The organism is Pseudomonas sp. LBUM1647 (assembly GCF_059716175.1).
Window position 1 is genome coordinate 5,050,437 of the sequence record NZ_CP166809.1, and the last position, 789,564, is coordinate 5,840,000.

Below are 789,564 nucleotides of genomic sequence, written 5' to 3' on the forward strand. Positions count from 1 at the left end.
AAGCGACTGTCATGCCGTGCTGTTTGGCGGAACGCCGCTGGATGGGCCGCGACGGATCAACTGGAACTTCGTGGCGAGCGATCCGGCGTTGATCGATGAGGCGCGGCGACGCTGGGCGGCCGGGGATTGGCCGACGGTGCCGGGGGAAAGCGAAAGGATTGAGTTGCCTTAGGGCAAAAATCAAAAGATCGCAGCCTTCGGCAGCTCCTACACGGACCAATGTAGGAGCTGCCGAAGGCTGCGATCTTTTGATCTTAAGAGCAATCAGCCGCAGAACACTTCATCCAGCAAGTTGTGCATCGACGTAAACGCACGCCCCGCCGTCTTCGCGTCATACATCATCATGCCCGGCACATTGGCATGCGGATCGGTGAAGGAATGCACCGCGCCGCCGTAGCTCAGCAGTTGCCAATCCACGCCCGCCGCATTCATCTCATCTTCAAACGCCGGCAGTTGCTCTTTCGGCACCAGTGGGTCGGATGCACCGTGCAGCACCAACACCGAACCCTTGATGTTCCTGGCATCAGCCGGATTCGGCGAATCCAGTGTTCCGTGGAACGACACCGCCGCTTTCACCGGCGCTCCGGTGCGCGCCAGGTCCAGGGCGCAGCAACCGCCGAAGCAGAAACCGAACGTCGCCAGTTTCGAGCTATCGACAACCGCCTCGCCCTGGCTTTGCAGCTGTTCGAATGCTGCTTGCATGCGTTTGCGCAACAACGGCCGGTCATGCTTGAGCGGCATCATGGCTGCACCCGCCTCGTCGCCGTTCTGCGGACGGACCGATTGGCCGTAGAGGTCCGCGATCAGCACCACATAACCCTTGGACGCCACGGACTTGGCGATCTCCTCGGCACCGGCGCTGACGCCCATCCAGTTCGGCGCCATCAACAGGCCGGGACGTGGGCCTTTATGGTCAGCGTCGAAGGCGAGACGGCTTTCATACGGCTGGCCATCAATCTGATAAGCAACGGAACGAACAGTGATCTGGCTCATGACTAACTCCCAGTAAAAGACACCAGAATAAAAAAACCCGCCGAAGCGGGTTTTTGTACAACGCAGTTAAACCGACAGTTCAACCAGCAGCTTGTTGAGACGGCGCACGTAGGCGGCCGGGTCTTTCAAGCTGTCGCCGGCGGCCAGGGCCGCCTGATCGAAGAGAATGTGCGACAGGTCGCCGAAGCGTTCGTCGCTCTGCTCGTTGTCGAGCTTCTCGATCAGCGGGTGAGCCGGGTTGAATTCGAAGATCGGCTTCGATTCCGGAACCTTCTGACCGCTGGCTTCGAGGATCTGACGCATCTGCATGCCCAGGTCCTGCTCGCCGATGGCCAGAATCGCCGGGGAGTCGGTCAGACGATGGGAAACCCGCACTTCAGCGACGGAATCGCCCAGTGCTGTTTTCAGACGTTCAACCAGACCTTCTTTGGACTTGGCGACTTCTTCCGCAGCTTTCTTGTCTTCTTCCGAATCCAGGTTGCCCAGGTCCAGGTCACCGCGCGCCACGTCGACAAAGCTCTTGCCGTCGAAGTCGCTGAGGTAGCTCATCAGCCACTCGTCGATGCGGTCGGTCAGCAGCAGCACTTCGATGCCTTTCTTGCGGAAGACTTCCAGGTGCGGGCTGTTTTTGACTTGCGCGTAGGTTTCGCCGGTCAGGTAGTAAATCTTGTCCTGACCTTCCTTGGCGCGAGCCAGGTATTCGGCCAGACCCACCACTTGCTCGCCTTCATCACCGCTGGTCGATGCGAAACGCAGCAGGCCAGCGATTTTCTCTTTGTTGGCGAAGTCTTCTGCCGGGCCTTCTTTCATGACCTGGCCAAAGTTTTTCCAGAAGCTCTTGTATTGCTCAGGCTCGTTCTTCGCCAGCTTTTCCAGCATGTCGAGAACGCGCTTGGTCAGCGCCGACTTCATGGAGTCGATGATCGGGTCTTTCTGCAGGATTTCCCGCGACACGTTCAGCGACAGATCGTTGGAATCGACCACGCCTTTGATAAAGCGCAGGTACAGCGGCAGGAACGACTCTGCCTGATCCATCACGAACACGCGCTGCACGTACAGCTTCAGGCCTTTCGGCGCTTCACGCTGGTACAGATCGAATGGAGCACGGGCCGGCACGTAGAGCAGCGAGCTGTATTCGAGCTTGCCTTCGACCTTGTTGTGGCTCCAGCTCAGCGGGTTCTCGAAGTCGTGAGCGACATGCTTGTAGAACTCCTGGTATTCCTCGTCTTTCACTTCAGTGCGAGGGCGAGTCCACAGAGCACTGGCGCGGTTGACGGTTTCCCATTCAACGGCCGGTTGCTCTTCGCCTTCAACGGCTGCCACTTCTTTCGGCAACTCGATCGGCAGAGCGATGTGGTCGGAGTACTTCTTGATGATGTTGCGCAGACGCCAGCCATCGGCGAATTCGTCTTCACCGGATTTCAGGTGCAGGACGATACGGGTGCCGCGCTCGACTTTATCCACGGTGGCAACTTCAAAATCGCCTTCACCCTTGGACGACCAGTGCACGCCTTCGCTGGCAGCAGCCCCGGCACGACGGCTGAACACGTCGACTTTATCGGCGACGATGAATGCAGAGTAGAAACCCACACCGAATTGACCGATCAGGTGCGAGTCTTTTTTCTGATCGCCGGACAGGTGTTTCATGAAATCGGCAGTGCCGGATTTGGCGATGGTACCCAAGTGGGCGATCGCATCTTCACGGCTCATGCCGATGCCGTTGTCTTCGAGGGTGACGGTTTTAGCGTCCTTGTCGAAGCTCACACGGATTTTCAGTTCGGCGCCACCTTCCAGCAATTCAGGCTTGGACAGGGCTTCGAAACGTAATTTGTCGACAGCGTCAGAGGCGTTCGAGATCAATTCGCGAAGGAAAATTTCCTTGTTGGAATACAGCGAATGGATCATGAGGTGCAGCAGTTGCTTCACCTCGGTCTGGAAGCCCAGGGTTTCCTTTTGAGTTTCCACACTCATGGTCATCAAACTCCAATCAGATGGCAGTGGCCGCGACCTGAAGGGTCGGCGGCGGGTTGTCATCAAAGTTGGGGGCTGAGTTCAGGATTTCAAGGGCTCTTCAATTTTGAAATGGGCGCGGGCCGTGGCAATCGGTTCGGCTTCAGTGCTTTGCCAGGCCGTAATCGCAACGTTGGCGACCCGGCGACCCTGCCGGCAAACCTGGCATCTGGCCCAGGTGTCGCGAAACTGCCCGGCGCGCAGATAGTCGAGGGAGAAATCGATGATCTTCGGCACACCCGGCGAACCGGTGAAAATCAGCAGGTGCAGCGCTGCGGACAGCTCCATGAACCCGGCAATCACGCCACCATGAATCGCCGGCAATAAAGGGTTACCAATGTTGTCCTTGTTGGCCGGCAAGCGAAACAGCAGATCATCCCCCACCCGCGAACATTCGATGCCGATCAATTTGGCGTAGGGAATCAGGTGCAGCAGCGAGGCGTAGTCGCCCTGCTCATGTGCCTGCTGAAGTTGTTCCTTGAACGCGTCGGTCATTTCGTACCTCCGGCGATGACGCCGCCAAAGCCTTTGGTGCCCTTGATGGCTTTGCCCATGCGCATGAAGGTGCCCACCGCATGGGCGATGGGCTGCTCGGGGTCGTCCTGGTAGGCGAAGCCGCGAGCAAAGATCACATCCATGGTCACCCGGTAGCACTGGGCAAAACCGTAGACATCTTTATGCGGCTCGGCGGCGTGCATGTAGTCAATGCGCAGGTCGAGGGTCGGACACACTTCGAACTCGGGCAGCACGCAGAGGGTGGACATGCCGCAGGCCGTGTCCATCAGCGAGGTCAGCGCTCCGCCATGAATCACGCCGGTTTGCGGGTTGCCAACAATTTGAGGACTGTATGGCAAGATGACCGTCAGGCCTTCGCTGCTGGCGCTGTGAACCCGCAGCCCAAGTACCTGACAATGTCGCAGCGCCGATAGAAATCGTGTAGCGCGCTCAAAAACGGGGTTTTCGGCCATTTTCATAAACTCTTTTAGTGTTCAGGCAACGCACTAGGCGTTTTTTGTAAAAGTTCCCGTCGGAATAAACTTATATATCTGTATGAATTGAGGAACTTAACGCTATGGGCTGCGCTCGAAAGGCCAGTAGATATATTTTCCATAAGGAGAAACACCCCATGCGTAAGACTTTAGCTATTGCCTTGATGTTGACCGCTTCCCTCGGTCTCGCAGCCTGCGATAAAAAATCCGAGGACAAAGCTCAAGATGCTAACCAACATGCCGAGCAAGCTCAGCAAGACATGAGCAAAGCTCAGGATAAAGTGAACGACGCGGCGAAAGAAAACGCCGAAGCCGCCAAAGCTCAGGCTGAATCGGATGCAGCGGCAGCAAAAGAAGCACCTAAAAACTAAAACAGTTTTTAGCGTGATAAAGAAAACCCGCCAAGTGCGGGTTTTCTTTTGCCTTTTTTTGTTTGCAAAGCAGGCCTTACAGCAAAATAGTTTTAAAAGTCGGACTAATCATCAACAGCAACGAACACACTAGTCCGACGGACCATACCAGGCTCCGCTGCCAGGCCAGATCAACCCAATAGCACAGCAAATAAATGATTCTCGTAATCACGAAGATGATTGCCAGCAAGTCGATCAGCCACCCCGCTGTCTGCGTGGTGTGCGCCATCAACACTCCCACCGCGAACAGAATGAACGCCTCAAAACAGTTTTGATGAGCCGCCAACGCACGCGCACCAAAGCCTGTCAGTTGCGCCTGTTGCTGACGTGGCAGATGGTTGTCATAACCGCCCTGGTCATTCATCGCCTTGGCCACGGGAATTTTTGCCACAAAAATCAGCAAGGCACTGATAAACACACACCAGAACGGAATACTCATCAAACAGCCTCTTTAATCGCCTCGGGCAATGGCGCCTCTGTAGGTGTATAGACCATCACGTCGAGAACGTCGGAATGAAACTCCCGGCGATACAACACCAGCACCACGCCGGCACTCATCAACATGAACAACCACGGGCTGACGAACCAGGCCAGCATGGTCATGCCGAAGTAGTAGGAGCGCAGTCCGAAGTTGAACTGGTTGGCAGCCATGGAAATGACGCGGGCCGCCCGGGCAGCAAAGGCTTTGCGCTCTTGTTCGGAAACGTGACGCTCACCGACCATAGGCGCCGAGCCCACCAGAATGGCCGCAAAGTTGTACTGGCGCATGCACCAGCTGAACGTAAAGAACGCATAGACAAAGACCAGCGCCAGGCACAGCAACTTGATCTCCGACATCCCTTGAGAGGCCTGCTGCACCATCGGGATATCCGCCAATAACGATACTGCCCTTTCGGAGGCTCCGAGCACCGTGAGAATGCCGGCCAGGATAATCAGTGTGCTGGAGGCGAAGAACGAGGCGTTGCGCTCCAGGTTACCGATCACGCTGGCGTCAGCGATGCGGTTGTCGCGCAACAGCATGCGGCGCATCCAGTCTTCGCGATAAAGGTGCAGCACGCTGGCCAGGCACGCGGTGTCGCGGCCCTTCCACGTCGCATACCGGGTGTAACCGCCCCAGCAGATGGCGAACCAGAGCGCGGCGAGGATGTGGATCATGTTGGCGTGGATGAACGACATGCAGGTCCTTGTGATGTAGATGCGGAGTACATAATTCCTGTGGGAGCGAGCCTGCTCGCGATGACGGATTTACATTCAACACATATGTTGACTGATCTACCGCTATCGCGAGCAGGCTCGCTCCCCCATTAGGTCTTGGCACTGCTTCGACGTTAGCTCAAGGAAAAAGACACTGCACCACCTCCAAAAAAAATGCCCCGTATCGATTGATACGGGGCATTTCCATGTGTGTTCACGACCCGCTTGTGACGGGCCATGAAGCGGCTTAAGCCAGTGCTTCTTCGCGTTTGCCCAGCAGGCGATCGCAAACCACCGCGACGACCAGGGTCATGACCGACGGCACCAGCCAGGCCAGGCCTTGCTCGCTCAGCGGCAGGTGGGACAACTGAGTCGGCATCCAGTCTGCCAGACCCGCGCCCTTGAGGGCGTCGATCAAACCGAAGATGAACGACACCAGCATCACCGGACCGACGATTCGGCCCTGCTCATGCCAGAAGTCCTTGCAGAAGCTCAGGGCGACCAGGGCAATGCACGGCGGGTAGATCGCGGTCAGCACCGGGATCGAGAACGCAATCAGCTTGGTGAGGCCCAGGTTGGACACCAGCAGGGAGAATGCGGCCAGGATGATGACCAACGTCTTGTAGGAAAGCGGCAGCACACGGCTGAAGTATTCGGCGCAGGCGCAGGTCAGACCCACCGCCGTCACCAGACAGGCCAGGGAGATCAGCACCGCCAGAAAACCGCTGCCCAGAGAGCCGAAGGTGTGTTGCACGTAAGCGTGCAACACCGCCGCGCCGTTGGTGGCACCCGCGGCCACTTCATGGCTGCCCGAACCGAGCCGGAACAGGCTGACGTAAACCAGCGCCAGACCCACGCCGGCAATCAGCCCGGCGATGATCGCGTAACGGGTAATCAACACCGGCGACTCGACGCCACGGGAGCGGATCGCGTTGACGATGACAATGCCAAACACGAGCGCGCCCAGGGTATCCATGGTCAGGTAACCATTGATGAAGCCTTGGGAGAACGGTGCTGCCACGTATTCCGGGGTGGCAACGCCAACATCACCGGCCGGCAATGCAAACGCTGCGATGCCGAGCGCGGCCAGGGCGATGATCTTCAGCGGTGCAAGGAAACGTCCTACGGTATCCAGCAGCCGGCCCGGATAGAGCGAGATGAAAAACACCAGCAGGAAGTACACCGAGCTGTAGAGGAACAGCGCCAGCGGGCTCTCGCCAGTCAGTGGCGCCAAGCCGACTTCGAATGACACGGTGGCGGTGCGCGGTGTCGCGAACAGCGGGCCGACAGCGAGGTAGCACGCGGCCGCCAGCAGGCCACCGGCGACTTTCCCGATCGGGCTGCTCAAGGCATCCATGGCGCCACCGACCTTGGCCAGGGCGACAACGGTGATCACCGGCAAACCGACCGCGGTGATCAGAAAGCCCAGCGCTGCCATCCAGACGTTTGGACCGGACTGCAAACCGACGATAGGCGGGAAGATGATGTTGCCAGCCCCGACAAACAGGGCAAATGTCATAAAACCAAGTGCCAGGATGTCCTGGCCTTTCAACACTTTCATTAAGGAAATACCACACTACTGAATCGGAATTTAGAGAGGGATTTCCCTGAGGGGTGAGGGAAATGCTGTCGGTCCGTATAGGACTGACCCGTTTAGCGCGTAGCTACCTTGTGGGCCGCGGACGCAAAAATGGCTGCTAGCCTAACGAATTTGCCCGACAAACGCACTGTTAGGGTGCGATCTATCCGATACGCGACATTTCCGTGTCGCGTTTACATATCTAATTTACTTGCACAGAACCCCGTGGTGAGGGGATTTATCCCCGTTGGGTCGCGAAGCGAGCCCCAAATCACATGCAGTACATCAGGGCACACCGCATTGCTGACTTGACGACTGCTACGCAGCCGAACGGGGATAAATCCCCTCACCACAACGACAAAGGCCACCCGAAGGTGGCCTTTGTTTGGTGAAGCGTCAGATAAGCGCGAGGCTTACTTGATCGCCCAACCGGTCAGCTCGGACAAAGCCTTGCCGATGTCTGCCAGCGAACGCACGGTTTTAACGCCTGCGTCTTCCAGGGCAGCAAACTTCTCGTCTGCAGTGCCTTTGCCGCCAGAGATGATTGCGCCAGCATGGCCCATGCGCTTGCCCGCAGGGGCAGTCACACCAGCGATGTAGGAAACAACCGGCTTGGTCACGTGTGCCTTGATGTAGGCAGCCGCTTCTTCTTCAGCCGAACCGCCGATCTCACCGATCATAACGATCGCTTCGGTCTTCGGGTCTTCCTGGAACAGCTTCAGGATGTCGATGAAGTTCGAACCCGGGATCGGGTCACCGCCGATGCCGACGCAAGTCGACTGACCGAAACCGGCGTCAGTAGTCTGCTTAACAGCTTCGTAGGTCAGGGTGCCGGAACGGGAAACGATACCGACCTTGCCTGGCAAGTGAATGTGACCTGGCATGATGCCGATCTTGCATTCGCCTGGAGTGATCACGCCTGGGCAGTTAGGACCGATCAGGACTACGCCCAGCTCGTCGCACTTGACCTTGGCATCCAGCATATCCAGGGTAGGAATGCCTTCAGTGATGCAAACGATCAGCTTGATGCCGCCGAATGCTGCTTCCAGGATGGAGTCCTTGCAGAAAGGAGCTGGAACGTAGATCACGCTGGCGGTGGCGCCAGTGGCAGCTACAGCATCTTTCACGGTGTTGAACACTGGCAGACCCAGGTGCTCGGTGCCGCCTTTACCCGGAGTTACGCCACCGACCATCTTGGTGCCGTACTCGATGGCTTGCTGGGTGTGGAAACTACCTTGCGAACCGGTAATACCCTGGCAGATAACTTTGGTGTCTTTATTGATCAGGACGCTCATTATTTGCCCTCCGCAGCTTTGACAACTTGTTGAGCAGCGTCGGTCAGGCTGGTAGCAGCGATGATGTTCAAACCGCTTTCTGCCAGTACTTTAGCGCCCAGCTCAGCGTTGTTGCCTTCAAGGCGAACAACAACCGGGATTTTCACGCCGACTTCTTTCACAGCGCCGATGATGCCTTCGGCAATCATGTCGCAACGAACGATGCCGCCGAAGATGTTGACCAATACTGCAGCGACGTTAGTGTCGGACAGGATGATCTTGAACGCTTCGGTAACGCGTTCTTTGGTAGCACCGCCGCCCACGTCGAGGAAGTTGGCTGGTTTGCCGCCATGCAGGTTGACGATGTCCATGGTACCCATGGCCAGGCCAGCACCGTTGACCATGCAACCGATGTTGCCTTCCAGCGCTACGTAGTTCAGTTCGAACTTGGCAGCGTGCGCTTCGCGCGGATCGTCTTGCGACGGATCGTGGAAAGTCTTCAGCTTAGGCTGACGGTACATGGCGTTGGCGTCGATGTTGATCTTGGCGTCGAGGCAATGCAGATCGCCGTCAGCCTTGATCACCAGCGGGTTCACTTCCAGCAGAGCCAGGTCGTGATCCTTGAACAGCTTGGCCAGGCCTACGAAGATCTTGGCGAACTGAGCAACTTGCTTGCCTTCCAGACCCAGCTGGAATGCCAGTTCGCGACCCTGGAATGGCTGAGCGCCAACCAGTGGATCGATAGTGGCCTTGAGGATTTTCTCAGGGGTGTCGTGAGCGATTTTCTCGATGTCCACGCCACCTTCGGTGGAAGCCATGAACACGATGCGACGGCTCGAACGGTCAACGACAGCGCCCAGGTACAGCTCTTTAGCGATATCAGTGCACGATTCAACCAGGATCTTGGTGACTGGCTGACCATTGGCATCAGTCTGGTAAGTCACCAGACGCTTGCCCAACCACTGTTGAGCGAATGCTTTGGCGTCTTCTTTGCTGCGAACCAGCTTAACGCCGCCCGCTTTACCGCGACCACCTGCGTGAACCTGGGCTTTGACAACCCATTCGGTCCCGCCGATTTTGTCGCACGCTTCTGCTGCTGCTTCCGGGGTGTCTACGGCGAAACCCTGGGATACTGGCAGGCCGTATTCAGCGAACAGCTGCTTACCCTGATACTCGTGAAGATTCATGCTTATTACCGTCTTCGTTAGGTACTGCGCATTCGGTGCTGCACTTGTTCAAGTGCCGCACCACCTGTGACTGCTGCTTGCGTAGGTGTTCCGGATAACCGGTGAGACTACGCAAGGCTGCGTCCGGCGGACATTCCGCGGTGAGTCTTGCACGCAAGGCTCACGACGGGCCTTCCGCCGTGGTTTCTTATTGTCTTGTCTTAACGCTTCTTGCGGTTGGCAATGTGGATGGCGCCGCCATTCACAGCCAAAGCTGCTTCGTGCAAGGCTTCGGACAGGGTCGGATGGGAGAAAACCATCATGCCCAGGTCTTCAGCGCTGGTGCCGAATTCCATACCGATCGCGCCCTGCTGAACCAGTTCTGCAGCGCTCGGGCCAATCACGTGGACGCCCAATACGCGGTCAGTCTTGGCATCAGCGATGACTTTCACGAAACCGCCGGTATCGTTGGCTGCCATGGCACGGCCACTGGCTGCGAACGGGAAGGTGCCAACGTTAACTTCAACGCCTTCAGCCTTCAAGACCTGCTCGGTTTTGCCGACCCACGCGATTTCCGGGTGAGTATAAATAACAGACGGGATCAGGTCATAGTTGATTTGGGCTTTGTGGCCCTTGATGCGCTCAACCACCATGATGCCTTCTTCGGACGCCTTGTGCGCCAGCATCATGCCGCGAACCACGTCGCCGATCGCGAAAACGCCCGGAACGCTGGTGGCGCACTGGTCGTCAACGAAAACGAAGCCACGTTCGTCGATGTTCACACCGCTGTCAGCTGCCAGCAGCTCGGTGGTCACCGGACGGCGACCAACGGCAACGATCAGCTTGTCGAACGTGATGTTCTGTTCGCCATTGGCATCGGTGTAGTTCACGACAACTTCGTTGCCGTTCACTTTGGAACCGGTGACGCGAGCGCCCAGCTTGATGTCCAGACCTTGTTTGGTCAGGGTTTTGTAGGCTTCTTTGGAAACGGCGTCGTCAGCAGCTGGCAGGAACTTCTCCAGCGCTTCCAGAACAACCACTTCGGAACCCAGACGGGACCAGACCGAACCCAGTTCCAGACCGATCACGCCAGCGCCGATCACGCCCAGACGTTTTGGAACCGATTGGAATTCCAGTGCACCCGTCGAATCGACGATCACGTTCTGGTCAACCGGAGCCGGTGGAATGTCGATCGGACGCGAGCCCGAAGCCAGAATCACGTTCTCGGCTTCGATGATTTCGACGGTGCCGTCTGGCTTGGTCAGCTCGACTTTCTTGCCGGCCAGCAGTTTGCCGTGGCCTTGCAGGGAAGTGACGCCGTTCGCCTTGAACAGGGTGGCAACGCCAGAGGTCAGGCCTTTGACGATGTTGGCTTTACGGCCAACCATTGCGGCCACGTCCATGGTCACGCCAGCGTGATTGATACCGTGGATCGCGAAGCCTTCTTTGGCTTCCTTGTATTTCCAGGAGCTGTCCAGCAGCGCCTTGGATGGAATGCAGCCGACGTTCAGGCAAGTACCGCCGAGGGCCAGTTTGCCTTCCTTGTCGGTGTATTTCTCGATGCAGGCAGTGGAGAGGCCCAGTTGCGCTGCTTTAATGGCAGCCACGTAGCCGCCAGGGCCCGCGCCAATCACTACCACGTCGAATTTCTGAGTCATGTGTCATTCCTTCTCGAATCAAACCGGACGGCCCCTTTTGAGGACCGTCGTGGGACGAAGCTGGTCATTACAGGAGGGCCGTCCATCACTGGACGGCCCGTGCAACGAAATCAGATATCCAGCAGCAAACGAGCCGGGTCTTCCAGCAGGTTCTTGATGGTAACCAGGAAGGTCACAGCTTCTTTGCCATCGATCAGACGGTGATCGTAGGACAGAGCGAGGTACATCATCGGACGGATAACAACCTGACCGTTGATCGCCATAGGACGCTGCAGAATGTTGTGCATGCCCAGGATGGCCGCTTGCGGCGGGTTGACGATCGGCGTCGACATCATCGAACCGAAAGTACCACCGTTGGTGATGGTGAACGTACCGCCGGTCATCTCGTCCATCGACAGTTTGCCGTCACGAGCCTTCTTGCCGAAGGTGGCGATGCCGCCTTCGATTTCAGCCAGGCTCATCAGTTCGGCGTTACGCAGAACCGGAACAACCAGACCGCGGTCGCTGGAAACAGCAACACCGACGTCAGCGTAGCCGTGATAAACGATGTCAGCACCGTCGATCGACGCGTTGACAGCCGGGAAGCGTTTCAGCGCTTCGGTGGCAGCCTTGACGAAGAACGACATGAAGCCCAGGCGCACGCCGTTGTGGGACTTCTCGAACAGGTCCTTGTACTTCGAACGCAGGGCCATGACTTCTGTCATGTCGACTTCGTTGAAAGTGGTCAGCATCGCCATGTTCGATTGAGCTTCAACCAGACGCTTGGCGACGGTGGCCCGCACGCGGGTCATCGGTACGCGCTTCTCGATGCGATCGCCGGCAGCGAACACTGGAGCAGCAGCGGCAGGAGCAGCAGCCTTGGCAGGCGCGGCAGCCGGAGCGGCTTTCTTGGCAGCTACAGCGGCAACAACGTCTTCCTTGGTCACACGACCGCCTTTGCCAGTGCCGGCAACGGAAGCGATGTTGATACCGTTTTCTTCAGCCAGCTTGCGAGCAGCCGGTGCAGCAACAGGATCATCTTCGCCTTCAGCGGCTGGAGCAGCAGCTTGTGCAGCGGCCGGAGCAACGGCAGCAGCTGGAGCGGCAGCAGCGCCGCCCGCTTCGATGGAGCCCAGGACTTCGTCGGACAGAACGGTGTCGCCTTCGTTCTTGACGATAGCGCCCAGCACGCCATCAGCGGTGGCCAACACTTCCAGTACGACTTTGTCAGTTTCGATGTCGACGATCAGGTCATCGCGCTTGACGGCGTCGCCCGGCTTTTTGTGCCAGGTGGCAACGGTGCCATCGGCAACCGATTCCGGGAAAGTGGGGGCTTTGATTTCGATAGCCATTATCTGTGGGTCCTTAAATTCGGTTTCAGGTGCGCGAAGGCGTTAAACAGTAAAGGCGTCTTGCAGCAGTTTTTCCTGCTGCTCAGCGTGCATCGATGCATAACCACAAGCAGGTGCAGCGGAAGCATCACGACCGGCGTACTCGAGAAAGAGTGCTTTGTTGTGATTGCCAACGATGCGGCGCATGTGGTGTTGGCTGCAGTACCAGGCACCCTGGTTCATCGGCTCTTCCTGACACCAAACGATATGTTTGAGGTTGGTGTACGGAGCCAGGACTTCGTTCAAGTCGTCCTCAGGGAATGGATACAGCTGCTCGATACGCACGATGGCGATGTCATCACGACCTTCGGCACGGCGTTTTTCCAGCAGGTCGTAGTAGACCTTGCCGCTACACAGAACAACGCGCTCGACCTTTTTCGGGTCCAGGGTATCGATTTCCGGGATAACGGTCTGGAACGAACCTTCGGCCAGATCTTCCAGGGTCGAGATGGCCAGTTTGTGACGCAACAGCGACTTCGGAGTCAGAACGATCAATGGCTTGCGCAGCGGGCGAATCACCTGACGACGCAGCAAGTGGTAGATCTGAGCCGGCGTAGTCGGTACGGCTACCTGAATGTTGTGCTCGGCGCACAGTTGCAGGTAACGCTCCAGACGAGCCGAAGAGTGCTCCGGACCCTGACCTTCATAACCGTGCGGCAGCAGCATGGTCAGACCGCAGAGACGGCCCCACTTGTGCTCACCACTGGTGATGAACTGGTCGATAACCACCTGGGCACCGTTGGCGAAGTCGCCGAACTGGGCTTCCCAGATCACCAGCGCCTCAGGCGTGGTGGTCGAGTAACCGTATTCGAACGCCAGCACGGCTTCTTCGGACAGGAACGAATCGTACAGGTCGAAACGTGGCTGGCCCTTGTACAGGTTTTGCAGCGGGACGTAGGTGCCCGCGTCTTTCTGGTTGTGCAAGACAGCGTGACGGTGCGAGAACGTACCGCGACCGATGTCCTGACCCGTCATGCGAATCGGGTGACCTTCGAACGCCAGGGTCGCGTACGCCATGGTTTCGGCGTAACCCCAGTTGATCGGCAGGCCGCCGGCTTGCATTTTCTGACGGTCTTCGTAGATTTTCGAGACCTGGCGCTGAACCACGAAGCCTTCCGGAATTTCCAGCAGCTTGGCGGACAGTTCCTGCAAGGTTTTCAGATCGAAGCGAGTGTCGTGACGCGCGGTCCAGGCGTGGCCCAGATACGGACGCCAGTCCACGAACAACTCTTTGTTCGGCTCTTTGACCAGGCTTTTTACAACATGCAGACCGTTGTCCAGCGCATTGCGGTATTCGTCGACTTTCGCCTGAACACGCTCTGCGTCCAGCACACCGCCTTGAGTCAGACGATCGGCATACAGCTCACGGGTGGTGCGCTGTTTGGTGATCTGCTGATACATGATTGGCTGGGTGCCGCTTGGCTCGTCGGCCTCGTTGTGGCCACGACGACGGTAGCAGACCAGGTCGATCACCACGTCACGCTTGAACTGCATGCGGTAGTCGATGGCCAGCTGGGTCACGAACAACACGGCTTCCGGATCATCACCATTCACATGGAGGATCGGCGCCTGGATCATCTTCGCAACGTCGGTCGCGTACTCGGTGGAGCGCGAGTCCAGCGGGTTGCTGATGGTGAAACCGACCTGGTTGTTGATCACGATGTGCACGGTGCCGCCGGTCTTGAAACCGCGGGTCTGCGACATCTGGAAGGTTTCCATGACCACACCTTGACCGGCGAATGCCGCGTCACCGTGGATGGAGATCGGCAGAACCTTCTCGCCGGTAGGGTCGTTACGACGATCCTGACGGGCGCGAACCGAACCCTCGACCACTGGAGATACGATTTCCAGGTGGGACGGGTTGAACGCCATCGCCAGGTGAACTTCACCGCCGGTGGTCATCACGTTGGACGAGAAGCCCTGGTGATACTTAACGTCACCGGAACCCAGCTCGACCTTCTTCTTGCCTTCAAACTCGTCGAACAGCTCGCGCGGGTTCTTGCCGAAGGTGTTGACCAGCACGTTCAGACGACCACGGTGGGCCATGCCGATAACGATTTCCTTGGTGCCGTAGGAACCGGAACGCTGGATCAGCTCGTCGAGCATCGGAATCAGGCTCTCGCCGCCTTCCAGACCGAAACGCTTGGTACCCGGGTATTTGGTGCCCAGGTATTTTTCCAGACCTTCGCCCGCGGTGACACGCTCGAGCAAGTGGCTCTTGATGTCGGCGGAGTACGTCGGACGGCCGCGCACGCTTTCCAGACGCTGCTGGAACCACTGGCGCTGCTCGGAATCGGTGATATGCGTAAATTCAGCGCCGATGGTGCGGCAATATGTCTGCTGCAACGCTTCGTGAATTTCGCGTAGGCTCGCCTCCTCTTTGCCGATGAACAGGTCGCCGGCACGGAAGGTCGTATCAAGATCGGCATTGGTCAAGCCGTAATGATTGATCGACAGGTCTGCAGGTGCAGGACGCTGCCACAGCCCCAGCGGGTCAAGCTGGGCTGCCTGGTGGCCACGCATACGGTAGGCCTGGATCAATCGCAGCACTTCAACTTGCTTCTTCTCGTGCTCACTGCTCACGCTGCCGGCGGAAACCGGTTGGGCGCGGCGCTGGTTCTTTGCCAGCAAGACGAAATGATCGCGAATTGTGGAGTGCGAAACATCGGTGGCAGTGTTGCCGTCAGCAGGCAACTTCTGAAAGTAGGTGCGCCACTCTTCTGGCACAGCGTTAGGGTCGTGCAGGTAGAGCTCATAGAGCTCTTCCACATAGGCAGCGTTACTACCGGATAGGTAGGCGCTGTTCCACATGCGCTGCATCACGCTTTCTTGCATGCTTGGTCACCCTCGGTTAGGGGAACACCACCGGCGTCGACACCGAGCACGCTTGCAGAAGTCCGAATGCAGCGACTAAAACAAGCCACTTAGGATCACGCTGATAGTCCGGGTACCAGCCCGGATGCCCCTGCTTGTCTCATTTCTTCAAAATAAGAGCCGCAGCCTTATAAGCTGCTGCTCAGGTTAAGACTACGGCGCCGGTTGAAGCCTGCGCCGTAGCATCTACGGGTACAGCGGTACTACATTTACAACAGCCGGGTTACAGCAGCTGAATCACACGCCGCTTTGCAGCAGCATGTTACGTACGTGACCGATGGCCTTAGTCGGGTTCAGGCCTTTCGGGCAGACGTTGACGCAGTTCATGATCCCGCGGCAGCGGAATACGCTGAACGGGTCATCCAGCGAAGCCAGACGCTCGGCAGTCTTGGTGTCGCGGCTGTCTGCCAGGAAGCGATACGCTTGCAGCAGAGCAGCTGGACCCAGGAACTTGTCCGGGTTCCACCAGAAGGACGGGCAAGAGGTCGAGCAGCAAGCGCACAGGATGCACTCGTACAGACCGTCGAGCTTTTCACGCTCTTCAGGGGTCTGCAGACGTTCGATGGCCGGAGCCGGCGTGTCGTTCTGCAGGTATGGCTTAACCTTTTCGTATTGCTTGTAGAAGATGCTCATATCGACGACCAGGTCACGGATTACCGGCAAACCTGGCAGAGGACGAACGATCAGCTTGTTACCTTTTACGACAGCGGACAGCGGCGTGACGCACGCCAGACCGTTTTTGCCGTTGATGTTCATGCCGTCGGAACCGCAAACACCTTCACGGCAAGAGCGACGATAGGAGAAACCTTCGTCCTGCTCTTTGATCAGGGCCAGCACGTCCAGCACCATCAGGTCTTTACCACCGGTATCGACCGTAAATTCCTGCATGAACGGCGCAGCGTCCTGATCAGGGTTGTAGCGATAAACACTGACTTGCAACATGGCGGCCACCCTTAATAAGTCCGAATCTTAGGTTCAAAAGTCGGAACAGTCTTCGGCGAGAAGTTCACAGCACGCTTGGTTACGCGCTTGTCACCCGGGAAGTACAGGGTGTGGCACAGCCAGTTTTCGTCGTCGCGATCTTCGTAGTCTTCACGGGCGTGAGCGCCGCGGGACTCTTTGCGGATCTCTGCGGCGATGGCGGTAGCTTCGGCCACTTCCAGCAGGTTCTGCAGTTCCAGAGCTTCGATACGAGCGGTGTTGAACGCCTGGCTCTTGTCGTTGATCTTGACGTTGGCGATACGGCCACGCAGATCAGCCAGCTGGGCAATACCCTTCTGCATGTATTCGCCGGTACGGAATACACCGAAGTAGTTCTGCATGCAGCTTTGCAGCTCTTTACGCAGGGTGGCGACGTCTTCACCTTCGGTACGCGAGTTCAGGCCATCGAGACGTGCCAGGGCAGCGTCGATGTCGGACTGGCGAGCGCGGGTGTAGTCAACGCCTTCTTTCAGGGTCTGCTCCAGGAACAGGCCGGCTGCACGACCGAACACCACCAGGTCCAGCAGCGAGTTGCCGCCCAGACGGTTGGCACCGTGAACCGATACGCAAGCCACTTCGCCTACTGCAAACAGGCCCGGGATGATCTGGTCAACGCCGTCGGCATCCTGAGTGATTGCCTGACCGTGAATGTTGGTCGGCACGCCGCCCATCATATAGTGGCAGGTTGGAACGACTGGAATCGGCGCCACGGCTGGATCGACGTGGGCGAAAGTCTTGGACAGTTCCATGATGCCTGGCAGACGGCTGTGCAGAACTTCTTCACCGAGGTGATCGAGTTTCAGCATTACGTGGTCGCCATCCGGACCGCAACCGTTGCCGGCGATGATTTCTTTAACCATCGAGCGAGCAACAACGTCACGACCAGCAAGGTCTTTGGCGTTCGGAGCATAACGCTCCATGAAACGTTCGCCGTGCTTGTTGATCAGGTAACCGCCTTCACCGCGGCAACCTTCAGTAACCAGTACACCGGCGCCGGCGATGCCGGTCGGGTGGAACTGCCACATTTCAATGTCTTGTACCGGCACGCCAGCACGCAGAGCCATGCCGACGCCGTCACCGGTGTTGATCAGGGCATTGGTGGTGGACGAGTAGATACGACCTGCACCGCCAGTCGCCAGTACAGTGGCGTTAGCGCGGACGTAGGAAGTTTCGCCGGTTTCGATGCAGATGACGATCATGCCGACAAAGGCACCATCTTCGTTCTTCACCAGGTCGACGCCGTAATATTCGTTGAGGAATACGGTGCCGGCCTTGAGGTTGGCCTGGTACAGGGTGTGCAGCAGTGCGTGACCGGTACGGTCGGCAGCGGCGCAAGTACGTGCAGCCTGGCCACCTTTACCGAAGTCTTTCGACTGACCGCCGAACGGACGCTGATAGATGCGACCTTGTTCGGTACGGGAGAACGGCAAGCCCATGTGCTCGAGTTCGAAGACCGCTTCCGGGCCTACGGAACACATGTATTCGATAGCGTCCTGGTCACCGATATAGTCGGAACCCTTGACGGTATCGTACATGTGCCAGCGCCAGTCATCGTTCGGATCTGCCGAAGCGATGGCGCAGGTGATGCCACCCTGGGCGGATACAGTGTGCGAACGAGTCGGGAAAACCTTGGTAACTACGGCAGTCTTGTGACCACCCTGTGCCAGCTGCAGAGCAGCGCGCATACCAGCGCCGCCGCCGCCAATGATGATGGCGTCGAACGAAAGCGTATTAACTGTAGTAGACATGAATCAGATACCCCAAAGAATCTGCACACCCCAGACGAAGTACGCGAACATCGCGACGCCGCATACCGCCTGGAAGAGGAAACGTATTGCAGTCGCGGACTTGCCGAACGCCATTGGCGTCAGGTAGTCGGTCGCGATGGTCCACATGCCGACCCAGGCGTGAGCGCCGAGGGCAACGAGGGCCAGTAGACTGAAAATACGCATCCAGTTGCTTGCGAACAGTTCATGCCATTGGGCGTAGCCGATGCCAGGATGGGCGACGACGTATCCGATCAGGAAAATGAAGTAAGCCGCGAGAACGACCGCAGACACACGTTGTGCCATCCAGTCATAGAGGCCCGAACGCGACAGGTTCGTGACGTTAGTTACCATATCCAAACTCCTGCCAGAACGATTACCACCACGGAAACGGCGATAACGATTTTCGAGCCCAGTTTGCCGCCTTCAAGCGATTCACCGATGCCCATGTCCATCATCAAGTGGCGCACACCGGCAACCAAGTGATACAGCAAGGCGGACAGGATGCCCCATGTCACTAGCTTGGCTAGCGGACTGGTCAGACACGCTTTCACCTGACCGAAGCCTTCTTCCGAGTCGAGCGACTTGTCCAATGCATAAAGCATGATGGCCAGGCTGACAAAGAGGATGATTCCGGAGATTCGGTGAAGAATGGACGTGTAAGCAGTGACTGGGAGTTTGATGGTCCTTAGGTCTAGGTTTACAGGTCGTTGGCTATTCACGGCTTTTTTTCACACTGAAGAGCCCCTAACAATCAGGGCAAAGTTGTTGGGGAGTGCACTGGTCAGGTACCCACCACCCAGGGAGTGCGACCCCCAGTAAAGCAGGCCCAAAAGCCCCTGGCGGTCGGAGGCCGAGTATAGACAGTTAGGCTACTAATGACAACGCAATCGCCTTCCCCTAATAGCTCATTGCACAAGTCGTATAAAAGGCGTAAATGGCAGTCAATTTCGAGGAAAAAGTCCGGTTAAAGCCTTCTGGAGCAAGACTTTAGGCAAATTGACATTCGAATTTATCTCACTATAGTGGTGCGGGCCCTGCGTGGGGGGTCTGTCTGATGATTTCAAGCATAAATAGGAGGCCACATGGCTGACAAAAAAGCGCAGTTGATCATCGAGGGCGCAGCCCCCGTCGAGCTGCCCATTTTAACCGGCACCGTTGGTCCCGATGTTATTGATGTTCGGGGCCTGACGGCCACGGGCCGTTTCACCTTTGACCCTGGTTTCATGTCGACAGCTTCCTGCGAGTCGAAGATCACCTATATCGACGGTGACAACGGCATTCTGCTGCACCGCGGCTACCCGATCGAACAGTTGGCTGAAAAGTCGGACTATCTGGAAACCTGCTATCTGCTGCTCAACGGCGAATTGCCGACCGCAGAACAGAAGGCCCAGTTTGTCAGCACCGTGAAGAACCACACCATGGTTCACGAGCAGCTGAAGACCTTCTTCAACGGTTTCCGTCGCGACGCCCACCCGATGGCCGTCATGTGCGGCGTAGTCGGCGCCCTCTCGGCCTTCTACCACGACTCCCTGGACATCAATAACCCGCAGCATCGCGAAATTTCCGCGATCCGTCTGGTTGCCAAGATGCCGACCCTGGCAGCGATGGTTTACAAGTACTCGATGGGGCAACCCATGATGTACCCGCGCAACGACCTGACGTACGCGGAAAACTTCCTGCACATGATGTTCAACACCCCGTGCGAGATCAAACCGATCAGCCCGGTGCTCGCCAACGCCATGGACAAGATCTTCATCCTCCATGCCGACCACGAGCAGAACGCATCGACGTCCACCGTACGCCTGGCAGGCTCTTCGGGTGCCAACCCGTTCGCCTGTATCGCCGCCGGCATCGCTGCACTGTGGGGCCCTGCCCACGGCGGCGCGAACGAAGCTGTTCTGACCATGCTCGATGAAATTGGCGATGTGTCGAACATCGACAAGTACATCGCCAAGGCCAAGGACAAGAACGATCCGTTCAAACTGATGGGCTTCGGTCACCGGGTTTACAAAAACCGCGACCCACGCGCAACTGTCATGAAGCAGACCTGCGACGAAGTGCTGAAAGAACTGGGCATCACCAACGATCCGCAACTCGAACTGGCCATGCGCCTGGAAGAGATCGCCCTGACCGACCCGTACTTCATCGAACGCTCGCTGTACCCGAACGTCGACTTCTACTCGGGGATCATCCTCAAGGCGATCGGCATTCCAACTAGCATGTTCACCGTGATCTTCGCTTTGGCGCGGACCGTCGGCTGGATCTCCCACTGGAAAGAAATGCTCTCCAGCCCGTACAAGATTGGCCGTCCGCGCCAGCTGTACACCGGCTACGAGTCGCGTGACATCACCAAGCTGGAAGACCGCAAATAAGACCTGTCTTGCGATAACGTCTTGAGTTGCACCGGGAACGGCCTCTATTAAATAGAGGCCGTTTTTGTTTGTGCGATGAACCTGATCGCTCCCACGCTCCGCGCGGGAATGCCGCCGGGGACGCTCCGCGTCCCGCTTCCGCTGCACGACTTAAGTCCTGCGCATTGGTGACGCGGAGCGTCACGGGATGCATTCCTTTGCTGCGCGTGGGAACGATCAGTGAGCGGCGGGCTGTTGATCTGGCTTTAGCTTTTGATGTTGATCCTGCTTTTGATCTTTCGCCCCTTCGGCAGGCCGAGCGTAGGTGTTCATCAGGGGGTCAGGCGCGTAGCGCCGTTCGGCGAAGCCGAACACATCGAGAGGAGGTCGTCGCGAAGCAGACCGTAGGCGATGCCCCCTGATGGACACCGTAGCGAGGGAACACTGAGCTTTAGCGAAGTGCCGTACGCCGGGGCGAAGCCTTTTGCTTACTTTTCGGCGTTTGGAAAAGTGAGTCGCTGTAAGAGCGAAACCATAATCAGCCGTTACCGCAGCAACGGATATGTACACAATCAAACCGCCCAACAAAAAAATGCCCCAATCTCTCGACCGGGGCATTTCTGTTTAACGCAGCTTATATAGCCAAGCCTGAAGCCTTAGTGAGCAACCGCCCCACTCGCCCCCAAACCAGTCTGCGAACGAACAAACTGCGGGAAGAACAGCGCCCGCTCATTGTCAGCCGCGGTCGACTTGTCAGTGATCGAGAAGAACCAGATCCCGATAAACGCAATGGCCATGGAGAACAGCGCCGGGTACTCATACGGGAAGATAGCCTTCTCGTGATGCAGGATCTGCACCCAAATGGTTGGCCCCAGGACCATCAAACCAACGGCACTGATCAGACCCAACCAGCCGCCGATCATCGCACCACGCGTGGTCAGCTTCTTCCAGTACATGGAAAGCAGCAGCACGGGGAAGTTACAGCTCGCCGCGATGGAGAACGCCAAGCCCACCATGAACGCGATGTTCTGGCTTTCGAACAGAATGCCCAGACCGATCGCCAGCACACCCAGGCAGACGGTGGTGATTTTCGAGACACGGATCTCGTCCTTGTCGTTCGCCTTGCCCTTCTTGATCACGCTGGCGTAAAGGTCGTGCGACACCGCCGTAGCGCCGGCCAGAGTCAGACCGGCAACGACTGCCAGAATGGTCGCGAAAGCCACCGCCGAGATGAAGCCCAGGAAAATACTGCCACCCACCGCGTTAGCCAGGTGCACCGCCGCCATGTTGTTGCCGCCCAACAGCGCGCCAGCAGCATCTTTAAAGGCAGGGTTGGTGCTGACCAGCAGGATCGCGCCGAAGCCGATGATGAACGTCAGGATGTAGAAGTAACCAATGAAGCCGGTTGCATACAGCACGCTCTTGCGAGCTTCTTTCGCGTCACTCACGGTGAAGAAGCGCATCAGAATGTGCGGCAGGCCAGCGGTACCGAACATCAGTGCCAGGCCAAGGGAGAATGCCGAGACCGGATCTTTCACCAGACCGCCCGGGCTCATGATCGCTTCACCTTTAGGGTGAACCTTGATCGCCTCGGAAAACAGCAAGCTGAAGTCGAAGTTGACATGCTTCATGACCATCAGTGCCATGAACGTAGCACCGGACAGCAGCAACACTGCCTTGATGATCTGCACCCAAGTGGTCGCCAGCATGCCGCCGAACAACACATACATGCACATCAGGATACCGACCAGGATCACCGCGACGTAGTAGTCGAGACCGAACAGCAGCTGGATCAGCTTGCCGGCACCAACCATTTGCGCGATCAGGTAGAACGCCACCACCACCAGCGAGCCGCAAGCGGACAGCGTGCGGATCTGGGTTTGCCCAAGGCGATAGGACGCCACGTCGGCAAAGGTGTATTTACCCAGGTTACGCAGGCGCTCGGCGATCAGGAACAGAATGATCGGCCAGCCCACCAGGAACCCGATCGAGTAGATCAGGCCGTCGTAGCCAGAGGTGAACACCAGGGCGGAAATACCCAGGAAGGACGCCGCCGACATGTAGTCGCCGGCAATCGCCAGACCGTTCTGGAAGCCGGTGATCTTGCCACCCGCCGCATAGTAGTCGGCTGCCGAATTGTTGCGCTTGGAGGCCCAGTAGGTGATGCACAGCGTCAGACCAACGAACGCGACGAACATCAGGATCGCGGAAACGTTGAGCGGTTGTTTATGCACTTCGCCGGTCAGGGCTTCACCTGCCCAGGCGCCAGGTGCAAAGGCTGCGATGCTCAATAGAGCCATTAGACGCCGGATCATTGCTGAGCCTCCTTGAGAATCGCATTGTTCAGGTCGTCGAATTCGCCATTGGCGCGTCGTACGTAGATTGCAGTCAGGATAAAGGCCGAGAGAATCAGCCCGACACCAATCGGTATCCCCCAGGTAATCGAAGACTCGGGGCTGATTTTCGCCCCCAGAATATGCGGCCCATAAGCAATCAAAAGGATGAATCCGGAGTAAAGCCCAAGCATGATCGCCGAAAGAATCCAGGCGAACCTTTCTCGCTTACTAACCAGCTCCTTGAAGAGCGGGCTGTTTTGAATCGAGAGGTAAATGCTGTCGTTCATTGTTTTTATCCTCGCAGCACAGATGAAGTTGGAACGTTATCCACTCTATGCGGCTACGGAACTGGTTCCAGACGACCTTAGTATTAGAACGACATGACGGTTTTGCCTTTTTACAGCACATAATAATTAGCCTGCTTTGCACCCATCTTCTCTCTACAAGAACGCAGGAACGCAAAAGGCCGCTTGGCAGTGATACCAAGCGGCCCTGTAAGGTGCTGACTAGACGCGTCAGCTCAAATCATTTAGTCCAGTCTGCAACGCGTTCCGGGTGTTTGGCCACCCAATCCTTCGCGGCGGCTTCAGGTTTGGCACCATCCTGAATAGCCAACATGACTTCGCCGATTTCGTCTTTCGACGCCCACTGGAAGTTCTTCATGAACTTGGCAACTTCCGGAGCCTTGGTGGCCAGTTCTTTGCTGCCGATGTTGTTTACAGTTTCAGCCGCGCCATAAACGCCTTTCGGGTCGTCCAGGAAGCGCAGTTTCCACTTGGCGAACATCCAGTGCGGCACCCAACCGGTGACGGCAATGGATTCGTTTTTCTTCTCGGCACGGGTCAACTCGGCAATCATGCCAGCACCGGAACTGGCCTTGAGTTGATAGCCGGTCAGATCGTAGTCCTTGATTGCCTGCTCGGACTTGAGCATTACGCCCGAACCGGCGTCGATGCCGACGATGCGACCTTTGAAGCTGTCGTCGGTTTTCAGATCGGCAATACTTTTAGCTTTGACGTACTCCGGCACGATCAGGCCAATTCTTGCGTCCTTGAAGTTCGGACCGTAATCGACGACTTGATCCTTGTTCTTGGTCCAGTACTCACCATGAGTCACAGGCAGCCACGCAGACATCATGGCATCGAGTTTGCCAGTGGCCACGCCCTGCCACATGATCCCGGTGGCGACTGCTTGCAGTTTCACGTCATAACCGAGTTTCTGCCTGATCACTTCAGCGGCCACGTTAGTCGTGGCAACACTGTCCGACCAGCCGTCGACATAACCGATAGTCACTGCCTTGCCTTCGGCGCTGGCTACAGTAGAACTGATCGCCAGCACCAAAGCGGCACCTGCGCCCAAGAGTCGTCGCATCTTCATCGTTACTTCCCCGAAAGTGCTGCGCTCGACGGATGCCGAGTCGCGTCAACGTATTGTTATGGTGCACAGCGCCCCCATCACGCCCACCGCAAACTCGTCCGAACATCAGCGCGATTTATCTATGAGAGCACTGATGCGTCGATAATCAACCTCAAGACAATGGCGACCTTCTCTGCCAGCGACCTCAAGGCATCGAGAAACGACATCAGAACGCCATTAATCTAGACAACCGGAAGCCCGCCGGCCAATCCGCCCAAACTTTGCATGTCAAAAGTATGCAGGCCACCAAGCACGCGGCAAATGAAGGTAACATGCGCGGCTTTGCTCCCAGACGGCCTGACCATGCCCGCGACATCCCGATTTCCTTTTTTTGCTTATCTATTCGCCTGCCTGTTGGGGCTTTTTGCCCTCGGCGGCTTCTGGTACGGCCTCGGTAAACCGGTGATGCTGCCGGACGTGGCCAGTGCGACGCACAAGCTGCAATGCGCCTCCTACACCCCGTTCGACAAGGACCAATCGCCGTTCGATCAACCGTTCAAACTGCGCCCCGAGCGCATGGACGCCGACCTCGCGCTGCTGGCCAAAAGCTTCGAATGCATCCGCACCTATTCCATGACCGGCCTCGAGGCCCTGCCCGACCTGGCGCGCAAGCATGGGCTGAAGCTGATGATCGGCGCCTGGGTCAATAGCAACCCGGTGGACACCGCCAAGGAAGTCGACCTGCTGATCGCCTCAGCCAACGCCAACGCGGACGTAGTGACCTCGGTGATCGTCGGCAACGAAACCCTGTTACGCAAGGAAGTCACTGGCGCGCAGCTGGCCAAGCTCATTAATAAAGTCAAAAGCCAGGTCAAACAGCCTGTCACTTACGCCGACGTCTGGGAGTTCTGGCTCAAGCACCCGGAAGTCGCCCCGGCGGTGGATTTCCTGACCATCCATTTGTTGCCGTATTGGGAAGATGACCCGTCGAATATCGACGCCGCTCTGCAGCATGTGGCCGAAGTACGTCAGGTATTCGGCAACAAGTTCGCACCCAAGGACGTGATGATTGGCGAAACCGGCTGGCCCAGCGAAGGCCGTCAGCGTGAAACCGCCCTGCCGAGCCGGGTCAATGAAGCCAAGTTCATTCGCGCTTTTGTCATCATGGCGGAGCAGCAAGGTTGGCATTACAACCTGATCGAAGCTTTCGACCAGCCGTGGAAACGCGCCAGCGAAGGTGCAGTCGGTGGTTACTGGGGGCTGTTCGATGCCGATCGCCAGGACAAAGGTGTGCTCGCCGGTCCGGTGTCGAACGTGCCTTACTGGACGCAGTGGCTGGTGGTGGGTGGTTTGATCTTCCTTGGCACGTTGATCCTCGGCGGCCGTGTACGCAGCACTCGCGCAGCGCTGGTTCTACCGCTGCTCGGTGCGCTGGCCGCTTGCTCGATTGGCGCCTGGGGCGACCTGGCCCGTGTCACTACGCGGTTTACCAGTGAATGGTTGTGGGTCGCTTTGCTGACGGCTTTGAATCTGTTGGTGCTGGCCCATGCGGCACTGACCCTGAGCGCTCGCACCGGTTGGCGCGGACGCGCGTTCAACACGCTGGAACGTCGGGCGGGCTGGTTGCTCGCCGCGGCCGGTTTTGCCGCTGCGGTGACGATGCTGGAGCTGGTGTTCGATCCGCGTTATCGCAGCTTCCCGAGTGTCGCATTCATCCTGCCGGCGCTGGTCTATCTGTGTCGCCCAGTGAGCGTGCCGCGTCGGGAGATTGCCCTGCTGACCTTCATCGTCGGTGCTGGCATTGCGCCGCAGCTGTATCGTGAAGGGTTGCAGAATCAACAGGCCTGGGGTTGGGCGCTGGTGAGTGTGTTGATGGTTGCAGCGTTGTGGCGCAGTTTGCGAGTTCGCAAAGGCTGATCATCAAGCAAGATCAACAGATCGCAGCCTGCGGCAGCTCCTACAGGGAAACGCGTATTCCTGTGTAGGAGCTACCGCAGGCTGCGATCTTTCTGTATCAGGCAACGCGGTTTTCCCGGACCAGCCGCAATCCAGCAATCACCACCGCAAAAACAGCCAAAGTCGTGTTGTACAACGCCAACGCCGGAAAACCGAACACCAGCGCCAGCACGGCCAACCACCACCCGGCCCGGCCCGGTAGCACAAAACCGATAACGGCTGCCGCCAATGCCGCGAAGCCCAAGACATTGAAGTGAATCATCAGGCCCAGGCTCGAACGAACCTGGCATTCCCAGCGACTCGCTTCGTCCACGCAGATGCCGACCCACTGAGCATCCTCCATGAAGCCATAACGCGCGCCATAACTGGCGGCCAGCCATAACGGCAGGAGAACGAGCAGCAGAATCACAGGCAGACGGCGGGACATGATGCACTCCAATAAACGAAAACGGCGGCCAGCTTAATCCCCCGCCAGCGGTAAGCAAACGCATGTAAGAGATAATTGGCCACGAAATAGCTGCAAAGTGTATCGTCCAGCTACTATTACTCCGAAATTAGGCCTGATTGGTGCCGATCCATGGCACTTTGGCGCAAACCCCGTGGTCATAGCCTGCGAACTTCATTCGGCACCTTTCTCTAAGGGATCTAGTCATGCTCCGTTCCTTGCGCTTCGCCGCCCTGTTTGGCGGCCTTATTTTGAGTGCGTCCGCACTGGCCGTCGATATCGACGCTGCCAGCTATGGCTACCCCTTGACCAACCCGTTCGAGGCGACCATTGCCACGACACCGCCGGACTTGCGCCCGGAGTTGCCGCTGGATGACGACATCAATCAGGAAACCCGCAGCGTCAGGTTGCGCCCGGAGCGTGAATTCGACCTGCCGGACAACTTTTGGCCGGTGAAGACACTCACCTACCGCATCGCCACCCAGGACAAAGCCGCACCGTTGATCTTCCTGATCTCCGGCACCGGCGCGCGCTATGACAGCAGCCTTAACGAGTACCTGAAAAAGCTCTACTACAAGGCCGGCTACCACGTGGTGCAACTGTCGTCGCCCACCAGCTTCGACTTCATGAGCGCCGCCTCACGCTTCGCTACACCCGGCATCACCAAGGAAGACGCCGAAGACATGTACCGGGTGATGCAGGCTGTGCGGGCACAAAACCCGAAAGTCCCCGTCACTGATTACTACCTGACCGGCTACAGCCTGGGCGCACTGGACGCGGCATTCGTCGCGCACCTGGACGAAACCCGCCGCAGCTTCAACTTCAAGAAAGTCTTGCTGCTCAACCCGCCGGTCAATCTCTACACCTCGATCACCAACCTGGACAAACTCGTCCAGACCGAGGTCAAGGGCATCAACAACACCACCACTTTCTACGAGCTGGTGCTGAACAAACTGACCCGCTACTTCCAGCAGAAAGGCTACATCGACCTCAACGATGCCCTGCTCTACGACTTCCAGCAGTCCAAGCAGCACCTGAGCAACGAACAGATGGCGATGCTGATCGGCACCTCGTTCCGCTTCTCGGCAGCCGACATTGCCTTCACCTCGGACCTGATCAACCGTCGCGGCCTGATCACGCCACCAAAATACCCGATCACCGAAGGCACCAGCCTCACGCCGTTCCTCAAACGCGCGCTGCAGTGCGACTTCGACTGTTACCTCACCGAACAGGTCATCCCGATGTGGCGCGCCCGCACCGACGGCGGCAGCCTGCTGCAACTGATCGACCAGGTCAGTTTGTACGCGCTCAAGGATTACCTGCACGACAGCCCGAAAATCGCCGTCATGCACAACGCCGACGACGTGATTCTCGGCCCTGGCGACCTCGGTTTCCTGCGCAAAACCTTTGGCGATCGTTTGACCGTTTATCCACTGGGCGGCCATTGCGGCAACCTTAATTACCGCGTCAACAGCGACGCCATGCTGGAGTTCTTCCGTGGCTAAATACCTCCTGCTTATCGCAGCGCTACTCTGTGCAGGCGTCGCCAATGCCGACAACAGCAAAGCCAATGCACCGGTTGTGATTGACAGTGACGGCTTCAAGGAGCCGCTGAGCAAACTCAAATTCAACCCGGGGCTGGATCAGCGCGAGTTCGAACGCTCGACGCTTAGCGCGCTGGCCGTCTACGACCCACTGGAAGAATGGAACCGCCGCGTCTACCACTTCAACTACCGTTTCGACCAATGGGTGTTCCTGCCAGTGGTCGATGGCTATCGCTACATCACGCCGAGTTTCCTGCGTACCGGCGTCAGCAACTTCTTCAATAACCTCGGTGACGTGCCGAACCTGTTGAACAGCTTGCTGCAGTTCAAGGGGCAGCGCTCGATGGAAACCACCGCGCGCCTGCTCCTCAACACCACCGTCGGCATCGCCGGCCTGTGGGACCCGGCCACCGCCATGGGTCTGCCGCGCCAGAACGAAGACTTCGGCCAGACGCTGGGCTTCTACGGTGTACCCAGCGGCGCCTACTTCGTGTTGCCGATTCTCGGCCCTTCGAACATCCGCGACACCGGCGGCCTGGTGGTGGACTTCAGCGCAGAGTCGGCGATCAACTTCCTGAACGTCTCCGAGGTCAGCTCCAACCATCCTGAGGTCTGGCTACTGCGTGGCGTCGACAAGCGCTACCAGACCAGCTTCCGCTATGGCCAGCTGAACTCGCCGTTCGAGTACGAGAAAGTGCGCTACGTGTACACCGAGTCGCGCAAGTTGCAGATCGCCGAGTAATTCATCGGCAACAAAAAAGGCCATTCGATGCGGATCGAATGGCCTTTTTTCATTTCGCTGAGGATCAGCTTCTGACGGCTTTCCAGAGTTTGCTGGCAACCATCACACCCGCCAACACCACCGCACCGGCCACAATCCCCGCCACCGCATTCAGCAACGTCGGCACGATAAACCCGGCACCACCCGCACTTGCGCTGACGCTCTCAATCCAGTGATGAACCACCGGCACCCCGTGGGTGAGAATACCGCCACCTACCAGGAACATCGCCGCCGTGCCGATCACCGACAAGCTTTTCATCATGTACGGAGCAGCACGCAGGATCCCGCCGCCAATGCTTTTGGCGATCTGTCCAGGTTTCTGAGTCAGCCACAAGCCGAGGTCGTCGAGTTTGACGATGCCGGCCACCAGGCCATACACGCCAATGGTCATGACGATGGCAATACCCGAGAGGACGATGACTTGCTGGGTCAGCGGAGCATCTGCCACGGTGCCGAGGGTGATGGCGATGATTTCCGCCGAGAGAATGAAGTCGGTACGGATGGCACCCTTGATCTTGTCTTTCTCGAACGCCACCAGATCGACCGCCGGATCAGCCACGGCCTCAACCAGCTCTGCATGCTCGGCCTGGTCTTCAGCCTTGCTGTGCAGGAATTTATGGGCCAGTTTCTCGAAACCTTCGAAACACAGGTAAGCGCCACCGATCATCAACAACGGTGTGACCAGCCACGGGATGAACGCGCTGATGGCCAACGCCGAGGGCACCAGGATCAGCTTGTTGAGAAACGAGCCCTTGGCCACCGCCCATACCACCGGGATTTCCCGCTCGGCACGCACACCGGAAACCTGTTGGGCATTGAGCGCCAGATCGTCACCGAGCACGCCAGCAGTCTTCTTGGCGGCCATTTTGGTCATCAACGCCACATCATCGAGTACCGCGGCGATGTCATCGATCAGCAACAGCAAACTGCTTCCTGCCATGAATCAGGTTTCCTTCTTGAATGAATGCCGCGCAGCATAGCGCGGCCGGGTGCCCCACGGGGCATTCTTGAGCGTCGCGCGAGGCCGGTGCTACCATGCGCAACCGCCAGAACAGGCAAGGAACCCCCTGGTTTATGAGCACCATCCGCGAGCGCAACAAAGAACTGATCCTGCGTGCCGCCAGTGAAGAATTTGCCGACAAGGGCTTCGCTGCGACCAAAACCAGTGACATCGCAGCCAAGGCGGGATTGCCCAAGCCCAACGTCTACTACTACTTCAAATCCAAGGAAAACCTCTACCGCGAGGTCCTGGAAAGCATCATCGAGCCGATCCTGCAGGCCTCGACACCGTTCAATGCCGACGGCGTGCCCAGTGAAGTGCTGAGCGGCTACATCCGCTCGAAGATCCGCATCTCCCGCGACCTGCCCTTCGCCTCCAAGGTGTTCGCCAGCGAAATCATGCACGGCGCGCCGCACCTGAGCGCCGATCTGGTTGAACGGCTCAACGGCCAGGCCAAGCACAACATCGACTGCATCCAGACCTGGATCGACCGCGGCCAGATTGCCCCGATCGACCCCAACCACCTGATGTTCAGCATCTGGGCGGCAACGCAGACTTATGCCGACTTTGATTGGCAGATTTCCGCAGTGACCGGAAAGGCCAAGTTGGATGAGGCCGACTATGAAGCGGCGGCGCAGACCATTATTCGGTTGGTGCTTAAAGGGTGTGAGCCGGATCAGTAGACCGCTTCGCTCCTATCGCCAGCAGGCTGGCGATGGGGGCAACTCGGTTTTGGATCAAACCCAGATAGCATCCCACAGTGGATAGTCGCCAAGCCGCTCGACCAACCCGGCCCGCAACGGGTTAGCCACAACATACCGGGCAACCTTTACTAAGTCCTCTTCGCGACGCAGCGCTCGATCATGAAAACCTCGCTGCCAAAGACTGGCCCTACGGCCGGCAGACAGATTCACTGCCTTGGTACTCAAAGACTTGGTCCTTTGCATCAGTCCGCCCAGCGACCCCTGCTGCAATTCGATCAACCAATGAAAATGATCCGGCATGACGACCCAGGCCAGTGAGTTTGCACAACCTTGGTCCTGCGCAGCGCGAAATTGCGAGACGACTAATCTGCCCAAGGTGAAGTCCTTGAAAACAGGTTCTCGGTCGAGTGTGTTTGTCGTTAAGAGATAGATGCGGTTCTGTTAGGTACAACGGCCGATGCGCAAGCGATTTGAGGCGGGTAGATCAGGCATTCCTTTGCCCCTTGCATGATTAATTCATGAAGAAGGCTAGATCTGATATTACCCAAGGGCGGGGTAGACATTTAGCTGGATGTGTCTGGTAGTCCGTCATCGCCAGCAGGCTGGCTCCCACAGTGGATCTCTGACATTCAGATAATCCACCTGTGGGAACCAGCCTGCTCGCGAAAGCGGGAGATCAGTCACCCAATAATCAAGCAGTCACCCCCGCATCCGCCCGCAACCCCAGCGCCTCGATTGCGTTGATCGCACATTGCTCATCAACATCAGAAAGATCACCGCTGATGCCAACAGCCCCCAGCACATTCCCTTCCTGATCCCGAATCAAAACGCCGCCCGGTGCCGGGACGACGCTGCCCTGTCCCAGACTATTCAAAGCGGCGATAAACGCCGGTCGTTGTTGTGCGTCCAGCGCCAGCAGGCGTGAGCCTTTGCCCAGGGCGATGGCGCCCCAGGCTTTGCCGATGGCGATCTGCGGGCGCAGCAGGCTGGCGCCGTCTTCACGCAGCAGGGTGACCAAGTGTCCACCCGCATCCAGTACTGCGATGGTCAATGGAGCTGCCGAGATTGCACGCCCTGCGGAGATAGCCTGATTGGCCAGGTTAACTGCGACTTTCAAGGTTAAAGCGCTCATGGTGCCGTCCTCATTTTGTTATAGGGAAAGCTGCTGGACTGCTTTTTGTTCAGAAGTCCGATGCAACAAATAGAACACAATGAGTTATTTTTTTGTATACAATAATTCTCGAAAAGCGCCACATGTGACGAAACGCCACAGTAGATCGGGCTTCCGACGAATGAAACGGCCGCTTGAGAAAATGGATTGACCTGCGCCGTCCGCCGTGAATACACTCTGCGCAAAGCCACTTGTATACAATTACAAAACGTAAGAGGCACCAAAACCATGAGCAAAATGAGAGCAATCGAAGCCGCCGTTCTGGTGATGCGCCGTGAAGGGGTTGATACCGCTTTTGGCATCCCGGGCGCCGCGATCAACCCGCTGTACTCCGCCTTGCAGAAGGTCGGTGGCATCGATCACGTCCTCGCTCGCCACGTTGAAGGCGCCTCGCACATGGCCGAGGGCTACACCCGCACCAAGGCCGGCAACATCGGCGTGTGCATCGGCACTTCGGGACCTGCCGGTACTGACATGGTCACCGGGCTCTACAGCGCCTCGGCCGACTCGATTCCAATCCTCTGCATTACCGGCCAGGCCCCCCGCGCCCGTATGCATAAGGAAGACTTCCAGGCTGTCGACATCACCGCGATCGTCAAACCAGTGACCAAGTGGGCAACCACCGTCATGGAACCGGGCCAGGTGCCTTACGCGTTCCAGAAAGCCTTCTACGAAATGCGCTCCGGCCGTCCAGGCCCGGTGCTGATCGACCTGCCGTTTGACGTGCAGATGGCTGAAATCGAATTCGACATCGACGCCTACGAACCACTGCCGCTGGCCAAGCCCACCGCTAACCGCGTGCAAATCGAGAAGGCCCTGGCCATGCTCGATCAGGCCGAGCGTCCGTTGCTGGTGGCCGGTGGCGGCATCATCAATGCCGACGCCAGCGAATTGCTGGTGGAGTTTGCCGAGCTGACCGGTATCCCGGTGATCCCGACCCTGATGGGCTGGGGCACCATTCCGGACGATCACCCGTTGATGGTCGGCATGGTCGGTCTGCAAACCTCGCACCGCTACGGCAACGCCACGATGCTGAAGTCCGACGTGGTATTGGGCGTCGGTAACCGCTGGGCCAACCGTCACACCGGTTCGATCGACGTTTACACCGAAGGCCGCAAGTTCATTCACGTTGATATCGAACCGACCCAGATCGGCCGCGTGTTTACCCCGGACCTGGGCATTGTGTCCGACGCTGCTGCCGCGCTGACCGTGTTCATCGAAGTCGCTCGCGAGTGGCAAGCCGCCGGCAAACTGAAAAACCGCAGCGCCTGGCTGCAAGACTGCCAACAGCGCAAAGCCAGCCTGCACCGCAAGACTCACTTCGACAACGTGCCGGTCAAGCCGCAGCGCGTGTACGAAGAGATGAACCAAGTGTTTGGCAAAGACACGTGCTACGTCAGCACCATCGGCCTGTCGCAGATTGCCGGCGCGCAGTTCCTGCACGTCTACAAACCGCGTCACTGGATCAACTGCGGTCAGGCCGGCCCGTTGGGCTGGACCATTCCGGCAGCGCTGGGCGTGGTCAAGGCTGATCCGACCCGTAAAGTGGTGGCGCTGTCGGGCGACTATGACTTCCAGTTCATGATCGAAGAGTTGGCGGTGGGCGCGCAGTTCAAGCTGCCGTACATCCACGTGGTGGTGAACAACTCGTACCTGGGGCTGATTCGTCAGGCTCAGCGCGGTTTCGACATGGATTACTGCGTGCAGCTGTCCTTCGACAACCTGAATGCTCCGGAACTCAACGGTTACGGTGTCGACCACGTCGCGGTTGCCGAAGGCCTGGGCTGCAAGGCGCTGCGTGTGTTCGAACCGGGTCAGATCCAGCCTGCCCTGCGCAAGGCTCAGGAGCTGATCGAAGAGTTCAAGGTGCCGGTGATCGTCGAGATTATCCTGGAGCGTGTGACCAACATTTCCATGGGCACCGAGATCAACGCCGTCAACGAATTCGAAGACCTGGCGCTGGTCGGCAACGATGCGCCAACGGCGATTTCGTTGCTCGACTGATGATCGTTCCCCCTGTGGGAGCGGGCTTGTGTGGTGAGGGGATTTATCCCCGTTAGGGCGCGAAGCGGCCTCAAAACTGAAAACTGCGGCGTGTCAGGTACACCGCACACAATGGTTTACGACTGCTTCGCAGCCGAACGGGGATAAATCCCCTCGCCACACAAGCCCGCTCCCACAGGGGACCTCACACACATACGGGAGACCACCATGCCGCGTTTCGCAGCCAACCTGTCCATGCTGTTCACCGAGCAGGATTTTCTTGCCCGTTTTGAAGCTGCCGCCAAGGCCGGCTTCAGTGGTGTCGAATACCTGTTCCCTTACGACTTCAGCTCTGCCGAGATCAAGGCCAAGCTCGATGCCAATGGCTTGACCCAAGTGTTGTTCAACCTGCCGGCCGGTGATTGGGCCAAGGGTGAACGCGGTATCGCGTGCCTGCCGGACCGGGTTGAAGAGTTCCGCGCCGGTGTCGACCTGGCGATTGCCTACGCGAAAGTATTGGGCAACACCCAGGTCAACTGCCTGGCCGGTATTCGTCCACAAGGCATCGACGATGCCACCGTGGAAAAAACCTTCGTCAGCAACCTCAAGTACGCGGCCGACAAGCTGCAAGCGGCGGGCATCAAACTGGTGATGGAAGCGATCAACACCCGCGACATCCCGGGTTTCTACCTGAACAACACGGCGCAAGCCCTGTCGATTCGCGAACAGGTCGGCAGCGCCAACCTGTTCCTGCAATACGACATCTACCACATGCAAATCATGGAGGGCGACCTGGCCCGCACCCTGCAATCGCACCTGGGTGAAATCAACCACGTGCAATTGGCGGACAACCCAGGGCGCAACGAACCGGGCACCGGTGAGATCAACTACCGCTTCCTGTTCGAACACCTGGACCGCATCGGTTATCAGGGTTGGGTTGGCTGCGAATACAAGCCGCTGACCACCACTGAAGCAGGTCTGGGCTGGTTGAAAACGCATAACGCGATCTAATCGAACATGACATCCATGTAGGAGCTGCCGAAGGCTGCGATCTTTTGATTTTGCCTTTCAAGATCAAGATCAAAAGATCGCAGCCTTCGGCAGCTCCTACAGGGGAACACATAAATACAAGAGAGGAATTTCTCATGGCTAAAATCGGATTTATCGGCACCGGCATCATGGGCCACCCAATGGCGTTGAACCTGCAGAAAGCCGGTCACAGCCTGTTCCTGTCGGCGCACCACGACGCTGCTCCGGCCGATTTGATCGCCGCTGGCGCCGTCGCGCTGGCGAACCCGAAAGAAGTCGCGCAAGAAGCCGAATTCATCATCGTCATGGTGCCGGATACCCCGCAGGTCGATGACGTGCTGTTCCGCGCCGACGGTGTTGCGGCCGGTGTTGGCAAAGGCAAAGTCGTGATCGACATGAGCTCGATCTCGCCGACGGCCACCAAAGCCTTCGCTGCCAAAATCAACGAAAAAGGCGCTCAGTACCTCGACGCGCCAGTGTCCGGCGGTGAAGTCGGCGCAAAGGCTGCGACCCTGAGCATCATGGTCGGCGGTGATGCCGATGCCTTCGAACGTGTTCTGCCACTGTTCCAGTCCATGGGCAAGAACATCACCCTGGTGGGCGGCAACGGCGACGGTCAAACCGCGAAAGTGGCGAACCAGATCATCGTGGCGCTGAACATCCAGGCTGTGGCCGAAGCGCTGCTGTTTGCGTCGAAAAACGGTGCCGATCCCGCCAAGGTCCGTGAAGCGTTGATGGGCGGTTTCGCGTCCTCGAAGATCCTCGAAGTGCATGGCGAACGCATGATCAAAGGCACCTTCGACCCAGGCTTCCGCATCAGCCTGCACCAGAAGGACCTGAACCTGGCCCTGGCCGGCGCGCGCGAGTTGGGCATCAACCTGCCGAACACCGCCAACACCCAGCAAGTGTTCAGCACCTGCGCAGCGATCGGTGGCAGCAACTGGGACCATTCGGCGCTGATCAAGGGCCTGGAACACATGGCGAATTTCTCGATTCGCAAGTAGGAGCTGCCGAAGGCTCGGGCCGCGTTCGGACGATCTTTTGATCTTGATCTAACGTCCACCCGCACACCGCGTTATCCGCAAAAAGATCGCAGCCTGCGGCAGCTCCTACAAGATCTGGTTCATCCCACCTAAAAGGGGTGAACCTTCCAGAGTTGCCGCAGGCTGCTTTCCTCCAAATAACAAGAAATCCGGGAGCCCGCCATGTCGGTCAATCCGCAACAATTCCTGCGCGAGCTGTTTGCCACAGCCATCGACGCGGCCCATCCGCAGCAAGTCCTCGAAGCCCATTTACCCAAAGACCGCAGTGGTCGGGTGATCGTCATCGGCGCCGGCAAAGCCGCCGCGGCCATGGCTCAAGTGGTCGAGCGTTGCTGGCAGGGTGACGTCTCGGGTCTGGTGGTGACGCGTTACGGTCACGGCGCCCCGTGTGAAAAAATCGAAGTGGTCGAAGCCGCTCACCCGGTGCCCGATGCTGCCGGTCTGGCAGTCGCCAAACGCGTATTGGAACTGGTCAGCAACCTGACTGAAGACGACCGTGTGATCTTCCTGCTCTCGGGCGGTGGCTCTGCCCTGCTCGCTTTGCCCGCGGCCGGCATCACCCTGGCCGACAAGCAGTCGATCAACAAAGCCTTGCTCAAATCCGGCGCCACCATCGGCGAGATGAACTGCGTGCGCAAGCACCTCTCGGCGATCAAGGGCGGCCGCCTCGGCAAAGCCTGCTGGCCCGCCACTGTTTATACCTATGCGATTTCCGATGTACCGGGCGACCTCGCCACGGTCATCGCCTCCGGTCCCACCGTAGCCGACCCGAGCACCTCGGCCGAAGCCCTGGCGATCCTCAAGCGCTACAGCATCGAAGTCCCGACCTCGGTGCGCAACTGGCTGCAAAGTCCAGAATCGGAGACGGTCAAACCCGGCGATCCGAGCCTTGCGCGCAATCATTTCCAGCTGATCGCCCGTCCACAACAGTCGCTTGAAGCCGCGGCGGTGAAGTGCCGTCAGGCCGGTTTCAGTCCGCTGATCCTCGGCGACCTGGAAGGCGAATCCCGCGAAGTGGCCAAGGTCCACGCCGGTATCGCCCGTCAGGTCGTGCTGCACGGCCAGCCATTGTCGGCGCCCTGCGTGATCCTCTCGGGCGGTGAAACCACGGTTACCGTACGCGGCAATGGTCGCGGCGGACGCAACGCCGAATTCCTGCTGAGCCTGACCGACAGCCTCAAAGGCCTGCCCGGCGTCTACGCGCTGGCGGGTGACACCGATGGCATTGACGGTTCCGAAGACAACGCCGGCGCGATCATGACCCCGGACAGCTACGCCCGCGCCGCCGCCCTCGGTCTGAGCGCCAGCGACGAGTTGGACAACAACAATGGCTACGGCTATTTCGAGGCGCTGGACGCACTGATTGTCACCGAGCCGACCCGCACCAACGTCAACGACTTCCGCGCCATCCTGATCCTCGAGAGCACAAAAAATGACGCCTGACAAAAAGGTCAAAATCCTCGCCACCCTCGGCCCGGCCACCGACGGAATCGATGACATCCGTGAGCTGGTGCAGGCTGGGGTCAACATCTTTCGCCTGAACTTCAGCCATGGCGATCACGCCGACCATGCCCAGCGCTATCAGTGGATTCGTGAAGTCGAGCGCCAGCTGAATTATCCATTGGGCATTCTCATGGACCTGCAAGGCCCGAAACTGCGGGTCGGCAAATTCGCCGAGGGCAAGGTGCAACTGCATCGCGGTCAGGCACTGCGCCTGGACCTGGACCCGACACCGGGCGATGAGCGCCGGGTCAACCTGCCTCACCCGGAAATCATCGCGGCGCTGGAGCCGGGCATGGACCTGCTGCTGGACGACGGCAAGCTGCGTCTTCGCGTGGTGACAAAGTACTCCGACGCCATCGACACCACGGTGCTGAATGGCGGCGAACTCTCGGATCGCAAAGGTGTAAACGTGCCACAAGCGGTGCTGGAACTGAGCCCGCTGACCGCCAAGGATCGTCGCGATTTGAGCTTCGGTCTGGAGCTGGGTGTGGACTGGGTGGCGCTGTCGTTTGTGCAGCGTCCGGAAGACATCCGCGAGGCGCGCGAACTGATCGGCGACAAAGCGTTTTTGATGGCCAAGATCGAGAAGCCTTCGGCCGTGACGCAACTGCGCGAGATCGCCGAATTGAGCGATGCGATCATGGTCGCTCGCGGTGACCTGGGCGTGGAAGTGCCGGCCGAAAGCGTGCCGCAGATTCAGAAAAACATCATCACCATCTGCCGTCAGCTCGGCAAACCGGTGGTGGTGGCGACGCAGATGCTGGAGTCGATGCGCTTCTCCCCTGCCCCGACCCGTGCCGAGGTGACCGATGTTGCCAACGCCGTGGCCGAAGGTGCGGATGCGGTGATGCTGTCGGCGGAAACCGCGTCCGGTGAGTACCCGCTGGAAGCCGTGCAGATGATGAGCAAAATCATCCGCCAGGTGGAAAATGGTCCGGACTATCAGGCGCAACTGGATGTGAGCCGGCCTAAGGCTGAGGCGACTGTTTCCGATGCGATCAGCTGCGCGATTCGCCGTATCAGCAATGTGCTGCCGGTGGCGGTACTGGTGAATTACAGCGAGTCCGGCACCTCGAGTTTGCGTGCGGCGCGGGAACGGCCGACGGTGCCGATCCTCAACCTGACGCCGAACCTGCAAACCGCTCGCCGGTTGACGGTGGCGTGGGGCGTGCACTCGGTGGTCAATGATCGGCTGCGGCAGGTGGATGAAGTGTGCTCGACAGCGCTGGAGATTGCCCAGGCGCAGGGCATGGCCAAGCGTGGCGACACGTTGTTGATCACGGCGGGTGTGCCGTTTGGGCAGCCGGGGTCGACTAACTCACTGCGTATCGAAACATTGATTTAAAGACCCCCAGTGGCGAGGGGATTTATCCCCGTTCGGCTGCGAAGCAGTCGTGGACCATTGCACCCGATGTACGTTAGGACCGAGGTGCAGGTTTTGGGGGCGGCTTCGCCACCCAACGGGGATAAATCCCCTCGCCACAAGGTTTTGTACAAGTCCCTGGTATTTACTTTCATGCCTGCCAACCACTTCAACACCCACTGCCCCGACTGGGCGACGGCCCTGCTCAACGGTTTCAGTCAGATCTTTCTCCAGCGTCATCCGCTGTGCGGTCTGCTGTGCCTGCTGGCCATTCTTTTCACCGCGCCCGCCCTGCTCGGCGGTGCACTGCTGGGCGGTGTCGCGGGGCTGCTCACCGCGCAACGACGCGGCTACGCCAAGGCCGATCGACAGGCCGGGCTCTTCAGTTACAACGGTGTTTTGCTCGGCTTGCTGCTGAGCCTGTATTTCCCCTGGTCCGCGCTGTTGCCGCCGCTGATCATTGCCGCTGGCGGACTCAGCGCGATGTTCACGCAGCAATGGCTCAAACGCGTCCGGGTCAGCCAATACCTGCCTGCCTATACGGCACCCTTCGTGGGGCTGGGCTGGTTGCTGCTGTGCTTCGCCACGCCCTCGACAAATGCGCATTTGATCGAAATCAATACGCTGAATATGCTCGCCGCACCACTGAAAGGCCTCGGCCAGGTGATGTTCCTCGGTCATCCGCTGGCCGGTGCGATGATTGCCGTGGGTTTGCTGATCGCTGATCGCCGCGCATTCTGCTGGGCGTTGTTGGCGTCTGTCGCAGGCATGGGCTGGAGCATGCTGCATCACGACTTCTACACCGCATTGATCGGCCTCGGTGGCTATAACGCCGTACTCGCCGCCCTCGCCTTCAGCTCGCAGCGCCAGAAGCCTTGGCTGCCGCTGGTCGGTATTGCATCGGCGCTGTTGCTGACGCCGGTGTTTGCCGCCATCGGTCTGCCAACGCTGACCGCGCCGTTCATCCTCTCCTGCTGGCTGATCCGTACGATTGTTCAAATGCTCGGCAAGACCACTGTCGCCCGTACGCCTTGCACTCTGGAGGAGAATCAACCTAGGCTTCGCTGATTATTGGTTCAGGCGGTATCCATGGACAGCAGCAAAAACTGGCGTGAAGAGCTTTACGTCATGGTTTTCCAGAGCGACACCAAGGCCGGTCGGCGCTTCGACGGCATCCTGTTGTTGATCATCCTCGCCAGCATTGTGATCGTGATGCTCGACAGCATCGATGCGGTTCACCAGAACTACGCCAATGTGCTGGCGTACATCGAGTGGGGCTTCACGATCATCTTCGCCATCGAATACGGCATGCGCCTGTACTGCTCGCCGAAGCCGTTGCGTTACGCATTCAGCTTTTATGGGCTGGTGGATTTGCTGGCGATCGTGCCCGGGATTCTTGCGCTGTATTACGCCGATGCGCAGTACCTGCTGATTATCCGGATCATTCGGATGCTGCGGATTTTCCGCGTGCTCAAGCTCAGTCCGTACCTCAAGCAAGCCAACTATCTGATGTCCGCATTGCGCGGCAGCAAGCAGAAGATCGTGGTGTTTCTGGTCAGCGTCTGCACCTTGGTGACGGTGTTCGGCACGCTGATGTACGTGATCGAAGGCCCGGAGCACGGCTTCACCAGCATTCCCAAAGGCATCTATTGGGCTATCGTCACGCTGACCACCGTGGGCTTCGGCGACATCGTGCCCAGGACGCCGCTGGGTCAGGTGATTTCGTCGCTGGTGATGATCACCGGTTACTCGATCATCGCCGTGCCCACCGGGATTTTCACCGCCGAACTGGCCAACGCCATGCGCGGTGAACAACTGCAACATGACTGCCCGGTGTGCAAGAAAAACAGCCACGAACATGGCGCAGCGTTCTGCTCACGGTGCGGTAATCAGCTATTCAAGAAAATGGAATAAGCAAAGTGCTTTTTAATCTTTAAAGGACTATGCGAGCCCCGCTATAGTCGCTGGCAAAACGGTGGCAACACCGCTTCGATGACTGACAACTAACCCGTAAGAGCTGCCGCAGGCTGCGATCTTTTGATCTTAAGGTCAAAGACAAGATCAAAAGATCGCAGCCTGCGGCAGCTCCTACAAAAAACAAGGAATGCGCAGTGAAAAAACTCTTTGGCGCCTCACTTCTGGCCGCTGGCCTGGCACTGACCAGCATGGCTCAGGCCGCACCGACCCTGCTTAACGTTTCCTACGACGTGATGCGCGATTTCTACAAGGACTACAACACTGCCTTCCAGAAACACTGGCAAGCCGAGCACAACGAAAACATCACCCTGCAGATGTCCTTCGGCGGTTCCAGCAAACAGGCGCGCTCAGTCATCGATGGCCTGCCGGCTGACGTCATCACCATGAACATGGCCACCGACATCAACGCCCTGGCGGACAACGGCAAACTGGTCCCGGATAACTGGGTCACACGCCTGCCGAACAACAGCGCGCCGTTCACTTCGGCCACCGTGTTCATCGTCCGCAAAGGCAACCCGAAAGCCCTGAAAGACTGGCCCGACTTGCTCAAGGACGGTGTGCAGGTGATCGTGCCAAACCCGAAAACGTCGGGTAACGGCCGCTACACCTACCTCTCGGCCTGGGGTTATGTGCTGAAAAACGGTGGCGACGAAAGCGAAGCCAAAGACTTCGTCGGCAAGCTGTTCAAACAAGCGCCGGTGCTCGACACCGGTGGCCGCGCAGCCACCACCACGTTCATGACCAACCAGATTGGTGATGTGCTGGTGACCTTCGAAAACGAAGCGGAAATGATTGCCCGTGAGTTTGGTCGTGATCAGTTTGAGGTCATCTACCCAAGTGTTTCCGCTGAAGCTGAGCCGCCGGTGTCGGTGGTCGATAAAACAGTCGACAAGAAAGGCACTCGCGCAGCAGCTGAGGAATATTTGAAGTACCTGTGGTCGCCGGAAGGCCAGGAAATTGCGGCGGCGAACTACCTGCGTCCGCGTGATCCGGCGGTGCTGGCCAAGTACACCGATCGCTTCCCGAAAGTGGATTTCCTGTCGGTAGAGAAGACCTTTGGTGACTGGCGAACTGTGCAGAAGACCCACTTCAATGATGGTGGGATCTTTGATCAAATCTACAGCGGTCAGTAATTCCTGAGCCCAATGAAAAAGGCGACCTGAGAAGGTCGCCTTTTTTGTGGGAGCGAGCCTGCTCGCGAAAGCGGACTGTCAGTCACATCAATGCTGGCTGTGCTACCGCATTCGCGAGCAGGCTCGCTCCCACAGTGGCTCTGAATGAGCCATCACATCGGTGGTGTCACGCCGTCCTTGCCCGCCGAAATCGACTGAGCCGTCAGCGTCCCGTCGGCACTCTGCGTCACAAACGTCACGATCTTCACCCCCACTTTCAGCAAGCTGCGATCCCCCGGCATCAGATTGACGATCGGCACATCCTCCGGCACCAGAATCTTCTGCTGGCCGCCCTTGTAGTTGACGGTCAACACCCGGCCATTGCTGACGACCAAATCACCGACGCTGCCATTGGTCATGCTGCTGCCCTTGGCCAGGTCAAAGGGCCGATGCCCGTCGCCGCTACCGGCCAGTTCCGGTGGGAAGACGTGGACTTCCAGTGCCTTGAGCGAGCCGTCTTCCTGCGGCACGGCCGCCGAGCCGATGTAGCTACCGGGCTTGATGTCTTCGATATTGGCCAGGGTGACGGCGCGGACTTTGGTGTCCTTGGTCAGGTTGATCACCACGTTTTCACCACTGTTGACGTGGACTTTCAGCACGTCGGGGCTGACCCCGGCGATCTCGCCGCGAACGCCGATGCGCATGCCCGGTGCGTCAGCAGCCTGGACAAGACCTGCCGTGGACAAGCCGATCAAGGTAACAACTGAAGCGCCGCGAATCAGGTGACGAAACATCGCATTCATGAAAGTGCCTTCCGTTTAATGAAACGTGAAGAGAGAACATAAGCACGCTATCGAACAGGATGTAAGTGAATGTATCATCGGACCTCAATGTTTTGACGCAAGGCTCCTCGATGGACATCACACACGTCCGTCACTCATTCCGCAACGGAATGATTGCTATCACTCCAAACCCTCTTCTGCCCATTCCGATAGCCCTTTAGCCTGCGCGCATTCCTTTTTGTTCAGCGAGACCCGTTATGAAGCCAGCGACCCAGGTGCCCCACGGCACCGCGACAATGACCCGAGGCATGGTGCTGCTATTCGCCTTCTGCTGCGGCGCCATCGTTGCCAACATTTACTACGCCCAACCGATCATCGGCCTGATCGCACCCGACATCGGCCTGACCAGCACCATGGCCAGCCTGATCGTTTCACTGACCCAGATCGGTTACGCGCTGGGTCTATTCTTCCTGGTGCCGCTGGGTGATCTGCTGGAAAACCGTCGTTTGATGATCATCACCACGCTGGTGGCTATTGCCAGTCTGTTGGGCGCCGCGTTTACCGATCAGCCAAACGTGTTTTTGCTGATCTCGTTGCTGGTGGGGTTCAGTTCGGTGTCGGTGCAAATCCTGATTCCACTGGCCGCGCATTTGGCACCGGAAGAGTCTCGTGGCCGTGTGGTCGGCGGGATCATGGGCGGCTTGCTGTTGGGAATTCTGTTGGCGCGACCGGTGTCCAGCCTGGTGGCTGACCACTTTGGCTGGCGCGCGATGTTTGTGATTGCAGCGGTGTTGATGGCGGCGATTAGCATCGTGTTAGCGCTGACCATTCCCAAGCGCCAGCCTGATCACAGTGCGTCTTACGGACAGCTGTTGGGGTCGCTGTGGACTCTGTTGCGTCAACAACCGGTGTTGCGTCAGCGCGCGTTTTATCAGGGGTGCATGTTCGCCACCTTCAGCCTGTTCTGGACCGCCGTGCCGCTGGAACTGGCGCGCAATCATGGCTTGTCGCAAACCCAGATCGCGATCTTCGCCCTGGTCGGGGCCATCGGCGCCATCGCCGCCCCCATTGCCGGTCGACTGGCCGATGCCGGCCACACTCGCATTGCATCACTGCTGGCCCTGCTGTTCGCCAGCCTGAGCTTCCTGCCAGCGTTCATCCATCCGGTTTACAGCGTTATCGGCCTCGCGGTCACTGGCGTGGTGCTCGACTTCTGCGTACAGATGAACATGGTCCTCGGCCAACGCGCGGTCTACGCCCTCGACGCCAAAAGCCGCAGCCGCCTGAATGCGCTGTACATGACCAGCATCTTCATCGGCGGCGCATTTGGTTCTTCGGTGGCCAGTGCGGTGTATGAGCATGGTGGCTGGTTGTGGATCGTGATTGTGGGTAGCGCGTTTCCGCTGTTGGCGTTGCTGCGGTTTTTGAGTGTTTCGGAGAAGCGTTCATTGGCGGCGGCATAGTCCACCAATAGCTTCGCGGGCAAGGGGTAAGCGCCCGCGAAGGCGATGGTCTCGATTTCACTCAGTGCCGAACCAACTTCTCCATCGCCGCATCCGCCAGAAAGGAAGAGCGGCTTTTGACATTGTGCTCACGCACATAACGATCGATACGCTGGATCACGTAGCCGGGCAGCGTCACGTTGACCTTCTCGGTTTTGCCCATGTACGGCGCGATGTCCAGCTCCAGCATTCCCCAGCCCATGTCGGCAAAGTCCGGATTCCCACGATGGGCAGCAGCAGATGTAGGCATGGGAATTGATTCCCCGTCAGCCGCAATCTCCTGAAGCATGATGTGGGCAATCTCGACCGCTGCGTTATAGGCATCTTCAAACGTATCCCCGGCCGTTATGGCGCCTGGAATATCGGGGATCTGAATACCGATGGCGGTGTTCTCGTCGCCCCACTCGATACAGATTGGATATTGCATTATGGATCTCCTGCGTAACTGGCTCCCGGGCAATACAGCCCGGCTCGCCTCCTGATGCTTTTGACCGTCCCGATCGGTAAATCCTTTTTCGGATGAGGGACGGGTACCGTGTACGGGTTGTATCGGTGTTTGAAGATGTGATGGCTGCCGGTAATCCGATCCAGTATCCATCCGGCGTCCTCCAATTCCTTGATCAATAGCCTGCTCTGCACCAATAGCCTCCTTGCTCAGGCTCAAACAAAAGTAACCCTAGAGTTATCTTTACTCAAGCACAAAAATCCGGAACGCGACGCTCGGTTGTTTTACAGAGTGTGATTGCGGGCTGCGGCATTCTTCCCAAGAATGAATACTTTCGCTCAGCCTGATCCGTTACGCCGAGGCCAACCCGGATTACACTCAGCGTCCTGAGCCTGACGCGATGCTGGATGCGATTCGCGGCTGAACCGATCAAATGCCGCCTGACACGCGGCATGTTCTTTCAAGGAGTGTGCAATGACCCGACGTACCTTTCTCATCACCGGCGCCAGCAAAGGCATCGGCCGCGCGGTAGCGGAGCATCTGGACCGCGCGGGTCATCGGGTGGTCGGAATCGCCCGATCGCCCGACCTGAGCTTTCCCGGCATCCTGTTTCCGCTGGATCTGAGCGACAGGGCACTGACTCAGGAAGTGCTGGCGGATCTGGCCAGGACTTATGAGTTCGACGGGCTGGTGAACAACGTCGGTCTGGTGCGCCCGCAGGTGCTGGGGGAAATCGACCTCGACACGTTCGACGACGTGATGCGCGTCAACCTGCATTCGGCGTTGCAAGCCACTCAGGCACTGCTGCCGAACATGCGCGCCAAGGCCTGGGGTCGGGTGGTGAACATTTCCAGCCTGACCGTGCTGGGTATCACGCAGCGCACTGCATATGCGGCGGCCAAAGCAGCGTTGATCAGCTTCACTCGATCCTGGGCGCTGGAACTGGCGCAAACCGGCGTGACGGTAAACGCCGTGGCCCCGGGCCCGACCGAAACCGAACTGTTTCGCGCCAACAATCCGCCGGGCAGTGAAGGTGAAGCGCGGTATCTGGCCGGCGTTCCGATGGGGCGGTTGGGGCAGCCGCAGGAGATCGCGGCGGCGATTGCGTTTTTGTTGTCCGAGCAGAGCGGGTTTATCACCGGGCAAACCTTGTTTGTCGACGGCGGCTCTTCAATCGGCAAAGCCGCGTTCTGACTCACGACACAAATCCCTGTGGGAGCGAGCTTGCTCGCGATGACTGACTGTCAGCCACATCAATGTTGGATGTGCCTCCGTCATCGCGAGCAAGCTCGCTCCCACAGGGGTCTCGACAGTATTCAGAATCGCAAAAAGGACTGTAGATGGACCGCCTCGCCGCAATGGAAACCTTCGTCTACGTGGTAGAAACCGGTTCCTTTTCCGCCGCTGCCCGGCGCTTGAATATCGGCCAGCCCGCCGTCTCGAAAGCCATCGCGCATTTGGAGGCGCGTCTCGCGGTCAGGCTGCTGTTGCGCTCGACCCGAGGCCTGACGCCGACCGAGGCGGGCCTGGCCTTTTTCGAACGGTCCAAGCGTGCCATCGAAGAAGCGGACGAGGCTGACAATGCCGCTCGCGGTGCCGCCAGCGGCCTTACCGGTAACCTGCGCATCTGCGCCGCCGTGACCTTCGGCCGACTGCACATCGTTCCGCACCTGGGGCCATTTCTCGATCAGAACCCGGGCCTGAACATCGATTTGATGCTGGACGATCGCAACGTCAATCTGGTGGAAGAAGGCGTCGACATCGCCCTGCGCATGGGCGCCTTGAGCGACTCCGGCCTCACCGCCCGCAAGATCGCCGAGTGTCGGCGCATGGTGTTGGGCACGCCCGCCTATTTTGAAAAACATGGCGACCCCACCTGCCCTGCCGATCTGAGTAAACACCAAGCAGTCGTCTACACCTTGGGCGGTGGTGCCAATTTGCAGTTCCGCAACGGGACAGATGATCAGTCAGTCATCATCAGCGGACGAATCCGCGTCAACGCCGCCGAAGGTCTGCGTGCAGCCGTACTCGCCCATCAAGGGCTGACCATGGCATCCGAATGGATGTTTGCGCCGGAACTGGCCAACGGCGCGGTCAGGGAAGTGATGAAGGATTGGACGTTGCCGAATCAGGACCTTTGGGCGGTGTTTCCCACAGGCAGAATGGCCAGTGCGAAGGCCCGGGCGTTTGTGGAGTATGTGCAGGGGTTGTTGGCGAAAGAGACCTGACGTTTCGATTATTTCGTTTATTGCGATTTTCGATTAATTCGAATAGCCTGCCAACTTCGATTATTCAGAATATTGGAAACCGCCATGTCGCCTGTCATCCACCCGCCGATTACCTTGCCTATGGAGCGCGAAGTACAAGCTGCCATCGAGGGGCAGCGCGCCTTGGCGGCCTATCTTGCGACTCAATTCGAAACTCAGCACATCCAGATTTTCGACGAGCAGAATGAAGCTCACACTGTCGAATTGCCCACCTCAGCCCTCAGGTTGCTGGTCGACATTCTGGCTGAGCTAGCCGCGGGCAACGCCGTCAAAGTGGTCCCGGTTCACGCCGAATTGACCACCCAGGAAGCCGCCGACCTGCTTAACGTCTCACGCCCGCACCTGATCAAACTGCTGGAATCCGGCGAGTTGTCCTACCACAAAACCGGCAAGCACCGACGTGTGCGCTTTGCCGATTTGATGGACTATAAAAACCGGCGCGACACTGCCAGCGAGCAAGCAATGACGCTTCTCGCCGAGCAGGCACAAGCGTTAAGGACAGGATACGAGTGAGGCAATCCTCTTTTACCGCTGTATATGACGCATGTGTTCTATACCCCGCGCCCCTGAGAGATTTTCTGATGTGGCTCGCGCTTTCCGGACGTTTCAGAGCGAAATGGTCCTTGGAGATACACAACGAATGGAAACGAAATCTGCTGAAAAACCGCCCGGATCTAACCGCCGAGCAACTGGATCACACGTCCGAGCTGATGGATCAGGCCTTACCCGACGCTTGTGTCACAGGATACGAAGTCCTGATCGAAGGGCTGACGCTGCCAGATATCGATGATCGACATGTGCTGGCAGCCGCCATTCGCTGCAACGCCAGCGTCATCGTCACGTTCAATCAGAAAGACTTCCCCGGTGAAGCATTGGGCCCTTTCGGTATCGAAGCTCAGCATCCTGACGAGTTCGTCGACAACCTCTTCAACCTCGACCCGGCGGCAGTGGTCGCGGCGGCGCAACGCCAACGCAAGCAACTGAAAAAGCCACCGATGAATGTCAGCAGCTATCTTGATCTTCTATTGCGCCAAGGCATGGTTCAGTCGAGCAAGGCATTGAGCGAATACCGCGCCATTCTCTAAACGACTTTCTCAGACTCTAAAAAGCAAAACGGCGATCCAAGGATCGCCGTTTCTGTTTACTGCCCGAATTGTCGTCCCAACCCGCCCGGCACGCCATGGATGTCTGTCTCCTCCCAAGGCCCGTTCGGGCTGATCGACCGGCTCCAGCCGTTGTTCCAGCGATAGTAGGTGCGCTGGCGGTAGAAGGTGTTGGTCTGATCATCGAGTACGTACACGCCGAGCTTGGCGTCCCAATGGCTGTTGCCACCCGGCGGCGGCGCGAAGCTGGCGGAGGTGCGTGGCAGCGGTTTGGCGGGCTTGGCCGGAATGCTCGGCTTGCCCGGTGTTGGTGTCGGGGACGGCGTCGGACGCGGCTGCGACGGCGGGATCGGTGGCAGCCGTTCAGGCTGCTGCGGTTGGACCACACAAGCGCTTAACCCCAAAACCATACTGAGCAGGGTGATACGAGCGATGGCGGTCATAGTGGCGTTTCCTGTCATTTGTCCGGGCTGTCGATGGTCAGTGTTTGCTGCGTCGTGGTGCTGCTGGCCAGAGGCTGGCTGCGACCGATCCATTCGCCGGCAGTTGGTTGGCCGGCGCGGGAGATGCGCGCAACCAGTTGGACTTCAGGGAAGTTCGACAGTTTCAACTGCGGCATCATTGCATCGGCGTCGCCCAGCTCAACGGTCGCCGGCAAGTCGGCCACGGTCAGGCGCTTGGCGGCCAATGGCGCAGGAGGCCCTGCGGTGGCGCGGGCGAAGATGAATACGCTGTCGCCCGGCTGGACCTTGGCTTTCAGCTCTGGTGCCAGATCCACTCGCACCTTGAGCAGTGCCGCCACCTTGGCGGCAGGCGCCTTGGCCACCTTGCCGCCGCTGGCTTCGAGTTTCTCGGTGGCCCGAGTGATGCCGCCTTGCAGCGCGGCGCGGGAACTGTCCTCCGGTGGCAGTTGCACCAGCAGGCGATTCCAGTAGTCGATGGCGTCCTGATAACGCTGGCTTTCAAAGGCAGCAATACCGAGCAAGCCAAGGCTGGTGACTTCTTTCGGATCGGCTTTGAGGGCTTCGTCGGTCAGGGCCTGAACCTTGTCCGACCACTTCTTGCCGTCGGCGAAGTACTGAGCCTGCGCCCATTGACCCAACAGCTCCGGCTGACGACCGGCCAGGTTCACCGTGCGTTCGAAGATCTTCGCCGCATCGCCTGGGCGATCCTGAGCCATGTAGGTGCGACCGAGGAAATACAGGCCTTCAGCCGAATCCGGCTGAGCCGCGACCGCACGCTCCAGGCGACGGGTCATCTCTTCCATCGACTGCGGCGCCTGGGAGAATTCGCGGGTCAGTTCGACCTTGTCGCTGGCGCCGAAATGCAAGTACAGGCCAAGACCCAGCACCGGCACCAGAATCGCCGCCAGCAAGGGCCACGGTTTGCCCAGGCGGGACACGCGTGGCGCCTCGACGCCTTCAGTGTCGGCGAGCAATTCACGGGCGGCTTCGGCGCGACCGGTGTCCATTTGCGCGACGTCCAGAACGCCCTCTTCCTGCTGAGTCTGCAGCTCAGCGACGCGCTCCTGATACAGCGCGACGTTCAGGGCCGTACGATCCTCTTCAAGCTGGGCGCGACGACCACGCAGAACGGGGATCAGCAGAAAACTCAGGGCAACCAGAAGTAGCAGACCTGCAGCGAGCCAGAAATCAATCATTCTTGGTTTTATCCAACAGGTGGTCGAGGCGCTCACGCTCCTCGGCAGAGAGCTCATCCTTGGTGTCAGCGCGTTGCACGCGACGACGGCGGACGATCACGGCGATGATCACAAAACCACCCAGCAGCAGGCCGGCAGGACCGAACCAGAGCACAGCAGTCTTGGCGTTCAGAGCGGGTTTGTAGCGGACGAAATCACCGTAGCGGTCGACCATGAAGTCGATGATCTGCTGGTTGTCCTTGCCCTCGCCGAGCATGCGAAAAATCTCTTTGCGCAGGTCAGCGGCGATCGGTGCGTTGGAATCGGCAATGTCCTGATTCTGACACTTGGGGCAACGCAGCTCTTTGGTCAGCTCGCGAAAACGCTCGCGGTCACCTTCTTTGGCGAACTCGTAGGTGTCGATGGCCGCGTGCGCCACGCCGGCCATGCTCAAACCCAATACCGCGGCGGCTATCCAGCGCTTCATGGCTTGGCCTCATCAACCAGCGCCTGATACTTGGCCGCCAGTTTTTCGCGCCAGACCTGTTCGTCGATCACGCCAACGAACTTGTCGCGGATGATGCCCTTGGCGTCGATGAAGAAGGTTTCCGGAGCGCCGTACACACCCAGGTTCAAACCCAAAGTGCCTTCATCGTCACGGATGTCCAGCTGGTACGGATTGTGGAATTCCGCCAGCCACTTCAAGGCGTCAGCGTTGACGTCCTTGTAGTTGATGCCGTAGATCACCACGCCCTTCTCGGCCAGTTTATTCAGCACCGGGTGCTCGACCCGGCAAGAAATGCACCAGGTGCCCCAGACGTTGACCAGCGCTGGTTTACCCAGAATGTCCGCCCTGGTCAGGGTCTTGTCGCCCTGCACGGCCGGCAGGGAAAACTCCGGGAACGGCTTGTTGATCATCGCCGAGGGCAACTCGGCCGGGTTCAGGAACAGACCGCGATAAAGGAAAACAGCCACCACCAGAAAAATCACCAAGGGCAACAGCATCAACCAACGTCTCATGCCGTGGCTCCCGTCATGCCCAGTGCTTCACGCACACGGCTATTCACCTTGACCCGGTAACGGCGATCGAATGCCGCCAGCAACCCGCCCAAACCGGTGAGCAGACCACCGAACCAGATCCAGCGCACGAACGGTTTGACATGGACGCGAACGGCCCAGGCGCCATCGCCCAACGGTTCGCCGAGTGCGACGTAGAGGTCGCGGGTGAAACCAGCGTCGATCCCGGCTTCGGTCATTACCGAATTCTGCACGGTGTAGAGGCGTTTTTCCGGGTGCAGCACGCTGACTTCCTTGCCATTGCGGATCACCCGAACGGTGCCCTTGTCGGAGGTGAAGTTCGGGCCTTCGAAGTGCTTGGCGCCTTCGAACACGAACTGGTAACCGCCCAGGTCCATGGACTCGCCCGGCGCCAGACGCAGGTCGCGCTCGGCACTGTTCTGGCTCGACAGCACGACGCCGAGGGCACACACGGCGATGCCGAGGTGCGCGACCTGCATGCCCCAATAACTGCGGGTCAGGGTCGGCAGGCCTTTGATCAGGCCTTTGTGGCGAGTCTTGTCGAAGATGTCACGCACACCGGCCAGCAATACCCAGGCCGCGAGCATGAACGTCGCAATCACTGCCCAATTGAAATCGCCATAAGCGACACCGGCTACCACGGCCAGCGCGGCGCTGCCGAGCAACACCGGGGTCAGCATGCTCAACAGCCATTTGACTGGCGTGTCTTTCCAGCGCACCAACATGCCCACCGCCATCACCATCATCAGCAAGGCCATCAACGGAATGAACAGTGCGTTGAAGTACGGCGGGCCGACCGACAGCTTGGCGCCGGTCATCGCATCGAGGATCAGCGGATATAACGTGCCGAGCAGAATCATCGACGCCGCCACCACCAGCACCAGGTTGTTACCCAGCAGCAGGGTTTCCCGGGACCAGAGGTTGAAGCCCACGTGGCTCTTCACCACGGGAGCGCGCAGGGCGAACAACGTCAGCGAACCACCGACTACAAACAGCAGGAAGATCAGGATGAACACGCCGCGCTCAGGGTCGGACGCAAAGGCGTGAACCGAGGTCAGCACGCCGGAACGCACCAGGAAAGTTCCCAGCAAGCTCAACGAGAAGGCAGCGATGGCCAGCAACACGGTCCAGCTCTTGAACACGCCACGTTTTTCCGTGACCGCCAACGAGTGAATCAGCGCCGTACCCACCAGCCAAGGCATGAAGGACGCGTTTTCCACCGGGTCCCAGAACCACCAGCCGCCCCAGCCGAGTTCGTAGTACGCCCACCACGAACCGAGGGTGATACCGATACCGAGGAAGGCCCAGGCGACGATGGTCCACGGACGGGACCAGCGCGCCCACGCCGCATCAAGACGACCACCCAGCAGTGCAGCGATGGCGAAAGCGAACGCCACGGAGAAACCGACATAGCCCATGTACAGCATCGGCGGATGAACGATCAGGCCGATGTCTTGCAGCAGTGGGTTAAGGTCACGACCGTCCGCAGGAATTTGCGGCAGGATCCGGGCGAATGGGTTAGACGTGAGGATCAAGAACAGCAGAAAACCCGTGCTGATCATGCCCATCACCGCCAGCACGCGAGCCAGCATCACTTGCGGCAACTGCCGGGAGAACACCGACACCGCGAAGGTCCAGCCGCCGAGAATCAACGCCCACAGCAGCAACGAACCTTCGTGCGCGCCCCATACGGCGCTGAACTTGTAGTACCACGGCAAGGCGCTGTTGGAGTTACTGGCGACGTAGGCGACGGAGAAATCGTCGGCCATGAAGGCGTAAGTCAGGCAACCGAAGGAGAACAGCAGAAACGCGAACTGCCCCCAGGCAGCCGGCTGAGCGAGGCTCATCCACAAGCGATCACCGCGCCAGGCACCGAACAACGGCACCACGGCCTGAACCAGCGCGAAACACAGCGCCAGAATCATGGCCAGGTGGCCGAGTTCAGGAATATAGAGTCCAGACGTCATCGATCAACCCTCCTTCGCGGGCGTTGGAGCAAATTGACCACTGTCTTTCAAAGCCTTGGTCACTTCCGGCGGCATGTACTTTTCATCGTGCTTGGCCAGCACTTCGTCGGCCACCACCACGCCGTCGGCGTTGAGCTTGCCCAGGGCAACGATGCCCTGCCCTTCGCGGAACAGGTCCGGAAGGATGCCGCGGTAGCTGATGGTCACGGATTTACTGAAGTCGGTGACGATGAATTTCACGTCCAACGAATCGCCGGAACGTTGCAGCGAACCTTTCTCGACCATGCCGCCAGCGCGGATGCGCGTGTCTTGCGGGGCTTCGCCGTTGGCGATCTGGGTCGGGGTGTAAAACAGATTGATGTTCTGCTGCAGGGCGCTCAGGGCCAGGCCGACAGCAGCGCCGACACCGACCAGGATCGCGAGAATGATGATAAGACGCTTTTTGCGCAGCGGATTCACTTGCCGTTCTCCCGGCGCAGACGACGCGCCTCTTGTTGCAGATACCGCTTGCGGGCCAGGATCGGCGCCGCCACGTTGAGGGCCAGCACCGCCAGGCAGATGCCATAGGCTGACCAGACATACAGCGCATGATGGCCCATGGCGAGGAAGTCGCCGAATGAAGCAAAACTCATCGAGCGGCCTCCAGACTGTTCTGCACTTCGGCCTTGACCCAACTGGCGCGGGCTTCGCGCTTGAGCACTTCAAGGCGCATGCGCAGCAGCAACACCGCGCCGAAGAAACAGTAGAAACCCAGCACCGTCAGCAGCAGTGGCAGCCACATCTCGGCCGGCATCGCCGGTTTTTCGGTAAGGGTGAACGTCGCGCCCTGGTGCAGGGTGTTCCACCACTCCACCGAGTATTTGATGATCGGGATGTTGATCACGCCGACAATCGCCAATACCGCGCAGGCCTTGGCGGCACTGTCACGATTGCTGATCGCATTGCCCAGCGCAATAAGACCGAAGTACAGAAACAGCAGGATAAGCATGGACGTAAGTCGTGCATCCCAGACCCACCACGAACCCCAGGTCGGTTTGCCCCAGATCGCGCCGGTGACCAGCGCCACGGCGGTCATCCAGGCGCCGATGGGCGCGGCGCATTGCAGGGCGACGTCGGCCAGCTTCATCTTCCACACCAGCCCGACGATGCCACAGATCGCCAGCATCACGTAGATGGACTGGGCCAACATGGCGGCCGGAACGTGGATATAAATGATGCGAAAGCTGTTGCCTTGCTGGTAGTCCGGCGGCGCGAAAGCCAAGCCCCAGACCACGCCAACGCTGATCAGCAGCAACGCCGCGACACTCAGCCACGGCAGCAGTTTGCCGCTGATGCCGTAAAACCATTTGGGAGAGCCGAGCTTATGAAACCAGGTCCAGTTCATTACTGTTTCCATCACGGTTGCTGCTCGTCATCACGAGTCAGCCAAGGGTCTTTACTGGTCAAAAAATAACCAGACCTCATTATTCGCCGACGCTGATCTTCAGGCCAGCGGCTATTGCAAAAGGTGTCAGGGTTATCGCCAGGGCGGTCAGGCTACCAAGCCACAAGAGATAACCGGTCGCCGGCATGCCCTGCAATGCCGCCTGCAAGGCGCCACTGCCGAGAATCAACACCGGGATGTACAACGGCAGAATCAGCAGCGCCAGCAACAGGCCGCCGCGCTTCAATCCCACCGTCAGGGCTGCGCCCACCGCACCGAGCAGGCTCAGCACCGGTGTACCCAGCAACAAAGAAAGCAGCAACACCGGCAGACAGGCGGTTGGCAAACCGAGCATCAATGCCAGTAATGGAGCGAGCAAAACCAGTGCCAGGCCAGAGAAGGACCAGTGTGCCAGTACCTTGGCCAAAACCAGAAGAGGCAGGGGGTGCGACGAAAGGACCCACTGTTCGAGCGATCCGTCTTCGAAATCACTGCGGAAAAGCCCGTCCAGCGAGAGCAAGACCGATAAAAGGGCCGCTACCCAGACCAGTCCCGGAGACAAGGTTTGCAACAATTGAGACTCGGGTCCAACCGCCAACGGGAACAGGGAAACGACGATCGCGAAGAATACGAGCGGATTGGCCAACTCCGCCGGACGGCGGAACAACAATCGGGCTTCACGGGCGACCAACAGGCCGAAAACACTCATACGGCCCAGTTCCCCAGATCAATGTCGCGATAGCCGGCCGGCATCCGGGTCAGCGTGTGGTGAGTGGTCAAGACCACCATGCCGCCACGCTCACAGTGTGCGGCCAGGTGTTCTTCGAGTTGCGCCACGCCTTGTTTGTCGAGCGCGGTGAATGGCTCATCGAGGATCCACAGCGGCGGGCTTTCCAGGTACAACCGCGCCAACGCAACCCGGCGTTGCTGCCCGGCAGACAGCGTGTGACAGGGAACATCCTCGAAACCGCGCAGTCCGACGGCCGTCAGCGCTTGCCAGATCGCTTCATGGGAGGCCGGTTGATGCAAGGCGCACAGCCAGCTCAGGTTCTCTTCCGGCGTCAGCAGATCCTTGATCCCGGCGGCATGGCCGATCCACAGCAGGTTGCGCGCCAGCTCAAAGCGTTGCTCGTTCAATGGCTGGCCGTTGAGCAGCACCTGACCGGCAGTCGGCTGCATCAGACCGCAAAGCAGACGTAAAAGGCTGGTCTTGCCACTGCCGTTGGGGCCGCTGATTTGCAACATTTCGCCACTGGCCAGTCTCAATTCGAGATTTTCGAAGAGCAGCCGAAGGTCTCGCTCACAGGCGAGGGCAACGGTTTGCAGGACAGGACTGGTCAAGAGATCACGGGCCTTTTGGGTTCAAGTCGGCAGTGGAGCGGCCGTTAAAGATATGCAGGATAAATGCATTGGCGGCCCGTTCTAAGGAGCTGGATCAAGTATTTGAAATGTTTTCAGCGCCCCGGATACAACGGGGCCGCATTATACATGCCATGCCCTACTCTAAAGAGGGCAATTTCCTCAGGTTGTGACCGCGTATGACAGGCGAAATGAACATTCTTCCGCTACCGCAAACCACGCCCGCGACTTCGCGACCGCTGGTGGTGAGTGGCGACCTGCTGAAGTTACTGACGCCGATGGAGGGCCTGATCACTGCCGGTCAGACCGCCAAGGCCGAAGTGCTGTCGCTCAAGCAGGCGGATCAAACCTTTCAACTGTTGCTCAAGGTCACCCTCGACAGCGGCCGTCAGACCACGGTCCAGGCCACCAGCAGCCAACCGCTGCCTCAGGGCACCAGCTTGGCGATCACCCAGCCGTCAGCGGGTAATCTGGCCGTCACCGTACAGCAGGCCATCGCCTCCAGCGTCGCCACTCTCACTCGTATCGACACGGCGCAACTGCCCGTCGGCACCCTGCTGCAAGGCAAAGTACTGACCTCCCAGGTGTTGCCGCAGGTGTCGGGCCAGCCGACGGTGTTTCGCTCGATGGTGAGCTTGCTCAACACCGCGTTGAGCGGCAGCACCCTGAGCATCGACAGCCCGACGCCGCTGCGCATCGGCACTTTGCTGAGCGCGCTGGTGCAGGACACCCAGACATTGAAGTTCGTGCCATTGAGCAGCCGCCAGGAGCAATTGGCCGTGACCCAACAACTGGTCAGTCAACAGAGCCGCCAGGGTTCGTTGGATGGTCTGCTCAAGCTCCTGCAAAACCTGCCGTCCTCGAATCAGACGTCCAGTGATCTGCGTGCCGCCGTCGACAAGTTGCTCGCCGGCCTGCCCGATGTTCAACAACTCAGCACGCCAAAGGGGCTGGCCCAGGCACTGGCCAATAGCGGGCTGTTCCTTGAAGCCAAACTGCTCAGCGGTCAGAACCCGACACTGGCTCCGGACATGAAAGGCGATCTGCTCAAGCTGATCGCACAACTGACGCCAAGCCTGCCGGCCAACACCAATCTCAACGCGATCATTGCCGCCAACACACTGGCCCAGGCCATGCCGAACTTCGTACGCAGCGCCCTCGGCATGCTCGGTCAAGTCAGCGCCAAACCGCAGCCAACCCGCTTCCCGCTTCCCGAGCGCCTGCTCCAAAGCATGGACGGTGAAGGCGATCTCGAGCACCTGCTGCGTTTGGCAGCAGCGGCTGTTTCACGCCTGCAAAGCCATCAACTGTCGAGCCTGGAGCAGACCGGCGTCACTGACGACGGACGGTTGATGAGCACCTGGCAACTGGAAATCCCGATGCGCAATCTGCAGGACATCGTGCCGTTGCAGGTCAAGTTTCAGCGCGAAGATGCGCCCGAGAAAGAACAGCAAAATGAACGCCGCGACGAGCGCGAACCCAAACAACAACTGTGGCGAGTGGACCTGGCCTTCGACATGGAGCCTTTAGGCCCATTGCAGATTCAGGCACAACTGATCAAAGGCAGCCTGTCCAGCCAGCTGTGGGCCGAACGCCCGTACACCGCCAGCCTGATCGAAAGTCATCTGGCCGAACTGCGCCAGCGTCTGCTGGCGTCCGGCCTGAATGTCGGCGATCTCGATTGCCACCTCGGCACACCGCCACAAGGCCCTCAAACCCGTCTCGAACAACGCTGGGTCGACGAAACCGCATGAAAAACCCCAACACCCCGCGCCAGGCCATCGCCCTCAAGTACGACGGCAGCCACGCCCCTACCCTCACGGCCAAAGGTGACGAAGCACTGGCCGAAGCCATTCTGAAGATTGCCCGCGAATGCGAAGTGCCGATCTACGAGAACCCCGAGCTGGTGAAGCTGCTGGCGCGGATGGAATTGGGGGAGAGTATTCCGGAGGAGTTGTATCGCACGATTGCCGAGATTATTGCGTTTGCGTGGAATTTGAAGGGGAAGTTTCCGCAGGGGCAAGATCCGGATGCGCCGATGGTAGAGAAGGACGTTACCGAGCGCGGGGATGATTATTGATGTGTGTTGAATGCAAAAGATCGCAGCCTCGTTGCACTCAACAGCTCCTACAGGGTGTACGCCATCCCATGTAGGAGCTGTCGAGTGCAACGAGGCTGCGATCTTTTGATCTTCAGTTCTTGTGCAGTTTGCTCATCAACTCCGCCTCAGCCTGGGTCAAGCCGCAGGACTGAGTCAGTTCATCGACGCTCGCTCCCATACCGACCAGTTTTGCCGCCTGGGCAAACGACAGGCTCGACGGATCGCGCTGTTCCAACTGAGCCAGTTTGTCCGGCAACGGGCCAACGACTGCGCGCAGTTCGTGCAGGTCTTCACCCATGCGCACGTTGCCGTTCTGGTAGTCGTCGACGCGCTTGCCCAGGTCCTTGATGCGCTGATCGCGCAGCGCATCGCCCTGGGCCTGTTGCGCGGCGATCAGTCGTTGGCCTCGTATGTACGCCAGAAACATCGCCAGCGTGCCTGCCCAAAAGAGGAACAGGACAATGACCGCTACCTCAAGAATCAATCAGATGTTCTCCAGATCCGACCATTCTTCTTCGCTCATCATCTTGTCCAGCTCGACCAGGATCAGCAGTTCGTTGTTCTTGTTGCACACGCCTTGAATGAACTTGGCGGATTCTTCGTTACCGACGTTCGGCGCGGTCTCGATTTCCGACTGACGCAGATAAACCACTTCGGCGACGCTGTCGACCATGATCCCGACCACTTGCTTGTCGGCTTCAATGATGACGATACGGGTGTTGTCGCTGATCTCGGCATTCATCAGGCCGAAGCGCTGACGGGTGTCGATCACGGTGACCACGTTACCGCGCAGGTTGATGATGCCCAGCACGTAGCTCGGGGCACCCGGGACCGGGGCGATCTCGGTGTAACGCAGGACTTCCTGAACGCGCATCACGTTGATGCCGTAGGTTTCATTGTCCAGTTTGAAGGTTACCCATTGCAGGATCGGATCTTCAGAACCTTTTGCATTCGTCGCTTGACTACTCATACCCTGACCCCTCGAAAAACCGCCCTAGCGGTGTGTGTTCTGTTGGCGGCATTCAACAATGCCGTCGCATACTTGTTATGTCGGCAGCTATGTCGGTTTGTGTAGCGGCTTGCTGCCGCTCATGTGCTTTGCCCCGCCGCTGGCGATCAACTCGGCCAGGGCGGAAACGTCCAGCAGCGCACACATGTGCTCAATCACCGTGCCGGCGAGCCATGGCCGCTGACCTCGATGACTTCTCCATTTGATTTCGTTCGGGTCCAGACGCAACGAGCGGCTGACCTGATGCACCGCCAGCCCCCATTCATAGCCCTGAACCGAAATAACGTATTGCAGGCCCTGACGGAAATCGTCGCGGTAGCGGTCGGGCATGACCCAACGCGCGGTGTCCAATACTTTCAGGTTGCCGGCCTGGCTCGGCAGGATCCCGAGGAACCATTCCGGCTGACCGAACAGCGGTGTCAGCTCGTGACCGGCCAGGGAATAAATCGAGCCCAGACACACCAGCGGCACCGCCAGGGTCAGCCCGGCGACGTCGAACAACAGGCATTCGAAAGGCTCGGCAGCCCAGGACGGGCGACCGTCGGTTTCCACTGGTGGTGGCGTGTTGCTCGGTGGCAGGTGGACTTCGACCACCGGCGGCACCAAGGCTTGCAGCAGCGGGGCGATGGTCGAGACTGGCGCCAGGATCGGTGCCGGGGCTTCGAGCACGGTAACCGGTGCTTTCTCGACGACTGGCGCTGCTGCGGGCGCGGCGACGGCGCCAGGTTTTTGCGCATCCCGGGCCTGTTCTTCGAGCACCGCAGCCTGGAACTCGTCCAGCGCTGCCTCAACCTCGACCGCTTCGACAACCTCGATGACTTCAACCAGTGCTTCGACTTCCAGCGGCAACTCTTCAGTCGCCTCCATCAGCAAACTGTCCAGATAGGACTGGAGCGCCAGCTGCGGACGCGAGGTGACCTTCACCGGCCGGTTCATGCGCGCACCACCGTAGGAGCTGCCGAAGGCTGCGATCTTTTGGCGGATTCGAAGGTGTCACAAAGCAAGATCAACAGATCGCAGCCTGCGGCAGCTCCTACAGGAATTGGGTTCATCAGGCCACCGCCGGGGCGAGTTGTGCGGCCAACAGGTGCTTGAGCAATGCGCGGTAGGCAAGAACGCCACGGCTCTTGCCGTCGAACTGCGAAGGCGTCACGCCGGCACGGCTGGCGTCGCGCAAGCGGGTATCGACCGGGATGTAGCCCTGCCAGATTTCTTCCGGATATTTGTCGCGCAACACCCGCAGCGTGCCGAGGGACGCCTGCGTGCGGCGGTCGAACAGGGTTGGCACGATGCTGAAGGGCAGCGCCTGTTTACGCGAACGGTTGATCATCGCCAGGGTATTGACCATGCGTTCCAGGCCTTTGACCGCCAGGTGTTCGGTCTGCACCGGTATCACCAATTGCTGGCTCGCCGCCAAGGCATTGACCATCAGCACGCCGAGCAACGGCGGGCTGTCGATCACGGCGTAATCGAAGTCCTGCCAAAGTTGCGCCAGGCTCTTGGCAATCACCAGGCCCAAGCCACTCTGCCCCGGTGACTGGCGCTCCAGGGTCGCGAGTGCGGTGCTTGATGGCAGCAGGGAAATACTCTCGTGGCTGGTGGGCAACAGCAACTGACCGGGCAAGCCTTGCGGCACACTGCCCTTGTGCAGGAACAGGTCGTAGCTGCTGTGCTCCAGGCTGTCAGGGTCGTAACCGAAGTAGCTGGTCATGGAGCCGTGGGGGTCGAGATCGACCACGACCACGCGCTTGCCCGCCTCGGCCAGTAAACCGGCTAAAGCGATAGAGGAAGTGGTTTTACCGACACCACCCTTTTGATTGGCGACTGCCCAGACTCTCATTCGGATTGTTCCTCCCGGTCGAAATGGTCGACCGAGAAATAGCTCAACGTATTAATGTGGGTGACGGAGAATTGACGGCACTCTCTCGTCCCGGCGACTTGACCGGGGTCGGTGCAGTTTGTGTGCCAGCACGCTTCAACGCCGCATCCGGATGCGCATTGGCGGTTCCGGTACCCGTGAGGCTGCGGCGTACATCGAGATTTCGTGACACCACCAGCACCACGCGACGGTTACGCGCCCGCCCCTCGGCAGTCGCGTTGTTGGCCACTGGCTGGAACTCGCCGTAACCCACCGACGCCAAGCGACCGGGGTTCACACCCTGCATCGCCAACATGCGCACGATGCTCGCCGAACGGGCCGAGGACAACTCCCAGTTGGTCGGGTATTGCGCGGTGCGGATCGGTTGATCGTCTGTGAAACCTTCGACGTGAATCGGGTTGTCGAACGGCTTCAGAATCGCGGCAACCTTGTCGATGATGTTGAACGCGATGTCGCTGGGCATGGCGTCGCCGCTGCCGAACAACAGGCTGGAATTGAGTTCGATCTCGACCCACAGTTCGTTGCCGCGAATGGTCATCTGGTTGGAGCTGATCAGGTCGCCGAACGCCGCGCTGATATCGTCGGCGATGCTTTTGAGCGGATCGCTGGCACCCGCGATACCGGCGTCGACCTGCTCGGCGTCTTTAACCAGCGGCTTGGCCGGGGTCACGGTCTTCGGTCGCTCGTCGCCGATCGGGATCGGTTTGAGCGCACGATCCGAATCGGTGAACACGCCAATCAACGCTTCCGAGATAACCTTGTACTTGCCTTCGTTGATCGACGAGATCGAGTACATCACCACGAAGAAAGCGAACAACAACGTAATGAAGTCGGCATACGAAACCAGCCAACGCTCATGGTTTACATGTTCTTCAGGTTGCCGACGACGAGCCATAGTCCATTACCCCCATCAATCCATGAAGCCCTGAAGCTTCAACTCTATAGAGCGAGGGTTTTCACCTTCGGCGATCGACAGAATGCCTTCCAACAACATTTCGCGATAACGCGACTGCCGCAAAGCGACAGACTTGAGTTTGGCGGCAATCGGCAGCAGCACCAGGTTGGCACTGGCCACGCCGTAGATGGTCGCGACAAAGGCCACGGCAATGCCGCTACCCAGTTGCGATGGATCGGCCAGGTTGCCCATGACATGGATCAGGCCCATCACCGCACCGATGATGCCGATGGTCGGCGCGTAGCCGCCCATGCTTTCGAAGACTTTGGCGGCTTCGATGTCGCGGCTTTCCTGGGTGTAGAAATCCACTTCCAGAATGCTGCGAATCGCTTCCGGCTCGGCGCCGTCCACCAGCAGTTGCAGGCCTTTGCGCGAGTAGTTGTCCGATTCGGCGTCGGCCACCCCTTCCAGACCGAGCAAGCCTTCCTTGCGTGCGGTCAGGCTCCAGTTGACGACGCGATCGACGCCACCGGCGAGGTCGATGCGTGGAGGGAACAGGATCCAGGCCAGAATCTGCATGGCGCGCTTGAAGGCGCTCATCGGTGACTGCAGCAGCGCCGCACCGACGGTTCCGCCGATAACGATCAACGCCGCCGGGCCGTTGGCCAGGGCGCCGAGGTGGCCGCCTTCAAGGTAGTTGCCGCCAATGATGGCGACAAACGCCATGATGATCCCGATGAGGCTTAAAACATCCATCAGATACAAGCCTCGACCAGATGCTTGCCAATATCGTCCAGGCCGTATACCGCGTCGGCGAGTTCGGCTTTGACGATGGCCATCGGCATGCCGTAGATCACGCAGCTGGCTTCATCCTGAGCCCAGATCGAGCTGCCGCCCTGCTTGAGTAGACGCGCGCCTTCGCGACCATCGGCGCCCATGCCGGTCAATACGACCGCCAGAACTTTGTCACCGTAGGACTTGGCCGCGGAACCGAAAGTGATGTCCACGCACGGCTTGTAGTTCAGACGTTCGTCACCCGGCAGGATTTTCACCGCGCCACGGCCGTCGATCATCATTTGCTTGCCACCCGGCGCCAGCAACGCCAGGCCCGGACGCAGGATGTCGCCATCCTCGGCTTCCTTGACGCTGATGCGGCAGAGCTTGTCCAGACGCTCGGCAAAGGCCTTGGTGAAGGCGGCCGGCATGTGCTGGATCAATACGATCGGTGCGGGGAAATTGGCCGGCAACTGGGTCAAAACCCGCTGCAAAGCAACCGGGCCGCCAGTGGACGTACCGATGGCGACCAGTTTGTAGGCTTTGCGTTTCGGCGTTGCCGACGACGAGGCTGGCGCGTGGGTACGCGCCGGAATCGGAGCCGGTGCCGGACGCGCAGGCGCGCTGCTGCCGTAGCTGCTGACGCTCGAAGGTGCAGGCGTCGGGGCGGGTGCGGCGACAGGTGCCGGAGCGCTGTAGGTGTTGGCGCGACGGTTACTGCGCGAAATACTGAGAATCTTCTCGCACAGCAGTTGCTTGACCTTCTCCGGATTGCGGGAGATGTCTTCGAAATTCTTCGGCAGGAAATCCACCGCGCCAGCGTCCAGCGCGTCGAGGGTTACCCGAGCGCCTTCGTGGGTCAGCGAGGAGAACATCAACACCGGGGTCGGGCAGCGCTGCATGATGTGCCGCACCGCCGTGATGCCATCCATCATCGGCATCTCGTAGTCCATGGTGATCACGTCTGGCTTGAGGGCCAGCGCCTGATCAATCGCCTCTTTTCCGTTGGTCGCCGTGCCGACGACCTGGATATTCGGATCCGCTGAAAGAATTTCCGAGACGCGGCGGCGGAAAAACCCCGAATCGTCCACCACCAGGACTTTAACTGCCATAAACACTCCGTTAGACGGAGCGAGGCTCAGTCGCCCCGCTCCACCAGAATCAAATACGCCGTGCGGCGTAACGCTTGAGCATGCTCGGAACATCGAGAATCAGCGCAATGCGGCCGTCACCGGTGATGGTGGCGCCGGACATGCCCGGGGTTCCCTGGAGCATTTTGCCCAATGGCTTGATGACCACTTCTTCCTGGCCCACCAGTTGATCGACGACGAAGCCGATCCGCTGAGTGCCCACCGAAAGGATCACCACATGGCCTTCGCGCTGCTCTTCATGAGCGGCGGAGCTGACCAGCCAGCGTTTGAGGTAGAACAATGGCAGCGCCTTGTCCCGCACGATCACCACTTCCTGGCCGTCCACCACGTTGGTGCGCGACAGGTCGAGGTGGAAGATCTCGTTGACGTTCACCAGCGGGAACGCAAACGCCTGGTTGCCCAGCATGACCATCAGCGTCGGCATGATCGCCAGGGTCAACGGGACCTTGATGACGATCTTCGAGCCCTTGCCCTTGGTCGAATAGATATTGATGGTGCCGTTGAGCTGGGCGATTTTGGTTTTCACCACGTCCATGCCCACGCCGCGTCCGGAGACATCGGAAATTTCGGTCTTGGTCGAGAAACCCGGCGCGAAGATCAGGTTGAAGCAATCGGATTCGCTGAGGCGATCCGCTGCATCCTTGTCCATCAAGCCTTTCTTCACGGCAATGCCGCGCAGAACATCGGCGTCCATGCCCTTGCCGTCATCGGAGATCGACAGAAGGATGTGGTCGCCTTCCTGTTCAGCGGACAGGATCACCTTGCCGCTGCGAGGCTTGCCCATCGCTTCACGCTCGGCCGGCTCTTCAATACCGTGGTCGACCGAGTTGCGCACCAAGTGGACCAGCGGGTCGGCCAGGGCCTCGACGAGGTTCTTGTCGAGGTCGGTTTCTTCGCCGACCAGTTCCAGGTTTATCTCTTTCTTGAGCTGGCGAGCCAAGTCGCGAACCAGACGCGGGAAACGCCCGAAGACCTTCTTGATCGGTTGCATCCGGGTCTTCATGACCGCGGTTTGCAGGTCGGCCGTGACCACGTCGAGGTTCGACACGGCCTTGGACATGGCTTCGTCGCCGCTGTTGAGGCCGAGACGGACCAAGCGGTTACGCACCAGTACCAACTCACCGACCATGTTCATGATTTCGTCGAGACGCGCGGTATCGACCCGCACGGTGGTCTCGGCTTCGCTGGCCGGTTTTTCCGGTGGCGGCGCGGACGGCGCACGAGCCGGAGCCGGTGCAGCAGCAGCGGCAGGCTTCGGCGCTTCGGCTTTAGGCTCGGGCGCTTTGGCAACGGGTTTCGGTGCAGCAGCCTTGGCAATTGGCGCCGCAACCGAAGCGCTGGCGCCCGACGCGGTACCGACTTCAGTGAACTTGCCTTTGCCGTGCAATTCGTCGAGCAGCGATTCGAACTCGTGATCGGAGATCAGATCGCCGCCAGCCGCTTTAGCGGTTGGTGCAACCGGGGCCGGGACCGCAGCAATCGCCGATTCCAGCGCATCAACGGCAAAGTTACCCTTGCCGTGAAGCTGATCGAGCAGTGCTTCGAACTCGTCGTCGGTGATATCGGAGCTGTCGCCTGCCGCTTTCGGGGCAGCCGGTGCGGCTGGTGCCGGGGCTACCGCATCGACGGCGAACTGGCCTTTACCGTGCAGTTGATCGAGCAACGACTCGAACTCGGCATCGGTGATTTCGTCGCTGGCCGCCGCATTGCTGCTCGGCGTTGGCACAGCTGCCGGGGCTTCTGCCTGAGCCTTGACGGCGTTCAGCGAATCCAGCAGTTGTTCGAATTCGTTATCGGTGATGTCACCCGATTCGCTCTCGGCGGCAGGTTCTTCCACCACCTCGGCGACAGGTGCCGTTTCATCGGCGGTTTGCGGCTCGGCCAGACGGGCCAGCGCTGCAAGCAATTCTGGTGTGGCAGCCGTGATCGGGCTGCGCTCGCGGACTTCGGTAAACATGCCGTTCACCGCATCCAGCGCTTCGAGAACCACGTCCATCAATTCCGAGTCGACGCGACGTTCACCCTTGCGCAGGATGTCGAACACGTTCTCGGCGATGTGACAGCACTCCACCAGCTCGTTGAGCTGGAGGAAGCCGGCGCCTCCTTTTACAGTGTGAAAACCGCGAAAAATTGCATTGAGCAAGTCCGCATCGTCTGGTCGGCTTTCAAGCTCGACCAGCTGTTCGGACAGTTGCTCTAGAATCTCGCCGGCCTCAACCAGGAAATCCTGAAGGATCTCTTCATCGGCGCCGAAGCTCATGTGTAGGGGTGCTCCTAGAATCCAAGGCTGGAAAGCAAATCGTCTACATCGTCCTGACCGGACACAACGTCTTCTCTTTTATCGGCATGAATCTGCGGACCTTCACCCTGAGAGAGATGTTTTTGCGGATCTTTTTCAGCCAGCATCGCTTCACGGTCATGTTCGATGCCCGCAAAGCGGTCCACCTGACTGGCCATAAGCACGAGCTTGAGCAGGTTGCTTTCAACTTCGGTGACCAACTGGGTTACGCGCTTGATCACCTGACCGGTGAGGTCCTGGTAATCCTGAGCGAGCAGAATGTCGTTGAGGTTGCTCGACACAACGCGATTGTCTTCGCTGCTCCGAGTCAGGAAACCGTCGACTCGCCGGGCCAGCTCGCGGAACTCTTCAGCCCCGACTTCGCGACGCATGAACCGTCCCCAGTCGGTGCTCAAGGCCTGGGCCTCGTTGCTCAGGCCGTTGACCAGCGGCGTGGCGTTTTCCACCAGGTCCATGGTGCGGTTGGCCGCGGCCTCGGTCAGCTTGACCACATAGCCCAGTCGCTCGGTGGCATCCGTGATCTGCGAGACTTCCTCGGCTTGCGGCATGTGCGGGTCAATCTGGAAATTGACGATCGCGCTATGCAGCTCGCGAGTGAGCTTGCCCACTTCCTGATACAGGCCACGGTCACGGGTCTGATTGAGCTCATGGATCAGTTGCACAGCGTCGCCGAACCTGCCTTTTTCAAGGCTTTCGACCAGTTCGACCGCGTGTTTTTTCAGAGTCGATTCGAAATCGCCCTGTGAAGACTCGTAATGCTCCATAGCTCCCCCCGTGGCGCAGTGGCTTCGCACATCAACCGATGCGTTCGAAAATCTTCTCGATTTTTTCTTTTAACGCCTGGGCCGTGAAGGGCTTGACCACATAGCCGTTAACACCGGCCTGGGCTGCCTCGATGATCTGCTCGCGCTTGGCTTCAGCGGTCACCATCAGCACCGGCAGGTGCTTGAGCTTTTCATCGGCACGCACGTGGCGCAGCAGGTCGATACCGGTCATGCCAGGCATGTTCCAGTCTGTTACCAGAAAGTCGATGCTGCCGCTGTTGAGGACCGGAATGGCAGTAGTGCCATCGTCGGCCTCGACCGTGTTGGTGAACCCAAGGTCACGCAACAGGTTTTTAATGATCCGCCGCATCGTTGAGAAGTCATCAACGATGAGGATTTTCATGTTCTTGTCCAATTCGACCTCCAAGCAGTCTTAAACGCGCCCAGCACCTGGACGCGCCATTTCAATCAATCCGGCAAAGCACTCAATGACTGTCTGGAGCACAACAGATCGGGACCGGTACGGTTCAACACCCCACCAGCCGCGTTCGCAGTGTCCCCACACTGCCTTCAGCGCGCTCGCCACTCCCCCAAACGCCCCCGCAAACGGGCCGCGCACTGGCTGTGTAACTGGCTGACCCGAGATTCGCTGACCCCCAGGACCTCACCGATTTCCTTGAGATTCAACTCTTCGTCGTAGTACAGCGCCAACACCAGTCGCTCACGCTCCGGCAAATTGGCAATCGCGTCCGCCAGCGCCGCCTGGAAGCGTTCATCTTCCAGATCGCGTGACGGCTCGAGATGAGCACTGGCGCCATCCTCGTGCAGCCCTTCGTGTTCGCCGTCCTGCAACAGATCGTCGAAACTGAATAACCGGCTGCCCAGGGTGTCGTTCAAAATCCCGTAATAATCGTCGAGACTCAATTGGAGTTCGGCCGCAACCTCGTGATCTTTAGCGTCACGGCCGGTTTTAGCTTCAATCGAGCGAATGGCGTCGCTGACCATCCGGGTATTGCGGTGGACCGAACGTGGCGCCCAGTCCCCCTTGCGTACTTCATCGAGCATCGCGCCGCGGATTCGAATGCCCGCGTACGTCTCGAAACTCGCGCCTTTGCTGGCGTCGTATTTGGTCGACACTTCAAGCAAGCCGATCATCCCGGCCTGGATCAGGTCTTCGACCTGGACACTGGCTGGCAGACGCGCCAGCAAGTGGTAGGCAATGCGTTTAACCAGTGGCGCGTAACGCTCGATCAGCTCGTACTGCGCGTCACGTGCCGACTTCTTGTAGAGGTTGTAGCCACTGGCTGTCATAGCACGGGTCCTGCCGTTTGTTGCACGAGGCGCTCGACGAAAAACTCCAGGTGCCCACGCGGGTTGGCAGGCAGCGGCCAGGTATCGACCTTCTGTGCAATGGCCTTGAACGCCAGTGAGCACTTGGACCGCGGGAAGGCTTCGTAAACGGCGCGCTGCTTCTGCACAGCCTTACGCACACTTTCGTCGTAAGGCACCGCGCCGACGTATTGTAAGGCGACGTCAAGGAAGCGATCCGTGACCTTGGTCAACTTGGCGAACAGGTTGCGGCCTTCTTGCGGGCTCTGGGCCATGTTGGCCAGGACGCGGAAGCGGTTCATGCCGTAATCGCGGTTCAGCAATTTGATCAGTGCGTAGGCATCTGTGATCGAGGTCGGTTCGTCGCAGACCACCAGCAAGACTTCTTGCGCTGCGCGAACGAAACTGACGACCGAGTCACCAATGCCCGCAGCGGTGTCGATCACCAGCACGTCGAGGTTGTCGCCGATATCGCTGAACGCCTGGATCAGGCCGGCGTGTTGAGCCGGGCTCAAATGAACCATGCTCTGTGTGCCGGACGCGGCCGGGACGATGCGAATGCCGCCAGGGCCTTGCAACAGTACGTCGCGCAGCTCGCAGCGGCCTTCGATCACGTCGGCCAAAGTACGTTTGGGTGTCAGCCCCAGCAGAACGTCGACGTTCGCCAGCCCCAGATCGGCGTCCAACAGCATGACGCGTCGACCGAGCTCTGCTAGAGCCAGGGACAAGTTCACTGACACGTTAGTCTTCCCGACGCCACCTTTGCCGCCGGTCACCGCGATCACCTGTACGGGATGCATGCTGCCCATGAATTTTCTTTACCTTGTCTTACTTAGACGGAGGCCACATTACTGGCTGCGCGTTCACTAACTGAACAATGCATGGCAGACCATCGATGTAGGTACAAAAACTGTTCATTAATACCTCAGCCGACCTGCTTGGTCGGGCTGTGGTAAATATCAGCGAACATGTCAGCCATGGCTTCTTCGCTGGGTTCTTCTTGCATTTGCACGCTGACGGCGCGACTGACCAACTGATGACGACGCGGTAGATGCAAATCATCCGGAATCCGCGGGCCATCGGTCAGGTAGGCCACCGGCAATTCATGACTGATGGCCAGGCTCAACACCTCGCCCAGACTTGCCGTTTCATCCAGTTTAGTCAGGATGCAGCCAGCGAGCCCACAACGCTTGTAACTGTGATAAGCGGCCGTTAGAACCTGTTTCTGGCTGGTGGTTGCCAGGACCAGGTAATTTTTTGATTTGATGCCACGACCGGCCAGGCTTTCGAGCTGCATGCGCAGTGCCGGATCGCTGGCCTGAAGGCCCGCGGTATCGATCAGCACCACGCGTTTGCGCAGCAAAGGCTCCATCGCCTGCACCAGCGACTGGCCCGGATCGACATGCGTCACCGACACATTGAGGATCCGGCCCAACGTCTTGAGTTGTTCCTGAGCACCAATACGGTAGCTGTCCATGCTGACCAGCGCGATATTCTGCGCGCCGTACTTGAGCACGTAACGGGCCGCGAGTTTGGCCAGGGTGGTGGTCTTGCCCATGCCGGCGGGGCCGACCATGGCAATCACGCCGCCCTCTTCCAGGGGCTCGATTTCCGGTGTGGCGATCATCCGCGCCAGGTGCGCCAGCAACATGCGCCAAGCCTGACGAGGCTCTTCAATATCGGTAATCAGCGCCAGCAAATCGCGCGACAACGGGCCGGACAGACCGATGCGTTGCAGGCGACGCCAAAGATTGGCCTGAGCCGGACGGCTGCCTTGCAGCTGATTCCAGGCCAGGGAGCCGAGTTGCACTTCCATCAGTTCGCGCAAGCTGTTGAGTTCGAAACGCATCGAGTCGAACGCCCGTGGGTCGACGCCACCGGAGACAGGTGCCACAGCCGGCGCAGGACGACGGGGTTCGGTGTAGGTCGGCTCGATCAGCGGCTCGGCGGCGGTCAGTGGCAGGCCGGCGAACAATTGGCGATTGGTGGACTTATCGCTCTCGCCATCGCTGCGCAGGCTCAGTTCGGCCTGGGCGGTGACGATCCGCGATTGGGTCTTGCGCAGCTCGTCTTCGAGTTCCATGTTCGGAACGCGCGGAGCCAGCGCCGACAATTTGTAATCCAGGGCAGCCGTCAGCTCGACACCACCGGCGATCCGGCGGTTGCCAATGATGGCGGCATCAGCGCCCAGCTCATCACGAACCAGCTTCATGGCCTGACGCATATCGGCGGCGAAAAAACGCTTAACTTGCATAAACCACTACCTCAGCCGTTGGGCCCTACTGTCGCAACGATGGTCACTTGCTTGTTGTCAGGAATTTCCTGGTAAGCCAACACATGCAAACCCGGGACTGCCAATCGGCCGAATCGCGACAGCATCGCGCGAACCGGACCGGCTACCAACAGAATCACCGGTTGACCTTGCATTTCCTGACGCTGCGCCGCATCGATCAACGAGCGTTGCAGTTTCTCAGCCATGCTTGGCTCCAGCAGAACGCCCTCTTCCGAGCCTTGTCCTGCCTTCTGAAGACTATTGAGCAATATTTGTTCCAACCTTGGCTCCAGGGTGATCACTGGTAGCTCGGAGTCAGTCCCTACAATGCTTTGGACGATTGCGCGGGATACGCCGACGCGAACCGCGGCCACCAGCGCGGCAGTATCTTGACTCTTGCTGGCATTGTTGGCGATGGCTTCGGCAATGCTGCGAATGTCCCGTACTGGCACCTGTTCGGCCAGCAAAGCCTGCAATACTTTGAGCAGCTGCGACAGAGACACCACGCCAGGCACCAGCTCTTCGGCCAGTTTTGGCGAGCTTTTGGCCAACAATTGCATGAGTTGCTGCACTTCTTCGTGACCGATCAACTCGCTCGAGTGCTTGTACAAAATCTGGTTCAAGTGGGTTGCCACTACCGTACTGGCATCGACCACGGTGTAACCGAGGGATTGCGCCTGGGCGCGCTGGCTGATTTCGATCCAGACCGCCTCCAGACCGAAAGCCGGATCTTTGGCGGTAATGCCGTTGAGCGTGCCGTAGACCTGGCCCGGGTTGATCGCCAGTTCGCGGTCCGGGTAAATCTCCGCTTCGGCCAGGATCACCCCCATCAGGGTCAGGCGATAGGCACTCGGCGCCAGGTCGAGGTTGTCACGGATATGTACGGTCGGCATCAGGAAGCCCAGGTCCTGGGACAGCTTCTTACGCACGCCCTTGATCCGCGCCAGCAACTGACCACCCTGATTGCGGTCCACCAGTGGAATCAGCCGGTAGCCGACTTCCAGGCCGATCATGTCGATCGGGGTGACGTCATCCCAGCCAAGCTCCTTGGTTTCCTGAGCGCGAGCGGGTGATGGTAGCAGTTCCTGTTGACGCTTGACCTCTTGCAGTGCCTGAACCTTGACCACGTTCTGCTTCTTCCAGAACAGGTACGCGCCGCCAGCCGCCAGGGCCGCCATGCTGAGAAAGGAAAAGTGCGGCATACCCGGCACGAGCCCCATCACCGCCATCAAACCGGCCGCCACGGCCAACGCTTTGGGCGAGGCGAACATCTGGCGATTGATCTGCTTGCCCATGTCTTCCGAACCGGAAGCACGGGTCACCATGATCGCTGCAGCTGTAGATAAAAGCAGTGATGGCAATTGCGCCACCAAACCGTCACCGATGGTCAACAAGGCGTACACCCGACCGGCATCGCCGAAGGTCATGCCGTGCTGGAAGATACCGACCGCCATGCCGCCGATCAGGTTGATGAACAGAATCAGCAGGCCGGCAATGGCGTCACCGCGAACGAACTTGCTGGCACCGTCCATGGAACCGTAGAACTCGGCTTCCTGTGCCACTTCCATCCGGCGCAACTTGGCCTGGTTCTGGTCGATCAGGCCGGCGTTCAAGTCAGCGTCGATGGCCATTTGTTTACCGGGCATCGCATCGAGGGTGAAACGCGCACTCACCTCGGAAATCCGCCCGGCACCCTTGGTCACCACGACAAAGTTGATGATCATCAAAATCGCGAAGACGACGATACCAACCACGTAGTTACCGCCGATCACAACCTCGCCGAAGGCCTGGATCACCTTGCCGGCGGCGGCATGGCCGTCCTGACCGTGGAGCATTACCACTCGCGTGGAGGCCACGTTCAGCGCCAGTCGCAACAGGGTCGCCACCAGCAGAATGGTCGGGAACACCGCAAAGTCCAGTGGCCGCAACGCGTAAACACAGACCAGCAAGACGACAATCGACAACGCGATGTTGAACGTGAAGAACACGTCCAGCAGGAACGGCGGCACCGGCAACATCATCATCGCCAGCATGACCAGCAGCAACAGCGGCACACCCAGATTGCCTCGACTTAAGTCGGCAACGTTTGTGCGGGCACTGTTGAGTAACTGAGAGCGATCCACCGGTTTTCCCCGTTCCTTTAAAGCAAACTTTTGACGCCTGAAGCAGACGCAGAGCCGCTATTGCAAGAAGCCTTCCAACTTTTGCGGGGCAGGATGAAATGACTTTGTCGCGGATCTAGCAGTGAGGTGGCCGAGGACTGCACCTCGAACTTCATTGCGATGCAAGTATCTCGGCGCATTTGAGGCACCGTATTATCGCTCCCCGCGTGACAGTAATGCCCGGAAGCGCTCTTGATCCCACCTCTGCTTACCTCAATCGGGCAGCCAGACCTTACGCCACGATACCAGCGCATCATCGTCGAGCATCCAGTCGCGCCGGACCACTTCACGCAAGGCATCGCCAGCACGGGCCGTTGCATCCAGATCAGCCAGATGCATGCGAATGGCCTCGACCCAGTCTTTAAAGCGATTTCTCACTCGAGTGACCGGCAGATCACCCTGGTAGCAAACCAGATCACTGCACACCACCGGGAAACCACACGCCCCATACTCCAGCAAGCGCAGATTGCTTTTGCATTCGTTGAACAGATTCTTTTCCACCGGCGCCAACGCCAGATCCAGATTCAGCTTGGCCAGTGCGGCCGGGTAAAGGCTGATCTCGACCCCACTATAGAACTCCTTCACATAGGGCCGCAGCTTGTCCGGACACATGCCGAAGAAGACCCAGTCCACTTCATGCGCCAACGCCTTGACCACATCGCCAATCAGTTCCAAATCGCCTGTATGGCTACTCCCTCCCGCCCAACCCACCCGCGGTTTGGCGCTGGCTCGACGCTGACTGACCGGTAACTCGCTCCACCAATCTGGGTCAAGGCGGTTTTTCATCACCCTGATATCAGGATGGAAGTCGTTTAATGCCTCGGCTAATGTCTCGGTCGATACTACAAAGCGATCCACATACGACAAGGCGCGACGCAAGGTGCGCACAATATCCTTGGGCATTTGCCCGCGGTAGATGCTTTTTAGCGGTAGGTTAGGCAGGTAATCATCCAGTTCAAAGACCTTGAAGGCTCTGGAAAAGGTCTGCAAGCGACGCATGGTTTTGAGCTGCTCTTCACCGATCTGCCGTTGCAAGATGATTGCATCGGGCGCAAGGCGCTCTACCTCAGTCAGCGGCAACAAAACTCCCGACAGTACTCCGTCGATTAAACCGGCTTTCTTCTGCGCATTGAACGGCTGGATCACCCGATAATGACCACACCCGTAACGATCGGCGGGATGTACCAACACTGTCGGCGAGGGTCGCCAGACTAGCGGACGCCAGCACAGCTGAGGGTCTGCGAACTGGAAGCCACTGCGCTGCATCAATGAAAAATTGAGATTGTAAGCCGGGTCGCGGGCCAGCACGGGGAGCCAACGTTCGTATAAAGCATCCTCGACCGTTTCTCCTATCGGCTCGGCCTGCACGCTATGCATTACTAGCGCGCGAGGCGTCCAGACTGTCAGATAGCCATGCCCACCGAGTCGAAGGCACAAATCAATGTCCGCCCCCGACTCAGGGAACTGCTCCGCATCCAACCCGCCGACGCCATCGAACAGCGCTTTGCGAACCATCAGACAGGCATCGGAAACTGCACTGTAACCCTGATCAACCAGCAAACGGTTCATGTACCCGGCAGAATCGATCTTTTCACCAACAAATGCCGGAGCCGCTGCACCCTGCAAGCCGAGGATTAACCCAGCATGGGTAATCTGACTGTCGCTGGAGACGGTTTTCGCCCCGACAACCCCCACTTCCTGACGCTGCGCATGGTTCAGCAACTCACCAAGCCACTGCCCCTGGAGAATTGCGGTATAGGAACGCAAGAACAGCAGGTATTCGCCTTCGGCATGATGTGCACCGATATTGTTCGCCGTCGACCGGTCCACAGCGTGCGTCAATCTAAGTACGCGGATGCGATTGGCCGAGATCTCTTCGATCGCTTGCAGCCACTGCCGAGCCTCGTCCGTCTGACTGGCATTGTCGACGATCAGTAATTCGTAATGCGGGTAAAGAGTTTGCTCCAGGACACTGAAAATACAACGCTGCACCCCTGCCAACTCGTCGCTCAGCACCAGCACGATCGACACCAACGGCTTGAACTCATGGCCGTAGTCAATCTGGTAGTGACCAGGCCGCGAGCTATTAATCAGCGCCTGTTTATAGCCACGCAGCCGAAGATGCTCGGCAATCGCGCGCCGCTCCCCCTCGTTTTCGCGCAACACTGCCGCCTGACTGATCAACAGCGGCTCGGGTATATGCCCAAAACCCGAGATCCCGCCCTGATTAATCAAACGTAAAATCAGCTCGAGCTCCAGCGCCTGCGTGTAAGCCGCGTCGAAACCACCGGCTTCCAATACCACCCCACGCCTGAATATCCAGTTGTGAGCCATGGCCGTTGGGAAACTAAGTAAATAATCCAGATTAAAATCTGGCCGCAAGGCGATGCCAGTGTCACCATTGCTCTGACGGAGAATTCCATCACAAAAAACCGCACGGCAATCGGGATTCGGCAACAGTTCCAATCCGGCAATCAGCAAACCGCTACGAGTGAATTCATCTCCCGCCTTGACCAAGAGACACCACTCGAACTCCCCTACCCGCAACAATTGATTGATTTGCGCTACGTAGTCCGACTGCAATGGTACGAAATGCAGCATCTCATCTGTGGACGTCTCTGGAGACTCATTAGGCGTCAGCACCAGCACTTTCAGCGCGTCATAAAAATTGTGCTCACCCGCCAGACTCTGCAAGGTGCGCATCAACGCCTGAGGCTCACCCAACAGATCCAACACAATCACCCCAATCAACGGGCCGCCGCCGTTCGCTTGCAGGTAGCTGTCAATCATCTGGTGGTGAATTTGGCTTGGCACCCGTGCAGCAATCCAGCGCCGCTGTTGTTCCGCCAAAACCTCCTTGGCATGGCTCCGTTGCAGCAGCTCCAGGATGTCTACTTTTTCGAATATCCCTTCGCCATTCATTGGCGAAACCGATACCAAACAATTTCCAGGATTTTCCTGACTCCAGCCTAACTCTCTAAGGCTGCGCTTGAAGTCGGCATGACCGTTATTTCCGATTCCGGGCTGATCGCGCCCCAGTTGACTACCCTGCTCGACAGACACACGAAAATCTGACAATGGTTGTTTAAGCAAAGCCAGGTTGCCCTTTTGCAGGAGCTTCACATACATCGCCAGATCGCCAACCCAGTAAATCAAACAACCGTTGAGCGACATTAAATCGTCACCCAAGGCCAATAGATCTTCACGACGACAGAGTACACAACTCGGTTCACCAATGAAGTTGAGGGTATGCTCCCCGAGGAACGACGTCAGCTCCGAGCCATTGATCACTACATCGGTCGAAAAGGGGAACGCTGTAGCAATAATATCCGGCAGATGCGCCCCCTCAGAGTCCACCAGCCGCCGGCGCGACGAAGCGATAGAGATAGAAGGGTCGCCCTCCATGGCGGCGACGAGTTCAGCCACACAATCTGGATGTAGAACATCATCATCATGGAGAAATTTTATGTACTTGCCGCTGGCAATTTTTATACATTCAATCGCGTTAAAAAGTTCCCCGCGCGGCTGTTCGTTAAACTCATAACGAATAGAAACCCCAGTAGACTCTTGATACTGGCGCACCAATGCACTGATTGTGTCGGTGCGCGAGTCATCACAGACTACAATTTCCAAAGGCCCATAGGTTTGCCGACAAGCACTGGCCAGCGCTGCGTCAAAATACATTGTTTTGTAGGCAGGAATAACCACACTAACAAGTGGCTTGTCGTTCATATAAACCTTCTTGATTACTAACGCCAACATGCTGCACTCAGTATTAGCCGCAGCTTACCGCAATAAAGCCTCAAGCATTAGACTGCAGCAAGACAACACTAAAAGCCCCACAGACTAAAAATCTAACTATATTTTTTTAAGATTCTGGCGCCATCAGGCATTAAGCGATCATAAAAAGATTGATCCGGAATTATTTCCGGCAGCTGCCCACCCAATAACCATTCACAATGGTGGCCGATTTTTGTTCCCTCCAGTGCAAAACTTCCAGTGGAAAGCGTAGTGCCTTTTCCAACCACCACCCCCCGCCCCAAAGTCACCCCGGAAAACAGCGTCACGCATGAGCCCAAACGCACCGAACGGTCTATCGTGACCTGGCGATCCAACCAGCAGCCCACACCAACAACACTTTTACCGGCGAGGTTACAGCCAGCCCCAACATAAACATTCCCCATCAGCTGGACACCATCCTCGACAATCGCCTTAGGTGATACCAAATTAAATAATTGATAGCCCGCCAATCGAACTTGCGCAATCAATTTGTGTCGAGAGTAATTTACTGCGCGCTCATCTAACGCGACAAAAACCTGGGTATCGCTCGAAGCATAGCTTGCAAAAAAATCATTAAGCTGAAAGTTATAACGATCCGCTGAAGGCAACTCCAACCTTACGCTGGCCATCCCCAGATCGTCCGCTACTCGGCAGGCGCACTCCAGTGCTTCGCCCTCACCCAATACAACATAGTTCGTCATATCTTCTCCCCTAGTACATGGGTTCGATACCAGAGATGCTGCTGAACTATATGGGCCTCGTATTCTCCATGCATAAATCGACGTGAATGCTCTCCCAACCCATCCTGCAAGCGCTCTAGAATAACAGTATCCTCCGCAATAACCGTCCGCTCCCCACGAATAAGCGCCGACAATAACGCCGTAAAGTCGGTACGCTCATCCTTTCGCGTTGCCGTCATCATCCACAGATGGTAATCGGTGACTCCTGGCGACACCGGATCGTACTGCTGCAGCAAAAAATGCTCACCCTTCACACTACAAAAATTTACATTAGGGTATATAAACCAGTTGTAGTAGGCCTGTTCATCACCGTACTTATTACACAGAGAGGCAAACCAGTTCTCATAAGGCTTAATCGAAGCCTTCGAACTATAACTTAGACACCCAAGCTCTGGAGCCACACCTGAATCTATTAACTGGACCACCTTCGAAGGTTCCTTCGAGTCCACAACAGGAAGCTCTTTCACCATCTGGGCCATCGCAGGCATAAACGTTTTCGAGTGAACGAAAGGCACATGATTATAGTCTTTGACGTTCTCCATATTTAACTTCCAGTTGTATCGCACGCGATGACAACTGTAGATCACCTGAGAATCCAAATAAGACGACACCTCTCTCAACTGCTCAAGAAAATTATCAGAGAACTGTTCCGTCAACGCGATCGGATTTTCCGAAAAATTAATAAAAAGCAACTGCCCTATTTCTGCCACCTGCAGCTTCTTCAGGCAAATTTTCTCTCGCTCTGCCGCATTGAACTGATAAAGCCCATCATTTGGCATACCACGAAACTCACCCTCAGCCCCAAAAGACCACGCGTGATAAGGGCAGACTAATGGGCGCTTGCCGACGCTGCTGGTCTGAATGGGCGACAGTCGATGCGGGCACTCATTGATAAAGGCACGAATACCGGCCTCGGTACGCTGAATAAGAATAGGCGTACCTGCAACCTTTCGAGTGAAGAACTGGTTACGCTCGCGCACCATCGAGCTGAAACCGACAAAGCTCCACAATTTACCAAAAAGCTTCGCGCGCTCAAGCGAGAGCGTTTCCGGACTGGTGTAGTGCATTCCATCCAAAGCATGACGCGGCATAAACTTACCCGTAAAGATTCGTGACCAGCCAACGCCGACCTGAGGCTCTTATAATTTCTTGTTGAATATAACTCGTGCTGGGTTACCGACTACAGTCGCCCCCGCAGGGACATCATTAAAAACCACGGCCCCCATACCAATTACTGCGCCTTCACCCACACTGACGCCACGAGCAAGCATGGCCCCGGAATTGATCACCACTCCATTTTCGATCTTTACATAGCCTGCCAACAAACACCTAGGCGCGATATGAACGTAATCGCCAATAACCACATCGTGACCGATCATGGTTTCCTGATCGATAAAGCCGTAATCGCCTATCTTGCAGTCAACACCACAGCTGGCGTCATAACCAAAAAAAGTCGAGCCCCAAGTACTTCGGGCACCTAATTGGCAGCGAGTACGGATGGCAACAAACTCTGCGCCCTTATCGAGTAGGAGCTTCACCTGCCTTTGGCGGCTTGACGGATCCCCTATGGCGACAACAAACAGGTGCTCTGGTTCGGGCTCAAAGTGCTCGGGATATCCTAACCAAGGGTAGTACAGAGATTCGGAAACTACCTCCGGCCCCCGCTCGTCTACAAAACCGCCAATCACCCAGTCTATACCGTGGGAGTAATCAATCTGTAGCTGAGCCAACACCTGGCGCCCGAGCCCTCCGGCGCCCAAAATGATTATTTTCTTCATGCCCAAGCTCCTTCGGCCCCTAACTGATCGTTAGTCCACCGTCCATCACTAACGTTGTGCCCGTTACCCAACGGCTGGCACTTGAGAGCATGAAGATCGCAGCGTTAGCGACATCCTCAGGTTTGCCAAAGCCCAAAGGATGACGTTCAAGTTGCTGAGTCATAGAGCCCATCATTTTGACCGCCTCATCAAACAGCGGCGTTTCGACCAATGACGGCGACAAGCAGTTGACGCGAATGCGCCGCTTGATGACCTCCAGTGCCAGACACCGTGACATAGCGATCAAGGCCGCTTTGGTTCCGGAGTAAGCCCCAACCCCCGGCACGCCAATGTGGGCAGCGATAGAGGAAATAAACAAAATTGATCCATCTACAGCCATCAGGTTGCGCTTCAATATGCCCTGACTGAGCAACATTGGAGCCTCGACATTGATAGTTTGAAGCTCTCTCAGATGACCCTCGCTCATCATGCGAGTTGGACAAAGCCGAGAAATACCTGCGCTATGCACCAAACCATGGATCTCTGAACCAAGTGCCTCCACTACCGCTTCGCGCCCTGCAGTAAGAGTCAGGTCAGCCTCAATCATTCGATGAGGCAAATCCGAAATACTCAGCAGCTCATCAAAAGTCTTCGTCAAACGACCCTGATCACGGCCCGTGATAATCAGCTCTGCGCCCATCCGGGCGCAGCTCAACGCAATAGCCTGCCCCAAACCGGAACTTGCGCCGGTCACCAACACGCGCTTGCCCGCCAAGCTAAACGGATTAAAACTGGTATCGGCACTCACCACCATATTCTCCAACTAATTTTTTTCAGATACTTATAATCGGATATCAGGACTCGACCAGGTCAGGAAACTTCGCTCCCTGGATGTCGATCAAGCAGGTGCCCCATGACAAGCCGATACCGAATCCCGACATCAAGACGCGTTTAGGCCCATCTTCAAGCTGCTTGTTGATCCGAACGGTCATGGTCAATGGTAAAGAAGCACCACTTGTATTACCGAAGTCACGCAAAGTGGAAGGAACTTTTTCTATAGGAAGAGCCAGCTTTTTCCGGATAGTTTCATTAATCATACGATTGGCCTGATGGAAAATAAAATAATCCACCTCTTCTTTCGAAGTATTCGCGTACTCAAGCAATTTTTCTACCGCAGGAGGAATCCGCTGAGTCGAGAAACTTAATACGGCAGTGCCATCAAGCTGAAGATCGATACCACGCCTCCAGTGATCGTTTTCATCTTCACGAAACGGAATCAAGTGTTGAATGTTGACTGGCTCGCGATGCCCTCCTACGGGTAATATAATTGCTTTGTGGCCGCTACCGTCGCTGTTCAAATCAAAATGCATCGGCGGCGCGTCAACACAAAACTCCAAAGCCGTTGCGGTTCCTGCATCGGAGAAAATCGGGTCGCTCAAACTTGCGCCGCGATCTCCGACCAGCACAAGTCCTTTCTTCACCCCGCCAGCAGCAATCATTGACCCGAGCAGATGCAGGCCAAATGGGTAGCCCGAGCACCCCAGATTGACATCAAAGGCCAGCGTCGAATGAGCCAGACCCAAACGATCCTGAAGAATGATCGCAGTGGCAGGCGCGGGGTAGTCTGGCGACTGGGTCACAACAATAAGCGCATCAATTTCCTCGCGCTTCCACTCCAGACTTTCCAACAACTTTTCGGCCGCATCGAAAGCCAAATCGGAGAAACACTGCCACTCCTGCGATAGTCGCCGAAACTCGATACCGATGTTGCGGACCAACCTCTCGCGCTCCTGACGAAGTTGTGGTTTGCAATCAGTCAGATTGGAAACAATGCGTGTTGGGACGCAGGTTGCCATTCCAGCGAAGCGCACAGATTTCAACGTAGCAAGTGGCATATCAACTAACCTAGCAAGTTATAAAGATCACCGACAGTGATAGCCTTTTCCAGGTCATCCCCAGTGATTACTTTTTGATATTCCATGTCAAACATGACTATAACGCCCAGCGCTGCCAGAGAATCCCATTCAGGCAGGTTCCGCAACTCGGATTCCATACTGATTTCAATCGGAACCTGAAAATCTGTGGCAGAAAGGAAGTTTTCAATAAATTGTTCTTGGTTCATCCCACAACTCCATCAGTTAATAAATTGCAATGCAACATCATTTTACTGCCCGGAAACAGCACCTTCCAATGACTTGCTCCTCTCCAGCACAATAAATATTTAATCACAACCAGCGCGAATAATTGATACGATTTTTTCGACATCCGTCAACTCAAGCCCTGGATAAATCGGTAGGCAAATAACTTTTCTTGCCACCTCCTCAGCATTAGACAGCGGATGCCGGCGCAACTCCGCCATTTCTTTATACACAGCCAACTCGGTAATCAGCGGATAGAAATAGCGGCGCGCAAATATATTGTGTTCTTGCAGTAAATTATAAAGCTGGTCCCGAGTCAATCCATACTCAGCCCCCACCAAAATGGGGAAATAGGCGTAGTTCGAAACTTGCAATGGCGCTGGCGGCTTCAGCTCGATTCCTGGTATAAACCCAAGTTGCGCGCGATAGAAGCTATCGATCTCCTTACGCTGCTGTAAGGCGTGATCAATGTGCTGTAACTGCAAGAGCCCAAACGCTGAGTTAAGTTCACTCATTTTTCCGTTAATACCACAGGTCACTACCGTGACCTCATCGACGAAACCGAAATTTCTTAACTGATCAACATGCAACTTGGTTTCTGCATCAGGACTGATAATTGCCCCACCCTCAAAAGTATTAAATACTTTGGTGGCATGCAGACTCAATACACTGAGGTTGCCATGACGCAGAATACTGCCGCCCTTATCCTGCACACCAAAGGCATGCGCTGCATCATAAATAACCCGCAGACCATGTTTATCGGCAATACGCTGGATCGCCTCAACATCGCAGGAATTACCATAACAATGCACCGGCATAATAGCGGTCGTCTGCGCAGTGATGGCCCGCTCTATTTTCTCCGGATCAATATTGAAGGTCTGCGGATTAATATCAACAAACACCGGAGTCAGTCGATTCCAAACCAACGCATGGGCCGTGGCAACGAAGGAATAAGGAGTGGTAATAACCTCTCCGACCACCTGCAACGCTTGCAGCGCAGTAATCAGCGCCAGCGTACCATTGGTGAATAACGACAAATGCCCTACACCCAAGTAACGAGCTAATGCCTGCTCTAACTCTTGGTGGAAGGGGCCGTTGTTGGTCAGCCGCTTGTTGTGCCATATCTGCTTGAGATAGGGAATAAACTCTTCCAATGGCGGTAAGAGCGGACTGGTAACCGAGATTATTTTTTCCATGCAGTATTATTTCTTGTCGGACCAAGCATCCTAACGGAGGAATTAAATCCCCCCCACCCCATCTCCAGGCCATATCTGGCAGACGCTGCGAAGTCAAAAAAATAGCTATTTCCAGACTCCACTCACAAATAAAGCAATAATCCGGCCAAAATCTAAAGAGATTAAATAGTCAAACCAAAAAGGTTTCGAGCCTCAAGAGTCACGATACAAATCTGGCGGAATCGGCAAGTCGTCCTTGAGCGGATCCGGGCGTTTACCCTTGCCGGCGCGGTGCTGGCGGATCTGGTAGACGTAAGCGAGCACCTGGGCGACGGCAAGGTAGAGCCCGCCGGGGATTTCCTGGTCAAGCTCGGTGGAGTAGTAAATCGAACGCGCCAGTGCTGGCGACTCAAGCAGCAGCACGTCGTTGGCCACAGCGATTTCACGGATTTTCAGGGCCAGGAAGTCGCTGCCCTTGGCGATCAGCATTGGCGCGCCGCCCTTGTCCGGATCGTACTTGAGCGCTACGGCGTAGTGGGTCGGGTTGGTGATGACCACATCGGCGTCGGGGATCGCCGCCATCATCCGGCGCTGGGACATTTCGCGCTGCAATTGGCGAATGCGCTGTTTGACCTCCGGCCGCCCTTCCGCATCTTTATGCTCGTCACGCACTTCCTGCTTGGTCATCAGCAGTTTTTTGTGGCTCTCCCAGAGCTGCACCGGCACGTCCACCGCAGCGATGATGATTAGCCCACAGGACATCCACAACGTACTCCAGCCCACTACCTGCAAGCAGTGAATGACGGCCAGCTCCAACGGTTCGTGGGCGATGCGTATCAGGTCATCGATGTCTGACGACAACACCATCAGCGCCACGGTCAGGACGATCAAAAACTTCGCAAACGCCTTAAGCAACTCCACCACCGCCTTGAACGAAAACATTCGCTTGAGGCCGGCGGCAGGGTTCATCCGACTGAATTTCGGTGCCAGGGAACCCGCAGCGAATAGCCATCCACCAAGGGAGATCGGCCCGATCAACGCTGCCAGCACCAGGGTGATCATGATCGGCTGAATCGCCAGCAAGGCTGTCAGCCCTGAATTCAACAGGTAAGTGCTCATGGAGCGCTGATCGAGAATGACTTCACGGGACAGGGAGAAATTCTGCCGCATCAACTCCATCAAGTCTTGCGCCAGCGCCCCGCCGAAAATCAGCAGCGCGGCGGAACCGGCAATCATGATCGCAAGGGTGTTGAGCTCCTTGGAACGCGCGATCTCGCCCTTCTCGCGAGAGTCCTTCTTGCGCTTCTCCGTGGGGTCTTCTGTTTTGTCCTGACCGCTTTCGCTCTCAGCCATGACTCAGCGTGCCTGTGCCAGTTCGCGTAAAAACTGCAAAGCCTCGGAGGCCAGCGGTTGATACTGATTGAGAATGTCCGCAAGCCCCACCCAGAGGATGTACATCCCGAGCACCAGGGTCAGCGGGAAGCCGATGGAGAAGATGTTCAGCTGTGGCGCCGCCCGGGTCATGATGCCAAACGCAATGTTGACCACCAGCAACGCAGTGATCGCCGGCAGCACCAGCATCAGAGCAGCCCCGAGGACCCAACCGAGTTTGCCGGCCAGCTCCCAGTAATGATTGACCATAAACCCGCTACCGACCGGCAGCGTGGTGAAGCTTTCGGTGAGAACTTCGAACGCCACCAGATGGCCATTCATCGACAGGAACAACAGCGTCACCAGCATGGTGAAGAACTGCCCGATCACCGCCACCGACACGCCGTTGGTGGGGTCGACCATCGAGGCGAAGCCCATGCCCATCTGAATGGCGACAATTTGCCCGGCGACCACGAAGGCCTGAAAGAACAGCTGCAAGGAGAAACCCAGCACTGCACCGACGAGGATCTGCTCGGCAATCAGCAGCAGCCCGCTCAAATCCAGCGCATTGACCGGCGGCATCGGCGGCAACCCCGGGGCAATCACTACCGTGATCGCGAGGGCGAAATAAAGGCGCACTCGCGTAGGCACCAGGGTGGTACCGAAAACCGGCATGACCATCAGCAAGGCACCGATACGAAACAGCGGCAGCATGAACGTCGCCACCCAGGTACTGATCTGGGTATCGGTCAACTGGAGCAGCGACATGGTTTAGCCGATGACCTGAGGAATACTGCCGTACAACTGCAGGATGTATTCCATAAAGGTCTGCACCAGCCACGGACCGGCGACGATCAACGTCACCAGCATCACCAGCAAGCGCGGCAGGAAGCTCAGGGTCTGTTCGTTGATCTGCGTAGCGGCCTGGAACATCGCCACCAACAGGCCCACAAGCAAACTCGGAATCACCAGCACGGCAACCATCATGGTGGTCAGCCACAGCGCTTCCCGGAAGATGTCTACCGCAACTTCTGGCGTCATGGCGATACACCGCCGAAGCTGCTCGCCAGCGTACCGATGATCAACGCCCAGCCATCCACCAGCACGAACAGCATGATCTTGAATGGCAGGGAAATGATCAGCGGCGAGAGCATCATCATACCCATGGCCATCAGCACACTGGCCACGACCAGATCGATGATCAGGAACGGAATGAAGATCATGAAGCCAATCTGGAACGCTGTTTTCAGCTCGGACGTAACGAACGCCGGGACCAGAATCGTCAGCGGCGCCTGATCCGGCGACGCGATATCAGTGCGTTTGGACAAGCGCATGAACAACTCCAGATCGCTGCTGCGAGTCTGGGCGAGCATGAAATCCTTGATCGGCACCTGAGCCTTGGCCACGGCGTCTTGAGCGGTGAGTTTCTCCGCCAGATACGGCTGCAAGGCATCCTGATTAACCCGGTCGAATACCGGCGCCATGATGAACAGGGTAAGGAACAGCGCCATGCCCGTGAGGATCTGGTTCGACGGCGTTTGTTGCAGGCCGAGGGCCTGACGCAGGATCGAGAAGACGATGATGATCCGGGTGAAACTGGTCATCAGCATGACGAACGCCGGGATAAAACTCAGCGCAGTCATGATCAGCAGGATTTGCAGGCTGACCGAATACTCCTGAGCGCCGTCGGCATTGGTACCCAGGGTAATCGCCGGGATCGACAACGGATCGGCGGCGAACACCAGAGGCGCGGCCAGCATCAGGGCCAGCGTCAAGATGATGCGTAGCGCACCCATTACTTCTTATCCTTATGATCCTTGCCCATCAGCTCCATCAGGCGCTGGGCAAACTCGGGGGTCGCTTTTTCAGTACCGCTGGGCACTTGCACCGGCTCCTTGAGCACGTGCAACGCGGTGATGGTGCCGGGGCTCAAGCCAAGCAGAATCTGCTCGTTGCCGACCTGCACCAGCATCAGACGGTCACGCGGGCCCAGCGCGCGGGATCCGATCAGCTCTATCACCTGCCCCTTGCCGGCTGGCCCAGCCTGCTGGACCCGGCGCAGCAACCAGGCGAGGAAGAAGATCAACCCCAGCACCAGCAGCAAACCGAACACCAACTGCGTCAATTGCCCGGCCACACCGCTGCTGACCGCGGGAGCAGCGGCCGCAGTAGCGGTCGCTACCGGCTCGGCAGCCAGAACACTGAACGGCAACGCCAGCACAAACCCCAGAACCTTTTTCACTCAGCGCAACTTCTTGATGCGTTCGCTTGGGCTGATCACGTCAGTCAGGCGGATGCCGAACTTCTCGTTGACCACCACCACTTCACCGTGAGCGATGAGCGTGCCGTTGACCAGCACGTCCAGCGGTTCACCGGCCAGACGATCGAGCTCGATCACCGAACCCTGGTTAAGCTGCAGCAGGTTACGGATGTTGATATCAGTGCTGCCGACTTCCATGGAAATCGACACCGGGATATCGAGAATCACGTCCAGGTTCGGACCGTCGAGGGTGACCGGTTCGTTGTTTTTAGGCACGCTGCCGAACTCTTCCATCGGCAGACGGTTGGACGGCGAACTGGCGGCGTCGGCGGCCAGCAAGGCGTCGATGTCGTCCTGCCCGGCGTCGCCGGTTTCTTCCAGGGCAGCAGCCCATTCATCGGCCAGCGCCTGGTCGTCCTGGGTGTTCATATCGTTAGCCATCAATTTGTCCTCGGCGGGCATCCATTCAATCAGGAGCCGTCAGTTAAAAGCACAGGGGGTTTGGAGCGCCGGTCAGCGGCGCTCGATCGGCTCGATCACTTGCAACGCGAGGTTGCCTTTGTGCGACCCCATCTTGACCTTGAACGCAGGCACGCCGTTGGCGCGCATGATCATTTCGTCCGGCATTTCGACCGGGATAATGTCCCCCGGCTGCATGTGCAGGATGTCCCGCAGGCGCAACTGGCGACGGGCAACCGTGGCACCGATCGGTACGTCAACGTCCAGCACGTCCTGACGCAAGGCGTTGACCCAGCGTTCGTCCTGATCGTCGAGGTCCGACTGGAAGCCGGCGTCGAGCATTTCGCGTACCGGTTCGATCATCGAGTACGGCATGGTCACGTGCAGGTCGCCGCCACCGCCATCGAGTTCGATGTGGAAGGTCGACACCACAATCGCTTCGCTCGGGCCGACGATGTTGGCCATGGCCGGGTTCACTTCCGAGTTGATGTACTCGAAGTTCACTTCCATGATCGCCTGCCAGGCTTCCTTCAAATCGACGAAGGCCTGTTCCAGCACCATGCGCACTACACGCAATTCGGTGGGGGTGAATTCACGCCCCTCGATCTTCGCGTGACGGCCGTCGCCGCCGAAGAAGTTGTCCACCAGTTTGAACACCAGTTTGGCGTCGAGGATGAACAACGCGGTGCCGCGCAACGGTTTGATCTTGACCAGGTTGAGGCTGGTCGGCACGTACAGCGAGTGCACGTATTCGCCGAACTTCATCACCTGCACGCCACCGACGGCAACGTCCGCCGAGCGGCGCAGCATGTTGAACATGCTGATGCGGGTGTAACGGGCGAAACGTTCGTTGATCATTTCCAGGGTCGGCATGCGTCCACGGACGATGCGATCCTGACTGGTCAGGTCGTAGCTTTTGACACTGCCGGGTTCAGCAGCGGTATCGGTCTGCACCAGACCATCGTCGACGCCATGCAACAGCGCATCGATCTCATCCTGGGACAGCAGGTCCTGCACGGCCATGTCGTGTTCCTACTGCAGTACGAAATTAGTGAAAAGCAACTGTTCGATGACCACTTTGCCGAGTTCTTTCTGCGCCACTTCCTGGACGCTGGCCGTGGCTTTCTGACGCAACATTTCCTGCCCAACCGGCGATGCCAGGGTGGCGAAGTCCTGCCCGGAAAACAGCATGACCAGGTTATTGCGGATGACGGGCATGTGGACTTTGAGCGCTTCCAGATCGGCCTGATTGCGACCCTGCATGGTAATGCTCACCTGCATGTAGCGCTGACGGCCGTTCTGGTTGTAGTTGGCCACAAAGGCCGGAGCCATGGGCTCGAAAATCGCTGGCTGCTTGCCGACCGGGGCGGTTTCAGCCGCGGCGGCAGGCTTGCTCTGGGCGCTGTGCATGAAGAACCAGGTCGCCCCCACGGACAAGCCGATCGCCAGCAGCAGGGCCACCACGATCACAATGATCAGCTTGAGTTTGCCTTTGGTTGCGGGGTCTTTTACTGCTGCTTCGCTCTTCGCCATGCCAATAATCCGTCACTATTCGGGTTTTCACAGTCGCACGGCAAGGCAAGAGCAAGTGTTATGCCAGAAATGTCTGTAGGGAGATGGTGACGGCAATCTGAAGAACATCGCAAATCCCCTGTGGGAGCGAGCTTGCTCGCGATGGCGGCGCAACAGTCAACGACGATGTTGAATGTTATGGCCTCATCGCGAGCAAGCTCGCTCCCACAGGGATTGGTGTCGGGCTTGATCAGGCGTAGTAGTCGACGGCGCTGGAGCCAATGACGCTGGTGGTGCTGGCCGCTACTTCGGCAGCTGTTGGCGCAAGCTCGTCATCCATGGAATCGAGACGACCACCGCTGGCGTTGGTGCGTCCACCCTGGCCTTGACCCTGTTGAGCCTGTTCCTGCCCCTGCCAGCCACGTGACTGGTCGGACACATTGACGTCGACCTGGCCCATGCCCTGCTGCGCAAACATGTCACGCAAGCGATGCATCTGCCCGTCCAGCGCTTCGCGAACGCTTGGATGGGCACTCATGAACGTCACTTGGGTCTGCTGGTCCGGAACCATGTTCACCCGAATGTCCAGCCGCCCCAGTTCGGCCGGTTGCAACTGGATGTCTGCGGCCTTGAGATTGGCACTGGACAGGTACATGACCCGGTTCACGACTTCTTCGGTCCAGCCGCTCTGATGCATGGCGATCGGTTGATTCACCGGCAATGCGTTGGCGGTTTTCGGCGTGGCCGCCTGGGTCAGTGCCGCCAGACGGTTGGCGAAATCGTCGACCCGGGTATCGCTACTCGCGGACTTCAGGTCCTTGAGACCGTCATCGATAAGACCACTGAAGGCCTTGTCGCCGCCCTGGCCGGTGCTGTCCTTGTCGGCTTGCACATCAAACATGCTCGCCATGCCGGCGGCGAAGGTCTGCGCCGAGGTGGACTCGCCGTCAGCCTGGGCCTCGGCCGAGGTCGGTGCCGCTTTTGGCTGGGCCTGACTCGCAGCCGAAATATGGCCGCCCTGCTCCATAGCCATGCGCACGGCCGGCAATGCGTCGAGAGGATCGGCTTCGGGATCGAAATCGGTGTCAGTGCTTGCAACGACCGGAGTCGTTGCCGCCGTCACAGCCGCCTCGACCTGCGGTTGTGGGGTGACTACAACGGGCGGAGCTGCCGGTACCGGCGCTGGCACCGCAGGTTGTACCGCCTGCATCAATGCAGGATCCAGCGTCGGGTCAACGGGCGCGGCATCGGCAACCGGCGTCTGCGCAGTATCCGACCCGTCATCGCTGGCGGCCTCGTCGTCAGCCTGCGCCGGCTTATCGGCGGGCAAGGGTTTGCCGCTATCGGCAACCGCAGGTTCCGGGGCGGCAGACTTGTCGTTGCTGACGTCCTTTTTAACGGGGCTGTCCGGCGCTTTATCGCGTATCGGCTTGGCCGATCCATCACCCACCGCGGAGGGTTTGTTCCGGGCTTGATTGGCGTAGACCTGAGCGAAGCTGGATGCCTTGTCCCCAGGCTCAGCGGCCAGCGCCGGTGTATTGGCGGAAGCGGCTTGAGTCTTGGCCTGCGCGGCGGCCTGAAGAAGCATATTGGGGGTAACGGGCATGGAACGGTCTCCGCTGCACTGGGATCGTAGGTACAGTTGACGAAGGTTATTGCAAAGGTCGCGCCAGGTTTGAGTGACAGGTGCTAAAAGCGCCGTACGGTCTCATTGGCAGAGAGGGAACGCTGACGCTCGGCCTCATAAAGCGGCCGGACAAACGCAAATTCGTCATCAATTTCGCCCACCAGTTTTTCAATGCCGGCGAGGCTTTTTTGCTTGGCGCGCTGCTCCAGCTCATGGCACAACTCAGCCAGGCGAATGGCGCCCATGTTGCTGCTGCTGCCCTTGAAGCTATGGGCAGCATTCATGAGTTGCGCGGCATCTTCAGCCTTTCGCAAGATGCGTAAACGCTCTTCGGAATCGGCGAGAAAGGTATCCAGCAACGTCGGATACTCATCCTCCATGACCTCTTGCAACGCGTTCAGCACGTCGCGGTCCAGGTGTGTGTCAGCCACTTGCTCACTCCTTGATCAAGAATGCGTGGATTATGCCAGAGCCTCCCAGAAAAACTCCACGCGGGCACTTCGACCATCGTCGGACCAACTCGCATTGTGGCCCAGCTGACGGATCAGACTGACGCCACGTCCCGACAGACGGACACCATCGACGGGCCGCTCCATCACCCGCGCGACATCGAAACCTTTGCCACTGTCTTCAACCCGAACAGTCAGGCACCCGCCCTCGCCCTTGGGTGTCACCTGCAAATACACCCGCACGAAACCATCCTGCAAAGCGTCCAGGCGCGCATTGCGCTGTTGATAATAGCGGGTGAAACCCGAGGCATCGCGCTTGAGACTCGAATCCAGCCCCAGCACCCCATGCTCCAGGGCATTGGAATACAGTTCGGCCAAAACACTGTAGAGCGCCCCGCTCTGAGCCCGCAGACCGTGGACCTCAAGCAGCAATTGCAGAAGATACGGCAGCGGATTGAAGCGTTTGAGCGTGGCGGCGCGAAATTCGAAACTCACTGACCAGTCCAGCGGGCAGGACTGACCACTGTCGGAATACACCAGCGCCGGCGGGCTCAGTTGTGCGGCCTCCAGCAGACTGACCTCGACCATGCTCACGTCATCACGGGCCTCGCCGCGAAAGTCCCGCAACGCCTGCTCGATCTCTTCGAACAGCTCATCAGGCTGACGATTGGCCGCAAACACCTGCTGCAATCGCTCCACACCAAACAACTGTTCGTTGGCATCGCAGGTATCGATCACCCCGTCGGACAACAGGAAGACCCGATCCCCGACCGCCATCGGAAACACCTCGGTACGGTCATCAAAGGATTGCGGGCTCAGCACGCCGAGCGGCAAATGCCGAGCCGTCAGCGGCGTTCGCTCACCGCTGGCGATGCTGTGCAGGTAACCGTCCGGCATCCCGCCGTTCCAAACCTCCACCGAGCGTCGCTGAAAACTCAGGCACAGCAGCGTTGCACAACAGAACATGTCCACCGGCAGGATGCGCTTGAGCTTGGCATTCATCTCGCGCAGGGTTTCGGACAGGCCGTAACCCTTGGCGGTCATGCCATAGAAGACTTCGGCCAGGGGCATGGCGCCGACCGCGGCCGGCAAACCATGACCGGTAAAATCGCCGAGCAGCACATGCATATCGCCAGCCGGCGTGAACGCGGCCAGCAGCAGATCGCCGTTGAACAACGCATAGGGGGATTGCAGGTAGCGAATATTCGGTGCACTCAGGCAGCCGGAGTGGGCCACCTTGTCGAACACGGCCTTGGCCACGCGCTGCTCGTTGAGCAGGTAGTCGTGGTGCCTGGCGATCTGGTCGCGCTGTTGCAACACTGTGGCCTGCAATCGTCGCAAGCGGTCCATCGCCTTGATCTTGGCGGCGAGGATCACCTGGTTGTAAGGCTTTGCCAGAAAGTCGTCGCCCCCGGCCTCCAGACAGCGGGCCAGCGCTTCGCTTTCGGTCAGCGAGGTGAGGAAGATGATCGGCACCAGGGTTTCCCCTGCCAATACCTTGATCTGCCGCGCCGCCTCAAAACCGTCCATCACCGGCATCATCGCGTCCATGAGCACCAGTTGCGGTCGTTGCTGGCGAAACGCTTCAACGGCTTCGGCACCGTTGGCGGCCGTCAGCACCTCATGCCCCTGGCGACGAACGATGGTCGACAGCAGCATGCGGTCGGCCGCGCTGTCTTCGGCGATCAGGATCGTCAGCGGTTCGAACAAGGACTGCATGGCGGTCACGCCACGTCGAAGATTTGTTCGAAGTTGGAGATGGCGAGGATCTTGCGCACATCTGCGTTAGCGTTGGTCAATTTGATCTCGGCAGTCTCGCCGCCTGCGTGATCACGCAGTAGCAACAGCATGCCGAGCGCTGAGCTGTCGAGGTAGGTGGCGTCTTTCAGATTCACTTCGAAGGACTCGGGTTTTCGATCAAGATTTTCGTAGGACTCGCGAAATTCCTGATGCTTGGCGAAATCGAATCGTCCCTTGATCGATATCGTCAGCTTTTGCCCATCTTGGGATACTTCTGTAACAACTGACATTTAACGGCTTCCTTGTCATGGGTGAACGTACGTGTACAAGGTTTAGCACTTGGCTGGGGCTGGAGCAAGATCAAAAGATCGCAGCCTGCGGCAGCTCCTACAGAACCGAGTTTGCATGCGGTCAATGTAGGAGCTGCCGCAGGCTGCGATCTTTTCGAAGGCACCACTCAATACGGATCCTGACGCGGCAACCGTTGGGACAACTCATCCAGCAGCTTTTGCTCACGCCGGTCTTCCAGCCGCCGCGCCTCATCCATGTAGCGCAACACCAGTTTGCGCAAACCTTCGACCCGTGCAAACGCCTGCTGCCAGGATTCCCGCGCCTTGTTCAGGTTGTTTTGATGCCATACCAGGCTTTGTCGCTGCTGGTCGATGGCGGTACCCAGTTGCGCCAGGAAACCTTGATAACCCAGCAGCCATTGGCCAGACACGCCACTGCTGCCGCGCACGATCCATTGTTCTTGATAGTCGAGACGAAAGGCTTCGAGGTCGGCGAGCTTGCTTTCGGCCAGACGGACTTGCCCCTGAAAGTGGCCCAGACGCAGGACCGCGGTTTTCTCGGCCTTTTCGGCCATTTCGACCACGGGGGCCAGGCGCGAGGCTCGGCTCTGGGCCATGGCCGGTTAGCCGCCGGCCGCGGGGGCGAAGATAGTGCCGAGATAGGCTTCGCTTTCGCCCAGGCTGATGCTGTCGTTCAGGCCCTGGCGCAGGTATTTCACCAGCTGCGGTTGCAGGGAGATCGCCAGGTCGGTTTCCCGATCACCACCCGCGACATAGGCGCCGACGCTGATCAAGTCGCGACTCTGCTGATACCGCGACCACAGTTGCTTGAAATACTGGGCGCGCATCATGTGTTCGGGCGTAACCACCGACGGCATGACCCGGCTGATGGACGCTTCGATATCGATGGCCGGGTAATGACCTTCCTCGGCCAGGCGCCGGGACAGCACGATGTGCCCGTCGAGCACGCCTCGTGCGGCGTCGGCAATCGGGTCCTGCTGGTCATCGCCTTCGGACAGTACGGTGTAGAACGCGGTGATTGAACCGCCGCCCTTCTCCGCGTTACCGGCCCGCTCCACCAGCTTCGGCAGTTTGGCGAACACCGATGGCGGATAACCCTTGGTCGCCGGAGGCTCGCCGATGGCCAGGGCGATTTCCCGCTGGGCCTGGGCGAAACGGGTCAGGGAGTCCATCAGCAACAGGACGTTCTTGCCCTTGTCGCGGAAATACTCGGCGATTCGCGTGCAGTACATCGCAGCGCGCAGACGCATCAGCGGCGCATCGTCCGCCGGGGACGCCACCACGACCGAACGCTTGAGCCCTTCTTCACCGAGGATGTGCTCGATGAATTCTTTAACTTCACGACCCCGCTCACCGATCAGCCCGACGACGATGATGTCGGCCTCGGTGAAGCGGGTCATCATGCCCAGCAGCACACTCTTGCCCACACCAGTACCGGCGAACAGGCCAAGACGCTGACCGCGACCGACCGTCAACAAACCGTTGATGCTGCGAATGCCCACATCCAGCGGCTCGCTGATCGGTTCGCGCTTGAGCGGGTTGATGGTCGGGCCGTCCATCGGCACCCAGTCTTCGGCCTTCATCCCGCCCTTGCCGTCCAGCGCGCGACCGGCGCCATCGAGCACCCGCCCGAGCATGCTCATGCCCATTGGCAGACGACCGGTATCAGCCAGAGGCACCACACGGGCACCGGGAGCGATGCCGGCAACGCTCCCGACCGGCATCAGAAACACCTTGCTGCCGGAGAAGCCCATGACTTCAGCTTCGACCTGCACCGGGTGATAACTGTCGTCGTTGATCACCATGCAGCGGCTGCCCATGGCGGCGCGCAAGCCCTCGGCTTCGAGGGTCAGGCCGACCATGCGCAGCAAGCGGCCTTCAAGGATCGGCGCGCCTTCCAGCGCCGTGGCCTCGGCGTAGCTGCCGAGGCGCTTGGCGAAGCTGGTGCGATCAAGGCGCATCGGGAACGTCCGGTTCAGGTTCGACCGGCACGACCGCTGGCTTGTCGCTGATCGGCAGTTCCAGGCTCAGATCCGGCTCGGCCGGGTGCAAGGCCTGTTCGTGCAACTGATCGAAGAGCTTGTCCATGACCCGCGCAACGCGGGTTTCGACCGTGGCATCGATGCGACTGTGTTCAGTCTCGACCCGGCAACCGCCGGGCAACAATGCCTCGTCCTCGACGATGCGCCAGGTTTCTTCATGGCGTTCGCGCAGGGCTTTGACCTGTTCGAAATCTTGCGGATTGATGTACAGCCGAACATTGCCCACGCCCAGCGGCAAGAGCTTGAGGGCCTCGCGCATGACGTGTTCGATCTGCGTCGAGTCGATGGCCAGTTCGCGCTGAATCACCTGTTTGGTGATGTGCTGCACCAGGTCGACCAGGGACTTTTCGATCAAGGTGTCCTGCTCGGCAATAGGCTCGAACAAATGCCCCATCAATTGCTCCAGAGCGGAAATCTTGGCGGCCAGGGCCACCTCGGCTTCCTGGCGGACTTTGAGCGTGGTGCTGTGGAAACCTTCTTTTTCGCCCGTGGCGAAGCCCTCGTTGTAGGCCTCCTGACGAATGCTTTCGAGCTCTTCGAGGGTCAGTGGCTGGACTTCATCCAGTGGCACTTCTTCCATCTCCGGCGGCTCGGGCTCGGGTGCCGGCTCGGGTTCCGGCACGAACGGATCGAAACTGGGCAGCGACCAGACATCGAAACCACCGACGTCCTTGCCACGGATCAGGTCGGTGTTGGACTCATCATGTTTGGACGACATAGTGACCTTAGATCATCTCTTCGCCGCCCTTCCCGCCGAGAACGATTTCTCCGGCTTCGGCCATACGGCGGGCAATGGTGAGGATTTCTTTCTGCGCGGTTTCCACGTCGCTGACGCGCACCGGGCCTTTGGCCTCGAGGTCGTCGCGCAACAGTTCGGCCGCCCGTTTGGACATGTTCTTGAAGATCTTCTCTTTGACGCCTTCGTCCGAACCCTTGAGGGCCAGCACCAGTACGTCGGAAGACACTTCGCGCAGCAGCGCTTGAATACCGCGATCGTCGACATCGGACAGGTTGTTGAACACGAACATGAGGTCTTCGATCTGACCGGACAGGTCTTCGTCGACTTCGCGGATCGAGTCCATCAGCTGACCTTCGATCGAGCTGTCGAGGAAGTTCATGATATCCGCCGCGCGCTTGATGCCACCCAGGGTGGTGCGCGAGGCATTCGAGTTGCCGGAGAACTGCTTCTCGAGAATCTGGTTGAGTTCTTTCAGGGCCGCAGGCTGCACAGTGTTCAGCGAGGAGACCCGCAGAATGATGTCCAGACGCACCTTGTGGTCGAAGTTGCCCAGCACTTCGCCCGCCTGGTCCGGATCGAGATACGCCACGACGATCGCCTGGATCTGCGGGTGCTCGTAACGGATCACGTCGGCGACGGCGCGCGGCTCCATCCACTTCAGGCTGTCGAGGCCACTGGTGTTGCCGCCCAGCAGGATCCGGTCGATCAGGCCGTTGGCCTTGTCTTCGCCCAGGGCCTGGGTGAGCATTTTGCGCACGTAGTCGTCGGAACCGACGCCGAGGCTGGTCTGGTCGCCGACGATGTCGACGAACTCGCTCATCACCTGCTCGACCTGCTCGCGGTGCACGTTACCCATTTGGGCCATGGCCACACCCACACGCTGGACCTCTTTGGGCCCCATGTGGCGCAGCACTTGGGCGGCGTCGGTCGAACCCAGGGACAGCAGCAGAATCGCGGCTTTGTCGACCTTGGACAGTTTGGCGGCAACGGCTCGGTTATCACTCATCTGCGTTAATCCACTCTTTCACGACCTGGGCCACGCGACCCGGATCTTCTGCCACCAGACTCTTGATTGCATTCAACTGTGCGTCATAGCCTTCACTCGGGCTCGGCAGCAGAATGCTGGTCGGGCCGCCGAGACTGACGCGGTCGTTGGCCAGTTCGCCGTCCAGGCCGCCCATGCCACCCAACTCGACGTCGCTACCCAAGCCTGCAAACTGCTTGCCTTTGCCGCCACCGGTGATGTTGTTGAGCACCGGACGCAGCACACCGAACACCAGCACCAGGATGAACAAGACACCCAGCACTTGCTTGACGATGTCCCAGAACCAAGGCTGGGAGTAGAACGGAATTTCGGCAATCACTTCACCGCGCTCGGCGGAGAACGGCATGTTGATCACGCTGACACTGTCGCCACGGCTGGCGTCGAAGCCGACGGCGTCCTGTACCAGGCGAGTGAAGCGCGCCAATTCATCGGCGGTCCACGGCGCACGGGTGGTTTCACCGTTGGCCGCGTTGATCTTGACCTGGTCATCCACCACCACCGACACCGAGAGGCGATTCAATCGGCCCTGCTGTTGTTTGGTGTGGCTGATGGAACGGTCGAGTTCGAAGTTCTTGGTGGACTGTTGACGCTTGTCCGCCGGGTACGGTGCAAGCATAGGCTGGCCGGTGGCCGGGTCCATGATTTGCTGACCGTTGGCATCCAGCAGTGGCTGGCCTGGCTGCACCATGCCGGCCGACGCGGTAGCGCCACCGGTGGTTTGCGGTGCGGAGGCAGGCGACGGCGGCTGGTTGCTCAGGGCACCCGGTACACCTTGTGGGCCATTGCTGGCGGTACGTTGTTCGTTGACCGACTGCTCGCTGCGCAGCGCCGGTTGGTCCGGGTTGAATTGCTCGGAGGTCGACTCGACGGCACTGAAATCCACATCGGCCGAGACTTCGGCTTTATAGCGATCGTTACCCAGCACCGGTTGCAGAATGTTGTGCACGCGCTGAGTCAGCATGCTTTCCATGCGACGGCTGTAATCGAATTGCTTGCCGGCCATGGTCAGTTCGGAGTTCTCCGCCTGATCCGACAGCAGGTTGCCCTTCTGGTCGACGACAGTGATCTGGGATTTGCTGAGTTCGGGAACGCTGGTGGCCACTAGGTTGATGATCGCCAGCACTTGACCAGGCTCCAGCGAGCGGCCGGAGTACAGTTCCACCAGAATCGAAGCGCTCGGCTTGCGCTCGTCGCGCACGAACACCGAACTTTTTGGAATCGCCAGGTGCACGCGGGCACCCTTGACGTTGTTCAGGCTGGAGATGGTGCGAGCCAGTTCGCCTTCGAGACCGCGGCGATAACGGGTCGCTTCCATGAACTGACTGGTGCCCAGGCCCTGGTCCTTGTCGAGAATTTCAAAACCGATGTTGCCGTCGCTGGGAGTGACACCAGCGCCCGCGAGTTTGATTCGCGCACGGGACAGATCATCGGCCTTGACCAGCAAGGCACCGGAGTTCGGTTCAACGGTATAGGGAATGTCGGCTGCGGCCAGGGTATCCATGACCTGTTTGGCGTCCATACCGGCAAGACTGCCGTACAGAGGCCGGTAGTCCGGCTGCTGGGACCACAACACCACGGCAAAGCCAATCGCCACGCTCGCAGCCAGGCCGACCAACAGGCCTACCTGACGCAACATGGTCATCTCGGAGAGGTTTTCCAGGAAGGACAACCCGAACAGCGGCGGCTTGCCGTCTATTGGAGTGGCCTTGGCCGGAACATTATCGGCGACTGCTTCTGCCATGACTCAATTCGTCCTTAAACCGGCATCTGCATGATGTCTTGGTATGCCTGAACCAGCTTGTTGCGTACTTGGGTCAACGCTTGAAAAGACACGCTGGCCTTCTGCGAGGAAATCATCACGTCCGTCAGGTCGACGCCACTCTTGCCGATCTCGAAGGCACTGGCCAACTGACTGGACGCCTGCTGCGTCTCGTTCACTTTGTTGACGGCCTGACCGAGCATGTCGGAAAAGCTGCTGCCACCCATTTCAGGAACAGCGGCAGTCGATTTCGACGCAGACATGGCATCCATTTGCATGGAACGCATGTCCAGCATCAATCGATTGAATTCAATACCTTGGCTCATGGTCTCTCTCTTTGACGAGCTACGTCTTTGGCGACCCGCAATTTTTTGACACTCACTCGGCGGGTAGTGAGGTGTTAGCAACAAGGGTGCCAGCTCCGTGGCCGCTCTAAACAAAAGCCGTCCAGGCTTTGCATTGCTAACGAATCAGGTGGCGAACAAATAAGCTTCCACGTCCATTCCGGCATCACGCATCTGCGCCAGCTTGTAACGCAGGGTGCGCGGGCTAATGCCCAAGCGCTCGGCGGCCTCTTTGCGACGGCCGCGTTCGGAGCGCAAGGTGTCGATGATCATCTGGAACTCACGGCGACGCAGATCATCGCCGAGGGCGCCCGCCGATTCGGCGTCGACTTCTACTGCGCGCACAGTCGTCGGCGCCAATGCCGGCAACGGCGCACACGCCACAGGCCCAGCCAGGCAGAAATCCTGCGGCTGGATCAAACCGCCCTGCTGCAGAATCAAGGCACGCTGGATCGCGTTATCCAGTTCACGCACGTTGCCCGGCCACGGATAACCGATCAGGCACGCCTGCGCCTCAGGCGAGAGCTTTGCCGCGGCATGCTTCATTTTATTGACGTACTTGGCCAGCAGTCGCTCGGCCAATGGCAGGATGTCGGCGGTACGTTCGCGCAACGGACGCCAGGCCAGCGGAAACACCGACAGGCGATAGTAAAGGTCTTCGCGAAAACGCCCCGCCGCCACTTCACCCGCCAGGTCACGGTTGGTGGTGGCGACCACTCGAATGTCCAGCGTGATCGGCTTGCGTGCGCCGACTCGTTCAACTTCGCGCTCCTGCAAAACTCGCAGCAACTTGGCCTGGAGCCCCAGGGGCATTTCGGAGATTTCATCGAGCAGGATCGTGCCGCCATCAGCTTGTTCGAACTTGCCGGCCTGCGCTGCGATGGCGCCAGTGAACGAACCCTTTTCGTGACCGAACAAGGTGGCTTCGAGCATATTGTCCGGGATCGCTGCACAGTTGATCGCAATGAACGGCTGACTGGCGCGGTGAGAGTGCTGATGAATGTAACGCGCCAGCACTTCCTTGCCGGTCCCGGACTCACCGGAGATCAACACCGTGGAATCACTGCGCGCCACCCGTGCGGCCAATTCCAGCAATTGCGCACTGGCCGGCTCGAACGCTACAGGCCCCTCGCCCTCGGTCGCGCCGAGACTGCCCAGGGCATGACGCGCCACCAGATCGAGCAAGGCTTTGGGCTCGAATGGCTTGACCAGATAATCCGCTGCGCCCTGACGCATCGCATCGACCGCCCGCTCGACAGCTCCGTGAGCGGTCATCAGCAACACCGGCAGCTGCGGCTGACGAGTACGCAGCAATCCGAGCAGTTGATGGCCGTCCATGCCCGGCATGTTGACGTCACTCAGCACCAGGTTGAACGCCTCGGCACCAACCGCTGCCAGCGCTTCTTCCGCCGAACCGACGGCTTTGAAATCGTGCCCGGCGAGCAACAGCGTATCGGCCAATGCTTCGCGTAACGCGCGGTCATCCTCGACCAGTAAAACCTTGATTGCCATGTCCTTCACTCCGCTCCCTGAGCGCTGGGCTTTTCACCGGAAAAAAGCGGCAGGATGACCTGCGCGCAAGTGCCGCGCCCCAGCCGCGAGCGCAGCTGCAATTCTCCCTGATGGGCACGTGCCACTGCCTTGACCACGGTCAGGCCAAGGCCGGTCCCGGTGGTTTTAGTGGTAAAAAACGGCTCGCCGAGTCGTGCCAGCACTTTCGTGTCGATACCACTGCCGCAGTCACTGACAGATACGCGCAAATTGTCGTCACGGGTATAGAGGTGGACCTTCAAACGGACGTCACCGGCGCTGGCCTGGATGGCGTTCTCGATCAGGTTCAGGATCGCCCCGACCAGCGTGTCGCGATTGCACAGCAACTCGCCGGAATGACTGTCGCATTGCCAACGAATTGGCAGGTCCTGCACATGGGTCAGTGCTGCCGCCTGCAGTGACTGCATCAGCACTTTGGGTGTGACGCGATCGGTCAGCGGCAGCTCGCCACGCGCAAACACCAGCATGTCGCGAACCTGATGCTCCAACTCATGCAGACGCTCTTTCAGCCGCCCGGCAAAACGCTGCTGGGTCTCGACCGGCAACGCTTGCTCAGTCAAATGACTGGCGTAGAGCAAGGCGGCGGACAAGGGGGTACGAATCTGATGAGCCAGCGAAGCGACCATTCGGCCGAGGGATGACAACCGTTCGTGGCGGGCCAACTGATCTTGCAGATGACGGGTTTCAGTCAGGTCGTTGAGCAACACCAACTGACCAGGCTCGGCATCCAACGAGCGAGTGGAGATCGACAAGCGCCGACCGTCCTTGAGCGAGATTTCGTGACCGTCGTCTTCACGGGGCGCAAAGCAGCGGGCAATGACATGACGCCACAGCTCGCCTTCGAGGGGCAGACCGAGCAGTTCGCAGGCAGCGGGGTTGGCTTCGCGCACGATGCCTTGGGCGTCGATGACGATGACGCCGCCGGGCAACAGATCGAGGAGGTTTTGCAGCCGGTTGGCCAGGCGTTCTTTTTCCGCCAATTCCTGCATGCGCTGAGCGCTGACTACTGCCAGCTCACCCTTGAGCTCGGTGACCCGGGCCTCGAGCATGCTGTAGGAATCGGTCAATTGACTCGACATCTGGTTGAACAGTGCAAACGCCTGCTCAAGGCCAAGCCGGCTCGCCTGCTCTACGGACGACGGTTGTCCCGAAGCGTCAGGGACAGGAGACATCTGGGCGGCTTGGGGCATCGTGCTCTCTCGCTTGGCTGACCGTCAGTTAAACGGAACGTTGCGAGGGATGTAGCAATACCCGTGCCTAAAAAAAACTGCCTACAAATGAAGGACTTGAAAAACAGGCGTCAATCATCCGCCTGTTCATCACCATCACGACGGCTCATGCCGTACTTGCGCATCTTTTCCACCAGCGTGGTGCGACGAATACGCAGCCGCTCTGCCGCGCGCGCCACGATGCCATTGGCATCATCCAGCGCCTGTTGAATCAGCCCTTGTTCCAGACCTCCGAGGTAGTCTTTCAGGTCCAGGCCTTCCGGTGGCAGCAGGGCGCCGGCCGAGAAGTCCGGAGCGTGACCGTTGATGGCCACCCGCTCTTCAAGATCGCTGCGCAGACTGTCGACCAGTTGCTCGTCCTCGTCGTCGACGTAGCGGAATTTCTTCGGCAATTCGACCACGCCGATCACCCCGTACGGATGCATAATCGCCATGCGTTCCACCAGGTTGGCGAGTTCGCGGACGTTGCCCGGCCAGCCGTGGCGGCACAGCGACATGATCGCCGCCGAGTTGAAACGGATCGAACCACGCTTCTCGTGCTCCATGCGCGAGATCAACTCGTTCATCAGCAGCGGAATGTCTTCGACACGCTCACGCAGTGGCGCCATTTCGATCGGGAACACGTTCAGGCGGTAGTACAAGTCTTCGCGGAAGGTACCGATCTCGATCATGCTTTCGAGATTCTTGTGGGTCGCCGCGATGATCCGCACATCGACGCTCTGGGTCTTGTTGCTGCCCACGCGCTCGAAGGTGCGCTCCTGCAATACGCGCAGCAGCTTGACCTGCATCGGCAGCGGCATGTCGCCGATCTCATCGAGGAACAGCGTGCCGCCATTGGCCAGTTCGAAACGCCCGGCGCGGCTGGTGATTGCCCCGGTGAAGGCGCCCTTCTCGTGGCCAAACAGTTCGCTTTCCAGCAACTCGGCCGGGATCGCCCCGCAGTTGACCGGTACGAACGGCGCGTCACGACGCTTGGAGTGATAGTGCAGGTTGCGAGCGACCACTTCCTTGCCGGTACCCGACTCACCGAGGATCAGCACACTGGCGTCGGTGTCGGCGACTTGCTGCATCATCTGACGGACGTGTTGAATCGCCCGGCTGGTGCCGACAAGACTGCGGAAAAGATTGGGTTCGCGATGACGACCGCGCTCGCGGGCCTGGTCGTACATCTCGCGATAGACCTGGGCACGGTGCAGGGAGTCGAGCAATTTGCTGTAGCTGGGTGGCATTTCGAGGGTCGAAAGCACTCGGCGACGCTGATCTTCTGGCAGGTCAATGGAAGAATTATCGCCCATTAACAAAACCGGAAGGAACTCATCCCAGGTTGAGAGTGTCTTTAACAAGCCCACAAGTGCACCAGGAGCATTGACCGTCCCGATGAGGACGCAGATTACTTCACGACTTGATGACAATGAGCCGACAGCCTGCTGCCAGTCATGGCTGCCGCAGGGTAAATTTTCTTCGCCAAGAAAATTTAAAATCACCGCCAAGTCGCGGCGACGGACGCTATCGTCATCAATCAGCAGAATTTTGGTTTCACGCCACATGCAATAGCAACTTCCCTAGTCAACTCAATGCCCAAATGCTGGGGCAAGCTAGACGCTTGCAGACACGTTATGCCTGTAGACGCCTGAAATCTGGAATCAGCCACTAGTTAAGTCAAAAAACCGTGCACAGTCAAATTTATGGCGCACTATGTTTGGATTAACCGGGGATTAATTAACCGAACAGATGGTAAACCTTTGCCGCGCTCTGTGCTTGGTGGATCTGCGACATCTCATCGACTATCGCTTGCCGCTCCCCTGTCGCCGCCTCAAGAAGCTGCTTATACACCCCCAGCAACACCTCAAGGTTGTCGCGCAACGCGGCCTCGTCCACCGAAGCTTCACTCAAGACGTCTTCCATGCAGGAACGGCAAGCCAGGTCCAACTCACCAATGGCTTCCCAGTTACGCTCAGCCAAAGCACCGACCAGGCCTTCACGGGTTTGTTCGATTCGCTGCAATACAAGACTCATAGTGATCTCCTTAAAACTGCGGACCCGGCGCGGCGATAGCATCCCAGCCGTCTTTGACGGTGCGAAGCAAATCAGCGACTTCGTCGAGAATCTTTGGATCGGTTTTGACGTTGGCTTCCGTCAGGCGCTTCATCATGTAGGTGTAGAGGTTATCCAGCTCCCCCACCGACTCGGCCTGGTTTTCCAGATCCAGACCTTCACGCAGACCACCGACAATGCCGATGGCCTTGCCGATCAGAACGCCTTTATTAGCAATGTCCTTGCGCTCCATCGCGCCTTTGGCCTGCGCAATACGATCCAGGCCACCTTCCATCAGCATCTGCACCAGACGATGAGGGCTAGCCTCGGAAGTCTGCGCCTGAGCGCCAATCTTCTGGTATTGGCGAAGGGCTAACATTGGATTCATGCTGTACCTCATCAAAAAATCTGTGGTTCGTATAACCAGTGTATCGACGACGCGTCAAAAAACTTTAGTCGCAAAACACAAAAGCCCGGAGCGTTTAACGACGCTGCCGGGCTTTTGGCGCTACTAGACTATCAGCTGTTCTTCTGCTGCGCGGTCATTGCTTCGAACATCGAGGTGATGTTGCTGGCGGTTGCCTTGAGCTGCCCCACCAGGAGATCCATAGCGTTGTATTTTTTGGTCAGAACCGCTGTGAGCGTCTCGATACGACGATCAAGGGCGTCCTGATCGTCGCTCAACCTGTCTTTCTGCTTGTTCAGGTTAGTCGTCTTGCTCGCGAGAATACCGTCGGTAGCAGTATAAGGATTGATGGCCTTGCCCATCCGCGCCAATAGGCCAGTATCACCAAGGAACAGGCCCTGGATTTCGCCACCGAGCTTTTTATCATTCAAGGCGGCGGTGAACTTGGTGCTATCAAACGCCAGCGTACCGTCCCGCTGGGTCCCAATACCCAATTGGGACAACACGGTCAATTGCCCCCCCGAAGCTGAAGTCGTCAGCTCGGCACGCACGGCAGCCAAAATCGCCCGAGGAGTTGTATCACCGGTCAACGCAGCCGAGACCGTAAGTTGCCCATCGGCGTCCGCCGTGGCCTTGGTCAAATTGCCAACCGTTTTGACCAAAGTATTGAAGGCATCAACGAATGATTGCAGCGAACTCTTCAAACCATCGGTATTTGTGGCAACAGTCACTGTCGATTTGCCCACACCCACCAAATCAAAGCTCAACCCGGAAATGGCCGTGGTGACCGAGTTCTTGGCGCTGGTCAATTTCAAGCCATCGACGGTGAACTCCGCATCAGCCGCCAGCGCCGAAATCGCGCCTGCCCCTGGCACAAAGACCCCATTGGGGCCATTGGCACCGGTATCCGACATCAGCTTGGTGCCGTCGATATTCAGAAATTCCAGGCCGGGACTACCGCTGACAGAGATATCCGATTGGGCACCAGTAACCGTGGAGCCGAAAACCAGGCGCGAGCCATTGGTATCATTGACGATGTTGGCGGAAATGCCATTCGACTGGAGCTTGGTATTGATCGCATCACGCACTTCTTGCAGCGTTGACGTTGCACTGATGTCAACGGTGTATGTAGTGTTATTTTGAGTGATTTCCAGACTACCACTCGGAATAGCACTAGCCTGCGTGGAATCCATAGCCGCGGTTGCCACCTTCGAAGAGGTCGCGAGGCTTTTCACGTCAATCGCATAGGTGCCATTGACTGCAGAGTTGGTCGCGGTCGCCTTGACGAAAGTCTCGGCAGAAGAGGTTGCCGCAAACCCCTTGAACGCCGGAGCCGTTGCGCTGTTGAGCTTGTCCATGGCCGCCTGATAAGCCGCCAGAGCGCTTTTCAACTGACCGACACCTGACAGAGCAGAAGTGGTGAGCTTGGTTTGCTTGTCGATCTGGCCCTGCTTGGCCGCTTTGTCAGCGTTGACCAGTGCCTTTACGATAGCACCGGTATCAAGGCCTGAGCCTAAACCCGTGCCCGGTAGAATTGGACTTGCCATGTGGAACTCCCTTCAGTGTCTCGCCGGTCTTTTGACCACTACAACGCCCAAAAGAACATAGCAACAATTTTCATGCCAGCTGTCAGACTTTAGCGCTGAACAACAGACTACTCGCATCATTCAAGCTATTGGCCAGCTTCAGGACTTCTTCGTTAGGGATCTGTCGGACCACCTCACCCGAGTCACTGGCAATCACCTTGACGACTACTTTGCCGGAAGCCTCATCGATCGAGAACTCCAGGTTGCGCTTGACCGACTGAACGAACTTCTCAATTTCCTGAACGGCCATTTTGAGTTGGTCCTTCTCGGTTTCCTTGCCTTTGCTCTCGTCCCTGACAGCAGCGACTGCAGCACTTTCCGATTGAGGCTTCTGCGCTGACTTTTCAGCGACAGTCGCCACCGGCCTGGCAGCTGGATAAGACAAGTTCAGCTTCACGCTCATATCCATGTCCATCACCTCTTGAAGTAAAAAAGCGAGAGAGCACGACTAGCGCACTCCCTCGCCAACACTCAACCAGCTATTACTGAAGCAGTTTCAGTACAGCGGATGGCAGTTGGTTGGCCTGGGCCAGAATTGCGGTGGAGGCTTGTTGCAGAGTTTGTTGCTTGGTCAACTGTGCAGTTTCAGCAGCGAAGTCGGTATCTTGTACGCGACCCAGTGCAGCAGAGGCGTTTTCGTTAACGTTCTGCAGGTTGGAGATGGTACTGGTGAAACGGTTTTGCGCAGCACCCAGCTCGGCACGGGACGCGGTAATAGTCCCCAAAGCAGTATCAATCTTGCCAATTGCAGCATCGATAGCGGTGTGAGCAAGAGCGTTCGTAGTACCCGAGATGGAGATGCCGCCAGCACCACTAGCAACACCCAAGGTGGTAGCGTCGAAGTTCTGTGTCAGGCTCAACTTGATATGGTCATCGACGGTGGTATTGGAACCGACCTGGAACTCCATGGAGCCGGCAGTGCCATCCAGCAGATTCTTGCCATTCAAGTTGGTGCTTTTCGAGATACGCGACAACTCGTCGCTCATCTGGTTGAACTCTTTGTCCAGAGCGGTACGGTCAACTGAGCCGTTGCTGTCGTTACGAGACTGAACAGCCAACTCACGCATACGCTGCAGAATGTTGGTGGACTCCTGCAGAGCACCTTCAGCGGTCTGGGCAATCGAAATACCGTCGTTGGCGTTTTTGATTGCCATGGTCTGACCACGGATCTGACTGGTCATGCGGGTAGCAATTTGCAGGCCAGCGGCGTCGTCTTTGGCGCTGTTGATTTTCAGGCCGGAGGACAGACGGGTCATCGAAGTCGACAGGGCATCGGAAGCCTTGTTCAGGTTTTTCTGAACGTTCAACGATGTGACGTTAGTGTTTACGGTTAAAGCCATGACGAATTCCTCGTTGGTTGGGTACTGCGGCTTCCGGCCCTGGCAACCGCCGGGTGTGGCCTAGAGAACCTTCGTAATAGTTATCGTCGCGAATGCAGGTTGCTTTAGGAGATTTTGAAAAATATTTGCCATCACACTGCCACCCCTCAGGAAACAAGGGCTTGGCGGCAGTTCGATTCAAAAAAATGACGTCGGGGAAATGCCGGTCACGGGACAGCGAGGACTCGCCTGTACCGGCACCTTTCAAAAAGCGTTAAACGGCGGTTGCCGCCTTCAGCAATTCCGGCAGCTCATAGTCAAGATGATCCGCCAGCGCCAGCCAGTCCTGCGCCTCCTGACGGACCAGCATGTCAGTGAGCAACGCTGCCCAGAGGGATTGAACCTCGACACTCGCTCGCCCCATCACAAGTTGAACATCGCTGCACACCTGAATCATCAACAGCGCCGCTTCGACATCTCGCCCCAAACGGAACAAACCGGAACACTGCTGCGCCTGGGCAGCCAGCAAGCGTTGAGTCATCGCGTGAACTCCGGGTGAAACGTCGTGCCGACGATCATCGCCCCTGCCCGACTGCTGTTATAGAAACCCACCCCAGGATGCCCCGCGATGTACCGTTCCAGCTCGCACAAGTAACTGCGGAAATTGAGCTGCGTCTTCACCCGCTGACTGTGGCCGTCGAGTACCCAATGTCTGGCTGCGCCCACTTGCGGCCCAAGATCACCGTCATTCCAACCGGCGTGGGTCTTGTTGTTCGGGAAAGCAAAGTCGGCGCCGAACAGAGTGATCTGGCTGGCGCCCATTTTTACCGCGAGGTCCACAGCCGGATGGATCACACTGCCACCGACATAGAGCTGGGCCCTGGGTAGTCGCTCGCGCAGCTCTCTATACATCGGACTGGCGGAATAGGCCACGTAACGCTTGCCCTGCCAGGCTCTCAAAACCACTGGATCGACCATAGGCATGTAGACCAGCGTGATATCGCTCGTGGCATCGGACGGCAAATGTCGCGTCGAGATGCGCTGATCAATCGTGACCACCACATCCGGTTTGATCCCATGTTCGATTAGCGGTCGGTAGGCGGTATCGACGCAAATGAACAGCGGGCGCCGAGCCTGTTCGCGAACCGTACGCAGTGTGTCGAAGTGCTGTTCCAGGCTCGGCCCGGTGGCAATGACAAACACCTCCCAGCCGGGACAGGTGGCAAACAGCTCGGCCGCATCGGCATCGGCGCGAACACGCTCGACACACGCCTGCAAACGCTCGGCAATTTCCGGATTGTCGGCAGCGAATTCGCGATTATTGAAGGTCAGGTGGGTTTCGCTGATCAGCCGGTCGCGGATCTTGGCGTTGAAGTCGTCCGCCAGCACCAGCTCCGAAGGCAGCGCGAAGTACGGCAACTGGATTTCCGACAGATCGCCGGCATACAACAGCTCTACTCGCGAATCGCCGAGCCACGGCTGTTGATCGAGCAGTTGCAGCACCAGGGCAAACACCGCGCCGTTCAAAATATGCACGTATAACCGTTCAAGCCCGGCACGCTCCAGCAGTTGCAGCTGCAAATCACCCAGCCCGGTGCCATAGACATGCACCACCGGACTGTCGACCGGCAGGCTGTCGGCCTGAAGCAACGCTTCGCGAGTGCGGTCATGGCGACTGGTCAACTGAATGCCATTGATGCTCAACGTCGAGCCCAGGCCTTCCACCAGATCAGCTTGCAAGGCGGCGCTGTTCTCAACCGACAGTCGATCCCAGACCTTGGGCCAGCGCCGCTGTATCAACTCACCGTTGCGCTCAAAGAACTCGCTCATGGAGCCTCGCTTTTCATTCGGGCAAAAAAATAGCGCTCAAGGTTACACCTTGAACGCTTTTTTTGTGCCTGGCTTTTGATAGATCAAGGGCGATAGATAATCGCCGAGCCCCACGACAAACCAACGCCGAAACCGCTCAACGCCACGCGCTTCCAGGTGGAGTCCAGCACATGTTTTTCCAGCAGCAACGGAATGCTCGACGACACCGTGTTGCCAGTCTCGACCATGTCCTTGATGAACTTCTCCGGCTCGCCTTCGAAGCGTCGCGCCACGGCATCGACAATCGCTGCACTGCCCTGATGGATGCAAAAGGCATCGATATCGTCAGCGGTCAGTTGCGAATCGGCCAGCAATTCGTGCAAATGCGCCGGGACTTTAAGCAGCGCAAAATTGAACACCTGACGGCCGTTCATGAAGAACACCCCGTCGGTCACCTTCAGGTGCGGCGCACCGGAACCGTCGGTGCCGAACTTGGCCTTGCCCAATTGCCATGGCGCGTTTTCACCCATCCAGGTCGCGGTGGCGGCATCACCAAACAGCATAGTGGTGTTGCGGTCTTCCGGGTCGACGATCTTGGAGTACGGATCAGCGGTGATCAGCAGGCCATTCTTCAAGCCTGCGGCTTCCATGAAACCCTTGATGGCGTAGATGCCGTAGACGTAGCCGGAGCAGCCCAGGGAAATATCGAACGCGGCGACGGTGGTCGGCAGGCCCAGTTTGTCTTGAACGATAGCTGCGGTGTGCGGCAGGCCTTCTTCGTCACCGTTCTGGGTGACAACGATCAGTACGTCGATGTCTTCACGTTTCAAGTCGGGATTGTTGGCGAACAGCGCATTGGCTGCTTCGACACACAGGTCAGAGGTTTCCTGCCCGGCGTCTTTACGCGGCAGGAAGGCCGAACCGATTTTGCCCAGGATGAATTCTTCATCCTTTTCGAATTTTGCACCTTGTGCGTAATTGTCCACGCCGGCTACAGGAACGTAGCTCGCAATGCTCTTTATGCCAATCATTACGGCTTCCCAATAATAAACAGCCCAATACCACCGCTCGTAATGATTCGAGGGGCGCCGACAAACAGAGAAAAATGTCGCCCCGAGGGAGCGACAGACGGGAAGAATAAAAGGCTATCACTGGGCCAAACAGACACCAGGCGCCACCTCCCCGATTAATACAATACAGTGAAGATGCGCGTTATGACTCGCAGGTCACGCTATTTTGCCGAATCAGCGCCACAAGAGGCTTTCGACCAACGGGCGCAGCAGCCTGAAAGTGCGCGACCAGGACCCCGGGGAGTGCGTCAAGGTCCGGGATGGATATTTGCGCATCGTAGCCCGGCAGCGCCACGACGTTGCGATGTCCACCGGTCCGCACCCGAACGGTCAATGCACCCAGAGGGTTGAGATTGACGAAATCCTTGGAGGGGTTGTCACCGACGTACACCATGTCGGCCCAGCGACAGCCTTCTGCCTGGCGAATACGCTCGAAGCAGTGAAGGGACGGCTTTGCATGGCGGATACCAAAACGATGAGTGATCAGGACCCGTCGAAACGTTGAAAACAGCCCCAGTGCATCGACTTTGTTCCTCTGCACGATCTTGTGCCCGTCAGTGACGAGATAGAGCGGCACTTGCCCACGGTACCGGTCAAGCACGACGCGGGCAGCGGGAAACAATTCGAGACTCGGGCGATGATGCCGATAAACGTTCACGCACTCGCTCACGCGCGCCTTCGACAACTGTCCATGCGACTCAAGCCATCGGTCGAAAACCCGCCCTCGCCCCTCGCGCTCCAGCACGTCCAGCATCAAACCCAACGAACGTTCAGCGTTCCAGCCGAAGACATCCTCGCCGTGACGGGCCACGGCGCTCAGCCCGCTGATGACGAAGCTGCTCTCGTCATAGAGTGTATCGTCAAGATCAAAAATCAGGATCATGCAGCACCAGATCGGCGGGCAGACGAATCTGTCTGACCTCGCCGGCAATACGTTTGAAAACAGGTGGCAGCCCCACCCCGAAAGCCTCGCCAAGGCTCCAGTAAAGGACGTCCAGCCCAGCCGCAATGGCGGTGGTGGAGGCACCGCCAAAACGAGGATTGCATTCAATGATGCGCAGCGTGTCGTCGATGACGATGGCTTGCATCACCACGGGACCGCGCAAGTCCAGCGCCTCCAGGGCACGAACCGCTTCACGCTCAAGCACTTCACTGCGAAAAGTGGTCGTTATCTGCGATTCGCCAGCGATCACACGGTCGCGTCGGCGCAGCACCACGCCCACCACCGAACCATCACGATCAAGCCAACCGTCGATACTGATTTCCGGTCCTAGCACAAATGGCTGATAGATCGGTGCCTCCAGGTTTTGCGCGTGATGGCGAGCGGCATCGATCGGCAAATCAAGCCCTATCGCCCGGGACCCCGCACCGTAACGCTCTTTGACCACATAAGGTCCTGCTCCGACGGCCTCGGGTGTCATTGACGCCTCTATGATCGGCAGGCCGACCGCTTGGCCGAAGCGAGCAAAGGCAAGTTTATCGAGACAACGCTCAACGGCCTCGGGGTTGGAGACGACGACTGAGATGCCCGCTTCGGATAGCATTGCGCTGTGGCGCGCCCAAAAGGGCAACTCGCCATCGCGGGTCGGAAAAACCACCGCGATCCTTCGCTCGTGACACCCTTGAATCAGCGCCGGCAGCTCAGCGTCGGTCACGGGTGGCATCTGCCAGAACCCGTCAGCCACATAGCGCGCTGGCGCTTCAGGATCAAGATCGCCAGCAATCACACCAGCCTCGGGATGTATCCGCCGGACAGCGTCCTGCATCGCGCGCACCAGCGGAGCCTTACGCGAAGCCGACGTGACGAGCACATGGCGAGCCGTGCCTTTCAAGGGAGTCTGACTGTCGCTCACTGACCATTTTTCCATTCGAAGGCAAGCAAACCGTGGGCAAACGAGTCCGTGGGTTTGCCGTCAATCAGCACGTGCTCGCGCAAGCGTCCCTCACAACGAAACCCCGAAGCCTCGAGGGTTGCGATATGGCGAGTGCGGTGCGCAAATGTTTCGGTGCTGAGGCGTCGCAGTCCGAGATCGTCAAAGGCCAGTTGTTTCATCAAATCCAGAAAACGTGAAAACAGGGCGATGAGCTCGTCTGAGTTTTTTTCGAGTTCCGGGGTGAGCAAAAATGAAACCTCGGCCCGGCGGTTTGCCCAGGAAATGTGGACCAGCCCACCGTACCCGATCAAGACACCTGCACGTTCCAGCGCGACCAAAACCTGCGAGGGCTCCAGGCTTTCGGTCTGCGGCCAGACATGCTCGGCAAAATAATGCGCCTGCTGTTCAGGCGATATCGGAGCCGTTTGGCGCAGCACGTCCATCTGGGCATTTCGCCATTGCCGGATTGCTTCGATGTCGGCCGGTTGTACCGCTCGTACCGCAAGCACCCCGTCCGACAGCTTCGGGGTCGGCATCACCCGGTATCGAACGGCCTTCGCACTCATTCGATCACCAGATAAGAGGTGAGCGGATTGGAAGGGTCTCGCCGTATGGCGTAACGAGACAACCCCAGCACTTCGCGCACAGCGATGGTTTCGCCCGGAAACTCCGGTGTATTGAGTTCATCGAACGCCAGAATGCTGCCCTTGGTCAGGTACGGCAGGATCGCCTCAAGGCAGTCATGGGTCGGTTTGTAGATATCGAAGTCAAAATAGGCCAGCGCCACGATGGTTTCGGGATGAGCCTTGAGATACCCGGGAAGCGACATCGTGGCATCACCCGTAATCAGTTCGTGCTTTTTCTTGTGCGGAATCGGCGCGTTTTGCGCGTGAAAGTCGAGGATTCCCTCGAGTTCTTCCTTCCAGTTCTCCACGACGCCGTAGTCACCCGGCTGTACGCCGCCACCATCCTCCGGCGCGACCGCAGGAAAACCCTCGAAGGTATCGAAGCCGATGATCTTGCGGTTGTAGTTGAAGGGTTCGTGTATGCCCCGCAACGTGGAGAACAACGCCATGTTCTGCCCCCACCGTACACCAAACTCCATGATGACCCCGTGCACGGGCACGATCATCTGGTAGAGCATCTGCATGAAGTTGATCCGCGACAGCGTCTGTCGCGTGAGGTAGAGGCCGATGTTGTCCAACAGCTCGCGGTCGGGAATCCGTGAGGCGCGAAGTCGATCGACAAGCATCTGCTTGCGCTCAGTCTCGGACTGCGTCGAGCCCACCAGTGTTCGAATGGTTTGATCTGTCATGTAGTGACTCCTCAGGGTTTCGGTCTAAAGAACGCGGTCAGGTTGCGACCGAACCCCACATCAACGAGTGCCGCGTAAAAGCGGTTGGACGCTTCGATGCCTGCCTGGCCGATCAGCCGCTCAAGCATCAGGCGGGCCCGGTGGGCATGCGCTCCTCGGGAACGATCAGCGACGTAATTCGAGCCTTCATGCGCGAGAAAAAGGTCGATCGGGAAATCTCCCTGAATCGCAAGACAGTCCCAGTCCGTTGCTTCAGCCGTGCGGCGCAGGCTGTCAGCGGTGAAATACGACAGGTGATCGGGCATGGCGACCCAGAAGCGGTCAGGTATCGCTCCCGTGGCGTACAGCTCCTCGTGATAGGCCGTGCCATCGTTCGGCACCGTCACCACAAGCAGCCCGTCTGGCGCCACTAGACGGCGCAGTGATTGCAGCAGGCTCACAGGGTCCAGAACATGTTCGAGGACGTTGCCCAGCCAGACCAGATCGTATTGTTTTCCAGACGCGATACGCGCCTTGAGCAGCTCGAAGACATCACCCTGCTCGACATGGTCGGCGTAGGCCGGATTGACCTGCTGCACGCCTGCGCGGCTGTAGTCGATACCTTGAACCTGCCACCCGAGTCGCTCGAAGAACCTCAGCACGAAGCCTTCACCGCAGCCGACATCAAGGAGTCTGCCGGGTTGTTCATCACTCAAGAGCGTACGAGCCTGCCCCGCCTTTTGCGCGATTCGCAGCTCGATGACCTCGAGTTCTTCTTCAGAATAGGATTTTCGAAAACTGCTACTGGCCGCGTTCTGAAAATAAGCCTGCGCATAATATTCGCTCAAGGCCTCTGGCGTGGGACGATCCACTACCTCCAGAAAACCGAACTCGTGCCAGCGTAGACGCGGGTCATTCATCCAAACATCCTTTCATGTTTCAGCTCGGCAAGCCCCCAGTCATCCTCGGTATCGATATCCTGCACCTGCATCGCGGGCAAAATGATCGAGCCGGTGTTCGCCCCCATCAGCACCTGGTCGCGCAGAAACGCCCCGGTGCGGAACCAGTACCACTGACCGGCATCGTGATAGGCGACCGGAAGGTCTTGTGACCTGGCATTGAGGTGTTCAGGGAAGTTCAGGGCGATGCAACCATCGTCCTCACGTTGCAGCGATCGCCAGATCGGATAGGAAAACGCCGCGACGGGCATGATGACGTCGAACCGGCTTCCCAGCAGTTTCGCGCGTCCGTCAGTAAGGTCCTGTGCCCGCACGAAAGGCGCCGTCGGGTAGAGGCAGCAGGCAAGATCGAACTGCACGCCCGCCTCGGCGTATTGATCCAGCACCTCAAGCAGCACCTGCGACGTTGTGGCGTGATCGTCCGCTGCCGCTGCCGAGCGCAGAAAGGGCACCTCGGCGCCCAGGGCGCGCGCAACCTCTGCAATCTCTGCGTCATCGGTACTGACCATGACCGTGTCGAATGCGCCGGATGCGAATGCCGCTTCAATGGACCAGGCCAGCATGGGGCGCCCACGGAACAGGCGAATGTTTTTACGCGGGATCCGCTTGCTGCCACCTCTGGCAGGAATGATCGCGACGGCGGTCGGCGTGCCGGTCATGGATCAATTCCCCCTTCGATCATCGAGGCGTCGAGTGGCTCGCCAAAGGCAAGCTCGCGTGTAGCCCTGCGCCCAAGCACCACATCAAGAAATTTGGGTTTGAGTCCGTTACCGGGACGGATAGAGCGCACATTCGCCTCCGTCAGCCATTCGCCCTTGGCGACCGGTGCCACGACATAAAGTGAACGGCGATTTTTCAGGACAATCTGTTCCGACCGTGTGGGCTCGAATGCCGGAGCGCCGACCGCCACATGGGCAATGCGCGCCGTCGCCACGAGTTCGGCCAGCTCTGCGGGTTCCAGCGAGAAGGCGCTATCGACCCCACCCTCGGCGCGAGCAAGGGTGAAATGCTTTTCAATGAACGACGCTCCCAACCCGACGGCAATGGCCGACACCACCGTGCCGAGCGTATGGTCGGAGAGCCCGGCCACGACGTCGAAGCGCCGGGCGATCTCGGCGATCGTTGCCAGATTCGCTTCCTCTGGCGGCGCCGGATAAGCGGCGGTGCAGTGAAGCACCACAATCTCGGTGGCCCCAGCCGAACGCGCGGCCTCTACCGCTTCAGCGATTTCCTCAAGTGTCGCCATGCCCGTGGACATCACGATGGGCTTGCCCGTGCGCGCCACTTTGCGAATGAGCGGCAGGTCGATCAATTCAGGCGAGGCAACTTTGTAGGCGGGTGCGCCAAGGGATTCGAGGAAATCCACCGCCGTGGCGTCAAAGGGCGATGAAAACACGGTAATCCCGACTTTGCGGCCATGTTCAAAGATCGCCTGGTGCCACTCCCACGGTGTGTGGGCTTCTTCATAGAGTTCATAGAGGCGCCGGCCATCCCAGAGACCGCCGTTCACCATGAATTCCGCCCCGCAGTGATCGATGGTGATGGTGTCGGCACGGTACGTCTGAATCTTCACCGCATCCGCACCCGCCAGCTTGGCGGCTTCAATAATTCGAAAGGCACGGTTGATGTCACCGTTGTGATTACCGGACATCTCGGCAACGATGTAAGGAGGCTCGGCCGGACCTATGCGACGCCCGGCGATGCTCAGAACCGGTTGCCCAACGCTTGGCGCGCCTGTTCCCCGTGCTGCGTGCTGCCCTTTCACAAAGCCACTCCAGTTGTGTTGGTGATCGAAAAAGTGTTCACGATTTGCGGGCTGACACCGCGAGCCGGAACAACTGCCGCTCAAGCGTTTCTACGCCTCGAGCAACAGACGCCGCAGCTGCGCCACGACATAGTCCTGCTGTTCATCGCTCAGCAAAGGAAACATCGGCAGGCTGATGGCCTCGGCGTAATACCGTTCAGCCTGCGGGAAGTCTCCTTCGGCAAACCCCAGATCACGATAGTACGGCTGCAAATGCAGCGGAATATAGTGCAGGTTCACCCCGATCCCGGCTGCCCGTAACCCTTCGAACACCTGCCGATGGCTGAGATTGATCCGATCCGTCTGCAACCGCACCACGTACAGATGCCACGCCGACTCGGCCTCGGGCTGAGGGCTGGGCAGGGTCAGTGGCAAGTACGCCAACAATCGGTCATAACGGGCCGCCAGCTCACGACGACGCTCGATGAAGCCGTCGAGCTTATTCAGTTGTGACAGACCGAGCGCCGCTTGCAGATCAGTGATCCGGTAGTTGAAGCCCAATTCCACTTGCTGGTAGTACCAGGGACCGTGACTGGGTTCGGTCATCTGTTGTGGATCGCGGGTCATGCCGTGGCTGCGCAAACGCTGCAAGCGTTCGGCCAATTCCGGGCGGTTAGTCAGGACCATGCCACCCTCGGCACTGGTGATGATCTTCACCGGGTGAAAACTGAACACCGTCATCGCCGCAAATTCGCCGCAGCCCACCGGACGCCCGGCATAGGATGCGCCGACCGCGTGGGACGCATCCTCGATCACCGTAAAACCATAGCGTTCGGCCAACTCGGCGATCATGCGCATGTCGCAGCTTTGACCGGAAAACGCCACGGCCACCAGAACCTTCGGCAGCGTGCCGTCGCGCTCGGCAGCTTCGAGCTTCGCCGCCAGGGTGTAGGCGTCGAGGTTCCAGGTCAGCGGATCGATATCCACGAAGTCCACTTCGGCGCCGCAATAGCGACCACAATTGGCCGAAGCCAAAAAGGTGTTCGGCGTGGTCCACAACCGGTCGCCCGGGCCGAGCCCGGCAGCGAGACAGGCAATGTGCAAAGCGGCGGTGGCATTGCACACAGCCACCGCGAAATCGGCCTGACAACGCTCGACCATGGCCTGTTCGAAGCGTTCAATGGTCGGCCCTTGTGTCAGCCAGTCGGACTGCAACACGGCGACCACCGCATCAATGTCTGCCTGATCGAGACTTTGCCGACCGTAGGGAATCATGCCGACAGCTCCGCGTGCAGATCGGCGATCTGGCCTACCGACAGGAAGTGCGGGTTGGTGTCGGAGCGGTACTCGAAATCCTCGCTCACAGGCTTGCCCTGCTCGCCCAGTTTGTCGACGGCAAAATCCACATCGACGCTGGTGAAACGAATCGACGGCTGAATGGTGTAGTGATCATCGAACTCCAGGGTCATGCGCGCGTCGTCCAGCGGGACCATCAGCTCATGGAGTTTTTCTCCCGGACGAATGCCGACGTTCTTGTGCGGCAAATGTTCAGCCATGCCCAACGCCAGATCGACGATGCGGATAGACGGGATTTTCGGCACGAATACTTCACCACCGTGCATGCGGGCGAAGCTGTCGAGCACAAACTGCACACCATGATCAAGGGTGATCCAGAAACGCGTCATGCGCTCATCGGTGATCGGCAGCTCCGTGGCGCCCTCGGCAATCAGCTTGCTGAAAAACGGCACCACCGACCCCCGCGAGCCGGCGACGTTGCCGTAACGGACCACCGAAAAACGGGTGTTCTGGTCACCGGCAATGTTGTTCGCGGCGACGAACAATTTGTCCGACAACAGCTTGGTCGCGCCGTACAAGTTGATCGGGCTGGCGGCCTTGTCGGTGGACAGCGCGACGACTTTTTTCACCCCGTTGTCGATGGCCGCGGCGATGATGTTTTCCGCGCCGTTGACGTTGGTGCGGATGCATTCGGTCGGGTTGTATTCCGCCGCCGGCACTTGTTTCAGTGCCGCGGCATGCACCACGTAATCGATACCGCGCATGGCCTGACGCAAACGGTCAGCATCGCGCACATCACCGAGGAAATAACGCATGCACGGCGCGTTGAACGTCTGCTGCATCTCGTACTGTTTGAGCTCATCGCGTGAGAACACCACCACCCGCTTCGGCTGATATTGCTCCAGCAACCGGCGGATGAAATTGCGCCCGAACGAGCCGGTGCCGCCAGAGATGAAAATCGATTTACCGTTGAACATGCCTTGAGTCCTTGTACCTGTCAGTCAGGCTTATGCGAGCAACTGCGCCCAGTTCACCGGGGCTGGTTCACCCAGGGCAAAGCCCTTGCCGGTAAAGGCCAGGTTGTTGTTGTAAGCCTCGTCGTGCGCAAAACGCGCCTGCCACTTGTCGCGCAGGGCGGCCACTGCCTGTGGATCGTCCGGCAAGGTGCCCGGGGGTGCAATCTGAACCTGCGGCGTCCACACCGTCAGCAAACCAGCGTCCCCGACTTTCAGGCAGAGATCGACATCAGCGAAAACCTCATCGAACTGCTCGAGATCCAGTCCACCGAGGGCAACGAAGACTCCCTTGCGAATCATCAGACATACACCGGAAACAGCCGTGTAATTCTGTTCGACGGCCAATCGGCGCATGTAGCCCGACGCGTCCTTTTTCTCATCGATGAAGGGTGAAGCGATCCACGGCTGTCACGCCTCAGGCCAAAACGCTCGACCATGTCGGCCACGTAGCGCTCGGCATGGGCCAGCCAGGTGCTGGAGAAGGAACTGAAATAGGCGTACTCGGCGTCGAACAGACTGTCGGCACTGTTGTAATCCTCGGTCTGCACCAGCCAGCACTGCTGACACACCGCGACTTTCAGCGGCACCCATTGCTCGGCTTGTTCCAACTGGTCGGCACGGACATAGGCATTCGACGGCGGCGAGGTGCCGAGGTCGATCAGCGGCAAGGTCAACTGAGTACCGCAACCACGGCAGTTCATAGACGCACTCCAGCGAAGCGTTCATCGAGCAAGGGATGGCTGGCGTTCCTGACCGACAGATTATTGACAGGCAACGGCCAGGCAATCGCTAGCCGTGGATCGCTCACCGAAAGGCCGCCTTCGTGCTCCGGCGCGTAGTCGGCGCTGTGCAGGTAAAGCAATTCGGCGTCGTCGGTCAGGGTCTGGAATCCGTGGGCGAACCCGGCCGGAATCAGCAGTCTGTGCCAGAGAATTGGCTTGCCGCCGATTTCAATCATCGGCTTGGGTTTGAGGTGCGACTTCCTCACTGATGCGCGTGCCCAGACCACCCGCAAAAATAACTGCCTTCATCGTCTCCCCTCTTGTTCGCCACAGTGCTCAGCCATGCTGTATCAAGCTTTTTGCAGGCCTTCTGGATAAAACCTTCAATGCCGGTCAGAGCGCTTCCGGATTCACCGGAAGTGCTCTTTTTATGGCGATACCGGGGGAAGCCTGCAGGAAACGCGCCAGCTCCTTTAGTGCGGTGGGCAGGCGCTGAAACGAAAAAAGCCAGGTGTTGGAGGCCTGATGTTGTTCGCTTGGTTGGCAGCTGAGGGTTGGGGTTGGGGGGCATCTCCGTTTTTGCAGTAACGGCCACTAGCGGTTCCGCTTTTACATCTATGGTTACCCCTCTTTTCTGCAACACTGCTTTTGATGGGTGTCTGGCTTGCATTCATCTATCCGGTGTCTGAGTGGGGCTGTCGCGCCTCGATGAGAATCGATACCCGACGATCCTTTTTAGCGAGACGACCTTTCAGCCGCGTAAAAGCCCAGGGTTGTCGTCGGGCCGGTTGGCCGTTCACGTCATCAGTTATCCAGCATCGCAAAACCAGGTGGGTGGTGCTCGGGTGACAGCGGGGTCAGGTGTTCATCGCGACTGGCCCGCATCGAATTCTGTGTGGTGGGCCGCTATTGCCCAGGCGATTCTCGCCAGCTTGTTGGCCTGCGCACGCGGACCACGAGATTGGAGTGATGGTGAGACGCTATTAGTTGGCGGACCCAGTCCGCCAAAACGCCTTACTGTCGTTCCAGCTGTATCAAGTAGACACGGGCGCACTGGACGAGCAGGCGTCGCTGGTTGCGATCACCGCGCTTGCTGATGCCCAACAGTACGGTTTTGTCGCCCGTGGAATGTTGATTGGGTACCAGCCCGATTGAGGCCGCACAGCCTCGACCGCATTTGAACTGCTTGCATCTCCTAGCTCGGCAGCCAGGACGGTGGAGGTGATCGGGCCGACACACGGCATGGTCATCAAACGCGCATCAGCGAAGTCTTTTTTGTTGCTTTTCACGTAATCGGATGCAGTCGCCCACGCCGAGGCGTCAATGCGCCGCGGTGGCAGTCTAAGAAGCCAACGGCAGCGGGGGCGAGTCCATGAAAAAGCATAACGACGCTTTAACAGTCCCTGTCTTCAACCGATCTGTCGGCATGTACGACATCGGCGGTCAATCTTGCCAAGCAGGCAGCTTGTAGCCAAGCATCGCAGCGGCGCAAAAAATGATCACAACGATGTGCTGGCCATTTTATGTGCGGGACGGGACAACAAAATTACGGCGATGCCTATCAAAAGTGCCGCAGCACTGGCAATGCAGGCATCGCACCCTGCCCGACAGGGCTATGTGCGTCGACGCACAGCCACCAGTAATCAGGTGCGTAGGCTACTGATGGAGCACGGCGTTGCCTTGGCACAAGGTGATGTTGCTATAAGTCAAACCCTGCCTCGGGTGCTGGAAGATGCCACCCAGCCGCTGCCGGACATGTTGCGCGAACTGATCGACGAACTGTTGGGCGAATGGCGCCAATCAGGCGAGCGGATCAACGTGTTGACCGGTTGCCTTGAGACCGCGGCGAACGAAGATAAAACACTCCAGCACTTGATGGGTACGCATCAGGGCGCCACTCAGATTGCTGAGAAAGTTGGCAGCCGTGCTTTCCAGCACATCCAGCAAGTCTTCGCCCTTGAACAGCGTATTCCCCGAGGCAAAGCTGGTGTTCTCCAGTCGTTCGGGAAGCAGCAGGTAATCGCCGTCGCAATACTGACGCTGGGCAATCACCAGGTTCACATCGTCGTGATCGATGAACCCTGCACCTGACGGACAATATACTAAGGCAGCAATTGATCGTCATCACAGAGAAACTTGAGGTACTCCCCCGGTCACCTGCTCGGCGCAGGCGATCAAATTACGCTTGAACCCCAAGTGGCGATCATTGCGCACATAATGCAGCGTCAATCCTGTGGCACCGTGCAGGCCTGGACCAGATCATGGATTTCGTCGCTATTGCTATCGTCACAGACAATCACTTCAAGCGATGTATAGGTCTGATTCAAAGCACTTTGCAGCGCCGCCTCAAAGTACAGCGCGTTGTAGGCGGGAATGGCGATGCTGACAAGATGAGTTGGTTTCACGACAGAGGAACTCGCGAGCGGCGGGCGCTCACTCTGGAACGAGTGGAGCAGCCCTGAACCGTTGAAAAATGACGGTTTGCACTCGGGTGTATTGAACCTTCGTGCCCATAGCGCGAAGGCCTTGACTCAGACTTTGTTGAACAACCCCAACTGAGCGATTTTGCTAAACGCCAGTTGTGAGGCCTGCAACATGGTTTGCTGCAAGGTCAGGCGGGTCATCACCGTGGCCGGGTCCGAATCACGGATCGCCCCTTGGGTCTGCGTGTTGGCCAGCACCAGGCTCTGGTTGATATCGGTCTGAGTCGTCAGAGACGCACCGCGACCACCCACGGAACTGATGCTGGAGGTCAACTGGTCAATGCCGCTGGCCAGGTTGCCGATGCCCGAACCAATGGCTGCGTTGAGTTTTTGAATGGCCAGCGGATCGTTGTTGGTCGGCGTCGACAGCGCGGTTTTCAGCTGGTTGACGGTGTCCAGAATGTTCTGCGTCTGGTGAGTGTTGACCGCGACAGAAAACTGGTCACCGGCAAACATCGACGGCGCCGGCACGCCGCTCAGCTTGAAGGCGACACCCGATGCGGTGGCGACGTTGCCCGCCAGAACGCCGCTGGAAACCGGCTTGCTGTTCGCGGTCAGAGGCGCAGCATACAAGTCGAAAGCCGTGGGACTGGTGAACTTGAGAATCGCCTCGCCTTCCGGAAAGCTGGCGCGGTAGGCGGCACTGTTGGTGATGCTCGTATTGGTGACTACTTCGGTAGACAGATTGCCTGGGGCACGGGACGCATTGAAGCTGTCCGGCTTGGCCGCCAGGGTGAAGCTGTAGGCATTGGGGGACCCGACCGCCGGAAACACGGTCGCAGGAACGTCGCCAGGCTTCATGTTGATGTTCAACTTCAGGTCAACGCCACGGAAATTGATCGTCTGTGTGGCAGCACCACCGGTGGAGCTGAACACGCCATTGCCAGAAGCCTCGGACGTGACGTCATTACCCAGCGAATCGCGGATTTCCAATTGCGTAGGGCTGAGGAAGTTCACAGTGTAGGGCTCGCCACTGCGGAATTTGGCGTTGTAGGTCACGTCGGAACCTACCTGACCATTGGAAAGCACCACGCGACCGCCATCGACCAGCGCCGTGGGCGAAGTCATTGTGGTCTGCGTGCGACTGGTGTTAATGGCTTGCTGGAACACAGCCCAACCGGTGCTGTTGGTGGCCATCGACTGGGTATCGCCAATCGGCAGGTCCAGCGTGACCTGATCACCGTTATAGCTGTAGGTGCCGTCGGTATTGCGCGTGAACGGAACGGCGTCGCCCTTGGAGCCGGCGAAAATGTATTTGCCGTTTTCGTCCTTGGTGTTCATCAGGCTCAACAGCTGCTCTTCGATCTGGCCGAGCTCAGAAGCGTTGGCCTGGCGGTCGGCATCGGTATAGCCGGCGTTGCCCACCCCCAACGCCAGTTCCTTGGCGCGTTGCAGCACGTTGCCGATGCTGTTCATCACCGCTTCAGACTGGCCAAGCGTGGCTTGGATCGTCGTAATGTTGTTCGAGAACTGATCAAGCATCGAAGCCTGCTGACCCAACTGCAACAGACGCGAGGCGCCGACCGGATCATCGGCGGCCGTGTTGACGCGAACCAGGCTGCTGGCCTCTTCGCTGCTCTTGACCACGTTGGCGAAGTTCTTCTGATAGTTCGCAGCCGAGGACTCGTAAAACTGGGCGGTAGAAATGCGCATGGGCTACGACTCCTTAAATGCTGTTGATCAGTGTGCTGAAGATTTCCTGCGCAGCCTTGATGATCTGCGAAGAGGCGGTGTAGTACTGCTGATACTTGACCAGGTTGCCGGTTTCCTCATCGAGGTCGACACCCGAAAGCGAGTCGCGCGCACCTTTGGCGTTCGCCAGGATGGCTTCGGTCGCGGCGCTGTCGAGCTTGCCCTGGGCGGCCTTGGAGCCAACGCCTTCGACCAGTTTGCCGTAAGCGTCGTTCAGGGAAATACCTTTGCTGGCGGAGCCGGTGTCCACGGTCTGCGCGGTCTGCAAACCGGCCAGTGCGGTGCCGTTACGGTTGTCCACGCTGCCCGGCTGACTGAGCGAGACGTTGATCCCGGCGCCGTTGCTGGGGGAGCCGGCGATGGTCATGCTGAAGGCCGCGGTGTACTGAGTGGCAGGCGCAGGCGGGATCGGCGCACCCGTGGAATCCTTGAGCGGAATGCTCAGGCTCAGGGTGTTGCTCTCACCTGGCTTGATGGTGCCGCTGCTGATCACCCCACCCTTGGCATCCAGAAACTGGTAGGCCTGGCTGGTGCCGTCGGCGGACACCGCACCAAATACAACCTTGGCCGGCGTGGAGTTTTTCAGGCCGTTCTGCATCGCGCTGCTGGTGGCCGCGTCGTAGATATCGAATTTAGTGGTCAGGGTCGGTTGGCCGCTGGCCGGAATGGTCAGGGTGCCATTGCCGCTGCCGCTTGCCGCAATGGCCGCACCCAACGGTGCCGCGATGGCCAGACGTTTGGAGTCGGTCATCTCGGTCTTGATGTTGGCTGCCGCGTTGCGGGTCGGGGTGATCTTGAAGGTATCACCTGCAGCCGCGGTGCCACCGGCAAGCGTCAAGGAGAAACCGTCGATCACCAGCGGTGGCGTGGTCAGCGTGCTGAAGCTGCCCATAGACGAATTGTCTGGCAGGCGCTGTACGGTGTAGTCGGTGGCGCTGGTGAACGTCACCTTGTAATCGTTGATGGTCAGCTTGCCAGTGTCTTCGATGCTGACATCGAAGTTGCCCGAGCCCACGCTGTTATTGCCGGAGGCGATGCTGCGCTGAGCCATCTGCGCGGCACTGTTGACGCTGTTGAACAGGTTCGAACCGAAGTCACCGTTCTTGTCGATGCCCTGGGCCTGAATACTGTTCATCTGATCGGCGACGACCAGAGCGACGCGACCCAGTTCGTTCATGGCCGGGTCGAGCACGGTGCTGCGATAGCGCAGCAAACCGCCGATTTCGCCACCGGTCATGATCGACGTGATATCGATGGTGCTCGAACCACGATTGAGTTGCAGCGCCAAACGGTTCGGGTCGTCTTTGCCCGGCACGACTTCGAGTTTGTTGACGGTGTTGCCCATGACCAGCGGCTGGCCGCTGCCCAAGTAGATATCGACGTTGCCTTCGCGTTCGACGATTTGCGCGCCGGTAAAGGTCGAGAGCTGGCGTACGGTCTCGTTACGGGCGTCGAGCAGCTCGTTCGGCATGCCGCCGGAGCTGGAAATCTCGGAAATTTTCTGGTTCAACTGCGCCACGGTGGCGGCCAGTTTGTTGACCTGATCGGCCATGTTCGTCAGGTTGCCATTGATGTTCGCGTTCTGCTCGTTCAACTGGCTTGACACTGAATTGAAACGATTGCTCAAGGCCTGGGCATCGCTGAGCAGCAACTGGCGTGAAGCGTCGTCACCCGGCTTGGCGTTGACGTTCTGTACCGAGGCGAAGAACTTGGTCAGTGCACCATTGAGGCCGGTGCTGGTGTCCGACAGAAGTTTGTCCAGCGGCGTGACCTGACCCAGGTACGCGGCCGAATCACTGTTGAGCGACGTGGTGGTCTGCAGTTGGGCATCAAGGTAGCTGTTGTACACCCGACGTACATCCGCCAGGGTCGTGCCAGTGCCGATGTAGACATTGCCGAACTGCTGCGAGGCTTTGGTGCCCTGCACGGTCTGCTGACGCGAGTAACCCGCGGTATCGACGTTGGCGATGTTGTTACCCGTAGTCATCAACGACGATTGGCTGGCTGACAGCCCCGACATCCCGATGTTGAGCAAACTCATGGTTCAGACCTTATAGCTTATGCCTATAGAGGCGTGGTGGTAGCGCCCGCCGCAGCGTAGTTCTGGTAACTCGTCATCTGCTTGGCTATCTGCGAAATCTTGCTTGCGTAGTCCGGGTCGGTTGCGTAACCGGCCTTTTGCAACTCGCGCACAAACTGTTCTGGGTTATCGGCCGACTTCACAACATCTTGATAGCGATTGTTGGTTTGCAGCAGCGTCACAAGGTCATGGAAGCTGTCCTTGTAAGAGTCATAGGAACGGAACTGAGCCGTCTCCTTGACCATCTCGCCATTCCTGAATTCGCTGGTGATTGCCCGCGCCGATTCGCCTTTCCAACTGTTGCCAGCCTTGATGCCAAACAGGTTGTGACTGCTGCTGCCATCCTGGGCGCGCATGACCGATTTGCCCCAACCGGTTTCCAGGGCGGCCTGTGCCACCAGGTAACGCGGGTCGACACCAATGCGTTCGGCGGCCTCTTTGGCCATTGGCAGCATGGTGTTGACGAATTCGTCGGCGGAACTGAACGCTTTCTTCGCCGGTGCCAGCGGTATTTGAGCCATGGCACGACCATAAACCTGCAGGCGCCCGCTGGATGTCGCATCCGTTTGCGAAGCCAGCCAATCGCCGTTGTACAGGGGGCCAGAACCGGTCTTGGTGCTCTGCGGCATTTGGATATTGTTCTGCGCCGTCGTGGCGGTCGCGGCAGTGGTCGATGCCGACGGCACCAGCCCTGCGAGCAAGCGGTCGGCCAGTTTCGGCGGCAGCGCCAAGCGTCGCTGATTGATCAGCGCCATATCATTGCGATGAGTGCCCTCGCCCGCACTGGCCGACGACTTCACCGAGCGCGAAGCCCACAACGGACGCTCGCCATTGAGGCGCGACAGCGGCCCGTTGGTGGCGACCGTGCCGGCGCCAATCGGGGTTTCCACGGCGGCTTTCGCGGCAGCTTGCTTGGCGGCTGACGCGGCAGCGGCCTCGCCCGGGGCCAGCGGTTTGTTCTTCGACATCTGACGCATCAGCACGTCAGCCAGACCAATACCCCCCCCCTCACGGGACATGGAAACGGCCAACTGCTGGTCGTACATTTCCTGGTATTGCTTGGCTGCCGGCGTGTTGAGCGGATTGTCCTGGCCCAGCGCGTCGGTGGCCGAGCGCATGGACTTGAGCATTTCACCGAGAAACAGCGACTCGAATTCCTGCGCAACCTTGCGCATGTTCGCGTCACTGTCCTTGTCGCCGACCTTGAGCTGGTTCAAGCGATTGAGGTCCGAATAGGAACCCGAATCGTTGCTGCCGACCCCCAATCCGCCCTTGCGCATATCCATGGTCGCCGTCCTCAGATCACAATCAGGTCGGCTTGCAACGCGCCGGCCTGTTTCAGTGCTTCGAGGATCGCCATCAAGTCACCCGGTGCCGCGCCGACCTGGTTCACCGCACGCACGATCTCGTCGAGGGTGGTGCCCGGGCCGAACTTGAACATCGGCTTGGCTTCCTGCTGGGCGTTGACCCGCGAGCGCGGCACGACCGCCGTCTGCCCATTGGACAGAGGGCCGGGCTGGCTGACGATCGGGTCTTCGGTGATGGTCACGGTCAGGCTGCCGTGGGTCACGGCGGCCGGGGAAACCTTGACGTTCTGGCCGATCACGATGGTGCCGGTCCGCGAGTTGATGATGACTTTCGCCACCGCCTGACCCGGGTCGACTTCAAGGTTCTCGATGATCGACAAATAGTCGACGCGCTGGCTCGGATCGAGTGGCGCGCTGACACGAATCGAACCGCCGTCGATGGCCTGGGCAACGCCAGGGCCGAGCATGTTGTTGATCTTGTCGACGATGCGCTTGGCCGTGGTGAAGTCCGAACGGTTGAGGTTCAGCGTCAGGCTGTTGCCCTGGTTGAAACCGCTCGGCACCGAACGCTCAACCGACGCACCGCCCGGGATACGACCGGCCGACGGAACGTTGACAGTGATCTTCGAACCGTCACGACCTTCAGCGTCGAAACCGCCGACCACCAGGTTGCCCTGAGCGATCGCATAGACGTTGCCGTCGATACCCTTGAGCGGCGTCAACAGCAAGGTGCCGCCGCGCAGGCTCTTGGAGTTACCGATGGACGATACGGTAATGTCGACCTGTTGACCTGGCTTGGCGAACGCCGGCAAATCAGCACTGATCGACACCGCCGCGACGTTCTTCAACTGCACGTTGCCCGAACCCGCCGGCACCTTGATGCCGAACTGCGAGAGCATGTTGTTGAAGGTCTGCAGAGTGAACGGGGTTTGCGTCGTCTGGTCGCCGGTACCGTTAAGTCCGACCACCAGGCCGTAGCCGATCAATTGGTTGGAACGCACGCCGGAAATACTGGCGATATCCTTCAGCCGCTCGGCTTGCGCGTTGAACGCTGCGGACAGCATCAGGGCGGCCACCATCAGGTGTTTAAGATTCAACGTAGCCACCTAGAAAGGGAACAGCGGGCTGAGGAAGAAACGGTCGAACCAGCCTGGCTGACTCGCATCGGCAAATGCACCGGTGCCCGAATAGGTGATGCGCGCATCGGCGACGCGGGTCGACGACACAGTGTTATCGGTGGCGATGTCATCGGATCGAACCATACCGGCAATCCGCACCAGCTCATCGCCGGTGTTGAGGGTCAGCCACTTCTCGCCGCGCACGGCGATGATGCCGTTGGGCAACACGTCAGCAACCGTTACCGTGATCGAACCAGTCAGGCTGTTGCTCTGCCCGGACTTGCTGTCGCCCTTGGTCGCGCGGTCGCCTTCGTAACCGACATCCAGACTGAGGTTGCCGCTACCCACCGGATCGTTGGTGCTCAGGCCGCCCCCGAAAAACGAGCTCAGACCGATGTCGGTCTTGCTGTTCTTGCCAATTTGCGAGTTGGCGTTTTTGCTGGCCTGGGTGCGTTCATTCAGGGTGATGGTGATGATGTCACCGACCCGGAACGCCTTGCGGTCGCTGTACAGGTTCTGTTCGAAACCGGCCTGGTAGATCGAGCCGTTATTGGCGGCAGCCGGCAGCGGTGTGCGCGGCAACACCGGGGCGTAGTAAGGGTCATTGGGCTTGGGCGGCGGGGCAACGCAGCCCGCGAGCACGACGGCCCCACTCAGTGCCAGAACAGATACAAAGCGATTCATGACCCTACCTCACGGTGTTGCAGGCGACCTGATGGCCGCCTCATAGACTTGATTACAGATTCTGCGTTACGAACGAGAGCATCTGGTCGGCGGTGGAGATCACCTTGGAGTTCATCTCGTAAGCGCGCTGAGTGGTGATCATGTTGACCATCTCTTCAACGGTGCTGACGTTCGAGGTTTCCAGAGTGTTCTGCAGCGTGGTGCCGAAACCGGCCAGGCCCGGGGTACCGACTTGCGGCGCGCCGCTGGCAGCGGTTTCCAGGAACAGGTTGTTGCCCACAGCCTGCAGACCGGCCGGGTTGATGAAGTCGGCGGTTTGCAGGTTGCCGATCACCTGGGATGCCGCGTTGCCGGCAACGGTGATGGACACGGTGCCGTCGCGACCGACCGTGAAGGTCTGGGCATCATTCGGAATGACAATGGCCGGTTCCAGGGCGAAGCCGCTGGCGTTCACGATCTGACCGTTGGAGTCCAGGTGGAACGTACCGTCACGGGTGTAGGAAGTCGTGCCGTCCGGCTGCAGAATCTGGAAGAAACCGCGACCGTCGATGGCCATGTCCAACGGCTGCTCGGTGGTTTGCAGGCTGCCGGCGGTGAAGTTTTTCTGGGTGCCGACAATGCGCACACCGGTACCCAATTGCAGACCCGACGGCAGTTCACTGTCCTGGGTCGACTGGGCGCCTGGCTGGCGTTTGATCTGGTAGAGCAAGTCCTGGAACTCGGCGCGGTCACGTTTGAAACCCGTGGTCGACACGTTGGCCAGGTTGTTGGAAATGGTCGTCAGGTTGGTGTCCTGGGCGGACAGACCTGTTTTGGCAACCCATAGAGCCGGAAGCATTCGATTCTCCTCGTGCGCCTGTTTTACGGCGCGACGTTCTGATAATTAGCTGATCTGCAAGACCCGAGCCATGGCCTGGTCGTCTTCTTTGGCGGTGTTCATCATCTTGATGTGCAGCTCGAACTGCTTGGCCAGGGCCAATACCGAAGTCATCTCTTCCACGGCATTGACGTTGCTCGACTCAAGGAAACCGGACACCAGTTTGACGTCGGCATCGGCTTGCGCCGGCTTGCCATCCTTGGTGTGAATCGAACCGTCCAGGCCTTTGGTCATGTTCTTGAAGTCAGGATTAACCAGCTTGATGCGGTCGACTTCCGCCATCACGCGCGGACCTTCACCCATCGCACGAATACTGATGGTGCCGTCCTCGCCCACTTCGATTTGCTGCTCGGGCGGCACGGCAATCGGCCCGCCATTGCCCATCACCGGCATACCGTTGCCGGCCCGCAGCACGCCCAGGGCGTCGACGTTCAGGCTGCCGGTGCGCACGTAACTTTCGCCGCCGTCAGGGTTCTGCACGGCGATCCAGCCATTGCCTTGCACCGCGACATCGAGGTCGCGACCGGTTTCCACCAGTGCGCCAGGGGAGAAATCGGTGGCCGGACGTTCGGACAGGGCAAACGCACGCGCCGGAAAGCTGTCACCGAACACCGGCATCGAACGAGCCTGCTCCAGGTCTTTCTGGAAGCCGTTGGTGGAGATGTTCGCCAGGTTGTTGGCATGAGCCTTCTGCGCCAGTGCATTCTGGCTGGCGCCGGTCATTGCCACATAAAGGTACTTGTCCACACTCTTTCCTCTGCATGCCGGACGTTTGCCGCCCACTGCTGTACTGCTGAGCCATAAGCAATTTGCAGACCAACTTTTTTCTGGCGGCGCAGGGCCCGGCAAACAAAGGACTTGAGGGAGCCAGGAGGGATTGGAGAATTGTGTCGAAGACGAAAAACCGGCGGTGTTATGCCGCTTCGCGGCAAAGATCAGAAGATCGCAGCCTCGTTGCACTCGACAGCTCCTACAGTGAAACGCATTCCAATGTAGGAGCTGTCGAGTGCAACGAGGCTGCGATCTTTTAATCTTCAGCTATTGTCCTTACCAACGTCATACTCACGCAACTTATTGGCAATGGTGGTGTGGGAAACCCCCAATCGCTTGCCCAACTGCCGACTGCTCGGATGCTCGGAGTACAAACGCTCAAGCACCGCTTTCTCGAAGCGTCCGACAATCTCGTCCAACCCGCCCTCGAGCGAGAAATCGCCAAGTGGCTGACGCACGCCGTAGTCCGGCAGGCGAATATGTTCAGCCTTGACGGTCCCGCCCTCGCACAAGGAAACCGCCTGGAACAACACGTTTTCCAACTGCCGAACATTGCCCGGCCAGTGGTAATGACTGAGCCGTTCCATCGCCGCTGGCGCGAGTTTTGGCAGCGGGCAACCGATCTGCCGACTGGCCTGATCGAGGAAGTGTTCCACCAGCGGCGTCAGACCATCGAGGCATTCGCGCAGTGGCGGGATGTGCAGTGAAAGCACGTTCAAGCGGTGATACAAATCCTGGCGAAATTCACCGCGCGCGCACAACTCGGACAGGTCGACCTGCGTCGCGCAAATCACCCGCACATCCAGATAAACCTCTTCATCGCTGCCCACACGACGGAAGCAACCGTCCTGCAGGAAACGCAGCAATTTCACCTGTAACCGCGGGCTCATTTCCCCGACGCCATCGAGAAACAGCGTACCGCCCGCCGTCAGCTCCAGCAGACCGAGTTTGCCTTCGGCCCGCGCCCCTTCGAAAGCGCCGGGGCCGTAGCCGAACAGCTCCGTCTCAGCCATGGATTCCGGCAGGCCGGCGCAGTTGAGCGCCATCAACGGTGACTGCCCCCGCGGACTCGCCAGGTGGCAGGCTCGCGCCAACAACTCTTTACCCGTACCGGTTTCACCTTCTATTAATAGCGGCGCATCCAGCGGCGCCATGCGTCGGGCTTCGCGCACCACCGCGGCCATCACCTTCGAGCTTTGGAAAATGCTGTCGAAACCGCGCAACTCCTGCTTGCGAACGTTATAGATGCGCTCACCGACCCGGTCGGCGCGGTGCAGCGTGAGTACCGCGCCGGCCATGGCTTCGCTGTCGTCATGCTCTGATTGCAGTGGTGCGATGTCGGCGAGAAACACGTCGCCCTTGACCTTCACCCGCAAGCCGTTGATCCGTGACTTGTTGGCGCGCACCAGTTCCGGCAAGTCGAAATCCTCCGCGTAACGCGACAGCGGAATCCCCGGCACCTCATCTACCCGCACGCCGAGCAACTGCGCCGCGGCGCGGTTGGCCGCGACGATCGAGCCGCCCATGTCGATCGACAGCACCGGAAACTCCAAGGCGCCGAGCAACGCATTGAGCTCCATGTGCCGACGTTCGCTGGGCATCAGCCCTACACGCTTGACGCCGAAGACCCCGGCAATCGATTCGAATTTCGGCCGCAACGCCTGAAACTGAATGTTGATCAGGTTCGGGCAATGCAGGTAGATCGCGTTGCCATGCTCACCGCCGACCTCGCCGCGAGCGACGTTGATCCCGTACTCCACCAGCAGGTTGAGAATGTCGCGCAGGATACCGATGCGGTTCTGGCAGTGAACTTTGATACGCATATAAAGGCCCGAAACAGGAGAGATCGAGGGCCTGAGCCAGGAATTTTCTGCGCAGGCGCCAACTTTGTCGTCAAGATTATGTGACACCTGCACGCCATTTCAAACCCGGAAATACCAATCCCTGCGCCACAACAGCCATACCGTAACGAAAACTTTACGAAAATCGATGAATTTTCCTACGCACGGCGCGACTCGCGTGCTGCAACACTGCATTTCTTGAGGTATTTCTAGGTCCATAGCAGGACATAACAAGAACGAAATCCCCTAGCAGGAGAGCAGCATGAAGCAGACGCAATACGTGGCTCGCGAGCCCGATGCGCAAGGTTTTATCGACTACCCCGCCGAAGAACATGCGGTGTGGAACACGCTGATCACTCGCCAATTGAAAGTGATCGAAGGTCGTGCGTGCCAGGAGTACCTGGACGGTATCGAAAAACTCGGTCTGCCCCACGACCGCATCCCGCAACTTGGTGAGATCAACAAGGTCCTCGGGGAAACCACCGGGTGGCAGGTTGCCCGGGTACCCGCACTGATCCCCTTCCAGACCTTTTTCGAATTGCTCGCCAACAAGCAGTTCCCGGTGGCGACGTTTATTCGTACCCGCGAAGAGCTGGATTACCTGCAAGAGCCGGACATTTTCCACGAGATTTTTGGCCACTGCCCGTTGCTGACCAACCCTTGGTTCGCCGAATTCACCCACACCTACGGCAAACTTGGCCTGCAGGCTACCAAGGAAGAACGCGTGTACCTGGCGCGCCTGTACTGGATGACCATCGAGTTCGGCCTGGTCGATACGCCACAAGGCCAGCGCATCTACGGCGGGGGCATTCTCTCCTCGCCGAAAGAAACCGTTTACTGCCTGTCGGACGAACCTGAGCATCAGACCTTCGACCCGCTGGAATGCATGCGCACGCCTTATCGCATCGACATCCTGCAACCGCTGTACTTTGTCCTGCCGAACCTCAAGCGCCTGTTCGATCTCGCCCACGAAGACATCATGGGCATGGTCAAGCAAGGCATGCAGCTGGGTCTGCATGCACCGAAATTTCCGCCAAAACCAAAAGCTGCGTGATCCGTAGCTTTTAGAATCAAGTGAGCCTGTCAGGAGCCGACGCTTTGGTTTAGCGTGGTGACACTGACGGCCGATTTCCAATCATTCGATTTCAGGAACCCATCATGTCCACATTGAACCAAGCCCACTGCGAAGCCTGCCAAGCCGGCGCTCCTCAGGTCAGCGATGAAGAACTGCCGGTACTGATCAAGCAGATCCCGGACTGGAACATTGAAGTGCGCGACAGCGTGATGCAGCTGGAAAAAGTTTTCCTGTTCAAGAACTTCAAGCACGCACTGGCGTTCACCAACGCCGTCGGTGAAATCTCCGAAGCTGAAGGTCACCACCCGGGCCTGCTGACCGAGTGGGGCAAAGTCACCGTGACCTGGTGGAGCCACTCGATCAAAGGCCTGCATCGCAACGACTTCATCATGGCCGCGCGCACTGACGAAGTGGCAAAGGACGCCGAGGGCCGCAAATAATGCATTTCGACGCCATCGGTCGAGTACCCGGCGACCCGATTCTCGGCCTGATGGAGGCCTATGCGCAGGACCCCAACCCGCGCAAATTCGACCTCGGCGTGGGCGTCTATAAAGACGCCCAGGGCCTGACACCGATTCCCCAGTCCGTGAAGCTCGCCGAGCAACGCCTGGTGGATCGTCAGACCACCAAAACCTACATCGGCGGTCACGGCGAGGCGGCGTTTGGCAAGGCCATCAACGAGCTTGTGCTCGGTGCCGACTCTGCGTTGATCGCCGAACAACGGGCCGGCGCAACGCAAACGCCGGGCGGCACCGGCGCGCTGCGCTTGAGTGCCGACTTCATCGCTCAGTGCCTTCCGGGCCGTGGCGTGTGGCTGAGCAACCCGACCTGGCCGATCCACGAAACCATCTTCGCGGCAGCCGGAGTCAAGGTCAGTCATTACCCGTACGTCGGCAGCGATAACCGCCTCGACGTCGAAGCGATGCTCGCGGTACTCAATGAAGCGCCGAAGGGCGATGTGGTGCTGCTGCACGCCTGCTGCCATAACCCGACCGGTTTCGATCTGTCCCATGATGATTGGCGCCGGGTGCTGGACGTGGTGCGCAGTCGCGATTTGGTGCCACTGATCGACTTCGCCTACCAGGGCTTCGGTGATGGCCTGGAACAGGATGCCTGGTCGACCCGGTTGTTCGCTGCCGCGTTGCCGGAAGTGCTGATCACCAGTTCCTGCTCGAAGAACTTCGGCCTGTACCGCGACCGCACCGGCGCGCTGATTGTCTGCGCGAAAACCGCTGACAAGCTGGTGGACATCCGCAGCCAACTGGCCAACATCGCCCGCAACCTGTGGTCGACACCGCCGGATCACGGTGCTGCTGTGGTAGCGACCATCCTCGGTGATCCAGAGCTGAAAAGCCTCTGGGCCGACGAAGTGGAAGCCATGCGTTTGCGTATCGCCCAACTGCGCAGCGGTTTGGTTGAAGCGCTTGAACCTCATGGTTTGCGCGATCGCTTTGCGCACATCGGCGTGCAGCGCGGGATGTTTTCCTACACCGGTTTGACGCCGGAACAGGTCAAACAGCTGCGTGATCATCACAGCGTTTACATGGTCAACTCGGGCCGGGCCAACGTGGCCGGGATTGATGCGACGCGCCTGGATCTGCTGGCCGAAGCTATCGCTGAGGTGTGTCGCCCTTAAAAGATCGCAGCCTTCGGCAGCTCCTACAGGATGTACGCCAATCCAATGTAGGAGCTGCCGGAGGCTGCGATCTTTTTGTGTCACTGCTGTAGACCTGTCTAGACAATCCCATCCGTCGCAACAATTGGATATAAAAGTCTATTTGTCATTTCTTCTGCTGTATCCTCCCCAAGCTTTTTAAAAGCGCGGATCTACCAGATCTATTAACAGACTTTGCGAGGAGCGCGATATGCACGAGATCCCTAATCTCCCCTTCCCAAGCCTGCACGAAACTGAGCAGACGCCCACGCAACAAGCCGGTGCCCAACAGCCCGAGCCGAAAGAAGCCACTGAACGCCGCAAGGCCGACAGCGAAGACTGATTCACCTGCAATGCCAGACCGTGTGGAAAGCGCTAACATGCGCTTTCCACACCGCCTGAACCCTTGAGCCCCACCATGACCGACGACTTCAGCGAAACCCAAGCCAGCGTTCTGATCGGCACCACCGAGAAGATGATCGAGATCTGGAATCGCCTGTCCCCCGAGAAACGCGCCGCACTGCTCGCCCGTTTCGGCAGCGAAGAAAACGCCCTGGCCGCCCTGGTCACCACGCACCTGGTCGCTCCCGCCAAACCCTGATTCATCCCCGCCCGGCAAATAGTTTTACTTTTTCCACGACCCGCAGCCGTTCGCGCCGCTATCATAAGCAGCCTATCTATCCTGCTTCCCCGTGGATCTTTACCCATGTCTGAAAACCAGCGCCCCCTGGTGGTCACGCTGCAAGTCGTTTCCATCGTCCTGTTCACCTTCATCGGCTACCTGAATATCGGCATTCCCCTGGCCGTGTTGCCGGGCTACGTCCACAGCGATCTGGGCTTCGGCGCCGTCATCGCCGGCCTGGTGATCAGCGTGCAATACCTGGCCACCCTGCTCAGCCGTCCTTATGCCGGGAAAATCATCGACAACAAGGGCAGCAAACTCGCCGTGATGTACGGCCTCGCCGGCTGCGGTTTGAGCGGCGTGTTCATGCTGATTTCGGCCTGGACCCAAAGCCTGCCGACCTTGAGCCTGATCAGCCTGTTGATCGGCCGTCTGGTGCTCGGCAGCGCGGAAAGCCTGGTGGGCTCTGGCTCGATCGGCTGGGGCATCGGCCGGGTAGGCGCGGCGAATACCGCCAAGGTCATCTCCTGGAACGGCATCGCCAGTTATGGCGCACTGGCGGTCGGCGCACCGCTGGGCGTGCTGCTGGTCAATCAATTGGGTTTGTGGAGCATGGGCGTGAGCATCGTGTTGCTGGCCGTCCTCGGTCTGGTGCTGGCCTGGCCGAAGACCGCTGCGCCGATTGTGATCGGTGAACGTTTGCCGTTCATGCATGTGCTGGGGCGCGTGCTGCCACATGGTTGCGGTCTGGCGCTGGGTTCCATCGGTTTCGGCACTATCGCGACTTTCATCACCCTCTATTACGCCACGCAACACTGGGACAACGCGGTGCTGTGCCTGAGCCTGTTCGGTGCCAGTTTCATCGGTGCGCGGCTGCTGTTCGGCAACCTGATCAACCGCCTCGGCGGCTTTCGCGTGGCGATTGCCTGCCTGTCGGTGGAAACACTGGGGCTGTTGCTGCTTTGGCTGGCGCCGGACGCTCATTGGGCATTGGCCGGTGCGGCGCTAAGCGGGTTCGGTTTCTCGCTGGTGTTCCCCGCGCTGGGGGTGGAAGCGGTCAACCTGGTGCCGGCCTCAAGTCGTGGCGCGGCAGTCGGGGCTTATTCGCTGTTCATCGATTTGTCGCTGGGGATTACCGGGCCGCTGGCCGGTGCGATTGCGGCAGGTTTTGGCTTTGCCTCGATCTTCCTGTTCGCTGCGCTCGCCGCGTTGAGCGGTCTGGCACTGAGTGTTTACTTGTACCGGCAGGCGCCGAAGCATCTCAATGAAAAGTACCGGGAAGAGCGCCAAGCCCGCTAGAAATCGACCTTGCCACGCCCGGCCTTGATGCTGCCGCGCTTGGTCTTGGATTCGAGCCGACGCTTCTTCGAACCGAGGGTCGGTTTGGTCGGGCGACGTTTCTTTTCGACCTTGGTGGCACTGAGGATCAACTCGGTCAGCCGTTCCAGCGCATCTGCGCGATTGGCTTCTTGCGTGCGGTATTGCTGGGCCTTGATGATCAACACCCCTTCGCTGGTGATGCGACTGTCACGCAGCGCCAGCAGCCGCTCCTTGTAGAACTCAGGCAAGGACGAGGCCGGAATGTCGAATCGCAGGTGCACCGCGCTGGAGACCTTGTTGACGTTCTGCCCACCGGCGCCCTGGGCGCGGATGGCGGTCAACTCGATCTCGGCATCCGGTAGGTGCACGTTGTTGGAAATCACCAGCATGGAAAAGCGTCCGTATTCAGAACGCGCAGGATACCGCGAATAGACTGAAGGAATGCTGCCCCTGTGGGAGCGTGGCTTGCCCGCGAAGAACGATGACGCGGTATGCCTGATGAACCGCGGCGCCTGAATCGCGGGCAAGCCACGCTCCCACAGGGATTTGTGTAAATCCCGAAAACAACAAACCCGGCACATGGCCGGGTTTGATGTTTCTGCGTTTACGTTATTTCACTACGGAACCCGCAGCGTCCAACGCATGCCGGTCGCGACGCTTGTTCTTGATGCCGTAGCAAATCCACATGAACGCGACCCACACCGGAATCGCATACACCGAGATCTGGATGCCCGGAATCAGCAGCATGACGCCCAGAATGAACACCACGAACGCCAGGCAGATGTAGTTCCCGTACGGGTACCACAGGGCCTTGAACAGCGGCGTCTGTTTGGTCTTGTTCATGTGCTGGCGGAACTTGAAGTGCGAGAAGCTGATCATCGCCCAGTTAATCACCAGGGTGGCAACCACCAGCGACATCAACAGTTCCAGCGCGTTTTGCGGGATCAGGTAGTTCAGCAATACGGCAATCAATGTCACCGCCGCCGAAGCAAGGATCGAACGCACTGGCACGCCGCGCTTGTCGATCTTCGACAAGGCTTTCGGCGCATCGCCCTGCTCGGCCATGCCCAGCAGCATGCGGCTGTTGCAGTAGGTGCCGCTGTTGTACACCGACAGCGCCGCGGTCAGGACCACGAAGTTGAGGATGTGCGCAGCGGTGTCACTGCCAAGCATCGAGAACACTTGAACGAACGGGCTGCCGCTGTAGGAATCACCCGACGCGTTCAGGGTCGCCAACAGGCTGTCCCATGGCGTCAGCGAAAGCAGGATAACCAGTGCACCGATGTAGAAAATCAGGATCCGGTAGATCACCTGGTTGATGGCTTTCGGGATCACGGTTTTCGGCTTGTCGGCTTCAGCTGCAGTGAAACCAAGCATTTCCAGGCCGCCGAAGGAGAACATGATGATCGCCATGGCCATCACCAAACCGCTGACGCCATTCGGGAAGAAGCCGCCGTGGGCCCACAGGTTGGTCACCGACGCTTGCGGGCCGCCGTCGCCGCTGACCAGCAAATAGCTGCCCAGGGCAATCATGCCGACGATGGCCACGACCTTGATGATCGCGAACCAGAACTCGGCCTCACCAAAGACTTTGACGTTGGCCAGGTTGATCAGGTTGATCAGCACGAAGAAGCCGGCTGCCGAGACCCAGGTCGGAATGTGTGGCGCCCAGTAGTGGATGTATTTGCCGACCGCGGTCAGCTCCGACATGCCCACCAGAATGTACAGAATCCAGCAGTTCCAGCCCGACAGGAAGCCGGCGAAACCGCCCCAGTATTTATGGGCGAAGTGGCTGAAGGAACCGGCCACAGGCTCTTCGACGATCATTTCGCCGAGCTGACGCATGATCATGAAAGCAATGAAGCCGCAGATGGCGTAGCCGAGGATCATCGACGGGCCGGCGGATTTCAGTACGCCGGCCGAGCCGAGGAACAGCCCGGTACCGATCGCGCCACCGAGGGCGATCAGTTGAATGTGGCGATTCTTCAGGCCGCGTTTCAGCTCGCCTGAATGCGAGTTTTGTCCACTCATGAAAAGGGTCTCACGCAAGGTTTGATGATGTTCGTTAGACGTTGCTGCTCGGTTGCGATTTCAAGCAGCGCCGATCAAACCCCAGCGAAGGCAAAAGGAGTTCAGCGTTTTTACAACGGTCATGCGTCACCTGTTTGTTTTTATCTGTGACGAAATCGAACCCGACACGCTTGTGGCGCGGCGGAGTGAACAAGGCGGATAGCCTTGAGGTTTGCGCAGATGCGCAGGAGGTCACAGTTAAAACGCGGCGCATTGTACACCTGTAACCCCCTGCTGCCAGACACTGCTGGATCAGCGTGTCATTTGCCGGGATTGCCTGTGTCCGCCTCGAGGGTTTCGAGCGGCTGCAAAAATTGAGTCAGACCTTTGCGGGTCATCGACGGGAGCGACGGAAAAATCGCTCCACGGGGGAGATGGAGATGAGTCACGGCGTACATTGCGCCTCCTTCTTGTTATGCACCTGCACGACAGGCATGGGGCGCATCTCACCCTTCAACCGCGCCTGAAACAAGCGGGCCAGAGCCCTGCGGAAGGGTTAATTGGCTATTAGGCGGAAAGTTTTCCTTACATCCCTTCCGCAAGCGTCAAACCAAGGGCTTTGAGGCTTGATTTCGTCAGTATTTCTTTACATGCCGTAACGTAAATTTGCCGAATCAGATCTGGCTGTAGGTTGACTGCAAATTGACGGTAGGACGTTTCCTTAGGGAAAGGTCGAGTTAGTTTTTTGTTTTTTATTAACAAATTGCTTAATTAAAAACAGAATAAAAAGTCCAAACAAATCTTATTTGATTATTTTTTTGCATTTTAAAAACCTGTGGACTAGGTTTTCAGCGACTTGCCGAGACGCATCAATCAGCAAGTTGGCGGGTTATTCAATGACTGAAAACGCGCCGCAGCACTTACCGAAAAAGTCATCTAGGAGATTCACAATGCAAGCACTTGAAAAAGACTTGGAAACTGAACTGCAACTGGACGATTGGTTTGAAGCACCAACCCATGACGCCGCCGTTGAAATGATGCAAGCCGATGCGGTTGTTCCGTTCGGCACGGCGATGTGGCCTCTGTAAGACATTCCGGCAGGTACGATCCGGCCGGTTGTGCCTGCCACTTTTTCTCGGTTTGTCAGGGAGGACTACATGGATAAGCAACGCGCCATTTCGCATTTCCTTTACTACCTCGAACATCACCCTGCCTTTGCCGGCATCAACCCGGCGAAGGTCTTGCTCGGCCACACGGCTGATTACCAGGCACTGACGGGCGCCATCGCCGAACAGGCCGGTGCCAGCCCACGGTTCAGTTTCAACGCGATGCGACTGGATCTGGAGCCCACGGAATTGCTGGCCCAGGCGATTGCCGACAGTGATCTGTACATTTTCTTCTACGACTCTTCCACCCTGCCCAACCCACGCCCCGACGGCCCGGATTTTGTCCGCGCGCTGCAAGGCGTCATGGCCGAGAACTGGAAGAAGTCGCTGCTGTTCAAGGATTACGGCGATTACTTCTACGACACGTTCAGTGTCACCCCGCAGCGCATTGCCGGGTTGAACAGCCACTTGATCCAGCGCATGTCCCATGCCACCACGTTAAGTTTCAAAGATGATCACGGCTCGTGGTTCGAAACACCGTTGAGCAGTATCAAGAAGTGGACCGACATCAACGGTGTCGGCAACTTCGATCTGGCGCCTGGTGAAATTGCCACATACAGCGAGGCCATTAACGGCAGGGTCAAGTTCATGGGGACTTTTCTCAGCACCATTCCATTTGCCCGCAAATACGGGGTGCTGGAGTCGCCGCTAGAGTTGTGGATCGAGAACTCGACCATCAACAAAATCGCCACCGAGGTGCCGGGGCTGGAACATGACTTCAACAAGTACCTGGAGGCCAACCCATCCAACCGGCGCATCGAGGAGTTGGGGATCGGCACCAACGAAGGCGTTAAAGCGTTGTATGCGCGCAATGCCGGGTTTGAGGAGCGCCATTGCGGGCTGCATCTGGGATTGGGTGGTGGCGCGAAGGGTAGCCATCATCTGGACCTGATCTTCTCCAGCGGCGTGTTGGCGTTGGACGATGAGCCGTTGTTTGATGGGCGGTTTGTCTTTTAATCGCGAAACGGCGGTGTTGCTACTGCCGCCTTCGCGAGCAGGCTCGCTCCCACAGTGGACCGAGATCTCAGGGAGGAATGCGATCTAATGTGGGAGCGAGCCTGCTCGCGAAGAGGCCCGAACAGTCACCACCTTACTTAAAGTCAGACGAAAAAAAACGCCAACCCGAAGGTTGGCGTTTTTTATGCGGCGCTTACCAATTACTCAGGCTTGCGACGACCGAAGCCTGGACGCTGGCCCGAACCGGCTGGCGCACCACGGCGTTTACCCGATGGAGCGTCCTTGTCGACCAGAACGATGCCTGGACGCTTCTTCGCCGGTGCCTTGGCCGGGCGCTTGGTGTCGGAAGGACGGTCTGCCACCGGCGTACCGCGACCCGACTCACCACGAGACTCGCCACGACCGGCTGGAGCACCGCGATCACTGCGACCACCGCTTGGTGCACCACGGCCTTCGCCGCGCTCGGTGCGACCATTGGCCGGACGCGGCGTGCGTGGACCGCGCTCGCCATCAGCGCGTGGCGCTGCTGGTTTGCGGGCTGGACGCTCGCCTTCGATTTGCGGTTCACGGGAGTCACGCGGCGTAGCAGCGGTCTGGTTACCGATGGCTGGACGCAACGAACGCACGCGCTCGGTCTTGCCCATCGGACGCGACGATTTACGCTGCATGCGGTCGAGCTTGTCTTTGCTCTTGGCGTTCATCTGCGGCATGGCCACCGGGGTCAGGCCGACTTCAGCACTCAGAATGTCGACTTCGTACTGGCTCATTTCGCGCCAGCGGCCCATCGGCAGGTCGGAGTTGAGGAACACCGGACCGAAACGCACGCGCTTCAGACGGCTGACCACCAGGCCCTGGGATTCCCACAGACGACGAACTTCGCGGTTGCGACCTTCCATCACCACGCAGTGATACCAGTGGTTGAAACCTTCGCCGCCTGGCGCCTGCTTGATGTCGGTGAACTTGGCCGGGCCGTCTTCGAGGACGACGCCTGCTTTCAGGCGCTCGATCATCTCGTCATCGACTTCGCCACGCACACGTACCGCGTATTCACGGTCCATTTCGTAGGAAGGGTGCATCAGGCGGTTGGCCAGCTCACCGTCGGTGGTGAACATCAGCAGACCGGTGGTGTTGATGTCCAGACGACCGATGTTGATCCAGCGACCTTCTTTCGGGCGCGGCATCTTGTCGAACACGGTCGGCCGGCCTTCCGGATCAAGGCGGGTGCAGATTTCGCCGTCAGGCTTGTTGTACATGATCACGCGGCGTACCGACTCGGCGGCTTCTTCGCGCTTGATCACCTTGCCATCAATGGTGATGGCGTCGTGCATGTCGACGCGCTGCCCAAGGGTGGCGTCTTTGCCATTGACCTTGATGCGGCCGTGGCTGATCCAGGCTTCTACGTCACGGCGCGAGCCGACGCCGATACGGGCGAGGACTTTCTGCAGTTTCTCGCCTGCTGGGCCGATTTCCTGGTCGTCTTTCTGGTCTTTGATACTCATCTGGGCACCTCCCGGTGTGGTCTGTAAAACTGGGTACTTGGCGAAGGGATCGCCGAAGGGTCGCGAATCATACGCTCATGGGAGCGTTCGCGCATCAGAGACTAGCTGATCAATGGCGACTTACTTATTTTTCCGCCGACCGGTGGCGCCGAGTTTGATTAGCCGCAGCGACGCTTCGGCCAGCACTGTGCGCTTGTCGATCTTGTCGAGTTTCTTCCACGCCTTGATCTCACGCTTGCTGCGGCCACAGCCGATGCAGATGTCGTCGGTGAATTTGCAGACGCCGATGCAGGGGTCTTTGGTTGAGCTCATTACCAACTCCAGGAAACACCACAAACCTTTGTGGGAGCGAGCTTGCTCGCGAAGAGGGAGTGTCAGTCGACATCATTTTTGCCTGACCCACCGCTATCGTCGGAACGCCGCCCGGAGCAAGCTCGCTCCCACAGGGGATATTCAGTGTCCACAAGATTCGGGTCAGTCGTCGAATTCGCGGCGTTCGGCCTCGATCGCTTCGGCGAGGGCCCGGGCTTCGGCTTCTTCGTCGGTCAACTCGGGCTTGTGTTGTTCAAGGGCGGCGACAGCGGCCAGGAGTTTCTCGCGAGCTTCGGCAACACCAAGCACATCATCTTCCTGCTCTTCTTCGACTGTGGCTTCGGGCTCGACCTGAAGTTCAACTTCGATTTCAGGCTCGGGCTCGGGCTGATCCAGGATCACTTCGGTCCCGGTCACCTCGCCATCGCGCAACAGATCGTCGAAGTCGGTCTTGAGCCCCTCCTCCATGGTGTCCAGCTCCAGCAACAACGTGTGGAAACTGGTTTCTTCCTTCGGCTCTTCCGGCTCGGCGCTGGCGTCGGCCAACTCCTGCAGTCCGGCAGGCACCGGCGCGTCGTCGAAGTCGAGCACTGGATCAGGCTCAAGCTCGCGCAATTCGGCCAGCGGTGGCAAATCGTCGAGGTTTTTCAGGTTGAAGTGATCGAGAAAGGCCTTGGTGGTCGCGAACATCGCCGGCTTACCCGGCACGTCGCGGTAGCCGACGATGCGGATCCACTCGCGCTCCAGCAAGGTTTTGACGATGTGACTGTTGACCGCCACGCCCCGCACGTCTTCGATCTCGCCCCGGGTGATCGGCTGGCGATAGGCGATCAGCGCAATGGTTTCGAGCATGGCACGGGAATAGCGCTGCGGCCGCTCTTCCCACAAACGGCCGACCCACGGCGAGAACTTTTCGCGGATCTGCAAGCGATACCCGGAGGCCACTTCCTTCAGCTCGAAGGCCCGGCCATCGCAGGACTTGGCGAGAATCGTCAGGGCTTTCTTGAAGACCGGCGGCTCCGGCCGCTCACCCTCTTCGAAGAGTTCGAACAGGCGTTCAAGCGATTGCGGTTTTCCCGAGGCCAACAGAAAGGCTTCAAGCAGTGGCGCCAGCTCGCGGGGTTCAGTCAGGTTCATGATTCAACTCGTTATTCGGCTCGGGCCCGCACGTGGATCGCTGCGAACGGCTCATTCTGCACCAGCTCGACCAAGGATTCCTTGACTAGTTCGAGGATCGCCATAAAGGTTACCACCACCCCCAGACGTCCTTCTTCAGCGGTGAACAGCTCGGCAAAGGGCACGAAACCGCCGCCCTTGAGGCGCTCCAGCACATCGCTCATGCGTTCGCGGGTGGACAGAGCCTCGCGGCTGACCTGGTGACTTTCGAACATGTCGCCACGGCGCAACACTTCTGCCATGGACAACAACAGCTCTGAAAGACGCACGTCTGGCAACAGCTTGCGTGCCCGGGCTTCCGGGGCGTCGAGCTTGGGGACTACCACGTCACGACCCACACGGCTCAGGCCATCGATGCCTTCGGCTGCGGCCTTGAAGCGTTCGTACTCTTGCAAGCGGCGGATCAGTTCGGCGCGAGGGTCGTCTTCTTCGGCCTCGATCGTTTCGGCACGCGGCAGCAGCATCCGCGATTTGATCTCGGCCAGCATCGCGGCCATGACCAGGTACTCGGCGGCCAGTTCCAGACGCACCGACTGCATCAACTCGACATAGCCCATGTACTGACGGGTGATTTCCGCCACCGGGATGTCGAGGATGTTGATGTTCTGCTTGCGGATCAGGTACAGCAGTAAGTCGAGGGGACCTTCGAAGGCTTCAAGAAAGACTTCAAGCGCATCCGGTGGAATGTACAGGTCCAGCGGCATTTCCATGACCGCCTGGCCATAGACCATCGCGAAGGGCAGCTCTTGCTGGGCTCCGGCCTGACTATCGACAACGGGTTCTACTGCAGACATCTACGCCTCGGCCATGAACGGCGTCGGGTCGCCGCAACCAACGCGGATCACTTCCGGCTCGCCGTCGGCAAGGTTGATCACGGTGGACGCCTTGATCCCGCCGAAACCGCCGTCGATGATCAGGTCGACCTGATGCTCGAGCAACTGACGCATTTCGTAAGGATCGGTCATCGGGTCGGTGTCGCCGGGCATGATCAGCGTCACGCTCATCAGCGGTTCGCCGAGTTCTTCCAGCAGTGCCAGGGCAATCGGATGGCTCGGTACGCGCAGGCCGATGGTGCGTTTTTTCGGATGCAACAACAGGCGCGGGACTTCGCGGGTGGCGTTGAGAATGAAGGTGTAAGGTCCCGGCAAGTGAGCTTTAAGCAGGCGGAAGGTGCCGGTATCGATCTTGGCAAACAGCCCCAGTTGCGACAGGTCGCTGCAAATCAGCGCGAAGTTGTGCTTTTCGTCCAGCTGTCTCAACCGGCGCACGCGCTCCACGGCATTCTTGTCGCCGATCTGGCAACCAATGGCGTAGGACGAGTCTGTGGGATAAATCACCACCCCGCCGCTGCGGATGATCTCGACAGCCTGTTTGATTAGGCGCGCTTGCGGGTTTTCCGGATGAATCTGGAAAAATTGACTCACATTCTCTACCTGTTCAGACGGCGGCAATAATTGGGTCATGTTTGAATCGACACCACAGTGGTGGCAGATCCTCCGGGAGCGGGCGGTACTCACCGATCTCGGACCAGCCTCCAGGGCCATGAAAATCACTGCCGGCGCTGACCAGCAGACCGAACTCACGGGCGAGAATCGCCAGGCTGCCCACTTGCTCGGCGGGCTGATGGCCATTGACCACTTCGATCGCGTGGCCCCCTGCTTGAATATAGTCGGCAATCAGCCGGCGACGTTTGCTGCGAGTGAAATCGTAGTGCCACGGATGCGCCAGGCTGACCCAGGCCTTGGCGGCGCGCAGGGTTTCGACCGTGTCTTCCAGGGTCGGCCAGTGTTGCTTGACGTCCCCCAGCTTGCCGGCGCCCAGCCATTTGCGGAACGCTTCGGCGCGATCCTTGACGAAACCTTCACGCACCATCCAGTCGGCGAAATGCGGGCGGGCCGGTGCATTGCCGCTGTCGCCCAGTTCCTGCTGAATGGCCCGGGCCCCTTCCAGCGCTCCCGGCATGCCTTTAAGCGCCAACTTGCGGCTAATTTCTTCGGACCGTAACCAGCGGCCATCGTGCAATTTTGCGATGGCCTCGACCAACGGTGCAGCGTTGACGTCGAAACCATAGCCCAGCACGTGAATGGTCGCCCCGCCCCAGGTGCAGGACAATTCGACACCATTGACCAATTGCATCCCCAGCGCGGTCGCCGCACTGCGAGCCTCGTCGAGGCCTTCAAGGGTGTCATGATCGGTCAAGGCCAGGACTCGCACGCCTTTCTCGAACGCACGCGCAACCAGTACCGCAGGCGCGAGAGCGCCGTCGGAGGCCGTGCTATGGCAGTGCAAATCAACATTCACAGGACTTTTGTACCTCAAATCAGCTGGCGCTATCGCGCGCCCATATGTTTGTTATTATGCCGCCACATCCTGCTTCTGGCTGCCACTGTGAAACAATTCATCGATTTCATCCCGCTTCTGCTGTTCTTCATCGTCTTCAAACTCGATCCCCGGGTCGTCGACATTGCCGGCCACGAGGTAACTGTAGGCGGTATTTACAGCGCCACCGCCATGCTGATCATCAGCTCCCTGGTGGTTTACGGCACGCTGTTCATCAAGCAGCGCAAGCTGGAGAAGAGCCAATGGCTGACCCTCATCGCCTGCCTGGTCTTCGGCAGCCTGACCCTGGCGTTCCACAGCGAAACCTTCCTGAAATGGAAAGCCCCGGTGGTGAACTGGCTGTTCGCCCTGGCGTTCATTGGCAGCCACTTCATCGGTGAGCAACTGCTGATCAAACGCATCATGGGCCACGCGCTGACCCTGCCGGAGCCGGTCTGGACCCGCCTGAACATCGCCTGGATCGGGTTTTTCCTGTTTTGCGGTGCCGCCAACCTGTTCGTCGCGTTCACCTTTCAGGACTACTGGGTTGACTTCAAAGTCTTCGGCAGCCTGGGCATGACGCTGCTGTTCCTGGTCGGCCAGGGCATTTACCTGTCCCGCCACCTGCACGACGCCGATACCACAACGCCAAAAACCGAGGACTGACATGCTTTACGCAATCATTGCCACAGACGTCGCCAACTCCCTGGAAGCCCGCCTGGCCGCACGGCCTGCACACCTTGAGCGCCTGCAAGTGCTCAAAGGTGAAGGTCGCATCGTTTTGGCCGGTCCACACCCGGCAGTCGACAGCAATGATCCGGGCGCTGCGGGTTTCACCGGCAGCCTGATCGTCGCCGAATTCGACTCCCTGAGCGCCGCCCAGGCTTGGGCCGACGCCGATCCGTATATCGCCGCAGGCGTCTACGCCAACGTTTCGGTCAAGCCGTTCAAGCAAGTCCTGCCGTAATATCCCTCCAGCGCGATGAACCTTATCGGCTCATCGCGCGCTCAACGCTCATTATTCTCGTTTACCGGCCGACAACCTGCCCAATACTCGTATTGGAATCAGGAGTGGCGATGCGCAAAGGTCCGTTGTGTCTGATGTTGGTGACGTTATCGATCGTGGCCCCCGCCCACGGTGAAGAAAGCGCCGAGGGCGGTAATTCCACGCCATTGTCCCTGAGCGCCGGCAGCCAGATCACCGAGTTGCAGCAGCGCTTGAAGGTAAGCGAACAGCAACGAGAAGTACTGAGCAAACAACTGCAAAATACCGATGCCGAACGCGAAAGCGCCCAGCTGAGCCGGTTGCGCCAAGAGAATCAGCGCCTCAAGCTGCAACTCAAGGAAGCCCAGGCCAGCAGCCCGATGCCGCGTCTATTGACCGATCAGCAACAGTGGTTCGTCATCGGCGCCGCAGTAGCGCTATTGGCGCTGCTCTGCGGTATCTTCGCCAGTGGTGCCACCAGAAAACGTAGGCAATGGCTAAATTGAGTGAGTCATGAGCGAGCTGTTATTAATTGATGATGACCAGGAGCTGTGTGAGCTCCTGAGCAGTTGGCTGAGCCAGGAAGGCTTCCTGGTCCGCGCCTGCCACGATGGCCAGAGCGCCCGTCGCGCACTGGCCGAAACGTCGCCGGCAGCCGTGGTACTGGACGTGATGCTGCCGGACGGCAGCGGCCTGGAGCTGCTCAAGCAATTGCGCAGCGACCACCCGGACTTGCCGGTGCTGATGCTCTCGGCCCGCGGCGAGCCGCTGGACCGCATCCTCGGCCTGGAACTCGGCGCCGACGACTACCTGGCCAAACCGTGCGACCCACGGGAACTGACAGCCCGCCTGCGCGCCGTGTTGCGCCGCAGTCATCCGGCAGCAGTCTCCAGTCAGCTCGAACTCGGCGACTTGTGTTTCAGTCCGGTGCGCGGCGTGGTCAGCATCGATGAACAGGAATTCACCCTCACCGTCTCCGAAAGCCGTTTGCTCGAAGCCTTGCTCAAGCAACCCGGCGAGCCGCTGGACAAACAGGAACTGGCGCAAATCGCCCTCGGCCGCAAACTGACGTTGTACGACCGCAGCCTGGACATGCACGTCAGCAACCTGCGCAAAAAGATCGGCCCGCACCCCGACGGTCGCCCACGCATCGTGGCGCTGCGCAGCCGTGGTTATTACTACAGCCTGTAGGAGCTGCCGAAGGCTGCGATCTTTTGGCGTTCATTCGACAGGCGAAGATCAAAAGATCGCAGGCTTCGCCAGCTCCTACACGTTCGTTGTTTGTCAGGTCGGCGAGAAATCGTCTTTACCCAAGCTTTACGCTCCGCTGACCGCCGCTGACCTTGATCTCCGTAATCTGTACTCATCCGGAACGTACCGGGAACGAGACAAGGAGATTCACCATGCGCAAGACTCTTATCGCTCTGATGTTCGCTGCCGCCCTGCCGACCGTTGCCATGGCCATGCCTGAAGGTGCCGGCCCGATGGACGGCTCACGCCATGGCGGTCAGATGCACGGCATGCACGGCAAAGGCCCGTACAGCCAGCTGGACCTGAGCCGCGAACAGCGCGAGCAGATCCGCAAAATCATGGGCGAGCAGATGCACGAGCGTAAGCAAGTGGTCGACAAGTACCTGGAAAAACTCTCGCCAGCCGACCAGAAGGCCATGAAAGATGAAATGGCGGCCCACCACAAGAAAGCTGAAGCTGACGTGCGTGCCTTGCTGAAACCGGATCAACAGAAGCAATTTGACGAGATCCAGAAAAAACAGGCTGAGCGTCGCGCCGAATGGGCCGAGTTCAAGGCCTGGAAAGCGCAACAACCGCAAAAGGCGCAATAATGCGCTAACCCCCGGACCCGACGGCTAACACCGTCGGGTCTGATTCCATTCAATCTAATGTGGGAGCGGGCTTGCTCGCGAAAGCGGTGTATCAGGTAACGAATCGTTGACTGACTCACCGCTTTCGCGAGCAAGCCCGCTCCCACATGGGATTTGTGTTTGTTTGAGGATTTTCTGTGCGCTCATTGTTCTGGCGTATTCTGGCCAGCTTCTGGTTGGCCATCGCTCTGGTTGCAGGGCTCTCCATTCTGCTGGGGCACATGCTCAATCAGGACGCGTGGATTCTCAGCCGCCATCCGGGCCTCAATACTTTGGCCGAGCAGTGGACGCAAACCTACGAGTCGCAGGGTGAAGACGCGGCCCAGGATATTCTGGAACAGCGCAAGCGCCAGTATCACATCGACGTTCAAGTGCTCAACGAGAGCGGCGATCCGGTGGTGCGCGGCACCTTTCCACGCCGGGCGGCGGCCTTCGAAGCGCGGCAGAATAACGACGACCGTCGCCTGCCGTGGCGTCGTCTGACCGCGGAATACACCAGCGAAAAAACCGGCGACACTTACCTGCTGATCTACCGCATTCCGCACCCGGAGCTCGATGCGTGGCACCGCGAAAGCCTGCTCTGGCCATTGAGTGCGCTGGGTATCGCGCTGGTGGTGCTGACCTTGTTCAGCCTGTTCGTGACGATGTCCATTACTCGCCCACTCAATCGCTTGCGCGGCGCGGTGCATGATCTGGGGCAAACCACCTACCAACAAAACAGCCTGGTGAAACTGGCCAACCGCCGCGATGAGTTTGGCGTGCTGGCCAACGACTTCAACCGCATGGGCGCGCGTCTGCAAAGTTTGATCGGTAGTCAGCGGCAGTTGCTGCGGGATGTGTCCCATGAGCTGCGTTCACCGCTTGCCCGGCTGCGCATTGCGCTGGCACTGGCCGAGCGGGCCAACCCTGAGGAGCGGGAAAAACTCTGGCCGCGCCTCACTCGGGAGTGCGATCGACTGGAAGCACTGATCAGCGAAATTCTGGTTCTGGCGCGGGTCGATGCCGACAACGCCAGCGCTGAAGAGGTTGATCTCAATGCGCTGCTCAACACTCTGCAAAAGGATGCTCAATTGGGTTCGCCGGAGCAAAACGTGCACCTTGAGGCCGAGCCGCAGCTAAACCTTAAAGGCTGGCCGACGATGATCGAGCGCGCCGTCGACAACCTGCTGCGCAATGCTCAGCGGTTCAACCCGGAGGGGCAATCGATTGAAATGCAGGCGATGCGTCAGGGTGAGCGGATTGTGGTCAGTGTGCGCGACCATGGGCCGGGCGTAGAGGCTGCGCATTTGAGCCAGTTGGGTGAGCCGTTCTATCGGGCGCCGGGGCAGACGGCGGCCGGGCATGGTTTGGGATTGGCGATTGCACGCCGTGCAGCGGAACGTCATGGCGGGAGTCTGGTGCTGGCTAATCATCCCGATGGCGGGTTTATCGCCAGCCTGGAATTGCCTCTGGTGCCGGGGGCAGTTGTTCAGCCGTAGCGCAGTGGTGATGCGAAAAGATCGCAGTCTCGTTTCACTCGACAGCTCCTACAGGGCACGCATAACCCTTGTAGGAGCTGTCGAGTAAAACGAGGCTGCGATCTTTTGATCTTCAGACCTTACCTGGCCAGGCGCTGACAAACTCGGCCAGATCAACCTTCTCCGCCACGCGCGGTTCCTTCTGCGGCGTGCCCAGATAAAGAAACGCAATCACCTCTTCCCCTTCAGCCAGGCCCAACCCCTTGGCCACATGCGCCGAATACGCCAGTTCACCCGTGCGCCACACCGCGCCAATCCCTTGCGCATAAGCCGCCAGCAAAATCCCGTGAGCCGCACAGCCCGCCGCCAGCAGTTGTTCGGACTTCGGATACTTAACGTGATCCTGCAACCGCGCGATCACCACAACCACCAGTGGCGCGCGCAGTGGACCGTTACGCGCCTTGTCCAACGCAGCCTCGGACACCTCACTGTCCTGCAGCTTCGCCGCTTCGGCCAGCAACTCGCCCATTTGCTCGCGCGCCGTGCCTTCGACTGTCAGGAAGCGCCAAGGCTGCAAGTGACCATGGTCTGGCGCTCGCATCGCGGCGCCAAACAGCACTTCGCGTTGTTCTGCGGTCGGTGCCGGTTCGAGAAGTCGTGGAACGGAAACACGGTTGAGCAAAGCGTCGAGAGCCTGCATCGGCCACCTCCTGAAAAAAATGTTTGGCTATTCTAGCTGCAACTGCGCAGGCGGCGCCGGTTTACATGCCCTGCCCCGCAGGTAGAATGGCGCCCTTCCCTATTCCAGCCCGAGCGGACTTCATGGCGTTGCCGACCTTACGGATCATTGGTTTCATCATCGGCATCTTCCTGATCACCCTGGCCATCGCCATGGTCGTGCCCATGGCCACGCTGGTGATTTTCGACCGCACCAGCGACCTGCCGTCGTTCCTCTGGGCCAGCATGATTACCTTTGTCGCCGGCCTGGCCCTGGTCATCCCCGGTCGTCCCGAACACATACACCTGCGCCCGCGAGACATGTATTTGCTGACCGTCAGCAGCTGGGTGGTGGTGTGCATCTTCGCTGCGCTGCCATTTCTGCTGACCCAGCGCATCAGCTACACCGACTCGTTCTTCGAAAGCATGTCCGGCATTACCGCCACCGGGTCGACGGTGCTCATGGGCCTGGACGCCATGTCCCCTGGCATTCTGATGTGGCGCTCGTTGCTGCACTGGATCGGCGGCATCGGCTTTATCGGCATGGCGGTAGCGATTCTGCCACTGCTGCGCATCGGTGGCATGCGGCTGTTTCAGACCGAGTCGTCGGACCGTTCCGAAAAAGTCATGCCCCGTTCGCACATGGTGGCGCGTTTGATCGTTGCGGCCTACGTCGGCATCACCATTATCGGCAGCCTGGCGTTCTGGTGGGCCGGGATGAGCCCGTTCGATGCAATCAACCACGCGATGTCGGCGATTTCCACCGGTGGTTTCTCAACGTCCGACCAGTCTCTGGCCAAGTGGACGCAACCGGCGGTGCACTGGGTGGCGATCGTCATCATGATCCTCGGCAGCCTGCCGTTCACCCTGTATGTAGCGACCTTGCGTGGTAACCGCAAAGCACTGATCAAGGATCAGCAGGTTCAAGGCTTGCTCGGCATGCTGCTGGTGACCTGGCTGGTGCTCGGCACCTGGTATTGGTGGACCACCCAGCTGCATTGGCTGGAGGCGTTGCGGCATGTGGCGCTGAACGTGACCTCGGTGGTCACGACTACAGGCTTCGCGTTGGGGGACTACAGCCTCTGGGGCAATTTCTCGCTGATGCTGTTCTTCTACCTGGGCTTTGTTGGCGGTTGTTCAGGTTCGACCGCCGGCGGGATCAAGATTTTCCGCTTCCAGGTCGCGTACATCCTGCTCAAGGCCAACCTTAACCAGTTGATTCACCCGCGTGCAGTGATCAAGCAGAAGTACAACGGTCACCGCCTCGACGAAGAAATCGTGCGTTCGATTCTGACCTTTTCGTTCTTCTTCGCCATCACCATCTGCGTGATCGCGCTGCTGTTGTCGCTGCTCGGCGTGGACTGGATGACCGCCCTGACCGGCGCAGCCAGCACGGTGTCCGGCGTTGGCCCGGGCCTGGGCGAGACCATCGGCCCGGCGGGTAACTTCGCCACCCTGCCGGACGCTGCCAAGTGGATTCTCTCGTTCGGCATGCTACTGGGCCGACTCGAGATCATTACTGTGTTTGTTCTGTGTATTCCGGCGTTCTGGCGTCACTGACAGGAGCAGGCGCCGCCATCAACCGCATCCGGTAGTCGCCGGGTGTGGTGTCGAACCAGCGTCGGAAGGCGCGGAAGAAATTGCTCGGATCGGCGAACCCCAGCAGGTAGGCAATTTCCAGCAGGGTCATGGTCGGCTGCGCCAGGTATTGCTCAGCCAGTTCACGTCGCGTGTCGTCCAGCAATGTCTGAAAACTCGTGCCCTCTTCCTGCAAGCGTCGCTGCAAGGTGCGTTGCGACAGGTGCAACGTCTGCGCCACGGTATCGCGCTTGGGTTCGCCCTGGGGCAGCAAACGGCATAGCACCTGCCGCGCCTTGTGGGTCACGCGACTTTCGGAAAACCGCGCCAGGTACTCACCGGCAAACCGGTCATGCAACAGCGCCATCGCCTCATTGGCAGTAGGCAGCGGTGCCTCCATGTCAGCGCGCTCGAAGATCAAGGCGTCATACGGCGCGTTGAACACCAAAGGCGCATGGAAGGCTTGTTTATAGGGTTCGAGATCGACGGGCTGATCGCCCTGCACCAGCACCTTACGCGGTTGCAGGGTGCGCCCGGTCAACCAGCCGCACAGCGCCAGGGCACAGGCCAGTGACGCTTCGGCGCTCTGCCGGGTCGGTGGCAGGTGGTCGCCGTGGACCGTCAGAATCAACGCGTAGCCTTCTTCCAACAATCGGAAACTCAGGTCGGCACTTTCCGCAATGATCCGCTGATAGCGCACCAACCGTCGAAAGCCTTCGGCCAGGGTCTGGCTGGACATCAAGGCGTAGCCCGCCACATGAAAGGAGGCCGGTCGCACCACCTTGCCCATGTTCAGGCCAATCGCCGGGTTGCCGGACAGCTCAACCGCGCGCTGCCACAGTCGTGTCATGGAATCTTGCGGGAAGCGCGCGTCCGGATCATCCAGTGCCGCGTAGTCGAGCCCCAGCTGCTTGAACAGAACCCGGCAATCCAGGCCGTCCATCTCCAGTGCTTTGACAATCCCCATCGCCCAGCTTGCAGAAGTCGTTCGTTCGCTCATGTCGTCCACTTACATGATGAGCCGCATGCTACGGCCAATTTCCGAAGGATACTAAAGTGGCGCCTATTGTCACTGGCTGATGCCAATGATCACTCTAGACTCAAATAAGCTACCCGCAGAACAACTTGCAGTCAGAACAATAACCACAGAGATCGCAGTCGTGGAAAACATCAAACGTTTCAACAGCTTCGCTGAGTTCTACCCGTATTACCTCAGCGAACACAGCAACAGTACCTGCCGACGACTGCACTTTATCGGCACGACGCTGGTTATTTTCATCCTGGCCCTGACCATCGGCAAAGGCGCCTGGCTGCTGTTATGGGCCCTTCCGCTGGCGGGTTACAGCTTCGCCTGGGCCGGGCATTTCTTCTTCGAGAAGAATCGTCCTGCGACCTTTCAACATCCGTTTTACAGCCTGCTCGGTGATTTCGTCATGTACCGAGACATGATTCTGGGTCGCGTGCCGTTCTAGGCGCAGCCGCTATTTAGAGAGACAAGCAAAGAGAGATCAGCCGATGAATGCCAACGCCCGTTTCACCCACATGCAGGACGGCACGCAGGAAGACTGGGCGATTATCGCCGCAGACTTCAGTGCCTACGCGCGACAATTGGCGACACGGATTGTGGCGCACCTGAAATTACTGGCGGGTGATTTTGGCGGTTTCCCGGTGGATCGTCTGACCCATTCCCTGCAAACCGCCAGCCGTGCCTGGCGCGATGGCCGCGATGAAGAATACGTGGTCTGCGCGCTGCTTCACGACATTGGCGACACCCTGGGTTCCTACAACCACCCGGACATCGCCGCAGCGATCCTCAAGCCGTTCGTCAGCGCCGAGAACCTGTGGATGGTCGAGCAACACGGGATTTTCCAGGGATACTACTTCTTCCATCATTTGGGCATGGACCGGCATCTGCGCGAGCAATTCAGCGGCCATCCGCAGTATCAGGCGACCATTGAGTTCTGTGCCAAATATGACGCTGCGGCGTTCGATCCAGCGTATGACACGCTGCCGCTGAGCTTCTTTGAACCGATGATGGAACGGTTGTTTGCGCAGCCCAAGCACTCGATTTACAAGGCGGCGATGGAAGCACATTCGCCGGCTTAAGATCAAAAGATCGCAGGCTTCGCCAGCTCCTACATGGAAACGCGATCCCCTGTAGGAGCTGGCGAAGCCTGCGATCTTTGCTTTTTGCGGCCTACGCCGGCTCTGCGACTTTCACCAACTTCAACTCAGCCTCCCGCGCCTGGGCATCCGCCAATCGATACAACTCGATCGATCCGTCCCAATGCTCGATCAGCGCTGTGCACGACTCCACCCAATCCCCGCAATTAAGGTAATCCACCCCGCCGACCTTGCGAATCTCGGCATGGTGAATGTGCCCGCACACCACGCCGTGCAACTCGCGCTTGACGCATTCGTGAGCGATAGCTTCTTCGAAATCGCTGATGAAACTGACCGCGGTTTTGACCTTGTGCTTGAGGTAGGCAGACAACGACCAGTAACCGTAGCCATAGCGTGCGCGCCAATGGTTGAGCCAGCGATTGAGGGTCAGGGTGAATTCGTAGGCCGAGTCGCCGAGAAAGGCCAGCCAGCGGTGATACCGCGTGATCACATCGAATTGATCGCCGTGGATCACCAGCAGATGGCGGCCATCGGCGGTCACGTGCACCGCTTCATCCACCAATTGGATATTGCCCAGAATCAGCTTCGAATAGCGGCGCAGGAATTCGTCGTGGTTGCCGGTGACGTAGATCACCTCGGTACCGCGCTTGCTCATGGTCAGCAGGCGGCGGATCACATTCGTGTGCGCCTGGGGCCAGTACATGCCGCTGCGCAATTTCCAGCCGTCGATGATGTCGCCGACCAGGTAAATCTTGTCCGCGTGGTAGCCCTTGAGAAACTGCGACAGGTGTTCGGCCTGGCAATCCCGGGTGCCCAGATGCACATCGGAAATCCACAACGTCCGCACACGTTGCTTACGGCTGGGTTTGGCGAGCTCGGCGCTGGTCATGGGCAACCCTCTGCAAAAGTTTTTGCAACTTTGCGCCGGTCGGGTTAATTGCCCATGACAGTGGCGAGTCAGTCCTGTGACAGCGCCCCACGATTGCCCTCGGTGTAGACTGGCAGCCTTGCCCGGGAGACCTGCGATGAGACCGATCCTCACGCTACGCCAATACACTCATGACCTGATCGTCCACAGCCACGACCACGCGCAACTGGTGTTCGGGCTGTCGGGTGCGTTGGATTTCGAGGTCGACGGGCGTGGCAGTCAGGTGGTTCAGCAGAGTTTCGTGGTGGTGCCGTCCGGTTTCCATCATGCCTGCGGTAGCGCCAATGGCAGCCGTTGCCTGGTGCTGGATGTGCCCAGCGACCAATGGGTTTCTCAGTCCCTGGGTGATCACGCCGAAGCCAGTCGTCGTTTACTCGACAACGCCGGTCGCCTGCCGCTGGATGCCGGGCAAAGCCAATTGGTCAGTTGGTTGGCGGGCAGTCAGGTCAGCGATCCACTGATCGCGCAACAAGGCGCGGTGTTGTTGCTGGCCAGCCTCAACAACGCCAAACCCGAGATCGTCGGCGGTCGGCGCCTGCCTTATGCGGCGCTGAATGCGCACATCGATCAGTGCGCAGCCTACCCACTTCAAGTCGCCGATCTGGCGCGCATCGCCGGTCTGTCCAGCGCTCGGCTGCATGCACGGTTCGTTGCTGAATGCGGGCAGACGCCGATGGATTACATCCGCAGTCGACGTTTGCACATGGCCGTGGGCTTGTTGCGGGATTCGGCGCTGCCGATCGGCGAGATTGCCAGTCGGGTCGGTTACAGTTCGCAGAGCGCCTTCGCGGCGGCGGTGTTGCGGGAGTTCGGTGCCTCACCCGGCAAATTGCGGCGCGAGGTTGGCGACAAAAGGCAATAGTTTGCCGACAGACGTAGCCGGCTTGGCAGGATTAAATGTAGGAGCTGCCAAAGGCTGCGATCTTTTGATCTTGATTCTGGATCTTTTTCGAGGTCGCTAAAGATTAAGATCAAAAGATCGCAGCCTTCGGCAGCTCCTACAGGTCTCGTTTTTCAAGGATTGCAATGACTCCCCGTACCGCCCTTGGCGCCCTGCATATCGGCGCACTGATGTTCGGCTTGACCGGTGTGTTCGGCAAACTTGCTGCGGCTTCCCCCGCCATTATCGTTTTTGGTCGTGCCGCGTTCGCCGTGCTGGCGTTAGCCGTTTTTGCGCGGTTCGCCAGCACTACTCGCTGGCAGAAACTCGAGGCTGTGGACTGGCGCCGACTGTTGCTCAGCGGTGTACTGCTGGCCGGACACTGGGTGAGTTTTTTCATTGCAGTGAAAGTCGCAGGCGTGGCAATCGCGACCCTGGGTTTCGCCAGCTTCCCGGCGTTTACCGTGATCCTTGAAGGGTTGATCTTCCGCGAGCGAATTCGCGCCAACGAAATCCTGCTGGTGGTGCTGGTCAGTGTCGGGCTGGTGTTGGTCACCCCTGATTTCGATCTGGCCAGCGGCGCCACAATGGGTCTGCTGTGGGCGGTGGGCTCAGGTTTGCTGTTCTCTCTGCTATCGCTGACCAACCGCGCCAGCTCCGGGCGAATCCCGGCGGTGCAGGCTGCGCTGTGTCAGAACGTGGTGGTCGCGTTGTGCCTGCTGCCAGTGGCGGCACCGCAGTTGAGCGAAGTGCGCGCTATCGACTGGTTGTGGATCGGATTGCTCGGGGTGTTCTGCACTGGCGTCGCTCACAGTCTGTTTGTTGCCAGCCTGGCAGTGATCAAGGCGCGGACCGCGGCCGTGGTGTTCGCCATGGAGCCGGTTTACGGCATCACCGTGGCCTGGCTGCTGTTTGATGAAAACCCGACACTGCGCATGCTGATCGGTGGCGCGTTGATCATCGTGGCGATCGTAGTCTCCAGCCGACTCTCGGGTGGTTCAAGCAAGAAGACCGTTGCGGCAGAAGCCGCCTCTCACTGAGTGCGGTCGTTGTGCCCCAGGTCGCGGTCCGGATCAATTTGATCGCGGACCCGCTGCTTCAGCACTTTGGCCTCCGGGAAACCGCCATCAGCCTTGCGCTCCCAAATCTGCACATCGTCACAGAAAATGTGAAACACCCCACCGGTGCCGGGCACCAGCGACACTTTGCCCAGATCGTCACCGAAGGTGCTGAGCAGTTCCTGGGCCAGCCAGGCAGCACGCAACAGCCACTGGCATTGCGTGCAATACGTGATGATGATTTCCGGTTTGCGTGCAGTCATGATCGGCGAAACTCCTGAGCCAGAGGGCGCCGCTATGATAGCCCGGCGAGCAGGTTCCGGGCGGTCTGCTTAAGCGGCTCGTTACCTTCTTTGAGCAACTCGTTGAGCAGTTCGATGGCGCTGTCCACATCGCCATCATCAATGCAGGTCTGGGCTTGTTCGAGTTTGTCGGCGCTGCTCGGCTCGGCCGGTTCCAGGTTCAGCGGTTCCAGTTCCAGCGACTGGCCGGGATCACTGAACTCGTTGAGAAAGGCGTCATCCAGAGACTGCGAATCAGGCTCGGCGACCCATTCAAGTTCGGGCTCGTCCAGCGTCGACACGTCAGGCATTTCAAACACCTCGGGCAAGACGTGCAGGTTCGAGATAAACGGCGGCTCGACCGGCGCGGATTCGCTCGATGGCTTCGCGGCGGACGGCGAGTGTTCAAAAGGGCTGATCAGGTCCCAACTCGAATCCATCGACAGGTCATCCAGGTTCAACTGGAACTCATCGTTGGGTGTTGCTTCGGCAATCGCAGCCTTGGGGGGAATGATTGACGCTGCGACGGTCAACGCTACCGCACTGCTCAATTTCGGGTGTCGGGCGCGAATATTCTGAAGTTTTTGCAGGTCGTATCCCGCGTCACGCAGGTTGTTTTCCTGTGCTTCGTAGCCGGGGATGTCACCCTGTTTACCCAAGACTTCCAACAGCTGAACGGCCAGATCCGTGCGCTGCGGTGCCTTGATCAGCGCCTCTCGCAACAAACCGGCCGCTTCGGAAAAACGGCCATAGGCCAGATAGAGACCCACCCCCTCAAGCACATCGCCTGCGGGCGACTCTTCACCCGATTCAGTTACCGGTTGCAACTCTGACGATTGGGCTACCGGTTCTGCAGTGCGATTGAGCGCCGGTTCATGCCGTGACGGCAAAACAGGTAAAGCGTCGGGCAATGCCTGAACCTGTTGTCGTTGACGCCGAACGAACAACCCCAGCAACACCAGAGCCACCACCGCCAGCAACCCGAAAATCAACCCCCAGTTGGCGGCCTCAGGCTCTTCAACAATGGCCGGCACGGGAGCCACAACGGCGGGTGCAACCGGCTCCACCGCTGCTGTTTTGATTTCCGCCAATTGGGTTTGCAGTTCAGTCACCTGCTTTTTCTGGCCGGCGACCTGCTCCTCCTGGGCCTGGAGCTTCGCATTCAATGCATCGATGGTTGCTTGCAGCTGCTGGTTTTGCAGCACGCTGGCGGCCAGTTGTTCGGCAACGGGATCACTCACAGGCGCGGCGGCAGGAAGGGGTGGCGACTTTTTGCTTTTCGCCGCAGGTGGCTGCGCAACGGCCGGCTCAACCGTCGGGAATCCGGAGGACTGAACGTCGGTCACCGGTTCGTCAGTGACGGGAACAATCCCCGGTGAACCCGGCGGATCGATCAGCACCGTGTATTCGCGCAGCACACGCCCGTTGGGTTGATTGAGCTGCACCAGGAAATTCAGGAAAGGTTCATTGACCGGTTTGCTGGAGCTCACCCGGATCAGGCTGCGGTTGCCGCGCATGATCGGCGTGAATTTCAGATTATTGAGGAAGAACACCCGATCGATGCCGGCGCGGCTGAACTCGTCCGCTGTCGCCAAGCTGACCGAGAGCTCGCCCTCCTCCAGACCTGCGGCATCTTCGAGTGCGATGTCGGCGCGCAACGGCTGATTCAGCGCCGAATGCAGGGTGATATCACCCAAGCCCAACGCGGGCGCCAATGCCGAGTAAGTGACAGCACCACCGACCAGAAGCAGCCTGGCGCAACACCGCAAAACCATGTGCCAACTCTCGAGCATGAGCATCCCTTAGATAACCAGAACCATCTTGTACGCGTTCGCACATCCGGTACGAACACGATATTGCCAAGTAGTTCTTTATAGTCTGCCCAACGGGGTATCTCAAAAGTCCTGGGTGCGTTTATGCCTCAAGATTTTTCCAGGTTGGCCAGAATGTGCCCGTGGACACGCATGCAGACCTTCAAGTCCGCCTCATCGACGCCGTCGAACAATTCGTGGCGCAGCTGGGTCGCAATGGTTTCAATTTGTTCGATCAAGGGAAGGGCCGGGGCACAGAGGACGATTTTCTTCGCCCGGCGGTCTTCCAGCACCGATTGACGTTGCACCAGTCCCTGGCTTTCGAGGCTGTCGAGCAGACGAGCCAGGGTCGGCCCTTCAACGCCGACGCTCTGCGCCAGTTCACGTTGGGTCGGGGCTTCTTCAAAACGCGCCAGGTGCAGCAGCACAAGCCAGCGCGCCTGAGACAGACCCAGGCCTGCCAGACGGCGGTCCAGTTCGGCACGCCAGCCGCGCGACATCTGGGCCAGTTGCATGCCAAAGCGGTGTTGGTCGGTTAACGGCATAAAACACTCATGATTAGACTGAAATAAAGAAAAACTAATTATTAGTCAGCTAAGCATGACCCTTGGCCAGAGGCAAGGCTTGCTCTGTACTGAATCGTTACATCTATGTGGCAGGTCACCTAAATCTCGAATTCGGATTGCAGCGCCGCCCGAACACAGTACAAAACGCCTTCCGGCACTCTCCCGGCAAACAGTGCGGCAATCTCCGACACGGGCGGCAATTCGCCCTCGCCGTCGAGGAACGCGTCCTGGATTTCACCCATCAACTCTTCGGGCAAATCCAGCGCTTGCTCCAGCGACAACTGCTGCTTGCCAATCGCTTCGGCGAGTAGGGTGTAGACGTTCTTTTCCGAGCATTGCAGCTGACCGGCGATCTGCAACGGTGTCATGCCGGCGCGGGCCAGGGTGATCAGTTCGTGGCGCAGGTCGGCCACCACTTTCGGCGCCTCGACTTGCCCGCCGAGGACTTCGAGGAAGGCCTCGCCGTAACGCTCCAGCTTGCGCGCGCCGACGCCGCTGACCGTGGCCATTTCCGACAGCGAGGTCGGTTGGCTGCGGAGCATTTCCAGCAGTGTCGAGTCGGGGAAGATGACGTACGGCGGCACGCCATGCTCTTCGGCGAGTTTTCGACGCAGGGCGCGCAAGGCTTCCCACTGTTCGCGCTCTTCACCGCGAACCAGTTGGCTCGCCTGGCTCTTGCTGCTTTTGGCCGTGGTTTGCGGCTTGAGATCGCGACGCAGCTCCAGGGTTACTTCGCCCTTGAGCAGCGGTCGACAGGTGTCGCTCAGGCGCAGGCCGCCGTAGCCTTCCAGGTCGATGTCCGCCAGACCGCGGGCAACCAGCTGACGGAACAGGGAGCGCCATTCGCTCTCCCCCATTGCCTTGCCTACACCAAATACCGACAGATGTTGATGGCCGAAGCTGCGGACCTTTTCGTTGTCCTTGCCCAGCAATACATCGACCAAATGCCCGACGCCATAGCGCTGGCCGGTGCGGTAGATCGCCGAGAGCGCCTGACGCGCCGGCTCGGTAGCGTCCCAGGTCTGGACGCCATCGACGCAGTTGTCGCAATGGCCGCACGGCTCGGGCATGTCTTCGTCGAAATAAGCCAACAGTGTCTGGCGACGGCAGCGGGTTTCTTCGCAGAGCGAGAGCATGGCATCGAGCTTGTGCTGCTCCAGGCGCTTGTGGCGCTCGTCGCCCTCGGAGTTCTGCAACATCTGCTTGAGCATCACCACGTCCTGCAGGCCGTAGGCCATCCAGGCGTCTGCCGGCAGACCGTCACGGCCGCCGCGCCCGGTTTCCTGGTAGTACGCCTCAAGGGATTTTGGCAAGTCGAGGTGAGCGACAAAGCGCACGTTGGGCTTGTCGATGCCCATGCCGAACGCCACGGTGGCGACCATGATCAGGCCTTCCTCGTTGAGGAAGCGCTTCTGGTGGTGAGCCCGGGTATCGTTGGGCAGACCGGCGTGGTACGGCAGCGCCGGGAAGCCTTGTTCGCTGAGAAACACCGCCACTTCGTCGACTTTCTTGCGCGACAGGCAATAGACAATACCGGCATCGCTGCGCCGCTCGGCGAGGAACGCCAGCAACTGCTTGCGCGGCTGCTCTTTGGGCACGATGCGATAGAAGATGTTGGGGCGGTCGAAACTCGACAGGAAGCGCTCGGCATCCTGAAGATGAAGGCGGTCGACGATTTCTTCTCGGGTACGCTTGTCGGCGGTCGCGGTCAGGGCGATACGCGGGACGTTGGGGAACAATTCCGCCAACTGGCCCAATTGCAGGTATTCGCGGCGGAAGTCGTGGCCCCATTGGGATACGCAGTGGGCTTCGTCGATGGCGAACAGGGAAATTTCAAGACTTTGCAGGAAAGCCAGCATCCGTGGCTGAACCAGACGCTCAGGCGCGAGATAAAGCATTTTCACTTCACCGCGCTTGATCCGTGCCGCCAGATCGCGCTGCTGCTCGGCGCTGAGCGTGGAATTCAATGCAGCGGCAGCGACTCCGAGCTCCTCGAGGGTCGCAACCTGATCGTCCATCAGAGCGATCAGCGGCGACACCACCACCGCAAGGCCTTCGCGCAACAGCGCCGGCACCTGGAAGCACAAGGACTTGCCGCCACCGGTAGGCATCAGTACCAGGGCGTCGCCGCCACTGGCCACGCGCTCAATGATTGCACCCTGACGGCCACGGAAACTGTCGTAGCCGAAGATGTCCTTGAGGACGCGTTGAGCCTGTTCGAGCATAGAAACTCCAAATATCACAAAAACATCCCTGCAAGGCTGGTTCAGAACCACGAAGGCTGCACCGACAAATCGTAAGTGCGCATTGCATGACGCTTCACATTTCAGCCGCGACGCCAGCAGGGCATCACAAAACGCGCGAGTATACCCGACGCCTCCTCTTCACAGGGTGCCGCTGATAAGACACACGAATGCGATGCAACACAAAACCTGTGGGAGCGAGCTTGGTCCGGGCGGCGTTCCGACGATAGCGGCAGACCAGTCAACATTGATATTGAATGTAACGCCGCCATCGCGAGCAAGCTCGCTCCCACAGGGATTGCGGTGTTCCATACTCCTGCATGGGGCCATATATCCCGCGCGGCTGGCCCAAGTGCTCAAGAAGGCCTAGAATTCCCGCATCTGTTTAATTCCCAAGGTAGCCCTTTAATGTCCTTCGCTGAGCAACTAACCCGCCTGCAAGTCTTCCTCGACGCCGACGAACTGCATGACGAGGCGCTGGACTACGTGGCCGCCCACGGCTACCTCACTGCGCTGTCGATCTGTTCCGAAACCGTTCCCGACCGTGAATGGATCGACGCCCTCTTCGCCGAAGAACCGCATTACGCCGACGACACCGAGCGTGAAGCGATCGAATCCACCCTGTTGGCCCTCAAGGCTCACATCGCTCGCCAACTGGCGTCCGATGAAGAGTTCGAGCTGCCCTGCGACCTGGACCTGGGCGAAGAGCCGGACGATTCCGACCTGCGCGGCTGGTGCATCGGTTTCATGGAAGGCGTGTTCCTGCGCGAAGCGGCCTGGTTCGAAACCGCCGAAGACGAAGTCAGCGAAATGTTGCTGCCGATCATGGTCGGTTCGGGTCTGTTCGACGAACAGCCTGAGTTCGAAGACATCGCCAAAGACGCCAACCTGATGGACGACATGATCGTGCAGATCCCGGAAGCCCTGACCGCGCTGTACCTGCTGTGCCAGGCGCCAGACGAAAAACCGGCGATCCTCAAGCCTCGTCACCACTAAGGTTTTGCCTATGGACAACCCCATAGGCAACCGCTCCCTGATGTTGCGTTACGTGCTGCTGGCCATCGGCTGGCTGAGCGTAGCGCTGGGGGTGATCGGGATTTTCCTGCCGGTGTTGCCCACCACGCCCTTCCTGCTGCTGGCGGCCGCCTGCTTCGCCCGCAGTTCGCCGCGCTTTTATCATTGGCTGGTTGAACATCCGCGGCTTGGGCCATGGGTTCGCGATTACCTGAGCGGCAACGGCATTCCACTCAAAGGCAAGGTCTACGCCATTGGCCTGATGTGGGCGAGCATCCTGCTCTCCTGCTATCTGGTGCCCCTGCCGTGGGCGCGGGGGTTCATGCTGACCAGCGCCGTGCTGGTGACCCTCTACATCCTCAAACAGAAAACCCTGAAAAAGCCCTGAGCCCTGGGGTACAAGGGCTTTTGTGGCGAGGGGACTTGTCGGAACGCCGCACCGCCCCGCTGGGTTGCGAAGCGACCCCAAACCCTGCAACCCGTTTACCCCTGACACACCGCGCTTGCTGGATTTACGACTGCTGCGCAGCCGAACGGGGACAAGTCCCCTCGCCACAAAAGCAACCTGCCAACGTCCCATCGCCCGACGATTTGTCCTGCCTGGCTGAAAACACCGCCTAGACTTCAGGCATCTGCACCCGAGCGGCCAGACATGTCCCGCAGTCCGCGTAGTCCAGGATGGTCAACGCTCCGACTTCGGCTCGGCGGATGGCTGTTGCTGATCACTTTTCTGTTGGCCGGGCTGGGCAGTGTCGGGGCCAACTGGAGTTTTACGCAGATTCTGCAAACCGCCGAAGATCGCTACGGCGCCCTCGGCCCGGGACGGGGAAGGATCGAGGCCTGGAGTCAGATGCTGCAAAGCGAAGTCAACGCCCCCGAGCGCGAGCAACTGAACGCAGTCAATCGCTTCTTCAATCAGCAACTGAGCTTTCTGGACGACACCCGCATCTGGCATCAGACCGATTACTGGGCCACGCCCGTCGAATCCCTGATCAAGGGTGCCGCTGATTGCGAGGACTACGCACTGGCGAAATATTTCAGCCTGCGCTACCTGGGAATTCCCAGCGAAAAACTGCGCGTCACCTACGTGAAAGCCCTGACCCAGAACCAGGCGCACATGGTGCTGACTTTCTACAACAGCCCCACGGCCGATCCGCTGGTGCTGGACAACTTGATCGGCGAGGTCCGCCCCGCCTCCCAACGCAAAGACTTGCTGCCGGTGTACGCCTTCAACGCAGAAGGCCTGTACTTGCTGGGAGCCAATGGCGGCAAACGCAGCAGCGACTCGAAAAAACTGTCGCGCTGGCAGGACGTACTAAAAAAGATGCAGGCCGAAGGGTTCGCCGTGGGCGACGGCTAGCCACCTGAGCAAGGAGCGATTTATGTCACTGCGTAAACAGTTGTTTCTCGCCATCTGCCTGTTCTTGCTGGTGGCGTTCAGCGGCAGTTTTTTTGTCAGCCTGGAAAGCTCTCGCGACCAGATGCTCGGCCAGTTGCGCTCCCACGCCCAGGACGCCGCCACCGCGTTGGGTTTGTCATTGACGGCGCAAATCGATGACCCGGCTATGATCGAATTGATGGTCAGCTCGATTTTCGACAGCGGTTATTTCAGCAGTATTCGAATCATCAACATCGAGGATGCGCAGGTGCTGGTGGAGCGCAGTGCGCCGGGGCAAATCGACGGCGTTCCCGCCTGGTTTGTAAACCTGGTCAACCTGCACCCACCCGGTGGCGAAGCGCTGATCATGCGCGGCTGGGTGCAGGCGGCACGGGTCGAAGTGTTGAGCAATCCGCAGTTCGCCCTGGCCAAACTCTGGGACAGCACCCTCGGCAGCCTGATCTGGTTGCTGGTGTGCGGCCTGCTCAGTGCCGTGTTTGGTGGCTGGTTGCTGCGCCGGCAATTTCGTCCACTCGACACGATGGTCAAACAAGCCGAAGCCATCAGCAAACGCGAGTTCCTCAGCCTGCCGAAACTGCCGCGCACACCGGAGTTGAAACGCGTGGTATTGGCCATGAACCAGATGGTCGAGAAGCTCAAGGCGCTGTTCGCCGAAGAGGTCGCACGCAGTGAAAAACTGCGGGCCGAGTCCTATCAGGACAGCCTTACAGGCCTGGCCAATCGACGCTTGCTGGATGAAGCGTTGGCCGACGAGTTGCTGGTCTCCGAGCAGAGCAGCGACGGCCATTTGCTGATGCTGCGGATCAACGATCTGGTCGGTCTCAACCAACGCTTGGGCGGCCAGCGCACCGATGCGCTGATCAGCGCCGTCGGTGAATTGCTCAAGCGTCTGACCCAGCCACCGGAACGTCGCACCTGGCTTGCAGCGCGCAATCGCGGCGGTGAATTCAGCCTGCTGACACCAGGGCTGGACAGCACCGACGCCGCACGCCTGGCCTGCGAAATCAGCGCCACCCTGGAAAACCTGCGCCTGACCGGCGCCAGTGACTCCATGCCCGTGGCGCATTTGGGGATCGTCCCTTACCACCCCGGTGAGCCGGCCAGTGACGTGCTGCTGCGACTGGATCAGGCGCTGACCGAAGCCGGGCAACATCCCGAGCGCCCGTGGGTCCACTTGGCCGATTCCATCACCGCGCCGAACCCGTCCCAAACCGACTGGCAAACCTGGATCGACGACGCCCTGAACCAAGGCAAGATGCAGTTGTATTTCCAGCCAGTGGTGCAATGCGCCGACACCAGTCAGGTGCTGCATCACAAAGTCCTCGCGCGCCTGCTCGACCCACAGGGCGAGGCCATTGCCGCCGGGCACTTCCTGCCGTGGATCGAGCGACTCGGCTGGTCGGCGCGGTTCGACCTGGCCATGCTCGAAGCCACCCTCGACTACCTCATCGTCAATCGTTGGCCCCTGGCGTTAAGCCTGTCCGGCAGCACCCTGCGCGATCCAGCGCAGCTGCAACACATCCTCGACATGCTCGAATCGCTACCCGAACTCGCGCCGCTGCTGATTCTGGAAATCGACGAACGCCAACTGCCCCCTCAGGAAGAACTGCAACGCCTGAGCCACAGCCTGCTCAACACCGGTTACCGCATCGGCCTGCAGCATTTCGGCGGCAGCTTCGGCCAGATCGGCAACCTGACTCAACTGGGGCTGGCTTACTTGAAAATCGATGGTGCGTACATCCGTCACATTGATGAGCAGAGTGATAAAAAGCTGTTCATCGAGGCTATTTTTCGGGCGACCAACAGCATTGATTTGCCGTTGATTGCGGAGATGGTCGAGACCAAAGGAGAGCTGGAGGTGATCCGGGAGCTGGGATTGTTTGGGGTGATGGGGCGGTTGATTGGGCCGCCGGAGCCGATGTAAGCGGTATGACCGTTCGTCTTAAACGTGGATTTACCTGTCATATATGACAGTAGGCAGAGGCTGGAGCGCGTTATCTAATCCAACCGTATCGGTGCCGCCCATTCGGGAAGCCGGGCGCCTCTTATGGAAGGTACACATTCATGAACAGCCCAATGACAAACGCTGCCCCGGACTCCAACCAACAAGTCGTTGTGTTCCCGCCCGATCGCGGCATCGGTGTGTTGGCCGTCACCCCACCCTATCCCCCTGGTTTCAAACCGCAAAGCGACGGTGCCTTGGGGATCAACATAAACATGGTGCACGGCGACCGTGACGGGTTGCTGGTCTACATCCTGGCCTACCTGAACATGTCCATAGGCGACAACATCAAGGTTTTCATCGCGACAACAAATGCTCCCGTCGCCGAATTCCCGGTCACCGAAGCGCATTTCGATGCTGAAGGGAAAGCGAAAAACATTCCCTTCTATATTTCCGCCAAAAACATGGAAGCCAGGTTTCTGCAATCCGAGAACAAGCCCTTCTGGTTCGAGGTTGAGCGCGTGAGCGGAAACGGCACCGAAGGATCGCCGCCTGTTCCGATGTTTTACAAGCACCCAGCGCCGGGAGAAGCGGACACCGACGGCGGAAAACCATTCAACCAGGGCCTCAAATTGCCCATCGCCTCGGAAAGCGTCGTCGATCAGACAGTGATCGATGACGGCATGTTCGTGACCGTGCCGGAGTATTTCAATCAGTCCATCGGTGACGTGGTGGTGCTTGCCTTCGGATCTCTGCTCCGGGAGATCAGCGTCACCGCGTTAGGTGACATTGTCTTTGAGCTGACGCCGGAAATGCTCGCCACTCTGAAGCCCACCAACAGCCTGGTGGTGCGCTGGGAAGTGTTCGACGTGGTGGAAAACTCCAGCGGCTGGTCGGATGCGCTCATCCTCACGTTCAAACCCGGCATGGTGTTGCTGACCGCTCCGATTTTTGAACAGGCCGATCCCGACAATGTGGTGAATCACGATGGGCTCGCGGGCGGTGCCATGGTGATCCTGGTCACCGGGGTATTTGCAAAAAATGATCTGATTGAGCTAACCCTGGAAGGGCTCACCAAAGGAGGCGACCCCGTCACCCACTCCTTCAGCGTGACGCTGGCTGCAGCGAGCAGAACAGTGGACTTTCCGGTGTTGAACGAGTGGGTACGCAACCTGATTGGGGGTTCGGCGCGGGCCTCCTATACGGTGACCAAAGCAGGCAAGACCCAGCGCTCGAAACCCGCCGATGCCACCTTCACTGGCACGTCCTTGCCACTGGGCCTGCCGATTGTCGATCCGCTGGTAGACAACAAACTGCCGGTCGACACCCCCGTGGCCACCGTGAAGGTCGCAGAATACGGGCCCTTGAAAAAAGGCGCGAACGTCAAGCTTAAATGGCAAACCACCGATCAGGACGGGATTGTGACGCTGTTCATTTTCCAACTGATCGTCACCGATCCAAAACAAACGGTCATCTTCCAGGTACCCGCCAAATACATCGCCCCCTACGCCAGCACCCCTTTGACCGTGCAATGCACAGTTACCAACCCGGGTGAGGTAGAGGTGTTTTCGCAATTGCTGCAATTGATGTTTGGCGATGCGGCGCAAATTTTACTGGAGCCACCGTTTCTGGTGAAACCTGCCGCCAATCCGATCGATCCGTTGGGTGATCTTCCGACGGTGCGGGTCGAATTCCTGGCGGCGATTGCGGCAGATAGAGCGAGACTGGTGGAAATGAATGCGCCGGCCGGCTCCGAACCTTTTCCGCTTATTCCTCTGAACCAGAACAAGCGCGCCAACTTTGTGCTGAGCCGGGAGTTTCTTGTCGCCCGTCAGGACACGAAGCTTGAGCTGTTCTGGAACTTGAATCGTGGCGGAAAGAGAGTCGCGTCATCGGAATCATTGGCGTTGACGGTCAAACCAATTGCCGCCGTGGCGCCGACCATCAGCTCGGTCAAAGGCTCTCCAAGCGGTGTCGAGATTCCCAACGGTGGCATCACCGTGGAAACCGCGATCACCCTGACCGGTACCGCCAGCAAAGGTCAGCTGGTTGATGTGCTCGACGGCATCGACTCCAAAGGCCAGCCCATGGCTGACCTGATCACCGGGATCTGGACGCTGCCCGTATCAGGGTTGAGCATGGCGCCTCATAGCATCACCGCCAAAGCCCTTTATGGAACGGGTCCGGTGTCTAAGGCGCGGACCTTTACCGTCGCCACGCCTTTCACTCTCGACCAGTCCCGCCTCGTTCTATCCGGCGCCTGCATATCCATCCAAGGCACAAGCCTTCCATGGACCTACACCGGCGCAGACCCCGTGGGTACCTTTGCGGATCGGATCCCCACGAGCGGCGCGCCCCCATACACCTACACGTCAGCGAATCGCGCAATCGCCTCAGTGGACCCGAAAGGACGGGTGCGCAGCGAGGGGAACGGTACTACAACAATCACCGTCTCCGACCAGTTAAATCGTACAGGGAGTTTCGAAGTGGTTGCATCTAACGTCCGTCGCCTAATCATAAACTCCTCCCTTATAACCGGGGCAGCCGCGCTGCAGTGGCGGATAGCTCAGGGGGCAATGGCCTTAGATAACTGGGCGAGGATCGATCTCGACACACGCTACGCCAGGAGGCGTGGGGAGGCATGGGTTAGTTGGGTAGGAGACGTGTTGATACCGAACTACCAAGCGAGCGCAACGACCATTTTCGTAGCATACCAACCGGCAGGGGACATCCAGATGCACCACCCTGTCCATACCAACCCAACCTGGCCCCTTTACCAAACGATGTGCATGAAGTAAGACCCCCACGAGATAAACCAATCAGAGGAAAAGGGGACGCATTTATTTACCGGCCCAAGATGTTTGGTCGAGTTACATCGACCTGAAAAATCGCGTGAAACTCAGGTTTTTGAGTGTGTTTCATAACTTGAGCCACGCACGGTCAGTCCCCTCTCCCTCTGGGAGAGGGTTAGGGTGAGGGATGGATTCCGAACTGAACGACTGAACCCACAAACACCAAAAAACCCGCCATCCCTTTCCACAGGGATGGCGGGTTTTGTCGTTTCAGATCACACCGTATCCACCTTCAACGAATGGTCATTCAACATCCCGTTGATAATCGTCGCCGTATCGTGCCCCCCCGCAATCACCCCACCCGCCCCCGGCGTTACGCCGTAGTGGCTGGCCAGGTTCACACCCGCCAGGTCGATGGTTTGATTCGGCGCGGCGCCAGCCATGGCGCTGACGTCGATGCTAGTCAGTACCGAAGCGCCGCTGCCAATGACTTTGAAGTGCAGGTAATCATCCAGCGACGCCGCGGTGCTGTTTTCCCCTTGCAGCAGTTGCGACAGGTCGAGTTTGTCGGTGCCCGGCGTGAAGTCGGTGACCACGTCGTGGCCGCTGTTGCCTTTGAGCCACTGGAAGGTGTCGGCACCGCTGCCGCCGGTGAGGGTGTTGTTGCCCAGGCCGCCAATGAGGAAGTCGTCGCCGCCCCCGCCGTTGAGCATGTCGTTACCCAGGCCGCCGTTGATGATGTTGCTATGGTTGTCGCCCGTGAGGCTGTCGTTGAAGTTTGAGCCGGTCAGGTTTTCGATCGCCGTCAGCGTGTCGGTCCCGCCCCCCCCGGTGTTCTGCGCACCGAGCACACCCAGATTGACCGTAACCCCGGCGGTGGCGTGGGCATAGCTCGCGGTGTCGACGCCGGTGCCGCCGTCGAGCAGGTCGTTGCCCGCACCGCTGTACAGCAAGTCATTGCCGGCGCCGCCGTGCATCTCGTTGTTGCCGGTGCCCGCCACCAACACATCATCGCCCGCCGTGCCGGTGAGGATGTGGCCGTCCTGATAGGTGATGGTCGCGGCGCCGCTATCGCTACCGCCATGGCTGTCGCTGTCGCTGGCGGTGTAGGTGCCGTGGGCATCTGGCGTGATGTCATGGGCGCCGGCGTAGTTGAGGGTCATGGTCAGTTGATAGTTTTCCGCCCCCTTCCCGCTGCTGCCCGGACCATCGTTGTCGATGTTGGTGATGTGGATCTGGTACGTGCCGTCCGCTGCGGCAGTGATGGTCTGGCCATCGGCGATGGCAATGAAAGCCCCACCGTTGACGGAGTACTCCATTGCGATGTGACCGCCCGCGAGGTCGTGATCCAGGTTAAGGGTTTCACCCTGTTTGAGGTTGACGGTGATGCGGTCCTCATCATTGGCATTGGCGACAGCGCCCAGATAACCGCTGACCACCAGCAGCGCAGTCATGGTCGCAGCATTGCCGACAAAGGCGCTCCGCACATCCACCAAGGCCTGGTTCGCCGCGTTGTTGCTGCTGGTGCCGGTGAAGTTGATCGCACCGGGGCCGGTGAAGTCCGCACCTTTGCCGGTATTGCCGGGGTCGCTGACGGTCACGGCGGTATCGCTGACCGCTTTGATGCAGCTGTCGCTGACATCGATAGTAATCGTGGTGGTTCTTTCGTCACCATCGCCATCGCGCAAGGTGTAGGTGAACACGTCGGTCGCACCGGGACCGTTCACGGCGTCCGGGTTGCTGTGGTAGACCGCGTTGCCCGCCGCATCCAGCGTCAGGTAACCGTAGGTGCCATTGATGTGGCTGTTAAGGCCGCCGATGGCCGAGGTCGAGGTGTCTGAACCGGCACGCACGCCGACCACCCCAATCCCATCGGCATCGCTGAAGTCGTTCACCAGCACGTTGCCACTGACGATGCCGCCCTCCGCTACCGAGGCAGCGTCAGGGTTGGCGGTCGGCAGGTCATCGACGATTTTGACCACGATGGTGCTGGTGGTGGAATGGCCCAGGGCGTCGGTGGCTTTGTAAGTGAAACTTTCGCTGAGGGTGTTCGCGCCATCGTCGGCGTGCGGCGTGGTGCTTGGCGCCGACGTCAGCGTGTAGGTGTAGGTGCCGTCGGGATTGAGCAGGATTTGGCCGTAGGTGCCAGTGGCGCTGCCGACCAGGGTGTAGGTGATTGCGCCGACCGCGCCGCTGACCGAACCGACCAGGGTGCCACTGGCGGTTTCAAGCGTGTGGCCCGGCTGACTCCCGGTGACGGTGCCGGGCGCCAAATCCTGGCCGTCCTGGTTCAGGTCGAGGGCTTTTTCGTAGACGGTCACGTCGTTGTCGCTGACGGCCGTGATGCAGCTGTTGTGCACGTCGATGGTGATGGTGGTGGTGCTTTGGTCACCGTCGGCATCGCGCACGGTGTAGGTGAACGTGTCGGTCGCCCCGGGGCCGCTCACGGCGTTCGGGTTGCTGTGGTACACGGCGTTGCCGTTGGCGTCCAGCGTCAGGTACCCGTAGGTGCCATTGATCTGAGTGTTCAGGCCGCCAACGGCTGAGGTCGAGGTGTCTGAACCGGCACGTACGCCGACCACCGCGCCTCCTGCGGCGAGGCCATCGGCGCCGCCGACGTCGTTCCACAACACGTTGCCACTGACAACACCGCCTTCGGCGACCGAAGCCTCGTCGGCATGAGCAGTCGGCATGTCATCAACGATCTTGACCACGATGGTGCTGGTGGTGCTGTTGCCCAGGGAGTCGGTGGCTTGGTAGGTGAAGCTTTCGCTCAGGGTATTCCCGCCATCGTTCGCATGCGGCGTGGTGCTGGGCGCCGACGTCAGCGTGTAGGTGTAGGAGCCATCGGGATTGATGAGGATCTGCCCGTAGGTGCCGGTGGCGCTGCCGACCAGGGTGTAGGTGATCGCACCGACCGCGCCGCTGACCGAGCCGACCAGCGTGCCACTGGCAGTTTCGCCGGTGCCGGGCAGGCTGCCGGTAACGGTGCCGGGCGCCAGATCCTGGCCATCCTGGTTCAGGTCGAGGGCTTTTTCGTAGACGGTCACGTCGCTGTCACTGACCGCGCTGATGGAGCTGTTGATCACGTCGATGGTGATGGTGGTGGTGCTTTGGTCACCGTCGGCATCGCGCACGGTGTAGGTGAACACGTCGGTCGCCCCGGGGCCGCTCACGGCGTTCGGGTTGCTGTGGTACACCGCGTTGCCGTTGGCGTCCAGCGTCAGGTAACCGTAGGTGCCATTGATCTGAGTGTTCAGGCCGCCAACGGCCGAGGTCGAGGTGTCGGAACCGGCACGTACGCCGACCACCGCGCCTCCTGCGGCGAGGCCATCGGCGCCGCCGACATCGTTCCACAGCACGTTGCCACTGACGGTGCCGCCTTCGGCGACCGAAGTCTCGTCGGCATGAGCAGTCGGCAGGTCATCGACGATTTTGACCACGATGGTGCTGGTGGTGCTGTTGCCCAGGGCGTCGGTGGCTTTGTAGGTGAAGCTTTCACTCAAGGTGTTGGCGCCGTCGTTCGCATGCGGCGTGGTGCTGGCCGGCGAGGTCAGGGTGTAGGTGTAGGAGCCGTCGGGATTGAGCAGGATTTGCCCGTAGGTGCCAGTGGCGCTGCCGACCAGGGTGTAGGTGATCGCACCGACCGCGCCGCTGACCGAACCGACCAGGGTGCCACTGGCGGTTTCGCCGGTGTTGCCCGGCAGGCTCCCGGTAACGGTGCCGGGCGCCAGGTCCTGGCCGTCCTGGTTCAGGTCGAGGGCCTTTTCGTAGACGGTCACGTCACTGTCGCTGACCGCTTGGATGCTGCTGTTGTGCACGTCGATGGTGATGGTGGTGGTGCTTTCGTCACCGTCGCGATCGCGTATGGTGTAGGTGAACACGTCCGTCGCCCCGGGGCCGCTCACGGCGTCCGGATTGCTGTGGTACACGGCGTTGCCGTTGGCATCCAGCGTCAGGTAACCGTAGGTGCCATTGATCTGGCTGTTGAGGCCGCCGATGACTGGGGTCGATGTGTCGGAACCGGCACGCACGCCGACCACCGCGCCCCCTGCGGCGGGGCCATCGGCGCCGGTGACATCGTTCCCCAGCACGCTGCCGCTGATGATGCCGCCCTCTGCGACCGAAACCGCGTCGGGGTTGGCGGTCGGCAGGTCATCGACGATGTTGACGTTGATTTGCCCGGTCGCCGTGCTGCCGTCGGTATCGGTGGCAACGACGTCGAAGTTCTCGTAGATGCTGTTGGCGCCATCGGCATTGGGGTGGTCGCTGTCGTAATTCAGTGTGTAGCTGTAGCTCACCACGCCCGTGGCCGGGTCGTAACCGGTGATGGTGAAGGTGGCGCCCGTCCAGGTGGTGGCGGATAGCGGGAAACCTACCGCCACCCCACCGCTGACCACCGCGACGCCGCTCACGGTCAGGGTTTGCAGGCCATCCGGTGCGTTGACGGTGAAGGTGCCGCTCTGGGTCAGGGCCTGAGTATCAGGGTCGGTGCCGGAGGTGAGGTTTTTTTCGTAGACGGTGAGTTCGCCGCCTTCGACGTTCAGACCGCCAATCGTGACCGGGTCATCGTTGTTATGGATGTTCAGCACAAGCTTGGCAGTGCTGGTGTCGCCGTCGGCATCGGTCAGGGTGTAGGTGAAGGTTTCGGTCCCGCTGCCACCCACGTGCAGGGCTTTGAAGTCTGCGTCGCCGGTGTTCAGGGTGTAGGTGTATGTGCCGTTGGCGTTGAGCACCAGGGTGCCGTAAATCCCGGAGAACGTGCCTGCGGTGATCGGCCCGGTACTTTCCCCGGTGGTCACGCGGTCGGCACCTTGCACATCGTTGGTCAGCACATTGCCATTGAGCGTCAGTAAGGTTTCCGACGCGGTGCTGAGATGGCTGTCATCGACCGCCTTGGGTACGTCATCGGTGATGTTGACGTCCAGGGAACCGGTGGTGGTATCGCCATTGCTGTCGCCGGCTACTACGGTGAAGTGTTCGCTGAGGTTGTTGGTGCCGTCACCGGCCGGATGGGTTTCATTGTCGGTGAGGGTGTAGCGGTAACTCACAACCCCCGTGGCCGGGTTGTAGCCGGTGACGGTCAGGGTGTTGCCCAACGGGGTGGTGATCGATTGCGGGAAGCCTGCGGCAACGCCGCCGCTGATCACGTTGACCCCACCGATGTTCAGGCTGGTCAGCCCGTCAGGAGCAGACACGCTGAACGTGCCTGTCTTGGTCAGTGCCCCAGGGTTGGGGGCCGAACCGTCGGCCAGGTTGGCCTCATTGAGGGTCAGTTCGCCCCCTGCCACCGACAGGCCGGTGAGGGTCACCGGATTGTTCGGCACATCAGGAACAACCGGTACTACAGGAACAACCGGTGTCACAGGAAGATCGCCTGTGCCTCCTGAACCACCGGAACCACCTGAACCGCCTGCACCGTTGTCGCCGTTGTCCGGGTCACCGGCTAGCCGTTCCAGGGGAACCACGGGAATGCCGTTGAAGCCTGCGGTAGGAAAACCAATGGTCGGATCGACTCGCCCGCCCACCTCTTCGAGCATGACAAAACTATGGCCACCGCCCAGTGCACCACCAGGTGCGCCGGTCGAAGCAGGTCCGGCCGCCGTGGGGTCAGCCGTCTGGGTCGGGTCGTCGCCGGCAGCGATCGCTTTTTGCAGTTGCTCGACATCGGTCAATTGCGACTGAGTCGGCGTCACCGCTTCAGCAGTGTCCACATGGGGCGCCTGATGCGCGAGTAACTGGGGCGTCATCTCCAGACTGCTGCCACGCCCAAGTGTCAGTTCCTGGCCATTTTGCAGATGCACCGCCACCGCGCCTTCGGCCCCGGTGACCAGTTGATCGCCGGCGAATAACCGGTCCCCCTCGACTAGCGCGCGTCGGGTGCCATCGCTCGCAACCGCGAACACCTGACCAATGATCTTACTGACAATACCGATGAGCGTAGCCATGTGCACTTCCTCCGCTGCCAACCGCTGTCGGCATCCTGTTTTTGCGAAGAACGTGCTCATGGCTCCAACGGGTTGCCGGGCGGAATCGCCTGTTGGCAGCGGTTACCTGAAGTAAGCCGCTGCCCTGGCGCCGTTCTCGCCAAGCGTGCCGCTCGCGGGCGACGTGTCTGCTGCTGGATAAAAACCCTCTGCAATCAATGGCATCGGGATCCAATTGCGCAACACGTCACCGTTTGAGCGATGCGTAACGGTTTTGATCCACCAAGGCGACAAAAAACCGTCACCTCAAAACCGTCCGCTTCCCTCCCCTCCAGCACTTCCCCGCCCTATATCGATATGTGGTTTGGAACTTTCCTCAAGCCCTGCCGAGCGCCCTAACGCTCGTAAATAAAGGGCTTTCGCAGTGAACAATGTGCTGGATTTTACGGAGCGCATAAGTTTTTTTTGGCATAAGCCTTATGAAAAATTCTTCTATGGTTTTCCCCAGAATGTTCTTAGCTCTGTTGTTACAAGCATGAAACGGTTTTCACTATAAATGCCGTCAAATATTTGGCGACTAATAAGCACCATTAGGAATCAGGGAGAGGCACCCATGCGCGTATTAACCCCCCTCTGCAGCGCAATTCTGCTGGCCATGGCCTGCACTTCTCAGGCTCAAGCCATGTCATTGACGGAGGCGATTCAGAGCACCATCGCGACCCACCCGGAGCTGGCGTCGCGGGTAGACAGCCGCCTCTCGGCCGATGAGCAAGTGAAAGTCGCCAAGGGAGGATTTTATCCATCGGTTGATCTGAATGCCGCCTACGGGCGCGGGTACAGCGATAACACCAACACCCGGGCATTCGGCAATCACCACACCGAAATCCTGACCTACACCCAATCGGAATTGCGTCTGCGGCAAATGCTCTTCGATGGTTTCAACACCTCCAACGAAGTCCAGCGCACCAAAGGCGTGGTCAATTCCCGGGCCTATTACGCTCAGGGCACCGCTCAGGATCTGGCCCTGCGTACCATCGAGGTCTACCTCGAAGTGCTCAAGCGCCGCGAACTGGTGACCCTGGCCACGAACAACCTGCAAGCTCACCTGCGGGTCAACGATCAGATCGGTCTGCGCACCCAGCGTGGTATCGGCAGCACCGCCGACTCCGACCAGTCCGTCGCTCGCCGGGCACTGGCGCAAAACAACCTCGACACCGCTGAAGTCGATCTGGCGGATGCCGAGTCCAACTTCTACGCCGTCGTGGGGCGCCTGCCCGATGAGCTCGAAGCCCCGCCCTCGACCCGCGGCGAACTGCCCGCCACCCTGCAGGAAGCCCAGCAAAGCATGGTGGAAAACAACCCCTACCTGAAATCCGCCCAGGCCGATGTGCAATCGGCCGAGAGCCAGTACGAAGTTTCCAAGTCGCCGTTCTACCCTCGCTTCGACGCCGAAGCCGCCGTGGGTGCGAACAACAACGTGCAGGGCGATGAAGGCCACGACAACGAATGGCGAGTCGGCGTGGTGATGAACTACAACCTGTTCCGCGGTGGCAGCGACAAGGCTCGTCTGGCCTCCAATGCGCACCAGATCAACCAGGCAATGGACATCCGCAACAATGCCCTGCGCCAACTCAACGAGAACATTCACCTGGCCTGGAACGCCATGGTCAACGCCAAGAAACAAACCCCGACCGCCCGCGAATACGCGGACACCAGCCGACGCGTGCGCGTGGCGTATCAGGACCAGTTCGGCCTCGGCCAACGCACCCTGCTCGACCTGCTGGACAGTGAAAACGAGCTCTACAACGCCAACCGCCGCTACACCGAAGTGCGCTACACCGAGGAGTACTCGATGTACCGCGTGCTGGCGAACATGGGTCAGTTGCTGAGCAAACAACGGGTGGTGTTGCCCGCCGATGCGATCGCCTCCACGGAAGTAAAAAACGAAGCCCGTTTGCCTGAACTCAAATGAAGTAACCCCCGTAGGAGCTGCCGAAGGCTGCGATCTTTTGATCTAGATCCTAAAAAAACAAGATCAAAAGATCGCAGCCTGCGGCAGATCCTACAGAGAGATGTGTAGATACCTATGCCAACGGGAGCGATCAATGTGACCAGCATGGAACCCGGCAACATCAGTGTCGATCCGCGCCTGAGCTTCGATGACCCGCTTCTGGACGGTCTGCTGATCCTCTGCAAACTCCATGGCGCGACGGTCAGTCGCGCCAGCCTGAGTGCCGGGCTCCCCCTGAACAAACAACGTTTGAGCCTGGACCTGCTGCCTCGCGCAGCGGCCCGGGCCAGTTTGCAGGCGCGATTGCTGCGCCGTGAACTGGCGGACATTTCCGCCCTCAACCTGCCTGTAATGCTGATCCTCAACAACGGCCGTACTGCCGTTCTACGACGCTTTGGCGATGACGGACAGTTGTTGATATTGCCGAGCGAAGCCGACGGCGGTGAACAATGGGTCAGTCGCGATGAGCTGGCCGAGAATTACAGCGGCCAGGCCTTGTTCGCGCGGCCACGGCATGAACTCGAAGACTTGCGTTCGCCGCTGGTGCCGCGGGTTGAGGCGTGGTTTCGCGACACCTTGAAGCTGTCGAAGTGGCTGTACAGCGACGCGATTCTGGCGAGTTTTCTGATCAACCTGCTGGGGCTGATGGTGCCGCTGTTCGTGATGCAGACCTACGACCGGGTGGTGCCGAACCAGGCCACGTCGACGTTGTGGGTGCTGTCCATCGGCTTGCTGATCGGCACCGGTTTCGAACTGGTGCTGCGGGTGGTCCGCGCGCACCTGCTGGACACCGCCGGGAAGAAAACCGACGTGATCCTTTCGGCCACGTTGTTCGAACGCATTACCGGCATGGCGATGAAAGCGCGGCCGGCGACCATTGGTGGTTTCGCCCAAAGCATCCATGACTTCCAGGGCCTGCGGGAATTCCTCACCGCCGTGACCCTGACCAGCCTGATCGACCTGCCCTTTGCCGTGCTGATGCTGGTGGTGATCGGCTTGCTCGGCGGCTGGCTGGTGGTAATTCCGGTGTTGGCGTTTCCAATCACGATCATCTTCGCGATGGTGATCCAGGTGCGCCTGCGCGACACCGTGCAGAAAAGCCTGAGCCTGGGCGCCGAACGCCAGGCGCTGCTGATCGAAACCCTCGGCGGTCTGGAAACCCTCAAAGCCTGCAGCGCCGAAAGCGAACGCCAGCACAAATGGGAAAGCACCCACGGCGCCCTCACCCGCCTCGATAGCCATGCGCGCAACCTCTCGGCACTGGCCACCAACGGCACGCTGTTCCTCCAGCAATTCTCCGGCATGGCGACCATCGTCGCCGGGGTCTACAGCATCATCGCCGGCAACCTCAGCGTCGGCGCGCTGGTGGCGACCTACATGCTCGGCAGCCGGGTGCTCGCGCCGCTGGGGCAGATTGCCGGTTTGATCACCCGCTACCAGCAAGCGCAACTGACCATGAAAAGCACCGATGCGCTGATGTCCTTGCCGCAAGAACGCGACGCCAAACAACGGCCGCTGGAACGCACACAACTGCAAGGCGCGATAGACGTCAGCAGTGTGACGTTCCACTACAACGGCCAGAACGCTCCGGCGTTGGCCAACATCAGCTTCAGCGTGAAACCCGGCGAGCGGATCGGCATCATCGGTCGCAGCGGCTCAGGCAAAAGTACGCTGGCGCGGCTGGTAATGGGTTTCTACGCACCGGAAGAAGGACAGTTGCTGCTCGATGGCCTGGACTTGCGGCAACTGGACGTCGCCGACCTGCGCCAGCAAATCGGTTACGTCGCCCATGACCTGCCACTGTTGGCCGGCAGCCTTCGCGACAACCTGACCCTCGGCGCACGCTACATCAGCGATTCACGGATGCTCGAAGTCGCCGAACTGACCGGCGTCACCGAGCTGGCCCGTCAGCATCCGCAAGGCTTCGACCGGCCGGTGGGGGAACGCGGACAACTGCTGTCCGGCGGGCAACGTCAGGCGGTGTTGCTGGCCCGCGCCTTGTTGCTGGATCCGCCGATCATGTTGCTCGACGAACCCACCAGTGCCATGGACAACAGCAGCGAAGACGTTCTGCGACAAAAACTCCACCGTTGGGTCCAGGGTAAAACCCTCCTGCTGGTGACCCACCGTACCTCGATGCTCAGCCTGGTGGATCGCCTGGTGGTGCTGGACAACGGGCGGATCGTCGCCGACGGTCCGAAAGAAGTGGTCATCGATGCACTGCGCAAGGGCCGTGTCGGCTCTGCGGCTGTCTAGGAGCTAGCCATGGCCCGTTCATCATCCGACGTTTCAAAGGATCGCGGCTACTTCGGCAGCTTCAGCAAAAGCGCGGAAAGCGAATACATGCCGGAAACCGCCGGCGCCTCGTTGCAGGATTCGCCACGCTGGTCGCGGATCACTGTGTGGTTGGCGGCTGCGCTGATTATCACGGCTGTGGTCTGGGCCAAGTTTGCGGTGCTGCAGGAAGTGACCATGGGCGAAGGCAAGGCGATTCCGTCGAGCAAGGTACAGGTGATCCAGAACCTGGAGGGCGGCATCGTCACTGAGATCTTCGTTCGCGAAGGGCAAATGGTGAACAAGGGCGACACCTTGCTGCGCCTCGATGACACTCGATTCCTGTCGAACAAGGGCGAAAGCGAGGCGGATCGTTATGCGCTGACCGCGCAGGTCGAACGGCTGTCGGCTGAAGCGGAAGGCCGTCCGTTCAAGCTCTCTCCCGAAGTGATCGCCAAGGCGCCGCAAGTGGCCGAAGACGAGCGCTCGCTGTACGAACAACGGCAACGTCGACTGGCCAGCGAACAGCGCACCTTGAGTGAGCAACTTCGGCAAAAAACCCAGGAACTGGCAGAGTTCCGCTCCAAACAGGGCCAATTCAGTTCAAGCCTGGCGCTGCTGCAACAAGAGATGAACATGTCCGCGCCGCTGGTGGGCACCGGGGCGGTTTCGCCGGTGGAAATCTTGCGACTCAAACGCAGTGCGGTGGAGATTCGCGGCTCATTGAACGCTACGACCCTGGCGATTCCCCGTGCGGAATCGGCGATCAATGAGATCAAAAGCAAGATTGACGAGTCCGAACAATCCTTCCGCTCCGACGCGGCGAAAGAGCTGAATGAAAAACGCACCGACCTGTCGAAAATCACGGCCTCGAGCATTGCTATCGATGACCGCGTAACCCGCACCACGGTGGTGTCGCCGGTTCACGGAATTATCAAAGTGCTGAAGGTCAACACCATCGGCGGCGTGGTCCAACCGGGCAGCGACATGGTGGAAATCGTGCCCATTGAAGACAACTTGCTGATCGAAGCCAAGGTCCGGCCGCAGGACGTGGCGTTTCTGCACCCGGGGCAGAAAGCGATGGTCAAGTTCAGTGCTTACGACTACACGATTTATGGGGGGTTGAGTGCGAAGCTGGAGTTGATTGGCGCGGACACGATTACGGATGACAAGGGCAACAGCTTTTATTTGATTCAGGTGAGGACGGATAAGAATCACTTGGGCGGGGATGTGAAACCGTTGCTGATCATTCCGGGGATGGTGGCGACGGTGGACATCATCACCGGGGAGAAAAGCGTGCTGGATTACCTGCTGAAGCCAGTGCTTAAGGCCCGGACTGAGGCGATGCGCGAAAGATAGTTTCTGGTTAGATTTATTGGTGATTGTTCCACCGCTTTCGCGAGCAGGCTCGCTCCCACAGTGGATCGCATTTCTTCTGGAAGAACTCAGTCAACTGTGGGAGCGAGCCTGCTCGCGAAGAGGCCCTCAAAAACAACGACTATTTCGGCTCATGATTGCGCTGGTAGGTCTCCTCCCCCATCGCCGAAATCTGCCCCTCGATCAACGCCTCGAACGGTTTTAACAACGGTTCGAAAGTGGTCGGTGCTTCGAGGGTCTGCAATGCCTGAACAATCGCCTCCACCGTCGACAACGCGCCCGGCCCCGGAGCCTTGCGCAATCGATATCTCGACACCCCGCCCTGCGCCAACGTCACCCTCGGCAGCGCCGCCAGCAGCGGGTTGAGGTGCAGCATCTTGCGCGCCTTGCGCCAGGTGCCGTCCGGGACGACCAGCAATAACGGCTGATCATTTGCCGCGTAAGTCTGCAACGGCTGCGCATCATCGGCAGGAAACAGCAGCCGCGCCTGATAACCCGGCTGATTCAACAATGCCGGCAAATCCTCGAACACCTCACCCACTATCAGCTCGGCATTCCTCAACCCCAATGCCGCCAACCGTGCGGTGTTCAGCGCATGGTTCACTTCGCTCGGATGCTGCAACAGCAACACCCGGGTGCGGCTGTCGAGGCTCGGAATCAGCGGGCACAGGCAATGGGTTTGCGGACGCAGGCAGCGCGGACATTGGATTCTGGACATTTTTTTCAAGCCTGATTCAGTTGCGCTTTGAGCAAATCGCGAAAGGTCTGGATCAGCGGCTCGCGGCTGCGGCCACGACGCACGATCATCGAAAACGGCGCCTGATAGCCGAAGGTCGCCGGCAGCAGCACCCGCAAATCGCCCTTATCCGCCCAAGCCTGCGCGTAGTGCTCCGGCAGGTAACCGATGTAGGCGCCCGACAGCACTAGAATCAGCTGCGCCTCCATACTTTCCACCGTCGCCGCGCTGTGCTTGAAACCGTGACGTGCCAGTTCCGCCTGGCTCCAGTAGCCGCGGCCAACCATGCGTTGCTGAGTGATGACTTGCTCGGGAATGCGCCGCTCGGTGAACAGCGGATGACGACTGCTGCAATACAACCAGTGTTGTTCGCGGTACAGCGGCATGTAGACCAGACCGCTCATGCGCGTGGAGAACGCGCCGATGGCCAGGTCGAGACGGTTATCCTGCACGCCGAGTTGCAGTTCGTAAGGGCTCATCACCGAGAGGTGCAAATGCACGGCCGGGTGTTCCTGGCTGTAGGCGCCAATGGCTTCGGCGAAGGGCAAGGCCTTGTCGCTGACGGTGGAGTCGATGACGCCGAGGTTCAAGGTGCCGCGCAGTTCGCCTTTGAGGGCGGCAGCGTATTGCTCGAAGCCTTCGAGCTCGCCTAATAGACGCAAGGTTTCCTGATGGAACAACTCACCCTTGCTGGTCAGGCTGAAACCACCACGGCCGCGATGGCACAGCACCAGGCCGAGGGCGGCTTCGAGCTGGCTCATGTAGGTGCTGATGGCCGAGGTCGAGAGGTTGAGCTCCTGCTGGGCGTTGGCAAACCCCTGATGGCGAACCACGCTGACGAAGATGCGTAAAAGTTTCAGGTCGGGTAACGCGTTGGCCATGAGGGCTCCAAACACCAGTCGAATTTCAATCCTGTGGCGAGGGGATTTATCCCCGTTGGGTGGCGAAGCCGCCCCCCAAAAATCTCAAACTTGTTGTGTCAGACAGAACGGGGGTGATGTTTTGCGACTGCTACGCAGCCGAACGGGGATAAATCCCCTCGCCACAGAAGATCAGCGCATGGCGAGAGTCTATCGCCGCCGCGGCCATTAGTTTAGAAAAATCTGAACTAAGTATTTGCCCGTAGCGATTCTTCCCGGCCACTACATTTCGCAGAATCGGCCCACAGCGGTGCCCGTGTCCCCCCGACCGGTCAACCGACATAAATAAAACAACGACGATGAGGCCCTACCCGTGGACAAGATTCTTCACCAACCACTGGGCGGCAATGAAATGCCGCGCTTCGGCGGCATCGCCACCATGATGCGACTTCCCCATGTGCCAACCGCTGCCGGTCTGGATGCTGCCTTCGTTGGCGTCCCTCTGGACATCGGCACGTCTCTGCGCCCTGGCACCCGTTTCGGACCTCGAGAAATCCGCGCTGAATCGGTAATGATCCGCCCGTACAACATGGCTACCGGCGCTGCACCGTTCGACTCGCTGTCGGTTGCCGACATCGGCGACGTCGCGATCAACACGTTCAACCTGCTGGACGCCGTACGGATCATCGAAGAGTCCTACCACAAAATCCTCGAACACAATGTGATCCCCCTGACCCTGGGCGGCGACCACACCATCACCCTGCCAATCCTGCGTGCGATCCATAAGAAGCACGGCAAGATTGGCCTGGTGCACATCGACGCTCACGCCGATGTGAACGATCACATGTTCGGCGAGAAAATCGCCCACGGCACCACCTTCCGTCGCGCTGTCGAAGAAGGCCTTCTGGACTGTCACCGCGTGGTGCAAATCGGCCTGCGCGCTCAGGGCTACACCGCTGACGACTTCAACTGGAGCCGCAACCAGGGCTTCCGTGTGGTTCAGGCCGAAGAGTGCTGGCACAAATCCCTGGCCCCGCTGATGGCCGAAGTTCGCGAGAAAGTCGGCGGCGGTCCGGTGTACCTGAGTTTCGACATCGACGGCATCGACCCTGCCTGGGCACCGGGCACCGGCACCCCGGAAATCGGTGGTCTGACGACCATTCAGGCAATTGAAATCGTTCGCGGCTGCCAAGGCCTCGACCTGGTCGGTTGCGATCTGGTAGAAGTCTCGCCCGCTTACGACACCACCGGCAACACCTCGCTGCTGGCCGCCAACCTGCTGTACGAAATGCTCTGCGTACTGCCTGGCGTGGTCCACCGCTGAGGATTGGTCGTGAACGAACGTGATCAGGTACTCAAGGCCGCTGCCGATCTGGTAACCGCCTTTGCCCGTAATGATCGCGAAGCCTACTTCGGCGCCTTCAGCGCCGATGCCAGCTTCGTGTTCTACACCCTCGAACAGCCCCTGCTGTCGCGCGATGCCTATCAGGCGTTGTGGGACACCTGGCGCTCGGAGGATGGCTTCGAGGTGCTTTCGTGCACCTCGAGCAACGCCTTCGTCAGCCTGCAGGGTGACGTGGCGATTTTCATTCATGACGTAGCCACCGAGCTGCGCATGCAAGGGGAGCAACACTTCAGCCAGGAGCGCGAGACGATTGTGTTTCGCCGACAACAACAAGGCCTATGGCTGGCCTGCCACGAACATTTGTCCGCGATGCCGGAAGGGCTGCCAACCCCTTAGCCAAACAGGTGACGCTCACACACGATGAGCGCGCCTTTATGATCGGAGCTGATCATGAATAACAACAACAAAGACCAAAGCCTTACGCACATTGAAACCTACGGGGTCGAACAGATCCCGGACAGCGAACGCACCGCAGGCCCGACGGATTTGTTCCGAATGATCTTTGGGGGTTCCAACACCTTTGCCACCGCCGTGCTCGGCAGTTTCCCGGTACTGTTCGGCCTGTCTTTTCAGGCGGGCGTCTGGGCGATTGTGCTGGGTGTGTTGCTGGGCTCGCTGATCCTCGCGCCAATGGGCCTGTTCGGCCCGATCAATGGCACTAACAACGCCGTGTCTTCCGGTGCGCACTTCGGCGTGCACGGGCGGATCGTCGGTTCGTTTCTGTCGCTGTTGACCGCCATCGCCTTCTTCTCGCTCTCGGTGTGGAGTTCGGGTGATGCACTGATCGGTGGCGCCAAGCGCTTGATCGGTCTGCCGGAAACCGACCTGACCCTGGGCTTGGCCTACGGTCTGTTCGCGATCCTGGTACTGACAGTCTGCATCTACGGCTTCCGCTTCCTGCTGTGGGTCAACAAGATCGCAGTGTGGAGTGCCAGCTTGCTGTTCCTGCTGGGCATCTTCGCCTTCGTCGGTCCGTTCGATGTGAACTACGCCGGCACCGTCAGCATGGGTCAACCGGGTTTCTGGGCGGCCTTCATCGGCGCGGCGCTGGTGGCGATGAGCAACCCGATTTCCTTCGGCGCGTTCCTCGGTGACTGGTCGCGTTACATCCCGCGTGACACCTCCAAGCGCCGCATCATGGCCGCCGTGGTGATCTCGCAGATCGCGACCTTCATCCCGTTCCTGTTCGGCCTCGCCACCGCCACCATCGTAGCGATCAAGGCGCCGGACTACATCGCGGCCAACAACTACGTCGGCGGCCTGCTGGCCGTTTCACCGAGCTGGTTCTTCCTGCCGGTGTGCCTGATTGCGGTGATCGGCGGCATGTCCACCGGCACCACCTCGCTCTATGGCACCGGGCTGGACATGTCCAGCGTGTTCCCGCGGGTACTGTCGCGGGTCAAGGCAACGTTGCTGATCGGCGTGATGTCGATTGCCTTCATCTTCATCGGGCGCTTTGCGGCGAACCTGGTGCAGAGCGTGTCGACCTTCGCCGTACTGATCATCACCTGCACCACTCCGTGGATGGTGATCATGATCATCGGTCTGCTGGTGCGTCGCGGCTTCTACTGCCCGGATGACCTGCAAGTGTTCACCCGCGGCGAGAAAGGTGGCCGCTACTGGTTCACGCATGGCTGGAACTGGCGTGGGCTGGGTGCCTGGATCCCGAGTGCAGCGGTGGGTTTGTGCTTTGTGAACCTGCCTGGGCAGTTCGTGGGTCCGCTCGGTGAACTGGCCGGCGGCATCGACATTAGCCTGCCGGTCACCCTTGGCCTGGCGTCGCTGGTGTACCTCGCGCTGTTGAGCCTGTTCCCGGAATCGGCCGCGGTGTTCGGTCCAAACGATGAACGCAGCAAGGGCACGGATTCGCTCGCTAAACCGGCGATGCGACAAGTCGCCTGATTCAACACATTACCTGTGGGAGCGGGCTTGCCCGCGAAGCCGGCGGCACATCCAACATTGATGTGACTGACAGACCGCTTTCGCGAGCAAGCCCGCTCCCACAAGGGATTGATTTTCGCCTCACCATAAAAAAGACAATCGGAGACACGCCATCATGGCTTTGGATTTATTCGTCGTACTCATCTACGCCGCCGCGATGCTGATACTCGGCTACTACGGCATGCGCAAGGCCAAGACCAACGAAGACTTTTTGGTCGCCGGTCGCAACCTCGGCCCGAGCCTGTACATGGGCACCATGGCCGCCACCGTTCTGGGCGGCGCGTCCACCGTCGGCACCGTGCGCCTGGGCTACGTCCATGGCATCTCCGGTTTCTGGCTCTGCGCGGCCCTCGGTTGCGGGATCGTGGCACTGAACCTGTTCCTCGCCAAACCGCTGCTGAAACTGAAGATCTACACCGTTACCCAGGTGCTGGAAAAACGCTACAACCCGATGGCCCGCTCCGCGAGCGCGGTGATCATGCTGGCGTATGCGCTGATGATCGGCGTGGTCTCGATCCTGGCCATTGGCACCGTGCTGCAAGTGCTGTTCGACCTGCCGTTCTGGCTGTCGGTATTGGTCGGCGGTGGCGTGGTGGTGATTTATTCGGCGATCGGCGGCATGTGGTCCCTGACCCTGACCGACATCGTCCAGTTCGTGATCAAGACCGTGGGCCTGATGTTCATCCTGTTGCCAATATGCCTGTACCGCGTCGGTGGTTGGGATGAGTTGGTGTTGAAACTGCCGGCAACCGCCTTCAGCTTCACCACGATTGGCTGGGACACCATCATCACCTACTTCATGATCTACTTCTTCGGGATCCTGATCGGCCAAGACATCTGGCAGCGTGTGTTCACCGTCAAGAGTGCCAAAGTGGCTCAGGTCGCCGGTACATTCGCAGGCTTCTACTGCATCCTTTACGGACTGGCCTGCGCCCTGATCGGCATGGCCGCTCATGTGCTGATCCCGGACCTGGACAACGTCAACAACGCCTTCGCCGCCATCGTCAAACTGTCCCTGCCGGACGGTATCCGTGGCCTGGTGATCGCCGCTGCCCTGGCGGCCATGATGTCCACCGCCAGCGCCGGCCTGCTCGCCGCCGCCACCACCCTGACCGAAGACCTGCTTCCGAAACTGCGCGGCGGTAAACAGTCGACTCTGGGCATCAACCGCCTGTTCACCCTGTTGACCGGCATCGTTGTACTCGGCATCGCGCTGGTCGTGAATGACGTGATCAGCGCCCTGACCCTGGCGTACAACCTGTTGGTGGGCGGCATGCTGATCCCGTTGATCGGTGCGATTTTCTGGAAACGCGCAAACACCGCCGGCGCTATCGCCAGCATGGGCATGGGCTTCGCAACAGCGTTGCTGTTCATGTTCAAAGACGGTCTGGATGCCAACACCCCGATCTACTACAGCCTCGGCGTAGGTCTGGTGAGTTTCGTTGTGGTCAGCTTGCTGTCCCCTCGCCCTGCAGCGGTGGCCAGCGCCGCCTAAGCTGAACATAACGACTTTGATGCTTTCTTCGACGGGTGTGGCGTCGGTTGCCACACCCGTTTTTTTTCGCCTGGAGAAAACCTTTGATGAAGATTGTTTCTCGCGACCAGTGGTTTGAAGTTAAACAGCTCAGTGACGGCATTCGCCTGATTCACGAGCCTTACATCCGCCCCTTCTATCGCTGCAATCTCTGGCACATCCAGGGCCGCGACAAGGACTTGCTGCTCGACAGCGGTTCCGGGCTGGTCAGCCTGCGCGAGCAACTGCCGTGGATCACCGAACGTCCGTTGGTAGCTGTGGCCAGCCATTGCCATTTCGACCACATCGCTGGCCATCACGAATTCCCCGAACGGCTGGTGCATCCGGCTGAAGCACAGATCCTCGCCGCGCCGGACGGCGAAAACACCTTGAGCACGGCGTTTGTCGGCGACGAGATGTTCGAGGCGCACCCGGATTGCCCGTTGTGCTACGCCGAGTATCGGGTCAAAGCTGCCCCAGCCACCGGCCTGATCGAAGAAGGTGACGTGCTGGATCTGGGCAACCGCACATTACAAGTGCTGCATACGCCGGGGCATTCACCGGGCGGCATCAGCCTGTACGAAGCCGCGACCGAGACGCTGTTCAGCGGCGACATCATCTACGACGGGCCGCTGATCGAAGACGCCTACCACTCCAACCTCGACGACTACGCCCGCAGCCTGCAGCGTTTGCGCGAGTTGCCGATCCGCACGGTGCATGGCGGGCATTTCGGGAGTTTTTCCGGGGAACATTTGCGCACAATGATTGACGAGTGGCAGCGCTTGCACGCCTGAAGCCTGCTGTACTCAGCCCCAGGGACAACAATAATAACGCCCTCGAAGAACCACCATGAAAAGAGCTGCCGTTCGTGCCGTCGTGCATCGTTTCATCAGCCGCCTGCTGGAGGGTCAGGATGACTTCGACGACAACGCGAGCCTGGCACAATTGGGATTGGATAAAGAAGATATCGAAGAGCTGATCTTCCATCTGGAAGATGAGCTGGGTTTGACAGCGTTTACGGCTGAGGAAGATCAGATGCTCAAGACCGCCAGGACGGCGAATGACTTGAGCCGGTTTTTGATGGAGATCGGAAGGCATTGACCTGTAGACCGCCAAGATCGCAGCCTTCGACAGCTCCTACAGGTACACGGGCAATCGCAGCATTGGCGCTACTCCCTGTAGGAGCTGCCGAAGGCTGCGATCTTTTAGGCCTTGACGCGTTACCGGCGTCGCTGCTGGCGTCGGCGTTGTTCGTCGTCAGTGCGAATAGGCACAGGTTGCAGAGGCGGTTCGATCAAACCGAGTGCAACACCCAAGTCGTGCAGCCAGTTTTGGATTTTCTCTTTCATGGTGCCCCCTTCAGGGTAGTGCCGAGTGGCCAAAATTCTGTAGCCACTTCGCACTGATAATAGTCCGAAGTCCTACGCAATGCTCGCCCAAAGTCGCAATGATCTGTTACTGAATGGATCAAAATACCTGACCGATAGTTCAAGCCATCGCCCGAGCCTGACTCGGCGCCGACGGATAGACCAATTGTTGCTGCTCAAGCCAGGCGTTCAAGTTCGCCCCAACCATGCCTTTGCGCCACATCAGCCACGTGGTGGCACTGGCAAACGGCTCGGCCAACGGATGCACCGCCACGCTTTCGCGGCCTGGCAGGCTGGCGAGCATCGACTCCGACATCAGCGCCACGCCTGAGCCGGCGATCACGCAGGCAAGCATCCCCGGATAAGACTCGATTTCCATCGCCCGGCCCATGGCCGCGTGGTAATGGGCGAACCAGGCTTCCAGACGCATGCGGTAGGAACAACCCTGCCGAAACGTGAACACTGACCGCCCTTCCACATCCAGCGCGCTGAGGATCGGCGGGTGATCGGCCTCGCTGATCAGCACCAGCCGTTCGTCGCACAACGGCACGCCGTCGAGCCCGGCCAGCTCCAGCGGACCGTCCACCAGCGCCGCATCGAGACGACCGGTGAGCAAACCTTCAAGCAATTCGCCGCTTGGCCCGGACTGCACTTGCAGGTTCACCGCCGGATAAGTGCGGTGATAACGCGCCAACAACCCCGGCAGATGAATCGCCGCCGTGCTGTACATCGTGCCGAGTACGAAGTCCCCGGCCGGTTGCCCGCCCTGCACCGCCGCTTGAGCTTCGTCGCGCAGATTGAACAACTTGGCGGTGTAGTCCAGCAGGACTTTTCCTGCAGGCGACAACTGCAAACGCTGACGTTCACGCACGAACAGTTCTACGCCGAGTTGCTCTTCCAGCTGTTTAAGCCGGGTCGACAGGTTCGACGGCACCCGGTGCAGGCGTTCGGCAGCGCGGGTGATGGAACCCTCCTCCGCTACCGCCTGGAAAATCCGCAACTGGCTGAATTCCACGCCATTCTCCAAATCAGAACAAGTTACTCACTATTATTCATTTTAAAAGAAAGTCAATCAGTCCTAGCCTGACGGTCATTGATCCTCTGCCGGAATTCAGACTATGTCCCCTCTGATTCGCTTACTCGCCAGTTTCATCGCCCTGATGATGGCCATGGGCATCGGGCGTTTCGCCCTCACGCCTCAGCTGCCGCACCTGCTCAGTGAAGGCCAGATTGACCTGACCGCCGCCGGTCTGATTGCGGCGGCCAACTACCTCGGCTACTTCGTTGGCGCGGTGGACGCGATGTTCTCTCGCCGCCCCGAGCAAGTCCGCCGGCGTTTGCTGGGCGGTTTGTGGCTCTGTGTATTGCTGACGCTGGCCTCGTTCTGGGCCAACGGGTTTTGGTCCCATCTGGTGCTGCGGTTCGGTACCGGCGTGGCCAGCGCCTGGGTGCTGGTGATGATCACTGCGTTGAGCCAGCCACTGGCCGCAGTGGCCGGTCGCCCACGGCTTGGCGCCCTGGTATTTGCCGGACCGGGTCTGGGGATTTTTCTGACGGGCTTGTTGGCCCTGGGATCGAACCTGCTGGGGCAGACTTCTGCAGCCTTGTGGCTGGTGTATGCCGGCGTCGGGCTGGCGATGCTGCTGGGGATTCTGCCGTTCCTGCCGCAACCGGCCACAACCGTGGCCACCGCCCCCAGCGTCGCTGGCTCGGGAAATCATGGCATCGGCCGTTTAGGCGTGGTCTATGGGTTGTACGGTTTGGGCTACATCATTCCGGCCACTTTCCTCTCGCAAATGGCCAATGCGCAGTTCCATGGCCAATGGCAGGCCGATCTGTTCTGGCCTTGCTTCGGCCTTGCTTCGGCGATCGGGGTGGTGCTGGTGAGTCTGCGTCGACAACACCCGCATGGCACTCACTATTGGCTGATGGCGACGTTGTGGCTGCAAGCCGCCGGGGTCTTCGCCTGCTTGTTGGGCAGCGGCCCAGGCCTGGCCTTGGGCGTGATCCTCTGCGGCACGCCGTTCCTGGCCTGCATGCAGCTGGTGATGCAACGTTCCCGGGAGCTGGCGCCCCACGCCACCCAGCGCAACGCCGGACTGCTGACGGCATGCTTTGCCATAGGTCAGCTCGCCGGACCGTTGCTGGCCGCGTTAAGCAGCCACTTCAGCGGTGGTTTGCAGCCCGCGCTGGTGTTCGCCGGCAGCGGTTTGATTGTCGCTGGCAGTCTGTTGTTGCGCCCGGTCAGCTCTGCCCAAGGGCTTTGCGCAAGCGACGGCGCACCCATTGCTCAGCGCTGACAAACGTGATGCCCAGCAATACCAGCACCGCGCCGACAACGAAGTTGAAGCTCAGCTCTTCGCCCAGCAGCACCACGCCGAACGTGACGCCGAACAGCGGCGTCATGAACGAAAACACCGCCAGGTTCGCCGCCAGATAACGGCGCAACAGCCAGAACCAGGTCAGGTAACTGAAGAACGACACCACCAATCCCTGGAACAACACACTGGCCACCGCCACGGTGGTCAGGCTGACGTGGGTGACCTGGCCGCTGAGGATCGCGATCAGCAACAGGCCGACGAAACCGACAATCAATTGATAGAACAGCGTCAGGGTCACCGGGGCTTCCGACAGACGCGAAGCGCGCACCACCACCGTGGTTGCCCCCCATGACGCGCCAGCCAGCACGCCCAGCGCATCGCCCATCAACATGCGGTGATCGAGGTTGTCCCAGGACACCCCGCCAGCAAAGGCGATGGCGATCCCGACGAAGGCGAGGAAAATCCCCAGCCACTGGACCGGCCTTAAACGCTCACTCGGTAACAGCCAATGAACGCCCAATGCGGTGAAGATCGGCGCGGTGTAAAGGAACACCGACATGTGCGCGGCCGTGGTCAGTTGCAGGCCTTCGGAAATGAAGAAGAACTCCAGGCCAAAAAGCGCGCCAGCCAGTAGTCCACCGCGCCAGGTATTGCCCACTTGATCCCAGCCGGCCTTCCAGCAGATCAACAATCCTACGAGCAACGCGGAAATACCCGAGCGCCCGGCGGCTTGCATGACCGGCGCGATGTCTGGCGCCGCCCACTTGATCATCACTTGCTGAACACCCCAGATCAGGCACAACCCAATCATCACTTGCAGGGCAAACCCATCGGCGCTGCGCCGGGTGGCGCTCACCGGAACACCTCGACAACACAAAACATGGCAGTACTCGCAACAGGGGGTCGGCGCGAGGTCAGCTCAGTTCAATGCGATCGGCATGAATAACGATCTGACCGTTCTTGTACAACGCACCGATGGCCTTTTTGAAGTTGCCCTTGCTCACGCCAAACATACTGCTGATCACCGTCGGGTCGCTCTTGTCGCTGACCGGCAGGCTGCCATTGTTGTCGCGCAACTTGGCGAGAATCTTCGAGTTCAGGCTGGTGGCGGCTTCTTCGCCGACCGGTTGCAGGCTCAGGCTGATCTTGCCGTCGGCGCGGACTTCTTTGATAAAGCCCTTCTCTTCTTTACCGGCGCGCATGAACTTGAAGATTTCGTTCTTGTGGATCAGGCCCCAATGCTTGTTGTTGATGATCGCCTTGAAGCCCATATCGGTGGCTTCGGCAACCAGCAAATCAACTTCCTGGCCAGGGGTGTAGTTGGCCGGGGTCTTGTCGAGGTAGCGGTCCAGACGCGCCGTCGCGGTGATGCGGCGGGTGTGCTTGTCTAGGTAGACGTGCACCACGACATATTCACCGGCGGTCATCTGGCGTTTTTCTTCGGAGTACGGCAGCAACAGATCCTTCGACAAGCCCCAATCCAGGAAAATACCGATGCTGTTGACTTCAACGACTTTTAAACTGGCGAATTCACCGACTTGAACTTTCGGCTTTTCGGTAGTTGCGATGAGTTTGTCATCGCTGTCCAGATAAATAAAAACGTTAAGCCAGTCTTCATCTTCGCTGGGAATATCTTTGGGAATATAACGATTAGGCAGGAGGATTTCGCCATCCGCGCCACCGTCCAGATATAAACCGAAGTTAGTGTGTTTAACCACTTGCAAACTGTTGTAGCGCCCGACTAAAGCCATTTCCAATACCCTCATTGCGTGGGCGGCATTCTACCCGGTTTTGCGGGCCGCGCTCGCTGGCCAGCCCGGTGGCGCAAGAAAATCCTCTGAAGGGCTTAATTTTCCTGGGTTTTACCGCACGCGCCTGGCCGCTCGTCAGGCCGCGCTGGCGATTTTCGCACCTGTCCGCCAGGCGGAAAACTGTAATTTTTCACGATCGTTCTTAGTTAAAACAGCAGCTTAGGGGCCTATTCAGAATAATAACTTGTGATTAGTTCTTCATCTGCCCTGTGTATTTCGGGGGGATATTTACCAAGCAATTGTCAAGTATTTCCTGTACGATGCCTGGCCAAGTTAATTTTCTATAGGTTAATGGCCGCCATGCGTGTAAAAGCATCCAACAGCAAAGCAAAGCCAGCTCCAGCCGTTGAAACCAGCGAATCGATCAACAACCAGATTGCTGCGTTCCTCAAGTCCGGCGGAGAGATCCAGCAAATTGCCAAAGGCGTCAGCGGCCAGACGTTCGGCCCGTCCAAGCAGATCACTCTGGGCAAGAAGTAACTTCCCCAAGATCCGCCGCGTCACCTGGTCCCTAAGCGCTTTGAGCTTCGAAGCGCTTGGACTGGAACCCTCCTCGCAACACCCCGCAAACAAACCGATATTTCGAAAATCGACGAACGGCCCTCGATGCCGAGCATTCGCCGGTATGCTTGCACACGTCTAGATCAAGCGTTTCAGTAGGTTTTTAGTGCCTGCACCTCGCTGTCATGGAGTGACGCATGCTCAAACCTTCCTATTTATTGCTCGGCACCCTACTGTCGTGTTCGGTCGCCAATGCGCAAATCTTTCAGCGTGAACTGGGCGACTTCGATCTCAAACTCGGCACCACCCCCAGCCGCAGCATGGCCCAGGGGCTGGTCAAACCTTCCAGCACCGGCTCGTTCCACGGTGGTCTCGACCTGAGTCACGACAGCGGTTTTTACGTGGGCCAATGGGCACCGAGCATGGGTTTAACGCCTGGGGCCAACCTTGAAGTCGACTCCTACATGGGCTTTAAACAGCCTTTCGATAATACCCTCGGGTACGAAGTCGGCATGATCCGTTACAGCTATCCGAAAGTGGACACCCTCGACAGCCAGGAGCTTTTCGGTGGCCTGACCTTTCTGGGCAGCCGTTTCGGCGCAGCGTTCAGCAATGACCCGGACAAACAGAACAGCACCGTATTCGCCGACCTCGGTGGCAATCAGCCGTTCGGCATCGGGATCAGCATGAAATACACCACTCACCAGCTCAACACGCCGGTGTCCGTCGACGGTGGCTACGTAGGCAGTTTCACCGACTGGTCAGTGCAACTTTCCCGCCCGTTCATGGGCGTCGATCTGGACCTGATCTACAGTGACTCCAGCTTGAGCGGCAACAGCTGCTCCGCCTATTCCGGGCACAACAGCCAATGCGACGGGCTAATCACCCTCAAGGCCGAACGCGCCTTCTATTGATCGGCTGAACTGCCGGGCTCATTCTGCGTTCACATGAGAATCACCTTAAAGAAGCCAGGCCTTCGCAAGGACTCGCCCATGTCGCGCTGGTTGAAATATCTCGCCGTCGTCATCACCCTCAGTCTCGCCCTCGGTGCGTGCAGCCGCGTGGGCCTGGCCTATCGCAACCTCGACGTGATCATTCCGTGGACGCTCAGCGACTACCTGGACATGAACGGCGAGCAGAAAGGCTGGTTCAACGAGCGCCTCAAGGAACACTTGAGCTGGCACTGCACCACGCAACTGCCGGGCTACCTCGACTGGCTGGATCGCTTGCAGGTCATGGTCGAGACCAACCAGGTCACCGACGCCGCACTGCAAACCCGCACCCAGGAAGCCAAACAGGCCATCGCCCAGACCGCACGGGAAATCACCCCGTCGGCCATTGAGCTGCTGCAGGGGCTGAATGACCAGCAAGTCGCGGAAATGAACGAGGCCTTCGCCAAGGACCAGCGCAAACGCCAGGAGGCATACCTCAAGCCGACGCTCGATCAACAGATCAAGCAACGCAGCCAGCGCATGGAAAAACGACTGAATGACTGGCTCGGCCCGCTCAGCGCAACCCAGCAGCTAAGAGTTGTCGCGTGGTCCAATGCCTTGGGTGACCAGAATACGCAATGGATCGCCAACCGCGTCCATTGGCAGAAGCAGTTCAGTGCGGCGGTTGCGCAGCGCCAGAGTCCAGAATTCCCACAGCGAATCGAGACGCTTCTGGTCAATCGCGAGAGTTTGTGGACGCCCGCTTATCGCCAGGCTTACGCCAGCACCGAAGCGCAGGCACGGGCGTTATTTGTGGATTTGATGGCAGAAAGCACGCCGGAACAGCGCCAGCGGTTGTTGAAGAAAATAGAAGGGGTTCGCAAGGACTTCAATGATTTGAAGTGCCTGAAAGCAGCCAAACAAAGTTAAGCGCTACACAACTCCCCTGTGGGAGCGAGCCTGCTCGCGATTGCGGTGTATCAGTAAACAATGATGTTACTGGTGTACCGCAATCGCGAGCAGGCTCGCTCCCACAATGGGTTAGGGGGTGATCGTCAGGCAATCTGCGCCTTCGACGCCACCTCATCAAACGTCACCTCATCCAGCGCATCTTCCTGCTCATCCAACACCTGCCGCGGATGGTCATTGCCCGGAATACTGCTATCGATCAGGCTCAATAAGCTCGAACCCCGAGCCGTCAAAATGTAATTCGATCCGGTGCCACCCTGTTCCTCAGGCCGAGGCTCGATATAACCGCGCGCCAGCAGTAACTTTTCGTACTCGCCGGCCACCGCTTTCAGATGATCCAGGTTTTCCGTCTCCTCGCCCTCCGCCGACTTCTCCGCCGCATACTGTTCGGCATAGGGCCGAGGCGTGAAGCTACTTGCACCGTTCTGCACCTCGTGCAACAAGCGTTCAATCAAATCCCAGTTATAAGTCGTCATCCTGATTCAACCTCCAAAGCCAGAGAGTGAGATGGCCTTCATAAGTTGTGACCGGCGCGGTTCGTAGCCGTTCAGCCGAGGTTTTGAACAGCATCGACCAGCGGTATGTCGAATTGGGCGTAGGCCAAACGACTAGTTTGTGTAAGTCACCTCCCAGCATCCCGCAGGAGAATCCCAATGAACATTCAGAATCATCCCGTCGTCTCCCGAGAAGAATGGCTCGCCGCCCGCAAGCAACACCTGGCCCACGAAAAAGCCTTCACCAAAGAGCGAGACAAACTCAGCGCCGAACGCCGAGCCCTGCCTTGGGTGAAAATCGACAAGGAATACCGTTTCCAGGGCCCGAACGGCGAATTGAAACTGGCTGACCTGTTCGGTGGGCTTAGCCAGTTGGTCATCTACCACTTCATGTTTGGTAAAGGCTGGGACGAAGGCTGTTCCGGCTGCTCGTTCCTGTCCGACCACATCGACGGCGCCAACCAACACCTGGCCCATCATGACGTCGCCGTGGTGGCGGTTTCCCACGCACCGTTCGCCGAATTCCAGGCCTTCAAACGACGCATGGACTGGAAATTTGATTGGGTGTCGTCAGAAGGCTGCGACTTCAACTACGATTTCGGCGTCTCGGCCCGAGCAGAAGACGTCACCGCCGGTAAAGCCACCTACAACTACGAAAAATCCGACGGCGCCGAAGAAGAACTCCCCGGACTCAGCGTGTTTTATCGCAATGAAGCCGGCGAGATTTTCCACACCTATTCCACCTATGCCCGCGGTCTGGACATGTTGGTCGGCGCCTACAACTACTTGGATCTCACACCCAAGGGTCGCAACGAAGAGGAAATCATGGAATGGGTAAGGCTTCACGATCAGTATGAAGACAATGCCTCAGCGGCCTGCTGCCATGGGGGATAGACGACAGAGCACATTGGATTTGTGCCGAACACACTATCTCCAAACACCGAAAATCCACTGTGGGAGCGAGCTTGCTCGCGATGACTGACAAACATTCAATACTGATATCGACTGATACACCGCTATCGTCGGATCGCCGCCTGGAGCAAGCTCACTCCCACAGATGTTGGCAGTGTTTAGTCATCAGCAAATTGCCTGAGATTATCCGACCGCACCAGGACATTTCTCCTACATCAAGTTCAGAACCGGCACTCTGTACCGCTAGGTGGCTGGTCCTTATAGTCAAACCGTCGCCCAAAAGACGACCGGGTTTGGCGACCTGATCACAGTGAGTCCTTTTTAATTACGAGAGACTCCACCTATGGATAGATACATCCCCCTTACCGGAATCGACCTGATCCCGGCATCACTGCTCATCGACACCCAAGCGCCGCTCGACGTCCTGCAAGCCATGGCTGACTACCGAATCCGCACAGTCACCCAGGTGCTGGAAAACATTGCCTTCCGCGCAGAAATCGGCTGCGACACCGTGGTGTTGTCCGATTTCTCCAAGCTGCTGGCCATACCGTTGCGCGATGGCTGTGACTTAATGGATGTGATTGGTCGACGGTTGCGGGCGCAAGCTTCTGCATAAATGAAAACGGGCGCCCTTCACGGTGCCCGTTCCTGCCTCTGAACTTTTTACACGCTTAAACCCTCAACCGGATAACTTGCCTTAACCGGAACCGAGGCCCACCCCAATGAAAACCCTGCTGAAACTCACCCTCGCCGCCACCCTCGCCTGCGCCCTTCCCGCTTGGGCTTGCACGCCAGAGGAAGCCACCGCCAAACGCGAACAATTGGCCAAGGAAGTCACCAAGCTCACCGAACAAAATCCGGCCAAAGCCAAGGAGATCAACGATGAGCTGCAGAAGATGGATCTAGGGACGGCCAGCAAGGATCTGCCGGACAAGTGCCAATTGATCGATCAGCGATTGAAGGAGCTGGATTCCGCGGAGAAGAAAACCGAGGGCTGATCCGGCTCAGGAATCCCAGCCGTAAAAAAACCGGACATTGGTCCGGTTTTTTATTGGTCGCTAGAACTGCTTACTCAGCAGCCGGTGCTTCCGGCTTGCGGCGCTTGAGCGGCGCCATGCCGTCCTTGCTCACCAGCGACAGGGCGTCGGTCTTCGGGCGGTTGGCGATTTTGCGTTTGGTCGGTGCCTTGGCGCCGGTTTTCTTCTTGTCGCCTTTGGCGTCGACCTTTTTCTTCTTCACGCCAACGGCTTTGCCCGAGGCCTTGACCTTTTTCGGTCCGCCGTAGGTGCCTTTGACTTCCTTGATGGTGCGGCGCTCGAAGCTCTGCTTGAGGTAGCGCTCGACGCTCGACATCAGGTTCCAGTCGCCGTGGCAGATCAGCGAGATGGCCAGGCCATCGTTGCCGGCGCGACCGGTACGACCGATGCGGTGAACGTACTCGTCGCCGCTGCGCGGCATGTCGAAGTTGATCACCAGGTCCAGGCCTTCCACGTCGAGGCCGCGAGCCGCGACGTCGGTGGCGACGAGGATTTTCACGCCGCCCTGCTTCAGACGGTCGATGGCTAGCTTGCGATCTTTCTGGTCTTTGTCACCGTGCAGGACGAACGCTTTGTATTCCTGCGCTACCAGGCGGCCGTAGATACGGTCGGCCATGGCCCGGGTGTTGGTGAACACGATGGCCTTCTGGTAGGTCTCGTTGGCCAGCAGCCAGTTCACGATCTGTTCTTTGTGCTGGTTGTGGTCAGCGGTGATGATCTGCTGACGGGTGGTCGCATTCAGATCGCTGACGTTGTTGAGCTGCAGGTGCTCAGGGTTGTTGAGTACCTTGGCGACCATCTCGCGCAGGCCCGAACCACCGGTGGTGGCAGAGAACAGCATGGTCTGCTGGCGGTTGGTGCACTCTTCCACCAGACGCTGGACGTCTTCGGCAAAGCCCATGTCGAGCATGCGGTCGGCTTCGTCGAGGACCAGTACTTCGACTTCTTTGAGGTCGAGGTTGCCGGCGTTCAGTTGCTCGATCATCCGGCCCGGTGTACCGATCAGGATGTCCGGCACCTTGCGCAGCATGGCAGCCTGGACCTTGAAGTCTTCACCGCCGGTAATCAGGCCGGACTTGATGAAAGTGAACTGAGCGAAACGCTCAACTTCCTTGATGGTCTGCTGGGCCAGCTCGCGGGTTGGCAACAGGATCAGGGTCTTGATGCTGACGCGGACTTTAGCCGGGCCGATCAGACGGTTGAGGATCGGCAAAACGAATGCAGCGGTTTTGCCGCTACCGGTTTGCGCTGTCACCCGCAGGTCACGCCCTTGGAGCGCCAGCGGAATAGCCGCTGCTTGCACAGGCGTTGGCTCGACAAATTTAAGCTCGGCCACGGCTTTGAGCAGGCGTTCGTGCAGGGCGAATTGGGAAAACACGGGTGCTACCTCGAAGAAATACAAAAAAACAGCTGCATAGGGTAACGGTTTCGAGCGCTAAGGCCGAGTTTCTTTATACAAACGGCGCTAAACAGTGGTTTTTTTGTTGTGTCTTTTGTCCTCAAACGTCATCCAAAGCGTCTTAAATGCTCTAATCGCCCCGTCGCGTCCTACAGAAGAACCGTTTTTGCCCATGGATATCAAACAGCTCTGGCTCAACGCCCAAGACCTTTGGGGTGCCCTTGATCAGCACCCGCTCCTGCATTCCAGCCTGGCATTGGTGCTATTGCTGGTGATTGCGCTGGTCCTCGGACGAGTGGCGCGCTACCTGATCCTGCATGCCACCAAAATGCTCGGTCGCCAGCCCGCGCTGCACTGGGTCAATGATTTACGCCACAACAAGGTCTTTCATCGCCTGGCACAGATGACCCCGTCGCTGGTAATCCAGTTCGGCCTGTATCTGGTGCCGGAGTTGAGCAAGACCAGCCTGATCTTCCTTGGCAATGTGGCGCTGGCGTTCACCATTCTATTCCTGCTGTTGGCGGTCAGTGCTCTGCTCAGCGCCCTGCTGGACATCTACGCCCGCACCGAGCACGCCCGCACCCGTTCGATCAAAGGTTACGTGCAACTGACGAAAATGGTCTTGTACGTGTTGGGCGCGATCATCATCGTTGCCACCCTCATCGACCGGTCACCGCTATTGCTGCTGTCGGGTCTGGGCGCCATGTCGGCGGTGATTCTGTTGGTCTACAAAGACACCCTGCTGTCGTTCGTCGCCAGCGTGCAGCTGACCAGCAATGACATGCTGCGAGTCGGCGACTGGATCGAGATGCCGCAAGTCGGCGCCGACGGTGACGTGGTCGACATCACGCTACACACAGTCAAAGTGCAGAATTTCGACAAGACCATCGTTTCGATTCCGACCTGGCGCCTGATGTCCGAGTCGTTCAAGAACTGGCGCGGCATGCAGCAATCCGGTGGACGACGGATCAAGCGCAGCCTGTTCATCGACGCCAGCGGCGTGCGATTCATCCGCGATGACGAAGAGCAAAAACTGTCCCAGGTGCATCTGCTGACCGACTACATCAGCCGCAAGCAGGCCGAACTCAAGGCCTGGAACGAAGCCCAGGGTAATGTGGCGGCGATGTCGGCCAACCGTCGGCGGATGACCAATATCGGGACGTTCCGCGCCTATGCGCTGGCGTATTTGAAGAGCCACCCGGAAATCCAGCCGAACATGACCTGCATGGTCCGCCAGATGCAGACCACCGCTCAGGGGATTCCGCTGGAAATCTACTGCTTCACCCGCACCACCGCGTGGGCGGACTACGAGCGGATTCAGGGGGATATTTTCGATTATCTGCTGGCGGTGTTGCCGGAGTTTGGCTTGAGCTTGTATCAACAGCCAAGTGGCGGGGATTTACGGGCCGGGTTGTTGCCTGCGGTGTTGGGTGCAAGCCATCTCGCCGAGCCCGAAAAACACGTCATGTAACACCGAAAATCCCCTGTGGGAGCGGCGGTGCGAAGATTCGACTTGCTCGCGAAGAGGCCGCATCAGTCGACATTAATGTTGAATGACACACCGTATTCGCGAGCAAGCCCGCTCCCACAGGGTTAGGGGTCTATTTTTTGAAGAGTCGGCGCACCTGAACGGGGTCGGCATCACCGCTCGGGTCCAGCGCAAGGAAGTATTTGAGCTGCCACTGCTGTGTCTGCACCGCTTGTTTGGCGACGGGTCTGGACCATGGCGGATAGACACGAATCGCCCGCTTGCCACCTTCGCCATCAATCGACATGACACCCTTGGCGGCGAGTATCTTCTGGTCAAACACAAACTGCCCGCGATGGGTTTCATCAGCAACGCTCACCACCACAAAGGCGACGCCATCGCCGGTGTCGAGCGGTGCAATCTCGCTGGCAGGCGTTGGCCGCTTCCAGAGCGTAACGAATTGGCCAATCTTGGTCGGCGTGGTTTTCGCTACGCGGAAGACCATCGCCTGGCCATCGAGGCCAAAGCGGCAGGCGCCGTAGTCGGCACTCTCCTCCTCGCGCCGAGCTTCATCCGTTAATGTCATGCCTGCGGGCTTGTAGATCTGCTCGATGGCGGCGATCAGGTCCGTCATGGCCGCTCCCGCAACGGCAGCACTTCTCGCCTGACGCCCAACCGGCTGATCCACACCGCCAGCAAAATCACCGACCCACCCAGGAACAACCGCCCCAGCTCTTCATGCTGATTCCAGATCAGCAAATTGATCAACAACCCCACCGGCACATGCAGGTTGTTCATCACCGCGAGCGTCCCGCCATTCACCAGGCACGCACCCTTGTTCCACCAGTACAACCCGAGCGCAGTCGAGACCAGGCCGAGGAACACCAGCACGCCCCATTGCAGAGGCGCTTCGGGCAGGAAGTTCTGTTTGCCAAACAACAGAAACGCCGGCAACGCCACCGCCAATGCCCCCAGGTAGAAGTAGCCAAAGCGCCGGTAATGCGGCAAATCGCTCGGATCGCGGGCCACCAGATGCTTATAGAGCACCTGCCCGGCGGCGTAGGTGAAGTTGGCCAGTTGCAGCAACAGGAAGCCCATGAAGAAATCCGGGTTGATCCGGTCGTAGCGAATCACCGCCGCGCCCATCACCGCAACCAGGGCCGCGATCAATGCCCACGGATTGAAGCGCCGGTTCAGCGCATCTTCGATCAAGGTCACGTGCAGCGGCGTGAGGATGGTGAACAGCAACACCTCTGGCACAGTCAGAACCCGAAAGCTCAGGTACAGGCAGACGTAGGTCACGCCGAACTGCAACGCGCCGATCAGCAGCATGCCGCGCATGAACGCCGGTTCAACCGAACGCCAGCGGGTCAACGGAATGAACACCAGCCCCGCCAGCACCACTCGCACCAGCACCGCAAAGTAACTGTCGACATGACCGGCCAGGTATTCGCCGATCAAGCTGAAGGAAAACGCCTGAATCAGCGTGACAAAAAGTAGATAGCCCATGCTCGCCTCGTTTCGAATGGCGGCGACGATAGCGGGTTTTGCCCGTTATCGCGAACACCCGCCCATACACAAACCCCTGTGGGAGCAGGCTTGCTCGCGAAAGCGATATGTCATTCAACATTGATGTCGACTGACACGGCCTCTTCGCGAGCAAGCCCGCTCCCACAGGGGGGGTATGCTCATTCACTAAATCGCAGGCAAAAAAGAGCCCGATCTCGCTAAAGCGTTCAATCGGGCTACAGCACTCAGGAGCAACAAGTGCAAAGGGAGGTTCGATGCGCGTAAAGCCTTGAAGGGGTTGCGCCAGGCCACTTGAACATCAAGGGATTATCTGGCGATTAAAGCCTCAGGCGACCTGGGCAAGCTTGGCATTGGCCTGGCTCAGGCCTTTCTCCTGGAAGTCACCGCCCAGGTTCATGCCTTCGGCGTGAATGAACGTCACATCGTGGATCCCGATGAACGCCATGACCTGGCGCAGGTAGGGTTCCTGGTGATCCGCCGGGCTGCCGGCGTAGATCCCGCCGCGGGCGGTCAGCACGTAGGCACGCTTGCCGCTGAGCAAACCTTGCGGGCCGGTGTCGGTGTACTTGAAGGTCACGCCGGCACGCAGCACATGGTCGAGCCAGGCTTTGAGGGTGCTCGGGATGGCGAAGTTGTACATCGGCGCAGCCATGACCAGTACATCGGCGGCCAATAGTTCGTCGGTCAACTGGTTGGAGCGTTCCAGGGAAACCTGTTCGATGTCGTTGCGCTGCTCGGCAGGTTTCATCCAGCCGCCCAGCAGGTTGATATCCAGATGCGGCACCGGGTTGACGGCCAGGTCACGAACGGTGATTGGGTCGTTCGGGTGCGCGGTTTGCCACTGGCTGATGAAGGTCTGGGTCAGTTGACGCGAAACCGAGTCTTGCTGACGAGCGCTGCTTTCGATGATCAGAACACGGGACATGGCTTGTAGGCTCCATCTGAGAATGCTGTAAGGCGATGGAGTGAAGGTTAAACAGAGTTAAATCGATGAAAAAGCGCAAATAACTGCTATAAACCATCAATAAATTCGTTTATAAGCGGAGCATGCCTTGTGGGAGCGAGCTGTGGTGAGGGGATTTAGCGAAACGTCGCACCGCCCCGTTCGGCTGCGAAGCAGTCGCAAAACCGGTGAATGCGTTTTTTCTGATACACCGTAGTCCCAGGTTTAGGGCCGCTTCGCGACCCAACGGGGATAAATCCCCTCACCACAGCTCGCTCCCACAGTGGATGTCATTTGGGGGTGCAGGTCAGTTTGATACGCATCTTGATGATGCTCCGGTTGAACTTGGCGGTGGCATTTTTGTGTTTACCAGCGGCCACTTCGATATTGCGGGTGCGTGGCGCTTCCGGGCCATTGTTGAAAACTACCTTACAGGCCGCATCGGTGGTGCCGTAGTTGTTCACCTGAATGGAGGCGATGTCGCTATCCGTGTCATACGCGTTGTAGTCGATGCTCAAGCCGTTCAGCTGTTTTTCAACGTCGATCGGATAGGCAAACGCCGTCAGCGGCAGCATCGCCAGCAGCACACAACCCGATACCACACAACAAAGCTTTTTCATTCAGCAGTCTCCAATAAGGGCTGCCAGCTTAGGACAAGAGGAGCTATTCATGAAAGCGCCCCGCGTGACCCTTGATCAATGGCGAACGTTACAGGCCGTGGTCGACCACGGCGGTTTCGCCCAGGCCGCCGAAGCGCTGCACCGCTCGCAATCATCGGTGAGCTACACCGTGGCGCGCATGCAGGACCAACTCGGCGTGCCGCTGTTGCGCATCGACGGCCGCAAAGCGGTGCTGACCGAAGCCGGCGGCGTACTGCTGCGCCGCTCGCGGCAACTGGTAAAACAGGCCAGTCAGCTGGAAGACCTGGCCCACCACATGGAACAAGGCTGGGAAGCGGAAGTGCGGCTCGTGGTCGACGCCGCCTACCCGAGCGCCCGCCTCGTTCGCGCCTTGACCGCGTTCATGCCGCAGAGCCGTGGCTGCCGGGTGCGTCTGCGTGAGGAGGTTCTATCCGGCGTAGAGGAAGTCTTGCTCGAAGGCGTGGCCGACCTGGCCATCACCGGCCTGAGCATTCCCGGTTACCTGGGTGCGGAATTGAGCGACGTAGAGTTTGTGGCTGTCGCTCACCCCGAACACCCACTGCATCGTCTGAACCGCGAACTGAACTTCCAGGATCTGGAATCTCAGATGCAAGTGGTCATCCGCGACTCCGGTCGCCAGCAGCCACGAGACGTCGGCTGGCTCGGCGCGGAACAGCGCTGGACCGTCGGCAGCCTGGCCACCGCGGCAACTTTTGTCAGCAGCGGACTGGGTTTCGCCTGGTTGCCTCGGCACATGATCGAACGGGAAATCAAGGAAGGCCTGCTCAAGCTGCTACCGTTGGACCAGGGCGGCAGCCGCAACCCGAGCTTCTACCTGTACTCGAACAAGGACAAACCCTTGGGCCCGGCCACGCAGATTCTCATCGAACTGCTGCGCACCTTCGATACCGCGCCGCTGGATGCCCCTTTCGCCGCCCCTGAACAAGCCTGACACGGAGTGTACGCATGGCCTATTTCGAACACGAAGGTTGCAACCTGCACTATGAGGAATATGGCCACGGTACGCCGTTGCTGCTGGTTCACGGGCTGGGTTCCAGCACCCTGGACTGGGAACAGCAGATCCCGGCGCTGTCGGCCCGCTACCGGGTGATCGTCCCGGATGTACGCGGCCACGGTCGCTCCGACAAACCCCGCGAGCGCTACAGCATCGCCGGGTTCAGCGCCGATCTGGTCGCCCTCATTGAACACCTGAACCTCGGCCCCACTCATTACGTGGGCCTGTCCATGGGCGGCATGATCGGTTTTCAACTGGCCGTGGATCAGCCGCAATTGCTCAAAAGCCTGTGCATCGTCAACAGCGCGCCCGAGGTCAAACTGCGCAGCCGCGACGATTACTGGCAGTGGTTCAAGCGCTGGAGCCTGATGCGCGTCCTCAGTCTGGGCGCCATCGGCACGGCTCTGGGCGGCAAGCTGTTTCCCAAACCCGAACAGGCTGACCTGCGACAAAAAATGGCCGAGCGCTGGGCAAAAAACGACAAACATGCTTATCTCGCCAGCTTCGATGCGATCGTTGGCTGGGGGGTTCAGGAACGACTTTCGAGGGTCTCCTGTCCAACGCTCATCGTCAGCGCCGACCGTGACTACACACCGGTCTCGCTGAAAGAGACCTATGTAAAACTGCTGCCCGATGCGCGGCTGGTGGTGATCGCCGATTCGCGCCACGCCACCCCGCTGGATCAACCCGAAATGTTCAACCAAACGCTGCTCGAGTTTCTCACCGCAGTCGACACCACCTCACTCAGGATCACTGACCCATGCTGAAAAAAATCGCCCTCGTCGCTGGCTCCGTTCTGTTTGCCGCCAACCTGATGGCCGCAACGCCCGCCAAGGCGCCGCACGTGCTGCTGGAGACCACCAACGGCCAGATCGAAATCGAACTGGACCCGGTCAAGGCGCCGATCAGTACCAAGAACTTCCTTGATTACGTCAACAGCGGCTTCTACAACAACACGATTTTTCACCGTGTGATTCCAGGCTTCATGGTCCAGGGCGGTGGTTTCACTCAACAAATGCAGCAGAAAGAAACCAAGGCACCGATCAAGAACGAGTCCAAAAACGGTCTGCATAACGTCCGTGGCACGCTGTCCATGGCCCGCACCTCTAATCCTGATTCGGCCACTAGCCAGTTCTTCGTCAACGTCAAAGACAATGACTTCCTCGACAGCGGTGACGGCTATGCGGTCTTTGGTAAAGTCGTGAAAGGCATGGACGTGGTGGACGTCATCGTCAACTCGCAAACCACCACCCGTGGCGGCATGAAAGATGTGCCAGCCGACCCTGTGTTCATCAAGTCGGCCAAAGTCATCGACTAAGCTACACAGGAAGTCTTGAGCGGCTGCCGGAGTGCGCCGCTCACACTGTTCAAAGGAGAGCCCGTGCGCGGGCGGAGAACTGATGCTTTATCGCCGTTTCGAGAAACTGATCGACATTTTCCGTGATGCCCCGACGGCCGCTCCGCCGGATCGGGTTCTCCCTTTTTATACCTATTACCTGAAGCAGGTCTGGCCGAGTTTCGCCGTCCTGCTGTTCGTCGGTCTGATCGGTGCGCTGATCGAAGTGGCGCTGTTCAGTTACCTGAGTCGTATCATCGACCTGACCCAAGGCACGCCTAACGTCGATTTCTTCAAGGAACACGGCATCGAGCTGGCCTGGATGGCGGTGGTAGCCCTGGTTTTTCGGCCGATTTTTGTTGGCCTGCATGACCTGCTGGTGCACCAGACCCTGAGCCCCAGCATGACCAGCCTGATCCGCTGGCAGAACCACAGTTATGTGCTCAAACAGAGCCTGAATTTTTTCCAGAACGACTTCGCCGGGCGCATCGCCCAACGCATCATGCAGACCGGCAACTCGCTGCGCGATTCCGCCGTGCAAGCGGTGGACGCGCTGTGGCACGTGCTGATCTACGCGATCAGTTCGCTGGTGCTGTTCGCCGAAGCCGACTGGCGCCTGATGATCCCGCTACTGACCTGGATCGTCGCCTTCATCAGTGCCCTTTACTACTTCGTGCCACGGGTCAAGGAACGTTCGGTGGTGTCCTCCGACGCGCGCTCCAAACTCATGGGGCGGATCGTCGACGGCTACACCAACATCACCACCCTGAAGCTGTTCGCCCACACCAATTTCGAGCAGCAATACGCTCGCGAAGCGATCAAGGAACAAACCGAAAAAGCCCAACTGGCCGGCCGGGTGGTCACCAGCATGGACGTGGTCATCACCAGCATGAACGGCTTGCTGATCGTCGGCACCACCGGCCTGGCCCTGTGGCTGTGGACGCAGTCGCTGATCACCGTAGGCGCGATTGCCCTGGCCACCGGTCTGGTGATCCGTATCGTCAACATGTCCGGCTGGATCATGTGGGTGGTCACCGGGATTTTCGAAAACATCGGCATGGTTCAGGACGGTTTGCAGACCATTTCTCAACCGGTCAGCGTCACCGATCGCGAGCAGGCCAAACCGTTGCTGGTAACCCGTGGCGAAGTGCGTTTCGAGCATGTGGATTTCCACTACGGCAAGAAGAGCGGGATCATCGGCGACCTCAACCTGAGCATCAAGCCCGGTGAGAAAATCGGCCTGATCGGTCCGTCCGGCGCAGGCAAGTCAACCCTGGTCAACCTGCTGCTGCGCCTCTATGACGTGGAGGGCGGACGCATCCTCATCGACGGCCAGAACATCGCCGAAGTCGGCCAGGAAAGCCTGCGCGAGCGCATCGGCATGATCACCCAGGACACATCCCTGCTGCATCGCTCGATCCGCGACAATTTGTTGTACGGCAAACCCGACGCCACCGACGCCGAACTCTGGGAAGCGGTGCACAAGGCCCGCGCCGACGAGTTCATCCCGTTGTTGTCGGACTCCGAAGGCCGCACCGGTTTCGATGCCCACGTCGGTGAACGCGGGGTGAAACTCTCCGGCGGTCAGCGTCAGCGGATTGCGATTGCTCGCGTGCTGCTCAAGGACGCGCCGATCCTGATCATGGACGAGGCCACCTCGGCGCTGGACTCGGAAGTCGAAGCGGCGATCCAGGAAAGCCTCGAAACCCTGATGCAGGGCAAAACCGTGATTGCCATCGCTCACCGGCTCTCGACCATCGCCCGCATGGACCGGCTGGTGGTGCTGGAAAAAGGCAAGATCGCCGAAACCGGCAGTCACGCCGAACTGCTGGCCCATGGTGGGTTGTATGCGCGGTTGTGGCAGCACCAGACGGGTGGGTTTGTCGGGATCGATTGACCCCTGACCAACACTGAACCTGTGGGAGCGAGCTTGCTCGCGATGACGGCTTAACATTCAACGTTTTTGTCGACTGACACACCGCTATCGCGAGCAAGCTCGCTCCCACATGGATAGGCGACATCCAAAAAACCGCCACTGCTCGCAGCGGTGATCGGTGACCTGGCTTATCGATGGCTGAGCAAGGAAGGCACTTAACGCCAAAGACAAGGCTCAGTCTTGCCGATAAGGCAGCGCCGTCCTCGCTTCCTCGGCATACGCCAGCACGCCAACGCGCTCTTGCTGCAGAAAGTCTTTGACGGCAGCTTTCAGGCCGGGATGACGCAAGTAGTGCCATGAATGAGTGATCACGGGTTCAAACCCGCGAATCAACTTGTGCTCACCCTGGGCACCGGCATCGAAACGCTGGAAGCCATTGGCAATCGCGTAGTCCATGCCTTGGTAGAAACAGGTCTCGAAGTGCAGACGGTCGAACTCCGCCAGGCAGCCCCAGTAACGACCGTAAAAGCTGTCGCCACCCACCAGACTGAAGGCCATGGCCACCGGCCGTGAGCCTTGCTTGGCCAACACCACACGAATCGACTCTGGCATGCGCTCGGCCAGCAAACTGAAAAACTCCCGCGTCAGATACGGCGCTTGCCGACGCACTGCATAGGTATTGGCGTAGCAGGCATAGACAAAATCCCACTGCGCCTGATCGAGTTGCCTACCCTCAAGCCATTCGAAATCAATGCCCTGCCCCGCCACTTGTTCGCGTTCCTTGCGCATCTGCTTGCGCTTGCGCGAACTGAGAACGTCGAGGAAGTCCTGAAAATCCCGATAGCCACGATTCTGCCAGTGGTACTGACAGCCGATTCGCTGCAACCAGCCTGGCTGCTCGGCCAAGGCTGCGTCAGTGAACGGGTCGGTGAAGTTGATGTGGGCACTGGAGAGTTGTTCGATTTCAAGGTAGCCCGGCAGGCTTTTCAACAGTTCGAAACCGTCCTCGAGCGTGGCAGCCAGTAACCGCGGGCCACTGACCGGACTGAACGGCACAGCCGTCAGCAGCTTGGGGTAGTAATCGATACCGGCACGCTCACAGGCATCAGCCCAGGCGTGATCGAACACGTACTCGCCGTAGGAATGCCATTTGCGGTAACTGGGCAGCGCGGCAATCAGGCGATCGCCTTCGATGTGCAACAAATGCTCGGGTTGCCAGCCGGAATGAGGGCCGACGCTGCCGCTGTCTTCCAGCGCACTGAGAAAGGCGTGGCGCAGAAAGGGCTGATTCTCGGGCACCAGGGCATCCCATGTCTGCGACGCGATTTCGGACAGACTTTCCAGACGTTGCAGCGGCATCAGTTCTTCCCTACTTCTTTGCGTGAAAGCCCGGCGAGTATCGCCCATTGCCAAAAAATCCACACGAGCAATCCGCCGACAGGGCTCTGGATAGGGGTGTACGCCCTATTTGTATCGTCATCGAGATGCCATCACTTTGCCACCGCTCTGTCATAAACCATCGCGATACTGGCGCCTGTTTTTAGAGCGCCGGGTTCTATACCTGGTCACTGTTTTCCGTCCGTCAACGGTCGGTTGTGTCCTGGATGGCTCAGTCATCCCATTACATCTTCGGAGATTGATATGCGTCTTGCTTCCACGAAAACTGCGGCGGCCTTGTGTGGTGGGTTGCTGCTGGCCATGAGTGTTCCGGCCAGCGCCGCAGTCGACGCCAAACTGCTCGACATGCTCAAGGCAAACGGCTCGATTTCGCCTGCGCAGTACACCGAACTGCAAGCCGAGCTGGCCAGGGATCAAAAAGACCAGCAAATCGCCCGCCAGGCTCAACAAGAGACCAACGAGCAGATCGCGGCGACTGCGAAGAAAACCAATGAACTGAGTACCTTCGACCAGAAACTGGCGTGGGCCGCCAAGACCCAATTCAAGGGTGACGTGCGTTTCCGTCAGGAAACGGTCAAGAACGATGGCGTACCGAACACCGGCGACCAGGATCGTCAACGTATTCGTGTCCGCCTGGGTGCCTACACCGAAATCAATCCGCAAGTGGACACCGGCATTCGTATCGCCACTGGCAACAACAACGATGCTCGCTCCACCAACCAGAGCTTGGAAGGCAACTTCTCCAAGAAAGATATCTGGCTGGACCAGGGCTACGTCGACTACCACCCGACTGCCATCAAGAATCTGCACTTGATCGGCGGCAAGATGCCGCAACCATGGGTGAGCATGGGTGACATCATCTGGGATAACGACATCAGCCCGGAAGGTCTGGCCCTGACTTACAAATACCCGCTAGGCAGCACGGCCGAGCTGTTCGGTAGCGCCGGCCACTACACCCTCCAGGACAACGTCGACGGCGAAGGCAAGCAGTTCCGTCACGACCTGCGTCTGTACGCTGGCCAGTTGGGCGCGCGCTTCGCGATCACTGATAACCTGAAAATGACGCTGGGTGGCAGTGTCTACGCTTACGACAACGACGAGGACACCGCCACACTGGCCATCAACGGCAACAGCCCGGGCGAAGAGTTCAAAGTGTACGAAGGCTTTGGTCAGATCGATATTGGCGGCCTGCCAATGCCACTCTCGTTATACGGTCAAGTTGTCAACAACGACAGTGCGAGCAACGATCAGGACATGGGCTGGTTGGCCGGCGTCAAGACCAAGTTCTACGGCTTCGGAGTGGACTACAACTACCGCGACGTACAGCGTAACGCGGTGGTTGGCGCCTTCACCGACTCCGACTTCGCCAACGGTTTCACCGGTTCGCGCGGCAGCAAGCTGAAAGTGAGCTACGAGATCGACAAGAACTTCGCCCTCGGCGCGACGTACTTCATGGCTGACTCCGACTACACCAACGCCACCCTGCGGGATTCGAAGATCAACACCCTACAACTGGATGCAGAAGCCAAGTTCTGATCCCCGCTATACGACTCGGGCAAGGAAGCCCGAGCCGCTTTTACAAACTCGCGTTGTGGTATCGGTCCCCATCATCCGTCCGATATTGCAGCGCGAGTTTTTTTTGTTGGCGCAAAAAAAGATCGCAGCCTGCGGCAGCTCCTACACCGACCGTATTCCAACCGCGATTTCGCGTTGAAATCCAATCCCGTGTAGGAGCTGCCGCAGGCTGCGATCTTTTAAGGCGAACTCAGCGCTTGCGCAGAATCACGCTGCCAATCGAGTAACCGGCGCCGAACGAGCTGAGCACGGCCAGTGAACCTGCAGCCAGATCGTCCTGGTTCTTGTGAAACGCAATCACGGAACCGGCGGAGCTGGTGTTGGCGTAGGAGTCGAGAATCACCGGGGCTTCTTCTTCGGTGGCTTCGCGGCCTAGCAGTTTCTTGACGATCAGGTGGTTCATGCTGAGGTTGGCCTGGTGCAGCCAGAAGCGTTTCACGTCGCTGATGTTGAGCGTGTTCTCTTCCAGGTGCGTAGCGATCAGCTCGGCGACCATCGGGCAGACATCGCGGAACACCTTGCGGCCTTCCTGCACGAACAGTTTGTCCTTGGCACCGATGCCCTCTTCCGCCGCGCGGTTGAGGAAGCCGAAGTTGTTGCGGATGTTGTTGGAGAACTTGGTCAGCAGCTTGGTGCTGACGATGTCGAACTGGTACTTGGATGTTGCCAGGTCAGCACGTTCGATGATCACCGCAGTCGCGGCGTCGCCGAAGATGAAGTGGCTGTCGCGGTCGCGGAAGTTCAGGTGACCGGTGCAGACTTCCGGGTTGACCATCAGGATCGCCCGAGCCTGGCCCAGTTGCACGCTGTTGGCCGCAGCCTGAATGCCGAAGGTCGCCGAGGAGCAGGCGACGTTCATGTCGAAACCGAAACCCTGGATGCCCAAGGCTTCCTGGACTTCGATGGCGATGGCAGGATAGGCCCGTTGCAGGTTGGAGCAGGCGACGATCACGCCGTCGATGTCCGCGGCGGTTTTGCCGGCACGCTGCAAGGCTTGCTCGGCGGCGCCAATGGCCATTTGGCAAAGCACCGACCACTCGTCATTCGAGCGTTCCGGCAGGCGTGGCGCCATGCGTTGCGGGTCGAGGATGCCTTCCTTGTCCATGACAAAGCGGCTTTTGATGCCAGACGCCTTTTCGATAAACGCCGCGCTGGACTCGGTCAACGCTTCGATTTCGCGGCGCGCGATGGCGTCGGCGTTGTCGGCGTTGAATTGCGCGACGTAAGCGTTGAAAGACTGCACCAGCTCTTCGTTGGAGATGCTGTTGGCCGGGGTGTACAGGCCGGTGCCGCTGATGACGACGTTATGCATGGTCGTTTCTCTAATCTGTTCAGGCAGAAAGTGTTGGCACCGACGTACCAACACACAAAGGATCTGCTCCCGTCAGGGGACGCAAACCTGGCATCGCTTTATTCCGATCCGCCCAGACCTGTGAAGGCTCAAAACCGCGGGGCCGGCGTTTATAGGCGCGAAGTTTGCCATAAACATTGGGTTTTGGCCCTATTCGCTAGAACAAACGCGGTAACACGGCTACTTGTAGGAGCTGCCGAAGGCTGCGATTTTTTGATCTTCTGGTGTCGCGATAAAGAAAGATCAAAAGATCGCAGCCTTCGGCAGCTCCTACAGGGGATCGCGGTGATCACAGAGTATCGGCGTTATGGTTCGACCTGGGTCCATTGCTTGTTCAGGCGCTTATCGGAGATCGGCACCTTGGTCCCCAATTGTTGGGCGAACAGGGAAACCCGGTATTCCTCCAGCCACCAACGATAGAGCTCCAGTTGCGGATCGCGTTTACCTTCCTGGGCATGTTTGTTGGCGCGGGTTTGATATTGCGTCCACAGGCCAGACAATTCGCCGCTCCAGACCCGGTCCCTCTGCACCTGAGCGCCTATTTTCTCGAAGCGCTGCTCGACCGCTTTCAGATAACGTGGCAACTCCTTGAGCCACTGCATCGGGGTTTCCCGGACAAACCCCGGATACACCAGATGACTGAGTTGCTGTTTGATGTCGTTCAGGGCCACGGCTTGCGCCAGGTCGATCTTGCCCTTGAAGCGTTTTTGCAGGCCGTGCCAGAGCTTGAGGATTTCCAGCGTCAGCTTGGCCAGCCGTTCGGCGTGCTCAGTCCAGCCGCCGCGCTTGCGTTCGGCCAGCGATGCCAACCCGGCGCCATCCCGTGGCAGCGGGTCTTCGCCGTCGAGAATGCAACTGTCGAGGCTGGCCAGCAGGATGTCTTCGACCAGACTGTCGATGCGCCCCATGTCGCGATACATCAGGCCCAATTCGGTCAGCCCCGGCAACTTGCCGCGCAGGAACTTCGCCGGTTCGGCCAGTTGCTGCATCAGCAAACGCTGCAAGGCGCGGCGATGTTGAAACTCGGCTTCGGCCGGCGTGGAGAAACGCCCTTCTTTCACCGTACCGGCTTCTTCCACAAGCGCCGGATACACCGTCATCGATAGCCCGGCGATCTTCTGCTGGGTTTTCTCGGCGACGGCGGCAAACACTTTCGGCTCCACCGGTTGCTGGTTTTTCGCGGTTTGCGGCACGGCCAACGCAGCCTGACTGGCTTCGGCAAAGCGTGCGGTCAGTTCCGCCAAATCACGCCCTTCACCAAGGAACTTGCCCTGGCCGTCGACGATTTCCAGGTTCATCCGCAAATGACTGTCGACCTGCTGCGACGCTTCGGCCCAGGCTTCATCGCTGACCCGCGCACCGGTCATGCGCAACAGTTCACGGCCCAGCGCTTGAGGCAACGAGCCCTCGGCGAAAGTCATGCGCTGCAATGCGGCTTTGACGAAGTCCGGCACCGGTACGAAATTCTTGCGCAGGGCTTTGGGCAGGTTGCGCACCAGCGCGATGCATTTGGCCTCGATCACGCCCGGCACCAGCCATTCCAGGCGCTCCGGCGGCAGCATCGGCAACAACGGCGCCGGCACACGCAGGGTCACGCCGTCACGTGGGTGGTTCGGTTCGAAGTGATAACTCAGCGCCAACTCCAGATCACCGATGTGCAAGGTGTCCGGGTAATGCAAAGCGGTGACTTCACTCGCCTCGCGGGCCAGCACGTCTTCTTCGCGCATGATCAACAACTGTGGGTCTTTCTGGCTGTTGACCCGATACCAGCTGTCGAAGGTCGCGGTCTGGTGGATCTCCGCCGGCAGTCGCGCATCGTAGAAGGCGAACAGGGTTTCTTCGTCCGCCAGAATGTCGCGACGGCGAGCCTTGGCTTCCAGTTCGTCGAGCTGTTCCAGCAATTGCGCATTGGCCGTCAGGCACTTGGCCTTGGACTGAATCTCGCCGCGTACCAGACCTTCACGAATGAAGAACTCACGGGACACCACCGGATCAATCGGCCCGTAATGCACCGGTCGGCGACCGACCACGATCAGCCCGAACAAAGTGATTTGCTCGAAGGCCACGACCTGGCCGCGCTTCTTCTCCCAATGGGGTTCGAAGTGATTCTTCTTGATCAGGTGCCCGGCCAAGGGCTCGATCCAGTCAGCGTCGATCTTGGCGACCATACGCGCGTAGAGCTTGGTGGTTTCCACCAGTTCGGCGGCCATCAGCCATTGCGGACGCTTTTTACCGAGGCCCGATGACGGGTGAATCCAGAAGCGCCGCTGACGGGCGCCGAGGTAGTCGCCGTCTTCGGTTTTCTGCCCGATCTGGCTGAGCAACCCCGAGAGCACGGCTTTGTGCAGTTTCGGGTAATCCGCCGGTTCTTTATTGAGGCTCAACTGCATGTCGCGGCAGATCAGGCTCAACTGCCGATGGGAGTCGCGCCATTCGCGCAGACGCAGGTAATTCAGGAAGTTCTTGCGGCACCAATTGCGCAGCGGGCTGGCGGTCAACGCCTGGCGCTGTTCTTCGAAACCACGCCACAGATTGACCAGCCCGGCGAAGTCCGAGTCCACGTCTTTCCATTGCGCATGCGCCTGGTCCGCCGCTTGCTGACGTTCCGGCGGACGCTCACGCGGGTCCTGAATCGACATGGCGCTGGCGACGATCAGCACTTCCTGCAAACTGCCGAGTTTCGCCGCTTCCAGCAGCATGCGGCCCATGCGCGGGTCCACCGGCAACCGCGCCAATTGGCGACCGAGCGGCGTCAGCTGGCTGTTGCGGTCGACCGCCGAGAGTTCTTGCAGCAGGTTAAAACCGTCGCTGATGGCTTTGCCATCCGGCGGCTCGATAAACGGGAAATCGGTGATCTCGCCAAGGCGCAGATGCAGCATCTGCAAAATCACCGCCGCGAGGTTGGTGCGCAGGATTTCCGGATCGGTAAATTCCGGGCGACCGATGAAATCTTCTTCGCCGTAGAGGCGGATGCAAATGCCCGGCTCGACCCGCCCGCAGCGACCTTTACGCTGGTTGGCGCTGGCCTGGGAAATGGCTTCGATGGGCAGGCGCTGGACCTTGGCGCGGTAGCTGTAACGGCTGATGCGCGCGGTACCGCTGTCGATCACGTAACGAATGCCCGGCACGGTCAGCGAGGTTTCCGCGACGTTGGTCGCCAACACCACGCGACGGCCTGGGTGCGACTGGAAAATCCGCTGCTGTTCGGCCGGCGACAGTCGTGCGTAGAGCGGCAGAATCTCGGTGTGCTTGAGCTGGGCCTTGCGCAGCATGTCCGCCGCGTCGCGAATCTCGCGCTCGCCGGGCAGGAACACCAGCACATCGCCGGGGCTCTTACGCTCGCTGCGTTCGAACGCGGCGATTTCGTCGAGGGTGGCGAGGATCGCCTGATCCACGGTCAGGTCATCCTCGACGCGGTTGCCCTCTTCGTCTTGCTCCAGGGTCAGCGGGCGATACCAGGTTTCCACGGGGAAGGTGCGGCCGGAGACTTCGACAATCGGCGCGTCATCGAAGTGCTTGGAGAAGCGCTCCAGGTCGATGGTCGCCGAGGTGATGATGACCTTCAGGTCCGGACGACGCGGCAGCAGGGTTTTCAGGTAACCGAGCAGAAAGTCGATGTTGAGGCTGCGTTCGTGGGCTTCGTCGACGATGATCGTGTCGTAGCGTTCGAGGTAACGGTCGTTCTGGGTTTCCGCCAGCAGGATGCCGTCGGTCATCAGCTTGATCAGGGTGTTGGAATCGCTCTGATCCTCGAACCGCACCTGATAGCCGACCAGCGCGCCCAACGGCGTCGCCAATTCTTCGGCAACGCGGCTGGCCACGCTGCGCGCAGCGATTCGACGGGGCTGGGTGTGGCCGATCAGGCCATGCTGGCCGCGACCGATTTCCAGGCAGATCTTCGGCAACTGGGTGGTTTTACCCGAACCCGTTTCACCGGCAATGATCAACACCTGATGCTTGAGCAGCGCTTCCTTGATTTCGTCGCGCTTGGCGGCGATCGGCAGGCTGTCGTCGTAACGAATCACCGGCAGGCTGGCACGCCGTGCCAGCACCTGATCACAGGACGCCTGCATGCGCGTTACCCACTGGGCCAGCTTGGCTTCGTCAGGTTTTTTGCGCAGTTCAAGCAACTGCCGCCGCAGCCGGTGGCGGTCGGCGAGCATGGCGTGATCGAGGTTTTTCAGCAGTTTGTCGATGGAAGGCGATTCGTCAGTCATCAGGTACGCAATAAGTCGTCTAGTGGCGCAGGGGGCGGATTGTCGCAGATTTGTGCCACTTAACACGACTGTGAAGCGCTTTTGTGGCTAGGGGCTATATCTGGCTAAGGAATTATCTGTGGCGAGGGGATTTATCCCCGTTGGACCGCGAAGCGGTCCCAAAAACAGGCAACGGGAATTTTCAGACAGATCGCATCGAATGGTTTTGCGACTGCTTCGCAGCCGAACGGGGATAAATCCCCTCGCCACAGATAAATCCCCTAACCACAGGATTCACTCAGGAGGGTTACTCGTTATCCAGGCCTTTGCGCCTATACGGGAACACATCAATCACCTTCCCCGCGCGAATGGCCTCTTGCAGGCTTTTCCAGTAATCCGCGTTGTACAACTCACCATGCAACTGATCAAACAACTTCCTTTGCCCCGAATCAGCAAACAAAAACGGCGGAAACTCTTCAGGAAACACATCCAGCGGCCCAATCGAATACCACGGCTCCGACGCCATCTCATCTTCCGGCGTACGCGGTAGCGGGATATGCCGGAAGTTGGCCTCGGTCAGGAAGCAAATCTCGTCATAGTCATAAAACACCACCCGCCCATGACGGGTGACGCCAAAGTTCTTCAGCAGCATGTCGCCGGGAAAGATGTTGGCCGCCGCCAGTTGCTTGATCGCCAGACCGTAATCTTCCAGCGCCTCGCGGACCTGAGCGTCGTTGGCGTTCTCCAGATACAGGTTCAACGGCGTCATCCGCCGCTCGGTCCAGCAGTGGCGGATCAGCACGGTGTCGTCCTCTACCGACACGGTGGACGCGGCCACTTCAAGCAGCTCTTCCAGGCACGCCGGGTCGAACTTGCTCAACGGGAAACGGAAGTCGGCGAATTCCTGGGTGTCGGCCAGCCGCCCGACCCGGTCGACGCTTTTCACCAAACGGTACTTCTCGATCACCGTGGCGCGGTCGACGTTCTTTGACGGCGAGAAGCGGTCCTTGATGATTTTGAATACGGTGTTGAAGCCCGGCAGGGTAAACACGCTCATCACCATGCCACGCACGCCCGGGGCCATGATGAACTGGTCGTCGGTGTTGGCCAGGTGATTGATCAGCGCCCGGTAGAACTCGGATTTTCCGTGTTTGTAAAAGCCGATCGAGGTGTACAGCTCGGCGATGTGCTTGCCCGGCAGGATGCGTTTGAGGAAACCGATGAACTCCGCCGGTACCGGCACGTCGACCATGAAATACGAACGGGTGAACGAGAAGATGATCGACACGTCCGCTTCATCGGTGATCAACGCATCGATCTGAATCCCGCGACCTTCGCGGTGCAGCAGCGGAATCACCAGCGGCCATTGTTCGTCCCGGGTATAGATGCGCCCGACCAGGTATGCACCCTTGTTGCGGTAAAGCACCGAGGAAAACAGTTCGACACTCAGCTCTGGGTCCTTGCAGACCCAGTCCGGCAGGTTCTCGCGTAATTGCCCTTCGAGTCGAGACAGGTCGCCCGCCAGGTTGGCGTAATCCTCGCTGAAACGGTAGTCGGCAAAAATGCTCGCCAGCATCTCGGACAACTGGCCCTGGGGTTTGTACGTGCGGGTTTGTGCGGCGCGGGCCCGGCGCAGGCTCGGCCGGGTGGTGTGGATGAACATGCAGCCGTCACTGATCAGGTCGTGGCTGAACAGCCCGCAGAAGATCGAGTTGTACCAGGTTTCGGACAGTTCATCGTCGAAGCGCAGGTCGATCAGCGTGATGTAAGCGCTTTTGACCAGCGGCCAGCAGCTGACATCCAGCGTGTCGGCGTCAAACGCGATGCGCAGCCGTTGCACCGTTTCGCTGACTTTTTCTTCGTAGAGATTGATCCGCGCGGCCGACGCCGTTTGCGTCTCCTGCCACTTGGCCTGCTCGAAGCGAGCCCGGGCGCCGTCGGTGATCTGGCGGAAATGCTCGCGGTAATCGTCAAAGCCATCGAGGATCATTCGGGCGATGTCGGCGGCTGGCCATTGCTGCGGCATAGGTAAAACCTCGGCGGCTGATTCTTATCGTGGGGCCTGAGCTTAGTGGCCCTTTGTTACGCAACGCAACCATTGCCTTGCGTACTGACTGGCGCGACACTTGCGAGCCAATCAAGGAAGGAACGTGCTGTGAACCCCGTCGATACTCTGCGCTTGTTATCGCTTGCCGCCATTTGGGGCGCGAGCTTTCTGTTCATGCGCATCATTGCCCCGGTGATTGGCACAATCCCCACTGCTTTTTTCCGCGTATCGATTGCCGCGGTCGGCCTGTTGGTGATCCTCGGTCTGATGCGCATCAGCTGGGATTTCAAAGGAAAACTCAAAACCGTGATGCTGCTCGGAGTGATCAACTCCGGGATTCCGGCGACCCTGTACTCGGTAGCCGCCCAGGTGCTGCCGGCCGGTTACTCGGCGATTTTCAACGCCACCACGCCGCTGATGGGCGTGCTGATCGGCGGTCTGTTCTTCCATGAAAAACTCACCGCCGCCAAGCTTGGCGGCGTGTTCCTTGGGCTGCTTGGCGTGGGCATCCTGACCCGTGCCGGTCCGGTGGCGTTCGACATGGAACTGCTGATGGGTGCCCTCGCCTGCCTGCTCGCCACGACCTGCTACGGTTTTGCCGGGTTCCTGGCTCGTCGCTGGCTTGATCACGCGGGAGGTCTCGATAGTCGTCTTTCGGCGGTGGGCAGCATGCTCGGGGCGACCTTGTTTTTGTTGCCATTGTTCGGTTACAGCGTGATCAGCCAGCCACCGGAGAGCTGGGGCGGCTGGAGTGTCTGGTTGTCGTTGCTGGGGTTGGGGCTGGTATGTACCGCCTTGGCGTACATTATTTACTTCCGCCTGCTCAGCTCGGTCGGGCCGGTGAAGTCGATGACCACGACCTTCCTAATCCCGCCGTTCGGGGTGTTGTGGGGGGCGCTGTTGCTGGATGAGCCGTTGTCGATGGCGCACATCTATGGCGGGGTGTTGATTGCGGCGGCGTTGTGGTTGGTGTTGAAGCGGGCGGTGGTGAAAAAGGGTGAAGTGGTTGCCCGGTAATATGTGCCGTTATTGAAATTGCCATCGCGAGCAGGCTCGCTCCCACAGGGATCGCATATAACCTGTGGGAGCGAGCCTGCTCGCGAAGGCGTCGGCTCAATCAGGCTGATTTACGGAAAACGAACACCAGACCGACGATGATCAGCAGCATGCCGAGCATGCTCAATGCCGCCAGCCGGTTACCGAAAATCAGGTAGTCCATGACCGCCGTCACGGCCGGCACCAGGTAAAACAGACTGGTGACATTGACCAGGTTGCCCCGGGCGATCAAGCGATACAAGAGCAAGGTCGCCAGCACCGACACGACCAATCCCATCCACAACACCGGCACGATGAAACCGGTGCCGTGTTCGAAATGAAAGGGTTGGAATGGCACGAAGATCCCGCAGAGCAACAGTCCCGCCAGGTACTGCACTGGCAGCGTGCCGAGGGGATTGTCGGTGATGCGCTTCTGCATGATCGAACCGAACGTCATGCTCGCCAGCGCCAGCAATCCGAATAGCATGCCGGCCAACGACATGCCGGCCAGACCGATGCCCTGATAGACCACCATGATCAACCCCGCCAGCCCCAGTACCAGACCGAACATCCGGCGCCAGGAACGCTGCCGTTCCATCAGCACGACGGTGAGAATCGGCTGCACACCCATGATCGTCGCCATCACTCCCGGGGTGACTTTCAGGTCCAGGGCCAGCAGATAGAAAATCTGATAAGCCCCCAGCAACACCACGCCTGTAGCCATCGCATACAACATCGGCTTGCCGCCCTTCGGCCGTTTGAGCTTGAGCAACGGCACCAGCAGCACCAGACCGCACAGCGCGATGGCGAAACGAAACATCAAAAAGGCAAAAGGTGACGCGTGGGCCAGGCCCCATTTGGAGAAGATCGCCCCGCTGCTCCACAGCAGAACGAACAAGCTCGTGGACGCCGCCGCGAGCGCGGATTTTTTCGAAAGGACAAACATGAATACCACCTGTAGTCAGGCAAAAAGCCAACTCAGCCGAAGCTGAAATTCAGTAGTTTTTCAGGCGGGCAGAGGAAACAGCAAAAAGAAGCTGATCAGCCCGAGAAGCCAACGCCTGGCGGTGATACGACTGCGCACACCGGCGAGCTACTGACAGGTGGGGGGTAATGACTGATCTGCGCAGGCTGCTGATTCCCGCACGGTACGACGCCAGCGTTGACCGCTGAATCGACTACCGCGTTGATGAGGGAAGCTGGCATGGGCTGATCTTTTTTGAAGGGTAGAAAGGCGGGTTGGAAAACACCGAGCGCCGACTATAACCAGCGTGTGAGATGGATTGCAATGACCTGGACAAAGGGCAACGATCTGTAGCAGCTGGCGAAGCCTGCGTCCGATCGCGGCCCGAGCCGAACGCAGGCTTCGCCAGCTGCTACAAAGAGAGTGTTTCGCCGGATACTTTTCTGTGTTCGGAATCACCCAAACAACCAATACCCCAACAATGTCAGCACCACCACCGCCAACACCGGTCGCAGCACACGGTAGGCCTTGGGATTGCGACGCTTCCACTGTTTGATCACACCACTGAACTTGTCACTGGAGTTCTTGCTCCATGCGTAAACATGGTTAATCCCGCCAACACGTTCATCATCAAGATTCTGCGGTGCAGTTGCGCGCCCCAAAAAGCCACTGATCCAGCGGTTGATGCGGGTCATGAGGCGGTTGCTCAGCGGTCGTTCTATGTCGCAAAAGAGGATGACCCGAGTCTTGTCGGTTTCGTTCTTGACCCAATGCACATAGGTTTCGTCGAACATCACGTCTTCGCCATCGCGCCAGGCATAGACCTGACCGTCGACGAAGATCCGGCAATCGTCGGAGTTCGGCGTCGACAGCCCCAAGTGATAACGCAGGGAACCGCCGAACGGATCACGGTGAGGGTTAAGGTGACTGCCACCGGGCAGTAACGCGAACATGGCGCCTTTGACATTGGGAATGCTGCTGACCAGTGCCACGGTTTTCGGGCACAGTGCTTCGGCCGACGGCAGCGGTTTGTCGTACCACTTGAGGTAAAAGCGCTTCCAGCCTTTCTTGAAGAACGAACCGAAGCCAGCGTCGTTGTTCCTTTCGGCGGCGCGGATGTAACCCTCGTCGAACAGGTGCATCGCTTCGTCGCGGATGACTTCCCAGTTGTCCTTGAGCACATCCAGTTCCGGGAACTTGCTGCGGTCAAGATAGGGTTTGGATGGCACGATGGAGAACAGGTACATCAAGGCGTTATAGGGCGCGAACAAAGCCGAGTGGTTGACGAACTGACGCAAGACCGGCAAACGCGCCTTGCCGCGCAAATGCACATAGAGAGTGCTGCCGAAGAACAGCAACAAAAGCGACGCCTTTGCGGCAAGGGAAACGGTCATCAACAACTCCTTGATAGTAGACAACTTTGCACAACGCCATTTACCCGACGTGGCAGCCGGCCATGATAAACATTACCGGTCTCGGGAAACACCCGTGTATCCCAACATTCAGTGTTAAGGATTACGCAATAAAGCACTTCTTAACATAAGGTTCCTGAACGGGGGCTGACCTGAATCAACCCCTCCCACTGGATCAAAAACTCGCAACGCCTATTGCTGATTCTCCTGCTCGGTAAACAGATCACTGAACAGCATGCTCGACAGGTAGCGTTCACCGGAGTCCGGCAGGATCACCACGATGGTCTTGCCCTGCATTTCCGGGGTTTCCGCCAGGCGGACGGCCACCGCCATGGCGGCGCCGCAGGAAATGCCGCTCAAAATCCCTTCTTCCTGCATCAGGCGCAGGGCCATGGCCTTGGATTCTTCATCGCTGACCAACTCAACCCGATCGACCATCGACAGATCAAGATTCTTCGGCACAAAACCGGCACCAATTCCCTGGATCTTGTGAGGGCTCGGCTTGATTTCTTCACCGGCCATTGCCTGGGTGATAACCGGCGACACCGCTGGCTCCACCGCCACCGAAATAATCGGTTTGCCTTGGGTATTCTTGATATACCGCGAAACCCCGGTAATGGTTCCACCCGTTCCGACGCCTGCCACCAGTACGTCGACTGCACCGTCGGTGTCGTTCCAGATTTCCGGACCCGTCGTTTTTTCGTGGATGCCTGGGTTGGCCGGGTTTTCAAACTGCGACGGCATGAAGTAGGCAGCCGGGTCGCTGGCGACAATTTCAGCGGCCTTTTCGATCGCTCCTTTCATGCCCTTGGCCGGTTCGGTCAGTACCAGTTCGGCCCCCAAAGCCTTGAGCACTTTGCGTCGCTCGATACTCATGGACGCCGGCATGGTCAGCATCAGCTTGTAACCGCGAGCCGCAGCAACGAACGCCAGGCCGATACCGGTATTGCCTGAGGTCGGTTCGACGATGGTCATGCCAGGCTTGAGTTTGCCGGTGCTTTCGGCGTCCCAGATCATGCTCGCCCCGATCCGGCACTTAACCGAGTAACCGGGGTTACGCCCTTCGATCTTGGCCAGGATGGTCACGCCGCGCGGGGCGATACGGTTGATCTGCACCAGCGGTGTATTGCCGATGGAATGGGCGTTGTCAGCGTAGATACGGCTCATGGCTGGGTCCTTATACAGCGTTAAATAAGCTCTCCAAGGTATGCCTGTTGCCCTTGATCGTCCAGTCAGTCGAACGTCCCGTAACCGCAGCAGTCAATGGTTTTACAACGCCAGAGATTTACCATCATGAAACGCAGATACAGTTGGCCCCTGTGGACCCTCGCCGGCCTCGTTGTGCTGCTGATCGCCCTGCACATCGCCCTGCCCTACATGGTGCGCGACTACCTGAATGAAAAGCTGGCGGACATGGGTGACTACCGTGGCCAGATCACCGACGTGGACCTGGCCCTGTGGCGTGGTGCGTACAAAATCAACGGGCTGAAAATCGTCAAGGTCGACGGCAAGGTCCCGGTGCCTTTCGTCAACGCGCCGCTGATCGATCTTTCCGTCAGCTGGCACTCGCTCTTGTACGACCACGCCGTCGTGGCCGAGGTGCAGTTCTTCAAACCCGAGGTGAACTTCGTCGACGGCGGCGCCAACAAGCAAAACTCCCAGACAGGTCAGGGCACCGACTGGCGTGCGCAGTTGAGCAAACTGGCCCCCATTACCTTGAACGAAGTGCGGATCAACGATGGCAAGATCAGTTTCCGCAACTTCAATTCCAAGCCCCCCGTGAACATGAACGCCACCCAGGTCAACGCCAGCATTTATAACCTGACCAACGTGGTCGACACCAAAGGCAAGCGCGATGCTCGCTTCGAAGCCAAGGCGCTGCTGTTAGGGCATGCGCCACTGGAAACCACTGCAACCTTCGACCCCTTGAGCAATTTCGAAGACTTCGAATTCCGTCTGCGGGCCAAAGACATCGAACTCAAACGCATGAACGACTTCGCCTCGGCCTATGGCAAGTTCGACTTCAATGCAGGTCACGGTGACGTGGTCATTGAAGCGCAGGCTAAAAAAGCTCAATTAACGGGTTACATCAAACCACTGCTGAAAGACGTCGACGTGTTCAATTGGCAGCAGGACGTCGAGAACAAAGACAAAGGGATTTTCCGCTCCATTTGGGAGGCCATCGTCGGTGGCTCCGAAACGGTGCTGAAAAATCAGGGCAAGAACCAGTTTGCGACTCGCGTGGAACTGAGCGGCAATGTGCATCGCCGAGATATCAGCGCATTCGAGGCTTTTTTGCAGATTTTACGTAACGGCTTCGTCCAGGCGTTCAATGCCCGGTATGAACGGCCCAAGCCGGATGCGGGCTAAGGTTTGCGGGTGACAATGTAGCGACCGGTCTCTTCGGCTGCCCGTGCCGGGTTTGATTGCTGCTGCAAGAAGTCCCAACCCAGACAGGCCAGTGCCAGCGATCGCGGAACTGCTTCACGACCACTGCTGTAGCGCGTAATACTGCGGGCACTGACCCCCAGGGCTTCGGCCGCCTGATTGAGCGGCAAGCCGGTACGAGCGCGCCAGTCGATGAAGATCCGGGTATTTTCGTCCACTGCATTTTGTGCGAGAGCATCCAGATAAAGGGTGTCAGCGCCGATCTGGATGTCCAGGTCAGGCCACTCGACACTCCAGCCATCATCGCCCAGGGTTGCCCTTTCGAAAGCGCCAGCCTCTAGCAATGGCTGCAACCCTGGATAGGCGCGCAAGTCTCGACTCAAATCGAGGCTCAGTTGCTGACCGTCGATAAAAGTCAGCATAAGGCGGTGATCCGACAACGCCCGCACGGCCGACAGCCGTGGTCGTTTCATGGGTAACATCGTTTCCAATCCTCCAGCAATTGCACCTGATGGGCCCTGACCCACTCCAGCGCTTCCTTGATAATCAGCGGCGGCGCCTTGCCTACCATCACTTCGACGGTTTCCAGGCTGAGCATCACGTCGAGCCCGCCACCGGTCAGATGAACATGGGGCGGCGGATGATCCTTCTCGCGCAACTGAATGCGGTACGTATCGCGAAATCGGTATTTAGTAGACATGCCCCGCAAGCTATCGCCAAAATGGCGATAGCTCAATACTGGCTAGCGGCCGAGACTGAGTCAAGATGTGACGCCCCATTCAGAGACTGAATAAGCCGTCTGCGTTCACAGTCGACCGGGCACCGCGTTATAGTCGGGTACTACAATTATTGCGCCCCGCCCTGCCTCGTTCAGGTCGGCATTACCGTTCGAGGATTAGCAGATGAAGTTCGAAGGCACCCCGGCCTACGTCGCCACCGATGACCTGAAGCTGGCGGTCAACGCCGCCATCACCCTGGAGCGTCCGCTGTTGGTCAAGGGCGAGCCAGGCACCGGCAAAACCATGCTGGCCGAACAGTTGGCCGAGTCACTCGGCGCCAAGCTGATCACCTGGCACATCAAGTCCACGACCAAGGCGCATCAGGGCCTGTACGAGTACGACGCGGTCAGCCGTCTGCGCGACTCGCAACTGGGAACGGAAAAGGTTCACGACGTTCGCAACTACCTGAAAAAGGGCAAGCTCTGGGAAGCCTTCGAATCCGAAGAGCGGGTGATCCTGCTGATCGACGAAATCGACAAGGCCGACATCGAGTTCCCGAACGACCTGCTGCAAGAACTCGACAAGATGGAGTTCTACGTTTACGAGATCGACGAGACCATCAAGGCCAAGAAACGCCCGATCATCATCATTACCTCCAACAACGAGAAAGAGCTGCCGGACGCCTTCCTGCGCCGTTGCTTCTTCCACTACATCGCCTTCCCTGATCGCATCACGATGCAGAGGATCGTCGATGTGCACTACCCGAACATCAAGAAAGACCTGGTCAGCGAAGCGCTGGACGTGTTCTTCGACGTGCGCAAGGTCCCGGGCCTGAAGAAGAAGCCATCGACCTCCGAACTGGTGGACTGGCTGAAACTGCTGATGGCCGACAACATCGGCGAAGCGGTGTTGCGCGAACGCGATCCGACCAAAGCGATTCCGCCGCTGGCAGGCGCTTTGGTGAAGAACGAACAGGACGTGCAATTGCTTGAGCGTCTGGCGTTCATGAGCCGTCGCGGCACTCGCTGATCCCTCTGTTTAACAAGATAGAGGGCGATAGCCATGCTGCTTAACCTGTTCAATGAAATGCGCGCAGCCAAAGTGCCGGTCTCGGTACGGGAGCTGCTGGACCTGATCAACGCGCTGAAGCAGCGCGTGACCTTCGCCGACATGGACGAGTTTTATTACTTGTCCCGGGCGATTCTGGTGAAGGACGAAAAGCATTTCGACAAGTTCGACCGGGCGTTCGGTGCTTACTTCAATGGCCTGGAAAAACTCGACGATCACCTTCAGGCATTGATCCCGGAAGACTGGTTGCGCAAGGAATTCGAGCGATCCCTGACCGAGGAAGAGCGAGCAGCAATCCAGTCCCTTGGAGGCCTGGACAAGCTGATCGAAGAGTTCAAGAAACGCCTTGAAGAACAGAAAGAACGCCATGCCGGCGGTAACAAGTGGATCGGCACGGGCGGCACCAGCCCGTTCGGCTCCGGCGGCTTCAACCCGGAAGGCATTCGCGTCGGCGATGCTGGCAAGCGTCAGGGCAAAGCGGTCAAGGTCTGGGATCAGCGCGAGTACAAGAACCTCGACGATTCGGTGGAGCTGGGCACGCGCAACATCAAGGTCGCCCTGCGGCGGTTGCGCAAATTCGCGCGCCAGGGTGCGGCGGAAGAGCTGGACATCGATGGCACCATCGACCACACCGCGCGCGATGCCGGTCTGCTGAACATCCAGATGCGTCCTGAGCGGCGCAACACCGTCAAGTTGTTGCTGCTGTTCGACATCGGCGGCTCGATGGACGCCCACGTGAAGATCTGCGAAGAGCTGTTCTCGGCCTGCAAGACCGAGTTCAAGCATTTGGAATACTTCTACTTCCACAACTTCATTTATGAGTCTGTGTGGAAGAACAACATGCGCCGCACCTCCGAGCGCACCTCGACCCAGGATCTGCTGCACAAATACGGCGCCGACTACAAAGTGATCTTCATCGGTGACGCCGCCATGGCGCCGTACGAAATCACCCAGGCCGGCGGCAGCGTCGAGCACTGGAACGAAGAAGCGGGTTATGTGTGGATGCAGCGGTTCATGGAGAAGTACAAGAAGGTCATCTGGATCAACCCGTATCCGAAAGATACGTGGGGTTATACGTCTTCGACCAACATCGTGCGGGACTTGATTAACGACCAGATGTACCCGCTGACGTTACGGGGGTTGGAAGAAGGGATGCGGTTTCTTTCCAAGTAATCTCTGTTGTCTTGTCTGACGCTATCGCGAGCAGGCTCGCTCCCACAGTTGATCTCCAGCGAACACATTATTTGTGTACGACCAAAATCCATTGTGGGAGCGAGCCTGCTCCGGGCGGCGTTCCGACGAAGCTTTTAGCGGTCTGAAAATCGGCGCAAATACTCGACCTGCTCCCGATGCGCGACATCCTGCACCACCGGCCTCAACCGCACCTTCGCCCCCGGCAGACACTGCGCCAGCCGCGCCAACGCCAACGGCGTCAACGCCCCCAATCGCGGATAACCACCAATGGTCTGCCGATCATTGAGCAGCACAATCGGCTGCCCGTCCGGCGGCACCTGAACCGCACCCAGCGGGATGCCTTCGGATATCATCGGCTTACCCTGATACTGCAACGCCGTTCCCAACAAGCGGATGCCCATCCGGTCGGCACGGCTGTCGAGGGTCCAGATGCTGTTGAACGCGTCAAACGAACTCTGTCCACTGAACTCGCCGATCTGGGCACCGAGCACCAGGTCCAGTGGCGCGTTGAGTTTGAAATCCGGCACGTGTTCGCGCGCCAACTCCCGCAGCAGGAGCAGCGAGCTGCCCGAGTAGCTCAACTGCGCATCTTTGGCCAACGCCCGGCCCATGCCATCCAGCCCGCCGAGTTCCTCACGGACCACCGTTGCGCTGCTGCCCAACACCTTTGGCGCATCAAATCCGCCCGGGGCCGCCAAATAAGCTCGAGCACCAAGCAGCGGCTGAGTGAATTGCAATTGCTGACCTTTGTTCAGCCTGAAACTGCGCCACGGTGACAACGCCTCGCCATCCACCTGCGCCCCCAGATCCGCCCCGGCCAACGCCAGCACGCAATCCTCTTGGGCAACGACGGTGAACCCGCCGAGGGTGATTTCAATCACCGGTGCATCCAGGCCATTGCCCAGCAACCAATTAGCCCATGACATCGATCGCCAATCTGCCGCCCCGCCCTGGGTCACGCCCAGATGCCGCACGCCGAAACGGCCAGCGTCCTGCAACAGGCACAGCGGTGTACTCGCTTCTATTGATAGACGGCTCATGCCTGCGCCTCCAACGGCGTGTCATCACCGCCCAGATTGATGAATTCGGCATGGCTGACGGCTTCGAAACGCACCGTGTCGCCTGGTTGCATCAGGCTGTAGCCGTCGCGTTCGCGGTCGAACAATTTGGCCGGGGTGCGGCCGATCAGATTCCAGCCACCGGGGGACACCACCGGGTAAGCGGCGGTTTGGCGTTCGGCGATGCCGACGCTTCCCGCAGCCACTTTTTTACGCGGAGTGTTCAGACGCGGCGCGGCCAGTGCTTCTTCCACCAAGCCCATGAAGGCGAAACCCGGCGCGAAACCCAAGGCGAACACCTGATATTCGCGCTCGCTGTGGCGGCGGATCACGTCATCCACGGCCAATCCGCTGCGCTGGGACAACAGGCTCAACTCCGGGCCAACGCTCAAGTCATACCAGACCGACAACACATGACATTTGCCGCGGGTGCAGGCGTTGGGCGACAGATCGATCAAGGCCTCGGCGATCAGCTCCCGAGCCTGGGCCGGACTCAACGCGGTCAGATCGTAATGCACCATCAACGTCGTATAGGACGGCACCAGATCGATCAAATGCCCGGCGAATGCAGCACGCAGACTTTCACTGGCGGCGAGCATCCACGGCATGTTGGCCTCGCTGATCTCATCAAACAGACGGACCATCAAGCAATCCAGCGCCACCACTTCGACCCGGATTTTCATGGCGCGCTCTGCTGATCAAGTGCTTCGCGAATACGCCGCACGGCGGCTACCGAACTGGCATTGTCGCCGTGTACGCAGAGGGTGTTGGCCTGCAAGTGCAAGGCACTTCCATCGCTGGCCGTGAGGTTGCCGCCACGGGCAATGGTCAGCGCCTGCTCGATGATTGTCTCGGGATCGTGATGCACCGCGCCTGGCAGTTGCCGCGAGACCAGCATTCCCGCGCTGTCGTAAGCACGATCGGCGAAGGCTTCAAACCACAGGGTCACGCCGTATTCGTCGCCCAACTGCTGGGCTGCGCTGTTGTCGCGAGTGGCCATCAACATCAGCGGTAACTGGCGATCATAGGACGCCACAGCCTGAAGCACCGCGCGCAATTGCGCCGGATTGGCCATCATGTCGTTGTACATCGCGCCGTGCGGCTTGACGTAACTCACCCGCCCGCCCTGAGCCCGGCAAATGCCGTCGAGAGCACCGATCTGGTAATGCACAATGTCCTGAAGTTCCTGGGCGGTGTAGGCCATGGAACGGCGGCCGAAGCCGACCAGGTCCTGATACGCCGGATGTGCGCCGATCTGCACGCCGTTGCTCAGGGCCAGGTTGACCGTCTTGCGCATGATGCTCGGGTCGCCGGCATGGAAGCCGCAGGCGATGTTGGCGCAATCGATGAAGGGCATGACCTCGGCGTCCAGACCCATGGTCCAGTTGCCGAAACTCTCGCCGATGTCGCAGTTCAATAGCAGGCGGCTCACGATGAACACTCCTGTAGGCTTCATTCTTTTAGCTGTAGGCATTTGCCCGCAGATTATCAGTTACTCGGCTTCGAGTTGCTTGCCACGGGTTTCCGGCAAGCTCAGGGCCGCAAGGATCACTACCCCGTAGGACACCGCCGCAAAAGCACCGATTCCCACGCTCAATGGCACCTTCTGGCTCATCACGCCGATCAACAGCGGGAACAATGCCGCCAGCGCCCGGCCAATGTTGTAGCAAAAGCCCTGACCCGAACCGCGGATCCGCGTCGGAAACAGCTCGGTCAAAAACGCGCCCATGCCGCTGAAGATCCCCGAGGCGAAGAAGCCCAGAGGAAAGCCCAGCCAAAGCATCACGCCATTGCTGACCGGCAATTGGGTGTAGAGCAGAACAATGGTGAACGAGCCGACCGCGAACAGAATGAAGTTCTTTTTACGCCCGAGGATGTCAGTCAAGTACGCGCTGATGACGTAACCGACGTAGGAACCGACGATCACCATGGCCAGATAACCGCCCGTACCGAGTACGCTCAAACCGCGTTCGTTCTTCAGAAAGGTCGGCAACCAGGATGTGATCGCGTAGTAACCACCCAGAGCACCGGTGGTCAGCACCGACGCGCGAATCGTGGTGAAAAGGATGCCAGGAGCGAAGATCTCGTAGAATTTTGCCGGATTGCTGGGTTCTTGCTTGGCCTTGGCTTCGCGATAGATTTCCGGGTCCTTGACCAGGCGGCGGACGAAGATCACAAAGATCGCCGGCACGATGCCAAGGATGAACAGTGCGCGCCAGGCGTCTTCCGGCGGCAGCACCGAGAACAGTAGCGCATACAGGATCGCCGTCAGTCCCCAACCCAGCGCCCAGCCGGATTGCACCATGCCCACCGCCTTGCCGCGGTCCTTGGCGCGAATCACTTCACCCATCAGCACCGCGCCAGCGGTCCATTCGCCGCCGAAACCGAAGCCCATCAGCGTGCGGCTGATCAGCAGTTGTTCGTAGTTTTGGGCGAAGCCGCAAAGGAAGGTGAAAAAGGCGAACCACAGCACCGTCAGTTGCAAGGTGCGTACGCGACCGATGCGGTCGGAGAGAATCCCCGCCACCCAACCGCCAATGGCCGAGGCGATCAGGGTGCTGGTGTGAATCAGCCCGGCCTCGCCGGTGGTGATGCCCCACATCGCAATCAGGGTCGGCACCACGAAGCTGAGCATCTGCGTGTCCATGCCGTCCAGGCCATAGCCGATCTTGCAGCTCCAGAACGTGCGGCGTTCCTGCTTGTTGATGTTGCGGTACCAGTCGAAAGGTCCCGGGCGAACCGTGGCTTTGGGGATGTCGAGCGTGTCGGGCGCACTCATGGCAAATCTCCGCGCTAATTTTTATTGGTATTGTTCTGAGCCCCGACGACGCCTATCGTGGGAACCGGATGGCCTGATTTTTGGGCGCCTTGCCCTGCTGCGTCCAACTAATAAAAACCCGCTCTAGACATAAGAAAAACTTGTCCCTATGAACCTGAAGTTTCTCGAGACCTTTGTCTGGGTCGCCCGACTCAAGAGTTTTCGCCTGACAGCAGACAAGCTCTTCACCACCCAGGCGTCGATTTCCAGCCGCATTGCCGTGCTCGAAGGCGAGCTCGGGGTGAAGCTGTTCCTGCGCGATTCACGCGGCGTGAGCCTGACGCCCGAAGGCTTGAAAGTGCTCGAATACGCCGAGCAAATGATGGACACCATGCAAGCCCTCAAGCAGTCGATCGAAACCCGCTCGAGCAAGGTCGGACGGGTTCGCATCGGCGTGATGGACACGGTCATCCATACCTGGTTGAGCCCGTTGGTGGCGCAAATGATGGATCACTATCCGCTGGTGGAAATCGAGTTAGTGGCCGATACCGCACTCAACCTCTGCGATCAGCTGCAAAAAGGCTTTCTCGATCTGATCCTGCAAACCGACCTGCTGCGTCAGGAAAGCGTGCGCAGCCTTGAGCTGGCCAGTCACCCGATGGGGTGGATTGTGGCCACTAACTCGATCTACAACCGCGAGTATTCCGGCATTGCCGACCTGGCGCGGGAACGGATCATTACCTATTCGAAAAACTCCCATCCGCATCAGGAGATTCTCGCCCTGATGCAGGCCAACGGCATCATGACGCCACGGTTGAACTGCGTGAACTCAGTATCAGCGATCACCCGGTTGCTGCGGGACGGTTTCGGTATTGGCGCGCTGCCGCCGGTGCTGGTCGCCGAGGAACTGGCGCGGGGGGAATTGACCTTGCTGGCCATCGATCAACGGCCACCGAATTTGCAGGTGGTGGTGTCTTGGCGGGTTGGCGTGGAATGGGTCGAGGAGATTGTTTCGTTATGTCAGCAGGTGCTGGACGGGTATGCGAAGAAGGTGGGTGAGAACTACATCGTTTTGAGCAAGCCCATGGCCAGGATCTGAAGGACATTTCCCAAGTTTTAAATATGAACCACTATCATTTGCATTATTTTTTCAGGACGGTATTCTCTGCGCGCTTTCAGCTAACCAACTGTCCAGAAGGAATCGGACTTGATGCGCGCCTACACGCAAAAACAGCAGCAATTGCTCGCTCACTGGAGCGAAGCCCTCGGCACTGAGGCTTTCCAGTCCCACCGCATCACCCTCGATCATTTGAGCAATGCGCTCGAGCCCGCCGCCCAACGCTGCTTCCAACGTCTGATCCAGGCCCTGTTTCGCGAAGACCTGATCAACCCTGACGCTTGCGAATACGACGACAATAGCCATTGCTGGCTGCCACTTGGCGATGGCGCGCATCTTTGCTTCGAGCACTTGTCCGGCGGAAGAATGAACAGCTGGGACGTGCGCGGCAGCATCGTCCTGCACACCCCCGACAAACTGCCCCACAAAATCCAGCTGCCCAGCGAATTGCTCGCTCACCTCAGCACTCAGCTCAACCCGCCAGCCTCACCGCAGGTACTGGAACGTCTGGCCCTGGAACTGGATGACAGCTTCAGTAACGACACCCTGTGCCTGGCGTTTCACCATGGATGGACCGAGCGCCTGAGAGAGCAGATCGGTACCGAGTACGACGACAATCTGCTCGCTTGGCTCAAAGCCGGCCCCAGCCACCAGAACCCGACGTCACTGCTCGAACAGTGGGGCACTCTCGGCCATCCGTGGCACCCGAACTACAAGACCAAACTGGGCTTGAGCGCCGCTCAGGTCATCGCTTTCTCGCCGGAATTCGAAGCCAGTTTTCCGGTTGTCCTGTGCGCCCTGCACCGCCAGCACGCACACGTCGAGGCGCTGGTGGGTACCGCCGATTACTGGGACTGGTGGCAAGCTCACTTCCCACAGGCCGCCGAACAATTGCAGCGCCATTTGCAGCAACTGGGTCTGGACGAAAAGGGCTACCTCCCGCTCCCGTCGCACCCATGGCAAGCCAATGAAGAGCTGCCACATTCGTTCGCCAACGAGATCGCCGACAACCTGCTGATCGTCACTGACATCGTCGCTTTTACCGGTCACCCGACCATGTCCTTCCGCACAGTCCTGCCGGAGGCCAGTCGCGTTGCGCCGATGGTCAAACTGCCGGTGGCTCTGCGACTGACCAGCGTGCAGCGCACCGTGTCGCCGCGCTCGGCCCGGATGGGACCGCGCATCAGCCAACTGATACTGAATATTCTCGATCAGGAGCCGCAGATTCAGCGTCTGCTGAACATCGTTCCAGAGCGCATCGGCGTGCATTACGCACCACTACCGGCTGATGACGAGCGTTCCCGGCATGCTGCCGTGCTGTATCGCGACAACCCGCTGACCCTTCTGCAAGAAGGCGAGTTGGCGGTGCCGGTCGGCAGTCTGTTCGCCGTCAACGAATTCGACCAACCGTTGCTGCGTGATTGGGTAAGACTGGCTCAGGGCCGTGACGACAGCGAGGCCATGTTGGCGTTCTTCGATGATTACCTGTCGATTGCCGTACCGAGCCTGCTGGGCATTTACCTGATGTATGGCGTGGCGTTCGAAGCGCATCAGCAAAACAGTTTCATGGTGATGGGCGCTGACGGGCAGTTGAATCGGCTGCTGTTGCGTGATTTCGGCGACGTTCGTATCGATCGCAAAACCCTGCACGCCAAGGGCCTGGATATCCAGTTGCACGATCCGAAAATGACCCTGTATGACGAGTCCGGTTTTGTCCGCGACAAACTCCTGCACACCACGTTCATGTGCCACCTCGGTGAGCTGACTTTGCTCTGCGCCCGCCACTGGAACGTGCCGGAAAATATCCTTTGGGAGCGCTTGGCAGCGCACGTTGCACAGTGCTTCGAGACCTTGCGCGAACGCGTTGAACCGGCACGCTGGGAAAGCGAGCGCCAGGCCTTGCTGGAACAGGACTGGCCCGCCAAATCGTTCATGCGCATGCGTTTGCTCGACAGTCATGCCGACATCGTCGGACGCCTGAGTAACCCGCTGCGACCAAACGCCCATGATCACTGACGGTCGCGCCTTGCGACTGCTGATCGTTATCCAGTTTGTCTCCATGGGTGCTATGGAAATGAGCGGCCCGTTCTGGCCCTTGCAGATCCAGCATCTGCTCGGGCCGGAGGGCGCCGGCTACACCGCGCTGTTATCGGCGATGGTCTATGCCGGGCCGATGCTGGCGGCCATGCTCCTGACTCCCATGTGGGGCCGGCTGGGGGATCGCACCGGACACAAACCGATGATTGTTCGGGCGTTGCTGGCACTCGCGCTGTGCCAAGGGTTGGCGGCCATCACCCTCGACCCGTGGCTACTGGTGGGTATTCGCGTGATGCAAGGCGCATTGGCCGGTTTTCTCGCTGCCGCGCAAGCCTATGCCTTGGCCTGCTGCGACAGTTCCAGACGTGGTCACACCCTGGCCCGCCTGCAATCGGCGACTGCCGTCGGCTCGTTGATCGGCCCGATACTGGGCGGCTGGCTGATGGACGTCTCGGGGTTTGCCCTGCTCTGTTATGGCGCGACGGCGATTTGCCTGCTGTGCGCACTGGGGAGCTTTTTCCTGCCGGCCGACAAGGCTCGGGCCTCGAAGAAAAAAGCTGTTGAGCCAGTGGCTCTGCCCAAAGGCTGGCTCGGTGGAATCCTGTTGGTGATCGTGTTGATTCAGGCCGCGAAGATGATGCCGCAGTCGTTCTACGCGCTGTACGTCGCGAACATTCTGCATGCCCCAAGCTGGCTGATCGGCGCCACCTACGCGGCGAGCGCCGCGACCCTGGCCATTTCCGCACCACTGTGGGGACGCCTGTTCGACCGCTGGCAGCCGGCCTATACCTTGCGCGTCATTGAAGGCGTGGCCTGGCTGTGTGCCCTGACGCTGGCGGCCACGGCATTGGCCAACGAATGGCTGGGGTTTCTCGTCAGTCGACTCGTCTGGGGTATCTGGCAAGGCGCCCTGCTGCCCGTCGCCTATGCACTGATCGCCAACACCATTTCCGTAAACCAGCAGGGCTTCGCGCTCGGCCTCGGCAACAGCGCGGCAAAGGCTGGTGCTCTGCTCGGTGTCGTCCTTGGCGGGATCGGCATGGGCCTGGTCGGCCTGGCTCACAGTTTCTGGCTGGTGGCGCTGACCTACGCCATAGCCGCCATCGGGATCCGCTGGGTGCGGTCGTTCAACTCCGCGCCTGAGCGCTCGACCTTATCGCCACACACTTATCACAACTAAAAAAGACCACGTCATGAACCGAACCAAACTCTCCCTGCTGATCCCGTTGCTCGGTACCTTCAGCGCCCAGACCTGGGCCGAGGATACCGAGCAGCAGCCCGGTACCTTGAACATGCAAGCCACCGTTGTCTCCGCTACTCGCAGCGAAGCGAGCATTGCGTCGATTCCGGGCTCCGTCCAAGTGATCGACGAACAGCAGGTCCGTGAGCAAAGCGGCGCAGGTCGTCGGGTCGCCGATATCCTCGGGCAACTGGTTCCCGGTCTTGCGCCGTCCAGCGGCGGGATGAGCAACTTCGGTCAGACCCTGCGCGGGCGCAACATGCTGGTGTTGATCGACGGCGTATCGCAGAACGCCACGCGCGACAACTTCCGCCAGCTCAACAGCATCGCCCCAGCCAGCATCGAACGCATCGAAGTGATCTCCGGCGCCAGCAGCATCTACGGTGCCGGTGCTTCAGGCGGCATCATCAACATCATCACCAAGCGTAATCAGGGCCAGGACATTGCCTACAGCAGCAAACTGGGCCTGACCAGCGGTAACAACCTCAACCGCAAAGGCTTCGCCTACGAAGCCTTTCAGAGTGCAACCGGGCGCAAGGATGCCCTGGACTGGTACGTCTCCGCCGACCTGACCCAACGTAACGATCAGTACGACGGCAACGGCAACCGCATCCCTCAGGACACCTCCCAGGGCAGCAACATGGACACCGAAACCTATGACCTGCAAGGTCGTTTCGGTTACGAACTGGATGCCGACAAAAAACTCAGCCTGTCGCTGCAGGACTACAAGGATCAACAGGACACTGGCTATACCAAAGACCCGACAAACCGGCAGCAAGCCGTGGCAGTCAAAGGGCTGAAACTCGACGACCAACCCTATACCCATAACCAGTCGGTCAACCTCAATTACACCGACAAGGACTTCTACGGTCAGGGCCTGCAACTGGAAAGCTACTGGCGTCGCGCCGATGCACTGTTCTTCCCGGACCTGTCGCGGGGCAAGGCCGGGATCTCCGACAACAACAGCGTGCAGGATGTCTACGGCCTGCGCGCGGCCATCGACACGCCGCTGCCGGCCATCGGCAGCGCCACGGGCAACCTGGTCTGGGGCGCCGACTATGATCATGAGCGCTCCCGCCAACGAGGTGATCAATACACACTCAAGGGCCTGACCTACACCAAGACCGGCACCACCTACGAGCTGGGCCCGGACATCGAAACCACCACCAAATCGCTGTTCGGGCAGATGTCCTGGGACATCGGTGACTGGACCTTGCGTGGCGGTGTGCGCCGTGAATGGATCGAAAGCGACGTCTCCGACAGCATCGCTTATGGTCAGATTGTCCAGACCGGCATACGCGCAACGCTGCCCGGCGACACCCTCAAATACGATGCCACGCTGTATAACCTGGGGGCGGTCTACCATCTGAGTGAAAACCAGGACGTCTTCGCCAATTACAGCCAGGGGTTTTCGCTGCCGGATATCCAGCGCTTCATGCGTGACGTCAGCAGCACCTTCGACATTCAGAGCCTCAATGCCCAGGCCATCAAGGTCGACAGTTACGAGCTGGGCTGGCGCGGTAGCTGGGACCAGTGGCAGGCCGACGTCACCGTGTACGAAAACACCTCGGACGTGACCCAGTTCTACGATGCCAATGATCGAGTATTGCGCCTGATCAACCAGAAAGAGCGAGTTCGCGGCATCGAAAACAGCCTGACCTACCGCGCGACCGATCACTGGTCGGTGGGTGGCACTTACGCCTGGGCCAAAGGCGAGACCGAGCAGAACGGCAAATGGATCGATCTGCCGGCTACGCGCATCTCACCCGCCAAGACCACACTGTTCGTCGGCTACACCGAAGACGACTACACCCTTCGCCTGCAAGGCATGCATTTGTCCAGTTACGACGCCGCCGCCAAGGACAATAACGGACGCGACATCGAAGGCTATACGCTGGTGGACCTGCTCGGCTCCGTGCAACTGCCGGTCGGTCGTCTTGAAGGAGGGGTGTACAACCTGACCAACCGCACCTACCAGAACCTGTTCACCCAGGCCAACGCCAGAGCGCCGTACGCCAATGCCGAAGGTCGGACGTTGAGCATGAGCTACTCGGTCGACTGGTAAAAACAGGAGCCGGCTTGCCAGCGATGCGATCTGCCAGGCATACCGTGTCGCGGCAATCGCCGGCAAGCCGGCTCCAATGTTACAGCCCGCGCACATCCCGATCTTCGATCGGCCGGCTCTGGCGCAGGCGTTTGCCGCCCAGCACCACCCAGTCGATCAGACGGAACAGGCATTCAATGCCGAACGACAACAGCAACGCCCCGCTCATGCCCCAGATCATCGCTTCCGGCGTCAGCAGGATCTGGTAGCTGTAGCCATTCCAGGTTTCCTTGCGAATATCCGGATCAGCCGCCAGCGCAACCTGCAGGAAGCGGATGTACCACGGGCCCTGCATGGCCTGGAACTGTTTATCGAGGGCCAGTTGACGGCTCAGCAAGGTGCTCAGGCTGTCGGCATCGCTGCGAAAGATCGGGTCTTCGCTGGCGCGGTAATGGGCCACCAACGCCTGCATGTCACCCTTGAAGAACTGATTCGCCGTGCCCTGAAAACCGCTCAGACCGGTCTGCGCCTCAATCAGATGCGCTTCGACCCGTTTGGCATAATCGCTGATGAACCCTGGCACCTGGACACCGATCAACAGGCCCGCCGCAAACAACACCAGCCGTAGATAACTGAGCAACATGAGGGGAAATCCTTATTCGGTCTTGCCCTGGCTGACGCATTCACCGCGTCGCCAGAGGCTCCATTGGCCCGGTTCGTAGCGGGTCCAGGTTTCGTTTTCGGTCAAGGGTTCGGTGGCGATCACCGTGACTACGTCGTTGGGCGTGGTTTCGGCCTGAAAATCGACGATCACATCGACGTCCTTCAAGCGCGCCGGGCCGAATGGCGCACGACGGGTGATTTGCGCCAGCTTGGTCGAGCAATAGCAGAACAACCAGTCGCCATCGCTGAGCAGGCAGTTGAACACGCCTTTGCTACGGTATTCGGCGCAAGCGGCCACCAGGTCCGGCAGCAGTTCTTCGACCTCTACCGGTTCCGGGAACGCTGCGCGCACGCGGTTGAGCAAATCGCAGAACGCCGCCTCGCTGTCGGTATCGCCAACGGGGCGGTAAAAGCTCTTGATCGGTTCAAAGTCCGCGAGCTGGCCGTTGTGGGCGAAACACCAGTTACGGCCCCACAGCTCACGCACAAACGGATGGGTGTTGGACAGGCAGACCTTGCCGACGTTGGCTTGGCGGATGTGCCCGATCACCACTTCGCTCTTGATCGGATAGCGTTGCACCAGGTTCGCGACTTCGGACTCACAGCTCGCCGCCGGGTCCTGAAACAGGCGCAGGCCACGGCCCTCGTAAAAAGCGATGCCCCAGCCGTCACGGTGCGGACCGGTGCGGCCGCCGCGCTGCATCAGCCCGGTGAAGCTGAACACGATATCGGTCGGGACATTGGCGCTCATGCCCAATAACTCACACATGCTCGGATTCTCGCTCAAAGGCAGGGGCAAGGTTACAGACGCGGCTCGACCCGCAATCGCTGAGGGTTGCTCGGCACCGGTGGCCGACCGTAACGATCATCGCCCGCACCGCCGAATGGATGATCCTCTTCAGGGTCATCAGCCCGGGCCGCAGCCTTGGCAGCGGCAGCCTGTTCCTTGCGAGCGTTGGACGCACGCTCGATAGGGAAACGGATCGCCACGAACACCAGGTAAATGCCGAAGGCGATCATGCCGTACATGAACAGGTCGGAAACCGCCCGCCAGGCGTTGTTGCCGACCTTGAACAACAGATCCAGGGCAGTAATGGCGATGGCCGGGGCAACCTTTTCCTTTACCGGATCAATGATGGTCGGGCTGAACAGCAACACGGCAACCAATAGCCGCAGCGGCTCACGCAGCCAGCGCCACATCCAGCGGGTGATACGCATCCACACCAACAGGCAGCCCAAAGCGGCGAAGGCGTAGAGGCCCCAAGCGATCAGATAGTCGTTCTCGGTCATGGTGTCCATGGCAAGGCAGGCAAAGAGGCGCTTATAGTAACGACTTTTCGCACGTCAGGCTTGCTCCAATGCCAGTCGGTCAAGACACAGAACCTGTGGGAGCGAGCTTGCTCGCGATGAGGCCAGTACATTCAACATCAATGTTGCATGGCCGTCCGTCATCGCGAGCAAGCTCGCTCCCACAGGTGCGAAGTCCCTATTTCGTACATCGTCTGAGAGCCATTCATGCCCGTATCCGCCAACGTCACCAGCGCCCCGATCGCCCACAAGGCTGACGGTTCTGACCCGTATGCCTGGCTGCAGGAGCGCGACACCGACGCGGTGCTCGACTACCTGAAAGCGGAAAACCGCTACCAAGAGGCGCAAACCGCCGATCAGGCCGGGTTGCGTGAAACCCTGTTCGAAGAGATCAAGGCCCGGATTCTCGAAACCGACCTGTCCTTGCCCTCCCCTTGGGGTCCGTACCTGTATTACACGCGCACCACGGCCGGTGATGAGTACGCCCGTCACTACCGCTGCCCGCGCCTTGCCGATGACAGCCTGCAGCTCGACGAAAGCCAGGAACAGCTGCTGCTGGACCCGAATGCACTGGCCAAAGGCGGCTTCTTTTCCCTGGGCGCCTTCAGCATCAGCCCGGACCACCAGCGTCTGGCTTACAGCATCGACGCCACGGGCGATGAGATTTACACGCTGTTCGTGAAGGAATTGTCCAACGGCCGTGTCAGCGAACTGGAATTCCAGGACTGCGACGGCAGCATGACCTGGGCCAATGACAGCCTGACGCTGTTCTTCGGCGAGCTGGACGACACCCATCGCCCGCACAAACTGTTCCGCTATCGGCTGGACGGTACAGCGGCTGAAGAAGTGTTCCATGAGCCGGACGGTCGATTCTTCATGCATTGCTACCGCTCCAGTTCCGAGCAGCAATTACTGCTGTCCCTGGGCAGCAAAACCACCAGCGAAGTCTGGGTGCTTGACGCATTCCAGCCGCAGCAGGCTTTTACCTGCATCGCACCGAGGGTTGAAGACCATGAGTACGACGTCGACCACGGCGCGCTCGACGGTCAATGGACCTGGTTCATTCGCACCAATCGCGACGGCATCAACTTTGCCCTGTATCACGCCGTAGACACCGGCGTGGCGCCGACCGAGGCCGACTGGCAGAACCTGATCCCGCACAGCGACACGGTGATGATCGAAGGCATGAGCCTGAATGCCGGGGCCATGACCCTGAGCCTGCGTGAAGGTGGCTTGCCGATCATCGAAGTTCATCCGCAAGACCTGCCGAGCTACCGCGTGCAATTACCGGATGCGGCCTACAGCCTTCATGTGCAGAACAGCCTGGAATTCGTCAGCGACAGAATCCGCCTGCGTTATGAAGCGCTGAACCGTCCGGCGCAAATCCGCCAACTGGTATTGGGCAGCGGCGAGCAGAAAGTCCTCAAGGAAACCCCGGTGCTCGGTCCGTTCGACGCCGATGCCTACGTCAGTCAGCGTCTGTGGGCGACCGCACCGGACGGCACGAAAGTGCCGATCAGCCTCGTCGTCAAACGCGAAGCCCTCGGTAAGCCGACGCCACTTTATCTGTACGGCTACGGCGCTTACGGCGAAAGCCTCGACCCGTGGTTCTCCCACGCCCGTTTGAGTCTGCTGGATCGTGGCGTGGCGTTCGCCATCGCTCACGTGCGTGGCGGCGGTGAACTGGGCGAAGCCTGGTATCGCGCCGGCAAGCAGGAACACAAGCACAACACCTTCAGCGACTTCATCGCCTGCGCCGAACACCTGATCGCCAATGGTTTCACTACTTCACGGCAACTGGCGATCAGCGGCGGCAGCGCCGGCGGTCTGCTGATCGGTGCGGTGCTCAATCAGCGGCCGGAGTTGTTTGCTGCTGCGATTGCCGAAGTGCCGTTCGTCGACGTGCTGAACACCATGCTCGACCCGGATCTGCCGTTGACCGTCACCGAATACGACGAGTGGGGCAATCCTGAAGAACCGGACGTCTATGAGCGAATCAAGGCCTACGCCCCGTACGAAAATGTCACCGCGCAAGCCTATCCGGCGACCCTGGTGATCGCCGGCTACAACGACAGTCGCGTGCAGTACTGGGAAGCAGCCAAGTGGGTGGCGAAATTACGCGCGACCAAAACCGACACCAATCCCCTGCTGCTCAAGACCGAATTGGGTGCCGGGCACGGCGGGATGAGCGGTCGTTATCAGGGATTGCGTGACGTAGCACTCGAATACGCATTTGTTTTCAAGGTTTTGGGCATCGCCTGAGGAACTTGGCCCGGCGTGTCGGTCTTAACACCGAACACCGGGCCCGAGGCGACACAACTCCACTGTGGGAGCGAGCCTGCTCGCGAAAGCGGTCGATCAGTCGACATTGATGTTGAATGTACTGGCCTCTTCGCGAGCAGGCTCGCTCCCACAGGGGATTGGGGACGTCCAGAAAACCGGAACCAGACACAAGAAAAAGACCGTGACGACATGTCAGAACCGACCTTACTGAACAACGAAATTCGCGACTGGCTGATGGACTGTGGCCTGTTCGATCAACTGCTGCCGGCGGACTTCGCCGCGGCCTCGGGCTACTTCAGCATCAGCACCATTGCTCAGGGCGAAGAGATTTTCCATGAGGGCGATGCCGGCAGCTTCATGTGCATCATCCACACCGGCCAGGTGGCGGTGCAGAAAACCAACAGCGAGGGGCACCTGGTGACCATGGCAACGTTACGCAGCGGTCGGGCGTTCGGCGAAATGGCCGTACTCGACGGCGAACGCCGCTCGGCCAGTTGCGTGGCCGCGAGCAATTGTCAGTTGCTCAATCTGGGCAAGGACTCGTTGGAAAAGATGCTCAACGATGCGCCGAAAATCGCCGCCAAAATCATCCGCGCCCTCGCCGTCTCCCTCTCCAAGCGCCTGCGCATGGCCGATGGGCAACTGCTCTCGCAGCAGGTTTAACCGCCGGGCGATTTGGCTTTCGACGGGTTTTGCTCCAGCCCCGGCAGTGGCTGGTCCTTGGTGGGCGGGCTAGGCATTTCAATGGGCACCAACGGCGGACCGCCACTGCCGGGTCCGACCTTGGGTGCGCTGGTCGGGGTGATTTGCGGGTACGGTGTCGGGGTCGCGGTGCCGGGCGAACCGGGCAGCGGCGCTGGGCTGGTCGGAATGGTTTGCAACTGCTGGGCCTGCACTGCAGTTATCGAGAGCGCGGCCAAGGCAATGACCGTTAGAATGGTGCGCTTCATCAATGGCTCCGTTGGCCTTGTTGTCGTTTTGCAGGCTACTCCCAACTGCGCGTGTTTGCCTTCCCCCTCTTATGCCAATTTCTCCTCAAGTGAGTCCCATGAAACGTTTCGTTCTGCTCGACACCACTCCAATTCCTGAAAATGGCGGTGCCTTGTGCCTGTTCGAATACGGTGAGGATTTCGTCATCAAGATCCAGGGCGGCGACGGCGGGCAACTGATGAACACCCGCATGCACGGCTCGGAAGACGCTCTGGCGGAGATCCCGTGCCGTAAAGTGGCCGGCCGGCCGAATTCGCGCGTGCTGATCGGCGGCCTGGGCATGGGCTTCACCCTCGCCTCGGCCCTCAAGCATCTGGGCAAGACCGCTGAAGTGGTGGTTGCCGAACTGGTGCCGGGCGTGGTGGAGTGGAATCGTGGACCGCTGGGTGAGAAAGCCGGGAACCCGCTGCTGGACCCGCGCACGGTCATTCGCATGGAAGACGTGGCCAAAGTCCTGCAAGCCGAGCCGCAAGGTTTCGACGCAATCATGCTCGACGTCGACAACGGCCCCGAAGGCCTGACCCAGAAGGCCAACAGCTGGCTCTACTCCGCCGGCGGCCTGAGCGCCTGCGCCAAGGCCCTGCGGCCCAAAGGCGTGCTGGCCGTCTGGTCCGCGAGCGCTGACCGACAGTTTTCCGACAAACTGAAGAAGGCCGGCTTCAAGGCCGAGGAAGTCCAGGTCTTCGCCCACGGCAACAAAGGCACCCGTCACACCATCTGGATTGCCGAGAAGCTCAAGGGCTGAGCTAAACTGCGTTTATTACCGTCATTAGTCTTTTTACAAAGGTGAACCCATGAGTTCGTCAACGCCTCCGACCAACACGTCGAAACTGGACCGCATCCTTGCCGACAACCAGCGCGACAAGGAAATGGGTTACCGCGACAAGGCCCTGAAAATGTACCCGCACGTGTGCGGCCGCTGCGCCCGTGAGTTTTCCGGCAAGCGCCTGAGCGAACTGACCGTGCACCACCGCGACCATAACCACGACAACAACCCTCAGGACGGCTCGAACTGGGAATTGTTGTGCCTGTACTGCCACGACAATGAACACTCTCGGTATACCGATCAGCAGTATTTCGGTGAAGGCTCGCTGAGCTCGCCGAAAATCGCCAAGGCGACGCACAATCCGTTTGCCGCATTGGCCGGCCTGATGAAGAAAGACGAGTAATATCTTCAGCGCCTGACCTGGCTTCATCGCGAGCAAGCTCGCTCCCACAGTTGATTTGCGGCGATCACAAATATTGCGTGCACTGAAAATCCCTGTGGGAGCGAGCCTGCTCGCGAAGGGGGCCGACCAAACACCACCAATCTACAAACTGACCACCCTCCCCCAATCCCCGTATAATCGCCGTTTTTTCCCCGAAGGCACCCGCTCGTGGCAGACAAACGGTACAGCTGCATTGGTTTGTATAACCCCAAATCACCGGAGAACGTCGGTTCGGTGATGCGCGCCGCTGGCTGTTATGGCGTGGCGTCCGTGTTCTATACCGGCAAGCGTTATGAACGCGCCGCCGACTTCGTCACCGACACCAAGCGCGTCCACTACGACATTCCGCTGATCGGTATCGACGACCTGAAAAAAATCCTGCCGCTGGGCTGCGTTCCGGTCGCTGTGGAACTGGTGGACGGCGCCCGTTCGCTGCCGGAATACACTCATCCGGATCGCGCGCTGTACATCTTCGGCCCGGAAGACGGCTCGCTGGATAAAGAAATTCGCGACTGGTGCGAAGACGTGGTCTACATCCCGACTACCGGTTGCATGAACCTGGCGGCCACCGTCAACGTCGTGCTCTATGACCGCATGTCCAAGGGACTCAACACCCGCTCCGGGGCGAAATTTCGCTGATTCACCGCACATCCGATGGAACAAGCCGCCCGCCTTCGCAGTCAGCTTAATTATCTATTCTTGAAGCAGTCATTCCAGCCAGGAGACAGATCATGAGCGAACTCAAACGCGTAGAACGCATCGAATCCACCCCGTTCCAGACTCACACTGAGCAGAACGTGCACGGTTGGGAACGTATCGGTTCATTGGCCGGCGGCGTGGTGATGGTCGGCAAGGGCCTGCGTCGCGGTGGTGTGTTCGGGTTGATTCAAGTGGCGATCGGCGGTGTGGCCCTGGCGCGTGGTATTACCGGGCACAGTTCGGCGAAAAGCCTGCTGGAGAAAAGCCGTCAGGACATGAACAACGTGCGGGCGAAGATTCAGCGGGCGGGTGAAGAGCTGAACCGGTTGAAGGCGAATGCCGAAGCGGCGACCAATACCGCTACCGTGACCGGTAATGATTCTTTGAAGTCGCCGAAAACCGGGGTTTAACCCGAGATTTTAATTGAGGCTTAGGGCCCCTTCGCGAGCAGGTCGAATCGTCGCACCGTCGCTCCCACATTGGAATGCGGTCACCTGTGGGAGCGAGCCTGCTCGCGAAGGCGGTGTTACTGAAGTAACTCGGTATCGAGGACCTTGGACGATTCACCGATGATGCTTTCGGCCAGCTGAACAAATTCCTTGGTATCCACACTCTCCAAATGCATCGCCCCGCGCAACACATCATCCAGCGAACGCTTGTTGCGGGTCTTCAGGCGAATCTCGCGATCCAGTTCTTGCAGTAACACGACCGCTTTCGAGACCTGTGCCGGACTGACCTGCTCACCGCGCAATGTGCTGACCTTCTGGCTGTCCTTGGCCAACTTCTTCTGCAAGCTTTCATACCGTTCATCACTCATGCCGCCGGCGCGGCGCACCAGTTCGATGGCGTAATACTCGGCAAATCCTTCGCTGATCCAGTCACTGCGCTGCTGGTCGTTGATCCGCCCGAACACCTGAGCCAATTCCCGCACCAGCGCACTGCTGCCGCTTTCGCTGACTAGCGGTAGACGCGTGTTCAGATAGATCGATTCGCGCGCGCCCAGACTGCCACGCCACATCGGGTCGTTGGCGCCGACGATCAGCAGTTTGACGGGATGACGGGGATACACCGCCTGCACCTGCGGCCAGACAAAGGTCAGTAGCGTCAGCACATCCATGCGGCGCATGCCCTGGCCCCGAGGCGAGGCGACGGTGACTTCGGTTTCCCCCAGCCGCGTGCGACGGCTGCCAAGATGGCCGGCGAGCATCCAGCCTGTGGGTCGGTCGAACAGTCGGGAGACGTTGTCGACCCGAAACTTGTTCTTGCCGATTCGCGGCCAGGCGGTTTCAACGCTTTTCCAGCCGGTGGGCAATTCGAACTCAAGGCGTGAAACCAGCTCAATACCGTCCTGCTGATCGAGTTTGGCCGCCGGTACCAGATCGTCGCCGCGCATCAGCGCCCAAGTGGGCGTCATGCGCGTATCGAAGCTGCCGCTCTTGCGGCCGTGGCTGATACGTACGCGGTAGGTCAGGCTGGCCTTGTCGGCGGCCGGACGCCACACACCACGGGCCTGCTTGCCCGGCGTGAGCTGCCATTGGCCGTCGGCCTTGAAATCGCTGTAGTGGCTGCCATCGCCCAGGTCGAAATCCAGACTGCGCACTGCCGAACCCTGGGACAGGGTCAGTCGCACTTCAGCCTGATCACTTTGCGGCAACAGGCGCACGTGATAATCCAGATCGACCTTCTTCGCCGCCCACGCGGGCGAACTCAGGGCCAAAAGCCCAAAGGCCAACGCCAGCCGCAATCCCACAGCCATACACACTCCTTGTGGCGAGCGAGCTTGCTCGCGCTGAGCTGCGTAGCAGCCCTAAATTCTAGTAATCACGGCCGATTTTTTGAGTGGAAATTAACCCGCCCGGAAAATCAGATGGTCTTCCCAGTCGTCTTCGGCCACGCTGCCTTCGGCGAGCATGCGCCCGGACTGGGAAATACGTTCGTGGTGCACCGCATCGCGATCACCGCACACCAAATGGTGCCAAAGCGGCAGGTCCTTGCCTTCGCTGACCAGTCGATAACCGCAGGTCGGTGGCAACCATTTGAATTCCTCAGCCTTGCCCGGTGTGAGCTGGATGCAGTCGGGGACGAAATCACGGCGGTTCGGGTAATCGGTGCACTGACAGGTTTTCAGGTCCAGCAGTTTGCAGGCGATACGCGTGTAATAGACGCTGTTGTCGTCTTCATCTTCGAGCTTTTGCAGGCAGCACAGGCCACAGCCGTCGCACAGCGATTCCCATTCCTCTTGATCGAGCTGATCGAGGGTTTTGCGTATCCAGAACGGTTCGACTTTGGCGGCCATGGCTCAAGCATCAACATCAGGTGGTGAAAAGGCCGCCAGTCTAGTGCCAAGGCCCTTGTGGGCCAAGCGTTGGCGACTGCCGGTAGAAGGAGCTTGTCAGTTATTGCGCCGCCCAGTAGGGTTTTGCATCGCCCCTCACCTTCAAACGTAGCTAGGAATCTCTTGATGAGTGCCAATCCACGCGTTGCCGACTATGCCATCCACCCTCAGTTCACCGACCGCTGGTCGCCCCGCGCCTTCACCGGCGAAAGCATCCCGGAAGAAACCCTGCTGAGCTTCTTCGAAGCCGCGCGCTGGGCGCCATCGGCGTACAACTCGCAGCCTTGGCGGTTTCTGTATGCACGTCGCGACACGCCGAACTGGGAGCGTTTCCTGGGCCTGCTGAATGAGTTCAACCGCGGCTGGGCGCAACACGCCTCAGCGCTGGTGATCGTGATCTCGAAAACCACCTTCGCGGTGCCTGGCGCCACCGAAGAAACCCCGGCCTTGTGGCACACCTTCGACACCGGTTCCGCTTGGGGCCATCTGGCGCTGCAAGCGAGCATCAGCGGCTGGCATACCCATGGCATGGCCGGTTTTGATCAGGACCTGACCCGCAAGGAGCTGAACATTCCTGAGGGCTACGCCCTCCACGCAGCGGTGGCAGTCGGCAAACTGGGCGATAAAGCGACGCTGGCGGAATACCTCCAAGCCCGTGAAGAGCCAAGCCCACGTCGTCCGCTGAGCGAACTCGCTGCTGAAGGTGACTTCGCCCTCTAAGCCACACTGCAAAACCCATGTGGGAGCGAGCCTGCTCGCGAAGGCGGTGTATCAGTCTCCATAAGTATCGACTGACATGCCGCTTTCGCGAGCAGGCTCGCTCCCACATTTTGATTGCGGTGGATTCAGTAGCCGCGATTGAAATCCACTTCCCCGCGCAATGCCTCACCTGCCTGATACGCCCGCAAGTTCTCGACAAACAGATTCACCATCATCGATGGCGAGGTCGGTGCCGAACTGTGACCAGTCAGCAGCAAGCCCCAGGCGGTCCAGAACGGATGACGTTGCGGCAGCGGCTCCTGACGGCAGACGTCAATCACCGCACCGGCCAGATGCCCCTCTTTCAAGGCTTCCACCAGGTCCGCATCGACCACTGCCACGCCGCGCCCGACGTTGATGAACAACCCGGTCGGCTTGAACTGCTTGAACAGCGCCGCGTCGTACAGGTCGTGGGTGTTCGGCGTATTCGGCAGCAGATTGATCACGTAATCCACTTCACCGACCAGACGCGGCAAATCAGCCAGCGCCCCGACTTCGACAAACGGTGCCTGCTCGCGGGCTTCGCTGGCGATGCCGTACAACTCGACGCCAAACGGCAGAAGGAACTGCGCCACGGTCTGACCAATGTCACCGGTGCCTACGATCAATACCTTGCGCCCGGCCAGGCTTTGGCCCTGGCGACTGTCCCACTTGCGCTCGACCTGGCTGACCAGCCGCGGCAGCACTTCGCGCTCGTGGCCGAGCATGTAGGTCAGCACGTATTCGGCCATGACCTGCCCGAAAATCCCCACCGCCCGAGTCAGGCGATAGTGCCGAGGCAAGCCGTCGGCCAGCAGCGGCGTAATGCCCGCCCAGGTCGATTGCAGCCATTGTGGCTCGTGGCCCTGACGCAGCAAGGTCGCCAGCAAGTCCGGCTGACCGAGCCAGATCGGACAATCAGCGGCCTGGCTGGCCAGTTCGGCGGAGTCGCCGCTGGTCAGCACTTCCAGGTCAGGCGCTGCTTGACGCAACAGCTGGGCGTACACCGGGTGGTCGTGTTCAGCAATCAGAACGCGCATGGTTCAAACCTTTCAAAAACAGTGCAGACGGCCGCCGATGGAGTAACGCTCCATCGCCCTGGCCATCGCCAAAATCATTCCAGTGTTTCATAAAGGCTCTGAACAGAGCCTGTCTGCCGGTCACATCGGGTCGTTGCGGCGCAGCAATTCTTCCGGCAAGTGTTCGATGTATTCGTCTTCGGCCGGCGGCATTTGCAAGTGGTAACCCTGCTTCTCAAGGTTTTCCAGCACCACGGTGATGTCCTCGCGCGACAGTTTACGCTCGGGGGTCAGCACCAGGTCGAAGGCGTGATGCGGTTTGCCGAAGGCGGCCATCAGACTTTCCGGGACGCGCTCCAGTGCATCGCTTTTGAGCACATAGAGGTACATCTCGTTTTTCTTCAGGCTTCGATAAATGGAGCAAATACGTTTCAAGGCTGTTCTCCGGCGGTGGCCAGGCTGTCGAGCAGCGCCTGGCCCATCAATTCGCGGCGCCAGCCACGCAGCGAATCAGGCAATTGGTAAGGACCGTTGGGATAGCCGCTCTTGAGCAGCGCTTCCAGGGTTTTCTTGCGCAGCATCAGCTCCGGCGCAATGTTCAGGCGCTCGGCTTCGGCCTGGCCGATAGCACGCAGCTGTTTGACCAGCGTGGCGGCGTCCACCGGCAACGGCTCCGGCACTGCTGGCGGCCATTGATCAGGCGACACACTGCCAGAGCGTTTGATCAGATCAAGCAGAAATTCGCCGTCCTGACGCACGGTACGCGGGTGCATGTCTTCGATTTTCGCCAATGCGCCGAGGTTATCCGGCTGAGTCCGCGCCAGCGGCCACAGGGAATGCTCACGCACGATGCGGTTGCGCGGCAGATCACGGGCGCGGGCTTCGCGCTCGCGCCAGGCGCACAGTTCACGTAATACGACGAGTTGGGCACGGGAGAGCTTCCAGGCCAGCTTGGCTTCGCGATAGACCTCATACGGATCAACTTCGCGGCGCAGGTTGGCCACCAGCTCGGCGCCGTCTTCCAGGACCCAGGCGTACTTGTCGTCAGATAGTTTCGGACGAAGCTGTACGAAAACTTCCGCCAAGTGCAAGGCATCTTCGGCGGCGTAGCTGATTTGGGTGTCGGAAAGCGGACGTTGCAGCCAGTCGGAACGGGTCTCGCCCTTGGGCAGGTCGATGCCGAGCACTTCCTGCACCAGCCGCGAATACCCCATGGAAAAACCGAGGTTCAGGTAAGCGGCGGCCAACTGAGTGTCGAACAGCGGCGCCGGCAGGCTGCCGGTCAGGCGCAGCAGGACTTCGAGGTCTTCGCTGCACGCATGGACGACTTTGACTACGGCCGGGTTTTCCAGCAACGCGGCCAGCGGCTGCCAGTTGTCGATGCTCAGCGGGTCAATCAGGTAAGCGCGTACGCCATCGCCGATCTGCAGCAGGCCTGCGATCGGATAAAAGGTGTCGACCCGCATGAATTCGGTGTCGAGGGCAACGAATGGCAGCTGCTGCCACTCGGCGCAAAACTGACCGAGGCTATCGTTGTCGCGAATCCAGTGAATATCGATGGCCACACGGCTCTCCCTTGAAGAATGGCGCGCAGTATATATCGCCCCCGGCGATTTCCGCGCATCCACTGAACAAGAGCTTTAGCGAAAATGCCTGCCAAACAGCAAGAAATGCCTGACAAACGGAGACTAGCCGGCCTTACGCAGTACGTAGACGCGCATCCGCGCACAGCCGGGCAGGAAGTCCTGATGACTGAGCAAGCGCAAACCTGCGCGCTTGAACTCGGCTTCCACGTCGGCCTTGCTGGCCAACGGTCGGGCCGGAACGCCCTGTGCATCCGTGCGCCGGCCTTTGAAATGAGCATCGACCCGTACCGCCACAATCACCGTATCGCGACTGACCCGATGGAACTCCTTAAGCATGGCCAAACGATGCTCGGGGCAGGCGATGTGTTGAAACAGCTGCATGCAAAAAATGCAGTCAACCGCATTCGCCGACAAGCCGATGGTGAACGCTGAACTCTGAAAGGTCTTGACCCGATTCAGCAAGTTCTGCGGATGGTGGGTGCGGGCATGATCGAGTATGTCCTGAGACGGGTCAGCCGCGAGGATCACCCGGTTGGCATGCTCGGCCAGTACTGGCCAGAAGCGCCCGACACCGCAGGCCAAATCGAGAACCAGGCCCGGCTCGCCGGCAGCCTTGAGCGCGTTGCGCACCAGTTGCTCGTCACGCCAGAACGTCAACCGTCCGGCCAGGCCACGCGATCGCGGCTGAAGACAGACGCGGGCGTGCTCCTGATCGTAGCGCCGGGCGATCTCAAGCTCGATGGCGGATGGGGGTTGAGCGGACATGTGCAATGGCTCTCGGGGGAAACTCTACCGGCCGCAGGTTAGCGGCCGGTGCGTGAAAAAAAGGTTGAAGCACTCACTCTTTGGCCAACACGCCGTCGATCACCGCACCGCGACATCCGGCAAACATATCCAGGTCCTGGTTGTAGACCTTGCTCTTGACCTCCAGCAAACCGAGCATCGAATGGAACAGGTTGTCCTGGCTCAAGGGCTTTTCGCGACTCAGTTGCAGGCAATGGGTGTCCACCGAGAACGACTTTTGATAGCTGTCGGAAAACCAGGCCAACATCGCGACATGTTTTTGTTGTTCCGGTGCCAGCACGTAAGGCGTGCCATGCAGGAACAAGTTGTACTCGCCCAGCGATTCGCCGTGGTCCGACAGATAGAGCATCGCGGTGTCGACTTTGTCCTGATTGCTACGCAACAAATCGATCAGGGTGGACAGCACGTGATCGGTATACACCAGGGTGTTGTCGTAGCCATTGACGATACTTTCGCGACTGCAATTGTTCAGGGCGTTACTTTCACAAACCGGGGTGAAGCGCTCGTATTCTTTCGGGTAGCGCTTGAAGTACTCCGGTCCGTGACTGCCCATCTGGTGCAACACCAGTACCGTGTCTTTATCCAGGGTATCGATGAAGTGCTGCAAACCCTGCAGCAGGATTTCATCGCGGCATTCGCTATTGGCACACAGCACCGGGTCTTTCAGGTTACTGACGTCATCAAGGGTGACCCGATCGCAAGTGCCTTTGCAGCCCGATTGGTTATCGCGCCAGATCACGTCGAGCCCTGCGCGTTTGAGAACATCCAGCAAGCCTTCCTGGTTCTTGGCCTTGCTGGCGTTGTAATCCTTGCGGCCCATGTCGGAGAACATACACGGCACCGACACCGCTGTTTCCGTCCCGCAGGAATGCACGTCGGTGAACGCAATCAGGCCAGCCTCTTTATCCAGTTTGGGTGTGGTGTCACGGTCATACCCCAGGATGCCGAAGTTCTCGGCACGAGCACTTTCGCCCACCACCAGCACGGTCAGGGATTTGCGGCCATGGGTTTGCCAGGCGGGATTTCGCTGGGCATCTTCACCCAGCGTGACGAAGGGTTGCCGCGCAGACGCGACCTGCTCACGCAGATAGCCGGCCGAGGCGCCAATGTAGTTGCTCGGCACCACCATCAGGCGCAATTCATGATGATTGCGAAACAATGAGGACAAGCCTTGATAGTTCACCAGTGCGACACCACCGATCACAGCAACTGATGCGACACTCACGAGAACTTTACTGAGTAGTTCACGGTGCCAGCGACGGTAACTAACCGGCGTCTTCCACAACAAACAGGACGGCAAAATACCGAGCAAAACAATATAGACAAGCAACTTGATCGAGAGTAAGTCACGCACTTCCGTCGCATTGGTTTGAGCAAAGTTACGCAACATGCCGGTGTCAATCAAAACACCATATTGGCTCATGAAGTACGCCACACCGGCGCTGATCATAAAGATCAGGGTCAAGACCGGTTTGAGCACAGGCCGGAACGCCAGCAGGGTCAGCACAATGTTGAAGGCAGCCAGGATCATCAAGCCGAAAGCCACGCGCATGACGATGCCCTTACCGTCAGATGCCGTGATTTCAAACAGGTGTTGCCAGAGAACAAGATTGAAGCCCGTTAATAGAAAGGCGCTGGCAATCAGTGTCACCCACTCGGGGCGCACGGCTTTAATCTTCAACATGATGATCGGCTGTTCCTGAAAAGAAGTGCCTTCGGTAAATGTGAAAATTTCATTTACCGAGACAGCACTAACTTTAGGCAGCCAACCATCAATTTTTTGTGAAAAAGAAGCCAACGATTAGTTGGCTCGTGGCACTAGGCCGAAACTTTCAACTTATTTGAGAATGGTTCAGGTTCTGTTCAGGCTTGATGCAAATACCAGCGCCAATCCTGTTCGCCCACCTCGCCCATGAACTGTCGATACTCGGCTCGTTTTACCGCCAGGTACACGCCGAGGAATTCACTGCCGAACGCTTCCCGTGCCCAGCTCGAACCTTCCAGCGCTCGCAACGTGGTCAGCCAGTCAGTCGGCAACAGTTCTGTGGCCTGGGCGTAGCCATTGCCCTCCACCGGCGCGCCAGGATCGAGTTGTTCGCGTATACCGCGATGGATCCCGGCCAGAATCGCCGCGGCCGCCAGATACGGGTTGGCGTCGGCGCCACAGATGCGGTGTTCGATATGCCGGGAAAACGCCGGCCCGCCGGGCACGCGCAAACTCACGGTACGGTTGTCCACGCCCCACGTGGGTGCCAGCGGCGCATAGCTATTGGTCTGGAAGCGACGGTAAGAGTTGGCGTTCGGACAGAACAGCAGCAACGAATCGAGCAACGTGCTGAGCATCCCGCCGACCGCCTGTTTGAGCAGCGGCGTACCTTCCGGGGCTTTGCTGGCGAACAGGTTGTTGCCCTCCTTGTCCGCCAGGCTGACGTGCATGTGCATGCCAGTGCCCGCCAGGTCATCGAACGGTTTGGCCATGAAGCACGCCGTCATCCCGTGCTTGTGCGCCACGCCCTTGACCAGTCGTTTGTAGCGCACCGCTTCGTCCATCGCCTGCAAGGCGTCGGTGCGGTGTTCGAGGGTGATTTCCACTTGCCCCGGCGCGTATTCGGAAATCGCCGTGCGCGCCGGAATGCCCTGGAGTTTGCAGGCGCTGTAGAGATCGGCCAGAAACGGTTCGATCTGTTCCAGTTCACGCAAGCCGTAGACCTGAGTGCCCCGCGGTCGTCCGCCATCGACATCCCGCGCCGGTTGCGGCCGACCGTTGCTGTCGCGCTGCTGATCCAGCAGGTAGAACTCCAGCTCCGCCGCCATCACCGGGTAATACCCGTCGGCCTGCAAGCCTTCGATGACTTTCGCCAGCAGATGCCGTGGATCGGCAATCGTCGCGGGCATGCCCTCCTTCGGGTGCATGCTGACCTGCACCGCCGCCGTAGGAATCAGCCGCCACGGCATGCGCGTCAAACTGCCGCTGATCGGGTACGCCCGGCAGTCGATATCGCCAACGTCCCAGACCAGACCGGAGTTTTCCACGTCGTCGCCGTTGATGGTCAGGCCAAGAATGGTGCTCGGCAATGGCCGCCCGCTTTCGTACACCGCCAGCAGTTCATCGCGATGCAGCAACTTGCCCCGCGGTACACCGTTGTTGTCGAGGATGAACAACTCGAACATCTCGATATCCGGGTTCTGTTCCAGAAAGGTCAGGGCTTCTTGCTTGGAGGCGAAAGATGTCGTGGCAACACTCATGGGAATTCTCTTATTTCCGCGTCAGGCAAACGCACAGGCGTCGCCGCTTTGATCCCGGCACGTAGCGCGGGACCTGTAAGAACAATCAACGGGAAATGCAGGAATCCGGTGGGCGCGCGTGACGGCAGTGCCACAGCGCCCAAAAGGCTAATTCGGAGGGAAGTGCGACGGGACAACCGTCCATAGAAAAAACCACAGGAAACAGATGAGCCGCAGCGTCACACGGGTAGATAAGTCGTTAAATCAGGATTTGAAGAACTTTGGTTGTGGGTTGGCTAAACAATTGACCACCACGGTACTTGTAGCAGCTGCCGAAGGCTGCGTCCGGCTGCGAAGCAGGCGCAAATTCTGCCACCGGATGAACCTGCCATACCGCATTGGCTGATTTAACGTCTGCTTCGCAGCCGGACGCAGCCTTCGGCAGCTGCTACAGGTGAACAGAGTGTTATTTAATTTCTAAATAATGCTCCGGATTTTCTGATTTGCGGCCCGCAGGCCTCGCGCGCCTAATCGGCTCCTTGTCACTCAAGGTCCGATAGATGGAAAACGTTCGCGCAACCTCTCGCCCCGCCCTCTGGCTGATGTTCAGCATCATTCTTGTCGCCCTGAACCTGCGGCCTTCCATGGCCGCCGTGGGTCCTTTGCTGTCGGCGATTCGCGGCGACATTGCACTGAGTTTCAGCCTGGCCTCGCTGTTGACCATGCTGCCAGTGATGGCGATGGGGCTGGCGATGTTCTTTGGGCTGGGCGTCAGCCAACGAATCGGCGAACAACGCACCGTGGTGCTCTCGCTGCTGATCATCGGCGCGGCCACGGTTTCGCGGTTATTCCTCGATTCGGCGGCCGAACTGATCCTCAGCGCCGTGCTGGCGGGTATCGGTATCGCGCTGATCCAGGCGTTGATGCCGGCGCTGATCAAATCCCGCTTCAGCGACAACGTTTCCGTGTGCATGGGGCTCTACGTCACGTCGATCATGGGCGGCGCAGCGATTGCGGCGTCGTTTGCGCCGCTGGTGATGATCCGCACCGACAGCTGGCGAGTAGGCCTGGCAATCTGGGTGGCGCTGGCGGTGGTAGCGTTGCTGTTTTGGTGCATGCAACGTGAAAGGCTGCCGGCGCAGCCTGCTCAGGCGCAGCGCAATGGGTCCTTCTTCGGCAATTCCCGCGCCTGGTTACTCGCAATCTTCTTCGGCCTGGGCACGGCGTCCTACACCTGTGTGCTGGCCTGGCTGGCGCCGTACTACGTGGAAAAGGGTTGGAGCGAACAAAACGCCGGGTTGCTGCTGGGTTTCCTGACCGCTATGGAAGTGTTGTCTGGCCTGCTGACACCAGCCATCGCCAACCGCAGCCGTGACCGGCGCGTGGTGCTGGTGGTGTTGCTGGCGCTGATCATGGCCGGTTTCTGCGGGCTTATTCTCAGCCCGCAACACCTGAGTCTGTTGTGGCCATGTCTATTGGGGCTCGGCATCGGCGGACTGTTCCCGATGAGCCTGATCGTGTCCCTGGATCATCTGGACAATCCCCAGCGTGCCGGCGGCCTGACCGCGTTCGTGCAAGGCATCGGCTACCTGATCGCCGGTCTCTCGCCGCTGATTGCCGGGTTGATCCGCGATCAGCTCGGCAGCTTCGAATGGGCCTGGTGGTCACTGACCGGCGTCATGGCACTGATGATCCTGATGGTCTCCCGCTTCGATCCGCAGCATTACGCCCAACACATTCACTGACCCAGGAGCCCACATCATGAAACACACCGGTTTCGCCGCCGCTCACGTCGGCATGCTGCTCTGGGCACTGTTGATCGCTGCATCGTTTTCTGCGGCAGCACAGGTCAGCCAGGCCATCGACCCGATCCTGCTGACCGGTTTGCGCCTGCTGTTCTGCGCCCTGGTGTTTTTGCCGCTGCTGCTGATCAAGGGCGATATCGCCATGACCGCCCGCGGACTGTTCGGCCATGCCGTGCTCGGGTTGCTGCTGGCGGTGTATTTCGGCTCGCTGTTCGAGGCACTGCGCTACACCTCGGCCGTCAATACCGGAACGATGTTCACCTTGGTGCCACTGCTGACATTGCTGTTCGAAGCCGCTTTGATGCCCGACAGCAACCTGAAACAGCGGGTGCTGCCGATGCTGATTGCCGCTGTCGGGGCCGTGTTGCTGGTTTTGAAAGGTGCAGGCCCTGGCGAGCTGCCATCGCTGTATGCGGTGGCAGTGTATGGCGTCGGTTGCCTGGCGATGGCGCTCTACTCGCCCCTGAGTCAACGGCTCAAGGCCAGCAGCCTCAAGGGTCGCGGCCCGGTGGGCATGACCTTCTGGAACATGCTGTTCGGCGCGTTGTTTCTGCTGGCATTCTGTGGGTTCAACGGCGGCTGGCGATCGGCGTCATTGCTGACCGTGAGCGATTTCTGGTGGCTGATTTACCTGGCGGTGTTCGCCACGCTCGCGACCTTCTGGCTGCTGCATCGGGCCATCGGCGTTATCGCCCCTTCCTCGGTCATTTCCTACATTTACCTGAGCACGCTGGTTCTCACATTGTTTCACTGGTTCTGGTTACGTCAGTCGCCACTGCCGATGGAAATCATTGGGGCGCTGATGGTGGGAGTCGGTATGTGGGCACTGCTGATGTCCAGCCGCCGCGGGGTGCCTGCCGCCGTTCAGGACTGAAGGCCTCTGGAATTGCCCCACAACTTTCCACGAAAATTCCCACTAGGCATTCTCCTGGCACCATCGTTCCGTTAGGATCACTCGCACAAGTTTGCGCACAGTCAGCGCAAGGAGCACAGCGAGACCCAACGGATGCTGAACAGTAACTTGCTTAGAAAGCTCGATATGCAGGACCTCATGGTGTTTATCGCCGTGTATGAGCAAAGCAGCGTCAGCGGTGTATCCGAGGCGCTCTGCGTCAGCCAGTCCACCGTGAGTTACTGCCTGAAAAAGCTGCGCACCAGTTTCGAAGACGAACTGTTCATCAATACCCGCGCGGGTATGCGCCCCACCTACAAAGCCAGCACCATGTACGCCCACGTGCTGAAGATCCTGGAAAGCATCAACCTGTGTCACGCCGGTGCGCCAGCATTCGACCCCACCCTGCAACCAGTCACCTTCAATATCTGCGCACCGGAATACTTCGAGCAGTTGATCCTGCCGCGTCTGTTGAAAAGCTTCGATTTCGCCGACCTTCCAGTCATGGTCAACATGCACAAGTTCGAAACAGACATCCCGGCCGAAGAACTGCGCAACGGCAGCCTCGACCTGGTGATTTGCTTCGGCCCGAACTTTCATCGCAGTCATGGCGATATCAAATCCCGGATGCTGCTGGACGACGACCTGGTCTGTGTCTTCGATAAACGCGCCACACCGCCGGAGCCGCGTTTAAGCCTGCAAGCCTTCGTCGAACGCCGGCACGTGTTCCCGACACCCTGGACCTCCACCACCAACATGGTCGACGGCTGGCTGGCGCAGCAGGCGCAAAAACGGCAGATCGTCGCGCGGTCCAACAGCTACAGCGCGGCACTGAAGATGATCACCGGTACCGACTTCATCCTGACCCTGCCTCGGCGTATCCAGCAATTGCTGGCCAACGACGCGATCTTCAATCATTGCGAAGCGCCCAACGGCTTGCCGGGTTTCAGCCTCGACATGCAGTGGAGTCAACGCGTCGATCAGGACAGCGCCAACACCTGGCTGCGCGAGCAAGTGGTCAAGGCCTGCACAGAGCAGGAAATGGCCTGAAACTCAGTGGCTGATGGCGATCTTGGTGTAGGACTCTCGATCAATGTCGAGGATTTCCACAGCCAGCTGAACTTCAATGTCCGTCGGCCATTCACACAGATCCTGCACTACGGTCAGCAAACTTTCGGATAGCTGCTTCTTGATCTGCGGTGAGCGACCGCTCAACAGTGCCAGTTTCACATGCACAAAGGCTCGCTCACCTGACACCGTGCCGACCTTGAACGTCTCAACCTTCACCGCTCGGCTCTTGATGTCGTATTCGGCAGCAAACTGACCGGAAGCCACCAACGCATTGTTGAGCCGGATCAACGCCACGTCGGCATTGACCTCGGGCAAGTTGGCGGTGTATTCCATGTGCAGGTGAGGCATGACTGAGCTCCTGAAAGTTGGCAGAAAGGTCGTACATATAACACAGCATCGCCCTACTCACTCGGGCGGTAAAACCGCGCGTTCACTCATGAACGCCTCCAGCCGCGACCTCAACCAGCGCTCGGCCGGGTCGGTATCAACATGGCTGAGCCAGACCATCGACAGATCCAGGGTCGGCGCCTTGAACGGGAACGGCTCCTTGAACAGCTGGCCGGACGCGGCCATCGCTTCGGCGGCGTAGTCCGGCAGACTGGCGATCAGATCGGTCCCGGCTAGCAAGGCCGGCAACGAGCTGTATTGCGGTACGGAAAGGACGACTTGGCGCGTACGACCAATCTCCGCCAGCCACTCATCAGCGTAACCACTGACATTGGCGGTGTGGGAAACCAGCACGTGCGGTCGCGCGCAATACTCATCGAGCGTCAGCGGTGTGTCCGATGCGTCCGCGCGCAAAATGCAGGGCAGGATGTGTCGCAACAACTTGCGCTTGGCGTTGGCCGGCAGCCCGCGAGTCTGGCTGATACCAACGGTGATATCGCCGGACGCCAGCAAATCCGGGATCCGCCAGTAATCGACATGCTGCACCACGAACACCACCTTCGGCGCTTCATGGCGCAAGGCTCGCAGCAACGGCGGCAGCAGGCCAAACTCGACATCGTCCGACAGTCCGATACGAAAGGTCATGGTGCTGCTGGCGGGGTCGAAATCATGGGTCAGGCTCAACGCCACCGACAACGAATCCAGCGCCGGAGACAGGTGCAGAATAATCTCCTCGGCCCGCGCCGTCGGCTCCATTCGATGCCCGACACGTATGAACAGCGGGTCGTTGAACATCGTGCGCAAGCGATTGAGCGCAGAACTGATGGTCGGCTGGCCGAGAAACAACTTTTCCGCCACCCGGGTGACGTTGCGTTCGAGCATCAGCGTTTCAAACACCACCATCAGGTTGATGTCGGCCTTGCGTAGTTCGTTACGATTCATCCACTGACCCCCGCTCCCAAATCTGCTGACAGTTTAGGTAGGTGTCGCAATCGGCGTCTATGCGACTCAAGCAGTTTGCGTTTAATCCAGATAGCCCTGATTAAAACGAAGCTGCTCTGACTGAGCAGCTTCACCGCCTGAAGCCTAGATTTCCCTGACCGGCGTCTGATCGTGGGTCCCTTTGATCAAACTGATGGCATGCACACAATCAGACTTGTTGACGTAAGCCTCCCCGCTGGCAATCGTTTCATGGTTTCCCGCCCTCAAACGCCACCGCCATTGACCCTTGCCGGTCTGTGCGATGCCACGGGTTTGCCTGTAAATCTCAAAATACATTGCTCGCTCCTTGCGATTGCTGATGACGACAGATCAGTGACCTGCGAAACGAGAGTAGATGAGGTTTTTTTGAGGCAGAGTCTTTCAATGTCAGGGGATGTTTCGCAGATCCAGCCTTGATTGACGGGTCGACCAATAGATCCGGGGGGCGGTAAATTGAGTGACTGCGCTGAGTAACTTTTCCCTTGAAGATGCATATTTTTCTTACGCTGCGGTGCTGTCTGGTCCGACGCGACTGTTCATTGATTTTTCTGCTGAGTTGAATCGTCAGCTGACAGGGCCAAAGGCTGTTCCTCCATGAACACGGCATCGTCCTCAAGTGCTGTTTGAGGTTGAGCCGCTGCCGTGGTGGAGATTGGGTCAGGATGGGGCAGGAAACTCCGTACAGCCCTTTCAATCAGTGAAAGGATTCCATAGGTGATGAAGCCAAAGATCAGTCCAACCACCACAATACTCAAAGGGTGCATTTGCGCTGCATCGGGGCTTTCCAACATGTAGCTAAAAGCCTGAACAGCAACGGCCAGGCAGGCCGCAAAGGCTGCCACCAGCTTCACAAACACCCAAATCCGTCGCCATCTGTTCATGCATTCCCCCGTCATCCGGTGATTTGCTCTGTATTGCATGATAGCTAATGACCAGGGTTACACCGTAAGCCAGAAAAAGCTGACGTGGGATCGCTGGCAGAAAAGCGACTCTTTTCAGCAGAGTCGCGCAATCTGTTTGATCGAAATCACTCATCGATACAGCGTATCTTGGCGGAGGTAGCGGCAACGCGGCTGCAGGGGTGCGAGGCGCTATTAGAGGCCTATGCCAAAAAGGCTTTCGAGGCTCATGATGAAAACCACTGACAAGTCGGGTGGCACTTCGGTTACTGCGCCAATCGAGAAGGCGTCAACCGGCAACGTCTGGCGCACCATGCCTGGCGGCATCTGGGCGTTGGGCTTCGTCTCGATGCTGATGGACATCTCCTCAGAGATGATCCATGCATTGTTGCCGCTCTATATGGTCACAGTACTGGGTACCTCCGTTTTGGCCGTGGGTCTCATCGAAGGCATAGCCGAGGCTACGGCCTCGATCACCAAGGTATTCTCCGGGGCACTCAGTGATCGATTGGGCAAGCGCAAACTGCTCGCGGCGCTGGGCTATGGGCTGGGGGCGCTGTCCAAACCGATCTTTCCTTTGGCGGGCTCGCTGGACTGGCTGATCGGGGCTCGCTTTATCGACCGCATTGGCAAAGGTATTCGCGGCGCCCCGCGCGATGCGTTGGTGGCCGACATCACTCCGCCCGCGATACGGGGGGCAGCTTTCGGCCTGCGGCAAACTCTGGATACCGTTGGTGCATTCCTGGGACCGTTGCTGGCGATCGGATTGATGTGGCTAACCGCGAACCACTTCCAGACTGTGTTCTGGGTGGCCGTCATCCCGGCCTTCCTTGCCGTCGCGGTGCTGCTGGTATTCGTTCATGAGCCCAAACAAGTGGAAGGGACGCACCGGGTGCGTGCGCCTTTGAGCCGGCGGGAATTGGCCCGACTGGGCGCTGGCTACTGGTGGGTGGTGGGTGTCGCTGCGGTGTTCACCCTGGCGCGTTTCAGCGAAGCCTTTCTGATTCTGCGCGGTCAGGCCGTCGGGCTGGCGCCGATGTGGGCCCCAGCGGTGCTTGTCCTGATGGGGGTGGCGTACTCACTGTCAGCCTATCCTGCCGGGGCCTTGTCTGATCGTGTCAGCCGCGTGGCGGTGCTCGGCGTAGGTCTGATATTGCTGATTGCTGCCGACCTGACTCTGGCGTTCGCGCCGGGTATCGATGGCCTGGTCGTCGGCGTCGTTCTATGGGGGCTGCACATGGGATTTACCCAAGGGATATTCGCCGCCCTGATCGCCGATTGCGCGCCGGCTGAACTACGCGGGACGGCATTTGGCATGTTCAATCTGTTGACCGGGTTGACCTTGCTGCTGGCCAGCGTCATCGCTGGGGCGTTGTGGGACACGGTAGGCTTCCAAGGCACTTTCTTGATGGGAGGGGGCTTTGCTGTTCTGACTTTGCTGGGATTGTGGGTGATCCAGGCGAGAGTTCAGGTTCGATAGCAAAAAGCGATACCGCTTATGTTTCGCGAGACAGTCGTACCGCTGACCGAGAAAACAGGCCGCAAATTTGCTCTAAACGAAACGCCAGAAACGAAAAAGCCCCTGAAATCTTTAACAATTTCAGGGGCTTAGTCTTATTCAATAATGGCGGAGAGATAGGGATTCGAACCCTAGGTACCGGTGAAGGTACAACGGATTTCGAATCCGTCCCATTCGGCCACTCTGGCATCTCTCCAACGGCGCGCATCATAACAACACTTTTGCCGGAAAGCGAACCCCCTTAGCGAAATTTTTCCGTGCTATCAGATGCTTGCGTCGATTAAAGCGGTACGCCCAGACGATTGGCGACTTCTTCGTAGGCTTCGATGACGTCACCGAGGCCCTGACGGAAGCGGTCCTTGTCCATTTTCTTGCCGGTGGCCTTGTCCCACAGACGGCAGCCGTCCGGGCTGAATTCGTCGCCCAGGACGATGGAGCCGTCGGAGAACACGCCGAATTCCAGTTTGAAATCGACCAGCAGCAGGCCGGCGTCGTCGAACAGTTTGCTCAGGACTTCGTTGACCTTGAGCGATAGTTCTTTCATGCGAACCAGTTGCTCGGCGGTGCCCCAACCGAATGCCACGACGTGGGATTCGTTGATGAACGGGTCGCCCTTGGCGTCGTCCTTCAGGAACAGTTCGAATGTGTAAGGGTTGAGCTTCATGCCCTCTTCGACGCCCAGGCGCTTGACCAGGCTGCCGGCGGCGTAGTTACGCACGACGCACTCGACCGGGATCATGTCGAGCTTCTTCACCAGGCATTCATTGTCGCCCAGCAGTTTGTCGAATTGGGTCGGCACGCCGGCTGCTTCGAGTTTCTGCATGATGAAGGCGTTGAACTTGTTGTTCACCATGCCTTTGCGGTCGAGCTGCTCGATGCGCTTGCCGTCGAACGCCGAAGTGTCGTTGCGAAACAGCAGGATCAAGCGGTCAGCGTCGTCGGTCTTGAAAACCGATTTGGCTTTGCCGCGGTAGAGTTCTTCACGTTTTTCCATGATGGGCTCCGCTTGCTAAGTAGGTGGGCTAGGCGATGTGTCGCCAGTCGAGCCCTGAATCTTGATCGGCCAGTTGCAGCCAGTCCGGGTCGCACCCGAGGGTGTCGACAAAACATTGCCGGGCCAGCTGCGGCAGGTTGTTCTTGCTGCTCAGATGGGCCAGGACCAGGTGTTGCAGGCCTTGCCAGCCCAACTCGGACACCAGGAATGCCGCCTGATGGTTGTTCAAATGCCCCAGTTCACCGCCTACCCGTTGCTTGAGAAAGTACGGGTAGTGACCGCGAGCCAGCATGTCACGGCAATGGTTGGACTCGATCATCAACGCATCGAGATCCCGATAGCCGTCCAGCACCTTGTTGCAGTACGAGCCCAGGTCGGTCAACAGGCCGAAGCGCCGCTCACCGTCACTGAAGACGTATTGCGTCGGCTCCTGTGCATCATGGGCCACGGCAATGACGCCGATGCTCAGTGCGCCGATCTGCAGTTGCTCGCCGCCAGCCAGAAGGCCAGCCGGTTCAATTGGTTTGCGCATCCCGCGCAGGGTACCGCGACTGAGGTAGACAGGCAGATTGTAGCGCCGAGACAGTAAACCCACGCCATGCACGTGGTCGGCATGTTCGTGGGTCACGAGTATCGCGCTCAGCTGCGCAGGGTTCACACCCAGGCGCAGCAGGCGTTTTTCGGTTTCCCGCAGGGAGAAACCACAATCCACCAGCACATACGTGTCAGCGCTGGCTATCAGCGTGCCGTTCCCTTGGCTACCGCTGCCGAGAACGGCAAAACGCATGAGATCAGCCCAGGTTGTCCTGAATCACGCTCAATACCTTGCGCGCCACATCTGCCGGCGCCACGGTGTTGATGTTTTTCTCGACGGTGACCTGGACGTTGTCGCCAACCTTGCTCAGGCGAACCTGATAACGCTCGGCACGGGCTTCAACTTCTTCCTTGTCCGGCTTGCTGCCGAACAGACCACTGAAGAAACCTGGCTTCTCGTCCTTCTTCTCGGCTTTTTCGGCCAGGTTGATGTAGTACAAGCCCAGGCTACGGTTGATGTCTTCTACGCGCCATTCGCCCTGTTCCAGCGCACGACCGACGCTCGACCAGGCACGATCCAGATCGGTGCCGACGTTCAGGACAGGGTTACCGCTGCCGTCTTCGCTCAGGCTGACACGACTTGGCGTATCGGAATCACGCGAAGCCAGCATGGAGACCGAACCGCCCTTCTCCGAGGTGCGGCTCATGCTCGCGAGCATGTCGTCGACCAGTGCCGCGTCCAGGCCAGAGTTGACCGAACGGTTGGTGAAGGCCACGTCGGCGGTGCTGCCGGCAGGACGCTCGGCGCTGACCACGTAGATTTCACTGGTGTTGCGCTGCACGCCTGGCTCGATGCGGACCCGCACGCGGGTTTCGCTGTCGGCGCCGACACCAGCCGCGCTGAGGCGCTTGGCCATCGCGGCGGACAGTTCGTCGGAATGCTGCCAGGTGGTGGTGAATTCGCCGGTTTGCGGACGCTGTTCGTCCAGACGGAAACCGTTGTCCTGGAAGAACTGCACTGCCACTGGCCAGGCTTCGGCCGGCGGGTTCTGAGCGACGATCCAACGCGAATCACCGGTCTTCTGCAGGGAGTAGGCGCTGGCGTCAGCCCCTGCCGACAACGGCTGCGGACGAGGCACGATGTACTCGCCCTTGACGGTGTCATCGGCCACGTTGCGCGGGATCGGCAACAGCGGATCCAGACGTTTGGCGGTGCTGACATCCGACGGCAGTTGCATGGGTGCAGTCTGTTGCGCTTCCAGGTAATCGCTACCGCGGTCACGGAAATAACCTTCCGGGCCCCAGACCCATCCGCAGCCACTGGTGCTGGAGATGATCAAGGCAAGTGCGGAAAGTCCGGCCAATCGCTTCATGCGTAGTACTTCCTCAATTAAACCAGGACGCTGCACTGGCGCAGGGCCGTGCGAAGCGTTTCATGACAAGGTGCGCTCAGCCAGGTCAGTGGCAGGCGAATGCCTTCGTGCATCAGGCCCATTTCGACCAAAGCCCACTTCACCGGAATCGGGTTGGCTTCGATGAACAGATCCTTGTGCAGCGGCATCAATTTTTCGTTGATTGCCCGTGCAGTCTCGGCGTCGCCCTTGAGCGCGGCCTCGCACAGGTCAGCCATTTCGCGCGGGGCGACGTTGGCGGTGACGGAGATGTTGCCCTTGCCGCCCATCAGGATCAGCTCGACAGCGGTCGGATCATCGCCGGACAGCACGATGAAGTCCTTGCTCACGCCATCAAGGATTGCCTTGGCACGCTTCATGTCGCCGGTGGCTTCCTTGATACCGATGATGTTCGGCACAGTGGACAGGCGAATCACGGTCTCGGCCTGCATGTCGCAGGAGGTGCGGCCAGGAACGTTGTAGAGGATCTGTGGAATGTCGACCGCTTCAGCAATGTGCTTGAAATGCAGGTACAAGCCTTCCTGAGTCGGCTTGTTGTAGTACGGAACGACCAGCAGACAGGCGTCGGCGCCGGCCTCTTTGGCGTTGCGGGTCAGTTCTACGGCTTCGCGGGTCGAGTTGGCGCCGGTACCGGCGATGACCGGAATACGGCCATTGACCTGCTTGACCACGGCCTTGATGACGGCGATGTGTTCGTCTACATCGAGGGTTGCCGACTCGCCGGTAGTACCGACCGCGACAATGGCATGGGTGCCGTTTTCAAGATGGAAGTCCACGAGTTTGCTGAGGCTGTCCCAGTCAAGACGCCCTTGTGCATCCATGGGTGTGACCAGTGCCACCATACTGCCCGCAATCATGAAACCGCTCCTGCCGGAAAAAGAGAGCGGTAATGGTACTGGCGCCAAGATGCTTGTACAAGCGAAGTACTGCGCTGCTGCCATTCCCCTTGGCGCTGCTTTTCGCTACCCTTCAGACTTTGATCGGTACTGATAAGCTCGTACGCCGGGTTCCAGCCTCCATTTTCGGCATCACAAGCCCCGATCCAGCGTTGCCACCCCTCGCTCTTGCCACTCTGGAGCACGTTGCAACCTTGCGGCTCGGGTTTTTTGAATTCGCATCCGCAGGCTCGCTCCCGGTAAAAAAAGCCCGTAGAAGTATCGACCGCTCATCGCTTTAGGAATGCTGCATGTCCACCCCCACAGTTCGCGAACAATTCCTTGTCATCAGTGCCCTCGGCGCCAACCCCATGGAGCTGACTAACGTCCTGTGCCGCGCCAGCCATGAAAACCGCTGCGCCGTGGTCACCTCTCGCCTGACGCGTCATGGCGAGTGCAGCGCGTTGATCCTCGAGATCTCCGGCAGCTGGGACGCCCTGGCGCGCCTCGAAGGCAGCCTGCCGAGCCTCGCCAAGAAGCACGCCTTTACGGTCAACGTGGTGCGCAGCGCGGCGCTGGAGAATCGTCCTCAGGCCCTGCCATACGTCGCCTATGTCAGCTCGGCTTACCGCTCGGACATCATTAATGAGCTGTGTCAGTTCTTCATGGACCACAACGTCGAGCTGGAAAACCTGACCTGCGACACCTATCAGGCTCCGCAAACCGGCGGCACCATGCTCAATGCCACGTTTACCGTGACCTTGCCGGCCGGTGTGCAGATCAGTTGGCTGCGCGATCAGTTCCTGGATTTCGCCGACGCGCTGAACCTGGATGCCCTGATCGAACCGTGGCGCCCACAAAACCCAATGTAAGGAAGCTTTCATGGCCGTTGCCATCGACCAACCGGTTGCCGACTTCGAAGCACCCGCCACCAGCGGGCAGACCGTCAACCTCGCGAGCCTCAAAGGCAAGCAGGTGGTGATTTACTTCTATCCGAAGGACAGCACGCCAGGCTGCACCACTCAGGGTCAGGGCTTTCGTGACCAGCTCGACGCCTTTAAAGCCGCCAATACCGAAGTCTTTGGCGTGTCCCGCGACAGCCTTAAATCACACGAAAACTTCAAGGCCAAGCAGGCGTTCACCTTCGAGCTGATCAGCGACAAGGAAGAAGCGCTCTGCCAACTGTTCGACGTGATCAAGCTGAAAAAGCTCTATGGCAAAGAATATATGGGCGTTGATCGCAGCACGTTCCTGATCGACAAGGACGGGGTGCTGCGTCAGGAATGGCGCGGCGTGAAGGTGCCGGGTCATGTGGATGCGGTATTGGCTGCGGCTCAGGCGCTGAACAAGGCCTGATTTCTTCGGGCGCCTGTTCTGACGCTATCGCGAGCAGGCTCGCTCCCACACTTGATCGCATTCCTTCAGGAAAAACTCGGTCTAATGTGGGACCGAGCTTGCTCGGGATGAGGCCATCAACCTCACCGAAGACTCAAAGCAGCGGCGCAACTTCCGGTTCCTTGCGCGGCCACGCATCCAGCACGGCCTTGAACAGCGTCGCCAGCGGAATCGCAAAGAACACACCCCAGAACCCCCACAACCCGCCAAACAATAATACCGCGCAGATGATCGCCACCGGATGCAGATTGACCGCTTCCGAGAACAGCAGCGGCACCAGCACGTTGCCGTCCAGCGTCTGGATGATCCCATAGACCGCCATCAAATAGATGAACTGATCGCTCCAGCCCCACTGGAATAGCGCAATCAGCATGACCGGCACGGTCACCACCACGGCGCCGACGTAAGGCACCACCACCGACACGCCCACCAGTAATGCCAGCAGCGCCGCGTAGTTGAGGCCCAGAACAACGAAACCTACGTAGGTCACGCCACCGCAAATGAAAATCTCGATGACCTTGCCGCGAATGTAATTGGCAATCTGCCGGTTCATCTCATGAGCGACGCGGGTGATCAGCGCCCGCTCACGGGGCAAGTAACCACGCACCCACTGACCGATCATCCCCCGGTCCTTGAGAAAGAAAAACACCAGGATCGGCACCAGCACCAGGTAGATCATGATGTTCACCAGCAACGGCAGACTCGACAGCGAGAACGTCAGCGCCCACTGACCGAACTTGCCAATCTCGCCCCGCGCCACTTCGATGGCCTGCAGCACCTGCTCGTCGGATACCAGATGCGGGTAGCGCTCGGGCAACAGCAATAACAGCGACTGCCACTTGGCGAGCATGCCGGGTAACTCGTTGAACAGCGTGATCAACTGATGCCAGAGCAACGGCACCACAACCACGATGAACACCAGCAATAGCCCCATGAACAACGCAAAGACCAATCCCACCGCCAGCCCACCCGGCATGCGCAGGCGTTCGAGAGTAACGACCAGGCCTTGCATCAGATACGCCAGCACCATCCCGGCCAGCACCGGTGCGAGCATGCCGCCCAGCGTTAGCACGGCGGTAAACGCCAGAAACAGCAGGACCGCCAGCACAACGGCCTCTTCATCGGAGAAGTAGCGCTGAATCCAGTCGCGTAACACTTTGAACATCAATAATCCTTAGAAACGAACGCAGCAAAATTCAGGCTTTTTTCAACCAGTAGCGGTAAACACCCGCTTCATCTTCTTCACGAAGCAGCGTATGACCGGCCAATCGGGCAAAGGTGCGAAAATCGCGCTGTGAGCCCGCATCGGTGGCGATTACCTTCAGGATTGCCCCGCTGGCCAGTCGATTGAGTTCCATCTTGGCCTTGAGCAACGGCAAGGGGCAATTCAGGCCGCTGGCGTCGAGCTCGGCGTCATGGGCTACAGCGTCGGTCATTGCATCACTCCGGGGGCAGGTGGTCGAGCGGCTAGAATATCTGGTCCGAAGCGTAGTGTCCGGCTACAGTAAGGTCTTTGTCGACTAAGGCTTTGTGCATGACTTTTTTGCGCCCTACCCTGCTGACGCTCGCTTGCCTGCTCGCCTCACCGGGCTTCGCCGACGACCTGCCGTCACTCGGCGACGCCAGTTCTGCCATCGTCTCGCCGCAGCAGGAACATCAGTTGGGCCGTGCCTGGCTGGCGCTGTTGCGCAGCCAGGTTTCGCAGCTCAACGATCCACAGCTCAAGGACTACGTCGAATCCAGCGTCTACAGGCTGGTAGAGACCAGCCAGGTCAATGACCGGCGCCTGGAATTCATCCTGATCAACAGCCCGCAACTCAACGCCTTCGCCGCACCGGGCGGCATTGTCGGGGTTAACGGCGGCTTGTTCCTCAATGCCCAGACCGAAGGCGAATACGCCTCCGTACTCGCTCACGAATTGGCTCACTTGTCGCAGCGCCACTTCGCCCGTGGCGTCGAAGCTCAACAGCGCATGCAAGTGCCGATGATGGCCGCGCTGCTGGCCGGGATCGTGATTGCCGCAGCTGGCGCTGGCGATGCCGGGATCGCGGCCATTGCGGGTACGCAGGCGGCAGCCATTCAGGAACAGCGACGTTTCTCTCGCCAGAACGAACAGGAAGCCGACCGCATCGGCATCCTCAATCTGGAAAAGGCCGGTTACGACCCGCGCTCGATGCCGACCATGTTCGAGCGATTGGCGCGCCAGTACCGCTTTGACGCCAAGCCACCGGAATTTCTGCTGACTCACCCGGTGACCGAGTCGCGGATCGCTGACACGCGCAACCGCGCCGAACAGGCAAAACCCGGCGGCATCGAAGACACTATGCGGTATCAGCTGATTCGTGCACGGGTCCAGTTGATCTATGAAGAAACCCCAGGCCTGGGTGCCAAACGCTTTCGCGCCCAGCTTGATGAAAACCCGAAAAATGATGTCGCTCGCTATGGCCTGGCCATCGCCCAGATCAAGGGCGGCCAGCTGAATGAAGCACGGGAAAACCTCAAGCTTCTGCTGGCCAAGTCGCCGAACGAGATCATCTACAACCTGGCGCAGGTCGATCTGGACATCACCAACAACCGTCTGCCAGACGCCCAGTCCCGGGTTGACCGAATGTTGACGCAGTATCCCGGCAACTATCCGCTGAATTCGGTGCGTGTTGACCTGCTGCTCAAGCAGAACCGTGCGCCCGACGCGGAAAAAGCTCTGGAGAATCTGCTCAAGAGCCGTCCGGACGATCCGGACGTCTGGTACATGGTGGCCGAGACTCGCGGCCTGTCAGGCAACATCATCGGCCTGCATCAGGCCCGCGCCGAGTATTTCGCCCTGGTCGGGGATTACCGTCAGGCCATTCAGCAACTGGACTTCGCCAAGCGCAAGGCAGGCACCAACTTCCCGCTGTCGTCGCGAATCGACGCACGGCAACGGGAGCTGATGGAGCAAGAGCGCATGATCAAGGACATGATGGGCTGACGCTTTTTAGCAGGCACAAAAAAACCGCCTCTTTCGAGGCGGTTTTTTATTCAACCGACAACCGGATTATTCAGCCAGTTTGAAGGTGATGAAACTGGCGCGACCTTGACGCAGGACCCGCATCGACACCGAGCGGTTCTTCGGCAGCGCCTTGGCGATATCCGTGAACTCCTTGGCGGAACCGATTGCCTGATTATTCAGGTGAGTGATCACATCGCCTGGCTGCAGGCCAATCAGAGAAGCAGGACCGTCCTGGACTTCCTTGATCACGACGCCACCTTTGAGGTCGTAGGTTTTCTTCTGTTCATCCGTCAGCTCGGCCACGGAAACACCCAGCCGGTTGCTGCTGCGCTCGGTGGTAGATTTCGGAAGCGCATCCAGCTCTTTGCCTTCTTCCGGGATAGCGCCGACAGTCAACTCGACATTCTTGCGCTTACCTTCACGAATCACTTCCAGATCAGCTTTCGAGCCGGCCTTTAGCGCGCCCACCAAGTGTGGCAGATCGGCGGACATGACGATCGGTTGGCCGTTCATGCTCAGGATCACGTCCCCTACTTGCAGACCACCCTTGGCAGCCGGGCCGTCATCCTGGATTTGAGCCACCAGCGCGCCGGCTGGCTTCTCCAGACCGAACGACTCGGCCAGGTCCTTGTTCACTTCCTGAATCACCACACCCAACCAGCCACGACTGACTTTGCCACCGCTTTTGAGCTGATTGGAAACGTCCATGGCTACGTCGATCGGGATCGCGAACGACACGCCCATGAAGCCGCCGGAACGGGTGTAGATCTGCGAGTTGATGCCCACCACTTCACCGGCCAGGTTGAACAGCGGACCACCCGAGTTACCCGGGTTGATCGGCACGTCGGTCTGGATGAACGGCACATAGTTTTCGTTCGGCAGGCTGCGGCCAATGGCGCTGACGATACCTTGGGTCACGGTATGGTCGAAACCGAATGGCGAGCCAATAGCCACGACCCACTGGCCGGCTTTCAGATCCTGGGATTTGCCCAGTTTCAGGACCGGCAGATCCTTGCCTTCGATTTTCAACAGAGCCACGTCGGAACGTGGATCGGTGCCGATCAGCTTGGCCTTCAATTCGCTGCGGTCGGCGAGACGAACGAGAATTTCGTCGGCATCGGCGATTACATGGTTGTTGGTCAGGATGTAGCCATCAGGCGAGATGATGAAACCCGAACCCAGGGACTGGGCTTCGCGTTGACGATCACCGCGCGGTGTACGCGGTTGTGGCGGCATGCCGCGCTCGAAGAACTCGCGCAACATGGGCGGCAAGCCTTCAAGGTCGGGCATCTGCTCGTTCACTTTGCGATCCGGCAGTTTCTGCGTGGTACTGATGTTTACCACCGCGGGCGAGGCCTGCTCGACCAACTGAGTGAAGTCAGGCAACTCGGCCGCCTGAACAGCGACCGCCTGACCAAGCACCAGCACGGTGGCAAAAATAGAGAGATAAGACTTCAAGCGTGGTATCGACATACGGCTCCCGTTACGACGAGCATGGTTAAGCGATATGGAGCAAGGAACACCGGGAACGATACGCCGGTATTTTTGTTCCGGGAACAACAAACAAGGCCAGAGCCGAGGGGCTCTGACCTATAGAAAAATTCGGGAATATTTGCAAGTTGAAATGCTCACCAAACATTTCGATTTCAGCTCACTACTTGGTTGCAGTGGCGTCGCTGCGCATGGATAGCGCAATCCGTTCAGCGGTGCCAATCGGAATCTCACCGACCACGGTCACCATCATCTCGCCTTGCGGGGTAGTCAAGCGTCGGGAAACTGCAACGGTCGGCCCCAACTGGGTGCGAGTGTCAGTAATTGTTGCGCCATTCAACGGCTCAAGGAAAACCGAGAAACGGGCCAGACCATCGTCATACATCAGACTGTTGACTTGGGTTTTGGTCTCTGGATCCTTGCGGGAGGTACTGCTAGTCAGCTCGAAACCAGGTGGTAACCAGTCCGAACGCCATACTTGCGCTGCCTTGATTGCAGAAGCCTTGTCACTGTCCAGGGCAACAGTTTTGCAATCGGCGCCAGGCTGCAAGTCGCTGTCGGACGGAACATCGGCGGTATCCAGTTGCGTGAACTGGAATCGCTCCAGCAACTGCCCTCGTTCATTCAGAAGCAATGATTTGAGAGGCAGGCCAGTTTCTTTATCCAGATGCAATTCAAAACCGTAGCGGTGTTGATCGCGAGGTGTCAGTGAAACGATTACTGCCGCACGCCCGGCCACACGCGACTTGCCAATGACGGCAAGGTCGTACCAATTCTTTAGCTTTTGTGGATCGAGTGCACGAGCAGCGGAGCTGGGGGAATCTCCAAGCCCTGCGATCAGGATGCCGCTGACGCATTGAGTACGCCCATCAATGCGCACGACTTCCTGTGCCGAGCCGTCGAGCTGGAGTAAACGCTCGCGGACCTTGCCATCCTGGACGCGGTGCCAGATGTTGTGGGTAGAAAAACTACCGTTACGCTCGTAGACGAATGTACCGTGAAAGCTTTGCTGTTGCTCGGCTTGGCCCAGACGGGTCAACCAGTCCTGGGCTTCATCAGCATGGGCTGGAACAACAAACCAGCCACCGAGCAGAAGCGTAAGTAGAGGGATGGCGCGCATGATCCTCCTTAACGGTTTTCCAGACTTGCTGCACGAGCGTAAGGCAGAGCGCTCTCAGTACCTTTCAGTGCAGCCTGTTGAGCATGTTGGCGCAAGTAGCCTGGCAGACGCTGATCATGCCAGCCTGGCTGACCTTGCAATACGCCGTTGGCCATAGGGCCAGTGGCGTCCGAACTCTCATTGTAGCCTGCTAATACAGCTGGACCCTTGACCTGAGGAACGGCCAAACCTGGTTGACTGGATTGTTGAGCCAGTTCGACCCCAGCGATCTCGTCCTGGTTATACAGACGAACACCTGCCAGTACGGCGAGGGTTACCGAAGCAGCGACCGCCAGACGACCCAGGCTGCGCCATGGACCACGGGAGGCTTTTGCAGGTACAGCTTCGTCAGCCAGCGCAGCAGAGACTGCCGCAGCGATATCCAGACGTGGAAGCAGCAAATCCTTGTGCATAACTGCCCGAGCGATCTGATAACGAGCCCAGGTATCACGGGTTTCAACATCGTCAAAGGCATTCAATACCCGACGCAATTCCAATTCGTCCGCTTCGTTATCCATCACTGCGGACAGCGATTCCTGCAGGGCTTCACGACTCATGGCGTTCCTCTCTTGGCTGTCGCCGCTGTCTCAGTTTTCCTGCAACAACGGCTGCAGGGCTTTATCGATGGCTTCCCGAGCGCGGAAAATCCGGGAGCGCACGGTACCCACCGGACATTGCATGACGGCCGCAATGTCCTCGTAACTCAGACCATCGAATTCACGTAAAGTTAAAGCCGTACGCAAATCTTCTGGCAGTTGCTGAATGGTTCGATGGACGGTGCCTTCGATCTCATCCCGCAGCAATGCACGCTCTGGCGACTCGAGATCCTTGAGGCCATGATCGCCATCGTAGAACTCTGCATCTTCGGAACTGACATCGCTATCCGGCGGCCGACGGCCGCGTGAAACCAGATAGTTTTTCGCCGTGTTGATGGCGATGCGGTAAAGCCACGTATAAAACGCGCTGTCCCCGCGAAAATTTCCAAGTGCACGGTACGCCTTGATAAAGGCTTCCTGCGCCACATCCTGGGCTTCATGGGTGTCGTGCACGAAACGCACGATCAACCCGAGAATTTTGTGCTGGTATTTCAGCACTAGCAGATCGAAAGCTCGCTTGTCGCCGCGTTGAACGCGCTCGACCAGCTGCTGATCCTCTTCCTGGGTTAGCATGAACACTCCTCGATAAGCTCGGAGGAGGCTTGCATAACTAAACAACCAGACTTGCAAACATAGACTCGGGCTTTTCGCAAAAGTTCTCCCCCTCCAAGCAAGTTTCCTGCGGGCTCTGATTTGGCACGCACGAAAAGCGCAGCGCGGGTCAACCCGGCTGCGCGAATAATCTTGTCATCGGATTCGCCGGCAAGGATCAAATCACAGATCCCGCGTTGAAGCCGACACTGTCCCTTGAATCAGGCAACGGTCTATTGATCTTGGGCCTTTGGCAAAAGTTCCAAATATTTATAGCTGCGCAAGACCGACATTGTGCAACCGTGAATAGAAAAAGACTGTTAAATCGTTGATACAGTCGTCTTGTCGCCGAACCGGCCGAAAAACCATCCGACGAAGCGTCAGGTATTTTCCGTCACAGTAGTTTCACAATGCCATGTGTGCTCGCTATTGTGCCGCTCCCCCCCTCTATATACTAGTGGGCTGTGTGGCTGTCTTGACTCGCCGATCCAGGTGTCTTGCGCCAACCCCGACCCGGGTCGCTTTGAGCGGAATCCTGAAATGAGCCAACAGTTTCAACACGATGTTCTGGTAATTGGCAGCGGTGCTGCCGGCTTGAGCCTTGCGCTGACCTTGCCCGGTCATTTGCGCATCGCCGTACTGAGCAAAGGTGACCTCGCCAATGGCTCGACTTTCTGGGCCCAGGGTGGCGTCGCTGCCGTCCTGGATGACACCGACACCGTTGAATCACATGTCGATGACACCCTCAATGCTGGCGGCGGCCTGTGCCACGAAGACGCCGTGCGCTTTACCGTCGAGCACAGTAAAGAGGCGATTCAATGGCTGATCGATCAAGGCGTGCCCTTCACCCGCGATGAACAGTCCGGCACCGAAGATGGCGGATTCGAGTTCCACCTGACCCGCGAAGGCGGTCACAGCCATCGGCGCATCATCCATGCCGCCGATGCCACGGGCGCAGCGATTTTCAGAACCTTGCTCGACAAGGCCAGGCAACGACCGAACATCGAACTGCTGGAGCAGCGGGTCGCGGTCGACCTGATCACCGAAAAGCGCCTGGGCCTTGAAGGTGATCGCTGCCTCGGCGCCTACGTCCTCAATCGCGGGACCGGTGAAGTCGACACCTACGGCGCTCGCTTTGTGATCCTCGCATCGGGCGGCGCAGCAAAGGTCTATCTCTATACCAGCAACCCCGACGGCGCCTGCGGTGATGGCATCGCCATGGCCTGGCGTTCGGGCTGCCGGGTGGCGAATCTGGAGTTCAACCAGTTCCACCCCACTTGCCTGTATCACCCGCAAGCCAAGAGTTTCCTGATCACCGAAGCCCTGCGCGGCGAAGGCGCACATCTGAAACTGCCCAACGGCGAACGCTTCATGCAACGCTTCGACCCTCGCGCCGAGCTAGCCCCGCGCGACATCGTCGCCCGGGCCATCGACCATGAAATGAAGCGCCTGGGCGTCGATTGTGTCTATCTGGACATCAGCCACAAGCCGGAAGCGTTCATCAAGACTCACTTCCCGACGGTGTACGAACGCTGCCTCGAATTCTCCATCGACATCACCAAGCAACCGATTCCGGTAGTTCCGGCGGCGCACTACACGTGCGGCGGCGTGATGGTCGATCAGCAGGGTCGCACCGACGTGCCGGGGCTATATGCCATTGGCGAAACCAGCTTCACCGGCCTGCACGGCGCCAACCGCATGGCCAGCAACTCGTTACTCGAGTGTTTCGTTTACGCGCGTTCCGCGGCGGCGGACATTCTTGAACAGTTGCCGCAGATTTCGGTTCCGATCGCCCTGCCCGTCTGGGATGCGAGCCAGGTCACCGACTCCGATGAGGACGTGATCATTGCGCACAACTGGGACGAACTGCGGCGATTCATGTGGGACTACGTCGGTATCGTGCGCACCAACAAGCGCTTGCAACGGGCACAGCACCGCGTGCGTCTGTTGCTGGATGAAATCGACGAGTTCTACAGCAACTACAAGGTCAGTCGGGATTTGATCGAATTGCGTAACCTGGCTCAAGTGGCCGAGCTGATGATCCAGTCAGCCATGGAACGCAAGGAGAGTCGCGGCCTGCATTACACCCTCGACTATCCGAACATGCTGCCGGTTGCCCTGGACACTATTCTGGTGCCGCCCACCTACGTCGACTGAACGTGAGCCGAACCCGCAGGCGTCGGTGCAGATCCGACGCCTGCGAGTCACGGGGCACACAAATCGCCCTGACCCGTCGTTCGCTCCGCAGTCGAAAACGCAGCACAACGAGCAAAGGTAGCGCCAGGCTGTCCGGTCGTAGCTGCACCGATTGCCAACCCTCCTCCTGATTCCACAATTGCCAGCCATCGGCATTGCGACGCAACCCGCGAAATGCCTGAGGGTGTGTCAGCAGAATCCTACGCGGCAACGCCCAAGCGCCATGAGCCAGACAGCAAAAAGCGCCGAGCAGACTGACCCAGACCGGTATAGAGAGAAGACACAGCGAACCCAGCGCGAACAGCTGGGCCAGAAGATACACCGCCAGCAATTGCCGTGAGGCATGCCAGCGGCATTCGAACACATTACTTGGGCTGGACACGATCCAGAATCATGCGAACCATGCGCTGAAGCTCCGGATCTTCCGATTCGGCGCGTTCCATGAACCAGCCGAACATGTCCTGATCTTCGCATTCGAGCAGCTTGCGGTAGCAATCGCGGTCGACATCATTGAGGTGCGGATAGACCTCTTTGACGAACGGTACCAGCAACACGTCAAGCTCAAGCATGCCGCGGCGGCTGTGCCAATAGAGGCGGTTCAGTTCAACATCTTCGACCATGGAGCGCTCCTCAAATAGGCGGCAAGTATACAGCCCCAGGCGGAGTCGAACACTCGGCTTTGGTCGGCCACCACGATCCTTTGTGAACTACCCATTTCAAGAGCGCCCCCTTATGATGTCCCCCAGACTCTTTACCCTGCGATGACCCATGGCCGACTCTGCTTTTTTCTGCACCCTGTCTCACGAAGGCGTTCTCGCAGTACGCGGCGCGGATGCCGGCAAATTCCTGCAAGGCCAATTGACCTGCAACCTCAATTACCTGAGTGACACCCAGGCCAGCCTCGGCGCCCGCTGCACGCAGAAGGGCCGGATGCAGTCGAGTTTCCGCATCCTGCTGGAAGGCGACGGCGTTCTGATGGCCATGGCCACCGAACTGCTGGAACCGCAACTGGCGGACCTGAAAAAGTACGCGGTGTTTTCCAAATCCAAACTGACCGACGAAAGTGCCGCCTGGGTCCGCTTCGGCATCGACCATGGCGATGCGGCATTGATCAGCCTCGGTCTTGATCTTCTGGCCGACACCGACAGCATCGCGCGCAATGACGGCTTGATCGCCATTCGCGTCTCGCCGGACCGCGCCGAACTCTGGGTCGCCGCCGACCAGGCCGACCTTATCAAGGCCAAACTGTCCGCCGTATTGGCCGAAGGCGATCTGAATCAATGGCTGTTGGGCCAGATCCGCGCAGGGATCGGTCAGGTCATGCCGAGCACTCGCGAGTTGTTCATCCCGCAGATGCTCAATCTGCAAGCCGTGGGTGGCGTGAGCTTCAAGAAAGGCTGCTACACCGGCCAGGAAATCGTTGCGCGAATGCAGTACCTGGGCAAACTCAAGCGCCGCTTGTATCGCCTGAAACTGGATGCCAACGAGTTGCCTGAACCTGGCACACCACTGTTCTCCCCTACCCACGGCAGCTCTATCGGCGAAGTGGTGCTGGCCGCCAACGCCGGGCAAAACATTGAACTCCTGGCCGTGCTGCAAGCCGAAGCAGCGCAAGGGGGTGATATCCATCTGGGCGCGCTCGAAGGGCCAGCCCTGCACCTGCTCGACCTGCCTTACGAACTGGATCGCGATCGCGAAATCCAGCGTTAACAGCAGCATTTGTCGCAATACCTAGAGAAACGAAATGAGCGAGCTGGCGGAAAAGGTCCAACAGGATTTGGTTGAGGCCATCGATAACGATGACCTGGTTCTGCCAACGTTACCGGAAGTGGCCCTGCAGATTCGCAAGGCCGCTGAAGACCCGGAAATAAGTGTCAGCACCCTGAGCAAAGTGATCGGCCGCGATACCGCGCTGTCCGCGCGTCTGATCAAAGTGGTCAATAGCCCGCTGTTGCGCGCGACCCAGGAAGTCACTGACCTGCACACGGCAATCACTCGATTGGGCATCAATTACAGCAGCAACCTGGCCATCGGTCTGGTCATGGAACAGATTTTCCATGCCCGCTCCGAGGTGGTGGAACACAAAATGCGCGATGTCTGGCGCAAAAGCCTGGAAATCGCCGGGATCAGCTATGCATTGTGCCGCAGGTACACGCAACTCAAGCCCGACCAGGCAGCCCTTGGCGGACTGGTGCATCAGATCGGTGTGTTGCCGATCCTGACCTACGCCGAAGATCACTATGAACTGCTGGCTGACCCGGTCAGCCTCAACCATGTGATTGATCACATTCATCCATTGCTCGGCGACAAACTGCTCAGGGTCTGGGAGTTTCCGGAAATGCTGGTACAGGTGCCGGGACTTTATCTGGACTTCAATCGACAGTCCGAGCGGGTCGATTATGTCGATCTGGTGCAAGTGGCCAGCCTGTATTGCCACAAGGACACCGACCATCCCCTCGCGCGCATCGACGCATTCAGCGTGCCGGCGTTCAAAAAGCTGGGGATTGATCCGGAGAACGAGGCGATGTGCCGCGATCTGGAAGAGTCGCGGTCGATGTTTTATTAGTCGAGAGACCGTGTCGCACCCATCGCGAGCAAGCTCGCTCCCACATTTGATCTGTGTTCACAGGACCAATGTGGGAGCGAGCTTGCTCGCGATGGGGCCATAACAAACACCATCACTCTCCCGCAATAAAACTCACCCGCACCTTCAACCCCGCCTGCTCGCCATCGTGCAGGCTGATTTGAGCCAGGTGTGCGCGGCAGATCTCACCGACAATCGCCAGCCCCAACCCCGAACCGGCCACCTGCTGGTTGCGCCGGTAAAAGCGCTCGAACACCCGATCGCGCTCTTCAAGAGGAATGCCTGGGCCGTCGTCCTCGACCTCCAACACGGCCGGTGCCGTGACCCGAAGAATGACGTTGCCACCCGACGGTGTATGGGCCAACGCGTTATCCACCAGATTGCTCAACAGTTCGTTCAACAGCGTTGGCTCGCCGCGCAACCACACCGGTTCGTCCGCTTCCAGCGCCAGCGCCACCCCGCGTGCGTGGGCCAGCGGTGCCATGGCCATGCCGAGTTCGCGAGCCAGCTGACTGAGATCAAGCAACTGCGCGCCGCCCTCGGCGATAGCCCGGGCACCATTTTCGACCCGTGCCAGCGAGAGCAATTGATTGGCAAGGTGGGTCAAACGGTCCGTGCCTTGGGCGGCGGATTCCAATGTACTGCGCCAGGATTCAGGTTCAGTCGAGCGCAAACCCAGTTCCAGTCGTGCCTTGAGCGCCGCCAAGGGCGTACGCAGCTCATGGGCTGCATCGGCGATGAACTGCGCCTGACGCTCGAACTGCCCGCGCAATCGCTCGGTAAAGTGATTGAGCGCGCGCACCAGCGGCCACAATTCGTGCTGCACTTCCACCAACGGCAATGGCCGTAGATCGTCCGATTGACGCTCTTCCACCGCAGTGCGCAAGCGTTCCAGCGGACGCAACGCGGCGCTGACCGCAAACCACACCAATAACAACGCACCAATCGCCAGCATGCCCAGACGCAGCAACGTGTCCGCTGCCAGGCTACGGGCCATGCTGACCCGCGCTTCATCGGTTTCCGCCACGCGGATTTCCGCCATGCCGTTCATGTTCGGCTCGCTCACGGGTTTAAGCAGGCTCACCACACGTACGTTCTGCCCCTGGTACTTGGCGTTATAGAAACGCGCCAGTGCCGGATAGTCATCGGTGCGCGGCGTTCCCGGCGGCGGTGGCGGAAGGTTTTCGTAACCGGAGATCAGCTTCTGATTGATGTCGTTGACCAGGTAAAAAATCCGTCCTGCGCTGTCGTAGGCGAAGGTGTCGAGGGCAACGTACGGTACGTCGGCGCTCAGCGTGCCATCACGCTGGGAGACGCCCGCAGCGATGGTCCGCGCCGAGGCCAGCAAGGTCCGGTCATAGGCGGTGTCGGCCGCTTCGCGACCGTTCCAGTAAGCGCTCAAACCACTGGCCAACATCAACACCACCAGCAACAGCGCCAGATTCCACAGCAACCGCCAGCGCAGGCTGCTGGGCTTATGCATCGCGGCTTTCCAGCAAGTAGCCGAGACCGCGGAAGGTCACGATGACCACCGGTTGGCCGTCTAGCTTTTTGCGCAGGCGATGGACATAGATCTCGATGGCGTCGGGGCTGGCCTCCTCGTCCAGACCGAAGACTTGCGAGGCCAGTTGTTCCTTGCTCATCACCCGGCCAGGACGGGCGATCAGCGCTTCAAGAACAGCCTGTTCGCGGGAGGTCAGGGTCAACAACTCTTCGCCGAGGGTGAAGCGCCGAGTGTCCAGGTCATAGGCCAGCACACCGCAGCGTTGCTGGCGTTCACCGCCGAGCACACTGCGGCGCAGCAAGGCTTTGACCCGGGCCTCGAGCTCGGTCAGTTCGAAAGGTTTGGCCAGGTAATCGTCAGCGCCAAGGTTCAGGCCGTGGACCCGATCCTTGACGTCGCTGCGGGCGGTCAACATCAACACCGGCAGGTTCTTGCCCCGCGCCCGCAGGCGCGCCAGTACTTCGAATCCATCCATGCGTGGCAGCCCGACGTCAAGGATCGCCATGGCGTATTCCTCGCTGCTCAACGCCAGGTCGGCCGCCACACCGTCGTGCAGCACATCCACGGTCAGCCCGGTGCTCTTGAGCGCCTGGGCGACACTTTCGGCGAGCTGCAGGTGGTCTTCGACGAGCAGAACACGCATGGATCTTTACCTCATTCAGGGATGGTCGATGCCATTCTTTGGCGCGGAGTTTACAGCCGCAACCGCCGCTGTGAAGCCCGAAAACCGTGAAAGTCTTCTGAAAGGTTAGCGAAAGGTTGGCCCGTTAGAGTCCAGCCACGGACAGTTTCGACTGCCGTGCGCTAGCGCACATAGCAATACGAAAAACGCCTCGAAGCGTTTTCGCCAATAAGAACAATAAACGGAGTACTTCAAGATGCTGTCCATGCAGCTTCAGGCTTGCCCGCCTGCTCGCTTTTCCCGCCTCAGCCACACCGCCCTTGCCAGTGCCGCCCTCGCCGGCTTTTCGCCGTTGAGCCAGGCTGCCTTCTTCGAAGACAGTACGGCAACCCTCGAAACCCGCAACATGTATTTCAATCGCGACTTTCGCGACGGTACCAGCGCCCAGCAATCCAAGCGGGACGAATGGGCTCAGGGGTTCATGCTCAATCTGCAATCGGGTTACACCGACGGCACCGTGGGGTTCGGTGTCGATGCGCTGGGCATGCTGGGGGTCAAACTCGATTCGAGTCCCGACCGCACCGGCACCGGCCTGCTGCCAACCCATGACGACGGCCGCGCGGCCGACGAGTACTCCAAACTTGGCCTGACCGGCAAAGTGAAAATCTCCGCCACGGAACTTAAAATCGGCAGCCTGATTCCGGAACTGCCGATCCTCAAGCCCAACGACGGGCGCATCCTGCCACAGACTTTTGAAGGTGGAATGCTGACCTCCAAAGAGATCAAGAACCTGACCTTCACCGGCGGGCGTCTGGAGAAAGCCAAGGACCGCGACAGCACCGACTTCGAGGACATCGCCCTCAACAACAAGAACAGCCGCTTCGCTGGGACCGCAGCCGGCAAGCATTTCGACTTTGGCGGCCTGGACTACAAGTTCACCGACAAAATCACCGGTAGCTACCACTTCGCGCAACTTGATGAAGTCTACAACCAGCATTTCCTCGGTGTTATCGCTTCGCAACCGTTCGGCCCCGGCACTTTCGGCACCGATCTGCGCCTGGCCATCAGTGATGACCAGGGTGCGGCCCGTGGCGGCAAGATCGACAACAAATCCCTCAACGGCCTTGTGAGCTACGCCTTCAGCGGGCATAAATTCAGCGCCGGCTATCAGCACATGTCCGGCGACAGCGCCTTCCCTTATGTCGATGGCAGTGACCCGTACCTGGTCAACTTCGTTCAGATCAACGACTTTGCCGGAGCCGAAGAACACTCCTGGCAGGCACGTTACGACTTTGACTTCGCCAGGCTTGGGGTTCCCGGCCTGAGTTTCATGAGCCGTTACCTGAGCGGTGACAACATCAAGCTCAAGAACGGTGACGAAGGCAAAGAGTGGGAACGCAATACCGAAATCAAATACGTCGTACAAAGCGGCGCGCTCAAGGATGTTGCCGTGCGCCTGCGTAATGCCACTTACCGTTCCAACTACTCCGCTCGCGATGCCGATGAAGTGCGTCTGCTGGTGAGCTATAGCGTTGCCCTTTGGTAATTGATTGAACCGCCGAAGGCAAAAAGATCGTCCGAACGCGGCCCGAGCCTTCGGCAGCTCCTACACATATCCATACAATAAGAATCCGTGGAGAACCCAATGAATTTGTCACTGCGTAAAGTTGCTCTCACCGCCAGCGCCCTGCTGTTCGCCGGCCAATTGCTCGCCGAACCCAAACGCCCGGAATGCATCGCCCCGGCCTCGCCAGGCGGCGGTTTCGACCTGACCTGCAAACTGGCGCAAAGCGCGCTGCTGAATGAAAAACTGCTGACCAAACCAATGCGCGTGACCTACATGCCTGGCGGCGTCGGCGCGGTGGCGTACAACGCGGTGGTCGCCCAGCGCCCGGCCGATGCTGGCACGCTGGTGGCGTGGTCCAGCGGTTCGCTGCTGAACCTGGCCCAAGGCAAGTTTGGTCGTTTCGATGAAAACGCCGTCCGCTGGCTGGCCGCCGTTGGAACAAGCTACGGCGCCATCGCGGTGAAAAGCGATTCGCCTTACAAGAACCTGGACGATCTGGTTCAGGCGTTGAAGAAAGATCCGAGCAAAGTGGTGATCGGCTCCGGCGGCACCGTCGGCAGCCAGGACTGGATGCAAACCGCGCTGATCGCCAAGGCTGCCGGGATCAACCCGCGTGACCTGCGTTACGTCGCCCTCGAAGGCGGCGGTGAAATCGCCACCGCCCTGCTCGGCGGCCACATCCAGGTCGGCAGCACCGACATTTCCGACTCCATGCCGCACATCCAGAGCGGCGACATGCGCCTGCTGGCCGTGTTCTCCGAGAAGCGTCTGGACGAGCCTGAAATGAAAGACATTCCGACCGCCAAAGAACAAGGCTACGACATCGTCTGGCCAGTGGTTCGCGGCTTCTACCTCGGGCCAAAGGTCAGCGACGAAGACTACGCCTGGTGGAAAGACGCTTTCGACAAGCTGCTGGCGTCCGAGGAGTTCGCCAAGCTGCGCGACCAACGTGAGCTCTTCCCGTTCGCCATGACCGGCCCAGAGCTGGACACCTACGTGAAGAAGCAGGTTGCGGACTACAAAGTGCTGGCCAAAGAGTTCGGCCTGATTCAGTGATCGCCTCTGTCTAGCGGCTGCGGCCCCCGTTCTGCGGGGTCGTGGCACAGGAGTTTCCCATGCTCTTACAACGCATATTTGCTTCGGTGCTGTTGGTGGCCTGTCTCAGCCTGGTGCTGATGGCCTGGCCCTATCAGGCGCCTTTTTCCTACGAGCCGATCGGCCCACGGGCCTTCCCCCTGTTGATGCTGGGGCTGATGGGGCTGGGGTTGGTTTATATGGTGTATCGCCCTTCGCCGATCAAACACACCGATGAAGATCCGCCAATGGATCGCGAAACCCTGAACAAGATTGGCCTTTGCGTGCTGTTGTTGCTGATCTTTGCCGGGCTGTTCGAACCACTGGGCTTCATCCTCAGCAGCATGCTGATTGGCATTCCGATGGCGCGCCTGTACGGCGGACGCTGGTTGCCAAGCGCGGTGATCATCAGCCTGATGAGTATCGGTCTGTACCTGCTGTTCGACAAAGTCATGGACGTGCCACTGCCTCTGGGCCTGCTCGACGTTCTGGAGAACTGATATGGATACGCTTGGTTATTTGAGTCACGGCTTCGGCGTCGCATTGACCCCTTACAACCTGGTGACCGCACTCAGCGGCACGCTGATCGGCACCGTCGTCGGCCTGCTCCCCGGCCTGGGTCCGATCAACGGCGTAGCGTTGCTGATCCCGATCGCCTTCGCCCTCGGCCTGCCACCGGAGTCGGCGTTGATCCTGCTGGCCGCGGTTTATCTGGGTTGCGAGTACGGCGGCCGGATCAGTTCGATTCTGCTGAACATTCCGGGCGAAGCCTCCACGGTGATGACCACCCTCGACGGCTACCCGATGGCCCGTCAAGGGATGGCCGGGGTTGCGTTATCGCTTTCGGCGTGGAGTTCATTCATCGGCGCCTTCATTGCGACCTGCGGGATGGTGGTGTTCGCACCGATTCTAGCGAAGTGGGCGATTGCCTTCGGTCCGGCGGAATATTTCGTACTGATGGTGTTCGCGATTGTCTGCCTCGGCGGCATGGCGGGTGATCGACCGCTCAAGACGTTTATTGCGGCGCTGATCGGTCTGTTCCTGTCGACGGTCGGCATTGATGCCAACAGTGGGGTCTACCGCTTCACCGGTGACAACATCCACCTCACCGATGGCATTCAGTTCGTGGTGCTGGTGCTGGGTCTGTTCTCGATCAGTGAAATCCTCTTGCTGCTGGAAAAAACCCACCGTGGTCAGGAAGCGTTCCAGGCCACCGGTCGCATGATGTTCAACTTCAAGGAGGCCGCGTCGGTGTTCTGGGTGAACATGCGTTGCGGTGTGCTCGGCTTCATCATGGGCGTGTTGCCCGGTGCTGGCGCGACACTGGCCAGCGCAGTGGCTTACATGACCGAGAAACGTATCGCGGGTCCAAGCGGAAAATTCGGACAAGGCGACAAGCGTGGTCTCGCCGCTCCGGAAACCGCCATCGGCGCTGAAGCCTGCGGCGCTCTGGTGCCGATGCTGACGCTGGGTGTTCCGGGTTCAGGCACAACGGCGGTGATGATCGGCGCACTGTCGCTGTACAACATCACCCCTGGCCCACTGCTGTTTCAACAGCAACCGGACATCGTCTGGGGCCTGATCGCTTCGTTGTTTGTCGCCAACATCATGTTGGTGATCCTCAACATTCCAATGATCCGCATCTTCACCCGCATCCTCGCCGTGCCGAACTGGGCGCTGGTGCCGATGATCGCGATCATTACCGCCATCGGCGTCTACGCGGTGCATGCCACCACCTTCGACCTGTTCCTGATGATCGGCATCGGCATCTTCGGCTACATTCTGCGTAAGCTGGATTTTCCGCTGTCACCCGTGTTGCTGGGCTTCATCCTCGGAGGCTTGATGGAACAGAACCTGCGCCGAGCCTTGTCAATCTCCAACGGTTCACTGGAGATTCTCTGGTCGAGCGGGATCACCATGGGTGTCTGGGCGTTGATCGCAGTGATGCTGCTGGTGCCGATCCTGCGGGTCTGGCGCAAACGTTCGGTCGCCCGGCGCGTTATCGCCGATGTCTGATCGAACACCCTTCAAAGCCTGGTGGGGAACTCCGCTGGTCGGTCTGCTGGGCGGTTACCTGGCCAGCCAGATCGGCTGGCCGCTGCCGTGGATGGTCGGCTCGTTGCTGGCGATCATCCTGGTGCGCTGCCTGACACCCTGGCAATTGGCGGAAATCCCTGGCGGCCGCAAGTGCGGCCAGTGGATTGTCGGTATCGGCATCGGCCTGCACTTCACCCCGGTGGTGATGGAGCAGGTCCTGAGCCACTTCGGTCTGATCTTCTTCGGTGCGTTGGTCACCAGCCTGTCGGCCGTGGTCGGGGTCTGGTTGATGCGGCGTACCGGTGAAGATCGCGCGACCGCGTTCTTTTCCAGCATGCCCGGCGGCTCCGGGGAGATGGTCAACCTCGGCGCGCGTAACGGCGCGGTGCTCAGCCGTGTTGCGGCGGGGCAAAGTCTGCGGGTGTTGGTGGTGGTGCTGTGTGTGCCGGCGGCGTTCAAGTATTTACTGGGTGACGGTGCACCGCTGGCCCATGCCACGTCCGTTGACTGGCGCTGGCTGGCGCTTCTGTTTCCGGCGGGTGCCCTCGCCGCCTGGCTCTGGGAACGTCTGCGTCAACCCAATCCGTGGCTGTTCGGGCCGTTGCTGGTGAGTGCGGCGGTGAGCATTGGCTGGGATCTGCACATCAGTTTGCCCAACGGCGGCAGCCAGATCGGCCAATGGCTGATTGGCAGCGGGTTGGGGTGTCACTTCAATCGGCAGTTTTTCCGGCGTGCGCCTTCTTTTATGGGGCGGACCTTGATCGGCACGGTGCTGACCATGTTGATCGCCACGCTGGCAGCATTGGGGTTGAGTGCGCTGACGCATTTGGATTTGCGTTCGCTGACGTTAGGCATGATGCCCGGCGGGATTGCGGAGATGAGCCTGACGGCAGAGACATTGCAGTTGTCGGTGCCGCTGGTGACGGCGATGCAGGTGATGCGGCTGTTGTTTGTATTGTTTCTGGCGGAGCCGTTGTTCAAGTATTGGAATCGGAATCCGGAGCAGCCCTGACTCGATCCCTGTGGCGAGGGGGCTTGTCGGAACGCCGCACCGCCCCGCTCGGCTGCGAAGCAGTCGTAAATCCTGCAGATTCGGTGTTACTGGAAGAGTGCAGAGGGCCGCTTCGCGACCCAACGGGGGCAAGCCCCCTCGCCACAAAAGCTCGCGATGCTTTTTAGACTGGCGGCAACCGCCACTCGATCGGCATTTCGCCATTCTGTTCCAGAAACTTATTGGTTCGACTGAAATGCCCGCACCCAAGGAAGCCGCGATAGGCGGACAGCGGTGACGGATGCACCGACGTCAGCACCAGATGCTTGGTGGCATCGATCAGTTTCTGCTTGCTCTGGGCATGCGCGCCCCACAGCAGGAACACCAGATGTGGCTGGTGTTCACTGACCACTTCGATAATCCGATCGGTAAAGTGTTGCCAGCCTTTGCCCGCATGGGCGTTGGCGTTGGCGCGTTCCACGGTCATGGTGGTGTTGATCATCAGCACGCCCTGGTCAGCCCAGCTTTGCAGGCAACCGTGGGTCGGGATGTCGATGTTCAGGTCGCGTTTCAACTCTTTATAGATGTTCACCAGCGACGGCGGCGCCGGTACGCCCGGCTGCACCGAGAAGCACAAGCCATGGGCCTGTCCCGGACCGTGGTACGGGTCCTGGCCGAGGATGACGACTTTGACTTTATCCAACGGCGTCGAATTGAGCGCGTTGAAAATCATCGGTCCTGGAGGGTAGATTTCCTTGCCGGCCGCGCGCTCTTCTTGCAGGAAGTTGCGCAACTCTGCCATGTAGGGCTGGTCGAATTCGGCACGCAGCGCCTCCTTCCAGCTCGGTTCGAGTTTGATACGGTCGTCAGCAGTCATGGTTACATCCGGCAAAAACAATGGGGCGAACCCTAGGAAAGCCCATCACGCTTGTCAATTGATCTGACGCAGATCCGGCACTTTCCTGTACAGCGATCATACTGAACGCTCAAATTCCCGATCGAGGTCACGATGAATCTGCACTTCGAAGAACTCACTGGCACCGACGGCGCACGCATCGGAGTCGCCAGCCTGGATGCCGAAAAGTCCCTCAATGCCCTGTCCTTGCCGATGATCAACGCCTTGCGCGATCAATTGGACGTCTGGGCCAAAGAACCGCAAATCGTCTGCGTCGTGCTGCGCGGCAACGGCACCAAAGCCTTTTGCGCCGGTGGCGAAGTACGCAGCCTGGTGGAAGCCTGTCGCGCCCATCCCGGCGAAGTGCCGCCGCTGGCCGCACATTTCTTTGCGGCGGAATATCGCCTGGACTTCAATCTGCACACTTACCCGAAACCGCTGATCTGCTGGGGGCATGGCTATGTGCTCGGCGGCGGCATGGGGCTGCTGCAAGGGTCGGGCATCCGGATTGTTACGCCGAGCAGCCGGTTGGCGATGCCGGAGATCAGTATCGGTTTGTACCCGGATGTCGGGGCCAGTTGGTTTCTGTCGCGCCTGCCCGGCAAGCTCGGATTGTTTCTCGGCCTGACCGGCGCCCATATGAACGGTCGCGATGCGATCGATCTGGACCTGGCCGACCGTTTCCTGCTCGATGAACAGCAAGAAGAGCTGATGGAAGGCCTGCTGCAGTTGAACTGGCAGGAACAGACGCCGATGCAGCTGAACAGCCTGCTCAAGGCCTTGCAGCAGGAAGCGATCGCGCAAATGCCTGAAGCCCAGTGGCTACCGCGACGCCAGCAGATCGATGAGCTGCTGGATGTCAGTGACGTGCGCTGCGCCTGGAAGGCCATCAGCCAGCTGCGCGACAACACGGACCTGCTGCTCAGCCGTGCCGCGAAAACCATGAGCGATGGGTCGCCCCTGACCGCTCATCTGGTGTGGGAACAGATCGCCCGCGCCCGGCACATGTCGCTGGCGCAAGTCTTTCAGATGGAATACACCATGAGCCTCAACTGCTGCCGTCATCCTGAGTTCAGCGAAGGTGTGCGCGCACGGTTGATCGACAAGGATCAAAAACCCCATTGGCACTGGCCAGACATCAATAATCTGCCGGATGCAGTGGTAGAAGCGCATTTCCACAAGGCCTGGGAAGGCCGGCATCCTCTGGCCGATCTGTAGGAATACTGAAATCCGGGCATAAAAAAAGCGGCGCTTCATGCGCCGCTTTTTTATGAGTATTTAACGGTGGCCACCACGGCCATCGTGATCGCCTCGTCCATCATGATCACCGCGACCGTTGTGGTCGCCTCGTCCGCCGTGATTATTGCGTCCACCATTGCCACGGTAGTCGTTGTTCCGGCCATCGCGGTTACGACCGTCCCAACCGTGATTCTGATGGGCCCGATAGTCGCCTCGTTGCGGCTGGTAATAGCGTGGTGCCGGTTGATAAACCCGCGGCTGATGGTAATACCGCGGTGTTGGCTGGTAATACCGCGCTGGCGGGGTGTAGTACCGGCGTGGTTGCGTGTAATAACCGCCGCCACCTGAGTAGTAAGGCCCGCCACCGGAATAATAGGCTGGCGAGGTATAGACCTCGGAACTGTAGTAGCTGGCTCCTCCATCGGAATAGGGCACGCATGCACCAAGCATCAATCCCAATGCAGCAATCAGAAGAATTCGGCGATACATAGCGGCCTCCTGGACCGCGAGTGAGCCACACCAGCGACGCTGGCAGGCGACAGTCAATTATTCGGTGACTGTCGAAAGATCAGACATCGTTTTCCAAATCTGGTGCGTTCGTGAAACACATTGAAACAAGTCGCCGATGAAAGGTTTTTCATCCATTCACCCGCTGATTAGTGGTGACCACCACGATATCCGCCTCCGTAATAACGTGGCGAATGCCCGCCCCAATAGTAGTAGCGATAGCCGCCATAAAAGCGCGGACCATAGTAATAACGCGGTCCGTAATAGTAGGAATAGGGCGAATAGCCGGGGTAGTAATAAGGCGCGGAATACACATCGTAGCCACCGGCGTAGTAGTAGCAGCCGGACAACCCCAGGCCGAGAACAACACCGAACAACAGTCGACGAAACATGGCGGCCTCCTGAAAGACCCACAGCCGGACCAGGCCGGCTGACACCTGTTTTGACTGGCAATGCTGCGCCGAGTGCCGAGCCGCCTGTACCTTCAGATCAGCGGCCGGCCCGATCCATTGCGGTGCACCCACGCACCATCACAAGGCAACGCCGCCACCTCTCCCCAACGCGCCAATTGCGTAATCGCCCACGCTAGAGCGTTCAAGCCGACTTGGCACGGCTCTCGCTTTAGCAAAGATGTGCAGGAGTCATCACAGGTTCGCGGCACCACAATTTGCAATGGCTGACTAGGGTTCCGGCTCGCTAAGGCGAGTGGCTGGTCCGAGAGTTGGCGACCTCCAGTTGAGGTTACACGGCGGGACAAAAGCCCGGGAGACAAGCCACCGTTCGCGGTGCCGCGTTGACTCCTGCCCGCCCTTGATCAACTGGAGAATTACCCATGCTCAAGCATCGTTTACCCGCCCTGCTCGCCGCTGCATTCGCAGCCTTCGTGAGCTTCTCGTCCCAGGCCGCGCAGAAAGACCACTTCAGCGTCTGCTGGACCATCTACGCCGGCTGGATGCCCTGGGAATATGCGGGCAGCCAAGGCATCGTCGATAAATGGGCGAAGAAGTACGGCATCAAGATCGATGTGGTGCAGCTCAATGACTATGTCGAATCCATCAACCAATACACCGCCGGCCAGTTCGACGGTTGCACCATGACCAACATGGATGCGCTGACCATTCCGGCGGCCGGTGGCGTCGACAGCACCGCGCTGATCGTCAGCGACTTCTCCAACGGCAACGACGGCATTGTGCTGAAGGGGGACGGCAAGAAAGTCACCGACCTCAAAGGCATGGACATCAATCTGGTGGAGCTGTCTGTTTCCCACTACTTGCTGGCCCGAGCGCTGGATTCGGTGGACCTCACCGAAAAAGACCTGAAAGTGGTCAACACCTCCGACGCCGACATCTCGGCCGCCTTCAACACCGATCAGGTCAACGCCGTCACCACCTGGAACCCGATGCTTTCGGACATCAAGGCCAAGCCTGCGGTGACCGAAGTGTTCAACTCCAGCCAGATCCCCGGCGAAATCATGGACATGATGGTGGTCAACAGCGCCACCCTCAAAGACAACCCGGCACTGGGCAAAGCGCTGACCGGCGCCTGGTTCGAAGTGGTCGAGTTGATGAACGCGAAAAACGCCGCCAGCAAAGTCGCGCTCGAACACATGGCCAAGGCTTCCGGCACCGATCTGGCCGGTTTCCAGTCGCAACTCGACACCACCAAATTGTTCGCCACACCCAAAGAAGCCCTCGCGTTCTCTACCAGTAAGCAACTGCCGGAAACCATGCGCAAGGTCGCCGAGTTCTCGTTCCAGCACGGCTTGCTGGGTGAAGGCGCCAAGGACACCAGCGCTGTCGGCATGGCGTTCGCCAACGGCGTGACCAGCGGCGACAAGACCAACCTCAAGCTGCGCTTCGACCCGACCTACGTGCAGATGGCTGCCGACGCCAAGCTGTAATCAGGAGGACCTGGCCATGCGCCTGATCAATCGCCACCCGGATCGCCCGAGTCGCCTGTTGTTGGTGATCCTGCCGTTCGCCCTGGTGCTGTTCGCCTACTTCATGGGCTCGGCCGAGCGGCTGACGGACAACCCCAATGACAAGCTGCTGCCGAGCGCCGTGCAGATGACCGACGCGGTGAAACGCCTGGCGTTTACCGCGGACACCCGCACCGGTGAATACGTGTTGTGGCAAGACACCGCGTCCAGCCTGCGACGCCTGGCCATCGGCCTCGGCATCAGCGCGCTGGCCGGGCTGTGCCTGGGCATCGCCGCCGGGACTTTGCCGCTGTTTGGCGCGCCGTTGTCGCCGTTGCTGACGGTGCTGTCGATGGTGCCGCCGCTGGCGATTCTGCCGATTCTGTTCATCGTGTTCGGGCTGGGGGAATTGTCGAAAGTGATGCTGATCGTGATCGGCATCACCCCGTGTCTGGCGCGGGATCTGGAGCAACGTGCCCGGGAAATTCCCGTCGAGTTGCTGATCAAGGCCCAGACCCTCGGCGCTTCGACCTGGACGCTGATGCTGCGGGTAGTGCTGCCGCAACTGCTGCCACGCTTGTTGATCTCACTGCGGCTGATGCTTGGCTCGGCGTGGTTGTTCCTGATCGCCGCCGAAGCCATCGCCTCCACCGACGGCCTCGGTTACCGGATTTTCCTGGTGCGCCGCTACCTGGCGATGGACGTGATTCTGCCCTATGTGATCTGGATCACCCTGCTCGCCTGGCTGATGGATTGGGGCCTGAAACGCCTGACCCAACGGGCGTTCCCTTGGTATGAGGGGGCCCGCGCATGAGCTTCATCACGGTGAAAAATGTCTGGCAGGAATACGCCGATCAGGTGGTACTCGAAGGGCTGAACCTGAACGTCAACGAGGGTGAGTTCTGCACCTTGGTCGGTGCGTCGGGTTGCGGCAAGTCGACCTTCCTGCGGCTATTGCTGGGCCAGGAACGCGCCAGTCGCGGCGAGATTCTGTTGGATGGCCAGACCTTGGCCGGCGAGCCGGATGCCAGCCGTGGTGTGGTGTTCCAGCGCTACTCGGTGTTCCCGCATTTAACGGTGCTGGACAACGTCGCCCTGGGCCTCGAACTACCGCGCTCGCCTCTGCTCGGACGCTTGTTCGGCAGCGCTAAAAAAGACGCACGCGAACAAGCCTCAGTGCTGCTGCACAAAGTCGGCCTCGGCCACTCGCTGGACAAGTACCCGGCGCAGCTCTCCGGTGGCATGCAACAACGGCTGGCCATCGCCCAGGCGCTGATCATGAAACCGCGCGTGTTGCTGCTCGACGAACCCTTCGGCGCCCTCGATCCGGGCATCCGCAAAGACATGCACGGCCTGCTGCTGGAGCTGTGGCGCGAGACGCAACTGACGGTGTTCATGGTCACCCACGACCTGTCCGAAGGCTTCAGCCTCGGCACTCGCCTGTTGGTGTTCGACAAGGTCCGCGTCGACCCGCACGCCCCCGGCGCCTACGGCGCGCGCATCACCTATGACATCCCTTTGAACAGCGACCGCCGCGCCTCCCGTGCCGCCGTCGATGCCTTGCCGGCTGAGCTGGCAGGCACGCTTCGTATCGCTTAAGAGGACTTTGCACATGACTGATTCGACCCAACTGTTCCCGTCCTTCGCCGAAGAAACGCTCCCCGGCGGCGGCCATCGTTCCTTCGTGTTGAAACGCGGCCAACTGCTGCGCCTGACCGACCTGCAAGGGGGTGCCAACGTCAGCCTGACGCTGCTCAACGCCAATGAAAAAACCGAACGCCTGAACCTGCCCGACAGCCTCAAATGCCAGCACACCTCCAAGCTCACCGCCGGCCATTGCCTGTATTCGGACATGGGCCGCGTGCTGGCCGCCATCACTGCTGACACCTGCGGCTGGAGCGACAGTCTCGGCGGTGTGCTCTGCGCTGAAGAGGTCGCGGAAAAATACGGTGCGGGGCGCTATCAGGAACTGCGCAACGGCTTCTTCCGCAACGGCACCGACAACCTGTTGGTGGAACTGGGCAAGTGGGGGCTGGGCCTGTCCGACCTGCTGATGACGCTCAACCTGTTCAGCCGCGTGAACGTCGATGAGGCCGGGCGTTTTCATTTCGTCGAAGGCAATTCCAGGGTCGGCGACTACATCGAGTTGTATGCGCCGATGGACACGCTGGTGGTGCTCACCGCGCTGCAACATCCGATGGACCCTTCGCCTGAATACGCGCCAAAACCGCTGAAGCTCAGCTGGATGAACGCCGATGCCAGCGTCGCCGAACACTGCCGCACCTCCCGCCCGGAAAACGAGCGCGGCTTCATCAACACCGACCGTCTGTTCGCCTGAGGATCGCTGCCATGTCACTCGCAATCGCTACCGCTCAACAGTTGCCCGAAACCGCGATCTACCGCGCAACCCTCCCGGCCGGCGAACCGTGGCTGATGGAGGTCAAGACCGGCCAGACCTTGCGCATCCTCGACCTGGAAGGCAATCAGGCCGTCGACACGTTGTTCTACAGCGTTGCCAATCCGAAGGAACGCTACGACGTACAACGCACATTACGCCGGCAGAACAGCGTCTACCTGAGCACCGGCAGCGTGCTCTATTCCAACCTCGGCAAGCCGATGCTGACCATCGTTGCCGACACCTGCGGCCGTCACGACACCCTCGGCGGTGCGTGCGCGCAGGAGAGCAACACCGTGCGTTACGCGCTGGAGAAACGCTACATGCACAGCTGCCGCGACAACTACCTGCGAGCCTGCGTCCACGACGGGCGACTGGGCAAGGGCGACATCGGGCCGAACATCAACTTCTTCATGAACGTACCGGTCACGACGGATGGCGGGCTGACGTTTGAAGACGGGATTTCGGCGCCGGGCAAGTACGTCGACCTGCGGGCCGAGATGGACGTGATCGTGCTGATCTCCAATTGCCCGCAACTGAACAATCCATGCAATGCCTATAACCCCACCCCTGCGGAGCTGCTGGTATGGAACTGAAATTCGTGCGGTTGCGTAGATGGTTGTTTGCCCTGTGCCAGGCCCGTTCAGGCCAGTGCGTTAAGTGACCACCCCGTGTAGGAGCTGCCGAAGGCTGCGATCTTTTGATTTTGCTTGTGATCTCCCTTGATCCCTAAAAGATCAAGATCAAAAGATCGCAGCCTTCGGCAGCTCCTACAGGGATCGAGTGAACTTCAGCCACCCGGGACGGCCCGGGTGCATCTCAAAAAACTGCGGGACGGCCCGCATCCCAGGTCGAGGCTGATGCGTTTCGCCTCCAGGGGTTATGCCATGTTCGAAAAAGTCCTGATTGCCAACCGTGGCGCCATTGCCTGTCGCATCCTGCGCACCCTGCGTGAATTGCAGGTCCAGGGCGTTGCCGTTTACTCCGAAGCCGATGCCGCCAGTTTGCACATTCTGCAAGCCGATGAAGCCCACAGCCTCGGTGAAGGCGCAGCCGCCGACACCTATCTGGCCGTCGAAAAAATCCTCGCCATCGCCAAAGCCACAGGCGCCACGGCGATCCATCCCGGCTACGGTTTTCTCTCGGAAAACGCCGGGTTCGCCGAAGCCTGCGAAGCCGCCAACATCGCCTTCATCGGCCCGACGCCAGAGCAGCTGCGAGTGTTCGGCCTCAAACACACCGCGCGCGCCTTGGCCAAGCAACACGGCGTGCCGATGCTCGAAGGCACCGAGTTGCTCGACAGCCTCGACGCGGCGCTGATTGCCGGCGAACAGGTCGGCTACCCGGTAATGCTCAAAAGCACTGCGGGCGGTGGTGGTATCGGCATGCGCGTGTGCCGCAGCGCGGCCGAGTTGAGCGAATCCTTCGAAGCGGTCAAACGCCTCGGCCAGAACAATTTCAGCGACGCCGGCGTGTTCATCGAAAAGTACATCCAGCGCGCCCGACATCTGGAAGTCCAGGTGTTCGGCGACGGCCAGGGCGAAGTGATTGCCCTCGGCGTGCGCGACTGTTCGGTGCAGCGGCGCAACCAGAAAGTCCTCGAAGAAACCCCGGCGCCGAACCTGCCCGATGGCATGGCTGAGGAGCTGTGTGCGGCGGCGATCAAACTGGCAAAAGCGGTGAATTACCGCAGCGCCGGCACCGTTGAATTCGTTTTCGACAGCGAGGCTCAGCGTTTCTACTTTCTCGAAGTGAACACCCGTTTGCAGGTGGAGCACGGCGTCACCGAGCAAGTCTGGGATGTGGATCTGGTGCGCTGGATGGTCGAACTGGCGGCGGGTGATTTGCCGCCGTTGAGCGAGTTGAGCCAAGGTTTGAAAGCCTGCGGCCATGCGATTCAGGCACGGCTTTATGCGGAAGACCCGGGCCGCGATTTTCAGCCGAGCCCGGGGTTGCTGACCGCCGTGAACTTCCCTGCCGCCGATGGCAAACACCTGCGCATCGACACGTGGGTCGAGGCCGGTTGCGAGATTCCACCGTATTTCGATCCGATGATCGCCAAGGTCATCAGTTGGGCGCCGACCCGTGAAGACGCCGCTGCCGATCTACATCAAGCGCTGGGCGACAGCCTGCTCTACGGGGTGGAAACCAACCGCGATTATTTGCGGCAGATTCTGCTCGATGTGCCCTTCGCCAGCGGCCAGCCGTGGACCCGTTGCCTGGAAGGTTTGGTGTATCAGGCCAACACGTTTGAAGTGCTCAGCGCCGGCACTCAGACCAGCGTTCAGGACTATCCGGGTCGTCTTGGGTATTGGGCAGTGGGCGTGCCGCCGTCGGGGCCGATGGACAGTCGTGCGTTACGTCTGGGCAACCTTTTGCTGGGTAACGACGAAGGCGCCGCTGCGCTGGAAATCACCATGAGCGGGCCGCTGCTGCGCTTCAATTGCGACGCGGTGGTGGCGGTGACCGGGGCAGTGATTCCACTGACCCTTAATGGTGAAGTGGTGCCGATGAACACGGCTTTGCTGGTAACGGCGGGCGCTACTTTGAGCCTTGGTACGATTGCCGGTGCGGGCGCCCGCAGCTATCTATGCGTGCGCGGTGGCCTGCAAGTGCCGGATTATCTGGGCAGCAAAAGCACCTTCACCCTAGGCCAGTTTGGTGGGCATGGCGGGCGGGCGTTGCGGGCTGGCGACGTGTTGCATCTCCCTGCTTTGAACGACCGCAGTGCCGGTCAAGAACTGGCTGAAGAACAGGTCACCGAGTTGCCCAGCGTGCGGCAAATTCGGGTGATTTACGGCCCTCATGGTGCGCCGGAATATTTCACCGAAAACTACATCGGCACCTTCTTCGCCACCCAGTGGGAAGTACATTTCAACTCCAGCCGAACCGGTGTGCGGTTGATCGGGCCGAAGCCTGAATGGGTGCGTGCCGATGGGGGCGAGGCGGGTCTGCATCCGTCGAATATTCATGACAATCCGTACGCCATTGGTGCGGTGGATTTCACCGGTGACATGCCGGTAATCCTTGGTCCCGATGGCCCTAGCCTCGGCGGGTTTGTCTGCCCGGTGACGGTGATCGAGGCGGATCTTTGGCAACTGGGCCAACTCAAGGCTGGGGACAAAGTGCAGTTCCTCCCGGTCGATCTCAAGACCGCCCGCTCACTCGCAACGCAAAACCACTGTGGCGAGGGGGCTCGCCCCCGTTCGGCTGCGAAGCAGTCGCCAATCGGCCAATTCGGACTACCTGATTCAATGGGGTTGCATAGTTTGGGGCCGCTTCGCGACCCAACGGGGGCAAGCCCCCTCGCCACAGTTGATGTGTTCCTACAGGGGGTTGTGTCGCCGGTGGTGTTGGAGATTGGGCAGGACGATACGCGGCTGGTCGCGAGATTGTCAGGCGACACTCACCTGCTACTGGAAATCGGCGCCCCCGAACTCGACCTCGTCCTGCGCTTCCGCGCCCATGCACTGATGCAAGCCCTGGAAAGCCAAAACCTGCACGGCGTCATCGACCTGACCCCCGGCATCCGCTCGCTGCAAGTGCACTACCAACCCGAACAACTGCCGCTGGCCGATCTGCTCGGCATCGTCGCCGGCGAATGGGACGCCGTGTGCGCCGCCCAGGACCTGCAAGTGCCCTCGCGCATCGTCCATCTGCCGTTGTCATGGGACGACCCGGCCTGCCAGTTGGCGATCGAAAAATACATGACCACCGTGCGCAAGGACGCCCCGTGGTGCCCGAGTAACCTGGAGTTCATCCGCCGCATCAACGACCTGCCAAACCTCGACGAAGTGCAGCGCACGGTGTTCGACGCCAGCTACCTGGTGATGGGCCTGGGCGACGTCTACCTCGGTGCGCCGGTGGCCACGCCGCTCGATCCGCGGCATCGTTTGGTAACCACCAAATACAACCCGGCCCGCACCTGGACCGCGGAAAACTCGGTGGGCATCGGTGGCGCTTACATGTGTGTGTACGGCATGGAAGGTCCTGGCGGTTATCAGTTCGTCGGCCGTACTTTGCAGATGTGGAATCGCTACCGCGAAGTCGCCGCATTCGATGGCAAACCGTGGCTGCTGCGATTCTTCGATCAGATCCGTTTCTACCCGGTGAGCGCCGATGAACTGCTGCGCATTCGACGGGATTTCCCCCTCGGGCGCTTCGATCTGAACATCGAGCACAGTCAGCTGAATCTGGCGGATTACCAAGCCTTCCTGACGAAGGAAGCCGAGAGCATTGCCGCGTTTCGCGATCAGCAAAAAGGTGCGTTCAACGCCGAACGCGAGCGCTGGATCGCCAGTGGCCAGGCGCATTTCGACAGTGAAGAACTTGTCCCGGAAGTGACCGACGACGCGCCGCTGGCCAGCGGTCAACAGAGCGTCGACAGCCACATCGCCGGCAACCTTTGGCAGGTTCAGGTTGAAACCGGTAGCCGGGTTGCCGCCGGTGATGTGCTGGTGATTCTGGAGTCGATGAAGATGGAAATTCCGCTGCTCGCGCCCATGGCCGGCGTGGTGCGCGAGATTCGCGTGCAACCAGGTTCGGCGGTGCGCGCCGGACAGCGCGTCGTGGTGCTGGAAATCGACTGAACCCATTTTGAAAAGGATTAACGCCATGAACATCAATCTGCAACTCGACGCCCTGCGCAACGCTTATCGCATCGGCAACATCACGCCCCGTCAATTGCTGCCGAGCCTGCGCGACAAAGCCGCGGCACTGAACCCGGACTATCACCTGTTCATCCACTTGCTCAGCGTTGAAGAACTGGAACCGTACCTTGCCGCGCTCGACGGTCGCGATCCCGACAGCTTGCCGCTGTTCGGCGTGCCGTTCGCGATCAAGGACAACATCGACCTGGCTGGCATTCCCACCACCGCAGCCTGCCCGGCGTTTGCCTACGTGCCGGAACGTTCGGCGACCATCGTCGAGCAATTGCTGGCGCTGGGCGCGATTCCGTTGGGCAAGACCAACCTCGACCAGTTCGCCACGGGGCTTAATGGCAGTCGCTCACCGTATGGCGCGTGCCCCAACAGCGTGTTGCCGGAGTATCCATCGGGCGGCTCCAGCGCCGGCTCGTCGCTGGCGGTGGCGCTCGGCGTGGCGAGTTTTTCGTTGGGCACGGACACAGCGGGCTCCGGGCGCGTGCCGGCGGCGCTGAACAATCTGGTCGGGCTGAAAGCCACCAAAGGGTTGATCTCCACGGCCGGTGTGGTTCCGGCCTGCCGCACGCTCGATTGCGTGACGACCTTCACAGCGACTGCTCGGGAGGCCAGTCAGTTGCTGGCGCTAACTGCACACCTCGATCCACGCGATGAATACAGCCGCAGCAATCCGCTGTGGAATGATGGCTCGGCGTTTGGTGCACCTCGCCCCTTCCGCTTTGGCGTGCCGCGTGCTCAGGATCTGGAGTTCTTCGGCTGCCCTGAAGGCCCGTTGTTGTTTGGTGATGCCATCGACCACCTCAAAGCGTTGGGCGGTGAAGCCTTGGAACTGGATTTGTCGCCGTTCCTTGAAGCGGCACGATTGCTCTATGAAGGGCCGTGGGTGGCCGAGCGCTACAGCGTCGCCGGCGAATTGATGGAGCAAAATCCTGAAGCTGTACTGCCGGTGATTCGCGCGGTGCTGGCCAAGGCTCCAGCGGTGAACGGCGTGCAAACCTTCCGCGCCCAGTACCGGCTGCAAGCGCTGAAAGCCCTGTGCGACCAGGCGCTGGACGGCCTCGATTGCGTGCTCACACCCACCATCGGCCGCCCCGTCACGCTGGCGGAACTGGACGCCGAGCCGGTGCTGCGCAATTCGGAACTGGGCTACTACACCAACTTCATGAACCTGCTCGATTACGCCGCCGTCGCCGTGCCCAGCGGTTTCATGGGCAATGGTTTGCCTTGGGGCGTGACGTTGTTCGGGCGGGCGTTTACTGATCAGTATTTGTTGGGCGTGGCGGATGCGTTGCAGCGCCAGCAAGGTTTGCTCGCGCCTGTGCCGACGGCTGCCGCGCGTAATGACCGGGCGCGGTTGGTGGTGTGTGGCGCGCATCTGGATGGGTTGGCGCTGAATTGGCAGCTCAAGCAGCGCGGAGCTCGATTGGTGGAGACGACGTTCAGCTCGCCGGACTATCAACTGTATGCCCTGGCCGGCGGCCCGCCGTTTCGTCCCGGGATGGTTCGCGTGATGGACGGGGGTGTGGCGATTGCGGTGGAGGTTTGGGAATTGCCGAGCCGTGAGTTGGGTTCGTTTTTGACCGGGATACCGGCGCCGCTGGGGTTGGGCAAGGTGCAATTGGCAGATGGGCGTTGGGAGAGTGGGTTTATTTGTGAGGCGTATGGGTTGGAGGGGGCGGTGGATATCAGTCACTTGGGTGGGTGGCGTGCATATCTGAAAAGTCTTGTCTGACAGCACGCAGGAACCTGTGGGAGCGAGCTTGCTCGCGATGGCGCCAGCACATTCACCATTGATGTCGACTGATGCGCCGCCATCGCGAGCAAGCTCGCTCCCACAGGGTCCGGGTGCATCTTGCATGGCGTGTGTGAACAATCATTCGCGCTGCACAGAGCAGTTATTTCCCGACGGTGCCATTAGAATGCCTGCCATCGGGTCACTGCCAACGGAATCGTCATGCCGCTTCGCTCGCCGCTGTATTCGCAACGTTCGTTGGTCCTCACGCTGATCGCACTGCTGGGCGCAGGTTTTCTCGCCACGTCCTTCCTCAGTTACTACGCCTCGCGAGCGTCGATCCGCGACAACATCATCAACACCGAACTGCCGCTGACGTCGGACACGGTCTACTCGGAAATCCAGAAAGACCTCGTCAGACCGATCCTGATTTCCTCGATGATGTCCCGCGACACCTTCATGCGTGACTGGGTGGTAAACGGCGAGCAAGATCCCGAAAAAATGACCCGCTACCTCAACGAGGTCATGACCCACTACGGCGCCTACACCGCATTTTTCGTCTCCAACACCAGCCTCACCTACTACCACGCCAAGGGCGTACTCAAACAGGTCAAAGTCACTGAACCCCGCGATGCGTGGTATTTCCGCGTACGAGACATGGTCGATCCCTACGAAATCAATGTCGACCCGGACCTTGCCAACAAGGACAACCTGACCTTCTTCATCAACTACAAGGTCTACGACTACAACAACCGTTTCATCGGCGCTGCCGGCGTCGGTCTGACAGTCGATGCGGTGATCAAGCTGATCGACAAATACCAGCAGCGTTACCAGCGCAGCGTGTACTTCGTCGACAACTTCGGACGCCTGGTGCTCACAGGGGCCGAGGGCGGCCCGCAAGGCGCGAAGATCGGGCAGAGCCTCGGCGAACTCGACAGCATGAAAAGCCTCGTCAGTCAGTTGCCCAAGCCCCACAGCGGTAGCTACGAATATTCCGTCCGGGACCAGGGACATTTCCTCAATGTGCGTTTCATTCCGGAGCTGAACTGGTACCTGTTCGTCGACAAACGCGAAGACGGCGCCCTCAGTGAAATCCGCCAATCGCTGTACCTCAACCTCTTGATCTGCCTGATCGTCACGCTGATTGTGCTGATCCTGCTCAACCGGGTGATCAAGCGCTACCAAGGCAAGATCCAGGCCCAGGCGATCCTCGACAGCCTGACCGAGTTGCCGAACCGCCGCGGTTTCGATCTGTTGGCGGCGCAAGCCATGCACGAAGCCCAGCGCGAGCCCAAACCGCTGACCGCGTTGCTGCTGGATCTGGACCACTTTAAGGCCTTGAACGATACCTATGGTCACCTTGCCGGCGATCAGGTACTGATCGGCTTTGCACGGGATCTGGAGAGTTGCCTGCGGCACTCCGACATCGTCTGCCGTTGGGGCGGGGAGGAATTTATCGTGTTGCTCAAGGACACTGATGGTGAGACCGGTCTGATGATCGCAGAGAAAATTCGTCAGCATGTCGAGCACCAGCGTTATGCCTACAACGATCGGGCCTTGCAGCTGACCTTGAGCATCGGCCTGACCACCCTGCAGACCGATGACACCTTGCACACGCTGCTGTCGAGGGCTGATCATGCGATGTACCGGGCCAAGCAAGCCGGCCGTAACCGCACCTGCGTGGAAATGCCTCACTCCAGTTATGAATAACCCTACATGAATAAGCCAGATTTCTGCCCGGCCTGCGGCGCCTCCAACGACTGTAGCCTGGCCGACCCGCGAACCGCCGATCGGGCCTGCTGGTGCTACGGCGTCAGCATCGACCCGGAGGTACTCGAAGCACTACCGCCCGAACTGCGCGACAAATCCTGTTTGTGCCCACGCTGCGCGCAAGTCGAGGCGCAGCTGTAAGCAACCGCACAACCGATCACGTAAGATACGCACCCTTTCCTACCGATCCCTCGTCATGCGCATTGACCGTTTCCTCAGCAACCTGCCGCGCTTCAACCGTAAGCAGGTGCGTCTGTTGCTGGTGGAAAAGCGCGTCAGGATCGACGGAAAAGTCGTCAGCGACCCTCACGCCGAAGTACTGGAATTCAGCCGCGTGGAAGTCGACGATGAGCTGCTGCAAGTCGGCAAGCCTGCACGCTACTTCATGCTGCACAAACCGTCTGGCTGCGTCAGTGCCACCCGCGATCCGCAACACCCGACCGTGCTCGACCTGATACACGAGCCGGACAAGGAGGACCTGCACATCGCCGGGCGCCTGGACTTCAACACCACCGGCCTGATGCTGATCACCAATGATGGCAGCTGGTCGCGACGCCTGACCCAGCCGCAAACCAAACTGCCCAAGGTCTACTACGTAGAGACCGAGCAAGAGATTGGCCCGGAATACGCTTTGAAATTCACCGAAGGCCTGTACTTCGCCTTCGAAGACCTCACAACCCAACCCGCCGAGCTGGCCGTACTCGGACCAACATCCGCACGACTGAGCATCATCGAGGGCCGTTATCATCAGGTGAAGCGGATGTTCGGCCATTTCGACAACAAGGTGCTGCGCCTGCACCGCGAAAGCATGGGCCCGCTGGTGCTCGACAGTGCCCTGAAACCGGGCGAGTACCGCGCATTACGCACCGAAGAGATTCAATTGATCTAAGCAGGCGACCGCTCAGCAGAAGTTGTCGAACAATTTGCAAAGATACTTGCGTGATGACGTGACCCCTGCTTGAATCAGGACGTCGGCCGAAATGTGACCGACGAGTCACAACATACTTCTAAGAAACTTTTTGCCGGTAGAGAACCCTCAGGTTCCGCTTTCCCCCGGCAGACTGCCCGCCAATAACAATACCCGTCGACCGGACTGCAATGGATCGACATGGGCCTCTCAAATTCCAGGCGTATGCCTACCTGTCACAAAGCTCGTGCAGTCTGATTTGCACGCATACCCGCTTGCCAGGAGTCTTATGACATGAGGCCAGAAATCGCTGTGCTGGATATACAGGGTCAGTATCGGGTTTACACGGAGTTCTATCGCGCAGACGCCGCAGAGAAGACCATTATTCTCGTCAACGGCTCGATGGCCACGACTGCGTCGTTTGCACAAACCGTGAAAAACCTTCATCCGCAGTTCAATGTGGTTTGCTACGACCAGCCCTACGCGGGCAAGTCGAAAGCCCACAACCTGCACGAGAAATTGCTGACCAAGGAAATCGAAGGGCAGATCCTCCTGGAGCTGATCGACCACTTCGCTGCCGAACACGTGCTGTCGTTTTCCTGGGGTGGCGCCGCGACCCTGGTCGCCCTGGCCCAGCAGCCACGACGCATCGAAAAAGCCGTGATCAGCTCGTTCTCTCCGGAGATCAACGCGCACATGCTCGACTACCTGGAGCGCGGCATCGATTACCTCGGCAGCCGGGACGGTGACCGGGTCGGCAACCTGGTGAACAGCACCATCGGCAAACACCTGCCGACACTGTTCAAGCGCTTCAATTATCGGCACGTCAGTTCCCTGGCCGAGCATGAATACGGGCAGATGCACTTCCACATCAGCGATCTGCTGCACAGTGATCGCCAGTGCTTCTTCAAAGCCTCGGAGAAAATCAACGTGCCGGTGCTGTTCATGAACGGCGAATGGGACGAGTACACCGCTGCCGACGGCGCTCAATTGTTCGCCAACCATGTGCAACACGCTACTTTCACCACCCTGCAGGCCACCGGCCACTTTCTCGACATGGAACACAAAGCTGCTTGCCGAGATAGCCGCAACGCATTGCTGGGCTTTCTGAAACCTTCGCAACACGAAAGTCGACCGCGTTATCACTACGTCCAGGACCAACATGCATTGGCCATCTGAAACAGCGTCATCGCGAGCAGGCCCCGCCCTACAGCACTAACGCAATTCTGTAGGAGCGAGGCTTGCCCGCGATAGACCGTCATGCGGTCTCTGTTTTTGTTTCATCTGCGCTAAAGCCGTCGCACGCAAAGAAAAACTTCATTTCCACGCCGACATCTGGTACAAAGTCAGCCGCTCTGAGCGGGTGTCGTATAATGGCATTACTCCAGCTTCCCAAGCTGATAACGAGGGTTCGATTCCCTTCACCCGCTCCAATCGAATTTTGGTCTCACGTCAGGAGGGTTTTGACGGGAGATGCAGTAACACAATAAACCGGTCCGTTGTGGCCGGTTTTTTTGTGCCCGGAATTTGGGGTGCCGGGGAACCTGCCGGGAGCATCAGACCGCATGCTTCCCGTCCCCCATGCCTGAATGATATGCAGTGCTATACTTTTTTATGGCTTGAATGAAGCGCGCAACGTTCCCCACGGGTACTGATACCGACTGCGAATCTCGACTGGCAGCTGCAAGACAAAGGAGGTCTACAGCAAGCACGAGATGGGAGGTGTGGCATGAATCGACACTATTACATCAGCAACAATCTCGACGATCTTGAAGCCGTTGAAAATGAACTGGAAGCCAGCGGCATCAATTCCGAACAAATTCATGTGCTCAGCGAAAAGGTTGCCGATGTTGAACAACATCACCTTCACGAAGTTAATTCGTTAATGGAACAGGATGTTGTTCACTCTGGCGAAATTGGTGCAGTGATCGGTGTGCCACTCGCGGCGCTGATTCTTGGCGGCGCCTATTGGCTGGGCTGGACCGAATCCGCCGCAGGCTGGATGCCTTTTATCTTTCTTGCGATTGTTGTTTGTGGCTTCTGCATCTGGGAAGGCGGATTTTTTGGTATCCAGGTGCCAAACACTCACTTCCGTAGTTTTAAACAGGTGGTAGCAGAGGGAAAACATATTTTCTTCGTAGATGTCGAGCCGAATCAGGAGTCGGTATTGGACGGGGTTATCGAACATCATCCAATGCTGGAGATCGCCGGCACGGGAGCGGCAGCCCCCCACTGGACAGTAGCCTGGCAGCACAAATGGCATCAGTTCAAGCGAGTGATATCGGGTTAGCCCCTGGAGACTGAAGGCCATCCGGAAGCTGCTTATTGGCCGAAGGAAATGACCCGACTGAGGAAAACATAGTCCGCTTCGGTGGCCATCAGTCCGACAAGTACCAGCAAACACAAAGGTGGTACCAATATGGCGTAGACCATGGCCAACCGCTCCCAGGCCATATGCATGAAGATGGAGACAATTAAACCTGCCTTCAACAACATGAACGTGATAATCAGGGACCACCGAAGGTAGCCGTGGAAGTGGAAATAATCGACAAGGTACGACAGCGTGCTGAGGACGAATAACAGCCCCCAGATTTTAAGGTACAAGCTGATTGGATGTTGCTGACCTTGAGCATGTGCCATCACCAGCGCTCCTCTACCATAAATAGAAGAAAGCAAAAATAAACACCCACACCAAATCCACGAAGTGCCAGTAAAGCCCGGCTATCTCGACGTTCTGATAGTTTCCGGAGCGCTCATAATCTCCCCGCCATACTTTCAGCGCCACAATGCTGAGGTAGATGGCGCCGATTGACACATGCAGTCCGTGGAAACCGGTAATCATGAAAAAGCTGGCTCCAAACTGCGCCGCCCCCATAGGGTTCCCCCAGGGACGCACTCCTTCTGCGATGAGCTTGGTCCATTCGAATGCCTGCATGCCGACGAAGGTCACACCCAAGGCAGCGGTCGCCAGCATCAGGGCAGTGGTTTTCGCGCGATCACGGCGATAGGCGAAATTGACTGCCATGGCCATGGTGCCGCTGCTACTGATCAGCACAAAGGTCATGATGGCGATCAGAATAAGTGGGATCGCATGACCGCCGATCGTCAATGCGAACACTTCACTGGGGTTCGGCCAGGCGGTGGTGATGGTCATGCGGACCGACATGTAGCCGGTTAAAAAACAGGTGAATATAAAGGTATCGCTGAGCAGGAATATCCACATCATCGCCTTGCCCCAGGGGACCTGCTTGAAAGCCTCCTTATCCGAGGACCAGTCGCTGGCGATGCCCTCCCATCCCGGTACAAGCGGTGAGCCGGGTGGATTGGATGAACTGGACTCGCCTGGGGTTGCTGGGTGCGATGCCATGGCTTTTCACCTCAGGCCGCAGAATCTGGCGATGGCTTCATAGGTTTGCGGCGTGCTGGTCAGCAGAGCGAATAGCACGAACCAAAGACCCAGTAAGTAATGCCAATAGATGGTACACAGCTCTACGCTGACGCTGAGTTGCGGCAACGGCACGCGACGCAGGAATTTAGCAACGATTATGCCCCAGGCTATAAGCCCGCCCAGCAGGTGGAGCGCATGCAGGCCGGTCAACAGGTAGAAGAAGCTGTTGGCCGGATTGCTGGCGAGAAAGTAACCCCAGGCGACAAACTGCTGCCAGACCCAGAGCTGCCCCGCCAGAAAAGCAATGGCGAATACGCCTCCCAATGCAAAACCAATCACAGTTGCACCCAGTCGAGCCTGTCGGGCGGCCATACGCGACCACTGCAGTGCGATGCAACTGAACACCAGAAAAGCCGAATTCAGCCATAACTGCGAGAGATTGGCTAACGGCGCCAAGGGCTCTGTCAGGGGTAGCCAGTCGGTCATTTGTGAACGGGCGATAAAGGCGAGCAAGAAGAGAAAGAATAACGAACTCACCACGACCAGAAATAAGCGCAGGCCTATTCTTGCGGTTTGGTTTCGATCGGCACCTTCGCCGGCCTGAATTCCCTCCGGATCGCGATTCCAGCTGCCGCCGGGGTCAGCGCCGTCGGCGTTTCTCAATAGCAACCTGCTCATGTTTTAACGTCCGCTATCCTGGTTCCAGCACTCAGTTGCCGCATCTGCTCCAGCTCCTCGGCGGAGACTGTTTGCGGAACGAAATCCTGCTCTATCCCCGGCACACTGTAGTCATAGGCCCAGCGATGCACGACCGGCAGCTTCGCTCCCCAGTTACCGTGTATCGGCGGGGTGTTCGGCGTTTGCCATTCCAGACTGGCCGCGCCCCAGGGATTACTGCCTGCGGGCCTGCCTTTAAACACACTCCAGGCCAGGTTAAACAGGAACAGCAACTGGGAAACGCCGACGGCCAATGCGACCACCGTAATGAAGGCATTCAAATCTTGCGCCGACTGCGGGATGAACGCGTAGTTTTCATAGGCGTAGTAGCGGCGTGGCATGCCCTGGAAACCCAGGTAGTGCATAGGGAAGAAGATGGCGTAGGTGCCCAGAAAGGTAATCCAGAAATGCAACTTGCCCAGGGTGTCGTTCAACATGCGCCCGGTGACTTTCGGGAACCAATGATAAATGCCGCCGAACACCACCAGTACCGGCGCAACACCCATGACCATATGAAAATGGGCTACGACGAAATAGGTGTCCGAGAGCGGAATATCCACGATCACATTGCCCAGAAACAAGCCGGTCAGACCGCCGACCAGGAAAGTGACGATAAAGGCCAGGGCAAACAGCATCGGCACGGTCAGATGAATGTCGCCGCGCCACAGGGTCAGCACCCAGTTGTAGACTTTCAGTGCGGTCGGCACCGCGATGATCAAGGTGGTGACGGCGAAGAAAAAGCCAAAATACGGGTTCATTCCGCTGACATACATATGGTGCGCCCAGACCACAAAGCTGAGTACGCCAATCGCAATAATGGCCCACACCATCATTCGGTAGCCGAAGATATTTTTACGCGCATGGGTGCTGATCAAGTCGGAGACCAGACCAAACGCAGGGAGAGCAACGATGTAGACCTCCGGGTGGCCGAAGAACCAGAACAGGTGCTGGAATAATATTGGGCTGCCACCCTGGTGATCGATCTGCTGCCCCAGCGAGATCATCGCCGGCATAAAGAAGCTGGTGCCCAACAGCTTGTCAAACAGCATCATGACCGCACTGACGAACAACGCCGGGAAGGCTAGCAAGGCCATGATCGAGGCCATGAAGATTCCCCATACGGAGAGCGGCATGCGAAACAATGTCATGCCGTGCGTGCGCGCCTGCAACACCGTGGTGACGTAGTTCAACCCGCCCATGGTGGCTGCGACAATAAAAATCGCCAGTGAGACGAGCATCAGGACGATGCCCCACTCGACCCCCGGTGTCCCCTGAGAAATGGACTGTGGCGGATAGAGCGTCCAGCCCGCACCGGTGGGGCCGCCAGGGACAAAGAAACTGGAGAGCAACACCACTACCGCCAGCAGGTAGAACCAGTAACTCAGCATGTTGACGTAGGGGAAGACCATGTCGCGGGCGCCCACCATCAGCGGGATCAGATAATTACCGAAGCCTCCCAGAAACAAGGCCGTCAGCAAGTAAATGACCATGATCATGCCGTGCATGGTCATCGCCTGATAGTAAGCACTGGCGTCCATGAACTCCAAAGTGCCGGGGAAGCCAATCTGTATGCGCATCAAGCCGGACAACACCACGGCGATAACGCCCACGAATATAGCCGTCAAGGAATATTGAATGGCGATGACCTTGTGGTCCTGACTCCAGATATATTTGGTCAGGAAGCTTTTGGGTTCGTGTAGTGCTTCTGTTTCGGCGTGCTCCGCATAGGCCATCACGTCATCCTCCTGTTCGAAGTTTCGGTGCATTCCTGGCTGCTTTACGGCTACTTCCCTGGCTCCGCCTTGCTCGCATCGGCGTCGGCATTCGCTTTGGATTTGATAAAAGCGATCAGTGCGTTCAACTCCTGATCACTCGGGGTAAAGGCCGGCATGACGGCTGCGTAGCCTTTGACGATTTTGGCACCGGGATTAAGAACCGAATCTTTTATATAGCCCTCATCGGCCTTTATCGTCGAACCGTCGGCAAGGGTTACGGTCTCGCCATACAGGCTTTGCCAGCTGGGGCCGACGCCCTTGCTGCCATCGACACTGTGGCAGGCCAGACAGCCGAGCGACTCGGCCAGCCGCTGCCCCTGCGTTGCCAAGTCGTCACCTCTATCCAATTTTTCGCTGGCAGAAGGTTCTTGCTGCGCGGCACCCAGTGATTTGATCAGGGCGAGGACAGCACCCAGTTCATCTTCAGTGAGAGTATAGGCCACCATGACTGGCGGGTAACCCTGTACCAGTCGGGCCTTCGGATCGAGGATCGACTCTTTCAGGTAGGCCTCATCGACCAGCGCACTGGTGCCATCGGCAAACTGTTCAGTGCGACCGTACAGCCCCTTCCATCCCGGGCCGAGACTGGTACTGCCATCCTGGCTATGGCAGGCACCGCAGCCGTATTTTTCGACCAAAAAGCGACCTTTTTCCAGCACGCTGTCCTGACTGGGTTTGGCAGCTGTCGTTAATGTCTGCGCAAAAGTCGGTTGGCTCTTCAGCCATTGATCGAAGGTGGCCTGGTCTTCCACGATCATATGGCCGCGCATGTTGTAATGACCTACGCCACAATACTCAGCACACAGGACTTCATACTTCCCGATTACAGTCGGCGTAAACCAAAAGTACGACACCATCCCTGGCACCATGTCCATCTTGCTGCGAATCTGCGGTATATAGAAATTGTGCAGCACATCTTTAGAGCGCAGTAAAACTTTCACTGGCTGATCGAGCGGAAGGTGAACTTCATTGCTTCTTATAAGCACATCGTCCTGCCCAACAGGATCTTTGGGATCAAGGCCGAGGGGATTGGTGAAATCAACAAACTTAATATCCGATTTGCCCAGCTTCCCGTCCTGGCCGGGAAAACGAAAAGCCCACTGCCACTGCTGGGCGACCACTTCAAGTTCATAAGCATTTTTCGGCACCCGGATGAAGTCACTGTAAACAACCAGACCTGGCGCCAACATCGCGGCAATACCTACCGAGGTCACGATAATTAACCATGTTTCCAACTTTTTATTTTCAGGCTGGTAGGCTGCCCTGGCACCTTCCTTGTGACGGAAACGCATCACGGCCACCGCCATGAATACGGTGATGGCGATGAAAAATATCCCGCTGATGATCAGGGTGATGAACAGGGTGGTGTCTATTGAGCCCCAGTTGGACGCTGCCGGTGTCGCATGCCAAGGCGCTAATATATGGAACAGCACAGATGCAATAACGATTAGTACAAGAATAATTGCCATTGCCATTTTGCTTTCATCCTATTCCTGTTACTCATCGGTATGCATAAGCATCGCCACAGAACAACATCGTCAAATCAATACTAATCTGACGCCAAAACAGGCTGGACAAATACCACCTATCTTCGTGGCAAAGTCCGCAGGAAGTATAGTTCATGGCCGGAACAAGCGCTTTTCCTGAAAAGCCTTGTTGCCTGGATATTCCAACTTCAGCGTCAACTTGATCACTTGAAACCTATTCGCTATATATAACTGTAACTATTCAGCAACACATCTCGCCTGAACGACACATCGAGTAAGCGAGGCCCGGTTGCCAGCTATAATCAGGTCTGATTACGGAAGGCAAAGATCGGCCGAAAGCGCCCGCAAAAGTCCTTGCCTATGCATAGCGGTCAGACAAGTGACGGCCAAGAGCTATAGAGTCCAGCCGTCCACAATGGAGATTTCGTCATGAGTGCCTTGACGATCGAAGGCTGGTGCAAAGTCAACGGAGAACAAAAGTCGACCCCGATGGGAGAAATCCATTTTTACGTCGATGGCCCCCTCCATAAGGGTCTGGAGGACGCTGAAGAACGCCTGCAGAAGACCCATGAGCGTGAAGCCATGGTCGATGTCGACATGGACACACTGGAGTTGAAATTGCCTGAGGAATATGGACCTTTGTCCGACTGCCAGATGCGCGTCTATATACACAACGAGCGCGGTCAGTTCCATTTGGTCGGGCATCGAGCGAGTGATGGAAGCTTGATCTATAGCAACGCGGTTTTGATTGATCAGCTGATTGACGCCTAGCTACGATGGAATTCTCGGCCATTGGTACGCGAAAGGGACAGACGCAAAGAGCGGAATCTGTCCCTTTTTCATTAATGCATCAGCGCGTCGCAACGATAAACAACCGTGGGAACGGCAGCAGCACTGAACCATCGGTCAACGGCGGATAGGCCAGCTCGATCGCCGCCTGATACTGCTTGAGATACTGCGCCCGCTCCGCCTCATCCAGCGGATCAAGAAACGGTCGCAATCCGCTGCCCTTGAACCACTCGACCACACCCGACGCGCCGTCAGCAAGCGGATGATGGTAAGTCGTGCGCCACACATCGACACGGGAACAGTGGGCTCGCAGCATCGAGTAATAACCACTGGCATCTGCCATCTCCGTCCGCTGCCCGGCGGCGCCCGCCAGTTTGCCAACCCATGGACCATCGGCTGCAACTTCGCGCATCAAGCGATGCGAAGGTTCGTTGAGATTGTCCGGCATCTGGATCGCCAGGCTGCCACCAGGGGCCAGCTTGCTCGCCAATGCAGGCAGCAACTTCGCGTGATCAGGTAGCCACTGCAACACCGCGTTGGCGAAAATCACATCGAACGGGCCGTTTTCGTTCCAGGTATCAATATCAGCCGTATCGAATTGCACCTGCGGCAAGCGCTTGCGGGCGGCGTCGATCATATCGGTCGAACTGTCCAAGCCATGCACCGTGGCATTGGCGAAGCGCTCAACCAGCAACTCGGTCGAATTACCTGGGCCGCAACCGATGTCGATTGCCGAGCGCGCGTCCACAGCAGGGATCGCGGCCAGCAGGTCACGGGCGGGACGTGTGCGTTCATCTTCAAAAGCGACGTATTGTTTGGCGGACCAACTCATTGCGTTCTCCTGTCGGTGCGTTGTTGTAGCAATAGGCGGAAAACCGGTTCGCTACGATACCTCGACCGGTGCGCCCTGCCCTATCCGACCTATGGCGAAAGAGGTCAGTTAACCCCCTCGTTGCCAATACCCACGGGACCAGACGTACAAAGAGGATTTGAATGAGTATTTTTTATCGCAAAATCTTCTGAAATCATAACCAAACCGACCGTTCGTCGAACCAGAAGCCAAGCAATTTTGACAGCCTAACATTCACATCTATAGTCCAATCGCGGCCCGTCGGAAGGAACCCGAACCCGTTAGTTTGCACGCAAGGAGCAAGGCCAGCTCATGCCCGTGACAGGTGGGTTCCGCCCGTAGTGTGTTCGCGACGGCCGTAAGGCAAACAAGCGTTGTTGTGCCTGGAAGATACCAGGCATTCACTATGAACAAGGAGCTTTACTATGTCTCGAGTCACGGATGTACTTGTTTCAATCGACACTGAAACCATTCTGAAAAACTACCCGAACATCAGCAAAAACCCTGCCTCGCCGACGCTAATCGACGTCAATCATGTGTACATGGTGACCAACCGGGACAACGTGATAAATGGCCAGGCCGGTGGCGAACTGAACTTGAAAGCCCAGGTGGGCGACTTGATTCGCTGGCGTGAAACCAGTCTGTCGCAGAGCTTCGAGACTGCAGTGATTTTCTACAAGTTCATTGGCAATGTCGGCAACGAGTTGATCTCCACACCCACGCCCCGCAAGGCTACAGCGTGCGTTGCCGTTCCCAACACCAGCAACCCGTCGGTGCCGAGCTGCCAGAAAGTCGATAACCATTACTGGTCTTCGGAAACACTTTCGTGCGGTAGCGTGACCTACCACTTCCATTTCCTGATCGTTGATCGCGACTGCAAGATCGTAGGCTGCTGCTCGTGGGATCCGTTCATTACCATCCGTAACTGACGACGACCAGGCCCCTTGGCGACGAGGGGCCTACCGAGTTCGTTGCCGCTTCGGCCGGGACGGGATGTCTTGCTTGAACCGATGCGGCTGCCGTCTTGAATCAACATCATGAAAGGAATCCATGATGACTTCCGAACCGATTGCCTCCCCCTCGACGAGTATCGCGCCAGCCAATAATGTGCTGCTGATCGTCGATGCCGAATCACTGCTTTCACGCTATCCGCAACCCAGTCTTGAGCCGCAAAACCCGACCAGGATTGAGGAAGGTTTCATCTTCGCCACCAGCGGCACAAAACCAGCACAAAGTACAATTAATGACAGCTTAATGACGCTTACCGCCAATAACGGAAAGAACTTCCAAATCCGTGGCAGGACCGTCAGCTTGCTCGCCGAACACAGCGTGGTGTTTTACGAGATACATGTAGGTAATGCCGGGGTCCTTTCACCGCCTGAATTGGTGGTCCACACAGACCTGACAGTCCCCGCACCAGATCCCGAAAACCCGACCCAACCGGGCAGCCACACGGCCGATGATCATTATTGGCATTGCACGCAATTAGCGGCTGGGGTGGCGGCGTGCGAACTGAAATTCATGCTTATCAATAAAAGCTGCGAGGCATTGGGGTACTTCAGTTGGTCGGTGGACGTGAAGTTGGCGGAGTGAACAGAAATCCAAAAAAAACCGGCCTCATAGGTTAATGCTGGTCAGTTAAGGGCGTGAACACCGCAACCTCTGTGGGAGCGAGCTTGCTCGCGATAGCGGCAGGTCAGTCAGCATTGATGTTGAATGTTGCGCCGCCATCGCGAGCAAGCTCGCTCCCACAGGTTTTGCACCTTAACTGACCGGCATTAGCCTCATAGGTCGGTTTTTTTATTGAATATGGAAATGTAATTAGAATTTCCAACATGCCGTCGCTGTCTGAAAATCAGGCGCATCCCGATAAGGAACACGGCAATGAAATTCGCAAAAGTCGCTCAGAAACTTGCCCTGTGGGCGGGCAGCCCCAAGACGTTCATGGGGGCGATCATTCTGATTTTTCTGTGGGGGCTGAGTGGGCCGATTTTTCACTTCAACGACACTTGGCAACTGATCATCAATACTTCGACCACCATCATCACCTTCCTGATGGTGTTCCTGATCCAGAACACCCAGAACCGCGACACAGACATTTTGCATTTGAAGATCGATGAGTTGCTGCGGGTGACGAAGGATGCGCAGAACGCGATGCTGGGGCTCGAGGCACTGGACCTCAAGCAGTTGGAAGCGCTGAGAAAGCAGTATCGGCAACTTGGCGAGGGCCAAACGATTTCCCTGGACGGCAGCGTCGTCCAGGAAAAAGGCAACAAGCAGGATTTGAATGAATGCTGATCGGACATCGCGGGTGGCCCGAGGTCACCCGCGTATTTCTGGGTTAGCGACTGGCTTGCAGCGCCTTGGCCATTTGCAGATGGCTCTGCAATTTGGGCAGGGTTTCTTCGGCGAAGGCTTTGATTTCAGGCACGTCGGTGGTCTGCGCTACCTGTTGCAGCTGTTCGATGGCTTCCTGGGTGGTTTTCACCTGACTGGCCGCATAAGCCTGGTCGAAGCTGGCGCCGTCCTTCACTTCCGGCATCAAGGCTTTGGCTTTATCGACTACTTCTTCGCGCGGGGCCACCGGCAAATCCAGTTGCTTGGCGATTTTCGCCAGATGCTGGTTGGCGGTGGTGCGGTCGTTGATGACGACGATGGTGTAGTCCTTGACCTCTTTGGATTCGGTTTTCTGGTGCGCCAGGCGGCTGGCTTCGATATCGGCCATGCCTTTGGCCGACGCATCGTTAATGAATTCGGCGGGGGACTGGGCAAAGGCACTGCTGGCACACAGTCCCAGTAACGTAGCAAAACTGGCATTGCGTAATCGGGTGGCCATCCGGCTCATGGTCGCGCCCTCCTCGTAAAAAATTCAAACGGGAGCTTACGCTCCCGCCTCTCAATCAAAACTACCTTCACCGCTACTTCGATTTCTGACCACCTTTGCGGCCCATATCGGGTTTCGCAGGGTCTTTATCGACAGTCGTGGTGGTAGTTTTCCCACCTTTGCGACCGGCTTCAGGCGCCTTCGTTCGATCGTTGGCGAAGTTTCCCGAGTTCGAGTTTCTTGAATTAGGCATGATTCTCTACCTCTTGGTGATGATCGCGGCGAGCAGGAGCCCGCATAGGATCAGAATTTCGATCACCGCAAAGGTTTAAAAAAGTTGAAATCGCCGCGACGAACGGTGGCAGATTTTTCAGGCCTCGAGGCGCTGGTGATGTTCGCGCTTGACGGCATACATGGCCTCATCGGCATGCCTGAACAGCTGCTTTTCCTCGGTGCCGTGCTCGGGGTAATGAGCGACGCCGATACTCGGCAGGATGTTCACGCTGTGCCCATCCAGGCGCAGGGGTTGAGCCAGAACCTGACGGATTTTTCCCGCCACGCTGTTGGCGTCTTCCGACGCGTGGATGCTGTGCAACAACACTACAAATTCATCACCACCGATGCGCGCCACGGTGTCGGTTTCACGCACGCAGCCCTTGAGCCGATTGGCGACCGCTTGCAACAGCATGTCGCCGACTGCATGGCCGTGGGTGTCGTTGACTTCTTTGAAACGGTCGAGGTCGACATACAGCAATGCCATACGCCCGGAATCCGCCCGAGCCAGCGTCAGTGAGTCTTTGAGCCGGTCACGGAGCAACTCTCGGTTGGGCAGTTGAGTCAGTTGGTCGTACTGGGCCATGCGCTGCAGTCGGGCATGCAATTGCTTGCGCTCGATCGCTGTGGCGACCTGGGCGCAAACGTATTGCAGCAGCTCCTTGTCCTGTTCGGTGTAGCGCTCGCCGCCTGGTACGCTTTTGACGATCAACGCGCCGATGGTGCCGTTTTGCGAGTTCAACGGCACACCCAGCCAGCAAGGTGAATGCCGGCCCGCGACCAGCGCCTCAAACCCCACCGGTGGATTGCCCTGATCCGGGGTCAGCAGAATCGGCTGACCACTGCGAATCACCTCGGCGCAGAGGCGCCCGGTGATCGTACCGGGCTGCTCGGGTTCCTGCTCATGGTCGTTGACGTGATAGGGGAAATTCAGCTGTGCACAGTGTTCGTCAAACAGCGCCACGGAAAAATTCAGCGCCGGCAGCCATTCACCGATGATCATATGGATGCGTTTGAACAGCGCCAGTAAGTCTTCCGCCGCGTGGGCCGCTTCGGAGATCGCATACAACGCGGCTTGCCGGGACTCGGCCTGCTTGCGCTCGGTGATGTCGCGCGCCACGGCGATGCGCAATTGGTCGACCTCCGACCAGCGCGCCGACCAGAGGATGTGCACCACTCGGCCATCCTTGCGCAGGTAGCGGTTTTCGAAATTGAGCTTGGGTTCGCCGCCCATGATTTCCCGCGCGGCGTCGAGGGTGCGCTGACGATCGGCGGGATGCACCAGGTCGATCATCGGCTGGCCGATCAGCTCTTCGGGGGTATAACCGAAAATACGCTCACAGGCCGCGCTGACAAATACGAAGCGACCTTGTTTGTCGACCGCACAGACGGCGTCCAGCAAGAGATCAATATAACTCGCCAACGGCGCGGAATTTCTGGTTGCCATAGTGCGGTGAGCGTGTCCGGACAATGCAGCAATAAAGAACCCTCCCTGACCCATCAGTACAACTGACGCCTCCTTGCAATCAGCCTCACGCCTTGTTCGTCACCAGCCCCGGCAATGCATGCGCCAGGGCGTTGATGGCGAAACCGATAAACATCACCCCACACAGCCGGGTGATCAATAGCTCATGGCGCTGGTACAACATGCGCACCTGCCGCGCACCGACAATGCCAATGAGGATAGCGTAGGCCATGAGGCCACCGACGAAGCTCAGGACAATCAGCCACGGCAGCATCGACCAGTGCAGCAATTCGGCACGGCTGGACAACAGCGCCGTAAAAGTCGCTACTGCCACCGGGTAAGCCTTCGGATTGGTCAGGCCAAATAGAATGCCGTGCCAGAACGGCTGCCGCGCCGGGCCTTGAGGTGCTTCGTCACTGCTGCGACGAGCGCGAACCGCGCGCAGACCGAGCCAAAACAGGTACAGCCCGCTGAGTACTCCCAGCACATCGAATGCGGTACTGCCGATTTCCCGCGCACCGACAATCGCGATCAGCGCAGTGCTGCACCAGACCACATCCCCCAGCAAATGCCCGCAGAGAAACCCCGCCCCGGCCCTCCGACCACGCGCCGCACCGATGCCGAACACCGCCAATACACCCGGCCCCGGTGTGATGCCGTAAATAAAGCCCGAGGCGAGAACAGCCATTAGCAGCGATGGGGTCATTGGAAGTCCTGTTGAGCCGGGGTGAATGCACGCAAGTCTATCTCAGGTCTCCGGGACCCGACTTACTGATCGTCGAAGAACTTCATTCCCGCATAGGGCCGCTGCCGACAGGCTGCCAGCCTCGATGCCAGGTCGCCGACATGGGCTTCGAGCTTGTGCCCATCCGGGTCGAGGAAATAGAAGGACGCGCCTTCGCTCCGGTTATCACGCCATTCCTGGACGTTGGCGGATCGCAGGCGTTCGACGAACAATGGGGAATTCGATGCGCTGATGCCGAAGGCGTAATGGGTGTAGTCGGCGGCGGGTTCGGATTTGCGCAGCGGATCGAGGGAAAGGCACAACCACAGACCCGGCAGCGAGAGATAGGCGCCGGTGTCCCACGTGGCTTCAAGCTGAAGTTGCAGCAGATCGTGATAGAACGCCACGCTGCGGTTCAAGTCGGTGACGGCAAGGGTCAGGTGGTTGAGGCCTGTGAGCATTTTTTCAGTAACCTTTGAGTTCTTCAGGCACGACGTAGTGTTTGCCATCGTAGCTCAGCGTGATCTGTGTTTTTTTCAGATCGCTGGTTTTAGAAAGGCACTCCTCGCCTGATTTGAAGTTTTTCAGCACGGTGGTGCTTGAAGTGACGATCAAGTCTGCAAATCCGTTGTGAGTCGATTTGCCGATATCGACGGTTCTGCGTATGTCCTGCCCCTGACCTGTGCAGTCGCCCATCCACTCACCTGTGTTCTTGGCAACCACCAGCCCCTCCAGCACTGGATGCAGGGTGTTACCATCCCTGAGGTACAACGCAAGATCGGTTTTGGAGTAGGGCATAGCACTCGATCGGTGACCAAAGTCCGAACGCAGACCAAAGGCCCGGACATCCGACGCCAGCTTGTAGCGCGCCGTATCAATGACAAAACCTTCAAAACCGACTGCGTCGGAATTGTAAGCTTCGTTCTTGCGGTAAGTGGCCAGCGTCTGTGCGTTGGTGGGATTGATGATCGACAGTTCCAGATTGAACATCCCTCCATCGTTTTCATCCGCGCTGGCGGGTGTAAACGTGGATTTCGCCGCAATGGCCTGGTCCTGATACGCCGGCCATACCTTGCACACAGAAAGTGTATGCCCATCGAATGGAGCGACTTCACAAGCCGCTTGAGCCTGACAAGTCATAGTTAATAGGCTGAATGCGATAATTGAGCCGAACAGTCTGGTGTTGCTGGTCATTTTATTCCCTGATAGTCAAAGGTCAGAGGCCCTTGAATCCTTGTGGAAGGACATAGGCTTTGCCGTTGTATCGGAGTGTCGTCAGCACGGGTTTGGCGGTGATTGATCTGGATTCACAAGCCTCCCCCTCGCCTTTGCCGATGATACTGGTGGCCACCGATTTGACGATCAGATCCGCAAATCCATGTGAGCTGGTTTTGCCGATCTCGACGGTTCGAACGGTGTTGTAGCGCTCACCGGCACAGTTGGTATCCCATTCGCCGCTCTCCGCCTCCGTGATGAGCCTGTCCAGGACTGGACGCAACTGATTGCCTTCTTTTACATAGAGCGACAGCCAGGTTTCAGCCATGGGATTGGCGCGAGAAGAACCGCTGAATCTGATCCGTACGCCAAAGGCTCGCAGTTCTGGAGTGAGTGTGTAGCGGGCGGTATCCAGTTGCAGGTCTTCAACACCCAATGCATCAGACACGAAGGCAGATGCCTGATGGAAGGATGCCAGTGGTCTCGATTCACTGCCCGACACTACCGCAAGACTGAGGTCATAGATCCCGTCACTACCCGAACTGTCGAAAGAGGGATTCGCTTCGTGCTGCGAAGTGGCAGTCAGAGTAAGGCCGGGATAAGCGGGCCAATCTTTGCAAACGGAAAAACCGAATTCGTCACTCAACGGTGGTGACGCACATTCGGCGAACACTTGGGCCGTCATTATCAGGCTGCACGCAGCCAAACTCCCCATCAACCCAGACTTCAATGTCATGCCCTGCTCCTTGTTTACGTCAAAAACCCAGACAGTTTCAGCCGCGCACTATCCCCGGCTCGGCAGGTCTGTTCAATCATTTGTTACGGCAGACGAACGGGGGTGGTCTAACCCCCTGCATGACGCTGTAGTATGTTGTATTACAAACCACTACATCGAGACCGTCATGTCCGTCATGTCTTTACGTCTGCCAGACGAAATCGCCGATACCCTCGCCAATCTTTCCAAGGCCACTGGCCGCAGCAAATCATTTCTCGCGGTGGATGCTCTGCGTGAATATCTCGCGAGGGAAGCCTGGCAAATCGAGGAAATTCAGAAAGCACTGAAAGAAGCCGATGCTGGTGACTTCGCAACGCCGGAAGAAGTGAATGCAATCGCTGACAAGTGGACAGCCAATGCGGGTTGAGTGGCTGCGTACCGCATTAAAAAATCTCGATGACGAAGCCACTTATATAGCAATTGAGAATCCGAAAGCCGCAGCGGACTTCGTCCGAGCCATCCTTGCCAGCGTCGATCACCTTGCACGCTTCCCGGCAACCGGCCGTGAAGGCCGCCTGCCCGGCACTCGAGAATGGGTCTTGCCAGACCGACCTTATCTAATTCCCTATCGAGTTCGCCAAGGACGCCTGCAGGTACTAAGGGTCTTCCATACCAGACGTCTTCCGCCTACCACTTGGTAAACACTACAAAATCAGGGCACTGGATAGAACGTCATCCGTGCCTAATCCCCTCCTCAATCCGCCCATTCAACCAGTTCAACGCCTGATCCCCACCCCGCCGTTTGTGCCAAACCAACACAAACGTAAACGACGGAATGTGAAACGGCGGCGGGACCACGATCAACGACTGCTCATCGATATTGAGCAACCCTCGGGAAGCGACGGTGAGGATCAGGTCTGTGCCGCTGATGAATTCCGGAGCGACGCTCCAGTGCGGCAGGCTGATCGCCACGCGACGGCGTTCACGCAGGGCTGTCAGGGCCCGTTCGATTTCCGGGGTGCCGCTGCCGCGCATTTCCAGCAGGACGTGGGGTCGGGCGAGGTAGGTTGGCAGGTCGAGCACGCCATCGGCGGGCAGGCTGTTGCGGTCGACCAGGCAAGAGTAGTGCTCTTCGAACAGCGGGGTGCTGCGCAACTCGTTCGGCAACTCTGGAAAGACACCTGCCGCCACGTCGATGTCGCCGTTGAGCACGCCCTCGAGCATGCCTTCGCGGCTGGCATGGCTGATTTGCAGATCGATGCCCGGTGCTTCCCGGCGCAAGGTCCGTATCAACCCCGGCAGGACGATGGCAGCGCCATAGTCGGACATCGCCAGTCGAAACGTGCGCTTGGCGGTGACCGGATCGAAGGTATTCGGTGCCAGCAGCGATTGCACCTGAGCCAGGGCTTCGGCCAAAGGAGCCATCAACTCCAGGGCTCGCGGGGTTGGCACGAGGCTGGCACCCGCCCGGACCAGCAAAGGATCCCCGAGCAAATCCCGCAACCGCGCCAAGGCATGACTGACGGCCGGCTGACTCAGGTGCAAGCGCTCGGCGGCACGGGTCACGTGTTGCTCGCTGAGCAAAGCGTCTAGGATCACCAGCAAATTGAGGTCGACGCGCCGAAGATCATTCATCTAGTGCATGTTCTGGATAGCTATTTGGAATTTAAATCTGCGCGACGAATACTCTAGAGTCCAGCAAAACCTGTTGGAGATTCATCATGAGTACGTTGCATTGGGCCGGGCTGTTGCTGCTGGCCGTGATAGCCGGGGCGGTGGTGCCTTTTCAAAGCGCGATCAACGCCAACCTCGGGCGCGGTTTGGGCCATCCGTTGTGGGCGACCCTCGCGTCGTTGTTGGTGAGTATTGTGGTGTTGTTGCCGGTTATGTTGGCGCTGCGATTGCCGTTGCCGTCGCTGGCGTTCATCAGCAAGGCGCCGCTGTGGATGTGGACCGGTGGCGCGTTTGGGGTGTGCTTTATTTCATTGGCGCTGATGCTACTGCCCAAACTCGGAGCCTCGGGGTTTATTGCTTTGGCGCTGGCGGGGCAAGTCGCTGCTTCGCTGGTGCTGGATCACTTCGGAATGTTTGGATTGGTCGAGCGGCAGATGACCGTGTCGCGGGGGGTTGGGGCTTTGTTGCTAGTGGCGGGAGTGGTGTTGATTCAGTTCAGCGCTGCACCGGCCAAAGCGGTGATTGCAGTCTCTTGAAAATCAAAAGATCGCAGCCTCCGGCAGCTCCTACAGGGATGCGTGGTCCCAGGTAGGAGCTGCCGAAGGCTACTATCTTTTAAAACTTGTCCAGCGTGCGCAGCTTCTGTGGCAACCCCCACATCAGCAGCGCAACCGCGATCAGCGCAGCGACGCCGATGACATACAGTGCCGGCGTGGTGCTGCCTGTCAGATCCTTGATCCGCCCCACCATCACCGGGCTGACGATGCCGCCGAACTGGCCGAGGGTGTTGATCACCGCGATCCCGCCCGCAGCCCCTGCGCCAGCCCCGGCCAGCAGTTTCGGCGGCAGGGTCCAGAAGCTCGGGATAGACGCGATGATCCCGGCACCGAGCAAGCCCAGCGCGACAATCAGGAAGGTCGTGTGGTTAGCGAAGATCCCCGCACAGAAGAACCCCACCGCGCCCACCGCGACCAGACCTGCAACAAACTTGCGCCGCTCACCGGTCGAGTCGGACAACCTCCCGATCACCACCATGCTGATGGCGCCGCAGATGTAAGGGATGGCGGTCAGCAAACCAATCATCACCGGGCTCTCGGTGCCGGCGCTGCGAATCAGTTGCGGGGCCCAGAAGTTCAAGCCGTAGGACGCCACCTGAATCAGGAAGTAGATCAGCCCGAGAGTCAGGAAACCCGGAATCCGCAGTGCGGCGAGCAACGAGCCGCCACTCTTGTGCGGTTCATGGTGAGCGATACGGCTGGCCAGCAGCGTTTTCTCTGACGGCGTCAGCCAATGGGCGTCTTCGATGCGGTCCTTGAGCAACGTCAGCACCAGCAAGCCAAGACCGATGCAAGGCACGCCGCCCAGCAGAAACAGCCAGTGCCAGCCGCGCATATCGAGGAAGCCGTCGAGGTGTTGCAACACCAGACCGGAGAACGGTGCGCCGACCAGACCGGCAAACGCCGACGACAGAAACAACATCGACGTGATGCGCCCGCGATAGTGCTGCGGGAACCACAGCGTCAGGTAATACAGCACGCCTGGGGCGAAACCTGCTTCCATCGCGCCGATGACAAAGCGCAGCGTGTAGAACTGCCATTCGCTATTGACGAAGACCATGGCCGCAGTAGCGAGTCCCCAGGACATCATGATCCGGGCGATCCAGCGCCGGGCGCCGACCTTGTAGAGCATCATGTTGCTCGGCACTTCGAAGATCACGTAACCGACCACGAACAACCCGGCGCCGAGACCGTAAGCGGTGTCGCTCAGGCTCAGGTCGGTCTGCAGCTGGAACTTGGCGAAGCTGATGTTGATGCGGTCGAAAAACGCGAACAGGTAGCAGACCATGATCAACGGCATCAGGCGCCAGGCGACTTTGCTGACCAGGGCTTTTTCTTCGTCGTGGCTAACGGACGGGCTCGCGCCCGCCTCCAGTACATTAAGGCTCATGATGGTTCTCCAGGCGGACTGCCCGTGGGTGTCCGATTGTTTTTGTTGTCTGGTTGAGAGGCTCGGGTATGAATGCTTTTACTGTGGGAGCGGCGGTGCGGCGATCCGACTTGCTCGCGAAGGCGGTGTATCAGTCGACATCAATGCTGAATGTCAGACCGCATTCGCGAGCAAGCCCGCTCCCACAGGGGATTCGGTGTAGTCAGGAAGGGCTTGGATGCAGATCGCAATTGCGTCCGGCCTTGGCCAGCTGACCGGGCACTTCGTGGCCCAGCAGCGCGGGTAATCCTCGCGACAATTGCAGCAACAGCGGCAGATCGATGCCGGTGTGAATGCCGATTTCATCGCACAGGTTGACCAAATCTTCGGTGCAAATATTGCCCGAGGCGCCCGGCGCGAATGGGCAACCGCCGAGCCCGCCGAGGGCCGCGTCGAAGCGCCGGGCACCAGCCTCATAGGCGGCCAGTACGTTGCACAGACCGAGCCCGCGAGTGTTGTGGAAATGCAGGGTCAGATCAGCCGGCGAAACTCGCTGCAAGACCCGCCGCATCAGACGATCAACCTGCCGCGGATTGGCCATGCCGGTGGTGTCGGCCAGGGTAATGCCCTGAATCCCGAGCTCCTGATAAGCCTCGACGATTTGCAGCACGCGATCCTCATCGATCTTGCCTTCAAACGGACAGCCGAAGGTGGTGGCGATGCTGGCGTTGAGTCGCACCGTCGTCCCGCGAACGTATTGCACGATCTCGCCGAACGCGGCCAATGAGGCTTCGCAACGCATGCGCATGTTGGCCAGGTTGTGGGTCTGGCTGGCGGACATCACCAGATTCAACTCGTCGGCCCTCGTCGCCAGCGCCCGTTGCGCGCCTTTCAGGTTGGGGATCAACGCGACGTAAATCACCCCCGGTTGCCGGGTGATGCCCTTGAACACCAGCTCACCGTCGCGCAGCGCCGGAATAGCCTTGGGGGAAACGAACGAACCTGCTTCGATGCGGCTGAAACCGGCCAGCGACAGCTGATCAATCAAGGCAATCTTGTCAACGGTTTCGACCCAGGTCGGCTCGATCTGCAAGCCGTCGCGGGGGGAGACTTCCTGAACAATCAGGGTCTCGGAAAATTCAGTGATCATTGCACCACCCCTGCAGCTTTCAACCGTTCGATGTCCGAACCTGTAAGACCCAGTCCCGCGAGAATGCCGTCGGTGTGCTGGCCCAACGCAGGTCCGGACCAGTTCACGCCACCGGGCGTCTCGGACATTTTCGGCACAATGCCGGGCATCTTCACCGTGGCACCGCCGGGCAGGTCGGCGTTGAGCAGCATGTCCCGCGCCTGATAGTGCGGATCGGCGACGATGTCGGCGACTGAATAGATGCGCCCGGCCGGGACTTCGGCAGCTTCCAGTGCCGACAGCACCTCGTCGATCGGCAGGCTGCTGGTCCAGTGAGTGATCGCCGCATCGAGCATGTTGCTCTTGGCGGCACGCCCGTCGTTATGAGCAAACTCCGGCGCATCGGCCAGATCACGGCGACCGATCACGTCCATCAAGCGCTTGTAGATCGGGTCGCTGTTGCCGGCGATCACCACGTAGGCGCCATCGGCCGTCAGGTACGTATTGGACGGCGCGATGCCCGGCAAGGCCCCGCCGCTGCGCTCACGAACATGGCCGAGCATGTCGTATTCCGGCACCAGGCTTTCCATGACGTTGAACACACTTTCAGCCAGCGACACATCGACCACTTGCCCACCGCCCTGCCCGGTCTTGACCCGCAGCAGCGACATCAAGGCACCGATCACCGCGTGCAACGAAGCCAGGGAATCGCCGAGGCTGACGCCCACCCGCGCCGGCGGTGAACCGGGGGTGCCGGTGGTGTAGCGAATCCCGCCCATGGCCTCGCCGATCGCACCGAAACCTGGACGATCACGGTACGGGCCGGTCTGGCCATACCCGGAAATACGCACCAGTGTCAGGTTAGGGTTGAGGGCGTGCAACACGTCCCAGCCCAGACCGAGTTTCTCCAGAGCGCCGGGACGCAGGTTTTCGATCAGCACGTCGGCGCTGGTCGCCAGTTGCTTGACCAGTTCAATGCCTTCGGGTGATTTGAGATTCAGTGCAAGGGACTTCTTGTTTCGCGATTGCAGGTACCACCACAGCGACGTGCCTTCGTGCAGCTTGCGCCATTTGCGCAGCGGGTCGCCCTGACCCATGGCTTCGATCTTGATCACGTCGGCGCCGAACTCGGCAAGCATGCGCGCGGCGAACGGCGCGGCGATCAGCGTGCCAATCTCGATCACTTTGATTGCACTTAAGGGGGCAGTCATCGCGGGGTACCTCATGTTGTTCTTGGAATATGAGCCAAGGCTAGAGGACCACGGGGCCTGGAATCCAACCTTCAGTTGGCAACGAGCGTTCGCGAAACGCGAACGCCTTGAAAATTACCGCGACCTCAAGTCAGTCATCGCGGGCAAGCCCGCTCCCACAGGGTTTTGTGAGCGCCGCAGATCATTGTGGGTGCGAGCTTGCTCCGGGCGGCGTTCCGACGATGAGGCCAGTCCATCGAATCGAGAATGATCAGACCTGCCCGCGCAACTGCTCGAACAACATCCGGCTCACCGGCGACAGCGCCGCTTCATCGCGCACCACCAGCACCAACGCGCGATCCGACCAGTCATCCGTCAACGGCACTGCGTGCAAGCCCAACGCCCGGCCAAACAGTTCATAGGCCTTTTGCGGCAGGATGCCGATGCCCATGTTGGCCTGGACCATCCGGCACATGGCATCGAAACCCGGTACATGAATCCGTAGCCGCAACACTTTGCCAGCCTGACGCGCGGCCGCGTGGGTACGCATATTGATCGAACTGGCGGAGTGCAGGCCGACATAATCGCTGCCCAGCGTATCGGCGAAAGCCAGGCTGGAACGACTCGCCAACGGATGATCGGGCAGCATCAAAACCACCAGTTTGTCCTGTCGATAAAGCACGCTGTGCAGACCTTTGACGTCGCTGTCACTGGAGCAGATCCCAAGGTCCGCCACGCCATCCAGCACACCCTGAATCACCCCGCTGCTGGGGCGCTCTTCGAGGTCGGTCTTGACCTGAGGATGACGCTCGGAAAAGTCGCGCAGGTCCTCGGGCAGAAACTGGATGATCGCCGACAGGTTGGCGAGCATCCGCACATAGCCGCGAATACCGTGGCTGTGTTCGCCCAGTTCGAGCCCCATTTTCTCAACGTTGAACAGCATCTGCCGGGCATGGTGCAACAAGGTTTCACCGGCCGGCGTCAGGGTCATGCCCTTGGCCTGGCGCACGAACAGACTGATGCCCAGCGCTTCTTCCAACTCCATCAGCCGCTTGCTGGCCGCCGACACGGCGATGGCTTCACGCGCGGCGGCACGGGTCAGCGTGCCCTCCTCATGAACGGCGACAAACAGCTGGAGAGTGATCAGGTCGAGGCGGCGGATCAGGCTTTTTTGCAGCATGGAGGGCTCGATGACTTCTGTTCGACTGAGTCGGCAGGATAGCCCGGTTTCTACGCGACTCGGCAACGCAATTAGCCCACAACATCACTAGGCATCGTCCTACACATAAATCTCTTGTAACACTCAGCCGTACCGGAAACAGCCGATTCAAAGCCTCCGCCGCGCTCTGTAAAGTCTGGAAACACACACGAACTGCAACACACCCATGGATCGTTTCACTCAAGGAAAGTCATTTTTATATGGACCAGACAGCACAGGCGGCAAACCGCTACACCAACTACCGCAAAGTCATCGCGTTGGCCGATCACGATTGGGAGAGCGCTGAAGCCGGGAAAGTTTCAGGGCTCAACGTCGAAATCAAAAGTGCCAACCGGATGCTCGATCAGCACGGGCGCGCCTTTCATCATTTCTGTACAACGTCTTACCTGGGCCTGGATCACCATCCGGACATTCTCGACGGCGCCATGAATACACTGTGGGAAGCCGGCACCCTTCGCGTCGCCAATTCAAAGAACCGCTGCAAGCTGGCAATTCTGGAACAGTATGAAACCGAACTGTCCGAGTTGTTCGGCGCCAGTTGCCTGAGCACCTTGTCGTGCAGTGCGGCGAGTGCCGGAATCCTGCCGTTGCTGGCCAGCGGCGTGTTCACGGAAAACCGCCCTCCCGCGATGGTCTTCGACCGGTTGGCGCACTATTCGATGAATCACCTCAAAGCCGCCTGCGCCGATGAAACCACGGTCGTGACCTGCCCTCATAACGACATGGATTTTCTCGAGAAGCAGTGCCAGCAACACCGCACCGTCGCGTATGTCGCCGACGGGGCCTACAGCATGGGCGGGGTCGCAGACCTGGACAGTCTTTTGTATCTCAAGGACCGCTATGGGTTGTTTCTCTACCTGGACGATTCCCACGCGCTGTCCGCCGTCGGAACATCGGGCGCTGGCCTCGTGCGCCCCAGGATGCATGCCCTGGAGGATGACTGCCTGATCGTCGCCTCGCTGGCCAAGTCGTTTGGCGCCAGCGGTGGCCTGGTGATGCTGGGCAATGAACGGCAAAAGAAGCTCATTGCGCGTTACGGCGGCCCCAGCAATTGGTCGCAAAGCTTGAACAGTGCAGCCATTGGCGCAGGGAGGGCGTCCATCCTGCTTCATCGCACGCCGGAATTTGCCGCGTTGCAGGAAAAACTTCAGGCTAATATCCGGCTGTTCGACAGCCTCATACGAACCGATCAACACAACAGCAACATGGCGATTCGGCTGGTCAACTGCGGCGAAACAACGCTCGCCAACAGCATCGCCATGGAACTGGCCAATCACGGTTTCTTCACCTCGGCCGTCTTTTTCCCGGTGGTCGCACAAGGCAAGGCAGCCATCAGAATCACCCTGCGCGCCGACATGGAGCCGACGCTGATCCGGCACTTTTGTGAACTCATCACCGAGCTTTTACGCATTCGAGGCCGGGACATCGGCTGTTGAACTGAAACCAGGGAAGATTCAATGAAGAGCAGCACCACCCTCCTCGTCACCTGCTGCACGGTTTTCCTCGCCCAATTGGGCATGAGCGTTTACCTGCCGGCGCTGCCGGAGATTGCCCGGGATCTGTCTGCCGACGCCTCGCAGGTTTCCTGGGGGCTGGCGGTGTATCTGATCGGCATGGCGTTGCCGATGTTGTTCTGGGGCAGCCTGGGCCAGCGCATCGGCCGCAAACCGGTGCTGCTCGCCGCGCTGGGCATCTACGGGTTGGGCAATCTGGCCCTGCCCCTGAGCCAGACGCTTGAATCGTTCCTGGCGTTTCGACTGGTTCAGGGCATTGGCGCCAGCGGCATTTCGGTCATGGCCCGGGTGCTGATCCGCGACAGTTTCCGCGGCGACCTGCTGGCCAAGGCGTTGTCCTGGATTTCGATTTCCTTTGTGGTGGCGCTGGGGATCGGCCAATACCTGGGGTCGATCATCCAGGTGGCACTGGGCTGGCCAGCGATTTTCTACCTGTTGGGTGCTGTGAGTCTGATGATGGGGCTGGTCGTGGCTCGGGTTACGTTCCCGGTGCTGGCCGAGGAGAATGCCCCGTCAGCCGCCTGGCCGAGTTACTGGCGCATTTTGCGTCATCGAGCCTTTCTGTTGCCGGCCCTCACCGGCGGCCTTGGGTACGGGGTGATTGTCGCGTTCAACACCGCAGCGCCGCTGATTCTGCAAGGACCGTTCAACTGGTCGGCCGTGGAATACGGGTTGTTGGGCTGGCCGATCAGCGCGGCCTATTTTCTGGGGGCTTTGGCGGTCAATGGCTTTGTACTTCGCACCGGTCAACGCGGGTTGATGACGGCGGGTGTAGGGCTGGTGCTGGCTGGCAGCGCGGTGATGTTGCTGGGGAGTTTGGCGGGCACTTCAGTGGCGCTGCTGTTCTGGTTGCCCTATTGCGTTGCGGTGTTCGGCCAGTCTTTGACTTACCCGATCAGCCTGTCCCTGGCCAATGACAATTCGCCGGTCGGCGGTGCGTATGCGATGGCGTTGAGCGGTTTCATTCATCAACTGATGGCTGCCGTAATCGGCGGGATCGCCAGTTTGATCGCGAGCCCGCAAGCATGGCCGTTGTCGCTGTTGTGTACCTTGCTGGCGTTGGGCGCGATGCTCTGCGTGATGCTCGCGCCCGGTCGAAAAACCTCCTAAAAGGCGCTGCGGAAAATCTCCTCGATCTGGCGCTGATCCGCCACGCGAGGATTGGTCACGCCACACGCATCTTTCAAGGCATTGCTGGCGAGGATCGGGATGTCGTTGAGCTTGGCGCCGAGCTCACGCAAACCAGCGGGAATTTCCACGTCTTTGGACAGGCTGCGGATCGCCACGATGGCCGCCTGAGCGCCCGCTTCCGGGGTGAGACCGTGAACATCGACGCCCATCGCAAGGGCGACATCGGTGAGGCGATCGGCGCAAACCAGCGCGTTAAAGCGTTGTACGTGGGGCAGCAGTACCGCGTTGCACACACCATGAGGCAAGTCGTAGAACCCGCCCAACTGGTGAGCCATGGCGTGGACAAAACCCAGGGATGCGTTATTGAACGCCATGCCGGCGAGGAACTGCGCGTACGCCATGTTTTCCCGCGCGGCCATGTCGCTGCCGTCGCGGACAGCCAGGCGCAGGTTGTTGCTGATCAACGTGATCGCCTTCAGTGCGCAGGCATCGGTGATCGGATTGGCCGCCGTGGAAACGTAGGCTTCGATGGCGTGGGTCAAGGCGTCCATGCCAGTGGCAGCCGTCAGGCCCTTGGGCATGGCGACCATCAGCGCCGGGTCGTTGACCGACAGCAGCGGCGTGACGTTGCGATCGACAATGGCCATTTTCACGTGACGGGATTCGTCGGTGATGATGCAGAAACGGGTCATCTCGCTGGCGGTGCCGGCGGTGGTGTTGATGGCGATCAGCGGCAGTTGCGGCTGGGTGGATTGATCGACGCCTTCGTAATCGCGAATTTGCCCACCGTTGGTCGCGCATAACGCGATGCCTTTGGCGCAGTCATGGGGCGAACCGCCGCCCAGGGACACCACGAAGTCACAGCGGGTTTCTTTCAGCAGACCCAGACCGCTCTCGACGTTGGCGATGCTCGGGTTAGGCTTGGCGCCGTCGAAAATCACCGAATCGATGTCCTGCATCGCCAGCTTCTCGGCAATCATCTTCGCTACACCCGCCTTGGCCAGCCCGGCGTCGGTGACGATCAGCGCTTTGCGAAAACCATACTTGCGAATGGCGTCCATGGCCTCGTCGAGGCAACCGATGCCCATGATGTTCACGGAGGGGATGAAAAACGTGCTGCTCATGAGCGAGTCTCCTGGCTGAGGCCGAATCGGTAGCACCGATCCAGCGGGTACCCACAGGATCGACCTATCGGTCACGCAGTAACTTGATCTGGCTCAAGTCTTGGTCGTGATAAAGTCGCCGCCCATCAGACCTTCTGCTTTGAGACTTTGAACGCAATGACCGATTTCCAGGATGTTGATGCCCAACTTGAAGACTGGAACGCCTTGCGCGCCACCGCCTCGTTCAGCGGCCTGTTGGTGGGCAACGGCGCCAGTCGCGCCGTGTGGGACGACTTCGGCTACGACTCGCTGTTCGAAAACGCCCGTACCGTAGAAGAAAAACCCCTGAGCCAGTCCGAGCTGAGCGTGTTTGACGCCCTGCAGACGCGCAGCTTCGAGCAGGTGCTCAGCGCACTGAAAACCACCAGCCGGGTCAACAAGGCCCTGGCCGTGAGTTCCGCCGCACCGCGCAATCGTTACTACGCGATCAAGGAAGCGCTGATCAACACCGTGCACGCGGTGCACATTCCGTGGCGGCTGGTGGTGCCTTCGACGCTGGCGACGATCAATCAGGAACTGGGCCGCTACCGGACTGTGTTCACCACCAACTACGATCTGCTCAATTCCTGGGCGCTCCAGCATCAGCCTGATGCGATCAGCGACCTGTTTCAGGGTGCAGAATCAAGCTTTGATCTGAGCGCCACGGCGACCGATAAAACCCGACTGCTTTACCTGCATGGCGGGTTGCATCTGGTGCGTAATCAGGACGGCACGGCGCGCAAACTGATGTCGACCGAGGGCACGTTGCTCGGCAGTTTCGCGATCAACAACACGATCAAGACCCTCGACGACGTGCCGCTGTTCGTCAATGAAGGTCCGGCGCAGGACAAGCTCAAAACCATTCGCAGCTCGGACTATCTGTCGTTCTGCTACGACCAGCTACTCGGTCATGGCGACGGGTTGTGCCTGTTCGGTCATGCCCTGGGTGAGCAGGACAGCCACATCATCCACGCCTTGCGCCAGGCGAAACCACAATTGATGGCGATCTCGATTTATCCGCGCAGCAAGGCGTTCATTCAGCACCAGAAGCGGCATTACGCGAAGGTGTTTGAGGGCACCGGGAGTGAGTTGCGGTTTTTTGATTCGAAGACGCATGCGTTGGGCAGCCCCAAGCTCACAGTTCCAGTCGAGGTTTAGCGGCGACGCGGCTGACGCCATCGTCGGAACGCCGCCCGGAGCAAGCTCGCTCCCACATTGGATCTGCGGTGTATACAAATCCCCTGTGGGAGCGAGCTTGCTCGCGATGGCTTCAGTCCAGTCGACTCATTCCTCGGCGCTATGCACCACCACCAACAACTGCGCCTGAACCTCGCCCACTGACCGTATCCGGTGCGGTTTCTGCGCATTGAAATGCAGCGCGTCCCCACGGTTGAGCAGCACCCGCTCGTTCATGAAGTCCACCTCCACCTGCCCCTCATGCACGAACAGAAACTCCTCGCCCAAATGTTCCTTGAAGGTCTTGTCGGCAAACTCGGTCGGCGGGTAAATCATGAACGGCAGCAGGCTGCGCTCGCTGACCTGATGGGCCAGCACCGCGTAACCCGGGCTTTCATCGTTGGCCGCCAGAGACTGGCGCTCATCGCTGCGCACCAGGCTGTAACTGTCGAGGCTGACGTTGTCTTCGGAGAACAACTCCTCGACCTTCACGTTCAGTGCCTTGGCCAGTTTCAACGCGGCAGCAATCGACGGAGTGTTCAACCCGCGTTCGACTTTCGACAGATAGCTCTTGGTCATGCCGGACTTTTCGGCCAAGGCCTCCAGCGTCACGCCGAGTTTTTTTCTCAGTAATTTCAAACGGATAGACATGTAGAGCGATTAATCCATCAAGGAAGCAACGATTTTTCCTTGCCTATGACACAAGGTGTCATATAGCATCATTTGTGTCATTTGCATTCACCCATGACCTTGCGAGCAACGCGTGAACGGCAAATCCGACGTCCATTGAACCACCCAAAGGACACCGATATGGCCAAGACCTTAGCACTACCCAAAGAGCAACTGGTCAAGCAAGCGCTGACCCAGATGCAAAATACCCTGGCGGATAATACGTGGACCGACCGGCAAAAGCTGGCCCTGACCTGCCGGATTCTGTTCGAAAACGGCCACGACTCCGGCCTGGCCGGGCAGATTACCGCCCGCGGCCCGCAACCGGGCACCTACTACACTCAACAACTGGGCCTGGGTTTCGACGAAATCACCGCGGGCAATCTGCTGCTGGTCAACGAAGACCTGGACGTGCTTGAAGGCCACGGCATGCCCAACCCGGCCAACCGTTTCCACAGCTGGGTGTACCGCGCTCGGCCAGACGTGAACTGCATCATTCACACGCACCCGACCCACGTCGCCGCGCTGTCGATGCTCGAAGTGCCGCTGCAGATTTCCCACATGGACCTCTGCCCGCTCTACGACGATTGCGCGTTTCTCGAAGGCTGGCCGGGCGTGCCGGTGGGCAACGAGGAAGGTGAACTGATTGCCGGAGCCTTGGGCGACAAACGGGCGATCCTGCTTTCGCACCACGGCCAATTGTCCACAGGCGCGACCATCGAAGAAGCCTGTGTCATTGCGCAACTGATTGAACGCGCCGCGAAGCTGCAACTGTTGGCGATGAGCGCCGGGACCATCAAGCCGATCCTGCCAGAGCTGGGCCGCGAAGCCCATGACTGGATCGCCAGGCCGAAACGTCACGCCGCCGCTTTCAACTACTACGCTCGGCAGAACCTGCGTCAACACGCCGATTGCCTGAACTGAAACCACTCATTTTCAAGAGGAGAGTCGCCATGTCGACCCCAAACATTCACGGCATCATCGGCTACACCATCACCCCGTTCACCGCCAACGGCGAAGGCGTTGATCTCGACGCGCTCGGGCGTTCCATTGATCGCCTGATCGACGACGGCGTCCACGCCATCGCACCGCTGGGCAGCACCGGCGAAGGCGCTTACCTGAGCGACGCGGAATGGGATCAGGTCAGCGAATTCAGCATCAAACACGTGGCCAAACGCGTGCCGACCATTGTCAGTGTGTCCGACCTGACCACGGCCAAAGCGGTACGCCGCGCACGTTTCGCCGAAGCCCACGGCGCCGACGTGGTGATGGTGCTGCCGACATCCTACTGGAAACTCAGCGAAGCGGAAATCCTCGCCCACTACCGCGCCATCGGCGAGAACATCGGCGTACCGATCATGCTCTACAACAACCCGGCCACCAGCGGCACTGACATGTCGGTGGACCTGATCCTGCGGATTTTCAATGCCGTAGACAACGTGACGATGGTCAAGGAAAGCACCGGCGACATCCAGCGCATGCACCAGCTGCAGCGGCTCGGCGAAGGTCGGGTGCCGTTCTACAACGGCTGTAATCCATTGGCGCTGGAAGCCTTTGCGGCAGGCGCGAAAGGCTGGTGCACAGCGGCACCGAACCTGATCCCGCAGCTCAATCTTGATTTGTATGAAGCGGTATTGGCCAACGACCTGGGCAAGGCGCGCGAACTGTTCTATCGCCAGTTACCGCTGCTGGATTTCATCTTGAAGGGTGGTTTGCCCGCAACCATCAAGGCCGGCTTGCGCGCCACCGGGCTGGAAGTGGGCGATCCGCGGTTGCCGGTGTTTGCGTTGGATGAGGCCGGTTGCAGTCAGCTGCAAGACCTGTTGAAAGCATTGCGTTAACGCAATGAAAAGATCGCAGCCTGCGGCAGCTCCTACAGATGGTCGGGTAGGAGCTGCCGCAGGCTGCGATCTTTTGCCTTTTAAAGCACCGGCAAGGTCTTGTCCTTGATCACCGTGGTCGGCCCGTTGGCCTTTACGCTGGCGATGCCTTTATCCATCGCGGCGGCGGAGGTGTAAGCCTCACTGCTACCGATGATCTCGTGGTTACCAGCCTTGAGGTTGAAGTAAGGATGGCCATCCTTGGTGGTTTTCTTCTCGTAGCGTTCATCCTTCGGGCTGTTGCTCTGAACCGACACGATGCCTTTGTCAGCGGCAGCGCGGGTGGTGTACAGCTCGCTGGTCAGAATGGTCTCCGCATTAGCGGCCTTCAGTACAAATTTGAACTGACCATTGCTGCTTTTGCTCACTTCATACCATCCAGACATGCTCTTTCTCCTTGGCGATTGAGAGGTTGCGCGCTTCAGAGTAAAGACCAACCTGCCTTACTTCACCACCGCCCGAACCACCGACAACTCCGGCGCCTGCACCCGTCGCTGACTCAGGTACCGCGTACAGCTGACCCGCAAAAACGAGGCGAAATTCACCACCTCGCCGCGGTAGTCCATCACCTCTTCATACAGCTTGGCGATCAACTGGTTGGTGGTCATGCCGTCGACCTCGGCGATTTCGCTGAGGATGTCCCAGAACTGATTCTCCAGCCGCAGGGTGGTGACCACCCCGCAGATGCGCAGCGAGCGGGAGCGCGATTCGTAGAGAATCGGATCGGCTTTGACGTAGAGCTCGCACATGGACAGGTTCCTCGTTACAGCGTGATTTTGGTGCCCAGCAACCCGAGGAAACCGGCGAGCCAGCTCGGGTGCGCCGGCCAGGCTGGCGCAGTGGCCAGATTGCCTTGTACGTGGCCTTCCGTCACCGGGATATCGATGAACGTACCGCCCGCCAGGCGCACTTCCGGAGCGCAGGCCGGGTAGGCGCTGCACTCGCGACCTTCGAGAATTCCCGCGGCCGCCAGCAATTGAGCACCGTGACACACGGCGGCAATCGGTTTGCCGGCCTTGTCGAACGCTCGCACCAGTTCCAGGACTTTTTCATTCAGGCGCAGGTACTCCGGCGCACGACCGCCCGGCACCAGTAGGGCGTCGTAGTCCTCGGACTTGACCTTGGCGAAGTCAAAGTTGAGGGCAAACAGGTGACCGGGTTTTTCGCTGTAGGTCTGGTCGCCTTCGAAGTCATGAATCGCCGTGCGTACGGTCTGACCGGCGGTTTTGTCCGGGCAAACGGCGTGCACCGTGTGGCCGACCATCAGCAGCGCCTGAAACGGCACCATCACTTCGTAGTCTTCGACGTAATCGCCGACCAGCATCAGAATTTTTTTAGCCGCCATGGGGATGACTCCTCTGGGAAATACGTGGGCCTGCAGGAGTATTCAAGGTAGTCCTTATCCGCAGGGTCGGGTAATAACCAGCTACTACGACAACCTATGGATGATGGTTGTACGCGGTCAGTGTAGGAGCTGGCGAAGCCTGCGATCTTTTAGCGATTTAGAAGATTGTTGAAGATCAAGTTCAAAAGATCGCAGCCTTCGGCAGCTCCTACGTTGCGAGCATTACTCGCAACTGTACGGATAACTCTGCGCCTAGCTGTAACAGAGCGATTCCTGCGGTTTATGGCTAGATGAAGGTCTTCCCGTCACCCTAGATTCTGGTTGCCATCATGTCCTCGCGCGAAAACACCGGCATGGCCCTCGGCCTGCTCGGCGTTGTGATCTTCAGCCTCACCCTGCCCTTCACACGGATCGTCGTACAGGAACTCCATCCGCTGCTCAACGGCCTGGGCCGTGCGCTGTTCGCGGCGGTTCCGGCGGCGTTGCTGTTGCTGTGGCGTCGGGAAAAATGGCCGACCTGGAAACAGGTCAAAGGCCTGACCCTGGTGATTGCCGGGGTGATCCTCGGCTTCCCGGTGTTGTCGGCCTGGGCCATGCAAACCTTGCCGGCGTCTCACGGTGCGCTGGTCAACGGCTTACAACCGTTGTGCGTAGCGCTGTACGCCGCGTGGTTGTCCCACGAACGACCGTCGAAAGCCTTCTGGGCCTGCGCCGCGCTGGGCAGTGCGCTGGTGCTCGGTTATGCGCTGATCAGCGGCGCCGGCAGCATTCAAGCCGGTGATTTGCTGATGCTCGGCGCGATTGCCGTTGGCGGCCTGGGTTATGCCGAGGGCGGCCGATTGGCCAAGGAGATGGGCGGTTGGCAGGTGATCTGCTGGGCGTTGGTGTTGTCGACGCCGTTGCTGATCGGGCCGGTGGTGTACCTGGCGCTGCAACATCAGGGCGAGATTTCGGCCAAGACCTGGTGGGCCTTCGGTTACGTCTCGCTGTTCTCGCAGTTCATCGGTTTCTTCGCCTGGTACGCCGGGTTGGCGATGGGGGGGATTGCCCGGGTCAGTCAGATCCAGCTGTTGCAGATCTTCTTCACCATCGCTTTTTCGGCGCTGTTCTTCGGCGAACACATCGAGCCGATCACCTGGCTGTTTGCCGCCGGGGTGATCGTGACCGTGATGCTCGGGCGCAAGACGGCGGTCAAGCCAGCACGAGTGGCTACAGCCTGAAAGCAAAATCAAAAGATCGCAGCCTTCGGCAGCTCCTACAGGGCGTACGCCGTCCGAATGTAGGAGCTGCCGAAGGCTGCGATCTTTTGCCGTTAACCCAAATAACCGTCGGAACGCAGCAGGGTTTCCAGGCAATGTTCGCTGATATGGTAGAAATCCTTCAGTTCCTGAATCTTCACCAACAGCTGGGCCGGATCAACCGGCTCGGCACGTTTGACCGCCAGGATCATCTTGTTCTTGTTGGTGTGGTCCAGTGAGATGAACTCGAACACCTTGGTCTCGTAACCACAGGCTTCCAGGAACAACGCACGCAAACTGTCGGTGACCATTTCCGCTTGCTGGCCCAAATGCAGACCGTATTGCAGCATCGGCTTGAGCAGCGCCGGGCTCTGGATTTGCAGGCGGATCTGCTTGTGGCAGCACGGCGAGCACATGATGATCGAGGCGCCGGAACGAATGCCGGTGTGAATCGCGTAGTCGGTGGCGATGTCGCAGGCATGCAGCGCGATCATCACGTCCAGCTCGCTCGGCGCCACACTGCGCACGTCACCGCACTTGAACACCAGCCCCGGATGCTCGAGCTTTGCGGCCGCGGCGTTGCACAAATCCACCATCTCTTCGCGCAACTCGACGCCGGTCACCACGCCTTCAGCCTTCAAGGTGTTGCGCAGGTAGTCATGGATCGCGAACGTCAGGTAACCCTTGCCCGAACCGAAGTCCGCCACCTGAACCGGTTTGTCCAGCGCCAGTGGTGACGTGGTCAGTGCATGGCTGAAGACTTCGATGAACTTGTTGATCTGCTTCCACTTGCGCGACATCGCCGGGATCAGCTCGTGCTTGCTGTTCGTCACACCAAGGTCGGCGAGGAACGGCCGGCTCAAGTCGAGAAAGCGGTTCTTCTCGCGGTTATGCTCAGCGGACGGCACCTCACGCAATTGCTGAGGTTTGCTCTTGAACAGCGAAGACTTGCCCTTTTTACTGTATTCGAGCTGAGCTTCATCAGTCAGCGACAGCAAATGCGCATTTTTGAACGATGCCGGCAAGAGTGCGGCAATGGTCGCTACGCCCTCGGCAATCGGCAAATTCTTGATGATGTCGCGCGTCTTGTAGCGGTAGACGAAGGACAGGCAGGGCTGATCCTTGACTGTCAGCTGCTTGATGATCAGCCGCTGCAAGTCCACTTCAGTGCCGACGTACTTGGCCAGCACCAGTTTGATGAAGGCGTTCTGGTCAAGGCTGGATTGAAGCAGGTCGATGAACTGGGCGTGGTGATCCGGCGCGAGGCTGGCGGGAGTGGCGGTGACAGACATGGGAAAAACGGCCTCGGGCGGTGCGGATCGGGGAATGGCGGGTATTTTAGGGGGGATGGGGGTTGAGGGCACGGGTAATTTCCCGAACGGTGCAGAATCAAAAGATCGCAGCCTTCGGCAGCTCCTACGGGGAACCGCGATCGGCGTAGGAGCTGCCGAAGGCTGCGATCTTTTGATTTAGCCCAACACCACCAACCGATTCGGCAACTCATTCCTCACATGCGTCACCGGCACATGCACCTTGAGCAACTCGCCACACGCCTCGACGCAGGTGACAAACCCCTGCAACGTCTGCCCCTGCTTCACCTGCTGAGTGAACGCCGCAACAATTCCATCCCAGTTCTTGTTGTCCAGCCGTTTCGAAATCCCCTCATCGACCAGAATTTCCACATAACGCTCAGCTTCGCAGACAAATATCAGCATGCCGGTGCTGCCCACCGTGTGGTGCAGGTTTTGCTCCAGAAACTGCCGGCGCGCGAGGTTCGAGGCGCGCCAGTGACGCACCGAGCACGGGATCAGGCGCGTGGTGATTTTCGGAATCCGGAACACCAGGCACAGCACGATGAACGTGATCCATTGCACCAGCAGCAAGCTGTGCATGGTCAGCCAGCCGGTCAGGTAATGCACGACACCCGGCACCACCAGCGCCAGCAGGCTGGCCCAGAGCAGCGGGATGTACGCGTAGTCGTCGGCGCGGGCCGCGAGCACGGTCACCAGTTCGGCGTCGGTGTCGCGCTCAACCCGGGCAATCGCCTCGGCAACTTTGCGTTGTTCGTGTTCAGTCAGTAATGCCATGTTTAAGAATGCCCACTCGCTATTGTTGTGTGATCACCAGCCGCCCGACGAACCACCGCCCCCGAAACTGCCCCCGCCGCCGCTGAAGCCCCCGCCTCCACCGCCGCCGCCAAAACCTCCACCGCCGAACCCGCCGCTCGAACCGCCTCGCCCACCGCCGCCACTGGGCAGGATCCCGAGCATCTGGCAGACAAACATCGTCAGGATGAACAGCATCACCAGAAACACAAAGATCCCCGGATGCCGTGAGACGAAGTCGCTTTCCTGATTGCCGCCGGAGTCATACACCGTGGACGGTTCATCCAGCGGATTGCCGCCCAGCACCACGAGCATTGCCGCGACCCCGTCGCTGATGCCCTTGCTGAAGTTGCCGGTCTTGAACGCCGGGGTAATCACCTGATTGATTATCACCGAGCTTTGCGCATCGGTCAGGCGATCTTCCAGGCCATAACCGACTTCAATACGCAGCTTGCGATCGTCACGCGCAACGATCAGCAGCGCGCCGTTGTTCTTGTCCTTCTGACCAATGCCCCAATAGCGCCCCAGTTGATAACCGAAGTCCGCAATGTCGGTGCCCTGCAAATCCGGCAACGTGACCACCACCAGCTGCTCGCCGGTGGCTTTTTCATGGGCCTGAAGCTGTTGCGTCAGCTGCTCACGCACCGCAGGCTCGATCATCTGGGCGTTATCGACCACCCGCCCGGTCAGTTCCGGAAACTTCAACGCAGCCTGGGCCGTCAGGGCAAACACCCAGAGCAACAGCACCAGGCCAACTTTCAACACACGCATTGGCAACCTCATCCGTGGTGATGCTTTAAACCCGTCCCAGCGCTTACTGGAACTTCACTTGAGGTGCTTTTTCCGCATCGGGGCTGGTGGCCTCGAAGGTTTCGCGGATCGGCAAATCGCTGTACATCACGCTGTGCCACAGGCGACCGGGGAAGGTACGCAGTTCCGTGTTGTACTTCTGCACCGCGAGGATGAAGTCCCGACGCGCCACGGCAATGCGGTTTTCGGTGCCTTCAAGTTGCGATTGCAACGCCAGGAAGTTCTGGTTGGCCTTGAGGTCCGGGTAACGCTCAGACACCACCATCAAACGGCTCAAGGCACCGGTCAGCTGATCCTGGGCCTGCTGGAACTGCTTGAGCTTTTCTGGATTGTCCAGCGTGCTGGCGTCCACCTGAATGGACGTGGCCTTGGCCCGGGCTTCGATCACTGCCGTCAGGGTTTCTTCTTCGTGCTTGGCGTAGCCCTTGACGGTTTCCACCAGGTTGGGAATCAGGTCGGCGCGGCGCTGGTACTGGTTCTGCACCTGGCCCCAGGCGGCCTTGGCCTGTTCGTCGAGGGTCGGGATCGTGTTGATACCGCAGCCGGCCAGCAGTGTGGTCAGCAACATCAAGGCTGCAACCTGCAGGCTCGACCGATAGTGGTGTCGTACATTCATCTGGTTGATGCTCCCTTGCACATTCCGTTGAAAAACAACCTTCGAACTTTGAACCCGGCTCTTGGGGCATAATCTGCCGCCGCCACTGGATTGCATCGAGCCAATGGGCTAAAAGATGCCCCAGCGCAAAAAACACTGCGCAAGTGTGCCTGCATTTACCTGAACAACAATAGTCGCTCCCTAAATTTTGGCTGACCGGCGCGTATTCACTGCCGTTTAGGCTTTTGAGAAAACTATTCATGAAGAAGCTGTGTTTGCTGGGCCTGTTCGTCAGCCTGGCCAGTCATAACGTATTGGCCGCCACGACGCCCGCACCTCTGGAAAACAAGGACGCGTTCATCAGCAATCTGATGAAGCAGATGACCCTCGATGAAAAGATCGGCCAGTTGCGCCTGATCAGCATCGGCCCGGAAATGCCTCGGGAGACGATCCGCAAGGAAATCGCCGCCGGCAACATCGGTGGCACGTTCAACTCGATCACCCGCCCGGAAAACCGTCCAATGCAGGACGCGGCCATGCGCAGCCGGCTGAAGATCCCGATGTTCTTCGCCTATGACGTGATCCACGGCCACCGCACCATTTTCCCGATCCCGATCGCCCTGGCCTCAAGCTGGGACATGGACGCCATCGGCCTGTCCGGGCGCATCGCCGCCAAGGAAGCCGCGGCGGACAGCCTCGACATCACCTTCGCGCCGATGGTCGACATCTCCCGCGACCCGCGCTGGGGCCGGACTTCCGAAGGCTTCGGTGAAGACACGTATCTGGTGTCGCGCATCGCCGGCGTGATGGTCAAAGCCTTCCAGGGCACCGGCGCGAACGCGGCCGACAGCATCATGGCCAGCGTCAAGCACTTTGCCCTGTACGGCGCGGTCGAGGGCGGTCGCGACTACAACGTCGTCGACATGAGCCCGGTCAAGATGTTCCAGGACTACCTGCCACCGTACCGTGCGGCTATCGACGCCGGTGCTGGCGGGGTAATGGTCGCGCTGAACTCGATCAACGGCGTGCCGGCCACCGCCAACACCTGGCTGATGAACGACCTGTTGCGCAAGCAATGGGGCTTCAAAGGCCTGGCCGTCAGCGACCACGGGGCGATTTTCGAGTTGATCAAACACGGCGTCGCCCGTGACGGTCGCGAAGCCGCGAAGTTGGCGATCAAGGCTGGCATCGACATGAGCATGAACGACACCCTCTACGGCAAAGAGCTGCCGGGGCTGTTGAAGGCGGGTGAGATCCAGCAAAGCGACATCGACAACGCCGTGCGTGAAGTGCTAGCCGCCAAGTACGACATGGGTCTGTTCAAAGACCCGTACCTGCGCATCGGCAAGGCTGAGGATGATCCGGCCGACACTTACGCCGAAAATCGCCTGCACCGCACCGAGGCCCGTGATGTTGCGCGTCGCAGCATGGTGTTGCTGAAGAACCAGGGCGAAACCCTGCCGTTGAAGAAAACCGCGAAAATTGCCCTGGTCGGCCCGCTGGCCAAGGCACCGATCGACATGATGGGCAGCTGGGCCGCCGCGGGTAAACCCGCGCAATCGGTGACCCTGTTCGACGGCATGACCACTGCACTGGGCACCCAATCGACGCTGATCTACGCCCGTGGCGCCAACATCACCAGCGACAAGAAGGTCCTGGATTACCTGAACTTCCTCAACTTCGACGCACCGGAAGTGGTGGATGATCCGCGTTCGGCCCAAGTGCTGATCGACGAAGCCGTGAAAGCCGCCAAGGATGCCGATGTGGTGGTGGCAGCGGTGGGCGAATCCCGTGGCATGTCCCACGAATCGTCGAGCCGCACCGACCTGAACATCCCGGCCAATCAGCGCGATTTGATCAAGGCCCTGAAGGCCACCGGCAAACCGCTGGTGCTGGTGTTGATGAACGGCCGTCCGCTGTCGATTCTGGAAGAGAAGGAACAGGCTGACGCGATTCTGGAAACCTGGTTCAGCGGCACCGAAGGCGGCAACGCCATCGCCGACGTACTGTTCGGCGACTACAACCCGTCGGGCAAATTGCCGATCACCTTCCCGCGTTCGGTGGGCCAGATTCCGACCTACTACAACCACCTGAGCATTGGCCGGCCGTTTACGCCGGGCAAACCGGGCAACTACACCTCGCAGTATTTCGATGACACCACAGGTCCCCTGTTCCCGTTTGGTTTCGGCCTGAGCTACACCGATTTCAGCCTGAGCGACATGGCGCTGTCGTCGACCACACTGAACAAGACCGGCAAGCTCGACGCCAGCGTCATGGTGAAAAACACCGGCAAGCGTGACGGCGAAACCGTGGTGCAGTTGTACATCCAGGACGTGACCGGCTCGATGATCCGCCCGATCAAGGAACTGAAGAACTTCCAGAAAATCACGCTGAAGGCCGGCGAACAGAAAGTCGTGCACTTCAACATCACCGAGGATGACTTGAAGTTCTTCAATACACAGCTCAAGTACGCGGCAGAACCGGGCAAGTTCAATGTCGAGGTCGGCCTGGATTCACAGGACGTGACGCAGCAGAGCTTTGAATTGCTTTAATACCGCTGAAAAGCAAAAGATCGCAGCCTGCGGCAGCTCCTACAAGGTGTACATCATCCCAATGTAGGAGCTGCCGCAGGCTGCGATCTTTTGATCTTGCCCTACCCCCGCCGATCCAGCAGATTCACCACCAGCCGATCCACCCATCCCCAAATCCTTTGCTTCACTCGCCGCCACAACGGCCGGCGTTGCCATGCCTCCAGGCTGACTTCCTGGCTCTGCGCAAAGTCCCTCTCGAAACTCGCCGCCACCGCTCGCGTCAGCCCAGGGTCCAGCGCCTCAAGGTTGGCTTCCAGGTTGAAGCGCAAATTCCAGTGATCGAAATTGCACGAGCCGATGCTCACCCAGTCGTCGATCAAGACCATTTTTAAATGCAGGAAACACGGCTGGTACTCGAAGATCGTCACCCCGGCCTTGAGCAATCGCGGGTAGTAGCGATGCCCGGCGTAGCGCACCGACGGGTGATCGGTGCGCGGCCCAGTCAGCAGCAGGCGCACATCGACACCTCGGGCGGCAGCCCGGCGCAGTGAGCGGCGGACTTTCCAGGTCGGCAGGAAATACGGCGTCGCCAGCCAAATCCGCCGCTGGCCGCTGTTCAGCGCGCGAATCAATGATTGCAGGATGTCACGGTGCTGGCGGGCGTCGGCATACGCCACCCGGCCCATGCCCTCACCCGCGGACGGTACGCGGGGCAGGCGCGGCAAACCGAAATGGGAGGCCGGTTTCCAGGCGCGCCGATGCCGGTTGGCGATCCATTGACGGTCGAACAGCAACTGCCAGTCGATGACCAAGGGCCCGGTGATTTCCACCATCACTTCGTGCCATTCGCTGGTGTCTTCGCCCGGCGTCCAGAATTCATCGGTCACCCCGGTGCCGCCCACCACGGCCATGCTCTGATCGACCAGCAACAGCTTGCGGTGATCGCGGTAGAAGTTGCCCACCCAACGCCGCCAGCTCAGGCGATTGTAGAAACGCAGCTCCACGCCCGCTGCCATCAAACGCTGGCGCAAGGTCAGGGTGAACGCGAGGCTGCCGTAATCATCGAACAGGCAGCGCACGCGCACGCCACGTTCGGCAGCCTGGACCAACGCCTGAACCATCGCCTCGGCACAGGCGCCCGCCTCCACCAGGTACAACTCCAGCTCGACCTGTTCTTCGGCGCGGGCAATCGCGACCAACATGCGCGGGAAGAACTGCGGGCCGTCGATCAGCAGTTCGAAGTGGTTGCCTTCACGCCAGGGAAAAATTGCGCCGGCCATATCAGCGCGCCGTGAAAATCAGTACCGCACCCACCGGCACCGACAGACTGATAGCCGACAAACCGGCGACCTTGCGCAAACTTTCCAGGCCGGGGACCAGGTCGAAATCCGCGGCATTGATGATCAGCGGTTCGAGGGTCACCACCTGGAAGCGCCGGTCATCAAGACGGGTTGCCAGCAGTTCGGCGTTGTATTCGTGTTGTTTGCCATGGAGGTTGACGGTCAGCGGCAGGCGCAATTCAAGTTGCGCGCCGGGCGCCAGATCGTTGATCGGGCGTAGATCAATCTGCGCGGTGATCAGTGCTTCGGGGAAAGTCTGGATCTCGAACAGGTCCTTGCGCATGCGTTCATCGCGCAGCGGGATGCCACTGTTGACCGAGTCCATCTCGACTTCCACCTCGGCCAGGCCTTTGGGATCGACCTTGCCGTGCAGCACCAGAAAGCGCTGCACTTCGGAGATATTGGTGTTTTTGGTGCTGATGAACGACAGCCGCGAGGACTCGCCATCCAGATACCAATCGGCGTGGGCCGACAGCGTGGCACCGGCCAGCAGCAGGAAGGCGAGGGTTTTGCGGAGGAAGCGGTTGAACATAGAGACTCGTGGGGCAGATAAACCTGCACGAACCTTAACCGCCCGGAGACAGGTTGCAAACTCTAATGCCACCGATCTTGAGTCAAATACATTCCCTGTGGCGAGGGGGCTTGCCCCCGTTCGGCTGCGCAGCAGTCGTAAAACCTGCAAGCGCGGTTTGCCTGAACGAACTCATTGCTTGGTTTTGGGAGCGCTTCGCACTCCAACGGGGGCAAGCCCCCTCGCCACAAGAGCCCCTCATCAGGCCAACGCGTGCTGCACATCGCCGATGGTCGCGGCCAAACTGTTCAGGTGCAGGCTCAACACCCGTTCCACCGGTGCCTGATCCATCGGCCAATGCAGCGCCATGCTGCCGACCAGTCGGCCATCGGCATGGAGCGGCAAGGCCACCGCCCGAATCAGGAACGGCAGGCGCACCGGGTATTCCCAGTAACCTTCGGTGCGCTGGCCGAAGCCCTGATGCAACGCCTGTTCGCTGGCGCTGAAGAGGCTCTCATCGGTCAGCCGTTCACGACCGGCCAGTCGCTCCACTTCTTGGGTGTCCAGTTCGCCCAGGCATGCCCGCCCCATGGCCGAATGAAACAGGCTGGCGTGCTGGCCGACGATCTGGCAGTTGTTCGGGTAGCGTTTGCGCAGCACCGTGGGGATCGCGCTTTCCATGACTTCCACCCGCTCGCCATCGAAGCTCGACAGGTCCGCCACCAGCCCGGTGCGCTCGCTCAACTCCAGCAACAGCGGCGCGGCGCTTTCCACCAGTCGCCGTTTGAAACGCTGCTGACTGTCGCCGAACAGGCGCTTGGCGCACAGCCGATAACGCCGATCGCTCAATCCGCGATAAATCCAGCCCTGCTCCTGCAAGGTCAGCAACATCCGCGACACCGTGGCCTTGGGCAGGGTCGTCAGGTAGTGCAACTCCTCCAGACCCAACGCCTGATGCTCGCCCAGCAGTTCGACGATGGCCAGCGCCCGTTCAACTGAACGTACGCTGCCGGTTTCTGCCTTGCTGTCCATGGATTCGACCTCCCTAAGCCCGGATGGATGATCGCTTTTTGCAGCAAGATGCGGGCCCGCTCGGTGAATTCAGGCGTCTTGCAGACAACCCGGCGGCTGGCGCTTGACCCATTGCGTCAGTTGCTCATGGGCGTAAGCCAGTTGCAGCACCGCCTGATCGGCCTGGGCCGGGCCGATGATTTGCAGGCCCATCGGCAACCCGGCCGGGCTGAACCCTACCGGCACACTCATGCTTGGCAAACCGGCCAGGGTCGGCCCGATCACCACTTCCATCCAGCGGTGATAGGTGTCCATGCTCTGCCCGCCGACGACGCGCGGCCACGGGGTTTGTGCATCAAAAGGGAACACTTGCGCGGTGGGCAACAGCAGAAAATCGTAACGTTCGAACAACTCGCTCAAGGCCCGATACCAATCACTGCGACTGACCGACGCCTGGTAGACATCCGCCGCCGTCAGGCGCAGGCCACCCTCGATTTCCCATTGCGCTTCGGGTTTGAGTTTTTCGCGTTTTTGCGGGTCGGCATACAGCGCGCCGAGGCTGCCCTGCACCAGCCAGTGGCGGTGCACCAGCCAGGTTTGCCACAGGCGTTCCATGGAAAAGCCCGGCTGGCAGGCCTGGACTCGGCACCCCAGTGCCTCGAAGTCCGCGAGTGCCGATTCGCACAGGCTCAACACGCCGTCGTCCATCGGCAGATAACCGTTGTAGTCCCCCAGCCAACCCAGCCTCACATCACTGAAATCCTGCACCAGCGTGTCGGCAAAAATATCCGGACTCTGCGTGAGCGACAGCGGCACGCGCGGGTCATATCCGGCCTGAGTGCCGAGCAAGCGGGCGACATCGGTCACGCTGCGGCCCATCGGCCCTTCGGTGGCCAGTTGCTGGACGAACACGTCCGGCGCGGGCCCGTGAGGCACGCGGCCTTGTGAGGGACGAAAACCAAATACGTTGTTGAACGCCGCCGGGTTACGCAGCGAGCCCATCATGTCGCTGCCGTCGGCCACCGGCAGCATGCGCAACGCCAGCGCCACCGCAGCCCCGCCGCTGCTGCCGCCAGCAACCAACGTCGGGTCGTAGGCGTTGGTGGTGGTGCCGAACACGCTGTTGTAAGTCTGCGAGCCGAGTCCGAATTCCGGGACGTTGGTCTTGCCGATGATGATCGCCCCACAGTCGCGAACCCGCGCCACGCTGATGGCGTCGTGTTGCGGGATCTGCTCGGCTAACAGCGGCGAACCCATGGTCGTGCGCAAACCGGCAGTCGCCGCCAGATCCTTGATGGCTTGCGGCATGCCGTGCATCCAGCCGCGGGACTGGCCCTGATCCAACTGCCGGTCGCAGGCATCGGCCTCCGCCAGCAACTCATCGGCCGGGCGCAGCGAGACCAGCGCGTTGACCTGCGGATTGAAGCGTTCGATCTGCGCCAGATAGGCCTGCATCACTTCACGACAGGAAACCCGGCGGGCGTGAATCGCCCGCGACAATGAATCGGCGTCCATTTCAACAATCGGATTGATGCTCAAGGCTTCACCTCAAGATTAAGTGCTTCGGATTTTTTAGCGCGTGGCGCTTCGTGCATGCAGTAAGTGCCCATCAGCGTCAGCACGCAAGCGAACAGGACATAGAAGGCCGGCGCCACGGGTGTCGCCAGCGCCTTGCTGAGCCAAGTGACAATCAACGGTGCGAAACCGCCGAAGACCATGACTGCCACGTTGTAGGCCACCGACACCCCGGTGGAGCGCACTTCGATCGGAAACTGTTCGGCAAGTGCGGTCGGGGCCGGGCCGAAAAAGCCACCGATGGCGCTGCACAACAATAGTTGCATCACCAGCAAACGTTCCACCGATGGCGCCGCCGCGACCCACACGTACAGCGGATACACCATCACGAAAAACGCCAGGGTAAACGCCATCAAAACCGGGCGCCGCCCGAGCCGGTCCGACAGCGCGCCGGACAGTGGAATGATCACGGTCATCACGGCAACGGCGAGCATCTGCACCAGCAGCACCTGGTCCAGCGGCAGGCCGAGGTTTTTATGGGCGAAGGTCGGCATGTTCACCAGCACCACGTAAAACGATACCGTCGCGCCGCACGCCAAGCCCATCGACACCAAAATGCTGCGCCGATGTTCGCGGATCACTTGCAGCAGGCTCGGGCTCGCGCCTTTGGCCAGTTTGCGTGCCTCCAGAAATTCTTCCGGTTCCTCCATGTGCTTGCGAATCCACAGCCCGACCGGGCCGATCAACAAACCGATCATGAACGGAATCCGCCAGCCCCAGCTATCCAGCGCCTCGGGGGAAAGCAGATGAGTGAACAACGCCACCATTCCCGCCCCGGAAAACACCGCCAGGCATTGCCCGACCAATTGCCAGGAACCGTACAAACCCTTTTTGTGCACGGGTGCACTTTCTACCAGAAACGCCGTGGCGCTGGCGTATTCGCCGCCCGTGGCGAAGCCCTGGAGCATCCGCGCGACCACGATCAACAACGGCGCGCCCATGCCGATGGCGGCGTAGTTGGGCGCGAACGCGATCAGCGCGATGGACACCGTCATCAGGCGGATGATCATCTGCATCGCGGCCTTTCGCCCTTTGCGATCGGAATACATGCCCAACAGAATGCCACCCACCGGGCGCATGAAAAACCCGACGCCAAAGGTCGCCAGCGCCATCAACAGTGACGCGTACTCGTCCTCGGACGGGAAGAATTGCCGGGCGATGATGCTCGCCAGAAAGCCGTAAACGATGAAGTCATACCATTCCAGCGCGTTGCCGATAACGGCGGCGACCACCTGCCGGGTGCGCGAAACGCCTGTGCTCGAAGTCTGCATGGGGAACTCTCCAGAAACCTGTTGGGCGATAACGGGCGCGACGATGCGCGCCCGATCCAGCGGCAATAGAAAGTGAGGTCGTCAGGCCGGCTTGAGCCAGCGCTCGGTCAGCGCGCCCCAATACGCCGCGCCGGTCAGCAGGATGTCGTCGTTGAAGTCGTAAGCGGGGTTGTGGACCATCGGCCGCGAAACGCCATTGCCGATGAACAGGTAGGCGCCGGGGCAGCGTTGCAGCATCCAGGCGAAGTCTTCGCTGCCCATCAGTTTGGGGGTGTTGCCGTCCACCGCGTCGGCACCGAGCAGCTCGACGCCGACCTGCCGAGCGAACTCGGTTTCAGCGGCGTGGTTGACCAGCACCGGGTAAGCCGGGCGATGTTCGATTTTCGAACTGCAACCGAAACTGCGGGCCTGGGATTCGATGATCGCACGCACGCGGTCGAGGGTTTTCTCGCGAACTTCGGCGTTCAATGCACGCAGGCTCAGACGCAGAATCGCTTGTTGCGGGATGACGTTGGCCGCCTCCCCGGCCTGCAACGCACCGACGGTCACCACGGCGGCCTGCTGCGCATCGATGTTGCGCGCAACCACGGTTTGCAGGGCCATGACCACGCTGGCCGCCGCCACCAGCGGATCCACCGCCAGATGCGGCATCGAGCCATGTCCGCCCACGCCTTCGATGACCACCGTGAGCAAATCCTGGGACGCCATCATCGGCCCTTCACGGAAGCCCAGATGCCCCGCCGGCAAGCCCGGCATGTTGTGCATGCCGAACAGCGCGTCGCAGGGAAACCGTTCCAACAGGCCATCGGCGAGCATCGCTTCGGCGCCGCCCTGCCCCTCTTCGGCGGGCTGGAAAATCAGGGTCAGGGTGCCGTCGAACTGACGGGTCGCGGCGAGGTAGCGCGCGGCGCCCAACAGCATTGTGGTGTGGCCGTCATGACCGCAGGCGTGCATGCAGCCCTGATGCCGACTGCTGTAAGCCGCGCCGGTATTCTCGAGGATCGGCAAGGCATCCATGTCCGCCCGCAGCCCCAGTTTGCGTGAACTGCTGCCGTTGCGCAGGACGCCGACTACGCCGGTCTTGCCGATTCCGGTGTGTACTTCATAACCCCACTCCGCAAGGGATTTAGCCACCAGCGCCGAGGTGCGATTTTCCTCGAAGCCGAGTTCCGGGTGGGCGTGGATGTCCTGGCGCGTGGCGTGCAGGTCGCTGGCCACGTCGTTGAGCCAGGCAAGAATGTGCTGATGTCGGGTCATGACGATTGTCCTCGGGCCGGGTGTATTCCCGTTCTTTTTGTTCGCAGTGATTTCGCGACACATCAAGGCAGGTCGCGCTCACCGCCAGATAACCGCGAGTTCGGCGCGAGGACAATCGAATGTGGTTCCACCACGTGGAACCTGAGGGTGTGTTGCAACTTCATGGGCACAAAACCTTGTGGCGAGGGGGCTTGCCCCCGTTGGAGTGCGAAGCGCTCCCAAAAACGGCCAATGGGTTTCTTCAGTTAGAACACATGTATAGGTTTTACGACTGCTGCGCAGCCGAACGGGGGCAAGCCCCCTCGCCACAAAAGCCCCCTCGCCACAGGAGACTGACCGAGGTCATGGTGACAGGCGGCAGCCCTGGCGCTCGCCGACCCAAGTGGCGCTGTTGCTGCGGCCCATGCCGCTGACGGTAACGCGCTTGCTGGCCGCGTCATCAGTAAAGCCACTGGTCGGCAGCCACTGCTTCACATAGCTTTGGCAGTACTCGGCCGGGTTGTTCATCACGTAACGGCACGAACAATATTCCTTGGCGGTGTAGGCGCTGATGATGTCCGGGAATGCCCACAGCGCCACTCGCTCCTGCCAGGTCCAGCCGAACAAGGCGATCAGCAGGATCAACAACAGCATGCTGAATGGTCGGCGACGAACAAAGCTGCGACGCTTCATGGCTGCACCTTCGCGGCAAATGCCTTGAGCGTGAGTTTGAGCAAATCGTTGTGCCGGTAGCTGCCGTCGCGGTCATCGCCGTAGCGCACGATCACCAGGTTTTCGCTGGGAATCACGTACATCGCCTGACCCCAATGACCCAGCGCGGCGAAGGTATCGTCGGGTGCAGCGGGCCAGGGTTTTGCCGCGCCTTCCACCGCGCGGTTAAGCCACCAATGGCCGCCGGGCACGGCGTCGTCCTGATTGGCTTGATAGCGGGCGAACGGTTCGCGGCTGAAAGCGACCCAGTCTTTGGGCAGCAGTTGCCGGTCGCCCCAACGGCCGTCGCGGGCCATCAGCAGACCGACGCGGGCCAGGTCCCTGGCGGTGAGGTAGGCATAGGATGAAGCGACGAATGTCCCCGTGGCGTCGGCCTCCCAGACGGCGTGGCGAATCCCCAAGGGTTCGAACAGAGCAGTCCATGGATAGTCCGGATAGCGGGTCGGGCCGACGATGGTTTTCAGCGCAGCGGATAACAAATTGCTGTCACCGCTGGAGTAACGGAATGCCTCACCGGGTTTGGCGTATTCACCGTGATCGGCGGTGAACGCGGCCATGTCCGGGTGGCCACGGGTGTAGAGCATCGCGACCACCGAGGATTTCAACGGCGCGTATTCATAGTCTTCCTGCCAGTCCAGGCCCGAGGCCCAATGCAGCAGGTCGGCCATGGTCATCGTCGGGTGTTTTTCCAGCGGTGGATAAAACTTCTGCACCGGGTCCCGGAGCTTGAACAGTCCTTCGCCATAAGCCACGCCGAGGACCGTGGCCATCAGGCTTTTGCTGATGGACCAGGTCAGGTGCGGGGTGTCGGCGGTGGTCGGACCGGCGTAGCGTTCGTAGATCAGTTGACCGTCGCGGATCACCAGCAAGGCGTCGGTGCGGATGCCTTTTCGGGTGGCCTCATCACGGGGTGGGAAGGCGTAAGTCTTCAGCGCTTGAAGCGCCGGCCCGGTGACTGTCGGACCGGTTGACCATTGCTCGGCAGGCCAATATTCGGCGTGGGCAGTGAGGCTGAGCAGCAGCCCGAAAATCAGGGACAAGCCTTTGGACATGGTGGGGGCTCGGAGGGATGAACTGGCTGAGCCTAGCCGAGGTTGATGACAGTTTTGGAAGTTGTGGTGTTAATAAAGCCGCCTTCGCGAGCAGGCTCGCTCCCACAGGGAAATGCATTGCAAAATGTGGGAGCGGGCTTGCCCGCGATGGGGCCAGTCAATCCAGCGAAGATCCCGCGAGTGCCTTGGCCAACCGCTTGCCCCGCGCCCCCGCCGCCAAATCCATCACGCCCTGATCGCGCTGCCACATCGCCGCCCAATGCTGCGGGCCATCGGCCAGTGCCTGAGCCACCTCAGCCTTCAGCCCATCGAACTGCGCAAACAAGCCCGCGAGCAACACATGCCCGGACGGATTATTCGGCGCCTGCCGGCTGACTTCCGCACACCCGGCCAGCAGCGCCAGCAACCGCAGTTGCAAGGCTTGCGGCCAGTCGCTGTCCTGACCGATGCCGTACAGCCAGGCGGTCATGGCGCTCAGAACGTAGATGTCTTCAAGGGTGCGGAACGGTTTGATGTAAGCATCCCAGCCATCCCCCGCCAACAGTTCGCACTGAGCATTATCGAGAAACAGCCGACCATGACTGATGTCTGGCATCAACGGGATCGCCGGTAGCTTCTCCAGACGAACGCCCGGTTCATCGGGATAGACCACCGCCAGACTCAGGCGCGGTTTTTCGTCGGGGGCTTCACTACGAGCAGCGATCAGCAGCCAATCGGCGGCATCGCCTGCGGTGACAAAATCCTTGCGCCCGCTCAGACGCAAATCGTGCAGACGGGTCTGCATGTCCACCACCCGCAGGCTGCGCTGTTCGGTCGCGCACAAGGCGCCGAGGCTCAGCGGCGCGCTCGGCCAGAGCATGCGCAACGCCGCCTGATAGCCCACCAGAAACGCCAGCCCCGGCGTCGGCATCAAACGCCCGCCGGCCACCGCCAATTCGAGCGGCGTGACGTTGCCCAACTGGTGCAACAAGGTCGCGAACCCCTCGCCCAGGTCCGGGTTGGCGGGCAGACGATCGCGGCGGCGCAGCAGGTTTTGCCAGGGCATAAGAGGCTCCTCGTGGGCTGTCATATAAGCATCACCAAAGCTTCATGGCGATGACACCGGGGCTACATAGCCTGACTTTGCACAACACGGCTGCATAAAGAAAGTCGATCGGCTGCAACCCAAGACGGGTGAACGGCCCGTACGGAGATTCGCAATGACTCAGATCGCCCGCATCAGCGACACCGGCAATGAACGCCGCCTGCAAGCCGAACGCCTGGTGGGCGCCGAGGCCTTGCAGGAAGCCCAGGCCTTGCGCTTCAACGTGTTCAGCGGCGAATTCAACGCCAAGCTGAAAGGCGCGGAGCTGGGTCTGGACATGGATGACTATGATGTTCACTGCGCCCACATCGGCGTGCGTGACTTGAACACCGGGCGTCTGGTGGCGACCACCCGTTTGCTCGACCACACGGCCGCCAGCAGCCTGGGCAAGTTCTACAGCGAAGAAGAATTCAGCCTGCATGGCCTGGTCCATCTCAAAGGCCCGATCCTGGAAATCGGCCGCACTTGCGTCGACCCGGCCTACCGCAACGGCGGCACCATCGCCGTACTCTGGGGCGAACTGGCCGAAGTCCTGAACCAGGGCGGCTACAGCTATTTGATGGGTTGCGCGAGCATTCCGATGCAGGACGGCGGCATCCAGGCCCACGCGATCATGCAGCGCCTGCGCGAACGTTATCTGTGTACGGAACACCTGCGGGCGGAACCGAAAAAGCCGCTGCCGAGCCTCGACATCCCGTCCAACGTCATCGCCGAAATGCCACCGCTGCTCAAGGCCTACATGCGCCTTGGCGCGAAGATCTGCGGCGAGCCGTGCTGGGATGAAGACTTCCAGGTCGCCGACGTGTTCATCCTGCTCAAGCGCGACGAACTCTGCCCGCGTTATGCCAAGCACTTCAAGGCGGCCGTGTGATGAGTCGGCTACGGGTGTACGCGCGGATTGCGCGAGTGTTGGTGGTGGTGGCGCTGGGCTTGAGCATGGCTGGAGTGTTTGGGCTATTCGAGCGTTTGGGGATTGCTCATTCGATGGTCCGTCGCCAGCGCTGGTCGCGATTTTTCATGGCACGCCTGAGCAATGCCCTGCCCTTTCGCGTGACCATGCACGGTGAATTGCCGAAGGCGCCGATGCTCTGGGTCAGCAACCATGTGTCCTGGACCGACATTCCACTGCTGGGCATGCTCACGCCGCTGTCGTTCCTGTCCAAGGCCGAAGTGCGCACCTGGCCGGTGGCGGGCTGGTTGGCGGCCAAGGCCGGCAGCCTGTTTATCCGTCGCGGTTCAGGTGACAGTCAGTTGATCCGCAAACAGATGACCCGTCATCTGGAGCAGGAACATCCGCTGCTGATGTTCCCGGAAGGCACTACCACCGACGGCCGTTCGCTGCGCACGTTTCATGGTCGCCTGCTGTCTGCGGCGATCGACTCCGACGTGAAGTTGCAGCCGGTGGCGATTCGTTATCTGCGTGACGGAGAGCTCGATTCGCTGGCGCCATTCATTGGCGATGATGATTTGCTCTCGCACTTGATGCGCTTGTTTGCCCATGATCGTGGTGAGGTGGAGATTCATTTGCTCAAGCCGATCGCGTGTGAAGGTCGCGAGCGTGCGGCACTGGCGTTTGAAGCGCAGCAGGCGGTGCAGAAGGCGTTGTTTGGCGAAGTGGCCAAACCGGCGGAACCACAACATGCCGGCGAACTCATCGCCGCCTGAAAGAAAAAGATCGCAGCCTTCGGCAGCTCCTACGCCGATCTCTGTAGGAGCTGCCGAAGGCTGCGATCTTTTGATCCTGGCTACACACGCAGCGCCACAAATTCCTGAAGCTGCGGATAGAACAACCGAAAGTCATCGCTCAACGGCTCATACAACACCCGCAATTCCTGCATCGCTGCGGCCAGTTCCTCGGGCCGCGTCAGCCGCCGTGAAATCCCCCGCAGCACCTGCTCAAGCACCGCAAACTCCCGATAAGAACCCAACCAGTCATTGGCGACCATGTGCGGCGCAATCTGCGCCAGCCGTTCCGGCAATTGCGCCTCGGCGGACAACACCCGATACACCCCCGAAGTGAATTGTTCCAGTGGCTGATCGGCGTACAGCGTCCAGTCCCGGGCCAGGCAATGGTCGAAAAACACGTCAAGCACGATCCCGGCGTAACGCCGGCGGGTCATGGAAAACCGTGACAACGAAACGTCCACCAACGGATGGCGGTCGGTAAAGACATCGATGCTGCGATGCAGCTGGATGGCCGCTTCGATCTCCGGATCGAACTGCCCTTGCAGCCGCCCTTTGACGAAATCGCCATACAGACTGCCGAGCAATTGACCGGGGCGCTGGCCACCGAGGTGCAGATGTGCGAGATAGTTCATGCGCGCAGCTTAGCACTGCGCCCTACATATCGTTATAACCCGATATACCGAATGACTCGGTCGTCAGACCAAAATCATATTGGTATATCGCGAAGTACCGATTTAAAGTTCGCCTCATCGCGATATAGCGTTTTACTCATCACGAGCCCAAACCATGACCATCGACCTCGACGAAATAATAAAAGCCCTGGCACACCCAGTACGCCGAGACATCCTCATCTGGCTGAAAGACCCCAAGACCCAGTTCCCGGAACAGATCCACAACCACGAGTACGGCATTTGCGCCGGACAGATCGATCAACGCTGCGGCCTGTCGCAGTCGACCGTGTCCGCCCATTTGGCGAACTTGCAACGTGCGGGACTGATCAGCAGCCAGAAAGCCGGTCAATGGCACTTTTTCAAACGCAACGAGGACGTGATTCAGGCGTTCCTCGACGCCATCGTCAAGGAGCTCAGCGCTCCGACCAGGAATTAAACAATGCCCCTCTCGCTACTCATTCTGGCCTTGAGCGCCTTCGCCATCGGCACCACCGAGTTCGTCATCATGGGCTTGCTGCCCGATGTGGCGGCCGACCTCGGTGTGTCGATTCCCGGCGCCGGCTGGCTGGTGACCGGTTACGCCCTGGGCGTGGCCATCGGTGCACCGTTCATGGCACTGGCGACCTCTCAATTGCCGCGCAAGGCCGCACTGGTAGCGTTGATGGGCATCTTCATCGTCGGCAACCTGCTCTGTGCAATGGCGACCGACTACAACGTGCTGATGTTTGCCCGTGTGGTCACCGCCCTCTGCCACGGTGCGTTCTTCGGCATCGGCTCGGTAGTGGCAGCGGGTCTGGTGCCAGCGAACAAACGCGCTTCGGCCGTGGCTCTGATGTTCACCGGCCTGACCCTGGCCAACGTACTCGGCGTTCCGCTGGGCACCGCGCTTGGCCAGGAAGCCGGCTGGCGTTCGACCTTCTGGGCGGTGACCGTGATTGGTGTGATCGCGTTGATCGGTCTGATCCGTTTCCTGCCGGCCAAGCGCGATGAAGAGAAACTCGACATGCGCGCCGAACTGCGCGCCCTCAAAGGCGCCGGGATCTGGCTGTCGTTGAGCATGACCGCGTTGTTCGCGGCTTCCGTATTCACCCTGTTCACCTATGTCGCCCCGCTGCTCGGCGATGTCACCGGCGTCTCGCCCAAAGGCGTGACCTGGACCCTGATGCTCATCGGCCTGGGCCTGACGGTCGGCAACATCATCGGCGGCAAACTGGCTGACAAAGGCATGGCCGCGACACTGATCGGCGTCTTCATCTCGATGGCCGTGATCTCTACCGTGCTGACCTGGACCAGCGTCGCGCTGATTCCGACCGAAATCACCCTGTTCCTCTGGGCCACCGCGTGCTTTGCCGCCGTGCCCGCCCTGCAAGTGAACGTGGTGACCTACGGCAAGGCCGCACCGAACCTGGTGTCGACCCTGAACATCGGCGCTTTCAATATCGGCAACGCACTGGGTGCCTGGGTCGGTGGCAGCGTCATCGCCCACGGTTTCGGCTTGACCAGCGTTCCTCTCGCGGCAGCAGCACTGGCGGTACTCGCCCTGCTGGTGACCCTGATTACCTTCCGTCAGAGCGGCAACCCCGAACTGGCTCCTGCTACCAACTAACCTCACGAGGGTTGTACTTCATGACGACTATTTTCGATCCGATCAAACTGGGCGACCTCGAGTTGGCCAACCGCATCATCATGGCACCGCTGACCCGCTGCCGCGCCGACGAAGGCCGCGTGCCAAACGCACTGATGGCCGAGTACTACGTGCAGCGCGCCTCGGCCGGCCTGATCCTCAGCGAGGCCACTTCGGTCACGCCGATGGGCGTCGGCTACCCGGACACCCCGGGTATCTGGTCCAACGATCAAGTGCGTGGCTGGGCCAATGTGACCAAAGCGATCCACGGCGCGGGCGGCAAGATTTTCCTGCAACTGTGGCACGTCGGTCGTATTTCTCACGGGTCGTACCTGGGCGGTGAAGCGCCGGTCGCACCAAGCGCCATTCAGCCAAAAGGCCATGTCAGCCTGGTTCGCCCATTGGCCGACTACCCAACGCCACGTGCCCTGGAAATCGCCGAAATCGCTGACGTCGTCGACGCCTACCGCGTCGGCGCCGAGAACGCCAAGGCAGCCGGTTTCGACGGTGTGGAAATTCACGGCGCCAACGGTTACCTGCTCGACCAGTTCCTGCAAAGCAGCACCAACCAGCGCACCGATAATTACGGCGGCTCCCTGGAAAACCGTGCGCGCCTGTTGCTGGAAGTGACCGACGTCGCCATCGAAATCTGGGGCGCCGGCCGCGTCGGTGTGCACCTGTCACCGCGCGCCGACTCCCATGACATGGGCGACGACAACCTGTCCGAGACCTTCACTTACGTCGCTCGCGAACTGGGCAAACGTGGCATCGCGTTTATCTGCTCCCGTGAGAAAGAAGCCGGCGACAGCCTCGGCCCACAATTGAAAGAAGCGTTCGGCGGCCCGTACATCGTCAACGAAAGCTTCACCAAAGACAGTGCCAACGCCTGGCTGGCCAGCGGCAAGGCTGATGCGGTCGCCTTCGGCGTGCCGTTCATTGCCAACCCGGACCTGCCGGCACGTTTGAAGGCCGATGCGCCGTTGAATGAGCCACGTCCTGAGCTGTTTTATTCCAAGGGCGCGGTCGGCTACATCGACTACAGGGTGATGTAAGCTTCAACATTGAAATGAAAAACCCCCGTCTCGAAAGAGCCGGGGGTTTTTATTGTTAATAACTACCACACCCCAACTAACTTATCGCAACCTTATTAACAACAACCCTTCCAACCCAACAATAACAATTAGAAAAAAATATTAACTATCAAACAAACCCACCAACATCGATACTCAACCCACCGCAACTAACCCCTGCCAAAGATAATCAACAATACATACATCCCATTAAAAGGAATTGACATGAGTAACGACCGCTCTGGATCTTCTGAGCAGTACCACGAGAATGGACGATCACCAGAAAGCTATAGGTGGGAGCACGAGCGAAAAGAAGCAGAACGTAAAGAAAAGGAGATCAACGACGAGAATGAACGTCTATACAATGAAAAAAAAGAAATTAACGCTGAAATTGAAAAGCGTAAAAATGCGCACTGGAAACAATTTAGCCAAAGCAATAATGAAATAAGGTTAGTGACCTTCGTCCATAACAATACTGATGAAACGATCCAGCTGATTGATACAGACTTCGAAGTCGAGGATATGTCCGAATGTGACATTCCGCCCTACTCAATCGCCACGATGGATGCAAAGAAGAACTTTAACTCCAACAGACTTTCAGCTGTTACTGGCCGTGACCAAACGTTTATCAAGAAGTTTTTCACTTATGGCGCAGGCGACATGAAATGTCGTTTTGATACAAGCATGGTAGTGAAGGTTTCGTTCGGTATTATTGCGACCACATTGACACCGACCTGGAACCATCAGACACGCTCCATAGGCCGCAAGAAACTGGTATGCACATCCCGATTGAGAGCGAACGCACCCAAAACGCCATACAGCTACTGCCTGGATATCCATATCGGAGAAGAGTAGTCGCCCATCCAGTAACGCTGTCGAGTAGAACCTGAACAACCTTCAAAAAACAGGATGCCGTTGGTTGGCCGCACGGCGCCCTCGAAAACGGGATCGCTCACACTCGTTCACAGACTCGCAACAAATCACCTACAAAATACGTAGCTCACTACCTATCAACCCGGCCAGCATCCATATATAACAGCAGCCTATGGCGAGAAGGCGAGCGAAGACATGAACCTTCGCTCGCCTAAAGTGTTGACACAACCGGACTCAATTACGCATTTTGTCGAAGGCTTGGACTCAAGCGCAGCATGTCCAACCCTGTATCGACCCAACGCTCGGCTTCGATGTGCAGTTCAAAGCTGTCGGGCGCCAATAGCCACTGATACAGGATGCCGTCGATGTACGCGTGCAGGCTGATGGCCGCGCGAGCCGTATCAAGGTTTTCCGGTAACTGCCCCCGATTGACCGCATTACTCAGGGCCAGGGCGATTCGCACATTGCAATCAAGGCTGACCTCTCGGCGCTGCTGGCGCAGGTCGCACATTTCATCGGTGAATTCACACTTATGAAACAGAATCTCATTGATGCGTCGGGTTTTCGGGTCCAGGGCAACCTGATGAAACAAATGAATCAGCAGCTTGCGCATGCAGCCGAGGGGATCGAGTTCATCTTCGCTTTCACTGGCCTTGGCCATTTCATCCAGCGGCTCTTGCAAGGTATCAAGCATGGCCTGCACCAAGTCCGCCTTGTTGCTGAAATGCCAGTAAATGGCCCCGCGCGTGACCCCGGCCAGGGTAGCGATATCCGCCAGTGTCGTGCGCGCCACGCCCCTTTCGTAAAAGGCTTTTTCTGCCGCTTCCAGTATCTGGCTGCGGGTTTCTTGAGCTTCCTCTTTGGTGCGACGGACCATGGCAGTACAACCTCAATCAGGATGCTTCAGCGATGTCTGAACATCCGCTGAATAAAAGTGGGGCGAGCGCTCTCGGGCGTCGTCCCCGGCCTACAATTCGAACCCTTGAACGGCTTTTGTAACTGTGTGGATACGCGGCCAAGGTATTTACAAACAACCATGAACGTAAGTATATTCCTTAGCAAGCTACTTATCCACTCAGCGCACATTTTTTACCTTTCCACATTTCTAGTGCGCAATTTGCGCGCCTGACCCGAGGATTTTCATGCAATTCAAGCCAGCTGTTACCGCTCTGGTCACCGCCCTCGCCTTGGCATCGCTGCTCAGCGGATGCAAAAAGGAAGAGGCGGCACCTGCCGCACCACCCCCTCAGGTCGGCGTCGTTACTCTGCAACCTCAAGCTTTCACCCTGACCTCCGAGCTTCCGGGCCGTACCAGCGCGTACCGCATCGCCGAAGTTCGCCCTCAGGTCAACGGCATCATTCTCAAGCGCCTGTTCAAGGAAGGCGGCGACGTCAAGGCCGGCCAGCAGCTGTATCAGATTGATCCGGCGGTTTATGACGCCACCCTGAAAAGCGCCGAAGCCAATCTGCAACAGACCAAATCGATCTCCGACCGCTACAAGCAGTTGGTCAACGAGCAAGCTGTGAGCCGTCAGGAATACGACACGGCCCTGGCCAACCGGTTGCAATCGGAAGCCGCCCTGCAAAGCGCCCAGATCAATGTGCGTTACACCAAGGTTTACGCGCCACTCTCCGGCCGCATCGGCCGCTCGACCGTGACTGAAGGCGCGCTGGTCACCAGCGGCCAGGTCGACGCGATGGCGGTGATTCAGCAACTGGACCCCATCTACGTCGATGTGACCCAGTCTTCGGTAGAGCTGCTGGAACTGCGCCGCGAACTGGAAAGCGGTCGTCTGCAAAAATCTGGCGACAACGCGGCCAAGGTCAAGCTGACCCTCGAAGACGGCAGTCAGTACAAACAGGAAGGCAAGCTCGAGTTCTCGGAAGTCTCGGTGGACCAGACCACCGGTTCCGTGACCTTGCGTGCGGTATTCCCGAACCCTGACCACACCCTGCTGCCAGGCATGTTTGTACACGCCCAGTTGCAGGCCGGTGTGAACAGCGCGGCGATCCTCGCTCCGCAACAAGGCGTGACCCGTGATCTCAAAGGCACCCCGACCGCGCTGGTCGTCGGTCCGGACAACAAGGTCGAACTGCGTCAGCTCAAGGCCAGCCGCACTGTCGGCAGTCAGTGGCTGATCGAAGACGGTCTGAAGGCCGGCGATCGACTGATCACCGAAGGGCTGCAATACGTCAAACCTGGCGTTGAAGTAAAAGCCAGTGAAGCGACTAACGTTGGCGCAAAGAACCCTGCCCCCGCAAAAGTAGCTGACAAGGCTTCCAGCGGCAAAGGGGAGTAAACCATGTCCAGATTTTTTATCGACCGTCCGATTTTCGCCTGGGTAATTGCCCTGGTGATCATGCTGGTCGGGGCACTATCGATCCTCAAACTCCCGATCAACCAATACCCGAGCATTGCGCCTCCGGCCATTGCAATCCAGGTGACCTACCCGGGCGCGTCCGCACAAACCGTGCAGGACACCGTGGTGCAGGTGATCGAGCAACAACTCAACGGTATCGATAACCTGCGTTATGTCTCGTCGGAAAGTAACTCCGACGGCAGCATGACCATTACCGCTACCTTCGAGCAGGGCACCAACTCCGATACCGCGCAGGTTCAGGTCCAGAACAAGCTGAACCTGGCCACCCCGCTGCTGCCGCAAGAAGTGCAGCAACAGGGTATCCGCGTGACCAAGGCAGTGAAAAACTTCCTGATGGTGATAGGCGTGGTGTCGCGCGACGGCAGCATGACCAAGGACGACCTGTCCAACTACATCGTGTCGAACATGCAGGATCCGATCTCGCGGACCGCCGGTGTCGGTGACTTCCAGGTCTTCGGTGCACAGTACGCAATGCGGATCTGGCTCGACCCGGCCAAGTTGAACAACTTCAACCTGACCCCAGTGGACGTGAAAACCGCCATCGCCGCGCAGAACGTCCAGGTGTCATCCGGTCAACTCGGTGGTTTGCCTGCTGTCGCCGGCCAACAGCTGAACGCGACGATCATCGGCAAGACCCGCCTGCAGACCGCTGAGCAATTCAAGGCGATCCTGCTCAAGGTCAACAAGGACGGTTCGCAAGTGCGTGTCGGCGACGTGGCGGATGTCGGTCTGGGCGGTGAAAACTACTCGATCAGCGCCCAGTTCAACGGCAGCCCGGCCTCCGGTCTGGCGGTGAAACTGGCCAACGGTGCCAACGCCCTCGACACTGCAAAAGCCCTGCGCAAGACCATCGAAACCCTCAAGCCGTTCTTCCCGCAAGGGATGGAAGTGGTGTTCCCGTACGACACCACGCCGGTGGTGACCGAGTCGATCAAGGGTGTGGTTGAAACCCTGGTCGAAGCGATCGTGCTGGTGTTCCTGGTGATGTTCCTGTTCCTGCAAAACTTCCGCGCCACCGTCATCACCACGATGACCGTGCCAGTCGTATTGCTGGGCACCTTCGGGATCCTCGCGGCGTTCGGTTTCAGCATCAACACCCTGACCATGTTCGGTATGGTGCTGGCCATCGGTTTGCTGGTGGACGACGCCATCGTCGTGGTGGAAAACGTCGAACGGGTCATGAGCGAAGAAGGCCTGTCACCCAAGGAGGCCACCAAGAAATCCATGGGGCAGATCCAGGGTGCACTGGTCGGTATCGCCCTGGTGCTGTCGGCGGTACTGCTACCGATGGCGTTCTTCAGCGGTTCCACCGGTGTGATCTACAAGCAGTTCTCGATCACCATCGTCTCGGCCATGGCCCTGTCGGTACTGGTTGCACTGATCTTCACCCCGGCGCTCTGCGCGACCATGCTCAAGGCGATTCCGAAAGGCGAGCACGGCACGCCGAAACGCGGCTTCTTCGGCTGGTTCAACCGCAATTTCGACCGTGGCGTCAAAAGCTACGAGCGTGGCGTGGGCAACATGCTCGCGAACAAGGCCCCGTACTTACTGGCCTACCTCATCATCCTGGTCGGCATGATCTGGCTGTTCACCCGCATCCCAACGGCGTTCCTGCCGGAAGAAGACCAGGGCGTATTGTTTGCCCAGGTGCAAACCCCGGCCGGTTCCAGTGCCCAGCGCACGCAAGTGGTCGTGGATGAAATGCGTGAATTCCTGCTGCGTCCGAGCAAGGACGGTGGTGAAGGCGACGCGGTGGCCTCGGTATTTACCGTGACCGGCTTCAACTTCGCCGGCCGTGGCCAGAGCTCGGGTATGGCGTTCATCATGCTCAAACCGTGGGACGAACGTAACGCCGAAAACAGCGTGTTCAAACTCGCGGCCCGAGCCCAGCAGCACTTCTTCACCTTCCGTGACGCCATGGTGTTTGCTTTCGCACCGCCGGCGGTACTGGAACTGGGTAACGCCACCGGTTTCGACGTGTTCCTGCAAGACCGCGCCGGTATCGGTCACGACAAGCTGATGGAAGCGCGCAACCAGTTCCTCGGCATGGCGGCGCAAAGCAAGATTCTGTCGCAAGTGCGCCCCAACGGCCTGAACGACGAACCGCAATACCAGCTGGAAATCGATGACGAGAAGGCCAGTGCCCTAGGCATCACCCTCACCGACATCAACAACACCCTGTCGATTGCCCTGGGCAGTAGCTACGTCAACGACTTCATCGACCGCGGTCGGGTGAAGAAGGTTTACGTGCAAGGCGAGCCGGGCGCGCGCATGAGTCCTGAAGACGTCAAGAAATGGTATGTGCGCAACAGCGCCGGCACCATGGTTCCGTTCTCGGCGTTCGCCAAGGGTGAGTGGATTTACGGTGCACCGAAGCTGTCGCGTTACAACGGCGTAGAAGCGATGGAAATCCTCGGTGCCCCGGCACCCGGTTATTCCACCGGTGAAGCCATGCTCGAAGTCGAAGCCCTGGCCAAGAAACTGCCGGCCGGTGTCGGTATTTCCTGGACCGGTCTGTCGTACGAGGAACGTCTGTCCGGCTCGCAAGCGCCAGCGTTGTACGCCCTGTCGCTGCTGATGGTGTTCCTGTGTCTGGCGGCGCTGTACGAAAGTTGGTCGATCCCGATCGCGGTGATGTTGGTGGTACCGCTGGGGATCATCGGTGCGCTGATGGCGACCAGCCTGCGCGGTCTGTCCAACGACGTGTATTTCCAGGTGGGCCTGTTGACGACCATTGGTCTGGCGGCAAAAAACGCCATTTTGATTGTCGAATTTGCCAAGGAACTGCATGAACAAGGGCGTAGTCTGCGCGATGCCGCAGTCGAAGCCTGCCGGATGCGTTTGCGACCGATCATCATGACGTCGCTCGCTTTCGTCCTCGGTGTGGTACCACTGGCAATTTCCACGGGTGCAGGTTCGGGTAGCCAACATGCGATCGGTACCGGGGTGATTGGCGGTATGCTCACGGCCACGATCCTGGCGATCTTCTGGGTCCCACTGTTTTTCGTCACCGTGTCGGCCATGGGGCAGCGCAAAACCGCTGACCAGGACGACGCTATTGAACCTTCTAAAGAGGCTGGCTAATGAGCAAGTCGCTACTCTCCCTGGCTGTTGCCGCTTTCGTGCTCGGCGGCTGCTCGCTGATTCCCGATTATCAGCAGCCTGAAGCACCGGTGGCGGGCCAGTACCCGCAAGGTCCGGCGTATTCGCCGGCCCAGGCGCCTGCCCAGGCTGCCGCCGAACAGGGCTGGAAGCAGTTTTTCCATGACCCGGCGTTGCAACAGCTGATCCAGGTCGCCCTGGAAAACAACCGTGACCTGCGGGTCGCGGCGCTGAACATCGACGCCTTTGCGGCTCAATACCGCATCCAGCGTGCCGATCTGTTCCCGGCCGTGTCGGCCAACGGCACCGGCAGCCGTCAGCGGGTCCCGGCTCGGGCCTCGCAGACCGGCGAAGCGGGTATCACCAGCTCCTACTCGGCCACGGTCGGCATCAGCGCCTATGAACTCGACCTGTTCGGTCGGGTTCGCAGCCTGAGCGAAGAAGCGCTGCAGAAGTACTTCGCCACTGAAGAAGCGCGCCGCACCACCCAGATCAGCCTGGTGGCCAGTGTGGCCAACGCCTATCTGACCTGGCAGGCCGACAAGGAATTGCTGAAACTGACTCAGGACACCCTGGGTGCGTTCGAGGAGAGCTACAAGCTCACCGCCCGCAGCAACGAAGTGGGTGTCGCCTCGGCCCTGGACCTGGCCCAGTCGCGTACCTCGGTGGAAAACGCCCGCGCGCAAATGGCCAAGTACACCCGTCAAGTCGCCCAGGATGAAAATAGCCTGGTGTTGCTGCTCGGCACTGGCGTCCCGGCCAATCTGCAAGCGGCCAAGCCATTGGCTGACGACCTGCTGAGCGAAGTGCCGGCCGGCCTGCCATCGGACTTGCTGCAACGTCGTCCGGACATCCTCCAGGCCGAATACGACCTGAAAGCCGCCAACGCCAACATCGGCGCGGCACGGGCGGCGTTCTTCCCGAGCATCAGCCTGACGGCCAATGCCGGCAGCCTGAGCCCGGACCTGTCCGGTCTGTTCAAGGGCGGTTCGGGCACCTGGTTGTTCCAGCCGCAAATCAACCTGCCGATCTTCAATGCCGGCAGCCTGCGCGCCAGCCTGGATTATTCAAAAATCCAGAAAGACATTGGCGTGGCGAACTACGAGAAGTCCATTCAAACGGCCTTCCAGGAAGTCGCCGATGGCCTGGCCGCCCGCCAGACCTACACCGATCAGTTGCAGGCCCAGCGTGATTTCGTCACCGCGAACCAGGACTACTACCGTCTGGCCGAGCGTCGTTATCGCATTGGTGTCGACAGCAACCTGACCTTCCTCGATGCCCAGCGCCAGCTGTTCAGTGCCCAACAGGTACTGATCACCGACCGTCTGGCGCAACTGGTCAGTGCCGTCAATCTGTACAAGGCACTGGGCGGTGGCTGGAACGAGCAGACGGCGAAGAACGAGCCGTTGAAAGAAGAAGCGCCGAAGCTGAAGTTGTTCTGATAGCGCTGTAAAACAAGAAGCCCACCGATTGGTGGGCTTTTTGTTGCTCAATATCAAAAGATCGCAGCCTCCGGCAGCTCCTACAGGAATCGCGTCCAATGTAGGAGCTGCCGGAGGCTGCGATCTTTTGATTTTGACGTTCGATAATCGCCCAAAACCCGCTTCCCCCAATTGAATCGCCCCGCCCATCCCCCGCACCATTCGTCGCACAATACCAATAACAACAGGTTCGACACCATGCCCCCGCGCCCTGCCCTGTCCGGCTGATTCCGTTCGTTTTTGCCCTGATTTCAAATTTTTGTCTGCAACCCCCACGTTGCGGCAGCACCCCGTTTTACGCCTAAAAACTAGAGAGACCCGAACACATGACACCTTCCAATACTCAATACTGGTTCCCCAGCCTCCTCGCCGTTGCACTGGCCAGTACGGCTCTGCCCGCCATGGCCGAGGAGTCAGGCTTTGTCGAAGGTGCCAAGGTCAACCTGAACCTGCGCAACTTCTACATCAATCGCAATTTCACCAACCCGACCAAAACCCAAGGCAAGGCAGAAGAGTGGACACAAAGCTTCATCCTCGACGCCAAGTCCGGGTTCACCCAAGGCACCGTCGGGTTCGGCATGGATGTGCTGGGGCTGTATTCGGTGAAGCTCGATGGCGGTAAAGGCACGGGCGGTACGCAGTTGCTGCCGCTTGATCACGACGGTCGCCCGGCGGACAACTTCGGGCGCACCAACGTGGCGTTCAAGGCCAAGCTGTCGCAGACCGAAGTGAAGGTGGGCGAATGGATGCCGGTGCTGCCGATCCTGCGTTCGGACGACGGTCGTTCCCTGCCGCAAACCTTCCGTGGCGGCCAGATCACCTCGAAGGAAATCAACGGCCTGACGCTCTACGGCGGCCAGTTCCGCGCCAACAGCCCGCGCGACGACAGCAGCATGAACGACATGTCGATGACCGGAAAACCAGCGTTCACCTCCGACCGCTTCAACTTTCAGGGCGGCGAATACGCCTTTAACGAGAAGCGCACCCAGATCGGTTTGTGGAATGCCGAACTCAAAGACATCTACAGCCAGCAGTACGTGAATCTGATCCACAGCCAGCCCATCGGTGACTGGACCCTGGGTGCCAACCTCGGTTTCTTCTACGGCAAGGATGACGGCAGCGCCCGCGCCGGCGCGCTGGACAACAAGACGTGGTCGGGCCTGTTCTCGGCCAAATACGGCGGCAACACCTTCTATGTCGGCCTGCAAAAACTCACCGGCGACAGCGCCTGGATGCGGGTCAATGGCACCAGCGGCGGCACCCTGGCCAACGACAGTTACAACGCCAGTTATGACAATGCGAAAGAAAAATCCTGGCAGGTACGGCACGACTATAACTTCGTCGCCCTTGGCATTCCCGGCCTGACCCTGATGAACCGCTACATCAGCGGCGACAACGTCCACACCGGCACCATTACCGACGGCAAGGAATGGGGCCGCGAAAGCGAACTGGGTTACACCGTGCAGAGCGGCGCGCTCAAAGACCTCAACGTCAAATGGCGTAACTCGACCATCCGCCGCGACTTCAGCAACAACGAGTTCGATGAGAACCGGTTGATCGTCAGCTATCCGATCAGTTTGTTGTAAGGCAATCAGTCAGCCAGCCGCCCGTCAGGCTGGCTGGCGCTTTGCCGAGCTTCAATTACAGTGAAAAAACCTGACAGGACTCAGGCGATATTCAGCCCTCCCCCACTTCCGTTATCTGTTGATGTTGGTCCCCAAGACTTGAGCCAGGCTGTCATCGGAAGACACCACTGATCACCAGAGGACCACCTCATGATCGCTCGACTCAACTCTGCACCCGTCGCTACCGACTGGGACGCCAAGGCTTACCAACAATTCTCGCGTCTTCGACAACGACCGGTGAGCGAGCTGCTTGATCGCGTTGACCTCAAACAACCCAAGCGCATTTACGACCTGGGTTGCGGCACCGGCATTGCGACTCAACTCTTGGCCAAGCGCTGGCCCCGTGCACGCCTGATGGGCATCGACAGCTCCGAGCAGATGCTCCAGGAAGCCCGATGTTTGCCGATCAAGGCGCTCTGGAAACAGTGCGACCTGAAGAGTTGGCAACCTGAGCAACCCGCCGATCTACTCTTCGCCGCCGCGGTGCTGCACTTCATCAACGACCATGAACAGCTACTGCCACGCTTGCTCAAGCTCCTCAACCCGGGTGGATGCCTGGCCGCGCACATGCCCGACTGGCGGGATGCGCTGTGGTATCAACTGATGCTCGACACCCTTGAAGAGGCAGGCCCCGGTGGCAAACCACTCGGCACCCCGCAGTTGCGCGAGGCCATGGCTGCGCGGCCGCTGTTGTCTTTGGAAAGTTACTATCGGTTGCTATCGCCGATCACCCAGACACTGGATATCTGGGAGACTGAGCAGCTACAGGTTGTCGACGGCAAGTCGCCGATCTATGACTGGGTCAAAGTCTCGGCGCTGCGGCCGGTGATGCAGGGGCTGAAGGATGATGAACAGGCGCGGTTCATTTACCACTACCTGATGCGCGTGCATGCTCATTACCCGCCGGAGAGCGACGGGCACACGTTGTTTCCGTTCAAGCGGATATTCATCGTGGCGACGGTTTGAAGATCAAAAGATCGCAGCCTGCGGCAGCTCCTACAGGGGAATGCGTACACCTGTAGGAGCTGCCGCAGGCTGCGATCTTTTTTGAAGCCGTTACTCTACTCCCGCGACTCAACTCCAAGCTCATCCCACACCGACTCCGCCAGGTGGAACGTCGCGTTCGCTGCCGGAATGCCGCAGTAGATCGCACTCTGCATGATCACTTCCTTGATCTCGCCGCGGGTCACGCCGTTGTTGGCGGCGGCGCGCAGGTGCAGTTTGAGTTCTTCGTTGCGGTTCATGCCGATCAGCATGGCAATCGTGATCAGGCTGCGCGTATGGCGCGGCAGTCCCGGACGGGTCCAGATGTCGCCCCAGGCGTGACGGGTGATCATCTCCTGAAACTCCGAGTTGAACTCGGTCAGCGCGTTCAGGCTGCGGTCGACATGGGCGTCGCCGAGTACCGCGCGACGGACTTTCAGGCCTTCGTCGTAACGTTGTTTCTCGTCCACAACAATCCCCTTAATGAGCTGACAAAAACGTCACTACCCGTTCGCTGAACGCAGCACCGGCCTGAACGTTGGACAGGTGCGCAGCATAGAACTCGGCGTACTCGGCGCCTTGCACGTGTTCCTGAATGAAGTGCCCGCCGGACGGCGGCGTGACCGCGTCTTCGGTGCCGGCGATGACCAGCAGCGGCACCTTGATCGAGGACAGCTGATCGCGGAAATCGGCATCGCGCACGGCGGCACAGTTCGCGGCATACCCTTCAGGCGAGGTGGTGGCCAGCATGTCAGTAATTTTTTTCGCGGCAGCAGGATTGGCTTCAGCAAAATCCGCGGTGAACCAGCGCGCAATCGACGCATCACGCAGCGCGACCATGGCGGCCGGGCCGTCACGCAGCACAGTTTCAATGCGCGGGTTCCACACCGACGGATCGCCGATTTTTGCCGCGGTGTTGCACACCACCAGTTTGTTCAGCCGATCACCAGCGTTGATCCCCAGCCACTGCCCAATCAGCCCGCCCATGGACAGACCGCAGAAATGCGCGCGTTCGATGTGCAACGCATCCAGCAGCGCCAGCACGTCATGGCCCAGTAGCTCGATGCTGTACGGCCCCGGCGTGACCAGCGATTTGCCATGACCACGGGTGTCGAAACGCAGCACGCGGAAATGCTCGGTGAACGCCGCAACTTGCGCGTCCCACATGTGCAGGTCGGTGCCCAGCGAGTTGGACAACACCAGCACCGGCGCATCCGCCGGGCCATGGAGTTGGTAATGCAGTTCGCCCTCGGCGAGTTGTACGAAAGCCACAGCAATCTCCTTCAGGCAGTCAACGCAGAATGTTCAGCCACCGCTCGCTCGACCCAGGTATGGGCCTGGCCGAGGTAATGGGCGGGGTCCAGCAGACGATCGAGTTCAGCATCCGACAGTTCGGCGGTCACTTGCGGCTCGTCGCCGAGTACCGCTCGCAGATGACGTTGTTCAGCCACTGCTCGCTTGCAGCATTGCTCCAGCACATGGTGCGCAGTGTCGCGCCCCACTCGTTGAGCGAGGACGATGCTCACCGCTTCGGCGAGCACCAGCCCTTGGGTCAGATCGAGGTTGCGGGCCATGCGCTCGGCATCCACTTCCAGTCCATCCGCCACCAGCAACGCTTGTTTCAGGCTGCCGGACACCAGGCAGCAAATCTCCGGCAGGGTTTCCCACTCGGCATGCCACAGGCCCAGGCTGCGCTCGTGTTCTTGAGGCATGGCGCTGAACAGCGTCGAGAGCAAACCCGGAACGCGCGTCGCCGCACCGATCAACACCGCCGCGCCCACCGGATTGCGTTTGTGCGGCATGGTCGAAGAACCGCCCTTGCCCGGCGCAGAAGGCTCGAACACTTCAGCGGCTTCGGTCTGCATCAACAGGCTGATGTCGCGGCCGAGTTTGCCGAGGCTGCCGGCGATCAATCCCAGTACCGAGCCGAACTCCACCAAGCGGTCTCGCTGGGTGTGCCAAGGTTGATCCGGCAGTGTCAGTTTCAATTCTTCAGCCAGCGCTTGGGCAATCGGCATCGCCTGCTCGCCAAGGGCCGCGAGGGTTCCGGAGGCGCCGCCGAATTGCAGCACCAGCAGCCGCGGTTTGAGTTCCCGCAGACGCTGACGGCTGCGAGTGACAGCGCCCAGCCAACCGGCGATTTTCATGCCGAGGGTGACGGGTGTCGCGTGCTGCAACCAGGTGCGCCCGGCCAGCGGCGTGGCGACGTAACGCAACGCCTGGGTCGCCAGCGTTTCGCCCAGTTGCGCCAGATCGCTTTCGATCAACTCTAGTGCCCGGCGCAATTGCAGCACCAAACCGGAGTCCATCACGTCCTGACTGGTCGCGCCCAAATGCACATAGCGCTCGGCTTCGGCATTGTTGCCCGCGATCTGTTTACCCAGCGCCTTGACCAACGGAATCGCCGAATTGCCGGCCGTGGCAATCGCCTCGCCGAGGGCGGCGAAGTCGTAATGCCCGGCCTGACAGGCCGCTTCAATCGGCGCGACAGCCGTTTGCGGAATCAGCCCGACCCGCGCCTCGGCCCGGGCCAGTGCCGCTTCAAAATCAAGCATCGCTTGAACCCGACCCTGATCGCAGAACACCTCACGCATGTCGCGGGCAGTGAAATAGGCATCGAACAATTGATTGCCCGGTCGCTCGTTCATAAACAGTCCCTGAAGGCGTGGGCCCCTCGGGCCCACGGGTAAAGATCAAAGGTCGTGGTGCAAGTACTTCGCCTGTTTCGGCAAACGCAGGCTGAAAAGGAACGCCACCGCCATCATCACCGTCACGTACCAGTAGAAGGAGTTCTCCATACCCCCGGCTTTGAGGCTCAGGGCCACGTATTCCGCCGAACCGCCGAAGATTGCATTCGCCACCGCATACGCCAGGCCGACGCCCAAGGCGCGCACCTCCGGCGGGAACATTTCGGCTTTTACCAGGCCGCTGATGGAGGTGTAAAAACTGACGATCGCCAGCGCCACGGTAATCAGCACGAAGGCCAGGAACGGACTGCTGACGCTTTTCAGGCTCAGCAGGATCGGCACGGTGAACAACGTCCCCAGAGCGCCGAACCACAGCATCGAGTTACGTCGGCCGATCTTGTCCGCGAGCATGCCGAACAACGGCTGCATGCACATATAAAGGAACAGTGCGCCGGTCATGATGTAGCTGGCGGTCTTGGCCTGCATGCCGGCGGTGTTCACCAGATACTTCTGCATGTACGTGGTGAAGGTGTAGAAAATCAGCGAGCCACCGGCGGTGTAACCGAGCACGGTAATGAACGCAGCCTTGTGGTCACGGAACAGCGCACGGATGCTGCCGGCGTCCTTGTTTTCACGCATTTCCTTGGTGGTGGTTTCCTTGAGCGAACGGCGCAGGAACAGTGAAATCAGCGCCGCGGCCGCACCGACGACAAACGGAATCCGCCAGCCATAGGCGCGCAAATCATCCTCAGTGAGGAACTGTTGCAGGATCACCACCAACGACACCGCCAGCAGTTGCCCACCGATCAGCGTCACGTACTGGAACGAGGCGAAGAAACCGCGCTGGCCCTTGAGGGCCACTTCGCTCATGTAGGTCGCGGTGGTGCCGTACTCACCGCCCACCGACAGGCCCTGGATCAAGCGGGCGACCAACAGCATGATCGGCGCCCAGACGCCGATGCTGTTGTAGGTCGGCAGGCAGGCGATGAGCAACGAACCGAAGCACATCATCAGAATCGAGATCAACATCGAATTCTTGCGCCCGTGCTTGTCCGCCACCCGGCCGAAGATCCAGCCGCCGATAGGCCGCATCAGGAACCCGGCGGCGAATACGCCAGCCGTGTTGACCAACTGCACCGTCGGGTTATCGGACGGGAAAAAGGCAGGGGCGAAATAGATCGCACAAAAGGCGTAGACGTAGAAGTCGAACCATTCGACGAGGTTGCCGGATGAGGCGCCGACAATCGCGAAGATCCTTTTGCTGCGCTCTTCACCGGTGTAGTGCGCTGTAGTAGCAGTGTTAGTTGTCATTGTTTTTTACTCAATGGGGACTGTGAGAGTCTAGACACACTTTGCAACAGTCCCGTTCCACAGTACCTAAACATCAAGAGATCGCAGCCTGCGGCAGCTCCTACATTGGGGTGGTGTACATCCTGTAGGAGCTGCCGCAGGCTGCGATCTTTTGATCTTGATTTCAATAATCGAAGAACACCGTCTCCGCATCGGTGCCTTGCAGGATCACATTCCACTGGTACACACCGGACGCATCCTTCTTCGCCAGCAAGGTATTGCGACGTTCAGCCGGCACACATTCCAACAGCGGATCCGCCACGTTGGCCGGTTCGCCATCAAAGTAAATCCGCGTCAGCAAATGCTTCACCAACCCGCGAGCAAACACCAGCACCACCAGATGCGGCGCCTGGGTCGTGCCTTTCAAGCCTTCCACCGTACCCGGTTTGATCGTGGTGAAGCGGAAGCGCCCTTCTGCATCCACCGGCACCCGGCCAAACCCTTCGAAGTTCGGGTCCAGGGGTTTGTCCTGATCGTCTTCGGGGTGGTCATACTTGCCGGCGGCGTTGGCTTGCCAGACTTCCAGCATCGCGTCGTTGACGACGTCGCCGTTGCCATCGATGACTTGCCCGGTGATCGCCACGCGCTCGCCCAGGGTGTGTTCGACGGTAAGGTCTTCGCGGTTCAGCCAGGTCAAACCGATGTGGTAATACGGCCCGACGGTGTGGGATGTGGTCGCGTTCAGCGTCATCTTATTTCTCCATCGGCGTGGCTTCGCGGCCGCGCAAGACGATGTCCCAGCGATAACCGAGGGCATAGGAAGGGATGGTTTTTTCCAGATCGAAACTGGCGATCAAGCGCTCTTTGGCGCTGGTATCCGGTACGCAGTTGTAGATCGGGTCATACGCCAGCAACGGATCGCCCGGGAAATACATCTGGGTCACCAGCCGCGTCAGGATGCTCGGCCCGAACAGCGAGAAATGGATATGCGCCGGGCGCCAGGCGTTGTGGTGGTTGCCCCACGGATAGGCGCCGGGCTTGATGGTCTGGAACTGATACCAGCCATCGGCGTCGGTCACGGTGCGGCCGGTACCGGTGAAGTTCGGGTCCAGCGGCGCATCGTGCAGGTCGCGGTCATGGTTGTAGCGACCGGCGGCGTTGGCCTGCCAGATCTCCACCAGAATCCCCGGCACCGGCAAGCCATCTTCATCCAGCACGCGGCCGTGGATGATGATGCGCTCACCCTGAGGCTCGCCCTTGTGCTGGGCGGTCAGGTCGTTGTCCTTCTCGTGCACACGCTCGGCGCCGATAGTCGGACCGGTAATTTCCGACAGCGAATGGGGCAAAAACACCAACGGTTTGGACGGCGAGCGACGGTTGGTGGATTGATAGGCCGGGTGCAGGTAGTCCGGCTGGGTGCCCTCTTGCGGGCGGCGGTAACCAGGCTTGTCAGTCATGAAGCATTCCTCTGTTCTTATTCATCAACGCTGCGCGTCAGACCCGTTCGATCGCCAAGGCCAGACCCTGGCCAACGCCGACGCACATGGTCGCCAGACCTTTCTTGCCACCGGTCTTTTCCAGCTGATGCAGCGCAGTCAGTACCAGGCGGGCGCCGCTCATGCCCAACGGATGGCCCAAGGCAATGGCGCCACCGTTCGGGTTGACCTGGGCCGCGTCGTCCGCCAGCCCCAGTTCACGCAGCACTGCCAACCCCTGGCTGGCGAACGCTTCGTTGAGTTCGATCACGTCGAAATCGCTGACGGCCAGGCCGAGGCGCTCGGTCAGTTTACGCACCGCCGGCACCGGGCCAATGCCCATCACACGCGGTGCGACACCGGCGCTCGACATGCCCAGCACTTTGGCGCGGGCGGTCAGACCGTGCTTTTTCACGGCGTCGCCGGAGGCCAGAATCAACGCCGCGGCACCGTCGTTCACGCCGGAAGCATTGCCGGCGGTGACGGTTTTGTCGGGACCGTTGACCGGTTTGAGTTTGGCCAGGGTTTCCAGCGTGGTGTCGGCGCGAGGATGCTCATCCTGGCTGACGACACTTTCACCCTTCTTGTGGGCAATGCGCACTTCAACGATTTCTTCGGCGAAAAATCCTGCGGCTTGCGCGGCGGCTGTCCGCTGCTGACTGCGCAGTGCGAAAGCGTCCTGATCCTCGCGGGAAACTTCGTAATCGTCAGCCACGTTGTCGGCGGTCTGCGGCATCGCATCCACGCCGTATTGGGCTTTCATCAACGGGTTGACGAAACGCCAGCCGATGGTGGTGTCTTCCAGCTTCATGTTGCGCGAGAACGCCGCATCCGCCTTGCCCATCACGAACGGTGCGCGGGACATCGACTCGACGCCGCCGGCAATCGCCAGCTCCATCTCGCCACTGGCGATCGCCCGAAATGCAGTGCCGATGGCGTCCATACCCGAAGCACAGAGGCGATTGAGGGTCACGCCCGGGATGGTTTCCGGCAGGCCCGCCAGCAACAGCGCCATGCGCGCCACGTTGCGGTTGTCTTCGCCGGCCTGGTTGGCGCAACCGAGGAACACCTCGTCCACCGCGTTCCAGTCCACCGACGGGTTGCGCTCCATCAGCGCCTTGATCGGCACGGCGGCCAAGTCGTCGGCGCGAACCGCCGCCAGGCCACCGCCGAAACGGCCGATGGGGGTGCGAATTGCGTCGCAGATATAAACGTCACGCATCAGGCTTCTCCGGGTGCTTGGCCATGGGCCGCGGCAGTGCGGGCTTCCAGATCACGGAGTGCCTTAAGCTCGACTTCGGTCGGCTCGGCAGTGTTTTCAACATGGTCGGCGAAGCGAATCGCCCAACCGGTTGCGGCGACCACTTGTTCACGGGTCACGCCTGGGTGCAGCGCCGTGACCACGAATTCATGGGTGCCGGCTTCCGGCTCCATGATGCACAGGTCGGTAATGATGCCGACCGGACCGGCGCCCGGCAGGCCGAGACGCTTGCGCGAATCACCGCCCTCGCCATGGCCGACCGAGGTAATGAAGTCGAGTTTGTCGACAAAGGAACGCGCCGATTGCTTGAGGATGATCAGCACGCTTTTGGCCGAACCGGCGATCTCCGGCGCACCGCCGGCACCCGGCAGGCGGACTTTCGGCTGATGGTAGTCGCCCACCACGGTGGTGTTGATATTGCCGAAGCGGTCGACTTGTGCGGCGCCGAGGAAACCGACGTCGATGCGTCCACCCTGCAGCCAGTAGCGAAAAATCTCACCGGTCGGGACGACGGTGTCGGCGGTTTCCGCCAGTTCACCGTCACCGATCGACAGTGGCAGTACGCTCGGCTTGGCACCGATCGGACCCGATTCATAGATCAGGACGACATCCGGCGAGGAAGTCAGACGCGCCAGGTTGGCGGCTTTCGACGGCAGGCCGATGCCGACGAAACACACCGAACCGTTTTTCAGACGGCGGGCAGCGGCGACGGTCATCATTTCATTGGTGGTGTAAGTCATTACTTGGCCTCCGAAGCAGCGGCCAGTTTGGCCTGGAACTCGCTGAAGTCAGCGCAGCCGTGGATGTACTCGTTGATCCACGCGGTGAAGGTTTCACGGTCGCGGGCAATCGGGTCCCAAGCCTGGTAGAAACGGTTATCACGTTCGTTGTAGCCGTGAGCGTAGGAAGGATGCGCGCCGCCAGGGACGTGGCAGACCGCGCTCAACGCCCAGGTCGGCAGCACACAGGAGTTCATCGGTGCATTGAGGTCATCGACGATTTCTTCAACGGTAACGATGCAGCGCTTGGCGGCCAGTGCGGCTTCTTTCTGCACGCCGAGAATGCCCCACAGCAACACGTTGCCTTTGCGATCGGCTTTCTGTGCGTGAATCACAGTGATGTCCGGGCGCACCGAAGGCACGGCCGCCAATACTTCGCCGGTGAATGGGCAGGTGACGGTTTTGATCAGCGGGTTGACCTTCGGCAGGTCGGAACCGGCGTAGGCACGCAGCACCGCGAACGGTAGGCCGGACGCGCCAGCGACGTAGGCATTGGCCAAGTCGGCGTGGCTGTGTTCTTCGATTTCCAGCGCGTGCGGCCACTGCTTCTCGACGGCATCACGCAGGCGATGCAGCGAACCGACACCCGGGTTTCCGCCCCAGGAGAAAATCAGCTTGCGAGCACAACCGGCGCCGATCAACTGGTCGTAGATCAGGTCAGGCGTCATCCGCACCAGGGTCAGGTCTTTCTTGCCCTGACGAATGATTTCGTGACCCGCCGCCGTAGGGATCAGGTGAGTGAAGCCTTCGAGCGCGACCGTATCGCCGTCGTTTACGAATTGCTTCACCGCGTCGTGCAGCGAAAGGATTTCAGCCATGGGGCAGGCTCCCGTTTTGTTATGAACCGACAGTGGAAGAAAAAGGCGCGATGCGCAGCGCCGGAATGACTGAAGAGTAAGCCCCTGAAAAACGCCAAACAATCCGATAATCGACTGAGTGTTCGTTTATCGAACACATTGTTGTCTGCCTATCGTTCTCTGTCGCCTGCAAAAGATCGCAGCCTGCGGCAGATCCTACGGGTGTTCACTTTCCTCTGTAGGAGCTGCCGAAGGCTGCGATCTTTTGCTACACCACTGTCTCAGCCGGATCAGGTCGCATCCGCATGGCTGACCATGCCCTTGATCACCACCGCCGTGGTCGCCAATGCCGCTGGAATCACCAGCGCTGTCAGTACCTGCTCGAAGTTCCAGCCCAGCCCCAGTAGCGTTGCCCCCATCCATGCACCGAGAATCGCGCCAAAGCGGCCAATCCCGAGCATCCATGACACCCCGGTCGCCCGCCCCTGCGTCGGATAAAACCGCGCCGCCAGTGAAGGCATCGCCGATTGCGCGCCGTTGACGCACATCCCGGCCACCAGCACCAACGTCGCCAATAGCGTGATGTTGCCCAGGCTCTGCCCTACCGCGTAGGCAAATACCCCGGCGAATAGATAGAAAATGCCGATAACCTTGTGCGGATTGAACCGGTCCATCGCCCAGCCCACGCCCACCGCGCTCAACACCCCGCCAAACTGGAACAACGCGCCGATGAATGCCGCCTGCTCCATGCTCGCGCCGCTGTCACGCATCAGCGTCGGCAGCCAACTGGTCAGCAGATAAACGATCACCAGCCCCATGAAGTAGGTCAGCCACAGCAGCAAGGTGCCGGTGCTGTAAGTGCCGGAGAAGATCACCGCAAATACGTTGCGGGCCTTTACGGTTTTCTGTTCCGGCACGCTGAAGCTGGAAGCCTGGGCGATGACGGTTGGATCGATGGGCGCCAGGGTCTTGCGCACTTTGTCAGTGCCGCGATTGCGGACGACGAGGTAGCGCGCCGATTCCGGCAGCCAGAACAGCAATACGACGGCGAGGATCAGCGGCAAAATCCCGCCGATCATCAGCAGACTGTGCCAACCAAAGGCCGGAATCAGTTTGGCGGAAATGAACCCGCCGCCAGCCATGCCGAGGTTGAAGCCGCAGAACATGCTGGTCACCAGGAGGGATTTCTTGCGCTCCGGGGTGTATTCGGACAGTAGCGTCGTGGCGTTCGGCATGCCGGCACCAAGGCCCAGGCCGGTGAGGAATCGCAGCACCAGCAACTGATCGACGTTGGTGCTGTAAGCCGACGCCAGGCTGAACGCGCCGAACAACAGCACCGCGCCTACCAGTACGATTTTTCGCCCGAAGCGGTCGGCCAATGGGCCAGAACCCAGTGCGCCGAAGACCATCCCGATCAACGCCGCGCTCATCACCGGGCCGAGACTGGCGCGGTCGATGCCCCAATCCTGAGACAGGGCGGGCGCGATGAAACCCATGGCCGCCGTGTCGAGGCCATCGAGGAAAACAATCAGGAAACACAGGATAACCACTCGCCATTGATAGCGCGAAATGGGTTGAGCATTGATGAAGGACTGCACGTCGAGGCAGTTTCCTACAGCAGACTGAGGCTGGTTCATTATTTTTATTCCACGCAAGAACGCAGTCGGACAGGAGCCAGCCAAAGCTGGCGCTGCCGCGACATTAGTGATCTTGGGGAAAGAGCGTCAATTCGATAAACGCGACTCTGTGCGTTTATCGAACAGCTTAGGCGAATGGCTTACGCAAAGAGTTGCGCGCTAAGGTCGCGGCTCGCGCTCAGGAGGCCGGGCAGGAAACGTTGTTCCAGCTCGTTGCGGCTGACTCGGCCGGCGTGGGTACTGACATTTAGCGCCGCGACCACTTGGCCGGAAGCGTCGTACACCGGAACGGCAATCGAGCGCAGGCCCTGCTCCAGCTCCTGATCGACGATGCACCAGCCTTGCTGCCGTACCTCTTGCAGGCATTCGAGCAACGCCTCGGGGGTGTGCAGGGTTCGGCTGGTCTTGGCTTGCAGCTCTGCATGGTCGAGGTACTCGCGCAGCGACGTATCGTCCAGCGCCGCGAGAAGAATCCGCCCCATAGAGGTGCAATAGGCTGGCAGACGTCCACCCACCGACAGGTCAACGGAAATCAGTCGCTGGGTGGTGGCCGAACGAGCGATGTACAAGATGTCATCGCCTTCCAGAGTGGCCATGTTGCAGGCTTCATGAAGTTGCTCACTCATGCGGTCCAGGTAGGGCTGGGCGGAAACCGCCAGCGGTGTCGAGGACACATAGGCATGGCCAAGCGTCAGTACTTTAGGCAGCAGCGAATACGTGCGGCCGTCGGTGGTGGCGTAGCCGAGTTTGATCAGCGTGTGCAGGCAACGTCGCACGGCGGCGCGGGGAATTTCCGTGCGGTGACTGATCTGAGCGATGGTGAGGTGACGTTTGCGCTCCTGGAACGCTTGCACCACAGCCAGGCCACGGGCCAGGGATGTCATGAAATCCGGGTCGCCGGTCAGTGCCTGGATCCGCTTGGCGGGCGAGGCAACGATCGGCGGCGCCACTGAAGCGAAGGAATTGCGCATTTGATCGTTCATATTAGGTCCTTTCCACGCGGATCAGCGGCTATTACAAGCGGCAGCCGGTCCCTCACACAAGCCCGAGCCGCCAAGACTGTGCGATTATCGAACCGTCGACCGGTAATCGCAATGGGCTCCCACCAAGGGGCAGCCGACTATCGAACGGGGGCGCACCTATTTTTACACTGACTGTGTCGCACATTAGAAGGACCAATGTAATTGTCCTAACTTGTTCGACTTAATGGCGTCAGAAAGACATCACTGTAAAGTCGTGCCGCCGAACGACCTAGTTAGCGTATAAAGTTGCGAGTAACAAAACAATCACACATCAAGACCCACTTTTAACTCTTTGGCGATAGTGTTCTTCGAATCGACCGCTATAATGCAATTCAGTGGTGTCCGGTTTTTAATTGCCGATTCCGCCACCCGGTAGCGCAATGTTCCATCGCCGTTACCCGCAGCAAGCGCCTGACACTATTTCATATGCTTAGCCAAGGCGTTCGCTGAAACAGGACACTGATGCTACGTCAGCTGTTTATCTCTGGTGTCGTGGCCGCCTGCAACATGGAAGTAATTGATCGCAATGCCGTAAAAAATGATGCCTTTGCGGGCCTTGTCCATTCGGCGAGCGTGGTCAAATACATTTGATGCAGCGCGTTTCACCAGAATTTATCTCAACTCAATCAGGTAGCACTGTGACGAAAGACGAACTGCGCGCGGAACTTGAGCGCCAGGAACAACGTTACAAGGAAGTTTACGGCGGGGAAGTCACCACCTACGCCGCTCAGCCCGAACCGGAACGCAAACCCTGGCGTAAACGCGCCACCGTTCAGGATCAGGCTTTCACTCAAGAATTGCAGAAAATGGAAAAGGAACTCAAAGCCGAAGAGCCATAAGCCCTCGGCCTGAATCCTTTCAAGGGTCTGTGTCTGCACCCGTTAAAAACGGGATGCATCGATGATGCCTTTCGCGCCCGCTACGAGCGGGCAGCGGCCACCTCACCCACCGGATGAGGCAAATGGCGCATGTCTGGCCCTCTTTTCAGATATTTCACACAAGCGTTAAAACCTCTTGTTCCTACGAGAGAACGCCTTGTGGCTGCGGCCTTTTCAAAGAAATTCAATGACTTGCAAAACCCAGTAAAAACCTGGGGCTTGGGCTGCTGCCACAAATTAATTCGTTGAAGAATGTTACCGATGAGCACCTAGTGCATCGATTAGCAGTCTTTTCTGGCATAATCGCGCCCCCTTACGACCGGGTCAGAAAACCTTCATGATCGATTTATTCAGCGGACTAGATGCTTGGGTGCTTGTGAGCCTCTTGCTCGCCCTGGCCTTTGTCCTCGCCTTCGAGTTCATCAACGGCTTTCATGACACCGCTAACGCGGTGGCCACTGTTATCTACACCAAAGCCATGCCGCCCCATCTGGCGGTGTTCTTTTCCGGTGTGTTCAACTTTCTCGGCGTTCTGCTGGGCGGTGTCGGCGTGGCGTATGCCATCGTCCACCTGCTGCCGGTAGAGCTGCTGATCAATGTGAACACCGGTCACGGGCTGGCCATGGTGTTCTCGCTGCTCGCCGCCGCTATCACCTGGAACCTGGGCACCTGGTACTTCGGTATCCCGGCTTCCAGCTCCCATACGCTGATCGGGTCGATCCTCGGTGTCGGCCTTGCCAACGCCTTGATCAACGACATTCCGTTGGCTGATGGCGTGAACTGGCAGAAGGCAATTGATATCGGTGCATCCCTGGTGTTCTCGCCGATGGCGGGCTTCCTGGTCGCCGCTCTGATACTGATCGGTCTTAAATGGTGGCGTCCACTGTCGAAGATGCACAAGACGCCGGAACAGCGCCGCAAGATCGACGACAAGAAACACCCGCCGTTCTGGAACCGCCTGGTGCTGGTCATTTCGGCTATGGCCGTGAGCTTCGTGCACGGCTCCAACGATGGCCAGAAAGGTATCGGCCTGATCATGCTGGTGCTGATCGGTATCGTACCGGCGCAGTTCGTTCTCGACCTGGGCAGCACGACTTACCAGATCGAACGGACTCGCGACGCGACCCTGCACCTGAGCCAGTTCTACAAGCGCAATGCCGATACGCTGGGTGAATACCTGGCCCTGGGCAAAAGCGTGGAAGGCGATCTGCCGGAGAAATTCCGTTGCAACCCGCAACAGACCGAACCGACCATCACCGCCCTGCTCGGCACCCTTAAAGGTGTAGCCGACTACCACTCGCTGCCGTCGGAAAGCCGCATCGAAGTGCGTCGCTACCTGCTCTGCCTGGACGACACGGCGAAGAAAGTCGGCAAGCTGCCAGGCCTCGCACCCCGTGAAAAGGCTGACCTGGACAAGCTGCGCAAAGACTTGACCACCACCACCGAATACGCCCCGTTCTGGGTGATCCTGGCGGTCGCCCTGGCCCTCGGCCTGGGTACCATGGTCGGCTGGAAACGCGTGGTACTGACCATCGGCGAGAAGATCGGCAAGCAGGGCATGACTTACTCCCAAGGCATGTCGGCTCAGATCACTACCGCAAGCCTGATCGGCATGGCCAACATCTTCAGCCTGCCGGTGTCCACCACCCACGTCCTGTCCTCGGGTGTGGCCGGCACCATGGTCGCCAACAAAAGCGGCCTGCAAGGCGGCACCGTCAGAACCATCCTGCTGGCCTGGGTCCTGACCCTGCCAGCCACAGTGGCCCTGTCAGCCGGCCTGTTCTGGCTGGCGTCGAAGGCACTGGGCAGCTGATACATCGCTGCAACGAAAAAGGCGCGCCTCGTAAGAGCCGCGCCTTTTTCATGCCTGCGATCTTCCAACACCACATTTGATCTCCATACATCCTCAAGAAATCGCAGACAAAAAAAAGGGCAACCGAAGTTGCCCAAAATGCCTTGCGTGCTCATTGCTTCCAGAAAGAACTACGGTTTGCGCTTTTGTGAATCCTTCCAGATAAAAAATCCAAACCCTGCAAAAAACAGAACCATGAGGCCGACTGTCAGCACTCCGGCGATCACCACGTTGTCGAAAAACATGACTGGCCTCCTGCACTTGCCTTGTTGCGATGGGGCTAAGTTAACCAATCAGGCAGGAGAAGAAATTGACCGGGATCAATGTCGCCCGAGACTGGGCGTAAAGGAGGGGAAATAACTGACCTGCATCAACCGATGCAGGGTGTTTCAACGCTTTTTCGGTTTGTTCTTCGGCTTTTTCTTCGCTTTACCCAACGGCATGGCGTGCTCGAACGCCTGGCGCACTTCGTTCAGGCGCTTTTCATTAAGGTCATGAACCCGCTTGGCGCGTTCGGCGTTGAGGTCGATCAGCTTGTCGTCTTGGCTCATGGTGCTCAGTGCATCGCTTGGAATGAAATTCAGTTGCCGCATCTGCAGGCAAGGATGTACCAATAATGCGGTCTGATGCCAGCGCTGACCAGCCGTGAGCTCAAATCTGGATATCGACCCACAAACCCTGCCGTGGCTGATCTTCCATCAATGGCGCCACTGGCACGGTATTGTCGGCATTGAGCTCGTCACCGGGAATTGCCAGGTGCTCTTCAGGATCTTCATCGGCTTCACGGCGGCGCCTTTGCTGTTCCTGCTTGCGGCGCTGTTCCTCGCGCAGCTGAAACGCCGCCTCTTCCGGATCGCGCTGTTGCAGGTCGATGGTGCTTTCGTTGGAGCTTTCCTGCACCGGCACCACGGGCGGAATATCCGGCCGCTGGCGAATCGGATCCTGCTGTGAGGTGATTGGCACGGCACTCAAGGGGAGCATCGGTGGCAGCATAATTATTAGTCTCCTGTCAGCAGGCTGTCGGCTGCGGGGATGGCGACTTGAGCCATCGGTCGCAAACTGTGACCCGTTTGGCACTTGTAGGAGCTGCCGCAGGCTGCGATCTTTATCGGACAACATAGAACTCAAGCGTTCCCCAAGATCAAAAGATCGCAGCCTTCGGCAGCTCCTACGCCGTAAACCTTTTGGTCTGGAGGGCCGATTCCGTTAAGATAGCCCGCTTTTTCAAGGTGGGAGTCAGGCAGCATGGCGCAGCAGTATCAACCGGGGCAACGCTGGATCAGTGACAGCGAAGCCGAGCTGGGTTTAGGCACCGTTCTGGCACAGGACGGCCGCTTGTTGACCGTGCTCTACCCGGCCACTGGCGAGACTCGCCAGTACGCGCTACGGAATGCGCCCCTCACCCGCGTGCGGTTTTCGCCGGGTGACTCGATCACTCACTTCGAAGGCTGGAAACTGACCGTACAAGAAGTCGACGACGTCGACGGCCTGCTGGTTTACCACGGCCTCAACGGACAGAACGAAGTGGTTACCCTGCCGGAAACCCAACTGTCGAACTTCATTCAGTTCCGTCTGGCCAGCGATCGTTTGTTCGCCGGGCAGATCGACCCGCTGGCCTGGTTCTCCCTGCGATACAACACCCTGGAACACACCAGCCGCCAGTTGCAGTCCGCGCTTTGGGGCCTCGGTGGCGTGCGTGCGCAACCGATCGCGCACCAGCTGCACATCGCCCGTGAAGTCGCCGACCGCATTGCACCGCGGGTTCTGCTGGCAGACGAAGTGGGCCTGGGCAAAACCATCGAAGCCGGTCTGGTGATCCATCGCCAACTGCTCTCGGGCCGCGCCAACCGCGTGTTGATCCTGGTTCCGGAGAACCTGCAGCACCAGTGGCTGGTGGAGATGCGCCGCCGCTTCAACCTGCAAGTTGCGCTGTTCGACGAAGAACGCTTCATCGAAAGCGATGCCGCCAACCCGTTCGAAGACACCCAGCTCGCGCTGGTTGCACTCGAGTGGCTGGTGGAAGACGAGAAGGCCCAGGACGCACTGTTCGCCGCCGGTTGGGACCTGATGGTTGTCGACGAAGCCCACCACCTGGTGTGGCACGAAGACAAGGCCAGCCCTGAGTATTCGCTGGTTGAACAACTGGCCGAAGTCATTCCCGGCGTTTTGCTGCTGACCGCGACCCCGGAACAACTGGGCCAGGACAGCCACTTTGCGCGTCTGCGCCTGCTTGACCCGAACCGTTTCCATGACCTGCACGCCTTCCGCGCCGAGAGCGAAAACTATCGCCCGGTGGCCGAAGCCGTCCAGGAGCTGCTGGACAAGGGGCGCCTGTCGCCTGAAGCGCACAAAACCATCCACGGGTTCCTCGGCAACGAAGGGGAAGCCTTGCTGGCGGCGGTTAACGATGGCGATATCGAAGCCAGCGCCCGTCTGGTCCGCGAACTGCTCGACCGCCACGGCACCGGCCGCGTGCTGTTCCGTAACACCCGCGCCGCCGTGCAGGGTTTTCCGGAGCGCAAACTGCATCCGTACCCGCTGCCGTGCCCCGACGAATACCTCGAACTGCCGCTGGGCGATCACGCCGAGCTGTACCCCGAAGTCAGCTTCCAGGCCCAGCCGGACGCCAACGAAGAAGAGCGCTGGTGGAAATTCGACCCTCGCGTCGAATGGCTGATCGACACCCTGAAGATGCTCAAGCGCACCAAAGTGCTGGTGATCTGCGCCCACGCCGAAACCGCCATGGACCTGGAAGACGCCTTGCGCGTGCGCTCCGGCATCCCGGCCACGGTCTTCCACGAAGGCATGAACATCCTTGAGCGAGACCGCGCCGCGGCCTACTTCGCCGACGAAGAGTTTGGCGCACAGGTGCTGATCTGCTCGGAAATCGGCAGCGAAGGTCGCAACTTCCAGTTCTCGCACCACTTGGTGCTGTTCGATCTGCCGTCCCACCCGGACTTGCTGGAGCAGCGGATCGGCCGTCTGGACCGGATCGGCCAGAAGCACATCATTGAAGTGCACGTGCCGTACCTGGAAACCAGCCCGCAAGAGCGACTGTTCCAGTGGTACCACGAAGCATTGAATGCATTCCTCAACACCTGCCCGACCGGCAACGCCTTGCAGCACCAGTTCGGCCCACGCCTGCTGCCGTTGCTGGAAAACGCCGACGACGGCGAGTGGCAAGCGCTGATCGACGAAGCCCGCACCGAGCGCGAGCGCCTGGAAGCCGATTTGCATACCGGCCGTGACCGCTTGCTGGAACTCAACTCCGGCGGCGCTGGCGAAGGTGATGCGCTGGTCGAGGACATCCTCGAGCAAGACGACCAGTTCGCCCTGCCGATCTACATGGAAACCCTGTTCGACGCGTTTGGCATCGACAGCGAAGACCACTCGGAAAACGCCCTGATCCTCAAGCCGAGCGAAAAAATGCTCGACGCCAGCTTCCCGCTGGGCGACGACGAAGGCGTGACTATCACGTACGACCGCAACCAGGCGCTGTCTCGCGAAGACATGCAGTTCATCACCTGGGAACACCCGATGGTTCAAGGTGGCATGGACCTGGTCTTGTCCGGTTCGATGGGTAACACCGCCGTGGCGCTGATCAAGAACAAGGCGCTGAAACCTGGCACCGTGTTGCTGGAACTGCTCTACGTCAGCGAAGTGGTTGCCCCGCGTTCGCTGCAACTGGGCCGTTACCTGCCGCCGGCCGCCCTGCGTTGCCTGCTCGATGCCAATGGCAACGACCTGTCGGGCCGGGTGTCGTTCGAAACCCTGAACGATCAACTGGAAAGCGTGCCCCGCGCCAGCGCCAACAAGTTCATCCAGGCCCAGCGCGATCAGCTGACGCCACGGATCAACGCCGGCGAAGAGAAGATCTTCCCGCGTCACGCCGAACGCGTGGCTGAGGCGCAACGTCGCCTGGCCGCCGACACCGACGAAGAACTGGCGCGCCTGACCGCGTTGCAAGCGGTCAACCCGACCGTGCGCGACAGCGAACTGGTTGCCCTGCGCAAGCAACGCGAGCAAGGCCTGGCCATGCTCGATAAGGCTGCGCTGCGACTGGAAGCGATTCGGGTGTTGGTGGCGGGTTAATTCCCCTGCTCCACCGGTAAAACAAAAAGGCCCGCAGCGATGCGGGCCTTTTTGCATTCTGTAGGTCTGTGGTTATACCGATGACGCCAAGATCGCAGCCTTCGGCAGCTCCTACGGGTGTACGCATTCCAAGGTAGGAGCTGCCGAAGGCTGCGATCTTTTGATCTTAAACCGCGGGCGCTACAGAAACCCCAGGCTCAACCACCGCCACCAACCCTTCCTTCATCCGCTTGGCATCGCGCACAAAACAGCGCGAAGCCAGGAACAGAAACACCATGGTGAAAAACAGCGCCACCGGGATCAAATACATCGCGTCATGCAGCCCGACAGCCTTGAACGCTTCGGTCATCTGTTCAGCACCGGCCGAGAGCATCGCCGTATGCGCAAAGTGGTCGGACAATGCGCCCACCACCACCGGCCCCAAACCACCACCCAGCAAATACAACCCGGCAAAGAACAGCGCCATGGCCGTAGCTCGCAAGCGCGGCTCGACTACGTCCTGAATGGCGGTGTAAACGCAGGTGTAGAAGTTGTAGGCAAACAACCAGCCCACACTGAACACCGCCACAAATACCCCGATCTCGATCCGCCCGGAATGCAGCGCCCAAGCCGTGCACACCGTCGAGATGATCAAGCTGAACGCGGCAAACAGCAGTCGCCCATTGGCCACCCGCTGGTGAATCTTGTCCGCCACCCAACCGCCCAGTGTCAGGCCGAACAACCCGGTCACGCCGACGATCACCCCGGTCGCCACCGCCGCTTCCTGTAACGGCATCAGGAAATAGCGCTGCAGCATCGGCACCAGAAACGAGTTGCAGGCATACGTCGCAAAGTTGAAACACAGCCCCGCCATCACCAGCCACAGGAACGTCGGCACCGCCAGCACCCGACGGATCGGCCGGTCGACACGTTCCTGCGAAACCTGCACGCTTTCCGCGGCGCCGCGTTTCGGTTCTTTGATGAAGAACATGAAGATCGCCAGGATCAGCCCCGGTACCGCCGCGATGAAGAACGGTGCGCGCCAGCTGTCGAAGGCCTTGACCATGGCGCCGATGGTGAAGAACGCCAGCAGCAGGCCCAATGGCAGCCCCAGCATGAAGATACCCATGGCCCGCGCCCGGCGGTGCGCCGGGAACAGGTCGCCGATCAGCGAGTTGGCGGCCGGTGCGTAACTGGCTTCACCGATGCCAATGCCCATGCGCACGATCAGGAAAGCCCAGAAACTCCCCACCAGTCCGTTGACTGCTGTCAGCCCGCTCCACGCCGCCAGGCCCCAGCCCATCAATTTGCTGCGTGAACCGGTATCGGCCATCCGTCCCAGAGGCAGGCCGGCAATGGCATAAACGAGGGTGAATGCGGTACCGATGATCCCCAGCTGAAAGTCGCTGAGGTGCCATTCCATGCGGATCGGTTCGATGATGATGGCCGGAATGGTGCGATCGAAGAAGTTGAACAGGTTGGCCAGGAACAGCAGGAACAGAATGCGCCAGGCATTCGCCGCTTGGGTCGAGTTCTGCATGGATCCGTCTCTTTTATTGTTATTGGGGCTTCACTGCCAGCGCATCCGAGCCCGGAACCTGCAATCTAGTCAGGCCCGCCAGAGCTGTCTGTAATTATTCGTATAGCTGATAGCGCCCCATGTAATGAAGCACCGCTCATGCAACATTTTATTTCTAAGCACTCGGCAGCTCATTCCAAAATCATTAAAAGCAATGTGCCACCAACGCTTGCACTCTCTGCATGACACCTATACTCCAATGCATTCGCCAGGTTCACGGTGTCGGCCAGAATGATAAATGCGGGGCGTACGATGGAGTGGCCTGCTTTATATTTCACTACCCAGCTGCCAGAGAGCGGGCAGGTCATACTCAATTGCGCCCATAACCCCTTTCTGGTGTTACTGGCCTACGTGGTCGCCTGTGCGGCCGGCTTCGCCACGCTAGACATCACCGAACGGGTTGGCCATGCCGAAAAATCCGCGTCCCAACGCCTCTGGCGCTGGGTCGGCGCCGGGTGTCTGGCGGGCGGTATCTGGGCCATGCACTTCATCAGCATGCTGGCGTTCCAGGCGCCGATCGAAATCCATTACCAACTGCCTATCACCCTGATCTCACTGTTGTTCGCGCTGACTGCCTCGTGGCTGGCGATGCATACCCTCAGCCATCCTCATCTGAATTTCTGGCAATACTTGCGGGCCGCGTTGTGGATCGGCCTGGGCATCGCGACCATGCACTACGTGGGCATGGCCGCCATGCGTTCGAATGCGACGGCCTATTACCAACCTTTCCTGTTCGCCCTCTCCATCGTGATCGCGATAGGCGCCAGCCTGGCCGCACTGTTGATTTCCAGTTACCTGCGCGAAGGCAGCGGTGTATCTCATCAACTCCTCAAATACACCGCCAGCCTGGTGCTCGGGGCCGGCATCGTCAGCATGCACTTCACCGGCATGGCGGCGCTCAGTCTGGTGCTGCCCGACAACAGCCTCCAGCCGCTGCCCGGCGATAATAACCACCTGCAACTGGGGCTGACGGTGGCGGTGATAACGTTGCTGATCATCGGCAGCAGCATCAGCGCAGCACTCGCCGACAAGAAACTGCAACACAAGGAGAGCGACCTGCAGCGGGTCAACACCCTGCTCAGTCAACTGGACCAGGCGCGAATGTCGTTGCAACTGGTTGCGCACTACGACGCGTTGACCAACCTGATCAACCGTCGCGGCTTCAACCAGATCTTCGCCGAGAAGCTGATCGAGAAAGCCAATGAAGGCGGCATGCTGGCAGTGATGTTCCTCGACATCGATCACTTCAAGCGGATCAACGACAGCCTGGGTCACGACGCCGGCGACGAATTGCTCAAAGTCCTGGCCAGCCACATCAACAGCTCGGTGCGCAGCCCCGATGACGTGGTGGCGCGCTTCGGTGGAGACGAGTTCTGCATCCTCATCAGCCTGCATGACCGTGAAGAAGCGCGGCTCATGGCCCAGCGCATCATGCTGAAAATGAAAGATCCTATCGAGCTGGCCGGACGAAGCATGGTCATGACCACCAGCATTGGCATCAGCCTGTTCCCGCAAGACGGCAATACCTGCGAAGAGCTGCTGAAAAACGCCGACCTCGCGCTGTACCAGTCCAAGGACAGCGGTCGCAACGGCCTGCATTTTTTCAGTCCACACATGAAAGCCCGCGCCACGCTGGAGTTGCAACTGGAAGAAGAGTTGCGTCACGCCTTGCGCGAAGACGACGGATTAATACTGTATTACCAACCCATCTATGACCTGAAAACCGGCCAAGTCACCAAACTCGAAGCACTGATTCGCTGGCAACACCCGGTTCACGGGTTGCTGGCACCCGATCGATTCATTGCGATTGCCGAGGCCAACGGCCTGATCGCCGAACTGGATAACTGGGTGTTGCGCAAGGCCTGCGAAGATCTTGGCGAACTGGCCCGTCAAGGTTGTGAAGAACTCAAGATCGCCGTGAACTGCTCGCCCCTCAACCTTGGGCGCGAAGAGCTGGTCGATGAAATCGAACACGCCCTGCGCGCCGCTGGGGTGGCGCCGCAGCGGCTGGAACTGGAAGTAACCGAAAACGCGCTGATGGGCAATCTCACCAACACCCTGGTGTTGCTGCGGCAGATCTGTGCCCTCGGAGTTTCGCTGTCGATCGACGATTTCGGCACCGGCTATTCATCCCTGGCCTACCTCAAGCGCCTGCCGCTGAACACGCTGAAGATCGACCGTTCGTTCATCCAGGACATCCCCAAGGCCACCCAGGACATGGAAATCGTCCAGGCCATTATCATCTTGGCTCACACCCTGCATTTACAGGTTGTTACCGAAGGCGTGGAAACCTTCGAGCAATATGACTTTCTCGAACGACAAGGCTGCGACTTTGTTCAGGGCAACCTGCTCAGCCGTCCAGTGCCACTGGCTGAGTTGCGTCCGGTGCTGAACGAAATCAACCAGCGTAAACACGCGCGTAGCGTCAGTTCTCTAAGTCTGGCTCGCGGTACATCTGCACTAACGTTGACGGATCCTTTTCCAAAAAGCCCTGCCCCCCATGCAGGCGCATCAGTTGTGCGGCCAATCCGCTGATCGGAGTGGCCGCGCCTTGTTCACGGGAAAAACTCACCGCAGCGTCCAGATCCTTGAGTAACGTGCGTACGTGCCACTTCACGGGCTCGAAACGGCTGTCAGCCATTTGCGGGGCGAGGATCTGCAAGGGTTTTGAATCGGCGAAGCCGCCGGTCAGGGCTTCGGCAATCATGCTGGCATTGACTTGGGAGCGTTCAGCCAGAGCCACCACTTCGGCGATCACCAGCGCATTGCAGGCGACAATCATCTGATTGCAAACCTTGGTCACCTGCCCTGCCCCGACTGCCCCCATATGAGTCACGCGCTGACCAAGCGTCAACAACACCGGCCGCACACGCTCAAGATCTGCCGTTGTGCCGCCAACCATGATCGCCAGGCTGCCAGCCTCGGCGCCGGACACACCGCCGGACACGGGCGAATCCATCCAACTCATGCCGGTTGTATTGATCAGCGCTTCGGCCATTTCCCGGGTCGCCGTGGGTTCCAGACTGGAAAAGTCCACCAGCACTTGACCGTTTTTCGCCCCCTCGGCAATGCCCGCCGGGCCAAAAACCACTTCGCGCACGACAGCTGTGTCCGCCAGGCACAGCATCACCACGTCGGCGTGCTGGCACAGCTCAGCCGGCGTGGCGACTTGTCGTGCACCAGCCTCTACCAGCGGCGCGCACTTGGCTGGATTGCGGTTCCACACCGTCAGCGGATAACCCGCTGCCAGCAGGCGCCGGCACATCGGCAAGCCCATCAGGCCGACCCCCGCAAACCCGAGTGAAGGTAACGCTGCCATCATTTGGCCTCCTTTTGATTAAAGATCGGCAAATATTGGCCGATTTATCATGACTTAGGAAAGGATTCCCCCGAGCGATGCTCAGGCCAAGGCCCTGACGCTTGGGCCAAATACGCGCTGAAAAAAGACGCGAGATCCCATCCGTGATGGTTCGACGACATCGTGTCGCTCAACCAACCAGCCCAGGTACATGGCGCACAATGACTTCTAAAAACAATCCGGCCACTGCGATATCCGATCTGACGTTGAGCCCCGCGGCAAACAGCCCCGCACCGTCGAAGCCATTGACGCCATCGCGCCCCTTGGCGACTCAGCAATACCTGTACTTCACCGAAACCAATACCGATCGCATCCTCGATAATCTCGACGGCCTGCGCGACATGGTGTTCCCGCGCCCACCGCATCTGGAAGGCGACAGCGAACAGCACAGCGATCAGGAATTCCCGTCGGTATGCCTGATCGGCCTGGGCCGCTGCGGTTCGAACATCGCGCTGGACGTCGCCGAACTGGTGTACAACGCCCGCAAGTTCTACCTCAACGAATTCAATAACGAAGATCGCCTGTCGCCGGACAAGCGCTACGCCGAAAAGGGGTACAGCCCGGCACAGTGGATTCGCAACAACCTGCGCCTGGGGCCGAACAAGGCCACCAAACCGGTGTTCCTGGTAGAACCGCTGGTCATGCTCGGCGACCTGGACAAAGACATCGCCGGCCGCATCCGTTTCTCGCGCAAAGGCGAAAAAAGCGGTTTTCTGCGCGACTACAGCAAAATGAAAATCATGGACTTGTCGGAAGTCCACGCCGGTGGCGCCGGTAACGCGCCGATCCTCGGCCAATACCTGGCCAAGATCATCCTGAACAAGGACACCCAGCGTTTCTCCAGCCCTGACTGGAAGATGATTCACTCGTACTTGATCGACAGCTGCGGGATCAAGGCCAACCAGTCGCGCCTGTACTTCTCGATTTTCAGTGCCGGTGGCGGTACCGGTTCGGGCATGGCCTCGGAATTCGGCCTGGCCCAGCAACACTCGTACATGAACAAGACGTTCGACACCAAGCCGATGGACGAGCACGACGGCAAGAGCGGTCATTCCTTCGTCTTCGAGCCGATCTTCACCAGCGGCATTTGTGTGTTGCCGAACATTTCCGATCACCGCAGTGAAATGTCCGAGGCGCTGCACATCAACGCCGGTCGCCTGCTGTGCAAATACCTGTCGGAAGAGTGGGACTTCTCCTACAACTTCGCCAACGAAGACAGCAGCGAAGCCAGTGTCATGGGCCGTATCCGCCCGTGGAACGCCATGATGCTGATCTCCAACGACATCATGCGTTATGCCGAAGAAAGCGATGACGGCAACATCCAGAACATCGACGTCAACGCGATGGAAAAGCACGCTAACCAATACATCTCACAGCAGATCTTCAACATTCTGACGGCGCAAGCGGTCACCACCGACTACGACCAGAACTATTTCCGTCGCGCCGGCATCGACATTGGCGAAACCATTCGCCTGGACGCCAACGACCTGTTCATGAGTCTGGCCGGCCCCGTCGCGATTGCCTACGCCGAGTCCGTGGTGCCGGAAACCCCGCCGCCGAGCAGCGACAAGTTCAAGGTGTTCGAGAAAGAACCGCAGCGCCTGAACATCGACGACCTGTTCTTCCGCTCCATCGACTTGCCGCACTTCAACAAAGTGACCCAGGCGATCGAAGGCATCAGCTTGTTGCCGATCGAATCCAAGCGCTATCGCGCCTCGCTGGAGCAGTACAAGAACTCGGGGTATGACGCGGCCGCCTTGCACGACCTGCACTTCTTCAAGAACTGCTCGTCGGTGGTCTCGATTGTTTCGCTGCCAAAGGACTACAAGCTGTCCTACATGGACCTGAACCGGTTGAAGACCCACCTCAACAGCCTGTTCCCGAACACCACGCTCAAGCGTTATGCGCTGGTCATCGGCGCCTCGGCCAACCTGTCGTTGACCACCCTGATCGCCAAGAGCCCGTGCCTGTCGGACGATTTCCTGACGCTGATCGTGGCCTTTATCAAGCGTTGCTTCGCGAAAACCCCGTACCGCTTTGACGAGACGCTGGATAACTCGATCCTGGACTTCATCATCAATGAAGACTTTGACGAGGACAGGATCGACGAGCTGCTTAATGAGTTTGAGAACCCGGCGAAGATCCTCGACACCAACTGGTACGCGATCAAACCGATGTACGAGAAGAAGTACCGCGAGCTGATCAACGACAAAGACAAGTTCGTCTCGATCAATGACATTCGTCTGTCCCGGGACTGCGTGAAGAAGGCGATCAAGTACTTGCGCGAGATTTATCGTCACCGGATTGGCAAGACCAAGATTATTTCGCTGAATAACCATACCGGCAAGACTGCTTGATGAGGTCTGCCTGAAAAGATCGTAGTCTTCGGCAGCTCCTACGGGCTGCGGTTCACATGGCACCGCGTCGCGCCTTTGTAGGAGCTGCCGCAGGCTGCGATCTTTTGATCTTGTTTCCAACATTCAGAAACAATTAAGCAGCCATAAGGCTGCTCAATAAACTGTTCCCGTTACGTTTACGTCACCCTCGCCAAGACCCTTCTGTGGCCTTTCTCTACGGCAACATGCCATCACGCTACTCGGCTACACACTTTTGCCCGACAAGGTCGCGCACCAATAGAGTGCGAGCCGTCAGCTCGTCGCCCTTTCCTGGATCAGAATCCACGGCGAAACGACCACTGCCCACAGGTCTGGATCACGTTCAAAAAGATCCAGCGCCCGCGTTTCAGACAGCTTGGCGACCTTGTCAGCGGCCAGCCAGGCAGCCACTTTCTCGCCTTCATCGGTCGCGACTGCCTCCGCTGCAGCAATCAAATCCAGACCGGGGTCGACCCACAATAGGGCACCCTTGGCGAAGAACGGCTCAAGCTCCTTCCAGGTAATAGATGCGGTTTCACCAAGCAGCTTGGCATAGAGGGTGCTAGGTTCTTGAGTCATGGGTCCTGTCCGGAAAAGAAATTGACGTAATCATAACGTCGGTGGTCTGGCAGAAAAACCCGGATGCAATTGAGTTACCGATTGAAAACAGCAGGAAAGCCAAGGATTGCTGATATTTCAGCTATAACCCCCGCCGCCATTCTGTCTTTTTCTTTCAAAAAAGCGACACCCTCAGGTTTTGCCCCCTGGCGCCAGCTTCCCAGGCTAACAATTGGCGCTCTACACTGTACCGGTACAGTTGCCGGGGGCATTTTCCGGAGGATATCGAAGATATCTGACCCGGTTCTGCTGCTACGGCGCCAGGACTATAAAAACTACAACAGTAAGAGTGGAGCACTATGACTAAGGCTACTAAGCAGATTTCCAAACTGTTTGCCGCTATGGTTCTGGCCGGGGTTGCCAGCCATTCGTTCGCAGCTGACACCATCAAGATCGGCATCGCCGGCCCTAAAACCGGCCCTGTAGCCCAATACGGCGACATGCAGTTCAGTGGCGCCAAAATGGCCATCGAACAGATCAACGCCAAAGGCGGCGTAGACGGCAAGAAACTCGAAGCCGTTGAATACGATGACGCCTGTGATCCAAAACAAGCGGTAGCGGTCGCGAACAAAGTCGTCAACGACGGCGTCAAGTTCGTGGTCGGTCACCTGTGCTCCAGCTCCACCCAACCCGCTTCGGACATCTACGAAGACGAAGGCGTGATCATGATTACCCCGGCTGCCACCAGCCCGGACATCACTTCCCGTGGTTACAAAATGATCTTCCGCACCATCGGTCTGGACAGCGCCCAAGGCCCTGCCGCCGGTAACTACATTGCCGACTTCGTAAAACCGAAGATCGTTGCTGTTCTGCACGACAAGCAGCAATACGGTGAAGGCATCGCCACCGCCGTGAAGAAAACCCTGGAAGGCAAAAACGTCAAGGTTGCCGTGTTCGAAGGCATCAACGCTGGCGACAAAGACTTCTCTTCGATGATCTCCAAGCTCAAGCAAGCCAACGTCGACTTCGTCTACTACGGCGGCTACCACCCGGAGCTGGGCCTGATCCTGCGTCAAGCCCAGGAAAAAGGCCTGAAAGCCAAGTTCATGGGTCCGGAAGGCGTGGGTAACGACTCCATTTCGCAGATCGCCAAAGACGCTTCCGAAGGTCTGCTGGTGACCCTGCCGAAATCCTTCGACCAGGATCCGGCCAACATCGCCCTGGCTGACGCGTTCAAAGCCAAGAAAGAAGACCCGAGCGGTCCGTTCGTGTTCCCGGCCTACTCGGCTGTGACCGTGATTGCCGACGGTATCAAGGCTGCCAAGAGCGAAGACGCTGCCAAAGTGGCTGAAGCCATCCACGCAGGCACCTTCAAGACTCCGACTGGCGACCTGAGCTTCGACGCCAAGGGCGACTTGAAAGACTTCAAATTTGTGGTTTACGAGTGGCACTTCGGCAAACCTAAAACTGAAGCCAAGCCTCAGTAAGGCGTTGCCTGACTGACTGCCAATAAAGCCCACGGCGTGCCGTGGGCTTTGTTTTACGAACGTATTGGGCCGCGCTGGCGTGATCCGCCAGTCTCCCCACCTGAAAATCTCAAAACCGTCATCAGCGGTTCGCTGGCAAACCTCGCGTTCGAAGTGGATGCAGATCCACGGGGCTCGAGCGGGAAAATGACTCCACCAGTGAAATGCGTATCAGGTTTTTAGGAGCGCTGTAATGCCTGACATCTATCACTTTTTCCAACAGCTGGTTAATGGTCTGACCATTGGCAGCACGTATGCCCTGATCGCCATCGGCTATACGATGGTTTACGGCATCATTGGAATGATCAACTTCGCCCACGGCGAGGTGTACATGATTGGTTCCTACGTGGCGTTTATCGCCATTGCGGGCCTGTCCATGATGGGACTCGACAGTGTTCCGCTGTTGATGACCGCCGCTTTTCTCGCGACCATCGTCGTGACCAGTGCCTACGGTTACAGCATCGAACGGATCGCCTACCGCCCTTTGCGCGGCAGCAACCGTCTGATCCCGCTGATTTCCGCCATCGGCATGTCGATCTTCCTGCAGAACACGGTTCTGCTGGCGCAAGACTCCAAGGACAAATCCATCCCCAACCTGATCCCCGGCAACTTCTCCATCGGGCCAGGTGGCGCACAAGAAGTGCTGATTTCCTACATGCAAATCGTGGTGTTCGTGGTGACCTTTGTCGCCATGCTCGGCCTGACGCTGTTCATCTCCCGCTCTCGTCTGGGTCGCGCCTGCCGCGCCTGTGCCGAAGACATCAAGATGGCCAACCTCTTGGGTATCAACACCAACAACATCATCGCCCTGACCTTCGTCGTCGGTGCCGCACTGGCGGCCATCGCGGCTGTGTTGCTGAGCATGCAATACGGCGTGATCAACCCGAACGCCGGTTTCCTGGTCGGCCTCAAAGCCTTCACCGCAGCTGTACTGGGCGGTATCGGCAGCATCCCCGGAGCCATGCTCGGCGGGATCGTGCTGGGGGTGGCGGAAGCCTTTGGTGCCGATATCTTCGGCGACCAGTACAAGGACGTCGTGGCGTTCGGTCTATTGGTTCTGGTGTTGTTGTTCCGGCCAACCGGCCTGTTGGGCCGTCCGGAGGTTGAAAAAGTATGACTAGGAATCTTAAACAGGCGTTGTTCAGCGCCTTGCTGGTGTGGGCCGTTGCCTACCCGGTACTCGGTCTGAAACTGACCATTGTCGGCATCAACCTCGAAGTCCATGGCACCAGCACTGCAACGCTGATCACCATCGCCGTGTGCTCGGTGCTGATGTTCCTGCGGGTGTTGTTCGACCAGCAGATCAGCTCGGCCTGGAGATCCTCGCCGAACATGCCGGTGATGCCGGCCAAGGCCAGTACGTTCCTGACCCTGCCGACCACCCAACGCTGGCTCATCATCGCGTTGATCATCGGTGCTCTGGTCTGGCCGTTCTTCGGCTCCCGCGGTGCAGTGGATATCGCCACGCTGGTGCTGATCTACGTGATGCTTGGCCTGGGTCTGAACATCGTGGTCGGTCTGGCCGGTCTGCTCGACCTCGGTTACGTCGGCTTCTATGCCGTCGGCGCCTACAGCTATGCGCTGCTGTCGCACTACTATGGTCTGAGCTTCTGGATCTGCCTGCCGATCGCTGGCCTGATGGCGGCCACCTTCGGCTTCCTGCTCGGCTTCCCGGTCCTGCGTCTACGCGGTGACTACCTGGCGATCGTGACCCTGGGCTTCGGTGAAATCATCCGTCTGTTCCTGCGGAACCTGACCGACATCACCGGTGGCCCGAACGGCATCAGCAACATCGAAAAACCGACGTTCTTCGGCCTGACCTTCGAGCGTAAAGCCGCAGAAGGCTTGCAAACGTTCCATGAGTACTTCGGTCTGCAATACAACTCGATCAACAAGGTGATCTTCCTTTACCTGATTGCATTGTTGCTGGCACTGTTCGCCCTGTTCGTCATCAACCGCTTGCTGCGCATGCCCTTGGGCCGTGCCTGGGAAGCACTGCGTGAAGACGAAATCGCCTGCCGTGCGTTGGGCCTGAACCCGACAGCAATCAAGCTCTCGGCCTTTACCCTGGGTGCGTGCTTCGCCGGTTTCGCCGGCAGCTTCTTCGCCGCGCGCCAAGGGCTGGTAACACCGGAGTCCTTCACCTTCATCGAGTCAGCGACCATCCTCGCCATCGTGGTGCTGGGCGGCATGGGCTCGCAATTGGGCGTCGTACTCGCCGCCACGGTGATGATCCTGTTGCCGGAAATGATGCGTGAGTTCAGCGAATACCGCATGTTGATGTTCGGCGCCTTGATGGTGCTGATGATGATCTGGCGTCCTCAAGGCCTGCTGCCCATGCAACGTCCTCACATGGAGTTGCGCAAATGAGCCGCGAGATCCTTAAAGTCGAAAATCTGAGCATGCGCTTCGGCGGTTTGCTGGCGGTCAACGGCGTGGCCCTGACCGTTAAAGAAAAACAAGTGGTTGCACTGATCGGCCCTAACGGCGCCGGCAAAACCACGGTGTTCAACTGCCTGACCGGTTTCTACAAGCCGAGTGGCGGCAGCATCCTTTTGGACGGCGAGCCGATCGAAGGCCTGCCGGGTCACAAGATCGCCCTCAAAGGCGTGGTGCGGACCTTCCAGAACGTACGGTTGTTCAAGGACATGACCGCGGTCGAGAACCTCTTGATCGCCCAGCACCGTCACCTGAACACCAACTTCCTGTCGGGCCTGTTCAAGACCCCGGGGTTCCGCAAAAGCGAACGCGAGGCCATGGAATTCGCCGAGTTCTGGCTGGACAAGGTCAACCTCAAGGCGTTCGCCAACCGTCCGGCCGGCACCTTGGCCTACGGTCAGCAACGTCGTCTGGAAATCGCTCGCTGCATGATGACCCGTCCGCGGATCCTCATGCTCGACGAACCGGCCGCCGGCCTGAACCCGAAGGAAACCGAAGACCTGAAGGCGCTGATCAGCATGCTGCGTGAAGAGCACAATGTCACCGTGCTGCTGATCGAACACGACATGAAACTGGTCATGAGCATTTCCGACCACATCGTCGTGATCAACCAGGGCACGCCTCTGGCCAACGGCACGCCGGAACAGATCCGCGACAATCCCGAAGTGATCAAAGCCTACCTGGGGGAAGCGTAAATGCTGCAATTCGAAAACGTTTCCACCTTCTACGGCAAGATCCAGGCCCTGCACAGCGTCAACGTGGAAATCCGTCAGGGCGAAATCGTCACCCTGATCGGTGCCAACGGCGCGGGCAAATCCACCTTGCTGATGACGCTTTGCGGTTCGCCGCAAGCCCACAGCGGCAGCATCAAGTACATGGGTGAAGAGCTCGTGGGGCAGACCTCGGCGCAGATCATGCGCAAGAGCATCGCCGTGGTTCCGGAAGGTCGTCGGGTGTTTGCCCGTCTGACCGTGGAAGAAAACCTCGCCATGGGCGGGTTCTTCACCGACAAGGGCGATTATCAGGAACAGATGGACAAGGTCCTCGGACTTTTCCCACGCCTGAAAGAGCGCTTTGCTCAACGCGGCGGCACCATGTCCGGCGGTGAACAGCAGATGCTCGCCATCGGCCGTGCGCTGATGAGCAAGCCCAAGCTGTTGCTGCTCGATGAACCTTCGTTGGGCCTGGCGCCGATCATCATCCAGCAGATCTTCGACATCATCGAACAGCTGCGCAAGGACGGTGTAACGGTGTTTTTGGTGGAGCAGAACGCCAACCAGGCGCTGAAAATTGCCGACCGTGCGTACGTTCTGGAGAACGGCCGGGTGGTGATGACAGGCACTGGGGAAGCGCTGCTGACTGATCCGAAAGTGCGTGAGGCGTATCTGGGTGGTTGAGTCTTCGCGGTAAACAAAAAACGGCCTTCGGGCCGTTTTTTTGTGCCTTACACAAACTCAACAACAATGAAGATCCCCGTAGGAGCTGCCGAAGGCTGCGATCTTTTGATCTTGATTTTCACCCGGGCCACCGAAGACCAAGATCAAAAGATCGCAGCCTTCGGCAGCTCCTACCGGAGATTTTTGGTGTTTTGGAGAGCGTGTTTAATCAGTGTCGGTGTTACTTCCTGCAAGCTACATCGCCTTGCGTCGTTGCCTACAGGTACGCCAGAATCCGCCGGCTTGTGCGCCTTGGGACTGGCCTTTATCGTTTCCCCGCCACTGCCCATCAGTGGTCGAGTTTAGTCGCTCGGTTGTTTTGCCCTAGAAACGCATAAGTGCCAAAGAGTCAGGTATCCCTTCCCTGCACTTGACGGCGGCTGTGTGCAGGGCGCCCTCGGGCGCGCCGAGTTTCTGGGGCTCATCGGTCGACTAACCTGCACACAGCTGCCACCCTAATTTCAGTTAGTCGCGAACAGGGTTGCAGCCTCAATTAGTGAGCTCCCGTTATGTTCAAGAACACCCCCAATCCCCCACACAATCCCAGCCCGATGTTCGTCGTCGCGCCCGGTATCGATGTGCAAACCCTGTTGGGCCATGCCTGCGAATCACTGGCGTCGGCGAGTGTGATGGCCAGCAATTTCGCCGCTTTCCTGGAAGGTACGCACCGCAACATGCTGCTCGGCATCCAGCAAAGCATCATGCTGGGCGAACTGGCGGTGAATCGGGCGCTGGACACCATCGACCCACAAGAATCCTGACCACGAAGATCACCCTGTGGGAGCGAGCCTGCTCGCGAATGCAATTTCACATTCAACAGAAATGTTGTCTGCCCTACCGCTTTCGCGAGCAGGCTCGCTCCCACAGGGATCTATGTGTGCTGGAGCCGATCCAGGGCTTCACCGCTGCGCTTGAACCAGCCAATCAAGTAATCCGCCAACACCTGCGTACGTTTCGGCAATCCACCCTGATATGGATGCACCAGGTACATCGGCATGCGGCGGGTCTGATAGTCACGCAGGAGCCAGCGCAAACGGCCGTCAGCCAATTCCGCTTGCAGCAAGTAGGACGGCAACCGCGCAATGCCGGCGCCGGCCAGTGCCGCTTTTTTCAGCAGGCTGTAATGGTTGCTGGCGAACGGTCCCGACACGCGAACCCGCAGCAACTCGTGTTGCTGGTGATAGAGCCATTCTTCGCGGCCGCTGTAATGACTGTTGAGCAGACAGCGGTGTTCAGCGAGTGCTTGAGGCGTCAACGGTTCGCCGTATTGCTCAAGGTAAGCCGGGCTCGCGCAGGTCATTTCGTGCCAGGCTAATAGCGGTCGGGCCACCAGGCGCTCGTCATTGCCCACCTCGGAGCGAACCGCGAGATCAAACCCGTCGCGGGACAAATCACGGTAGCTGTTGCTCAGGTCCAGCTCGATCTGCACCTCGGGGTACTTGCCGGAAAACTCCAGCAACAAGCCATCGAAGAAGGTTTCCCCCAGCGATACCGGAACCGTCATTCGCACCGGCCCGGCCATGTCATCCTTCAGCCGCGCCAATGCCTGACGCGCCCTCTCGACTTGGACTACGAGCGCCTGGGCTTGCGGTAACAGGGCCGCACCCGCGGCCGTCAGGCTCAAACGGCGGGTGGTGCGTTGCAGCAGCACCACGGAAAAGCGCGTTTCCAGTTGGCTGATGCGCTTGGACAACTGCCCCTTGCTGCACCCCAATTGCTGCGCCGCCAGGGTAAAACTCCCCGCCTCGATCAACACCGCAAACGCTGCCAGATCATCCATTTCGCTCATGGATTGTTTCCATTTGAAAACCAAAGGTTGCCTATTAGCGCGCTTATCGATGGAAAAAACCACTCTAGACTGAAGCCTCTTTCAAACCACTCAAGGAACAGCACCATGAAAATTCTTTTGATAGGCGCAGGCGGCACCATCGGTTCGGCGGTCGACAAGGAGCTGTCCGAGCGTCACGAGATCATCCGCATCGGCCGCAATAGCGGGGACTTCCATGTGGATATCAGCGACAGCGCGTCGATTCGCAAGCTGTTCGAGAAAACCGGCAAGTTCGATGCACTGGTCTGCGCCGCCGGTAACGTGACATTCGCCCCCCTCGATGAAATGACCGAAGAAAGCTTCGCGCTGGGCCTGAAAGACAAGTTGATGGGCCAAGTCAATCTGCTGCTGATCGGCCGCGAGTTCGCCAATGATGGCGCCTCCTTTACCTTCACCACTGGCGTGCTCAGCCACGACCCGATTCGCAGCGGCGCCTCGGCAGCGCTGGTCAACGGTGCGCTAGACAGCTTCGTGCGTGCAGCGGCCATCGAACTGCCTCGCGGCCTGCGAGTGAACTCCATCAGCCCGAACGTACTGGTCGAAGCCATGGGCAGTTATGCGCCGTACTTCCGTGGCTACAAACCGGTTCCTGCAGTGGATGTGGCATTGGCCTACGCCAAAAGTGTGGAAGGCCTGCAAACAGGCCAGACCTTTCACGTGGGCTAAACCCTTGTGATGAACGGTCAGGCTGAGTAACGTGGCGGCACTTGTCTGGAGACTCAAAGATGCGTGTTGCCCGTTCCTTAGTCCTTGTTGCCCTGCTTCCGTTGTTCGCCGCTTGCCAGTTGCTCGACGGCCCGCGTGAAAGTGCCTCCCACGTGGGCCAGACCCGTATGCAGGGCCAGTTGACGGCGGCGGACGGCAAGTTGCAGTTCCAGCCGTGCAATGAACAGCGCAGTTATGTGGTCAACGACACCGGCGGCACCAGCGTCCTGCAAGAGGCCGCAACCCTGGCCGATGCCCAGGGCAAGCTGTTTGCTGACGTACGTGGGCGAATCGTCGACAGCCGCCTCGATCTTGCGCAGCTGTACCGCGTCGAGCGCTCGGGCACCGCGTGCAACGATCCTAATTTCAAATTGCTTATCCTGCGCGCCGCCGGCCATGGCCCGGAATGGAACGTGAAAGTCAGTGGCAAAGGCATGGTCATCGACCGCGCCGGTCAGCCGCCATTGGCTTTGCCCTACGTTGAAGAGCAACTGGGCGATGGTCGATTCAATCTCAGCACCGAAGCCAATAACCAGCACATCGAATTGTGGGTTGCACCGCAACGTTGCGTCGACAGCACCACCGGCAGTGTCCAGCACATGAGCGCCGAACTGCGCGTCGACGGCCAGGTTCAGCGTGGCTGCGGGTATTTCGGCGGATCGCGTAACGACTGATCGTTTTAGCCTCACGGGAATCATTCTTTGAGGCTTATAATCGCGGGCTTCAAACGCCTTGGCGCAGTTGTGCGCCCCGCGAACCGGATCCTGTCATGTTACGAATCACCGAACTCAAGCTGCCGATCGACCATCCCGAAGAAGACCTGCGCCCTGCCATCGTGCAGCGCCTGGGCATCACCAGTGATGACCTGCTCGATTTCACCTTGTTCAAGCGCAGCTACGATGCGCGCAAAAAGTCCTCCGAACTGTGCTTCATCTACACCATCGACCTCAACGTTCGCGATGAGGCGACGGTGCTGCACACGTTCGCCGATGACCGTAACGTCAACGTGGCGCCGGATGTCAGCTACAAAGCGGTCGGCCAGGCGCCGACTGATCTTGAGCAACGTCCTGTCGTCGTGGGCTTCGGTCCGTGCGGGATTTTCGCCGGGCTGCTGCTCGCGCAAATGGGCTTCAAGCCGATCATCCTCGAGCGCGGCACCGAAGTGCGTCAGCGCACCAAGGACACTTGGGGCCTGTGGCGTAAAGGCGTGCTTAACCCGGAATCCAACGTGCAATTCGGTGAAGGTGGCGCGGGGACGTTCTCTGACGGCAAGCTTTACAGCCAGATCAAGGACCCGAAATTCATCGGTCGCAAAGTCCTGCACGAGTTCGTCAAAGCGGGTGCGCCGGAAGAAATTCTCTACGTCAGCAAACCGCACATCGGTACGTTCCGTCTGACCGGTGTTGTGGAAAACATGCGTGAACAGATTCGCGCGCTGGGTGGCGAAGTGCGCTTTCAACAGCGCGTTACCGATGTGTTGATCGAGGACGGCCAACTGGTCGGCGTCGAGCTCAATGGCGGCGAGCAGATCCACTCGAAACACGTGATTCTGGCTCTCGGCCATAGCGCCCGGGACACCTTCCGTATGCTGCATGGCCGTGGCGTGTTTATGGAAGCCAAGCCGTTTTCGGTGGGTTTCCGCATCGAACACCCGCAGTCGCTGATCGACCGCGCACGCTTGGGCAAGTACGCCGGCCACCCGAAACTCGGGGCCGCCGACTACAAACTGGTGCACCACGCCAGCAACGGACGTTCGGTCTACAGCTTCTGCATGTGCCCGGGCGGCACCGTGGTAGCGGCGACGTCCGAGCCGGGCCGCGTGGTCACCAACGGCATGAGCCAGTACTCGCGTAACGAGCGTAACGCCAACTCCGGGATCGTCGTCGGGATCACCCCGGAAGTCGATTATCCGGGCGGCCCGCTGGCGGGTATCGAGTTGCAGGAACGCCTGGAATCCCACGCCTTTGTGCTCGGCGGCAGCAACTACGAAGCGCCGGCGCAATTGGTCGGCGACTTCATTGCCGGAAAGCCGTCCACCGAGTTGGGCAGCGTAGAACCGTCCTACAAACCGGGGGTTGCCTTGGGTGATTTGGCGTTGGCCTTGCCGGCGTTCGCTATCGAAGCGATTCGTGAAGCGCTGCCAGCGTTCGAGAAGCAGATTCGCGGTTACTCGCTGCACGACGCGGTGTTGACCGGGATCGAGACGCGCACGTCGTCACCGCTGCGGATCACCCGTGACGAGTCGATGCAGAGCCTGAACGTGAAAGGCTTGTTCCCGGCGGGTGAAGGCGCGGGTTATGCGGGCGGGATTCTGTCGGCGGGTGTCGATGGGATTCGGATTGCAGAAGCCGTGGCGCGGGACATCCTGGGCCTAGAGGCCTGACCCAAATCCCTGTGGGAGCGAGCTTGCTCCGGGCGGCGATCCGACGATAGCGGTAGATCAGCCAACATTTCTGTTGAATGTTAATCCGTCATCGCGAGCAAGCTCGCTCCCACATTGGATCTTCAGTGTTTGAACAATCTCAGATATTGGCGCGTAGAACGGTGGCCGGCAGCGGCTCGCCGCGCTCGACACTCCCCGCCACGGCATCCATCGAACCGCTCAACTCATAGCCCTGGGCCTTGAGCCAACCCTGATCGTAATAGGTGGTCGCATACCGCTCGCCGCCATCACACAAAATCGCCACGATTGACCCCGACTCCCCCGCCGCCGCCATCTGCTGGGCCGCCATCAAGGCGCCGATCAGGTTGGTCCCGCTCGACCCGCCAACCCGACGTCCCAAACGTTGCGCCAGGTAATGCATGGCCGCCAGAGACAACGCGTCCGGCACTTTGACCATCGCATCGATCACTTTGGGCAGGAACGACGCTTCTACCCGAGGCCGACCAATGCCTTCAATCCGCGAACCGCTATCCAGGCGCAGGCTGGCGTCGCCGGTCTGGTAGTAATCGAAGAACACTGAGCGCTCGGCATCGGCGCAGAGCACGCGGGTGCAATGCTGGCGGTAACGCACGTAACGGCCCAGCGTCGCGGTGGTACCGCCGGTGCCGGGGCTGGAGATCAGCCAACTCGGCTCGGGGTGCAGCTCGAAGCGCATTTGCTGGAAGATCGACTCGGCGATGTTGTTGTTCGCCCGCCAATCGGTAGCGCGCTCGGCATAGGTGAACTGGTCGATGAAATGCCCATCGTGTTCGCGAGCCAGCCGCTCGGATTCGGCATAGATCTGCGTCGGATCATCGACCAAATGGCTCTTGCCGCCGTAGAAAGCGATCTGCGCGATCTTCTCTTTGGACGTGCTCGCCGGCATCACCGCAATAAACGGCAAGCCCAGCAAACTGGCGAAGTACGCCTCGGAAATCGCCGTCGAACCGCTGGATGCTTCAATCACCGGCGCACCGGGTTTGAGCCAGCCATTACACAGCGCATACAGAAACAGCGAGCGCGCCAAGCGGTGCTTCAGGCTGCCGGTGGGATGGCTGGACTCATCCTTGAAATACAACTCGATGCCCGGAAAACCCGGCAGCGGCAAGGGGATCAGGTGGGTGTCGGCGCTGCGCTGGAAGTCGGCTTCGATAATCCGGATGGCTTCGCGGGCCCACTGTCGGTTGTCGCTCATGGTGGTTTTCTCGTTGAGTCGGCCTTGTTGCAAGGCTCAGCTAACAAGCTTAGGAAAAAACCTACATCACGCACAGATACAGCTGAGGTTCAATACGCCCGGCAACTGCTAGGCTCAGGTCCCTGCTGATCGTTCACGTTGTAACGGTATATAACAAAAAAGAATATAACTTTTGTTTTAACAACTAACGGTACGGGTTAGGGTGTGCCACCTTTTGAATTCATTGATGGAGAGCGACCTTGCCTCTGCGTAGCACTTTCACGCGTTTCTTCCAGTTGGAAGCTGCCAGCGGACTGTTATTGATCGCCGCTGCTGCCCTGGCTTTGATCATCAACAATTCCCCGCTGTCGTGGCTTTACAGCAGTTTTCTGGACACTCCGGTAGTGGCGCAGGTCGGCGCGTTGCAAATCGCCAAACCGGCGCTACTGTGGATCAACGACGGCCTGATGGCCCTGTTCTTCCTGTTGATCGGTCTGGAAGTGAAGCGCGAAGTCCTCGACGGTCAACTGTCGAAACCGTCGCAAATCGTCCTGCCCGGCGCGGCGGCGATCGGCGGCATGGTGGTTCCGGCGCTGTTCTACTGGTTTCTGAACCGTGAAGACCCGGCAGCCCTGGGTGGCTGGGCCATCCCGATGGCCACCGACATCGCCTTCGCCCTCGGCGTACTGGCCCTGCTGGGTAAGCGGGTGCCGGTATCTCTGAAGCTTTTCCTGATGACTTTGGCGATTATTGACGACCTCGGCGCAATCATCGTCATTGCGATCTTCTACTCGGGTACGCTCTCGACCCTTTCGCTGTCTCTGGCCGCGACGTGCATCGTGGCACTGATCGCGATGAACCGGCTCGGGGTGGTCAAGCTCGGGCCATACATGATCATTGGCCTGATCCTTTGGGTTTGCGTGCTCAAGAGCGGCGTCCACGCGACACTGGCCGGTGTGACCTTGGCCTTCTGCATCCCCCTGCGCACGAAAAACGCCGAACCTTCGCCGCTGCTGACCCTCGAACACGCCCTGCATCCATGGGTGGCCTACGGCATCCTGCCGCTGTTCGCCTTCGCCAACGCCGGCCTGTCCCTGAGTGGCGTGACCGTCGAAAGCTTCACCCACCACGTACCGATGGGCATCGCGGTCGGTCTGCTGCTGGGCAAAACCCTCGGCGTCTTCGGCCTGACCTGGCTGGCGGTGAAAATCGGCATCGCCGCCCTGCCCCAAGGCGCCAACTGGGGCCAGGTGCTGGGCGTGGCAATCCTCTGCGGCATCGGCTTCACCATGAGTTTGTTTGTCGGCTCCCTGGCGTTTGAGCCGGGTGTCAGTGAATACGCAGGGATGGATCGGATGGGGATTTTGACCGGTTCGATACTGGCTGCATTGATTGGTTATGCGGTGACGGCGGCGGCGAGTCGCAAGAGCACCGCACTGCAATCCTGATAAACAGAGACAACTCTTAGAGTCATTCAAGACTCGTCCTACAGCCACAATCAGCCTCGTTCGTTAACGTCGCACAGCCCCTTTTTTGGGGGCTGTCGACGTACGAACGCAAGGAAGATCAGTGGCTGGCAATAAGGACATTCCCCGGGTTCAGAACCCACCGTCAGGCGACGGTCATCACGTCACTCACCGCTTTATGACGTCTACCGAACTGGCCGCGCGGGATGCCAGACAAAACGCTTACGACGCCATGCTCGCGAGGCAAGACGCCTTCGAACGGAGTCGTGAGGTTGCCGCAAAAAAGCACAAAGCCATCCGCGCGGGCTGCGTCTTTGCCAAGTCCTGCAAGCTGCCGGACGCCATCATCGATTACTCGAATCCTTCGGGAATGGTGCCCACCGACAGCCTCAAGGACTACGGAGAAGTCGCCTGGCTCGGTGCTCGCGAGGTAGACGATACCGGGCTGCTGAATCTGGAGACGATCAGCGGCACGACCGTTTCGCTTGGCATTGGCCGACTTGCGCTGCGCTTCCCGGCTCTCGCCATTCCAGTCGCAGCACTCGGCGCTACCAGCACAGCTGCGTTGGCCGGCCTGGCCGCGATATTCTGGGTGCCCAGCCTGGGCGACAGCGCCCTCTACACCGAAGACCAGCTCCGAACCCTGAAGCAAGCCCGAACCCGGGTTCGACTAAGCGTTGAGCAACAGGCTGACGGCAGTCTCAAGGGCTACGGCTTCTACACCGGAAAGCACCGTGATTGGGAAATGGTCGATGTCGTGCAGTTCACCTTGCGCGGCAGCCAGCTGGTGGCGGACCTCGGTGACGGCGTTGAACTGATCTGGACTCCAGCTGAGGATGGCTCCGACATCCTCGGCATCCCCAAACTGGAAGCCGCCCCGCAAGCGCCACACATTTGGGTGTACCCGCCGACGAAAGCGGCTGACGGCATCATCGTGAACCCGATCTACCCGCCTAAGTACAAGGATTTCATTCTTGTATTTCCGGCGAATTCTGGTGTGCAGCCGTTATACGTGGTGGTGGCAAGACCTATCAGTGGTGACCACAGTTATCATCCTCCGCCAAAAATTCTGCCGGCGTTCCCCGATGCCTTCCCTGTTCAGACTAAAGGGAATCGAAAACGCTGGGAAAGTAAGAAGCGCATTTATGAATGGGATTACCAACATGGCGCCGTCGAAGTGTACAACTGGGCGGGAGATCACTTAGGGGAATTTGATGCAAAAACGGGTGAACAGACTGGAAAAGTAAGACCCGAAAGACGTACTACAACAAAATAGCGATCGAGAATTTAAGAATGATATTTATAGCTCTCTCTGGATTTTTCCCCGAGCCAAATCCCGACAATTCATTGCAATATGAAAAGGATGTGCCGCAAGCTTTAGAGGCGGCAGTGCTTAACGTCATGGGCTGGAAAACTTTGAAGGATGTGCCCATGGGCGAGCATGTGTTATCTCCCAATCAAGCCAGTGCGATTATGGAACTGGTTGGCAACCCCTTCAGAGCCAACTTGGTGTACTACATGGGACTCTGCCAAAACTAACAATTTCGGATCAGACAAAACTGAAAGCCACAGACACAAAAAACCCCGACCAGTCACCTGTTCGGGGTTTTCTTTTACCCGTATTCCCGCTTAGTGCGAAACGCGGCTAGTCCCATCAACAGTAGCAATCCGCACCCGCTCGCCAACACGGAACACTTCATTCTCCTGAACCTGTTGCACGTAGGCGCGCATGCTGCCGTCGTCTTCGCGAACGGTGATTTCCACGCCTTGGGCGCGGGTCATGCCTTCTTCTGTGGCCGAGCCGATCAGGCCGCCAGCAACGGCGCCGATAACTGCAGCAACGATGCTGCCGCGACCGCCACCGATAGCGCTGCCGCCAACACCACCCACCGCCGCACCGGCGAGGCCGCCGATTGGGGTTTTGGTGCCTTCGATTTTGACCGGTCGCAGGGATTCGATGGTGCCCATGCGAACGGTCTGCACGCGACGCGCTTCGTCACGGGAGTAGGAGTCACCGGTCAGGCTCGATTGGCAGCCAGTGAGCAACATCGCCATCGTGGAAAAGGAAGCAACCAGCAGAACAGACTTACGCATAGCATCAACTCCAAAGGACAAGTATTCATTAAACTCCGCAGCTTGACGCCTGTCACGGCCTCGCCCGGATAAAATTGGTTTGATTCAGGCCCGGTACAGGCACCTCCACGAACTCAACACACATGTAGCGGCAAATTTCGGAATCTGCGCCGCTGACCCAAGGATTGTCATGGATTACTTCATCATTGTCGTCACTACCGTTGCCGGATTGTATTTCCACTGGTGGCTATACGTGCGGATCAAACGCTGGATGGACCGCGATCTGGCGTTGGCACTGGCGGGTAAAGACGAGCATAAAAAGGTGTTCATGCTCCAGCAACTGGCGAACGCTCAAGCGCTGAAGATCAAGCGCCGAGACCTGCCCCAGTGGCTTGAAGCCGCTGCGGCAGGTTATCCCAATCGGTAGACGGCTTACGGTGCCAGACGTTCAAGAATCCAGTCGGCGCCCTGAGAGCGGTAGTTGAGGCGATCGTGCAGGCGGCTCGGACGGCCTTGCCAGAACTCGATGCGCTCCGGTAACAAACGATAACCGCCCCAGTGCTCAGGGCAATGAGGTTGCGTGTCGTTGAAACGTTGCTCGGTATTCTTGAGCAGCGCTTCCAGCTCGGCACGATCGGCGATCACCCGGCTCTGGGGCGAAGCCCAGGCACCGAGACGACTGCCCAGCGGCCGGACCTGGAAGTAGGCGTCGGACTCTTCAGGCGTAACCTTCACCACCCGCCCTTCGATGCGCACCTGACGCTCCAGGGCCGGCCAGAAAAAGGTCATGGCCGCGAACGGGTTCGCGGCCAGATGCTGGCCCTTGGCGCTGTCGTAGTTGGTGAAGAAGGTGAAACCCTGCTCGTCCAGCCCCTTGAGCAGCAGAATGCGGCAATGCGGCCGACCGTCCTGATCGACGGTGGCCAGGGTCATGGCGTTGGCTTCCACCGGCGCCTGCTCGGTTTTCACCGCGTCGGCGAACCACTGATGGAACAGCGCGAACGGCTCGGCCGGGGCTTGCGCCTCGGTCAGGCCATCACGGGTGTAATCGCGACGCATATCAGCCAGGCCCTGGGTCATGGTGCATTCCTTTTGGTTAACGATTTACTTTTTTACAGTATCGGCAGCGGCGGCGACTTTCTTGTCAGCCGCTGCGGCTTTTGCTGGAGCAGTCTTTTTCGCCGGGGTCGCGGTTTTAGCCGGAGCCTTCTTCGCAGCAGCTTTCTTGGCCGGAGCCTTTTTCGCGGCAGGCACATCGGCTTTCTTCGCAGCAGGTGCAGGGGTGACCGGTGTGGCCACTGGTTTGACGTCCTGGGCAGCGACCAAGCGCACTGGCGCCGGGGCTGGCATGTTGTACTTGCTCAGCAACGCGACCATGGTGTTTTGCGGGGTTACCAGCAGTTCCACGCGACGGTTCAAGGCACGGCCTTCATTGCTGTCGTTGGCAGCACGCGGAGCTTCGCCACCCATACCGCGCAGCATCAGACGATCGCGCTGCAGACCGCTGAGGCGGAAAATCGCTGCCACGGCCTGGGCACGCTCCTGGCTCAGTTTCACGTTGGCCGGTGCGGCGCCCGACGTATCACTGTGGCCGAGCACCAGCACGGCAGTCTTTGGATCAACTTCGAGGATTTTCGCGACGCGAGTGAACGGGCCGAGGGTCACCGGCAGCAGCATGGCCGGACGGTCAGGGTTGAACGAGCCTTCTACCGGCGCGGTCACCACCAACACGTTTTCACGGCGCTCGAGTTGCAGGTTGCTGCCCTTGATCGCTTCGCGCAGGCGCGGTTCGTAGTCGTCGAGCCAGGCCTGAGTGACTTTAGGATCAGGCATTGGCACGGCTTTAGCGGTGCTTTGCTCTTTACCACCGAACGGCCACCACCATTTGCCACCTGCATCGGCCTCAGCCTTGGCCTTGGCCACCTCGACCGGTTTGGCTTCAGGCTTGGCTTCAGCTTTCACCTCTGGCTTCTTGTCGAGAACTTCATCGGAACCGAATGGCCAGTACCAAGGGTTGGAGCTTTCAGCCTTGGCAACCGGAGCGGTCGCGGCAGGTTTCAAAGGTGCAGGGGCTGGCGTCGGGGCCCGAGCCGGGTCTTTAGCGGCGACTTTGTCGGAAGAACCGAACGGCCACCAGCTGCTGCCATCTGAGTCATTTTGTGGAGTTTGTGCGCAACCGGTAATAGCGAAGCACAGGGCCAAAGCGAGAGTTTTATTGGATGACATTGGATATCCACAAAATGAAGTAATGAAAAATCAAGCCGGATTGACCCGGATAAACAGACGCTTGGAAACCATAAAGGCCTTGGGGTTCCGGCCCTGGAACCCCTGAGCGCGTTTTACAGACAAGTGGCCAGTGCTCGCACAAGCTTTTGTGCGCGCGGATCCATCAAGACGTACGGTCCTAAGGTATTTGTCACAAAGCCGAAGGCCACATCGTGTTCCGGGTCAGCAAAACCGGTGGAACCGCCCGCGCCCGGATGACCGAACGCACGAGGGCCGAGGCCGTAGGTGGCGTTGGGGACGTCCGGTTGATCGAGCATGCAACCCAGGCCGAAACGGGTCCGGGTCAGTAAAGTCTTGTCCTCGCCGAGGCTGTGCTCACGCGTCAGTTCCTCGAGCATTTCGCTTTCCAGCAAGCTGCCATCGAGCAGACCGGCATAGAACCCGGCCAGGCTGCGGGCATTGCCGTGGCCATTGGCGGCCGGCTGCTGCATGCGTCGCCACTCGGGTTTGTTGGTGCTGGTCATGATCGACGGCGGGTTAGTGAACGCCCTCGTGGTCATGGCGGTCGGCTCGCGCATGGTCACTTGCAGCAAGCGCTGGGCGGCGGCATCGCCGACATTGCCCTTGCCACGAGCGATGTGCGCCACGCGATGGAACTCCTGGTCCGCCAGACCGACGTGGAAATCCAGGCCCAAAGGCTTCGCGACCCGCGCCACGATGGACTCACCCGGCCCACGACCGTCGGCACGACGCAGCAACTCACCGACCAGCCAGCCGTAGGTGATCGCGGCGTAACCGTGACCAACCCCCGGCGTCCACCACGGTTCTTCAGCGGCCAGGGCATCAACCATGGTTTGCCAGTCATAAAGGGCTTCCGGGGCCAATAGCTCACGCAGCGCCGGCAGGCCGGCCTGGTGGCAGAGCAATTGACGCAGGGTCACGGACTCTTTGCCGGCGGCGGCGAACTCTGGCCAGTAGCGGGCAACCGGTGCATCCAATTGCAGCTTGCCTTCGGCCACCAGTTGCAGGGCGGTGACAGCGGTAAAGGTCTTGGTGCAGGAAAAAAGGTTGGCGATGGTGTCGCTGTGCCAGGCTTCGGTGCCGTCCTTGTCAGCGCTGCCGGCCCAAAGGTCGACCACGGTTTCACCGCCAATCTGGATGCACAACGCTGCGCCACGTTCCTGAGGATCGTCGAACAGCGCCGCGAAAGCCTCACGCACCGCTTCGAACTTCAGCTCGTAAAAACCCTGAATCTGCACCCGCAACTCCTCTGGATAAACGCTCTACAAAGTGGCCGCATTGTTCCAGCCATTGAAGGTTTTGGGAACAGGGCCGGGCCGGGCGGTCGCCATCTCGCCCGGGTGAAACACTCAGAAAATCTTACGTACCTGCCTGCACTCAGTGGCCATTCCCGGAATGCCCACCCGCATGGCCAGTGCCCTGCCCTGCGCCTTTGCCAGCCTCGCCTTTTCTGCCGCCCTCAGCTGCTTGACCGGCTTTATCCGCCTCAGCCTTGGCCTTCTCGGCCTCTTTACCGAGCTGATCGACGGTCTGCAAATTGCTCTTGCGAACGCTGTCGACGAACCCCTGGAACGGCAGATCGGTGATGCCCACCAGGCCAAAGTGCCCGTTCTCGCCATCCAGCAGACGACCGGTAACCGGTTGGTCAAGGTATTGGAACCAGTGCACGCCGACGATCGACGGTTCGCTCATCGCCTGTTTGAGGAAATTGGCGTAAGCCGGCCCACGGTCTTCTTCCTTCGCCAATTGCGTCACGCCGCCCCAGAACGGGCCGCGATCCGCGGAGCCGAAGTTGAACTCGGTGATCAGCACCGGTTTGTCCAGGCTGCGCAGCGTGGCGAAGTCGTAACCATCCTGCGGTCGCAGGGTGTACATGTTGAAGCTCAGCACGTCGCAATACTGGGCGCAGGACTCAACCGCTTCCGGGGTGCTGATGGCAAACCGGCCTCCCAGCAACAGCTGATTCGGCGCGTGCCACTTGAGCGAATCGGAGAGGGTCTTGAAGTACGTGTCGGCGAAAACCTTCTGGAAGTATTTGAAGTCGGCTTCAATTTCCGGGTGTTCGGCGCTTGGCAGCGGCGGCACGAAGCCCGGGTCTTCCATCAATTCCCAGGCCGGCAAATCAATGCCCCAGGCTTTGGAAAGGCCCGCCTGATTGCGGTATTTATCTCGCAATTGCTTAAGGAACGCGCGTTTGGCCGGCACGTCGGTGGTCATTTTCAAGGTGCCGTAGGCCAAGGCGTAACGGGCTTTCGGGTCGTCGCCGGGACCGGCCCAGGCCAATTCGTTGTCGGCAAAGTAACCGATCAGCCACGGATCGTCGCGATGGTCGCGCGCGGCGATGGCCACGGCACGTTCGGTGGCCATGGCGAATCGTGGGTCGAACGGATCGGGCATGCCGCCCCACCAGTCGGTGCCGGTGCTGATGCTGGCGTAATCGCCGACGATCGACAGCGGCAAGGTGTACGGCACGCGATCAGCGTTGGCCAGCGCCGGGGCGCTCCAGTTGCCGATGGTGTTGAAGCCCCAGGCTTGCAGGCGATCAAGGGTGTGGCTGGCCCAGCGCTGTTCATCAACCACCGCTTTGCAGGGTTCGGCAGGTGTTTGCTCGGCTGCTTTCGCGGCGGTCGCTTCAACGGCGCCGGTCTTGGCGGCTTCGGCGACACCGGCCTTGGTGTCGCTGCCCAGGATGCAAGGTGCCCCATACAGACGCTGCAAGTTGGCGCCATAGAAGTCGTACCAGCGACCGGCATTGTAGCCACGGCCCTGATCGACACCGTTGCCGCCCCGGTTGTCGCCTTCGCCATAATGGCTGGCCAGCGGCTCGTCGGGTTTTGGCAGCGACTCGAACATCCACTCGCGACCGGCAACGTAGGTCTGGTCGACGTCCGGGGTGACGGTGTTGACCCCGAGCGAATAGAACGGATGCCCTTCCGGCGTCACCAGGTACCAGCGACCGTCGCGTTTTTCGGTGCGGAAAAAGCCGCTGGCCTTAAAAGCCGGGCCTTTGTTCCAGCCACCGAACTTGTCCAGGGACGACTTCTCGCGCTCGGCCAGCCAGGTTTTCAGTTGTTGATGTTCCTTGGCGGCGGCGCTTTTCAGTTGCTCGTCGCTGCTGACTTTCTCTGGCCATTTGGCCCGGGTCGACTGGCCGTAAGCGTCTACAAGGCCGCCAAAAGCGGCTTGGGTAACCGCATCGCCGTCCTGCACGCCAAAGCGTTCCAGCAGGATGCTCTGGGCGACTTTCGGCTGATCCATCGACAAGGTCACCGACACCACCTGGCTGCGCTCCAGCTCACCGGCGCTGCTGGCCAGCAATACGCGCTGCCCCTCAAACGTCATCGGCATTGGCGGGCCGGCTTTCAGGCCCAGGCTCAATGGCGTAAAGGGCTGCAGCGGCACCAACAAGGTTTGCGCGGGGCCGGCCGGCAAGTCGACACGGCTGACCAGTGTCTTGCCATCGTTGCTCTGGATTTTCACGTACAGGGTCACAGCCCAGTTCATTGCGCTCTGAATCCGCAAACTCATGAAGCCCGACTGCGACCAGTCCCACGCGCCCGTCTGCGGGGTCAGACGCAAGGTCGGTTGTGCCACCGGGTTGAACGTCACCCGACGCAGCACTTCGCCTTCGGCCGTTTGCTCGGCGTTGGATTGCGGCAGGCTGGCGTCCTGAGTCGCCACCTGGACCACATCGGCGGGGCGCACAAAGTTGAACAGCGTCTGTTGGCCGGCAGGAGCCGCCAGCAAAGGGGCTGCGAACATCAGAGCGAAAACAGCAGGCAACGAACGGCGAATCATAGGAACGAGGTTCTCCCTAACGACCTTTCAATGGGCCAGTGGAAAAGCGATGGTTGAGAGATAGACAACGCGGTGGGCAAATTTGCCCACCGGTGTATCAGGAAATTTCTCGACGGAAGGGTGGCAACGCATTGAGGATTGCCTTGCCGTAACGCTGGGTGACCAGGCGTCGATCGAGCAAGGTGATGGTGCCGCGGTCTTCTTCGGTGCGCAGCAAGCGACCGCAGGCCTGGACCAGCTTCAGCGAAGCATCCGGCACGGAGATTTCCATGAACGGATTGCCCCCCCGAGCCTCGATCCACTCGGCCAGGGCCGCTTCGACCGGATCGTCGGGCACCGAAAACGGAATCTTCGCGATCACCACGTGTTCGCAATACGCACCGGGCAAGTCGACCCCTTCGGCGAAACTCGCCAGGCCAAACAACACGCTGGAATCACCGCCATCGACCCGCGCCTTGTGCTTGTTCAGGGTTTCCTGTTTCGACAGGTTGCCTTGAATGAACACTTGCTTGCGCCAGTCACGGTCGAGGCCGTCGAACACGTCCTGCATCTGTTTGCGCGAGGAGAACAGCACCAGGGTGCCGCGCGAACCTTCCACCAATGCCGGCAAGTCACGGATGATCGCTGCGGTGTGGGCCGGCGCATCACGCGGATCGGCCTTCAGGTCCGGCACCCGCAGCACGCCAGCGTCAGCATGATGAAACGGGCTTGGAACCACTGCGGTCACGGCTTTTTTCGGCAGGCCGGCGCGCATGCGGAAGCGATCGAAGGTGCCGAGCGCGGTCAGGGTCGCGGAGGTCACCAGAGCGCCGTAAGCCACGTTCCACAAATTGCGACGGAGCATTTCTGCCGCGAGGATCGGGCTGGCGTTGACCTCGATGTCGAACAGCGAGCCGCTTTCGGCCAGGGTCAGCCAGCGGGCCATCGGGGGGTTGTCTTCCGGGTCTTCGGCGGTGAACGCGACCCACAACTCCCAGTTGCCCGAAGAACGGGACAACAGGCTGCCGAACAGCGGATACCACTCTTCGGCCTGGTTGCTGGCGATGCCGATGTTGACCTCACCGTCCATGCCTTCCTTGAGCAATTCGGTGAGCCGGGTGAACAGGTCGGTCAGACGGGCAAAGCCCTTCTTCAACTCGACGCCCATCTCGCGCATGTGTTCGGGAATCACCCCACCGACGAAGCGGTGACGCGGCCGTTCGCGGCCCTCGACGTCTTCGCCGGGTTTGAAATCGGCGACCTGCTCGCAGGCGCTAAACATGAACTGCTGCTGGGTCTTGATCTCCCGCGCCAGTTCCGGCACTTGTTCGATCAACTTGCCCAGGTCGCCCGGCAGCGGATGCTGGGCTAGCAACTTGGTGAGGTTCTTGGCGGTGGTTTCCAGCCAGTCGGCGGTGGAACGCAGACGCGTGTAATGGGCGAAATGGCCGATGGCTTTATCCGGCAGGTGGTGGCCTTCGTCGAACACGTAGATGGTGTCGCGCGGGTCCGGCAGCACGGCGCCGCCGCCCAGCGCCAGGTCGGCCAGGACCATGTCGTGGTTGGTGACGATCACGTCGACCTTGCCCATGCCTTCGCGGGCCTTGTAGAAGGCGCACTGGCCGAAGTTCGGGCAATGACGGTTGGTGCATTGACTGTGATCGGTGGTCAGGCGCGCCCAGTCGGCGTCTTCCAGGGCGGTGGACCAACTGTCACGGTCGCCGTCCCACTTATTGCCGGCGAGTTTCTCGATCATGCTGGTGAACAGCTTCTGACTGGCCTCGTCGACCTCGATCTTGAAGCCTTCTTCTTCAAACAGCTGCGCCGTGGCGGTTTGTGCGTGACCTTCCTGGAGCAACATGTCGAGCTTGGACAGGCACATGTAGCGCCCGCGCCCCTTGGCCAAGGCGAAACTGAAGTTCAGCCCGCTGTTGCGCATCAGGTCGGGCAAATCCTTGTAGACGATCTGCTCTTGCAGGGCCACGGTGGCCGTGGCAATCACCAGGCGTTTGCCGGCGGCCTTGGCCGTGGGGATGGCGGCCAGGCTGTAGGCCACGGTTTTGCCGGTACCGGTGCCGGCTTCCACCGCGACAATCGCGGGGTCGCCACTGCGCCGGCCTTCGTCGTCGGTGTCGATGTCACCGAGGACCTTGGCAATTTCGGCGATCATCAGGCGTTGGCCGTAGCGCGGCTTGAGGCTCTTGGCTTCGAGAAAACGCGTGTAGGCGCCCTGGATCGTGGTTTTGAGTTCGGTGCTGATCATGGATTGTCGGGCGCAAAAAACGCTGGATAAATTTTCAGTGGTTCGGATCGGCGGCTATCATACCGCGCTAATTAATCCCGCGCAGAACGGAGTACCTCAATGACACCTTTTGGCCTTGTTTATACCCTGCATGTACTGTCAGCCCTGGTGTGGGTTGGCGGCATGTTTTTCGCGTGGATGGTCTTGCGCCCCGCGGCGATGAAGGCTTTGGAAGGCCCTGCCCGTTTGAAGCTGTGGGTAGAAGTGTTTCAAGGTTTTTTCCGCTGGGTCTGGGTCGCGGTGGTGCTGTTGCCGATCAGCGGTGTGGGCATGATTCATTTGCAGTACAGCGGTTTTGAAGCGGCGCCTCGGTATGTGCAAGTGATGATGGGGTTGTACGTGGTGATGACGGCGCTGTTTATCCGGATTCAGGCGTTGTTGCTGCCGGAATTGCGCACGGCGGTGGCGGCACAGGATTGGCCGACCGGGGCGGCGACACTTGGGAAAATTCGCAAGTTGGTGGGGATTAATCTGATTGTCGGGTTGGTGCTGGTGGCGATTGCTGCGGCCCGGCCTATGTTCTAAAGCCTCACAGCTTTTGTGGCGAGGGGATTTATCCCCGTCGGGCTGCGAAGCGGCCCCAATCCAGACTCCGCGCAGCCTGATTTTACGACTGCTTCGCAGCCGAACGGGGCGGTGCGGCGTTCCGATAAATCCCCTCGCCACAAAGCTTCCTCGCCACAAGGGGTCGGTCGTTCTTACAACCTTTGTACGGTCACCGAACCCGCCGCACCGGCAGACCCCGGCTGACCGTCAGCACCTGGACGACCATTTTTTCCGCCATCAGCCTTGTAAACAAAGCAGCCCTTGGCCTTGCCACCCGCGCCCGGTTTACCGCCAGGCCCGGCCACACCACCGTCACCGCCAGCCACCTGAACCTTGATCAGTTCCGCCGGGTAATCGCGCGGCACTTCCAGACGTACCAGTGCACCCGGCGCGCCCGGCTGACCGTCGCTGCCATCACTGCCATCGGCACCACGACCGGCCTGACCCCAGGTACAACCCGGTGCCTGACCGTTGGCCCCATCGAGACCGACGAAACCCGGTGCGCCCGCACCGCCGCGAGCGTCCACCAACAACAGCGGCGCACTCAGTGCCTTGATCTGCAAGTTCAGGTTACGCCCGGAGCGGGCTGCCTTGAGGTAAGTTCCCGGCGCGCCGCGAGCCGTGATCTGGCTGCCTTCCGACAACTGCGCACGACTGACCTTCAGCTCAAGCGGCTGTTCGCCGGGTACGATGGCGATCCGCGCTTCACGACCCAGACGCAATTCACCGACGGATACCTCGGTCACATTCGAGGGAATCAACAACGTGCCGTAGTCGGCCACTTCCAGGCGTTCCAGCTGCAGGGTGCTGGCGGTGTTGGGCAAACGCATCAGCGAGTTGGTTTCGACGCTCACCACCTGGGCGCAGGCCAACGGGCTGATGAGTGCAGCGAGCAGACAGAGTTTACGCATGGGAAGCCTTAGGCGCGGTCGGAGCCGGGATGGTTTGCAGGTGGAAAACGCCGAAAAAGAGGATCTTCAGGCGATCAAGCCACGGGTGAGCGCGACCTCTGAGGCTGCGGAAACAGAACACCGCCTCAAGAAGATGAAGGCATGCCAGCAGGCTGCCGGCCAGATCGACCAGCAGGTGCAGAGGATTGACAAACGGCATGAGCTGATTGACCAGCACCACCAGCCAGAACAGCAGGGTCAACAACTTCCCCAGCCCCCAAAACACGTTCATACGCGCCCCCGTTGAGAATTATTCTTTGCGCGCACAGTACCGGCTTCCACGCGGGATAAGCCAGAGGGCAACGGAAAATTCTTCATGAAGGCCGCCGAATGGCCGCCGGAACGACTTCAATTGTCGTCCGACAGCTCTATCTCGGGGCTCAGCGATTGATGTGCAACTCCACCCGACGGTTTTGCGCCCCGCCAGCGTCGCTCAAGGTGATGACTTCGGATTGCGCAGGTTCGGGTTTCACGCTGGCGGGTACTGCGGCAATGGACAACCATGATGTTCGACGAGGGTATTGGCGGACGTATCAGGGCAGCGATCACGTGTGAGAACGCTCATGGTGAAAGCTCCTGTGTGACCAGCCAATGCCGGTCACACAGGAGTAAAGACCCGCATCCGCGACTGCACAAGCCGCGCAGTACGAGGGGTTTAGCGGTTGATTTTGATTTCCGTGCGACGGTTCATCGAGCGGCCGTCAGCGGTTTTGTTATCGGCCACCGGCTGGCTTTCACCGGCACCGGTGACAGAGACGAAGCTGCTGCGTGGTACACCTTGGGAAATCAGGTATTCAACTACCGAGTGCGCACGACGATCCGACAGTTTCTGGTTATAGGTATCGCTGCCCACGCTGTCGGTGTGACCGGTTACAGTCAGTTGGGCGTTAGGCGCTTCCCCTTTCAAGCGAGTGGCGATTTTATCGAGTACCACTTTGTCGGCAGGGGTCAGTGTGGCCTTGTCAAACTGGAAGTGAACATCGCGAATGACGATGACTTCTTCTCTCACCACGGCCGCTTCTTCGACCACTGGCGCAGGCACCGGTGGAGGGCAGCCATCGGCATCGACCCGCACGCCTCTAGGTGTTCCCGGGCACTTGTCGCGGCTATCCGGCACGCCATCGCCGTCTTCGTCGCCATCACCGTGAACCCAGCAATAGGCCGCAGCCGTGCCGCCGACGAGCAGCGCGCCATACCCCGCCCATGCCGAGCTCTCGGTCGCGCCGAGACCTGCACCCACGACACCACCGACCGCCGCACAGGTCGGCCAGTCGGTTTTCTGCAAACCTGCGCAACCAGTCAACACACTGGTTAGCAGAACCAAGGGTAATGCTGTGCGAACTATGCTCATCTAGTTTTCTCCTGAGGGGATCGGCTTAGAACCGATTCAGGTAGTAAAGACCCGAGTTTTAATCTCCGCCAGCAATAGGCCATTGCGTTTTGGTCCCGTGTTCACGGCAGATCGACGCTTTTGGGACAAACCACCTCTAGGCCCGGCCCTTTGAGCAGGCTAGTCTTGGCGGCTCTGATTGAGGATCTTCGATGATTGCAGGTATTTCTTCACGCACGCCCCAGCAGGCGTTGGCCGCTTTGCTTGATCGTTATGCCCCCGCGCGCCTGTTGCTGATTGGCGCCAGCGAGTTCCCCGCGCTTGAGGCCTTCAAACTGGCGCACCCGGACTGCTGCGTTGCGCACGCGGCACCTGGGGCGTTGCCGGCCGAACTGGCGGCGCGCCGGTTTGACCTGGCGCTGGTAGTCGATTGCCTCGAACACTTGCCCAAGCGCGATGGCCTGAACCTGCTGGGCGGGATCCGTAACCTCAACGCCAGTCGCATCGCGGTGCTGGCGGACTTGCCGGCCAGCGGCTGGCAGGAAACCGACTTTTTCTCCCTGGCCCTGCAAGCCAGCGAACGCTTCCAGCGCGACGATCAAGTGCTGACCCTGTTCACCTATGATCTGCTTGACTACAAACAAGTACCCGACTGGCTCAACTCACGGTTCTGGGCCAATCCGGAAAACTTCGGGAAATATTGGTGGTAACGCAATGAGTACATCCATTTGCCCCTGCGGCAGCGGCACCCTGCTTGATGCCTGCTGCGGCCATTACCATGCCGGCCATCCGGCACCGTGTGCCGAAGCCTTGATGCGTTCGCGCTACAGCGCCTATGTGCTGGGCCTGATCGATTATCTGGTAGCGACCACCCTGCCCGCGCAACAAGCAGGCCTGGATCGGCAGTCCATCAGCGACTGGAGCGCCCAAAGCACCTGGCTGGGCCTTGAGGTGGAAAGCTCCGAGGTCTTGGGCGGTCAGCCGGAACATGCCTTCGTGACCTTTACCGCGCGCTGGCACGACGGCAGCGGTGAACACAGCCACCGCGAACGCTCGTCGTTCGTGCAGAACGCCGGTCACTGGTACTTCATCGACCCCACCGTACAACTCAAGGCCGGGCGCAATGATGCGTGCCCTTGCGCCAGCGGGCAGAAGTTCAAGAAGTGTTGTGCGGGTTATTTCAGCAGTTGAAGTGACGTCAAAAGATCGTCCGAACGCGGCCCGAGCCTTCGGCAGCTCCTACACTGGATCGGCGTACACCCGTAGGAGCTGCCGAAGGCTGCGATCTTTTACGGCTAGACTGGTGTTCAAGGGAGAAACCCGACCATGACCACCCGACGGCTCGTACTACATCTGCTCACCCTGCTCCTGTTTCTGGGGCTTGGCGGCTGCGCGTCCTGGTTCGCCGACGATGAACCGGAACCGCAGGTGCATCTGGTCAAGGTCGAAGTGGTCCAGGCCAAACTGATGCAGCAACGATTCCTTTTGCACTTTCGCGTCGACAACCCCAACGACAGCGATCTGACAGTGCGGGGCATCGAGTACCGCATTCACTTGGGCGACATGCTGCTGACCGAAGGTGAGCACGAACACTGGTTCACAGTCGGTCCCAAACGCAGTGCCTACTTTAAAGTGCCGATCCGCACCAACCTGTGGCCCAAGGTGCGGGATCTGGTGAAACTGCTGAAAAACCCCAAGCAGCCCATTCCCTATCGTCTGGAAGGTGAACTGGAAACCGGTTTATTCATCGCGCACTACGTGCACCTTGCGCGTAATGGCGTGATAATCCCCGCCGATTTAATTCCGGAGCAAAACCGATGACCCAGCAACCCCATGTCCATGGCCCTGACTGCAACCACGATCATGACCATCACGAGCACCATGATCACGACCATGGCCATGTCCACGGCCCGAACTGCGGCCACGCCCACCAGGAACCGGTGCGCAACGCCCTGAAAGACGTCGGCCGCAACGACCCTTGCCCCTGCGGCAACGGCAAGAAATTCAAGAAGTGCCACGGCGCTTGATGCTTCGGGCGAAGAACTTCTTCGTCTGCTGAATCGCCTTCGCGAGCAAGCCCGCTCCCACACTTGACCGTATCTACCTTGAGAATGCGATCTAATGTGGGAGCGGGCTTGCTCGCGAAGACGGACTGACAGTCACCTCATTTCAGGATCTGCACGGTGCTGACGACCGTCGCATACTCCCCATGCAAATTCCCCAACGACATCGCATGCACTTCCTCAGCTGAATGGGCGTTACCGAAAAAATCCGCCTTGTCGAAGGTAAAACACGCATCCTCCACGACCCACGTTTCAAACCCCAGATTACCGGCCGTTCGCGCCGTGGATTCCACCGAGTTGTTAGTCGCTACGCCAACGACGACCAACTGATCGATCCCTGCCTCTCGCAAAGTCCGCTCGAGCCCCGTCGAACAAAACGCATCCGGCACCTGCTTCTGAATCAGCTGCTCACCGGTCTGTGGCTGAAACCGCTCCTGAAATTCCACCCCCGATTGCTGCGGCCAGAACACCGAGTCAGGAGAACGGGACAAGTGCTGCACGTGAATGATCGGTCGCCCGGTTCGACGCCAATCCCCTAGCAAATCGAGGATTCGCTGCTCGGCCTGAAGATTATTTCGGCGACCGAGTTTGGGATGCAGAATGCCTTTTTGTTGATCGATGATGATCAGCGCCGCGTTTGTTTTGAGCTCCATGCCGGTTTTTCTCATGCGGGGTCATTGAATTTCCTGCACTTCAGCATCACCTCTTCCTACAGGCAAGCTATCGAACGCAAACAGGACGACCTGATGCCGGCGTTTGCTGTCCGCAAGTAACGACATCTCTTGATTTGGAGTACTCCATGATCGACCTGTATTACTGGACCACCCCCAACGGCCACAAAATCTCGATATTCCTGGAAGAAGCCGGCCTGCCCTACAACGTGCACCCGATCAACATCAGCCAGAACGACCAGTTCAAACCCGAATTCCTGAAAATCTCCCCGAACAACAAAATTCCGGCCATCGTCGATCCCGAACCGGCCGATGGCGGTGAGCCGCTGGCACTGTTCGAGTCCGGGGCGATTCTGTTGTACCTGGCAGAGAAAACCGGCAAGTTCCTGCCCAAAGACCTGCGCGGTCGCCAACAAGCGCTGCAATGGTTGTTCTGGCAGATGGGCGGTCTGGGCCCTATGGCCGGGCAGAATCATCACTTCAGCCAATTCGCGCCGGAGAAAATCCCCTACGCAATCAAGCGCTATATCGACGAGACCGCCCGCCTCTACGGGGTACTCGACAAGCAGCTGGCCGATAAAGACTTCGTCGCCGGCAGCGAATACAGCATTGCCGACATGGCGATCTACCCGTGGATCGTTTCCCACAAGTGGCAGAGCCAGAATCTGGAGGACTTCCCCAACGTGCTGCGCTGGTTCAACCACATCCAGAGCCGTCCGGCGACGGTGAAGGCGTATGCCCTGGTGGCCAAGGTCAACCCGCCTAAATCCTGATGGAAGATCAAAAGATCGCAGCCTCGCTTCACTCGACAGCTCCTACAGGGAATGCGAAACCGTGTAGGAGCTGTCGAGTGAAACGAGGCTGCGATCTTTTTGCGTTCCACAGACAAATCCTGAAATAACCTGATACCCCGCTTGCGCGGCCACCTCCTGCTCACTAACGTAGCGCCTTTAATGTGCCCGGCCTCGGAAGTCCGTTCATCTTTTGACGAGTGGCTAATGTTGTCAGACAAGGCGCCGCGACGAGTCATAGCCCGCTATGGCGAGGAGCGGCAACGCCGTCTGGCGACATTAGACGCCGTCAAAAGTGAACAGCGACTTTCGAGGCCGGGCACCACTACCCCCGCAGGAGCTTTGCCATGGCCTCGCCAGCCCTTACACATTTTCTTCCCCGGTTCGGCGTTGCCGCAGCAGTGGCCGGTGTTTTGAGCCTGACCGGTTGTCAGACCTGGAACACCCAGGACACCCTCCCGCCGACCACCGGTGTGCAGCCGCTCAAGGGCCTGGCGCAGAACGTTTCGGTACGCCGCAATGCCATGGGCATGCCGTTGATCGAAAGCAACACCTTCCACGACGCGCTGTTCACCCTGGGTTACGTCCACGCTACCGACCGCATCACGCAAATGGTCACCCTGCGCCTGTTGGCTCAGGGCCGTTTGTCGGAGATGTCCGGTTCGGACCTGCTGGACGCTGACCGCTACATGCGCGCCGTCAATCTGAAGAAAAGCGCCGGCGAGCTGTACAAGGCGTCTTCGCCGCGCCTCAAACGCTTCTTCGAAGTCTATGCCCGCGGCGTCAACGCCTACCTGTTCCGTTACCGCGACAAGCTGCCGGCGGACCTCGCAGCCACCGGCTACAAACCTGAATACTGGAAGCCGGAAGACTCGGCGCTGATTTTCTGCCTGCTGAACTTCAGCCAGTCGGCCAACCTGCCGGAAGAAATCTCCTCGCTGATGCTGGCCCAGACCGTCAGCAACGACAAACTCCCGTGGCTGACCCCGTCCGCTCCCGATGAAAAACTGCCGCTGGCCGAGGCTGAAAAACTTCAGGGCATCAAGCTCAACGGGCAAATCCCGGGCCTGGCCGAGATCAGCAAAGCCACGAGCCAACTGTCCGATCTGAATCTGCTGGGCGCCACCTCGTCGAACAACTGGGCGATCGGCCCGCAACGCAGCCGCAGCGGCAAAAGCCTGCTGGCCAGCGACAGCCATGGGCCACTGGGCGTGCCGTCGTTGTTCAGTTACGTGCAAATTCGCGCACCGAAGTACCAGGCTTCTGGTGTGACGATTGCCGGTTTGCCGATGGTGCTTGGCGGTTTCAACGGCAAAGTGGCCTGGAGCATGACCACCGTCATGGGTGACAACCAGGACCTGTTCCTGGAAAAAATCAAACGCCAGGGCAATGGTCTTTCCTACGAGGTGGGTGGCAAATGGCAGCCGGCGATCGTGCGCAACGAAACCTACTTCGTCAAAGGCCAGCGGCCGATTCGCGAAGTGGTGTACGAAACCCGCCATGGCCCGCTGCTCAACAGTGCCCAAGGCACGACGCTGGCTAACGGTTTTGGCCTGGCCTTGCAGACGCCGAACTTCACCGATGACAAGACCCTGGACGCGTTTTTCGACCTGTCCCGCGCCCAGACCGTCGAGAAAGCCTCGGACGCCAGCCGTGAAATCCGCGCCATTGCGCTGAACCTGGTATTTGCCGACGCCAGCAACATCGGCTGGCAAGTCACCGGTCGATTCCCGAACCGTCGCGAAGGCGAAGGCCTGTTGCCGTCGCCCGGCTGGGAAGGTCGTTATGACTGGGATGGTTACGCCGACCCGATGCTCCATCCCTATGACCAGGATCCCGCCCAAGGCTGGCTCGGCACCGCCAACCAGCGCGTCATTCCCCATGGCTACGGCATGCAGTTGTCCAACTCCTGGTCGGCGCCGGAGCGTGGCGAACGTCTGGCCGAACTGGCAGGCGTGGGCAAACACGACACGCGCAGCCTGATCGCCATGCAATACGACCAGACCACCACTTTCGCTGCCAAGCTGAAGAAAATGTTCGAAGCACCGGGCATGTCCCAGCCGCTCAAGCAGGCCATCGAAGCGTTGCCCGTGGCGGATCGCGGCAAGGCTCGCGAGGCGTATACCCGCCTGATGGCCTTCGACGGAAAACTCAGCCCGACCTCCGCTGATGCAGCGATTTACGAGTTGTTCCTGCAGCAAAGCACCCAGCAAATCTTCCTCGACGAACTGGGCCCGGAAAGCAGCCCGGCGTGGAAAGCCTTTATCGCCAACGGCAAGTTGTCCTACGCGGCCCAGGCCGATCACCTGCTGGGGCGTGAGGACAGTCCGTTCTGGGATGACGCTCGCACACCGCAGAAAGAAGATAAACCGGCGATCCTTGCCCGCAGTCTGGCGGCAGCGATCAGCGCGGGCGACAGTCAGTTAGGCGGCGATCACAAAGCCTGGCAATGGGGCAAACTGCACCGCTACGAGTGGAAAAACGCCAGTGGCCAGACTGTGCGCGGTCCACTGGCGGCCGGCGGCGACCACACCACGCTGAATACTGCAGCATTCGCCTGGGGTCAGGATTTCAACACCACCCTGGCGCCGGCCATGCGCTTTATCGTCGACTTCGGTCAGGCCGAACCGCTGATGGGGCAGAACGGTACGGGGCAATCCGGTAATCCGGCGAGTCCGAACTACCTCGACAGCATTGATCCGTGGCTGAAGGGGCAATACATGAGTCTGCCGATGCAGCCGCAGAACTTTGACAAGGCGTATGGGAAGACGCGGTTGACGCTGACACCCGGCAAGTAAGTCAAAAAGACACGATCAACAGATCGCAGCCTGCGGCAGCTCCTACAGTGGATTCGTGTTCATCTGTAGGAGCTGCCGCAGGCTGCGATCTTTTGTTTTTGATCTCTGAAAAAATCAATAGAACTTCTGGCTTCGCGCAAACCTCATAGCTAACAAGTCCCTCCATTTTGGTAACAACATGGATCTTGTTATCGCGCGTCCTGAAGGTTTGTATTGCCCCGCCGGGGATTTCTACATCGACCCGTGGCGGCCGGTCGAACGTTCAGTCATCACCCACGCTCACGGCGACCATGCCCGCACCGGCAATCAGCATTATCTGGCGGCCGCTCCCGGCGAAGGGATTTTGCGTGCGCGATTGGGCCAGGACATCAACCTGCAAACCCTGCCCTACGGTCAACCCCTGACCCACCATGGCGTCACCTTGAGTTTTCACCCCGCCGGCCATGTCCTCGGCTCGGCACAGGTGCGTCTGGAATACGGCGGCGAAGTCTGGGTCGCGTCGGGCGACTACAAGATCGAACCCGACGGCACCTGCGCGCCGTTCGAACCTGTGCGCTGCAATACCTTCATCACTGAATCGACCTTCGGTCTGCCTATTTATCGCTGGCAACCCCAGGCGCACGTCTTTGCCGAGATCAATCAGTGGTGGCAAGCCAACGCCGCCGCCGACAAAACCAGCGTGTTGTTCTGCTATGCCTTCGGCAAGGCGCAGCGAATTCTCCATGGCATCGATGCCAACCTCGGCCCCATTCTGGTGCATGGTGCCGTGGAACCGCTCAATCAGGTTTATCGCGAAGGTGGTATTTATTTACCGCCAACGATCTATGCCGGCGAGGTAAAAAAGAGCGACCCCATGATGCGCAAGGCGTTGGTCCTGGCCCCGCCTTCGGCTGGCGGCAGCACCTGGATGCGTCGCTTCGGTGACTACAGCGATGGTTTCGCCAGCGGCTGGATGCGTTTGCGTGGCACACGGCGGCGACGTGGCGTGGATCGTGGCTTCGTACTGTCTGATCACGCCGACTGGCCCGGCCTGCTCTGGGCCATCGAACAGACCGGTGCTGAGCGTGTGATGGTGACCCACGGTTCGGTCGGGGTACTGGTGCGCCATCTGCGCGAACAGGGCCTCGATGCCATGAGTTTCAGCACCGAGTACGGCGACGATGAGGAAGAAAGTGCAGCCGTCGACCCCGAGAGCGCCGAGGCTCTGCCATGAAGGCGTTCGCCGAGTTGTACGCCGAACTCGATGCCACGACGTCGAGCAACGCCAAACTGGCGGCGATGCAACACTACTTCGCCGAGGCCGCGCCGGAAGATGCCGCATGGGCGGTTTACTTTTTGTCCGGCGGACGGCCTCGACAACTGGTGCCGGTGCGCATCCTGCGAGAGTTGGCGGTGGAGATCTCCGGCCTCTCGCCGTGGCTGTTCGAAGAGAGTTATCAGGCGGTCGGCGATCTGGCGGAAACCATTTCGCTGGTGCTGCCCGAAGCGCTTCACCGCTCCAACGATGGATTGGCGGTCTGGATTGAAGACAAACTGCTGCCGCTGCGCGGTGAAACCCCGCAAATCCTCGCCGAGCGACTGCCTGCCCTGTGGTCGCAACTGGACCGCCAGAGCCTGATGCTGTGCATCAAACTGATCACCGGCAGTTTCCGCGTCGGCGTCTCCAAGTTGCTGGTCACCCGTGCCTTGGCGGCCATGGCCGGGCTCGACAGCAAACGCGTCGCCCAGCGACTGGTGGGTTACACCGACCTGTCCAATCGCCCGAGGGCGTCCAGTTATTTGAAGCTGATTGCCACCGAATCGTCTGACGAACATGCCCAACGGGGCGGTCAGCCCTACCCGTTTTTCCTGGCCCACGCGTTATCACAACCCGTTGAACAATTCGAAGCCCTGCTCGGCCCGGCCAGCCACTGGCAAGTGGAATGGAAGTGGGATGGTATCCGCGCCCAAGTGGTCAAACGCGACGGGCGACTGTGGATCTGGTCGCGGGGTGAAGAGCTGGTCACCGAGCGCTTCCCCGAACTCCATAGCCTGGTTCACTGCTTGCCCGACGGTACGGTGATCGACGGTGAAATCGTCGCCTGGAAAACCGAAAAACCCACCACCGAGGACGCCTTCAACCCTCAATCCCCGGCTTCACCCGCAGTAAAGCCGTTCGCTCTGCTGCAACAGCGGATCGGCCGTAAAACCCTGGACAAAAAAATCCTCGAAGAAGTGCCAGTGGTGATCCTCGCCTACGACCTGCTGGAATGGCAGGGTGAAGACTGGCGCAACCAGCCTCAGGCCAAGCGTCGCACTCAACTGGAGCACGTCGTCAGCCGCTGTAACAACTCGGTGTTACTCGCCTCACCGGTGCTCACCGGCGAAGACTGGTTCGACCTCGCCCGACAACGGCAAGCCTCCCGCAAGCTCGGTGTCGAAGGCATGATGCTCAAGGCCCGGGAGGCGTTGTATGGCGTCGGGCGGACCAAGGACATGGGCGTCTGGTGGAAATGGAAAGTCGACCCGTTCAGCGTCGACGCGGTGCTGATTTATGCGCAACGCGGACATGGTCGCCGCGCCAGTCTCTACAGCGATTACACCTTCGCCGTGTGGGACGGGCCGCCTGACGCGAGCGAACGCGCACTGGTGCCATTTGCCAAGGCGTATTCGGGGCTGACAGACGAAGAAATGCGCCAGGTCGACAGCATCGTGCGCAAGACCACCGTAGAGAAATTCGGGCCGGTGAGCAGTGTGACGCCGAGTCTGGTATTTGAACTGGGATTTGAGGGCATCGCCCTGTCCAAACGACACAAGAGCGGGATTGCGGTGCGGTTTCCGAGGATGCTGCGCTGGCGGCAGGATAAGTCGGTTGAGGAGGCTGATAACCTGGCGACACTGCAGGGCCTGTTGAGCTAAACCGAATCCCTGTGGGAGCGAGCTGTGTGGCGAGGGGATTTATCCCCGTTGGGCTGCGAAGCGGCCCCAAAATCGAAAACCGCGGCGTATTAGGTACACCGCACTTAATGGTTTTACGACTGCTTCGCAGCCGAACGGGGCGGTGCGACGTTTCGCTAAATCCCCTCACCACACAGGCTCGCTCCCACAGAGACCTGTGCCATTCCGATCCAACTTGGTGCAGCTATTTGCCGCCGCCCGTTTTCGTGCACAAATCCCTCCTTGCCATTTCTTGAATCACCTTTTAAAACACTTGTTCGGGACTCTGGTTCGGAAATTGCTACTTTCATAAGGTCTTACGCTTTCCAGTAACAATAATTCTGCGCCACAAGCGCTCATATTGGTTTTTAGGGATTGAATAATGAAAAAAGCATTGCTGACCCTTTCTGCACTGGCGTTGTGCATGGCAGCCGGTTCCGCGCTGGCCAAGGAATACAAGGAATTGCGTTTTGGCGTTGATCCTTCCTACGCTCCGTTTGAGTCGAAAGCGGCTGACGGCAGCCTGGTAGGCTTCGACATCGATCTGGGTAACGCGATCTGCGCCGAACTGAAGGTCAAGTGCAAATGGGTCGAAAGCGATTTCGACGGCATGATTCCGGGCCTCAAGGCCAATAAATTCGACGGTGTAATCTCTTCGATGACCGTCACCCCGGCCCGCGAAAAAGTCATCGACTTCTCCAGCGAGCTGTTCTCGGGCCCAACCGCGTACGTGTCCAAAAAAGGTTCTGGCGTAACGGCTGACGTCGCTTCGCTCAAGGGCAAAACCGTAGGCTACGAACAAGGCACCATTCAGGAAGCCTATGCCAAAGCCGTTCTGGACAAGGCTGGCGTGAAAACCCAGGCCTATCAGAACCAGGATCAGGTGTATTCCGACCTGACTTCCGGTCGTCTCGACGCCGGCATCCAGGACATGCTGCAAGCCGAACTGGGCTTTTTGAAGTCGCCAAATGGCGCCGGTTACGAAATCAGCAAGCCAGTGGACAGCGAATTGCTGCCAGCCAAAACAGCTATCGGTATCTCTAAAGGTAACAAAGACCTCAAGGCACTTTTGGATAAAGGTATCAAAGCGTTACACGACGATGGCACCTACGCCACTATTCAGAAGAAACACTTTGGCGATCTGAATCTGTACAGCGGCAAATAATGCCCGGCGCCCATCTTGCGATGGGCGCTTTTTTCATCCGATCAGGTTGCTGATTTATGTTCGAAAACCTACTACAAAACCTGGGGCTCTCAGCCTTCAGCCTCCAGGGCTTCGGTCCGTTGCTGATGGAAGGCACCTGGATGACCATCAAATTGTCGGTGTTGTCGCTGTTGGTAGCCGTTTTGCTCGGCTTGCTCGGCGCCAGTGCCAAGCTGTCAAAAGTCAAACTGGTGCGCGTACCGGCCCAGCTCTACACCACGCTGATTCGCGGTGTGCCAGACCTGGTGCTGATGCTGTTGATTTTCTACAGCCTGCAGACCTGGCTGACGTCGTTTACCGATTTCATGGAATGGGAATACATCGAGATCAACCCGTTCAGCGCCGGGGTCATCACCCTGGGCTTCATTTATGGCGCGTACTTCACCGAAACCTTCCGTGGCGCGATTCTCGCGGTCCCACGGGGCCAGGTCGAAGCGGCGACCGCGTATGGACTCAAGCGCGGCCAGCGTTTCTGGATCGTGGTGTTCCCGCAGATGATGCGTTTTGCCCTGCCGGGTATCGGTAACAACTGGATGGTAATGCTCAAGGCCACCGCACTGGTCTCGATCATCGGCCTGGCCGACCTGGTCAAGGCTGCGCAAGATGCCGGCAAAAGCACCTATCAGCTGTTCTACTTCCTGGTGCTTGCAGCGTTGATTTACCTGCTGATCACCAGCGCCTCCAACTTCGTCCTGCGCTGGCTCGAACGCCGCTACGCCGCCGGTTCACGGGAGGCCGTACGATGATCGAGCTCTTGCAGGAATACTGGAAACCTTTCCTTTATACCGACGGCTACAACATCACCGGCCTGGCCATGACCATGTGGCTGCTCAGCGCATCGATCTTCATCGGTTTCCTGGTGTCGATCCCGCTGTCCATCGCCCGGGTTTCGCCGCACTTCTACATCCGCTGGCCGGTTCAGTTCTTCACCTACCTGTTCCGGGGTACGCCTCTCTATATTCAGCTGCTGATCTGCTACACCGGGATTTACAGTCTGGCCGCCGTGCGCGCCCAACCTGTACTGGATGCGTTCTTTCGCGATGCGATGAACTGCACGATCCTGGCCTTCGCCCTGAATACCTGCGCCTACACCACGGAGATTTTCGCCGGGGCGATTCGCAGCATGGCGCATGGTGAAGTCGAAGCGGCCAAGGCTTACGGTCTGACAGGCTGGAAGCTTTATGCCTACGTGATCATGCCTTCGGCCCTGCGTCGTTCGTTGCCTTATTACAGCAACGAAGTGATTTTGATGCTGCACTCAACCACCGTGGCCTTCACCGCGACCATCCCGGACATCTTGAAAGTCGCGCGGGACGCCAACTCGGCGACCTTCCTGACGTTCCAGTCGTTCGGCATCGCCGCGCTGATCTACCTGACCGTTACCTTTGCGCTGGTTGGCCTGTTCCGCCTCGCCGAACGCCGATGGCTGGCCTTCCTCGGGCCGACCCACTAGGACCCGCTTTAGGGATAAAGAGACATGCGCCACCAGATTCATGACCTCCTGGCCCCGCTGCCGGGGACCGCTCGACAGATTCACAGTTTTCACTTCGGCCCATCAGCGGCCAAAGGCAAGATCTACATCCAGTCGTCCCTGCACGCCGACGAAATGCCGGGCATGCTGGTTGCCTGGCACCTCAAGCAACGCCTGGCGGAACTAGAAGCCGCCGGCCGTCTGCGCAGCGAAATCGTGCTGGTGCCGGTGGCCAACCCGGTCGGCCTCGAACAAGTGCTGATGGATGTTCCGCTGGGCCGTTACGACCTCGAAAGCGGGCAGAACTTCAATCGCTGGTTCGTCGATGTGAGCGAAGCCGTCGGCAACGAAATCGAAGGCCTGCTCGGCAACGATCCGCAGCACAACCTCGAACTGATTCGCAGCAGCCTGCGCAATGCCCTCGCCCAACAGACTGCCGGCACGCAACTGCAATCCCAGCGCCTGGCGCTGCAACGGCTGGCCTGCGATGCCGACATGGTGCTGGACCTGCATTGCGATTTCGAAGCGGTCGCCCACATCTACACCACGCCCGAGGCCTGGCCGCAGGTCGAGCCACTGGCGCGGTACATCGGTGCCGAAGCCAGTCTGCTGGCCACCGACTCCGGCGGGCAGTCGTTCGATGAATGCTTCACCCTGCTCTGGTGGCAATTGAAGGAGCGCTTCGGCGAACACTTCGATATTCCGCTGGGCAGTTTCTCGGTCACCGTCGAATTGCGCGGTCAGGGCGACGTCAATCATCCATTGGCCAGCCTCGATTGCCAGGCGCTGATCGATTACCTGATTCATTACGGCGCGATTGCCGGCGAGCCGGCGCCACTACCCGAGCTGCCCTACCCGGCCACGCCGCTGGCCGGTGTTGAACCGGTAGCGACACCGGTCGGCGGTCTGCTGGTATTCACCGCGCTGCCAGGGGAATACCTCGAAGCCGGGCAACTGATCGCTGAAATCATCGACCCGATCTTTGACCGCGTCACCCCCGTTCATTGCACCGTCGCCGGGTTGATGTACGCCCGTTCGCTACGGCGCATGGCCACTGCCGGCATGGTGATCGCCCACGTCGCGGGCACCGAAGCCTATCGCAGCGGCTACCTACTTTCGCCTTGAGGATGCATGCCCCATGTACAAACTGACCATTGAAGGCCTGCATAAAAGCTATGGCGAACATGAAGTACTCAAAGGCGTTTCGCTCAAGGCCAACACCGGCGACGTCATCAGCCTGATCGGCGCCAGCGGCTCGGGCAAAAGTACCTTCCTGCGTTGCATCAACTTTCTCGAACAGCCCAACGACGGCGCCATGAGCCTGGACGGCCAGAACATCCGCATGATCAAGGATCGCCACGGCATGCACGTGGCCGATGCCGACGAACTGCAAAAGATCCGCACCCGCCTGGCCATGGTGTTCCAGCACTTCAACCTGTGGAGCCACATGACGGTGCTGGAAAACATCACCATGGCTCCGCGCCGGGTGTTGGGTTGCAGCAAAGAGGAAGCCGAAGATCGCGCGCGGCGTTATCTCGACAAGGTCGGGCTGGCGGCGCGGGTGGCGGATCAGTACCCGGCGTTTTTGTCCGGCGGTCAGCAGCAACGGGTCGCCATTGCTCGCGCGTTGGCCATGGAGCCGGAGGTGATGCTGTTCGACGAACCGACTTCGGCACTCGACCCGGAGCTGGTCGGTGAAGTGCTCAGAGTGATCCAGGGCCTGGCCGAAGAAGGCCGGACCATGATCATGGTGACGCACGAAATGAGCTTCGCCCGCAAGGTGTCGAGTCAGGTGTTGTTCCTGCACCAAGGGCTGGTGGAGGAAGAAGGTGCGCCGGACGATGTGCTGGGCAATCCGAAAAGTGAGCGGTTGAAGCAGTTTTTGAGCGGTAACCTGAAGTAAAAAAAATCACAGGTTTCGCCCGCCGCTACAGATCACTGTAGGAGCTGGCGAAGCCTGCGATCTTTTGATCTTGCTTTTCGGCTATAAAATCTCGCAATCCACAAAAGATCGCAGCCTTCGGCAGCTCCTACAGGTTGCAGGACTGATGTAGTAAGACCTTAGGCAACGGGCGCGGGAGGCGGCTCATCCGGCAGGGTAGGCTCACCGGGCTCGGTGGGTTGTTCGTTGGGGGTATCGGGATCAGGCTGACCGGGGATGCCCCCTGCCATGTTGATAGGTGGATGTGCCAACAAGGACCAGGCCAAAACGCCAACCTGATTGGGCTCAAGCCTTGCCAGTTCGGCACTTATTCGCGGATCGATCTTCATAAAGCACTCCTGAGCGATGGCCCCGTCCGCGTTGCGCGAACCGGGCAGTACACCCAATAGAGTGTCTACCCGCTCAAGAATTCCCACGACTTGCCAGACGAACGGATCAGGTGCGTGGCAGGGTGACGCCGCGCTGGCCCTGATACTTGCCGCCACGGTCCTTGTAGGAGACTTCGCACTCTTCGTCGGATTCGAAGAACAGCATCTGTGCCACACCTTCGTTGGCGTAGATTTTTGCCGGCAGCGTGGTGGTGTTGGAGAACTCCAGGGTCACGTGGCCTTCCCACTCAGGCTCAAGCGGCGTCACGTTGACGATAATGCCGCAACGCGCGTAGGTGCTTTTACCCAGGCAGATCGTCAGCACATTGCGCGGAATCCGGAAGAATTCCACGGTGCGTGCCAAGGCAAAGGAGTTCGGAGGGATGATGCAGACATCGCTCTTGACGTCGACGAAGCTCTTCTCGTCGAAGTTCTTCGGATCAACGGTCGCCGAATTGATGTTGGTGAACACTTTGAATTCATCGGCGCAGCGTACGTCGTAGCCATAGCTCGACACGCCGTAGGAAATCACTCGGTCGGCGCCTTCGCCGCGCATCTGGCGCTCTACGAAGGGCTCGATCATGCCGTGCTCTTGCGCCATGCGGCGAATCCACTTGTCCGATTTGATGCTCATGGCGGGTGTCCTGAATAGCGAGGTGGAAAAAATCTGTCCGGCATCTTACCGGGCGCGCGCTTCGGGTTCAAAGTCCGGGACGCAAATCTTGCCGATCCCCCGTAATTTCCGGCTCCTGCGGGAAAACCAGCGGACCGTCAGTCATGAAAACAGAGAAACCTTCGCAGGAAGCATTGGCACGTTCCGGAAAAAGGGTTAAGGTGGCGCCACTGTGCTGCTTGTGTCACTGAGAATCTCTACACGATATGTTGAATTTCGATCCAACCATCTACAAGAATTTTTCCTGCTCTTTGCACTCAGTCTCGGCCAGGGTTCTTCCTGCGTCGCAGTTATCTTTGTTCAAGGAGTTACACCATGTCTAATCGCCAAACTGGTACCGTTAAGTGGTTCAACGATGAAAAAGGCTTCGGCTTCATCACTCCACAATCCGGTGACGACCTGTTCGTTCACTTCAAAGCTATCCAATCCGACGGCTTCAAAAGCCTGAAAGAAGGCCAACAGGTTTCTTTCATCGCTACCCGCGGTCAGAAAGGCATGCAAGCTGAAGAAGTTCAAGTTATCTAACTTGTACTTGCTTTAGTAAAAAGCCCCGCCCTCAAAAGCGGGGCTTTTTTGTGCCTGTCTGTTTTGCGGGCAAAAAAAATCGCAGCCCATGGCTGCGATTTTTTGCGTCTTACCAAGCCACGCCAAACCCCGCGGTGTAACGGGTCTTGTCCAAATCAGCATCGTCGGTGCCGCTAATGATGTCTCTCTCGGCCTTCAGATTAAGCGATGCCCAATCGGTCACTTTATAGCGCAAGCCCATTTCGGCATCGAGCGCGTAATCCGCTACGCCCGACAACGGCTTGCCCACTTCGCCGTTCGTGAAGAACTCCACCTTCTTACCGATCAGGTAGCGGTTGTAGTCCCACTTCATCGCCAGGGAGTAGAAATTCTCCTTGCTGCCATCGCTGAACTGATAGTCCGTACGGTTGACCAGCGAGCCCAGCGAGAATGCGCCCAGCTCGTTATCCCAGAACTGGTAACCCGGACCGGTACCGACGGTGCGCTGACGAGAGAGGTCTTCAACCTTGTCACGCTTATAGACTGCACGGCCCTGCCAGAACCACTTCTCGGTCAGGAAGCGGTCGAGCGAGTATTCGCCCCGCCAGTTGTCGGTAGTGACCACGTCATCCTGAAATTCGCGGTTGTACTCGCCTTCTGCGGTGTGTCGCCATCTGCCATGACGCGCAGTGGTCTTGAAGTCGATATCGTAATCGTCGGTGTCTTTCTCGGCCCGCTGATAATCCAGCGCTGCATCGACATTACCCTTCCACACCAAATCCTCGACGACAGGCTTGGGCTTGAGGATCTGCTGGATACTTGCCAGCTCCACAGTCTTGGGAGCGTCGCCATTGGCCAGGGTGACCTTGCCGTCTTCTGCCGCATGCAGCGCCTTGGCCTTTTCACCGGTGTAGGCATCCTGCTTGACCAGCAACTGCTGATCGCTTTCCAGGGTTTTGACCTGCTTCCAGTCGATCGGGACGGCACCGGCGTATTCGGTCTGGATCAACAGCTTGCCGCCATCGAAAACGGTGATCTTGCCGCTCAGCTTGTCACCGTTCTTCAACCAGACGGTATCGGCGAGCAAGGGCGTGGAGGCGCTGACGACAGCGAGGCACAGCAGGGTTCTAGACAACATAAGCAAATACAGGCTCAAGTTTGCGAAAAAAAGTCGGCATTATCCATACGAATAAGACCCTAGCAAGGACTGACCCGACTATTTCTATTGAGTTCATTTCTCAATAGCTGATCCAGGATTTACTCTACAGACGGTAAGGCGAACTTTTTTCAGGAACTGCCGACGTGACCGACTCAACCAGTGAAACCGATAGTCCGGCGCATATCCGACGCACGGCGCTGTACCTGACGCTAGCGCAAGTCCCGGAGGGCAAAGTCGTGAGTTACGGTCAGCTCGCCGAGTTGGCAGGACTGGGTCGCGCCGCCCGCTTCGTCGGACGGACACTGAGCCAACTGCCGGGCGACAGCAAATTACCCTGGCACCGCGTACTCGGCGCCGGCGGGCGTATCAGCTTGCCTGCAGGCAGCCCTTCGGGGGATGAACAACGCGCGCGTTTGCGCATGGAGGGCATCAGTATCCTGAACAATCGTGTTGATATTCAGCGCCATGGCTGGCGCCCGGTAGAGCACAGCGGTTAGAGTGCGCGCTTTGTTTCCGTATTTCTTGAGGCAGACTCCAGCCCATGCCCCGTAAAACCTGGCGCGCCGCGCTCGCCGCCTATGCCAGCCCCTCGACGCTTGTACTGTTGCTGCTTGGTTTCGCCGCCGGCCTGCCCTACATGCTGGTGTTTTCGACACTTTCGGTCTGGCTGCGCGAAGCCGGTGTGGCTCGCGAAACCATTGGCTATGCAAGCCTGATCGGCCTGGCCTACGCCTTTAAATGGGTCTGGTCACCGCTGCTCGACCAATGGCGCCTGCCATTTCTCGGCAAGCTCGGTCGCCGACGTTCCTGGCTGGTGCTTTCCCAGGCACTGGTCATTCTCGGCCTGATCGGGATGGGTTTCTGCGACCCGCAAAAGCATTTGTCCTGGCTGATCGCTATTGCTGTGGTTGTCGCCTTCGCTTCGGCGACGCAAGACATCGCGGTCGACGCCTATCGCCTGGAAATCGCTGACGACACCCGCCAGGCCGCCCTCGCCGCCAGTTACATGTCTGGTTATCGGATCGCCGCGCTGCTGGCCACCGCTGGCGCCCTGTTCTTCGCTGAAGGCTTCGGTTCCACCGGTTTCAACTATAAGCATTCGGCATGGGCCGGCACCTACATCCTGTTCGGCGCCTTGATGGTTCCAGCGCTGCTGACCTCCTTTTTCATGCGCGAACCGCCGGTGCCGTTGCGCACGCAGCTTCAGGCCGGGCGCTACAGCTTCGTGCATCAATTGGCATCGGTGTTTGTACTGATCGTGCTGCTGGTTTCCGTGCCAGCCATGTTCACCCAGTTGTACAACACCGATTTCGCCAGCGTGTTGTTCGAAGGCGTGAGCGTGCTCGACCTGCTGCTCGAAGACCGCGCGTTCCTGCGGGCGATCCTCTACACCACCCTCACCGCCATGTGCCTGTCGGCCATTGGCCGCCGTGGCCTGGCGCCGGTGCTGACGCCGATCAACGACTTCATTCTGCGTTACCGCTGGCAAGCCTTCCTGTTGCTCGGGCTGATCGCCACCTATCGGATGTCCGATACGGTCATGGGCGTGATGGCTAACGTGTTCTACATCGACCAGGGCTTCACCAAGGATCAGATTGCCAGCGTCAGCAAGATCTTTGGCCTGATCATGACCCTGGTCGGCGCCGGCATGGGCGGCCTGCTGATCGTGCGCTTCGGCATCTTGCCGATTCTGCTCATCGGCGGTATTACATCCGCCGGCACCAACCTGCTGTTCCTGATGCTCGCCGACATGGGTGCCAACCTGAACATGCTGATCCTCACCATTTCCCTGGATAACTTCAGTTCAGGCCTGGCGACCTCGGCGTTTGTCGCCTACCTGTCGAGCCTGACCAACCTGAAGTTCTCCGCGACCCAGTACGCCCTGCTCAGCTCGATCATGCTCTTGCTGCCACGCCTGATCGGCGGCTACTCGGGGGTCATGGTGGAGAAATTCGGTTATCACAACTTCTTCCTGATCACTGCCCTGCTGGGCGTACCGACGCTGCTGTTAATCGCGTTGCACTGGTTCCAGGAGAGCCGCCGCGAAGGCCCGACGCCAACGCCGGCACCAGAACCGGTTCCGACCCAGGTCGCGGAAGAATCGTAGGTTCTTTAGCAGGAAGCAGCGCAGAGGGCGCGGGGGTTCCCGCCCTGCCGCCACACCCCGCCGACCGCACGCCTGTACGCCAGCAGATCTCGCCCGTACAATGCTCCGTCATTTCTCGTCATCAGTAACCGACAACGGCCAACCATGCGCACCAGTCAATTTTTGCTCGCCACACAGAAAGAAACGCCTTCCGACGCGGTCGTGATCAGCCATCAGCTGATGCTGCGCGCCGGCATGATCCGCAAACTCGCCTCGGGCCTGTACACCTGGCTGCCGATGGGCTTGCGAGTGATGCGCAAGGTCGAAGCCGTCGTTCGTGAAGAAATGAACGCCGCGGGCTCTCTCGAAGTGTTGATGCCGAGCACCCAACCGGCTGAGCTGTGGCAGGAATCCGGTCGCTGGGAAGAATACGGCCCTGAATTGTTGCGCTTCAAGGATCGCCACGGTCGCGACTTCTGCGCCGGCCCGACTCACGAAGAAGTCATCACTGACCTGATGCGCAACGAATTGAGCAGCTACAAACAGCTGCCGATCAACCTGTATCAGATCCAGACCAAATTCCGTGACGAGATCCGTCCACGCTTCGGTTTGATGCGCGGCCGCGAATTCATCATGAAGGACGCCTACTCCTTCCACGCCGACCAGCCATCGCTGCAGATCACCTACGACCGTATGCACCAGGCTTATTGCAACGTGTTCACCCGTCTGGGCCTGAAATTCCGCCCGGTTGAAGCCGACAACGGCTCGATCGGTGGTGCCGGCTCCCACGAGTTCCACGTGCTGGCCGAATCCGGCGAAGACGATATCGTCTTCAGCAACGGTTCCGACTACGCGGCGAACATCGAGAAAGCCGAAGCCGTGCCACGCGAAACTTCCCGCGCCGCACCTGCCGAAGAGCTGCGTCTGGTCGACACGCCGAACGCCAAGACCATTGCGCAACTGGTCGAAGGCTTCAACCTGCCGATTGAAAAGACCATCAAGACCCTCGTGGTACATGCTGAAGAGAAAGGCAAGCTGATTGCCCTGATCATCCGTGGCGACCACGAGCTGAACGAAATCAAGGCCGGCAACCAGCCTGGCGTTGCCAGCCCGCTGGTCATGGCCTCCGAAGCCGAACTGCGCGACGCCATTGGCGCCGGCGCCGGCTCCCTGGGCCCGTTGAATCTGCCGCTGCCAATCATAATCGACCGTTCCGTCGAATTGATGAGCGACTTCGGCATCGGCGCCAACATCGACGACAAACACTACTTCGGCGTGAACTGGGAGCGTGATCTGCCGGTTCCGACCGTTGCCGACCTGCGCAACGTGGTCGCCGGCGACCCGAGCCCGGATGGCAAGGGCACCCTGGAAATCAAGCGCGGCATCGAAGTCGGGCACATCTTCCAGCTGGGCAACAAGTACAGCAAAGCGATGAAGTGCGAAGTACTGGGCGAGAATGGCAAGCCAGTCACCCTGGAAATGGGTTGCTACGGCATCGGCGTTTCCCGCGTGGTGGCTGCGGCCATCGAGCAGAACAACGACGCCAACGGGATCATCTGGAGTGACACGCTGGCCCCGTTCCAGATCGCTCTGGTACCGCTGCGCTACGAAACCGAACAGGTTCGCGAAGCCACCGACAAGCTGTATGCAGAGTTGACTGCCGCCGGCTTCGAAGTACTGCTGGACGACCGCGACAAGAAAACCAGCCCAGGCATCAAGTTCGCGGACATGGAGCTGATCGGCATTCCTCACCGGATCGTGGTCAGTGACCGCGGCCTCGCCGAAGGCAATCTTGAATACAAGAGCCGCACCGAGCCCGAAGCGCAAGCGCTGCCGGTCGCAGACGTGCTGTCCTTCCTTCAGTCCCGTATCCGCCGCTGACACCAGATAGAGAAGTCATGTTCAAGCGAAACACCTTAGGCCTCGGTGGTGCCGCCCTGTGCGGCACCCTGCTGGTCAGCGGCTGTGCCAATCACATGTCACAACGCAGCGAGCACGAGGAACGTGTCGAGCGTAAATTGCTCGATCACAGCCTGCAGATTGATGTCGGCGAGCCGAAGGTGCTTGATCTGCCGCAACGTCGGGTGAAGATCCACGAGCAGAAAACGTTCGAAGTTACCGAATTCGAAGTCACACGCCACTACGACCGCTACACGCCTTACCAACCTTGGCGGGAGGCTTACGAGATCCCGCTGGGTGCGATGGCTGTGGTGGCCGGTGTCGGTGCGAACGTGGTCAACGTGTTCGCCCTCGGCAACCTGCCGGACAGCGTGACCAAGGATTGGCTGAGCTATGGTTTCGCCGGGCTCAACCCGTTCATGAACGCGCAGTCTCATGGTCGAGCCCAGCAGAACCTGGCGGGAATCGACGAGGTCCAGCTCGACAAGCGCACCGAATACTCAAGCCTGCCATGGAGCGAGCGTCCGGTTGAGGTCAAGGCCGGCAAGGAAACGTTCGAGATGAGCACCGACAAAAACGGTGTATTGCGCGTGAACCTGCTGGACAGCCCGTTCGCCGAACATGACATCAATCATCTGAGCCGGCTGCTGATCAGTGTCCAGGATGCTCAGGACGACGTGCACACCAATTCGTCCCTGGCGGTCAGTAGCTCCTTGCGTGGCAAGCTGCTCGAAGCTCACGGGCTGATTTACGACGACCTCGAAGACGACGAAGTGAGCCAGTGGGTACACCGGGTCAAACGCTTGTCGGAACTGGGTCTGGAAGAAGAAGCCACCGAGCTGGAACAAAGCCTGATCGAACTGACGCGCAACGATCCCGAGTTGCAGACCGAATTCCTCAAATCCTTGACCAAGGATGCCGGGCGACTGGTAGCGGATCCGGGACCGAATTAAGGCCTAAAAGCATCGCGAGCAAGCTCGCTCCCACAGTTGACCGAGTTGTTCAGACGAACGCGGTCTAATGTGGGAGCGAGCCGGCTCCGGGCGGCGTTCCGACGAAGAGGCCATCACATTCACCGCAAATCTACCGCTCAAACAACTCCATCTGCTCAAACCCGCCCCGCAAATCCTCCAGCCGTACCCCAATCCCCAGCAACCGCACCGGTTTCCCGCCGCGATTGAACGCCTGGGTCAGCAACAACTGATAACTCCCCAAGTCCCGCCCTGCCCCGGCCTGCTCCAGAGTGGTCTGGGTGAAGTCATGGAATTTCACTTTGACGAACGGCTTGCCCGGTCGATAGCTGCTGTCGATTCGCGCCATGCGGCCGGCCAGGGTTTCCAGTAACTCGGGTAATTTATCGAGGCAGCTCACCAGATCCGGCAAGTCCACGTCGTAGGTGTTTTCGACACTGATTGACTGCCGACGACTGTCGTTGTGCACCAACCGGTCATCGATCCCACGGGCCAGGCTCCAGAGTCGCTCGCCGAAGCTGCCGAATTCGCGCACAAGCGCCAACTTGTCCCATTCGCGCAGATGCGAACAATCGACGATGCCAAGCCTGCCTAATTTGTCCGCGGTCACTTTGCCAACGCCGTGCAACGTGCTCACCGGCAAACCACTGACAAAATCCTCGACCTGATCCGGCGTAATGACGAACAAGCCGTTGGGCTTCTTCCAGTCGCTGGCGATCTTGGCCAGAAACTTGTTCGGCGCAACGCCAGCCGAAACGGTGATGTGCAGTTGATTAGAGACGCGACGGCGAATGTCCTGGGCGATCCGTGTTGCGCTGCCGCCGAAATGTGCACTGTCGGACACGTCGAGGTAGGCCTCATCCAGGGAAAGTGGCTCGATCAAGTCGGTGTAATCGCGAAAGATCGTGTGAATTTCCTTGGAGGCTTCTCTATAGGCCTCCATGCGTGGCTTGACGATGGTCAGGTCCGGGCACAGCTTCAAGGCATGTCCGGAAGACATGGCCGAGCGCACCCCATAAGCCCGCGCCTCGTAATTGCAGGTGGCGATCACTCCACGTCGATCCGCCGAACCACCCACTGCCAGAGGCTTCCCGGCCAGGCGAGGGTCGTCACGCATCTCGATGGCGGCGTAGAAGCAATCACAATCGACGTGGATGATTTTTCGCTGCGTCATATAAAAGCAGTGTTCATGGTGAAGAAATGGCGTACTGGCGAGTCAGATCGGCAGTATCTCACTGACACCTGTATATAGCACCAGTACTCTGAATGTTCTTTTCCACCCGTAGGAAAAGTGCCAGATGAATTTATTTTTTCAATCGAATAGCTTCACCCGATAGAGCTGAAAGCCTTGCCACACCGACCCTACAGCCAATCACCCAGCCCTATTTTCAAGCTAAGCGATTGAACGGGAAGAGGTTTTCTCTGGATTGAAGGTTGACAGCCCGCCGATCCTCTGTAGAATGCCGACACACAGACGCGGGATGGAGCAGTCTGGTAGCTCGTCGGGCTCATAACCCGAAGGTCGTCGGTTCAAATCCGGCTCCCGCAACCAAACATCAAAAAAGGCTACTCGAAAGAGTGGCCTTTTTTGTGCGCGTCGCTTTTGTAAACACGAGATAGAAAAGAGCGGGTAACGGCTGACGGTGCAGGATTGAGAAATCGTTCTGTTTCCGAAACTTAAGTCTCCCCCACCACCGTTCGCCGCTCATTTACGCTTATTTGACCCTATTCAGGATTAACGGTAGACACTCCGGCGTTCGCCTGTAGAATGCCGCCACATAGACGCGGGATGGAGCAGTCTGGTAGCTCGTCGGGCTCATAACCCGAAGGTCGTCGGTTCAAATCCGGCTCCCGCAACCAAACATCAAAAAAGGCTACTCGAAAGAGTGGCCTTTTTTGTGCGCTTCTCTTTTGTAAATATGAGCATAGATACGAGCGGGTTACGCCTGACGGTGCCGAAATGAGAAATCGTTCTGATTCCGAAACTTAAGTCTCCCCCACGACCGTTCGCCGCTCATTTACGCTTATATGACCCTATTCAGGATTAACGGTTGACACTCCGGCGTTCGCCTGTAGAATGCCGCCACACAGACGCGGGATGGAGCAGTCTGGTAGCTCGTCGGGCTCATAACCCGAAGGTCGTCGGTTCAAATCCGGCTCCCGCAACCAAACATCAAAAAAGGCTACTCGAAAGAGTGGCCTTTTTTGTATCTGTTGAAAAAGTCCTTTCGCAACAATGATCTGCCACTGTGTAGCGAGCCGTTCGGGATCCCCAATGCTCTGAGCCCAGACTATGCTGAGCCACAGACAGAACCCTCTACGACTGATGACGTACCATCGCCGATACCCGGTGAGAGGCGTTAATATTTGTGATTATTTTTTTCTACAGGGATTGGTAACTTGGCTGGATACCCCCATCCTGTCGCGCACAATCCAAGAGGTGATTGATGCGCGCCAACTCGTCTGATCCACAAGACACCGTCACAGCGACACAACCGATCAAGGCCGAGCGTCTGCGCTTGCTTGATCGAATCAGCAAATACCGCCAGCCCATCGGCCTGGCAGTCACTTTGCTGTTGTTCGCTATCGCGCTGATTGCCTGTCGCCACCTGCTGAGCGAACTCGATCTGTACGCTCTGCACGACTCGATTCTCGACGTTCCGAAACCGGCATTATTGGGCGCGCTGGGCGCGACCGTGGTCGGCTTCATTATCCTGCTGGGCTACGAATGGTCGGCCAGCCGCTACGCGGGCGTGAACCTGGCGCCGCGAATCCTGGCCCTGGGTGGGTTCACCGCATTCGCCATCGGCAATGCCATCGGCCTTTCGATGCTCTCAGGGGGCTCGGTTCGCTACCGTTTATATGCACGTCATGGTCTGGGCGCTTCTGAAGTCGCTCACATGACGCTGTTCGCCAGCCTCTCGCTCGGCTGCGCCCTGCCCCCACTGGCCGCCCTCGCCACCCTCAGCAACCTGCCTGGCGCCTCTGCCGCCCTGGGTCTGTCCCAGACGTTGCTGGGTGTCATCGCTGTGGCCGTTTTGCTGCTCTTCAGCGTACTGGCCATCGGCATCTACCGTCGCCGCCTGCCAGAACAGCCTTATCCCGACAACTTGCTGGTCAAGGTTGGACGCCGCACCTTGCGCCTCCCGGGCCGACGCCTGACGTTCCTGCAACTGATCATCACTGCCTTGGACGTAGCCGCCGCGGCGACTGTGCTCTATCTGTTGCTGCCTGAAGCACCGCCCTTCGGCGCGTTCCTGCTGGTGTACCTGCTGGCCCTGGCCGCCGGGGTGCTCAGCCACGTTCCCGGCGGCGTCGGAGTATTCGAAGCGATTCTGCTGGCCGCCTTCTCCAACACACTCGGCGCCGCGCCACTCGCTGCCGCGCTGCTGCTCTATCGCCTGATCTACGTCGTGCTCCCATTGCTGGTGGCCTGCGTATTCCTGCTAATCAACGAAGGTCAGCGCCTGTTTCAATCGCGACAGTCCTTAAGGGTTGCGTCCGGCCTCGCCGCGCCGATTCTGGCGGTGCTGGTCTTTCTGTCCGGCGTAGTGCTGCTGTTCTCCGGTGCCACCCCGGAAATCGACACACGCCTGGAACACATCGGTTTTCTGATCCCGCATCGACTGGTCGACGCCTCGCACTTCGGTGCCAGCCTGATCGGCGTGCTTTGCTTGCTGCTGGCTCAAGGGCTGCGCCGCCGACTGTCGGCCGCCTGGATGCTGACCACCATCTTGTTGCTGGTCGCTGCCCTGCTCTCTCTGCTCAAGGGCTTCGACTGGGAAGAAGCCTGCTTGCTGACGCTGACTGCGAGCCTGCTGGGGGTTTTCCGCAGCTCGTTCTATCGCCCCAGCCGTTTGACCGAGGTGCCGTTCTCGCCGCTGTATCTGGTGGCCAGCCTGTGCGTACTGGGTGCGTCGATCTGGCTGCTGCTGTTCGCCTATCAGGACGTCCCGTACAGCCATCAGCTCTGGTGGCAGTTCACCCTCGACGCCGATGCCCCGCGTGGCTTGCGCTCGCTGCTCGGCGCCGCGGTGTTGCTGGTGGTGGTGTCCCTGACCTGGCTGCTGCGCACCGCACGCCCGGTGATCCATCTGCCAACGCCCGATGAACTGGACCGCGCGGTAAAGATCCTCATGGCCTCCGCACAACCGGATGGTGGCCTCGCCCTGACCGGTGACAAGGCGCTGCTGTTTCACCCCAACGACGAGGCGTTCCTGATGTACGCCCGCCGTGGTCGCAGCCTGGTGGCCTTGTATGACCCGATCGGCCCGACCCAGCAACGGGCGGAAATGATTTGGCAGTTCCGCGACCTTTGCGACATCCACCACGCCCGTCCTGTGTTCTATCAAGTGCGCGCCGAGAACCTGCCGTACTACATGGACATCGGCCTGACCGCGATCAAGCTCGGCGAAGAAGCCCGGGTCGATCTGCTTCGCTTTGATCTCGAGGCCAAAGGCAAAGAGATGAAAGACCTGCGCTACACCTGGAACCGCGGCACTCGCGATGGCCTGTCGCTGGAGATCTTTGATCCGGGGCAAGCGCCGATGGATGAGCTCAAGGTGATTTCCGATGCCTGGCTGACCGGCAAGAACGTGCGCGAGAAAGGCTTCTCGCTCGGCCGCTTCAGCGATGACTACCTCAAACATTTCCGCGTCGCGGTGATTCGTTTCGAAGGACGCCCGGTGGCGTTCGCCAACTTGCTCGAGACTTACGGCCATGACCTGGCCAGCCTCGACCTGATGCGCGCGCACCCGGATGCCCCCAAGTTGACCATGGAGTTCATGATGGTCGGCCTGATTCAACATTATAAAAATCATGGATACGCGCGCTTCAGCCTGGGCATGGTGCCGTTGTCGGGGTTGCAACCCCGTCGTGGCGCACCACTGACCCAGCGTCTGGGCTCGATGGTTTTCCGCCGTGGTGAGCAGCTCTACAACTTCCAAGGCTTGCGCCGCTTCAAAGACAAATTCCAGCCTGACTGGGAACCCCGTTATATGGCCGTGCCCGCCGGACTCGATCCGCTGGTTGCCTTGGCCGACACTGCTGCCCTGATTGCGGGCGGCTTGACTGGATTGGTGAAACGCTGATGATTCAACGCTCCTTGCGGTACGTACTGGCCACACTGGTAGTGCTGGCCCTGATTCTCGGTGGCGGTTACTGGTACCTGAAACGCCCGGCGCCCGAACCGACCCTCGAACAGCTGACGCCGGCCGATGGCGCCGCGATGACCCGTGTCATCCCCGGCGACACGCCACGCGCCCAGGTGCTGGTGGCGGTCAATGAAGACCAAAAGCTCAGCAACAAACAGTTGATGACCCTGAGCCGCACCGGTTCGGCGCAGATTGTTCAGGTGATCTTGCCCAAAGACTGCCTGCTGCAAAGTCGCGCCCTGCAATCGGCCCTGAGAGAACTCAAAGGCCCGGCAACCCTGGTCAGCGGCATCGGCCCTGGCGCCGTGCTGGCGTGGCGCTGGTTGTCCGAGCAGAAGGACGACAAGGCTCAAGCCGTCTCGGTGGACCTGGCCCTGGAAAAACCCGGCTGCACCCACCTGCTACCGAAAAGCGCCGCTCACGGGCACTGGCTGGTGGCCTGGAACGACAACCCGGACGACACCAGCGCCGGCTTCGTGCGCGACCAACCCAACGCCGAAACCAGCATCAGCGACTACGACATCAACCTGCCGCAAGTGCTGAACAACGAACTGCGCAAGATCCTCGTTGGCGGCGATAAAGCTGCTGGCGGCTTGCAGATCCCGGTGGTCGAAGTGCCCGCCGGCCAAGCCAAGGACACCGTGACCCTGTTCCTGTCCGGTGATGGCGGCTGGCGCGACCTTGACCGCGACGTAGCGGGCGAGATGGCGAAGATCGGCTACCCGGTCGTCGGCATCGACACCCTGCGCTACTACTGGCAACACAAGAGCCCGGAGCAAAGCGCCCTGGACCTCGCCGAGCTGATGCAGCACTACCGGCAGAAATGGGGCACCAAGCGCTTCATCCTGACCGGTTACTCGTTCGGCGCCGACGTTCTGCCGGCGATCTACAACCGCCTGGAGCCGTCGGAACAGCAACGGGTCGACGCGATCATCCTCCTGGCCTTCGCCCGCACCGGCAGCTTCGAAATCGAAGTCGAAGGCTGGCTCGGCAACGCCGGCAAAGAAGCCGCCACCGGCCCGGAAATGGCCAAGCTGCCGCCGGAGAAAGTGGTGTGCATCTACGGTGAAGAAGAAGTCGACGAGAGCGGCTGCACCGACAAGACCGCGGTGGGCGAAGCGATGAAACTGCCTGGCGGCCATCACTTCGACGAGAACTATCCGAAACTGGCGCAGCGGTTGGTGGACATCATCGAGAAGCGACAAGCCAAGGGTGAGACGGCTCAGGAGTGATCTGAGGAGCTCACATAAAAGCCCCCGTTACCTCACAGTAACGGGGGCTTTTTCATTCCAGCCAACCCCTCAAACCCCTTGTGGGAGCGGGCTTGCTCGCGAAGACGGACTGACAGCCACCATTGATATCGACTGACACGCCGCCTTCGCGGGCAAGCCCGCTCCCACATTGGATCTCCATCGCCTTCAAGTTGTGCGTTCGGACACAAAAAAAACCCCGCTACCACCATGATGGCAACGGGGGCTTTTTGTTGTGGCTTACATCTCTACCTGCGTCCCCAGTTCAATCACCCGGTTCAGCGGCAGATTGAAGAAGCGCAAGTTGCCGTTGGCGTTCTGCAACATGAAGGCGAACAACGCCTCACGCCAGCGGGCCATGCCTTCGAGTTTGGAAGCGATGACCGTCTCGCGGCTGAGGAAGTAGGTGGTGCGCATCGGACTGAAGTCCAGGTCATCGAGATGACACAGCTTCAGCGCTTGCGGCACATCCGGCTCGTCGACGAAGCCAAAGTGCAGGATCACCCGGAAGAAACCTTCGCCGTAGGAGTCGACCTCGAAACGCCGTGATGCCGGCACTCGCGGGATGTCTTCGTACACCACCGTCAGCAGCACCACTTGCTCGTGCAGCACCTGGTTATGCAGCAGGTTGTGCAACAGCGCATGGGGCACGGCGTCCGGGCGCGCGGTCAGAAACACGGCGGTGCCCTGAACGCGATGCGGCGGTTGCACGGCGATGCTGCTGATGAAGATCGGCAGCGGCAAGCCACCCTCGTCGAGACGATCGACCAGCAATTGCTTGCCGCGTTTCCAGGTGGTCATCAGCACAAATAGCACGATACCGGCGATCACCGGGAACGCCCCGCCCTGAATGATTTTCGGCACGTTGGCAGCGAAGTACAGACCGTCTACCAAGAGGAAACCGAGCAACAGCGGAACCGCGAGGACCGGTGGCCATTTCCACAGCAGCAATATCACCGCCGACACCAGGACGGTGGTCATCAGCATCGTGCCTGTCACGGCCACGCCGTAAGCCGAGGCCAGCGCGCCGGAGGACTCGAAGCCCAGCACCAACAGGATTACGCCGACCATCAGCGCCCAGTTCACCGCGCCGATGTAGATCTGGCCTTGTTCGGCGCTGGAAGTGTGCCGAATGTGCATGCGTGGAATGTAACCGAGCTGGATCGCCTGACGGGTCAGGGAGAACGCACCGGAAATCACTGCTTGGGAGGCAATTACCGTGGCCATGGTCGACAATCCTACCAATGGAATCAGCGCCCAGCTTGGTGCCAACAGGTAGAACGGGTTACGAGCGGCTTCCGGGTCACCGAGCAGCAGCGCACCTTGGCCGAAGTAGTTCAGCACCAGTGCCGGCAGCACAAGGATGAACCATGCGCGAGCGATCGGCTTGCGACCGAAGTGGCCCATATCGGCGTACAGCGCTTCGGCACCGGTCAACGCCAGCACCACCGCGCCGAGGATCGTCACGCCCATGCCCGGGTGGTCCATGAAGAAGCGCACGCCCCACATCGGGTTCATCGCGTGCAACACTTCCGGGTGCTGCAGAATGCCATAGACACCCAGCGCCCCCAGCACCACAAACCAGGTGACCATGATCGGCCCGAACAAAATGCCGATCCGCGCGGTACCGTGACTCTGAATCAGGAACAGCGCCACCAGCACGACCAACGACAGCGGCACCACCCAATGGTCGATGCCGTCGAATGCCAGCCCCAGGCCTTCAATCGCCGAGAGCACGGAAATCGCCGGGGTGATCATGCTGTCGCCGTAGAACAGCGCCGCGCCGATCAGCCCACAGACCACCAGGAACCCCCTCAACTTCGGATGCCCGGCCGCCGCCCGCCGAGCCAGGGCGGTCAAGGCCATGATCCCGCCTTCGCCCTGGTTGTCGGCGCGCAGGACGAACATCATGTACTTGATTGACACAACCCAGATCAGCGACCAGAAGATAAGCGCCAGAATCCCCAGCACCCCGTCATGATTGACGGGCACGCCATAGGCACTGGAAAACACTTCTTTGAGGGTGTACAGCGGGCTCGTGCCGATATCGCCATAAACCACCCCGACCGCCGCGACCAGCATGCCGATCGGCTTCGCCGCCGAATGCTCGGCGCCCGCCGCGTGACTACTTGCCTGACCCATCCACCACTCCTACTACTCAGACCCGGACTTCTTATAAGAAGCACTATGCTTTGCCGTGCAGCATGCACCGTTTTACTTCACGTTACAGACGTTTTGTTGACTGTAAAAAATCGGTAAAGCGTAACGGCGCGAAGCATAGCGCAGCACTCGTCGTATTTCCCTGCATAAAGCTGGTCAAGTGCGCCTCTCATCGCTAGAATTGCGCACTTTTTGATCAGAGGCGCAGAAAACGTCCTGTCTCGCGAATCACTGCTGCTTTTTGACGGCGCCTGTTGTCGCCATGCTGCGTTGCCGCTTCTCGCCATAGCCAGCTATGGCTCGGCGCGGCGCCTTGCCTGGCAACAACAGTCACTCGTCAAAAAACAGCGTATTCACGAGACAGGACGTAAGCGCCCGTCTGTCGCCTTGCCGTCTTCGGCTGGAGGCGTCACAAATACCGAGGTTAGACATGTCCACCACTCCCGCGCCGGCCAATCCAAAGGTTGGCTTCGTATCCCTGGGTTGCCCCAAAGCACTGGTCGACTCCGAGCGCATCCTTACCCAGCTGCGTATGGAAGGCTATGACGTTGTGTCCACGTATCAGGACGCTGACGTCGTGGTGGTCAACACCTGCGGCTTCATCGACTCGGCCAAGGCTGAGTCTTTGGAAGTGATCGGCGAAGCCATCAAGGAAAACGGCAAGGTCATCGTGACCGGCTGCATGGGCGTCGAAGAAGGCAATATTCGCAAGGTGCACCCAAGCGTATTGGCCGTGACCGGTCCGCAGCAGTACGAGCAGGTGGTCAACGCCGTGCACGACGCCGTGCCACCGCGCCAGGATCACAACCCGCTGATCGACCTGGTGCCGCCGCAAGGCATCAAGCTGACCCCGCGCCACTACGCCTACCTGAAGATTTCCGAAGGCTGCAACCACAGCTGCAGCTTCTGCATCATCCCGTCGATGCGCGGCAAACTGGTCAGCCGTCCAGTCGGTGACGTACTCGACGAAGCCCAGCGCCTGGTCAAGGCCGGCGTCAAAGAGCTGTTGGTGATCTCGCAAGACACCAGCGCCTACGGCGTCGACGTGAAATACCGCACCGGTTTCTGGAACGGCGCGCCGGTGAAAACCCGCATGACCGAACTCTGCGAAGCCCTGAGCACCCTCGGCGTCTGGGTTCGCCTGCACTATGTTTACCCGTACCCGCACGTCGACGAGCTGATTCCGCTGATGGCCGCCGGGAAAATCCTGCCGTACCTGGACATCCCGTTCCAGCACGCCAGCCCGAAAGTCCTGAAAGCGATGAAACGCCCGGCCTTCGAAGACAAGACCCTGGCGCGCATCAAGAACTGGCGCGAAATCTGCCCGGACCTGATCATCCGTTCGACCTTTATCGTCGGCTTCCCTGGCGAAACCGAAGAAGACTTCCAGTACCTGCTGAATTGGCTGACCGAAGCGCAGCTCGACCGCGTCGGCTGCTTCCAGTACTCGCCAGTCGAAGGCGCACCGGCCAACCTGCTGGACGCGGCCATCGTGCCGGACGACGTCAAGCAAGACCGCTGGGATCGCTTCATGGCGCACCAGCAAGCCATCAGCTCGGCTCGCCTGCAAATGCGTGTTGGCCGTGAAATCGAAGTACTGGTCGATGAAGTCGACGAGCAAGGCGCGGTCGGCCGCTGCTTCTTCGATGCCCCGGAAATCGACGGCAACGTGTTCATCGACAACGGCAGCAACCTGAAACCAGGCGATAAAGTCTGGTGCAAAGTGACCGACGCCGACGAATACGACCTGTGGGCTGAACAGATCTAAACGCAAAAAATACGAAAAGCCCCGCTCTCTTGACGAGATGCGGGGCTTTTTTACGTCTATCGTTTTGTGAGGAAAGGATTCTCAACATTCACAGAAACGGCTATTAAAAAAGGAGCAGCCGACCATGCGCCAACATTCGGTCATCCACACGCCGAAACAGAGCGACTACGAAGAACTCACTCAGGTCTGGGAAGCCTCGGTGCGCGCCACCCATGACTTTCTGCCGGACAGCTACATCGAGCTGCTGAAGAACCTGGTGCTGACGCGCTACCTCGATGCGGTGATGCTGATCTGCACCAAAGACCCGCGCCAGCGCATCACCGGGTTCGCCGGGGTCGCTGCGGGCAAGATCGAAATGCTCTTCATCGACCCGGCTCACCGCGGCCAGGGCCTGGGCAAGCAGTTGCTACGCTATGCGATGGAACACCTGAATGCCGATGAACTGGACGTCAACGAACAGAACCCGCAGGCACTGGGTTTCTACTTCAAACAGGGCTTCGAGGTGATTGGCCGTTCGGAAGTCGATGGCATGGGCCAGCCTTATCCGTTGCTGCATATGCGTTTGCGTCAGGCACAACAACGTACGCGCAACGGCTGACACAACACGGAACAAAATGTGGGAGCGGGCTTGCTCCGGGCGGCGTTCCGACGAATGCGGTGGGTCATTCAGCAGAGAAATTGACTGATCTAGCGCTTTCGTCGGAACGCCGCCCGGAGCAAGCCCGCTCCCACAAAAAGCCACACGGCGCAAATGGACCCGCGATTAACCGGCGCCAGGCAGGTACAATGCCCACCCCTTTTTTGTTACGGCCCTGTCATGACTGACCCGATTCGTCTCTCCAAACGCCTCATCGAACTCGTCGGCTGTTCCCGTCGGGAGGCTGAGCTGTTCATCGAGGGCGGCTGGGTCACCGTGGACGGTGAAGTCATCGACGAGCCGCAGTTCAAGGTCGAGAACCAGAAAGTCGAGCTTGATCCAGAAGCCAAGGCCACTGCGCCGGAACCGGTGACCATCCTGCTGAACGTGCCCGTGGGCATGAATGCGGAAACGGCCATGGCAACAATCAGCGCCGAGACCTTGAGCGAAGAACACCGCTTCAGCAAACGTCCGCTCAAGGGCCACTTCCTGCGCCTGACCGCCAGCACCGACTTGCAGGCCAACGCCAGCGGTCTTTTGGTGTTCACCCAGGACTGGAAGATCCTGCGCAAACTCACTGCCGACTCCGCCAAGATCGAGCAAGAGTATGTGGTCGAAGTTGAAGGCGACATGGTGGCTCATGGCCTCAACCGCCTGAACCACGGCCTGACCTACAAGGGCAAAGAACTGCCGCCGGTCAAAGCCAGCTGGCAGAACGAAAACCGCCTGCGTTTTGCGATGAAGAACCCACAACCGGGCGTCATCGCCCTGTTCTGCCAGGCCGTAGGCCTGAAGGTTGTCGCCATCCGCCGCATCCGCATTGGCGGCGTGTCCATCGGTAAAGTGCCGTTGGGGCAATGGCGTTACCTGTCCGGCAAAGAGAAGTTCTAAGACTTTTCACGCCGTCACACATTTTGGCGCCGCTGTTTATGCGGCGCCCACTGCTGAATATCAGGATTGCACACCATGATTCATAACGACGTACTGCGCAGCGTGCGCTACATGCTCGACATCAGCGACAAGAAAGTCATCGAGATCATCAAGCTCGGCGGCATGGACGTGACCCTGGAAGACCTGGTGACGTACCTCGACAAGAAAGAGGAAGACGAGGAAGGCTTCGTACGCTGCCCGGATGAAGTCATGGCGCATTTCCTCGACGGCTTGGTGACCTTCAAGCGCGGCAAGGACGAAAGCCGTCCGCCGCAGCCGATCGAAGTGCCGGTGACCAACAACATCATCCTGAAGAAACTGCGTGTGGCTTTCGAACTGAAAGAAGACGACATGCACGCGATTCTCAAGGCCTCCGAGTTCCCGGTGTCCAAGCCTGAGCTGAGCGCGCTGTTCCGCAAGTTCGGCCACACCAACTACCGCCCGTGCGGCGACCAGTTGCTGCGCAACTTCCTCAAGGGCCTGACCCTGCGCGTGCGTCCGCAGTAAGTGCCCGCCGGCCTTGAGCTGCAAACTTGCAGCGCAAGGCCAGGCTGTATAGACCCTCATTCCTCGCAAAAATAGTGGCTCCGCTTCCGGCGGCTGACGACTAGGGTGTATTGACCCTCAGCTCTCAGGATTCGCCATGCACCCGTACTTTTCCCTGCAAGGCCGCACCGCTCTGGTGACCGGCGGCACCCGTGGTATCGGAAAAATGATCGCCAAGGCTTATGTCGAGGCTGGTGCCACCGTGTACGTGTGCGCCCGGGATGCCGAAGCCTGTCAGCAAACGGCTGATGAATTGAGCGCATTCGGTCGTTGCCACGGAGTGGCGGCCAACCTGGCCACCGAAGAAGGCGTACTTCAACTGGCTACGCGACTGGGCGAGCAGATCACTCATCTGGATATTCTGGTGAACAACGCAGGCACCACGTGGGGTGCGCCGCTGGAGAGCTACCCGGTCAAGGGCTGGGAAAAGGTCATGCAGCTGAACGTGACCTCGGTGTTCAACTGCATTCAGCAGTTTTTGCCACTGCTGCGCAAGGCCGGTTCGGCAGCGAATCCGGCGCGAATTATCAATATCGGTTCAGTGGCGGGAATTTCGTCCTTCGGCGAGCAGGCTTATGCCTATGGGCCGAGTAAAGCGGCCCTGCACCAACTGTCACGGATTCTGGCGCGGGAGCTGGTGAGCCAGCACATCAACGTCAACGTCATCGCACCGGGGCGTTTTCCGAGCAAGATGACGCAGCACATCGGCAATGATGAGCAGGCATTGGCCGACGACACGGCATTGATTCCAATGAAACGCTGGGGCCGGGAGGAAGAGATGGCGGCGCTGGCGATCAGTCTGGCGAGCACGGCCGGCGCTTATATGACCGGGAATATCATTCCGCTGGATGGCGGGTTTAGCCTTTAGATCGGCGGCGCGGCCATCGCGGGCAAGCCACGCTCCCACAGGGGAATGCATTTCAAATGTGGGAGCGTGGCTTGCCCGCGATGACGGACTTACTGGCACCACCGGTCTTGCGGCTGCTCGGGTTATCATGCCCGCCCACACCCCGCCTCGACCCCAGACCATGACCTACAGCGTTTCCCCCATCGGCTTTGTGCGCTCCTGTTTCAAGGAGAAGTTCGCCATCCCGCGCCAGCCACAACTGGCACCGGCCGCTCGCGGCGTGCTGGAACTGGTGGCGCCGTTCGATCAGGGCGATGCGGTGCAAGGTCTGGAACAGGTCAGCCACGTGTGGCTGCTGTTCCTGTTTCACCAGGCCCTGGAAGAAAAGCCACGACTGAAAGTCCGCCCTCCTCGTCTCGGAGGTAACAAATCCATGGGTGTGTTCGCCACCCGCGCGACGCATCGGCCCAATGGCATCGGCCAATCCGTGGTAAAGCTGGACAAGGTTGAAGCCAATCGCCTGTGGATATCCGGCATCGACCTGCTGGACGGCACGCCGATTCTCGACATCAAACCCTACGTGCCTTACGCCGACATCATCGATACGGCCTCCAACAGCATCGCTAGCGCCGCGCCGCAGTTGATCCCCGTGCAGTGGACGGATTCAGCGCTGCAGCAGGCTCACAGCCACGCTCAGCGCCTTGAAGAACCGCTGGTGGAGTTGATCGAGCAATGCCTGGCACAAGACCCACGTCCGGCGTACCAGATTCCTACACCCGAACGGGAATACGGCGCGCAGTTCTGGGACTTGGACGTGCGCTGGCACTATCCCGAAGCCGGGGTAATCCGTGTCCTGGAAGTCATCCCCGCCTCCAACCTGTAGGAGCTGTCGAGTGAAACGAGGCTGCGATCTTTTGATGTTACTTTTAAAAACAAGATCAAAAGATCGCAGCCTCGTTTCACTCGACAGCTCCTACAAGGTTTGCATTGAACATAAAAAAGCCCCCATTGCCTGCACAGGCAATGGGGGCTTTTCGGTGCTGCGTGTACTTACTTCTCGACGAACGCTCGCTCGATCAGGTAATCACCCGGCTCGCGCATCCGCGGCGACACTTTCAGGCCGAAGCTGTTCAACACTTCGCTGGTCTCGTCGAGCATGCTCGGGCTGCCGCACAGCATGGCGCGGTCGTCTTGCGGGTTGATCGGTGGCAGACCGATGTCGCTGAACAGCTTGCCGCTGCGCATCAGGTCGGTCAGGCGACCTTCGTTCTCGAACGGCTCGCGGGTCACGGTCGGGTAGTAGATCAACTTGTCACTCAGGGCCTCGCCAAAGAACTCGTTCTGCGGCAAGTGCTCGGTGATGAACTCGCGGTAAGCGACTTCGTTGACGTACCGTACGCCGTGGCACAGGATCACTTTTTCGAAACGCTCGTAGGTTTCCGGGTCCTGGATGACGCTCATGAACGGCGCCAGACCGGTACCGGTGCTGAGCAGGTACAAATGTTTGCCAGGCTTCAAGTCATCCAGCACCAGCGTGCCGGTAGGCTTCTTGCTGATGATGATCTCGTCGCCTTCCTTCAGATGCTGCAGCTGCGAAGTCAGCGGGCCATCAGGCACCTTGATGCTGAAGAACTCGAGATGCTCTTCCCAGTTCGGGCTGGCAATCGAGTAAGCGCGCATGAGCGGCCGGCCGTTGGGCTGTTGCAGGCCGATCATCACGAACTGACCGTTCTCGAAGCGCAAGCCCGGGTCGCGGGTGCACTTGAAGCTGAACAGAGTGTCGTTCCAGTGATGAACACTGAGGACACGCTCGTGGTTCATGTTGCTCATGTACGTGGGACTCCTGGAGATTTTGTCTGCGCATGCTCTGCGCCTGCTCTGCGAAAAATGAGCTGCTGTGCGCAATTGCATCGCATTCTAATGGCAGCGACAATATCTGTTAACTGGATTATTAAGATAAGGGTTATCGGTTATATCGATATGCGATTTACTCTCCGTCAACTTCAAGTATTCGTCGCCGTCGCCCAGCAGGAAAGCGTATCCCGTGCTGCGGGTCTGCTCAACCTCTCGCAATCGGCGGCGAGCACCTCGATCACCGAGCTAGAGCGTCAGTCCAGCTGTCAGCTGTTCGACCGCGCCGGCAAACGGCTGAGCCTCAACGCCCTCGGCAAACAGTTGTTGCCGCAAGCGGTGGCGCTGCTCGACCAGTCCAAAGAAATCGAAGACTTGCTCAATGGCAAGTCGGGATTCGGCTCTCTGGCGGTCGGCGCGACCCTGACCATCGGAAATTATCTGGCCACCTTGCTGATCGGCAGCTTCATGCAGCGCCATCCGGAAAGCCAGGTGAAGCTGCACGTGCAGAACACTGCCAACATTGTGCAGCAGGTCGCCCACTATGAAATTGATCTGGGTCTAATCGAAGGCGACTGCAGCCATCCGGACATCGAAGTGCAGAGCTGGGTCGAGGATGAACTGGTGGTGTTCTGCGCGCCCCAGCATCCACTGGCCAAGCGCGGCACGGCGACCATGGAAGAGCTGACCCATGAGGCCTGGATTCTGCGGGAACAGGGCTCTGGCACGCGTCTGACCTTTGACCAGGCCATGCGTCACCATCGCAGCTCGCTGAATATCCGACTGGAACTGGAACACACCGAAGCGATCAAGCGTGCCGTGGAGTCCGGGTTGGGGATTGGCTGTATTTCGCGTCTGGCGCTACGCGACGCGTTCCGCCGCGGCAGCCTGGTGCCGGTGGAGACGCCGGATCTGGATCTGGCGCGGCAGTTCTATTTCATCTGGCACAAACAGAAATATCAGACGTCGGCGATGCGTGAATTCCTCGACCTGTGCCGCGCTTTCACCGCCGGGGTTCAGCGCAGCGACGAGATCGTTCTGCCCACCATCGCTTAGAGCAGGATGACTGCCCAGACCAGCGCGATCATGCTCAAGGCTACGAACTGAGCGGCGCTGCCCATGTCCTTGGCATTCTTGGACAACGGGTGCAATTCAAGGGAAATGCGGTCGATGGCCGCTTCCACTGCCGAATTGAGCAATTCGACAATCAACGCCAGCAGACACACTGCAATCAACAACGCCTGCTCGACACGACTGACGTTCAGGAAGAACGACAGCGGGATCAATATCACGTTGAGCAATACCAATTGCCGAAAGGCCGCTTCGCCGGTAAAGGCTGCGCGCAGACCGTCCAGCGAATAACCGGAGGCGTTGAGGATGCGTTTGAGGCCGGTTTGGCCTTTGAAAGGTGACATAAAGTAGGCAACTGACCAAAAAGGAAGTGGGAAAGCTAGAGTAAGCAAAGTCAAAAAAGCGTGAACGAGCCGCGCCTGATTAGCTCGAAATTGACTCAAGTTGTTGCAGAAGCAACGCCGCCTGGGTCCGGGTCCGCACATTCAGCTTGCGAAAAATCGCCGTCACGTGGGCCTTGATCGTCGCTTCGGAAACGCTCAGCTCGTAGGCAATCTGCTTATTCAACAAGCCTTCACAGACCATGGTCAGAACACGAAACTGCTGAGGCGTCAGGCTCGCAAGGCCTTCGCTGGCGGCCTTCGCTTCGGCGGAAACGCTGACCGCCTCGAACGCCTGAGGTGGCCAGAACACATCACCATCGAGCACCGCGCGTACGGCTTTCTGGATGACGCTCAGATCACTGGATTTTGGGATGAAGCCGCTGGCGCCGAATTCACGGGACTTCACCATGATCGAGGCTTCTTCCTGGGCCGACACCATGACCACCGGAATCTGCGGATACTGACCGCGCAACAGTACCAGCCCTGAAAAACCGTAGGCCCCCGGCATGTTCAGGTCCAGCAGCACCAGATCCCAGTCGGACTTCTCGTCCAGACGGGTTTCCAGCTCGGCAATGCTTGCCACTTCCACCAGACGGACTTCCGGGCCCAGGCCCAGGGTCAACGCTTGATGCAGGGCGCTACGAAAAAGAGGGTGGTCATCGGCAATCAGGATTTCGTATGTGGCCATTTTTCAAATGATCCTGTTTTTCAAACAACTCGAGGTACAGCCACGGAGCTGCACCAACAGGGCACGTTCAACGCCAATCACGTGGCTACCACGTAGCTCAGTCACGTAAAGAATACGGCGTATCAAACTTTGGCCGCGCCCTAATCGGCGCCAAGCATGCCCAGCGAAGTCGGGGTGGTCAAGGTGCATGGCCAGTACAGTTCTTTGCAGTATGGGCGACAATCAGCGCGTGACAGGGGCGCCGATTTACACAAAAGGCATCAGCTCGGCGTGTGCCGGTGTTGAAACATTCATTTCAAGCTGATGTTTGGCATCAAGGTAATGTTGGCTGAACACGTCGAAATAAGCGTCCAGTGCCGACGCTGCCTCGGTATCACCCGCCAGATCGAGACACAACGCCGCCACTTCGGCTGTGCATAAATGCTCGCTGCGGGTCGATCGGCGCAACCGGTACCGCGACAACTTCTCGGGCAACAGGCTCAGGATCGGAAGCCGATCAAAGTAGGGGCTTTTGCGGAAAATCTTCCGGGCTTCTGTCCAGGTGGCATCCAGCAGAATGAACAGCGGACGCTTCGAACTATCGGCATCGACGCTGTTTGTGACACGCTCGGGTTCGACGTACTCACCCGGAAACACCAGATAGGGCTGCCATTGCGGGTCGGCCAGCAGCGCCAGCAATTGCTCATCAACCTCCGTACGCGACCAGATGAATGCATGGTTGTCGCGTACCACATCGGCGATCAGCCAACCGGTGTTGCTCGGCTTGAACACTTCCTTGTTGGTCATGATCAGGCACACGCCAGAACGGGCCTCGACCTGCGGGCGCCAGGCGCACAGGCAGTGGCTCTCGATCACGCGGCAGGCTCGGCAACGCGGTGCCCTCCAGCCTCGGGCCTGAATCGGCTTGATGCCCTCTTCCTCTCGCTCATCGCGCAAGCGGGCTACTGCGTTTGCAGCAAAGCGTGGGGTTGCAGGGTTCATCGCAGGCAACGCCGGCAGGGGAAGAAAATCGACACGAAAAACACTCGGCAGGGCAGAAAGTGGCGGCAGTTTATCAGAGCAGCCGGCGCAAGCCTGTACCGTCCAGGCCTCGTCCCCTATAATTCGCCGCCACTGAACGCACAGTCATGTGACGGGTCGAACAACCAGTCACTGAACCAGGAGAGTTTCATGCTGCGCCTTATCGTTCCCACCGCTGCCATTTTGCTGGCGTCGTCCTTCAGCGCTCAGGCTGCTTCCTTGAGTGAGCAGAATCTCAACAGAGAGCTGCGAAACGTCGCCACACAAAGCAGTGTTGGTACTCCACGGGCAATCAACGAAGACATTCTTGATCAGGGCTACACCGTCGAAGGCAACACGCTGATCAACCATCTAAGCGTACAAAGCAGCCACGCCAACAAGATGCGTGCCGACCCGAAAGCCGTGTATTTCCAGCTTGGCGCCTCTGTATGCAACAACCCATCGTTCCGCAAACTGATGGCCAAGGGCGCGGTCATGCGTTACGACTTCACTGAGGTGAAGACCAACCGCTCAGTGGGCTCTGCCAGCTATCAGGAATCGGACTGCCCGAAAGCGGCTCCGGCCAAGAAGAAGTAATCATCGGGAAGTGGCGCGCCGCTGTTCATCCTCGGCGCGCAGTTCTGCCAACAACGCCTGCAAATAACGGGAACGTCGGTCGGCCCCCTCCAGACGCCGGCAGCACTCTTCTTCGAGACTCAGATGATTGGTCTCGGCTGATGATTTCAGTAATCGATACAGTTGCGTATCGATCTCCAGAATGACTCTGGCCATAGCTTCCCGCCTCCCGCCTCCCTGCACCTCGCCCTTGCTTGAGAGCGATAAAATCCTTGAACCGCTTGTGCCGTACGTCCTCCTTTGACGCAAATTTGTCGTGTCGTGCCTGTAATTTAGTAAATCAGACTGTCGGACACTCGCCTTGCGTTCAGACGAGCGGTGAAAGCACCTTGCAAATCGCCAATAAGCGGTTGCCAGGAAAGACTTTGCGGCGCAATGATCAAGTCAGCGAAAAACGCTGCGAGGGTCTAGATTCATAGTGTTCACGTTTACTTTTCAGGGCAGGAAGGGGGCTGCCCATTGCACGTCTTGTTGTGCGAATGTTTCCTTCACCCAAGGGAAAAACAGAGCCTGTATGGAAGGAGAAGTTGATGCCTTACCAACCGAATGACCTCCTGAGCCGTCATTTTGAAGAAAGCGGCCACGACCTCATCAGCAAGGTCGAAGAGCAACTCAACCTTGTTTCACCCAACAGCCCGAACATCCCGATCTACCGTGACATGATCCTGACCGTGCTGCGCATGGCCCAGGAAGATCACAACCGCTGGAATGCCAAGATCACCCTTCAAGCCCTGCGTGAACTGGAACACGCTTTCCGTGTTCTGGAGCAATTCAGGGGGCGCCGCAAGGTCACCGTTTTTGGCTCGGCCCGAACACCGATAGAACATCCGTTATACGGACTGGCCCGGGAACTTGGCGCCACGCTGGCGCGCTCAGACCTGATGGTTATCACCGGTGCCGGTGGCGGCATCATGGCAGCGGCTCATGAAGGTGCTGGCCTGGCACACAGCCTGGGATTCAATATCACCCTGCCCTTCGAGCAGCATGCCAATCCCACCGTGAATGGCACAACCAATCTGCTGCCCTTCCACTTCTTCTTTACCCGCAAGCTGTTCTTCGTCAAGGAAGCCGATGCGCTGGTCCTGTGCCCTGGCGGTTTCGGTACCCTGGATGAAGCGCTGGAAGTGCTGACACTGATCCAGACTGGCAAAAGCCCGCTGGTGCCCGTGATATTGCTGGACGCCCCCGGCGGCAAATTCTGGCAAGGCGCGTTGGACTTCATTCACCATCAACTGGAGGAAAATCGCTATATCCTGCCGACCGATATGAAACTCGTGAGTCTGGTCTATAGCGCGGAAGAGGCTGTGGAGCAGATCAACCAGTTCTACAGCAACTTCCACTCCAGCCGCTGGCTCAAGCATCAATTCGTGATCCGCATGAATCACAAGCTCAGCGACCAGGCGCTCGAACATATGCAGGAGGCATTTGCCGACCTGTGTCTGAGCGATCACTTCCATCAACACGCCTACAGCGGAGAGGAACACGACGAACCGCAGTTCAGCCACCTGGCGCGACTCGCTTTCACCTTCAACGCCCGTGATCATGGACGCCTGCGGGAACTGGTGGACTACATCAACCTGCCGGAAAACTGGGCGCAATCCCAACCCCAGGCGCAACAGCGCTCGCGGGAACCGTCCAAGGTTACGTAGATAAAAAAACGGCCCGCTATCGAAATAGCGAGCCGTTCAGTCAATCGTCCATCCCTCGGCCGCTGAACAAGCGGCTGATCATTTCCATGGAATATCCCCGATAACTCAGGAACCTGCCCTGTTTGGCACGTTCCCGGGCGTCTATCGGTAAATGCCCGGAAAACTTTCGCCGCCAGGTGTCTTCCAGTTGTTCCTGCCAGTTGATACCGCTCTCGCGCAAAGCAAGTTCGATGTCGGTACGTTGCAGGCCGCGCTGGCTCAACTCTTCGCGAATACGCAAAGGGCCATAACCGGAACGGGAACGGTAGGAAACAAAGCTTTCGAGATAACGGGATTCGGACAGCAGGCCTTCTTCCGTCAAGCGGTCGAGTGCCGTGTCGATCATTTCAGCGAGGGCGCCGCGTTGACGCAGTTTACGCGTCAACTCGACTCGACCGTGCTCGCGTCGCGCGAGCAGGTCCATTGCGGTTCGCCGCACCGCGACGAGTGTATCGAGTACGGCGGTCATCGGATCAATCAGATATCAGCGTCAGCCAAGTCATCAGCAGTCTCTTTGACTGGCGATGCTTTAACGTCCGGCGCTGGAGTCAGCAACTTGTCGCGCAGCTGCTTCTCGAGCTTGGTGGCGATTTCCGGATTGTCTGCCAGGAACTTGGCCGAGTTGGCCTTGCCCTGACCGATCTTGGTGCCTTCATAGGCATACCAGGCACCGGACTTCTCGACGAAACCGTGCAGCACGCCCAGGTCGATCATCTCACCGTTGAGGTAGATGCCTTTGCCGTAAAGAATCTGGAACTCGGCCTGACGGAACGGCGAAGCTACCTTGTTCTTCACAACCTTGACGCGGGTTTCGCTACCGACAACCTCATCACCTTCCTTCACCGCGCCAGTACGGCGGATATCCAGACGAACCGAAGCGTAGAACTTCAGCGCGTTACCACCGGTGGTGGTTTCCGGGCTGCCGAACATCACGCCGATTTTCATGCGGATCTGGTTGATGAAGATAACCAGGCAGTTGGCGTTCTTGATGTTACCGGTGATTTTACGCAGCGCCTGGGACATCAGACGGGCTTGCAGGCCCACGTGCATGTCACCCATTTCGCCTTCGATTTCAGCCTTTGGAACCAGAGCCGCAACGGAGTCGACGATGATTACGTCAACCGCGTTGGAACGCACCAGCATGTCGGTGATTTCCAGGGCTTGCTCGCCGGTGTCCGGCTGCGAAACCAGCAGGTCGTCGACGTTGACGCCCAGTTTGCCGGCGTATTCAGGGTCGAGGGCGTGTTCAGCATCGACGAATGCACAGGTCGCACCAGCTTTTTGAGCCTGGGCGATCACCGACAGTGTCAGCGTGGTTTTACCGGAGGATTCAGGACCGTAGATTTCAACGATACGGCCTTTTGGCAGACCGCCAATGCCGAGCGCGATGTCCAGACCCAGAGAGCCAGTAGAGATAGCCGGGATCGCCTGACGGTCCTGATCGCCCATACGCATTACGGCACCCTTGCCGAATTGACGTTCGATCTGACCCAGGGCCGCAGCCAAGGCTTTCTTCTTGTTGTCGTCCATTAAAGTCCTCACGTAATCAATAAGGCCTGACGGCCAACACCTGTATAAGTAGCCAGTATTATTCCACAGCGTTTCAGGATCGCCTACCCCTGATTTGAGATTTCTCCAGCGGCATGGCGCAGCAGCCCCTCTAGCGCGGCCTTCACCGTTTGTCGGCGGACCTCGTCGCGGTTGCCGGGGAAGTACTGCACCTCGCTGAACACCTGTTCACCAACGCCCCAGGCCAGCCACACGGTGCCCACCGGCTTGCTCGGCGAACCGCCATCCGGTCCCGCCACACCGCTGACAGCCACGGCAAATTGCGCCCGGCTTTTCTCCTGCGCGCCGCGGACCATGGCCTCGACCACCTCGCGACTGACCGCCCCCACCGTCGCAAACAACTCGACCGGGACATTCAATTGCTCGGTTTTCTGGCGGTTGGAGTAAGTGACATAACCGGCCTCGAACCATGCCGAACTCCCCGGAATCCGGGTGATCGCCTCGCTGATCCCGCCGCCGGTACAGGACTCGGCGGCGGTAACGTGGGCATTGAGAACCTGCAAGCGCCTGCCAAGTTCAGCGGCCAGTTGGGTGATTTCTTTCACGGTCATCTCCTGAGCAAGCGGAATGAGAACTACCGTACACGAGCGTAACGCGCTTGCAAGGCACAGGATCGATCAAAATGTTAGCGAGCGAGGGCCCTGATATAAGCCTGACAGGCCTGCAAGGCAATCAGTCCGCGGTCGCCGGCGTCGGTGATGGCGACAATTCGTTGAGCATGCGCCGGGTCAAGTCGGGCGCGCGCTGCTCCATGATCCACGCGGCTGGCTCCGGAGGCGGTTGGCACTGCACAGACAGAGGCAGTGTCATGGGCATCGAGGAGGACTGACAAGCGCACATCAGCAGTGGCAAGACGATCGCGCAGGCGACCTTGATCACGTTGGGCATCGCTAAGCGCTCGGTAATGGGTTTGTTCGCTGGTCGAAAGACGCCGCTCCAGTGCTAGACGCTTGTCCTGCTCGGTCTGTTGCTGCGTTGCGGCTGCCAGCGTCAGCTGATTCAGTGCCTCGACGTGCAGCCTGGCCTGTTCCGCCAGTTGCCGGCCATACCGCCAATCCTGAAAGTGCCAGGCCAGCGCCGCCGAGCCACCGCCCAACACAGCCAGAAACACAACAACGCCAATGACGCGGTAAGACATCGGGATCAAACCGAAGGCTGGCATAACACCGCCCTCGCCCTCGCCCAGAGTTGCAAGCGATCCTGCAAACCGTTCAGGCCGCCGTTGATGCGGCGGGTGATGCTGTTGAACTGGTCGCGATCGGCCAGTTCGTTGAAGCCATTTTGATCCCAGAACCACGCGGCCGATTCGGCGGCCCACCGGGGCTTTTCCAGAAGCCCTGGCAAAAACAGTAAACGATCATCACCGAAGAGTCCGAGACTGCACTGACGGTAATTGTCGCGACCAGTGATCTGAATCAGGCCTCGGCCACGGTATTTTTGACCGTCGCCGTCGGGTTCCGGAGTGTTACCCAAACGGGCGGCCAGGGTGCCTGTGTCGTATTTGCTCAGGTATTGAGTACTACCCAGTTCTCGTACGCACTGCAATTGCCCTGATTCATGACCGACTTGCGCGAGGAAGGCGGCGATGCGTTTGGGGGTGTTGATGTTGTGGTGGGTCATGGCGGTGTTGAGTGCAGAAATGAAAACGCCCGCTTGGGAGCGAGCGTTGGGCATAACGATCTGTAGTTGTTGCTGCGTAACGGTCATATAGCCTCCAGAATGCCGGCGGCGACACGATCGGCAAGACTTGGGCAGTGATCACGCAGTTGAGTTATCAGTGGGGTGATCTTCATGGTGTTTTCACCGGGCAATAAAAAAACCGCTTGGTTGGCGGGTTTGAGTGAAAGGTACTGGCCTTGGGAAACCCGCGTCCTTGCGGGTCGGATGCCGGTCGGCACCGCTGCTCGCCATTCCATTGGGCTTTGTGTTCAGTGATCCTGGGGGTTATCTCGCGGCGGTACTTCGCAAACGCCAATCCGCTTGGCCGCCCAACGCTCATAAAGGCCAATGGCAACATCTGCCCCGGCCATCGCCGTAAGGCAACCGAAGGCGCAAGCCGTCCAGATCGACACGCCAGCGGCATACAGCAGCATGATTGCCGAGACCCCGCAGACCATGCAGGCCCCGGACCGCAAGGCCAGACGCCGCAGCAGTGACCAGCCACGGGCGCCCTCCTTGTCGGCGCGCCACATTTCGCCGGACACCCCGCCCACCAGTGCGAGGACGATGACGAGCCAGATCGGCATGTCCAGCAACGCTTGTTGCTCGTTTGTCATGTCACGCCTCCGGGGGGGGTGATTGATGAGTAATTGGATGGTGTGTTTCGGATGCAGCCTTGGTGATCAGCAGTCGCCGCTCAAGCGCAGAGAAACGACTGCAAGTCCTGTTCATGAAGGCGATCAGGGTTTAAATAGGCTCAACGATTACGTTGTCGATGAAGGCAAAGTTGGCGTACGGGTTCTGCTCGTTGGAGAAGGCCAGGGTCGTTTGAGCCGTGGTGGCGGTGAAGTCGTAAGTGATGGCGCTCCACACGACTGTTGCACCGTTAGCGGACGGGGTGTTGAAGGTGGCGGTTTGCCCCGCCACTTTCACCTGGATGACACCGTCGCCGGAGCGACTGGCGTAGCGCGAATTACCCGCACTGAAGGTCAATCGGTACTTGGCGCCGACCGTGGTGGCAAAGTTCTGCTGAATGCCGCCGCCGTTGCCATAAACGTTGTTGGCCAAGTCGACAATTACAACGCCATCCGCGGCGACAGAGCCGCCGATCGAGGCGGGCATATTGAAGTACTCGGCACCGGACAGAAACGTCGTCCAACCCGTGATGAAGTTGGTTTTCTCCGTGGTATCCAGTATGCAACTACCGCTGCAGCCTGGCTGTTCAAAGCTACCGTTGACCAAAAGGTTAGCGGCAACAGCGTTGCCCCCAGCGCCGAGCAGAGCAGCGGACAGAAACAGCGGGGCAACATATTTCTTGAAATCGTTCATGGTTCACCTATTGAGTTAATTGAGTTATTTGTGCTGCTGATGCAGCGCTCATGTCGCTCACAGGCGATCGCTCGAGGCTCGTTGCCTTCACATGATTCAAAGTCCCGCATCGGGAACATTTGATCTGGAGCTCGGTGTACTCACCCACTCGGGCGAGAAGTCTTTTGCACTGCCCACATCTGCAATCTTTCAACATCGAGATGCCTCCTGGCTTCTGCCGAATCCTTTCTGTAGTTGAGGTTGATAAACCTCGGACGAGGTAGGCATTCCAAAAAGCCCGGCGCTTACCGGGCCTTTCAGTAATGCGGTCCTTCGCGTTGATCTTTCGGCGCTACTGGCGCGGTACGGATCGATTCAAATTGTTTTTCCGACCGCGGTCCCTGCCCGCCGGATAACTGCTTGTGGTGCTTTACGCTGCACACCCGGGTCAGTTGCCAACCCTCTGAACCGTTGAGGCCGGTTCATCGCTGCCTTTGTGGTGGAACTAAAGAGCTTCGTTTCGAGCTGCTTTGTTGAGCGGCTTGAGACAAAGAATATGCATGGATGCATATACAGTCAATGCACAAATGCATTTATTTATGCGCAATAAATGCATTAACGCATGAAAGTCCCGCAGGCAAAGGCGCTGACGGCTTTTCGGCAGGCGAAAAAAAACCCGCTCAATGGCGGGTTTTATCTGACAGCGGTGAGGTTAACGGGCGTACATGCCCCACCAGAAGACGTGACCGAGGATGACAATCTGCTCTTCCTGGATTTCCTGGAAGGTGTAGTCCTCGTCCGGATGTTCATCTCGATTGAAGCTGCGCAGGCGAATACCGGTAGGCAGGCGATACAGCTGTTTCACCCGCAGCTGGCCGTTGTGGTTGATGGCATAAAGGTCGCCATCCACGATATCGCCGATCCCGCACTTGCCGGCATTAACGCCGACGGTGGCGCCGTCGCGCAGTACCGGCAACATACTGTTGCCGCGTACCGTCACGCATTTGGCCTGGTCGAACTGTACGCCGTTGTGGCGCAGACTCCGCTTGCCGAAGCGCAGGCTAGAGCGCTCGCTCTCTTCGATGACGAATCTTCCTGATCCTGCAGCCAATTCAACCTCGCGAAGAAAGGGGACCGATACCTCGTCATCATCGACGGGCGTATCGTCGTCCCACAGACTTATGTCCTTGAGTTCCGAATGCAATTGATCGCGCCCGGTGTTGGCTGCCGGCGCGACATCCGCCCGGCCCCGCAACTGGTCGGTGCTCACGGCGAAGTACTCGGCGATCTTCGAGATGTGTTTATCCGAAGGATCGACGATCTTCCCGCTGAGGATCCGCGAGAGAGTGGATTGAGGCACGCCGGTGCGACGGTGAAGCTCCGTGGGGGAGATCCCGTGCTGATCGAGCAGCGCTCTTAAGACGGTAGAAACATTGCGTTTTTGCATAAAGCGCATAGTGCTTGTTCTTTTCGCGGAAGACAAATGCCAAATTGCATAAATTGCGCATATGTCGTGCATAGACAGAAGAAATGTATCCCGGGGCTTTCATGCCTGCGTCGGGTGGACCGCCCATGTTAACCTTGCGCCCATCGCGGAAAAGCCGGGCCGATGCCCCTCCTTTGCCCTACACCTTTCAACGAATTTGCCTGATTATCCGATGAATAAAGCGCTCTCTGATCTGTCCTCCCACACGCCAATGATGCAGCAGTACTGGCGCCTGAAAAACCAGCACCCTGACCAGCTGATGTTCTACCGCATGGGCGACTTCTACGAGATCTTCTACGAAGACGCGAAGAAAGCCGCCAAGTTGCTGGACATCACCCTGACCGCCCGTGGGCAGTCGGCGGGTCAGGCGATTCCGATGTGTGGGATTCCTTACCACGCCGCGGAAGGTTACCTGGCGAAACTGGTCAAACTCGGCGAGTCGGTGGTGATCTGTGAGCAGGTCGGCGACCCGGCGACCAGCAAGGGGCCGGTGGATCGCCAGGTGGTGCGGATCATCACCCCCGGTACGGTCAGCGATGAAGCGCTACTGGATGAGCGTCGGGATAACCTGATCGCGGCGGTGCTGGGTGACGAGCGTCTGTTCGGCCTGGCGGTGCTGGATATCACCAGCGGCAACTTCACCGTGTTGGAGATCAAGGGCTGGGAAAACTTGCTGGCAGAACTGGAGCGCGTCAATCCGGTGGAGCTGATGATCCCGGACGACTGGCCGAAGGATCTGCCGGCGGAGAAACGTCGTGGGGTTCGTCGCCGTGCGCCGTGGGATTTCGAACGTGATTCGGCGCTGAAAAGTCTTTGCCAGCAGTTTTCTACCCAGGACTTGAAAGGTTTCGGCTGCGAGAACCTGACCCTGGCCATCGGCGCCGCCGGTTGCCTGCTCAGCTACGCCAAGGAAACCCAGCGCACCGCCCTGCCCCATTTGCGCAGCCTGCGTCATGAACGCCTGGACGACACCGTAGTGCTGGACGGCGCGAGCCGTCGCAACCTGGAACTGGACACCAACCTGGCTGGCGGTCGCGACAACACGTTGCAATCGGTGGTCGATCGCTGCCAAACCGCCATGGGCAGCCGCCTGCTGACCCGCTGGCTGAACCGTCCGCTGCGGGATCTGACCGTATTGCTGGCGCGCCAGACCTCGATTACCTGCCTGCTCGACGGTTACCGCTTCGAGAAACTACAACCGCAGCTCAAGGAAATCGGCGACATCGAACGGATCCTGGCGCGGATCGGCCTGCGCAATGCCCGCCCTCGTGACCTGGCTCGCCTGCGCGATGCACTCGGTGCATTGCCTGAGTTGCAGGTTGCGATGACCGAGCTGGAAGCTCCGCACATTATTCAACTGGCGAAGACCACCAGCACCTACCCGGAACTGGCGGCGCTGCTGGCAAAAGCCATCATCGACAACCCTCCAGCCGTCATCCGTGATGGTGGCGTGTTGAAAACCGGCTACGACGCCGAGTTGGACGATTTGCAATCGCTCAGCGAAAACGCCGGGCAGTTCCTGATCGACCTCGAAGCCCGCGAGAAGGCCCGTACCGGCCTGTCGCACCTGAAAGTCGGTTACAACCGCATTCATGGTTACTTCATCGAGTTGCCAAGCAAGCAGGCTGAGTCGGCGCCGGCAGACTATATCCGTCGTCAGACACTGAAAGGTGCCGAGCGCTTCATTACGCCGGAATTGAAGGCGTTCGAAGACAAGGCGCTGTCGGCGAAGAGCCGCGCCCTGGCTCGCGAGAAGATGCTCTACGAAGCACTGCTCGAAGATTTGATCGCCCAGTTGCCACCGTTGCAGGACACCGCCGCGGCACTGGCCGAACTGGACGTGCTGAGCAACCTTGCCGAACGCGCGCTGAACCTCGATCTGAACTGCCCGCGCTTCGTCAGTGAGCCGTGCATGCGCATCAGCCAGGGTCGTCACCCGGTGGTCGAGCAAGTGCTGACCACGCCGTTCGTGGCCAACGACCTGAGCCTCGACGACAACACCCGCATGCTGGTGATCACCGGTCCGAACATGGGTGGTAAATCCACCTACATGCGCCAGACCGCTCTGATCGTGCTGCTGGCACACATCGGCAGCTTCGTGCCGGCGGCCAGTTGCGAATTGTCTCTGGTGGACCGGATCTTTACCCGGATCGGTTCCAGCGATGACCTGGCCGGCGGGCGTTCGACCTTCATGGTCGAAATGAGCGAAACCGCGAACATTCTGCACAACGCCACCGAGCGCAGCCTGGTGCTGATGGACGAAGTCGGTCGCGGCACCAGCACCTTCGACGGTCTGTCCCTGGCGTGGGCGGCGGCCGAACGCCTGGCGCATCTGCGGGCTTATACGCTGTTTGCCACCCACTACTTTGAGCTGACCGTGTTGCCGGAAGCCCAGCCGTTGGTGGCCAACGTCCACCTTAACGCCACCGAGCACAACGAACGCATCGTGTTCCTGCACCACGTGCTGCCAGGGCCTGCCAGCCAGAGCTACGGCCTTGCGGTTGCGCAATTGGCCGGTGTGCCGAGCGAAGTGATCGTGCGGGCTCGCGAACACCTGGGACGGTTGGAAGCGACCGCCCTGCCTCATGAAGTTCCCAAGACTGCCAAAGGCAAACCGGCCGCGCCGCAGCAGAGCGACATGTTCGCCTGCCTGCCGCATCCGGTGCTGGATGATCTGGCCAAACTTGATCTGGACGACATGACACCGCGTCGGGCGCTCGAAATGCTCTATACACTAAAGACACGGATCTAACGCACTTGCCTGCAAGCTGTTAGAATCTCGCGCGGTTTGGGATGCTGCTGGCTTATAGCCTGACCAGCAGACTATCGCTCCCAAACCTGGCGACCCCAACGTGAAGGGGCTCCGCTGCCGCCGCCTGAGGAGAAAATTAGAAATGACCTTCGTCGTCACCGACAACTGCATCAAGTGCAAGTACACCGACTGCGTAGAAGTCTGTCCGGTGGACTGCTTTTACGAAGGCCCGAACTTCCTGGTGATTCACCCGGATGAGTGCATCGACTGCGCACTGTGCGAACCAGAATGCCCTGCCGTGGCCATCTTCTCCGAAGATGAAGTCCCGGAAGACATGCAGGAGTTTATTCAGCTGAACGTTGAGCTGGCGGAAATCTGGCCCAACATCACCGAGAAGAAAGAATCGTTGCCCGATGCCGAAGAGTGGGATGGCGTCAAAGGCAAGATCAAAGACCTCGAACGCTGATTACCCCCGCGTTCTCGAAAAGGCCCCTTGCGGGCCTTTTTGCTTTTCTGCAGGCAAAAAAAGGGGCGGTTTGACCCGCCCACATTTTTTCCCTATTCCCTGTGTTCCTTTTCATCGTCCTGATGAATCGCTTCCTGCGATGTCCTTTCCCCTCATCCTTGAAGGGCGTGTCTGTCCGTCGACACAGTTCAGATACTAGAGAGTTCCCTACCAAGAGCAATCGCCCCCGATAGCTGAAACTGCCTGTCACAAGCTATTAATCTAAAAAAATAAGTATATAAATCAATTAGTTAATCTTCGCTCACGTAGGAATATGTACGACTGCTACTCATTGAATTAGCGAACACTTACGAAAGAGTAAGCAAACACTTACAGCAAGAGACTACAAACCAGAGGGATTACGGAGGGAACTCCCAGCCTGTCTCCCAGGCAAAAAAAAACCCCGAACCAGTCGGGGCTTCTTAATGCCAGCCAGCAAATTACTTATTGAAACAGCGACTCGCTCGACAGGCCATTCTTCTCGAGAATCTCCCGAAGACGCTTCAGGCCTTCAACCTGAATCTGTCTGACACGCTCCCGGGTCAGGCCAATCTCCAGGCCTACATCTTCAAGCGTGCTGCTCTCGTGACCGCGCAGGCCGAAGCGGCGTATCACCACTTCACGTTGCTTGTCGGTCAGCTCCGAGAGCCATTGATCGATGCTCTGGGACAGGTCGTCATCCTGCAACAGTTCACATGGATCGGTTGGACGGTCATCGGTAAGGGTGTCCAGCAGGGTTTTATCCGAATCCGGACCCAGCGAGACGTCGACCGAAGAAACCCGCTCGTTCAGGCCGAGCATGCGCTTGACCTCGCCCACTGGTTTTTCCAGCAGGTTGGCAATTTCTTCGGGTGAGGGTTCGTGATCGAGTTTTTGCGTCAGCTCCCGTGCAGCCCGCAGGTACACGTTGAGCTCTTTGACCACATGAATCGGCAACCGGATGGTCCGGGTCTGATTCATGATCGCGCGCTCGATGGTCTGACGAATCCACCAGGTCGCGTAGGTCGAAAAGCGGAAGCCGCGTTCGGGGTCGAACTTCTCTACCGCCCGGATAAGACCGAGGTTGCCCTCTTCGATCAGGTCAAGCAGCGACAGACCACGATTGACGTAACGCCGGGCGATTTTCACCACCAGCCGCAGGTTACTTTCAATCATGCGTTTGCGCCCGGCCGGATCTCCACTTTGCGACAAGCGCGCAAAATGAACTTCTTCTTCGGGGGATAGCAGAGGGGAAAAACCAATCTCATTGAGGTACAGCTGCGTGGCATCGAGCGCACGCGTGTAGTCAATGTACTTGTGTTGCTTTAACGAGGCGGAGTGTTTGGATTTGGCACGAACGGAAGGTGGAGCAGCCCCTTCATCATTCGACATCGAATCCGTACCGATGCCGGTCTCCATCAGGAGAACCTCATCGTCGATGTCAAACTCCGGCACTTCTTTACTGAGAGCCATTGTTATAGTCCTTTGGTGAGTTCGACCTCAGGCTCAAGCGGCGCCTTTATCCCTGGCAACGCTGGAGCCTGTTCCCTCTACGCGACGGAACAGGCTGGAAAGCGATCAACGACGTGGCAGGAATTGCAGCGGATCTACAGGTTTACCTTGTCGGCGAATCTCAAAATGCAGCTTCACCCGGTCTGTACCCGTTGACCCCATTTCGGCAATTGTCTGTCCGACTTTGACCTGCTGCCCCTCCCGAACCAACAGCCTGCGGTTATGTCCGTAGGCACTGACGTAGGTATCGCTGTGTTTGATGATGACTAATTCGCCGTAGCCCCTTAAGCCACTCCCGGCGTATACCACCGTCCCATCAGACGCAGCTAAAACAGGCTGTCCCAAATCCCCGGCGATATCAATTCCTTTATTCAAACTGCCGTTTGAAGAGAATTTTCCAATGAGAATGCCATTAGATGGCCATCCCCAGCCGGTCGGGGCCGGACCGGCAGGAGGCATCGGAGCAGGGGTCGACTTGCTTGCGACGGACGGTGCAACCACTGCTGTACTGGTGGTTGCGCCATTCGGCTGGCGCCGGATAACCGTGGTTTTCAGCGACGAAGAAGGCGTTGAATCGGTGGAACTGGCCACCGGTGTCGGCGTTGAACCGGTGCGACCGTCAAAGCGAATCGTCTGACCTGGATGGATCGTGTAAGGCGTAGGAATGTTGTTGCGTGCCGCGAGGGCTTTGTAGTCCCAGCCGTAGCGAAAGGCGATGGAGAACAAGGTGTCTTTAGGTCGGACGACGTATTGACCCGTGGTCACTGCCGGACGCTGCGCGACGGCGTTGTTGCGATCGACGACGCGTACATCACTCGACTTGTTGCTGGAGCAACCGACCAGCAAGGTGCTCAAAACAAGGCCAGTCACCAAGCGCTGAAAGCTCGTTTTACCCATTCGCTGCGCAATGACTGTGAGACTCACCCGCCGCTCCCTTTGTGGTGGCTGAAAATGTGGATTGCCGTGTTCCGGCATTGAAATGTCGCAAGTATAACGAGCCGTGCAGGCTTTACCTTTAATGACGCGAAACGGCTTCGCGCACACGTTTGCTGCCTGACGATGAATCCCGTTTAACTGATCGATGCCGCTGTAAGACAGGAGCAATCGAAGAGAATTCAGCGCCCTGAAACAAATGCTCAGGCAAGTGGCCCATTGAGTAACGGAACGAAGCGTACAGCCCCCAGAACACGCCTGGAAAAGCCTTGCTCTTCCCGGATGATCAGCATCAGTTGTTGAACCTCACCCGACCCGACCGGGATCACCAGCCGCCCTCCCGGTGCCAATTGATCAAGCAGCGCCTGAGGTACATCGGTCGCCACCGCAGTCACGATAATGCCGTTGTACGGCGCCAGCGCCGGCCAGCCTTCCCAACCATCGCCCCAGCGGAACACCAAGTTGCGCAGGTTCAGCTCCACCAGGCGTTCCTTGGCCCGATCCTGCAGAACCTTGATGCGCTCGACGGAAAATACCCGTTCGACCAGTTGCGACAGCACCGCCGTCTGATAGCCCGAGCCGGTGCCGATTTCCATCACCTTGTCGAGAGGACCTGTCTCCAGCAGAAGCTCGCTCATGCGAGCCACCATATAAGGCTGCGAGATGGTCTGGTTATTGCCGATCGGCAGCGCCGTGTCTTCGTAGGCACGGTGAGCCAGCGCCTCGTCGACGAACAGGTGACGCGGTGTACGGCGAATGACTTCCAGCACCTTGGCGTTGGAAATTCCCTCTTCATACAGGCGCTGAATAAGGCGCTCACGGGTCCGTTGTGAGGTCATCCCGATGCCACGACGCAGAATATCGTCTTGTTCACGAGCCATTAGTTCAGCCCCTCCAGCCAGCCATCGAGACTTCTGAAGGCATCATTAAAGGTGCGATCCAGTTGCAGTGGGGTGATTGAAACATAGCCTTGCATCACCGCATGAAAATCAGTACCCGGGCCGCCGTCTTCAGCATCCCCCGCCGCCGCAATCCAGTAACCGGATTTACCGCGCGGATCGACCACTTTCATCGGCGCTGCAGCACGTGCGCGATGTCCGAGGCGGGTCAGCTGAATACCGCGGATGTGGTCCAGCGGCAAATTGGGAATGTTCACGTTCAGTACCGTACGCGGTGGCAGTTCAAGGTCCGCGTGAGCCTCTACCAGTTTGCGCGCAAAGTACGCGGCTGTGGGAAGGTTCTCCACTTGCCGTGAGGCCAACGAAAAGGCAAACGAAGGACGCGCCAGGAAACGTCCCTCAAGGGCCGCCGCCACGGTGCCGGAATACAACACATCATCACCCAGGTTAGCGCCCAGGTTGATGCCCGAAACCACCATGTCCGGCTCGCGTTCCAGCAAGCCATTGAGGCCCAGGTGCACGCAATCGGTCGGTGTGCCATTGACGCTGATAAAGCCGTTGGCCAGGGTTTGCGGGTGTAACGGACGGTCGAGCGTCAGCGAGCTGCTGGCGCCGCTTTTGTCTTGGTCCGGGGCGATAACCACGCACTCGGTGTAATCCGCCAGCGCAGCATAAAGCGCGGCGAGACCGGGTGCGGTTACCCCATCGTCGTTAGAAATCAGAATACGCATGGGCTGTCCGTCTGCCCCACCGGCACCAGATCAACGAGCTCGCGCACCAATACGGTGGCGAAGCATCCGGCCGGGAGGACGAATTCCAGTTGCAGAATGTCAGGCTCGGGATAATGCCACGTCAACCCACCAATGGGCAGCCGCAGGATGCGACGTTCGTGGCTCATACCGGCGTTAATCAACCAATCGCGCAAGTCCGCTTCGCGAGTGGCGATTGCCTGCTCCAGTTCATGGACAGCGCCAGTGGCCGGCGAGTCACCTTCGCCCCACTGCGGACCGGTCGGGTGCAGATCGAGAATCGCCAGACGCGGGTCGCTGCACTCGGCTTCACCGGCTGGAAAAAAACTGCGACTGTCGGTGAAGGCCAGCAGATCGCCAACCTGGGCACGCTGCCAGCTGCCATCGGCGACACGCGCCGCCAACACCTGATTAAACAGAAAACTGCGCGCCGTAGAGAGCAGACGCGAACGCACGTTGCGCTGCTCCGGCAACGCTTTACGCGCCGCCCAGGCACGGGCATCGACCACGTTACCGCCGTCAAACCCAAAACGCTGGGCGCCGAAATAATTGGGAATACCTTGCTTGGCGATCAGTTGCAGACGCTCGTCGATCGCCGCTTTGTCGCCAGCGAATTGCGTCAGTCGCAACGTGAAGCCATTGGCCGAGTGAGCACCGCGTTGCAGCTTGCGTTTGTGTCGGCCGGTCTTGAGGATCTTCAGCGTATCGTTTTCCGCCGCCGACAGATCAGGATCGGCTTTGCCCGGCAGTTGCACGCTGAACCACTGGCGAGTCAGTGCCTGACGATCCTTGAGACCCGCGTAACTGACGGTGCGCAATGGCACACCCGCCGCCTTGGCGATCCGCCGTGCTGCTTCTTCGGTATTCAGACCGCGCTTTTCCACCCAGATCCACAAGTGTTCGCCGTCGCCACTGAGGGGGATGTTGAGGACTTCATCGACCTGAAAATCTTCCGCCGTGGCTTTCAGTACTGCGGTGCCGAGGGCTTCGCCATAGGCACGTGGGCCGAGCAATTGCAGTTCGTTCATGCGCGCAGCAACAAGGCAACGGAGTGCACGGCAATGCCTTCTTCGCGACCGACAAAGCCGAGCTTTTCGGTGGTGGTAGCTTTCACGTTCACTTGATCCAACTCAACTTGAAGATCCGCGGCAATCAGCGCGCGCATCGATTCGATATGCGGGGCCATTTTCGGCGCCTGGGCGACGATGGTGTTATCGACGTTGCCGACTTTCCAGCCCTTGGCATGGATCAGTGCGACGACGTGACGCAACAGCACTCGGCTGTCGGCGCCCTTGAATGTCGGGTCGGTGTCCGGAAAATGTTTGCCGATATCACCCAGCGCAGCGGCGCCGAGCAAGGCATCGCTCAAGGCGTGCAGCAGGACGTCACCGTCGGAGTGAGCGAGCAGCCCGAAGCCGTGTGCAATGCGCACGCCGCCCAGAGTAATGAAATCGCCTTCAGCGAAACGGTGCACATCATAGCCGTGGCCAATACGCATAAAAAAACGCCCCGATTTTTGTCAGGGCGTGATTCTACCTGCTTTGTCGGACATTAGGCGCTTAGAGCACGCCCATGATGTTGCAGGTGGTCGGCGATGAAGCTGGCGATGAAGAAATAGCTGTGGTCGTAGCCGGGTTGCAAGCGCAACGTCAGCGGATGACCGGCCAATTTGGCGGCCTGTTGCAAGGCTTCAGGCTTGAGCTGGGTGGCGAGGAAATCGTCGCGATCACCTTGGTCGACCAGCAGCGGCAGCTTCTCGTTCGCCTCGGCAATCAGGACGCAGGCATCCCACTCGCGCCATTTCGATCGGTCTTCCCCCAAGTAGCGGGAAAAGGCTTTCTGCCCCCAAGGACAGTCCATCGGATTGTTGATCGGCGAGAACGCCGACACCGACTGATAACGCCCCGGATTACGCAATGCGCAGACCAGCGCACCGTGGCCACCCATGGAGTGACCACTGATGCCGCGCTTGTCCGACGCCGGGAAATGGGCTTCGACCAATGCGGGCAATTCCTGCACGACATAGTCATGCATCCGATAGTGCCGAGACCAGGGTTCCTGCGTGGCATTCAGATAAAACCCGGCACCGAGACCGAAGTCCCAGGCGCCGTCCGGATCACCCGGCACATCGGGACCGCGAGGGCTGGTGTCCGGTGCAACGATGATCAGCCCCAGCTCGGCGGCCATGCGCATGGCGCCGGCCTTTTGCATGAAGTTTTCGTCGGTGCAGGTCAGGCCGGACAACCAATACAGCACCGGCAACTTGCCGCCCTGCTCCGCTTGCGGCGGCAGGTACACGGCAAACACCATGTCGCAGCCGAGCACATCGGAGCGATGCCGATAGCGTTTGTGCCAGCCGCCGAAGCTTTTCTGGCAGGAGATATTTTCCAGGCTCATGATCGACCTCAGAAATGGATGACGGAACGGATGCTCTTGCCTTCATGCATCAGGTCGAACGCCTTGTTGATATCTTCCAGGCCCATGGTGTGAGTGATGAAAGTATCCAGCGGGATTTCGCCGGTTTCAGCCATCTCGACATAGCTCGGCAACTCGGTACGGCCACGCACGCCGCCGAACGCCGAACCGCGCCAGACGCGACCGGTCACCAGCTGGAATGGACGCGTGGCGATTTCCTGGCCAGCACCGGCGACACCGATGATTACCGACTCGCCCCAACCCTTGTGGCAGCATTCAAGTGCGGCACGCATCAATTGGACATTACCGATGCACTCGAAGGAAAAGTCGACGCCGCCATCGGTCATGTCGACGATGACTTCCTGGATCGGACGATCGAAGTCTTTCGGGTTCACACAATCGGTTGCACCCAACTGCTTGGCGATCTCGAACTTGGCCGGGTTGATGTCGATGGCAATGATCCGCGCAGCCTTGGCTTTGACCGCGCCGATCACGGCCGACAGACCGATACCGCCCAGACCGAAGATAGCGACGGTGTCACCCGGCTTTACCTTGGCGGTATTGAGCACCGCGCCGATGCCGGTGGTGACACCGCAGCCCAGCAGGCAGACTTTTTCCAGCGGCGCTTCTTTTGGAATTTTGGCGACGGAGATTTCCGGTAGCACGGTGTACTCGGAGAACGTCGACGTCCCCATGTAGTGGAAAATCGGCTGGCCCTTGTAGGAAAAGCGCGATGTGCCATCCGGCATCAGGCCTTTACCCTGAGTCGCGCGAATCGCCTGACACAGGTTGGTTTTGCCCGACAGACAGAATTTGCACTGGCGGCATTCCGGGGTGTACAGCGGGATCACATGATCGCCGACTGCGACGGAGGTCACGCCCTCACCGATCGCCTCAACCACCGCGCCACCTTCGTGGCCGAGAATCGACGGGAAGATGCCTTCCGGGTCCGCACCCGACAGCGTGTAGGCGTCGGTATGGCAGACACCGGAGGCAACCACACGCAGCAGGACTTCACCGGCCTTGGGCATGGCGACATCGACTTCAACGATCTCGAGGGGTTTCTTGGCCTCGAAGGCAACGGCAGCGCGCGACTTGATCATGTGGATTCTCCAGTGAATAAAACGAGACAAGGAGTGTAATACAACGCTCTACGGTGAATAATCCGGACAAAAGCAAAACATTATTGCCATACAGGGATAATCTTTGATGTCCGAAAACCGCTGGGAAGGTATCGACGAGTTCGTCGCCGTGGCCGAGTGCAGCCAGTTCACGGCGGCCGCGGAACGCCTCGGGGTTTCGTCCTCCCACATCAGTCGACAAATAGTACGCCTCGAAGAGCGCCTTCAGACGCGACTGCTTTATCGCAGCACTCGCCGGGTCACCCTGACCGAGGCAGGGCAAACCTTTCTGCAACATTGCCAGCGCCTACAGGATGGTCGCGAAGAAGCACTGCGAGCGGTGGGTGACCTGACTAGCGAACCCAAAGGCATGCTGCGCATGACCTGCGCTGTGGCGTACGGCGAACGATTCATCGTGCCGCTGGTAACCCGTTTCATGGGGCTCTATCCGCAACTGCGAATCGACATCGAACTGAGCAATCGTCAACTCGACCTCGTGCACGAAGGGCTGGATTTGGCGATCCGTCTCGGTCGCCTGCAGGACTCGCGGCTGGTAGCGACACGTCTGGCGCCACGACGCATGTACCTGTGCGCATCGCCGTCCTATCTGGAGCGCTACGGCCGCCCGCATAGCTTGTCGGAACTGAGCCGCCACAACTGCCTCATCGGCAGCTCGGACATCTGGCAACTGGAACAGAACGGGCGGGAATTTTCGCAGCGGGTACAGGGAAACTGGCGCTGCAACAGTGGGCAAGCAGTGCTGGATGCGGCGTTACAGGGCGTGGGTTTGTGTCAGTTGCCGGACTACTACGTGCTGGAGCATCTGAAAAACGGCGGATTGATTTCGCTGCTGGACGCGCATCAACCACCAAACACTGCCGTGTGGGCGCTTTATCCACAGCAACGGCATCTGTCACCCAAGGTGCGCAAGTTGGTGGATTATTTGAAGGACGGGTTGGCGTTAAGGCCGGAGTACAGGGTGTGAGGGTTTGAAGATCAAAAGATCGCAGCCTCGTTGCACTCGACAGCTCCTTCATTGCCTGCGCTCACCGCAATATCTCGCAGGAGCTGTCGAGTGAAACGAGGCTGCGATCTTTTATCGGCGGTTCGCCCAACGCTGGCGCAACCACTCAATGTCTTCGGGACGAGTGACTTTGAGGTTGTCGGACCGACCTTCGATCAAGCGCGGCGCCAGGCCTGCCCACTCCATCGCCGAAGCTTCGTCGGTGATGACCGCGTCGGCCACCAGACTGTCGGCCAACGCCCGATGCAATGCACCAAGGCGAAACATCTGCGGTGTATAGGCTTGCCAGATCACACTGCGATCCACGGTTTCGACCACGCGACCGTGCTTATCGACCCGCTTGAGGGTATCGCGTGCCGGAACCGCCAGCAGTCCACCGACGGGATCATCTGCGAGTTCACCCAGCAACTTGTCCAGATCATCACGGCTCAGATTCGGCCGCGCAGCATCGTGAACCAGCACCCAATCCTCATCGTCAGCGCCTTGCGCATGCAAATGCAGCAACGCATTGAGTACCGACCCGGAACGCTCGGAGCCGCCTTCAACCCGCTGAATTCGCGGATCGCAAGCACACGCCAGGTTCGGCCAATAAGGATCATCAACAGCAATACTGACCACCAACCCTTTCAGGGAAGGATGATCAAGGAAACAGCCTAGGCTGTGTTCGAGAATAGTGCGCCCGCCCAGCTGCAAGTATTGCTTGGGACGGTCCGCGGCCATACGGGCACCGACGCCCGCGGCAGGAATTACAGCCCAGAAGGCCGGTAACGAGGGATTCATTGAGCCAACTGGTAAAGGGTTTCACCGTCCTTGACCATGCCCAACTCATGACGAGCCCGCTCTTCAACGGTCTCCATGCCCTTTTTCAATTCACTGACTTCAGCGTCCATCACCCGATTGCGCTCAAGCAGCCCCTCGTTCTCAGCGTGTTGATCTGCGATCTGCTGAGTCAGTTCGGCCACTTGCGCCAGACTGCCATTACCCACCCACAGGCGGTATTGCAGGCCAGCCAGCAGCAGGAGCAAGACGAGGAACAACCAATTGGGACTGCGCATCGAATATCAGGTATCCAGTGAAAAAAGACAGCCATGCCAAAACTTTGAAGCTTCTGATAGCACGAAGCCTGGAAGACCCAGGCTTGTGCTTATAAGGCATCAGATTAGTGGCAAATCCATCGCTGTAGCGATTTTTCCGACACAATCCGGTGTCTTTTTACCCGTTAACGATTAACCGCGGAATTCGCTGCGACCGTTGTACTTGGCTTTGCCATTCAACTGCTCTTCGATACGCAGCAGTTGGTTGTACTTGGAAACACGGTCCGAACGGCACAGGGAGCCGGTCTTGATCTGGCCAGCCGCGGTGCCCACAGCCAGGTCGGCAATGGTCGAATCTTCGGTTTCGCCGGAGCGGTGCGAGATCACGGCGGTGTAACCAGCGGCCTTGGCCATCTGGATGGCTTCCAGGGTTTCGGTCAGGGTGCCGATCTGGTTGAACTTGATCAGGATCGAGTTGGCGATCTTTTTATCGATGCCTTCTTTCAGGATCTTGGTGTTGGTCACGAACAGGTCGTCGCCCACCAGCTGAGTTTTCTCGCCGATCTTGTCGGTAAGGATTTTCCAGCCAGCCCAATCGGACTCGTCCAGACCGTCTTCGATCGAGATGATCGGGTAACGCTCGGTCAGGCCTTTCAGGTAGTCAGCGAAACCTTCAGCGGTGAACACCTGGCCTTCGCCGGACAGGTTGTATTTACCGTCTTCGTAGAATTCGCTGGCAGCGCAGTCCAACGCCAGGGTCACGTCGGTGCCCAGCTTGTAACCGGCATTGGCCACGGCTTCGGAGATCACTTTCAAAGCGTCTTCGTTGGAGGCCAGGTTCGGTGCGAAACCACCTTCGTCACCCACTGCAGTGCTCAGGCCACGGGCCTTCAGAACGGCTTTGAGGTGATGGAAAATCTCGGTGCCCATGCGCAGACCTTCCGAGAAAGACTTGGCGCCAACCGGCTGAACCATGAATTCCTGGATGTCGACGTTGTTATCGGCGTGCTCGCCACCGTTGATGATGTTCATCATCGGAACCGGCATCGAGTAAACACCCGGGGTGCCGTTCAGGTTGGCGATGTGAGCGTACAGCGGCAGGTCCTGGTCCTGTGCGGCGGCCTTGGCAGCTGCCAGGGAAACGGCGAGGATCGCGTTAGCGCCCAGGGAGCCTTTATTTTCAGTACCGTCGAGCTTGATCATCGCGTGATCCAGCGCTTTCTGGTCGCTTGGGTCTGCACCTTTCAACAGGTCGCGGATCGGACCGTTGATGTTGGCGACGGCTTTGAGTACGCCCTTGCCCAGGTAACGGCTCTTGTCGCCATCACGCAGCTCGAGCGCTTCACGCGAGCCAGTGGAAGCACCGGACGGCGCGCAAGCACTGCCGATGATGCCGTTATCGAGAAGCACATCCGCTTCCACGGTGGGGTTGCCACGGGAGTCGAGAACTTCACGACCTTTGATGTCGACGATTTTTGCCATTGTTGTAAACACTCCAAAGTTGACGAAAACGACGCAGCTGAAGGAAATCTTGTATCGCCGGCAAGTAATGTGCAGCGGGCAGACTTGCGGACGATAAGGCTCAGACCCGAGGGCCTGAGCATTAATTCGTGCGGTACTTTACCGGAGAAATGAGGATTACGCGGTTTCTACCGTCGGAAAACTCTTCACCAGTTCGTCCAAAGCTTTGAGCTGGGCCAGGAATGGCTCCAGTTTGTCCAGACGCAAGGCGCAAGGGCCGTCGCATTTGGCGTTGTCCGGGTCCGGGTGAGCTTCGAGGAACAGGCCGGCCAACGACTGGCTCATACCGGCTTTTGCCAGGTCGGTGACCTGGGCGCGGCGACCGCCGGCGGAATCGGAGCGACCGCCGGGCATTTGCAGCGCGTGGGTCACGTCGAAGAACACCGGGTATTCGAACTGCTTCATGATGCCGAAGCCGAGCATGTCGACGACCAGGTTGTTGTAACCGAAGCTCGAACCGCGTTCGCAGAGGATCAACTGATCGTTACCCGCTTCCACGCATTTGCTCAGGATGTGTTTCATTTCCTGAGGTGCGAGGAACTGGGCTTTCTTGATGTTGATCACCGCACCGGTCTTAGCCATCGCGACCACAAGGTCGGTCTGGCGCGACAAGAAGGCCGGCAGCTGGATGATATCGCAGACTTCAGCGACGACCGCGGCCTGATCAGGCTCGTGGACGTCGGTGATGATCGGCACGCCGAACGCTTGCTTGATGTCCTGGAAAATCCGCATGCCCTCTTCCAGGCCGGGGCCACGGTAAGAGGTCACGGAGGAACGGTTGGCCTTGTCGAAGCTGGCCTTGAACACGTAAGGGATACCGAGTTTCTCGGTGACCTTTACGTATTCTTCGCAGACCTGCATCGCCATGTCGCGGCTTTCCAGCACGTTCATGCCACCGAAAAGCACCATTGGCTTGTCGTTGGCAATCTCGATATCGCCTACACGGATGATCTTCTGCGCCATTGGATTTACGCCTTCTTCTCGTGTTGAACCAAAGCTGCTTTAACGAAACCACTGAACAACGGGTGACCGTCGCGTGGTGTCGAAGTGAACTCAGGGTGGAACTGGCAAGCGACGAACCATGGGTGATCCGGGGCTTCAATCACTTCAACCAGCGCGCCATCACCGGAACGACCGGAGATTTTCAGACCGGCCTCCATGATTTGCGGCAGCAGGTTGTTGTTCACTTCGTAGCGGTGACGGTGACGCTCGACAATCACGTCCTTGGCGTAGCAATCGTGCACCAGGGAACCCGCTTCCAGCAGGCAATCCTGAGCGCCAAGGCGCATGGTGCCGCCCAGATCGGACGCTTCGGTACGGGTTTCGACGGCGCCGGTGGCATCTTCCCACTCGGTGATCAGACCCACGACCGGATGACCGCTGGCACGATCGAACTCGGTGGAGTTGGCGTCTTTCCAGCCCAGCACGTTACGAGCGAACTCGATCACGGCCACTTGCATGCCCAGGCAGATGCCCAGGTACGGAACCTTGTTTTCGCGAGCGTATTGAACGGCAGTGATCTTGCCTTCCACGCCACGCAGACCGAAGCCGCCAGGTACCAGAATCGCGTCGACACCTTCCAGCAGCGCAGTGCCCTGGTTTTCGATGTCTTCGGAGTCGATGTAGCGCAGGTTGACCTTGGTGCGGTTGCTGATGCCGGCGTGACTCATCGCTTCGATCAGCGACTTGTAGGCGTCCAGCAGTTCCATGTACTTGCCGACCATGGCGATGGTGACTTCATGCTCAGGGTTGAGCTTGGCGTCGACCACGGCTTCCCACTCGGACAGATCGGCGCCGCCACACTGCAGGCCGAAACGCTCGACAACGAAATCATCCAGGCCCTGGGAGTGCAGAATGCCCGGGATCTTGTAGATGGTGTCGGCGTCTTCCAGCGCGATCACCGCACGTTCTTCAACGTTGGTGAATTGCGCGATCTTGCGACGCGAGGAGATGTCGATCGGGTGATCGGAACGGCAGACCAGCACGTCTGGTTGCAGGCCGATGGAACGCAGTTCCTTGACCGAGTGCTGGGTAGGCTTGGTTTTGGTTTCGCCGGCAGTGGCGATGTACGGCACCAGTGTCAGGTGCATCAGCATCGCGCGCTTGGCGCCGACTTCGAAACGCAATTGACGGATCGCTTCGAGGAACGGCTGGGATTCGATGTCACCCACGGTGCCACCGATCTCGACCATGGCCACGTCAGCATCGCCGGCGCCCTTGATGATCCGGCGCTTGATTTCGTCGGTGATGTGCGGGATCACCTGAATGGTGGCGCCCAGGTAATCACCACGGCGCTCTTTGCGCAGGACGTGTTCGTAGACACGGCCGGTGGTGAAGTTGTTGTTCTGGGTCATGGTCGTGCGGATGAACCGCTCGTAGTGGCCCAGGTCCAGGTCGGTCTCGGCGCCGTCGTGGGTGACGAACACTTCACCGTGCTGGAACGGGCTCATGGTGCCCGGGTCAACGTTGATGTACGGGTCCAGCTTCAGCATGGTGACCTTAAGTCCCCGCGCCTCCAGGATGGCCGCCAATGAAGCCGATGCGATGCCTTTCCCCAATGAAGAAACAACACCGCCCGTGACGAATATGTAGCGCGTCATGAAAAACCCTAGAAGTCTGCGTTAAAGCGGTACGAGCCGCCGGGGAAAGCGAAGGAAGGCCGAAGCCCCCGATCACCTGCATTAATCACAGTGCACCTTTCAAAAAAACCGCCGCGTTGGGACAGACCGGAAGATGAAACACCGGTACGTTGCTCGCTACACATTTTTTGGAATCGCCCAGCAAAGACTGCTTGGTAATCGGCAACTCCTGCAATTCAGGCGAATCCACAGAAGTTGTATCAAGAAGGGAGCGTAGTCTACCGGAAAGCCCCTTTCAGCTCAAACCTTGATCTTCGTGCGGTGGCTGCCAATGCAAATTCCAACGGTCCTTTGCACTGCCGTCCAAGCCCCGCAGGTTGGCCACCGCCAGCAATTGCTCGCCTCGGTAGAGCAGCGGCAATCTGCCACGGACGAAACCCGGCACGCCGCTTTCATTGAGCAATCGCTTCAGATCGCGATGGCCGCGACCGGGCAGATTCATCACCTCACCTCCCTCACGATAGCGGATATGCAGCAGGCCATCGGGGATTTGGCCGGTGAGTGTGAGCACGCCGTTGTCCGGCAATACCAGCGATAGCGAGGGGTCGGGCCAGTTTCCGACGGCGGGCGGCGGACGCAACCAGCTGCCGGACAACCACCAGATACGCCCACCCGCCCGATGCAGTTCGCCATCTGCCAGCCGCCAGATCGGGTGGGCATCGCCGCCGGCATCACGTAAATCTTCCCAACCCGACCAATGGTCACTGTCCGGCAGTCGCGTCAGCGGTTCGAGCCAATGACTTAAGGCATTACGCTGACGAGCAGCGGACAGCGTTTCCAATGCCGCCAGTTCCAGGGACGGCAATCCCAGCCAATCAAAATCATTGGCAGTGCTGGCGCCGGCCAGATCGATTTGCGCAAGCTCATCGAGCAATCCCTGCGCCTCACTCAGATGTGCAGCGCTACGGGCCATGGTCGTTACCGCTTGCGGCCAGCGCCTGGTCAATACCGGGAACACCTGATGGCGCAGGTAATTTCGCGAGAATTGCCGATCCTGGTTCGATGGGTCTTCGATCCAGCTCAGCCGATGCTCCGCCGCATAGGCTTCAAGTTCAGCCCGCGTGATATCGAGCAATGGCCGAAGCAGCTGTCCTTTACCGAGCGATCGCTGGCGTGGCATCCCCGACACCCCCCTCACCCCTGCCCCACGCAACAGCCGGAATAACAACGTTTCCGCCTGATCGTCACGGTGCTGGGCGGTCATCAACACTTCATTGATCTGAGTCGCCTCGATGAACGCGGCATATCGCGCATCCCGGGCTGCACGCTCAAGACTGGCGCCGGGTTGAACCTGCACACGAACAACCTGCAGCGGCACACCCAGCGCATCACAGACCGACTGACAATGATCCGGCCACGCATCAGCCACAGCCTGAAGGCCGTGATGGATGTGGATGGCGTTTAGCGCCGGCAGGGATTCGGTTTTTGCGAGATGTGCGAGAAGGTGCAGCAGAACGGTGGAGTCGAGACCACCACTGAAAGCGATGCGCCAGGCCGGGGCGTTGCGCCACGGAGCAAGATTCAGCAGGAGTTTGGCAGGCAGAACAATCTTCGAAGAATTCATAGGTCGGTCGCCTCACCTGGACCCAATGTGGGAGCGAGCCTGCTCGCGAAGGCTGCTTAACATTCAACACATTTGTTGGCTGTTATACCGCTTTCGCGAGCAGGCTCGCTCCCACATGGGTAAAGCGAGGTCAGATCAGAGACCGTAGCTCATCAGACGCTCGTAACGGCGAGCCAACAGCGCTTCGTTATCGAACTTCTTCAACATCGCCAGTTGCGAGCTCAGCTCGGCACGGATCGATGCAGCCGCAGCGGCCGGATTACGGTGCGCGCCGCCCAAAGGCTCGCTGATCACTTTATCCACAATACCCAGGCCTTTGAGGCGCTCGGCAGTGATACCCATGGCTTCAGCAGCGTCCGGTGCTTTCTCGGCGGTCTTCCACAGAATCGAGGCGCAACCTTCCGGCGAAATCACCGCGTAAGTCGAGTACTGCAACATGTTCAGTTGATCGCAAACGCCGATCGCCAGAGCACCACCGGAACCACCTTCACCGATCACGGTGGCGATGATTGGGGTTTTCAGGCGTGCCATGACGCGCAGGTTCCAGGCAATCGCTTCGCTCTGGTTGCGCTCTTCAGCGTCGATACCAGGGTAAGCGCCCGGGGTGTCGATGAAGGTCAGGATCGGCATCTTGAAACGTTCGGCCATTTCCATCAGGCGGCAAGCCTTGCGGTAGCCTTCCGGACGCGGCATGCCAAAGTTGCGGCGAACTTTCTCGCGCACTTCACGGCCTTTCTGGTGACCGATGATCATTACCGGCTGGTCGTCCAGACGGGCAATGCCGCCCACGATCGCAGCGTCGTCGGAGAAATGACGGTCGCCGTGCAGTTCGTCGAACTCGGTGAAAATGTGTTCGATGTAGTCCAGGGTGTACGGACGTTTCGGGTGACGCGCCAGACGCGCGATCTGCCAGCTGGTCAGCTTGCCGAAGATGTCTTCGGTCAGCGTGCTGCTTTTGTCCTGCAGGCGGGAGATCTCATCGCCGATATTCAGCGAATTGTCATTACCGACCAAGCGCAACTCTTCGATCTTGGCTTGCAGGTCGGCGATCGGCTGTTCGAAATCAAGAAAATTCGGGTTCATAGGCGTCCGTCTTGGGTCGACATCCAAGAGAGCTTGGGCCGGCCGGTTGTCTATTCGCGCCCTACCTTAAGGGAGAGGCGCGTTCAGGTCGAGATTAAAAATTGGGTCGAGATCAGAGCTGCTCCCTTTTGGAAGAGCGGCACCTGACCGTCAACGGTATTGGAGGAAGACGTTGTCTCGCCCGAACTGGTCACGCAGGGCTTGAATCAAGGCATCCGCCGGGTCGATCCGCCAGGTCTCGCCGAACTGCAGCAAGGCCTTCGCATCGGGACTCGTGTATTCCATGGTGATCGGGCACGCACCGCGGTGACGCTTGAACAACTCACCCAGCCAGCGTAGCTGATCGCCTTTCAAATCCTGGGTCTGCAGCTTGAGGCGCAGGCTTTCGGCCAGGTTGGTGCGCGCATCTTCCATGCTCATCACCCGCTTGACCCGCAGCCGCAAGCCACCGGAGAAGTCGTCGTTGCTGACTTCGCCTTCGACCACCACCATCGCGTCGGTCTGCAACAACGATTGCGCCGAATGGAATGCTTCGGCGAACAGCGACGCTTCGATCCGTCCAGAGCGGTCGTCGAGGGTGATGAAACCCATCTTGTCGCCCTTTTTGTTCTTCATGACTCGCAGGGCGATGATCATGCCCGCGACGGTCTGGGTATCACGGGCCGGTTTCAGGTCGATGATGCGCTGACGGGCGAAACGACGGATCTCGCCTTCGTATTCATCAATCGGGTGACCGGTCAGGTACAGGCCCAGGGTGTCTTTCTCACCTTTCAGGCGTTCCTTGAGGGTCAGTTCCTTGGCTTTGCGGTGATTGGCGTAGACATCGGCGTCTTCTTCGACGAACAAGCCACCAAACAGATCGACGTGACCGCTGTCCTTGGTGCGCGCCGTTTGCTCGGCAGCCTTGATCGCCCCTTCCATGGCGTTCAGCAAGACCGCTCGGTTACGGTCGATGTTGGCCTGATAGGCTTTCTGCTCGTCATGGAAGTAAGGCCCCAGACGATCCAGCGCACCGCTGCGGATTAAACCGTCCAGGGTGCGCTTGTTGATACGTTTGAGGTCGACACGGGCGCAGAAATCGAACAGATCCTTGAACGGACCTTCCTGACGCGCCTCGGTGATGGCTTCCACCGGACCTTCGCCCACACCTTTGATCGCGCCGAGGCCGTAAATAATTCGGCCTTCGTCATTCACCGTGAACTTGAACTCCGAAGTATTCACATCCGGCGCGTCGAGACGCAGCTTCATGGTGCGAATTTCTTCGATCAAGGTCACGACCTTGTCGGTGTTGTGCATATCCGCCGACAGTACCGCGGCCATGAATGGCGCCGGGTAGTGCGTTTTCAGCCAGGCGGTCTGGTACGACACCAGGCCGTAAGCAGCGGAGTGGGATTTGTTGAAGCCGTAGCCGGCGAACTTTTCTACCAGGTCGAAAATGTTACCGGCCAGGTCGGCGTCGATATTGTTAGCGGTGCAACCTTCAATGAAACCGCCGCGCTGCTTGGCCATTTCTTCGGGTTTTTTCTTACCCATGGCTCGACGCAGCATGTCCGCGCCGCCAAGGGTGTAACCGGCCATGACCTGGGCAATCTGCATCACCTGTTCCTGATACAGGATGATGCCGTAAGTCGGTGCCAGAACCGGCTTGAGGCCTTCGTACTGGTAGTCCGAGTGCGGGTATGCGAGTTCGGCGCGACCGTGCTTACGGTTGATAAAGTCATCCACCATGCCCGATTGCAACGGGCCCGGACGGAACAGGGCCACCAGTGCGATCAAGTCTTCCAGGCAGTCGGGCTTGAGCTTTTTGATCAGCTCTTTCATGCCGCGCGACTCAAGCTGGAACACCGCGGTGGTTTCAGCTTTTTGCAGTAACTGGTAAGTCGGCTTGTCATCCAGCGGGATGAACGCGATATCCAGCGGCGGCTCATCAACCTTGGCGCGATCACGGTTGATGGTTTTCAGCGCCCAGTCGATGACCGTCAGGGTCCGCAGACCGAGGAAGTCGAACTTCACCAGACCCGCAGCCTCAACGTCATCCTTGTCGAACTGGGTGACGAGACCATCACCGGCCTCATCGCAATAAATCGGCGAGAAATCAGTCAGCTTGGTCGGGGCAATAACAACACCACCGGCGTGCTTACCGACGTTACGCACAACACCTTCCAGCTTGCGGGCCATTTCCCAGATTTCCGCGGCCTCTTCATCAACCTTGATGAAGTCACGCAGGATTTCTTCCTGTTCGTAGGCCTTTTCCAGGGTCATGCCGACTTCGAACGGGATCATCTTCGACAGACGATCCGCCAAACCGTAGGACTTGCCCTGCACCCGCGCCACGTCACGGACCACAGCCTTGGCCGCCATGGAACCGAAGGTGATGATCTGACTCACCGCGTTGCGGCCGTATTTCTCGGCCACGTAGTCGATCACGCGGTCACGGCCGTCCATGCAGAAGTCGACGTCGAAGTCGGGCATGGAAACCCGTTCCGGGTTAAGGAAACGTTCGAACAGCAGGTCATATTCCAGCGGATCGAGGTCGGTGATCTTCTGCACGTAGGCCACCAGCGACCCGGCACCCGATCCACGGCCTGGACCTACCGGCACGCCGTTACTCTTGGCCCACTGGATAAAGTCCATAACGATCAGGAAGTAACCGGGGAAACCCATCTGGATGATGATATCCAGCTCGAAATTCAGCCGGTCGACGTAGACCTGACGCTTGGTTTCGTAGTCTTCGGTGGTGTCCTTGGGCAGCAGAACGCTGAGGCGATCTTCCAGACCATCGAAGGAAACTTTGCGGAAATACTCGTCGATGGTCATGCCATCGGGGATCGGGAAGTTGGGCAGGAAGTGAGTGCCCAGCTTCACTTCGATGTTGCAGCGTTTGGCAATCTCGACGGTGTTTTCCAGCGCTTCGGGAATGTCGCTGAACAGCTCGGCCATTTCCTCGGTGCTTTTGAGGTATTGCTGATCGCTGTAATTTTTCGAACGCCGCGGATCATCGAGGGCACGGCCCTCACCGATGCAAACGCGGGTTTCGTGGGCGGCGAAGTCTTCCTGCTTGATGAAGCGCACGTCGTTGGTCGCGACCAGCGGTGCACCGATTTTTTCAGCCAGGGCCACGGCACCGTGCAACTGTTCTTCGTCGTTGGGGCGGTTGGTGCGCTGGATTTCCAGGTAGAAGCGATCCGGGAACACGGCCATCCATTCGCGCGCCAGGTTTTCCGCTTCGGCCGGGTTGCCACTGAGCATCGCCAGACCGATCTCGCCTTCTTTCGCCGCCGACAGCATGATCAAGCCTTCGCTGGCTTCGGCCACCCATTCGCGCTCGATGATGACCGAGCCATTGCGCTGGCCGTCGATGAAGCCGCGAGAGATCAGCTCGGTGAGGTTGCGATAACCCACGGCGTTCATCGCCAGCAGGCTGATCCGGCTCAGAGCGTTATCCGGATCCTTGTTCGACAGCCACAGATCGGCGCCGCAGATCGGCTTGATCCCGGCGCCCATGGCGGCTTTATAGAATTTGACCAGGGAACACATGTTGTTCTGGTCGGTGACCGCTACGGCAGGCATGTTCATGCCGACCAGGGTCTTGACCAGCGGTTTGATCCGCACCAGACCGTCGACCAGGGAATACTCAGTGTGCAGGCGTAGATGAACGAATGAAGCCGGCATAGTGATCCTGTCTAGAAACTAGAAACGTGAAGACAACAAGGCCCGGATTGTACCGGGCCTTGGCAAAAACATCAGCCTTGCGACTAACTCTCGATCAGGTTTTCCCGCGCCTCGTAAGCCAGGCGTACCGGGGCGAACGAGCGGCGGTGAATCGGCGTTGGCCCCAAGCGGGCCAGCGCCTCCAGGTGAACGGGCGTCGGGTAGCCTTTGTGGCCGCCGATGCCGTACCCCGGGTAAATCAATTCGAACGCTGCCATCTCGCGGTCGCGGCTGACCTTGGCCAGAATCGACGCCGCAGCGATGGCCGGTACTTTGCCGTCGCCCTGCACCACTGCTTCGGCGCGCATGGACAGCTTCGGGCAACGATTGCCATCGATCATCGCCAGTTTCGGCGTGATGTGCAGGCCTTCGACCGCGCGCTGCATGGCCAGCATGGTGGCGTGGAGAATGTTCAGCTCATCGATTTCCTCGACTTCGGCCCGGGCGATGCACCAGCTCAGGGCTTTTTCGCAGATCTCGTCGTAGAGTTTTTCGCGGCGTGCTTCGGTGAGCTTCTTCGAATCATTCAGGCCCAGGATCGGACGGTTCGGATCGAGGATCACCGCGGCTGTCACCACTGCACCACAAAGCGGGCCGCGACCGACTTCGTCAACGCCGGCGACCAGATCTTCAACTTCGGCGACCAGGGTGAAGTCCAGGCCCATCTGAATGCTTGCTTTGCTCATTGTGTTTTGCCGATCAGGTTCAGTACCGCGTCCGCCGCCTGATTGGAGGCGTCCAAACGTAAGGTACGGTGAATTTCATCGAAGCCGCGGGTCTGTTCTTCACCGCCTTCGATCAGTGGCGACAGCGTCTGGGCCAAGGCTTCAACGGTCGCATCGTCCTGCAGCAACTCGGGCACCAACAGGCGCTGGGCCAGCAGGTTCGGCAAGGAGATGTAGGGACTTTTCACCATGCGCTTGAGAATCCAGAACGTCAGCGGCGCCAAGCGGTATGCGACCACCATCGGCCGTTTGTACAGCAACGCTTCAAGCGTCGCCGTTCCGGAGGCAATCAGTACCGCGTCGCAGGCCGCCAGGGCCAGATGGGATTTGCCATCGAGCAATGTCAGCGGCAGATCTCGGCCCGCCAGCAGCTCTTCAAGTTGCTTGCGGCGCTCGGGGCCGGCGCAAGGCATGACGAACCGCACACCAGGGCGCAGGGCTCGCAGACGCTGGGCCGTATCGAGGAACAACGCGCCGAGACGACCAACTTCGCCACCGCGACTGCCAGGCATCAGTGCGACTAACGGCCCGTCGGGCAAGCCGAGTTCAGCCCGCGCGGCGCCGCGATCGGCTTCTAGCGGGATCGCATCGGCCAGGGAGTGCCCGACAAACCGCACCGGCACGCCCTTCTCTTCATAGAATTTCGCTTCGAACGGGAACAGCGTCAGCATCAGATCGCAGCCTTTGCGAATCTTCAGCACCCGTTTCTGCCGCCACGCCCAAACCGACGGGCTAACGTAATGCACGGTCTTGATCCCGGCCTGACGCAGCTTGAGTTCGATATTGAGGTTGAAGTCCGGGGCATCGATACCGATGAACACGTCCGGCTTCTCGGCGATCAGGTCGGCAACCAGCTTCTTGCGGCGTGCCAGCAACTCACGCAAGCGGCCCAGCACTTCCACCAGGCCCATGACCGAAAGACGCTCCATCGGGAAATACGAGGTCAGGCCTTCGGCCTGCATCAGCGGACCGCCGACACCGATGAACTCGACTGCCGGGTGCTGAGCCTTGAGTGCGCGCATGAGACCCGCGCCAAGAATGTCGCCGGAAGCCTCACCCGCCACCAGCGCAATACGCAGATTAGCCATGATTAACGAGTGATGCCGCGGGTCGAAGACTGGATGGAATCACGGAACACCGCGACTTCCGGAAACTGGGCCGACGGTTCAGCCAGCTCGGCGAGCGCCTGTTCGACCGTCAGCCCCTGGCGGTAAACCACCTTGTAGGCACGACGCAGCGCGTGGATCGCATCTTCGCTGAAACCGCGACGACGCATGCCTTCGAAGTTCATGCTGCGGGCTTCGGCCGGGTTGCCGAACACCGTAACGTACGCCGGGACGTCCTTGCCGATGGCGGTGCCCATACCGGAAAAGCTGTGGGCGCCGATATGGCAATACTGATGAACCAGGGTAAAACCGGACAGGATTGCCCAGTCTTCAACGTGCACATGGCCCGCCAACGCGGTGTTGTTGACCAGGATGCAGTGGTTGCCGATGACGCTGTCGTGGCCGATGTGGGCATAGGCCATGATCAGGTTGTGATCGCCCAGGGTTGTTTCAGAACGGTCCTGAACGGTCCCACGGTGAATCGTCACGCCTTCACGGATGACGTTGTGGTCGCCAATGACCAGACGGGTTTCTTCACCGTTGTATTTCAGATCGGGCGTGTCCTCGCCTACCGAAGAAAACTGGTAGATGCGGTTGTGCTTTCCGATTCGGGTCGGGCCTTTGAGAATCACATGCGGCCCGATCACTGTCCCCTCGCCGATTTCCACACCTGCACCGATGATCGACCAAGGGCCGACCTCGACGCCGTCGGCCAGGATAGCCGTCGGATCGATGATTGCGCGAGGGTCAATCAAACTCATAGTTTGCGTTCCGCGCAGATGATTTCAGCAGAGCAGACTGGCTTGCCATCGACCGAAGCCTGGCACTCGAACTTCCAGATCTGACGCTTGCAGCTGATGAAGCGGGCTTCGAGGATCAACTGATCGCCTGGGGTGACTGGCTGGCGAAAACGCAGCTTGTCGGAGCCGACGAAGTAGTAGAGCGTGCCGTCGGCAGGCTTCACGTCGAGCATTTTGAAGCCAAGGATACCGGCAGCCTGAGCCATCGCTTCGATGATCAATACGCCCGGCATGATTGGATGCGCGGGGAAGTGACCATTGAAGAAAGGTTCGTTGATGCTGACATTCTTGTAGGCGCGAATGCGCTTGCCTTCCACATCCAGTTCCACGACTCGGTCCACCAGCAGGAACGGGTAACGGTGGGGTAGGTATTCGCGAATCTCGTTGATGTCCATCATTTCGGGGGGAAGCCTATGTAAAGATTGGGAGGCGCGACTGACGCGCACCCCTCTAGCAAATCAAGGAGGCAGTCTAGCGGCTGTGCACACTTGATATGGAAATGGTATCAGCCATCTGATGAAGCATTACCGTCAGGGGTCACTTCCCCTACACGCTTTTCCAGCTGTCGCAGACGCCGCGCGATGTCATCGAGCTGACGGATACGGGCCGCGCTTTTGCGCCATTCGGCTGCCGGTTGCATGGCTGTACCGGAAGAATAGGAACCCTTTTCGGTAATCGAGTGGGTCACCATGGTCATCCCGGTGATAAAAACGTTGTCGCAAATTTCGATATGCCCCACCAGCCCTACGCCACCGGCGAGCATGCAATGCTTGCCGATTTTGGTGCTGCCGGAGATCCCCACGCACGCGGCCATGGCGGTGTGATCACCGACCTGGACGTTGTGGGCGATCTGAATCTGGTTGTCGAGTTTCACCCCGTTACCCAGAACGGTATCGGCCAGTGCACCGCGATCGATAGCGGTATTCACGCCAATCTCCACGTCGTCACCGACCAGCACACCACCGATCTGAGCGATCTTCTGCCAGACACCTTTCTCGTTGGCAAAACCGAAACCTTCGCCACCGAGTACGGCACCCGATTGAATCACCACCCGTTTACCGATGCGAACATCGTGGTACAGCGTGACTCGCGGGGCCAGCCAGCCGCCCTCGCCAATCTCGCAGCGGGCACCAATGAAGCAGTGCGCGCCAACGGTCACACCCGCAGCAATACGTGCGCAGCTTTCGATCACCGCAAAAGCACCAATGCTCGCCGCCGGATCGACCACTGCATCCGCTGCCACAACGGCTGTCGGATGAACACCGACAGCGGCCTTTGGCTTGGGATCGAACAGATGGGAAATCCGCGCGTAGGCCAGATACGGATCAGGCACGACCAGCGCATTACCTGCAAAACCTTCAGCGTCAGCGGCCTTCAGCAACAGGGCTGCGGCCCGACTGTCCGCCAGGTATTTACGGTATTGGGGGTTTGCGAGAAAGCTCAACTGAGCTGGGCCAGCCTCTTGCAAAGTGGCTAGCCCAGTAATTTCTTTCTCTGGGTCGCCACGCAGTGTGGCGCCGAGGAACTCGGCCAATTGGCCGAGCTTTATAGTCGCTGTCATGGTTACTTCAGCTGATTCATGCGCTCGATAACCTGGCGAGTGATGTCGTACTGAGGTTTGACATCAATCACTGCGCCACGCTCGAAGACCAGGTCAAAAGCACCTTTCTTGATAACTTCTTCCACAGCGCTGTCCAGTTTCGGCTTGAGCTGCTTCAGCATTTCACGGTCGGCAACGGCTTTGGCTTCGTTCAATTCCTTGGACTGGAACTGGAAGTCACGGGCCTTTTGCTTGAACTCGAGTTCCAGGCGCTCACGCTCGCCTTGCTGCATCTTGTCGCCGCCGGCCATCAGACGGTCCTGGATACCTTTGGCACTGCTTTCCAGAGTCTTGAGTTTGCTCAGCTGCGGGCCGAACTTTTTCTCGGCATCAACGGCGTACTTCTTGGCCGCGTCGGATTCCAACAGAGCCATCTGATAGTTCAGAACGGCGATTTTCATGTCGGCAAAAGCCGGACCTGCTACCAGTAAGGTCGCCAGGAGAACCAATTGAGTCAACTTACGCACGATGCACTCCTACAAAATCCATTGTCGTTATCTTGGGTCAGACGCTTAGAACGTCTGGCCGAGGGAGAATTGGAACACTTGAGTCTCAGCGTCATCCGGTTTCTTGATCGGCATGGCCAACGCGAAGCTCAGAGGACCCAGTGCGGTAACCCAGGTCACGCCTACACCGACGGAGCTGGCCATGTTGCTCAGGCTGATGTCGTTACACTCTGTTTGAGCGGTTGAACCGACATTGGCGTTCGTGGTTTTTTCGCACTTGGAGTCGAATACGTTACCCACATCCCAGAATACGGAAGTGCGCAGGGAACGCTGATCCTTGACGAATGGCAGCGGGAACAGCAACTCGACACCACCCTGGATCAAAACGTTACCACCGAACGGCAGCGGATCCTGGTCCGGGTCGGCGAGCGTGCCGGTGTTACCCGTCACAGCCGCACCGCGACTTGGTGTACTGCGAGGACCGAGGGTACTGTCCTTGAAGCCACGAACCGAGTTGAAACCACCAGCATAGTAGTTTTCATAGAACGGCAAGCCATCGGTAGAACCATAACCATCGCCATAGCCCAGCTCGGTGTGCAGGCGCATGGTGTAGTTTTCAGACAATGGCTGGAACAACTGGCCACGGTAATCAAGCTTGAAGAACGACAGGTCGCTGCCAGGCGTGGTGGTTTCCAGCGTCAGGCTTTGGGAATGACCACGGGTCGCCAATACGCCTTTGTTCAGTGTGGATTCGGACCAGCCGGCCGAGGCCTTGAAGTTCAGGTAGTTGTCGCCTTCCTTGTTAACGAAGTCGAAGATCTCGTCAACGGTGTATTGACCGGTCTTGATCTTGTCTTGTTGCGCAGTCAGGCCGAAGGTCAGACGCGAAGTCTCGCTGATCGGGTAACCGACGCTCACGCCCGCACCCAGGCTGTCTACGGCATAGCTGGCTACGTCGACGTCGAGGTCTTTGTAGTCAGTGGTGCGATAGAACGCGTTGTAACCCAGGCTCACGCCATCAGCAGTCCAGTACGGGTCGACATAACCGAAGTTATAACGGCTCTGGTATTCACTGCGAGTCAAGCCGATGCTGACCTTGTTACCCGTACCCAGGAAGTTGTTCTGGGTGATCGAACCACCGAGGATCAGACCGGCGCTCTGGGCAAAACCAACGCTGGCGGTAATCGAACCGGAAGCCTGTTCTTCAACGCTATAGTTCACGTCTACCTGGTCGTCGACGCCCGGCACGGCCGGTGTTTCGACGTTGACTTCCTTGAAGAAGCCCAGACGTTCAAGACGAGTCTTGGATTGGTCGATCAGGTAAGTCGAGGCCCAGCCGCCTTCCATCTGACGCATTTCACGGCGCAGCACTTCGTCTTCGGACTTGGTATTGCCACGGAAGTTGATGCGGTTCACGTAAGCACGCTTGCCCGGATCGACGGCGAACGTGATGTCGACGGTGTGGTCTTCATCGTGAGGCTGAGGCACGCCATTGACGTTGGCGAAGGTGTAACCCTCGTTACCCAGACGGCGGGTGATCAGTTCGGACGTGGTGGTCATCAACTTGCGCGAGAACACCTGACCTTTCTGGACCAGCAGCAGAGACTTGACCTGGTCTTCAGGGACTTTCAGGTCGCCGCTCAGCTTGACGTCACGGACGGTGTACTTCTCGCCTTCATTGACGTTGACGGTGATATAGACGTGTTTCTTGTCCGGTGTGATGGACACCTGGGTCGAAGCGATATCCATGTTGATATAGCCACGGTCCAGGTAGTAGGAGCGCAGACGCTCCAGGTCACCGGAAAGTTTTTCACGAGCATACTTGTCATCGTTCTTGAAGAACGAGAGCCAGTTGGTGGTTTTGAGTTCAAACAGGTCGATCAGGTCTTCATCAGGGAAGACGGTGTTACCCACCACGTTGATGTGCTGGATAGCAGCAACGGTGCCTTCGTTGATGTTGACCTTCAACGCAACGCGGTTACGCGGCTGCGGCACCACTTCAGTGTCGACGGTAGCCGAGTAGCGACCCTGAGCGACATATTGTCGCTGAAGCTCGTTACGCACACCTTCGAGGGTGGCGCGCTGGAAGATCTCGCCTTCAGCCAGACCGGATTGTTTGAGGCCTTTCATCAGGTCTTCAGTGGAGATCGCCTTGTTACCCTCGATCTCGATACTGGCGACCGACGGGCGTTCGACTACCGTGATGACCAGGACGTTGCCATCGCGGCCCAGCTGGATATCTTGAAAGAAACCGGTTTTAAACAACGCACGAGTGGATTCCACCAGGCGACGATCATCCGCCTGTTCACCGACGTTCAACGGCAAAGCACCAAAGACGCTACCCGCGGAGACCCGCTGGAGGCCATTGACGCGAATATCAGAGATAGTGAAGGACTCGGCGTGAACTTCGGCGATCATCAATACGGTGAGAACCGCAGTTAGCAGCAGACGTTTCATGAAGTCCTTTCTTATTCCAACTGGCAATAAACAAACTGCCGCAAAATGCGGCAGATTCGCAATTCAGCGAAGCGTTACAGTCGACCCAGATCATTGACAAGAGCAAGCAACATCACCCCGATCACCAAACTGATACCGATCTGTATCCCCCAACCCTGCACCCGATCCGACAAGGGGCGACCACGCGCCCACTCGATCAGATAAAACAACAAATGCCCCCCATCCAGTACAGGAATGGGCAACAAATTCAGAACCCCCAAGCTAATACTCAGATAAGCAAGGAAATTCAGGAAATCAGCGACACCCGACTGGGCAGAAGCGCCCGCCACTTTAGCAATGGTTATCGGTCCACTCAAGTTTTTTACCGAGAGCTCACCGAACAACATTTTCTTGAGCGAATCGAGGGTCAGTACGCTCATGGTCCAGGTCCGTCGAGCACCCTCCCCAATCGCTGCCACAGGACCATAACTAACTTCGCGAATCATCTCTGGCGGCCAATCAACTGCCTTCACCCCAGCCCCCAGATAACCACTGGGTGCCTTCTTCTCGCCGCGAGCGGCCAGCGTCACAGGGACGTCGATTTGAGCACCATCACGCTCGACGCGCAGCATGATTTTGGTATCAGGGTGCATACGGACCGTGTCCACCACCTGCTGCCAGTCATCAAGCGACTTGCCGTCCAGAGCCAACAGTCGGTCACCGGTCTTCAGGCCAGCAGCCTGTGCCGGGCCTTTCGGATCAAGTTCGGCCAGGACCGGTGGCAGCGCCGGACGCCAAGGGCGTAAACCCAGCGAACGAATCGGATCTGGCTCATCAGCACCCTTGAGCCATTTATCCAACATCAGCTCACGGGGCGAATCCACTGTGGAACCCTGATCACGGACCAGCAACTGCAGGGAACCGCTCTCCCCAAGACGACGGACCAACTGCAGGTTCACCGCGGCCCAGCCGGAAGTTGGCTCGCCATCGATGGCAATGATTTCCTGGCCCGCGCTCAAACCAGCCTTGGCGGCGATACTGCCGGATTCGACTGCACCAATGACCGGACGCACTTGCTCGCTGCCGAGCATGGCGAGCACCCAGAAAAAAATCATCGCCAGTAAAAAGTTGGCAATCGGACCCGCCGATACGATAGCGATACGCTGGCGGACGGATTTGCGATTGAAGGATTGATCAAGCTGATCGGCGGGCACTTCACCTTCGCGCTCGTCGAGCATTTTCACGTAACCGCCCAGCGGGATCGCGGCGACAACGAACTCAGTGCCTTTCTTGTCGTGCCAGCGCAGCAACGGCATACCGAAGCCCACGGAGAAACGCAGCACTTTAACCCCACAGCGACGTGCGACCCAAAAATGGCCGAATTCGTGGAAGGTGACCAGCACACCCAAAGCCACCAGGGTGCCGACAATCATATAGAGCGCGCTCATCTACTTTCTCCGCAATCCTGTCCAGTGCCGCATGGGTCAATGTATTGCAGCACTTACCGCCCGTGACGACTCAACCATTGTTCGGCCAGTACTCGCGCTTTTGCGTCGGCCGTGAACACTGCCTCGAGATCGTCAACCGCAACCACGGGCTCGAGATTCAATACTTCTTCGATGATACTCGCGATTTCCGGGTAGCGAACCCGCCCGTCGAGAAAGGCCGCGACCGCCACTTCATTCGCCGCATTAAGCATGGCCGGCGCGCTATTGCCGGATTCAGCCGCCTGACGCGCAAGGCGCAGACACGGGAATCGCTCTTCATCAGGCGCCTGGAAGTCCAGCCGCGCGATTGTAAACAGGTCCAGCGGCGCAACACCCGAGTCGATTCGCTCCGGCCAGGCCAGCGCGTTGGCGATCGGCGTGCGCATGTCAGGGTTACCTAACTGGGCCAATACCGAACCGTCGATGTAATCGACCAGCGAATGAATCACGCTTTGAGGATGAATCACCACTTCGACCTGGGACGGCTTGGCATCAAACAGCCAGCAGGCTTCGATTAACTCCAGCCCCTTGTTCATCATGCTGGCCGAATCCACCGAAATCTTGCGCCCCATGGACCAGTTCGGGTGGGCACACGCTTGCTCAGGGGAAACATGCACCAGTTCAGCCATAGGTGTCTGTCGGAACGGACCGCCTGAGGCCGTGAGTAAAATCCGACGTACCCCTACGGCACCCAGCCCACGAGCGAAATCCTGTGGCATGCACTGGAAAATCGCGTTGTGCTCGCTGTCGATCGGCAGCAACACCGAACCACTCTTGCGCACCGCCTGCATGAACAGCGCACCGGACATCACCAGTGCTTCTTTGTTGGCCAGGAGGATTTTCTTGCCGGCTTCGACCGCCGCCAGAGTCGGTCGCAAGCCCGCAGCGCCAACGATGGCCGCCATGACTGCATCGACCTCAGGATCGGAAGCAACCTGACACAGGCCCTCCTCACCCACCAACACGCGGGTCGGCAGGCCTGCGGCGCGCAAGTCGTCCTGCAAGCCTCGGGCAGCAACCGCCTCAGGCACCACGGCGAACCGCGGCGTATGACGGACACACAGCGCCAACAGTTCGCTCAGACGGGTAAAACCGCTCAAGGCGAAAACCTGATAACGCTCGGGATGACGAGCGATGACGTCAAGCGTGCTCAGACCAATGGAACCGGTCGCCCCCAGGACGGTAATCTGCTGCGGGCGGCTCACGGTGCCGCCATCCACAGCAGCACCGCAAAGACGGGAATCGCTGCAGTCAGGCTGTCGATACGATCCAGCACGCCGCCGTGACCCGGCAGCAGATTACTGCTGTCCTTGATACCGGACTGACGCTTGAACATGCTTTCGGTGAGATCACCTACCACCGAGATAAACACGATGATGGCTGCACCAATCAGACCTTTGAACAACTGCGCCACCGTCCAGTCTCGAACCAGACCGACAATGACAGTAATGACCAGACTCACCGCGAGGCCGCCATAGACGCCCTCCCAGCTTTTGCCGGGACTGACCTGTGGCGCCAGCTTGCGCTTGCCAAAAGCCCGGCCGGAGAAGTAAGCACCGATATCAGCGCCCCAGACCAGCACCATCACCGCCATGATCAGCCAGTTGCCCAAAGGCTCCTGCTTGATCTGAACCAGACCTTGCCAGGCGGGCAGCAGGATCAGCAGACCGATCACCAGCTTGCAGGCAGCACTCGACCAAAGCTCGCTGGAGCGCGGATACGTCAACACCAGATAGGTTGCAACGCCCCACCAAAGCACCGAAGCGCCCAACACCCAAGGCGCGAGCCCAGGCAGGATATGCATGACAAACAGCATCAACGCGACCACAGCTGCATAGGCAATGCGAATCGGCTGCCCAGTGAAGCCCGCCAGGCGAGCCCACTCCCATGCACCGAGGGTCACGACCAGCCCGATGAACAGCGCAAAACCGGTACCTTCGAGCAGGAAAAACCCGCACAGGGCAATCGGCAGCAGGATCAGCGCGGTGATGATTCGTTGTTTAAGCATTAAACCCGGGCTCCAGCCTCGACCTGCTCGCTCGTTTTACCGAAGCGGCGCTGCCGAGAAGCAAAATCGGCCAGCGCGGTACGCATGGCATCGTGTTTGAAGTCCGGCCAGAACAGGTCGGAGAAGTACAACTCGGCGTAAGCCAGTTGCCACAGCAGGAAGTTACTGATGCGGTGCTCGCCACCGGTACGGATGCACAAGTCCGGCAACGGCAAATCGCCGGTAGCCAGACAGGTTTGCAACAGTTCCGGGGTAATGTCTTCCGGACGCAGGTGCCCGGCCTGAACTTCCCGAGCCAGACGCTGTGCGGCCTGCGCGATATCCCACTGTCCGCCATAGTTGGCAGCGATCTGCAGAACGAAGCGATTGGTGCCCGCCGTCATTGCCTCAGCTTCACGCATGGCAGCCTGAAGCTCTGGATGAAAGCGCGAACGGTCGCCAATGATGCGCAAACTGATGTTGTTTTCGTTCAGGCGCTTGGCCTCGCGACGCAACGCCTTGAAGAACAGATCCATCAAGGCGCTGACCTCGTCGGCCGGGCGCTGCCAGTTCTCGCTGGAGAAGGCGAACAGGGTCAATACTTCGACCCCGGCCTCAGCGCACACCTCGATCACCGCACGAACCGCATCCACGCCCGCTTTATGACCGGCGACACCCGGCATAAAGCGCTTTTTCGCCCAGCGATTATTACCATCCATGATGATCGCGACATGGCGCGGCACCGCGGACGGCGCAGTCTGCTTGGTCTTTTCCATGAAAACGCGACCCTTATACGGCCATCAGGTCTTTTTCTTTCTGCGCCAAATTCGCGTCGATTTCAGCCACGTATTTTTTGGTCAGATCATCAATCTCGCCAGTAGCGCGGCGCTCTTCGTCTTCGCTGATTTCTTTTTCCTTGACCAGATCCTTGAGCTGGCTGTTCGCATCACGACGGATGTTGCGCACAGCAACACGGGCATCTTCAGCGACATCGCGAGCCTGCTTGGTGAAGCCCTTACGGGTTTCTTCGGTCAGGGCCGGCATGGAGATCAGCAGCAATTCACCCAGGTTGGTCGGGTTGAGGTTCAGACCCGCGCTACCGATGGCCTTGTCGACAGCACCGAGCATGTTGCGCTCAAAGGCAACGACTTGCAGGGTACGGGCGTCTTTGACGGTGATGTTCGCCACCTGTTTGATCGGAGTGTCGGAACCGTAATACGGCACCATCACACCTTCCAGAATGCTTGGATGCGCCTGGCCAGTACGAATACGGCCGAAGTTGTGCATCAGCGACTCGACGGATTTCTGCATACGCTCTTTAGCGTCTTTCTTGATTTCGTTGATCATTGTTGGCCTTCCTCGATCAGGGTCCCTTCAGCGCCGCCATGCACGATGTTCAGCAGGGCGCCGGGCTTGTTCATGTTAAATACGCGCAACGGCATCTTGTGGTCGCGGCACAGGCAAATGGCGGTCAGATCCATCACGCCCAGCTTGCGATCCAGCACTTCATCGTAAGTCAGATGATCGAACTTCTCGGCATGCGGGTCTTTGAATGGGTCAGCGGTGTAAACACCGTCAACCTTGGTGGCCTTGAGCACCACGTCCGCGTTGATTTCGATGCCGCGCAGGCAAGCTGCCGAATCGGTGGTGAAGAACGGGTTGCCGGTACCGGCAGCAAAAATCACAACTTCCTTGGCATCCAGGTGACGCATGGCTTTGCGCCGATCATAGTGATCGGTTACGCCGACCATGGAAATAGCCGACATCACAATAGCGGTGATATTGGCTCGTTCCAGGGCGTCTCGCATGGCCAGGGCGTTCATCACAGTGGCCAGCATACCCATGTGGTCACCGGTGACCCGATCCATGCCGGCCGCGCTCAGCGCTGCACCGCGGAACAGGTTACCGCCGCCGATCACCAGACCGACCTGAACACCGATGCCGACCAGTTGGCCGACTTCCAGCGCCATGCGATCCAGAACTTTCGGATCGATCCCGAACTCTTCCGAGCCCATCAGGGCCTCGCCGCTAAGCTTGAGTAGAATGCGTTTATAGCGAGCCTGATAACCACTGCCCTGCTGAGCCATTGCGAATCTCTCCTGCGGCGTATTTTAAAAATTCTTTGCGAGCTGTTTACAGCTGGCGTTCACTCTAACTTGGCGCTGCTTCAGCGCCATCGGAACATGGCTTTGTAAGCCAGTTCCAAAGGGAAACCAATTAAAAACTGGTGCCCCATCTGAAAAGAGGCTGCGCGCGTGAGCGGGCAGCCTCTTCAGGGCGACAGTTAAAAACTGTCTTATTGCTTGGCGGCAGCCAGCTGGGCAGCAACTTCTTCAGCGAAGTTGTCGACCGGCTTCTCGATGCCATCGCCTACTTTGAAGTAGGTGAAGGAAACGATTTCAGCACCGGCTTTCTTGGCCAGTTCGCCAACCTTGATTTCAGGGTTCTTGACGAACGCCTGCTCAACCAGGCTCGCTTCAGCCAGGAACTTGCTGATACGGCCTTTGACCATGTTTTCAACGATGTTTTCCGGCTTGCCGGCGATCTTGTCAGCGTTGAGGGTCAGGAACACGCCTTTCTCGCGCTCGACCGCTTCAGCGGAAACTTCCGATGGCAGCAGGAATTCAGGGTTGGTCGCCGCCACGTGCATGGCGATGTCTTTGGCCAGCTCAACGCTGCCGCCTTTAAGGGCAACCACAACACCGATCTTGTTGCCGTGCAGGTAACCACCAACAACGTCACCTTCAACGCGAGCCAGGCGACGGATGTTGACGTTTTCGCCAACTTTGCCGACCAGAACCAGGCGATCGGCTTCTTGAGCCGCGATCAGCGGAGCAACGTCAGTCAGTTTGTCAGCGAACGCTTTTTCAACGCTGGAAGCAACAAATGCCTTGAAGTCGTCCTGCAGAGCCAGGAAGTCGGTCTGCGAGTTCACTTCCAGCAGAACGGCGGATTTACCGTCTTCCTTAAGAGCGATCGCGCCTTCAGCGGCAACGTTGCCAGCTTTCTTGGCAGCCTTGATGGCGCCCGAAGCACGCATGTCATCAATGGCTTTTTCGATGTCGCCGCCAGCCTTGGTCAAGGCCTTTTTGCAGTCCATCATGCCTTCGCCAGTACGCTCGCGCAGTTCTTTGACCAACGCTGCAGTAATCTCTGCCATTTCAAAATTCCTCTTGGATAGGTTTTCAACCATTCCACCCGATCGAACGGGCGATCAATTCTTCCCGAACCACCCTTGCTGGCTGCTGCAGGTTACAAAGGCTGTAACTGCGCTGCCGACAAACGGTTTTCGAGGTGGCAAAAAGGGGGCCAAGCCCCCTTTTTGCTTACTGAGTCAACGCCTAGGCGTCAATTACTCAGCTGCTGCTACCGGAGCTTCTTCAACGAACTGCTCGGTGCCGCCAGCAACGTGGTTGCGACCGCGGATAACAGCGTCAGCCATCGAACCCATGTACAGCTGGATAGCGCGGATTGCGTCATCGTTGCCTGGGATGATGTAGTCAACGCCTTCCGGGCTGCTGTTGGTATCGACTACGCCGATAACCGGGATGCCCAGCTTGTTGGCTTCGGTGATCGCGATACGCTCGTGATCAACGTCGATAACGAACAGAGCGTCTGGCAGACCGCCCATGTCCTTGATACCACCCAGGGAACGATCGAGCTTCTCAAGATCGCGAGTGCGCATCAGCGCTTCTTTCTTGGTCAGCTTGGCGAAAGTACCGTCTTCGGCTTGCACTTCAAGGTCACGCAGACGCTTGATGGAAGCACGGATGGTTTTGAAGTTGGTCAGCATGCCGCCCAACCAGCGGTGATCGACGTACGGCGAACCGCAACGTGCTGCTTCTTCAGCAACGATCTTGCCAGCGGAACGCTTGGTGCCGACGAACAGAATCTTGTTTTTGCCCTGGGCCAGACGCTCTACGAAAGTCAGAGCTTCGTTGAACATTGGCAGGGTTTTTTCAAGGTTGATGATGTGGATCTTGTTACGCGCGCCGAAAATGTATTTACCCATTTTCGGGTTCCAGTAACGGGTCTGGTGACCGAAGTGCACACCGGCCTTCAGCATATCGCGCATGTTGACTTGGGACATGATAGTTCCTTAATAAGTCGGGTTTGGCCTCCACGTATCCCAATGACCAACCAGCAGCATCAGCTGAAGGCACCCAGGTCATCGTGTCGACACGTGTGTGGATTTAGGCTTTTCAGGGGATCCCCGGAAAGCGGCGCATTTTATATCACAAGGCTGAAAAAAACGGAACCCGGATTGTTAAATCCTGGCGCGTGCTTTGGTTCCGCCCCTTGGAATCCTCCAAGAATGCGCCATTCTATAAGGAGAAGCGATGCACAGAGGCTCAGATTTGCGCTGCTCGTCTGTTAGAATCGCGTTTTTCAGGGCCGCGAAGATTGATCGCGCAACGCCCATTCCGTTTTAGAAGGCGCCATCGAGCGCAGAGAGAGCCTGTATGACCGTCACCCTCAAAACCCCCGAGGACATCGCCAAAATGCGTGTCGCCGGCAAACTGGCCGCCGATGTGCTGGAAATGATTGCCGAACACGTCAAGCCGGGCGTTACCACTGAAGAACTAGACCGCATCTGCCACGACTACATCGTCAACGAGCAGAAAGCCATCCCCGCCCCGCTCAACTACAAGGGCTTCCCGAAGTCGATCTGCACCTCGATCAATCACGTGGTCTGCCACGGCATTCCGAACGAGAAGGCCTTGAAGGATGGCGATACGCTGAACATCGACGTCACCGTCATCAAGGACGGCTACCACGGCGACACCAGCCGCATGTTCCACGTCGGCACCGTGCCGGTCTGGGCCGAGCGCCTGTCGCAAATCACCCAGGAATGCATGTACAAGGCCATCGAAATCGTCAAACCCGGCTGCCGCCTGGGCGACATCGGTGAAGTCATCCAGAAGCACGCTGAAAAGAACGGTTTTTCCGTGGTTCGCGAATTCTGCGGTCACGGCATCGGCAAGGTGTTCCACGAAGAGCCGCAGATCCTGCACTACGGCCGCGCCGGCACCGGCATGGAACTGAAAGCCGGCATGACGTTCACCATCGAGCCGATGATCAATCAGGGCAAAGCCGACACCAAGGTATTGGGCGACGGCTGGACCGCGATCACCAAGGACCGCAAGCTGTCGGCACAGTGGGAACACACCCTGCTGGTAACCGAAACCGGTTACGAGATCTTCACCCTGCGCGCCGACGACACCATCCCGCGCGTTTCGGCCTGATCCGGGCGCGCAGCTCCTCAGCCTTATAGACAGGAAAGCCAATCAATGCCGCAGGTGGATCCCGAACTCTTCGACCGAGGCCAGTTCCAGGCTGAACTGGCCCTGAAGGCAAGCCCGATCGCGGCCTTCAAGAAGGCGATTCGCCAGGCCCGCGAGGTGCTCGACGAGCGCTTTCGCAGCGGCCGCGACATTCGCCGGTTGATCGAGGATCGCGCCTGGTTCGTCGATAACATCCTGCAAAAGGCCTGGGAGCAGTTCAATTGGAGCGAAGACGCCGACATCGCGCTGGTCGCGGTCGGCGGTTACGGTCGCGGTGAGCTGCACCCTTATTCCGACATCGATTTGCTGATCCTGCTGGACAGCGCCGATCACGAAGTTTTCCGAGATTCCATCGAGCGTTTTCTGACGCTGTTGTGGGACATCGGTCTGGAAGTGGGCCAGAGCGTTCGCTCCGTCGACGAATGCGTCCAGGAGGCCCGCGCCGACCTGACGGTCGTCACCAACCTGATGGAAAGCCGCACCATCTGCGGCCCCGAGCGCTTGCGCCAGCGCATGCTGGACGTCACCAGCACCGCGCACATGTGGCCGAGCAAGGACTTCTTCCTGGCCAAACGCGCCGAGCAGAAGGCCCGTCACCACAAATACAATGACACCGAATACAACCTGGAACCCAACGTCAAAGGCTCTCCCGGCGGCCTACGGGATATTCAGACGATTCTGTGGGTGGCCCGTCGTGAATACGGCACCCTGAACCTGCGGGCCCTGGCCGGCGAAGGTTTCCTGGTCGAGAGCGAAAACGCGCTGCTGGCCTCCTCCCAGGAATTCCTGTGGAAGGTTCGTTACGCCCTGCACATGCTCGCCGGCCGCTCCGAAGACCGCTTACTGTTTGATCACCAGCGCACCATCGCCGGGCTGCTGGGCTTCAAAGGCGATGACGCCAAGCAAGCCATCGAAAACTTCATGCAGCAGTATTACCGGGTGGTCATGAGCATTGCCCAGCTCAGCGACCTGATCATCCAGCACTTCGAGGAAGTCATCCTCGCGCCGGAAGACGAAGCGCCACCACAGCCGATCAACTCGCGGTTCCAGCTGCACGACGGTTACATCGAGGCGCGCAACGACAACGTATTCCGCCGTACACCGTTCGCCATGCTGGAAATCTTCGTACTGATGGCCCAGCAGCCGGAAATCAAAGGCGTGCGCGCCGACACCATTCGTCTGCTGCGAGAAAACCGTCACCTGATCGATGACGATTTCCGCAACGATATCCGCAACACCAGCCTGTTCATCGAACTGTTCAAGTGCAAGATCGGCATCCACCGAAACCTGCGCCGGATGAACCGCTACGGCATTCTTGGGCGCTACTTGCCAGAGTTCGGCTTCATCGTCGGGCAGATGCAGCACGACCTGTTTCACATCTATACGGTCGATGCTCACACCCTGAACCTGATCAAACACCTGCGTAAGTTGCAGTACACCCAGGTGTCGGAAAAATTCCCGTTGGCCAGCAAGCTCATGGGCAAACTGCCCAAACCCGAGCTGATCTACCTGGCCGGCCTGTACCACGACATCGGCAAGGGCCGGCATGGCGACCACTCGGAAATCGGCGCCGTGGATGCCGAAGCCTTTTGCCAGCGCCACCAATTGCCGGTGTGGGACAGCCGCCTGATCGTCTGGCTGGTGCAGAACCATTTGCTGATGTCGACCACTGCCCAGCGCAAGGACTTGTCCGACCCACAGGTCATCCACGATTTCGCACAGACTGTCGGCGACGAAACCCACCTCGATTATCTGTACGTGCTGACCGTCGCCGACATCAACGCCACCAACCCGACGCTGTGGAACTCCTGGCGCGCCAGCCTGTTGCGTCAGCTCTACACCGAGACCAAGCGTGCCTTGCGTCGTGGCCTGGAGAACCCAGTCGATCGCGAAGAACAGATCCGCCAGACCCAGAGCGCAGCACTGGACATTCTGGTGCGCGGCGGCACCGATCCGGACGACGTCGAGCAGCTTTGGGCGCAATTGGGTGATGACTACTTCCTGCGCCACACCGCCGGCGACGTGGCCTGGCACAGCGACGCGATCCTCCAGCAGCCGGCCGACGGCGGGCCGCTGGTGCTGATCAAGGAAACTACCCAACGCGAGTTCGAAGGCGGCACGCAGATCTTCATTTACGCCCCGGACCAGCACGACTTCTTCGCCGTGACCGTGGCCGCGATGGACCAGCTCAACCTGAACATTCACGACGCCCGGGTCATCACCTCCAGCAGCCAGTTCACCCTCGACACCTACATCGTGCTCGACACCGACGGCGACTCGATCGGCGATAACCCGGCGCGGGTCAAACAGATTCGCGACGGTCTGACCGAGGCCCTGCGCAACCCGGACGACTACCCGACCATCATTCAGCGTCGGGTGCCGCGCCAGCTCAAGCATTTCGCGTTTGCGCCACAGGTGACGATCCACAACGACGCCCAGCGTCCGGTGACCGTGCTGGAACTCAGCGCCCCCGACCGCCCAGGCCTGCTGGCACGCATCGGCACGATCTTCCTGGAGTTTGATCTGTCGCTGCAGAACGCCAAGATTGCAACCCTCGGCGAGCGCGTGGAAGACGTGTTCTTCATCACCGACGCGAACAACCAGCCGTTGTCCGACCCATTGCTGTGCAGCCGCTTGCAGGATGCAATCGTCGAACAGCTGAGCGTCAGTAACGAACCCGATATCAAACTGTCGCGCATCAGCATCTGAATTAACAAAATTTCCCCCTGTGGGAGCGAGCCAAGTGGCGAGGGGATTTATCCCCTCGCCACTTGGCTCGCTCCCACATTAGATGAGGCCCCTTATGAACACCGCTCTGAACCAGTTGCAGCCCTACCCGTTCGAGAAGCTCCGCGCCCTGCTCGGCAGCGTCACGCCAAACCCGGACAAGCGTGCCATCGCGCTGTCCATCGGCGAGCCGAAACACCGTTCGCCAAGCTTTGTCGCCGAAGCCCTGGCAAGCAATCTGGATCAGATGGCCGTGTACCCGACCACCCTCGGCATCCCGGCCCTGCGTGAAGCCATCGCTGCGTGGTGCGAACGTCGTTTCAGCGTTCCAAACGGCTGGCTCGACCCGGCGCGCAATGTGCTGCCGGTCAACGGCACTCGTGAAGCGCTGTTCGCGTTCACCCAGACCGTGGTCAACCGTGGCGACGATGCACTGGTGGTCAGCCCGAACCCGTTCTATCAGATCTACGAAGGCGCCGCGTTCCTTGCCGGGGCCAAGCCGCATTACCTGCCGTGCCTGGATGAAAACGGCTTCAACCCGGATTTCGACGCCGTTTCCCCAGACATCTGGAAACGCTGCCAGATTCTGTTCCTGTGCTCGCCTGGCAACCCGACCGGCGCGCTGATCCCGGTCAAAACCTTGAAGAAGCTGGTCGCCCTGGCCGACGAGTACGACTTCGTGATCGCCGCCGACGAGTGCTACAGCGAACTGTACTTCGACGAACAAACGCCGCCGGCCGGCCTGCTCAGCGCCTGCGTGGAACTGGGCCGCAAAGACTTCAAGCGTTGCGTGGTGTTTCACAGTCTGTCCAAGCGCTCCAACCTGCCAGGTCTGCGTTCAGGCTTCGTGGCCGGTGATGCGGACATTCTCAAAGGCTTCCTGCTCTATCGCACCTACCACGGCTGCGCGATGCCGGTTCAGACCCAACTGGCCAGCGTTGCCGCGTGGAATGACGAAGTGCACGTGCGCGCCAATCGTGCGCTGTATCGCGAGAAATACGATGCAGTGCTGGAAATCCTTAGCCCAGTGATGGACGTGCAGCGTCCGGATGGCGGTTTCTACCTGTGGCCGAACGTTGAAGGCGATGATGAGACGTTCTGCCGTGATCTGTTTGTTGAAGAGCATGTGACGGTCGTTCCGGGGTCTTATCTGTCTCGCGAAGTGAACGGTTTAAACCCCGGCGCAGGCCGAGTGCGCATGGCGCTGGTTGCACCACTGGCGGAATGCATTGAGGCCGCAGAACGTATTCGCACGTTTATTTTACGCAACAAATAACTCATAAAAGCTCCGCACTATGCAATGTAGTGCGGAGCACTATCAACCAAGCTATTTATTTAATAACACCTCCACACCCAGCACAAAAAAAATGCAATACCCTCATCTAAAAAATCAACCTACATATAACTTTCGCCAACCAATTGACGACACCACGCAATACACACTATAAAAACCTACCTAAACATCAGATAACAGCCAAATCACATAGCTAAACAAACCAATGAATCTCCACTAACAGAGACTTCAAACAACACACACTCACAAGGATGATGGGCATGGACTATGTAAGTGCATTGAGCCCGATGACATTCAGGCTTCTTATGATGCGGCAACTAATGAAGATCCAGCGAACGCCCCCCAGACAGCCCCGGGGGGTCGACAAAAACGCGCTGTAGGTGACCACACCAAGTTCTGGAAAAGAGGCCGAACACTAAAAGTGGCGTTCCTGAGCAACAACCCATGGTTCATCGACTCCACAAAAGGAGCAATCCACCAATGGATACCTTACGTCTTTGACGTTCGTATCCGTTTCGTCGAAGGAAGGGAGGGTGATATCCGGATATCTGACAAGTTCAGTTCAGGAAATTGGTCCTGTCTTGGCACTGACGCACTGACTGTACCGAAAGATGAACCGACCATGAATTTGCAATGGCAAGGACTGGATGAAGTCTTCTTCGGTAATGTATTGCATGAGTTTGGCCATGCGCTTGGACTTGAACACGAGCATCAACATCCAGATGCCAATATTAACTGGAACGAAACTGCCGTTTACGAATTCATGAGTCGAACACAAAAATGGTCAAGAAAGGCGATCCGTTTCAACCTGTTAAGAAAATTAGAAAAATCAAACACTAGAACATCGCCTTATGACCGCACCTCAGTCATGCACTACCCTATCCAGGCTGAACTTACTCTAGACGGTGTAGCGATAGCGCGTAACAACCGCTTATCTGCAAACGACGCAAAGCTGATGACAGGTATTTACAGCGGACGATAACCTGAACACTGTCAGGGGCAGACAAGCTGTCTCTGGCAGTCAATATAAAGTTACACATTATAGAGCCTTACATTTCATCCACGAACAGATTCCTTCCTATGCTGTTTTTTGTGGCGCAACGTTAAGCGCTCAACGAATCCCTCAAAATGACACTTCACGGAAGAAGTTAAAAATGAATAACCTCGAAAACTGCACGCTCACCCAATGGCCGGACTATCAGGAGTCGTACGACGCCGCCGTCAATGAAAACCCAGCCAATGCTGATTCAACCGTCAGGTCTCGACGCAAGCGCTCTCTGATCAATTACTCAAAGCTGTGGGCAAACGGACGCACACTCAAGATCGCGTTTATCGACGGCCCCGCCGATGAACACAAACAGAAGATCATCAAAGCAGCACGCCAATGGCTGCCCCATATCAATCTGAGCTTCGACTTCGTTGACGGGCTCGAAGGTGATATCCGAATCGCCACAAAAAACAATGACAACAGCTCAATGCTGGGCACCGACGCGTTGTTGATTCATCCCGACTGGCCGACCATGAACCTGGGGGTTAAACCCAAGCATGAAGACTTCGAGGTGATCGTGACTCACGAATTTGGTCACGCCTTGGGAGCAATGCACGAACATCAACACCCCGAAGCCAAGATCCCTTGGGACAAACCGAAGGTGTATGAGTTCTACCAGAATAGAGAGATGAATCCACTGACCAAAGAGCAAGTCGATAGAAATCTCTTTGAGCCCTTCAATACAATCGAAGCGATTTATACGCCTTACGACAGAAAGTCGATCATGCACCACCCAGTGGCGAACACCCTGACATTGGGCGACTGGGAAGTCCGTATCAATCGCAAGATCAGTAAAAAAGACAAACAGTTAATGAAACTGCTCTATCCCAAGCGCTGAAACTGCACGCTTTAAAACGATCGAAAACATCAGCATCGTTACTTAAGCCAACGAACGAACGCGACAAAAAAATCACAACTTCAATATGCAAACTATAAGTCAATCAATTATGAACACTATTCCTCCATGCAAAATGATCCGCCCCATTGATGAACTCGCCTCCTACGACGCTGCCATCCTGGCAAACCCCAACAACGCCCAACGCTCTTCCGCGGGCCGGCGTATCAAGCGTGCCATTGGCACCTGGAGCAAATTCTGGGGTAACGGCCAGACGCTAAGAATCGCGTTCGTCGATACTCCAACTCAAACGAAAAGGCTTGCCATCCAAGCGTTGGTCAAGCAATGGCAACCCTCTGTCAACTTGCATTTCGAGTTTGTCGACGGGGGCGAAAGTGAGATCAGGATTTCAACATCCAGCAAAACAAACGACTCGGCAGTGGGAAGTGATGCGCTGTTGTACGAACAACACGAACCGACGCTGAATCTGAACATTGAAATCGACCATCCAGAATTCGAAGCGACTGTATTGCATGAGTTCGGTCACGCGTTGGGTCTGCAGCACGAGCAGCAGCATCCAAAAGCGAACATTCCCTGGGACAAACCGAAGGTTTACGAGTTTTATAAAACCCACTATGGGTGGCCCGAGAAAGACACGGATCTTAACGTCCTGACGCCCTTTGGAGGCAGCGACCATCTATGGGGCAGCTACGACAAGGATTCGATCATGCACTACCCAGTCCCGAACGAACTGACGACAGAGGATTGGGAAGTGGGTATCAACACCAAAATCAGCATGCTGGACAGGCGAGTCATGCGCAAAGCCTATCCAAAAAGTCGACCGATCGACGCTAACTAACTCCAGCAAACGCGCAGGCTGAGCATTTTCCTGAATGACGTCACCATTCACCATGGCGGGCTACTTAACCGATCCCAGATTGGCCTCACTCAAATCCAGCTCACCCAACACCTCCCGCAATACGTCATCACCAATCTGATGATGACGGCTGAGGCTATACAACTCCAGGCGTTGCGCCCGCAACGCCCCGGCGGCAATTTGTACCCGCGGCAACGACAGCGGGATCATCCGACCAACCAGACGGGAAACGCCGACCAGCATCAACATGATCAGGACGGTATAGGCGATTTGCATAAAGCGCGGTTCCCAGACAATCGACAGCATTGAAGTGCCATATTTGCCGCTTAGACTGCGGGCTGGCCGTTACACCGATGTCGCATGCCTGAAATACTGCAGTCCCTGTGGGAGCGAGCTCGCTCCCACAGGGTTTTGCGTTTTAACTGAACGGTCATGGCATAATCCGTCACCTTTAATTTCCAGCACCTGCAAAGGGGGCAATTCCTTGACCGTTTCAAGCAAAACGTTGCACCTTTTCGGCATCAAAGCCTGCGACACCATGAAAAAGGCGCGCACCTGGCTCGATGAACACGCTGTCAGCTATGACTTTCATGATTACAAAGCGGCCGGAATCGACCGCGAACACCTGACCCAATGGTGCGACGAGCACGGCTGGCAAGTGGTGTTGAACCGTGCAGGCACGACCTTTCGCAAGCTCGACGACGAACGCAAAGCCGATCTCGACCAGCCGAAAGCCATCGAACTGATGCTCGCACAACCCTCGATGATCAAGCGCCCGGTGCTTGATCTCGGTGACCGAACCCTGATTGGCTTCAAGCCAGATATCTACGCGGCAGCGCTCAAGTAAGGCAGCCCGTTCCATTTTGTTAGAGGTATCAACATGTCCACTACCCTGTTCAGCCTGGCCTTTGGTGTCGGCACTCAAAACCGTCAAGGCGCATGGCTGGAAGTGTTTTACGCACAGCCATTGCTCAACCCGTCGGCCGAACTGATCGCGGCCATCGCGCCTGTTCTGGGCTACACCGAAGGCAATCAGGCCATCGCGTTCAGTACCGCTCAGGCGTCGCAACTGGCTGAAGCCCTGAAAAGCGTCGACGCTGCCCAGGCTGCCTTGCTGACCCGTCTGGCCGAGAGTCACAAGCCGCTGGTCGCCACTATCCTGGCCGAAGATGCTCAGCTGACCTCCACCCCTGAGGCTTACCTCAAGTTGCACCTGCTGTCCCATCGTCTGGTCAAGCCGCATGGCCTGAACCTGGCCGGCGTGTTCCCGCTGCTGCCGAACGTGGCATGGACCAGCCAGGGCGCAATCGACCTGGCCGAACTGGCCGAGCATCAACTGGAAGCCCGTCTGCGTGGCGAGCTGCTGGAAGTGTTCTCGGTGGACAAGTTCCCGAAAATGACCGACTACGTGGTTCCGGCCGGCGTGCGCATCGCTGACGCGGCACGTATTCGTCTGGGCGCTTACGTCGGCGAAGGCACCACCGTGATGCACGAAGGTTTTGTTAACTTCAACGCTGGCACCGAAGGCCCGGGCATGATCGAAGGCCGCGTTTCCGCTGGCGTTTTCGTCGGCAAGGGTTCGGACCTGGGCGGCGGTTGCTCGACCATGGGCACCCTGTCGGGCGGCGGCAACATCGTGATCAAGGTCGGCGAAGGCTGCCTGATCGGCGCGAACGCCGGTATCGGCATTCCGTTGGGCGATCGCAACACTGTTGAATCGGGCCTGTACGTGACCGCTGGCACCAAAGTGGCGCTGCTGGACGAAAACAACAAACTGGTCAAAGTCGTGAAGGCGCGTGAACTGGCCGGTCAACCTGACCTGCTGTTCCGCCGCAATTCGGAGACCGGTGCCGTGGAATGCAAAACCCACAAATCGGCGATCGAACTGAACGAAGCGCTGCACGCTCACAACTAAGTGCCGCAGGCACCTGTGGGAGCGACGGTGCGACGATTCGACTTGCTCGCGATGCTTTTTGGCGCCCTGACGGACGCCATCGCGAGCAAGTCGAATCGTCGCACCGTCGCTCCCACAAGGTCCGGTGTACACCCGCCCATGTTTACCAGGGCCGAACAACATGATGATTCCCTCTCCCTGGCGCGCCGATTTTCCGGCCATCGCCGCATTGCAACGGCAAGACCAGACCTATCTGGACAACGCCGCCACCACGCAAAAACCTCAAGCCCTGCTGGATGCCCTGGCGCATTACTACGCCAACGGCGCGGCCAACGTGCATCGGGCTCAACACTTGCCCGGCGCCCACGCCACCCAGGCGTTCGAGGCCAGCCGCAGCAAAGTCGCCCATTGGCTCAATGCCGGCGATTGCGGGCAGATCATCTTTACCCATGGCGCAACGTCTGCGCTGAACCTCCTGGCTTATGGCCTGGAACATCTTTTCAATCCGGGCGATGAAGTTGTCATCAGCGCCCTGGAGCATCACGCCAATCTGTTGCCGTGGCAGCAACTGGCCCACCGTCGCGACCTGAAGCTGGTGATCCTGCCACTGGACGCCGACGGTTTGATTGATCTTGATGCTGCCGCGCAGTTGATCGGTCCGCGAACCCGTTTGCTGGCGGTCAGTCAGCTGTCCAACGTGCTCGGCGCCTGGCAGCCGTTGCCCGCCCTCTTGACGATGGCCAAGGCGCATAACGCGCTGACCGTGGTCGATGGCGCCCAAGGCGTGGTCCACGGTCGGCACGACGTGCAGGCGCTAGGTTGCGACTTCTATGTATTTTCCAGCCACAAGCTATATGGCCCCGATGGTCTGGGCGTGCTGTTCGGTCGCAATGAAGCGCTTGAGCAACTGCGCCACTGGCAATTCGGCGGCGAAATGGTGCTGGATGCGGACTACCACAGCGCACGGTTCCGCCCGGCGCCCCTGGGATTTGAGGCGGGTACGCCGCCGATTGCCGGTGTGATTGGTTTGGGGGCGACGCTGGATTATCTTGCGGGGCTTGATCAGGACGCCGTGTCCGCCCATGAAGCAGCGCTGCATGACTATTTGCTCAAAGGCCTTGAAGCACGCAACGGCATTCGGTTGCTGGGCAAGCCGCAACTGGCACTGGCCAGTTTTGTCGTCGAGGGTGTGCATAACTCTGATTTGGCGCATTTGCTGACCGAACAGGGGATCGCGGTGCGCGCAGGTCATCACTGCGCCATGCCGTTGCTCAAGCGTTTTGAGCTGGCTGGGGCGATCCGGGTGTCGTTGGCGCTGTACAACGATTCCGAAGATTTGGAGCGGTTCTTTGAAGCGCTGGATCAGGCGCTGGAGTTGTTGCGATGAATTTGCCTGCCGATGCGGCTACGGCGCTGGAGACTTTTCAGAATGCTGCCGGCTGGGAGCAGCGGGCGCGGCTGTTGATGCAATGGGGCGACCGTCTGCCGGCGTTGAGCGATGTGGAAAAGGTCGATGCCAACCGCGTGCATGGCTGTGAAAGCCAGGTGTGGTTGGTGGGTGAATTGCAGGATGGTCACTGGCAGTTTGCTGCGAGCAGCGATGCGCGGTTGATTCGCGGGTTGGTGGCGTTGCTGCTGGCGCGGGTTAACGGGTTATCAGCGGTTGAGTTGCAGGAGGTGGATTTGCCGGATTGGTTCAATCAGCTTGGACTGAGCAGACAGCTATCTCCGTCGCGCAGTAATGGCCTCAATGCCGTGTTGCAGCGGATGCGTGAGTTGGCAGGCTAATCGCAAATCCCTGTAGGAGCTGCCGAAGGCTGCGATCTTTTGATCTGTAGCGCGATTACTGACGCCGAAAATCAAAAGATCGCAGCCTTCGGCAGCTCCTACAGGACTCCTCTTTAAACCTCGGGTTTAATGCGATCCGCCGGCCGCCGCACACCCGCCACAATCTTATCCACAGCCTTGGTCGCCGCGACCATGCCAAACGTCGCCGTCACCATCATCACTGCCCCAAAACCACCCGCGCAGTCGAGCTTCACACCGTCCCCGACAAAACTCTTCTGCAAGCAAATGCTGCCATCCGGTTTCGGGTAGCGCAGTTGTTCGGTGGAAAATACGCATGGCACGCTGTAATGACGGGTCACGGTGCGTGAGAAGTTGTAATCCCGGCGCAAGGTCGAGCGCACTTTCGAAGCCAACGGATCATTGAAGGTCCGGTTCAAATCGCAGACCTGAATCAACGTCGGATCAATCTGCCCGCCTGCACCGCCGGTAGTGATGATCTGGATCTTGCGACGCTTGCACCAGGCAATCAGCGCCGCCTTGGCATTCACGCTGTCGATGCAATCAATGACGCAGTCGATGTTCGGCGTGATGTATTCGGCCATGGTCTCGCGGGTGACGAAATCCGCCACCGCGTGCACGGTGCAGTCCGGGTTGATCCCGCGCAGGCGCTCGGCCATCACGTCAACCTTGGGTTTGCCGACGGTGCTGTCCAGCGCGTGCAACTGACGATTGGCGTTGCTGACGCAGACGTCGTCCAGGTCGAACAGCGATATCTCGCCCACGCCACAACGGGCGACGGCTTCCGCCGCCCAGGAACCGACGCCACCGACGCCGACGATCGCCACGTGGGCCGCGCGCAAGCGCTCCAGGCCGTCGATGCCATACAAACGGGCGATGCCTGCAAACCGCGGATCTTCTGTACTCATGACCATTACCCCAAAAACCGGCGCGCATTATAGGGCCACAGTGCGAGAACTTTTAACCTTCCGGCGACAAGTGAAAGAACTTATGTGAAACCAGAGTGCCCAATGTCGGGCGTTTCCCTGTTCGCTGTACGGTCAGAGAACCTCCAGTGTAGGATGCGCGCCCCTGCCCCCTGGCAGCCAGCCGCAAACCGTTCCTTCGTTCCACAGCCTTTGGAACCCGAAAAAGCTATGTCATCGCGTAAATTTGGACTCAACCTGGTCGTGGTGCTCGCCATCGCTGCCTTGTTTACCGGCTTCTGGGCGCTGATCAATCGCCCGGTCACCGCCCCCAACTGGCCTGAACAGATCTCCGGCTTTTCGTACTCGCCGTTCCAGCAAGGGCAGTACCCGCAAAAAGAGCAATATCCGACCGACGATGAAATGCGTCTCGATCTGGAGATCATGAGCAAGCTGACGGACAACATCCGTACTTACTCGGTCGATGGCAGCCTGGGTGATATCCCCAAGCTCGCCGAAGAATTCGGTTTGCGCGTGACGCTGGGTATCTGGATCAGCCCGGACCTTGAGCGCAACGAGCGTGAAATCCTGCGCGCCATTGACCTGGCCAATACCTCCCGCAGCGTGGTTCGCGTGGTGGTGGGTAACGAGGCGATCTTCCGTAAGGAAATCAACGCCGAACAATTGAGCGTGATCCTTGATCGCGTCCGCACGGCAGTGAAAGTACCGGTGACGACCTCCGAGCAATGGCACGTCTGGGAAGAAAACCCGAGCTTGGCCAAGCACGTCGACTTGATCGCCGCCCACGTCCTGCCGTACTGGGAGCATGTTCCGATGGAGCAGTCCGGGCAGTTCGTACTCGACCGGGCCCGTGACCTGAAAAAGATGTTCCCGAAAAAACCGCTACTGCTGTCGGAAGTCGGCTGGCCGAGCAACGGCCGTATGCGCGGTGGCGCCGACGCGTCGCCGGCAGACCAGGCGATTTACCTGCGCACGCTGGTCAACAAGCTCAACCGCCAGGGTTTCAACTACTTCGTGATCGAAGCCTTTGACCAACCGTGGAAGGCCAGTGACGAAGGTTCCGTGGGCGCTTACTGGGGCGTTTTCAACGCCGCGCGCCAGCAGAAATTCAACTTCGACGGCCCGGTAGTCGCGATCCCGCAATGGCGCGTACTGGCGGTCGGTTCGGTGGTTCTGGCGCTGCTGTCCCTGACCTTGCTGATGATCGACGGCTCGGCCCTGCGTCAACGCGGCCGCACCTTCCTGACCTTTATCGCCTTCCTTTGTGGATCGGTACTGGTGTGGATCGGTTACGACTACAGCCTGCAATACAGCACCTGGTTCAGCCTGACGGTCGGTTTCCTGCTCGCCCTCGGCGCACTCGGGGTCTTTATCGTACTGTTGACCGAGGCCCATGAACTGGCCGAAGCGGTCTGGACCCACAAACGCCGGCGCGAATTCCTGCCGGTGGTCGGCGATTCGGACTACCGACCGAAAGTCTCGATTCACGTGCCTTGCTACAACGAGCCACCGGAGATGGTCAAACAGACCCTCAACGCCCTGGCCAACCTCGACTATCCGGATTTCGAAGTCCTGATCATCGACAACAACACCAAGGACCCGGCGGTCTGGGAACCGGTGCGCGATTATTGCGAAACCCTCGGCCCGCGCTTCAAGTTCTTCCACGTTGCACCGTTGGCCGGTTTCAAGGGCGGCGCGTTGAATTACCTGATTCCGCACACCGCCAAGGATGCCGAAGTGATTGCGGTGATCGACTCGGACTACTGCGTCGACCCGAACTGGCTCAAGCACATGGTGCCGCACTTCGCCGATCCGAAAATCGCCGTGGTGCAGTCGCCACAGGATTACCGCGACCAGAACGAAAGCACCTTCAAGAAGCTCTGCTACGCCGAATACAAAGGTTTCTTCCACATCGGCATGGTCACTCGTAACGACCGTGACGCGATCATTCAGCACGGCACCATGACCATGACCCGGCGCTCGGTGCTCGAGGAACTGGGCTGGGCTGACTGGTGCATTTGTGAAGATGCCGAGTTGGGTCTGCGTGTATTCGAAAAAGGCTTGTCGGCGGCGTATTACCACACCAGCTACGGCAAAGGCCTGATGCCCGATACCTTTATCGACTTCAAGAAACAGCGTTTCCGCTGGGCTTACGGTGCGATTCAGATCATCAAGCGTCACACCGCCAGTTTGCTGCGCGGCAAGGACACCGAGCTGACCCGTGGCCAGCGTTACCACTTCCTCGCGGGCTGGTTGCCGTGGGTGGCGGACGGCATGAACATCTTCTTCACCGTGGGCGCCTTGTTGTGGTCGGCGGCGATGATCATCGTGCCGCAGCGGGTCGATCCACCGTTGTTGATTTTCGCGATCCCGCCATTGGCGCTGTTCGTGTTCAAGGTTGGCAAGATCATCTTCCTGTACCGCCGTGCGGTGGGGGTCAACCTCAAGGACGCATTCTGCGCGGCACTGGCCGGTCTGGCGTTGTCGCACACCATCGCCAAAGCGGTGCTGTACGGTTTCTTCACCAGCAGCATTCCGTTCTTCCGCACCCCGAAAAACGCCGATAACCACGGCTTCTGGGTGGCGATTTCGGAAGCTCGCGAAGAAATGTTCATCATGCTGCTGTTGTGGAGCGCGGCGCTGGGGATTTTCCTGGTGAACGGCCTGCCGAGCAACGACATGCGCTTCTGGGTGACGATGTTGCTCGTGCAATCATTGCCGTACCTGGCGGCGCTGATCATGGCGTTCTTGTCTTCGCTGCCGAAACCGGCCGCCGAGCCTGAGCCTGCAACGGCATAATCCGTTATTGGATAACGTCAAACGGCGGCCTTCGGGTCGCCGTTTTGCTTTAGAATGATCGCCCTTTTCCACTGTAGGAGCTGCCGAAGGCTGCGATCTTTTGATCTTGAAAATCAAAAGATCGCAGCCTTCGGCAGCTCCTACAGGTTTACCGTGCGCACCTCGGAGTTTTTACATGACGGCCCACGCCGACCTTTCGCCGACCCTTCAACTCGCCATCGACCTGATCCGCCGTCCGTCCGTGACGCCGGTCGACGCCGATTGCCAGAAGCAGATGATGCAGCGCCTGGGCGATGCCGGTTTTGCGCTTGAGCCCATGCGCATCGAAGATGTGGATAACTTCTGGGCGACCCACGGTAAACACGACGGTCCGGTGCTGTGCTTCGCCGGTCACACCGACGTGGTGCCGACCGGCCCGGTGACTGCCTGGCAGATCGACCCGTTCAACGCAGTCATCGACGAACACGGCATGCTCTGCGGCCGTGGCGCGGCGGACATGAAAGGCAGCCTCGCTTCCATGACCGTGGCGGCCGAGCGTTTCGTCACCGACTACCCGGATCACAAGGGCAAGGTTGCTTTCCTGATCACCAGCGACGAAGAAGGCCCGGCGCACCACGGCACCAAAGCTGTGATCGAACGCCTTGCCGCCCGTAAGGAGCGTCTGGACTGGTGCATCGTCGGCGAACCGTCGAGCACCACCCTGGTGGGTGACGTGGTCAAGAACGGCCGTCGCGGCTCCCTCGGCGCCAAGCTGACCGTGCGCGGCGTGCAAGGTCACGTGGCGTATCCGCACCTGGCGAAGAACCCGATCCACCTCGCCGCCCCGGCGCTGGCCGAACTGGCCGCCGAACATTGGGACCACGGCAACGACTTCTTCCCGCCGACCAGTTTCCAGATCTCCAACGTGAACTCCGGCACCGGCGCGACCAACGTGATCCCGGGGGATCTGGTGGCAGTGTTCAACTTCCGCTTCTCCACCGAATCCACCGTGGAAGGCCTGCAAAAGCGCGTCGCCGATATTCTCGACAAACATGGCCTGGACTGGCACATCGACTGGGCGCTGTCCGGTCTGCCGTTCCTCACCGAACCGGGTGCATTGCTGGATGCCGTCGCGTCGAGCATCAAGGACATCACCGGTCGTGAAACCAAGGCGTCCACCAGCGGCGGCACCTCCGACGGGCGCTTCATTGCGACCATGGGTACTCAGGTTGTTGAACTGGGCCCGGTCAACGCGACGATCCACCAGGTCAACGAGCGTGTGCTGGCTGCCGACCTCGATGTGCTGACCGAAATCTACTACCAGACCCTGATCAAGTTGCTCGCCTGATGCTGGCCTGCCCGATCTGCAGCGAACCGCTGAACGCGGTGGACAACGGCGTGGCCTGCCCCGCCGGGCATCGTTTCGACCGTGCGCGCCAGGGTTACCTGAACCTGTTGCCGGTGCAGCACAAGAACAGCCGCGACCCTGGGGATAACCTGGCGATGGTCGAAGCCCGACGCGATTTTTTGAACGCCGGTCATTACGCACCCGTGGCCAAGCGTCTGGCCGAACTGGCGGCGCAATACGCGCCTCAGCGCTGGCTGGACATCGGTTGTGGCGAGGGTTACTACACCGCGCAAATCGCCGAGGCTTTGCCGAACGCCGACGGCTACGCGCTGGATATTTCCCGGGAAGCGGTCAAACGCGCCTGCAAACGCAACCCGCAGCTGACCTGGTTGATCGCCAGCATGGCGCGGGTGCCGTTGGCCTCGGGCAGCTGCCAGTTTCTCGCCAGCGTCTTCAGCCCGCTGGATTGGGAGGAAGCCAAACGCCTGCTCAGCCCCGGCGGCGGTTTGATGAAAGTCGGGCCGACCAGCGGCCATCTGATGGAATTGCGCGAGCGTTTGTACGACGAAGTCCGTGAATACACCGACGACAAGCATCTGGCTTTGGTGCCGGAAGGCATGGCGTTGCAACACAGCGAAACCCTGGAGTTCAAACTGACGCTGGAAAGTGGTCAGGACCGAGCGAACCTGTTGGCCATGACGCCCCACGGCTGGCGCGCCAGTGCTGAACGCCGAGCGGCAGTCATCGAGCAGGTCGAGCCGTTCGAGGTCACTGTTTCAATGCGCTACGATTACTTCGTACTTCAATAATTTTTAATTTTTTGGTCTTCGGCATTTGCCGTAGGCCGGCTAAATCCGCGAATGGATTTTTCAGACCCGCAGTGAGGACATCCATGCGCCAACCCGATATCGAGATTTACCTGAAAGACGCCGACGTCGACTACAAGGCCGTTGCGGCCTGGCTCGGCGCGGCTTTGGGCCCGTGCACCGACTGGGTCCAGAAAGGCCAGACCTACAAGTGCAAGGCCGGCAACGTGTCGGTCACCTGGCTGCCGAAAGCCGTGGGCAAATGGAACAGCCTGTTCCTGGACAGCGACCAGACCCCGTGGGAAGACGACATCGCCTGCGCCCGCGCAGCGTTTGCCGCACTGAACGTCGAAGTGCGTTGCGCGCCGGGTACGTGGGTCGAGGAAGAAGGTGAAGAGACAGCGGATCGCTGGATGCGCATCAGCGCGGATGGTGAAGAAGAGATCACCTGGAAAACCGCGTAAAACCAAAAAGATCGCAGCCTTCGGCAGCTCCTACAGGGTTATATGTACACCTGTAGGAGCTGCCGAAGGCTGCGATCTTTTGATCTTAAAGCTTATAGACCTACCACATCCTCAGCCTGCAAGCCCTTCTCGCCAGTCACCACACCGTATTCAACCTGCTGACCTTCAGCCAACGAGCGATGCCCCTCGCCGCGAATCGCGCGGTAGTGCACGAACACGTCCACCCCGTCCTCGCGCTGAATGAAGCCGTAGCCCTTGGCGTCGTTGAACCACTTCACATTGCCGGTTTCGCGCGTTGCCATGAATCAGTACCCCTTATTTTTATTTTGAACGGCCGAGTATATGACAGCCGCCAAAACTCTCAACTCAACTTTACTTAGGCGCTTTTTTGCCGATTTTCGGCGAATACGGCACACTATCGGCCGCCCGAGCAAACGCTCGGTTTTACTCACTCATGCAGATGCCGTATGACCCGTTCCCCGTTCCGCCGTCTTGTGTTTGGCACCCTGCGCCGACTGCTGTACCTCTGGGTTCGCTCGGAGACGATCAATCAGTCGTCGTTCACCCTCAACCTCGACCGCAGCCGTCCGGTGTTCTACGTCCTGCAAAACCCTTCGCTGACCGACCTGGCCGTGGTCGATACCGAGTGCAGCAAGGCGGGTTTGCCCCGCCCGGTGTTGCCGGTCTCGGTAGGTACGCTGGAGGAACCCGCGGCGTTCTTTTACCTGACCCCGGAGCCTGATTGGTTGGGTCGTCAGGACAAGCGTGGCGCGCCGCCGACCTTGACCCGCCTGGTCAGCGCCCTGAGCCAGAACGCCGCCGAAGACGCGCAGATCATTCCGGTCAGCGTGTTCTGGGGCCAGTCGCCGGACAGCGAATCGAGCCCGTGGAAATTGCTCTTCGCCGATAGCTGGGCGGTCACCGGGCGTCTGCGCCGGTTGCTGAGCATCATCGTGCTGGGGCGCAAAACCCGGGTGCAGTTCTCGGCGCCGATCCATTTGCGCGAACTGATCAACCACAACAAGGGCCACGAGCGCACCGTGCGCATGGCCCAGCGAATTCTGCGGGTGCACTTCCGCAACCTGAAAGCGGCGGTGATCGGTCCGGACATTTCCCACCGGCGCAACCTGGTCAAAGGCCTGCTCAATCAGCCGCTGGTCAAGCAAGCGATCCTCGACGAAGCCGAGCGCGAGAACATCTCCTCGGAGAAAGCCAAGGCCCTGGCCCTGCGCTATGGCAACGAGATCGCCTCCGACTACACCTACACCGCGATCCGCTTCATGGAAGTGGTGCTGAGCTGGTTCTGGAACAAAATCTACGACGGCATCAAGGTCAACAACATCGAAGGCGTGCAAAAGGTCGCCCCGGGTTACGAAGTGATCTACGTACCCTGCCACCGCAGCCACATCGACTACCTGCTGCTGTCCTATTTGCTGTTTCGCAACGGCCTGACCCCGCCGCACATCGCCGCCGGGATCAACCTCAACATGCCGGGGATCGGCGGCCTGCTGCGTCGCGGCGGTGCGTTCTTCATGCGCCGTACCTTCAAGGGCAACCCGCTCTACACCTCGGTGTTCAACGAATACCTGCACACCCTGTTTACCAAAGGCTTCCCGGTTGAGTACTTCGTCGAGGGTGGCCGTTCGCGTACCGGGCGCATGCTGCAGCCGAAAACCGGGATGCTCGCAATCACCCTGCGCAGCTTCCTGCGTTCGTCGCGGATGCCGATCGTCTTCATCCCGGTCTACATCGGTTATGAACGCGTGCTGGAAGGCCGAACCTACCTCGGCGAATTGCGTGGTGCGACCAAGAAGAAAGAATCGATCTTCGACATCTTCAAAGTCATCGGCGCGCTCAAGCAGCGTTTCGGCCAAGTGGCGGTGAACTTCGGTGAACCGATCAAACTGGCGGAATTCCTCGACAGCGAGCAGCCTGACTGGCGTAAACAGGAACTCGGCCCACAGTTCAAACCGGCCTGGCTCAACGAAACCACCAATCGCCTCGGCGAGAAAGTCGCGCAGCATTTGAACGAAGCGGCGGCGATCAACCCGGTCAACCTGGTGGCCCTGGCGCTGCTGTCCACCAGCCGTCTCGCGCTGGATGATCGCGCTATGGCGCGGGTGCTCGATCTGTATCTGGCGCTGTTGCGCAAGGTCCCATATTCGCCGCACACCACCCTGCCGGAAGGTGACGGCCGCGCGTTGATCGAGCATGTGAAGGACATGGACCTGCTGTCCGAGCAGAGCGATGCCCTGGGCAAGATTCTGTATCTGGACGAACAAAACGCCGTCCTGATGACCTACTACCGCAACAACGTTTTACACATCTTCGCCTTGCCGGCGTTGCTGGCGAGCTTCTTCCAGAGCGCCTCGCGCATGAGCCGCGAACAGATTCTGCGCTACACCCGCGCGCTGTATCCGTACCTGCAATCGGAGTTGTTCATTCGCTGGTCGCTGGACGAACTGGATGCGGTGATCGACCAATGGCTCGAAGCCTTCGTCGAGCAAGGTCTGCTGCGTTTTGAGAATGATGTCTACCTGCGGCCGGCGCCGAGCTCGCGGCATTTCGTGCTACTGACCCTGCTGTCGAAAAGCATCGCCCAGACCTTGCAGCGCTTTTACATGACGGTCTCGCTGCTGCTCAACAGCGGTCAGAACAGCATCAGCGCCGAAGAGCTGGAAGACCTGTGCACGGTCATGGCCCAGCGCCTGTCGATCCTCCATGGCCTCAACGCCCCGGAGTTCTTCGACAAGAGCCTGTTCCGCCACTTCATCCAGACAATGCTGGCTCTGGACGTGCTCAAGCGCGACGAGGCCGGCAAGCTGAGTTATCACGAACTGCTCGGCGAACTGGCCGAAGGTGCGGCCAAGCGGGTGTTGCCGGCAGAGATTCGTTTGTCGATCCGTCAGGTCGCGTTGCATCGCAGTGAAGATGCGGCGGATCAGGTCGCGGTTCCAACTCAAACCGACTAAGTTCCTACGGGCGCCAGGCTACTTCTGGCGCCTTCGATACGGAGATCTCCGATGAAAAAACTCTCTTTATTGGCCATGACTACTCTGCTGGGCGCCTGTCAGTCGATGCAACCCGCCGCTAAAACCTCCCTCAATGGCGAAGTGTTCTACCTGCAACGCATTGCGCTGCCACCGAGTGCCACCTTAAGCGTCAGCTTGCAGGACGTTTCCCTGGCCGACGCGCCCGCCGTGGTCCTCGACGAACAGAAAGGCCCGGTCAAAGGCCAGGTGCCGCTGCCGTTTCATCTGAGTTACGATCCGGCCCAGGTCAAACCCGGCCATCGGTACTCGGTCAGCGCCCGTATCGAAGTGAATGGCAAATTGATGTTCATCACCACCGAACACCACGCCGTGCAGCTGGATGGCAGCGATCCGCAGCCACTAAAAATCCGCGTCGACGCCGCTCGCTAACTCTCAATTTTTGAACAAAGGAAGCTGCCATGTTCCGCCCTACCCTTCGCTTCGCCGGCCTGTGCGCAGGCTTGATGATCTCCGCCAGCGCCCTGGCGCTGTCGCTCAACGACCTGTCACAAAAAGACGCCACCGGCGGCCTCAAGGATGCCCTGACTCAAGGTGCGCAACTGGCAGTGAAACAACTCGGCACGCCGGGTGGCTTCAGTAACAACCCGGACGTGAAAATCGAACTGCCGGGCAAACTGGGCAAAGTCGCCAGCAAGATGAAGCAGTTCGGCATGGGCGACCAGGTTGATCAGCTGGAAACCAGCATGAACAAAGCGGCTGAAACCGCCGTGACGCAAGCCCAGCCGATCCTGGTGGACGCGGTGAAGAAGATGAGCGTGGAGGATGCCAAGAGCATTCTCAGCGGCGGCAAGGACTCGGCCACTCAGTACCTGAGCAAAACCAGCCGCGAACAGATCCGCGTGAAGTTCCTGCCAATCGTCAAGCAAGCCACCGACCAGGTGGGCCTGGCCAAGCAGTACAACTCGTTCGCAGGGCAAGCCGCGACGATGGGTGTGGTGGATGCGAAGAGCGCCAACATCGAAAGCTACGTGACCGAGCAGGCATTGAACGGTCTGTTCGAGATGATTGGTAAGCAGGAAGAAGCCATTCGCCAGAATCCTGCGGCGGCAGCGACCAGTTTGGCGAAGAAGGTGTTTGGTACCCTCTAATACTCTCTCCCGCTGATCATTCCCGCTCAGAGCGTGGGAATGTTCAGGACGGGGTTGTGTTTTGAGCCCCATTATTGCTGTCTCAAAAACTCGTAAAACTGAGTTTTGAGTACAGCATTCAGCCCCCTATGACTCAATATCAGAGGGATCTGCAATACACGTAGGACGTTAGACTGAGTCCTTCTTGATCCTGAACCACGCCGCATACAACGCCGGCAAAAACAGCAACGTCAACGCCGTCGCGACAATCAACCCACCCATGATCGCCACCGCCATCGGCCCGAAAAACACACTGCGCGACAGCGGAATCATCGCCAGCACTGCCGCGAGTGCAGTCAACACAATCGGTCGGAAACGCCGCACCGTGGCTTCAATAATCGCCTGCCAAGGCTTGAGCCCGGAAGCAATGTCCTGCTCGATCTGGTCCACCAGAATCACCGAGTTACGCATGATCATCCCGGACAGCGCGATGGTGCCGAGCATGGCGACGAAACCGAACGGCTGACGGAACACCATCAGGAACAAGGTCACACCGATCAACCCCAAAGGTGCCGTCAGAAACACCATTATCGTGCGTGAGAAACTGCGCAGTTGCAGCATCAGTAACGTCAGCACCACCACGATGAAAAGCGGAACACCGGCCTTCACCGAATTCTGCCCGCGAGCCGAGTCTTCCACCGTGCCACCGACCTCCAGCAAGTAGCCATCGGGCAGTTCGGCGCGAATCGTATCGAGGGTCGGCATGATCTGCTTCACCAGCGTCGCCGGTTGTTCCTTGCCATAGATGTCGGCACGCACCGTCACGTTCGGCAAGCGGTTGCGGTGCCAGATGATGCCTTCTTCGAAGCCGTATTCCAGGGTCGCAATTTGCGACAACGCTACGCTGCGACCGTTGTCAGTCGGCACCGCCAGACTTGGCAGCAATGACAGTTCGGTGCGTTCGTGCAACGTGCCGCGCAACAGAATCTCGATCAACTCGTTGTCTTCACGGTACTGGCTGACGCTGGAACCGGTCAGAGAGCTTTGCAGGAACTTCGACAGATTCGCGGTGCTCACGCCAAGCGCCCGGGCGCGGTCCTGATCGACGTTCAGATAAACGACTTTGCTCGGTTCTTCCCAATCCAGATGCACGTTGACCACATGCGGGTTCTCGCGAACCTTGGCCGCGACTTTACGGGCCAGCGCGCGGACTTCCTCGATGTGCTCACCGGTGACCCGGAACTGCATCGGATAGCCAACCGGTGGCCCGTTCTCCAGACGTGTCACCCGCGCGCGCAGGGCCGGGAATTGTTCCTTGAGGGCTTCGATCAGCCAGGTGCGCAGGGTTTCGCGCTCTTCGATGGTTTTGGCCAGGACGACAAACTGCGCGAAGCTCGCTGCAGGAAGTTGTTGATCCAGCGGCAGGTAAAAACGTGGCGAACCGGTGCCCACATAAGCGACATAGTTGTCGATACCGGCGTGATCCTTCAGCAGTGCTTCGAGGCGTTTGACCTCATCGCGGGTGTTGCTCAATGAGGCACCTTCCGCCAGTTTCAGATCGACCATCAACTCCAGACGCCCCGACGCCGGAAAGAACTGTTGCGGCACAAAGCGAAACAGGATGACTGAACCGATAAACAACACGACCGTCAGGACAATGACCGTCTTGCGCCGCCGTACGCACCACTCCACCAGGCGTCTGACGCGCTGATAGAACGGCGTGCCGTAAGGGTCGGGCTGGCCGTCGCCGGTGCCATGTTTGGCGGCATGAATCTTCGCCAGATCCGGCAGGAGTTTTTCCCCCAGATAAGGCACAAACACAACAGCGGCAACCCACGAGGCCAGCAACGCGATGGTCACCACCTGGAAGATCGAACGGGTGTATTCACCCGTGCCCGATTGCGCAGTGGCAATCGGCAGGAAGCCGGCAGCGGTGATCAGCGTACCGGTGAGCATCGGGAAGGCGGTGCTGGTCCAGGCGTAACTGGCGGCCTTGATCCGGTCGAAGCCCTGCTCCATTTTGATCGCCATCATTTCCACGGCGATGATCGCGTCGTCCACCAACAAACCCAGCGCCAGCACCAATGCCCCGAGGGAAATCTTGTGCAGGCCGATTCCCAGGTAATACATGCAGGCGAACGTCATCGCCAATACCAAAGGAATCGCCAGCGCTACCACCATGCCGGTGCGCACGCCGAGGGAGAAGAAGCTCACCAGCAGGACGATTGCCAGTGCTTCCACCAGCACCTGAACAAATTCACCGACACTGCTTTTCACGGCGGCGGGCTGGTCGGAGACCTTGCGCAGCTGCATACCGGCAGGAAGGTTTTTCTGGATCCGGTCGAACTCGATTTCCAACGCCTTGCCCAGCACCAGAATGTCGCCACCGTCCTTCATGGCCACGGCCAGACCGATGGCGTTTTCCGCCATGAAGCGCATGCTCGGCGCTGGCGGATCGTTGAACCCCCGACGCACATCCGCCACATCGGCGATGCGGAAGGTGCGATCACCGACGCGGATCGGGAAGCTCTTGATCTCTTCGACCGTCTGAAAATTCCCCGAGACGCGTAGCTGCAATCGCTCACTGCTGGTTTCAAAGAACCCGGCGGTGGACACCGCGTTCTGCTCTTCAAGGGCCTGCTGCACCGCCGACAAAGGTAGGCCGAGGGTGGCGAGTTTGACGTTGGAGAGTTCGATCCAGATCTTCTCGTCCTGTAAACCGAGCAGATCGACCTTGCCCACATCCTTGACCCGTTGCAGCTGAATCTGCACGCGGTCGGCGTAGTCCTTGAGCACCGCGTAATCAAAACCTTCGCCTGTCAGGGCGTAGATATTGCCAAACGTTGTGCCGAACTCATCATTGAAGAATGGCCCCTGGATGCCAGGTGGCAGGGTCTGACGAATGTCGCTGATCTTCTTGCGAACCTGGTACCAGAGGTCCGGGATTTCCACCGAGTGCATGGAATCACGGGCAACGAACGTCACTTGGGATTCGCCCGGACGGGAGAACGAAACGATGCGTTCGTACTCGCCGGTTTCCATCAGTTTCTTTTCAATGCGCTCGGTGACCTGGCGCGACACTTCCTGCGCCGTGGCCCCTGGCCAGTTGGTACGAATCACCATGGCCTTGAAGGTGAACGGCGGGTCTTCACTTTGGCCGAGTTTGGTGTAGGACAGTGCGCCGACAACGGCCAGCAAGAGCATCAGGAACAGTACGATCTGGCGATTACGCAGCGCCCATTCGGAAAGATTGAAACCCATCGGGGATTACTCCTTGTCCGCCAGATTGACCACGCGGTTGGAGCGATCCACCGGACGCACCTGCTGCCCTTCAAGCAGCACATGGACGCCAGCGGCCACCACCCAGTCGCTTGCGCTCAGGCCTTCGAGCACCGGTACGGTTTTCTCGCCAAAGGCACCGACCCGTACCGGGGTTTTCTTCAAGGTGTTGTTGGCACTGACGACCCAGACGTAGGTCGCGCCGTTTTCCGCTGTCAGTGCGGAAAGCGGCACCGACAGCGGCACCACATCGGAGGTCTGAACGAACACCCGGGCACTCTGGCCGAGTTCAGCAGGAACCTTGCCGGCGGTGAAGGCGATGCGGGCGGCAAAAGTGCGCGATTTGGGATCGGCAGCGGGCGACAGCTCACGGATGCGCCCGGCGAAACGTTGGTCGGGCTGGGTCCACAGTTCGACTGACACTGGCTGACCGACCTTGAAGCGGCCAAAGCTCTGCTCCGGCAAGCTGATCAACACTTCGCGTTCGCCATCGGTGGCGAGGGTAAATACGGTTTGCCCCGCCGCCACCACTTGCCCGACTTCAACCGCACGTTTAGCCACAACCCCATCCTGAGGCGCACGCAGCACGGCGTAACTGGCCTGATTGGTCGAAACGTTGAATTCGGCTTTGATTTGCTTGAGGCGTGCTTCACCGGATCGGTAAAGGTTTTCGGAATTGTCGTACTGCGAACGGCTGACCATCTGACGGTCCATCAAGGTCTTGTAGCGATCACGTTCGGCGCGCACCAGGCTCAGGTTGGCCTCGGCAGCGGCGACCTGGGCACGGGTGGCTTCCAGTTGCAGGCGCACGTCTTGAGGATCGAGCTCCGCCAGAGGTTGGTCAGCCTTGACCCGCTGCCCCTCTTCGACCAGTCGTCGACTGACTTTGCCGCCAATGCGAAACGCCAGCTCCGGCTCATACCGTGCGCGGACTTCACCGGGGAAACTTTCCATCGCCTGGGACGAAGGCTCTGGCTGCACGACCATGGCCGGGCGAACGGTGACTTGAGGCGCCTCTTCGTGACCACACGCAGACAATAAAAACGCCAGACTGACTGGCAACGCGAGGGGCAAGGCATAGCGGAACATGGTGAAGGACCTTTCGCTAATGGTGCTTTGAATAATTATACTGGGCAGTATGTTATTAATAGCAAACTCACCAGTCCAGTAATAAAAGCGCATATGCCTAACAATCTTTCAGTATCCAACGGCCCGGGCCGCCCCAAGGATCTGGCCAAACGCCAGGCGATCCTCGATGCGGCGAAAATTCTGTTTCTGAGCAAGGGTTATGCAAGTACCAGCATGGACGCCGTCGCGGCCGAGGCCGGTGTGTCGAAGCTGACGGTCTACAGCCATTTCAACGACAAGGAGACGCTGTTCTCCGCCGCCGTGATGGCCAAGTGCGAAGAGCAATTGCCGACGCTGTTTTTCGAATTGCCGGACGGCACTGCCGTAGAAACGGTGCTGTTGAACATCGCGCGCGGCTTTCATCAGCTGATCAACAGCGACGAATCGGTCAACCTGCATCGGCTGATGATGACGCTGGGCAGCCAGGACCCGAAACTCTCGCTGATCTTCTTCGAGGCCGGGCCTGAGCGCATGCTGCATGGTATGGAGCGGTTGCTGACCAAGGTTGATCACAGCGGCGCGTTGAGCATCGACAAACCTCGCAATGCGGCCGAGCACTTCTTCTGCTTGCTCAAGGGTGCGGGGAATTTCAGGCTGCTTTATGGCTGCGGCGAGCCGCTGACCGGGGATGCGGCCGAGAGCCATGTGCAGGAAGTGGTGGAGTTGTTTATGCGGGCCTACAGGCCTGAGACAGCCTGATAGATTTTGGTTGTCTGGTCTGGCGCCTTCGCGAGCAAGCCCGCTCCCACATTCGTCCGCGTCCCCTTGAGAAGACTCGGTCAAATGTGGGAGCGGGCTTGCTCGCGAAGCAGGCGACGCGGTCTTAAGGCTTGAGCGCTTTTTTCGGGTAAATATCATACCGGCTGGATTTACCATCCAGCGCATGACTCGGCTTCGGCCCTTCGATGCATGGCGCCTTGCGCGGGCGCTTGACCACCACTCGATGGCTGGCCAACGCCAACGCCGCTTCGAGCAGTGCAGGCGCATCCGGGTCATCGCCTACCAGCGGCCGGAACAGGCGCATTTCCTTCTTCACCAAGGCCGTTTTCTCACGATGGGGAAACATCGGGTCGAGGTAGATCACCTGCGGTGGCTCGCCCTCCCAATTGCGCATCACCTCGATCGAATTGCCCTTGAGCAAGCGCATCCGCGCCACAATCGGCGCCACGTCAAAGTCTTCCGCGCCGCGCGCCAGGCCATCTTCAAGCAGCGCGCCAATCAGCGGCTGACGCTCGATCAGGCTCATCTCGCAGCCCAGGCTCGCCAGCACGAACGCATCTTTGCCCAGCCCCGCCGTAGCATCCAACACGCGCGGACGCACGCCTTGGGCAACCCCGACAGCCTTGGCGATCATCTGACCGCTACCGCCGCCGTACAAGCGACGATGGGCCGCACCGCCCTCGACAAAGTCCACCCGCACCGGCCCCGGCGCGTCCGGGCCCAGTTGCTGCAGCTGCAAACCCTGGTCGCCGACCTGCAAGGCGAACTCACCGTCATCCACCTGCATCGGCAAACCCAGGCGCTCGGCCCATTGTTCGGCCTGTGGCTGAAAAGTCGCGGCCAGAGCCTCGACACGGATGCGGCAGGCCGCAGGTTGCTCAATCATGGGAAAACACGCTCAAAAAATTAATGATCGGCAAAAACGGCCGATAACAAAACTATCGAGCATTTTGCCAGAGCTGAGCGTCGACCGAGAGAAATGTCAGACATTCGAAGCACATCCGTAGGCTATATATCGCGTCATGGCGATTATGGTCTGCGAAATTCCCAAGCACTGAGCGGCGTCAGTCACCTGTGGCAGGATTTTTTTGCCCAGGCCCTGGCCGATCAGTCGGGCGATGTCGTACCGGCTTCTCTCAACTTTCCACCGGTCGATCTCGACAGCCCGGTCGAACCCACCGTTGGCAGCGAACTGCTGGCTCACATCATTTCCCAGCGCGAATGTGATGTGAAAGAAACCGAGGTCCGTCCGCCCGAGCCACTGTTCCTGCCGATTGCCGAGTTCGAAATGGACCTGGCCGACAAACCTTTCCCACCGTTCCCGGCACAAGAAATCGTCGCGCAACAGAAACAACAGGACTTCGAAAGCCGCTGGGTCCGCCCGATCGTGCTCACCGCAGGTCAGCCTGTGCCGGAAGCAGGTCCGGCGCCGCAACCGCGTCCGCTGCACCTGCCGATCGCCGAATTCGAACTCGATCTGCTGGACAAGCCATTCCCGCCGTTCTCGCCCGAAGCGCTGGTGGAGCAACAGAAACAACTCGATTTCGATAACGGCTGGGCTCGCCCGATCGTCCTGCAAAACCTGCGCATCGCCGCCTGACCTTCAATAACAGGCCTTCAGCGACACACCCACCACGGCCCGACATCCACATGAAAGTGATTGCGATGGGCGGCGTTGTAATCCGGGCTCAAGACCACACTGAACATATCGCAGGCGCCATCGCGGACCTGACGTAAAAACCGTGCGTCCTGATTATCCTTCGGCCAATCCTTGAGCACGTTGATGGATCGGCCATCAGCCAAACGAAAACCGGCGATATCCAGCGCATCGGCGCTGGCATGCTGGCTGCGCCTGCCGTTTTCACGGCTGTAGACGTTGCGACAGGCAAAGCTGCCGAGATGGTCGACACGCGTTACCGCTTGACCGTAGACCGCTTGTGCGGCGGGTTGCAGGGCGTGGTGTTCGAACAGGGCGAACGACACCGCCAGACGGCAACTGGCGAGGAAACTGCTGCTCAGGGCCACCTCGCCGCCTTGCACACGCAAAGTGTTGATCAACGGGCACGTCGCGTCGGGGCTGTCGGCCTGACGGGTTACGCGCAATCCGGAGCTGCTCAGGGCTTGATCGCACAGCTGCGGATCATCGCGCAGGCGCATCAACTTGTAGCGCGTCAGAAAATTGGGCGCGGCCTTCACGTCCAGCGGTGCCCAGGGATTCCACTGCGGCGGCAGAGAGATCCAGCCACGCCAGACGCTCACGGCCGCCGTGCCGACGATCAACAGCATCAACAGCAGCCACCACCGAAACCGCATCGTCAGCCTTTGAACAATTGATTGGCTTGGGCATACGGCATGGACCGCGACGTGAACCCGAATGTGCCCGACGTCTTGATCTCTTCGGCAGCGCGGAAAAACTCGCCATACGCCGCCAGCGCCAGAGCCGAACCGACACTAATCCGCTTGACGCCCATTTCGCTCAACTGCTCGACCGTCAATTTCAGTCCGCCAGACATCAACACATTGACCGGTTTCGGCGCCACAGCGCGGACCACCGCCAACACATCTTCAGCACTGCGCAGACCTGGCGCATAAAGCACGTCGGCACCCGCTTCGGCAAACGCCTGCAAGCGGCGAATGGTATCGGCGAGATCAGGATTGCCGTGCAGAAAGTTCTCCGCGCGAGCGGTCAACATAAAGGGAAACGGCAAGCTGCGAGCGGCTGCCACGGCAGCCTCGATGCGCGCCACGGCATGCTCGAAGCAGTAGATCGGCGCTTCTTCACGGCCGGTGGCATCTTCGATAGAGCCGCCGACCGCACCGGCCTCTGCCGCACGCAAAATACTCTGTGCGCATTCGGCTGGATCGTCAGCGAAGCCGTTTTCCAGATCGACGGCGACGGGCAGATCAGTTGCCGCAACAATCGCCCGAACGTTTGCCAGGGTGTCGTCCAGCGTCAGCGCGCCATCGGGGCGGGCGTTGGAAAAGGCGTATCCAGCACTAGTGGTCGCCAGCGCTTCGAAACCAAGGCTGGCGAGCATCTTCGCCGAGCCGGCGTCCCAAGGGTTGGGAATGACAAAAGCCCCCGCGCGTTCGTGCAGTGCTTTGAACGTTTGGGCTCGAAGGGTTTGCGCATCCATTGGCAAGCTCCTGAAAAGGGCAGGGAATCCGCTTCAGAGCAGACCAAGTTGCTCGGCAGCGGGCTCTCTGTATAGCTCAGGCAGCGGCGGCAGGCCAGGCAAACGCAGCATCAGTTTTGCGTGAAAACGTTGCGCCAGTTTGGCGGCCAGCAGGTTGTCGGCGGTGTGCAGGAAGATATAGGGCGTACGGCCCTCTTCGATCCACACGGCTATTTTCTCGACCCACGGCAGCAGGAACGGGTCGTTGGCCTCAAGCTGCGGATGGCCGATGAAGCGTACCTGCGGACATTGCGTGAAGGCTGCCGGACGGGGCGGCACCCTGGGCTTTTTCGATTGGGCGTGAAGCACCGAGGGATCGGTCGATGTGCAGCTGAACAACGCGCGGGGATCGAGGCAAATACGCTCGACACCGCGATCCAGTAGCAGGCGATTGAGCATTCTCTCGGCATCGCCCTTGGCGAAGAACTCGTCATGCCGCACTTCAACCGCCAGAGGCCGGTCCACCGCATCAATAAATCCGGCCAGTTCAGGCAATCGTTGCGGCGTGAAGCTTTTGGACAGTTGCAGCCACAGCGGTGAAACCCGTTCACCCAGGGGGCTGAGCAATTGCAGGAAGGTTTCGGCAGCGGTCAATTGTTCGCACAGGTCACCGCTGTGACTGATGTCACCGGGGAACTTGGCAGTGAAGCGAAAGTGTTCGGGCATGGTCTCGGCCCAACGCTGCACGGTGGTCGCAGCCGGGCTCGCGTAGAAGGTCGTATTGCCTTCCACGGCGTTGAAAACCTGGGAATAGAGATTCAGAAACTCGGCGGGTTTTGCGTCTTGCGGATACAGGTAGTCGCGCCAGGCGTTTTCACTCCAGGACGGACAGCCCAGGTAGTAAGGCAGCATCAGATGTACAGGTCGAGGCCCAGCACATCAGAATCCCAATCGACAAAACCGGCGGTGCTCAGGTAGCTGGCCAGGGCCTTCGCGACACTGCTGCTCATGGCACGGTGATAAAGCATGTCTTGTTGACGGGCGGGGAGATTACTCAAGCGTTGCGCAGAGGCTTTGGCAGCGCGGGCGGCCATTTGCTCTCCGGATGGAATTTCCAGCTCGCCGTCGATATCGACGTAGTCGTCATCCGCCACAGGGCCTTTGCGAGGCTTGCGTTTGATGGGGTAGGACTGAGAGGGAACGCCGTCTATACGCATGAGTACATGTCCGGGATCAATGATGGCAGTTTAGTGGCGCTAGAGTAACTGCGCAAACCGCCGAGTGATAACTAGAACACAGAAAATGGAAAAGGTTTAAAAGCGGAGTTAGAAACTGACGATTGGCTGAAACGGACAATATTTTGTGGCGAGGGGACTTGTCCACGTTCGGCTGCGAAGCAGTCGCAAAACCAGCCAACACGGTGTGTCAGGCATAACAGGGAATTGGGGCTGCTTCGCAACCCAACGGGGACAAGTCCCCTCGCCACAGAAACCGCGTGAATTATCGCGCCTTGGGCGTCGCCACTTTATCGCGCAAGTACACCGGCTGCGCCTCATCCGCCACGATCGCCTCACCACGCGCCCAGGCAAAACGCGCCAGGGTCAGCAGATCCTCAGCGTGAGGCAACATGCCCGCATCCTGCCCGGTCAGGCTGACGGCGATTCGCTCGGCATAACCCCAGCCAGTGCCGGCGCCAAACCACTCACCGCTGGCGTCAGCCGGCAACGCGGCCACTTCCGGCGACAGCACCGCTTCATTGCCGACCAGCCGCATCTCCCCCGCCGTTTCGCGGTAGCAACCCCAATACACTTCGTCCATGCGCGCATCGATGGCGGCCGCGACCTGGCTCACGCCATGTTCGCGATAGGCCCGCTGCGCCAGCACGGCCAGGTTCGATACTGGTAACACCGGACGATCCAGCGCAAACGCCAGCCCCTGCACCACGCCGATGGCGATCCGCACACCCGTGAACGCACCCGGACCACGTCCGAAAGCGATTGCATCGACCGCTTGCAGGGTGGTCCCGGCATCCGCCAGCAACTGCTGAATCATCGGCAGCAGCTTCTGTGCATGCAGGCGCGGGATCACCTCGTAATGGCTCGTGACTTTTCCGTCATGCAGCAAGGCAACGGAGCAAGCTTCAGTCGCGGTGTCCAGGGCCAGCAAGGTGCTCATCGATGTTTCCGTAAGAGAGGTCAGAAAAAGTGCGCCAGTATAAACAACTACGGCCCGCAAGCGGGCCGTAGAAGATGAAGCGATTAAGACTTTTCAGCTCAGTGCTTCAAGCACCTTGCCGGTGATCGCTTCAACCGAGCCGACGCCCGCAATGTGGCTGTACTTCGGCTTGCCATCAGTAGCAGCAGACAGCGTCTGGTAGAACTCGACCAGAGGCTTGGTCTGGGAATGGTAGACCGACAGGCGATGACGAACGGTTTCTTCGGTGTCGTCCTTGCGCTGCACCAGTGCTTCACCAGTGATGTCATCTTTGCCGGCGATTTTCGGCGGGTTGTAAACAGTGTGGTACACGCGGCCGCTGGCCTCGTGAACGCGACGACCAGCGATACGCTGAACGATTTCTTCGTCGTCGACGGCGATTTCGACCACGTGATCCAGCCCCACGCCGGCTTTCACCAGGGCTTCAGCCTGAGGAATGGTGCGCGGGAAACCGTCGAACAGGAAACCGTTGGCGCAATCCGCCTGACTGATGCGTTCCTTGACCAGGTTGATGATCAGGTCATCGGAAACCAGACCACCGCTGTCCATGATGCTCTTGGCGATCAGGCCCAGCTCGGTGCCGGCCTTGACCGCGGCACGCAGCATGTCGCCGGTGGAGATTTGCGGGATACCGAATTTTTCGGTGATGAACTTAGCCTGAGTACCTTTACCGGCCCCGGGAGCTCCCAGCAGAATGACGCGCATCGATGTGCTCCTCAATTTTTTATATAGATAACGTCAGATTCGCCTCGTGGGGCCAATCTCAAAAAAAGGGTCGTGACCGCCCAAACGGTCAAAGGCTGATCAAGATACACAGCAGGCCCGGAGCACACAAGCCGCCGAAAGTCGGAGAAACCCGCGCCTGATGTGGCCTTTCGTCGGGGTAACCCTAGTCGCAACCCCATCACTAACTGTCGCCTGGCAGCACTTTTCAACCCCTCGTCCACAGGCAACTCGACGCTCGCGCCGAGTGCCTTGCCCCACGACGAAAACCTTAGCCGGTATTACGCAAACCGGCGGCAATCCCCGCCACAGACACCAGCAGCGCCTGTTCTACCGGGCTGCCCTGCGCCACTTCCTGTTGTCGCGAACGCGCCAACAACTCAGCCTGCAATAGATGAAGAGGGTCGAGGTAAGTGTTGCGCAAGCGGATGAATTCAAGCGTGGCTGGGCTATGTGCCAGTAGCTGCGACTGACCAGTCAACCCAAGGACCACTGAGCAGGCCTGCGACAATAGGTCGCGTAAATGCGCACCCAAAGGGAGCAGATCCGGCTCGACCAAGCGCTCATCGTAAGACCGGGCGATATCGGCATCGGCCTTGGCCAACACCATTTCCAGCATATCGATGCGCGTGCGGAAGAACGGCCACTGCTCGCGCATCTGCCCCAGCAGCTCGCCTTCGCCGCGCTCCAGCGCCTTGCTCAACGCTGCTTCCCAGCCGAGCCACGCCGGCAACATCAGTCGCGTTTGGGTCCAGCCGAAGATCCACGGGATCGCCCGCAGGCTTTCAATCCCGCCGGCGCGGCGCTTGGCCGGGCGACTGCCCAGCGGCAAGCGTCCCAGTTCCTGCTCCGGCGTGGACTGGCGGAAATACTCGACGAACTGAGGATTTTCCCGCACCACGACGCGATAAGCGCTGACACCGTCAGCGGCCAATTCGTCCATCAGATTGCGCCAGGCAGGCTCCGGTGGTGGCGGCGGCAGCAAGGTCGCTTCCAATACCGCTGCCAGGTACAGGTTGAGGTTCTGCTCGGCGATGTCCGGCAGGCCAAATTTGAAACGAATCATTTCCCCCTGCTCGGTGGTACGGAAACGCCCCGCCACCGAACCCGGCGGCTGCGACAGAATCGCCGCGTGTGCCGGACCGCCGCCGCGCCCCACGGTGCCACCGCGACCGTGGAACAACAGCAGTTCCACTTGCTGCTCGCGGCAGATGTCGACCAAGCGCTCCTGCGCCCGATACTGCGCCCAGGCCGCTGCCGTCGTGCCGGCGTCCTTGGCCGAGTCGGAGTAGCCGATCATCACTTCCTGCGGCCCTTGCAGGCGCGAGCGATAACCGGGCAGCAGCAACAGTTTTTCAATCACCGGGCCGGCGTTGTCGAGGTCGGCAAGGGTCTCGAACAGCGGCACCACGCGCATCGGCCGCAACACGCCAGACTCTTTGAGCAGCAGTTGCACGGCCAACACATCGGAAGCGGCGCCGGCCATGGAGATCACATACGAACCGAGCGAAGCACCCGGTGCGGCAGCGATTTCCCGGCAGGTCGCCAACACTTCGGCGGTGTCGGCCGATGGCTTGAAGTAGGCCGGCAACAACGGCCGGCGGTTGTTCAGTTCGCGCATCAGGAAAGCGATGCGCTCTTCCTCGCTCCAGTCCTCGTAGCGCCCAAGGCCCAGGTAATCGGTGATCTCGTTCATGGCCGCGGTATGTCGCGTCGAGTCTTGACGCACATCGAGCCGTACCAGGAACAGTCCGAACGTCACCGCCCGGCGCAGGCAATCGAGCAGCGGCCCATCAGCAATCACGCCCATGCCGCACTCATGCAGCGAGTGGAAGCACAGCTCCAGCGGATCGAGCAGCTCGCGGTTGTTTTGCAACACATCGGCGGGTGCCGGCGTGGTCTTCGTCAAGGAGGCGTGAGCCCAGTTACGCGTCGCGCGCAGGCGTTCACGCAGCTGTTTAAGCACCGCACGGTAAGGTTCGGCGCTGTCCCCGGCCTTGGCCTTCAAGTCGTCGCTGGCCTGCTGCATCGACAACTCGGCCGCCAAGTGATCGACATCGCGCAGGTACAAGTCCGCGGCCATCCACCGCGCCAGCAGCAAGACTTCACGGGTCACGGCAGCGGTCACGTTGGGGTTGCCATCGCGGTCACCGCCCATCCACGAGGCAAAGCGAATCGGCGCGGCCTCCAGTGGGAGGTGCAGGCCAGTGGCGTCATGCAGGGCTTTATCGGCCTTGCGCAAATAGTTGGGGATCGCCTGCCACAGCGAATGCTCGATCACCGCGAAGCCCCACTTGGCCTCATCCACGGGGGTTGGGCGGGTGCGGCGGATTTCTTCGGTGTGCCAGGCTTCGGCGATCAGGCGCTGCAACTTCGTGTGGATCTGCTCGCGTTCGGCAGTGGTCAGGTCGCGATGGTCCTGTGCGGCCAGTTGAGCGGCAATTGCGTCGTATTTCTGGATCAGTGTGCGGCGCGCCACTTCGGTCGGGTGCGCGGTGAGGACCAACTCAATCTCCAGCCGTCCCAGTTGCCGGGCCAGGGATTCGGCGCCATGACCTTCAGCACTCAGGCGGGCGAGCAGTTCCGGCAGTACCCGCGCTTCGAACGGCGCAGGCTGTGACTCTTCGCGACGGTGAATCAGCTGATATTGCTCGGCGATATTGGCCAGGTTGAGAAACTGGTTGAACGCCCGCGCCACCGGCAGCAACTCTTCTTCGCTCAATTGGTTGAGGCTGGCGCTCAGTTCAGCGTCCATTGAACCGCGACGGTCGGCCTTGGCGCCTTTGCGGATCTGCTCGATCTTGTCGAGAAAGCCGTCCCCGTACTGTTCACGAATGGTGTTGCCCAACAGCTCACCCAACAGGTGAACATCCTCGCGCAAGCGTGCATCAATATCGGTCATCAGCAGTTCTCCAGCGAAAATCCGGGTGACTTGGTGTCCATGCTCTTGAGTTAGAGAGTGCCGCTGTAAAGCGGTTCTTACAAGCGGACGACGACGGGAATGCTGTTCGGCCGAGAAAGTTTGGGGATTGGGGTTGGTGGGTACATATCCGTTTCTGCGGTAACGGCCACTTGTGGTTTCGCTCTTACAGCGACTCACTTTTCCAATCGCCGAAAAGTAAGCAAAAGGCTTTGCCCCTCCATTCGGTGCCTCGCCTAGGCTCGGCATGCCCTCACTCCGGCATTGCTCCGGGGGCCCGCCGCCATCGGCCATCCATGGCCGGGGGCGGCTACCGCGGCATCCTTGCCGCGGTGCCCCCTGCGCAACGCCTGCGTTCGGCCTCTGGGAAAGGGGCAGAAGATCAAAATCAAAATCAAAATCAAAAGCCACAGCCACAGCCACAGCCACAGCCACAGCCACAGCAAGATCAAAAAATCGCAGCCTCGTTTCACTCGACAGCTCCTACAGAAAGGAGGCGGTGTACGCACGCTCCTCACCACTCAACGGGCCGAGCGTTAGCTCGCCTGCAGCTTTTGATCTTGATGCACCGCCCCCTCGAGAGGCTTCGTTCCGGTTCTGCGCAGTGGGCAACCCGGCACGGATGCCGGGTTAGCCGCCCCCGGCCATGGATGGCCGATGGCGGCGGGCCCACGGAGCAGGACCGGAACGAGGGCATGCCGAGCCTAGGCGAGGCACCGAACGAAAAGGGCAAGAACCCTTTGGTTACTTTGGGGTTCTTTTCCAAAGTGACTCGCTGTAAAAGCGAAACCGCCAGTCGCCATGACCGAAGAAACGGATATACACCCAATCCCCCCAACGGCATTAGACGACGAAGGGACTTTAAACCTTGTGCGTTAAAGCTAGTCTGAAGAGTAAGCCGTACAACGGCTGTCGCCGGCGATTGCCGGACACTGACACTGCCTGCCACGAGCAGGTGCGCATTGAGGTCACTATGAAAATCCGCGAGCTTGCCCATCACTGGGAAGAAAACGCCAAGGGTCGCCTGACCGACACCGGATACTCGATTCATCTGGATGTGGAGGCCGCCGCACGGCTGGCGGCCATTATCGATATGTACCCCAAACGGCAGCCCGAAGAACTGCTCGGCGAGCTGATCGGCGCCGCCCTGGAGGAGCTCGAAAAAAGCTTTCCGTACGTGAAGGGCTCGACCGTCGTAGCCACCGACGAAGAAGGTGATCCGCTGTACGAAGACGTCGGTCCGACTCCGCGTTTTCTCGCATTGTCCCGTCGTCATTTGCACGATTTGTCGGCCGTCGACGACAAACAGAAACACTGATTACCACGCTTCTTCCCCCTCCAAAAATGCGTATTCCCGGGCCCGTTCAGGACCGGGAATACGGCTGCTCGCGGTGAAAATTACCGGTTTAGAGCCTTGTCCGCCCGGTCAAAGTTTTTTCGCGCGATGGGCCATATTCTCTGAACTTTCGAAAAACGCCTCGGGTCACACCCATTAACCACGCCTGGGACGGCCGTTTTAAAACACCCCCGGAAATTGAAGGTTGCGGCTCCTTGCCCAGGATGGATTTTTTAGTTTTTCAGGAGTTATTCCAATGGAGTTGAAGACCATGAAAACCCGAACTGCCAAATCCTCGTTCCCCCCTCTGCGTAGCCTGAAACTGGCTGCACTGGCCATCGGCAGCAGCTTCGTTCTTGCCGGTTGTGCCGGTAACCCGCCAAGCGAGCAATTTGCCGTGACGGAATCGGCGGTCAACAGCGCCGTCAGTGCCGGCGGTACCGAATTCGCGGCAGTGGAAATGAAATCCGCGCAGGACAAGCTCAAACAAGCCGAAATCGCCATGCACGACAAAAAGTATGCCGAAGCCAAAGTCCTGGCCGAACAGGCCGAGTGGGACGCTCGCGTGGCTGAGCGCAAAGCCCAGGCTATCAAAGCTGAACAGGCTGTGAAGGACTCTCAGAAAGGTGTTCAAGAACTGCGTCAGGAAAGCCAGCGCACCGTGCAGTAAGCGGCGCGGCACGACGTACTTCTTACTCGACTAAAAGGACGAAACCACCATGCGTAAACAATTGATGATCCCTGCCCTGCTGGCCGCAAGCGTTGCACTGGCTGCCTGCTCCACGCCGCCGAACGCGAACCTGGAACAGGCCCGTAGCAACTACACCGGCCTGCAAACCAACCCGCAAGCCAGCAAAGTCGCGGCGCTGGAAACCAAAGAAGCCAGCGATTATCTGGACAAGGCCAACAAGGCTTACCAGGACAAAGAAGACCAGGCCAAGGTCGACCAACTGGCTTACCTGACCAATCAACGCGTTGAAGTGGCGAAGCAGACCATCGCCCTGCGCAACGCCGAAGCCAATCTGAAAAATGCTTCCGCGCAGCGTGCCCAGGCTCGTCTGGATGCCCGCGACGCGCAGATCAAACAATTGCAGGACAGCCTGAACGCCAAGCAGACCGATCGCGGTACCTTGGTGACGTTCGGTGATGTGTTGTTTGCCACTGACAGGGCTGATCTGAAGTCCAGCGGTCTGGTGAATATCAACAAACTGGCGCAATTCCTCTCGGAAAACCCTGATCGCAAAGTGATCGTTGAGGGCTACACCGACAGCACGGGCACCGCGAACCACAACCAGTCGCTGTCCGAGCGTCGTGCCGGTTCCGTGCGCACGGCGCTGGTGAAAATGGGCGTTGATCCCGCGCGTGTCGTGGCGCAGGGTTACGGCAAGGAATACCCGGTGGCCGAGAACAGCAGCGTCTCCGGTCGTGCGATGAACCGTCGGGTGGAAGTGACCATTTCCAACGACAACCAGCCGGTGATCCCGCGTTCGGCGGTCAGCTCGAACTAAGCATCGTCTGCTGAAACACAAAAGCCCCGCCTGAGTCGATCAGGCGGGGCTTTTGATCGCAGCCTCGTTTCACTCGACAGCTCCTACAGAAGCACGCGGTCTAATGTATGAGCTGTCGAGTGAAACGAGGCTGCGATCTTTTCGGGAGCGCTACGGTTGCAGCTTCTGCGGGGTTTCCTCGCCCATGCAGCGCACGGCTTTTTTCTTGTTGTTGACCAACACGCCGCTCAGGCCTTTCTGTTCGGTGTCGAACATCACCAGCACGCCATCGATGCACTGCGCGACTTGCGGCGCCGGTTCCAGGGAGACTTTGTAGTCTTCACCCGGCACAGTCTTGAGCATGGTGAAGTCGCTGAGCAGCAGCGCATCTTCGGGTTTGGCGAAGTGCAGGTAGCCGTAGAACCACAGGGCTCCGACGGTGCCGAGGATGCTGCAGATACCGGTGATGATCAGCGGGATGGCGTTACGTTCTTCACTCATTGCGGACTCTCTGGTGGTTCATCTTCAGAATTTTTCGGCGCCGGGTAATTCGGGACTTCGCCCAGGCGGCGCAGACCGTTGAAATGCTGCGGGTCATCGAGATAACGCAGCATGACTTTGCGCCAGACCGGGTCGGCGAACGTCTGCACATGACCGCCACGGGTCAGTTGCAGCACCCGCGGCGGCGGCGCAGCTTGATACAGACGGATGCCGTTGGAAAGGGGCACGATCGGATCATCGATGCTGTGGTAGATCAGTTTCGGTACGCCGTTGAGCTGCGCCATGGAGTTGATCGCGCTGTCTCCATCCGGCACCAGCCACGATAGCGGGACCTGGAACGTCCAGAACACCCAAGAGTTGCTCAACGCATAGCGACCGACACTGCGGTAACTGGCAGGCACGCCATCCATGACAAATGCCTTGAGCTGTTTCTGCCGCTCGGGATGCTGCACGAGGTAGTGAACGGCCATCGAGCCGCCGAGGCTCTGGCCCAGCAAGATCAGCGGCTTGCCCTTGACCTCCGGCGCCTGGTCGAGCCATTTGAATGCGGCATCGATGTCCTGATAAATCGCCGGCAGCGACGGCTCTCCCTCGGACAAACCGTAGCCGCGATAGTCCAGCAGCAGCACTTGATACCCTTCTTTCGGCAACCACCAACTCCCCCCAAGGTGCATGGGCAGGTTGCCGCCGTTACCGTGCAAATGCAGCACCGTGCCTTTGACTTCGACACCTTTTTTGGCCGGCAACCACCAGCCGTGCAGCTTGAGGCCGTCGGCGGTGGTCAGGGTGATGTCGCGGTATTCGAGTTTGGCTTTTTCCGGGGTAAACAGCTGGCCAGGCTCGGGGTAGAACAGCAGCGAGCTGCAGCCGCTCAAGGTCAGGAGAAGGCAGAAAAAGCCGAGGATTCTCATCCGATGAAACCTCGCAAGAAATGGAGTTGGAACACAATCCTGTGGGAAATAAATTACCTGTGGGAGCGAGCTTGCTCGCGATAGCGGTGGATCAGCCAGCATCTACGTTGAATGTTAAGCCGCCATCGCGAGCAAGCTCGCTCCCACATTGGGTTCGGGTGATCCTTAGAGGATATTGGAGTAATCCGCTTCGATCCGGTCCAGGCTCAGGTGATTGAGGAAGTTGGAGAAGCACATCCACGCCGACAGCGCGTTCAGGTCGCGGAACTGATCCGGCAAATACTTCGGTGGCACCACCAGCCCTTCATCCACCAACTGGCGCAAGGTCCGCATGTCTTCCAGCGTGGTCTTGCCGCAAAACAGCAGCGGTATCTGCTCAAGCTTGCCTTTACGCACGGCCAACTGAATGTAGTTGTAAACCATGATAAAGCCCTTGAGGTAGGACAAGTCTTTGGTAAATGGCAGACCTGTCGGCACCGAGCCACGGAAAACCCGACTGGCGTTGCCGTAGCTTTCCGCCATTTCAAAGCCTTGCTCGCGGAAGAACTCGAAGATCTGCAGGAAGTCCGCGCCCTCCTCCACCATGTGAATAGCGCGGGTGCGGTTGGTCAGTTTGCGCAGGCGGCTCGGGTACGAGGCGAAAGTGATGATTTCCATCAGGATCGCCAGGCCTTCCTGAGTCACCGTCGACGACGGCGGACCTTTGGAGAGGAAGGTGCAGATCGGCTGGTTCAGACCATTGAGCGTGGTCCCCACATGCACCAACCCTTCGTGGACTTCCAGAGCGCGCACGTCACGGTCGTTGAACATCGCGTCGGCGCGGATCTTGATGTAGTCGGCGCCAGCCGCCGCATCGGCGACGATCCCGTCGGACTCGAATACGCGAATGGTTTCCTCGGCCTCGCCGAATACCTTGTTCAAGCGGGTTTGCAGCAGGTGGACGGCTTCCTTGGCGGTGAGGATTTTCGGTTCGTCCTTCAGGTCGCCACGGCCATCGATGTTGTTCAGGTAATCCGAGAGCATCAGGCCCAGGTCGGAAAGGGTCGGATCGCCGGCGTGGAACGCGTCGGAAGCGGCACCGTAAAGCTCCTGTGAAATCAGCCCGAAATCCTCGGTGCCGCGCGCTTCGAGCATGCGCACCACCATCCGGTATTCCTTGCACATGCGGCGCATGATCTGGCCAACCGGGTTGAACTGTCCGAGCTGACGGGTGATGTCGCGTTCGATGTTCTGGAATTCCAGCTTCACCTTGTTGGAGTCGAACGCCAGCGGCCGGTTCAGGTAGTAATCGCGGTCCACCGCCGGCATTTCCTTGCCCTTGGCCTTGAGGAAACCATTGCGGATGTTGTCGTCCCACTTGACTGCATCGAGGACGCGAATCGGCGTCTGCGCCAGCACAATGCGATCGGACAACATGCGTATCGTCTGCTGGTAATCGTCCACCCGAAACTCCTGTAGAAAAACCGTTTACGTGCTGGGTTATTTGGCTTTGGCCAGGCGCTGATAGCGCACGGCCTCGACGAACACATCGGAATTGGCCGGGTCGTCAAGGTAGGCGAAGACCTGGTCCAGATTGGTGTTGATCAACACGCCGTCGCCGTCGTCGGTCTGGAAGCCTTCGCCGCTGAGGACTTTTTGCCTCAGGGCCTGGTTGATCTGCTCGAGGTCGAGGTTGTAGACCACCAGTTCATGTTTGTCGGTCAGTTCAAAACCGAAGAGAGTGAAGTGCCCGCCGAACTGCGCCGGCACCTTCGCCGACAGGTACCAGCGACTGCCATGGCGGGTCACCGTGAAGGGATAGGCTTCACGCTCCTTGGGTTTAGCCTTGAAGTAGCTGACGGCCTGATAGTGATTGTCGCCGAGGCGCGTCAGCTCCAGATTCAGCGGCTCGCCCCAGGCGTTGGTGCTGGTCCATTTGCCGAGCAACCCTTTAGGCGCGGGCTCGCTCGAGGGCAGCGGCTCCTTGAAGGTCACCAGACAGCCGCTGAGCAGCAGGAACGACAAGGCGATCACAACGACACGCCAGGCTTTCATTCAACACTCCCTTTGAACACACGCAGACCGTAGGAGCTGCCGAAGGCTGCGATCTTTTGATCTTGATCCTCTCGACACTGCTGCAAAGCAAGATCAAAAGATCGCAGCCTCCGGCAGCTCCTACAGGGGGGACCGGGGTTACACCGACGCCAAGACCAAATGCATGTAGCGAGTCAGGATGCCGAGCATTTCGGCTTCGGCGACAGGCTCGGCGTCGTTGAGCAGGCCCTGATATTCCATCCGTCCGATAATCGCCGTCAACACTTTGGCATCCTGTTGTGGCTCGCGGGAACCCAATACCTCGAAAAAATGGCAGGTGCCTTGCAGAAGAATTTGCTGATGCGAGCGCACCAACTCCGCCAGACGCGGGTTCAACAGGGCCTCCTGACGGAACGCCTGCTCGGCCATCAAGTGCTCGCGACGGTTGTGCAATTGGCGCTGCACGTAATCGGCGGTCAGCCGCGCGATATCGTCAGCCAGCTGTGAACGGGACTCGGGGCTGCCATCGCCATAAGCAACCATCTCGCGCAGCAAGCCTTCGTTGCTGGCCCACAGCTTGGCCATGAACGCCGCGCTGCGTTCCACGTATTGGGCAAAGGTATCGGTGAGCAGGTCATCGATATCCTTGAAATAGTAAGTGGTGGCCGACAGCGGCACACCGGCTTCGGCGGCCACCGCGCGGTGACGCACGGCCCGCACGCCATCGCGCACGACAATGCGCATCGCCGCATCGAGAATGTCCTGTCGACGCTGCTCACTGCCCTGTCGGCTGGCCTTGCGACCCTGGTACTGAACACTTTCAGCGACCGCAGTGGCGACGTCCGCTGCACCCTCTTGAGCAATTGCACGGTTCACGACAGGTATTCCTCTCTTACTTCAAAAGTAACCAATTGATACGTTTGTACCAGACAGGCAATAAAAAGCCGCCTGTTTTAGGCGGCTTTTTTATCGAAACACTTACGCTTGTGGCCGCATGTGCGGGAACAGGATCACGTCGCGGATCGACGGGGAGTTGGTCAGCAGCATCACCAGACGGTCGATGCCGATGCCTTCACCGGCGGTTGGCGGCATGCCGTACTCCAGCGCGCGAACGAAGTCGGCATCGTAATGCATGGCCTCATCGTCGCCGGCGTCCTTGTCAGCCACCTGCGCCATGAAGCGCTCCGCCTGGTCTTCCGCATCGTTCAACTCAGAGTAGGCGTTGGCGATTTCGCGGCCACCGATGAACAGTTCGAAACGGTCGGTGACGTTCGGGTTGTCGTCATTACGACGGGCCAGCGGCGACACTTCGAACGGGTATTGAGTGATGAAGTGCGGCTGCTCCAGCTTGTGCTCGACCAGCTCTTCGAAAATCATCACCTGCAATTTGCCCAGACCTTCGAAGCCCAGCACCTTGGCGCCGGCCTTCTTGGCGATGGCGCGGGCCTTGTCGATGTCGGTCAGGTCGTCAGCGGTCAGCTCAGGGTTGTACTTGAGGATCGAGTCGAACACCGACAGACGCACGAATGGTTCGCCGAAGTGGAACACTTTGTCACCGTAAGGCACGTCGGTGCTGCCCAGGACCAGCTGTGCCAGTTCGCGGAACAGCTCTTCGGTCAGGTCCATGTTGTCTTCGTAGTCGGCGTAAGCCTGGTAGAACTCCAACATGGTGAATTCAGGGTTGTGACGAGTCGAAACGCCTTCGTTACGGAAGTTGCGGTTGATCTCGAACACTTTTTCAAAACCACCGACTACCAGACGCTTGAGGTACAGCTCCGGCGCGATGCGCAGATACATGTCCATGTCCAGGGCGTTGTGGTGTGTTTCGAACGGCTTGGCCGCTGCACCGCCTGGAATGGTTTGCAGCATCGGTGTTTCGACTTCCAGGAAGTCTCGCTTCATCAGGAAGCTGCGGATGTGCGCGATGACTTGCGAACGCACGCGGAAAGTCTGGCGCACGTCTTCGTTGACGATCAGGTCAACGTAGCGCTGACGATAACGGGATTCGGTGTCGGTCAGGCCGTGGTGCTTGTCCGGCAGCGGGCGCAGGGATTTGGTCAGCAGGCGCACGCTGGTCATTTCGACGTACAGGTCGCCCTTGCCGGAACGGGCCAGGGTGCCTTCGGCGGCGATGATGTCGCCCAGGTCCCAGGTTTTCACCGCGGCCAGGGTTTCTTCGGACAGGGTTTTACGGTTGACGTAAACCTGGATGCGCCCGGACATGTCCTGGATCACCATGAACGAGCCACGGTTGAGCATGAGACGACCGGCAACCTTGACCGGAATTGCAGCCTCTGCCAGCTCTTCCTTGGTCTTGTCCGCGTACTGTTTCTGCAAGTCTTCGCAGTAGTTGTCGCGGCGGAAGTCGTTCGGGAAGGCATTGCCCTTGGCGCGCTCGGCAGCCAGCTTTTCCTTGCGCAGGGCGATCAGGGAGTTTTCTTCCTGTTGCAGGGCTTGCGGGTCGAGTTCTAGGTCGCTCATGTCTTTAAAAATTCCATCACAGGTTCGTTGCCCCCACCGATGGCAGGGGACTTAAGGTCTTGACTGGCGGTTTACAGGCCTTGCTTCAGGCTGGCCACCAGGTATTCGTCGATGTCGCCGTCGAGCACCTTGTCGCAGTCACTGCGTTCGATGTTAGTGCGCAAATCCTTGATCCGCGACGCATCGAGCACGTAAGAGCGAATCTGGTGACCCCAGCCGATGTCCGACTTGGTGTCTTCCAGGGCCTGGGAGGCGGCGTTGCGTTTCTGCACTTCCTGCTCGTACAAGCGCGCCCGCAACATTTTCATCGCGGTGTCTTTGTTGGCGTGCTGGGAGCGTTCGTTCTGGCAGCTGACCACGGTGTTGGTCGGTACGTGCGTAATACGGACGGCCGAGTCGGTGGTGTTTACGTGCTGACCACCGGCACCGGAGGAGCGGTAGGTATCGATGCGCAGGTCCGACGGGTTGATGTCGATTTCGATGTTGTCATCGATTTCCGGCGACACGAACACGGCCGAGAACGAGGTGTGGCGACGGTTACCGGAGTCGTACGGGCTCTTGCGCACCAGACGGTGCACGCCGATTTCGGTACGCAACCAGCCAAAGGCGTATTCGCCCTTGATGTGGATCGTGGCGCCCTTGATCCCGGCAACTTCACCGGCCGACAGCTCCATGATGGTCGCGTCGAAACCGCGTTTGTCGGCCCAGCGCAGGTACATGCGCAGCAGGATGTTGGCCCAGTCCTGAGCCTCGGTACCGCCGGAGCCGGCCTGGATGTCCAGGTAGGCATTGTTGGCGTCCATCTCACCGCTGAACATGCGACGGAACTCGAGTTTTTCCAGGGACTCGCGCAGGCGTTCGACTTCGGCAGCGACGTCATCGACGGCGGCCTGGTCTTCTTCTTCGGCGGACATCAGCAGCAGGTCTTTGGCGTCGGCCAGGCCGGTGTGCATTTCGTCGAGGGTTTCGACGATCTGAGCCAGCAGGGACCGCTCGCGGCCCAGCTCCTGAGCGTACGTCGGGTTGTTCCAGACATTCGGATCTTCAAGCTCGCGATTGACTTCAGTCAGACGCTCATGCTTTTGATCGTAGTCAAAGATACCCCCGAATAGTTTCGGAGCGCTCGGACAGGTCCTTGATACTGTTAAGGATCGGGTTGATTTCCATGGCGGGCAGCACTCGTTGGCGAACTTTTGAAAGCCGGCGAGTATAACGTAATCAGGCTGTCACGGCAGCCCGCCTGGCGGCTTAGGGGCAACATAAAACCTGTGGCGAGGGGGCTTGCCCCCGTTGGGTCGCGAAGCGGCCCCAAAATCTGCAACCAAGGTGCAACAGGCACACCGCATGCAATGGTTTTACGACTGCTTCGCAGCCGAACGGGGCGATGCGGCGTTCCGACAAGCCCCCTCGCCACAGGGTGCGCATCAGGCTAGAGATCTGCGCTTGAGCGTCATTCAATCCCCACCTGATTACGCCCATTGTTCTTCGCCAGATACAGCCCCTTGTCCGCCGCCGAGATCAATTGACGGCAATCGCCGCCCGGCTGCGGGGTCATGGTCGACAGGCCGATGCTGATGGTCAGGCTCGAACCTTCGGCCGGGAAAACGTGCGGGATCTTCAGCGCGGCCACGGTCTGGCGCAGTTTTTCCGCGACCAGTCGTGCGCCGCCCGGCGAAGTATTGGGCAGCACCAGAACGAACTCTTCGCCGCCGTAACGGGCCGGCAAGTCCGAAGGCCGCGCACTCGCATCACGAATCGCCGTGGCCACTTTGCGCAAGGCTTCATCGCCTTCAAGGTGGCCGAAGCTGTCGTTGTAGGACTTGAAGTAGTCGACATCGATCATCAGCAGCGACAGTTGACTCTGGTCACGCAGCGAACGGCGCCATTCAAGCTCCAGGTATTCGTCGAAATGCCGGCGGTTCGACAGCCCGGTCAGGCCGTCTGAGTTCATCAAGCGTTGCAGCACCAGGTTGGTGTCGAGCAACTGCTGCTGGCTGACCCGCAACGCGCGATACGCGGCGTCACGCTGCAGCAACGTCATGTAGGAACGCGAGTGATAGCGGATGCGCGCCACCAGTTCGATGTTGTCCGGCAACTTGACCAGGTAATCATTGGCCCCGGCCGCAAATGCCGCGCTCTTGATCAGCGGGTCTTCCTTGGTCGACAGGACAATGATCGGAATGTCTTTGGTCGCCGGATGATTGCGGTACTCGCGCACCAGGCTCAGACCGTCAAGACCGGGCATCACCAGATCCTGAAGGATCACCGTCGGTTTGATGCGGATCGCCTGGGCGATGGCCTGGTGCGGGTCGGCGCAGAAGTGGAAGTCGATGTTATCTTCGTTCGCCAACCCGCGGCGCACCGCCTCGCCGATCATTGCTTGATCGTCCACCAACAACACCATGGCGGCGTTTTCGTCGGTTTTGAAGCCGTCGAGCTGTAAATCATTCATGGGCAGTCACCTGAGTACTACTTGGGCCAGATTGCTGTGAAAAACCTTCATTTGGGGAAAATCTCCAGCAATCGTGGCGCTATCTTGTCCAGTGGGCGAATTTCCACCGCCGCGTCGATGGCCGCTGCCGCCTTCGGCATTCCGTACACCGCACTACTGTTTTGATCCTGAGCGATGGTCAGGTAGCCCTGTTGGCGCATGAGTTTAAGCCCCTGTGCGCCATCGCGTCCCATGCCGGTGAGCAAAACACCCACGGCATCGCCGTTCCAGTAGTTGGCCACACTCTCGAAGAACACATCGATCGAGGGCCGGTAGATCTCGTTGACCGGTTCGGCGGTGTAAGCCAGCGTGCCGTTTTTCAACAAGCGAATATGGTGGTTGGTGCCCGCCAGCAGCACCGCGCCGGCCTGCGGAGGCTCGCCTTCCTGGGCCAGGCGCACATTCAGGCCGCTGGCGCTGCTGAGCCATTCGGCCATACCGGCAGCGAACACCTGGTCAACATGCTGCACCAGCACGATGGCGGCCGAAAAATCTCGCGGCAACCCCTTGAGCAATACTTCCAGCGCGGCCGGCCCACCTGCCGATGAGCCAATGGCGATCAGGCGCTGGCGCGAAGCCGAACTGCGCAGCGGGCTCGGGGCGGCTCGCTCCCGATTGCCCCGGTCACCGATCAGCCAACCGATGTTGATGATCTTGCGCAGTAACGGGGCCGCTGCCTCTTGGGCATTGCCGGCACCGATGGCCGGCGTATCGACCACATCCAGCGCTCCGTGGCCCATGGCCTCGAACACCCGATGCACGTTCTGCTCGCGGTCGACCGTAACGATGACAATCGCGCACGGCGTATCAGCCATGATCCGCCGGGTCGCCTCCACGCCATCCATCACGGGCATGATCAGGTCCATCAGAATCAGATCCGGCGTATTTTCAGCGCAACGCTGCACCGCCTCGGCCCCATTACTGGCGACCCAGACCACATCGTGTGCCGGATCGAATGCCAGGGCGCGGCGCAGGGCCTCCACCGCCATGGGCATGTCGTTGACGATCGCTATTTTCATGCACGTGCTCCTCCAATGAGCTCAACCACCGCGTCAAGCAGGGCGTCGTCATGAAAACTGGCTTTGGCTAGATAATAGTCGGCTCCAGCGTCCAGTCCACGGCGACGGTCCTCTTCACGATCCTTGTAAGACACCACCATAACCGGAAGGGATTGCAGGCGATTGTCCCGGCGCAATAAAGACACCAGTTCGATGCCATCCATGCGTGGCATATCGATGTCGGTGATCAGCAGATCGAAGTCCTCCGAACGCAAGGCGTTCCAGCCGTCCATACCGTCCACCGCCACCGCCACGTCATAGCCGCGGTTGAGCAGCAACTTGCGTTGCAGCTCACGTACGGTCAGCGAATCGTCGACCACCAGAATCCGTTTTCGAGCCGCTTCAACCACCTGGCTGTCTTGACGGGCAATGCGCTCAAGACGCCCGGTATTGAGCAGTTTGTCCACCGAACGCAGCATGTCTTCGACGTCGACGATCAGCACCACTGAACCATCGTCGAGCAAGGCCCCGGCGGAAATGTCCTGCACCTTGCCCAGACGCTCGTCCAGCGGCAAAACGACCAACGTCCGCTCGCCGATAAAACGCTCGACCGCCACGCCGTAAATCGCCTCGCGCTCGCGAATCACCACCACTTTGAGGGTTTGCTGACTGTTCTGGCTCGCCGGACGCTGCAACAGCTGACTGGCCGCGACCAGCCCGACATGCCGGCCTTCGTGCCAGAAATGCTGACGGCCTTCGACCTGGACAATGTCCGCCGGCTCCAGATCGCACATCCGTTCGATGTGTGCCAGCGGGAAGGCATACGCCTCGTCACCGACTTCCACCACCAGACTGCGCACCACCGACAGGGTCAGCGGCACTTCGAGATGGAAACGACTGCCCTCGCCCGCCACCTGCTCCAGCACGACCGCGCCGCGCACCTGACGGACCATGTGCTGGACCGCGTCCAGACCGACGCCGCGCCCGGAGACTTCGGTGACCGTGTCGCGCAGGCTGAAACCCGGTAGAAACAGGAAGGTCAGCAGCTCTTCTTCACTCAATTGCGCGGCGGTTTCGGCCGGGGACAATTGGCGCTCGATGATGCTGCGGCGGACCTTTTCCAGATCGACGCCATTGCCGTCATCACTCAGCTCCAGCACCAACAGACCGGCCTGATGAGAGGCGCGCAAACGGATCAGGCCTTCAGCGGGTTTGCCCGCCATTAGCCGTTGCTCCGGGGATTCGATGCCGTGATCCACGGCATTGCGCAGCAGGTGAGTCAGCGGCGCTTCAAGTTTCTCCAACACGTCGCGGTCGACCTGGGTTTTCTCGCCCTCGATCTCCAGTCGCACCTGCTTGCCGAGGCTGCGACCGAGGTCGCGGACCATGCGCTCTTGCCCGGCCAACACATCGGCAAACGGCCGCATGCGGCAAGCCAGCGCGGTGTCGTACAACACTTGCGCCCGTTGACTGGCCTGCCAGGCGAACTCATCCAGTTCGGCGTTCTTTTCCACCAGCAATTGCTGAGACTCAGCCAGTAGCCGACGAGCGTCTTCGAGGGCTTCCTGTGCTTCCAGACTCAAGGCATGTTCCTTGAGGTGGACGTTGAGGTTTTCCAGGGCCCGCAGGCCGTTGTTCTGCATACGCTTGAGGCGTTGCATGGTGGCCAGGTGCGGTTTGAGCCGCAGGGTTTCCACCAGGGATTTGCTCGACAGGTCAAGCAGGCTGTTCAGGCGTTCGGCCGTGACCCGCAGCACCCGCTCGCCGTTTTCGGTGGTGCGTTTGGCCTTGCGCGGTGGCTCTGCGGGTTGCAGTTCGGCGACCGGGATTAGCGCCTCGACCTTGGGCGTCGGTGGTTCGAGCTGAAGTTCCGCCATCACTGGGGCGACAGGCGCAGTGACCGGCGCGGGCGCCGCCATCGGATCAAGCAACCGCGCCATCAACACCACATAGGCCTCGATTTCCGCCAGTTGAGGGTTGTTGTCCGGCGTTGCAATGCGCATCAGCAAATCGGTGCCTTGCAACAAGGCATCGATGTGCTCGGGCCGCAGGTACAGGCGCCCCTCCTGGGCACTGACCAGGCAATCTTCCATCACATGCGCGACGCTGACCCCGGCATCGACACCGACAATCCGCGCCGCGCCCTTGAGCGAGTGCGCCGCGCGCATGCACGATTCGAGGTGATCGGCCTGGGTCGGGTCGCGTTCCAGCGCCAAAAGACCTGCGCTCAGCACCAGTGTCTGGGCCTCGGCTTCCAGACTGAACAGTTCCAGCAAAGAGGCGTCGCGCATTTGCTCGGGGGTCATGTAAGGCTCCGGGTCACGGCGGACAGCAGCTGTTCTTCATCCAGCCAACGCAGGCTGCGACCTTTGAATTGCAACACGCCACGAGTGTATTTGGCGCTGGCCTGAGTGCCGGAGCGGGACGCCGCCTCGAGGATGTGTTCGTCGATGGCGTGAATCCCGTCCACTTCATCCACCGGTACCACCACCGGTCCGCCGTGGGCAGAGATGATCAGCATTCGCGGCATGACCCGCGCGCCGGACGCCACGCTGCTGGCGCCGTCGAGCCCCAGCAATTCCACCAGCGACAGGCACGCCACCAACGCGCCGCGCACATTCGCCACGCCGAGCAAGGCCCGGGAGCGTTGGTGCGGCAAGGAATGAATCGCTTGCAGCGGCGCCACTTCCACCAGACTGCGAGTGGCCAGGGCCAGCCATTCTTCGCCCAGACGGAACATCAACAGCGAACGGGTTTGCACCTCGCTCTCGACCGCCGTGGAGACTTGCCCGCGGTCTTCCTGCTGTAACGCGTAGCGGTCGAGCAGGCGCGTAGCCGCGGCCGAATACACCGCGCAATTGCGACAGTGAATGTGATCGCTCAGCAGCGGGCAGGACTTGTCGCCGTGGACACCTATGCGGTTCCAGCAGTCGTCGATGGCCTGGGCATCTTCATGGATGAGGCTAAAGGTGTCGGCGGCGTTCATCGGTTACGCTCACTGTCAGCGGCGCGCTCACTGCGGGCGGCGCGGTCCTGCAATCGTCTGGCTCCCGCCGTGTCGCCCAAGGATTGCAGCAACGCCGCCAGGTGCATCAACGCGTCGGGATGTTGCGGGTCGAGGTACAACGCCTTGCGATAAAAACCCTGAGCCTCAAGGACTCTGCCGGCGACATCGCTGAGCAAGCCCAGCCAGTAGAAGACTTGGGCCACTGGCTCGTGACTGCGCAAATAGCTATCGCACGCGGCGCGGGCCTCGGCACTTTTGCCTTCGTTGGCCAGCGCGGCGATGTTCGCCAGCAGCGCGGCGGTGTCCGGGTTGGCGACTTTCGTCACCACAGGCAACGGCGCCACCGTTGCGAAGGGCCGGTTGCGAACGGGCGGCGGTGTCACGCTGCGCACCGGTTGGCGCACGGGCAGAGGCGTCGGCACGAACGTCGCAATGGGCGCAGGCTCTGGTGCGCTCTGACGACTGAACGCAAAGGACTGCGGGATGCCGATCGAACGCATGCCGAAACGGCCGAGCAAACTGCCCTCGGCCGGGCCGATAAACAGCACGCCATCCACATGGGTCAGACGCTTGAGCACTTCGAACACTTGCTGCTGGGTCGGCTGATCGAAATAGATCAGCAGGTTGCGGCAAAACACAAAGTCATAAGGCGGTTCGTTGGCCAGCAACGTCGGATCCAGCAGATTGCCGACCTGCAATCGCACTTGTTCGAGCACTCGCCCGCTGAGGCGATAGCCCTCGCCTTCGGCGGTGAAATGCCGGTCGCGAAAGGCGATGTCCTGACCCCGGAACGAATTCTTGCCGTACAGCGCGCGCCGGGCTTTTTCCACCGACAACGGACTGACGTCCATGCCTTCGACCTTGAACTGGTGCGGCTGTAACCCGGCATCGAGCAATGCCATGGCGATGGAATACGGTTCTTCACCGGTGGAACACGGCAGGCTGAGAATCCGCAGCGCGCGCATGTTGTTGATGTCGCTCAGGCGTTTGGTGGCCAGCTTCGCCAACGTGGCGAAGGATTCCGGGTAACGGAAAAACCAGGTCTCGGGGACAATCACCGCTTCGATCAGCGCCTGCTGCTCGTCCTGCGAACCCTGCAAGGTGTGCCAGTACTCATCGGCCGTCAGCGCTTTGGACGCCGTGCTGCGCTGGCGCACCGCACGCTCGATGATCGCCGGGCCGACGGAGGTCACGTCGAGACCGATGCGCTCTTTGAGGAAATCGAAAAACCGTTGATCGCTGCTCATGGCCGCTCCTCAAGCAGCGCCAGGTTCAGAGGCTGCGACGGAAACAGCAGCGCGCGAACCTGATCGTCGAGCAAGTCGGCGACCCGCACCCATTGCAGCAAACCCTGGGCATCTTCACGCACCGGCCCGAGGTACGGCGCCTGGCGATTGTCCAGGCCATAGGGCTGAAAATCCGCCGGGGTGCAGCGCAAGGTATCGGTGGCCTGTTCCAGAATCAGCCCGAGCAATTGCACCTCAGCGGTTTCATCCGGACGGTAATTGACCAGCACCAGGCGCGTGCTGGTGCGGGCCTGGGCCGGTTGGCCGAACGTCAGCGCACTGAGGTCGATCACCGGCACCACCGCGCCGCGGTAGGCGAACACCCCGGCCACCCAGTCCGGCGCGCGGGGAATCGGTTTCAACGGCAGACGCGGCAGCACTTCCGCCACCTCGATGGCCTGCAAGGCATAGCGCTCGTTGCCGATGCGGAACACCAGAAACAATGATTGCAGCGCCGGCTTCACGGCGATGCGTTTGGCCGTGGGTTCGCTCATCAGACTTTGAATCGCGAAACGCCGCTGCGCAGCCCTACGGCCACCTGGCTCAGCTCATCGATGGCGAAACTGGCCTGGCGCAGGGACTCGACGGTCTGGCTGCTGGCATCGCCCAACTGCACCAGCGCGTGGTTGATCTGCTCCGCGCCCGTGGCCTGGGCCTGCATGCCTTCGTTGACCATCAACACCCGCGGCGCCAATGCCTGAACCTGATGGATGATCTGCGACAACTGCTCGCCGATTTGCTGCACTTCGGACATACCACGGCGCACTTCTTCAGAGAACTTGTCCATGCCCATCACCCCGGCCGACACCGCCGACTGGATCTCGCGCACCATCTGCTCGATGTCGTACGTGGCGACGGCGGTCTGGTCCGCCAGACGCCGCACTTCGGTGGCGACCACGGCAAAACCGCGGCCGTATTCACCGGCCTTTTCGGCCTCAATCGCCGCGTTGAGGGACAGGAGATTGGTCTGGTCGGCGACCTTGACGATGGTCACCACCACCTGATTGATGTTGCCGGCCTTCTCATTGAGGATCGCCAGTTTGGCGTTGACCAGATCGGCCGCGCCCATCACCGAGTGCATGGTCTCTTCCATCCGCGCCAGTCCTTGCTGCCCGGAACCGGCGAGCACCGAGGCCTGATCGGCGGCGGTGGAGACTTCGGTCATCGTGCGCACCAGGTCGCGAGAAGTGGCCGCGATTTCACGGGACGTCGCACCGATTTCGGTGGTGGTGGCAGCGGTTTCGGTGGCGGTCGCTTGCTGTTGCTTGGAGGTGGCAGCGATCTCAGTGACCGAGGTGGTGACCTGCACCGAGGAACGCTGGGCCTGGGACACCAGGGACGTCAGCTCGGTCATCATGTCGTTGAAGCCGGTTTCCACGGCGCCGAATTCGTCCTTGCGCGCCAGGTTCAGACGACCGCTGAGATCGCCGGTACGCATTATTTCGAGGATCTGCACAATGCGGTTCATCGGCGCCATGATCGCGCGCATCAGCAGCAGACCGCAGAGGCCGGCGGCCAGCACCGCGACCAGCAGGGAAATCCCCATGATGATTTTCGCGGTGACCACGGCGTCATCGATGATCGCGATCTCCTGATCGGCCACCGCTTTGTTTTCGCGAATGATGTCATTGAGCTTCATGCGACCTGCGGTCCAGGCCGGGGTCAGTTGCTCGTTGAACATCTTGATGCCTTCGGCGTCCTGGTTGCGCTTACGCAAGTCGAGCACGGCAGCCAGGGCCTTGTTGTAATCGACATGGAGTTTTTCAAAAACGGCGTACTCGACCTTGTCCTCATCCGTGGTGACCGTGCGTTGGTAGTTACTCATCTGCTCTTGCAGACGCACCTCGAAGTTCTTGAAGTTTTCAGCCTCTTCCGCGCTGAAGCCCTGCCCCTCCTTCAACCCCAGCATTTCCTGGGTCCGCAGGTAAGTGTCAACCCAGGCGCTGCGAATCATCGAGCTGTAATACAACCCGGGAAGCGCGTCTTCACGGACGCTCGCTTCGCTGTCTTCAATCTTCAGCAGCCGGGAATACGAGACGACGACCATCAGCAACATGATGGCGATAATCACCGCAAAGCTCGCCAAGATGCGTTGGCGCAACGTCCAGTTCTTCACAGTCAGTCCTCGGGGAGCATTTCAAATGCTGCGGAGTATAGCCGAGGGCGGGGTTGCATCTAGAAAGGGTTGCGCCCCACTTCTCATCCCCGGCAAAAACAGCCGAAATTGGCCCTGAGGGGGGCATGTAGCGCGACTGAAGGCGCCTTCGCGGCGACCCGACTTGCCCGCGAAGGCGGCCTGCTGACTTACACAGAAGCCTGGCGAACCTGCTTTTCCAACTCAGCCTTCAGCCCCGGCTCAAGCTTCAACTGACGTGCAAGCTCATCGAGGTAGGACTTCTCCATGAAGCTCTCCTCATCCACCAGCATCACACTGGCGATGTACATTTCGGCAGCCATTTCCGGCGTGCTGGCGGCGCGGGCGACTTCTGTCGGGTCGAGCGGCTTGCTGAGTTCGGCATGCAGCCACTGCTGCAATTCCTGATCGTTGTCGAGTTTGGTGAATTCGCCTTCTATCAATGCACGCTCGCGTTCATCAACGTGGCCATCGGCTTTGGCCGCCGCAACCAGCGCCTTGAGTATCGCCTGGCTATGCAACTCGACTTGCGCTGGAGGCAGACGATCGAGTGTTTGCGGTTCAGTCTTCGGCGCGGTGCCCTGCTGGGCCTGCCAATTACCGTAGGCCTTGTAGGCAATGACGCCGAGCGCCGCGAGACCGCCGTAGATGGCGACTTTGCCGCCGACGTTGCGCGCCTTTTTGCTGCCGAGCAACAGACCCATGGCGCCGGCCGCCAACGCCCCGCCGCCTGCACCCGAAAGCAGGCTGCCGAGGCCGCCCGAACCACCGCTGCCGCCGAGCAATCCGCCCAAGCCACCGCCGGAGGTCTTGTTTTGTGAGCCGCCGGCCTTGTTCTGCAACATGTCCTGACCGGACTTGAGTAGCTGATCGAGCAATCCACGCGTGTTCATTTGCCGCCTCCAAAAAAGGGGTTAACCGGATCAATAAGGCCACCAGCCTAGATCGAAAGTGCCCGGCATCCGGGGGCGAGAGTGCTTCGAGATGTTGCGCAGCGCCGTTCATCTGACCTCAGCCCCTCAGAAAAATAGATATACACTCAAGCAAATCTATAAAACCGCCCACCGGGTACTTTCTCCATGATGACCTTGCGTCAGATCCGTCACTTCATCGCCGTGGCCGAGACCGGTTCAATCTCCGCCGCCGCGCAAACCGCGTTTATTTCTCAGTCCACCTTGACCCTGGCCATCCAGCAATTGGAGCAGGAAATCGGCGTCGGCCTGTTCAACCGTCACGCCAAGGGCATGACGCTGACCCACCAGGGCCACCAATTCCTGCGCCAGGCGCACCTGATTCTGGCGACGGTGGACAACGCCAAACGCAGCCTGCAACAGAGCACCGATCAGGTCGCCGGGCAATTGATCATCGGCGTGACCAGCCTGGTGGCCGGTTACTACCTCGCCGATCTACTCACCCGTTTCCAGCGCGCCTACCCCAATGTCGAGATCCGGGTGATGGAGGACGAGCGCCCTTACATCGAGCATTTGCTGGTCAGCGGCGAGATCGATGTCGGCGTGTTGATACTCTCCAACCTCGAAGACCGCCACGCCTTGCAGACCGAAGTGCTGACCCACTCGCCCCATCGGCTGTGGCTGCCGGCTCAGCATCCGCTGCTGGAACACGACAGCATCAACCTCGCCGACGTGGCCCGTGAGCCGTTAATTCAGCTGAACGTCGATGAAATGGACCGCAACGCGCAACGCATGTGGTCGGCGGCCTCGCTGCAGCCGCGCATCACATTAAGAACGGCGTCGACGGAAGCGGTGCGAAGCCTGGTGGCAGCGGGTTTGGGCGTGTCGATCCAGCCAGACATGACTTACCGCCCGTGGTCACTGGAGGGCGACATCATCGAAGCGCGACCGATTGCCGACCTGAGCCAGACCCTCGACGTCGGCCTGGCCTGGCGCCGTGGTACCGCGCGCCCAGCGTTGGTGGACCCATTCCTGACCGTCGCCCGCGAGCAGCCCCACGGCGGGCGCAAGCCATCTATTTAATCGAACGCCACCTTCAGTATTTAGTATTTGTCGACCTCGGGTGCGGCGCCTAGTCTTGGTACATCTATAAGACGGCCGGGCCCCAGTCACAGGGAGCAGTATGGCCACACAAGAAAAGAGAACCCGAAAAATGGCTGGCGCGCAGACCCCGTTGTTCACCGCGTTGTTGATCGATGGCGAATTGGTCGCGGGTCAGGGGTTTGTCGAACCGATCCTCAACCCGGCCACCGGGGAAGTGCTGACCCACATCGCCGAAGCCAGCACCGAGCAAGTCGAAGCCGCCATCCTCGCCGCCCACCGCGCCTTTGCCGGTTGGTCGCGGACTACACCGCAACAACGCTCGAACCTGCTGCTGGACATCGCCAACGCCATTGAAAAACAAGCCGACCTCCTCGCCCGTCTCGAATCGCTGAACTGCGGCAAACCGTTGCACCTGGCCCGTCAGGATGACTTGAGCGCGACAGTCGATGTGTTCCGTTTCTTTGCTGGCGCCGTGCGCTGTCAGACGGGTCAGCTCAGCGGCGAATACCTGCCGGGCTACACCAGCATGGTCCGACGCGATCCGATTGGTGTGGTGGCGTCGATTGCGCCGTGGAACTACCCGATCATGATGGCCGCGTGGAAAATCGCCCCGGCCCTGGCCGCCGGCAACACGCTGGTGTTCAAACCGTCCGAACACACGCCACTGTCGATTCTGGCCCTGGCGCCAGCGCTGGCCGAGATCCTGCCGCGCGGCGTGATCAACATTGTCTGCGGTGGCGGTGAAGGCGTCGGCAGCCACTTGGTCAGTCATCCTAAAGTGCGCATGGTGTCGTTGACCGGCGATATCGTCACCGGGCAAAAAATCCTGCAAGCCGCCGCGAAAACCCTGAAGCGCACTCACCTCGAACTCGGCGGCAAGGCCCCGGTGATCGTTTGCAACGATGCGGACATTCAAGCCGTTGTCGAAGGCGTGCGTACTTATGGCTATTACAACGCCGGCCAGGATTGCACCGCTGCCTGCCGAATTTATGCACAGGCCGGGATTCATGATCGCTTGGTGGCCGAACTCGGCGCAGCGGTCAGCAGCCTGCGCTTCGCCGGCAAACGCGACGCCGACAACGAGATCGGCCCGCTGATCAGCACCCGCCAACGCGACCGCGTGGCCAGTTTCGTCGAGCGCGCCCTCGGCCAGCCGCACATCGAACGGGTGACCGGCGCGGCGGTGCATTCCGGTGCCGGCTTCTATTACCAGCCGACGTTGCTGGCCGGTTGCAAACAGACCGATGAGATCGTCCAGCGCGAAGTGTTCGGGCCGGTGGTCACCGTGACCCGTTTCGATCAGCTCGAACAAGCCGTGGACTGGGCCAACGACTCGGAATACGGCCTCGCCTCCTCGATCTGGACCCAGAACCTGGACAAGGCAATGCAGGTCGCGGCGCGCTTGCAGTACGGCTGCACCTGGATCAACAGCCATTTCATGCTGGTCAGCGAAATGCCCCACGGCGGCCTGAAGCGTTCGGGCTACGGCAAAGACTTATCCAGCGATTCGCTTCAGGACTACAGCGTGGTGCGGCACATCATGGCCCGCCACGGACAGCATCTCTGACTACGCTTATAACAAGCCGCTAACGGCATGCTTCACCACGTTCAAAACTGCCCCGACCATAATTAAAGAAGAGGGAAACCCCATGTTCGTGCACAAGACCGCACTGCTCAGTGCAATCACCACCGCGCTGCTGGCCAGTGCCAGTATCCAGGCCGCCGAACCGCTGAAAGCCGTTGGCGCCGGCGAAGGTCAGCTGGATATTGTGGCCTGGCCTGGCTACATCGAACGTGGCGAAAGCGACAAGGCCTATGACTGGGTCACCGGCTTCGAAAAGGAAACCGGCTGCAAGGTCAACGTCAAGACAGCCGCCACTTCCGATGAGATGGTCAGCCTGATGTCCAAGGGTGGTTACGACCTGGTGACTGCATCCGGCGATGCCTCCCTGCGACTGATCGCCGGCAAGCGTGTGCAGCCGATCAACACGGCATTGATCCCGAACTGGAAGAACATTGACCCTCGTCTCAAGGACGGACCTTGGTACGTGGTCAATAAGCAAACCTACGGCACCCCGTACCAATGGGGCCCGAACGTGTTGATGTACAACACCAATATCTTCAAAACAGCGCCGGACAGCTGGAGTGTGGTGTTCGAAGAGCAAACCCTGCCGGACGGCAAGTCCAACAAGGGTCGGGTCCAGGCCTACGACGGCCCGATCTATATCGCCGATGCGGCGCTTTATCTCAAATCGAAACAGCCGGAACTGGGCATCAAAGACCCGTACCAGCTCAACGAAGCGCAATACAAAGCGGCGCTGGAGCTGCTTCGCAAGCAACAGCCCTTGATCCACCGCTACTGGCATGACGCAACGGTCCAGATGAGTGACGTCAAAAACGAAGGCGTCGCGGCGTCCAGCACCTGGGGCTACATGGTCAACGGCCTGGTGGCGGACAAGCAGCCGGTTGCCTCGGTCATTCCAAAAGAAGGTGCAACGGGTTGGGCCGACACCACCATGCTCCACGCCGAAGCCAAGCACCCGAACTGTGCCTACAAGTGGATGGACTGGTCGCTGCAACCGAAAGTCCAGGGTGACTTGGCGGCATGGTTCGGTTCGTTGCCGGCGGTTCCTGCGGGCTGCAAGGAAAGCGAGTTGCTCGGTGCCGAAGGTTGCAAGACCAACGGTTATGACCAATTCGACAACCTGGCCTTCTGGAAAACCCCGCAGGCTGAAGGCGGCAAATTCGTGCCGTACAGCCGCTGGACCCAGGACTACATCGCGATTATGGGCGGCCGTTAAGCCCTCTGTAGCAGCTGCCGAGGCACGAGGCTGCGTTGCGTGTCCGCAGGACCGCCCTCGGGGCCGCTGCGCAGCCCGACGCAGCCTCGTACCTCGACAGCTGCTACGACGCTGTTCATTAAGTTTCAGTTTTTCAGAAGTCCAGGCTGGGGTCGCTGTGACGACCCTCGCCTTTTTGGAGCACCGCACCATGACGCTTGCAGTCCAGTTCACCAACGTTTCCCGTCAGTTCGGCGAAGTGAAGGCCGTTGACCGGGTTTCCATCGATATCCAGGACGGCGAGTTCTTTTCCATGCTGGGCCCTTCCGGTTCGGGCAAAACCACCTGTCTGCGCCTGATCGCCGGTTTCGAACAACCGAGTGCAGGTTCTATCCATATTCACGGCGAAGAAGCCACCGGGCTGCCGCCTTATCAGCGTGACGTGAACACCGTGTTCCAGGATTACGCGTTGTTTCCGCACATGAACGTACTCGACAACGTCGCCTACGGTTTGAAAGTCAAAGGCGTCGGCAAGTCCGAACGCCAGAAACGCGCCGAAGAAGCCCTCGACATGGTCGCCCTCGGTGGTTACGGCGAGCGCAAACCGGTGCAACTGTCCGGCGGCCAGCGCCAGCGTGTGGCCCTGGCCCGCGCCCTGGTCAATCGTCCGCGCGTGCTGCTGCTCGATGAACCGTTGGGCGCCCTCGACTTGAAGCTTCGCGAGCAAATGCAGGGTGAACTGAAGAAGCTGCAACGCCAGCTCGGCATCACCTTCATCTTCGTCACCCACGACCAGACCGAAGCACTGTCGATGTCGGATCGTGTGGCGGTGTTCAACAAGGGGCGCATCGAGCAGGTCGACACTCCGCGCAACCTCTACATGAAACCGGCTACAACCTTTGTCGCCGAATTCGTCGGCACCTCCAACGTGATTCGCGGCGATCTGGCGAAACAATTGAGCGGCAATCCACAGCCGTTTTCGATTCGCCCGGAACACGTGCGTTTCGCCGAAGGTCCGCTGGCCAGCCATGAAATCGAAGTCAGCGGTTTGCTCCATGACATTCAGTACCAGGGCAGCGCCACCCGCTATGAACTGAAACTGGAAAACGGTCAGACCCTGAACATCAGCCAGGCCAACGTCCAGTGGCTGGACGTCAGCGCGCAACATCAGACCGGGCAACGCATCAGCGCGCGCTGGGCACGGGAAGCGATGATCCCGCTGCACGACAACGTTGTCGGCGGGGTGTGAGATGAACAGCGTGGCTCTCCCTCAAACCCCGGCCGGCGGCTCGCCGTTGCGCAGGTTTTCCAACCTGCTGTATCGCCGACCGAATTTTTACCTGTCACTGCTGCTGGTACCGCCGCTGCTGTGGTTCGGCGCGATCTACCTCGGCTCGCTGCTGGTTCTGCTGTGGCAAGGCTTCTACACCTTCGATGATTTCACCATGGCGGTCACGCCCGACCTGACCCTGGCGAACTTCGCTGCGCTGTTCCAGCCGTCGAACTTCGACATCATCCTGCGCACCTTGAGCATGGCCGTCGTCGTCTCGATCGCCAGCGCCATCGTCGCGTTCCCGATTGCCTATTACATGGCGCGCTACACCACCGGCAAAACCAAGGCGTTTTTCTACATCGCGGTGATGATGCCGATGTGGGCCAGTTACATCGTCAAGGCGTATGCCTGGACCTTGCTGCTGGCCAAGGGCGGCGTGGCGCAGTGGTTCGTTCAACACCTGGGTCTTGAGCCGGTTTTGCAGTTCATTCTGGGCATTCCGGGCGTCGGCGGCAGCACGTTGTCGACCTCGCACCTGGGCCGTTTCATGGTGTTCGTCTACATCTGGCTGCCGTTCATGATCCTGCCGATTCAGGCCTCGCTGGAACGGCTGCCACCGTCCTTGCTGCAAGCCTCGGCCGACCTCGGCGCCAAGCCACGCCAGACCTTCATGCAAGTGACGCTGCCGCTATCGATTCCGGGCATCGCGGCCGGTTCGATCTTCACCTTTTCGCTGACCCTGGGCGACTTCATCGTGCCGCAACTGGTGGGCCCGCCGGGCTACTTCGTCGGCAGCATGGTGTACGCCCAGCAAGGCGCGATCGGCAACATGCCGATGGCCGCGGCCTTCACGTTGGTGCCGATTGTGTTGATCGCCATTTACCTGACTATCGTGAAACGACTGGGGGCCTTCGATGCGCTCTGATGCAAAAAAACAAGCGCCAGAAACGCACGGGGAGAAAGCCTCGCTAGGCCTGCGCATCGCAGCCTGGGGAGGGTTGGTGTTTCTGCACTTCCCGATCCTGATCATCTTCCTGTACGCCTTCAACACCGAAGACGCGGCGTTCAGTTTTCCGCCCAAGGGCTTCACCCTGAAGTGGATCGGCGTGGCGTTCTCCCGTCCCGACGTACTGGAAGCAATCAAGCTGTCGCTGCAAATCGCCTCCGTCGCAACGTTGATTGCGCTGGTCCTTGGCACGCTGGCATCGGCGGCGTTGTACCGCCGGGATTTCTTCGGCAAGCAAGGCATCTCGCTGATGCTGATCCTGCCGATTGCCTTGCCGGGGATCATCACCGGTATCGCCTTGCTGGCGACCTTCAAGACGCTGGGCATCGAGCCGGGGATGTTCACCATCATCGTCGGTCACGCGACCTTCTGTGTGGTGATCGTCTACAACAACGTCATCGCCCGCTTGCGTCGCACTTCTCACAGTTTGATCGAGGCTTCGATGGACCTCGGCGCCGACGGCTGGCAGACCTTCCGCTACATCGTCCTGCCGAACCTCGGCTCGGCGTTGCTGGCCGGCGGCATGTTGGCGTTTGCCCTGTCGTTCGACGAAATCATCGTCACCACCTTCACCGCCGGCCATGAACGCACCCTGCCGCTGTGGCTGCTCAACCAGCTCAGCCGCCCACGGGACGTGCCGGTGACCAACGTCGTCGCGATGCTGGTGATGATGGTGACCATGCTGCCGATCCTCGGCGCCTATTACCTGACCCGTGGCGGTGAGAGCGTTGCGGGCAGTGGCGGGAAATAGATCATTAACTGACAACAATCCCTGTAGGAGCTGCCGAAGGCTGCGATCTTTTGGCGTCGATGAGAATGCCAAAGATCAAAAGATCGCAGCCTTCGGCAGCTCCTACAAAGAGCCAGAATGAGGACATGAATATGCAAACCAAACTATTGATCAACGGCCAACTGATCGACGGCGAAGGCCCCGCCCAACCGGTGTTCAACCCGGCCCTCGGTCGTGTGTTGGTGGAAATCAACGAAGCCAGTGAAGCCCAGGTCGATGCCGCCGTGCGTGCCGCCGACAGCGCCTTCGAAGGCTGGTCGCAAACCACGCCGAAAGAACGTTCGCTGCTGCTGCTCAAACTCGCCGACGCCATCGAAGCCCACGGCGAAGAGCTGGCCAAACTGGAATCGGACAACTGCGGAAAACCTTACAGCGCCGCGCTGAACGACGAGATCCCGGCAATTGCCGACGTGTTCCGTTTCTTCGCCGGCGCCAGCCGTTGCATGAGTGGTTCGGCGGGCGGTGAATACTTGCCGGGCCACACCTCGATGATCCGTCGCGACCCGGTCGGCGTGATCGCGTCCATCGCACCGTGGAACTACCCGCTGATGATGGTTGCCTGGAAAATCGCCCCGGCCCTCGCGGCGGGTAATACCGTGGTGCTCAAGCCGTCGGAACAAACCCCGCTGACCGCCCTGCGTCTGGCGGAACTGGCGTCGGAGATTTTCCCGGCCGGCGTGCTTAACCTGGTGTTCGGTCGTGGTCCTACGGTCGGCAGCCCATTGGTCACACACCCGAAAGTGCGCATGGTCTCGTTGACCGGTTCGATCGCCACCGGCTCGAACATCATTTCCAGCACCGCCGACAGCGTCAAACGCATGCACATGGAACTGGGCGGCAAGGCTCCGGTGATCATCTTTGACGACGCCGACATCGACGCCGCCGTGGAAGGCATTCGCACCTTCGGCTTCTACAACGCAGGCCAGGACTGCACCGCCGCCTGCCGCATCTACGCGCAGGAAGGCATCTACGACAAATTCGTCGAGAAGCTCGGCGAAGCGGTCAGCAGCATCAAGTACGGTGTGCAGGATGATCCGTCGACCGAGCTGGGCCCGTTGATCACCGCCCAACATCGCGACCGCGTGGCCGGGTTTGTCGAGCGCGCCGTGGCGCAGCCGCATATCCGATTGATCACCGGCGGCAAAGCTGTTGAAGGCAATGGCTTCTTCTTCGAACCAACGGTGTTGGCCGACGCGCAACAGGACGACGAAATCGTCCGTCGTGAAGTGTTCGGGCCGGTGGTGTCGGTGACCAAATTCACCGATGAAGCACAGGTGCTGGGCTGGGCCAACGATTCGAACTACGGCCTGGCGTCGTCGGTCTGGACCTCGGACGTCGGACGTGCGCATCGCTTGTCCGCACGCTTGCAGTACGGCTGCACCTGGGTGAATACGCACTTCATGCTGGTCAGCGAAATGCCGCACGGCGGTCAGAAACTGTCCGGTTATGGCAAGGACATGTCCATGTACGGGCTGGAGGACTACACCGTCGTTCGGCATGTGATGTTTAAGCATTAAAAAGCGAAAAGATCGCAGCCTGCGGCAGCTCCTACAGGGGTTGCGGCAGGCGCAATGTCCGCGGCGCAGGCAATCAATGTAGGAGCTGCCGCAGGCTGCGATCTTTTCAAGCAGGCGCACGGAAAGTGTCAGCGATTTACACCAGGGATTCACCGCAATTCAAAAAACAATAACCACCGATCCGGGCAGCGCCGTCATGGCCCTGTCATGGTTTCGGACATCCGAAATCTGCCGATTTTCCGGAGCTAACACACCATGAGTGCATCACCCGAACTCTCCGCAGCCGTTGCCGACAGCGATGCCGAGCAACTACGCAAGTTGGGTTACACCTCGAACTTTAATCGCAGCATGAGCCTGTGGGAAAACTTCGCCCTGGGCTTCACTTATCTCTCTCCGGTCGTAGGGGTTTATACCCTGTTCGGCCTGTGCCTCGCCGCCGGTGGGCCACCGATGTTCTGGGCCTATTTGCTGGTCGGATGCGGCCAATTGTTGGTGTGCCTGATCTTCGGCGAGGTGGTCTCGCAGTTCCCGATTTCCGGTGGCGTGTACCCTTGGGCTCGTCGCTTGGTGGGCAAGCGCTGGGCGTGGATGGTTGGCTGGATCTACTCCATCGCCCTGTGCGTCACCATCGCCGCCGTTGCGGTGGGCGCCGGTCCGTACCTGGCCGCCATGATGGGCTTTGAACCAAGCAACAACACCAACATCGTCATCGCACTGTTCCTGACCTTGTTCGCCACCCTGGTCAACCTTAGCGGCACCAAGGTGCTGGCACGGATCGCCATGTTCGGCTTCCTGTGCGAACTGGTCGGTGCGGTGATCGTCGGTCTTTATTTGCTGATCTTCGAGCGCCATCAATCGATCAGTGTGTTGTTCAACACCTTCGATATCAGCATCGACGGCTCGTATCTGCCGGCGTTCCTCACCGCCTCGCTGGCGGGGATGTTCCTGTACTACGGCTTCGAGGCTTGCGGCGATGTGGCCGAAGAAACCCCGAACCCGAGCAAGCAGATCCCGGTGGCCATGCGCATGACCATCTACATCGGCGGCATCGCCGCGATGTTTGCCTGCCTGGCGCTAATCCTCGCCGTGCCAGACATGCAAGCGGTGATCAACGGCACCGACAAGGACCCGGTCACCACCATCCTCAACAACGCCTTCGGCCCGGTCGGTTCGAAAGTGGTGATGGGCGTGGTCATGATTTCCTTCATCTCCTGCGTCATCAGCCTGCAAGCCGCGGCGAGCCGTCTGCTGTATTCCTACGCTCGGGATGAAATGGTCATCGGCAGCTCACTGCTGAAGAAGATTTCCCCTACGACTCAGGTTCCGGTTGCGGCGCTGTTCGTGTCCGGCGTCCTGCCGGCGCTGATCATTGTGCTGGGCTTCTTCCTGCAGGATGCGGTGGCAACTATCGTAAGCTTCGCGGCCATCGGCATCTACCTGGCGTTCCAGATGATCGTGCTCGCCGCGTTGTATGCGCGCATGAAAGGCTGGAAGCCGAGCGGCAAATTCACCCTCGGCGCCTGGGGCTGGGCCGTGAACGTCGGCGCGCTGGTCTATGGCGTGGGCGCGATCATCAACATGGCCTGGCCACGCACGCCGGATGCGGCGTGGTACATCAATTATGCGATGGTGTTGAGTACTGCGATCGTGATTGGGTTGGGGCTGATTTACATGTGGCTTGCCAAGCCGTATGACCATGGGACTGCGCCTGCGGGAGATGCTTGGAAGGTTAGTCGATAAGGTTTTTTGCTCTCTCGGCACCGCTAGTGGTGCCGGCGCTAAAATATCCCCTTTCTCACACTTCTAGAGAAAGGGGAGTCAATGGCAGCTATTGACGGAAGAGAAAATCATCAAAGCAACAGTTCTGCTTGATCGTGCTTCAGCAAAGATATGCGATCGAAAAGCTTGATTTTTTCATCTGCCTTTTGTTTGGCGTAGTCCGACATAAACGCAACAAGTTCCTCAAGCTGACTCACGTTCCCTACCACCTTAAAAGCTTTTTCTTTGTTAACGAATACGAGCGACTTTTTCTTTCGAGACAACAACTCAATTACGTTACTCAGTGTTCCAGTGCTTTTTGCATCCCATATCATCAAGCCGTAATCCGCGGTCTCAGCCATGACAACATCCTTCGCCGTAAAAAAAGCTCGCGACCCTTTGGAGTGTTTGGTTTCCACCGTTCTAGCCGGCCATTCTCCAAGATTGTTTCGCGGGACCACGCCACTGCAATAAATAGTAGTTTTAGATCGAGCCAAGCTCAACAGATACTCTTGAATAGAAGTATCGGCTCCGCCCGCGTCGCCAACCACGACATCAAACTCTGAATCAACGATATTATTGATACGCTCTTTAACCTTCGGATCAAGGTGCTTGATATTAATAGAGCCCGCAATGAATACAGTTGTCATCTATCTCATTTCCAAGTTAACGCCGCGACGTAGATTTTTCCCACCTTGGGATATTTACGTAAAGAAGCACAGGCAGCGTCCATTGACGCCCCACTGTCAAACAAATCATCAACGACCAAAACATTCCAACAGCCTGTATTGGTAATTTCATCATTCACACTAAAGCTAGCTCCAATAGCAGCAACCTTTTCAGTCTTGGAATGCAAATCTTTAAGCGATTGCCCCGTAGCGGCCTTTCGGAGTAAATCCGAGAATACAGGCTTTCCTATTATTCGTCCTAACTCCATGGCAACCTCAGTAACGGGTTGTCGTTCACGTACATTCGAAGCCGGCATAGGAACTACGAACCCTACTTGAGCAAGCTTAGGTAAAACATTCGCAGCTACCGCTTGAGCAAGAGGGCCTTCATGTGCTTGTCCAGCACCCATCCCAGGTCCCAAGGACCGCTTATCTGTTTGAGGGATACTTTCAAGGCATTCTCCATTTTTAAACTCTGTCCATAAGCACCGAAATTTCCTTGGCGCTTTTTGACCATAGGCAATGAAGAACAGAGATTCCAGTCGAACGCCGCGTGGCGCTGGCTTTTATGCAAAAACAGGAAATTCCTACAGATCAAGCCTTCCAGAAAAGACACTGATTCCTACAACACGCGGCGCCAGAGTAGACTTGGCGCCGCGAGTGCCTGAACGATAGGCTTTACCTCGTCGCTGCCAAATCAGCGACCCGGGGTCGAAGCCGGAACACTATCAACATGGCGCATCCGCGCCCCCATATGAACTGGGGCATTTTTTGCCTTTCAGCTTCGCTTTATGGTGGGCCGTGTGGCGCGGGCCTCTCGGCTTACATGTTGATCGAGAATGTTCCGACTTCGAACGCCACACGGTCCGCCACCCAAATCTGTCGAAGGATTAGTGGCGGCTCCTTTTTCAACATGGAGTCAAAAAGATGCTTGAGTACACATCAAATCCGTCTGAAATCCATCCGCATTTCACCCCAACCATCTTCACCCGCCACAACCGCTTCCTCCATGCCTTCATGCAGGACAACCAAGCCTGGTTCTGCGTCCAGGATCTCGGTCGCTTGATGGGCCGCCCGATGGACCAACGCCTCACCCTGAAACTCGATCCCGATCAGCGTCGATACGTCTGGTTGCTCAAGAATGGGAAAGCAGTCGAATCACTGATGGTCAGCGAATCAGGGATGTATGCCCTTCTGGTGCACCATTTCGTCCCGGAAAATCGAAACCTGCGCCAATGGCTGAGCAACGAGGTCATGCCAATGCTGCATGATGCGAAGGCGGCTCCTGTGGATAACATTCCAAGCCTGAGTTCGTTGCAGTGGGCCGGGATCTCGGTGCCGCTGCTGCATTGGCAGCATCAGGCCTGGATCAAGTGGCGGGATATGCCTGATCTGATGCAGGCACAACGGCCGTTCACGATCGTAGGCACTTGCAGTTGAAGGTAGAGTGAAAAAATGAAAAAGGGGCAGACTTCACCGTCCGCCCCCTTGGTTTGAATACACCTGTTCAATCTCCCGCAAGAGCACTCCGCAGCCATGAGCAAACCGCGCATCACCAGCCAAAGCGTCACTGAAGTGATTCCAAGTGATAGCGCCTTTTCAGAAAAGTATTTGCAACAGACCATCGAGCAAAAAGACATCGCTGCTCGCCTCCAAGCAATCCACGAAGGCATTGCCGACGCCGATGCAGGAAAATTGACCTGCCTGGCCACCGTAAAAGCCAAATGGCCTTCACGGTAACCATCCTCGGTCAAAACCTTGAAACACTCCTCATCGCATCCACCAGATACCGCATCGCAATCTGGTCGCTTTCCGACAGCTCCCGATAGCGCTCCAACAACTTCATCTCGTCCGAACTGACCCGACGCCTTCGGCGCACGGTGGTCAGGCAAGGAAGGATTCCCAACAACTGGGTGATGCCTTGTACTTTCGTCATGGACGATGTCCTTCTATAAGCCCGAGAAAACTTCAAAAACCGCATCGCCCTCTCCTTTTTGTAGTCGCCGGCCTGAAGGGCAGAGGTCGGTCATGAACACAGAATAGGAACTATCGCGGCGGTGAAAAGCGATTTTTAGAGTAATTAGTCAAAAAAAGCAGAAATGCCCTATAAATCAGAAAGTACTGTCAGAAAACTTAACCGACATTTCTTGTTTCATTGCCACGAAGCCAAAGTGCCACCAATCATTTTTTCTACACAACCGAACGGTTTAAGCTATTTGTTATCTGTTTAATGTCCGTTGCGTTTGGCCGAAGGCATGTCCGAACCTTTATTTTTGATCCAGCACGTGCCAGGAACGGCGCGGGATTGTTCACGACAGGTTGAACTTATGCACCGCAGGAATTTGCTCAAAGCATCCATGGCCATCGCTGCCTACACCGGATTATCAGCCACCGGCCTGCTCGCTTCGCGGGCCTGGGCCGGCACCGGCGCGGCGGATGGCGAGGCTCAGGCGTTCGACTTCGAAGCGCTGAAGATCCAGGCCAAGCAGCTCGCCGGAAATCGCTATCAGGACACCAAGCAGGTGCTGCCGCCGACCCTGGCAACCATGACACCGCAGAACTTCAACGCGATCCGCTATGACGGCAACCACTCACTGTGGAATGACCTCAACGGTCAGCTGGATGTGCAGTTCTTCCACGTGGGCATGGGTTTCAAACAACCGGTGCGCATGTACAGCGTCGACCCCAAGACTCGTCAGGCGCGGGAGGTGCATTTCCGCCCGTCCCTGTTCAATTATGAAAAAACCACGGTCGATACCAAACAGCTCACGGGCGACCTGGGGTTTTCCGGGTTCAAGCTGTTCAAGGCCCCGGAGCTGGATCAGCACGACGTGCTGTCCTTCCTAGGCGCCAGCTATTTCCGTGCGGTCGATGCCTCAGGCCAGTACGGTCTGTCGGCACGCGGCCTGGCGATTGATACCTATGCCAAGAAGCGTGAAGAATTCCCGGACTTCACCAAGTTCTGGTTCGAGACCCCGGACAAGGACAGCACCCGCTTCGTGGTCTACGCCCTGCTGGATTCACCGAGCGCCACCGGTGCCTACCGTTTCGACATCGACTGCCAGGCCAGCCAGGTCGTCATGGGCATCGATGCCCACATCAACGCGCGCACCGCCATCGAACAACTGGGCATCGCACCGATGACCAGCATGTTCAGCTGCGGCACCCATGAACGGCGCATGTGCGACACGATTCACCCGCAAATCCACGACTCTGATCGCCTGGCCATGTGGCGCGGCAACGGTGAGTGGATCTGCCGCCCGCTGAACAACCCGGCCACCCTGCAATTCAACGCCTTCGCCGACACCGATCCGAAAGGTTTCGGCCTGGTGCAGACCGATCATGAGTTCGACAGCTATCAAGACACCGTCGACTGGTACAGCAAGCGTCCGAGCCTGTGGGTAGAACCTACGACCGCGTGGGGCGAAGGCTCTATTGATCTGATGGAAATTCCTACGACCGGCGAAACCCTGGATAACATCGTCGCGTTCTGGACCCCGAAAAAACCGGTCGCGGCTGGCGACTCCCTGAACTACGGCTACAAGCTGTACTGGAGCGCGCTGCCTCCGGTCGGCACGCCGTTGGCGCGGGTCAACGCTACTCGTTCGGGCATGGGCGGCTTCATCGAAGGCTGGGCGCCTGGCGAACATTATCCGGAAGTCTGGGCTCGACGGTTTGCCGTGGACTTCACCGGAGGCGGTCTGGATCGCTTGCCGGAAGGCGCGGGGATCGAACCGGTGGTCACGTGCTCGAATGGGCAGGTCAAGGACTTCAACGTGCTGGTGCTGGATGACATCAAGGGTTACCGCATTACTTTTGACTGGTACCCGACCAATGACAGCGTGGCTCCGGTTGAGCTGCGACTGTTTATTCGCACCAATGACCGGACATTGAGTGAAACCTGGTTGTACCAGTACTTCCCGCCTGCGCCTGAGAAGCGCAAGTACACCTGAAGACAAGATCAAAAGATCGCAGGCTGCGCCAGCTCCTACAGGGGATTGCATTCCTTTGTAGGAGCTGGCGCAGCCTGCGATCTTTTGATGTTAAAAAGCCCCGATCTATTGATCGGGGCTTTTTGGTTTTACAGCATCAATCAGTCGCGCAAATCCGACTCATGAATCGGCTGTTCACGGTGGGTGGCCCGCTGATACTGCGCCGGCCAGATGGCCTTGCGTCCCCCCAGGTCATCATCGGCATGCAGCGGCCAGTACGGATCACGCAACAGCTCACGGGCGAGAAAGATGATGTCAGCTTGGCAGGTGCGGAGAATGTGCTCGGCCTGAGCCGGCTCGGTGATCATTCCTACCGTGCCGGTGGCAATACCTGACTCTTTGCGCACACGTTCGGCGAAACGGGTCTGATAACCGGGACCTGTAGGAATCTCGGCGTTGGCCGCCGTACCGCCCGATGAGACGTCAATCAGGTCTACGCCCAACGTGTGGAGGCGTCGCGCCAGCTCGACCGTTTCATCGGGATTCCAGCCGTCTTCCACCCAATCGGTGGCCGACACCCGCACGAACAGCGGTAGCTCTTCAGGCCACACCGCACGCACCGCTTCGGTGACTTGCAGCACCAGCCGGATTCGGTTCTCGAACGAACCACCATATTGATCGCGCCGCTGATTGCTCAGGGGCGAAAGAAACTGATGCAACAGGTAACCGTGGGCGGCGTGTATTTCCACCACTTTGAAACCGGCGGTCAGCGCTCGCTTGGCCGAAGCGACAAAGGCCTGAATGACTTCAGCGATCTCGCCATCATCGAGCTGCTTGGGGTGTGTGTGCTGCGGGTCGAAAGCAATCGGCGATGGGCCCACCGGGATCCAGCCACCGTCTTCGGGTTTGACGCTGCCATGTTTACCGATCCAAGGCCGATGGGTGCTGGCCTTGCGCCCGGCGTGAGCCAACTGAATGCCGGCCACAGCGCCTTGCGCCGCAATGAAGCGAGTGATGCGTTGCAACGGTTCGATCTGTTCATCGTTCCACAGGCCGAGGTCCTCGGTGGTGATGCGCCCGTCGGCCGTGACCGCCGTGGCTTCGGTAAACACCAGGCCGGCCCCGCCGACAGCGCGGCTGCCGAGGTGGACCAGGTGCCAGTCATTGGCCAGTCCATCGACGCTGGAGTACTGGCACATCGGCGACACCGCAATGCGGTTGAGCAGGGTCAATTGGCGAAGGGTATAGGGTTCAAGCAGCAGACTCATGGGGCACCTCTCGAATCAGTGGGCAGGCTCCAGGGTTCTGTTTGAATAGTCGACGAGTGACAGGAAAAAGATGCAGCACCCGCCCCCGCGGGTAAAAAATTCGACAAGACGTCACAAGGATAATCAAGCAGTGCTTAGAGACTAGTCGACATCGGGGGATGGTGGAGGGTTCCGGGGTGATTTGGCGCCAGGGAGATCGCCATCGTCGGAACGCCGCCCGGAGCAAGCTCGCTCCCACAGTGGATCTGCGTTGTTCACAAAATCAATGTGGGAGCGAGCTTGCTCGCGATGGGGTCAACGCGGTTCGATGTGGGCAATCATCAACTGCACGGTCTCGTTGCCACGAAACTCGTTGAGGTCGAGTTTGTAGGCCAATTCCACCCACTTGATGGTCGGATTCGGCCAGATGTCGCGGTCAATTCCGAAGGCAATGCCATCCAGTTTTACCGAACCACATTCACTCTTCAGCACCATTTTGAGGTGCCGCTCGCCAACCACCCGCTGCTCAACCAACTGAAACACCCCATGAAACAAAGGCTCCGGGAAGTGCTGCCCCCAAGGACCGGCATGACGCAGCGCACGGGCCAGTTCCAGGTGGAATTCCTCGACCGCCAAGGTGCCGTCCGACAGCAATCGCCCGGTCAGGTCTTCTTCGCGCAATTGCCTACGCACTTCAGCGTCAAAGGCTTCGGCGAACAACGGAAAATTCGCTTCCGGCAGCGTCAGGCCGGCTGCCATCGCATGGCCGCCGTATTTGCTGATCAGATTCGGATGCTGCGCCGCCACCACGCTCAACGCGTCGCGAATATGAAAACCCTGAACCGAACGCCCCGAGCCCTTGAGCAAGCCATCGCCGGCATCGGCAAAGGCAATGGTCGGGCGGAAATAGCGTTCTTTCATACGCGATGCGAGGATTCCGATGACACCTTGGTGCCACTCGGGATCGAACAGGCACAAGCCGAACGGCATCGACTCGACCGGCAAATCCTTCAGTTGAGCCAGCGCTTCACGCTGCATGCCCTGCTCAATGGATTTGCGGTCCTGGTTCATGCCGTCGAGTTGAGCGGCCATTTCACGCGCCAGACCAGCGTCTTCGGTGAGCAGGCATTCGATGCCCAGGCTCATGTCATCCAGACGCCCCGCCGCGTTCAGACGCGGGCCAACAATGAAACCCAGGTCGGTAGAGGTGATGCGCGTGTGGTCACGCTTGGCAACTTCGAGGATGGCTTTGATCCCCGGCCGAGCGCGCCCGGCGCGAATCCGTTCCAGACCTTGGTGCACCAGAATCCGGTTGTTGGCATCCAGCGGTACCACGTCGGCGACGCTGCCCAGGGCCACAAGGTCCAGCAACTCGCCGATGTTCGGCTGCGGCTTGCTCTCGTACCAACCGAGGCTGCGCAAACGCGCACGCAGGGCCATCAGCACATAGAAAATCACCCCGACGCCGGCCAGCGCCTTGCTCGGAAACTCGCAACCCGGCTGGTTGGGATTGACGATGGCATCGGCCAGCGGCAACTCGTCACCGGGCAAGTGGTGGTCGGTGACCAGCACCTGGAGCCCAGCCTTTTTCGCCGCCGCCACGCCTTCAACGCTGGAGATACCGTTGTCCACAGTGATCAGCAACTGGGGTGTACGGGTCAGCGCCACTTCAACGATTTCCGGCGTCAGGCCGTAGCCATACTCGAACCGGTTCGGCACCAGGTAGTCAACGTGCGCCGCGCCCAGCAGGCGCAAGCCCAACATGCCCACGGTACTGGCCGTCGCGCCATCTGCGTCGAAGTCCCCGACGATCAGAATCCGCTGACGCTGCTCGAGCGCCGTCACCAGCAAATCCACCGCTGCATCGATGCCTTTGAGTTGCTGGTATGGAATCAGCCGTGCCAGGCTCTTGTCCAGTTCAGTCTCGGACAGCACACCGCGCGCCGCGTACAGACGGGTCAGCAGCGGCGGCAGATCACCGAGGAAAGGCAGGGTGTCGGGCAACAGGCGAGGTTCGATGCGCATGGGGTGACAGGTGCTTCTCTTGAGTACGTAGGATAAAAACGGGTAACGCGGACCAGCAGCGAATAATCAGCCGCGCTCGCCGCTCAGCCACTGCAGCTGGACTTCATGCTGACCCCGGTCGTCGGTGACGAAAATCGTCCCTTCGCTGATCATCACGTCCCACTTGATAACCCGCGGCATGTCTTTGGCCAGGGTTTCCAGCACTTCCTGCGGAACAGCAGCGATGTGCACGTTTTTCAGGTTCTTGATCGCCGGGATCACTTTGGTCTCCCAGACGCGCAGGCTGCCGTAAGCCAGCAGGCTGGTGCGCTCGGTGCGACGTGAGCACCACGTCAGGCGATCAGCATCTGGCTGGCCGACTTCGATCCAGTGCAGAACGCGGTCGTCCAGGCTCTTTTCCCACAGGGCAGGTTCGTCCACGTCTGACAGACCGCGACCGAACGACAACTGCTCGTTGTACCAGAAGGCGTAGGCCAGCAGCCGCACGGTCATACGCTCTTCGGTCTCCGAAGGGTGACGGGCGATGGTCTGCTTCACGCTCTCGTACACGCTGCGGTCGAGGTCGGTAAGGTTCAGTTCAAACTTGTAGGTCGTGGACGGCTGGGCCATGAACGGGCTTCTTGATACGGGGAAAGGCGGCAAGTCTAACCGATGCGGTAGGCAATCCACGAATTGAAGGCGATCAACCTTGGTCGTCTGACGTTCGGCTATGTTAAAACCCTGTATTCGCTCAACCTTTGTCCTACAGGATCCAGCATGCCGCTCACCGGAAAACCGCTCTCAGGTCTGAAAGTCATTGAATTGGGTACGCTGATCGCCGGGCCGTTTGCCTCGCGCATTTGCGGAGAGTTCGGTGCCGAGGTGATCAAAATCGAGTCCCCCGATGGCGGCGATCCGTTGCGCAAATGGCGAAAACTGTATGAAGGCACCTCGCTGTGGTGGTTCGTCCAGGCGCGCAACAAGAAATCCCTGACCCTGAACCTCAAACACCCCGATGGCCTGGCGATCCTGAAAAAACTGCTCAGCGAAGCGGACATCCTGATCGAGAACTTTCGCCCTGGCGTGCTGGAAAAGCTCGGCCTGAGCTGGGAAGTCTTGCACGCACTGAACCCGAAACTGGTGATGGTGCGCCTCTCGGGTTTCGGTCAGACCGGGCCGATGAAGGATCAGCCAGGCTTTGGCGCCGTCGGTGAATCCATGGGCGGCTTGCGCTACATTACCGGGTTCGAAGACCGGCCACCGGTGCGCACCGGTATTTCCATCGGTGACTCGATTGCTGCGTTGTGGGGTGTCATCGGTGCGCTGATGGCGTTGCGTCATCGCGAGGTCAACGGTGGCCTTGGCCAAGTGGTGGATGTGGCGCTGTATGAAGCGATCTTCGCCATGATGGAAAGCATGGTCCCGGAGTTCGACGTGTTCGGTTTCATCCGCGAACGCACCGGCAACATCATGCCGGGCATCACGCCCTCCTCGATCCACACCAGTGCCGACGGCAAACATGTACAGATCGGTGCCAATGGCGATGCGATCTTCAAACGCTTCATGCTGATCATTGGTCGCGAGGACCTGGCCAATGACCCTGTGTTGGCGAGCAACGACGGACGCGATAGCCGTCGCGACGAGATTTATGGGGTGATTGATCGTTGGGTCAACTCGCTGCCGCTGGACACCATCATCGAGCAGTTGAATCAGGCCGACGTCCCGGCCAGCCGGATCTTCAGCGCTGAAGACATGTTCAGTGATCCACAGTACCTGGCCCGGGAAATGTTCCTGAAGGCCAAGTTGCCGGACGGCAAAGATTTCAAGATGCCGGGAATCGTGCCGAAACTATCAGAGACACCCGGCACTTCGGAATGGGTCGGGCCGCAGTTGGGCGAACACAATGCGCAGGTACTCAACGATCTTGGTTACGACAAGGAACAGATCGCAAAGCTGCGTGAAGACGGGGCCATCTAAGCTGAGGCGCCTGCTTTCATCAGCACTCGATCACGCCCACGGCTGGCGGGTTTTGGCGACGCTCATCTTATTGTCGTGCCTTGGCTCTCCCGCCTCGGCGCAGCCCAAAGAGACGCTGATCTGGCTGCTGCGCGATTTGCCGCCAACGATGATTCTCGAAGGTCCGAAAAAAGGACAGGGAATCATCGATCAAATGCTGCCGCTGTTGATCGCCGGCATGCCGCAATATCAGCACACCCTGATGCGGGTCAACCGGGCCCGCGGCATGCAAATGCTCCACGAAGCGTCGTTTACGTGCGATCCCTCGCTGGTCTGGACCAAGGAGCGGGAACAGTGGATTACGTTCTCCATTCCGGCCTTCCGCGCCGTCAGTAATGGCCTGGTCGTCCGACAGGAAGATCGAGCGGTGCTGGAACCGTTTCTTGTCGACGGTGAAGTCGATCTGGCGGCAATGCTGGCCAGTGGTAGAAAGAAAGTCGGTGTAGTGGCTGAGCGCAGTTATGGTCAATTCCTCGACACGCTGCTGAAACAGGCACTGCCCGACGCGCTGACACGTCACTACGGCAACGACGCCCTCGGCAGTCTGTTACAGATGCAGCGCCTGGGTCGCTTGCAGGTGGTTTTGGGTTACTGGCCGGAAATTCGCTATAAGGCCAATCAGGCACAGATCGCCGACGACCAGCTGGAGTTCTATCCGGTCAAGGGCACGGGGAAATACCTGTCCGGGCACATTGGCTGCTCCAATACACCGCAAGGCCGAAAGGCGATCAATGAGATCAACCAGCTGTTACGCACCATGCCGCATGATCGACTGGATCAGCAATACGCGGACTGGCTGGATCCGGAAAGGCGCAGCGATTACTTGAAAGAAACCAAAGCGTTTTTTGAGCACCAGGCCGAGCAATGACAAATCGCAGGCAAAAAGAAACCCCGAGAAGTGGGGAGACGACTCGGGGTTAAACGTGGCCTACATAAAGACCAGTGGCAGCAAGCTACAAGCACCGGAGCACAATGCTTGATCCTGCTGTTACATGGTCTGACTGACCTAAGCGCAGGAAGGTTCCCACAAAAAACAATTCAATTTCGGTTGGCCAGGATCTTGTCCTGAGCAGCATTACGTAACGCCGCGATAACGCAGGGCTCCAGCCTGCCTTCAGCGATCAGCACGTCGCGATGCAATCCGTCGACGACATCCGTCAGCAGACGTTTGCTGGTCAACTGGGCCTGATTGAACGCCCGCTCGACCACGATAGCGCCGGTCGCATTCTTCAGTGTCACCAGGCATTCGCCATGGGTTCCCGACGGGGTCAACGTTACCTGATAGGGGCTCAGAGCTTCACCGAGCAATAGACTGATACTTTCCATCTCGATCACCACTCAATAGTCCGAAAACAAAGTGCCTGGGGCGTTCCTACAGTAAATGACCACTGGCTCGAGAAGAAAGTTCTGGATACCGACTGCTGGAGAACCTGCGCCGCGGGTCAATAGAGCATGCACGGCCAAGATGACAGATAAAAAACAGCCGCGTCATGCCTGCTTCTTGCGCTTGCCGATGTCGGTCCATCCTCCCAGCAGACCCCGCAATTGTCCGTCGGCACCGTAAAAAGGCACCGTCCACTGATAGACATGCCTGACGCCGTTGTTGAACATCAATTGACGCTCACTGAAGCGGGTCTTGCGCGTACCGAGCTGGGCCATGAACTCTGCATGCAGCAGTTCGGCGGTCTCTTTGGGCATGACCTCCAGTTCAATCAGCTGTCGTCCCTGAACCTGGTCGAAACGGGTCGACAAGCTCTCTTCATAACTCTTGTTGCACATGATCAAACGCCCTTCCAGATCACGAACAAACATGGGATCGGGCATGGCGTCCATCAACGCATGCTGGAAGGCGAGCTGATCATTCAGACTTTTCTCGGCATCCAGGCGTTGCTGGATCAATACCGAGAGCCGTCGGTTCCAGAGCAGGGACAACAGGCCGAACAGACTGACGATAAACATTCCCCAGCAGCCCCACTCGGCGAGTCGGTGCCAGGCGCCGGGCACCTTGACGGGGGCAATCCCATTGAGCCATTTCAGGCGAATGGCGCGCAATTCAGCAGGATCAAGCGCCTCAAGCGCCTTGTTGAGGATACTCGACAGCTGAGGCTGACCTTTGCGTACGGCCAAGTGGTCCGCCTCCCATTTGCCCTCGACCGTATACCCGACCTTGAGCTGCCCGGACGGATAGAGTTGTGCTCCGGTTTCGTTTTCGATGGTGGCATAGGCCTCACCGCTCTCGACCAGCGCCCGGGCCTCCGCGTAGGTTTTAACCGAGCGCAGCTCGATATCCGGATGGTCGCGGCGAATCGTGACCTCCAGCGCATGCCGGGTCGGCAACACCAGAACCCTTCCCGATAGCTGCTCCAGGGATTGCACCTCTGGCGCCCCGGCCCGCCCGACGAACACCCAGCCAGCGCCACCGAACGCATGACTGAAATCCAGAAACGTCTTGCGTTCGTCATTCATCGCCAGCGTCGTGCTCATGTCCGCTGCGCCACTTTCCAATCGCCCGAGCAACTGATCGGTGGAAAACGATTCTTCGTGAACAAACTGCAATCCCGTCATCGCGCTGATGCGGTTGAGCAGATCATTGTTCAAGCCGTTCCATTGGCCGTGCTCATCCTTGAACAGGTACAGCGGATATTGCACCGATGCGACGATGACATTCGAATGCTCGGCAATCCATTTCAACTCCTGGGCATCCAGCTCGATTGTTATGCCGGAAACCGATCCCTTGGACTCGGGAGCCACCCATTGCGATGCGCTCCCCCACTGGGCAAAGCCCAGGGTGCCGACTAAAAAAAACATCCAGCACGCGGCTGGTTTTAACCCTCTGAAAAACAGCATTGCCACTTCCTTCGTAATCAACTCGCCCGTCCTTCGTAGGCGAAAACCCGACAAGTGTGGCATGCAGAAATGAGAAAGCCCGTCAGGAGACGGGCTTCAAAATGTGACAGATTTAATTGGTTACAGAGGCTTGCCGCGGTTGCCATGCTTGCTGACAAAGGCCTGCACGGCTTTCAGGTCATTTGGCAGCACGGTGCAGCGCTCATCTCGCTCAAACAAATCAGAAAGATGTGCAGGTAGTTCGAGCGCTTTTCCTACGCCTGCTTTTTCCACTGCGTCCGGGAATTTGACCGGATGCGCCGTACCGAGGATCACCATCGGGATATCCAGGCTGCGACGGCACTCGCGCGCCGCCTTCACGCCGATGGCGGTGTGTGGATCCAGCAGTTCGCCGGTTTGCTCAAAAACTTCGGCAATGGTTTCGCAGGTTTGAGCGTCATCCACGGCCAGCGAATCGAACAGCTTGCGGGCCTCGGTCCAGCGCTCCTGTTCGACGCTGAAACCGCCACCCTGCTTGAAAGTGTCCATCAAACCGGCAACCGCTGCGCCGTTACGACCGTGCAGGTCGAACAGCAGGCGTTCGAAGTTCGACGACACCATGATGTCCATCGACGGCGACAGCGTGGCGTGCAGGGTGTCCTTGACGTACTGATTGCCGCTCATGAAGCGGTGCAGGATGTCGTTGCGGTTGGTGGCGACGATCAACTGGTTGATCGGCAGGCCCATGTTGCGCGCCAGGTAGCCGGCGAAAATGTCGCCAAAGTTGCCGGTCGGTACCGAGAACGACACCGAACGTGCCGGGCCGCCCAACTGCAGGGCTGCATGGAAGTAGTAAACGATCTGGGCCATGATTCGCGCCCAGTTGATCGAGTTCACGGCAACCAGGCGCGTGCCTTTGAGGAAGCTCTGGTCGGCGAAGCTGGCCTTGACCATTTCCTGGCAGTCATCGAAGTTGCCTTCGATGGCGATGTTGTGGATGTTCTCGCCGAAAATAGTGGTCATCTGGCGACGCTGCACTTCGGACACACGGTTGTGCGGGTGCAGGATGAAGATGTCGACGTTTTCGCAGTGTTTGCAGCCTTCGATGGCGGCCGAACCGGTGTCGCCGGACGTAGCGCCGACAATCACCACGCGCTCACCGCGTTTTTCCAACACGTAGTCGAGCAGACGACCCAGCAGTTGCAGGGCGAAGTCCTTGAACGCCAGGGTCGGGCCGTGGAACAGCTCCAGCACCCATTCGTTGCCGTTCAGCTGACGCAATGGCGCTACGGCGTTGTGGGAAAACACGCCGTAAGTCTCTTCCAGAATCTTTTTGAAATCGGCATCGGGAATGCTGCCAGTGACGAACGGGCGCATCACCCGGAAGGCCAGTTCGTGATACGGCAGGCCGGCCCAGGAAGCGATTTCTTCCTGGGTGAATCGTGGCAGGTTTTCCGGGACGTACAGACCGCCGTCCGTGGCCAGACCGGCCAGCAGGACGTCTTCGAAATTCAGGGCCGGTGCCTGGCCGCGGGTACTGATATAACGCATGACTGGCTCCAATAGACAGTGTTCGCAAACCCGGGCCCGCAGGCGAGCCCGGTGAACGATAACGACTTAGTTCAGGTGCTCGACGCGGATCCGTACGACCGGACCGACTACGCCCGCCAAGGCTTCCAGGGCGGCGATCGCGTCGTTCATGTGCTGTTCCAGCACGCGGTGAGTCAGCAGGATCATCGGCACCAGGCCGTCGTGTTCTTCGACTTCCTTCTGCATGATCGATTCGATGTTGATGCCGCGCTCCGACAGGATGCTCGCCACCTGCGCCAACACGCCTGGATGGTCCTTGGCCTGGATGCGCAGGTAATAGGAGCTTTCGCAGGCCTCGATCGGCAGGATCGGGTGGGCCGACAGCGAATCCGGCTGAAAGGCCAGGTGCGGTACGCGGTTTTCCGGGTCGGAAGTCATGGCGCGAACCACGTCCACCAGGTCGGCGATCACCGACGAAGCGGTCGGCTCCATGCCAGCGCCAGCGCCGTAGAACAGGGTCGAACCGGCGGCATCACCGTTGACCATCACCGCGTTCATCACGCCGTTGACGTTGGCGATCAGGCGATCGGCCGGGATCAGCGTCGGGTGTACGCGCAGTTCGATGCCGGCCGCGGTGCTGCGCGCCACGCCCAGATGCTTGATGCGATAGCCCAGCGCTTCGGCGTAGTTCACGTCAGCGGTGGTCAGCTTGGTGATGCCTTCGGTGTAGGCCTTGTCGAACTGCAGCGGAATACCGAACGCGATGGACGCCAGGATCGTCAGCTTGTGGGCCGCGTCGATGCCTTCAACGTCGAAGGTCGGATCGGCCTCGGCGTAACCCAGGGCTTGTGCCTCGGCGAGTACGTCTTCGAAAGTCCGGCCCTTCTCACGCATTTCGGTGAGGATGAAGTTACCGGTGCCGTTGATGATGCCGGCGACCCAGTTGATGCGGTTGGCCGACAGGCCTTCACGGATCGCCTTGATCACCGGAATGCCACCGGCCACGGCGGCTTCGAACGCCACAATCACGCCCTTCTCCCGGGCCTTGGCGAAAATTTCATTACCGTGAACGGCAATCAGTGCCTTGTTCGCGGTGACCACATGCTTGCCATTCTCGATGGCCTTGAGTACCAGCTCGCGGGCAACGGTATAGCCGCCCATCAGCTCTATGACGATGTCGATCTCAGGGTTCGTGGCCACTTCGAAGACATCGTTGGTAATCGCAATACCGGTCGTCTGGAACTGAGGCTTTGGCGTGCGCATGGCAATTTGTGCCACTTCGATTCCACGCCCGGCACGACGAGCAATTTCCTCGGCGTTACGCTGAAGTACGTTGAAGGTACCGCCACCGACGGTCCCTAACCCACAGATGCCTACTTTGACCGGTTTCACTGTGAACTCCCCATAAAACGGCCGACTCAAGGCCGGCCGTGAAAACAACCGCATGCTCGCGGCTCTCTATTAATGGCTCGGCGAACGCTGCCGCCGAACCATGATCGTCAATGGCTGACCGTGACGATGCGAATTTACTTCGCGCCCAGCGCCAGTTTGGCGACTTGTGGCGCAGGCTGGTAGCCCGGAATGACTTGGCCGTCGGCCAAAACGATGGCCGGTGTACCGTTCACGCCGATCGACTGACCGAGGGCGAACTGCTTGGAAACCGGGTTATCGCACTTGGCGGCCTTGATTTCCTTGCCGTCGACCATCTTGTCCATGGCGGCTTTCTTGTCTTTCGAGCACCAGACCGCTTGCAGCTGTTCGTCACCCGGCGAGCCAAGGCCCTGGCGCGGGAACGCGACGTAACGCACTTCGATGCCGCGCTTGTTCAGCTCAGGCACTTCGGCGTGCAGCTTGTGGCAATACGGGCAGGTGGTGTCGGTGAATACGGTGATGTGCGATTTGGTTTCGCCGATCGCCGGGTAGACCACGGTTTCCGCGACCGGGATTGCGTTGACCAGTTTGGACACGCCCAGGCGTTCGGTCTTCTCGGTCAGGTTGATCGGCTTGCCGTCCTTGAGCTGGAACATGTAGCCCTGCACCACGTATTGACCGTCGGCGCTGGCGTAGAGCACGCGGCTGCCTTGCAGTTTGACTTCGTACAGACCCGGCAGCGGACTGGCGGAGATGCTTTCTACCGGTACTTCGAGCTGGAGGTTTTCCAGGCTTTTACGAATGGCTTTGTCGGCCGCGTCATCGGCGACGGCAAAGGTGCTGACCAACGCAATGGCTGCGGCGGCGAAAATCTGGGTCAGACGCATGAGAACTCCTGAAGGCGGACAAATGGGTCGATCAGAACGCCCGTGCCGAAACACCGGGTCATAAACGCCCATCGTGCAAACCGGCAAAGCCTACCACATAAGGCCCCTGTGGCCGAATGCGGGTGATGCAACACATCGCGGGTGCCGTCAGCTTTCTGTGGGAGCGAGCTTGCTCGCGATAGCGGTGTGTCAGGCAACATTAATATTGGATGTACGGGCCTCATCGCGAGCAAGCTCGCTCCCACAGAAAAGCAGATCACAAATCGCTCAGCCGCGTGGATGGTGTTTGGCGTGCAGGTCCTGCAAGCGGGCGCGGGCGACGTGGGTGTAGATCTGCGTGGTCGACAGGTCGCTATGGCCGAGCAGCATTTGCACTACCCGCAAGTCGGCGCCGTGGTTGAGCAGGTGCGTGGCGAAGGCATGGCGCAAGGTGTGCGGCGACAGCGACTTGCCGATCCCGGCAACCTTGGCCTGGTGCTTGATGCGATGCCAGAAGGTCTGCCGAGTCATTTGCTCGCCGCGCTGGCTGGGGAACATGACATCGCTGGGACGCCCACCTAGCAGCTCCTGGCGGCCATCGCGCAGGTAACGCTCGACCCAGACAATCGCCTCCTCGCCCATCGGCACCAGCCGCTCCTTGCTGCCCTTGCCCATCACTCGCAGCACGCCTTGGCGCAGATTGACCTGCTCCAGCGTCAGGCTGATCAGTTCCGTCACACGCAAGCCGCAGGCATAAAGCACTTCGAGCATGGCGCGGTCACGCTGGCCGATGGCTTCGCTCAGGTCAGGTGCTTTTAACAAGGCCTCCACATCCGCTTCCGACAAGGATTTAGGCAGTGGTCGACCCAGCTGCGGCATATCGACACGCAAGGTCGGATCGACTGCAATCAGCTTTTCCCGCAGCAAGTAGCGATAGAAGCCACGCACGCCAGAGAGAAATCGCGCCGTCGAGCGGGGTTTGTAGTTTTGCTCCAGACGCCAGGCCAAGTGATCGAGGATCAATTCGCGGCCGGCGTTGATCAATTCCAGCCCCTTCTCCTGCAGCCAGCCGTTGAACAGGGCCAGGTCGCTGCGATAGGCATCGCGGGTGTTATCGGAAAGACCTTTCTCCAGCCACAGAGCGTCGAGGAATTGGTCTATCAGTGGATGATCGATGGCGGGCATAAAGGCTCAAGCAAGACCGACAGTACGGTCAGGGAAGATAAATCGCAGGCAACAAAAAAGCAGCCCGTAGGCTGCTTTTTTCTGCATCGGAAGCTGGACTTAAGCCAGTTTTTCCTTGATGCGAGCTGCTTTACCGGACAGGTCACGCAGGTAGTACAGCTTGGCTTTACGTACGTCACCGCGACGTTTAACGGCCATGCTGTCGATTTGCGGGCTGTAGGTCTGGAAAGTACGCTCTACGCCAACACCGTTGGAGATTTTACGAACGGTGAAAGCACTGTTTACGCCGCGGTTACGCTTGGCGATAACAACACCTTCGAACGCTTGCAGACGCGAACGGTCGCCTTCCTTCACTTTCACCTGAACGACAATGGTGTCGCCCGGGGCAAAGGTAGGGATCTCTTTGGTCATCTGCTCTGCTTCGAGTGCAAGGATGATTTTGTTAGTCATGCTGTGCTCCTAAGGTAAATCGTCGGATCTACCATCGATACGTTGTTAACTATCGTCCCGCTCGCGGATGTATTCCTCGAGCAGCTTCTTCTCTTCTCCAGAAAGCGAGCGGCTTTCCAGAAGATCGGCGCGTCGTTCAAAGGTCCTACCAAGGGACTGCTGTAAACGCCAACGCCGGATATGCGCGTGATTGCCACTTAGCAACACGTCGGGAACACGCTGATCCGCATACACCTCCGGTCGGGTGTAGTGCGGGCAATCCAGCAAACCATCCGTAAAGGAATCTTCCTCGGCGGAGTCCGCATGCCCTAAAGCTCCAGGCAGCAGTCGTGTAACCGCATCGATCAGGACCATCGCCGGCAGCTCGCCGCCAGACAGTACATAGTCGCCAATCGACCACTCTTCATCGACATGAGCCTCTATAAAACGCTCGTCAATGCCTTCATAGCGGCCGGCAATCAGGATCAATGCATCCAGATTCGCCAACTCGCGTACCGCCGACTGAGTCAGTTGACGGCCTTGGGGGGACAGGTAAATTACCTTCGCCGCCTCCCCGGCTGCTGCCTTGGCCTCAACCAACGCATCTTCCAGGGGCTTGATCTTCATCACCATGCCCGGACCACCGCCAAATGGGCGATCGTCCACAGTGTGATGTCGATCCGTCGTGTAGTCTCGCGGATTCCAACAGGTGAGCTGCAAGAGCCCCTGTTTCACCGCACGACTGGTGATGCCGTACTCGCTGATGGCGGAGAACATCTCGGGAAACAAACTGATCACTTCTACGCGCAAGTTAGCCACGCTTAGAAGTCCGCATCCCATTCCACCTTCATCTCGCCTGCGGCAAGGTCGACGGCCAACACGCATTGCTCCGTATAGGGCAACAGGCGTTCGCGATCATCCAGGCTGCCAGCGCAAGGCTTGACCACCATTACATCATTGGCGCCGGTTTCCAGAAGATGATCGATTTTCCCGAGCAATTGCCCGAGTTGATCAATGACCTTCAGACCTTCCAGCTGGTACCAGTAGTACTCGCCGTCGGTCAATTCAGGGAACAGGTTGCGCGGCACGCAGATCTCATAACCGGCCAGAAGACGCGCTTCTTCACGATCATCAAGACCCTTGAGCTTTGCGACCAGGAACTTGTCGTTCCCGCGTCCGCTGACCAGCTCGACCTGTTTCACATTACCTTCGCGCTTGAGCGTCCAGGTTTTGTACTGCAACAGGTTTTCAGTCGGATCAGTAAAGGAATACACCTTCACTTCGCCGCGAACGCCATGAACAGAATAAATCTTGCCGATAACGATCAAATCATCAGCAATGGCAGGCGTCGCGTTCATATTGCTCAGGCCGCAGCCTTAGATGCATCCTTCAACAACTGAGCAACACGCTCAGAAGGTTGTGCACCAACGCTCAGCCAGTAGGCTACGCGCTCTTGGTTCACGGACAGACGGACTTCTTGACCACGAGCAACAGGGTTGAAGAAACCAACCTGTTCCTTGTGCGAACCGTCGCGCGGGTTGCGGCTGTCGGTTACGGTCAAGTGGTAAAACGGGCGCTTTTTGGAGCCGCCAAGGGCAAGACGGATTGTTAGCATGTGAACATCGTTCCTGTAGTCGGTGCTGCAAATCTAAAGGCACAGCGGGCATAGGTGCCCGAAAGGCCGCATATTCTAAGGAATATCCGGACTTTTGCAAATGTCTTTTTCCGGCTGCCTATCGGCCGCCATCAAGATTTGCTATAGAGCCGTCGTTGAAAACGGCCAGTCAGCTCCCGCCAAGTGCGGGTTTGCTGGAGATCCCACTTCCGTGTGGGAGGTGCAAGGGCAAGCCCCTGCGTAAATTATTTACATTCTCGGCATGCCGCCGCCGGGCAACATACCGCCCATGCCGCGCATCATTTTGGCCATTCCGCCTTTTGCGGAGAACTTCTTCATCATCTTCTGCATCTGCTTGTGCTGCTTGATCAAGCGACCGATGTCCTGCACTTGAGTGCCGGAACCCATGGCGATCCGGCGTTTGCGCGAACCGCTGATCAGCTCAGGGTCGCGGCGCTCGGCCGGGGTCATGGAATTGATGATGGCTTCCATCTGCTTGAATTGTTTCTCTGCCGCACCCTGAGCGTTGCCCATTTGCGCCAGGTTCATGCCGCCGATATTTGGCAGTTTGTCCATGAGGCCGCCGAGGCCGCCCATGTTTTTCATCTGTTGCAGCTGATCGCGGAAGTCTTCGAGGTCGAAGCCCTTGCCCTTCTTCAGCTTCTTGGCCAGTTTGTCGGCCTTGTCCTTGTCGAGGGTCTGTTCGGCCTGCTCGATCAGGCTGAGCACGTCGCCCATACCGAGGATGCGCGAAGCAATACGCTCAGGATGGAACGGCTCGAGCGCGTCGCTCTTCTCGCCCATACCGATGAACTTGATCGGTTTGCCGGTGATGGCGCGCACCGACAGTGCAGCACCGCCACGGGCGTCGCCGTCGACCTTGGTCAGGATCACACCGGTCAGCGGCAGCGCGTCGCCAAAGGCCTTGGCCGTGTTGGCGGCGTCCTGACCGGTCATGGCGTCGACCACGAACAGCGTTTCGACCGGGTTGATCGCGGCATGCAGCGCCTTGATCTCGCCCATCATCTCTTCATCGATGTGCAGGCGACCGGCGGTATCGACGATGACCACGTCGATGAATTTCAGTTTTGCTTCTTTAATAGCCGCTTGCGCGATGTCGACCGGCTTCTGGCTCAGGTCGGAGGGGAAGAAGGTTACGCCGACTTCACCCGCGAGCATTTCCAACTGCTTGATCGCCGCCGGACGGTAAACGTCCGCAGACACGATCATGACCGACTTCTTCTTGCGCTCTTTGAGGAAGCGCGCGAGTTTGCCGGCGGTGGTGGTTTTACCCGCACCCTGCAAACCGGCCATCAGCACGACGGCGGGAGGAACGGCGCTCAAGTTCAAGTCTTCGTTGGCCGCGCCCATCAGGCTTTCGAGTTCGGCCTGGACGATCTTCACGAAGGCCTGGCCCGGCGTCAGGCTGCGCGACACCTCAGTGCCGACGGCGCGTTCCTTGACCGAATTGACGAAGTCCTTGACGACCGGCAAGGCGACGTCAGCTTCGAGCAACGCCATGCGCACTTCGCGCAGGGTGTCTTTGATGTTGTCTTCGGTCAGCTTGGCCTTGCCGGTGACATGGCGCAGCGTCTGCGAGAGACGGTCGGTTAAGTTTTCAAACATTGCGCGATCCTTTCAGGCCCTGTGTAGACCGGGATAATGGCGGCCCAGACCGGAATAAACATGTGCTCGGCGAGCCTGCGGCGTGGGCAGGTCGCGGATTATAGCGAAGACTGCGTCTGGCGGACACCTCGTCGTCAGGTTGCATGGTCTTTCGTGCTGCGGGGGTTCTATGCCAAACTCAGCGCCTTTCGGGCTTGCCTAACAGGATTTATGCTCCCCTTGTCACCCAGTTTGCTAACTACCCTCGCCGCCGCCTGCTTATATGCCGCTGCGACCCTCTATCAGGGCACTCGTCTGGCCACCGGTGCCAAGGCGAACAAACGCCTGCTGGTCACGCTCGGCGTGCTCGCCGTGCTGGCTCATAGCGCCAGTCTGTTCACCCACCTGCTGACACCGATTGGCCTGGGCCTGGATTTTTTCAGCGCCGCCAGCCTGATTGCCGCCGCGGTGATTGCCCTGACGCTGCTGGCCTGCTCACGGATCCCGGTGGAAAACCTGCTTATATTGCTGTTCCCGCTCGGCGCCGCCACCGTGCTGCTCGCACAGTTCGCCCCCGCCGGCACAGTGCAGATCATCGACGAAGAACCGGGCATCCTCGCCCACATCCTGCTGTCGATCCTCGCCTATGGCATGTTCACCATCGCGGTGTTCCAGGCGTTGCTGCTGCTGGTTCAAGACCATCAGCTCAAGCACAAGCACCCGTCGGGCCTGATCAAGAACTTCCCGCCGCTGCAAACCATGGAAAGCCTGCTGTTCGGTTTCCTCTGGGCCGGCTGGACCCTGCTGTCGCTGTCGCTGATCTCCGGCTGGCTGTTCGTCGACAACCTGTTCGCCCAGCACCTGGTGCACAAAACCTTGCTGGCATGCCTCGCCTGGATCGTCTTCAGCGTGCTGCTATGGGGCCGTAATCGCCTCGGCTGGCGCGGACACAAGGCCATTCGCTGGACCCTCGCCGGTTTCTGCCTGCTGATGCTGGCCTATTTCGGCAGTAAGCTGGTTCGTGAATACATCCTGCATATCTGACGGGCGGCATTAATGGACGACTTGCCCATAGGGCCGATGCTCGCGGTAGTGGCCCTGCTGATTTTATGGTCGGGGCTGTTTACCGCCATCGAAGCTGCGCAACAGTACTTGCTCGCCCAACGGACAGCTTCGCGTTCGAGCGACAAGCCGGTGGCAAAACTGAGCTTTTCGCTCAATAGCCTGATCCTCTGCAACACCCTGTGCCGCGCACTGGTCGTGGTCATCAGCACCTTGCTGGCGATTTTCACTTGGGCGGAAAACGGTCCGTGGGTGGCTTTCCTGGGGGCTGGCGCCGTGCTTCTGGTGTTCGCCGACTACCTGCCGCGCACCCTCGCCGTCCGTTATCCAGACGCCGTCCTGGCCCTGGGCAACACCTTGCTGGGCGCACCACTGAAAATCATCTATCCCGCCGCCTGGTTGCTCAATGGCATAAGCCAGCTGCTGATGCGACCGTTCGCCCGCAAAGTCAAAGTGGTGCAGCAGAGCGAAGACGAGGCGCCGAACGATCGGCTCGACGATCACGAACACGCCGCCTGCCGCCCACACCCGCTGTCAGGCATCCATGCGCTGGACAACATCACGGTCAACGACATTCTGGTGCCTCGCAGTGACGTCGACGGGGTCAATCTGGACGACTCCCTCGAGGAAATCATTGAGCAGCTTCGCGCCAATAAACGCACACGCTTGCCGGTTTTCCACAGCGACATCAATCAGGTCGAGGCAGTGCTCAATACCCGGCAGATCCGCCATCTGCTGTCCGACGCCAGTCTGACCCGAGAAGCACTGCTGGCAGCCTGTCACGACCCCTACTTCGTGCCTGAAAGCACCCCGTTGCAACTGCAGCTGTTGAATTTCCACAAACAACAGCGACGCCTGGGCATGGTGGTCGACGAGTACGGCGAAGTGCTCGGTGTCGTGACTCTGGAAGACATTCTCGAAGAAATCGTCGGCGAGTTCGAAAGCCAGCACAGCCTGGATAACCCGCACATCCACCCACAAGCCGATGGCCGCCTGGTGATCGAAGGGGCGGCGTCGATTCGCGAATTGAACAAGAGCCTGGGCTGGCACTTGCCCAGCGACGGTCCGAAAACCCTCAACGGGTTGGTGACCGAGGCGCTGGAAACGATTCCGGACAGTGCGGTATGCCTGAAGATCGGGCGTTATCGGCTGGAGATTCTGGAGACTGAAGACAATCGCGTCAGTCGCGTACTGATCTGGCATACCAGCTTGGTTCCAGTCGTTATCTAAACCTTGGCACCTCCCCTGTGGCGAGGGGATTTATCTGTGGCGAGGGGATTTAGCGAAACGTCGCACCGCCCCGTTGGGCTGCAAAGCAGCCCCAAGACTTCAAGTAAGGTTTGTCAGATAAAATCCAGTTGCAAATATTTTGGCGCTGCTTCGCAACGCAACGGGGATAAATCCCCTCGCCACAACTGCATTGCCAGCCCTTAGTCACTTATTGTCATCGCCAGTCCTTGGCCTCTTGTTTGATCGTTAGCCTCCTTCCTATAATCGAGCCGCTTACCCAAGCCCCGCCATACCCAAGTGCTACCCGCACTCCGCGTTAAGCCCACATCCCTGGGTGTTCGACCATAATAATTCGCTCCACTGGGGCACATGACTGTCAGGGATAACCGCATGACGACCAGCACGACTTATAACGACACCGCACCTGCGCAACCGACGAACTCCGCTACCCGCGTGGCGACCGCGAGTTTCATCGGCACCGCCATCGAGTTCTACGACTTTTACGTCTATGCCACGGCCGCTGCGCTGGTGATCGGTCCGGTGTTTTTTCCGCAAACCTCCGGCACGGCCCAGATGCTGTCGGCGTTCCTCACGTTCGGCATCGCCTTCCTGGCTCGACCACTGGGATCGGCGCTTTTCGGCCACTTCGGTGACCGCATCGGGCGCAAATCGACACTGGTTGCCTCGCTGCTTCTGATGGGCGTATGCACCACGCTGATCGGCGTGCTCCCGGGTTACGACAGCATCGGGGCCTGGGCGCCGATCCTGCTTTGCGTGCTGCGCTTCGGCCAGGGCCTGGGGCTCGGCGGTGAATGGGGCGGTGCGGCGTTGCTGGCCACCGAGAATGCACCCAAGGGCAAACGCGCCTGGTATGGCATGTTCCCGCAGCTTGGCCCCTCGATCGGCTTCCTCGCGGCCAATGGGCTGTTTCTGACGCTGGCAATGACCCTGAACGACGAGCAGTTCCGCTCGTGGGGCTGGCGGATTCCGTTCCTGCTCAGTGCCGCGCTAGTGATGGTCGGTCTGTACGTGCGCCTCAAGCTTCACGAAACCCCGGTGTTTGCCAACGCAATGGCTCGCCAGGAGCGGGTGAAGATCCCGCTGGTCGAGCTGTTCAGCCAATATTGGGCGCCGATGTTGCTGGGTGCCGGATCGATGGTCGTGTGCTACGCGCTGTTCTATATCTCGACGGTGTTTTCGCTGAGCTATGGCGTGTCGACACTGGGTTACAGCCGCGAAACCTTCCTCGGGCTGCTGTGCTTCGCCGTATTGTTCATGGCTGCCGCCACCCCGCTGTCCGCCTGGGCCAGTGATCGTTACGGGCGCAAACCGGTGCTGATCATCGGCGGTGTGCTGGCGATTCTGTCCGGCTTCCTGATGGAGCCGCTGCTGACCCAAGGTTCGACCTGGGGCGTGGCGTTGTTCCTGTGCATCGAGCTGTTTCTGATGGGCGTGACGTTTGCGCCGATGGGCGCGCTGCTGCCGGAGCTGTTTCCAACCCACGTGCGTTATACCGGTGCGTCGGCGGCCTACAACCTGGGCGGCATTGTCGGGGCTTCGGCGGCGCCATTCTTCGCACAGAAGCTGGTGGCGATGGGCGGTTTGAGTTATGTCGGCGGGTATGTGTCGGGGGCGGCGGTGCTGAGCTTGATTGCCGTGCTATGCCTGAAGGAAACGCGGCATAACGATTTGAATCGGGTTGCCTGAATCAAAAGCATCGCCAGCAGGCTGGCTCCCACATGGAAACTGGGTGTACACAAAATCTGTGACCAACCAATAACCCTGTGGGAGCTAGCCTGCTAGCGATTGCCGCGCCTCGGTTTACAGCTCGACTACAACAGCCTGAGAAGCACGGGTCGCCTTGGCACGAGCCAATTCGATCGACTCATCACGCGCCAACGCCACACCCATCCGGCGCTGACCATTCACCTCAGGCTTGCCGAACAGACGCAACGCCGTATCCGGTTCGCTCAACGCAGCACCGAGATTGGCGAAAGCCGTCTGAGTCGACTGCCCTTCCACCAGAATCACCGCCGAAGCCGATGGACCGAACTGACGGATCAATGGAATCGGCAGACCCAGAATCGCCCGTGCGTGCAACGCGAACTGCGACAGGTCCTGGGAAATCAACGTCACCAGACCGGTGTCATGTGGACGCGGCGAGACTTCGCTGAACCAGACTTGATCACCTTTGATGAACAGCTCGACACCAAACAAACCACGGCCACCCAAGGCTTCAGTGACGGCTTTGGCAACGCGCTCGGATTCGGCCAGGGCAATCGGGCTCATGGCTTGTGGCTGCCAGGATTCCTGATAGTCGCCCTTCTCCTGACGGTGGCCGACTGGCGCGCAGAACGTAGTGCCGCCCACGTGACGCACGGTCAACAGGGTGATTTCGTAGTCGAAGTCGATAAAGCCTTCGATGATCACGCGGCCTTTACCGGCACGGCCGCCTTCTTGAGCGTAATCCCAAGCCGTCTTCACATCATCGACGCTACGCAGCAGGCTTTGGCCTTTGCCCGACGAGCTCATCACCGGTTTAACCACACATGGGAAGCCGAGGTCTTCGACAGCCTTGCTGTAATCCTCAAAGGTGTCGGCGAAGTGGTACGGCGAGGTCGGCAGGTCCAGCTCTTCGGCGGCCAGGCGACGGATGCCTTCGCGGTTCATGGTCAGCTGCGCGGCGCGAGCAGTCGGGATCACGGTGAAGCCTTCGGCTTCCAGCTCCACGAGGGTCGCGGTGGCAATAGCTTCGATTTCCGGCACGATGAAGTGCGGCTTTTCGGCTTCGATCACGGCACGCAGGGCGGCGCCGTCGAGCATGTTGATCACATGGCTGCGATGGGCTACTTGCATGGCCGGTGCATTGGCGTAGCGATCCACGGCAATCACTTCAACGCCCAGGCGTTGCAGCTCGATCACCACTTCCTTGCCCAACTCGCCACAGCCACACAGCAATACGCGGGTCGCGGTTGGCGACAATGGAGTTCCGATACGGGTCATCTCAGGTCCTCAAGAAGCGGATCATCGAGGGTCGCAACGCCTGGCGCGCTTCCCATGGGGAGAAAGCGCGGCATTTTACATGAACCTGTGGGTTTGGCTTCAGCTGACGACGGCCTGTTTGCGCAAGCGCCAGGCCATGATCAACCACACGGCGGTCACGCCGGCGAACTTCGAGCCCATGGCGGTGAGGATCACGCCAGGAGTGAACGCATCGATCATGCCGAAGAAGATGAAGGTATCGAGGGGAATGCTCAGGGCCGAACTTATCCACAGGCGGTCGTGCAAGGGACGCTTGGTGATGCTGAACACCAGCCAATCGATGCATTCGGACACCGCGAACGCCGTGGCGCTGGCCAGCGCGATGGAGGGATCGGACGTCACATAGGACAACACCAGCGCCGCCAGCATCGCCGCGATCGCGCCATGGCCGAAACGGGTTTGCACCATGTCGCGCAAAACGAACACCAAACCACCCCAGGCCGACCAGATGATGTCCAGGTGCGGAGCGGTGGAAAAGGCGAAGTTGATCAGCACGACGCTGCTGATGTAAGCGATCAGGAAGAGCATGAGGTGGCGGAATACCTGTCAATTTGGCGCACAGGGTACCGTAGGAGCTGACGAGTGCAACGAGGTTGCGATCTTTTGACCTTGTTTTTTAGAGGCAAGATCAAAAGATCGCAGCCTCGTTGCACTCGGCAGCTCCTACAGGTTAGGAGTCTTGCCGATCATCCAGAGTATCCCGCTGGATTTAGCCCGCTCATGACACAACCCCAAGACCTGGCGGCGCTCCTCGTTGTCCATCCGGCTCCAGCGCGTGATCTCTTCCACTGTGCGTTGACACCCGGTGCAAATATCATCCTCGTCCAGCGCGCAGATATTCACGCAAGGCGATCGAACCGGGCGCTCGGGCGTACTCATTCTTCCTGCTCAACCAGATCGCGGGCATAACGTTGCGAGTTATGCACATAGTGAGCAGCGCTGGCCTCCAGCATTTTTTTCTGCGGTTCGGTCAGCTCGCGCACCACTTTGCCGGGGGAGCCCATGACCAGCGAACCGTCTGGAATCACCTTGCCCTCACCGATCAGTGAGTTGGCGCCAATGATGCAGTTCTTGCCGATTTTCGCGCCGTTGAGGATCACCGCGTTAATCCCGATCAAGCTGTAATCGCCCACCGTGCAGCCATGAAGCATGGCGTTATGGCCGATGGTCACGCCGGCGCCGATGGTCAGCGGGTAACCCATGTCGGTGTGCATCACCGTGCCGTCCTGGACGTTGCTGTTCTTGCCGATCAGGATCAGTTCGTTGTCGCCACGCAGCACAGCGTTGAACCAGACGTTGGCGCCCTCTTCCAGTTTGACCTTGCCCACCAGCACGGCATTGGGGGCGACCCAGCTCTGCGGATGGGTTTCGACGCGGGCGTCGCCCAGGCGATATTTCATCTTAGTGTCCTCAAGGCCAGGCTGGCTCACTTGCAAAAAGCGGGGTTCACGCCATACGGGCGATGGCTTCAGGTGTTGATAAACGTCTTGGGTGGCTGATGCAGGCTGATTTTCGCGTCATAGAGCAGGTTGATCAACTCGACGATCATAATCGCCGTCAGGCCCCAGATTTTGTACTCGCCATAACGATAGCTCGGCACGTACCAACTGCGACCCTGGTAATCGATGCGATGGGTGTGTTCGCGCGGATCCTTGCGGAAGAACTCCAGCGGTACGCTGAAGACTGCGGCAATCTCGGCATCGTTGGCCCGGTACTCGACAAAGTCCGGAATCACACCGACATAGGGTGTGACCTTGATGCCGTGCAGGGAGATCAACGGGCTCAGCGGGCCGATCACTTCGACCAGCCCCGGCGGCAGGCCGATTTCTTCTTCGGCTTCGCGCAGGGCGGTGAAAATAAGGTCCGGGTCTTCAGGGTCGCGTCGCCCGCCGGGAAAGGCGACTTCGCCGCCATGGGTCGAGAGCCCGCTGGCGCGCAGGGTCAGAACCAGTTCCGGCTCGTCACTGCGGGTGATGGGCACCAGCACTGCGGCCTCGGGGAAACGTTTATCGGTTTCCAGTGTGCGTGGGGTGTGGTTGCTTACCCGGTGAAGTAGCTCGTCCAGCATGAGTCTTCTCGATTTGTTCTCTACCTCGCATCATGCACCAATCGAACCGACCGCCCAACCCCATAACCACTGCATGTCGCTAAACGACAACTTGCCGACAGACACCGCCGCACGCCAAGATAGGCGCAGCATTCAGGAACCCAAGCATGAAATTTTGCAGTCAGTGCGGCAACCCGGTAACCCAGCGCATTCCAGAGGGCGATTCGCGCCTGCGTTTTGTCTGTGACAGCTGTCAGGCGATTCACTACCAGAACCCCAATATCGTCGCCGGTTGCGTGGCGACCTGGGGCTCCAAGGTCTTGTTGTGCCGCCGCGCCATCGAGCCTCGGCTCGGTTATTGGACCCTGCCCGCCGGCTTCATGGAAAACGGTGAAACCATCGAGCAGGCGGCCATTCGCGAGACGGCCGAAGAAGCCTGCGCGCGGGTGCGCAACCTGAGCATCTATACGTTGATCGACGTGCCGCACATCAGCCAGGTGCATGTGTTCTTCCGCGCCGAGCTGGTGGACCTGGACTTTTCCGCTGGTCCCGAGAGCCTGGAAGTAGCGCTTTTCGAAGAAGCCGACATCCCTTGGTCCGAGCTGGCTTTCCGCACGGTGGGCCGTACCTTAGAATGCTTCTTCGCTGACCGGCGGACCGAGGTCTACCCCGTGCGGTCCGAGTCGATCCCGCCGCTTGCTCAGCCTGCCAACACATAAAGCTCCTTGTTCTAAAATCACCTATAACTAAATAGTCGCGACACCTCTTAGGGATATCGTTTCAATGCGCTGGTTGCTTGCCGTGTTTTGCTTGTTGTTCGTCGCTGTCTCCCAGGCTTCCGTCGCTGAAACCCTGGACGGCAAAGTCATCGAAAAAGTTCTCGTGCTCAAGTCCGCCCACCAATTGCAATTGATCAATGACGGCAAGCCGCTCAAGACCTATCGCATTTCCTTGGGCAAACGCCCCAAGGGGCCGAAGCTGATGGAAGGCGACAAACGCACGCCTGAAGGTTTCTATTGGCTAGACTGGCGCAAGGTCAGCGATAAATTCAATCTGGCGATGCACATCTCCTACCCGAACATCAGCGACTCCGCGCGCTCCCGGCGTGAAGGCGTCGAGCCCGGCAGCATGATCATGATCCACGGCACCCCGGACACTGAAGAAAACCCCGAAGACCTGTTCCACACACTGGACTGGACCGACGGCTGCATTGCCATGCGCAACATGGACATGCGCGAGGTTTGGGGTTTGGTGCCGGACGGCACGATGATCGAAATCCGTCCGTAACGGCTACCTTCGGTCGCTCATCGCAAAATAAATTCAAAAGATCGCAGCCTTCGGCAGCTCCTACCGGGTAGATACCACTCCCATCGGTAGGAGCTGCCGCAGGCTGCGATCTTTGCTTTCAAAACCCCCACCTCTAATACCACTTAAAACCAATCATGCTTTCAGCCATCCGGCAGGGCAAGCTTTTGCGCGCCTTGAGCAAAGTGGTCTCATTGACATGGTATTTAAGTGGTATTAGGTTTCATCCCACCACCGGGCGACAACACTCCAATATCCGCATCGGACCAAACCTACATGAATGACCTCCAGGCCCTACGCCCTGACGACACCCAGCCCACGCCGTTGTACCTGCAACTGGCGCGCAATCTGGAAGCGGCGATCCATGCCGGCCAGTGGAAAGCCGAACAGGCCATGCCGTCGGAGCGCAACCTCAGCGAAATGCTGGGCATCTCCCGCGTCACCGCCCGCAAGGCGCTGGAAGTTCTGTTCGAGCAAGGCCTGATTCGTCGCAACCAGGGTTCCGGCACCTTTATCACCCCGCGCCTGGAACAACCGCTGTCTCGCCTCTCGGGTTTCAGCGAGATGCTGCGCCTGAAAGGCTTCGTCCCCGGCTCGCAATGGCTGGAGCGTGAAATCACTCCGCCGACCCACGAAGAACTGATCCGCCTGGGCCTCTCGCCGAACGACAAGGTCGCGCGGCTCAAGCGTCTGCGTAAAGCCGACGACACGGTGATGGCGATCGAGATGAGCACCCTGCCCGCCTCGATCATTCCCAAGCCGCAAGCCGTGGGCGACTCCCTGTACGAATACCTCGACAGCATCGGCAAGCCGATCGTCCGCGCCCTGCAGCACATTCAGGCGATCAACGCCTCGGATGAATTCGCCGCCCTGGTGGGCATCGCCCCCGGCACCGCCATGCTGCTGATGACCCGGGTCGGTTACCTGGAAGACAACACGCCGATCGAAGTCACCGACACCTATTGCCGCAACGACTACTACGACTTTGTCGCAGAGCTTCGTAGATAAAAGGCTCCGTCGATAAAGAGCTTCGTTGCCAAACGAGCAAACGAGAACCGATCATGTCCGAAGACAACATCCTCACCGCCCACGGCTGGGTTCGCGGCCGGCTGATTCACGAACACGGCAAGGTCGTGTCGATCGAAGGCCAACCGTGCGATCCGGCCGACAACGACCTGCCTTACCTGCTGCCGGGTTTCATCGACCTGCACGTTCATGGCGGCGGCGGCAAAGACATCATGGAAGGTGCGCCAGCTTTCGAGACCATCACCAAAACCCACGTGCGTTTCGGCACGACGTCGCTGCTGGCGACCACTATGACCGCGCCGCCTGCAGAAATTTCCAGCGTGCTCAAAGCCGTCGGCGAATATTGCGAACAGCGCCCGAAAGGCAGCGCCCGAGTCCTCGGCGTGCACCTCGAAGGCCCGTACATCAACCCCGGTAAACTCGGCGCCCAACCGAATTTCGCCCACACCGCATTGATGGCCGAAGTCGAAGAATATCTGGCACTGGCGCCGATCCGGGTGATCACCATTGCCCCGGAAATCGCCGGCCACGACGCCTTGATCCGTGACCTCAGCGCTCGCGGTGTGCGGATGCAAATCGGCCACACCCTCGGCAGCTACGAGGAAGGTGTTGCCGCGCTGAACGCCGGCGCCAGCAGTTTCACCCACCTCTACAACGCCATGAGCTCGCTGCATCACCGCGAGCCAGGCATCGTCGGCGCGGCACTGGCTCACGCCAAATACGCCGAACTGATTCCGGATTTGCTGCACGTGCACCCCGGCGCCATCCGCGTGGCCCTGCGCTCAATCCCGTGCCTGTATTGCGTCACCGACTCCACCGCCGCTGCCGGCATGCCCGACGGTGAGTACAAGCTCGGCAGCCACACCGTGACCAAATGCCTGGGCGGTGTGCGCTTGCCCGACGGCACTCTGGCCGGCAGCACCCTGACCATGGATCAGGCCCTGCGCAATCTGGTGAAGATCGGTTTGCCGATCGCCGAGGCCTCGCAACGTCTTTCGCAATTCCCCGCCGACTACCTCGGCCTCACCGAACGCGGGCGCCTGCAACCCGGTGCCTGGGCCGACTGCGTGCGGCTCGATCGCTCACTCACACTGACCGCCGTCATGGTCGAAGGAGAAGACATTGACTTCAAAAATGCTTGAAGAGGCGCTGTCCTCATTCGAGGCCGTGCAAGCCCAATTGCAGCAACTCGACCCGCAGATGATCGAGATCGCCGCGCGCCTGCGCCGTCAGCCGCCGCAAGTGGCGATGACCGTGGCCCGTGGCAGCTCCGATCATGCCGCCAGTTACTTCGCCTACCTGACCATGCAGCAATTGGGCTTCCCGGTGGCGTCGCTGCCGATGTCAGTAGTGACCATGCTACAAGCGCCGTTGAAGGTCAGTGGCCAAGTGGCGTTCGCCTTCTCGCAGTCCGGCCAAAGTCCCGACCTGGTGAACAGCATGCGTCTGCTGCGCAAGCGCGGCGCCCTGAGCATCTCGATGGTCAACGCCGAGAGTTCGCCGCTGGAGGCCGCGTGTGAGTTCAGCTTGCCGCTGTGTGCCGGCACCGAAAGCAGCGTCGCCGCGACCAAGAGTTTTATCGCCACCCTCAGCGCCAGCGCCCGTCTGATCGCCCTCTGGAAAGAGGACGTGGAATTGCTGGAGGCCGGCCTCGCGCTGCCAGAAGGTTTGCGCGAGGCGGCGAAACAGGACTGGAGTCTGGCCATCGATGCCTTGCGCGATTGCCAGCGCCTGATGGTGATTGGCCGTGGCGCCGGTTTCGCCATCGCCCAGGAAGCCGCGTTGAAATTCAAGGAAACCTCGGCGATCCAGGCCGAAGCCTTCAGCAGCGCCGAGGTCCGTCACGGCCCGATGGCGTTGATCGACGAAAATTATCCACTGCTGATCTTCGCCCCTCGCGGCGCCGAGCAGGCCGGTTTGCTGAGCCTCGCCGCCGACATGCGCCAGCGCGGTGCCCGCGTATTGCTGGCCGCACCGGATGACATTACCGAACGCGACCTCACCCTGACCCGCGCCGAGCACCCGGCCCTCGACCCGATTCTGGCCATCCAGAGTTTCTACGTCATGGCCGCCGGTTTGGCTGTGGCCCGAGGCATGGACCCGGACCAGCCGCGGCACTTGAGCAAAGTGACGCGCACCCACTAACAGCCCCCTGTAGGAGCTGTCGAGTGAAACGAGGCTGCGATCTTTTGATCTTGCCTTTGAAAAACAAAATCAAAAGATCGCAGCCTCGTTTCACTCGACAGCTCCTACAAGAGAGGGGCCGGGCGAGTTGATCCGAACCGTAGTTTTTTACTGATGAGACCGAGCCATGCACAACAATAATAAAGAGCTGACCCTCAGCGCCCCGCTCAGCGGCCCGGTGCTGACGCTCGCCAAAGTCCCGGACCCGGTGTTCGCCAGCGGCGCCATGGGCGACGGGATCGCCATCGATCCGCTGAACGACACCCTCCACGCCCCGTGCGCCGGCGTCGTGGTGCACGTCGCGCGCACCGGCCACGCCATCACCTTGCGTGCCGACAACGGTGCCGAATTGCTGCTGCACCTGGGCCTCGACACGGTCGAGCTGCAGGGCGAAGGCTTCTCGATGCTGGTCAAGGAAGGTGCGCGGGTCAGCAACGGCCAGCCGCTGTTGCGCTATGACCTGGACAAGGTCGCGCAGCAGTGCAAAAGCCTCGTCAGTTTGATGATCCTGACCAACAGCCAGGACTTTCAGGCGCGGCCGATCACGCTGAAGCCGGTGAAAGTTGGCGAGCCATTGCTGCACATCATTCGTCGGCACGCGTCGGGGGCGCAGGCTGAAGCGGAGCTCTCCGGGGAAGAAATTCATGGCTACGTTCGCATCGCCCATCGTGGCGGTTTGCATGCTCGTCCGGCAGCGCTGATTCGTCAGACAGCGCAAGGTTTCAAGAGCAAATCGCAACTGCATTTCGCTGGCAAATCGGCGACCTGCGACAGCTTGATCGGACTGATGGGTTTGGCCATCGGCGAGCAGGACGAGGTTCAGGTCAGTTGCCAGGGCCCGGACGCCGAAGCCGCGTTGCAAGCGTTGCTGATCGCGTTATCCACAGCGCTGGCCGAAGACAGCCACGCCGCCGCGCCGACACCGATTGCCCGACGCACTCGATCTGCCGAAGCGGGCGTGCTGCACGGTGTTTGTGCAGCTCCCGGTTTGGTTGGCGGGCCGTTGTTCCGCTTGACCGCCATCAGCCTGCCGGTGGATGCCGGCAATCATGATCCCGAGCAACAGCTGCTCGTTCTCGACACCGCGTTGACCGTTGTGCGCAGTGAAATCGACCACACGCTGGCCCAAGCCAGGAAACATAAAAACATCGACGAAGAAGCGATCTTCGCCGCGCACCTCGCCTTGCTCGAAGATCCGGCGTTGCTGAACGCTGCGAACACTTCCATCGACCAGGGCATGGCCGCGACCCATGCCTGGAGCCAATCAATCGACGTGCAGTGCGAGGTGCTCCAGCAACTCGGCAGCCCGCTGCTGGCAGAGCGCGCCAACGATCTGTGCGACCTCAAACAACGCGTGCTGCGTGCCCTGCTCGGCGAAACCTGGCACTACGACGTGCCGGCCGGCGCCATCGTCGCCGCGCATGAACTGACGCCGTCCGATCTGCTGCAACTGAGCCAGCAAGGTGTCGCCGGGTTGTGCATGGCCGAGGGCGGCGCGACTTCCCACGTGGCGATTCTCGCTCGCGGCAAAGGCTTGCCGTGCATGGTTGCATTGGGTTCGACGCTGCTGGATCAGCAGCAAGGCCAAGCGGTTGTGCTGGATGCCGATGGCGGTCGCCTCGAACTGATGCCAAATGCCGAACGTTTGGCCGAAGTGCATCAGGCACAACTCGATCATCAACAGCGCCGCGCCGAGCAACTGGCTCAGGCTCACACCCCGGCGCTGACGCTCGACGGTTTGCAGATTGAAGTCGCCGCCAATGTGGCCTCCAGCGCTGAAGCGGTTGATGCCTTGGCCAATGGCGCCGACGGCGTCGGCTTGCTGCGTACTGAGTTTCTGTTTGTGGATCGCAACATCGCACCGGACGAAGAGGAGCAGCGCGCCGCCTATCAAGCCGTGCTCGACGCCATGGGCGACAAGTCGGTGATCATCCGCACCATCGACGTCGGCGGCGACAAACAACTCGACTACCTGCCGCTGCCAGCTGAGGCCAATCCAGTGCTCGGCCTGCGCGGTATTCGCCTGGCTCAGGTCCGCCCGGAAATCCTCGATCAGCAATTGCGCGCGCTGCTGCACGTCAGTCCACTGTCGCGCTGTCGGATCCTGTTGCCGATGGTGACCGAAGTCGATGAGTTGCTGCACATCCGCCAGCGTCTCGACGCGTTGTGCACTGAACTCGGTGTGCTTGAACGTCCAGAGCTGGGCGTGATGATTGAAGTCCCGGCCGCCGCGCTGCTGGCCGAGCAACTGGCCGAACATGCGGACTTCCTGTCCATCGGCACCAACGATTTGTCGCAATACACCCTGGCCATGGACCGCGACCACGCCGGCCTCGCTTCGCGGGTCGACGCCATGCACCCGGCATTGCTGCGATTGATCGCCCAGACCTGCGCGGGTGCTGCGGTGCATAACCGTTGGGTCGGTGTCTGCGGCGCGCTCGCCTCCGATCCGCTGGCCACGCCGGTTTTGATTGGCCTGGGCGTCAGCGAGTTGTCGGTCAGCCCGGTGCAGATCGGTGAAATCAAGGACCGCGTCCGCCACCTGGACGCAAGCGAATGCCGACGCATCAACCACGACCTGCTCAAGTTGAGCAGCGCCGCTGCGGTGCGTCACGCCTGTCACCAGCAATGGCCTCTGAGCTGAACAACAACAGCTCTAAAACAAAAAGAACACAGGGAGAACCGCCATGTACCAATACTTCATCGAAGGCCTGCAGCGCCTCGGCCGCGCGCTGATGCTGCCGATCGCGATCCTGCCGATCGCTGGCCTGTTGCTGCGTCTGGGTGACACCGACCTGCTGAACATCGCAATCATCCACGACGCCGGCCAAGTCATCTTCGCCAACCTGGCGATGATCTTCGCCATCGGCATCGCGGTCGGTTTCGCCAAGGACAACAACGGCACCGCAGGCCTCGCCGGGGTGATTGGCTACCTGGTGATGATCTCCACCCTCAAGGTGCTCGACGCGAGCATCAACATGGGCATGCTCGCCGGGATCGTCAGCGGCTTGATGGCGGGCGCGCTGTACAACCGTTTCAAGGACATCAAACTGCCGGAGTACCTGGCGTTCTTTGGCGGCCGGCGCTTCGTGCCGATTGTCACCGGGTTCGCCGCCGTCGGCCTGGGCGTCATCTTTGGCTTGATCTGGCCGCCGATCCAACACGGCATCAACAGCTTCGGCACGTTGATGATGGAAAGCGGCAGCTTCGGCGCGTTCGTCTTCGGCGTGTTCAACCGCCTGCTGATCGTCACCGGGCTGCACCACATCCTCAACAACATGGCGTGGTTCGTCTTCGGTAACTTTACCGACCCGACCACGGGCGCCATCGTCACCGGCGACTTGTCGCGCTACTTCGCCGGTGACCCGAAGGGCGGCCAGTTCATGACCGGCATGTTCCCAATGATGATCTTCGGTCTGCCCGCCGCGTGCCTGGCGATGTACCGCAATGCTTTGCCGGAACGCCGCAAGGTCATGGGCGGGATCTTTCTGTCGATGGCGCTGACGTCATTTTTGACGGGAGTGACTGAGCCAATCGAATTCGCCTTCATGTTCCTCGCGCCGCTGCTTTATCTAGTGCATGCGTTGCTGACTGGGCTGTCGATGGCGATCACCAACCTGCTGAACATTCACCTCGGGTTTACGTTTTCCGGTGGTTTGATCGACATGATTCTCGGCTGGGGAAAATCCACCAACGGCTGGTTGATGGTACCGGTCGGCCTGGCGTATGCGTTGATCTACTACGTGGTGTTTGATTTCTGCATTCGTCGGTTCAACTTGAAGACGCCGGGGCGTGAAGATGTTCTGAATGGCGACAAAGTAGTCGTCGCTGAGAATGAACGGGCCGGGGCTTACATCAAGGCGCTGGGTGGTGCGCAGAATTTGATCACCGTGGGTGCGTGCACCACTCGGTTGCGGCTGGACATGGTGGATCGCAACAAGGCAAACGATGCGGAGTTGAAAGCACTGGGTGCGATGGCGGTTGTGCGTCCGGGCAAGGGTGGGAGTTTGCAGGTAGTGGTCGGGCCGATGGCGGACAGCATTGCCGATGAGATTCGCTTGGCGATGCCTGCGTTGGGGCGCGCGATAATTTCCTCCCCCGCTGCGGTGATCGATGCGCCGAAACCTGCTGCGGTGGCGAATTCAGAAGCACAGCAATGGCTGAACGCTTTGGGTGGCGGCGAGAACGTGTTGCAGATGGATTGCATCGCCATGACCCGAATTCGATTGCAACTGGCGGATGGCAAGGCGTTGTCGGAGTGTGATTTGAAAACGCTGGGTTGCCAGGGTGTGAGTCAGTTGGAGGGAGGGATTTGGCACCTGTTGGTTGGCGACAAGGCTCCGATGTTGAGTGATGCGTTGGATGCGTTGGTTAATCGCAGTGAGGTGAGTGCCAAGGTTTAACCCACGCCCTCTGTAGGAGCTGTCGAGTGAAACGAGGCTGCGATCTTTTGATCTTGAAAAATCAAAATCAAAAGATCGCAGCCTCGTTTCACTCGACAGCTCCTACAAGGGGGGTGTGCATTCATTGATTGTTCAGGCAACAAAAAACCCGCTGAAGGCAAATTCAGCGGGTTTCTCATTTCAGCGGCAGGCAGATCAAAAATCCTCCAACCGCCATACCTCATAAGCCGGCGTCTCGTAGGGATGACTCTGCTTCAGAGCCATCACCACAGAACGAATCAACTCGTTACTGACCACAAGCTCAACCTTCCATTCCTCAACCTGCTCGACCTGCCCCGCTTCACCAATAAACGGCTGACTGCCGTCCAATGGGCGAAACTGGCCGAGGCCGAGCACTTGCCAGGCGCAATGGTCGTATGCGCCGATCCGTCCGCCACCGGCGGCGAACACAGCACTTTTGACCTGTTCCACATGACTGGCCGGAACAAAAAAACTGAGCTTGTACACGGCGCTTAGTTAACCCAGACGCGCGCATTACGGAACATACGCATCCAAGGTGCGTCTTCGTTCCAGTCTTCCGAACGCCACGAGTTCTGCACCGCGCGGAACACACGCTCCGGGTGAGGCATCATGATCGTCACGCGACCGTCGCGGCTGGTCAAACCGGTGATCCCGCGCGGCGAACCGTTCGGGTTGGCCGGGTAGTTTTCGGTGACCTTGCCGTGGTTGTCGACAAAACGCATCGCCACGCAACCCGACAGATCAGCTTCCAGCAACGCTTCTTCGCTGGCGAACTCGGCATGACCTTCACCGTGAGCAATGGCGATAGGCATACGCGAACCGGCCATGCCTTGCAGGAAGATCGAGTTCGATTCCTGAACCTGAACCATCGCCACGCGCGCTTCGAACTGCTCGGAACGGTTACGCACAAAGTGCGGCCAGAACTCGCTGCCCGGGATCAGCTCGTGCAGGTTGGACATCATCTGGCAACCGTTGCACACGCCGAGGGTGAAGCTGTCGTTACGTTCGAAGAAGCCCTGGAACGCATCGCGAGCACGGCTGTTGAACAGCGCAGACTTGGCCCAGCCTTCGCCGGCGCCGAGAACGTCGCCGTAGGAAAAACCGCCGCAAGCGACCAGACCTTTGAACTCGTTCAGGTCGACACGGCCGGCCAGAATGTCGCTCATGTGCACGTCGATCGCGTTGAAACCGGCGCGGTCGAACGCGGCCGCCATTTCCACCTGACCGTTGACGCCCTGCTCACGCAGCACGGCAACCTGTGGGCGGATGCCTTTCTTGATATAAGGCGCGGCGACGTCCTGGTTGACGTCGTAGCTGAGCTTGACGCTCAGGCCCGGGTTGTCTTCTTCCAGCAGCACGTCGAACTCTTGTTCGGCGCAGTCGGCGTTATCACGCAGACGCTGGATCTGGTAGCTGGTTTCAGCCCACTGACGTTGCAGCAAACGACGCTGACCTTCGAATACGGTTTCGCCGTTGAAGGTGATGTTGATCTGGCCGTTGTTCATCGGCTGACCAATCACCGACACGCACTCGCCCAAGCCGGCAGCGCTGAATTGCGCGAGGATGTCCGGGGTCGCGTCCTGGCGAACCTGGATCACGGCGCCCAGTTCTTCGTTGAACAGGATTGCGGCGATGTCGGCGGAGGTTTCTGCCAGACCGTCGAGGTTCAGGCTCAGACCGCAGTGGCCGGCGAAGGCCATTTCCACGGTGCTGGTCAACAGACCACCGTCGGAACGGTCGTGGTAAGCCAGCAGGTGACCGTCGGCGTTGAGGCCCTGGATCACGGCGAAGAAAGCTTTGAGGTCTTCGGCATCGTCGACGTCCGGCGCTTGCGAACCGAGCTTGCCGTGTACCTGGGCCAGGATCGAGGCGCCCATGCGGTTCTGGCCACGGCCCAGGTCGATCAGGATCAGGTCGGTGGTGCCCTTGTCCATGCGCAGTTCCGGCGTCAGGGTCTGACGGATGTCAGCCACAGGCGCGAAACCGGTCACGATCAGGGACATCGGCGACGTCACGGTCTTGTCGACGCCTTCGTCGTTCCAGCGGGTGGCCATGGACATGGAGTCCTTGCCCACCGGAATGGTAATGCCCAGCTCTGGGCACAACTCCATGCCGACCGCTTTAACGGTGTCGTACAGACGCGCGTCTTCGCCTGGGTGACCGGCAGCGGACATCCAGTTGGCCGACAGTTTGATGTCGGAGATTTTGTTGATGCGCGAAGCCGCGATGTTGGTCAGGGTTTCGCCGATGGCCATACGGCCCGATGCCGGAGCGTCCAGCAGTGCCAGCGGAGTACGCTCGCCCATGGCCATGGCTTCACCGGTGTACACGTCAAAGCTGGTGGCGGTGACGGCAACGTCGGCTACCGGAACCTGCCACGGGCCGACCATCTGATCACGGGCCACGAGGCCGGTGATGGTGCGGTCGCCGATGGTGATCAGGAAACTTTTGCTGGCCACGGCCGGGTGATGCAGAACGCGTTCGACGCAGTCTGCGATCTCCAGGGTCGACGGATCGAAATCGTCGCCCAGTTCGTTTTCGCGAACGGCCGAACGGTGCATGCGCGGGGCTTTGCCCAACAGCACTTCCAGTGGCATGTCCACCGGGCTGTTGCCGAAGTGACTGTCGGTGACGGTCAGTTGCGGCTCGGCGGTGGCTTCGCCGACGACCGCGAACGGGCAACGCTCGCGCTCGCAGATCGCCTGGAAGCGTTCGAAGTCAGCCGGACCGACCGCAAGAACGTAGCGTTCCTGGGATTCGTTACTCCAGATTTCGTGCGGGGCCATGCCCGGCTCGTCGTTTGGAATGTTGCGCAGTTCGAAGCGACCGCCACGGTTGCCGTCGTTGACCAGTTCCGGGAAGGCGTTGGACAGACCGCCCGCACCTACGTCATGGATGAAGCTGATCGGGTTCTTGTCACCCAACTGCCAGCAACGGTCGATGACTTCCTGGCAGCGGCGTTCCATTTCCGGGTTTTCGCGCTGTACCGAAGCGAAGTCCAGGTCTGCCGAGCTGGTGCCGGTGGCCATGGAGGAAGCCGCGCCGCCGCCCAGACCGATCAGCATCGCCGGGCCGCCGAGGACGATCAGCTTGGAGCCGACGGTGATCTCGGCTTTCTGTACGTGTTCGGCACGGATATTACCCATGCCGCCGGCCAGCATGATCGGCTTGTGGTAACCGCGAACTTCGTCGCCACGCGGGGTGGTGATCGACTGTTCGAAGGTACGGAAGTAACCGGTCAGGGCTGGACGACCGAATTCGTTGTTGAACGCGGCACCACCCAGTGGGCCTTCGATCATGATGTCCAGCGCGGTAACGATGCGCTCAGGCTTGCCGTACGGCACTTCCCACGGCTGTTCGAAGCCCGGGATTTGCAGGTTGGACACGGTGAAACCCGTCAGGCCAGCCTTAGGCTTGGCACCGCGACCGGTTGCGCCTTCGTCGCGAATCTCGCCGCCACTACCGGTGGCTGCACCCGGGAACGGGGCAATCGCGGTCGGGTGGTTGTGCGTCTCGACTTTCATCAGGATGTGCACCGGTTCCTGTACCGCACCGTACTGGCGGGTTTCAGGGTCCGGGAAGAAACGGCCGGCAACGTTGCCGACGATCACCGAAGCGTTGTCCTTATAAGCAGACAGAACGCCTTCGCTGTGCATCACGTAGGTGTTCTTGATCATGCCGAACAGGCTTTTTTCCTGGCTCTGACCGTCGATGTCCCAACTGGCGTTGAAAATCTTGTGACGGCAGTGCTCGGAGTTCGCCTGGGCGAACATCATCAGTTCGATGTCGTGCGGGTTGCGCTTGAGGCCGACGAAGGCGTTGACCAGGTAGTCGATTTCGTCTTCGGCCAGGGCCAGGCCCAGCTCGGTGTTGGCTTTTTCCAGCGCGGCGCGGCCGCCACCCAACACGTCGATCGCGGTCAGCGGTTTCGGCTCGGCATGGCTGAACAGGCCGGCGGCTTGTTCAAGGTTGCCGAGGACGATTTGGGTCATGCGGTCGTGCAGCGCATCGGAGATCAGTTGCACTTCGACGTCGCTGAATTGGCCGGCGACGTAGAACGCGATGCCGCGTTCCAGGCGCTGGATTTTCGTCAGGCCGCAGTTGCGAGCGATGTCGCTGGCTTTACTGGACCATGGCGAGATGGTGCCGAAACGCGGCAACACCAGGAACAGACGACCGGTCGGCTCTTGTACCGGAACACTTGGGCCGTACTTCAGAAGGCGCGCGAGCACCTGCTGTTCGTCGCCGGTCAGGACGCCGGTAACTTCGGCGAAGTGAGCGAATTCAGCATACAAGCCACTGACAGCCGGAACTTTCTGGCTCAGTTGCTCAAGGAGTTTGCTGTGGCGAAAGGCAGAAAGGGCAGGAGCGCCGCGCAGGATCAACATCTTCGGGACAGCCTCGGGAAGGGGTGTGCTTTGAGGCCGTGCATTCTAGCCTAAACAGGCCGCGACATCACCCGAAACGGTACGGGCGGCTGCACCCGGGCGTCGGGCCGGGTGTTCGGACAGCAATCAGGTGCGCGCCGAGCGTTATTTTTTCTGTCACAAAATGCTGCTCGGGCCCATTCCTGTGGGCTCCGGCGCGGTTTTCAGTTGCCTAGCAGACAAGCCCTTCGCTGTCGAGATATGGCGCTCGTGGTCCTTTGCGTATACTGCGCAGATGTTTTCCCCAACGGCTTTGCGTCCGCGGTTCGCCAAATGGCTGATCGCAACCGGACTCTTCCTGGTGCTCAGTGGCTGTGTTGATAAACCCAACACGCTGGAGCGCGTAAAGGAGGATGGCGTGCTGCGGGTGGTTACCCGTAACAGCCCCGCCACCTACTTTCAGGATCGCAACGGTGAAACCGGCTTCGAATACGAGCTGGTGAAGCGCTTCGCCGACGATCTGGGGGTGGAACTCAAAATCGAAACCGCCGATAACCTCGACGACCTGTTTAATCAGGTGGGCAAACCCAACGGCCCGGTGATCGCTGCTGCCGGTCTGGTCAGCAGCGACAAACGCAAACAGCAGGTGCGGTTTTCCCACTCTTACCTCGAAGTCACCCCGCAGATCATCTATCGCAACGGCCAATCGCGGCCGACCGACGCGAAGGATCTGGTGGGCAAGAAGATCATGGTGCTCAAGGGCAGCACCCACGCCGAGCAATTGGCGGAGCTGAAAAAGAAGTATCCCGGCATTGAATATGAAGAGTCCGACGCCGTTGAAGTCGTCGACTTGCTGCGGATGGTCGATGAAGATCAGATAGACCTGACCCTGGTCGATTCAAACGAAGTCGCGATGAACCAGGTCTACTTCCCCAACGTGCGGGTAGCCTTCGACCTCGGGGACGCCAGCAACCAGAGCTGGGCAGTGGCCGCTGGCGACGACAACAGCTTGCTCAACGAGATCAACGACTACCTCGACAAGGTGAAGAAAAACGGCACCCTGCAACGCCTGAAAGACCGCTATTACGGGCATGTCGATGTACTGGGTTACATGGGCGCCACCACCTTCGCCCAACACTTGCAGCAACGTCTGCCCAAATACGAACAGCACTTCAAGGCGTACGCCAAGAAAGAGAAAGTCGATTGGCGCCTGCTCGCCGCGGTCGGCTATCAGGAATCGCTATGGCAAGCGGCCGTCACGTCGAAAACCGGCGTGCGCGGCCTGATGATGCTGACCCAGAACACCGCGCAGGCCATGGGCGTGTCCAATCGACTGGACCCCAAACAAAGCATCATGGGTGGCGCCAAGTACCTGGCCTACATGAAAGATCAGCTGGATGAGTCGATCCAGGAGCCGGATCGCACATGGTTTGCACTGGCAGCCTACAACGTTGGCAGCGGCCACCTGGATGACGCGCGCAAACTGGCGGCCAAGGAAGGACTGAACCCGGACAAGTGGCTGGACGTGAAAAAGATCCTGCCGCGCCTGTCCGAGAAGAAGTGGTTCAGCAAAACCCGTTACGGCTATGCCCGTGGCGGCGAACCGGTTCACTTCGTGGCGAACATCCGCCGCTACTACGACATCCTGACGTGGGTGACACAGCCGCAGTTGGAAGGCAATCAGGTCGCCGAGGGCAACCTGCATGTGCCGGGGGTCGACAAGACCAAGCCGAATCAGGAAACCCCTCAGCTCTGACACCGCGGGGCCTGTGTAAAAAAAGATCGCAGCCTTCGGCAGCTCCTACGAGGTTATGTGTACACCTGTAGGAGCTGGCGAAGCCTGCGATCTTTTGATCTTAGCCTTTCAACGCAGCAGCCAGAATCAGCGCCTTCATCTCCGAAACAGCCGACTTGAACCCGACAAACAACGCATGAGCCACCAGCGCGTGGCCGATGTTCAGTTCGTTGATGCCTTTGATCGCCGCTACAACTTCAACGTTGTGATAGTGCAGACCGTGACCGGCATTGACGATCAGGCCTTGAGCCAGACCAAACGCCACGCCATCCGCCACACGCTTGAGCTCTTCAGCCACATCGGTCGGTGTCTCGGCATCGGCATAACGACCGGTATGCAGCTCGATGGCAGGCGCGCCGACACGACGGGACGCTTCGATCTGCCGCTCGTCAGCATCAATGAACAGCGACACTTCACAGCCGATTTTCGCCAGGCGATCCACCGCCGATTTAATCCGAGCTTCCTGCCCCGCCACGTCCAGACCACCCTCGGTCGTCAGCTCCTGACGGGTTTCCGGCACCAAGCAAATGTGCGCCGGACGAATGCGTTCGGCGAACGCCATCATCTCTTCGGTGACGCCCATTTCGAAGTTCATGCGGGTTTGCAGCACATCCTTGAGCAGCAACACGTCGCGTTCCTGAATGTGCCGACGGTCTTCGCGCAGGTGCACGGTAATGCCGTCAGCACCCGCCTCTTCCGCGTCCAGTGCTGCCTTGACCGGATCCGGATAGCGCGTGCCCCGGGCCTGACGCAGGGTGGCTACGTGGTCGATGTTCACGCCAAGAAGAATGCGATTGCTGGTGGTCACGGAAGCGCTCCTGAAAATGGAAAAGTTCGGCGCACAGCATACACGGGGAATTTACGGCTTTCGAAACAACTCTCGGGAAACCAGTGGACGGCCGCCCAAGTGAACGGCCAGTGCCTGGCGCATCAATCGCTTGGCTGCAGATAACGCGCCGGGCGCAGACCAATCTGCATCGGCCATCGCCAACAGTTCGGTGCCGTTGAACAGACCGGGTTGCAGCAGGTAGACCCGTTCGAGCCCTGCATCCACTTGCAGACGGTAGAGCCCGTCCGGCGCGATGGGATCACCATGGATATCGGTAGCCAGAGCGAAGCCGTAACCCAAATCGTCAAGCAGTCGCCATTCGAAGGAACGCAACAACGGTTCCAGCGGACGACCTTCGGCCAGCGCAAGCAGGGTCGCGGCGTAGTGATCGAAGACGGCGGGATGGGGATCTTCGGAGGGCAGCAGACGGATCAATAACTCGTTGAGGTAGAGACCGCTGAACAGCGCCTCACCATTGAGCCAGGTGGAGACGCCAGCGCTTTCCATGCGACCGACGTTCTTCAATTCACCACGCCCACGAAACTCGACTTCCAGCGGCACGAATGGCCGCGCCAGCGTTCCGGCCTTGCCCCGCGCACTGCGCAACACCGCCCGCAGCCGACCTTGCGGCGTAAGGAAATCCACCAGCGCGCTGTTTTCGCGGTAGGCGCGGCTGTGGAGCACGAAGGCGGGCTGGCCGGGGGGTGGGGTTTGGGACATGGTGTTTATGTTTCCCGATCAGGGATTGCAAAAAAGATCGCAGCCTTCGGCAGCTCCTACAGGTGCACATATAACCCATGTAGGAGCTGCCGAAGGCTGCGATCTTTTGATCTTTTAAGCTGTTACAGGTCGCCGTAACCCAGCGAACGCAAGGCGCGTTCATCGTCGGACCAGCCGCCTTTCACCTTGACCCAGAGGTTGAGCATGATCTTGGAGTCGAACAGCAACTCCATGTCCTTGCGCGCCTCGGTGCCGATGCGTTTGATCCGCTCGCCCTTGTCGCCAATGATGATTTTCTTCTGGCCGTCGCGCTCAACGAGGATCAAGGCATGGATGTGCAGGGTTTTGCCCTGCTGCTTGAACTCTTCGATTTCGACGGTGATCTGGTACGGCAGCTCGGCGCCCATCTGGCGCATGATTTTCTCGCGCACCAGTTCAGCGGCGAGGAAGCGGCTGCTGCGGTCGGTGATCTGGTCTTCCGGGAAGAAGTGATCGTTTTCCGGCAGGTAACCGGCAATCACGCGCTCCAGCGTTTCGAGGTTATGCCCGTGCTGGGCCGAGATCGGCATGATCTGCGCGTTCGGCAACTGTTCCTGCAACCAGGTCAGGTGCGGCATCAGCTCGGCTTTGTCTTCGATGCGGTCAGTCTTGTTCAGCGCCACGATCAGCGGGCCAGTCACGTATTGAACGCGCTCGAGGACCATCTGGTCTTCGTCGGTCCACTTGGTGCGGTCAACCACGAAGATCACCACGTCGACGTCTTTCAACGCCGCCGAAGCGGTCTTGTTCATGTAGCGGTTCAGGGCTTTCTCGCCACCTTTGTGCATGCCGGGGGTGTCGACGTAGATCGCCTGCACGGCGCCTTCGGTCTTGATGCCGAGCATGTTGTGGCGAGTGGTCTGAGGCTTGCGCGAGGTGATCGCCAGCTTCTGACCGAGGATGTGGTTCAGCAGCGTGGACTTGCCCACGTTGGGACGGCCGACGATGGCGACATAGCCACAGCGAGTTGCAGTTGAATCAGTCATGGCCATTCTCCACGCCCAGGGCAATCAGTGCTGCAGCGGCCGCTACCTGTTCGGCAATACGACGGCTCACACCCTGACCTCGGCTTTTTTCATTCAGTAAGGTGATTTCACATTCGACGAAGAACGTCCGGCAATGCGGCTCACCCTGGATATCCACCACTTCGTAACGCGGCAGTTCACAACCCCGCGACTGCAGGAACTCTTGCAGACGGGTTTTTGGATCTTTGTTGGTGTCGACCAGTGTCAGGCCTTCGAACTCCCCGGCCAGCCAGGCCAACACGCGCTCGCGTGCCATGTCCATGCCGGCATCCAGGTAGATCGCACCAATCAGCGCTTCAAGGGCATCGGCCAGAATCGATTCGCGACGGAACCCGCCGCTTTTCAATTCACCGGAACCCAAACGCAGGTATTCGCCCAGATCGAAACCGCGAGCCAGTACGGCCAGGGTCTCGCCTTTCACCAGGCGTGCGCGCAAGCGCGACAACTGACCTTCGCGGGCCAGCGGGAAACGATCGAACAGCGCCTCGCCAGCGACAAAGTTAAGGATGGCATCACCGAGGAATTCCAGGCGTTCATTGTTACGCCCGGCAAAGCTGCGGTGAGTCAGGGCCAGGACCATCAGTTCCTGATCCTTGAAGGTGTAGCCGAGCTGACGCTCGAGACGGCTTAAGGAGACGCTCACGGTTTACCCACGCTGAGTTCGTGGTTGGATTCCACCGCCATCGCCGTGATGCGGCGCAGGCTTGGGACAATTAACGCTGTGTTCAAAAATAACGTCCTGAATATCGTTGTTTTCATGCTTCTGTCGCCGATTATGCCGACTCCAGAAATGCATTCGGCGCTGTGTTCAACAGCGCCGTGTGTGATTACTTGATCAGGCCAACCCGCGAGAAATTCGGCAGGTGACTGAGTTTAGGTTCCGGCCAGCTCATCCAGACTGCGAAGGCCTTGCCGACGATATTCTTGTCGGGAACCATGCCCAGCAGATCCTTGGGAATACTCGGATCATCCCAAAAGCGACTGTCGTTCGAGTTGTCGCGGTTGTCGCCCATCATGAAGTAGTGCCCGGCAGGCACGGTCCACGAATGGTCCGGCGTTGCGCGGTAACGGCTCATTTCCTTGCGGATCAGGTGCTCGGCGACGCCGAGTTTTTCCTTGTAGAGCTCAGCGCTGCCCAACGTGCCCGGCTCGGAGCCGACCAGTTGTTCGGCAATCGACTCACCGTTGACGAACAGACGCTTGTCGGCGGTGTAACGAATCTGGTCACCCGGCAGGCCCACCACACGTTTAATGTAGTTGACGTTCGGATCACTCGGGTAGCGGAACACCATCACATCGCCGCGCTGTGGATCACCGACTTCGATGACTTTCTTGTCGATCACCGGCAAGCGGATCCCGTAAGAAAACTTGTTCACCAGAATGAAGTCGCCAACGTCCAGGGTCGGTTTCATCGAGCCGGAAGGAATCTGGAACGGTTCCACCAGGAACGAACGCAGGACCAGCACGATGAACAACACCGGGAAGAACGACTTGCCGTATTCGACCAGCAGCGGCTCTTTGTTCAGTTTCTCGACCACCACCCCGTCAGGCTGGCTGACGCTGCCCTGATAGGAGGTAATGGCGGCACGCCGACGCGGCGCCAGGAAAACCAGATCGAGCAACGCCAACAGGCCGCAGACGAACACGGCGATGACCAGCAACAGCGGGAAATTTAGTGACATAGGACCTAACTATCCAACCTGAGCACTGCAAGGAAGGCTTCTTGTGGAATTTCCACGTTACCGACTTGCTTCATGCGTTTCTTACCGGCCTTTTGCTTTTCCAGCAGTTTTTTCTTACGGCTAACGTCACCGCCGTAGCATTTGGCCAATACGTTCTTTCTGAGCGCCTTGACAGAGGTCCGCGCAATGATCTGCCCGCCAATGGCGGCCTGGATCGCGACGTCGAACATCTGACGTGGAATCAGTTCTTTCATCTTCTCGGTCAGCTGGCGACCTTTGTAGTGCGCGTTATCCTTGTGCACGATCAACGCCAGGGCGTCGACCTTGTCACCGTTGATCAGCACATCCAGTTTCACCAGATTAGCCGATTGATAACGATCGAAATGGTAATCCAGCGAAGCATAGCCACGGCTGGTGGATTTCAGACGGTCGAAGAAGTCCAGGACCACTTCGTTCATCGGCAAATCGTAGGTCACTTGAACCTGGGTACCGAGGAACAGCATGTCGTGCTGTACGCCACGCTTCTCGATGCACAGGGTAATGACGTTGCCCAGGTGCTCTTGCGGCACAAGAATATTGGCCCGCACGATCGGCTCGCGCATGTCTTCGATCGAGGACAGGTCCGGCAGCTTCGACGGGTTGTCGACGTAAATCGTTTCACCGGTTTTCAGCAGCAGCTCGAAAATTACCGTCGGTGCCGTGGTGATCAGGTCCAGGTCGTACTCGCGCTCCAGGCGCTCCTGGATGATTTCCATGTGCAGCATGCCGAGGAACCCGCAACGGAAGCCGAAGCCCAAGGCATCGGAGCTTTCCGGGGTGTACTGCAGGGACGAGTCGTTGAGCGTGAGCTTTTGCAGGGCTTCACGGAAATCCTCGAAGTCGTCGGAGCTGACCGGGAACAGGCCGGCGTATACCTGCGGCTGAATGCGTTTGAAGCCTGGCAGCACGTCGACGTCCGGCGTGGAGCTCAAGGTCAGGGTGTCACCGACCGGTGCACCGTGAATGTCCTTGATGCCGGCGATGATGAAGCCCACTTCGCCGGCCTTCAGGTCAACGGTGGCGGTGTGTTTCGGGTTGAAGACACCGACGCTGTCCACCAGGTGGATCTTGCCGGTGGACTTGACCAGGATCTTGTCGCCCTTCTTCACACGACCGTGGCGCACGCGAACCAGGGAAACAACGCCCAGGTAGTTGTCGAACCAGGAGTCGATGATCAACGCTTGCAGCGGATCTTCATAGTTGCCGGTCGGTGCAGGAATGGTCTTGACCAGACGCTCCAGCACTTCGTCGACGCCCAGACCAGTCTTGGCACTGCACTCGACCGCGTCGGTGGCATCGATGCCGATGATTTTTTCGATTTCTTCTTTCACGCGGTCCGGATCGGCCTGAGGCAGGTCGATCTTGTTCAGGACCGGCATTACTTCCAGGCCCTGCTCAATCGCGGTGTAGCAGTTGGCTACCGACTGCGCTTCAACGCCCTGACCGGCATCGACCACCAGCAACGCGCCTTCACAGGCCGCCAGCGACCGGCTGACTTCATAGGTGAAGTCGACGTGGCCCGGGGTGTCAATGAAGTTCAGCTGGTACTTGATGCCATCGCGAGCGGTGTAATACAGGGTGACGCTGTGGGCCTTGATGGTGATCCCGCGTTCACGTTCCAGGTCCATGGAGTCCAGAACCTGGGCTTCCATTTCGCGCTCGGCAAGGCCGCCACACATCTGGATGAAGCGATCGGCCAGCGTCGACTTGCCATGGTCAATGTGGGCGATGATGGAGAAATTGCGGATATGACTCAAATCACTCACGGATCAACACTCAAAAAGGCTGCAGGCATAGCCCGCCGAAAAATAGCCGGGAATTGTACCTGATCCACGGCGCAAGCGTCACGTTCGCAGGTCAGACGGCGCCTACAAAAACGCCCCGGTCTTGCGACAGGGGCGTTTTGAGTGACCATCAAGGTCAAAAGAAACCCTTGATCAACCGGCCCGGCGCAACAACCAGACCCCGGCCAAGGCACAAACACCCGCCGGAACAAGCACCGCAAACAGTGGCGAGAAACCGAACACCAGGCTCGAGGGACCGAGCAAATCCTGAACGATGCGGAAGGTGAAGCCCACCAGCACGCCAGTGAACACCCGCTGACCGAGGGTCACCGAACGCAACGGACCGAAGATGAAGGAAATCGCCATCAGCACCAGCGCGGCGGTGACCAGCGGTTGCAACACCTTGACCCAAAATGCCAGCCAGTAACGACCATTGCTCAAGCCCTGGTCAGCCAGGTAGTGGATATACCCCCACAGACCACTGATCGACAGCGTGTCAGGCGACATGACCACGGTACTCAACAGCTGCGGACTCAAGGCGACATTCCAGCGCTCGACCGGGGTAGTGACCACTTCAGTGCTCTTTTCATGGAACAGCGTGGTGGTGACGTCGCTCAATTGCCAGTGATCCTGATCGAACTTCGCCCGCTTGGCGAAGCTGGAAGACAGCATATGACGCTCACTGTCGAAACGATAACGGGTGACGCCGTACAGCAGACCGTTGGGTTGCACCGAGTTGACGTGAATAAACTCATCACCCTGGCGGTGCCACAAACCATGCTTGGCGCTCTGCGCGTCGCCGCCGCCCTGAGCCAGGGAGCGATTGGCCTGAGCGGTGACTTCGGTGGCCGGCGCAACGTATTCGCCGATCAGCACACCCACCACCATCAGGACCAGCATTGGCTTCATGACCGCCCAGACGATGCGCCCGATCGACACGCCCGCAGCGCGCATGATGGTCAGCTCGCTGTGACTGGCGAGACTGCCGAGGCCGATCAGGCAACCGATCAGTGCAGCCATCGGCAACATGTCGTAAAGACGACGCGGCGCGGTCAGCAGGACATAACTCAACACGTCGACCAGGGTGTAGGTATCGCTGACCTCACTCATTTCATCGATGAAAGCGAACAGCGTCGCCATACCGAGAATGATCCCCAGTACCGCCAGAATCGCCACGAACACGCTGCTACCAATGTAGCGATCGAGCTTATCCACGAGCCACCTCCAGCGCGCTGCGGCGACTCGCCAGCTTCAACTGCAAGGGTTCCCAATAGAGCAAGCCCAGGCCGATGGCCAGGAAGATTGCATGCACCCACCACAACCCCAGAGCTGGCGGGATTTTGCCCTTTTCAAGGGCGCCGCGGGCGGCAATCAGGATGGACAGGTAAGCCATATATAGAAGAATCGCCGGCAACAGCTTGAGGAAACGGCCCTGGCGCGGATTGACCCGCGACAACGGCACCGCCATCAGGGTCACGATGAAGACCAGCAACGGCAGGGATAGACGCCATTGCAGTTCGGTGCGGGAGCGAATGTCATCGCTACCGATCAGGGAACTGGTGGTCATCGCGTCACGGTCGGTCACTTCGTCGCTGACGTCCGGCTTGGGCAGCAATACGCCGTACTCCTCGTACTTGATCGCCCGGTAGTCGGCCTGCCCCGGATTGCCGTCATAGCGATAGCCGTTGTCGAGAATCAGGTAACGGTTACCGTCGGGGCGAATTTCCTGACGGCCCTTCTCGGCCACCAGCACGGAAATCCCGCGATCCTTCTTATCGGACGAGACGTTCTTCTGAGAAATGAATACGCCGCCGAGGTTGATGCGGTCATCCGACAGCGTTTCGGTGTAGGTCACCCGCGTCCCGTCACGCAGCGCCTGGAAGCGACCCGGCTCCAGCGTGTCGAACTCGGTCAGGGCATCCTGCTTGTTCAACAACAACTGGAACTGATTGGCACCTTGTGGCGCCAGGCTCAGGCTCAGCCATGCCACCACCAGTGCGACCAGGGTGGCTGGAAAAAGGGTCATGGTAAACAGGCGTTGCTGGCTCATGCCGGTGGCCGACAGCACGGTCATTTCGCTTTCGAGGTACAGGCGACCGTAAGCCAGCAGGATCCCGAGAAACAGGCCCAAAGGTAAAATCAACTGCAGGAAGCCCGGCAGACGGAAACCCATGATCAGGAATAGCGAGCCCGGATCCAGGAGGCCAGAGGCCGCCTGGGCGAGGTATTTAATGAAGCGACCGCTCATGATGATGACCAGCAGCACAGCGCTGACGGCGCTCAAGGTCAACAGGACTTCGCGGGATAGGTAACGGAAGACGATCAAACCAGACACTCCAGGGTTGTCAGGCTAAGGCGGCCAAACAAGCAAACGTATCAGACGGCCCGCAGGGCAGAGCCGCCGAAAAAGTTGGCGCATTATCCTGTGATTGGGTGCGCCTGTCACTGCGCATGCTCAAGCAGGCGGGTAAAGCGCTGAAGATCGTACGACCGAGGGTTGTCAGGCTCGGGGCACGAGGTTCAAACTGCGGCCTTTGTCGCGGGCCGTGACCTGCGTCTTTCTATTTATAAGCAAGCTCGAATGCATGCCGTCGAGCTCTTGCGTGTTGACCATTAATTCAGGGACCCGGACATGGAACTGGTTGTAAAAAGCGTTAGCCCAGAAACGTTGAAAACCGCCACTCTGGTGGTCGCCGTCGGCGAAGGCCGCAAGCTCGGTGCCGTCGCCAAACAACTCGACGAACTGAGCGGTGGCGCCATCAGCGCTGTGCTCAAGCGCGGCGACCTGGCTGGTAAAGTCGGTCAGAGTCTGTTGCTGCACAGCCTGCCAAACCTCAAAGCCGAACGCGTGCTGCTGGTGGGCGTAGGCAAAGACGAAGAGCTGGGCGACCGCCCTTTCCGTAAAATCATTGCCGGCATCCTCAACACCCTTAAAGGCCTAGGCGGCAGCGATGCGGTGCTGGCCCTGGACGAAGTCGCGGTAAAAGGCCGCGACAGCTACGGCAAGACCCGCCTGCTGGCCGAAACCCTGGTGGACGGCGAATACACGTTCGACCAGTTCAAAAGCCAGAAAGCCGAGCCTCGCCCCCTGAAGAAAGTCACCCTGGTGACCATCAAGGCTGCACAGGCTGAAGTCGAGCGCGCCGTGGCCCACGCCACCGCTATCGCCAACGGCATGGCGTTCACCCGCGACCTGGGCAACCTGCCGCCGAACATCTGCCACCCGACGTTCCTCGGTGAGCAAGCGAAGAACCTGGGCAAAGAATTCAAAAGCCTGAAAGTCGAAGTCCTCGATGAGAAGAAGATCAAGGACCTGGGCATGGGCTCGTTCTACGCCGTGGGCCAGGGCAGCGCCCAGCCACCGCGCCTGATCGTCATGCAATACAACGGCGGCAAGAAATCCGAGAAACCGTATGCACTGGTCGGCAAAGGCATCACCTTTGACACTGGCGGCATCAGCCTGAAACCGGGCGCCGGCATGGATGAAATGAAGTACGACATGGGCGGCGCAGCCAGCGTGTTCGGCACTCTGCGGGCCGTGCTCGAGCTGAAACTGCCGATCAACCTGGTGTGCATCCTTGCCTGCGCCGAGAACATGCCGAGCGGCAATGCTTCGCGTCCTGGCGACATCGTCACCACCATGAGTGGCCAGACCGTGGAAATCCTCAACACCGACGCCGAAGGCCGTCTGGTGCTGTGCGACGCCCTGACCTACTCCGAGCGCTTCAAGCCGCAGGCAGTGATCGACATCGCCACCCTGACCGGCGCTTGCGTCGTTGCGCTGGGTTCCCACACATCGGGCCTGCTGGGCAACAACGACGAGCTGATCGGCCAACTGCTGAGCGCCGGCCAATCGGCTGACGATCGCGCCTGGCAACTGCCGCTGTTCGATGAGTACCAGGAACAGCTGGACAGCCCGTTCGCCGACATCGCCAACATTGGCGGCCCGAAAGCCGGCACCATCACCGCTGCCTGCTTCCTGTCGCGCTTCACCAAGAACCTCAACTGGGCGCACCTGGACATCGCCGGCACGGCCTGGACCAGCGGCGGCAAGGACAAGGGCGCCACTGGCCGTCCGGTTCCATTGCTGACCCAATACCTGCTGGACCGCGCCAAAGCCTGAAACCGATGACCCAAGGGGGCGTCACTTTCGGGTGACGCCGCCCTTGGCTCAGGAACCGCAATGACCAAAGTCGACTTCTATATCCTGCCCAGCGCCGATCCTTCAGCGCGGCTGGACTTTGCCTGCAAGCTCACCGAAAAAGCCTGGCGCATGGGCCACCGCATCTATCTGCATTGCAGCGATGCTGCCCAACGTGACGACCTCGATGCGCGTTTGTGGGCCTTCAAAGGCGAAAGCTTCGTGCCCCACGGCCCCGCTGAACATGAGCCGGACGGTTTGATTGTGTTGGGCTTTGGCGATGACTGCGGTCCGCATCAGGACCTGTTGGTCAATCTCGCCCTGAAAGTCCCGGCATTCGCCAACAAGTTCGCCCGCGTGGCGGAAGTGGTGGTGGAAGATCCGACGATTCGTACGGCTGCGCGGGAGAGTTTCCGTTTCTACCGCGAACAGGGCTATCCTCTGCAAGATCACCGTTTACAGCGACTCTGAGCATTCCGATGGACACTCCAAAACCGCTGCAAAAGTCCGCGCACCTGCTGGACGACCTTGAGTCGATCCGTCAATTGCTCGGCGATGACAACCTGCAACCGCCCTTGCTCACCGACACGGTCGAGGAAGGTGATCAGGAACAGATTCCGATGCTGTTCGATACGGTCGGCGCCAGCCCGCCAACCCTCGAACCGGCGCCACCTGCCCCTGCTGCCCAACCGGCGCCCGCCGCCAGCAAGGGCCCCGACGACCTGTTGCACCTGGATGGCGAACTGCGCGCCGCCGCGCAATTGATCATGCAAGACGTGATCGACGACTTCGCCCCGCACATCGAAACCGAAATCAAACGCCGCCTCAGCGCGCGGATGGAACGGTTATTGAGTCAGTACAACGACTGAACGAGCGATGATCTCCTGTGGCGAGGGGATTTATCCCCGTTCGGCTGCGCAGCAGTCGTCAACCCTGCAGATGCGTATTGCGAGTTGAATGCTGGGGCCGCTTCGCAGCCCAACGGGGATAAATCCCCTCGCCACAAAAGCTTGTTCCTACATTTGGCCTGCGCCCGGTCTACCCCTGCTCGCCCTGCGCCCCATGCCCCGCTATACTTGCCGGCTTTTCCTGAATAAATGCCAATAGGGTCCCGCCGCGCATGGATAAGACCTACCAGCCGCACGCCATTGAAACTTCCTGGTACAACACCTGGGAGTCAGAGAATTACTTCGCCCCGCAAGGCGCGGGCGAGTCCTACACCATCATGATCCCGCCGCCGAACGTCACCGGCAGCCTGCACATGGGTCACGGCTTCAACAACGCGATCATGGACGCCCTGATCCGTTTCCGCCGCATGCAGGGTCGTAACACCCTGTGGCAGCCGGGTACCGACCACGCCGGTATCGCCACGCAAATGCTGGTGGAGCGTCAACTCGAAGCCCAGGGCCAGAATCGTCACGATCTGGGCCGTGAGAAATTCCTCGAGAAAGTCTGGGAATGGAAGGATCAGTCCGGCGGCAACATCAGCCGTCAGATCCGCCGTCTCGGCTCGTCCGTGGACTGGGGCCGCGAGCGTTTCACCATGGACGACGGCCTCTCGGAAGCCGTGAAAGAAGCCTTTGTGCGCCTGCACGAAGACGGCCTGATCTACCGCGGCAAGCGCCTGGTCAACTGGGACACCAAGTTGCACACGGCGATTTCCGACCTCGAAGTGGAAAACCACGACGAGAAAGGTTTCCTGTGGAACCTGAAGTACCCGCTGGCCGACGGCGTGAAAACCGCTGAAGGCCAGGATTACCTGATCGTCGCGACCACTCGCCCGGAAACCATGCTCGGCGACGCCGCCGTCGCGGTTAACCCGAACGACGAACGCTACAAAGCCCTGATCGGCAAATTTGTCGAGCTGCCGCTGGTCGGCCGCCGCATTCCGATCATCGCCGACGATTACTGCGACCCTGAATTCGGCACCGGCTGCGTGAAAATCACCCCGGCCCACGATTTCAACGACTACGAAGTCGGCAAGCGCCACAACCTGCCGCTGCTGAACATCTTCGACAAGAACGCCGCCGTACTGCCGGCCTGCCAGGTGTTCAACCTCGACGGCACGCTCAACGAAAGCATCGACGGCAAGATCCCGGCCGAATACGCCGGTCTGGACCGCTTCGAAGCACGTAAGCAAATCGTTGCTGCATTCGATGCTGCCGGCCTGTTGGTCAGCGTCAACGATCACGCGCTGAAAGTGCCGAAAGGTGACCGTTCCGGGACCATCATCGAGCCGTGGCTGACCGACCAGTGGTATGTGTCGACCAAGCCATTGGCTGAGCCTGCCATCGCTGCTGTTGAAGATGGCCGTATCGCGTTCGTGCCGAAACAGTACGAAAACATGTACTTCTCGTGGATGCGCGACATCCAGGACTGGTGCATCAGCCGTCAGCTGTGGTGGGGCCACCGGATTCCGGCCTGGTACGACGAGTCGGGCAAGGTCTACGTCGGTCGCGATGAAGCCGAAGTACGTGCCAAGCACAACCTCGGCCCGGACGTTGCGCTGCAACAGGACAACGACGTTCTCGACACCTGGTTCAGTTCTGGTCTGTGGACCTTCTCCACGCTCGGCTGGCCTGAGCAGACCGAGTTCCTGAAGAAATTCCACTCCACCGACGTGCTGGTGACTGGCTTCGACATCATTTTCTTCTGGGTTGCCCGGATGATCATGCTCACCATGCACTTGGTGAAAAACGAAGATGGCACGCCGCAGGTTCCGTTCAAGACCGTTTACGTTCACGGCCTGGTGCGTGATGGCCAGGGCCAGAAGATGTCCAAGTCCAAGGGCAACGTCCTGGACCCGCTGGACATCATCGACGGCATCGAGCTCGAAGACCTGGTGCAGAAACGCACCTCCGGCATGATGCAGCCGAAACTGGCGAAGAAGATCGAGAAGCAGACCCGCGACGAGTTCGCCGACGGCATCGCCAGCTACGGCACCGACGCCCTGCGCTTCACCTTCTGCTCGCTGGCGTCCACCGGTCGCGACATCAAGTTCGACATGGGCCGTGTCGAGGGCTATCGCAACTTCTGCAACAAGATCTGGAACGCCGCGCGCTACGTGCTGGACAAGGGCGAAGACTGCGGTCAGAACGGCGAAGCTTACGAGCTGTCGCTGGCGGATCGCTGGATCATTTCGCAGCTGCAACGCACCGAAGCCGAAGTGACCCGTCAACTCGATCAGTTCCGCTTCGACCTGGCCGCACAAGCCTTGTACGAGTTCATCTGGAACCAGTATTGCGACTGGTACCTGGAACTCTCCAAGCCAGTGCTGTGGGACGAAAACGCGCCGGTCGAACGTCAGCGTGGTACCCGCCGCACGCTGGTTCGGGTATTGGAAGTCGCGCTGCGTCTGGCGCATCCGTTCATGCCGTTCATCACCGAAGAAATCTGGCAGCGCATCGCGCCACTGGCCGGTATCGAAGGCAAGACGATCATGCTCCAACCGTGGCCAGTGGCCAATGAAGAGCGCATCGATCCGGCTGCCGAAAACGATATCGAATGGCTCAAAGGCCTGATGCTCGGCACGCGCAACATCCGTGGCGAAATGAACATCGGTCCAGGCAAGCCGTTGAACCTGTTCCTGAAAAACGTCAGCGCCGAAGATCAGCGTCGTCTCACCGAGAACGAAGCCCTGCTGAAGAAGCTCGCTCGTTTCGAATCGATCACCGTGTTGGCTGCTGGCGAAGAAGCACCGCTGTCCGCCACCGCACTGGTTGGCGAGATGGAAGTGCTGGTGCCGATGGCCGGCCTGATCGACAAAGACGCCGAACTGGCGCGTCTGGACAAGGAAATCCTGCGTCTGCAGGGCGAAGTTCAGCGCGTGGGCGGCAAACTGTCTAACGCCGGTTTCGTCGACAAGGCCCCGGCCGAAGTCATCGAGAAGGAACGCGCCAAACTGGCTGAAGCCGAACAGGCTTTGGGCAAGCTGGCCGAGCAGCATGCGCGGATTGCCAGCCTGTAACGGGACATCGTGTCTAGTCCTGAAATAGGTTTACACCTGTTTCACCCCAACGCCCGATGCATCGCATCGGGCGTTTTGTATTTCAACGACAGGTGCGGACGCTCGCGGTTGTAGATCGATACCGACTCGCTCACCATTTTCTTCGCCTGCGTTAAATCCTGTGGTCGCTGGAGCAAAAGCTCCGTCTTCAATATCCCGTTTACCCGCTCTGCCAGCGCGTTTTGATAACAATCGTAGCCGTCCGTCATCGAACACCTGATGCCGTATTTTGCGTGCAGTTCCTGGTACATTCCCGAGCAATACTGGCTGCCTCTGTCCGAGTGATGAACCAGTGGCTGCTCCGTTCGACGGTGCTTCACCGCCCGGCGCAGCGCCTGTGCGACCGACTCGGTGTGCAGGCTTTCATGGACGTGATAGCCCACGATCTTTCGCGAAAAAGCATCCGTCACAAGGCTCAGATAGGCCACGCCTTCCTGAGTGGGCAGATAGGTGATGTCAGCCACCCAGACCTGTTCCGGGCCGCTGGGAACAACCTGTTCAGGCCCCGGTTTGAGCAGGTTCGGATGGCGTCGAAAGCGATGATGACTGTCGGTTGTCTTGTGATACGCCCGCTTACGGGCTACCAATAAACGCCGTTCGCGCAGAATCGAAAACAGGCGATCTCGCCCTACTTGCAGCTCAAGCAGTGGCTGACATTGCAGCAGGTAATGCAGCTTTCTAGTGCCCAGCCGCGGCTGCCGCAGGCGCTTTTGCTGAACGAAATCGGCAACTTTCTGATCCAGAATCAGACGAGCAGCATCGGCGCGATTGCGTTTGTAGTAAGCCTGTCGGCTTATCCCCATAAACTGGCAAGCCCTGCTGATGCTCAGGTTTTGGATTCGTTTTTGCGTGAGGACTTGCCGGGACGCTTTTTTACGACAGAGAGACCGTAGTCATTTTTCAAGACGTCCACGACCGCCTCGAAAAACTGCGCTTTCTGATTGGACAGCGCCAACTGCTCTTCAAGCTCTTTGATGCGCTGCTCTGGCGTTAATGGTCGGTTTTTGTCGGGCATAGACCCCATCCTCGGCGAGCCAATGTAGGTGCCGGGGCTCCAATCTTGACGACCGTGCTTGCGTAACCACGTCAGAACGGTCGTTTTGCCTTGAATCCCGTAGCGCTCCTGAGCCTCTTTATAACTCAGCTCGCCTTTTTCGACCTGGTCGACGACCGACAATTTAAAGGTCAGCGTGTAGTCTCGCTGACTACGCCTTTTTGCTGATTCCATTACACCCTCCTGAAAAACAGATCAGAAGGTGTAAACCTTATTCAGGACGGGACATCGCAATGAAAAAAGGGAGGCCCGCAACGGCCTCCCTTTATATGCTCGCCACATGCCCCCAAACACCGCAAGTTCCCTGTAGGAGCTGCCGAAGGCTGCGATCTTTTGATCTTGGTTTAAAAAAACAAAGTCAAAAGATCGCAGCCATCGGCAGCTCCTACAGGGATATGGATGATCTTTGCAATTGGGTGCTCAGGGAGCGGATGTGGGACAATACCCGCCACTTTTAGCCATACCCGAATCGACCACGCCCATGAACGCCCCCCGCACTCCAAGACCTGCGCGCAAAAAGCCTGATTCCGCGACCCCGGCCAAAGCCGTGGAACCCCGCGAGAAGGCCAGCCTGCATCCGCGCAACCGCCATCAGGGTCGTTACGACTTCCCGGCGCTGATCAAAACCACGCCGGAACTGGCGAAGTTCGTGATCATCAACCCGTACGGCAAGGAAAGCATCGACTTCGCCAGCCCGGACGCAGTGCGGGTGTTCAACCGTGCGTTGCTCAAGTCGTTCTACGGCGTCGCCCATTGGGACATCCCGGCCGACTACCTCTGCCCACCGGTTCCGGGCCGTGCCGATTACGTGCACTTCCTGGCCGACCTGCTGGCCAGCGTCAACGACGGTGAGATCCCGCGCGGCGCGCCGGTCAAGGTGCTCGATATCGGCATGGGCGCCAACTGCGTCTATCCGTTGATCGGCTATAGCGACTACCGCTGGCACTTCCTCGGCTCGGAAATCGACCCGACCGCCGTGGCCGCCGCCAAGGCCATCGTGCAGTCCAACGGGTTGAACAAAGCCATCCAGTTGCGCCAGCAAAGCAACCCCAAGCACATTCTGCTGGGCCTGCTCGAACCCGGCGAACGATTTGACCTGACCATGTGCAACCCGCCGTTCCACGCCTCGATGGACGAAGCGACCAAGGGCAGCGAGCGTAAATGGCGCGCGCTGGGCCGTGCCGATCCAAAACGCAAACTGCCTGTGCTGAACTTTGGCGGTCAGTCGGCAGAATTGTGGTGTGAAGGTGGCGAAGCACGGTTTGTGACGCAACTGATCGCCGAGAGCGCGCATTTCCAACACAAAGTGCTTTGGTTCAGCACCTTGGTCTCGAAAGCCTCCAACCTGCCGGCGATCCAGACGGCCCTGAAAAAGGCCGGCGTACTGGAAAGCCAGGTCGTGGAAATGTCTCAGGGGCAGAAGCAAAGCCGCTTCGTCGCCTGGACCTTCCAGACCAAATCCGAGCAGCAGGTCTGGCGTGAGCGCTGGGCTCGTAAAAGCTGAGTAACTGACCACCGCAGATCAACTGTAGGAGTGAGCCTGCTCGCGATGGCGGCGTGTCAGTTAACGATGATGTCGACTGATGCACCGCCATCGCGAGCAGGCTCACTCCTACATTGACTTAGTGGTGTTGCGGGTCAGTCGCTGAATCGCAGACACAAAAAAGCCGTGCCCGGATCACTCCGGAGCACGGCTTTTTTTACTGCGTCTTACTTGTTAACAGCGTCGGTCAGGCCTTTGGCCACAACCAGCTTGATAACTTTCTTGGCAGCGATTTCGATGGCAGCGCCAGTCGAAGGGTTGCGGCCGGTACGGGCAGGACGCTCAGTCACTTTCAGTTTGCCGATACCTGGCAGAGTGATTTCGCCGCCGTTTTCCAGCTGATCGGCAACGATTTGGCCCAGTTGGTCCAGAGCGTTACGCGCGGTGGTTTTTGGCGCGTCGATAGCTTCAGCGATGTCGGCGATCAGTTGGTCTTTAGTAAGAGCCATGTAGTGTTCCTTCCCTATCAAATTCATATGGATTGCAGAGTGCAGTGTCAGCCATCGAGCCCGATCTTCTGGATCTGGCACCCTCGGCCATAACCGCGACGAGTCGGGGTTATAGATACCGAAATCAGGGTTTGGTTCGACCTGACAAATGCTGAATGCACGCTTAACGCAGTGACTTCGCGTAAGACCGGGCAAAACTAGCACAGAGACGGGGAAATATCCGCCTCTAGCTACCCATTTGGTCAGCTTTATTGCTCTAAAACTGTAAAAAACAGCATAAGCGCCGTCGGACACCTACGAATTGCCCTTCGTGCCGCGCCAAAACCAGTGGTTGCGGTACACTGGGCGCTTTTTCGGGGAGCACGCCCTCCTCTCTTCAATCAGCCGAGAAGCCCATGCCGATCCGTCATTGCATCGTCCACCTGATCGACAAAAAACCCGACGGCACGCCCGCAGTTCTCCACGCTCGTGACTCCGAATTGGCCGAGTCGAGCGCCATCGAGTACATGCTTGCCGACCTCAATGAGAGCTACAACGCCAAACAAGGCAAGGCCTGGGGTTTCTTCCATGCCGAGTCCGGGGCGCATCCGTTCAGCGGCTGGCTGAAAGAATACCTCGATGGCGGCAAGGATTTCACAGCGTTCAGCCGGGTGGCGGTGGAACACCTGCAAAAGCTGATGGAAGAATCGAACCTCTCTGTGGGCGGCCACGTGCTGTTTGCGCATTATCAGCAAGGCATGACCGACTACCTGGCGATCGCCCTGCTACACCACAGTGAAGGCGTTGCAGTGACCGATCAGCTGGACGTGACCCCGTCCCGGCACCTGGATTTGGGCCAACTGCACCTGGCGGCACGGATCAACGTGTCCGAGTGGCAGAACAACAAGCAGTCCAAGCAGTACATTTCGTTCATCAAAGGCAAGAACGGCAAAAAGGTTTCGGAGTATTTCCGCGACTTCATCGGCTGCCAGGAAGGCGTCGACGGCCCCGGCGAAACCCGCACCCTGCTCAAGGCCTTCAGTGACTTCGTCGAAAGCGAAGACCTGCCGGAAGAATCCGCCCGCGAGAAGACCAAAACCCTGGTGGATTACGCCAGCAGCCAGGCAAAATTGGGCGAGCCCATGGGCCTGGAAGAACTCTCGGAGCTGATCGACGAAGAGCGCCCGAAAGCCTTCTACGATCACATCCGCAACAAGGACTACGGCCTGTCGCCGGAGATCCCGGCAGATAAACGTACCCTCAACCAGTTCCGCCGCTTCACCGGTCGCGCCGAAGGCCTGTCCATCAGCTTCGAGGCGCACCTGTTGGGCTCGAAGATCGAATACGACGAAGAAGCCGGCACGCTGATCATCAAAGGTCTGCCGACCCAGCTCACCGATCAGCTCAAGCGACGTAACTGATGCTCGGCGGCGTACTGAAGAAATGCCTGCTGATCCTGCTGGTGGTCGTGGTCTACCAGAACTGGGGCAAGATCGAGCGGGTGTTCCATCCGGCGCAGGTGGTGTCGGAGCAGACTCAGGCCAAGGCCAACGTCGTGCTCTATGCCACCGAATGGTGTGGCTACTGCAAACTGACGCGGCGCTTTCTCGATCAGAAGGGAATTCCCTATAAGGAATTCGATATCGAGAAGGATGCCGAGGCGCGCAAGGCCTACGAGGCGCTGGGTGGCGGCGGAATTCCGATCATCGATGTGAACGGGACGTTGATTCGCGGGTATGACCCGGATGAAATCCTCGCTGCCCTGAAGTAATCCATCTGACTCACTCAATCCCTGTGGCGAGGGGATTTATCCCCGTTCGGCTGCGAAGCAGTCGTAAATCCTGTGAACGCGTTTTGCCCATTGAAACGCTGGGGCCGCTTCGCGGCCCAACGGGAATGAATCCCCTCGCCACAGGTGTGTGTGAGTGAGTCCATCAGCGCTTTTCGATGCGGAACCCGAACCGCGGAAAGTGCACATGCACCACGCCGCCCCGCTCGTCTTCACGACGCAAAATCAATTCTTCACTGCCTGCAAACAGCAACTCACCTGCCACCGGGTCAACGCCGTAGTCGATGGCGGCAATGACCACCTGCTGGCCAGCCTCAAAACCATTCGGCTCGTCGAATTGCTCATCCGGCAATGCGGCCGGTGTGGCATTGCGCGCAGCCTCCAGCGCCTCTTCGGAGGTCATCTCGCTGTACGCTCCATGACCGAAGCCCAACACGCGCCCCAGCCATGCCGAAACCGCTGGATAAGCATCGACCAACGGTGACGTAACGGGCGTGGCTTTGAGGAACCACAACGGATGGGCCAGGGCAAAGTCGGCAATCGACGGCTCGCCGAACAGGAAGTCGCCCTGCTCGCGCTGAAGCTGTTGCTCCAGACGCGCCATGATGGTCGGCCACTGATGCCGGGCTTGTTCAGCCGACAACCGTGTGGCGCTGCCACCGCTGAACAACTCCGCGCGATCGGCAATGAACGCCTTGATCGCTTCAGGAGGCATATTACCGAAGCGTACGGCGATCGATTCCGGTTGAAACACCAGGCTGACCGCGTGCTGGAACACCACCGAATCCGCCCATGCGGCGAAGGTCGCGGCGATCATTTCCTGACCTTCCGGGAAGAACGCCGGCAAGGCTTTTTCCTGTTCCAGACGGCGGGCGATCAGCGACGTGTCGCAATAGATATCCGCGCCAATCTGCAACACCGGCGTCTTGCGGTAGCCGCCGGTCAGCGCGGTCAGATCGGGTTTAGGCATCACCGGCGAGATCTTCACCGAGCGCCAGGACAGCCCCTTGAAGCCCAACAGCAAGCGGGCCTTTTCAGAAAAAGGGGACGTCGGATAATGATGAAGAATCAACTCTGACATGCTCGGCTCCGCCGCACGAATAGGGAATCCGCAGCTTAGCGCGCATTCCATGTGCAGCCCACCTATCTGCCTGATGGGCACTTATCAGTCAGATTGATAAGCCCGCAGCGGTGCTCGCCACCAAGCATTCCTTGGCGCTTTTTTTGAGTTTTTTGATCAACCGTTCCTGCCGTAGCGCTTCGCTTTTATCGCGGCAGGCTTCGGTGTACACCAATGCCACGGCCGGGCTGGAGAGAAAAAAGCGCGCGCCCTTGCCACTCTGGTGGGTAGCGAAGCGGCGCACGGGATCGTCGCTGATCCCGCAGTAGAGCGAACCATTGGCCGCGCGAACGAGGTAGACGAACCAGGGTTTGCTGACAGGCAGCGTCGGTTCGGCGGCAATGACGGAAGATTCGCTGGCGGTGTTCACGTGACGATCAAGGCTTGTAGGAAACAAGCCGCGATCTTATCAGCGACTGGCCTGGAATGCCTTCAGCCCCTTCAAGGCTTGAGCGCGCACGGCGTTTCTCACCGCCGGCGTCCAGCCCAACAACAACCCTTTGAAACCCAGCGCCTGTCGGGACCAGGCCCACAGATCGAAGCTGTCGTGATGTTCGCAAATCTTGCCGTCGCGAAAAACAAAACGCGCCTGAATGTCGTTGACCACGGTGTTGCCGGTCTGGCTGAACAGGTACGTCGCCACCCAATGGGCGCCGCCCGTGCGCTCATCGCTGCGCACGTTATCGAACGTCAGGGAAAAATCCTTGGCCCGGGTGGTGAGCATGCGCCACATGTCGCCGGCATCGCGGCCGCGCAGTTCGCCGAACGCCGGATCACTGAACACCACGTCATCGGTATAGCAGGCACTCATGGCCTCAGCATCCAGGCGCTGGAAGGCTTGGTAGAACTGGGTGATCAATGCGTTGTGGGCATCACTCATGGACAGGCTCCCTGCGCTTGCAAAGTGGTTTCAAAAGATTGCCTGCACGATAGTCAACAAAGGCGCTAAACACTATCGGCATTCGTGAGCCGAATACCGACAGTGTGCGGATGTCAGACCTTTTCGCTTACGACCTGGACGTACAGCGAACGTCCGGCGCCGAGGCCGGCGATGATCGCCCCGAGGCCGATGATGCCGAAAATCCAGCCCAAGGCGTTCCAGCCGCCGGTCCAGTCATGCACGATGCCGACCGCGAACGGCCCCATGGACGCCAGGGTGTAACCGAAGCCTTGGGCCATGCTCGACAGGTTCGCCGCGACATGGGCGTCCCGCGAACGCAGCACGATCAGGGTCAACGCCAGACTGAACGTACCGCCCTGCCCCAGACCCAGCAGGATCGCCCAGCCCCACAAGCCTTCGATCGGTGCGTAAAGGCAACCGAACAAGCCGCCAAGGGTCAGCAGCATGACGATGACGATCGCCAGACGCTGATCCTTGCCACGCGTCGCCAGCCATGGCGCCGCCAGTGAACTCGCCAACTGAACGATGACCGAACCTGACAGCACCAGACCCGCCTGAGTCGGCGTCAGGCCGCGACCGATCAGGATCGACGGCAACCAGCCGAACACGATGTAGGCCAGAGAAGATTGCAGCCCCATGTAGAGCGTCACTTGCCAGGCCAGTGGATCACGCAACAGACCGCGAACCCGATAGGCGACGTTGTGCGCGCCGTGTTTCTGCCCGACTTGTGGCAACCAGAAAATCGCCGCGACCAATGCCGGAACCACCCAGAAACCGAGGCCCAAGGCCCAGCTCTTGTCGAAATGCTCGCTCAACGGCACGGTCGCGCCCGCAGCCATCGCCGCCCCCAGGCACAAGGCCATGGTGTAGACGCCGGTCATGGTGCCCGCGTGTTTCGCAAAGTCGCGTTTAACGATGCCGGGCAGCAATACGCCGATCACGCCGATGCTCGCGCCGGCCAGCACGCTGCCGGCAAACAGGCCGATCTCGCCGAGCGAACTGCGCAGGATGATCCCGCCGGCCAACATCAAGAGAATGCCCAGCACCACTCGCTCGGCGCCGAAACGTCGGGCCAGCACGGGCGCCAGCGGTGCAAACAAGCCGAGGCACAGCACAGGCAACGTCGTCAGCAAACCGGCCTGGGCTGCCGACAAACCGAGGGTTTTCGAAACCTCGCTGAGCATCGGCGCCATGCTCGACAGCGCGGGGCGCAGGTTAAGCGCCACCAGAATCAGGCCCAGCAACAACAGCCACGGCCGCCGCAGGATCGGGTGACTTTGCTGGACCTGTTCGTCATCCGCCTCCGCGTCGATCAGCAGCTCTTCGAGCTCAGCCGTGCGCTTGGCTTGGGGGATGCTGCTTTTATTGACCTGCTGGCTGGACATGGGTTTCTCAGTTTCAAGGTTCATTGATCAACTGCCTCGACAGGGCTTTAGCCCGTTCCGGGTCGCGTTGCTCGACGGCATCAAGCAGTTCGATATGGAGGTCGAACACCTCTTGGCGTCGAGGGGAAATGTTCAGGGTCTCGCGCAACTGCGCACCGATGACGCTGGAAAAATAGCGATACAACTCGCTGAGGGTCGGGTTGTGTGCGGCGTCCACCAGGCGGCGGTGGAACACCAGATCGCAGGCGATATACATGTCGAGATCGCCGTGGTAGTGACTGCCACTGACGCCCAACGCCTCGCGCAATGCCACCAGGTCTTCGTCGGTACGACGCAATGCGGCCAGACCGATGGCCTCGACTTCCAGAATGTGCCGAGTTTCCCTGGCCTGTTCATGGGAGCAACGGGACAACGCCTTCATCGTGTCGAGCGGATCGACCACCGCCCGCAGATAGCTGCCGTCGCCCTGACGGATTTCGATCAACCCGGAAAACGCCAATACGCGCATGGCTTCACGCACGGTGTTGCGGCTGATGCCCAACTCGGCGGACAGCTCGGGTTCGGTGGGCAGGCGCTGGCCAACCACCCAAATACCTTGATTAATGCGCTGTCGCAGCTGATCCAGAGCCTGATCAACCAAGGATCGTTTAATTAATGGAGAAATGTCTGACATAGGATTCGCCCTTTCATCCAATCATAGGATGAATTTTCTGACATGTTAGTCAGCTTCGTCCGAGAGGACAACCGCCTAGGGTTAAAGAGGCAGGAATGGAGCGGGATTTTCGATTAGTCAAAATTACCCTTTAAGGGTAATTTTAGGGATAGGGCGCATGGGTTTTTATGGAAAAGAACACACCCCATTACGACTTGGCGGTGATCAAGGCGGATGTCAGGCGGCTCGGGAAGGGAGCATTTACCAAGACCGCAACGAAAAGCGGCTGGGAACTCGGTTTAAGCATCACAGAAATGCAAGAAGTCATTTTCGAGTTGCAAAACAAGATGTTATACAAGTCGATGACCACCTATGACGATCATCGAATCTGGCAAGACGTCTACCACATCAATTCTTACGATCTGGAGATTTACATCAAGGTCACTTATTGCTCAGGCGGTGAACCTCCGGTGATCTCCTTCAAGGAGAAAAACCCATGAATACAAAACAATGCTTCAGTTGCGGAGCGCGTGAGGGAATGAGGCACTTCGAAGGTCGCGGCGAAACCATGAGCGTCAAAGGAATGGAACGTCGGGTCGATGATTTGTCCGGGTGGGAGTGCCAGGCATGTGGGGAAGTGATATTCGACCCCGGTTGTGCAGAGCGCTATGCAGACGCAGGTGATGAACTGGTCATAGCCGCAAGGCAGATGATCGGCAACGAGATGAAGCGCATTCGCCGCAAACTGCACCTGTCGCAAAAAGAAGCGGTGCTGCTGTTGTCCGGAGGCGGACACAACGCGTTTTCCCGCTACGAGCGTGGCGAAGTACTTCCACCGAAAGCGTTAATGCTACTGATGCGCCTGCTGGATCGCTATCCGCACTTGCTCGCCGATGCGAGAACCCTGGGTGAAGGGGCGGACTTGAGGGGGTTCAAGGATACAGTGCACAAGGAGCATGAAACGCTCACCGTGTCCTGACTACCAGAAGTACAAAAAACAAACCCGGCGCCAGGCCGGGTTTGTTTTTGCGAGTCAGTCTGGCATCAATGCAAAATCTGGCTCAAGAACAGCTTGGTCCGCTCATTCTGCGGATTATCGAAGAAGTCGTTCGGCGCGGCCTGTTCGACGATTTCGCCCTTGTCCATGAAGATCACGCGGTTGGCCACAGTGCGGGCGAAGCCCATTTCGTGGGTCACGCAGAGCATGGTCATGCCGTCTTCGGCCAGGCCGATCATGGTGTCGAGAACCTCTTTCACCATCTCCGGGTCGAGTGCCGAGGTCGGTTCGTCGAACAGCATGATTTTCGGTTTCATGCACAAGGCACGGGCAATCGCCACACGCTGTTGCTGACCGCCGGACAGTTGCCCCGGGAATTTATGCGCCTGCTCCGGAATGCGAACGCGTTCCAGGTAATGCATGGCGATTTCTTCGGCCTTGCGCTTGGGCATCTTGCGCACCCACATTGGCGCCAGGGTGCAGTTCTGCAGGATGGTCAAGTGCGGAAACAGATTGAAGTGCTGGAACACCATGCCGACTTCACGGCGAACCGATTCGATCTGCTTGAGGTCGTTGGTCAGCTCCACGCCATCGACTACGATGCGACCCTGCTGGTGCTCTTCCAGACGGTTGAGGCAACGAATGGTGGTGGATTTGCCGGAACCCGACGGGCCGCACAGGACGATACGCTCGCCCTGTTTAACGTTCAGGTTGATGTCTTTCAACACGTGGAACTGGCCGTACCACTTGTTCACGCCCTGCATCTGAATAATGCCTTCAGGGCTCACAGGCTTTTTGATTGCTTCGCTCATTACAGAACTCCTAACGCTTGTGGCCAGTGTCGAGCTTGCGTTCCAGATGCATGGAATAGCGCGACATACCAAAACAGAAAATCCAGAACACCAGGGCCGCGAACACATAGCCTTCGGTGGCCATGCCCAACCATTTCGGGTCGGCGGCGGCTTGTTTGACGCTGTTGAGCAAGTCGAACAGGCCGATGATGATCACCAGGCTCGTGTCCTTGAACAGCGCAATGAAGGTATTGACGATGCCGGGGATCACCAGCTTCAGGGCTTGCGGCAGAATCACCAGTCCCATGCTGCGCCAGTAACCGAGGCCCATCGCTGCAGCCGCTTCGTACTGACCTTTGGGAATCGCTTGCAGACCACCGCGCACCACTTCGGCCACGTAGGCCGACTGGAACAGGATCACGCCGATCAGCGCCCGCAGCAGTTTGTCGAAGTTCATGCCTTCAGGCAGGAACAACGGCAGCATCACCGAGGACATGAACAGCACCGTGATCAACGGCACGCCGCGCCAGAACTCGATGAAGGTCACGCAGACCACCCGAATTGCCGGCATGTTCGAACGACGGCCCAGCGCCAGGACGATACCCAGCGGCAATGCACCGGCAATACCGACCGTCGCGATCACCAGGGTCAGCATCAAGCCGCCCCATTGGCTGGTCGCCACGGTGGTCAGACCGAAGAGGCCGCCATGCAACAGGAAGTAGGCAATGATCGGGTACAGCACCAGAAAGCTCAGCCCGTATACCGCTTTACGGTGAAAGCGCGAGATAAACAACGGTGCCACGCCGATGACCGCCAGCCACACGGTCAGGTCCACGCGCCAGCGCAGGTCTGTCGGGTAGTAGCCGTACATGAACTGGCCGAAGCGCTGCTGGATGAACACCCAGCAGGCGCCCTCCTTCGTGCAGTCGGCGCGCGTCGTGCCGACCCAGTTGGCATCGAGGATCGCCCAGCTCAGGATCGGCGGAACCACCAGGTAGATCAGGTAGAACGCAAACAGGGTCAGCAGGGTGTTGAGCCAGCTGGAGAACATGTTGGCGCGCATCCACGCCACGACACCGATGCTGCGGTTCGGGGGCGGCATGTCAGGTTTGAAAGTATGAGTCGTCATGCGCTTTTCCTTACCGCTCGATCAGCGCAATGCGCTTGTTGTACCAGTTCATCAGCAGGGAAATGCTGATACTGATCGCCAGGTACACGCTCATGGTGATAGCAATCACCTCGATCGCCTGCCCGGTCTGGTTCAGCACCGTACCGGCAAACAACGAGACCATTTCCGGATAACCGATACCGGCCGCCAGCGAGGAGTTCTTCGCCAGGTTCAGGTATTGGCTGGTCAGCGGCGGAATGATCACGCGCAGGGCTTGCGGGATGATCACCTTGCGCAGGGTCGGACCGTTGCGCAACCCCAACGAATGCGCCGCTTCCGTCTGGCCGTGGCTGACCGACTTGATGCCCGAACGCACGATCTCGGCGATAAACGCCGCGGTGTACACCGTCAGGGCCAGGGTCAGCGCCAGCAGTTCCGGGATCAGCACCCAGCCACCGACGAAGTTGAAGCCTTGCAGCTTCGGCATTTCCCAGTGCACTGGCGCACCGAAGATCAATGCGCACAGCGCAGGGATCACCAGGAACAGCGCCAGGCCAACCCAGAACTTGTGGAACGGTACGCCAGTCGCTTCAAAGCGCTTGTTGGCCCAGCGGCACATCAGCACGATGGCGACAATGGCCACGACGACGCTCACCACAAACGGCCAGAAACCGTCCGCCGTCAACGCGGCCGGCATGTTCAGGCCGCGACTGCTGACAAAGAAGGTGTCACCGAAGTTATGGCTGTTGCGTGGCCCCGGCATGGTCAGGAACACCGCGAAGTACCAGAACAGGATTTGCAGCAGCGGCGGAATGTTACGGAAGACTTCCACGTAGACCGTCGCCAGCTTGGCAATGATCCAGTTCTTCGACAGCCGTGACACGCCGACGATGAACCCGAGGATCGTCGCCAGGATCACGCCGATGAAGGTCACCAGCAGGGTGTTGAGCAGGCCGATGACAAACACCCGGGCATAGCTGTCCGATTCGGTGTAGTCGATCAGGTGTTGAGCGATGCCGAAACCGGCACTGCGCTCCAGAAAGCTGAAACCGGAGGTAATGCCCCGGTGTTGAAGGTTGGTCTGCGTGTTGTCGAACAGATACCAGCCCATCGAGACCACCGCCACAATGGTGATGATCTGAAATAGCCACGCACGCACTTTTGGATCGCTGAGGCTGAGCCTCTGCTTTGGTGCGCCGATTGAATTTTGCATGAAGTGCCCCGCAAATAATGGAACAGAACATCACCCGGTGGTTGGCCCACCGGGTGATAGAACCATCAGCGCACTGGTGGTGCGTATTGAATGCCGCCGTTGTTCCACAGAGCGTTCAGCCCGCGGTCGATGGCCAGTGGAGTGCCTTTGCCGAGGTTTTTCTCGAACACTTCACCGTAGTTACCCACTTGCTTGACGATCTGCACGACCCAGTCTTTCTTCACTTTCAGGTCTTTGCCGTATTCACCGTCAGCGCCCAGCAGACGAGCAACGTCCGGGTTCTTGGTGGCTTTGGCTTCAGCTTCAACGTTTTTCTGGGTGATACCCATTTCTTCAGCGTTGAGCATGGCGAACAGGGTCCACTTGACGATGCTGAACCACTCTTCGTCGCCTTTACGCACGACCGGGCCCAGAGGCTCCTTGGAGATGGTTTCCGGCAGAACGACGTAGTCGGTCGGGGTCGCCAGCTTGCTGCGTTGTGCGTAGAGCTGGGATTTGTCGGAGGTCAGCACGTCGCAACGACCGGATTCCAGCGACTTGGCGCTTTCATCGGAGGTGTCGAAGGTGATCGGGGTGTATTTCAGACCGTTGCCGCGAAAGTAGTCGGAAACGTTCAGCTCGGTCGTGGTACCGGCTTGAATGCAGATGGTGGCGCCGTCGAGCTCTTTAGCGCTCTTCACGCCCAGCTTGTTGTTTACCAGGAAGCCGATGCCGTCGTAGTACGTCACGCCGGCAAACACCAGGCCCATGCCCGAATCGCGGGAGCTGGTCCAGGTGGTGTTACGCGACAGCACGTCGATTTCGCCGGACTGCAGCGCGGTGAAACGCTCTTTGGCGTTCAACTGGCTGAATTTGACCTTGGTCGCATCGCCGAAAACGGCAGCGGCCACAGCGCGGCAGACGTCTGCATCGATACCGATGATCTTGCCAGTCGAATCTGGTACCGAGAAACCCGGCAGACCGTCACTTACGCCGCACTGTACGAAACCTTTCTTCTGCACTGCATCCAGGGTTGCACCCGCCTGAGCGAACCCACTGACACCGAGTACTGCGGCTGCAGTCACGATAGCCAGGGTGGATTTCAACATCTTCATTCAAACCTCCAGTTTTGCTCTTGTTGTGTCGGAGCTTGAGTCCAGTCGCACCCTTATGAGGCGTTGTTGACCCGTGTTGGCTTTTTTTGGGGTCAACCGACGTAGGACCTGCGCTATGAGTCTAGTAGGAGAAAATCCACATCATGGACAACTCACTTCTCACCAATCGGCCGAACGGGCTGTAGCCCTTTCACGTTCGCGAAGCCCGTAGCGGCCACTGGCGAACATCCATCACCGGATTCTTTGCTATCCCACCGCCAGCAGTACACTGATAGTGTTACCGCAAGGCGCGAGATGGGTTGCACCGTTTCCCCATAGCAAAGCCCGTACCAGACCGCTCGCCGAAGCGTTTGCGCGACAGGTCAATAGCAAAACTTGTAGCCTTGCGACATCTTCTTAACTGATCAACCAGGCGCGCCCTCAGACCTCGCACTCAATGAGAGCGCCTGCACAACATTGGAGCAACCATGACCGAGCCCTTGATTCTTCAACCCGTCAAGCCCGCAGACGCCTGCGTTATCTGGCTGCACGGCCTGGGCGCCGACCGCTACGACTTCCTGCCGGTGGCCGAAGCTCTGCAGGAAACCCTGCTGACCACCCGCTTCGTTCTCCCTCAGGCACCGACCTGCGCCGTGACCATCAACGGTGGTTACGAGATGCCAAGCTGGTACGACATATTGGCCATGAGCCCGGCGCGCGCGATCAACCGCGAGCAGCTGGAAGAGTCGGCGCAGAGGATCGTCAATTTGATCGAAGTGGAGCGCGCCATCGGAATAGACGCCTCGCGGATATTTCTGGCAGGTTTTTCCCAGGGTGGCGCGGTGGCGTTACACACCGCGTTTCTGAAATGGCAGGGACCGCTGGGTGGCGTACTTGCCCTCTCGACCTATGCACCGACCTTCAGCGATGAACTGGAGCTTTCCGCCAGCCAGCAGCGCATTCCCGTACTGTCTTTGCATGGCCAGTACGATGACGTCGTTCAAAACTCCATGGGCCGCACCGCTTACGAGTATTTAAAACAGCATGGTGTCACCGTGACATGGCAGGAATACCCAATGGGCCACGAAGTGTTACCCGAGGAGATTCGCGACATTGGTGTCTGGCTCGCCGAGCGCTTGCGTTAACTGTTTATGTGAAAAGCAGCCCATTGATCCATCCCACTACGCCGCGCCCGATTCTTGCATTACACTGGCCGGCGTATATTCCTTAACCAATTGATGAGATGACCGTGCTCAAAGCACTCAAGAAAATGTTCGGTAAAAGCGAGACTGAGCAGCTCGCGCCAGTCTCCAACGCTCCGTCTCACCATCCCAGCCACCGCACCGACGGTAATCAGTCTGGCCGGACCGCAGCCGTAGCGGTACCGAAGCACGAGCCGATGACCACACCGGCCGTCCAACCCGTTGAGGCTCAGGCCTCTGAAGAACCGCGCAGCGAAGCTGCAAAACCTGCCCGACCGCGTCGCGAACCCAAGCCAAAAGCACCGGTTATCCCCTGGAAACTCGAAGACTTCGCCGTCGAACCTCAGGAAGGCAAAACCCGTTTCCACGATTTCAAACTCGCCCCCGAACTGATGCACGCCATCCAGGACCTGGGCTTCCCGTATTGCACGCCGATCCAGGCACAAGTTCTCGGCTTCACCCTGGCCGGCAAAGATGCCATTGGCCGCGCCCAGACTGGCACCGGCAAAACCGCAGCGTTCCTGATTTCGATCATCACCCAGTTGCTGGAAACCCCGCCGCCGAAAGAGCGTTATATGGGCGAGCCGCGGGCGCTGATCATTGCACCGACCCGTGAACTGGTGGTGCAGATTGCCAAGGACGCGGCCGACCTGACCAAGTACACCGGCCTCAACGTCATGACGTTTGTCGGTGGCATGGACTTCGACAAGCAGCTCAAGCACCTCGAAGCCCGTCATTGCGACATCCTCGTGGCCACCCCGGGCCGTCTGCTGGACTTCAACCAGCGCGGCGACGTGCACCTGGACATGGTCGAAGTCATGGTGCTGGACGAAGCCGACCGGATGCTCGACATGGGTTTCATCCCACAAGTGCGTCAGATCATTCGCCAGACCCCGCCGAAAAACGAGCGCCAGACGCTGCTGTTCTCCGCGACCTTCACCGAAGACGTGATGAACCTGGCCAAGCAATGGACCACCGACCCGTCGATCGTCGAGATCGAGTCGCAGAACGTGGCCAGCGAAAACGTCGAGCAACACATCTACGCCGTCGCCGGTGCCGACAAATACAAACTGCTCTACAACCTGGTCAACGACAACGGTTGGGAGCGGGTCATGGTGTTCGCCAACCGCAAGGATGAAGTGCGGCGCATCGAAGAACGCCTGGTGCGCGATGGCGTCAACGCCGCGCAACTGTCCGGCGACGTGCCGCAGCACAAGCGCATCAAGACTCTGGAAGGTTTCCGCGAAGGCAAGATCCGCGTCCTGGTCGCCACCGATGTGGCCGGTCGCGGCATCCACATCGACGGCATCAGCCACGTGATCAACTTCACCCTGCCGGAAGTCCCGGACGACTACGTGCACCGTATCGGTCGTACCGGTCGTGCTGGCGCCGATGGCGTGTCCATCAGTTTTGCCGGTGAAGACGACTCCTACCAGCTACCGTCCATCGAGGCGCTGCTGGGTCGCAAGATCAGCTGCGAAACGCCACCGACGCATCTGTTGCGGGCGGTTGAGCGCAAGCGCCCGTAACGCGGGTCGCATTAAAAGAGGCGCAGCCGGAAACGGACTGCGCTTTTTTTTTCGTCTGGATATTGTCCGAGACAACTAAAAGTCCATAATGGACAAATTAGTTTACTTCCAGCTCCCGGAGCCGACCATGTCCAGTACGCCTTACGTGATCACCCAACCTCAGGCCAGCGAGTTGCTGGCGCAGGTCGACGTGCCGCAGATCCTGCGCAAACTGTTCCGCGACCTGGCCGCCGGACAAGCCGTGCAACCGGCGCAGCAAATGGTTGAGTTTCCGCAAGGCGCTGGCGACTTCATCAACTACCTGGGCGTGCTGGCCGAAGACGGCGTTTACGGGGTCAAAACCTCGCCGTACATCGTGCGTGAACAAGGCCCGCTGGTGACCGCCTGGACATTGCTGATGTCGATGCAGACCGGGCAGCCGCTGTTGCTCTGTGATGCCGGTGAACTGACCACGGCACGCACCGCTGCAACAACCGCAGTAGCGGTCGACGCCCTCGCCCCGCTCAAGGCTGAACGTCTGGCGATCATCGGCAGCGGCAAGGTCGCCCAGGCGCACTTGCACTACGTCAAAGGCCTGCGCGACTGGCAAAGCATCAGCCTCTACTCGCCGAGCCTGAGCGACAAGAATCCCGAAGTATTGGCACAGCTCCAAAGTCTCGATCCTCGGCTGACCATCGTCGACAGTCGTGAAGCAGCGGTTCAAGACGCCGACGTGATCATGCTCTGCACCTCGTCCGCAGGCCCGGTGATCGACCCGTCAAGCTTGAGCAAACCGGCGCTGATCACCTCAATCAGCACCAACGCACCACGAGCCCACGAAGTGCCGCCGCAGAGCCTCAATGACATGCAAGTGTTCTGCGACTATCGTCTGACCACCCCGGGCTCGGCCGGCGAGATGCTGATTGCCGGTGAACAACATGGCTGGGACAAGCGCTTGATCATCGGCGACCTGCCCGATCTGCTCAGCGAAAAAGTCCAGCGCCCCGACTACGACCGTCATGTGTTCTTCCGCTCCATTGGCCTGGGCCTGGAAGATATCGCGCTGGCCAATGCCATCTACCGCCTACAGCGCTAACACCACACCCCTGTGTAGGAGCTGACGAGTGAAACGAGGCTGCGATCTTTTGATCTTGCCTTAAAAGCAAAGTCAAAAGATCGCAGCCTCGTTTCACTCGTCAGCTCCTACAGTCCTACAAGGGATCACTACAATTTTGGCCTTTGCGCCCATCAGGAGACGTTCATGAGCCAGGCAGATTTCATCATCATCGGCGGCGGGATTGCCGGCGCCTCCACTGGTTTCTGGTTGTCGCAGCACGCCCGAGTGATCGTGCTTGAACGCGAGTCCCACCCGGCTTACCACTCCACCGGACGTTCAGCCGCGCTGTTCACTGCCGCATACGGCACACCGCAGGTTCGGGCGCTGACGCAGGCCAGCCGTGATTTCTTCGACGCGCCGCCGGCCGGTTTCTGCGAACACCCGCTGCTGACCCCGCGTGGCGAGATGACCGTGGACTTCACCGGAGACCCGGACGAGCTGAACAATCAATACCTGAGCGCCAAAGCCACGGTGCCGGAGATGCAGCGGCTCAGCGCCGACGAGGCCTGCGTGCGCCTGCCGATTCTGCGTCGGGAAAAAGTCCACGGTGCGATTTACGACCCGACCGCCAGCGACATCGACACCGATGCCTTGCACCAGGGCTACCTGCGCGGTATCCGACGCAACAAGGGCGAAGTTCATACCGACAGCGAAGTCATGAGCCTGACCCGTGACGCCGAAGGTGTGTGGCACGTGCAAACCAGCGGTCAGACCTACAGCGCCCCGATCATCATCAACGCCGCAGGCGCCTGGGCCGACAAAATCGGCGAGCTGGCCGGTGCCAAACCACTGGGCCTGCAACCCAAGCGCCGCGCGGCGTTCATCTTCGCCGGTCCCGAGGGCGTGGACATCCACCATTGGCCAATGCTGGTCAGCCTCGATGAATCCTTCTACATGAAGCCCGACGCCGGAATGTTCCTCGGCTCGCCAGCCAACGCCGACCCGGTGGAACCGCACGACGTTCAACCCGAAGAGTTGGACATCGCGATGGGCATCTACCAGATCGAAGAAGCCACCACCCTGACCATCCGCCGTCCGACCCGCACCTGGGCCGGCTTGCGCAGTTTCGTGAGCGACGGTGATTTGCTGTCCGGTTTCGATCCGCAGGTGCCGGGGTTATTCTGGGTAGCGGCACAAGGCGGTTATGGCATCCAGACTTCGCCGGCCATGGGCCAGGCCAGCGCTGCACTGGTACGCGGCGAAGCGTTGCCCGAGCAACTGACTCGCTTCGGTCTGAACCCCGGGATGCTCTCCCCCGCTCGACTGGGCTGACGTTCAGACGTCAGGTGACGTGTCGACACGATTGCGGCAAACTTCCAGCGCCCTTTTTTGACGGGGCGCTGATGCTGTCTGGAGCTCCACTTTATGAACGCCCAAGAACAAGAACCGGCCGGTGATGACTCTGCATTGAAGAGCTCGCCGCTGGACAATTTCCGCGCGATCGCCGATGCCATCGCCACGTTGTTCTTTCCGCACGCCGAGGTGGTGCTGCACGATTTGCGCACACAGAAAGTCGACTACATCGCCAACAACCTGTCCAAACGGGAAATCGGTGACGACTCGGCGTTGGAGGACATGCTCAGCGAAGAGATCAGCGAACGAAACATCGGGCCGTACGAAAAGCTCAATTGGGATGGCCAGAAGATTCGCAGCCTGAGCAGTGTGCTGCGCGACAGCGAAGGTCATCCGCTGGCGGTGCTGTGCATTAATCTGAATATTTCGTTGTTCGAAAATGCCAAGGCCGCACTGGACCTGTTCCTGTCGCCGAGCAAGTTGATTCCGCAGCCCGATTCGCTGTTTCGCGATGACTGGCAGGAGCGCATCAACACCTTCCTCCACGCCTGGCTACGCGAGCGTCAGCTGAGCCTGAACCTGCTGACCCGTGACCATAAGCGCGAACTGGTGCTGGCACTGCACGCCGAAGGCGCCTTCAAAGGCAAAAGCGCCTCCAACTATGTGGCGAACGTGCTGAACATGGGGCGGGCGACTGTGTACAAACATTTGAAAGAACTGAAGGGCTGAAAACCTGTGGCGAGGGAGCTTGCTCCCTCGCCACAGAGTACCCGGCGTTAGCGTTACTCCAGCGCCGAAGCCGGCCCGAAGAATTCGTAACGGCTTTGCTTCTCCGGTACACCCAGCGCTTTGAGGTGACGCTTGACCGCCGCCATGAAGCCTTTAGGACCGAGGAAGTACGCGTCCAGATCACGCTGTTGCGGCAACCACTCGCCCAGTTGCTCCTGACTCAACAGGCCAACCTTGTGCGCCGCCGGGCTCACGCCATCATCTTCGTCGTAGCAATAGAAGCGTTTGAGTTGCGGGTGACGCTCGGCCAAGCCATCGATCCAGTCGCGGAAAGCATGAACGCTACCGTTACGCGCGCAATGAATAAAGTGCACCGGCCGTTCGGTCGCCAGCGCCGCTTCGAGCATCGCCAGCGTCGGAGTGATGCCGATGCCGCCGCTGATCAGCACCAACGGTTTGTCGCTTTCGGTCAGGGTGAATTCGCCCGATGGCGGGAACAACTGAATTCTCGCGCCAACATGCAGCTGATCGTGAAGATGGTTGGAGGCGCGACCACCGGTTTCACGCTTGACGCTGATCCGGTACTGGCCTTTGTTCGCCAGGGCCGACAGCGAATAATTACGACGAATCTCTTCACCATCGAGGATCAGTTTCATACCGATGTACTGGCCGGGTTCTGCCGCCAGAATCGGGCCTTTATCGGCCGGTTCGAAGTAGAACGAGATGATTTCCGCACTTTCCTCGACCTTGGCCACCACGATGAATTCCCGCGCCCCGCGCCAGCCGCCCGGTGCCTGTTCTTTCTGGTCGTAGATGCTGGTTTCGGCGCCGATCAGGATGTCGGCCAATTGACCGTAAGCAGCCCCCCAGGCGGCCATCACTTCAGGTGTGGCGATCTCGTCGCCGAGCACTTCGGAGATGGCTCGCAGCAGGCAGACGCCGACAATCGGGTAATGTTCCGGGAGGATTTGCAGGGCGACGTGCTTGTTGATGATTTTGGCCACCAGGTCGCCCAACTGGTCGAGCTGGTCGATGTGCCGCGCATACATCAAGACACCGTTGGCCAAGGCGCGCGGCTGATCACCGCTGGCCTGGTGGGCCTGGTTGAACAGCGGGCGGACTTCCGGGTACTCGGACAGCATCATGCGGTAGAAATGAGTGATCAATGCTTCGCCACCGCTTTCCAGCAAGGGTACGGTGGATTTGACGATTGCACGGTCTTGAACGCTAAGCATAAGGCGACTCCTGATCTACTTGGATTGCTAACTGACTGCCTTGTACTTATCAGTTTCCGTGCCAGAAAATAAAACCTTATAAATCAACTAGTTAAAATCTTTATAGTCATATCGACACAGGCTGACTTATAGTCATACCGACTACATGGAGTCACTATGACTGCAAAAGCCTTGCTAACCACCCTGCTGCCACTGGTCGCCGACCTGTCCCGCGAACTCCCCGAAGGCGAGCGTTATCGGCGCTTGCTCGAAGCCATGCGCGCCTTGCTCCCGTGCGATGCTGCCGCCCTGCTGCGCCTTGATGGCGAATGGCTGGTGCCACTGGCCGTCGACGGGTTGAGCACCGACACCCTCGGCCGACGCTTCAAAGTCAGCGAACACCCACGTTTCGAAGCGCTGCTCAGCAGCCCCGGCCCGACCCGTTTCGCCGCCGACAGCGACTTGCCCGACCCTTACGACGGACTGGTCGATGGCCTCGATGATCATCTGGAAGTCCATGACTGCATGGGTTGTCCGCTGTTTATCGACGAGCGTCCGTGGGGTTTGCTGACCCTCGACGCACTCGATCCGGAGCGCTTCGAACCGATCGAGCTGGACGCCCTGGAAGCCTTCGCCAGCCTCGCCGCCGCCACGGTCAACGCCGCCGAGCGCATCGAACGGCTGGCCAATCGAGTCGAAGACGAACATCAGCGTGCCGAGGTTTACCGACAAGCCAGCGGCCAGCAGAACCGCGAGATGATTGGCCAGAGCAAGACCCACAAACGGTTGGTGGAAGAAATCAATCTGGTGGGCGGCAGCGATCTTACCGTGCTGATCACCGGCGAAACCGGGGTTGGCAAGGAACTGGTCGCCCAAGCCATCCACGCCGCATCGCCCCGGGCCGACAAGCCGATCATCAGCCTCAACTGTGCCGCGCTGCCGGACACGCTGGTGGAAAGCGAACTATTCGGCCACGTCCGCGGCGCCTTCACCGGCGCGATGAACGATCGGCGCGGCAAGTTTGAACTGGCCAATGGCGGCACGCTGTTTCTCGATGAGGTCGGTGAGCTGTCCCTGACCGTCCAGGCCAAATTGCTGCGGGTACTGCAAAGCGGTCAGCTGCAGCGATTGGGGTCGGATAAAGAACATCAGGTGGACGTACGGCTGATCGCCGCGACCAATCGCGACCTGGCCGAGGAAGTGCGCAGCGGCCGCTACCGTGCCGACTTCTATCACCGCCTGAGCGTTTATCCGTTGCTGGTGCCAGCACTGCGTGATCGTGGACGGGATGTGCTGCTGCTCAGCGGCTATTTTCTGGAGCAAAACCGCTCTCGCATGGGCCTCAACAGCCTGCGTCTGAACAGCGATGCCCAGGCTGCATTGCTGGCGTATGCATGGCCGGGCAATGTGCGGGAGCTGGAGCACTTGATTGGCCGCAGTGCCTTGAAGGCGTTGGGTAACTGCAAGGAGCGGCCGAAGATTCTCAGTTTGAGCGCGGCGGATCTGGATTTGCCTAATGGCAGCGTTGAGCTTGCAACCGAGCCAGCCCCTGTGAGCCCTGCGGCTTTGGTCTCGGGAGACTTGCGGGCGGCGACCGAGGATTATCAGCGTCGACTGATCAACGCCTGTCTGGAACGGCACCATAACAATTGGGCGAGTGCGGCGCGTGAGCTAGGCTTGGATCGGGCGAATCTTGGGCGAATGGCCAAGCGCCTCGGCATGAAGTAACCCGATTATTGTGGCTAATGGGATCCTTGTGGCGAGGGGGCTTGCCCCCGTTCGGCCGCGGAGCGGTCGTGAAACCAGCCATGAAGCTCTAACTGGAAAATAGCGGGGGAGCGCTTCGCGCCCCAACGGGGGCAAGCCCCCTCGCCACAGGGTTCGCTGTTGGACCAATGGATAGGGAATATCCCTAAAGCCTGCCCCCAACAAGTCGATAACCCGGCATCGATAGCTGTTGGCGATCCTCGCGATTGCCCATCACCTTTTTCCACAGAAGGTTTTTATGTCTTCCAACAAAGCCCGCGCAGATTCACTTTCGCTTCTGCTGTTTACCTTGCGCAGCGGCAAGCTGATGGCGATCAACCTGCTGAAAGTCAGTGAAATCATTCCCTGCCCGCCCCTGACCAAGCTGCCGGAGTCGCATCCCCACGTCAAAGGCATCGCCACCCTGCGCGGAGCCTCGTTGTCGGTGATCGACCTCAGCCGTGCCATCGGCGAACGACCGCTGGAAGACCCGAACGGTGGCTGCCTGATTGTCACTGACGTCAGCCGCTCCAAGCAGGGTTTACACGTTCAAGCCGTGAGCAAGATCGTCCACTGCCTGACCACCGACATCCGTCCGCCGCCGTTTGGCTCTGGCGGCGTGCGTTCGTACATCACTGGCGTGACCTCGGTCGACGGCACGTTGGTACAAGTGCTGGACATCGAAAAAGTGATCCATGGCATCGCCCCGGCACAGATCGAGACGGCGCCGACCGAACTGAGCATGGAAGACGCCGAAGTACTCGGCAACGCGCGGATTCTGGTGGTCGATGACAGTCAGGTTGCGTTGCAGCAATCGGTTCACACCTTGCGCAATCTCGGCCTGCAATGCCACACCGCCCGCAGTGCCAAGGAAGCCATCGACTGCCTGCTGGACCTGCAAGGCACGGCCCAGCAGATCAACCTGATCGTCTCGGACATCGAAATGTCGGAGATGGACGGTTACGCATTTACCCGAACCCTGCGTGAAACCCCGGACTTCTCGCACCTCTATGTGTTGCTCCACACTTCTTTGGACAGTGCGATGAACAGTGAAAAGGCCCGTCTTGCCGGTGCGAACGCGGTGCTGACCAAGTTCTCCTCTCCGGAATTGACCAAGTGCCTGATCGAAGCAGCCAAGGCTGTCGCTGAACAAGGTCATTGAGTCTTGGCCGAGGAATTTTGCTTTCTGATGCGGCGCAACCTCGCTGAAGGTGTGCCTGCGATCACTTGGCCTCAGGGAATCGTCCTCAGCGAATACCGCCCCGAACTGGCAGAAGCCGTTCATCGTTTGATGGAACTGGGTTATCAGCAAGGTGGCGGTCGCGTGCCGGCACTGGACGTCTGGCAACAGCGTTTTGAAACCGATCCTGAATATGATCCGAGCCTGTGCTTCATCGCTCTGGATGCCGAAGGTATTGTGGGTGTTTGCCAGTGCTGGACAAGTGCCTACATCAAAAACCTGGTGGTGCATCCACGAGCTCAGGGGCAAGGATTAGGACGTGCGTTGCTGCTACATGCTTTCAAGATATTTCAGCAACGACGCGAAGGTTTTGTGGATTTGAAGGTGCTGGAAGACAACCTTCGGGCGCAGCGTTTGTATGAAAACGCCGGAATGCGTGTGATCCGCCGGGAACCGGTTCCGGCTTGACTGTGGCGAGGGGATTTATCCCCGTTGGGTCGCGAAGCGGCCCCCTGTCCGTTCAGACAGACCGGTTTGCCCGGATTGACGACTGCTTCGCAGCCGAACGGGGGGTAAATCCCCTCGCCACAGCTCGCGAAGGGGCCGACACATTCAACCTGAAACCATCAGGCATACTCCAACCTTGGCCAAAACACCCCCAAGGATGCCCGCCCCCATGAAAGCAGCAAGCCTTACCTTCCTCTGCCTCACCACCCTCGCCTCCCAGGCCCACGCTTCCAGCCCCGACGCCTGGGCCGCCTACGACAAAGCCGTGCTCGCCAGTTGCACCAAGGCCAGCGGTCTGAAGAATGCCAAACCCGTGGGCAACGCCGCGCAGTTCGATGACCGGGTTGGCTACACCGCACTTCTGTTGCAAGGCCAATACCCGCAAAAACACATGAAAGGCCAGCAAGGCACCGAACTGTGTCTCTACAACAAGAAAAGCAAAACCGCTTTCGTCACCGAGTGGGACTCCATCCGCCCCACCACCAAGGCGCAGTGACTGGCGCATAACTTGCTTCGATAGCAGCCTTTGCGGCGGCATTCTGTCGCCGTTTCATGTGCTTTTATGCGACTGGCCGTTCAATGAATACGACGTTTTCCTGCGTAGGTTGTGGCAAATGCTGCAACGACCACCACGTGCCCCTGACCCTGAGCGAAGCGCGGATGTGGGCGGCCGATGGCGGTCAGGTGATCGTGCTGGTGGAAGGTTTCCTGGGCAATGGCCTGGGCCTGCCCATGCAGCAACGCGAACACGCCGAACGCCGTTCAGTGAGGGTTCGAAGCGGCGCATCCGAGGCGTACATAGCCATCACCTTTGCCGCCTACAACGTCGGTCCTTGCCGGAATCTTGACGAAGACAACCTCTGCCGCATCTACGAACGCCGGCCGCTGGTGTGCCGCATCTACCCGATGGAAATCAATCCGCACATCCCCCTGAACATTGCCGTGAAGGAATGTCCTCCCGAGTCGTGGGAAAAGGGACCGGATCTGATTGTGGGGGGTGAATTGGTGGATCAGGAACTGGTCGGATTAATCCAGCGCTCCCGCCAGGCAGATCGTGATGATATCCGGACCAAGGATGCGATTTGCGCGTTGTTGGGGATTCGGACTGCAGCACTGAAGGGCGATGGGTTTACTGCTTATCTGCCGGATATGACGGCGTTCGCCGTGGTCATCGACCAGGTTGCGGCGCAGCCATTGGCTGAGTCAGGCGCTGACTGGTTGTTTCATGTGTCAGGCGAGGACATTGCCGGGCAAGTACAGGCGGCCGGGGCGCACGTGGCGACTGATGCTCCCGAGAATTACGCGTTCATTTCGTTGCGGGCAGCCTAAGACGCAAGACTTCGCAACCACCACGCAATCCTGTTGCGCAGTGGCTCGTCGTCAAATGAATTAGCTGGCCATCACCGCCAGACATTCCACTTCTACCCGCGCGTTCTCGACCAACTTGCCGGCAAACGTCGTACGTGCGGGCAAACGATCCGCCGGAAAGAAACTGCGATACACAGCACTCATGGCGGAAAAATCCCTTATGTCGGCAAGGATGACCGTGCATTTGGCCACTTGAGCCAGGGACGAACCGTTGCGTTGCAGCGCGGTACGCAAGTTCTCCATGGCCTGGGTCGTCTGCGGGCCGATGCCGCCCTTCACCAGTTCACCATCAGCCCCGAGACCGATCATCCCGGAAAAGTAAAGGGTCTCGCCGACCTGCACCGCATCGGAGAATGGCAGACCTTCCTCATTCGGGAAGTAGCGTGGTGAGTCTGGTGCTGCGGGTGGCAAATAACGCTGGGTAATCGCCTGGTACTGGCCATTTTGCTTAAGACGCTCAAGCGCCGCATTCAGGTTATCTCGCAGAAGGGTATCGGTTTTTCGCACAGCCATGGCCACGCCACTGCCCAGCATCGAGTCCTTGAGAGGAGCACCGGCAAACTCGAAAGCTTGACCTTGGGGCAGACTTAATAAAGCTTGGGTAATTTCAATGGAGTCTTGCAGGGTTGCATCGATATCACCCGCCAGCAGGCTGTCAACCAATTGATTGTTGAGAGCAAAACTGCGAATCGTCACTCCGGCCGGGGCCCAACGGGACTTGGCGAACGCTTCGCGGCTGGTGCCTGTCAGGACGCCGACACGCTTGCCCTTGAGCGATTGCACATCCGGTTGAAGATTCGCCCCTTTGCGCGCCACCAGACGGTTACTCAAGGGATACAGGTCTTCGGTGAAATCAACCCGCTCGCGACGCGCAGAGGTGGCGGTCATCGGCATGATCACGTCGAATAGGTTGGATTCAAGGGCGTGAATGTTGGTCGCGTAATCCTGATCAACCCAGACACAGCGGGATTTGAGTTCGGCACACAGTGCATTGCCCAACTCGATATTCAATCCGACCAGCTCACCCTTGTCGTTACGGCTCTCGAACGGCGGAACCAGCGCTTCGACACCGAAACGGATCTGTGGATCGGGCGCAGACGACATGCAGCCAGTGGTCAGGGCCACTAGCGAAAGGAGAGAGAGGGTTTTTACCAGCGACATTTTGGCGGCCTTCATCAAAAATTCAGGGGTATGAATCTTTGACGAGTGGCCGCCGACTTTCCCAGAGGACGAATCGCTCATCCTTGTGGGAACTGTCTCAATGACAGGAAGAACAATTACCGCTCAACAAAATGCCTGACAGTCAGCGTTTACCCATGGAGCGACGAGTGCCAGGAGGCGCCGCCCCCGGCGTCTTGGTGTGGCCGTTCTTGGCGCCATTCTTGTACCAAGGCTGGCTGGCGTTCTTCGCTGCGGCCAGGTCGCCCGGCTTGAACGGGAATTTGAACGCCGGGATCTCGGCCTTGGTTTCGCTGTCTGCGCTGGAGTCGACGCTGTCTGGCAGGTCTGCCTGGTCGTCGCTCAAAGCGTCGGCAACCGGCGGTTGTGTCGGGGAAGTCATGAAAGCTCCGGGTGATGCACATAGAGTCGGGCCCGATCAGCGAGCCACGAAAGGCGGCAGTATACCTGTGTCGGGAGCCGCAAGCTTCAAGCCGCAAGCGAGTCCGTCGGGTTTGTGCTGACTGACACACCGGCCGGCGTACATCTGGGGGCGCCGGCTATCAGGCATACCAAGCCCAAACTGACAGCGCCGTCAGTTACCCGTCACCTTCCTGACGGGCGAACAGGTTTATAAAGAAAGGTATAAACCTGACAAAACCCCGACCATTTAGCCCGGCGCCTCACTCGCATGCGAATTCAGAAAAAAACCGCCTTGATCGCAGGTCTGCTGATTGCCTTGGCAGCGCTGGGCACGTGGTACCTCACCAAACCCGCCACGGCAAAACTGGCCGCTCCGACCGCCATCCCGGTGCGGGTCGTCAGCGTCACCGAAAAAGACGTCCCCCGCTACGTCAGCGGCATCGGCTCGGTGCTGTCGCTGCACAGCGTTGTGGTGCGTCCGCAAATCGACGGCATCCTCACCAAAATCCTGGTCAAGGAAGGCCAACTGGTGAACAAAGGCGACCTGTTGGCCACCATCGATGACCGCTCGATCCGCGCCAGCCTCGATCAGGCCCGGGCGCAATTGGGTGAAAGTCAGGCGCAATTGCAAGTCGCGCTGGTCAACCTCAAACGCTACAAGCTACTGAGTGTGGACGACGGCGTATCCAAACAGACTTATGACCAGCAACAGGCGCTGGTCAACCAACTCAAAGCTACCGCCCAAGGTAACCAGGCCTCGATCGACGCCGCTCAGGTGCAGCTCTCCTACACACAGATTCGCTCCCCGGTGACCGGTCGCGTCGGTATTCGCACGGTGGATGAAGGCAACTTCCTGCGCATGACCGACGCTCAAGGCCTGTTCACGGTGACCCAGATCGACCCGATCGCCGTGGAGTTCTCCCTGCCACAGCAAATGCTGCCGACCCTGCAGGGTCTGATCGGCGACCCACAACGTGCAAAAGTGAAGGCCTACATCGGCGCCGACACTGACGGCGAAACCGGCAACCTGCTCGGCGAAGGTCATTTGACCCTGATCGACAACCAGATCAACGCCAACACCGGGACCATTCGCGCCAAAGCTGAATTCAACAACCCCGGGCAGAAACTCTGGCCGGGCCTGCTGGTGACGGTAAAAATTCAGACAGCGCTGGATAAAGATGCGCTGGTGGTGCCGCCCACCGTCGTACAACGCGGTCTCGATCAACATTTCGTCTACCGGGTCAACGGCGACAAGGTTGAAACCGTCACCGTACAAATGGTCTATCAAGGCAGTGGTCAGGACATCATCAAAGGCGTTAAACCGGGCGACGTGCTGGTCAGCGACGGCCAGTCGCGGCTCAAGCCTGGCTCGACGGTGCACGTAGTGACTGACCCGCCGCAAGTGGTCCAATCGGAGCCGAAACCATGAAGGGCCATGGCTCGGTCTCTGCCTGGTGCATCGACCATCCGGTTGCGACGATTCTGCTGACCTTTGCGTTGGTGTTGCTCGGTGTCATCGCTTTCCCGCGCCTGCCCATCGCGCCGTTGCCGGAAGCCGAATTTCCGACTATTCAGGTGGCCGCGCAATTGCCCGGTGCCAGCCCGGAGACCATGGCTTCATCGGTAGCCACGCCGCTTGAAGTGCAATTCAGCGCCATCCCCGGCGTGACCCAGATGACCTCGAGCAGCGCACTGGGCTCGACCAACCTGACCCTGCAATTCACCCTCGACAAAAGCATCGACACCGCCGCTCAGGAAGTTCAGGCAGCCATCAACACCGCCGCCGGCAAACTGCCCAAAGACATGCCGACCCTGCCGACCTGGAGGAAGGTCAACCCGGCCGACAGCCCGGTGCTGATCCTCAGCGTCAACTCGACACAAATGCCCGGCACCGAACTCAGCGACTTGGTGGAAACCCTGCTCGCCCGTCAGATCAGTCAGATCGACGGCGTAGGACAAATCAACATCACCGGCCAGCAACGTCCGGCGATCCGCGTACAGGCCTCGGCGGACAAGCTCGCTGCCATCGGCCTGACGCTGGCGGACATTCGTCTGGCGATCCAGAACACCAGCCTCAACCTGGCCAAAGGTGCGTTGTACGGCGAGTCGAGTATTTCGACGCTGTCGACCAACGACCAGTTGTTCCATCCTGAGGAATACAGCCAACTCATCGTTTCCTACAAGGACGGTGCCCCGGTTCACCTCAAGGATGTGGCCAAAGTCGTCAACGGTTCGGAAGATGCCTACGTGCAAGCCTGGGCCGGTGATAAACCTGGGGTGAACCTGGTGATTTCCCGGCAACCGGGCGCCAACATCGTTGAAACCGTGGATCGCATTCAGGCCGCCCTGCCCGGCCTCGAAGCCATGCTGCCGGCTTCGGTGCAGGTCAAGGTGCTGGTCGACCGCACCCAGACCATCCGCGCATCGCTGCATGAAGTGGAAGTCACCCTGCTGATCGCGATCCTGCTGGTGGTGGCGGTGATGGCGCTGTTCCTGCGCCAGTGGTCGGCGACCCTGATCGTGTCCGCCGTGTTGGGTGTTTCGCTGGTCGCCAGTTTCGCCCTGATGTACATCATGGGTTTCAGCCTGAACAACCTGACGCTGGTGGCGATCGTGGTGGCCGTGGGGTTTGTGGTCGACGATGCGATTGTGGTGGTGGAGAACATTCACCGTCACCTTGAGGCGGGCGACGGCATGCGCGAGGCGGCGATCAAAGGTGCCGGCGAGATTGGTTTTACCGTGGTCTCGATCAGCTTTTCGCTGGTGGCGGCGTTCATTCCGCTGCTGTTCATGGGCGGCGTGGTCGGGCGGCTGTTCAAGGAATTCGCCCTGACCGCCACGTCGACCATCATGATTTCGGTGGTGGTCTCATTGACGTTGGCGCCGACGCTCGCCGCGCTGTTCATGCGTGCGCCGGTGCATCACGCCCACAGCAAACCTACGTTTGGCGAACGCTTGCTGACAGGCTATGAAAAACTTCTGCGCCGCGCCCTCGCCCACCAGAAGCTGATGATCGGGGTGTTCTGCCTGTCTCTGGGCCTGGCGATTGCCGGTTACATCTTTATCCCCAAGGGCTTCTTCCCAGTGCAGGACACCGGTTTTGTCCTCGGCACCACCGAAGCCGCCGCTGATATCTCCTACGGCGACATGGTGAAAAAACACCTGGCGATGGCCGAAATCGTCGCGGCGGATCCGGCGGTCGCGGCCTTTTCCCACTCGGTTGGCGTCTCGGGCAGCAACCAGACCATCGCCAACGGTCGCTTCTGGATCTCCCTGAAAAAACGCGGCGACCGCGACGTCTCCGCCAGCCAGTTTATTGACCGGATTCGTCCGCAACTGATGAAAGTCCCAGGCATCGTGCTGTACCTGCGCGCCGGGCAGGACATCAACCTCAGCTCCGGCCCCAGCCGCGCACAGTACCAATACGTGCTCAAGAGCAACGACGGCGCAGTCCTCAGCACCTGGACCCAGCGCCTCACGGAAAAACTGCGCAGTAACCCGGCGTTCCGTGACATATCCAACGACCTGCAACTGGGCGGCAGCATCACCCACATCAGCATCGACCGCAGCGCTGCCGCGCGTTTCGGTCTGACCGCCAGCGATGTCGATGAAGCGCTGTACGACGCCTTCGGCCAGCGGCAGATCAATGAATTCCAGACTCAGATCAACCAGTACAACGTGATACTGGAACTGGACACCAAGCAGCGCGGCAAGGCCGAAAGCCTCAACTATTTCTACCTGCGCTCGCCCCTGAGCGGGGAAATGGTGCCGCTGTCAGCGCTGGCGAAATTCGATGCGCCGACCGTGGGTCCGCTGTCCATCGCCCATGACGGCATGTTCCCGGCTGCCAATTTGTCGTTCAACCTCGCGCCCGGTGTGGCGTTGGGCGATGCGGTGATCATGCTCAACCAGGCCAAGGCTGAAATTGGCATGCCGGCCGCCATGAGCGGCAACTTCCAGGGCGCGGCCCAGGCGTTCCAGAGTTCGCTGGCCAGCCAACCGTGGTTGATCCTGGCGGCGTTGGTGGCGGTGTACATCATTCTCGGCGTGCTTTACGAGAGCTTTGTGCATCCGTTGACCATCATCTCGACGCTGCCGTCGGCGGGGCTCGGCGCGGTGATCATGCTGTGGATTTGCGGGCAGGACTTTTCGATCATGGCGCTGATCGGGCTGGTGCTGCTGATCGGGATCGTGAAGAAGAACGGCATCCTGATGATCGACTTCGCCCTCGAAGCGCAGCGCAAGGGCGGCCTGCCGCCGGAAGAAGCGATCTATCAGGCCTGTATCACACGATTCCGGCCGATCATCATGACCACCCTCGCCGCCCTGCTCGGCGCGCTGCCATTGATGCTCGGTTACGGCACCGGCGCCGAACTGCGCCAGCCCTTGGGGATCGCGGTCGTCGGCGGCTTGCTGGTGAGCCAGGCGCTGACGTTGTTCACCACTCCGGTCATATACTTAAAGCTTGAGCGGCTTTTCCATCGGCACACTCTCCCACCAGCACCCGCACCGATGCCGGTGCTGGCGACCACAGACTGAGGCGGGGTCATGCGCGTTCTGATTATCGAAGACGAGGAAAAAACCGCGGATTATCTGCACCGCGGCCTGACGGAACAGGGTTACACCGTGGACCTGGCGCGCGACGGCGTTGAGGGCCTGCACCTGGCGCTGGAAAGCGACTACGCGGTGATCGTCCTCGACGTCATGCTGCCGGGCCTCGACGGCTTTGGCGTACTGCGCGCGTTGCGTGCGCGCAAGCAAACCCCGGTGATCATGCTCACCGCCCGCGAGCGTGTGGAAGACCGCATCAAAGGCCTGCGCGACGGTGCCGACGATTACCTCGGCAAACCGTTTTCCTTCCTCGAACTGGTGGCACGCCTGCAAGCGCTGACCCGCCGCAGCGGTGGCCATGAACCGGTGCAGGTGAGCATTGCCGACCTGTGGATAGATTTGATCAGCCGCAAAGCCACCCGCGCCGGCACGCGCCTGGACCTGACGGCCAAGGAATTTTCGCTGCTGAGCGTACTGGCCCGCCGTCAGGGTGAAATTCTGTCGAAAACCGCCATCGCCGAAATGGTCTGGGACATCAATTTCGACAGCGATGCCAACGTCGTCGAAGTCGCAATCAAACGCCTGCGGGCCAAGCTCGACGGGCCGTTCGAAGAGAAACTGCTGCACACAATTCGCGGCATGGGTTATGTGCTGGAGAGCCGTGGTGTCCAGTAATTCGATTGCGCTGCGCCTGAGCGGGATGTTCACGCTGGTGGCGCTGCTGGTGTTTCTGTTGATCGGCTGGGCGCTGTATCAACAGGTCGATAAAGGTTTGGGCTTGCTGCCCGAGGCTGAATTGGACGCGCGCTACAGCGTGCTCGAATCCACCGTCGGCCGTTATGGCACGCCGGAACATTGGGCGAAGATCAACAACAAGCTCAAGCTGCTCGGAGAAGAAGACAAGCGCATCAGTTTCTGGATCATCAGCGGTGATCCGCACTACGAATACGGCAACCTGACGCCGCAGATCCGCGCCTTTGCCGAAGGGCCGCTGGGCATGCGCGACTTGAATCTGCCGGATCAGCCTTATCCGCTGAAAGTGCTGGTCAGTCAGTTCCCGGCCAAGGATCAACGCCCGCCGTTGCGCTTCATGATCGGCATCGACACCGAGACGTTTTTGCAGACTCAGCACCATTTGCTGATTGCCCTGATCAGCCTGGCGATCATCGGCGTGTTGCTGGCGTCGGCCCTCGGTTATTGGGTGGCGCGGATCGGCCTCAAGCCGCTGATCAAGTTGTCCCAGGAAGCCCAGCGGCTGGCACCGCCGTTGTTGTCCGGACGCCTGCAATTGTCGCCGCTACCGCCGGAACTGAATCAGTTCGTCAATTCGTTCAACTCGACACTGGAGCGGGTCGAACAGGCTTACTCGCGCCTTGAGTCGTTCAACGCGGACGTGGCCCATGAACTGCGCTCGCCCCTGACCAACCTGATTGGCCAGACCCAGGTGGCGCTGACTCGCGGGCGATCCGCCGAACACTATTTTGAAGTGCTGCAGTCGAACCTTGAAGAGCTTGAGCGGTTGCGCTCGATCATCAACGACATGCTGTTCCTCGCCAGCGCAGACCAAGGCAGCAAAGCCACCAAACTGACCTCCACCTCGCTGGCCGATGAAGTGGCGACGACGTTGGAGTACCTGGATTTCATCCTCGAAGACGCGCAGGTTCAGGTGCAGGTCAGTGGTGATGCCCAAGTACGGATCGAGATTGCTCATCTGCGCCGGGCGTTGATTAATCTGCTAAGCAATGCGGTGCAGCACACTGAGCCTGGGCAGGTGATTGAGGTGCGGATCGAGGTTGAGGAGCATCAGGTCAGCATCGGGGTTGCGAACCCAGGGTCGCCGATTGCCAGCGAGCATTTGCCGCGGTTATTTGAGCGTTTTTATCGGGTCGATGCGTCGCGCAGCAACAGTGGCAACAACCATGGCTTGGGGTTGGCGATCGTCAAAGCGATTGCGCTGATGCACGGCGGGGATGTGTTTGTGCGCAGTGATCATGGGATGAATACGTTCGGCATCCACCTCCCCGTCTGACCGCTACCCGGTCCCCTGTGGCAAGTGGGCTTCTTTGGTGAAGGGGCTTTTGTGGCGAGGGGACTTGTCCCCGTTCCAGTGCGCAGCGCTGGCAGGATTTCGGTAACGCTATAGATTTTTGGGGCCGCTTCGCAGCCCAACGGGGACAAGTCCCCTCGCCACAAAAGCCCCTTCACCACAAAAGCCCCTTCGCCACAGAAGCCCCCTCAGCCCAGAGCCCATCACCTCAGAAGCCACCTCACCCTAGGACTTGTTCACTCCGGCTACCTACTGTTGCTTTTAGCGCAACAGTCCTTTCATGAATCCGCTCTTTTTCCCCTCTCCAATCCCCCTTATCTTTGCCGCACCAAACAGCACTTGCCAAGCAAGAAGGTTTTAAAGATGTCCAACACTATGGGTATTGCCAGCGCTTTCGTTTTGTCCTCTTTGTTTCTGTCTCCGTTCGCCATCGCTGAAGAGTCGCAGACGTTCGTCGCGAAAAACTCCGCACGCGCAGCTGCATTCGAACAGTATCAGAGCGAAATGACGGCCAAGGCTCAGGAAGCTGCGCAAACCCCTCAAGCGTCGACCACTCAAGCCCAGCCACGGGTTGAGAGAGACAGCTGATTATTGAGTATCGCTCTGTTTCCCTCGACACTTTTCATCGGCTCTTCCCTTTGAAAAGTTGTCTTCAAAGCCGCTGCTATCAGCGGCTTTTTTTCGTTGTGGTTTTAAACAGCTTCAGTTCGTCTCCCCTAACAAGAAACATTTTGAGTCTCAATACAATGAGGCTCTTAGTTGACCCAAGGAGCTTTACTGCTAGTGCGTTTCCCTCTTAGATTCAGCCCGTTGTTCATTGCAATCGCTGTAACGGTGGCGCCTGCTGCTCACGCCGCAGACGACTCAAACGCCGAAGGTTTCGTTGAAGGATCGAGCCTCAACCTCAACGCCCGTAATTACTACATGAACCGCAACCGCCTGCAGCAGACGGACGACAACATTGAATGGGGCCAGGGTTTCCTCGGCCTCTTCGAATCGGGCTACACCCAAGGCACCGTCGGTTTCGGCGTTGATGCCCACGCCATGCTCGGGCTCAAGCTCGACGGCGGTGGCGGTACCGACGGGTCGAGCATCCTGCCGGTCAGCGACGGCAACGGCAAAGCGCCGGGCTCGTTCTCGACGGCGGGTGGCACGCTGAAAATGCGCGCCTTCGATACCGAACTGAAGGCCGGCGACTTGTTTCTCGCCAACCCGGTGATCGCCGGTGGCGAAACCCGCATGCTGCCTCAGACCTTTCGCGGCGTCAGCCTGACCAACCATAGTTTTGACGGCTGGATGATTGAAGGTGGCCAGGCAAGTTTCACCAAGCCTTACAACCAGAGCGGACACACCCGCATCGGCACGTCCTACGGCAGCCTGGCCGACGGTGACGAAAGTAAGCACCTGAATTGGGCCGGCGTGGCCTGGAGCGGCCTGCCGGGGTTGACCAGCAGCCTCTATGCTTCCGAACTCAAGGACATCTGGAACCAGTATTACTACGACCTGGATTACACCTACGCTTTGAACGATCTGGTCAGCCTCAACCCGGGTCTGCATGCCTATCACACGCAAGACACCGGCGATGCGCTGCTGGGCCACATCGACAACAACACCTACAGCCTGCATTTCACCGTTGGTGTCGGCAATCACAGCGTTACCGCGGCCTATCAGCGGGTCAACGGCAACACGCCGTTCGACTACATCAGCCAGGGCGACAGCGTCTACCTCGACAATTCCCAGCAGTATTCGGACTTCAACGGCCCGAACGAACGCTCATGGAAACTCAAGTATGCCTACGACTTTGTCGGGCTCGGCCTTCCCGGCCTGACCTCGGCGGTCTCTTACTCCCGAGGTGAGCTGGACCTGACCAAGGTCGATCCGGACAGCCCCGGTTATGCCTCGTGGTACAGCGCTGACGGCAAAAATGCCAGGCACTGGGAACGCGACATTGATCTCAAATATGTGGTTCAAGGCGGCAAGGCCAAAAACCTGGCGCTGCGTCTGCAATGGGCGACCAACCGTGGCGGCAACGGCTATGGCGCGCTGGATCAGGACACCGATGAATACCGGGTGATCTTCGACTACCCGCTCAATGTCTTCTAAGCTTCAATAAGTAAAAGGCCAGCATGTTTTGCTGGCCTTTTTTTTATCCGGGATTTATACAGGCGCTCCGAACGCAAACGGTTTCTGGGATTCTGCCTGAGTCTTGCAAAACACTTTCATAACGCCTCATTAGCAGAAGTCAGAACCATGAGTGTGAGCAGTGCAACATCTCACCATCCGATCCGGTCGACGCGATCGGAGCGGCTTCTGGTTCTCGGCAGTTTGCTGCTGGTGATTGCGATATTAAGCATCGTGACGTTCCTGCTCATTCGCGAACGCGCCAATGCTGAACAGTCTGCCACTCGTGCAGCAACTAACATCGTGCAGTTGATTGACGCCGATGTGCTACGCAATGTCGAACTCTATGACTTGTCCTTGCTCGGCTTGATCGCTGCCTCCCAGCGTGAAGACCTCAAGAACGTTTCCCCTACCATCCGACACCTGGCCTTGTTTGACCGTGCCACTGCCGCGCCGTACAAGGGCGACATTTTGTTGCTGGACAACAAGGGCGACGTGATCGCCGACTCGGCCTCGGTAGAGCCCAGAAAGGGCAATTTTGCTGACCGCGAATACTTTCAGTCGCACGTGAAAAATCGCGACCCCAGCATGCTCATCAGCCGTCCCTTCCGTTCCAGACAGCCTGAACATGAATGGCGAATCAGCTTTAGTCGCCGGGTCAGCGGCTCACAGGGCGAATTTCTTGGCGTGGCCGAGGCCGCCATGCGCTTGAGTTATTTCGATCAGCTGTTCAACAGCTTGAGCATCGGTCGTGACAGCTCGGTCAACCTGATCAGCTCGGACGGGATTCTTCTGGCTCAGGAACCCCGCCTGGCCGAAGAGCTGATTGGCAAGGACTTCAGCAACCGTCCCAACTTCCAGCGCATCGTCAAAGAAGGCAACGGCAGCTTCACCAGTGCTTCAAGCCGCTATAAGGACAAACGCCTGTACACGTTCTCCAAGGTGGGCAACTTGCCGTTGATCGTCATCGTTGCACTGTCCAGCGATGAAGTGTTTGCGTCGTGGAAGCGCACGACGGTAGTGGTTAGCGTTGCGACTATTGCGCTGTGCATCAGCTTGCTCTGGCTGACCTGGCTGCTCAGCCGAGAACTGCGCCTGCGCCACAACGCCGAACAGGAACTGGCGCAACTGGCGGCCACCGATGCCTTGACCGGCCTGGCCAACCGCCGAACGCTGGATCAGGTCCTGCGTCATGAGTGGTTCCGCGCTCAACGTTCCGGCCAGCCGTTGTCGCTGCTGATGATTGATGCCGACCACTTCAAGGCCTTCAACGATCGACATGGGCATCAGGGTGGCGATGATGCCTTGCGCTCGTTGGCCAAGGTGATCTCCGCCAATGTGAGGCGACCAGCGGATCTGGTCGCCCGTTACGGCGGCGAAGAGTTTTCGGTGATTCTCGCGGAAACCGACAGCCAGGGTGCGCAACAGATTGCCGAACACATCCGAGCGACAGTGGAGCAATTGCCGCTGGTGCCAGGTGCCGAGTCGCCAATTACTGTCAGTATCGGTATCAGTACCTGGACCACCTCCGCCGAAATCAGTCTTGAACAGCTATTGTTTGCAGCGGACAAGGCGCTGTATCAGGCCAAGGAAAGTGGGCGTAATCGGGTGGTCGCTGCGGATTGAGGCCTTTCCCGCAGGCATAAAAAAAGGCCACCCGGAGGTAGCCTTTAAAAAACTAGAGAGGTTTTTTACTTACACGGCCGCAACTGGACGCATGTAAGAGATCGGTGCAGTGCTGGCGTCTTCGAAAGTCACGACTTCCCAAGCATCTGTCTGCTCAATCAACTTGCGCAGCAGCTGGTTGTTCAATGCATGTCCGGACTTGAAGCCCTTGAACTCACCAATCAGGCTATTGCCCAGCAGGTAGAGGTCACCAATTGCATCGAGGATCTTGTGCTTCACGAATTCGTCTTCATAGCGAAGGCCGTCTTCGTTCAGTACACCATCCGCGTCGACCACAATAGCGTTTTCAACGCTGCCGCCGAGTGCGAGATTGTGCTTGCGCAGGTACTCGATATCACTCATGAAACCAAAGGTACGGGCGCGGCTGACTTCTTTTACAAACGAAGTGCTGGAAAAATCCACGCTTGCACTTTGTGTGCGGTTACGGAAAACCGGGTGATCGAAATCGATCTCGAAACTCACCTTGAAGCCTTCGAAAGGGACGAAAGTGGCGCGCTTGTCGCCATCTTCCACTGTCACTTCCCGCAGGATCCGGATGAACTTCTTCGGTGCGTCCTGTTCTTCCAGGCCGGCCGATTGAATCAGGAATACGAAAGGTCCAGCGCTACCATCCATGATCGGAACTTCAGACGCGGAGAGCTCGACGTAGGCGTTATCGATGCCCAGGCCAGCCATGGCCGAGAGCAAGTGCTCCACCGTATCCACTTTGGTGTCACCACTGACCAATGTGGTCGACATCGTGGTTTCACCAACGTTTTCCGCGCGGGCAGGAATCTGCACCACAGGGTCGAGATCGGCACGAACAAACACAATGCCGGTGTCGATAGGTGCAGGCTTGAGGGTCAGGTATACCTTCTCCCCGGAGTGCAGGCCTACACCTGTAGCACGGATAATATTTTTCAGTGTGCGTTGTTTAATCATGGCTTGGGCCGCTTCAGCGCAAATTGCGAACTGGTATCAACAAAGGCTGGCGATGATAGCAGACCAGACCTTTGCTGAACACCAATCACCTTCATAGCCCTGATACATTCCATTAATCGGCCTGACGACGCAGGAAAGCCGGGATGTCCAGATAGTCTAGATCATCTTGCGGATTCATCTTCGCGGCAGTCGCAGCACCGGCCTGAGCCTGGTTGCGCATGACGGTCGGACGGTCCAGGTCACGGTAGTTCACAGCAGGCGCTTCCTGACGCGAAGACGCTTGCTGTTGCGGCTGCGATGCCACGGACGTGTGCATGGTGTTGTCGATGACCTTTACAGGCTTCTCGATTTTCGCGCCCAGACCAGTAGCAACCACGGTCACGTGCAGCTCGTCGCGCATGTCCGGATCGATAACGGTACCGACCTTGACCATCGCGTGCTCGGAAGCGAAAGCTTCGATGATGCTACCCACGTCGGAGTACTCACCCAGGGACAGGTCAGGACCGGCGGTGATATTCACCAGGATGCCGCGTGCACCTTGCAGGTTCACGTCTTCCAGCAATGGGTTGCGAATGGCCGCTTCGGTGGCCTCACGTGCACGGTTCGGACCGCTGGCGCAGCCAGTGCCCATCATCGCCATGCCCATTTCGCTCATCACGGTACGCACGTCGGCAAAGTCGACGTTGATCATGCCCGGACGCTTGATGATGTCGGAGATACCGCGAACGGCACCGGCCAATACATCGTCGGCCTTGGCGAATGCGGACAGCAGGCTTGCGTCCTTGCCAAGGATGGTCAGCAGCTTCTCGTTGGGAATGGTGATCAACGAGTCGACGCTTTCAGACAGCAGACGGATGCCTTCATCGGCGATCTGCATGCGCTTGCGGCCTTCGAACGGGAACGGGCGAGTCACCACCGCAACGGTGAGAATCCCCATTTCCTTGGCCACTTCAGCAATGATCGGCGCAGCACCGGTACCGGTACCACCGCCCATGCCAGTGGTGATGAACACCATATTGGTGCCCTGCAGGACTTCGGCAATGCGCTCACGATCTTCGAGAGCGGCCTGACGACCTACTTCAGGGTTGGCGCCAGCGCCGAGACCTTTGGTCACGCCGGTGCCCAGTTGCAGGATGGTCCGCGCGCCGATGCTTTTCAGCGCTTGGGCATCAGTGTTGGCGCAGATGAATTCAACGCCTTCAATGTTGCTCTTGACCATGTGGTTGACGGCGTTGCCGCCGCCTCCGCCAACACCGATAACTTTAATAACCGGGCTTGCGGGGATGTTGTCTACGAGTTCGAACATTTTCCCTCTCCTTTCAATTCTCTAGTTTTTTCGCCTACTGCCTGTATCTACAACGGTGCTGCGGTAAATCTTTAGAAGTTGCCTTGTACCCAGCTCTTGAAGCGATCGAGCAAGGCGACTTTCGGTTCTTCATTGCTGTAGCTGTCGCGACTGCTGATGCCCGAGAACGAAATCCCGTCGGACTGCTTCTGCAGGCCGTACATCAACAGGCCAACGCCGGTGGAATAAATCGGGTTACGGACCACATCGTCCAGGCCTTTGACGCCATGTGGCACGCCCAGGCGAACCGGCATGTGGAAGATTTCTTCGGCCAACTCGACCGCGCCTTCCATCTTCGACGTACCGCCGGTCAGCACGATGCCGGCCGGGATCAGGTCTTCGTAGCCACTGCGACGCAGTTCGGCCTGGATCAGCGTGAACAGTTCGTCGTAACGCGGCTCGACCACTTCGGCCAGGGCCTGACGGGACAGCTCGCGCGGTGGACGGTCGCCAACGCTTGGGACCTTGATGGTTTCACCGGCACCGGCCAGTTTGGCCAGGGCGCAGGCGTAGCGAATCTTGATTTCTTCGGCGTACTGGGTCGGGGTGCGCAACGCCATGGCGATGTCGTTGGTCACCTGATCGCCCGCAATCGGGATCACCGCGGTGTGACGGATCGCGCCTTCGGTGAAGATCGCGATGTCGGTGGTGCCGCCGCCGATGTCCACCAGGCACACGCCCAGCTCTTTCTCGTCGTCGGTCAGGACCGAGTAGGCCGAAGCCAGTTGCTCGAGAATGATGTCGTCGATTTCCAGGCCGCAGCGACGCACGCATTTTTCAATGTTCTGTGCGGCGTTGACGGCGCAGGTGACCACGTGAACCTTGGCTTCCAGACGTACGCCCGACATGCCCAGGGGCTCACGAACACCTTCCTGGTTATCGATCACGTAATCCTGCGGCAGGGTGTGCAGCACGCGCTGGTCAGCCGGGATCGCTACAGCCTGGGCGGCGTCGAGCACGCGCTCGAGGTCGGCGGAGCTGACTTCGCGATCACGAATCGCCACGATGCCGTGGGAGTTCAGGCTGCGGATGTGATTGCCAGCCACGCCGACGAACGCCGAGTGAATGCGGCAACCAGCCATCAGCTGCGCCTCTTCGATCGCGCGCTGGATCGATTGCACGGTGGACTCGATGTTCACCACCACGCCCTTCTTCAGGCCACGAGACGGATGGGTACCGATCCCGACGATTTCCAGCGTGCCGTCGTCCGAGACCTCGCCGACCAGCGCCACCACCTTGGAGGTGCCGATATCGAGACCGACGATCATTTTGCCGCTTTGCACGTTTGCCATGGTCCTGCCTCTTCTTAATTCTTCGCGACAGCGGGTTGGGCTGCCGTGGGCGCTACAGGTTCCCGCCAGCCAACAGCGAGGCCGTTGGCGTAGCGCAGATCGATGCGCGCAATGTTCGTAATCTGTTCTTTAAGCGTCTTGTCATAGATGGCAATGAAGCGGCGCATCTTTTCCAGCAGGTTGCCGCGTCCCAGCAACAGTTCGATTCCCGGGCCCGCGCTGCCGGCGCCGGTGGTCAGGAACCAGCTGCCTCGATCACGCAACTCCAGGCGCGCAATCGAGAAGCCCAACGGCCTGAGCATCTGGCTCAGCACCTGGTATTGCTGCATCACTTGCTGTTGGGCCCGTTGTGGGCCGAACAGCTGTGGCAAGTGTTCGTAGTTCGCCAGCTCCCGCGGGGTGAATGCCTGACCCTGGTTGTTCAACAGCGATTCATCGCCCCAACGGGCCACCGGCAGTTGTTCTTCCAGGCGGATCACCACTTGATCCGGCCACACCCGACGCACTTCGGCGTGGGCAATCCATGGCATCGTTTCAAGCTCGGTGCGCATGCTCTCCAGGTCGATGGTGAAGAAGCTCGACGCCACGTACGGGGCGATTCGCTGCTGCACCGCTTGCTGGCTGATGTAACTCAAGTCGCCCTGCACGTTGATCTTGGTGATCGGCCGGTCGGCGTACGGCAGCAATCGCTGTGCGCCTTCGTATGTACCGAAACCCAGTGCGACCAGCAGCACGGGCCAGAACAGGCTTTTCAGAAAACCAAAATTGGCTTTCGGCAGGCGCGCAGACATCGGCTCTTTAGCCACCATTCGGCTGGCACCCCGCGGCACCGGCTTGCGGCCGGTCGGTGCGGGGGGCTGATGTCTCAGCTGTGCGCCTTGCATGGTCTTAACCTCGCGGCTCAACATTATTGGCAACGCTAGCGGCCAAAATCGCCAAAACCAGTTGCTGGAAATCCAGACCGGCAGCACGAGCTGCCATCGGCACCAGACTGTGATCGGTCATGCCCGGTGCGGTATTGACTTCCAGGAACCAGAACTGCCCGTCGGCGTCCTGCATCACGTCAGCCCTGCCCCAACCGGCGATACCCAGCGCCTCACAGGCTTTCGCCGTGAGGTCCATCAGTTCTTTTTCTTTGCTGCTGTCCAGGCCACACGGAATCCGGTACTGGGTATCGGAAGCCACGTACTTGGCGTCGTAGTCGTAGAAACTGTGCGTCGTGCCCAGGGCAATCGGTGGCAACACCTGGTCACGCAGGGTGGCGATGGTGAACTCCGGACCTTGAATCCATTGCTCAACCAACACTTGCGAATCGTAGGCACTGGCCGCTTTCCACGCGTCGATCAACTCCGACGCGGAGGTCACTTTGGCCATCCCGATACTTGAACCTTCATGGGCCGGTTTGACGATCAAAGGGAAGCCCAGTTCCGTCGCCGCCGAAATACAATCGGCCTCAGAACTCAGTACGGCATGGCGTGGCGTCGGAATACCGAGGCTGTGCCAGACCTGTTTGGTGCGCAGCTTGTCCATGGCTAGCGCGGAAGCAAGAATGCCGCTGCCGGTGTACGGAATACCCAGGCATTCCAGCAGGCCCTGCATGCTGCCGTCTTCACCGCCACGGCCGTGGAGAATGATGAAGGCGAGATCGATTTTTTCGTTCAGCAGACGCTGCAAAAGATCATCGCCAACGTCGAGACCAAACGCGTCCACACCGGCGCTTAGCAGCGCGTCGAGAACCGCGTTACCCGACTTCAGGGAAACCTCACGCTCGGCACTCTTGCCGCCGAACAGCACGGCGACGCGGCCGAAATCTTTCGGTGCAATGGTGGAGACGAGGTTGGCGTACGCAGCAGTCATTTCAACTTCCCCACGCTCGGCGCAGCAACGGCGCCAGCGAATAACGGACTTTTCAACAATTTCGGTGCAAGACCACCGATGTCACCGGCGCCCTGGCACAGCAGGATGTCGCCAGCACGCAGCAGCGGCTTGACGATGGGCGCGAGGTCAACACCGCGCTCGATGTAGATCGGGTCGAGCTGACCGCGCTGACGGATGCTGTTGCACAGCTTGCGGCTGTCGGCGCCCGGGATCGGTTCTTCACCGGCTGGGTAGACTTCCATCAACAGCAGGACGTTGGCGTCGGCCAATACATTGACGAAATCGTCGTACAGGTCGCGAGTCCGACTGTAACGGTGCGGCTGGTAGACCATCACCAGACGGCGTTCCGGCCAGCCACCGCGCACGGCTTTGATGACCGCGGCGACTTCGGTCGGGTGGTGGCCGTAGTCGTCGACCAGCATCACGTTGCCGCCTTCTACCGGCAGTTCGCCGTAGACCTGGAAGCGTCGGCCGACACCCTGGAACCCGGACAGGCCCTGGACGATGGCTTCATCGCTGACGCCTTCATCGGTGGCGATGCAGATGGTGGCCAGTGCGTTCAACACGTTGTGGTTGCCCGGCATGTTCACCGAGACATCCAGCGGATCGCGATCAGGGCGCAGCACGGTGAAGAAGGTCTGCATGCCTTGCTGGCGCACATTGATGGCGCGCACGTCGCAGTCATCGCCGAAGCCATAGGTGACCGTCGGGCGTTTCACCAGCGGAAGGATTTCACGCACCACCGGATCGTCCAGGCACACCACCGCCAAACCATAGAACGGCAGGTTGTGGAGGAACTCGACGAAGGTTTTCTTCAGTTTGTTGAAGTCACCGTCGTAGGTCGCCATGTGGTCGGCGTCGATGTTGGTGACCACGGCCACCAGCGGCTGCAAGTGCAGGAAGCTGGCGTCGCTTTCGTCAGCTTCGGCGATCAGGTAACGGCTGGTGCCGAGCTGGGCATTAGTGCCCGCGGCATTCAGACGGCCACCGATCACGAATGTCGGGTCCAGGCCACCGGCGGCAAACACCGAAGCGATCAGGCTGGTGGTCGTGGTTTTGCCATGGGTACCGGCGACGGCGATGCCGTGGCGGTAGCGCATCAGCTCAGCCAGCATTTCAGCGCGAGGCACCACCGGAATGCGGCGTTCCAGGGCAGTGGCGACTTCCGGATTGGACGTGTTCACGGCACTGGAGGTGACCAGCACATCGGCGTTCGCGGCGTTCTCGGCCCGGTGGCCGATAAAGATCTGGGCACCGAAGGACTCGAGACGCTCGGTCACCGGCGAAGCTTTCAGGTCGGAACCGGACACTTCATAGCCCAGGTTCAACAACACTTCGGCGATACCGCACATGCCCACGCCGCCGATTCCAACGAAGTGGATGCGACGGATGCGGCGCATTTCCGGTTGCGGCATGGCTTTCTGATTCTCAACCATGGGCCACCTCCAGGCAGGTATCGACCACGTTACGGGTGGCATCGGGTTTGGCCAGGCGGCGTGCCGCGGCGGCCATGTCGGTCAGTCGTTGTGGTTGCATCAGGACCTCTGTCAGGCGTGCGGCAAGATCCGCTGCGCCAGTCGTTCTTTGCGGCATCAGGAAGGCAGCGCCTTCACGGGCCAAATAATCGGCGTTGCGGGTCTGGTGATCGTCGATCGCGTGGGGCAATGGCACCAGCATCGAGGGCAGACCGGCGGCGGCCAGTTCACTGATGGTCAACGCGCCTGCGCGGCACACCACCAGGTCGGCCCAGCCATAGGCTTGGGCCATGTCTTTGATGAAAGGCTGCACTTGCGCCTCGACGCCAGCCGAGCGATAGCGCTCTGCAGTCACTTCATCGTGGTTTTTGCCGGCCTGATGGAATACTTCCGGGCGCAGGTCGGGGGCGACTTGCGACAGGGCTTCAGGCAGCAACTTGTTCAACGGTTCTGCGCCCAGGCTTCCACCCAGGATCAGCAAACGCGCCTTGCGACCGGCCAGAGCCTGTCGCGGTGTTTCGAGGAACAGCTCGGTGCGCACCGGGTTACCGGTGGTCCGACGGCTGCCCGACAGGGTAAAGGTGTCGGGGAACGCTTCACAGACTCGGGCGGCCAACGGCACCAGCAACCGATTGGCGGTACCGGCCACGGCATTCTGTTCATGAACGATCACCGGCACACCGGCCAGTTTGGCTGCAACGCCACCAGGACCGGTCACATAACCACCAAAGCCGACGACACACACCGGCCGCAGTCGGCGAATGATCGCCCGTGCCTGCCAGATCGACTTGAGCAACATGAACGGCGCCTTGAGCAGGGACAATTTGCCCTTGCCACGCAATCCGCTGGCATTGATCCGATGCAATTCGATGCCGGCCACCGGGACCAGATCGTTCTCGATGCCACGAGGGGTCCCGAGCCAATGCACGGTGTAACCACGGGCCTGGAATTCGCGAGCACAGGCCAGCGCCGGGAACACGTGGCCACCGGTGCCGCCCGCCATGATCAGCACGTTAGCGCCCATGGGTTGAGTCCTCGGCGAAGTCGCTCTCATGGAACTCCGTCTCTTCACTGCCCAGGTGGGTTCGACTCTCCCACTCAATGCGCAGCAACAAGCCGAGACAGGCACCGCAGATCACCAATGAACTGCCGCCATAACTGAGGAACGGAAGGGTCAGACCTTTGGTCGGCAGCAGGCCGACGTTTACCCCGATGTTGATCAGGAACTGGCCGATCCACAGGAACGACAGGCCGTACGCGATGTAGGCGGCGAAGAACTGCTTGGCCTTCTCGGCCCAGTAACCGATGTACATGCCACGAATACAGACAAAGACGAACAGCGCCACCGTGCACAAAGAACCCACGGCACCCAGCTCTTCGGCCAGTACCGAGAACACGAAGTCGGTATGGGCTTCCGGCAGGTAGAACTGTTTCTGCACGCTGTTGCCCAGGCCAACGCCCAGCCATTCGCCGCGACCAAAAGCGATCAACGCTTGAGACAACTGATAGCCGGCACCGAACTGGTCGGCCCACGGATCCGCAAAGTTGGTCAGGCGCGCCATTCGATACGGCTGCACTTGAATCAACAACACCACCGCCGCGACCGCCAGGACAACCATCAAGGAAAAACGGAACAGCCCGACCCCGCCGAGGAACAGCATCGCCGCCGCGGCGCCCATCATTACAACGGTGGCGCCGAAGTCCGGCTCCATCAGCAACAGCCCCGCCATTGGCAGCAGAACGATGAACGGCTTGAAGAAGCCCATCCAGCTTTCACGCACTTCTTTCTGGCGACGCACCAGATAACCGGCGAGGTAGATCACCACGAACACCTTGGCGATCTCGGAAGGCTGAACGTTGAAGAAACTGAAGCCGATCCAGCGCATCGAACCGTTCACTTCACGGCCGATCCCCGGGATGATCACCATCACCAGCAAACCGAACGCACCAATCAACATCAGCCAGCCCAGGCGTTGCCAGGTGGCGATCGGAATCATCATGGTGACGATGCAGGCACCCAGGCCCAGCACAATGTAGATAAGGTGGCGAATCATGTAATACAGGGCACTGCCCGACTGCACCGCAGCCACTTCGGTCGATGCCGATGCAATCATGACCAGCCCGAGGCCGATCAATGCAAGGCAGCCGGCGAGCATCGGGAAGTCGAGGTCGATGCCGCGCCCGGTGATGATCGGCGACGGATAAGGCTTGATGATGTTCATCAGGTTCATACCAGATCCTCCACAGCGCGGACGAACTGGTGACCACGATCTTCGTAATTCTTGAACATGTCGAAACTGGCGCAGGCGGGCGACAGCAGCACGACGTCGCCCGGTTGCGCAGCGGCGCGGCACTGCTCGACTGCTTCGATCAGCGAAGCGGCGCGGATCAGCGGCACGGCATCGCCAATGGCCTCACCGATCTTGTCGGAGTCGCGGCCCATCAGGATCACGGCGCGGCAGTTGGCCGCCACCGGGTCACGCAGATCATTGAACTCGGCGCCCTTGCCATCGCCACCGGCGATCAGCACGACCTTGCCGTCGATGTCCGCGCCCAGGCCTTCGATGGCCGCCAGTGCGGCGCCGACGTTGGTGGCTTTGGAATCGTTGTAGTAGCTCACGCCATTCAGGTCGCGGATCCATTGGCAGCGATGCTCAAGCCCGGCGAAAGTGCGCAGGCTCGACAGCATGGCGTCGAACGGCAAGCCAACAGCATGGCCCAGGGCCAATGCCGCCAGGGCGTTGGACTGGTTATGGGCACCGCGAATTTTCAATTCGCGCACCGGCATCAGGTTCTGGAACTCGAAGGCCAGGTACTTCTCGCCGTCTTCTTCGCGGATACCGAATGCCTTGAAATCAGGCTTGCTCAAACCGAAGGTCCAGCATGGCTGACCTTCGCCAATCAGCGGACGGCTCAGGGCATCCTGACGGTTGACCACAAACTGCTTGGCACCCCGGAAGATCCGGTGCTTGGCCAGGTGATAAGCCGGCAGACCGCTGTAGCGGTCCATGTGGTCTTCGCTGACGTTGAGCACGGTCGCCACTTCGGCGTTGAGTTGATCGGTGGTTTCGAGCTGGAAGCTCGACAGTTCCATCACGTACAACTCGACGTCGTCGCTGAGCAGGTCCAGCGCCGGCGTGCCGAGGTTGCCGCCAACGGCGACACGCTTGCCGGCCGCTGCTGCCATCTCGCCCACCAGCGTGGTGACGGTGCTTTTCGCGTTGGAACCGCTGATGGCGACGATCGGCGCCTTCGCGTTACGCGCGAACAGCTCGATGTCACCGGACAATTTCACGCCACGGGCGGCGGCAGCCTGCAGGGCCGGGGTCGCCAGCGCCAGGCCGGGGCTCACGTAGAGCTCGTCGGCGCGGCACAGGAATTCGACGTCCAGCTCGCCACAACGCACTTCCACGTGCGGATAGTCACGCTTGAGCGTGGCCAGTTCCGGTGGATTTTCCCGCGTATCAGCGACAGCAAACGACGTGCCCCGGTTCGCCAGGAAGCGAACCAGGGACATGCCGCTCTTGCCGAGGCCGACAACGATGCGGAAGTGGTCAGAAGCGATCAGAGACACTCGTTCTACCTCAGCTTCAGGGTGGCAAGGCCAACCAGCACGAGAATCACGGTGATGATCCAGAAACGGACGATCACGCGTGGCTCGGGCCAGCCCTTGAGTTCAAAGTGGTGGTGAATCGGTGCCATGCGGAACACACGGCGACCGGTGAGCTTAAAGGAAGCAACCTGAATGACGACTGACAGGGTCTCCATCACGAACACACCGCCCATGATGAACAGGACGATTTCCTGACGGACGATCACCGCAATGGTGCCCAGTGCCGCGCCCAGCGCCAGTGCGCCGACGTCGCCCATGAAGACTTGTGCCGGATAGGTGTTGAACCAGAGGAACCCGAGACCCGCGCCGATCAAGGCGCCGCAGAACACGATCAACTCGCCTGCGCCCGGGACATACGGGATCAGCAGGTATTCAGCGAATTTCACGTTACCCGACAGGTAGCAGAAAATTCCCAACCCGCCGCCGACCATGACGGTGGGCATGATCGCCAGACCGTCGAGGCCGTCAGTCAGGTTGACCGCGTTGCTCGAGCCGACAATCACGAAGTAAGTCAGGACAATGAAACCTATGCCCAGCGGAATACTGTGGTCCTTGAGCATCGGCAAAATCAGGGTGGTTTCCACCGGTGTCGCTGCGGTCATATAAAGGAAGATCGCGGCGCCCAGGCCGAATACCGATTGCCAGAAGTACTTCCAGCGGCTTGGCAAGCCACGGGAGTTCTTCTCGATCACTTTGCGGTAATCGTCGACCCAGCCGATCGCGCCGAACAGCAAAGTCACCAGCAGCACGGTCCACACGTAACGGTTGGTCAGGTCAGCCCAAAGCAAAGTACTGACGCCGATGGACGACAGAATCAGCGCGCCACCCATGGTCGGGGTGCCCGACTTGGACAGGTGCGATTGTGGACCGTCGTTGCGAACGGACTGACCGATCTGACGGTTCTGCAAAGTGCGGATCATCCACGGGCCATAGCACAGCGACAAAACCAACGCGGTCAGCACACCGAGAATCCCGCGCAGGGTCAGGTACTGAAAGACCGCGAAGCCTTTGTAGAACTGTTGCAGATACTCCGCTAGCAGCAGCAGCATTAATGTTTCTCCAGGCTGGCCCCGCACAAAGCGGCGACGATGTTTTCCATCGCAGCGCTGCGCGAGCCCTTGATCAAAATGGTGGTGTTTGTGTCTTGCTCGGCGCCCAGGGCCTTGATCAGTTCAGCCTGAGTGCTGAAGTGAAAGGCCTGTGGACCGAAAGCGTTCACGGCGTGAGTCATCATTGGCCCGACAGCGTAAAGCGCGGAAACCTTGCCGCGGGCGTACTCGCCCACATCGCGGTGCCCCTGCTCCGCCCAATCGCCCAACTCGCCGATATCCCCGAGCACCAGAACGGTGCGGCCGGAAAAGCCGGCGAGTATATCAACGGCGGCGCACATGGAGGTGGGGTTCGCGTTGTAGGTGTCATCGATCACGCGCATGCCATTGCTGGCCAGTTGCGCAACGGTGCGGCCCTTGACCGGTTGCACCGCGCCCAGACCGGTGGCGATGCCGAACAGCGACACGCCCAGCGCATGGGCGGCGGCGGCGGCGGCCATGGCATTGGCGACGTTATGGGTGCCGAGCAGGTTCAGTTGAACGCGCTCCATACCTTCAGGACTGTGCAGGTTGAACGCCGGGCAACCGCGAGCGTCGCGGTCCAGATCGCTGGCGTAGAAATCGGCGCTGACATTGCTCAGGGCGAAGGTCAGCACTTTGCGACCGGCAGCGCGGGTCTTCCAGATGCCGAACGCCTTGTCGTCAAGATTGAGAACGGCGACGCCATCGGCATCCAGCCCTTCAATGATCTCGCCCTTGGCTTCAACGATTTTTTCCGGCCCGCCGAACTCGCCGACGTGGGCGGTCCCGGCGTTGTTGAGCACGGCCACATGAGGCTTGGTCATGCCGACGGTGTAGGCAATTTCGCCGAGACGCGATGCACCGAGTTCGATGACGGCGGAGGTATGTTCCGGCGCGAGTTCGAGCAGGGTCAGCGGGACGCCGAGGTCGTTGTTCAGGTTGCCACGGGTCGCCAGAACCGGACCGCGCGTGCGCAGGATGCTGGCGAGCATTTCCTTGACCGTGGTTTTGCCGCTGGAACCGGTGATCGCTGCGACAGGATGGGTGTAAGCCGCACGGTTCAACGCGCCGAGTTGCCCCAGCGCCTGACGAGTATCTTTCACCAGCAATTGCGGCAGTGTGCTGTCGGCGACTTCGCGCTCGACCAACGCCGCTACGGCGCCTTTTGCGGCGACGTCATTGAGATAGTCATGGCCATCGAAACGCGGGCCGGTCAGGGCAATAAAGAGTTGGCCTGGTTTGATCGCGCGGCTGTCGATGCTGACGCCGTCGAAGCTGGCATCGGCAGTGACCAGGCAGGCATTCAGCGCGCCGGTCAGTTCGCTCAGTTTCAGGGCTTTAAGCATGGGCCACCTCCCACGCAGTCAAGGCGTGATCGGCCTCGACCAGATCGGAGAACGCGTGACGCTGGCCGTTGATTTCCTGATAGTCCTCGTGACCTTTACCGGCCAGGACAATCACGTCATCCGCCGAAGCGCTGGCGATCAATTGGGCAATCGCCTGGCCACGGCCAGCGACGAAGGTGACTTTATCCACAGCGGTAAAACCGGCGCGGATGTCGTCGAAGATTACTGCCGGGTCTTCGGTGCGCGGGTTGTCATCGGTCACCAGCACGCTGTCAGCCAGACGCTCGACCACTTCTGCCATGAGCGGGCGCTTGCCGCGATCGCGATCACCACCACAACCAAACAGGCACAGCAAACGGCCTTTGGCGTGAGGTCGCAGGGCCATCAAGACTTTTTCCAGCGCATCCGGGGTGTGGGCGTAATCGACCACTACCAGCGGCTGAGTACCGCCGCCGAGGCGCTGCATGCGTCCGGCCGGACCTTCGAGTTTTGGCAGGACCTTGAGGATTTCGTCCAGCGCGTAGTCCAGACCCAGCAAGGCGCCGACCGCGGCCAGCACGTTGCTCAGGTTGAAGCGACCGAGCAAGGTGCTGCGCAGATGATGCTCACCCTGCGGCGTGACCAACGTGGCGCGCACGCCTTCGTCATCGAACTGCGCTTCACGGCAATAAAGGTAGGCACTGGAGTCTTCCAGGCTGTAGGTGATCAAGCGCGACTCGCGTTTATCGGCTGCCAGTTCGCGGCCGAATTCGTCGTCGAGGTTAACCACCCGGCACTTCAAATCGTTCCAGGCAAACAGCTTGGCCTTGGCTTCACCGTAGGCTTGCATCGTGCCGTGGTAATCCAGGTGATCGCGGGACAGGTTGGTCATCACCGCCACATCGAACGCCAGTGCGGTCACGCGGCCCTGATCCAGACCGTGGGAAGAAACTTCCATGGCGACGGCTTTGGCACCGGCCTTTTTCAGGTCAGCGAGGGTCGCTTGCACGGCGATCGGGTTCGGCGTGGTGTGCAAGCCGCTTTCGAGTGCGCCGTAAAAACCGGTACCCAACGTGCCGACGATGCCGCAGTGCTGGCCGAGTAAATCCAAGGCTTGCGCAACCAACTGCGTCACGCTGGTTTTGCCGTTGGTGCCGGTCACGCCGATCAGGTTCAGGTGACGACTAGGGTCACCGTAAAAACGCCCGGCGATGTCCGACAGCTGCGCCGCCAAGCCTTTGACTGGAATCAGCGGAACATCGGTAATCGGCAATACGGTCGCGCCTTCGACTTCATACGCCACAGCGGCAGCGCCGCGCTGCAGGGCATCGGCAATGTGTGCGCGACCGTCGAATTTGCCGCCAGGGACGGCGAGAAACAGATCGCCAGCCCGCACGTTGCGGCTGTCCAGGGTCAGTTCGCGGATCAACAGATCGCGGCCGGCGTGGGCGAAAATCTTGTTCAGACTCAGAGACATCAGCCGCGCCCTCCATTGGCTTTCAGCGGAACGACCGGTGCTGCGTTCGCTTGTTGAGTAGGTGGCAGGTTGTCCGGGGTGATGTTCATCAGGCGCAGGGTCCCGGACATCACTTTGCTGAACACCGGCGCCGATACCAGACCACCGAAGTAACCGGCCTTGGTCGGCTCATCGATCACCACCACGATTGCGTAACGCGGATCGCTCATCGGGCCGAAGCCGGCGAACAGCGAACGGTAGGAATTCTCGGCATAGCCTTTGGTGCCCACCGAAGTCTTACGCGCAGTACCCGACTTGCCGGCCACGTGATACGCCGGCACCTGCGCACGGAACACACCGCGCGGGGCTTCGATCACTTGGGTCAGCATGCCTTGCATGGTTTTCGCGACCGCTTCCGGCAATACCTGTGTGGTTTGCGGTGGTTTGTCGGTTTTGATCAGGGTCAACGGCGCAAGACGACCGTTGTTGGCCAGGGCCGAGAAGGCGTGGACCAACTGGATCGCGGTCACCGAGATACCGTAGCCGTAGGACAGCGTGGCGGTTTCAGCCTTGCGCCATTCGCGGTAGTTCGGCAGGTTGCCGACGCGCTCGCCCGGGAAGCCCAGGCCGGTGTCCTGGCCGAGGCCTACTTTTTGCGCCAGACGGAAAATCGTTTCGCCGCCGATATCGAAGGCGACCTTACTCATGCCGACGTTACTGGAGTTGATCAGGATGCCGGTCAGGTCGAGCACCGGACCTTCGCTCTTGGATACGTCCTTGATGGTGTATTTACCAATCTGCAAGGTGCCCGGGTACACCTCGACAGTATCACTCGGCTTCCAGCGCCCGGTTTCAATCGCGGCGCTCATGGAAATCGCTTTCATCGTCGAGCCCGGTTCGAACACGTCGATCATCGCGCGGTTACGCATCATCGCCGGTTGCAGGTTGCGACGGTTGTTCGGGTTGTAGGTCGGCTGGTTGACCATGGCGAGGATCTCGCCGCTCTTCACGTCCATGATCACCAGGCTGCCAGCCTTGGCGCCGTTCTCGATGATCGCGTTACGCAACTCACGGTTGGCCAGGTATTGCAGGCGCAGGTCAATGGACAACGCCAAGGGCTTTCCGGCCTTGGCGTTTTTGGTGACCTGAACATCCTTGATAAGTCGGCCACGCCGATCCTTGATCACCTGTCGCTTGCCGGGGACCCCGGCCAGCCATTCGTCGTAGGCCAGCTCGACGCCTTCACGACCGTGGTCATCGATGTCGGTAAAACCGACCATATGGGCAGTGACTTCACCGGCCGGGTAGAAACGACGAAATTCTTCGATGCCATAAACGCCCGGCACTTTCAGATCGAGCACGGACTGGCCCTGTTCGGGGGTCAGCCCGCGCACCAGGTAGATGAATTCTTTATTTGCTTGAGCCTCGAGACGTTCGGCCAGGGCTTTCGGGTCCTGCCCCAAGGCAGCCGCCAGTGCAGGCCACTTCTCTTTGGCCGTTTGCATTTCCTTTGCATTGGCCCAAAGGGTGGTGACTGGGGTACTCACGGCCAAAGGCTCGCCGTTACGGTCGGTAATCAGACCACGGTGAGCCGGAATCGGGATATGACGAACGCTGCGCGCATCGCCCTGACCTTTAAGAAAGGCACGGTCGACCACCTGCAGATCGATAATGCGCCAGGCAATCGCCGCGACCATGACGCCGAGCAAACCCAGCACCAGGCGGAACCGCCATGGAAAGAGTGCGCCCTCGAGTTTCATCATGGCGCCACCATCTGCACTTCAGCGGCGCCAGGAATGCGCATCTTCAGTTGCTCGGTCGCCAGGACTTCGATACGGCTGTGGGCGGTCCAGGTGCTCTGTTCGAGAATCAAACGGCCCCATTCCGCTTGCGCCTTGTCGCGCACGCTCAACTCGTTATACAGCGAGTTCAGCAGTTGACGGTTCCAGTGGGCACTGTAGGAAACGCCGATCGCTGACACGAGCACGCCAATAAACAACAGCAGCATGAAAAAGCTTCCGCCGGGAAGTGGCTTGGCGAAAAGCTTGCTCACCGCAGCTTCTCCGCGACGCGCATGACGGCGCTACGGGAACGTGGGTTGGCTTTGAGTTCGGCCTCGGAGGCGGACTGTGCTTTGCCATGGATTTTGATTATTGGTTCGAAGGCAACGTGACGTACCGGCAGGTTGCGCGGCAAGTTGTCGGCTTCGCCTTTCACCAGTTTGCGCATGAACAGTTTGACGATGCGGTCTTCCAGCGAGTGGAAGCTGATGACCACCAGGCGGCCGCCGACTTCCAGGCATTCCAGTGCGGCTTCGAGGCCGGCCTCCAGATCACCCAGTTCGTTGTTGACGTGAATACGCAAGCCCTGGAACGCACGGGTCGCCGGGTTTTTGCCCTTTTCCCATGCAGGGTTGGCGACTTTCAGGACTTCAGCCAGATCGGCAGTGCGCTCGAACGGTTTGATGTCGCGACGCTCGGCCACGGCACGGGCCATCCGGCCGGAGAAACGTTCTTCGCCGTATTGCTTGAACACCCGGGCGATTTCTTCCACCGGGGCGGTGTTGACGAATTCGGCAGCGCTGATCCCGCGGGACGGGTCCATGCGCATGTCCAGCGGGCCATCATTGAGGAAACTGAAGCCGCGCTCAGGGTCGTCGAGCTGCGGCGAGGACACGCCGAGGTCGAGCAAAACGCCGCTGACCTTGCCGGCCAGGCCGCGTTCGGCGACTTCCGAACCGAGCTCGGCAAAGCTGCGCTGTACAACGACAAAGCGGCCGTCTTCGGCCGCTAGCGTTTGCCCGGTGGCAATCGCTTGAGGATCTTTGTCGAATCCGAGCACCCGACCATCGGGACCGAGCTGGCTGAGGATCAACCGGCTGTGTCCGCCGCGCCCGAACGTACCGTCCAGATAGCAGCCATCAGGACGTACGGCGAGAGCCTCCACGGCTTCGTCAAGCAGTACGGTGATGTGGTTAAAGCCGCTATCAATAGTCACAGGATCAAATCACGCAGTTCATCAGGCATGGCGCCCGGTTGTTGAATGGCAGCCAGGTCAGCGGCAGAAACCGCATCCCAGGCATCCTCGTCCCACAATTGGAACTTGTTCAGTTGGCCTACCAACATCGCGCGCTTATCCAACTTGGCATATTCACGAAGACGCGGCGGAACCAGAAAACGACCACTGCCATCGAGCTCGAGGTCGACGGCATTACCAATCAGTAAACGTTGCAGGCGGCGGCTCTCTTCGCTAAACGAAGGGAGTGTGCGCAGTTTGGTTTCAATAATTTCCCACTCATCGAGGGGGTAAACACACAAACACGGATCAACGGCATCAATTGTGACGATTAACTGACCGGAACTACGCGAAACGAGCTCGTCACGGTACCGGCTCGGCATAGCGAGACGGCCCTTTGCGTCGAGACTGATAGCGTTAGCTCCGCGAAACACGACAGCGTTTCTCCAAATTCTAGCGTTTTGAGTTCAAAAAACCCACTTCATGCCACTTTCCGCCACTTGTGCACACTATAGGAATGCGGCCACCGCACCGTCAAGGCGCGGATTAAAGGAAAACCCTTACAGAACTGAGATTTAGGAGTGCAAAAGGAGGGGTAGCGAGAATCTGACGTGTCATCCTGCCCAATAACTTGAATCAGCACTGAAGGCTGCGTTCGAAAGTTAAAGTAATTTGTTAAGAGTAAGATTTTTTCGGTATTAGGAAAGTGCTTCTGCTGTTGATTCTGTAAGGAGGGAAATTGCTACTACAGATGCCCTGCTCAATGATTAAAGCAGGGAAGGGGAAAAAGGTGGAGAGTCGATCTGTAAGCCGGGTTCTGTCTTGAACAGTCATTCGTCTACGATGGCCATCACTGGACATCTTTAGCAACCTACCCGGTCCCAGCGCGGGCCACGCCTTGGGACCCTATTTGGTCTTGCTCCAAGTGGGGTTTACCTAGCCACGAACTGTTGCCAGACGTGCGGTGCGCTCTTACCGCACCTTTTCACCCTTACCGGCGCCGAAGCGCTTAGGCGGTTATTTTCTGTGGCACTTTCCGTAGGCTCACGCCTCCCAGGCATTACCTGGCACTTCGCCCTATGGAGCCCGGACTTTCCTCCCCCCCCTAATTTTCATAGAGGGCAGCGACTGTCCGATCGACTCTCCGCCGCGAAGATTAACGGCAGAGCGGCTGAAGGACAAGCGCTAAACGCCTTGGGCTACGCCTGCACGTCGGTTTTTACTCGCCCTTCTGTTTATCCAGCGCGACCTGATAGAGCACATTCTTGCGCTCGCCGGTAATTTGCGCCGCCAACGCTGCGGCTCGCTTGAGCGGCATTTCTTCAAGCAACAGATTCAGAATGCGCATCGCTTCACTGCTGACGGCGTCCTCGGTCTCGGGGGCAGACCAACCTGCCACCAACACCACGCACTCACCGCGCTGCTGATTGCTGTCTGACTCGACGAACTCGCGCAACTCAGCCAGAGGCAAGCCTTTAAGGGTTTCGAAAGTCTTGGTCAGCTCGCGCGCCAGCAACGCCGGACGTTCACCACCAAACACCAACTCCATGTCTTGAAGACACTCAAGGATCCGGTGTGGGGCTTCATAAAAAATCAGCGTGCGCGGTTCTTCCTTTACCAACTCAAGACGGGCGCGCCGACCGACAGCCTTGGCCGGCAGGAAGCCTTCGAAGATGAAACGGTCCGACGGCAACCCCGCCGCCGACAACGCTGCGATCAATGCGCAGGCGCCCGGAACCGGCACCACATTGATACCCGCAGCACGAGCCTGACGCACAAGGTGATAACCCGGATCGGAAATCAACGGCGTGCCGGCATCTGAAATCAGCGCCACATCGTCGCCGGCGAGCAAGCGGGTGATAAAGCGGCTACCTTCATCCCGCTCATTGTGTTCATGACAGGCTGCCAGCGGTGTAGGAATGCCGAAATGCTGCATCAATCGCTGAGAGTGACGGGTATCTTCGGCGGCGATCAGGGCGACCTCGCGCAGGATTTTCAGCGCACGCGCACTGATGTCGTCCAGGTTGCCAATGGGCGTCGCCACCACATAAAGCGAGCCAGCAGCGGAATTCAAAGCACCTGGAGCAGTCAAAGCGCACACCTCATGATCGGTAAAAGCCGCCATTGTAGCGCGTCGTGACGTTCGCGATACGCGCAAGCAACCCTCGGTTTTGCAGCCTTTTGTGCAGTGCCGCAACATTTGCACGAGCTAAATTGATCGATTCACGCCAGTAACATCGCGCCCCGGCCAGTGCTTGGGTACAATTCCACGCTAATTTGATCGAGTATCAGGAACACTTACATGATCGCTTGCCTGCGGCTGCTCACTGCCCTCTGCCTCGCTGCCTTGCTGGCGGCTTGCGCCAGCTCGCCCTCCTCCAGCCTTGGCGAACTTCCACGGACCCCGGATGCCAGTATCGAGCAATTGCTCGCACAGGCCGCTCAAAGCAAAGACCCGGAAAAAGCCTCCCTGTTGCGCCTGAGCGCGGCAGACCTGGCCTATCGACAGGGGAATGCCGGCCAGTCCGCGCAAATCCTGCAACAAGTCCCCGTCGAAACACTCAAGCCTGGCCAACAGGTTTTCGCCAGTACCCTGGCGGCTGAACTGGCCATGGTTCGCAATCAGCCGAAAGCGGCGCTGACAGCCTTGAGTCATCCGAGCCTGCAACGCCTGAGCGAACTGCCGGTTGAGCAACAGGTTCGCACCGGCACTGTTCATGCCCGCGCCCTTGAAGCCGATGGCCAGACCCTGGCTGCCGCACGGGAACGCATCTTCATCGCACCAATGCTTGAAGGTGAAGCCGCCAGCAAAAACCACGAAGCGATCTGGACCCTGATCGCCTCGCTGCCGACCGATCAATTGCAGCCAACTGCCACTGACGACCTCGGCGGCTGGATGGGCCTGGCGCTGGCGGTGAAAACGGCCGGCACCCTGGAACAGCAGCAAGCCGCGATCGACAACTGGCGCGCACAGAATCCAAAGCACCCGGCCGCCATTCAATTGCCGCTGCCACTGACCAAGCTCAAGGAACTGGCCAGCCAGCCCCTGAGCAAAATCGCCCTGCTGCTGCCACAAGACGGCCCGCTGGCGTCGGTCGGCAAAGCACTGCGCGAAGGTTTCATGGCTGCTCACTACCAGGCCCAACAAGCCGGGCAGAAGCCGCCAGCCATCGAGTTCTATGACAGCTCGCGCCTGACGTCCCTCGATGAGTTCTATCGCAAGGCTCAGGCCGACGGCGTGCAACTGGTCGTCGGCCCGCTGGAGAAACCGCTGGTCAAACAGCTCAGCGCTCGCCCGCAACTGCCGATCACCACCCTGGCGCTGAATTACAGCGAAGGCGAACAAGGTCCGGGCCAGCTGTTTCAGTTTGGTCTTGCCGCTGAAGACGAAGCCCGCGAAGTGTCCCGCCGCGCTCGCGCCGATGGCCTGCATCGCGCAGCCATCATGGTGCCGAAAGGCGAATGGGGCGATCGCGTCTTGAGAGCATTCAGCCAGGATTGGCAGGCTAACGGTGGCAGCATCGTCGCCACCGAACGCGTCGACCAACCGGTTCAACTGGCCCAGCAGATTGCCGACATGTTCCAGCTGCGTCAGAGCGAAGGTCGTGCCAAGAGCCTGCAAAGCACCGTTGGCGGACAGGTAGCCGCCCAGCCTTCGCGCCGCCAGGACATCGAGTTCATCTTCCTGGCCGCAACGCCTCAGCAAGCCCAGCAGATCAAGCCGACCCTGAACTTCCAGTACGCTGGTGACGTGCCGGTTTATGCCACCTCCCACGTGTTCAGCGCCAGCGGCGATGTGAATCAGTACAACGACATGAACGGCATTCGCTTCTGCGAAACTCCATGGTTGCTGGAGGCCAACGATCCACTGCGCAAACAAGTGACCGCGCAGTGGCCGCAAGCTGGTGGCAGCCTGGGCCGTCTGTATGCGATGGGTGCTGATGCCTATCGCCTGGCACCACGACTGGGTCAACTCAAGGCTCTGCCGGACAGCCGCATCGAAGGTCAATCGGGCAGCCTGGGCATGACTGCAAACCAGCGAGTCGTGCGTCAGTTGCCATGGGCACAGTTCGTCAACGGCCAGGTTCAACGCCTGCCGGACACCCCGCGCTGATGCCCGACAGGTCACGCCAGCAAAGCGGTAAAGATGCCGAGCGCCATGCGCTCGAGCATCTTCAGCAACAGGGTCTGCGCCTGCTGGCGCAGAACTGGTTGTGCAAACGCGGCGAGCTTGATCTGGTCATGCTTGATGGCGATACAGTAGTATTCGTTGAAGTCCGCTACAGAAAAAACACTCAATGGGGAGGCGCGCTCGGTAGCATTGATGAGCGCAAACGGCAGAAGCTGATAGTTGCCGCGCAGTATTTTCTTCAGCGCGAGTCGCGTTGGGCCAATTCCCCTTGCCGCTTCGACGTGGTTGCCATCGACAGCAACCTCGATCAGTTGAACTGGCTGCAGAATGCCTTCGACAGCTGATCGCGTGCGCCCCGAACCGGACACTTTCACCCAACACTTTTGCTCTTTGCTTTGCGGGCTGCACATTCATGTGCCGAGTAGCCGCGCTAATTAAGGTCACACAGATGGACATGCAATCCCGAATTCGCCAGCTTTTTCAGGCCAGTATCGATACCAAGCAAATGGCGATGGACGTACTTGCACCGCACATCGAGCAAGCCAGCCAGGTGATGGTCAACGCCCTGCTCAACGAAGGCAAAATGCTGTCCTGCGGCAACGGCGGCTCTGCCGGTGATGCCCAGCACTTCTCGTCCGAGCTGCTCAACCGTTTCGAGCGCGAGCGTCCTAGCCTGCCAGCGATTGCGCTGACCACCGACAGCTCGACGATCACCTCGATCGCCAACGACTACAGCTACAACGAAATCTTCTCCAAACAGATCCGCGCCCTCGGCCAGCCGGGTGACGTATTGCTGGCGATTTCCACCAGCGGCAACTCGGCAAACATTATTCAAGCGATCCAGGCCGCACATGATCGCGAAATGATTGTCGTAGCATTGACCGGTCGCGATGGCGGCGGCATGGCGTCGCTGCTATTGCCCGAGGACGTCGAGATTCGCGTACCGGCCAACGTCACCGCACGTATTCAGGAAGTCCACCTGCTGGCGATCCATTGCCTTTGCGATTTGATCGACAGCCAACTGTTCGGGAGTGAAGAATGACCCCTAATCGCCTAGGCCTTCTGGCCTTGACCCTGTGCCTCGGCATCAGCGGCTGCACCTCGGTGGTTAACGCCAGCCGTGAAGCACCGATTGAAGATGACCGCGGCACCCGCACCTTCGGCAGTAAGATCGACGACTCTCTGATCGACACCAAGGTCGGCGTGAACATTGCCAAGGCCGATCCAGCCCTGGATAACGACTCGCATATCGTCGTCACCAGCTTCAATGGCGTCGTGCTGCTTGCCGGGCAAACCCCGCGCGCCGACCTCAAGGCCAAAGCCGAACAGGCCGCTGCGGCTGTTCAGCGGGTGAAGACAGTCCACAACGAACTGCAAGTCCTGCCACCTTCCGGCTTCCTTGCCCGCCAGAACGACACCTGGCTGACCTCCAAGATCAAGACCCAGATGCTCACCGACCCGAACATTCCGGGCTCGCGCATCAAGGTTGTTACCGAGAACGGCATCGTCTACCTGCTGGGTCTGCTGACCAAACAGGAAGCCGCTCAAGCCACCAACCTGGTGCAAGGCGTTTCCGGTGTGCAGAAGATCGTGAAGCTGTTTGAGTACATCGACTGACACCTACGGTCGCCATCGATCTGTAGGAGCTGTCGAGTGAAACGAGGCTGCGATCTTTTGATCTTTTAAAAGCAAAATCAAAAGATCGCAGCCTCGTTTCACTCGACAGCTCCTACGTTTGAAAGTGGTGAAGTAATAAAAAAGGCGATCCATCCGGATCGCCTTTTTTATTACTTCACCACTTTCAAACTGGGTCGACCGCTGGGACGCGGCGGCTCGCTGTCGGGTGGCGGAATATCGTCATCCGGCTCGATCTCTTCCTCGTCTTCCATAGGCGATTCCAGATCGAACACCATGCCCTGACCGTTCTCCCGGGCGTAAATGCCCAGGATCGATGCGATAGGCACGTACAAGGTGTGCGGCACGCCACCGAAGCGCCCTTCGAAGCTGACCGCTTCGTTGTCCATGTGCAGATGACGCACGGCTGCCGGCGATACGTTCAGGACAATCTGTCCGTCACTGGCAAAACCCTGAGGCACCTGCACCGACGGATACTCGGAATTGACCAGCATGTGCGGGGTGCAATCGTTGTCCACAATCCACTCGTAGAGCGCGCGGACCAGATAAGGTCGACTGGAGTTCATAGCGGCTCCTTAAGCCTTAGCGCATATCGCGTTCGACACCAGACAGACTCGCCTGGAAAGCCTCACGCGCAAACGAGCGCTCCATGTAATCAAGCAGCGGCTTGGCAGGCCGCGGCAGTTCAATACCCAAAATCGGCAATCGCCAGAGTATTGGCAATAGGCAGCAATCCACCAGACTTTGTTCCTCACTGAGGAAAAACGGCTTGTCGGCAAACAATGGCGACACGCCAGTCAGGCTTTCGCGCAGCTCTTTACGAGCCACGACACGGGCCGCTTCCTTGGACCGGGAATCCAGGATCAGATCCACCAGACCACACCAGTCACGCTGAATACGATGAATCAGCAGACGGCTGTTGGCACGCGCCACTGGATAAACCGGCAGTAAAGGCGGGTGCGGGTAACGCTCATCCAGATATTCCATCACCACGGTCGACTCCCACAACGCCAGGTCACGATCGACCAGGGTGGGCAAGCTGCCGTAAGGGTTCACTTCAATCAGTTTAGGCGGCTGGCGACCAGCTTCCACGTAAATGATCTCGGCGCTGACACCCTTCTCTGCAAGTACGATACGCACTCGGTGGGAATAGTGGTCGGCGGGGTCGGAGTAACAGGCCAACCGATTGGTCACGCCCATGGCGGTCCTCCTCGCTTGTTGAAATTATCGGAAACGGAAAAACGCGCGCGCCCAGAGGGCGCCTCCCGTAACGCCTGGATCACCAGGCTCGTTACACCTTCAGAGACGCCCTTGGGCGCGCGCGATTGACAGCAATTTTACAGCAATATCAATGGACGTCTTTCCAGTATTCACGCTTGAGCAAGTATGCGAATACGAAGAAGAACGCCAGGTACAGCAACACATAGGTACCGATGCGCTGATGCTGCAGCTTCACCGGGTTGGCCGAGTAGGCCAGGAAGGTCACCAGATTCTTGACCTTCTCGTCGAACTGCTCTTCGTTCAGCGTGCCGGTTTTGGGCAGTATGGTCAGCTGGTCGCAGGCTTCATGAGTCAAAGCCGTGCCGGTCAGCGGATCGTATTGCTTCTTGCCGTCTTCGACGATTTGAACTTGTTTACAGCCTACCACCTGACGACCCTGCAGGCCGACCAGAACGTTAGGCATCCCGACGTTCGGGAATACCTTGTTGTTCACGCCCCAAGGACGCGATGGGTCTTCGTAGAACGATTTCAGGTAACCGTAAAGCCAGTCAGTGCCACGAACGCGGGCGACCAGGGTCAGGTCGGGCGGTGCCGCACCGAACCAGGTCTTGGCGTCAGCCGGCTGCATGCCGATGCTCATGTGGTCGCCGATCTTGGCGCCGGTGAACACCACCTTCGAGAGCATCAAGTCGTGCGGAATGCCCAGGTCATCGGCGACACGCTCGTAACGCTGGAACTTGGCGCTGTGACAGCCCATGCAGTAGTTCGCGAATGTACGCGCGCCATCCTGCATGGCAGCCTTGTCGGAAACGTCGATATCGACCTTTTCGAGCTCAGGACCACCGTGTTCGGCCGCGAAGGACAGCACAGGCAAAGCAGCAAGAATCAGTACAGCAAATAGCTTTTTCATCAGCCAGTCACCCTTTCCGGAACCGGTTTGGTCTTCTCGAGCCTGGTGTAGAACGGCATCAGAATGAAGTAGGCGAAGTACAGGAAGGTACATACCTGCGACAGCAACGTCCGCCCAGGGGTTGGGGCCAATACGCCCAGCACGCCCAGGATCACGAACGAGATGCAGAACACCCAGAGCCAGATCTTGCTCAGCCAGCCTTTGTAGCGCATCGACTTGACCGGACTACGATCTAGCCATGGCAGGACGAACAGCACAGCGATGGCCGCGCCCATGGCGATAACGCCCAGGAGCTTGTCCGGAATCGCCCGCAGAATCGCGTAGAACGGCGTGAAGTACCAGACCGGAGCGATGTGCTCTGGAGTCTTGAAGGCGTTCGCCACTTCAAAGTTCGGCTTCTCGAGGAAATAACCACCCATTTCCGGGAAGAAGAACACGATCGAGCAGAAGATGAACAGGAACACCACCACGCCGACGATATCTTTCACGGTGTAGTACGGGTGGAAGGCAATGCCGTCCAGCGGTACACCGTTTTCGTCTTTGAATTTCTTGATGTCCACGCCGTCCGGGTTGTTCGAACCGACTTCGTGCAGCGCCAGAACGTGCAGCACCACCAGACCGAGGATCACGATCGGCAAGGCAACAACGTGCAGGGCGAAGAAGCGGTTCAGGGTGATACCGGAAATCAGGTAGTCACCACGGATCCACTGAGTCAGATCGTTGCCGATGACCGGGATCGCACCGAACAGCGAGATGATCACCTGGGCACCCCAGTAGGACATCTGGCCCCACGGCAGCAGGTAACCCATGAAGGCTTCAGCCATCAGCGCCAGATAGATCAGCATGCCGAAGACCCACACCAGCTCACGCGGCTTCTGGTACGAACCGTAGAGCAAGCCACGGAACATGTGCAGATAGACCACGATGAAGAACGCCGAGGCGCCGGTGGAGTGCAGCAGACGCAGGATCGAGCCGTACTCGACGTCGCGCATGATGTATTCGACGGAAGCAAACGCCTCTTCCGCCGACGGGGTGTAGCTCATGGTCAGCCAGACACCGGTAACGATCTGGTTGACCAGAACGAGCAGTGCGAGGGAACCAAAGAAATAGAAGAAGTTGAAGTTCTTCGGGGCGTAGTACTTGCTGAGATGGTCTTCCCACATTTTGGTCGCGGGAAAACGCGCATCAACCCAATCCATGAACTTGCTCATCACGCTTTCTCCGTATCGACGCCAATGACAATGATGTCATCGGTCTCATAGGAATGCGGGGGAACTGGCAGGTTCAAAGGCGCAGGTTGCGACTTGTAGACGCGGCCAGCCAGATCGTAGTGGGAACCGTGGCAAGGGCAGAAATAACCACCTACCCAGTCCTTGCCCAGATCCGCAGGTGCCACTTCTGGACGGAAGGTCGGCGAGCAACCCAGGTGTGTGCAAATACCGATCAGCAGCAGAACCTCTGGCTTGATCGAACGCGTTTCCGGGTCGACATAGGTCGGTTGTGTCGAGTTCTTGGAGGTCGGGTCAGACAGCTGGCCCTCGATCTTTTTCAGATTCCCCAGGATTTCCTCGGTACGGCGGACAATGAACACCGGCTGACCGCGCCACTCAGCAATCATCTGCTGGCCTGGCTCGATTTTGCTGACATTCACCTTCACCGGTGCACCTGCGGCTTTCGCCTTGGCACTGGGAAACCATGACCCCACGAACGGGACCGCAGCCCCCACCGCTCCTGCAGCACCCACCACGGATGTGGCTGCTACCAAGAAGCGACGCCGGCCTGCATTCACGCCGTCATTGCTCATTCAGTCCTCTCCCATCAGCTTTGTGGCCTGTTAAATCAGGCGTCTACTAAGTAAAAATCTGAACTTATAAAAATTTTGCCGAATGGTAATGAAAAGCCCCAATTCTGACAAGGTAATTACCGAGGGGCTCCACTGCCAAGCCTTGCAGTATAGGGCTTCTACGGCTGTGGCAAGTTGTCACAGAGCAATTCTTTGATAAATCGCGCCCATAAAAAAACGCCCAGCTTCGCGAGGAAACTGGGCGTTCTTTTTGAACGTAAAAGCGAATTAACGCTTCGAGTACTGCGGACGCTTACGCGCTTTACGCAGACCAACTTTCTTACGTTCAACTTCACGTGCATCGCGAGTAACGAAGCCAGCTTTGCGCAGAGCGCCACGCAGGGTTTCGTCGTACTGCATCAGTGCGCGAGTGATACCGTGGCGGATTGCGCCAGCTTGACCACTTACACCACCACCGATCACGGTGACGTAGATGTCGAATTTCTCGACAGTCTCAGTCAGTTCCAGCGGCTGACGAACTACCATGCGGGCAGTTTCGCGGCCGAAGAAATTTTCCAGGGTGCGGTTGTTGATGGAGATGTTACCAGTACCCGGACGCAGGAAAACGCGTGCGGTTGCGGTCTTGCGACGGCCAGTGCCGTAATTTTGAGTCGCCGACATAATGAACTATTCCGTTAAAACTTCAGTTCTTGGGGCTGCTGAGCAGTATGAGGGTGTACAGCGCCCGCATAGACTTTCAGCTTACGATACATGTCGCGACCCAGCGGGTTCTTAGGCAGCATGCCTTTGACCGCGGTCTCGATCACGCGCTCAGGGGCTTTAGCGATCAGCTTTTCGAAGTTGATCGACTTGATGCCGCCCGGGAAACCGGAGTGGGAGTAGTAGATTTTGTCGGTGGTTTTAGCACCGGTTACACGAATCTGCTCGGCATTGATAACGACGATGTAATCGCCGGTGTCAACGTGAGGAGTGTACTCAGCTTTATGCTTGCCACGCAGACGGCTCGCGATTTCGGTGGCCAGACGACCCAGGGTCTGACCTGCAGCGTCGACGACAAACCAGTCGCGCTGTACTGTTTCCGGTTTAGCAGTAAAAGTTTTCATTCTTTATAGCCTCAGGGGCCGCCCTGTAAATTAGACGGCGGATCTTACTGAATAGTGCGTACTTTGACAAGTCAAAGGCAGCCGGATACAGACGCTTTCGGGGGCTCGGGTCGGCGCGTCCGTTCAACGGCAAGATTCTTCGGCGGCGGCGCATCACTTCCACTGCAGAAAGAGGTGCGCAATTATGCAGATTGCGAAAAATAATTCAACCTGCTTTTATGATTGTTTTGCCCAAGGAGCACCCGATGGACTATCGCCAGCTAGGCCGAACCAATCTGAACGTGAGCGCCATCTGCCTCGGAACCATGACCTGGGGCGAGCAAAACAGCGAGGCTGAAGCCTTCGCCCAGATTGAACGGGCCAAGAGTGCCGGGATCAATTTCATCGATACCGCCGAGATGTACCCGGTGCCGCCCAAGGCCGAAACCTACGCCACCACCGAACGCTACATCGGCAATTACTTCAAAAGCCGTGGTGATCGCGCTGACTGGATTCTCGCGAGCAAGATCGCCGGCCCCGGCAACACCATCGACTACATCCGCGACAAAAACCTGCGACACAACCGCCAGCACATCACCGAAGCCGTGGACGCCAGCCTCAAGCGCTTGCAGACCGACTACATCGACCTCTACCAGCTGCATTGGCCGGAGCGCAGCACCAATTTCTTCGGTCAGCTCGGTTACAAACACCAGACCGAAGCCAACCTCACGCCGCTGGAGGACACCCTCGAAGCGCTGGACGAGCAGGTCAAGGCCGGCAAGATCCGCCACATCGGCCTGTCCAATGAAACGCCATGGGGCACCATGCGCTTCCTCGCCCTGGCCGAAGCCCGTGGCTGGCCGCGCGCCGTGTCGATCCAGAACCCGTACAACCTGCTCAACCGCAGCTTCGAAGTCGGTCTGGCGGAAATCGCAATCCGCGAACAGTGCGGCTTGCTCGCCTATTCGCCGCTGGCGTTCGGTTTCCTGTCGGGCAAGTACGAAGGTGGCGCGCGTCCGCCTAAAGGCCGCCTGAGCCTCTACAGCCGCTTCAGCCGCTATTTCAACCCGCAGTCGGAAGCAGCGTGCAGTCGTTATGTGGCACTGGCGCGTGAACACGGCCTGGACCCGGCGCAAATGGCGTTGGCGTTTGTCACTCAGCAGCCATTTGTGACCAGCAACATCATTGGCGCGACGACTATGGAGCAATTGGACAGCAACATTGCCAGCTTCGACTTGAAGCTGTCCGATGAAGTGCTGGAGGGGATCGAGGCGATTCACAAGGATCACCCGAACCCTGCACCGTAATTTGCGGTGATCCCGAAAAGATCGCAGCCTTCGGCAGCTCCTACAGGGTGTACGTCAAACCCATGTAGGAGCTGCCGCAGGCTGCGATCTTTTCAGCCACCACAGATGATTCAAAGCGACCGCGCAATAATCTCCTTCATGATTTCATTGGTCCCCGCATAAATCCGCTGCACCCGCGCATCCGCCCACGCCCGGGCGATCGGGTATTCCCACATGAAACCGTAACCGCCATGCAACTGCACGCACTCGTCGAGCACCTTGCATTGCAGGTCAGTGCCCCAGTACTTGGCCATCGCCGCGGTCGGCACGTCGAGCTTGCCTTGCAGGTGCAGTTCCAGACAGCGATCGACGAAGACCCGACCGATCTGAATCTCGGTCGCCATCTCCGCCAGTTTGAAGCGGGTGTTCTGGAAGTCGGCGATCGCCTTGCCGAATGCCTTGCGCTCGCGGGTGTAATCCAGCGTCCATTGCAGCGCCGCTTCAGCCGAAGCAAGCCCGCCGATGGCAACGGTAAGACGCTCTTGAGGCAATTCCTGCATCAGGTACGCGAAGCCCATCCCGGCCTGCCCCAACAGGTTTTCCTTGGGCACCCGGACGTCCTGGAAAAACAGTTCCGAGGTGTCCTGAGCCTTCATGCCGACTTTTTCCAGACGCTTGCCCTTGGCGAAGCCTGGGGTGTTGGCTTCCACCAGAAACAGGCTGGTGCCTTTCGCGCCAGCCTTCGGATCGGTCTTGGCGACGACAATCACCAGGTCAGCAAGAAAGCCGTTGGTGATGAACGTTTTCGAACCGTTGATCACATACTCGTCGCCATCGAGCACCGCGGTGGTTTTCACCCCTTGCAGGTCGGAACCGGCACCCGGCTCAGTCATGGCAATCGCCGTAACCATCTCGCCAGACACCAGTTTCGGCAGGTATTTGTGTTTCAGCGCTTCACTGCCGTAATGCAGGATGTAAGGCGCGACGATGTCCGAATGTAGAGAAAAACCAATACCGGTCAGGCCGAGTCGACCGATCTCTTCGATCACCACCGCGCTATAGAGAAAGTCCGCCCCCAGGCCGCCGTACTCTTCCGGCAGATGCGAACACAGCATCCCCGCCTCCCCTGCCTTGTTCCAGAGTTTGCGGTCGATATAGCCTTGTTTTTCCCATTGCCCATGGAGCGGCACGGCCTCTTTTTCGAGGAACGTTCGCACGCTGTCGCGAAAAAGTTCGTGCTCGGAACTGAACAAGGTTCTGGGGATCATGCGGCACCTGTCGTTATTGTTAGCCGGAATTGACCTTCAGAGACTATGCCTCGCATCCGACACAGGACACTGGACACATCAGACAAAAAATAAGACGATCCAGCCGTCTGGTGACCACTTTCCCCTATAAGAATAAAGTTGAATTATGTCTAACCAAGTCTCCACGCCCTTACGGCGCGTCAGCATCCTGGCTATCGACCGGGTTTTCGCTTCCACCCTCATGCAAGCCAAGGATTTCTTCCACCTGGCCAGCCTGCGTTACGGCAAACAACTGGGCCAAGGCCTGACGCCGGCGTTCGAAACCCGCCTGGTCAGCCCCGACGGCAAACCGGTGAACAGCTTCAGTGACGTGATCATGCCGGTGGACGGCGGCCTGGAAAACGCCGACATCATTGTCCTTCCAGCCTTCTGGGACGATTTCGACACCCTTTGCCAACGTTATCCACAGGTCCTGCCTTGGCTGCGTCAGCAACATGCTCGCGGCGCGGTACTTTGCGGCGAAGCCACCGGGGTGTTCTGGCTGGCCGAGGCCGGGCTGCTCGACGGCAAGGAAGCGACCACTTACTGGCGCTTCTTCAATGCGTTTGCCGAACGCTTCCCACGGGTTCAGCTCAATCAGGACAAGCACCTGACCGACGCCGACAACCTGTACTGCGCGGGTGGCACCACCTCGGCCTGCGACCTTTATATTTACCTGATCGAACGCTTCTGCGGCGCCAACGTGTCCCAGGCCGTGGCGCGGGACATTCTTTATGAAGTGCAGCGCAGCTACTCGCCAGGACGAATCGGTTTCGGCGGTCAGAAGCTGCACCAGGATGTGATCATCCTGCAGATCCAGCACTGGCTCGAAGAACACTTCGCCGACAAATTCCGCTTCGAAGACGTGGCTCGCGAACACGGCATGAGCATCCGCAATTTCATGCGGCGCTTCCAGACCGCCACCGGCGACAAACCGCTGCATTACCTGCAACGACTGCGCATCGAAACCGCCAAGGGCCTGCTGTCCGGCAGCCGTAAGAGCATCAAGACCATCAGCTACGAGGTCGGTTACGACGATGCGAGCTTCTTCGCTCGACTGTTCCGCCAGCACACCGAGCTGTCGCCGAACCAGTATCGGCAGCAGTTCCAGCAAGCCGCCTAATACTCAAATCCAACACACATCCCATGTGGGAGCGAGCCTGCTCGCGATAGCGGTATCACATTAAACATTGATGTGACTGACACACCGCAATCGCGAGCAGGCTCGCTCCCACAGGGGATTTTGGTGTGCCAGAGAGTTTCTACAACGCATAAAAAAAGGCCTGCAATGCAGGCCTTTTTTATTATCCGAAATTTCCTAAGGCTTATGCGCCCGGGACAGGAATTCGTGCGACTGCATTTCCAGCAAACGGCTGAGGGTGCGCTGGAACTCGAAGTTCAGGCGACCGCCGGTGTAAAGGTCTTTGAGCTCGACTTCAGCAGAAATGATCAGCTTCACGTTACGGTCGTAGAACTCGTCGACCATGTTGATAAAGCGTCGGGCGATGTCGTCGGTGGTGACGCTCATCTGCTCGACACCGCTGAGCAACACGGCATGGAAGATCTTGCCCAGTTCGATGTAATCGTTCTGGCTGCGCGGGCCGTCGCAGAGTTCACGGAAGTCGAACCAGGCCACGTCATCGCACGTGCGCAAGGCTCGGATTTCGCGGTTCTCGATCATCAGCACATCGTTCTCGATGGCTGCCGTGCATTCCGGCGTCAGGGCGCGGAAGCTCTTGCGCAGGCTTTCGTGAGACGCATCATCCAGCGGAAAGTGGAACAGCTCCGCTTGCTCAAGGTGACGCAGACGATAATCGACGCCGCTGTCGACGTTGACGATCTCGGTGTTCTGCTTGATCAGCGCAATCGCTGGCAGGAAGCGCGCACGTTGCAGGCCGTCCTTGTACAGACCGTCCGGCACGATATTCGAAGTCGCGACCAGGGTCACGCCGTTCTTGAACAGCTCTTCCATCAGCGTGCCGAGGATCATCGCGTCGGTGATATCGGACACGAAGAACTCATCGAAACAAATCACCCGGGCTTCGTCAGAGAAGCGCTTGGCGATGATGGTCAGCGGGTTTTTCTCGCCGCCAAGGGTCTTCATCTCTTCGTGCACGCGCTTCATGAAGCGGTGGAAGTGAGTGCGGACCTTTTCCTTGAACGGCAGCGCTTCGAAGAAGGTGTCGACCAGATAGGTCTTGCCACGGCCGACGCCGCCCCAAAAGTACAGACCCTTGACCGGTGCCGCGTCTTTCTTGCCAAACAGTTTGCCGAACAGACCCGGTTTGCTGTGCGAGGCCGCGACCAGATCGTCGTACAGGCGCTGCAAGTGGCGCACCGCAGTTTCCTGCGCGGCGTCATGAAAGAATTCCGGGCGTTTCAGATCAGCTTGATATCGTTCTAGGGGCGTCATAATTCGTTAGCAAGGCAACAAAAACGGGCCGTCACTGTAGCGACGGCCCGTGGGAATGGCAATCGGCCCTTGGTCGGGCCGAGCCGCTGATTTATTCCTGAACCGGCGTCAGAGCAACCCGCAAGGTGTCGATGGCGACGTCGCGAGCGGCGTTGTCAGCAAACGTCGGGCTGTCGGCAACACACTCGCCTTCCAGCCAGACGCTGAAGCTCAGGTCTTCGTTGCGCACGTCCAATGGCTGACCCGATTGCAGTTGCTTGGTCACCTGGCCTGCGGTTTTACCGTCGGCGAAGTTGCGCGACAGCAGCAGCTGCTCGCCGTCGGCCGCCAGCAGACGGAAGCGGAAACTGCCGTCGTCTTCACGAAAACTGACGAAACGCGCGGCTTTCGCGGCTTTCTTCTTGGTGGTCGCCGCGACTTGAGTCTGGGCAACGAAGGAACGAAGACCGACCGCTTCGCGCAATTCGTGCAGGAACGGCGTCGCCACCGAACGGGCCTTTTTCGCGCCGATCTGCAGGATGTCTTCCAGGTCTGCCGGGCGTTCGATCAACTGGTGATAGCGTTCGCGGGACTCACCCAACTCGCTGTCCAGCAGTTGGAACAGACGATTCTTCGCCTCGCCCCAACCCAGGCCCTGCAGCAGTTCGCTGCGGAATTCGTCGGCCTGCGCCGCCGTGGCGAACGCCTGGAACAGGGTGAACAGGTGCGAATTGTCCGGATCTTTCGCTTCGCCCGGTGCACGGGAGTCGGTGACGATCCGCGAAATCGCGTCCTTCATTTCCTTGGCGCTGCTGAACAACGGAATGGTGTTGTCGTAGCTCTTCGACATCTTGCGACCGTCGAGGCCTGGCAGCGTGGCGACGCTTTCTTCGATCAGCGCCTCGGGCATGGTGAAGAATTCTTTGCCCTGACCGAACAGATGGTTGAAGCGCTGGCCGATGTCACGGGCCATTTCCACGTGCTGGATCTGGTCACGACCGACCGGCACCTTGTGGGCGTTGAACATCAGAATGTCCGCGGCCATCAGCACCGGGTAGCTGTACAAGCCCATGGTGATGCCGGCGTCCGGGTCTTCGCCGGTTTCGACGTTCTTGTCCACCGAGGCCTTGTAGGCGTGGGCGCGGTTGAGCAGGCCCTTGGCAGCAACGCAGGTCAGCAACCAGGTCAGCTCTGGGATTTCCGGGATGTCGGACTGGCGATAGAAGGTTACGCGGTCCACATCCAGCCCACCGGCCAGCCAGGTCGCGGCGATTTCCAGACGCGAGCGCTGGATGCGCAGCGGGTCATCGCATTTGATCAGGGCGTGGTAGTCGGCCAGGAAGTAGAACGAATCGGCATTGCTGTCAAGGCTGGCGATGATCGCCGGGCGGATGGCGCCGGCGTAGTTGCCCAGGTGCGGCGTGCCGGTGGTGGTGATGCCGGTGAGGATACGGGTACGAGTCGTCATGGGTAATCGCTTGTCAGACTGCAATCAATTCGAAAGACGCGGCAGGATCAGATCCTTGAGATCGGTCAGCTTGCCATGAAAAAAGTGTCCGCATTCTGCCACTTTCAGCAGCTCATGGGGGCGCTCGAGTTTCGAGGTCCAGTCGTAGACAGCTTGCGGGTCGATGACTTCGTCGGTTTCCGGCTGGATCAGAGTCAGCTCGCCTTGCTGCGGCAGTTGATCCTGATCGCCCAGACGCATCACCGCAGGCGCGACCATGAACAGGTGCTTGAGCTGCTCACCCTTGGCTTCCAGACGTCCGCCGAGACTTGCTGCAACAAAACCGCCGAAGGAGAATCCGAACAGCGTCAGCGGCAACTCGGGGTGTTTGGCTCGTAGCCATTCGGCAACGGCTTGGGCGTCGTCGACTTCGCCGGTGCCCATATCGTGGGTGCCTTCGCTGGCACCGACGCCACGGTAGTTGAAACGTAAAGTAATCAAACCGGCGTCACGCGCAGTGCGCTGCAAGGTCGAGACGACTTTGTTGAGCATGGTGCCGCCCTGCACCGGGTTTGGATGGCAGATCAGCGCAATGCCGCGCGGCTGTTCATTGTCCAGGTACAAAGCTTCCAGTTGGCCGACCGGGCCATCAATCACTACAGGGGTTTCGCGCATAAGCAAGGAAGGAACTCCGTGACCTCGAATCGGGTCGACTCGTCTAGCAAATTGTCTGTGCCAATCTATTGCGAGTGAATCGCGGTATACAGCGCAGGTTCGAGCCGTTAACGTAAAGCAAAGCCGTTTATAGAGGAAGGACTCGTGGAACACTCGCTCTTAGTTTGGTTGTTGCCGACTCTTGCCCTGGTTGTGGGTGTCGCCATTGGTTTCCTGATCGCTCGCCTGGTGCCGAATGCCGCGCCTAGCAGCACACAACGCCAGCTGGATGACGTTCAGGAACGTTTCGACAGTTATCAGAACGAGGTGGTCACCCACTTCAACAGCACTGCAACACTGGTCAAGAAGCTGACTCAGAGCTATCAGGAAGTGCAGGATCACCTCGCCGAGGGTGCCAACCGCCTGGCCCTGGACGAGCAAACCCGCCAACGCCTGCTGGCCTCGCTGCACGCCGATGCGGCAGCCGCCCCACGGGAACGCCTGACGCCGCCGCGCAATCAGGAGCCGCCTCGCGACTACGCCCCCAAAGCCCCGAACGCGCCGGGCATGCTCGATGAGCATTACGGCCTGAAGAAGTAATCAGGTTTCGCGCGAAACAAAAAGCCCCCGGACGAGTGATTGTCCGAGGGCTTTTTTGTTGCTGATTCTATATCTCTAGTGCCTATTCTGGCCTCTTCGCGGGCAAGCCCGCTCCCACAGGAGACCGAGTTCTTTCGGGGAAATACAATCCACTGTGGGAGCGGGCTTGCCCGCGAAGAGGCCAGAACAGGCCAGAACAGGCGACATAAAAAAATGCCCGATCATTCAAGGATCGGGCATTTTTCCTATCAGGGAGAGATCAGCCCCTTATGGATACTGCTGAACGGTGCCCGGCTGCTGGCCACCATACTGCTGACCCGGAATCGCCTTCAGGTTGACCTCGACCCGACGGTTCTGCGCCCGGCCATTGACGTCGCCGTTGCTGGCAACCGGGTTATCCGGCCCAGCGCCACGGGCGCTCAAGTTGGTGCCGCTCACACCTTGCGAAGTCAGGTAAGTCGCCACGCTCTGGGCGCGACGCTGGGACAGGTCCATGTTGTGCTGGCGGCTGCCGGTGCTGTCGGTGTAGCCGACGATCTCGATCTGGTTCTGGCTGAACTCCTTGAGCGAGCCCGCCAGATTGTTCAACGGCTGATAGAAACCCGACGCGATGTTCGCCGAATCGGTGGCGAAGGTGATGTTACCCGGCATGATCAGTTTGATCTGATCACCCTGGCGCTGCACTTCCACCCCGGTGTTGGCCATGCTGGCGCGCAGTTTTTTCTCTTGCTGGTCGGCGTAATAACCGTAACCGGCGGCGGAAGCACCCACCACCGCAGCGCCAATCAGCGCGCCCTTGCCACGGTTGTTGTGGTCGATGGCAGCACCGGCCAATGCACCGGCCAGAGCGCCGAGGCCACCGTACTTGGCGGTTTTACTCATGCCCGTGGAGCCACTGTCAGCCTGACCCTGATTGTCGTAAGGGTTAGGCGAGGCGCAGCCAGACAGCAAGGCCACAGCAGTAGCGACAATAATCAAACGACGCTTGGTGAACATGAAGAGCTCCTACTTTTTTGCATTCTGTGGTGCAACGGACAAGGCGTCAGCCTTTGCGGGCGTTGGATCGCTTCGGCGGACAAAAATTCCGTCTGTAACAATTAAGCCCGCACAAAAGGGTTCTCGCGCATTTCATCGCCCAGACGCGTGTCCGGACCATGCCCGGTCACCACCGTCGCCTCTTCATCGAGGGTGTACAGCCGCTGCTTGATCGACCGCACGATGGTCGCCTGATCGCCGCCCCACAAATCCGTGCGCCCTACTCCGCGACGGAACAGCGTATCGCCGGCAATCAGCAGCTTAGCCTCTGAAAACCAAAAGCTCATGGAGCCCGGCGTATGACCCGGTGTGTGCAACGCCACGCCGCAGCCGCAGGCCAGTTCTTCATCATCGGCCAACCAGCGATCCGGCGGTGGCACCGGCGTGTAAGGGACGCCGAACATCTGGCACTGCATCTCCAGGTTGTCCCAGAGGAACTGATCTTCTTTATGCAGATGCAGGGTTGCGCCGGTTTTCTCCTTCAACTGACCGGAAGCCAGGAAGTGATCGAGATGCGCGTGGGTGTGAATGATGCTGACCACCTTCAGGCCCAGTGCGTCGAGCCGCGCGAGGATCAGTTCGTGATTACCGCCCGGATCGACCACGATGGCCTTTTTGGTGATCGGATCGCCGATGATCGTGCAGTTGCACTGCAACGGGCCGACGGGGAAGGTTTCGCGGATGAGGTTGACCTGCTGGGACATCGGGGCATGCTCGAGAAACGGGGACGGGCAATTTTCGCACACATTTGCATAGAGTCATTTGCGGTCATACGCATCAAAAAATACGCTAGGCCAACACCCCCAACTCCTTCGCCCGCGCCACCGCCTGCGTGCGCCGTTCAACCCCAAGCTTGCTGTTGATATGGCTGGCATGGGTTTTCACCGTGTGCAGCGAAATAAACAGCTGATCGCTGATTTCCTGATTCGAACATCCCTGGGCGATCAGGCGCAGGACGGCCATTTCCCGCGTACTGAGTTGTTCCGCCGCGGTGGATGACTCCGCGGGACGGGCTGCTACTGCCGGAAGTTGTTCTGAAAGGCTCTGTGAAACGGGCGTCGGCGCACCGAGTTGAAGTTGGTTACGTAGCCAGTCCGGATGTTCAGTCAACAACCTGTCAAACGGTTGCAGCACTCCACCGGCCGCCGTTTCCAGCGCCTGACCAAGGGCCTTGCGGGCTTCGGGTTCGCGTCCGCACCCCAGCAATAACGTCACTTTCTGGGTCAGTGCCATCACGCTGAGCAGCTGCCTGCCGGTTTGCTGCCCATGCTCAAGCAACGCATTCAATCGTCCTTCGGCCAGCAACGGCTGCCCCTGAATGACCTCCAGCAAGGCCTGTTGCAACTCGATATGCAGCGGCAGTTGCGGATGGAACTCCGGAGGGGCTGCCGCGTGTTCGCCGTTATAGGTCTGGCCCAAGCGAGCGAGCCATGCTTCGGCCAGATCGGTACGCCCCTGAGCCAGCCAGAGTTCGCATTTGACCAGGGTGATCATCGCCAGGTAGTAGATCGGTGGCACGTCCCAGATGTGCATCAGGCGCTCGGCTTCGGCGAGTTCGGCGAAGGCTTTGGCGAATTCGCCGCTGCTGCCCTCAAGCCTGGCGATCACGCAGTGACCGATCAATACGCTGATATCACGACAGGCGCGTGCTTCATTCAAGCCGGCTTGCAAGCGTGCCCGCGCGGCTTGGGGCTGCAATCGCAGGGCTAACAAAAAGCCTTCGTACAAAGTCAGTCGGGCGCGTACGGCATAGAGCCGTTGCGGGGATAACCGTTGCAGGCGTTGCAGCCCCTGGCGTACTTCATCCAGCGCACGAAGGATTTCCCCTCGCGCTTGCAGCACACGAGCGCGGTCGTAATGGGCCAGCGCTTCGAACAGCGGGTTGCCAACCCGTTGCGCCAACTCCAGAGACTCACGGTTCAACCCGCGTGCGCGCCACAAGTCGCCGTCGGCAATGGCCAGGTTGGACAGGGTCGAGAGGCACATCAGGCGTTGCCCGTAGCGTTTGGCGGGCAGGCTCTCCTGCGCTTCGGTGCAATAGAGCAGCGTCAGCTCACGATTGCCGCGACCGCGAGCGATGATCCCGCTCAGGGCCAGCCATTGCGCCAGCATGGATTTCTGCGCCGTGGCCGACGGGGCCGGCAGGAAGCGGCTCAAATGACTGGCCAGCTCCTCGGCGGCGTCCAGCTGACAAGCCAGCCCCAACGCCCAGCTGTACAGCACGATCAGCCGTGGTGTGCTGATCAGCAGGCTGTCGGGCAAGTCCATCTTCCAGCGCAGCAGCATGCCGACGTTCTGTTCGGCCAGCAGTTGCTCTTCGGACAGGTTCTGCACCAGGTTCGCCGCGACGTCCAGGTGCCCGGCGCGCAACGCCTGCTCCACCGCTTCATCGAGCAGCCCCTGGGCATTGAACCAGCGACAGGCGCGCAGGTGCAGGCTGGCCGCCGGTACCATCGCTTGCGCGGTAGGCCGGGTGCGCAACAGGTCGGAAAACAAATGGTGGTAGCGATACCAGTGACCGTTTTCATCCAGTGGCACCAGGAACACCTGATGTGCCAGCAGAAAACGCAGGATCTCGGCACTGTCATGGGCTTCGCGAACGGCGTCGCACAGTTCGCTGCAAAAGCGTTCCTGAGGTGCTGTGTCGTAAAGGAATGACTGCACCTCGGCGGGCAGACAATCGATGACTTCTTCGAGCAGGTAATCGCGGATCAGCCCTTCCCCGCCATGCAAGGCCTGCGGCAAAGCACCCTGGGAGCCCGCTTCAGACGCCGCCAACAGCCAGAAACGCAGCCCGGCGACCCAACCTTCGCTGCGCTGGATGAGGTTCTCCAGCGCTTCGCCCCGCAAGGAGCTGCTGTGCCGATCAAGCAGGGTCAAGGCTTCGTCGTGAGTCAGGCGCAAGTCCTGTTCATTCAACTCGAGCAGTTGCCGCGACAGCCGCAGGCGCGCCAGATGCCAGTCCGGCCGCTGCCGACTGGTGACCATGACCAGCAAGCCGTCAGGCAGGTGATTGAGGAAAAATTGCAGGCAGCGATCGAGAACCGGGCCCTGCGCCAGATGGTAGTCATCAAGCACCAACAGCAGGGGCGTACTCGAAGACAGGTGCACGGCCAACTCATCGAGCAAACCGTCCAGCCATTCTTCAAAGGCAAACGGCTGGTGCCGCTGCCGCATTTTCAGCAGGCCCAGGGACTGGCTGCCCAGTTGCGGAAAAAAGTCCTGGAGGCCTTCGAGCAACCGCTCAAGAAAACGTCCGGGATCGCTGTCTCGCGGACTCAACCCCAGCCACAGACTTTGCCAGTGAGCCGGCAAGTCCTGACAGAACTCCACCGCCAACGAACTCTTGCCAAACCCCGCCGGTGCGCTGACCAGCAACAGCCTGCCACCGAGGCCCGCACTCAGGCGCTCGCACAGACGAGGCCGCAGCACATGACCGTCTGGCAATGGAGGCCGAAAAAAACGCCCGTCCAGTGCCGCGACGGCAACGCTTGCAGGGCCCGGGTGTGGGGACAGATCAGTCATGGCCGGCTCTTGTTTGAATGGCGGTTGGCGGCGTTGCAGATGTCCGCAGCCTAGCGGTAAACGAAGAGGGAATGAAGGTTATTGCTACAAATGGCTACAAAAAGAATACAAGCAAAGGTGTCAGGCTCATAACACCTCGGTGTTAGCGAAAAGATCGCAGCCTTCGGCAGCTCCTACAGGATGTACGCCGATCCAATGTAGGAGCTGCCGAAGGCTGCGATCTTTTTTAAAGGCAAAAAAAACGCCCCGAACCAGTCGGGGCGTTTCTCGAGGATGCGGCCTCTGTTCAGGGCAGCTTAGCGAACACCATCCTGGCGCAGAGCGGCCGGAGTGAAGTCGCTGGTGGTGGCGGTGAAGCCGAAGTCATACGCCGATTTCTCTTCGTTCTTCATGCCCAGTGCCAGGTAGCGGCCCGATTGCAGGTCGTACAAGGTTTCCAGGGTGTACCACGGCACTTGAACGTTGTAGTAGTTCTGGGAGTGAGCTTCCGCCACACGCCACAGTTGATTACGACCGTCGTAGTGGTCGATCACGGCCGCTTGCCAGGTGTCTTCGTCGATGTAGAAGTCACGTTTGGCGTAGATGTGACGCTGACCTTCCTTCAAGGTAGCCACCACATGCCAGACCCGGCGCAGCTCGTAACGCGCCAGGTCCTGGTTGATGTGACCGGCCTTGATGATGTCGTCGTACTTGAGTTGCGGCGAGTCGAGTTTGTAGCTGTCGGAGGCGATGTACATCTCTTTCTTGCCTTCGAGCTTCCAGTCGTAACGATCCGGCGCACCGTTGTACATGTCCAGGTTGTCGGAGGTACGCAGGCCGTCGGCTGCGGTACCCGGCCCGTCATAGGACACTTGTGGTGCGCGACGCACACGACGCTGACCGGCGTTGTAGACCCACGCCGAACGTGGCTCTTTCACCTGGTCGAGGGTTTCGTGCACCAGCAGCACACCACCGGCCAGACGTGCCGGCGCGGTCACTTTCTGCTTGAAGTAGAACAGGATGTTGCCCGGGTTCGCCGGATCGTAATCCTTCATCTTGTCGCGGAACACGAACTGGTCCTGGAAGTACACCAGGCTGTACGAGCCGTTCGGCTGCGGCGTGGCCTGGGTCACCAGACGGGTCACGCTGCCACCGCGATAGCGAGTGATGTGGTTCCAGATGACTTCGACGCCGGTCTTCGGAATCGGGAATGGAACTGCGGTTTCGAAGTTCTCCAGACCGTTGCCGCCGGACACCAGGTTAGTGGCGGTGGCGTTTTTCTTGATGGAGGCAAACACGGCATCCGGCACGGTCGCGCCGCGATGGGACGGGTAGACCGGCATCTTGAAGGTTTCCGGGTAGCGCTTGAACATCGCGTACTGGCCCGGTGCGAGTTTGTCCTTGTACTGGTCGACGTTCTGCGCCGTGATGGTGAACAGCGGTTTTTCACTGGCGTACGGGTCGGACAGGAAGCCTTTGCCGTCGACGTTGCCGGCGTTTTTCGCCATCGGTTTCCAGGCCGGGATCGATCCGTCAGCGTTGCCTGCCATCTCGGCGCCCATCGGGGTCAGGCTCTTGCCCAGTTTGTCCGCTTCGGCCGCAGGGACCGCCGCCATGACGCCGGTCGCCAGCAGCGAAAGCCCCAGAACACCGACGTGGAACAGACTCTTTGTTATTTTCATAGGTGTGTTCGTCCTGATAATGCAGTGCTTAGAAGTTCACGCCGAAGCTGAGCGCAACGAAATCGCGGTCATCGACGGTGGTGTACTTGCCATCAAAGAAGTTGGTGTAAGCCAGGCTCGCGGTGTAGGTGTTCTGGTACTCGGCATCGACGCCCAGGCTCACCGCTTTGCGACCTTCCTCGAAGTTGCCGCCAGGGCCAGGCGAGTAGCCTTCCACATCATGAGACCAGGCCACGTTCGGCTTGAGGTTCACACCGGCGAATACGTCGTTGTATTCCCAGATGGCACGACCACGGTAGCCCCAGGAGTTTGCGGTGGTGAACCCGTCGTTTTCGCAGTAGCGACTCACGTTGTTTTGTGGTCCGCCGGCCAGGGTGCCGCTGTTCAATGTCTGGCACTGACCACCTGGCAAAGGGCCCGGGCCGTAGCTCGGGTCACGGCCGTAACGCGCTTTGTTAGTGCTTTCCAGACCACCAACGTGAGTAAAGCCGACCTCGCCCACCAGGGTCAGTCGCTCAGCGCCCATCACCTGGTCGAAGAAGTGAGTAAGGGTCGTCTGGAGCTGGGTGACTTCCTTGCGGCGATAGCCTTTTTGATCCGCCCCTGGCGTACCCTGGAGTACGGAAACGTTAGGGTTCAGAGGTGTCAGACCGGAAAAGAGAATGTCGGTGGTGTTGAGCTGAACCGGAGCATTCGGCCGGTAGCTGACTTCACCACTCCACGCAGTACCTGTCGGTAACGTGGTAGAGAAGCTCAAGCCATACAGGCGAATATCTTCAGGGTACTCGACGTAGTAGCTGGAGTTACCGGCCACATTCAATGGCAACAAGGTCGGTGCCAGGTTACGCGCGACAGCGAGAGGAACACCCCTGGCCACCAGCGAGCCCACCAGGCCCGCCGCGCTGTAAGCGCTCGCCGGAGCACCTTTGCCGCTGAAAATCGGCGCACGGCTGTGGTAGTTCATGAAGTAGGCGCCGAACTCGGTGTCCAGCGGATCGAACATGTATTTGAAGGACACGCCAAATTGACCGCTGTCACGGGCATCGCGATCCGGACCGCGACGAACGATTACGCCTTCATCCGGGTTACCCCACGTCACGCCATTGGCAGCGAGGGTGTTGATGCTGGCATTACGCAGCGAAGCCGGCAGCCCTGCAGACGTCAGTGCGCTGTTGAGTCCGTTACGGGTGCGCAGTACGGCCAGGTTGTTGTCGCAGCCATCCGAAATCACGTCCGGTTGCGAGAAAAAGGTGCCGCAGTTGTCGGTAACGGTCTGGTCCCATTCGAGCTGGTAGAAGGCTTCGGTCGAGAGGTTCTCGGTGAGGCTCTGGGACACGTAGAACATGTTGACCGGGATCAGGCCTTCCTTGATCTCGGCGCCGGGACGACGGAACGCGGACACGTCGATCGGGTTGATCGAGTTGATACCGCCGCCGATGAAAGTACTTTCACCCCAACTCACTACTTGCTTGCCCAGACGCACGGAGCCCGGCTGATCGGCAACGGAGTAATTGTGGTAGACGAAGGCGTCGAGGATCTGGCCGCCGGAGGATTTGGCGCCTTCCTTGCGGTTGCTGTCGCTGATGTCCTTGAACGGACGGTCTTCGTCCTTGAGTTCAAAGTCGTACCAGTATTTGCCACGGACGAAAACGCCGGTATCGCCATATTTCAACTCAAGGTCATGGATGCCCTTGAAGATCTTGGAGAACGTTTCGCCGCTCTTGAAGTTCAGGTGACCGTCGTCGGAAGTCTGGGACAGACCGCGGCCGCCGTTGTTGACGCCGATAAGGTTCTTGTTGGCACTTTCAGTAGACCAACTGGCACCGATCGACAGGGACGAGTCGAACTGACCTTCGATTTCACCAACGTTGAAACTGACGCCGAATGCTGGCCCGGCGAGCGTAGAGGCAAGACTGACCGCCAGGGGCAGTTTTGCCCGGCGCCAGAACTGGTTTACTGATGTCATCGACGCTACTCCATGTGCATTATTGTTATGGCAGTGAGCACTTCTAAAAACGCTGTGGATGACTGGGAGCCAAGGTGTCCCTAAGTCATTCCAAAGTTGCATCGCCCCGGTTTGTGCGTTTGCTCCGTTCTTAAAAATCCTTGAGCGGACTATAGCCAGCAGGTAGTACTGCTTGATCCCTCTAAAGTGTGATTTGCAGCTGCCAGCCACTCTGGAACAGTCCTTTGCCAAGCCGACGCCCGTCGGCCCGGCAAGGATGGCTGAAATTTCAGATTTGACAAGCCAAGCGCTTGCTTGGTGGGGCTGGCGTGCCCTTTTGGGCACGCCAGGTGACGCTTAAAGCGTCGAGAGGAAGGTGCTGTTGTTGGCTTGCCATTCGGTGATGTCGACGCGAATACGCTTTTTGTCGAGTTTGCCGACACTGGTCTTGGGAATTTCAGTAACAAGGGCGATCTGGCTCGGGATGGCCCACTTGCTCAAATGCCCCTGCTCCACGAATGGCTTGAGGTGTTCCTTCAGTTCTTTGGCCCCGATCACATGGCCTTCGCGGACCACCAGCAGTGCGAACGGACGTTCACCCCACTGCGGATCGGCGATGCCCACAACTGCTACTTCGCGTACCGCAGGGTGGCGGCTGATCAAGTCTTCAAGGTCCAGGGAGGAGATCCACTCGCCGCCGGTCTTGATCACGTCCTTGATCCGGTCGCGAATGTCGATCACACCCATGCTGTCCAGAGTCGCTACGTCACCGGTGTGCAGCCAGCCCCCGGCCCAGAGCTCGGCGCCCTTTTGCGGTTCGTTGAAATAGCCCTCGGTGAGCCACGGTGCACGCAGCACCAGTTCGCCTTGGGTCTCGCCATCGGCGGGCAGGAAGTTGCCGTCGGTGTCGACGATCGCCGCCTCCACCAATGGCCCCGGTACACCGGCCTTGATCCGGTACGTGGTGCGTTCGTCTTCGGTGCCGGCCATCAGCTCATCGTTGAGGTGTGCACACGACACCAACGGCCCGGTTTCCGACATGCCGTAAGCGGCGGTCAGTTGAATGCCCTTGGCCTTGGCCGCGTCGTAAAGCGCACGGTTCAGCGCACTGCCGCCGATGACGATTTTCCAGCCACCGAAATCCGTGCCTTGCGCCGCTTTGGAATTGAGGACCATTTGCAGGATGGTCGGCACGCAATGGGAAAAGGTGACCTTCTCCTTACGCCACAGCTCCACCAGGTACTCAGGGTCATAGCGACCGGGATAGACCTGCTTGAGCCCGAGCATGGTCGCCACGTACGGCAAGCCCCAAGCGTGTACATGGAACATCGGGGTGATCGGCATGTAGACGTCGTTGGTGCCCAGCAAACGCACGCTGTCGATGGCGCCCATGATGGTCGACACGCCCATGGTGTGCAGCACCAGTTGCCGATGGGTGAAATACACGCCTTTGGGATTACCGGTGGTGCCGGTGGTGTAGAACGTGGTCGCGACCGAGTTTTCGTCGAAGTCCTGGAAGTCGTACTGCGTGCTCGCCGCCGCCAGCAATTGTTCGTACTCGCCGATCAGGTTCGGCAGGTCGGCGGTTTTTTCCGGCAGGTCAGTCAACAGCAGGGTTTTCTCGACGGTGGTCAGGTGCCCGGCAATCGCGTTGTAAAGCCCCACGAACTCGCTGTTGACCAGCACAAAGCGGTCCTCGGCGTGGTTCATGGTGTAGAGGATCTGTTCCGGTGACAGGCGCACGTTAATGGTGTGGATCACCGCGCCAATCATCGGGATGGCGAACATGCATTCCAGATAACGATGGCTGTCCCAGTCCATCACGGCCACGGTATCCCCGGCCTTGACGCCGGCCGCCGTCAGCACGTTGGCCAGCCTTGCGACCCGTTCGATCAGGGTCGGATAGCTGTAGCGCAACTGGTCGCGGTAAATGATCTCGCGGGTTTTTTCATAACGAGCGCCGGACATCAGCAGCCGTTTAATCAGCAGCGGATACTGGTAGGCGCCTTCGGCTGGAGGGATAACGCGAGTCTGCAACATAAGAGTCCCTTTTCTGACTGCACGGTCGTGGCTGAAAGTAAGCACTTTAGTGCGCTTGGACGCCAGCCAAATCAGCCAAAGGAATGATTTGCAGAACCGGGCAAAATGCTAGCTTTGCGCCACTACCTGGCGTGTTTCGTCGGGAATTCGGGAATTGCGCTGTAAAACGTTGCAACGCATGCACGTAACACTTGTCTGTGAGCCTACGTACCATACGGACACGATGAGCCGATCGGTTGGCAGCCGAACAGTTGCCCCAGGTCGCCCGACCTTCCACCTCATCTTCAAGAGAAGGATCTTGCCCACTAGACCTGTCTGGTCACACGCCATCGGTATTACATATAAAAATGACTATTGAACTGACCACCCCCGAGAACGGCCCCTCCACACAAGCGCCTCTGGTTTCCATCGTGGCGCCCTGTTTCAACGCGCAAAAGTACCTGGAAGACGCCATCAAGAGCATCTTCGCCCAGGACTACCCGAACTTCGAAGTCATCATCGTGGACGATGGGTCCAGCGACGACAGCCTCGCCATACTCAAGCGCTTGCAACAAACCTATGACTTCCAGCTGTATTCGCAACCGAACGGGGGCGTGAGCGCGGCGCTCAACCACGGCTTGCGATACGCCAAAGGCGTCTATGTGTCGACGCCGGACCTGGACGACATCATGTTGCCGGAGTCAGTGCGCATTCGCGCCGAATACCTGGACAAGCACCCGAACGTCGGCTGCGTAGGGGCGCTGATCAGCTACATGGACAGCGATGGCAACACCATCAAGCAGCAACAGCGCGACAAGATCCACACCTACAACTTCGATCAGGTCCTCAGAGGTGCCGTCGTGATCGGCGCCCCAGTTGCGCTCTATCGCATGAAAGCGATGCGAAGTGCCGACTTCTACGCGCCGAAGCTACGGGTTCAGGACTTTCAGATGACGTTGCGGATTGCCCGGTTGGGTTATGAGATCCATGAATTGCCGATCTGCATGACCCGCTATCGCCGCCATGCCAACAACCTGTCGAGAAAATACCGGATATTGCTCCAGGCGGACCTTGAGGCGATCGCGCCGTACGTGAACCATCCCGGCTACCAGAGCGCCCGCACCAAACTGGTAAACAAGGCCCTCAAATATGCCGTGGTCGAAGACAAGAAAGAAGCCTGGCAGCTGTTGCGCTCGATTCCCTGGCGGCACCTCAATAGAACCAGCTTCAAACGCTTCACGCGGCTGGTATTACATCGCTAGCAGCCTCACAGGGCCTCAGTGCATCTCGGTAAACGCGAGTTTCACACCGATGGCGATCAGTACCGCGCCCATTGTCCGATCGAACCAGTGGCCCATCCGGGCAAAACCTGCGCGCACGCGCTGCTGGCTGAACAGCATCGCCACCAGGCAGAACCACACAGCGGTGGCCACCGCGAGGTAGATGCCGTAGCCCGCCTGTACCGTCAGCGGCGTGTGCGGATTGATCACCACGGTGAACAGAGAAAGGAAGAACAGCGTCGCTTTCGGGTTCAGACCATTGGTCACGAAACCCGAAGTGAAGGCGCCGCGAGCAGTGCGCGCCCCCGCTTCCTTGTGCAGATCGTCCGTCGCTGGTTGGGCCGGCTGTGCTCGCAAGGCCTTGAAGCCGATGTACAGCAGGTACGCGGCGGCCGCCCATTTCAGGGCATTAAACAACACGATCGATTGGGACACGATCAGGCCAATGCCGAGCAACGAATAGCCGACGTGCAGGAAAATGGCCGTGCCGACACCCAGCGCCGTCCAGGTGCCAGCGCGACGACCATGGGTCACGCTCTCACGCACCACCACGGCAAAGTCCGGGCCGGGGCTGGCTACGGCCAGCAAGTGAATCAGGGCAACGGTCAAAAACTCTGTCCAGTACATGGGGTTTCCTTTTGGCCAAGCGTAACTGTTTGTTTCATCTGGTAGGCTCGGCAGATTACGCCTTCAGTTCATTGCACAAAAGGTACAGTTGATGACGAACACTCACCGCGCCGTTTTCCTCGACCATCCGTCCCTAGACCTGGGCGATCTCGACCTCAGCCCGCTACAAGAGTGTTTCAGCAACTTAAAGCTTTTCGCCCAGACCACACCGGACCAGGTGATCGAACGCCTCAAGGGCGCCACCGTTGCCATCAGCAACAAAATCCTGATCGACGCCGCCGCCATCGCAGCCAGCCCCGAGCTGAAGCTGATCCTGATTACCGCCACCGGCACCAACAACGTTGACCTCGCCGCCGCCCGCGCCCACGGCATTACCGTCTGCAACTGCCAGGGTTACGGCACGCCGTCGGTGGCGCAGCACACGATCATGCTGCTGCTCAATCTGGCAACGCGCCTGGCCGATTATCAAAAGGCTGTCGGCGAAGGTCGCTGGCAGCAGGCGAAACAGTTCTGCCTGCTGGATTACCCGATTGTCGAACTGGAAGGCAAAACCCTCGGCCTGCTCGGTCACGGCGAACTGGGCGGCGCGGTCGCACGACTGGCCGAAGCCTTTGGCATGCGTGTATTGCTCGGTCAGATTCCCGGACGCCCTGCCCGGCCGGATCGTTTGCCACTGGATGAGCTGCTGCCGCAGATCGACGCGCTGACCCTGCACTGTCCGCTCAATGAACATACCCGCCACTTCATCGGAGCCCGTGAGCTGGCCTCGATGAAACCCGGTGCGTTCGTGGTCAACACCGCACGCGGTGGCTTGATCGACGAACAAGCGCTGGCCGATGCCTTGCGCAACGGTCACCTGGGTGGCGCGGCCACCGACGTGTTGAGCGTCGAGCCACCGACCGCCGGCAATCCGCTACTGGCCCAAGACATTCCACGGTTGATTGTCACTCCGCACAACGCCTGGGGCAGTCGCGAGGCACGCCAGCGGATCGTGGGCCAGTTGACCGAAAACGCTCAGGGATACTTCAGTGGTAAAGCGCTGCGGGTCGTCAGTTGATAGACTGCGGCACTTTTTTTCACAGGAGCAGAGTATGGATCCGCGCAGTGAAGTACTGCTTCGTCAGGCCGAGTTATTCCAGGGTTCGGTGCTGCTGGCCGGTTTGCCCGCCGACGACCTGCTGGGCCGTCTGCCCGACGCTCATGGCTGGTGCTGGCATGCCGGCGATCAAGCAGCGCTGGACGCCCGCTTCGCCGAGCGCAGCCATTTCGGTGTGACTGTAACGGAGCGCGCGTTCGACACCGCCGTGGTGTTTCTGCCCAAGTCCAAGGACCTGACCGACTACATCCTCAATGCCCTCGCCTCCAGACTGGCCGGTCGTGAACTGTATCTGGTGGGTGAAAAACGCAGCGGCATCGAAGGCGCGGCCAAGCAACTGAACCCCTTCGGCAAACCACGCAAGCTCGACAGCGCGCGGCATTGCCAGCTGTGGCAGGTCACCGTGGCCACTGCGCCAGAAGCCAAGTCGCTGGAAAGCCTGGCCCAGACTTATGAGTTGCCGCTGGCCGAAGGTCCGCTAAAAGTCATCAGCCTGCCGGGCGTGTTCAGCCATGGTCGGCTGGATCGCGGCAGCGCGCTGTTGCTGGAGCATCTGGACAAATTGCCGAGCGGCCATTTGCTGGACTTCGGTTGCGGCGCCGGTGTGTTGGGAGCAGCGGTGAAACGTCGTTATCCACACAACCAGGTCACCTTGCTTGATGTGGATGCGTTTGCGGCTGCCAGTAGTCGCCTGACATTGGCTGCCAACGGTCTGGAAGCTGATGTGATTACCGGTGACGGCATCGACGCCGCACCGATGGGTTTGAGTGCAATTCTGAGCAACCCACCGTTCCATGTCGGCGTTCACACCGACTACTTCGCTACCGAGAACTTGCTGCGAAAAGCCGCCAAACATCTGAAAAACGGTGGAGAACTGCGCTTGGTAGCCAACAGCTTCCTGAAGTACCAGCCGCTGATCGAAGAGCATCTGGGCGTGTGTGCGATCAAGGCTGAAGGACAGGGTTTCAGAATCTATCGGGCCAAACGCGGGTAAAAAATTAGTGCTTGCCGAATAGATTCTGCCTAGGCAGAATCCGCTCCGTCCTAGGGGAGTAGTCTCCCACGAGCGCCATGCTCGTCCGGCATACGTCAACATACTTGGTCAACAGACCATGGCGTATGCGACCCAAGCGTCCGCATCAGACGGATCGCAGGGTTTGACAAGACCTATGACACGAACACCTTACCCGGGGCGGGAAGGCTGTACGTGTCATAGCCGTGTCGACCCGCCCCTTAGGAAAACCCTGATGCTGGATTCACTTCTCGTTCCCACCGCAATCGTTGCCTTGGCCGAAATCGGCGACAAGACGCAACTGCTCGCGCTCATTCTCGCCGCTCGCTTTCGCAAACCCTGGCCGATCATCGCCGGTATCGTCGCTGCAACCCTGGCCAACCACGCGGCCGCCGGCGCGGTAGGCGCCTGGGTCGGTAGTTTCTTCTCGAATGCGACGCTGCACTGGATCCTCGCCGCGAGCTTCACCGCGACCGCATTGTGGACCCTGGTGCCGGACAAGATGGATGACGACGAAGCCAGCACCGCCCGCAAGTTCGGACCGTTCCTGACCACGCTGATCGCGTTTTTCCTTGCGGAAATGGGCGACAAGACTCAAGTCGCCACGGTGATGCTCGCTGCGCAATACCCGGAACTGTGGCTGGTGATCATCGGCACTACCGCCGGCATGTTGATTGCCAACGTGCCAGTGGTTTTGGCGGGTAATTTTGCGGCGGACAAACTGCCACTGACTTTGATTCGTCGACTGGCGGCTTCGGCGTTCTTCATCCTCGCCATTGTCGCGGTGTACAAGGCGATGCAGAGCAGCGGTTGGGTTTGACGCGTTTCGTCAGCAGCACCGTGTAATCGTTCTTCGCGAGCAAGCCCGCTCCCACATTTGACCGAGTTCTTCCAGAGCAAATGCGGTCGAATGTGGGAGCGGTCTTGCTCGCGAAGGCGTCAGCGGCCTCACCGCATGACTATCATTATTTTTTGGCTTTCTCGTACAGCGGCATGACTTTCGGGATCGCCGCCTGCAACGAAGCAATACGACTCGACGACGCCGGGTGAGTACTCATGAACTCCGGCGGCGAACCTTCCGAGGCCTTGGTCATCTTGTTCCACAGGGTGATCGCGGCGTTCGGGTTGTAACCGGCGCGAGCGGCCAGTTCCAGGCCGATCAGGTCCGCCTCGTTTTCATTGGCGCGACTGTTGGGCAAGGTCATGCCGTAGTTGGCAACGGTATCCGCCAGCGCCAGGCTGTCCTGGCCCAGACCGAACAAGGCACCGGCGCCCTGCTTGGCCATTTCGATGCCGTAAGCCTTGGACATCGCTTCACGACCATGCTCGCGCAGGGCGTGGGCGATTTCGTGGCCAATGATCGCGGCGATCTCATCGTCGGTCAGTTGCAGCTTGTCGATCAGCCCTGTGTAGAAAATGATCTTGCCGCCAGGCCCGCAATTGGCGTTGAGTTCGTCGCTCTTGATCAGGTTGACTTCCCATTTCCATTGGGCCGAATCCGGACGGAAAACCGGCGCTTGGGCAATCAGCCGGTCGGCAATCACCTGGACGCGTTTGGCATCGTTACTGGTCTTGTCCAGCACGCCTTTGGTGTTCGCCTCGCCGACAGTCTTTTGATAAGACTGGGCGTACATCTGGTTGACCTCGTCGGTCGACAACATGCTGAACATGTACTGTTTACGCTCAACGCCCACCGCGCCACCGCTGGTGGTATTGACCGACTGACAACCGGCGAGCAGCAAACCTGCGCTCAGTGCACACAAAACCAATGTCTTGTTCATCAAAAATCTCCCTGAAAACATGCCGCGTATCCTAGGCGGTGAATTGTATCGGCGCCAGATACAACGGACGTGTAGCACACACTAATTCATTTACGACATCAAACATTCCAAAACAGCCAATTAACCAAACCCCGCTCATGGCCATCGCCTCCCCTGCCGATACAGCACCGCAGACGTCCTCTTGCGTGCGGAGCACCCATGAAATTCAAGTCCATCCAGTTTTCCGTGGCGGCCCTCGCCGGCGCCATCGTTCTTAGTGTCGTGGCAGCCCTGGTGCTGTACGCGTTGTTTTCCGGCGCACGGACACAAGACATGGTCCAGCAGCGGACCCAGGCACAATTCGAGCAAGTCATCGAACAACGCCTGACGTCACTGGCGCAAACCCAGGTCAGCCAGATCCAGCGCGAGCTCGAAGCGCCACTGCTGATTGCCGGCGGTCTGGTGCGAGTCAACGCATTGATCGGCACACCGGGTGCCGATGGCCAGCCACAGTTGAATCTGAGCCGTGAGCAATTGATCAGCCTGATCAAGGAAAACGTCGTCAAGAACCCGAAAATTCTCGGCACCTACATCGGTTGGGAAAAAAACGCCCTCGATCACAACGACGCGGCCTACGTCGACACCCAGGTGGTCGGCATCGACGCCAGCAACGGGCGCTTCCTGCCTTGGTGGTTCCGCAACGAAGACGGCAGCCTGGGCCTGGACAAACTGGTGGACGTCGACGACCAGAAAACCCTGTCCACCGGCGTTCGCGCCAGCGAGTACTACCTGTGCTCGAAAGAAACCAAAAAATCCTGCGTGATCGATCCGGCACCCTACAAGGTCGGCGACAAGATCGTCATGCTCGCCTCCTTTATAGAACCGATCATGCTCAACGGGGCCTTCCAGGGCATCGTCGGCGCCGACCTCTCGGTGAACTTCATCCAGGAAATGCTCCTCGGCGCGAATCAGAAGTTGTACAGCGGCGCTGGTGAAATGGCCCTGATTGGCGGCAACAGCCGGATCGTTGCCTACACCAAGGACCCGAGCAAATTCGGCGAGAAGGTCAGCGACATCCTCGACAGCCAGCAGATCGCCAACATGGCCAATCTCAAGCGCGGCGAAGTCACCTACACCGTCGACAAAGCCCGGGGCCGGATCGAGTTGTACTTGCCGTTCGGCATCGGCCAGACCGACGCTCGCTGGACCCTCATGCTGCAACTGCCACTGAACGCGGTGATGGCCGACCTGCAAAAACTTCAGGGCGATCTGGACGCCCAGCGCAAGTCCGACACCTTCGGCATGGCCATGGTCGGCTTGTTGATTGCCGGTATCGGCTTGCTGGTGATCTGGCTGGTGGGCCACGGCATTGCCCGGCCGCTGAAGCAGATGGTTGCCATGCTCGACGACATCGCTCAGGGCGAAGGTGACCTGACTCGCCGCCTGACCAGCGATCGCGCCGACGAATTGGGCTCGATCGCCAAAGGCTTCAACACCTTCCTGGCCAAGTTGCAGGTGATGATCACCCAGGTGGTGACTTCGGTGCAGAGCGTCAGTGATTCGTCGGAACACACCGCCGATATCGCCATCCGCACCAACATCGGTGTGCACAAGCAAATGGCCGAGATTGATCAAGTCGCCACTGCGGTGCATGAAATGACAGCGACCGCTCAGGACGTGGCGCGCAACGCGACCCAGGCTGCGCAAGCCGCCAGCCATGCCGATCAGGCAGCGGCGCAGGGCATGCAAATCGTGCGGGACACGTCGAACTCGATTGGCGTGCTGGCGATAGAAATCGGCAAGGCTGTCGGCGTAGTGCAAACCTTGGCCAAGGACAGCGAGAACATCAATGCGATCCTGACGGCCATTCGCGGGATTGCCGAACAGACCAACCTGCTGGCCTTGAACGCCGCCATCGAAGCGGCCCGCGCCGGCGAACAGGGACGCGGTTTTGCGGTGGTGGCCGACGAAGTGCGCAACCTGGCGCAGAAGACTCAGAAAGCCACTGAAGAAATTCAGACCATGATTCAGCAACTGCAACAAGGCACGCGCGACGTGGTGCGGGTGATGGAGGACAGTCAGAGCCGCACCGATGAAAGCGTGCAGCATGCGGCGAAAGCGGCCGAGGCGCTGGAGACAATTACGCAGGCGGTGTCGGTGATCAACGACATGAACACCCAGATTGCCAGTGCGGCCGAGGAACAGAGTGCGGTGGCTGACGACATCAACCGTAACGTGATCAACATCGGGCAAGTGGCCAATGAAGTGGCGGGCGGGGCGGATGAATCGAGTGCGGCGAGTGCGGATCTGACCAAGCTGGCTGAGCAGCAGCGGCGGTTGATCAATCAGTTCAAGGTTTAAGGTAAAGAGCAAGATCAAAAGATCGCAGCCTTCGGCAGCTCCTACATTGGAGCAACGTACACCCTGTAGGAGCTGCCGAAGGCTGCGATCTTTTCGAATCCACCACTCAACCCGGAGTCAAACACTCCGGCCCATTGAGCTTCGGATCATTCACCAGATTCGCCAACACCCGCTCGCGCAACGCCGCGGGTTCACTGGCGAGCAACGCTTGCAAGGCATGCAACGGCGTTTCGGGATTGAGCCACGCCTCCTGCCCCGCCGCATCAAGAATCAACGGCCGACGCTGACTAGCCGCTGGTTGCGTGATCACCGCTGTACTCAGCCACACCTGCTCCTGCACCGGATACGCTTCCCAAATCGCCGCAAAGCACAGCGTCGAGCCCTCCCCCGCTGTCAACCAGTACGGACGCTTGCGGGTCGTACCGCGCCATTCGTAAAAACCGTTGGCCGGCAGCAGGCAACGGCGTTCGCGCAGGGCCTGGCGAAACATCGGTTGTTCAGCGACGGTTTCAGCCCGAGCATGGGCTGGCGTACGGGACAAGTCGGTCAGCCACGGCGGCGTCAACCCCCAGCGCGCTCGGGCCAACTCACGCTGACCGTCAACACCCGCGCGCAGCATCAACACCGAATCGTTGGGAGAAATATTCCACTGGGCCTGCTGATCGGCAGGGAAGCCAGGCAGGGCCGCGAAGGCGGGGTTCCAGCGAAACAGGGCATAACGTCCACACATGGGGCAACACGACTCTTGATAAAACGAACGCCAGCCTAACAGACCAGCGTGCCGGGAAAACTTTCCGGTTCATCGCCGGGCAGTGGCAGCGCGGCATTGTACGCGGTGATCAACTCCCGGGCGTACTCGGCCTCGTCGTTATCGACCGACAGGCCCAGCAGGCCGAAGATCGGCAATTCGCCGCTGCCTCCGAGCAAATCGCGCCCCACCAGATGCGCTTCGATGCCCTCACTGGCCAACATGCTTTGCAGCAACTCACCTTCCATGAGGTTTTCCGGCTCGTAGATTCGCTGCATGGGGTGCCCCTTTCATTCGTTTTCGCTGTGAACTTCGAGCAACCATTCCTGGCCGTCAGTCTGCAGGACAAACGTGATGGGGCGACAACACACCGGACAGTCTTCGATATAGGTCTGATCGCCACCGGACAAGTCCAGAACGGCCTCAGCCTCTTCACCACAATACGGACATTCGTAGCGCTCGGTTTCCAGCATCGCGGTCTCCCAGGTGACTTGTGCGTATAATCGCCGGTCTATTTGCAGGGCTATTTTTGTCTGGCTAACTTTTCAGACCGTGCCCCGTTGGTTTTCGATCAAAACCTTTACTTACCCTAGCCGTTTCTAACAAGAGAGCATGATGGGCGAATTCGATGCCATCCGACCTTACAATGACAGCGAAGTCCCGGCGGTGCTGGACCGGCTGCTCGGCGACAAGGCGTTTCTAGATATCCTCATCCACTTCCGCTTCCCGCGTTTTGCCGGTGCTTTCGGCTGGATGCTCAAACCTCTTATAGCTCATCGGCTGCGCCGTGAGTTCGCCGGCGTGACGTCGGTGGCCACGTTGCAGGATAAAGTCGAGATGTACGTCGACCACACCATCGAGCGAGCCACGGACGGTGTGACGTACACCGGCGTCGAGCAATTCAAGTCCGGCAGCGCCTACCTGTTCATCGCCAACCACCGCGACATCGTGATGGACCCGGCCTTCGTCAACTACGCCGTGTACCACGCCGGCCTGCCGACACCGCGCATCGCGATCGGCGACAACCTGCTGCAAAAGCCCTTCGTCAGCGATCTGATGCGCCTGAACAAGAGCTTTATCGTGCACCGTTCGATCACCGGTCGACGCGAGAAGATGGCGGCGTATCAGCTGCTGTCGGCCTACATCAACCACTCGATCCGCAAGGATTGCGCCTCGATCTGGATCGCCCAGGCCGAAGGCCGGGCCAAGGACGGCGACGACCGCACCGAGTCGGCGATCCTGAAAATGTTCCACATGAGCCGCAAGGACGAGCCATTCGGCGAAGTCATTCAGTCGTTGAACCTCACCCCGGTGTCGATCAGTTATGAATACGACCCGTGCGATCAAGCCAAGGCTCGCGAGCTGTTCATCCGCGCCACCACCGGCAGCTACACCAAAGTGCCGGGCGAGGACGATGTGAGCATCGCCAAGGGCATCACCGGCTACAAGGGCCGCGTCCATGTGAACTTCGCCTCGCCGATCACCGAACTGTTCGACGACACCAAGCAATTGGCGATCGAGATGGACCGGCAGATCCTTGGCGGCTATCGCCTGTTCCCGGTGCACTACCTGGCCTACGCCCAGTGGAAAGACGCCGACCCACAATTGCAGGTGCCGAAAGCCTCCGAGGTGTTTGCGGCAGACGAACTGGCCAAGGCTCAGGAGCAATGGCAACAGCGTCTGGACGCTTGCCCTGAGGAGCATCGTCCGTTCATGGTCCTGCAATACGCGACGCCGGTGCGCAATCAGTACCGTGTGAAAGCAGGTTTGCCGCTGTAGGATTTTTTTAAAGCAAGATCAAAAGATCGCAGCCTGCGGCAGCTCCTACATAGGATTTAGGTACACATGTAGGAGCTGCCGCAGGCTGCGATCTTTTGCTTTTAGAGGGTCAAACCCGCGTGCTGATCCACGACACCAGCAGCGCCAACCCCAGGCAGGCAAAACCGAATCGATAGAAAAACCGGTTCATGCGCAAGGTCGCCCCATCCAGCATCAACGTCGGTTCATCGAGACGACGGCTCTGGCTTTGCGCTTCGAGAATGGCCAACGCGCGCTGTTCGCGGCGACGAGTGGCATGCAGCAACCAGCCGCCCGGAAAGGCAAACAACAAGGCCAACAGGTTGATCAACTTGGCGGGATGGTTGGTAAACAGCGAAATCAAATGCAACGACATCACGAACCTCAGCGAAACAGGTGGCAGACGCCGAACCGACGACCGCGGCGCGAATTCTACCGAAAGCCTCGCCACCTGCCCTTGCTTTCCGACAAATAACGAACCATTGGACCGATTCCTGTCCTGTGTCACGGCGCCGTCATTTCAATACGCCAGTCTGGCGCCCCTCGAGTGTTCTGGATTTTTATTCGCAAGCAGCCTGACACCGCAGATCCCTTGCTCGCGATGGCGGTGTGTCAGCTGCATTGATGTTGACTGACACTCCGCATTCGCGAGCAAGCCCGCTCCCACAGGGGATGGGTGCAGTCCCGCCAAAAATCAGCACGCATGAAAAAGCCCGGGGCCATTGCTGGCACCGGGCTTTTTGAATCCAGCGAACGTTTATTCGGCGAGAATCTGACCAATCGTCGGATCCTTGAACAGACGCGTCAACGCATCGCTCAACACATCGCTGACCAGCTTGGTATTGGTTTCCTGATTCGGCGCCATACCAAAACGCTGATCCAGGGACGCACCATAACGACCGCTGTAGCGACGATTGGCATTCTGCACATCGGAGCGGAAGGTCGCGCCAATGGTGGCCTCAGTTACATACATGCCTTCTTTAGGCGACTGATACTTCAGCTCGGCCAGCGTCACGGTCAACTGCGGAGCATTCAGCGCATTGGAGGTTGGGGTGAAGCCCAACAACCGCACGGCCGCTTCGGCCTGAGCCTGCAATTTCGGCAGAATCTGCGCGCCCTGCACGGTGATCGCGCTGGTCTCAGGATACAGGCCACCACGGGTGCCCAACGTCGGCGACGGACGACCGTCCACCACACGAACGACCACCGGCTGACCATGACCGACCGGCGCCAGCTGAGTCGTCAGCTTGGGTTCCGGATTCAGTTGTTGCGGGCTGTGGGCGCAGCCAACCAGGGTCAAACTGGTCACAGTGATCAAACCGAACAACAGGCGTTGCAACATGCTCTTCTCTCCAGAATCAGGCACAAACAGGCCGGCAGTATAGCGGTGCGCCACTGCGGCTAACCAGCACCCCCCAGTGAATACTGAAATCTCTGACAAACCCTCAAGACTGCGGTTCCTGTCACAGATATGTCACCGCCCATACACTTGCTCGTCACGGCTCACTGGCAACCTTTACAGCAGTCACCCCACAAGGTACTTCGCCATGCGCTATCTCGTCTCGCTGTTCAACCCTCGCCCTCTGCATCGCTGCTTCGCCCTGCTCGACCACAACGGCCACTGCCAGGCATTCAAACAGTGCAGCCTCCAGCCGATGGGCGATGGCTGGGTCGAAATCGAAGAAATCCGTCTCAACTGGCTGCACCATCCCCTGCCCCCTAGCGCCCGTGTCAGCCAGCGCCAGCCACGTGCACGGGCTCAACAACTGTTGACCACCTGACCGAACACCTAATAAAAGTCATTAAACACGACCATTTCCCTGCGTTTCTTCGCTACAATCTCCCCCCGATTATAAGGACGTCTCCTGATCGGGCCTCGCAGCATCGTCAATGCGCTTGTATTGACACCCCGCACCGCCCTACAGAGAGCCGCCCACACAGATCGAGTGAAGCTGGCGCGCTTGCTGTTCCTTGAGCAAAACCCCCACTTTTCGCGAATCTGCAGAGCTGTCATTACGCTCGGTCACTGAGCTGTTTGCCCGTTTTGCCTGTCATGTATCCCATGGCGGCAATCCATCCGGGCACGGTGCCAGGCTGGGGCAGCCCTTTTTTGAGGTTCACGTCTTCAAAAGAGCGTGAAAAAAACGGGTTTTCACAACTTCACAAGAGTGTGGCGAGCAAATGAATAGTTTTGCGTCTGAATATGCACCATTAGCGTCTGAAACAGCCCAACGACACAGGACCGAGTACGCCTCGAACACCGGAGCCTGAAGCCTGTCCTCTACGGATTTGGTTGCACAAACGGATGTATCGACCATAAGTCGAATTGCCAGCCGCGCGTTGAAGTGAGTTCATGTAACTCTTTTAGACCCGGCTAGCGTCCGTCGAAGTTGCGAAAAATTGCGAAGATTCGGACATGGCGATACTGCCATGGGTACCTGGGGCATCACTGACACGCCCCTGAACGCCTGGCAGCCATGCCGACAATTTGGTGCTGCAGATTTTGGAGACGCGTTAAATGGCGCATAACGAAGCAGTCGACGTAGTACTGGTTGGGGCCGGCATCATGAGTGCCACCCTCGCTGTACTGCTCAAAGAACTCGACCCCGCGATCAAGCTGGAAGTCGTCGAGCTGATGGATTCCGGTGCCGCGGAGAGTTCGAACCCGTGGAACAACGCCGGTACCGGTCACGCCGGGCTGTGTGAGCTCAACTACACGCCGCAGGCCGCCGACGGCACCGTCGACATCAAGAAAGCCGTGCACATCAACACCCAGTTCGAGGTGTCGAAACAGTTCTGGTCCTACCTGACCAAGAAAAGCACCTTCGGCTCGTGCAAGACGTTCATCAGCCCGGTGCCGCACCTGAGCTTCGTCCAGAACGACGATGGCGTTTCCTTCCTCAAGGAACGCTTCAAGACGCTGAGCAAGCACCACGCCTTCTCGGACATGGAATACACCGAAGACAAGGCCACCATGGCCGAGTGGATGCCGCTGATGATGCCTGGCCGGCCGGCCGACGAAGTCGTCGCCGCCACCCGCGTCATGAACGGCACCGACGTCAACTTCGGCGCCCTGACCAATCAACTGCTCAAGCACCTGACCAGCGCACCCGATGCCCAGGTCAAGTACTGCAAGCGCGTGACCGGCCTCAAGCGTAACGGCAGCGGCTGGACCGTCAGCATCAAGGACGTCAACAGCGGCAATTCCCGTGACGTCGACGCGAAATTCGTGTTCCTCGGTGCTGGCGGCGCGGCACTGCCGCTGCTGCAAGCTTCGGGCATCGAAGAAAGCAAAGGCTTCGGCGGCTTCCCGATCAGTGGCCAGTGGCTGCGTTGCGACAACCCGGAAGTGGTCAAACACCACCAGGCCAAGGTTTACAGCCAGGCGGCCGTGGGTTCGCCTCCGATGTCGGTGCCGCACCTGGACACCCGCGTCGTCGATGGCAAGAAGTCCCTGTTGTTCGGACCTTACGCCGGTTTCACCACCAAGTTCCTCAAGCACGGCTCCTTCATGGACCTGCCGATGTCGGTTCGCGCCGGCAACATCGGCCCGATGCTGGCCGTGGCGAAAAACAACATGGACCTGACCAAGTACCTGGTCAGCGAAGTGATGCAGTCGATGGAGCAGCGCCTGGATTCCCTGCGTCGCTTCTACCCTGAAGCGAAAGCCGAAGACTGGCGCCTGGAAGTGGCCGGCCAACGGGTGCAGATCATCAAGAAAGACCCGAAAAAGGGCGGCGTTCTGCAGTTCGGTACCGAACTGGTCGCGGCCAAGGACGGCACCCTTGCTGCCCTGCTCGGCGCTTCGCCAGGTGCGTCGGTGACTGTTTCGATCATGCTGGAACTGATCGAGAAATGCTTCCCGAACAAATCGTCCGGTGAGTGGGCTGCCAAACTCGCGGAAATCTTCCCGGCCCGGGAAAAGGTTCTGGAAACCGACGCTGCGCTGTATCGCAAGATCAATGCGCACAACAACGTCGCGCTGGAACTGGTTGAAGCCAGCAACGAGACCGAAAGCTACGCTTGATTCGGCCGCATAAAAAACGCCCCGTTCTCATTGAGAGCGGGGCGTTTTTTTATGGGCGGTGAAACCAATATTGCTGTCGCACTTAACTTTGTGGCGAGGGGATTTATCCCCGTTCGGCTGCGCAGCAGTCGCAAAACCTTTGAATGCGATTTGCCTGACATACCGTGTCAGCAGATTTTGGGGCCGCTTCGCAGCCCAACGAGGATAAATCCCCTCGCCACAGGTATCGGGTTCCTCCCAGAAAGGATCAGCCGCGAGCCTTGTTGATCAATTCGATGTACTCGGCCGCGTTGCGCTGATCCTGGATCAGGGCGACGAAGTCATTGCCGTGCTCATCCTTGCCGTCCAGATCCAGACCGGCTTCGACGAAAAACGTCAGAAAACGCTCGAAGTCATCGATGCGCAGGCCGCGATAGGCCTTGATCAGTTTGTGCAGCGACGGCGACGTGGCGTCGACCGGTTCGAAATCGAGGAACAGCTTGATCTGCTCATCGCCGATCTCGTCACCAATCACTTGCTTCTTATCTTTACGCATTGCCGACTCCAGCTCGCAGACATTTCACGGGGCGGGCAGTTTACCCCTCCCTTGCCACCGGGCTCAACGCGGACGAACAGCGCCCGTGTGCAGATCGGCCCAGACATGACCGTTGGCGTAGCTGAGGAACTGGCAATACACCGTGTCATTGCGCAACAAGTCGATCACGACCCGGTACTGGGCCATCGGGTAAAACAGCGTCAGGGTTTTGCTTTTGTCGTCGTAGATCGGCTTTTTCAGGCTTTTGCTTTCGCCATCGAAGTTGACCAGCACCTGGCTGATGGTCGCGCCCTTGTTCAAGGATTTGCCCTTGAGACGGATCAGCAACGGTGAGGTCACCGGAATTGGCTGCTGGCTGGACTGGCGCTGGCTGCCGACCACCACCGAATACTCGGTGACCTGCAACAGCTGTTGCTGCTCGGGCTCCGCGTCACGCAGGGTCAGGTCATCGGGGGGCAGGAACTGCGCGTGCATCGGCGCCGGGGCGGCCGCCAGAGGCAGGCTGACGGTCAGCAACAGGGCGGCGCAGCTGCGGATCAAAAGGCTCATGACAGGCTCCGGAGGGCGAGGCCGAGCACTCTAGCATGGGTTTAAAAGCAAAAGATCGCAGCCTTCGGCAGCTCCTACAGAGAACCGGATACACCCGATAATCTTCGGGTGAACTCGATCATGTAGGAGCTGCCGCAGGCTGCGATCTTTTGGGGCGCTGCGGTCTTACATGCCTTTAACAGCAAAAATCCCGTTGGCGTTACGCCAGTAGCCCTTGTAGTCCATGCCGTAACCGAAGATGTAACGGTCGATGCATGGCAGGCCGACGAAATCGGCTTTCAGGTCCGGGCGAGCCTTGCGGTCGTGGTCCTTGTCGATCAGCACGGCGGTGTGCACAGCGCGGGCGCCGGCGTGTTTGCAGTAGTCGATGATCGCGCCCAGGGTGTGACCTTCATCGAGGATGTCGTCGATGATCAGCACGTCGCGGTCGAGGAACGAGACTTCCGGCTTGGCTTTCCAGAACAGATCGCCGCCGCTGGTTTCGTTGCGATACCGAGTGGCGTGCAGGTAGGACGCTTCCAGCGGGAAGTTCAGATACGTCAGCAGCTTGCCGGAGAAAATCAGCCCGCCGTTCATCACGCAGAACACCACCGGATTGCTTTCAGCCAGCTGGTCGTTGATTTGTGCACCGACGCGGGCGATGGCCGCCTCGACTTCAGCTTCGGTGTACAGGCAGTCAGCCTCTCGCATGATTTGACGGATATGCTCGAGATCAGCGGACATGGCGCTCTCCAAGGGGTTTTAGGGGGAGGGACGGGTTCGGAAAAGCGGGCAAAGGTACGCATCAAGCGAGGCCAGATCAAGCGTTTGTGGACTAACGTACTGTATGTCTATAGGACAACACCCTCGGATAGATTAATCTAGGCCGGTTTTTTTGCCCGCCGCCGGAGCCTTTCCCATGCCCATCCTCGAGATCCGCCATCCGCTGATCCGCCATAAACTCGGCCTTATGCGCCGCGCCGACATCAGCACGAAGAATTTCCGTGAGCTCGCTCAGGAAGTCGGTGCCCTGCTGACCTATGAAGCCACCAAAGATCTGCCGCTGGAATCCTACGACATCGAAGGCTGGTGCGGCACGGTGTCGGTCGAGAAAATCGCCGGCAAGAAAATTACTGTAGTACCGATCCTGCGCGCCGGTATCGGCATGCTCGAAGGCGTGCTGAGCCTGATCCCGGGCGCCAAAGTCAGCGCCGTCGGCGTGGCCCGCAACGAACAAACCCTGCAGGCCCACACCTATCTGGAAAAACTGGTTCCGGAAATCAACGAACGCCTGGCGATGATCATCGACCCGATGCTCGCCACCGGTAGTTCCATGGTCGCGACCATCGACCTGCTGAAAAAAGCCGGTTGCCGGGATATCCGCGCGATGGTGCTGGTGGCTGCCCCTGAAGGCATTGCCGCCGTAGAGAAGGCTCACCCGGACGTGACCATCTATACCGCTTCCATTGACGAGAAGCTGAACGAACACGGTTACATCATTCCAGGCCTGGGCGATGCCGGTGACAAGATCTTCGGCACCAAGCAGAAGGACGCTTGAGCATGCAGCAAGAGTTCAACGATCCGCTCTGGCGCACGGTGCTGTCGGGTGCGCAGATGCTGTTCGTGGCCTTCGGCGCTCTCGTGTTGATGCCGCTGATTACCGGCCTCGACCCGAACGTGGCGCTGTTCACCGCAGGTCTGGGGACGATTCTGTTCCAGATCGTCACCGGGCGTCAGGTGCCGGTGTTCCTGGCGTCGAGCTTTGCCTTCATCACCCCGATCATTCTCGCCAAGGGCCAATTCGGTCTCGCGGCGACCATGGGCGGCGTGATGGCGGCGGGTTTCGTCTACACCTTCCTCGGCCTTGCGGTGAAGATCAAAGGCACCGGTTTCATTGACCGTCTGCTGCCACCCGTGGTGATTGGCCCGGTGATCATCTCGATCGGCCTGGCCATGGCGCCAATCGCCGCCAACATGGCGATGGGCAAGGCTGGCGACGGCACCGAACTGATTCATTATCAGACGGCGATGCTGATCTCGATGCCAGCGCTGCTGACCACCCTGATCGTCGCGGTGTTCGGTAAAGGCATCTTTCGCCTGGTGCCGATCATCTCGGGCGTGCTGGTGGGTTTTGCGATGGCGTTCTATTTCGGCGTCGTTGATACCGCGAAAATTGCCGCCGCACCGTGGTTTGCAATCCCGCACTTCACCGCGCCGGAATTCAACTGGCAGGCGATTCTGTTCATCGTTCCGGTGGCCCTGGCCCCGGCCATCGAGCACATCGGCGGCGTGATCGCTGTCGGTAGCGTGACCGGTCGCGATTACCTGAAGAAACCCGGCCTGCACCGCACCCTGCTCGGCGATGGCATTGCCACCACCGCAGCCGGCCTGTTTGGCGGTCCACCCAACACCACCTATGCCGAAGTGACGGGCGCGGTGATGCTGACCAAGAACTACAACCCTAAGATCATGACCTGGGCGGCGATATTCGCCATCAGCCTGGCGTTCGTCGGCAAGTTCGGCGCGCTGCTGCAAAGCATTCCGGTGCCAGTGATGGGCGGGATTCTGTGCCTGTTGTTCGGTTCGATCGCAGCGGTAGGCATGAACACGCTGATTCGCCACAAGATCGACCTGGGCGAAGCGCGCAATCTGGTGATTGTCTCGGTGACCCTGGTGTTCGGGATTGGCGGCGTACTGGTCGGCACCGGCACAGGGCCGGACGACTTCGGCCTTAAAGGCATCGCGCTGTGCGCGGTGACGGCGATAGCGTTGAACCTGCTGCTGCCGGGTAATGACAGCTGGAAGCACAAGAAGGCGAATGAGTCGTTGTTGTAACAGACGACTCAATCCCTGTGGCGAGGGGGCTTGCCCCCGTTTGAGTGCGCAGCACTCACAAAATCTTCATCGACTGCGAGAGTTTTGGGGCCGCTTCGCGACCCAACGGGGTGATGCGGCATTCCGGCAAGCCCCCTCGCCACAGTTTTAAAGCGCCAACGGCGCTCGCTCGCACAAGGTGCTCAACGCCCGCGCCCACTGCGGATCGTCGTTAAGACACGGCACCAGCACCAACTCCTCTCCCCCCGCCTCGCGGAACTGCTCTTTGCCGCGATCCCCGATCTCTTCCAACGTCTCGATGCAATCGGCAACAAACGCCGGGCACATCACCAGCACTTTCTTCACGCCCATTCCAGCCAATTCATCGAGGCGCGCTTCTGTGTAGGGCTCGATCCATTTCGCTCGGCCCAGACGCGACTGGAACGATACCGACCACTTGCCATCCGGCAGGCCCAGCCGTTTGGCAAACTCGGATGCCGTGCGCAGGCATTGGGCGCGGTAGCAGGTCGCCAGAACTTCTGGTGAAGCGTTCAGACAGCAATTATCGCTTTTGAAGCAATGGTGACCGGTAGGGTCGATCTTGGTCAGGTGCCGCTCCGGCAATCCGTGAAAGCTTAGCAACAGGTGATCGTGCTCCTGCTCCAGATGCGGCTTGGCGCTGACCACCAGCGCATCGAGGTATTCCGGCTGATCGTAGAACGGCTGGAGAATTGAAAACTGCATATCCAGCTGTTTCTCGCGCACTACCCGCTTGGCCTCCTCGATCACCGTAGTCACAGTGCTGTCGGCGAACTGTGGATAGAGCGGTGCGAGCGTGACCCTCTTGTGACCCTGGGCTGCCAGGCGCACCAACATCGATTCAATTGACGGTTCGCCATAACGCATCGCCAGCTCCACCGGACCGTGAGTCCACTGGGCCGTCATGGCCTGTTGCAGGCGACGGCTGAGCACCACCAACGGCGAGCCCTCCTCCCACCAGATCGAGGCGTAGGCGTGGGCAGACTGCTCCGGTCGCTTGAACAGGATCAGCGACACCAGCAAACGTCGCACCGGCCATGGCAGGTCGATCACATACGGGTCCATCAGAAATTGATTGAGGTAACTGCGCACATCCGCCACCGAGGTGGAAGCCGGTGAGCCCAGATTGACCAGAAGCAATGCGTGATCGGTCATGCAACGTCCTATTTCAAAGGCGGCTGGAAAGGTCGTCCAGAGCCGCGCGCAAATCAGTGAACTGGAAAGTGAAACCCGCTTCCAGCAAGCGAGCCGGTACGGCCTTCTGGCCGCCCAGCAACAGCAATGATAATTCGCCCAGACACACCTTTAACGCCAGGGCCGGCATGGGCATGAACGTCGGGCGGTGCAGCACGCTGCCCAACGTCTTGGCAAACTCGCGGTTGCGCACCGGCTTGGGCGCGCAGGCATTATAAGGACCACTGGTGTCTTCCTGACGCAGAAGAAAATCAATCAGGGCGATTTGATCGTTGATATGGATCCACGGCATCCACTGCCGGCCACTGCCGATAGGCCCGCCCAGCCCCACTTTGAACGGCAGCAACAGCCGCGACAAAAAGCCGCCCTCGGCTGACAACACCAGGCCGGTGCGGATGAGGATCACGCGGATGCCCAACGCCTCGGCACGCTGGGCGGTTTCTTCCCAGGCGATGCACAACTGGCTGGCGAAATCATCGATGACGGGCGGAGATTTTTCAGTCAACTCCCGCTCGCCCCCGTCGCCGTACCAACCAATGGCGGAGCCCGAGATTAATACCTGAGGTTTCTGCTCGCGGCTTTCAAGCCAGGCCAGCATCGTTTCGGTCAGCGTGATCCGGCTGCTCCAGAGCAGCGCTTTGCGTTTGGAAGTCCATGGCCGGTCGGCAATCGGTGCGCCCGCCAGATTGATAATGGCATCAACCGTTTCTTGCCCAAAGTCTTCGAACAATGCGATTCCACGCACCTGTTCACCGCAAATTTTCGCAACTTTTTCAGGCGTGCGACTCAAGACAGTTAAACGATGACCCTGACTCAACCAGTGTCGGCAGAGCTGACGTCCTATCAAACCAGTACCGCCGGTCAGCAATATGTGCATGACTTCTTCCTCGCGTGGCGTTTTACCTTGATCACTAGTCTATTTTTATAAGCAGGGATCTTTGGTATCGGGCAGGCTCTGTGTTTAACAATAGGCCAAGCTGTCAGAACAAGAACGCTAAAAGTTATACCAAAAAACAATATTGTACAGGTTTCATCCACGGCGTAGTCTGTACAGAAAGGTAAACGAGGCCCCTATGACTGTACCTATCGCAATCATCGGCACCGGCATCGCCGGGCTCTCCGCCGCCCAGGCCCTGACAGAGGTCGGGCATGTCGTTCAACTTTTCGATAAAAGCCGCGGCAGTGGCGGACGCATGTCGAGCAAGCGCAGCGATGCGGGTGCTCTGGACTTGGGCGCGCAATATTTCACTGCCCGCGACCGTCGCTTCGTCACTGAAGTCCAGCGCTGGCAAGGCAATGGCTGGGTCGCTGAATGGATGCCGCAGCTCTACACCTACCATGGCGGCCAACTCAGCCTGTCGCCGGACGAACAGACGCGCTGGGTCGGCACGCCGCGCATGAGCGCCATCACCCGCGGCCTGCTCGGCGACCTGGAAGTGCATTTCGCCTGCCGCATTACCGAGGTCTATCGCGGCGAGGAGCACTGGCATCTGCAGGACGCCGAAGGCTTCACCCACGGCCCATTCAGTCATGTGATTATCGCCACGCCGGCGCCTCAGGCGACTGCACTGCTGGCCTCCGCGCCGAAACTCGCCGGTGCCGCCGCCGGGGTCAAAATGGACCCGACCTGGGCTGTCGCGCTGGCGTTCGAGACACCGCTGGATACGCCCATGGAAGGCTGCTTCGTCCAGGACAGCCCACTCGACTGGCTGGCTCGCAACCGAAGCAAACCCGGGCGCGATAACACCCTCGATACGTGGGTGCTGCATGCGACCAGTGCCTGGAGTCGGCAACATATCGACCTGTCCAAGGAAGCGGTGATCGAGCAACTGCACGGTGCGTTTGCCGAGCTGCTGCACGACGCCATGCCCGCCCCGACCTTCAGCATCGCCCACCGCTGGCTCTATGCGCGACCCGCCAGCAGCCACGAATGGGGAGCCCTAGCCGATGCCGATCTGGGCCTCTACGTGTGTGGCGACTGGTGCTTATCCGGTCGTGTCGAAGGCGCCTGGCTCAGCGGCCAGGAAGCCGCTCGCCGCTTGCATGCGCATCTGCAGTGAACCGCATCGATCCGAGTCAATTGCTGCTGTCGAAATGGACAGCAGCCCACCCGTAAAACCGCGAAAAACATTTTCTGGTCATCGAACTGTTCCGCGACGAAGAAGGCACGGTGCCAGATGTTGCGTAGCAGGCGGTGGTGACTCAGCGTTGGTGTTGATGATCGCAAAAACCTATACAAACAATTTGACTTGTACACCTTTGAATCTATGATGAAGTTATGTTGTACAGACCGAACAGTCTGTACAGGTTTAGATTCGAGGTGCTCCGATGCCCCACGTCACCGTGAAACCGAAGATCGCCATCAGCGCCTGCCTGATGGGCGCAGAAGTGCGTTACAACGGCGGGCACAAGGAGTCGCGGCTGTGCAGTCGCACCCTCACTGACTATTTCGATTTCGTCCCGGTTTGCCCCGAAGTCGCCATCGGTCTCGGCATTCCCCGCGAACCGATCCGCCTGGTGGGCGATCCACAACATCCAGAAGCCATCGGTACCGTTAACCCAACACTCAATGTCACCCGGCCGCTGGCCGAATACGGTCAGAAAATGGCCGCGGAACTGGGCGATCTCTGCGGCTATATCTTCATGCAGAAATCCCCGTCGTGCGGCCTGGATCGGGTCAAGGTCTACCACACCAACGGTGCGCCGGTGGACGGTGGTGGCCGTGGCATCTACGCCCAGGCATTCTGCGAGCGGCATCCGGATTTACCGGTGGAAGAAGACGGCCGACTCAACGACCCGGTGCTGCGAGAAAACTTCCTCACCCGCGTGTTCGCCTACAGTGCCTGGCAGCAGTTGCTATGCGACGGCCTGACTCGCCGTGGCCTCACGGACTTTCACTCGCGCTACAAATACCTGCTGATGGCCCACAACCCGGTGCACTACAAAACCCTGGGTAACCTGCTGGGCAACATGGGCCAGACCGACCCGAATGAACTCGGCCCACGTTATTTCAGCGAGCTGATGGCGGCCTTGAAAAAATGCGCGACACGCCGCACCCACACCAACGTCCTGCAACACATCAGTGGCTATCTCAAACAGGCCATCAGCCCTGAAGACAAACAGGAAGTGCAACACGTCATTGGCCAGTACCGCCATGGCATCGTACCGCTGGTGGTGCCGTTGACGCTGCTCAAACACTACTTCCGTCAACACCCGGATCCATACATTGCGCAACAGGTTTACCTGCAACCGCATCCGGAAAATCTCAGCCTGCGAAACGCGATCTAATGACAATCCAATGAAAAGCCCACTCGACACCAGCGCCAGCGAAGACCTCGGCGCCGACTTCAAGAAAGCCCTCGACGAAGGCTGGCTGCCGATCCGTGAGGTCGCACGGCAGACCGGTGTCAACGCCGTCACCCTGCGGGCCTGGGAACGGCGTTATGGCCTGATCGTGCCGCAACGCACACCCAAGGGGCATCGGCTGTTCTCTGCCGAACACGTTCAACGCATCCTGACGATTCTCACCTGGCTCAACCGCGGCGTGGCCGTCAGCCAGGTCAAGCAACTGCTCGACACCCCGCAGGCCTTTACCCAATCCGTCGAAAACGATTGGCAGGTGCTGCGCCATGCGCTGCTGCAAGCGGTCACTCAACTGAACGAACGCACCCTCGATGACACCGTCAATCAGGCCATGGCGCTGTATCCACCACGGACCTTGTGCGCACAACTGCTGATGCCGTTGCTGGCTGAACTGGAGCAACGCTGGCAAGGCCAGTTCGGTGCGCAGATGGAGCGGGTGTTTTTTTACTCCTGGTTACGCAGCAAATTTGGCGCACGCATCTACCATAACAACCGTCAGTTACACACCGCGCCACTGTTGTTGATCAATCAATCGGACCTGCCACTGGAACCTCACCTGTGGCTGACCGCCTGGTTGATCAGCAGCGCCGATTGCCCGGTGGAAGTGTTCGACTGGCCACTCCCCGCCGGCGAACTCGCGCTGGCGGTCGATCATCTGCAAGCCCGCGGCGTACTGCTGTATTCCAGCAAAGCCATAAATCTTTCGCTGTTGCCGAAACTATTGAATGGCGTCAGTTGCCCAAAAATGATTGCCGGGCCAACGGTGTGCATCCACCACACCGAGTTGTCCGCACGAACGTTCAAGATTACTGATTTGTTCCTGGCTGAAGATCCGTTAGCGGCGCATCAGGGCCTGGTTCAGCGTGGGCTCATTTAATGGCGAATTTTTAATGAATCATGCGGACACCACCCTGCAATTGATCTGGTTGCGCAGCGACTTGCGCTTACATGACAACACCGCCCTCTCGGCCGCCGCTGCCCGCGGCCCGACTGTCGCGGTGTATTTGTTGAGCCCGGAACAATGGCTGGAGCACGATGACGCGTCGTGCAAAGTGGATTTCTGGCTGCGCAACCTGAGCGAGTTACGCAGCGCGTTGGATGAGCTGAACATTCCCTTGTTGATCCGCAAGGCATTTCGCTGGGAGGACGCACCCAAGGTGCTGCTCGATCTTTGCCAACAGTTGAAGATTGACGCGGTGCACGTCAACGAGGAGTACGGCATTCATGAAAGCCGTCGTGACGCAGCCGTGGCCGAAACACTGAAAGCCAATGCCATCGACTTTTACAGCTACCTTGATCAACTGCTGTTAAAACCCGGTACCGTACTGACCAAGACGGGCACTTACTTTCAGGTGTTCAGCCAGTTCCGCAAGGTGTGTTACGACCGCCTGCGCGGGTCGTTACCGAAGCGGGTCTCAGCACCCGCCGTACAGGCGCCGCTGGCGATCGGCAGCGACAAGATCCCATCAACCGTTGAAGGCTTCGCAACGCCCAGCGAAAACTTGCGCAGTCTTTGGCCTGCCGGTGAAGCCGAAGCCCAGCGCCGCCTCATCACCTTCGCCGATGCCCAGATCGACGACTACAAAAACGAACGCGATTTCCCGGCCAAACCGGGCACCAGTCAGCTGTCGGCCTATCTCGCCGCCGGGGTGATTTCCCCCCGTCAGTGTCTGCACGCCGCGCTGCAAAGCAATCAGGGCGAGTTCGAAAGTGGCAAGGTCGGCGCCGTCACATGGATCAACGAATTGCTGTGGCGCGAATTCTACAAACACATTCTGGTGGGCTACCCACGAGTCTCACGTCATCGCGCCTTCCGCCCGGAAACCGAAGCCCTCGCCTGGCGCGATGCCCCAGATGAACTCCAGGCCTGGCAAGAGGCCCGTACCGGTCTGCCGATTATCGACGCGGCCATGCGCCAATTGCTTGAAACCGGCTGGATGCACAACCGTCTGCGCATGGTGGTGGCGATGTTCCTGACCAAGAACCTGCTGATCGACTGGCGTGAAGGCGAGCGTTTTTTCATGCGTCATCTGATCGATGGGGACCTGGCGGCGAACAACGGTGGCTGGCAGTGGAGTTCGTCCACTGGCACCGATTCGGCGCCCTACTTCCGGATTTTCAATCCGTTGAGCCAGTCGGAGAAATTCGACAGCGAAGGTCTGTTTATCAAGCACTGGCTGCCGGAACTGGCCGGGCTGAACAAGAAAGAAGTCCACAACCCGGCGAACGTCGGCGGGTTGTTCGGCGCGGTGGATTATCCGTCACCGATCGTCAATCTGAGTACTTCCCGCCTGCGAGCCCTGGCCGCATTCAAAAACCTGCCATCACGACAAAATGACGGGCGATTGCCTGGTTGAAAAGGAGAATGGGATGAGTTTTACACCTCCACGGCGATACTGGCTGACGGGTGCCAGCAACGGCATTGGTGCCTCGCTGGCCGAAGAAATACTGAAAACCGGTGCTCATCTCGCGGTGAGCGCTCGCTCGGTGGCGCCACTCAAAGTCTTGTCCCAGCGTTATCCGGGGCAGGTGCTGGTGGTGGCCGGTGACCTGACCAACAGCCAGACCGTGCGAGAAATCGGCGAGCAGATTGCCGGGGAGTGGGGAGCTCTGGACACGGTGATTCTCAACGCCGGTACTTGCGAATACGTCGACGTTCAGCAGTTCGATTCGTCGATCGTCGAGCACGTGGTGCGCACCAACCTGCTTGCCAGCAGCTATTGCATCGAAGCCGCCCTGCCACTATTACGCACCGGCATTGCGCCGCATCTGGTGGGCGTCGCCAGCTCGGTCACCTACCTGCCGCTGCCGCGGGCCGAGGCCCATGGCACCTCAAAGCCCGGGCTGCGATACCTGTTTGAATCGTTGCGCATTGATCTTGCACCGGAAGGCATCGAAGTCACCGTGGTCAGCCCGGGGTTTGTCGAGACGCTGCTGCCAGCGGAAAACGTCCCCATGCCACTGAGCTGGCCGGTGGACAAGTCCGCACGCTACATCTTCGCCGAACTCAAGAATCGTCCGCTGGAATTAGCCTTTCCGGCGTTGTTCATGGCCGACCTCTGGCCACTGTCGAAAGTACCCAACCGGGGGAAACTCGCGATTGGCAAACGCATGGTACGCAGCAATCCGCCGATCAAGGACCCGCCGTGACATCACCATTGCCAGTAGTGGCATCTCGGGGATGGTCGCACCCATCGACCAAGCGTCCGTCAGGCCTTTTACACAGCACCGGCCCACTGCCTTACACTGGGCGCCATGAAAACCATTCCCCACACGCAAATCGCCGAGCCTGCGATCACATGCTCGACCTGCGCAGCTTGCTGCTGTCAGCTCGAAGTCATGCTGATCACGGACACGGGTGTGCCCGAACGTTTTATCGATACCGATGACTGGGGTGGGGAAGTCATGCTGCGTCTGGATGACGGCTGGTGCGCCGCGCTGGATCGCAACACGATGATGTGCACCATCTATGAAAAACGCCCGTTGATCTGCCGGGAGTTCGAGATGGGCGCACCGGAATGCATCGACGAACGCCAAGGGATTACCACGGCGTATCGGTGAGTCTGAATGGGGATCTAATGTGGGAGCGAGCCATGTGGCGAGGGGATTTATCCCCGTTGGGCTGCGGAGCAGCCCCGGCATTTCAAAGTTAAACAGCGTTTACGACTGCTTCGCAGTCGAACGGGGATAAATCCCCTCGCCACACAGTCTCGCTCCCACATTAAAAGCGCTTACAACGGCATCGTGTAATGCAGCGCGTAACTTTCTACACCATCGTTCGGGCTGCTGATTCCGGCATTGGAATAATGCGTCGCTCGAATCCCGACTTCATGTCCGCCTGCAAAGCGCAGCCCAAAGCCGAACCGGTCTTCGAACTGAAAGGCATTGCCGAGATTGTTGTTTTCGACTTCGGTATTGGCGAACACCGCGACGCCAACGCCCAACTCCAGGTAGGGTTTAACGGTCTGCCCGGCAAACTCGTAAACCAGCACCGGCGCGAACGACAGGCTGTGGTTGCTGGAGGTCTTGTCGCCGTCCCAATAGGTGTAGGCACCGCTCCAGTAACCGGTCAAACGACCGATATCACTCTGCAACCAGCTCTTGTCCCAATCGAATTGCATGCCCAGTCGATAGGTCATGGTTGACTCGCTAGTCTGGCCGACCGCGAACTCCACGCCTGCCGCCTGTGCAGTAAAACTGTGCCCCATCAGTGCGGCCGCAATCGCGGCCAAGCAGAATAGTCGCTTCATTAGAAACATCCTTTTCCGAACGATTTCGTATGGTTTTTTTGTTGCTTGACGCTATAGAAGTCGACGCTTAATCAGAAGTTCACCCCAATGACTCGCTGCCCCAAGTTTTGTTTACTCCTTGAAGCTTCGCACAACGCCAGCGGTATTCCACAGTATCGGCAAGATATTTCTGAAATGCTCCGGATCGGCACTCGTCCAGAACTGCGCAGCACGTACGGGCCCCTCGGCGAGCAATTCCCGCTCGGCCAACAGACGCTGAAGTTGCCGCGCTACAGCGGCGCCGGTGTCGATCAAGCTGATGTCATCGGGGATCATCTGCTTAAGCAACGGCTTTAGGAAGGGGTAATGCGTGCAGCCAAGAATTATCGTGTCGCACCCGGCGCCGAGCAGTGGTTCGACATACCTGGCCAGCAACTGGCGCAATGCCTCGCTGTGCAGATCGCCGTTTTCAATCAGCTCCACCAGGCCGGGGCACGGCTGAGTGATGACTCGCACATCGGTGGCGAATCGGTCTAGCAAAGCGGCGAACTTGGCACTCTGCAACGTGCCGGTGGTGGCGAGCACACCGACCACACCGCTACGGGTGGCGGCAGCGGCCGGTTTGACCGCCGGCTCCATGCCGACGATGGGCCACTCGGGATAATCGCGCCGCAAATCTGCAACGCCAGCGACAGTCGCTGTGTTACAGGCCAGCACCAAGGCCTTGGCGCCCTGCTGCTGAAAAAAACCGGCCATCACGCTGCAACGATGACGGATGAATTCCGGGGTTTTCTCGCCGTAGGGAATATTCCCGCAATCGGCGACGTACAACAGTGACTCGTTGGGCAGCAAACGCTGGATCTCGGCCAGCACCGAAAGCCCACCGACACCGGAGTCGAACACGCCAATCGGCGCTTCACGCATGCTTCGAACCACAGACGCTGCAGCCCGGATCACGCTTGACCCGCAATTCGCGAAAGCGCGAGCCCAAGGCATCGATCAACAACAGACGCCCCACCAGCGGCTCGCCGAACCCCACCAGCAATTTCATGGCTTCCAGCGCCTGAAGGCTGCCAACCAGGCCAACCAAAGGCCCCACGACGCCGGCTTCGCTGCAGGTCAGTTCGGCTTCGCTGCCGTGACCATATAAACAGTGGTAGCACGGGCTTTCCGGACGGCGCGGGTCAAACACTGACAACTGACCTTCGAGCCGAATCGCTGCGCCGCTTACCAGAGGTTTGCCGGCGGCGACACACGCAGCGTTGACCGCTTCGCGGGTAGAGAAATTGTCGGAGCAGTCCAGCACCAGATCCACCGCAGTCACGGCGGCGGCCAGGGAATCTTCGTCCAGCGCGGTGCGATGGGCGATCAACTGAATCTCGGGATTGATTGCAGTCAGTCGGCGGATCGCCGAGTCGACCTTGCTCAGGCCGACGCTGTCAGTGTCGTGGACGATCTGGCGTTGCAGGTTGGTCAAGTCGACGGTGTCGAAATCCGCCAAATGCAACTCGCCGACGCCGGCGGCGGCCAGATACAGCGCAACCGGCGAGCCGAGACCGCCGAGACCGACGATCAACACGCGGCTTTCTTTCAGTCGCAACTGGCCGTCGATGTCGACGTGTTGCAACAGAATCTGCCGACTGTAGCGCAACAATTCCTGATCATTCAGCACGGCAAGCGCCCCAGGCTGATACGTTCGTGACCGCCCAGATCGGTGCGGCTGTGGACTTCTTCAAAGCCGCGGGTCAGCAGCAAATCGCGTACTGCAGTGGCTTGATCGTAACCGTGTTCGAGCATCAACCAGCCGCCCGCTTCAAGGTAATCCGGCGCCTGGGCGACGATCAGACGCAGATCGTCGAGCCCGTCGACGCCGGCCACCAAGGCACTGGCTGGCTCGAAACGCACATCACCTTCTACCAGATGCGGGTCGGCGGAGGCGATGTAAGGCGGGTTGCTGATGATCAGCTGAAAACGCTGACCTTCCAGCGCACTGAACCAATGACTGCTCAGCACGGTGGCGTTATTCAGGTGAAGTCGCTGGCGATTGCGCTCGGCCAGGGCCACGGCTTCGAGCACGCGATCCACGGCGGTAACCTTCCAGGCCGGACGCTCGCTGGCCAGGGCCAGGGCAATGGCGCCGCTGCCGGTGCCGAGGTCGAGGACCTTGGCAGATGTGGCTGGCAGGAGCTCAAGCGCCGCTTCCACCAACAGCTCGGTGTCCGGGCGCGGGATCAGCGTGTGCGGTGCAACTTCCAGATCAAGTTTCCAGAAACCTTGCTGACCGAGGATGTAAGCCACTGGCTCACCGCCACGGCGGCGCTGCAAATACTCGGCAAATTTAAGCGCCGCTTCGCTCGGAACGATGCGCTCGGGCCAGGTGTGCAGAAAACTGCGGGACTTGCCCAACGCCGCGGCCAGCAACAATTCGGCATCCAGGCGTGCGGTGGGCGAATCTGGTAGGTCGGCGGCGCGTAACACACTGGCAATGATCGTCATTTACTCACCTATCGCTGCCAATTGGTCGGCCTGGTATTCGGCCAGCAACGGCTCGATCACCGCATCGACGCCACCCGCGAGGATTTCGTCGAGGGAATACAGCGTCAGGTTGACCCGGTGGTCGGTGACCCGCCCCTGGGCAAAGTTATACGTGCGGATCCGCTCCGAACGATCGCCCGAACCGACCAGCAATTTACGCTCGCTTGCGATAGCGTTCGCGGCGGCGCTGGTCTGCTGATCGTTGAGCTTGGCCGACAGCCAGGACATCGCCCGGGCGCGGTTCTTGTGCTGGGAACGTTCTTCCTGGCACTCGACGACGATACCGGACGGCAAGTGCGTGATGCGGATCGCCGAGTCCGTTTTGTTAACGTGCTGACCACCGGCACCGGAGGATTTGTAGGTATCGATGCGCAAATCCGACGGGTTGATCTCGATCGCTTCCTGCTCGTCCGGCTCGGGCAATACAGCTACGGTGCAGGCCGAGGTGTGGATGCGGCCCTGGGATTCAGTAGCCGGAACCCGTTGTACGCGGTGGGCACCGGATTCGAATTTCAGCTTGCCGTAGACGCTGTCGCCTTCGACGCGGGCGATGACTTCTTTAAAGCCGCCGTGTTCACCGATGTTCTCCGAGAGGATTTCCACCCGCCAGCCGCGACGCTCGGCGTAACGCGAATACATGCGGAACAGGTCGCCGGAGAAAATCGCCGCCTCGTCACCGCCGGTGCCGGCGCGGATTTCGAGGAACACGTTACGCCCATCGTTCGGATCCTTGGGCAGCAACATGCGTTGCAGACTGGCTTCGATTTCGATCAGTTGCTCTTTGGCTTCGCGAACTTCTTCCACGGCCATTTCGCGCATGTCCGGGTCGCTGTCCTTGAGCAGCGCCTGGGCACCCTCGAGATCGCTTTGTACCTTGAGCAACTGTTTATAGGTTTCGACAATCGGTTCGACTTCCGCGTATTCCTTGGAATAGGTGCGGAATTTGTTCTGATCGGAAATGACTTCGCCGTCGCCAAGCAAGGCGGTCAATTCCTCGAAACGGTCCTGGAGGATGTCCAGCTTATTGAGCAGTGACGCTTTCATTGCGGTTTTTTATCCGAAAAGCTATCCGATGAGCCCTCATTCAGGGCAAAGAGTTCCTGGGCCATGGCCAGCGCATCGAGGCGGCCTTCGGCAGAGAGCTTTTTCAACTGCACGCTCGGTGCGTGCAAGAGTTTGTTGGTCAGGCCCCGCGCCAGTTGCACCAGCACGTCTTCGGCGCTGCTGCCGTTGGCCAGCATGCGCTGGGCCTTCTGCAATTCTTCGTCGCGCATGCGCTCGCTTTGTTGGCGATAGGCCTTGAGCACATCCACCGCCGCCAGTTCACGCAGGCGGACCATGAAATCTTCGGCACCCACCGAGACCATCTCCTCGGCCGCCTGGGCTGCGCCCTGGCGACTCTTGAGGTTCTCGGCGACCACTTCGTGGAGATCGTCGACGCTATAAAGGTAAACGTCGTCCAGTTCGCCGACTTCCGGCTCGATATCCCGGGGGACGGCGATGTCTACCATGAAGATCGGCTTGTGCTTGCGCAGTTTCAAGGCGCTTTCCACCGCGCCCTTGCCCAGGATCGGCAACTGGCTGGCGGTGGAGCTGATAACGATGTCGCTGCGCACCAGTTCCGCCGGGATGTCCGAGAGCAACACCGCGTGGGCGCCGAACTGCTCGGCCAGAATGCTCGCGCGTTCCAGGGTGCGGTTGGCGACGACGATGCGCTTTACACCCAACTCGTGCAGATGGCGGGCGACCAGAGTGATGGTCTCGCCGGCGCCGATCAGCAAGGCCTGGCTGCGTTGCAGGTCGCTGAAAATCTGTTTCGCCAGACTGACCGCAGCAAACGCCACGGACACCGGATTCTCGCCGATGGCGGTGTCGGTGCGCACCTGTTTGGCCGCATTGAACGTGGCCTGGAACAGCCGCCCGAGCAACGGACCGATGGTGCCGGCCTCGCGGGCCACGGCGTAGGCCGATTTCATCTGACCGAGAATCTGCGGTTCGCCCAACACCAGCGAATCGAGCCCGGAGGCCACCCGCATCATGTGACGAACTGCCGCATCATCTTCGTGCACATAAGCACTCGCACGCAGCTCTTCGAGGCTCAAATGGTGATAATCGGCCAGCCAGCGCAGGATGACATCAGCCGAAAGGTGATCCTGTTCTATATAGAGTTCACTGCGATTGCAGGTGGAGAGGATCGCAGCTTCGCGGCTGTCGGTGAGTCGGCAGAGCTGCTGCAAGGCCTCCACCAGCTGCTCAGGGGTAAAGGCCACGCGCTCGCGGACGTCTACTGAAGCAGTCTTGTGGTTAATACCGAGTGCAAGGAAGGCCATTCAAAGTCGCTGATGGTGACGTGAAGCCGGCAATTGTCCTACTTCGACAGAGCCAGAACAACTATTCGATATCTATCGCCCCTGTAGGAGCTGCCGAAGGCTGCGATCTTTTCAGGTTTCAAAGGTACCGCACAGGCAAGATCAAAAGATCGCAGCCTGCGGCAGCTCCTACGATTGTCCCAATGACCTGCCTCTATAAAGGCGCCAATTGAGACTCGGTTATGTTTGGCTGAAGGCTTGTGTCATGATGATCCGACCGCAGGTTAGTCGTCCTCTTCCTATATGAATAGATCTTCCGCGTTGCTCCTCGCTTTTGTCTTCCTCAGCGGCTGCCAGGCCTTGGCACCCGTTTCGTCGGACGGTACGCCGCCGATCGAAGACAGCACTCCGGCCCCTGAAAAGCCCAAGGTTTACAGCTCATTCAGTGAAGAAACCGTCTTCAGTCTGTTGAGCGCCGAACTGGCTGGCCAGCGCAATCGTTTCGACATTGCCCTGGACAACTACGTGACCCAGGCGATCAATACTCAGGATCCGGGCATCTCCGAGCGGGCATTCCGTATCGCCGAATACCTGGGCGCCGATCAGGCGGCCCTGGACACCGCGTTGATCTGGGCGAAAAACGCCCCGGACGACCTTGAGGCGCAACGAGCAGCTGCCGTGCAACTGGCTCGTGCCGGGCGTTATGACGACTCCATGGTGTATATGGAGAAAGTCCTGCAAGGCAAGGGCGACACGCATTTCGACTTCCTCGCCCTGTCTGCGGCCGATACCGACCAAGACACGCGCAACGGCTTGATGAAAAGTTTTGACCGTTTATTACAGCGCCATCCGAACAACAGTCAGCTGATTTTCGGCAAAGCCTTGCTGCTGCAACAGGACGGTGACGCCAAGGGTGCGCTGGGCCTGCTGGAAGACAATCCGCCGGACGACGGCGAAATAGCACCGATTCTGCTGCGCGCACGCCTGCTGCAGACCCTCAGTCGTGGCGATGAAGCGTTGCCGCTGCTGCAAAAAAGCATCAAGAAATACCCGGACGACAAACGCCTGCGCCTGACCTACGCGCGCATGCTGGTTGAACAGGACCGCATGGCCGACGCCAAAGCCGAGTTCTCGAGCCTGGTTCAGCAGTACCCCGAAGACGACGAACTGCGTTATTCCCTGGCGTTGGTCTGCCTGGAAGCCAAGGCCTGGGATGAGGCCAAGGGCTATCTGGAAGACCTGATTGCCCGGGAAAGCCACGTCGATTCGGCTCACTTGAACCTCGGTCGTATCGCTGAAGAGCGCAACGACCCTCAAGGCGCGCTGATCGAGTACGCCCAGGTCGGCCCGGGCAACGATTACCTGCCGGCGCAATTGCGTCAGGCCGATATCCTGATGAGTAACGGCAAGACCGCCGAAGCCCAAAGCCGTCTGGCTGCGGAGCGCGATGAGCAGCCCGATTACGCGATTCAGTTGTATTTGATCGAAGCCGAAACCTTGTCCGCCAATAAACAGCCCGACAAGGCCTGGAATGTATTGAAGCAAGCCTTGCAGCAATACCCGGACGATTTGAACCTGCTGTACACCCGCGCCATGCAAGCGGAAAAACGCAATGACCTGGCGCAGATGGAAAAAGACTTGCGCCTGATCATCAAGCGCGACCCGGACAACGCGATGGCGTTGAACGCCCTCGGTTACACCCTGTCCGACCGTACGACGCGCTACGCCGAAGCCAAGGCCTTGATCGAACAGGCGCACCAGATCAATCCGGAAGACCCGGCGGTACTCGATAGCCTCGGCTGGGTGAACTTCCGCATGGGCAATCTCGACGAAGCCGAACGCCTGCTGCGTCAGGCGCTGGAGCGTTTCCCCGATCAGGAAGTCGCCGCGCACCTGGGCGAAGTCCTGTGGGCCAACGGCAAGCAACGGGAAGCCAAGCAAATCTGGGGCAAGTTCCTCAAGGAGCAGCCCGACAGCCCCATCCTGCGCGGCACCATCAAGCGCGTGACCGGATCAGAGACTCTTTAAGATTATGTTTTTGCGCCACATTATTGTTTTCAGCTTCATCGCCCTGCTCGCCGGTTGCGCGGGCTTCGGTGCCCGCGAATCGGTCCAGGGTCAAGGCAACCCGGCCCAGTGGCGCGAGTACAAACAGCAACTGACCAGTCTCGACGGCTGGCAGATCAACGGCAAGATCGGCATCCGCGCCCCGAAAGACTCGGGCAGCGGAACGTTGTTCTGGCTGCAGCGACAGGATTACTACGACATTCGCCTCTCCGGCCCCCTGGGTCGCGGCGCAGCACGCCTGACCGGCCGCCCCGGCAAGGTCTCGCTGGAAGTCGCCAACCAGGGCCGCTATGAAGCGCCGACGCCTGAAGTGTTGGTCGAAGAACAACTTGGCTGGAAGTTACCGGTGTCGAATCTGGCCTGGTGGGTTCGCGGGCTCCCGGCTCCGGACAGCAAAAGCCGTCTGACGCTGGATGCCGACAGCCGCCTGGCCAATCTTGAGCAGGATGGCTGGCAAGTCGAATACCTCAGCTATGCCGAGCAAAATGGCATTTGGCTGCCCGAGCGGATCAAACTGCACGGCACCGACCTTGACGTCACGCTGGTGATCAAGGAATGGCAACCACGCAAACTGGGGCAGTGAACATGACCGCTCCGCGCTTGACGCTGCCCTCCCCGGCCAAACTCAATCTGATGCTGCACATCCTCGGTCGCCGTGAAGACGGTTATCACGAGCTGCAGACTATTTTTCAGTTTCTCGATTACGGCGATGAAATCACGTTCGCCGTTCGTGATGACGGTGTGATTCGACTGCACACCGAATTCGAAGGCGTTCCTCACGACAGCAATCTGATTGTTCGAGCTGCAAAAAAACTTCAGGAGCAATCCGGTTGTTCGCTCGGTATCGACATCTGGATCGAAAAAATTCTGCCCATGGGCGGTGGAATCGGTGGCGGCAGTTCAAATGCCGCGACGACTCTGCTCGGCCTCAATCATCTCTGGCAACTGGGTTGGGATGAGGATCGACTGGCCGTGCTGGGCCTGACGCTTGGCGCCGACGTCCCGGTTTTCGTGCGTGGACACGCGGCTTTTGCCGAAGGCGTGGGAGAGAAACTGACCCCTGTAGACCCCGAAGAACCGTGGTATCTCGTGCTTGTGCCGCAAGTCTCTGTAAGTACAGCAGAAATTTTTTCAGATCCGTTGTTGACACGTAACTCTTCTCCCATTAAAGTGCGCCCCGTTCCCAAGGGAAACAGTCGAAATGACTGCTTACCGGTGGTAGCAAGGCGTTACCCAGATGTACGTAACGCATTGAATTTGTTAGGTAAATTTACCGAAGCAAAACTCACCGGAACTGGAAGTTGTGTGTTTGGGGGCTTCCCAAGCAAAGCTGAAGCTGATAAAGTCTCGGCCCTTCTTACAGAGACCCTTACAGGGTTTGTAGCAAAGGGAAGCAACGTTTCGATGTTGCATCGCAAGCTGCAAAGTCTGCTCTAAAAGGAACCGAGTACTGGGTACTCGTTGCAACAGATACAGGGGCGTCGCCAAGCGGTAAGGCAGCAGGTTTTGATCCTGCCATGCGTTGGTTCGAATCCAGCCGCCCCTGCCATTTTCTAATACTCATCCAGGTTACCCTCAGCCTCTAGGTACTGCGCGTGTCCAAGATGATGGTCTTTACGGGGAACGCTAACCCCGATCTGGCTCGGCGTGTTGTACGTCAGCTGCATATCCCTCTCGGTGACATCTCTGTCGGTAAGTTCTCCGACGGCGAAATTACTGCCGAGATCAATGAAAACGTCCGCGGTAAAGATGTCTTCATTATTCAGCCGACTTGCGCTCCGACCAACGATAACCTGATGGAACTGGTAGTGATGGCTGATGCCTTCCGCCGCTCCTCGGCTACTCGTATCACTGCTGTTATTCCTTACTTTGGTTATGCCCGTCAGGATCGCCGTCCGCGTTCCGCACGTGTGGCTATCAGCGCGAAAGTCGTTGCTGACATGCTTACCGTAGTCGGCATCGACCGTGTTCTCACGGTTGATTTGCATGCTGACCAAATCCAGGGTTTCTTCGATATTCCGGTAGATAACATCTACGGCTCCCCTGTATTGGTGGATGACATTGAAGATCAGCGCTTCGAAAACCTGATGATCGTGTCCCCGGACATTGGCGGCGTCGTGCGTGCACGTGCTGTTGCCAAATCCCTGGGCGTGGATCTCGGGATCATCGACAAACGCCGTGAGAAAGCCAATCACTCTGAAGTGATGCATATCATCGGTGATGTCGAAGGGCGTACCTGTATTCTGGTCGATGACATGGTCGATACCGCCGGCACTCTGTGCCACGCGGCCAAGGCCCTGAAAGAGCATGGCGCTGCCAAGGTTTTCGCCTACTGCACACACCCTGTGCTGTCCGGTCGGGCGATCGAAAACATCGAAAATTCAATGCTGGACGAACTGGTGGTGACTAACACCATCCCGTTGTCCGCTGCTGCTCAAGCCTGCTCGCGTATCCGTCAACTGGATATCGCGCCGGTAGTTGCCGAAGCGGTCCGCCGCATCAGCAACGAAGAATCGATCAGCGCGATGTTCCGTTAAGGGCCCTGCCCTTCTCGACTATCTCGTTGACGAAAAGCGCCCCGCCCCGGCATTCCTGTCGGGGCGGGGCTTTTTTGCCCATATCGCCTTTAGCGCTGGTCGCAAACGCTGGGGCGAATGTGGTTATTTTGGAGATACAACATGAACGAATTTACTCTGAATGCTGAAGTGCGTTCCGACCTGGGGAAAGGTGCGAGCCGCCGCCTGCGTCGTCTCGCAAGCCTGGTACCTGCTGTAGTTTACGGTGGCGAAAAAGCCCCTGAATCCATCAGCATGCTGGCTAAAGAAGTTGCCAAACTGCTCGAAAACGAAGCGGCTTACAGCCACATCATCGAGCTGAACGTTGGCGGCACCAAGCAAAACGTAATCATCAAAGCTCTGCAGCGTCACCCGGCCAAAGGCCACGTACTGCACGCTGACTTCGTACGCGTTGTAGCTGGCCAGAAACTGACCGCTATCGTGCCTGTACACTTTGTTGGTGAAGAAGCGCCGATCAAGAAAGGCGGCGAAGTTTCGCACGTTGTTGCTGAAATCGAAGTTTCGTGCCTGCCGAAAGACCTGCCTGAATTCATCGAAGTCGACCTGGCTAACGCCGAAATCGGTTCGATCATTCACCTGTCTGACCTCAAAGCCCCTAAAGGCGTTGAGTTTGTTGCCCTGGCACACGGCGATGACAAGGCTGTTGCCAATGTCCACGCTCCACGTGTTGCTCCAGAAGCTACTACTGAAGAAGGCGCAGCAGAGTAATTTCACTCTGTTCGCCGGAGTGACCGGAAACATCGCGGACTAGAGCGTAGCGAGAAAGCGGGCGAGAACGCGGAGTTTACATAATGGTAAATGAGCACTTGTCGTCCACTTTCGCCGCACACACCTGTCGCGGCGATGTTATCCACCACTCCAAGGAAGGGCCCCTATCGTGACTGCCATCAAACTGATCGTTGGCCTGGGAAATCCAGGCGCTGAATACGAACAGACCCGGCATAACGCAGGGGCCCTTTTTGTTGAGCGCATCGCGAACGCACAAGGCGTAAACCTTGTGGCGGATCGCAAATATTTCGGCCTGACCGGGCGCTATTCGCATCAGGGTCAGGATGTTCGTCTGCTGATTCCCACCACCTACATGAACCGCAGCGGCCAGGCCGTCGCGGCACTTGCCGGCTTCTTCCGCATTACGCCTGAAGAAATCCTGGTGGCGCATGACGAACTCGACCTGCCACCGGGCGTTGCCAAGCTCAAACAGGGCGGCGGCCATGGCGGTCACAACGGGTTGCGCGACATCATCGCGCAACTGGGCAATCAGAATACCTTTCACCGCTTGCGGCTTGGCATTGGCCACCCGGGCGTTGCCAGTATGGTTTCAAATTTCGTCCTGGGTCGTGCGCCACGCGCCGAACAGGAAAAACTCGATGCCAGCATCGACTTTGCCCTCGGCGTGCTGCCGGATATCCTCGCCGGTGAATGGAACCGCGCGATGAAAAACCTGCACAGCCAGAAGGCCTGACTCTTATCCGAGGGGAAACACCATGGGATTCAATTGCGGCATCGTCGGCCTGCCTAACGTCGGCAAGTCCACCCTGTTCAACGCCCTGACCAAATCCGGGATCGCGGCCGAGAACTTCCCCTTCTGCACCATCGAACCGAACACCGGTATCGTGCCGATGCCGGATTCGCGTCTGGAGGCCCTGGCGGCCATCGTCAATCCAAAGCGCATCTTGCCGACCACCATGGAATTCGTCGACATCGCAGGCCTGGTAGCCGGCGCCTCGAAAGGTGAAGGCCTGGGCAACAAGTTCCTGGCCAACATCCGTGAAACCGATGCCATCGCGCACGTAGTCCGCTGCTTCGAAGACGAGAACGTGATTCACGTCTCCAACAGCGTCGACCCGAAACGCGACATCGAAATCATCGACCTGGAACTGATCTTTGCCGACCTCGACAGCTGCGAGAAGCAACTGCAGAAAGTCGCCCGCAACGCCAAGGGTGGCGACAAGGACGCCGTGGTCCAGAAAGGCCTGCTGGAGCAATTGATCGCTCACTTCACCCTCGGCAAGCCTGCGCGCACCCTGATGAAGACGATGGGTGCCGACGACAAAGCGGTGATTCGTGGTTTCCACCTGCTGACCACCAAGCCGGTCATGTACATCGCCAACGTCGCTGAAGACGGTTTCGAGAACAACCCGCTGCTGGACATCGTCAAAGCCATCGCCGAAGAAGAAGGCGCCATGGTGGTTCCGGTCTGCAACAAGATCGAAGCCGAAATCGCCGAGCTGGATGACGGCGAAGAGAAAGACATGTTCCTCGAAGCCCTGGGCCTCGAAGAACCTGGCCTGAACCGCGTAATCCGCGCCGGCTACGAAATGCTGCACCTGCAGACTTACTTCACCGCCGGTGTCGAAGAAGTTCGCGCCTGGACCGTCCGCGTGGGTGCCACCGCACCACAAGCCGCTGGTGTGATCCACACCGACTTCGAAAAAGGCTTCATCCGCGCCGAAGTCATCGCCTATGACGACTTCATCCAGTACAAGGGCGAAGCCGGCACCAAAGAAGCCGGTAAATGGCGCCTGGAAGGCAAGGACTACATCGTTAAAGACGGCGACGTGATGCACTTCCGCTTCAACGTGTAACTTTATTCAGAACGAAGCACCCGCCAAGAAAAAGCCGCGTTTAGACGCGGCTTTTTTGTGCCTGAAATAATCATCCGCCACACCCCGAACACCTGTGGGAGCGAGCTTGCTCGCGATAGCGGTCTAACATTCAACGATGATGTTGACTGACACTCCGTCATCGCGAGCAAGCTCGCTCCCACAAGGGAAATGTGTTGATTCAGGCCTTTTTGGTTCTTGGCAGGAAGATCGCCAGCACACCGAACAACGGCAGGAACGAGCACAGGAAGTACACATACTCGATGCCGTGTATGTCCGCCAAATGCCCAAGCAACGCCGCACCAATCCCGCCAAAGCCGAACATCAAGCCGAAGAACACCCCAGCAATCATCCCGACATTGCCCGGCACCAGTTCTTGCGCATACACCACGATCGCCGAGAAAGCTGACGCCAGGATGAAGCCGATCACGACGCTGAGGATGCTGGTCCAGAACAGGTCCACATGAGGCAGGATCAGGGTGAACGGCGCTACGCCGAGGATCGAGAACCAAATCACCGCCTTACGCCCGATCTTGTCGCCGATCGGCCCACCGAAGAAGGTCCCCGCCGCTACCGCGCCGAGAAACAGGAACAGGTGCAACTGTGAACTGGCCACCGACAGATCGAATTTCTCGATCAGGTAAAAGGTGAAGTAACTGGTGAAGCTGGCCATGTAGAAATATTTGGAGAACACCAGCAGGCCGAGCACCACCAGAGCACTGATCACGCGGTTTTTCGACAAGCCATGCGTCGCCGCCTGGCCTTGCTTGAGTTTAAACAGGCTCAAGTGATTGGCGTACCAGCGGCTTATCCGATAGAGCACGAACAGCGCAAACACGGCGAACAAGCCGAACCAGGCCACATGGCCCTGACCGAAAGGAATGATGATCGCTGCGGCGAGCAACGGACCGAAGGCTGAGCCCGCATTGCCTCCGACCTGAAAGGTCGATTGCGCCAGGCCAAATCGCCCGCCCGAGGCCAGTCGCGCCACGCGAGAAGCTTCCGGGTGAAAGGTCGAGGAGCCGATACCGATCAATCCTGCCGCCAGCAAAATCATCGGAAAACTGCCGACCACCGACATCATCAAAATGCCGATCAATGTGCAAACCGTCCCGGCGGGTAGCAGCCAGGGTTTGGGGTGCCGATCGGTGTAGTAACCGACCCACGGCTGCAACAGCGAAGCCGTCAGCTGGAACGTCAAAGTGATCAAGCCAACCTGGGTGAAGGTCAGGCCATAGTTGGCCTTGAGCATCGGATAGATCGACGGCAGCACCGACTGGATCAAGTCGTTGATCAAATGCGCCAGCGCCACGGCGCCGATGATGCGCATGACCAAAGGGCTGCTTTGTGAAGTCGCGGATGCCGGCTGCGCGCCGGTCTGGACATTGCTGATAGCCATTAGAGTTTCCGTACAACAGATGGGTGCACACAGGCAGGTGCGTCAATGTGCCATTTTTCAGTGCATCAGCGCCATCCCCTTAGCCTGCTAACGACCTCGACTTTTATCGCTGAAAAGGTGATAGCGCAACGCCATGGTCTGAATCTTGCCTTGGTAATCCGCTTCAACGCGGCCCCTTACAAAGGGGACCGAGAATGGGAAGTTTCACCACAGAGTCAGCCTACAGAGCTGACGAGGGTGAACTTTCGAGGCCTTTTAAAAGGGCACAGGTCGCGACCGCAACGGTTGCGACGCACGCCGATGGTGCGTGGTGTCCAGAGGAGTTTTGGGGCATGCAGGCTTTTTTATCACCGGGGATCAGGTTGCTGGGGCATTTTGGCTTCGCACGCAAATTTCAGCTGTTATTTCTACTGTTTATCCTGCCGCTGACGGGCAGCCTGTGGATGATCGGTCAGGATTATCGCGACAAACTGAACCTGATCTCCGGCGAACGTGCCGGGGTTCGGCAACTGCTCGCCCTGGATGCTCTGGATAATCTGCTCGCGGCTCAGCGTGACCGCGCGGCTCGCTGGCGCGCCACGGAAACCAATCGTCAGCCGACACCCGCGACGATCGCGGCGATGGCTGCTTTCGATACGGTTCAGCCAGCCGTCGCCCAAGCCACCTCGGACCTCGGCAACGCACTGCAAACCGAAGGCGCCGAGGGCGAAACCCTGGCCCGTTATCAAGCCCTGCAAACCGCCCTCAATGGCCTGGATTCGAAAAGCCTGAGCAGCGTCGGTTGGTGGCCGGACGGTTACGATCGTTTCACCAATGCTTTGAGTACTCTGCAAGCCTTGCGCGAGCAGATTGCCATGGATAATCGCCTGACGTTGGCGCCGTGGCTGGAAACCTATTTGCTAACGCAGATCTCCACGCAGCACGCACCAGACCTGATTGAACGAGTCGGCCGTCTCGCCAGCGTCGGCCAGGCGTCAGTGGTATCGGGACAGTTCACCCTGCAAAGCCGTCTGCAACTGCGCGACTTGCGCAGCCGCATCGGCGATGCCCGGGAGCAGTTGGTCAAAACCGCAAGCCTGCTGGAAGCGCGATTGCCCAGCGCGTTGCAAGCCTGGGCCGGGCAATACCATGACAGCCTCAAGCACCTGGACGCCGAGTTGAAAGTCCTCGATGACGGCGTGTTCGGCGGCAGCATCAAGCTCAAGCCGGAAGAGTTCGAACGCAGCCTCGACCCCCTGCTCTCTGACCTCGCTTCGCTGCGTCAGCAGTCGTTGGTGTCGCTGGATCAACGTCTGGACTATTACCACGGTTCTGCCATCCGCCAGTTCATCCTGGTAGCGACCATTTTTGGCTGCCTGCTGCTGGCCGCGCTGTACCTGTTCATCTGCTTGCAGGCCTCGATCCGTCGCAGCGCCAGCGGCATTACCCTGCTGGCCGAAGCCTTGCGCGACGGCAATCTGAGCCTGCAAGTACCGGTGCAAGGCCGCGACGAACTGGCCGCCATCAGCACCGCCCTCAACGTCGCGGTGGTGCAACTGCGCAACAGCCTGCTGGGGGTCGATCATGAAACCTTGCAGCTGAGCAACGCGGTGCGCACCCTCAACCATCACTCCAGCGGCGCCCTTGGGGAAGTCGAAGCTCAGCAGTTGCAGATCAGCCAGATCGCGGCGGCGGCCACGCAATTGGCCGCCACCTCTCAAGGGGTCGCCCAGAGTTGCGAGCAGGCCTCCGGCAGCGCTCAGCACACCCAGCGCATCGCCGCCGACAGCAGCCGTGACAGCCAGCGCACGACGGCAAGCATTCAGCAACTCAATCAGCGCTTGAACGACACCGCTGCGGCACTGGGCCGGGTCAGTGAGCAAGGGCAGCAGATTCAATTGGTGGTGGACACCATCCGCGGGGTTGCCGAGCAGACGAACTTGTTGGCACTTAACGCCGCCATCGAGGCCGCTCGTGCGGGTGAGCAAGGTCGTGGCTTTGCGGTGGTGGCCGATGAAGTGCGCAGCCTGTCGCAACGCACCCAGTCCTCCACCGCGCAGATTGCCGGCACCGTCGACAGCCTGCGCAGTACCGTGAACGAAGCGGTGAGCCTGATGGAAGCCGCTTGCGGCCAGGCTCAGTCCGACGCCCAGGCCGTCACTGGCCTCGGCGAACGCCTGGGGGAAATTGCCAGTGCCGTGCAGAGCGTCACCGACACCCTGGCGCAGATCGCCACAGCGGTCGACGAGCAAGCGACCACCGCCGACGAGGTCAGCGGCAATATCCAGCAAGTCGATCAGGCGGCGGTACGCTTGCTCGAAGGTGCGCGGGCGGTGAACCTGGCAGCGGACACGTTGAGCCAGGGCAGCAAGGCCTTGAGTGCCAATACCGGGAGATTTCAGCTCAGTTGATGCCCTCCCCTGGTCCGTTTTTTCGGGTCAGGCGGATAAGCGGTTGAAAGCGTAGAGAAATATTTTAGATTTACGCTTGACACATCTCTGTTACGAGCCAATAATGCGCGCCACTTGGCTACATAGCTCAGTTGGTTAGAGCATAGCATTCATAATGCTGGGGTCCGGGGTTCAAGTCCCTGTGTAGCCACCAAGTACTAAAAACGGCTTACCGAAAGGTAGGCCGTTTTTTTATGCCTCGAGAAAAGTGCTCCCGGCCCACACGGCGGGTAATGCCCGCTCTTTGCGGTTCTCTCCTACAGTTAATGCCAAAGCTTGAACGCAGAGAGACCACCCTATGCACTGGGGCCTGGACGAGATCATTCTGTTTTTCATCGTGGTCGCCATCTTCTGCGTGGTGCTGGAACTCGCTTTTCGCCTCGGCCGTCATCACCGAACCCACAGCAGTGATTCGACCCGATCCCACCTCACCGTTTTGCAAACCGCCCTCCTCGGTCTACTCGCGTTGTTGCTGGGTTTCAACTTCGCCATGGCCACCTCACGTTTCGAAGCGCGCAAGACACTGATTCAAGATGAAGTCACGGTGATCGGTTCGACCTATCTGCGGGCGAAGTTGCTACCGTCTGATCTGCGCGGGAAGATGTCGGCGCTGCTCAAGGATTATGTCTCGGCGCGGATTGAATTCATGCGCGCCGGCACGGACGAGAAACTGCTGAAGGCGGCCAGCGAATCGTCCCGGACGATCGAGGACCAGCTATGGAATCTGGCTGCCGCCGCCGAGGCCCAGGGCGAAGCGACAACCGCCATGAACCTGGTGATCCAGTCGTTGACCGACGTCTACAACGTCAATGAAAAGCGTCGCGCTGCCCAGGACAATCATGTCCCGGCCACCGTCATCAATCTGCTGTTCGTCGTGGCCATCGGCGCATTGGGTTTCATCGCTTACAGCTATGGCCTGAGCCACCGTCGACGGCACGGTTCGACGCCCATCTTCGCGATCCTGATTGCCATGGTCTTCACCATCATCCTCGACCTGGATCAGCCCCGCAGCGGCTTCATCCGCGTCGGCGAAGAAAGCATGCTGCGGTTGCAGGAAGATTTGAACCGCATGAGTTCAGGCAACGAGAGGCCACGTCCCCGTCAATCACGTCAGGAACGAATGGCCGGCAATGCTGACAACGCCCGTTCCCAAATCTGCCAGGTACGCAGCCAGACCATTGCCTGCCAGTCGCTGTCGGCGGGATAGAACTGCTCAACCAGATTCAGTTTGATCCCGCGCCCCACGGCATCACTCGGATTGCCATGCAGATGCAGCCAGTGATCATCGCGCAGATGACGATGAACCTCCGCGCCGGGATACGTCCCGCACTCGATCACAAACGGCATCAACCGCACGTGCGGCAACGCATTGATCAACGCTTGCGAGGTGTAGCCGGTGGCGGTAGCCGCAACGCCGGTATCGCTCAGCGTGTCGGCGCCCGTGTGCAAAGTATAGAGCCAGGGACCATAAATGGCCTGCGCATCTGCAAGCGCTGGATACGCCGCTTCGGTAATGGTCAGCAACATCGGATGACCGTATTCCCCGGCGCCGGTGTGCAAATCGAAACACATCGCCACTTCGGCATGCGAGACATGCTTTTGAATGATTTGATGCAACGTGCGGTTCGACCAGCTCGGTGCCAGCCCGCCGTAAAACAAACCATCGGGATGACGGTGCTGGCCGCCCTCGACAATCGACATGACCGCTGGCCAGCCGTGTTCGCTGATCTGTTCGTCGAGCAAGGCATCGGCGCGATCACGCTCCGGGCCCTGCAACTGCGTGCAGGCATAGATTTCATGCAGCGCTGCGTAGGCCTGATTATCTGGCAATGCCTGGTCGAAGTTCAGGTGATTGCGATTCAGGTCGATGTTGTCTTCGTTGACCCGACGCAGCCACGCAGTGCCCCACGGATTGATCAGGTGGATCATCACCACCGCGACATCAGCCGGCAAAGAACGCTTGCCCAACTCCTGCAACCACTTGATCTGACATCCCGAACCATAGAAGCCTTCGACGCCATGAGTGCCACTCAGCGCAATCAGCAAACGCTTCGCGCGCGGATCACCCAGCACGGCCACATCGGTGCTCAACGGCTCACCGAACGGCCCTTTGAGTGGATGCGGGTACTCGGTCAGCGTCGCACCGGCCGCGGTTGCGGCGGCCAGGAATTGATCACGCTGGGTGCGGTAACTTGGCTGGGTGGGGAACTCGGTCTGCATATCTGCCTCTTGTTGATCTTCTGGCCAGTCTGTTGCCCTCGACCCTACAGAAAATCCGTAGAGTCATGAAGGACAAAAGCATCTTTGCTGTAGGCCCTGGTTTGCGTCACTCCCTTTCGGCCGATAAAGTCCCCTGATCTTTCCCACGGACGGAGTGCCCCCAACGTGTTCTCAGCCTTCCACTTGAGCCACTATCGCCTGTCAGCCTTTTCGCTGATCGCTGCTGCTTTAACCCTCGCAGCCTGTAGCGCCCCGACCTCTTCGACGTTGCCTGTTGCGCCGGAAATCGCCTCGGGTTATCGCACCGACCTGCAGACCCAACACGCCTCCAAACACATGGCGGCCGCGGCCAATCCGCTGGCGGCCGAGGCCGGGCGGGAGATGCTGCGTCAGGGTGGCTCGGCGATTGATGCGGCGATTGCGATGCAGGCCGTGCTGACCCTGGTCGAGCCGCAATCCTCAGGCATTGGCGGTGGTGCATTGATCGTGCTGTGGGATGGCAAGGCAGTGCGCACTTATGATGGTCGCGAAACCGCTCCGGCCGGCGCCACCGATAAGTTGTTCCTGCAAGCCGACGGCAAACCGATGCCGTTCACCCAGGCGCAGATTGGCGGTCGTTCAGTCGGGACACCGGGCGTGTTACGAGCACTTGAATTGGCCCATCAGAAACACGGTCATCTGCCGTGGGCGCGGCTGTTCGAACCGGCGATCAAACTCGCGGAGCAAGGCTTCGCCATCTCGCCACGCCTTCACCAGTTGATCGCTTCGGACTCGTCCATTCGACGCTCGCCGGACATGGCCGCCTACTTCTTGAATGCCGATGGCAGCCCGAAAGCTGCAGGCACGCAACTGAAAAACCCGGCGCTGGCCGCTGTGTTCAAACGCATCGCCAAAGAAGGACCGGATGCGTTGTACAAAGGCCCCGTCGCACAAGAAATCGTCGCCAAGGTTCAGGGCCACGCCAACCCCGGCAGCCTCTCGCTGAACGACCTCAACGGCTACAGCGCCAAGGAGCGCGCGCCGCTGTGCACCGACTACAAACGCTGGCAGGTCTGCGGCATGCCGCCACCGTCGTCAGGCGGGATCGCCGTGGCGCAGATCCTCGGCACCTTGCAGGCCTTGGAAACCCGTGACCCGCGTTTTGCCCTGGCGCCGCTCAAACCGGTCAAGACCAGCCAACCTGCGGGCGTCGAACCGGCGCCTGAAGCCGTGCATCTGATCTCAGAGGCCGAGCGCCTGGCCTACGCCGACCGCGCGCTGTACGTGGCCGACGCAGATTTCGTGCCCGTCCCCGTCAAAGGTTTGGTGGACCCTGCGTATCTGGCCGACCGCGCGGCCCTGATCGGCGATCGCAGCATGGGCACCGCCAAACCCGGCACCCCGCCGGGCATTCAGGTCGCCTACGCACCCGACCGTTCGCCGCTACGTATCTCCACCTCGCAAGTGGTGGCGGTGGATGACGAAGGCGGCGCCGTCTCCATGACCACCACCGTAGAATCCGCGTTTGGCTCGCACCTGATGGTTCAGGGTTTCCTGCTGAACAACCAGATGACCGACTTCTCATTCATCCCCGAAGAGAATGGCCAGAAGGTTGCCAACCGCGTCGAACCCGGCAAACGCCCACGCTCGTCCATGGCACCGACCCTGATCTTCGACCGCCAGAGCGGCGAATTCCTCGCCACCATCGGCTCCCCCGGCGGCTCGCTGATCATCGAATACGTCGCCAAATCCACCATCGGCCTGCTCGACTGGAACCTCGACCCACAAGCCGCCATCAGCCTGCCCAACTTCGGCAGCCGCAACGGCCCGACCGAACTGGAACAGGGGCAGTTCAGCCCGGCGCTGATTCAGGCGCTGAAAGACAAAGGGCACAGCGTGAACGAGATCGACATGACCAGCGGGACCCAGGCGATTGTCCGGGTCAAGGATGCGCAGGGGAAAACGTCGCTGGCGGGTGGGGCCGATCCGCGGCGTGAGGGGGCAGCGTTGGGGGATTGAGTCGTACGCGGGAATGAGCAAGGGCTTACCGGGAGGTAGGCCCTTTTTTACATATGAAAAATCCTGATCAGCCACTTCACGCAGCCTTTTCCTACCCGCAAGTGACTGCTTCTTGGATAGAGTCGGCACTCACAAACAGTACGACGCAATCGACGCTGATACCGTCGAGATGGAGTAACCCATGAACATTCGCCCCATTCACACCGACGAGGACTATCGTGCAGCCCTCAAGAACGTGTCAGCGCTGTTCGACAACGAACCAGAGCCTGGCACCCCTGAGGGTGATTACTTCGACATTATGATCACGCTTATCGAAGCCTATGAATCGAAGCGGTTCCCGGTGGATTTGCCCAATCCGATCGATGCAATCAAGTTTCGTATGGAGCAGTCCGGACTGTCTGCTGCTGACCTCGCACCCGCCATTGGCCGCACAAACCGAGTGTATGAAGTGCTCAATGGCAAACGTGCGTTGACGCTTCCGATGATCTGGAAACTTCACGATTTGTTCGGGATACCCGCGCAAAGCCTGATCAAGCCGATAAAGCAGGCTTGATCAGGTGTCAGCCGACTCCTATATCAGGCCGGCACACCCAAAATGATATGCGACGCCTTGATCACCGCCGTCGCGCTCACGCCCGGCGCCAGGCCCAGTTCTGCCACAGCCTGGCGTGTCACGATCGAATAGACTTCGGTGCCGCCGTCGAGCTGGATGACGACTTCAGAGTTCACGGCGCCATCGATGACACTGGTGACCTTGCCTTCCAGGCAGTTGCGCGCCGACAGGCGAATGTCGCTGGATTCGGTCATCAACATCACCCATGGCGCCTTCACCAGCGCGATCGCTTCCTTGCCGACCGCCAGGCCGAGGTTCTTCACGCTTTCCATGGTCACCACGGCCACCAGTTCATTGCCGCCCGACAGTTTCAGTGAGACTTCGGCGTTCACCGCGCCGGGCTGCAATTGACTGATGGTGCCTTTGAATACGTTACGTGCGCTGACTTTCATGGCGCGTCTCCTCGAGTAATTATTTTTGTATTTGTCCTAGCGAGAGATCTTCAGTGCCTTCCGCGCCTTGTGCTTTTCCAGCGCCAGCTCGATCAAACGGCTGACCAACTCGCTGTACGTCATACCGGTGGCCTGCCATAGCTTGGGGTACATGCTGATGCGGGTGAAGCCGGGCAAGGAGTTGATCTCATTGATCAGCACTTGGCCGCTGTCGGTCAGGAACACGTCGACCCGCGCCAGCCCGGAACAGCCCAGCACCTGAAATGCCTCGACGGCCAGGGCACGAATGCGTTCACTGGCCTCGAGGCTGATGTTAGCCGGCACCACCACTTCCGCCGCTTGAGCATCGATGTATTTGCTGTCGTATGAGTAAAACCCGCTGCGCACCACGATCTCGCCACAACCGCTGGCGATGGCGTCTTCATTGCCGAGCACCGCGCATTCGATCTCGCGGCCGCTGACGGCCGACTCGACCAAGACTTTCTCATCGAAACCCAGGGCCAGTTCTATTGCCGCCGCGTACTCGGCTTCGTCATTCACCTTGCTGACGCCCACGGACGATCCCTGGTTTGCCGGCTTGACGAACAATGGCAGGCCGAGGTTGCCTTGCACCTCGGCGAATCCGGTGCGCGCGGCGGTGGCGCGGGTCAGGGTGACGAACGGCGTAACCGCCAACCCGGCATCACGCAGCAGGCGCTTGCTGATGTCCTTGTCCATGCAGACGGCCGAACCGAGTACATCAGAGCCGACAAACGGCAGATCGGCCATGCGCAGCAAGCCTTGCAGACAACCGTCTTCACCCAGGGTGCCGTGGACAATCGGGAAGATCACGTCGACGTGACCCAGCATTTCCTGACTGGTGGTTTCCACCAATTGTTGACTGACCTTGCCCGGCACGACGGCCAGTTCACGGTTGGATTGGTTAAGGGCGATCAGCGCCGGGTTTTCCTGGTTGAGCAGGAAGTTCGAAGGGTCGTTCAGATGCCAGTGGCCTTGCTTGTCGATGCCGATCAACACTGGCTCAAAGCGCGAACGATCCAGCGCATCGACGATGTTTTTCGCCGATTGCAGCGACACTTCGTGTTCAGCCGAACGGCCGCCAAAAATAATGCCTACCCGCAGTTTGCTCATTCAGAACTCCTCAACGATTGGCCACCAGATGCGCGCCGAACAGCAGATAGCAACTGCCGGCGAAGCGATCCAGCCATTTACGCGAACGATCATAAGCACCCGCGACCCGACGGCTGGCGAACAGCAGCGCCACGCTGCAATACCAACTGAATGACAAGGTCGCCATGGTCAGCACGGCCAGCGCCAGCAACATCGGTGGCGGCGAGGCCGGCATGGCCGTGGCGAAAATCGTTGCAACGAACAGCGCGGCCTTGGGATTGGTCATGTTGCCCACAAAGCCCCGGCCATAAGCCGATAGCAGCGTGCGGCCGACCCCATTCAGCGAGCCGCTATCGCCCGGCACACTCGGTGGTTTGCGCTTGAACTGCTTTAATCCCAGATAGATCAGGTAACAACCGCCAGCTATCTTGAAGCTCAGATAGAGCGTCGGCGCAGCGCTGAACAGCGACTTGATGCCCAAGCCACCCGCCAGCCCCCAAAGCACCGTGCCCGTGGCCACGCCCAGTGCGGCGACGACACCGTGGCGCCGGGAACAACTGGCAGCCAGTTGCGCGGTGTTGAAGAAGTTCGGCCCCGGCGTCACCACCGCAACCGTCCACAACAGCGCCAACGACAACAACGGAGCGGCATAGCTCAGGTGGGATATTTCCATGATGTGGGGCGCCTTCGTGGCTTGAAAAATATTCAACACCTTGCAACATTAGTCCGGGATTTTCTACCGGCCGGGTGATTCGAACGGCGGCAGACAGGCGGTTGGTCAGTGGGTTAACGTGTTCAGCATCGAGTTCAAGGCAACACCACCATGGCCAAGCACACGCCCCCCATCGACTGGTTCCACCGCGCGCCCGACGTCGGCGGGCTTCAGCGTTTCGAAGCGTTTTTTGCAGGCCACGGCTACGACCTTCACCGCCACGACACCTACGCCATCGGCCATACCCTGGCCGGTGTGCAGAGTTTTCAGTACCGCGGCGGCTGGCGACACAGTCTGCCGGGCGGGACCATGGTGCTGCACCCGGACGAAGTTCACGATGGCGAAGCCGGCACCGAGACCGGCTTTCAATACCGAATGATGTACATCGAGCCGGCGCTGATCCAGCAGATGCTCGGTGGCCAGCCGTTGCCGTTTATCAAGACCGGCCTGTCAGCCGATCCACGTTTGTTCGCCGCCACCGCCGTGCTGCTGCGAAGCCTCGATTGTCCCCTCGAGCCTCTGGAAGAGCAGGATGCTCTGTTCGATCTGGCCCAAGCCTTGAACAGCGTTTCGGGAGTGCCTGCCACCCGCCAGAGCTTCGACTACGTGGCCGCCGAACGCGCGCGGGAATTCATTCATAGCGCACTGGATCGCACCGTGACGCTCGAGGAACTGGCGCAACACAGCGGTCGCGATCGCTGGAGTCTGTCGCGGGATTTTCGCCTGTTGTTCGGCACCAGCCCTTATCGATACCTGACCATGCGCCGCCTCGACCTGGTCCGCTCGCTGCTGATCCAGGGCCAGTCACTGGTCAGCGCTGCGCTGATCGCCGGCTTCACCGATCAGAGCCACATGACCCGGCAGTTCAGCAAAACCTACGGCCTGTCGCCAGCCCGCTGGATGAAAATGCACCGCCGCTGAGCCACGCACAATCGTTCAAGAAGCACGCCGATGCGCGGGCTATTGTGGGTTTACGATCAACCACGAGAGCTGCTTCATGAAAGCTTACGAAAGCCTGAACTTCGCTGAAAAAATCTCCAGGATCGGCCCGTACTGGACGCCCCGGGTCATCGCCGAAATGAACGACTACCAGTTCAAGGTGGTGAAGCTGCTGGGGGATTTCATCTGGCACGATCACCCTGATACCGACGAAACGTTCATCGTGCTCGAAGGGCAACTGCGCATCGACTTTCGCGATGGCCACGTGCTGGTAAACGCCGGCGAAATGTATGTGGTGTCAAAAGGTGTCGAGCACAAACCGTTCGCCGGGCAGGAGGTGAAACTCCTGCTGATCGAACCCAAGGGTGTGCTGAACACGGGCAACGAAGGTGGCGAGCGCACTGCGCAAAATGACGTCTGGGTGTGAAAGGCCGGCTGCTTACGGCTGCAAGGTCTTGCCGTCCACCGGATCGCCGATTTTCAGGAAATGCCCGCCCGCCACATGGTGCAAGGTGCGCAACGCGTCTTGCCCTTCGAAGTGCCAGCGTCCTTCACTGAATACGCGCTCGTCTGCCTGAGCGGCAATCACTTCGGCCAGGAACAGATCGTACTGCTGGTGATTGCCTGGCTCCGGCAACAGTCGGCATTCCAGCCAGGCGACGCAGCCTTCGAGCATAGGCGCATCGATCAATTCAGCGCTGAAGGTCGGCAAGCCATAGACCTGGAACTTGTCCCGGCCTTGGTCCCGGGTCATTTCCAGGCCGGACGTCGAACCCACGGTCTGGACGATATCGGCCTGGGCGGCGCAGGGAACATTCAGCACAAACGTGCCCGAAGCCTCCAGCAATTGCCGTGTCCAGGTGGACTTGTCGAGCACCACGGCAATTTTCGGCGGCTCGAAATCCAGCGGCATGGCCCAGGCCGCCGCCATGATGTTGCGCTGGCCATCATGGGCCGCGCTGACCAACACGGTCGGGCCGTGATTGAGCAGACGATACGCCTTGGCCAAGGGAACCGGACGGCGGTGAGAAACGCTCATGATGGCTGCTCCTGGGAAAACGCCGATTGTAGCGATTTACGGCGCGATGGCAGGCATCAAGTCGCCAACTGATTGGCAAACTGCCCGACTGCGTTCACCACTTTCTGTGCACCGTCCTGAATCTCGACAATCACCGTCCCCGCCTCTGCCGCCAGCGCCAGCCCCTGTTCAGCCTGGAGTTTGCCCTCGGTCATCAGCGCCACGGCGTTGCGCGCCATGTCCTGGTTCTGCCGCACCACGCCGACAATCTCATCGGTTGCCTGGCTGGTGCGCGAAGCCAATTGTCGGACCTCATCCGCCACCACCGCGAAACCACGCCCCTGTTCCCCGGCCCGAGCCGCTTCGATGGCCGCGTTGAGCGCCAGCAGGTTGGTCTGTTCGGCAATCCCGCTGATGGTTTTAACAATGGTGCCGATCACCAGCGATTGCTCGTTCAGCGCTTCGATGCCTTCGCCGGCGGTCTGCATGTGTTTGGCCAAATCACGCATCACGTTGACCGCCTGAGTCACCACGGCGTTACCGCGCTGCGCGCTGCTGTCGGTTTGCTGTGAGGTGCTGTAGGCAATGTTGGCCGCTTCGGTGACGGCTTGCTCCTGATTGACTTGATCGGTAATCACCGTGGCGAACTTCACCACTTTGTAGAGCTTGTTGTTGGCATCGACCACCGGGTTATAGGACGCCTCCAGCCAGACCACGCGGCCATGGCTGTCGATACGTTTGAAACGCTCGGCGAAGAACTCGCCTGCATTCAAGCGGCGCCAGAAGTCCTGATACCCGGCGCTGTTGTATTCCTCGGGCTCGCAGAACATGCGGTGATGTTTGCCCTTGATCTGCGCCAGGCTGTAACCCATGCCGCTAAGGAACCGGTCGTTGGCCGCCAGCACGTTGCCATTGAGGTCGAACTCGATCACTGCCGTGGAACGCACGAGCGCGCCGATCAGGTTCTCATGTTCACGAGACGCTTCGATGGTGCGGGTCAGGTCGCTGGAATAAATCGAGAAGTTCTTGATCTGGCCGCCCGCGGACCGAACCGGCTGCACGATCGAGCGCAGCCAGGCTTCCTGGCCATTGCCACGCAACAAACGCACCGTGCCGGCAAAGTGCTCGCCACGGGTCAACGCGACCTTGAAGCGCTGGTGGAATTCGTCCGACTTCACATGGCCCGGGACGATGTCTTCGATGTGTCGCCCTATCAGGTCGCTGCTTTTGTAGAGCATCTCGCCGATGAAGTTCTGGTTGACCGATTGAATCCGCCCGTCGGTATCGAGGGTCAGGACCAGCATCTCGCTTTCCAGACTTTCCTTCACTTGCTGGAGGCTGGAGAGTTCTTCGCGAAGAGCCGACAGCTCCTGCTTCAAGCGTTTGTTGAACATGGGGATACACCGATGGACAAGGATAAAAAGCGGCATGCAGCCTAGCCATCGGCCTGGGGGATATTTTCTGAAGAGTGTTTCAGGGTTGTCCTACAAAAATAGTTAGGCATGTTGATGCGCGTCTTGTCGCCAGAAGCCGAATGGTTGTCGAACATCGTTTCTTCCCAACATTTCCGGAAATTAAACACCGCTCGACAGCACTTGTTGAAAACGGCTCAAGGTTACTTCCTGCAAGCTACAACACCTTGCGTCTTTGCCTACGGCTACGCCAGAATCTGCCGGCTTGTGCGCCTTGGGGGTGGTCGGTAACTTGGTTCCTGTCACTGCCCATCAGTGATCGGGTTTAGTCGCCCGGCTAGTCATCAACGGTTGCACAAGTGTTATCCAGTCAGGTTCGCCTGCACTTGATGGTGGCTGTGCGCATGGCGCTTTCGGGCGCGCCGGGTTTTGGTGGCTTTACCGGTCGACTAACTTGCGCACAGCCGCCTCCTTTTCGTTTAGTCGCGAGATGGTCACGGCCCTACTATAGGAAAGTTACCATGTTCAAGGTCACACCCAACCCACCCGACACCGATCCGGTCTCTCCCTACGAAAGCCCCGATTCAAACAAACTCAACGAAGCCGCCGAGCGCGCCCTCGACCATCACTTCCCGCCAGCCGACCCCAAACCACCAAAACGCAACGGCCAGCTCTTCAGCGTCTGCCCGGGTATCAACCCTGAAACCCTTCTCGCCAATGCCTCGGAAGATTTGCTGTCCATCAGCGCCATCGCCGCCAACCTCGCCGATGATGTGGACGGTTCCCGCCGCTCCGTAGCCCTGGCGCTCAGTCGCATGGCTGACGGCGTGCATTTGTTAGTGGAGCGAATGCTGGATCATCTGGATGAGCCGGAGATGGCGGCGATTTTCGCCAAGCAATAAAGCCGCGTCATCTAATCCGTCACCCCATAAAAAAATGGGCACTCAACCTGGTTGGCGTGCCCATTCTTTTTTCCGCTCCCCCGCTACGCGGGAAGTCGGTGCGTGAGTGGTCTGTAGGCGTCTGCCTTGTGGCAAGGGAGCTTGCGCCTTCGCCACAGGTTTCTCCAGATAACCGAGGTTACGTTGGAAAACCACCTCATGCGCGGCGTTTATCGGTCGGATCTAAACGCTGCACCTCGGCAAAAATCTCGGTAATCGGTCGTCGCGGCTGACGTTTGTGCAGGGCGCGAACCTGTGCGCTGAGGCGCAGCAGTTCTTCGCTCGGCTTGGTCCATTGTTCCTTTGGTAATGGCTCGGACCATTGGCGCATGATTTCGGGCATGGCCTGCGGGCCCAGTTTCTGGAGGCGGCGGATTTCCCATTCGGTCAGGTGGTTGGGAATCGTCCACAGGGTCATGACGTGGTACAGGTACCAGAAGAAGCCTGATACCCGACCACGTTGGCCGTCGCGGATTTGCTGATGCATACGGGCTCGAGCGTTGTGGAAGGTATGCAGTCCTTCGTAGGGCGGGTCGTTCGGGCCTTGCAGGTCTAGCGGGTCCTGAATGGATTTGAGGTCGTTGACTTCGTATTCCATGTAGCCGCGGATCGCTTCCCAGTGGCTGATGGCCAGGGAAAGACCGAAGCAGGGAAATTCGACGCTGGTCAGGGTCTCGCCGTGCTGGAAACCGATGCCCATGCCGTACTGGCGGTGGATGCCGTATTGGGTCGCGCCTTGGGCTTCGATGACCCAGGCGGATAGGGATTCCCAAGGGACGAAGAGCGGTTCGGTGGCGTCTTCGGGCATGAAGCAGACTTCGCGGCGTTGGCGGTTGAAGCGGGTTGGGATGATGTGGAGGCGTTTTTTGTGGTTGTGGTGCCAGACGCCGAGGCCGATTGCCAGCATGGATAATCCGGTAACTAAGGCATATCCATAGATGGCGAAGAATAAATCAATGACAAATTCCCATGTGTATGCGAAGTCATATCCGAACATAAGGCCCATGCAGCCAATTGCTGGCGGGATTAGGAACGTGATCATGAAGGCAACACTGAATGGTCCACCTAGTGTCATCTGCCACATAAAGACTTGCGGTGATCCCAACCCGAAATCCATATACACCTCATTTAGCTCCCCGATATGTGGACCATGTGGTGGTAACGCTGTCGGCAGTGGCAACGGTGCAAGGTAGGTAATCGTCCCACTGGGAAACGGTTCTATATCTCCCGCTTTTCGGGGTTGTTCAAGGTGCGGCGCAGGCATCGGATTATCAAAGTTGTGCGGCATGGTCGGCCAACTCCAGCAGATGGGTTTCAACCAGCAACAGCGGCGGATGCTCGGTAACGGAGTTAGAAGGTAGTGCAGGGAAATGGCCTTCGGTCCGAGGGTTCAGGCGAATGACCCGAATGCGAGAAACCCACGCGCCGTTGGCGTTCAAGGTCTGGATACAGACCGCCAACTCCAGTGTTTCGGACGCTGGGGTAAATTCAGCATCAAGGTCCAGCGGGTATTGCAGGCATAACACCAACCGATCTGACCCTGTTTGTACGATGCGCAGGCTGTTCGCCACTTCCTCACTGATGACGTCCTTGCGCTCGCGCGGTACTCCACGACCGTGGAGGGGAACGGAAAGACGGTGGGCGCCGATCCCCAGGCGATGAGCCGGTTGACCGCTCAGGGGCGGCTGAAAATCATTGAGTTTGAGCCCTGGCAGCACCAGATGGATGTCTTTGGGCTTGGCCTTTAACAGCAGGTCTTTCAGCCATGAGTCATGCTTGTTCGGACCCAGTTGCGCATACGGGGCGTGAAGCAAATAGGCCAGATAACGCTGATATTCATCCAGGGTATGGTCGCCACGATGATCGGCGTCCAAGCTCCAGGGTGTGGTTTTCAGCCACTTATCGTGAGCGCTGATGTTGTAGCGGTTGTACAGCCAGGTTCCGCCCAATTCCAAAATGGTGAATAGGGCACCGGCCAGATTGAACCGGAAGAATACGGTGGATAGCCTTGTCCCCGCAGCAGCCCAAGCAGCTGTTCTTGCTGCAGCGTTTCTGGCAATCGCTACGGTATAGCCCGCGTGTAAGGTATGACCTAAGCCATAGGCATTGACGGTCGTCATGCCGGCCGCCCCCGCTGTCGCGAGCGCTGCACTATTCTGTGCTGCCGCATTCCCGCTACGTGTCGCCTGTTGCCAGTTCTGGTGGTGGTTGATGAGGCTGACCATTGAAGATGCAAAACCAAAACCGTAGGTGAAGATGCCCAGTCCAACATGCAGCTTGCCCATCTGCACATGCACATTCTGCAAAGCGTGGTGTTGAAGACCCGCGACGAGTGCGGCGCTGCGTGCCTTCAACGCGGTATCGGAAAGACTTTGCGCCGCGGTGAATCCCGCCGCCCCAGTCGTAAAACTCGCACCAATCAACGGCCCCAACTTACGCTGATCCCGCGATTGGCCAAACGTCTCCCTTATGACCGAAACCAAATTCACCCCCTGCACCAAAAACACCAACAACCCCATCCCCTCACTTCGAATCAACTTCCCATTCGGCACCGAGCTAACCCCCAACCGAATATCCTTCAACAAACTCCGCACCTCCAACTGCTGCGCCGGTGGAAACACCACCGTCACCCCCGCCCGAGCCGGCGTTGCACCATACAGGCGAGCCGACTGATCCGGCAGTTCCGCAATTGGACTCAGCGCCCCGGCGAGCCGGCCTTCCAGTTGCGTCAACTGCCCGCGCACTCGAACGATCTCGCCCTGCAATTCCACCGCCCTCGGCGTTTTATGCCCTTGGCGGTTTTTGTTGTGGGTGATCTGGCTACGTTCACGAGTCAGGGTTTTCAGGTAATCGCGTTCCCTCAGCAGTTCCTTGAGGTTGGTTTGCAGCGCCGCATGTTCCGCCGGGCTGGCGACAGTAAAGGTCACCCCGGTGGTTTTCGCCGCATCGAGTAGCCGCCCCGACAAGGCCTTGGGCAGGCGCCGGAACAGTTCGTCAAGGTCGGGGATTTTCTCTGCCGCCAGATCGAACCCTTCCAGCGCCCGGCTCAGGCCCAGGTTCAGCGCCGGGCTGAGGCTGTGCTGGGCCGCGTCGGCAACGGCGCGGGTGTGCTCGGGCAAGTCGTCGAGCGCCGGCAGGTGCGGCTGTTCGATTTTCTGTAACTCGCCCAACCAGTGCGGCAGGTTGTTGAACACCCCCATGCCGGCGTTGAACAACGTGGCGTATTGCGCGGCCCGTTCCGGCTGGAGGCGCAGGGGCAAGGTGTAGAACAGGGGCCGGGTCAGTTCGGGGTGTTTCTCCAGATAACCGAGGAGGGTTTCGCTGGCGTGGTCGCTGCGGCAGATGTCTTTGAGGCAGGCGTATTCGGCGGTGAAGGCCTGGTGGAGTTGCTGTTGATCCTGCGCGTCGTAATACCAGGCCGAGCGATGGAAGTGACCGGCACCTACCAGCATGGTGCGGTCGGCGGTGATGCGCTCGAGCAAGCGGTTCCAGCGGCCAAGGTCGTCGCGGTGCTGAAACAGTGCGCTGTCCATGGTCGGCCGGTCGATGAAATCGTTGACCCCGCGTTTGCCACTGAAACTGGAGCCTTCAAGCACATCGATGATGCGTTTGTTTTGCTCTTGGCCGAGTTTTACCAAGGTATCGAGGTGACGCTCGACGAAATCGTCGGGCGCGACCTTGAAATGTTGGCGCGCGTAATAACGGCGGTCTGCCTCGTCACTGGCGCGGCTGTGGGCGGTGAAGTCGGGTGTGGCGCCTTGGTACTTGGCGAGTTTGAACGCTTCGGCATGCGCTTCTTTACGCGCCCGCTCCAGTTCCGGGGGCACGGGAGCGTCCAGCGGCGCGACCTTGCCGCCCTTGTTCAGGTAGTCGAGCAAAGCTTTGCGAGTGGGCTCCCGATCCGGCTCGGGCAACTGTTCCAGATCGCCAAAAAGCGCCTGGACTCGCGGATCGTTGCTGGCGTCGGCCAGATTGCCGATATCCGCGGGACTGAGCTGGCTCAGGGATTCGATGTAACACGCCAGCAGGTAATCACGTTCGTTGTGGTCGGCATTGCTCCAATCGTCGACCCAACCGGCCACGGTATCTTGATACTCGGCCAGATCGCGCAGCACGCCGAGATCGTCGTGCACCACGAGGAACAGCGTGTCGTCCTGATAAGCCGGGCGCACCCGCCCGAGAAACTCGCCAATGTGCGCCTCGCGAAAGCGCCGCGGCTGCTCCCACAGATAGGGTTCACGTTCGTGCGCGGGGGCATCGCTGACGTGCACCGTCGGCAACAGAACGGCGTCCGGCGGCGACTCGGCTTCCTGTTCAGCGCGGTCTTGGGCGGCTTGCGCCTGCTGGGCCGGATCGGTCGCAATCTCCGCCAGCCACTGCTTGCCTTGCGCGACCGTCAGCAGATGCTCGCCGCCGGTTTGGCAATGCACCGGGCCGAGATCGACGGCTTGCATGAAGTGATCACGCTCGGCGCGGCTGTCGAGCACTTGCATGCATTTGGCCGCCGTCCATTGCACTTCGGCGAAGGTCACATGCAGGGTGCTGCGCCGTGAAAACACCAGTGCCGGACGCTCTTCGATGGGCGTGCGCTGATCGCTGTCGACCTTGGCGCCCTTGTGCAGCAAGGCGCTGACCAGTCCGTCGAGCACGCGATATTCGTGCAGGTGGCCGGTCACGCTGTCGATGACATACAACCAGCCATCGCGCAGCATGCGAATGCCCAGCGGGCGGGTCGTCAGGGCGTACGGCAGCTTCAGTTCGGCACTTGGGTCGACGGGCTTTTCCACCAGTCCGTAACGCAAGGGCAGCAGTTGCACGTGGGTTTGGCGCAAGGGGCAGGCGCCGAGGGAGCCAATGGGCGATTTGGACGCGGCGGCCGCCGCGAGGTCGGCAGGGTGAGTCATGGGCGCCCCCGTTGGCTGGCCGAGCGGTGGGCCAGGTCAGCGGCCAGCGCCACGCGCTCGCCGGGGGATTGCAGCGATGGTGTATCGAGCGTTGGGGTGATGCGCGCGGGCTGATTGAGTACCTGAATGTCGCAGGAAAAATCAGCGTCGCATCTGAAAATGACTGGGTTGGCAGCAGTGTGCATCCACATGTCCCTGTGTCTGTTAAAGACACGGGACTTTGCGTGGATCTACAAATTGGTGAAGTCAGGAAAATCGATGTTTTGTGTAGGACGGATCCGTTAAGCAGGCTCAGAGCCTATGACCTATCTGTGCTGCCGGTGGAAGGGATATCCGATTGTCCCCTGACCAATCAGATCTGGTGCCTGGTTAACGACTGAAACACACCGACTGTCACTGAGCGCAGGGAGCCGCGCTGCGGCTCCCGACATTAGGCATGCGTGCACCGAAATACGCCGCACTGCTCACACCCACAGCCCCCATCACTGCGCAGAAGATCACGCAGATCCATGGGCTCCACGGCATCAGTCCGATCAGCAACAACGGTGTGATACTCGCCCAGACGGCGTAGGCAATGTTGTAGGTGAAGGAAATCCCCGAGACACGAATCCGCGCCGGGAACAGGCTGACCATCACCGACGGCACCGCGCCGACCACCCCGCAACCGAGACCGGCCACCGCGTACGCCAAGCCGATCCAGCTGCCACCGATGATCAGGCAGGTATAGAGCACACCGATGCCCAATGGCAGCAGCAGGCTATAAAGCATCACCGTGCGCCAGGCGCCCATGCGGTCGACCAGCAGCCCGGCGAGTACACAGCCGATATTCAGAAAGACAATGCCCAAGGCACTCAGGGCGAAGGTGTGGCTGGCGGTCATACCGAAGGTTTTCTGCATCATGGTCGGGGTGATCACCACGAACACCACCACCGCCGAGGTCAGTACGCAGGTGAGGATCATTGCCGGCAGCATGGCCAGGCGATGCTCACGCAAGACCGTGCGCAGCGGCAGCTCGACGGTCGCATCACGTTGTGCCTGCATGGCCATGAACACCGGGGTTTCGCTGAGCCAGCGACGTAGCCAGACGCCGATGACGCCGAACACGCCGCCCAGCAGGAACGGGTAACGCCAGGCGTAATCAAGGATTTCTGCCGGGGTGAACGCCTGCGCCAGAAACGTCGCCGTCAGTGCACCGATCAGGTAGCCAAAGGTCAGCCCGGCCTGCAGGAAACCGAGGGCATAACCGCGATGCCCGGCCGGTGCATGCTCGGCGACGAACACCCAGGCACTCGGCACTTCGCCGCCTACCGCCGCGCCCTGGAGGATTCGCAGGATCAACAGCAGCAGCGGTGCGAAATAACCGATCTGCGCGTAGGTCGGCATGATGCCGATCAGCAGGCACGGCAGCGCCATCATCAGGATGCTCAGGCTGAAAACTTTCTTGCGGCCCAGTCGATCGGCGAAATGCGCCATCAGAATCCCGCCCAACGGCCGCGCCAAGTAACCGGTCACGAAGATCCCGAAACTTTGCAGCAGTCGCAGCCACTCGGGCATTTCCGGCGGGAAGAACAGCTGGCTGAGGGTCAGGGCGAAAAATACGAAAATGATGAAATCGTAAATTTCCAGCGCGCCGCCCAGGGCCGCAAGACCGAGGGTCTTGTAATCCGAGCGAGTGAACGGCGCCGGGCGCGAGTGGGTGTTGGCAGTCATGAAAAGCACTCTGGCATAGGCAAAAAACCAAGGCGCCCATGGTCTACGCAAACGCGCCAACGGACAACCCGTTAGACCAAAGTCCTAGATTCGTAAAACTTCGTCACAAAATAGAACCGATTGTTTTACTGTTGGCACCTGTCTAGACGGGCCTTTGCGGTCCTGAAGACCACAACAAACATAAAAATTCGAGGTACACCCGTGGCCGCTGATATCGAAGATACCCGCTCTGCCCGCTTTGCCCTGCGCTGCTCAAGTTTTGCCGAACGTTGGTTCCCCGACTCCTGGGTGTTTGCCGCACTGGCCGTGATTATCGTCGCCGTGGCCACCCTGTTCATGGGCGCCAAACCCACCGACGCCGCCATGGCCTTCGGTGACGGCTTCTGGAGCCTGATCCCGTTCACCATGCAGATGGCTTTCGTGGTGATCGGCGGCTATGTGGTTGCCAGTTCGCCACCGGCGGTGAAACTGATCGACCGGCTGGCGCGGATCCCGAAAAACGGCCGCTCGGCCGTGGCCTGGGTTGCGTTGATCTCCATGGTCGCCTCGCTGCTGAACTGGGGGCTGTCGCTGGTGTTTGGCGGTTTGCTGGTGCGCGCCCTCGCCCGCCGCACCGATCTGAAAATGGACTACCGCGCTGCCGGTGCCGCCGCCTATCTGGGCCTCGGAGCGGTGTGGGCCTTGGGCCTGTCCTCGTCCGCCGCGCAATTGCAGGCCAACCCGGCCAGCCTGCCGCCGTCGATTCTGTCGATCACCGGGGTGATTCCTTTCACGCAAACGATCTTTCTCTGGCAGTCCGGTGTGATGTTGCTGGCGCTGATCGTGATCTCGCTGATCATTGCCTACGCCACTGCACCCGGCCCGAACTCGGCCCGTGATGCCAAAGCCTGCGGCATCGATCCGAGCTTCAACCTGCCGCCATTGCAACCGCGCACCCGCCCCGGCGAATGGCTGGAGCACAGCCCGCTGCTGACGATTTTGCTGGTGCTGCTGGCGGCCGGATGGCTGTTCCACGAGTTCTCGACCAAACCGGCGATCAGTGCTATTTCCGGGCTGAACACCTACAACTTCCTGTTCATCATGCTCGGTGCCCTGCTGCACTGGCGCCCACGCAGCTTCCTTGACGCTGTGTCCCGCGCAGTACCGACCACCACGGGCGTACTGATTCAGTTCCCGCTGTACGGCTCGATCGCGGCGCTGATGACCACCGTCAAAGGGACTGACGCTCAGACGCTGGCTCACCACATCTCGACCTTTTTCGTACAAATCGCGTCCCACGACACCTACGCGCTGCTGATGGGCGTGTACTCGGCGATCCTCGGCTTCTTCATCCCGTCCGGCGGCGGCAAGTGGATCATCGAAGCGCCGTACGTCATGCAAGTGGCCACCGACCTGAACTACCACCTGGGCTGGGCCGTGCAGATCTACAACGCCGCCGAAGCCCTGCCGAACCTGATCAACCCGTTCTACATGCTGCCGCTGCTGGGTGTGCTCGGGCTGAAGGCGCGGGACTTGATCGGTTTTTCGTTCGTGCAACTGCTGGTGCACACACCGCTGGTGCTGTTTCTGCTATGGGCGTTGGGGACGACGCTGACGTATACGGCGCCGGTGATGCCATAACACGTAAGTGATTGCACCTGCTGCGGGCAGGTGCAATCAGTTCGCCCTGCTTGAGCATGAAACAAACGCCTAGATTTATCCTACAAACAGGCTCGATTGCGCCTGACATGAAACCCGGAGAGTTCTTATCTCCAACCTATAAATCGCTGAGTAAACTCCGACAGCTCACAAACTTTTTAAAGCAAAACAGCACTGACCAAGGATGAACAATCACATGTCTTTAATATCGAAAACGCTGGAAGAGATGATTAACGAGATTTATCAGGACGGTAGGGTTTCAGTCGTTGAATATAAAAAGCTGCGTGATGATGCAGATCGCCGTATGGACGCTGTCGTCCGCGAGTTTGGCCAGCACAACAATCTGACCGCCCTTCAAAAAGCGATGGATGTAGTGATGCAATTAACGCAAACGTCCATCATTGATGCCAAAAAAGCCAAACTGACCGATACAGGAGAAGCCATCGTCAAGGATGCCGTATTTGCACAGGTCGAGTACTTGCGCGCCGGTACTCATCTGGCACTAAAGCTGTTGTAACGCTTCAACCTCCGTCCGGCCCATAGACATCAAGCCCGGGCCGGACTCCATAACCGAGAGTTCCTGACATACACACAGCAGGCTCTACGCAAAAAAACCACACGCAAACACTGTTCTGTGTAACGCCGCTGATCCAGTATGGCGCGTACCCCAATCAACGGGACCACGCTGAAAAGGATCTGAGCATGTTCAAATTCGCAGGATTCACCCTCGCGGCCCTCACCCTGAGTGCCGCCGCCCATGCCGATGTCGACCTGAAGCTGGGCAGTACCGAACGCGTCACCCGCCTGTTCGCCTATCCCAACAACTGCAACGTGATCTGCTTTCGCAACTGGACGCTGGAGCAAACGGTTGAGCATTACCTGACCCAAAGCGTGCAGCGCGATGGTTACAGCGCGGCGAAAGTGCTGGTCAAAACCGATAACGATCAGCTCTACGCCGAAATCAGCGGCGTACCCCGTGGCTATGAAAAACCGTTGGCGGCGTTGCTCGATGCCGGTGATCTGGCCTATACCGGCGCCAGCAAGTTGAATGCCGATGGCAAGTGGGCTTACAGCTGGTATCTGTTCCTGCCACTGGGCATGGCCCTGGAAAACCGCAAAAGCATTGAACTGTTGCACTTCCCGCCGGATTATTCGCTGACCCAGGCCCAAGACTATCTGGAGTCCAAGACCACCGACCGTTGGGCCACGCTGCTGACCGCCAACGGTATTCCTGACGACCAGACGCCGGGTTACCAGACCATCATCGACATTGCACCGATTGCCGCGCCATCCAACGCTGGCAAGGATCTGGAAGGCGTCTACGACTACTTCAAGGACTACCAGACCACGATGGTCAAGCAACTCAGCCAGAACGCCAGTGGTGCGGCGTTGCCGATGGTCGCCTTCGGCGCGCCGGTGCGTAACTGGATCAAGCAGCAATACGGGCCAACCGTGAACGTGCTGGGCCTGGTCAGCATCAGTCCGAGCGACGGGGTGAAAGTGCCAGTGCTGGGTTCCAACCACCCAAGCTACATTTGGTACGCCGCCGACCCGGAAAGCTATACCGGCAACGATGCCCAGGCCAAGGCCGACGCGGCGGGCCTTAAAGTCATGGGCCAGGATTTGAGTGCCGCGTGCTGGCAGGCCGCCATGGGCCGCCAACCGGACAGTAATCCCGACATTGAACTGAGAAGTTGCACCCAAACCTGGCAAGTGGCCCAGGCAGAAAAAACCTGCGAGCTGTTCTACACCTCGATTCGCAACCTGACGCCCGAAAAAGCCGTGGCCAAGTGCGCGACGGCACCGATCAAATCTCAGCTCAAACAGCTGAAAGCCCCGGTACCCGCGACTGCGATCCCTGTCCCGGCTCTGTAAAACGATGAACGGCGGGTCTACTGTCAGTTATGACAGTAGACCCGCCGTTTCATTTGCGAGAGGCTTGAGTCGTTCCCATGTGCTGCAGAGCTGACAGGATCGTCAGCTGATGGAGGTCGCAGCACCCAGCCAACAAGGATCGTTATGAAAACCCACGCCGTGCACGAGACGCTTGCACAACCTCCCGATGGGATTTATCCATTTGCGGAGCTGCCCGTTCGCCTTGGATTCCCCTCCAGGGCCGACTTCGAGATTATCGACAACACCAACGGATCGGCGGCAGCCGTCGCAGTACTTCGGGACTTTCCACGCATCAGCCGAATTTGTCGGGCGTCGGGGCATCTGCTGCCTTATCGGTGTCGGCATACCCGGCAACTGGCCCGTGGCATCCATGTCTACGACCCGCGCTTCTGCGGGCTGCTGCGACACTCCTGCGACCCAAACGTATTTCTCGACATGAGCGAGCTGTGGCTATGGGCGCTGAAGGACATCAAAAAAGGCGACCGACTGACGATGGACTACGCCACCACCGAAGACAAACTCATGCGTCAGTTCGCCTGCCAGTGTGGCTCGTTCGACTGCCGTGGCTGGATCACCGGCTACGATGAATCGCCGAACGCCGACGGCCAGTTGTTTCTGCAGCACTGGCGCCGGCGAAGTCTCTGCTGAAGGGCGTTACAACGCCTCGACCGGACGCAGACGGTATTGCGGCGGCAATTGCTCGAAACCGCTGATGGTGGCGTTCAGGCTTTTCCAGCGACCGTCCTTGATGCCATAGATGCAGCCGTGAACAGACAGGCTCTGCCCGCGGTGCCAGGCGTTTTGCACAATGCTGGTGTGCCCGACGTTGGCCACTTGCTGGATCACGTTGTATTCGCAGAGGCGGTCGACCCGCTCTTCTTCAGTGGGCAATTTGGCGAGTTCTTCGCGTTTTTCATAATAGAGATCGCGAATCGAGCGCAGCCAGCCGTCAATCAGGCCCAACTGACGGTCCTGCATTGAGGCGCGGACGCCGCCGCAGCCGTAGTGGCCGGTAACGAGGATATGTTTGACCTTCAGCACGTCGACCGCGTACTGAATCACCGACAGGCAGTTGAGGTCAGTGTGCAGCACTACGTTGGCCACATTGCGGTGTACAAACAGATCGCCGGGCAGCATGCCGACGATCTCGTTCGCCGGCACCCGGGCGTCGGAGCAACCGATCCATAGGTATTCCGGGGTTTGCTGACGGGCCAGCTTGGAGAAGAAATCCGGATCTTCCTGTTTGATCGCTTCGGCCCAGCGTTCGTTGTTATCAATCAGATCTTGTAATTCGTTCATGCTGTAAAGCCTCAAGAATGATGCGCTGGTTTGACAGACAACCGCCCGTCGGGGTCACGCGCTTGATGCAAGTATCGCCGGTGGAATTCTAAGGAGCCCAGTGGGTCCACCCTAGTAAGGCCCACAGTATGAGGAATTGCCATGACTGAATCACGACGTCCGTACGATGCGGTTCAACCCGAGCCCATCGACGACAACGAAGACCGCATGGGCTCGATGCACGAGCTGGATTTCGACGAGGAAGAACCCAGCGCCAAAATCGGCGACGAGCTGACGCAAGCGGAGCGTGAACGCCTGATGCCTCGGGAACGCGTACGTGAAGCCGGTATGACCGGGGCCTCGACCGATGACCATGAGTCCACCGAGGACGACATGAGCCCGGAAACCCTGATCCGTGAAGACGGCGCACGCGATGCTCATGAAGCCGGCGAAGGCGAACAGGCCGATTGGGACTTGAGTATTGTCGATGAAGACGACATTGGCGGTGGTAATGGGTTGGATGAAGCGGAAATGGCGCAACGCGATCCGATAGACGGTAATCGTTGATCTAACTGTCTGAGAGGATCTGAATGTAGGAGCTGCCGAAGGCTGCGATCTTTTGATCTTCCTGCGTCGCGGCAACAAAAGATCAAAAGATCGCAGCCTTCGGCAGCTCCTACACAGGATCGCGGTTTAATCCACCAAAGTGCAGGCCATCACAACTGCATCTTCCCGCCCACCCACCGCCGGGTAGTAATCGCGCCGCCGACCAATCTCGTTAAACCCATAACGCTCATACAACTTGAACGCGCCACGGTTGCTGTCGCGCACTTCCAGAAAGCACTCCCGCGCCTTGGCGTCATACGCCCGGGACATCAAATGCTCCAGCAACGTCAAGCCCAGGCCACGGCCCTGGTTCTCCGGTTTGACGGTGATGTTCAGCAGATGCGCTTCATCAAGAATGATCTGCACCACCCCGTGGCCGACCTGCTGCTGGCCTTCAAACATCAGCCATATCTGATATTTACCCAGTCCATCGAGAAAAATCCCGCGAGTCCAGGGATGGCTGTAAGCCGCATATTCGATTTTCAGTACAGCGTCCAGGTCCGCCTCGGTCATCGGGCGGAACGATACAGCGTCACTCATTCGATTCTTTCCAGCGCGCCATCAGCCGACGCATGGCTTGCCAGACATCAGCCTTACGCTGTGGCTCTTCCATTAATAATTCCAGACCCGGCAGGGCCCAGACCGAGCCCAGGCCTTCGACCTGGAGTTCACGGTTGAAGGATTCGGCGTTCGCCTCACCGGCAAAACGCACCGCCGGCAGACCGATCAGCCACACGCAGACGCACGGTGCGTCTTCCAGTCGGGCCGAGAGAAAACCTTGCACGAAGTCGCGAGCCGCTTCCGGGCCTTGATCCATGGTGCCCCGAGACAACAGCGGCCAACGCACCGGCTCGCCGACGATCTGCGGGCTGTCCGGTAGACCGGCGGCGCGCAGCATGTCTTTGAGCAATAGATAGGCGGGGTCGCGGGTCTGGAACGATTCGCCTGTGGGTAACTCCACCAGCAGCAGGCAACGCCCGGCCCGCAGCAATTGCAGGGCGAAACGCGGTGGCGGCACGACTGGCGCCTTGGCCACAACCGGAGCGGCCTCTTCTTCAACCTTGGCATTCGTGCGCGTGCTGGCCAGCGATGGCCGTGGCACCTCGATTTTCACCCGTTCGGCCGGTTTGACCTGCGGTTCCACGGGCGAATCAGCCACAGGCGCGGGCGCAACCGGAGCAACCGGCGCGACGACCAACGGCTCGGGCATCTCCAGCAGTTCGGGGCGCGAGGGCGCAGCAAAGGGCAATTCGGTGCGCGGCAGCCAGTTGACCACCTGCATGGCGGTCAAATAAGCGCGGCGACGGGACTCGATAAGCAAAGGTCGGCCACTTGTGGATAACTAAAGTGCGGTGATTCTACCGCCCTTCGCTCAAGATCGCCCACGCTTGATCGATAGAAAGCCAACTGTCCGTCCCGAGAGTGAATCGCAACGGGCGTGATGCAGTACAATCGCGACTTTTAATCGCCAACCAGCCGGCCATTCCGATGATCGAACCCAAGCGCGTCTTGCGCGCCCTCGCTGAACACTGGGCACTTCTGGAGCCACTGTGCGAGCACTTCGACCAAGGCACCCTGAGCCTCAACGAACTGCGTTCACAGTTGGCCGCCCAGCAACTGGACAGTACGCCGCAGGACATCACCAGCCTGCTGGACGTGTGGATCCGCCTCGACATTCTGGTTCCCGTGGCGAAAAGCCCGAACCGTTTCGAGCTCAACGCGCAGATCCACGACTTCCTCGCCTACCTGCGCCGTGAGCACCGTCTGGGCCTGTGCCTGGAGATCGAAGCCTATTTGCGCCACCTCGAACGCCTGGCCGGTTATATCCAGGACGCCTTCGACATCCGCGACGGCCACGACCTGGCGCGCCAGTTGCGTCTGCTCGACATGCGCGTACGGGATGTATTGAAAAAACTCGCCAACGACGAACAGGCCCTGGTGGCCGTCGCCGAGCGCGCCAAGACCAGCGACCGGCAGATCCCCCTGCGTCAGCGTTACGCTGAAGTACTGGCGACCTGGGACGAATACGTCGAGCCGATGATTCAGCTGGTGAACGCCGACGGCGCCTTCGAACAAGGCGTGCGCAAGGTCGAAAACGTCTTGCTGAAGATGCTCACCGAGCAGCAGCGCCTCGGCCATCTGGTCGATGACGACATGCTGCTGCGCACCCACGCGCGCATCCTCGAAATGCAGACCAGCGCCCAGCTGACGCTGCGCCATGCCCGCGAACTGCTGTTGCCGCTGCGTGAAGAAGCCCGTCGTCACAACGCTGTGACCCGTGGCGCTGCGCTGGCCTTGTCGGCCATTCGTCGCAAAGGCATCGATGCGGTGCCGCAAGCCGCCATGCCGATGTTCACTCGGCCGCAAAGCACGTTCCTCGGCAGCGCCAGTCAGGTCGAAGCCTACGTTTACGCTTTGGCCCGTTTCGAGCCGAAACCGGCGCGCTTCCCCAAGGCCCACAAGACTCAGAAAGGCGAAGCGCCGCGCGCGCCACGCACGGTTCGGGAAATGCTCGAACGTTGCGAAGAGGCTCTGCCGATGCCGGACCTGATGACCTGGCTGCTGGAGCAGGAGCCGGATGGCGCTACCGACGAATTGCTTTATTGGTTCTCGCGCCTGTCGCGGGAAAAGCGCTTCACACGCGAGCGTCTGGAACGCCGCGACTACCACACTCACGAGCATCAGGTCAGCCTGCGCTCCTTCGCCCTGCTCTCGGCTGGCGACTGCGCCGCCGAGGATTCTGCGAGCACACTCTATGCAAGTACTTCGCATGCAACTTGATCTAAACGAACTGTCCCAGCTGGCGCCGATCTTTCGCGAGCTGTTCAAGGGCTACCACGTCAGCCGCCGCGACCCGGAGCTGTACGCGCAACTGTCGAACTTCCAGGATCAGTACCGCACGCTGTTCAAGGCGCTGGGCTATGAGTTGGTCTGTGACACCCGTGGCTTCTACTACTTCGTCCCGGACCTCGCGGCGGCGGCGGTGAACAAGACCGCGCAACGTCTGGCGCTGTTCACCTTCATCCTCGTCGAGCACCTGGCCGATCAGGGCCGCGATCCAGTCGCCGTGCTCGACGGTGGCAGCCTCGGCCGCGATGAATTGCCGTCGTTGCTGGAAAAGTACCGCGACCTGTTTATCCAGGCCGAAGTGCAGACCGTCGAAGAACTCGAAGAAAAAATCATGCGCCGCATGACCCAACTCGGTTTTGCCGGCGAAGAAAACGGCATCTACCGATTCCTGCCGCCGATGCATCGCTTCCTCGATGTCTGCCTGTCGGTCCAGCAGGATCGCGACCTGGCGGCCAGCCTGCACAGCGTGCTGCCATTGCCGGTGCCCGTGCTGATCGATGACGACAGCGACGAAAAGCTATTGGAAACCGATGACCCACTGGATCTGAGCGACTTCGCTGAAGAAAGCGAAGAAGACGCCATGGCCCGCGCCATTACCGAAGAACAGGAGACCGACGCATGAGCAAGGAACGCTACGGCATTCGCCGCTTCGCCCTTTTGAACACCGCCGGTTACAGCCTCGGCCTGTTCCCGCTGGAAGAACCGCTGTCGGTTTACGGCGCGAACAACCTCGGAAAATCCGCCTCGATCAACGCCTTGCAGTTCCCGATCCTGGCGCGCATGTCGGACATGAGTTTCGGCAAGTACAGCCTGGAACAATCCCGTCGTTTCTACTTCGCCTCGGACACCAGTTACATCCTGGTCGAAGTCTCGCTGCCGCACGGTCCTCATGTGATCGGCGTGGTCGGACGCGGCCCGGGCGGTGGTTTCGGTCACCAGTTCTTTGCCTACGCCGGCAAACTGGATCTGGCGCATTACCAGAAAAACGACACCTGCCTGCGTCAGAAAGAATTGTTCACCAACCTTGAGCGCGAAGGCCTGAAAGCCTATGAACTCAAGCCGGATGAGTTGCGTCGTTTGCTGGTCGGCGGTCACACCTCGATCCCGCTGGACCTGACGCTGATCCCGCTGCGCTCCACCAGCGAGCAGAGCCTGAAGACGTTCCGCGCACTGTTCATCAACTTATTGCACATGCGCGAAATCACGGCGGCCAAGCTCAAGCAGCTGTTTCTCGATGCGTTTGAACACAGCCTGCGTTCAGGTAGCGTCGACTACATCGCCGCGTGCGAAGAAGCGTTCCGCGATGTCCGTCGCATGGAACAGGACTACAACTCGCTGGTCACTGCTGGCCCATTGGTCGAAGCCCTTGCGGCAGGCGTGACCCAGCGCAATATCCTGCGCGGCAAACTGCACCGGATCTCGCCGCTGCTCGATTCCCTGCTCGGCACTTGGTCCGACTACGCCAGTGCGCGCAAGGAGGAGCTGACGATTCAAGCCGAGCACTACCGCAACGAGCAAGACGCGCTGCAAAACGATCAGCGTGGCGGCACTCAAGAGCTGATGCGTCTGGAGCGGGAAATCACTGGCATCCAACGCTGGCTTGGCGAGTTGTCGGTGCTCAAGCATCGCTTCGCCTTGGTCACTGACGTCAAAGTCCTTGAGCAGCAACTGCTCGCGGCCAAGGACGCGCACGACGAACTGGCCGGTGCGCTGGCGCAGTCGCGGCAGTTCAGCGCCGAAGATCTGGAAGAGCGTCTGCGGGACCTGGAAAAACGCCTGAAGTCGGTGAAGCAGCAACTCGATCACGCCGACAACAACAGCTACGCCCGTCTGCGCGAGGAGTTTTCGCAACAGGACGTCGAGCGTCTGATGCGTTTGTTCAACAGCGCGTTGTTCAGCCTGCCGCTGGGCGAACACGGCATTACGCTGGACGAGGACGGTCAGTGGGTCAAATCCATGGAACTGATTCTCGACGGCTTCAAGGGCGAGCGCTTCGAAGTGCCAGGCCTGTCCATCGACATCTCGCACATCGAGCCGCCAGCCCTGCAAGCCTTGGCTGATCGCGCGGCGTTGCGCGATCAGAAAGAGCGCCTGGACAAAGAACTCAAGCAACTGAAAACCCAGCAAGCCGTGGCCGCCGACCGCGCCGCGAGCAAGACCCAGACCGAAGCGCTGTACCAGCAAGTGCTGGATGCGCAGAAAGCGCTGGAAGATTTCCGCCGCGCGCAAACCCTGAGTGCCGAGGAAGGCGACAAGCTCGAACAACTGGCGCAGATGGAAGCGGCGCAGGACGAGTTGAAGCGCTCCAGCGACGCCTTCACCGAACGCGTCCAGCAGCTGTCGGCCAAACTGCAACTGGTCGGCCGGCAGATCGGCGACATGGAAGCCAAGCAACGCACCCTCGACGACGCCCTGCGCCGCCGTCAGCTGTTGCCCGCAGACCTGCCGTTCGGCACGCCGTTCATGGACCCGATCGACGATTCCATGGACAACCTGCTGCCGCTGCTCAATGACTATCAGGACAGCTGGCAGGGTTTGCAGCGCAGCGATGGTCAGATCGAGGCGCTGTATGCGCAGGTGCGCCTCAAGGGCGTGGCCAAGTTCGACAGCGAAGACGATATGGAGCGTCGTCTGCAACTGTTGATCAACGCGTACGCGCACCGTACCGATGAAGCCCTGACCCTTGGCAAGGCGCGTCGTGCGGCGGTGACCGACATTGCCCGGACCCTGCGTAACATCCGTAGCGACTACGACAGCCTTGAGCATCAACTGGCACTGTTCAACCGCGAGATCAACAAACGTCAGGTCTCCAACCTGCAGAGTTTCCGTATTGTCCTGGCGCCGAACAAGGAAGCGCTCAAGCACATCGACCAGATCATCCACAGCGCCGGTCAGTACGAAGAAGGCGAAACCCTTTCGGTCTTCGACCTGAGCCAAAGCGCTGATCAGGACAACAAGAACGAAGAAGCCAAGGAGTATTTGGCACGGCTGGTGGCGGCGAACCACAACCAGCTCGGCCTCAAGGACTTGTTCGAGCTGGCGTTCGAGATCACCAAGGTCAACGGTCAGCCGGTTATCCACACTGACATCGATGGTGCCGCTTCCAACGGTACGACCATGACCATCAAGGCGCTGACCAACATGTACTTGTTGCTGCACTTGATGGACCGTGACCAGGCCGGTCGCGTGCGCCTGCCGTACTACCTCGATGAGGCGGCGGACATCGACGAAAAGAACCAGGCAGCGCTGTTGGAAACCAGCTTGCAACTGGGCTTCGTGCCGATTCTGGCGAGTGTGAAGCCGCAGGTCTGTGCCAGTGTTGCTATTGACCTGGAAGGCGGCAGCGGCCCGAACGGGATCTACATCGACGAGGCGGACTGGAAGTACATTCGTCGTCACGATGAGGTGAAGGCTGCCGTTAATGTTGAAGCGGACGAGCCGGAGCTGGATGCAGTCTGACTTGCATTAATCGAAGGAAATAAAAAAGGCCGCGATCCAATGGATCGCGGCCTTTTTCATGCCTGCTGTTTTGGGCTTACTTGCCGATTGAAATCTTCGGCGCCCAGGTCAGCCATTCGTCTTCGAACTTATCAAACAGCGGGAACGTTTGCTCAGCTCGCACCGGACTGCCCATGCGCTCACCGTCCGGCGTGGCAAAAGCGATGCCGCCCTGAATCAGCGTCTCCAGCGATTCGGTACGCATCGTCGCCCCTTTGAACAAGCCGTAATCAAATCCAAAACCACTGGAGTTCCAGAAACGCGTACCGCTGCGCACCAACGGCGCGTACTTCGGCTCGATCAGGATGTGCACCAACACACGGTCCGCCGTTTGGCCGAGTTCATAGCCTGTCACCTTGCCCACGGTGATTTCACGATAGGTGACCGGCACACCTGTTTTCAGCGAACCACGGCGGGCAGCGCTCAACACCAGACTCAAACCGGCTTCTTGTTTAGCGGTTTCCGGCGGGTTGGCCAGGGCCACGAAGTTCTTCTGCGGGCCGAGGTTTTTCGCGGCCGGTTGCACTTCGATGTATTGGCCAGTGACCAGCGTTTCGAGGTTGGACGTCTTGATCAGACCCAGTTCAGGTTTGACGACCCAGAACTGACTGCCGACCCGAGCGATACGCTCCGGCACTTCGGTGATTCGTGCCGTCAGCAGCACCGATTGCAGGTCATCGCTGAGGTCGACGTCTTCAATCTTGCCGACATCCAGGCCTTTGAATCTCACAGGTGTACCGCTGCGTAAGCCATCGGCTCGATCAACCTTGATCGTGACCACGGTGCCTTTTTGGTTAGCCTCGTCATGGTTGGCGAACAGACGGAAACGTGGAATACGTTTCTGCAACGGCGCATTCGCTTGCGGGGTTTCGAAGGCGATACCACCAGCCATCAGGCTTTGCAGCGACTCACTTTTGACCTGGATTCCGCCGGTCAGTCCACCCGTGAGCGTAATGCCGCTGGCATTCCAGAACCGTGTCGAGGCGTTGACCAGACCTTCGTATTCCTTCTCGATGTGTACACCAATCACCAACTGCTTTTTGGTGCGCGAAAACTGATAACTCTGGACCGAACCGACCTTGACCTGCTTGTAGAGAATCGGGCTGCCGACCTCCAGTGAACCGAGGTTTTCGGTGAACAGCACCAGGTGCAATCCTGGTGCACGCAAGTCGAGCGGCGGTGCCTTCGGTCGTGCCACAAACTCGCGCTGCGGTGCGGCGCCTTTGTCTCCTGGACGCACGGCGATGTAGTTACCTTTGACCAACGCTTCGAGACCGGTGATACCAGCAAGCGAGATCGACGGTTTGACCACCCAGAACTGGGTGCCTTCGACCAGGTAATCTTCAGCCAGAGGATCGAGGGTCAATTCGGCAGTGGCACTGGATAGATCAGGATCGATCTTGAGCGCTTTCAGATTGCCGACCTGGATGCCTTTGTACATCACCGGTGTGCGACCCGCCTGCATTCCTTCGAAATCGCTGAGCTTGACCTTAACCCGAATACCGGCCGCCGCTGCATCGAAATCTTCGTAGAGACGGAACGGCAGGCTCGGGTCGGTGGGCGGACTGTCCTTGCGGTTCTCCGGGGTGGCAAACGCGATACCGCCGGCGACGATGCTCGCCAGGGACTCGCTGCGCACCTTCACACCCGACAGGTTGGCGTCGATGCTGATACCGCTGGCGTTCCAGAAACGCGTGTGTTTGCGCACCAGCTTGGCGTAGGTGGGTTCGATGAAAACTTTGAGTTCGACGGTGCTTTGGTCTTCGGACAGCAGGTAACTTTTGATCTGGCCGACCCTGATCTGCTTATAGAACACCGGGCTACCGCGATTGAGTGAACCGAGACGATCAGCCTTGATGGTCAGGTGTAGACCCGGCTGGGCGTCCGACAGCGGTGGCTCTTCGGCCAAAGCTTTGAACTTGCGAGTCGGCTCACCTTCGCCCGGGCTTATCGCCACGTAGTTACCCGAGACCAGCGTCTCCAGGCCAGTGATGCCGGCCAGGGTCACGCTCGGCTTGACCAGCCAGAAACGGGTGCTGGTCCGCAGGTATGGCTCCACGTCCTTATTCATCTCGACGGTGGCGATCACGCCTTTAGAGTTGCCTTCGTCATCGAGTTTGAGGGTCTTCACCTTACCCACCGACATGCCTTTGTAGACGACTTCGGTCTTGTTGGCCTGAATGCCTTCACCACTTTCGAAACGCACCTGAATCTCGATGCCGGTCTCGTTGTAGGCACGCCAGCCAAGCCAGCCGCCGATGATCAGGGCAATCAGGGGCAACACCCAAATAGCTGACCAGTTCGAGGCCGGTCGGGTTTTTGCTGTAGGCAAATCAGTCATGGTCGTCGTCCGACTCCGTGTTATCCCAAATCAGTCGGGGATCGAAAGTTACTGCGGCAAGCATCGTCAGAATCACCACACTGGCGAAAGCGATGGCGCCAAGATTGGCTTCGACGCTGGCAAGCCGTCCGAAATTCACAACCGCCACCAGGATGGCAATCACAAAAATATCTAGCATCGACCAGCGGCCAATGAACTCAATAAAGCGGTACATCCAAATGCGTTGGCGAGCCGACAGTGGCTGGCGCCGCTGCACGGAAAACAGCAGCAGTGCGATGCCCACCAATTTGAACGTTGGTACCAGGATGCTGGCGATAAAAACCACGGCAGCGATTGGAATCATGCCGTGTTGAACCAGTTGGATTACACCGGACATGATGGTGCTGGGATCGCCCTGCCCCAGTGAACTGACGGTCATGATCGGCAGCACGTTGGCCGGGATGTAGAGAACCGCCGCGGTAACCAGTAACGCCCAGGTACGCATCACGCTGTTCGGGCGACGGGCGTGAACCAGTGCACCGCAACGGGTGCAAGTCTGCTCGTCGGTGTCGGCTTCCTGCTTGTTCAATTCATGGCATTCGGCGCAAATCAGAATGCCTGCATCAATCGCCCGCATGGGCATCCTCTCCTGATAAAGCCTGCCAGATCTGATGGGGAGACATCACAACCTCCAACCAGACCTGAACCAACAACAAACCGATAAAGCACGCCAGGCCAAGCCCGACGGTAATTGCTGCCATATCTGCCAGTTTGACGATCGCCACCAGTACGCCCATGAGGTAGACCTCGAGCATCCCCCAATCGCGTAAATGGTGATAAATGCGGTAGAGCAACAGGCCGTAACTGCGTCCGATATCAAAACGAATACTCAGCAGTACAACCAGTTGGCAAAGCAGCTTGAGCAGCGGAATTCCCATACTGCAGAGAAACACTACGACTGCTACGCCCTGCATACCGGTATCGAACAGTCCAACAACGCCAGTCCAGACAGTGTCATCCGACGACTGCCCGAGTAGATGGAGCTGCATGATGGGTAAAAAGTTCGCCGGGATATACAACAGCAGAGCGGCGAGAACCAACGCGAGACTGCGCTGTACGACGTTATGCCGATGGGCGTAGAGCTCGTAGCCGCAGCGCGGACAGAGGGCTTTCTCGCCATGGGCGAGTTCGGGCTTGCGCATCAGCAAGTCGCACTCATGACACGCTACCAAGTCGTCCAGCGGTAATTCTGACAGCCCTGGGGCGTCAACCGGATCTGGCATAAAGGCTCTGGCTCCGAAAAAGTTGGACCTATTCTAGTGTCATGGATCGAAAATAACTGTGCAAATTTGTGCTTTAGCTGAAAGCCACTTTCCTTCAGGCAAAACAAAACCCCTACCTGCATACGCAGATAGGGGTTTCGAAATTTAATCTTGACGATGACCTACTCTCACATGGGGAAACCCCACACTACCATCGGCGATGCATCGTTTCACTGCTGAGTTCGGGATGGGATCAGGTGGTTCCAATGCTCTATGGTCGTCAAGAAATTCGGTAGCCAGGTCGTTCTCCTTACGGATCACGCTCCAGCGAATGGGTATGCGATAGTTTGGTGTTTTGTGAGTATCTCGAACTTTCGGTTCGTTTCGTCTTCACACACCGCAATCTGGCCTCTTTCGAGTTCACAAATTGCTTGGGTGTTATATGGTCAAGCCTCACGGGCAATTAGTATTGGTTAGCTCAACGCCTCACAGCGCTTACACACCCAACCTATCAACGTCGTAGTCTTCGACGGCCCTTCAGGGGACTCAAGGTCCCAGTGAGATCTCATCTTGAGGCTAGTTTCCCGCTTAGATGCTTTCAGCGGTTATCTATTCCGAACATAGCTACCCGGCAATGCCACTGGCGTGACAACCGGAACACCAGAGGTTCGTCCACTCCGGTCCTCTCGTACTAGGAGCAGCCCCTCTCAAATCTCAAACGTCCACGGCAGATAGGGACCGAACTGTCTCACGACGTTCTAAACCCAGCTCGCGTACCACTTTAAATGGCGAACAGCCATACCCTTGGGACCGGCTTCAGCCCCAGGATGTGATGAGCCGACATCGAGGTGCCAAACACCGCCGTCGATATGAACTCTTGGGCGGTATCAGCCTGTTATCCCCGGAGTACCTTTTATCCGTTGAGCGATGGCCCTTCCAT

743 protein-coding genes, 7 tRNA genes, 2 rRNA genes, 1 other RNA gene, 9 pseudogenes and 2 riboswitches (2 of these 764 running past the window's edge) are annotated in these 789,564 nt (G+C 59.1%); of the genes and pseudogenes, 312 read left to right on the forward strand and 450 right to left on the reverse strand.

The annotated features are described in order from the left end of the window. A protein-coding gene (locus ACA059_RS23150) for a pirin family protein (protein WP_497631137.1) crosses the window boundary here: on the forward strand, positions 1 to 172 show its final stretch. Its footprint begins 689 nt before the window's first position; only the last 172 of its 861 coding nucleotides appear in the window; its start codon lies beyond the left edge, outside the window; it ends in the stop codon at positions 170 to 172. 92 nt (positions 173 to 264) lie between these two features. On the opposite strand, the gene ACA059_RS23155 is transcribed toward ACA059_RS23150, so the two are convergent. The 4 genes from ACA059_RS23155 to ACA059_RS23170 form a co-directional block, all read right to left on the reverse strand. Then, positions 265 to 993 carry a dienelactone hydrolase family protein gene (locus tag ACA059_RS23155; RefSeq protein ID WP_497631138.1) on the reverse strand — a complete coding sequence of 243 codons (729 nt, stop codon included), beginning with the start codon at positions 991 to 993 and terminating at the stop codon, positions 265 to 267. A 66-nt stretch (positions 994 to 1,059) separates the two neighbouring features. Continuing rightward, positions 1,060 to 2,964 carry a molecular chaperone HtpG gene (gene htpG / locus ACA059_RS23160; RefSeq protein WP_497631139.1) on the reverse strand — a complete coding sequence of 635 codons (1,905 nt, stop codon included), beginning with the start codon at positions 2,962 to 2,964 and terminating at the stop codon, positions 1,060 to 1,062. 81 nt (positions 2,965 to 3,045) lie between these two features. Continuing rightward, positions 3,046 to 3,498 carry a PaaI family thioesterase gene (locus ACA059_RS23165; RefSeq protein ID WP_123364606.1) on the reverse strand — a complete coding sequence of 151 codons (453 nt, stop codon included), beginning with the start codon at positions 3,496 to 3,498 and terminating at the stop codon, positions 3,046 to 3,048. Next, positions 3,495 to 3,971: a PaaI family thioesterase gene (locus ACA059_RS23170; protein WP_497631140.1), complete on the reverse strand. Its 477-nt coding sequence runs from the start codon at positions 3,969 to 3,971 to the stop codon at positions 3,495 to 3,497. The genes ACA059_RS23165 and ACA059_RS23170 overlap by 4 nt, the downstream gene beginning before the upstream one ends. A 158-nt stretch (positions 3,972 to 4,129) precedes the next feature. Between ACA059_RS23170 and ACA059_RS23175 the strand changes: the two genes are divergently transcribed. Continuing rightward, entirely contained in the window at positions 4,130 to 4,363 is a 234-nt protein-coding gene (locus ACA059_RS23175) for a hypothetical protein (RefSeq protein WP_497267357.1), read from the forward strand. A gap of 76 nt (positions 4,364 to 4,439) precedes the next feature. On the opposite strand, the gene ACA059_RS23180 is transcribed toward ACA059_RS23175, so the two are convergent. From ACA059_RS23180 to sdhC, 12 genes are all read right to left on the reverse strand, one after another. Then, positions 4,440 to 4,841, reverse strand: a complete 402-nt coding sequence (locus ACA059_RS23180) for an MAPEG family protein (protein WP_497631141.1) — start codon at positions 4,839 to 4,841, stop codon at positions 4,440 to 4,442. After that, complete coding sequence (locus ACA059_RS23185; RefSeq protein ID WP_008148609.1) at positions 4,841 to 5,578, reverse strand: DUF599 domain-containing protein; 738 nt, start codon at positions 5,576 to 5,578, stop codon at positions 4,841 to 4,843. Before ACA059_RS23185 ends, ACA059_RS23180 begins: the two co-directional genes overlap by 1 nt. Positions 5,579 to 5,843: 265 nt before the next feature. Next, positions 5,844 to 7,157, reverse strand: a complete 1,314-nt coding sequence (brnQ, locus tag ACA059_RS23190; protein WP_129442292.1) for a branched-chain amino acid transport system II carrier protein — start codon at positions 7,155 to 7,157, stop codon at positions 5,844 to 5,846. 431 nt (positions 7,158 to 7,588) lie between these two features. Further along, a complete protein-coding gene (gene sucD / locus ACA059_RS23195; protein WP_008148605.1) occupies positions 7,589 to 8,470 on the reverse strand; it encodes a succinate--CoA ligase subunit alpha in 882 nt (293 codons plus the stop codon). After that, positions 8,470 to 9,636 carry an ADP-forming succinate--CoA ligase subunit beta gene (gene sucC / locus ACA059_RS23200; RefSeq protein WP_008148602.1) on the reverse strand — a complete coding sequence of 389 codons (1,167 nt, stop codon included), beginning with the start codon at positions 9,634 to 9,636 and terminating at the stop codon, positions 8,470 to 8,472. The genes sucD and sucC overlap by 1 nt, the downstream gene beginning before the upstream one ends. A 200-nt stretch (positions 9,637 to 9,836) precedes the next feature. After that, entirely contained in the window at positions 9,837 to 11,273 is a 1,437-nt protein-coding gene (gene lpdA / locus ACA059_RS23205; RefSeq protein ID WP_131062223.1) for a dihydrolipoyl dehydrogenase, read from the reverse strand. A 110-nt stretch (positions 11,274 to 11,383) separates the two neighbouring features. After that, complete coding sequence (gene odhB, locus ACA059_RS23210) at positions 11,384 to 12,604, reverse strand: 2-oxoglutarate dehydrogenase complex dihydrolipoyllysine-residue succinyltransferase (protein ID WP_497631142.1); 1,221 nt, start codon at positions 12,602 to 12,604, stop codon at positions 11,384 to 11,386. 42 nt (positions 12,605 to 12,646) lie between these two features. Beyond that, entirely contained in the window at positions 12,647 to 15,478 is a 2,832-nt protein-coding gene (locus ACA059_RS23215; RefSeq protein WP_347805982.1) for a 2-oxoglutarate dehydrogenase E1 component, read from the reverse strand. Between the two features lie 276 nt (positions 15,479 to 15,754). Continuing rightward, positions 15,755 to 16,459, reverse strand: coding sequence for a succinate dehydrogenase iron-sulfur subunit (locus tag ACA059_RS23220; protein ID WP_056743991.1), 705 nt, complete (start codon positions 16,457 to 16,459; stop codon positions 15,755 to 15,757). 11 nt (positions 16,460 to 16,470) lie between these two features. Then, entirely contained in the window at positions 16,471 to 18,246 is a 1,776-nt protein-coding gene (gene sdhA / locus ACA059_RS23225) for a succinate dehydrogenase flavoprotein subunit (protein ID WP_129442284.1), read from the reverse strand. Positions 18,247 to 18,249: 3 nt separating this feature from the next. Continuing rightward, on the reverse strand, positions 18,250 to 18,618 hold the full coding sequence (sdhD, locus tag ACA059_RS23230; RefSeq protein WP_027922414.1) for a succinate dehydrogenase, hydrophobic membrane anchor protein: 369 nt from the start codon (positions 18,616 to 18,618) through the stop codon (positions 18,250 to 18,252). Next, positions 18,612 to 18,986, reverse strand: a complete 375-nt coding sequence (sdhC, locus tag ACA059_RS23235; RefSeq protein ID WP_033053500.1) for a succinate dehydrogenase, cytochrome b556 subunit — start codon at positions 18,984 to 18,986, stop codon at positions 18,612 to 18,614. Before sdhC ends, sdhD begins: the two co-directional genes overlap by 7 nt. A 363-nt stretch (positions 18,987 to 19,349) precedes the next feature. On the opposite strand from sdhC, the gene gltA reads away from it, so the two are divergent. After that, entirely contained in the window at positions 19,350 to 20,639 is a 1,290-nt protein-coding gene (gene gltA, locus ACA059_RS23240) for a citrate synthase (protein WP_008148584.1), read from the forward strand. 635 nt (positions 20,640 to 21,274) lie between these two features. On the opposite strand, the gene ACA059_RS23245 is transcribed toward gltA, so the two are convergent. From ACA059_RS23245 to ACA059_RS23255, 3 genes are all read right to left on the reverse strand, one after another. After that, a complete protein-coding gene (locus tag ACA059_RS23245; protein ID WP_008148582.1) occupies positions 21,275 to 22,933 on the reverse strand; it encodes a cation acetate symporter in 1,659 nt (552 codons plus the stop codon). Next, positions 22,930 to 23,241 (reverse strand): DUF485 domain-containing protein, encoded by a 312-nt coding sequence (locus tag ACA059_RS23250; protein ID WP_129442278.1) that lies wholly within the window; start codon positions 23,239 to 23,241, stop codon positions 22,930 to 22,932. Before ACA059_RS23250 ends, ACA059_RS23245 begins: the two co-directional genes overlap by 4 nt. 238 nt (positions 23,242 to 23,479) lie before the next feature. Next, positions 23,480 to 24,331, reverse strand: coding sequence for a glycine betaine ABC transporter substrate-binding protein (locus ACA059_RS23255; protein WP_056745045.1), 852 nt, complete (start codon positions 24,329 to 24,331; stop codon positions 23,480 to 23,482). A gap of 300 nt (positions 24,332 to 24,631) precedes the next feature. Between ACA059_RS23255 and ACA059_RS23260 the strand changes: the two genes are divergently transcribed. Then, entirely contained in the window at positions 24,632 to 26,227 is a 1,596-nt protein-coding gene (locus ACA059_RS23260) for a glycoside hydrolase family 17 protein (protein WP_497631143.1), read from the forward strand. Positions 26,228 to 26,324: 97 nt separating this feature from the next. On the opposite strand, the gene ACA059_RS23265 is transcribed toward ACA059_RS23260, so the two are convergent. Further along, the gene (locus ACA059_RS23265; protein WP_046054321.1) at positions 26,325 to 26,693 is read right to left on the reverse strand and encodes a hypothetical protein; all 369 of its coding nucleotides are present in this window, start codon (positions 26,691 to 26,693) and stop codon (positions 26,325 to 26,327) included. 224 nt (positions 26,694 to 26,917) lie between these two features. Between ACA059_RS23265 and ACA059_RS23270 the strand changes: the two genes are divergently transcribed. Both ACA059_RS23270 and ACA059_RS23275 read left to right on the forward strand, forming a co-directional pair. Beyond that, complete coding sequence (locus tag ACA059_RS23270) at positions 26,918 to 28,216, forward strand: serine/threonine protein kinase (RefSeq protein ID WP_497631144.1); 1,299 nt, start codon at positions 26,918 to 26,920, stop codon at positions 28,214 to 28,216. Further along, positions 28,209 to 28,997 (forward strand): MlaA family lipoprotein, encoded by a 789-nt coding sequence (locus ACA059_RS23275; protein WP_497631145.1) that lies wholly within the window; start codon positions 28,209 to 28,211, stop codon positions 28,995 to 28,997. The genes ACA059_RS23270 and ACA059_RS23275 overlap by 8 nt, the downstream gene beginning before the upstream one ends. A 64-nt stretch (positions 28,998 to 29,061) precedes the next feature. Here the strand turns inward: ACA059_RS23275 and ACA059_RS23280 are convergent, their stop codons facing one another. Beyond that, positions 29,062 to 29,976, reverse strand: a complete 915-nt coding sequence (locus ACA059_RS23280) for a DUF808 domain-containing protein (protein WP_497631146.1) — start codon at positions 29,974 to 29,976, stop codon at positions 29,062 to 29,064. Positions 29,977 to 30,110: 134 nt separating this feature from the next. Between ACA059_RS23280 and ACA059_RS23285 the strand changes: the two genes are divergently transcribed. Next, complete coding sequence (locus ACA059_RS23285) at positions 30,111 to 30,719, forward strand: TetR/AcrR family transcriptional regulator (protein WP_497631147.1); 609 nt, start codon at positions 30,111 to 30,113, stop codon at positions 30,717 to 30,719. Between the two features lie 54 nt (positions 30,720 to 30,773). On the opposite strand, the gene ACA059_RS23290 is transcribed toward ACA059_RS23285, so the two are convergent. Both ACA059_RS23290 and ACA059_RS23295 read right to left on the reverse strand, forming a co-directional pair. Beyond that, positions 30,774 to 31,172 carry an REP-associated tyrosine transposase gene (locus tag ACA059_RS23290; protein WP_497634720.1) on the reverse strand — a complete coding sequence of 133 codons (399 nt, stop codon included), beginning with the start codon at positions 31,170 to 31,172 and terminating at the stop codon, positions 30,774 to 30,776. Positions 31,173 to 31,431: 259 nt separating this feature from the next. Further along, positions 31,432 to 31,872 carry a GlcG/HbpS family heme-binding protein gene (locus ACA059_RS23295; protein ID WP_497631148.1) on the reverse strand — a complete coding sequence of 147 codons (441 nt, stop codon included), beginning with the start codon at positions 31,870 to 31,872 and terminating at the stop codon, positions 31,432 to 31,434. A gap of 267 nt (positions 31,873 to 32,139) precedes the next feature. Between ACA059_RS23295 and gcl the strand changes: the two genes are divergently transcribed. From gcl to ACA059_RS23335, 8 genes are all read left to right on the forward strand, one after another. Beyond that, on the forward strand, positions 32,140 to 33,915 hold the full coding sequence (gene gcl, locus ACA059_RS23300) for a glyoxylate carboligase (RefSeq protein WP_497631149.1): 1,776 nt from the start codon (positions 32,140 to 32,142) through the stop codon (positions 33,913 to 33,915). 207 nt (positions 33,916 to 34,122) lie between these two features. Beyond that, positions 34,123 to 34,905, forward strand: coding sequence for a hydroxypyruvate isomerase (hyi, locus tag ACA059_RS23305; protein WP_497631150.1), 783 nt, complete (start codon positions 34,123 to 34,125; stop codon positions 34,903 to 34,905). A 134-nt stretch (positions 34,906 to 35,039) separates the two neighbouring features. After that, positions 35,040 to 35,927 (forward strand): 2-hydroxy-3-oxopropionate reductase, encoded by an 888-nt coding sequence (locus ACA059_RS23310; RefSeq protein WP_497631151.1) that lies wholly within the window; start codon positions 35,040 to 35,042, stop codon positions 35,925 to 35,927. A 201-nt stretch (positions 35,928 to 36,128) separates the two neighbouring features. Next, positions 36,129 to 37,409 carry a glycerate kinase type-2 family protein gene (locus ACA059_RS23315; RefSeq protein WP_497631152.1) on the forward strand — a complete coding sequence of 427 codons (1,281 nt, stop codon included), beginning with the start codon at positions 36,129 to 36,131 and terminating at the stop codon, positions 37,407 to 37,409. Next, entirely contained in the window at positions 37,399 to 38,814 is a 1,416-nt protein-coding gene (gene pyk / locus ACA059_RS23320; protein ID WP_415759686.1) for a pyruvate kinase, read from the forward strand. Before ACA059_RS23315 ends, pyk begins: the two co-directional genes overlap by 11 nt. A 171-nt stretch (positions 38,815 to 38,985) precedes the next feature. After that, the gene (locus ACA059_RS23325) at positions 38,986 to 39,900 is read left to right on the forward strand and encodes an urea transporter (protein ID WP_497631153.1); all 915 of its coding nucleotides are present in this window, start codon (positions 38,986 to 38,988) and stop codon (positions 39,898 to 39,900) included. A gap of 21 nt (positions 39,901 to 39,921) precedes the next feature. Continuing rightward, positions 39,922 to 40,746 carry an ion transporter gene (locus ACA059_RS23330; RefSeq protein WP_497631154.1) on the forward strand — a complete coding sequence of 275 codons (825 nt, stop codon included), beginning with the start codon at positions 39,922 to 39,924 and terminating at the stop codon, positions 40,744 to 40,746. A gap of 197 nt (positions 40,747 to 40,943) precedes the next feature. Next, complete coding sequence (locus ACA059_RS23335) at positions 40,944 to 41,942, forward strand: sulfate ABC transporter substrate-binding protein (RefSeq protein WP_497631155.1); 999 nt, start codon at positions 40,944 to 40,946, stop codon at positions 41,940 to 41,942. A 152-nt stretch (positions 41,943 to 42,094) separates the two neighbouring features. Here ACA059_RS23335 and ACA059_RS23340 read toward each other — a convergent pair whose 3' ends face one another. After that, positions 42,095 to 42,724 (reverse strand): hypothetical protein, encoded by a 630-nt coding sequence (locus ACA059_RS23340; RefSeq protein WP_497631156.1) that lies wholly within the window; start codon positions 42,722 to 42,724, stop codon positions 42,095 to 42,097. A 236-nt stretch (positions 42,725 to 42,960) separates the two neighbouring features. Here ACA059_RS23340 and ACA059_RS23345 point away from each other — a divergent pair, with 236 nt between their 5' ends. Beyond that, positions 42,961 to 44,166, forward strand: a complete 1,206-nt coding sequence (locus ACA059_RS23345) for an MFS transporter (protein ID WP_497631157.1) — start codon at positions 42,961 to 42,963, stop codon at positions 44,164 to 44,166. 61 nt (positions 44,167 to 44,227) lie between these two features. On the opposite strand, the gene ACA059_RS23350 is transcribed toward ACA059_RS23345, so the two are convergent. Further along, the gene (locus ACA059_RS23350; protein ID WP_497631158.1) at positions 44,228 to 44,632 is read right to left on the reverse strand and encodes a type II toxin-antitoxin system HicB family antitoxin; all 405 of its coding nucleotides are present in this window, start codon (positions 44,630 to 44,632) and stop codon (positions 44,228 to 44,230) included. Further along, on the reverse strand, positions 44,632 to 44,844 hold the full coding sequence (locus ACA059_RS23355; RefSeq protein ID WP_497631159.1) for a type II toxin-antitoxin system HicA family toxin: 213 nt from the start codon (positions 44,842 to 44,844) through the stop codon (positions 44,632 to 44,634). The genes ACA059_RS23350 and ACA059_RS23355 overlap by 1 nt, the downstream gene beginning before the upstream one ends. 280 nt (positions 44,845 to 45,124) lie before the next feature. Here ACA059_RS23355 and ACA059_RS23360 point away from each other — a divergent pair, with 280 nt between their 5' ends. From ACA059_RS23360 to ACA059_RS23375, 4 genes are all read left to right on the forward strand, one after another. Further along, positions 45,125 to 45,844, forward strand: coding sequence for an SDR family oxidoreductase (locus ACA059_RS23360; RefSeq protein WP_046054308.1), 720 nt, complete (start codon positions 45,125 to 45,127; stop codon positions 45,842 to 45,844). 146 nt (positions 45,845 to 45,990) lie between these two features. Then, positions 45,991 to 46,878, forward strand: a complete 888-nt coding sequence (locus ACA059_RS23365) for a LysR family transcriptional regulator (protein ID WP_497631160.1) — start codon at positions 45,991 to 45,993, stop codon at positions 46,876 to 46,878. A gap of 84 nt (positions 46,879 to 46,962) precedes the next feature. Further along, positions 46,963 to 47,430 carry a helix-turn-helix domain-containing protein gene (locus tag ACA059_RS23370; RefSeq protein WP_223431585.1) on the forward strand — a complete coding sequence of 156 codons (468 nt, stop codon included), beginning with the start codon at positions 46,963 to 46,965 and terminating at the stop codon, positions 47,428 to 47,430. After that, entirely contained in the window at positions 47,427 to 48,002 is a 576-nt protein-coding gene (locus tag ACA059_RS23375; RefSeq protein ID WP_497631161.1) for a VapC50 family PIN domain-containing toxin, read from the forward strand. The genes ACA059_RS23370 and ACA059_RS23375 overlap by 4 nt, the downstream gene beginning before the upstream one ends. 56 nt (positions 48,003 to 48,058) lie before the next feature. Here ACA059_RS23375 and ACA059_RS23380 read toward each other — a convergent pair whose 3' ends face one another. The 10 genes from ACA059_RS23380 to ccmA form a co-directional block, all read right to left on the reverse strand. Beyond that, positions 48,059 to 48,463, reverse strand: coding sequence for a hypothetical protein (locus ACA059_RS23380; RefSeq protein ID WP_497631162.1), 405 nt, complete (start codon positions 48,461 to 48,463; stop codon positions 48,059 to 48,061). A 14-nt stretch (positions 48,464 to 48,477) separates the two neighbouring features. Then, a complete protein-coding gene (gene ccmI, locus ACA059_RS23385) occupies positions 48,478 to 49,680 on the reverse strand; it encodes a c-type cytochrome biogenesis protein CcmI (RefSeq protein WP_497631163.1) in 1,203 nt (400 codons plus the stop codon). Further along, positions 49,673 to 50,146: a cytochrome c-type biogenesis protein gene (locus ACA059_RS23390; protein WP_008145552.1), complete on the reverse strand. Its 474-nt coding sequence runs from the start codon at positions 50,144 to 50,146 to the stop codon at positions 49,673 to 49,675. The genes ccmI and ACA059_RS23390 overlap by 8 nt, the downstream gene beginning before the upstream one ends. Further along, complete coding sequence (locus ACA059_RS23395) at positions 50,143 to 50,679, reverse strand: DsbE family thiol:disulfide interchange protein (RefSeq protein ID WP_497631164.1); 537 nt, start codon at positions 50,677 to 50,679, stop codon at positions 50,143 to 50,145. The genes ACA059_RS23390 and ACA059_RS23395 overlap by 4 nt, the downstream gene beginning before the upstream one ends. Then, a complete protein-coding gene (locus ACA059_RS23400; protein ID WP_497631165.1) occupies positions 50,676 to 52,664 on the reverse strand; it encodes a heme lyase CcmF/NrfE family subunit in 1,989 nt (662 codons plus the stop codon). The genes ACA059_RS23395 and ACA059_RS23400 overlap by 4 nt, the downstream gene beginning before the upstream one ends. Positions 52,665 to 52,667: 3 nt before the next feature. Next, on the reverse strand, positions 52,668 to 53,123 hold the full coding sequence (gene ccmE / locus ACA059_RS23405; protein ID WP_497631166.1) for a cytochrome c maturation protein CcmE: 456 nt from the start codon (positions 53,121 to 53,123) through the stop codon (positions 52,668 to 52,670). Next, positions 53,120 to 53,296 carry a heme exporter protein CcmD gene (gene ccmD / locus ACA059_RS23410; protein ID WP_008145547.1) on the reverse strand — a complete coding sequence of 59 codons (177 nt, stop codon included), beginning with the start codon at positions 53,294 to 53,296 and terminating at the stop codon, positions 53,120 to 53,122. Before ccmD ends, ccmE begins: the two co-directional genes overlap by 4 nt. Then, positions 53,293 to 54,048: a heme ABC transporter permease gene (locus ACA059_RS23415; protein ID WP_046054301.1), complete on the reverse strand. Its 756-nt coding sequence runs from the start codon at positions 54,046 to 54,048 to the stop codon at positions 53,293 to 53,295. The genes ccmD and ACA059_RS23415 overlap by 4 nt, the downstream gene beginning before the upstream one ends. A gap of 79 nt (positions 54,049 to 54,127) precedes the next feature. Beyond that, positions 54,128 to 54,796 (reverse strand): heme exporter protein CcmB, encoded by a 669-nt coding sequence (gene ccmB, locus ACA059_RS23420; RefSeq protein ID WP_008155797.1) that lies wholly within the window; start codon positions 54,794 to 54,796, stop codon positions 54,128 to 54,130. Continuing rightward, positions 54,793 to 55,428, reverse strand: coding sequence for a cytochrome c biogenesis heme-transporting ATPase CcmA (gene ccmA, locus ACA059_RS23425; RefSeq protein ID WP_007894233.1), 636 nt, complete (start codon positions 55,426 to 55,428; stop codon positions 54,793 to 54,795). Before ccmA ends, ccmB begins: the two co-directional genes overlap by 4 nt. A 197-nt stretch (positions 55,429 to 55,625) precedes the next feature. Between ccmA and fliK the strand changes: the two genes are divergently transcribed. Together fliK and ACA059_RS23435 are read left to right on the forward strand one after the other, a co-directional pair. Then, complete coding sequence (gene fliK / locus ACA059_RS23430) at positions 55,626 to 57,200, forward strand: flagellar hook-length control protein FliK (protein WP_497631167.1); 1,575 nt, start codon at positions 55,626 to 55,628, stop codon at positions 57,198 to 57,200. After that, positions 57,197 to 57,526 carry an EscU/YscU/HrcU family type III secretion system export apparatus switch protein gene (locus ACA059_RS23435; protein WP_140681951.1) on the forward strand — a complete coding sequence of 110 codons (330 nt, stop codon included), beginning with the start codon at positions 57,197 to 57,199 and terminating at the stop codon, positions 57,524 to 57,526. The genes fliK and ACA059_RS23435 overlap by 4 nt, the downstream gene beginning before the upstream one ends. A gap of 112 nt (positions 57,527 to 57,638) precedes the next feature. On the opposite strand, the gene ACA059_RS23440 is transcribed toward ACA059_RS23435, so the two are convergent. The 65 genes and pseudogenes from ACA059_RS23440 to ACA059_RS23760 all read right to left on the reverse strand — a co-directional run. After that, positions 57,639 to 58,031 (reverse strand): DUF2802 domain-containing protein, encoded by a 393-nt coding sequence (locus ACA059_RS23440; RefSeq protein WP_095127759.1) that lies wholly within the window; start codon positions 58,029 to 58,031, stop codon positions 57,639 to 57,641. After that, a complete protein-coding gene (locus tag ACA059_RS23445; RefSeq protein WP_010456928.1) occupies positions 58,032 to 58,517 on the reverse strand; it encodes a chemotaxis protein CheW in 486 nt (161 codons plus the stop codon). Between the two features lie 87 nt (positions 58,518 to 58,604). Beyond that, the gene (locus ACA059_RS23450; protein WP_497631168.1) at positions 58,605 to 59,492 is read right to left on the reverse strand and encodes a CheW domain-containing protein; all 888 of its coding nucleotides are present in this window, start codon (positions 59,490 to 59,492) and stop codon (positions 58,605 to 58,607) included. Positions 59,493 to 59,607: 115 nt separating this feature from the next. Continuing rightward, positions 59,608 to 60,396 carry a ParA family protein gene (locus tag ACA059_RS23455; protein ID WP_497631169.1) on the reverse strand — a complete coding sequence of 263 codons (789 nt, stop codon included), beginning with the start codon at positions 60,394 to 60,396 and terminating at the stop codon, positions 59,608 to 59,610. A gap of 43 nt (positions 60,397 to 60,439) precedes the next feature. Then, positions 60,440 to 61,330: a flagellar motor protein MotD gene (gene motD, locus ACA059_RS23460; RefSeq protein ID WP_497631170.1), complete on the reverse strand. Its 891-nt coding sequence runs from the start codon at positions 61,328 to 61,330 to the stop codon at positions 60,440 to 60,442. Positions 61,331 to 61,345: 15 nt separating this feature from the next. Continuing rightward, the gene (locus tag ACA059_RS23465) at positions 61,346 to 62,086 is read right to left on the reverse strand and encodes a flagellar motor protein (protein ID WP_497631171.1); all 741 of its coding nucleotides are present in this window, start codon (positions 62,084 to 62,086) and stop codon (positions 61,346 to 61,348) included. Then, positions 62,086 to 63,216, reverse strand: coding sequence for a protein-glutamate methylesterase/protein-glutamine glutaminase (locus ACA059_RS23470; RefSeq protein ID WP_497631172.1), 1,131 nt, complete (start codon positions 63,214 to 63,216; stop codon positions 62,086 to 62,088). Before ACA059_RS23470 ends, ACA059_RS23465 begins: the two co-directional genes overlap by 1 nt. A 49-nt stretch (positions 63,217 to 63,265) precedes the next feature. Continuing rightward, positions 63,266 to 65,515, reverse strand: a complete 2,250-nt coding sequence (locus tag ACA059_RS23475) for a chemotaxis protein CheA (protein ID WP_497631173.1) — start codon at positions 65,513 to 65,515, stop codon at positions 63,266 to 63,268. A gap of 14 nt (positions 65,516 to 65,529) precedes the next feature. Continuing rightward, the gene (locus tag ACA059_RS23480) at positions 65,530 to 66,318 is read right to left on the reverse strand and encodes a protein phosphatase CheZ (protein WP_008155819.1); all 789 of its coding nucleotides are present in this window, start codon (positions 66,316 to 66,318) and stop codon (positions 65,530 to 65,532) included. Positions 66,319 to 66,349: 31 nt separating this feature from the next. Then, positions 66,350 to 66,721 carry a chemotaxis response regulator CheY gene (locus tag ACA059_RS23485; RefSeq protein ID WP_003183998.1) on the reverse strand — a complete coding sequence of 124 codons (372 nt, stop codon included), beginning with the start codon at positions 66,719 to 66,721 and terminating at the stop codon, positions 66,350 to 66,352. 167 nt (positions 66,722 to 66,888) lie between these two features. Continuing rightward, positions 66,889 to 67,629: an RNA polymerase sigma factor FliA gene (gene fliA, locus ACA059_RS23490; RefSeq protein WP_007894214.1), complete on the reverse strand. Its 741-nt coding sequence runs from the start codon at positions 67,627 to 67,629 to the stop codon at positions 66,889 to 66,891. Then, positions 67,626 to 68,456 (reverse strand): flagellar synthesis regulator FleN, encoded by an 831-nt coding sequence (gene fleN, locus ACA059_RS23495; RefSeq protein WP_008001746.1) that lies wholly within the window; start codon positions 68,454 to 68,456, stop codon positions 67,626 to 67,628. The genes fliA and fleN overlap by 4 nt, the downstream gene beginning before the upstream one ends. A gap of 116 nt (positions 68,457 to 68,572) precedes the next feature. Next, the gene (gene flhF, locus ACA059_RS23500) at positions 68,573 to 69,901 is read right to left on the reverse strand and encodes a flagellar biosynthesis GTPase FlhF (RefSeq protein ID WP_497631174.1); all 1,329 of its coding nucleotides are present in this window, start codon (positions 69,899 to 69,901) and stop codon (positions 68,573 to 68,575) included. Between the two features lie 11 nt (positions 69,902 to 69,912). After that, the gene (gene flhA / locus ACA059_RS23505; protein WP_033053491.1) at positions 69,913 to 72,042 is read right to left on the reverse strand and encodes a flagellar biosynthesis protein FlhA; all 2,130 of its coding nucleotides are present in this window, start codon (positions 72,040 to 72,042) and stop codon (positions 69,913 to 69,915) included. A gap of 252 nt (positions 72,043 to 72,294) precedes the next feature. Beyond that, positions 72,295 to 75,813: a glycosyltransferase gene (locus tag ACA059_RS23510; protein ID WP_497631175.1), complete on the reverse strand. Its 3,519-nt coding sequence runs from the start codon at positions 75,811 to 75,813 to the stop codon at positions 72,295 to 72,297. Between the two features lie 122 nt (positions 75,814 to 75,935). Further along, positions 75,936 to 76,562: an LbetaH domain-containing protein gene (locus tag ACA059_RS23515; protein WP_497631176.1), complete on the reverse strand. Its 627-nt coding sequence runs from the start codon at positions 76,560 to 76,562 to the stop codon at positions 75,936 to 75,938. Then, the gene (locus ACA059_RS23520) at positions 76,559 to 77,692 is read right to left on the reverse strand and encodes an aromatic ring-hydroxylating oxygenase subunit alpha (protein WP_497631177.1); all 1,134 of its coding nucleotides are present in this window, start codon (positions 77,690 to 77,692) and stop codon (positions 76,559 to 76,561) included. Before ACA059_RS23520 ends, ACA059_RS23515 begins: the two co-directional genes overlap by 4 nt. 48 nt (positions 77,693 to 77,740) lie before the next feature. Then, positions 77,741 to 78,379, reverse strand: a complete 639-nt coding sequence (locus ACA059_RS23525; RefSeq protein ID WP_497631178.1) for an acetyltransferase — start codon at positions 78,377 to 78,379, stop codon at positions 77,741 to 77,743. 19 nt (positions 78,380 to 78,398) lie between these two features. Beyond that, the gene (locus ACA059_RS23530) at positions 78,399 to 79,166 is read right to left on the reverse strand and encodes an SDR family NAD(P)-dependent oxidoreductase (protein ID WP_497631179.1); all 768 of its coding nucleotides are present in this window, start codon (positions 79,164 to 79,166) and stop codon (positions 78,399 to 78,401) included. Between the two features lie 46 nt (positions 79,167 to 79,212). Then, positions 79,213 to 80,253, reverse strand: coding sequence for a ketoacyl-ACP synthase III (locus ACA059_RS23535; RefSeq protein ID WP_497631180.1), 1,041 nt, complete (start codon positions 80,251 to 80,253; stop codon positions 79,213 to 79,215). A 5-nt stretch (positions 80,254 to 80,258) separates the two neighbouring features. Beyond that, positions 80,259 to 80,480 (reverse strand): acyl carrier protein, encoded by a 222-nt coding sequence (locus ACA059_RS23540; RefSeq protein WP_497631181.1) that lies wholly within the window; start codon positions 80,478 to 80,480, stop codon positions 80,259 to 80,261. Positions 80,481 to 80,579: 99 nt separating this feature from the next. Next, the gene (locus ACA059_RS23545) at positions 80,580 to 81,692 is read right to left on the reverse strand and encodes a DegT/DnrJ/EryC1/StrS family aminotransferase (RefSeq protein WP_497631182.1); all 1,113 of its coding nucleotides are present in this window, start codon (positions 81,690 to 81,692) and stop codon (positions 80,580 to 80,582) included. A gap of 192 nt (positions 81,693 to 81,884) precedes the next feature. Next, positions 81,885 to 83,024, reverse strand: coding sequence for a flagellar biosynthesis protein FlhB (gene flhB, locus ACA059_RS23550; protein ID WP_497631183.1), 1,140 nt, complete (start codon positions 83,022 to 83,024; stop codon positions 81,885 to 81,887). A gap of 3 nt (positions 83,025 to 83,027) precedes the next feature. Continuing rightward, the gene (gene fliR / locus ACA059_RS23555) at positions 83,028 to 83,810 is read right to left on the reverse strand and encodes a flagellar biosynthetic protein FliR (protein WP_497631184.1); all 783 of its coding nucleotides are present in this window, start codon (positions 83,808 to 83,810) and stop codon (positions 83,028 to 83,030) included. 3 nt (positions 83,811 to 83,813) lie between these two features. Next, positions 83,814 to 84,083, reverse strand: a complete 270-nt coding sequence (gene fliQ / locus ACA059_RS23560) for a flagellar biosynthesis protein FliQ (RefSeq protein ID WP_007948918.1) — start codon at positions 84,081 to 84,083, stop codon at positions 83,814 to 83,816. Beyond that, the gene (fliP, locus tag ACA059_RS23565; RefSeq protein ID WP_497631185.1) at positions 84,080 to 84,838 is read right to left on the reverse strand and encodes a flagellar type III secretion system pore protein FliP; all 759 of its coding nucleotides are present in this window, start codon (positions 84,836 to 84,838) and stop codon (positions 84,080 to 84,082) included. Before fliP ends, fliQ begins: the two co-directional genes overlap by 4 nt. Further along, positions 84,838 to 85,284 carry a flagellar biosynthetic protein FliO gene (gene fliO, locus ACA059_RS23570; RefSeq protein WP_149629157.1) on the reverse strand — a complete coding sequence of 149 codons (447 nt, stop codon included), beginning with the start codon at positions 85,282 to 85,284 and terminating at the stop codon, positions 84,838 to 84,840. Before fliO ends, fliP begins: the two co-directional genes overlap by 1 nt. Further along, positions 85,285 to 85,743, reverse strand: coding sequence for a flagellar motor switch protein FliN (gene fliN / locus ACA059_RS23575; protein ID WP_129442187.1), 459 nt, complete (start codon positions 85,741 to 85,743; stop codon positions 85,285 to 85,287). 72 nt (positions 85,744 to 85,815) lie between these two features. Beyond that, a complete protein-coding gene (gene fliM, locus ACA059_RS23580; protein WP_008151077.1) occupies positions 85,816 to 86,784 on the reverse strand; it encodes a flagellar motor switch protein FliM in 969 nt (322 codons plus the stop codon). Between the two features lie 9 nt (positions 86,785 to 86,793). Beyond that, entirely contained in the window at positions 86,794 to 87,294 is a 501-nt protein-coding gene (gene fliL / locus ACA059_RS23585; protein ID WP_033055987.1) for a flagellar basal body-associated protein FliL, read from the reverse strand. 229 nt (positions 87,295 to 87,523) lie between these two features. Continuing rightward, positions 87,524 to 88,879 (reverse strand): flagellar hook-length control protein FliK, encoded by a 1,356-nt coding sequence (locus tag ACA059_RS23590; RefSeq protein ID WP_497631186.1) that lies wholly within the window; start codon positions 88,877 to 88,879, stop codon positions 87,524 to 87,526. An 83-nt stretch (positions 88,880 to 88,962) separates the two neighbouring features. Beyond that, positions 88,963 to 89,331 carry an Hpt domain-containing protein gene (locus tag ACA059_RS23595; protein ID WP_150655104.1) on the reverse strand — a complete coding sequence of 123 codons (369 nt, stop codon included), beginning with the start codon at positions 89,329 to 89,331 and terminating at the stop codon, positions 88,963 to 88,965. A 30-nt stretch (positions 89,332 to 89,361) separates the two neighbouring features. Further along, positions 89,362 to 91,068, reverse strand: coding sequence for an ATP-binding SpoIIE family protein phosphatase (locus ACA059_RS23600; RefSeq protein WP_497631187.1), 1,707 nt, complete (start codon positions 91,066 to 91,068; stop codon positions 89,362 to 89,364). A gap of 5 nt (positions 91,069 to 91,073) precedes the next feature. After that, positions 91,074 to 91,379, reverse strand: a complete 306-nt coding sequence (locus ACA059_RS23605) for an STAS domain-containing protein (protein ID WP_497631188.1) — start codon at positions 91,377 to 91,379, stop codon at positions 91,074 to 91,076. 167 nt (positions 91,380 to 91,546) lie between these two features. After that, on the reverse strand, positions 91,547 to 91,996 hold the full coding sequence (gene fliJ, locus ACA059_RS23610; RefSeq protein ID WP_033055981.1) for a flagellar export protein FliJ: 450 nt from the start codon (positions 91,994 to 91,996) through the stop codon (positions 91,547 to 91,549). Between the two features lie 6 nt (positions 91,997 to 92,002). Further along, positions 92,003 to 93,361, reverse strand: coding sequence for a flagellar protein export ATPase FliI (gene fliI / locus ACA059_RS23615; protein ID WP_056742084.1), 1,359 nt, complete (start codon positions 93,359 to 93,361; stop codon positions 92,003 to 92,005). Beyond that, positions 93,351 to 94,160 (reverse strand): flagellar assembly protein FliH, encoded by an 810-nt coding sequence (gene fliH / locus ACA059_RS23620; RefSeq protein ID WP_497631189.1) that lies wholly within the window; start codon positions 94,158 to 94,160, stop codon positions 93,351 to 93,353. Before fliH ends, fliI begins: the two co-directional genes overlap by 11 nt. Positions 94,161 to 94,167: 7 nt before the next feature. Then, positions 94,168 to 95,187 (reverse strand): flagellar motor switch protein FliG, encoded by a 1,020-nt coding sequence (gene fliG, locus ACA059_RS23625; protein ID WP_007948903.1) that lies wholly within the window; start codon positions 95,185 to 95,187, stop codon positions 94,168 to 94,170. Next, entirely contained in the window at positions 95,180 to 96,967 is a 1,788-nt protein-coding gene (gene fliF / locus ACA059_RS23630) for a flagellar basal-body MS-ring/collar protein FliF (protein WP_056742086.1), read from the reverse strand. The genes fliG and fliF overlap by 8 nt, the downstream gene beginning before the upstream one ends. 14 nt (positions 96,968 to 96,981) lie before the next feature. Further along, on the reverse strand, positions 96,982 to 97,311 hold the full coding sequence (gene fliE, locus ACA059_RS23635) for a flagellar hook-basal body complex protein FliE (RefSeq protein WP_129442173.1): 330 nt from the start codon (positions 97,309 to 97,311) through the stop codon (positions 96,982 to 96,984). Between the two features lie 144 nt (positions 97,312 to 97,455). Beyond that, the gene (gene fleR / locus ACA059_RS23640) at positions 97,456 to 98,841 is read right to left on the reverse strand and encodes a sigma-54-dependent response regulator transcription factor FleR (RefSeq protein ID WP_497631190.1); all 1,386 of its coding nucleotides are present in this window, start codon (positions 98,839 to 98,841) and stop codon (positions 97,456 to 97,458) included. Positions 98,842 to 98,846: 5 nt separating this feature from the next. Next, positions 98,847 to 100,052: a sensor histidine kinase gene (locus tag ACA059_RS23645; RefSeq protein ID WP_497634721.1), complete on the reverse strand. Its 1,206-nt coding sequence runs from the start codon at positions 100,050 to 100,052 to the stop codon at positions 98,847 to 98,849. A gap of 128 nt (positions 100,053 to 100,180) precedes the next feature. Beyond that, complete coding sequence (locus tag ACA059_RS23650; RefSeq protein WP_497631191.1) at positions 100,181 to 101,656, reverse strand: sigma-54 dependent transcriptional regulator; 1,476 nt, start codon at positions 101,654 to 101,656, stop codon at positions 100,181 to 100,183. A 172-nt stretch (positions 101,657 to 101,828) separates the two neighbouring features. Further along, entirely contained in the window at positions 101,829 to 102,125 is a 297-nt protein-coding gene (gene fliT / locus ACA059_RS23655) for a flagellar protein FliT (protein ID WP_497631192.1), read from the reverse strand. A gap of 10 nt (positions 102,126 to 102,135) precedes the next feature. Beyond that, positions 102,136 to 102,531, reverse strand: coding sequence for a flagellar export chaperone FliS (gene fliS, locus ACA059_RS23660; protein WP_497631193.1), 396 nt, complete (start codon positions 102,529 to 102,531; stop codon positions 102,136 to 102,138). Between the two features lie 131 nt (positions 102,532 to 102,662). Then, positions 102,663 to 104,096 (reverse strand): flagellar filament capping protein FliD, encoded by a 1,434-nt coding sequence (gene fliD / locus ACA059_RS23665; RefSeq protein ID WP_497631194.1) that lies wholly within the window; start codon positions 104,094 to 104,096, stop codon positions 102,663 to 102,665. An 82-nt stretch (positions 104,097 to 104,178) separates the two neighbouring features. Next, the gene (locus ACA059_RS23670; RefSeq protein ID WP_497631195.1) at positions 104,179 to 104,544 is read right to left on the reverse strand and encodes a flagellar protein FlaG; all 366 of its coding nucleotides are present in this window, start codon (positions 104,542 to 104,544) and stop codon (positions 104,179 to 104,181) included. 73 nt (positions 104,545 to 104,617) lie between these two features. Beyond that, on the reverse strand, positions 104,618 to 105,475 hold the full coding sequence (locus tag ACA059_RS23675; RefSeq protein ID WP_497631196.1) for a flagellin domain-containing protein: 858 nt from the start codon (positions 105,473 to 105,475) through the stop codon (positions 104,618 to 104,620). Between the two features lie 253 nt (positions 105,476 to 105,728). Next, on the reverse strand, positions 105,729 to 105,995 hold the full coding sequence (locus ACA059_RS23680; RefSeq protein WP_497631197.1) for a hypothetical protein: 267 nt from the start codon (positions 105,993 to 105,995) through the stop codon (positions 105,729 to 105,731). After that, positions 105,992 to 107,284 (reverse strand): motility associated factor glycosyltransferase family protein, encoded by a 1,293-nt coding sequence (locus ACA059_RS23685; RefSeq protein ID WP_497631198.1) that lies wholly within the window; start codon positions 107,282 to 107,284, stop codon positions 105,992 to 105,994. The genes ACA059_RS23680 and ACA059_RS23685 overlap by 4 nt, the downstream gene beginning before the upstream one ends. An 83-nt stretch (positions 107,285 to 107,367) precedes the next feature. Next, the gene (locus ACA059_RS23690) at positions 107,368 to 108,294 is read right to left on the reverse strand and encodes a ketoacyl-ACP synthase III (RefSeq protein ID WP_134421374.1); all 927 of its coding nucleotides are present in this window, start codon (positions 108,292 to 108,294) and stop codon (positions 107,368 to 107,370) included. A 181-nt stretch (positions 108,295 to 108,475) separates the two neighbouring features. Beyond that, entirely contained in the window at positions 108,476 to 109,216 is a 741-nt protein-coding gene (locus ACA059_RS23695; RefSeq protein WP_497631199.1) for an HAD family hydrolase, read from the reverse strand. Further along, a complete protein-coding gene (locus tag ACA059_RS23700) occupies positions 109,200 to 110,186 on the reverse strand; it encodes an ATP-grasp domain-containing protein (RefSeq protein WP_497631200.1) in 987 nt (328 codons plus the stop codon). The genes ACA059_RS23695 and ACA059_RS23700 overlap by 17 nt, the downstream gene beginning before the upstream one ends. Next, the gene (locus ACA059_RS23705) at positions 110,183 to 110,773 is read right to left on the reverse strand and encodes a GNAT family N-acetyltransferase (RefSeq protein WP_497631201.1); all 591 of its coding nucleotides are present in this window, start codon (positions 110,771 to 110,773) and stop codon (positions 110,183 to 110,185) included. The genes ACA059_RS23700 and ACA059_RS23705 overlap by 4 nt, the downstream gene beginning before the upstream one ends. Then, a complete protein-coding gene (locus ACA059_RS23710; RefSeq protein ID WP_497631202.1) occupies positions 110,770 to 111,522 on the reverse strand; it encodes a crotonobetainyl-CoA--carnitine CoA-transferase in 753 nt (250 codons plus the stop codon). The genes ACA059_RS23705 and ACA059_RS23710 overlap by 4 nt, the downstream gene beginning before the upstream one ends. An 11-nt stretch (positions 111,523 to 111,533) precedes the next feature. Then, a complete protein-coding gene (locus tag ACA059_RS23715) occupies positions 111,534 to 112,421 on the reverse strand; it encodes a class I SAM-dependent methyltransferase (RefSeq protein ID WP_497631203.1) in 888 nt (295 codons plus the stop codon). Next, positions 112,418 to 113,119, reverse strand: coding sequence for a pseudaminic acid cytidylyltransferase (gene pseF, locus ACA059_RS23720; RefSeq protein WP_497631204.1), 702 nt, complete (start codon positions 113,117 to 113,119; stop codon positions 112,418 to 112,420). Before pseF ends, ACA059_RS23715 begins: the two co-directional genes overlap by 4 nt. Further along, complete coding sequence (gene pseI, locus ACA059_RS23725) at positions 113,116 to 114,225, reverse strand: pseudaminic acid synthase (protein WP_497631205.1); 1,110 nt, start codon at positions 114,223 to 114,225, stop codon at positions 113,116 to 113,118. The genes pseF and pseI overlap by 4 nt, the downstream gene beginning before the upstream one ends. 90 nt (positions 114,226 to 114,315) lie before the next feature. After that, positions 114,316 to 115,479 carry a UDP-4-amino-4,6-dideoxy-N-acetyl-beta-L-altrosamine transaminase gene (gene pseC / locus ACA059_RS23730; RefSeq protein ID WP_497631206.1) on the reverse strand — a complete coding sequence of 388 codons (1,164 nt, stop codon included), beginning with the start codon at positions 115,477 to 115,479 and terminating at the stop codon, positions 114,316 to 114,318. Further along, entirely contained in the window at positions 115,476 to 116,477 is a 1,002-nt protein-coding gene (gene pseB, locus ACA059_RS23735) for a UDP-N-acetylglucosamine 4,6-dehydratase (inverting) (RefSeq protein ID WP_497631207.1), read from the reverse strand. The genes pseC and pseB overlap by 4 nt, the downstream gene beginning before the upstream one ends. Positions 116,478 to 116,507: 30 nt before the next feature. Beyond that, positions 116,508 to 116,915, reverse strand: a pseudogene (locus tag ACA059_RS23740) (glycosyl transferase family 2); the annotation flags it as partial. Between the two features lie 2 nt (positions 116,916 to 116,917). Continuing rightward, positions 116,918 to 117,217: pseudogene (locus tag ACA059_RS23745) on the reverse strand (class I SAM-dependent methyltransferase); the annotation flags it as partial. Beyond that, positions 117,214 to 117,435: pseudogene (locus tag ACA059_RS23750) on the reverse strand (dTDP-4-dehydrorhamnose 3,5-epimerase family protein); the annotation flags it as partial. The pseudogenes ACA059_RS23750 and ACA059_RS23745, both read right to left, overlap by 4 nt. Before the next feature lie 65 nt (positions 117,436 to 117,500). Beyond that, entirely contained in the window at positions 117,501 to 117,908 is a 408-nt protein-coding gene (locus tag ACA059_RS23755; RefSeq protein WP_497631208.1) for a hypothetical protein, read from the reverse strand. 195 nt (positions 117,909 to 118,103) lie between these two features. After that, a pseudogene (locus ACA059_RS23760) lies at positions 118,104 to 118,494 on the reverse strand (transposase); the annotation flags it as partial. Positions 118,495 to 118,687: 193 nt separating this feature from the next. On the opposite strand from ACA059_RS23760, the gene ACA059_RS23765 reads away from it, so the two are divergent. Then, on the forward strand, positions 118,688 to 119,329 hold the full coding sequence (locus ACA059_RS23765; RefSeq protein ID WP_497631209.1) for a transposase: 642 nt from the start codon (positions 118,688 to 118,690) through the stop codon (positions 119,327 to 119,329). A gap of 134 nt (positions 119,330 to 119,463) precedes the next feature. Here the strand turns inward: ACA059_RS23765 and ACA059_RS23770 are convergent, their stop codons facing one another. The 9 genes from ACA059_RS23770 to ACA059_RS23810 all read right to left on the reverse strand — a co-directional run bounded on the left by ACA059_RS23770 (position 119,464) and on the right by ACA059_RS23810 (position 130,073). Continuing rightward, positions 119,464 to 119,643, reverse strand: a complete 180-nt coding sequence (locus ACA059_RS23770) for a glycosyltransferase (protein ID WP_497631210.1) — start codon at positions 119,641 to 119,643, stop codon at positions 119,464 to 119,466. A 126-nt stretch (positions 119,644 to 119,769) separates the two neighbouring features. After that, positions 119,770 to 121,374 (reverse strand): flagellar hook-associated protein 3, encoded by a 1,605-nt coding sequence (locus tag ACA059_RS23775; RefSeq protein ID WP_497631211.1) that lies wholly within the window; start codon positions 121,372 to 121,374, stop codon positions 119,770 to 119,772. Between the two features lie 13 nt (positions 121,375 to 121,387). Continuing rightward, positions 121,388 to 123,454: a flagellar hook-associated protein FlgK gene (gene flgK, locus ACA059_RS23780; protein WP_497631212.1), complete on the reverse strand. Its 2,067-nt coding sequence runs from the start codon at positions 123,452 to 123,454 to the stop codon at positions 121,388 to 121,390. Between the two features lie 23 nt (positions 123,455 to 123,477). Continuing rightward, positions 123,478 to 124,779 (reverse strand): flagellar assembly peptidoglycan hydrolase FlgJ, encoded by a 1,302-nt coding sequence (flgJ, locus tag ACA059_RS23785; protein ID WP_497631213.1) that lies wholly within the window; start codon positions 124,777 to 124,779, stop codon positions 123,478 to 123,480. A gap of 11 nt (positions 124,780 to 124,790) precedes the next feature. Beyond that, entirely contained in the window at positions 124,791 to 125,879 is a 1,089-nt protein-coding gene (locus tag ACA059_RS23790; protein ID WP_497634722.1) for a flagellar basal body P-ring protein FlgI, read from the reverse strand. Positions 125,880 to 125,906: 27 nt separating this feature from the next. Continuing rightward, positions 125,907 to 126,602, reverse strand: a complete 696-nt coding sequence (flgH, locus tag ACA059_RS23795; protein WP_497631214.1) for a flagellar basal body L-ring protein FlgH — start codon at positions 126,600 to 126,602, stop codon at positions 125,907 to 125,909. A 52-nt stretch (positions 126,603 to 126,654) separates the two neighbouring features. Further along, complete coding sequence (flgG, locus tag ACA059_RS23800) at positions 126,655 to 127,440, reverse strand: flagellar basal-body rod protein FlgG (RefSeq protein WP_007920118.1); 786 nt, start codon at positions 127,438 to 127,440, stop codon at positions 126,655 to 126,657. Between the two features lie 45 nt (positions 127,441 to 127,485). After that, positions 127,486 to 128,226: a flagellar basal body rod protein FlgF gene (locus ACA059_RS23805; protein WP_056742140.1), complete on the reverse strand. Its 741-nt coding sequence runs from the start codon at positions 128,224 to 128,226 to the stop codon at positions 127,486 to 127,488. Positions 128,227 to 128,513: 287 nt separating this feature from the next. Beyond that, positions 128,514 to 130,073, reverse strand: a complete 1,560-nt coding sequence (locus tag ACA059_RS23810; RefSeq protein WP_497631215.1) for a sigma-54-dependent transcriptional regulator — start codon at positions 130,071 to 130,073, stop codon at positions 128,514 to 128,516. A 280-nt stretch (positions 130,074 to 130,353) separates the two neighbouring features. Here ACA059_RS23810 and phhA point away from each other — a divergent pair, with 280 nt between their 5' ends. From phhA to ACA059_RS23840, 6 genes are all read left to right on the forward strand, one after another. Next, on the forward strand, positions 130,354 to 131,145 hold the full coding sequence (gene phhA / locus ACA059_RS23815; protein WP_497631216.1) for a phenylalanine 4-monooxygenase: 792 nt from the start codon (positions 130,354 to 130,356) through the stop codon (positions 131,143 to 131,145). Between the two features lie 104 nt (positions 131,146 to 131,249). Continuing rightward, a complete protein-coding gene (locus ACA059_RS23820; protein ID WP_129442142.1) occupies positions 131,250 to 131,606 on the forward strand; it encodes a 4a-hydroxytetrahydrobiopterin dehydratase in 357 nt (118 codons plus the stop codon). Beyond that, positions 131,606 to 132,802 carry an amino acid aminotransferase gene (locus ACA059_RS23825; RefSeq protein WP_497631217.1) on the forward strand — a complete coding sequence of 399 codons (1,197 nt, stop codon included), beginning with the start codon at positions 131,606 to 131,608 and terminating at the stop codon, positions 132,800 to 132,802. Before ACA059_RS23820 ends, ACA059_RS23825 begins: the two co-directional genes overlap by 1 nt. 229 nt (positions 132,803 to 133,031) lie before the next feature. Beyond that, positions 133,032 to 133,163, forward strand: coding sequence for a hypothetical protein (locus tag ACA059_RS23830; protein ID WP_008156098.1), 132 nt, complete (start codon positions 133,032 to 133,034; stop codon positions 133,161 to 133,163). A 75-nt stretch (positions 133,164 to 133,238) separates the two neighbouring features. Next, entirely contained in the window at positions 133,239 to 133,421 is a 183-nt protein-coding gene (locus ACA059_RS23835) for a hypothetical protein (RefSeq protein WP_074874481.1), read from the forward strand. Between the two features lie 105 nt (positions 133,422 to 133,526). After that, a complete protein-coding gene (locus ACA059_RS23840; RefSeq protein ID WP_497631218.1) occupies positions 133,527 to 134,741 on the forward strand; it encodes an MFS transporter in 1,215 nt (404 codons plus the stop codon). Here the strand turns inward: ACA059_RS23840 and arfB are convergent. Then, the gene (arfB, locus tag ACA059_RS23845) at positions 134,738 to 135,151 is read right to left on the reverse strand and encodes an alternative ribosome rescue aminoacyl-tRNA hydrolase ArfB (RefSeq protein ID WP_008010994.1); all 414 of its coding nucleotides are present in this window, start codon (positions 135,149 to 135,151) and stop codon (positions 134,738 to 134,740) included. The genes ACA059_RS23840 and arfB overlap by 4 nt on opposite strands. A gap of 220 nt (positions 135,152 to 135,371) precedes the next feature. Then, positions 135,372 to 136,793, reverse strand: a complete 1,422-nt coding sequence (locus tag ACA059_RS23850; RefSeq protein WP_497631219.1) for an amino acid permease — start codon at positions 136,791 to 136,793, stop codon at positions 135,372 to 135,374. Between the two features lie 929 nt (positions 136,794 to 137,722). Between ACA059_RS23850 and ACA059_RS23855 the strand changes: the two genes are divergently transcribed. Then, positions 137,723 to 137,860: a hypothetical protein gene (locus ACA059_RS23855; RefSeq protein ID WP_008156111.1), complete on the forward strand. Its 138-nt coding sequence runs from the start codon at positions 137,723 to 137,725 to the stop codon at positions 137,858 to 137,860. Positions 137,861 to 137,929: 69 nt separating this feature from the next. Then, complete coding sequence (locus tag ACA059_RS23860) at positions 137,930 to 138,895, forward strand: M29 family metallopeptidase (RefSeq protein ID WP_497631220.1); 966 nt, start codon at positions 137,930 to 137,932, stop codon at positions 138,893 to 138,895. Positions 138,896 to 139,095: 200 nt separating this feature from the next. Here ACA059_RS23860 and rluB read toward each other — a convergent pair whose 3' ends face one another. From rluB to ACA059_RS23890, 6 genes are all read right to left on the reverse strand, one after another. After that, complete coding sequence (gene rluB / locus ACA059_RS23865) at positions 139,096 to 140,394, reverse strand: 23S rRNA pseudouridine(2605) synthase RluB (RefSeq protein WP_283190235.1); 1,299 nt, start codon at positions 140,392 to 140,394, stop codon at positions 139,096 to 139,098. 120 nt (positions 140,395 to 140,514) lie between these two features. Further along, a complete protein-coding gene (locus tag ACA059_RS23870) occupies positions 140,515 to 140,706 on the reverse strand; it encodes a DUF1289 domain-containing protein (RefSeq protein ID WP_497631221.1) in 192 nt (63 codons plus the stop codon). Positions 140,707 to 140,868: 162 nt separating this feature from the next. Further along, entirely contained in the window at positions 140,869 to 141,843 is a 975-nt protein-coding gene (gene scpB / locus ACA059_RS23875) for an SMC-Scp complex subunit ScpB (RefSeq protein ID WP_497631222.1), read from the reverse strand. Positions 141,844 to 141,854: 11 nt separating this feature from the next. Next, positions 141,855 to 142,676, reverse strand: coding sequence for a segregation and condensation protein A (locus ACA059_RS23880; protein WP_008156118.1), 822 nt, complete (start codon positions 142,674 to 142,676; stop codon positions 141,855 to 141,857). Then, on the reverse strand, positions 142,677 to 143,306 hold the full coding sequence (locus ACA059_RS23885; RefSeq protein ID WP_033056081.1) for an L-threonylcarbamoyladenylate synthase: 630 nt from the start codon (positions 143,304 to 143,306) through the stop codon (positions 142,677 to 142,679). Positions 143,307 to 143,319: 13 nt separating this feature from the next. Continuing rightward, complete coding sequence (locus ACA059_RS23890) at positions 143,320 to 144,183, reverse strand: PHP domain-containing protein (protein ID WP_095127806.1); 864 nt, start codon at positions 144,181 to 144,183, stop codon at positions 143,320 to 143,322. 87 nt (positions 144,184 to 144,270) lie between these two features. On the opposite strand from ACA059_RS23890, the gene ACA059_RS23895 reads away from it, so the two are divergent. From ACA059_RS23895 to ACA059_RS23920, 6 genes are all read left to right on the forward strand, one after another. After that, complete coding sequence (locus tag ACA059_RS23895; RefSeq protein ID WP_497631223.1) at positions 144,271 to 144,867, forward strand: septation protein A; 597 nt, start codon at positions 144,271 to 144,273, stop codon at positions 144,865 to 144,867. Position 144,868: 1 nt separating this feature from the next. Further along, a complete protein-coding gene (locus ACA059_RS23900) occupies positions 144,869 to 145,168 on the forward strand; it encodes a YciI family protein (protein WP_008156126.1) in 300 nt (99 codons plus the stop codon). Positions 145,169 to 145,278: 110 nt separating this feature from the next. Beyond that, on the forward strand, positions 145,279 to 145,692 hold the full coding sequence (locus ACA059_RS23905; RefSeq protein WP_497631224.1) for an SH3 domain-containing protein: 414 nt from the start codon (positions 145,279 to 145,281) through the stop codon (positions 145,690 to 145,692). A gap of 7 nt (positions 145,693 to 145,699) precedes the next feature. Beyond that, a complete protein-coding gene (locus tag ACA059_RS23910) occupies positions 145,700 to 146,377 on the forward strand; it encodes a response regulator transcription factor (RefSeq protein WP_448647327.1) in 678 nt (225 codons plus the stop codon). Between the two features lie 212 nt (positions 146,378 to 146,589). Next, positions 146,590 to 147,027 (forward strand): Spy/CpxP family protein refolding chaperone, encoded by a 438-nt coding sequence (locus ACA059_RS23915; RefSeq protein WP_497631225.1) that lies wholly within the window; start codon positions 146,590 to 146,592, stop codon positions 147,025 to 147,027. Between the two features lie 176 nt (positions 147,028 to 147,203). Then, positions 147,204 to 148,544, forward strand: a complete 1,341-nt coding sequence (locus ACA059_RS23920; RefSeq protein ID WP_497631226.1) for a sensor histidine kinase — start codon at positions 147,204 to 147,206, stop codon at positions 148,542 to 148,544. Positions 148,545 to 148,656: 112 nt separating this feature from the next. Here the strand turns inward: ACA059_RS23920 and ACA059_RS23925 are convergent, their stop codons facing one another. Continuing rightward, positions 148,657 to 149,223: an NAD(P)H nitroreductase gene (locus ACA059_RS23925; protein WP_497631227.1), complete on the reverse strand. Its 567-nt coding sequence runs from the start codon at positions 149,221 to 149,223 to the stop codon at positions 148,657 to 148,659. A gap of 122 nt (positions 149,224 to 149,345) precedes the next feature. Here ACA059_RS23925 and ACA059_RS23930 point away from each other — a divergent pair, with 122 nt between their 5' ends. After that, positions 149,346 to 150,800, forward strand: coding sequence for a TrkH family potassium uptake protein (locus ACA059_RS23930; RefSeq protein WP_497631228.1), 1,455 nt, complete (start codon positions 149,346 to 149,348; stop codon positions 150,798 to 150,800). Here the strand turns inward: ACA059_RS23930 and ACA059_RS23935 are convergent. Then, the gene (locus ACA059_RS23935; protein ID WP_497631229.1) at positions 150,757 to 151,818 is read right to left on the reverse strand and encodes an AraC family transcriptional regulator; all 1,062 of its coding nucleotides are present in this window, start codon (positions 151,816 to 151,818) and stop codon (positions 150,757 to 150,759) included. The two genes, ACA059_RS23930 and ACA059_RS23935, sit on opposite strands and share 44 nt — an antisense overlap. A 160-nt stretch (positions 151,819 to 151,978) precedes the next feature. Here ACA059_RS23935 and ACA059_RS23940 point away from each other — a divergent pair, with 160 nt between their 5' ends. Together ACA059_RS23940 and ACA059_RS23945 are read left to right on the forward strand one after the other, a co-directional pair. Further along, positions 151,979 to 152,290, forward strand: a complete 312-nt coding sequence (locus ACA059_RS23940; protein ID WP_008156143.1) for an Mpo1-like protein — start codon at positions 151,979 to 151,981, stop codon at positions 152,288 to 152,290. A 43-nt stretch (positions 152,291 to 152,333) separates the two neighbouring features. Beyond that, on the forward strand, positions 152,334 to 152,924 hold the full coding sequence (locus tag ACA059_RS23945; protein WP_497631230.1) for an HD domain-containing protein: 591 nt from the start codon (positions 152,334 to 152,336) through the stop codon (positions 152,922 to 152,924). A gap of 91 nt (positions 152,925 to 153,015) precedes the next feature. Here ACA059_RS23945 and ACA059_RS23950 read toward each other — a convergent pair whose 3' ends face one another. Then, positions 153,016 to 153,831, reverse strand: a complete 816-nt coding sequence (locus tag ACA059_RS23950) for a UDP-2,3-diacylglucosamine diphosphatase (protein WP_497631231.1) — start codon at positions 153,829 to 153,831, stop codon at positions 153,016 to 153,018. 136 nt (positions 153,832 to 153,967) lie between these two features. On the opposite strand from ACA059_RS23950, the gene ACA059_RS23955 reads away from it, so the two are divergent. Beyond that, positions 153,968 to 154,732, forward strand: a complete 765-nt coding sequence (locus tag ACA059_RS23955) for a helix-turn-helix transcriptional regulator (protein WP_497631232.1) — start codon at positions 153,968 to 153,970, stop codon at positions 154,730 to 154,732. Between the two features lie 164 nt (positions 154,733 to 154,896). After that, complete coding sequence (locus tag ACA059_RS23960; RefSeq protein ID WP_497631233.1) at positions 154,897 to 155,790, forward strand: DMT family transporter; 894 nt, start codon at positions 154,897 to 154,899, stop codon at positions 155,788 to 155,790. Here ACA059_RS23960 and ACA059_RS23965 read toward each other — a convergent pair. From ACA059_RS23965 to recQ, 4 genes are all read right to left on the reverse strand, one after another. Next, positions 155,784 to 156,071, reverse strand: a complete 288-nt coding sequence (locus ACA059_RS23965) for an Rdx family protein (RefSeq protein ID WP_033055915.1) — start codon at positions 156,069 to 156,071, stop codon at positions 155,784 to 155,786. The genes ACA059_RS23960 and ACA059_RS23965 overlap by 7 nt on opposite strands. A gap of 32 nt (positions 156,072 to 156,103) precedes the next feature. Then, the gene (locus ACA059_RS23970) at positions 156,104 to 157,882 is read right to left on the reverse strand and encodes a motility hub landmark protein FimV (protein WP_497631234.1); all 1,779 of its coding nucleotides are present in this window, start codon (positions 157,880 to 157,882) and stop codon (positions 156,104 to 156,106) included. Positions 157,883 to 158,010: 128 nt separating this feature from the next. After that, the gene (locus tag ACA059_RS23975; RefSeq protein ID WP_186621733.1) at positions 158,011 to 158,445 is read right to left on the reverse strand and encodes a MarR family transcriptional regulator; all 435 of its coding nucleotides are present in this window, start codon (positions 158,443 to 158,445) and stop codon (positions 158,011 to 158,013) included. A 119-nt stretch (positions 158,446 to 158,564) separates the two neighbouring features. Next, the gene (recQ, locus tag ACA059_RS23980; protein ID WP_046046447.1) at positions 158,565 to 160,691 is read right to left on the reverse strand and encodes a DNA helicase RecQ; all 2,127 of its coding nucleotides are present in this window, start codon (positions 160,689 to 160,691) and stop codon (positions 158,565 to 158,567) included. Positions 160,692 to 161,117: 426 nt separating this feature from the next. Here recQ and ACA059_RS23985 point away from each other — a divergent pair, with 426 nt between their 5' ends. From ACA059_RS23985 to ACA059_RS24005, 5 genes are all read left to right on the forward strand, one after another. After that, positions 161,118 to 161,705, forward strand: coding sequence for a UPF0149 family protein (locus tag ACA059_RS23985; protein ID WP_008156162.1), 588 nt, complete (start codon positions 161,118 to 161,120; stop codon positions 161,703 to 161,705). A gap of 10 nt (positions 161,706 to 161,715) precedes the next feature. Beyond that, on the forward strand, positions 161,716 to 162,111 hold the full coding sequence (locus tag ACA059_RS23990; RefSeq protein ID WP_497631235.1) for a YbaN family protein: 396 nt from the start codon (positions 161,716 to 161,718) through the stop codon (positions 162,109 to 162,111). A gap of 264 nt (positions 162,112 to 162,375) precedes the next feature. Beyond that, positions 162,376 to 163,083 carry a cysteine protease LapG gene (gene lapG, locus ACA059_RS23995; protein WP_497631236.1) on the forward strand — a complete coding sequence of 236 codons (708 nt, stop codon included), beginning with the start codon at positions 162,376 to 162,378 and terminating at the stop codon, positions 163,081 to 163,083. 22 nt (positions 163,084 to 163,105) lie between these two features. Then, on the forward strand, positions 163,106 to 165,046 hold the full coding sequence (gene lapD, locus ACA059_RS24000; protein ID WP_497631237.1) for a cyclic di-GMP receptor LapD: 1,941 nt from the start codon (positions 163,106 to 163,108) through the stop codon (positions 165,044 to 165,046). A 140-nt stretch (positions 165,047 to 165,186) separates the two neighbouring features. Further along, the gene (locus ACA059_RS24005) at positions 165,187 to 167,862 is read left to right on the forward strand and encodes an immunoglobulin-like domain-containing protein (RefSeq protein WP_497631238.1); all 2,676 of its coding nucleotides are present in this window, start codon (positions 165,187 to 165,189) and stop codon (positions 167,860 to 167,862) included. Positions 167,863 to 168,131: 269 nt separating this feature from the next. Here ACA059_RS24005 and ACA059_RS24010 read toward each other — a convergent pair whose 3' ends face one another. After that, positions 168,132 to 173,804, reverse strand: a complete 5,673-nt coding sequence (locus ACA059_RS24010; protein ID WP_497631239.1) for a retention module-containing protein — start codon at positions 173,802 to 173,804, stop codon at positions 168,132 to 168,134. 592 nt (positions 173,805 to 174,396) lie between these two features. On the opposite strand from ACA059_RS24010, the gene ACA059_RS24015 reads away from it, so the two are divergent. The 3 genes from ACA059_RS24015 (at position 174,397) to ACA059_RS24025 (ending at position 179,427) form a co-directional block, all read left to right on the forward strand. After that, a complete protein-coding gene (locus tag ACA059_RS24015) occupies positions 174,397 to 175,755 on the forward strand; it encodes a TolC family outer membrane protein (RefSeq protein WP_497631240.1) in 1,359 nt (452 codons plus the stop codon). Positions 175,756 to 175,890: 135 nt separating this feature from the next. Further along, positions 175,891 to 178,050, forward strand: coding sequence for a type I secretion system permease/ATPase (locus tag ACA059_RS24020; RefSeq protein WP_497631241.1), 2,160 nt, complete (start codon positions 175,891 to 175,893; stop codon positions 178,048 to 178,050). Between the two features lie 9 nt (positions 178,051 to 178,059). Beyond that, positions 178,060 to 179,427, forward strand: a complete 1,368-nt coding sequence (locus tag ACA059_RS24025; RefSeq protein WP_497631242.1) for an HlyD family type I secretion periplasmic adaptor subunit — start codon at positions 178,060 to 178,062, stop codon at positions 179,425 to 179,427. A 139-nt stretch (positions 179,428 to 179,566) separates the two neighbouring features. On the opposite strand, the gene ACA059_RS24030 is transcribed toward ACA059_RS24025, so the two are convergent. Then, positions 179,567 to 180,163, reverse strand: coding sequence for a tRNA-uridine aminocarboxypropyltransferase (locus tag ACA059_RS24030; protein WP_497631243.1), 597 nt, complete (start codon positions 180,161 to 180,163; stop codon positions 179,567 to 179,569). A 5-nt stretch (positions 180,164 to 180,168) separates the two neighbouring features. Beyond that, the gene (locus tag ACA059_RS24035) at positions 180,169 to 181,062 is read right to left on the reverse strand and encodes a LysR family transcriptional regulator (RefSeq protein WP_007945995.1); all 894 of its coding nucleotides are present in this window, start codon (positions 181,060 to 181,062) and stop codon (positions 180,169 to 180,171) included. Between the two features lie 352 nt (positions 181,063 to 181,414). Here ACA059_RS24035 and speB point away from each other — a divergent pair, with 352 nt between their 5' ends. From speB to ACA059_RS24065, 6 genes are all read left to right on the forward strand, one after another. After that, positions 181,415 to 182,365, forward strand: a complete 951-nt coding sequence (gene speB, locus ACA059_RS24040) for an agmatinase (protein ID WP_497631244.1) — start codon at positions 181,415 to 181,417, stop codon at positions 182,363 to 182,365. A 9-nt stretch (positions 182,366 to 182,374) separates the two neighbouring features. Beyond that, positions 182,375 to 182,782, forward strand: a complete 408-nt coding sequence (locus ACA059_RS24045; RefSeq protein WP_033056105.1) for a YybH family protein — start codon at positions 182,375 to 182,377, stop codon at positions 182,780 to 182,782. A gap of 54 nt (positions 182,783 to 182,836) precedes the next feature. Beyond that, positions 182,837 to 184,348, forward strand: coding sequence for a purine-cytosine permease family protein (locus ACA059_RS24050; protein WP_497631245.1), 1,512 nt, complete (start codon positions 182,837 to 182,839; stop codon positions 184,346 to 184,348). A gap of 154 nt (positions 184,349 to 184,502) precedes the next feature. Continuing rightward, complete coding sequence (locus ACA059_RS24055; RefSeq protein ID WP_497631246.1) at positions 184,503 to 185,882, forward strand: sodium:solute symporter family protein; 1,380 nt, start codon at positions 184,503 to 184,505, stop codon at positions 185,880 to 185,882. Positions 185,883 to 185,968: 86 nt separating this feature from the next. Beyond that, on the forward strand, positions 185,969 to 186,694 hold the full coding sequence (locus ACA059_RS24060; protein WP_497631247.1) for an MBL fold metallo-hydrolase: 726 nt from the start codon (positions 185,969 to 185,971) through the stop codon (positions 186,692 to 186,694). Between the two features lie 55 nt (positions 186,695 to 186,749). Next, entirely contained in the window at positions 186,750 to 187,001 is a 252-nt protein-coding gene (locus tag ACA059_RS24065) for an acyl carrier protein (protein ID WP_497631248.1), read from the forward strand. 119 nt (positions 187,002 to 187,120) lie between these two features. Here the strand turns inward: ACA059_RS24065 and ACA059_RS24070 are convergent, their stop codons facing one another. Together ACA059_RS24070 and ptrR are read right to left on the reverse strand one after the other, a co-directional pair. Beyond that, on the reverse strand, positions 187,121 to 187,249 hold the full coding sequence (locus tag ACA059_RS24070; protein ID WP_007914492.1) for a PA1414 family protein: 129 nt from the start codon (positions 187,247 to 187,249) through the stop codon (positions 187,121 to 187,123). Positions 187,250 to 187,388: 139 nt separating this feature from the next. Continuing rightward, positions 187,389 to 188,282 (reverse strand): putrescine utilization regulator PtrR, encoded by an 894-nt coding sequence (gene ptrR / locus ACA059_RS24075; protein ID WP_497631249.1) that lies wholly within the window; start codon positions 188,280 to 188,282, stop codon positions 187,389 to 187,391. A gap of 103 nt (positions 188,283 to 188,385) precedes the next feature. On the opposite strand from ptrR, the gene ACA059_RS24080 reads away from it, so the two are divergent. Continuing rightward, positions 188,386 to 189,567 (forward strand): MFS transporter, encoded by a 1,182-nt coding sequence (locus ACA059_RS24080; protein WP_497631250.1) that lies wholly within the window; start codon positions 188,386 to 188,388, stop codon positions 189,565 to 189,567. On the opposite strand, the gene ACA059_RS24085 is transcribed toward ACA059_RS24080, so the two are convergent. Then, positions 189,512 to 190,444 (reverse strand): DMT family transporter, encoded by a 933-nt coding sequence (locus ACA059_RS24085; RefSeq protein WP_497631251.1) that lies wholly within the window; start codon positions 190,442 to 190,444, stop codon positions 189,512 to 189,514. The two genes, ACA059_RS24080 and ACA059_RS24085, sit on opposite strands and share 56 nt — an antisense overlap. A gap of 58 nt (positions 190,445 to 190,502) precedes the next feature. Then, positions 190,503 to 191,339, reverse strand: a complete 837-nt coding sequence (locus tag ACA059_RS24090; RefSeq protein WP_134422134.1) for a CvfB family protein — start codon at positions 191,337 to 191,339, stop codon at positions 190,503 to 190,505. A gap of 351 nt (positions 191,340 to 191,690) precedes the next feature. Here ACA059_RS24090 and ACA059_RS24095 point away from each other — a divergent pair, with 351 nt between their 5' ends. The 3 genes from ACA059_RS24095 (at position 191,691) to ACA059_RS24105 (ending at position 193,762) form a co-directional block, all read left to right on the forward strand. Then, complete coding sequence (locus ACA059_RS24095; RefSeq protein WP_017337097.1) at positions 191,691 to 191,879, forward strand: PFL_1563 family small protein; 189 nt, start codon at positions 191,691 to 191,693, stop codon at positions 191,877 to 191,879. Positions 191,880 to 192,097: 218 nt separating this feature from the next. Then, on the forward strand, positions 192,098 to 192,814 hold the full coding sequence (locus ACA059_RS24100) for a TorF family putative porin (protein ID WP_283183503.1): 717 nt from the start codon (positions 192,098 to 192,100) through the stop codon (positions 192,812 to 192,814). Positions 192,815 to 192,892: 78 nt separating this feature from the next. Next, a complete protein-coding gene (locus tag ACA059_RS24105) occupies positions 192,893 to 193,762 on the forward strand; it encodes a DUF6279 family lipoprotein (RefSeq protein WP_497631252.1) in 870 nt (289 codons plus the stop codon). A 125-nt stretch (positions 193,763 to 193,887) separates the two neighbouring features. Here the strand turns inward: ACA059_RS24105 and ACA059_RS24110 are convergent, their stop codons facing one another. Then, the gene (locus ACA059_RS24110; RefSeq protein WP_497631253.1) at positions 193,888 to 194,277 is read right to left on the reverse strand and encodes a transcriptional regulator; all 390 of its coding nucleotides are present in this window, start codon (positions 194,275 to 194,277) and stop codon (positions 193,888 to 193,890) included. A gap of 177 nt (positions 194,278 to 194,454) precedes the next feature. On the opposite strand from ACA059_RS24110, the gene ACA059_RS24115 reads away from it, so the two are divergent. From ACA059_RS24115 to ACA059_RS24125, 3 genes are all read left to right on the forward strand, one after another. Beyond that, positions 194,455 to 195,189 (forward strand): DUF899 domain-containing protein, encoded by a 735-nt coding sequence (locus ACA059_RS24115; protein WP_497631254.1) that lies wholly within the window; start codon positions 194,455 to 194,457, stop codon positions 195,187 to 195,189. Between the two features lie 361 nt (positions 195,190 to 195,550). Next, positions 195,551 to 195,823: a hypothetical protein gene (locus ACA059_RS24120; RefSeq protein WP_497631255.1), complete on the forward strand. Its 273-nt coding sequence runs from the start codon at positions 195,551 to 195,553 to the stop codon at positions 195,821 to 195,823. Positions 195,824 to 195,929: 106 nt separating this feature from the next. Beyond that, complete coding sequence (locus tag ACA059_RS24125; RefSeq protein ID WP_497631256.1) at positions 195,930 to 196,205, forward strand: hypothetical protein; 276 nt, start codon at positions 195,930 to 195,932, stop codon at positions 196,203 to 196,205. A 70-nt stretch (positions 196,206 to 196,275) separates the two neighbouring features. Here ACA059_RS24125 and ACA059_RS24130 read toward each other — a convergent pair whose 3' ends face one another. Next, entirely contained in the window at positions 196,276 to 197,622 is a 1,347-nt protein-coding gene (locus ACA059_RS24130) for a DEAD/DEAH box helicase (RefSeq protein ID WP_008153197.1), read from the reverse strand. Between the two features lie 193 nt (positions 197,623 to 197,815). Here ACA059_RS24130 and ACA059_RS24135 point away from each other — a divergent pair, with 193 nt between their 5' ends. Continuing rightward, the gene (locus ACA059_RS24135; protein ID WP_497631257.1) at positions 197,816 to 199,114 is read left to right on the forward strand and encodes a mechanosensitive ion channel family protein; all 1,299 of its coding nucleotides are present in this window, start codon (positions 197,816 to 197,818) and stop codon (positions 199,112 to 199,114) included. Between the two features lie 130 nt (positions 199,115 to 199,244). Here ACA059_RS24135 and ACA059_RS24140 read toward each other — a convergent pair whose 3' ends face one another. The 4 genes from ACA059_RS24140 to ACA059_RS24155 form a co-directional block, all read right to left on the reverse strand. Then, on the reverse strand, positions 199,245 to 199,745 hold the full coding sequence (locus tag ACA059_RS24140) for a MepB family protein (protein ID WP_497631258.1): 501 nt from the start codon (positions 199,743 to 199,745) through the stop codon (positions 199,245 to 199,247). Then, positions 199,742 to 200,620 carry a carboxylate/amino acid/amine transporter gene (locus ACA059_RS24145; RefSeq protein WP_497631259.1) on the reverse strand — a complete coding sequence of 293 codons (879 nt, stop codon included), beginning with the start codon at positions 200,618 to 200,620 and terminating at the stop codon, positions 199,742 to 199,744. Before ACA059_RS24145 ends, ACA059_RS24140 begins: the two co-directional genes overlap by 4 nt. Before the next feature lie 346 nt (positions 200,621 to 200,966). Beyond that, positions 200,967 to 201,566 carry an FMN-dependent NADH-azoreductase gene (locus ACA059_RS24150; RefSeq protein ID WP_497631260.1) on the reverse strand — a complete coding sequence of 200 codons (600 nt, stop codon included), beginning with the start codon at positions 201,564 to 201,566 and terminating at the stop codon, positions 200,967 to 200,969. Positions 201,567 to 201,874: 308 nt separating this feature from the next. Further along, positions 201,875 to 202,204, reverse strand: coding sequence for a hypothetical protein (locus ACA059_RS24155; protein WP_056742660.1), 330 nt, complete (start codon positions 202,202 to 202,204; stop codon positions 201,875 to 201,877). 49 nt (positions 202,205 to 202,253) lie between these two features. On the opposite strand from ACA059_RS24155, the gene ACA059_RS24160 reads away from it, so the two are divergent. The 4 genes and pseudogenes from ACA059_RS24160 (at position 202,254) to ACA059_RS24175 (ending at position 206,473) form a co-directional block, all read left to right on the forward strand. Continuing rightward, positions 202,254 to 203,177, forward strand: coding sequence for a PA3225 family LysR-type transcriptional regulator (locus ACA059_RS24160; RefSeq protein WP_201186299.1), 924 nt, complete (start codon positions 202,254 to 202,256; stop codon positions 203,175 to 203,177). Between the two features lie 14 nt (positions 203,178 to 203,191). Continuing rightward, a pseudogene (locus tag ACA059_RS24165) lies at positions 203,192 to 203,997 on the forward strand (alpha/beta fold hydrolase). Positions 203,998 to 204,000: 3 nt separating this feature from the next. Beyond that, entirely contained in the window at positions 204,001 to 204,558 is a 558-nt protein-coding gene (locus tag ACA059_RS24170; protein ID WP_046048081.1) for a peptidylprolyl isomerase, read from the forward strand. An 82-nt stretch (positions 204,559 to 204,640) separates the two neighbouring features. Next, positions 204,641 to 206,473: an ABC transporter ATP-binding protein gene (locus ACA059_RS24175; RefSeq protein ID WP_497631261.1), complete on the forward strand. Its 1,833-nt coding sequence runs from the start codon at positions 204,641 to 204,643 to the stop codon at positions 206,471 to 206,473. Positions 206,474 to 206,686: 213 nt separating this feature from the next. On the opposite strand, the gene ACA059_RS24180 is transcribed toward ACA059_RS24175, so the two are convergent. Continuing rightward, entirely contained in the window at positions 206,687 to 207,811 is a 1,125-nt protein-coding gene (locus ACA059_RS24180) for a GNAT family N-acetyltransferase (protein ID WP_046048079.1), read from the reverse strand. A 282-nt stretch (positions 207,812 to 208,093) separates the two neighbouring features. Here ACA059_RS24180 and ACA059_RS24185 point away from each other — a divergent pair, with 282 nt between their 5' ends. Beyond that, positions 208,094 to 209,386, forward strand: a complete 1,293-nt coding sequence (locus ACA059_RS24185; RefSeq protein ID WP_497631262.1) for a putative porin — start codon at positions 208,094 to 208,096, stop codon at positions 209,384 to 209,386. Positions 209,387 to 209,615: 229 nt separating this feature from the next. Here the strand turns inward: ACA059_RS24185 and ACA059_RS24190 are convergent, their stop codons facing one another. From ACA059_RS24190 to aceK, 3 genes are all read right to left on the reverse strand, one after another. Further along, on the reverse strand, positions 209,616 to 210,737 hold the full coding sequence (locus ACA059_RS24190) for a beta-ketoacyl-ACP synthase III (protein ID WP_497631263.1): 1,122 nt from the start codon (positions 210,735 to 210,737) through the stop codon (positions 209,616 to 209,618). 344 nt (positions 210,738 to 211,081) lie between these two features. Beyond that, a complete protein-coding gene (gene hrpA / locus ACA059_RS24195) occupies positions 211,082 to 214,993 on the reverse strand; it encodes an ATP-dependent RNA helicase HrpA (protein ID WP_497631264.1) in 3,912 nt (1,303 codons plus the stop codon). Positions 214,994 to 215,279: 286 nt separating this feature from the next. Further along, entirely contained in the window at positions 215,280 to 216,998 is a 1,719-nt protein-coding gene (gene aceK, locus ACA059_RS24200; protein WP_497631265.1) for a bifunctional isocitrate dehydrogenase kinase/phosphatase, read from the reverse strand. A 129-nt stretch (positions 216,999 to 217,127) separates the two neighbouring features. On the opposite strand from aceK, the gene ACA059_RS24205 reads away from it, so the two are divergent. After that, positions 217,128 to 218,036 (forward strand): DMT family transporter, encoded by a 909-nt coding sequence (locus ACA059_RS24205; RefSeq protein ID WP_497631266.1) that lies wholly within the window; start codon positions 217,128 to 217,130, stop codon positions 218,034 to 218,036. Positions 218,037 to 218,136: 100 nt separating this feature from the next. On the opposite strand, the gene ACA059_RS24210 is transcribed toward ACA059_RS24205, so the two are convergent. From ACA059_RS24210 to cysK, 3 genes are all read right to left on the reverse strand, one after another. After that, positions 218,137 to 219,000, reverse strand: a complete 864-nt coding sequence (locus tag ACA059_RS24210; protein WP_497631267.1) for a DMT family transporter — start codon at positions 218,998 to 219,000, stop codon at positions 218,137 to 218,139. A 473-nt stretch (positions 219,001 to 219,473) separates the two neighbouring features. Further along, positions 219,474 to 220,412, reverse strand: a complete 939-nt coding sequence (locus ACA059_RS24215; RefSeq protein ID WP_497631268.1) for an aspartyl/asparaginyl beta-hydroxylase domain-containing protein — start codon at positions 220,410 to 220,412, stop codon at positions 219,474 to 219,476. A gap of 210 nt (positions 220,413 to 220,622) precedes the next feature. Further along, positions 220,623 to 221,597 (reverse strand): cysteine synthase A, encoded by a 975-nt coding sequence (cysK, locus tag ACA059_RS24220; RefSeq protein WP_497631269.1) that lies wholly within the window; start codon positions 221,595 to 221,597, stop codon positions 220,623 to 220,625. 126 nt (positions 221,598 to 221,723) lie between these two features. Here cysK and ACA059_RS24225 point away from each other — a divergent pair, with 126 nt between their 5' ends. Further along, entirely contained in the window at positions 221,724 to 222,800 is a 1,077-nt protein-coding gene (locus ACA059_RS24225) for a DUF748 domain-containing protein (RefSeq protein WP_497631270.1), read from the forward strand. Here ACA059_RS24225 and ACA059_RS24230 read toward each other — a convergent pair. Then, positions 222,797 to 223,300, reverse strand: coding sequence for a DUF2442 domain-containing protein (locus ACA059_RS24230; RefSeq protein ID WP_497631271.1), 504 nt, complete (start codon positions 223,298 to 223,300; stop codon positions 222,797 to 222,799). The genes ACA059_RS24225 and ACA059_RS24230 overlap by 4 nt on opposite strands. Further along, positions 223,288 to 223,518 (reverse strand): DUF4160 domain-containing protein, encoded by a 231-nt coding sequence (locus ACA059_RS24235; protein WP_033047627.1) that lies wholly within the window; start codon positions 223,516 to 223,518, stop codon positions 223,288 to 223,290. Before ACA059_RS24235 ends, ACA059_RS24230 begins: the two co-directional genes overlap by 13 nt. A 202-nt stretch (positions 223,519 to 223,720) precedes the next feature. On the opposite strand from ACA059_RS24235, the gene ACA059_RS24240 reads away from it, so the two are divergent. Together ACA059_RS24240 and ACA059_RS24245 are read left to right on the forward strand one after the other, a co-directional pair. Then, positions 223,721 to 224,566, forward strand: a complete 846-nt coding sequence (locus ACA059_RS24240) for an AAA family ATPase (protein WP_497631272.1) — start codon at positions 223,721 to 223,723, stop codon at positions 224,564 to 224,566. A 33-nt stretch (positions 224,567 to 224,599) separates the two neighbouring features. Continuing rightward, complete coding sequence (locus ACA059_RS24245; protein ID WP_129442008.1) at positions 224,600 to 225,778, forward strand: vWA domain-containing protein; 1,179 nt, start codon at positions 224,600 to 224,602, stop codon at positions 225,776 to 225,778. A gap of 134 nt (positions 225,779 to 225,912) precedes the next feature. On the opposite strand, the gene ACA059_RS24250 is transcribed toward ACA059_RS24245, so the two are convergent. From ACA059_RS24250 to ACA059_RS24265, 4 genes are read right to left on the reverse strand one after another with little or no spacing between them, the layout of a single operon-like run. Next, positions 225,913 to 226,839 carry a 5-oxoprolinase subunit C family protein gene (locus ACA059_RS24250; RefSeq protein WP_497631273.1) on the reverse strand — a complete coding sequence of 309 codons (927 nt, stop codon included), beginning with the start codon at positions 226,837 to 226,839 and terminating at the stop codon, positions 225,913 to 225,915. Further along, the gene (locus ACA059_RS24255) at positions 226,836 to 227,540 is read right to left on the reverse strand and encodes a 5-oxoprolinase subunit B family protein (RefSeq protein ID WP_497631274.1); all 705 of its coding nucleotides are present in this window, start codon (positions 227,538 to 227,540) and stop codon (positions 226,836 to 226,838) included. Before ACA059_RS24255 ends, ACA059_RS24250 begins: the two co-directional genes overlap by 4 nt. Further along, positions 227,537 to 228,289 (reverse strand): 5-oxoprolinase subunit PxpA, encoded by a 753-nt coding sequence (locus ACA059_RS24260; RefSeq protein WP_497631275.1) that lies wholly within the window; start codon positions 228,287 to 228,289, stop codon positions 227,537 to 227,539. Before ACA059_RS24260 ends, ACA059_RS24255 begins: the two co-directional genes overlap by 4 nt. 60 nt (positions 228,290 to 228,349) lie before the next feature. After that, positions 228,350 to 229,636: an MFS transporter gene (locus ACA059_RS24265; RefSeq protein ID WP_497631276.1), complete on the reverse strand. Its 1,287-nt coding sequence runs from the start codon at positions 229,634 to 229,636 to the stop codon at positions 228,350 to 228,352. 148 nt (positions 229,637 to 229,784) lie between these two features. Between ACA059_RS24265 and ACA059_RS24270 the strand changes: the two genes are divergently transcribed. From ACA059_RS24270 to ACA059_RS24285, 4 genes are all read left to right on the forward strand, one after another. After that, on the forward strand, positions 229,785 to 230,714 hold the full coding sequence (locus tag ACA059_RS24270; RefSeq protein ID WP_497631277.1) for a LysR family transcriptional regulator: 930 nt from the start codon (positions 229,785 to 229,787) through the stop codon (positions 230,712 to 230,714). Positions 230,715 to 230,825: 111 nt separating this feature from the next. Continuing rightward, complete coding sequence (locus ACA059_RS24275) at positions 230,826 to 232,748, forward strand: IucA/IucC family protein (protein ID WP_497631278.1); 1,923 nt, start codon at positions 230,826 to 230,828, stop codon at positions 232,746 to 232,748. Beyond that, positions 232,738 to 233,949, forward strand: a complete 1,212-nt coding sequence (locus ACA059_RS24280) for an MFS transporter (protein WP_497631279.1) — start codon at positions 232,738 to 232,740, stop codon at positions 233,947 to 233,949. The genes ACA059_RS24275 and ACA059_RS24280 overlap by 11 nt, the downstream gene beginning before the upstream one ends. Positions 233,950 to 233,962: 13 nt before the next feature. Then, positions 233,963 to 236,074 (forward strand): TonB-dependent receptor, encoded by a 2,112-nt coding sequence (locus ACA059_RS24285; protein ID WP_497631280.1) that lies wholly within the window; start codon positions 233,963 to 233,965, stop codon positions 236,072 to 236,074. Between the two features lie 79 nt (positions 236,075 to 236,153). Here ACA059_RS24285 and ACA059_RS24290 read toward each other — a convergent pair whose 3' ends face one another. From ACA059_RS24290 to ACA059_RS24300, 3 genes are read right to left on the reverse strand one after another with little or no spacing between them, the layout of a single operon-like run. Further along, a complete protein-coding gene (locus tag ACA059_RS24290; protein ID WP_149628935.1) occupies positions 236,154 to 236,696 on the reverse strand; it encodes a DUF2937 family protein in 543 nt (180 codons plus the stop codon). Between the two features lie 12 nt (positions 236,697 to 236,708). Further along, on the reverse strand, positions 236,709 to 237,485 hold the full coding sequence (locus ACA059_RS24295; protein WP_008153143.1) for a class II glutamine amidotransferase: 777 nt from the start codon (positions 237,483 to 237,485) through the stop codon (positions 236,709 to 236,711). Between the two features lie 32 nt (positions 237,486 to 237,517). After that, complete coding sequence (locus ACA059_RS24300; RefSeq protein ID WP_415770798.1) at positions 237,518 to 238,015, reverse strand: MFS transporter; 498 nt, start codon at positions 238,013 to 238,015, stop codon at positions 237,518 to 237,520. 216 nt (positions 238,016 to 238,231) lie between these two features. On the opposite strand from ACA059_RS24300, the gene ACA059_RS24305 reads away from it, so the two are divergent. Both ACA059_RS24305 and ACA059_RS24310 read left to right on the forward strand, forming a co-directional pair. Then, positions 238,232 to 240,286: a S9 family peptidase gene (locus ACA059_RS24305; protein ID WP_497631281.1), complete on the forward strand. Its 2,055-nt coding sequence runs from the start codon at positions 238,232 to 238,234 to the stop codon at positions 240,284 to 240,286. Between the two features lie 210 nt (positions 240,287 to 240,496). Beyond that, the gene (locus ACA059_RS24310; protein WP_497631282.1) at positions 240,497 to 240,970 is read left to right on the forward strand and encodes a cyclic nucleotide-binding domain-containing protein; all 474 of its coding nucleotides are present in this window, start codon (positions 240,497 to 240,499) and stop codon (positions 240,968 to 240,970) included. Here ACA059_RS24310 and ACA059_RS24315 read toward each other — a convergent pair. Further along, positions 240,967 to 241,257 (reverse strand): hypothetical protein, encoded by a 291-nt coding sequence (locus ACA059_RS24315; RefSeq protein WP_046046098.1) that lies wholly within the window; start codon positions 241,255 to 241,257, stop codon positions 240,967 to 240,969. The two genes, ACA059_RS24310 and ACA059_RS24315, sit on opposite strands and share 4 nt — an antisense overlap. 98 nt (positions 241,258 to 241,355) lie before the next feature. Here ACA059_RS24315 and ACA059_RS24320 point away from each other — a divergent pair, with 98 nt between their 5' ends. From ACA059_RS24320 to ACA059_RS24335, 4 genes are all read left to right on the forward strand, one after another. Continuing rightward, the gene (locus ACA059_RS24320) at positions 241,356 to 242,042 is read left to right on the forward strand and encodes a spermidine synthase (RefSeq protein WP_007898703.1); all 687 of its coding nucleotides are present in this window, start codon (positions 241,356 to 241,358) and stop codon (positions 242,040 to 242,042) included. 49 nt (positions 242,043 to 242,091) lie between these two features. Then, the gene (locus tag ACA059_RS24325; protein WP_056742523.1) at positions 242,092 to 242,466 is read left to right on the forward strand and encodes a YajD family HNH nuclease; all 375 of its coding nucleotides are present in this window, start codon (positions 242,092 to 242,094) and stop codon (positions 242,464 to 242,466) included. Positions 242,467 to 242,673: 207 nt separating this feature from the next. Then, a complete protein-coding gene (locus tag ACA059_RS24330; RefSeq protein WP_007944014.1) occupies positions 242,674 to 243,144 on the forward strand; it encodes an RNA methyltransferase in 471 nt (156 codons plus the stop codon). Positions 243,145 to 243,236: 92 nt separating this feature from the next. Beyond that, positions 243,237 to 243,614, forward strand: coding sequence for a YgaP family membrane protein (locus tag ACA059_RS24335; protein ID WP_497631283.1), 378 nt, complete (start codon positions 243,237 to 243,239; stop codon positions 243,612 to 243,614). 116 nt (positions 243,615 to 243,730) lie between these two features. Here ACA059_RS24335 and ACA059_RS24340 read toward each other — a convergent pair whose 3' ends face one another. Together ACA059_RS24340 and ACA059_RS24345 are read right to left on the reverse strand one after the other, a co-directional pair. Continuing rightward, positions 243,731 to 244,960, reverse strand: a complete 1,230-nt coding sequence (locus tag ACA059_RS24340) for a hypothetical protein (protein WP_497631284.1) — start codon at positions 244,958 to 244,960, stop codon at positions 243,731 to 243,733. 90 nt (positions 244,961 to 245,050) lie between these two features. Next, positions 245,051 to 245,500 carry a YcgN family cysteine cluster protein gene (locus ACA059_RS24345; RefSeq protein ID WP_497631285.1) on the reverse strand — a complete coding sequence of 150 codons (450 nt, stop codon included), beginning with the start codon at positions 245,498 to 245,500 and terminating at the stop codon, positions 245,051 to 245,053. Positions 245,501 to 245,665: 165 nt separating this feature from the next. Between ACA059_RS24345 and ACA059_RS24350 the strand changes: the two genes are divergently transcribed. Continuing rightward, on the forward strand, positions 245,666 to 246,259 hold the full coding sequence (locus ACA059_RS24350) for a nitroreductase family protein (protein ID WP_497631286.1): 594 nt from the start codon (positions 245,666 to 245,668) through the stop codon (positions 246,257 to 246,259). Between the two features lie 125 nt (positions 246,260 to 246,384). On the opposite strand, the gene ACA059_RS24355 is transcribed toward ACA059_RS24350, so the two are convergent. The 6 genes from ACA059_RS24355 to ACA059_RS24380 all read right to left on the reverse strand — a co-directional run bounded on the left by ACA059_RS24355 (position 246,385) and on the right by ACA059_RS24380 (position 252,932). Beyond that, positions 246,385 to 247,317, reverse strand: a complete 933-nt coding sequence (locus tag ACA059_RS24355; protein WP_111450813.1) for a D-2-hydroxyacid dehydrogenase — start codon at positions 247,315 to 247,317, stop codon at positions 246,385 to 246,387. Between the two features lie 120 nt (positions 247,318 to 247,437). Beyond that, positions 247,438 to 247,731 (reverse strand): YcgL domain-containing protein, encoded by a 294-nt coding sequence (locus ACA059_RS24360; protein WP_007898694.1) that lies wholly within the window; start codon positions 247,729 to 247,731, stop codon positions 247,438 to 247,440. Then, positions 247,728 to 248,861 (reverse strand): ribonuclease D, encoded by a 1,134-nt coding sequence (gene rnd, locus ACA059_RS24365; protein WP_129441972.1) that lies wholly within the window; start codon positions 248,859 to 248,861, stop codon positions 247,728 to 247,730. The genes ACA059_RS24360 and rnd overlap by 4 nt, the downstream gene beginning before the upstream one ends. A gap of 123 nt (positions 248,862 to 248,984) precedes the next feature. Beyond that, a complete protein-coding gene (locus ACA059_RS24370) occupies positions 248,985 to 249,647 on the reverse strand; it encodes a class I SAM-dependent methyltransferase (RefSeq protein WP_497631287.1) in 663 nt (220 codons plus the stop codon). A 73-nt stretch (positions 249,648 to 249,720) separates the two neighbouring features. Then, a complete protein-coding gene (locus tag ACA059_RS24375) occupies positions 249,721 to 251,370 on the reverse strand; it encodes a phosphoethanolamine transferase (RefSeq protein WP_497631288.1) in 1,650 nt (549 codons plus the stop codon). Between the two features lie 179 nt (positions 251,371 to 251,549). Next, complete coding sequence (locus ACA059_RS24380) at positions 251,550 to 252,932, reverse strand: glutamine synthetase family protein (RefSeq protein ID WP_497631289.1); 1,383 nt, start codon at positions 252,930 to 252,932, stop codon at positions 251,550 to 251,552. A gap of 539 nt (positions 252,933 to 253,471) precedes the next feature. On the opposite strand from ACA059_RS24380, the gene ACA059_RS24385 reads away from it, so the two are divergent. From ACA059_RS24385 to ACA059_RS24395, 3 genes are all read left to right on the forward strand, one after another. Beyond that, positions 253,472 to 254,656, forward strand: coding sequence for a cyanate transporter (locus ACA059_RS24385; protein WP_497631290.1), 1,185 nt, complete (start codon positions 253,472 to 253,474; stop codon positions 254,654 to 254,656). 16 nt (positions 254,657 to 254,672) lie between these two features. Continuing rightward, a complete protein-coding gene (locus ACA059_RS24390; protein ID WP_497631291.1) occupies positions 254,673 to 255,590 on the forward strand; it encodes a DMT family transporter in 918 nt (305 codons plus the stop codon). Positions 255,591 to 255,722: 132 nt separating this feature from the next. Next, positions 255,723 to 256,658: a LysR family transcriptional regulator gene (locus tag ACA059_RS24395; RefSeq protein WP_497631292.1), complete on the forward strand. Its 936-nt coding sequence runs from the start codon at positions 255,723 to 255,725 to the stop codon at positions 256,656 to 256,658. Positions 256,659 to 256,661: 3 nt separating this feature from the next. Here the strand turns inward: ACA059_RS24395 and ACA059_RS24400 are convergent, their stop codons facing one another. The 4 genes from ACA059_RS24400 to ACA059_RS24415 form a co-directional block, all read right to left on the reverse strand. After that, on the reverse strand, positions 256,662 to 257,027 hold the full coding sequence (locus ACA059_RS24400) for a 5-carboxymethyl-2-hydroxymuconate Delta-isomerase (RefSeq protein WP_497631293.1): 366 nt from the start codon (positions 257,025 to 257,027) through the stop codon (positions 256,662 to 256,664). A gap of 57 nt (positions 257,028 to 257,084) precedes the next feature. Further along, the gene (locus tag ACA059_RS24405; protein ID WP_129441956.1) at positions 257,085 to 258,008 is read right to left on the reverse strand and encodes a LysR substrate-binding domain-containing protein; all 924 of its coding nucleotides are present in this window, start codon (positions 258,006 to 258,008) and stop codon (positions 257,085 to 257,087) included. A gap of 144 nt (positions 258,009 to 258,152) precedes the next feature. Continuing rightward, a complete protein-coding gene (locus ACA059_RS24410) occupies positions 258,153 to 258,344 on the reverse strand; it encodes a YegP family protein (RefSeq protein WP_007898672.1) in 192 nt (63 codons plus the stop codon). 239 nt (positions 258,345 to 258,583) lie between these two features. Next, entirely contained in the window at positions 258,584 to 258,928 is a 345-nt protein-coding gene (locus tag ACA059_RS24415; RefSeq protein WP_497631294.1) for a hypothetical protein, read from the reverse strand. A 250-nt stretch (positions 258,929 to 259,178) separates the two neighbouring features. On the opposite strand from ACA059_RS24415, the gene ACA059_RS24420 reads away from it, so the two are divergent. Then, a complete protein-coding gene (locus ACA059_RS24420) occupies positions 259,179 to 260,426 on the forward strand; it encodes an MFS transporter (protein WP_497634723.1) in 1,248 nt (415 codons plus the stop codon). Positions 260,427 to 260,571: 145 nt separating this feature from the next. On the opposite strand, the gene ACA059_RS24425 is transcribed toward ACA059_RS24420, so the two are convergent. From ACA059_RS24425 to dapA, 5 genes are all read right to left on the reverse strand, one after another. Next, positions 260,572 to 260,661: transfer RNA gene (locus tag ACA059_RS24425), tRNA-Ser, on the reverse strand. Positions 260,662 to 260,745: 84 nt separating this feature from the next. Continuing rightward, on the reverse strand, positions 260,746 to 261,459 hold the full coding sequence (gene purC / locus ACA059_RS24430; RefSeq protein ID WP_008034929.1) for a phosphoribosylaminoimidazolesuccinocarboxamide synthase: 714 nt from the start codon (positions 261,457 to 261,459) through the stop codon (positions 260,746 to 260,748). Positions 261,460 to 261,487: 28 nt separating this feature from the next. Continuing rightward, positions 261,488 to 262,246 carry an MBL fold metallo-hydrolase gene (locus ACA059_RS24435; protein ID WP_008153089.1) on the reverse strand — a complete coding sequence of 253 codons (759 nt, stop codon included), beginning with the start codon at positions 262,244 to 262,246 and terminating at the stop codon, positions 261,488 to 261,490. 4 nt (positions 262,247 to 262,250) lie between these two features. After that, a complete protein-coding gene (gene bamC, locus ACA059_RS24440; protein WP_497631295.1) occupies positions 262,251 to 263,366 on the reverse strand; it encodes an NlpB/DapX family lipoprotein in 1,116 nt (371 codons plus the stop codon). 17 nt (positions 263,367 to 263,383) lie between these two features. After that, entirely contained in the window at positions 263,384 to 264,262 is an 879-nt protein-coding gene (gene dapA, locus ACA059_RS24445; protein ID WP_046046122.1) for a 4-hydroxy-tetrahydrodipicolinate synthase, read from the reverse strand. 329 nt (positions 264,263 to 264,591) lie between these two features. On the opposite strand from dapA, the gene ACA059_RS24450 reads away from it, so the two are divergent. Together ACA059_RS24450 and ACA059_RS24455 are read left to right on the forward strand one after the other, a co-directional pair. Next, on the forward strand, positions 264,592 to 265,152 hold the full coding sequence (locus tag ACA059_RS24450; RefSeq protein ID WP_008034925.1) for a glycine cleavage system transcriptional repressor: 561 nt from the start codon (positions 264,592 to 264,594) through the stop codon (positions 265,150 to 265,152). A 10-nt stretch (positions 265,153 to 265,162) separates the two neighbouring features. Next, entirely contained in the window at positions 265,163 to 265,636 is a 474-nt protein-coding gene (locus ACA059_RS24455) for a peroxiredoxin (protein WP_046046123.1), read from the forward strand. Positions 265,637 to 265,769: 133 nt separating this feature from the next. Here the strand turns inward: ACA059_RS24455 and ACA059_RS24460 are convergent, their stop codons facing one another. Continuing rightward, on the reverse strand, positions 265,770 to 266,840 hold the full coding sequence (locus tag ACA059_RS24460; protein ID WP_497631296.1) for an AI-2E family transporter: 1,071 nt from the start codon (positions 266,838 to 266,840) through the stop codon (positions 265,770 to 265,772). A gap of 31 nt (positions 266,841 to 266,871) precedes the next feature. Beyond that, the gene (locus ACA059_RS24465) at positions 266,872 to 267,111 is read right to left on the reverse strand and encodes a sulfurtransferase TusA family protein (protein ID WP_497631297.1); all 240 of its coding nucleotides are present in this window, start codon (positions 267,109 to 267,111) and stop codon (positions 266,872 to 266,874) included. A 98-nt stretch (positions 267,112 to 267,209) separates the two neighbouring features. On the opposite strand from ACA059_RS24465, the gene ACA059_RS24470 reads away from it, so the two are divergent. Further along, positions 267,210 to 268,643 carry a M48 family metalloprotease gene (locus ACA059_RS24470; protein ID WP_095127927.1) on the forward strand — a complete coding sequence of 478 codons (1,434 nt, stop codon included), beginning with the start codon at positions 267,210 to 267,212 and terminating at the stop codon, positions 268,641 to 268,643. 66 nt (positions 268,644 to 268,709) lie between these two features. On the opposite strand, the gene ACA059_RS24475 is transcribed toward ACA059_RS24470, so the two are convergent. The 4 genes from ACA059_RS24475 to rpoE all read right to left on the reverse strand — a co-directional run bounded on the left by ACA059_RS24475 (position 268,710) and on the right by rpoE (position 272,483). Then, entirely contained in the window at positions 268,710 to 270,137 is a 1,428-nt protein-coding gene (locus tag ACA059_RS24475; protein WP_497631298.1) for a DegQ family serine endoprotease, read from the reverse strand. Between the two features lie 181 nt (positions 270,138 to 270,318). Then, positions 270,319 to 271,275, reverse strand: coding sequence for a MucB/RseB C-terminal domain-containing protein (locus ACA059_RS24480; protein ID WP_497631299.1), 957 nt, complete (start codon positions 271,273 to 271,275; stop codon positions 270,319 to 270,321). Positions 271,276 to 271,283: 8 nt separating this feature from the next. Then, positions 271,284 to 271,871, reverse strand: coding sequence for a sigma-E factor negative regulatory protein (locus tag ACA059_RS24485; RefSeq protein ID WP_497631300.1), 588 nt, complete (start codon positions 271,869 to 271,871; stop codon positions 271,284 to 271,286). A gap of 30 nt (positions 271,872 to 271,901) precedes the next feature. Next, entirely contained in the window at positions 271,902 to 272,483 is a 582-nt protein-coding gene (rpoE, locus tag ACA059_RS24490) for an RNA polymerase sigma factor RpoE/AlgU (protein ID WP_007944079.1), read from the reverse strand. Between the two features lie 558 nt (positions 272,484 to 273,041). Between rpoE and nadB the strand changes: the two genes are divergently transcribed. Further along, a complete protein-coding gene (nadB, locus tag ACA059_RS24495; protein WP_497631301.1) occupies positions 273,042 to 274,658 on the forward strand; it encodes an L-aspartate oxidase in 1,617 nt (538 codons plus the stop codon). On the opposite strand, the gene ACA059_RS24500 is transcribed toward nadB, so the two are convergent. Beyond that, positions 274,627 to 275,079, reverse strand: a complete 453-nt coding sequence (locus ACA059_RS24500) for a protein YgfX (protein ID WP_497631302.1) — start codon at positions 275,077 to 275,079, stop codon at positions 274,627 to 274,629. The two genes, nadB and ACA059_RS24500, sit on opposite strands and share 32 nt — an antisense overlap. After that, complete coding sequence (locus tag ACA059_RS24505; protein ID WP_007944081.1) at positions 275,063 to 275,317, reverse strand: FAD assembly factor SdhE; 255 nt, start codon at positions 275,315 to 275,317, stop codon at positions 275,063 to 275,065. The genes ACA059_RS24500 and ACA059_RS24505 overlap by 17 nt, the downstream gene beginning before the upstream one ends. Before the next feature lie 148 nt (positions 275,318 to 275,465). Between ACA059_RS24505 and ygfZ the strand changes: the two genes are divergently transcribed. Continuing rightward, positions 275,466 to 276,407: a CAF17-like 4Fe-4S cluster assembly/insertion protein YgfZ gene (ygfZ, locus tag ACA059_RS24510; protein ID WP_497631303.1), complete on the forward strand. Its 942-nt coding sequence runs from the start codon at positions 275,466 to 275,468 to the stop codon at positions 276,405 to 276,407. 34 nt (positions 276,408 to 276,441) lie between these two features. Beyond that, complete coding sequence (locus tag ACA059_RS24515; RefSeq protein WP_076030059.1) at positions 276,442 to 277,263, forward strand: HDOD domain-containing protein; 822 nt, start codon at positions 276,442 to 276,444, stop codon at positions 277,261 to 277,263. Positions 277,264 to 277,375: 112 nt separating this feature from the next. Here the strand turns inward: ACA059_RS24515 and ACA059_RS24520 are convergent, their stop codons facing one another. Beyond that, positions 277,376 to 278,764 (reverse strand): sensor histidine kinase, encoded by a 1,389-nt coding sequence (locus ACA059_RS24520; RefSeq protein ID WP_497631304.1) that lies wholly within the window; start codon positions 278,762 to 278,764, stop codon positions 277,376 to 277,378. Further along, the gene (locus ACA059_RS24525; protein WP_123366793.1) at positions 278,757 to 279,428 is read right to left on the reverse strand and encodes a response regulator; all 672 of its coding nucleotides are present in this window, start codon (positions 279,426 to 279,428) and stop codon (positions 278,757 to 278,759) included. The genes ACA059_RS24520 and ACA059_RS24525 overlap by 8 nt, the downstream gene beginning before the upstream one ends. Positions 279,429 to 279,663: 235 nt before the next feature. On the opposite strand from ACA059_RS24525, the gene ACA059_RS24530 reads away from it, so the two are divergent. The 5 genes from ACA059_RS24530 to ACA059_RS24550 all read left to right on the forward strand — a co-directional run bounded on the left by ACA059_RS24530 (position 279,664) and on the right by ACA059_RS24550 (position 285,097). Next, positions 279,664 to 280,953, forward strand: coding sequence for an OprD family porin (locus ACA059_RS24530; RefSeq protein WP_497631305.1), 1,290 nt, complete (start codon positions 279,664 to 279,666; stop codon positions 280,951 to 280,953). 99 nt (positions 280,954 to 281,052) lie between these two features. Beyond that, positions 281,053 to 282,030, forward strand: a complete 978-nt coding sequence (locus ACA059_RS24535) for a Bug family tripartite tricarboxylate transporter substrate binding protein (RefSeq protein WP_497631306.1) — start codon at positions 281,053 to 281,055, stop codon at positions 282,028 to 282,030. 59 nt (positions 282,031 to 282,089) lie between these two features. After that, on the forward strand, positions 282,090 to 282,548 hold the full coding sequence (locus ACA059_RS24540; protein WP_497631307.1) for a tripartite tricarboxylate transporter TctB family protein: 459 nt from the start codon (positions 282,090 to 282,092) through the stop codon (positions 282,546 to 282,548). A gap of 1 nt (position 282,549) precedes the next feature. After that, entirely contained in the window at positions 282,550 to 284,064 is a 1,515-nt protein-coding gene (locus ACA059_RS24545) for a tripartite tricarboxylate transporter permease (RefSeq protein ID WP_497631308.1), read from the forward strand. After that, positions 284,057 to 285,097, forward strand: a complete 1,041-nt coding sequence (locus ACA059_RS24550; protein WP_497631309.1) for an AbrB family transcriptional regulator — start codon at positions 284,057 to 284,059, stop codon at positions 285,095 to 285,097. The genes ACA059_RS24545 and ACA059_RS24550 overlap by 8 nt, the downstream gene beginning before the upstream one ends. A 163-nt stretch (positions 285,098 to 285,260) precedes the next feature. On the opposite strand, the gene ung is transcribed toward ACA059_RS24550, so the two are convergent. After that, positions 285,261 to 285,953, reverse strand: a complete 693-nt coding sequence (gene ung, locus ACA059_RS24555) for a uracil-DNA glycosylase (protein ID WP_497631310.1) — start codon at positions 285,951 to 285,953, stop codon at positions 285,261 to 285,263. Positions 285,954 to 286,085: 132 nt separating this feature from the next. Here ung and dspII point away from each other — a divergent pair, with 132 nt between their 5' ends. Further along, positions 286,086 to 287,189, forward strand: coding sequence for an enoyl-CoA hydratase/isomerase DspII (gene dspII, locus ACA059_RS24560; protein WP_497631311.1), 1,104 nt, complete (start codon positions 286,086 to 286,088; stop codon positions 287,187 to 287,189). 60 nt (positions 287,190 to 287,249) lie between these two features. Here the strand turns inward: dspII and ACA059_RS24565 are convergent, their stop codons facing one another. After that, the gene (locus ACA059_RS24565; RefSeq protein ID WP_497631312.1) at positions 287,250 to 287,699 is read right to left on the reverse strand and encodes a hypothetical protein; all 450 of its coding nucleotides are present in this window, start codon (positions 287,697 to 287,699) and stop codon (positions 287,250 to 287,252) included. Between the two features lie 167 nt (positions 287,700 to 287,866). Beyond that, positions 287,867 to 288,109 (reverse strand): hypothetical protein, encoded by a 243-nt coding sequence (locus tag ACA059_RS24570; protein ID WP_008153031.1) that lies wholly within the window; start codon positions 288,107 to 288,109, stop codon positions 287,867 to 287,869. Between the two features lie 277 nt (positions 288,110 to 288,386). Then, a riboswitch (guanidine-I (ykkC/yxkD leader) is annotated at positions 288,387 to 288,487 on the forward strand. A 62-nt stretch (positions 288,488 to 288,549) separates the two neighbouring features. On the opposite strand from ACA059_RS24570, the gene ACA059_RS24575 reads away from it, so the two are divergent. From ACA059_RS24575 to ACA059_RS24635, 13 genes are all read left to right on the forward strand, one after another. Then, on the forward strand, positions 288,550 to 289,617 hold the full coding sequence (locus ACA059_RS24575; protein ID WP_497631313.1) for a putative urea ABC transporter substrate-binding protein: 1,068 nt from the start codon (positions 288,550 to 288,552) through the stop codon (positions 289,615 to 289,617). 16 nt (positions 289,618 to 289,633) lie between these two features. Then, positions 289,634 to 290,449, forward strand: coding sequence for an ABC transporter permease (locus ACA059_RS24580; protein ID WP_497631314.1), 816 nt, complete (start codon positions 289,634 to 289,636; stop codon positions 290,447 to 290,449). After that, a complete protein-coding gene (locus ACA059_RS24585; protein WP_497631315.1) occupies positions 290,446 to 291,234 on the forward strand; it encodes an ABC transporter ATP-binding protein in 789 nt (262 codons plus the stop codon). Before ACA059_RS24580 ends, ACA059_RS24585 begins: the two co-directional genes overlap by 4 nt. 13 nt (positions 291,235 to 291,247) lie before the next feature. Continuing rightward, on the forward strand, positions 291,248 to 291,973 hold the full coding sequence (locus ACA059_RS24590) for an urea amidolyase associated protein UAAP1 (protein WP_497631316.1): 726 nt from the start codon (positions 291,248 to 291,250) through the stop codon (positions 291,971 to 291,973). An 11-nt stretch (positions 291,974 to 291,984) separates the two neighbouring features. After that, a complete protein-coding gene (locus ACA059_RS24595) occupies positions 291,985 to 292,626 on the forward strand; it encodes an urea amidolyase associated protein UAAP2 (protein ID WP_497631317.1) in 642 nt (213 codons plus the stop codon). Between the two features lie 291 nt (positions 292,627 to 292,917). Next, the gene (gene uca, locus ACA059_RS24600) at positions 292,918 to 296,619 is read left to right on the forward strand and encodes an urea carboxylase (protein ID WP_497631318.1); all 3,702 of its coding nucleotides are present in this window, start codon (positions 292,918 to 292,920) and stop codon (positions 296,617 to 296,619) included. A 25-nt stretch (positions 296,620 to 296,644) separates the two neighbouring features. Next, the gene (gene atzF / locus ACA059_RS24605; RefSeq protein ID WP_497631320.1) at positions 296,645 to 298,423 is read left to right on the forward strand and encodes an allophanate hydrolase; all 1,779 of its coding nucleotides are present in this window, start codon (positions 296,645 to 296,647) and stop codon (positions 298,421 to 298,423) included. 222 nt (positions 298,424 to 298,645) lie between these two features. Next, entirely contained in the window at positions 298,646 to 300,133 is a 1,488-nt protein-coding gene (locus ACA059_RS24610; RefSeq protein WP_497631321.1) for a sensor domain-containing diguanylate cyclase, read from the forward strand. Between the two features lie 6 nt (positions 300,134 to 300,139). Then, positions 300,140 to 300,334, forward strand: coding sequence for a cysteine-rich CWC family protein (locus ACA059_RS24615; protein WP_497631322.1), 195 nt, complete (start codon positions 300,140 to 300,142; stop codon positions 300,332 to 300,334). Between the two features lie 55 nt (positions 300,335 to 300,389). After that, positions 300,390 to 301,082, forward strand: coding sequence for a pseudouridine synthase (locus ACA059_RS24620; protein WP_497631323.1), 693 nt, complete (start codon positions 300,390 to 300,392; stop codon positions 301,080 to 301,082). Between the two features lie 312 nt (positions 301,083 to 301,394). Next, positions 301,395 to 302,279 carry an alpha/beta fold hydrolase gene (locus tag ACA059_RS24625; RefSeq protein ID WP_497631324.1) on the forward strand — a complete coding sequence of 295 codons (885 nt, stop codon included), beginning with the start codon at positions 301,395 to 301,397 and terminating at the stop codon, positions 302,277 to 302,279. 180 nt (positions 302,280 to 302,459) lie between these two features. Further along, positions 302,460 to 302,533: transfer RNA gene (locus ACA059_RS24630), tRNA-Gly, on the forward strand. A 296-nt stretch (positions 302,534 to 302,829) separates the two neighbouring features. Continuing rightward, on the forward strand, positions 302,830 to 303,390 hold the full coding sequence (locus ACA059_RS24635; protein ID WP_497631325.1) for a magnesium transporter: 561 nt from the start codon (positions 302,830 to 302,832) through the stop codon (positions 303,388 to 303,390). 32 nt (positions 303,391 to 303,422) lie between these two features. On the opposite strand, the gene ACA059_RS24640 is transcribed toward ACA059_RS24635, so the two are convergent. From ACA059_RS24640 to ACA059_RS24660, 5 genes are read right to left on the reverse strand one after another with little or no spacing between them, the layout of a single operon-like run. Next, positions 303,423 to 303,740 carry a cytochrome C oxidase subunit IV family protein gene (locus tag ACA059_RS24640; protein ID WP_008074510.1) on the reverse strand — a complete coding sequence of 106 codons (318 nt, stop codon included), beginning with the start codon at positions 303,738 to 303,740 and terminating at the stop codon, positions 303,423 to 303,425. Between the two features lie 13 nt (positions 303,741 to 303,753). Beyond that, a complete protein-coding gene (locus ACA059_RS24645; RefSeq protein ID WP_497631326.1) occupies positions 303,754 to 304,467 on the reverse strand; it encodes a heme-copper oxidase subunit III family protein in 714 nt (237 codons plus the stop codon). 6 nt (positions 304,468 to 304,473) lie between these two features. Further along, positions 304,474 to 305,166, reverse strand: coding sequence for a cytochrome c oxidase subunit 3 (locus ACA059_RS24650; RefSeq protein ID WP_497631328.1), 693 nt, complete (start codon positions 305,164 to 305,166; stop codon positions 304,474 to 304,476). After that, positions 305,163 to 306,938 carry a cytochrome c oxidase subunit I gene (gene ctaD, locus ACA059_RS24655; protein ID WP_497634724.1) on the reverse strand — a complete coding sequence of 592 codons (1,776 nt, stop codon included), beginning with the start codon at positions 306,936 to 306,938 and terminating at the stop codon, positions 305,163 to 305,165. Before ctaD ends, ACA059_RS24650 begins: the two co-directional genes overlap by 4 nt. A gap of 50 nt (positions 306,939 to 306,988) precedes the next feature. Continuing rightward, on the reverse strand, positions 306,989 to 308,455 hold the full coding sequence (locus ACA059_RS24660; RefSeq protein WP_497631329.1) for a c-type cytochrome: 1,467 nt from the start codon (positions 308,453 to 308,455) through the stop codon (positions 306,989 to 306,991). A 441-nt stretch (positions 308,456 to 308,896) separates the two neighbouring features. On the opposite strand from ACA059_RS24660, the gene ACA059_RS24665 reads away from it, so the two are divergent. Continuing rightward, positions 308,897 to 309,238, forward strand: coding sequence for a hypothetical protein (locus ACA059_RS24665; protein ID WP_497631330.1), 342 nt, complete (start codon positions 308,897 to 308,899; stop codon positions 309,236 to 309,238). A gap of 79 nt (positions 309,239 to 309,317) precedes the next feature. Here the strand turns inward: ACA059_RS24665 and tam are convergent, their stop codons facing one another. Next, on the reverse strand, positions 309,318 to 310,088 hold the full coding sequence (gene tam, locus ACA059_RS24670; protein WP_497631331.1) for a trans-aconitate 2-methyltransferase: 771 nt from the start codon (positions 310,086 to 310,088) through the stop codon (positions 309,318 to 309,320). 443 nt (positions 310,089 to 310,531) lie between these two features. On the opposite strand from tam, the gene ACA059_RS24675 reads away from it, so the two are divergent. The 3 genes from ACA059_RS24675 to ACA059_RS24685 all read left to right on the forward strand — a co-directional run bounded on the left by ACA059_RS24675 (position 310,532) and on the right by ACA059_RS24685 (position 312,404). Beyond that, positions 310,532 to 311,035 carry an inclusion body family protein gene (locus tag ACA059_RS24675; RefSeq protein WP_090181110.1) on the forward strand — a complete coding sequence of 168 codons (504 nt, stop codon included), beginning with the start codon at positions 310,532 to 310,534 and terminating at the stop codon, positions 311,033 to 311,035. A 124-nt stretch (positions 311,036 to 311,159) separates the two neighbouring features. Next, on the forward strand, positions 311,160 to 311,699 hold the full coding sequence (locus ACA059_RS24680) for an AidA/PixA family protein (protein WP_497631332.1): 540 nt from the start codon (positions 311,160 to 311,162) through the stop codon (positions 311,697 to 311,699). A 291-nt stretch (positions 311,700 to 311,990) separates the two neighbouring features. Beyond that, positions 311,991 to 312,404, forward strand: coding sequence for a low affinity iron permease family protein (locus tag ACA059_RS24685; protein WP_497631333.1), 414 nt, complete (start codon positions 311,991 to 311,993; stop codon positions 312,402 to 312,404). A gap of 43 nt (positions 312,405 to 312,447) precedes the next feature. Here ACA059_RS24685 and ACA059_RS24690 read toward each other — a convergent pair whose 3' ends face one another. The 7 genes from ACA059_RS24690 to ACA059_RS24720 form a co-directional block, all read right to left on the reverse strand. Further along, positions 312,448 to 312,951, reverse strand: a complete 504-nt coding sequence (locus ACA059_RS24690) for a DUF4142 domain-containing protein (RefSeq protein WP_497631334.1) — start codon at positions 312,949 to 312,951, stop codon at positions 312,448 to 312,450. A 73-nt stretch (positions 312,952 to 313,024) separates the two neighbouring features. Beyond that, entirely contained in the window at positions 313,025 to 313,183 is a 159-nt protein-coding gene (locus ACA059_RS24695) for a KGG domain-containing protein (RefSeq protein WP_347805813.1), read from the reverse strand. 117 nt (positions 313,184 to 313,300) lie between these two features. Then, entirely contained in the window at positions 313,301 to 314,650 is a 1,350-nt protein-coding gene (locus tag ACA059_RS24700; protein ID WP_497631335.1) for a sensor domain-containing protein, read from the reverse strand. Positions 314,651 to 314,735: 85 nt separating this feature from the next. Next, a complete protein-coding gene (locus ACA059_RS24705; RefSeq protein ID WP_111450884.1) occupies positions 314,736 to 315,374 on the reverse strand; it encodes a LysE family translocator in 639 nt (212 codons plus the stop codon). A gap of 62 nt (positions 315,375 to 315,436) precedes the next feature. Beyond that, positions 315,437 to 315,853 (reverse strand): fosfomycin resistance glutathione transferase, encoded by a 417-nt coding sequence (fos, locus tag ACA059_RS24710; protein ID WP_497631336.1) that lies wholly within the window; start codon positions 315,851 to 315,853, stop codon positions 315,437 to 315,439. Between the two features lie 4 nt (positions 315,854 to 315,857). Continuing rightward, the gene (locus ACA059_RS24715) at positions 315,858 to 316,586 is read right to left on the reverse strand and encodes a PA3715 family protein (RefSeq protein WP_497631337.1); all 729 of its coding nucleotides are present in this window, start codon (positions 316,584 to 316,586) and stop codon (positions 315,858 to 315,860) included. A gap of 22 nt (positions 316,587 to 316,608) precedes the next feature. Next, positions 316,609 to 317,343: a PA3715 family protein gene (locus ACA059_RS24720; protein WP_497631338.1), complete on the reverse strand. Its 735-nt coding sequence runs from the start codon at positions 317,341 to 317,343 to the stop codon at positions 316,609 to 316,611. A 166-nt stretch (positions 317,344 to 317,509) separates the two neighbouring features. Between ACA059_RS24720 and ACA059_RS24725 the strand changes: the two genes are divergently transcribed. Together ACA059_RS24725 and ACA059_RS24730 are read left to right on the forward strand one after the other, a co-directional pair. After that, positions 317,510 to 317,749: a CopG family ribbon-helix-helix protein gene (locus tag ACA059_RS24725; protein ID WP_282480763.1), complete on the forward strand. Its 240-nt coding sequence runs from the start codon at positions 317,510 to 317,512 to the stop codon at positions 317,747 to 317,749. Beyond that, complete coding sequence (locus tag ACA059_RS24730) at positions 317,739 to 318,023, forward strand: type II toxin-antitoxin system RelE/ParE family toxin (protein WP_497634725.1); 285 nt, start codon at positions 317,739 to 317,741, stop codon at positions 318,021 to 318,023. Before ACA059_RS24725 ends, ACA059_RS24730 begins: the two co-directional genes overlap by 11 nt. A gap of 31 nt (positions 318,024 to 318,054) precedes the next feature. Here the strand turns inward: ACA059_RS24730 and ACA059_RS24735 are convergent, their stop codons facing one another. After that, the gene (locus ACA059_RS24735) at positions 318,055 to 318,957 is read right to left on the reverse strand and encodes a LysR substrate-binding domain-containing protein (RefSeq protein WP_497631339.1); all 903 of its coding nucleotides are present in this window, start codon (positions 318,955 to 318,957) and stop codon (positions 318,055 to 318,057) included. A gap of 86 nt (positions 318,958 to 319,043) precedes the next feature. Between ACA059_RS24735 and ACA059_RS24740 the strand changes: the two genes are divergently transcribed. Further along, a complete protein-coding gene (locus tag ACA059_RS24740) occupies positions 319,044 to 319,532 on the forward strand; it encodes a DMT family transporter (protein WP_497631340.1) in 489 nt (162 codons plus the stop codon). Positions 319,533 to 319,611: 79 nt separating this feature from the next. Here ACA059_RS24740 and ACA059_RS24745 read toward each other — a convergent pair whose 3' ends face one another. From ACA059_RS24745 to ACA059_RS24760, 4 genes are all read right to left on the reverse strand, one after another. After that, positions 319,612 to 320,943 carry an MFS transporter gene (locus ACA059_RS24745; RefSeq protein ID WP_497631341.1) on the reverse strand — a complete coding sequence of 444 codons (1,332 nt, stop codon included), beginning with the start codon at positions 320,941 to 320,943 and terminating at the stop codon, positions 319,612 to 319,614. A gap of 202 nt (positions 320,944 to 321,145) precedes the next feature. Beyond that, the gene (locus ACA059_RS24750; protein WP_497631342.1) at positions 321,146 to 322,072 is read right to left on the reverse strand and encodes a hydroxymethylglutaryl-CoA lyase; all 927 of its coding nucleotides are present in this window, start codon (positions 322,070 to 322,072) and stop codon (positions 321,146 to 321,148) included. Further along, on the reverse strand, positions 322,069 to 323,262 hold the full coding sequence (locus ACA059_RS24755) for a CaiB/BaiF CoA transferase family protein (RefSeq protein ID WP_497631343.1): 1,194 nt from the start codon (positions 323,260 to 323,262) through the stop codon (positions 322,069 to 322,071). Before ACA059_RS24755 ends, ACA059_RS24750 begins: the two co-directional genes overlap by 4 nt. Positions 323,263 to 323,512: 250 nt before the next feature. Continuing rightward, the gene (locus ACA059_RS24760) at positions 323,513 to 324,421 is read right to left on the reverse strand and encodes a LysR family transcriptional regulator (RefSeq protein WP_462002423.1); all 909 of its coding nucleotides are present in this window, start codon (positions 324,419 to 324,421) and stop codon (positions 323,513 to 323,515) included. A gap of 239 nt (positions 324,422 to 324,660) precedes the next feature. On the opposite strand from ACA059_RS24760, the gene ACA059_RS24765 reads away from it, so the two are divergent. Further along, a complete protein-coding gene (locus tag ACA059_RS24765; protein ID WP_497631344.1) occupies positions 324,661 to 325,896 on the forward strand; it encodes an aminotransferase class I/II-fold pyridoxal phosphate-dependent enzyme in 1,236 nt (411 codons plus the stop codon). Between the two features lie 21 nt (positions 325,897 to 325,917). Further along, a complete protein-coding gene (locus ACA059_RS24770) occupies positions 325,918 to 327,084 on the forward strand; it encodes an MFS transporter (RefSeq protein WP_497631345.1) in 1,167 nt (388 codons plus the stop codon). Here the strand turns inward: ACA059_RS24770 and yiaY are convergent. Next, a complete protein-coding gene (gene yiaY, locus ACA059_RS24775; protein ID WP_497631346.1) occupies positions 327,081 to 328,229 on the reverse strand; it encodes an L-threonine dehydrogenase in 1,149 nt (382 codons plus the stop codon). The genes ACA059_RS24770 and yiaY overlap by 4 nt on opposite strands. A gap of 156 nt (positions 328,230 to 328,385) precedes the next feature. Between yiaY and ACA059_RS24780 the strand changes: the two genes are divergently transcribed. Further along, entirely contained in the window at positions 328,386 to 329,405 is a 1,020-nt protein-coding gene (locus ACA059_RS24780) for a DUF4917 family protein (protein ID WP_497631347.1), read from the forward strand. A gap of 126 nt (positions 329,406 to 329,531) precedes the next feature. Here ACA059_RS24780 and ACA059_RS24785 read toward each other — a convergent pair whose 3' ends face one another. After that, positions 329,532 to 330,074 carry a helix-turn-helix domain-containing protein gene (locus tag ACA059_RS24785; RefSeq protein WP_123366837.1) on the reverse strand — a complete coding sequence of 181 codons (543 nt, stop codon included), beginning with the start codon at positions 330,072 to 330,074 and terminating at the stop codon, positions 329,532 to 329,534. A gap of 159 nt (positions 330,075 to 330,233) precedes the next feature. On the opposite strand from ACA059_RS24785, the gene ACA059_RS24790 reads away from it, so the two are divergent. Continuing rightward, positions 330,234 to 331,016: an aldolase gene (locus ACA059_RS24790; RefSeq protein ID WP_497631348.1), complete on the forward strand. Its 783-nt coding sequence runs from the start codon at positions 330,234 to 330,236 to the stop codon at positions 331,014 to 331,016. Positions 331,017 to 331,045: 29 nt separating this feature from the next. Beyond that, a complete protein-coding gene (locus tag ACA059_RS24795; protein WP_497631349.1) occupies positions 331,046 to 331,933 on the forward strand; it encodes a dihydrodipicolinate synthase family protein in 888 nt (295 codons plus the stop codon). 80 nt (positions 331,934 to 332,013) lie between these two features. On the opposite strand, the gene ACA059_RS24800 is transcribed toward ACA059_RS24795, so the two are convergent. From ACA059_RS24800 to ACA059_RS24810, 3 genes are read right to left on the reverse strand one after another with little or no spacing between them, the layout of a single operon-like run. Further along, entirely contained in the window at positions 332,014 to 332,358 is a 345-nt protein-coding gene (locus tag ACA059_RS24800) for a YegP family protein (RefSeq protein WP_497631350.1), read from the reverse strand. A gap of 57 nt (positions 332,359 to 332,415) precedes the next feature. Beyond that, positions 332,416 to 332,721: a ribbon-helix-helix domain-containing protein gene (locus ACA059_RS24805; protein ID WP_008025707.1), complete on the reverse strand. Its 306-nt coding sequence runs from the start codon at positions 332,719 to 332,721 to the stop codon at positions 332,416 to 332,418. A 14-nt stretch (positions 332,722 to 332,735) separates the two neighbouring features. Then, a complete protein-coding gene (locus ACA059_RS24810; RefSeq protein ID WP_008152949.1) occupies positions 332,736 to 333,317 on the reverse strand; it encodes a DJ-1/PfpI family protein in 582 nt (193 codons plus the stop codon). 329 nt (positions 333,318 to 333,646) lie between these two features. Here ACA059_RS24810 and ACA059_RS24815 point away from each other — a divergent pair, with 329 nt between their 5' ends. After that, positions 333,647 to 334,537 (forward strand): DMT family transporter, encoded by an 891-nt coding sequence (locus ACA059_RS24815; RefSeq protein WP_046029420.1) that lies wholly within the window; start codon positions 333,647 to 333,649, stop codon positions 334,535 to 334,537. Between the two features lie 92 nt (positions 334,538 to 334,629). On the opposite strand, the gene ACA059_RS24820 is transcribed toward ACA059_RS24815, so the two are convergent. From ACA059_RS24820 to ACA059_RS24835, 4 genes are all read right to left on the reverse strand, one after another. Beyond that, positions 334,630 to 335,847: a class I SAM-dependent methyltransferase gene (locus tag ACA059_RS24820; protein WP_497631351.1), complete on the reverse strand. Its 1,218-nt coding sequence runs from the start codon at positions 335,845 to 335,847 to the stop codon at positions 334,630 to 334,632. 177 nt (positions 335,848 to 336,024) lie between these two features. Further along, positions 336,025 to 336,642: a TPM domain-containing protein gene (locus ACA059_RS24825; RefSeq protein WP_497631352.1), complete on the reverse strand. Its 618-nt coding sequence runs from the start codon at positions 336,640 to 336,642 to the stop codon at positions 336,025 to 336,027. 33 nt (positions 336,643 to 336,675) lie between these two features. After that, positions 336,676 to 337,431 carry a TPM domain-containing protein gene (locus ACA059_RS24830; RefSeq protein WP_415770928.1) on the reverse strand — a complete coding sequence of 252 codons (756 nt, stop codon included), beginning with the start codon at positions 337,429 to 337,431 and terminating at the stop codon, positions 336,676 to 336,678. A 43-nt stretch (positions 337,432 to 337,474) separates the two neighbouring features. Continuing rightward, the gene (locus ACA059_RS24835) at positions 337,475 to 338,086 is read right to left on the reverse strand and encodes a LemA family protein (RefSeq protein WP_497631353.1); all 612 of its coding nucleotides are present in this window, start codon (positions 338,084 to 338,086) and stop codon (positions 337,475 to 337,477) included. 239 nt (positions 338,087 to 338,325) lie between these two features. Here ACA059_RS24835 and bglX point away from each other — a divergent pair, with 239 nt between their 5' ends. Continuing rightward, positions 338,326 to 340,617 (forward strand): beta-glucosidase BglX, encoded by a 2,292-nt coding sequence (gene bglX, locus ACA059_RS24840; protein WP_497631354.1) that lies wholly within the window; start codon positions 338,326 to 338,328, stop codon positions 340,615 to 340,617. Positions 340,618 to 340,718: 101 nt separating this feature from the next. On the opposite strand, the gene ACA059_RS24845 is transcribed toward bglX, so the two are convergent. From ACA059_RS24845 to ACA059_RS24885, 9 genes are all read right to left on the reverse strand, one after another. Then, positions 340,719 to 341,876 carry a phospholipase D-like domain-containing protein gene (locus ACA059_RS24845; RefSeq protein ID WP_497631355.1) on the reverse strand — a complete coding sequence of 386 codons (1,158 nt, stop codon included), beginning with the start codon at positions 341,874 to 341,876 and terminating at the stop codon, positions 340,719 to 340,721. A 1-nt stretch (position 341,877) separates the two neighbouring features. After that, positions 341,878 to 342,468, reverse strand: coding sequence for a YceI family protein (locus tag ACA059_RS24850; RefSeq protein ID WP_497631356.1), 591 nt, complete (start codon positions 342,466 to 342,468; stop codon positions 341,878 to 341,880). 240 nt (positions 342,469 to 342,708) lie between these two features. After that, positions 342,709 to 343,479 (reverse strand): IclR family transcriptional regulator, encoded by a 771-nt coding sequence (locus tag ACA059_RS24855; protein WP_140677485.1) that lies wholly within the window; start codon positions 343,477 to 343,479, stop codon positions 342,709 to 342,711. Between the two features lie 69 nt (positions 343,480 to 343,548). Next, the gene (locus ACA059_RS24860; protein ID WP_497634726.1) at positions 343,549 to 344,991 is read right to left on the reverse strand and encodes an amidase; all 1,443 of its coding nucleotides are present in this window, start codon (positions 344,989 to 344,991) and stop codon (positions 343,549 to 343,551) included. Between the two features lie 2 nt (positions 344,992 to 344,993). Next, on the reverse strand, positions 344,994 to 346,304 hold the full coding sequence (locus ACA059_RS24865; RefSeq protein WP_497631357.1) for a citrate-proton symporter: 1,311 nt from the start codon (positions 346,302 to 346,304) through the stop codon (positions 344,994 to 344,996). A gap of 81 nt (positions 346,305 to 346,385) precedes the next feature. Then, positions 346,386 to 347,561, reverse strand: a complete 1,176-nt coding sequence (locus tag ACA059_RS24870) for a M20 aminoacylase family protein (protein WP_497631358.1) — start codon at positions 347,559 to 347,561, stop codon at positions 346,386 to 346,388. Between the two features lie 342 nt (positions 347,562 to 347,903). Continuing rightward, positions 347,904 to 348,233 carry an amidase gene (locus ACA059_RS24875; protein ID WP_497631359.1) on the reverse strand — a complete coding sequence of 110 codons (330 nt, stop codon included), beginning with the start codon at positions 348,231 to 348,233 and terminating at the stop codon, positions 347,904 to 347,906. Beyond that, positions 348,230 to 349,324 carry a serine hydrolase domain-containing protein gene (locus ACA059_RS24880; RefSeq protein ID WP_497631360.1) on the reverse strand — a complete coding sequence of 365 codons (1,095 nt, stop codon included), beginning with the start codon at positions 349,322 to 349,324 and terminating at the stop codon, positions 348,230 to 348,232. Before ACA059_RS24880 ends, ACA059_RS24875 begins: the two co-directional genes overlap by 4 nt. A gap of 157 nt (positions 349,325 to 349,481) precedes the next feature. Continuing rightward, positions 349,482 to 350,369 (reverse strand): acyl-CoA dehydrogenase middle domain-containing protein, encoded by an 888-nt coding sequence (locus ACA059_RS24885; RefSeq protein ID WP_497631361.1) that lies wholly within the window; start codon positions 350,367 to 350,369, stop codon positions 349,482 to 349,484. Positions 350,370 to 350,523: 154 nt separating this feature from the next. Between ACA059_RS24885 and olsB the strand changes: the two genes are divergently transcribed. Together olsB and ACA059_RS24895 are read left to right on the forward strand one after the other, a co-directional pair. Further along, a complete protein-coding gene (gene olsB / locus ACA059_RS24890) occupies positions 350,524 to 351,279 on the forward strand; it encodes an L-ornithine N(alpha)-acyltransferase (protein ID WP_008152922.1) in 756 nt (251 codons plus the stop codon). Then, positions 351,279 to 352,073 (forward strand): lysophospholipid acyltransferase family protein, encoded by a 795-nt coding sequence (locus ACA059_RS24895; RefSeq protein ID WP_497631362.1) that lies wholly within the window; start codon positions 351,279 to 351,281, stop codon positions 352,071 to 352,073. Before olsB ends, ACA059_RS24895 begins: the two co-directional genes overlap by 1 nt. Positions 352,074 to 352,153: 80 nt before the next feature. Here ACA059_RS24895 and ACA059_RS24900 read toward each other — a convergent pair whose 3' ends face one another. Continuing rightward, positions 352,154 to 352,726 (reverse strand): acyl carrier protein phosphodiesterase, encoded by a 573-nt coding sequence (locus ACA059_RS24900; protein ID WP_497631363.1) that lies wholly within the window; start codon positions 352,724 to 352,726, stop codon positions 352,154 to 352,156. Positions 352,727 to 352,880: 154 nt separating this feature from the next. On the opposite strand from ACA059_RS24900, the gene ACA059_RS24905 reads away from it, so the two are divergent. The 4 genes from ACA059_RS24905 to ACA059_RS24920 all read left to right on the forward strand — a co-directional run bounded on the left by ACA059_RS24905 (position 352,881) and on the right by ACA059_RS24920 (position 356,314). Then, positions 352,881 to 353,201, forward strand: a complete 321-nt coding sequence (locus ACA059_RS24905) for an ArsR/SmtB family transcription factor (protein ID WP_109628334.1) — start codon at positions 352,881 to 352,883, stop codon at positions 353,199 to 353,201. Positions 353,202 to 353,204: 3 nt separating this feature from the next. Further along, positions 353,205 to 354,371 (forward strand): MFS transporter, encoded by a 1,167-nt coding sequence (locus ACA059_RS24910; RefSeq protein ID WP_497631364.1) that lies wholly within the window; start codon positions 353,205 to 353,207, stop codon positions 354,369 to 354,371. 20 nt (positions 354,372 to 354,391) lie between these two features. After that, a complete protein-coding gene (locus tag ACA059_RS24915; RefSeq protein ID WP_497631365.1) occupies positions 354,392 to 355,441 on the forward strand; it encodes an alkene reductase in 1,050 nt (349 codons plus the stop codon). Positions 355,442 to 355,684: 243 nt separating this feature from the next. Continuing rightward, entirely contained in the window at positions 355,685 to 356,314 is a 630-nt protein-coding gene (locus ACA059_RS24920) for a hypothetical protein (protein WP_497631366.1), read from the forward strand. Between the two features lie 256 nt (positions 356,315 to 356,570). Here the strand turns inward: ACA059_RS24920 and emhR are convergent, their stop codons facing one another. Then, the gene (emhR, locus tag ACA059_RS24925) at positions 356,571 to 357,209 is read right to left on the reverse strand and encodes an efflux system transcriptional repressor EmhR (RefSeq protein ID WP_497631367.1); all 639 of its coding nucleotides are present in this window, start codon (positions 357,207 to 357,209) and stop codon (positions 356,571 to 356,573) included. Between the two features lie 265 nt (positions 357,210 to 357,474). Here emhR and emhA point away from each other — a divergent pair, with 265 nt between their 5' ends. The 5 genes from emhA (at position 357,475) to ACA059_RS24950 (ending at position 365,887) form a co-directional block, all read left to right on the forward strand. Further along, positions 357,475 to 358,632, forward strand: a complete 1,158-nt coding sequence (emhA, locus tag ACA059_RS24930) for an efflux RND transporter periplasmic adaptor subunit EmhA (RefSeq protein ID WP_497631368.1) — start codon at positions 357,475 to 357,477, stop codon at positions 358,630 to 358,632. 3 nt (positions 358,633 to 358,635) lie between these two features. Then, on the forward strand, positions 358,636 to 361,797 hold the full coding sequence (gene emhB / locus ACA059_RS24935) for an efflux RND transporter permease subunit EmhB (protein ID WP_497631369.1): 3,162 nt from the start codon (positions 358,636 to 358,638) through the stop codon (positions 361,795 to 361,797). Continuing rightward, on the forward strand, positions 361,797 to 363,257 hold the full coding sequence (gene emhC, locus ACA059_RS24940; protein WP_497631370.1) for an efflux RND transporter outer membrane subunit EmhC: 1,461 nt from the start codon (positions 361,797 to 361,799) through the stop codon (positions 363,255 to 363,257). Before emhB ends, emhC begins: the two co-directional genes overlap by 1 nt. Positions 363,258 to 363,622: 365 nt before the next feature. After that, positions 363,623 to 364,882 carry an OprD family porin gene (locus ACA059_RS24945; RefSeq protein WP_497631371.1) on the forward strand — a complete coding sequence of 420 codons (1,260 nt, stop codon included), beginning with the start codon at positions 363,623 to 363,625 and terminating at the stop codon, positions 364,880 to 364,882. 189 nt (positions 364,883 to 365,071) lie between these two features. Further along, complete coding sequence (locus ACA059_RS24950; protein ID WP_497631372.1) at positions 365,072 to 365,887, forward strand: methyltransferase domain-containing protein; 816 nt, start codon at positions 365,072 to 365,074, stop codon at positions 365,885 to 365,887. 95 nt (positions 365,888 to 365,982) lie between these two features. On the opposite strand, the gene pcaC is transcribed toward ACA059_RS24950, so the two are convergent. The 11 genes from pcaC to pcaR form a co-directional block, all read right to left on the reverse strand. Beyond that, on the reverse strand, positions 365,983 to 366,375 hold the full coding sequence (gene pcaC, locus ACA059_RS24955; protein ID WP_008147336.1) for a 4-carboxymuconolactone decarboxylase: 393 nt from the start codon (positions 366,373 to 366,375) through the stop codon (positions 365,983 to 365,985). 10 nt (positions 366,376 to 366,385) lie between these two features. After that, on the reverse strand, positions 366,386 to 367,177 hold the full coding sequence (gene pcaD, locus ACA059_RS24960; protein ID WP_497631373.1) for a 3-oxoadipate enol-lactonase: 792 nt from the start codon (positions 367,175 to 367,177) through the stop codon (positions 366,386 to 366,388). A gap of 11 nt (positions 367,178 to 367,188) precedes the next feature. Beyond that, positions 367,189 to 368,553, reverse strand: coding sequence for a 3-carboxy-cis,cis-muconate cycloisomerase (locus ACA059_RS24965; protein ID WP_497631374.1), 1,365 nt, complete (start codon positions 368,551 to 368,553; stop codon positions 367,189 to 367,191). Between the two features lie 45 nt (positions 368,554 to 368,598). Beyond that, entirely contained in the window at positions 368,599 to 369,903 is a 1,305-nt protein-coding gene (locus tag ACA059_RS24970; RefSeq protein ID WP_497631375.1) for an MFS family transporter, read from the reverse strand. Between the two features lie 163 nt (positions 369,904 to 370,066). Next, on the reverse strand, positions 370,067 to 370,633 hold the full coding sequence (gene pcaG / locus ACA059_RS24975) for a protocatechuate 3,4-dioxygenase subunit alpha (protein ID WP_497631376.1): 567 nt from the start codon (positions 370,631 to 370,633) through the stop codon (positions 370,067 to 370,069). Position 370,634: 1 nt separating this feature from the next. Next, a complete protein-coding gene (pcaH, locus tag ACA059_RS24980) occupies positions 370,635 to 371,339 on the reverse strand; it encodes a protocatechuate 3,4-dioxygenase subunit beta (protein ID WP_497631377.1) in 705 nt (234 codons plus the stop codon). A 37-nt stretch (positions 371,340 to 371,376) separates the two neighbouring features. Next, entirely contained in the window at positions 371,377 to 372,582 is a 1,206-nt protein-coding gene (pcaF, locus tag ACA059_RS24985) for a 3-oxoadipyl-CoA thiolase (RefSeq protein ID WP_497634727.1), read from the reverse strand. Beyond that, positions 372,579 to 373,358 carry a CoA-transferase subunit beta gene (locus ACA059_RS24990; RefSeq protein ID WP_497631378.1) on the reverse strand — a complete coding sequence of 260 codons (780 nt, stop codon included), beginning with the start codon at positions 373,356 to 373,358 and terminating at the stop codon, positions 372,579 to 372,581. The genes pcaF and ACA059_RS24990 overlap by 4 nt, the downstream gene beginning before the upstream one ends. Beyond that, a complete protein-coding gene (locus tag ACA059_RS24995; protein WP_007947285.1) occupies positions 373,358 to 374,215 on the reverse strand; it encodes a CoA transferase subunit A in 858 nt (285 codons plus the stop codon). The genes ACA059_RS24990 and ACA059_RS24995 overlap by 1 nt, the downstream gene beginning before the upstream one ends. 269 nt (positions 374,216 to 374,484) lie before the next feature. Beyond that, the gene (gene pcaK, locus ACA059_RS25000) at positions 374,485 to 375,831 is read right to left on the reverse strand and encodes a 4-hydroxybenzoate transporter PcaK (protein ID WP_497631379.1); all 1,347 of its coding nucleotides are present in this window, start codon (positions 375,829 to 375,831) and stop codon (positions 374,485 to 374,487) included. Positions 375,832 to 375,971: 140 nt separating this feature from the next. Next, a complete protein-coding gene (gene pcaR, locus ACA059_RS25005) occupies positions 375,972 to 376,814 on the reverse strand; it encodes a pca regulon transcriptional regulator PcaR (RefSeq protein WP_008147316.1) in 843 nt (280 codons plus the stop codon). Positions 376,815 to 377,491: 677 nt separating this feature from the next. Between pcaR and ACA059_RS25010 the strand changes: the two genes are divergently transcribed. Both ACA059_RS25010 and ACA059_RS25015 read left to right on the forward strand, forming a co-directional pair. Beyond that, complete coding sequence (locus tag ACA059_RS25010; RefSeq protein ID WP_007935837.1) at positions 377,492 to 377,692, forward strand: hypothetical protein; 201 nt, start codon at positions 377,492 to 377,494, stop codon at positions 377,690 to 377,692. 376 nt (positions 377,693 to 378,068) lie between these two features. Beyond that, positions 378,069 to 379,544, forward strand: coding sequence for an inorganic phosphate transporter (locus ACA059_RS25015; protein ID WP_154978998.1), 1,476 nt, complete (start codon positions 378,069 to 378,071; stop codon positions 379,542 to 379,544). A 170-nt stretch (positions 379,545 to 379,714) separates the two neighbouring features. On the opposite strand, the gene ccoM is transcribed toward ACA059_RS25015, so the two are convergent. The 3 genes from ccoM to ACA059_RS25030 all read right to left on the reverse strand — a co-directional run bounded on the left by ccoM (position 379,715) and on the right by ACA059_RS25030 (position 380,576). Further along, positions 379,715 to 379,828 carry a cytochrome c oxidase subunit CcoM gene (gene ccoM / locus ACA059_RS25020; RefSeq protein ID WP_461962811.1) on the reverse strand — a complete coding sequence of 38 codons (114 nt, stop codon included), beginning with the start codon at positions 379,826 to 379,828 and terminating at the stop codon, positions 379,715 to 379,717. Positions 379,829 to 379,972: 144 nt separating this feature from the next. Beyond that, positions 379,973 to 380,134, reverse strand: coding sequence for a hypothetical protein (locus ACA059_RS25025; protein ID WP_095128014.1), 162 nt, complete (start codon positions 380,132 to 380,134; stop codon positions 379,973 to 379,975). A 100-nt stretch (positions 380,135 to 380,234) separates the two neighbouring features. Beyond that, positions 380,235 to 380,576: an aspartate-semialdehyde dehydrogenase gene (locus ACA059_RS25030; RefSeq protein ID WP_095128015.1), complete on the reverse strand. Its 342-nt coding sequence runs from the start codon at positions 380,574 to 380,576 to the stop codon at positions 380,235 to 380,237. Between the two features lie 252 nt (positions 380,577 to 380,828). Between ACA059_RS25030 and rapA the strand changes: the two genes are divergently transcribed. Continuing rightward, complete coding sequence (gene rapA, locus ACA059_RS25035) at positions 380,829 to 383,675, forward strand: RNA polymerase-associated protein RapA (RefSeq protein WP_497631380.1); 2,847 nt, start codon at positions 380,829 to 380,831, stop codon at positions 383,673 to 383,675. A gap of 166 nt (positions 383,676 to 383,841) precedes the next feature. Here the strand turns inward: rapA and ACA059_RS25040 are convergent, their stop codons facing one another. After that, complete coding sequence (locus tag ACA059_RS25040; protein WP_497631381.1) at positions 383,842 to 385,194, reverse strand: spinster family MFS transporter; 1,353 nt, start codon at positions 385,192 to 385,194, stop codon at positions 383,842 to 383,844. 291 nt (positions 385,195 to 385,485) lie between these two features. Between ACA059_RS25040 and ACA059_RS25045 the strand changes: the two genes are divergently transcribed. Continuing rightward, positions 385,486 to 387,768, forward strand: a complete 2,283-nt coding sequence (locus tag ACA059_RS25045) for a putative bifunctional diguanylate cyclase/phosphodiesterase (RefSeq protein ID WP_497631382.1) — start codon at positions 385,486 to 385,488, stop codon at positions 387,766 to 387,768. On the opposite strand, the gene ACA059_RS25050 is transcribed toward ACA059_RS25045, so the two are convergent. Next, positions 387,659 to 388,555, reverse strand: a complete 897-nt coding sequence (locus ACA059_RS25050) for an NAD(P)-dependent oxidoreductase (RefSeq protein ID WP_497631383.1) — start codon at positions 388,553 to 388,555, stop codon at positions 387,659 to 387,661. The two genes, ACA059_RS25045 and ACA059_RS25050, sit on opposite strands and share 110 nt — an antisense overlap. Positions 388,556 to 388,752: 197 nt before the next feature. On the opposite strand from ACA059_RS25050, the gene ACA059_RS25055 reads away from it, so the two are divergent. After that, on the forward strand, positions 388,753 to 390,948 hold the full coding sequence (locus ACA059_RS25055) for a hypothetical protein (protein ID WP_497631384.1): 2,196 nt from the start codon (positions 388,753 to 388,755) through the stop codon (positions 390,946 to 390,948). A gap of 291 nt (positions 390,949 to 391,239) precedes the next feature. Here the strand turns inward: ACA059_RS25055 and ACA059_RS25060 are convergent, their stop codons facing one another. Further along, positions 391,240 to 391,545 (reverse strand): DUF2288 domain-containing protein, encoded by a 306-nt coding sequence (locus ACA059_RS25060; protein WP_497631385.1) that lies wholly within the window; start codon positions 391,543 to 391,545, stop codon positions 391,240 to 391,242. Between the two features lie 338 nt (positions 391,546 to 391,883). Between ACA059_RS25060 and ACA059_RS25065 the strand changes: the two genes are divergently transcribed. The 6 genes from ACA059_RS25065 (at position 391,884) to ACA059_RS25090 (ending at position 397,686) form a co-directional block, all read left to right on the forward strand. Beyond that, positions 391,884 to 393,011 (forward strand): branched-chain amino acid ABC transporter substrate-binding protein, encoded by a 1,128-nt coding sequence (locus ACA059_RS25065; protein ID WP_129441796.1) that lies wholly within the window; start codon positions 391,884 to 391,886, stop codon positions 393,009 to 393,011. 232 nt (positions 393,012 to 393,243) lie between these two features. Further along, positions 393,244 to 394,167: a high-affinity branched-chain amino acid ABC transporter permease LivH gene (gene livH, locus ACA059_RS25070; RefSeq protein WP_497631386.1), complete on the forward strand. Its 924-nt coding sequence runs from the start codon at positions 393,244 to 393,246 to the stop codon at positions 394,165 to 394,167. After that, complete coding sequence (locus tag ACA059_RS25075) at positions 394,164 to 395,420, forward strand: high-affinity branched-chain amino acid ABC transporter permease LivM (RefSeq protein ID WP_497631387.1); 1,257 nt, start codon at positions 394,164 to 394,166, stop codon at positions 395,418 to 395,420. Before livH ends, ACA059_RS25075 begins: the two co-directional genes overlap by 4 nt. Then, on the forward strand, positions 395,417 to 396,184 hold the full coding sequence (gene livG, locus ACA059_RS25080) for a high-affinity branched-chain amino acid ABC transporter ATP-binding protein LivG (protein ID WP_497631388.1): 768 nt from the start codon (positions 395,417 to 395,419) through the stop codon (positions 396,182 to 396,184). The genes ACA059_RS25075 and livG overlap by 4 nt, the downstream gene beginning before the upstream one ends. Further along, positions 396,185 to 396,886 carry an ABC transporter ATP-binding protein gene (locus ACA059_RS25085; protein ID WP_046046223.1) on the forward strand — a complete coding sequence of 234 codons (702 nt, stop codon included), beginning with the start codon at positions 396,185 to 396,187 and terminating at the stop codon, positions 396,884 to 396,886. 548 nt (positions 396,887 to 397,434) lie between these two features. Then, positions 397,435 to 397,686 carry a DUF6124 family protein gene (locus tag ACA059_RS25090; RefSeq protein WP_497631389.1) on the forward strand — a complete coding sequence of 84 codons (252 nt, stop codon included), beginning with the start codon at positions 397,435 to 397,437 and terminating at the stop codon, positions 397,684 to 397,686. Between the two features lie 110 nt (positions 397,687 to 397,796). Here the strand turns inward: ACA059_RS25090 and ACA059_RS25095 are convergent, their stop codons facing one another. Then, positions 397,797 to 398,714, reverse strand: a complete 918-nt coding sequence (locus ACA059_RS25095; protein WP_497631390.1) for a LysR family transcriptional regulator — start codon at positions 398,712 to 398,714, stop codon at positions 397,797 to 397,799. 105 nt (positions 398,715 to 398,819) lie between these two features. On the opposite strand from ACA059_RS25095, the gene ACA059_RS25100 reads away from it, so the two are divergent. From ACA059_RS25100 to ACA059_RS25110, 3 genes are all read left to right on the forward strand, one after another. Beyond that, complete coding sequence (locus ACA059_RS25100) at positions 398,820 to 399,419, forward strand: short chain dehydrogenase (protein ID WP_497631391.1); 600 nt, start codon at positions 398,820 to 398,822, stop codon at positions 399,417 to 399,419. A gap of 59 nt (positions 399,420 to 399,478) precedes the next feature. Continuing rightward, entirely contained in the window at positions 399,479 to 400,132 is a 654-nt protein-coding gene (locus ACA059_RS25105; RefSeq protein WP_497631392.1) for a COG3650 family protein, read from the forward strand. Positions 400,133 to 400,227: 95 nt separating this feature from the next. Then, positions 400,228 to 401,841, forward strand: coding sequence for an NAD(P)/FAD-dependent oxidoreductase (locus ACA059_RS25110; protein ID WP_497631393.1), 1,614 nt, complete (start codon positions 400,228 to 400,230; stop codon positions 401,839 to 401,841). Positions 401,842 to 401,980: 139 nt separating this feature from the next. Here the strand turns inward: ACA059_RS25110 and ACA059_RS25115 are convergent, their stop codons facing one another. Then, on the reverse strand, positions 401,981 to 403,075 hold the full coding sequence (locus ACA059_RS25115) for a PLP-dependent cysteine synthase family protein (RefSeq protein WP_497631394.1): 1,095 nt from the start codon (positions 403,073 to 403,075) through the stop codon (positions 401,981 to 401,983). Positions 403,076 to 403,314: 239 nt separating this feature from the next. Between ACA059_RS25115 and nhaA the strand changes: the two genes are divergently transcribed. The 3 genes from nhaA (at position 403,315) to ACA059_RS25130 (ending at position 406,059) form a co-directional block, all read left to right on the forward strand. After that, positions 403,315 to 404,502, forward strand: coding sequence for a Na+/H+ antiporter NhaA (gene nhaA / locus ACA059_RS25120; RefSeq protein ID WP_497631395.1), 1,188 nt, complete (start codon positions 403,315 to 403,317; stop codon positions 404,500 to 404,502). Positions 404,503 to 404,623: 121 nt separating this feature from the next. Next, a complete protein-coding gene (locus tag ACA059_RS25125) occupies positions 404,624 to 405,796 on the forward strand; it encodes an S-type pyocin domain-containing protein (RefSeq protein ID WP_497631396.1) in 1,173 nt (390 codons plus the stop codon). 17 nt (positions 405,797 to 405,813) lie between these two features. Beyond that, positions 405,814 to 406,059, forward strand: a complete 246-nt coding sequence (locus tag ACA059_RS25130) for a pyocin S6 family toxin immunity protein (RefSeq protein WP_497631397.1) — start codon at positions 405,814 to 405,816, stop codon at positions 406,057 to 406,059. A 90-nt stretch (positions 406,060 to 406,149) separates the two neighbouring features. On the opposite strand, the gene ACA059_RS25135 is transcribed toward ACA059_RS25130, so the two are convergent. Then, on the reverse strand, positions 406,150 to 406,614 hold the full coding sequence (locus tag ACA059_RS25135) for an outer membrane lipoprotein (protein WP_497631398.1): 465 nt from the start codon (positions 406,612 to 406,614) through the stop codon (positions 406,150 to 406,152). Between the two features lie 169 nt (positions 406,615 to 406,783). Here ACA059_RS25135 and ACA059_RS25140 point away from each other — a divergent pair, with 169 nt between their 5' ends. Next, the gene (locus ACA059_RS25140) at positions 406,784 to 407,020 is read left to right on the forward strand and encodes a hypothetical protein (RefSeq protein ID WP_497631399.1); all 237 of its coding nucleotides are present in this window, start codon (positions 406,784 to 406,786) and stop codon (positions 407,018 to 407,020) included. A 5-nt stretch (positions 407,021 to 407,025) separates the two neighbouring features. Here the strand turns inward: ACA059_RS25140 and pdxH are convergent, their stop codons facing one another. From pdxH to dinG, 5 genes are all read right to left on the reverse strand, one after another. Further along, positions 407,026 to 407,673, reverse strand: a complete 648-nt coding sequence (pdxH, locus tag ACA059_RS25145; protein ID WP_497631400.1) for a pyridoxamine 5'-phosphate oxidase — start codon at positions 407,671 to 407,673, stop codon at positions 407,026 to 407,028. Between the two features lie 24 nt (positions 407,674 to 407,697). Then, positions 407,698 to 408,819 (reverse strand): OmpA family protein, encoded by a 1,122-nt coding sequence (locus ACA059_RS25150; protein ID WP_497631401.1) that lies wholly within the window; start codon positions 408,817 to 408,819, stop codon positions 407,698 to 407,700. Positions 408,820 to 408,932: 113 nt separating this feature from the next. After that, positions 408,933 to 410,078: a serine hydrolase domain-containing protein gene (locus tag ACA059_RS25155; RefSeq protein WP_497631402.1), complete on the reverse strand. Its 1,146-nt coding sequence runs from the start codon at positions 410,076 to 410,078 to the stop codon at positions 408,933 to 408,935. 139 nt (positions 410,079 to 410,217) lie between these two features. Further along, positions 410,218 to 412,638, reverse strand: coding sequence for a beta-galactosidase (locus ACA059_RS25160; protein WP_497631403.1), 2,421 nt, complete (start codon positions 412,636 to 412,638; stop codon positions 410,218 to 410,220). A gap of 97 nt (positions 412,639 to 412,735) precedes the next feature. Continuing rightward, positions 412,736 to 414,880, reverse strand: a complete 2,145-nt coding sequence (dinG, locus tag ACA059_RS25165) for an ATP-dependent DNA helicase DinG (protein ID WP_497631404.1) — start codon at positions 414,878 to 414,880, stop codon at positions 412,736 to 412,738. 99 nt (positions 414,881 to 414,979) lie between these two features. Here dinG and ACA059_RS25170 point away from each other — a divergent pair, with 99 nt between their 5' ends. Next, positions 414,980 to 415,444 (forward strand): CopD family protein, encoded by a 465-nt coding sequence (locus tag ACA059_RS25170; protein WP_403142595.1) that lies wholly within the window; start codon positions 414,980 to 414,982, stop codon positions 415,442 to 415,444. A gap of 173 nt (positions 415,445 to 415,617) precedes the next feature. Here ACA059_RS25170 and ACA059_RS25175 read toward each other — a convergent pair whose 3' ends face one another. The 4 genes and pseudogenes from ACA059_RS25175 to ACA059_RS25190 all read right to left on the reverse strand — a co-directional run bounded on the left by ACA059_RS25175 (position 415,618) and on the right by ACA059_RS25190 (position 417,766). Then, positions 415,618 to 416,376 carry a collagen-like protein gene (locus ACA059_RS25175; RefSeq protein WP_497631405.1) on the reverse strand — a complete coding sequence of 253 codons (759 nt, stop codon included), beginning with the start codon at positions 416,374 to 416,376 and terminating at the stop codon, positions 415,618 to 415,620. Continuing rightward, complete coding sequence (locus ACA059_RS25180) at positions 416,369 to 416,647, reverse strand: DUF1145 domain-containing protein (RefSeq protein WP_134418797.1); 279 nt, start codon at positions 416,645 to 416,647, stop codon at positions 416,369 to 416,371. The genes ACA059_RS25175 and ACA059_RS25180 overlap by 8 nt, the downstream gene beginning before the upstream one ends. Positions 416,648 to 416,840: 193 nt before the next feature. Further along, positions 416,841 to 416,965, reverse strand: a pseudogene (locus ACA059_RS25185) (OmpA family protein); the annotation flags it as partial. Between the two features lie 105 nt (positions 416,966 to 417,070). Then, positions 417,071 to 417,766, reverse strand: coding sequence for a PA1041 family peptidoglycan-binding anchor lipoprotein (locus tag ACA059_RS25190; RefSeq protein ID WP_497631406.1), 696 nt, complete (start codon positions 417,764 to 417,766; stop codon positions 417,071 to 417,073). Positions 417,767 to 417,957: 191 nt separating this feature from the next. Here ACA059_RS25190 and ACA059_RS25195 point away from each other — a divergent pair, with 191 nt between their 5' ends. The 4 genes from ACA059_RS25195 to ACA059_RS25210 all read left to right on the forward strand — a co-directional run bounded on the left by ACA059_RS25195 (position 417,958) and on the right by ACA059_RS25210 (position 419,772). Further along, complete coding sequence (locus ACA059_RS25195) at positions 417,958 to 418,455, forward strand: DUF6231 family protein (protein WP_497631407.1); 498 nt, start codon at positions 417,958 to 417,960, stop codon at positions 418,453 to 418,455. 4 nt (positions 418,456 to 418,459) lie between these two features. After that, the gene (locus ACA059_RS25200; protein ID WP_348127446.1) at positions 418,460 to 418,936 is read left to right on the forward strand and encodes a YchJ family protein; all 477 of its coding nucleotides are present in this window, start codon (positions 418,460 to 418,462) and stop codon (positions 418,934 to 418,936) included. A 135-nt stretch (positions 418,937 to 419,071) separates the two neighbouring features. Continuing rightward, on the forward strand, positions 419,072 to 419,566 hold the full coding sequence (locus tag ACA059_RS25205; RefSeq protein ID WP_497631408.1) for an LEA/WHy family protein: 495 nt from the start codon (positions 419,072 to 419,074) through the stop codon (positions 419,564 to 419,566). Beyond that, positions 419,563 to 419,772, forward strand: coding sequence for an SEC-C metal-binding domain-containing protein (locus ACA059_RS25210; RefSeq protein ID WP_064676164.1), 210 nt, complete (start codon positions 419,563 to 419,565; stop codon positions 419,770 to 419,772). Before ACA059_RS25205 ends, ACA059_RS25210 begins: the two co-directional genes overlap by 4 nt. Before the next feature lie 137 nt (positions 419,773 to 419,909). Here ACA059_RS25210 and ACA059_RS25215 read toward each other — a convergent pair whose 3' ends face one another. Continuing rightward, positions 419,910 to 420,461 (reverse strand): cysteine hydrolase family protein, encoded by a 552-nt coding sequence (locus tag ACA059_RS25215; RefSeq protein WP_497631409.1) that lies wholly within the window; start codon positions 420,459 to 420,461, stop codon positions 419,910 to 419,912. Positions 420,462 to 420,607: 146 nt separating this feature from the next. Between ACA059_RS25215 and ACA059_RS25220 the strand changes: the two genes are divergently transcribed. The 9 genes from ACA059_RS25220 (at position 420,608) to ACA059_RS25260 (ending at position 431,562) form a co-directional block, all read left to right on the forward strand. Continuing rightward, positions 420,608 to 421,252 (forward strand): glutathione S-transferase N-terminal domain-containing protein, encoded by a 645-nt coding sequence (locus tag ACA059_RS25220; protein ID WP_046046250.1) that lies wholly within the window; start codon positions 420,608 to 420,610, stop codon positions 421,250 to 421,252. A 365-nt stretch (positions 421,253 to 421,617) separates the two neighbouring features. After that, the gene (locus tag ACA059_RS25225; RefSeq protein ID WP_497631410.1) at positions 421,618 to 424,068 is read left to right on the forward strand and encodes a penicillin acylase family protein; all 2,451 of its coding nucleotides are present in this window, start codon (positions 421,618 to 421,620) and stop codon (positions 424,066 to 424,068) included. 178 nt (positions 424,069 to 424,246) lie between these two features. Next, the gene (locus ACA059_RS25230) at positions 424,247 to 425,281 is read left to right on the forward strand and encodes a ligase-associated DNA damage response exonuclease (RefSeq protein ID WP_497631411.1); all 1,035 of its coding nucleotides are present in this window, start codon (positions 424,247 to 424,249) and stop codon (positions 425,279 to 425,281) included. Continuing rightward, the gene (locus ACA059_RS25235; protein WP_497631412.1) at positions 425,278 to 426,966 is read left to right on the forward strand and encodes an ATP-dependent DNA ligase; all 1,689 of its coding nucleotides are present in this window, start codon (positions 425,278 to 425,280) and stop codon (positions 426,964 to 426,966) included. Before ACA059_RS25230 ends, ACA059_RS25235 begins: the two co-directional genes overlap by 4 nt. A gap of 400 nt (positions 426,967 to 427,366) precedes the next feature. After that, on the forward strand, positions 427,367 to 428,149 hold the full coding sequence (locus ACA059_RS25240) for a transporter substrate-binding domain-containing protein (RefSeq protein ID WP_497631413.1): 783 nt from the start codon (positions 427,367 to 427,369) through the stop codon (positions 428,147 to 428,149). Between the two features lie 56 nt (positions 428,150 to 428,205). Then, entirely contained in the window at positions 428,206 to 428,934 is a 729-nt protein-coding gene (locus ACA059_RS25245) for an ABC transporter permease (protein ID WP_008153927.1), read from the forward strand. Beyond that, on the forward strand, positions 428,931 to 429,641 hold the full coding sequence (locus ACA059_RS25250) for an ABC transporter permease (protein ID WP_497267911.1): 711 nt from the start codon (positions 428,931 to 428,933) through the stop codon (positions 429,639 to 429,641). Before ACA059_RS25245 ends, ACA059_RS25250 begins: the two co-directional genes overlap by 4 nt. A 24-nt stretch (positions 429,642 to 429,665) precedes the next feature. Further along, positions 429,666 to 430,784 (forward strand): succinylglutamate desuccinylase/aspartoacylase family protein, encoded by a 1,119-nt coding sequence (locus tag ACA059_RS25255; RefSeq protein WP_497631414.1) that lies wholly within the window; start codon positions 429,666 to 429,668, stop codon positions 430,782 to 430,784. Positions 430,785 to 430,797: 13 nt separating this feature from the next. Next, positions 430,798 to 431,562 carry an ABC transporter ATP-binding protein gene (locus tag ACA059_RS25260; protein ID WP_056739247.1) on the forward strand — a complete coding sequence of 255 codons (765 nt, stop codon included), beginning with the start codon at positions 430,798 to 430,800 and terminating at the stop codon, positions 431,560 to 431,562. Positions 431,563 to 431,720: 158 nt separating this feature from the next. On the opposite strand, the gene ACA059_RS25265 is transcribed toward ACA059_RS25260, so the two are convergent. Together ACA059_RS25265 and dcd are read right to left on the reverse strand one after the other, a co-directional pair. Beyond that, positions 431,721 to 431,930, reverse strand: a complete 210-nt coding sequence (locus ACA059_RS25265) for a hypothetical protein (RefSeq protein WP_008153934.1) — start codon at positions 431,928 to 431,930, stop codon at positions 431,721 to 431,723. Positions 431,931 to 432,036: 106 nt separating this feature from the next. Beyond that, the gene (gene dcd, locus ACA059_RS25270; RefSeq protein ID WP_074874089.1) at positions 432,037 to 432,603 is read right to left on the reverse strand and encodes a dCTP deaminase; all 567 of its coding nucleotides are present in this window, start codon (positions 432,601 to 432,603) and stop codon (positions 432,037 to 432,039) included. 354 nt (positions 432,604 to 432,957) lie between these two features. Between dcd and ACA059_RS25275 the strand changes: the two genes are divergently transcribed. After that, positions 432,958 to 433,167, forward strand: coding sequence for a cold-shock protein (locus ACA059_RS25275; RefSeq protein WP_002554837.1), 210 nt, complete (start codon positions 432,958 to 432,960; stop codon positions 433,165 to 433,167). A 109-nt stretch (positions 433,168 to 433,276) separates the two neighbouring features. On the opposite strand, the gene ACA059_RS25280 is transcribed toward ACA059_RS25275, so the two are convergent. Further along, positions 433,277 to 434,284: a DUF481 domain-containing protein gene (locus ACA059_RS25280; protein WP_497631415.1), complete on the reverse strand. Its 1,008-nt coding sequence runs from the start codon at positions 434,282 to 434,284 to the stop codon at positions 433,277 to 433,279. Between the two features lie 164 nt (positions 434,285 to 434,448). On the opposite strand from ACA059_RS25280, the gene ACA059_RS25285 reads away from it, so the two are divergent. From ACA059_RS25285 to ACA059_RS25300, 4 genes are all read left to right on the forward strand, one after another. After that, the gene (locus ACA059_RS25285; protein ID WP_497631416.1) at positions 434,449 to 434,802 is read left to right on the forward strand and encodes an MGMT family protein; all 354 of its coding nucleotides are present in this window, start codon (positions 434,449 to 434,451) and stop codon (positions 434,800 to 434,802) included. 44 nt (positions 434,803 to 434,846) lie between these two features. Continuing rightward, entirely contained in the window at positions 434,847 to 436,412 is a 1,566-nt protein-coding gene (locus ACA059_RS25290; RefSeq protein WP_497631417.1) for an AmpG family muropeptide MFS transporter, read from the forward strand. Positions 436,413 to 436,556: 144 nt separating this feature from the next. Continuing rightward, positions 436,557 to 438,272 carry a proline--tRNA ligase gene (locus tag ACA059_RS25295; protein WP_497631418.1) on the forward strand — a complete coding sequence of 572 codons (1,716 nt, stop codon included), beginning with the start codon at positions 436,557 to 436,559 and terminating at the stop codon, positions 438,270 to 438,272. 17 nt (positions 438,273 to 438,289) lie between these two features. Then, positions 438,290 to 439,243, forward strand: a complete 954-nt coding sequence (locus tag ACA059_RS25300; protein ID WP_497631419.1) for a hypothetical protein — start codon at positions 438,290 to 438,292, stop codon at positions 439,241 to 439,243. A 130-nt stretch (positions 439,244 to 439,373) separates the two neighbouring features. Here the strand turns inward: ACA059_RS25300 and dinB are convergent, their stop codons facing one another. Next, complete coding sequence (dinB, locus tag ACA059_RS25305) at positions 439,374 to 440,435, reverse strand: DNA polymerase IV (protein WP_497631420.1); 1,062 nt, start codon at positions 440,433 to 440,435, stop codon at positions 439,374 to 439,376. A gap of 301 nt (positions 440,436 to 440,736) precedes the next feature. Between dinB and ACA059_RS25310 the strand changes: the two genes are divergently transcribed. From ACA059_RS25310 to ACA059_RS25330, 5 genes are all read left to right on the forward strand, one after another. Continuing rightward, positions 440,737 to 440,813: transfer RNA gene (locus ACA059_RS25310), tRNA-Met, on the forward strand. Positions 440,814 to 441,044: 231 nt separating this feature from the next. After that, positions 441,045 to 441,121: transfer RNA gene (locus tag ACA059_RS25315), tRNA-Met, on the forward strand. A gap of 232 nt (positions 441,122 to 441,353) precedes the next feature. After that, positions 441,354 to 441,430 (forward strand) — tRNA-Met (locus ACA059_RS25320). Between the two features lie 278 nt (positions 441,431 to 441,708). After that, positions 441,709 to 444,351, forward strand: a complete 2,643-nt coding sequence (gene mprF, locus ACA059_RS25325; RefSeq protein ID WP_497631421.1) for a bifunctional lysylphosphatidylglycerol flippase/synthetase MprF — start codon at positions 441,709 to 441,711, stop codon at positions 444,349 to 444,351. Then, on the forward strand, positions 444,351 to 445,646 hold the full coding sequence (locus tag ACA059_RS25330; RefSeq protein ID WP_497631422.1) for a virulence factor family protein: 1,296 nt from the start codon (positions 444,351 to 444,353) through the stop codon (positions 445,644 to 445,646). The genes mprF and ACA059_RS25330 overlap by 1 nt, the downstream gene beginning before the upstream one ends. Before the next feature lie 258 nt (positions 445,647 to 445,904). Here the strand turns inward: ACA059_RS25330 and ACA059_RS25335 are convergent, their stop codons facing one another. Continuing rightward, on the reverse strand, positions 445,905 to 447,806 hold the full coding sequence (locus ACA059_RS25335) for a potassium transporter Kup (RefSeq protein ID WP_497631423.1): 1,902 nt from the start codon (positions 447,804 to 447,806) through the stop codon (positions 445,905 to 445,907). Between the two features lie 448 nt (positions 447,807 to 448,254). Between ACA059_RS25335 and rimO the strand changes: the two genes are divergently transcribed. From rimO to tsaA, 6 genes are all read left to right on the forward strand, one after another. Next, positions 448,255 to 449,592 carry a 30S ribosomal protein S12 methylthiotransferase RimO gene (gene rimO, locus ACA059_RS25340; protein ID WP_064676142.1) on the forward strand — a complete coding sequence of 446 codons (1,338 nt, stop codon included), beginning with the start codon at positions 448,255 to 448,257 and terminating at the stop codon, positions 449,590 to 449,592. Between the two features lie 124 nt (positions 449,593 to 449,716). Then, positions 449,717 to 450,190, forward strand: a complete 474-nt coding sequence (locus ACA059_RS25345; RefSeq protein WP_134101705.1) for a GNAT family N-acetyltransferase — start codon at positions 449,717 to 449,719, stop codon at positions 450,188 to 450,190. Between the two features lie 219 nt (positions 450,191 to 450,409). Next, positions 450,410 to 451,120 carry an rRNA pseudouridine synthase gene (locus tag ACA059_RS25350; protein WP_223433015.1) on the forward strand — a complete coding sequence of 237 codons (711 nt, stop codon included), beginning with the start codon at positions 450,410 to 450,412 and terminating at the stop codon, positions 451,118 to 451,120. Positions 451,121 to 451,195: 75 nt separating this feature from the next. Further along, positions 451,196 to 451,666 (forward strand): YehS family protein, encoded by a 471-nt coding sequence (locus ACA059_RS25355; protein ID WP_056739223.1) that lies wholly within the window; start codon positions 451,196 to 451,198, stop codon positions 451,664 to 451,666. Between the two features lie 136 nt (positions 451,667 to 451,802). After that, the gene (locus tag ACA059_RS25360) at positions 451,803 to 452,573 is read left to right on the forward strand and encodes an SDR family oxidoreductase (protein ID WP_497631424.1); all 771 of its coding nucleotides are present in this window, start codon (positions 451,803 to 451,805) and stop codon (positions 452,571 to 452,573) included. 160 nt (positions 452,574 to 452,733) lie between these two features. Next, positions 452,734 to 453,435, forward strand: a complete 702-nt coding sequence (tsaA, locus tag ACA059_RS25365; protein ID WP_095128069.1) for a tRNA (N6-threonylcarbamoyladenosine(37)-N6)-methyltransferase TrmO — start codon at positions 452,734 to 452,736, stop codon at positions 453,433 to 453,435. Positions 453,436 to 453,602: 167 nt separating this feature from the next. Here tsaA and fpr read toward each other — a convergent pair whose 3' ends face one another. Further along, complete coding sequence (gene fpr, locus ACA059_RS25370) at positions 453,603 to 454,382, reverse strand: ferredoxin-NADP reductase (RefSeq protein ID WP_030127957.1); 780 nt, start codon at positions 454,380 to 454,382, stop codon at positions 453,603 to 453,605. A 150-nt stretch (positions 454,383 to 454,532) separates the two neighbouring features. Here fpr and ACA059_RS25375 point away from each other — a divergent pair, with 150 nt between their 5' ends. Continuing rightward, positions 454,533 to 455,459 (forward strand): LysR family transcriptional regulator, encoded by a 927-nt coding sequence (locus ACA059_RS25375; RefSeq protein WP_008153977.1) that lies wholly within the window; start codon positions 454,533 to 454,535, stop codon positions 455,457 to 455,459. Here ACA059_RS25375 and ACA059_RS25380 read toward each other — a convergent pair. From ACA059_RS25380 to ACA059_RS25390, 3 genes are all read right to left on the reverse strand, one after another. Next, the gene (locus ACA059_RS25380; RefSeq protein WP_008010143.1) at positions 455,456 to 455,818 is read right to left on the reverse strand and encodes a diacylglycerol kinase; all 363 of its coding nucleotides are present in this window, start codon (positions 455,816 to 455,818) and stop codon (positions 455,456 to 455,458) included. The two genes, ACA059_RS25375 and ACA059_RS25380, sit on opposite strands and share 4 nt — an antisense overlap. A gap of 79 nt (positions 455,819 to 455,897) precedes the next feature. Further along, positions 455,898 to 456,545 (reverse strand): response regulator transcription factor ErdR, encoded by a 648-nt coding sequence (gene erdR / locus ACA059_RS25385; RefSeq protein ID WP_046046272.1) that lies wholly within the window; start codon positions 456,543 to 456,545, stop codon positions 455,898 to 455,900. Positions 456,546 to 456,791: 246 nt separating this feature from the next. After that, positions 456,792 to 457,526 carry a tRNA-uridine aminocarboxypropyltransferase gene (locus tag ACA059_RS25390; protein WP_283183243.1) on the reverse strand — a complete coding sequence of 245 codons (735 nt, stop codon included), beginning with the start codon at positions 457,524 to 457,526 and terminating at the stop codon, positions 456,792 to 456,794. A gap of 189 nt (positions 457,527 to 457,715) precedes the next feature. Here ACA059_RS25390 and ACA059_RS25395 point away from each other — a divergent pair, with 189 nt between their 5' ends. Beyond that, entirely contained in the window at positions 457,716 to 458,141 is a 426-nt protein-coding gene (locus tag ACA059_RS25395) for a PA3611 family quorum-sensing-regulated virulence factor (protein ID WP_008153984.1), read from the forward strand. Here the strand turns inward: ACA059_RS25395 and ACA059_RS25400 are convergent, their stop codons facing one another. Then, positions 458,142 to 458,336 carry a hypothetical protein gene (locus tag ACA059_RS25400; RefSeq protein WP_095128071.1) on the reverse strand — a complete coding sequence of 65 codons (195 nt, stop codon included), beginning with the start codon at positions 458,334 to 458,336 and terminating at the stop codon, positions 458,142 to 458,144. It lies immediately after the preceding gene. Positions 458,337 to 458,710: 374 nt separating this feature from the next. Here ACA059_RS25400 and ACA059_RS25405 point away from each other — a divergent pair, with 374 nt between their 5' ends. Next, positions 458,711 to 459,829, forward strand: coding sequence for an LOG family protein (locus ACA059_RS25405; protein ID WP_497631425.1), 1,119 nt, complete (start codon positions 458,711 to 458,713; stop codon positions 459,827 to 459,829). A 40-nt stretch (positions 459,830 to 459,869) separates the two neighbouring features. Here the strand turns inward: ACA059_RS25405 and recX are convergent, their stop codons facing one another. The 9 genes from recX to ACA059_RS25450 all read right to left on the reverse strand — a co-directional run bounded on the left by recX (position 459,870) and on the right by ACA059_RS25450 (position 465,851). Continuing rightward, positions 459,870 to 460,337 carry a recombination regulator RecX gene (gene recX, locus ACA059_RS25410; RefSeq protein ID WP_497631426.1) on the reverse strand — a complete coding sequence of 156 codons (468 nt, stop codon included), beginning with the start codon at positions 460,335 to 460,337 and terminating at the stop codon, positions 459,870 to 459,872. 8 nt (positions 460,338 to 460,345) lie between these two features. After that, positions 460,346 to 461,398 (reverse strand): recombinase RecA, encoded by a 1,053-nt coding sequence (gene recA / locus ACA059_RS25415; protein WP_282376924.1) that lies wholly within the window; start codon positions 461,396 to 461,398, stop codon positions 460,346 to 460,348. Positions 461,399 to 461,481: 83 nt separating this feature from the next. Continuing rightward, positions 461,482 to 461,982, reverse strand: coding sequence for a CinA family protein (locus ACA059_RS25420; RefSeq protein ID WP_150654843.1), 501 nt, complete (start codon positions 461,980 to 461,982; stop codon positions 461,482 to 461,484). 80 nt (positions 461,983 to 462,062) lie between these two features. Beyond that, a complete protein-coding gene (locus ACA059_RS25425) occupies positions 462,063 to 462,599 on the reverse strand; it encodes a lysis system i-spanin subunit Rz (protein WP_497631427.1) in 537 nt (178 codons plus the stop codon). Then, positions 462,581 to 463,144, reverse strand: coding sequence for a glycoside hydrolase family 19 protein (locus tag ACA059_RS25430; RefSeq protein ID WP_497631428.1), 564 nt, complete (start codon positions 463,142 to 463,144; stop codon positions 462,581 to 462,583). Before ACA059_RS25430 ends, ACA059_RS25425 begins: the two co-directional genes overlap by 19 nt. Before the next feature lie 221 nt (positions 463,145 to 463,365). Beyond that, positions 463,366 to 463,713, reverse strand: coding sequence for a phage holin family protein (locus ACA059_RS25435; RefSeq protein WP_033053935.1), 348 nt, complete (start codon positions 463,711 to 463,713; stop codon positions 463,366 to 463,368). 130 nt (positions 463,714 to 463,843) lie between these two features. Further along, the gene (locus ACA059_RS25440) at positions 463,844 to 464,425 is read right to left on the reverse strand and encodes a DUF642 domain-containing protein (protein WP_497631429.1); all 582 of its coding nucleotides are present in this window, start codon (positions 464,423 to 464,425) and stop codon (positions 463,844 to 463,846) included. Positions 464,426 to 464,432: 7 nt separating this feature from the next. Then, a complete protein-coding gene (locus ACA059_RS25445) occupies positions 464,433 to 464,621 on the reverse strand; it encodes a Com family DNA-binding transcriptional regulator (protein WP_081757428.1) in 189 nt (62 codons plus the stop codon). A gap of 495 nt (positions 464,622 to 465,116) precedes the next feature. Continuing rightward, positions 465,117 to 465,851: a LexA family transcriptional regulator gene (locus tag ACA059_RS25450; RefSeq protein WP_282377059.1), complete on the reverse strand. Its 735-nt coding sequence runs from the start codon at positions 465,849 to 465,851 to the stop codon at positions 465,117 to 465,119. Positions 465,852 to 466,062: 211 nt separating this feature from the next. On the opposite strand from ACA059_RS25450, the gene mutS reads away from it, so the two are divergent. Continuing rightward, positions 466,063 to 468,642 carry a DNA mismatch repair protein MutS gene (gene mutS / locus ACA059_RS25455; protein WP_497631430.1) on the forward strand — a complete coding sequence of 860 codons (2,580 nt, stop codon included), beginning with the start codon at positions 466,063 to 466,065 and terminating at the stop codon, positions 468,640 to 468,642. 142 nt (positions 468,643 to 468,784) lie between these two features. Then, a complete protein-coding gene (gene fdxA / locus ACA059_RS25460; RefSeq protein ID WP_003222178.1) occupies positions 468,785 to 469,108 on the forward strand; it encodes a ferredoxin FdxA in 324 nt (107 codons plus the stop codon). Positions 469,109 to 469,591: 483 nt separating this feature from the next. On the opposite strand, the gene rpoS is transcribed toward fdxA, so the two are convergent. The 8 genes from rpoS to ACA059_RS25500 form a co-directional block, all read right to left on the reverse strand. Further along, the gene (gene rpoS, locus ACA059_RS25465; protein WP_008154012.1) at positions 469,592 to 470,599 is read right to left on the reverse strand and encodes an RNA polymerase sigma factor RpoS; all 1,008 of its coding nucleotides are present in this window, start codon (positions 470,597 to 470,599) and stop codon (positions 469,592 to 469,594) included. A 105-nt stretch (positions 470,600 to 470,704) separates the two neighbouring features. Then, complete coding sequence (locus ACA059_RS25470) at positions 470,705 to 471,562, reverse strand: peptidoglycan DD-metalloendopeptidase family protein (protein WP_497634728.1); 858 nt, start codon at positions 471,560 to 471,562, stop codon at positions 470,705 to 470,707. A gap of 212 nt (positions 471,563 to 471,774) precedes the next feature. After that, a complete protein-coding gene (locus ACA059_RS25475) occupies positions 471,775 to 472,410 on the reverse strand; it encodes a protein-L-isoaspartate(D-aspartate) O-methyltransferase (RefSeq protein WP_497634729.1) in 636 nt (211 codons plus the stop codon). Between the two features lie 41 nt (positions 472,411 to 472,451). Then, positions 472,452 to 473,201, reverse strand: a complete 750-nt coding sequence (gene surE, locus ACA059_RS25480) for a 5'/3'-nucleotidase SurE (protein WP_497631431.1) — start codon at positions 473,199 to 473,201, stop codon at positions 472,452 to 472,454. Continuing rightward, a complete protein-coding gene (truD, locus tag ACA059_RS25485; RefSeq protein ID WP_223433028.1) occupies positions 473,189 to 474,247 on the reverse strand; it encodes a tRNA pseudouridine(13) synthase TruD in 1,059 nt (352 codons plus the stop codon). Before truD ends, surE begins: the two co-directional genes overlap by 13 nt. After that, positions 474,244 to 474,717: a 2-C-methyl-D-erythritol 2,4-cyclodiphosphate synthase gene (gene ispF / locus ACA059_RS25490; RefSeq protein WP_010462780.1), complete on the reverse strand. Its 474-nt coding sequence runs from the start codon at positions 474,715 to 474,717 to the stop codon at positions 474,244 to 474,246. Before ispF ends, truD begins: the two co-directional genes overlap by 4 nt. A 53-nt stretch (positions 474,718 to 474,770) precedes the next feature. Continuing rightward, on the reverse strand, positions 474,771 to 475,616 hold the full coding sequence (fghA, locus tag ACA059_RS25495; protein WP_497631432.1) for an S-formylglutathione hydrolase: 846 nt from the start codon (positions 475,614 to 475,616) through the stop codon (positions 474,771 to 474,773). Positions 475,617 to 475,624: 8 nt separating this feature from the next. Further along, on the reverse strand, positions 475,625 to 476,737 hold the full coding sequence (locus ACA059_RS25500) for an S-(hydroxymethyl)glutathione dehydrogenase/class III alcohol dehydrogenase (RefSeq protein ID WP_129441645.1): 1,113 nt from the start codon (positions 476,735 to 476,737) through the stop codon (positions 475,625 to 475,627). Positions 476,738 to 476,843: 106 nt separating this feature from the next. Here ACA059_RS25500 and ACA059_RS25505 point away from each other — a divergent pair, with 106 nt between their 5' ends. Continuing rightward, positions 476,844 to 477,740 carry a LysR family transcriptional regulator gene (locus ACA059_RS25505; protein WP_497631433.1) on the forward strand — a complete coding sequence of 299 codons (897 nt, stop codon included), beginning with the start codon at positions 476,844 to 476,846 and terminating at the stop codon, positions 477,738 to 477,740. A 111-nt stretch (positions 477,741 to 477,851) separates the two neighbouring features. Here ACA059_RS25505 and ispD read toward each other — a convergent pair whose 3' ends face one another. The 23 genes from ispD to rpsB form a co-directional block, all read right to left on the reverse strand. Continuing rightward, positions 477,852 to 478,559, reverse strand: coding sequence for a 2-C-methyl-D-erythritol 4-phosphate cytidylyltransferase (gene ispD / locus ACA059_RS25510; protein WP_497631434.1), 708 nt, complete (start codon positions 478,557 to 478,559; stop codon positions 477,852 to 477,854). Then, complete coding sequence (gene ftsB, locus ACA059_RS25515; protein WP_008028992.1) at positions 478,556 to 478,834, reverse strand: cell division protein FtsB; 279 nt, start codon at positions 478,832 to 478,834, stop codon at positions 478,556 to 478,558. The genes ispD and ftsB overlap by 4 nt, the downstream gene beginning before the upstream one ends. Before the next feature lie 171 nt (positions 478,835 to 479,005). Next, positions 479,006 to 480,295 carry a phosphopyruvate hydratase gene (eno, locus tag ACA059_RS25520; RefSeq protein WP_008154033.1) on the reverse strand — a complete coding sequence of 430 codons (1,290 nt, stop codon included), beginning with the start codon at positions 480,293 to 480,295 and terminating at the stop codon, positions 479,006 to 479,008. A gap of 156 nt (positions 480,296 to 480,451) precedes the next feature. Next, positions 480,452 to 481,297: a 3-deoxy-8-phosphooctulonate synthase gene (gene kdsA / locus ACA059_RS25525; protein ID WP_046054578.1), complete on the reverse strand. Its 846-nt coding sequence runs from the start codon at positions 481,295 to 481,297 to the stop codon at positions 480,452 to 480,454. Positions 481,298 to 481,302: 5 nt separating this feature from the next. Then, positions 481,303 to 482,934 carry a CTP synthase gene (pyrG, locus tag ACA059_RS25530; protein ID WP_497631435.1) on the reverse strand — a complete coding sequence of 544 codons (1,632 nt, stop codon included), beginning with the start codon at positions 482,932 to 482,934 and terminating at the stop codon, positions 481,303 to 481,305. Positions 482,935 to 483,208: 274 nt separating this feature from the next. Further along, on the reverse strand, positions 483,209 to 484,537 hold the full coding sequence (gene tilS / locus ACA059_RS25535; RefSeq protein ID WP_497631436.1) for a tRNA lysidine(34) synthetase TilS: 1,329 nt from the start codon (positions 484,535 to 484,537) through the stop codon (positions 483,209 to 483,211). Between the two features lie 135 nt (positions 484,538 to 484,672). Next, a complete protein-coding gene (locus tag ACA059_RS25540) occupies positions 484,673 to 485,620 on the reverse strand; it encodes an acetyl-CoA carboxylase carboxyltransferase subunit alpha (RefSeq protein ID WP_008154040.1) in 948 nt (315 codons plus the stop codon). A 150-nt stretch (positions 485,621 to 485,770) separates the two neighbouring features. Beyond that, positions 485,771 to 489,292: a DNA polymerase III subunit alpha gene (gene dnaE, locus ACA059_RS25545; protein WP_497631437.1), complete on the reverse strand. Its 3,522-nt coding sequence runs from the start codon at positions 489,290 to 489,292 to the stop codon at positions 485,771 to 485,773. Positions 489,293 to 489,375: 83 nt separating this feature from the next. Continuing rightward, positions 489,376 to 490,002, reverse strand: coding sequence for a ribonuclease HII (gene rnhB / locus ACA059_RS25550; RefSeq protein ID WP_161990825.1), 627 nt, complete (start codon positions 490,000 to 490,002; stop codon positions 489,376 to 489,378). A gap of 11 nt (positions 490,003 to 490,013) precedes the next feature. Continuing rightward, the gene (gene lpxB / locus ACA059_RS25555) at positions 490,014 to 491,144 is read right to left on the reverse strand and encodes a lipid-A-disaccharide synthase (protein WP_497631438.1); all 1,131 of its coding nucleotides are present in this window, start codon (positions 491,142 to 491,144) and stop codon (positions 490,014 to 490,016) included. A gap of 2 nt (positions 491,145 to 491,146) precedes the next feature. Beyond that, positions 491,147 to 491,923 (reverse strand): acyl-ACP--UDP-N-acetylglucosamine O-acyltransferase, encoded by a 777-nt coding sequence (lpxA, locus tag ACA059_RS25560; protein ID WP_497631439.1) that lies wholly within the window; start codon positions 491,921 to 491,923, stop codon positions 491,147 to 491,149. After that, positions 491,920 to 492,360 (reverse strand): 3-hydroxyacyl-ACP dehydratase FabZ, encoded by a 441-nt coding sequence (fabZ, locus tag ACA059_RS25565; protein WP_017336708.1) that lies wholly within the window; start codon positions 492,358 to 492,360, stop codon positions 491,920 to 491,922. Before fabZ ends, lpxA begins: the two co-directional genes overlap by 4 nt. A 107-nt stretch (positions 492,361 to 492,467) precedes the next feature. Further along, positions 492,468 to 493,523 carry a UDP-3-O-(3-hydroxymyristoyl)glucosamine N-acyltransferase gene (gene lpxD, locus ACA059_RS25570; RefSeq protein ID WP_095128094.1) on the reverse strand — a complete coding sequence of 352 codons (1,056 nt, stop codon included), beginning with the start codon at positions 493,521 to 493,523 and terminating at the stop codon, positions 492,468 to 492,470. A gap of 2 nt (positions 493,524 to 493,525) precedes the next feature. After that, the gene (locus ACA059_RS25575) at positions 493,526 to 494,029 is read right to left on the reverse strand and encodes an OmpH family outer membrane protein (RefSeq protein WP_123365857.1); all 504 of its coding nucleotides are present in this window, start codon (positions 494,027 to 494,029) and stop codon (positions 493,526 to 493,528) included. A 45-nt stretch (positions 494,030 to 494,074) separates the two neighbouring features. Then, on the reverse strand, positions 494,075 to 496,465 hold the full coding sequence (gene bamA / locus ACA059_RS25580) for an outer membrane protein assembly factor BamA (protein WP_497631440.1): 2,391 nt from the start codon (positions 496,463 to 496,465) through the stop codon (positions 494,075 to 494,077). A 74-nt stretch (positions 496,466 to 496,539) separates the two neighbouring features. After that, positions 496,540 to 497,892 carry a sigma E protease regulator RseP gene (gene rseP / locus ACA059_RS25585; RefSeq protein WP_223433360.1) on the reverse strand — a complete coding sequence of 451 codons (1,353 nt, stop codon included), beginning with the start codon at positions 497,890 to 497,892 and terminating at the stop codon, positions 496,540 to 496,542. Positions 497,893 to 497,945: 53 nt separating this feature from the next. Further along, positions 497,946 to 499,136, reverse strand: a complete 1,191-nt coding sequence (gene ispC / locus ACA059_RS25590; RefSeq protein ID WP_497631441.1) for a 1-deoxy-D-xylulose-5-phosphate reductoisomerase — start codon at positions 499,134 to 499,136, stop codon at positions 497,946 to 497,948. After that, on the reverse strand, positions 499,133 to 499,939 hold the full coding sequence (locus ACA059_RS25595; protein ID WP_497631442.1) for a phosphatidate cytidylyltransferase: 807 nt from the start codon (positions 499,937 to 499,939) through the stop codon (positions 499,133 to 499,135). The genes ispC and ACA059_RS25595 overlap by 4 nt, the downstream gene beginning before the upstream one ends. Then, on the reverse strand, positions 499,939 to 500,694 hold the full coding sequence (gene uppS, locus ACA059_RS25600) for a polyprenyl diphosphate synthase (protein ID WP_033056297.1): 756 nt from the start codon (positions 500,692 to 500,694) through the stop codon (positions 499,939 to 499,941). The genes ACA059_RS25595 and uppS overlap by 1 nt, the downstream gene beginning before the upstream one ends. A gap of 13 nt (positions 500,695 to 500,707) precedes the next feature. Continuing rightward, the gene (gene frr / locus ACA059_RS25605; protein ID WP_008028968.1) at positions 500,708 to 501,265 is read right to left on the reverse strand and encodes a ribosome recycling factor; all 558 of its coding nucleotides are present in this window, start codon (positions 501,263 to 501,265) and stop codon (positions 500,708 to 500,710) included. After that, positions 501,262 to 502,005, reverse strand: coding sequence for a UMP kinase (gene pyrH / locus ACA059_RS25610; RefSeq protein WP_048719949.1), 744 nt, complete (start codon positions 502,003 to 502,005; stop codon positions 501,262 to 501,264). The genes frr and pyrH overlap by 4 nt, the downstream gene beginning before the upstream one ends. Positions 502,006 to 502,214: 209 nt before the next feature. Beyond that, a complete protein-coding gene (gene tsf, locus ACA059_RS25615) occupies positions 502,215 to 503,078 on the reverse strand; it encodes a translation elongation factor Ts (RefSeq protein ID WP_033056302.1) in 864 nt (287 codons plus the stop codon). A gap of 192 nt (positions 503,079 to 503,270) precedes the next feature. Continuing rightward, complete coding sequence (gene rpsB / locus ACA059_RS25620) at positions 503,271 to 504,008, reverse strand: 30S ribosomal protein S2 (protein WP_003219330.1); 738 nt, start codon at positions 504,006 to 504,008, stop codon at positions 503,271 to 503,273. Positions 504,009 to 504,381: 373 nt separating this feature from the next. On the opposite strand from rpsB, the gene map reads away from it, so the two are divergent. From map to ACA059_RS25650, 6 genes are all read left to right on the forward strand, one after another. Beyond that, complete coding sequence (gene map, locus ACA059_RS25625) at positions 504,382 to 505,164, forward strand: type I methionyl aminopeptidase (RefSeq protein WP_497631443.1); 783 nt, start codon at positions 504,382 to 504,384, stop codon at positions 505,162 to 505,164. A 45-nt stretch (positions 505,165 to 505,209) separates the two neighbouring features. After that, positions 505,210 to 507,912 carry a [protein-PII] uridylyltransferase gene (locus ACA059_RS25630; RefSeq protein WP_497631444.1) on the forward strand — a complete coding sequence of 901 codons (2,703 nt, stop codon included), beginning with the start codon at positions 505,210 to 505,212 and terminating at the stop codon, positions 507,910 to 507,912. 94 nt (positions 507,913 to 508,006) lie between these two features. Then, positions 508,007 to 509,206, forward strand: a complete 1,200-nt coding sequence (gene dapC / locus ACA059_RS25635; RefSeq protein WP_497631445.1) for a succinyldiaminopimelate transaminase — start codon at positions 508,007 to 508,009, stop codon at positions 509,204 to 509,206. Between the two features lie 439 nt (positions 509,207 to 509,645). Then, a complete protein-coding gene (locus tag ACA059_RS25640) occupies positions 509,646 to 510,206 on the forward strand; it encodes a M12 family metallopeptidase (protein ID WP_497631446.1) in 561 nt (186 codons plus the stop codon). A gap of 172 nt (positions 510,207 to 510,378) precedes the next feature. Then, positions 510,379 to 511,110, forward strand: coding sequence for a M12 family metallopeptidase (locus tag ACA059_RS25645; RefSeq protein ID WP_497631447.1), 732 nt, complete (start codon positions 510,379 to 510,381; stop codon positions 511,108 to 511,110). Between the two features lie 109 nt (positions 511,111 to 511,219). Further along, positions 511,220 to 511,966 carry a M12 family metallopeptidase gene (locus ACA059_RS25650; protein WP_497631448.1) on the forward strand — a complete coding sequence of 249 codons (747 nt, stop codon included), beginning with the start codon at positions 511,220 to 511,222 and terminating at the stop codon, positions 511,964 to 511,966. Positions 511,967 to 512,026: 60 nt separating this feature from the next. Here ACA059_RS25650 and ACA059_RS25655 read toward each other — a convergent pair whose 3' ends face one another. Continuing rightward, on the reverse strand, positions 512,027 to 512,260 hold the full coding sequence (locus ACA059_RS25655; RefSeq protein WP_497634756.1) for a hypothetical protein: 234 nt from the start codon (positions 512,258 to 512,260) through the stop codon (positions 512,027 to 512,029). Positions 512,261 to 512,468: 208 nt separating this feature from the next. On the opposite strand from ACA059_RS25655, the gene ACA059_RS25660 reads away from it, so the two are divergent. The 4 genes from ACA059_RS25660 (at position 512,469) to ACA059_RS25675 (ending at position 515,666) form a co-directional block, all read left to right on the forward strand. Beyond that, a complete protein-coding gene (locus ACA059_RS25660) occupies positions 512,469 to 512,831 on the forward strand; it encodes an ArsC family reductase (protein WP_415771126.1) in 363 nt (120 codons plus the stop codon). 33 nt (positions 512,832 to 512,864) lie between these two features. Beyond that, positions 512,865 to 513,899 (forward strand): 2,3,4,5-tetrahydropyridine-2,6-dicarboxylate N-succinyltransferase, encoded by a 1,035-nt coding sequence (dapD, locus tag ACA059_RS25665; RefSeq protein WP_497631449.1) that lies wholly within the window; start codon positions 512,865 to 512,867, stop codon positions 513,897 to 513,899. A 160-nt stretch (positions 513,900 to 514,059) separates the two neighbouring features. After that, complete coding sequence (locus tag ACA059_RS25670) at positions 514,060 to 515,265, forward strand: aminotransferase class V-fold PLP-dependent enzyme (protein ID WP_497631450.1); 1,206 nt, start codon at positions 514,060 to 514,062, stop codon at positions 515,263 to 515,265. Continuing rightward, the gene (locus tag ACA059_RS25675; protein WP_497631451.1) at positions 515,262 to 515,666 is read left to right on the forward strand and encodes a SufE family protein; all 405 of its coding nucleotides are present in this window, start codon (positions 515,262 to 515,264) and stop codon (positions 515,664 to 515,666) included. Before ACA059_RS25670 ends, ACA059_RS25675 begins: the two co-directional genes overlap by 4 nt. A gap of 113 nt (positions 515,667 to 515,779) precedes the next feature. Here the strand turns inward: ACA059_RS25675 and tcdA are convergent, their stop codons facing one another. Further along, positions 515,780 to 516,592, reverse strand: coding sequence for a tRNA cyclic N6-threonylcarbamoyladenosine(37) synthase TcdA (gene tcdA, locus ACA059_RS25680; protein WP_497631452.1), 813 nt, complete (start codon positions 516,590 to 516,592; stop codon positions 515,780 to 515,782). Positions 516,593 to 516,820: 228 nt separating this feature from the next. Between tcdA and ACA059_RS25685 the strand changes: the two genes are divergently transcribed. From ACA059_RS25685 to ACA059_RS25700, 4 genes are all read left to right on the forward strand, one after another. Then, positions 516,821 to 519,409: a glycosyltransferase gene (locus ACA059_RS25685; RefSeq protein ID WP_497631453.1), complete on the forward strand. Its 2,589-nt coding sequence runs from the start codon at positions 516,821 to 516,823 to the stop codon at positions 519,407 to 519,409. 175 nt (positions 519,410 to 519,584) lie between these two features. Next, positions 519,585 to 520,736, forward strand: a complete 1,152-nt coding sequence (gene dapE, locus ACA059_RS25690) for a succinyl-diaminopimelate desuccinylase (RefSeq protein ID WP_008146697.1) — start codon at positions 519,585 to 519,587, stop codon at positions 520,734 to 520,736. After that, a complete protein-coding gene (locus ACA059_RS25695; protein ID WP_415771137.1) occupies positions 520,736 to 521,545 on the forward strand; it encodes a putative RNA methyltransferase in 810 nt (269 codons plus the stop codon). The genes dapE and ACA059_RS25695 overlap by 1 nt, the downstream gene beginning before the upstream one ends. 83 nt (positions 521,546 to 521,628) lie before the next feature. Next, complete coding sequence (locus tag ACA059_RS25700) at positions 521,629 to 522,006, forward strand: hypothetical protein (protein ID WP_497631454.1); 378 nt, start codon at positions 521,629 to 521,631, stop codon at positions 522,004 to 522,006. Positions 522,007 to 522,098: 92 nt separating this feature from the next. On the opposite strand, the gene ACA059_RS25705 is transcribed toward ACA059_RS25700, so the two are convergent. Then, entirely contained in the window at positions 522,099 to 522,308 is a 210-nt protein-coding gene (locus tag ACA059_RS25705) for a cold-shock protein (RefSeq protein ID WP_008146705.1), read from the reverse strand. Between the two features lie 165 nt (positions 522,309 to 522,473). Between ACA059_RS25705 and plsB the strand changes: the two genes are divergently transcribed. Genes plsB through ACA059_RS25720 form a run of 3 tightly spaced genes read left to right on the forward strand, consistent with a single transcriptional unit; the run spans position 522,474 to position 526,147 of the window. Then, positions 522,474 to 524,978, forward strand: coding sequence for a glycerol-3-phosphate 1-O-acyltransferase PlsB (plsB, locus tag ACA059_RS25710; protein WP_497631455.1), 2,505 nt, complete (start codon positions 522,474 to 522,476; stop codon positions 524,976 to 524,978). A 51-nt stretch (positions 524,979 to 525,029) separates the two neighbouring features. Further along, positions 525,030 to 525,428: a YbaY family lipoprotein gene (locus tag ACA059_RS25715; RefSeq protein ID WP_497631456.1), complete on the forward strand. Its 399-nt coding sequence runs from the start codon at positions 525,030 to 525,032 to the stop codon at positions 525,426 to 525,428. A 29-nt stretch (positions 525,429 to 525,457) separates the two neighbouring features. Further along, positions 525,458 to 526,147: a DUF4197 domain-containing protein gene (locus ACA059_RS25720; RefSeq protein ID WP_497631457.1), complete on the forward strand. Its 690-nt coding sequence runs from the start codon at positions 525,458 to 525,460 to the stop codon at positions 526,145 to 526,147. A gap of 168 nt (positions 526,148 to 526,315) precedes the next feature. On the opposite strand, the gene ACA059_RS25725 is transcribed toward ACA059_RS25720, so the two are convergent. Together ACA059_RS25725 and ACA059_RS25730 are read right to left on the reverse strand one after the other, a co-directional pair. After that, a complete protein-coding gene (locus ACA059_RS25725; protein ID WP_497631458.1) occupies positions 526,316 to 529,387 on the reverse strand; it encodes an efflux RND transporter permease subunit in 3,072 nt (1,023 codons plus the stop codon). A gap of 6 nt (positions 529,388 to 529,393) precedes the next feature. Further along, positions 529,394 to 530,494 (reverse strand): efflux RND transporter periplasmic adaptor subunit, encoded by a 1,101-nt coding sequence (locus tag ACA059_RS25730; protein WP_497631459.1) that lies wholly within the window; start codon positions 530,492 to 530,494, stop codon positions 529,394 to 529,396. Between the two features lie 93 nt (positions 530,495 to 530,587). On the opposite strand from ACA059_RS25730, the gene ACA059_RS25735 reads away from it, so the two are divergent. Beyond that, positions 530,588 to 531,232: a TetR/AcrR family transcriptional regulator gene (locus ACA059_RS25735; protein ID WP_497631460.1), complete on the forward strand. Its 645-nt coding sequence runs from the start codon at positions 530,588 to 530,590 to the stop codon at positions 531,230 to 531,232. A 124-nt stretch (positions 531,233 to 531,356) separates the two neighbouring features. On the opposite strand, the gene ACA059_RS25740 is transcribed toward ACA059_RS25735, so the two are convergent. Continuing rightward, positions 531,357 to 532,139 (reverse strand): class I SAM-dependent methyltransferase, encoded by a 783-nt coding sequence (locus ACA059_RS25740; protein ID WP_497631461.1) that lies wholly within the window; start codon positions 532,137 to 532,139, stop codon positions 531,357 to 531,359. A 93-nt stretch (positions 532,140 to 532,232) separates the two neighbouring features. On the opposite strand from ACA059_RS25740, the gene ACA059_RS25745 reads away from it, so the two are divergent. Next, a complete protein-coding gene (locus ACA059_RS25745; protein WP_497631462.1) occupies positions 532,233 to 532,853 on the forward strand; it encodes an energy transducer TonB in 621 nt (206 codons plus the stop codon). Positions 532,854 to 532,870: 17 nt separating this feature from the next. On the opposite strand, the gene ACA059_RS25750 is transcribed toward ACA059_RS25745, so the two are convergent. From ACA059_RS25750 to ppc, 7 genes are all read right to left on the reverse strand, one after another. After that, positions 532,871 to 533,566, reverse strand: coding sequence for an extensin-like domain-containing protein (locus ACA059_RS25750; RefSeq protein WP_497631463.1), 696 nt, complete (start codon positions 533,564 to 533,566; stop codon positions 532,871 to 532,873). A 2-nt stretch (positions 533,567 to 533,568) separates the two neighbouring features. Further along, on the reverse strand, positions 533,569 to 534,390 hold the full coding sequence (locus ACA059_RS25755; protein ID WP_497631464.1) for an isocitrate lyase/PEP mutase family protein: 822 nt from the start codon (positions 534,388 to 534,390) through the stop codon (positions 533,569 to 533,571). Positions 534,391 to 534,423: 33 nt separating this feature from the next. Continuing rightward, the gene (locus tag ACA059_RS25760; RefSeq protein ID WP_497634730.1) at positions 534,424 to 535,284 is read right to left on the reverse strand and encodes a DUF72 domain-containing protein; all 861 of its coding nucleotides are present in this window, start codon (positions 535,282 to 535,284) and stop codon (positions 534,424 to 534,426) included. Next, on the reverse strand, positions 535,281 to 535,586 hold the full coding sequence (locus ACA059_RS25765; protein ID WP_497631465.1) for a hypothetical protein: 306 nt from the start codon (positions 535,584 to 535,586) through the stop codon (positions 535,281 to 535,283). The genes ACA059_RS25760 and ACA059_RS25765 overlap by 4 nt, the downstream gene beginning before the upstream one ends. Before the next feature lie 283 nt (positions 535,587 to 535,869). Beyond that, positions 535,870 to 536,544, reverse strand: coding sequence for a tRNA (adenosine(37)-N6)-threonylcarbamoyltransferase complex dimerization subunit type 1 TsaB (gene tsaB, locus ACA059_RS25770; protein ID WP_074879772.1), 675 nt, complete (start codon positions 536,542 to 536,544; stop codon positions 535,870 to 535,872). 93 nt (positions 536,545 to 536,637) lie between these two features. Further along, entirely contained in the window at positions 536,638 to 537,288 is a 651-nt protein-coding gene (gene adk, locus ACA059_RS25775; RefSeq protein WP_497631466.1) for an adenylate kinase, read from the reverse strand. A gap of 289 nt (positions 537,289 to 537,577) precedes the next feature. Continuing rightward, positions 537,578 to 540,208 (reverse strand): phosphoenolpyruvate carboxylase, encoded by a 2,631-nt coding sequence (gene ppc / locus ACA059_RS25780; protein ID WP_497631467.1) that lies wholly within the window; start codon positions 540,206 to 540,208, stop codon positions 537,578 to 537,580. Between the two features lie 991 nt (positions 540,209 to 541,199). On the opposite strand from ppc, the gene ACA059_RS25785 reads away from it, so the two are divergent. From ACA059_RS25785 to lptF (ACA059_RS25795), 3 genes are all read left to right on the forward strand, one after another. Further along, the gene (locus ACA059_RS25785; RefSeq protein WP_282482759.1) at positions 541,200 to 541,544 is read left to right on the forward strand and encodes a pilin assembly protein; all 345 of its coding nucleotides are present in this window, start codon (positions 541,200 to 541,202) and stop codon (positions 541,542 to 541,544) included. 274 nt (positions 541,545 to 541,818) lie between these two features. Further along, positions 541,819 to 542,232, forward strand: coding sequence for a DUF4398 domain-containing protein (locus ACA059_RS25790; protein WP_415771159.1), 414 nt, complete (start codon positions 541,819 to 541,821; stop codon positions 542,230 to 542,232). A 49-nt stretch (positions 542,233 to 542,281) separates the two neighbouring features. After that, on the forward strand, positions 542,282 to 543,070 hold the full coding sequence (lptF, locus tag ACA059_RS25795; RefSeq protein ID WP_497631468.1) for a lipotoxin F family OmpA-related lipoprotein LptF: 789 nt from the start codon (positions 542,282 to 542,284) through the stop codon (positions 543,068 to 543,070). Between the two features lie 150 nt (positions 543,071 to 543,220). Here lptF (ACA059_RS25795) and ACA059_RS25800 read toward each other — a convergent pair whose 3' ends face one another. From ACA059_RS25800 to ACA059_RS25870, 15 genes are all read right to left on the reverse strand, one after another. After that, positions 543,221 to 543,550: a PA3694 family proteiin gene (locus ACA059_RS25800; RefSeq protein WP_033056344.1), complete on the reverse strand. Its 330-nt coding sequence runs from the start codon at positions 543,548 to 543,550 to the stop codon at positions 543,221 to 543,223. Further along, a complete protein-coding gene (locus ACA059_RS25805) occupies positions 543,547 to 544,461 on the reverse strand; it encodes an alpha/beta hydrolase (RefSeq protein ID WP_497631469.1) in 915 nt (304 codons plus the stop codon). The genes ACA059_RS25800 and ACA059_RS25805 overlap by 4 nt, the downstream gene beginning before the upstream one ends. A gap of 165 nt (positions 544,462 to 544,626) precedes the next feature. Then, a complete protein-coding gene (locus ACA059_RS25810) occupies positions 544,627 to 545,877 on the reverse strand; it encodes a flavohemoglobin expression-modulating QEGLA motif protein (protein ID WP_497634731.1) in 1,251 nt (416 codons plus the stop codon). 63 nt (positions 545,878 to 545,940) lie between these two features. Then, complete coding sequence (locus ACA059_RS25815; RefSeq protein ID WP_497631470.1) at positions 545,941 to 546,495, reverse strand: hypothetical protein; 555 nt, start codon at positions 546,493 to 546,495, stop codon at positions 545,941 to 545,943. Positions 546,496 to 546,633: 138 nt separating this feature from the next. Continuing rightward, positions 546,634 to 547,350 (reverse strand): TetR/AcrR family transcriptional regulator, encoded by a 717-nt coding sequence (locus tag ACA059_RS25820; RefSeq protein ID WP_046048164.1) that lies wholly within the window; start codon positions 547,348 to 547,350, stop codon positions 546,634 to 546,636. A 102-nt stretch (positions 547,351 to 547,452) separates the two neighbouring features. Next, positions 547,453 to 548,955 carry a lysine--tRNA ligase gene (gene lysS / locus ACA059_RS25825; protein WP_283183170.1) on the reverse strand — a complete coding sequence of 501 codons (1,503 nt, stop codon included), beginning with the start codon at positions 548,953 to 548,955 and terminating at the stop codon, positions 547,453 to 547,455. Between the two features lie 71 nt (positions 548,956 to 549,026). Continuing rightward, positions 549,027 to 550,122, reverse strand: a protein-coding gene (gene prfB, locus ACA059_RS25830) for a peptide chain release factor 2 (protein ID WP_149631234.1) whose coding sequence is annotated in 2 segments (ribosomal slippage) — positions 549,027 to 550,049 and positions 550,051 to 550,122 — 1,095 coding nt in all. Because the reading frame shifts where the segments join, the coding sequence is not laid out codon by codon here. A gap of 283 nt (positions 550,123 to 550,405) precedes the next feature. Further along, positions 550,406 to 551,407, reverse strand: coding sequence for a diguanylate cyclase domain-containing protein (locus tag ACA059_RS25835; protein WP_497631471.1), 1,002 nt, complete (start codon positions 551,405 to 551,407; stop codon positions 550,406 to 550,408). A 47-nt stretch (positions 551,408 to 551,454) separates the two neighbouring features. Beyond that, the gene (locus ACA059_RS25840) at positions 551,455 to 552,465 is read right to left on the reverse strand and encodes a chemotaxis response regulator protein-glutamate methylesterase (protein ID WP_497631472.1); all 1,011 of its coding nucleotides are present in this window, start codon (positions 552,463 to 552,465) and stop codon (positions 551,455 to 551,457) included. Then, the gene (locus ACA059_RS25845; protein WP_497631473.1) at positions 552,462 to 554,750 is read right to left on the reverse strand and encodes a hybrid sensor histidine kinase/response regulator; all 2,289 of its coding nucleotides are present in this window, start codon (positions 554,748 to 554,750) and stop codon (positions 552,462 to 552,464) included. The genes ACA059_RS25840 and ACA059_RS25845 overlap by 4 nt, the downstream gene beginning before the upstream one ends. Beyond that, positions 554,747 to 555,430, reverse strand: a complete 684-nt coding sequence (locus ACA059_RS25850; RefSeq protein ID WP_497631474.1) for a chemotaxis protein CheW — start codon at positions 555,428 to 555,430, stop codon at positions 554,747 to 554,749. Before ACA059_RS25850 ends, ACA059_RS25845 begins: the two co-directional genes overlap by 4 nt. Continuing rightward, a complete protein-coding gene (locus ACA059_RS25855) occupies positions 555,427 to 556,698 on the reverse strand; it encodes a CheR family methyltransferase (RefSeq protein ID WP_497631475.1) in 1,272 nt (423 codons plus the stop codon). Before ACA059_RS25855 ends, ACA059_RS25850 begins: the two co-directional genes overlap by 4 nt. Beyond that, positions 556,695 to 557,231 (reverse strand): chemotaxis protein CheW, encoded by a 537-nt coding sequence (locus tag ACA059_RS25860; protein ID WP_497631476.1) that lies wholly within the window; start codon positions 557,229 to 557,231, stop codon positions 556,695 to 556,697. Before ACA059_RS25860 ends, ACA059_RS25855 begins: the two co-directional genes overlap by 4 nt. Next, positions 557,231 to 558,853, reverse strand: coding sequence for a methyl-accepting chemotaxis protein (locus tag ACA059_RS25865; RefSeq protein ID WP_497631477.1), 1,623 nt, complete (start codon positions 558,851 to 558,853; stop codon positions 557,231 to 557,233). The genes ACA059_RS25860 and ACA059_RS25865 overlap by 1 nt, the downstream gene beginning before the upstream one ends. A 188-nt stretch (positions 558,854 to 559,041) precedes the next feature. Next, on the reverse strand, positions 559,042 to 559,764 hold the full coding sequence (locus tag ACA059_RS25870) for a tellurite resistance TerB family protein (RefSeq protein WP_497631478.1): 723 nt from the start codon (positions 559,762 to 559,764) through the stop codon (positions 559,042 to 559,044). Between the two features lie 186 nt (positions 559,765 to 559,950). On the opposite strand from ACA059_RS25870, the gene ACA059_RS25875 reads away from it, so the two are divergent. The 8 genes from ACA059_RS25875 (at position 559,951) to ACA059_RS25910 (ending at position 569,992) form a co-directional block, all read left to right on the forward strand. Next, positions 559,951 to 560,865: a LysR family transcriptional regulator gene (locus tag ACA059_RS25875; protein WP_008072897.1), complete on the forward strand. Its 915-nt coding sequence runs from the start codon at positions 559,951 to 559,953 to the stop codon at positions 560,863 to 560,865. Between the two features lie 100 nt (positions 560,866 to 560,965). Beyond that, positions 560,966 to 562,453: a gamma-aminobutyraldehyde dehydrogenase gene (locus tag ACA059_RS25880; protein WP_497631479.1), complete on the forward strand. Its 1,488-nt coding sequence runs from the start codon at positions 560,966 to 560,968 to the stop codon at positions 562,451 to 562,453. Positions 562,454 to 562,535: 82 nt separating this feature from the next. Further along, positions 562,536 to 563,687, forward strand: coding sequence for a putative ABC transporter substrate-binding protein YdcS (gene ydcS / locus ACA059_RS25885; RefSeq protein ID WP_415765445.1), 1,152 nt, complete (start codon positions 562,536 to 562,538; stop codon positions 563,685 to 563,687). 190 nt (positions 563,688 to 563,877) lie between these two features. Beyond that, entirely contained in the window at positions 563,878 to 564,915 is a 1,038-nt protein-coding gene (locus ACA059_RS25890) for an ABC transporter ATP-binding protein (RefSeq protein WP_497631480.1), read from the forward strand. Between the two features lies 1 nt (position 564,916). Next, positions 564,917 to 565,864, forward strand: a complete 948-nt coding sequence (locus tag ACA059_RS25895; protein WP_415771189.1) for an ABC transporter permease — start codon at positions 564,917 to 564,919, stop codon at positions 565,862 to 565,864. Beyond that, positions 565,854 to 566,696, forward strand: coding sequence for an ABC transporter permease (locus tag ACA059_RS25900; protein WP_497631481.1), 843 nt, complete (start codon positions 565,854 to 565,856; stop codon positions 566,694 to 566,696). Before ACA059_RS25895 ends, ACA059_RS25900 begins: the two co-directional genes overlap by 11 nt. 131 nt (positions 566,697 to 566,827) lie before the next feature. Next, positions 566,828 to 568,252 (forward strand): gamma-aminobutyraldehyde dehydrogenase, encoded by a 1,425-nt coding sequence (locus ACA059_RS25905; RefSeq protein ID WP_497631482.1) that lies wholly within the window; start codon positions 566,828 to 566,830, stop codon positions 568,250 to 568,252. A gap of 255 nt (positions 568,253 to 568,507) precedes the next feature. Continuing rightward, complete coding sequence (locus tag ACA059_RS25910) at positions 568,508 to 569,992, forward strand: APC family permease (protein WP_497631483.1); 1,485 nt, start codon at positions 568,508 to 568,510, stop codon at positions 569,990 to 569,992. Between the two features lie 110 nt (positions 569,993 to 570,102). On the opposite strand, the gene ACA059_RS25915 is transcribed toward ACA059_RS25910, so the two are convergent. After that, positions 570,103 to 570,660 (reverse strand): hypothetical protein, encoded by a 558-nt coding sequence (locus ACA059_RS25915; RefSeq protein ID WP_497631484.1) that lies wholly within the window; start codon positions 570,658 to 570,660, stop codon positions 570,103 to 570,105. Positions 570,661 to 570,665: 5 nt separating this feature from the next. Continuing rightward, positions 570,666 to 571,088 (reverse strand): ComF family protein, encoded by a 423-nt coding sequence (locus ACA059_RS25920; RefSeq protein ID WP_497631485.1) that lies wholly within the window; start codon positions 571,086 to 571,088, stop codon positions 570,666 to 570,668. A gap of 517 nt (positions 571,089 to 571,605) precedes the next feature. Here ACA059_RS25920 and ACA059_RS25925 point away from each other — a divergent pair. Together ACA059_RS25925 and ACA059_RS25930 are read left to right on the forward strand one after the other, a co-directional pair. Further along, complete coding sequence (locus tag ACA059_RS25925) at positions 571,606 to 572,118, forward strand: BRO-N domain-containing protein (RefSeq protein ID WP_497631486.1); 513 nt, start codon at positions 571,606 to 571,608, stop codon at positions 572,116 to 572,118. A gap of 96 nt (positions 572,119 to 572,214) precedes the next feature. Then, positions 572,215 to 572,418, forward strand: coding sequence for a hypothetical protein (locus tag ACA059_RS25930; RefSeq protein ID WP_497631487.1), 204 nt, complete (start codon positions 572,215 to 572,217; stop codon positions 572,416 to 572,418). 10 nt (positions 572,419 to 572,428) lie between these two features. On the opposite strand, the gene ACA059_RS25935 is transcribed toward ACA059_RS25930, so the two are convergent. Beyond that, on the reverse strand, positions 572,429 to 572,614 hold the full coding sequence (locus ACA059_RS25935) for a hypothetical protein (RefSeq protein WP_008151642.1): 186 nt from the start codon (positions 572,612 to 572,614) through the stop codon (positions 572,429 to 572,431). Positions 572,615 to 573,005: 391 nt separating this feature from the next. Between ACA059_RS25935 and ACA059_RS25940 the strand changes: the two genes are divergently transcribed. Beyond that, on the forward strand, positions 573,006 to 574,631 hold the full coding sequence (locus tag ACA059_RS25940) for a glucan biosynthesis protein D (RefSeq protein ID WP_497631488.1): 1,626 nt from the start codon (positions 573,006 to 573,008) through the stop codon (positions 574,629 to 574,631). 140 nt (positions 574,632 to 574,771) lie between these two features. Here ACA059_RS25940 and ACA059_RS25945 read toward each other — a convergent pair whose 3' ends face one another. The 3 genes from ACA059_RS25945 to ACA059_RS25955 all read right to left on the reverse strand — a co-directional run bounded on the left by ACA059_RS25945 (position 574,772) and on the right by ACA059_RS25955 (position 578,491). Further along, positions 574,772 to 575,878, reverse strand: a complete 1,107-nt coding sequence (locus ACA059_RS25945) for an NADH:flavin oxidoreductase/NADH oxidase (RefSeq protein WP_497631489.1) — start codon at positions 575,876 to 575,878, stop codon at positions 574,772 to 574,774. 294 nt (positions 575,879 to 576,172) lie between these two features. Then, positions 576,173 to 577,882, reverse strand: coding sequence for a single-stranded-DNA-specific exonuclease RecJ (gene recJ, locus ACA059_RS25950; RefSeq protein WP_497631490.1), 1,710 nt, complete (start codon positions 577,880 to 577,882; stop codon positions 576,173 to 576,175). Between the two features lie 66 nt (positions 577,883 to 577,948). After that, positions 577,949 to 578,491 carry a YaeQ family protein gene (locus ACA059_RS25955; protein ID WP_007897614.1) on the reverse strand — a complete coding sequence of 181 codons (543 nt, stop codon included), beginning with the start codon at positions 578,489 to 578,491 and terminating at the stop codon, positions 577,949 to 577,951. Between the two features lie 147 nt (positions 578,492 to 578,638). Between ACA059_RS25955 and ACA059_RS25960 the strand changes: the two genes are divergently transcribed. After that, on the forward strand, positions 578,639 to 579,838 hold the full coding sequence (locus ACA059_RS25960; protein WP_497631491.1) for a CaiB/BaiF CoA transferase family protein: 1,200 nt from the start codon (positions 578,639 to 578,641) through the stop codon (positions 579,836 to 579,838). Beyond that, positions 579,819 to 580,745: a TIGR02285 family protein gene (locus ACA059_RS25965; protein ID WP_497634732.1), complete on the forward strand. Its 927-nt coding sequence runs from the start codon at positions 579,819 to 579,821 to the stop codon at positions 580,743 to 580,745. The genes ACA059_RS25960 and ACA059_RS25965 overlap by 20 nt, the downstream gene beginning before the upstream one ends. A gap of 170 nt (positions 580,746 to 580,915) precedes the next feature. On the opposite strand, the gene ACA059_RS25970 is transcribed toward ACA059_RS25965, so the two are convergent. The 11 genes from ACA059_RS25970 to ffh all read right to left on the reverse strand — a co-directional run bounded on the left by ACA059_RS25970 (position 580,916) and on the right by ffh (position 591,325). After that, positions 580,916 to 581,203 (reverse strand): DUF3509 domain-containing protein, encoded by a 288-nt coding sequence (locus ACA059_RS25970; protein ID WP_033056390.1) that lies wholly within the window; start codon positions 581,201 to 581,203, stop codon positions 580,916 to 580,918. Positions 581,204 to 581,365: 162 nt separating this feature from the next. After that, positions 581,366 to 582,724 carry a transporter substrate-binding domain-containing protein gene (locus tag ACA059_RS25975; RefSeq protein WP_497631492.1) on the reverse strand — a complete coding sequence of 453 codons (1,359 nt, stop codon included), beginning with the start codon at positions 582,722 to 582,724 and terminating at the stop codon, positions 581,366 to 581,368. Positions 582,725 to 582,844: 120 nt separating this feature from the next. After that, positions 582,845 to 584,254: a threonine synthase gene (gene thrC, locus ACA059_RS25980; protein ID WP_497631493.1), complete on the reverse strand. Its 1,410-nt coding sequence runs from the start codon at positions 584,252 to 584,254 to the stop codon at positions 582,845 to 582,847. A 66-nt stretch (positions 584,255 to 584,320) separates the two neighbouring features. Continuing rightward, positions 584,321 to 585,625, reverse strand: a complete 1,305-nt coding sequence (locus ACA059_RS25985) for a homoserine dehydrogenase (RefSeq protein ID WP_046048339.1) — start codon at positions 585,623 to 585,625, stop codon at positions 584,321 to 584,323. A gap of 134 nt (positions 585,626 to 585,759) precedes the next feature. Continuing rightward, positions 585,760 to 586,491 carry a bifunctional protein-disulfide isomerase/oxidoreductase DsbC gene (gene dsbC, locus ACA059_RS25990; protein ID WP_109628141.1) on the reverse strand — a complete coding sequence of 244 codons (732 nt, stop codon included), beginning with the start codon at positions 586,489 to 586,491 and terminating at the stop codon, positions 585,760 to 585,762. Positions 586,492 to 586,758: 267 nt separating this feature from the next. Beyond that, positions 586,759 to 587,655: a site-specific tyrosine recombinase XerD gene (gene xerD / locus ACA059_RS25995; protein ID WP_008151625.1), complete on the reverse strand. Its 897-nt coding sequence runs from the start codon at positions 587,653 to 587,655 to the stop codon at positions 586,759 to 586,761. A 99-nt stretch (positions 587,656 to 587,754) separates the two neighbouring features. Continuing rightward, positions 587,755 to 588,105 carry a 50S ribosomal protein L19 gene (gene rplS, locus ACA059_RS26000; protein ID WP_003175895.1) on the reverse strand — a complete coding sequence of 117 codons (351 nt, stop codon included), beginning with the start codon at positions 588,103 to 588,105 and terminating at the stop codon, positions 587,755 to 587,757. A gap of 45 nt (positions 588,106 to 588,150) precedes the next feature. Then, positions 588,151 to 588,924 (reverse strand): tRNA (guanosine(37)-N1)-methyltransferase TrmD, encoded by a 774-nt coding sequence (gene trmD, locus ACA059_RS26005; protein WP_497631494.1) that lies wholly within the window; start codon positions 588,922 to 588,924, stop codon positions 588,151 to 588,153. Beyond that, the gene (gene rimM / locus ACA059_RS26010; RefSeq protein ID WP_010463008.1) at positions 588,906 to 589,442 is read right to left on the reverse strand and encodes a ribosome maturation factor RimM; all 537 of its coding nucleotides are present in this window, start codon (positions 589,440 to 589,442) and stop codon (positions 588,906 to 588,908) included. The genes trmD and rimM overlap by 19 nt, the downstream gene beginning before the upstream one ends. 5 nt (positions 589,443 to 589,447) lie before the next feature. Next, the gene (rpsP, locus tag ACA059_RS26015) at positions 589,448 to 589,699 is read right to left on the reverse strand and encodes a 30S ribosomal protein S16 (RefSeq protein ID WP_010463010.1); all 252 of its coding nucleotides are present in this window, start codon (positions 589,697 to 589,699) and stop codon (positions 589,448 to 589,450) included. 249 nt (positions 589,700 to 589,948) lie between these two features. Further along, entirely contained in the window at positions 589,949 to 591,325 is a 1,377-nt protein-coding gene (gene ffh, locus ACA059_RS26020) for a signal recognition particle protein (RefSeq protein ID WP_497631495.1), read from the reverse strand. A gap of 210 nt (positions 591,326 to 591,535) precedes the next feature. Here ffh and ACA059_RS26025 point away from each other — a divergent pair, with 210 nt between their 5' ends. From ACA059_RS26025 to ACA059_RS26035, 3 genes are all read left to right on the forward strand, one after another. Next, complete coding sequence (locus tag ACA059_RS26025) at positions 591,536 to 592,348, forward strand: cytochrome C assembly family protein (protein ID WP_046053341.1); 813 nt, start codon at positions 591,536 to 591,538, stop codon at positions 592,346 to 592,348. 12 nt (positions 592,349 to 592,360) lie between these two features. After that, positions 592,361 to 593,596 carry a transporter associated domain-containing protein gene (locus ACA059_RS26030; protein ID WP_497631496.1) on the forward strand — a complete coding sequence of 412 codons (1,236 nt, stop codon included), beginning with the start codon at positions 592,361 to 592,363 and terminating at the stop codon, positions 593,594 to 593,596. A 390-nt stretch (positions 593,597 to 593,986) separates the two neighbouring features. Continuing rightward, positions 593,987 to 595,303: an MFS transporter gene (locus ACA059_RS26035; RefSeq protein ID WP_497631497.1), complete on the forward strand. Its 1,317-nt coding sequence runs from the start codon at positions 593,987 to 593,989 to the stop codon at positions 595,301 to 595,303. Positions 595,304 to 595,417: 114 nt separating this feature from the next. On the opposite strand, the gene purT is transcribed toward ACA059_RS26035, so the two are convergent. The 5 genes from purT to ACA059_RS26060 all read right to left on the reverse strand — a co-directional run bounded on the left by purT (position 595,418) and on the right by ACA059_RS26060 (position 598,706). Next, on the reverse strand, positions 595,418 to 596,599 hold the full coding sequence (purT, locus tag ACA059_RS26040) for a formate-dependent phosphoribosylglycinamide formyltransferase (RefSeq protein WP_497631498.1): 1,182 nt from the start codon (positions 596,597 to 596,599) through the stop codon (positions 595,418 to 595,420). A gap of 99 nt (positions 596,600 to 596,698) precedes the next feature. Further along, positions 596,699 to 597,166 carry a preQ0 transporter gene (locus ACA059_RS26045; protein ID WP_497631499.1) on the reverse strand — a complete coding sequence of 156 codons (468 nt, stop codon included), beginning with the start codon at positions 597,164 to 597,166 and terminating at the stop codon, positions 596,699 to 596,701. Between the two features lie 135 nt (positions 597,167 to 597,301). Beyond that, positions 597,302 to 597,517 (reverse strand): DUF1289 domain-containing protein, encoded by a 216-nt coding sequence (locus tag ACA059_RS26050; RefSeq protein WP_497631500.1) that lies wholly within the window; start codon positions 597,515 to 597,517, stop codon positions 597,302 to 597,304. Beyond that, positions 597,514 to 598,038 carry a gamma carbonic anhydrase family protein gene (locus tag ACA059_RS26055; protein ID WP_497631501.1) on the reverse strand — a complete coding sequence of 175 codons (525 nt, stop codon included), beginning with the start codon at positions 598,036 to 598,038 and terminating at the stop codon, positions 597,514 to 597,516. Before ACA059_RS26055 ends, ACA059_RS26050 begins: the two co-directional genes overlap by 4 nt. A gap of 68 nt (positions 598,039 to 598,106) precedes the next feature. Beyond that, the gene (locus tag ACA059_RS26060) at positions 598,107 to 598,706 is read right to left on the reverse strand and encodes a CoA pyrophosphatase (protein ID WP_056743377.1); all 600 of its coding nucleotides are present in this window, start codon (positions 598,704 to 598,706) and stop codon (positions 598,107 to 598,109) included. Between the two features lie 146 nt (positions 598,707 to 598,852). Here ACA059_RS26060 and ACA059_RS26065 point away from each other — a divergent pair, with 146 nt between their 5' ends. From ACA059_RS26065 to nagE, 7 genes are all read left to right on the forward strand, one after another. Beyond that, complete coding sequence (locus ACA059_RS26065; RefSeq protein WP_415759255.1) at positions 598,853 to 599,404, forward strand: NUDIX hydrolase; 552 nt, start codon at positions 598,853 to 598,855, stop codon at positions 599,402 to 599,404. Positions 599,405 to 599,468: 64 nt separating this feature from the next. Next, entirely contained in the window at positions 599,469 to 599,972 is a 504-nt protein-coding gene (locus ACA059_RS26070) for a L,D-transpeptidase family protein (protein ID WP_497631502.1), read from the forward strand. Between the two features lie 294 nt (positions 599,973 to 600,266). Further along, positions 600,267 to 600,998 carry a GntR family transcriptional regulator gene (locus ACA059_RS26075; RefSeq protein WP_033056403.1) on the forward strand — a complete coding sequence of 244 codons (732 nt, stop codon included), beginning with the start codon at positions 600,267 to 600,269 and terminating at the stop codon, positions 600,996 to 600,998. 53 nt (positions 600,999 to 601,051) lie between these two features. Next, positions 601,052 to 602,158: an N-acetylglucosamine-6-phosphate deacetylase gene (nagA, locus tag ACA059_RS26080; RefSeq protein ID WP_497631503.1), complete on the forward strand. Its 1,107-nt coding sequence runs from the start codon at positions 601,052 to 601,054 to the stop codon at positions 602,156 to 602,158. After that, positions 602,139 to 603,161 carry an SIS domain-containing protein gene (locus tag ACA059_RS26085; RefSeq protein WP_497631504.1) on the forward strand — a complete coding sequence of 341 codons (1,023 nt, stop codon included), beginning with the start codon at positions 602,139 to 602,141 and terminating at the stop codon, positions 603,159 to 603,161. Before nagA ends, ACA059_RS26085 begins: the two co-directional genes overlap by 20 nt. A gap of 166 nt (positions 603,162 to 603,327) precedes the next feature. Next, entirely contained in the window at positions 603,328 to 605,844 is a 2,517-nt protein-coding gene (gene ptsP / locus ACA059_RS26090) for a phosphoenolpyruvate--protein phosphotransferase (RefSeq protein ID WP_497631505.1), read from the forward strand. 43 nt (positions 605,845 to 605,887) lie between these two features. Next, positions 605,888 to 607,603 (forward strand): N-acetylglucosamine-specific PTS transporter subunit IIBC, encoded by a 1,716-nt coding sequence (nagE, locus tag ACA059_RS26095; protein ID WP_497631506.1) that lies wholly within the window; start codon positions 605,888 to 605,890, stop codon positions 607,601 to 607,603. Positions 607,604 to 607,798: 195 nt separating this feature from the next. Here the strand turns inward: nagE and ACA059_RS26100 are convergent, their stop codons facing one another. Further along, a complete protein-coding gene (locus ACA059_RS26100; RefSeq protein ID WP_140677771.1) occupies positions 607,799 to 608,110 on the reverse strand; it encodes a YqfO family protein in 312 nt (103 codons plus the stop codon). A 5-nt stretch (positions 608,111 to 608,115) separates the two neighbouring features. After that, positions 608,116 to 612,012: a phosphoribosylformylglycinamidine synthase gene (gene purL / locus ACA059_RS26105; protein ID WP_497631507.1), complete on the reverse strand. Its 3,897-nt coding sequence runs from the start codon at positions 612,010 to 612,012 to the stop codon at positions 608,116 to 608,118. 274 nt (positions 612,013 to 612,286) lie between these two features. Between purL and mltF the strand changes: the two genes are divergently transcribed. Continuing rightward, entirely contained in the window at positions 612,287 to 613,747 is a 1,461-nt protein-coding gene (mltF, locus tag ACA059_RS26110) for a membrane-bound lytic murein transglycosylase MltF (protein WP_497631508.1), read from the forward strand. 100 nt (positions 613,748 to 613,847) lie between these two features. Here the strand turns inward: mltF and pdxJ are convergent, their stop codons facing one another. The 8 genes from pdxJ to lptF (ACA059_RS26150) form a co-directional block, all read right to left on the reverse strand. Beyond that, positions 613,848 to 614,594 carry a pyridoxine 5'-phosphate synthase gene (gene pdxJ, locus ACA059_RS26115; RefSeq protein WP_497631509.1) on the reverse strand — a complete coding sequence of 249 codons (747 nt, stop codon included), beginning with the start codon at positions 614,592 to 614,594 and terminating at the stop codon, positions 613,848 to 613,850. Positions 614,595 to 614,645: 51 nt separating this feature from the next. Next, positions 614,646 to 615,335, reverse strand: a complete 690-nt coding sequence (gene recO, locus ACA059_RS26120) for a DNA repair protein RecO (protein ID WP_497631510.1) — start codon at positions 615,333 to 615,335, stop codon at positions 614,646 to 614,648. 122 nt (positions 615,336 to 615,457) lie between these two features. After that, positions 615,458 to 616,360: a GTPase Era gene (era, locus tag ACA059_RS26125; RefSeq protein ID WP_008151577.1), complete on the reverse strand. Its 903-nt coding sequence runs from the start codon at positions 616,358 to 616,360 to the stop codon at positions 615,458 to 615,460. Continuing rightward, entirely contained in the window at positions 616,353 to 617,042 is a 690-nt protein-coding gene (gene rnc / locus ACA059_RS26130; protein ID WP_033053426.1) for a ribonuclease III, read from the reverse strand. Before rnc ends, era begins: the two co-directional genes overlap by 8 nt. Positions 617,043 to 617,226: 184 nt before the next feature. Next, on the reverse strand, positions 617,227 to 618,081 hold the full coding sequence (lepB, locus tag ACA059_RS26135) for a signal peptidase I (protein WP_497631511.1): 855 nt from the start codon (positions 618,079 to 618,081) through the stop codon (positions 617,227 to 617,229). 5 nt (positions 618,082 to 618,086) lie between these two features. Beyond that, positions 618,087 to 619,886, reverse strand: coding sequence for a translation elongation factor 4 (gene lepA, locus ACA059_RS26140; RefSeq protein WP_008151572.1), 1,800 nt, complete (start codon positions 619,884 to 619,886; stop codon positions 618,087 to 618,089). A 171-nt stretch (positions 619,887 to 620,057) separates the two neighbouring features. Further along, positions 620,058 to 621,119 (reverse strand): LPS export ABC transporter permease LptG, encoded by a 1,062-nt coding sequence (lptG, locus tag ACA059_RS26145; protein ID WP_497631512.1) that lies wholly within the window; start codon positions 621,117 to 621,119, stop codon positions 620,058 to 620,060. Next, a complete protein-coding gene (lptF, locus tag ACA059_RS26150; RefSeq protein ID WP_497631513.1) occupies positions 621,112 to 622,230 on the reverse strand; it encodes an LPS export ABC transporter permease LptF in 1,119 nt (372 codons plus the stop codon). The genes lptG and lptF (ACA059_RS26150) overlap by 8 nt, the downstream gene beginning before the upstream one ends. Before the next feature lie 306 nt (positions 622,231 to 622,536). On the opposite strand from lptF (ACA059_RS26150), the gene ACA059_RS26155 reads away from it, so the two are divergent. The 4 genes from ACA059_RS26155 (at position 622,537) to ACA059_RS26170 (ending at position 628,012) form a co-directional block, all read left to right on the forward strand. Next, complete coding sequence (locus ACA059_RS26155; protein WP_497631514.1) at positions 622,537 to 624,027, forward strand: leucyl aminopeptidase; 1,491 nt, start codon at positions 622,537 to 622,539, stop codon at positions 624,025 to 624,027. Positions 624,028 to 624,087: 60 nt separating this feature from the next. Next, positions 624,088 to 624,516 carry a DNA polymerase III subunit chi gene (locus ACA059_RS26160; protein ID WP_497631515.1) on the forward strand — a complete coding sequence of 143 codons (429 nt, stop codon included), beginning with the start codon at positions 624,088 to 624,090 and terminating at the stop codon, positions 624,514 to 624,516. An 8-nt stretch (positions 624,517 to 624,524) separates the two neighbouring features. Then, positions 624,525 to 624,914 (forward strand): DNA polymerase III subunit chi, encoded by a 390-nt coding sequence (locus ACA059_RS26165; protein ID WP_497631516.1) that lies wholly within the window; start codon positions 624,525 to 624,527, stop codon positions 624,912 to 624,914. A 251-nt stretch (positions 624,915 to 625,165) separates the two neighbouring features. Then, the gene (locus tag ACA059_RS26170) at positions 625,166 to 628,012 is read left to right on the forward strand and encodes a valine--tRNA ligase (RefSeq protein WP_497631517.1); all 2,847 of its coding nucleotides are present in this window, start codon (positions 625,166 to 625,168) and stop codon (positions 628,010 to 628,012) included. Positions 628,013 to 628,025: 13 nt separating this feature from the next. Here ACA059_RS26170 and ACA059_RS26175 read toward each other — a convergent pair. Further along, positions 628,026 to 629,279, reverse strand: a pseudogene (locus ACA059_RS26175) (IS3 family transposase). 307 nt (positions 629,280 to 629,586) lie between these two features. Between ACA059_RS26175 and rlmF the strand changes: the two are divergent. Continuing rightward, a complete protein-coding gene (gene rlmF, locus ACA059_RS26180) occupies positions 629,587 to 630,609 on the forward strand; it encodes a 23S rRNA (adenine(1618)-N(6))-methyltransferase RlmF (protein ID WP_056743581.1) in 1,023 nt (340 codons plus the stop codon). Positions 630,610 to 630,815: 206 nt separating this feature from the next. Here rlmF and ACA059_RS26185 read toward each other — a convergent pair whose 3' ends face one another. After that, a complete protein-coding gene (locus tag ACA059_RS26185; protein WP_007905514.1) occupies positions 630,816 to 631,097 on the reverse strand; it encodes an HU family DNA-binding protein in 282 nt (93 codons plus the stop codon). Positions 631,098 to 631,492: 395 nt separating this feature from the next. Here ACA059_RS26185 and yejK point away from each other — a divergent pair, with 395 nt between their 5' ends. Both yejK and ACA059_RS26195 read left to right on the forward strand, forming a co-directional pair. Beyond that, complete coding sequence (yejK, locus tag ACA059_RS26190) at positions 631,493 to 632,497, forward strand: nucleoid-associated protein YejK (RefSeq protein ID WP_008147593.1); 1,005 nt, start codon at positions 631,493 to 631,495, stop codon at positions 632,495 to 632,497. Beyond that, a complete protein-coding gene (locus ACA059_RS26195; RefSeq protein ID WP_497631518.1) occupies positions 632,497 to 632,847 on the forward strand; it encodes a glutaredoxin family protein in 351 nt (116 codons plus the stop codon). Before yejK ends, ACA059_RS26195 begins: the two co-directional genes overlap by 1 nt. A gap of 163 nt (positions 632,848 to 633,010) precedes the next feature. Here ACA059_RS26195 and ACA059_RS26200 read toward each other — a convergent pair whose 3' ends face one another. From ACA059_RS26200 to ACA059_RS26220, 5 genes are all read right to left on the reverse strand, one after another. Beyond that, on the reverse strand, positions 633,011 to 633,946 hold the full coding sequence (locus ACA059_RS26200) for a glutathione S-transferase family protein (RefSeq protein WP_497631519.1): 936 nt from the start codon (positions 633,944 to 633,946) through the stop codon (positions 633,011 to 633,013). Between the two features lie 88 nt (positions 633,947 to 634,034). Continuing rightward, positions 634,035 to 634,355 carry a GIY-YIG nuclease family protein gene (locus ACA059_RS26205; RefSeq protein ID WP_497631520.1) on the reverse strand — a complete coding sequence of 107 codons (321 nt, stop codon included), beginning with the start codon at positions 634,353 to 634,355 and terminating at the stop codon, positions 634,035 to 634,037. A gap of 39 nt (positions 634,356 to 634,394) precedes the next feature. Next, positions 634,395 to 634,865, reverse strand: a complete 471-nt coding sequence (locus ACA059_RS26210; RefSeq protein ID WP_123365717.1) for a nuclear transport factor 2 family protein — start codon at positions 634,863 to 634,865, stop codon at positions 634,395 to 634,397. 113 nt (positions 634,866 to 634,978) lie between these two features. Next, positions 634,979 to 636,295, reverse strand: a complete 1,317-nt coding sequence (locus ACA059_RS26215) for a CynX/NimT family MFS transporter (RefSeq protein ID WP_497631521.1) — start codon at positions 636,293 to 636,295, stop codon at positions 634,979 to 634,981. Continuing rightward, positions 636,285 to 636,944, reverse strand: coding sequence for a FadR/GntR family transcriptional regulator (locus tag ACA059_RS26220; RefSeq protein WP_497631522.1), 660 nt, complete (start codon positions 636,942 to 636,944; stop codon positions 636,285 to 636,287). Before ACA059_RS26220 ends, ACA059_RS26215 begins: the two co-directional genes overlap by 11 nt. A 167-nt stretch (positions 636,945 to 637,111) precedes the next feature. Between ACA059_RS26220 and ACA059_RS26225 the strand changes: the two genes are divergently transcribed. Together ACA059_RS26225 and ACA059_RS26230 are read left to right on the forward strand one after the other, a co-directional pair. After that, positions 637,112 to 637,423, forward strand: coding sequence for a type II toxin-antitoxin system MqsR family toxin (locus ACA059_RS26225; protein ID WP_497631523.1), 312 nt, complete (start codon positions 637,112 to 637,114; stop codon positions 637,421 to 637,423). Further along, entirely contained in the window at positions 637,420 to 637,902 is a 483-nt protein-coding gene (locus ACA059_RS26230; RefSeq protein WP_497631524.1) for a type II toxin-antitoxin system MqsA family antitoxin, read from the forward strand. Before ACA059_RS26225 ends, ACA059_RS26230 begins: the two co-directional genes overlap by 4 nt. Positions 637,903 to 637,967: 65 nt before the next feature. On the opposite strand, the gene ACA059_RS26235 is transcribed toward ACA059_RS26230, so the two are convergent. The 4 genes from ACA059_RS26235 to ACA059_RS26250 form a co-directional block, all read right to left on the reverse strand. Next, positions 637,968 to 638,732 carry an amino acid ABC transporter ATP-binding protein gene (locus tag ACA059_RS26235; protein WP_008147575.1) on the reverse strand — a complete coding sequence of 255 codons (765 nt, stop codon included), beginning with the start codon at positions 638,730 to 638,732 and terminating at the stop codon, positions 637,968 to 637,970. Positions 638,733 to 638,742: 10 nt separating this feature from the next. After that, the gene (locus tag ACA059_RS26240; RefSeq protein ID WP_497631525.1) at positions 638,743 to 639,840 is read right to left on the reverse strand and encodes an amino acid ABC transporter permease; all 1,098 of its coding nucleotides are present in this window, start codon (positions 639,838 to 639,840) and stop codon (positions 638,743 to 638,745) included. A gap of 10 nt (positions 639,841 to 639,850) precedes the next feature. After that, complete coding sequence (locus ACA059_RS26245; RefSeq protein ID WP_497631526.1) at positions 639,851 to 641,032, reverse strand: amino acid ABC transporter permease; 1,182 nt, start codon at positions 641,030 to 641,032, stop codon at positions 639,851 to 639,853. 65 nt (positions 641,033 to 641,097) lie between these two features. Then, the gene (locus tag ACA059_RS26250; RefSeq protein WP_123365710.1) at positions 641,098 to 642,126 is read right to left on the reverse strand and encodes an amino acid ABC transporter substrate-binding protein; all 1,029 of its coding nucleotides are present in this window, start codon (positions 642,124 to 642,126) and stop codon (positions 641,098 to 641,100) included. A 467-nt stretch (positions 642,127 to 642,593) separates the two neighbouring features. Here ACA059_RS26250 and ACA059_RS26255 point away from each other — a divergent pair, with 467 nt between their 5' ends. The 5 genes from ACA059_RS26255 to ACA059_RS26275 all read left to right on the forward strand — a co-directional run bounded on the left by ACA059_RS26255 (position 642,594) and on the right by ACA059_RS26275 (position 647,954). Continuing rightward, the gene (locus ACA059_RS26255) at positions 642,594 to 643,250 is read left to right on the forward strand and encodes an alpha/beta hydrolase (RefSeq protein WP_008147566.1); all 657 of its coding nucleotides are present in this window, start codon (positions 642,594 to 642,596) and stop codon (positions 643,248 to 643,250) included. 98 nt (positions 643,251 to 643,348) lie between these two features. Then, positions 643,349 to 644,836 carry an ATP-dependent RNA helicase RhlB gene (rhlB, locus tag ACA059_RS26260; RefSeq protein WP_497631527.1) on the forward strand — a complete coding sequence of 496 codons (1,488 nt, stop codon included), beginning with the start codon at positions 643,349 to 643,351 and terminating at the stop codon, positions 644,834 to 644,836. Between the two features lie 127 nt (positions 644,837 to 644,963). After that, positions 644,964 to 645,911: an ornithine cyclodeaminase family protein gene (locus ACA059_RS26265; protein ID WP_497631528.1), complete on the forward strand. Its 948-nt coding sequence runs from the start codon at positions 644,964 to 644,966 to the stop codon at positions 645,909 to 645,911. A gap of 165 nt (positions 645,912 to 646,076) precedes the next feature. Next, positions 646,077 to 647,204, forward strand: a complete 1,128-nt coding sequence (locus tag ACA059_RS26270) for an NAD(P)/FAD-dependent oxidoreductase (protein ID WP_497631529.1) — start codon at positions 646,077 to 646,079, stop codon at positions 647,202 to 647,204. A 93-nt stretch (positions 647,205 to 647,297) separates the two neighbouring features. Next, complete coding sequence (locus ACA059_RS26275; RefSeq protein WP_095130521.1) at positions 647,298 to 647,954, forward strand: helix-turn-helix transcriptional regulator; 657 nt, start codon at positions 647,298 to 647,300, stop codon at positions 647,952 to 647,954. A gap of 53 nt (positions 647,955 to 648,007) precedes the next feature. Here the strand turns inward: ACA059_RS26275 and hmpA are convergent, their stop codons facing one another. Then, complete coding sequence (gene hmpA, locus ACA059_RS26280; protein ID WP_497631530.1) at positions 648,008 to 649,189, reverse strand: NO-inducible flavohemoprotein; 1,182 nt, start codon at positions 649,187 to 649,189, stop codon at positions 648,008 to 648,010. 156 nt (positions 649,190 to 649,345) lie between these two features. Here hmpA and norR point away from each other — a divergent pair, with 156 nt between their 5' ends. The 5 genes from norR (at position 649,346) to ACA059_RS26305 (ending at position 653,930) form a co-directional block, all read left to right on the forward strand. Further along, complete coding sequence (gene norR, locus ACA059_RS26285) at positions 649,346 to 650,896, forward strand: nitric oxide reductase transcriptional regulator NorR (protein ID WP_497631531.1); 1,551 nt, start codon at positions 649,346 to 649,348, stop codon at positions 650,894 to 650,896. Between the two features lie 277 nt (positions 650,897 to 651,173). Next, positions 651,174 to 652,076 carry a chemotaxis protein CheV gene (locus ACA059_RS26290; RefSeq protein WP_008147551.1) on the forward strand — a complete coding sequence of 301 codons (903 nt, stop codon included), beginning with the start codon at positions 651,174 to 651,176 and terminating at the stop codon, positions 652,074 to 652,076. Between the two features lie 27 nt (positions 652,077 to 652,103). After that, positions 652,104 to 652,562: a GNAT family N-acetyltransferase gene (locus tag ACA059_RS26295; RefSeq protein ID WP_497631532.1), complete on the forward strand. Its 459-nt coding sequence runs from the start codon at positions 652,104 to 652,106 to the stop codon at positions 652,560 to 652,562. 208 nt (positions 652,563 to 652,770) lie between these two features. After that, positions 652,771 to 653,097 carry a hypothetical protein gene (locus ACA059_RS26300; RefSeq protein ID WP_497631533.1) on the forward strand — a complete coding sequence of 109 codons (327 nt, stop codon included), beginning with the start codon at positions 652,771 to 652,773 and terminating at the stop codon, positions 653,095 to 653,097. A gap of 83 nt (positions 653,098 to 653,180) precedes the next feature. Next, positions 653,181 to 653,930, forward strand: coding sequence for a YkgJ family cysteine cluster protein (locus ACA059_RS26305; RefSeq protein ID WP_497631534.1), 750 nt, complete (start codon positions 653,181 to 653,183; stop codon positions 653,928 to 653,930). Positions 653,931 to 653,990: 60 nt separating this feature from the next. On the opposite strand, the gene ACA059_RS26310 is transcribed toward ACA059_RS26305, so the two are convergent. Then, positions 653,991 to 655,130, reverse strand: a complete 1,140-nt coding sequence (locus tag ACA059_RS26310; protein WP_497634733.1) for a transporter substrate-binding domain-containing protein — start codon at positions 655,128 to 655,130, stop codon at positions 653,991 to 653,993. A gap of 142 nt (positions 655,131 to 655,272) precedes the next feature. Next, a complete protein-coding gene (locus ACA059_RS26315) occupies positions 655,273 to 655,530 on the reverse strand; it encodes a hypothetical protein (RefSeq protein WP_008147542.1) in 258 nt (85 codons plus the stop codon). A gap of 288 nt (positions 655,531 to 655,818) precedes the next feature. On the opposite strand from ACA059_RS26315, the gene ACA059_RS26320 reads away from it, so the two are divergent. From ACA059_RS26320 to ACA059_RS26350, 7 genes are all read left to right on the forward strand, one after another. Next, complete coding sequence (locus tag ACA059_RS26320) at positions 655,819 to 656,979, forward strand: efflux RND transporter periplasmic adaptor subunit (protein WP_497631535.1); 1,161 nt, start codon at positions 655,819 to 655,821, stop codon at positions 656,977 to 656,979. Next, positions 656,976 to 660,089, forward strand: a complete 3,114-nt coding sequence (locus ACA059_RS26325) for a multidrug efflux RND transporter permease subunit (protein ID WP_497631536.1) — start codon at positions 656,976 to 656,978, stop codon at positions 660,087 to 660,089. The genes ACA059_RS26320 and ACA059_RS26325 overlap by 4 nt, the downstream gene beginning before the upstream one ends. A 9-nt stretch (positions 660,090 to 660,098) precedes the next feature. After that, positions 660,099 to 660,776, forward strand: a complete 678-nt coding sequence (locus ACA059_RS26330) for a heavy metal response regulator transcription factor (RefSeq protein ID WP_033056445.1) — start codon at positions 660,099 to 660,101, stop codon at positions 660,774 to 660,776. Next, positions 660,766 to 662,130 (forward strand): heavy metal sensor histidine kinase, encoded by a 1,365-nt coding sequence (locus ACA059_RS26335; protein WP_497631537.1) that lies wholly within the window; start codon positions 660,766 to 660,768, stop codon positions 662,128 to 662,130. Before ACA059_RS26330 ends, ACA059_RS26335 begins: the two co-directional genes overlap by 11 nt. Positions 662,131 to 662,511: 381 nt before the next feature. Then, on the forward strand, positions 662,512 to 662,736 hold the full coding sequence (locus tag ACA059_RS26340; RefSeq protein WP_497631538.1) for a hypothetical protein: 225 nt from the start codon (positions 662,512 to 662,514) through the stop codon (positions 662,734 to 662,736). Positions 662,737 to 662,931: 195 nt separating this feature from the next. Beyond that, positions 662,932 to 664,251 (forward strand): OprD family porin, encoded by a 1,320-nt coding sequence (locus tag ACA059_RS26345; RefSeq protein WP_497631539.1) that lies wholly within the window; start codon positions 662,932 to 662,934, stop codon positions 664,249 to 664,251. Between the two features lie 147 nt (positions 664,252 to 664,398). Beyond that, the gene (locus ACA059_RS26350) at positions 664,399 to 665,895 is read left to right on the forward strand and encodes a diguanylate cyclase (RefSeq protein WP_497631540.1); all 1,497 of its coding nucleotides are present in this window, start codon (positions 664,399 to 664,401) and stop codon (positions 665,893 to 665,895) included. A gap of 69 nt (positions 665,896 to 665,964) precedes the next feature. On the opposite strand, the gene lpxC is transcribed toward ACA059_RS26350, so the two are convergent. The 18 genes from lpxC to rsmI all read right to left on the reverse strand — a co-directional run bounded on the left by lpxC (position 665,965) and on the right by rsmI (position 685,470). Beyond that, complete coding sequence (gene lpxC / locus ACA059_RS26355; RefSeq protein ID WP_008147525.1) at positions 665,965 to 666,876, reverse strand: UDP-3-O-acyl-N-acetylglucosamine deacetylase; 912 nt, start codon at positions 666,874 to 666,876, stop codon at positions 665,965 to 665,967. 112 nt (positions 666,877 to 666,988) lie between these two features. After that, positions 666,989 to 668,182: a cell division protein FtsZ gene (ftsZ, locus tag ACA059_RS26360; RefSeq protein ID WP_074880059.1), complete on the reverse strand. Its 1,194-nt coding sequence runs from the start codon at positions 668,180 to 668,182 to the stop codon at positions 666,989 to 666,991. A 71-nt stretch (positions 668,183 to 668,253) separates the two neighbouring features. Next, positions 668,254 to 669,513: a cell division protein FtsA gene (ftsA, locus tag ACA059_RS26365; RefSeq protein WP_033061341.1), complete on the reverse strand. Its 1,260-nt coding sequence runs from the start codon at positions 669,511 to 669,513 to the stop codon at positions 668,254 to 668,256. 14 nt (positions 669,514 to 669,527) lie between these two features. After that, a complete protein-coding gene (locus ACA059_RS26370; protein WP_497631541.1) occupies positions 669,528 to 670,397 on the reverse strand; it encodes a cell division protein FtsQ/DivIB in 870 nt (289 codons plus the stop codon). 4 nt (positions 670,398 to 670,401) lie between these two features. Then, positions 670,402 to 671,370, reverse strand: coding sequence for a D-alanine--D-alanine ligase (locus ACA059_RS26375; RefSeq protein ID WP_497631542.1), 969 nt, complete (start codon positions 671,368 to 671,370; stop codon positions 670,402 to 670,404). Beyond that, entirely contained in the window at positions 671,367 to 672,827 is a 1,461-nt protein-coding gene (murC, locus tag ACA059_RS26380; protein WP_282481405.1) for a UDP-N-acetylmuramate--L-alanine ligase, read from the reverse strand. The genes ACA059_RS26375 and murC overlap by 4 nt, the downstream gene beginning before the upstream one ends. Beyond that, positions 672,820 to 673,890, reverse strand: coding sequence for an undecaprenyldiphospho-muramoylpentapeptide beta-N-acetylglucosaminyltransferase (gene murG / locus ACA059_RS26385; protein WP_497631543.1), 1,071 nt, complete (start codon positions 673,888 to 673,890; stop codon positions 672,820 to 672,822). The genes murC and murG overlap by 8 nt, the downstream gene beginning before the upstream one ends. Beyond that, positions 673,880 to 675,097, reverse strand: coding sequence for a putative lipid II flippase FtsW (gene ftsW / locus ACA059_RS26390; protein ID WP_497631544.1), 1,218 nt, complete (start codon positions 675,095 to 675,097; stop codon positions 673,880 to 673,882). Before ftsW ends, murG begins: the two co-directional genes overlap by 11 nt. Then, positions 675,094 to 676,440, reverse strand: coding sequence for a UDP-N-acetylmuramoyl-L-alanine--D-glutamate ligase (gene murD, locus ACA059_RS26395; protein WP_282481407.1), 1,347 nt, complete (start codon positions 676,438 to 676,440; stop codon positions 675,094 to 675,096). Before murD ends, ftsW begins: the two co-directional genes overlap by 4 nt. 5 nt (positions 676,441 to 676,445) lie before the next feature. Continuing rightward, positions 676,446 to 677,528: a phospho-N-acetylmuramoyl-pentapeptide-transferase gene (gene mraY / locus ACA059_RS26400; RefSeq protein ID WP_223429671.1), complete on the reverse strand. Its 1,083-nt coding sequence runs from the start codon at positions 677,526 to 677,528 to the stop codon at positions 676,446 to 676,448. Next, a complete protein-coding gene (locus tag ACA059_RS26405) occupies positions 677,528 to 678,895 on the reverse strand; it encodes a UDP-N-acetylmuramoyl-tripeptide--D-alanyl-D-alanine ligase (RefSeq protein WP_497631545.1) in 1,368 nt (455 codons plus the stop codon). The genes mraY and ACA059_RS26405 overlap by 1 nt, the downstream gene beginning before the upstream one ends. Next, positions 678,888 to 680,351 carry a UDP-N-acetylmuramoyl-L-alanyl-D-glutamate--2,6-diaminopimelate ligase gene (locus ACA059_RS26410; protein WP_497631546.1) on the reverse strand — a complete coding sequence of 488 codons (1,464 nt, stop codon included), beginning with the start codon at positions 680,349 to 680,351 and terminating at the stop codon, positions 678,888 to 678,890. Before ACA059_RS26410 ends, ACA059_RS26405 begins: the two co-directional genes overlap by 8 nt. After that, positions 680,351 to 682,090: a peptidoglycan D,D-transpeptidase FtsI family protein gene (locus ACA059_RS26415; protein ID WP_497634734.1), complete on the reverse strand. Its 1,740-nt coding sequence runs from the start codon at positions 682,088 to 682,090 to the stop codon at positions 680,351 to 680,353. The genes ACA059_RS26410 and ACA059_RS26415 overlap by 1 nt, the downstream gene beginning before the upstream one ends. Next, on the reverse strand, positions 682,090 to 682,383 hold the full coding sequence (gene ftsL / locus ACA059_RS26420; RefSeq protein ID WP_003205353.1) for a cell division protein FtsL: 294 nt from the start codon (positions 682,381 to 682,383) through the stop codon (positions 682,090 to 682,092). Before ftsL ends, ACA059_RS26415 begins: the two co-directional genes overlap by 1 nt. Next, positions 682,380 to 683,327: a 16S rRNA (cytosine(1402)-N(4))-methyltransferase RsmH gene (rsmH, locus tag ACA059_RS26425; RefSeq protein ID WP_008147489.1), complete on the reverse strand. Its 948-nt coding sequence runs from the start codon at positions 683,325 to 683,327 to the stop codon at positions 682,380 to 682,382. Before rsmH ends, ftsL begins: the two co-directional genes overlap by 4 nt. Further along, on the reverse strand, positions 683,324 to 683,779 hold the full coding sequence (gene mraZ, locus ACA059_RS26430) for a division/cell wall cluster transcriptional repressor MraZ (protein ID WP_095130472.1): 456 nt from the start codon (positions 683,777 to 683,779) through the stop codon (positions 683,324 to 683,326). Before mraZ ends, rsmH begins: the two co-directional genes overlap by 4 nt. Positions 683,780 to 684,135: 356 nt before the next feature. Next, an RNA gene (gene rnpB / locus ACA059_RS26435) (RNase P RNA component class A) lies at positions 684,136 to 684,489 on the reverse strand. A 75-nt stretch (positions 684,490 to 684,564) separates the two neighbouring features. Next, complete coding sequence (rsmI, locus tag ACA059_RS26440) at positions 684,565 to 685,470, reverse strand: 16S rRNA (cytidine(1402)-2'-O)-methyltransferase (RefSeq protein WP_161990822.1); 906 nt, start codon at positions 685,468 to 685,470, stop codon at positions 684,565 to 684,567. Positions 685,471 to 685,647: 177 nt separating this feature from the next. On the opposite strand from rsmI, the gene ACA059_RS26445 reads away from it, so the two are divergent. The 4 genes from ACA059_RS26445 to ACA059_RS26460 all read left to right on the forward strand — a co-directional run bounded on the left by ACA059_RS26445 (position 685,648) and on the right by ACA059_RS26460 (position 689,094). Then, positions 685,648 to 687,459 carry a penicillin-binding protein activator gene (locus ACA059_RS26445; RefSeq protein ID WP_497631547.1) on the forward strand — a complete coding sequence of 604 codons (1,812 nt, stop codon included), beginning with the start codon at positions 685,648 to 685,650 and terminating at the stop codon, positions 687,457 to 687,459. Next, positions 687,459 to 687,821, forward strand: a complete 363-nt coding sequence (locus ACA059_RS26450) for a YraN family protein (protein ID WP_140677850.1) — start codon at positions 687,459 to 687,461, stop codon at positions 687,819 to 687,821. Before ACA059_RS26445 ends, ACA059_RS26450 begins: the two co-directional genes overlap by 1 nt. 104 nt (positions 687,822 to 687,925) lie before the next feature. After that, complete coding sequence (locus ACA059_RS26455; protein ID WP_008025961.1) at positions 687,926 to 688,519, forward strand: phosphoheptose isomerase; 594 nt, start codon at positions 687,926 to 687,928, stop codon at positions 688,517 to 688,519. Then, the gene (locus tag ACA059_RS26460) at positions 688,516 to 689,094 is read left to right on the forward strand and encodes a BON domain-containing protein (protein ID WP_008147477.1); all 579 of its coding nucleotides are present in this window, start codon (positions 688,516 to 688,518) and stop codon (positions 689,092 to 689,094) included. Before ACA059_RS26455 ends, ACA059_RS26460 begins: the two co-directional genes overlap by 4 nt. A 170-nt stretch (positions 689,095 to 689,264) precedes the next feature. Here ACA059_RS26460 and ACA059_RS26465 read toward each other — a convergent pair whose 3' ends face one another. From ACA059_RS26465 to rplM, 7 genes are all read right to left on the reverse strand, one after another. Then, positions 689,265 to 689,678, reverse strand: a complete 414-nt coding sequence (locus tag ACA059_RS26465) for a ClpXP protease specificity-enhancing factor (RefSeq protein ID WP_008155980.1) — start codon at positions 689,676 to 689,678, stop codon at positions 689,265 to 689,267. Between the two features lie 16 nt (positions 689,679 to 689,694). Then, a complete protein-coding gene (locus ACA059_RS26470; RefSeq protein WP_008155978.1) occupies positions 689,695 to 690,312 on the reverse strand; it encodes a glutathione S-transferase N-terminal domain-containing protein in 618 nt (205 codons plus the stop codon). A gap of 148 nt (positions 690,313 to 690,460) precedes the next feature. Further along, positions 690,461 to 691,243 carry a cytochrome c1 gene (locus ACA059_RS26475; RefSeq protein WP_129441363.1) on the reverse strand — a complete coding sequence of 261 codons (783 nt, stop codon included), beginning with the start codon at positions 691,241 to 691,243 and terminating at the stop codon, positions 690,461 to 690,463. Then, a complete protein-coding gene (locus ACA059_RS26480) occupies positions 691,243 to 692,454 on the reverse strand; it encodes a cytochrome b (protein ID WP_497631548.1) in 1,212 nt (403 codons plus the stop codon). The genes ACA059_RS26475 and ACA059_RS26480 overlap by 1 nt, the downstream gene beginning before the upstream one ends. Beyond that, positions 692,454 to 693,047, reverse strand: coding sequence for a ubiquinol-cytochrome c reductase iron-sulfur subunit (gene petA, locus ACA059_RS26485; RefSeq protein ID WP_007905300.1), 594 nt, complete (start codon positions 693,045 to 693,047; stop codon positions 692,454 to 692,456). The genes ACA059_RS26480 and petA overlap by 1 nt, the downstream gene beginning before the upstream one ends. Positions 693,048 to 693,314: 267 nt before the next feature. Then, positions 693,315 to 693,707 (reverse strand): 30S ribosomal protein S9, encoded by a 393-nt coding sequence (gene rpsI / locus ACA059_RS26490; protein ID WP_003216038.1) that lies wholly within the window; start codon positions 693,705 to 693,707, stop codon positions 693,315 to 693,317. A 14-nt stretch (positions 693,708 to 693,721) separates the two neighbouring features. After that, positions 693,722 to 694,150 (reverse strand): 50S ribosomal protein L13, encoded by a 429-nt coding sequence (gene rplM / locus ACA059_RS26495; RefSeq protein WP_007905295.1) that lies wholly within the window; start codon positions 694,148 to 694,150, stop codon positions 693,722 to 693,724. Positions 694,151 to 694,395: 245 nt separating this feature from the next. On the opposite strand from rplM, the gene ACA059_RS26500 reads away from it, so the two are divergent. Then, positions 694,396 to 695,436, forward strand: coding sequence for an NADP(H)-dependent aldo-keto reductase (locus ACA059_RS26500; RefSeq protein WP_497631549.1), 1,041 nt, complete (start codon positions 694,396 to 694,398; stop codon positions 695,434 to 695,436). A 110-nt stretch (positions 695,437 to 695,546) separates the two neighbouring features. Here the strand turns inward: ACA059_RS26500 and ACA059_RS26505 are convergent, their stop codons facing one another. Beyond that, positions 695,547 to 696,683, reverse strand: a complete 1,137-nt coding sequence (locus ACA059_RS26505; RefSeq protein ID WP_150659111.1) for an acyl-CoA dehydrogenase family protein — start codon at positions 696,681 to 696,683, stop codon at positions 695,547 to 695,549. 244 nt (positions 696,684 to 696,927) lie between these two features. Between ACA059_RS26505 and ACA059_RS26510 the strand changes: the two genes are divergently transcribed. After that, positions 696,928 to 697,824 carry a GlxA family transcriptional regulator gene (locus ACA059_RS26510; RefSeq protein WP_173860460.1) on the forward strand — a complete coding sequence of 299 codons (897 nt, stop codon included), beginning with the start codon at positions 696,928 to 696,930 and terminating at the stop codon, positions 697,822 to 697,824. A 195-nt stretch (positions 697,825 to 698,019) separates the two neighbouring features. On the opposite strand, the gene zapE is transcribed toward ACA059_RS26510, so the two are convergent. From zapE to ACA059_RS26525, 3 genes are all read right to left on the reverse strand, one after another. Then, entirely contained in the window at positions 698,020 to 699,114 is a 1,095-nt protein-coding gene (gene zapE / locus ACA059_RS26515) for a cell division protein ZapE (RefSeq protein ID WP_008155962.1), read from the reverse strand. A 91-nt stretch (positions 699,115 to 699,205) separates the two neighbouring features. Next, a complete protein-coding gene (locus tag ACA059_RS26520) occupies positions 699,206 to 700,561 on the reverse strand; it encodes a tryptophan--tRNA ligase (protein WP_497631550.1) in 1,356 nt (451 codons plus the stop codon). A 24-nt stretch (positions 700,562 to 700,585) separates the two neighbouring features. Then, positions 700,586 to 701,215, reverse strand: coding sequence for an alpha/beta hydrolase (locus ACA059_RS26525; RefSeq protein ID WP_497631551.1), 630 nt, complete (start codon positions 701,213 to 701,215; stop codon positions 700,586 to 700,588). 144 nt (positions 701,216 to 701,359) lie between these two features. Between ACA059_RS26525 and ACA059_RS26530 the strand changes: the two genes are divergently transcribed. Next, positions 701,360 to 701,794: a Z-ring associated ZapG family protein gene (locus ACA059_RS26530; protein ID WP_123365671.1), complete on the forward strand. Its 435-nt coding sequence runs from the start codon at positions 701,360 to 701,362 to the stop codon at positions 701,792 to 701,794. Between the two features lie 267 nt (positions 701,795 to 702,061). Here the strand turns inward: ACA059_RS26530 and ACA059_RS26535 are convergent, their stop codons facing one another. From ACA059_RS26535 to ACA059_RS26560, 6 genes are all read right to left on the reverse strand, one after another. After that, positions 702,062 to 702,790, reverse strand: a complete 729-nt coding sequence (locus ACA059_RS26535) for a YiaD family glycine zipper/OmpA-like lipoprotein (protein ID WP_497631552.1) — start codon at positions 702,788 to 702,790, stop codon at positions 702,062 to 702,064. A gap of 101 nt (positions 702,791 to 702,891) precedes the next feature. Beyond that, entirely contained in the window at positions 702,892 to 703,533 is a 642-nt protein-coding gene (locus ACA059_RS26540; protein WP_123365669.1) for an MBL fold metallo-hydrolase, read from the reverse strand. An 85-nt stretch (positions 703,534 to 703,618) separates the two neighbouring features. Then, complete coding sequence (locus ACA059_RS26545; protein WP_497631553.1) at positions 703,619 to 706,354, reverse strand: winged helix-turn-helix domain-containing protein; 2,736 nt, start codon at positions 706,352 to 706,354, stop codon at positions 703,619 to 703,621. A 296-nt stretch (positions 706,355 to 706,650) separates the two neighbouring features. Further along, positions 706,651 to 708,015 (reverse strand): DUF1329 domain-containing protein, encoded by a 1,365-nt coding sequence (locus ACA059_RS26550; protein WP_415771337.1) that lies wholly within the window; start codon positions 708,013 to 708,015, stop codon positions 706,651 to 706,653. Between the two features lie 28 nt (positions 708,016 to 708,043). Continuing rightward, positions 708,044 to 709,981 carry a DUF1302 domain-containing protein gene (locus tag ACA059_RS26555; RefSeq protein WP_497631554.1) on the reverse strand — a complete coding sequence of 646 codons (1,938 nt, stop codon included), beginning with the start codon at positions 709,979 to 709,981 and terminating at the stop codon, positions 708,044 to 708,046. Positions 709,982 to 710,317: 336 nt separating this feature from the next. Then, positions 710,318 to 712,000: a fatty acid--CoA ligase gene (locus ACA059_RS26560; protein ID WP_497631555.1), complete on the reverse strand. Its 1,683-nt coding sequence runs from the start codon at positions 711,998 to 712,000 to the stop codon at positions 710,318 to 710,320. A gap of 347 nt (positions 712,001 to 712,347) precedes the next feature. On the opposite strand from ACA059_RS26560, the gene ACA059_RS26565 reads away from it, so the two are divergent. Further along, entirely contained in the window at positions 712,348 to 713,241 is an 894-nt protein-coding gene (locus tag ACA059_RS26565) for a glycosyltransferase family 2 protein (RefSeq protein ID WP_497631556.1), read from the forward strand. 15 nt (positions 713,242 to 713,256) lie between these two features. Here ACA059_RS26565 and ACA059_RS26570 read toward each other — a convergent pair whose 3' ends face one another. Then, entirely contained in the window at positions 713,257 to 713,886 is a 630-nt protein-coding gene (locus ACA059_RS26570) for a LysE family translocator (protein ID WP_497631557.1), read from the reverse strand. Between the two features lie 91 nt (positions 713,887 to 713,977). On the opposite strand from ACA059_RS26570, the gene ACA059_RS26575 reads away from it, so the two are divergent. From ACA059_RS26575 to ACA059_RS26585, 3 genes are all read left to right on the forward strand, one after another. Continuing rightward, complete coding sequence (locus ACA059_RS26575) at positions 713,978 to 714,943, forward strand: 2-hydroxyacid dehydrogenase (protein ID WP_497631558.1); 966 nt, start codon at positions 713,978 to 713,980, stop codon at positions 714,941 to 714,943. 34 nt (positions 714,944 to 714,977) lie between these two features. Then, positions 714,978 to 715,976, forward strand: coding sequence for a methyltransferase (locus tag ACA059_RS26580; RefSeq protein WP_150658968.1), 999 nt, complete (start codon positions 714,978 to 714,980; stop codon positions 715,974 to 715,976). Between the two features lie 40 nt (positions 715,977 to 716,016). Beyond that, a riboswitch (yybP-ykoY riboswitch) is annotated at positions 716,017 to 716,141 on the forward strand. Positions 716,142 to 716,229: 88 nt separating this feature from the next. Further along, positions 716,230 to 716,814 (forward strand): TMEM165/GDT1 family protein, encoded by a 585-nt coding sequence (locus tag ACA059_RS26585; RefSeq protein ID WP_008155932.1) that lies wholly within the window; start codon positions 716,230 to 716,232, stop codon positions 716,812 to 716,814. A gap of 145 nt (positions 716,815 to 716,959) precedes the next feature. Here ACA059_RS26585 and ACA059_RS26590 read toward each other — a convergent pair whose 3' ends face one another. Beyond that, positions 716,960 to 717,775 carry a M48 family metallopeptidase gene (locus tag ACA059_RS26590; protein WP_497631559.1) on the reverse strand — a complete coding sequence of 272 codons (816 nt, stop codon included), beginning with the start codon at positions 717,773 to 717,775 and terminating at the stop codon, positions 716,960 to 716,962. Positions 717,776 to 717,973: 198 nt separating this feature from the next. Here ACA059_RS26590 and ACA059_RS26595 point away from each other — a divergent pair, with 198 nt between their 5' ends. Next, positions 717,974 to 720,115, forward strand: coding sequence for a methyl-accepting chemotaxis protein (locus ACA059_RS26595; protein WP_497631560.1), 2,142 nt, complete (start codon positions 717,974 to 717,976; stop codon positions 720,113 to 720,115). Between the two features lie 106 nt (positions 720,116 to 720,221). Here the strand turns inward: ACA059_RS26595 and ACA059_RS26600 are convergent, their stop codons facing one another. The 3 genes from ACA059_RS26600 to ACA059_RS26610 are packed head-to-tail and all read right to left on the reverse strand — an operon-like array spanning position 720,222 to position 721,336. Continuing rightward, positions 720,222 to 720,845 (reverse strand): SOS response-associated peptidase, encoded by a 624-nt coding sequence (locus ACA059_RS26600; protein WP_497631561.1) that lies wholly within the window; start codon positions 720,843 to 720,845, stop codon positions 720,222 to 720,224. 35 nt (positions 720,846 to 720,880) lie between these two features. Then, complete coding sequence (locus ACA059_RS26605; protein WP_008153386.1) at positions 720,881 to 721,141, reverse strand: putative signal transducing protein; 261 nt, start codon at positions 721,139 to 721,141, stop codon at positions 720,881 to 720,883. A 12-nt stretch (positions 721,142 to 721,153) separates the two neighbouring features. After that, the gene (locus ACA059_RS26610) at positions 721,154 to 721,336 is read right to left on the reverse strand and encodes a CPXCG motif-containing cysteine-rich protein (protein ID WP_008153387.1); all 183 of its coding nucleotides are present in this window, start codon (positions 721,334 to 721,336) and stop codon (positions 721,154 to 721,156) included. A gap of 142 nt (positions 721,337 to 721,478) precedes the next feature. Here ACA059_RS26610 and ACA059_RS26615 point away from each other — a divergent pair, with 142 nt between their 5' ends. Next, a complete protein-coding gene (locus ACA059_RS26615) occupies positions 721,479 to 722,642 on the forward strand; it encodes a 1-acyl-sn-glycerol-3-phosphate acyltransferase (protein ID WP_497631562.1) in 1,164 nt (387 codons plus the stop codon). Positions 722,643 to 722,751: 109 nt separating this feature from the next. Here the strand turns inward: ACA059_RS26615 and ACA059_RS26620 are convergent, their stop codons facing one another. Both ACA059_RS26620 and ACA059_RS26625 read right to left on the reverse strand, forming a co-directional pair. Next, complete coding sequence (locus tag ACA059_RS26620) at positions 722,752 to 723,036, reverse strand: hypothetical protein (protein ID WP_497631563.1); 285 nt, start codon at positions 723,034 to 723,036, stop codon at positions 722,752 to 722,754. Positions 723,037 to 723,417: 381 nt separating this feature from the next. After that, positions 723,418 to 724,002 (reverse strand): YajG family lipoprotein, encoded by a 585-nt coding sequence (locus ACA059_RS26625; RefSeq protein ID WP_497268269.1) that lies wholly within the window; start codon positions 724,000 to 724,002, stop codon positions 723,418 to 723,420. Positions 724,003 to 724,207: 205 nt separating this feature from the next. On the opposite strand from ACA059_RS26625, the gene ACA059_RS26630 reads away from it, so the two are divergent. Together ACA059_RS26630 and mqo are read left to right on the forward strand one after the other, a co-directional pair. Further along, on the forward strand, positions 724,208 to 724,441 hold the full coding sequence (locus ACA059_RS26630; protein ID WP_497631564.1) for a hypothetical protein: 234 nt from the start codon (positions 724,208 to 724,210) through the stop codon (positions 724,439 to 724,441). Between the two features lie 737 nt (positions 724,442 to 725,178). Beyond that, a complete protein-coding gene (mqo, locus tag ACA059_RS26635) occupies positions 725,179 to 726,687 on the forward strand; it encodes a malate dehydrogenase (quinone) (RefSeq protein WP_497631565.1) in 1,509 nt (502 codons plus the stop codon). A gap of 247 nt (positions 726,688 to 726,934) precedes the next feature. Here the strand turns inward: mqo and ACA059_RS26640 are convergent, their stop codons facing one another. The 3 genes from ACA059_RS26640 to ACA059_RS26650 all read right to left on the reverse strand — a co-directional run bounded on the left by ACA059_RS26640 (position 726,935) and on the right by ACA059_RS26650 (position 728,494). Continuing rightward, the gene (locus ACA059_RS26640) at positions 726,935 to 727,222 is read right to left on the reverse strand and encodes a PA4642 family protein (RefSeq protein WP_497631566.1); all 288 of its coding nucleotides are present in this window, start codon (positions 727,220 to 727,222) and stop codon (positions 726,935 to 726,937) included. 63 nt (positions 727,223 to 727,285) lie between these two features. Beyond that, positions 727,286 to 727,771 (reverse strand): hypothetical protein, encoded by a 486-nt coding sequence (locus ACA059_RS26645; protein WP_218537997.1) that lies wholly within the window; start codon positions 727,769 to 727,771, stop codon positions 727,286 to 727,288. A 165-nt stretch (positions 727,772 to 727,936) separates the two neighbouring features. Continuing rightward, a complete protein-coding gene (locus tag ACA059_RS26650; RefSeq protein ID WP_046048293.1) occupies positions 727,937 to 728,494 on the reverse strand; it encodes a hypoxanthine-guanine phosphoribosyltransferase in 558 nt (185 codons plus the stop codon). A 175-nt stretch (positions 728,495 to 728,669) separates the two neighbouring features. Between ACA059_RS26650 and upp the strand changes: the two genes are divergently transcribed. Both upp and ACA059_RS26660 read left to right on the forward strand, forming a co-directional pair. Next, a complete protein-coding gene (upp, locus tag ACA059_RS26655) occupies positions 728,670 to 729,308 on the forward strand; it encodes a uracil phosphoribosyltransferase (protein ID WP_008025893.1) in 639 nt (212 codons plus the stop codon). Positions 729,309 to 729,310: 2 nt separating this feature from the next. After that, on the forward strand, positions 729,311 to 730,585 hold the full coding sequence (locus tag ACA059_RS26660) for a uracil-xanthine permease family protein (RefSeq protein WP_076029807.1): 1,275 nt from the start codon (positions 729,311 to 729,313) through the stop codon (positions 730,583 to 730,585). 147 nt (positions 730,586 to 730,732) lie between these two features. Here ACA059_RS26660 and hemH read toward each other — a convergent pair whose 3' ends face one another. Then, the gene (gene hemH, locus ACA059_RS26665; RefSeq protein ID WP_497631567.1) at positions 730,733 to 731,758 is read right to left on the reverse strand and encodes a ferrochelatase; all 1,026 of its coding nucleotides are present in this window, start codon (positions 731,756 to 731,758) and stop codon (positions 730,733 to 730,735) included. Positions 731,759 to 731,771: 13 nt separating this feature from the next. Beyond that, a complete protein-coding gene (locus ACA059_RS26670; protein WP_497631568.1) occupies positions 731,772 to 732,674 on the reverse strand; it encodes a TIGR01777 family oxidoreductase in 903 nt (300 codons plus the stop codon). A gap of 196 nt (positions 732,675 to 732,870) precedes the next feature. Between ACA059_RS26670 and ACA059_RS26675 the strand changes: the two genes are divergently transcribed. The 7 genes and pseudogenes from ACA059_RS26675 (at position 732,871) to ACA059_RS26705 (ending at position 738,721) form a co-directional block, all read left to right on the forward strand. After that, positions 732,871 to 733,857, forward strand: a complete 987-nt coding sequence (locus ACA059_RS26675; protein WP_497631569.1) for an NAD(P)/FAD-dependent oxidoreductase — start codon at positions 732,871 to 732,873, stop codon at positions 733,855 to 733,857. Next, positions 733,854 to 733,982, forward strand: a pseudogene (locus tag ACA059_RS26680) (TIGR02450 family Trp-rich protein); the annotation flags it as partial. The gene ACA059_RS26675 and the pseudogene ACA059_RS26680, both read left to right, overlap by 4 nt. 143 nt (positions 733,983 to 734,125) lie before the next feature. After that, complete coding sequence (locus ACA059_RS26685) at positions 734,126 to 735,085, forward strand: YbgA family protein (RefSeq protein ID WP_497631570.1); 960 nt, start codon at positions 734,126 to 734,128, stop codon at positions 735,083 to 735,085. A 10-nt stretch (positions 735,086 to 735,095) separates the two neighbouring features. Further along, on the forward strand, positions 735,096 to 736,037 hold the full coding sequence (locus tag ACA059_RS26690; protein WP_497631571.1) for a MerR family transcriptional regulator: 942 nt from the start codon (positions 735,096 to 735,098) through the stop codon (positions 736,035 to 736,037). A gap of 34 nt (positions 736,038 to 736,071) precedes the next feature. Next, entirely contained in the window at positions 736,072 to 737,517 is a 1,446-nt protein-coding gene (phrB, locus tag ACA059_RS26695) for a deoxyribodipyrimidine photo-lyase (protein ID WP_497634735.1), read from the forward strand. 13 nt (positions 737,518 to 737,530) lie between these two features. Beyond that, complete coding sequence (locus ACA059_RS26700; protein ID WP_497631572.1) at positions 737,531 to 738,310, forward strand: SDR family NAD(P)-dependent oxidoreductase; 780 nt, start codon at positions 737,531 to 737,533, stop codon at positions 738,308 to 738,310. A 105-nt stretch (positions 738,311 to 738,415) separates the two neighbouring features. After that, positions 738,416 to 738,721 carry a YkgJ family cysteine cluster protein gene (locus ACA059_RS26705; RefSeq protein ID WP_059406157.1) on the forward strand — a complete coding sequence of 102 codons (306 nt, stop codon included), beginning with the start codon at positions 738,416 to 738,418 and terminating at the stop codon, positions 738,719 to 738,721. Positions 738,722 to 738,891: 170 nt separating this feature from the next. On the opposite strand, the gene ACA059_RS26710 is transcribed toward ACA059_RS26705, so the two are convergent. From ACA059_RS26710 to hemA, 6 genes are all read right to left on the reverse strand, one after another. Next, the gene (locus ACA059_RS26710; RefSeq protein WP_497631573.1) at positions 738,892 to 739,410 is read right to left on the reverse strand and encodes an acyloxyacyl hydrolase; all 519 of its coding nucleotides are present in this window, start codon (positions 739,408 to 739,410) and stop codon (positions 738,892 to 738,894) included. Between the two features lie 111 nt (positions 739,411 to 739,521). Beyond that, positions 739,522 to 740,313: a glutamate racemase gene (murI, locus tag ACA059_RS26715; protein ID WP_111451272.1), complete on the reverse strand. Its 792-nt coding sequence runs from the start codon at positions 740,311 to 740,313 to the stop codon at positions 739,522 to 739,524. After that, positions 740,306 to 741,061, reverse strand: coding sequence for a molybdopterin-synthase adenylyltransferase MoeB (locus ACA059_RS26720; RefSeq protein ID WP_497631574.1), 756 nt, complete (start codon positions 741,059 to 741,061; stop codon positions 740,306 to 740,308). The genes murI and ACA059_RS26720 overlap by 8 nt, the downstream gene beginning before the upstream one ends. Continuing rightward, positions 741,055 to 741,885, reverse strand: a complete 831-nt coding sequence (gene prmC, locus ACA059_RS26725) for a peptide chain release factor N(5)-glutamine methyltransferase (RefSeq protein ID WP_497631575.1) — start codon at positions 741,883 to 741,885, stop codon at positions 741,055 to 741,057. Before prmC ends, ACA059_RS26720 begins: the two co-directional genes overlap by 7 nt. Further along, the gene (gene prfA, locus ACA059_RS26730) at positions 741,886 to 742,968 is read right to left on the reverse strand and encodes a peptide chain release factor 1 (protein WP_282481459.1); all 1,083 of its coding nucleotides are present in this window, start codon (positions 742,966 to 742,968) and stop codon (positions 741,886 to 741,888) included. Continuing rightward, positions 742,965 to 744,254 (reverse strand): glutamyl-tRNA reductase, encoded by a 1,290-nt coding sequence (hemA, locus tag ACA059_RS26735; RefSeq protein ID WP_123365637.1) that lies wholly within the window; start codon positions 744,252 to 744,254, stop codon positions 742,965 to 742,967. Before hemA ends, prfA begins: the two co-directional genes overlap by 4 nt. A 282-nt stretch (positions 744,255 to 744,536) precedes the next feature. On the opposite strand from hemA, the gene ACA059_RS26740 reads away from it, so the two are divergent. The 8 genes from ACA059_RS26740 (at position 744,537) to ychF (ending at position 751,461) form a co-directional block, all read left to right on the forward strand. Further along, entirely contained in the window at positions 744,537 to 746,261 is a 1,725-nt protein-coding gene (locus ACA059_RS26740; RefSeq protein WP_497631576.1) for a tetratricopeptide repeat protein, read from the forward strand. A 4-nt stretch (positions 746,262 to 746,265) separates the two neighbouring features. Then, positions 746,266 to 746,883, forward strand: coding sequence for a lipoprotein insertase outer membrane protein LolB (gene lolB, locus ACA059_RS26745; protein WP_497631577.1), 618 nt, complete (start codon positions 746,266 to 746,268; stop codon positions 746,881 to 746,883). A 2-nt stretch (positions 746,884 to 746,885) separates the two neighbouring features. Further along, positions 746,886 to 747,737 (forward strand): 4-(cytidine 5'-diphospho)-2-C-methyl-D-erythritol kinase, encoded by an 852-nt coding sequence (gene ispE, locus ACA059_RS26750; RefSeq protein WP_429533550.1) that lies wholly within the window; start codon positions 746,886 to 746,888, stop codon positions 747,735 to 747,737. Positions 747,738 to 747,774: 37 nt separating this feature from the next. Next, a tRNA-Gln gene (locus tag ACA059_RS26755) sits at positions 747,775 to 747,849 on the forward strand. 46 nt (positions 747,850 to 747,895) lie between these two features. Beyond that, entirely contained in the window at positions 747,896 to 748,837 is a 942-nt protein-coding gene (locus ACA059_RS26760; RefSeq protein ID WP_003208392.1) for a ribose-phosphate pyrophosphokinase, read from the forward strand. 141 nt (positions 748,838 to 748,978) lie between these two features. Next, complete coding sequence (locus tag ACA059_RS26765; RefSeq protein ID WP_056740789.1) at positions 748,979 to 749,584, forward strand: 50S ribosomal protein L25/general stress protein Ctc; 606 nt, start codon at positions 748,979 to 748,981, stop codon at positions 749,582 to 749,584. 169 nt (positions 749,585 to 749,753) lie between these two features. Then, positions 749,754 to 750,338 (forward strand): aminoacyl-tRNA hydrolase, encoded by a 585-nt coding sequence (pth, locus tag ACA059_RS26770; protein WP_008153430.1) that lies wholly within the window; start codon positions 749,754 to 749,756, stop codon positions 750,336 to 750,338. 22 nt (positions 750,339 to 750,360) lie between these two features. After that, positions 750,361 to 751,461, forward strand: coding sequence for a redox-regulated ATPase YchF (gene ychF / locus ACA059_RS26775; RefSeq protein ID WP_134419017.1), 1,101 nt, complete (start codon positions 750,361 to 750,363; stop codon positions 751,459 to 751,461). Positions 751,462 to 751,660: 199 nt separating this feature from the next. Here the strand turns inward: ychF and ACA059_RS26780 are convergent, their stop codons facing one another. Next, complete coding sequence (locus ACA059_RS26780) at positions 751,661 to 752,878, reverse strand: MFS transporter (protein ID WP_497631578.1); 1,218 nt, start codon at positions 752,876 to 752,878, stop codon at positions 751,661 to 751,663. Between the two features lie 332 nt (positions 752,879 to 753,210). Here ACA059_RS26780 and ACA059_RS26785 point away from each other — a divergent pair, with 332 nt between their 5' ends. From ACA059_RS26785 to ACA059_RS26795, 3 genes are all read left to right on the forward strand, one after another. Then, positions 753,211 to 755,268, forward strand: coding sequence for a methyl-accepting chemotaxis protein (locus tag ACA059_RS26785; protein ID WP_497631579.1), 2,058 nt, complete (start codon positions 753,211 to 753,213; stop codon positions 755,266 to 755,268). A 116-nt stretch (positions 755,269 to 755,384) separates the two neighbouring features. Further along, positions 755,385 to 755,461 (forward strand) — tRNA-Met (locus ACA059_RS26790). Between the two features lie 144 nt (positions 755,462 to 755,605). Next, complete coding sequence (locus ACA059_RS26795; protein WP_497631580.1) at positions 755,606 to 756,514, forward strand: bestrophin-like domain; 909 nt, start codon at positions 755,606 to 755,608, stop codon at positions 756,512 to 756,514. Here ACA059_RS26795 and ACA059_RS26800 read toward each other — a convergent pair. Beyond that, on the reverse strand, positions 756,418 to 757,527 hold the full coding sequence (locus ACA059_RS26800) for a DUF2817 domain-containing protein (protein ID WP_497631581.1): 1,110 nt from the start codon (positions 757,525 to 757,527) through the stop codon (positions 756,418 to 756,420). The genes ACA059_RS26795 and ACA059_RS26800 overlap by 97 nt on opposite strands. 165 nt (positions 757,528 to 757,692) lie before the next feature. Between ACA059_RS26800 and ggt the strand changes: the two genes are divergently transcribed. Both ggt and ACA059_RS26810 read left to right on the forward strand, forming a co-directional pair. After that, positions 757,693 to 759,525, forward strand: coding sequence for a gamma-glutamyltransferase (ggt, locus tag ACA059_RS26805; RefSeq protein ID WP_497631582.1), 1,833 nt, complete (start codon positions 757,693 to 757,695; stop codon positions 759,523 to 759,525). A gap of 181 nt (positions 759,526 to 759,706) precedes the next feature. Further along, positions 759,707 to 760,078 carry a helix-turn-helix domain-containing protein gene (locus ACA059_RS26810; RefSeq protein ID WP_497631583.1) on the forward strand — a complete coding sequence of 124 codons (372 nt, stop codon included), beginning with the start codon at positions 759,707 to 759,709 and terminating at the stop codon, positions 760,076 to 760,078. Between the two features lie 23 nt (positions 760,079 to 760,101). Here ACA059_RS26810 and ACA059_RS26815 read toward each other — a convergent pair whose 3' ends face one another. From ACA059_RS26815 to ACA059_RS26825, 3 genes are read right to left on the reverse strand one after another with little or no spacing between them, the layout of a single operon-like run. Next, a complete protein-coding gene (locus tag ACA059_RS26815) occupies positions 760,102 to 760,530 on the reverse strand; it encodes a TOBE domain-containing protein (protein WP_134102615.1) in 429 nt (142 codons plus the stop codon). Between the two features lie 36 nt (positions 760,531 to 760,566). Continuing rightward, positions 760,567 to 761,661, reverse strand: a complete 1,095-nt coding sequence (gene ddlA, locus ACA059_RS26820) for a D-alanine--D-alanine ligase (RefSeq protein WP_497631584.1) — start codon at positions 761,659 to 761,661, stop codon at positions 760,567 to 760,569. 10 nt (positions 761,662 to 761,671) lie between these two features. Next, positions 761,672 to 762,313, reverse strand: a complete 642-nt coding sequence (locus ACA059_RS26825; protein WP_497631585.1) for a LysE family translocator — start codon at positions 762,311 to 762,313, stop codon at positions 761,672 to 761,674. A 150-nt stretch (positions 762,314 to 762,463) separates the two neighbouring features. On the opposite strand from ACA059_RS26825, the gene ACA059_RS26830 reads away from it, so the two are divergent. Further along, on the forward strand, positions 762,464 to 763,273 hold the full coding sequence (locus ACA059_RS26830; RefSeq protein ID WP_497631586.1) for an AraC family transcriptional regulator: 810 nt from the start codon (positions 762,464 to 762,466) through the stop codon (positions 763,271 to 763,273). A gap of 76 nt (positions 763,274 to 763,349) precedes the next feature. Next, complete coding sequence (locus ACA059_RS26835) at positions 763,350 to 763,718, forward strand: cupin domain-containing protein (protein ID WP_497631587.1); 369 nt, start codon at positions 763,350 to 763,352, stop codon at positions 763,716 to 763,718. A 12-nt stretch (positions 763,719 to 763,730) separates the two neighbouring features. Here ACA059_RS26835 and ACA059_RS26840 read toward each other — a convergent pair whose 3' ends face one another. The 3 genes and pseudogenes from ACA059_RS26840 to ACA059_RS26850 form a co-directional block, all read right to left on the reverse strand. After that, positions 763,731 to 764,330, reverse strand: a complete 600-nt coding sequence (locus tag ACA059_RS26840; protein ID WP_497631588.1) for a flavin reductase family protein — start codon at positions 764,328 to 764,330, stop codon at positions 763,731 to 763,733. A 56-nt stretch (positions 764,331 to 764,386) separates the two neighbouring features. Then, entirely contained in the window at positions 764,387 to 764,995 is a 609-nt protein-coding gene (locus ACA059_RS26845; RefSeq protein ID WP_497634737.1) for a methyl-accepting chemotaxis protein, read from the reverse strand. Beyond that, a pseudogene (locus ACA059_RS26850) lies at positions 764,975 to 765,739 on the reverse strand (PAS domain-containing protein); the annotation flags it as partial. The pseudogene ACA059_RS26850 and the gene ACA059_RS26845, both read right to left, overlap by 21 nt. 503 nt (positions 765,740 to 766,242) lie before the next feature. Between ACA059_RS26850 and ACA059_RS26855 the strand changes: the two are divergent. Further along, positions 766,243 to 766,623 (forward strand): DUF6124 family protein, encoded by a 381-nt coding sequence (locus tag ACA059_RS26855; RefSeq protein WP_497631589.1) that lies wholly within the window; start codon positions 766,243 to 766,245, stop codon positions 766,621 to 766,623. A gap of 196 nt (positions 766,624 to 766,819) precedes the next feature. Here the strand turns inward: ACA059_RS26855 and ACA059_RS26860 are convergent, their stop codons facing one another. The 4 genes from ACA059_RS26860 to ACA059_RS26875 all read right to left on the reverse strand — a co-directional run bounded on the left by ACA059_RS26860 (position 766,820) and on the right by ACA059_RS26875 (position 773,276). Beyond that, positions 766,820 to 767,569 carry a hypothetical protein gene (locus ACA059_RS26860; protein ID WP_497631590.1) on the reverse strand — a complete coding sequence of 250 codons (750 nt, stop codon included), beginning with the start codon at positions 767,567 to 767,569 and terminating at the stop codon, positions 766,820 to 766,822. Positions 767,570 to 767,933: 364 nt separating this feature from the next. Further along, positions 767,934 to 771,566 carry a toxin VasX gene (locus tag ACA059_RS26865; protein WP_497631591.1) on the reverse strand — a complete coding sequence of 1,211 codons (3,633 nt, stop codon included), beginning with the start codon at positions 771,564 to 771,566 and terminating at the stop codon, positions 767,934 to 767,936. After that, complete coding sequence (locus tag ACA059_RS26870; RefSeq protein ID WP_497631592.1) at positions 771,563 to 771,751, reverse strand: hypothetical protein; 189 nt, start codon at positions 771,749 to 771,751, stop codon at positions 771,563 to 771,565. Before ACA059_RS26870 ends, ACA059_RS26865 begins: the two co-directional genes overlap by 4 nt. Before the next feature lie 208 nt (positions 771,752 to 771,959). Further along, positions 771,960 to 773,276: an MFS transporter gene (locus ACA059_RS26875; protein ID WP_497631593.1), complete on the reverse strand. Its 1,317-nt coding sequence runs from the start codon at positions 773,274 to 773,276 to the stop codon at positions 771,960 to 771,962. Positions 773,277 to 773,477: 201 nt separating this feature from the next. Between ACA059_RS26875 and ACA059_RS26880 the strand changes: the two genes are divergently transcribed. From ACA059_RS26880 to ACA059_RS26895, 4 genes are all read left to right on the forward strand, one after another. Further along, on the forward strand, positions 773,478 to 774,896 hold the full coding sequence (locus ACA059_RS26880; protein WP_033061219.1) for a short-chain fatty acid transporter: 1,419 nt from the start codon (positions 773,478 to 773,480) through the stop codon (positions 774,894 to 774,896). Between the two features lie 214 nt (positions 774,897 to 775,110). Further along, positions 775,111 to 775,431 (forward strand): hypothetical protein, encoded by a 321-nt coding sequence (locus ACA059_RS26885; protein ID WP_008153466.1) that lies wholly within the window; start codon positions 775,111 to 775,113, stop codon positions 775,429 to 775,431. A 185-nt stretch (positions 775,432 to 775,616) separates the two neighbouring features. Next, complete coding sequence (locus tag ACA059_RS26890) at positions 775,617 to 776,789, forward strand: hypothetical protein (RefSeq protein WP_497631594.1); 1,173 nt, start codon at positions 775,617 to 775,619, stop codon at positions 776,787 to 776,789. Between the two features lie 144 nt (positions 776,790 to 776,933). Further along, entirely contained in the window at positions 776,934 to 777,458 is a 525-nt protein-coding gene (locus ACA059_RS26895) for an SET domain-containing protein-lysine N-methyltransferase (RefSeq protein ID WP_497631595.1), read from the forward strand. A 6-nt stretch (positions 777,459 to 777,464) separates the two neighbouring features. On the opposite strand, the gene can is transcribed toward ACA059_RS26895, so the two are convergent. Then, complete coding sequence (can, locus tag ACA059_RS26900; RefSeq protein WP_415771408.1) at positions 777,465 to 778,109, reverse strand: carbonate dehydratase; 645 nt, start codon at positions 778,107 to 778,109, stop codon at positions 777,465 to 777,467. 141 nt (positions 778,110 to 778,250) lie between these two features. Here can and ACA059_RS26905 point away from each other — a divergent pair, with 141 nt between their 5' ends. After that, positions 778,251 to 778,655, forward strand: a complete 405-nt coding sequence (locus ACA059_RS26905; RefSeq protein ID WP_497631596.1) for a serine kinase/phosphatase — start codon at positions 778,251 to 778,253, stop codon at positions 778,653 to 778,655. A 126-nt stretch (positions 778,656 to 778,781) separates the two neighbouring features. Here ACA059_RS26905 and rimI read toward each other — a convergent pair whose 3' ends face one another. Both rimI and ACA059_RS26915 read right to left on the reverse strand, forming a co-directional pair. Continuing rightward, positions 778,782 to 779,234, reverse strand: a complete 453-nt coding sequence (gene rimI / locus ACA059_RS26910; RefSeq protein ID WP_008145534.1) for a ribosomal protein S18-alanine N-acetyltransferase — start codon at positions 779,232 to 779,234, stop codon at positions 778,782 to 778,784. Continuing rightward, entirely contained in the window at positions 779,227 to 779,976 is a 750-nt protein-coding gene (locus tag ACA059_RS26915; RefSeq protein WP_497634738.1) for an energy transducer TonB, read from the reverse strand. Before ACA059_RS26915 ends, rimI begins: the two co-directional genes overlap by 8 nt. A gap of 206 nt (positions 779,977 to 780,182) precedes the next feature. On the opposite strand from ACA059_RS26915, the gene mksB reads away from it, so the two are divergent. Genes mksB through mksF form a run of 3 tightly spaced genes read left to right on the forward strand, consistent with a single transcriptional unit; the run spans position 780,183 to position 785,003 of the window. Beyond that, on the forward strand, positions 780,183 to 781,475 hold the full coding sequence (gene mksB / locus ACA059_RS26920; RefSeq protein ID WP_497631597.1) for an Mks condensin complex protein MksB: 1,293 nt from the start codon (positions 780,183 to 780,185) through the stop codon (positions 781,473 to 781,475). Next, the gene (gene mksE, locus ACA059_RS26925) at positions 781,465 to 782,166 is read left to right on the forward strand and encodes an Mks condensin complex protein MksE (RefSeq protein WP_497631598.1); all 702 of its coding nucleotides are present in this window, start codon (positions 781,465 to 781,467) and stop codon (positions 782,164 to 782,166) included. The genes mksB and mksE overlap by 11 nt, the downstream gene beginning before the upstream one ends. Continuing rightward, positions 782,163 to 785,003 carry an Mks condensin complex protein MksF gene (gene mksF / locus ACA059_RS26930; RefSeq protein WP_192406166.1) on the forward strand — a complete coding sequence of 947 codons (2,841 nt, stop codon included), beginning with the start codon at positions 782,163 to 782,165 and terminating at the stop codon, positions 785,001 to 785,003. Before mksE ends, mksF begins: the two co-directional genes overlap by 4 nt. 76 nt (positions 785,004 to 785,079) lie before the next feature. On the opposite strand, the gene ACA059_RS26935 is transcribed toward mksF, so the two are convergent. From ACA059_RS26935 to ACA059_RS26955, 5 genes are all read right to left on the reverse strand, one after another. After that, positions 785,080 to 787,383 carry a PqiB family protein gene (locus ACA059_RS26935; protein ID WP_497631599.1) on the reverse strand — a complete coding sequence of 768 codons (2,304 nt, stop codon included), beginning with the start codon at positions 787,381 to 787,383 and terminating at the stop codon, positions 785,080 to 785,082. Then, the gene (locus ACA059_RS26940; RefSeq protein WP_497631600.1) at positions 787,376 to 787,999 is read right to left on the reverse strand and encodes a paraquat-inducible protein A; all 624 of its coding nucleotides are present in this window, start codon (positions 787,997 to 787,999) and stop codon (positions 787,376 to 787,378) included. The genes ACA059_RS26935 and ACA059_RS26940 overlap by 8 nt, the downstream gene beginning before the upstream one ends. Beyond that, positions 787,986 to 788,645, reverse strand: coding sequence for a paraquat-inducible protein A (locus ACA059_RS26945; protein WP_201185643.1), 660 nt, complete (start codon positions 788,643 to 788,645; stop codon positions 787,986 to 787,988). The genes ACA059_RS26940 and ACA059_RS26945 overlap by 14 nt, the downstream gene beginning before the upstream one ends. Positions 788,646 to 788,793: 148 nt before the next feature. Beyond that, positions 788,794 to 788,909: ribosomal RNA gene (rrf, locus tag ACA059_RS26950) — 5S ribosomal RNA — on the reverse strand. Between the two features lie 157 nt (positions 788,910 to 789,066). After that, positions 789,067 to 789,564, reverse strand: a 23S ribosomal RNA gene (locus ACA059_RS26955); it runs 2,394 nt beyond the window's last position.

Excerpts from the sequence above, each read along its gene's own strand:
- ACA059_RS23155 (WP_497631138.1), bottom strand. The coding sequence starts at position 993 with ATGAGCCAGATCACTGTTCGTTCCGTTGCTTATCAGATTGATGGCCAG.
- htpG (WP_497631139.1), bottom strand. The coding sequence starts at position 2,964 with ATGAGTGTGGAAACTCAAAAGGAAACCCTGGGCTTCCAGACCGAGGTG.
- ACA059_RS23165 (WP_123364606.1), bottom strand. The coding sequence starts at position 3,498 with ATGACCGACGCGTTCAAGGAACAACTTCAGCAGGCACATGAGCAGGGC.
- ACA059_RS23170 (WP_497631140.1), bottom strand. The coding sequence starts at position 3,971 with ATGGCCGAAAACCCCGTTTTTGAGCGCGCTACACGATTTCTATCGGCG.
- ACA059_RS23175 (WP_497267357.1), top strand. The coding sequence starts at position 4,130 with ATGCGTAAGACTTTAGCTATTGCCTTGATGTTGACCGCTTCCCTCGGT.
- ACA059_RS23180 (WP_497631141.1), bottom strand. The coding sequence starts at position 4,841 with ATGAGTATTCCGTTCTGGTGTGTGTTTATCAGTGCCTTGCTGATTTTT.
- ACA059_RS23185 (WP_008148609.1), bottom strand. The coding sequence starts at position 5,578 with ATGTCGTTCATCCACGCCAACATGATCCACATCCTCGCCGCGCTCTGG.
- brnQ (WP_129442292.1), bottom strand. The coding sequence starts at position 7,157 with ATGAAAGTGTTGAAAGGCCAGGACATCCTGGCACTTGGTTTTATGACA.
- sucD (WP_008148605.1), bottom strand. The coding sequence starts at position 8,470 with ATGAGCGTCCTGATCAATAAAGACACCAAAGTTATCTGCCAGGGTATT.
- sucC (WP_008148602.1), bottom strand. The coding sequence starts at position 9,636 with ATGAATCTTCACGAGTATCAGGGTAAGCAGCTGTTCGCTGAATACGGC.
- lpdA (WP_131062223.1), bottom strand. The coding sequence starts at position 11,273 with ATGACTCAGAAATTCGACGTGGTAGTGATTGGCGCGGGCCCTGGCGGC.
- odhB (WP_497631142.1), bottom strand. The coding sequence starts at position 12,604 with ATGGCTATCGAAATCAAAGCCCCCACTTTCCCGGAATCGGTTGCCGAT.
- ACA059_RS23215 (WP_347805982.1), bottom strand. The coding sequence starts at position 15,478 with ATGCAAGAAAGCGTGATGCAGCGCATGTGGAACAGCGCCTACCTATCC.
- ACA059_RS23220 (WP_056743991.1), bottom strand. The coding sequence starts at position 16,459 with ATGTTGCAAGTCAGTGTTTATCGCTACAACCCTGATCAGGACGCTGCG.
- sdhA (WP_129442284.1), bottom strand. The coding sequence starts at position 18,246 with ATGTCTACTACAGTTAATACGCTTTCGTTCGACGCCATCATCATTGGC.
- sdhD (WP_027922414.1), bottom strand. The coding sequence starts at position 18,618 with ATGGTAACTAACGTCACGAACCTGTCGCGTTCGGGCCTCTATGACTGG.
- gltA (WP_008148584.1), top strand. The coding sequence starts at position 19,350 with ATGGCTGACAAAAAAGCGCAGTTGATCATCGAGGGCGCAGCCCCCGTC.
- ACA059_RS23245 (WP_008148582.1), bottom strand. The coding sequence starts at position 22,933 with ATGATCCGGCGTCTAATGGCTCTATTGAGCATCGCAGCCTTTGCACCT.
- ACA059_RS23250 (WP_129442278.1), bottom strand. The coding sequence starts at position 23,241 with ATGAACGACAGCATTTACCTCTCGATTCAAAACAGCCCGCTCTTCAAG.
- ACA059_RS23255 (WP_056745045.1), bottom strand. The coding sequence starts at position 24,331 with ATGAAGATGCGACGACTCTTGGGCGCAGGTGCCGCTTTGGTGCTGGCG.
- ACA059_RS23260 (WP_497631143.1), top strand. The coding sequence starts at position 24,632 with ATGAAGGTAACATGCGCGGCTTTGCTCCCAGACGGCCTGACCATGCCC.
- ACA059_RS23265 (WP_046054321.1), bottom strand. The coding sequence starts at position 26,693 with ATGTCCCGCCGTCTGCCTGTGATTCTGCTGCTCGTTCTCCTGCCGTTA.
- ACA059_RS23270 (WP_497631144.1), top strand. The coding sequence starts at position 26,918 with ATGCTCCGTTCCTTGCGCTTCGCCGCCCTGTTTGGCGGCCTTATTTTG.
- ACA059_RS23280 (WP_497631146.1), bottom strand. The coding sequence starts at position 29,976 with ATGGCAGGAAGCAGTTTGCTGTTGCTGATCGATGACATCGCCGCGGTA.
- ACA059_RS23285 (WP_497631147.1), top strand. The coding sequence starts at position 30,111 with ATGAGCACCATCCGCGAGCGCAACAAAGAACTGATCCTGCGTGCCGCC.
- ACA059_RS23295 (WP_497631148.1), bottom strand. The coding sequence starts at position 31,872 with ATGAGCGCTTTAACCTTGAAAGTCGCAGTTAACCTGGCCAATCAGGCT.
- gcl (WP_497631149.1), top strand. The coding sequence starts at position 32,140 with ATGAGCAAAATGAGAGCAATCGAAGCCGCCGTTCTGGTGATGCGCCGT.
- hyi (WP_497631150.1), top strand. The coding sequence starts at position 34,123 with ATGCCGCGTTTCGCAGCCAACCTGTCCATGCTGTTCACCGAGCAGGAT.
- ACA059_RS23310 (WP_497631151.1), top strand. The coding sequence starts at position 35,040 with ATGGCTAAAATCGGATTTATCGGCACCGGCATCATGGGCCACCCAATG.
- ACA059_RS23315 (WP_497631152.1), top strand. The coding sequence starts at position 36,129 with ATGTCGGTCAATCCGCAACAATTCCTGCGCGAGCTGTTTGCCACAGCC.
- pyk (WP_415759686.1), top strand. The coding sequence starts at position 37,399 with ATGACGCCTGACAAAAAGGTCAAAATCCTCGCCACCCTCGGCCCGGCC.
- ACA059_RS23325 (WP_497631153.1), top strand. The coding sequence starts at position 38,986 with ATGCCTGCCAACCACTTCAACACCCACTGCCCCGACTGGGCGACGGCC.
- ACA059_RS23330 (WP_497631154.1), top strand. The coding sequence starts at position 39,922 with ATGGACAGCAGCAAAAACTGGCGTGAAGAGCTTTACGTCATGGTTTTC.
- ACA059_RS23340 (WP_497631156.1), bottom strand. The coding sequence starts at position 42,724 with ATGAATGCGATGTTTCGTCACCTGATTCGCGGCGCTTCAGTTGTTACC.
- ACA059_RS23345 (WP_497631157.1), top strand. The coding sequence starts at position 42,961 with ATGAAGCCAGCGACCCAGGTGCCCCACGGCACCGCGACAATGACCCGA.
- ACA059_RS23350 (WP_497631158.1), bottom strand. The coding sequence starts at position 44,632 with ATGCAATATCCAATCTGTATCGAGTGGGGCGACGAGAACACCGCCATC.
- ACA059_RS23360 (WP_046054308.1), top strand. The coding sequence starts at position 45,125 with ATGACCCGACGTACCTTTCTCATCACCGGCGCCAGCAAAGGCATCGGC.
- ACA059_RS23365 (WP_497631160.1), top strand. The coding sequence starts at position 45,991 with ATGGACCGCCTCGCCGCAATGGAAACCTTCGTCTACGTGGTAGAAACC.
- ACA059_RS23370 (WP_223431585.1), top strand. The coding sequence starts at position 46,963 with ATGTCGCCTGTCATCCACCCGCCGATTACCTTGCCTATGGAGCGCGAA.
- ACA059_RS23380 (WP_497631162.1), bottom strand. The coding sequence starts at position 48,463 with ATGACCGCCATCGCTCGTATCACCCTGCTCAGTATGGTTTTGGGGTTA.
- ccmI (WP_497631163.1), bottom strand. The coding sequence starts at position 49,680 with ATGATTGATTTCTGGCTCGCTGCAGGTCTGCTACTTCTGGTTGCCCTG.
- ACA059_RS23390 (WP_008145552.1), bottom strand. The coding sequence starts at position 50,146 with ATGAAGCGCTGGATAGCCGCCGCGGTATTGGGTTTGAGCATGGCCGGC.
- ACA059_RS23395 (WP_497631164.1), bottom strand. The coding sequence starts at position 50,679 with ATGAGACGTTGGTTGATGCTGTTGCCCTTGGTGATTTTTCTGGTGGTG.
- ACA059_RS23400 (WP_497631165.1), bottom strand. The coding sequence starts at position 52,664 with ATGACGTCTGGACTCTATATTCCTGAACTCGGCCACCTGGCCATGATT.
- ccmD (WP_008145547.1), bottom strand. The coding sequence starts at position 53,296 with ATGAGTTTTGCTTCATTCGGCGACTTCCTCGCCATGGGCCATCATGCG.
- ACA059_RS23415 (WP_046054301.1), bottom strand. The coding sequence starts at position 54,048 with ATGAACTGGACCTGGTTTCATAAGCTCGGCTCTCCCAAATGGTTTTAC.
- ccmB (WP_008155797.1), bottom strand. The coding sequence starts at position 54,796 with ATGAGTGTTTTCGGCCTGTTGGTCGCCCGTGAAGCCCGATTGTTGTTC.
- fliK (WP_497631167.1), top strand. The coding sequence starts at position 55,626 with ATGACAGGCGAAATGAACATTCTTCCGCTACCGCAAACCACGCCCGCG.
- ACA059_RS23435 (WP_140681951.1), top strand. The coding sequence starts at position 57,197 with ATGAAAAACCCCAACACCCCGCGCCAGGCCATCGCCCTCAAGTACGAC.
- ACA059_RS23445 (WP_010456928.1), bottom strand. The coding sequence starts at position 58,517 with ATGAGTAGTCAAGCGACGAATGCAAAAGGTTCTGAAGATCCGATCCTG.
- ACA059_RS23450 (WP_497631168.1), bottom strand. The coding sequence starts at position 59,492 with ATGAACCGGCCGGTGAAGGTCACCTCGCGTCCGCAGCTGGCGCTCCAG.
- ACA059_RS23455 (WP_497631169.1), bottom strand. The coding sequence starts at position 60,396 with ATGAGAGTCTGGGCAGTCGCCAATCAAAAGGGTGGTGTCGGTAAAACC.
- motD (WP_497631170.1), bottom strand. The coding sequence starts at position 61,330 with ATGGCTCGTCGTCGGCAACCTGAAGAACATGTAAACCATGAGCGTTGG.
- ACA059_RS23465 (WP_497631171.1), bottom strand. The coding sequence starts at position 62,086 with ATGGATGTTTTAAGCCTCATCGGGATCATCATGGCGTTTGTCGCCATC.
- ACA059_RS23470 (WP_497631172.1), bottom strand. The coding sequence starts at position 63,216 with ATGGCAGTTAAAGTCCTGGTGGTGGACGATTCGGGGTTTTTCCGCCGC.
- ACA059_RS23475 (WP_497631173.1), bottom strand. The coding sequence starts at position 65,515 with ATGAGCTTCGGCGCCGATGAAGAGATCCTTCAGGATTTCCTGGTTGAG.
- ACA059_RS23480 (WP_008155819.1), bottom strand. The coding sequence starts at position 66,318 with ATGGAGCATTACGAGTCTTCACAGGGCGATTTCGAATCGACTCTGAAA.
- ACA059_RS23485 (WP_003183998.1), bottom strand. The coding sequence starts at position 66,721 with ATGAAAATCCTCATCGTTGATGACTTCTCAACGATGCGGCGGATCATT.
- fliA (WP_007894214.1), bottom strand. The coding sequence starts at position 67,629 with ATGACAGCCAGTGGCTACAACCTCTACAAGAAGTCGGCACGTGACGCG.
- fleN (WP_008001746.1), bottom strand. The coding sequence starts at position 68,456 with ATGGGCAGCATGCATCCCGTACAGGTGATCGCGGTGACCGGCGGCAAA.
- flhF (WP_497631174.1), bottom strand. The coding sequence starts at position 69,901 with ATGCAAGTTAAGCGTTTTTTCGCCGCCGATATGCGTCAGGCCATGAAG.
- ACA059_RS23510 (WP_497631175.1), bottom strand. The coding sequence starts at position 75,813 with ATGAACGACAAGCCACTTGTTAGTGTGGTTATTCCTGCCTACAAAACA.
- ACA059_RS23515 (WP_497631176.1), bottom strand. The coding sequence starts at position 76,562 with ATGACGAACTATGTTGTATTGGGTGAGGGCGAAGCACTGGAGTGCGCC.
- ACA059_RS23520 (WP_497631177.1), bottom strand. The coding sequence starts at position 77,692 with ATGCCGCGTCATGCTTTGGATGGAATGCACTACACCAGTCCGGAAACG.
- ACA059_RS23525 (WP_497631178.1), bottom strand. The coding sequence starts at position 78,379 with ATGAAGAAAATAATCATTTTGGGCGCCGGAGGGCTCGGGCGCCAGGTG.
- ACA059_RS23535 (WP_497631180.1), bottom strand. The coding sequence starts at position 80,253 with ATGCCACTTGCTACGTTGAAATCTGTGCGCTTCGCTGGAATGGCAACC.
- ACA059_RS23540 (WP_497631181.1), bottom strand. The coding sequence starts at position 80,480 with ATGAACCAAGAACAATTTATTGAAAACTTCCTTTCTGCCACAGATTTT.
- ACA059_RS23545 (WP_497631182.1), bottom strand. The coding sequence starts at position 81,692 with ATGGAAAAAATAATCTCGGTTACCAGTCCGCTCTTACCGCCATTGGAA.
- flhB (WP_497631183.1), bottom strand. The coding sequence starts at position 83,024 with ATGGCTGAGAGCGAAAGCGGTCAGGACAAAACAGAAGACCCCACGGAG.
- fliR (WP_497631184.1), bottom strand. The coding sequence starts at position 83,810 with ATGTCGCTGCTCCAGTTGACCGATACCCAGATCAGTACCTGGGTGGCG.
- fliQ (WP_007948918.1), bottom strand. The coding sequence starts at position 84,083 with ATGACGCCAGAAGTTGCGGTAGACATCTTCCGGGAAGCGCTGTGGCTG.
- fliP (WP_497631185.1), bottom strand. The coding sequence starts at position 84,838 with ATGGGTGCGCTACGCATCATCTTGACGCTGGCCCTGATGCTGGCCGCG.
- fliN (WP_129442187.1), bottom strand. The coding sequence starts at position 85,743 with ATGGCTAACGATATGAACACCCAGGACGACCAGGCGCTGGCCGATGAA.
- fliM (WP_008151077.1), bottom strand. The coding sequence starts at position 86,784 with ATGGCCGTGCAGGACCTGCTGTCCCAGGATGAGATCGATGCGCTGTTG.
- fliL (WP_033055987.1), bottom strand. The coding sequence starts at position 87,294 with ATGGCGAAGAGCGAAGCAGCAGTAAAAGACCCCGCAACCAAAGGCAAA.
- ACA059_RS23590 (WP_497631186.1), bottom strand. The coding sequence starts at position 88,879 with ATGCCCGTTACCCCCAATATGCTTCTTCAGGCCGCCGCGCAGGCCAAG.
- ACA059_RS23600 (WP_497631187.1), bottom strand. The coding sequence starts at position 91,068 with ATGCAGTCCTTGTTCGAACCGCTGACGATCCTGATCGCCGAAGACAGC.
- ACA059_RS23605 (WP_497631188.1), bottom strand. The coding sequence starts at position 91,379 with ATGTCAGTTGTTACAGAAGTATCCCAAGATGGGCAAAAGCTGACGATA.
- fliJ (WP_033055981.1), bottom strand. The coding sequence starts at position 91,996 with ATGGCCCAGAGCCGAGCCTCGCGCCTGGCCCCCGTGGTCGAAATGGCC.
- fliI (WP_056742084.1), bottom strand. The coding sequence starts at position 93,361 with ATGCGCCTTGATCGCACCAGCTTCGCCAAGCGCCTCGGCAGCTACGCC.
- fliH (WP_497631189.1), bottom strand. The coding sequence starts at position 94,160 with ATGTCGTCCAAACATGATGAGTCCAACACCGACCTGATCCGTGGCAAG.
- fliG (WP_007948903.1), bottom strand. The coding sequence starts at position 95,187 with ATGAGTGATAACCGAGCCGTTGCCGCCAAACTGTCCAAGGTCGACAAA.
- fliF (WP_056742086.1), bottom strand. The coding sequence starts at position 96,967 with ATGGCAGAAGCAGTCGCCGATAATGTTCCGGCCAAGGCCACTCCAATA.
- fliE (WP_129442173.1), bottom strand. The coding sequence starts at position 97,311 with ATGAGCCAAGGTATTGAATTCAATCGATTGATGCTGGACATGCGTTCC.
- fleR (WP_497631190.1), bottom strand. The coding sequence starts at position 98,841 with ATGGCAATCAAGGTTTTACTGGTCGAGGATGACCGCGCGTTACGCGAA.
- ACA059_RS23645 (WP_497634721.1), bottom strand. The coding sequence starts at position 100,052 with ATGTCTCCTGTCCCTGACGCTTCGGGACAACCGTCGTCCGTAGAGCAG.
- ACA059_RS23650 (WP_497631191.1), bottom strand. The coding sequence starts at position 101,656 with ATGTGGCGTGAAACCAAAATTCTGCTGATTGATGACGATAGCGTCCGT.
- fliT (WP_497631192.1), bottom strand. The coding sequence starts at position 102,125 with ATGAGTCTTGTATTGCAGCGAATCGAACAAACCCGTGAAGGCCTGGTC.
- fliS (WP_497631193.1), bottom strand. The coding sequence starts at position 102,531 with ATGAATCCAATGTTAGCCCTTCGCCAATACCAGAAGATTGGCGCTCAG.
- fliD (WP_497631194.1), bottom strand. The coding sequence starts at position 104,096 with ATGGCAAGTCCAATTCTACCGGGCACGGGTTTAGGCTCAGGCCTTGAT.
- ACA059_RS23670 (WP_497631195.1), bottom strand. The coding sequence starts at position 104,544 with ATGGATATGAGCGTGAAGCTGAACTTGTCTTATCCAGCTGCCAGGCCG.
- ACA059_RS23675 (WP_497631196.1), bottom strand. The coding sequence starts at position 105,475 with ATGGCTTTAACCGTAAACACTAACGTCACATCGTTGAACGTTCAGAAA.
- ACA059_RS23680 (WP_497631197.1), bottom strand. The coding sequence starts at position 105,995 with ATGACTCAACGCTTGCTGGCTGCCCAGGCGCAGCAGTGTTCCGGTTTG.
- ACA059_RS23685 (WP_497631198.1), bottom strand. The coding sequence starts at position 107,284 with ATGAGCGAGTTCTTTGAGCGCAACGGTGAGTTGATACAGCGGCGCTGG.
- ACA059_RS23690 (WP_134421374.1), bottom strand. The coding sequence starts at position 108,294 with ATGATTGGCATAAAGAGCATTGCGAGCTACGTTCCTGTAGCCGGCGTG.
- ACA059_RS23695 (WP_497631199.1), bottom strand. The coding sequence starts at position 109,216 with ATGATCCTGATTTTTGATCTTGACGATACACTCTATGACGAGAGCAGC.
- ACA059_RS23705 (WP_497631201.1), bottom strand. The coding sequence starts at position 110,773 with ATGAGTGCGAAGGCCGTTCGATACCGGGTGATGCCGACCCCGAAGCTG.
- ACA059_RS23710 (WP_497631202.1), bottom strand. The coding sequence starts at position 111,522 with ATGACAGATCAAACCATTCGAACACTGGTGGGCTCGACGCAGTCCGAG.
- ACA059_RS23715 (WP_497631203.1), bottom strand. The coding sequence starts at position 112,421 with ATGAATGACCCGCGTCTACGCTGGCACGAGTTCGGTTTTCTGGAGGTA.
- pseF (WP_497631204.1), bottom strand. The coding sequence starts at position 113,119 with ATGACCGGCACGCCGACCGCCGTCGCGATCATTCCTGCCAGAGGTGGC.
- pseC (WP_497631206.1), bottom strand. The coding sequence starts at position 115,479 with ATGATTCCCTACGGTCGGCAAAGTCTCGATCAGGCAGACATTGATGCG.
- pseB (WP_497631207.1), bottom strand. The coding sequence starts at position 116,477 with ATGTTCAACGGTAAATCGATTTTCATCTCTGGCGGCACCGGCTCGTTC.
- ACA059_RS23755 (WP_497631208.1), bottom strand. The coding sequence starts at position 117,908 with ATGCAAGCCAGACACCCATCAAAAGCAGTGTTGCAGAAAAGAGGGGTA.
- ACA059_RS23775 (WP_497631211.1), bottom strand. The coding sequence starts at position 121,374 with ATGCGCATTTCTACCGCCCAGTTTTACGAGTCCTCGGCTGCGAACTAT.
- flgK (WP_497631212.1), bottom strand. The coding sequence starts at position 123,454 with ATGAGTTTGCTCAACATCGGGATGTCGGGGCTGTCAGCCAGCCAATCG.
- flgJ (WP_497631213.1), bottom strand. The coding sequence starts at position 124,779 with ATGGATATGCGCAAGGGCGGATTGGGGGTCGGCAGCAACGATTCGGGT.
- ACA059_RS23790 (WP_497634722.1), bottom strand. The coding sequence starts at position 125,879 with ATGGTGGCCGCCCTGATGCTGTCCGCAGCGTTCAACGCGCAAGCCGAG.
- flgH (WP_497631214.1), bottom strand. The coding sequence starts at position 126,602 with ATGAATCGCTTTGTATCTGTTCTGGCACTGAGTGGGGCCGTCGTGCTC.
- flgG (WP_007920118.1), bottom strand. The coding sequence starts at position 127,440 with ATGCTTCCGGCTCTATGGGTTGCCAAAACAGGTCTGTCCGCCCAGGAC.
- ACA059_RS23810 (WP_497631215.1), bottom strand. The coding sequence starts at position 130,073 with ATGCGTATCAAAGTTCACTGCCAGAACCGCATCGGTATCCTGCGCGAC.
- phhA (WP_497631216.1), top strand. The coding sequence starts at position 130,354 with ATGAAGCAGACGCAATACGTGGCTCGCGAGCCCGATGCGCAAGGTTTT.
- ACA059_RS23820 (WP_129442142.1), top strand. The coding sequence starts at position 131,250 with ATGTCCACATTGAACCAAGCCCACTGCGAAGCCTGCCAAGCCGGCGCT.
- ACA059_RS23825 (WP_497631217.1), top strand. The coding sequence starts at position 131,606 with ATGCATTTCGACGCCATCGGTCGAGTACCCGGCGACCCGATTCTCGGC.
- ACA059_RS23830 (WP_008156098.1), top strand. The coding sequence starts at position 133,032 with ATGCACGAGATCCCTAATCTCCCCTTCCCAAGCCTGCACGAAACTGAG.
- ACA059_RS23835 (WP_074874481.1), top strand. The coding sequence starts at position 133,239 with ATGACCGACGACTTCAGCGAAACCCAAGCCAGCGTTCTGATCGGCACC.
- ACA059_RS23840 (WP_497631218.1), top strand. The coding sequence starts at position 133,527 with ATGTCTGAAAACCAGCGCCCCCTGGTGGTCACGCTGCAAGTCGTTTCC.
- arfB (WP_008010994.1), bottom strand. The coding sequence starts at position 135,151 with ATGCTGGTGATTTCCAACAACGTGCACCTACCGGATGCCGAGATCGAG.
- ACA059_RS23850 (WP_497631219.1), bottom strand. The coding sequence starts at position 136,793 with ATGAGTGGACAAAACTCGCATTCAGGCGAGCTGAAACGCGGCCTGAAG.
- ACA059_RS23855 (WP_008156111.1), top strand. The coding sequence starts at position 137,723 with ATGCAAGCACTTGAAAAAGACTTGGAAACTGAACTGCAACTGGACGAT.
- ACA059_RS23860 (WP_497631220.1), top strand. The coding sequence starts at position 137,930 with ATGGATAAGCAACGCGCCATTTCGCATTTCCTTTACTACCTCGAACAT.
- rluB (WP_283190235.1), bottom strand. The coding sequence starts at position 140,394 with ATGAGTATCAAAGACCAGAAAGACGACCAGGAAATCGGCCCAGCAGGC.
- ACA059_RS23870 (WP_497631221.1), bottom strand. The coding sequence starts at position 140,706 with ATGAGCTCAACCAAAGACCCCTGCATCGGCGTCTGCAAATTCACCGAC.
- scpB (WP_497631222.1), bottom strand. The coding sequence starts at position 141,843 with ATGAACCTGACTGAACCCCGCGAGCTGGCGCCACTGCTTGAAGCCTTT.
- ACA059_RS23880 (WP_008156118.1), bottom strand. The coding sequence starts at position 142,676 with ATGTCTGCAGTAGAACCCGTTGTCGATAGTCAGGCCGGAGCCCAGCAA.
- ACA059_RS23900 (WP_008156126.1), top strand. The coding sequence starts at position 144,869 with ATGCTTTACGCAATCATTGCCACAGACGTCGCCAACTCCCTGGAAGCC.
- ACA059_RS23905 (WP_497631224.1), top strand. The coding sequence starts at position 145,279 with ATGCGCAAAGGTCCGTTGTGTCTGATGTTGGTGACGTTATCGATCGTG.
- ACA059_RS23910 (WP_448647327.1), top strand. The coding sequence starts at position 145,700 with ATGAGCGAGCTGTTATTAATTGATGATGACCAGGAGCTGTGTGAGCTC.
- ACA059_RS23915 (WP_497631225.1), top strand. The coding sequence starts at position 146,590 with ATGCGCAAGACTCTTATCGCTCTGATGTTCGCTGCCGCCCTGCCGACC.
- ACA059_RS23925 (WP_497631227.1), bottom strand. The coding sequence starts at position 149,223 with ATGCAGGCTCTCGACGCTTTGCTCAACCGTGTTTCCGTTCCACGACTT.
- ACA059_RS23930 (WP_497631228.1), top strand. The coding sequence starts at position 149,346 with ATGGCGTTGCCGACCTTACGGATCATTGGTTTCATCATCGGCATCTTC.
- ACA059_RS23935 (WP_497631229.1), bottom strand. The coding sequence starts at position 151,818 with ATGAGCGAACGAACGACTTCTGCAAGCTGGGCGATGGGGATTGTCAAA.
- ACA059_RS23945 (WP_497631230.1), top strand. The coding sequence starts at position 152,334 with ATGAATGCCAACGCCCGTTTCACCCACATGCAGGACGGCACGCAGGAA.
- ACA059_RS23950 (WP_497631231.1), bottom strand. The coding sequence starts at position 153,831 with ATGACCAGCGCCGAGCTCGCCAAACCCAGCCGTAAGCAACGTGTGCGG.
- ACA059_RS23955 (WP_497631232.1), top strand. The coding sequence starts at position 153,968 with ATGAGACCGATCCTCACGCTACGCCAATACACTCATGACCTGATCGTC.
- ACA059_RS23960 (WP_497631233.1), top strand. The coding sequence starts at position 154,897 with ATGACTCCCCGTACCGCCCTTGGCGCCCTGCATATCGGCGCACTGATG.
- ACA059_RS23965 (WP_033055915.1), bottom strand. The coding sequence starts at position 156,071 with ATGACTGCACGCAAACCGGAAATCATCATCACGTATTGCACGCAATGC.
- ACA059_RS23970 (WP_497631234.1), bottom strand. The coding sequence starts at position 157,882 with ATGCTCGAGAGTTGGCACATGGTTTTGCGGTGTTGCGCCAGGCTGCTT.
- ACA059_RS23975 (WP_186621733.1), bottom strand. The coding sequence starts at position 158,445 with ATGCCGTTAACCGACCAACACCGCTTTGGCATGCAACTGGCCCAGATG.
- recQ (WP_046046447.1), bottom strand. The coding sequence starts at position 160,691 with ATGCTCGAACAGGCTCAACGCGTCCTCAAGGACATCTTCGGCTACGAC.
- ACA059_RS23985 (WP_008156162.1), top strand. The coding sequence starts at position 161,118 with ATGTCCTTCGCTGAGCAACTAACCCGCCTGCAAGTCTTCCTCGACGCC.
- ACA059_RS23990 (WP_497631235.1), top strand. The coding sequence starts at position 161,716 with ATGGACAACCCCATAGGCAACCGCTCCCTGATGTTGCGTTACGTGCTG.
- lapG (WP_497631236.1), top strand. The coding sequence starts at position 162,376 with ATGTCCCGCAGTCCGCGTAGTCCAGGATGGTCAACGCTCCGACTTCGG.
- lapD (WP_497631237.1), top strand. The coding sequence starts at position 163,106 with ATGTCACTGCGTAAACAGTTGTTTCTCGCCATCTGCCTGTTCTTGCTG.
- ACA059_RS24005 (WP_497631238.1), top strand. The coding sequence starts at position 165,187 with ATGAACAGCCCAATGACAAACGCTGCCCCGGACTCCAACCAACAAGTC.
- ACA059_RS24010 (WP_497631239.1), bottom strand. The coding sequence starts at position 173,804 with ATGGCTACGCTCATCGGTATTGTCAGTAAGATCATTGGTCAGGTGTTC.
- ACA059_RS24015 (WP_497631240.1), top strand. The coding sequence starts at position 174,397 with ATGCGCGTATTAACCCCCCTCTGCAGCGCAATTCTGCTGGCCATGGCC.
- ACA059_RS24025 (WP_497631242.1), top strand. The coding sequence starts at position 178,060 with ATGGCCCGTTCATCATCCGACGTTTCAAAGGATCGCGGCTACTTCGGC.
- ACA059_RS24030 (WP_497631243.1), bottom strand. The coding sequence starts at position 180,163 with ATGTCCAGAATCCAATGTCCGCGCTGCCTGCGTCCGCAAACCCATTGC.
- ACA059_RS24035 (WP_007945995.1), bottom strand. The coding sequence starts at position 181,062 with ATGGCCAACGCGTTACCCGACCTGAAACTTTTACGCATCTTCGTCAGC.
- ACA059_RS24050 (WP_497631245.1), top strand. The coding sequence starts at position 182,837 with ATGAATAACAACAACAAAGACCAAAGCCTTACGCACATTGAAACCTAC.
- ACA059_RS24055 (WP_497631246.1), top strand. The coding sequence starts at position 184,503 with ATGGCTTTGGATTTATTCGTCGTACTCATCTACGCCGCCGCGATGCTG.
- ACA059_RS24060 (WP_497631247.1), top strand. The coding sequence starts at position 185,969 with ATGAAGATTGTTTCTCGCGACCAGTGGTTTGAAGTTAAACAGCTCAGT.
- ACA059_RS24065 (WP_497631248.1), top strand. The coding sequence starts at position 186,750 with ATGAAAAGAGCTGCCGTTCGTGCCGTCGTGCATCGTTTCATCAGCCGC.
- ACA059_RS24070 (WP_007914492.1), bottom strand. The coding sequence starts at position 187,249 with ATGAAAGAGAAAATCCAAAACTGGCTGCACGACTTGGGTGTTGCACTC.
- ACA059_RS24080 (WP_497631250.1), top strand. The coding sequence starts at position 188,386 with ATGTCCCCTCTGATTCGCTTACTCGCCAGTTTCATCGCCCTGATGATG.
- ACA059_RS24090 (WP_134422134.1), bottom strand. The coding sequence starts at position 191,339 with ATGGCTTTAGTCGGGCGCTACAACAGTTTGCAAGTGGTTAAACACACT.
- ACA059_RS24095 (WP_017337097.1), top strand. The coding sequence starts at position 191,691 with ATGGCCGCCATGCGTGTAAAAGCATCCAACAGCAAAGCAAAGCCAGCT.
- ACA059_RS24100 (WP_283183503.1), top strand. The coding sequence starts at position 192,098 with ATGCTCAAACCTTCCTATTTATTGCTCGGCACCCTACTGTCGTGTTCG.
- ACA059_RS24105 (WP_497631252.1), top strand. The coding sequence starts at position 192,893 with ATGTCGCGCTGGTTGAAATATCTCGCCGTCGTCATCACCCTCAGTCTC.
- ACA059_RS24110 (WP_497631253.1), bottom strand. The coding sequence starts at position 194,277 with ATGACGACTTATAACTGGGATTTGATTGAACGCTTGTTGCACGAGGTG.
- ACA059_RS24115 (WP_497631254.1), top strand. The coding sequence starts at position 194,455 with ATGAACATTCAGAATCATCCCGTCGTCTCCCGAGAAGAATGGCTCGCC.
- ACA059_RS24120 (WP_497631255.1), top strand. The coding sequence starts at position 195,551 with ATGGATAGATACATCCCCCTTACCGGAATCGACCTGATCCCGGCATCA.
- ACA059_RS24125 (WP_497631256.1), top strand. The coding sequence starts at position 195,930 with ATGAAAACCCTGCTGAAACTCACCCTCGCCGCCACCCTCGCCTGCGCC.
- ACA059_RS24135 (WP_497631257.1), top strand. The coding sequence starts at position 197,816 with ATGGATATCAAACAGCTCTGGCTCAACGCCCAAGACCTTTGGGGTGCC.
- ACA059_RS24140 (WP_497631258.1), bottom strand. The coding sequence starts at position 199,745 with ATGACGGACCTGATCGCCGCCATCGAGCAGATCTACAAGCCCGCAGGC.
- ACA059_RS24145 (WP_497631259.1), bottom strand. The coding sequence starts at position 200,620 with ATGGGCTATCTACTTTTTGTCACGCTGATTCAGGCGTTTTCCTTCAGC.
- ACA059_RS24150 (WP_497631260.1), bottom strand. The coding sequence starts at position 201,566 with ATGTCCCGTGTTCTGATCATCGAAAGCAGCGCTCGTCAGCAAGACTCG.
- ACA059_RS24155 (WP_056742660.1), bottom strand. The coding sequence starts at position 202,204 with ATGAAAAAGCTTTGTTGTGTGGTATCGGGTTGTGTGCTGCTGGCGATG.
- ACA059_RS24160 (WP_201186299.1), top strand. The coding sequence starts at position 202,254 with ATGAAAGCGCCCCGCGTGACCCTTGATCAATGGCGAACGTTACAGGCC.
- ACA059_RS24170 (WP_046048081.1), top strand. The coding sequence starts at position 204,001 with ATGCTGAAAAAAATCGCCCTCGTCGCTGGCTCCGTTCTGTTTGCCGCC.
- ACA059_RS24175 (WP_497631261.1), top strand. The coding sequence starts at position 204,641 with ATGCTTTATCGCCGTTTCGAGAAACTGATCGACATTTTCCGTGATGCC.
- ACA059_RS24180 (WP_046048079.1), bottom strand. The coding sequence starts at position 207,811 with ATGCCGCTGCAACGTCTGGAAAGTCTGTCCGAAATCGCGTCGCAGACA.
- ACA059_RS24185 (WP_497631262.1), top strand. The coding sequence starts at position 208,094 with ATGCGTCTTGCTTCCACGAAAACTGCGGCGGCCTTGTGTGGTGGGTTG.
- ACA059_RS24190 (WP_497631263.1), bottom strand. The coding sequence starts at position 210,737 with ATGCATAACGTCGTCATCAGCGGCACCGGCCTGTACACCCCGGCCAAC.
- hrpA (WP_497631264.1), bottom strand. The coding sequence starts at position 214,993 with ATGACTGACGAATCGCCTTCCATCGACAAACTGCTGAAAAACCTCGAT.
- aceK (WP_497631265.1), bottom strand. The coding sequence starts at position 216,998 with ATGCCGCAGCAATGGCCAGCCGCCGACATCGCCCGAATGATCCTCGAT.
- ACA059_RS24210 (WP_497631267.1), bottom strand. The coding sequence starts at position 219,000 with ATGTTTGTCCTTTCGAAAAAATCCGCGCTCGCGGCGGCGTCCACGAGC.
- ACA059_RS24215 (WP_497631268.1), bottom strand. The coding sequence starts at position 220,412 with ATGACCGTTTCCCTTGCCGCAAAGGCGTCGCTTTTGTTGCTGTTCTTC.
- cysK (WP_497631269.1), bottom strand. The coding sequence starts at position 221,597 with ATGAGCCGTATCTACGCTGACAACGCCCATTCCATCGGCAATACACCG.
- ACA059_RS24225 (WP_497631270.1), top strand. The coding sequence starts at position 221,724 with ATGAAACGCAGATACAGTTGGCCCCTGTGGACCCTCGCCGGCCTCGTT.
- ACA059_RS24230 (WP_497631271.1), bottom strand. The coding sequence starts at position 223,300 with ATGTTACCCATGAAACGACCACGGCTGTCGGCCGTGCGGGCGTTGTCG.
- ACA059_RS24235 (WP_033047627.1), bottom strand. The coding sequence starts at position 223,518 with ATGTCTACTAAATACCGATTTCGCGATACGTACCGCATTCAGTTGCGC.
- ACA059_RS24240 (WP_497631272.1), top strand. The coding sequence starts at position 223,721 with ATGAAGTTCGAAGGCACCCCGGCCTACGTCGCCACCGATGACCTGAAG.
- ACA059_RS24245 (WP_129442008.1), top strand. The coding sequence starts at position 224,600 with ATGCTGCTTAACCTGTTCAATGAAATGCGCGCAGCCAAAGTGCCGGTC.
- ACA059_RS24250 (WP_497631273.1), bottom strand. The coding sequence starts at position 226,839 with ATGAGCCGTCTATCAATAGAAGCGAGTACACCGCTGTGCCTGTTGCAG.
- ACA059_RS24255 (WP_497631274.1), bottom strand. The coding sequence starts at position 227,540 with ATGAAAATCCGGGTCGAAGTGGTGGCGCTGGATTGCTTGATGGTCCGT.
- ACA059_RS24265 (WP_497631276.1), bottom strand. The coding sequence starts at position 229,636 with ATGAGTGCGCCCGACACGCTCGACATCCCCAAAGCCACGGTTCGCCCG.
- ACA059_RS24270 (WP_497631277.1), top strand. The coding sequence starts at position 229,785 with ATGAACCTGAAGTTTCTCGAGACCTTTGTCTGGGTCGCCCGACTCAAG.
- ACA059_RS24275 (WP_497631278.1), top strand. The coding sequence starts at position 230,826 with ATGCGCGCCTACACGCAAAAACAGCAGCAATTGCTCGCTCACTGGAGC.
- ACA059_RS24280 (WP_497631279.1), top strand. The coding sequence starts at position 232,738 with ATGATCACTGACGGTCGCGCCTTGCGACTGCTGATCGTTATCCAGTTT.
- ACA059_RS24285 (WP_497631280.1), top strand. The coding sequence starts at position 233,963 with ATGAACCGAACCAAACTCTCCCTGCTGATCCCGTTGCTCGGTACCTTC.
- ACA059_RS24290 (WP_149628935.1), bottom strand. The coding sequence starts at position 236,696 with ATGTTGCTCAGTTATCTACGGCTGGTGTTGTTTGCGGCGGGCCTGTTG.
- ACA059_RS24295 (WP_008153143.1), bottom strand. The coding sequence starts at position 237,485 with ATGTGTGAGTTATTGGGCATGAGCGCCAATGTCCCGACCGATATCGTG.
- ACA059_RS24300 (WP_415770798.1), bottom strand. The coding sequence starts at position 238,015 with ATGGACACCATGACCGAGAACGACTATCTGATCGCTTGGGGCCTCTAC.
- ACA059_RS24305 (WP_497631281.1), top strand. The coding sequence starts at position 238,232 with ATGCCCGTATCCGCCAACGTCACCAGCGCCCCGATCGCCCACAAGGCT.
- ACA059_RS24310 (WP_497631282.1), top strand. The coding sequence starts at position 240,497 with ATGTCAGAACCGACCTTACTGAACAACGAAATTCGCGACTGGCTGATG.
- ACA059_RS24315 (WP_046046098.1), bottom strand. The coding sequence starts at position 241,257 with ATGAAGCGCACCATTCTAACGGTCATTGCCTTGGCCGCGCTCTCGATA.
- ACA059_RS24320 (WP_007898703.1), top strand. The coding sequence starts at position 241,356 with ATGAAACGTTTCGTTCTGCTCGACACCACTCCAATTCCTGAAAATGGC.
- ACA059_RS24325 (WP_056742523.1), top strand. The coding sequence starts at position 242,092 with ATGAGTTCGTCAACGCCTCCGACCAACACGTCGAAACTGGACCGCATC.
- ACA059_RS24335 (WP_497631283.1), top strand. The coding sequence starts at position 243,237 with ATGAGCGAACTCAAACGCGTAGAACGCATCGAATCCACCCCGTTCCAG.
- ACA059_RS24340 (WP_497631284.1), bottom strand. The coding sequence starts at position 244,960 with ATGGCTGTGGGATTGCGGCTGGCGTTGGCCTTTGGGCTTTTGGCCCTG.
- ACA059_RS24345 (WP_497631285.1), bottom strand. The coding sequence starts at position 245,500 with ATGGCCGCCAAAGTCGAACCGTTCTGGATACGCAAAACCCTCGATCAG.
- ACA059_RS24350 (WP_497631286.1), top strand. The coding sequence starts at position 245,666 with ATGAGTGCCAATCCACGCGTTGCCGACTATGCCATCCACCCTCAGTTC.
- ACA059_RS24355 (WP_111450813.1), bottom strand. The coding sequence starts at position 247,317 with ATGCGCGTTCTGATTGCTGAACACGACCACCCGGTGTACGCCCAGCTG.
- ACA059_RS24370 (WP_497631287.1), bottom strand. The coding sequence starts at position 249,647 with ATGTCCGCTCAACCCCCATCCGCCATCGAGCTTGAGATCGCCCGGCGC.
- ACA059_RS24375 (WP_497631288.1), bottom strand. The coding sequence starts at position 251,370 with ATGTTGAAGATTAAAGCCGTGCGCCCCGAGTGGGTGACACTGATTGCC.
- ACA059_RS24380 (WP_497631289.1), bottom strand. The coding sequence starts at position 252,932 with ATGAGTGTTGCCACGACATCTTTCGCCTCCAAGCAAGAAGCCCTGACC.
- ACA059_RS24385 (WP_497631290.1), top strand. The coding sequence starts at position 253,472 with ATGGAAAACGTTCGCGCAACCTCTCGCCCCGCCCTCTGGCTGATGTTC.
- ACA059_RS24390 (WP_497631291.1), top strand. The coding sequence starts at position 254,673 with ATGAAACACACCGGTTTCGCCGCCGCTCACGTCGGCATGCTGCTCTGG.
- ACA059_RS24395 (WP_497631292.1), top strand. The coding sequence starts at position 255,723 with ATGCTGAACAGTAACTTGCTTAGAAAGCTCGATATGCAGGACCTCATG.
- ACA059_RS24400 (WP_497631293.1), bottom strand. The coding sequence starts at position 257,027 with ATGCCTCACCTGCACATGGAATACACCGCCAACTTGCCCGAGGTCAAT.
- ACA059_RS24405 (WP_129441956.1), bottom strand. The coding sequence starts at position 258,008 with ATGAATCGTAACGAACTACGCAAGGCCGACATCAACCTGATGGTGGTG.
- ACA059_RS24410 (WP_007898672.1), bottom strand. The coding sequence starts at position 258,344 with ATGTATTTTGAGATTTACAGGCAAACCCGTGGCATCGCACAGACCGGC.
- ACA059_RS24415 (WP_497631294.1), bottom strand. The coding sequence starts at position 258,928 with ATGAACAGATGGCGACGGATTTGGGTGTTTGTGAAGCTGGTGGCAGCC.
- ACA059_RS24420 (WP_497634723.1), top strand. The coding sequence starts at position 259,179 with ATGAAAACCACTGACAAGTCGGGTGGCACTTCGGTTACTGCGCCAATC.
- purC (WP_008034929.1), bottom strand. The coding sequence starts at position 261,459 with ATGGAAAAACGTGAAGAACTCTACCGCGGCAAAGCCAAATCGGTTTTC.
- ACA059_RS24435 (WP_008153089.1), bottom strand. The coding sequence starts at position 262,246 with ATGCGTTTTGCCGTTCTCGGCAGCGGTAGCCAAGGGAACGGCACGCTG.
- bamC (WP_497631295.1), bottom strand. The coding sequence starts at position 263,366 with ATGAAGCGATTGGCCGGACTTTCCGCACTTGCCTTGATCATCTCCAGC.
- dapA (WP_046046122.1), bottom strand. The coding sequence starts at position 264,262 with ATGATTGCGGGCAGTATGGTGGCACTGGTCACACCCATGGATGCACAA.
- ACA059_RS24450 (WP_008034925.1), top strand. The coding sequence starts at position 264,592 with ATGTCCACCCCCACAGTTCGCGAACAATTCCTTGTCATCAGTGCCCTC.
- ACA059_RS24455 (WP_046046123.1), top strand. The coding sequence starts at position 265,163 with ATGGCCGTTGCCATCGACCAACCGGTTGCCGACTTCGAAGCACCCGCC.
- ACA059_RS24460 (WP_497631296.1), bottom strand. The coding sequence starts at position 266,840 with ATGTTCAAAGTGTTACGCGACTGGATTCAGCGCTACTTCTCCGATGAA.
- ACA059_RS24465 (WP_497631297.1), bottom strand. The coding sequence starts at position 267,111 with ATGACCGACGCTGTAGCCCATGACGCCGAGCTCGACGCCAGCGGCCTG.
- ACA059_RS24470 (WP_095127927.1), top strand. The coding sequence starts at position 267,210 with ATGACTTTTTTGCGCCCTACCCTGCTGACGCTCGCTTGCCTGCTCGCC.
- ACA059_RS24475 (WP_497631298.1), bottom strand. The coding sequence starts at position 270,137 with ATGTCGATACCACGCTTGAAGTCTTATCTCTCTATTTTTGCCACCGTG.
- ACA059_RS24480 (WP_497631299.1), bottom strand. The coding sequence starts at position 271,275 with ATGCGCGCCATCCCTCTACTTACGCTTCTGCTCGGTGGCTGGTTTGTT.
- ACA059_RS24485 (WP_497631300.1), bottom strand. The coding sequence starts at position 271,871 with ATGAGTCGTGAAGCCCTGCAGGAATCGCTGTCCGCAGTGATGGATAAC.
- rpoE (WP_007944079.1), bottom strand. The coding sequence starts at position 272,483 with ATGCTAACCCAGGAAGAGGATCAGCAGCTGGTCGAGCGCGTTCAACGC.
- nadB (WP_497631301.1), top strand. The coding sequence starts at position 273,042 with ATGAGCCAACAGTTTCAACACGATGTTCTGGTAATTGGCAGCGGTGCT.
- ACA059_RS24505 (WP_007944081.1), bottom strand. The coding sequence starts at position 275,317 with ATGGTCGAAGATGTTGAACTGAACCGCCTCTATTGGCACAGCCGCCGC.
- ygfZ (WP_497631303.1), top strand. The coding sequence starts at position 275,466 with ATGGCCGACTCTGCTTTTTTCTGCACCCTGTCTCACGAAGGCGTTCTC.
- ACA059_RS24515 (WP_076030059.1), top strand. The coding sequence starts at position 276,442 with ATGAGCGAGCTGGCGGAAAAGGTCCAACAGGATTTGGTTGAGGCCATC.
- ACA059_RS24520 (WP_497631304.1), bottom strand. The coding sequence starts at position 278,764 with ATGCATAAGCCCAGCAGCCTGCGCTGGCGGTTGCTGTGGAATCTGGCG.
- ACA059_RS24525 (WP_123366793.1), bottom strand. The coding sequence starts at position 279,428 with ATGCGTGTTCTGCTCGTCGAAGACCACCTGCAGCTCGCCGAAAGTGTC.
- ACA059_RS24530 (WP_497631305.1), top strand. The coding sequence starts at position 279,664 with ATGCTGTCCATGCAGCTTCAGGCTTGCCCGCCTGCTCGCTTTTCCCGC.
- ACA059_RS24535 (WP_497631306.1), top strand. The coding sequence starts at position 281,053 with ATGAATTTGTCACTGCGTAAAGTTGCTCTCACCGCCAGCGCCCTGCTG.
- ACA059_RS24540 (WP_497631307.1), top strand. The coding sequence starts at position 282,090 with ATGCTCTTACAACGCATATTTGCTTCGGTGCTGTTGGTGGCCTGTCTC.
- ACA059_RS24545 (WP_497631308.1), top strand. The coding sequence starts at position 282,550 with ATGGATACGCTTGGTTATTTGAGTCACGGCTTCGGCGTCGCATTGACC.
- ACA059_RS24550 (WP_497631309.1), top strand. The coding sequence starts at position 284,057 with ATGTCTGATCGAACACCCTTCAAAGCCTGGTGGGGAACTCCGCTGGTC.
- ung (WP_497631310.1), bottom strand. The coding sequence starts at position 285,953 with ATGACTGCTGACGACCGTATCAAACTCGAACCGAGCTGGAAGGAGGCG.
- dspII (WP_497631311.1), top strand. The coding sequence starts at position 286,086 with ATGAATCTGCACTTCGAAGAACTCACTGGCACCGACGGCGCACGCATC.
- ACA059_RS24565 (WP_497631312.1), bottom strand. The coding sequence starts at position 287,699 with ATGTATCGCCGAATTCTTCTGATTGCTGCATTGGGATTGATGCTTGGT.
- ACA059_RS24570 (WP_008153031.1), bottom strand. The coding sequence starts at position 288,109 with ATGTTTCGTCGACTGTTGTTCGGTGTTGTTCTCGGCCTGGGGTTGTCC.
- ACA059_RS24575 (WP_497631313.1), top strand. The coding sequence starts at position 288,550 with ATGCTCAAGCATCGTTTACCCGCCCTGCTCGCCGCTGCATTCGCAGCC.
- ACA059_RS24580 (WP_497631314.1), top strand. The coding sequence starts at position 289,634 with ATGCGCCTGATCAATCGCCACCCGGATCGCCCGAGTCGCCTGTTGTTG.
- ACA059_RS24585 (WP_497631315.1), top strand. The coding sequence starts at position 290,446 with ATGAGCTTCATCACGGTGAAAAATGTCTGGCAGGAATACGCCGATCAG.
- ACA059_RS24590 (WP_497631316.1), top strand. The coding sequence starts at position 291,248 with ATGACTGATTCGACCCAACTGTTCCCGTCCTTCGCCGAAGAAACGCTC.
- ACA059_RS24595 (WP_497631317.1), top strand. The coding sequence starts at position 291,985 with ATGTCACTCGCAATCGCTACCGCTCAACAGTTGCCCGAAACCGCGATC.
- uca (WP_497631318.1), top strand. The coding sequence starts at position 292,918 with ATGTTCGAAAAAGTCCTGATTGCCAACCGTGGCGCCATTGCCTGTCGC.
- atzF (WP_497631320.1), top strand. The coding sequence starts at position 296,645 with ATGAACATCAATCTGCAACTCGACGCCCTGCGCAACGCTTATCGCATC.
- ACA059_RS24610 (WP_497631321.1), top strand. The coding sequence starts at position 298,646 with ATGCCGCTTCGCTCGCCGCTGTATTCGCAACGTTCGTTGGTCCTCACG.
- ACA059_RS24615 (WP_497631322.1), top strand. The coding sequence starts at position 300,140 with ATGAATAAGCCAGATTTCTGCCCGGCCTGCGGCGCCTCCAACGACTGT.
- ACA059_RS24620 (WP_497631323.1), top strand. The coding sequence starts at position 300,390 with ATGCGCATTGACCGTTTCCTCAGCAACCTGCCGCGCTTCAACCGTAAG.
- ACA059_RS24625 (WP_497631324.1), top strand. The coding sequence starts at position 301,395 with ATGAGGCCAGAAATCGCTGTGCTGGATATACAGGGTCAGTATCGGGTT.
- ACA059_RS24635 (WP_497631325.1), top strand. The coding sequence starts at position 302,830 with ATGAATCGACACTATTACATCAGCAACAATCTCGACGATCTTGAAGCC.
- ACA059_RS24640 (WP_008074510.1), bottom strand. The coding sequence starts at position 303,740 with ATGGCACATGCTCAAGGTCAGCAACATCCAATCAGCTTGTACCTTAAA.
- ACA059_RS24645 (WP_497631326.1), bottom strand. The coding sequence starts at position 304,467 with ATGGCATCGCACCCAGCAACCCCAGGCGAGTCCAGTTCATCCAATCCA.
- ACA059_RS24650 (WP_497631328.1), bottom strand. The coding sequence starts at position 305,166 with ATGAGCAGGTTGCTATTGAGAAACGCCGACGGCGCTGACCCCGGCGGC.
- ctaD (WP_497634724.1), bottom strand. The coding sequence starts at position 306,938 with ATGGCCTATGCGGAGCACGCCGAAACAGAAGCACTACACGAACCCAAA.
- ACA059_RS24660 (WP_497631329.1), bottom strand. The coding sequence starts at position 308,455 with ATGGCAATGGCAATTATTCTTGTACTAATCGTTATTGCATCTGTGCTG.
- ACA059_RS24665 (WP_497631330.1), top strand. The coding sequence starts at position 308,897 with ATGAGTGCCTTGACGATCGAAGGCTGGTGCAAAGTCAACGGAGAACAA.
- tam (WP_497631331.1), bottom strand. The coding sequence starts at position 310,088 with ATGAGTTGGTCCGCCAAACAATACGTCGCTTTTGAAGATGAACGCACA.
- ACA059_RS24675 (WP_090181110.1), top strand. The coding sequence starts at position 310,532 with ATGTCTCGAGTCACGGATGTACTTGTTTCAATCGACACTGAAACCATT.
- ACA059_RS24680 (WP_497631332.1), top strand. The coding sequence starts at position 311,160 with ATGACTTCCGAACCGATTGCCTCCCCCTCGACGAGTATCGCGCCAGCC.
- ACA059_RS24685 (WP_497631333.1), top strand. The coding sequence starts at position 311,991 with ATGAAATTCGCAAAAGTCGCTCAGAAACTTGCCCTGTGGGCGGGCAGC.
- ACA059_RS24690 (WP_497631334.1), bottom strand. The coding sequence starts at position 312,951 with ATGAGCCGGATGGCCACCCGATTACGCAATGCCAGTTTTGCTACGTTA.
- ACA059_RS24695 (WP_347805813.1), bottom strand. The coding sequence starts at position 313,183 with ATGCCTAATTCAAGAAACTCGAACTCGGGAAACTTCGCCAACGATCGA.
- ACA059_RS24700 (WP_497631335.1), bottom strand. The coding sequence starts at position 314,650 with ATGGCAACCAGAAATTCCGCGCCGTTGGCGAGTTATATTGATCTCTTG.
- ACA059_RS24705 (WP_111450884.1), bottom strand. The coding sequence starts at position 315,374 with ATGACCCCATCGCTGCTAATGGCTGTTCTCGCCTCGGGCTTTATTTAC.
- fos (WP_497631336.1), bottom strand. The coding sequence starts at position 315,853 with ATGCTCACAGGCCTCAACCACCTGACCCTTGCCGTCACCGACTTGAAC.
- ACA059_RS24715 (WP_497631337.1), bottom strand. The coding sequence starts at position 316,586 with ATGACCAGCAACACCAGACTGTTCGGCTCAATTATCGCATTCAGCCTA.
- ACA059_RS24720 (WP_497631338.1), bottom strand. The coding sequence starts at position 317,343 with ATGACATTGAAGTCTGGGTTGATGGGGAGTTTGGCTGCGTGCAGCCTG.
- ACA059_RS24725 (WP_282480763.1), top strand. The coding sequence starts at position 317,510 with ATGTCCGTCATGTCTTTACGTCTGCCAGACGAAATCGCCGATACCCTC.
- ACA059_RS24730 (WP_497634725.1), top strand. The coding sequence starts at position 317,739 with ATGCGGGTTGAGTGGCTGCGTACCGCATTAAAAAATCTCGATGACGAA.
- ACA059_RS24735 (WP_497631339.1), bottom strand. The coding sequence starts at position 318,957 with ATGAATGATCTTCGGCGCGTCGACCTCAATTTGCTGGTGATCCTAGAC.
- ACA059_RS24740 (WP_497631340.1), top strand. The coding sequence starts at position 319,044 with ATGAGTACGTTGCATTGGGCCGGGCTGTTGCTGCTGGCCGTGATAGCC.
- ACA059_RS24745 (WP_497631341.1), bottom strand. The coding sequence starts at position 320,943 with ATGAGCCTTAATGTACTGGAGGCGGGCGCGAGCCCGTCCGTTAGCCAC.
- ACA059_RS24750 (WP_497631342.1), bottom strand. The coding sequence starts at position 322,072 with ATGATCACTGAATTTTCCGAGACCCTGATTGTTCAGGAAGTCTCCCCC.
- ACA059_RS24755 (WP_497631343.1), bottom strand. The coding sequence starts at position 323,262 with ATGACTGCCCCCTTAAGTGCAATCAAAGTGATCGAGATTGGCACGCTG.
- ACA059_RS24760 (WP_462002423.1), bottom strand. The coding sequence starts at position 324,421 with ATGCTGCAAAAAAGCCTGATCCGCCGCCTCGACCTGATCACTCTCCAG.
- ACA059_RS24765 (WP_497631344.1), top strand. The coding sequence starts at position 324,661 with ATGGACCAGACAGCACAGGCGGCAAACCGCTACACCAACTACCGCAAA.
- ACA059_RS24770 (WP_497631345.1), top strand. The coding sequence starts at position 325,918 with ATGAAGAGCAGCACCACCCTCCTCGTCACCTGCTGCACGGTTTTCCTC.
- yiaY (WP_497631346.1), bottom strand. The coding sequence starts at position 328,229 with ATGAGCAGCACGTTTTTCATCCCCTCCGTGAACATCATGGGCATCGGT.
- ACA059_RS24780 (WP_497631347.1), top strand. The coding sequence starts at position 328,386 with ATGACCGATTTCCAGGATGTTGATGCCCAACTTGAAGACTGGAACGCC.
- ACA059_RS24785 (WP_123366837.1), bottom strand. The coding sequence starts at position 330,074 with ATGTCTATCCGTTTGAAATTACTGAGAAAAAAACTCGGCGTGACGCTG.
- ACA059_RS24790 (WP_497631348.1), top strand. The coding sequence starts at position 330,234 with ATGGCCAAGACCTTAGCACTACCCAAAGAGCAACTGGTCAAGCAAGCG.
- ACA059_RS24795 (WP_497631349.1), top strand. The coding sequence starts at position 331,046 with ATGTCGACCCCAAACATTCACGGCATCATCGGCTACACCATCACCCCG.
- ACA059_RS24800 (WP_497631350.1), bottom strand. The coding sequence starts at position 332,358 with ATGTCTGGATGGTATGAAGTGAGCAAAAGCAGCAATGGTCAGTTCAAA.
- ACA059_RS24805 (WP_008025707.1), bottom strand. The coding sequence starts at position 332,721 with ATGTGCGAGCTCTACGTCAAAGCCGATCCGATTCTCTACGAATCGCGC.
- ACA059_RS24810 (WP_008152949.1), bottom strand. The coding sequence starts at position 333,317 with ATGGCGGCTAAAAAAATTCTGATGCTGGTCGGCGATTACGTCGAAGAC.
- ACA059_RS24815 (WP_046029420.1), top strand. The coding sequence starts at position 333,647 with ATGTCCTCGCGCGAAAACACCGGCATGGCCCTCGGCCTGCTCGGCGTT.
- ACA059_RS24820 (WP_497631351.1), bottom strand. The coding sequence starts at position 335,847 with ATGTCTGTCACCGCCACTCCCGCCAGCCTCGCGCCGGATCACCACGCC.
- ACA059_RS24825 (WP_497631352.1), bottom strand. The coding sequence starts at position 336,642 with ATGGCATTACTGACTGAACACGAACAACGCAAAGTTGCCGAGGCGATT.
- ACA059_RS24830 (WP_415770928.1), bottom strand. The coding sequence starts at position 337,431 with ATGCGTGTGTTGAAAGTTGGCCTGGTGCTGTTGCTCTGGGTGTTTGCC.
- ACA059_RS24835 (WP_497631353.1), bottom strand. The coding sequence starts at position 338,086 with ATGAATGTACGACACCACTATCGGTCGAGCCTGCAGGTTGCAGCCTTG.
- bglX (WP_497631354.1), top strand. The coding sequence starts at position 338,326 with ATGAAGAAGCTGTGTTTGCTGGGCCTGTTCGTCAGCCTGGCCAGTCAT.
- ACA059_RS24845 (WP_497631355.1), bottom strand. The coding sequence starts at position 341,876 with ATGGCCGGCGCAATTTTTCCCTGGCGTGAAGGCAACCACTTCGAACTG.
- ACA059_RS24850 (WP_497631356.1), bottom strand. The coding sequence starts at position 342,468 with ATGTTCAACCGCTTCCTCCGCAAAACCCTCGCCTTCCTGCTGCTGGCC.
- ACA059_RS24855 (WP_140677485.1), bottom strand. The coding sequence starts at position 343,479 with ATGGACAGCAAGGCAGAAACCGGCAGCGTACGTTCAGTTGAACGGGCG.
- ACA059_RS24865 (WP_497631357.1), bottom strand. The coding sequence starts at position 346,304 with ATGCAGACTTCGAGCACAGGCGTTTCGCGCACCCGGCAGGTGGTCGCC.
- ACA059_RS24870 (WP_497631358.1), bottom strand. The coding sequence starts at position 347,561 with ATGACCCGACATCAGCACATTCTTGCCTGGCTCAACGACGTGGCCAGC.
- ACA059_RS24875 (WP_497631359.1), bottom strand. The coding sequence starts at position 348,233 with ATGAAGCGTCGCAGCTTTGTTCGTCGCCGACCATTCAGCATGCTGTTG.
- ACA059_RS24880 (WP_497631360.1), bottom strand. The coding sequence starts at position 349,324 with ATGTCCAAAGGCTTGTCCCTGATTTTCGGGCTGCTGCTCAGCCTCACT.
- ACA059_RS24885 (WP_497631361.1), bottom strand. The coding sequence starts at position 350,369 with ATGCCCTGGCAAAACCTGCTGCGCCGCCGCGATCGTCTGCCCGCCAAC.
- olsB (WP_008152922.1), top strand. The coding sequence starts at position 350,524 with ATGACTCAGATCGCCCGCATCAGCGACACCGGCAATGAACGCCGCCTG.
- ACA059_RS24895 (WP_497631362.1), top strand. The coding sequence starts at position 351,279 with ATGAGTCGGCTACGGGTGTACGCGCGGATTGCGCGAGTGTTGGTGGTG.
- ACA059_RS24900 (WP_497631363.1), bottom strand. The coding sequence starts at position 352,726 with ATGAACTATCTCGCACATCTGCACCTCGGTGGCCAGCGCCCCGGTCAA.
- ACA059_RS24905 (WP_109628334.1), top strand. The coding sequence starts at position 352,881 with ATGACCATCGACCTCGACGAAATAATAAAAGCCCTGGCACACCCAGTA.
- ACA059_RS24910 (WP_497631364.1), top strand. The coding sequence starts at position 353,205 with ATGCCCCTCTCGCTACTCATTCTGGCCTTGAGCGCCTTCGCCATCGGC.
- ACA059_RS24915 (WP_497631365.1), top strand. The coding sequence starts at position 354,392 with ATGACGACTATTTTCGATCCGATCAAACTGGGCGACCTCGAGTTGGCC.
- ACA059_RS24920 (WP_497631366.1), top strand. The coding sequence starts at position 355,685 with ATGAGTAACGACCGCTCTGGATCTTCTGAGCAGTACCACGAGAATGGA.
- emhR (WP_497631367.1), bottom strand. The coding sequence starts at position 357,209 with ATGGTCCGTCGCACCAAAGAGGAAGCTCAAGAAACCCGCAGCCAGATA.
- emhA (WP_497631368.1), top strand. The coding sequence starts at position 357,475 with ATGCAATTCAAGCCAGCTGTTACCGCTCTGGTCACCGCCCTCGCCTTG.
- emhB (WP_497631369.1), top strand. The coding sequence starts at position 358,636 with ATGTCCAGATTTTTTATCGACCGTCCGATTTTCGCCTGGGTAATTGCC.
- emhC (WP_497631370.1), top strand. The coding sequence starts at position 361,797 with ATGAGCAAGTCGCTACTCTCCCTGGCTGTTGCCGCTTTCGTGCTCGGC.
- ACA059_RS24945 (WP_497631371.1), top strand. The coding sequence starts at position 363,623 with ATGACACCTTCCAATACTCAATACTGGTTCCCCAGCCTCCTCGCCGTT.
- ACA059_RS24950 (WP_497631372.1), top strand. The coding sequence starts at position 365,072 with ATGATCGCTCGACTCAACTCTGCACCCGTCGCTACCGACTGGGACGCC.
- ACA059_RS24965 (WP_497631374.1), bottom strand. The coding sequence starts at position 368,553 with ATGAACGAGCGACCGGGCAATCAATTGTTCGATGCCTATTTCACTGCC.
- ACA059_RS24970 (WP_497631375.1), bottom strand. The coding sequence starts at position 369,903 with ATGACAACTAACACTGCTACTACAGCGCACTACACCGGTGAAGAGCGC.
- pcaG (WP_497631376.1), bottom strand. The coding sequence starts at position 370,633 with ATGACGCTGAACGCGACCACATCCCACACCGTCGGGCCGTATTACCAC.
- pcaH (WP_497631377.1), bottom strand. The coding sequence starts at position 371,339 with ATGACTGACAAGCCTGGTTACCGCCGCCCGCAAGAGGGCACCCAGCCG.
- ACA059_RS24990 (WP_497631378.1), bottom strand. The coding sequence starts at position 373,358 with ATGACTTACACCACCAATGAAATGATGACCGTCGCCGCTGCCCGCCGT.
- ACA059_RS24995 (WP_007947285.1), bottom strand. The coding sequence starts at position 374,215 with ATGGCTGAAATCCTTTCGCTGCACGACGCGGTGAAGCAATTCGTAAAC.
- pcaK (WP_497631379.1), bottom strand. The coding sequence starts at position 375,831 with ATGAACCAGCCTCAGTCTGCTGTAGGAAACTGCCTCGACGTGCAGTCC.
- pcaR (WP_008147316.1), bottom strand. The coding sequence starts at position 376,814 with ATGAACGATCAAATGCGCAATTCCTTCGCTTCAGTGGCGCCGCCGATC.
- ACA059_RS25015 (WP_154978998.1), top strand. The coding sequence starts at position 378,069 with ATGATCGATTTATTCAGCGGACTAGATGCTTGGGTGCTTGTGAGCCTC.
- ccoM (WP_461962811.1), bottom strand. The coding sequence starts at position 379,828 with ATGTTTTTCGACAACGTGGTGATCGCCGGAGTGCTGACAGTCGGCCTC.
- ACA059_RS25025 (WP_095128014.1), bottom strand. The coding sequence starts at position 380,134 with ATGAGCCAAGACGACAAGCTGATCGACCTCAACGCCGAACGCGCCAAG.
- ACA059_RS25030 (WP_095128015.1), bottom strand. The coding sequence starts at position 380,576 with ATGCTGCCACCGATGCTCCCCTTGAGTGCCGTGCCAATCACCTCACAG.
- rapA (WP_497631380.1), top strand. The coding sequence starts at position 380,829 with ATGGCGCAGCAGTATCAACCGGGGCAACGCTGGATCAGTGACAGCGAA.
- ACA059_RS25040 (WP_497631381.1), bottom strand. The coding sequence starts at position 385,194 with ATGCAGAACTCGACCCAAGCGGCGAATGCCTGGCGCATTCTGTTCCTG.
- ACA059_RS25045 (WP_497631382.1), top strand. The coding sequence starts at position 385,486 with ATGGAGTGGCCTGCTTTATATTTCACTACCCAGCTGCCAGAGAGCGGG.
- ACA059_RS25050 (WP_497631383.1), bottom strand. The coding sequence starts at position 388,555 with ATGATGGCAGCGTTACCTTCACTCGGGTTTGCGGGGGTCGGCCTGATG.
- ACA059_RS25055 (WP_497631384.1), top strand. The coding sequence starts at position 388,753 with ATGACTTCTAAAAACAATCCGGCCACTGCGATATCCGATCTGACGTTG.
- ACA059_RS25060 (WP_497631385.1), bottom strand. The coding sequence starts at position 391,545 with ATGACTCAAGAACCTAGCACCCTCTATGCCAAGCTGCTTGGTGAAACC.
- ACA059_RS25065 (WP_129441796.1), top strand. The coding sequence starts at position 391,884 with ATGACTAAGGCTACTAAGCAGATTTCCAAACTGTTTGCCGCTATGGTT.
- livH (WP_497631386.1), top strand. The coding sequence starts at position 393,244 with ATGCCTGACATCTATCACTTTTTCCAACAGCTGGTTAATGGTCTGACC.
- ACA059_RS25075 (WP_497631387.1), top strand. The coding sequence starts at position 394,164 with ATGACTAGGAATCTTAAACAGGCGTTGTTCAGCGCCTTGCTGGTGTGG.
- livG (WP_497631388.1), top strand. The coding sequence starts at position 395,417 with ATGAGCCGCGAGATCCTTAAAGTCGAAAATCTGAGCATGCGCTTCGGC.
- ACA059_RS25085 (WP_046046223.1), top strand. The coding sequence starts at position 396,185 with ATGCTGCAATTCGAAAACGTTTCCACCTTCTACGGCAAGATCCAGGCC.
- ACA059_RS25090 (WP_497631389.1), top strand. The coding sequence starts at position 397,435 with ATGTTCAAGAACACCCCCAATCCCCCACACAATCCCAGCCCGATGTTC.
- ACA059_RS25095 (WP_497631390.1), bottom strand. The coding sequence starts at position 398,714 with ATGAGCGAAATGGATGATCTGGCAGCGTTTGCGGTGTTGATCGAGGCG.
- ACA059_RS25100 (WP_497631391.1), top strand. The coding sequence starts at position 398,820 with ATGAAAATTCTTTTGATAGGCGCAGGCGGCACCATCGGTTCGGCGGTC.
- ACA059_RS25105 (WP_497631392.1), top strand. The coding sequence starts at position 399,479 with ATGCGTGTTGCCCGTTCCTTAGTCCTTGTTGCCCTGCTTCCGTTGTTC.
- ACA059_RS25110 (WP_497631393.1), top strand. The coding sequence starts at position 400,228 with ATGTTACGAATCACCGAACTCAAGCTGCCGATCGACCATCCCGAAGAA.
- ACA059_RS25115 (WP_497631394.1), bottom strand. The coding sequence starts at position 403,075 with ATGAGCGACAACCGACAGTGGGCCCGCGAAGCCATCCGGATTATCGAA.
- ACA059_RS25130 (WP_497631397.1), top strand. The coding sequence starts at position 405,814 with ATGATATTTATAGCTCTCTCTGGATTTTTCCCCGAGCCAAATCCCGAC.
- ACA059_RS25135 (WP_497631398.1), bottom strand. The coding sequence starts at position 406,614 with ATGCGTAAGTCTGTTCTGCTGGTTGCTTCCTTTTCCACGATGGCGATG.
- ACA059_RS25140 (WP_497631399.1), top strand. The coding sequence starts at position 406,784 with ATGGATTACTTCATCATTGTCGTCACTACCGTTGCCGGATTGTATTTC.
- pdxH (WP_497631400.1), bottom strand. The coding sequence starts at position 407,673 with ATGACCCAGGGCCTGGCTGATATGCGTCGCGATTACACCCGTGATGGC.
- ACA059_RS25150 (WP_497631401.1), bottom strand. The coding sequence starts at position 408,819 with ATGTCATCCAATAAAACTCTCGCTTTGGCCCTGTGCTTCGCTATTACC.
- ACA059_RS25160 (WP_497631403.1), bottom strand. The coding sequence starts at position 412,638 with ATGATTCGCCGTTCGTTGCCTGCTGTTTTCGCTCTGATGTTCGCAGCC.
- dinG (WP_497631404.1), bottom strand. The coding sequence starts at position 414,880 with ATGATCAGCACCGAACTCAAAACCACGATCCAGGGCGCCTACACGCGT.
- ACA059_RS25170 (WP_403142595.1), top strand. The coding sequence starts at position 414,980 with ATGACACCTTTTGGCCTTGTTTATACCCTGCATGTACTGTCAGCCCTG.
- ACA059_RS25175 (WP_497631405.1), bottom strand. The coding sequence starts at position 416,376 with ATGCGTAAACTCTGTCTGCTCGCTGCACTCATCAGCCCGTTGGCCTGC.
- ACA059_RS25180 (WP_134418797.1), bottom strand. The coding sequence starts at position 416,647 with ATGAACGTGTTTTGGGGGCTGGGGAAGTTGTTGACCCTGCTGTTCTGG.
- ACA059_RS25190 (WP_497631406.1), bottom strand. The coding sequence starts at position 417,766 with ATGAGCATAGTTCGCACAGCATTACCCTTGGTTCTGCTAACCAGTGTG.
- ACA059_RS25195 (WP_497631407.1), top strand. The coding sequence starts at position 417,958 with ATGATTGCAGGTATTTCTTCACGCACGCCCCAGCAGGCGTTGGCCGCT.
- ACA059_RS25200 (WP_348127446.1), top strand. The coding sequence starts at position 418,460 with ATGAGTACATCCATTTGCCCCTGCGGCAGCGGCACCCTGCTTGATGCC.
- ACA059_RS25205 (WP_497631408.1), top strand. The coding sequence starts at position 419,072 with ATGACCACCCGACGGCTCGTACTACATCTGCTCACCCTGCTCCTGTTT.
- ACA059_RS25210 (WP_064676164.1), top strand. The coding sequence starts at position 419,563 with ATGACCCAGCAACCCCATGTCCATGGCCCTGACTGCAACCACGATCAT.
- ACA059_RS25215 (WP_497631409.1), bottom strand. The coding sequence starts at position 420,461 with ATGGAGCTCAAAACAAACGCGGCGCTGATCATCATCGATCAACAAAAA.
- ACA059_RS25220 (WP_046046250.1), top strand. The coding sequence starts at position 420,608 with ATGATCGACCTGTATTACTGGACCACCCCCAACGGCCACAAAATCTCG.
- ACA059_RS25225 (WP_497631410.1), top strand. The coding sequence starts at position 421,618 with ATGGCCTCGCCAGCCCTTACACATTTTCTTCCCCGGTTCGGCGTTGCC.
- ACA059_RS25230 (WP_497631411.1), top strand. The coding sequence starts at position 424,247 with ATGGATCTTGTTATCGCGCGTCCTGAAGGTTTGTATTGCCCCGCCGGG.
- ACA059_RS25235 (WP_497631412.1), top strand. The coding sequence starts at position 425,278 with ATGAAGGCGTTCGCCGAGTTGTACGCCGAACTCGATGCCACGACGTCG.
- ACA059_RS25240 (WP_497631413.1), top strand. The coding sequence starts at position 427,367 with ATGAAAAAAGCATTGCTGACCCTTTCTGCACTGGCGTTGTGCATGGCA.
- ACA059_RS25245 (WP_008153927.1), top strand. The coding sequence starts at position 428,206 with ATGTTCGAAAACCTACTACAAAACCTGGGGCTCTCAGCCTTCAGCCTC.
- ACA059_RS25250 (WP_497267911.1), top strand. The coding sequence starts at position 428,931 with ATGATCGAGCTCTTGCAGGAATACTGGAAACCTTTCCTTTATACCGAC.
- ACA059_RS25255 (WP_497631414.1), top strand. The coding sequence starts at position 429,666 with ATGCGCCACCAGATTCATGACCTCCTGGCCCCGCTGCCGGGGACCGCT.
- ACA059_RS25260 (WP_056739247.1), top strand. The coding sequence starts at position 430,798 with ATGTACAAACTGACCATTGAAGGCCTGCATAAAAGCTATGGCGAACAT.
- ACA059_RS25265 (WP_008153934.1), bottom strand. The coding sequence starts at position 431,930 with ATGAAGATCGATCCGCGAATAAGTGCCGAACTGGCAAGGCTTGAGCCC.
- dcd (WP_074874089.1), bottom strand. The coding sequence starts at position 432,603 with ATGAGCATCAAATCGGACAAGTGGATTCGCCGCATGGCGCAAGAGCAC.
- ACA059_RS25275 (WP_002554837.1), top strand. The coding sequence starts at position 432,958 with ATGTCTAATCGCCAAACTGGTACCGTTAAGTGGTTCAACGATGAAAAA.
- ACA059_RS25280 (WP_497631415.1), bottom strand. The coding sequence starts at position 434,284 with ATGTTGTCTAGAACCCTGCTGTGCCTCGCTGTCGTCAGCGCCTCCACG.
- ACA059_RS25290 (WP_497631417.1), top strand. The coding sequence starts at position 434,847 with ATGCCCCGTAAAACCTGGCGCGCCGCGCTCGCCGCCTATGCCAGCCCC.
- ACA059_RS25295 (WP_497631418.1), top strand. The coding sequence starts at position 436,557 with ATGCGCACCAGTCAATTTTTGCTCGCCACACAGAAAGAAACGCCTTCC.
- ACA059_RS25300 (WP_497631419.1), top strand. The coding sequence starts at position 438,290 with ATGTTCAAGCGAAACACCTTAGGCCTCGGTGGTGCCGCCCTGTGCGGC.
- dinB (WP_497631420.1), bottom strand. The coding sequence starts at position 440,435 with ATGACGCAGCGAAAAATCATCCACGTCGATTGTGATTGCTTCTACGCC.
- mprF (WP_497631421.1), top strand. The coding sequence starts at position 441,709 with ATGCGCGCCAACTCGTCTGATCCACAAGACACCGTCACAGCGACACAA.
- ACA059_RS25330 (WP_497631422.1), top strand. The coding sequence starts at position 444,351 with ATGATTCAACGCTCCTTGCGGTACGTACTGGCCACACTGGTAGTGCTG.
- ACA059_RS25335 (WP_497631423.1), bottom strand. The coding sequence starts at position 447,806 with ATGGGTCAGGCAAGTAGTCACGCGGCGGGCGCCGAGCATTCGGCGGCG.
- rimO (WP_064676142.1), top strand. The coding sequence starts at position 448,255 with ATGTCCACCACTCCCGCGCCGGCCAATCCAAAGGTTGGCTTCGTATCC.
- ACA059_RS25345 (WP_134101705.1), top strand. The coding sequence starts at position 449,717 with ATGCGCCAACATTCGGTCATCCACACGCCGAAACAGAGCGACTACGAA.
- ACA059_RS25350 (WP_223433015.1), top strand. The coding sequence starts at position 450,410 with ATGACTGACCCGATTCGTCTCTCCAAACGCCTCATCGAACTCGTCGGC.
- ACA059_RS25355 (WP_056739223.1), top strand. The coding sequence starts at position 451,196 with ATGATTCATAACGACGTACTGCGCAGCGTGCGCTACATGCTCGACATC.
- ACA059_RS25360 (WP_497631424.1), top strand. The coding sequence starts at position 451,803 with ATGCACCCGTACTTTTCCCTGCAAGGCCGCACCGCTCTGGTGACCGGC.
- tsaA (WP_095128069.1), top strand. The coding sequence starts at position 452,734 with ATGACCTACAGCGTTTCCCCCATCGGCTTTGTGCGCTCCTGTTTCAAG.
- fpr (WP_030127957.1), bottom strand. The coding sequence starts at position 454,382 with ATGAGCAACATGAACCACGAGCGTGTCCTCAGTGTTCATCACTGGAAC.
- ACA059_RS25375 (WP_008153977.1), top strand. The coding sequence starts at position 454,533 with ATGCGATTTACTCTCCGTCAACTTCAAGTATTCGTCGCCGTCGCCCAG.
- ACA059_RS25380 (WP_008010143.1), bottom strand. The coding sequence starts at position 455,818 with ATGTCACCTTTCAAAGGCCAAACCGGCCTCAAACGCATCCTCAACGCC.
- erdR (WP_046046272.1), bottom strand. The coding sequence starts at position 456,545 with ATGGCCACATACGAAATCCTGATTGCCGATGACCACCCTCTTTTTCGT.
- ACA059_RS25390 (WP_283183243.1), bottom strand. The coding sequence starts at position 457,526 with ATGAACCCTGCAACCCCACGCTTTGCTGCAAACGCAGTAGCCCGCTTG.
- ACA059_RS25395 (WP_008153984.1), top strand. The coding sequence starts at position 457,716 with ATGCTGCGCCTTATCGTTCCCACCGCTGCCATTTTGCTGGCGTCGTCC.
- ACA059_RS25400 (WP_095128071.1), bottom strand. The coding sequence starts at position 458,336 with ATGGCCAGAGTCATTCTGGAGATCGATACGCAACTGTATCGATTACTG.
- ACA059_RS25405 (WP_497631425.1), top strand. The coding sequence starts at position 458,711 with ATGCCTTACCAACCGAATGACCTCCTGAGCCGTCATTTTGAAGAAAGC.
- recX (WP_497631426.1), bottom strand. The coding sequence starts at position 460,337 with ATGACCGCCGTACTCGATACACTCGTCGCGGTGCGGCGAACCGCAATG.
- recA (WP_282376924.1), bottom strand. The coding sequence starts at position 461,398 with ATGGACGACAACAAGAAGAAAGCCTTGGCTGCGGCCCTGGGTCAGATC.
- ACA059_RS25425 (WP_497631427.1), bottom strand. The coding sequence starts at position 462,599 with ATGCCAGCCTTCGGTTTGATCCCGATGTCTTACCGCGTCATTGGCGTT.
- ACA059_RS25430 (WP_497631428.1), bottom strand. The coding sequence starts at position 463,144 with ATGACCGTTACGCAGCAACAACTACAGATCGTTATGCCCAACGCTCGC.
- ACA059_RS25435 (WP_033053935.1), bottom strand. The coding sequence starts at position 463,713 with ATGACAAACGAGCAACAAGCGTTGCTGGACATGCCGATCTGGCTCGTC.
- ACA059_RS25440 (WP_497631429.1), bottom strand. The coding sequence starts at position 464,425 with ATGAACGATTTCAAGAAATATGTTGCCCCGCTGTTTCTGTCCGCTGCT.
- ACA059_RS25445 (WP_081757428.1), bottom strand. The coding sequence starts at position 464,621 with ATGTTGAAAGATTGCAGATGTGGGCAGTGCAAAAGACTTCTCGCCCGA.
- ACA059_RS25450 (WP_282377059.1), bottom strand. The coding sequence starts at position 465,851 with ATGCAAAAACGCAATGTTTCTACCGTCTTAAGAGCGCTGCTCGATCAG.
- mutS (WP_497631430.1), top strand. The coding sequence starts at position 466,063 with ATGAATAAAGCGCTCTCTGATCTGTCCTCCCACACGCCAATGATGCAG.
- fdxA (WP_003222178.1), top strand. The coding sequence starts at position 468,785 with ATGACCTTCGTCGTCACCGACAACTGCATCAAGTGCAAGTACACCGAC.
- rpoS (WP_008154012.1), bottom strand. The coding sequence starts at position 470,599 with ATGGCTCTCAGTAAAGAAGTGCCGGAGTTTGACATCGACGATGAGGTT.
- ACA059_RS25475 (WP_497634729.1), bottom strand. The coding sequence starts at position 472,410 with ATGACCTCACAACGGACCCGTGAGCGCCTTATTCAGCGCCTGTATGAA.
- surE (WP_497631431.1), bottom strand. The coding sequence starts at position 473,201 with ATGCGTATTCTGATTTCTAACGACGATGGGGTAACCGCACCCGGTCTC.
- truD (WP_223433028.1), bottom strand. The coding sequence starts at position 474,247 with ATGAACGAACTGCAATTGCTCGGCCCACGTGCCTATGGCGAAGCCCTC.
- ispF (WP_010462780.1), bottom strand. The coding sequence starts at position 474,717 with ATGCGTATTGGCCACGGCTATGATGTGCACCGTTTCGCTGAAGGCGAT.
- fghA (WP_497631432.1), bottom strand. The coding sequence starts at position 475,616 with ATGAGCCTGGAAAATATCTCCTGCCAGAAAAGCTTCGGCGGCTGGCAC.
- ACA059_RS25500 (WP_129441645.1), bottom strand. The coding sequence starts at position 476,737 with ATGATCAAGTCGCGCGCTGCCGTTGCCTTCGAGGCCAAGAAACCCCTC.
- ACA059_RS25505 (WP_497631433.1), top strand. The coding sequence starts at position 476,844 with ATGTCCGAAAACCGCTGGGAAGGTATCGACGAGTTCGTCGCCGTGGCC.
- ispD (WP_497631434.1), bottom strand. The coding sequence starts at position 478,559 with ATGAATCCCTCGTTACCGGCCTTCTGGGCTGTAATTCCTGCCGCGGGC.
- ftsB (WP_008028992.1), bottom strand. The coding sequence starts at position 478,834 with ATGCGCAGTCCCAATTGGTTGTTCCTCGTCTTGCTCCTGCTGCTGGCT.
- eno (WP_008154033.1), bottom strand. The coding sequence starts at position 480,295 with ATGGCAAAAATCGTCGACATCAAAGGTCGTGAAGTTCTCGACTCCCGT.
- kdsA (WP_046054578.1), bottom strand. The coding sequence starts at position 481,297 with ATGGCGCAGAAGATCATCCGTGTAGGCGATATCGAGATTGCCAACGAC.
- pyrG (WP_497631435.1), bottom strand. The coding sequence starts at position 482,934 with ATGACGCGCTACATATTCGTCACGGGCGGTGTTGTTTCTTCATTGGGG.
- tilS (WP_497631436.1), bottom strand. The coding sequence starts at position 484,537 with ATGAATTCTTCGAAGATTGTTCTGCCTGCCAAACTCCTGCTGAATCTT.
- ACA059_RS25540 (WP_008154040.1), bottom strand. The coding sequence starts at position 485,620 with ATGAACCCGAATTTTCTTGATTTCGAACAGCCGATCGCCGACCTGCAA.
- dnaE (WP_497631437.1), bottom strand. The coding sequence starts at position 489,292 with ATGCCGGCTTCATTCGTTCATCTACGCCTGCACACTGAGTATTCCCTG.
- lpxB (WP_497631438.1), bottom strand. The coding sequence starts at position 491,144 with ATGGCTAATCTGCGTATTGCGCTGGTGGCGGGTGAGGCTTCCGGCGAC.
- lpxA (WP_497631439.1), bottom strand. The coding sequence starts at position 491,923 with ATGAGTTTGATTGACCCTCGCGCAATCATCGATCCGACGGCTATCCTG.
- fabZ (WP_017336708.1), bottom strand. The coding sequence starts at position 492,360 with ATGATGGACATCAACGAGATTCGCGAATACCTACCCCACCGTTACCCG.
- lpxD (WP_095128094.1), bottom strand. The coding sequence starts at position 493,523 with ATGACAGCGACTATAAAGCTCGGCCAATTGGCCGAGTTCCTCGGCGCC.
- bamA (WP_497631440.1), bottom strand. The coding sequence starts at position 496,465 with ATGAAACGTCTGCTGCTAACTGCGGTTCTCACCGTATTGATGATCGCC.
- rseP (WP_223433360.1), bottom strand. The coding sequence starts at position 497,892 with ATGAGCGCGCTCTATATGATTGTCGGCACCCTGGTGGCTTTGGGTGTG.
- ACA059_RS25595 (WP_497631442.1), bottom strand. The coding sequence starts at position 499,939 with ATGCTTAAACAACGAATCATCACCGCGCTGATCCTGCTGCCGATTGCC.
- uppS (WP_033056297.1), bottom strand. The coding sequence starts at position 500,694 with ATGGAAAAGACCAAGCAGACTGCGCCGTCCGCGGTGCCGCGCCATGTC.
- frr (WP_008028968.1), bottom strand. The coding sequence starts at position 501,265 with ATGATCAACGAAATCAAGAAAGACGCTAAAGAGCGTATGCAGAAATCC.
- pyrH (WP_048719949.1), bottom strand. The coding sequence starts at position 502,005 with ATGGCTCAGCAGGGCAGTGGTTATCAGGCTCGCTATAAACGCATTCTA.
- tsf (WP_033056302.1), bottom strand. The coding sequence starts at position 503,078 with ATGGCAGAGATTACTGCAGCGTTGGTCAAAGAACTGCGCGAGCGTACT.
- rpsB (WP_003219330.1), bottom strand. The coding sequence starts at position 504,008 with ATGTCCCAAGTCAACATGCGCGATATGCTGAAGGCCGGTGTGCACTTC.
- map (WP_497631443.1), top strand. The coding sequence starts at position 504,382 with ATGACCGTCACCCTCAAAACCCCCGAGGACATCGCCAAAATGCGTGTC.
- ACA059_RS25630 (WP_497631444.1), top strand. The coding sequence starts at position 505,210 with ATGCCGCAGGTGGATCCCGAACTCTTCGACCGAGGCCAGTTCCAGGCT.
- dapC (WP_497631445.1), top strand. The coding sequence starts at position 508,007 with ATGAACACCGCTCTGAACCAGTTGCAGCCCTACCCGTTCGAGAAGCTC.
- ACA059_RS25645 (WP_497631447.1), top strand. The coding sequence starts at position 510,379 with ATGAATAACCTCGAAAACTGCACGCTCACCCAATGGCCGGACTATCAG.
- ACA059_RS25650 (WP_497631448.1), top strand. The coding sequence starts at position 511,220 with ATGAACACTATTCCTCCATGCAAAATGATCCGCCCCATTGATGAACTC.
- ACA059_RS25655 (WP_497634756.1), bottom strand. The coding sequence starts at position 512,260 with ATGCAAATCGCCTATACCGTCCTGATCATGTTGATGCTGGTCGGCGTT.
- dapD (WP_497631449.1), top strand. The coding sequence starts at position 512,865 with ATGTCCACTACCCTGTTCAGCCTGGCCTTTGGTGTCGGCACTCAAAAC.
- ACA059_RS25670 (WP_497631450.1), top strand. The coding sequence starts at position 514,060 with ATGATGATTCCCTCTCCCTGGCGCGCCGATTTTCCGGCCATCGCCGCA.
- ACA059_RS25675 (WP_497631451.1), top strand. The coding sequence starts at position 515,262 with ATGAATTTGCCTGCCGATGCGGCTACGGCGCTGGAGACTTTTCAGAAT.
- tcdA (WP_497631452.1), bottom strand. The coding sequence starts at position 516,592 with ATGAGTACAGAAGATCCGCGGTTTGCAGGCATCGCCCGTTTGTATGGC.
- ACA059_RS25685 (WP_497631453.1), top strand. The coding sequence starts at position 516,821 with ATGTCATCGCGTAAATTTGGACTCAACCTGGTCGTGGTGCTCGCCATC.
- dapE (WP_008146697.1), top strand. The coding sequence starts at position 519,585 with ATGACGGCCCACGCCGACCTTTCGCCGACCCTTCAACTCGCCATCGAC.
- ACA059_RS25695 (WP_415771137.1), top strand. The coding sequence starts at position 520,736 with ATGCTGGCCTGCCCGATCTGCAGCGAACCGCTGAACGCGGTGGACAAC.
- ACA059_RS25700 (WP_497631454.1), top strand. The coding sequence starts at position 521,629 with ATGCGCCAACCCGATATCGAGATTTACCTGAAAGACGCCGACGTCGAC.
- ACA059_RS25705 (WP_008146705.1), bottom strand. The coding sequence starts at position 522,308 with ATGGCAACGCGCGAAACCGGCAATGTGAAGTGGTTCAACGACGCCAAG.
- plsB (WP_497631455.1), top strand. The coding sequence starts at position 522,474 with ATGACCCGTTCCCCGTTCCGCCGTCTTGTGTTTGGCACCCTGCGCCGA.
- ACA059_RS25715 (WP_497631456.1), top strand. The coding sequence starts at position 525,030 with ATGAAAAAACTCTCTTTATTGGCCATGACTACTCTGCTGGGCGCCTGT.
- ACA059_RS25720 (WP_497631457.1), top strand. The coding sequence starts at position 525,458 with ATGTTCCGCCCTACCCTTCGCTTCGCCGGCCTGTGCGCAGGCTTGATG.
- ACA059_RS25725 (WP_497631458.1), bottom strand. The coding sequence starts at position 529,387 with ATGGGTTTCAATCTTTCCGAATGGGCGCTGCGTAATCGCCAGATCGTA.
- ACA059_RS25730 (WP_497631459.1), bottom strand. The coding sequence starts at position 530,494 with ATGTTCCGCTATGCCTTGCCCCTCGCGTTGCCAGTCAGTCTGGCGTTT.
- ACA059_RS25735 (WP_497631460.1), top strand. The coding sequence starts at position 530,588 with ATGCCTAACAATCTTTCAGTATCCAACGGCCCGGGCCGCCCCAAGGAT.
- ACA059_RS25740 (WP_497631461.1), bottom strand. The coding sequence starts at position 532,139 with ATGATTGAGCAACCTGCGGCCTGCCGCATCCGTGTCGAGGCTCTGGCC.
- ACA059_RS25745 (WP_497631462.1), top strand. The coding sequence starts at position 532,233 with ATGTCAGACATTCGAAGCACATCCGTAGGCTATATATCGCGTCATGGC.
- ACA059_RS25750 (WP_497631463.1), bottom strand. The coding sequence starts at position 533,566 with ATGCGGTTTCGGTGGTGGCTGCTGTTGATGCTGTTGATCGTCGGCACG.
- ACA059_RS25755 (WP_497631464.1), bottom strand. The coding sequence starts at position 534,390 with ATGGATGCGCAAACCCTTCGAGCCCAAACGTTCAAAGCACTGCACGAA.
- ACA059_RS25765 (WP_497631465.1), bottom strand. The coding sequence starts at position 535,586 with ATGCGTATAGACGGCGTTCCCTCTCAGTCCTACCCCATCAAACGCAAG.
- tsaB (WP_074879772.1), bottom strand. The coding sequence starts at position 536,544 with ATGAGCACCTTGCTGGCCCTGGACACCGCGACTGAAGCTTGCTCCGTT.
- adk (WP_497631466.1), bottom strand. The coding sequence starts at position 537,288 with ATGCGCGTCATTCTGCTGGGAGCTCCCGGGGCCGGTAAAGGTACTCAG.
- ppc (WP_497631467.1), bottom strand. The coding sequence starts at position 540,208 with ATGACCGATATTGATGCACGCTTGCGCGAGGATGTTCACCTGTTGGGT.
- ACA059_RS25785 (WP_282482759.1), top strand. The coding sequence starts at position 541,200 with ATGAAAATCCGCGAGCTTGCCCATCACTGGGAAGAAAACGCCAAGGGT.
- ACA059_RS25790 (WP_415771159.1), top strand. The coding sequence starts at position 541,819 with ATGGAGTTGAAGACCATGAAAACCCGAACTGCCAAATCCTCGTTCCCC.
- lptF (WP_497631468.1), top strand. The coding sequence starts at position 542,282 with ATGCGTAAACAATTGATGATCCCTGCCCTGCTGGCCGCAAGCGTTGCA.
- ACA059_RS25800 (WP_033056344.1), bottom strand. The coding sequence starts at position 543,550 with ATGAGTGAAGAACGTAACGCCATCCCGCTGATCATCACCGGTATCTGC.
- ACA059_RS25805 (WP_497631469.1), bottom strand. The coding sequence starts at position 544,461 with ATGAGAATCCTCGGCTTTTTCTGCCTTCTCCTGACCTTGAGCGGCTGC.
- ACA059_RS25810 (WP_497634731.1), bottom strand. The coding sequence starts at position 545,877 with ATGTTGTCCGATCGCATTGTGCTGGCGCAGACGCCGATTCGCGTCCTC.
- ACA059_RS25815 (WP_497631470.1), bottom strand. The coding sequence starts at position 546,495 with ATGAAAGCCTGGCGTGTCGTTGTGATCGCCTTGTCGTTCCTGCTGCTC.
- lysS (WP_283183170.1), bottom strand. The coding sequence starts at position 548,955 with ATGAGCGACCTAGAACTCGACCCGCAAGCCCTGCAACAGGAAGAAAAC.
- ACA059_RS25835 (WP_497631471.1), bottom strand. The coding sequence starts at position 551,407 with ATGAATGATTTACAGCTCGACGGCTTCAAAACCGACGAAAACGCCGCC.
- ACA059_RS25840 (WP_497631472.1), bottom strand. The coding sequence starts at position 552,465 with ATGAAAATAGCGATCGTCAACGACATGCCCATGGCGGTGGAGGCCCTG.
- ACA059_RS25845 (WP_497631473.1), bottom strand. The coding sequence starts at position 554,750 with ATGACCCCCGAGCAAATGCGCGACGCCTCTTTGCTGGAACTGTTCAGT.
- ACA059_RS25850 (WP_497631474.1), bottom strand. The coding sequence starts at position 555,430 with ATGAACGCCGCCGACACCTTTAGCCTCATCCATGAAGATGCCCAGGCC.
- ACA059_RS25855 (WP_497631475.1), bottom strand. The coding sequence starts at position 556,698 with ATGAGCAGCGATCAACGGTTTTTCGATTTCCTCAAAGAGCGCATCGGT.
- ACA059_RS25860 (WP_497631476.1), bottom strand. The coding sequence starts at position 557,231 with ATGAGCGAACCCACGGCCAAACGCATCGCCGTGAAGCCGGCGCTGCAA.
- ACA059_RS25870 (WP_497631478.1), bottom strand. The coding sequence starts at position 559,764 with ATGAACACGCGTGGATTGCTCGATCAGCTACTCAAGTCCGGTCAGGAC.
- ACA059_RS25875 (WP_008072897.1), top strand. The coding sequence starts at position 559,951 with ATGATGACCTTGCGTCAGATCCGTCACTTCATCGCCGTGGCCGAGACC.
- ACA059_RS25880 (WP_497631479.1), top strand. The coding sequence starts at position 560,966 with ATGGCCACACAAGAAAAGAGAACCCGAAAAATGGCTGGCGCGCAGACC.
- ydcS (WP_415765445.1), top strand. The coding sequence starts at position 562,536 with ATGTTCGTGCACAAGACCGCACTGCTCAGTGCAATCACCACCGCGCTG.
- ACA059_RS25890 (WP_497631480.1), top strand. The coding sequence starts at position 563,878 with ATGACGCTTGCAGTCCAGTTCACCAACGTTTCCCGTCAGTTCGGCGAA.
- ACA059_RS25895 (WP_415771189.1), top strand. The coding sequence starts at position 564,917 with ATGAACAGCGTGGCTCTCCCTCAAACCCCGGCCGGCGGCTCGCCGTTG.
- ACA059_RS25900 (WP_497631481.1), top strand. The coding sequence starts at position 565,854 with ATGCGCTCTGATGCAAAAAAACAAGCGCCAGAAACGCACGGGGAGAAA.
- ACA059_RS25905 (WP_497631482.1), top strand. The coding sequence starts at position 566,828 with ATGCAAACCAAACTATTGATCAACGGCCAACTGATCGACGGCGAAGGC.
- ACA059_RS25910 (WP_497631483.1), top strand. The coding sequence starts at position 568,508 with ATGAGTGCATCACCCGAACTCTCCGCAGCCGTTGCCGACAGCGATGCC.
- ACA059_RS25915 (WP_497631484.1), bottom strand. The coding sequence starts at position 570,660 with ATGACAACTGTATTCATTGCGGGCTCTATTAATATCAAGCACCTTGAT.
- ACA059_RS25920 (WP_497631485.1), bottom strand. The coding sequence starts at position 571,088 with ATGGGTGCTGGACAAGCACATGAAGGCCCTCTTGCTCAAGCGGTAGCT.
- ACA059_RS25925 (WP_497631486.1), top strand. The coding sequence starts at position 571,606 with ATGCTTGAGTACACATCAAATCCGTCTGAAATCCATCCGCATTTCACC.
- ACA059_RS25930 (WP_497631487.1), top strand. The coding sequence starts at position 572,215 with ATGAGCAAACCGCGCATCACCAGCCAAAGCGTCACTGAAGTGATTCCA.
- ACA059_RS25935 (WP_008151642.1), bottom strand. The coding sequence starts at position 572,614 with ATGACGAAAGTACAAGGCATCACCCAGTTGTTGGGAATCCTTCCTTGC.
- ACA059_RS25940 (WP_497631488.1), top strand. The coding sequence starts at position 573,006 with ATGCACCGCAGGAATTTGCTCAAAGCATCCATGGCCATCGCTGCCTAC.
- ACA059_RS25945 (WP_497631489.1), bottom strand. The coding sequence starts at position 575,878 with ATGAGTCTGCTGCTTGAACCCTATACCCTTCGCCAATTGACCCTGCTC.
- recJ (WP_497631490.1), bottom strand. The coding sequence starts at position 577,882 with ATGCGCATCGAACCTCGCCTGTTGCCCGACACCCTGCCTTTCCTCGGT.
- ACA059_RS25955 (WP_007897614.1), bottom strand. The coding sequence starts at position 578,491 with ATGGCCCAGCCGTCCACGACCTACAAGTTTGAACTGAACCTTACCGAC.
- ACA059_RS25960 (WP_497631491.1), top strand. The coding sequence starts at position 578,639 with ATGCCGCTCACCGGAAAACCGCTCTCAGGTCTGAAAGTCATTGAATTG.
- ACA059_RS25970 (WP_033056390.1), bottom strand. The coding sequence starts at position 581,203 with ATGGAAAGTATCAGTCTATTGCTCGGTGAAGCTCTGAGCCCCTATCAG.
- ACA059_RS25975 (WP_497631492.1), bottom strand. The coding sequence starts at position 582,724 with ATGCTGTTTTTCAGAGGGTTAAAACCAGCCGCGTGCTGGATGTTTTTT.
- thrC (WP_497631493.1), bottom strand. The coding sequence starts at position 584,254 with ATGCGTTATATCAGTACCCGCGGCCAGGCACCGGCCCTGAATTTCGAA.
- dsbC (WP_109628141.1), bottom strand. The coding sequence starts at position 586,491 with ATGCGTCTGACCCAGATTTTCGCCGCCGCAGCCATTGCGTTGGTCAGC.
- xerD (WP_008151625.1), bottom strand. The coding sequence starts at position 587,655 with ATGCCCGCCATCGATCATCCACTGATAGACCAATTCCTCGACGCTCTG.
- rplS (WP_003175895.1), bottom strand. The coding sequence starts at position 588,105 with ATGACTAACAAAATCATCCTTGCACTCGAAGCAGAGCAGATGACCAAA.
- trmD (WP_497631494.1), bottom strand. The coding sequence starts at position 588,924 with ATGGGATGCGGACTTCTAAGCGTGGCTAACTTGCGCGTAGAAGTGATC.
- rimM (WP_010463008.1), bottom strand. The coding sequence starts at position 589,442 with ATGAACGCGACGCCTGCCATTGCTGATGATTTGATCGTTATCGGCAAG.
- rpsP (WP_010463010.1), bottom strand. The coding sequence starts at position 589,699 with ATGCTAACAATCCGTCTTGCCCTTGGCGGCTCCAAAAAGCGCCCGTTT.
- ffh (WP_497631495.1), bottom strand. The coding sequence starts at position 591,325 with ATGTTTGAAAACTTAACCGACCGTCTCTCGCAGACGCTGCGCCATGTC.
- ACA059_RS26025 (WP_046053341.1), top strand. The coding sequence starts at position 591,536 with ATGCTCCCCTTGTCACCCAGTTTGCTAACTACCCTCGCCGCCGCCTGC.
- ACA059_RS26030 (WP_497631496.1), top strand. The coding sequence starts at position 592,361 with ATGGACGACTTGCCCATAGGGCCGATGCTCGCGGTAGTGGCCCTGCTG.
- ACA059_RS26035 (WP_497631497.1), top strand. The coding sequence starts at position 593,987 with ATGACGACCAGCACGACTTATAACGACACCGCACCTGCGCAACCGACG.
- purT (WP_497631498.1), bottom strand. The coding sequence starts at position 596,599 with ATGACCCGTATCGGAACTCCATTGTCGCCAACCGCGACCCGCGTATTG.
- ACA059_RS26045 (WP_497631499.1), bottom strand. The coding sequence starts at position 597,166 with ATGCTCTTCCTGATCGCTTACATCAGCAGCGTCGTGCTGATCAACTTC.
- ACA059_RS26050 (WP_497631500.1), bottom strand. The coding sequence starts at position 597,517 with ATGAGTACGCCCGAGCGCCCGGTTCGATCGCCTTGCGTGAATATCTGC.
- ACA059_RS26055 (WP_497631501.1), bottom strand. The coding sequence starts at position 598,038 with ATGAAATATCGCCTGGGCGACGCCCGCGTCGAAACCCATCCGCAGAGC.
- ACA059_RS26060 (WP_056743377.1), bottom strand. The coding sequence starts at position 598,706 with ATGCTGGACGAGCTACTTCACCGGGTAAGCAACCACACCCCACGCACA.
- ACA059_RS26065 (WP_415759255.1), top strand. The coding sequence starts at position 598,853 with ATGAAATTTTGCAGTCAGTGCGGCAACCCGGTAACCCAGCGCATTCCA.
- ACA059_RS26070 (WP_497631502.1), top strand. The coding sequence starts at position 599,469 with ATGCGCTGGTTGCTTGCCGTGTTTTGCTTGTTGTTCGTCGCTGTCTCC.
- ACA059_RS26075 (WP_033056403.1), top strand. The coding sequence starts at position 600,267 with ATGAATGACCTCCAGGCCCTACGCCCTGACGACACCCAGCCCACGCCG.
- nagA (WP_497631503.1), top strand. The coding sequence starts at position 601,052 with ATGTCCGAAGACAACATCCTCACCGCCCACGGCTGGGTTCGCGGCCGG.
- ptsP (WP_497631505.1), top strand. The coding sequence starts at position 603,328 with ATGCACAACAATAATAAAGAGCTGACCCTCAGCGCCCCGCTCAGCGGC.
- nagE (WP_497631506.1), top strand. The coding sequence starts at position 605,888 with ATGTACCAATACTTCATCGAAGGCCTGCAGCGCCTCGGCCGCGCGCTG.
- purL (WP_497631507.1), bottom strand. The coding sequence starts at position 612,012 with ATGTTGATCCTGCGCGGCGCTCCTGCCCTTTCTGCCTTTCGCCACAGC.
- mltF (WP_497631508.1), top strand. The coding sequence starts at position 612,287 with ATGTTTTCCCCAACGGCTTTGCGTCCGCGGTTCGCCAAATGGCTGATC.
- recO (WP_497631510.1), bottom strand. The coding sequence starts at position 615,335 with ATGTCCCAAACCCCACCCCCCGGCCAGCCCGCCTTCGTGCTCCACAGC.
- era (WP_008151577.1), bottom strand. The coding sequence starts at position 616,360 with ATGACTGATTCAACTGCAACTCGCTGTGGCTATGTCGCCATCGTCGGC.
- lepB (WP_497631511.1), bottom strand. The coding sequence starts at position 618,081 with ATGTCACTAAATTTCCCGCTGTTGCTGGTCATCGCCGTGTTCGTCTGC.
- ACA059_RS26155 (WP_497631514.1), top strand. The coding sequence starts at position 622,537 with ATGGAACTGGTTGTAAAAAGCGTTAGCCCAGAAACGTTGAAAACCGCC.
- ACA059_RS26160 (WP_497631515.1), top strand. The coding sequence starts at position 624,088 with ATGACCAAAGTCGACTTCTATATCCTGCCCAGCGCCGATCCTTCAGCG.
- ACA059_RS26165 (WP_497631516.1), top strand. The coding sequence starts at position 624,525 with ATGGACACTCCAAAACCGCTGCAAAAGTCCGCGCACCTGCTGGACGAC.
- ACA059_RS26170 (WP_497631517.1), top strand. The coding sequence starts at position 625,166 with ATGGATAAGACCTACCAGCCGCACGCCATTGAAACTTCCTGGTACAAC.
- rlmF (WP_056743581.1), top strand. The coding sequence starts at position 629,587 with ATGAACGCCCCCCGCACTCCAAGACCTGCGCGCAAAAAGCCTGATTCC.
- ACA059_RS26185 (WP_007905514.1), bottom strand. The coding sequence starts at position 631,097 with ATGGCTCTTACTAAAGACCAACTGATCGCCGACATCGCTGAAGCTATC.
- yejK (WP_008147593.1), top strand. The coding sequence starts at position 631,493 with ATGCCGATCCGTCATTGCATCGTCCACCTGATCGACAAAAAACCCGAC.
- ACA059_RS26195 (WP_497631518.1), top strand. The coding sequence starts at position 632,497 with ATGCTCGGCGGCGTACTGAAGAAATGCCTGCTGATCCTGCTGGTGGTC.
- ACA059_RS26200 (WP_497631519.1), bottom strand. The coding sequence starts at position 633,946 with ATGTCAGAGTTGATTCTTCATCATTATCCGACGTCCCCTTTTTCTGAA.
- ACA059_RS26210 (WP_123365717.1), bottom strand. The coding sequence starts at position 634,865 with ATGAGTGATGCCCACAACGCATTGATCACCCAGTTCTACCAAGCCTTC.
- ACA059_RS26215 (WP_497631521.1), bottom strand. The coding sequence starts at position 636,295 with ATGAACCTTGAAACTGAGAAACCCATGTCCAGCCAGCAGGTCAATAAA.
- ACA059_RS26220 (WP_497631522.1), bottom strand. The coding sequence starts at position 636,944 with ATGTCAGACATTTCTCCATTAATTAAACGATCCTTGGTTGATCAGGCT.
- ACA059_RS26225 (WP_497631523.1), top strand. The coding sequence starts at position 637,112 with ATGGAAAAGAACACACCCCATTACGACTTGGCGGTGATCAAGGCGGAT.
- ACA059_RS26230 (WP_497631524.1), top strand. The coding sequence starts at position 637,420 with ATGAATACAAAACAATGCTTCAGTTGCGGAGCGCGTGAGGGAATGAGG.
- ACA059_RS26235 (WP_008147575.1), bottom strand. The coding sequence starts at position 638,732 with ATGAGCGAAGCAATCAAAAAGCCTGTGAGCCCTGAAGGCATTATTCAG.
- ACA059_RS26240 (WP_497631525.1), bottom strand. The coding sequence starts at position 639,840 with ATGACGACTCATACTTTCAAACCTGACATGCCGCCCCCGAACCGCAGC.
- ACA059_RS26245 (WP_497631526.1), bottom strand. The coding sequence starts at position 641,032 with ATGCAAAATTCAATCGGCGCACCAAAGCAGAGGCTCAGCCTCAGCGAT.
- ACA059_RS26250 (WP_123365710.1), bottom strand. The coding sequence starts at position 642,126 with ATGAAGATGTTGAAATCCACCCTGGCTATCGTGACTGCAGCCGCAGTA.
- ACA059_RS26255 (WP_008147566.1), top strand. The coding sequence starts at position 642,594 with ATGACCGAGCCCTTGATTCTTCAACCCGTCAAGCCCGCAGACGCCTGC.
- rhlB (WP_497631527.1), top strand. The coding sequence starts at position 643,349 with ATGACCGTGCTCAAAGCACTCAAGAAAATGTTCGGTAAAAGCGAGACT.
- ACA059_RS26265 (WP_497631528.1), top strand. The coding sequence starts at position 644,964 with ATGTCCAGTACGCCTTACGTGATCACCCAACCTCAGGCCAGCGAGTTG.
- ACA059_RS26270 (WP_497631529.1), top strand. The coding sequence starts at position 646,077 with ATGAGCCAGGCAGATTTCATCATCATCGGCGGCGGGATTGCCGGCGCC.
- ACA059_RS26275 (WP_095130521.1), top strand. The coding sequence starts at position 647,298 with ATGAACGCCCAAGAACAAGAACCGGCCGGTGATGACTCTGCATTGAAG.
- hmpA (WP_497631530.1), bottom strand. The coding sequence starts at position 649,189 with ATGCTTAGCGTTCAAGACCGTGCAATCGTCAAATCCACCGTACCCTTG.
- norR (WP_497631531.1), top strand. The coding sequence starts at position 649,346 with ATGACTGCAAAAGCCTTGCTAACCACCCTGCTGCCACTGGTCGCCGAC.
- ACA059_RS26290 (WP_008147551.1), top strand. The coding sequence starts at position 651,174 with ATGTCTTCCAACAAAGCCCGCGCAGATTCACTTTCGCTTCTGCTGTTT.
- ACA059_RS26295 (WP_497631532.1), top strand. The coding sequence starts at position 652,104 with ATGCGGCGCAACCTCGCTGAAGGTGTGCCTGCGATCACTTGGCCTCAG.
- ACA059_RS26300 (WP_497631533.1), top strand. The coding sequence starts at position 652,771 with ATGAAAGCAGCAAGCCTTACCTTCCTCTGCCTCACCACCCTCGCCTCC.
- ACA059_RS26305 (WP_497631534.1), top strand. The coding sequence starts at position 653,181 with ATGAATACGACGTTTTCCTGCGTAGGTTGTGGCAAATGCTGCAACGAC.
- ACA059_RS26310 (WP_497634733.1), bottom strand. The coding sequence starts at position 655,130 with ATGTCGCTGGTAAAAACCCTCTCTCTCCTTTCGCTAGTGGCCCTGACC.
- ACA059_RS26315 (WP_008147542.1), bottom strand. The coding sequence starts at position 655,530 with ATGACTTCCCCGACACAACCGCCGGTTGCCGACGCTTTGAGCGACGAC.
- ACA059_RS26320 (WP_497631535.1), top strand. The coding sequence starts at position 655,819 with ATGCGAATTCAGAAAAAAACCGCCTTGATCGCAGGTCTGCTGATTGCC.
- ACA059_RS26325 (WP_497631536.1), top strand. The coding sequence starts at position 656,976 with ATGAAGGGCCATGGCTCGGTCTCTGCCTGGTGCATCGACCATCCGGTT.
- ACA059_RS26330 (WP_033056445.1), top strand. The coding sequence starts at position 660,099 with ATGCGCGTTCTGATTATCGAAGACGAGGAAAAAACCGCGGATTATCTG.
- ACA059_RS26340 (WP_497631538.1), top strand. The coding sequence starts at position 662,512 with ATGTCCAACACTATGGGTATTGCCAGCGCTTTCGTTTTGTCCTCTTTG.
- ACA059_RS26350 (WP_497631540.1), top strand. The coding sequence starts at position 664,399 with ATGAGTGTGAGCAGTGCAACATCTCACCATCCGATCCGGTCGACGCGA.
- lpxC (WP_008147525.1), bottom strand. The coding sequence starts at position 666,876 with ATGATTAAACAACGCACACTGAAAAATATTATCCGTGCTACAGGTGTA.
- ftsZ (WP_074880059.1), bottom strand. The coding sequence starts at position 668,182 with ATGTTCGAACTCGTAGACAACATCCCCGCAAGCCCGGTTATTAAAGTT.
- ftsA (WP_033061341.1), bottom strand. The coding sequence starts at position 669,513 with ATGGCAAACGTGCAAAGCGGCAAAATGATCGTCGGTCTCGATATCGGC.
- ACA059_RS26370 (WP_497631541.1), bottom strand. The coding sequence starts at position 670,397 with ATGCAAGGCGCACAGCTGAGACATCAGCCCCCCGCACCGACCGGCCGC.
- ACA059_RS26375 (WP_497631542.1), bottom strand. The coding sequence starts at position 671,370 with ATGACTGCTGCGTACGCCAACCTCGTCTCCACCATTGCACCGAAAGAT.
- murC (WP_282481405.1), bottom strand. The coding sequence starts at position 672,827 with ATGGTTGAGAATCAGAAAGCCATGCCGCAACCGGAAATGCGCCGCATC.
- murG (WP_497631543.1), bottom strand. The coding sequence starts at position 673,890 with ATGGGCGCTAACGTGCTGATCATGGCGGGCGGCACCGGTGGCCACGTG.
- ftsW (WP_497631544.1), bottom strand. The coding sequence starts at position 675,097 with ATGAACCTGATGAACATCATCAAGCCTTATCCGTCGCCGATCATCACC.
- mraY (WP_223429671.1), bottom strand. The coding sequence starts at position 677,528 with ATGCTGCTGCTGCTAGCGGAGTATCTGCAACAGTTCTACAAAGGCTTC.
- ACA059_RS26405 (WP_497631545.1), bottom strand. The coding sequence starts at position 678,895 with ATGCTTAAAGCCCTGAAACTGAGCGAACTGACCGGCGCGCTGAATGCC.
- ACA059_RS26410 (WP_497631546.1), bottom strand. The coding sequence starts at position 680,351 with ATGTCTCTGAGTCTGAACAAGATTTTCGCCCACGCCGGCCGCGATCTG.
- ACA059_RS26415 (WP_497634734.1), bottom strand. The coding sequence starts at position 682,090 with ATGAAACTCGAGGGCGCACTCTTTCCATGGCGGTTCCGCCTGGTGCTG.
- rsmI (WP_161990822.1), bottom strand. The coding sequence starts at position 685,470 with ATGGCGGCTTTTACCGATCATGAGGTGTGCGCTTTGACTGCTCCAGGT.
- ACA059_RS26445 (WP_497631547.1), top strand. The coding sequence starts at position 685,648 with ATGATCGCTTGCCTGCGGCTGCTCACTGCCCTCTGCCTCGCTGCCTTG.
- ACA059_RS26450 (WP_140677850.1), top strand. The coding sequence starts at position 687,459 with ATGCCCGACAGGTCACGCCAGCAAAGCGGTAAAGATGCCGAGCGCCAT.
- ACA059_RS26455 (WP_008025961.1), top strand. The coding sequence starts at position 687,926 with ATGGACATGCAATCCCGAATTCGCCAGCTTTTTCAGGCCAGTATCGAT.
- ACA059_RS26460 (WP_008147477.1), top strand. The coding sequence starts at position 688,516 with ATGACCCCTAATCGCCTAGGCCTTCTGGCCTTGACCCTGTGCCTCGGC.
- ACA059_RS26465 (WP_008155980.1), bottom strand. The coding sequence starts at position 689,678 with ATGAACTCCAGTCGACCTTATCTGGTCCGCGCGCTCTACGAGTGGATT.
- ACA059_RS26470 (WP_008155978.1), bottom strand. The coding sequence starts at position 690,312 with ATGGGCGTGACCAATCGGTTGGCCTGTTACTCCGACCCCGCCGACCAC.
- ACA059_RS26475 (WP_129441363.1), bottom strand. The coding sequence starts at position 691,243 with ATGAAAAAGCTATTTGCTGTACTGATTCTTGCTGCTTTGCCTGTGCTG.
- ACA059_RS26480 (WP_497631548.1), bottom strand. The coding sequence starts at position 692,454 with ATGAGCAAGTTCATGGATTGGGTTGATGCGCGTTTTCCCGCGACCAAA.
- petA (WP_007905300.1), bottom strand. The coding sequence starts at position 693,047 with ATGAGCAATGACGGCGTGAATGCAGGCCGGCGTCGCTTCTTGGTAGCA.
- rpsI (WP_003216038.1), bottom strand. The coding sequence starts at position 693,707 with ATGTCGGCGACTCAAAATTACGGCACTGGCCGTCGCAAGACCGCAACC.
- rplM (WP_007905295.1), bottom strand. The coding sequence starts at position 694,150 with ATGAAAACTTTTACTGCTAAACCGGAAACAGTACAGCGCGACTGGTTT.
- ACA059_RS26500 (WP_497631549.1), top strand. The coding sequence starts at position 694,396 with ATGGACTATCGCCAGCTAGGCCGAACCAATCTGAACGTGAGCGCCATC.
- ACA059_RS26505 (WP_150659111.1), bottom strand. The coding sequence starts at position 696,683 with ATGATCCCCAGAACCTTGTTCAGTTCCGAGCACGAACTTTTTCGCGAC.
- zapE (WP_008155962.1), bottom strand. The coding sequence starts at position 699,114 with ATGACGCCCCTAGAACGATATCAAGCTGATCTGAAACGCCCGGAATTC.
- ACA059_RS26520 (WP_497631550.1), bottom strand. The coding sequence starts at position 700,561 with ATGACGACTCGTACCCGTATCCTCACCGGCATCACCACCACCGGCACG.
- ACA059_RS26525 (WP_497631551.1), bottom strand. The coding sequence starts at position 701,215 with ATGCGCGAAACCCCTGTAGTGATTGATGGCCCGGTCGGCCAACTGGAA.
- ACA059_RS26535 (WP_497631552.1), bottom strand. The coding sequence starts at position 702,790 with ATGTTCACCAAGCGTCGTTTGATTATTGTCGCTACTGCTGTGGCCTTG.
- ACA059_RS26540 (WP_123365669.1), bottom strand. The coding sequence starts at position 703,533 with ATGTCCCAGCAGGTCAACCTCATCCGCGAAACCTTCCCCGTCGGCCCG.
- ACA059_RS26545 (WP_497631553.1), bottom strand. The coding sequence starts at position 706,354 with ATGACTGATCTGTCCCCACACCCGGGCCCTGCAAGCGTTGCCGTCGCG.
- ACA059_RS26550 (WP_415771337.1), bottom strand. The coding sequence starts at position 708,015 with ATGAAAATAACAAAGAGTCTGTTCCACGTCGGTGTTCTGGGGCTTTCG.
- ACA059_RS26555 (WP_497631554.1), bottom strand. The coding sequence starts at position 709,981 with ATGACATCAGTAAACCAGTTCTGGCGCCGGGCAAAACTGCCCCTGGCG.
- ACA059_RS26560 (WP_497631555.1), bottom strand. The coding sequence starts at position 712,000 with ATGTTGCAGACTCGCGTTATCCCTCCAGCCGAAGGCGCCTACCAGTAT.
- ACA059_RS26565 (WP_497631556.1), top strand. The coding sequence starts at position 712,348 with ATGACTATTGAACTGACCACCCCCGAGAACGGCCCCTCCACACAAGCG.
- ACA059_RS26570 (WP_497631557.1), bottom strand. The coding sequence starts at position 713,886 with ATGTACTGGACAGAGTTTTTGACCGTTGCCCTGATTCACTTGCTGGCC.
- ACA059_RS26575 (WP_497631558.1), top strand. The coding sequence starts at position 713,978 with ATGACGAACACTCACCGCGCCGTTTTCCTCGACCATCCGTCCCTAGAC.
- ACA059_RS26580 (WP_150658968.1), top strand. The coding sequence starts at position 714,978 with ATGGATCCGCGCAGTGAAGTACTGCTTCGTCAGGCCGAGTTATTCCAG.
- ACA059_RS26585 (WP_008155932.1), top strand. The coding sequence starts at position 716,230 with ATGCTGGATTCACTTCTCGTTCCCACCGCAATCGTTGCCTTGGCCGAA.
- ACA059_RS26590 (WP_497631559.1), bottom strand. The coding sequence starts at position 717,775 with ATGAACAAGACATTGGTTTTGTGTGCACTGAGCGCAGGTTTGCTGCTC.
- ACA059_RS26595 (WP_497631560.1), top strand. The coding sequence starts at position 717,974 with ATGAAATTCAAGTCCATCCAGTTTTCCGTGGCGGCCCTCGCCGGCGCC.
- ACA059_RS26600 (WP_497631561.1), bottom strand. The coding sequence starts at position 720,845 with ATGTGTGGACGTTATGCCCTGTTTCGCTGGAACCCCGCCTTCGCGGCC.
- ACA059_RS26605 (WP_008153386.1), bottom strand. The coding sequence starts at position 721,141 with ATGCAGCGAATCTACGAGCCGGAAAACCTCATGGAAGGTGAGTTGCTG.
- ACA059_RS26610 (WP_008153387.1), bottom strand. The coding sequence starts at position 721,336 with ATGCTGGAAACCGAGCGCTACGAATGTCCGTATTGTGGTGAAGAGGCT.
- ACA059_RS26615 (WP_497631562.1), top strand. The coding sequence starts at position 721,479 with ATGGGCGAATTCGATGCCATCCGACCTTACAATGACAGCGAAGTCCCG.
- ACA059_RS26620 (WP_497631563.1), bottom strand. The coding sequence starts at position 723,036 with ATGTCGTTGCATTTGATTTCGCTGTTTACCAACCATCCCGCCAAGTTG.
- ACA059_RS26625 (WP_497268269.1), bottom strand. The coding sequence starts at position 724,002 with ATGTTGCAACGCCTGTTGTTCGGTTTGATCACTGTGACCAGTTTGACC.
- ACA059_RS26630 (WP_497631564.1), top strand. The coding sequence starts at position 724,208 with ATGCGCTATCTCGTCTCGCTGTTCAACCCTCGCCCTCTGCATCGCTGC.
- mqo (WP_497631565.1), top strand. The coding sequence starts at position 725,179 with ATGGCGCATAACGAAGCAGTCGACGTAGTACTGGTTGGGGCCGGCATC.
- ACA059_RS26640 (WP_497631566.1), bottom strand. The coding sequence starts at position 727,222 with ATGCGTAAAGATAAGAAGCAAGTGATTGGTGACGAGATCGGCGATGAG.
- ACA059_RS26645 (WP_218537997.1), bottom strand. The coding sequence starts at position 727,771 with ATGAGCCTTTTGATCCGCAGCTGCGCCGCCCTGTTGCTGACCGTCAGC.
- ACA059_RS26650 (WP_046048293.1), bottom strand. The coding sequence starts at position 728,494 with ATGTCCGCTGATCTCGAGCATATCCGTCAAATCATGCGAGAGGCTGAC.
- upp (WP_008025893.1), top strand. The coding sequence starts at position 728,670 with ATGCCCATCCTCGAGATCCGCCATCCGCTGATCCGCCATAAACTCGGC.
- ACA059_RS26660 (WP_076029807.1), top strand. The coding sequence starts at position 729,311 with ATGCAGCAAGAGTTCAACGATCCGCTCTGGCGCACGGTGCTGTCGGGT.
- hemH (WP_497631567.1), bottom strand. The coding sequence starts at position 731,758 with ATGACCGATCACGCATTGCTTCTGGTCAATCTGGGCTCACCGGCTTCC.
- ACA059_RS26670 (WP_497631568.1), bottom strand. The coding sequence starts at position 732,674 with ATGCACATATTGCTGACCGGCGGTACTGGTTTGATAGGACGTCAGCTC.
- ACA059_RS26675 (WP_497631569.1), top strand. The coding sequence starts at position 732,871 with ATGACTGTACCTATCGCAATCATCGGCACCGGCATCGCCGGGCTCTCC.
- ACA059_RS26685 (WP_497631570.1), top strand. The coding sequence starts at position 734,126 with ATGCCCCACGTCACCGTGAAACCGAAGATCGCCATCAGCGCCTGCCTG.
- ACA059_RS26690 (WP_497631571.1), top strand. The coding sequence starts at position 735,096 with ATGAAAAGCCCACTCGACACCAGCGCCAGCGAAGACCTCGGCGCCGAC.
- ACA059_RS26700 (WP_497631572.1), top strand. The coding sequence starts at position 737,531 with ATGAGTTTTACACCTCCACGGCGATACTGGCTGACGGGTGCCAGCAAC.
- ACA059_RS26705 (WP_059406157.1), top strand. The coding sequence starts at position 738,416 with ATGAAAACCATTCCCCACACGCAAATCGCCGAGCCTGCGATCACATGC.
- ACA059_RS26710 (WP_497631573.1), bottom strand. The coding sequence starts at position 739,410 with ATGAAGCGACTATTCTGCTTGGCCGCGATTGCGGCCGCACTGATGGGG.
- murI (WP_111451272.1), bottom strand. The coding sequence starts at position 740,313 with ATGCGTGAAGCGCCGATTGGCGTGTTCGACTCCGGTGTCGGTGGGCTT.
- prmC (WP_497631575.1), bottom strand. The coding sequence starts at position 741,885 with ATGACGATCATTGCCAGTGTGTTACGCGCCGCCGACCTACCAGATTCG.
- prfA (WP_282481459.1), bottom strand. The coding sequence starts at position 742,968 with ATGAAAGCGTCACTGCTCAATAAGCTGGACATCCTCCAGGACCGTTTC.
- hemA (WP_123365637.1), bottom strand. The coding sequence starts at position 744,254 with ATGGCCTTCCTTGCACTCGGTATTAACCACAAGACTGCTTCAGTAGAC.
- ACA059_RS26740 (WP_497631576.1), top strand. The coding sequence starts at position 744,537 with ATGAATAGATCTTCCGCGTTGCTCCTCGCTTTTGTCTTCCTCAGCGGC.
- lolB (WP_497631577.1), top strand. The coding sequence starts at position 746,266 with ATGTTTTTGCGCCACATTATTGTTTTCAGCTTCATCGCCCTGCTCGCC.
- ispE (WP_429533550.1), top strand. The coding sequence starts at position 746,886 with ATGACCGCTCCGCGCTTGACGCTGCCCTCCCCGGCCAAACTCAATCTG.
- ACA059_RS26765 (WP_056740789.1), top strand. The coding sequence starts at position 748,979 with ATGAACGAATTTACTCTGAATGCTGAAGTGCGTTCCGACCTGGGGAAA.
- ychF (WP_134419017.1), top strand. The coding sequence starts at position 750,361 with ATGGGATTCAATTGCGGCATCGTCGGCCTGCCTAACGTCGGCAAGTCC.
- ACA059_RS26780 (WP_497631578.1), bottom strand. The coding sequence starts at position 752,878 with ATGGCTATCAGCAATGTCCAGACCGGCGCGCAGCCGGCATCCGCGACT.
- ACA059_RS26785 (WP_497631579.1), top strand. The coding sequence starts at position 753,211 with ATGCAGGCTTTTTTATCACCGGGGATCAGGTTGCTGGGGCATTTTGGC.
- ACA059_RS26795 (WP_497631580.1), top strand. The coding sequence starts at position 755,606 with ATGCACTGGGGCCTGGACGAGATCATTCTGTTTTTCATCGTGGTCGCC.
- ACA059_RS26800 (WP_497631581.1), bottom strand. The coding sequence starts at position 757,527 with ATGCAGACCGAGTTCCCCACCCAGCCAAGTTACCGCACCCAGCGTGAT.
- ACA059_RS26810 (WP_497631583.1), top strand. The coding sequence starts at position 759,707 with ATGAACATTCGCCCCATTCACACCGACGAGGACTATCGTGCAGCCCTC.
- ACA059_RS26815 (WP_134102615.1), bottom strand. The coding sequence starts at position 760,530 with ATGAAAGTCAGCGCACGTAACGTATTCAAAGGCACCATCAGTCAATTG.
- ddlA (WP_497631584.1), bottom strand. The coding sequence starts at position 761,661 with ATGAGCAAACTGCGGGTAGGCATTATTTTTGGCGGCCGTTCGGCTGAA.
- ACA059_RS26825 (WP_497631585.1), bottom strand. The coding sequence starts at position 762,313 with ATGGAAATATCCCACCTGAGCTATGCCGCTCCGTTGTTGTCGTTGGCG.
- ACA059_RS26830 (WP_497631586.1), top strand. The coding sequence starts at position 762,464 with ATGGCCAAGCACACGCCCCCCATCGACTGGTTCCACCGCGCGCCCGAC.
- ACA059_RS26835 (WP_497631587.1), top strand. The coding sequence starts at position 763,350 with ATGAAAGCTTACGAAAGCCTGAACTTCGCTGAAAAAATCTCCAGGATC.
- ACA059_RS26840 (WP_497631588.1), bottom strand. The coding sequence starts at position 764,330 with ATGAGCGTTTCTCACCGCCGTCCGGTTCCCTTGGCCAAGGCGTATCGT.
- ACA059_RS26855 (WP_497631589.1), top strand. The coding sequence starts at position 766,243 with ATGTTCAAGGTCACACCCAACCCACCCGACACCGATCCGGTCTCTCCC.
- ACA059_RS26860 (WP_497631590.1), bottom strand. The coding sequence starts at position 767,569 with ATGCTGGCAATCGGCCTCGGCGTCTGGCACCACAACCACAAAAAACGC.
- ACA059_RS26865 (WP_497631591.1), bottom strand. The coding sequence starts at position 771,566 with ATGACTCACCCTGCCGACCTCGCGGCGGCCGCCGCGTCCAAATCGCCC.
- ACA059_RS26870 (WP_497631592.1), bottom strand. The coding sequence starts at position 771,751 with ATGCACACTGCTGCCAACCCAGTCATTTTCAGATGCGACGCTGATTTT.
- ACA059_RS26875 (WP_497631593.1), bottom strand. The coding sequence starts at position 773,276 with ATGACTGCCAACACCCACTCGCGCCCGGCGCCGTTCACTCGCTCGGAT.
- ACA059_RS26885 (WP_008153466.1), top strand. The coding sequence starts at position 775,111 with ATGTCTTTAATATCGAAAACGCTGGAAGAGATGATTAACGAGATTTAT.
- ACA059_RS26890 (WP_497631594.1), top strand. The coding sequence starts at position 775,617 with ATGTTCAAATTCGCAGGATTCACCCTCGCGGCCCTCACCCTGAGTGCC.
- ACA059_RS26895 (WP_497631595.1), top strand. The coding sequence starts at position 776,934 with ATGAAAACCCACGCCGTGCACGAGACGCTTGCACAACCTCCCGATGGG.
- can (WP_415771408.1), bottom strand. The coding sequence starts at position 778,109 with ATGAACGAATTACAAGATCTGATTGATAACAACGAACGCTGGGCCGAA.
- ACA059_RS26905 (WP_497631596.1), top strand. The coding sequence starts at position 778,251 with ATGACTGAATCACGACGTCCGTACGATGCGGTTCAACCCGAGCCCATC.
- rimI (WP_008145534.1), bottom strand. The coding sequence starts at position 779,234 with ATGAGTGACGCTGTATCGTTCCGCCCGATGACCGAGGCGGACCTGGAC.
- ACA059_RS26915 (WP_497634738.1), bottom strand. The coding sequence starts at position 779,976 with ATGCAGGTGGTCAACTGGCTGCCGCGCACCGAATTGCCCTTTGCTGCG.
- mksB (WP_497631597.1), top strand. The coding sequence starts at position 780,183 with ATGATCGAACCCAAGCGCGTCTTGCGCGCCCTCGCTGAACACTGGGCA.
- mksE (WP_497631598.1), top strand. The coding sequence starts at position 781,465 with ATGCAACTTGATCTAAACGAACTGTCCCAGCTGGCGCCGATCTTTCGC.
- mksF (WP_192406166.1), top strand. The coding sequence starts at position 782,163 with ATGAGCAAGGAACGCTACGGCATTCGCCGCTTCGCCCTTTTGAACACC.
- ACA059_RS26935 (WP_497631599.1), bottom strand. The coding sequence starts at position 787,383 with ATGACTGATTTGCCTACAGCAAAAACCCGACCGGCCTCGAACTGGTCA.
- ACA059_RS26940 (WP_497631600.1), bottom strand. The coding sequence starts at position 787,999 with ATGCGGGCGATTGATGCAGGCATTCTGATTTGCGCCGAATGCCATGAA.
- ACA059_RS26945 (WP_201185643.1), bottom strand. The coding sequence starts at position 788,645 with ATGCCAGATCCGGTTGACGCCCCAGGGCTGTCAGAATTACCGCTGGAC.